General features: G+C 72.0%; 702 protein-coding genes, 1 tRNA gene, 20 pseudogenes, 2 CRISPR repeat arrays and 2 riboswitches (1 of these 727 cut by a window edge). Of the genes and pseudogenes, 348 read left to right on the top strand and 375 right to left on the bottom strand.

Translation table 11 applies throughout. From position 1 onward, the window contains the following. The first annotated feature begins 51 nt into the window (after window positions 1–51). Window positions 52–1,082, top strand: a pseudogene (locus F4562_RS33710) (IS5 family transposase). A gap of 19 nt (window positions 1,083–1,101) precedes the next feature. Here the strand turns inward: F4562_RS33710 and F4562_RS33705 are convergent. Beyond that, on the bottom strand, window positions 1,102–1,557 hold the full coding sequence (locus tag F4562_RS33705) for a hypothetical protein (protein ID WP_246473631.1): 456 nt from the start codon (window positions 1,555–1,557) through the stop codon (window positions 1,102–1,104). A 146-nt stretch (window positions 1,558–1,703) separates the two neighbouring features. Beyond that, window positions 1,704–2,360: a C39 family peptidase gene (locus F4562_RS33700; RefSeq protein ID WP_184548501.1), complete on the bottom strand. Its 657-nt coding sequence runs from the start codon at window positions 2,358–2,360 to the stop codon at window positions 1,704–1,706. Between the two features lie 633 nt (window positions 2,361–2,993). Between F4562_RS33700 and F4562_RS33695 the strand changes: the two genes are divergently transcribed. From F4562_RS33695 to qcrB, 3 genes are all read left to right on the top strand, one after another. Then, window positions 2,994–3,245 (top strand): aromatic-ring hydroxylase C-terminal domain-containing protein, encoded by a 252-nt coding sequence (locus F4562_RS33695; protein ID WP_184548503.1) that lies wholly within the window; start codon window positions 2,994–2,996, stop codon window positions 3,243–3,245. Between the two features lie 372 nt (window positions 3,246–3,617). Beyond that, a complete protein-coding gene (locus F4562_RS33690) occupies window positions 3,618–4,124 on the top strand; it encodes a hypothetical protein (protein WP_184548505.1) in 507 nt (168 codons plus the stop codon). Between the two features lie 46 nt (window positions 4,125–4,170). Next, the gene (gene qcrB, locus F4562_RS33685) at window positions 4,171–5,844 is read left to right on the top strand and encodes a cytochrome bc1 complex cytochrome b subunit (RefSeq protein ID WP_184548507.1); all 1,674 of its coding nucleotides are present in this window, start codon (window positions 4,171–4,173) and stop codon (window positions 5,842–5,844) included. A gap of 74 nt (window positions 5,845–5,918) precedes the next feature. Here the strand turns inward: qcrB and F4562_RS33680 are convergent, their stop codons facing one another. Next, complete coding sequence (locus tag F4562_RS33680; RefSeq protein ID WP_184548509.1) at window positions 5,919–6,503, bottom strand: TetR/AcrR family transcriptional regulator; 585 nt, start codon at window positions 6,501–6,503, stop codon at window positions 5,919–5,921. A 70-nt stretch (window positions 6,504–6,573) separates the two neighbouring features. Here F4562_RS33680 and F4562_RS33675 point away from each other — a divergent pair, with 70 nt between their 5' ends. The 9 genes from F4562_RS33675 to F4562_RS33635 all read left to right on the top strand — a co-directional run bounded on the left by F4562_RS33675 (window position 6,574) and on the right by F4562_RS33635 (window position 16,461). Further along, window positions 6,574–7,071, top strand: coding sequence for an FBP domain-containing protein (locus F4562_RS33675; RefSeq protein ID WP_184548512.1), 498 nt, complete (start codon window positions 6,574–6,576; stop codon window positions 7,069–7,071). A 938-nt stretch (window positions 7,072–8,009) separates the two neighbouring features. Next, window positions 8,010–9,470: a DegT/DnrJ/EryC1/StrS family aminotransferase gene (locus F4562_RS33670; RefSeq protein WP_311734294.1), complete on the top strand. Its 1,461-nt coding sequence runs from the start codon at window positions 8,010–8,012 to the stop codon at window positions 9,468–9,470. Beyond that, window positions 9,467–10,663, top strand: coding sequence for an MFS transporter (locus F4562_RS33665; protein ID WP_184548514.1), 1,197 nt, complete (start codon window positions 9,467–9,469; stop codon window positions 10,661–10,663). Before F4562_RS33670 ends, F4562_RS33665 begins: the two co-directional genes overlap by 4 nt. 14 nt (window positions 10,664–10,677) lie before the next feature. Beyond that, window positions 10,678–11,658 (top strand): sulfotransferase, encoded by a 981-nt coding sequence (locus F4562_RS33660; protein WP_184548515.1) that lies wholly within the window; start codon window positions 10,678–10,680, stop codon window positions 11,656–11,658. Window positions 11,659–11,675: 17 nt separating this feature from the next. After that, entirely contained in the window at window positions 11,676–12,503 is an 828-nt protein-coding gene (locus F4562_RS33655; RefSeq protein ID WP_184548517.1) for an SDR family NAD(P)-dependent oxidoreductase, read from the top strand. A 58-nt stretch (window positions 12,504–12,561) separates the two neighbouring features. Next, a complete protein-coding gene (locus F4562_RS33650; RefSeq protein WP_184548519.1) occupies window positions 12,562–13,422 on the top strand; it encodes a class I SAM-dependent methyltransferase in 861 nt (286 codons plus the stop codon). 25 nt (window positions 13,423–13,447) lie between these two features. Continuing rightward, window positions 13,448–14,323, top strand: a complete 876-nt coding sequence (locus F4562_RS33645) for a family 3 encapsulin nanocompartment shell protein (protein ID WP_184548522.1) — start codon at window positions 13,448–13,450, stop codon at window positions 14,321–14,323. A gap of 10 nt (window positions 14,324–14,333) precedes the next feature. Next, window positions 14,334–15,647 (top strand): NAD(P)/FAD-dependent oxidoreductase, encoded by a 1,314-nt coding sequence (locus tag F4562_RS33640; RefSeq protein WP_184548524.1) that lies wholly within the window; start codon window positions 14,334–14,336, stop codon window positions 15,645–15,647. A 37-nt stretch (window positions 15,648–15,684) separates the two neighbouring features. Continuing rightward, window positions 15,685–16,461: an aspartate/glutamate racemase family protein gene (locus F4562_RS33635; protein ID WP_184548526.1), complete on the top strand. Its 777-nt coding sequence runs from the start codon at window positions 15,685–15,687 to the stop codon at window positions 16,459–16,461. Between the two features lie 64 nt (window positions 16,462–16,525). Here the strand turns inward: F4562_RS33635 and F4562_RS33630 are convergent, their stop codons facing one another. Further along, window positions 16,526–17,011, bottom strand: a complete 486-nt coding sequence (locus F4562_RS33630; RefSeq protein ID WP_184548528.1) for a DUF1877 family protein — start codon at window positions 17,009–17,011, stop codon at window positions 16,526–16,528. A 56-nt stretch (window positions 17,012–17,067) separates the two neighbouring features. After that, window positions 17,068–17,409: a DUF5713 family protein gene (locus F4562_RS35590; RefSeq protein WP_184548530.1), complete on the bottom strand. Its 342-nt coding sequence runs from the start codon at window positions 17,407–17,409 to the stop codon at window positions 17,068–17,070. Between the two features lie 178 nt (window positions 17,410–17,587). Here F4562_RS35590 and F4562_RS33620 point away from each other — a divergent pair, with 178 nt between their 5' ends. The 7 genes from F4562_RS33620 (at window position 17,588) to F4562_RS33590 (ending at window position 23,672) form a co-directional block, all read left to right on the top strand. Beyond that, the gene (locus F4562_RS33620) at window positions 17,588–17,749 is read left to right on the top strand and encodes a hypothetical protein (RefSeq protein WP_184548532.1); all 162 of its coding nucleotides are present in this window, start codon (window positions 17,588–17,590) and stop codon (window positions 17,747–17,749) included. Next, window positions 17,739–18,125 (top strand): VOC family protein, encoded by a 387-nt coding sequence (locus F4562_RS33615; protein WP_184548534.1) that lies wholly within the window; start codon window positions 17,739–17,741, stop codon window positions 18,123–18,125. Before F4562_RS33620 ends, F4562_RS33615 begins: the two co-directional genes overlap by 11 nt. Before the next feature lie 590 nt (window positions 18,126–18,715). Next, entirely contained in the window at window positions 18,716–20,389 is a 1,674-nt protein-coding gene (locus tag F4562_RS33610) for an ABC transporter substrate-binding protein (RefSeq protein ID WP_221207922.1), read from the top strand. Window positions 20,390–20,421: 32 nt separating this feature from the next. Beyond that, window positions 20,422–21,390 (top strand): ABC transporter permease, encoded by a 969-nt coding sequence (locus F4562_RS33605; protein ID WP_184548536.1) that lies wholly within the window; start codon window positions 20,422–20,424, stop codon window positions 21,388–21,390. Beyond that, the gene (locus F4562_RS33600; RefSeq protein WP_184548538.1) at window positions 21,387–22,232 is read left to right on the top strand and encodes an ABC transporter permease; all 846 of its coding nucleotides are present in this window, start codon (window positions 21,387–21,389) and stop codon (window positions 22,230–22,232) included. The genes F4562_RS33605 and F4562_RS33600 overlap by 4 nt, the downstream gene beginning before the upstream one ends. A 7-nt stretch (window positions 22,233–22,239) precedes the next feature. Further along, on the top strand, window positions 22,240–23,043 hold the full coding sequence (locus tag F4562_RS33595) for an ATP-binding cassette domain-containing protein (RefSeq protein ID WP_184548540.1): 804 nt from the start codon (window positions 22,240–22,242) through the stop codon (window positions 23,041–23,043). Continuing rightward, window positions 23,031–23,672, top strand: coding sequence for an ABC transporter ATP-binding protein (locus F4562_RS33590; protein WP_184548542.1), 642 nt, complete (start codon window positions 23,031–23,033; stop codon window positions 23,670–23,672). Before F4562_RS33595 ends, F4562_RS33590 begins: the two co-directional genes overlap by 13 nt. A gap of 93 nt (window positions 23,673–23,765) precedes the next feature. Here the strand turns inward: F4562_RS33590 and F4562_RS33585 are convergent, their stop codons facing one another. Further along, window positions 23,766–24,398, bottom strand: a complete 633-nt coding sequence (locus tag F4562_RS33585) for a M24 family metallopeptidase (protein WP_375782504.1) — start codon at window positions 24,396–24,398, stop codon at window positions 23,766–23,768. Window positions 24,399–24,532: 134 nt separating this feature from the next. On the opposite strand from F4562_RS33585, the gene F4562_RS36135 reads away from it, so the two are divergent. After that, window positions 24,533–24,655, top strand: a complete 123-nt coding sequence (locus F4562_RS36135; protein WP_260317017.1) for a hypothetical protein — start codon at window positions 24,533–24,535, stop codon at window positions 24,653–24,655. Between the two features lie 91 nt (window positions 24,656–24,746). On the opposite strand, the gene F4562_RS33580 is transcribed toward F4562_RS36135, so the two are convergent. Then, complete coding sequence (locus F4562_RS33580) at window positions 24,747–25,241, bottom strand: ArsI/CadI family heavy metal resistance metalloenzyme (RefSeq protein WP_184548544.1); 495 nt, start codon at window positions 25,239–25,241, stop codon at window positions 24,747–24,749. A 90-nt stretch (window positions 25,242–25,331) separates the two neighbouring features. Between F4562_RS33580 and F4562_RS33575 the strand changes: the two genes are divergently transcribed. From F4562_RS33575 to F4562_RS33560, 4 genes are read left to right on the top strand one after another with little or no spacing between them, the layout of a single operon-like run. Next, a complete protein-coding gene (locus tag F4562_RS33575; RefSeq protein ID WP_184548546.1) occupies window positions 25,332–25,703 on the top strand; it encodes an ArsR/SmtB family transcription factor in 372 nt (123 codons plus the stop codon). Window positions 25,704–25,720: 17 nt separating this feature from the next. Next, window positions 25,721–26,485: an aquaporin gene (locus F4562_RS33570; RefSeq protein ID WP_221207923.1), complete on the top strand. Its 765-nt coding sequence runs from the start codon at window positions 25,721–25,723 to the stop codon at window positions 26,483–26,485. Then, on the top strand, window positions 26,482–26,901 hold the full coding sequence (locus F4562_RS33565) for an arsenate reductase ArsC (protein ID WP_184548548.1): 420 nt from the start codon (window positions 26,482–26,484) through the stop codon (window positions 26,899–26,901). Before F4562_RS33570 ends, F4562_RS33565 begins: the two co-directional genes overlap by 4 nt. Beyond that, on the top strand, window positions 26,898–27,407 hold the full coding sequence (locus tag F4562_RS33560; RefSeq protein WP_184548550.1) for a GNAT family N-acetyltransferase: 510 nt from the start codon (window positions 26,898–26,900) through the stop codon (window positions 27,405–27,407). The genes F4562_RS33565 and F4562_RS33560 overlap by 4 nt, the downstream gene beginning before the upstream one ends. 307 nt (window positions 27,408–27,714) lie before the next feature. On the opposite strand, the gene F4562_RS33555 is transcribed toward F4562_RS33560, so the two are convergent. Then, window positions 27,715–28,077 carry a DUF4406 domain-containing protein gene (locus F4562_RS33555; RefSeq protein WP_184548552.1) on the bottom strand — a complete coding sequence of 121 codons (363 nt, stop codon included), beginning with the start codon at window positions 28,075–28,077 and terminating at the stop codon, window positions 27,715–27,717. 49 nt (window positions 28,078–28,126) lie between these two features. On the opposite strand from F4562_RS33555, the gene F4562_RS33550 reads away from it, so the two are divergent. Further along, window positions 28,127–28,882 carry a DeoR/GlpR family DNA-binding transcription regulator gene (locus F4562_RS33550; protein ID WP_184548554.1) on the top strand — a complete coding sequence of 252 codons (756 nt, stop codon included), beginning with the start codon at window positions 28,127–28,129 and terminating at the stop codon, window positions 28,880–28,882. A gap of 169 nt (window positions 28,883–29,051) precedes the next feature. Here F4562_RS33550 and F4562_RS33545 read toward each other — a convergent pair whose 3' ends face one another. The 3 genes and pseudogenes from F4562_RS33545 to F4562_RS33535 form a co-directional block, all read right to left on the bottom strand. Beyond that, on the bottom strand, window positions 29,052–30,473 hold the full coding sequence (locus F4562_RS33545; protein WP_184548556.1) for a carboxylesterase/lipase family protein: 1,422 nt from the start codon (window positions 30,471–30,473) through the stop codon (window positions 29,052–29,054). Window positions 30,474–30,541: 68 nt separating this feature from the next. After that, window positions 30,542–31,009 carry a MarR family winged helix-turn-helix transcriptional regulator gene (locus F4562_RS33540; protein WP_221207924.1) on the bottom strand — a complete coding sequence of 156 codons (468 nt, stop codon included), beginning with the start codon at window positions 31,007–31,009 and terminating at the stop codon, window positions 30,542–30,544. 388 nt (window positions 31,010–31,397) lie between these two features. Beyond that, window positions 31,398–32,419 (bottom strand): annotated as a pseudogene (locus tag F4562_RS33535) (IS5 family transposase). A gap of 76 nt (window positions 32,420–32,495) precedes the next feature. Here F4562_RS33535 and F4562_RS33530 point away from each other — a divergent pair. Then, a complete protein-coding gene (locus F4562_RS33530; protein ID WP_184854805.1) occupies window positions 32,496–33,551 on the top strand; it encodes a WD40 repeat domain-containing protein in 1,056 nt (351 codons plus the stop codon). An 81-nt stretch (window positions 33,552–33,632) separates the two neighbouring features. On the opposite strand, the gene F4562_RS35585 is transcribed toward F4562_RS33530, so the two are convergent. Further along, a complete protein-coding gene (locus F4562_RS35585) occupies window positions 33,633–34,730 on the bottom strand; it encodes an IS3 family transposase (RefSeq protein ID WP_184546790.1) in 1,098 nt (365 codons plus the stop codon). Next, window positions 34,679–35,137, bottom strand: coding sequence for a hypothetical protein (locus tag F4562_RS36565; RefSeq protein ID WP_184546839.1), 459 nt, complete (start codon window positions 35,135–35,137; stop codon window positions 34,679–34,681). The genes F4562_RS35585 and F4562_RS36565 overlap by 52 nt, the downstream gene beginning before the upstream one ends. A 552-nt stretch (window positions 35,138–35,689) precedes the next feature. Between F4562_RS36565 and F4562_RS33515 the strand changes: the two genes are divergently transcribed. Beyond that, entirely contained in the window at window positions 35,690–36,196 is a 507-nt protein-coding gene (locus F4562_RS33515; RefSeq protein ID WP_184546443.1) for a cupin domain-containing protein, read from the top strand. 186 nt (window positions 36,197–36,382) lie between these two features. Here the strand turns inward: F4562_RS33515 and F4562_RS35580 are convergent, their stop codons facing one another. After that, on the bottom strand, window positions 36,383–37,243 hold the full coding sequence (locus F4562_RS35580; protein ID WP_184546444.1) for a helix-turn-helix transcriptional regulator: 861 nt from the start codon (window positions 37,241–37,243) through the stop codon (window positions 36,383–36,385). Between F4562_RS35580 and F4562_RS35575 the strand changes: the two genes are divergently transcribed. The 4 genes from F4562_RS35575 to F4562_RS33495 all read left to right on the top strand — a co-directional run bounded on the left by F4562_RS35575 (window position 37,163) and on the right by F4562_RS33495 (window position 39,216). Then, on the top strand, window positions 37,163–38,161 hold the full coding sequence (locus F4562_RS35575) for an MFS transporter (protein WP_312872209.1): 999 nt from the start codon (window positions 37,163–37,165) through the stop codon (window positions 38,159–38,161). The two genes, F4562_RS35580 and F4562_RS35575, sit on opposite strands and share 81 nt — an antisense overlap. Window positions 38,162–38,420: 259 nt before the next feature. Next, the gene (locus F4562_RS33500; protein ID WP_246473629.1) at window positions 38,421–38,852 is read left to right on the top strand and encodes an alcohol dehydrogenase catalytic domain-containing protein; all 432 of its coding nucleotides are present in this window, start codon (window positions 38,421–38,423) and stop codon (window positions 38,850–38,852) included. Further along, a complete protein-coding gene (locus F4562_RS36775) occupies window positions 38,819–39,034 on the top strand; it encodes a hypothetical protein (protein ID WP_246473628.1) in 216 nt (71 codons plus the stop codon). Before F4562_RS33500 ends, F4562_RS36775 begins: the two co-directional genes overlap by 34 nt. A 14-nt stretch (window positions 39,035–39,048) precedes the next feature. Beyond that, the gene (locus tag F4562_RS33495; protein WP_184546446.1) at window positions 39,049–39,216 is read left to right on the top strand and encodes a hypothetical protein; all 168 of its coding nucleotides are present in this window, start codon (window positions 39,049–39,051) and stop codon (window positions 39,214–39,216) included. On the opposite strand, the gene F4562_RS33490 is transcribed toward F4562_RS33495, so the two are convergent. The 4 genes from F4562_RS33490 to F4562_RS33475 form a co-directional block, all read right to left on the bottom strand. Next, window positions 39,210–39,755, bottom strand: coding sequence for a hypothetical protein (locus F4562_RS33490; RefSeq protein WP_184546447.1), 546 nt, complete (start codon window positions 39,753–39,755; stop codon window positions 39,210–39,212). The two genes, F4562_RS33495 and F4562_RS33490, sit on opposite strands and share 7 nt — an antisense overlap. 725 nt (window positions 39,756–40,480) lie before the next feature. Further along, window positions 40,481–40,678: an SRPBCC domain-containing protein gene (locus F4562_RS33485; RefSeq protein WP_221207722.1), complete on the bottom strand. Its 198-nt coding sequence runs from the start codon at window positions 40,676–40,678 to the stop codon at window positions 40,481–40,483. A gap of 198 nt (window positions 40,679–40,876) precedes the next feature. Further along, window positions 40,877–41,395, bottom strand: coding sequence for a hypothetical protein (locus F4562_RS33480; RefSeq protein ID WP_184546448.1), 519 nt, complete (start codon window positions 41,393–41,395; stop codon window positions 40,877–40,879). A 357-nt stretch (window positions 41,396–41,752) separates the two neighbouring features. Next, the gene (locus F4562_RS33475) at window positions 41,753–42,907 is read right to left on the bottom strand and encodes an RtcB family protein (RefSeq protein WP_184546449.1); all 1,155 of its coding nucleotides are present in this window, start codon (window positions 42,905–42,907) and stop codon (window positions 41,753–41,755) included. Between the two features lie 170 nt (window positions 42,908–43,077). On the opposite strand from F4562_RS33475, the gene recD2 reads away from it, so the two are divergent. Next, complete coding sequence (gene recD2 / locus F4562_RS33470; protein ID WP_184546450.1) at window positions 43,078–45,294, top strand: SF1B family DNA helicase RecD2; 2,217 nt, start codon at window positions 43,078–43,080, stop codon at window positions 45,292–45,294. A 100-nt stretch (window positions 45,295–45,394) separates the two neighbouring features. On the opposite strand, the gene F4562_RS33465 is transcribed toward recD2, so the two are convergent. From F4562_RS33465 to F4562_RS33450, 4 genes are all read right to left on the bottom strand, one after another. Continuing rightward, on the bottom strand, window positions 45,395–45,835 hold the full coding sequence (locus tag F4562_RS33465) for a hypothetical protein (RefSeq protein ID WP_184546451.1): 441 nt from the start codon (window positions 45,833–45,835) through the stop codon (window positions 45,395–45,397). Between the two features lie 134 nt (window positions 45,836–45,969). Further along, a complete protein-coding gene (locus tag F4562_RS33460; RefSeq protein WP_184546452.1) occupies window positions 45,970–46,305 on the bottom strand; it encodes an STAS domain-containing protein in 336 nt (111 codons plus the stop codon). A gap of 6 nt (window positions 46,306–46,311) precedes the next feature. After that, window positions 46,312–47,364: a cobalamin B12-binding domain-containing protein gene (locus tag F4562_RS33455; protein WP_184546453.1), complete on the bottom strand. Its 1,053-nt coding sequence runs from the start codon at window positions 47,362–47,364 to the stop codon at window positions 46,312–46,314. Next, the gene (locus tag F4562_RS33450; protein ID WP_184546454.1) at window positions 47,361–48,998 is read right to left on the bottom strand and encodes a PP2C family protein-serine/threonine phosphatase; all 1,638 of its coding nucleotides are present in this window, start codon (window positions 48,996–48,998) and stop codon (window positions 47,361–47,363) included. The genes F4562_RS33455 and F4562_RS33450 overlap by 4 nt, the downstream gene beginning before the upstream one ends. Before the next feature lie 385 nt (window positions 48,999–49,383). On the opposite strand from F4562_RS33450, the gene F4562_RS33445 reads away from it, so the two are divergent. Continuing rightward, window positions 49,384–50,577 carry a L,D-transpeptidase gene (locus F4562_RS33445; RefSeq protein ID WP_184546455.1) on the top strand — a complete coding sequence of 398 codons (1,194 nt, stop codon included), beginning with the start codon at window positions 49,384–49,386 and terminating at the stop codon, window positions 50,575–50,577. A 254-nt stretch (window positions 50,578–50,831) separates the two neighbouring features. Here the strand turns inward: F4562_RS33445 and F4562_RS33440 are convergent, their stop codons facing one another. After that, the gene (locus tag F4562_RS33440) at window positions 50,832–51,794 is read right to left on the bottom strand and encodes a radical SAM protein (RefSeq protein WP_184546456.1); all 963 of its coding nucleotides are present in this window, start codon (window positions 51,792–51,794) and stop codon (window positions 50,832–50,834) included. 122 nt (window positions 51,795–51,916) lie between these two features. Between F4562_RS33440 and F4562_RS33435 the strand changes: the two genes are divergently transcribed. Next, on the top strand, window positions 51,917–52,243 hold the full coding sequence (locus F4562_RS33435; protein WP_184546458.1) for a DMT family transporter: 327 nt from the start codon (window positions 51,917–51,919) through the stop codon (window positions 52,241–52,243). A gap of 131 nt (window positions 52,244–52,374) precedes the next feature. Next, window positions 52,375–52,710 (top strand): DUF952 domain-containing protein, encoded by a 336-nt coding sequence (locus F4562_RS33430; protein WP_184546460.1) that lies wholly within the window; start codon window positions 52,375–52,377, stop codon window positions 52,708–52,710. Between the two features lie 39 nt (window positions 52,711–52,749). Here F4562_RS33430 and F4562_RS33425 read toward each other — a convergent pair whose 3' ends face one another. From F4562_RS33425 to F4562_RS33410, 4 genes are all read right to left on the bottom strand, one after another. Then, window positions 52,750–53,286, bottom strand: a complete 537-nt coding sequence (locus F4562_RS33425) for a GNAT family N-acetyltransferase (RefSeq protein ID WP_184546462.1) — start codon at window positions 53,284–53,286, stop codon at window positions 52,750–52,752. Between the two features lie 40 nt (window positions 53,287–53,326). Continuing rightward, window positions 53,327–53,923, bottom strand: coding sequence for a helix-turn-helix domain-containing protein (locus tag F4562_RS33420; protein WP_311734223.1), 597 nt, complete (start codon window positions 53,921–53,923; stop codon window positions 53,327–53,329). A gap of 276 nt (window positions 53,924–54,199) precedes the next feature. Beyond that, window positions 54,200–54,511 (bottom strand): cupin domain-containing protein, encoded by a 312-nt coding sequence (locus F4562_RS33415; protein WP_184546465.1) that lies wholly within the window; start codon window positions 54,509–54,511, stop codon window positions 54,200–54,202. A gap of 52 nt (window positions 54,512–54,563) precedes the next feature. After that, window positions 54,564–55,394 (bottom strand): class I SAM-dependent methyltransferase, encoded by an 831-nt coding sequence (locus tag F4562_RS33410; protein ID WP_221207724.1) that lies wholly within the window; start codon window positions 55,392–55,394, stop codon window positions 54,564–54,566. A gap of 273 nt (window positions 55,395–55,667) precedes the next feature. Between F4562_RS33410 and F4562_RS33405 the strand changes: the two genes are divergently transcribed. Both F4562_RS33405 and F4562_RS33400 read left to right on the top strand, forming a co-directional pair. Then, window positions 55,668–56,114, top strand: a complete 447-nt coding sequence (locus tag F4562_RS33405; protein WP_184546469.1) for a hemerythrin domain-containing protein — start codon at window positions 55,668–55,670, stop codon at window positions 56,112–56,114. A gap of 232 nt (window positions 56,115–56,346) precedes the next feature. Further along, a complete protein-coding gene (locus tag F4562_RS33400) occupies window positions 56,347–57,330 on the top strand; it encodes a BtrH N-terminal domain-containing protein (protein WP_184546471.1) in 984 nt (327 codons plus the stop codon). A gap of 42 nt (window positions 57,331–57,372) precedes the next feature. Here F4562_RS33400 and F4562_RS33395 read toward each other — a convergent pair whose 3' ends face one another. Then, a complete protein-coding gene (locus F4562_RS33395) occupies window positions 57,373–57,693 on the bottom strand; it encodes a hypothetical protein (protein WP_184546473.1) in 321 nt (106 codons plus the stop codon). Window positions 57,694–57,889: 196 nt separating this feature from the next. On the opposite strand from F4562_RS33395, the gene F4562_RS33390 reads away from it, so the two are divergent. Then, entirely contained in the window at window positions 57,890–58,768 is an 879-nt protein-coding gene (locus F4562_RS33390) for a hypothetical protein (protein ID WP_184546475.1), read from the top strand. A gap of 180 nt (window positions 58,769–58,948) precedes the next feature. Continuing rightward, window positions 58,949–59,497, top strand: coding sequence for an NUDIX domain-containing protein (locus tag F4562_RS33385; RefSeq protein ID WP_184546477.1), 549 nt, complete (start codon window positions 58,949–58,951; stop codon window positions 59,495–59,497). 147 nt (window positions 59,498–59,644) lie between these two features. Here the strand turns inward: F4562_RS33385 and F4562_RS33380 are convergent, their stop codons facing one another. Continuing rightward, window positions 59,645–60,928: an MFS transporter gene (locus tag F4562_RS33380; protein ID WP_184546480.1), complete on the bottom strand. Its 1,284-nt coding sequence runs from the start codon at window positions 60,926–60,928 to the stop codon at window positions 59,645–59,647. After that, window positions 60,912–61,568, bottom strand: a complete 657-nt coding sequence (locus tag F4562_RS33375) for an ArsR/SmtB family transcription factor (protein WP_312872198.1) — start codon at window positions 61,566–61,568, stop codon at window positions 60,912–60,914. Before F4562_RS33375 ends, F4562_RS33380 begins: the two co-directional genes overlap by 17 nt. 266 nt (window positions 61,569–61,834) lie before the next feature. Here F4562_RS33375 and F4562_RS33370 point away from each other — a divergent pair, with 266 nt between their 5' ends. Continuing rightward, window positions 61,835–62,854 (top strand): nitronate monooxygenase, encoded by a 1,020-nt coding sequence (locus F4562_RS33370; protein WP_184546484.1) that lies wholly within the window; start codon window positions 61,835–61,837, stop codon window positions 62,852–62,854. Between the two features lie 140 nt (window positions 62,855–62,994). Here the strand turns inward: F4562_RS33370 and F4562_RS33365 are convergent, their stop codons facing one another. After that, window positions 62,995–64,500: a carboxylesterase/lipase family protein gene (locus tag F4562_RS33365; protein WP_184546487.1), complete on the bottom strand. Its 1,506-nt coding sequence runs from the start codon at window positions 64,498–64,500 to the stop codon at window positions 62,995–62,997. 170 nt (window positions 64,501–64,670) lie between these two features. Further along, complete coding sequence (locus F4562_RS33360) at window positions 64,671–65,294, bottom strand: TetR/AcrR family transcriptional regulator (RefSeq protein WP_184546489.1); 624 nt, start codon at window positions 65,292–65,294, stop codon at window positions 64,671–64,673. Between the two features lie 299 nt (window positions 65,295–65,593). On the opposite strand from F4562_RS33360, the gene F4562_RS33355 reads away from it, so the two are divergent. Further along, a complete protein-coding gene (locus tag F4562_RS33355; protein ID WP_246473627.1) occupies window positions 65,594–65,875 on the top strand; it encodes a hypothetical protein in 282 nt (93 codons plus the stop codon). 71 nt (window positions 65,876–65,946) lie between these two features. Here the strand turns inward: F4562_RS33355 and F4562_RS33350 are convergent, their stop codons facing one another. From F4562_RS33350 to F4562_RS33330, 5 genes are all read right to left on the bottom strand, one after another. Then, window positions 65,947–66,981: a tyrosine-type recombinase/integrase gene (locus F4562_RS33350; protein WP_375782495.1), complete on the bottom strand. Its 1,035-nt coding sequence runs from the start codon at window positions 66,979–66,981 to the stop codon at window positions 65,947–65,949. Between the two features lie 369 nt (window positions 66,982–67,350). Beyond that, window positions 67,351–67,980 carry a GNAT family N-acetyltransferase gene (locus F4562_RS33345; RefSeq protein ID WP_221207725.1) on the bottom strand — a complete coding sequence of 210 codons (630 nt, stop codon included), beginning with the start codon at window positions 67,978–67,980 and terminating at the stop codon, window positions 67,351–67,353. Between the two features lie 144 nt (window positions 67,981–68,124). Continuing rightward, window positions 68,125–69,585, bottom strand: coding sequence for a pyridoxal phosphate-dependent decarboxylase family protein (locus F4562_RS33340; RefSeq protein ID WP_221207726.1), 1,461 nt, complete (start codon window positions 69,583–69,585; stop codon window positions 68,125–68,127). 159 nt (window positions 69,586–69,744) lie between these two features. After that, entirely contained in the window at window positions 69,745–70,074 is a 330-nt protein-coding gene (locus F4562_RS33335; protein ID WP_184546491.1) for a branched-chain amino acid transport AzlD family protein, read from the bottom strand. 9 nt (window positions 70,075–70,083) lie between these two features. Next, a complete protein-coding gene (locus F4562_RS33330) occupies window positions 70,084–70,869 on the bottom strand; it encodes an AzlC family ABC transporter permease (RefSeq protein WP_184546493.1) in 786 nt (261 codons plus the stop codon). Between the two features lie 62 nt (window positions 70,870–70,931). Here F4562_RS33330 and F4562_RS33325 point away from each other — a divergent pair, with 62 nt between their 5' ends. Continuing rightward, window positions 70,932–71,384, top strand: coding sequence for an Lrp/AsnC family transcriptional regulator (locus F4562_RS33325; protein ID WP_184546495.1), 453 nt, complete (start codon window positions 70,932–70,934; stop codon window positions 71,382–71,384). 194 nt (window positions 71,385–71,578) lie between these two features. On the opposite strand, the gene F4562_RS33320 is transcribed toward F4562_RS33325, so the two are convergent. Then, window positions 71,579–71,782 (bottom strand): cold-shock protein, encoded by a 204-nt coding sequence (locus F4562_RS33320; RefSeq protein WP_068904148.1) that lies wholly within the window; start codon window positions 71,780–71,782, stop codon window positions 71,579–71,581. 274 nt (window positions 71,783–72,056) lie between these two features. Further along, the gene (locus F4562_RS33315; RefSeq protein WP_184546497.1) at window positions 72,057–72,323 is read right to left on the bottom strand and encodes a DUF1876 domain-containing protein; all 267 of its coding nucleotides are present in this window, start codon (window positions 72,321–72,323) and stop codon (window positions 72,057–72,059) included. A gap of 294 nt (window positions 72,324–72,617) precedes the next feature. Here F4562_RS33315 and F4562_RS33310 point away from each other — a divergent pair, with 294 nt between their 5' ends. Further along, window positions 72,618–74,843 (top strand): WD40 repeat domain-containing serine/threonine protein kinase, encoded by a 2,226-nt coding sequence (locus F4562_RS33310; RefSeq protein ID WP_184546499.1) that lies wholly within the window; start codon window positions 72,618–72,620, stop codon window positions 74,841–74,843. A 74-nt stretch (window positions 74,844–74,917) separates the two neighbouring features. Here the strand turns inward: F4562_RS33310 and F4562_RS33305 are convergent, their stop codons facing one another. Further along, window positions 74,918–75,271 carry a hypothetical protein gene (locus F4562_RS33305; RefSeq protein WP_184546501.1) on the bottom strand — a complete coding sequence of 118 codons (354 nt, stop codon included), beginning with the start codon at window positions 75,269–75,271 and terminating at the stop codon, window positions 74,918–74,920. A gap of 119 nt (window positions 75,272–75,390) precedes the next feature. Then, window positions 75,391–76,974 carry an alpha/beta hydrolase gene (locus F4562_RS33300; RefSeq protein WP_184546503.1) on the bottom strand — a complete coding sequence of 528 codons (1,584 nt, stop codon included), beginning with the start codon at window positions 76,972–76,974 and terminating at the stop codon, window positions 75,391–75,393. Window positions 76,975–77,446: 472 nt separating this feature from the next. Here F4562_RS33300 and F4562_RS33295 point away from each other — a divergent pair, with 472 nt between their 5' ends. Both F4562_RS33295 and F4562_RS33290 read left to right on the top strand, forming a co-directional pair. Beyond that, window positions 77,447–78,670, top strand: a complete 1,224-nt coding sequence (locus tag F4562_RS33295) for a sensor histidine kinase (protein ID WP_184546505.1) — start codon at window positions 77,447–77,449, stop codon at window positions 78,668–78,670. Then, complete coding sequence (locus tag F4562_RS33290) at window positions 78,667–79,329, top strand: response regulator (RefSeq protein WP_184546507.1); 663 nt, start codon at window positions 78,667–78,669, stop codon at window positions 79,327–79,329. Before F4562_RS33295 ends, F4562_RS33290 begins: the two co-directional genes overlap by 4 nt. 42 nt (window positions 79,330–79,371) lie before the next feature. Here the strand turns inward: F4562_RS33290 and F4562_RS33285 are convergent, their stop codons facing one another. The 3 genes from F4562_RS33285 to F4562_RS33275 all read right to left on the bottom strand — a co-directional run bounded on the left by F4562_RS33285 (window position 79,372) and on the right by F4562_RS33275 (window position 81,819). Beyond that, window positions 79,372–79,608 (bottom strand): hypothetical protein, encoded by a 237-nt coding sequence (locus F4562_RS33285; RefSeq protein ID WP_184546509.1) that lies wholly within the window; start codon window positions 79,606–79,608, stop codon window positions 79,372–79,374. A gap of 15 nt (window positions 79,609–79,623) precedes the next feature. Continuing rightward, complete coding sequence (locus F4562_RS33280; RefSeq protein WP_184546511.1) at window positions 79,624–80,256, bottom strand: hypothetical protein; 633 nt, start codon at window positions 80,254–80,256, stop codon at window positions 79,624–79,626. An 84-nt stretch (window positions 80,257–80,340) separates the two neighbouring features. Further along, window positions 80,341–81,819: a flavin monoamine oxidase family protein gene (locus F4562_RS33275; protein ID WP_184546513.1), complete on the bottom strand. Its 1,479-nt coding sequence runs from the start codon at window positions 81,817–81,819 to the stop codon at window positions 80,341–80,343. Window positions 81,820–81,962: 143 nt separating this feature from the next. On the opposite strand from F4562_RS33275, the gene F4562_RS33270 reads away from it, so the two are divergent. Further along, a complete protein-coding gene (locus F4562_RS33270) occupies window positions 81,963–82,649 on the top strand; it encodes a TetR/AcrR family transcriptional regulator (protein ID WP_184546515.1) in 687 nt (228 codons plus the stop codon). Window positions 82,650–82,761: 112 nt separating this feature from the next. Continuing rightward, window positions 82,762–83,394, top strand: coding sequence for a helix-turn-helix transcriptional regulator (locus tag F4562_RS34370; protein ID WP_221207727.1), 633 nt, complete (start codon window positions 82,762–82,764; stop codon window positions 83,392–83,394). Here the strand turns inward: F4562_RS34370 and F4562_RS33260 are convergent. The 5 genes from F4562_RS33260 to F4562_RS33240 all read right to left on the bottom strand — a co-directional run bounded on the left by F4562_RS33260 (window position 83,373) and on the right by F4562_RS33240 (window position 88,015). Then, window positions 83,373–84,278: an alpha/beta hydrolase family protein gene (locus tag F4562_RS33260; protein ID WP_184546517.1), complete on the bottom strand. Its 906-nt coding sequence runs from the start codon at window positions 84,276–84,278 to the stop codon at window positions 83,373–83,375. The genes F4562_RS34370 and F4562_RS33260 overlap by 22 nt on opposite strands. A 297-nt stretch (window positions 84,279–84,575) precedes the next feature. After that, window positions 84,576–85,202 carry an isochorismatase family protein gene (locus F4562_RS33255; protein ID WP_311734224.1) on the bottom strand — a complete coding sequence of 209 codons (627 nt, stop codon included), beginning with the start codon at window positions 85,200–85,202 and terminating at the stop codon, window positions 84,576–84,578. Window positions 85,203–85,267: 65 nt separating this feature from the next. Beyond that, window positions 85,268–86,464 carry a CaiB/BaiF CoA transferase family protein gene (locus F4562_RS33250; RefSeq protein WP_184546521.1) on the bottom strand — a complete coding sequence of 399 codons (1,197 nt, stop codon included), beginning with the start codon at window positions 86,462–86,464 and terminating at the stop codon, window positions 85,268–85,270. Further along, on the bottom strand, window positions 86,461–87,084 hold the full coding sequence (locus F4562_RS33245; protein ID WP_184546523.1) for a GntR family transcriptional regulator: 624 nt from the start codon (window positions 87,082–87,084) through the stop codon (window positions 86,461–86,463). The genes F4562_RS33250 and F4562_RS33245 overlap by 4 nt, the downstream gene beginning before the upstream one ends. Continuing rightward, window positions 87,068–88,015 carry a hydroxymethylglutaryl-CoA lyase gene (locus tag F4562_RS33240; protein ID WP_311734225.1) on the bottom strand — a complete coding sequence of 316 codons (948 nt, stop codon included), beginning with the start codon at window positions 88,013–88,015 and terminating at the stop codon, window positions 87,068–87,070. The genes F4562_RS33245 and F4562_RS33240 overlap by 17 nt, the downstream gene beginning before the upstream one ends. A 265-nt stretch (window positions 88,016–88,280) precedes the next feature. Between F4562_RS33240 and F4562_RS33235 the strand changes: the two genes are divergently transcribed. The 3 genes and pseudogenes from F4562_RS33235 to F4562_RS36770 all read left to right on the top strand — a co-directional run. Beyond that, complete coding sequence (locus tag F4562_RS33235; RefSeq protein ID WP_184546527.1) at window positions 88,281–88,868, top strand: PadR family transcriptional regulator; 588 nt, start codon at window positions 88,281–88,283, stop codon at window positions 88,866–88,868. 84 nt (window positions 88,869–88,952) lie between these two features. Further along, a pseudogene (locus F4562_RS33230) lies at window positions 88,953–89,203 on the top strand (DUF8817 family protein); the annotation flags it as partial. A 79-nt stretch (window positions 89,204–89,282) separates the two neighbouring features. Continuing rightward, window positions 89,283–89,435: pseudogene (locus tag F4562_RS36770) on the top strand (metallopeptidase TldD-related protein); the annotation flags it as partial. Between the two features lie 5 nt (window positions 89,436–89,440). On the opposite strand, the gene F4562_RS35560 reads toward F4562_RS36770, so the two are convergent. The 4 genes from F4562_RS35560 to F4562_RS33210 all read right to left on the bottom strand — a co-directional run bounded on the left by F4562_RS35560 (window position 89,441) and on the right by F4562_RS33210 (window position 92,029). After that, window positions 89,441–89,620, bottom strand: coding sequence for a hypothetical protein (locus F4562_RS35560; protein WP_246473625.1), 180 nt, complete (start codon window positions 89,618–89,620; stop codon window positions 89,441–89,443). 294 nt (window positions 89,621–89,914) lie between these two features. Continuing rightward, window positions 89,915–90,055, bottom strand: a complete 141-nt coding sequence (locus F4562_RS33220; RefSeq protein WP_184546841.1) for a hypothetical protein — start codon at window positions 90,053–90,055, stop codon at window positions 89,915–89,917. Between the two features lie 4 nt (window positions 90,056–90,059). Next, entirely contained in the window at window positions 90,060–91,310 is a 1,251-nt protein-coding gene (locus F4562_RS33215) for a threonine aldolase family protein (RefSeq protein ID WP_184546529.1), read from the bottom strand. 413 nt (window positions 91,311–91,723) lie between these two features. Then, window positions 91,724–92,029, bottom strand: a complete 306-nt coding sequence (locus F4562_RS33210) for a hypothetical protein (RefSeq protein ID WP_184546531.1) — start codon at window positions 92,027–92,029, stop codon at window positions 91,724–91,726. Between the two features lie 311 nt (window positions 92,030–92,340). On the opposite strand from F4562_RS33210, the gene F4562_RS33205 reads away from it, so the two are divergent. Beyond that, window positions 92,341–93,336 (top strand): helix-turn-helix transcriptional regulator, encoded by a 996-nt coding sequence (locus F4562_RS33205; RefSeq protein WP_184546533.1) that lies wholly within the window; start codon window positions 92,341–92,343, stop codon window positions 93,334–93,336. 28 nt (window positions 93,337–93,364) lie between these two features. Here the strand turns inward: F4562_RS33205 and F4562_RS33200 are convergent, their stop codons facing one another. The 7 genes from F4562_RS33200 to F4562_RS33170 form a co-directional block, all read right to left on the bottom strand. Further along, the gene (locus tag F4562_RS33200) at window positions 93,365–94,321 is read right to left on the bottom strand and encodes an alpha/beta hydrolase (RefSeq protein WP_184546535.1); all 957 of its coding nucleotides are present in this window, start codon (window positions 94,319–94,321) and stop codon (window positions 93,365–93,367) included. A gap of 47 nt (window positions 94,322–94,368) precedes the next feature. Next, window positions 94,369–95,112 (bottom strand): maleate cis-trans isomerase family protein, encoded by a 744-nt coding sequence (locus tag F4562_RS33195; protein WP_184546537.1) that lies wholly within the window; start codon window positions 95,110–95,112, stop codon window positions 94,369–94,371. After that, complete coding sequence (locus tag F4562_RS33190; protein WP_184546539.1) at window positions 95,109–95,735, bottom strand: hypothetical protein; 627 nt, start codon at window positions 95,733–95,735, stop codon at window positions 95,109–95,111. Before F4562_RS33190 ends, F4562_RS33195 begins: the two co-directional genes overlap by 4 nt. A 28-nt stretch (window positions 95,736–95,763) precedes the next feature. Then, complete coding sequence (locus F4562_RS33185) at window positions 95,764–96,507, bottom strand: hypothetical protein (RefSeq protein WP_184546541.1); 744 nt, start codon at window positions 96,505–96,507, stop codon at window positions 95,764–95,766. Beyond that, complete coding sequence (locus tag F4562_RS33180; RefSeq protein ID WP_184546543.1) at window positions 96,482–97,624, bottom strand: aromatic ring-hydroxylating dioxygenase subunit alpha; 1,143 nt, start codon at window positions 97,622–97,624, stop codon at window positions 96,482–96,484. Before F4562_RS33180 ends, F4562_RS33185 begins: the two co-directional genes overlap by 26 nt. Before the next feature lie 163 nt (window positions 97,625–97,787). Then, window positions 97,788–98,588 carry an oxidoreductase gene (locus tag F4562_RS33175; protein WP_184546544.1) on the bottom strand — a complete coding sequence of 267 codons (801 nt, stop codon included), beginning with the start codon at window positions 98,586–98,588 and terminating at the stop codon, window positions 97,788–97,790. Then, a complete protein-coding gene (locus F4562_RS33170; RefSeq protein ID WP_184546545.1) occupies window positions 98,585–100,219 on the bottom strand; it encodes a nitrilase-related carbon-nitrogen hydrolase in 1,635 nt (544 codons plus the stop codon). The genes F4562_RS33175 and F4562_RS33170 overlap by 4 nt, the downstream gene beginning before the upstream one ends. Before the next feature lie 107 nt (window positions 100,220–100,326). Between F4562_RS33170 and F4562_RS33165 the strand changes: the two genes are divergently transcribed. Then, window positions 100,327–100,929 (top strand): hypothetical protein, encoded by a 603-nt coding sequence (locus tag F4562_RS33165; protein WP_184546546.1) that lies wholly within the window; start codon window positions 100,327–100,329, stop codon window positions 100,927–100,929. A 163-nt stretch (window positions 100,930–101,092) separates the two neighbouring features. Here the strand turns inward: F4562_RS33165 and F4562_RS33160 are convergent, their stop codons facing one another. Together F4562_RS33160 and F4562_RS33155 are read right to left on the bottom strand one after the other, a co-directional pair. Next, the gene (locus F4562_RS33160; RefSeq protein WP_184546804.1) at window positions 101,093–101,788 is read right to left on the bottom strand and encodes a response regulator; all 696 of its coding nucleotides are present in this window, start codon (window positions 101,786–101,788) and stop codon (window positions 101,093–101,095) included. Window positions 101,789–101,853: 65 nt separating this feature from the next. Then, the gene (locus tag F4562_RS33155; RefSeq protein ID WP_184546547.1) at window positions 101,854–103,065 is read right to left on the bottom strand and encodes a sensor histidine kinase; all 1,212 of its coding nucleotides are present in this window, start codon (window positions 103,063–103,065) and stop codon (window positions 101,854–101,856) included. 209 nt (window positions 103,066–103,274) lie between these two features. Between F4562_RS33155 and F4562_RS33150 the strand changes: the two genes are divergently transcribed. Next, a complete protein-coding gene (locus tag F4562_RS33150) occupies window positions 103,275–104,078 on the top strand; it encodes a hypothetical protein (RefSeq protein WP_184546548.1) in 804 nt (267 codons plus the stop codon). A gap of 217 nt (window positions 104,079–104,295) precedes the next feature. Here the strand turns inward: F4562_RS33150 and F4562_RS33145 are convergent, their stop codons facing one another. From F4562_RS33145 to F4562_RS33115, 7 genes are all read right to left on the bottom strand, one after another. After that, a complete protein-coding gene (locus F4562_RS33145; RefSeq protein ID WP_184546550.1) occupies window positions 104,296–105,528 on the bottom strand; it encodes a serpin family protein in 1,233 nt (410 codons plus the stop codon). A gap of 806 nt (window positions 105,529–106,334) precedes the next feature. Beyond that, window positions 106,335–107,096, bottom strand: coding sequence for an ABC transporter permease (locus F4562_RS33140; RefSeq protein ID WP_184546552.1), 762 nt, complete (start codon window positions 107,094–107,096; stop codon window positions 106,335–106,337). Window positions 107,097–107,105: 9 nt separating this feature from the next. Continuing rightward, window positions 107,106–107,906 carry an ABC transporter ATP-binding protein gene (locus tag F4562_RS33135; RefSeq protein WP_184546554.1) on the bottom strand — a complete coding sequence of 267 codons (801 nt, stop codon included), beginning with the start codon at window positions 107,904–107,906 and terminating at the stop codon, window positions 107,106–107,108. Continuing rightward, complete coding sequence (locus F4562_RS33130) at window positions 107,903–108,319, bottom strand: DUF1048 domain-containing protein (protein WP_184546556.1); 417 nt, start codon at window positions 108,317–108,319, stop codon at window positions 107,903–107,905. Before F4562_RS33130 ends, F4562_RS33135 begins: the two co-directional genes overlap by 4 nt. 2 nt (window positions 108,320–108,321) lie before the next feature. Next, window positions 108,322–108,651 (bottom strand): PadR family transcriptional regulator, encoded by a 330-nt coding sequence (locus F4562_RS33125; RefSeq protein WP_184546558.1) that lies wholly within the window; start codon window positions 108,649–108,651, stop codon window positions 108,322–108,324. Between the two features lie 281 nt (window positions 108,652–108,932). Next, complete coding sequence (locus tag F4562_RS33120) at window positions 108,933–110,369, bottom strand: aldehyde dehydrogenase family protein (protein ID WP_184546560.1); 1,437 nt, start codon at window positions 110,367–110,369, stop codon at window positions 108,933–108,935. A gap of 139 nt (window positions 110,370–110,508) precedes the next feature. Then, window positions 110,509–111,786 (bottom strand): acyl-CoA dehydrogenase family protein, encoded by a 1,278-nt coding sequence (locus F4562_RS33115; protein ID WP_184546562.1) that lies wholly within the window; start codon window positions 111,784–111,786, stop codon window positions 110,509–110,511. A 402-nt stretch (window positions 111,787–112,188) separates the two neighbouring features. Between F4562_RS33115 and F4562_RS33110 the strand changes: the two genes are divergently transcribed. After that, the gene (locus F4562_RS33110; RefSeq protein ID WP_184546563.1) at window positions 112,189–113,010 is read left to right on the top strand and encodes an IclR family transcriptional regulator; all 822 of its coding nucleotides are present in this window, start codon (window positions 112,189–112,191) and stop codon (window positions 113,008–113,010) included. Here F4562_RS33110 and F4562_RS33105 read toward each other — a convergent pair. Genes F4562_RS33105 through F4562_RS33090 form a run of 4 tightly spaced genes read right to left on the bottom strand, consistent with a single transcriptional unit; the run spans window position 113,007 to window position 120,430 of the window. Next, window positions 113,007–115,634 carry a beta-glucosidase family protein gene (locus tag F4562_RS33105; RefSeq protein WP_221207730.1) on the bottom strand — a complete coding sequence of 876 codons (2,628 nt, stop codon included), beginning with the start codon at window positions 115,632–115,634 and terminating at the stop codon, window positions 113,007–113,009. The two genes, F4562_RS33110 and F4562_RS33105, sit on opposite strands and share 4 nt — an antisense overlap. A gap of 13 nt (window positions 115,635–115,647) precedes the next feature. Then, complete coding sequence (locus tag F4562_RS33100; protein WP_311734226.1) at window positions 115,648–117,876, bottom strand: beta-glucosidase; 2,229 nt, start codon at window positions 117,874–117,876, stop codon at window positions 115,648–115,650. Between the two features lie 27 nt (window positions 117,877–117,903). Further along, window positions 117,904–119,223, bottom strand: coding sequence for an MFS transporter (locus tag F4562_RS33095; RefSeq protein WP_221207731.1), 1,320 nt, complete (start codon window positions 119,221–119,223; stop codon window positions 117,904–117,906). 28 nt (window positions 119,224–119,251) lie between these two features. Further along, window positions 119,252–120,430 carry a glycoside hydrolase family 1 protein gene (locus F4562_RS33090; RefSeq protein ID WP_184546565.1) on the bottom strand — a complete coding sequence of 393 codons (1,179 nt, stop codon included), beginning with the start codon at window positions 120,428–120,430 and terminating at the stop codon, window positions 119,252–119,254. A gap of 503 nt (window positions 120,431–120,933) precedes the next feature. Between F4562_RS33090 and F4562_RS33085 the strand changes: the two genes are divergently transcribed. The 7 genes from F4562_RS33085 to F4562_RS33055 all read left to right on the top strand — a co-directional run bounded on the left by F4562_RS33085 (window position 120,934) and on the right by F4562_RS33055 (window position 131,887). After that, window positions 120,934–123,855, top strand: a complete 2,922-nt coding sequence (locus tag F4562_RS33085; RefSeq protein ID WP_221207732.1) for a glycoside hydrolase family 2 TIM barrel-domain containing protein — start codon at window positions 120,934–120,936, stop codon at window positions 123,853–123,855. Between the two features lie 83 nt (window positions 123,856–123,938). Beyond that, window positions 123,939–124,934 carry a LacI family DNA-binding transcriptional regulator gene (locus F4562_RS33080; protein WP_184546567.1) on the top strand — a complete coding sequence of 332 codons (996 nt, stop codon included), beginning with the start codon at window positions 123,939–123,941 and terminating at the stop codon, window positions 124,932–124,934. A 21-nt stretch (window positions 124,935–124,955) separates the two neighbouring features. Next, a complete protein-coding gene (locus F4562_RS36130; RefSeq protein ID WP_184546569.1) occupies window positions 124,956–126,443 on the top strand; it encodes a glycoside hydrolase family 43 protein in 1,488 nt (495 codons plus the stop codon). Window positions 126,444–126,652: 209 nt separating this feature from the next. Continuing rightward, the gene (locus F4562_RS33070; RefSeq protein ID WP_184546571.1) at window positions 126,653–129,067 is read left to right on the top strand and encodes an alpha-L-rhamnosidase; all 2,415 of its coding nucleotides are present in this window, start codon (window positions 126,653–126,655) and stop codon (window positions 129,065–129,067) included. Window positions 129,068–129,513: 446 nt separating this feature from the next. After that, window positions 129,514–130,278, top strand: a complete 765-nt coding sequence (locus F4562_RS33065) for an NYN domain-containing protein (protein ID WP_246473623.1) — start codon at window positions 129,514–129,516, stop codon at window positions 130,276–130,278. A 168-nt stretch (window positions 130,279–130,446) separates the two neighbouring features. Next, window positions 130,447–131,091, top strand: a complete 645-nt coding sequence (locus F4562_RS33060) for a hypothetical protein (RefSeq protein ID WP_184546575.1) — start codon at window positions 130,447–130,449, stop codon at window positions 131,089–131,091. Between the two features lie 628 nt (window positions 131,092–131,719). Beyond that, window positions 131,720–131,887 (top strand): Tn3 family transposase, encoded by a 168-nt coding sequence (locus F4562_RS33055; RefSeq protein WP_184546813.1) that lies wholly within the window; start codon window positions 131,720–131,722, stop codon window positions 131,885–131,887. Window positions 131,888–131,955: 68 nt separating this feature from the next. Here F4562_RS33055 and F4562_RS33050 read toward each other — a convergent pair whose 3' ends face one another. The 4 genes from F4562_RS33050 to F4562_RS33035 form a co-directional block, all read right to left on the bottom strand. Then, window positions 131,956–132,660, bottom strand: coding sequence for a cytidylate kinase family protein (locus F4562_RS33050; RefSeq protein WP_184546576.1), 705 nt, complete (start codon window positions 132,658–132,660; stop codon window positions 131,956–131,958). A gap of 251 nt (window positions 132,661–132,911) precedes the next feature. Further along, complete coding sequence (locus F4562_RS33045; RefSeq protein ID WP_184546578.1) at window positions 132,912–133,445, bottom strand: calcium-binding protein; 534 nt, start codon at window positions 133,443–133,445, stop codon at window positions 132,912–132,914. Between the two features lie 42 nt (window positions 133,446–133,487). Then, the gene (locus tag F4562_RS33040; RefSeq protein ID WP_184546579.1) at window positions 133,488–133,751 is read right to left on the bottom strand and encodes a hypothetical protein; all 264 of its coding nucleotides are present in this window, start codon (window positions 133,749–133,751) and stop codon (window positions 133,488–133,490) included. Window positions 133,752–133,884: 133 nt separating this feature from the next. Next, window positions 133,885–135,342 carry an FAD-dependent monooxygenase gene (locus F4562_RS33035; protein WP_184546581.1) on the bottom strand — a complete coding sequence of 486 codons (1,458 nt, stop codon included), beginning with the start codon at window positions 135,340–135,342 and terminating at the stop codon, window positions 133,885–133,887. A gap of 64 nt (window positions 135,343–135,406) precedes the next feature. Between F4562_RS33035 and F4562_RS33030 the strand changes: the two genes are divergently transcribed. Continuing rightward, window positions 135,407–136,078 carry a TetR/AcrR family transcriptional regulator gene (locus tag F4562_RS33030; RefSeq protein WP_184546583.1) on the top strand — a complete coding sequence of 224 codons (672 nt, stop codon included), beginning with the start codon at window positions 135,407–135,409 and terminating at the stop codon, window positions 136,076–136,078. 65 nt (window positions 136,079–136,143) lie between these two features. Here the strand turns inward: F4562_RS33030 and F4562_RS33025 are convergent. Continuing rightward, window positions 136,144–136,284 (bottom strand): annotated as a pseudogene (locus F4562_RS33025) (hypothetical protein); the annotation flags it as partial. A gap of 323 nt (window positions 136,285–136,607) precedes the next feature. Here F4562_RS33025 and F4562_RS33020 point away from each other — a divergent pair. The 5 genes from F4562_RS33020 to F4562_RS33000 all read left to right on the top strand — a co-directional run bounded on the left by F4562_RS33020 (window position 136,608) and on the right by F4562_RS33000 (window position 141,521). Further along, on the top strand, window positions 136,608–137,000 hold the full coding sequence (locus tag F4562_RS33020) for a VOC family protein (protein ID WP_184546587.1): 393 nt from the start codon (window positions 136,608–136,610) through the stop codon (window positions 136,998–137,000). A gap of 71 nt (window positions 137,001–137,071) precedes the next feature. Beyond that, window positions 137,072–137,818: an SDR family NAD(P)-dependent oxidoreductase gene (locus F4562_RS33015; RefSeq protein ID WP_184546589.1), complete on the top strand. Its 747-nt coding sequence runs from the start codon at window positions 137,072–137,074 to the stop codon at window positions 137,816–137,818. Between the two features lie 279 nt (window positions 137,819–138,097). After that, entirely contained in the window at window positions 138,098–139,249 is a 1,152-nt protein-coding gene (locus F4562_RS33010; protein WP_184546591.1) for an acyl-CoA dehydrogenase family protein, read from the top strand. Beyond that, a complete protein-coding gene (locus F4562_RS33005; protein WP_184546594.1) occupies window positions 139,246–140,307 on the top strand; it encodes an acyl-CoA dehydrogenase family protein in 1,062 nt (353 codons plus the stop codon). The genes F4562_RS33010 and F4562_RS33005 overlap by 4 nt, the downstream gene beginning before the upstream one ends. Further along, window positions 140,304–141,521 (top strand): CaiB/BaiF CoA transferase family protein, encoded by a 1,218-nt coding sequence (locus F4562_RS33000; protein ID WP_311734227.1) that lies wholly within the window; start codon window positions 140,304–140,306, stop codon window positions 141,519–141,521. The genes F4562_RS33005 and F4562_RS33000 overlap by 4 nt, the downstream gene beginning before the upstream one ends. Window positions 141,522–141,597: 76 nt before the next feature. On the opposite strand, the gene F4562_RS32995 is transcribed toward F4562_RS33000, so the two are convergent. Next, window positions 141,598–142,221 (bottom strand): TetR/AcrR family transcriptional regulator, encoded by a 624-nt coding sequence (locus F4562_RS32995; protein ID WP_221207733.1) that lies wholly within the window; start codon window positions 142,219–142,221, stop codon window positions 141,598–141,600. Between the two features lie 179 nt (window positions 142,222–142,400). Between F4562_RS32995 and F4562_RS32990 the strand changes: the two genes are divergently transcribed. Continuing rightward, window positions 142,401–143,258, top strand: a complete 858-nt coding sequence (locus tag F4562_RS32990; protein ID WP_184546595.1) for an IclR family transcriptional regulator — start codon at window positions 142,401–142,403, stop codon at window positions 143,256–143,258. 112 nt (window positions 143,259–143,370) lie between these two features. Next, window positions 143,371–145,341 (top strand): flavin-containing monooxygenase, encoded by a 1,971-nt coding sequence (locus tag F4562_RS32985; RefSeq protein WP_184546597.1) that lies wholly within the window; start codon window positions 143,371–143,373, stop codon window positions 145,339–145,341. 59 nt (window positions 145,342–145,400) lie between these two features. On the opposite strand, the gene F4562_RS32980 is transcribed toward F4562_RS32985, so the two are convergent. Further along, a complete protein-coding gene (locus tag F4562_RS32980) occupies window positions 145,401–146,207 on the bottom strand; it encodes an enoyl-CoA hydratase/isomerase family protein (protein ID WP_311734228.1) in 807 nt (268 codons plus the stop codon). Between the two features lie 194 nt (window positions 146,208–146,401). On the opposite strand from F4562_RS32980, the gene F4562_RS32975 reads away from it, so the two are divergent. From F4562_RS32975 to F4562_RS32925, 11 genes are all read left to right on the top strand, one after another. Continuing rightward, window positions 146,402–146,803 carry a nuclear transport factor 2 family protein gene (locus tag F4562_RS32975; protein WP_221207734.1) on the top strand — a complete coding sequence of 134 codons (402 nt, stop codon included), beginning with the start codon at window positions 146,402–146,404 and terminating at the stop codon, window positions 146,801–146,803. Between the two features lie 148 nt (window positions 146,804–146,951). Continuing rightward, complete coding sequence (locus F4562_RS32970) at window positions 146,952–148,109, top strand: serine hydrolase domain-containing protein (protein ID WP_184546599.1); 1,158 nt, start codon at window positions 146,952–146,954, stop codon at window positions 148,107–148,109. Then, entirely contained in the window at window positions 148,106–148,969 is an 864-nt protein-coding gene (locus tag F4562_RS32965) for an SDR family NAD(P)-dependent oxidoreductase (RefSeq protein ID WP_184546601.1), read from the top strand. The genes F4562_RS32970 and F4562_RS32965 overlap by 4 nt, the downstream gene beginning before the upstream one ends. 21 nt (window positions 148,970–148,990) lie before the next feature. Next, window positions 148,991–149,938: an alpha/beta hydrolase gene (locus tag F4562_RS32960; protein WP_184546603.1), complete on the top strand. Its 948-nt coding sequence runs from the start codon at window positions 148,991–148,993 to the stop codon at window positions 149,936–149,938. A 35-nt stretch (window positions 149,939–149,973) separates the two neighbouring features. After that, window positions 149,974–150,900, top strand: coding sequence for an SMP-30/gluconolactonase/LRE family protein (locus tag F4562_RS32955; protein WP_184546605.1), 927 nt, complete (start codon window positions 149,974–149,976; stop codon window positions 150,898–150,900). Window positions 150,901–150,930: 30 nt separating this feature from the next. Then, on the top strand, window positions 150,931–151,836 hold the full coding sequence (locus F4562_RS32950) for an SDR family NAD(P)-dependent oxidoreductase (protein ID WP_184546607.1): 906 nt from the start codon (window positions 150,931–150,933) through the stop codon (window positions 151,834–151,836). 16 nt (window positions 151,837–151,852) lie between these two features. Beyond that, window positions 151,853–153,079 (top strand): cytochrome P450, encoded by a 1,227-nt coding sequence (locus tag F4562_RS32945; protein WP_184546609.1) that lies wholly within the window; start codon window positions 151,853–151,855, stop codon window positions 153,077–153,079. A 17-nt stretch (window positions 153,080–153,096) separates the two neighbouring features. After that, complete coding sequence (locus tag F4562_RS32940) at window positions 153,097–153,417, top strand: 2Fe-2S iron-sulfur cluster-binding protein (protein ID WP_184546611.1); 321 nt, start codon at window positions 153,097–153,099, stop codon at window positions 153,415–153,417. Beyond that, window positions 153,354–154,679 carry an NAD(P)/FAD-dependent oxidoreductase gene (locus F4562_RS32935; protein WP_184546613.1) on the top strand — a complete coding sequence of 442 codons (1,326 nt, stop codon included), beginning with the start codon at window positions 153,354–153,356 and terminating at the stop codon, window positions 154,677–154,679. Before F4562_RS32940 ends, F4562_RS32935 begins: the two co-directional genes overlap by 64 nt. 104 nt (window positions 154,680–154,783) lie before the next feature. Next, window positions 154,784–155,221, top strand: a complete 438-nt coding sequence (locus tag F4562_RS32930) for a nitroreductase family deazaflavin-dependent oxidoreductase (RefSeq protein ID WP_184546615.1) — start codon at window positions 154,784–154,786, stop codon at window positions 155,219–155,221. Between the two features lie 1,466 nt (window positions 155,222–156,687). Beyond that, window positions 156,688–158,190: a hypothetical protein gene (locus F4562_RS32925; RefSeq protein WP_221207736.1), complete on the top strand. Its 1,503-nt coding sequence runs from the start codon at window positions 156,688–156,690 to the stop codon at window positions 158,188–158,190. Window positions 158,191–158,247: 57 nt separating this feature from the next. Here the strand turns inward: F4562_RS32925 and F4562_RS32920 are convergent, their stop codons facing one another. Then, window positions 158,248–158,523 carry an early set domain-containing protein gene (locus tag F4562_RS32920; RefSeq protein WP_184546619.1) on the bottom strand — a complete coding sequence of 92 codons (276 nt, stop codon included), beginning with the start codon at window positions 158,521–158,523 and terminating at the stop codon, window positions 158,248–158,250. A gap of 288 nt (window positions 158,524–158,811) precedes the next feature. On the opposite strand from F4562_RS32920, the gene F4562_RS32915 reads away from it, so the two are divergent. Then, the gene (locus tag F4562_RS32915) at window positions 158,812–159,120 is read left to right on the top strand and encodes a hypothetical protein (RefSeq protein ID WP_184546621.1); all 309 of its coding nucleotides are present in this window, start codon (window positions 158,812–158,814) and stop codon (window positions 159,118–159,120) included. 276 nt (window positions 159,121–159,396) lie between these two features. Next, on the top strand, window positions 159,397–160,458 hold the full coding sequence (locus F4562_RS32910) for a tyrosine-type recombinase/integrase (protein WP_184546623.1): 1,062 nt from the start codon (window positions 159,397–159,399) through the stop codon (window positions 160,456–160,458). A gap of 218 nt (window positions 160,459–160,676) precedes the next feature. On the opposite strand, the gene F4562_RS32905 is transcribed toward F4562_RS32910, so the two are convergent. Next, entirely contained in the window at window positions 160,677–161,717 is a 1,041-nt protein-coding gene (locus F4562_RS32905) for an NAD(P)-dependent alcohol dehydrogenase (RefSeq protein ID WP_184546625.1), read from the bottom strand. 164 nt (window positions 161,718–161,881) lie between these two features. Here F4562_RS32905 and F4562_RS32900 point away from each other — a divergent pair, with 164 nt between their 5' ends. Further along, window positions 161,882–162,781, top strand: coding sequence for a helix-turn-helix transcriptional regulator (locus F4562_RS32900; RefSeq protein WP_184546627.1), 900 nt, complete (start codon window positions 161,882–161,884; stop codon window positions 162,779–162,781). A 105-nt stretch (window positions 162,782–162,886) separates the two neighbouring features. Here the strand turns inward: F4562_RS32900 and F4562_RS32895 are convergent, their stop codons facing one another. After that, window positions 162,887–163,141 (bottom strand): helix-turn-helix domain-containing protein, encoded by a 255-nt coding sequence (locus tag F4562_RS32895; RefSeq protein ID WP_184546628.1) that lies wholly within the window; start codon window positions 163,139–163,141, stop codon window positions 162,887–162,889. A gap of 68 nt (window positions 163,142–163,209) precedes the next feature. Here F4562_RS32895 and map point away from each other — a divergent pair, with 68 nt between their 5' ends. Further along, window positions 163,210–163,977, top strand: a complete 768-nt coding sequence (gene map, locus F4562_RS32890) for a type I methionyl aminopeptidase (protein WP_184546630.1) — start codon at window positions 163,210–163,212, stop codon at window positions 163,975–163,977. Between the two features lie 146 nt (window positions 163,978–164,123). Here the strand turns inward: map and F4562_RS32885 are convergent, their stop codons facing one another. Beyond that, complete coding sequence (locus tag F4562_RS32885; RefSeq protein ID WP_184546631.1) at window positions 164,124–166,124, bottom strand: ABC transporter ATP-binding protein; 2,001 nt, start codon at window positions 166,122–166,124, stop codon at window positions 164,124–164,126. Between the two features lie 354 nt (window positions 166,125–166,478). Here F4562_RS32885 and F4562_RS32880 point away from each other — a divergent pair, with 354 nt between their 5' ends. From F4562_RS32880 to F4562_RS32870, 3 genes are all read left to right on the top strand, one after another. Then, entirely contained in the window at window positions 166,479–167,342 is an 864-nt protein-coding gene (locus F4562_RS32880; RefSeq protein ID WP_184546633.1) for a hypothetical protein, read from the top strand. Between the two features lie 139 nt (window positions 167,343–167,481). Beyond that, window positions 167,482–167,784: a DUF3817 domain-containing protein gene (locus F4562_RS32875; RefSeq protein ID WP_184546635.1), complete on the top strand. Its 303-nt coding sequence runs from the start codon at window positions 167,482–167,484 to the stop codon at window positions 167,782–167,784. A gap of 738 nt (window positions 167,785–168,522) precedes the next feature. After that, a complete protein-coding gene (locus F4562_RS32870; protein WP_184546637.1) occupies window positions 168,523–169,098 on the top strand; it encodes a hypothetical protein in 576 nt (191 codons plus the stop codon). 276 nt (window positions 169,099–169,374) lie between these two features. On the opposite strand, the gene F4562_RS32865 is transcribed toward F4562_RS32870, so the two are convergent. The 4 genes from F4562_RS32865 to F4562_RS32850 form a co-directional block, all read right to left on the bottom strand. Further along, window positions 169,375–170,334 carry a DUF4037 domain-containing protein gene (locus F4562_RS32865; RefSeq protein ID WP_311734229.1) on the bottom strand — a complete coding sequence of 320 codons (960 nt, stop codon included), beginning with the start codon at window positions 170,332–170,334 and terminating at the stop codon, window positions 169,375–169,377. 164 nt (window positions 170,335–170,498) lie between these two features. Next, a complete protein-coding gene (locus F4562_RS36560; RefSeq protein WP_221207739.1) occupies window positions 170,499–171,281 on the bottom strand; it encodes a GNAT family N-acetyltransferase in 783 nt (260 codons plus the stop codon). A 5-nt stretch (window positions 171,282–171,286) separates the two neighbouring features. Then, entirely contained in the window at window positions 171,287–172,717 is a 1,431-nt protein-coding gene (gene purB, locus F4562_RS32855; RefSeq protein ID WP_184546641.1) for an adenylosuccinate lyase, read from the bottom strand. A gap of 179 nt (window positions 172,718–172,896) precedes the next feature. Beyond that, window positions 172,897–176,136: an efflux RND transporter permease subunit gene (locus tag F4562_RS32850; RefSeq protein WP_184546643.1), complete on the bottom strand. Its 3,240-nt coding sequence runs from the start codon at window positions 176,134–176,136 to the stop codon at window positions 172,897–172,899. Between the two features lie 133 nt (window positions 176,137–176,269). Between F4562_RS32850 and F4562_RS32845 the strand changes: the two genes are divergently transcribed. Genes F4562_RS32845 through F4562_RS32835 form a run of 3 tightly spaced genes read left to right on the top strand, consistent with a single transcriptional unit; the run spans window position 176,270 to window position 178,830 of the window. Next, the gene (locus F4562_RS32845) at window positions 176,270–176,767 is read left to right on the top strand and encodes a MarR family winged helix-turn-helix transcriptional regulator (RefSeq protein WP_311734230.1); all 498 of its coding nucleotides are present in this window, start codon (window positions 176,270–176,272) and stop codon (window positions 176,765–176,767) included. A 14-nt stretch (window positions 176,768–176,781) separates the two neighbouring features. Next, the gene (locus F4562_RS32840) at window positions 176,782–177,594 is read left to right on the top strand and encodes an SDR family NAD(P)-dependent oxidoreductase (protein WP_246473622.1); all 813 of its coding nucleotides are present in this window, start codon (window positions 176,782–176,784) and stop codon (window positions 177,592–177,594) included. A gap of 54 nt (window positions 177,595–177,648) precedes the next feature. Further along, window positions 177,649–178,830: an MFS transporter gene (locus F4562_RS32835; RefSeq protein WP_184546647.1), complete on the top strand. Its 1,182-nt coding sequence runs from the start codon at window positions 177,649–177,651 to the stop codon at window positions 178,828–178,830. 442 nt (window positions 178,831–179,272) lie between these two features. Here the strand turns inward: F4562_RS32835 and F4562_RS32830 are convergent. Next, a pseudogene (locus F4562_RS32830) lies at window positions 179,273–180,072 on the bottom strand (AAA family ATPase); the annotation flags it as partial. Between the two features lie 46 nt (window positions 180,073–180,118). Beyond that, complete coding sequence (locus F4562_RS32825) at window positions 180,119–181,342, bottom strand: cytochrome P450 family protein (RefSeq protein WP_184546648.1); 1,224 nt, start codon at window positions 181,340–181,342, stop codon at window positions 180,119–180,121. 102 nt (window positions 181,343–181,444) lie between these two features. Between F4562_RS32825 and F4562_RS32820 the strand changes: the two genes are divergently transcribed. After that, on the top strand, window positions 181,445–182,587 hold the full coding sequence (locus F4562_RS32820) for a TetR/AcrR family transcriptional regulator (RefSeq protein ID WP_184546827.1): 1,143 nt from the start codon (window positions 181,445–181,447) through the stop codon (window positions 182,585–182,587). 111 nt (window positions 182,588–182,698) lie between these two features. On the opposite strand, the gene F4562_RS32815 is transcribed toward F4562_RS32820, so the two are convergent. Then, window positions 182,699–183,334, bottom strand: coding sequence for a transcriptional regulator (locus tag F4562_RS32815; protein WP_184546650.1), 636 nt, complete (start codon window positions 183,332–183,334; stop codon window positions 182,699–182,701). After that, on the bottom strand, window positions 183,331–183,726 hold the full coding sequence (locus F4562_RS32810) for a DNA-binding protein (RefSeq protein ID WP_184546652.1): 396 nt from the start codon (window positions 183,724–183,726) through the stop codon (window positions 183,331–183,333). Before F4562_RS32810 ends, F4562_RS32815 begins: the two co-directional genes overlap by 4 nt. A 60-nt stretch (window positions 183,727–183,786) precedes the next feature. Between F4562_RS32810 and F4562_RS32805 the strand changes: the two genes are divergently transcribed. Further along, the gene (locus tag F4562_RS32805; RefSeq protein ID WP_184546654.1) at window positions 183,787–185,031 is read left to right on the top strand and encodes a PEP/pyruvate-binding domain-containing protein; all 1,245 of its coding nucleotides are present in this window, start codon (window positions 183,787–183,789) and stop codon (window positions 185,029–185,031) included. A gap of 106 nt (window positions 185,032–185,137) precedes the next feature. After that, window positions 185,138–185,752, top strand: a complete 615-nt coding sequence (locus F4562_RS32800) for a histidine phosphatase family protein (RefSeq protein ID WP_184546656.1) — start codon at window positions 185,138–185,140, stop codon at window positions 185,750–185,752. Window positions 185,753–185,892: 140 nt separating this feature from the next. On the opposite strand, the gene F4562_RS32795 is transcribed toward F4562_RS32800, so the two are convergent. Together F4562_RS32795 and F4562_RS32790 are read right to left on the bottom strand one after the other, a co-directional pair. Further along, window positions 185,893–186,636, bottom strand: coding sequence for an alpha/beta fold hydrolase (locus tag F4562_RS32795; protein WP_184546658.1), 744 nt, complete (start codon window positions 186,634–186,636; stop codon window positions 185,893–185,895). Between the two features lie 167 nt (window positions 186,637–186,803). Then, a complete protein-coding gene (locus F4562_RS32790; RefSeq protein ID WP_184546660.1) occupies window positions 186,804–187,787 on the bottom strand; it encodes a helix-turn-helix transcriptional regulator in 984 nt (327 codons plus the stop codon). 55 nt (window positions 187,788–187,842) lie between these two features. On the opposite strand from F4562_RS32790, the gene F4562_RS32785 reads away from it, so the two are divergent. Together F4562_RS32785 and F4562_RS32780 are read left to right on the top strand one after the other, a co-directional pair. Then, on the top strand, window positions 187,843–188,601 hold the full coding sequence (locus F4562_RS32785; protein ID WP_184546662.1) for a DeoR/GlpR family DNA-binding transcription regulator: 759 nt from the start codon (window positions 187,843–187,845) through the stop codon (window positions 188,599–188,601). Between the two features lie 207 nt (window positions 188,602–188,808). Then, the gene (locus F4562_RS32780) at window positions 188,809–190,062 is read left to right on the top strand and encodes an MFS transporter (RefSeq protein WP_184546664.1); all 1,254 of its coding nucleotides are present in this window, start codon (window positions 188,809–188,811) and stop codon (window positions 190,060–190,062) included. Here the strand turns inward: F4562_RS32780 and F4562_RS32775 are convergent. From F4562_RS32775 to F4562_RS32740, 8 genes are all read right to left on the bottom strand, one after another. Next, window positions 190,059–190,817 (bottom strand): TSUP family transporter, encoded by a 759-nt coding sequence (locus F4562_RS32775; RefSeq protein WP_184546666.1) that lies wholly within the window; start codon window positions 190,815–190,817, stop codon window positions 190,059–190,061. The genes F4562_RS32780 and F4562_RS32775 overlap by 4 nt on opposite strands. A 114-nt stretch (window positions 190,818–190,931) precedes the next feature. Continuing rightward, window positions 190,932–191,510, bottom strand: a complete 579-nt coding sequence (locus F4562_RS32770) for a TetR/AcrR family transcriptional regulator (RefSeq protein ID WP_184546669.1) — start codon at window positions 191,508–191,510, stop codon at window positions 190,932–190,934. Further along, the gene (locus tag F4562_RS32765; RefSeq protein ID WP_184546671.1) at window positions 191,507–192,085 is read right to left on the bottom strand and encodes a sugar O-acetyltransferase; all 579 of its coding nucleotides are present in this window, start codon (window positions 192,083–192,085) and stop codon (window positions 191,507–191,509) included. Before F4562_RS32765 ends, F4562_RS32770 begins: the two co-directional genes overlap by 4 nt. A 48-nt stretch (window positions 192,086–192,133) precedes the next feature. Next, window positions 192,134–193,726, bottom strand: coding sequence for a glycoside hydrolase family 13 protein (locus tag F4562_RS32760; RefSeq protein WP_184546673.1), 1,593 nt, complete (start codon window positions 193,724–193,726; stop codon window positions 192,134–192,136). A gap of 64 nt (window positions 193,727–193,790) precedes the next feature. After that, a complete protein-coding gene (locus F4562_RS32755; RefSeq protein ID WP_184546675.1) occupies window positions 193,791–194,780 on the bottom strand; it encodes a carbohydrate ABC transporter permease in 990 nt (329 codons plus the stop codon). A 17-nt stretch (window positions 194,781–194,797) separates the two neighbouring features. After that, window positions 194,798–195,715: a carbohydrate ABC transporter permease gene (locus F4562_RS32750; RefSeq protein WP_184546677.1), complete on the bottom strand. Its 918-nt coding sequence runs from the start codon at window positions 195,713–195,715 to the stop codon at window positions 194,798–194,800. 71 nt (window positions 195,716–195,786) lie between these two features. Then, window positions 195,787–197,145, bottom strand: a complete 1,359-nt coding sequence (locus F4562_RS32745) for an ABC transporter substrate-binding protein (protein WP_184546679.1) — start codon at window positions 197,143–197,145, stop codon at window positions 195,787–195,789. A 469-nt stretch (window positions 197,146–197,614) separates the two neighbouring features. Next, window positions 197,615–198,229, bottom strand: coding sequence for a DUF2975 domain-containing protein (locus F4562_RS32740; protein ID WP_184546681.1), 615 nt, complete (start codon window positions 198,227–198,229; stop codon window positions 197,615–197,617). Window positions 198,230–198,400: 171 nt separating this feature from the next. On the opposite strand from F4562_RS32740, the gene F4562_RS32735 reads away from it, so the two are divergent. Then, on the top strand, window positions 198,401–199,792 hold the full coding sequence (locus F4562_RS32735; protein WP_184546683.1) for an FAD-dependent oxidoreductase: 1,392 nt from the start codon (window positions 198,401–198,403) through the stop codon (window positions 199,790–199,792). Window positions 199,793–199,873: 81 nt separating this feature from the next. Here the strand turns inward: F4562_RS32735 and F4562_RS32730 are convergent, their stop codons facing one another. Beyond that, window positions 199,874–201,262, bottom strand: coding sequence for a DJ-1/PfpI family protein (locus F4562_RS32730; protein WP_184546685.1), 1,389 nt, complete (start codon window positions 201,260–201,262; stop codon window positions 199,874–199,876). A 10-nt stretch (window positions 201,263–201,272) separates the two neighbouring features. After that, on the bottom strand, window positions 201,273–202,295 hold the full coding sequence (locus tag F4562_RS36555) for a GlxA family transcriptional regulator (RefSeq protein WP_311734231.1): 1,023 nt from the start codon (window positions 202,293–202,295) through the stop codon (window positions 201,273–201,275). A gap of 268 nt (window positions 202,296–202,563) precedes the next feature. Here F4562_RS36555 and F4562_RS32720 point away from each other — a divergent pair, with 268 nt between their 5' ends. Continuing rightward, window positions 202,564–202,851, top strand: coding sequence for an iron-sulfur cluster assembly accessory protein (locus tag F4562_RS32720; RefSeq protein WP_184546687.1), 288 nt, complete (start codon window positions 202,564–202,566; stop codon window positions 202,849–202,851). A gap of 197 nt (window positions 202,852–203,048) precedes the next feature. On the opposite strand, the gene F4562_RS32715 is transcribed toward F4562_RS32720, so the two are convergent. The 4 genes from F4562_RS32715 to F4562_RS32700 all read right to left on the bottom strand — a co-directional run bounded on the left by F4562_RS32715 (window position 203,049) and on the right by F4562_RS32700 (window position 208,163). Further along, window positions 203,049–203,522 (bottom strand): hemerythrin domain-containing protein, encoded by a 474-nt coding sequence (locus tag F4562_RS32715; protein WP_184546689.1) that lies wholly within the window; start codon window positions 203,520–203,522, stop codon window positions 203,049–203,051. A 19-nt stretch (window positions 203,523–203,541) separates the two neighbouring features. Continuing rightward, on the bottom strand, window positions 203,542–204,723 hold the full coding sequence (locus F4562_RS32710; RefSeq protein ID WP_184546691.1) for a zinc-dependent alcohol dehydrogenase: 1,182 nt from the start codon (window positions 204,721–204,723) through the stop codon (window positions 203,542–203,544). 39 nt (window positions 204,724–204,762) lie between these two features. After that, window positions 204,763–205,716: an LLM class F420-dependent oxidoreductase gene (locus F4562_RS32705; RefSeq protein WP_184546693.1), complete on the bottom strand. Its 954-nt coding sequence runs from the start codon at window positions 205,714–205,716 to the stop codon at window positions 204,763–204,765. Between the two features lie 131 nt (window positions 205,717–205,847). After that, window positions 205,848–208,163, bottom strand: a complete 2,316-nt coding sequence (locus F4562_RS32700) for a phosphoketolase family protein (RefSeq protein WP_184546695.1) — start codon at window positions 208,161–208,163, stop codon at window positions 205,848–205,850. A gap of 267 nt (window positions 208,164–208,430) precedes the next feature. Here F4562_RS32700 and F4562_RS32695 point away from each other — a divergent pair, with 267 nt between their 5' ends. After that, a complete protein-coding gene (locus F4562_RS32695) occupies window positions 208,431–209,618 on the top strand; it encodes an FAD-dependent monooxygenase (RefSeq protein WP_184546697.1) in 1,188 nt (395 codons plus the stop codon). A 214-nt stretch (window positions 209,619–209,832) separates the two neighbouring features. Here the strand turns inward: F4562_RS32695 and F4562_RS32690 are convergent, their stop codons facing one another. Further along, on the bottom strand, window positions 209,833–210,642 hold the full coding sequence (locus tag F4562_RS32690; protein WP_184546699.1) for an SDR family NAD(P)-dependent oxidoreductase: 810 nt from the start codon (window positions 210,640–210,642) through the stop codon (window positions 209,833–209,835). A gap of 87 nt (window positions 210,643–210,729) precedes the next feature. On the opposite strand from F4562_RS32690, the gene F4562_RS32685 reads away from it, so the two are divergent. Next, complete coding sequence (locus F4562_RS32685) at window positions 210,730–211,581, top strand: helix-turn-helix transcriptional regulator (RefSeq protein ID WP_184546701.1); 852 nt, start codon at window positions 210,730–210,732, stop codon at window positions 211,579–211,581. Window positions 211,582–211,681: 100 nt separating this feature from the next. Here F4562_RS32685 and F4562_RS32680 read toward each other — a convergent pair whose 3' ends face one another. Further along, the gene (locus F4562_RS32680) at window positions 211,682–211,984 is read right to left on the bottom strand and encodes a hypothetical protein (protein ID WP_184546703.1); all 303 of its coding nucleotides are present in this window, start codon (window positions 211,982–211,984) and stop codon (window positions 211,682–211,684) included. Window positions 211,985–212,303: 319 nt separating this feature from the next. Here F4562_RS32680 and F4562_RS32675 point away from each other — a divergent pair, with 319 nt between their 5' ends. Then, the gene (locus F4562_RS32675; protein ID WP_311734232.1) at window positions 212,304–212,774 is read left to right on the top strand and encodes a protein-tyrosine phosphatase family protein; all 471 of its coding nucleotides are present in this window, start codon (window positions 212,304–212,306) and stop codon (window positions 212,772–212,774) included. 120 nt (window positions 212,775–212,894) lie between these two features. Here F4562_RS32675 and F4562_RS36550 read toward each other — a convergent pair whose 3' ends face one another. From F4562_RS36550 to F4562_RS32630, 10 genes and pseudogenes are all read right to left on the bottom strand, one after another. Continuing rightward, complete coding sequence (locus F4562_RS36550; RefSeq protein WP_184546706.1) at window positions 212,895–213,815, bottom strand: DMT family transporter; 921 nt, start codon at window positions 213,813–213,815, stop codon at window positions 212,895–212,897. Between the two features lie 193 nt (window positions 213,816–214,008). Further along, complete coding sequence (locus F4562_RS32665; protein ID WP_184546707.1) at window positions 214,009–214,377, bottom strand: CU044_2847 family protein; 369 nt, start codon at window positions 214,375–214,377, stop codon at window positions 214,009–214,011. 20 nt (window positions 214,378–214,397) lie between these two features. Continuing rightward, window positions 214,398–215,777 (bottom strand): ABC transporter substrate-binding protein, encoded by a 1,380-nt coding sequence (locus F4562_RS32660; RefSeq protein ID WP_221207740.1) that lies wholly within the window; start codon window positions 215,775–215,777, stop codon window positions 214,398–214,400. Further along, complete coding sequence (locus F4562_RS32655) at window positions 215,774–216,883, bottom strand: GlnX family signal transduction membrane protein (RefSeq protein WP_184546709.1); 1,110 nt, start codon at window positions 216,881–216,883, stop codon at window positions 215,774–215,776. The genes F4562_RS32660 and F4562_RS32655 overlap by 4 nt, the downstream gene beginning before the upstream one ends. Window positions 216,884–217,098: 215 nt before the next feature. Further along, window positions 217,099–218,529, bottom strand: a complete 1,431-nt coding sequence (locus F4562_RS32650; protein ID WP_184546711.1) for a vWA domain-containing protein — start codon at window positions 218,527–218,529, stop codon at window positions 217,099–217,101. 16 nt (window positions 218,530–218,545) lie between these two features. After that, window positions 218,546–220,444 (bottom strand): serine/threonine protein kinase, encoded by a 1,899-nt coding sequence (locus tag F4562_RS32645; protein ID WP_246473621.1) that lies wholly within the window; start codon window positions 220,442–220,444, stop codon window positions 218,546–218,548. Window positions 220,445–220,468: 24 nt separating this feature from the next. After that, window positions 220,469–220,816, bottom strand: a pseudogene (locus tag F4562_RS36765) (serine/threonine protein kinase); the annotation flags it as partial. A gap of 146 nt (window positions 220,817–220,962) precedes the next feature. Beyond that, entirely contained in the window at window positions 220,963–222,645 is a 1,683-nt protein-coding gene (locus F4562_RS32640; protein WP_184546715.1) for a S1 family peptidase, read from the bottom strand. Window positions 222,646–223,156: 511 nt separating this feature from the next. Next, window positions 223,157–223,480, bottom strand: a complete 324-nt coding sequence (locus tag F4562_RS32635) for a hypothetical protein (RefSeq protein WP_184546717.1) — start codon at window positions 223,478–223,480, stop codon at window positions 223,157–223,159. Between the two features lie 123 nt (window positions 223,481–223,603). Then, a complete protein-coding gene (locus tag F4562_RS32630; RefSeq protein WP_184546719.1) occupies window positions 223,604–224,053 on the bottom strand; it encodes a hypothetical protein in 450 nt (149 codons plus the stop codon). 348 nt (window positions 224,054–224,401) lie between these two features. Between F4562_RS32630 and F4562_RS32625 the strand changes: the two genes are divergently transcribed. The 4 genes from F4562_RS32625 (at window position 224,402) to F4562_RS32610 (ending at window position 227,602) form a co-directional block, all read left to right on the top strand. Continuing rightward, window positions 224,402–225,208 (top strand): CHAP domain-containing protein, encoded by an 807-nt coding sequence (locus F4562_RS32625; RefSeq protein ID WP_184546721.1) that lies wholly within the window; start codon window positions 224,402–224,404, stop codon window positions 225,206–225,208. Window positions 225,209–225,345: 137 nt separating this feature from the next. Continuing rightward, window positions 225,346–226,293 carry a siderophore-interacting protein gene (locus tag F4562_RS32620; RefSeq protein ID WP_184546723.1) on the top strand — a complete coding sequence of 316 codons (948 nt, stop codon included), beginning with the start codon at window positions 225,346–225,348 and terminating at the stop codon, window positions 226,291–226,293. A gap of 88 nt (window positions 226,294–226,381) precedes the next feature. After that, window positions 226,382–227,152, top strand: a complete 771-nt coding sequence (locus F4562_RS32615) for a (2Fe-2S)-binding protein (RefSeq protein WP_184546725.1) — start codon at window positions 226,382–226,384, stop codon at window positions 227,150–227,152. A gap of 201 nt (window positions 227,153–227,353) precedes the next feature. Then, window positions 227,354–227,602: an SCO4226 family nickel-binding protein gene (locus F4562_RS32610; RefSeq protein WP_184546727.1), complete on the top strand. Its 249-nt coding sequence runs from the start codon at window positions 227,354–227,356 to the stop codon at window positions 227,600–227,602. Window positions 227,603–227,716: 114 nt separating this feature from the next. Here the strand turns inward: F4562_RS32610 and cobN are convergent, their stop codons facing one another. Then, on the bottom strand, window positions 227,717–231,397 hold the full coding sequence (gene cobN, locus F4562_RS32605) for a cobaltochelatase subunit CobN (RefSeq protein ID WP_184546729.1): 3,681 nt from the start codon (window positions 231,395–231,397) through the stop codon (window positions 227,717–227,719). Between the two features lie 109 nt (window positions 231,398–231,506). Continuing rightward, a riboswitch (cobalamin riboswitch) is annotated at window positions 231,507–231,680 on the bottom strand. 46 nt (window positions 231,681–231,726) lie between these two features. Between cobN and cobG the strand changes: the two genes are divergently transcribed. The 3 genes from cobG to F4562_RS32590 are packed head-to-tail and all read left to right on the top strand — an operon-like array spanning window position 231,727 to window position 235,330. Next, the gene (cobG, locus tag F4562_RS32600; protein WP_311734233.1) at window positions 231,727–233,172 is read left to right on the top strand and encodes a precorrin-3B synthase; all 1,446 of its coding nucleotides are present in this window, start codon (window positions 231,727–231,729) and stop codon (window positions 233,170–233,172) included. Next, complete coding sequence (locus F4562_RS32595; RefSeq protein WP_184546733.1) at window positions 233,169–233,795, top strand: precorrin-8X methylmutase; 627 nt, start codon at window positions 233,169–233,171, stop codon at window positions 233,793–233,795. The genes cobG and F4562_RS32595 overlap by 4 nt, the downstream gene beginning before the upstream one ends. A gap of 8 nt (window positions 233,796–233,803) precedes the next feature. Next, window positions 233,804–235,330, top strand: coding sequence for a precorrin-2 C(20)-methyltransferase (locus F4562_RS32590; RefSeq protein ID WP_184546735.1), 1,527 nt, complete (start codon window positions 233,804–233,806; stop codon window positions 235,328–235,330). On the opposite strand, the gene F4562_RS32585 is transcribed toward F4562_RS32590, so the two are convergent. Further along, window positions 235,318–236,091 carry a cobalt-precorrin-6A reductase gene (locus F4562_RS32585; RefSeq protein WP_221207765.1) on the bottom strand — a complete coding sequence of 258 codons (774 nt, stop codon included), beginning with the start codon at window positions 236,089–236,091 and terminating at the stop codon, window positions 235,318–235,320. The genes F4562_RS32590 and F4562_RS32585 overlap by 13 nt on opposite strands. 62 nt (window positions 236,092–236,153) lie before the next feature. Between F4562_RS32585 and F4562_RS32580 the strand changes: the two genes are divergently transcribed. Further along, on the top strand, window positions 236,154–237,227 hold the full coding sequence (locus tag F4562_RS32580) for a cobalt-precorrin-5B (C(1))-methyltransferase (protein ID WP_184546739.1): 1,074 nt from the start codon (window positions 236,154–236,156) through the stop codon (window positions 237,225–237,227). A 149-nt stretch (window positions 237,228–237,376) separates the two neighbouring features. Here F4562_RS32580 and cobM read toward each other — a convergent pair whose 3' ends face one another. From cobM to F4562_RS32555, 5 genes are all read right to left on the bottom strand, one after another. Next, window positions 237,377–238,120: a precorrin-4 C(11)-methyltransferase gene (cobM, locus tag F4562_RS32575; protein ID WP_184546741.1), complete on the bottom strand. Its 744-nt coding sequence runs from the start codon at window positions 238,118–238,120 to the stop codon at window positions 237,377–237,379. Then, entirely contained in the window at window positions 238,117–239,433 is a 1,317-nt protein-coding gene (gene cbiE / locus F4562_RS32570) for a precorrin-6y C5,15-methyltransferase (decarboxylating) subunit CbiE (protein WP_184546743.1), read from the bottom strand. Before cbiE ends, cobM begins: the two co-directional genes overlap by 4 nt. Further along, window positions 239,426–239,824 (bottom strand): PPOX class F420-dependent oxidoreductase, encoded by a 399-nt coding sequence (locus F4562_RS32565; RefSeq protein ID WP_221207741.1) that lies wholly within the window; start codon window positions 239,822–239,824, stop codon window positions 239,426–239,428. The genes cbiE and F4562_RS32565 overlap by 8 nt, the downstream gene beginning before the upstream one ends. Window positions 239,825–239,912: 88 nt before the next feature. Continuing rightward, the gene (def, locus tag F4562_RS32560) at window positions 239,913–240,485 is read right to left on the bottom strand and encodes a peptide deformylase (protein ID WP_311734235.1); all 573 of its coding nucleotides are present in this window, start codon (window positions 240,483–240,485) and stop codon (window positions 239,913–239,915) included. A 3-nt stretch (window positions 240,486–240,488) separates the two neighbouring features. Further along, entirely contained in the window at window positions 240,489–240,887 is a 399-nt protein-coding gene (locus F4562_RS32555) for a TIGR03618 family F420-dependent PPOX class oxidoreductase (protein WP_184546747.1), read from the bottom strand. Between the two features lie 235 nt (window positions 240,888–241,122). Between F4562_RS32555 and F4562_RS32550 the strand changes: the two genes are divergently transcribed. Further along, window positions 241,123–241,596: a low molecular weight protein-tyrosine-phosphatase gene (locus F4562_RS32550; RefSeq protein ID WP_184546749.1), complete on the top strand. Its 474-nt coding sequence runs from the start codon at window positions 241,123–241,125 to the stop codon at window positions 241,594–241,596. Here the strand turns inward: F4562_RS32550 and F4562_RS32545 are convergent. From F4562_RS32545 to F4562_RS32535, 3 genes are all read right to left on the bottom strand, one after another. Beyond that, window positions 241,589–243,103: an SDR family oxidoreductase gene (locus F4562_RS32545; protein WP_184546751.1), complete on the bottom strand. Its 1,515-nt coding sequence runs from the start codon at window positions 243,101–243,103 to the stop codon at window positions 241,589–241,591. The two genes, F4562_RS32550 and F4562_RS32545, sit on opposite strands and share 8 nt — an antisense overlap. 186 nt (window positions 243,104–243,289) lie before the next feature. Beyond that, window positions 243,290–244,207 (bottom strand): Sco1979 family transcriptional regulator, encoded by a 918-nt coding sequence (locus F4562_RS32540; protein WP_184546753.1) that lies wholly within the window; start codon window positions 244,205–244,207, stop codon window positions 243,290–243,292. Window positions 244,208–244,345: 138 nt separating this feature from the next. Then, a complete protein-coding gene (locus F4562_RS32535) occupies window positions 244,346–244,582 on the bottom strand; it encodes a DUF397 domain-containing protein (RefSeq protein ID WP_184546755.1) in 237 nt (78 codons plus the stop codon). Between the two features lie 231 nt (window positions 244,583–244,813). Here F4562_RS32535 and F4562_RS32530 point away from each other — a divergent pair, with 231 nt between their 5' ends. The 4 genes and pseudogenes from F4562_RS32530 to F4562_RS36760 form a co-directional block, all read left to right on the top strand. Then, a complete protein-coding gene (locus F4562_RS32530; RefSeq protein WP_184546757.1) occupies window positions 244,814–245,314 on the top strand; it encodes an ATP-binding protein in 501 nt (166 codons plus the stop codon). A 256-nt stretch (window positions 245,315–245,570) separates the two neighbouring features. Next, the gene (locus F4562_RS32525; protein WP_312872191.1) at window positions 245,571–246,398 is read left to right on the top strand and encodes an SAM-dependent methyltransferase; all 828 of its coding nucleotides are present in this window, start codon (window positions 245,571–245,573) and stop codon (window positions 246,396–246,398) included. A gap of 96 nt (window positions 246,399–246,494) precedes the next feature. Next, window positions 246,495–247,313 (top strand): SAM-dependent methyltransferase, encoded by an 819-nt coding sequence (locus F4562_RS32520; RefSeq protein WP_184546762.1) that lies wholly within the window; start codon window positions 246,495–246,497, stop codon window positions 247,311–247,313. Window positions 247,314–247,555: 242 nt separating this feature from the next. After that, window positions 247,556–247,693 (top strand): annotated as a pseudogene (locus F4562_RS36760) (pectate lyase); the annotation flags it as partial. A 275-nt stretch (window positions 247,694–247,968) separates the two neighbouring features. On the opposite strand, the gene F4562_RS32510 reads toward F4562_RS36760, so the two are convergent. The 5 genes from F4562_RS32510 to F4562_RS32490 all read right to left on the bottom strand — a co-directional run bounded on the left by F4562_RS32510 (window position 247,969) and on the right by F4562_RS32490 (window position 253,188). Further along, on the bottom strand, window positions 247,969–249,075 hold the full coding sequence (locus F4562_RS32510; protein WP_184546764.1) for a chymotrypsin family serine protease: 1,107 nt from the start codon (window positions 249,073–249,075) through the stop codon (window positions 247,969–247,971). Window positions 249,076–249,727: 652 nt separating this feature from the next. Then, window positions 249,728–250,138 (bottom strand): VOC family protein, encoded by a 411-nt coding sequence (locus tag F4562_RS32505; protein ID WP_184546765.1) that lies wholly within the window; start codon window positions 250,136–250,138, stop codon window positions 249,728–249,730. Window positions 250,139–250,297: 159 nt separating this feature from the next. Then, window positions 250,298–250,567, bottom strand: coding sequence for a hypothetical protein (locus tag F4562_RS32500; protein ID WP_184546767.1), 270 nt, complete (start codon window positions 250,565–250,567; stop codon window positions 250,298–250,300). Between the two features lie 75 nt (window positions 250,568–250,642). Beyond that, window positions 250,643–252,277, bottom strand: a complete 1,635-nt coding sequence (locus F4562_RS32495; protein ID WP_184546768.1) for a RecQ family ATP-dependent DNA helicase — start codon at window positions 252,275–252,277, stop codon at window positions 250,643–250,645. 203 nt (window positions 252,278–252,480) lie between these two features. Next, on the bottom strand, window positions 252,481–253,188 hold the full coding sequence (locus F4562_RS32490) for a fasciclin domain-containing protein (protein WP_376770952.1): 708 nt from the start codon (window positions 253,186–253,188) through the stop codon (window positions 252,481–252,483). A gap of 224 nt (window positions 253,189–253,412) precedes the next feature. On the opposite strand from F4562_RS32490, the gene F4562_RS32485 reads away from it, so the two are divergent. After that, on the top strand, window positions 253,413–253,874 hold the full coding sequence (locus F4562_RS32485) for a PPOX class F420-dependent oxidoreductase (protein ID WP_184546770.1): 462 nt from the start codon (window positions 253,413–253,415) through the stop codon (window positions 253,872–253,874). Between the two features lie 214 nt (window positions 253,875–254,088). Here F4562_RS32485 and F4562_RS32480 read toward each other — a convergent pair whose 3' ends face one another. Both F4562_RS32480 and F4562_RS32475 read right to left on the bottom strand, forming a co-directional pair. Beyond that, window positions 254,089–255,312: an NAD(P)/FAD-dependent oxidoreductase gene (locus tag F4562_RS32480; RefSeq protein WP_184546772.1), complete on the bottom strand. Its 1,224-nt coding sequence runs from the start codon at window positions 255,310–255,312 to the stop codon at window positions 254,089–254,091. A 97-nt stretch (window positions 255,313–255,409) separates the two neighbouring features. Continuing rightward, entirely contained in the window at window positions 255,410–256,045 is a 636-nt protein-coding gene (locus F4562_RS32475; RefSeq protein ID WP_184546774.1) for a hypothetical protein, read from the bottom strand. A gap of 17 nt (window positions 256,046–256,062) precedes the next feature. Here F4562_RS32475 and F4562_RS32470 point away from each other — a divergent pair, with 17 nt between their 5' ends. After that, window positions 256,063–256,263, top strand: a complete 201-nt coding sequence (locus F4562_RS32470; protein ID WP_184546776.1) for a hypothetical protein — start codon at window positions 256,063–256,065, stop codon at window positions 256,261–256,263. A 118-nt stretch (window positions 256,264–256,381) separates the two neighbouring features. Here the strand turns inward: F4562_RS32470 and F4562_RS32465 are convergent, their stop codons facing one another. Continuing rightward, the gene (locus F4562_RS32465) at window positions 256,382–257,296 is read right to left on the bottom strand and encodes an ROK family protein (protein WP_184546778.1); all 915 of its coding nucleotides are present in this window, start codon (window positions 257,294–257,296) and stop codon (window positions 256,382–256,384) included. Between the two features lie 317 nt (window positions 257,297–257,613). Between F4562_RS32465 and pgm the strand changes: the two genes are divergently transcribed. Together pgm and F4562_RS32455 are read left to right on the top strand one after the other, a co-directional pair. After that, entirely contained in the window at window positions 257,614–259,251 is a 1,638-nt protein-coding gene (pgm, locus tag F4562_RS32460) for a phosphoglucomutase (alpha-D-glucose-1,6-bisphosphate-dependent) (RefSeq protein ID WP_184546780.1), read from the top strand. Window positions 259,252–259,481: 230 nt separating this feature from the next. Continuing rightward, complete coding sequence (locus F4562_RS32455) at window positions 259,482–260,384, top strand: hypothetical protein (protein ID WP_184546782.1); 903 nt, start codon at window positions 259,482–259,484, stop codon at window positions 260,382–260,384. Between the two features lie 44 nt (window positions 260,385–260,428). Here F4562_RS32455 and F4562_RS32450 read toward each other — a convergent pair whose 3' ends face one another. The 3 genes from F4562_RS32450 to F4562_RS32440 all read right to left on the bottom strand — a co-directional run bounded on the left by F4562_RS32450 (window position 260,429) and on the right by F4562_RS32440 (window position 263,894). Further along, on the bottom strand, window positions 260,429–261,304 hold the full coding sequence (locus tag F4562_RS32450; protein ID WP_184546784.1) for a diacylglycerol/lipid kinase family protein: 876 nt from the start codon (window positions 261,302–261,304) through the stop codon (window positions 260,429–260,431). Window positions 261,305–261,489: 185 nt separating this feature from the next. Next, window positions 261,490–262,047, bottom strand: a complete 558-nt coding sequence (locus tag F4562_RS32445; RefSeq protein WP_184546786.1) for an NADPH-dependent FMN reductase — start codon at window positions 262,045–262,047, stop codon at window positions 261,490–261,492. Between the two features lie 446 nt (window positions 262,048–262,493). After that, complete coding sequence (locus F4562_RS32440) at window positions 262,494–263,894, bottom strand: nitronate monooxygenase (protein ID WP_311734237.1); 1,401 nt, start codon at window positions 263,892–263,894, stop codon at window positions 262,494–262,496. Between the two features lie 493 nt (window positions 263,895–264,387). On the opposite strand from F4562_RS32440, the gene F4562_RS32435 reads away from it, so the two are divergent. From F4562_RS32435 to menC, 4 genes are all read left to right on the top strand, one after another. Beyond that, window positions 264,388–265,425, top strand: a complete 1,038-nt coding sequence (locus F4562_RS32435; RefSeq protein ID WP_184854804.1) for a dipeptidase — start codon at window positions 264,388–264,390, stop codon at window positions 265,423–265,425. Further along, a complete protein-coding gene (locus F4562_RS32430) occupies window positions 265,422–266,648 on the top strand; it encodes a M20 family metallopeptidase (RefSeq protein WP_311734247.1) in 1,227 nt (408 codons plus the stop codon). Before F4562_RS32435 ends, F4562_RS32430 begins: the two co-directional genes overlap by 4 nt. Further along, complete coding sequence (locus F4562_RS32425; protein ID WP_184547072.1) at window positions 266,645–267,424, top strand: GNAT family N-acetyltransferase; 780 nt, start codon at window positions 266,645–266,647, stop codon at window positions 267,422–267,424. Before F4562_RS32430 ends, F4562_RS32425 begins: the two co-directional genes overlap by 4 nt. 268 nt (window positions 267,425–267,692) lie before the next feature. Beyond that, entirely contained in the window at window positions 267,693–268,793 is a 1,101-nt protein-coding gene (menC, locus tag F4562_RS32420) for an o-succinylbenzoate synthase (RefSeq protein WP_184547070.1), read from the top strand. Between the two features lie 187 nt (window positions 268,794–268,980). Here the strand turns inward: menC and F4562_RS32415 are convergent, their stop codons facing one another. The 8 genes from F4562_RS32415 to F4562_RS32380 all read right to left on the bottom strand — a co-directional run bounded on the left by F4562_RS32415 (window position 268,981) and on the right by F4562_RS32380 (window position 281,691). Beyond that, entirely contained in the window at window positions 268,981–269,673 is a 693-nt protein-coding gene (locus tag F4562_RS32415; RefSeq protein WP_184547068.1) for an ABC transporter ATP-binding protein, read from the bottom strand. After that, complete coding sequence (locus F4562_RS32410; protein ID WP_184547066.1) at window positions 269,670–271,496, bottom strand: dipeptide/oligopeptide/nickel ABC transporter permease/ATP-binding protein; 1,827 nt, start codon at window positions 271,494–271,496, stop codon at window positions 269,670–269,672. Before F4562_RS32410 ends, F4562_RS32415 begins: the two co-directional genes overlap by 4 nt. Beyond that, on the bottom strand, window positions 271,496–272,542 hold the full coding sequence (locus F4562_RS32405) for an ABC transporter permease (RefSeq protein ID WP_311734246.1): 1,047 nt from the start codon (window positions 272,540–272,542) through the stop codon (window positions 271,496–271,498). Before F4562_RS32405 ends, F4562_RS32410 begins: the two co-directional genes overlap by 1 nt. After that, the gene (locus tag F4562_RS32400; protein WP_184547064.1) at window positions 272,543–274,129 is read right to left on the bottom strand and encodes an ABC transporter substrate-binding protein; all 1,587 of its coding nucleotides are present in this window, start codon (window positions 274,127–274,129) and stop codon (window positions 272,543–272,545) included. A 95-nt stretch (window positions 274,130–274,224) separates the two neighbouring features. Continuing rightward, complete coding sequence (locus F4562_RS32395; protein WP_184547062.1) at window positions 274,225–275,820, bottom strand: PucR family transcriptional regulator; 1,596 nt, start codon at window positions 275,818–275,820, stop codon at window positions 274,225–274,227. A gap of 103 nt (window positions 275,821–275,923) precedes the next feature. Continuing rightward, window positions 275,924–277,249, bottom strand: coding sequence for a serine hydrolase domain-containing protein (locus F4562_RS32390; protein WP_184547060.1), 1,326 nt, complete (start codon window positions 277,247–277,249; stop codon window positions 275,924–275,926). 290 nt (window positions 277,250–277,539) lie between these two features. Beyond that, on the bottom strand, window positions 277,540–278,190 hold the full coding sequence (locus tag F4562_RS32385) for a hemerythrin domain-containing protein (RefSeq protein ID WP_184547058.1): 651 nt from the start codon (window positions 278,188–278,190) through the stop codon (window positions 277,540–277,542). Window positions 278,191–278,367: 177 nt separating this feature from the next. Next, on the bottom strand, window positions 278,368–281,691 hold the full coding sequence (locus F4562_RS32380) for an ATP-binding protein (protein WP_184547055.1): 3,324 nt from the start codon (window positions 281,689–281,691) through the stop codon (window positions 278,368–278,370). A gap of 371 nt (window positions 281,692–282,062) precedes the next feature. On the opposite strand from F4562_RS32380, the gene F4562_RS32375 reads away from it, so the two are divergent. After that, a complete protein-coding gene (locus F4562_RS32375; RefSeq protein ID WP_246473620.1) occupies window positions 282,063–283,163 on the top strand; it encodes a cellulose binding domain-containing protein in 1,101 nt (366 codons plus the stop codon). Between the two features lie 134 nt (window positions 283,164–283,297). On the opposite strand, the gene F4562_RS32370 is transcribed toward F4562_RS32375, so the two are convergent. After that, window positions 283,298–283,849: a ferritin-like domain-containing protein gene (locus F4562_RS32370; RefSeq protein ID WP_184547053.1), complete on the bottom strand. Its 552-nt coding sequence runs from the start codon at window positions 283,847–283,849 to the stop codon at window positions 283,298–283,300. 255 nt (window positions 283,850–284,104) lie between these two features. Between F4562_RS32370 and F4562_RS32365 the strand changes: the two genes are divergently transcribed. Beyond that, window positions 284,105–285,145 (top strand): YihY/virulence factor BrkB family protein, encoded by a 1,041-nt coding sequence (locus F4562_RS32365; RefSeq protein WP_246473619.1) that lies wholly within the window; start codon window positions 284,105–284,107, stop codon window positions 285,143–285,145. Between the two features lie 91 nt (window positions 285,146–285,236). Then, window positions 285,237–287,330: a tetratricopeptide repeat protein gene (locus F4562_RS32360; RefSeq protein ID WP_184547049.1), complete on the top strand. Its 2,094-nt coding sequence runs from the start codon at window positions 285,237–285,239 to the stop codon at window positions 287,328–287,330. A gap of 140 nt (window positions 287,331–287,470) precedes the next feature. On the opposite strand, the gene F4562_RS32355 is transcribed toward F4562_RS32360, so the two are convergent. Next, a complete protein-coding gene (locus tag F4562_RS32355; RefSeq protein WP_184547047.1) occupies window positions 287,471–289,765 on the bottom strand; it encodes a xanthine dehydrogenase family protein molybdopterin-binding subunit in 2,295 nt (764 codons plus the stop codon). 89 nt (window positions 289,766–289,854) lie between these two features. Further along, the gene (locus F4562_RS32350; protein WP_184547045.1) at window positions 289,855–290,691 is read right to left on the bottom strand and encodes a nitroreductase/quinone reductase family protein; all 837 of its coding nucleotides are present in this window, start codon (window positions 290,689–290,691) and stop codon (window positions 289,855–289,857) included. 728 nt (window positions 290,692–291,419) lie between these two features. Here F4562_RS32350 and F4562_RS32345 point away from each other — a divergent pair. Further along, on the top strand, window positions 291,420–292,172 hold the full coding sequence (locus F4562_RS32345) for a neutral zinc metallopeptidase (RefSeq protein WP_184547043.1): 753 nt from the start codon (window positions 291,420–291,422) through the stop codon (window positions 292,170–292,172). Next, the gene (locus F4562_RS32340; RefSeq protein ID WP_184547041.1) at window positions 292,169–292,615 is read left to right on the top strand and encodes a hypothetical protein; all 447 of its coding nucleotides are present in this window, start codon (window positions 292,169–292,171) and stop codon (window positions 292,613–292,615) included. The genes F4562_RS32345 and F4562_RS32340 overlap by 4 nt, the downstream gene beginning before the upstream one ends. Window positions 292,616–292,745: 130 nt before the next feature. Here F4562_RS32340 and F4562_RS32335 read toward each other — a convergent pair whose 3' ends face one another. After that, a complete protein-coding gene (locus F4562_RS32335) occupies window positions 292,746–293,063 on the bottom strand; it encodes an L-rhamnose mutarotase (protein ID WP_184547039.1) in 318 nt (105 codons plus the stop codon). 455 nt (window positions 293,064–293,518) lie between these two features. Here F4562_RS32335 and F4562_RS32330 point away from each other — a divergent pair, with 455 nt between their 5' ends. After that, a complete protein-coding gene (locus F4562_RS32330) occupies window positions 293,519–294,331 on the top strand; it encodes an NAD(P)H-binding protein (protein ID WP_184547037.1) in 813 nt (270 codons plus the stop codon). A 140-nt stretch (window positions 294,332–294,471) separates the two neighbouring features. Here F4562_RS32330 and F4562_RS32325 read toward each other — a convergent pair whose 3' ends face one another. Beyond that, window positions 294,472–297,972, bottom strand: coding sequence for a phosphodiester glycosidase family protein (locus F4562_RS32325; RefSeq protein ID WP_311734245.1), 3,501 nt, complete (start codon window positions 297,970–297,972; stop codon window positions 294,472–294,474). Window positions 297,973–298,183: 211 nt separating this feature from the next. On the opposite strand from F4562_RS32325, the gene F4562_RS32320 reads away from it, so the two are divergent. After that, window positions 298,184–299,338: a hypothetical protein gene (locus F4562_RS32320; RefSeq protein ID WP_184547035.1), complete on the top strand. Its 1,155-nt coding sequence runs from the start codon at window positions 298,184–298,186 to the stop codon at window positions 299,336–299,338. On the opposite strand, the gene F4562_RS32315 is transcribed toward F4562_RS32320, so the two are convergent. Next, a complete protein-coding gene (locus F4562_RS32315; protein ID WP_221207783.1) occupies window positions 299,261–299,566 on the bottom strand; it encodes an ABC transporter permease family protein in 306 nt (101 codons plus the stop codon). The genes F4562_RS32320 and F4562_RS32315 overlap by 78 nt on opposite strands. A gap of 118 nt (window positions 299,567–299,684) precedes the next feature. Here F4562_RS32315 and F4562_RS32310 point away from each other — a divergent pair, with 118 nt between their 5' ends. Further along, window positions 299,685–300,167 (top strand): metallophosphoesterase family protein, encoded by a 483-nt coding sequence (locus F4562_RS32310; RefSeq protein ID WP_184547033.1) that lies wholly within the window; start codon window positions 299,685–299,687, stop codon window positions 300,165–300,167. Window positions 300,168–300,299: 132 nt separating this feature from the next. On the opposite strand, the gene F4562_RS32305 is transcribed toward F4562_RS32310, so the two are convergent. After that, window positions 300,300–300,752: a DUF6098 family protein gene (locus F4562_RS32305; protein ID WP_184547031.1), complete on the bottom strand. Its 453-nt coding sequence runs from the start codon at window positions 300,750–300,752 to the stop codon at window positions 300,300–300,302. Between the two features lie 266 nt (window positions 300,753–301,018). Between F4562_RS32305 and F4562_RS32300 the strand changes: the two genes are divergently transcribed. Beyond that, on the top strand, window positions 301,019–301,894 hold the full coding sequence (locus F4562_RS32300; protein WP_184547030.1) for a glycosyltransferase family 2 protein: 876 nt from the start codon (window positions 301,019–301,021) through the stop codon (window positions 301,892–301,894). A 274-nt stretch (window positions 301,895–302,168) separates the two neighbouring features. Beyond that, window positions 302,169–303,410 carry an acyltransferase family protein gene (locus F4562_RS32295; protein ID WP_221207782.1) on the top strand — a complete coding sequence of 414 codons (1,242 nt, stop codon included), beginning with the start codon at window positions 302,169–302,171 and terminating at the stop codon, window positions 303,408–303,410. Window positions 303,411–303,525: 115 nt separating this feature from the next. Here the strand turns inward: F4562_RS32295 and F4562_RS32290 are convergent, their stop codons facing one another. Then, complete coding sequence (locus F4562_RS32290) at window positions 303,526–304,356, bottom strand: PhzF family protein (protein ID WP_184547028.1); 831 nt, start codon at window positions 304,354–304,356, stop codon at window positions 303,526–303,528. 473 nt (window positions 304,357–304,829) lie between these two features. Here F4562_RS32290 and F4562_RS32285 point away from each other — a divergent pair, with 473 nt between their 5' ends. Continuing rightward, complete coding sequence (locus F4562_RS32285) at window positions 304,830–305,942, top strand: ROK family protein (protein WP_184547102.1); 1,113 nt, start codon at window positions 304,830–304,832, stop codon at window positions 305,940–305,942. A 464-nt stretch (window positions 305,943–306,406) separates the two neighbouring features. On the opposite strand, the gene F4562_RS32280 is transcribed toward F4562_RS32285, so the two are convergent. After that, complete coding sequence (locus F4562_RS32280) at window positions 306,407–306,748, bottom strand: hypothetical protein (protein WP_184547026.1); 342 nt, start codon at window positions 306,746–306,748, stop codon at window positions 306,407–306,409. A gap of 275 nt (window positions 306,749–307,023) precedes the next feature. Here F4562_RS32280 and F4562_RS32275 point away from each other — a divergent pair, with 275 nt between their 5' ends. Together F4562_RS32275 and F4562_RS35540 are read left to right on the top strand one after the other, a co-directional pair. Then, entirely contained in the window at window positions 307,024–307,395 is a 372-nt protein-coding gene (locus tag F4562_RS32275) for a hypothetical protein (protein WP_184547114.1), read from the top strand. A gap of 307 nt (window positions 307,396–307,702) precedes the next feature. Continuing rightward, on the top strand, window positions 307,703–311,917 hold the full coding sequence (locus F4562_RS35540; protein ID WP_184547024.1) for a ThuA domain-containing protein: 4,215 nt from the start codon (window positions 307,703–307,705) through the stop codon (window positions 311,915–311,917). A gap of 145 nt (window positions 311,918–312,062) precedes the next feature. Here F4562_RS35540 and F4562_RS32265 read toward each other — a convergent pair whose 3' ends face one another. The 3 genes from F4562_RS32265 to F4562_RS32255 all read right to left on the bottom strand — a co-directional run bounded on the left by F4562_RS32265 (window position 312,063) and on the right by F4562_RS32255 (window position 316,000). Continuing rightward, window positions 312,063–314,351 carry an FdhF/YdeP family oxidoreductase gene (locus F4562_RS32265; RefSeq protein WP_184547022.1) on the bottom strand — a complete coding sequence of 763 codons (2,289 nt, stop codon included), beginning with the start codon at window positions 314,349–314,351 and terminating at the stop codon, window positions 312,063–312,065. Window positions 314,352–314,466: 115 nt separating this feature from the next. Beyond that, window positions 314,467–315,312, bottom strand: a complete 846-nt coding sequence (locus F4562_RS32260) for a sulfite exporter TauE/SafE family protein (RefSeq protein ID WP_221207781.1) — start codon at window positions 315,310–315,312, stop codon at window positions 314,467–314,469. Between the two features lie 67 nt (window positions 315,313–315,379). Then, complete coding sequence (locus F4562_RS32255; RefSeq protein ID WP_184547020.1) at window positions 315,380–316,000, bottom strand: hypothetical protein; 621 nt, start codon at window positions 315,998–316,000, stop codon at window positions 315,380–315,382. A 275-nt stretch (window positions 316,001–316,275) separates the two neighbouring features. On the opposite strand from F4562_RS32255, the gene F4562_RS32250 reads away from it, so the two are divergent. Genes F4562_RS32250 through F4562_RS36755 form a run of 3 tightly spaced genes read left to right on the top strand, consistent with a single transcriptional unit; the run spans window position 316,276 to window position 319,882 of the window. Further along, window positions 316,276–317,115 (top strand): carotenoid biosynthesis protein, encoded by an 840-nt coding sequence (locus tag F4562_RS32250; RefSeq protein ID WP_311734244.1) that lies wholly within the window; start codon window positions 316,276–316,278, stop codon window positions 317,113–317,115. Next, complete coding sequence (locus tag F4562_RS32245; protein WP_221207780.1) at window positions 317,103–318,689, top strand: phytoene desaturase family protein; 1,587 nt, start codon at window positions 317,103–317,105, stop codon at window positions 318,687–318,689. The genes F4562_RS32250 and F4562_RS32245 overlap by 13 nt, the downstream gene beginning before the upstream one ends. Next, entirely contained in the window at window positions 318,686–319,882 is a 1,197-nt protein-coding gene (locus tag F4562_RS36755; protein ID WP_375782497.1) for a glycosyltransferase family 2 protein, read from the top strand. Before F4562_RS32245 ends, F4562_RS36755 begins: the two co-directional genes overlap by 4 nt. 43 nt (window positions 319,883–319,925) lie before the next feature. Here F4562_RS36755 and F4562_RS35530 read toward each other — a convergent pair. Then, window positions 319,926–320,426 (bottom strand): annotated as a pseudogene (locus F4562_RS35530) (glycerol-3-phosphate acyltransferase); the annotation flags it as partial. Between F4562_RS35530 and F4562_RS32235 the strand changes: the two are divergent. Continuing rightward, entirely contained in the window at window positions 320,401–321,105 is a 705-nt protein-coding gene (locus F4562_RS32235; protein WP_184547018.1) for a spheroidene monooxygenase, read from the top strand. The pseudogene F4562_RS35530 and the gene F4562_RS32235 overlap by 26 nt on opposite strands. A gap of 200 nt (window positions 321,106–321,305) precedes the next feature. Here F4562_RS32235 and plsX read toward each other — a convergent pair whose 3' ends face one another. From plsX to F4562_RS32210, 5 genes are all read right to left on the bottom strand, one after another. Next, on the bottom strand, window positions 321,306–322,277 hold the full coding sequence (gene plsX / locus F4562_RS32230) for a phosphate acyltransferase PlsX (protein ID WP_184547016.1): 972 nt from the start codon (window positions 322,275–322,277) through the stop codon (window positions 321,306–321,308). 55 nt (window positions 322,278–322,332) lie between these two features. Further along, window positions 322,333–323,232, bottom strand: coding sequence for a phytoene/squalene synthase family protein (locus F4562_RS32225; RefSeq protein WP_221207779.1), 900 nt, complete (start codon window positions 323,230–323,232; stop codon window positions 322,333–322,335). Then, window positions 323,229–324,686 carry a phytoene desaturase family protein gene (locus F4562_RS32220; RefSeq protein ID WP_184547014.1) on the bottom strand — a complete coding sequence of 486 codons (1,458 nt, stop codon included), beginning with the start codon at window positions 324,684–324,686 and terminating at the stop codon, window positions 323,229–323,231. The genes F4562_RS32225 and F4562_RS32220 overlap by 4 nt, the downstream gene beginning before the upstream one ends. Continuing rightward, window positions 324,683–325,738, bottom strand: coding sequence for a polyprenyl synthetase family protein (locus F4562_RS32215; protein WP_184547012.1), 1,056 nt, complete (start codon window positions 325,736–325,738; stop codon window positions 324,683–324,685). The genes F4562_RS32220 and F4562_RS32215 overlap by 4 nt, the downstream gene beginning before the upstream one ends. A gap of 409 nt (window positions 325,739–326,147) precedes the next feature. Next, window positions 326,148–332,549, bottom strand: coding sequence for a PKD domain-containing protein (locus F4562_RS32210; RefSeq protein WP_184547010.1), 6,402 nt, complete (start codon window positions 332,547–332,549; stop codon window positions 326,148–326,150). A 790-nt stretch (window positions 332,550–333,339) separates the two neighbouring features. On the opposite strand from F4562_RS32210, the gene F4562_RS32205 reads away from it, so the two are divergent. Beyond that, window positions 333,340–334,179, top strand: coding sequence for a metallophosphoesterase family protein (locus tag F4562_RS32205; RefSeq protein WP_184547008.1), 840 nt, complete (start codon window positions 333,340–333,342; stop codon window positions 334,177–334,179). After that, window positions 334,176–334,844, top strand: a complete 669-nt coding sequence (locus F4562_RS32200) for a 4'-phosphopantetheinyl transferase family protein (protein ID WP_184547007.1) — start codon at window positions 334,176–334,178, stop codon at window positions 334,842–334,844. Before F4562_RS32205 ends, F4562_RS32200 begins: the two co-directional genes overlap by 4 nt. A 43-nt stretch (window positions 334,845–334,887) precedes the next feature. Here the strand turns inward: F4562_RS32200 and F4562_RS32195 are convergent, their stop codons facing one another. Then, window positions 334,888–335,166 (bottom strand): hypothetical protein, encoded by a 279-nt coding sequence (locus F4562_RS32195; RefSeq protein WP_184547113.1) that lies wholly within the window; start codon window positions 335,164–335,166, stop codon window positions 334,888–334,890. Window positions 335,167–335,498: 332 nt separating this feature from the next. On the opposite strand from F4562_RS32195, the gene F4562_RS32190 reads away from it, so the two are divergent. From F4562_RS32190 to F4562_RS32160, 7 genes are all read left to right on the top strand, one after another. Then, the gene (locus tag F4562_RS32190; protein ID WP_184547005.1) at window positions 335,499–338,849 is read left to right on the top strand and encodes an ATP-binding protein; all 3,351 of its coding nucleotides are present in this window, start codon (window positions 335,499–335,501) and stop codon (window positions 338,847–338,849) included. A 173-nt stretch (window positions 338,850–339,022) separates the two neighbouring features. Beyond that, window positions 339,023–339,718: a FadR/GntR family transcriptional regulator gene (locus tag F4562_RS32185; RefSeq protein ID WP_184547003.1), complete on the top strand. Its 696-nt coding sequence runs from the start codon at window positions 339,023–339,025 to the stop codon at window positions 339,716–339,718. Beyond that, window positions 339,715–340,440, top strand: a complete 726-nt coding sequence (locus F4562_RS32180) for a gamma-glutamyl-gamma-aminobutyrate hydrolase family protein (RefSeq protein ID WP_184547001.1) — start codon at window positions 339,715–339,717, stop codon at window positions 340,438–340,440. The genes F4562_RS32185 and F4562_RS32180 overlap by 4 nt, the downstream gene beginning before the upstream one ends. Then, window positions 340,437–341,207: an SDR family NAD(P)-dependent oxidoreductase gene (locus tag F4562_RS32175; protein ID WP_184546999.1), complete on the top strand. Its 771-nt coding sequence runs from the start codon at window positions 340,437–340,439 to the stop codon at window positions 341,205–341,207. Before F4562_RS32180 ends, F4562_RS32175 begins: the two co-directional genes overlap by 4 nt. After that, window positions 341,192–342,574, top strand: coding sequence for a glutamine synthetase family protein (locus tag F4562_RS32170; RefSeq protein ID WP_184546997.1), 1,383 nt, complete (start codon window positions 341,192–341,194; stop codon window positions 342,572–342,574). The genes F4562_RS32175 and F4562_RS32170 overlap by 16 nt, the downstream gene beginning before the upstream one ends. A 445-nt stretch (window positions 342,575–343,019) precedes the next feature. After that, window positions 343,020–344,543, top strand: coding sequence for an APC family permease (locus tag F4562_RS32165; protein ID WP_184546995.1), 1,524 nt, complete (start codon window positions 343,020–343,022; stop codon window positions 344,541–344,543). Beyond that, the gene (locus F4562_RS32160) at window positions 344,540–346,012 is read left to right on the top strand and encodes an aldehyde dehydrogenase family protein (RefSeq protein WP_184546994.1); all 1,473 of its coding nucleotides are present in this window, start codon (window positions 344,540–344,542) and stop codon (window positions 346,010–346,012) included. Before F4562_RS32165 ends, F4562_RS32160 begins: the two co-directional genes overlap by 4 nt. A 98-nt stretch (window positions 346,013–346,110) precedes the next feature. On the opposite strand, the gene F4562_RS32155 is transcribed toward F4562_RS32160, so the two are convergent. Further along, entirely contained in the window at window positions 346,111–346,851 is a 741-nt protein-coding gene (locus F4562_RS32155) for a helix-turn-helix domain-containing protein (RefSeq protein WP_184546992.1), read from the bottom strand. Window positions 346,852–347,001: 150 nt separating this feature from the next. Here F4562_RS32155 and F4562_RS32150 point away from each other — a divergent pair, with 150 nt between their 5' ends. The 3 genes from F4562_RS32150 (at window position 347,002) to F4562_RS32140 (ending at window position 349,929) form a co-directional block, all read left to right on the top strand. Continuing rightward, window positions 347,002–348,537, top strand: coding sequence for a lyase family protein (locus F4562_RS32150; RefSeq protein WP_184546990.1), 1,536 nt, complete (start codon window positions 347,002–347,004; stop codon window positions 348,535–348,537). Beyond that, a complete protein-coding gene (locus F4562_RS32145; RefSeq protein WP_184546988.1) occupies window positions 348,534–349,631 on the top strand; it encodes an ATP-grasp domain-containing protein in 1,098 nt (365 codons plus the stop codon). The genes F4562_RS32150 and F4562_RS32145 overlap by 4 nt, the downstream gene beginning before the upstream one ends. 160 nt (window positions 349,632–349,791) lie before the next feature. Then, complete coding sequence (locus tag F4562_RS32140; RefSeq protein WP_184546986.1) at window positions 349,792–349,929, top strand: hypothetical protein; 138 nt, start codon at window positions 349,792–349,794, stop codon at window positions 349,927–349,929. Between the two features lie 12 nt (window positions 349,930–349,941). Here F4562_RS32140 and F4562_RS32135 read toward each other — a convergent pair whose 3' ends face one another. The 3 genes from F4562_RS32135 to F4562_RS32125 all read right to left on the bottom strand — a co-directional run bounded on the left by F4562_RS32135 (window position 349,942) and on the right by F4562_RS32125 (window position 355,275). After that, window positions 349,942–353,091, bottom strand: coding sequence for an AfsR/SARP family transcriptional regulator (locus tag F4562_RS32135; RefSeq protein WP_184546984.1), 3,150 nt, complete (start codon window positions 353,089–353,091; stop codon window positions 349,942–349,944). Window positions 353,092–353,341: 250 nt separating this feature from the next. After that, window positions 353,342–354,010: a phosphoribosyltransferase gene (locus F4562_RS32130; protein WP_184546982.1), complete on the bottom strand. Its 669-nt coding sequence runs from the start codon at window positions 354,008–354,010 to the stop codon at window positions 353,342–353,344. Between the two features lie 137 nt (window positions 354,011–354,147). Beyond that, complete coding sequence (locus tag F4562_RS32125) at window positions 354,148–355,275, bottom strand: hypothetical protein (protein ID WP_246473617.1); 1,128 nt, start codon at window positions 355,273–355,275, stop codon at window positions 354,148–354,150. Window positions 355,276–355,420: 145 nt separating this feature from the next. On the opposite strand from F4562_RS32125, the gene F4562_RS32120 reads away from it, so the two are divergent. The 12 genes from F4562_RS32120 (at window position 355,421) to F4562_RS32065 (ending at window position 371,241) form a co-directional block, all read left to right on the top strand. After that, window positions 355,421–355,879: a MarR family winged helix-turn-helix transcriptional regulator gene (locus F4562_RS32120; RefSeq protein ID WP_311734243.1), complete on the top strand. Its 459-nt coding sequence runs from the start codon at window positions 355,421–355,423 to the stop codon at window positions 355,877–355,879. A 150-nt stretch (window positions 355,880–356,029) separates the two neighbouring features. Then, complete coding sequence (locus F4562_RS32115; RefSeq protein WP_184546978.1) at window positions 356,030–357,631, top strand: phospholipase D family protein; 1,602 nt, start codon at window positions 356,030–356,032, stop codon at window positions 357,629–357,631. 183 nt (window positions 357,632–357,814) lie between these two features. Then, window positions 357,815–358,249, top strand: coding sequence for a DUF3592 domain-containing protein (locus F4562_RS32110; RefSeq protein WP_184546976.1), 435 nt, complete (start codon window positions 357,815–357,817; stop codon window positions 358,247–358,249). Window positions 358,250–358,906: 657 nt separating this feature from the next. Further along, complete coding sequence (locus F4562_RS32105) at window positions 358,907–360,139, top strand: acyl-CoA dehydrogenase family protein (protein WP_184546974.1); 1,233 nt, start codon at window positions 358,907–358,909, stop codon at window positions 360,137–360,139. Between the two features lie 27 nt (window positions 360,140–360,166). After that, window positions 360,167–361,444, top strand: a complete 1,278-nt coding sequence (locus tag F4562_RS32100; protein WP_184546973.1) for an NtaA/DmoA family FMN-dependent monooxygenase — start codon at window positions 360,167–360,169, stop codon at window positions 361,442–361,444. Between the two features lie 111 nt (window positions 361,445–361,555). Continuing rightward, a complete protein-coding gene (locus F4562_RS32095; protein ID WP_184546971.1) occupies window positions 361,556–362,605 on the top strand; it encodes an LLM class flavin-dependent oxidoreductase in 1,050 nt (349 codons plus the stop codon). 496 nt (window positions 362,606–363,101) lie between these two features. Next, the gene (locus F4562_RS32090) at window positions 363,102–364,235 is read left to right on the top strand and encodes an LLM class flavin-dependent oxidoreductase (RefSeq protein WP_184546969.1); all 1,134 of its coding nucleotides are present in this window, start codon (window positions 363,102–363,104) and stop codon (window positions 364,233–364,235) included. A gap of 47 nt (window positions 364,236–364,282) precedes the next feature. Beyond that, the gene (locus F4562_RS32085; RefSeq protein WP_221207778.1) at window positions 364,283–366,091 is read left to right on the top strand and encodes an ABC transporter substrate-binding protein; all 1,809 of its coding nucleotides are present in this window, start codon (window positions 364,283–364,285) and stop codon (window positions 366,089–366,091) included. 46 nt (window positions 366,092–366,137) lie between these two features. Then, window positions 366,138–367,904 carry a dipeptide ABC transporter ATP-binding protein gene (locus F4562_RS32080; protein WP_221207777.1) on the top strand — a complete coding sequence of 589 codons (1,767 nt, stop codon included), beginning with the start codon at window positions 366,138–366,140 and terminating at the stop codon, window positions 367,902–367,904. Next, complete coding sequence (locus tag F4562_RS32075; RefSeq protein WP_221207776.1) at window positions 367,897–368,934, top strand: ABC transporter permease; 1,038 nt, start codon at window positions 367,897–367,899, stop codon at window positions 368,932–368,934. Before F4562_RS32080 ends, F4562_RS32075 begins: the two co-directional genes overlap by 8 nt. 13 nt (window positions 368,935–368,947) lie before the next feature. After that, a complete protein-coding gene (locus tag F4562_RS32070; protein ID WP_184546965.1) occupies window positions 368,948–369,940 on the top strand; it encodes an ABC transporter permease in 993 nt (330 codons plus the stop codon). Between the two features lie 89 nt (window positions 369,941–370,029). Next, the gene (locus F4562_RS32065) at window positions 370,030–371,241 is read left to right on the top strand and encodes a GNAT family N-acetyltransferase (protein ID WP_184546963.1); all 1,212 of its coding nucleotides are present in this window, start codon (window positions 370,030–370,032) and stop codon (window positions 371,239–371,241) included. A 78-nt stretch (window positions 371,242–371,319) separates the two neighbouring features. Here F4562_RS32065 and F4562_RS32060 read toward each other — a convergent pair whose 3' ends face one another. Continuing rightward, the gene (locus F4562_RS32060) at window positions 371,320–371,529 is read right to left on the bottom strand and encodes a hypothetical protein (RefSeq protein ID WP_184546961.1); all 210 of its coding nucleotides are present in this window, start codon (window positions 371,527–371,529) and stop codon (window positions 371,320–371,322) included. Window positions 371,530–372,058: 529 nt separating this feature from the next. Between F4562_RS32060 and F4562_RS32055 the strand changes: the two genes are divergently transcribed. Next, the gene (locus tag F4562_RS32055) at window positions 372,059–372,499 is read left to right on the top strand and encodes a hypothetical protein (RefSeq protein WP_184546959.1); all 441 of its coding nucleotides are present in this window, start codon (window positions 372,059–372,061) and stop codon (window positions 372,497–372,499) included. Window positions 372,500–372,733: 234 nt separating this feature from the next. On the opposite strand, the gene F4562_RS32050 is transcribed toward F4562_RS32055, so the two are convergent. Next, window positions 372,734–373,915 (bottom strand): TetR/AcrR family transcriptional regulator, encoded by a 1,182-nt coding sequence (locus F4562_RS32050; RefSeq protein WP_184546957.1) that lies wholly within the window; start codon window positions 373,913–373,915, stop codon window positions 372,734–372,736. Window positions 373,916–374,089: 174 nt separating this feature from the next. Between F4562_RS32050 and F4562_RS32045 the strand changes: the two genes are divergently transcribed. Both F4562_RS32045 and F4562_RS32040 read left to right on the top strand, forming a co-directional pair. Next, window positions 374,090–375,880 (top strand): AMP-dependent synthetase/ligase, encoded by a 1,791-nt coding sequence (locus F4562_RS32045; RefSeq protein ID WP_184546955.1) that lies wholly within the window; start codon window positions 374,090–374,092, stop codon window positions 375,878–375,880. Next, complete coding sequence (locus F4562_RS32040) at window positions 375,877–377,013, top strand: acyl-CoA dehydrogenase family protein (protein ID WP_311734242.1); 1,137 nt, start codon at window positions 375,877–375,879, stop codon at window positions 377,011–377,013. The genes F4562_RS32045 and F4562_RS32040 overlap by 4 nt, the downstream gene beginning before the upstream one ends. 247 nt (window positions 377,014–377,260) lie before the next feature. Here F4562_RS32040 and F4562_RS32035 read toward each other — a convergent pair whose 3' ends face one another. From F4562_RS32035 to F4562_RS32020, 4 genes are all read right to left on the bottom strand, one after another. Next, entirely contained in the window at window positions 377,261–377,737 is a 477-nt protein-coding gene (locus tag F4562_RS32035) for a (2Fe-2S)-binding protein (protein ID WP_184546953.1), read from the bottom strand. Between the two features lie 15 nt (window positions 377,738–377,752). Next, window positions 377,753–380,029 carry a molybdopterin cofactor-binding domain-containing protein gene (locus F4562_RS32030; protein WP_184546951.1) on the bottom strand — a complete coding sequence of 759 codons (2,277 nt, stop codon included), beginning with the start codon at window positions 380,027–380,029 and terminating at the stop codon, window positions 377,753–377,755. Between the two features lie 32 nt (window positions 380,030–380,061). Then, on the bottom strand, window positions 380,062–381,282 hold the full coding sequence (locus F4562_RS32025) for an oxygenase MpaB family protein (RefSeq protein WP_184546950.1): 1,221 nt from the start codon (window positions 381,280–381,282) through the stop codon (window positions 380,062–380,064). A gap of 447 nt (window positions 381,283–381,729) precedes the next feature. Next, the gene (locus F4562_RS32020) at window positions 381,730–382,953 is read right to left on the bottom strand and encodes an oxygenase MpaB family protein (protein WP_184546948.1); all 1,224 of its coding nucleotides are present in this window, start codon (window positions 382,951–382,953) and stop codon (window positions 381,730–381,732) included. Between the two features lie 158 nt (window positions 382,954–383,111). Between F4562_RS32020 and F4562_RS32015 the strand changes: the two genes are divergently transcribed. Further along, window positions 383,112–383,792 (top strand): TetR/AcrR family transcriptional regulator, encoded by a 681-nt coding sequence (locus F4562_RS32015; RefSeq protein ID WP_184546946.1) that lies wholly within the window; start codon window positions 383,112–383,114, stop codon window positions 383,790–383,792. 52 nt (window positions 383,793–383,844) lie between these two features. On the opposite strand, the gene F4562_RS32010 is transcribed toward F4562_RS32015, so the two are convergent. Beyond that, window positions 383,845–384,426 carry a hypothetical protein gene (locus F4562_RS32010; protein ID WP_184546944.1) on the bottom strand — a complete coding sequence of 194 codons (582 nt, stop codon included), beginning with the start codon at window positions 384,424–384,426 and terminating at the stop codon, window positions 383,845–383,847. A 167-nt stretch (window positions 384,427–384,593) separates the two neighbouring features. On the opposite strand from F4562_RS32010, the gene F4562_RS32005 reads away from it, so the two are divergent. The 5 genes from F4562_RS32005 to F4562_RS31985 all read left to right on the top strand — a co-directional run bounded on the left by F4562_RS32005 (window position 384,594) and on the right by F4562_RS31985 (window position 390,925). Continuing rightward, window positions 384,594–386,045, top strand: a complete 1,452-nt coding sequence (locus F4562_RS32005) for an amino acid permease (protein WP_184546942.1) — start codon at window positions 384,594–384,596, stop codon at window positions 386,043–386,045. A gap of 279 nt (window positions 386,046–386,324) precedes the next feature. Continuing rightward, complete coding sequence (locus F4562_RS32000) at window positions 386,325–386,957, top strand: class I SAM-dependent methyltransferase (protein WP_184546940.1); 633 nt, start codon at window positions 386,325–386,327, stop codon at window positions 386,955–386,957. Between the two features lie 796 nt (window positions 386,958–387,753). Next, the gene (locus F4562_RS31995) at window positions 387,754–388,809 is read left to right on the top strand and encodes a hypothetical protein (RefSeq protein WP_184546938.1); all 1,056 of its coding nucleotides are present in this window, start codon (window positions 387,754–387,756) and stop codon (window positions 388,807–388,809) included. Window positions 388,810–388,861: 52 nt separating this feature from the next. Then, window positions 388,862–389,884, top strand: a complete 1,023-nt coding sequence (locus F4562_RS31990; protein WP_311734241.1) for an LLM class flavin-dependent oxidoreductase — start codon at window positions 388,862–388,864, stop codon at window positions 389,882–389,884. Between the two features lie 81 nt (window positions 389,885–389,965). Beyond that, window positions 389,966–390,925 carry an endonuclease/exonuclease/phosphatase family protein gene (locus F4562_RS31985; protein ID WP_184546934.1) on the top strand — a complete coding sequence of 320 codons (960 nt, stop codon included), beginning with the start codon at window positions 389,966–389,968 and terminating at the stop codon, window positions 390,923–390,925. A gap of 174 nt (window positions 390,926–391,099) precedes the next feature. On the opposite strand, the pseudogene F4562_RS31980 reads toward F4562_RS31985, so the two are convergent. Then, window positions 391,100–392,155 (bottom strand): annotated as a pseudogene (locus F4562_RS31980) (MFS transporter); the annotation flags it as partial. A gap of 241 nt (window positions 392,156–392,396) precedes the next feature. Here F4562_RS31980 and F4562_RS31975 point away from each other — a divergent pair. The 8 genes from F4562_RS31975 to F4562_RS31940 all read left to right on the top strand — a co-directional run bounded on the left by F4562_RS31975 (window position 392,397) and on the right by F4562_RS31940 (window position 401,784). Then, the gene (locus tag F4562_RS31975; RefSeq protein ID WP_184546932.1) at window positions 392,397–392,879 is read left to right on the top strand and encodes an OsmC family protein; all 483 of its coding nucleotides are present in this window, start codon (window positions 392,397–392,399) and stop codon (window positions 392,877–392,879) included. A 416-nt stretch (window positions 392,880–393,295) separates the two neighbouring features. Further along, a complete protein-coding gene (gene wecB, locus F4562_RS31970; RefSeq protein WP_311734240.1) occupies window positions 393,296–394,531 on the top strand; it encodes a non-hydrolyzing UDP-N-acetylglucosamine 2-epimerase in 1,236 nt (411 codons plus the stop codon). Further along, a complete protein-coding gene (locus F4562_RS31965) occupies window positions 394,528–396,183 on the top strand; it encodes a DUF2334 domain-containing protein (RefSeq protein WP_184546928.1) in 1,656 nt (551 codons plus the stop codon). The genes wecB and F4562_RS31965 overlap by 4 nt, the downstream gene beginning before the upstream one ends. Before the next feature lie 36 nt (window positions 396,184–396,219). Beyond that, window positions 396,220–396,387, top strand: a complete 168-nt coding sequence (locus F4562_RS31960) for a hypothetical protein (protein ID WP_184546926.1) — start codon at window positions 396,220–396,222, stop codon at window positions 396,385–396,387. After that, complete coding sequence (locus F4562_RS31955) at window positions 396,384–397,670, top strand: glycosyltransferase family 2 protein (protein ID WP_184546923.1); 1,287 nt, start codon at window positions 396,384–396,386, stop codon at window positions 397,668–397,670. The genes F4562_RS31960 and F4562_RS31955 overlap by 4 nt, the downstream gene beginning before the upstream one ends. Continuing rightward, entirely contained in the window at window positions 397,667–398,428 is a 762-nt protein-coding gene (locus F4562_RS31950; RefSeq protein WP_184546922.1) for a 3-keto-alpha-glucoside-1,2-lyase-like domain-containing protein, read from the top strand. Before F4562_RS31955 ends, F4562_RS31950 begins: the two co-directional genes overlap by 4 nt. A gap of 262 nt (window positions 398,429–398,690) precedes the next feature. Further along, the gene (locus F4562_RS31945) at window positions 398,691–399,392 is read left to right on the top strand and encodes a response regulator transcription factor (protein WP_221207773.1); all 702 of its coding nucleotides are present in this window, start codon (window positions 398,691–398,693) and stop codon (window positions 399,390–399,392) included. A 475-nt stretch (window positions 399,393–399,867) separates the two neighbouring features. After that, window positions 399,868–401,784, top strand: coding sequence for a hybrid sensor histidine kinase/response regulator (locus tag F4562_RS31940; protein WP_184546918.1), 1,917 nt, complete (start codon window positions 399,868–399,870; stop codon window positions 401,782–401,784). A gap of 51 nt (window positions 401,785–401,835) precedes the next feature. On the opposite strand, the gene F4562_RS31935 is transcribed toward F4562_RS31940, so the two are convergent. Then, window positions 401,836–402,822, bottom strand: coding sequence for an NAD(P)-dependent alcohol dehydrogenase (locus F4562_RS31935; protein WP_184546916.1), 987 nt, complete (start codon window positions 402,820–402,822; stop codon window positions 401,836–401,838). 279 nt (window positions 402,823–403,101) lie between these two features. Here F4562_RS31935 and F4562_RS31930 point away from each other — a divergent pair, with 279 nt between their 5' ends. Continuing rightward, on the top strand, window positions 403,102–403,884 hold the full coding sequence (locus F4562_RS31930) for a DUF2306 domain-containing protein (RefSeq protein WP_184546914.1): 783 nt from the start codon (window positions 403,102–403,104) through the stop codon (window positions 403,882–403,884). A 69-nt stretch (window positions 403,885–403,953) separates the two neighbouring features. Here F4562_RS31930 and F4562_RS31925 read toward each other — a convergent pair whose 3' ends face one another. Both F4562_RS31925 and F4562_RS31920 read right to left on the bottom strand, forming a co-directional pair. Beyond that, window positions 403,954–404,610 carry a response regulator gene (locus tag F4562_RS31925; protein WP_184546912.1) on the bottom strand — a complete coding sequence of 219 codons (657 nt, stop codon included), beginning with the start codon at window positions 404,608–404,610 and terminating at the stop codon, window positions 403,954–403,956. Continuing rightward, window positions 404,607–405,746 (bottom strand): sensor histidine kinase, encoded by a 1,140-nt coding sequence (locus tag F4562_RS31920; protein WP_184546910.1) that lies wholly within the window; start codon window positions 405,744–405,746, stop codon window positions 404,607–404,609. The genes F4562_RS31925 and F4562_RS31920 overlap by 4 nt, the downstream gene beginning before the upstream one ends. Before the next feature lie 190 nt (window positions 405,747–405,936). On the opposite strand from F4562_RS31920, the gene F4562_RS31915 reads away from it, so the two are divergent. The 3 genes from F4562_RS31915 (at window position 405,937) to F4562_RS31905 (ending at window position 411,893) form a co-directional block, all read left to right on the top strand. After that, the gene (locus F4562_RS31915; RefSeq protein ID WP_184546908.1) at window positions 405,937–407,865 is read left to right on the top strand and encodes a cellulase family glycosylhydrolase; all 1,929 of its coding nucleotides are present in this window, start codon (window positions 405,937–405,939) and stop codon (window positions 407,863–407,865) included. Between the two features lie 270 nt (window positions 407,866–408,135). Next, entirely contained in the window at window positions 408,136–410,034 is a 1,899-nt protein-coding gene (locus tag F4562_RS31910) for an ABC transporter ATP-binding protein (protein ID WP_184546906.1), read from the top strand. Next, window positions 410,031–411,893, top strand: a complete 1,863-nt coding sequence (locus F4562_RS31905) for an ABC transporter ATP-binding protein (protein WP_184546904.1) — start codon at window positions 410,031–410,033, stop codon at window positions 411,891–411,893. Before F4562_RS31910 ends, F4562_RS31905 begins: the two co-directional genes overlap by 4 nt. Window positions 411,894–411,987: 94 nt before the next feature. Here F4562_RS31905 and F4562_RS31900 read toward each other — a convergent pair whose 3' ends face one another. Then, the gene (locus F4562_RS31900; RefSeq protein WP_184546902.1) at window positions 411,988–412,932 is read right to left on the bottom strand and encodes a sulfite exporter TauE/SafE family protein; all 945 of its coding nucleotides are present in this window, start codon (window positions 412,930–412,932) and stop codon (window positions 411,988–411,990) included. Window positions 412,933–413,261: 329 nt separating this feature from the next. Between F4562_RS31900 and F4562_RS31895 the strand changes: the two genes are divergently transcribed. The 3 genes from F4562_RS31895 (at window position 413,262) to F4562_RS31885 (ending at window position 417,932) form a co-directional block, all read left to right on the top strand. Next, window positions 413,262–414,611, top strand: a complete 1,350-nt coding sequence (locus F4562_RS31895; protein WP_184546900.1) for a cation:proton antiporter — start codon at window positions 413,262–413,264, stop codon at window positions 414,609–414,611. Between the two features lie 350 nt (window positions 414,612–414,961). Next, on the top strand, window positions 414,962–416,872 hold the full coding sequence (locus F4562_RS31890) for a pentapeptide repeat-containing protein (protein ID WP_184546898.1): 1,911 nt from the start codon (window positions 414,962–414,964) through the stop codon (window positions 416,870–416,872). A gap of 196 nt (window positions 416,873–417,068) precedes the next feature. Next, entirely contained in the window at window positions 417,069–417,932 is an 864-nt protein-coding gene (locus tag F4562_RS31885) for an alpha/beta hydrolase family protein (RefSeq protein WP_184546896.1), read from the top strand. Between the two features lie 38 nt (window positions 417,933–417,970). Here F4562_RS31885 and F4562_RS31880 read toward each other — a convergent pair whose 3' ends face one another. The 3 genes from F4562_RS31880 to F4562_RS31870 are packed head-to-tail and all read right to left on the bottom strand — an operon-like array spanning window position 417,971 to window position 419,891. Continuing rightward, entirely contained in the window at window positions 417,971–418,672 is a 702-nt protein-coding gene (locus tag F4562_RS31880; RefSeq protein ID WP_184546894.1) for a hypothetical protein, read from the bottom strand. After that, entirely contained in the window at window positions 418,669–419,535 is an 867-nt protein-coding gene (locus F4562_RS31875; protein WP_184546892.1) for an ATP-binding cassette domain-containing protein, read from the bottom strand. The genes F4562_RS31880 and F4562_RS31875 overlap by 4 nt, the downstream gene beginning before the upstream one ends. After that, window positions 419,532–419,891 carry a GntR family transcriptional regulator gene (locus tag F4562_RS31870; protein ID WP_184546890.1) on the bottom strand — a complete coding sequence of 120 codons (360 nt, stop codon included), beginning with the start codon at window positions 419,889–419,891 and terminating at the stop codon, window positions 419,532–419,534. The genes F4562_RS31875 and F4562_RS31870 overlap by 4 nt, the downstream gene beginning before the upstream one ends. Window positions 419,892–420,094: 203 nt before the next feature. Here F4562_RS31870 and F4562_RS31865 point away from each other — a divergent pair, with 203 nt between their 5' ends. Then, a complete protein-coding gene (locus F4562_RS31865) occupies window positions 420,095–420,493 on the top strand; it encodes a YciI family protein (RefSeq protein WP_184546888.1) in 399 nt (132 codons plus the stop codon). 199 nt (window positions 420,494–420,692) lie between these two features. On the opposite strand, the gene F4562_RS31860 is transcribed toward F4562_RS31865, so the two are convergent. Next, on the bottom strand, window positions 420,693–421,316 hold the full coding sequence (locus F4562_RS31860; protein WP_221207772.1) for a CGNR zinc finger domain-containing protein: 624 nt from the start codon (window positions 421,314–421,316) through the stop codon (window positions 420,693–420,695). A 56-nt stretch (window positions 421,317–421,372) separates the two neighbouring features. Between F4562_RS31860 and F4562_RS31855 the strand changes: the two genes are divergently transcribed. After that, complete coding sequence (locus F4562_RS31855) at window positions 421,373–421,753, top strand: nuclear transport factor 2 family protein (protein ID WP_184546886.1); 381 nt, start codon at window positions 421,373–421,375, stop codon at window positions 421,751–421,753. 166 nt (window positions 421,754–421,919) lie between these two features. Here F4562_RS31855 and F4562_RS31850 read toward each other — a convergent pair whose 3' ends face one another. Genes F4562_RS31850 through F4562_RS31835 form a run of 4 tightly spaced genes read right to left on the bottom strand, consistent with a single transcriptional unit; the run spans window position 421,920 to window position 426,089 of the window. Then, entirely contained in the window at window positions 421,920–422,711 is a 792-nt protein-coding gene (locus F4562_RS31850; protein WP_184546884.1) for an SDR family NAD(P)-dependent oxidoreductase, read from the bottom strand. Further along, window positions 422,708–423,550, bottom strand: coding sequence for an amidohydrolase family protein (locus F4562_RS31845; protein WP_184546882.1), 843 nt, complete (start codon window positions 423,548–423,550; stop codon window positions 422,708–422,710). The genes F4562_RS31850 and F4562_RS31845 overlap by 4 nt, the downstream gene beginning before the upstream one ends. After that, on the bottom strand, window positions 423,547–424,728 hold the full coding sequence (locus F4562_RS31840) for a mandelate racemase/muconate lactonizing enzyme family protein (protein ID WP_184546880.1): 1,182 nt from the start codon (window positions 424,726–424,728) through the stop codon (window positions 423,547–423,549). The genes F4562_RS31845 and F4562_RS31840 overlap by 4 nt, the downstream gene beginning before the upstream one ends. After that, window positions 424,728–426,089 (bottom strand): aspartate aminotransferase family protein, encoded by a 1,362-nt coding sequence (locus tag F4562_RS31835; protein ID WP_221207771.1) that lies wholly within the window; start codon window positions 426,087–426,089, stop codon window positions 424,728–424,730. Before F4562_RS31835 ends, F4562_RS31840 begins: the two co-directional genes overlap by 1 nt. A gap of 214 nt (window positions 426,090–426,303) precedes the next feature. Here F4562_RS31835 and F4562_RS31830 point away from each other — a divergent pair, with 214 nt between their 5' ends. From F4562_RS31830 to F4562_RS31765, 14 genes are all read left to right on the top strand, one after another. After that, window positions 426,304–427,065 carry an IclR family transcriptional regulator gene (locus F4562_RS31830; RefSeq protein ID WP_184546876.1) on the top strand — a complete coding sequence of 254 codons (762 nt, stop codon included), beginning with the start codon at window positions 426,304–426,306 and terminating at the stop codon, window positions 427,063–427,065. 192 nt (window positions 427,066–427,257) lie between these two features. Continuing rightward, a complete protein-coding gene (locus F4562_RS31825) occupies window positions 427,258–429,285 on the top strand; it encodes a hypothetical protein (RefSeq protein ID WP_221207770.1) in 2,028 nt (675 codons plus the stop codon). Window positions 429,286–429,310: 25 nt separating this feature from the next. Then, window positions 429,311–431,539, top strand: a complete 2,229-nt coding sequence (locus F4562_RS31820) for a putative phage tail protein (protein WP_221207769.1) — start codon at window positions 429,311–429,313, stop codon at window positions 431,537–431,539. Then, window positions 431,540–432,898: a Gfo/Idh/MocA family protein gene (locus F4562_RS31815; RefSeq protein WP_311734239.1), complete on the top strand. Its 1,359-nt coding sequence runs from the start codon at window positions 431,540–431,542 to the stop codon at window positions 432,896–432,898. It begins immediately after the preceding gene. A gap of 21 nt (window positions 432,899–432,919) precedes the next feature. Beyond that, on the top strand, window positions 432,920–434,179 hold the full coding sequence (locus tag F4562_RS31810; protein WP_221207768.1) for an ABC transporter substrate-binding protein: 1,260 nt from the start codon (window positions 432,920–432,922) through the stop codon (window positions 434,177–434,179). A 58-nt stretch (window positions 434,180–434,237) separates the two neighbouring features. Further along, entirely contained in the window at window positions 434,238–435,116 is an 879-nt protein-coding gene (locus F4562_RS31805; RefSeq protein WP_184546874.1) for a carbohydrate ABC transporter permease, read from the top strand. Next, window positions 435,113–436,003, top strand: coding sequence for a carbohydrate ABC transporter permease (locus F4562_RS31800; protein ID WP_184546872.1), 891 nt, complete (start codon window positions 435,113–435,115; stop codon window positions 436,001–436,003). Before F4562_RS31805 ends, F4562_RS31800 begins: the two co-directional genes overlap by 4 nt. A 13-nt stretch (window positions 436,004–436,016) precedes the next feature. Continuing rightward, on the top strand, window positions 436,017–437,141 hold the full coding sequence (locus tag F4562_RS31795) for an NAD-dependent epimerase/dehydratase family protein (RefSeq protein ID WP_184546870.1): 1,125 nt from the start codon (window positions 436,017–436,019) through the stop codon (window positions 437,139–437,141). Continuing rightward, window positions 437,141–438,130: a dihydrodipicolinate synthase family protein gene (locus tag F4562_RS31790; RefSeq protein WP_184546868.1), complete on the top strand. Its 990-nt coding sequence runs from the start codon at window positions 437,141–437,143 to the stop codon at window positions 438,128–438,130. The genes F4562_RS31795 and F4562_RS31790 overlap by 1 nt, the downstream gene beginning before the upstream one ends. After that, the gene (locus tag F4562_RS31785) at window positions 438,114–439,268 is read left to right on the top strand and encodes a hydroxyacid dehydrogenase (RefSeq protein ID WP_184546866.1); all 1,155 of its coding nucleotides are present in this window, start codon (window positions 438,114–438,116) and stop codon (window positions 439,266–439,268) included. Before F4562_RS31790 ends, F4562_RS31785 begins: the two co-directional genes overlap by 17 nt. Before the next feature lie 112 nt (window positions 439,269–439,380). Then, the gene (locus F4562_RS31780) at window positions 439,381–440,205 is read left to right on the top strand and encodes a fumarylacetoacetate hydrolase family protein (protein ID WP_184546864.1); all 825 of its coding nucleotides are present in this window, start codon (window positions 439,381–439,383) and stop codon (window positions 440,203–440,205) included. Further along, window positions 440,202–441,104: a GNAT family N-acetyltransferase gene (locus F4562_RS31775; protein WP_184546862.1), complete on the top strand. Its 903-nt coding sequence runs from the start codon at window positions 440,202–440,204 to the stop codon at window positions 441,102–441,104. Before F4562_RS31780 ends, F4562_RS31775 begins: the two co-directional genes overlap by 4 nt. A 176-nt stretch (window positions 441,105–441,280) precedes the next feature. Then, window positions 441,281–441,874 carry a DUF4291 domain-containing protein gene (locus F4562_RS31770; RefSeq protein ID WP_184546860.1) on the top strand — a complete coding sequence of 198 codons (594 nt, stop codon included), beginning with the start codon at window positions 441,281–441,283 and terminating at the stop codon, window positions 441,872–441,874. Between the two features lie 262 nt (window positions 441,875–442,136). Beyond that, window positions 442,137–443,369 carry a glycosyltransferase gene (locus F4562_RS31765; RefSeq protein ID WP_184546858.1) on the top strand — a complete coding sequence of 411 codons (1,233 nt, stop codon included), beginning with the start codon at window positions 442,137–442,139 and terminating at the stop codon, window positions 443,367–443,369. Between the two features lie 18 nt (window positions 443,370–443,387). Here F4562_RS31765 and F4562_RS36750 read toward each other — a convergent pair. Beyond that, window positions 443,388–443,615 (bottom strand): annotated as a pseudogene (locus tag F4562_RS36750) (IS5/IS1182 family transposase); the annotation flags it as partial. Beyond that, window positions 443,521–443,769 (bottom strand): hypothetical protein, encoded by a 249-nt coding sequence (locus F4562_RS36745; RefSeq protein WP_375782496.1) that lies wholly within the window; start codon window positions 443,767–443,769, stop codon window positions 443,521–443,523. The gene F4562_RS36745 and the pseudogene F4562_RS36750, both read right to left, overlap by 95 nt. Before the next feature lie 397 nt (window positions 443,770–444,166). On the opposite strand from F4562_RS36745, the gene lepB reads away from it, so the two are divergent. Further along, window positions 444,167–444,769: a signal peptidase I gene (lepB, locus tag F4562_RS31755; RefSeq protein ID WP_184546856.1), complete on the top strand. Its 603-nt coding sequence runs from the start codon at window positions 444,167–444,169 to the stop codon at window positions 444,767–444,769. A 142-nt stretch (window positions 444,770–444,911) separates the two neighbouring features. Here lepB and F4562_RS31750 read toward each other — a convergent pair. From F4562_RS31750 to F4562_RS31740, 3 genes and pseudogenes are all read right to left on the bottom strand, one after another. Further along, window positions 444,912–445,574, bottom strand: a pseudogene (locus F4562_RS31750) (helix-turn-helix domain-containing protein); the annotation flags it as partial. Between the two features lie 64 nt (window positions 445,575–445,638). Beyond that, complete coding sequence (locus tag F4562_RS31745) at window positions 445,639–446,100, bottom strand: winged helix-turn-helix domain-containing protein (protein WP_184546854.1); 462 nt, start codon at window positions 446,098–446,100, stop codon at window positions 445,639–445,641. Window positions 446,101–446,583: 483 nt separating this feature from the next. After that, window positions 446,584–446,907, bottom strand: coding sequence for an alpha-amylase inhibitor (locus tag F4562_RS31740; RefSeq protein WP_184546852.1), 324 nt, complete (start codon window positions 446,905–446,907; stop codon window positions 446,584–446,586). 537 nt (window positions 446,908–447,444) lie between these two features. Between F4562_RS31740 and F4562_RS31735 the strand changes: the two genes are divergently transcribed. Then, window positions 447,445–447,600, top strand: a complete 156-nt coding sequence (locus F4562_RS31735; RefSeq protein WP_184546851.1) for a hypothetical protein — start codon at window positions 447,445–447,447, stop codon at window positions 447,598–447,600. Here F4562_RS31735 and F4562_RS31730 read toward each other — a convergent pair. From F4562_RS31730 to F4562_RS31705, 6 genes and pseudogenes are all read right to left on the bottom strand, one after another. Beyond that, window positions 447,591–448,192 (bottom strand): annotated as a pseudogene (locus tag F4562_RS31730) (transposase); the annotation flags it as partial. The gene F4562_RS31735 and the pseudogene F4562_RS31730 overlap by 10 nt on opposite strands. A 12-nt stretch (window positions 448,193–448,204) precedes the next feature. Further along, window positions 448,205–448,546, bottom strand: a complete 342-nt coding sequence (locus F4562_RS31725; protein ID WP_184546849.1) for an integrase core domain-containing protein — start codon at window positions 448,544–448,546, stop codon at window positions 448,205–448,207. Further along, window positions 448,527–449,904: pseudogene (locus F4562_RS31720) on the bottom strand (IS30 family transposase). The gene F4562_RS31725 and the pseudogene F4562_RS31720 overlap by 20 nt, the downstream one beginning before the upstream one ends. A gap of 79 nt (window positions 449,905–449,983) precedes the next feature. Further along, window positions 449,984–450,529 (bottom strand): annotated as a pseudogene (locus F4562_RS36740) (IS3 family transposase); the annotation flags it as partial. Between the two features lie 35 nt (window positions 450,530–450,564). After that, the gene (locus tag F4562_RS31710; RefSeq protein WP_184546848.1) at window positions 450,565–450,885 is read right to left on the bottom strand and encodes a transposase; all 321 of its coding nucleotides are present in this window, start codon (window positions 450,883–450,885) and stop codon (window positions 450,565–450,567) included. Window positions 450,886–451,222: 337 nt separating this feature from the next. Next, the gene (locus tag F4562_RS31705) at window positions 451,223–452,062 is read right to left on the bottom strand and encodes an IS5 family transposase (protein ID WP_184546846.1); all 840 of its coding nucleotides are present in this window, start codon (window positions 452,060–452,062) and stop codon (window positions 451,223–451,225) included. Between the two features lie 329 nt (window positions 452,063–452,391). Between F4562_RS31705 and F4562_RS31700 the strand changes: the two are divergent. After that, a pseudogene (locus F4562_RS31700) lies at window positions 452,392–452,832 on the top strand (IS5 family transposase); the annotation flags it as partial. Between the two features lie 27 nt (window positions 452,833–452,859). Here F4562_RS31700 and F4562_RS31695 read toward each other — a convergent pair. Next, entirely contained in the window at window positions 452,860–453,909 is a 1,050-nt protein-coding gene (locus F4562_RS31695; protein ID WP_281403074.1) for an IS3 family transposase, read from the bottom strand. Continuing rightward, window positions 453,890–454,363, bottom strand: coding sequence for a hypothetical protein (locus F4562_RS35525; protein WP_246473614.1), 474 nt, complete (start codon window positions 454,361–454,363; stop codon window positions 453,890–453,892). The genes F4562_RS31695 and F4562_RS35525 overlap by 20 nt, the downstream gene beginning before the upstream one ends. A gap of 45 nt (window positions 454,364–454,408) precedes the next feature. On the opposite strand from F4562_RS35525, the gene F4562_RS36735 reads away from it, so the two are divergent. Then, on the top strand, window positions 454,409–454,813 hold the full coding sequence (locus F4562_RS36735) for a transposase (protein WP_375782460.1): 405 nt from the start codon (window positions 454,409–454,411) through the stop codon (window positions 454,811–454,813). 2 nt (window positions 454,814–454,815) lie between these two features. Here the strand turns inward: F4562_RS36735 and F4562_RS36730 are convergent, their stop codons facing one another. Beyond that, a complete protein-coding gene (locus F4562_RS36730; RefSeq protein ID WP_184540401.1) occupies window positions 454,816–455,238 on the bottom strand; it encodes a GNAT family N-acetyltransferase in 423 nt (140 codons plus the stop codon). Between the two features lie 441 nt (window positions 455,239–455,679). Between F4562_RS36730 and lanL the strand changes: the two genes are divergently transcribed. Then, the gene (gene lanL / locus F4562_RS31680; RefSeq protein ID WP_184540400.1) at window positions 455,680–458,346 is read left to right on the top strand and encodes a class IV lanthionine synthetase LanL; all 2,667 of its coding nucleotides are present in this window, start codon (window positions 455,680–455,682) and stop codon (window positions 458,344–458,346) included. 238 nt (window positions 458,347–458,584) lie between these two features. Continuing rightward, entirely contained in the window at window positions 458,585–460,363 is a 1,779-nt protein-coding gene (locus F4562_RS31675; RefSeq protein WP_184540399.1) for an ABC transporter ATP-binding protein, read from the top strand. Window positions 460,364–460,506: 143 nt separating this feature from the next. Here F4562_RS31675 and F4562_RS31670 read toward each other — a convergent pair whose 3' ends face one another. Beyond that, window positions 460,507–460,962, bottom strand: a complete 456-nt coding sequence (locus F4562_RS31670) for an ATP-binding protein (RefSeq protein WP_184540398.1) — start codon at window positions 460,960–460,962, stop codon at window positions 460,507–460,509. A 144-nt stretch (window positions 460,963–461,106) separates the two neighbouring features. Between F4562_RS31670 and F4562_RS31665 the strand changes: the two genes are divergently transcribed. Then, on the top strand, window positions 461,107–461,940 hold the full coding sequence (locus tag F4562_RS31665; protein WP_184540397.1) for a helix-turn-helix domain-containing protein: 834 nt from the start codon (window positions 461,107–461,109) through the stop codon (window positions 461,938–461,940). Continuing rightward, entirely contained in the window at window positions 461,925–462,125 is a 201-nt protein-coding gene (locus tag F4562_RS31660; RefSeq protein WP_184540395.1) for a DUF397 domain-containing protein, read from the top strand. Before F4562_RS31665 ends, F4562_RS31660 begins: the two co-directional genes overlap by 16 nt. Before the next feature lie 53 nt (window positions 462,126–462,178). Here F4562_RS31660 and F4562_RS31655 read toward each other — a convergent pair whose 3' ends face one another. The 3 genes from F4562_RS31655 to F4562_RS31645 all read right to left on the bottom strand — a co-directional run bounded on the left by F4562_RS31655 (window position 462,179) and on the right by F4562_RS31645 (window position 466,059). After that, window positions 462,179–463,636 (bottom strand): L-fucose/L-arabinose isomerase family protein, encoded by a 1,458-nt coding sequence (locus F4562_RS31655; protein WP_184540393.1) that lies wholly within the window; start codon window positions 463,634–463,636, stop codon window positions 462,179–462,181. 392 nt (window positions 463,637–464,028) lie between these two features. After that, a complete protein-coding gene (locus F4562_RS31650) occupies window positions 464,029–465,012 on the bottom strand; it encodes a LacI family DNA-binding transcriptional regulator (RefSeq protein ID WP_184540391.1) in 984 nt (327 codons plus the stop codon). 144 nt (window positions 465,013–465,156) lie between these two features. Continuing rightward, entirely contained in the window at window positions 465,157–466,059 is a 903-nt protein-coding gene (locus F4562_RS31645) for a serine hydrolase (protein WP_184540389.1), read from the bottom strand. A 355-nt stretch (window positions 466,060–466,414) separates the two neighbouring features. Here F4562_RS31645 and F4562_RS31640 point away from each other — a divergent pair, with 355 nt between their 5' ends. Continuing rightward, window positions 466,415–467,419, top strand: a complete 1,005-nt coding sequence (locus F4562_RS31640; RefSeq protein WP_184540388.1) for a P1 family peptidase — start codon at window positions 466,415–466,417, stop codon at window positions 467,417–467,419. Then, complete coding sequence (cuyB, locus tag F4562_RS31635; RefSeq protein ID WP_221206585.1) at window positions 467,416–468,126, top strand: cysteate racemase; 711 nt, start codon at window positions 467,416–467,418, stop codon at window positions 468,124–468,126. Before F4562_RS31640 ends, cuyB begins: the two co-directional genes overlap by 4 nt. Here cuyB and F4562_RS31630 read toward each other — a convergent pair. The 3 genes from F4562_RS31630 to F4562_RS31620 all read right to left on the bottom strand — a co-directional run bounded on the left by F4562_RS31630 (window position 468,110) and on the right by F4562_RS31620 (window position 471,020). Continuing rightward, a complete protein-coding gene (locus F4562_RS31630; protein WP_221206583.1) occupies window positions 468,110–469,747 on the bottom strand; it encodes a PucR family transcriptional regulator in 1,638 nt (545 codons plus the stop codon). The two genes, cuyB and F4562_RS31630, sit on opposite strands and share 17 nt — an antisense overlap. A gap of 515 nt (window positions 469,748–470,262) precedes the next feature. Next, window positions 470,263–470,847: a helix-turn-helix domain-containing protein gene (locus F4562_RS31625; protein ID WP_184540384.1), complete on the bottom strand. Its 585-nt coding sequence runs from the start codon at window positions 470,845–470,847 to the stop codon at window positions 470,263–470,265. A gap of 17 nt (window positions 470,848–470,864) precedes the next feature. Next, the gene (locus F4562_RS31620; protein ID WP_184854802.1) at window positions 470,865–471,020 is read right to left on the bottom strand and encodes a hypothetical protein; all 156 of its coding nucleotides are present in this window, start codon (window positions 471,018–471,020) and stop codon (window positions 470,865–470,867) included. 235 nt (window positions 471,021–471,255) lie between these two features. Here F4562_RS31620 and F4562_RS31615 point away from each other — a divergent pair, with 235 nt between their 5' ends. Genes F4562_RS31615 through F4562_RS31580 form a run of 8 tightly spaced genes read left to right on the top strand, consistent with a single transcriptional unit; the run spans window position 471,256 to window position 480,872 of the window. Beyond that, window positions 471,256–472,077 carry an agmatine deiminase family protein gene (locus F4562_RS31615; protein ID WP_184540382.1) on the top strand — a complete coding sequence of 274 codons (822 nt, stop codon included), beginning with the start codon at window positions 471,256–471,258 and terminating at the stop codon, window positions 472,075–472,077. Next, entirely contained in the window at window positions 472,077–473,696 is a 1,620-nt protein-coding gene (locus tag F4562_RS31610; protein WP_184540380.1) for an ABC transporter substrate-binding protein, read from the top strand. The genes F4562_RS31615 and F4562_RS31610 overlap by 1 nt, the downstream gene beginning before the upstream one ends. 3 nt (window positions 473,697–473,699) lie before the next feature. After that, complete coding sequence (locus F4562_RS31605) at window positions 473,700–474,686, top strand: alpha/beta fold hydrolase (RefSeq protein WP_184540378.1); 987 nt, start codon at window positions 473,700–473,702, stop codon at window positions 474,684–474,686. Further along, a complete protein-coding gene (locus F4562_RS31600; RefSeq protein ID WP_184540376.1) occupies window positions 474,683–476,827 on the top strand; it encodes a penicillin acylase family protein in 2,145 nt (714 codons plus the stop codon). The genes F4562_RS31605 and F4562_RS31600 overlap by 4 nt, the downstream gene beginning before the upstream one ends. Window position 476,828: 1 nt before the next feature. After that, a complete protein-coding gene (locus F4562_RS31595) occupies window positions 476,829–477,779 on the top strand; it encodes an ABC transporter permease (protein WP_221206580.1) in 951 nt (316 codons plus the stop codon). A 1-nt stretch (window position 477,780) separates the two neighbouring features. After that, window positions 477,781–479,685 carry a dipeptide/oligopeptide/nickel ABC transporter permease/ATP-binding protein gene (locus F4562_RS31590; protein WP_184540372.1) on the top strand — a complete coding sequence of 635 codons (1,905 nt, stop codon included), beginning with the start codon at window positions 477,781–477,783 and terminating at the stop codon, window positions 479,683–479,685. After that, the gene (locus tag F4562_RS31585) at window positions 479,682–480,650 is read left to right on the top strand and encodes an oligopeptide/dipeptide ABC transporter ATP-binding protein (protein WP_221206578.1); all 969 of its coding nucleotides are present in this window, start codon (window positions 479,682–479,684) and stop codon (window positions 480,648–480,650) included. The genes F4562_RS31590 and F4562_RS31585 overlap by 4 nt, the downstream gene beginning before the upstream one ends. Window positions 480,651–480,692: 42 nt before the next feature. Next, window positions 480,693–480,872, top strand: a complete 180-nt coding sequence (locus tag F4562_RS31580; protein ID WP_184540370.1) for a hypothetical protein — start codon at window positions 480,693–480,695, stop codon at window positions 480,870–480,872. Between the two features lie 79 nt (window positions 480,873–480,951). Here F4562_RS31580 and F4562_RS31575 read toward each other — a convergent pair whose 3' ends face one another. Next, window positions 480,952–481,881 carry a beta-propeller domain-containing protein gene (locus F4562_RS31575; protein ID WP_184540368.1) on the bottom strand — a complete coding sequence of 310 codons (930 nt, stop codon included), beginning with the start codon at window positions 481,879–481,881 and terminating at the stop codon, window positions 480,952–480,954. Between F4562_RS31575 and F4562_RS31570 the strand changes: the two genes are divergently transcribed. Together F4562_RS31570 and F4562_RS31565 are read left to right on the top strand one after the other, a co-directional pair. Continuing rightward, on the top strand, window positions 481,880–482,209 hold the full coding sequence (locus F4562_RS31570) for a hypothetical protein (RefSeq protein ID WP_184540367.1): 330 nt from the start codon (window positions 481,880–481,882) through the stop codon (window positions 482,207–482,209). The two genes, F4562_RS31575 and F4562_RS31570, sit on opposite strands and share 2 nt — an antisense overlap. A gap of 411 nt (window positions 482,210–482,620) precedes the next feature. After that, window positions 482,621–483,592: an alpha/beta hydrolase gene (locus F4562_RS31565; RefSeq protein WP_184540366.1), complete on the top strand. Its 972-nt coding sequence runs from the start codon at window positions 482,621–482,623 to the stop codon at window positions 483,590–483,592. A 291-nt stretch (window positions 483,593–483,883) separates the two neighbouring features. On the opposite strand, the gene F4562_RS31560 is transcribed toward F4562_RS31565, so the two are convergent. From F4562_RS31560 to F4562_RS31550, 3 genes are all read right to left on the bottom strand, one after another. Then, complete coding sequence (locus F4562_RS31560) at window positions 483,884–484,810, bottom strand: GlxA family transcriptional regulator (protein ID WP_184540365.1); 927 nt, start codon at window positions 484,808–484,810, stop codon at window positions 483,884–483,886. A 7-nt stretch (window positions 484,811–484,817) separates the two neighbouring features. Then, entirely contained in the window at window positions 484,818–485,417 is a 600-nt protein-coding gene (locus tag F4562_RS31555; RefSeq protein WP_184540772.1) for a cysteine hydrolase family protein, read from the bottom strand. 314 nt (window positions 485,418–485,731) lie between these two features. Next, window positions 485,732–485,956 (bottom strand): hypothetical protein, encoded by a 225-nt coding sequence (locus F4562_RS31550; RefSeq protein WP_184540364.1) that lies wholly within the window; start codon window positions 485,954–485,956, stop codon window positions 485,732–485,734. Window positions 485,957–486,198: 242 nt separating this feature from the next. Here F4562_RS31550 and F4562_RS31545 point away from each other — a divergent pair, with 242 nt between their 5' ends. Next, entirely contained in the window at window positions 486,199–486,516 is a 318-nt protein-coding gene (locus F4562_RS31545; protein ID WP_184540363.1) for a hypothetical protein, read from the top strand. A 390-nt stretch (window positions 486,517–486,906) separates the two neighbouring features. Here the strand turns inward: F4562_RS31545 and F4562_RS31540 are convergent. Beyond that, window positions 486,907–487,188: pseudogene (locus F4562_RS31540) on the bottom strand (transposase); the annotation flags it as partial. Window positions 487,189–487,202: 14 nt separating this feature from the next. Next, window positions 487,203–488,213, bottom strand: coding sequence for a radical SAM family protein (locus tag F4562_RS31535; protein ID WP_184540362.1), 1,011 nt, complete (start codon window positions 488,211–488,213; stop codon window positions 487,203–487,205). Window positions 488,214–488,609: 396 nt separating this feature from the next. On the opposite strand from F4562_RS31535, the gene F4562_RS31530 reads away from it, so the two are divergent. From F4562_RS31530 to F4562_RS31500, 7 genes are read left to right on the top strand one after another with little or no spacing between them, the layout of a single operon-like run. After that, entirely contained in the window at window positions 488,610–488,840 is a 231-nt protein-coding gene (locus F4562_RS31530; RefSeq protein ID WP_184540361.1) for a hypothetical protein, read from the top strand. Window positions 488,841–488,857: 17 nt separating this feature from the next. After that, a complete protein-coding gene (locus tag F4562_RS31525; protein WP_184540359.1) occupies window positions 488,858–489,904 on the top strand; it encodes a radical SAM family protein in 1,047 nt (348 codons plus the stop codon). After that, window positions 489,901–490,722 carry a sugar phosphate nucleotidyltransferase gene (locus tag F4562_RS31520; RefSeq protein WP_184540356.1) on the top strand — a complete coding sequence of 274 codons (822 nt, stop codon included), beginning with the start codon at window positions 489,901–489,903 and terminating at the stop codon, window positions 490,720–490,722. Before F4562_RS31525 ends, F4562_RS31520 begins: the two co-directional genes overlap by 4 nt. Continuing rightward, entirely contained in the window at window positions 490,719–491,969 is a 1,251-nt protein-coding gene (locus F4562_RS31515; RefSeq protein WP_184540354.1) for a DUF6365 family protein, read from the top strand. The genes F4562_RS31520 and F4562_RS31515 overlap by 4 nt, the downstream gene beginning before the upstream one ends. A gap of 7 nt (window positions 491,970–491,976) precedes the next feature. Then, a complete protein-coding gene (locus F4562_RS31510; RefSeq protein WP_184540352.1) occupies window positions 491,977–492,888 on the top strand; it encodes a radical SAM protein in 912 nt (303 codons plus the stop codon). A 5-nt stretch (window positions 492,889–492,893) separates the two neighbouring features. After that, a complete protein-coding gene (locus F4562_RS31505) occupies window positions 492,894–494,129 on the top strand; it encodes a polysaccharide pyruvyl transferase family protein (RefSeq protein WP_184540350.1) in 1,236 nt (411 codons plus the stop codon). Further along, window positions 494,126–495,958, top strand: coding sequence for a B12-binding domain-containing radical SAM protein (locus F4562_RS31500; RefSeq protein WP_184540348.1), 1,833 nt, complete (start codon window positions 494,126–494,128; stop codon window positions 495,956–495,958). Before F4562_RS31505 ends, F4562_RS31500 begins: the two co-directional genes overlap by 4 nt. On the opposite strand, the gene F4562_RS36095 is transcribed toward F4562_RS31500, so the two are convergent. From F4562_RS36095 to F4562_RS31475, 5 genes are all read right to left on the bottom strand, one after another. Beyond that, entirely contained in the window at window positions 495,857–498,703 is a 2,847-nt protein-coding gene (locus F4562_RS36095; protein WP_184540346.1) for a helix-turn-helix transcriptional regulator, read from the bottom strand. The genes F4562_RS31500 and F4562_RS36095 overlap by 102 nt on opposite strands. A gap of 134 nt (window positions 498,704–498,837) precedes the next feature. Further along, window positions 498,838–499,701 (bottom strand): ABC transporter permease, encoded by an 864-nt coding sequence (locus tag F4562_RS31490; RefSeq protein ID WP_184540344.1) that lies wholly within the window; start codon window positions 499,699–499,701, stop codon window positions 498,838–498,840. Next, the gene (locus F4562_RS31485) at window positions 499,698–500,651 is read right to left on the bottom strand and encodes an ABC transporter ATP-binding protein (protein ID WP_184540342.1); all 954 of its coding nucleotides are present in this window, start codon (window positions 500,649–500,651) and stop codon (window positions 499,698–499,700) included. Before F4562_RS31485 ends, F4562_RS31490 begins: the two co-directional genes overlap by 4 nt. A 589-nt stretch (window positions 500,652–501,240) precedes the next feature. Continuing rightward, window positions 501,241–501,657, bottom strand: coding sequence for a hypothetical protein (locus tag F4562_RS31480; RefSeq protein ID WP_184540340.1), 417 nt, complete (start codon window positions 501,655–501,657; stop codon window positions 501,241–501,243). 14 nt (window positions 501,658–501,671) lie between these two features. After that, a complete protein-coding gene (locus tag F4562_RS31475; RefSeq protein ID WP_184540338.1) occupies window positions 501,672–501,926 on the bottom strand; it encodes a hypothetical protein in 255 nt (84 codons plus the stop codon). Window positions 501,927–502,376: 450 nt separating this feature from the next. On the opposite strand from F4562_RS31475, the gene F4562_RS31470 reads away from it, so the two are divergent. The 8 genes from F4562_RS31470 to F4562_RS31435 all read left to right on the top strand — a co-directional run bounded on the left by F4562_RS31470 (window position 502,377) and on the right by F4562_RS31435 (window position 513,458). Next, window positions 502,377–503,048 carry a hypothetical protein gene (locus F4562_RS31470; RefSeq protein ID WP_184540337.1) on the top strand — a complete coding sequence of 224 codons (672 nt, stop codon included), beginning with the start codon at window positions 502,377–502,379 and terminating at the stop codon, window positions 503,046–503,048. After that, window positions 503,039–504,253 (top strand): radical SAM family protein, encoded by a 1,215-nt coding sequence (locus F4562_RS31465; protein ID WP_184540336.1) that lies wholly within the window; start codon window positions 503,039–503,041, stop codon window positions 504,251–504,253. Before F4562_RS31470 ends, F4562_RS31465 begins: the two co-directional genes overlap by 10 nt. Continuing rightward, a complete protein-coding gene (locus F4562_RS31460; RefSeq protein WP_184540335.1) occupies window positions 504,243–504,431 on the top strand; it encodes an aroma-sacti cluster domain-containing protein in 189 nt (62 codons plus the stop codon). Before F4562_RS31465 ends, F4562_RS31460 begins: the two co-directional genes overlap by 11 nt. Before the next feature lie 13 nt (window positions 504,432–504,444). Further along, window positions 504,445–507,486: an AAA family ATPase gene (locus tag F4562_RS31455; RefSeq protein ID WP_184540334.1), complete on the top strand. Its 3,042-nt coding sequence runs from the start codon at window positions 504,445–504,447 to the stop codon at window positions 507,484–507,486. After that, window positions 507,483–508,298: a S8 family peptidase gene (locus tag F4562_RS31450; RefSeq protein WP_184540333.1), complete on the top strand. Its 816-nt coding sequence runs from the start codon at window positions 507,483–507,485 to the stop codon at window positions 508,296–508,298. The genes F4562_RS31455 and F4562_RS31450 overlap by 4 nt, the downstream gene beginning before the upstream one ends. Before the next feature lie 72 nt (window positions 508,299–508,370). Further along, window positions 508,371–509,024 (top strand): GAF domain-containing protein, encoded by a 654-nt coding sequence (locus F4562_RS31445; protein WP_221206576.1) that lies wholly within the window; start codon window positions 508,371–508,373, stop codon window positions 509,022–509,024. A gap of 127 nt (window positions 509,025–509,151) precedes the next feature. Further along, the gene (locus tag F4562_RS31440; protein ID WP_184540331.1) at window positions 509,152–511,089 is read left to right on the top strand and encodes an AfsR/SARP family transcriptional regulator; all 1,938 of its coding nucleotides are present in this window, start codon (window positions 509,152–509,154) and stop codon (window positions 511,087–511,089) included. Window positions 511,090–511,745: 656 nt separating this feature from the next. Continuing rightward, window positions 511,746–513,458 carry an AMP-binding protein gene (locus F4562_RS31435; protein ID WP_311733907.1) on the top strand — a complete coding sequence of 571 codons (1,713 nt, stop codon included), beginning with the start codon at window positions 511,746–511,748 and terminating at the stop codon, window positions 513,456–513,458. Window positions 513,459–513,478: 20 nt separating this feature from the next. Here F4562_RS31435 and F4562_RS31430 read toward each other — a convergent pair whose 3' ends face one another. After that, window positions 513,479–514,267 (bottom strand): isocitrate lyase/PEP mutase family protein, encoded by a 789-nt coding sequence (locus tag F4562_RS31430; RefSeq protein ID WP_184540327.1) that lies wholly within the window; start codon window positions 514,265–514,267, stop codon window positions 513,479–513,481. Further along, window positions 514,264–515,283: a cytochrome P450 gene (locus tag F4562_RS35500; RefSeq protein ID WP_246473612.1), complete on the bottom strand. Its 1,020-nt coding sequence runs from the start codon at window positions 515,281–515,283 to the stop codon at window positions 514,264–514,266. Before F4562_RS35500 ends, F4562_RS31430 begins: the two co-directional genes overlap by 4 nt. A 65-nt stretch (window positions 515,284–515,348) precedes the next feature. Here F4562_RS35500 and F4562_RS31420 point away from each other — a divergent pair, with 65 nt between their 5' ends. Together F4562_RS31420 and F4562_RS31415 are read left to right on the top strand one after the other, a co-directional pair. Continuing rightward, window positions 515,349–516,062: an ArsR/SmtB family transcription factor gene (locus F4562_RS31420; RefSeq protein ID WP_184540325.1), complete on the top strand. Its 714-nt coding sequence runs from the start codon at window positions 515,349–515,351 to the stop codon at window positions 516,060–516,062. Window positions 516,063–516,158: 96 nt separating this feature from the next. Beyond that, complete coding sequence (locus F4562_RS31415; protein ID WP_184540808.1) at window positions 516,159–516,347, top strand: hypothetical protein; 189 nt, start codon at window positions 516,159–516,161, stop codon at window positions 516,345–516,347. Window positions 516,348–516,376: 29 nt separating this feature from the next. Here F4562_RS31415 and F4562_RS31410 read toward each other — a convergent pair whose 3' ends face one another. Further along, window positions 516,377–517,114 (bottom strand): SDR family oxidoreductase, encoded by a 738-nt coding sequence (locus tag F4562_RS31410; RefSeq protein WP_184540323.1) that lies wholly within the window; start codon window positions 517,112–517,114, stop codon window positions 516,377–516,379. 105 nt (window positions 517,115–517,219) lie between these two features. Between F4562_RS31410 and F4562_RS31405 the strand changes: the two genes are divergently transcribed. Further along, window positions 517,220–518,059 carry a LysR family transcriptional regulator gene (locus F4562_RS31405; RefSeq protein WP_184540321.1) on the top strand — a complete coding sequence of 280 codons (840 nt, stop codon included), beginning with the start codon at window positions 517,220–517,222 and terminating at the stop codon, window positions 518,057–518,059. Window positions 518,060–518,316: 257 nt separating this feature from the next. Here F4562_RS31405 and F4562_RS31400 read toward each other — a convergent pair whose 3' ends face one another. The 10 genes from F4562_RS31400 to F4562_RS31355 all read right to left on the bottom strand — a co-directional run bounded on the left by F4562_RS31400 (window position 518,317) and on the right by F4562_RS31355 (window position 528,809). Beyond that, window positions 518,317–519,339, bottom strand: coding sequence for a LacI family DNA-binding transcriptional regulator (locus tag F4562_RS31400; protein ID WP_184540320.1), 1,023 nt, complete (start codon window positions 519,337–519,339; stop codon window positions 518,317–518,319). A 636-nt stretch (window positions 519,340–519,975) separates the two neighbouring features. Then, the gene (locus F4562_RS31395; protein WP_311733906.1) at window positions 519,976–521,466 is read right to left on the bottom strand and encodes a non-reducing end alpha-L-arabinofuranosidase family hydrolase; all 1,491 of its coding nucleotides are present in this window, start codon (window positions 521,464–521,466) and stop codon (window positions 519,976–519,978) included. 19 nt (window positions 521,467–521,485) lie between these two features. Further along, entirely contained in the window at window positions 521,486–521,986 is a 501-nt protein-coding gene (locus F4562_RS31390; protein ID WP_311733905.1) for an RICIN domain-containing protein, read from the bottom strand. Between the two features lie 5 nt (window positions 521,987–521,991). After that, window positions 521,992–522,135 carry a hypothetical protein gene (locus tag F4562_RS31385; protein ID WP_184540319.1) on the bottom strand — a complete coding sequence of 48 codons (144 nt, stop codon included), beginning with the start codon at window positions 522,133–522,135 and terminating at the stop codon, window positions 521,992–521,994. Between the two features lie 1,003 nt (window positions 522,136–523,138). Then, a complete protein-coding gene (locus tag F4562_RS31380) occupies window positions 523,139–523,573 on the bottom strand; it encodes a hypothetical protein (RefSeq protein WP_184540318.1) in 435 nt (144 codons plus the stop codon). Window positions 523,574–524,143: 570 nt separating this feature from the next. Beyond that, window positions 524,144–525,121 carry an aldo/keto reductase gene (locus F4562_RS31375; RefSeq protein WP_184540317.1) on the bottom strand — a complete coding sequence of 326 codons (978 nt, stop codon included), beginning with the start codon at window positions 525,119–525,121 and terminating at the stop codon, window positions 524,144–524,146. A gap of 232 nt (window positions 525,122–525,353) precedes the next feature. Next, window positions 525,354–525,548, bottom strand: a complete 195-nt coding sequence (locus F4562_RS31370) for a DUF1918 domain-containing protein (protein WP_184540316.1) — start codon at window positions 525,546–525,548, stop codon at window positions 525,354–525,356. 121 nt (window positions 525,549–525,669) lie between these two features. Next, window positions 525,670–526,566 (bottom strand): carbohydrate ABC transporter permease, encoded by an 897-nt coding sequence (locus F4562_RS31365; RefSeq protein ID WP_184540315.1) that lies wholly within the window; start codon window positions 526,564–526,566, stop codon window positions 525,670–525,672. Then, window positions 526,566–527,474 (bottom strand): carbohydrate ABC transporter permease, encoded by a 909-nt coding sequence (locus F4562_RS31360; protein WP_184540314.1) that lies wholly within the window; start codon window positions 527,472–527,474, stop codon window positions 526,566–526,568. The genes F4562_RS31365 and F4562_RS31360 overlap by 1 nt, the downstream gene beginning before the upstream one ends. Before the next feature lie 99 nt (window positions 527,475–527,573). Then, on the bottom strand, window positions 527,574–528,809 hold the full coding sequence (locus tag F4562_RS31355; RefSeq protein WP_246474614.1) for an extracellular solute-binding protein: 1,236 nt from the start codon (window positions 528,807–528,809) through the stop codon (window positions 527,574–527,576). Window positions 528,810–529,123: 314 nt separating this feature from the next. Between F4562_RS31355 and nagA the strand changes: the two genes are divergently transcribed. From nagA to F4562_RS31330, 5 genes are all read left to right on the top strand, one after another. Beyond that, on the top strand, window positions 529,124–530,293 hold the full coding sequence (gene nagA, locus F4562_RS31350) for an N-acetylglucosamine-6-phosphate deacetylase (protein WP_184540313.1): 1,170 nt from the start codon (window positions 529,124–529,126) through the stop codon (window positions 530,291–530,293). Between the two features lie 221 nt (window positions 530,294–530,514). Next, window positions 530,515–530,775, top strand: coding sequence for a hypothetical protein (locus tag F4562_RS31345; protein ID WP_184540311.1), 261 nt, complete (start codon window positions 530,515–530,517; stop codon window positions 530,773–530,775). A gap of 240 nt (window positions 530,776–531,015) precedes the next feature. Beyond that, a complete protein-coding gene (locus F4562_RS31340; RefSeq protein WP_184540767.1) occupies window positions 531,016–531,957 on the top strand; it encodes an endonuclease/exonuclease/phosphatase family protein in 942 nt (313 codons plus the stop codon). A gap of 192 nt (window positions 531,958–532,149) precedes the next feature. Next, window positions 532,150–533,019: a carbon-nitrogen hydrolase family protein gene (locus tag F4562_RS31335; protein WP_184540309.1), complete on the top strand. Its 870-nt coding sequence runs from the start codon at window positions 532,150–532,152 to the stop codon at window positions 533,017–533,019. A gap of 21 nt (window positions 533,020–533,040) precedes the next feature. After that, on the top strand, window positions 533,041–534,417 hold the full coding sequence (locus tag F4562_RS31330) for an APC family permease (RefSeq protein ID WP_184540307.1): 1,377 nt from the start codon (window positions 533,041–533,043) through the stop codon (window positions 534,415–534,417). Window positions 534,418–534,470: 53 nt separating this feature from the next. On the opposite strand, the gene fdhA is transcribed toward F4562_RS31330, so the two are convergent. From fdhA to F4562_RS31285, 9 genes are all read right to left on the bottom strand, one after another. After that, window positions 534,471–535,694, bottom strand: a complete 1,224-nt coding sequence (gene fdhA, locus F4562_RS31325) for a formaldehyde dehydrogenase, glutathione-independent (protein ID WP_184540305.1) — start codon at window positions 535,692–535,694, stop codon at window positions 534,471–534,473. Window positions 535,695–535,747: 53 nt separating this feature from the next. Further along, window positions 535,748–536,647: an MIP/aquaporin family protein gene (locus F4562_RS31320; RefSeq protein ID WP_184540303.1), complete on the bottom strand. Its 900-nt coding sequence runs from the start codon at window positions 536,645–536,647 to the stop codon at window positions 535,748–535,750. A gap of 144 nt (window positions 536,648–536,791) precedes the next feature. Further along, window positions 536,792–538,039 (bottom strand): formamidase, encoded by a 1,248-nt coding sequence (gene fmdA, locus F4562_RS31315; RefSeq protein WP_184540301.1) that lies wholly within the window; start codon window positions 538,037–538,039, stop codon window positions 536,792–536,794. A 146-nt stretch (window positions 538,040–538,185) separates the two neighbouring features. After that, a complete protein-coding gene (locus F4562_RS31310) occupies window positions 538,186–538,833 on the bottom strand; it encodes an AmiS/UreI family transporter (RefSeq protein ID WP_184540299.1) in 648 nt (215 codons plus the stop codon). Window positions 538,834–539,201: 368 nt separating this feature from the next. Further along, window positions 539,202–539,480, bottom strand: a complete 279-nt coding sequence (locus tag F4562_RS31305; protein ID WP_184540297.1) for an FmdB family zinc ribbon protein — start codon at window positions 539,478–539,480, stop codon at window positions 539,202–539,204. A 323-nt stretch (window positions 539,481–539,803) separates the two neighbouring features. After that, complete coding sequence (locus F4562_RS31300; protein WP_184540295.1) at window positions 539,804–541,690, bottom strand: SelB domain-containing protein; 1,887 nt, start codon at window positions 541,688–541,690, stop codon at window positions 539,804–539,806. Next, window positions 541,690–543,111, bottom strand: a complete 1,422-nt coding sequence (gene selA, locus F4562_RS31295; RefSeq protein WP_184540293.1) for an L-seryl-tRNA(Sec) selenium transferase — start codon at window positions 543,109–543,111, stop codon at window positions 541,690–541,692. The genes F4562_RS31300 and selA overlap by 1 nt, the downstream gene beginning before the upstream one ends. A 279-nt stretch (window positions 543,112–543,390) precedes the next feature. Then, a complete protein-coding gene (locus tag F4562_RS31290) occupies window positions 543,391–543,876 on the bottom strand; it encodes an MSMEG_6728 family protein (RefSeq protein WP_184540291.1) in 486 nt (161 codons plus the stop codon). Window positions 543,877–544,096: 220 nt separating this feature from the next. Further along, a complete protein-coding gene (locus F4562_RS31285; protein ID WP_184540289.1) occupies window positions 544,097–545,359 on the bottom strand; it encodes an MFS transporter in 1,263 nt (420 codons plus the stop codon). A gap of 92 nt (window positions 545,360–545,451) precedes the next feature. On the opposite strand from F4562_RS31285, the gene F4562_RS31280 reads away from it, so the two are divergent. Further along, window positions 545,452–545,997, top strand: a complete 546-nt coding sequence (locus F4562_RS31280; protein ID WP_184540288.1) for a CGNR zinc finger domain-containing protein — start codon at window positions 545,452–545,454, stop codon at window positions 545,995–545,997. An 88-nt stretch (window positions 545,998–546,085) separates the two neighbouring features. On the opposite strand, the gene F4562_RS31275 is transcribed toward F4562_RS31280, so the two are convergent. The 14 genes from F4562_RS31275 to hpaD form a co-directional block, all read right to left on the bottom strand. Beyond that, on the bottom strand, window positions 546,086–547,858 hold the full coding sequence (locus tag F4562_RS31275) for a M1 family metallopeptidase (protein ID WP_184540286.1): 1,773 nt from the start codon (window positions 547,856–547,858) through the stop codon (window positions 546,086–546,088). A 14-nt stretch (window positions 547,859–547,872) separates the two neighbouring features. After that, complete coding sequence (locus F4562_RS31270) at window positions 547,873–548,640, bottom strand: ABC transporter ATP-binding protein (protein WP_184540284.1); 768 nt, start codon at window positions 548,638–548,640, stop codon at window positions 547,873–547,875. Beyond that, a complete protein-coding gene (locus F4562_RS31265) occupies window positions 548,627–550,498 on the bottom strand; it encodes a dipeptide/oligopeptide/nickel ABC transporter permease/ATP-binding protein (RefSeq protein WP_184540282.1) in 1,872 nt (623 codons plus the stop codon). Before F4562_RS31265 ends, F4562_RS31270 begins: the two co-directional genes overlap by 14 nt. Beyond that, entirely contained in the window at window positions 550,495–551,466 is a 972-nt protein-coding gene (locus F4562_RS31260; RefSeq protein WP_221206570.1) for an ABC transporter permease, read from the bottom strand. The genes F4562_RS31265 and F4562_RS31260 overlap by 4 nt, the downstream gene beginning before the upstream one ends. A 5-nt stretch (window positions 551,467–551,471) precedes the next feature. Further along, entirely contained in the window at window positions 551,472–553,079 is a 1,608-nt protein-coding gene (locus tag F4562_RS31255) for an ABC transporter substrate-binding protein (RefSeq protein ID WP_184540279.1), read from the bottom strand. A gap of 247 nt (window positions 553,080–553,326) precedes the next feature. Then, on the bottom strand, window positions 553,327–554,262 hold the full coding sequence (locus F4562_RS31250) for an alpha/beta hydrolase (protein ID WP_184540277.1): 936 nt from the start codon (window positions 554,260–554,262) through the stop codon (window positions 553,327–553,329). 33 nt (window positions 554,263–554,295) lie between these two features. After that, complete coding sequence (gene hpaE, locus F4562_RS31245; protein WP_184540275.1) at window positions 554,296–555,774, bottom strand: 5-carboxymethyl-2-hydroxymuconate semialdehyde dehydrogenase; 1,479 nt, start codon at window positions 555,772–555,774, stop codon at window positions 554,296–554,298. Continuing rightward, window positions 555,771–556,703, bottom strand: a complete 933-nt coding sequence (gene dapA / locus F4562_RS31240; RefSeq protein ID WP_184540273.1) for a 4-hydroxy-tetrahydrodipicolinate synthase — start codon at window positions 556,701–556,703, stop codon at window positions 555,771–555,773. The genes hpaE and dapA overlap by 4 nt, the downstream gene beginning before the upstream one ends. Window positions 556,704–556,742: 39 nt before the next feature. Continuing rightward, window positions 556,743–558,335: a fumarylacetoacetate hydrolase family protein gene (locus F4562_RS31235; protein ID WP_184540271.1), complete on the bottom strand. Its 1,593-nt coding sequence runs from the start codon at window positions 558,333–558,335 to the stop codon at window positions 556,743–556,745. Window positions 558,336–558,478: 143 nt separating this feature from the next. Further along, on the bottom strand, window positions 558,479–559,894 hold the full coding sequence (locus F4562_RS31230; RefSeq protein WP_184540269.1) for an aldehyde dehydrogenase family protein: 1,416 nt from the start codon (window positions 559,892–559,894) through the stop codon (window positions 558,479–558,481). Continuing rightward, window positions 559,891–561,528: a thiamine pyrophosphate-dependent enzyme gene (locus tag F4562_RS31225; RefSeq protein ID WP_184540267.1), complete on the bottom strand. Its 1,638-nt coding sequence runs from the start codon at window positions 561,526–561,528 to the stop codon at window positions 559,891–559,893. The genes F4562_RS31230 and F4562_RS31225 overlap by 4 nt, the downstream gene beginning before the upstream one ends. A 17-nt stretch (window positions 561,529–561,545) precedes the next feature. Then, entirely contained in the window at window positions 561,546–562,439 is an 894-nt protein-coding gene (locus F4562_RS31220; protein WP_184540265.1) for a PDR/VanB family oxidoreductase, read from the bottom strand. A gap of 170 nt (window positions 562,440–562,609) precedes the next feature. Further along, window positions 562,610–563,776, bottom strand: coding sequence for an aromatic ring-hydroxylating dioxygenase subunit alpha (locus tag F4562_RS31215; RefSeq protein WP_184540263.1), 1,167 nt, complete (start codon window positions 563,774–563,776; stop codon window positions 562,610–562,612). Window positions 563,777–563,822: 46 nt separating this feature from the next. Further along, the gene (gene hpaD, locus F4562_RS31210; RefSeq protein ID WP_184540261.1) at window positions 563,823–564,668 is read right to left on the bottom strand and encodes a 3,4-dihydroxyphenylacetate 2,3-dioxygenase; all 846 of its coding nucleotides are present in this window, start codon (window positions 564,666–564,668) and stop codon (window positions 563,823–563,825) included. Window positions 564,669–564,862: 194 nt separating this feature from the next. On the opposite strand from hpaD, the gene F4562_RS31205 reads away from it, so the two are divergent. Both F4562_RS31205 and hisC read left to right on the top strand, forming a co-directional pair. Further along, window positions 564,863–565,588 (top strand): FadR/GntR family transcriptional regulator, encoded by a 726-nt coding sequence (locus F4562_RS31205; protein WP_184540259.1) that lies wholly within the window; start codon window positions 564,863–564,865, stop codon window positions 565,586–565,588. 149 nt (window positions 565,589–565,737) lie between these two features. Beyond that, on the top strand, window positions 565,738–566,808 hold the full coding sequence (hisC, locus tag F4562_RS31200) for a histidinol-phosphate transaminase (RefSeq protein ID WP_184540257.1): 1,071 nt from the start codon (window positions 565,738–565,740) through the stop codon (window positions 566,806–566,808). Here the strand turns inward: hisC and F4562_RS31195 are convergent. The 3 genes from F4562_RS31195 to F4562_RS31185 all read right to left on the bottom strand — a co-directional run bounded on the left by F4562_RS31195 (window position 566,773) and on the right by F4562_RS31185 (window position 569,281). Then, window positions 566,773–568,008, bottom strand: coding sequence for a TIGR04500 family putative peptide maturation system protein (locus F4562_RS31195; protein WP_184540255.1), 1,236 nt, complete (start codon window positions 568,006–568,008; stop codon window positions 566,773–566,775). The two genes, hisC and F4562_RS31195, sit on opposite strands and share 36 nt — an antisense overlap. Continuing rightward, complete coding sequence (locus F4562_RS31190) at window positions 568,008–568,997, bottom strand: MvdC/MvdD family ATP grasp protein (protein ID WP_184540254.1); 990 nt, start codon at window positions 568,995–568,997, stop codon at window positions 568,008–568,010. The genes F4562_RS31195 and F4562_RS31190 overlap by 1 nt, the downstream gene beginning before the upstream one ends. Window positions 568,998–569,122: 125 nt before the next feature. After that, complete coding sequence (locus F4562_RS31185; RefSeq protein ID WP_184540252.1) at window positions 569,123–569,281, bottom strand: hypothetical protein; 159 nt, start codon at window positions 569,279–569,281, stop codon at window positions 569,123–569,125. 156 nt (window positions 569,282–569,437) lie between these two features. Here F4562_RS31185 and F4562_RS31180 point away from each other — a divergent pair, with 156 nt between their 5' ends. The 4 genes from F4562_RS31180 (at window position 569,438) to F4562_RS36545 (ending at window position 576,175) form a co-directional block, all read left to right on the top strand. Then, the gene (locus tag F4562_RS31180) at window positions 569,438–570,235 is read left to right on the top strand and encodes an IclR family transcriptional regulator (RefSeq protein ID WP_184540250.1); all 798 of its coding nucleotides are present in this window, start codon (window positions 569,438–569,440) and stop codon (window positions 570,233–570,235) included. Between the two features lie 73 nt (window positions 570,236–570,308). After that, window positions 570,309–573,137 carry an FAD-binding and (Fe-S)-binding domain-containing protein gene (locus F4562_RS31175; RefSeq protein ID WP_184540248.1) on the top strand — a complete coding sequence of 943 codons (2,829 nt, stop codon included), beginning with the start codon at window positions 570,309–570,311 and terminating at the stop codon, window positions 573,135–573,137. A gap of 210 nt (window positions 573,138–573,347) precedes the next feature. Next, a complete protein-coding gene (locus F4562_RS31170) occupies window positions 573,348–574,751 on the top strand; it encodes a glycoside hydrolase family protein (RefSeq protein ID WP_184540246.1) in 1,404 nt (467 codons plus the stop codon). Between the two features lie 236 nt (window positions 574,752–574,987). Beyond that, entirely contained in the window at window positions 574,988–576,175 is a 1,188-nt protein-coding gene (locus tag F4562_RS36545) for a PucR family transcriptional regulator (RefSeq protein ID WP_221206568.1), read from the top strand. Here the strand turns inward: F4562_RS36545 and F4562_RS31160 are convergent. From F4562_RS31160 to F4562_RS31150, 3 genes are all read right to left on the bottom strand, one after another. Beyond that, the gene (locus tag F4562_RS31160; protein ID WP_184540243.1) at window positions 576,162–577,013 is read right to left on the bottom strand and encodes an SGNH/GDSL hydrolase family protein; all 852 of its coding nucleotides are present in this window, start codon (window positions 577,011–577,013) and stop codon (window positions 576,162–576,164) included. The two genes, F4562_RS36545 and F4562_RS31160, sit on opposite strands and share 14 nt — an antisense overlap. A 268-nt stretch (window positions 577,014–577,281) precedes the next feature. Beyond that, window positions 577,282–578,400: an alkaline phosphatase PhoX gene (locus tag F4562_RS31155; protein ID WP_184540240.1), complete on the bottom strand. Its 1,119-nt coding sequence runs from the start codon at window positions 578,398–578,400 to the stop codon at window positions 577,282–577,284. A gap of 166 nt (window positions 578,401–578,566) precedes the next feature. Beyond that, window positions 578,567–578,740, bottom strand: a complete 174-nt coding sequence (locus F4562_RS31150; RefSeq protein ID WP_184540238.1) for a hypothetical protein — start codon at window positions 578,738–578,740, stop codon at window positions 578,567–578,569. Between the two features lie 400 nt (window positions 578,741–579,140). On the opposite strand from F4562_RS31150, the gene F4562_RS31145 reads away from it, so the two are divergent. Next, window positions 579,141–580,043: an aminoglycoside phosphotransferase family protein gene (locus tag F4562_RS31145; protein WP_184540236.1), complete on the top strand. Its 903-nt coding sequence runs from the start codon at window positions 579,141–579,143 to the stop codon at window positions 580,041–580,043. A gap of 68 nt (window positions 580,044–580,111) precedes the next feature. On the opposite strand, the gene F4562_RS34345 is transcribed toward F4562_RS31145, so the two are convergent. Next, window positions 580,112–580,405: a hypothetical protein gene (locus F4562_RS34345; protein WP_221206567.1), complete on the bottom strand. Its 294-nt coding sequence runs from the start codon at window positions 580,403–580,405 to the stop codon at window positions 580,112–580,114. A gap of 354 nt (window positions 580,406–580,759) precedes the next feature. Next, the gene (locus F4562_RS31135) at window positions 580,760–581,371 is read right to left on the bottom strand and encodes a TetR/AcrR family transcriptional regulator (protein ID WP_184540234.1); all 612 of its coding nucleotides are present in this window, start codon (window positions 581,369–581,371) and stop codon (window positions 580,760–580,762) included. 153 nt (window positions 581,372–581,524) lie between these two features. Between F4562_RS31135 and F4562_RS31130 the strand changes: the two genes are divergently transcribed. Further along, window positions 581,525–582,271 (top strand): class I SAM-dependent methyltransferase, encoded by a 747-nt coding sequence (locus F4562_RS31130; protein WP_311733903.1) that lies wholly within the window; start codon window positions 581,525–581,527, stop codon window positions 582,269–582,271. Window positions 582,272–583,001: 730 nt separating this feature from the next. Here the strand turns inward: F4562_RS31130 and F4562_RS31125 are convergent. From F4562_RS31125 to F4562_RS31115, 3 genes are all read right to left on the bottom strand, one after another. Then, window positions 583,002–584,657 carry a prenyltransferase/squalene oxidase repeat-containing protein gene (locus F4562_RS31125; RefSeq protein ID WP_184540232.1) on the bottom strand — a complete coding sequence of 552 codons (1,656 nt, stop codon included), beginning with the start codon at window positions 584,655–584,657 and terminating at the stop codon, window positions 583,002–583,004. Window positions 584,658–584,718: 61 nt separating this feature from the next. Next, on the bottom strand, window positions 584,719–585,639 hold the full coding sequence (locus F4562_RS31120) for a terpene synthase family protein (RefSeq protein ID WP_184540231.1): 921 nt from the start codon (window positions 585,637–585,639) through the stop codon (window positions 584,719–584,721). A 599-nt stretch (window positions 585,640–586,238) separates the two neighbouring features. After that, entirely contained in the window at window positions 586,239–589,559 is a 3,321-nt protein-coding gene (locus tag F4562_RS31115) for an ATP-binding protein (protein ID WP_184540230.1), read from the bottom strand. Window positions 589,560–590,571: 1,012 nt separating this feature from the next. Between F4562_RS31115 and F4562_RS31110 the strand changes: the two genes are divergently transcribed. Continuing rightward, on the top strand, window positions 590,572–596,895 hold the full coding sequence (locus F4562_RS31110; protein ID WP_184540229.1) for a PKD domain-containing protein: 6,324 nt from the start codon (window positions 590,572–590,574) through the stop codon (window positions 596,893–596,895). A 300-nt stretch (window positions 596,896–597,195) separates the two neighbouring features. Continuing rightward, window positions 597,196–598,917, top strand: coding sequence for a sulfate permease (gene sulP / locus F4562_RS31105; RefSeq protein ID WP_221206565.1), 1,722 nt, complete (start codon window positions 597,196–597,198; stop codon window positions 598,915–598,917). A 139-nt stretch (window positions 598,918–599,056) separates the two neighbouring features. Here the strand turns inward: sulP and F4562_RS35490 are convergent, their stop codons facing one another. The 5 genes and pseudogenes from F4562_RS35490 to F4562_RS31090 all read right to left on the bottom strand — a co-directional run bounded on the left by F4562_RS35490 (window position 599,057) and on the right by F4562_RS31090 (window position 605,532). Next, the gene (locus tag F4562_RS35490; RefSeq protein ID WP_246474605.1) at window positions 599,057–599,704 is read right to left on the bottom strand and encodes an ATP-binding cassette domain-containing protein; all 648 of its coding nucleotides are present in this window, start codon (window positions 599,702–599,704) and stop codon (window positions 599,057–599,059) included. Window positions 599,705–599,992: 288 nt separating this feature from the next. Next, a pseudogene (locus F4562_RS35485) lies at window positions 599,993–600,687 on the bottom strand (ABC transporter ATP-binding protein); the annotation flags it as partial. Window positions 600,688–601,044: 357 nt separating this feature from the next. After that, entirely contained in the window at window positions 601,045–601,179 is a 135-nt protein-coding gene (locus tag F4562_RS36090) for a hypothetical protein (RefSeq protein WP_260315879.1), read from the bottom strand. Between the two features lie 4 nt (window positions 601,180–601,183). Continuing rightward, on the bottom strand, window positions 601,184–603,694 hold the full coding sequence (locus F4562_RS31095; protein WP_184540227.1) for a class III lanthionine synthetase LanKC N-terminal domain-containing protein: 2,511 nt from the start codon (window positions 603,692–603,694) through the stop codon (window positions 601,184–601,186). Window positions 603,695–603,837: 143 nt separating this feature from the next. Beyond that, on the bottom strand, window positions 603,838–605,532 hold the full coding sequence (locus F4562_RS31090) for a cytochrome P450 (RefSeq protein ID WP_184540225.1): 1,695 nt from the start codon (window positions 605,530–605,532) through the stop codon (window positions 603,838–603,840). Between the two features lie 1,419 nt (window positions 605,533–606,951). Between F4562_RS31090 and F4562_RS31085 the strand changes: the two genes are divergently transcribed. Next, complete coding sequence (locus F4562_RS31085) at window positions 606,952–610,374, top strand: ATP-binding protein (protein ID WP_184540222.1); 3,423 nt, start codon at window positions 606,952–606,954, stop codon at window positions 610,372–610,374. 426 nt (window positions 610,375–610,800) lie between these two features. Here F4562_RS31085 and F4562_RS31080 read toward each other — a convergent pair. Then, window positions 610,801–610,893: transfer RNA gene (locus tag F4562_RS31080), tRNA-Sec, on the bottom strand. Between the two features lie 205 nt (window positions 610,894–611,098). On the opposite strand from F4562_RS31080, the gene selD reads away from it, so the two are divergent. Beyond that, window positions 611,099–612,232, top strand: a complete 1,134-nt coding sequence (gene selD / locus F4562_RS31075; protein ID WP_184540765.1) for a selenide, water dikinase SelD — start codon at window positions 611,099–611,101, stop codon at window positions 612,230–612,232. 6 nt (window positions 612,233–612,238) lie between these two features. On the opposite strand, the gene nrfD is transcribed toward selD, so the two are convergent. The 4 genes from nrfD to F4562_RS31050 all read right to left on the bottom strand — a co-directional run bounded on the left by nrfD (window position 612,239) and on the right by F4562_RS31050 (window position 618,148). Then, window positions 612,239–613,258, bottom strand: coding sequence for an NrfD/PsrC family molybdoenzyme membrane anchor subunit (nrfD, locus tag F4562_RS31070; protein WP_184540220.1), 1,020 nt, complete (start codon window positions 613,256–613,258; stop codon window positions 612,239–612,241). Window positions 613,259–613,403: 145 nt separating this feature from the next. Then, window positions 613,404–614,222, bottom strand: a complete 819-nt coding sequence (locus F4562_RS31065; protein ID WP_184540218.1) for a 4Fe-4S dicluster domain-containing protein — start codon at window positions 614,220–614,222, stop codon at window positions 613,404–613,406. Further along, window positions 614,215–617,391, bottom strand: a complete 3,177-nt coding sequence (gene fdh / locus F4562_RS31060) for a formate dehydrogenase (RefSeq protein WP_221206563.1) — start codon at window positions 617,389–617,391, stop codon at window positions 614,215–614,217. Before fdh ends, F4562_RS31065 begins: the two co-directional genes overlap by 8 nt. A 157-nt stretch (window positions 617,392–617,548) precedes the next feature. Further along, on the bottom strand, window positions 617,549–618,148 hold the full coding sequence (locus F4562_RS31050) for a hypothetical protein (protein WP_184540214.1): 600 nt from the start codon (window positions 618,146–618,148) through the stop codon (window positions 617,549–617,551). Between the two features lie 785 nt (window positions 618,149–618,933). Here F4562_RS31050 and F4562_RS31045 point away from each other — a divergent pair. Together F4562_RS31045 and F4562_RS31040 are read left to right on the top strand one after the other, a co-directional pair. Then, the gene (locus F4562_RS31045) at window positions 618,934–619,833 is read left to right on the top strand and encodes a TNT domain-containing protein (protein ID WP_184540212.1); all 900 of its coding nucleotides are present in this window, start codon (window positions 618,934–618,936) and stop codon (window positions 619,831–619,833) included. Window positions 619,834–620,023: 190 nt separating this feature from the next. Continuing rightward, window positions 620,024–620,959 (top strand): dienelactone hydrolase family protein, encoded by a 936-nt coding sequence (locus tag F4562_RS31040; protein ID WP_184540210.1) that lies wholly within the window; start codon window positions 620,024–620,026, stop codon window positions 620,957–620,959. A 168-nt stretch (window positions 620,960–621,127) separates the two neighbouring features. Here F4562_RS31040 and F4562_RS31035 read toward each other — a convergent pair whose 3' ends face one another. The 3 genes from F4562_RS31035 to F4562_RS31025 all read right to left on the bottom strand — a co-directional run bounded on the left by F4562_RS31035 (window position 621,128) and on the right by F4562_RS31025 (window position 624,192). Next, window positions 621,128–621,622, bottom strand: a complete 495-nt coding sequence (locus F4562_RS31035) for a flavin reductase family protein (RefSeq protein ID WP_184540208.1) — start codon at window positions 621,620–621,622, stop codon at window positions 621,128–621,130. 7 nt (window positions 621,623–621,629) lie between these two features. Next, window positions 621,630–622,853: a styrene monooxygenase/indole monooxygenase family protein gene (locus F4562_RS31030; RefSeq protein ID WP_184540206.1), complete on the bottom strand. Its 1,224-nt coding sequence runs from the start codon at window positions 622,851–622,853 to the stop codon at window positions 621,630–621,632. A gap of 340 nt (window positions 622,854–623,193) precedes the next feature. Next, the gene (locus F4562_RS31025; RefSeq protein ID WP_184540204.1) at window positions 623,194–624,192 is read right to left on the bottom strand and encodes an AraC family transcriptional regulator; all 999 of its coding nucleotides are present in this window, start codon (window positions 624,190–624,192) and stop codon (window positions 623,194–623,196) included. A gap of 241 nt (window positions 624,193–624,433) precedes the next feature. On the opposite strand from F4562_RS31025, the gene F4562_RS31020 reads away from it, so the two are divergent. Both F4562_RS31020 and F4562_RS31015 read left to right on the top strand, forming a co-directional pair. Continuing rightward, window positions 624,434–625,099, top strand: coding sequence for a hypothetical protein (locus F4562_RS31020; protein WP_221206562.1), 666 nt, complete (start codon window positions 624,434–624,436; stop codon window positions 625,097–625,099). Window positions 625,100–625,177: 78 nt separating this feature from the next. Next, entirely contained in the window at window positions 625,178–625,411 is a 234-nt protein-coding gene (locus F4562_RS31015; RefSeq protein ID WP_184540202.1) for a zinc-ribbon domain-containing protein, read from the top strand. 64 nt (window positions 625,412–625,475) lie between these two features. On the opposite strand, the gene F4562_RS31010 is transcribed toward F4562_RS31015, so the two are convergent. Beyond that, complete coding sequence (locus F4562_RS31010) at window positions 625,476–626,954, bottom strand: MFS transporter (protein ID WP_184540200.1); 1,479 nt, start codon at window positions 626,952–626,954, stop codon at window positions 625,476–625,478. A 97-nt stretch (window positions 626,955–627,051) separates the two neighbouring features. Between F4562_RS31010 and F4562_RS31005 the strand changes: the two genes are divergently transcribed. Together F4562_RS31005 and F4562_RS31000 are read left to right on the top strand one after the other, a co-directional pair. Then, the gene (locus F4562_RS31005) at window positions 627,052–627,798 is read left to right on the top strand and encodes a TetR/AcrR family transcriptional regulator (RefSeq protein WP_184540198.1); all 747 of its coding nucleotides are present in this window, start codon (window positions 627,052–627,054) and stop codon (window positions 627,796–627,798) included. After that, on the top strand, window positions 627,795–628,904 hold the full coding sequence (locus F4562_RS31000) for a winged helix DNA-binding domain-containing protein (protein WP_311733902.1): 1,110 nt from the start codon (window positions 627,795–627,797) through the stop codon (window positions 628,902–628,904). The genes F4562_RS31005 and F4562_RS31000 overlap by 4 nt, the downstream gene beginning before the upstream one ends. A gap of 239 nt (window positions 628,905–629,143) precedes the next feature. Here F4562_RS31000 and F4562_RS30995 read toward each other — a convergent pair whose 3' ends face one another. From F4562_RS30995 to F4562_RS30975, 5 genes are read right to left on the bottom strand one after another with little or no spacing between them, the layout of a single operon-like run. After that, the gene (locus F4562_RS30995) at window positions 629,144–630,148 is read right to left on the bottom strand and encodes an NADP-dependent oxidoreductase (RefSeq protein WP_184540761.1); all 1,005 of its coding nucleotides are present in this window, start codon (window positions 630,146–630,148) and stop codon (window positions 629,144–629,146) included. Between the two features lie 2 nt (window positions 630,149–630,150). After that, window positions 630,151–630,363: a ferredoxin gene (locus F4562_RS30990; RefSeq protein WP_184540196.1), complete on the bottom strand. Its 213-nt coding sequence runs from the start codon at window positions 630,361–630,363 to the stop codon at window positions 630,151–630,153. Window positions 630,364–630,373: 10 nt separating this feature from the next. After that, the gene (locus F4562_RS30985; protein ID WP_184540194.1) at window positions 630,374–631,582 is read right to left on the bottom strand and encodes a cytochrome P450; all 1,209 of its coding nucleotides are present in this window, start codon (window positions 631,580–631,582) and stop codon (window positions 630,374–630,376) included. Continuing rightward, window positions 631,579–633,021, bottom strand: a complete 1,443-nt coding sequence (locus F4562_RS30980; protein WP_184540192.1) for an MFS transporter — start codon at window positions 633,019–633,021, stop codon at window positions 631,579–631,581. Before F4562_RS30980 ends, F4562_RS30985 begins: the two co-directional genes overlap by 4 nt. Window positions 633,022–633,048: 27 nt before the next feature. Then, window positions 633,049–634,125, bottom strand: a complete 1,077-nt coding sequence (locus F4562_RS30975) for an LLM class flavin-dependent oxidoreductase (protein WP_184540190.1) — start codon at window positions 634,123–634,125, stop codon at window positions 633,049–633,051. A 119-nt stretch (window positions 634,126–634,244) separates the two neighbouring features. Here F4562_RS30975 and F4562_RS30970 point away from each other — a divergent pair, with 119 nt between their 5' ends. Then, window positions 634,245–634,982, top strand: coding sequence for an SDR family NAD(P)-dependent oxidoreductase (locus F4562_RS30970; RefSeq protein WP_184540188.1), 738 nt, complete (start codon window positions 634,245–634,247; stop codon window positions 634,980–634,982). A 168-nt stretch (window positions 634,983–635,150) separates the two neighbouring features. On the opposite strand, the gene F4562_RS30965 is transcribed toward F4562_RS30970, so the two are convergent. The 3 genes from F4562_RS30965 to F4562_RS30955 are packed head-to-tail and all read right to left on the bottom strand — an operon-like array spanning window position 635,151 to window position 637,923. After that, complete coding sequence (locus F4562_RS30965) at window positions 635,151–636,236, bottom strand: LLM class flavin-dependent oxidoreductase (RefSeq protein ID WP_184540186.1); 1,086 nt, start codon at window positions 636,234–636,236, stop codon at window positions 635,151–635,153. Between the two features lie 39 nt (window positions 636,237–636,275). Beyond that, window positions 636,276–636,797 carry a flavin reductase family protein gene (locus F4562_RS30960; RefSeq protein ID WP_184540184.1) on the bottom strand — a complete coding sequence of 174 codons (522 nt, stop codon included), beginning with the start codon at window positions 636,795–636,797 and terminating at the stop codon, window positions 636,276–636,278. Between the two features lie 25 nt (window positions 636,798–636,822). Beyond that, on the bottom strand, window positions 636,823–637,923 hold the full coding sequence (locus F4562_RS30955; protein WP_184540182.1) for a phosphotransferase family protein: 1,101 nt from the start codon (window positions 637,921–637,923) through the stop codon (window positions 636,823–636,825). A gap of 255 nt (window positions 637,924–638,178) precedes the next feature. Between F4562_RS30955 and F4562_RS30950 the strand changes: the two genes are divergently transcribed. Together F4562_RS30950 and F4562_RS30945 are read left to right on the top strand one after the other, a co-directional pair. Further along, the gene (locus F4562_RS30950) at window positions 638,179–638,478 is read left to right on the top strand and encodes an antibiotic biosynthesis monooxygenase family protein (RefSeq protein WP_184540180.1); all 300 of its coding nucleotides are present in this window, start codon (window positions 638,179–638,181) and stop codon (window positions 638,476–638,478) included. Continuing rightward, on the top strand, window positions 638,478–639,413 hold the full coding sequence (locus F4562_RS30945; RefSeq protein ID WP_184540760.1) for an MBL fold metallo-hydrolase: 936 nt from the start codon (window positions 638,478–638,480) through the stop codon (window positions 639,411–639,413). The genes F4562_RS30950 and F4562_RS30945 overlap by 1 nt, the downstream gene beginning before the upstream one ends. A 309-nt stretch (window positions 639,414–639,722) precedes the next feature. Here F4562_RS30945 and F4562_RS30940 read toward each other — a convergent pair whose 3' ends face one another. The 6 genes from F4562_RS30940 to F4562_RS30915 all read right to left on the bottom strand — a co-directional run bounded on the left by F4562_RS30940 (window position 639,723) and on the right by F4562_RS30915 (window position 644,512). Continuing rightward, a complete protein-coding gene (locus F4562_RS30940; RefSeq protein ID WP_184540178.1) occupies window positions 639,723–640,226 on the bottom strand; it encodes a nuclear transport factor 2 family protein in 504 nt (167 codons plus the stop codon). Between the two features lie 10 nt (window positions 640,227–640,236). Continuing rightward, on the bottom strand, window positions 640,237–640,683 hold the full coding sequence (locus F4562_RS30935) for a nuclear transport factor 2 family protein (protein WP_184540176.1): 447 nt from the start codon (window positions 640,681–640,683) through the stop codon (window positions 640,237–640,239). A gap of 20 nt (window positions 640,684–640,703) precedes the next feature. Next, window positions 640,704–641,642: an aromatase/cyclase gene (locus tag F4562_RS36540; RefSeq protein WP_184540174.1), complete on the bottom strand. Its 939-nt coding sequence runs from the start codon at window positions 641,640–641,642 to the stop codon at window positions 640,704–640,706. 16 nt (window positions 641,643–641,658) lie between these two features. Beyond that, the gene (locus tag F4562_RS30925; protein ID WP_184540173.1) at window positions 641,659–642,435 is read right to left on the bottom strand and encodes an SDR family NAD(P)-dependent oxidoreductase; all 777 of its coding nucleotides are present in this window, start codon (window positions 642,433–642,435) and stop codon (window positions 641,659–641,661) included. A gap of 38 nt (window positions 642,436–642,473) precedes the next feature. Further along, window positions 642,474–643,442: a quinone oxidoreductase family protein gene (locus tag F4562_RS30920; RefSeq protein WP_184540171.1), complete on the bottom strand. Its 969-nt coding sequence runs from the start codon at window positions 643,440–643,442 to the stop codon at window positions 642,474–642,476. 230 nt (window positions 643,443–643,672) lie between these two features. After that, a complete protein-coding gene (locus F4562_RS30915) occupies window positions 643,673–644,512 on the bottom strand; it encodes an AfsR/SARP family transcriptional regulator (RefSeq protein WP_184540169.1) in 840 nt (279 codons plus the stop codon). A gap of 611 nt (window positions 644,513–645,123) precedes the next feature. Here F4562_RS30915 and F4562_RS30910 point away from each other — a divergent pair. Genes F4562_RS30910 through F4562_RS30885 form a run of 6 tightly spaced genes read left to right on the top strand, consistent with a single transcriptional unit; the run spans window position 645,124 to window position 651,672 of the window. Further along, the gene (locus F4562_RS30910) at window positions 645,124–646,392 is read left to right on the top strand and encodes a beta-ketoacyl-[acyl-carrier-protein] synthase family protein (RefSeq protein ID WP_184540167.1); all 1,269 of its coding nucleotides are present in this window, start codon (window positions 645,124–645,126) and stop codon (window positions 646,390–646,392) included. Further along, window positions 646,389–647,600 carry a ketosynthase chain-length factor gene (locus tag F4562_RS30905; protein ID WP_184540165.1) on the top strand — a complete coding sequence of 404 codons (1,212 nt, stop codon included), beginning with the start codon at window positions 646,389–646,391 and terminating at the stop codon, window positions 647,598–647,600. Before F4562_RS30910 ends, F4562_RS30905 begins: the two co-directional genes overlap by 4 nt. Before the next feature lie 43 nt (window positions 647,601–647,643). Then, entirely contained in the window at window positions 647,644–647,907 is a 264-nt protein-coding gene (locus tag F4562_RS30900) for an acyl carrier protein (RefSeq protein ID WP_184540163.1), read from the top strand. After that, a complete protein-coding gene (gene accD, locus F4562_RS36535) occupies window positions 647,904–649,628 on the top strand; it encodes an acetyl-CoA carboxylase, carboxyltransferase subunit beta (RefSeq protein WP_184540161.1) in 1,725 nt (574 codons plus the stop codon). Before F4562_RS30900 ends, accD begins: the two co-directional genes overlap by 4 nt. Window positions 649,629–649,670: 42 nt before the next feature. After that, on the top strand, window positions 649,671–650,288 hold the full coding sequence (locus tag F4562_RS30890; RefSeq protein ID WP_184540159.1) for an acetyl-CoA carboxylase biotin carboxyl carrier protein: 618 nt from the start codon (window positions 649,671–649,673) through the stop codon (window positions 650,286–650,288). Between the two features lie 13 nt (window positions 650,289–650,301). Beyond that, on the top strand, window positions 650,302–651,672 hold the full coding sequence (locus tag F4562_RS30885; protein ID WP_184540157.1) for an acetyl-CoA carboxylase biotin carboxylase subunit: 1,371 nt from the start codon (window positions 650,302–650,304) through the stop codon (window positions 651,670–651,672). A 108-nt stretch (window positions 651,673–651,780) separates the two neighbouring features. Here the strand turns inward: F4562_RS30885 and F4562_RS30880 are convergent, their stop codons facing one another. Genes F4562_RS30880 through lysW form a run of 8 tightly spaced genes read right to left on the bottom strand, consistent with a single transcriptional unit; the run spans window position 651,781 to window position 663,339 of the window. Beyond that, complete coding sequence (locus F4562_RS30880) at window positions 651,781–655,101, bottom strand: condensation domain-containing protein (protein ID WP_184540155.1); 3,321 nt, start codon at window positions 655,099–655,101, stop codon at window positions 651,781–651,783. A gap of 56 nt (window positions 655,102–655,157) precedes the next feature. Beyond that, a complete protein-coding gene (locus F4562_RS30875) occupies window positions 655,158–658,523 on the bottom strand; it encodes a non-ribosomal peptide synthetase (RefSeq protein ID WP_184540153.1) in 3,366 nt (1,121 codons plus the stop codon). Window positions 658,524–658,541: 18 nt separating this feature from the next. Next, entirely contained in the window at window positions 658,542–659,366 is an 825-nt protein-coding gene (locus F4562_RS30870) for an SDR family oxidoreductase (protein WP_184540151.1), read from the bottom strand. 7 nt (window positions 659,367–659,373) lie between these two features. Beyond that, window positions 659,374–660,486 (bottom strand): M20/M25/M40 family metallo-hydrolase, encoded by a 1,113-nt coding sequence (locus F4562_RS30865; protein ID WP_184540149.1) that lies wholly within the window; start codon window positions 660,484–660,486, stop codon window positions 659,374–659,376. Then, entirely contained in the window at window positions 660,483–661,292 is an 810-nt protein-coding gene (locus F4562_RS30860) for a [LysW]-aminoadipate kinase (protein WP_184540146.1), read from the bottom strand. Before F4562_RS30860 ends, F4562_RS30865 begins: the two co-directional genes overlap by 4 nt. 10 nt (window positions 661,293–661,302) lie before the next feature. After that, window positions 661,303–662,325, bottom strand: coding sequence for an N-acetyl-gamma-glutamyl-phosphate reductase (gene argC / locus F4562_RS30855; RefSeq protein ID WP_184540144.1), 1,023 nt, complete (start codon window positions 662,323–662,325; stop codon window positions 661,303–661,305). Continuing rightward, a complete protein-coding gene (locus tag F4562_RS30850) occupies window positions 662,322–663,170 on the bottom strand; it encodes a RimK family alpha-L-glutamate ligase (protein ID WP_184540142.1) in 849 nt (282 codons plus the stop codon). Before F4562_RS30850 ends, argC begins: the two co-directional genes overlap by 4 nt. Further along, a complete protein-coding gene (lysW, locus tag F4562_RS30845) occupies window positions 663,163–663,339 on the bottom strand; it encodes a lysine biosynthesis protein LysW (RefSeq protein ID WP_221206556.1) in 177 nt (58 codons plus the stop codon). The genes F4562_RS30850 and lysW overlap by 8 nt, the downstream gene beginning before the upstream one ends. Before the next feature lie 205 nt (window positions 663,340–663,544). Here lysW and F4562_RS36530 point away from each other — a divergent pair, with 205 nt between their 5' ends. Genes F4562_RS36530 through F4562_RS30805 form a run of 8 tightly spaced genes read left to right on the top strand, consistent with a single transcriptional unit; the run spans window position 663,545 to window position 671,156 of the window. After that, window positions 663,545–664,117: a beta-sandwich domain-containing protein gene (locus F4562_RS36530; RefSeq protein ID WP_184540140.1), complete on the top strand. Its 573-nt coding sequence runs from the start codon at window positions 663,545–663,547 to the stop codon at window positions 664,115–664,117. After that, entirely contained in the window at window positions 664,114–665,103 is a 990-nt protein-coding gene (locus F4562_RS36065; RefSeq protein ID WP_184540138.1) for a BtrH N-terminal domain-containing protein, read from the top strand. Before F4562_RS36530 ends, F4562_RS36065 begins: the two co-directional genes overlap by 4 nt. Continuing rightward, a complete protein-coding gene (locus F4562_RS30830; protein WP_184540136.1) occupies window positions 665,100–666,386 on the top strand; it encodes a DegT/DnrJ/EryC1/StrS family aminotransferase in 1,287 nt (428 codons plus the stop codon). Before F4562_RS36065 ends, F4562_RS30830 begins: the two co-directional genes overlap by 4 nt. Beyond that, complete coding sequence (locus F4562_RS30825; protein WP_311733901.1) at window positions 666,383–667,183, top strand: transketolase; 801 nt, start codon at window positions 666,383–666,385, stop codon at window positions 667,181–667,183. The genes F4562_RS30830 and F4562_RS30825 overlap by 4 nt, the downstream gene beginning before the upstream one ends. Then, window positions 667,180–668,391 carry a transketolase C-terminal domain-containing protein gene (locus F4562_RS30820; protein WP_311733900.1) on the top strand — a complete coding sequence of 404 codons (1,212 nt, stop codon included), beginning with the start codon at window positions 667,180–667,182 and terminating at the stop codon, window positions 668,389–668,391. The genes F4562_RS30825 and F4562_RS30820 overlap by 4 nt, the downstream gene beginning before the upstream one ends. A 1-nt stretch (window position 668,392) precedes the next feature. Then, complete coding sequence (locus F4562_RS36525) at window positions 668,393–669,679, top strand: cytochrome P450 (RefSeq protein ID WP_184540134.1); 1,287 nt, start codon at window positions 668,393–668,395, stop codon at window positions 669,677–669,679. Beyond that, on the top strand, window positions 669,676–670,434 hold the full coding sequence (locus F4562_RS30810) for a thioesterase II family protein (protein ID WP_184540132.1): 759 nt from the start codon (window positions 669,676–669,678) through the stop codon (window positions 670,432–670,434). The genes F4562_RS36525 and F4562_RS30810 overlap by 4 nt, the downstream gene beginning before the upstream one ends. Further along, window positions 670,431–671,156, top strand: a complete 726-nt coding sequence (locus F4562_RS30805) for a sulfotransferase-like domain-containing protein (protein ID WP_311733899.1) — start codon at window positions 670,431–670,433, stop codon at window positions 671,154–671,156. Before F4562_RS30810 ends, F4562_RS30805 begins: the two co-directional genes overlap by 4 nt. Window positions 671,157–671,348: 192 nt before the next feature. On the opposite strand, the gene F4562_RS30800 is transcribed toward F4562_RS30805, so the two are convergent. The 10 genes from F4562_RS30800 to cas3 all read right to left on the bottom strand — a co-directional run bounded on the left by F4562_RS30800 (window position 671,349) and on the right by cas3 (window position 682,591). Then, the gene (locus tag F4562_RS30800) at window positions 671,349–672,338 is read right to left on the bottom strand and encodes a sporulation protein (protein ID WP_184540130.1); all 990 of its coding nucleotides are present in this window, start codon (window positions 672,336–672,338) and stop codon (window positions 671,349–671,351) included. A gap of 134 nt (window positions 672,339–672,472) precedes the next feature. After that, window positions 672,473–672,622, bottom strand: a complete 150-nt coding sequence (locus F4562_RS30795) for a hypothetical protein (RefSeq protein WP_184540128.1) — start codon at window positions 672,620–672,622, stop codon at window positions 672,473–672,475. 11 nt (window positions 672,623–672,633) lie between these two features. Further along, a CRISPR array of direct repeats spans window positions 672,634–673,211; the repeat unit is 29 nt; unit sequence GGGACCATCCCCGCGTGCGCGGGGAGCAC. A 212-nt stretch (window positions 673,212–673,423) separates the two neighbouring features. After that, window positions 673,424–673,774: a type I-E CRISPR-associated endoribonuclease Cas2e gene (cas2e, locus tag F4562_RS30790; RefSeq protein WP_184540126.1), complete on the bottom strand. Its 351-nt coding sequence runs from the start codon at window positions 673,772–673,774 to the stop codon at window positions 673,424–673,426. After that, window positions 673,771–674,736 carry a type I-E CRISPR-associated endonuclease Cas1e gene (gene cas1e, locus F4562_RS30785; RefSeq protein WP_184540124.1) on the bottom strand — a complete coding sequence of 322 codons (966 nt, stop codon included), beginning with the start codon at window positions 674,734–674,736 and terminating at the stop codon, window positions 673,771–673,773. The genes cas2e and cas1e overlap by 4 nt, the downstream gene beginning before the upstream one ends. Before the next feature lie 4 nt (window positions 674,737–674,740). Then, on the bottom strand, window positions 674,741–675,430 hold the full coding sequence (gene cas6e / locus F4562_RS30780) for a type I-E CRISPR-associated protein Cas6/Cse3/CasE (protein ID WP_184540756.1): 690 nt from the start codon (window positions 675,428–675,430) through the stop codon (window positions 674,741–674,743). Then, the gene (gene cas5e, locus F4562_RS30775) at window positions 675,430–676,131 is read right to left on the bottom strand and encodes a type I-E CRISPR-associated protein Cas5/CasD (RefSeq protein WP_184540122.1); all 702 of its coding nucleotides are present in this window, start codon (window positions 676,129–676,131) and stop codon (window positions 675,430–675,432) included. Before cas5e ends, cas6e begins: the two co-directional genes overlap by 1 nt. Continuing rightward, entirely contained in the window at window positions 676,128–677,327 is a 1,200-nt protein-coding gene (gene cas7e, locus F4562_RS30770; RefSeq protein ID WP_184540120.1) for a type I-E CRISPR-associated protein Cas7/Cse4/CasC, read from the bottom strand. Before cas7e ends, cas5e begins: the two co-directional genes overlap by 4 nt. After that, window positions 677,324–677,977, bottom strand: coding sequence for a type I-E CRISPR-associated protein Cse2/CasB (gene casB / locus F4562_RS30765; RefSeq protein ID WP_184540118.1), 654 nt, complete (start codon window positions 677,975–677,977; stop codon window positions 677,324–677,326). Before casB ends, cas7e begins: the two co-directional genes overlap by 4 nt. Then, entirely contained in the window at window positions 677,974–679,674 is a 1,701-nt protein-coding gene (gene casA, locus F4562_RS30760; RefSeq protein WP_184540116.1) for a type I-E CRISPR-associated protein Cse1/CasA, read from the bottom strand. Before casA ends, casB begins: the two co-directional genes overlap by 4 nt. Continuing rightward, window positions 679,664–682,591 carry a CRISPR-associated helicase Cas3' gene (cas3, locus tag F4562_RS30755; RefSeq protein ID WP_184540114.1) on the bottom strand — a complete coding sequence of 976 codons (2,928 nt, stop codon included), beginning with the start codon at window positions 682,589–682,591 and terminating at the stop codon, window positions 679,664–679,666. The genes casA and cas3 overlap by 11 nt, the downstream gene beginning before the upstream one ends. A 344-nt stretch (window positions 682,592–682,935) precedes the next feature. Continuing rightward, window positions 682,936–684,611: a CRISPR direct-repeat array (repeat unit 29 nt; unit sequence GTGCTCCCCGCGCACGCGGGGATGGTCCC). A 388-nt stretch (window positions 684,612–684,999) separates the two neighbouring features. On the opposite strand from cas3, the gene F4562_RS30750 reads away from it, so the two are divergent. Both F4562_RS30750 and F4562_RS30745 read left to right on the top strand, forming a co-directional pair. Further along, window positions 685,000–686,367, top strand: coding sequence for a hemolysin family protein (locus F4562_RS30750; RefSeq protein WP_184540112.1), 1,368 nt, complete (start codon window positions 685,000–685,002; stop codon window positions 686,365–686,367). Then, on the top strand, window positions 686,364–687,377 hold the full coding sequence (locus F4562_RS30745; protein WP_184540110.1) for a hemolysin family protein: 1,014 nt from the start codon (window positions 686,364–686,366) through the stop codon (window positions 687,375–687,377). The genes F4562_RS30750 and F4562_RS30745 overlap by 4 nt, the downstream gene beginning before the upstream one ends. A gap of 140 nt (window positions 687,378–687,517) precedes the next feature. Here F4562_RS30745 and F4562_RS30740 read toward each other — a convergent pair whose 3' ends face one another. From F4562_RS30740 to F4562_RS30730, 3 genes are read right to left on the bottom strand one after another with little or no spacing between them, the layout of a single operon-like run. Beyond that, entirely contained in the window at window positions 687,518–691,447 is a 3,930-nt protein-coding gene (locus F4562_RS30740) for an SDR family NAD(P)-dependent oxidoreductase (protein WP_184540108.1), read from the bottom strand. Next, a complete protein-coding gene (locus tag F4562_RS30735) occupies window positions 691,425–692,237 on the bottom strand; it encodes a thioesterase II family protein (RefSeq protein ID WP_184540106.1) in 813 nt (270 codons plus the stop codon). The genes F4562_RS30740 and F4562_RS30735 overlap by 23 nt, the downstream gene beginning before the upstream one ends. Then, a complete protein-coding gene (locus tag F4562_RS30730; RefSeq protein WP_184540104.1) occupies window positions 692,234–695,518 on the bottom strand; it encodes a non-ribosomal peptide synthetase in 3,285 nt (1,094 codons plus the stop codon). The genes F4562_RS30735 and F4562_RS30730 overlap by 4 nt, the downstream gene beginning before the upstream one ends. A gap of 88 nt (window positions 695,519–695,606) precedes the next feature. On the opposite strand from F4562_RS30730, the gene F4562_RS30725 reads away from it, so the two are divergent. Continuing rightward, window positions 695,607–696,776: an acyl-CoA dehydrogenase family protein gene (locus tag F4562_RS30725; protein ID WP_184540102.1), complete on the top strand. Its 1,170-nt coding sequence runs from the start codon at window positions 695,607–695,609 to the stop codon at window positions 696,774–696,776. Window positions 696,777–696,778: 2 nt separating this feature from the next. Beyond that, complete coding sequence (locus F4562_RS30720) at window positions 696,779–697,810, top strand: acyl-CoA dehydrogenase family protein (protein WP_184540100.1); 1,032 nt, start codon at window positions 696,779–696,781, stop codon at window positions 697,808–697,810. A gap of 145 nt (window positions 697,811–697,955) precedes the next feature. Here F4562_RS30720 and F4562_RS30715 read toward each other — a convergent pair whose 3' ends face one another. After that, complete coding sequence (locus F4562_RS30715) at window positions 697,956–698,708, bottom strand: thioesterase II family protein (RefSeq protein WP_375782462.1); 753 nt, start codon at window positions 698,706–698,708, stop codon at window positions 697,956–697,958. A gap of 84 nt (window positions 698,709–698,792) precedes the next feature. Here F4562_RS30715 and F4562_RS30710 point away from each other — a divergent pair, with 84 nt between their 5' ends. Beyond that, complete coding sequence (locus F4562_RS30710) at window positions 698,793–699,653, top strand: metallophosphoesterase family protein (protein ID WP_311733897.1); 861 nt, start codon at window positions 698,793–698,795, stop codon at window positions 699,651–699,653. On the opposite strand, the gene F4562_RS30705 is transcribed toward F4562_RS30710, so the two are convergent. From F4562_RS30705 to F4562_RS30690, 4 genes are all read right to left on the bottom strand, one after another. After that, complete coding sequence (locus F4562_RS30705; RefSeq protein ID WP_184540096.1) at window positions 699,587–703,609, bottom strand: condensation domain-containing protein; 4,023 nt, start codon at window positions 703,607–703,609, stop codon at window positions 699,587–699,589. The genes F4562_RS30710 and F4562_RS30705 overlap by 67 nt on opposite strands. Before the next feature lie 60 nt (window positions 703,610–703,669). Then, a complete protein-coding gene (locus F4562_RS30700; protein ID WP_184540093.1) occupies window positions 703,670–704,947 on the bottom strand; it encodes an MFS transporter in 1,278 nt (425 codons plus the stop codon). A gap of 26 nt (window positions 704,948–704,973) precedes the next feature. After that, window positions 704,974–705,186, bottom strand: a complete 213-nt coding sequence (locus tag F4562_RS30695; protein WP_311733896.1) for an MbtH family protein — start codon at window positions 705,184–705,186, stop codon at window positions 704,974–704,976. Between the two features lie 217 nt (window positions 705,187–705,403). Beyond that, on the bottom strand, window positions 705,404–706,057 hold the full coding sequence (locus tag F4562_RS30690; protein ID WP_184540092.1) for an O-methyltransferase: 654 nt from the start codon (window positions 706,055–706,057) through the stop codon (window positions 705,404–705,406). A 172-nt stretch (window positions 706,058–706,229) separates the two neighbouring features. Between F4562_RS30690 and F4562_RS30685 the strand changes: the two genes are divergently transcribed. After that, window positions 706,230–707,483 (top strand): cytochrome P450, encoded by a 1,254-nt coding sequence (locus F4562_RS30685; RefSeq protein ID WP_184540090.1) that lies wholly within the window; start codon window positions 706,230–706,232, stop codon window positions 707,481–707,483. A 21-nt stretch (window positions 707,484–707,504) separates the two neighbouring features. Further along, window positions 707,505–710,567, top strand: coding sequence for an AMP-binding protein (locus F4562_RS30680; protein WP_184540088.1), 3,063 nt, complete (start codon window positions 707,505–707,507; stop codon window positions 710,565–710,567). 106 nt (window positions 710,568–710,673) lie between these two features. Here the strand turns inward: F4562_RS30680 and F4562_RS30675 are convergent, their stop codons facing one another. Beyond that, window positions 710,674–711,942, bottom strand: a complete 1,269-nt coding sequence (locus F4562_RS30675) for a Gfo/Idh/MocA family protein (RefSeq protein WP_184540086.1) — start codon at window positions 711,940–711,942, stop codon at window positions 710,674–710,676. 124 nt (window positions 711,943–712,066) lie between these two features. Here F4562_RS30675 and F4562_RS30670 point away from each other — a divergent pair, with 124 nt between their 5' ends. Together F4562_RS30670 and F4562_RS30665 are read left to right on the top strand one after the other, a co-directional pair. Then, complete coding sequence (locus F4562_RS30670; RefSeq protein WP_184540084.1) at window positions 712,067–713,176, top strand: ROK family transcriptional regulator; 1,110 nt, start codon at window positions 712,067–712,069, stop codon at window positions 713,174–713,176. A gap of 222 nt (window positions 713,177–713,398) precedes the next feature. Continuing rightward, on the top strand, window positions 713,399–714,130 hold the full coding sequence (locus F4562_RS30665; protein ID WP_184540082.1) for a CGNR zinc finger domain-containing protein: 732 nt from the start codon (window positions 713,399–713,401) through the stop codon (window positions 714,128–714,130). Between the two features lie 196 nt (window positions 714,131–714,326). On the opposite strand, the gene F4562_RS30660 is transcribed toward F4562_RS30665, so the two are convergent. From F4562_RS30660 to F4562_RS30615, 10 genes are all read right to left on the bottom strand, one after another. Beyond that, window positions 714,327–716,528, bottom strand: coding sequence for a hypothetical protein (locus tag F4562_RS30660; protein WP_184540080.1), 2,202 nt, complete (start codon window positions 716,526–716,528; stop codon window positions 714,327–714,329). Continuing rightward, the gene (locus F4562_RS30655; RefSeq protein ID WP_184540078.1) at window positions 716,525–720,172 is read right to left on the bottom strand and encodes a vWA domain-containing protein; all 3,648 of its coding nucleotides are present in this window, start codon (window positions 720,170–720,172) and stop codon (window positions 716,525–716,527) included. The genes F4562_RS30660 and F4562_RS30655 overlap by 4 nt, the downstream gene beginning before the upstream one ends. Continuing rightward, window positions 720,169–721,359: an ATP-binding protein gene (locus F4562_RS30650; protein WP_184540076.1), complete on the bottom strand. Its 1,191-nt coding sequence runs from the start codon at window positions 721,357–721,359 to the stop codon at window positions 720,169–720,171. The genes F4562_RS30655 and F4562_RS30650 overlap by 4 nt, the downstream gene beginning before the upstream one ends. 352 nt (window positions 721,360–721,711) lie before the next feature. Next, window positions 721,712–726,829 (bottom strand): DNA-binding protein, encoded by a 5,118-nt coding sequence (locus tag F4562_RS30645; protein ID WP_260315870.1) that lies wholly within the window; start codon window positions 726,827–726,829, stop codon window positions 721,712–721,714. Next, window positions 726,826–727,683 (bottom strand): DUF4132 domain-containing protein, encoded by an 858-nt coding sequence (locus tag F4562_RS30640; protein ID WP_311733926.1) that lies wholly within the window; start codon window positions 727,681–727,683, stop codon window positions 726,826–726,828. Before F4562_RS30640 ends, F4562_RS30645 begins: the two co-directional genes overlap by 4 nt. A gap of 260 nt (window positions 727,684–727,943) precedes the next feature. Continuing rightward, entirely contained in the window at window positions 727,944–728,969 is a 1,026-nt protein-coding gene (locus F4562_RS30635; protein ID WP_184540072.1) for a phenylacetaldoxime dehydratase family protein, read from the bottom strand. 280 nt (window positions 728,970–729,249) lie between these two features. Continuing rightward, window positions 729,250–730,749 carry a hypothetical protein gene (locus F4562_RS30630; RefSeq protein WP_184540070.1) on the bottom strand — a complete coding sequence of 500 codons (1,500 nt, stop codon included), beginning with the start codon at window positions 730,747–730,749 and terminating at the stop codon, window positions 729,250–729,252. 846 nt (window positions 730,750–731,595) lie between these two features. Next, on the bottom strand, window positions 731,596–732,558 hold the full coding sequence (locus tag F4562_RS30625) for an alpha/beta fold hydrolase (protein ID WP_184540068.1): 963 nt from the start codon (window positions 732,556–732,558) through the stop codon (window positions 731,596–731,598). Between the two features lie 582 nt (window positions 732,559–733,140). Further along, complete coding sequence (locus F4562_RS30620; RefSeq protein WP_184540066.1) at window positions 733,141–734,652, bottom strand: hypothetical protein; 1,512 nt, start codon at window positions 734,650–734,652, stop codon at window positions 733,141–733,143. A gap of 98 nt (window positions 734,653–734,750) precedes the next feature. Continuing rightward, on the bottom strand, window positions 734,751–735,296 hold the full coding sequence (locus F4562_RS30615; protein ID WP_184540064.1) for a SixA phosphatase family protein: 546 nt from the start codon (window positions 735,294–735,296) through the stop codon (window positions 734,751–734,753). Between the two features lie 154 nt (window positions 735,297–735,450). On the opposite strand from F4562_RS30615, the gene F4562_RS30610 reads away from it, so the two are divergent. The 3 genes from F4562_RS30610 to F4562_RS30600 all read left to right on the top strand — a co-directional run bounded on the left by F4562_RS30610 (window position 735,451) and on the right by F4562_RS30600 (window position 738,517). After that, on the top strand, window positions 735,451–736,209 hold the full coding sequence (locus tag F4562_RS30610) for a hypothetical protein (protein ID WP_184540062.1): 759 nt from the start codon (window positions 735,451–735,453) through the stop codon (window positions 736,207–736,209). Between the two features lie 171 nt (window positions 736,210–736,380). Beyond that, the gene (locus F4562_RS30605; RefSeq protein WP_184540060.1) at window positions 736,381–737,496 is read left to right on the top strand and encodes an LLM class flavin-dependent oxidoreductase; all 1,116 of its coding nucleotides are present in this window, start codon (window positions 736,381–736,383) and stop codon (window positions 737,494–737,496) included. A gap of 217 nt (window positions 737,497–737,713) precedes the next feature. Then, window positions 737,714–738,517, top strand: a complete 804-nt coding sequence (locus F4562_RS30600; RefSeq protein WP_184540058.1) for an SAM-dependent methyltransferase — start codon at window positions 737,714–737,716, stop codon at window positions 738,515–738,517. Window positions 738,518–738,612: 95 nt separating this feature from the next. Here F4562_RS30600 and F4562_RS30595 read toward each other — a convergent pair whose 3' ends face one another. Then, on the bottom strand, window positions 738,613–739,212 hold the full coding sequence (locus F4562_RS30595) for a phosphoribosylanthranilate isomerase (protein ID WP_184540056.1): 600 nt from the start codon (window positions 739,210–739,212) through the stop codon (window positions 738,613–738,615). 67 nt (window positions 739,213–739,279) lie between these two features. On the opposite strand from F4562_RS30595, the gene F4562_RS30590 reads away from it, so the two are divergent. Continuing rightward, window positions 739,280–739,663, top strand: coding sequence for a hypothetical protein (locus F4562_RS30590; protein ID WP_184540054.1), 384 nt, complete (start codon window positions 739,280–739,282; stop codon window positions 739,661–739,663). Window positions 739,664–739,732: 69 nt separating this feature from the next. Here F4562_RS30590 and F4562_RS30585 read toward each other — a convergent pair whose 3' ends face one another. Then, a complete protein-coding gene (locus tag F4562_RS30585) occupies window positions 739,733–740,035 on the bottom strand; it encodes a hypothetical protein (protein WP_184540052.1) in 303 nt (100 codons plus the stop codon). A 204-nt stretch (window positions 740,036–740,239) separates the two neighbouring features. On the opposite strand from F4562_RS30585, the pseudogene F4562_RS35475 reads away from it, so the two are divergent. Further along, window positions 740,240–740,449: pseudogene (locus tag F4562_RS35475) on the top strand (IS5/IS1182 family transposase); the annotation flags it as partial. A 110-nt stretch (window positions 740,450–740,559) separates the two neighbouring features. Here F4562_RS35475 and F4562_RS30580 read toward each other — a convergent pair. Then, window positions 740,560–741,576 (bottom strand): terpene synthase family protein, encoded by a 1,017-nt coding sequence (locus F4562_RS30580; RefSeq protein ID WP_184540050.1) that lies wholly within the window; start codon window positions 741,574–741,576, stop codon window positions 740,560–740,562. A 95-nt stretch (window positions 741,577–741,671) separates the two neighbouring features. Further along, window positions 741,672–743,066 (bottom strand): cytochrome P450, encoded by a 1,395-nt coding sequence (locus F4562_RS30575; protein ID WP_184540048.1) that lies wholly within the window; start codon window positions 743,064–743,066, stop codon window positions 741,672–741,674. 529 nt (window positions 743,067–743,595) lie between these two features. On the opposite strand from F4562_RS30575, the pseudogene F4562_RS30570 reads away from it, so the two are divergent. Next, window positions 743,596–743,775: pseudogene (locus tag F4562_RS30570) on the top strand (IS481 family transposase); the annotation flags it as partial. A 128-nt stretch (window positions 743,776–743,903) separates the two neighbouring features. Here the strand turns inward: F4562_RS30570 and F4562_RS30565 are convergent. Together F4562_RS30565 and F4562_RS30560 are read right to left on the bottom strand one after the other, a co-directional pair. Beyond that, on the bottom strand, window positions 743,904–744,434 hold the full coding sequence (locus F4562_RS30565; protein ID WP_311733925.1) for an ATP-binding protein: 531 nt from the start codon (window positions 744,432–744,434) through the stop codon (window positions 743,904–743,906). 283 nt (window positions 744,435–744,717) lie between these two features. Beyond that, the gene (locus F4562_RS30560) at window positions 744,718–745,779 is read right to left on the bottom strand and encodes an SIS domain-containing protein (protein WP_184540043.1); all 1,062 of its coding nucleotides are present in this window, start codon (window positions 745,777–745,779) and stop codon (window positions 744,718–744,720) included. Window positions 745,780–745,874: 95 nt separating this feature from the next. On the opposite strand from F4562_RS30560, the gene F4562_RS30555 reads away from it, so the two are divergent. Together F4562_RS30555 and F4562_RS30550 are read left to right on the top strand one after the other, a co-directional pair. Further along, entirely contained in the window at window positions 745,875–746,948 is a 1,074-nt protein-coding gene (locus tag F4562_RS30555) for a LacI family DNA-binding transcriptional regulator (RefSeq protein ID WP_184540041.1), read from the top strand. Window positions 746,949–747,133: 185 nt separating this feature from the next. Then, complete coding sequence (locus F4562_RS30550) at window positions 747,134–748,096, top strand: adenylate/guanylate cyclase domain-containing protein (RefSeq protein WP_184540039.1); 963 nt, start codon at window positions 747,134–747,136, stop codon at window positions 748,094–748,096. A gap of 207 nt (window positions 748,097–748,303) precedes the next feature. On the opposite strand, the gene F4562_RS30545 is transcribed toward F4562_RS30550, so the two are convergent. From F4562_RS30545 to F4562_RS30510, 8 genes are all read right to left on the bottom strand, one after another. Beyond that, on the bottom strand, window positions 748,304–749,419 hold the full coding sequence (locus tag F4562_RS30545; RefSeq protein WP_221206554.1) for an aldose 1-epimerase family protein: 1,116 nt from the start codon (window positions 749,417–749,419) through the stop codon (window positions 748,304–748,306). After that, window positions 749,404–750,141 carry an SDR family NAD(P)-dependent oxidoreductase gene (locus F4562_RS30540; protein WP_184540037.1) on the bottom strand — a complete coding sequence of 246 codons (738 nt, stop codon included), beginning with the start codon at window positions 750,139–750,141 and terminating at the stop codon, window positions 749,404–749,406. The genes F4562_RS30545 and F4562_RS30540 overlap by 16 nt, the downstream gene beginning before the upstream one ends. An 81-nt stretch (window positions 750,142–750,222) precedes the next feature. Beyond that, window positions 750,223–751,425 carry an extracellular solute-binding protein gene (locus F4562_RS30535; protein WP_184540035.1) on the bottom strand — a complete coding sequence of 401 codons (1,203 nt, stop codon included), beginning with the start codon at window positions 751,423–751,425 and terminating at the stop codon, window positions 750,223–750,225. Window positions 751,426–751,526: 101 nt separating this feature from the next. Beyond that, window positions 751,527–752,726, bottom strand: coding sequence for a CaiB/BaiF CoA transferase family protein (locus tag F4562_RS30530; RefSeq protein WP_221206552.1), 1,200 nt, complete (start codon window positions 752,724–752,726; stop codon window positions 751,527–751,529). A 5-nt stretch (window positions 752,727–752,731) separates the two neighbouring features. Next, the gene (locus F4562_RS30525) at window positions 752,732–753,508 is read right to left on the bottom strand and encodes an enoyl-CoA hydratase/isomerase family protein (protein ID WP_184540033.1); all 777 of its coding nucleotides are present in this window, start codon (window positions 753,506–753,508) and stop codon (window positions 752,732–752,734) included. 155 nt (window positions 753,509–753,663) lie between these two features. Continuing rightward, the gene (locus F4562_RS36520; RefSeq protein WP_184540032.1) at window positions 753,664–754,386 is read right to left on the bottom strand and encodes a FadR/GntR family transcriptional regulator; all 723 of its coding nucleotides are present in this window, start codon (window positions 754,384–754,386) and stop codon (window positions 753,664–753,666) included. Between the two features lie 79 nt (window positions 754,387–754,465). Then, on the bottom strand, window positions 754,466–755,368 hold the full coding sequence (locus F4562_RS30515; protein ID WP_184540030.1) for a sugar phosphate isomerase/epimerase family protein: 903 nt from the start codon (window positions 755,366–755,368) through the stop codon (window positions 754,466–754,468). Between the two features lie 32 nt (window positions 755,369–755,400). After that, the gene (locus F4562_RS30510; protein ID WP_184540028.1) at window positions 755,401–756,492 is read right to left on the bottom strand and encodes a Gfo/Idh/MocA family protein; all 1,092 of its coding nucleotides are present in this window, start codon (window positions 756,490–756,492) and stop codon (window positions 755,401–755,403) included. 349 nt (window positions 756,493–756,841) lie between these two features. Between F4562_RS30510 and F4562_RS35460 the strand changes: the two genes are divergently transcribed. Next, complete coding sequence (locus tag F4562_RS35460; RefSeq protein WP_184540026.1) at window positions 756,842–757,723, top strand: fumarylacetoacetate hydrolase family protein; 882 nt, start codon at window positions 756,842–756,844, stop codon at window positions 757,721–757,723. 186 nt (window positions 757,724–757,909) lie between these two features. Here the strand turns inward: F4562_RS35460 and F4562_RS30500 are convergent, their stop codons facing one another. Further along, window positions 757,910–758,668 (bottom strand): FadR/GntR family transcriptional regulator, encoded by a 759-nt coding sequence (locus tag F4562_RS30500; RefSeq protein ID WP_184540024.1) that lies wholly within the window; start codon window positions 758,666–758,668, stop codon window positions 757,910–757,912. A gap of 117 nt (window positions 758,669–758,785) precedes the next feature. Here F4562_RS30500 and F4562_RS30495 point away from each other — a divergent pair, with 117 nt between their 5' ends. The 5 genes from F4562_RS30495 (at window position 758,786) to F4562_RS30475 (ending at window position 764,223) form a co-directional block, all read left to right on the top strand. Then, complete coding sequence (locus F4562_RS30495) at window positions 758,786–759,898, top strand: enolase C-terminal domain-like protein (protein WP_184540022.1); 1,113 nt, start codon at window positions 758,786–758,788, stop codon at window positions 759,896–759,898. 24 nt (window positions 759,899–759,922) lie between these two features. Next, window positions 759,923–761,299: an ABC transporter substrate-binding protein gene (locus F4562_RS30490; protein ID WP_184540020.1), complete on the top strand. Its 1,377-nt coding sequence runs from the start codon at window positions 759,923–759,925 to the stop codon at window positions 761,297–761,299. Continuing rightward, window positions 761,296–762,231 (top strand): carbohydrate ABC transporter permease, encoded by a 936-nt coding sequence (locus tag F4562_RS35455; protein WP_221206549.1) that lies wholly within the window; start codon window positions 761,296–761,298, stop codon window positions 762,229–762,231. Before F4562_RS30490 ends, F4562_RS35455 begins: the two co-directional genes overlap by 4 nt. A 4-nt stretch (window positions 762,232–762,235) precedes the next feature. Continuing rightward, window positions 762,236–763,204 carry a carbohydrate ABC transporter permease gene (locus F4562_RS30480; RefSeq protein ID WP_221206548.1) on the top strand — a complete coding sequence of 323 codons (969 nt, stop codon included), beginning with the start codon at window positions 762,236–762,238 and terminating at the stop codon, window positions 763,202–763,204. A 161-nt stretch (window positions 763,205–763,365) separates the two neighbouring features. Beyond that, on the top strand, window positions 763,366–764,223 hold the full coding sequence (locus tag F4562_RS30475) for an ACT domain-containing protein (protein ID WP_184540018.1): 858 nt from the start codon (window positions 763,366–763,368) through the stop codon (window positions 764,221–764,223). 100 nt (window positions 764,224–764,323) lie between these two features. Here the strand turns inward: F4562_RS30475 and F4562_RS30470 are convergent, their stop codons facing one another. Further along, complete coding sequence (locus F4562_RS30470) at window positions 764,324–765,139, bottom strand: PIG-L family deacetylase (RefSeq protein WP_184540016.1); 816 nt, start codon at window positions 765,137–765,139, stop codon at window positions 764,324–764,326. Between the two features lie 46 nt (window positions 765,140–765,185). Beyond that, window positions 765,186–766,082, bottom strand: coding sequence for an SDR family NAD(P)-dependent oxidoreductase (locus F4562_RS30465; protein WP_184540014.1), 897 nt, complete (start codon window positions 766,080–766,082; stop codon window positions 765,186–765,188). Window positions 766,083–766,748: 666 nt separating this feature from the next. Here F4562_RS30465 and F4562_RS30460 point away from each other — a divergent pair. The 3 genes from F4562_RS30460 to F4562_RS30450 all read left to right on the top strand — a co-directional run bounded on the left by F4562_RS30460 (window position 766,749) and on the right by F4562_RS30450 (window position 770,214). After that, the gene (locus tag F4562_RS30460) at window positions 766,749–768,035 is read left to right on the top strand and encodes a chymotrypsin family serine protease (RefSeq protein ID WP_184540012.1); all 1,287 of its coding nucleotides are present in this window, start codon (window positions 766,749–766,751) and stop codon (window positions 768,033–768,035) included. A 179-nt stretch (window positions 768,036–768,214) separates the two neighbouring features. Beyond that, window positions 768,215–768,793, top strand: a complete 579-nt coding sequence (locus F4562_RS30455; RefSeq protein WP_184540010.1) for a hypothetical protein — start codon at window positions 768,215–768,217, stop codon at window positions 768,791–768,793. 215 nt (window positions 768,794–769,008) lie between these two features. Beyond that, a complete protein-coding gene (locus tag F4562_RS30450) occupies window positions 769,009–770,214 on the top strand; it encodes an NAD(P)/FAD-dependent oxidoreductase (RefSeq protein ID WP_184540008.1) in 1,206 nt (401 codons plus the stop codon). 5 nt (window positions 770,215–770,219) lie between these two features. On the opposite strand, the gene F4562_RS30445 is transcribed toward F4562_RS30450, so the two are convergent. Together F4562_RS30445 and F4562_RS30440 are read right to left on the bottom strand one after the other, a co-directional pair. After that, window positions 770,220–771,827 (bottom strand): penicillin-binding transpeptidase domain-containing protein, encoded by a 1,608-nt coding sequence (locus F4562_RS30445; RefSeq protein ID WP_184540006.1) that lies wholly within the window; start codon window positions 771,825–771,827, stop codon window positions 770,220–770,222. A 149-nt stretch (window positions 771,828–771,976) separates the two neighbouring features. Next, complete coding sequence (locus F4562_RS30440; RefSeq protein WP_221206547.1) at window positions 771,977–772,921, bottom strand: LysR family transcriptional regulator; 945 nt, start codon at window positions 772,919–772,921, stop codon at window positions 771,977–771,979. 452 nt (window positions 772,922–773,373) lie between these two features. On the opposite strand from F4562_RS30440, the gene F4562_RS30435 reads away from it, so the two are divergent. Further along, on the top strand, window positions 773,374–773,721 hold the full coding sequence (locus F4562_RS30435) for an avidin-fold protein (protein ID WP_184540004.1): 348 nt from the start codon (window positions 773,374–773,376) through the stop codon (window positions 773,719–773,721). 134 nt (window positions 773,722–773,855) lie between these two features. Here the strand turns inward: F4562_RS30435 and F4562_RS30430 are convergent, their stop codons facing one another. Next, window positions 773,856–774,485, bottom strand: a complete 630-nt coding sequence (locus F4562_RS30430; RefSeq protein ID WP_184540002.1) for an Lrp/AsnC family transcriptional regulator — start codon at window positions 774,483–774,485, stop codon at window positions 773,856–773,858. A 128-nt stretch (window positions 774,486–774,613) separates the two neighbouring features. On the opposite strand from F4562_RS30430, the gene F4562_RS30425 reads away from it, so the two are divergent. Genes F4562_RS30425 through F4562_RS30400 form a run of 6 tightly spaced genes read left to right on the top strand, consistent with a single transcriptional unit; the run spans window position 774,614 to window position 780,816 of the window. Further along, a complete protein-coding gene (locus tag F4562_RS30425) occupies window positions 774,614–776,224 on the top strand; it encodes an ABC transporter substrate-binding protein (protein WP_184540000.1) in 1,611 nt (536 codons plus the stop codon). Continuing rightward, on the top strand, window positions 776,214–777,320 hold the full coding sequence (locus F4562_RS30420; protein WP_311733894.1) for an ABC transporter permease: 1,107 nt from the start codon (window positions 776,214–776,216) through the stop codon (window positions 777,318–777,320). Before F4562_RS30425 ends, F4562_RS30420 begins: the two co-directional genes overlap by 11 nt. After that, complete coding sequence (locus tag F4562_RS30415; RefSeq protein WP_184539996.1) at window positions 777,317–778,156, top strand: ABC transporter permease; 840 nt, start codon at window positions 777,317–777,319, stop codon at window positions 778,154–778,156. Before F4562_RS30420 ends, F4562_RS30415 begins: the two co-directional genes overlap by 4 nt. Then, on the top strand, window positions 778,153–778,923 hold the full coding sequence (locus tag F4562_RS30410) for an ABC transporter ATP-binding protein (protein ID WP_184539994.1): 771 nt from the start codon (window positions 778,153–778,155) through the stop codon (window positions 778,921–778,923). The genes F4562_RS30415 and F4562_RS30410 overlap by 4 nt, the downstream gene beginning before the upstream one ends. Continuing rightward, window positions 778,920–779,834 carry an ABC transporter ATP-binding protein gene (locus F4562_RS30405; protein WP_184539992.1) on the top strand — a complete coding sequence of 305 codons (915 nt, stop codon included), beginning with the start codon at window positions 778,920–778,922 and terminating at the stop codon, window positions 779,832–779,834. The genes F4562_RS30410 and F4562_RS30405 overlap by 4 nt, the downstream gene beginning before the upstream one ends. A 7-nt stretch (window positions 779,835–779,841) precedes the next feature. Continuing rightward, the gene (locus F4562_RS30400) at window positions 779,842–780,816 is read left to right on the top strand and encodes a M24 family metallopeptidase (RefSeq protein ID WP_184539990.1); all 975 of its coding nucleotides are present in this window, start codon (window positions 779,842–779,844) and stop codon (window positions 780,814–780,816) included. A gap of 131 nt (window positions 780,817–780,947) precedes the next feature. Here the strand turns inward: F4562_RS30400 and F4562_RS30395 are convergent, their stop codons facing one another. The 5 genes from F4562_RS30395 to F4562_RS30375 all read right to left on the bottom strand — a co-directional run bounded on the left by F4562_RS30395 (window position 780,948) and on the right by F4562_RS30375 (window position 787,990). Continuing rightward, the gene (locus tag F4562_RS30395; RefSeq protein WP_221206546.1) at window positions 780,948–782,231 is read right to left on the bottom strand and encodes a cytochrome P450; all 1,284 of its coding nucleotides are present in this window, start codon (window positions 782,229–782,231) and stop codon (window positions 780,948–780,950) included. Window positions 782,232–782,320: 89 nt separating this feature from the next. Next, window positions 782,321–783,427 (bottom strand): terpene synthase family protein, encoded by a 1,107-nt coding sequence (locus F4562_RS30390; RefSeq protein WP_184539986.1) that lies wholly within the window; start codon window positions 783,425–783,427, stop codon window positions 782,321–782,323. A gap of 293 nt (window positions 783,428–783,720) precedes the next feature. Next, on the bottom strand, window positions 783,721–785,079 hold the full coding sequence (locus F4562_RS30385; protein ID WP_184539984.1) for a cytochrome P450: 1,359 nt from the start codon (window positions 785,077–785,079) through the stop codon (window positions 783,721–783,723). A gap of 81 nt (window positions 785,080–785,160) precedes the next feature. After that, a complete protein-coding gene (locus F4562_RS30380) occupies window positions 785,161–786,111 on the bottom strand; it encodes a 4-hydroxy-3-methylbut-2-enyl diphosphate reductase (RefSeq protein ID WP_184539982.1) in 951 nt (316 codons plus the stop codon). Next, window positions 786,095–787,990, bottom strand: a complete 1,896-nt coding sequence (locus F4562_RS30375; RefSeq protein WP_184539980.1) for a 1-deoxy-D-xylulose-5-phosphate synthase — start codon at window positions 787,988–787,990, stop codon at window positions 786,095–786,097. The genes F4562_RS30380 and F4562_RS30375 overlap by 17 nt, the downstream gene beginning before the upstream one ends. A gap of 662 nt (window positions 787,991–788,652) precedes the next feature. Here F4562_RS30375 and F4562_RS30370 point away from each other — a divergent pair. Together F4562_RS30370 and F4562_RS30365 are read left to right on the top strand one after the other, a co-directional pair. Continuing rightward, window positions 788,653–789,663, top strand: a complete 1,011-nt coding sequence (locus F4562_RS30370) for a polyprenyl synthetase family protein (protein WP_184539978.1) — start codon at window positions 788,653–788,655, stop codon at window positions 789,661–789,663. A 139-nt stretch (window positions 789,664–789,802) separates the two neighbouring features. Continuing rightward, a complete protein-coding gene (locus F4562_RS30365) occupies window positions 789,803–791,185 on the top strand; it encodes a cytochrome P450 (RefSeq protein ID WP_184539976.1) in 1,383 nt (460 codons plus the stop codon). Window positions 791,186–791,276: 91 nt separating this feature from the next. On the opposite strand, the gene F4562_RS36050 is transcribed toward F4562_RS30365, so the two are convergent. Continuing rightward, on the bottom strand, window positions 791,277–791,699 hold the full coding sequence (locus F4562_RS36050; protein ID WP_311733893.1) for a DUF4396 domain-containing protein: 423 nt from the start codon (window positions 791,697–791,699) through the stop codon (window positions 791,277–791,279). A 319-nt stretch (window positions 791,700–792,018) separates the two neighbouring features. Further along, window positions 792,019–792,933, bottom strand: coding sequence for a universal stress protein (locus tag F4562_RS30355; protein WP_184539972.1), 915 nt, complete (start codon window positions 792,931–792,933; stop codon window positions 792,019–792,021). A gap of 345 nt (window positions 792,934–793,278) precedes the next feature. Here F4562_RS30355 and lpdA point away from each other — a divergent pair, with 345 nt between their 5' ends. Continuing rightward, window positions 793,279–794,664, top strand: a complete 1,386-nt coding sequence (lpdA, locus tag F4562_RS30350; protein ID WP_184539970.1) for a dihydrolipoyl dehydrogenase — start codon at window positions 793,279–793,281, stop codon at window positions 794,662–794,664. 175 nt (window positions 794,665–794,839) lie between these two features. Here the strand turns inward: lpdA and F4562_RS30345 are convergent, their stop codons facing one another. The 3 genes from F4562_RS30345 to F4562_RS30335 form a co-directional block, all read right to left on the bottom strand. Continuing rightward, complete coding sequence (locus tag F4562_RS30345) at window positions 794,840–795,313, bottom strand: WD40 repeat domain-containing protein (protein ID WP_184539968.1); 474 nt, start codon at window positions 795,311–795,313, stop codon at window positions 794,840–794,842. A gap of 285 nt (window positions 795,314–795,598) precedes the next feature. After that, window positions 795,599–796,573 (bottom strand): adenosine deaminase, encoded by a 975-nt coding sequence (gene add / locus F4562_RS30340; protein ID WP_184539966.1) that lies wholly within the window; start codon window positions 796,571–796,573, stop codon window positions 795,599–795,601. Between the two features lie 160 nt (window positions 796,574–796,733). Continuing rightward, entirely contained in the window at window positions 796,734–797,687 is a 954-nt protein-coding gene (locus F4562_RS30335; RefSeq protein ID WP_184539964.1) for a nucleoside hydrolase, read from the bottom strand. Window positions 797,688–797,871: 184 nt separating this feature from the next. On the opposite strand from F4562_RS30335, the gene F4562_RS30330 reads away from it, so the two are divergent. Further along, complete coding sequence (locus F4562_RS30330; RefSeq protein WP_184539963.1) at window positions 797,872–798,873, top strand: LacI family DNA-binding transcriptional regulator; 1,002 nt, start codon at window positions 797,872–797,874, stop codon at window positions 798,871–798,873. A 185-nt stretch (window positions 798,874–799,058) separates the two neighbouring features. After that, a complete protein-coding gene (locus F4562_RS30325; RefSeq protein WP_184539961.1) occupies window positions 799,059–799,691 on the top strand; it encodes a class I SAM-dependent methyltransferase in 633 nt (210 codons plus the stop codon). A gap of 154 nt (window positions 799,692–799,845) precedes the next feature. Here the strand turns inward: F4562_RS30325 and F4562_RS30320 are convergent, their stop codons facing one another. From F4562_RS30320 to F4562_RS36045, 4 genes are all read right to left on the bottom strand, one after another. Further along, the gene (locus F4562_RS30320) at window positions 799,846–800,127 is read right to left on the bottom strand and encodes a metal-sensitive transcriptional regulator (RefSeq protein ID WP_184539958.1); all 282 of its coding nucleotides are present in this window, start codon (window positions 800,125–800,127) and stop codon (window positions 799,846–799,848) included. A gap of 184 nt (window positions 800,128–800,311) precedes the next feature. Continuing rightward, a complete protein-coding gene (locus F4562_RS30315) occupies window positions 800,312–801,286 on the bottom strand; it encodes a VldE C-terminal domain-containing protein (protein ID WP_311733892.1) in 975 nt (324 codons plus the stop codon). Window positions 801,287–801,289: 3 nt separating this feature from the next. After that, window positions 801,290–801,425, bottom strand: a riboswitch (cyclic di-AMP (ydaO/yuaA leader). A gap of 279 nt (window positions 801,426–801,704) precedes the next feature. Then, window positions 801,705–803,366, bottom strand: a complete 1,662-nt coding sequence (locus tag F4562_RS30310; protein ID WP_311733891.1) for a SulP family inorganic anion transporter — start codon at window positions 803,364–803,366, stop codon at window positions 801,705–801,707. A gap of 344 nt (window positions 803,367–803,710) precedes the next feature. Further along, window positions 803,711–804,538 (bottom strand): glycoside hydrolase family 16 protein, encoded by an 828-nt coding sequence (locus F4562_RS36045; RefSeq protein WP_311733890.1) that lies wholly within the window; start codon window positions 804,536–804,538, stop codon window positions 803,711–803,713. 407 nt (window positions 804,539–804,945) lie between these two features. On the opposite strand from F4562_RS36045, the gene F4562_RS30300 reads away from it, so the two are divergent. Beyond that, window positions 804,946–805,374, top strand: a complete 429-nt coding sequence (locus F4562_RS30300; RefSeq protein ID WP_184539954.1) for a DNA-binding protein — start codon at window positions 804,946–804,948, stop codon at window positions 805,372–805,374. A gap of 102 nt (window positions 805,375–805,476) precedes the next feature. Here the strand turns inward: F4562_RS30300 and F4562_RS30295 are convergent, their stop codons facing one another. Further along, entirely contained in the window at window positions 805,477–806,769 is a 1,293-nt protein-coding gene (locus F4562_RS30295; RefSeq protein ID WP_184539952.1) for an MFS transporter, read from the bottom strand. 393 nt (window positions 806,770–807,162) lie between these two features. Here F4562_RS30295 and F4562_RS30290 point away from each other — a divergent pair, with 393 nt between their 5' ends. From F4562_RS30290 to adhP, 4 genes are all read left to right on the top strand, one after another. Further along, window positions 807,163–807,792 (top strand): acyl-CoA-like ligand-binding transcription factor, encoded by a 630-nt coding sequence (locus F4562_RS30290; protein WP_311733889.1) that lies wholly within the window; start codon window positions 807,163–807,165, stop codon window positions 807,790–807,792. 158 nt (window positions 807,793–807,950) lie between these two features. Next, window positions 807,951–809,537, top strand: a complete 1,587-nt coding sequence (locus F4562_RS30285; RefSeq protein ID WP_184539950.1) for an MDR family MFS transporter — start codon at window positions 807,951–807,953, stop codon at window positions 809,535–809,537. Window positions 809,538–809,904: 367 nt separating this feature from the next. Then, on the top strand, window positions 809,905–810,813 hold the full coding sequence (locus F4562_RS30280) for a hypothetical protein (protein WP_184539948.1): 909 nt from the start codon (window positions 809,905–809,907) through the stop codon (window positions 810,811–810,813). A 360-nt stretch (window positions 810,814–811,173) separates the two neighbouring features. Continuing rightward, a complete protein-coding gene (gene adhP / locus F4562_RS30275; protein ID WP_184539946.1) occupies window positions 811,174–812,184 on the top strand; it encodes an alcohol dehydrogenase AdhP in 1,011 nt (336 codons plus the stop codon). A 259-nt stretch (window positions 812,185–812,443) separates the two neighbouring features. Here adhP and F4562_RS30270 read toward each other — a convergent pair whose 3' ends face one another. Beyond that, on the bottom strand, window positions 812,444–813,562 hold the full coding sequence (locus F4562_RS30270) for an ROK family transcriptional regulator (protein WP_184539945.1): 1,119 nt from the start codon (window positions 813,560–813,562) through the stop codon (window positions 812,444–812,446). A gap of 97 nt (window positions 813,563–813,659) precedes the next feature. On the opposite strand from F4562_RS30270, the gene F4562_RS30265 reads away from it, so the two are divergent. The 5 genes from F4562_RS30265 to F4562_RS30245 are packed head-to-tail and all read left to right on the top strand — an operon-like array spanning window position 813,660 to window position 818,590. Then, a complete protein-coding gene (locus tag F4562_RS30265; protein WP_184539943.1) occupies window positions 813,660–814,961 on the top strand; it encodes an extracellular solute-binding protein in 1,302 nt (433 codons plus the stop codon). Beyond that, window positions 814,958–815,878, top strand: coding sequence for a carbohydrate ABC transporter permease (locus tag F4562_RS30260; protein ID WP_221206542.1), 921 nt, complete (start codon window positions 814,958–814,960; stop codon window positions 815,876–815,878). Before F4562_RS30265 ends, F4562_RS30260 begins: the two co-directional genes overlap by 4 nt. After that, window positions 815,875–816,720, top strand: coding sequence for a carbohydrate ABC transporter permease (locus F4562_RS30255; RefSeq protein ID WP_184539941.1), 846 nt, complete (start codon window positions 815,875–815,877; stop codon window positions 816,718–816,720). Before F4562_RS30260 ends, F4562_RS30255 begins: the two co-directional genes overlap by 4 nt. Window positions 816,721–816,731: 11 nt before the next feature. Further along, window positions 816,732–817,715 (top strand): SIS domain-containing protein, encoded by a 984-nt coding sequence (locus F4562_RS30250; RefSeq protein ID WP_184539939.1) that lies wholly within the window; start codon window positions 816,732–816,734, stop codon window positions 817,713–817,715. Further along, entirely contained in the window at window positions 817,712–818,590 is an 879-nt protein-coding gene (locus tag F4562_RS30245; protein ID WP_184539937.1) for an N-acetylglucosamine kinase, read from the top strand. The genes F4562_RS30250 and F4562_RS30245 overlap by 4 nt, the downstream gene beginning before the upstream one ends. Before the next feature lie 386 nt (window positions 818,591–818,976). Here the strand turns inward: F4562_RS30245 and nhaA are convergent, their stop codons facing one another. From nhaA to F4562_RS36515, 3 genes are all read right to left on the bottom strand, one after another. After that, on the bottom strand, window positions 818,977–820,302 hold the full coding sequence (gene nhaA / locus F4562_RS30240; protein WP_184539935.1) for a Na+/H+ antiporter NhaA: 1,326 nt from the start codon (window positions 820,300–820,302) through the stop codon (window positions 818,977–818,979). 257 nt (window positions 820,303–820,559) lie between these two features. Next, window positions 820,560–821,060 carry a GNAT family N-acetyltransferase gene (locus F4562_RS30235; protein ID WP_184539933.1) on the bottom strand — a complete coding sequence of 167 codons (501 nt, stop codon included), beginning with the start codon at window positions 821,058–821,060 and terminating at the stop codon, window positions 820,560–820,562. Then, the gene (locus tag F4562_RS36515; protein WP_184539931.1) at window positions 821,057–822,535 is read right to left on the bottom strand and encodes an IclR family transcriptional regulator domain-containing protein; all 1,479 of its coding nucleotides are present in this window, start codon (window positions 822,533–822,535) and stop codon (window positions 821,057–821,059) included. The genes F4562_RS30235 and F4562_RS36515 overlap by 4 nt, the downstream gene beginning before the upstream one ends. A gap of 134 nt (window positions 822,536–822,669) precedes the next feature. Between F4562_RS36515 and F4562_RS30225 the strand changes: the two genes are divergently transcribed. From F4562_RS30225 to F4562_RS30145, 17 genes are all read left to right on the top strand, one after another. Continuing rightward, window positions 822,670–823,419: a CoA transferase subunit A gene (locus F4562_RS30225; protein ID WP_184539930.1), complete on the top strand. Its 750-nt coding sequence runs from the start codon at window positions 822,670–822,672 to the stop codon at window positions 823,417–823,419. Further along, window positions 823,416–824,045, top strand: a complete 630-nt coding sequence (locus F4562_RS30220; protein ID WP_184539928.1) for a CoA transferase subunit B — start codon at window positions 823,416–823,418, stop codon at window positions 824,043–824,045. Before F4562_RS30225 ends, F4562_RS30220 begins: the two co-directional genes overlap by 4 nt. A gap of 31 nt (window positions 824,046–824,076) precedes the next feature. After that, complete coding sequence (locus F4562_RS30215; protein WP_184539926.1) at window positions 824,077–825,222, top strand: thiolase family protein; 1,146 nt, start codon at window positions 824,077–824,079, stop codon at window positions 825,220–825,222. A 5-nt stretch (window positions 825,223–825,227) separates the two neighbouring features. Continuing rightward, window positions 825,228–825,980, top strand: coding sequence for a protocatechuate 3,4-dioxygenase subunit beta (pcaH, locus tag F4562_RS30210; RefSeq protein WP_184539924.1), 753 nt, complete (start codon window positions 825,228–825,230; stop codon window positions 825,978–825,980). Further along, the gene (gene pcaG, locus F4562_RS30205; protein ID WP_184539922.1) at window positions 825,977–826,516 is read left to right on the top strand and encodes a protocatechuate 3,4-dioxygenase subunit alpha; all 540 of its coding nucleotides are present in this window, start codon (window positions 825,977–825,979) and stop codon (window positions 826,514–826,516) included. Before pcaH ends, pcaG begins: the two co-directional genes overlap by 4 nt. Continuing rightward, window positions 826,503–827,657, top strand: a complete 1,155-nt coding sequence (gene pcaB / locus F4562_RS30200) for a 3-carboxy-cis,cis-muconate cycloisomerase (protein ID WP_246473606.1) — start codon at window positions 826,503–826,505, stop codon at window positions 827,655–827,657. Before pcaG ends, pcaB begins: the two co-directional genes overlap by 14 nt. Further along, window positions 827,654–828,751 (top strand): bifunctional 3-oxoadipate enol-lactonase/4-carboxymuconolactone decarboxylase PcaDC, encoded by a 1,098-nt coding sequence (gene pcaDC, locus F4562_RS30195; RefSeq protein ID WP_184539920.1) that lies wholly within the window; start codon window positions 827,654–827,656, stop codon window positions 828,749–828,751. The genes pcaB and pcaDC overlap by 4 nt, the downstream gene beginning before the upstream one ends. A gap of 2 nt (window positions 828,752–828,753) precedes the next feature. Continuing rightward, window positions 828,754–829,908 (top strand): 4-hydroxybenzoate 3-monooxygenase, encoded by a 1,155-nt coding sequence (locus F4562_RS30190; RefSeq protein WP_184539918.1) that lies wholly within the window; start codon window positions 828,754–828,756, stop codon window positions 829,906–829,908. Between the two features lie 264 nt (window positions 829,909–830,172). Further along, window positions 830,173–831,357, top strand: coding sequence for an ROK family protein (locus F4562_RS30185; RefSeq protein WP_184539916.1), 1,185 nt, complete (start codon window positions 830,173–830,175; stop codon window positions 831,355–831,357). A 183-nt stretch (window positions 831,358–831,540) separates the two neighbouring features. Next, the gene (locus F4562_RS30180) at window positions 831,541–832,815 is read left to right on the top strand and encodes an ABC transporter substrate-binding protein (RefSeq protein ID WP_184539914.1); all 1,275 of its coding nucleotides are present in this window, start codon (window positions 831,541–831,543) and stop codon (window positions 832,813–832,815) included. Window positions 832,816–832,876: 61 nt separating this feature from the next. Beyond that, window positions 832,877–834,157, top strand: a complete 1,281-nt coding sequence (locus F4562_RS30175) for an alpha-L-fucosidase (RefSeq protein ID WP_184539912.1) — start codon at window positions 832,877–832,879, stop codon at window positions 834,155–834,157. After that, a complete protein-coding gene (locus tag F4562_RS30170) occupies window positions 834,157–835,068 on the top strand; it encodes a carbohydrate ABC transporter permease (RefSeq protein ID WP_184539910.1) in 912 nt (303 codons plus the stop codon). The genes F4562_RS30175 and F4562_RS30170 overlap by 1 nt, the downstream gene beginning before the upstream one ends. After that, on the top strand, window positions 835,058–835,963 hold the full coding sequence (locus F4562_RS30165) for a carbohydrate ABC transporter permease (protein ID WP_184539908.1): 906 nt from the start codon (window positions 835,058–835,060) through the stop codon (window positions 835,961–835,963). The genes F4562_RS30170 and F4562_RS30165 overlap by 11 nt, the downstream gene beginning before the upstream one ends. Next, window positions 835,846–837,456: a M81 family metallopeptidase gene (locus tag F4562_RS30160; RefSeq protein ID WP_184539906.1), complete on the top strand. Its 1,611-nt coding sequence runs from the start codon at window positions 835,846–835,848 to the stop codon at window positions 837,454–837,456. Before F4562_RS30165 ends, F4562_RS30160 begins: the two co-directional genes overlap by 118 nt. A gap of 148 nt (window positions 837,457–837,604) precedes the next feature. Further along, a complete protein-coding gene (locus F4562_RS30155) occupies window positions 837,605–838,537 on the top strand; it encodes an ROK family protein (protein ID WP_184539904.1) in 933 nt (310 codons plus the stop codon). Window positions 838,538–838,773: 236 nt separating this feature from the next. Beyond that, complete coding sequence (locus F4562_RS30150) at window positions 838,774–844,242, top strand: ATP-binding protein (RefSeq protein ID WP_184539902.1); 5,469 nt, start codon at window positions 838,774–838,776, stop codon at window positions 844,240–844,242. A 625-nt stretch (window positions 844,243–844,867) separates the two neighbouring features. Continuing rightward, on the top strand, window positions 844,868–845,101 hold the 5' end (the start) of the coding sequence (locus F4562_RS30145) for a selenium-binding protein SBP56-related protein (RefSeq protein WP_184539900.1). It continues 1,155 nt past the right edge of the window; 234 of the gene's 1,389 nt are visible here — the first part of the coding sequence; its start codon is at window positions 844,868–844,870; the stop codon falls past the right edge of the window.

Here is an 845,101-nt window from a genome sequence, read left to right as displayed (position 1 = left end):
GATCTAGGTGTGGCCCGATGGTGGGCCGGCCGCTGCTGGTAGAACTCGGACGTGGCGCGCTTTGATGTAACGGATGCCGAGTGGGCGTTGATCGAGCCGTGTCTGCCGGTGGCGGCCACCGGGCCGCTGCCGCGACGGGTACGGGATCAGTTCAACGGGATCCTGTGGCGGTTTCGCACCGGGTCCGGCTGGCGTGACGTCCCGGAACGCTACGGGCCCTGGTCCACGCTCTACTCCCGGTTCAACGCCTGGGCCAGGGCCGGGGTGTTCCAATCCCTGATGGACGCGTTGATCGCCGAGGCCGCCTCGCGCGGGCAGGTCGGGCTGGAGCTGGTCAGCGTGGACTCCACGATCGTGCGGGCGCATCAGGAGTCGGCCGGGCTGGCCGTGGCCGGGGAGACCCTTGATGCGCTGGAGCAGGCCCTGACCGAGGAAAAGGGGGCTCCGCTACCGGAGCAGCCACCGGTGCTGCGGGTGATACGCCGCCGGTCACACCCGGCGCGGACGGCAGGGATGGTCCGGACGCGTCGTCGGACCACGATCGTGCCGCCACGCGGCGACGCCGCAGGGCCCGGGCCAAGGCCGCCGGGCTCGGCCGATCCCGGGGCGGGCTGAGCAGCAAGATCCATGCCGCGGTCGACACCCGAGGGCTGCCGCTGGCGTTTGTGCTCACGCCCGGCCAGGCCGCCGACTGCCCGCAGTTCATCACCGTCATGGACAAGATCCGCATTCCCGGTCCGGTCGGCCGGCCCCGCACCCGGCCGGACGCGGTCGCCGCGGACAAGGCGTACTCCTCCCGCGCCAACCGTGCCTACCTGAGGAAACGCCACGTCAAGGCGGTCATCCCGGAGAAGAAGGACCAAGCCGTCAACCGCAGGAAGAAGGGCAGCCGGGGCGGCCGGCCCGTCAGTCACGACACCGATCTCTACAAGGAGCGCAACACCGTTGAACGATGCTTCCAGAAGATCAAGACCTGGCGCGCTCTGGCGACCCGCTACGACAAGGCCCCGGAAAGCTACGAGGCCGGGCTCTATCTCCGAGGTTCGGTCATGTGGCTGAAGCTCCTCACCTCAACCACATGATCCGAACCTCGAACAGCTCCTAGGTCGGCTCCCGGTCGCGGGGCTGGCGGGCTCTGTACTCCTGGGCACGGGCGGCGAGTTCCCGGAAGAACAGCGGTGGTGGTGTGACCTGGCCCTCGCGCCCGATCGGGGATGGCGCCAGCGGTATGAGCAGATCGGTGTTGGGTGAGTGCAACCACAGGGCGACCTGGTAGAGCTCGGGGATCCGCAGGAGTCGGAGGTCGAACCCGGCCAGTCGGAGCTGCGGCAGGGCTCGTGCGGCCCTGACCGCGGTCGCGGTGGCTCCAACGGATGAGCTTCTGTAGAACGTTGGCGGGAAGGTGCGTTCCGGTGTTTCGGAGACTTCGGCGCCGGCGAGCACATTACCGCCGGACTCCAGCAGGAATCGCCAGCCCACCGGCTGCGCCATTTCCAGGCCGCCGTCGGCCTCGATGTCTCGGACGAGCAGTGCGAACACCCGGTGTGGGGTGGACACCTCCACGTCATCCGGGGCGATCTCGCCCAGCAGTTTCGGGCCCTCTCCGCTGGCTCTGGCGATTCGGTCGAGATGGGAGCGTGTTTCGTCCCGAATCCGTCCCGGAGGTTCAGGCATGTTCAACGGCATTGCAAGGCTCCCTGAGGCTAGTTTCGCCGAGTCTTGAAGGTCCTGTTCCAGGTACCGTTCGGGCCGCCCGGGTAACCGCCGAAGAGCGTCTCCCATGCGATCCACATGATGGGAGAGTCCTCCATGCCCTCGTATACCCCGCCCGTGTCCTCCCACGGGTCATGCACCCATACGTGCACCAGTTCACCGGTCTGCGGGCGGTAGCTGTACCCCCAGATGTTGACGATGTGGCCGGAGAGGCCACCGCCCCAGCCGATGTTCATCATGATCGGGCGTCCGGCGTCTATCTCCGCCTTGACCTCGTTCTTCGTCAACTCCCTGAGCCTTCTGACCTCCACCCACCTGCCGCCCGCCCACGACGCGTCGACGAAATACCTGTCACCATCGGCCACCGGGACCTGGACCCCGGCTTCCTGCAGCGGCCCGAAATCCGGCCACCAACCCTGGTTGCAGTCCCCGCGTAACTCGCCATCCGGGCAGCAGCGGAACGGTCGCTGGTCGGCGAGCCTGGAGTCGTCCCTGTTGAGGACTGCGGTGGCGAATCCGCACTGAGTCCAAACCTGCGCGTTGGCGTAGAAGTTCGCGATGCTGATTGTCGTCGCGTTCCAACACCAGAGTGTTTTTTCCTGGTATTGACGCCAGCGCCAGTATGTCGAGCCGAGGCTCTTGACCATTACGCTCTCGTCTGGTTGTGACACGCGACGTCATCCCTTCGCTATGCCGGTTACGTCGTCGCCGTCTTCTCGCAGAAACCCCATCGTTGCGCCTCCTGGCCGGGCCCGGGAGGGCCCACGCCGCTGAGGTTAAGAGAGCCACAACTGCGCTTACAATAATCACAACCCGTCAGGTTGGACCGAAACAAACGGAGTGGGGCCCACATTTCAATTGCGGGCCTCCCGTTACGTCTCGGCCTTCCTTCCGGCCGCGACCAGCAGCGCCCCGCACGGACTTGTCTCCTCGGCACGAACCGCGAGGTCCGGGTCGAAAGCGCCTAAGCCTCGGCCTGGTCGCACGGAAGAGATCGCATCGGCTCTGCCACTCCCGTCCCATCAGCCTCGAAAGAGGACTGCCGTGAAAATCTCCGTCCCGTGGCCTCATCTGGCCACCGGCGCAGCATCTGTGACAGCTTGGTCAGGCGATAGCATCGAGATTAGTTCTCAGAGGGCGTCCGGTATGGGAATCCCCTTTTCATCCGCTTAGCCGCAGCGGAACGCAGAGGGTGGCGTCCCGGATGCGGTGTAAAAGACAGCGGGCGTAGGTTGCCGTGTTGAACCGACCAAAGTTCGCACAGCAGGAGACCTACGCCCGTGGCACGCAGACTATCGCCCACCCAGGCCATCCGCGAGTCGGCCGCAGGATGGGCAGATCGAATCGACATCGTCACCGCGACATGCCCCGACCATCCTGAACTCCGCGCCATCCTCCTGCGGCCCGACGGTCACACCGCCTGGCTGCGCACCGCCGATCACGACCACGGCGACGGCCTCCAGCAGGCGCTACAACACTGGCACGGCTCGACAGCACGACCCGACTCCGCGTCTGCGGGGACGTCCCACTAGGTGTACTCAACCTCTGTGGTCAGTGCACCTAGAGGCCGCTACTGAGAGTCGACTGGTGGATCACTGGGGCGACCCGGGCGCGTGGCGTCGTGGAATCACGAGTCGCGCAGTCGGAGCCATCGCCGCACGACCTCACTCGCCAGGCACTGCGCGGCGCCGACGACCGGCAGGTCGGCGGGGGCGTGAGGCAATGCACACCGGCAGGCAGCCGAGCGGTAACGCGAACACCGGCTTCGCGGCCCCCGTGATCGATCCGGTCGCGGGCCCGTGGAATCTCCGGACTGGCGAATCTGCAAATTACGGCAAAGCTTAAAAGCAGCATGCAATCGGTACGAACTTCACTCCGAAGATAGGAGTGCGGGGGGAGGTCGCATGCCCGACGGACACACGCAGGAACAGCTGACGGCGGTTTTGGACGCGCTGGACGAGAGACTGCCCGGTGTGCGCTACCGGATGCGACGGTTTCCCGACGGCGTCCCCTATCTGCGGCTCACCGATCTCGGGACCAGGCGCGCGGCGCTGTTCCTCCGGGACGGGCGGTGGGTCTATCTCGGTGAGGACAGGACGGGGACCGCGTTCGAAGACGTCGTGGGGCGGTTCGGCGATCCGCCCGAGCGCGTCGTGGGAGGGCTCGCCGCGAGACGGCACGTGCCGGCGCCACGCCCGCGTCCCGTGCGGCTGGCGCGGGCGCTGGGAATCGGCCTGGTCTCCGCGGCCGGTGCCTGGATCTTCGCGGCGGTGATCATAGCCGTGCTGATTCCAGGAGACAGCTACGACTCCTACGACTCCGGCCTCGAGAGCCTCCTCGACGCGTTGACCGTCGTCGCCGGCCTCGGGGTCGGCTGGTGGCTGGCCCTACGCTCCTGGCTCTCCCCTTGACCGGCGCCTGGTTGAAGGCTTGCAGCGAACTTCTGAGGAGGCGAGCATGACCGTCGCGGGTGGTTCCCGGCAGATTCCGAAGCCCATCGCGGGCGTGAGCAACTTCGTCGACGAGCGCATCGGCGCGGGAAACTTCCTCAAACGCAACCTGCGCAAGGTCTTCCCCGACCACTGGTCGTTCCTGCTGGGCGAGATCGCCCTGTACTCGTTCATCATCCTGCTGCTGACCGGTACGTTCCTGACGTTCTTCTTCAAGCCCGGCATGGGCCACGTGGAGTACACCGGCTCCTACCGGGCCCTCAACGGCGTGATGATGTCCGAGGCGTACGCGTCGTCGCTGTCCATCAGTTTCGACGTGCGCGGCGGCCTGCTGATGCGCCAGATGCACCACTGGGCGGCCCTGCTGTTCATCGGCGGCATGATGGTGCACATGCTCCGGGTGTTCTTCACCGGGGCGTACCGCAAGCCGCGCGAGCTGAACTGGCTGATCGGCGTCCTGCTGCTGACCCTGGCCCTGTTCGAGGGCCTGACCGGCTACTCCCTGCCCGACGACCTGCTCTCCGGCGCCGGTCTGCGGATCACCGAGGGCGTGATGATGTCGCTGCCGCTGGTCGGCACCTGGATCACGTTCTTCCTCTTCGGCGGGGAGTACCCGGGTGAAGATGTGATTCCCCGCTTCTACTCGCTGCACATCCTGCTCATCCCGGGCATCCTGCTGGGGTTGATCACCGCCCACCTCATCCTGATGTGGGTGCAGAAGCACACGCAGATGCCGGGCAGGGGCCGCACGAACGAGAACGTGGTGGGCTCCCCGCTCTACCCCGCCTTCATGATCAAGTCGGGCGCCTACTTCATGTTCACGTTCGCGGTCATCGCCGGTCTCGGGACGTTCGCCCAGATCAACCCGATCTGGCTGTTCGGGCCCTACACCCCGGCCGACATCTCGGCGGGCTCGCAGCCCGACTTCTACATGGGCTTCCTGGAGGGCTCACTGCGTCTGATGCCGTCGTGGGAGATCAACCTCTTCGGGACCGCCGGGGGCACCCTCGCGCTGAGCGTGCTCATCCCGGCGCTGGTACCGCTGGGCATCATCATCACCGGCCTGGTGCTGTACCCGTTCATCGAGCGGTGGGTGACCGGTGACAACCGTGAGCACCACGTCGTCGACCGCCCCCGCAACAACCCGCACCGCACCTCGATCGGGATGACGGCGATCACGTTCTACGGTGTGCTGTGGCTGCTCGGCGCCAACGACGAGATCGCGGCGTTCTTCCAGGTCCCGCTGAACTGGACGACCTACATCGGCCGCTTCCTGATCTTCGCGGGTCCGCTGGCGGCCTACATCGTCACCTACCGGATCTGCCTCGGCCTGCAGCGCAGGGACGCCGAGGTCATCGGGCACGGTGTGGAGTCCGGTGTGATCAAGCGACTGCCTCACGGTGAGTACATCGAGGTGCACGCGCCGGCGTCGAAGGACATCGCCGAACACGTACGCGGCAAGCAGCCGATCCCGATGATCAGTGGCGGCACCGACGGCGACGGCATCCCGCCCAAGGGGATGCGCGGCCCGCTCGGCAGGATCCGGGCCACGATGAGCCGGGCCTACGGCGGAGAGAAGGTTCCCCTGGAGGAGGACCGCGAACACGGAGAGGCCGCGCGTGAGGGGCGGCACGCCGAGATCGGCACGGGCGGAGACGACCGCGGCTCCCTGCCCGGCTGAACACCGCGGCTCCCTGCCCGGCCGGTCGCGGACGGCTCAGCCCGGCGGCCCGAGCCCCGGCCTGCCCGCCCCGCTCACCGGCGGGACCGGCCTGCCCGAGGGTGGTTCCTGAGGGCGAAGTCGACGGTGTCCAGAAGCCAGGCCCAGGAGGCGTCGGCCTCGCGCGGGGTGTGGCGGAAGCCGCCCGCCATTTCCAGGCTCACGTATCCGTGGAAGGTGCCGCCCAGGAAGCGCACCGCGTCGGTCTGGTCCGGCTCCGGCAGGTCGTAGCCGCGCAGGAGCGCCCGCATCATCTCCGCGTGCCGGGGGCCGGCGCTGCCGGCCGCGGTCTCCGGGTCGAGCTCGAACCGGGACGCGGCGTACCGGCCCGGGTGCTTCCTGGCGTAGTCGCGGTAGACGTTGGCCAACGCCACGAGCGCGTCCTTGCCCGCGCGCCCGGCCAGCGCGGCGGCGGCCTCGTCGGCCATCTCCTCCAGGGCCAGCAGCGCCACCCGCACCTTCAGTTCTCGCGCGTTCTCGATGTGCGCGTACAGGCTTGGGTCCTTGACTCCGAGCCTGCGCGCGACCGCCGAGCCGGTCACCTTGTCGAAGCCGATCTCGTCGGCCAGCTCCGCCGCCGTCCGGGTGAGGCGTTCGCCGGTGATGCCCGCGCGTGCCATGGATCCTCCTGCAAAACTAACCAGATTAATCATTTGTCTAATCCTATTAGGGAAGCTAGCCTCGCCGGACATGAGACCGATCACCGAAAGCGACATCCGTCGGTCGTTCGCCAACTGCTCCAAGGGCGAGGCCCAGCGCCTGGGCGTCCCCAAAGACCTGGAGGACCAGCCCTGGGACGACCTCGACTTCCTGGGATGGCGAGATCCCGGCGCACCCGAACGCGGTTACCTGGTCGCCGAACGCGACGACGGCGGCCTCGTCGGCATCGCGCTCCGTGCGGCCCCGGGGGCCTCGCGCGGCTTCACCTCGCGCAGCATGTGCTCGCTGTGCCTGACCACCCGCACCAACGGCGGCGTGGCGCTGATGACCGCGCGCCGCACCGGTGAGGCCGGGCGCCAGGGCAACACGGTCGGGCAGTACCTGTGCGCCGACCTGGCCTGCTCCCTCCACACCCGGGGCAAGAAACAGACAGCCGGGGGAGACCTCGACGAAACCCTCTCCGTGGACGAGAAGATCGCCCGCACCCGGGCCAACCTGGCCGCCTTCATCGACAAAGTGATCAAGTAACCTCGCACGCCGGCCCGCGGTCACCGGACGGCGGGCCCCACCCGGAGGCGCCGGACCCCGTTCGCGAGCGCCGGACCCCACTCGAAGGCGCCGGGCTCCGTTCGCGAGCACCGGGCCCCGCCCGAAAGCACCGGTTGCCGGAACCGGCGAACACTCTTCGCCGCCCTCGCCACCCATGGATGCCGGTCGACCGGGTGGCGGCCCGCCGCGGCCGCGGAAGTTCCGGGCCGAAACGCGCGGCGGGAATGGCCATACCTTTTCCCGATATTACGGCGGCTCATATCCCACCGGGGTGCGCGCGGAAACTCGCCGGTGGGCCGACGTTCCACGCCGCGCGCCGCGGGAGCCGGGCGGATCGGTTCACCCGCCCGGCCCTGCGGGTCACAGGGATCACATCCCGGGGGAAGTGCGATACCGATTCCGTCACCCCGGAACGGTGACCGCGAGTGAAATGTCAATTCTTTTCCATTAACCCACCCGGAAAACATGGGAAATCGATAATCCCAGCCCATCCCGGTGATGACGACCGAACTTCCCGCTGATCCGCCGGTCACGTGACGTATTCACCGGATCCCCGACCCGGGGTTTGTCGCGGTCCAGCGAGGAGACCTGCCGCGCATTGCCACCGGCAGTCCATTTCTCCCCATTGACACCCCCAGCACATTTGGAGAACATTCAAAAGATTTTATTGGCTCCGAACGTGATCAGCACGCCCGCCAGCCTCATGGAATGGGCGCATCGGGACAGTCGAGCCGCCGCGACCTCCCGCATGTTCATCGACGTCGTCTCTCCGCCCCGCCCGCCGGACGCGCGCGGGGATCGGGGGACGCCGTGCCGTCGTGCTCGGCACCGCGACCGCAGCGGCACCCGGGACGGTGACCACGCCTGTCCCGGCGCCACCAACGACCACCCCCCAGCCGAGGACAAGGAGCTCAACGGTGAGCGGAGACAGGAAGGGACCGGCACCGGAACGGCCGCCGTGGGGGACCGGGCACGCCGAAGACGGAGAACTCGCCGTCCACGGCGGCGACCCCGTCCGACGCGCGCCGTGGCCCACCTACGACAAGGGAGCCGTCTTCGTCCATCCCGAGGACGAGGAGGCGGCGCTGCGCGCCGTCCGCAGCCACCTCTACTTCCGCTACGACTACCGGGCCCAGCAGGAGACCGAGTGCGGCAGGTTCGAGGAGAAGCTGTGCCGCTACTTCGGAAGCAGGCACGCGCTGGCCGTGTCGAGCGGCACCACCGCGATCGCACTCGCCATCATGGCGGCCGGGATCCCGCCGGGCTCCCTCATCGCCTGCCCGGGCTTCACCTTCGTCGCCACCCCCAGCGCCATCGTCCTCGCCGGGTGCAAGCCCCTCCTGGTGGAGGTGGACGAGAACCTCCACCTCGACCTCGCCGATCTGCGCCGCCGCTGGACCCCGGAGATCAAGGCGATCCTGGTGGTGCACATGCGCGGCTTCGCCGCGGACATGGAGGCGCTGACGCGCTTCGCCGCCGAGATGGGCGTGCCCGTGTTCGAGGACGCCGTACCGGCACTCGGCGCCGAGCTGAACGGCCGCAAACTCGGCACCTTCGGCCTCGCCGGAGCCTTCAGCACCCAGTCGGACAAGTCACTCAACTGCGGCGAGGGCGGTTTCCTGGTCACGGACGACAGCACGCTGTTCGCCCGCGCCGTCGTGCTCTCCGGCGCCTACGAGGGGCGTTTCCGGCGGCACTTCCCGGACGGCGATCCGCCGATCGACACCGATCTCGACTTGCCGCTGCTCAGCTTCCGCATGGACGAGATCCGCGCGGCCCTGCTCCGCGCCGAGATGGAGCGGCTGCCGATCCGCCTGCGCCGCTTCCACCGCAACTACGCCCACGTGGCCGAACGGCTCGCCGACGTCCCCGGCATCGCGATCCGGCAGCCGGTGGCCCCGGGCGCCTATCTCGGTGAGGCGTTCATCTTCCGGGTCCCGGGCGGGGACGCGAAATGGTTCGCCCACGCCCTCTGCCGCGAGGGCATCGACGCGCGCAACCTCGGCTCCGACGAGGACGACAACGTGCGGGTCTTCTGGAACTGGCGGTTCATGTTCGGCGACCGGGACGTCACGGCGATCAAGGCGCTGCTGCCGGACACCACGCGCTACCTGGAGGAGGCGGTCGACATCCCGCTGTCGTCCAGCCTCTCGACGGACGACTGCGACGACCTGGTCAGAGCGGTCCGCAAGGTGGCGCGCGCCATGGAGCGCCGGCCGGAACCGGTACCGCCCGGCGCGGACGGCGAGCGCGGGTACGCCCTCGCCGACCCGGCCCTCGGCCAGGTGGAAGAACCGGTGCCGCTCCCCGTCCGCGCGGAGCGGCCGGTGCCGGCCGCCGAGGCGGCGGACACCGCCCGCGCCGGGCAGCGGCGATGAGCGCACCCGCGGCGAAGACCACGCTCCCGCGCCTCGCCCTCGCCGGGATCTTCGGCGGGCTCTTCTGCGGCTACGTGGGCCTCACTGCGGCGATCCCGGTACTGCCGGGCTTCGTCCGGGAACGGTTCGGCGCCACCGACTTCGCCGTCGGGCTGGTGGTCACGGCGACGGCGCTGACGGCGCTGCTCGTCCGGCCGATCTCCGGGCACCTGGCGGACCGGCACGGTCACCGCCGCGTCATGCAACTGGGTGCGCTGATCGTGGCCGCCGGGGGTGCGCTCTACTTCCTGCCGCTCGGCCTGCCCGCCCTCGTGCTGGTCCGGCTGCTGCTCGGCGTCGGTGAGGCGTCGCTCTTCACCGCGGGCGCCGTGTGGATCGTGTCGATCGCGCCGCACGAGCGCCGCGGGCAGCTGATCGGGCTCTACGGCGTCAGCATGTGGGGCGGCATCTCGGTCGGCACCTTCCTGGGAGCGGCGATGCTGCCCTTCGGCTACGGCGCGGTGTGGGGTTTCAGCGTCGCCGTGGCGCTCGCCGGTCTCGTACTGATCACTTCGGCCCCGGTGCGTCCGCGCGCCGGGCAGCCGGACGGGGGACAGCCGGGCGGGGAGCGGCAGAGCGGCGGGCACGGCCTGCTCGTCCGCCCGGCGCTGCTGCCGGGGACGGCGCTCGGGCTCGCCGCCGCCGGTTACGCCGGGCTGGCCGCCTTCGTCGTCCTCCACCTGCAGGCCCGCGGCGTCGACTCGGGCGTCGTCGTGCTCAGCGGCTTCAGCATCGTCTACGCCGGGACACGGCTGTTCATCGGCCATCTGCCGGACAGGCTCGGGGCACGCCGGGTCGCCGCCTGGTCCGGCGCGGGTGAGGCGGCCGGCCTTCTGATCATCGCCCTGGCGCCGAACCTGCCGGTCGCCGTGCTCGGCAGCCTGGTGATGGGGGTCGGATTCTCGCTGCTGCACCCGTCACTGGCCCTGATGGTGATGGACCGCACCGACCCGGCGAAGCAGGGGGCCGCGATCGGCGCCTACACCTCCTTCTGGGATCTGGGCCTGACCATCTGGGGGCCGCTGATCGGAGTGGTCGCGGCCGGCTTCGGCTACCCCGCCGTGTTCGTCGCCGGCGCGGCCTGCGCGGCGGCGGCCGTGGTCGTGGCGCTGTGCGTCCCCCGGCCGGGCCCGCAGCCGACGACCGCCACCTGAGTTGGGAGCACGTCATGACCGCACCACCGCTCACGATCCTGTGCGTCACCGGCTGGTGCCGCAGCGGCAGCACCATCATCGGCAACGTCCTCAACGAGATACCGGGCTTCTTCCACGTCGGGGAGCTGCACTTCCTGTGGAAGAACGGCGCCGGCAGAGGCGCGAACAGCCTGTGCGGCTGCGGCAGCCCGCTGACCGGGTGCCCGGTCTGGTCGAAGATCCTCCCGGTCGGCAGGCCGCCCGGCATGTCGGCGGAGGACCACGCCGACCTCGTCGTCCGCCGCCAGCTCGCCTGCGTCCGCACCCGGCACACCTGGCGGGTGCTGCGTCGCGGGCTGCATGGCGACGACATCCGTGAACACGCCGCCCTGATGACGCGGACCTATCACGCCGTCGCCGAGCTGACGGGCTCACGCGTGATCGTGGACACGACGAAGATCCCGGGAGAGGCGGCCCTGCTGCCCCACCTGGAAGGGGTGAGGCCCTACTACGTCCACCTGGTGCGCGACCCCCGGGCGGTCGCCCAGTCGTGGAGCCGGCCGAAGGACTACTGCTACGTCATGCCGTCCAGGACGAGCACCGCCTACTGGCACGGCTTCAACCTCGCCTCGCAGGCGATCACCCGGCGTCACCCGGAACGGTCGCTCTTCCTGCGCTATGAGGAGTTCATCGCCGACCCGGCCGGCACGATCGACACCCTGCTGCGGCTGTGCGGCGCCGACCCGGCCGCCAACCCGATGCGGGACCGGACGGTCGAGCTCCGCACCAACCACACGGTCACCGGCAACCCGGATCGCTTCAGCACCGGCACCACCGTCATCCGGGACCGGGACGACTCCTGGAGGACCGAGCTGCCGCTGCCCGCGAAGCTGGCCGCGACGACGCTGTCCTGGCCGCTGTCGTGGCGCTACGGCTACCGGCACGGGGGCCCGCCCCCCGCCGGGACACGACGGGCCCGGACCGCGGCGCCGTCGGCAGAGGAACAGCAGAGCTAGGGCGAAGGGGAAGACGATTGGATCTGGGCCTGGAGAACAAGGTCGCGCTCGTCGCCGGCGGGTCGAGCGGCCTGGGCCTGGCCGCGGCCAGGGAACTGGCCTTGGAAGGCGCGCACGTCGCGATCGGCGCGCGCGACCCCGACCGGCTCGCGGCGGCCGAACGCGACCTCAAGGAGGTGGCGCGCGGACGCGTCCACACCACGGGCGTCGACATCACCGACGGGGCGGCGGCCCGCCGCTGGGTCGACGAGGTCGCCGCCGACTTCGGCGCGCTGCACATCGTCCTGATCAGCGGCGGCGGCCCGCCGGTCGGCACCGCCTCGCGGTTCGAGCCCGCCGAGTACCGGGCGGCCGTCGACGCGGTGCTCCTGCCCGCGGTGGAGCTGGCCCTGGCCGCGTTGCCGCATCTGCGGGCCGCCGGGTGGGGCCGGCTGCTCTTCGTCGCCTCGGAGACGGCGAGCGTCCCCATCGCCCCGCTGGCCCTCTCCGGCGTGACCCGCGCCGCGATCGTGCGTTTCGCCCAGTCCCTCGCCGCGGAGGTCGGCCGAGACGGCATCACCGTCAACGTGCTGGCACCCGGCACCACCCGCACCCCGCCGGTGGAGCGGGCGGCGGCGAAGCTGGCCGGGGACGGCGACGCCGAGGAGCGGCTGCGCGCCATGGGGAGCCACAACGCCCTGGGCCGGCCGGCCCGCCCGGAGGAGTTCGCCGCCGTCGCGGCCTTCCTCGCCGGGGAGCGCGCCTCCTACGTCACCGGCGGGGTCCACCCGGTCGACGGAGGCGCCGGCGTGATGGGGCCGGAACTGCCGCACCTGACGGACGTGCGCAAGGACACCTTCACATGACGGCCGCGGCGATCCCCGCCGGAGGACCACCCCACGCAGGACAGGAAAGGAAGCCGTGATGTCGACGACCGGCCACACCTACACCGAGAGCGAGGTCGGAGACTTCTTCGACCAGACCCTCCAGACCTACCTGAGCTTCTGGGACGGCGACGGCGTCCTGCACACGGGCTACTTCGCCGGTGACGCCGACGACGACTACCTGGCCGCCGCCGACCGCACCTCCGACCTGCTGGCCACGGAGGCGGGCATCGACGGATCCTCCCACGTGCTCGACGTGGGATGCGGCTGCGGCAACTTCCTGCTCTACCTCGCCGGGCGGTTCGGCTGCCGCGGCGCGGGACTCGACCTGAGCGGGGAACGCATCAGGTTCGCCCGGGAGAAACTCGCCGCGGAGAACCGCGACCGCCGGCTCGACATCGAGTTCCACCACGGCTCGGCGACGCGGATGCCGTACGAGCCCGGCACCTTCAGCCACGTCGTCAGCCAGGACGCGCTGTGCCTCGTGCCGGACAAGCCGCGCAGCCACACGGAGATCCACCGGGTGCTCCGGCCCGGCGGGATCTTCGCCTTCTCCGACTTCCTCCAGCCGAAGAAGGAGGTGAGCGAGCGCGCCCGCAGACACGTCTACGACCGCGTCAAGTGGAACGGCGGCTACTCCCTCGTCGGCTACCAGGCCGCCCTGGAGGAGGCCGGGTTCGAGATCCTCTTCGCCCGCAACCTCGAAAAGCACATCAGGCAGACCTACCGGGTGCTGGGCGGCACGGCGACCGAGCGCGCCGAGACGGCACCCGACGCCGCGGCCCGCGACTGGATGCTCGCCTTCGCCACGTCCTGCCGGGAGATCCAGACCGCCATCGACGACGGGGAGTTCGGCTGGGGCATCTTCGTCGCCCGCAAGCGGGACCGCGTCGCGCCGTAACGTCACACTCACGAACGAGGAGACCATGCAACGCACAGATGGCATGAAGCGGACGATGGCGGAGGTCGTCGCCGCGCGGAAGCAGGAGATGTCGCCGGGCCGGATGTTCGTCGAGGCCTGCGCCGCCAAGGGGCTCGACGCCTCCGTCGAGTACGACGTGACGATCACCGACTCGCTGACCAGCTCACGACGGAAACCGCGCTACCCGGCGCGGAACATGCTCAAGGTCGTCGACCTCTCCCGCGACCCGCGACGCTACTACTGGCATGAGAGCCCGCCGCAGCCGGGCGACCCGCAGGTCAACGAGGCCGACCTGCGGCGTGAGGCGGCGAGCCGCTTCCACCGGTCGCCGATCCCGGAGCTGCTCCCCACCACCGCGTGGGTCCAGGTCCCGCCGGACCTGTGGGAAGACGCCGACACCTTCGAGTCCTTCATCAACTACCGGCTGATCGTCCGGCTCGGCACCGCGGAGAACAACACGATCATCCGCGGGGAGGGCGGTCTGCTGAACATCCCGGGGATCGCGCGCATGACGTCGCCGGGGCCGTTCGGCTCGACGATCCTCGCCGCGTGCAACGAGGCCGAGCAGATGGGCGGCACGGCCGACGGCCTGATCATCAACCCCGTCGACTACTACAGGTTCATGGGGCAGGGCGGCCTGATGGACGACCTGGAGCGCAACGGCGTCTTCATCGTGCGGACGCGCCTGGTCGATCCGGGCACGGCCATCGTCGGCGACTTCGGGCACGGCGCCATGCTGTTCGACGCCGGACGCTCGGTGATCCGCTTCGCCGAGCCGCCCCCGGGCACGTTCGCCGAACCCGGGATCGCGCTCATGGCCGAGATCTACGAGCGTGTCGTGATCAACCTTCCGACCAACTTCTTCATCGTGAGCCTGTAGCGGAGCGCACATGTCGACGATGCCCCCTCCGCACGCGGAGCCCACCCGGCACGACCCCGACGTCCTCGTCATCGGCGGCGGCATCGTCGGCCTGTTCTGCGCCTACCACCTGCGCCGCGCCGGCGTCGGCGTGACCGTGCTGGAACGCGGTCCGGTCGGCGGGCCGATGTCGTGCTCCTACGGCAACACCGGTTTCGTCGGCACCCAGGGCTCGACCCCGCTCGCCGAACCCGGGGTGCCCGCCCAGGGGCTGCGCTGGCTGCTCAATCCGGAAAGCCCCTTCTACATCAGACCGCGCTGGGACGGCGAGCTGCTGCGCTGGCTCTGGCACTTCCGCCGCGCCTGCAACGAACACGACGCCAGGGCGGGGTTCGGCGTGCTGGTCGACCTGAAGAAACGCAGCCTCGACATCCTGCGCGAACTCTGCGCGGCCGGTGACCTGGCGCCGTTCTTCACCGCGCAGGGCATGGTGCTGGCGTACAACACGCCGCAGGGGTTCGACAAGGCGTGCCGGTCCGTGCCCGAGGCGGTCGCGCACGGGGTTCCGCTGCGCGTCCTCGGCCCGGGGGAGCTGGACGCGCTCGAACCGGACACCGAGTTCGACGTGCACGGCGCGCTGTACAACGAGGAGGGCGCCTACCTGCGGGTCCCCGACTTCCTCGTGGCGTTCGCCCGCATGCTCGAAGGCATGGGAGTCGAGATCCACCCGCACACCGAGGCCGTCGGCTTCGAGGTCGCGGGCCGCGAGGTGCGGCGGGTACGGACCACACGCGGCGACTTCCACCCCCGGGAGGTCGTCGTCGCCGCCGGAACCTGGTCGGCGGAGTGCGCGCGCAGGCTCGGCGTCGGCCTCATGCTCCAGCCCGCCAAGGGCTACAGCGTCACCGTCAAGGCGCCACGCGACGCGCCGCGACGGCCGCTGCTGCTGGGGGAGGGGAAGGTGGCGCTCGTCCCCCTGGGCGACCGGCTCCGCTTCGGCGGCACCCTGGAGCTGTCGGGCATGGACGCCACGATCTCCCGCCGCCGGGTGGACGGCATCCTGCGGACCGTCCGGACTTACCTCCCGCGGCTGGAGACCACCGAGACCGTCGAGACCTGGAGCGGTTTCCGTCCCTGCACACCGGACGGCATCCCCCTCATCGGACGTGCCGAGCCCTACCGCAACCTCTGTGTGGCGAGCGGCCACGGCCACATCGGCATGGGCCTGGCCCCGGCCGGCGGCAAACTGATCGCCCAGATCATCACCGGTGAACGGCCCGACATCGATCCCGCGCCGTTCCGCGTCGGCCGCCACGGCGGACGCACGCGGCGCCGGACCGGATGACGGGACGCGCGGTGTGACGGACACGGAAAGGACGACCATGACAGGCGGAGCGGGGACGGGACGCGAGGCGGTGATCGGGGTTCTGTGCCTCGACACCTCGTTCACCAAGATCCCGGGGCACATCCGGAACCGGACGACCTTCGACTTCCCCGTCGACTACGAGGTGGTGGAGGGTGCCACCGCCGAACGCGTGGTGAGCCAGGCCGACCCGCGGCTGATCGAGCCGTTCGCGCACGCCGCCCAGAAGCTCGAGGCGCGGGGGGTGGCGGCGATCACCGCGGCCTGCGGCTTCCTGGTCATCTTCCAGCGGCAGCTGGCCGCGGCGGTGCGGGTGCCGCTGTACGCCTCCAGCCTGATCCAGCTGCCCATGGTCCACCGCATGCTCCACCCGGACCAGCGGGTCGGCCTGCTGGTCGCCAAGAAGAGCTCCCTCACCCGGCGTCACCTGGAGGCGATCGGCGGCGAGGACGTCCCGGTCTGCGTCGCCGGCATGGAGGACCAGCCGGAGTTCCGCGAGGTCATGCTGGAGGGCCGGCGCGCCGAGCTCGACGCCGACCGCCTGGGACGTGAGGTGCTGGGCCAGGCGGAACGACTGGCGCGCGACAACCCCGACCTGGGGGCACTCGTCATCGAATGCACCGACCTGGTGCCTTTCACGCACGCGATCCAGGCCCGGATCGGCGTGCCGGTCTTCGACATCGTGACGCTCACCGAGATGGTGTACCGGAGCCTGACCCGCCGTCCCTTCGACGGCCGCGGCGCCTCCCGGCCCGGTGGCCGAACAGGAGCGGGGGAGCCGCCGCAGGCCGGATGAGGCGCCGGGGAACGGGGCCCGCCCACCCGGCCGCCCGGTGTCTCACCGGACGGCGCGTGGAGGCTCAGTCGATCCAGGCCAGGATGGCGTCACCCTCGCCGGCGGTGGCTTCGAAGAACGGAATGACCGGCTCGAACCAGAGACGCACCCATTCGACGTCCTTCTCGTCCCACTTCCCGTGCAACCCATAGCACTTCGACAGCAGCTTCGGGTCGATGCCCCCGATGAGCCCGTCGTAGGACGTGCGGGACAGCGCCTCGGCGGCGATTCTCACCTGGTGGGCGTCCAGATACTTCGGCGGCTGGAGTATCTGGCCGCCCCACTCGCCGACGGGCAGGGTCTTCTCGCCGTCGGCGACGTTCAGGGCGGCGAGGTCGAGGGGGTGACCGGCACGACGCAGGATGATGGAGATCGCCATCCAGGCTTTGTGAACCCACAACTCACGATCATCCGGTAGCCCGGAGGCGAACTCGTAGGCTCCCTCCGGATCCCTGATCATCCTGGTCACCTCGGCGGCGGTGACACGGAGGTAACGTCCGTCCAGACTCATCAGGACATGATAGGGAACGGGCGGACGGCACAGCGGAGATGTCGAAGACCGCCGCGTCACCATTCCCGGGCGGCGACCAACTCCTCCATGTCCGCCTGCGCGAACCCGTACGCCGACGCCACGAACCAGAAGTCCTCGGCGATCACATCCCGTGCGACGGTCTCGATCTCGCTGCCGGCCGCCTCGAACTCCGCCTCCAGCGCGTTGAACTCCTCCGTCGCGGCCTCCGTGAGCGCATAGAGCGCCGTCAGGTCCGGTGGCTGCTCGGCCTCGATCCGCTCGCACAGTCTCAGCAGGATCGCCTTCCCTCTGTCGACGACGCGGTCCGGGAAGTAGTCGTCCTCGTACATGCCCTTGAGGAACGTGTGGTTGGCCACCTGCGGGTTCGTGGGCGACACCGCGATCTCCTGTTCTCGCCGTCGGTCGGTGTCCCGATACTGCACCGTGCCACCGACAACGCCACCGACAACGCCACCGACAGGCCGCCGGAGACGCCACCGGCGACGTCCGCGACGCAGTCCCGGAATCGGCGGGGCGGTGATCCTCCACGCCGAGCCCCTTGCGACAATGCCGGGCATGCAGGGCAACGCGGCCGATCATGGCCCGAGTTCCGCCGCGGGCCCCGCGTCTGACCCGTTGACACCGTTCACCCGCGCCCGGCCGCTGTCGGCGGCGGCGACCGAGACGGACTGCCAGACGACCCTGGCCGGAAAGGAAGAAGTGGCCGATGCGGATTGACCGGCTCGATCACCTGGTGCTGACCGTCGCCGACCTGGAGGCCACGGTTGACTTCTACACCCGGGTGCTGGGAATGACCCCGATCACCTTCGGCGGTGACCGCCGGGCACTGGTCTTCGGCCAGTCGAAAATCAACTTGCATCAGGCGGGTCAGGAGTTCGAGCCCAAAGCCGCCCGCGCGATCCCGGGCAGCGCCGATCTGTGCCTGATCACGACGGACCCGCTGGATCAGGTGATCACTGAGCTGACCGCGCACGGTGTGCCGATCGAGGAAGGACCGGTCCGGCGCACAGGCGCACTCGGCCCGATCGACAGCGTGTACCTGCGCGATCCCGACAGGAACCTGATCGAGATCAGCGTCTACCCGGCGGGTTGACCGCCGGAGCGTCACCCGGCGTCCGGCCCCGAAGACACCGCCCGTGACGGTGTCTTCGGGGCCGGCCGTGGAGGCGCCCGTCAGGCCGGACGCACCCCCGGGTGTGTCTCCTGGTCGTACGGCGGGAGCGCGAGGTGAGCACGAGCACATAGTCGCCTTCGGGCAGGAACAGCGGCATCTTCGGATCATCGGCGACCTTGCCCGTCATCCGCTCCCGAAACGGCCCGGAGTCCTCGCCGGTCATCCGTTCCCCGAAGGGTCCTGCCCCCGGCGTCCCGGGACGTGTTCCCGACAGGGGTTCGGCGACCGTCTCGGCTTCGACAGACCGCGTGTCGTCGGGTGACCGCGGCTGCCACAGCCGGAACACGGTCCTGTCGTCGGCCTCAAGCGTGCGTCCCTCCTGCCGGGACACACGGTGTGCGACATGTCCGGGGTCTCGCCGCAGCCGGTGGCAGGCACCCGCGCCGGTACAGGCATACCGAACACCTCAACTTGAGGAATGATAATGATTATCAGTATATTGATCCATCGTTGCCTGTTCGTCGGCGACCATCCCTTCATCACGACCGTTGGAAACCGAGGTTGCCCCCGTGCCCCAGGATGAGGAACCGCCGCCCAGCAAGGCCAAGCGCGCATGGATCGCCACAGCGTTGGTGCTCATCGTGGTCGTGGGGGCGACTGTCGGTGTCGCGACGCGGTGGGGACGGGGAGGTGAGAGCGCGCCATCCCTGAGTGAACGGCAGAGCCGCGGCACCGATCTCGTCATCGCCGTCGGGGACGTCACCGGTGGCGAGTTCGACCCGTTGAAGGGCTGGGGTTCCAGGCCGGCGCAGATCCGGCTGATCCACAGCTCGCTGCTCACCGTCGATGAGGACGTCAACTTCGTCGGCGACCTGGCCTCCAAGTACTCCGTGAGCGACGACGCGATGACCTGGAGCTTCACGCTTCGGGACAACGCCCGCTGGTCGAACGGTGAGCCGGTCACCGCCCAGGACGTCGTCTTCACCTACGAGACGCTGAAGAAGGACGGCACGCGGTTCGACCTGACGTTCGTCGACCGGATCGACGCCACCGACGAGTCCCGTGTCGAGTTCCACCTGAAAGAGCCACGATCGACCTTCGTCAGCCAGCTCTCGGAGATCCCGATCCTGCCCGCCAAGCATTACGACGCGGACTACTCGAAGGACCCGATCGGGTCCGGCCCGTACACCGTCGTCGACTACCAGCAGGGGCAGCAGCTCATCCTCAAGACGAACCCTCACTGGTACGGGCAGCGGCCGGAGTTCGACAAGCTCACCTTCCTCTTCCTCGGTGAGGACGCGGCGCTCGCCGCCGCGAGGGCCGGGTCCGTCGACATCGCGTACGTCCCGCCGACCTTCGCGGACCAGCGAATCGCCGGAATGACGCTGCAGAGCTTCGAAACCGTCGACTCCCGCGGCCTGTCCCTGCCGACGCTGCCGGCCGGCAACAAGGGCAAGATCCAGGGCAATGACGTCGCGGTCGGCAACGACGTGACCGCGAACCCGGCGATCCACCAGGCGCTGAACATCGGCCTCGATCGTGAGGAGATCACCAAGATCGTGTTGCAGGGCCACGGCCGCCCGGCCTACACCCTTGTCGACGGTCTCCCATGGTTCAACGAGAAGGCGGTGTTCGAGGACGGTCGGGTCGAGGACGCCAAGCGCATCCTCGCCGAGGCCGGCTGGCGCGACTCCGACGGCGACGGAATCGTGGAGAAGGACGGACGCAAGGCCGCCTTCACCCTGATGTACCCGTCGGATGACAAGCTCCGCAGCGACCTCGCGCTGGTGGTGGCGGACCAGGCGCGCGGGCTCGGCATCGAGATCACGACCAGGGGCAGCACCTGGGACGGCATCTATATCGACGGCAAGGCGAACGCCGTGACCTGGGGTGGCGGACGCCATCATGCGCACCAGCTGTATTCGATGTACTCGTCGAAGACCATCGACACCGGCTACAACAACATGCCGCAGTACTCCAACCCGACGGTCGACGGTCACCTCGACCGCGCGCTGTCCGCGACCACCCAGGATAAGGCGAACGAGCACTGGAAGCAGGCACAGTGGGACGGCAAGGCCGGCTTCGCCGGGGAGGACGGCGACGCGCCGATCATCTGGCTCGTCCGGATCGACCACCTCTACCTCGTACGCGACGGGCTGCACCTCGGCGACCAGCCGATCCAGGGCCACGGACACGAGTGGGCGCTGTTCAACACCCTGGTCCAGTGGCGCTGGGAGAAGTGAACGCCCGCAAGGCGATCGGGGCGGTGCCTGTCATGCCGAGATTGATCCTGCTGCGCGTTCTGCGCCTGGGGACCCTGCTGATCGGGGTCTCGGTGCTCGCCTTCACCCTGGTCTACAACTCGCCGATCGACCCGATCCAGGCGTACATCGGCGCCGACGTGAACATCACCGACGAGCAGCTGGCGAAGCTTCGCGAGCACTGGGGCCTGGATCGCTCGCCGGTCGAGCAGTACCTCGCCTGGGCCGGCTCGATGCTCCAGGGCGACTTCGGCACCTCGACGCTCTACAAGGCTCCCGTGATCGACGTCATGGGTGCCCGCTTCGGGGCGTCGCTCGCGTTGATGGGGGTCGCCTGGACGATGTCGGGGGTGCTCGGATACCTGCTCGGGGCGACCGCGGCGATGCACCGTGGACGGCTCGCGGACCGGGTCATCTCGTGGTACAGCTACACCCTCTCCGCGACGCCCACCTTCTGGCTCGGCATCGTCTTCCTCATCGTCTTCTCCGTGTGGCTCGGCTGGTTCCCCGTGGGGCTCGCGGGGCCGCTGGGCGTCCCGGCGGCGGACGTCACGTTCGCCCAGCGGATCCACCATTTCGTGCTGCCCGCGATCACCCTCTCCGCGGTCGGTGTCGCGAACATCGCCATGCACACCCGCGAGAAGATGACGGATGTCCTGAACAGTGACTATGTGGCGTTCGCCCGCGCCAGGGGCGAGAGCGACTCGCAGATCTTCCGCAATCACGGGTTCCGGAACTCCGTGGTCCCCGCGGTGACCCTTCAGTTCGCATACTTCGCGGAGCTCTTCGGAGGCTCGGTGCTCGCCGAGACGGTGTTCTCCTATCCAGGTCTCGGCTCCACCCTGACCGAGGCCGCACTCGGCGGCGACGTCCCGCTGCTGCTGGGCATCGTGCTGGTCAGTGCGGTGTTCGTCTTCACAGGGAACCTGATCGCGGAGGTCGTCAACGCCGCGATCGACCCGCGGGTCCGGAGGAGAGCATGAGCACGCCGGCCGATCACCGCCCGCGACTGCGTGGACGCCGGGACGTCGTCGTCTCGCTCTCCGTCGTGGTGCTCCTGACCACCTGCGTCATCGCAGGCCACCTCTTCTTGAGCGACGCCTCGTTGCGGCCGAACTCCGCGATGCGGTTGTCACCGCCGGGTTTCGAGCACCCGTTCGGGACCGATCATCTCGGTCGCGACCTCTTCACGAGAGTGGTGAAAGGGCTCGCGCTCTCCCTGGGGATCGGCGTGCTCACCGCGGCGATCAGCACGGTGATCTCAGCGGTGCTCGGCATGTGCGCCGCACTCCTCGGCAGGTGGGTCGACGGCTTCGTCTCATGGCTCATCGATCTCTCCATCGGCGTCCCGCACCTGATCTTCATGGTGCTGCTCGCCTTCACCGTCGGAGGCGGGATCCCGGGCATCGTCCTGGGCATAGCGTTCACCCACTGGATGTCGCTCGCGCTGCTGGTCAGAGCCGATGTGAAGCAGATCCGCGGCGCGGAGTTCATCCTCGTCTCACGCGGACTCGGCAGGTCGCCGCTCTTCATCGCGTGGCGGCACGTCCTGCCGCTCGTGCTGCCTCAGCTCCTGGTGGGATTCGTCCTCATGTTCCCGCACGTGATCCTGCATGAGGCCGCGCTCACTTTTCTCGGGTTCGGGTTCTCGCCGCAGACGCCTGCGATCGGCATCCTCCTGTCTGAGGGGATGCCGCACATCTCAAGCGGGATGTGGTGGCTCGCGGTGTTCCCCGGTCTCACGCTTCTGCTGGTCGTGCTCAGCTTCGCGCGACTCGGCGACCGGGTGCGCACCTTGCTCGACCCGGCGACATCGAACGGATGAGGGCCAGATGAGCACACCGATCCTGACGGTCTCCGAGCTCAACGTCAGTTTCATCCAGTACGCGAGCAGGTTGCGCACGCGAACGGTCACCGGGGTCGCCGACCTGGATCTCGAGGTCCGTGAGGGGGAGGTCCTGGCGGTCATCGGCGCGAGCGGATCCGGAAAGACCCTGCTCGCGCAGGCGATCCTCGGCATCCTGCCGCGCAACGCCGACGTCACGGGGGAGATCCGATTCCGCGGTGAGCGGCTGACCGCCGCCAGGCGGCGGCGGACGCTCGGCCGGGAGATCTCGTACATCCCGCAGTCGGTGATGAACCTCGATCCGCTGATGCCCGTCGGCAAGCAGGTGCGGATCGGCCTCGATCCGAAGACGGCGCGTCAGGAGCAACGCCGGCTGTTCGCCCGCTACGACCTGGCGAGCGAGGTGGCGGGGCTCTACCCGTTCGAGCTCTCCGGGGGGATGCTCAGGCGGGTGCTCTTCGCCACGAGCGTCCGGGACACCGTCCGGCTGCTCATCGCCGACGAGCCCACCCCGGGCCTGCACGCCGAGGCCGTCGAGGAGGTGCTCCGGCATCTGCGCGAACTCGCCGCGGCCGGGGTCGCCGTACTGCTCATCACCCACGACATCCTCTCGGCGGTGTCCGTGGCCGAGCGGGTGGCGGTGATGAACGGCGGGCGCCTCGTCACCGTCGAGTCCGCCTCCGCCTTCACCGGGGAAGGCGACAGGCTCAGCCATCCCTTCGCGCGCGACCTGTGGCGCGCGCTGCCGCAGAACCGGTTCTCCGTCGGAGGTGTGGATTGGCACTGGTAGTCAGCGGTCTCAGCTACGGCCATCCGGGCGGGCGGACGTTGTACCGCGACGCCTCCTTCCGGGTGGAGGCCGGTACCGTCGTAGGCATCACCGGGCCGAGCGGCAGCGGTAAGTCGACGCTCGGCGCGCTCCTGGCGGGAGACCTCCGGGCACCGTCCGGTGAGATCACGATCGACGGCGTCCCGCTGCCGAAACGCGGGTTCCGGCCGGTGCAACTGATCCACCAGCATCCCGAACGGGCGGTCAACCACAAGTGGCGGATGCGGTCGGTGCTGCGGGAGTCACATGAAGTGCCTCAGGAGACGCTCGATCTGCTCGGTGTCAGGAGCGAGTGGCTCGACCGCTGGCCGGCCGAACTGTCCGGAGGCGAACTGCAACGCTTCTGCATCGCCCGCGCGCTTCATCCCGCCACCAGGTACCTCGTCGCCGACGAGATGACCGCCATGTTCGACGCGATCACGCAAGCACAGATCTGGCACGCACTCAGCGGCATCGTTCGCGAACGCGGCCTCGGCATGGTCGTCATCAGCCATGAGCCGGCGCTGCTCGATCGGCTCTGCGACGAGCAGATCGCCGTCGAACGTTTCCGAGACCCATCGGGGTGTGGCTCGTCCCCGGTGAGTGCCTGAGCTCAGGGGGAGACAGGACAAGACCATCAAAACCCCTTCAGAACCCTGTCTCCTCAACAACCTCCCAAGGCCGAGGCGATCACCGCCAGTCACCTACGGCGCGCGCTGTGGATCGCCGACGAGTTGCGGGCTCGACCGGTCACCGAGCCTGCCTCTGTGGGACTCGCTCGTGAGTGCGGTGCAGGCCCAGTTCGCACCGGGCGAGGGCAACGTCAGAATGCGAGGACCCTGGTCGGTGATGGCGACGGTGTGCTCGATGTGGGCTGCCCTACTGCCGTCGGTGGTACGCAGGGTCCAGCCGTCGGCGCCGGTCCGGTAGGTGTTCCGCCCGCCGGCCATGAGCATGGGCTCGATGGCGAGGACCAGGCCGTGGCGGAGGGGGAAGCCGCGGCCGGGGCGGCCACGGTTGGGGACATGAGGGTCTTCATGCATATGGCGGCCGATGCCGTGACCGCCGAAGTCGGCGGGCATGCCGCAGCCCGCCCTGCGGGCGACGGTGTCGATGGTGCAGATCACGGCGGGGAAGGGGACCGGGGCGAAGGACGGCCGGTACCCGAGGAATGGGGAACCGGCCCCCGCCTCGGCCAGAACCGCGCGGGCCGCCTCGTCGAGTTCCTGCAGGGACACCCCGACGCCGGCCGCTTTCTGGACCGCGGCCAGGGCACGGGCCACCACGCGCCCGGCTTCCCGCATCGCGTCCATCGCGGCATCGGTCTTGATCTCCACAATGTGCTGCGACTCCCTGCCTCAATCGGTCCCCAATACTTATACCGGTATTATTATCGCGGTCACGGCGAGGACTCCTTTGACTCCATGGGGGCGGGAACACAGCGAACGGTTCGGCTCGCCACTGGATCACCGTGGCGCTGCATCCCGGCGAGCTGGGCCGGCTGCGCGAGGCCCTGGCCCTCGACGTCGCCGATGGGCTGGACGAAGACGACGAACTGGAGCCGCTCGACCGACCGGCCTGCGCAATCGGCTGAGTGCAGAAATGAGCGGCAGGGAAGCGGCAGGGAAGGGGAAAGCCCCGCCGGCGAGCACGTCGCGGCGGGGCCCGGCGATCTCCTGTGAGCGTCAGCAGCAGCCGGTGTTCGCGCTGGTAGTGGCCGACTGAGCTTGGCCGACGGCCTCATCGGCGCCAAGCCCGCAAACGCAGGGCGCCTGCGGGCCCTCGGAGTCGGTGGCGGACGCACCGAGGGTGTCGGCGTCGGCCTTGACCACGTAGACCTCCCACGGCTCGGCGCCGGGGCCGTGGACCCAGACCTTGTCCTGGACGGCGTAGCAGCAGGAGGTGTCGTTCTCTTCGAAGGTGGCCAGCCCGGCGTCCTTGAGTCGCTGGGCGGCCGCGTTCACCTGGGCGGTGGCCTCGACCTCGACGCCGAGGTGGTCCAGGCGGGTGTCGTGGCCGGCCTCGCCTTCGAGCAGGACCAGCTTCAGCGGGGGCTCGGAGATGGCGAAGTTGGCGTAGCCGGGACGGCGCTTGGCCGGCTCGACGCCGAACAGCTTGGAGTAGAAGGCGATCGATCCTTCCAGGTCGGCGACGCGCAGGGCGAGCTGAACACGGGACATGGCGGTCTCCCATCCGGAACATCTTTGTATCGACGACTGTCGATACAGGTGAGGTTGCCATTCTGATTAGACGTCTGTCAACATAGACGTATGTCGAAACAAGCGTTGCCGGTCCTGCCGCCCGATCAGGGATGCTGCGCGCCGATGGCCCGCCGGCCCCTGGGCGAGACGGACGCGGCCGAGCTGTCGCGGATGTTCAAGGCGCTGTCGGATCCGGTCCGGCTGCGGCTGCTGTCGCTGATCGCCTCCTACGAGGGCGGCGAGGCGTGCGTGTGCGATCTGACCGGCCCATTCGACGTCTCCCAGCCCACGATCTCCCACCACCTCAAAGTGTTGCGGGAAGCCGGTCTGGTCGACTCCGAACGGCGCGGGACGTGGGTGTACTACTGGGTGCTGCCCGCCGCATTGAACCGCCTGTCGACCCTGCTGCAGGCCCCCGTCCCGCCGCGAGTCCACACGTGAGAGCTCAAGATGTTCCGTTGGGGCGGCGCCTGGCCGCCGAGGCGATCGGCGCCGCGGCTCTGGTCGCCGTAGTGGTCGGCTCCGGCATCCAGGCAGCCCGGCTCAGCCAGGATGGCGGGATCACGTTGCTGGCCAACTCCCTGGCCACCGTTTTCGGCCTGGGCGTGCTGATCGCTCTGTTCGGCCCCGTCTCCGGCGCGCACTTCAACCCGCTGGTCTCGCTGGCCGCCTGGTGGCAAGAGCGCCGCAGCGGCCAGGGGCTGTCCCTGCGGGAGGTGGCCGCCTACGCATTCGCTCAGATCGCGGGGGCGATCATCGGCGCAGTGCTGGCCAACACCATGTTCGCCCGGCCCCTGGTGCACTGGTCGCTCCAGGAACGGTACGCAGGGCATCTGTGGCTGGCCGAGGCCGCGGCGACCGCCGGGCTGGTCGTGCTGATATTCGGGCTGGCCCGTACCGGCCGCGCCCATCTCGCGCCCGTCTCGGTGGCCTCCTACATCGGGGCGGCCTACTGGTTCACCTCCTCCACCAGCTTCGCCAACCCCGCGGTGACCATCGGCCGAGCCTTCACCGACACCTACGCGGGCATCGCCCCGACCTCGGTCGCACCGTTCATCGCCGCTCAGCTTGTCGGCGCAGCTGCTGGACTGGGCCTGACTGCCGTCGTGTTCGGCCCGGCCGCCCTCGCCACCGCAGCACCATCTCGTGATCCCCGCCGGTCCCCTGATGAGGCCGGCCCGGTCGCGGCCGCTTTCGCCGAGCAAGGAGGTCACCGCCCATGAGCACCGCCGTCCCGTCCGTGCTGTTCGTCTGCGTGCACAACGCCGGCCGCTCCCAGATGGCCGCCGCGTTCCTCACCCACCTGACCCAAGGCCGCGTCCAAGTCCGATCGGCTGGGTCCGCCCCCGCCGACGCGGTGAACCCGGCCGTGGTGGAGGCGATGCACGAGGCCGGAATCGACATCTCCGCCGAGATCCCCAAGATGCTCACCACCGACGCCGTCCGCTCAAGCGACGTGGTCATCACCATGGGCTGCGGCGATGCCTGTCCGATCTTCCCCGGCAAGCGCTATGAGGACTGGCAACTGGACGACCCCGCCGGCCAAGGCATCGACGCCGTCCGCCCGATCCGCGACGAGATCGAAACCCGCGTCCGCGCCCTGATCGCCGAAATCACCCCCGCCCCAGAGCAGGCATGACCACCACCGCCGCAGGCCCGCGCATCACGGCCATGACGGCCGAGCACGCCGACCAGGTGCTGGCGATCTACCAGTTCGGCATCGACGAAGGCCAGGCCACCTTCGAAACCACCGCCCCGACCTGGCCGCAGTTCGACGCGGCCAAGCTGCCCGGACACCGGCACGTCGCCCTGGATGAGGCCGGGCGAGTACTCGGCTGGGTCGCGGCGGTCGCGGTCTCCGACCGCTGCGCCTACGCCGGCGTGGTCGAGCACTCCGTCTACGTCCACCCCGCTGCCCGCGGCCGCGGCGTCGGCACAGCCCTCCTCGCGGCGCTGATTACCTCCACCGAGGCCGCGGGAATCTGGACGATCCAGTCCGGGATCTTCCCCGAGAACACCGCCAGCCTCGCCCTGCACGCCCGGGTCGGATTCCGCGTCATCGGCACCCGGACGCGCCTCGGCCGCCACCACGACGTATGGCGCGACGTCGTGCTGATCGAACGCCGCAGCCCCGTCATCTCCTGAACACCCCTCACCGCTCAGCGCATCCGCTCGACGGATTCGCCTTACCGCTGATTTCTGCACTCAGCCAATCCCCAAGGCCGACCGGCCGTGCCGGTGCGGGCAGCCGACCTCGCCCCGGTCAGCCACTGACGGGCCCGTTCCCGCCATCGCCCGCCCGACCGCCCGGTACGCCGCTAGGGCCCGGGCCAGACCCGGCCGGGCAGCGTGCAGAGCCGCACGGCAGGCCCGAGAGGATCGAGAAGTGACCGCTCCACCTGCACTTCACCTCGACCGGCTCATCCTGGCTGAACCTGGTGGAGCGCCGGTTCTAGGCGGCCTGGTAGCCGGGGATGTCCTCGATCCGGTGGTAGACGGGCAGTCCGCGCTCGCGGGCGATCCGTACGTCCTGGTCGGCGCCGGTGGACTCGCCGGGCAGCCTTAGCACCGCGTCGCAGTGCCGCAGCAGGCGTTCGGCGGTGGGGTACATGATCTGCTCGGCGACCGGATCGGCCGGCCCGGTGCCGCCCGCGCCGCGCAGCACGGGCAGCGCGACCCACTCTCCGATCATCGGGATGTGACCGCTGCGGAAGATCGGCCATGCCGCCTCCTCCAGCCTGGCCAGGTTGCGTGCCATCAGTTCCGGGTCGTCACCGGTGCCCGAGCGGTAGGGGCCTGCGATCAGAATTAGCATGGCATCAACCATAACGTGCAATATTCGGCAAAAACAAGGAGAAACGTGCATGCTTGCCGCCCAACGCCGTGACCTGTTGCTCGAACGCCTCCGCACGGACGGCCGGATCATCGCCAAGGACCTCGCCGCCGAACTCGGCATCTCCGAGGACAGCATCCGCCGTGACCTGCGCGACCTCGCGGCGGCGGGCCTGTGCCAGCGCGTGTACGGCGGCGCGCTGCCCGTCTCGCCGGCGATCGCCGACTACGCCGCGCGCCGGGACGTCCAGATGTCCGGCAAGCAGCGGGTGGCGGCCGCCGCGGCCGCACTGGTCGAGCCGGACAGCACGGCGATCCTCGACGGCGGCACGACCGCGCTGGCCGTCGCCCACGCGCTGCCCCTCGACCTGCGGGCCACCGTCGTGACGCACAGCCCGACCGTGGCGAGCGCACTGGCCGACCACCGGGACGTGGAGGTCTACCTGATCGGCGGACGGCTGTTCAAGCACTCGATGGTCACCTGCGGAGCCGCCGCCATGGAGGCAGTGCGCGGACTGCGACTGCACGCCGACCTCTTCCTGCTCGGCGTCACCGGCGTGCATCCCGAGGCGGGGCTGACCACCGGCGACGCCGACGAGGCCGCGATGAAGCGTGCCCTGGCGCACCAGGCCGCCGACACCTACGTGCTGGCGAGCTCGGAGAAGATCGGCACCGCGTCCCGGTTCACCGTGCTGCCGTTGTCCGAGGTCGCCGGGGTGGTCACCGACGCGAACGCGGACAACCCGACGGTGCGGGCGCTGGAGGTGCCGGTCGTCCATGCTCCGTGACGCCCGCTGCGGGGCGTCCGGACATCACACCGGCCCGCCCCCGTCGGTCCGGCGCGCCGGCCTCCCCTGCCGGACTTCCGGCCCGCTCCTTCGCGGCAGCGTCGCGATACGCCGACGGCGTCGCCGCCGCTGACCTGGGCCCCGACGGCTCCGTGTCCCGTCGCCTCCCTCACGACCCATGGCTCCAGACGCGGCGGGAGTCGGGGAGGGGATAGCCGGTGTCGAGGGGGTGAGTGTTCCAGATCCGGGTGTGGCCCGTCTCGACGTCGTAGGGCGGCCATCCCGGGTCGCCGGTGGCGGCGAACGAGATCCAGGCGGTGCGGATCCGCCCGGAGAGGGTGGCGAAGTCGGCCGGAGGCGGGCTGCCGAGGAAACGGGCGGCGTAGCGGGTGTCGGGCAGGCCGAAGACGAAGGGGAGATCGATGCCGTGGGCGGCCCCGACGGGTCCTTGCCAGGCGAAGTCGTACAACCAGGTACGGCCGCCTGCTCGCGCGTGTGCGTCGGCGGTTCGGGTGGTGGGCATGCGCACCAAGGCGTCGGACATCAGCGTCGTGAACACCTCGGCGGTGGAGACACCGGGGGCGGCGGCACGATAGGCGAGGACGGCGTCGGGGGCGAGGCCGAATCCGGCGGCCACGGCCGTCAGGTCGATTCGCGTCGAGGGGGGTGCGAGCGGGAAGCCGCGAGCTTCTTCGTGGGTGAAACCGCAGAGCAGGTCGAGGTCGCGGGCCCGCCCGTCGGCGAGGGCCTGCCAGGGGGTCGCGGTGACCAGGTCGCCGTCGATGACCGGGGCGAACGCGCCGCCGGGACGCCCGCCGGTCAGCTGCCCGTCCGGCACTTCCAGCAGGGCCTGCGGGGGGAGCGCGGCCAGGCCGTCCCTGGTGGGGGCGGCACCGGTGGCCGCGGCGAGCCGTTCGGTGACCTGCCGCGCGTGGGGCACGGTCAGGTAACCGGCGGGCAGGCTCTGCAGGATGCACCGCCGGAACAGCCCGGTGGCCGCCGGCGCCGCGGCGAGCAGGGCGGCGGAGGCGGCACCGGCGGACTGGCCGAAGACGGTGACGTTGCCGGGGTCCCCGCCGAAGGCGGCGATGTTGTCCTGGGTCCAGGCGAGCGCGGCGAGTTGGTCGAGCAGGCCACGGTTGTCAGGAGTGCCGGGCAGGTGGCCGAAGCCTTCGAAGCCGGTGCGATAGTTGAAGCTGACCACGACCACGCCGGATCGGGCGAGGACGGAACCGTCGTAGTGGGGCATCGACGAGGCGCCGTGGCTCCAGTGGCCGCCGTAGATCCACACCATCACGGGCAGGCTCGCGTCCACGTCCGGGGACGCGGTCCACACGTTCACCGTCAGACAATCCAGGCCGTCGCCGGGCTGCCACACCGCCGGCACTCCCGGCGCCGGCGGGCGTTGCGGCGGCGCGCTGCCGAAGGCGTCGGCCTCGAGTACCCCGTCCCAGGACGCGGGTGGCTGTGGCGGCAGGAACCGCCGCGCGCCATGAGGCGCCGCGGCGTACGGGATGCCCTTGAACGCGACGACGCCGTCGTGCGCGCGGCCGCGAACCAGGCCATGCCGGGTCTTCACAGTGTCGTGCATGTGTTCCTCCTGGGAAGGGTTCCCGGCGTCCGCGGTCCGATGGCCGCTCGGTCGCGAGGTGCTCCGGGTCATCGGGGGATCCTCCGGCGGCCGGCCGGACCGTCCTTGGCGAGCTTGGCGAGCAGGTCGTGCAGGGTCTGCCGCTCCTCGGGGGTCAGCGGGCCGAAGAACTCGCCGGAGGCGCGCTCGCTGAGCCGGTCGACCTCCTGGACCTTCTCCAGGCCGGCCGGGAGGATGTGCACCTCGACGGCACGACGGTCGCTCGGATGAGGCCGCCGCTGTGCCAGCCCCATCGCCTCCAGCTCGTTGACAAGGGTGACCATGGCGGGCTTGAAAACCTGCAGCCGGTCGCTGAGCCGTGACTGGATCATCGGGCCGTGCCGGATCTGGGTGAGCACCCCCAGGTGCTGCGGCTTCAGCCCGACCTGCGCCACGACCTGTTCGTACGCCTCACGGGCCTGAGCGGCGACCCAGTTCAGCAGGAAGCCGGTCCACCGGCTCAGCTCCTCGGGCGGCCCACTCTCGTCATCGAACATATTTTCGTTACTACTCATAACGTTATGAACCATAACGGTTTTCCGGACGGAGTCAAAACGAGCGTCTCGGCTCAGGACTCCCGAGGCTGCGGCCAGGGGCGAAGTAGGTGGGTGGATCCAGCTCGGCGCGGGTTTCCGCACTGCTCGCCTAAGCAGGATTCCGGCGGCCCGTCCCTCGGCATCGGGGACCAGATCGGCGAAGCGGCCGGAGTCGGAGCCGTGAACTGGGACGATGCGGTTCCGGTGACCGGACGGAACGTTCGTTCTGTCCGGTCGGACTCCTCCTTTGCCCCTGGCCGCAACTTGGGAGTCCCGGGCCGTAAGGCAAGCACCTTCAAGATAATCTCAAGTGTGATCTTCTACAGCTAGGAGCTGTTCGGGGTTCGGATCATGCGGTTGAGGTGAGGAGCTTCAGCCACATGATCGAGCCTCGAAGGTGGAGTCCGGCCTCGTAGCTTTCCGGGGCTTTGTCGTAACGGGTCGCCAGACCACGCCAGGCCTTGATCTTCTGGAAGCAGCGTTCAACGGTGTTGCGCTCCTTGTACAGGCCGATGTCGTGGCTGACGGGCCGGCCGCCCCGGCTGCCTTTCTTCTTGCGGTTGGCGGCCTGGTCCTTCTTCTCTGGGATGACCGCCTTGACATGGCGTTTGCGCAGGTAGGCGCGGTTGGCGCGGGACGAGTACGCCTTGTCCGCGGCGACCGCGTCCGGCCGGGTGCGGGGCCGGCCGACCGGACCGGGAACGCGGATCTTGTCCACGACGGTGATGAACTGCGGGCAGTCGGCGGCCTGCCCGGGTGTGAGCACGAAAGCCAGCGGCAGCCCGGCGGCGTCGACCGCGGCATGGACCTTGCTGCTCAGCCCGCCCCGGGATCGGCCGAGCCCGGCAGCCTTGGCCCGGGCCCTGCGGCGTCGCCGCAGCGCGGCACGATCTTGGTCCGACGACGCGTCCGCGCCGTCCGCGCCGAGGGCGACCTGCGGCGCATCACCCGCAGCACCGGCGGCTGCTCCGGCAGCGGAGCCCCCTTTTCCTCGGTCAGGGCCTGCTCCAGCGCATCCAGGGTCTCCCCGGCCACCGCCAGCCCGGCCGACTCCTGATGCGCCCGCACGATCGTGGAGTCCACGCTGACCAGCTCCAGCCCGACCTGCCCGCGCGATGCGGCCTCGGCGATCAACGCGTCCATCAGAGCCTGGAACACCCCGGCCCTGGCCCAGCCGTTGAACCGGGAGTAGAGCGTGGACCAGGGCCCGTAGCGTTCCGGGACATCACGCCAGCCCGACCCGGTGCGAAACCGCCACAGGATCCCGTTGAACTGATCACGCATCCGCCGCGGCAGCGGCCCGGTGGCCGCCACCGGCAGACACGGCTCGATCAACGCCCACTCGGCATCCGTCACATCAAAGCGCGCCACGTCCGAGTTCTACCAGCCGCGGCCGGCTCACCACCGGACCCCACCTAGATCCGAACCCCAAACAGCTCCTAGGGGGGTGAATACGACCCCTCCGCAGCAGCGCCGGCCGCTGTCTCGCCGGACCCTGCTCCTGGGCGGGCTGGGCGGGCTCGGCGCCCTGGCCATCATCGACGCGCCGACCGCGATCGCCCTCACCCGCACTTTCGACGATCCCCCCCACGCCGAGCCCCCCACACCGAGCGCCGCCCCCCTCACCGGCCACACCGACTGGGTCTACTCGGTGGCCTTCAGCCCGGACGGCAGACTCCTCGCCACCGCCGGCCGCGACGACACGGTGCGGCTGTGGGACGTGGCCCGCCGCAAACCCGTTGCCATCCTCCCCCGCCGCGCCGACTTGGTCTACTCGGTGGCCTTCAGCCCGGACGGCAGACTCCTCGCCACCGGCAGCTTCGAAGGTGCGGTGCGGCTGTGGGACGTGGCCCGCCGCAACGCCGTCGCCACCCTCACCGGCCACACCGACTTGGTCTACTCGGTGGCCTTCAGCCCGGACGGCAGACTCCTCGCCACCGGCGGCTCCGACGACACGGTGCGGCTGTGGGACGTGGCCCGCCGCAACACCGTCGCCACCCTCACCAACCACGCCACCAACCACGCCGCCGCTGTCACCTCGGTGGCCTTCAGCCCGAACGGCAGACTCCTCGCCACCGGCAACTTCGACGACACGGTGCGGCTGTGGAACGTGGCCCACCGTAGAACCGTCGCCACCCTCACCGGCCACACCAGCTCGGTCCACTCGGTGGCCTTCAGCCCGAACGGCAGACTCCTCGCGACCGGCAGCGCCGACCACAGCGTGAAGTTGTGGAACGTGGCCCGCCGCAAAACCGTCGCCACCCTCGAATACGCCATCGGGATCGAGTCGGTGGCCTTCAGCCCGGACGGCAAAACCCTCGCCGCCGGCGGCTTCGACAATATGGTGCGGGTGTGGGACGTGGCCCGCCGCAAAACCATCGTCCCCCTCGTCGGCCACACCCACTTTGTCACCTCGGTGGCCTTCAGCCCGGACGGCAGACTCCTCGCCACCGGCAGCCGCGACAAAAGCGTGAGGTGGTGGCCGACCCCGCTGACCCAGTAGATCATCACCACTTCAAGGGGTTCCGGTGGTACCGGAACCCCTGTTGCCGACGGCCCGGTACCTGTCAAACCTGTTGAGACATCAAGCCACGTTCGGTGTCTGTGCTGAGGCCGCGGCTTCGCCGGCTTCAAGACCCGTCGACGGCTTGTTGATCCACACCCGGGAGGGCAGCGGAGGCGGACTCGGCCGCCGACCACGGAACCGCTCGGGATGCGCCAGGAACGCCGCGTTCAGGGTCGCGGCCCGCCGAGCCTGAATCTCGAGTGCCGAGCCGTCGTGCACCGACGCCGGGGTGTGCATCCCGATCCCGGAATGGCGGTGCTCGGTGTTGTAGTACCGGAAGAACTGCCCGCAGAAGACGTTCGCGTCCTCGATGGACCCGAACTCGCCCGGGAACGCCGGACAGTACTTGAGCGTCTTGAACTGCGCTTCGGAATACGGGTTGTCGTTGGACACACGCGGCCGGGAATGGGACTGGTCGATACCCAGCAGCGCCAGCAGCCCGGAGACGGTGTTCGACGTCATCGCGGTACCGCGGTCGGCGTGGATCGCTTCCGGAGCGATCCCGTCGTTGGCGGCGATCGCGTGCTCGATGAACTCCTTGGCGAGAACGCCGGTCTCGGTGGGCCAGATCTCCCACCAGATGACTTTCCGCGAGAAGATATCGAGGATGACGTACAGCAGGTAATGGACCCCGCGCGTCGGGCCTTTCAGTTTCGTAATGTCCCATGACCACACCTGGTTCGGGCCGTCGGCGGTCAGCTCGGGTTTCTTGCGGGCCGGGTGGACGGCCTGGGCGCGGCGCTCACCCGAGGTGCCGCGCATCCGCAGCAACCGGTACATGGTGGCCTGCGAGCACAGGTAGACGCCCTCGTCCAGCAGGGTGGCCCACACCTGGCCCGGGGACTTGTCGGCGAAGCGGGGCGAGTCCAGCACCGCCAGCGCCTGGGCGCGCTCCTGCTCGGTCAACTCGGCCGGGTGGTGAAACGGCCGGCGCGGCCCCAGCCGGGGCGGGGCGGGGTTGCGGTGCCGATGCAGCGTGGCCCGGGATGTGCCGAGGACCGCACATGCTCTGGCCGTACCGAGCGACTTCTCCAGGTCGGGGAAGTATTCATCGAGGACCCGGTTCAGCTCTTGCCGGAGTCCGCGCTGCTTGAGATGTCCTGCAGCAGCGCGAATGCTTTTCCCGCGATGTCCAGGGCCGTTCTGGTCTTTCCGAGTTCGCCGGCGAGTTTCTCGTTGCGGGCTTCGAGCTTGGCCGCCTCGGCCTTGAGCTTCTTGTTCTCGGCCCGCAGCAGGGCCATCTCCTCGGCCTCGGCGCTTTTCACCGGCTTTCCCGTCGAGGCGGCCAGGGTGCCGTTTTCGGCCTGCTTGCGCCAGTGCTCGATGTGGGAGTGGTACAGCCGTTCCTTGCGCAGCAGGGCGCCGCGCTCGGCGCTGCCCTCGGGCAGGGCGTCGAAGGCCGCCAGGATCCGCGCCTTGTAGGCCTTGGTGAAGGTGCGCCGCTTGGGCCGGCCCGGCTGCTGTTCGGTCACGCGACCATCCTGCCCGGTCATGGCGGTCTGGTCGGCGAGGGTCATCGTCACTGTCTTGATCGTCCTGTCTCGCGCCCTGCTTCACATCAGAAGGACTCATGCGTCCCCTGTCTCACAGGAGACTGACAGAGAGGGGCCGGTGGCATCGCCGTACGGCGTGTGTTGCGCGCGGAAAACTGTCAGTGATCAGTGCAACAGTCTGGGTGCGGCGTCCGGAGCTCGCACCGTTGAACCCGTTACCGGGGAGGACTTCTGATGCGCAGCGTGACCTACTCAATGGCCGTGTCGCTGGACGGCTACGTCATCGGACCGGACGGCGGCTTCGACTGAACGGCACTCGACGAGGAGGTCTTCAACCTCGCCACCGACAAGGTACGCAAGGCCGACGTCCATCTGCTGGGACGACGGCTGTACGAGACCATGCTGTACTGGGAGACCGCCGACCAGAACCCGTCGCCCGACTTCTCAACGCTCGAATTCACCGCCATCTGGTGTCATCAATCAAAGCCCGCTCCCTGGACTGCGCGCCGGAGTGTTTCCTGATCAGGTGGTTCCGCGCCGTACTATCTGGCGTGTAATTAAATATCTTGAAAGAAGGCCGATATGTCGCTCGTATCACCGGTCGATCGGGACGCCGTCCTGGTGCGCGCCGCGGACGCCGAGGTCGTCGAGCAGTCCGCCGTCAACCTCACGCTTCTGGCTGACTCCAGCACCACCGGCGGCGCGCTCAGCACCATGCGTGTGACGCTGGCGCGGGGTGCCGACGGCGCGCTTCCGCACCACCACACGAGTGCGTCGGAGCTGTTCTACGTCCTCGACGGCGAGGTTCAGATCCTCGCGGGCGAGCGTGTCGTGACGGCGGGGGAGGGCGACCTGGTCGTCGTCCCGCCGAACATGCCGCACGCCTTCGGAGCCGCACCGGGCGCCGGTGCCGATCTGCTGATCGTCATCACCCCCGGGATCGAGAGGTTCGACTACTTCCGGCTCCTGGCGCGCCTGAGCAGGGGCGAGGCCACACTGGACGAGCTGCTCGCCTCACAGGAACGCTTCGACAACCACTTCCTCGACAGCCCGGTCTGGCGAGAGGCTCGCGCGGGGGAGGCGGACTGATTCGATTCTCGGCCCCGCCCCCACGGCATGCCCGGCCGGTGCGCGGCCGGCTGTCCAGTCGGCGCCGAGCGCGGCGAGGCAGCGGACTTGACCGGCGGCGGGCACCGGCCGGGATCGAGCCGGGGGCGGGGGCGGGGCGGGGTCTTCCTCTCGCCCCCGCTTGTCGTCGCGAGATCCCCCGCCGGCTCAGCAAGGGCGAGTCGCTGCACGCGCTGCAGCGGGACCTGCTGTATGCCCACGAAGGCGCGATCCTGGAGAGGTGGTGGCGGCTTCGTCGCCGGCGTGTGTCGGCTGCCCGGCGGCCAGGGAGGTGAGCAGGCGCAGGCGTTCGGCGGAGGGGGAGCCGGGCTCGGTGGTGTAGATGATGAGCACGAGTCCGGGTTCGGCGGTGATGGCGAGTTCTTCGTAGGCGAGCAGGAGTTCCCCCACCTCGGGATGGTGGAAGCGCTTGGTGCCCGTGCCGTGGGTGCGCACGTCGTGCGCGGCCCACAGGGTGCGAAAGGTGTCGCTTCGGGTGGAGAGTTCGCCAACGAGGTCCTGCAGGGCGCGGTCGTGCGGGTCGCGTCCCGCTTCGGCGCGCATGATCGCGACGCACATCTCGGCGAACAGGTCCCAGTCGGGGTAGAAGTCGCGTGAGGCGGGGTCGAGAAACTGGAAGCGGGCCAGGTTGGGAGTGCGTCCGCCGTCCCCGATGACGGGCGCGTAGAAGCGGCGGCCGAGCGCGTTGGCCGCCAGCAGGTTCTGGCGCGGGTCGCGGACGAAGGCGATGCCGTCGGTGATGGCGTCCAGCGCCCAGTGCAGGCTCGGCCGGGAGGCGCTCTGCCGGGTGGCACGGCGGCGCGGCCGGCCGGAGGCGGGGATACCGTCGGCGGCACGCGCCAGGTCGAACAGGTGGGTGCGCTCGGTGTCGTCCAGGTGCAGCGCCCGCGCGATCGCCTCCAGAACGGACGCGGACGCACCGGCGATCTGGCCGCGTTCGAGTTTGGCGTAGTACTCGACGCTCACCCCGGCGAGGATGGCGACCTCGGTACGGCGCAGGCCGGGCACGCGCCTGTTGGAGCCACCGGGGATGCCGGCCTCCTCGGGCGTGACCTCTACTTCGGCGGGCAGCTCATCCGCTACTACGGCCGCATGACCGTGCTCGGCGGCCTGGCCGCCATCGTCGGGCCGCTGCTGGGCGGCCAGCTGGCCAGGGTCACCGACTGGCGCGGTCTGTTCACGTTCCTCGCCGTAATCGGCGCGGCCATCCTGGCGCTCATCGCCTTCGGCTACCGGGAGACCCTGCCGTCGGGCAACCGCACGACCGGCGGTTTCGCGCAGACCGGCCGCGACTTCCGCAGCCTGCTTTCCGACCGGGTGTTCACCGGCGCGGTGCTGCTGCAGGGCTTCGTCAATGCCGCCCTGTTCGCCTACTTGGCCGGAGCCACCTATGTCCTGCAGGGCATCTACGGTCTGTCGCCGCAGCAGTACGCGCTCGCCTTCGGGCTGAACTCGGCCGGGTTCATGGTCTTCGGCTACCTGGCCGGGCGCAGCAGCGAACGGTGGAGCGTGCGCGGCACCCTGGCCGCGGGCCTGGTGATGTGCGCTCTCGGTGCGCTCGGGCTGCTGGCAGCGGGGTTGTCGGCGCTGCCGTTGGCCGTGGTGGTCGTGTCGCTGCTGGTCATGGTCAGCGGCGTGGCCGCCACCACCCCGCCCGCGACGACGCTGGCCCTGGCCGGCTACCCGCACATGGCGGGCACCGCCTCCTCGCTGCTGGGCATGGCGCGCTTCGCCTTCGGCGGCGTCGCCGCCCCGTTCGTCGGCCTGGCCGGGGCGGCCAGCATGCTGTCCCTCGCGATCGTCACCGTCGTCTCGGTCGCGCTCGCGGCGGCCGCGTGCACCGCCCTCGCCCCTCGGCGTCGCGCACGTCCGGCACAGCCGTACCAAACCGACGAACCCGAGCTCGCCGCCGCGCCGACGCGGTGAGCCACGTCGTGCGGACGCCGGGGCTTTCGCAACTCCCGGCGAAATGCCGGGAAAGAGATCCTCTCGCCTGTTCATGCCGCGCCCACCAGAGAAAAGTGCCCCCTTTGGTGGGGGAACCGTGCGGGCACGCTGCCGGCACCGTTTCGACCGGGGCGTCTGGCCGCTGGTCGGCGAGGCACCTTCCGAGGCAGAATTCGGACGCGCAACGCGTCCGGAGATCCGCCGCCATCACCTGACACCTTTGAAGGAGACACCACTCATGCGTGGAGTGGTTCTGCACGGCCCCGGCGACGCACGCGTCGAGGACCGCCCCGACCCAGCGATCGTCCATCCCACCGACGCGATCATCCGCGTCACCGCGGCGTGTGCCTGCGGCTCTGACCTGTGGCCCTATCGGGGCGTGGACAAGTCTGACGAGCCGGTGCCGATGGGACACGAGTACGTCGGCGTGGTCGAACAGATCGGCGACCAGGTCGAGACGATCAAGGTCGGGGACTTCGTCGTCGGATCGTTCTTCGCCTCCGACAACACCTGCGAGATCTGCCGGGCCGGCTACCAGTCCCGGTGTGTGCACGCCGAACTGATCGGCGCCATCGGTACCCAGGCCCAGTACGCCCGCATCCCGCTCGCCGACGGCACCCTGGTCGCCACCCCGCCATGCCCGACGCCGACCTCATCCCGAGCCTGCTGACCGCCTCCGACGTGCTGGGCACCGGCTGGTTCGCCGCAGTCGCCGCCGAGGCCGGTCCCAGCAAGACCGTCGCCGTCGTGGGCGACGGCGCGGGCGTGTGCGCCGGCCTGGGCGGCGAGCAGGTGGGCAGGGCCGGGCGGTGCCGTCTGCCCGGCGGCCCTGGGTCCAAAGCGGGTCTCTGAATAACGACAGGTCGATGGGGCACGTCGGCGAGGAGGACATTGATGATGAGGTCGCGGAGGCTGCGCGGGTAGACGAATTCGCTCGTCGAGCGCAGGTCATCGGCGGCCATCCGCGCGAGGTGCTCGCCCACTGTCTGGCGAGCACCCTGTCGGAACAGGCGGCTGATCCTGTGATTCAGTAAAGGTTGATCGTCGCTAGTTCATGGAGCCGTTCCTTGAAGGCGGGCCACTTTTCCGAGAGCGCAGCTCTGGCGTATGTCAGGCCATCGAGGCACCGCGCGTCCTCTTTGAGCGACCACAGGCTATGGCGGATTGCGTTCGCGGCGACCCATCGGCTCCATTGCCAATCGCCCTGCTCGCGCTCTGCATAGAACTGACCGTCCCAGTGCTCTCCTAGGCTCTCGTGGACGGTGTTCATAGCGTTCACGGCCGCTTCGTCGAACGGCCGACCCTCGTGGGCTGCTTCCAGCGCCTCGGTGACCTCCGGCACGGTGTCATGCTCGAAACGAATCGCCATCTCGTGAACGACGCGCGCAAGAAGCGCGCGCCTGATGTGCTCTGGGGCGAGGCGGATGCGAGCGTCCAGGTCCGGCTCGTGGTGCCAGAAGCCGATGGGTGGCAGGTCGGAGGAAATCGGCTTATCGATGAACACGGCAGGCTGGGGCTGGTCGAACCAGTCGTCATCTAGGTGTGCTCCGGTGCGCGACTCCACAATGGCCATGGCGGTAGCCTGTGTCGCCGGCCACGGGCGACCGATCGTACGGTCCAGGGCCGCTAACTCGACGCGAAGGGCACCGGGGATCCAAGCCGGCCACCGTGTCCACCTCTATGCCGGAGATCTCAGCGAGAACTTGTCCGTGCGCGGCATAGGTGAGCCGGAAGTTCCGGCTGATGTCCCACGTCAAGTTCCATACTTGGGCGCTCATGCTGAGCCATTGGAGGACTGGATGAGCTGAAGCGTATCTTGAGCTCTGAATCTCGACAAGCATCGTCGTCGGTCCGGATTGATTGAGCAGAATGGCGTCGTCGCGGTATACAGCATCGTCAACGTCGAGCTCCGTTATGAAAGCTCGCCCGCCGCCGGTTGCGCGGACTGCCGTCTCCTCCAGCGAAAGTTGCCCGACCACCGGCCGGACAACCGTCCAGGCGAATCCCTCGGTTATCCCGGAAGCGCCGGTCCGAAGGAACTGCTCGTAGTGTTCCACTAGTGTGTGGTAGCTCATACGTATCCCAAAGCTGTGATTTATTGGGTAAGGAGAGTGTCGCGGACGTTCGTTACCGGACAAGACCATCTGGTGCCACAGCGATCCATCAACGCGCGGGTGACCTGACGCCGGCTCAGCTGTCTCGTCGAGATCGGCGCGATCGGGGGTTTCACGTTCTTCGTTCCGATGCTTCTCCAAGGCCCATGTGGGCGCTCCTGAACGGGACGCCTCGACCGCCACGTCACGTCTCGAGGTGCTCGGCGAGATTGGCCAGCGAGGAGGACAGGCCGGCAGCGTGATCGTCGGCGAAGATGCCAACTGGGACGTCGTCGGCTCGGAAGTCCACACGTGTACGGTGATCCACCGCCGTAACCTCCCAGGTCATCATCATGGTGCCGGCCTGGGCGGGGTCGTCGGAGACGAAGTTGACGGCCTGCACCAAGGGCGGTGTGCCTCCAGGGCTTCTCGATCCCGGTCAGGGCAATGGTCGCGACGGCCCATATCCCAGCGCTGTCTTTCGAAACGGCGATATCCAGTACGTGACCGTACTCAACTTCGGCCAGCTCGCCGTCCAGCATTCTGTGCGCGGCCGCACAGAACTCACTGGCATAGCACTCGGAATGCTCCATTTAAAACCCTAGGAATAGAAAGCGGTAAGGATGCCCTTGATACGCCCGTCAGGCATGCCACGAGTATGATCAACATAAGTGATTCTCATCTTCCTACCCACCAGCCCTTCTTGCGGGTGCGGCGGCCGCAGCACCAGGCGCCGCCGTGACCCGGCCAGCGGCGAAGTGTCGATCTCGGCCGGGGTGACGCGCTTGCGTCCCATCGAGGCGGGCAGGGTGCGCAGCGCGGCCAGCACCGGCCGGCCCTCGGCGGTGGCCCCGAACTGGATCACCTCGTACAACCTCGGCAGGAAGGGCCGCACCATGGTGAAACGGCCCACCAGCATCGCCCGCCACGACTCATCGGCATCCGAATCCGTCGGCGGGGTCAGCTCGATGATCGCTTCCAAAGCCGCGGTCAGCTGCTGGCGCGGCACGACCGCCTCGATCGCCGCCCGCACCTCCTGCACCGAGGCCGGCGCCGGCGTCAGAACCTCACCGGTGGCGACATCGACCTGGTCGCCGGTGGCTTCGATCAGCACCCGCACCGCCAGAAACCGCCGCAAGAACCGGGCCACAGCGATCTGGACAGCGAGTCCAAGCCGGTTGTGATCTCTGCGCTTGGACTCACGCCTCCCGGTCGGCGTCATCGAGGAAGAAGTACTTCTCCAGCTGAGCCCGCGTTGGCGGCCCCTGAAACGAGGCGAACCCCGCCGCCTGCTCATCGGACAAGGACTCGACCGACACCGTGAACCTCCCATGGTCTACGACAAGACCCTCGAAGGCTTCCGGTAGCGATCATGGACGGTCGAACCGATCCTCACCAGGACAAACGCTTAGCGCACGATCCGGTTCCCATGTTCCTCAGCCCCGGATCCCTGCCCGCCCCGCGGCCGTCCCGGACCTCAGCCCTTGTAGTTGAAGACCTGCCGCAGCGTGTGCTGCACGGTGACCAGGTCGCGCTGGTCCTCCATCACCTGGTCGATCGACTTGTACGCCTCGGGGTGCTCGTCGACCAGGGCCGCCGCGCGGTCGGCGTTCCACGTCCTCGTCCCCATCGCCTCGGCGAGGGAGGCCGCGGTGAGCTTCTTGCGCGCCTCGGTGCGCGACATGCGGCGGCCGGCGCCGTGGGAACAGGAGTTGTAGGAGGCGGAGCTGCCCAGGCCGGTCACGATGTAGGAGCGGGTGCCCATCGAACCGGGGATGATCCCCTCGTCGCCGCGGGCAGCCTTGATGGCGCCCTTGCGGGTGATCCACACGTCGCGGCCGTGGTGGTGCTCCAGCTGCGTGAAGTTGTGGTGCGCGTTGATCGTCCGCAGCGCTGAGCCGTGGCCGACGACCTCGAACAGCGAGGCCACCAGGACCTCGGCCATGCGCGCCCGGGACGCCATCGCGTACCGCTGTGCCCACAGCATGTCCTCGATGTAGGCGGTGAACTGCGGGGTGCCCTGCACGAGGTAGGCCAGGTCCGGATCCTCCAGGGTGATGAAGTACTGCTTCATCAGCTTCTTGGCCTCGCCGATGTGCCTGGTGGCGAGCTGGTTGCCGATGCCCCGGGACCCGGAGTGCAGGACCGTCCAGACGTGGTCGCGCTCGTCCAGGCACACCTCGACGAAGTGGTTGCCGGAGCCCAGGGTGCCGAACTGGGTCGCCGTCGTGGTCTCCTGCTTGCCGGTCAGGGTGGTGTGCGGGCGGCCGAGCGCGGCGAGCACGGAATCCACGCGGGGGTCGTCGTGGCCCCGGCCGACACCGGCCGGGATGCGCCGCTCGACGAGCGGCATCAGTGCGGCGAGGCCGTCGGGGAGGTCGGCGGCCGTCAGGGAGGTCTCGGTGGCCACCATGCCGCAGCCGATGTCGACGCCCACCGCGGAGGGGATGATCGCACCCTGGGTCGGGATGACGGAGCCGACCGTGGCACCCATGCCGACGTGCGCGTCCGGCATCAGCGCGACGTGGGAGGGGACGAATGGGAGGCGTGCTGCGCGGGCGGCCTGCTCGATCGTGCCCGGCTCGATGTCGCTGGCCCACGAGAGGAGTCGTTCTGCTACCTGCTGCGGCATTGTGGTCGCCTTCCTACGGGTTGATCTCTACAGGTTATGGACTGACCGGTCACGGATGCCACCGGGTTATCGCCGCCCGTCCGGGAGCCGGCCGCCCGGGAGCCGCCCGGGCCGTGACGCACTCGGCTGGCCTAAACTTGCGCAAGCGGATCAGGGGTGGAGGAGGTGGCGTGCAGGCCGGGGAACACGGTGCCTCTGGTACCTCCATTTCAGGGGTCCTGGAACGCATCACGTACGCCAACGAGGAGACCGGCTACACCATCGCCCGGGTGGCCACCGAGCGGTCGGGCAGCGACCTGCTGACCGTGGTAGGCCCGCTGCTGGGTGCCCAGCCGGGTGAGTCGCTGCGGCTGACCGGTCGCTGGACCTCCCACCCCCGCTACGGCAGGCAGTTCGAGGTGTGGTCCTACGCCACCGTGCTGCCCGCCACCGTGCAGGGCATCCGGCGCTACCTCGGGTCCGGCCTGATCAAGGGCATCGGGCCGAAGATGGCCGAGCGGATCGTCGACCACTTCGGGGTCGACACGCTGCAGATCATCGAGACCACTCCCGAGCGGCTGGTCGAGGTGCCGGGGCTCGGCCCGAAGCGGACCAAGATGATCGCGGTCGCCTGGGAGGAACAGAAGATCATCAAAGAGGTGATGATCTTCCTGCAGGGCGTCGGGGTGTCGACCTCGATCGCGGTGCGCATCTTCAAGCAGTACGGCGACAACTCCATCGAGGTCGTCAAGGGTGAGCCGTACCGGCTGGCCGACGACGTGTGGGGCATCGGGTTCAAGACCGCCGACACCATCGCGCAGGCGGTCGGCATCCCGCACGACAGCCCCGAGCGGGTCAAGGCGGGGCTGCGCTACACCCTGTCGCAGGCCGCCGACGACGGGCACTGCTACCTGCCCGCACCCAACCTCGTCGCCGACGCGGTGAAGATCCTGGACGTCCCCGCCGAGCTGACCGCCCGCTGCCTGGAGGAACTGATCGCCGAGGAGGGCGTGGTCCGCGAGGACGTCCCAGCCGGTGACGCCGTCGTCCCGGCGGTCTACCTGGTGCCCTTCCACCGCGCCGAGCTCTCACTGGCCGGGGCGTTGCGCGGCCTGCTGGCCGCCGAGCACGACCGGCTGGGCGTCTTCGGCTCCGTCGACTGGGACGTCGCCCTGGGGTGGCTGCGCGAGAAGACCGGCGCCGAGCTGGCCGAGGAACAGACCGCGGCGGTGCGGCTGGCGCTGACGGAGAAGGTCGCGGTGCTCACCGGCGGTCCCGGTTGCGGCAAGAGCTTCACCGTGCGCTCCATCGTCACCCTGGCCCGCGCCAAGAAGGCGAAGGTGACCCTGGCCGCACCCACCGGCCGGGCCGCCAAGCGCCTGGCGGAGCTGACCGGCCACGAGGCCACCACCGTGCACCGGCTGCTGCAGCTGCGTCCCGGCGGTGACGCCACCTTCGATCGCGACAACCCGCTGGACGCCGACCTGGTCGTGGTCGACGAGGCGTCCATGCTGGACCTGCTGCTGGCCAACAAGCTGGTCAAGGCGGTCGCGCCGGGCACACACCTGCTGTTCGTGGGCGACGTCGACCAGCTGCCCTCGGTGGGTGCCGGGGAGGTGCTGCGCGATCTGCTGGCCGCGGAGGAGGAGATCCCCCGGGTGCGGCTGACCCATATCTTCCGCCAGGCGCAGGAGTCGGGTGTGGTCACCAACGCCCACCGGGTCAACACCGGCCTGCCTCCGGCGCTGACGGGCATGAGCGACTTCTTCCTGTTCCCGTGCGAGGAGCCGGAGGAGATCGCGGCGCTGACGGTGGACGTGGTCGCCAACCGCATCCCGCGCAGGTTCGGCCTCGACCCGCGCCGGGACGTGCAGGTGCTGGCCCCGATGCACCGGGGCGCCGCGGGGGCGGGCAACCTCAACATGGCCCTGCAGGAGGCGCTGACCCCCTCCCGGGAGGGTCTGCCCGAGCGCCGCTACGGCGGCCGGGTCTTCCGGGTCGGCGACAAGGTCACCCAGCTGCGCAACAACTACGACAAGGGTGCGGCGGGGGTGTTCAACGGCACCGTGGGCATGGTGGTCGACATCAGACCCGACGACCACAAGCTGACCGTGCTGACCGACGAGGACGAGAACGTCGACTACGCCTTCGACGAGCTCGACGAGCTCGCCCACGCCTACGCGGTGTCCATCCACCGCTCCCAGGGCAGCGAGTATCCGGCGGTGGTCATCCCGCTGGCGACGAGCGCGTGGATGATGCTCCAGCGCAACCTGCTCTACACCGCGATCACCCGGGCCAAGAAGCTCGTCGTCATCGTCGGCTCCCGGCGCGCGCTGGCCCAGGCGGTGCGCACCCGCGGCGCGGGACGCCGTCACACGAGCCTCACCCACCGCCTGCGCCGCCGTTGACAACCGGCTCCCGCCTCCGCCCGAACCGGGACGGGAGCGGTTGGCTCAGCGAATCCGATGCGGGCCGAAACCCGGCGCGACGTGGGCGGGATCACGTCGCCTACCGGTCGGCGCCCTCGGCGTCGTCCCCACGTGCTTCCCGTATTCTCCCGGTGGCGAGGTAGTCGACCGCGATCCGGTAGAAACCGGCGATCGATTCGCCTTCCTCCACCCCGTCACGGAACTGCTTGTGCACCTTCGCGAACGGGAAGGCCGTGCTGCCATCCGGCAGGAGCACACCCCACCCGTCATCGTCCGACCGGTGCCAGCGGCCCCCCGTGGCGGCGACGATGCATGCGCCGAGGAACGAGCCGAGCACACCGACCAGGCCGCCGATCCGCTCCAGGTCGAAGTCCGGCTGAGAACGCTGGCGCTCGATGAAACCCTCGACCCACTTGACGGATTCCCGGTTGAGACCGAAGTCCACCTCACTCAGCGGCCCGAGCTGGTCGACGGCAAGGCGGACGTTCGCCTGGATCTGCGAAAGTTCCTGTTCTTCCATCCGGGAATGGTGGCACCGGCCGGAAACCCGATCAACCGGATTCCGGCGCGGCGGTCTCCGGACTCCCCGGCCCGGGAGTCCGGCCCGGCGTTCGTCGCCTTCCCCCGGGGGAGCCGCCGGTGGTGCCGGGAGGCCTACTCCTCCTTGGGAGGCAGCGCGAAGACCTGATCCAGCGCGGTGACCCGGAACAGGTGGCGCAGGTAGGAGGTCAGCGCGACGATGCGCATGGTGGCGTCGTGTTCGCCGGCGGCGTTGTAGACGTTGATCAGGGCGGCCACCCCGGAGGAGTCGATGAAATCGAGGCCGGACAGGTCCAGGTCGAGGTGGCGCACGTCACCGGCGAACAGGTCACGGGCGAGGGTGAAGAGCTCGGCGGCCGTGTCGTAGTCCAGGTCACCGCTGAGGGTCAGCAGGCTGGTGCCCGGCGCGATGCCATGCACCTCGGTACGGAACGGGGTCTTCTCGAGCATCTATCGTCAGATCTCCAAGTCGGTGTCGGGGTGCGCCGCCTCGATCCCCTGAACCAGCAGGTGACGGGCACGAGGGAAGTCTCGCAGTTCGTCGTGGAAGATGCGCAGCCCCACTCCCAGCGCCTCGGGGGGAACGCCGCGGGCGGCCAGCACGCCGCCGGTCCAGCCGACGAACTCGGTGAACACCGGGGCGTCGTCGACGTACAGGGCGGCGGCGAGGAAGTCGACGATGTGGCCGAGGTCGTCGGCGGTGGCGTCGAGCTGGTCGTCGCGGTAGGCGGCCATCGGCGGGTAGGCCCCGGCCAGGACGGTCATCACCCGGCCGATCAGCTCTCCGCGGCGGCGGACCAGCTGGGTGTACTCCTCGTCGGCCAGGTGGCCCAGGGCCTGCCTGGGCTCGGGGAAGCCGGGCAGGCCGCGGTCGAGGTGGTCGGCTGCGGCGTCGGCGGTGGGGGCCCAGGCGTCGGCGCCCAGCAGCCGGGCGAAGCGGCCGTCGGTGCCGAAGCCGGCACCGCCCGCCATGACGGGCACGCCCACGGCCTGGCAGGCGGTCAGCGTGGCGTGTGCCCGGGGCAGGCGGGTGGCCAGGGCACAGCCCAGCGCGACGGCGTCGGGCCCGGTCTGGTGCAGGTGGGTGATCAGGTGCGGGCCGGGCACGCTGGCGCCGAGGAAGTCGACCTGCCAGCCGCGCAGGCGCAGCACCTCGGCCAGCAGCCGGGTGGGCAGCGCGTGGTACTCGCCGTCGGTGCAGGCCACGGTCACCCGCCCGCGGGTGGGGGCGGTGCGCGCGCGGGCGGCGATGGCGGCGACCGCCCGGTCGCTGACGGCCGTGGCGCCGTGCTCTCGGGCGACCGACCACTCGTTGGCCGCCCACAGCTCGCCGACGCGCCGCTGCGCGGGCGCGATGAGCTCCAGCAGCAGCCGCTCGGCGGGGACGCCGCCGTCGAGCAGGGACAGCACCAGGTCGACGGCGCCGTACTCGTCGGCCCGGCCGATGTGCTCCAGGTACGCCTCACCGGCCGTGCGCAGGTCGGTGACGGCGAGGAGGACGGAACTCATCGCCCCACCGCCCTCGCCTGCACGGCCAGCAGCGCCCGGTCGTCCTGGATGTCGCCGGCCAGCCAGGCGGTGCTGAGCTGCTCCAGCCGCTCGACCACCGCGGCGACCGGCATGCCCGCGCACGTGGCCAGGGCGGTCTTGAGCCGCTGGGTGCCGTACATCTCCCGGCCTGAGGGGCCGCCGAAGGCCTCGGTGATGCCGTCGCTGTAGAACAGGCACATCTCCCCGGGGGCCAGGTCGAGGGTGACGACGTCGACCACGATCTTCCTCAGCGCGCCGAGCATGGAGCCGCGGACCGGGGCCTCCTCCACGGTTCCGTCCGCGCGCAGGATCAGCGGGGCGGGGTGCCCGGCCACGGACAGGTTCATCAGCACGTGCCCGTCGCCGTCGGTCTCGACGGTGCCCAACGCCAGGGTGACGTAGGAGTTGGGGGCGGTGGAGGCCAGCAGGGAGCGGTTGAGCAGCGGCACCAGCCGCTCGGGCCGGTCCTCCAGCAGCAGGAGCGTGCGCAGGGCGTGACGCACCTGCCCGGCCAGTACGGCGGCGCCGGCGCCTTTGCCGCAGACGTCGCCCAGCACCAGCAGCGGCCCGCCGCTGCCTTCGGAGTCGGGCAGGTAGACGTCGTAGAAGTCACCGCCGATGAGCCCGGCGTGCTGGGCGGCGCGCAGCGAGCCGGCGAGCTCCAGGCCGTCGAGGACGGGCAGGTCCGGCCGGAGCAGGTGGCCGCTCAGAACGGCCGTGGTGGCGCTCTGCTCCTGGTAGAGGGCTGCGGCGGAGATGGCCGCCCCGGCGCGGGAGGCGAAGAGCCGTACCAGGGTCTCGGACTCCTCGTCGAAGGCCGGGCCGCCCTCGTGGCGGGCGAGCACCAGGGCCCCGGCGGGGACGCCGTTGCCGGGCAGCGGGGTGACCAGCAGGTGACCGGCCGACCCGAACCCCTCGGGCAGCACCCAGTCGGGCACCTGACCGGGGTCGAGCCAGCGGCTGGGCACGGGTGGGAATCCGGCCAGCGACTCGGCCAGGCCCGGCACGCCGACGGTGGCGGTGACGGGGACGGAGCCCTCCTGCAACGGGCCGTCGCCGGTGCGGCGCAGCCACTGGACATTGCGTCGCCCGCTGGGCGGCAGCACCACCATGGCGATGTCGGCGAGGAAGGGCACGGCCAGTTCTACAGTGGCGCGGGCACACCGCCGCGTGTTGAGCGAAGCCGCCAACCGGCGCCCGGCCTCTATGAGGAACGCGGTGCGTCTGCCCTCGGCGAGCGCCGCATCGGCGCGGGCCGTCTCGTCGGTGACGTCACGCAGGTACCAGGCACGGTGGGCGATGCCGAACACCTCGTGGCGGATCCGGAGGCGGAGCGGCCCGTGGGCGGCCTCGCGGCTCTCACCCTCGGGGTAGCCGGGGCCGAACAGGGAGGCGGTCTCGCCGCCGGTCACGGGGCGGCCGGGCCGTATGCCGGGCACCATCCGCGCGGCGGCCGCGTTGGTCATGACCACGATGTCGTCCGGGCCGCACAGGACGACCCCCTCGCCGCCGGCCTCGATGATCGCGCGCAGCAGGTCCTCGCCGGGCGCCTCGGGGAAGGGGCCGGCTCTCACCTGGTCGACACCATGACTGGCCGGACGAAGTCCTGTCATCACCCAGAGCTTCCGTTTCGAGAGCGAGAACCCACCCTATCCCGCTACCAGGGACGACGGTGGAAGGGACCGGCGCGGGCCGGAGGGACGGCGGGCGACCGCCTGTGAGCCCCGCGTCGCACCGCTCGGCCGACGCCTCCGAATCGGGAGACCCGCGCCCCTGCGCCGCGTGCCGGGGACGACGACCCGGTGGCGGTCGTCCTCCTCACCCTCGAAACCGGGGGGTGACGCGGTGGTCTACCCCCAGCCTGGGGGCGGCATGTTATCGGCTTTAAGAAGAGACCCAAACGTTATCGAACCGGGCGCAACCATGTGCAGTCATCATGCATCTCCCATTAGTGTTTTATATGCAGTTTGCTGCAATGGGGGAGAGAGATTGCTGACCATGGAGCGCCGAGCTTTCAGGACACCGCTGGCCGGTCTGGCCGTAGCGACCGTCGCCGTGTTGACCGTGTCCTGCTCGGGAGGGCCCGAACGCGTGCCCGCGGCCGGCTCCCCCGCCGGCTCGGAGGCGACCACCTCCGGTGCACCGACCGCCGCAGCGATCAAGATCAGCCCCGCCGAGGGCAGCACGACCGTGCGGCCGGACAAGAAGGTCGTGGTGACCGCGACCGGCGGTGCCCTGGAGGAGGTCGTCGTCAAGAGCGGCGACCACGTGCTGGAGGGTGACTTCGACGCCGAGCGCACCCGGTGGACCTCGTCGGTCCCGATGATGCCCGCCAGCGCTTACACCGTGGCGGCGCGCGCGGTCGACGGCACGACCGCCGAGGCGTCCTTCAGCACGCTCAAGCCCAAGCGCGAGCTGGAGGTCGCCGACGTCACCCCGGCCGTCAAGGGGGAGAAGATCGGCGTGGGGGCGCCGATCATCGTCACCTTCAACCAGCAGATCACCAACAAGGCCGCAGTGGAGAAGTCACTGCAGGTCAAGTCGGACAAGCCCCACCAGGGGGCGTGGCGGTGGGTGAACGACACCACCGTCATCTACCGGACCGCGAAGTTCTGGCAGCCGCACCAGAAGGTGGTCTTCACCGCCCGCCTCAAGGGCGTGCAGGGCGGCAAGGACATGTACGGGGTCAAGGACATCACCAAGGTCCTGCGGATCGGCGCGGCGCAGATCTCCACGGTCGACACCCGCAAGCACAAGATGATCGTCAAGCGCGACGGCAAGGTCGTGCAGACCATGCTCATCAGCGCGGGCAACGCCAGCACCCGCGAGTACACCACCACCAGCGGCATCCACCTGGCGATGGGCAAGGCCAACCCCGAGCGCATGATCTCCCCGGGGCGTAAGAAGGGCGACCCCGGCTACTACGACCTCATGATCAACCATGCGGTCCGCTTCTCCAACAGCGGCGAGTACGTCCACGCGCTCAACAACGTCTGGGCACAGGGCCGCCAGAACGTCAGCCACGGGTGCATCAACGCCCGGCCCGACCAGGCCAAGTGGTTCTACGAGCAGGTCCAGCGCGGTGACGTCATCAAGATCACCGGCACCGACCGGAAGATCGAGTGGAACAACGGCTGGAGCTACTGGGAGCTGTCGTTCAGCCAGTGGAAGAAGGGCAGCGCACTGGCCTGAGCGCCGCGGCGCCGAGGCAGGGACAGACGGGGGGCGGGCCGGTGCGGCCCGCCCCCCCGTGCCGTGCGGGACGGTCCGCGGGATCGGGCCCGCGCTGTGGTCGGTGCGGGCCCCGGGGAGGTTCGCCGGGCCGGCCCGCATGCGGACGCCCCTGGCGGACGGCGGCCGCATCGCCGTGCGCGGTAGCGCCGAAGTTCGGACCGATCCTCCTCGAAGGCCGATCGGCTCGTGGTCGGCCGCGGGCCGACGGCGGATCACAACAGGGTGAGCTGGGCCTGCCGGGGCAGCGCCAGCGGCAGGGGCTGTTCGGGCCGGGTGGCGCCCATGCCGTAACGGGCGGCCAGTTGCAGGACCTGACCGGTGATGCGGCCCACGTAACCGGGGTCGGCGTCGGGACCGTGGCCGTACAGCTCGGTGTAGCGGGCGACCAGGCCGGGATGGTGCTCGCCGAGCCAGGCCAGGTACCACTCGCGGGCACCGGGCGGCAGGCGCAGCACGTGCGGGGTGAGGCTGACCGAGCCGGCGTCCGCGATCCGGCGCACGGTCGCGGCCAGCTGGTCGGGGGAGTCGGTCAGCAGCGGCAGGATCGGCGCCATCGCCACGCCGCACGGCACGCCGCGCTCGTTGAGCTCGGCGACCAGTTCCAGGCGTCGCTGGGCACTGTGCGCGCCGGGTTCGACGGTACGCCGGATCCGGTCGTCGACGAAGGCCACCGACACCACCACTCCGGTGCCGGGGGTGGCGGCCAGCAGGTCGGCGTCGCGCAGGATCAGCCGGCTCTTGGTGTGGACGGTGAACGGTGCCCCGGCCTCGCGCAGCGCGGTGACGACACCGGGCATCAGCCGGTAGATCTCCTCGGCGCCCTGGTAGCAGTCGCCGCCCACGCCCACGGTCACGTGCTCGCCGTCCCAGCGCGTGGTCAGCTCCGCGCGCAGCCGCCGGGCGATGTTGGTGCGCACCACGATCCGCGAGTCGAAGTCGGTCTCGGCGTCCAGCCCCAGATAGCGGTGGCCGCGGCGGACCGCGCAGTAGCGGCAGGCCTGGGCGCAGCCGCGGTAGGGGCTGACCGCCCACCCGTCGTGAGTGTGCTCCAGCGCGGTGCGCGCCTGCACCTCGTAACAGGTCAGCGCGCCGTGGACCCGGGTCACTGCGGAGCGCTCGACGCGCGGCCTGACATCGGCCGGGGCGGCGAGCAGCGGAGGCGCGTCCCATGGCATACGGCTCAGTGGAACACGTTTTCGACACCCCTCGCAACCGGAGCGCCGAACGCGGGCCGGCGCGCCGCGGGGGATCGGCTGGAAGAATAAATCGAGGTGAATGTACTAGTTTGGGAGCGTTCATGGCGTGGCTGATGCTGGCGGGGGCGATCGTCGCGGAGATCCTGGCGACCACCTCGCTGAAACTGAGCGACGGGTTCGCGCACAAGGGCTGGTCGGCCGTCGTCGTCGCCGGGTACGTCACGGCGTTCCTGCTGCTGGGCCAGGCGCTGAAGCTGCAGATGGAGGTCGGCACCGCCTACGCCGTCTGGTCCGGGGTGGGCACCGCGGCCGTCGCCGCGATCGGCGCGCTGTTCCTGGGAGAGACGATCACCCTGACCAAGGTCGCCGGCATCGTCCTGATCATCGGCGGGGTCGTGGTGCTCAACCTGGCCGGAGGCGCGCACTGAGCGGCCCCGGACCGGACGGCGCGGGGCGACCTCCCGCCGCGGGGACGGGGAGCGCGTCCGCCGGGCCCCGCCGAGGCGGCGACGCCCGGTGGTCACGCGACGGGTGCCGCACCATGCGATCATGACGGGCCATGACCATACTGCACCTGGCCCTGGCCGCCGACTGGGACGACGCCCGGCGGGCGGGCGAATACCGGATGTCCAGCATCGGCCGCACCCTCGAGGAGGAGGGCTTCATCCACGCCTGCGCCGACCACGACCAGTTGTGCGGCGTCGTGGAACGCTTCTACCGCGACGTCACCGACCCCCTGGTGCTGCTGGTGATCGACCCGGCCGGCCTGGACGTACGCTTCGAGACGGCCGTCGACGTGCCCGAGACGTTCCCGCACATCTACGGGCCGCTGCCGGTCTCGGCGGTCGTCTCCGCCGCCCCCTTCACCGCACCCGGGCACGACGCGCCGCGCTGACCCCCGCCTCCCCGGCCCCGCGTGCCGTCGCCCGCGCGCTCAGGAGAGGGCCGGTACGGGCGTGAGCGGCTTGTAGAAGAAACTACAGCTCTGCAGGGAACCGTCCGGGGCGGCGGCGTAGTCGGGGACGACCCCGTAGCGGGTCCAGCCGCCGGCGAGGTAGACCCGCTCCGCGGTGCTGCCGGTCTGGGTGTCGAGGAGCAGGAGGGTGACCCCGGCCGCCGCGGCGGTCGCTTCGGCGGTCGCCAGCAGGGCACGGGCCAGCCCCCGGCCGCGGGCGCCGCGGCGGACCATCAGCTTGACGACCTCGGCGCGGTGCCGGCCGTTGGGTTTGCCGGCCAGGGCCAGGCTGACGGTGGCGTCGATGCCGCCGCCGTCGCGGCAGGCCCAGACGATGAGGCTGCCGTCGGCCACCGCCGGTGCCTGCGCGCGCCACCAGGCGGCGGCGGCCTCGTGATCGAAGGGGGCCAGGAAGCCCACGGAGGCTCCGTCGCCGACGGCGTCGACCAGGACCTCGGCGAGGCCGTCGACGCTGCCGGGGAACTCCTCGGCGGACAGTCGCTCGATGGTGTGCACGGAGTGCTTCCTTCCGTGATGAATGCCGGGCGGGGGAGTGTCAGGGCAGGACGACCAGCAACGCGTAGCGCACCGGCCCGGGGCCCGGGCAACGGAACCGTGAACCGCCCCACAGCCGGAACCGCAGGCAGTCTCCCGCCCCCACCTCGTGGAGGTGGCCGTCGACGGTGACCTCCAGAGTCCCCTCCAGCACCCAGATGTGCTGCTCCAGGCCCGCGACCGGCGGCGCGTCGTAGGCGATGTCCGCCCCCGGCCGCAGGATCCCTTCGACGATCTCGCCGCGCAGGGCCGGATGCGGCGGGGACACCGACCTGCGTTCGAACCCCGACTGCTCATCCCGCCACACCGCCTGCGTCCCGGCGCGCACCACCTGCGGCGGTTCGGCCTCCACCTCGGCCAGCAGCCGCGACATCGGCCGTTCGTAGACCGTGCACAGGCGGCCCAGCAGGGCCGCCGTCGGACTGATCTCCCCGCGCTCCAGCCTCGACAGCGTCGACCGGCTGATCTCCGAGCGCCGGGCCAGCTCGTCCAGCGACCAGCCCCGCTGCACCCGCAGCTCCGCCAGGCGGGCGGCCAGCCGGGTCTCCAGAGCGCTCGGCCCCGGGGCGGGAGACGCGAGCTTCTCGGCTTCTCTCACATCGGAGAGGATATCCCACATACGGGAGACCGGTGTACGGGCGGGTGCGTGGCCCGTGCGATGGGCAGGCCGGCTGCCCACGCGCCGGCCACGGATCCCGGCCGGCCGCGGCTTCTGTGCCGCCGCCTCGGCGGGTGATCCCGCGCGGGGTGGCCGGCCCGGCCACCGGCACCGGAATCGGCGGGTTGACGCCGGGTGATCCCGCGCGGGCGACCGACCCGGCGCCATGGTGAGCAGCGGGCAGGACGGCTCAGGACAGCGGCTCAGGACAGCGGCTCAGGACAGCATGGTCAGCAGCATGACGGTCGGCTCGGTGGCCCGCACCGTGTGCGGCAGCCGGGGCGGCAGGTGGATCCACGTCCCCGGGGACGCTTCGGCCTTGTCCGCACCGAGCTCGAGCTCCAGGCGGCCCTTGACCACCTGGATCACGACGGGCAGCGCCGAACTGTGTTCGGTGAGCTCCTGCCCGGTGTCGAAGGCGAAGCCGACCACGCGCAGGCGGTCGTCGCGGTACAGCACCCGGCTGAGCGTGCCGCCGGCGGGGATCTCCAGCTCCGCGGTGAGATCGCCGATCACGGTCGCGGTCATGTCACTCCTCCTTGTTCTGATGGTTTCGCTGAGAGGGTGGGGTCTCTCGTGGTCAGGCGCGGACGGCGACCAGGCCGACCGCGGCCAGATGCGCGCGGTAGCGCCGGAAGACGCCGCGCATCCGGAGGGCCCGGCGGCGGGACGGGGCGTCGCGCATCATCCGGCTGATGATCCCCAACGCTCCCGCCAGGCCCTCGTCGGCGATGAGCCGGCGCGGTTCGAGCAGGTGCATGGGGGTGGTGGTCTCGGCGGTGACCGTGAAGCCCGCCCCGGTCAGCAGGTCACGCCACTGGGGGACCGTCAGCGGGCGGGCGCCGACGTGGATCGCCTCGGACAGCGCCGCCCTGATCTCCTCGGCGAGCACCGGGTCGAGGTCGCCGGGCACCAGGCACAGCTCGTGGATCCCGTACCGGCCGGCGGGGCCGAGCAACCGGTGCGCCTCGGCGACGATCCGGCGTTTGGCAGGCTCGGGCTGCATGGTCAGCATGGCCTCCCCGTACACCACGCTCGCGCTCGCGCCGGGCAGTCCGGTGCTCGCGGCGTCGCCGGTGTGCCATCGCACCTGGGTGGCCGCGGGCCGTGGCAGGCGGGCCAGGGTGGCGATGGCGGCGCTGTCACGGTCGACGCCGACGTAACCGGCCGGGCCGCGGGAGAGGGCCAGCCGGGCGGTGGCACCCAGCCCGGGGGCCAGCTCCACCACCTGGTCGGCAGGCTCGACGCGCAGGGCGTCGAGCATCCACCGGCTCAGCTCCACGCCACCGGGCCGCAGCACCCGCTTGCCCAGGCGGGCCAGCAGCCAGTGTCCCGGCATACGCTCGGCGTCCAGACCCGCTCCGGGGAGCGGATCACCGGCCCGTACCTGTTGCCGTCCCTCTGCCGTCACTGTGACCACCTCCGGTCGGAGCATCGAACTTAGGCAAGGCTAAGTTTCAAGACCGGCGGGGGGACGCGGCCGAAGGTCCCCGACCGAGGGGTCGAACGTCCCGGTGTTCGTCAGCCACAAGCTTGTGACGCGACGACGGGCACGGACCGGTCCGGACGCCGGCCGGGCGAAGGCCGAAGGTCCCTGTCCCGCACCGACGACATCCCCTACCGGGGTGAAATCCCCGGCGGGCATCCTGACGTCACATACGAAACATGATTCGTAAGGGATGCCATGTGCAATTACTGCGGTTGCCGGGAGTTCCCCCTGATCGGGCAGCTGACGCGGGAGCACGAGGAGATCGAGGAGAGCGCCGGGGCGCTGCGCCGGGCCGTCAACGAGGGCCGGTACGACGTCGCCGCGCCACTCCTTGAGGAGCTGCTCGCCCGGCTGGCGCCGCATACCGCCACCGAGGAGAGCGGGCTCTTCGCCGAACTGCGCGCCGAAGGCTCGCTGGCCGAGGAGGTCGACCGGCTCTGCGCCGAGCACGACGACATCCACGGGGTGCTCGGCGCGATCGACCGGCGCAACCCGGACTGGCCCGCCGTGCTGGAGGCACTGGGCAGGCTGCGCCATCACATCGACCACGAGGAGCACGGCCTGTTCCCCGCGTCGGTCATCATGCTGCCGATAGCCGCGTGGGACCGCATCACCCCCGGGCGGTCCGCGGTCGGCGGGTAGACCCCTTCGAGACTGGACGACCCGGCAGCGCGGTGAGAGGCAGACGGCTGGACTCTCCCCCTGTGAGAGAGTCCATGCTGTCGCGGTGGCCGCCGCCCACTCCGGCACCCCGCTCCGTCCCGGACGACGGTGCGTGCCCGGCCACGGGGGACCACCGGAGACCGGGCATGCCGACCGGCCCGGGCAGCGGCTCCGCACACGCTGATCATCCAGTCATCGAGGAGAACGACGCATGACGATCGTGGAGGGCATCGAGACCAGGGGCATGCGTCACTGCGAGACGACGGCGCTGGGGGTGCTGCTGCGGCACGAAGGACTCGATCTGTCCGAGCCCATGCTGTTCGGGCTCGGCGCGGGCCTGTCCTTCATCTACTGGGACAGCAAGAGCATGGCGTTCCCCTTTCTCGGGGGCCGCGTCAAACCGTTCGAACTCACCAGGAATCTGGCTGCCAGGCTGGGGCTGGCACTACGGATCGAGGAGACCACCTCACCGCGCAAGGCGTGGGAGAACGTGGCCGCCCAGATCGACGCCGGCCGGCCGGTCGGCCTCCAGCTCGACAGCTATCACCTGGACCACTTCCAGTCCAAGGTCCACTTCGGCGGTCACGTCGTCGCGATGTACGGCTACGACGAAGACCACGCCTACCTGGTGGACACCGGGCAGCAGGGCGGAGCGGTGCGCACCAGCCGCACCAGCCTGGCCATGGCGAGGGCCGAACGCGGCCCGATGACCGCCAGGAACCGATCCTTCACCATCACCCCGCCGGTGCACCCGCCCCGCTGGCAGGACCACCTCGTCCCCGCGATCAAAGCCTGCGCCGACGCCTTCCTCGCCGCCCCCATCGCGAACGTGGGGCATCGCGGCATCGAGAAAGCCGCCGGTCAGGTGCCCGGGTGGCTGCTCCGCACGGAGCGGCCGGAGCGGGACCTGCCGCAGGCCGCCCTCCTCATGGAGAAGGCCGGCACCGGCGGTGCCCTGTTCCGTGCCCTCTATCGTGACTTCCTCGGCGAGTGCACCGGGCTGATCGACGACGGCGACCTCCGCACCGGCCACAGACTGTACGGCGAGGCCGCCACCATGTGGACGGACGTGGCCACCCTGATCGAGAAAGCCGGGGAGAGCGGCGACGCCGCGTATCTCAAGCAAGCCGGCGTCATCCTGCACGACCTTTCGCGCATCGAAAGAGAGGCCATGCAGGTGCTGCGTCAGCTGTAGCCCCTGCGAGCGGGCGGGCCGGTGCGTCGAGCGACCCCGCCACTACTCCAGGGGGTCGAACCAGCTGCCCACGCGGCCACAGCCGAGGCACACGTCGAGGACGCGGTGCCCCGTCCTGCCGTCGTCCAGCGTGACCACGGTGCGGCGGTACCCGGCGAACGTCGCGAAGTCCTCGTCACCGCACCACATGCACACGGCCTCCTCGCCCTCGTACCTGATCAGTTCCTCCAGCGGGGAATCCGCCCCCAGCCACTGGCAGCCGAGCCATTCGCAGTCGCCGCACCGCCACCACAGGGCTCTCGGGCGGCGGCGCGAGGGCCCGCCGAACACCGTGAGTTCGTGTGAGCAGCGGGGGCATCGCACGGTGGTCTCCTCTCCGGCCGGCAGGAGCCGCCCGCCGTCATGCTCTGATCATGACAAACGGGTCGAGCACCTGAAGGCAGGCGACTGCCCGGTGAGCTTCAGCGCTTCCGGCCCCCGTCGGCGGGCACCCTCCCGCGGGACCGGCCGGTCGGGGCCGGCCGTGAACCTCTGCACACCCCCGCCCGTATGAAGGGGTATGAGAGGCATCTGGCTTGCGGCGGTGCTCGTGACCGTCACCGCCTGCGGGACGGCGCCCGCCGCGACCGCTCCCGCACCCGCACCCGCGCCGACCGCTCCCGTCCGATACCAGGCGGACGGGACCGTACTCGCCGACTCCACGCACGGCCCTCAGCTCTGCGCCGTCGTCACCGCCTCCCTGCCGCCTCAGTGCAGCGGCCCCGACATCGTCGGATGGGACTGGAAGACGGTCGAGCACTCCACTCGCGGCGGCGTGCGCTGGGGTGAGTACCACGTGGTCGGCACCTGGGACGGGCGAAGGCTCACGCTCACCGAGCCCCCGCGTCCCGCCGAGCGCCGCGACACTCCGGGCGACCGGCCCGACTTCAGCACACCGTGCCCGAAGCCCGCGGGCGGCCGGCGCCCGGCCGACCCGGCGAAGGCCACCCAGGAGGCGTTGGCGGCCGCCGTCGCCAGGGCGGAGAAGCTTCCCGGGTACGCGGGCGCCTGGCTGGACCAGAGCTACCTCGAGGAGATCGACGGCTACGACCCCGACGACCCCAGGTCGGTGGAGCGGCACGCCGGTGACCCGAAGCGGCTCGTGCTGAACCTGCGGTTCACCGGTGACCCGGCCGTCCACGAGCCCGCGATCCGCGAGGTCTGGGGTGGCGCGCTGTGCCTGAGCCGCGGCCGGCGGACCGCGGCGGAGTTGCGGGCACTCCAGGAGAGAGTGCAGGAGGAGGTCGAGGGCGTGTACTCCGTCTCGGCGGACGAGCGGGCCGGCCATGTCAGGGCGGGGGTCTGGGTGGCCACGCCGGAGAGGCAGCGCCAGGTCGACGGGAAGTACGGCGAGGGCCTGGTGGTCCTCGAAGGCTTTCTCCGGCCAGTGGGCTCGTAGACCGGCGGCGGCTCTCCCCGGCGCCGCGGACACCGCCGGCCTCCGGCAGGCGGCCCAGGTCATGTACTACGGCGGCGACATCGCCGGGCTTCTCCTGGCCACCGCGCTGTTCGCCGCCTGGTACCGTCGCCGCGGCCGGCGGCTCCACCGCGCTGAGGCGCTCCCAGTAGGCTCCGCGGCATGACCGACGCACACGGACCGACGATCCGCACCCTGGCCTCGACAGTCGTCTACACCAACCCGTGGATCGCCGTTCGGGAGGACCGCATCGAACGCCCCGACGGCTCGCACGGCATCTACGGTGTGGTGGACCAGCTCGACTTCGCCCTGGTCATGCCGATGGAGGACGACGGGTTCCACCTGGTGGAGGAGTACCGCTACCCGGTCGGGCGGCGCACCTGGAACTTCCCGCAGGGCGGCGTCCGCGACAGCCCCTCCCCGGAGGCCACCGCCCACACCGAACTGGCCGAGGAGACGGGCCTGCGGGCGGCCTCGATGGTGCACCTGGGCCGCCTGGACAACGCCCACGGCACCAGCGGCCAGCGGTTCGACGTCTTCCTGGCCACGGGCCTGACCGCCGGCCCGCACAGCCGGGAGCACACCGAGCAGGACATGCGCCAGGGCTGGGTGTCGCAGCCCGACCTGGAGCGGATGATCCGGGAAGGCACCATCACCGACAGCTGCTCGATCGCCGCCTACGCCCTGTTCCTGCTGCACACACGGGGCTGAGGAACACCGGTCCGGGGGCCCCGCGCCGCCCGGTGCGGACCTGTCCGGGAACGGTCCGCCGTCCGAGGCCGCGGGTTCCCGAGGCTGGTCGGCGTCGAGGGCGGCCACCGCTCGCCGGGAAACTCCTGTCGGGGAAGGGGAAGGGCGTCAGCCGGGGGTGCGCCGGCCGCGGCGGGCCCACAGCAGCACCGGGATGAGCAGCAGGGACAGGATGCCGCCTGCCAGTGACAGGCTCGCGTAGTCGGTGGCCTCCATGACGACGCCGGACAGGGCACCGCCGCCGGCACCGGCCAGAGCGATGAGCACGTCCATGGTGCCCTGCACCCGGGGACGGTTCTTCGGGACGGTCGCGTCGACCACGAGCGCGGTGCCGGCGATGAGCCCGAAGTTCCAGCCCAGCCCGAGCAGCGCGAGTGCGACAATCAGCAGGCCGAGCGAGTCGCCGGGTGCGAGCGCGGCGGTGATCCCGGCGAGCAGGAGGGTGATCCCGGAGGCGACCGCCATCGGCGTGCGGCCGATCCTGTCCACCAGGACTCCGGTGACCAGTGACGGCAGGTACATGGCGCCGATGTGGATGCCGATGACGAGACCGACCTCTCCCAGCCCGTGGTGGTGAGCGCGCATGTGCACGGGGGTCATCGTCATGATCGCGACCATCGCGATCTGGGTCAGCGCCATCACGGTGGCACCGATGTAGACGCCGGTGCCGGGCTTGGGCACGGCGGTGTCCGCGGCGCCGGTGCCGGACGGCTGCGCGGCGACGGCCGCCTCCAGCCGGCGGGCCAGCAGGAACGGGTCCGGACGCAGCAGGGCGACCAGGGCCGCTCCGGCGGCCAGATACGCGACGCCGGCGAGCAGGAACGGACCCGTGAGGGCGGGAAGGCCCCAGCTCACCGCCACCGAGCCGAGAGGCTCGACCAGGTTCGGGCCGGCGACGGCGCCCAGGGTGGTGGACACCATCGCGACGCTGATCGCCGTGCCACGCTGGGCAGGCAGTGCCAGGTCGGTGCCCGCGTAGCGGGCTTGCAGATTGGTCGCCGTGCCGGCTCCGTAGACGAACAGTGCGATCAGCAGCAGCGGCACGCTGCCCGTCGCCGCCGCCGCGACGACGCCGAACGCACCGAGTCCTCCAGCGGTGAACCCGAGGCCCAGGCCGATGCGCCGGCCCCATCGCTGGGTGAGCCGGCCCACGAGATAGGCGGCGAGCGCGGACCCGAGAGTGAACAGTGCCGTGGGCAGCCCGGCGAGGCTGCCCGAGCCGAGCATCTGCTGGGCGAGCAGGGCGCCTACGGTGACCCCGGCCGCCAGTCCCGCGCCGCCGAGGACCTGGCTGATCACGACGACCGTCAGAGTGCGCTTCTGGACCTGCCGGCGCGTCGCCTCGTCCGGCTCGCTCGCCTGGGCGACTCCTGCGCTAGGACGCGGCGTCAAGCTCGACCTCCTTCGTCCCGCGCCACTCGATGACGCCCTCGTCCATCGCCTTGGCGTCCACGCCCTGCTCGCGCAGCCACGCCGCCGCCTCGCGCGCCATCCGGCAGAACTCACCCCGGCAGTACACGACGACCTCCGCGTCGGCGGGGATCTCGCCGAACCGCTCTTCCAGTTCGGACAGCGGCAGCGACACCGCACCGGGGAAGTGCCCTGCTTCGAACTCCTCGCGCGGACGCACGTCGATCACCGTCATCTGCGGGGTCACCGCCGCCGGGTCGACCACCGGCGCCGGTCGCGCGGCATCGGCCTGTCCCGGAACGTCGGCCTGTCCCAGATATGACACGACCGCCTCGCGTAGCTTGGCCGAACGTCGCAGGCCGACACGCTTGGCCGCCAGATACAGCTCTGCGACGTCGTCGCCGGCCAGCCGGTAGAAGACCGTCGTCCGCTCGCGCCGTGTCGTCACCAGACCGGCCTGCTTCAGTGTCTGCAGATGCGCCGACGTCGTCGTCACGCCCATCCCCAGCATCCGCGAGAGCGCCTCGACCGAGTGCTCGCCTTGGGCGAGCATCTCGATCACCTCCAGCCGGCGGCCGTTGGCCATGGCTTTCACCACGGTGGCCAGTTCATCGGAGACCACGCGTTTGTCCCCTTCTACGTTATTCCAGTTATCCATGGAACAGGATGGTAGCGTCTCCGTCGGCCGGGCACCGCCACGGCCCAGGAGGCTCCGGACGTCTGATCCGGAGCCTCCTCGGACCCGTGCGGGAGGCGGTGCCGGTCGATGGCATAGGCTTCCAGACCTGATGGAGATCGCCCGCGGCGCGTTCGGGGGGCGGCCGTCCGGTCCCGTCCACCGCCGTGGCGTTCGGGGGGCGGCCGTCGGGCGCCGAGGAGGAGATGCCGATGTCCGATCCAGTGTCGTGGCCGTGGCCGTTCGGACTGCCGGTCGTGCAGGCTCCGATGGCCGGCGGGGCGTCCACTCCCGAACTGGCCGCGGCCGTGTCCGAAGCCGGGGGCCTGGGGTTCCTCGCGGCCGGTTACAAGACGGCCGCGCAGACGCGCCGGGAGATCGAGCGGACGCGTGAGCTCACCTCCCGCCCGTTCGGGGTGAATGTGTTCATGCCCACGGTTGACGAGGTCGACCAGACCGAGATCGACGCCTACGCGCGGGTCATCGCGGGGGAGGCGCGGCGGCTGGACGCCACGTTGGGACTCCCGCACGGGGGCGATGACGACTTCGCCGCCAAGGTCGCGGATCTGCTGACGGACCCGCCCGTGGTGGTGGGCTTCACGTTCGGTTGCCCGGAGGACGAGCTGATCCGGGCGTTCCGCCGCAAGGGGACCGTCGTGGTGGTCACGGTGACGTCGGCCGCCGAGGCCCGGCGGGCCGCGGCGGCCGACGTGCTGTGCGTCCAGGGGGAGGAGGCGGGCGGCCACCGGGGGTCGTTCACCAACACGGACGCCGAGGCGGCGGGTCTGGAGCGCCTGCTGTCCCAGGTACGGGAGGTCTCACGGCTTCCCCTCATCGCGGCCGGCGGTGTCGCCTCGGCCGCCGACGTCTCCCGGGTCCTGTCCGCGGGAGCGGTCGCGGCCGTGGCGGGCACCGCTTTCCTGCTCTGTCCCGAGAGCGGCACCGGCGTGGTCCACCGCGCGGCGCTGACCGACCCCCGCTTCACCCGCACCGCCGTGACCAGGGCCTTCACCGGACGTCCGGCGCGCGGCCTGGTCAACCGGTTCATGACGGAGTACTCCGGCCGGGCGCCCGCCGCCTATCCGCAGGTCCACCACCTGACGGCGCCGCTGCGGCGCGCCGCGGCGGCCCGGGGGGACGCCGAGACGCTGCACCTGTGGGCGGGGACCTCCTGGCGCCGGGCACGCAACGCGCCGGCGGCGGACGTCACCGCGGCCCTGGCCGCGATCTGAGGCAGGAGGATCGGGCACGCGTCCGGACGGGCCGGTTCGGCCGGGCGGCCACGGCCGTGTCCGGTGTACCGGCCTCGGCTTCCCGTACCGCGCCTTGAAGGACGGCGGCATCCTGAAGGACGGCGGCGGACAGCCCGGGCTCAGGGCATTCGCATCCAGAAGTCGAGGCGGTGCTCGGCCACGTAGTCCGTACCGCCGATCCGTCCGGGAGCCAGGGACTGGACGTGGCCGGTGCCCACGCCGGGCCAGGCCGGCAGGTCGGCGCAGGCGGGGTCACCGTGCGCGGCGAAGGCCGCCCAGTACCGGTTCATCCGGTCGGCGAACTCGCGCTGCGCCGCCGACAGCGGCGGGCCGCCGGGAAGGTCGAACTGGTACACCAGCTCGCTGGAGTGCTGGGCTCCGGCGGGGAACCCCGGGAGAGGGACGATCGAGGGGGCGTCCCGGTCGGCGAACTCGTAGAACCAGGTGTCGGTGTAGGCGGCGAAGGTCCGGCCCAGTTCCCAGGCCGGTCGGGCCCAGGCGCGGTCGGTGCAGATCTGTGCCCAGGCGAGGCTCGGTGTCGGGAAGCGGTCGAGGGCGTAACGCGCGGCGACCTCGTCCGCCGCGTCGCCGAACGCCTCGGCCAGCAGCCGCGGATAGCTTTCGGCTGTGACCGGGTTGTCGGCGAGGTCGGCGAAGAGCCCGACGAAGAACCGCGCCTCGTCGCGTGTGGTGCCCAGCATCAGCGGCATCCGGTGGAAGCGTCCGGCGGGCAGCGCCTCCTCGGGTGACTCGGGCAGGGTGGGCCCGCCGAAGGCCGGACGGATGAAGGCGGCCGACGCCTGGAGCAGGTCGGTCACCGGAACCCGCCGGAGCTGTGCGAGCGCCGACTCGGGGTCGCTGCCGGGGGTGACCCAGCCGTGTTCGGCCGCGATGGCGGCGCCGAGCCGGTCGAGTTCGGCAGCCGGGGACCACCTCGGCGGGAGCGCCGGAACACCGGGGATGAAGGTGTGCGCCGGCGTCGAGCCCATCACCGCAAACCCGCTCTGCAGGATCGCGCGGTGGAACAGCCCGGCTGACGCGGGTGACACCAGGTGCGCTGCGATCATGAGAGCCCCGTACGACTCTCCGACCAGGGTCACGTTCGCCGGGTCGCCGCCGAAGCGTGTGATCTCCCGTCGCACCCAGCGCAGTGCGGCCTGCTGGTCCTGCAGCCCGAAGGTGCCACCGTCGGCGAGGCCCGGATGGCCGAAGCATCCGAGCACACCGAGCCGGAAGTTCGGTGCCACGACGACGACGTCACCGGTGAGGGCGAGCCGCCGGGGGTCGTAGGCGGCGGCGGTCCCATTCGTCCCGCCGCCGCCGTGCAGCCACACGATCACCGGACGCCCGGTGCCCCGGGTCTCCGGCACGGTGACGTCCAGTGTCAGGCAGTCCTCGTCGACGGAGGTGACGTCCGCGAACGACTGGGGCAGCTGCGGCGCGGGGTTCCCGGACGCGGTCGCGTCCCGGACCCCGGACCACGGTGCGACCGGCGCGGGGGAGCGCCATCGCCGTTCGCCGACCGGGGCGGCGGCGTAGGGGATTCCCCGGAACGACAGGTGCCCGTCGAGGTGGAGGCCGCGGACGGCACCGCTGCCCAGTTGTACGGTCACGTGCCGGGTCATCGCGTGTGCTCCCCGGTCGTGGTGCGGGGCAGGCTCCGGGCGAGGGGGGTTCCCGTGGAAAGCGGGACGGCCGACGACACCAGTGGCAATATGGTCATATTGCCACAATAACAGTACGACCATATTGTTCTGACGGGGGTTCCGTGCCCGGCGCGGAGCGGTGGGGAGAATCAGCGATCACGAGAGCCGTGACGCCCGGTGAACACCGTGGCGACGACCCGGCCCAGCACGTCCCGCGCCGAAAACGCGTCCGCACCCGAGAGCGCGACCTGATCGGCCAGGCCCTGCACGGTCGCGAGGATCATGCGGGCGGCGAGCACGGCGTCGACCCCGGGCTCGACCTCGCCGCACTCCACGCCGTTCTCGACCGCCGACGTGACGTATCCGAGGATGTCGCCGCCCGACTGCCGGGCGACCTCGGCAAGACCGGCGTGGTGCAGCGCCTGAGCCTGCAAGCCCTGCCGGACGCGGTATTCCACATCCCGCTCCCGGTCGAGTGGCAACAACTCGACCAGGCTGTCGAGCAGAACCTCTGCGACCGGGAGCCGGTCCGCCTGGCCGGCACGGACGCGAACCCGCACCCGCTCGCTCATGCGGCTCACCGCGTCTTCGTAGGCGAAGCGGAGCAGCACGTCCTTGCCGGCGAAGTAGTGCTGGATGAGCCCGACCGAGACTCCGGCCTCGGCCGCCACCCGTGAGAACGAGACGCCGGCGAACCCCTCCGCGGCGAGCAGACGCTGGAACGCCCGTGCGATCTGGGCACGACGCTGATCATGATCGGCAACCCGCGGCATCCCGTTATCATACAGCCGTATTGCTACCGCCGTCCCGCCGGTGCGGCGGCCCCGACCTCCTGTTTCCCCATCCGGACTGCGGGATCCCGACATATGCCCGCCCGGGAGCGCTCGGTCGTCGCGAAGGAGGACGAGCGGCTCCGCCGCGACGACCTCGCCGAGTGACGCCGCGCGAAGGCCAAGGTGCTGAGCCGGCATCTCGGACCCGCTCTCCGACGACTCCCCACCGGCGGCCGGGCCGTCACTCCTCACGTCCCGAATCAGGGGTGCTTCGTGTCATGAGACGGCCACGAAAGGGTATGTCCAAGCCCATGTCGAACCCGGTCGTCATCATCCTTCTGACGGCGGTCGCCGTGGCGGCGATCATCCTCGTGATCGTCTTCACGGTGCGGTTGGCTCAGAACCCTCGAAACACCCTGGTCGGCGGCGGCGTCGGCCCCGAACTGGTCCAGCGAGTCCTGGAACTGAAAGCGACCGACCAGTTCGACCAGGCGGTCTTCCTGGTGCGCGGCGAGACCGGAATGAGCCACCGGGCGGCCGCCCGCTTCGTCCGCAGGCTCAAGGCGCCGCCCATGGAGTGAGGGCACCGCCGCGCGGCACCCGGCACCCCACCCCACCTGGGCCCCGCCTGGGCTTCTCTCCTACCGGGCCCTCACCGGGCCCCGTCCTCGTCCCGCCCGCCGACGGGCCCGTCATCCTTCAGGCGTTCCAGCACCTCGTACGCGGGGTTGCCCCGCGCGGCGTGGCGCACCTCGCGCGCGGTCGAGGCCACGTACGCCTGGCCCGTCACGATCGAGGAGTGCCCCAGCAGTTCCATCAGCTCGTGGGCCGTGGCACCCCGCTCGGCCAGACGGGTGGCGAACTCGTGGCGCAGCGCGTGCACCAGGGTCCCTTTCTGCACCCGGTCGTGCACCCCGGCGTGGCGGTAGCACTGGCGGACCAGGTACTGCAGGCCGCCGCGGCGCAGCGGCTCACCCGAGGTGTCGACCAGCAGCGCCGCGGACCGGGGGATCGAGGTCAGCCCGAACCGTTGCCTGCGGCTTTCGAGGTAGCGGTCGACGAGGTGCTCGATCGGCGGCTCGACGGGCAGCGAGCGGGTCTTACCGCCCTTGCCGACGACCTGGACGCGCCGGTCTCCGGGCGCGCCGCCGATCGACCCGACGGTCAGCCCCAGCAACTCCGCCGAGCGCATGCCGGTCACCAGCGCCAGCGCCAGCACCACCAGGTCCCGTTCCACCCACGGGTCGCGGGCCTTGCGCGCTCCTGCGGCGACGCGCTCCAGCAGCGTCGTGGCGGCGCTGCCGTCGCCCAGCAGGGGCTTGGGCGCCTTGGCGGGCTGCCGGGGCCGGGGCACCGCGGCCATGGGGTTGCCCTCCAGGGCACCCTCGGCCACGCAGAAGGTCAGGAACTGGTTCCAGGCGCTCCAGGCGCGGTTGACGCTCGCTGCGGAGCGCGGCCCGGCGAAGTCGGCGAAGGCGGCGCGCACCAGGCGGCCGGACAGCTGCCGTATCTCCAGGTCTGCCGTCGAGACGCCCGCCAGCGCCGCGGCGAGGTCGCCGACGGCCCGCAGGTCACGGTCGTAACCGGCCAGGGTGTGCGGGGAGAGCTTCTTGGTGCGCAGCCCGGCCAGGAACTCCGCGCACGCCTGGGGGAAGCGCACGGGCGACGCGGGATCGTGATCGTTCACACCGGCCTCCGCGATCGGACACCCGGGCGGCACCCGGCGGCCACCGGGGACGGCGGGGGAGGGGGACTACCACCTGCACTGCGCACACGCGAGATTATGCATCACATCCTGCGGTGTGGACGGCCGGCACGCCGCCCGCACCGCGGCTTGCGGGAGAGGGCGGACGGCGGCGCCGCACCGGCGTGGTGGAATCTCTGCACACGGCGCGCGACGAGGGCTACCGGACCGCGGTCCTGCAGGCATCCGCGGACGGCGAACCCGTCCACCGCCGGCTGGGGTTCGCCGCCTGCGGCCGGTTCACCGAGTACGCCCTCTCCTTAGGGGCATCCGCCCCGGGACGGAAGACATTCCGGTGGCGCGCCGGTGCGATCACGCGTCCGGCTCACCGCGCGCAGGGGTCCCCCCGTCGTCCGCGAGCCGGGCGTGCAGGTGCATGTCGTGCCATCCGTCCTCGTGGCGCACCGCGCTGCGCAAGGTGCCCTCCAACGCGAAGCCGAGCTTGCCCGCGACCCGGCAGGAGGCCGGGTTGGCCACCGAATGGACCAGCTCCAGACGGTGGAATCCCACGTCGAAGGCCCAGTGGGCGACCTGGCCGGCGGCGCGGACGGCGACACCCCGCCCCCGGGCGGCGGGCAGCACCCAGTAGGTGACCTGCGCGGCGCCGTCGCCGAGATCGAAGCCACGCAGCGAGACCCGGCCGAGCACCTCGGCGTCCAGGACGACGGCCCAGGAGGCGTCCTTCTCGGCGCGCCAGCGGTCGTCCCACTGGCCGATCCACGCCAGCGCGTCCTCCGACGAGGTGGTGAACTGCCGGTTCCAGCGCCGGATCGCGGGATCGGCGGACGCCCGCAGCACGACGGGGGCGTCATCGGGAAGCCAGGGCCTCAAGGTCAACTCTCCGGCCCGCAGGACCGGCTGGGCGTTCTCACTGATGCGGCCGGCCGGGATGGCCGGTGAGGGGAAGGAGCACACCGTCCCCATGGTGGCAGCCCTCTTCACTGGATGAAGAACGGGGGGCGGCTCCCCGCACCGGGTGAGGAACCTCGCCGAAGCCGTGAACCCACCGGTGGTGACGGGGACATGCCCGGGCTCCCTGTCACCCGCGCCGGGGAGCCCACCCCGGTGGCGGCGGGCCGGGGCGGATCAGCCGGTACCCGTGGCCCGTGCCCGTCCGGCCACGGCGTCGCGACCGCAGCGGATGATGGCGTCGGCGCTTCGCCGGATGTCTTCGGCCGTGGTGTACGCCGAGCAGATCGATATGCGCATGACCGCCCGGTTGCCGAAGACCGATCCGCTCAGCCAGCAGGTGCCGTCGTCCTGGACCCTGCTGACGACCTCCCGGGTGAGCTCGTCGTCGTCGCGGCCGGGTGCGGTGAACCGCACCAGCACCTGGTTCAGGACCACCTCGTTGACGATCTCGATGCCGGGCTCCGCCGCGAGGAGGCCGGCGATGCGGTGGGCGTGCTCGATGTTGCGGTCGACGAGCCCGGCGACGCCGGCCCGGCCCAGTGTCCGCAGCACCGCGTAGACGGGCACCGAGCGGGCACGCCGGGACCAGTCCGGCACGGTGTTGATCTGGTCCCGGTGCTCGGATGCCTCCAGATAGGCCGCGGTGATCCCGACAGCCGCCCGGTGCGCGTCGGGATGCGCGACGAAGGCGATGCCGCAGTCGAAGGGCACGTTCAGCCACTTGTGCGCATCGGTGGTCCAGGAGTCCGCCAGGTGTGCTCCGTCGAGGAGGCCGCGGTGTTCGTCACTGGCCAGAGCCCACAGTCCGATCGCTCCGTCGACGTGCACCCATCCGCCCCGGTCGTGCACGAGCTCGCACACCTCGCGAAGCGGGTCGACGGCACCGGTGTTGATGTTGCCGGCCTGCACGCAGACGATCGGCGGCCGGTCCGTCCGATCCAGTTCCGCGCGTAGCGCGGAGAGGTCGATCGCACCGTCGGCGTCGCACCCGACCTCTCGGACACGCGTCCCCATCCCCAGGTAGCGCAGGGCACGATCGATCGAGGCGTGGCGCTGCTCGCCGGCTATCACCGGGATGCGCGGCGCTCCCCACAGCCCGTCCGCTTCGGCGTCCCAGCCCTGCCGGGCCAGCAGATGGTGCCTGGCCGCCGCCAGGCAGGTGAAGGCGGCCATCTGGGTACCCGTGGTGAATCCCGCCGATGTGTGCGGAGGCAGGCCGAGCATCTTCACCAACCAGTCGGCGCAGACCTCCTCGATCACCGAGACCGCCGGGCCGCACGAGTACAGCGTCGCGTTCTGGTCCCAGGCGGTGACCAGCCAGTCCGCACCCACGGCCACGGGCAGCGAGGAGCCGATGACGTAGCCGAAGTAGCGCGGCCCCGCACTGGCCGTCGATCCCAGCTCACCGGCCCGCGCCAGGACGTCCAGAGTCGAGATCGCATCGGTGCCGGCTTCGGGCGGGCCCCCGCCGGTGAGGAGATCACGCAGCTCATCCGCTGTCACCGCGGGGAAAACCGGGCGATCGGCGACCGACCCCCGCCAGCTCAGCACGTGCCGGTACGCGCGCTGGAGCACGTCACCGTACTCCAGCCCGTCAACCGGCGGATCCCCGGACATGTGGTCGTCGTTTCTCATACATCCTCACCTCGGCAGAGGTGCCCGGGCCGTAGGGCACCTCGTCGGCTGTCCGCGGACAGCTTGTCGCAGGCGTTCTCCCGAGGTCCGGCGGGAATCGGACGTGGTGTTGGCCACCGGAGCCGTCCCCGGTGCCGTTGACGCGGTCGCGGGAGATGCTCAGTGCGGCCAGAAGGTCGACAGCACCACGTGCAGGGTGGTCGCACCCAGGACGCTGATCACGGCGTTTCGGGTTCTCAGGTGCAGTCCGATCGCGGCGGCCAGGGCCAGGGCGGTGGGCACGACGGCCGGCCAGTCGGTGGGGCGGACGTCGCGCAGGGTGTACAGGGCCAGGATCAGCATGATGCCGACAGGCATCTGAACGGCGAGGTACTGCAGGACGGCCGAGCGACGCAGCGGGGTCACGACGGCGAAGGGAAGGGCACGCAGGCCCCAGGTGACGGCGGCGCTGACGGCCACGGCGGCGGCCAGGTAGAGCGGGCTGGGCACGGTGGGGTTCTACCTTTCCCGGGCCGACAAGGCCGGTGCGGCCGACGCGGCCGGGGTGGGCACGGGGTGGTCATGGCCGTCACGGTCGCCGAAAGCGGGTGCGAGGGCACGGCGGCGCAGGGCGTAGCGGGCCAGCACACCCACGGTGAACAGGGCCATCGCGGCCGGCAGCACCTGCCCGGGAACCAGGAGCGCGGCGACGGCGAAGCCGGCCGCGGCCAGCAGGGGAGCGGGCAGGTCCCGCTGGGCACGCCAGGCGTCGATCGTCAGGACCACGAACAGGGCGGTCAGCGCGAAGTCCAGGCCGTGCAGGGTGAACGGGATGAGGGAGCCGGCGAGCGCGCCGACGGTCGCCCCGCCGACCCAGTAGCCCTGGCAGAAAAGCTGCATCCACAGGATGCGGGCGCCGCTCCAGGAGCGGGCACGCCCACCGGCGGTCAGGGCGTAGGCCTCGTCGGTGAGGGCGAAGGTGGCGTAGACGCGGCCCGGCGGTCGTACCCGCGACAGCGGGAAGGAGAGGGCGTAGAAGACGTGCCTGAGGTTGACCAGCAGCGCCGTCACCGCGATCTGCCCCAGCGGTGTCACCGTGGCGACCAGGCCCAGCAGCAGGAACTCCAGCGACCCGGCGTAGACCACGGCGGTGAACACCGGTGCCCACCACCAGTCCAGGCCGGTGTGCACGACCAGGATGCCGAAGCTGATCCCCAGGGGGAACAGGCTCAGCCCCACCGAGGCGGTGTCGGCCGCCGCCGCCGCGAAGTCCCGCGACGCACCTTCGGCTTGCTTTCCAATCATGGAAGCAATTTTAGTATGCATGTCACATAATATGGTTTCAAATATTGCAGAGAGAAAAGGCCATGAGTAATTCCATTAGCCTTGATCGCATTGATCATGAAATATTGTTTCATCTGGCCCAGGACGGGCGGTTGTCGAACGTGGAGCTGGCCCGCCGGGTGGGTTTGACGCCGCCGCCATGCCTGCGCCGGGTCAAGCGTCTGGAGGACGCCGGTGTGATCGCCGGATACCGTGCGCAGATCTCACCGGCGGCCCTGGGTCGCTCCCTGGAGGTGGTCCTGTCGGTGGACATCGCGGTCAACGACCTGCAGACCGTGGAGGAGTTCGAATCCCGGGTCGCGGCGCTGGAGGAGGTCGTGGAGTTCCGGCGCATGTTCGGGCGCCCCGACTACTACATCCGGGTGGCGGTGACCGACCCGGTCGCCTACGAGACGTTCCTCAGCAAGCAGATCCTGCCGTTGCCCGCGGTCTCCCGCGTCGACTCCCACCTGACCATGAAGCGCATCAAGGACTGACCGGCCCGCGCACCCCGAGCATCCGGGGACCGCTGTCCTTCCCGCCGCGACGGAGGACGCGGCCGAGGCGGGTGGCTGAAGCGGGGCGGCCGAAAGTGAGGCGGCCGCGACGGTGCGGGCCCGCCATGAAACAGGCCGGGGCCCGCGTCCTGTTGGACGCGGGCCCCGGCCCGTGATGTGATGTGCGCTGCGCGTCAGGCGGGAACGATGTTCTCGGCCTGCGGGCCCTTCTGGCCCTGCGTGACGTCGAAGGAGACCTTCTGGCCCTCCTGCAGCTCACGGTAGCCCTGGGCGGCGATGTTCGAGTAGTGGGCGAAGACGTCGGCGCCGCCGCCGTCCTGCTCGATGAAGCCGAAGCCCTTTTCCGAGTTGAACCACTTCACGGTGCCAGTAGCCATGTCGATCTCCTTTGATAGGGGCAGAGCCGGAACCCGCACTGCACGGATTCCGCGTCGCCGAGATGAGCCCACCCGGAGATGACCGGCAAAACAAAAATGCGCCTGATGGTTACATACCGTCAGGCGCACACAGAGTTTCATGGGTACCACAACTGCAACTGCCCCAACGGTAGCACCTGCACGGCCGTAACGCGAACCACCCGACCGCCCGCCACCTGGATCGCCGGGCCACCGGGTGCCCCGCACCTTCACGGGACACCCGGCTCACACGGCGTCAGCGGCCCCGCGCCGCCCCCGCCATCTGCGCGACGTCCACCGCCGCGTCCTCGATCAACTGGGCGGCCAGCCCTGACAGCGCGCGTCCCACCGCCAGCTCGTCGCCGATCGCCGGCACCGGCCGATCACCCGGGTTACGCCGGGCGTGCCCGACGCTCTCGTACTTCTTGCCGTCCCGCGCCGACAACGTGGCCGTCGCGACCGTGAGGGCGTCCTCGTCGTCCTCGCTGATGACGATCTGTACGTTCCACTGCTTGGTCTCCATCTCCAACACCTCCCCCCATCCCAGCGTCCCTCTCTCCGGAGCCGGAGGAAAGGCCCATCGGACGGACCTGTCGACCGGCCGCGCTCCGTCCCGCCCGCCGCTCGGCTCCTCCGCGCGGCCGGCCACCCGCCACAGCGTCCTCTCCATGTCCTCCCCGTGTCCTCTCCGTGTCCTCTCCATGACGCGAGGGCCGCCCGCCGGGTCCACTTATCCTTGGACGGAATCGAGCCGGGCGACCCGGCCGTCCCCGCCCTGTCGTACCGATCCCAGACCCCGTGACACCGGGAGGCGCACGTGCCGCGACCGCGCCCGCTCCGAGCGGACGAACCAGCCCGGCTGGGGGAGTACCGGCTGCTCGGATCCCTGGGAGAGGGCGGCCAGGGTGTCGTGTACCTCGGAGAGTCCCCGTCGGGAGCCCGGGTCGCCGTCAAGGTTCTGCACGCCCGCGTCGCCGGCGATCCCACGACCCGCAGGCGTTTCCTGCGCGAAGTGGAGGCGGCCCGCCAGGTGCCGCCCTTCTGCACCGCCCGCGTCCTGGACGTCGGCACGGCCGGCGAACGGCCGTACGTGGTGAGCGAGTTCATCGCGGGGGAGTCACTGGAACAGCGGGTCGGCTCGCACGGCCCGCTCTCCCCGGGTGACCTGCGGCGGCTCGCGGTCGGCACGGCCACCGCCCTGGCCGCGATCCACCGTGCCGGGATCGTCCACCGCGATTTCAAACCCGCCAACGTGCTGCTCGGCCCGGACGGGCCGCGGGTGGTCGACTTCGGCATCGCGCACGGCACCGACATGGCCACCGCCGCCACCGGCATGGTCGGCACCCCGCCCTACATGTCGCCCGAGCAGTTCTCCGGGGAACGGGTGGGCCCGCCCTCCGACATGTTCAGCTGGGCCGGCACCATCCTGTTCGCCGGGACGGGCCGGTCCCCGTTCGGCAGCGACGTCGCCCTCGCCGCCCTGATGTACCGGATCCTCAACCAGGAGTGCGACCTCACCGGCCTCCCCGACGACCTTCGGGCCCTCGCCGGCCGATGCCTGGCCAAGGAACCCGGGCACCGGCCGACGGCCGAGGAGGTCCTGCTGCGCCTCATCACCGGCGGCGGGACGGCGCCTGTCGGCACACCGGCCCCCACCGGCGGCGACCTGCTGGCCACGGCCATGAACCGGATCGGACAGCGGCTCCCGGCGAACCCGCCCCTCGCGAACCCATCCTTCGCGCACCCGCCGACCCCGCCGCCCCCCGTCTCGCCCGGCTGGGAACGACCCGCCGCCGCGGCACCCGTGGGCGACCACTTCGCGGCACCCGTCGGCGGTCACTCCGCGGCACCCGTCGGCCCCCCATCCTGGACGCCGCCTCCGGCGCACCAGCCCACCCGGCCGGCGCCTCCCCCCGGCCGCGGCCTCTCCCGCCGCGGCTTCCTGATCGGCGGGGGAGCCGCGCTGGCCACCGGCGCGGTGGCGGGGGCCGCGGTGCTGGTCCCCCGTTACCTGGGGGAGAAGACCGCCTCCTCCAGACCCGCGTCCCGCCCGACCCCGGGCCCTACGGGCACCCCGCCCTCCTCAGCGCCGGGGTCCGCCACCCCCTCCTCCGCTTCGCCCCCGGCCGCCACCCCGCCCCCGTCCGCGCTCATCCCGGACGGGCCGCTGGTGCTCGGGAACGGCAACCTGGTGCAGGGCCTGGCGGTCTCCGCCGACGGCCGGCTGGTGGCCGCCGGATGCTGGGACGGCAAGGTCCGCCTGTGGGAGGTTCCCGGCGGGGAGATGATCGCTGAGCTCGACGACCGCGAACTCTACGTCCAGGGTCTCGCGCTGAGCCCGGACGGCCGGACCCTGATCAGCCTCGGCGGGGTCGGCGACGCCGAGGCGCACGTCTGGGACGTCGCGTCCAGGCGCCGGGTGCCGAAGTCCGTGATCGGCTCGTTCTTCGTGGAGTTCAGCCCCGACGGCAAACGGTTCGTCACCGGCAGCGGGTACGAATGGGTCCGGTTGTGGCGCACCTCCGACCGCGAACAGACGGGTGCCGCCATGCGCCACGACGGCCTGGTCGCCGGAGGGGCCTTCAGCCCCGACGGAAGCCTGCTGGCCACCGCCGGGTGGGATCGCACGGTCCGGCTGTGGCGCACCTCCGGCCACCGCCCGGCCGGAAAACCACTGACCGGCCACAAGGAGGAGGTCAACGCCGTGGTGTTCCTCGACGGCGAGACCCTGGCGAGCGCCGGATACGACAAGGTGGTGCGGGTCTGGGACGTGACGTCCGGCGAACCGAAGGGAACGCCGTTCAGAGGCTCCGGCTCCACGGTCACCGGCCTCGCGCTCAGCCCCGACGGGACCGTCCTCGCCGCCGCGACGGACAAGGACGGTGTCCGGCTGTGGGAGGTCGCCTCCCGGAAGGCGCTCCGCAGCCCCCTGGACGCCGGCCAGATCCAGGCCGTGGCCTTCAGCGGCAACGGGCTCGTCCTCGCGGCGGTCGCCGGCGACGACGTGCACCTGTACGACGCCACCGGCCTGCGCGCCACCTGACGGGCGTCGCCACCGGCCCGCCCCTCCCGGGCCGGCCGGGATCTGGCCGGCCGGCCGAGGAGGGAGCGGCGGCGTCAGCCGATGTAGCTGATCAGGAAGGGCAGTTGCTGGTTTCCGTCCTCCACCGTGGTGATCGCACCGTTGGGGTGGAGCACGACGTTGGCGTCGTCGTAGTCGTCACCCCGCCAGGAGGCGATCCAGGTCGGCCCGTCGAGGTAGGTCGCGGCGCTGTCGCGCCAGATCTCGGAGGGGATGTCCGCGAGCCGGTGTCCCTGTCCCTGGGCGGCGGCGAACGCGCGCGCCTCCTCCCTGGTCTTCTTCACGTCCTTTCCGAACCAGTACAGGCGGTAACCGGGCTCGGCCTCCGTCTCGTACTCCGTCCCGGCGTCGGCGGCGGAGATGGTGATCTCTGTCAGTTGCTGGGTCATGCCGCTACTCCCTCTCACTCAGCGGGACGGTCGCACAGCGCCATCCCGTGATCACAGAGAGTTATGTTTCCACTACTCTCCGTATGAAACAGCGAAATGATCGCGCTGGAGAGCCGCCCTCAGCCGCCGACGGGGGAGACGGCACGGCACACGGTGTCGCGCGCCGGAAGGACACCGTCGAGGAGATAACGGTCGACCGCGCCGTCGACGCACGCGTCCCGGGGAGCGAACAACCCCCCGTAGACCGTGTGACGGAAGGCGCCCCGCAGGGTGACCAGCCGCGAACCGGTCAGTGCCCGGTGCGTCACCAGTTGGCCCGCGTACGGGGTGCCCGGGTCACCGGTGGCCCCCACCATCAGCACCGGGACGTCGTTGCGCACCCGGGTGGGAGGCTCGGCCGGTGGGACCGGCCAGAACGAGCAGGGAGTGAGGTTGCGGATCAGCGCGCCGAACACCGGTTCGTCGTCGCGGTGCGCGCGGATGTCACGGTAGTAGGTCTCGGGATCACGCGGCACCGCCCGATCACCGCACATGATCGCGGTCTGGGCACTGGCGGCCCCGTCCGCGTCGGGAGACGACAGGCCGGTCAGAACCGCCTGCAGCATCGGGGTGGGGGAGACCTCGATCCCCCGGGCGGCCTTGTCGAGCACCCGCACATCGGCGGCGAACCCGGCGTAGGTCTCCTCGCTGTCCCCGGCGGTCACCCCGAACAGCACCAGCGGCAGCAGCCGCGCGCCGACCCGGTGGCCGCCGACCCGCAACGGCTCACGGTCGGCGGCCCGGCTGATCCGCTCCACCGTCGCCATGACCGCGCCGGTCGTGGCGCCCAGGCCGTACCGGCCGTGACGACGCGCCGCCCACGCCGCCCAGTGCCGAAGGGCCGCGCGCAGGGCCGGCCCCTGCGTGCCCGTCAGATCGGGGCCGAACCGGTCGACGTCCACCGCGCTGTCGAGAACCACCCGGTCGGCACGGCGGGGGAACAACTGCAGGTAGACCGCACCCAGATAGGTCCCGTACGACGACCCCAGATACGACAGCCTCGGCTCGCCCAGCGCCGCCCGGATCACGTCCATGTCGCGGGCGGTGTTGCGTGTCGAGACGTGCGGCAGCACCTCCCGGTGGCCTGCGCACCGGGACGCCATGTCCTTCGCCAGCGCCACCCCCCGGTCGAACGTGCGCCGGTCCGGCCCGGCGGAGCCGATCACCGCCTCCGGCCAGCCGCAGTTCAGCCCCGTGCTCCGACCGACGAACCGGGGATCCATCCCGACCAGGTCATAGCGGGCCGCGACCTGGGGTGCGGCCCGCTTCACCTGGAGCACCAGATGCAGCGCGGGAACGCCCGGACCACCCGGGTTGTACAGCAGCACCCCCCTGCGGCGTCCCGGATCGGTCGCCCTCAGCCGGGACATCGCGACCTTGACCGTCCGCCCGCCCGGGCGGCTGTAGTCCAGCGGCACGAGGACCTCGGCGCACTGGGCCTTCGCCTCGTCGAGCTCGCGGCCGGCCGCGTCATCCGGCCCGCTCTGGCAGCGACCCCAGGTGATCTTCTGCCGCTGGAACCGGTCCAGCCCGTCACTCGCGGCACCGGCCCCGGTCTGCGTCCGTACCGCCCCGGCGGCCGGGTGCACCCCTGCCGCGGCCACCCCTGTCGCACTCGCCACAACCGCCGCGACACCGGCCACGGCCATCCTTCGTCCACGCATCGAACCCTCCTCAAGTGCCTTCCCGGGCACCACCGGTCACGGCACGCGGGCCACTTCCCACGGCCGGCGCGACCCGGGTCAAGCACGGGCCGCCTCTGGTGGGCAAGACGCTAGATCGCGCGACCGGCCGGCCGCGTCAGCCCTCGGTCGGGTTTCCCCGCCCTGCGCGGGCCGTCCGGCCCGGCCCGGCCCACGTCCACCGGCAGGCCGATGACCGGCGTTTTTCTCCGTGAACCGCCTTCCGCGGGTCCCGTCCGAACGAGCCGGTGTACGACTTCAGATGTACTCGACGCGGTCGGGTCCGGCCGCCCGCCGGTCACCGGTCACGACCGGGCACCCGTACCCTGCCCTACGGGCAGCACCAGGCCGGACGACCGCCGGCCGGGCCGACGCAGCCCGGACCGCCGCCCCCGGCATCCGCCGCAGAACCCGGCCCCGACCACGACACCCCCGAGACGACAGGACGACACCGATGACCGGCGCCACGACCACCGCACCGGCCGCGGGCCCGCGCCAGACCCCGCCGCACGCCGCGACCCGGCTGTCACCGACGGCGTTCGACGCCTTCCTCGCCGCCGTGGTCTTCTTCGGCTGCGCCGGGCTCAACAGCCAGGCCTACCAGGGCCCACCCGCGCCGCTGATCCTCCAGGTCGCCCTCGCGCTGCCGCTGGCATGGCGCCGCCGCGCACCCCTGACCGTCTTCTACGCGATCGCCGCCGTGGCCCTCGTCCAATGGCTCGCCGACATCCAGCTCCTCACCGACGTCGCGCTCCTGATCGCCCTGTACACCGTGGCCGCCCACTCCACCTGGCGTCACACCCTCATGGCCGCCGCCGTCCTCGAAACCGGCATCCTGCTGGCCTCCGTCCGCTGGGCCGCACCGCACGGCAGCTTCCTCAACTCCCTCGTCTTCCTCACCGCCGTGGCCGTCGCCGTCGCCGTCACCGGCGTCAACACCCGCATCAGACGCGCGCACCTCGCCGCCCTGCACGACCGCGCCGCCCGCCTGGAACGCGAACGCGACCAGCGGGCCCGGCTCGCGGCGGCGAACGAACGAGCCCGCATCGCCCGCGAGATGCACGACATCGTCACCCACAACCTCTCCGTCATGGTCGCCCTCGCCGACGGCGCGGTCTTCGCCCAGCACCGCTCACCCGACAAGACGACCGCCGCCCTGCATCAGATCTCCGGCACCGGGCGGCAGGCCCTCACCGACATGCGACGCTCCCTCGGAGTGCTGAGGGCCGGCGAACCCGACGCGCTGCGCCACCCCATGCCGGGCATCGCCCAGCTGGCAGCCCTCACCGACCAGATGCGCGCGGCCGGCCTGCCGACCCGCCTCGACCTGCGAGGCGACCCCACCTGCGTCTCCGCCGCCGCGCAACTCACCCTCTACCGCCTCACGCAGGAAGCCCTGACCAACACCCTCAAACACGCCCCGCCCGGCACCCGGGCCGAGGTCCGGATCCACTGCTCACCCGACACCCTCACCCTCGAGGTGACCGACGACGGCCCCGCCGCCCGGACCCCCGCCCCGGTCGGCCGGACCCCCGGCCCTCCGGGACACGGCATCCCCGGCATGCGCGAACGCGCCGCCGCGTACGGCGGAACCCTCCACGCCGGGCCCCTCCCGGGCCGCGGCTGGCGGGTCCGCGCCACCCTCCACACCGACCCCGTCGCGGAAGACACCCCATGACCATCCGCATCCTGCTCGCCGACGACGAACCCCTGCTGCGCATGGCGTTCACCATGGTCATCGAGGCCCAGCCCGACATGGAGGCGGTCGGCGAGGCCGCAGACGGCGCCGAGGCCGTCCGCCTGGCCCGCCGGCTGCGTCCCGACGTCGTCCTGATGGACGTGCGCATGCCCGGCACCGACGGCATCGAGGCGACCCACCGGATCGTCCGCGACCGCCGGCAGACCCGGGTCCTCATCCTCACCACGTTCGACCTCGACGAGTACGCCTTCGCCGGGCTGAAGGCCGGCGCCTCCGGGTTCCTGCTCAAGAACGTCGTGCCCGAGGAACTCCTCGCGGCCATCCGGAACGTCGCCGCCGGCGACGCCGTCGTCTCCCCGCGCGTCACCCGCCGCCTGCTGGAGAACTTCGCCTCCCGGCTCCCCACCGGCCCCGCCCCGGCCCGCGACGAGCGCCTGCAACGGCTCACCCCCCGCGAACGGGAGGTGCTCGTCGAGGTGGCTCGCGGCCGGTCCAACACCGAGATCGCCGCCGAACTCCACCTCGCCGAAGCCACCGTGAAGACGCATCTCAGCCGGATCCTGCTGAAACTCGAACTACGCGACCGCGTACAGGCCGTGGTCTTCGCCTACGAGAACCGGCTCATCCACCCGGCGTGAGAACCCGCCCGGCACGGGGACGGCCGGGCCCCGGGCCGGCCGTCAGGCGCTGCGCCGCCCGGCAGCCGCCCGCCTCGCCTCCCAGCCCGCGATCAGACGCTCGTCCTCCACCGGGTCCGCCGCCGGATCGGCCAGGGCCACCGCGGTCGCGGCGAGCTCGTCGTAGCCGGGATCACCGGGCCGCACCCGGACCGCCCCGTCGGCGTACCAGCCCTCGGGCGTGGCGACCTGGACCGGGACGAGCAAGGTGCCGTCACCGTCACGCACGGCCGTCGCCATCGCCATCACCTCTCGTCAGACCCCGTAGTGCCGCCGATAGAAGTTCCACACTACAGCCGCCAGGTTGTCATCCCCGTCCAGCATGCGCAGCAACCGCCGGGCCTGCCGTGAGGCGCACAACGCGTACGCCTCCGCGAACCACTCCACCGCGCTGTCCCGGTATCGGGGCTGCTGCACCTTCGACCGGCACAAATGCATGATCGTCTGCCATTCGCCCCCGTGTGACACACCGTCCATGAAATCCAGCGCGTGGCCGATCTCGTGATGCACGAGACTCGCCGAGACATGCGCTCCGGTCCCGATGGCGATCATCCGCCCCGTGCAGACACCGGGGATGTCGTCCCAGGCCGGACCGCCCGGATGCGTCGTCCGCCCGCGCAGATGCCCCAGGCCGTCCAGTTCCGGAACGGTTCCCGGGCCCAGCCATATCGCGTCCAGCCCCTCGGCCAGCCGCGTCGCGATGTGCACCGGCAACGCGGCCAGCTCGTCCACCGCGTGGACCAGCTCGGCGGGCGGCGGCCCCTCCGCCGGATCCCACTGCCGCCGCAGCACCCGTTCGAGCACACCGCAGTGACGGCGCCCGTCGCGGGGGATCGGACGCGTGTTGGCCGCCCGGGGCAGGCACCAGGTGGGGGAATGGTTCGTCATGACAAGGATCATTGTGCCCGCCCGCGCGGCGGAACGGGGGAGCCCCCGGCGGCCCCGCGTCCGTGGTCGTCCGCGCCGCCCGGCTCACCCTCTGATCCGCAGCTCCACCGAGCCGGTTCCCAGCAGCCGCCCGGCCTCACGCACACCGGAGGTGAAAGCCCCGTCGGCGTGGCCGAAGCGGTCACCGGAGGTCGCCTCGCCGGCGAACAGCACCCGGCCCGCGATCGGCGTGGCCAGCGCCTCGATCTCGGCCCGCCCGCCGCCGGCCGTCAGATGGGTGTAGGAGCCGCGGGCGAACGGGTCCTCGTGCCAGCGGGTGACCACGGCCTCCCGGGGCGGGGGCAGACTCCGGCTCACCGCGGTACGCAGCAGGTCGCGGGCGTGCCGCAGCACCTTCTCCTCCTCCCACGAGGCCAGCGCCGCTCCCGCCGGCCCACCCGCCAGTGCGACCAGGGTGGGGGCGCCGACCGGCCCGGTGGCGTCCACCCAGGCGCGCAGCGGGGTGTCCCGGTGCCGGATCAGGAACCCGGTGACGTCGTCCCAATGCCGGGCGTCGTAGCGCAACACCACCTTTTCGAGCGCGCCGAACCCGAGCGCCGCGACGGCCCGCGCCTTGACCGGCGGCAGGACCGGGACGAACCCGATCACGCCCGCCTTGAGCACGCCCAGTGGGACGGTGACGACCACGTGCGACCCCCGCTCGCCGTGGCCGTCGGCCGTCTCCACGGTGACCCCGTCGTCTCCGGCGCGGACCGACCGGACCACCGCGCCGGTGCGGATCGCCACCTCGGGGGTGAGCGCCGCCAGCAGGGCCCGGTATCCGCCGACGGGCACGTCGTCACCACCGGAGTAGGGTTCCGGGAAACCCGGCAGGCCCGGCAGGGCGGTGGCCGGCACAGCCTGGAGCGGGGCCGCCAGTTCCGTCTCGATGGCCGTGCGCAGGACGAACCGTACCCAGGAACGGCGCGTGGCGTCGGTGTCGGCCGCGCAGTAGACCTCGACGAGGTCGGCGAGGGTCGCCCCGTCCCCCGCGCGGGCGGCGAGATCCGCGACGGCGTCCTCGAATCCGGCCGCCCGCCGCAGCAGCCCCCGGCGGAACCGCCCGCCGGCGCGCTCGCCGTGCTCGCCCACCAGCGCGGCCCCGGCGACGAGGCCGTCCAGGTCGTACGGCCGGCGCCGCACGCCCGCCCGCGCGCACAGCTCCGAGAGCGGATTGCCCACCGGGGAGTGGATCCAGGCCGCCCCCAGATCGACGTCGGCCCCGGCGATCTCGGCCGTGCGGATCCGGCCGCCCACCCGGTCCCCGGCCTCCAGGACCAGAACCTCCACCCCGGCGCACGCCAGGGCGTTGGCCACGGTCAGACCGGCGAGCCCGGCGCCGACCACGATGACCCGGGTGACGTCGCCCGCGACGCCGCCCGGGACGGCGCCGGCGCCGTCGGTCACCGTCCACCTCCCCTCGGGGCGGCGCCCGGCGGCCTGGAATCCGGCCCGGTGGCCGAGGACGGCCCCGGCGACCGCGGCCGACAGCGCCGCGGCCATCCCTCTCATCGTCGTACGCATGCCGCTCCTCACCGGTGCCCGCCTCGGCTCCCACCGCCGGGGCCCGTACCGGGACGGCGGAAGAGCACGCTCCCGCACCACGTTTCCGCCGTTCAAAGGCGCTGTACGGTGAACAACGGGAAATGTATTGTACGGTGGACAACATGGTCAAGAAGGCATCAGGGCCGGCAGGAAGGCAAGCGGCCGGCCCGGAACGGCCACCCCTGTCACGGGAGCTCATCCTGCGGCGCGCGCTGGCGACGATCGACGAGAGCGGCGTCGAGGCGCTGAGCATCCGCCGCCTGGCCGCCGACCTCGGCGTGTTCCCGACGGCTCTGTACTACTACCTGCCGACCAAGGACGCGGTGCTGCGCGCGGTCGTGGAGACGGTCCTGGAGGAGATGGACCTCTCCCGGACGGGCGCGGCGGACTGGCGGGAACATGTGCGGACGACCTGCCGGGCCCTGAGACGCATCGCCCACGCCCACCCACGGCTCTTCCCCTACCTGATCTCCTATCCGGATGTCACCGTGCAGGAGCACCGGATCTACGAGGGGCTCTACCGCGCACTGGAGGAGGCCGGCCTCTCCACCGAGCGGATCGTGCACGCCGCCACCCTGCTCTTCTCCTACGCCGCCGGTTTCACCCTGGCAGAGGTCACCGGCACCATCGGGGCCCCGACCGCGGCGGAGTCCGGCAGGCTCTCCGCCCTGCCCGCCGGCGAGTTCCCCGCCACCCGCCGGCTGGCCGGGGAGATCCGCGGCCTCGACCTGGATGCGGCCTTCGAAACCGGGATCGAGACGATCCTCGCGGGCCTGACCGCCCCCTCGGCGGCGCCCGCCGACGGCTGACGGGACCTGCCGGCGAGACCCCGGGCGGTCCGCGGCCCAGTCCGCGGCGGTGGGCCCGCGCTCCCGCGTGACATGGATGGACCGCCCGGGGGAGATCATCTATGGTGCGGTCATGAAGGGCCGGTATCAGGTGTACTTCGAACGTGCCCGGATCCCGATCGCGGCGGTGGACGGGCTCGGCCGGGTCAGGGAGAGCAACCCCGCCTTCCGTTCCGCGGTGGCCCGCACGGTCGAAGAACTGGACGGCATCGCGGCGGAGGAGTTGCTCGCGCCCGGCGAGATCGACGCGCAGCGGCCCTACTGGCGGCTGCTGGCCTTCGGCCGGCTGGACGTCTACCGGACCCGGATGCGGCTCGTCCGCGGGGACGGCGCCGTTATCTCCGCCCGGGTCAGCGCCTCCGTCGAACACCGCGCGGACGGCCTGCCGTGGCGGGCGGTGGCCGTGCTGGACGAGATCTCCTCCGCCGCGCCGGCGCTGAGCCCGCTCCAGGGCGAAGTGCTGCGGCTGGTCGCCGCGGGCGCGTCCAACGCGCAGATCGCCCGGCGGCTGTACCTGACCCGTCAGGCGGTGGACTACCACCTGGTACGGCTGCGCGCCAAGCTCGACGCCGAGAGCCGGTCGGCGCTGGCCGGGCGGGCGTTCGTGCTGGGGTTGTTCGTCCCCGGCGTGTGGCCGCCGGCCCTGCACCCGCCCCCGGCCGGGGCGGGTGCGCCGGAGTGCGGTTACTGGACGCCGAGGAACTGAACGGCCGGGTCGGTCTGGGCGGAGGTGCCCCAGACCGCGTCGCGCTGGGCGGTGTCGTCGTGGAGGTAGTACAGCAGCCAGGCGGTGGTCACCCGGCGGGTGGTCGCCTGCTGGGCGGCCCGGCTGATCGAGCCGCTGTCGCAGCCGATACCGCCGGAGTCGGTGAAACCGCAGTGGAAGCCGCCGACGATCGTGCGCAACTGCTTGGGAGCGCGCTTGGCGTCGTAGATGGGGACCTGGTGGTCCGACGGGCCCGCGACGGTGTCGTTCGCACCGGCGACCAGCTGCATGGGGACGGCCGTGGTCGCCGCGGCGGCCTTGGCCGAGGGGTTGGTCTCGGCGGCGGCCAGGTTCGTCACCGTCCGCACCGACGCGTTGCGCGCGGCGGCCAGCACGCTGGCGCCGCCGCCCATCGAGTGCCCCGACAGCCCCAGCCGGTTGGTGCGCACGCGGGCGTTGAACCGCGATCCGGCGGTGGTGTTCTGCGCCACCATCCAGGTCAGCGCGGCGTTCAGGTCATCGGCGAAGGCGCCGTGGTTGGGGAACAGGCTGCCCTGCGAGGTCGGCATGATCGTGATGGTGCCCCAGGAGGCCCAGTGGCCGCCCAGGGAGGCGTACTTGTTGACGCTTTGCAAGAAGCCGTGGCCGAAGGCCACCACCGGGAACTGCCCGGAGGCGACGGCCGTGCCGCTTCCGGCCGAGGTCGCCGGGTAGTAGACCCGGGCGCCGAACGAGCGGCCGGAGGCGGAGACGTTGACGTCGGCGTAGCCGACGGCGTACGAGCCCGGCGCGGACAGGTCGGCGGAGGCGCCGGCGGGGGCGGCCGTGAGGAACAGGAACGGGATCAGGAGGACCGCGAGGACCCTGATCGACCAGGAGCGCATGATGCTTCACCAGCTTTCACGCGGGGAGACTGTTACCCGGATTTTGGAAACGATGGTTCCCCTATGGCAACAGCGGGAGGACGCGGACTAGGCAAATGCCAAAACGTCGGGGATGCCGTGCCCGGCCGGTTCCACCGTGCCGCAGCGCGCGGCGGACTCCCTTCCCTGATCACGGCGGTGCTCACCGTCGCGCCGCGGAACGGCCCGGGGCGGTCCGGGGCGGCGCCCGCGTCCTCGGCGGCTCCGGTCGCGGCGGTCAGCTCACCGAGCGTCCCGCCTGGGGGCCGCGGGTGATCCTCACCTGGCCGCGGGGCCGTTCCCGGCCCGCGGGAGGCGGCCCGCGCCGAACCGCTTCGTCACGGCCGTCTCGTCCCACACCTCGCCGTACTTGGCCTGGATGTCGAACAGGCCGGCCTCGTGCGGCCGGGGGTCGCGGTCGCCGACCGCCTGCCGTACCACGATCGGTACGAAACCGTGCTGCACCGCGTCGACGGCGCTGGCGCGCACGCAGCCGCTGGTGGACACGCCCGCGATGACGAGGGTGTCGGCCCGCAGCGTGGTGAGCGTCGAGGCGAGCGCGGTGCCGAAGAAGGCGCTGGCGTACCGCTTGACGATCACCACCTCCTCGGGCCCGGGGGCCACCTCGGGCATCAGCCGGCCGAGCGGTCCGTCGCCGACGAGGTGACGCAGCGGGGTGACCTTGCGGAAGAACAGCCCGCCGTCCACGCCGCCCGGGCCGAACGCGACCCGCGTGTGGATCACCGGGACGCCCGCCGCGCGGGCGGCGGCCAGCACCCGGGCGGCCGACTCCAGGCAGTCGCGGGAGCCCAGGAACAGCTCGCCGCCGGGCTCGAAGTAGGCGCGCATCAGGTCGATGAGGATGAGCGCGGGACGCTCCCCGAACGGCAGGGAGCGCCCGAACACCTCGCCATGGTCCATGATCATGTGTGGGCGGGGGACGGGCGGACGGCGCACGGAGGCTCCTCGTCTCAGATGATTCCCTCGGCCGACAGGGCGGCGATCTCCTCGGCGGTCAGGCCGAGCAGCCCGCGGTAGACGTCGTCGTTGTGCTGGCCGAGCGCGGGGCCCGCCGTACGGACGCCACCGGGGGTGGCCGAGAGCCTGGGGACGACGTTCTGCATGGCCAGCTCGCCGAAGTCGGGGTGCGGCACGCGGACGATGGCCCGGCGGGCGGCGAAGTGCGGGTCCTCGAACATGTCCTTGGCCGTGTAGACACGCCCGGCGGGGACGCCGCCCTCGTGCAGCACCCGGAGCAGGTCCTCCGCGGGGGCCGACGCGGTCCAGGCGGAGATGATCTCGTCGAGTCCGGCCGCGTTCCCGCCGCGCGCGCCGTGGGTGGCGTACCTCTCGTCGGCGGCCAGCTCCGGTCTGTCCATCACGGTCGCCAGGCGGGAGAAGACGCTGTCCTGGTTGGCCGCGATGAGGATGGAGTCGCCGTCCCCGGTCGGGTAGACGTTGCTCGGCGAGACGTTGGGCAGCACGGGGCCGGTACGTTCACGCTGGTAGGCGGCCTGCTGCCATTCGGGCAGCAGGGACTCCATCATCGCCAGCACCGCCTCGTAGATGGCCGTGTCGACGACCTGGCCCAGCCCGCTGCGTTCCCGCTCGTGCAGCGCGACCAGGGTGCCGACGCAGGCGTGGGTGGCCGCCAGTGAGTCGCCCAGTGATATCCCGGTGCGTGACGGCGGCCGGTCGGGGTCGCCGGTGACGTATCTGATGCCGCCCATGGCCTCGCCGATCGAGCCGTATCCGGCGCGGGGGGCATAGGGGCCGCTCTGGCCGAAGCCGGTGACACGGGTGATGACCAGCCGGGGGTTGAGCTCGTGCAGCCGCTCGGGCGACATGCCCCAGCGCTCCAGCGTGCCGGGCCGGAAGTTCTCCAGCAGCACGTCGGCCCGCTCGACCAGCCGCCTGACCAGGTCCTGGCCCTGCCGGGTGCGCAGGTCACAGGTGATCGACTTCTTGTTGCGGGCGACGACCGGCCACCACAGCGACCGCCCGTGCGGTTTCTCCCTGCCCCACTGCCGCATCGGGTCGCCCCGCCCGGGATCCTCCACCTTGATCACTTCGGCGCCGAAGTCGCCCAGCAACTGACCGCAGAACGGCCCGGCGAGCAGCTGGCCGAGCTCGACGACTCGGACGTCGCCGAGGGGAAGCCCTCTCATCGCCCCTCCCTGGGGCCGAGCAGCGATGCGCGCGCCGAGAACAGGTGAGCGCGCATGACCGCTTCGGCCCAGTCGGGGTCGCCCGCCCGTACGGCCGCCGCGATCTCGATGTGGTGGTTGACGCTGCGCCGCATCGCCTCCTCGTCGAAGGCGCTGTAGGTGCGTAGCAGGACGGGCGAGTGGACCAGCGAGTTGATCGACTGGGTCAGTACGGCACTGCCGCCGAGTCGCACCAGCGTCTGGTGGAACTCGGCGTTGAGCCGGTAGACCGCGTCGAGGTCGTGGCGTCCGGCGTGCTCTTTGAGGGTCACCGCCACCTCGTGCAGGCGGTCGGCGTCCCGCCCGGTCGCGGTGGCCGCGGCCCGCCGGGCGGCCAGGCCCTCGATCCCGGCCCGCAGCTCGAAGATCGTCTCCAGGTCGGCGCGGGGGTACTCCACGACTCTGGCACCCTTGTTGGCGGTGATCTCGACGAGTCCTTCGGCCTGGAGCCGGCGCAGCGCGTCGCGCACCGGGGTGCGGCTGACGCCGAGCGTCTCGGCCAGCTCGACCTCGCCCAACCGGTCACCCGCGGCGTACCGGCCGGTGAGGATCAGGCCGCGAAGGTCATCGACTGTCGACATGTACCCATCCTTGACGCGAAGTCCGTCCGGGCGCCGTCCGCCCGGTGGTGGCCGGTGGGAAGTCGCCCGCCCTGCCGAGCAGGGCGGGCGGTGGCACGCCGAGCCGTTCGCCGATGTACGCGGCCGCGGCCACCAGTCCGTCGAGGTCGACGCCGGTGTCCACATCCGAGCGGCGCAGCGCGTAGCACAGGTCCTCGGTGGCGATGTTGCCGGTCGCGGCGGGGGCGAACGGGCAGCCGCCGATCCCGCCGCCGCTGGCGTCGAGCGCGGCGGCGCCAACCTCGACGGCGGCCAGCGCGTTGGCGTAGCCGGTGTTGCGGGTGTTGTGGAAGTGGAAGCGCAGCGGCAGGCCGGTGACCTCGCGCACGGCCGCGGTCAGGCGCCGCACGTCGGCGGGGACGCCCACCCCGATCGTGTCGGCGAGGGCGATCTCGTCGGCCCCCGAGTCCGCGCACCGCCGCGCCATCGTGGCGACGTCGCCGGGTGACACCTCGCCCTCGAAGGGGCAGCCGAAGCTCGCCCCGACAGTCGCGGTGACGCGCAGCCCGGCCGCACGGGCGCGTGCGGCGATGACGCTGAACGAGTCCAGCGCCTGGGCGATCGTCATGCCCTGGTTACGCCGGGAGAAGGTCTCCGTGGTGACGACCGTGACATTGACCTCGTCCACTCCCGCGTCGAGAGCGCGCTCCAGGCCGCGCTCGTTGACCACCAGGCCGATGTAGCTGAGCCCGTCGCGCCGTGGGACGCGGGCCATCACCCGCTCGGCGTCGGCCATCTGGGGGACCAGGCGGGGGTGGACGAAGCTGACCGCCTCGATGCGGGTGAGGCCCGCGGCCGCCAGCGCCTCGATGTAGGCCACCTTGGCACCGGTGCCGACCAGGACGGACTCGTTCTGCAGCCCGTCCCTCGGCCCCACTTCGACGATGCGCACGCTCGGATAGGACACACCTCAGAGATACCAGAAATGTATGCAATAGTCGCTAAGTATCGACGAAAACCGGTAAATATGCCGATGAATGTATGCAATACCGGTCCGCGCGAGGTGCGGCCAGACGCGCGGACGGCTCGGCGTCAGCGGGTCGCACCGGACACCGCGGCCACCTTGAAACATCTAGCCAAATTTGGCCAGCAAGGAGGTTGGCGGTAGCCTCCGGAGAAGCTGGCCAAATTTGGCTAATCGAAGGTGGGGGATCCGGATGAAACCGGTACGGCTGCTGGTACTGGGAGCGCTGCGCAGGCGCGGGCGCGCACACGGCTACCAGGTCCGCGCGGATCTGGAGTCATGGGGCGCGCACGAGTGGTCCACCGCCACGTCGGGCTCGGTGTATCACGCGCTCAAGAGCATGGCCGGCCAGGGCCTGCTGGTGACGCACGAGACGGTGCCCTCGGAAGCCGGAGGGCCGCCGCGGATCGAGTACGAACTGACCGGCGAAGGTGAACAGGAGTACTTCACCCTCCTGAGCCGGGCTCTCGCCGACCGCGAGCCGAGCCTGGACGTACTGGGCGCCGCCGTCGGCCTGATCGAGGACCTTCCCCGGGAGCAGGCGCTGCAGATGCTGCGCGAGCGAGCCCGCGCGATGCGCGAGTGGCGCGCGAGCATCACCTCGCACCTGCCTGCGGGCACCGATCTGGACACCTGGGGGCCGGTGGGCGAGGTCCTGTCCCTGTGGCTGACCACCGCCGACACCGGCGCCCAGTGGACCCACCGGCTGATCCGCCGTCTGGAAGAGGGTGCGTTCACCATGGCCGGTGAGGACCCCGCCCCCGCACAACAGGCCCAATAGCGGCCCTGTCCCACCGCGTCCTGGGCCGGGTGGCGCCACGGCCCGCCGACCACGGCGACCCCCTTCATCGGAACGGAGAAACCCATGGCCAACGAGATCACCGTGCCGCTGCTTCCCTGCCGGTCCATCGACGAGATCGTCGAGTTCTACACCATGCTGGGTTTCATCCGGACTTACTACCAGGTCCGCCCGAACCCGTACGTGTCACTCAGACGTGAAGACCTCCAGCTGCACTTCTTCGGCATCCCGGAGTTCAAGCCCGAGGACTCCTACGGAAGCTGCCTGGTCGTCGTGCCCAGCTCTTCGAGGCGTTCGCCGCGGGCATGCGCGAGACCCACGGCAAACTCCTGCTCTCCGGGATCCCCCGGATGACCCGGCCCCGCAGGCGCAAGAACGCCGAGGGCCTTTCCGGTCCTGCACGAGATCTGCGGCCACCTGCTGGAGCACCGCCGCGACCGGCCCTCGCTCCTGGCGGAAGAGCTCGGCGCCCAGATCACCCACCCCCACCTGACCGTGGCGAACGACCCCTTCCTGCCCGGCGGATACGGATCCTACGACGCGACGGCCCTGGGTCACCTTCCCGTCCGGCGGACGCTCATAGCCGGCGGGTGGTTGTCGGCCCTGCTCGACGACGCGCCGAGATGCCCGAACCCCAGACGGTCGGCGTGCAGCAACGGCGCGGACAGGGCTCCGAGCCCGGCGTCCATGCCGTGGCCTCCGTCGGGGGCCGGACGGGCGACGGTGTTGCTCATCCGGGGCGCCGGCTTCCGTCGCAGCGAGCCCGAGCGCCACGGCCATCTGGATCACACCACGGGCGTCTTCGTCCTGGAGGTGAAACAGGCGCGCCTTCTCACCCCGGGAGGACCGCGCCCGGTCCGTCCCCTGATCATCACCGGCCAGGCACGACGGGCACTGTCCGACCTGCGCGCCGTGGGCGGCCTCCCGGTGGGACGGTGGTCCACCTACTGTCTGGGCACCTCCGGGAAAGTCCCCGTGGGAGGACAGGGCCCGGCCCTGCTCACCGGACCACTCGCCACCCGGCCGCATCACGCTCCGCCGCAGGTCTTCACCGGGTCCTGCTGAGCTTCGAGACCGGGCCGGGGTCCGCAGACAGGCCCCGGTCCGGCGACGTCGAGGACGCCCCAGGGGGTGGCGCGCCGCAGGCCCAGCCGGCGGTCGGGTGCCACCGGTCTATGTGACGGGCGAGGTCTCCACGTGACGGACGAAGTCGCACACCGCGGCGCGGACGTCGGCCGGGGTCCACTCCAGGCCCGCCGCGCTCACCGTCACCTCCGTGAGGGCGATCCCCGGCGGGACTCCCGGCTCCCACCACGGCGACTGGAAGAGCGCGATCCCGCTCTCCTCCGCCTGCCGTATCACGGCGGCTTCCAGCGTCTCGGCGGCGAACGGCAGCCACACCTGGAACTGATGGGTGTGCGGCACCTCCGGTCGCACCTTGAACCACCCCAGGCGCGTGTCCCGGAACCCCTCGGCCATGGCGGCCGCCACCAGCCGCGCGTGCGCCACGTACTCCGGCAGCCGGGGCAGTTCGCGCTCGAGCCCGACGAGGGCGGAAAGCGCCGCGGGGAACTGCTGGACGACCCTTCCTCCGTACCGGTGCCGCCAGATCCTCGTCTCCTCGATCAGCGAGCGCGGTCCGGCCACCGCGGCGCCGGAGATCCCGTCGAGCGACTTGTAGAAGGAGACGTACACGGTGTCGGCCAGGGCGGCGATCTCCTCCAGCGGACGTCCGAAGTGCGTCGTGCACTCCCACAACCTGGCGCCGTCGAAGTGCACGACCGCACCCCGCTCCCGCGCCGCTTCGGTGACCCCGACCAGCTCATCCCACGTGGGCAGCAGGTAGCCGGCATCACGCAGCGGCAGTTCGAGCATCAGCGCGCCGAACGACTCCGGCAGCCCGCGGATCTCCTCGGCGGTCGGCTGACGCGGCGCCCCCGTGGCCCGCACCGGATACAGACCGCTCACCCTCTCGAAGGCGTTCGCCTCGAAGACCTCGGGATGGGAGAGCGGATGGAGCACCACCCGGTTGTTTCCCGTGCGCTCCGCCCAGCAGCGCAGCACGACTTGCTGGGCCATGGTGCCGGTGGGGAAGAAAGCCGCGTCCTCCTTCCCCAGCAGTTGCGCCACCCGCCGCTCCAGGTCGGCCACGACGCCGTCGCCGTAGGTGTCGATGGGAGAGGAGAGGTCGTAGACCGCGGCTGCCTGCTCGGCCAACGAGGAGAGGCGCTCGCCCAGCGAGAGGGTTGCGGCGGGCCGGGCGAGGACTCGTTTCGCCTCCCGCACGGCCTTCTTCCCGCGCTTCTCCTTGTTTCCCGCGGTGCCTTCGCTTCTGCTCGGGGTCGTCACGCTGCCGCTGTTTTCGGCGGCGTCACCGCGCTCACCGCTCACGTCGGCCCCGGAACTTTCTGCGTCGCTGGTCATGCATCGACTCCTCGATCGTCTGGAAACGTGGATCCGGCTGGAGTTGAGGGCATGGGGGCCTTTCATCAGTCCGAAGTTCGGCCGGCGCTCAGCAGGCGGTGGTCACTCCCAGACGGTGCCGCCGGAGCGGACGCTTCCGGCGGCGTGGGCGGTGCCGTCGCCGGGGCCGGCGGCCAGGAGGGGGACAGGGCGGTGAACGCGGGGGCGGCGAGGGCGGCCATTGCCAGGCGGGTGCGAAGCATGAGGAACTCCTTGTCGGGGGAAGGGGGCCGGGCGTTTCCGGTTGCTCCCCTCAGCGCGGGTGCGACCGGCTCCACCGGCGGATCGATCTTTCCTGCCGGTGCATTCAGCTTCGTCGCGACCCGGCACCGGTACAAGATTCTCCGGGTGGACTGAAACGGCAATGGACCTTTTTAACCAGGCGGGCCGTACCGGGGTGCGAGAAGCGGGACTCCGGCCCGTGTCATGGTCCAGCCGCGCATCTGCGGAAGGGTGCTGACCGCGCGCAGGCACAATGCGACCGCCCCTTCCTCCGCCGCCGGCAGACAGTCGGCGATCAGGTAGACGCCGACCACGGGGCCGGGGGAGGCGGCGGGATGGAAGCAGACATGCTCGATCCGATCGGCGGGGCCGGACAGCGACCTGATGAGGGCGGCCAGACCGGGGGGCGGCCTGTGGCCGGGTGTGGGCGCCCGTAGCGTGACATGGACGAGATACATGAGCGAACCATCTCCGGTCGGCGGCATCCGGTCGCCGGTATAAGACTGGACACTTACGGCAGTGACCCAAAGCGGCCACGCAGCCGGTGTGAAATCAGAAAGCGACAGAAAGGGACCGCGAACACCTTCCCCGATGATGGCCGGCCATATCAACGGGAAGCGGTAACGGATGTCACCGGCCCCGACGGTGTTTGACGGTCTTCCCGGCCCTCGGTGCCGTCGGGAAGCGACGGCGGCCGATTCCATCGCATTCCGGCCCGCACCCGAGTGGCATGATTGTTTCACTGTGAATTCAGGGAGAGAGTTGCTTCATGCTCGCTTCACTCGGCTTGGACGCCACCGCGGAGGCGGTTTACCGCGCCATGCTCACCCGTCCGCGCGACGGTGTGACGGCCCTGGCGGCCCATCTGGCCCTGACCGAGGAAGAGGTCCGGCGCAGCCTGGACACCCTGAGTGAGCTGACGCTGGTACGCCCCTCCTACGAGTATGAGAGACAACTGCGGGCGGTCTCCCCAGACATCGGTATGGAGATCTTGATGGCACGCCAGCAGGCGGAGCTGGCCGCCCAGCAGCAGCGCCTGGAGGCGTCCCGGGTCGCCGCCGCGCAAATGATCGCCGAATTCGCCGATCTCACCTCTCCGGTCCGCCACCCCGAGGTGGAGCGGCTGATCGGATTGGACGCGATCCGCGACCGGATCGCGTCCCTGGCCCGCGCACTGGACACCGAGATCCTGACTTTCGCGCCCGGGGGCGCCCACCGGGCGGAGACCATCGAAGCCTCCAAACCCCAGGACGAGGCCCTGCTCACCCGTGGTGTGCGGATGCGGGCCGTCTATCTCAACAGCATCCGCAACAGTTCGACCACGCTGGCGTACGTGGCCTGGCTGGCCGAACTCGGAGGTGAGGTGCGCACCGCCCCCGAGCTGCCCACCCGAATGATCATTTTCGACGGCAGGACCGCCCTGATCCCCGTCGACAGCAACGACTCCGCCGCCAGCGCCGTCCTGCTCACCGGGCAGGGCACCCTGGCCGCCCTGTGCGCACTGTTCGAGACCGTCTGGGCCAAAGCCCAGCCCCTCAGCGAGCCCGTCATGCACGACGCGAGCGGCCTGAGCGCCCAGGAAGCCGCGGTGATCCACCTGCTGGCCCAGGGGTTCACCGATGAGGCGATCGCCAAACGGCTCGGCGTCTCACCCCGTACCGCACGGCGTCTCGCCTCGGAACTGATGGACCGCCTGGGGGCACGCAGCCGGTTCGAGTTCGGCATGCGGGCGGTCCAGCAAGGGTGGTTGCCGAAACAGCAGTAGAAGCGGCGGTGGTCTCCCGCCGCGGCGCTCAGCGCCGGGAGACCACCGTGACGTCGTCGTCGGAGGCGTCGCCGAAACCGTAGACGTAGGCCGCGGCCAGCGGGTCGCCGAGGGAGGCGCGCAGGAACAGCGCGCTCCACCTGGCCGCCGCGTCGATGCTCTCCTGCTGCGGCAGGGCCTGCGGCGAGGGGTCGGGCAGGGCCCCGGGCGGGGTCTGGGTGTCGGTGAGGCCGAAGTGGTTGGCTCCGGTCACCGTGACGAACGCCTTGGGTGGCGAGCCGAGGCCGTCGTAGGTCGCCCGGGCCACTGCGGGCGGGTTGACCCCGTCCATGCCTCCCTGGATCAGGGCGACCGGCACCCCGGTGTTGTCGATGGGGACGGTTCCGCCGCCGGGCGCCGCGGTGCCGGCCCCGTGGAACACCGCGGCCCGCAGGGACGCGGGGCGGCGGTAGACGGGGCCGGAGCAGAACGGGACCGCGCAGGTGTTGCCGACGGCGAAGAGCCCGGCGGCCGCGCCGAAGGAGTGGCCGAGCAGCACCAACCGGCCGGCGTCCAGCCGCCCGGCGATCGGGGAGCCCTCACGGGAGTTCTCCGCCTCGGCCCACGCCGCGACGGCGTTGACCTGGACCTGCTCGGGGAAGAGCCCGGAGACCGGGCCGACGGCACGCCGATGGTCGGGGACGGCCACCGCGAAGCCGAAACCGGCGACGATCCCGGCGAACCTGCCGTAGCTTCCCGCAGGGACGTTGGCGCCCTGCAGCAGCAGGGCGACCGGGACGGCCCCGCGGCCCACCGGGTAGTGGACGGTGGCCGGGTCGTCGCCGATCCGGGTCTCGTAGCGGCCGACCAGGCCGGGCGACACCGCGGCGGACACCGGGTCGTCGCCGGCGAGAGCCGTCGAGGGTGCCGTCACGGTCGCCGCGGCCAGTGCCGCGGCGGCCAGCGCGGCACACAGCCGGCGGGTGAATCCGGTCGATGGGGCCATGGCTGCTCGTCTCCTCCGTGTCTCCCGCGTGGGGTGTCGATCCGGGGCTACTGCTCGCGCAGGAGGCGGCCGGCGCCGTCCACCTTGTCGCGGATGCCGTTGTCGCGCAGCGCCATCCACCAGGTGGCGGCGTTGATGGCGATGACCGGTTTGCCGAGCCGGCGTTCGGCCTCGTCGGCCAGGGCGACCATGGACAGGTTCGTCCCGCACTGCACGATCGCGTCCACGTCCGCCGTGTCGACCTCCTCCAGCGCCTCCCGGAGCGCGGACTCGGTGACATGCGCGATCGAGACGGCCGTCGGGCACCTCAGGCCCCTGATCGCGACGACCTCGAAGCCGATCTCGGAGAAGAACCGCACCACGTTATCGTCACCCACCGGCTGGTACGGGGTCACCACGCCGATCCTGCGCGCGCCGTACAGGCGCAGGGCCCGCTCGCACGCCTGCGCGCCGGTGGCCACCCGCAGCCCGGTGATGGCGTGGATCTGCTCGACGAACCGCCGGCTGCCCTCGACGCCACCCCAGAAGGTCTCGGCGGACATGCCCATGACCATGTAGTCCGGCTCGCAGGTCAGCACCCGCTCGCAGGCGGCGCCGATCTCCCGGCGGATCTGGCCGAGCAGCCGTTCCATGCCCTCGTCGCCGGCCATGTCCTGGTCGCGGATGTGGATGCGGCCGAAGTGCGCGGTCACCCCGGGGACGGTCATGCGGTAGAAGTCGGGCTCCACGATCGTGTTCGTGGACGGGACGATCACGCCGAACTTGCGGCGCCGGCCGAGCGCGTCGGTCACGGGGAGACCTCCTGCCGGGTACGGCCCAGCCGGAACGCGGCGACGGCGAACGCCCCCTGGGCGGCGGTGTTGGACAGTTGCTCGACCCACTGCAGGGCGATCGTCTGGTCGGGGCGGGCGGCGAGCGGGCTGAGGACGAAGAAGCCGAGCAGCTGAACGCCGAAGAGCGCGGCGGCGGTGACGTCGCCGCGCCGCCGGGCGGCCATGATCAGGTGGACGCCGCAGAGGGTCGCGAAGACCGTGGTGCTGACCAGCAGCGGCGACGTGCTCCCGGCCAGCACGGCACCGCCCGCGCACAGCGCCGACAGGCCGATGACCAGCGGCGGGATCCAGCCGGGCGCCGAACCGTCGGGGCGGGCGGTCAGGACCCGCGCCAGCAGCCCGAACCCGGCGGTGAGCAGCGGGAACAGCATCAGCTCCAGCCAGGGCAGGTCCGGGCCGCCGAGCGCGACGATGAGCTTCCAGACGGCCTTGGCCAGCCCGCCCGCCCCGATGAGGGCCGCCGCGAGGAGTACGCCGGGCCGGTGCCGGGCCCCGGTGTACCGGCTGAGCAGGCACACACCCGCCAGGGTCAGCAGCACGGGGACGAAGTCCTCGACGGCCAGCGCCACGGGGTACCTCACGAGGTCATCCGGCGTTTGCCGAAGGGGGTCATGACAGCAGTTCCCGGCGGATCCGGTCGGTCTGGCCGGCGCCGAGCAGGCCGGTGATCCGGTGCCAGACCGGGTCCACGTCGGGGCTGAACAGGTTGGCGCGGTTGACGGCGTCGCGGGCGGCCAGGTCGGTGTCGGCGGTGGCGGGGACGCCCCGGTCAAGGAGGGTCAGCCAGTGGTCGAGGTAGGCGTCGACGGTCGGTCCGAGCTTGTCGAAGGCGTCCTCGGTCGCCCGGCAGACCAGCATCCACGGGGACATCATCGCCCGCTGGCGGGGGCCGACCGCCGCGGGGGAGACGCCGTCGATCTCCCAGGCCGCCTCCAGCAGGGGGGTGAGGGGCAGGTGGACGGCGTCCAGGTAGGCCAGGTGGGTGGCCAGTTCCACCCGGGGGATCAGGTCCAGGTGCATCGCGTGGTACCCGGCCGAGGCGACCGCGTCCAGCGTGAAGTGGGGGACCGCCGACTCCGGCCGGGTGAACACGAAGATCATGTGGCTGTCCAGCCCGATCGCGGGGACCGCCAGGCTGACCGTCACCGCCTTCGCCACTTGCCCGTCGTCCGCCCGCGCCGGGCCGCGCCGCGCGTCGTCCCGCCCCTCCACGGCGGGACGGAAGACGCGGAGCGCGCCGACGGAGGCGGGGGACATCGGGGCGGTCAGCTCGACGTCCGCCGAACAGGACAGGCCGGTGGCGGTGAGCAGGCGGCCCAGGACGCGTTCACTCAGCGCTGCGGGCAGGCTCAACGGAGTTCTCCCCTCGGGATCTGTGGACCCAGGCACGGGCGAGGTCGGGGTTGTCGCGGCGGGCGGGCGAGGCGATGACGGTGGCCTCACGGCGCGGCACGTCACCGGTGACGATGTCGTCGCCGCCGACCCACCAGCCCCGGTCCATGAGCTGCCGCCGGCGGCGCCGGTAGGCGACCTGGAGGGCGTCGCTGCGGATGTGCAGCTCGGCCGACAGGTCGAAGGGCAGCAGTTCGGGACGCTGGTTCTCGACGACGGGACGGTCCTGCTCGAAGATCGTCTCGATGCGTCTGACCGCGTTGCGGTCCGCCCACCTGCCGGTGAAGAAGTTGCGGTAGCCGACGATCTTCACCAGGGTGCGGTTCTGCCCGAGCGGGATGTTGTGGTCGTAGAGGACCAGGTCGCCGAAGGGCAGCCGCACGTGCAGTTTGACGATGTTGGGCAGGTACCAGCCGTTGGAGACCACGACGTACTCCACGCGGGGCCTGCGCCGGGCCAGCGCTCCCCACAGGCCCTTCGGCGGCGGAGGGCTGAGCAGGATGTCGGCCTCGGCGTGCCAGTCGTCGCCGGTGATCTCGAAGTCGGGGATCTGCGGCCTGTCCGGGTTGCCGAACGCGGTGCCGTGCACGAACGGGGTGTGCGCCGCGTCGATCACGTTCTCCAGCGTGCGCTCGTAGTTGGCCTCGACCGTGGTCTCCCAGTGGACCGCCCGGAACGCCGGGTCCCCATGCTGGGGGATGTGCGGGATCGGCGGCCGCTCGTCCTCGGGCAGGTCGCCGAGGAAGGCCCACACCATCCCGTACCTCTCGACCACCGGGTAGGCGTCGACCCGCGCCTTACGGGGGATGCCCCGCCCCGGCGGGTTGGCCGGGATCTTCACGCACCTGCCGTCCGGGTCGTACTCCCAGCCGTGGTAGGGGCAGGCGATGGAGTCGTCGCCGACCAGCGTGCCCATCGACAGCGCGCCTCCCCGGTGCACGCACAGGTCGGACAGGCACGCGATCCGGCCGTCGCGGCGCCGCCAGATCACGAAGTCCTGTCCGAGGCAGGTGACCCTGCGGGGCCGGCGGCCGACCGCGTGGCCGAACTCCACCGCGTACCAGAAGTTCTTGAGCATGGTCTCCTCCTCGACAGCGGCACCATCGGGTACGGCCCGCCTCCGTGCCGGGACACGCCGGCCGGCCGGTCGCCGTCCGGGGCCGCCGGGTGGCGGGCCTCCGGACGGGCGGCGGCGGACGGCGCCTCACCCGCGCTCCTCGCCGCCCGCCGCGGCGGGCCGGTCACCCGGGCCTCGGCAGCACGCGGTCGCCGCCCCACAGCGCGCGGACCAGGCGGTCGGTCAGCTCCCGGCCGAAGTAGCGCACGCCCAGCGCGTTGGCCGGGTCGCGCTCGGCGATGTTCCTGCGGATCGCCAGGTCGGTGGCGGCCAGCGCCGCCCTGCCGGCCCGCGGCACGGGTTCGGCCCCGTCCACCAGGCGCAGCCAGTGGTCGACCCGCGCGTGCAGCAGCTCGCCGACCACGTCGGCGTTGCCCCGCGTACGGGGGAAGGAGTAGCAGTAGGCGTTGGGCGACAGGCCGGCGCGGATGAACCCGGCCCGGCTGGTGAACCAGGTGAAGTCCGGGTTCTCCTCCCTGAAGCGCAGCCAGTCCGCCTCGAGCGGCGCGTAGTGGCGGTCGTAGTAGTCGCCGTGCCCGGCCAGGTTCACCCGGGGGATGTAGTTCTGGTAGAACCACCCCTCGGGCCACAGGAGCAGCGCGACGCCCAGGTGCGGCACGTCGACCTGCGGGCCGAGCCAGACGGTGAGGTGCAGGTTGGCGAAGCCCGCCGCCGGGTCGCCCAGCCAGGAGTGGACCATCCAGTCGATCTCCGGGCCGCAGTAGGCGTCGATCCGGCCGCCCGGCCCGCCGGGGTGGGCCCCGTAGGCGCCGATCGAGCCGGGATCGGCGGTCAGCTCGAACCTCGCGTCGATCTTGGCTTTGAGGGCTGCGAGCATGCCGCGGAACCGCTCGAACGTCTCGGTGACGTCGACCACCGGTGACTCGTCGAGCATCTGCTCGACGTGCCGGAGCGTTTCCCTCATGCCTCTCCTTCCACGAGCGCGTCGGCGAGCCGCCACGGCCTGCCGTCCACCAGGTCGGTGCCGCGCGAGACGTGCCGGTTGACGGCCTGGGCCGGGTGGACCTCGGCGCGCACCACGCGGTCGCCGTTCCCGACCGGGGTGACGACCGGGTGGCTGATGCGGCCGGTGAACGGGCCTTCCCAGGCGGTCCAGAGCGTGAAGTCCCGCGGTGCGGCCAGGATGGCGCCGGCGAGGCCCTCCGGCCCGTCGTGTCCGGCGGCGACGACGTTGAGCCGGTTCTCCGCGGCCCGCTCCAGCAGGCCGTACCGCAACTCCCACGGCTCGGACGGGGTGAAGGGCGCCGCGACGACGTCGGCGTCGGCCAGTGCCGCCAGCCTGAACGTCTCCGGGAAAACCGTGTCGTCGCCGACGACGACGGCCAGTCTCCCCCAGGGCAGCGCGAAGACCTCCAGCCGGTCCCCGAACACGGTGACCCGCCCTGCCTGCCGCGCGGACGGGTGGAGCTTGCGCTGGCGTCCCACGATCCCCTCGGCCGAGACCAGCAGCCCTTCGTGCGCGCGGCCGCGGATCTCACTGAGCACCACGTGCGCGCCGGTCCCGCGCACGGCCCGCGCCGCCTCCTCGGCCCTCACCCCGCACAGCTCGGGCAGTACGAGCAACCGCACCCCGTCCTCGGCCGCCCGCCGCAGGAGCTCCGTCGCGCTCCCGGGCCCCGCGCGCGGCCTGACCACGGCCACGGCCACGCCGTGCGCGCCGGCGGGAGCTCTGCGGCCGCGGGGTTCGGCGGCGATCGGCCGGTAGAGGGCGGGACGGCGACAGGCCAGCACGTCCGTGCCGTCTGCTCTGACCTTGTCGTCGGCCAGGGCCACGTCGACGTCGGCCACCACGACGGCCTCACCGGTCCGCGGCGCTCTGGCCACGACGGTGCCGTCGGGGGCGACGACCTGGCTCTCACCCGCGCCGTGCAGCCACCCGGGCGCGATGCCCAGCCCGGCGCCGATCAGCTCCGCCCTGTCGGCGGGCAGCAGCGGCCCGACCTTGTTGGCGGCGATCACCCACACCCTGTTCTCCGCGGCGCGGACCGGGACGTGCAGGCTCGCCTCGTCCACGGCGAAGGAGTTCAGGCTGTTGAGCAGGACCTGGGCGCCGCGCAGCGCCAGCCCGCGGGTGACCTCGCTGATCACGCCCTCCATGCAGGCGTACATGCCCAGCCGGCCGACCGGGGTCGCCACCACCGGGCCCACGACCGTCCCCGGATCCAGATGGTCGTTCTCCGCACCCATCAGCACCTGCTTGTCGGCCTCGCCGAGCAGCGTGCCGGACGGCCCGTACAGCAGGGAGGCGCCCGTGACGCGGCCGTCCCCGCGGTCCAGGGTGACGCCGAGCTTGACGTACGCGCGGTGCCGCGCGGCGCGACCGGCGACGGCGTCCAGGAACCGGTCTCCGTGCCGGCAGGCCAGGCGGCGCGCGTGGTCGCGGCTCTCGTACCAGGACAGGTGGTTGCAGAACTCGGGCAGCACGATCAGCTCGGCACCCCGCCCGGCGGCGGAGTCGATCATTCGCAGGCAGGTCGCGAGGTTGGCGGTCACATCCTGGCCGGTTGCGAACTGCACCGCGGCGACGCGCACCATGCCCGCTCCCCGTTACGTCTAGAGAAACAACGTTTCCAACAGTTAGGATCTCGCGAAACCGGAGCGAATGTCCAGGAGGCGATGGTGCTCAACCACGTCGTACTGTCGTGATCTCGGTCCTGTACGGCGGGCTCGCCCTGGTCCAGGCGGCTCTGGCCGTACGACTGGCCCGATCCGGCCTGTGGATCCCGTTCGCCGTCGCGGCGGGCGTCGCCTACGACTCGGCGGTCGTCGGAGCCGGACGGCTGATCGGTGAAGGGCCGGGACTCCAGGCGCTCAGCACCGGCCGCTTCATCGCCCACGCCGTCCTCACCCCGCTGCTCATCGTCCACGCGGCCGCCCTCGTACGCCGCGGGCTCACCGCCCCGGCGTGGGGCCTGGCCGGCGCGCTGATCGTCCTGGACACCGTGAGCCTCGCGGATCTGCGGCTGGAGCCCCGCTGGTGGTCCGGCACCCTGCGCCACGTCTCCGCCGACCCTCCGGGGCCGCCGATCGCCGCGCTGGTCACCACGGTGATCCTGCTGGCCGCGGGTGTCACGCTGTGGGTGCGGCGGCGCACACCGTGGCTCTGCCTGGGTGCGGCCGCGCTCCTGGCCACCGCGGGCGCCGCCGTGACGGTACCCGTCCTGGGCAACGCCGGCGAAGCCGTGCTGATCGCGGCCATCGCGGCGACGGGCGACCGCGACGGCCGCCGAGGCCCCGGCCGGTGACAGCTTCGTCAACGACAGGCCGACGCCGTGGGCCCCTCGACGGATCCCGGGTGCCGCCCATCATCGGGCAGTGGAGGGGGACCCGCCGTCGGCGTACGACTTCACGTGCGCAGGCGGGGCCGCCGTTCGAAGAGTGGCCGATCGGTCACCGGCGGCCGCCCGGCTAGGTGATGAGCCCGCCCTCGTAGGCGGCGATGACGAGCTGGGCCCGGTCGCGGGCCTGCAGTTTGGCCAGGAGACGGCTGATGTGGGTCTTGACCGTGCCGACGGTGAGGTGCAGGTGCTCGGCGATCTCGGAGTTGGACATCCCCTTTCCGATGAGGGCGAGCACCTCGCGCTCACGCTGGGTGATGTCGTTGAGGTCTCTCGTGGCCGGGGCGGGGCGAGGGCCGTGCAGGAATTCGCTGATGAGCCTGCGGGTGACGGTCGGCGCGAGCAGCGCCTCACCGGAGGCGACGACGCGAACGGCGGCCAACAGCTCGGTCGCCGTGGCGCTCTTGAGGAGGAAGCCGCTCGCGCCGGCCCGCAGCGACGCGTACACGTACTCGTCCAGATCGAACGTGGTGAGGATCAGTACGCGCGCGCCGGCACAGGCGGGGTCGGCGCAGATGCGCCGTGTCGCCTCGATGCCGTCCATGTCCGGCATGCGCACGTCCATGAGGACGACGTCGGGCCGGTGCCGACGGGCCAGGAGCACCGCTTCGGCGCCGGTGCCGGCCTCGGCCACGGCGGTGAGCCCCGGTGCGGTGTCGATGAGGAGCTTGAGGCTGTCGCGGATCAGCACCTGGTCCTCGGCGAGCAGGACCCGGACGGACTGCGCGGGCGGGGACGGGTCGTGCGGGGCGGCGCCGCCGCTCATGTCGTCGGTGCCCATGTCGTCGGTGCCCATGCGGGGGTGCTCATGGACGCTCATGTCGTCGGTGCTCATGCCGGGGTGCCGTCCGGGGCGTAGGGCAGTCGGGCCGACACGCGAAAACCTCCTTCGGGCCGGGGGCCCGCGTCGAACGTTCCTCCGTACATCTTGACCCGTTCACGCATACCGATCAGGCCGTGCCCGCCCCGGTCGGCGCTGCCCGGCCGCGGCGGCCGGCCGTGGCGGGGGCCGTCGTCGACGACCTCGATCACCGCTTCCCGTCCGCCGGCGTCCACGGTGACCGAGCAGCGGGTGGGCCCCACGTGGGTGACGACGTTGGTCAGGGCCTGCTGCACGATCCGGTACACCGACATCGCGACCGCGGCAGGCAACGCGGCCTCTCCACGGACGGCCAGGTCCACCTCGACCCCGGCCGAGCGGGCGTGGACGGCCAGCTCCGGCAGGTCCGCCATGCCGGGCACGGGCAGACGGGCCTGCCGGGGATCCCCGTCGGAGCGCAGCAGGTCGAGCACCCGGTGGATCTCGGCCAGCGTGCTGCGGCTGGTCTGCTCGATGACGGCCAGCGCGGCGCGGACCTCCTGCGGGCGGGCGTCGGCGACATGGTTGGCGACGGTGGCCTTGACGGCGATCAGGCTCATGCTGTGGCCGATGACGTCGTGCAGTTCCCGGGCGATGCGCCTGCGCTCGTCGGTCACCGCGGCTTCGGCGAGGTGGCGGACGAGGCGGGCGGTGGTCTCCCGCCTCCAGCGGACGACCGTCCCGACGGCCCACGCGACGGTCAGCAGGACGGTGACCATACCGATCTCGATCGGCCAGGCCGGCGGTATCTCGCTGGGGGCCGCCGCGGGATCGAGGCCGGGAAACACCTGCGCGTAGAAGACCAGGACCGCGCTCACCTCAGCGAGCAGGCAGACCGCCAGGCCCGCCGACGACCACGCGATCGAGGCGGTGGTGGCCACCAGATACAGCACGAGCACGGCCGGTGTGAAAGTCAGCCAGATCGCACCCGCCGCGACGGCCCCGGCCATGGTCACCGCCGCGGCCGTGGCGCACGCGAGGGCGAGCATGGCCCGCGGCCGGCGCCGCCGGAGCGCGACCGGAAAGCTCACGACCGCCGCCACCGGCCAGGCCGACCAGGCGGGCCAGTGCGACGACGGCCCCGGCGGATCGACGATGGCGTATCTGATGATCAGCGCCACGGCGACCGCCACCGCCGCGTCGGCGACGCTCTTCGCGTCGAGCCGCCTTCCAGCCCATTCCATGGCGGAAAGCTATCGCCTCACCGGATCACGCGGCATCTGCCCACGGTCGGACATCCGCATCCGCCTGGGGTCGTACCACCTGCTCGTGCCCGCCCACCAAGATGCGACCCGAGCCAGACGCGCACCCCCCGCGTCGCCCCTCACCATGCTGATGTGCCCCGGCGTACCGGTCCGGGCGCACCGACACGGACATGATGGGGCAGCAATCCATGAACATTGATCTTCGCCGGCGCGTCACACGATGGCGGCAGAGCGGCGCGGACCGGCGGGCCGCCAACGCCGCCGCCAACCTGGACCGCCAGCCCCCGTTTCCCGGCCGATGGGTGAGCGCCATCTCGCTGATCGCCGGTCCCACCCTGATCATGACCGGGACTCTCCTGCGCTCCCCGTTCTACTACTTCGTCCCTTACCAGCTCACCGCCTACACTCAGCATCCCGCCCTCATCACCGCCGCTTACGTCTGCTTCGCCTTCGGGTTCGTGCTGCTGTGGCCGGCGGTCATGACGCTGGCACAGAGGATCGCCGTCACCAATCCGCTGTGGGGACTGTGGGGCGGTTGCCTGGTGATCGTCGGCCTGTTCACCCGGACCTTCCAGTTCGGCACCGATCACCTGGCCTTCCACCTGACCGACAGCCTCGGCCTGCAGACCGTGCTCACCGGCATCGACGGCTACTACCTGGCATGGCGGGACACGGTCTGGCATCCGTTCAGGTCCATGTCCGGGCCGGCCTTCTTCGGCTGGGTCGTGCTGGCCATCGGCGCCTACCGCTCCGGTGCCCTGGGCCTGGGCCGTTCGATCGCACTCGGCCTGATGTCGGCGCTCGCGCTCGGGACGCTCAAAGGCACCGAACCGCAGTCCTTCATCGCGGTGGGCGGCCTCTGTGTCGCCTTCATCCCCCTGGGCGTCTCGCTGCTGCGCGGCGGCCCCCCGCCGACCAGGCGCGCCATGGTCTGGGTCGTCGTCCTCATCAGCGTGCACGTCCTCATGGCGGCCTACGGCCCGAGAGGATGACGACCCGGACCGGTACCGGTGAGCCCGAAACCCACCTCACCGGCACTGGCGTCTCCATGAGCACGCGCGAGGCCCGCCCCGGCCCCCACCTGCTGCGCTGACCGCCGGGCCCCGGCTTCAAGCACGGCCGCGCCGCCAGGGGCGGCGGTGACGCGGGTGCACAGCCGGCTCCGGCTGAGCCCCGCCCGCTCACCCTGGGCGGGCGTCGGTGCGGGGCTCAGCCCTTGGCGACCGGGTCGGCGACCTGGCCGATGAACAGCGGCATCAGCGTCGGCCGGTGGACGATCGCGAAGGCGAACGGCCGGTCGGCGCGTACCCTGACGGGCTTGGGCGGGGGCGGGGGTGGGCCCGTAGGTGCGGAGGCCAGCGCGGTGACGGCGGCAGCCTCGGTGCCCCGCTCGTCGACGGTCACGGCGGCACGGTGGATCGCCTGTTCGAGGAAGATCTCCTCGGCGATGCCGGAGTAGTCGGTGCCCGTCAGCCCGAGCGCGGAGAGCGACTCCAGGAGGTCCAGACGGGTGGAGAAGTCCCAGCGGGGAAGGGCGAGCTCGACCTGACGCTCCTCCAGCTCGGCGGCCACCCGCGTCATCACCTCCGGGGCGAGCAGGCCGACGGGGGAGCCGCCCGCCTCAGGTAGCAGCACCCACATGACCAGCTCGCCCCCGGTGTAGCGCAGCTCCACCGCCTGCCAGCCCGGCCCGGCGGCGTACGGAACGGTGCCGGACCGGCGCATCAGGTCCGTCCGCACGACCGTGCCGTCCGCCCGGGTGAAGGCGGCGCCTCGCTCAGGCGGATCGGTGAACGGCCATTCCCAGCCGGCCTTGAAGTACACGGCGTTGGCAAGGACGAGCTGGGTGTCGGGGGCCAAGTGGTCGAACACCTTCGTGATCCGCCCGGCCGTCTCCCGGGCCGCCCACGCGTCGATGATCTGGGCGGCATCGCGGGTGAAGTCCACCTCGCGCACGCCGGTGCCGTACTGAGCGGCGAGCGTGTGCAGGAACCCGGGCCGGACGCTCAGCCCCTGCCGGGTGAACAGCCCGCTCGCCATGGCGAGGACCGGCGGCTCCGGCCTGGTCCGCACCGCCCGCCCAGAGCGGGGCGGCGAGCCGCCGGTGGTGAGAATCCGCCGGGTGAGCGCGTTGAGCGCGGTGTGCGGCCCCCGGGTGGGAAAGCCGAAGACCCGGTCGAGCTGGACGGCGGTGGCCGCGGCGGCGCCCGCCCGGGCCATGCCGAAGGCATAACCGATGCTCAGCGGCGACAGGACCGCGTTGGCCTCCGGCGCGGCGGCCTGTGCGAACAGGGCGTGGCCGAAGGCGGCGAGCCCGCGCACGGTCTCCGCGACCGGCGGAGCGACCGGCCTTTTCCGCCGTACCCCCGTGGCGACGAGCATGTTCGGGTCGGTTCCCGGGCGAGCGGCGCGGGTCAGCAGGGCGGTGAGCAGTCGGCGCACGATCTTGATCGTATCCGGTCGCCCCGCGGTTCACCGCCCCGGCCGCCGCCGGCCGATGCCCGACCGCAGGTGTGGCGGTGCGCGTGGCCGGCGCGGTTCCCGGGTGGCGCGGACCAGACGGCAGGAGGTCGGGACGTTGTCGATCTCACCGTCGAGGCGGTCAAATGAGCGGACCGGCCAGGCCGAGCTCAGCGGCCTCCTCGTCAGTCGTCGACGGCCTAAGCCGCTGTCACTGTGTCCCATCATGAATCTCCTCAACCCAGGTGTTCGATCGTGTGGCCCTGCCCCGACGTGGCGCTCACGGCTTGGTGAGCGACGCACGGGGGGCAGGGATGAGCTCGGCGTGGTCTGGCCGGCTTCCCGCCGGCCTGCTCGCTGTGGCCTGGTTCGCGCTGTGCCCGATGGACGATCGGAAGGCGTATGGGCCGAGGTGCCCGGCCCGCCGGCTGAGCCGGCTCGGCCTTGCCGACGCCGGTCCGGACGCTCAAACCCACCGCTCGGCCGGTGAGACATGGCCCGCAGTGGGGGCGTTGCCGTCGTTCACCGCGGCGTGAGCGTCGTCCGCTTCAGGGGCGTGTTCCGGTCCGCGCGTCGGCGGAGGAGCCCGGCGCCGGAGCGGCGATGACGAGCGGGAGGCGCGGTCTTGCAGGTGGCGGCGCTCGTCAGGTGTCCTGCTTCGAGCCGTCGGGGAGTCTGTCGGTCACCCGGCGCTTGTCGGAGGTCCATCTCGTGGACCCGGGCATCGGACCGTCCGGGTCGATGCCGTGGAAGGACGATCGCGTCGTCGTCCGCCTTTCGCGGGACCTTTAGGAGATCTTGCGGCGGTAGGTGTTCATGGCGAAGGCGTACGCGACGATGAGGAGGCCGACGCACCAGGCCAGGGCGATCCAGATGTCGGTGCCGACCGGTTGCTGGGTGAACAGGTTGCGGATGGCGTTGACGATGGACGTCACCGGCTGGTGCTCGGCGAAGGCGCGCAGCGGGCCGGGCATGGTGTCGGTGGGTACGAAGGCCGAGCTGACGAACGGCAGGAAGATGAGCGGGTAGGAGAACGCGCTCGCGCCGTCCACGGACTTCGCGGTGAGACCGGGGATGACGGCGATCCAGGTCAACGCCAGGGTGAACAGGATCAGGATGCCGGCGACCGCGAGCCAGGCCGGCACGCCCGCCCCCGAGCGGAAGCCCATGAGCAGGGCGACGAGCACGACGACCACGAGCGAGATCAGGTTGGCGACCAGCGAGGTCAGCACGTGTGCCCACAGCACCGCCGAGCGCGCGGTGGGCATGGACTGGAAGCGCTCGAAGATGCCGCTCTTCATGTCCGTGAACAGCCGGAAGGCGGTGTAGGCGATCCCCGAGGCGACCGTGATGAGCAGGATGCCGGGCAGCAGGTAGTTCACATACGAGACCGGCCCGGTGCTGATCGCGCCGCCGAACACGTAGACGAACAGCAGCAGCATGGCGATCGGCATGAGCGTGGTCGTGACGATGGTGTCCGCGCTGCGGGTGATGTGGCGCAGGGATCGTCCCAGCAGGACGGCGGTGTCGCCGAAGAAATGCTTGGTCATCGTGGTTCCTTACGCGTTCGTGCCGACGTTGCGGTCCTGGCCGTTCCTGCCGTCGGCGCCGACGAGCGTGAGGAAGACGTCCTCCAAGGTCGGCTGCTTCTCGACGTATTCCACCTCGGCGGGCGGGAGCAGCCGCTTGAGCTCGGACAGGGTGCCGTTGACGATGATCCGGCCCTCGTGGAGGATCGCGATCCGGTCGGCGAGGTGTTCGGCCTCGTCCAGATACTGCGTCGTGAGCAGCACCGTCGTGCCGCGCGCGGCGAGTTCTCTGACGGCCTGCCACACCTCGATGCGCGACTGGGGGTCGAGCCCGGTCGTCGGCTCGTCGAGGAAGATGACCGGCGGATCGCCGACCAGGCTCATCGCGATGTCGAGGCGGCGGCGCATGCCGCCCGAGTACGTGGACACCTTCCGCCCGCCCGCGTCGGTCAGCGAGAAACGCTCAAGCAGGTCGTCGGCGACCTTGCCCGGCTCTTTGAGGTGGCGCAGGCGGGCGACCAGCACCAGGTTCTCCCGCCCGCTGAGGATCTCGTCGACGGCGGCGAACTGCCCGGTGAGGCTGATCGACTCGCGCACGTCTGCGGCCTGCGTGGCGACGTCGAAGCCGTTGACGCGGGCCGTGCCCGCGTCGGCCTTGAGCAGCGTGGACAGGATTTTCACGACCGTGGTCTTGCCGACCCCGTTCGAGCCGAGCAGGGCGAAGATGCTGCCCCGCGCCACGGTGAAGTCCACGCCGCGCAGCACCCGCAGTTCCTTGTACGACTTCTCCAGGCCCCGCACGTGGATCGCCTGGGCTTGCTGTGCCGTCATCGCTCGGTCTTGTCCTCTCTTGCGGGATCTTCGCCGGCGGCGCGCGCGACGGCGCTGGTGAAGCGGTTCCGCTCCCGGCTTCTCCACTGTCCGACCGGGTAGTTGGCCACGAACGCCTCCACGAACTCCACGGGGTCCTCCCCGAAGATGTCGCGGATCGGGGTTCCGTCCGCCGCGCTGCGTTCGAACAGATCGGTGAGGTCTTCGTACATCGCCATCGCGGCGGCGCCGTCGGCCGGCCCGAGCAGCAGCAGGTAGCGCTCCAGCGCCTCGGCCGCCGTGCGGTAGTTCTGGGGAAGCTGCTTGATGCGCGCCTTGTACTGCCGGTAGCGCCGCTTGTCCTCCAGCGGCCCGGTGACCATCTCCAGGTACTGCAGATAGCGGCTCTTCGGCTCGTTCGACCCTGTTTCCATGTCTACTTACCTCCTTCGCGGAGCTGCTCGAGCCTCTCGGCCAGGAAGCTCCAGGTCCTCCAGAACTCTTCGAGGTACTCCCGTCCCTGAGCGTTCAGGGAGTACACCTTGCGCGGCGGCCCCTTCTCGGAGGGGACCTTCTCCACGTCGACGAGGCCGCGCTGCTCGATCCTGACCAGCAGCGCGTAGATGGTGCCCTCGGCGATGTCGGAGAAGCCTTGCTCGCGCAGCCATGCCGTGATCTCGTAGCCGTACGCGGGCCGGCCGGACAAGGTCGCCAGGACGATGCCCTCCAGCGTTCCCTTGAGCATCTCCGTCAGCTGCTTGCCCACGGAACACCCCTTTTCAGCTACTCGGTGACGCTGACTACCGGTACAAAGTAACACCGACTACCGGTACCTAGCAACACCGAATAGCTGGTGCGATCGGGGATCACGAGTGTGCGGGTGCAGGCGAGCTGATCACTGCTCGCGGGGGAGTCCGCCGCCACCTCGCTCAGGGCAGGACGAGCTGTGTCGGCCCACTGAAGACGCCGGCCGCCGGCCTTCGCCTCCTCACTGCCGCCCGCCGCGCCGCCGACCGCCGGAGGCGGCACGGCGACCGGGCGGGCGTCTCAGCGCTGCCTGCCGTGCAGGGCGAAGCCACCCTCGACACCGACGACCCGGGCGTTGGTGAAGAACCGCAACGTCTCACGGGTGCCCTCCTCACCCAGGCCGGACACCCCCCACGCCGGACGTGGAGTGAACAGGTGCAGGCTCATGACGCTGGAGCCGTTGACCTTCACCTCGCCCGCCCGCACCCGCCGCGCGACCGCCATCGCCCGCTCCTCGTCCGCACCCATGACATAACCCTCCAGCCCGTACGGCGTGGCGTTGGCCAGCGTCACCGCCTCCTCGACGGTGTCGTACGGGACGACCGCCGCGACCGGGCCGAAGACCTCCTCGGCGAGGTCGGCCCCGGTGATCAACGTGGGCGCCAGGAAGTTGCCGCTGTCCGGCATGACGCCGTACGACACCGCCCGCCCGCCCGCGGCGGCGACCGCCTCCCGCACCCGCCGCACGTGCGCGGAGTGGACCAGCGGCCCGAAGTCCGTGCCGTCGCACAGCGGGTCCCCGGCGCGCAACGCGGTCAGGCGCTCGCCGACGGCCGCGACCAGCTCGCCGAGCCGGCCGCGGGGCACCAGCAGACGCCCCAGTGCCCGGCACCACTGGCCGTTGAGCGTGGTCAGCAGATCCGCGGCCATCCGCGCGGCGACCTCGATCCCGGCGTCGGGCAGGACCAGTAGAGGGTTGTTGCCGCCGAGCTCCAGCTGCGCGGGACGGAACCCGGCGGCGCACGCGGCGGCGACCGCCCGGCCCCCGGCCGGACCGCCGGTGAAGGAGACCGCGCGGACCCGCGCGTCGCCGGCCAGACGCCCGCCCGTCCGGGCACCGCCCTGCACGAACTGGAACACACCCGGCGGCAGTGCCTCGTGCAGGACCTCGGCCAGCACCTGCGAACCGTAGGGTGCGTACTCGCTCACCTTGAGGATCACGGGGCACCCGGCGGCGAGCGCGCTGGCGACCTTGTGCGCGGCCATCGGGGCGGGGGCGTTCCACGGCACCAGGCACAGGGCAGGGCCCAGGGGGAGCCGGTGCACCTCGACGACGCGGCCGTCCTCACGGATCTCCGTCGTCCGCAGCAGGCCCTCACGAAGCTGCGCGGAGGCCAGCCGGAACGACCCGCCGACGATGGCCCCCAGCGGGGTGGTCTGCCGGATCGGCACCCCGGTGGCGAAGGACTCCAGTGCGACGATGTCCGGGATCCGCCGATCGAGCTCACCGGCCACGGTGTCGAGCATCTCGGCGCGGCGTTCCGGCGCGGTCGCCGCCCACGGGACCGCCACCCGCTCCGCCGCGGCCAGAGCCGCCTCGACGCGTCCGGGCGCCGTCGCGCGTGCCCGGGCGACCGCCTGGCCGGTCGCGGGATCCTCCAGGTCGAAGCCGAGGTCCCCCGGGCAGGCTGACCACACGCCGTCGACCAGGTCCCGGAACTCGGGAACGCCGATCACGCCTCCGCCACCCCCCGGCGACCTCCCGCCCGCCGGACGGCCACCCCGGCGGGCCGGTCTCGGCCCGCGCCACGGTCCGCCGCACCGGCACGGGCCGAGACCGGGCCTGCGAGAACGGGGCCGCCGGGGGCGGGGCCGCTCATCGGCGGTCCACGGTCGCGAACAGCTCGTTCTCCTTGGCCTGCGTCACCATCTGGGCGGCCTCCAACCTGCCGCGCTCGGCGGGAAAGGTCATCACCAGGCCCATCGCCACGTCGCGCAGGGCACGACCGATCACACCGCCCATCATGGCGCCGGAGGTGCCCGAGGCCTTGAACGCGCCCAGGACGACCTGGAAGCAGGCTTCGGTCACCGCACCCTTCCCCATCCGCCACTGCCGGAACACCTCCGCCCTGGGCCGCGGCGGCGGCTCGGAGGTCTCCAGCAGCAGCTGCCGGCGCAACCACAGGTAGGCGGTCTCCAACTGCACGGTCATGTCGCCGAAGAGCACCTGGTGCGTCGGGCTGGAGGCGATCGGCCGCCCGGTGTCGGCGAACGTCCTGCCGGTGAGCTCGGCGACGACGGTGTCGTAGACGTTCTGCGCGCAACCGGTGTAGACGGCCGCGATGGCGAGCTGGTTGCCGACGAAGCTGCCCCGGCTCATCCGCAGCATGCGGGTGAACGCGCCGGGCACGGTCAGCGCCTCGTCCTCGGGGACGAACACCCCACCGAGCCGGATGCCGTTGTTGGCCGTCGCACGCATGCCGAGCCCGTCCCACGGGGCCCGGACCGAGACGCCGGGAGCCTCACGCGGCACGAAGAACGTGGCCAGGCCCTCGGCGGTGTCGTACCCCTCCAGCCTGGCGGTGGTCAGGTAGTAGTCGGCGACACCGGTGGCGCAGCCGAACGACTTCTCGCCTTCCAGGATCCAGCCGTCGCCGGCACGGCGGGCGGTGGTGGCGATGGTGATGTTCGCACCCGAGCTCTTGACCGACTCCGAGGCGAAGTTGGCCAGCCACGTGCCGCCGGCCATCCGGGTCAGCACCTTCTCGGCGAAGGCCCGCACCACCGGGATCTCCTCCTCGGTGAACAGGCCCGCGTCGATCGCCTCCAACGGCAGCAGCCCCCGGGAGGCGCTGGTGTTGTGGAAGAAGTAGGCGAGCGCCGTGGACGGGCAGGCCGTGCCCATCGCGAACGTGGCGGCGGCCAGGTCGCGCAGCGTGCCGCCGAGCCCGCCGTACCTCTCGGGCACCACCAGACCGAGCAGCCCGGCCTCACGCAGCAGCGCGACGTGTCCGGCCGGGAAGCGGGCCCGTCCGTCCGCCTCGGCGGCGGCGGCGCGCAGGGCGGGCAGCACGGCCTCGACCCGGGCGGCACGATCACGCTCGGCGCCGGTCATGTCGTCGACGAGACGCTCACCCGTCAGCTTGTCGGTCATGGGGTGTCCCTCCGGCAGAAGGATGTGGGTCGCGGCCGCCCTTCAGCGGGCGAACCGGTAGGTGCGGCCGGGCAGCCCCGAACTCCAGCAGGCCTCCAGATCGCCGGCCCCGGCCACCGGGGCGGCCCGGTCGACGCAGCCGGCCACGTCGCCACCCGCCGCCGGAAGTCCCCGTCGTCACGATGACCACACCACTGGGCCACTGGGTCACCGGGCCGGTCCCGCGCGCAAGGAGTCGCCGTCAGTCGCCACAGCCCCTCACTGTTCCATTGAAGGAAACGCTGTACCGCTGAAGGTAACGAGGCGCGGCGAGGGTGTCAATGTGACGGCGTTTCCCTTGGGGAAATGCTTCGCCGTAGAGTGGATCCCTGCCGAGAAAGCTTCAGCACACGAGGGGGCCAGGTGCCAGCCCAGGCCAACACCAGCGCACAGGCGGCGGACACCACGGACGAGGACGACAGCCAGAGCCGGTCCATCGCGGCCGTGGAACGCGCCATGGACGTCCTGCTGCTCTTCGGCCGCAGCACCCGCCCCGACCTGGGAGTGACCGAGATCGCCACCGAACTCGGGCTCACCAAGGCGGCCGTGCACCGCATCCTGACCGCGCTGCGCAGCCGCCAGCTCATCGCGGCCGACCCCGTCACCAGGCGCTACTCCCTGGGACACGCCGCGATCTCCCTCGGCCGCGCCTACCTGGCCCGCACCGACCTGCGCGTCATGGCCGGACCGGAGCTGCGCCGCCTGGCCGCCCACGCGGGGGAGACCGCCACCCTGTCCATCCGGCGCGGCGACACCCGCCTGTACGTGGAGCAGGTCGTCCCCGAACAGGAGCTCAGGATGGAGGTCTCGCTCGGCATCCCCTACCCGCTGCACGCGGGCAGCTCCTCCAAGGTGATCCTGGCATTCCTCCGGCAGGAGGAGATCGAGGGCTACCTGACCCGCCACAGACTGGAGGCGCTCACCACCAGGACGATCACCGACCAGGCGAAGCTCCGGGCCGAACTGGCCGCGATCCGCCGCCGGGGATACGCCACCTCGCTGGGCGAGCGCCAGGAAGGCGCCGCGTCGATCGCCGCACCCGTGTTCGACCACGACGGCGGCGTGATCGCGGCGATCAGCGTCTCCGGGCCGAGCACCCGCTTCAAATCACACATGCAGCAGGCGATCCCCCCGCTCATCGAAGCGGCCGACCGCCTCTCGGCCCAGCTCGGCCACCATCGCTAGCCTTGCCGCGCGTGCGCCTCCGCGACGAGCCGATCGACGGTCTCGGTGGTGATCCGGCCGCCGCTGTACATCGCCATCTGCTGGAGCGACATTCCGAACGCCGGTGCGAGCGTCTCTTCGTCGGCTCCCTGGAGCAGGCCGCGCAGCAGGTCGCCGCCGACCGGGTGTTCGAGCCACTCCAGGACGGTGTTGTCGCCGGAGAGCGGAGCCGCCGCCCGGAGCGCGGCGGCACGCGCGGCCGCGCTCCGCGTGGCCGGCTCGGCGTCGGGGTCGACCGGGATCACCGAGACCGAACTGGTGAGAGCACGGCCCGGGCCCGCCCGGTGAACGTCGCCGGTGAGCGTGACCGACGTGCGCAGGCGTATCTGAGCGGACGACCCGCCGACGAAGAACTTGATCTTCCCCGGTTCGACGAGCCAGCCCTCGTCGGGGTCCCACAGCGCGAACATGCTCGCCGGCACCGTCGCCGTGATCCGCACCACGGCGCCGGCCTCCAGCGACACCCGCCGGAACGCGACCAGCTTGCGCCGGGGCCGCGCGGTCCGTGCGATCACGTCCTGCCCGTACACCTGGACGACCTCGTCACCGGCACGATCTCCGACGTTCACCACCGTGAACGACAGCTCGACCTCACCGTCGGTCGGTACGTCCGGCCGGCCGATCTCGACGTCGCGGTAGGCGAAAGTCGTGTAGCTCAGACCGTGCCCGAACGGGAACGTGGCCCCCGCGCGTCCCTCGACGTAGGCGGGAGTCTGCGCCGCCCGCCAGTAGGGCAGGGGTGCGCTGCCGCCGAAGTCGAGGAAGGAGACGGGCAGCCGCCCGGCGGGATTGACGTCACCGAAGAGCACGGCGGCGGCGGCACCGCCGGCCTCCTCCCCGCCGAACCAGCTCGTCACGATCGCGGGAACGGAGTCGGCCATCCACCTCAGCGAGTAGGGCCGGCCGTGGCTGAGCACGACGACGGTCGGCGTGCCCGTGGCCAGGACCGCCTCGACCAGTTCCCGCTGAACACCGGGCAGCTCGCACGTGGCGCTGTCCAGGCCCTCACCGACGGTGCCGAAGGCGTTGATACCCGCCTGGTCCCCGACGACGACCACGGCGACGTCCGCGGACCTCGCCGCTTCGACGGCCGCGGGGATGCCCGAGCGGTCCTCCTCCTGCACGGGACATCCGGGCTCGTACAGCACCCTCGCACCGTGGGCCCTGGCGCGGATCCCGTCGAGGAACGTGACCACCGGTACGGACTCCACCATCAGGCGGACCCGGTCCGCTCCCGTCGAGCCGCCGAACTCGGCGACCTCGTCCGCGCGGGCCGTCGGGTCCGTGGCGAGCGCGAACCGCTTCGTCATGCTGTCGAGCACCGGGTAGCTGTAGTCGCCCAGCTGTCCCAGCAGGCGGTCGGCGTTCGGGCCGAGCACCGCGATCGTCGCGGTGCCCGGGTCGAGCGGAAGGAGGGGAACGCCGTCGACCGGCTCGTTGCGGAGCAGGACGACCGACCGCTCGGCGATCTCGCGAGCCAGGCCGCGGGTCTCCGCGGGGTCGAGAGTCTCCGGCACCGCGTCCAGGTCGACATAGGGCCGCTCGAACAGCCCCAGCTCGAACTTCGTCCGCAGAACCGTGCTCACCGCCAGGTCCAGGTCGGCCGTCGGGAGGAGCCCGGACTCGACCGCCTCGATCAGATCCCCGGTCGTCAGCCGGGAGACGAGGTCCAGGTGCACCCCGGCGCGCACGGCCTGAGCGCTCGCGGCCGCGTCGCTGTGCGCGGTGCCGTGCTTGGTGTAGAGCTGGTTGACGGCGCCGAGGTCGGAGATGACCAGCCCCTCGAAGCCCAGCTCGTCGCGGAGCAGGCCGGTGAGGTACGCCCGCGAACCGGTCACCGGAACGCCGTCGATGTCGACGTACGCCGGCATGATGCCGCGTGCCCCACCGTCGCGGATCACCATCTCGAACGGCACCGAGTGAACCTCACGCAGCTCGCGCGGGCCGATCGAGGCCGAGTCGGTGTTGCGGCCACCGGCGCTGGCGCTGTAGCCGAGGAAGTGCTTCACCGTCGCGACGAGCGGCGTCCCGGCGTCCGCCTCCTGCATGCCGCGGACGAACGCGGTGGCCATCGAGCCGACGAGGTACGGCTCTTCGCCGTAGGTCTCCTCCACCCGGCCCCAGCGTGGATCCCGGGCCGTGTCGGCCAGCGGCGACAGCGCCTGCCGGACGCCGGTGCGTGCCATCTGGATCCCGATCGCGGTGCCCATCCGCTCGATCAGCTCCGGGTCCCAGGTGGCGGCCTGGGCGATCGCGTCGGGGAACATGGTCGCACCTTGGATCTTCAACCCGACCAGGGCCTCTTCGGCGACGAGAACGGGAATGCCCAGCCGTGTGTCCTCGACGTGTTTGCGCTGCAGTTCGTTGATCGCGGCGGCGATCTCGCGCGGGGACGATTCGAGACTCGCCAGCGCCGCGACGACGCCGCCCCATCCGGTGGACGGCGGGTCGTGGACGTCGATCGCCGGTGCGGTGGGGGCGGCGAGTTGCGCGGCCTTCTCCTCGAGGGTCATCCGGCCGAGCAGATCCGCGACCCGCTCGTCCACCGGCAGCGACGCGTCACGGTAGGGCTGTTCGGGATGCAAGACGAGTGTCCTTTCAGTGGGTGCGTGAGGTCGCGGCCAGCTCTTCCAGCCGTCCGACGGGCAGATCGAGGCCGGAGATGTTGATGAACTGGCGCATGGTCATCGACCTGACCATCGCCATGTGCTCCTCGGAGATCGTCGCTTCCGCGAATCCGAGCGCTTCCAGGGTGGGCTCCGCGATGACGGGATGTTCGAGCCAGGCGCCGACGGTGGAATCGAGCGTGACCTCCCGGGCGACGATCTCACCGGTCAGCTCGACGCTCGTCGTCACCTCCACCGTGTGCGCGTCCGGGCCGACCTGCACCTCGTACGTGCCCGGTGCGACGACCCACGCGCCGGCGTCGATGTCCCAGTACGCGAACGCGCGGCGGCCGAGCTCGAACCGTACGGTCTCCGTCTGCCCGGGGCCGAGGTCGATCTTCGTGAACGCCCGCAGTTCCCGCACGGGACGCCGCACCGGCCCCGCCGTGGTCGCCACGTACACCTGCACGACGTGCTTGCCCTCTCGCCCTCCGGTGTTCTGCACCTGCACGTCGACCGTGGCGGTGTCCGGACCCGTGACCCGCGCCGACACCGAGCGGGTGACGAAGGTCGTGTACGACAGCCCGTGGCCGAACGGATAGCGGACCGGCGTGCCGAACGTGCTGAACTGCCGGTAGCCGACGTACACCCCCTCGCCGTAGCGGACGTGGCCCTGCTCGCCCGGGAAGTTCAGCGAGCTGGCGTGGTCGTGCAGGCGTACCGGGATCGTCTCCGCGAGGTGCCCCGAGGGGTTGCGCGCGCCGAACAGCAGATCGGCGATCGCACGCCCACCGCCCTGCCCCAGGACGAAGGCCCCGAGCACCGCGTCGACGTCGTCGTGCCACGGCTCGAGCGAGACGACCCCGCCGGCGGACAGCACGACGACCGTCCGCAGAGCGACGCCGGCGACGGCGCGGATCAGCGCGACCTGCTCCGCGGGCAGGTCGAGCGAGTCGCGGTCGACGCCTTCGGATTCCCAGCGCTCGCTGAGCCCGGCGAAGACGACGGCGACGTCGCACTCCCGAGCCGCCCGCACCGCTTCGGCGGCGAGCCCCTGCGAGCCGGGCTCGTCCAGGCGGTACCCGGCGGCGTAGGCGACGGCCGATCCGTGTGCCGCGGCCACCGCCCGGATCTCGTCCACCGGGACGTCGACCCGGGAGGCGTTCACGTGCGCGCTGCCCCCGCCCTGTGTCCGGGGGTGCTCGGCGAGCTCACCGAGCACGGCGATCCGGACGCCGCCTCGCAAGGGCAGCGTGTCGTGCTCGTTGCGGAGCAGGACGGCGCACTCGGCGGCGAGCTCCCGGGCCAGTGCGTGGTGGGCATCGAGGTCGGCCTCGGCCGTGCGGCTGCCGCGCCGGGCGTCCAGCGCCGCGATGCGGCGCACGCTCACGTCGACGACGGACTCGTCGAGTTCGCCGGCGCGGACGGCTTGGAGCACCTCGTGGTCGCGGCCCGCGTCGCCTCCCGGCATTTCGAGGTCGAGGCCGGCTCGCAGTGCGGCGACGCGGTCGACGACGGCGTTCCAGTCGGAGACGACCGCACCTTCGAAGCCCCACTCGTCGCGCAGCAGGTCCGTCAGCAGCCAGCGGTTCTCGGAGGCGAAGACGCCGTTGATCTTGTTGTAGGCCGCCATGACGGTCGCCGGCCGGGCTTCACGCACGACGTGCTCGAACGCCGGGAGGTAGATCTCCCGCAGGGTGCGCGGATCGACGTCCGCGCTGATCGTCTGCCGGTTCGTCTCCTGGTTGTTGGCGGCGAAGTGCTTGACCGACACGCCCGGCCCTTCCGCCTGCAGATGCCGGACGAACGCCGCTGCGAGCACTCCGGACAGGTACGGGTCCTCCGAGTAGTACTCGAAGTTGCGTCCGCACACGGGGGAGCGCTTGATGTTGACGCCGGGCCCGAGCACGAGGTCGACACCTTGCGCGACCGCTTCCCGGCCGATGGCGGCGCCGACGCGCGCGGCGACGTCGACGTCCCAGCTGGTCCCGACCGCGACCGCCGGGGGGAAGCAGGTGGCCGGGTCGCTGGAGAACATGGCCAGGTGGTCGTGCTCGCCGGACTGCCTGCGAAGCCCGTGGGGCCCGTCCGCCATGGTGATGCCTTCGACGCCTGCCTCCGGCAGGCTCTCGGTGGTCCAGAAGTCACGGCCGGACAGCAGGGCGACCTTCTTCTCCAGCGTGATGCCGTCAAGGGCAGCGGGGTGCTGCTCGTGTGTCACAGGTACTCCAGCTTCGAGGAATCGGAATCAGCGCACGCTGCGGATCTTCGCCGTGGTCACCACGGCACCGAGCCCGAGGACCGCGCCCGACAGGAACAGGACGCCGTAGTTCCCTCCGCCGCCGAGCCGCAGGATCACGGAGGCCATCAGCGGGGCGAGGACGCCCGCGAGGGTGCCGGAGAGGTAGTAGATGTTCATGTACTTGCCCGCTTTGTCCTTCTCGGGCATGACGTCCGAGGCGAGGGCGAGGTCGACCGAGTTGAACGCGCCGGTGCCCGCCGACAGCAGGACCCCACCGACGGCGAAGAGCAGCATCGAGGGTGCGCTCGCGGCGACGGCGAGGCCGGCCACGATGAGCCCGGTCGCGAGGTAGATGAACGGCTTGCGCCGCTTGAACCGGTCGGAGAGCGTCCCGCCGGCGATCGAGGAACCGACCAGCGCCAGCAGGCTGAGCCCGCCGACGGCCGCGAGCTGACGTCCTGCCTGCTCGGGGGTGAGGCCCAAGCGGTCCTGCAGGAGGTACAGCTGGTAGGTGCTGAAGAACGTGGACCCGAACGACAGGCAGAATTTCCCGAGCCAGACCAGCGCGAAGTCGGGGTGCTTGAGCGGGTTGAACCAGATGTTCTTGAACACGTCGAGGATCGATCCGACCCGCATGTCCTCGGGCGCCGGCCGATCGGGGATCACCAGCAGGTACAGCAGTGCCGCGACGCCGAGGACGGCCACCGGGGTCAGGAACAGCACATAGATGCTCGCCGTCAGGAAACTGCCGAGCAGCGTCGCCCCCACACCCGCGACCGCGGCGGTCACTCCACCGAGCGCCCCCACCTTGCCACGCTGCTCCGCCGGCACCTGCTCGGCGAGGAACGGGTTGACGGCGGTGCCGATCGCGGCGTTGGCAACTCCCACGACGACATAGCCGGCCAGCATGACCGTGATCGTCGGGGCTACGGCGATGATCAGCGCGCCGAGGGCCGACAGCACGAGACCCGCCGCGAGGAAGGGCCGCCGCCGTCCCCATCCCAGCCGGGTTCCGTCGCTCAGCACGCCCGCGGGCAGGCTCACGACGAGGCTGATCAGCCCGCCGAGGCCGAGGACGAAGCCCAGGCTCGCATCCTTGTTCGCCGGATCGATCAGCTGCACTTTGTAGGCGAGGCTGAACAGGGTCGGCAGCAGCAACGTCAGCTGGAAGCCGAACATCGTCAGCGCGTAGACCGTGATGGTCCAGGCGCCGACTCGGGGCGGGTTCTGCGGCGGCGCGGCGCTCGCGATGAGCTCCTCACGGCCGGCGAGAAGGGCCTCGGCGACGGCTTCCGGCGGCTCGGCAGGGGGGTTCGGGGGGGTCACGATGCCTCCATTGGCAAACCGGGTGGGTCTAGGTCGTCAGGGCGTTGGCCCGTGCGATTCGTCCGAGCCAGTGAAGGCTTGGCTTGGGCCGGCGTTCGAAGGTCTCCCGGTTCACCGCCACCAGTCCGAAGGTGGGCTCCCACCGGCCCCACTCGAAGTTGTCGAGAAGGCTCCAGTGCAGATATCCCCGTACGTCGGCGCCTTCGCTGATGGCCTCGTGAAGCGCCGCGAGCGCGCCTTCGGTGTAGGCGATGCGCCGGGAGTCGTCGGAGGTGGCGATGCCGTTCTCCGTGACGACGATCGGTACGTCACCGACGACGTCGCGGGTGTGCCGTACGGCGATGCCGAGAGCGTCCGGCCGGTAGGCCCAGCCCATGATGGTGTTGTCCGGGTGGTCGGGGTGAGGGACGACGCCGTTGTCGTCGACGGGCTGGCTGGTGTAGGACTGCACGCCGACGAAGTCGTCGTCACGGGCCGGCTCCAGGTACATGTCCTCCCAGATGTGCTGGACTTCGGCGTGCTTGCTCTCGCAGCCGGGGACGGGCAGGAGCGCCTGATTGGCGACCGTCCAGCCGACTTTGGCGCCGGTCGCCCCGCGGACCAGTGGTGCGGCGGCGCGGTGGGCGGCGATGAGGACCTGTCCGATCTCGGCGTCGGGCAGGGCACCGACGAACTGGTACTCCTTGCCTTCCGCCAGGCGCCGCTGCTGGCCGTGGTTGACGGCGACGATGTTCGGCTCGTTGATCGTGCAGATCCACTCGACGCCGTCGAGGATGGTGCAGGCCTGCTCGACATAACGGCAGAACGTGTCGACGGCACCGTCGCCGAGCCATGCGCCGCGCTCGCCGAACCAGATCGGATGAGTGAAATGGTGCAGCGTGACGACGGGGGTGAGACCCAGCCGGAGAGCCGTCTCGATCATGCGGCGGTAGTGGGCGAGTTCGGCTCGCGAGAACCTGCCGGGACTCGGCTCGATGCGGGACCACTCGATGCTGAACCGGTAGGCGTTGAAGCCCGCGTCGGCGAGGAGACGCATGTCTTCGTGGTAGCGGTGATAGCTGTCCAGCGCGTCCCCGCTGAACTGCACCCCGTGGTCCGCGGCGATGTGCTCCAGCTGCCACCAGTCGTTGTTGAGGTTGTTGCCTTCGATCTGGTGGGCGGCGGTGGAGGCTCCCCATAGGAAGCGGTCGGGAAAGGATCGGGACATCGGGTTTCTCCGTGTGCGGGTACTGGTGGGATGCCGAGAGCCGGTCGATGTCGTGGTCGGGCCGCCACCCCGGCGGAAGGCGCCCGATCCCGTGCGAGCCGACCGGCGGAAGGCCGTCGATCTCGTACGGGAACCCTTTGACGGGTCCGGGGGAGGAGTGGCGGGGCGGTGGGGACGCCCCCTGGATCGACGTGAGGGTGTTGGCGGGGTGGGAGGGCAGGTCTTTCAGGCGCTCGGGATCGGTCCGGTGGTGTTACGCCACCGTTTCCGAATGCTTTCGCGTGCAAGCTTGCCCGGTACCGTAGCTGCCTCAACTTTCACGCACAAGTACTTGCGCGCGTAAGTTTCACTGCCTACAGTGAGGGCCCCATCCGCCCGCCAGGGATGTCGCGCCGGGACCGGGACGCGCGTCGCGGGCGGCCGGCCCGGACCAGCCCGGCCGCCGTGGCCGGCCCGGACGCCATGCCCGTCGACGCCCGCACGCTCAGCGAGGAGTGCCATCCGTGAACCGCCTGCCCATGGGGGCGTTGCGCCGTACGCCCGACATCGACCTCGACGGAACGTGGAAGTTCCGGCTCCTGCCGCACGAGCGGGAGTGGAAGAGCGTCGAGGTGCCGGAGCTGTGGACCATGCGGGAGAAGACCGATCGGCCGCATTACCTGAACATCGCGATGCCGTTCGACGAGGTGCCTCCCGCGGTCCCGCGGCACAATCCGACCGGTGTCTACCGCCGGAGCGTGAACCTGGCGCCGTATCCGGGGCGGCGGACGATCCTGCACGTCGGCGCGGCCGAAGGGCACCTGAGCGTCACGGTCAACGGCCGTGCCGTCGGCACCAGCACCGACTCGCATCTCGCGGCCGAGTTCGACGTCACCGACGCCGTGACCGAGGGCTCCAACACGATCGAGCTCCGGGTCGCCAAATGGTCGGCGGCCACCTACCTGGAGGACCAGGACCACTGGTGGCAGTCCGGCCTGTCCCGGTCGGTGTTCCTCTACACCGTGCCGGAAGTGCACCTGGCCGACGTGGCCGTGGTGGCGGACTACGAGGCCGGGCACGGGAGCTTGGAAGTGACGGTGGCCACGGTCGGCCTGGACCACCTCCACGAGACCGGGTGGTCGGCCCGGATCGAGGTGCTCGGCCGGACGGAGACGAGCCCGATCGCCCCGCGCGTGGTCGAGCCCGCCTTCACGACGCCACTGTCCGACCGCTCGAAGCGGTCAGAGCCGCAGGGCGTCCCCGACGGCCTCCTGGATCTGCTCAGCCTGCGCGCGGCCGACGCGCCCATCGCCGAGGAACTGCGTCCGGTGGCCGACGGCATGATGCCGCCGCAGGCGAAGGCGGGCACCGCGGTGTTCACCCTCGGCGCGCTCGAGGTCGCCCCCTGGACGGCTGAGACGCCGCACCTGGAAGACCTCCTGGTCCAGCTGATATCGCCCGGCGGCGACGTGGCGGACGCGGTACGGCTGCGAATCGGCTTCCGCCGCGTACGCGTCCAGGGGCGTGACCTGCTGGTCAACGGCGAGCGCGTGCTCATCCAAGGGGTCAACCGCCACGATGTGGACCCGCGCACCGGCCGCGTCATCTCCCGCGAACTGATGCTCGCCGAGCTGTCGCTGCTCAAGCGGTTCAACGTCAACGCGATCCGCACCTCGCACTACCCCAACGACCCGGTCCTGCTCGACCTGTGCGACGAGATCGGCTTCTACGTCGTCGACGAGGCCGACATCGAAGGACACGCCTTCACGACCACGCTCGCCCACGACCCGCGTTACCTGCCCGAGTTCCTCGAGCGGGTCTCCCGGATGGTGCTGCGCGACCGCAACCACCCTTGCGTGATCATCTGGTCGCTCGGCAACGAGACCGGTTACGGTCCCGGCCACGACGCCGCCGCAGCCTGGGTGCGCAGCGTCGACCCGACCCGGCCGCTGCACTACGAAGGCGCGATCGCCCGGGACTGGCACGCCGGTCACGCGGCCAGTGACCTGGTCTGCCCGATGTATCCCTCGTTCGAGGCCCTGGCGGCGTTCTCGGCCGACCCACGGGCCGACCGGCCGGTCATCGTGTGCGAATACGCCTATTCGCAGGGGAACTCGACCGGCGGACTGGCCGAGTACTGGCGGTTGTTCGAGAACCTGCCGGGCCTGCAGGGCGGCTTCATCTGGGAATTCAAGGACCACGCGCTCGACCCCGACGGTGACGGCCGCTACCGCTACGGCGGCGACTTCGGCGACGAGCCCAACGACGGCACCACGCTCCTCAACGGCGTGGTCTTCCCCGACCTCACCCCCAAGCCGGCGCTGTACGAGGCGCGCGGCCTGTTCAGTCCGGTCCGCGTCACCTCCGGCGCCGAGGAGGCACGGGCCGGTACGCTGCGGCTGCGCAACCGGCAGACCTTCGCCGACCTCGGCGCCTACGACCTGCGGCTACAGGTGGAAACCGAAGCCGGGCCGGTGGGTGCGGTCACACTCGCGGCGCCGCCGGCGGCGCCGGGCACGGAGGTCGCCGTCGAGGTGCCCGAGTCGATCCGCGTCCTGTTCGGCACGGCCCTGGCCCTCACCGTGACCGTGCGCACGCGCCGGGACGCCGTGTGGGCTCCGGCGGGCACGGAGATCTCCGCCCACCAGGTCACCTTCCCCCGCCCGCTGCCGCGCCTTCCCCGCGGCACCGGCACCGCGCACGCCGAACTGCGTCATCCGCTGTTGCGCCGGGAGCCGCGGCTGTCCCTGTGGCGGGCGCTCACCGACAACGACCAGTCGTTCGCCCTGGACAACCGGTTCCTTCGCTCCGGCTTCTTCCAACTCACCCCCGTCGATGTCCGCACCGACGCGGCGACGGCCACCATCCGCTACCGCGCGGCCTTCGGCGACGAGGTCGTGCACACCCGCACCGTCACCGTGCTGGACGAGGGCGACTACCTGCTGGCCGAGCGTGTGACGCTGCCCGGCGTCACCGGCGACGGGCTGCGCGTGGGGATGGAGTTCGAGCTCGTCGACGGCTTCGAGCAGGCCCGCTGGGTGGGGCTGGGGCCGTGGGAGAACTACCCCGACCGGCGGACCTCGGCCCTGCTCGGCGCCTGGGAGAGCCCCATCGGCGATCTCGCCGTGCCGTACCTGAAGCCGCAGGAGAACGGCGGCCGCGGGGAGGTCACCGAACTACACCTGTCCGGCCCGGCCGGAACCGTGCGGACCGTGCACGCGACGCCGCTGCACATGAACGTGAGCCGTTACGCGGTCAGCGAGCTGGAGGCGGCCGCGCACTGGTGGGAACTGCGGCCGAGCGCAAAGACCGTCGTCCACCTCGACATCGCCCACCGCGGCGTCGGCACCGGACTGCTGGGCCCGGACACCCGGCCCGCGTACCGGCTGTCACAGCGTGAGTACGGCTGGCAGTGGCGCCTGACGCTCACGGACGCGAGCGCGTGAGGACGGTCGAGCGCCGGCCATGTCATGGGATATTGATAGGACTTGCGCGTGCAAGCTCTATCGCAGCCAGAGGTGAGGTTTTCGTGACGGAGCGAAGAAGGCGGGTCACCGCGGCGGACGTCGCCCGCTCCCTGGGACTGTCCCGCACCACCGTGGGATACGTGCTCAACAACACCCCGGGTCAGACCATCCCCGCCGCCACCCGCGAGCGCGTCCTGGCCGAGGCCGCGCGCCTGGGTTACCGCCCGCACCGGACCGCCCAGGCCCTCGCCAGCGGACGCAGCATGATCATCCTGCTGGTGCTGCCGGACTGGCCGATGGAGCACACCCTGCGCCAGAACCTGGAGACGGCCTCCCGCATCCTCGACGACGCCGGCTACGCCCTGGTGACCTACACCCGTCACGAAAGCGGTCACGCCCGGCCCCTGTGGGAGCTGCTCAACCCGGATGTCGTCATCGCCTGGACGCCCATCACCGACGCCGAACGGGCGTCCATGCTCACCGGCGGCATCACCAAGATCATTCCTCAGTTGCAGCAGGAGCGGACCGCCCTGGCCTCACCCACGCTCACCGCCGGAACCCACCTGCAGATCGAATACCTGCACGAGCAGGGTCACCGGCGGCTCGGGTTCGCGACGAGCGTCAACGAACGCTTCTCCGTGCTGTCACAGGGGCGGGCCGAAGCGGCGCGGCAGGCAGCCGACCGGCTCGGCGTCGACCTTCTCGACGTCCGTCCGGTCGATCATCGCGATGGGAGCGTGGCACGGGCCGTACAGGAGTGGAGCGCCAAAGGCGTCACCGCCGTGGCCGCCTTCAACGACGACATCGCCGCGATGACCGTGGCCGCCACGCTGCGGGCCGGCCTGTCCGTCCCCGGTGACCTGGCCGTCATCGGTCACGACGACACGCCGATGGCGAGCATGCTCTATCCGTCGCTGTCCAGCGTGAGCATCGACAGCGCCGGCCTGGGCCGTCACCTCGCGAACCTGGCCCTGCACGCGGCCGAGGACCGCCCGTTGCCCGAGACCCCTCCCGACCTCCATGCCACCGTCGTGGCCCGCGAGTCCACCCGGCGGTAGGCCGGGAGAAAGAGCCGCACAGTGACGACAACGCCCATCATCGCCGGCTTCCACCCCGACCCGACCATCTGCCGGGCGGGGGAGGCGTACTACATCGCCAACTCCAGCTTCGAGTTCGCACCGGGGGTGCCGATCCACCGCAGCACCGACCTGGTCACCTGGACGTTGGTGACCAACGCGCTGCAGCGGTCCGGCCAGCTGAACGTCCACGCCGCCCCGGCGAGCACCGGAGTGTACGCGCCGACGCTTCGCCACCACGGGGAGAAGTTCTGGCTCGTCACGACGAACGTGGTGGAGATCCACCGCGGCCAGCTGATCGTCTCGGCCGACGACCCCGCGGGTCCGTGGTCGGAGCCGGTCTACGTGGACGGCGCCATCGGCATCGACCCGGACCTCGCCTGGGACGAGGACGGGACATGCCACCTCACCTGGGCGTCGAGTGCGCCTGAGCTGACCGGCATCGCCAGCGCGCCGATCGACCCCGCGACGGGAAAGATACTGGCTCCGCCGAGGTCGCTCTGGACCGGCACGGGACTGGCGTACCCGGAGGGCCCCCACCTTTACCGGCGTGACGGCTGGTGGTACCTCATGCTCGCGGAAGGCGGCACGGAGCGGGGGCACGCGGTCACCATCGCGCGTGCCCGTTCCCTGCATGACCCCTTCGAGGCGGCGCCGACCAATCCGATCCTCACTCATCGCAGCACGGGCCATCGCGTGCAGAACACCGGCCATGCCGACCTCGTCCAGCTGGCCGACGGCTCCTGGGCGATGGTGTATCTCGGGGTACGGCCCCGCGGTCAGAGCCCGATGTTCCATGTCAACGGTCGCGAGACGTTCATCGCGGGCGTGGAGTGGGTCGACGGCTGGCCTGTGGTCGACGAAGACCGCTTCGCCCCGGTTCCGCCGGACCACTCGTTCGTCGATCGGTTCGACTCCTCCGACCTCGACCAGCGCTGGGTGTCACCGAACCTGTTCCCGCACACGTTCGCCAGGTGGCAGGCGCCCGGCCGCCTCGCGCTGACAGCGCCCGCCGAGGGCGACCCGAGGCCGGTGCTGGCGACGCGTGCCCGAGACCCCGAGTGGACCGCGGAGGCCCGGCTCGACACCTCCAGGGGCACCGGGCGCCTCCTCGTCGGCATCGACGGTTCCCACTGGTACGGGCTCACGGCCGACGCCGAGACGGTTGAGGCCACCGTGGTCATCGGACCGGCGAGCACGACCGTCGCGCGGGTACCGGTCCCCCCGGGCGACGGCGTGAAGCTGCGCATCTCGGTCCGGGAACCCGCGGCGACCGGCCCCATGCCGCCGCCGGAGCCCGACATCGTGGAACTGGCCGTCCTCACCGCCAGCGGGACGCCCCAGGTCCTCGGCGCATTCGACGGACGCTACCTGTCGACGGAGGTGGCCGGCGGCTTCACCGGTCGCACGTTCGGCGTCGAGCCGGTCGCCGGCGAGGTCGTGGTTCACCAGGTCTCCTACCGTGCCCACACCGCCACGGTCCGGACCTGACGGGCGACCCGCACCACGAGGAGTAGACGGACGGGGCCCGTTCCCCGTCCTGTCCGGGACGCATCTCACCCTTCGCGACCGCGGGACCGCCCATGGGTGCCGGAGACGGGGAGAAGAACCGCCCCTGCGCCATCTCGCCGCCGCCCGCACCCTTGCCCGGCGGCCCGGTCATCCTCCGTATCAATTCCGTCCGCTGAGGAGCTTGCCCTATGACGTTCGTCGCAGCACCGTTCCCCGCCGAGGCGCCCTACTTCCGGCGCGAGTTCACCTCCGACGGGCCGCCCGACCGTGCCCGGCTCCAGGTGACCGCACTGGGCATCGTCGAGCCGTACCTGAACGGCACCCGGGTGGGCGATGAGGTGCTGGCACCCGGCTGGACCTCCTACCGGCACCGGCTCCAGGTCAGCACCTACGACGTCACCCACCTGATCCGCCCGGGCGCCAACGCCCTGGGCGCGATCGTCGGCGAGGGCTGGGCCGCCGGGCGCCTCGGCTACGAGGGCAAAAGGCACCACTACACTCAGCGGCCCGCCTTGTACATGCGGCTGGAACTCACCCACGGCGGGCAGACGACGATCGTCACCACCGACGAGCAGTGGACGGCCGGCACCGGCGCGGTGCTGGCCGCGAGCCTGTACGACGGCGAGACCTACGACGCCCGGCGTGAGCCGGACGGCTGGAGCCTGCCGGGGTTCACCGGCGCCTGGTCCCCGGCGGAACCCTTCGACTGGGACCCCGGCACGCTGGTGCCCAGGGTCGCCACCCCGATCCGCCGGATCGAAGAGCTGCTGCCGGTGGAGACGGTCGTCAAGGACGGCAGGACGATCGTCGACTTCGGGCAGAACATCTCCGGCTGGGTACGACTCGCCGTCACCGGCGAGGCCGGGCAGAGCGTGACGATCCGCCACGCGGAGATCCTGCGAGACGGCGCGCTCGACACCGAAACCCTGCGCACGGCCCGGTCCACCGATCGCTACACCCTGCGCGGCGGCGGCCAGGAGGTCTGGGAGCCGCGCTTCACCTTCCACGGCTTCCGCTACGCCGAGATCGACGGCCCCTTCGACGAGGTCAGAGCGGTGGTGGTGCACAGCGACATGCGCCGGACCGGCTGGCTCGACACCTCCCACGACCTGCTCAACCGCCTGCACGCGAACACCGTCTGGTCGATGCGCGGCAATTTCGTCGGCGTGCCGACCGACTGCCCGCAACGCGACGAACGGCTCGGCTGGACCGGCGACCTCAACGCCTTCGCCCCCACCGCCGCCTTCCTGTACGACGTCCGCGGCGTTCTCGGCTCCTGGCTGGAAGACCTCGCCGCCGAGCAGCGAGAGAAGGGCTACGTGCCCTGGGTGGTGCCGGACGTGCTGTCCACCCCCTCCTCTCCCACCGCCCTGTGGAGCGACGTGGCGGTCAGCCTGCCGTGGGCCCTGTACCAGGAATACGGCGACACTGAGATCCTCAGGCGTTGCCACGACTCCATGGCCGCCTTCATCCGCGACGTCGAGACCCGGCTCGACGACGACGGGCTGTGGAGCAGCGGCTTCCAGTTCGGCGACTGGCTCGACCCCGACGCGCCGCCGGACAACGCCGGAGAGGGCAAGACCGGCCGGCATCTGGTGGCCGCCGCCTACCTGGCCAAGACCACCCGCGAGATGGCCGACACCGCCCGCGTCCTGGGCACGGCCGACGCCGGGCACTTCGCGTCGCTGGCCGAAAGGACCCGGGAGGCGTTCCGCGCCGAATACGTCACCGGGAACGGCCGGGTCGCCGGTGAGAGCGCCACCGCCTACGCGCTGGCCATCTGCTTCGACCTGCTCGACCCCGCCCAGGAGGCGCACGCCGGCACGCGCCTGGCACAACTTGTCGCCAAGGCCGGATTCAGGATCTCCACCGGGTTCGCGGGAACCCCGCTGATCCTGCCCGCCCTCAGCAGGACCGGTCACCTCCAGGAGGCGTATCTGCTGCTCCTGGAGACCGGTTGTCCCTCCTTCCTGTATCCGGTCACCATGGGGGCGACCACGATCTGGGAGCGCTGGGACGCCGTCCTGCCCGACGGCACTCTCAACTCCACCGGCATGACCTCGCTCAACCACTACGCCCTCGGCGCGGTCTGCGACTGGCTGCACAAGACCATCGGCGGCCTGACCCCGCTCGAACCCGGCTATCGGCGCATGCGCATCGCCCCCAAGCCCGGCGGCGGCCTCACCCACGCCACCCTCACCCACACGACCGTCCGCGGGGAGGTCCGCATCGGCTGGTGCGTCACCGACCGGTTCGCCCTCGAGGTGACCGTCCCCGACGGCACCCACGCCCTGGTCGAGCTGCCCGACGGCCAGATCACCGAGATCACCGGCGGCACCCACTCCTTCGACTGCGAGCCGCCCGGTGAGGACGGCCCCCGCGAGCCGTACACCATGGACACCCCGCTGAAGACGCTCGCCGGCGACCTGACGGTGTGGCGGGCGTTGAGAGAGGTGTTCGCCAAGCACTTCCCCGGCATCCCCCTCGACGGCACCGCCCCCGAAGCCGCCGTGTACTCCCTCAACCGGATCGTCGGTTTCATCCCCGGCGCGTCCGAGGAGCTGAAGAACGACCTGCGGAGCGCACTGGGAGGATCGCGGTGATCGGAGGGTGCCACTCCGGCGGCCTCGGGTGATCAACTGTCGCCTATCCGGCTGTGGTTGAGCTCGTGGTCGGCACGGGGGAGTGGTCGTCGCCCGGGGCCGTAGCCTCCGAGTAAGACCCCGCCCCGGCCCGATCCTGGCCGGCGCTTGCCGGCGCTGCCTGAAGCTGACCCCCAGCCGCCCACCAGCGAGCGGTTGGAGCTGCTCTCCGCCTCCGAGCACGAGCACCAGGAGTACGAGGACGACGGCAGGCCAGACCGGCGCCCGGCGGTAAGACATGCGAGCAGGTCCCCTGATGCCTCGGAGGGTCCCGCCAGCACCAGGCATTCACGCGCGGGCGGATGAGCTCTCCGGCAGCAAGATGCAAGATGGTAGACAAGGCCGACTTACCGCACCTGCCAGATGACCCCCACCGCGGTCCACCCCTGATAGACGCAGGAGGAGCCTTGGCCAGCGACACCACCTCCGCCAAGCTGGCGGTGCTGATCGACGCCGACAACGCTCCGCCCGCGATCATCGAGGAACTGCTGGCCGAGGTCGCCAAGTACGGCACCGCCCACGCCAAACGCGCCTACGGCGACTGGACCGGCACCAGCCTGCGCGGATGGAAGGAACAACTACTGGCCCAGTCGATCCAGCCCATCCAGCAGTTCGCCTACACCACCGGCAAGAACGCCACCGACGCGGCCATGGTCATCGACGCCATGGACCTGCTCCACTCCGGGCGTTTCGACGGGTTCTGCCTGGTCTCCAGCGATAGCGACTTCACCCGCCTGGCGGCACGCATCCGCGAGGCCGGCCTCACCGTGTATGGATTCGGGGAACGCAAAACGCCCAAGCCCTTCGTCGCGGCGTGCGACAAGTTCAGCTACATCGAGAACCTCATCACTTCCTCGGCCGCCGCCCCTACGGACACTGCCCTCAGCCCTGCTTCGCACACCTCGGCCTCCAGGCTGAAAAGCGACACCGCTCTGGTGGATCTGCTCCGCAACGCAGTCGAGGCCAGCTCCGACGATGACGGATGGGTGCGCCTGGCCAGTGTCGGCCACATCATCACCAAGCAACACCCCGACTTCGACGCGCGCAACTACGGCTACAACAAGCTCAGCGACCTCATGGCTGCCACCGCCTTGTTCGACCTGGACCGTCGCATCCCCGGTGACGGGAAACCCGCCGTGATCTATGCCCGGGACAAGCGCCACCCCACATAGGGCCCACAGAATCGATTCCTGGACAGCGATTTCTCCGTCTCGCCCGTTAGCTGACCCTCGTGGTGGGAGTGCCTTCAGCCCGAGATCGCGGCAGACCGCCATGCGCCTTTCCTGCCCTCTGCGAAGATCTTCATCGACCGCTCAACGATGATCGAAAGAGGTCGCAGCATGGACACCGGACAGCCCTCGGCCGATGACGTGTATGAACACTATCGGCAGCTCATCGGCGACACGATGCTGCATGTGCACCTGAGCTGGACAGTCATGCTTCCCGACGACGGCGCAGTTTCCCCCACCCTCCAAGAGGTGGGCACACGCCTGGGCGCAGGAGCAAGCTATGAACTTCGCGAAGCGACGAGCCCCGATGTCGTCCACCTTCCCCTCTGCCGCCCAGGGCCCGCCTGGATCGTGGACCGATCCGATGCGTCAATCGTCTTGTACGGCGACCATCCCGGAGCCGTAGCGCTTCGGCTACTGAGTGCCGGCACCCGCGTCTACAGCGCCCACTGGAACGTCAACTCCGTGAACAGCCTGTCCCTGGCCATCGACGGCGAGATTCTTCTCATGATCGACGGCCTGTTCCCCGGACGTCCACAGGACCATCCGAATCTGATGTGGTGGCCCGAACTGACGGCGATGAGCAACTTCTTCCTCGACTACGAGGACAGCGACTTCCTCGGGAGAGACGACGGCTGGGATTGGCAAGCAGGCTTCTTGACGGCCATTGAACTGGCCACAGGAGTGCGGCTGGACCGTGGATGGCTCGACACAGAGCGTCCGTACCTGATGTTGTCCCGCCCTATCCCGGACTAAGCCAACCCCCACAGGCATCCCTCAATCCATCGTTTCTCGAACGTGATCACGATGACTCGGAGAATCAGGGCAAAGCGGACACTGGTCCCGCGTGACACTGTCGGAAAAACGTGTTGGAAAGTCGGAGTGTTCAACAAGTTGTCGGTCGCCCTTCTCCGTACACGTGGCGGGCCCTCCGCTTGACGACGACCTTCTGCTCCCCGAAACCGCCCAGCCGGCCGGCGCCCTGATCGGCTACGCCCGCGTCTCCACCACCGGGTAGTTCCTCGACCGGCAGACGGCCGCGCTGACCGCCGCCGGGTGCATCCGCATCTTCGCCGACAAGGCCTCCGGCAAGGACGCCGAACGCGAGGAGCAGTGGGCGGCCCTGGACTACCTGAGCCGCTCGCCGGCCGGCCTCATCGTGACCGGCCTGCGCACGCGCGGCATCGGCTTCAAGAGCCTGCACGAGGCAATCGACACCACCACCCCCGGCGGCTGCCTGGTTGATCAGAACGGTTCCAATTGGCCCCACTTGGCGGGGCGGATTCCAGCGATCTTCGCAACACGGGGTCAATCGACTGTTGCGACGAGCTCTGGAACCTAAGCCGCCGGGTAGGGCCAGTTCAGAGCGTCCCGACCACACCGCATCAACACCCAGCTCCTCCAGGCCGTCCTGCGGGATCCGAAGTGGGCGAAGAAGCTCACCGACGAGGACCGCCGGGCGCTCTCGCCACTGTTCTGGGTGCACATCAACCCCTACGGGCGGTTCCGCCTCGACATGAACACTCGCCTGGACCTCAGCTTGGCCGCCTAAGAACGAGGTTCGAGCTGTCTGCCGATCTGTCAGTAGTGGAAGAGGCACGGAAACCCGCAGAGCAGTCCTCAGGCCATGGGTACCGATCGGTGCGGTCGGACCTCCCAGGTCGGCCGCTGGAGCTCGTCGTTGTTCACGATGATGTCGGCGTGGTCGGTCGGGCGGGTTGTGGCGAAGTAGAGCTGCTGGGACGGGATATAGCGGTTGTTCCAGGCCCGCTCGATCTCAGCTGCGCCGGCGGCGGATCCGGCCAGCGCCTGCCCTCGCCCCTGGGCCCGATCCAACGTCCGATCGAATGCGGCGGACACGAAGATGCTCAGGTCCCACCGGTCGATCAGCTCCGGGCGCAGGAGGAAGACACCGTCGAACACGAGCACAGCGTCGGCAGGGGCCGTGGTGACCGGTAAAGACAGAGCGGTGTCCGTTTCTCTGTGGTAGACCGCCTCCTGGAACCTTCGGTCTCCGTCCGGGCCTAGCGGATCGAGCAGAACCCGGCGCATCGCGTCGTGGTCGTGGCTGTCGAAGTAGCAGCCCTCGGGCGAGTACTGGCCGCGCCGATAGCGCTGCGCCTGAGGGAACAGGAAACCTTCGATCGTCGCGCGGATGACCTCGCGGCCCTGCGCGCGTAGGACGACGGTGAGTTCGTCGGCCAGCGTGGTCTTGCCGGCGGCGGGCGGCCCGTCGATGGCGACCCGCAGCGGATGCGTGGTCGTAGCGGACTCGATCTCCTCGGCCAGCCGGCTGAGGAGATCGTCGCGGGTGCCATGTTCCATGGTTGCTCCTCTCTTGCGGGGGCCACCGGAATACGGCAGATTCGGGCCGACACTCCTCTGACCTGCGACGTTGCGAGGCCAGCCATTAGCTGTCCAGAAACGTGGAGGTTCTCGGACGCGGCGGGCCCACCTGCGCGAGCGCCGTCCGAAAACCTGCGTCCGAGAAGTCCCCGCCGCTCGGCGACCCATGCCGGCCGTATTCCGGTGGCCCCCAAGAAGGACCACCCTGATCATCAGGGTGGCCCTTCTGGTCAGGAGTCCTCGCAGGAGTTCAGCGTCTCGGTGTCGCAGAAGTCGTTGTCCGCGCCACCGAAGCCCTGGTCGAACCCGGCGTTGCCGACCAGGATGTCGTTGCCACCCCTGCCGTGCAGTACGTCGTCGTTGTCGTCGCCTGAAACGAAGTCCTTGCCCGAGCCGCCGAAGAAAGTGTCCACCCCGGGTCCCATGAAGACCCTCGAGGGCAGTGCGGTGTTGTTGCTCAGGGTGTCGTTGCCACCCTGCAGGTTGGCCTGGATGTTGGTCACACCCGCGCTCGGGCACCGCACCGTGTTGGTGTCGACCTGCTGACAGACGCCCCCGGTGATCAGCGCGTCTTTGTTGTTCCTCACCACGAGGAAGCCGTTCTCGACGCTGATGGAGATGTTGTCGCCGACATTCGCCGAGTTGACGGAGAGCCGGCCGCTGCTCAAGGTCACGTTGGTGAGGGCGTGCGCCGGCGCCGACATGGCCAGCAACGGCGCCGCCACCAGCGCCCCCAGAGTGAGTGTGCGTAGTGCGTTTCTCATCGTGCTCCTTTGCGTGTTGCGGGCCCCGGCGATGAGTAGACGTCAATCCTGCGGGGAGCTCCGCGTAACAATGAGCACTGCCAGGCCGTATTTCTGCATTGTGCCGCTCTCGACGACGACAGCCCGCACCTGCGCGTACGCGCCGCCGGTGTCCTTCTCGGCGCGCTCCCGGCCATCGGCGAGCACGCCCGCCTGGAGCAACGCATCGCGGCCCCGGTCGACGCCGCCGAGCGCATCGTCGGCGGGCGGCCGAACTGCGGCAGGATGAGCGTAAGACAGCCGTACGCCACCGCGTCCCGGCACCACCTCGTCAGCAACCAGGGGATCCGGCGAGGTCCGGGTTCAGAACGGCTCTGGGCGTTGCGGAGTCATCCGACGTCGGGCAGCCGGGTGCGGTGGCGGCGACACAGCAGGCGGCCGCTGAGCCGGTGGAGCGTCGTCACGACGCTACCGCCGCCGCTCCAGTCCAGTCCAGCAGCGCCTGCTGCTCGGCCTCGATCGGCCCTGCCCAGGCGAGGTGCCCGTCCGGCCGGACGAGTAGCGCCTCGGCCTCCTCCAGGTCGGGCGAGGGCTGCCAGGCCGTGGCGGTGACCGTCTCCACGCGGTCGTCCCGGCCGGACGCGCCAGCCTGCTTCCCCGTATGAACGAGCAGGAACCGCCCGTCGTGCAGCAATTGGTACAGGCGCTCGACCCCGGGCCGCTCCGCGACGCTGATCGGCAGGTCGGGTACCCGGGCCCCGGCCGGGGAGTCGTCGCCGTAGTGGGTGCCGATCGCCGAGACCGACGCGGCCAGGTCGCGGTTGACCTCCCCGATGCGCAGCAGGCCGTCGAGCATGCCGCGCAGCGCCATGACCGGCCGGTGGTACTGCGGCACCAGCGTCAGTTCCATCAGCAGCGTCTGCACCTGGGTGTTGGCGGTGACGGCCGCGCCGACCGGCCGGCGCTCGGCGTCGTAGGAGTCCAACAGCCCTTCCGGGGCCCGGCCTTTGACCTGGGCGGCGAGCTTCCAGCCCAGGTTCATGGCGTCCTGCAGACCGGTGTTGAGGCCCTGTCCCGCCGCCGGGAAGTGGATGTGGGCCGCGTCGCCCGCCACCAGGAGCCGGCCCTGCCGGTACCGCCCGGCCAGGCGGGTCGCGTTGCCGAACCGCGACAACCAGTGCGGCTCGGCGACGTCGAAGTCCGTGCCGGCGACGTTCGTCAGAGCTTGCCGGAACTCCTCGTACGTCACGGGCCGGTCAGACGGCACCCGCATGCGTTCGGGATCGATGACCACGAACCGGGTCAGCCCACCCTCCAGCGGCACGGCCAGCACGCCGTGGGCCTGGGCCGAGTGCGCGGCGTCCGGACCGGTGACGGCGAAGTCGCCGAGCATACCGGACAGCGTCTCGTCGGTGCCGTCGAAGGGGATGCCCGCCGCCTGCCGGACGATGCTGCGTCCACCGTCGCAGCCCACGACGTACGAGGCGCGTAGCGTCTCTCCCCGCGCTGTTTCGACGACGACGCTGTCCGGCTCCTGCCGCACGGCGGTGACCTGACAGCCGCGGACGATCTCGGCGCCCAGCTCGCGGGCACGGGCGTCGAGTAGTTCCTCGGTACGGGCCTGCTCCAGGAACAGGGTGTAGCCGTGCCGGGTGTCCAGGGCGGTGAAGTCGAGGCGGGTGTTCAGGCCCGCGAAGTGCCACCCGGGCAGGGTGTGACCGCGGGCCAGGAAACGATCGGCGATGCCGCGCAGGTCCATCATCTCGATGCTGCGCGGGTGCAGCGTGAGCGCCCGCGACTGGCTGGTGGGCACGTCGTTTCGTTCGAGTACGCGGACCCCCACGCCCGCCAGGGCCAGCTCCGCGGCCAGCAGCAGGCCGGTGGGGCCGGCTCCCACCACGATCACGTCGGCGTACATGGTTTGCGTCCCTCCTATTAAATGAACATCGTTCACAAAAGCGAGGTCGCTAGTATCACCGGGCATGGGACCCACGTCAACCTCCCCGTCCGCCCAGCGCTCCCGAGGCCGCCCCCGCAAGATGACCGTGCCGGAGGCGGTCACCACCGCCCTGCGCCTGGTGGACGAGGACGGGCTCGACTCGCTGACCATGCGCCGCCTGGCCGCGGCCCTCGACGTCCAGGTGGGCACGCTCTACCGGCACTTCGCCACCAAGCAGACGCTGCTCGCCGCCATGGCCGAGGAGATGCTCGCAGGCTGCGCCGGCCCGCTGCCCGACGGGCTCACCTGGCGCGAACAGATCACCGAACTGGCCGGGCGGCTGCGTATGGCGTTGCTGCGTCACCGCGACGGCGCACGCGTCTACGCGGGCACCCACTCCGTCGGCCCCAACACGCTGAGCTACACCGACACCCTCGTGGGCGTGCTGCGTGAGACATGCCTGAGCCCTGAGGCGGCCACCCGTACGGCACTGACGATCGTCCACTTCGTCATCGGCCACACGCTGGAGGAACAGGCCGCCCAGGCTCTCGCCGAGTCCGAGTTGCCCGCCACGCTGACCCTGCTGCACGCGGCCCTCGACCCGGGTACCTACCCCAACCTGGCAGCCGCCGAGGCCACGCTGACCAGCACCGACTTCGCCGGCCACTTCGCCCACGGCCTGAACCTGATCACCAAAGGACTGGCCGGTGAGTGAGGCCCGGCGCTCGGGTCGGTGTCACCAAAGGAGGGACGAACGTGGCGCCTCATACGAGGCGCCGATCACCCCTTCAGTCGATCGGCCAACGTGTTGATCAACTTGTCAATGCCTTCGGACGGCGTACGTCCCTGTCCAATGACCTGCGCGAACTGCGGCTGGTAGCCGGACACGATCGACAAGCCCTCGACGAGGAAATCCACGAGCTTCCACGCGTCCGGCTACACCGACCGGCAGACCAGCCGCATCGCTACTGCCGCCGGCAACCCCTGGAGCCGCTGCACCCCATGTGACGGCCACGAGCTCAACCACAGCCGAATAGGCGACAGTCGATTACGCGAGGTCGCCGGAGTGGCACCCCATTGAGGGCACGCGGGGTTCCCGATCACACACGGGGTTCCCGATCAGTGGAACACTCGCGTCCGGCGCCGCCCGCCAGCCGGTGTACTGGCCTTCGCGTCGGCGTTGAGCGCATCCACGACAGGGTTCGCGTGCCGGCGCCAGGATCCACCACTTCCCAGGAGGCACCATGGCCGTCGGCCAGCGCTTCGCGTTCACCAAGCTCCTCGTCGGCGATCTCGAAGCTGAGGCCGCGTTCTACTCCACGGCGCTGGGCCTGGTCGTCAAGCACCGCGTCTCCGGCGGGGAGGGCCTCGACGCGCGCGAGGAGGTGATCCTGTGCGCCGCAGACCACGAGGAGCCCTCCCTCGTCCTGCTCCACCGCCCTCACCGGGCACGCCCCGAGCCCGGTGAGACCGTGCTCGGCTTCGTCGTCGACGACGTCGAGCAGGTGGTGCGGGCGGCGGAAGACGCCGGCGGAGCCGTGCGTGTCGCCCCCAGGGCCGTGCCGCAGGCCGGCGTGACCGTCGCGCAGGTCGAAGACCCCGAAGGGCACCTGGTGGAACTGCTCCAGTACCGATGACCGGCTGGTGCGGCGATGAACGGGGCCGGCAGGGTGCCGGCCGTCATTGTGCAGAGGAAAGGGAAGAGACGATGTTCGATCTGTCGGGCCGGACCGCGTTGGTGACCGGAGCCGGTCAGAACGCCGGAGCGGGGATCGCCCGGGCGCTGGCCGCGCGAGGCGCCGCGGTGGCGGTCAACGATCTGGTGCCCGAGCGTGCCGAAGCGGTGAGCGAAGAGATCACCTCCGCCGGGGGACGCGCTGTGCCCGTCGTCTTCGACGTCACCGACCTGAAGGCGGTGCGCGAGGGCGTCGGCCGGGCCCGCACGGAGTTCGGGCGTCATCTCGACATCCTGGTCCACAACGCGGGCATCCCCGCCGACTTCGGGCAGGGGCCGTTCCGCACCCTCGCACCGGACCGGTGGCGGGCACCGGTGGAGATCAACCTGTTCGGCGCCATGAACTGCGTGTCGGCCGTCGCCGACGACATGTGCGAGGCGGGATGGGGGCGAATCGTGCAGATTTCCTCCGGGGCCGCGCGCACCGGCTCGGCGGCGGGCATCTCGCTGTACGGGGCGGCCAAGAGCGGCGTGGAGGGCTTCATCCGGCACCTGTCCCAGGAACTCGCCCCGTTGGGCGTGACCGCCAACTCTCTCGCGCTCGGGCTGCAGAGCAACGCCGCCGGAGACAGCACACAGGAGTTCGCGCAGCGGATCCCGACCCGCAGGCTCGGCACGCCGCAGGACGTCGGGGCGGCCGTGGTCTATCTCGCCTCCCCGGAGGCGTCATGGATGACCGGCCAGACCCTCAACCTCAACGGTGGCAGCGTCACCGGCTGAGCACCGGAGGCTGCGGATCACACAGGGCGTGCGCGGTGGGCGCCCCCCTGCGGCGGAGCGGAGCGTGGACACCGGACGGGCCGTCGCCGAGGTGGGTCCGCCGTGCATGCGCACTCTCGAGGTCTTCGCCCCGGTGCGATCACCCACCCCCGGCGCGCTGAGCGCCGGCACCGGTGAACAGCACCGAGTGGACGCACCTGGCCGTCCGCTGAACGGAACACCGTCCCCTCCTGCCGGTTGCGCTCCCATAGCGTGAACTGGACTGAAGGAGGAGTCCGGTTGACAGCGACCATCCATCTTCCCCCGCACCGTCTCAGCGCGGCCTCGCAGCGGCTCCGCGACGAGGTCCGCGGCTTTCTGGACGACGAGTTGCGGGCAGGCGCCTTCGTTCCGCGCTGCGACGCGTGGATGTCGGTGGCCGATCCGGCCTTCAGCCGGCGCCTGGGCGCGCGCGGCTGGATCGGCATGACGCTGCCGAGCGCCTACGGAGGCCATGACCGATCACCGCTGGAGCGGTTCGTCGTGACCGAGGAGCTGCTGGCCGCGGGCGCGCCCGTCGCCGCGCACTGGATCGCCGACCGCCAGATGGCGCCGTCGATCCTGCGTCACGGCAGCAAGGCGCAGCGGCAGCGCTATCTGCCGGCGATCGCGCGCGGTGAGTGCTACTTCGCCATCGGGATGAGCGAGCCCGACGCCGGCTCCGATCTGGCCTCCGTACGCACCCGCGCCCGGCGGGTCGACGGCGGGTGGGAGATCACCGGGACGAAGATGTGGACGACCGGAGCGCACTTCGCCCACGCGATCGTCGTCCTGGCCCGTACCGACGGTTCGCCGGCGGACCGGCACGCGGGGCTGTCGCAGTTCGTCGTGGACCTGCCGGCACCGGGGGTGGAGATCCGCCCCATCGGCACCATCGATGGGGAACACCACTTTAACGAGGTGGTCTTCGACGCGGCCGTCGTCGGGCAGGACAGCCTGCTGGGCGAGCGCGGCGCGGGGTGGCGGCAGGTCACCGCCGAGCTGGCGCACGAGCGGTCCGGGCCCGAGCGGTACATGAGCACGGTGCCGCTCCTGCGGGCCTGGGCCGAGCAGGTGCGGCAGCGGGGCGACGCGGTCGCCGAGCGGGAACTGGGCCGGCTCACGGCCAGGGCGTGGACCCTGCGCCAGATGTCGTTGTCCGTGGCGGCGGCCCTGGCCGAGGGGCGGCCGCCCGAGATCGCCGCCGCGCTGGTGAAGGATCTCGGATCCCGCTTCGAAGGAGACGTGGTGGAGACCGTACGGCGGCTGGCGGGCATCGAACCCCGCAGGAACGGGCCGGGCCTGGAAGGACTGCTCGCCGAGGCGGTCCTGCATTCACCGGTGTTCACCCTGCGCGGCGGCAGCAACGAGATCCTCCGCTCGGTCGTGGCACGGGGACTGGGGGTCCGGTGAGCGACGACCTGCGTGCGGAGATCCGCGCAGCGGTGACCGCCATCCTGCGTGGGCGGGGCGAAGACCGCACCCGCGCCGGCGGCTTCGACCATGTGGTGTGGAAGGACCTGAGCGAGGCCGGGTTCCATCTGGTCGGGGTGCCCGAGGAGGCCGGCGGCAGCGGGGGAGACCTGCGCGATCTGGCGGAGGTGACGGACCTGACGGCCTTCCACGCCGCCGGGGTACCGGTGGCGGAGACCGCCTTCCTGGCCGGCTGGCTCCTGGCCGGCGCGGGGCTGCCGGTCCCCGGCGGCCTGGTGGTCGCCTCACTGGACGAGGCCCACGGGCACTGGCGGGACGGTGCGCTGCGCCTGTCGGGGCGCCTTCGCGTGCCGTGGGCCCGGCATGCCGACCACGTCGTCACGACGGCCCGGTGCGGGCAGGACCGCATGGTCGCCGTCATCCCCGGTGGCGCCCGCCGGCCGGGCGGCCCGCGCCTCGTCACCGCGGAGAACCTCGCCGGCGAGCCACGGGACGTGCTCGTCCTGGAGGGGGTGGCGGCGGATCAGGCGCCCGCTGCCGCGCCGCCCGGCCTGGACACCGCCGCGCTGCTGACGCGAGGCGCACTGGCCAGGTCCGTCCAGCTCGCGGCGGCGGCCCGCGCGGTGCTGGTCTCCGCCCGCCGCCACATCACCGAACGCGAGCAGTTCGGCCGCCCGCTCGCCCGCTTCCAGGCGGTGCAACAGCACCTGGCGGCACTGGCCGCAGAGGTCGCCGCCATGCAGGTGAGCGCGGAGGCCGCCGTGGCGGCGGTCGAGCACGCCGACGCCGGCGCCGGTGTGGCCGTCGCCGCGGCGAAGGCGACCACCTCGGCCGGCGCGCGGCACGTCGCCGCGATCGGCCATCAGCTGCACGGCGCGCTCGGCTACTCCAGTGAGCACCGCCTGGGGGCGGCGACCACGCGGCTGTGGGCCTGGCGCGAGGAGTTCGGCAACGAGAGCCACTGGCACGACCACCTGGCCGCGGCCGGCGGCGACGACGGCGCCTGGTGGCCGCTGTTGACGGGAGGCGCCAGGTGAGCGGGGCCATCCGCGGAGTACGCGTGCTCGACCTGAGCCGGGTCCTGGCCGGACCGCTGTGCGCGCAGATGCTCGCCGACCACGGCGCGCAAGTGATCAAGGTCGAGGCGCCGGCGGGTGACGAGACCCGCCGGTGGGGGCCGCCGTTCGCCGACGAGGCCGAGACGACGAGCGCCTACTACCAGGGCCTCAACCGCAACAAGTCCAACATCGTGCTGGATCTGCGCACGCAACCGGCCCGGGAGGTGCTGTACGACCTCATCGCCCGGGCGGACGTGGTCGTGGAGAACTTCAAGGCGGGAACGATGCAGGGCTGGGGGCTGGGATATGAGTCCCGGCTCGCGCGGGACTTCCCCCGGCTGGTCTACTGCCGCATCACCGGCTACGGCGTCGACGGCCCGCTGGGGGGTCTGCCCGGCTACGACGCCGCGCTGCAGGCCTACGGCGGACTGATGAGCCTCAACGGCGAACGCGACGGCGAGCCGTTGCGCGTCGGGGTTCCCATCGTGGACATCACCGCGGCGCACCAGGCGTTCGCGGGTGTGCTGCTGGCGTTGCTGGAACGCGCCGGCAGCGGGCGGGGACAACTCGTCGACGTGACGCTGTTCGACGCGGTCCTGTCGATCCTGCATCCGCACGCCGCCACCTACCTGCAGTCGGGGGAGGTGCCCGAGCGCACCGGGGCGGCGCATCCGACGGTCGCCCCCTACCAGGTGTTCCGCACCGCGGGGCCGGGCCGTCTGTTCGTCGCCGCCGCCAGTGACGCGCAGTTCGCCGCGCTCACCGGCGTGCTCGGCCGCCCGCACCTGGCCGATGATCCACGCTTTCGCCGCAACAGGGACCGGGTGGGCCACCGCGTGGAGCTGCTGGCGGAGCTGGAGCCGGTCTTCCTGGCGCACGACGCCGGCGACCTGGCCGTCAGGCTGGCGGCGCGCGGCGTGCCGGCGAGCCCGGTCCACGACATCGACGCCGCGCTGTCCGCGCCGCACACCCTGCATCGCGCCATGGTCGTGCGCGACGGGGCGTACCGCGGCGTCGGCGTTCCGATCAAGCTGAGCCGTTCGGCGCCGGTGCCGCCGCGTGCCCCCGCCGCGGCGGGCGCCGACACCTACCGTGTCCTGGCCGAGCTGGGATGCAGCGCGGAGCGGATCGCCGCGCTCGGCCGCTCGGGCGCCTTCGGGGCGGCCGGTGCCGTCACGGACCGGGACGGCTGAACGAGCACGCGTCCAGCACCCATGACGCCCGCCCGACGACGCCCGCCTTGCGGAGGGCCGGAGGCGGGAGGCGGGCTCACCCTGGCGGCGTCCGGGCGGCGGCGGCCGTGCGGACGCCGTCGAGCACCATGCGGAAGGCCTCCCGCAGCAGTTCGGCGACGTCCCGGCCGGTGTCGGAGGTGATCCACTGCATGAAGACGTGACGGGTGGCCTGCACCACGAGGTAGGCGGGCAGGGACCGCTCCAGCGGACGCCCGCCCCGGCCGATGCGTCCGGCGAGGAACTCGGCCATGGCCTCGCACAGCTCGTCGTCGGCTTCCATCCAGCGCAGGCGGTACTGCGGGCTGGAGGCCACCACCGCCAGGAGCCGGCGCTCCGAAGGGCCGAGCGTGTCCTCGCCGAGCGCCGACATCCACACGGTGACCAGCACGTCGACCAGGTCCCCGCCGGCGGGAGCCTCCCGCAGAGCCTCGATGACCAGCTGTGAGCTGCGGCGGAACAGCGGCCGTACCACGTCCTCCTTGACCGGGAAATGGCGGTAGAACGTGCGGGTGGCGATGCCTGCCGCGTCGGCGATGCGCTCGACCGTCGCCGAGGTGTCGCCGTCGGCGACGAAGATCTCGGCCGCCCTGCGGGCGATCGTCATGCGGAGCTCTTCGGTGCGCCGCTCCGTCAGGGTCTGCCGGCCGGCCTTCGTCATGGGAACCACCTCACAGCGGTCCAGTCTCGCAGACGGCCGGACCCGTCCCGATCCGCGTTCCGTATGCGGAAAGTGGATCCGATCTGTTTACACCGTCGCAACGGGACCGTAAGCTCACGCATGTCAGTTTGTGCCATCTAGGCACAATGTGCAACCAGGTGATGATCCGGGAGGCAAGCATGACCACGGCGCAGAGCCAGGGCTCGCCCATCACCATGATCGACAGAGTGGCTTCCCTGCTGCAGGTCTTCGACGGCCAGCCCAGGCTCACCCTGGCGCAGATCGCACGGCAGGCCGAACTCCCCAGGTCATCGGCGCACCGGATCCTGCAACGCCTGGTGGAGCTGGGCTGGCTGGAACGCGAGGGCTACCAGTACCGCCTGGGCCTGCGCATGTTCGAACTGGGCTCCAAAGTCGTCCAGCGCGAACGCCTGCACCAGGCCTGCCTTCCCTTCATGTACGCCCTGCACCGCTCCACCGGGCTGACGGTGCACCTGAGCGCGCTGGTGTCGGGCGAGGTGCTGCACCTGGAGCGCATCGGCGACTGGCCGAAGAAGGGGGAGGGCTGGCGCCTGGGAGCCCGCCAGCCCGCCGTGCACTCCGCCGCCGGTCGCGCCATCCTCGCGCAGCTGGACGAAGCCCAATGGCCCGAACTGGCCTTCCCGCCGGCGGCCACGGTGTACGGCTCCCACACCATGGCCCAGCTGCGGCGCGACCTGGAACGCGTGCGCGACCGCGGAGGCGTCGCCCTCGACGTCCAGGGCTGCAGCGCGGGCGTCACCGCGGTGGCCGCCGCCATCGGCCCACCGGCCGGCAACCTGCGCGCGGCCCTGTCACTGTGCGGGCCGGCCGAGACGACACCGACGCAGGAGGCGGGCGACACGGTGCGCATCGCCGCCATGGACATCTGGTACGCCGCATCCGGGGTGGCCCGCCGCCCCACGCGGCCCGCGCGCCGCCACGATCACCCGCGCGGTACGGCGCGCCGGCACCAGCCCCGCCTGCTGACGCCGCCACCGCCCGAGGCCACCGCCTGAGGCCCTCACCGCCTGACGCCGCCGCCACGCCGGACCGCCGGCCACCGCACCCCCGACCGCCGCGCACCCCCGCACCCGCATCCCCCCGCCCAGCCGAAGGAACCGGTGACCCATGACCCTGATATCCCCGGATCAGCCCACCTACGTCCTGGCCCCCGTGACCGACGTCGACCGCCACGCCCTCGACGCGGCCATCGACGCCGCCGAACCGGGCGCCCTGCTGATGGCCCTGATCCACCACAGCGGGGACACCGGCCTCCTCGACGAGTTCGCGGCCGGCCTCGATCAGGAGCGCCGCCGCGCGCAGGCGCAAGGCCACCCGCCGGCGATCATGGGGGAGTACCCGCCCGCGGTCGCGGCCCAGGTGCGCGACCGCGCCCGGCGACTGCTCCACGCCCCCCTGACCCCCCGCATCGCCGTCCCCGACGACGCGCTGTTCCGCCGGATGGCGCAGGTGTGCGTGGACGACACCGTCGGCGACGAGTACGTCCCGCACCTGCGTGAACAGGGCGGATTCGAGGCCGCCCGGCGGGTCGTCCCAACCACCCGCAAACCACCGGCGGACTTCACCGTCGCGATCATCGGCTGCGGCATGATCGGCCTGAACGCCGCGATCAAACTCGGCCAGGCCGGCTTCCGCTACCAGGTGTTCGAAGAACGCGACGACCTCGGCGGAACCTGGTCGCGCAACACCTACCCGGGCGCCGCCGTCGACACCCCGAGCCACTTCTACTCGTACTCCTTCGAGCTCAACCCCCGCTGGTCGAAGTACTACCCGACGGGAACGGAGTACCTGCAGTACCTGCACCACGTGGCCGACAAGTACGACATCCACCCGCACATCGCCTTCTCGACCAAGGTCCTCGGCTGCCGCTGGGACGAAGACACCCAGGTCTGGGACCTCACCGTCCGCCACAGCGACGGCTCCGTGCGCACCCACCACGCCAACGCGGTGATCACCGCCACAGGCGTGCTCAACGCGGCGGCGATCCCCGACATCGACGGGATGAACACCTTCCACGGCGAGACGATGCACACCGCCCAGTGGCGCCACGACGTCGACCTGCGCGGCAAACGGGTGGTCGTCCTGGGAACCGGATGCACCTCCGTGCAGGTGGTGGCCGGCATCGCCGACCAGGTCGAGTCCCTGGACGTCGTGCTGCGCCAGCCGCACTGGATCGTCCCCGAACGCAAGGTCGCCGCCGACGTGCCCGAGGCCATGAGGTGGGCACTGGAGCACATCCCCTACTTCCACCAGTGGTTCCGCGTCAAGACCTACTGGTGGGCCGCCGACAAGGGCTGGTCCATCCCCCGCATCGACGAGGAGTGGTACGCCACGCACGTCTCGGCGTCCCCGGCCAACGACGCGCTCATGCAGGTCTGCCTGGACTACCTCGACCAGGCATTCGCCGAACGGCCCGATCTGAAGGAGACACTGACGCCGGACTTCCCGCCGTTCGCCAAGCGGATCGTCAAGGACCCCGGCTTCTTCGACGCCGTCAAGCGCGACAACGTGTCGCTGCACCGGGCATCGCTGCAGCGGATCCACCCCGACGGCGTCGTGACGACGGAGGGGAAGTTCATCGCCGCCGACGTCATCATCTGGGCCACCGGCTTCAAACTCGAATACCTCGGATTCCTCGATGTCGTCGGCCGCGACGGCATCACACTGGCCCAGGAGTGGGCCGATGAGAACCCGCGCGCGTATCTGGGCATCACCGTTCCGGGCTTTCCCAACCTCTTCGTCACCGCGGGCCCCAACGCCGCCCCCAACCACGGCGGCGGCCACAACGTCACCAGCGAGGAACACGTCCACTACATCGTGGAATGCCTGCAACACCTGATCGAGAACGGCCACACCGCGATGGAACCGACCCGGCAGGCGACCGACGACTACAACCGCCGAGTCGACGAGGAACTGGACAAAACCGTCTGGAAACACGCCGGCACCGCGACCGGCTACTACCGCAACAAGGCCGGGCGGGCCTGGGTGGCCTGCCCGTGGCGGCTGGTCGACTACTGGGCCATGCTGCGCGCGCCGCAGCCACGCGACTACGTGTTCACCTCAGCACCCCGAGACTGACCGCCGCACACGAAGAGGGGGGCCGGCCAAGCAGCCGGCCCCCCGCTGACGTGCGGCGGTCACTCCCCGCGGAAAACCGGGGGCCGACGCTCGAGACTCGCCGCGATGCCCTCGGCGCAGTCCCCGGTCGCCCACAGACGGGACTGCTCGGCCAACTCGTGCTCCAGAGCCTCACGAACCCGACGCGCCAGATCGGCACGCAGCGTCGAGCGGATCGACCTGACCGCCAGCGGCGCCGCCGCCGCCAGCTCACCCGCCCAGGCGAGCGCCTGCTCCCGCTGCCGCCCGGGCTCGGCCAGCCGGTCGGCCAGCCCGATACGACACGCCTCCTGACCGCGCACCGGCCGCCCGGTCAGCAGCATGCCGGCCGCGGCCTGCCGGCCGACGATGTCCGGCAGGGTCACACTCAGCCCGAACCCCTGGTGAAAACCCAGCAACGCGAAGTTGGCGACGAACCGGGAGTTCACGTCGGCGACCCGGAAGTCGGCCGCGCACGCCAGGCCCAGACCTCCGCCCACCGCGGCCCCCTGCACCGCGGCGATGATCGGGATCCGGATCTCGAACAGCTGCGCCGCCCGCCGGTACAGACGCTCCGACACGGCCACACGATCACTGTCGAAACCGCCGCCCTCACCGAAGTCGGCGCCGGCGCAGAAGTGCTTTCCCGCCGAAGCCAGAACGAGCACCCGGCACTCGCCGGTGCCGTCCAGTTCACGAGCGGCATCCACGATCCGGCCGATGAGATGCTCGTCGAAGAAGTTGGCGGGCGGCCGGCGCATCTCCACAAGCCCCACCCCGCCCTCCACCGTGACCGACAGGTCCGGCTCGGGCACGGGCCCGGAGCGGGTCTCGACGTCTGCTGTCACGAGCGGCCTCCACACCGTCGGGAATGAGATCGTCCCCCACCCTGCCCGGCGCCGGCCGCCGGCGGCGACGAGGTGTCCGCTGAGTGGACGTCCGCCACCGCACGACGGGCGACCAGAGGCACAGTCGTTTCCCCGCAGACCGACCCGCCCCCGCCGCCGGCCACCGCCGGCGGGGGCCGAGGCGAAGGACGTCCATGAGCCCCCGTGAGACACCGCAGACGATCGGCATCGTCAACACCCTGCACGCGTTCGCCCGCCTGGCCGACGAGGGCACCCTCCACGACCTCGCCGCCCTGCTCGCCGACGACGTGCAGTGGACGATGGCCGGCACGCACTGGCGCGGCCGCGAGCAGACCGTCATCGGGCTGGGCCGGATGCGCGAGCTCGGACACGCCGGCCCTGACTCGGGCAACCGACACGTGATCACCAACCTGGAGGTGCACACCACCGGCGACCGCGCCACCGCCTTCTCCTACTTCCTGCTCGTGTCGTCCACCTCACCCGCGGCGATCCTCGCCGTCGGCTCCTACCACGACGAACTCAGCCGCGTCCAGGACGGCCGCTGGATCCTGACACGGCGCGAGGTGACCACCTGACGCCGCACCCCCGGGCACTCAAGCCGTCCACTCACCGGAACATCGCCCCGCGACGGCATCGCGTCCGCCCTAGCGTCGGGTCACCGGCCCGACGGCGCCGACCCGGCCCGGGACGCCGCACCGGCCCGCACACCGCAGGGGAGAGTCGATGACAGCCGCAGACCACACCGATCCCCGCCTCGGCCGAGCCCTCGATCACGCGCTGGAACTGGGGGAGATCGGCATCGCCGTCGCCGCCTACCACCGAGGCGAACTGATCGTCGACGCCGTCGCCGGGGTCACCGACGTCACCACGGGCACGCCCGTCGACGAACGCACCCTGTTCCCGGTGTTCTCCGTGACCAAGGGCGTCACCGCGGCCGCGCTCCACCTGCAGGCCGAACGCGGACTGGTCGACCTGCAGGCGCCGATCGCCCGGTACTGGCCCGAGTTCGCCGCAGCCGGCAAGCACACCGTCACGGTCGAGCAGGCACTGTCACACCGGGCGGGCATCCCGCAGATGCCCGCGGGCGTCACCCCGCAACTCCTGGCCGACTGGCAGTGGATGACCGACCGCATCGCCCACCTCACCCCCCGCTACGAGCCGGGCACCACCAACGCCTACCACGTCCTGGTCTGGGGCTGGATCATCGGCGAGGTCGTACGCCGCACCGACCCGGCGCACCGCCCCTTCGACGTCTTCGTCACCGAGGAGATCTGCGCGCCGCTCGGCGTCACCGACTTCCACCTCGGGGTGCCCGACGACGACCTCGGCCGGGTGGCCACCCTGTACGGCGGCGACGCGTTCACGATCGCCGACCAGCACGACATCAGCCCCCGGGCGGTCTTCCCCGGCTCCCAGGTGCACAACCAGCCGGTCATGCGACAGGCCGTGGACCCCGGAGCCGGCGCGATCACCACCGCGGCCTCGGTGGCCAGGATCTTCGCGATGCTCGCCGAGGGCGGGCGACTCGACGGCGTCCGGCTGCTGTCACCCGACAGGATCGCCACGTTCACCCGCCCCCGCACGGACGCGCACGCCCCCGACCAGGTGCTGACCATCCCGGTGTGGTTCGGCGCCAACGGGTTCTGGCTCGGCGGCGAACCAGGCGCCTCCGACCCCCTCGTGGGAGACCACCGCTCCATCATCTACAGCCCCGGCGCGGGAGGCTCCGTGGCCTGGGCCGACCTGCGCGACCGGATCGCGGTCGCGATCTGCCACAACAACATGGACGCCCCGGTGAGCGCCGGACCCGGCAGCACCTTCGAACCCGTGGTGCGGGCCGTCCGCGAGATCATCGCCGAGCGTGAGAGGAGCACGCGATGAGCGCGGCACACGACCTGTTCGGCGGCGGCGTCGCGGTGATCACCGGAGCCGGTGCGGGCATCGGCGCCGGCCTGGCCCGCTACGCCGCCCGCGAACTCGGCATGACCGTGGTACTCGCCGACGTCGACACCACGGCGATCACCGCCCTGCGGACCGAACTGCAGCAGCAGGGCGCCCACGCCCTCGACGTCGCCTGCGACGTGCGCGACCCCGACGCCGTCGAACGCCTGGCCGAGACCACCCTCAGCGAAGCCGGCCCGGTCAGGCTCCTGGTCAACAACGCCGGGGTGGAACAGTTCGGCTACCTGTGGGACACCCCGGTCGCCAACTGGGAACGCCTGGTGACGATCAACATCAGCGGGGTCTTCCACGGCGTCCGCGCATTCCTGCCGCGCATGATGGCCGACCCCGGCCGGTCGTGGGTGTGGAACCTGTCGTCGGTCGGCGGGGTCAGCGCCGGCCCGCTGCAGGCGCCCTACATCATGAGCAAGCACGCCGTCCTGGCACTCACCGAATGCCTGCACCAGGAGGTCGAACTCGCCGGCCACGGCCACCACGTCCACGTCCAGGCGGTGCTGCCCGGAGCCGTGACCTCGAACATCTTCGAGTCCGCCGGCGCCGTCGACGACGGAGACGTCACCGCCGCCGAGGACCACCGCTCGGCCATGCTGCAGATCAAAGCCCAGGCGATGGACCCCCTCGACGCCGCCCGCGTGTTCTTCGACCAGGCCGCGGCACAGGAGTTCTACCTGCTGTCGCAGCCCTTCGTCGCCGACGCCATGGCCGCACGGGCCGACACCCTGCTCCACCGCCGCCCCCCGCACCTGCCGCGGGGCGAGTTCTCCGTCCCCGCCCCCTGACCCGCCCGCCGGAGCCCGCCCATGCCCCCGCCACCCAACCTGGACCCCGACGCCGCGGCGATCGCCGCGGCCATCGCCGCGACGCCACCCATGCGCGAGCGCGGCCTCGCCGCGATCCGCCACGCCATGGAAACGACGCCGCTGCCCGCGGGCCTGCCGGTCATGGCCTCCACCGAGGACCACCTGATCGACGGACGGTGGGGGGAGATCCCGCTGCGCGTCCACCGCCCGACACCGGACGAGCGGGCACCGGTACTGGTGTACTTCCACGGCGGCGGCATGTGCCTGGGCTCCAACCACTCCTTCGAGCCACTGGCCCGGCACCTGGCCCACCACAGCGGCGCCACGGTGGTGTCGGTCGGATACCACCTCGCCCCGGAATCACCGCCGCCCGCCCAGTTCGACGACGCCTACACCGCCACCCTCTGGACCGCCGAACACGCCGGCGAACTACGCGTCGACCCGACCCGGCTCGCCGTCGCCGGCGACAGCGCAGGCGGCACCCTGGCCGCAGCGGTCGCCCTGGCCGCCCGCGACCGCGGCGGACCGGCCATCAGCTGCCAGGTGCTCGCCTACCCCGGCCTCGACCGGGACATGGCCGCCCGCTCGATGTCCCAGCACGCGCAGGCCCCCATCCTGAGCCGCGACGACGTCCTGTTCCTCAACGAGAACGCCGACGCCGGACGAGGCCACCCCGACAGCCCGTACCGCATCCCCGCCTACGCCGCCGACCTGAGCGGCCTGCCACCGGCCATCGTGGTGACGGCCGAATGCGACCCGATCAGGGACTGGGGCGAGCGCTACGCCCACCGGCTGCGCGACGCCGGGGTCCAGACCACCCACACCCGATACCCGGGCACCTACCACGGCTTCCTCGCCCAATCGGACCACCTCGCCAGGGGCCGCCTCGCCGTCGCCGAGATCGGCGCGCTGCTGCGCGCGAAGTTCACCCACCCGCTGCCCTTCTGACCCCACGCCACCCGGCACCACCTCCAGGAGAACCCGTGGCCGACACCGCCGCCGATCCGTTCGCCGACGCCCGCGTCCTCACCGCCCGCCGCCTGTCGGGCGGGTACACCTGGGCCGAATGCCCCCGCTGGCACGACGGGGCACTGTGGCTCAGCGACATGTACGCCCACCGCATCGTCCGCCTGGACGACGACGGCACCCCGCACACCGTGGTCGACCTGTCCCTGCGGACCTCCGCCGACGGCACCGAGGTCATCCCCGGCGGATTCGGCTGGCTGCCCGACGGCAGACTGATCGTCACCTCGATGCACGAACGGCTCGTCCTGGCCTTCGACGGCGAGCGGCTCACCGAACACGCCGACCTGCGGCCACTGGCGAGCGGACCGGTCAACGACATGGTCGTCGACGGCGACGGCCGCGCCTACGTCACCCAGCTCGGCTTCGAACTGTTCCAGGGCGAGGAACCACGCGACTCGCCCCTGCTGGCCGTGGAACCCGACGGCACCGCGCATGCCCTGACCGACCTGGGCGGCATGTCCGGCGCCAACGGCATCGCGATCACCGCCGACGGACGCCGCGTGCTGACCGCCGAGGCCTTCGCCAACCGCATCACCGTGCTGGACCGCGACGAACACGGCCGCCTGGACAACCGGCGCGTCTTCGCCCCCACCCCCTCCCTGCCGGACGGCATCTGCCTGGACGACGACGGCGGCGTCTGGGCGGGAATGCCCGGCGTCCCCGCCGTGGCCCGCTTCACCGAGGGCGGCACCGTCACCGACCTGGTGCCCTTCGACGCCACCCAGGCCCTGCCGCCCGCCTGCGTGCTCGGCGGCACCGACCGGCGCACCCTGTACATCTGCGCCGGCCTGGACGTCCTGGACTGGCAGGAGTCCCGGCGCAACCGCCGCGGGACCATCTGGCAGGTCCCGGTCCAGGCGACCGGCGGAGCCAACCGCCCCTGACACGCCAACCCCACCAGAAGAGGATCCGCTGTGGACCTGCTTTCCTTCCACGACCGCGTCGTGATCGTGACCGGCGCCGGACGCGGCATCGGCCGGGCACACGCCCTGCTGCTCGCCGCCCGCGGAGCCGCCGTCGTCGTCGCCGACCTCGGCTCCAGCGTGGACGGCTCCGGCGTCGAGGACGACAACCCGGCCTCCGCCGTCGTCGCCGAGATCCGTACCGCCGGCGGGCAGGCCGTCGCCTGCCGGGCCGACGTCGCCACCGAGAGCGGCGCCGCCGCGGTGGTCGAAACCGCCCTGACCGAATTCGGCCGGCTGGACGCGGTGGTGAACAACGCCGGCATCGTCCGGACCGGGCGCTTCGACGAGGTCCCGGCCGAGGAGTACCGGCGCCACCTCGACGTGCACTTCTTCGGCTCGCTGTACGTCTGCCGCGCGGCCTGGCCGCACCTGATCGCCTCCGGCACCGGCCGGGTGGTCAACACCGTCTCCGCCGCGATGCTCGGCAACCCGCTGATGACGCACTACGGCAGCTCCAAGGGAGCCGTCTTCTCCCTCACCCGCAACCTCGCCGTCGAAGGCGCCCCGCACGGCGTGCTGGTCAACGCCCTGGCACCCGGGGCCGGCACGCGCATGGCCGAGAACTCGGCCGACTCGCTCTCCCCGGACGTGCTGCAGTACATGCGCACCCAACTCCTGCCCGAGCACGTGGCCCCGGTGGCCGCCTACCTCACCCACCCCTCCTGCCGGGTGAGCGGCGAGGTCCTCAACGCCGCCGGAGGCGGCGTCAGCAGGCTCGCCGTCGTCACCACCCGGGGCATCCACGACCCCGGCCTGACCATCGAGACGGTCGCCGACCGGTTCGACGACATCATGGCCCTCACCCCCGAGGCGCAGCCGCAGACCATCACCGCGGCGCAGCCCCATTCCGCCTGAGTCCGACGGAGAGACGATGACCACCCACCACGACGCCGGCACCGAGTTCCCCTTCGCGGCCCGGCCCGCGGCCGAAGCCGTGCAACACCTGCGGCGCCTCATGGCCGACCGCCCGATGACCAAGGTCACCATGCCCCACGGCGGCGACGTCTGGATCGTGCACCGCAACCAGGCGGCACGGCAGATGCTCAGCGACCAGCGGTTCGTCCGGGAACCGTTCCGCACGGGGGAGCGGGAGGTGCCGTTCTTCGTGCCCTTCCCCGACTTCCTTCGCACGACGCTCCAATTCGAAGACCCACCCCAGCACACCAAGCTCCGCAAACTGGTGCAAAAAGCGATCTCGCCGCGACGCGTACGCGACATGCGGGACTCAGCCGCCGCCTTCGCCAACCAACTGATCGACACCATGATCACCCGCGGCGGGGTACGCAACCTCGTCGCCGAATACGCGGTACCACTGCCGATCGAAATGCTCAGCTCACTGCTCGGCGTCCCCTCGGCCGACCGCGAGAAATTCGAACGATGGAGCTCCTCCACCCTGTCGGTCGCAGGCAGAACCGAGCAGGAGATCACCGCCGACATGGGCGAACTCGCCGCCTACATGACCGACCTGATCGCCAAACGACGGGCCGAACCGCACGACGACCTGCTCAGCTCCCTGGCCCACGCCCACGAACGCGACGAAACCCTCACCGACGCTGAAATCCTGCCCATCGCGTTCCTGCTCATCGTCGGAGGCTTCGACAACACCGCCAACTTCCTGACCACCGGCGTACTGTCACTGCTGCGCTCCGACGAACAACGCGCACTCTTCATGACCGACCCCGACGCCCTGGCCCCCACAGCGGCCGAAGAAATACTGCGCCACGGCGCCTTCATGATGGGCCAACCGGTAGGAGGAGGCGGCGGCCTCGTCCCCTTCGTCGCAACACAAGACGTGATCATCGACGGCCAACTGATCACCGCCGGCGAAGCCGTCAGCATCGACCCCACCGCCGCCAACCACGACCCCGACGCCGTAACCGACCCCGGCCGCTTCGACATCACCCGCACCGACAACCCGCACCTGATGCTCAGCTACGGCCTGCACCACTGCCTCGGCGCACCACTGGCCCGCATGGAACTGCAGGTCGGAATGGCAGAGATCTTCAAGCGGCTCCCGAACCTGCGGCTGGCAGGCGAACCCGTGGTCCGCTACGACGTACTGACCCAGCCGATGACCGACCTGCCGGTCACCTGGTGAACGGAAAGAGCAGCGCGTTGCCGAAAATCTTCTACACCCAGCCCGACGGCCGCCAGACAGCCCTGGAAGCGACCGCCGGCGACTCCGTCATGCAGACCGCGGTCCGCAACGGCGTCTCCGGCATCGTCGGCCAGTGCGGCGGCTCCCTATCGTGCGCGACCTGCCACGTCTTCCTCGCCGAGGAGAACACCGACGACTTCCCCCCCGTCGGCGACGACGAGGACGAGATGCTCGACTGCGCCGCCACCGAACGCCAGGACAACTCCCGCCTGTCATGCCAGCTCATCCTGCGCGAGGGCCAGGAAGTCCACGTGACCATCCCGGAAGCCCAGCTGTGAACACCACACCCCACCTGCTCATCGTGGGCGCCGGCCAAGCCGGCGCCCACCTCGCCGGCAGCGCCCGGGACCAGGGATGGAAAGGACCCATCACCCTCATCGGAGGCGAACCACACGCCCCCTACACCCGCCCCCCATTGTCCAAGACATTCCTCAAAGGCCAGACCCCGCTGTCGTCACTCGCGCTACGCAGCGACGCCTACTACACCCAGCACCGCATCGACCTGGTAGTGGACGAACACATCGACCACATCGAACTGGCCGGCGACGGAACCGGCACGGCCACCGCCGCCACCGGCCGCCGCTGGAGGTTCGACCGCCTCGCGCTGGCCACCGGCGCACGCCCCCGCCACCTGCCGATCGAGCACGCCGACCTCGACGGCGTGCTGACACTACGCGACCTCCACGACGCGCAAGCCCTCGCCCAACGCCTGACCACCGCCACCGCCCTGGTCGTCATCGGCGGCGGCTTCATCGGCCTGGAGGTGGCCGCCACCGCCACGGCGGCCGGCGTGCCCACAACGGTGGTCGAAGCCGCACCCACACTGATGAACCGCGTCGTCAGCGCGGCCACAGCAAAGATCGTCGCAACCGCGCACCGCGCCGCCGGAGTACGGATCCGCACCGGAGTACGCCCGCTCCGCCTGCGCGGCACGAACGGCACGATCACGGCGGTCGAACTGGACGACGGCGACGAACTGCCCGCAGACCTCGTCGTCATCGGCGTGGGCGCCCAACCACGCGACGAACTCGCCCGCGCCGCCGGCCTGCACTGCGACAACGGAATCGTCGTGGACGCCCACTGCCTGGCCTCCGACGGCCACACCATCGCCGTAGGGGACTGCGCGAACCTCCCCGACCCTTCCCCCGCGTCGGACGGCACCGTCCGGCTACGGCTGGAAAGCGTCGACAACGCCGTCGAGCAGGCCACCTCGGCCGCCGGCACGCTGACCGGCCTGCACCGCCCCTACCGCAGCGTCCCATGGTTCTGGTCCGACCAGGGAAACCTCAAACTGCAGATCGCCGGACTGGCCCGGCCGGACGACGAGATCGTGCTCCGCACAGGCCGACGCCCCGGACAACACACGACACTGCGCTATCGGGGCTCACGACTGGTCGCCGCCGAATGCCTCAACAGCCCCGCCGACTTCCTGGCGGTACGCCGGGCCCTCGGTGAGGAGACCCCCCTGCCGCGGGTGACGGCCGCGGACACCGGTCTGTCACTGAAAGAACACCTCGCCGCCGCCCGGACACCCCGGTGACGGCGATCCGCCGAAGCGGGCATCGCCGCATCCGGCGAGCGCACAGCACCCGGACCACACCAGCCCCGCACCCCGCCCACCCACACCACCATGAAGGAACCGCCATGCCACTGATCGGCGAGTACGAACCCAGCACGGTCGGCTTCGTCGCCGAGCAGGTGGAGCTCTACGAACGCACCGGCGGTGCGGAGGGCGACACCCTGCAAGGCCGCCCCGTCGTCATCCTCACCACCAGGGGCGCCAGATCCGGGAAGATCCGCAAGACGCCGCTGATGCGCATCTCCGACGGCACCCGCTACGCCGTCGTCGCCTCCCAGGGGGGAGCACCCACGAACCCCTTCTGGTACCACAACATCACGGCCGACCCGCACGTCTCGTTGCAGGACGGCGCGGTCGCCCGCGACTACGTCGCACGCCGCGTCGAGGGTGAGGAGCGCGAGAAGTGGTGGGCCATGGCCGTGCGGACCTGGCCCGACTACGAAAAGTATCAAAAGTTAACTAATCGTGACATTCCGGTCTTCGTTCTCGACCCCATCCCATGACCCACCGACGGGGCGGTGCGGCACGACGCGCGGCATGGCGCCGGTGACGGCCAGAGCGAACACCGCGCCGCCCAGGAATGCCCAAACCTTCGCGCACACGCGCGGCAGCGGCCGCATGGCCGGGGGAGTGGGTACGCATGACACCTCCCTGATGGGCGGCGGCGCGATCCGCCGGGTCACCCGGAGCATCGGTGAGGCGGGACGATCCAGGGGAGGACCCGCCGGCGGCGCGACGGGGGAGTTCCCAGCCGGCATCCCGCCGACGCGAGAGGGCGGCGGTCCCGCCGCGATCGAACATCGCGCCTCGCCGAGGCTCGCGCCGCAAGCGCGGGTCGAGCGGGACCGGGTCGAGCGAGAGCCGCACCGAGCCGAGCACGAAGGCGCACACCATCTCGCGGCCCGCGGTCATCGCAGTAGCTGCGGCGTCCCATCCGGCGGTCGGCCGGGAGTCAGGCGTAACCAGACAGAAGGTGGATTCTGTCCGGTATAACGATAGAGGTCCTCGGTATCCATTTTGTGAGGCTTTCGCCAGAACCGCGTAGTGCGGCAACGGTTTCCTCGAACGATCGCAACCACCCGGGCCGGACCCGGGGAAAACCGGGGGACGACCGCACCCGGCTCATTCGCGTTCCCGTCACCCCGAGCCGTCCGGCGCGACACCGCACCGAACACCGCGCGGAACCCGCGGGATGACAGGATCGGCGGGATCGACGCCGGTCCGGCGAGCTTCGGTCCGGCGGCCCTCAGGTGAGCGCGAAAGCGGGTCCGGCGCGATCCGGGACCGTCACCCGCGCACATCGGCCCGTAGCCGGCTCGCGGCGACGACGGCGGCCCGAAAGCCGGTGATCGAGTGTGCGGCCAGGCCGGGTGGATTCGGCCGCGTACACGGCCAGGCCGGGGTCGTCCCTGCGGCGCGGCTCTCGTCGCGGTGAGGCCCGGATGTCGTGTCCGCCGGCGTGCGAGCGGGCGGTTGTGCGAGCGGGCGGCGATCGTCGTCGTGCGGTTCGCGGCGGACGGTCTGCGGCGCGACGGACGGGCTGGCCGAACCCCTTCCGCGATCTGGGGTTCCTCCACTTTTGATGCATAATCGCACTTATGCATCATTTGCGTGGACTCCCCCTTCGAGCTTCCTGACGCGTCCATGACGCCGTCGGTGCCGTCGGCTTCGCCCCCCGGACCAGGGATCGGAGGACCGCCGCCCGCGCCGCCCGTACCGGACCAGGCCTGGCCGCGGACACCCGGGCGCCGGCTCGTCCCCCGCCCGCAGAACCACCCGGCCGGACGCCGGGGCCCGACCGCCGGCCGAAGGCCCGCCGGCTGACCTCCGTGGCGCCGGCGGTGTCGCTGCGCGATGCCGCGGCCCGGCTGATCCCGGCGGGTGTGGTGTTGCGCGCCATGGCCCCGGTTCTCGGCCGGCGTGCGGGTGTGTGACCCTGGAAGGCGTGCCGGACTGGACTTATCATCCCTTGCGGGCTTTCGCGGCGGCTGTCGTGGGCCGGCGGCGGTCGCAGCGGGCGGCGTTGCGGGCCTTGGCCACGCTGACCTCCCTGCCCGGAGGGGCCAGGCTCGTCGCGGGGTTGTTCGATCATCCCCGTCCCCCGGCGGATGTGGCGGTGCGGCTCGGTGCGGTCGTTCCGGTCGAGTTCGCCCGCGACGCGATTCGGGCGTTGCCGGTTCAGGGTGCCGGTGTCATCGAGGTCGGGCCGGTCGCCCCGGCCGATGTGCCGCTGGTGCACCGGGCCGTTGCCGGCCGGCGCTGCCGGGTGATCGTCCGCGCGTCCGTGCCCGAGGTGGCGGCGCGGCTGGCTCCGTACGTCGACCGGGTGGTCGTCGGGGACGAGCCGGATGTGGTCCGGCTCGCCGATCCCGCCGTGGCGCGCGCCACGGCGGCGCTGGCCGATCCGGCGGTGACGGTGCTGGCCATGCCCGCGGTGCTGGTGGCCGCGGGGCCCGGCTGGTTCCAGCGGGTCATCGAGGCGGTGATCTCGGCCGAGGCGCCTGCTGAGGCGCCGGCCGGGCTGCGGGAGATCACTGCGGATCCGCGGCGCTGGCCGCGGTGGTGGTGGGGGCTGCTGGTCGGGCTCGGCATGATCGGCGCCGGGCTGGGTGCCGCCGTGATCACGGTCGGGCCGGTGCTGCTGTGGTACGACGAGGACTACCTCGGTATGGATCTCCACCATCTCGGTGCCGTCACCCCGGCTCTGGTGCCTTTCTTGCAGCATGACCGGATCACGATGGCCGGCACCATGGTGGCGATCGGTGTGCTGTACGCGGGGTTGGCGTGGGGAGGTCTGCGGAGGGGGTGGGGGTGGGCGCGTAGGGCGTATCTCGTCTCCGGCCTGGTCGCCTTCTCCACGCTGTTCTGTTTTCTGGGCACCGGTTTCGTGGAGCCTTTGCACGCCGTGGTCACGGTGGTGCTGTCGCCGATGTTCCTGCTGGCCACCTGGCGGCCGGTGCGGCGGCGGTGGAGGGTGCGGCCGGAGGGGCCGGAGCGGCTGCGGCGGCGGGCTCTCGTCGGACAGTTCTTGATGATCGTGGTCGGTTCGGGGTTGCTGGTGGGAGGGGCCGTGGTTTCCGTCGTGGGTCTCACCGGGGTGTTCGTCCCGACCGACCTGGTGTTCCTGGGAACCGACGCCGGCCGGTTGGACGCGGTCAACCCGCGGCTGGTGCCGTTCGTCGCCCATGATCGCGCCGGTTTCGGTGGTGCTCTCATGGCCGTCGCGCTGGCGGTCGTCCTGCTCGGCATGTGGGGGTGGCGTCGCGGCGAGTCGTGGGTGTGGTGGTCGCTGGCCCTCGCCGCGGCCGCGGGTTTCCTGCCCGCCGTCGTGGTGCACGTGCTCATCGGTTACACGAGTTTCGAGCATCTGGCCCCGGTGTATCTGGGGGTCGGTCTCACCGGGCTCGCGCTCGCTCTCGCCCGGCCGTACCTGTGCGCCGGGCGGGTGGGGCGGCGCCCGGTGCGGAGGTAGGCCTGGTCCGGTGGTGGGCGGGGCGGCGGGTGGGTGGCCGGTGCCGTGGCCGGTGGGTCACAGGTGCATGATGCTGCCGTGGTCGTCGATGTGGTCGGCGGTGTCGTCGTCGAACCAGAGGCCGCCGGTGGCCAGGTAGCGGAAGCGGTGGGTGCCGGCGGGCAGGATGACCGACACGGTTCGCCGGCCGTTGCGGCGGCGGCGTAGTTCGTGCAGCCCGGGCTCCCAGCCGTTGAAGTCGCCGACGACGCTGACGACACCGGCGGGCCGGTCGGCGGGCAGGGTGAAGGTGACGCGGGTTTTGCGGCCGAACAGCGGTGTGCGCCTGAGCATGGGTGGTGGTCCTCCCCGGGTGGTGGCGGTGAGGTCAGCTTCGTGGCCGGCGGGGCGGCGCGGTAGGGGGGAACGCGTGCTGTAACAGACTATTCACGGCCCTTTCACCTTTTCCAGCGTTATAGGCGTTTTATCGGCGTGTTGGGGGTTCACCGCCCCTCCCCCGCCCCGGAGCCCGGGCCGGCGCAGCCGGGCCGTCGGCTGCCGCGTGCCCGCCCGCCGCCGGCAGCGATCACGGCCGGGAGCGATCGCGGCGGAGGCCCGGCTGCCGCGAGGCATGCTGGAGTCATGACTGATGATCAGGTGGCCGCCGCCGTCCGTGTACTGATCAATCGATACGACCCCGAAGGCCTGCTGGGCATGGGGGCTCCCGAAGACGAGTACGACTCCGAGGTGGGTGATCTCACCGCTCTGGTGCGCGGTGAGGAAGAGATCACCGCCGACGCTGTCTGCGCCGTCTGGAACCGATGGTTCGACGACGTCTCCGACTGGTGCACCCGGCGGCCCGAGCAGGTCGGTGAGGTCGCCGCTGCGCTGGAGGGACTCCGTGGCCGGCGACGGCGGCTCCGCGGGTCGCAAGAGCCCGGATATCGGTGAACATCTGCCCGTGGTCTCGCGGGACGTCGTCCGGGACGGGGCCGATCCCCGGGACGGATCCGTGAGCCCGACGTGCGGGTGTTCCTCTACCGTGGTGGGATGGGCGTGATCGTCGGCCGGGCGGGGGCGTCGTGCGCGGGAGCCTCTCCCCCGCCCTCCCTCGGTGGGCGCCGCCACGACGCGGTGGGCGCCGGCGGCCGGGGCGGACGGCGAGGGTGCGTGGTGCGGCCCGGGTGGCCCCGTGGCCGGTGTCGGAGGGAAGGTGACGCGCGGATCATGCGGCCAGTCGAGGTGAACCGTCTCAGCGTGGCGGAGTCGGCCGACCGGTATGTGGAGCTGGTGCGGGCGAAGGTCTCCACCGGTGCCCTGTCGATGTCGACGGCGGAGGTGTACGCGCGGGATGTGGCGACCTTCGTGCGGCTGGCGGGTGAGCGGGTGGTGCTGGACGACATGACGGGTGAGGACGTCGACGCCGTCCTGCTGGCCTTCGCCCGCAAGCCGGACGGGCGGCGGGCCGGCCGGGATGGCGAGGGGGGGCAGTCGGCCTCCTCCCAGGCGCGGTTCCGGCGGTCGGTGTCGGCGCTGTTCAAGCACGCGGTGCTGGCCGGGTGGGTGCAGATCAACCCGATGGCCGCGGCGACGGTGACGGCCAGGGAGCGCGGCGGCCTGCGGGCCGAGCGGCGGGCGCTGACCCGGGAGCAGGCCCAGGGGTTGATCGGGGCGGCGCGGGAGCTGGGCGGGGACGGCGCGGACGGCGGGACGCCCGCGGGCGGGGCGGCTTCGGGAGCGGGCCGGGCCCGGCGCAGGGATCAGCGTACCGAGTCGCGTGACGGGCTGATCGTGCTGATGTTGTCGACGATCGGGCCGCGGGTGTCGGAGCTGGTGCGGGCGAACGTGGAGGATTTCTACACCAACGACGGGGTGCGGTACTGGCGGATCTTCGGCAAGGGGGGCCGGACGCGGGACGTGCCGCTGCCGGGTGACGTGGCGCGGGCGCTGGAGGAGTATCTCGCGCGGGGGCGGGGGGATTCGCCGGACAAGGCGTTGTTGTTGTCGTGGCGGGGCAGGCGGCTGGCGCGGGGAGATGTGCAGGCGGTGATCGACCGGGTGCAGCGGCGGGTGGAGCCGGATCGGCGGCGCTCGGTGACTCCGCACGGGTTGCGGCACACCACGGCGACGCATCTGCTGGCCGACGCCGTGGACATGGACGCGGTGCGCCGGGTGCTGGGGCACAGTGATCTGGCGACGCTGGGGCGTTACCGCGACGAGCTGCCCGGGGAGCTGGAGGTGGCGATGCGTTCGCATCCGCTGCTTCGGGGGCCGTCGGCTTCGGGGTAGCGCAGGGTCGTCGATCCGTTGGACGCGATGGATCCGCACACCACGCTCCCCCGCCCTGCCGCGTCCGCTCCCGCCCGCCCGCCACCGGTGGTCACCTGTGACGTGCCGGGGCGGGGCCCGCCCCGCAGTCGCACCGGGCCGGAGCGCCTGCGGCGGATCGGTCCCGGGGGGGGGCGATCGGGCCGGGTGAGGAGCGTGCGGATCGGTCGCGCCGCGCGTCAGCCGAGGGTGGCGGTGTCGATGACGAACCGGTAGCGGACGTCGGAGGCCAGGACACGCCCGTAGGCCTCGTTGATCCGGTCCGCCGGGATCAGCTCGATGTCGGCGCCGATGCCGTGTGCGGCACAGAAGTCCAGCATCTCCTGCGTCTCGGCGATGCCGCCGATCATCGATCCGGCGTAGGAGCGCCGGGCGCCGATGAGGGAGAACACGTTGAGGCTCAGCGGCTCGGCGGGGGCGCCGACGTTGACCAGGGTGCCGTCGAGTGCGAGCAGGCCGAGGTAGGCGTCGACGTCGATGCCGGCGCTGACCGTGTTGACGATCAGGTCGAACCGGCCGGCGAGTCGTGCGAACGTGCCGGGGTCGCCGGTGGCGTGGTAGTGGTCGGCTCCGAGCCGCAGGCCGTCCTCCTGCTTCTTCAGCGACTGTGAGAGCACGGTGACCTCGGCGCCCATGGCGTGGGCGATCTTGACGGCCAGGTGTCCCAGCCCGCCGAGGCCGACGACGGCGACCTTCTTGCCCGGGCCGGCCCCCCAGCGGCGCAGCGGAGAGTAGGTGGTGATGCCCGCGCACAGCAGCGGCGCCGCGGCCGCGAGGTCGATGCCCTCGGGCACCGACAGGACGAAGCCGGCGTCCACGACGACGTGGGTGGAGTAGCCGCCCTGGGTGGTGGTGCCGTCCCGGTCGGTGCCGGCGTAGGTGGGGACCATGCCCTCCAGGCAGTACTGCTCGTCGCCGTTGCGGCAGTTGGCGCACCGGCCGCAGGAGCCGACCATGCAGCCGACTCCGACGCGGTCACCGACCCGGTGCCGGGTGACGGCGGCGCCGACCTGGGTGACGACGCCGACGATCTCGTGGCCGGGGACCAGCGGGTAGGGCTGGGGCCCCCAGTCGCCGTTGACGGTGTGGATGTCGGAGTGGCAGACGCCGGCGTACTTGATCTCGATGAGCACGTCGCCGGGACCGACGTCACGCCGTTCGATGACCGTGGGGACCAGCGGCTCGGCGGCGGCCGGTGCGGCGTAGGCGTGCACGCGCATGAAGATCGCTCCTTTGGTCGGGACCCGCTCCCCGGGTGTCCACGGGGCCGGGCGAGGTGTCCGTCACCCATCGAAGGCGCCGGCCGGGACGGGAGGAAGGCACTGGTGAAAGGTGTACTGGCAGGGCACCCCTGCCGCCGGGAGGGCCGCCTAGCCTGGAAGGCGTGGACCATCGCAGCCAGATCCGTGAGTTCCTGACCTCCCGCCGGGCCAGGATCAGCCCGCAGCAGGCCGGGCTGCCCTCCTACGGCACCCGCCGGGTGCCCGGCCTGCGCCGCGCCGAGGTCGCCCAGCTCGCCGGGGTCAGCGTGGAGTACTACTCCCGCCTGGAACGCGGCGACCTGTCGGGGGTCTCCGAGCACGTCCTGGACGCCCTGGCCCGTGCGCTGCGGCTCGACGACGCCGAACGCACCCACCTGGAGGACCTGGCGCGCGCCGCCGGGCCCGGCTCCCGCCGCCGGCGCCGCCCCGCCGCCCGCGCCGTGCGGGCCGGCGTGCAGCGGCTCCTGGCCTCCATGACCGGCGCTCCCGCGTTCGTCATGAACGGCCGCGGCGACGTGCTGGCCACCAACGCCCTCGGCCGGGCCCTGTACGCGCCCATGATCGACGCCGCCCGCGGCGCTGTCCCCAACCACGCCCGGTTCATCTTCCTCGACCCCCGCTCCCGCCTGTTCTGGGGCGACTGGGACCGCGCCGCCGACGACACCGTCGCCCTCCTGCACGCCCAGGCGGGCCGCGACCCCTACGACAAGGACCTCACCGACCTGGTCGGCGAGCTGTCCACGCGCAGCGAGGACTTTCGCACCCGCTGGGCCCGCCACGACGTGCGCCAGCACCACCTCGGTGCCAAACCGTTCCACCACCCGGTCGTCGGCGACCTCCACCTCACCTACGAATCCCTCACCCTGGCCGCCGACGACCTCACCCTGGTCGCCTACGGCACCCAGCCGGGCAGCGACTCCGAGGACAGGCTCCGCCTCCTGGCCAGCTGGGCCGCGTCATCCCACTCCGGCGACGACCGGGCGCGCGAGGCGGCCCCGGAGCCTCCGAAACGGCTTGCGTGACGGCTGCGCCGTTTGCGCCGTCCTTGTGGTGCCGGCGGACGGGGCGGTGTCCGCGAGGGCCTGGCGGACGGGCGTCGCCGGTCGGCGGGCGGGGCGAGGGGCGGCTCAGGCGGCGCGTTCGGGGGTGCAGACCTCGACGAGGACGTCGAGGGAGACGCCGAGGGTCTGGGCGAGCGCGGCGATGGTGAAGAAGGCGGGGGTGGGGATCCTGCCGGTTTCGATCTTGCGGACGGTCTCCGCGGACAGGCCGGCGGCGGCGGCCACCTCGGCCATGCTGCGTGAGCCGCGCGCCTGGCGCAGGATCGCACCCAGGCGGTGGCCGCGTTCGCGGTCGAGTTCGGTCAGCGGGGGTCGCACCATGTGGCACATCCTAGCAACCGTGATAACAATAACGGTATAGGTATTGGGTGATCGGGAGGGTGTGCCACATGGTGGAGATCAAGTCCGCGGCCGAACTGGAGGCCATGCGCGAGGCGGGCCGGGTGGTGGCCGTGGCTCTGGCCGCGGTACGCGAGCAGGCACGGGTGGGCGTCAGCCTGCTGGAGCTGAACGAGGTCGCCGTGTCGGTGATCTCCGACATGGGGGCCAAGTCGGCCTTCCTCGGCTACAAACCGCACTTCGCGCCGACGCCGTTCCCGGCGGTGATCTGCGCGTCGGTCAACGATGCGATCGTGCACGGCATCCCCGGCGGTTACCGGCTGCGCGACGGTGACCTGCTGAGCGTCGACTGCGGCGTCTACCTGGACGGGTGGGCCGGCGACTCGGCGATCAGCTTCGTGGTCGGCTCCCCCCGCCCCGGCGACCTGGAGCTGATCGAGACCGCCGAGACGGCCCTGGCGGACGCGATCGCCGCGTGCGTGCCGGGCGGGAGGCTGGGTGACGTCGGCCACGCGGTGGCCCGGGCGGGCCGGGCGGCCGGATACGGCATCCCGGAGGACTTCGGCGGCCACGGCATCGGCCGGGCCATGCACGAGGACCCGCACGTGCCCAACCACGGCCGCCCGGGACGGGGCATGACGCTGCGGCCGGGCCTGGTCCTGGCGATCGAGCCGATGTTCGTGGCCGGCGGCGTCGACGACTACGTGACCGCCGCCGACGGCTGGACCCTGTCCAGCTCCGACGGCAGCCGCGCGGCGCACACCGAGCACACGGTGGCCGTCACCGAGGACGGCCCCCGTGTGCTGACCCTGCCCTGACTGTGCCGCACTCCCCCGGCCGTCCGGCACCGGCAGGACGCCCCGGCATGGCCGGAGCCGGCGGCGGGAGAGCCCGCCCGCCGCCGGCTCCCGCCCTCGTGCGGTCCTCGCTCGTGCGCTCCCGCGCGGTCGCGCGGGCCGGAGGGTCAGCGGGCGGCTCCGGCGGGCGCCGGTTCGAAAGCCGCCGCACCGGGGGTGCCCGCGGGGTCCGGCGCGGCGTCGCGGCCGGTGCCCGTGCCGTCGCGACCGGCTCCGGCACCGTCGCCGTTTCCGCGCCCGTCGTCGTGGCCGGTGTCGAACTGGGTGCGGTACAGCTGCCCGTAACGGCCGCCCGCGGCCAGCAGGTCGGTGTGGGTGCCGCGTTCGACGATACGCCCGTCCTCGACGACCAGGATCAGGTCCGCCGCGCGGACCGTCGACAACCGGTGGGCGATGACGATCGCGGTCCGCCCGGCCAGCGCCTCGGCCAGCGCCTCCTGCACGGCCGCCTCGGAGGTGGAGTCCAGGTGCGCGGTGGCCTCGTCCAGGATCACCACGCGCGGGCGGGCCAGCAGCAACCGCGCGATGGTCAGCCGCTGGCGCTCACCACCGGACAGGCGGTAGCCGCGCTCGCCGACGACGGTGTCCAGCCCGTCGGGCAGGGAGGCGACCAGGTCCTCCAGCCGGGCCCGGCGCAGCGCCTCCCACAACTCCTCCTCCCCGGCCCCGGGACGGGCCAGCAGCAGGTTGGCGCGGATGGAGTCGTGGAACAGGTGGCCGTCCTGGGTGACCATCCCCAGCGTGGCGCGGACGGAGGCCGCCGACAGGTCGCGCACGTCGATCCCCGACAGGCGCACGGCGCCGGCGTCGGTGTCGTACAGGCGCGGGACGAGTTGCGCGATCGTGGACTTGCCCGCCCCGGAGGAACCCACCAGGGCGACCATCTGGCCGGGTTCGGCGCGGAAGGACACCTCGTGCAGCACGGGGACGCCGCCCCGGGTGTCGAGGGCGGCGACCTCCTCCAGGGAGGCCAGCGACACCTTGTCGGCCGAGGGGTAGGCGAAGCTCACCTGGTCGAACTCCACCGACACCGGCCCCTCGGGCAGCGGCCGGGCACCGGGCCGGTCGACGATCAACGGCCGCAGGTCGAGGATCTCGAAGACCCGCTCGAAGCTGACCAGGGCGCTCATCACCTCCAGGCGGGCGCCGGCCAGGGCGGTCAGCGGCGCGTACAGGCGGGTCAGCAGCAGCGCCAGGGCCACCACCGCGCCGGGCTCCAGCCGCCCGCCCAGCGCCGCGACCCCGCCGACCCCGTACACCAGTGCCAGGGCCAGCGCCGAGACCAGGGTGAGCGCGGTGACGAAGACCGACTGCACCATGGCGGTGCGCACGCCGATGTCGCGGACCCGGCGGGCACGGGTGAGGAACTCGGCGGACTCCTCCTCGGGACGGCCGAACAGTTTGACGAGCGTGGCGCCGGGGGCGGAGAAGCGTTCGATCATCTGGGTGCTCATCGCCGCGTTGTGGTCGGCCGCCTCGCGCTGCAGCCGCGCCAGGCGGGCGCCCATGCGCCGGGCGGGCAGGACGAACACCGGCAGCAGCGCCAGGGCCAGGACGGTGACCTGCCAGGAGATGCCGGCCATCACCACGAGGGTCAGGGTGAGGGTGACCACGTTGCCGGCCACGCCCGACAGGGTGTCGCTGAAGGCGCGCTGGGCGCCGATGACGTCGTTGTTCAACCGGCTGACCAGGGCCCCGGTGCGGGTGCGGGTGAAGAAGGCGATCGGCATGCGCTGGACGTGGTCGAAGACGGCGCCGCGCAGGTGCAGGATCAGTCCCTCGCCGATGCTCGCCGACAGCCACCGGGCCAGCAGGCCGAGCCCGGCCTCGGCCAGGGCGATGACCGCGATGAGGGCGGCCAGGGTCACCACGGCCGGTGCGGGTGCGCCGGTGACGATGGCGTCCACCACCCGTCCGGCCAGGACCGGGGTCACCACCGCCAGGACGGCCGTCACCACGCTCAGCAGCAGGAAGCACACCAGCATGACCCGGTGCGGGCGGGCGGCGGACGCGATGCGCCGCAGAGTGGCGGCCGAGAAGGGCCGCCGGTCACGCTGGGCGTTCGCCGTCCTGTACAGGGCGTGCCAGGCGGTCGATTCCATGTCCATCGCGCATCACCGTGTTCTCCGCGGTCCCCGCTTCGGGCCGTCCCGGTGCGGGGCCGCGGGTCGCGTACCGGGGGGTGCCGTCCCGGTGTGGCCGGGCGGCGTCACCGACCCTAGGAGCTCAACGTAACTTGAGGTCAAGGCCGGGTGCTCCCCCGGGTGCCGCGGGACCGGCGGGCGACCGCCGTACGGGGCCTTCCCGGTACGGGAGCCCCTCGGAGGGGGCCGGCCGGAGAGGGCCGGGCGGGCCGCGGCCTGACCCCGGCCGGGCCGCGGGCGGGCTCCGCGCTCCCGCCCCGGCCGGCACCGCGCCGCAGCGATCAGCGGGGAAAGACCCCTTTTCAGTAGGGTGTCGGCATGTTCCGGCAAAACTACGCGGTGATGCCGCGCCACGTGTTGTGCGTCCTAGGTTCAGGGCTGGAGGTGGAAGCGGTCGAGAAGGTCGTCGCGGACGTCGCCGGGCCGGGCTTCGTCGTCGTCAACCAGGAGCACCACCAGCGGGGCTTCGACCCGCGGATGCCCAGGTCGTTCGAGTCCTGCCTGGTGGACGACAGCTTCACCGACTCCGACTGGAAGGCGGTGCGGGAGCACGACTCGGTGGTGTACGTGCTGTCGCCGCCGATGCGCCAGCACAACGCCTTCGACATCCACCGCAACGTGATCGTCGGCATGGGCGACGGCGTCTTCGAGGAGCTGTGGGACGACGTGTTCGACGTCTCACGGCGGACGCTGGCGGTGACGGCGGCCCTGCTGCGTTCCGGCGCCACGGCCGTGAAGAACGACAGCAGCGGCCTGACGCACGGCCGGGACCACTGGCTCGCGCTCGCCGACGTGATGGCCGGCGAGCCGGACCGGGTGAAGCTGGCCGTCACCCTGTTCTCCGCCTGGGTCAAGCGTCCGCTCGGCGACGGGAACACGGTGGAGAGCTGCGGCATGCACCTGCTGGGCGCGCCGGACGTGGCGGTCGACCTGGGCCGCGACACCTCGGAGCCCATGCCGGCTGAACTCCTGGAGAGCGGCGTGGAGCTGATCGACCAGATGGCGCTCTACCTGCTGGTCGAGCAGCGGGCACGGGAGATGATGGACGGGGAGGGCTTCCGGCTCGCCCCCGACGCCCAGCGCTGGGTGCTGGAACGGCACCCGTGCCGGTCCTACGAGGAGGACGACTTCTTCCACAACCCGTACGGGGTGTGGCTTCTGACACCCGACACCGAGGAGTAGCCCCCGGCGCGGGCGCCGGCGACGGCGCTCCGGTCCCGCCTCCGGGACCGGCCCCCGCTCCCCCTAGGCTTGAGGCCGTTTCCCCCTTTTCCGGCTGACCTTTGAAATTCTCGGCCGACCTTTGAAAGAGGTGTCCTCAGTGCCGACCGCACTCCGACTGTTCCGTTACGTCGCGATCGCCGAGGCGTGCTCGTGGGCGGGCCTGCTCGTGGGAATGTACTTCAAGTACGTGGCCGCCACCGGTGATCTCGGGGTGAAGATCTTCGGCCCCGTGCACGGCGCGCTGTTCGTGCTCTACGTCGCCGGGGTCCTGGCCGCCGCACGGGCGGGCGGGTGGAGCCGGGGCACGGTCGTGCTGGGACTGGCCTGCTCGGTGCCGCCGTTCACGTCGCTGTGGTTCGAGCGGCGCACGCTGGGCCGCAGAGAGGCCCTCACCGCCTGACCCGCGCGGACGGCACCGGGCAGGCCGGACTGCGGCGGAACGCCGGCCCGCGCCTCCACCGTCACGGCCAATCCGGGCGGTTCCGAACGAGCGGGACGGCTCCGGGCCGGCGACGGTGAAATCCGCCGTACCCACCGGGCCGCGGTACGCGATTCCGGCCGATTTCGCCGCTCGCCCCGCCCGGAGCCCGGCCGGTCCCGGATCGCCGGCGGAAGACGGGGGACCCGCCGAAGCGAATGCCCGGCAATTCCCCACGCGCACGGGAATTCGAATCCCGCCCGGACGTGGGAATGGGCGCCCGTCGGCGTCCGCGAAAGCCACCTGCCGCCGGTGAACCGCTCCGGGCCCCAGGCGGCCCCTCAGCTTCAGGATCAGAGCCGGAAACCCACAACGAGGCTGACCTGCGGCGTCATGCTGGGACAACCTCCTCGGCGCACCCGGCGACCTTAAGTCACCCGCCTATTGCGGTCCCCCTTTATCTGGTTTATGAATCGCATCAATCCACAGTGAAGCGCCGAGGGTCATTCATGCTGCGGATCGGTAATCCTCCTGCGGAGGGACGAGCCGACGATGCGGCGGCGGCCACCATGTGATCGTCATCCCCACGACGGTTCCCCCGTCCCGTGCAGGCGCCACGCGGGGCGGGATCGGCGCATCGCCGAACCCCCGGGAATGGCGTGAGCCGTCTGCGCACGCGCTCTCGAGACACGCAACGACGTCCGAAAGGAAACCAGCAGCATGAACACCTCCAAGAGGGCCCTCCTCGCCGCGACGGCGGCCGCCGCCCTGGCCACCCTGACCGTCGCCCCCGCGGCCGCCTCCGCCACCACGGTGAACACGGTGGAAGTCCAGCTCCAGACCACCTCGACCGTGAAGGAGTCGTCCGGCGCCTGGTTCACCTGCCCCGCCAACCAGGTGATGACCGGCCGCAAGCACTCCGGGGACGAGAACGGCTACACCACCTACTCCTGCAGCCGGATCCTCATCAACGGCGTGCAGGCCGACGTGGAAGCCCGCAGCTGGGTCTCCGCCGGCCGGGAGAGCAGTTCGCTCTTCGAAACCAACGAGAACGAGATCATCATTGGCAGGCAGCACAAGGGGGACGAGGACGGCTACACGAACTACCGGATCGGTGCGCTGTTCTGGCAGGGGAAGCAGCTGCGTGTCACCTCCCGGATCTGGACCTCGAACATGAAGGAGAGCAACCACTCCGCGTCGGTGAGCCCTTACCACGTCATGACCGGCCGGTCGCACTCCGGTGACGAGAACGGGTACACGAAGTACCAGTACGCCGCGGTCACGCTCGACAGCTGAGGTCTCACTCCCCCGCTCACCCGGCGTCTCCTCACATGACAGCCCCGAAACCACGACCGGGCCGCCGCCGGCGCGGCCGGTGACGGAAGGCGCCGGAGCCGGACATGGCCGGTGACGATGACGAGAACCCCACGGTGATCGACGTCACCGGACCGTCCGGCTGACACGGCGCGGGACGGGCACCGGCCCCCGGGCCGTGTGCCCGTCCCACGCCGCCCGATGGCGCGTCAGCGCCGAGGCCGTCGGAAAACCCGCCGGCGCGGGCACACGACGACGTCACACCCCCAGGACCGCGCGGGTGACCGCCCGGCAGCGCACCGGGTCCGTCAGCAGGTCCGCGCCGGCGCCGAACTGGTCGATCGAACCCACCGGCGGCAACGCCCGCACCCGCTCGTCGACGATCGCACCGCTCAGCGCGTCGGCGAACCGCCCGGCCCCGGCGAACCGGAAAGGACGCCGATGACAACCCCGCGGCCCCGGTGCCGGCGCCACTCCCAGCCGGTCGTGCAAAGCCGCGACCCTCCGGTAGGCCCGCCCCAGATGCTCCTCCCGGCCCCGCCAGTCGTCGGCCGCCACCGCCGCCGACAACGCCTCCCCCAGCTCCGCCGTCCCCGGCAACCGCACGAACGCGCTGCCCAGCCACTTGGCGTACGGCGGGTAACGGCGCCGCATCAGCAGCACCAGCCGCATCACCTCACCCGCCAGCTCCGCGGTGACCAGCGCCGACCCCAGGCCGTCCCCCACCTCCCCGCACCGGCCCGGGAACGTCTCCCGCTGCGCCAGGCGCCTCCACTGCCCCGCCAGCACGTAACGTTCCACATCAGGCGGGTACCGGCGCAACGCCCCCCGGGCGCGCTCCAGCACCCCCAGGCCGTCGTGGAAGACCTCCCCGCACGTCACCTCCGCCAGCCGCTGCCACGGAGTCGACAACCAGTCGAGCAGCCCCACCCCGCGCAACGGGTCGAACCCCAGCAGGCCGGTGAACCACACCCCCGGATCGCTCACCTGCACCCCGTGCTCGGCCCCCACCACGACGGGATGACCACCGAAACTGCCCGGCAGCGCCGCATCCACCCGGGCCCGGACCCGCCCGGCCAGGTCCGGCCCGACGAACAACACCACCCGCGGCCCCCAGCCGCACTCGGCGGAACGCCCGGTGTCGAACGCCAGAACCTCCGACCCCGGACCGATCAGCGCCGCACTGTGCGGCACATCGGCCACCAGCGGCCGAACCACCTCAGCATAGAAAGCCCGTGAAAGCTCCAAACCAGGCACGAAACTGGACATCATTCCATTCACTCTGCCCGCCGGGCCGATGTCCCGCATCCGATTTTCCCCCGCCGTCCCACCTCCCCCGGCCCCGGCGCACCACCCCACCGGGACCAGGGGAAAACGGCGCCTCACCCCGCGGTGCCGTCCAGCGTCGCGGCGGCCACCGGGCGAAGCCGCATCCCCAACCGCCCGTACAGGGCGATCGCCGCGGTGTTGTCACTGTCGACCATGAGCGCCACCCGCCCCTCGGCCGCCAGCAACTCCCCGAACACGAACCGGCACACCCGCTCCGCGAACCCGCGGCCCCGGCACGCGGGCGCGGTCGCCACCCCCGCCACGAACCCCACCCCCGGACACGACCAGGCGTCGGCGGCCGTCGCCACCAGCGCACCGTCCACCCTCGCCCCCGCCCAGCGGCGCACCCCCGCCACCCCCGGGACGGCCCACGACGACGGAGACGCCCGCGCCAGCAGCGCCGTCACCTCCGCCTCCTCACCACCCCCCAGCCACCCGGCCCGCCCGCCCACCGGGGAAGGGGAACCGGGCCCGCCGGCCACCGCGACGGCATCGGCGCGACCCATGTCCATCCACTCGAACCCCGCCGGCGCCTGCCCCGCCGACAGCCGGGCCGCCACCTCCTCCACCAGCGCCCGATCCCCCAGCATCCGATACGAGGACCCCAGCTCACCGCGCACCGCCCGCACCAGGGCGGCCACCCGCGCGGCCCCGCCGCACACCGTCAACCGGTCACGCCGGTTCAGATCCGGGCACGCCACCGCGACCGCGTCCTCCAACGCCCACGCCCGCACCCCGGCACGCATGCCCTGCGCACCCCACACCACCATCGGATCGTCACCGCAGGCGGCCACCACCTCACCGGCCCCGCGCAACACCACGGGCCGGCCGCCCACCCCGCTCAGAGGATCGCACCCGGGGCGTAGGAGGCCGCCCCCGGATAACGGCCCACCACCTCACCGACCCGCGCCACGACCTCCTCCACCTGCTGCGCCGCAGCCCCGGTGAACGACACCCGCTCGGCCAGCAGCTCCGCCAGCTGCCCGGCCCCCAGCGGGAACCGCTCATCGGCCGCCAGCCGCGCCAGCAACTCATTGCCGACGCCACGCTCCCGCATCGCCAGCGCCGACGCCACCGCATGCTCCTTGATCACCTCATGGGCGCTCTCCCGGCCCACCCCGGCCCGCACCGCGGCCATCAGCATCTTCGTCGTCGCCAGGAACGGCAGATAACGGTCCAGCTCGGCCGCGACCACCGCCGGGAACGCCCCGAACTCGTCCAGCACCGTCAGCATCGTCTCCACCAGCCCGTCGAAGGCGAAGAACGCATCCGGCAACGCCACCCGCCGCACCACCGAGCACGACACGTCGCCCTCGTTCCACTGGTCACCGGCCAGCTCCCCCGCCATCGACGCGTACCCGCGCAACACCACCGCCAGACCGTTGACCCGCTCACACGAGCGGGTGTTCATCTTGTGCGGCATCGCCGACGACCCGACCTGCCCCTCGGCGAACCCCTCGGTGACCAGCTCATGCCCGGCCATCAACCGGATCGTCCTGGCCAGCGACGACGGAGCCGCCGCCAACTGCACCAGCGCCGTCACCACCTCGTAGTCCAGCGACCGCGGATACACCTGCCCCACACTGGTGAACCGGTGCGCGAACCCCAGATGCTCCGCGACGCTCCCCTCCAGCTCCGCCAGCTTCGCCGCGTCACCGCCCAGCAGGTCCAGCATGTCCTGAGCCGTGCCCACCGGCCCCTTGATCCCACGCAACGGATAACGCGCGATGAGCTCCTCCAGCCGGGCGAAAGCCACCAGCAGCTCATCGGCCGCCGACGCGAACCGCTTGCCCAGCGTGGTCGACTGCGCGGCCACGTTGTGCGAACGCCCCGCCATCACCAGACCCGAATGCTCGGCCGCCAACCGCCCCAGCCGCGCCAGCAACGCCACACACCGCTCCCGCACCAGCAGCAGGCTGTCGCGGATCTGCAACTGCTCGACGTTCTCCGTCAGGTCACGCGACGTCATCCCCTTGTGCACGTGCTCGTGCCCGGCCAGCGCGTTGAACTCCTCGATCCGCGCCTTGACGTCGTGCCGGGTGACCCGCTCCCGCGCGGCGATCGACTCCAGGTCGACCCGCTCCACGACCTTCTCGTAGTCGGCCACCGCCCCCTCGGGGACATCCACCCCCAACCGGGCCTGCGCGGCCAGCACCGCCAGCCACAGGCGCCGCTCGGCCACCACCTTGTACTCGGGAGACCACAGACGAGCCAGCTCCGGCGAAGCGTAACGAGCGGCAAGGACATTGGGGACACGCGGCTTGGAAGTCACGTTGCGTCAGTATATTCCGCCGCCCGCACCCGGCACCTCCCAGCCCCGCCCCCTGTCCCGCGACCCCGCAGGACCCACCACCGGACGGCAGGAAGCACACCCCCGCCGCGGGGACACGGAAAAGGCGACGGCCGCCGCGGTGTCGCACCGCGGCGGCCACCACCGGACCCCGCACACCCCTACCTGGCCGCCACCGGCTCGCCCGCGTCCTGCGTCTCCGCCCCGGAGCCGGCCCCGCCGCCCGGCGAACGCCGCAACCGCTCCTTGGCCCGCTCCACCATCACATACAGCGTCGGCACCAGCACCAGCGTCAGCAGCGTCGACGACAACAGACCACCGATCACCACGATCGCCAGCGGCTGGGAGATGAACCCACCCGACCCGGTCAGCCCCAGCGCCATCGGAACCAACGCGAAGATCGTCGCCACCGCCGTCATCAGGATCGGCCGCAACCTCCGCCGGCCGCCCTCGACCACCGCCTCCACGATCCCCATGCCCTGCTCACGGTACTGGTTGATCAAATCGATCAGCACGATCGCGTTCGTCACCACGATGCCGATCAGCATCAGCATGCCGATCAACGCCGGCACCCCCAGCGGTGTGCCGGTGACCAGCAGCAACCCGATCGCACCCGTCGCCGCGAACGGCACCGACACCAGCAGGATCAGCGGCTGCACGAAACTCCCGAACGCCGCCACCATGATCATGAAGACGATCGCGATGGCCGCCAGCATCGCCAGCCCCAGCTGACCGAACGCCTCCTCCTGGTCGGCGCTGACCCCGCCCACCACGTAACCCGCCCCCGCCGGCAGCTTCAACCCCTCAAGCTTCGACGTCAGCTCCGCCGTCACCGCACCCAGGTCACTGGCCGTGGCCGTCCCCGTCACCGTCGCGCTGCGCTCACCGTCGATCCGGGTGATCTGCACCGGACCCTCCACCGTGACGACCTTCGCCACCTTCGACAGCTTCACCGGCCCCGCCGCCGACACCAGCTCCAGATCACCGACCGCCTCGACCTCCTGCGGCGCCTCCGACGTCCGCAGCACCACATCACCGCTGACCCCGTCCAACGTCAGCTGACCCAGCGGCGCCCCGCGGAACCGCTGCGCCACCGCCTGCCCGATCTGCGCCTCCGTCAGCCCCCGGGCCGCCGCTTTCTTCCGGTCCACCCGCACCTCGACCCGCTCGGCGCCGGCCTCCAGGTTCGACCGCACATCCCGCAGGCCACCCACGCCCGCCATCGACGCCCGCACCGTCTCCGCCGCGCTCCGCAACGTCGCGATGTCCGGCGCCCGCACCACCACCTCAAGCTGGTTGGCCGGCCCGCCGCCGAAACCGCCGCCACCGCCGCCGACGGTGATCTCCCCGGCGCCCGACACCGCCTTCAACCGCTCACGCAACCGCTCCTCGACCGCCGCGCTGTCGGCCTCGGCACCCGCCGTCACCGAATACGACGCCCGATCCCCGCCGCCGCCGGCCGCCCCCAGCAACCCGGTGCCGCCACCCCCGACGGTGACCTGGTAGTCCTGCACGTCCCCGGCGTCCTTGAACGCCCCCAGAACCTCCTCGACCTTCCCGGCCGCCGCATCCGTCGTCGCCAGATCCGTCCCCGCGGGCATCCGCTGACTGATGGAGATCGTGTCTTGACCCGAGGCGTCCAGGAAATTCGTCTCCAACCGCCCGGCCAGCCCCATCGTCGCCGCGAACACCACCGCACCCACCAGCAGCGTCACCAGCCGCCGCCGGGTCGCGAACCGCAACACCGGCAGATACGCCCGCTGCAACGGGCTGCGCAGCTCCTTGGCCTCGGCCTCCTCCCGGATCACCCGCGCCCGCTCCGCCGACACCGCCGGAGCCCGCAGGAACCAGTACGCCAGCACCGGCACCACCGTCAACGACACCAGCAACGACGCCAGCAACGCCACCGTCACCGTGACCGCGAACGGCGCGAACAACTGCCCCACCATGCCGCCCACCACGGCGATCGGCAGGAACACCGCCACCGTCGTCAACGTCGAGGCCGTCACCGCCCCGCTCACCTCACGCACACCCGCCAGCACCGCCGCGCGCTTGGCCTCCCCGTACTCCAGATGCCGCTTGATGTTCTCCAGCACCACGATCGAGTCATCGACCACCCGGCCCACCGCGATCGTCAACGCCCCCAGCGTCAGCAGGTTCAGCGAATAGTCACCCAGCCACAACGCCATCAGCGCGATCACCACCGACAACGGGATCGACACCGCCGTCACCAGCGTGGAACGCAACGACAACAGGAAGACCAGGATCACCAGCACCGCGAACGTCAGACCCAGCAGACCCTCGGTCGTCAGATCCTCGATCGACCGCTCCACGTACGGCGCCTGGTCGAAGACCACCGTCACCGCCGCCGCGTCCCCGATCGCCCGCACCAGACCCGGGATCTTCTCCCGCACCGCATGCGAGATCGCCACCGCGTTGCCGTCCGGCGCCATCGTCACCGACACGCCCAGACTCGGCTTGCCGTTCGTCCGCGTCAGCGACGTCCCCTCCGCCAGCGAACGCTCCACCTTCGCCACCTCACCCAGCCGCACCGGCCCGGGCACCGCCTGCGCCGGCCGCCCCACCCCGCCGGGTGCCTGCTGCTGCCCCCGCCCGACCCCCGCCGGACCAGCCGGCGCGGCCGGTGCGGCAGGCGCGGCCGCGGGCAGCAGGTACAGGTCCTCCAGTTCCTTCAACGTCGAGATCCGGCGGCCCACCTGAACCGTCAGCGACTTACCGCCCTCGGTCAGGCTCCCCGCCGGCACCGGCTGCCCGTTCGCCCGCAGCGCGTCGGCCACCGCCGTCGGCGCCAGCCCCCGCCGCGCCAGCTCCTTCACATCCGGGGTGATCGTCACCACCTCGTCACGCGTACCGGTCACCGCGGCCTCGCGAACCCCCGCGATCCCCTGCAGCTCCGGCACCACCAGCCGCTCCAGCCGGTCCGCCATCGCCCGCTCGTCACCGCCGTCGCCCACGGCCAGCACCATCACCGGGATGTCGTCGGTACCGCCGGACAACACCTGGGGATCCACCCCCTCCGGCAACCGCGACGCGATCCGCGACACCGCCTGCTGCATGTCGGCGACCGCCGCATCGATGTCGGTGCCGTACTCGAACGCCACCTGAACCTGCGACATCCCCTCCCGGGACGTCGACGTCACCTCGGTGACCCCCGCCAGCCCCTGGAAACCGTTCTCGATCGGCTCGGTCACCCGCTCTTCGACGATCTCCGGAGAGGCACCCGGGTACGGGGCGATCACGAACGCCCCCGGAAACGACAGCGAAGGCAGCAACTGCTGCTTCAACGACGGAATCGCGAAAACACCGAACGCGCTCAACACCAGCGCGATCATCATCACAAGGCTGCGGTTGGCGAGGCTCAACCTGGCCAGGGCGGTCATCGGGGGCGGGCTCCTCAAGAACGGGTCAGCAGACAGACCAGTAAGATTCGCCCCAGACTAACACTTCGCGTCACACGAATATTTAGCGTCACCAACCCATCCTGATAACCTTCTCAGGAAGCGAGAGGTGAGAGTGAACGACGAACGCGAACGACTGATCGACCAGATCGGCGAAATCCAACGCGACCTCGGACGACTCATCGTCCGACACCGCCCCACCTCACCCCTCTTCGACTCCAGCCTCACCCTGCGGCAACTCAAAGTCGTCATGATCCTCGCCTGCCAGGGATCCGCCTCGGGCCAGGACCTCGCCCACCACCTCGGCGTCGGCCTCGGCACCGTCACCGGCATCGTCGACCGCCTCGTCGGCCACGGCCTCGTCACCCGCCGCGAAGATCCCCACGACCGCCGCATCCGCCGCGTCGAACTCACCCCCGCCGGACGCACCCTCATCGAAGAGATCTCCGACGCCGGCCTCACCGACTTCCGCCACCTCCTGCAACGCCTCGACACCCCCACCCTCCACGGCCTCTCCACCGCCATGGACAAAATCCGCCAAGTCGCCGAAACCCTCTACAACGACACCCCCAACAAAACATCGGACAACCCAATCACCCAACCCCCAGAGTGATAAATTCCCCCACCATGCCCACCATGCCCACCATGCCCACCATGCCCACCGTGCCCACCATGCCCACCGGCGACCTCTTCACCCTCACCGGACGCACCGCCCTCGTCACCGGCGCCAGCTCCGGCATCGGCCACGCCATCGCCCACGCCCTCGGCAACGCCGGCGCCTCACTCATCCTCATCGCCCGCCGACCCCAACCCCTCACCGACACCCTCAACCAACTCCACGACCAAGGCATCCCCGCCGCCGCCATCACCGCCGACCTCGCCGACCCCCACGACATCACCCACATCACCCGGCAAGCCGCCACCCACTTCGGCGACATCGACATCCTCGTCAACAACGCCGCCAACAACATCCGCCACCCCATGGCAGACCTCACCCCCGACGACTACCAACAGACCATCGCCGTCAACCTCACCGCCCCCTACCTCCTCGGCCAGCACTTCGGCCCCCGCATGGCCCACCGCGGCTGGGGCCGCATCATCAACATCGGCTCCCAGCAATCCATCAGAGCCTTCGGCGACAGCGGCGCCTACGGCATCTCCAAAGCCGCCATCACCGGCCTCACCCGCTCCCAAGCCGAAGCCTGGTCACCCCACGGCGTCAACGCCAACACCATCATCCCCGGCTTCGTCCTCACCCCCCTCACCGAACCCGCCCAAGCCATCCCCGGCCGCGTCGAAGCCCTCGCCGCCCGCACCATGATCGGCCGCAACGCCACCCCCGCCGACTTCACCGGCACCGCCATCTTCCTCGCAAGCGACGCCAGCGCCTACATCACCGGCCAGACCATCTGCGTCGACGGCGGCTTCTCCGTCCACTGACCCGCCCCACCACGGACCGGACACCCACACCCCCCACACACCCGGGGCACAACCATGACCACCACCCCCAACCCCGCCAACGCCCGCCGCGCCGTCTCCTACTTCTTCATCCTCCTCGGCACCACCTCCGGCGCCTGGGCCGCCCGCATCCCCGCCGTCAAACACACCCTCCACCTCACCGACGGCCAACTCACCTACGGCCTCCTCGCCATCGCCGCCGGCCTCGTCGCCGGCATGCGCTTCGCCGGCCCCCTCACCGACCGCCTCGGCAGCGCCCGCCTCCTCCCCCCGGCAGCCATCGCCACCGCCCTCGCCATCATCCCCCCCGGCTACGCCCCCACCCTCCCCACCCTCATCGCCACCCTCTTCCTCTTCGGCCTCATCAACGCCTCCCTCGACGTCTCCATGAACGCCCACGGCCTCGAAGTCGAACGCGCCTACGGCCGCCCCATCATGTCCTCCTTCCACGCCATGTTCAGCATCGGCGGCCTCCTCGGCGCAGGCATCGGCGGCCTGTTCGCCTGGCTCGACCTCAGCGCCGGCACCACCCTCGCCGCTGTCGGCATCCCCCTCGCCCTCATCTCCCTCCACGCCGGACGCCACCTCCTCCCCCCCACCCCACGCCCCCAGCACCACAACACCACCCCACCCCGCCGCGCCCCCTGGAACGGCTGGATCACCCTCATGGGCGTCGTCGCCTTCGCCGGACTCGTCGGCGAAGGAGCCGCCAACGACTGGACCGCCGTCTACCTCTTCGAAGACCTCGGCACCTCCCAAAGCGTCGCCGCCACCGGATTCGCCGTCTTCTCCACCGCGATGACCATCGGCCGCTTCGCCGGCGACCGCCTCGCCCAGCGCCTCGGCCCCGTCCGCCTCGTCCGCTACTCCGGCATCATCGCCGCCTTCGGCCTCGGCATCGCACTACTCGTCGCCCGCGTCCCCGTCGCCATCGCCGGCTTCGCCCTGTTCGGCCTGGGCCTGGCCACCATCGTCCCGCAGGTCTTCTCCGCCGCCGGAAACCACGACCCCGACCGCGCCGGCCAGTCCATCGCCCAGGTCGCCACCGTCGGCTACGCCGGCCTCGTCGCAGGCCCCGCCATCATCGGCGGCGCCGCCGAACTCGTCGGACTGCCCACCGCCCTGGCCATCCCCGCCCTGCTGGCGGCCTTCATGGCCGCCACCGCCGGAGCGCTCCGGCCGCCGGCCCGCCCCGGCGACACAACCGACCTCTCTTGATTGTTGAGTCTTCAGTCCTTAATTAATGATCTTGTTTGACCCCTGGACGGCGCCTTTACAATGTAGATTCATAACTTTCGGAGGCGGACCGCGGAACCCGGCCCTTCAAACCATCGCGTTGCCGGTCACCGGCTGGATCACGCTCCCGCGGACAGCACCGACCACGTCTGGGCGGTACACCCGCCGACACGACGTCCTGTCGTTCGCAGCTGCTATAGATTGCGCCACCATCACCCGCCAACTCCGTGCTTGATCCGCGAGCGGCTCGAACCCGTCGGCGCACCGGCATGCCCGGCCACCGCGCGACAGAACCGGAGCGGTCGGTGCCGGCCAATGCCCGCGCCGGTCGGCACTCACCGTTACCAGCGGTCCCCACCGCCCCGACAGCGCTGCCTTGCGCTCCGGGGCCGCTCGGGAAGGGTGGGGCCCGGGAGAACACACCTCAGGCGGACCTCTCCCGGCCCTCACGTCCGCGGCCGCGGCCCTCACGCGGCACCAGGGTCGGGGTGACGTTGCCCGGCACGGTGGCCCGCTCGATCACCACGCGGGACACGTCATCCCGGCTCGGCACCTCGTACATCACGTTGAGCAGCACCTCTTCGAGGATCGCCCGCGCCGCCCGGGCACCGGTACGGCGCAGCAGCGCCTGCTCGGCGATCGCGTCGACGGCGTCCTCGGTGAACTCCAGCCCATCTCCAGCAGCCGCCGGTACTGCGCGATCAACGCATCACGCGGCTCGGTGAGGATGCGCCGCAACACGGCCCGGTCCGGAGAGCGCAGCACCGACACCACCGGAAGACGGCCGACGAACTCCGGGATCAGCCCGGACCCCAGCAGGTCCTCCGGCATCACCCCGGCGAGAGCGTCCTCCTCCCGCCCCTCCCCCGTGCGGATCGCAGCGCCGAACCCGGCGCCCGTGCGACCGGCCCGCCGCTCGACGATCCGCTCCAGACCGGCGAAGGCGCCACCGCAGACGAACAGCACGTTGGTGGTGTCGATCCGGATGAACTCCTGGTGCGGGTGCTTGCGTCCGCCCTGCTGCGGCACGTTGGCGACCGTACCCTCCAGGATCTTCAGCAGGGCCTGCTGCACGCCCTCACCGGAGACGTCCCTGGTGATCGACGGGTTCTCGCCCCTGCGGGCGATCTTGTCGACCTCGTCGATGTAGACGATGCCGGTCTCAGCCCTCCCGACGTCGTAGTCGGCGGCCTGGAGCAACCGCAGCAGGATGTTCTCACGGTCGGGCGGACCAGGCCGGCGGGATCGGCCGGGCCGGAAGGTCGGGGGATCAGACGGTCACGGGCAGCGACGCCAGACGCCAGGCTCCCGGGTCGGGAACCCGTGTCACCTCCCCCGGCGACGCGGCGAGCGCCAGACGGGGGAAGCGGCGCAGCAGCGCGGTGAGCGCGACCTCGATCTGCACCCGGGCCAGCGACGCCCCGAGACAGAAGTGGGGCCCGTGGGCGAAGCTCAGGTGCCCGGGTGCTCCGGCGGCGCGGCCGACGTCGAGCCGGTCCGGGTCGGGGTAGGCCCGCGGGTCGCGGTTGGCGGAGGCGATCACGGCGACCACGGGCTCGCCCGCGCCGATCACCATCCCCTCCACCTCGACGTCCTCACGCGCGTAACGGGGTATGGTCAGCACCTGCGGCCCGCACCAGCGCGCCAGCTCCTCGACCGCGCCGGGCATGAGACCGGGGTCGTCGCGGAGCGCGGCCAGCTGACCGGGGTGGCCGAGCAGGGCCTGCACACCGTTGGCGATGAGATGCACCGGTGTCTGCCCCGCCAGGACGAGATGCCAGACCAGGGTGACGATCTCGGCGTCGCTCAGGCGGTCCCCGTCCTCGTCGTCCTCGGCCTGGACGCGGACGAGATCGGAGACCAGGTCGTCACCGGGTTCGGCCCTGCGGCGCGCGAGGGCGGCCTTGGCCCCCTCCATGATGCCGGGCACGGCCTCGGCGAACCCCCGCCCGGATCCCGCCGCGACGGCCGCCCCGTACTCCCGCCAGCGCGGACGGTCGGACGCGGGGATGCCGACCACCTCGCAGATCACCTCGATCGGCAGGGGTCGCGCGAAGTGCGCCATCAGGTCCACCCGGCCGTCCTCCGCGTGACCGGGAAGGTCGCCGAGCAGGCTCTCGGCGATCGACTCGATCCGCGTCCGGAACCCGGCGGCACGGCGGGCGGTGAACGCGGGCGCCACCAGCCTGCGCAGCCGCGCGTGCTCAGGCCCGTGCATCTCCGCCATCGTCCGCATGTACGGCCGGCAGTCCTCCGGGACGGACGGCGGGATGAAACTCCTCGGACTCGGACCGAACCGGGCGTCGCTCAGCATCGCCCTGGCGCTGTCGTACCGCGTCAGTGCCCACATCGAGCCGAAGCCGGGAGCCAGGAGCCTGGCCAGCGGCGAGCGCTCCCGTGCCCGCCCGTAGGCGGTGAAGGGATCACGCAGCACCTCGGGATCGGCCAGGTCGATCTGAGGGACGCCGTCCGCATCCCGGCTGTCACCGGTCATGAACACTCCAGATTCCAAATGTTTAGATCAGATGATCTCATCATGTGAATGGTAACGGTATCTTGGACCGGAACAGACGGCAACGCCGGGACGAGGGGGACGATGGGCCGGCTCACCAGAGCGCAGACGCAGGAACGCAACCGCGTCAGGGTGCTGGCCGCCGCCAGGGAGGAGTTCGCCGAACGCGGCTTCCGCCACGCCAAGATCGACGCCATCGCCGAGCGCGCCGAGCTCACCCGCGGCGCGGTCTACTCCAACTTCCCCGGCAAACGGGCCCTGTACTTCGCCGTCCTCGCCGACGCCGCCGAGCACGCCCCCCAACCGCCGCACCCCGAGCCCGGGCACACCGCCCGCGACGCGCTCGCCGCGTTCGCCCGCGCCTGGATGACCCGGCTCCCCCTCGCCACCGACCCGTGGTACGACTCCGCCCGGCTCGGCATGGACCTGATGCCGGAGATCCTCGCCGACGAGCGGACCCGGCGCCCTTTCGCCCAGCTGATGAGACTCAACGCGATCCTGCTCGGACTCGCCCTCGAACGGCTGCGTCCGCCCCGCGAACCCGCCCGCCGGATGGTGCGCGTGGCCGAGGCCGCGCTCACCACCCTGCACGGCGCCGGCCAGCTGGCCGCCGCCGCCCCCGGCTTCGTCGAACCCTTCAACGTCGTCAGCGCCTGCACCCAGCTCGCCGGCCTCGATCTGGGTGACCGATGGCTGACCCCGTCCATCGTCGCGCCGACCCGGCCGGCCGACGACCCGTGGTCCCCGCCACCCGCGACCGACATGATCCACGGCGGACCCGTGCGGCTCGACGGCGACGGCGTGGTGGCGGTCCTCGGGCTGCACCGGCTCTCCGCGGCCGAGGAAGCGGTGCGCGCCGAACCGCCCGGCGCCGGCGTCACCGCCGTCATCGTCACCGGCGACCCCGGTGAGCTGGCCCCGCTGGCCCGGCTGGTCGTCGCCGACCTCCGCTCCTGCCTGCGGCAGTCCTTCCCGCCGTCGGCCTGGCCGCGGCTGAACGTGGTGTGCGACGAGACGGGCTCCCTGGCCGCGGCGGCCGGCGTGCCCGCCGTCAGCGACGCCACCGAGACCGCCGTACGCGTCCGCGCGAGCCGGATCGTCGCCCGCGCCGAGGGTTTCGGCGCCTGCCACGCGGCGGCGGCCGTCCCGCCCGATATGCCGTCCACCCGGCCCGAAGACGCCTCCGGGCGGCCGGGCGGCACCGCCGCCGACCGGTGGTCGCCCTGACGGTTCTCACCGTCGGGGCCGCCGTACCCCCCGGTGACCTGCCCGGGCAGCGGGGTGGCCCGTGGTGCACCCGGCAGGTGGTCAGGGGCCGCCGCGGAGACGGGGAGTGGATCAGGGTTGCGCGTGCCGGTCGAGGCCGAGCGTGGCGATGAGGTCCTCGTGCAGCTCGAACCAGACACGATGGCAGGAGTCGACGTCGGTGCGGTCGACCCAGGCCCCGTCCCCGGCCCGAGCGCGCGCCAGGGCCGCGGTGAACCGCGTGTCGTATCCGCGGAACCGCGCAAGGACGCTCCCGAGCCGGTCCGCGAGCGGCGTGAGCGCGCGATCGATGCCGTCGAGTTCGCAGAGGACTCCGGCGTCCCAGGCGGGATCGGAGTGGTCGTTGACGGCGAGCCGGTCGCCGGCGGTGGGCCGCAGTTGCCAGTCGGTGCAGGCTCGTAGCAGGAGGGCGTTCAGCGGCAGGAACTCGCGGTAGACGTCCCGGACCTCGTCGGCGCCGCCGACGCGTGCGAGCTCGGCCGCGAGCAGGCGTTCGTTCTCGGCCCGGCCCCGCCCGGTCAGCGACCAGCCTCCGGTGCCGGCGAAGGCGGTGTGCTCGACCCAGCCGTGAGCCTCGGCGTCGAGCAACACCTCTTGCGTCGTGGCCGCGTCGAGCCCGAACCGACGAGCGATCACCGGGGTGTCCGCGAACCCGGTGATGCGCACGGCGTGCAGGACCAGGAGATCGGGCGGAGAGTTCCGCGTCACGAGTCGGCGTCCTGGCGCGCCGTCAGGCGGGTGTACCGCTGCTGGCACGCCTGCGGGGAGTTGAACCCCATCGCGTGGGCCATCTGGGCCCAGGTCAGTCCCGCGCTCCGGGCCGTGAACAGCAGGGCGGCTTCGAGTCCTTCGACCTCGGCGCGCGCGGCGGGCAGCAGGGCGAGCGCGCTCAGGATGTCCTCCGGGCCCAGGTCGGCCCAGCGCCAGACGGCGAACTGCGCGAGGTCGACCGCCGACGGCGGAGCGGGTGAGGGCCGCCATGGGCGGGCGTCGAGCGCGTCCGCCCCCAGGCTCAGAAGACGCTCACGCGCGTCCTGCTCACGACGGGCCCGGAGGTGATCGGTGTGCACGGTGTGAGCGATGTCGTGCTTGCGTGACATGCGGCCCATGATGCACAATCAACAAAATATTGTCAATTATTTGTTGAAAGGCAGGGGCGGATGATCGTACCCCTCATGGAGGCCGTCGCCGACACCTGCGGCGGCAAGGCCGGCGCACTCGGCGCGTTGCTCCGCGCGGGCCTGCCGGTTCCCGACGGTTTCGTCGTCTCCTTCGCCGCCTACCTCGACGCCGTCCGCGACCCGGACCTCGGACGGTTCGCCGGCCGGCCGGACGATCCTGACGCGATACGGCAGGCGATCGAGGCCCGCCCGGTCCACGCCACCGTGATCGACGCGCTGGGACGAGCGCTCGACGAGCTCGGCGACCCGCCCGTCGCGGTGAGATCATCGGCGGCGAACGAGGACACCGGTCAGGCATCGGCGGCCGGTCAGCATGAGAGCTTCCTCGCCGTGCACGGAGTCAGCGAGGTCGCCGAGGCCGTACGCGCCTGCTGGGCCTCCCTGTTCTCCCCACGCGCCGTCGACTACCGGGACGCCTCCGTCCGCGCCGACCAGCCGTCCGACGATCTCATGATGGCCGTCATCGTCCAACGCCACCTGGACGCCGAGGCGTCCGGGGTCATGTTCACACCCGCGGACCCGGACGACCCCACCCGGATCGAGGCGTCCTGGGGCCTCGGCCCCAGCGTCGTCGAGGGCAAGGTCACCCCCGACGCCTACCGCGTCACCGGCGACAGGTCGGTCACACGCGCCGTCGCGGACAAACGAACCCGCCTCGACCGGCGCGGCACGCGGCTCGTCATCCGCGACGTTCCCACCCGCATCCGGAACCAACCGGCGATCGACGACGCGACCGCCACCCGGCTCGCCGGACTGGGCAAGGAGATCGCCGCCCTACTCGGTGGACCACAGGACATCGAGTGGGCGATCGCCGACGGCCGCACCTGGATTCTGCAGGCACGACCGGTCACCGCCGCCCCCCCACCGGCATCGCCTCGCGGCACCTGCGACACCCCTGCCGCCGCACTCACCGGAACACCGGGCAGCCGCGGGATCGTGACCGGCATCGCGAGGATCGTCCGCGGTCCCGGCGACTTCGCGCGCGTACGCCCAGGCGACATCCTCGTCTGCCCCTTCACCGACCCCGCCTGGACACCGCTGCTGCGCATCGCCGCCGGCGTCGTCACCGAAACCGGAGGCGTGCTCTCCCACGCCGCGATCGTCGCCCGCGAGCACGCCATCCCCGCCGTCCTCGGCGTCCCGGACGCGACCGGCAGGCTCCACGACGACACCGTCATCACCGTCGACGGCACCACCGGCACCGTCACGGCCACGAATGCGTGACCGATCACCTCCCTCCCCACCCGGGCACCCCGCCGCCGAACCCACACCCACGGATCGAAAGAGGACGGGAAGCGGGCCCGCACGGACACCGCCTCCCTGACCACTGATGACGACACGACACCTCTACCTGGCACGCCACGGCGCCGCAGACGCCTTCGGGGAGCTCACCGGCACCGGACGCCGGCAGGCGAGCCTGCTGGGCGAACGACTCGCCGGCATACCGGTCGACGCCGTTTGGCACTCTCCGCTGCCACGCGCGGCGGCCAGCGCGCACGAACTCGCCCGGCACCTGCCGGACGTGCCCGTGGCCGAGGCCGCCGAACTCGTCGACCACGTGCCCTACGTTCCCAGCGCGGCCGAGACACCCCCGTCCTGGGCCGGCTTCTTCGACGGCTACGACGACACCGAGGCGGCCTCGGGCCACAGGCTCGCAGAGGCCCTGGTCGCCCGGTTCGCGAAGGCCCCCGGCACCACGGAAGGGGCCCGGCCCGGCACACACGACGTCCTGGTGACGCACGCCTGCCAGATCGCATGGCTGGTGCGGCACGCGCTGGACGCGCCGCCGTCCCGGTGGCTCGGGCTGAACAGCGCCAACGCCGCACTGACGGTCATCGAGTACCGCGACGGCCTGCCGCCCACGATCGTGATGTTCAACGACATGAGCCACCTCCCGCCCGACCTGCGCTGGACCGGGTTCCCCGCCGAAGGCGTGCGGCCGTGAAGTGCCCCCTGCCGCCCGTACGCATCCCTCGGCCACGTGACCGCCCGGCTGCCACACCCTCGGCGCGGCCGTCGACTGAACGTGCCGGGCACCTGTGTCGGGTTGTGACTTTTCACAAGCCGACGCCTTTACGATGTAGATCAACTTAGGTGGTCGACCAGGAGCCGGGTGATCTCCTCGGGGCGTTCCATGCTCGGCAGGTGACCGGCCCAGTCGAGGTCGATCAGCGTCGCCGCGGCCAGGTGGTCGGCCAGGTGGCGGGCCACCGCCCGGAAGTACGGCAGGTCGTGGCCCCCGGTCACCACCACCGCCGGCGCGGTCACCGCGGCCAGGTCGATCTCCCCCTCCAGCTGGGACGGCTCGGGGTCGGCGGCCAGCTGGACCGTGAAGGAGTGGCGCTGCATCTCCATCTGCCGGGCTCGGGCCTGCGGGCCTGCCTCCGGGCCGAGCCAGGTGCGGGCGTTCAGCTCGACCGCCGCCTCGATCTCGCCCGCCTCCAGCAGCCGGTCCTCCTCGGCGCCGAAGGCGGCCAGGTCGGGCGTGGCCGGCAGCCCGCAGCCGGGATTGAGCAGCACCAGCCGGGAGACCAGAGCGGGATGGGCGGTGGCCAGCTCCAGCGCCACCCGCCCGCCGTAGGAGGAGCCCACCAGCGCCACCCGGGTCAGGCCGAGCCCGGCGAGCAGCTCCGCCACGTCACCGGAGTCGGTGTAGGGCCGCTCCGCCGCGTACGGCGTGCGGCCATACCCCCGGAAGTCAGGGCGGATCACCCGGAACCCGGCGGTCAGCAGCTCCCACTGCGGGTCCCACATCCGCGAGTCGGCGGCACTGGAGTGCAGCAGCACCACCGGGTCGCCCGCTCCCCCGTCGTCGTACGCCAGTGTCATCGGCCCTCCCCCGCCGCCGCGCACGGAGCGGCCCCGGCAGCGGGCACCCGGCGGGGTATCAGCGCGGCGCGGCGGCGGGGGATCGTCATCAGGGGCGGGCAGGTGCCCGCGAAGGTGAGAACAGACATCCCCTCATCGTCACAGGGGCGCTCACCGCGCACAATCGATTAACCCGGCCGCTCGCCGTACAACGCGGCCAGGCGCACGGCGGTGGCGGCCATCGCCTCGCGCAGCTCGGGCGGTCCGAGGACCTCGACGTCGGCGCCCAGGCGCAGCAGCAGCCAGTGGGCGTGCCGGGTCGACTCGACCGGCAGGCGCAGCGTCACCCAGCCGTCGTCGCCGGGCGGGCCCGCCGCGGCCAGCGCCGCGTCGGTGAGCTCGGCGCCCACGGTGTGGCGCAGCAGGCCCTCGGTGCCGGGGGCCACCCGCACCAGGGCCTCCCCGGTGTGCATCCGTTCGCGGAACTCGGCCGCGTACCGGCTCCAGAACCCGGCCAGGTCGAAGTCCGCCGGGCGTTCGAAGCGGTCGGCGAGCAGTTCGGCGGCCACGATCCGCGACACCCGGTAGGTGCGCGGCTCTCCCTCCCCGGCGAAGGCGATCATGTACCACGCCCCGCCCTTGAGGACCAGCCCGTACGGGTGGACCAGGCGCTCGACCTCGCGTGGACCCCAGCGGCGGTAGGTCATGCGCAGCGGGCGCTGCTCCCACACCGCCTCGGCGACCTCCCCGAGGAAGGGGACGGGGTCCGCGTCGCGGTACCAGCCCGGGACGTCCAGGTGGAAGCGCTCGCGCATCCGGGTCGCGTGTGAGCGCGGCTCCGGGGGAAGCGCGGCCAGCACCTTCAGCTCGGCGGTGGCCGCGACCTCGGCCAGGCCCAGCTCCGCGGCGGGGCCGGGCAGTCCGGCGAGGAACAGCGAGGACGCCTCCTCGGCGGTCAGCCCGTTCAGGCGGGTGCGGTAACCGTCGAGCAGGCGGTAGCCCCCGGCGGGGCCCCGGTCGGCGTAGACCGGCACGCCGGCCGACGACAGGGCCTCCACGTCGCGGTAGACCGTGCGGACGGAGACCTCCAGCTCCCCGGCCAGCTCGGGGGCCGTCATCCGGCCCCTGGTCTGCAGGAGCAGCAACAGTGACAGCAGACGGCTGGCGCGCATGACGACCATTGTCCCGCACGTTGCGAACTCACATGGACTGTGTTCAAATGAACACATGGAAGGTAACGATCGGATCCGCGCGATCATGTCCGCGCTGCGCACCAGCGACGTCGTCTCGGTGGCCGAGCTGGCGGTCGAGCACGCGGTGTCGGAGATGACCATCCGTCGCGACCTCGACGAGCTGGCCCAGCAGGGTGTGGTCAGGCGGGTGCGCGGCGGCGCGGTGAGCCTGCTGCTGCGCGGCGAGGAGCCTCCCTTCGGGGTCCGCGAGCGTGAGGCGACGGAGGTCAAGCGGCGGATCGCCGCCGAGGTCGCGGCCCTGCTCGCCGACGGCGAGGCCGTGCTACTCGACAGCGGCACCACCACCCTGGAGGTGGCCCGCGCGATCCGTCACCGCCGGCTGACGGTCATGCCGCTCTCCCTGCAGTCCGCCACCGAGCTCAGCGGGGCGTCGCGCGTCCGCCTGGTGCTGCCCGGCGGCGAGGTCCGGCCTGGAGAGCTCAGCTTCACCGGCCCGCTGACCGAAGGCGCCATCCGCGCGCTGCGCTTCGACACCGTGGTCATCGGCTGTTGCGGCCTGTCCGCCCGGCACGGTCTCACCGCTCACGACCTGGCCGACGTCGCCGTCAAGCAGGCCGCCATCGCCTCGGCCCGGCGTGTGGTCGCCGCCACCGACTCCGGCAAGTTCACCCGCACCGCCTTCGGCGCGGTCTGCCCGCTCGACCGCCTCGACGTGGTCGTCACCGACACCGGCCTGCCCCCGGCCGAGCACGATGCCATGACCGCCGCCGGCGTCACCGTCCGCACCGTCTGAACATCACGGCCCGCAGGTCACGTCCGAGTCCGGAAGTCACCGCCTGAGTCAGAGATCACCGCCCGGGCCCGGAAGTCACCGCCGGACGCGGGCGTCCGCACGCAGCCATCCGCCTACCACCGCCCGGACACCACCGCCCGGACGCGTGGGCCGCTACGCCGCCCGAGACCGCGGGCCGGCGCGTTCCCGAATCGGAGCCCCTCAGCGATGCGCGACACCACTCTCGACCGAAGCGCGCTCGTCCGCGGCCGGGTCGCGGTCTGCCTGCTCTTCCTGCTCTCCGGCATGGCCATCGGCACCTGGACCTCGCGGATCCCCTCGATCAAACAGAGCCTGGGGCTGAGCGACGGCCAGTTCGGCATCGCGCTGCTCGGCATCGCCGCCGGCGCCATCTGCGGCATGCAGGCGGTCGGCCGCCTCGTCGATCGCCACGGCAGCGTCCGGGTGATGACGCCGATGGCCTTCGCCCAGGCCGTCGTGCTGGTCCTGCCCGCCTGGATGCCGAACCTGACGGGCCTGGCCGTCGCCCTGTTCCTCTTCGGCGCGGTGCACGGCGTCCTCGACGTGGCGATGAACGCCAACGGCGTCGAGGTCGAACGGGTCGCCGACCGGCCGATGATGTCCTCCTTCCACGCGGTGTTCAGCGTCGGCGGCTTCCTGGGCTCGACCGGCGGAGGGCTGCTCGCCCACGCCGCGTTCGGCGTCGCGGCCACGTTCGCGACGGGCGCCGCCGTGATGATCGCGCTCGCGCTGTGGGCGGCGCGCTGGGCGCTCACCGTCACCCCGCCCTCCCCGGTCCCCTCGGCTTCCCCGCCTCCCCCGGGCGGCGACGCCCCGGCGGGCCCCAAGACCATCGCGGCCGCGGCCGGCGACGGCGCGGGCAAAGGGGGCGGGGCCCGTGGCGGGGTGCTGCTCCTGGGCGTGCTCGCCTTCTGCTGCATGATCGGCGAAGGCGCAACCGCCGACTGGAGCTCGGTCTACCTGCGCGAGGACCTGGGCAGCTCCCCCGGGTTCGCCCCGGCCGCCTACGCGGCCTTCTCCGTCATGATGACGGCCGGCCGCCTGATCGGAGACCGGCTCGCCGCCCGGATCGGCCCGGTGACCCTGGTGCGGGCGTGCGCCGCGCTGGCCGCGAGCGGCCTCGGCCTGGCGCTGCCGGCCGGTCATGAGATCGCCGCGGTGGTCGGCTTCGGCTGCTTCGGCGCGGGCCTGTCATGCATCGTCCCGCAGGTCTTCTCCGCGGCCGGCCGGCGCGATCCGGCCCGCGCCGGGCGGGCACTGGCCCGGGTGGCCAGTCTGGGCTACGCGGGCTTCCTGGCCGGGCCCGTCCTGATCGGCGGCGTCGCGGAGCTGTTGGGCCTGCCCCGGGCTCTGGCCGTTCCCGCGTTGCTGGCCCTGTTCGTGGCGGTGGCGGCGGGTACGCTCCGCACCGCACCCCTTTACAAAGTAGATTCACTCTAGGCGAGGAACCGCTCGTACCCCAGCTTGGCCACCATCACGACGACCACGCACAGCAGCACGATCCGCACGAAGGCGGCGCCCCGGCGCAGGGCCATCCGGGCGCCCAGCTGGGCTCCGGCGACGTTGAAGACGGCCATGGCCAGGCCGAGCCACCACAGCACGTGCCCCTGGTAGCCGAAGACCAGCAGGGCCCCCAGATTCGTGCACCCGTTCACGATTTTCGCGTGGGCGGAGCCCGCGACGAAGTCCAGCCCGAGGATCACGGTGAACGCGATGATGAGGAAGGTCCCGGTGCCCGGCCCCAGGATGCCGTCGTAGAAGGCGACGCCGCCGCCGGTGACGGCGATCGCCGCCGCCAGCCGGGCACCGGTGCGCGGGTGCGGATGGGGCAGGGCGCCCAGGCCCGGCCGGAGGGTGACGAACAGCCCGACCCCCAGCAGGGCGGCCATGACGAGCGGGAGCAACGCGTCCCGGGAGATCGCCGCGGCGCAGGCCGCGCCGAGCCCGGCGAAGACCACCGCACCCAGCCCCGCCGGGATCGCCACCGAGGCGTCGATCTTGGTGGTCCTGGCGTAGGCGACGGCGGCCGAGGCGGTGCCGACCAGGGAGGCGAGCTTGTTGGTGGCCAGCGCCTGGACCGGCGGGACCCCGGCCACCAGGAGCGCGGGAAGCTGGAGCAACCCTCCCCCGCCGACCACGGCGTCGACCCATCCCGCCCCGGCCGCCGCCACGAGCAGCAGGACGATCTGTGCCATCTCCACGCCGAACCCCCCGATCGTCCGCCTGACCCGCAGAGCGTACCGGCCCTTCGGCCGCGTGTTCCGCCCGGCGATGCGGCACGGGAGGAGCCGGGGCGGCCCGCGGGAGGGTCAGGCGGAGATGATCCGGCGGACCGCGGCCCTGACGTCGTCGGCGTCCATCGGGTCCGGGTCGAGCGCGCGGTGCAGGGCCAGGCCCTCGATGAGGGCGTCCAGGTAGCGGGCGGTGGGCACGTCGAAGTGCCGCTCCAGCGCTCGGCGGCTGCGTGCCATCCACGTCCGGGTCACCTCGCGCAGGGCCGGGTCGCGGGCGGCCAGGGTGTAGAGCTCGCAGGTCAGCACCACGTCCCGGGGTGAGCCGGACAGGTCCTCGGTGATGAGGGCGACGACCGCCTCCCCGGCCTCCCCCGGGTCTCCGGCGGCGGCCAGCCGGGTGTCGAACCGGTCGGCGACGCGGTCGGCCAGCCGGGTGAAGGCCAGGACGAGCAGCTCGCCCATGCCGGCGAAGTGGTAGGTCATCGATCCCAGCGGCACGTCCGCGGCTTCGGCGATCCTCCGGTGCGAGGCACCCGCGACACCGTGGGCGGCGATGACGTCCAGCGTGACGTCGATGATCCGGTCGCGACGGCCGGGGTCGAACCGCCGGCCGGGTGGTGCCGGGGGTGTCCCGGCCGTCTTCTCTGCGGTCACAGGTGGCGGACCACCTTGGCCGGGGTGCCCACCGCGACGACGCCCTCCGGGACGTCTCCGGTGACGACGGCGCCCGCGCCGATGACGCTGTTCGCGCCGATGGTGACCCCGGCCAGCACGATGGCGCCGCCGCCGAGCCAGACGTTGTCCCCGATCACGATCGGCGCGGCCGACTCCAGCTTGGCGCGCCGCCGCCCGGGGTCCAGCGGGTGGGTGGGGGTGAGCAACTGCACGTGCGGGCCGATCTGCACGTCGGCACCGATGGTGATGGGGGCCACGTCCAGGGCGGTCAGCCCGAAGTTGGCGAAGCTGCCCGGGCCGACGGTGATGTGCGAGCCGTAGTCGACGTACAACGGGGGCCGGATGTGGGCGTCCGGGGCGATCGAGCCGAGCAGGTCCTCCAGGACGAGGCGGGCGGCGGCCGGGTCGGCCGGGTAGAGCTCGCCGTAGCGGTGCGCCAGGACGGCCGCGCGGCCGAGGGCGGCCTGCAGCTCGGGGTCGTCGGCGATGTAGAGGTCACCGGCGATCATGCGTTCCCAGTTGGTACGCGGATCGCCGGGGAAGAGGTCAGTCATGCGTACGATCGTACCCATTATGTGGACGATCGTACGCATCGACCGGGGTCAGGCCCCCTGGAGCCAGACGGCCGTGTCGGAGGGCAGCCGGTCGCCGTCGAGCGGGCCGCTGGCGAGCAGGACCGACTCGTGCGCGGGCAGGTCCACCGGCCCGGCCCCCAGGTTGACCGCGCAGACCAGCCCCGACTCCCGGCGGAAGGCCAGCACGGCGTCCGGCGCGTCGAGCCAGGTCATCGCGCCGTCGCCGAGGAGCGCGCGGCGCAGGTGCAGCGCGGTGCGGTACAGGGTGAGCATGGACGCCGGGTCGGCGAACTGCACCTCGGTCGTCAGCGCCTTCCACTCCGGAGGCTGCGGCAGCCACGGCTCCCCGGCGCCGAACCCGAACGGCGGCTCGTCGCCGGACCACGGCAGCGGCACCCGGCAGCCGTCACGCCCCAGGTCGGTGTGACCGGAACGGAACCAGATCGGGTCCTGGCGGGCCTCGTCGGGCAGATCCTCCACCTCCGGCAGGCCCAGTTCCTCCCCCTGGTAGACGTACAGCGCACCCGGCAGCGCCATCGCCAGCAGCGCCGCCGCCCGTGCCCGCCGCTCCCCCAGCACCGGGTCGGACGGCATGCCGTGCTTGCGGTCGGCGTGGTCGAAGGAGGTGTCGGCCCTGCCGTACCTGGTCACCGGGCGGGTCACGTCGTGGTTGGACAGCACCCAGGTCGGCGGTGCCCCCAGCGGGACGTGCGTGGCCAGGGTGGTGTCGATCGAACGGCGCAGCGCGTCCGGGTCCCAGGGACAGGCCAGGAAGTCGAAATTGAACGCGGTGTGCATCTCGTCGGGACGCAGGTAGCGGGCGAACCGCTCCTGGTCGGGCAGCCACACCTCGCCGATGAGGATCCGGCCGCCGTAGTCGTCGGCGATCCGGCGCCAGCCGCGGTAGATCTCGTGCACCCCGTCGTGGTCGGTGTAGGACTCCTCCGCGCTGCCGAGGTCCTTGATCAGCACGGCGGCCGAGTCGACGCGGATGCCGTCCACGCCGCGGTCGAACCAGAAGCGCAGCACGTCGTGGAACTCGGTGACGACCTCCGGGTTGGTCCAGTTGAAGTCGGGCTGCTCGGGTGCGAACAGGTGCAGGTACCACTCCCCGTCGGGGACGCGGGTCCAGGCCGGTCCGCCGAAGATCGACTGCCAGTCGTTGGGGGGCAGCTCGCCGCTCTCGCCCCGTCCGGCGCGGAACAGGAACCGCTCCCGCTCGGCGGAGCCCGGCCCGGCCCGCAACGCCCGGACGAACCACTCCTGCCGGTCGGAACCATGGTTGGGCACGATGTCGATGATCGTCTTGATGCCCAGCCCGTGTGCCTCGGCGATGAACGTCTCGGCCTCGGCGAGGGTGCCGAAGGCCGGTTCGATGTCGCGGTAGTCGGCGACGTCGTAGCCGCCGTCGGCCATCGGCGAGGGGTACCAGGGGTTGAGCCAGATCGCGCCGACGCCCAGGTCCGCGAGGTAGGGCAGGCGTGCGCGCAGGCCCGCCAGGTCGCCGACGCCGTCGCCGTTGCCGTCGGCGAAGCTGCGCAGGTAGACCTGGTAGATCGCGGCTCCCCGCCACCACGTCTCGGGGTCCGGGGTCACTGTCGGGAAGGCACTGCCGGACATGATGGAGGAACTCCTTGTGGTTGGGGACGCGAGGGGGGGAACGGCCGGGTACGGGAGGGTGGGATCAGCCCTTGAGACTGCCGGCGGTCAGGCCGGCCATGATGCTGCGCTGGAAGAGGAGGAAGACCACCATGGTCGGGATGCTCGCGATGACCAGCGAGGCGATCATCACGTTCTGCGGCATCCGCGCCGCGAGCGAGGCGATGCCCACGCTGATCGTCATCTTCTCCCCGTCGGGCAGCACCAGCAGCGGCCAGACGAAGTCCTTCCAGACGTTGACCACCGACAGGATGGACACCACGCCGAGGATGGGCCGGGAGACCGGCAGCACGATCGACCACAGGATGCGTCCGGCGGACGCCCCGTCGATCTGGGCGGCCTCGAGCAGTTCCCGGGGGATGGAGTCGAAGAAGCGTTTGAGCAGGAAGACGAAGAACCCGTTGGCCGCGGCGGGCAGCCAGATCGCCCACGGGGTGTTCAGCAGGTCCCAGCCGAGGATCGGCAGCTCCTTGACCGTCAGGTAGGCGGGCAGCAGGATCACCATCGGCGGGATCATGAGTGTGGACAGCATCATGCCCAGCACCGCCTTGCCCAGCACCGGGCGGAGCTTGGACAGCGCGTAGGCGGCCGAGACGTCGAAGGCGAGCGTCAGCAGCCAGGCGCCGCCCGCGTAGACGACGGTGTTGGTGAGGAACAGCCCGAGGTCGAGTTGCTCCCACGCCTCGGCGTACACGCCGAAGTCGAGTGAGGAGGGGAAGAAACCCGGCGGGATCTGCGCGAGCTCCTCGGGGGTCTTCAGCGCGCCGGTCACCATCCAGTAGAGGGGGAAGACGAAGACCGCGGTGAAGACGACCACCACGCAGGTCAGCACGGTCCAGTAGATCAGCCGCCCCCGCGGGGTGTTCAGGGTGTGCGGGGAGACCAGGCTGCGGAACTCCCGTGGCTCCGCCGCGGACGCGCGGGCCCTGCGGGATCGGCGCCGCGTCTTCGGCGGGGCGGGCTCCGGCGGCGGAGCGGTGGCCGGGCGGTCCGGGCGTACGGTGACCTTCGGCATCGATGCCACTTCTCCCCTCAGCTCTGGTTGTCGCGCGACAGGCGCAGGTAGAAGGCGGAGAACACCATCAGCACGACCATGAGCATCAGGCCGAGCGCGCCGCCGCCGCCGAAGTCACCGAAGTTGAAGGCGTACTGGTACATCAGGTAGGCGACGGTGAGCGTGGCGTTCTCCGGGCCGCCGCCGGTGAGCAGGTACGGCTCGATGAAGACCTGCATGGTCGCGACGATCTGCAGCAGGAGCATGACCAGCAGGATCAGCTTGGTCTGCGGGATCGTGACGTGCCAGACCCGCTTGAACAGTCCGGCCCCGTCCAGTTCGGCGGCCTCGTACAGCTCGCCGGGGATGCTCTGCAGCGCCGCGAGGTAGATCAGTGTGCCGGTGCCCAGGTTCATCCAGGTGGAGACGATGACGAGGGAGATCAGCGCGGTGTCGGTGGAGTCGAGCCAGCTCAGCGCGGGCAGGTGCGCCAGGTCGAGGATCTGGTTGAACAGGCCGGCGCCCGGGTCGTAGAACCACTTGAACAGCAGCACCGCGACGGCCGGCGGGAGCATCACCGGCAGATAGACGACGAAGCGCAGGTACGCCTTCGCGTGACGCAGCTCGTTCAGCACGATCGCCGCCACGAACGGCACGACGTAGCCGAAGACGAGCGCCAGGCCGGTGAACGCGATGGTGTTGAGCCAGGCGTCGGCGAAGGCGGCGTCCTCGGCCACCGTGCGGAAGTTGGCCCAGCCGACCCAGGTGGGCTCGTCGACGAAGTTCGTCCGCTGGAAGCTGAGGAGGACCTCCTGGACCATCGGGTACCAGGAGAAGAACGCGAAGCAGATCAGCGCTCCGCACAGGAAGCCGTAGGCGGTGAGGTTGCGCCGTATGCCGCTCCTCAGCGCACCGGGCCCGCGCGGCCGCGAGGCGGGCGCGGTGGTTGTGCTCATCGGTTGGACTCCCGATCTCAACGTGAAGGCGGGGTGCCGGCCGCAGGGCCGGCACCCCGGATGTCAGCGGGTCAGCTCGACGCGGCGAGCACCTTGTTGGCCTTGGCCTCGGCGTCGGCGAGGAGCTGGTCGATGTCGGCGTCCTGCCTGGTCAGCACCGCCGACATGGGCACGTCGAGGATCGCGTAGAGCTCCTGGGCCTTCGGAGGCTCCAGCTTGTTCTGGATGGCCGCCGAGCCCTGCGCGAAGGGGGCGAAGTTCGCGACCGGGACGGTGGCGTTGGCCTCACGCAGCTTGACGATCTCCTTGCCCGGCTCGGTGTCCCCGTACAGGTCGGGGATGGGCAGGCCCACCGGGCGGCCCTGGCGCTTGGAGCGCTCGTAGTCGAACTGGCCCCGGCCGGGGGTGAGCTCGTGGAACTCCAGCCAGAGCACGGCGGCCTTGATCTTCTCGGGCGTGGCCTTCGGGTTGATCATGTAACCGTCGCCGCCGCCGAGCGAGGCCTTGGCCTCCGGCAGCGCGGTCACGCCGTAGTCCTCGAACTTGCCCTTGAAGTCGTTGTTGACCGTCTGGACCACGTCGGGGGCGCCGATCATCATGCCGAGCTTGCCGCCGCCCATCATGCGCATCAGGTCCTCCCACTGCAGGAGCTGCTTGGAGCCCATGCTGTTGTCGGTCCAGCGCATCTTCTTGAGGTTCTCCAGCACGGCCTTGCCCTCGGGGCTGTTGAAGGCTGCGGCCTTGCCGTCGGGGGTGACCATCTCGCCGCCGCGGCCGTACAGGGAGGCGGCGAAGTGCCAGCCGCCGGTGTTGCCCGCGCTGTACTCGCCGAAGCCGACGTGACCGGGGCCCAGCGCGGCGATCTTCTTGGCGGCCTCGTGCACCTCGGCCCAGGTCTTGGGCGGCGCGTCGGGGTTCAGGCCGGCCTGGGTGAAGAGCTTGCGGTTGTAGACCAGGCCGGTGGTGTAGTTGGTCCGGGGCAGCCCGTAGATCTTCTCACCGCTCTTGAAGACGTTCAGCACGTCGGGTCGCAGGTCCTTCAGCCGGCTGACGCCGCTGACGTAGGGGGTGATGTCCGCCGCCTGACCCGCGGCGATGATCTTTTGGACGTCGGTGTAGTAGACGTAGAAGACGTCCTCCATCGTGCCCCCGGCCAGCTTCGCCTGGAAGGTGTCGGGGTTGATGCAGGGGAAGGCGTCCTTGCTGTCGATCTTGATGTTCGGGTGCAGCTTCTCGAAGGCGGCCACGTCCTCATCCCACGCGGAACGCTCCAGCGTGTTGCTCCTCGGCGGCTGACAGCCGACCGAGATCGTGACCGCGCTTCCCCCTGCGGCGCCCGGCTTGTCGTCGGCGGCCTCGGATCCGCCGCATCCGGCGGCGGTGAGCACGATGCCCGCGGCGAGGAGCATCTGGATCTTGGGGGGTTTCATCGGGGGACTCCTTGGCGGGTCGGTTGCGAGAAACATATAGACGCATGCAGCACTTAGCAAGAGAACGTCAGGAACTATGCAAAAAAATGACAGTGCGGAGTTGGTTACCCGCTCGCCACGAGCCCGCAGCGCAAAGGCAGCCCAAGCAGCCTTAACGGGTACACGCGCGCCACCCGGTCGGATTTCCGACTTGCATGGTGCCTGCGGTGTAATGTCAGATTCTTGCTGCCGCTTGAGGCCGCCTTCCAAGCCCCGGGGGCCGGAAGAACCCGGGTGCTGGAAGGTGATGACTCCGCCCTTGACGGTGATCACCGCCCCCCGAGACCACCGGCCGGCGAGAGAGCGGATCACAGCGAGACGAGGGATCAGGACGAACCAGTCGGCACACGGACGCCCGGCGCACCCGCGGGCCCAGATCACCGCCGGCGTGCTCGAGCACCCGGCGACCCGGCGGCCGGCCACTACGGCGTCAGAGGAGCTTTCCGGCGTCCTCACGCATGCGGGCGCCTTCCCTGAAGACCGCCCCCAGGGCGACCAGGAGCAGGGCGAACCCGACGGGCACCGGGTTGAACGGCCAGTCGGCGTCGATCAACCCTTCGGCGGCGGTGCCCTCCACCATGACCACCGCCGTCACCGTCCTGAGCGGCTCGACGAGCAGGCCGTACCCGGCCATACAGCCGGCCATCACGAAGATCCGGCGAGCGTTGCGCGGCACGAAGGGATCACCCGACCTGAGGGTCCGGGCGACCCGCCACAGCAGGAAGGTGATGACGACGGTCAGCGACGCCGTCACGGCCGACGGCGCGTTCAACGCGAGGGCCTGCCACCGTCCGGGCCGGTCGAGCGAGATGGCGGCGCTGTGGAGCGGGCTGATCCTCAGCGGCCCCACCTGGCGGGGAATCGTGTCAGGCCAGGTCTGCGCCTGCGGCACCTCCATCGTGACGGGCACCGCGGAGCCCGCCACCGCCATCCACACCGTAGCGAGCAGGGCGACGACAGCGAGCGCGAAGGCCAGGTAGACCAGGTTCTCGAAGACCGCCCACCAGGTGCGGACCGCCCATGCCCGTAATCGCGCCCGCCGCATGTGATCAACTCCTCTTCGCCGGCAGGCCACCACGATAGGCGGCCGGCGACGGACAGCCGTTCCCCAGGGGCCGGAAGAACCCGGGCACAGCCGGAGGTGTTTGGGGAGAGCACCGGGAGGAAGTGCCTACCATCGGCGGCCCGAGTGACGTGGCCCGGGGATGGGGGGACCATGGCGGAGCGACTGGTGGTGATCGGCGGCGACGCGGCGGGGTTGAGCGCGGCCTCGCAGGCCCGTGACCGGCGGGGCCCGGACGACCTGCGGATCGTCGCGTTCGAGAAAGGCGCGCACGCCGCCTACTCCGCCTGCGGGATCCCCTACCTCGTCGGCGGGGAGGTGACCGACGTCGAGTCGCTGGTGGCCCGGCGACCGGAGGTCTTCCGCGACGAGCTGGCCATCGACCTGCGGCTGCGCAGCGAGGTCGTCGAGATCGACCTCGGCCGGCGCGCGGTGGAGGTGCACGACCACCGCGACGGGGAGCGCCGCTGGGAGCCGTTCGACCAGCTCGTCGTCGCCACCGGCGCCGTCCCCGTCCGCCCCGACCTGCCCGGCGCCACGGCCGAAGGGGTGCACGGCGTGCAGACCCTCGACGACGGCATCGCGATCCTGCGGACCCTGCGGGAGCGGCGACCGGAGACCGCCGTGGTGGTCGGCGCCGGATACATCGGCCTGGAGATGGCCGAGGCGCTGGTCAGGCGCGGGCTGAAGGTGTCGCTCGTCGACGCCGCCGAGCAGCCGATGGGCACGCTCGACCCGGACATGGGTGCCCTCGTCGCCGACGCCCTGCGCGACCTGGGCGTCGAGGTGCACCTCGGTGAGCGCATCGAGGGCTTCGCGGAGTCCGGCGGGCGGGTCACCGCCGCCCGCACCGAGAACCTGGAGCTCCCCGCCGACGTGGTCGTCCTCGGCCTGGGCACCCGGCCGAACAGCGGGCTGGCGGAGGCGGCCGGCATCCCCGTCGGGGAGACCTCGGGCATCGTCACCGACCGCCGGATGCAGACCTCCGTCGAGGGTGTCTGGGCCGCCGGCGACTGCGTCGAGACCTTCCATCTGGTCTCGCGGCGGCCGGTCGCGATCGCACTGGGCACCCACGCCAACAAGCAGGGCCGCGTCGCGGGCATCAACATCGGCGGCGGGTACGCCGCCTTCCCGGGCGTGCTCGGCACCGCGGTCTCCAAGATCTGTGAGTACGAGGTGGCGCGCACCGGCCTGTCGTCCGCGGAGGCCGCCGGGGCGGGATTCGAAACCGTCGAGGAGACCGTGGAGTCGACCACGCGCGCCGGTTACTACCCCGGCGCGCGCCGGATGAGGACCAAGATGATCGCCGAACGCGGGACCGGCCGGCTGCTGGGCGCCCAGATCATCGGCGGGGAGGGGGCGGCCAAGCGGATCGACGTCCTGGCCGTGGCCGTCTGGCACGGGATGACCGTGGAGGAGATGACGGGGCTGGACCTGTCGTACGCTCCCCCCTACGCCCCGGTGTGGGACCCGGTGCTGATCACCGCCCGCAAGACCGCCGAGCGCGTCGGCCAGGCGGCGGGCCGCGACGGGCGGAGGAGCTGAGCGACCGGGCCGGGACACTCATCACGGTGCCGCGCGGCCCCGGCCCACCGCCCGCCCCCTGCCCGCCATCCGGCCCCGACCTCAGCCCTGGCCCGCGGCCCGGCGCCGACGCCGGGCGACCAGCGCCGGCGCGAGCCCGGCGCAGAGCGCCGCGGCCACGGTCGCCACGCACAGGGCGGTGGACCTCCAGGGCCAGGCGGTGCCGGTCAGCCGGAGATGGGAGGCCGGGTATTCGATGAACTTCGCGGTGGCGCGGGCGGTGGCCCGGTCGGCGTGGGCGGCGAGGTCCCGCAGGACGGCGTCGAAACCGGACTCCCCCGCGCCACGCCCGCCGTGCGGCAGCTCGGCCCGCAGGCCGCGGCCGGCGGCCCACCCGGCCAGTTCCCGGCTCACCCCGGTGGCGTGGGAAACCCCCGGCACCACCAGCCGGCCCACGGCGGTGACGTCCGGCCCGGCGGGCTCGGCGACGAGGACCGCCCCGTGCCGGGTCCTCACCACCCGCCCGGCCGCGACGGGGATCGTGCGGGCCGCGAAGGACGTGCCGGAGTAGACCTCGAACGCCGCCGCGACGTCGATCTCACCGACCCCGTCGGCCAGCCCCACGGCGACGGAAGGACGTCCCCACGGGAAGGCCGCGTTCAGCGCGTACGGCAGGTCGGCCAGGGCCAGACGGTTCTCGGGGATCCGGGTCGGCGCGGACGGCGACCAGTCCGGGTAGGCCACCTCCCGGCCGATGCGCTCGACCTCGCCGGTACCGGCCAGCTGTTCCACCAGCCGCAACGCGCCGACGATCCCGGAGGTCACCCCGGCGGTGGTGGTGATCGGCCCGTCCTGGACGTAGCGCCGTCCGGCGTCCCAGCCGACCTCGGGACGGGAGCGCCGCAACGCGTCGATCCGGGCCCAGAACGAGGTGGCCCGGCGGCCGTCGAGCACGCCGCTCTCGGCCAGCAGCTCCGTGCCCGCGCACACACCGAGGACGTGCGCGCCGCGGGCCGCCTGGCGGGTGATCCACTCGCGCGACGGCGCCTCCGCCCCGCCCGCGGGCTCGACCACTGCCGGGACCACGACCACGTCCGGTGGCGGGACCGTGCCCGCGTCCACCTCGGCCAGGGTGTGGTCCGGCAGCAGGTGCAGCCCGCCGGAGAGCGGCACCGGCGCACGGCGCGCGGCGACGGTGTAGACCGAGAAGGCGGGTGAGCGTGCGAACACCTCGTAGGGGGCGAGCAGGTCGGCGGCGACGGAGCCCGTCGCGCCGGCGAGCACCGCGACCACCGTGCGGCCGGGCGGAATCGGGGCCGGGGCGGGCCAGCCGCCGGGCGGAGCCTCCGGTGCCGCCCGGTAGCCATCGCCCATCACCACGGCCACCCCTGCCGTGCCCACCCCGGCGACGGTGACGGCCCCGAGCACGGCGCCGAGGACGGTGAGGGCCAGGGTCCGGGCACGGCGCGGTGACGGTGACGGTGACGGCATGGGTGTCTCCTCAGCGGACGATGTGGGCGGCGTTGCGCCGGGCGGTGGAGGGGGACGTGCCGTAGCGGGCACCGTAGAGGCGGCGGAAGTGACGCGCGTCGCGGAAGCCGCAGCGGGCGGCCACGGCCTCGACGGTCAGGTCCGTCCCGGCGAGGAGCTCCGCCGCCAGCTCCAGGCGGAGCCGCTGCCGGTACTCCAGTGGAGTGATCCCGATCGTCGTGGTGAACGCCCTGGTCAGCCCCCGCGGTGACAGGTGCACGACGGCGGCGAGGTCGGCCAGGGTGTGACGGCCGTCGAGGTTCTGGGCCAGGTGGTCCTGGACGCGGTGCACGACCGGGTTGAGATGCGCGCGGTGCTCCATGAACGGGCTGATCTGCTCCCCTGCTCCGGACCGCCGCAGGTAGATCACCAGCTGGCGGGCGACGGCGGCGGTGAGCACCGGCCCCTGGTCGCGTTCGACCAGGGACAGCGCGAGGTCGATCCCGGCGGAGATCCCGGCACTGGTGCTCACCGGCCCGTCGTGGACGTACAGGACCGCGTCCTGCACGCGCGCCGCCGGGTAGCGCAGGCGCATCTCCTCGACCAACGACCAGTGGGTGGTGCACCGGCGGCCGTCGAGCAGCCCGGCCTCGCCGAGCGCCACCGCCCCCGAGCACACCGAGGCGAGACGTGCCCCCGCGTGGTGGGCGGCCCGCAACCACCGCACCACCGAGCCGGAGACCAGCGGCCGCCCGGGGTCCGGGGGCAGCAGCCGGGGGCCGGGCACGAGCACCAGGTCCTGCGGTCCCACGGCGGGCAGCGGCCCGAGCCCGGCCAGGCGCAGGCCCTGCGCCGACACGGTCTCCGGCACCTGCGAGACGTACTCCACCCGGTAGTCCGCCCCCTCATGGGCGGCCGCGTCGAACACCTGGACCGGTCCACCCAGGTCGAGCAGGTTCACCTCCGGCAGCACCAGCACCACCACCCGGCGGCCCTGGCCGGCCACCGGCGTGCCCGTTGCATCCGAGGCATCAGAGGTATCCGAGGTGTTCACGGCGACCACGTTAGGCGCCGCGCGGCCGGTGGGTCAGGGCTGTGCCGGTCCGGCACCGGACGGATCCGGCACTCCACCACAGCGGGCCCGGCACGGGTCCGGTACTCCCCGTGACGGGTCCGGCACTCCACCGCAACAGGGGCGACACGAGTCCGGCACTCCACCACAGCGGGGCCGGCCCCGGCGGGAGAAGCGGCAGGGATGGGGTTGGTGCGGAGGAGAACGGGCAAGGGCCGGGAATCCAATCCGATCCCGACAAGGAGTCACAATGCTCACATTGACCGACACTGCCGCGCAGGTCATCCGTGACATCAGCGCCCAGGTGACGGACTCTCCCGAGACCGGCGTCCGCATCTCCTCCGAGCACGACGGCACCGGTTCGCTCGTGCTCTCGGTCGTGGAACATCCCGAGGCGGCCGACCAGGTGGTCGAGTCGGAAGGGGCACGGATCTTCCTCGACCCCCAGGTCGTGGACATGCTCGACGACAAGTCCCTGGACGCCGACGTCGACGAGGGGGGAGGCGTGGCGTTCCTGGTGACCGAGCAGCCTCGCTGAACCAGTCCGGCCCCGTCATGTGAAGGCCCCGGCCCCGCACCGGGGCCGGGGCCTTCACCCGGGGTCGTGGCCGCGCACGCACGAGGCGCCGGACCACGCTGTTGCCGGACACCTCGGTCGCGCTGTCGTGCCCGCGCACGCACGAGGCACCGGTCACGCGCGAGGCGCCCCTCCCTTCGGGGACGCCCCTCCCCCGCTCACGCTCTGGCGCTGCTCAGGGCCAGCGGGTCGGCGGGCGCCTCGGCCCTGGCCCGCTCCATCTCCTCACCCAGCTCCTGGAGCCGCTTACGCCCCATCGCCTCCCGCACCTGCGGGAACCACTCGTCCTCCTCCTCCTGGACGTGGTGGCGCACGTTCTCCATCAGGACTTTGACCTTGGCGTCGAACCGCTCGTCCTCGGGGTCGAGCCCCTTCAACTCGGAGAGCATCCAGACCACCACGTGGTGCTCCTCGACGCTCTCCAGCACGTGCTCGGCGGTCTCCGGCACGCTCTCCCGGGCGACCGGGTAGAAGACCCGCTCCTCGATGTAGGCGTGGGTGGTCAGCTCCTCGATGATCTGGTCGACGATCTCCCGCTTCTTCTTGTACGCCCGCTCCCCTGCCTTCTCGAACTCCTTGAACAGCTTCTCGACCGTCTTGTGGTCGTCCTTCAGCAGCACGATCGCGTCCATGGTTCCCCTTTCCGAATCCTCATGGGGTGAGCAGGACCTTGACGGCCCCGTCACGCTTCTTCTGGAAGATCTCGTAACCGCGCGGGGCCTGCTCCAACGGCAGACGGTGGGTGGCCAGGTCCATCACCCCGAGCGGGTCGGAGTCGTCGGTCACCAGCGGCATCAGTTCGTCGATCCAGCGTTTGACGTGTGCCTGGCCCATCCGCAGGGTGACGCCCTTGTCGAACAGCTTCAGCATCGGCATCGGGTCGGCCGCGCCGCCGTAGACGCCGCTGATCGAGATGGTGCCGCCCCGGCGCACCGTGTCGATGGCCTGGTTGAGCGCGGCCAGCCGGTCGACGCCCGCGTGGGTCATCAGCGGGGCGGCGACGGCGTCGGGCAGCATCCCGGTGACGGTGTGGGCGAGCTTGCCGACCGGGGAGCCGTGCGCCTCCATGCCGACCGCGTCGATGACGGAGTCGGTGCCGCGTCCGCCGGTCAGCTCGCGGACCGCCTCGGGCACGTCGCCGGTCACGGCGGCGTCGAGCACCTCGATCCCGTGCCTGCGCGCCATGGCGAGCCGTTCCTGTACCCCGTCGACCGCGATCACCCGGTAGCCGAGGTGCCGGGCGATCCGGGAGCACATCTGGCCGATCGGCCCGAGGCCGAAGACCGTGACGCTGCCGCCGTCGGGGACGTCGGCGTAGTCCACCGCCTGCCAGGAGGTGGGCAGCACGTCCGACAGGTAGACGAACCGCTCGTCCGGCGGCCCCTCGGGCACCTTGATCGGCCCGAACTGCGCCTGCGGGACCCGCAGGTACTCGGCCTGGCCGCCCGGCACCCGGCCGTACAGCTTGGTGTAGCCGAACAGGGCGGCGCCCGTGCCGTGCTCACGCACCTGGGTGGTCTCGCACTGGGCGAACAGCCGCATGCCGCACATGTGGCAGTGCCCGCAGGAGATGTTGAACGGGATGACCACCCGGTCGCCGGGCCTGATGTGGGTGACCTCGGGCCCGACCTCCTCCACGACGCCCATCGGCTCGTGGCCCAGGATGTCGCCCGCCCCCATGAACGGTCCGAGGACCTCGTACAGGTGCAGGTCGGAGCCGCAGATCGCGGTGGTGGTGACCCTGATGACCGCGTCGTTGGGTTCCTTGATCACCGGGTCGGGGACCTCCTCGACCCGTACGTCGCGTTTGCCATGCCAGGTGACGGCCTTCATGCTTCTCTCCTGCTCCGGTCGACGGGGAAACGAGGCCACTCAGCGGAGCCGGGGCAGCACGTCCTTGGCGTAGAAGTCGAAGAAGGCGTCCTGTTCTGGGCCGATCTGGGCGACGTAGACCTCGTCGAAGCCCGCGTCGACGTACTCCTTGATCGCACCGGCGTGGACCTCGGGATCGGGGCCGCAGGGGGTCTGCTGGGTGGCCTGCTCCTCGGTGACCGCCTCGGCCAGCTCCTCGAAGTGCCGGGGCAGCGGCAGCAGCTGTGACGCCTCCCCCTGGATGCCCTGGTTGGGCCAGAGCCGGTGCACGGTCTTGCGGGCCGCGGCCTCGTCGGCGGCGTAGCAGACCTTCAGGCCGCCCTGGGCGGGTTTGCCCGCGCCTCCGGCCTGGTGGAACTTCTCCACCAGCTCGGCATCGGGGCCGGTGCAGATGTAGCCGTCGGCGATCCGCCCTGCCAGTCGCACCGCCTTGTCGCCGAAGGCGGACATGTAGACCGGCGGCGGCTCGTCGGGAAGCGTGTACAGGCGGGCGGTGTCGAGACGGTAGTGGGTGCCGCGGTGGGTCACCAGCCTGCCGGTCCACAGCTCCCGCATGAGCGCGACCGCCTCCTCCAGCATCTCCAGCCGCTCGGCCGCCGGAGGCCAGCGCGAGTCGAGGATGTGCTCGTTGAGCGCCTCCCCGGTCCCCACGCCGAGCCGGAACCGGCCGCCGGACAGCACCGCGCTGGTGGCCGCGGCCTGGGCGACGATCGCGGGGTGGGTGCGGACCAGGGGGCAGGTGACCGCGGTGGTGATGGGCAGCGACGTCGCCTCGGCGACCGCACCGATCACCGACCACACGAACGAGCTCTGCCCCTGCACGTCCAGCCAGGGATGGAAGTGATCGGATATCCACAGTGCCTCGAAGCCGGCCCGCTCGGCGAGCTCGGCCTGCCGGACCAGCTCCCTCGGATCGTGCTCCTCACTGGACAGGAAGTATCCGAACGTCGTCATCTACCCCTCCTCAACTGGCTTCCCGGCTGGCGTGAGCTGCAGCGACGTCCTACCTACCCGTACCGCGGAAGCCAAACGGGCCGCCCGCGCCGGATGAGGATCCCGGCGCGGGCGGCCCGCGGGGCGAGGGGTCAGTAGGGCCAGGACCAGTCGCGGATCTCCGCCGGGTCCTCCCCGAACTCCCGGGTGTGCGCCCGTGCCCGCAGCCGGGCGTCGACCATGCGCTGGCGCAGGTGCGCGGTGCGACCGGCCAGGTGCGGCACCCGGTCGATGACGTCCATCACCAGGTGGTAGCGGTCGATGTCGTTGAGCATGGCCATGTCGAACGGGGTGGTGGTGGTGCCCTCCTCCTTGTACCCGCGCACGTGCAGGTTGTCGTGCCCGTTGCGGCGGTACGTCAGCCGGTGGATCAGCCAGGGGTAGCCGTGGAAGTTGAAGATGATCGGCTTGTCGGCGGTGAACAGCGTGTCGAACTCGGCGTCCGACATGCCGTGCGGGTGCTCGCTGGCCGGCTGCAGCCGCATCAGGTCCACCACGTTGACCACCCGCACCCGCAGCTCCGGCAGGTGCTCGCGCAGCAGCGCCGCGGCGGCCAGCGTCTCCAGGGTGGGCACGTCACCGGCGCACGCCAGCACCACGTCCGGCTCGGCCCCCGCGTCGGTGCAGGCCCACTCCAGCACGCCCAGCCCGCGGGTGCAGTGCGCGACGGCCTCCTCCATGCTCATCAGGTCCAGCACCGGCTGCTTGCCCGCGACGATCACGTTGACGTAGTCGCGGGAGCGCAGGCAGTGGTCGGCCGTCGACAGCAGCGTGTTGGCGTCCGGCGGCAGGTAGACCCGCACCACGGACGCCTTCTTGTTGACCACCACGTCCAGGAAGCCCGGGTCCTGGTGGGAGAAGCCGTTGTGGTCCTGGCGCCACACGTGTGAGGACAGCAGGTAGTTCAGCGACGCCACCGGACGCCGCCACGGGATCTTCTTCGACGACTGCAGCCACTTGGCGTGCTGGTTGAACATCGCGTCCACGATGTGGATGAACGCCTCGTAGCAGTTGAACAGCCCGTGCCGGCCGGTCAGCAGGTAGCCCTCCAGCCAGCCCTGGCACAGGTGCTCACTCAGCACCTCCATCACCCGTCCGCCCGCACCCAGGTGCTCGTCGGTGGGCAGCACCTGCGCGTTCCACGCCCGGTCGGTGGCCTCGAACACGGCCGACAGCCGGTTGGAGGCGGTCTCGTCCGGGCCCATCAGGCGGAAGGTGCGCGGGTTGGCCTCGATCACCTCACGCAGCCAGGCGCCCAGCACCTTCGTGGGCTCGCTGGAGCCGCCCGCGGGCTTGTCGACCTGCACGGCGTACTTGCGGAAGTCCGGGAGCACCAGCGGACGGAGCACCTCCCCGCCGTTGACGTGCGCGTTGGCGCTCATCCGCCGCCCGCCTTCGGGCACCGTGCCCAGCACCTCGGGAACCGGGCGGCCGTCGGCGTCGAACAGCTCCTGCGGGCGATAGGAGCGCATCCACTCCTCCAGCATCGCCCGGTGCTCGTCGTTGTCGCGCACCGCCGACAGCGGCACCTGGTGGGAGCGCCAGGTGCCCTCGACCGGCAGCCCGTCCACCGTCTTCGGCCCGGTCCACCCCTTCGGGGTCCGCAGCACGATCATCGGCAGCCGGCCGTCCCGTCCCTCCCGGTAGTCGGTGATCTGCTCGAACACCGTGTCGAGGGTCCGCGCCATCAGGGCGTGCATCTGCGCCGGGTCGTCCCCGGCCACCACGTGCGGCCGGTACCCGTATCCCTCCATCAGCTTGACCAGGTCCTCCTCGGGGATCCGGGCCAACACCGTCGGATTGGCGATCTTGTAGCCGTTGAGGTGCAGGATCGGCAGCACCACTCCGTCGCGCGCCGGGTCGAGGAACTTGTTGGAATGCCAGCTGGCGGCCAGCGGCCCGGTCTCCGCCTCCCCGTCCCCCACGACGCACGCCACCACCAGGCCGGGGTTGTCGAAGGCGGCCCCGAACGCGTGCGCCAGCGAATACCCCAGCTCGCCGCCCTCGTGCATCGACCCCGGCACCTCCGGCGCCACGTGGCTGGGGATGCCACCGGGGAAGGAGAACTGCCGGAACAGCCGCCGCATCCCGTCGGCGTCCTGCGAGACCTCCGGGTAGCGGTCGCTGTAGGTGCCCTCCAGCCAGGCGTGCGCCACCGCGGCCGGGCCGCCGTGCCCGGGGCCGGCGATGTAGATCATGTCCTGGTCGCGCTCGGCGATGACCCGGTTCAGGTGCGCGAAACAGAAGTTGAGCCCCGGCGTGGTGCCCCAGTGTCCCAGCAGTCTCGGCTTGATGTGCTCGGGCCGCAGCGGCTCGGTCAGCAGCGGGTTGTCCAGCAGGTAGATCTGCCCGACCGACAGATAGTTGGCCGCGCGCCAGTAGGCGTCGATGCGATCGAGTGAAGTCATACTTCCGACAGTTCCTCGCGTGAGTGGTTCGAACCCTGCCTCACCGGAATTCCCGGCTCTCCGCCATGATCCGGCCCGCCGACCTGCACCGCTACCGATTTCGGATGGAATGTACGAAGATCTCCCAGGTGAGTGGCGTGCACCGGATGTCGGCGAGGACCTGCTGATGCGACATCTCGTGGGGGAACACCGCGGCCCGGTCGGCACCACCGCGGACGACCCGCCGGCCAGGCGGGACCGCGCACCGTTCGAAGAAAGGGAACTTGAGTGAAGATCGCCATCGTCGGAGGGGGCCTCGGCGGGCTGACCGCCGCGCTGCTGCTGCGGCAGGCCGGCGTCGACGCCGTCGTCTACGAGCAGACCGCCGAACTCCGCGAGGTAGGGGCGGGCATCGTGGTGGGCCCCAACATGGCCCGGCCGCTCGCGCGGGCCGGGCTCGGCGAGGAGCTGGCCTCTTTCGCCGTGCCGCTGGACGCCGCCTGGGAGTTCCGGCGCTGGGAGGACGGCCGGGTGCTGTTCTCCCAGCCGATGGGCGAGGAGTGCCGGCGGCTGTACGGCATCGACTGCTACGTCGCGCACCGCGCCGACATGCTCGCCATGCTGCTGCGGGCACTGCCCGCCGAGGCGGTCCGCACCGACCGGCGCCTGGAGACGCTGCACCAGGACGGTGAGCAGGTCGAGCTGGTCTTCACCGACAGCCGGGGCGAGAAGACGACGGCGACCGCCGACGCGGTGATCGGCGCGGACGGCATCCACTCGACCGTGCGTCCCCTCCTCGTCGAGGAGGAGAAGCCGCGTTTCTCCGGGCTGTGCGCCTACCGGCTCCTGGTCGACGCCGAGCAGGCGCCCGAGCTGGTGCTGCGCCGGGTGCAGACGCTCTGGCTGGGACCCGGCCGCCACTTCGTGCACTACCCCATCCGGGACAAGAAGCTGGTCAACATCGTCGCGACCGTGCCCGCCGGCGACTGGCGGATCGAGTCGTGGACGGCGGAAGGGCGGATCGAGGACCTGGCGCGCGAGTTCGAGACCTGGGACCCGCGGGTGCGCGAGCTCATCGCCTCGGCCGACAGCACCAAGCGCTGGGCCCTGTACGACCGCAGCCCGCTGCCGCGCTGGACCGACGGGCGGGTGACCCTGCTGGGTGACGCCGCGCACTCGATGGTGCCCTACTTCGGTCAGGGTGCCGCCCAGGCGGTCGAGGACGCGGCGGTCCTGGCCGGTTGCCTGCGTGAGGCCACGCGGGACACGGTGGGTGCGGCGCTGTTGCGTTATGAGGAGATCCGCAGGCCCCGGGCCACCCAGGTGCAGCTGATGAGCCGCGGCCGGGAGGTGCAGAACCACCTGCCCGACGGCCCCGAGCAGGTGGAGCGGGACGCGGCCCTCATCGACGGCGACCCGCTCAGGCAGAACGCCTGGCTCTACGGCTACGACACCGAGGAGGCTCTGGCCGGTTGAATCCCGCGGCCCGTCCCGCGGGTCGAACGGGCGTGGTGTTGAGCGGTCCGACGCCTTTACAATGTAGATCACATTTTCCGTGAGTCTCCGGTCCGCCGCTCCGGCCGGGGAAGCCGGTGCGACTCCCCCGGCCCGGGGTTCGCGTGAACCCCGGGCCGGGGACCGGCGCCGGATCCCCCTTCGACCGGTTGCCCGGGGGTGCTCGTGTCCCGGGTCAGACCCCCATGCCGCCGTCGACCGGCAGGACCGCGCCGGTCACATAGGAGGAGCGGTCGCTGAGCAGCCAGGCGGCGGCCTCGGCGATCTCGCCGGGGTCGGCCGCGCGACGCAGCGGGGTTCGTGCGTTGAGCTGGTCGACGACGCCGGGCGAGACCTCCTCCCACCGGTGCACCATCTCGGTCAGCGTGGTGCCGGGGGCGATGGCGTTGACCCGGATGCCCTCCGGGCCGTAGGTGACGGCGGCCGACTCGGTGAGGCTGTTGAGGGCCCGCTTCAGCGCGCCGTAGGCAGGCAGGACAGGGTTACCCGCGAAGCCGCCGACACTGGAGGTGTTGACGATGGCGCCACGGCCGGCGGTGGCGCGGATGGCGGCGACTTCGGCGACCATGGCCAGCCACGGGCCTCTGAGATTCACCGCGTACAGACGGTCGAAGTCGGCCTCGCGCACCTGGTCCATCGGGCCGGGCGGCGCGGCCACGGCGCCGTTGTTGAAGGCGGCGTCCAGGCGGCCGTACCGATCCACGGCGTGCTCGACGGCGGCACGGACGCCGGCCGCGTCCGCCAGGTCGCACACCACGTGCTCCGCGGTGCCGCCCGAGGCCCGGATCTCCTCGGTCACCTCCTTCAGCTGGGCTTCGGTACGGGCCGCGAGCATCACCCGGGCGCCCTCGCGGGCGAACAGCCGCGCCGCGGCGGCACCGATGCCGCGCCCGGCGCCGATGACGAGGGTGACCTTGCCGGCCAGCAGGCCCGGGACGAGCGGGGCCGCGGGGGCGGAGACATCGGTGGTCGGTGTGGTGTTCATGGCGGCCAGCCTGCGCCGGACGCCGGGACGTATCCAGGCACCGGCGATACCTGGCTCGCGCGGTGGCGGTCGCGCACACTGGGATCCGTGGACAGAGGAGAACTGGCGGCCTTCCTGCGCAGCAGACGCGAGCGGATCACCCCCGCCGACGTGGGGCTGCCCGCCGGCCCGCGCCGCCGCACCCCGGGGCTGCGCCGTGAGGAGGTGGCTCAGCTGGCGTTCGTCTCGACCGAGTACTACACGCGGCTGGAGCAGGCCCGTGGCCCGCGGCCGTCGCGCGAGGTGCTGGCAGGGCTGGCCCGTGCCCTCCGCCTGTCGGACGCCGAAAGCGACCACCTCCACCACCTCGCCGGCACCCCGCCGGGCCTGCCAACCGGCCCCTCGCGCCAGGTGCGGCCGAGCATCCTGGACCTGCTGCGCCGGCTGCCGCAGGCCGCCGCGATCGCGCTGTCGGCGACCTACGAGATCATCGCCTGGAACGACCTGGCAGCCGCCCTCATGGAGGACTTCTCCGCCCTGCCGTGGCGCGACCGCAACGTGCTGCGCCGCGCCTTCCTCGAGCCGTACCCGCAGGGGCGGCGGCTGTACGGCCTCTCGGACGCCGACGGGTTCGCCCGCGTCTCGGTCCAGCACCTGCGCGCCGTCGCCGCGCGTTACCCCGGGGATCCCGAGGTGGCGGGACTGGTGGACGAACTGGTGACGGGCAGCGAGGAGTTCGCCCGGTTGTGGGCGTCCCACGAGGTGGGGGCCCGGCCCGACCTGCGCAAGACCTTCCGGCACCCGCTGGTCGGGCCGATCACCGTCAACTGCGACGTGCTGGACATCGCCGACCGGGACCAGCGGGTCGTGATCTACACCGCCGATCCCGGCTCCTCCTCCGAGGAGGCACTGCGGCTGCTGTCGGTCATCGGCACCCAGCGCCTCGACGTGCCCGGCTGAAGCGGAGGGTAGCCGGACCGCAGGTTCCCACCCGGCTCGGTACCGCGGGGGAAAGGGCGGTGCCCGCCGTCGTCCGGCCTCTCCGCCTTCTTCCTTCTCCTCAGTCGTCGTCGCGATAGGCGCGCAGCTCGCGGCGTGCTCGGTGACGGCTGCGGCGACGCTCCTCACGTCGGAGACAGGACCCCTCCCGGCCTCCGTCGCCGAAACCGAAGCGGTGGTAGGCGTAGGCGGTGGTGCTCCAGTGACAGCCGCTCGTGCGGTGGCTCAGGGACGCGCTGTCGGCGGTGATCTCGTCCGGCAGCGTGCACGCTCCGAGCCGATGATCATGAACCGGCAGGCAGGTCGCCATCGGCGCGTCGGCCATCCGCACCCACCAGGGCCGGGTCTTGTCGGTCTTGCTCATACGGTCACCTTTCGGCTCCGTGACGCCCCTGGCTGGGGCCGTCATGGGACCGGATGCATCGTGATCACCTCCGACTTCACGCACGACACGGGACCGGAAGCGGCGTCGCCGCCCGGAGAACCCGGTTCCGAGATTACTCAACCGGGCCGAGTTCCGCGGTGGACGCTCCGGATGTCCTTCACCCCCGCCGACGGAGCCGCGTTCGGTGAGCGGCGGGTTCACCGAGGAGTCCGCCACCGGCTACGCTCGACGGCTCGACCACCGATGACGAGGCCGGCTCGGCCGGATTCGGGGTGGAGGGACGAGAGGGGAACACCGGGTGAGAACACTTGAGCTACCGGCCGGAGGCATGGTGCTGGCCCGGGGGTTACGACGCGGCACTCCGGCACCGGACCCGCCCCCGCAGTTCGGGCTGTACCTTCTGGGACACCCTCCTGAGCGGCCCGGCCTCTACGGCCGCTACCTGGTCGGGCTGCGGCCGTGGACGCCGCCCTGGCCGTACGAGCGCGTCGACTGGCCGGACTTCTCGGCCCCGCGCCGGCCCGGGGAGGCGACGGACCAGCTACGCGCGACCCTCGCGCGGATCGAGCGTGGCGAGCGCGTCGAGATCGCCTGCGGTGGTGGCCGCGGACGCACCGGAACCGCCCTGGCCGCCCTCGCCGTCCTCCAGGGGATGTCCCCGGCGCAGGCCGTCGGCTGGGTGCGGGCCGCCTACGCCGCCGGAGCGGTCGAGTCGCGGGCTCAGCACCGTTTCCTCCACCGGATCGCCGAGGCCGGGCAGGCCCCGTAGCGGCGGCCCTCTCCCCCGCCCGCCGCGCCAGCGGGCAGCGGACCGCTCCGCTCCGAGGAGCCCCGGACGGAACGGCCACAGGCGAGACGGTCGCGAACCGGGCGGTCGCGGGCGGCACGGTCACGGGCCGGGCGACTCCCAGACGACACGGTCGCGGACGGGACGGTCACGCGCCGGGCGACTCCCGGACGGCACGGTGACCAGCACCGTGGCCGCCAGCACGCAGCCGCCGCCGACCAGGAGCGGCCACCCTGCCGCCTCCCCGTACACCAGGACCGCGAACACGGTCGCCCAGACCGGCTCGACCGACATGACGACCGCCGCGGTGGCCGCGGGGACGCGGGCCTGAGCCCACGTCTGGGCGAGGGACGACACCGCTCCGGCGAGGACGGCGAGGTGGCCGACCGCCGCCCAGTCGGCGCCGGTGCCGGGCAGGACCAGCCCGCCGGGCAGGGCCGCGACCGCCAGCGCGGCCCCCATGGCACCGGCCTGCACGGTGGTCAGCGCGTACGCCTCACCAGGACGGCTGACCCGGCCGAGCATGACGACGTGCACCGCGTACAGCGCGGCGGCGGCCACGGTCAACGTCAGCCCGGTAGCCGGGACCGGGCCGCTCCACCTGCCGGGCAGGGCGAGGACGACCAGGCCCGTCGCGGCCAGCGCGGTCGCGGCCCAGGTGCGGGCCGCGACGGGAGTGCGGAGCCAGAGCACCCCCAGCAGCGGCGTCATCACCACGTAGGAGCCCGTGACGAAACCGGAGACGGCGGCGGGCAGCTCGACCAGTCCGTGGCTCTGCGCGGTCAGTCCCGCCCCGTACGTCACGCCGAGCAGCGCACCGGCGCGGCAGGTGCGGGCGTCGAGGCCGCGCAGGGCACCGGGCCGCAGCGCCAGCAACAGCGCCGCCGACAGCGTGGAGCGGACGGCGAGCACGTCGAGTGCGGGAAGACGCGTGAGCAGGTCCTTGGCCAGGGGGAAGGTGGAGCCCCAGACCGCGGTCACCACGAGCAGCGCGACGACCCCGGCGAGACGCCCGCCCCTCACCGCTCTCCCGGCGGCGTCATGCTCGTCGACCGCTCCCTCCTAATCCCCCGATCGGCCGCGCGGTGAGCGGCCGATCGGTGAGCGCGTGAGCCCGTGGGCGGATACCGCCACTGCCCGGCCGGTGTCCGGACACGCTGCGAGGGTCCCCGCCCGGCGCCGGGCCGATAACGTCCCGGGCGGCGCCGGACGCCGGTCACTCCTGACCGGGCTCGGGTTCCGAGCGGATTCTGAGCCGGGTCTCACGCTGCCACTTGATCTTCACGTCGAAGTGCCCCTCGGTGGCGGTCTTGGCGATCACGGCTCCGGCCGACGCGCTCAGCTTGATGCCGAACTGGATCTCGACCTCGTCCGGCGGGACCGCCATCGTCCGGAACTGCCTCAAGGCGCTCGACGCGGCGTCGCGCACACTGGCCAGGGCGTTTTCGAACGACGCCTTCGCCTGGGCGAAGTCGCCGTCCTTCAGGGAGAGACGCTCCACGCCCGGCTCCGGGTCCAGCTCGACGATGACGGATCCCTCCCCGCCGCCGAGGCCGCCGAGATCGAAACGCACCAGTTCTGTCATGAGATCACTCCGGTTCGGGGTCATCGGCCGGTGCACGAGAGATCGTGCAGGTCTTTCCGTTCCCGCTCGGTCGGGCCCGGCTGTGCCCGGACCCTCTCCAGCTCCGCGAGCAGGGCCGGGAGCCGCTTCGGGTCGTGCAGGTATTCCAGGGCGGCGCTGTTGAACGCGTCGCGCATGGCGGGGACCATCAGGTCAGAGGCGTCCATGCACACCGTCTTCGCGGAGGTCAGGGTATCGGCGATGCGGCGGCCGATGCGGTCGTCGGGGTGGTGGACGGTGGGCGGCACCTTCCGGTTCACCGAGAAGGCGCCGCCGTCCGGCCTGCCGGGCCAGATCCGTTGCGCCTCCTCCCCCGCCAGGAACTCGATCAGCCGCCGGGCCTCCGGTGTGTCGTTGAACATCCCGGCGAGGTCCGCGGAGACCAGCACCGGCTCCTCCGCCGGGTCGCCGCCGCCCGGGCCGAACGACGGGAACGGGAAGAAGTCGAAGTTCCTCTCCTGCCCGGGAGGCTTCACGGCCGCCCCGGATGCCGCTCCGGCTCCGGCGTCGTCGTCCGACCGGTAGACGTCGACGATGAAGGACGCCTGGTGCTCCAGGAAGCAGCCGGGCGGGTCGGTGAACAGCCCGCTGCCCGCATCGGTGAAGTCGGTCAGCAGCGCGGCCATCGGATCCTCCCGGGCGGGGCCCCGCGTCGCCATGATCTGCCCCCAGGCCTTCCATGCCTCCTCCACCTCGGGGGACGTCCACTCCAGCAGGCCCGCCGCCCATCGCCGATACGTGCCGGGGCCGGACCGGTGCAGCAGGATGTCCTCGATCCAGTCCGTCCCCGGCCAGCCGGAGGAGCGTGTCGCGCGCATTCCGACGCACCACGGGGTCTGCCCACGGCCGGCGATCGCACGGCTGCGGTCGAGGAGGTCCTGCCAGCTTCGGGGCGTCGGCCCGGAGAAGCGCGACGGGTTGTACCAGACGACGCTCTTCAGATTGATCTTGATGGGAACCGTGTAGATCTCACCGTTCAGCGGCAACAGCCACGGGCGGCTGTAGTCGGCCTGCCTCGCCGGAGAGATCACCTCGCCCAGTGGGACGAGGTCGCCGCCGCGCGCGTACTGCGCCAGGTCACCGGTGCTCGACAGGATCGCGACGTGCGGAGGGGTTCCTCGCTGCAGGTTGGACTGCAGGGCCTCGTCCTGCGCGCGCGTCCCGGTGTATTCGTAGCGGATGCCGGTCTTGTCGGTGAAGGCGTCGAGCACCTTCCTGAAGTTCTCGCCCTCGGTCCCGGTCCAGGTCGCCAGCACGGAAACGGTCCGGTTCGGGGCCATCAACGCGCATCCGGCGACGGCGGTGAGCGCCGAGGCCCCGATGAGGGCGGTGGCGGCGGCGCGGAGCATGGGTCGTGTCATCGTTTCCGGTACCCGTATTCGTTGATGCGTGGGTGAAGGCCGCTCCAGATCAGCGCGCCGACGACGACGGGCAGGAGCGCGATCGGCAGCGCCAGGCCCGCGTACTCCGCCGCCTCCGCCATCCGGATCCCGGCCAGCCTGCTCTTCTCCGCGGAATCAGACGGGGCGGGCGGGGCGGCCCCGGTGCCGTCCCGCGAAGCGGCGAACGCCCGCCGGAGGGTGGGGCCGCACCGGCCGAGGTCCGTGCCGCACCGGGGTGACAGCAGCCGCGCCAGCCGCTCACCGGATGCCCGGTGTTCCGCCTCCGTCTCGGCCTGCCTGTCCGCGACCACCGACCACACCGTCCGACGGGCGTGGTCGAGCCGGTTGCCGGAGACCAGGGCCAGCGAGGTCATCGCCGCCAGGCCGACCGTCAGCACGGTGGCCGCCAGCAGCCGCACGTTCAGGATCCGGCGGAAACGCCGTCGCAGGAAGCGCTGGGTCACTCCGAGCAGGACCAGCAGCGCGAGCACGGAGACGGCCCAGCAGGTCGTGGCCACCGGCATCATCCAGGTGGACGGGAACCGCTCCCCCAACCATGACTGCTGGCGTTCCCGGAAGTCGTCGAGCACGTCGAGGATGCCGCCGTCCTCGTGCAGGAGGTGGGAGGCGTACCACAGGTGCATCGCGCCGAGGGTTTCGTCCCCGCGCCGGTGGTGCTCCCGCGCCTGTTCGACCAGGTCGGTGTAGACCACGAGCAGCCCCTGGGCCAGCTGCAGGTTACCGGCCTCCTCGCCTCCGGCCCTCTCGCCGGTCCCGTCGGCCGCGTTGTCCTCGGCGGCCTGCGCCAGGTTGAGACCGGCGATCCGGACCTGTTTCTTGTACTCCCGTTCGGCCGGGGCCGCGTCGGTCCGCGAACCGCCGGGGAAGGCGGTGAGGGCCGCCCGGTCGGCGGCGGCCAGTGCCCGCTGGGCGTTCGAGATCTCCAGGATCGCGGGCATCGCGGTGGCGCCCGCGGCGGTCGCGGTCTGGTGCACTCCCTGGAACAGCCAGACGGAGGTGAGGAGCAGCGCGAGCGTCGCGGCCGTGAGCCCGGCCCGCAGGCGGCCCAGGGTTTCGCGTGTCATGCTCCTGGGCACCGCGCCCGCGGGTGCCGCGCTCCCCGACGTCGTGCCCGCGGGTGCCGTGCTCCCGGACGTCGCGCCGGCGGGTGCCGTGTTCCCGGACGCCGTACCCGCGGGTGCCCGCGGCCCGGACGCGGCCGGGAGGGGCGAGGCCGCCGGGGGCCGCGGCGGCGGGACCGGGCCCGCGGGGCCCGCGGGGCCTGCGGCCGGAGCCGGGCTCACGGGGCCTCCAGCTTGATGCCGCACTCCCGGCAGTACCCGTGGCCAGCGAGCACGAGGTGCCCCTGCGGGCACCGGCGGCTCGTGGCCACCGGCTGCTCGTCCGGCTTCGGGTGAAGGGGGCGGGCGAGCGAGCCGGGACTCATCGACGAGACCACCGAAGTGACCTTCACCCGTTTCAGGTCCCCGCCTTCGATGGTCTCCCTGAGGCGCACCTTCCCCTGGGCGGCGTCGTCGATGTGGACGAGACAGGACAGCCGGTCCAGGTTCTTCTGGTTGTCCAGCTCCGCGGCGAGCCTGACGGCGCGGCCCCACGCCCGTTCGGCCTCCTCGACGTCGCCGGACTCATAGGCCCCGCATCCGGCGTTGATCGCCTCCCTGAGCTCGACGTGCTCGGTGTAGTGGCCGACCTTCAGGTGGATCCGGGAGGACAGGACCGGCTCGCCGGTCCAGTGGACGAGAATCGGGGCCCCGGTGGCGGGCACGTCCACCTCGGGTCCTGCCGTCCCATCGGCCACCAGGTCCACCCGTGCCAGTCGCAGTCGCTCACCGCTCGCGTGGCCGGCCGGGTCGGCGGTGAGGCAGACGTGGTATTCCCGGCTCTCCTCGCCCCACGACCCGGTGGCGAACTCCACCGTCCTGTCGCCGACCTGTCTGAGCTGCCCGGTGAGGTCGGCCTCCACCGGGAAGACCTGCTTGACGAACCGGATGCCGACGCCGGGCAGGAGGCGGAACCTGACGCGCAGGTCGGGGACGACCTTGCGCATGGCGGACCGGGTCATCTTCTGGAAGTCGGCCACCAGCTCGGAGTCCTCGCGTACGGCGTCGGCCGTACCACGCAGCCTGCCCGCGATGCGCAGCAGTTCGTCGGACTCCCAGCCGTCCCCGATGCCGCGGGCGTCGCAGGAGAAGAGTCCTTCGCAGGCGCCGAGTTCGGCGTCGAGCCGGGCCGCGCTCTCGCTCTCGTTCCGGCCGTCGGTCAGCAGGATTGCGTGCCTGATCACGGCCGGCCGGGTGGTGAAGATCTCCCTGGCGCGGTGCAGCCAGGTGCTCATCGCCGTGCCCCCGTGGTCTTCGAGCCACCGCACCGCCTCCTTCGCCGCGGCCCTGCTCTCCGGTGTCACGACGGCCAGCTCGGGCCGTGCCGGATACACCATCCGTGCGCTGCTCGTACCGGCCACGACGGCGAACAGGGATCCGTCGCGGAGCGTGTCGATCGCCGCGGCGCTCGCCCGCCGCGCCGCGGCGATCTTCGTGCTCGGCCAGCCCATCGAACCGGAGCAGTCGACGAGGATGACCTCGGCCAGGGTTGAGCCGAGGTCGGCGAGACCCCGCGCGCTGATCGTGAGGATGGCGTGCATCTCGTCGGCCGTGGCGTGGAGGTATTCGTTCTGGCCCACCTCGAGGGTGAAAGCGGGTCGGACGCTCATCCTTTCCGGCTCTCCCTTACGTCAGTGTTTCCGGGCGGATCGCGTTGGCGAGGTCGATCAGCGCGTCATGGTCGCCGGCGTCGCCCGCCTGCCGGGCGATCCTGCGCAGCGAGGCTTCGAGGAGCAGACGCTGGCACGTCTCGCCGGCCGGGTCGGCCAGGATCGGCACACCCCGCGCGCGGGTCCGTACGGCGACGGGTGCACCCCGCGCGGCTCCCCCGTGCCGTATCCACTCCAGCACCGTCTCCTGGGCGGCGGCCGTCAGCCGGGCACGGGCGTCGCCGTCCGGCTCTCCGCCGTCCAGGTAGAGGGCCGGCAACCGGCTGACCACCTGTTCGAGATCGGCGGCGGTCGGCAGGCCGGCGGGCTCGGGATCGGCCGGGAGCCGGCCGGAGTGGATCCGGACGGCGGCGAGGGCGGCCGCGTCGAAGTGCCGGGAGACCTGCGGTACCTGGTCGAGGATCCGCACCGCCCCGGCCCGGTCTCCGGCAACCAGGTGGATGCGCGCCAGCCCGAAGGCCGCGCTCGCCTGTGAGCGGTCACGCCGCCACACCGCCCGGTAGTGGCGTTCGGCCCGCTCCGGCCGGCCGAGGTGCTCGGCGCAGAGACCCAGCGCCAGCCTCGGCGCGTCCTCGGCCGGCAAGGCCGTGTAGACGGCGTCGAACTCGGCTTCCGCGGCGGCGACCAGGCCCGCCGCCAGCGCCAGGAGCCCGCGGTGCCAGGCCGCCCGCCAGCCGTGCGACGCGGAGCGGCCGAGGATCTCCGCCGCCTCGGCCAGGCACCGCTCGGCATGGTCGATCTCGGCCAGTTCGAGGTGGGCCCGGCACATGAGGAACCACGCCTCCGCTGATTCCTCTCGCAGGGTCCCGAGCTTGCCGACGAGCCGGTTGGGGTCTTCCGCGCTCACGTCCGCCAGGAAACCGGCCGCGGGGTCGGCCGGGTCCGCCCGCGGCGCCGGGAGCCGGACGGCGACCTCGGGCGGAGCCGGCAGCCCGGGGTCCAGCAGGGTCGTGCGGCGGGCCGGGTCGGTCCAGCGCTCCAGCGGCGGCACCGCGCCGAGCCCGGCGTCGAGCAGCGCCGCGGTCGGCGCGAAGGCCGCGGAGGGCTCGGGACGCGGCCTCCCGTCCCGCAGCGAGAGGATCTCCCGCAGCACGCCCCGCAACTGCTCCGCCATCTCCGCCGCGGACGGGAAACGTTCCGTGAAGGGCCCGGTCGCGCGCTCCAGCACCCGCCGGAAGGACTCCACCCCCGCCTCCGCCGGGTCCGCCCCGGCCGTGGCGTCCCCGGGGCCGGGAGGCAACAGCGCCCGCAGGGTGTGGCCCAGCGTGTGGAGGTCGGACCGTACGGTCAGCCCGTGCGTCCTGATCTCCTCCCGGGGGACCTGGAATCCGTGGGTGTAGACGACCGGGGCGTCGGTGTCCCCGATCCAGCGCACCGCTCCGAGGTCGATCAGCTTGATCTGCCTGCCGGTGTGCAGGACGTTGTCCGGTTTCATGTCGCAGTAGAGCAGGCCGCGACGCCCCGAGTCCGCGTCCGTGAAACCGTGCAGGTACTCGAAGGCCGACAGGATCTGCAGGCCGTACACGATCACCTGCTCGACGGGCGGTCTCCGGCCGGCGGCGATCCTGTGCAGCGGCTGCCCTCCGACGTACTCCATCACGATGTAGCCGGTCTCCTCCCCGGAGCGGGGGTCGGGGTGGGTGACGAAGTTGAAGATGCGGACGATGTTGGGGTGGTGGACGGCGGTGAGGAACCGCCGTTCGCGTACCGCCAGCTCCGCGGCGACCTCGTCGTTGGTGTTGATCAGCCCTTTGAGGGCGACGTAGAGGCCGTCCAGGTGGGTGTCCCTGGCGAGGTAGACCCAGCCGAGGCCGCCGTGGGCCAGGCAGCCGACCACCTCGTACTGGCCGACCATCTCCCCGGGCCGCAGCTTCGGCTCGAAGGAGTACGGGGTGCCGCAGCTCGGGCAGAAGCCCGCGGAGAGGGCCGGCTGCCCGAAGAGGCTGCCTCCGACGGTCCCGCCGCAGCCCTGCTTCCCGCAGGGGCGTCCGTGCGCGGGTGGCCTGGGGTCCGGATCGACGCGGCTCCGCGGGTCTACGGGCGGGAGTTCGGGCAGCGAGATCAGCTCACCGGTCGTGCCGGACGCCGGGTGCGACCGGGTCTCGCTCTCACCGGCGGGTCCCCGCCGTGGCCCCGGCGGGGAAGGGGAATCGGGCGAGGTCCCGCCCCGCGGGGACGCGGAAGGGGAGTCGGGCGGCGGAGGCCCGGAGGGAGGTCCGGGCGGCATCCCGCCCGGCGGGGACGCGGAAGGGGACGCGGGCGGCGGGCCCACCCGCGCGGCTGCGGGCGGGCCCGGTGTGTCCTCGCGGCCGCAGGTGTCGCAGTAGTCGGTGTCGTCGACACTCCCGCCGCAGCCGGGATACCCGCAGGATGTCACTTCCCGGTCTCCTCGGGTCCGCTCGCGCGCATACGTCTGATCGCCGCCTCGTAGTCCTTGACCGCCGCCTCGGCCTCCGCGAGGTCGCACGGTCGTTCGTGCCACAGCAGCAGCCGCACCCTCCGGTAGACCCGCTCCAGTGCGAGATCCTCGGCTAGACCGGCGCGGGCGGCCACCGCCTTGTCCGCCTCCGCCCGCCTGCGCAGCTCGTTCCTGCGGGCCAGCGACGCCTCCAGCGTCCGGCCGAACTCCTCGATCCGCGCCGATGCGCGCTCCCCGGCGCGCAGGAGGTCGTGGAGTTCGCCCTCGGTCCAGCGGTCCTCGGGCGTGGAGCCGGGAGGCCGCAGCAGGCGCAGCCGGAACGAGGCCGCGAGGTCGGGCGGGTCCGGCACTCCGGCGACGCGCGGGGCGATCTCCCGCCAGCGCCGCACGACCCGCCTCTCGGCCGCTTCGAGACCGGCCACCTCGCCGGCCGCCTCGCCGAGGAGCCGCTGGAGGCGTTCACGCGCGGCGGTCACCGCGTCCGCCTCCAGCGACCGGGCTCGGTCGAGGGCCGGGGAGGAGTCGTGGTGGAACACCAGCAGCAGGCGCGACCCCTGTTCGGCGAGGAGTCGCAGCAGCCGGTCGACCAGGGAGACCGGGTCGCCCGCCTCGTCGATGCCGTACACCACGATGGTCATGGGCGGGACGCCGTCGCGCACCCGGTCCGTCGCGCTGGCGGAGGGGCCGGGGGTGATGCCGAGCCGGTCGAGGACGCGCTGGGAGATCTCCTCCACCGTCCTGCTCGACGCGTCGACGGCCAGGTCGAGGCCGGCGGCCGGGGAGACGGTGCCGGGCGGCGCGGTGGCCAGCACCTCGTCGGGAGGACGCTGTTCCCGGTCGGACGACACGATGACGCTCCGCAGCGTCCTGGACCGCTCCGAGTCGCGGCCACCCGTGGTGACCACGCGTACGTTGCTCGGCGCGGTGAGCCAGTCGGTCACCTGCTGGCCGAACTCGACGTCCGGGACCCGCGGATCGAACTTCCGCGCCGCCTTCGGATCGACCGCGGTGTGCCCGCGCGTCCATCTGCCGACCCGTGGGAGGTAGCGCACGACGGTCTCGACCGGGATCATGTAGGCGACGCCCGCCGGTTCACCGGTGTGCCTGCCGACCACCATGCCCACCACATGGCCGCTGCCGCTGTCGAGGACGGCGGCACCGCTGAACCCCCTGGCCGGGCTGCCCGGGCTCCAGCCGGTCAGCTGCACCCATTCGCCGCGCGGTCCGCAGTTGCCGGCGAGCTTCATGAAGGCCCCCAGACCGTCCGCGTGGCCGGCCGGGAACCCCTGCGCGTACACCTCGGTGCCCAGGAGCATCGCGCGCCGGTGAAGCGGGGCACCGCAACCGCCGGGCTGGGCGTGGACCAGCCTGAGCAGGGCGACGTCCCCGGCACCCTGCTCCTTGCTCGGCACCCAGCAGCCGTCCTCGACCCGCCCGCTCGTCGCCGCGTCGGGACGGGTGATGAACTCCACAGCGACGTCCGAGCCGGGCGGGTCCTCGCCGGAGCCGACGACGTGGGCACAGGTCAGCACGTGTTCCGTGCCCACCAGCATTCCGGCGCCCAGGATCTGCCCGGTGGCGGCGTCGCGGATGCGCGCGTGCCACGGGTACGGAGCGCCCGGGTCAGCCGGGTGCATCGCGACCGATTCCGGACGGCTGGACGGAGCGTGTCTCCGGCTCCCCGCGGCGGCCGGAGCGGTGATCCACCCGGGCTTTCCGTTCACGTCTCATTCGGCGGCCAAAGGTAGTGTGCGCTGCGTCCGATTCGTAAAGGGATCGTAGGCCAGGCAGCCAAGCGTTTCACCGTTATTCGTAATGGCCGGCCCGGATAGGCCGTTACATGCCGCCAGAACCTTTCATCACTGCCCCTTTTTCCGCCTTATGCGGTGGTTTCGCAGGACGGCGATGGCCTTACGGAGGCGGCCGGCCTCGCCGGGGCCGAACGGCTCCCCTTTCCGCAGGTGAAACGGCGCCGGCGGGGCCTGCCGCCCCGGGGACCGGCGGCTTCTTCGCGGCGGCGTCCACGGCGGCCCGAAACGCGGCCGGATCGACGGGCTTCAGCGCCGGCCGCCCCGGTGCGGTCGGCGTGCCGGGCGGCGACGGACGGGCCGCGAGGAAGCCGATCAGGACGCTCATCGCGTCCGGTTGTCACGGCCGGTCGTCGGTGTCGCGATCGGACCCCGGGCCGGAGACGGACAGCCGCCGGACCCGCTCCTCGGCGCCGAGCATCCTGAGCGCCTGGACGAGGGGTTCGCGATGGATCTCCGTCTCGGCCCTGTCGTACATCAGCGTGAGCGCCTCACGCAGCTTCACAGCCTCCGACACCAGGGCCTGAGCGGCGTTCATGCCCCCGATGGTGTATTCCGCGTACGCCGGGTTGATCCGGCCCAGGAGCTCGATGATCCGCAAGTAGTGGTTGAGGAAGTCCTGCTCGGCCCGAGTCAGGGCGGGCAGCGGACGCTCGGGCTGCATCTGATGACCATCCCCTGACTGGCCGGCCTGCGACGTGATCGGTCCAGGCTAGTATCCTCGCCTCGCTCCGCGCCACGTCCCGCCACCCACCCCGGGGTCGCCGCGGGTGCGGGCCGCCGGAGACTACCTGCTCTTCGGCCGGTTGCCCCAGCGGGGCCTGCGGAACAGGTCACGGCGTTCCAGCAGGTAGGCGAGTTTGGCGGCGGCGGCCCGGACCGCCTCCTCGTGCCGGTGGCGCTTGGTGGCCACGGTCCCGCTCCAGCGTTCGAGCAGGACGGCGAGTTCCTCGGCGATCTCACCGATCACCCGGTAACGGGTGCTGAAGGCGTAGAGGTCGCCGTGCACCTCGTTCACCAGTTCCTCGTCGACCCGGCGGGCCAGCGGCCTGGTCCGGCGCAGGAGATCGGTCTCCATCGCCGGGGTGACCGGCGCACGGCGGGCGTCGCCCTCGGGCACCATGATGAGCGCCCGGATCCGGGCGACGGCGAGGGCCCGCTCCGCCTGCGGAGTGGAGGGGTGCTCGGCGAGATCCAGAAGGCGGCGCAGGGTCTCCTGCGTCTTGTCGTCGAACATTGGAAAGCCGCCCCGCCCTCACGTGCCGTCGTACCTGCCGCGCAGGCGCGAGCCAATGCTATGGGACTCGCGGAGGTGCGCGGAGTGGCGGGCGGCGGACCTCCGCCCCGGCCCCGGTGCCCGTCACCGGGAATCCCAGCGGTCGCGGCATGACCGGCGGAAGATGGTAGACGAGTCGGCGATGGCATTTCTCGCTCTTCATCGAATTCAGCATGAAAGACTGGGGTAAGCCGATTTTTTGGGTGATTAGTCGCACTCTTCGTTTTTTCTCCGAATACAGTCCAGCGGTATCGGACGGCGCCCCCTTCGCGGAAGGGCGGAGGAGAGTGGACGGAGTGGCTCACGGCCATGGATCCGATCGGTGACGATCTGCTCAGAATCATCAAGGCCGAAGTCGGATACCGGGAGGGGCCGGGCCGGCACAGCAAGTTCGGCGAATGGTACGCGACCCACATGGTGCGGGACCCGCAGTACGAGACGGCCCCCTGGTGCGGCATGTTCGTCGCCTGGGCGGCGGAGAGGGCGGGCGTCGCGGAGTACGTCGGCCAGTTCGCGTGGACCCCCTCGCACGCCCGCTGGTTCGAGGTGCACGGCGCCTGGTCGCGGACGCCCGAGCCCGGGGCCCTGGTCTTCTTCGACTGGTCCGGCGGCAAGGACATCGGCGGCGTCGACCACGTCGGCGTCGTCGAGCGGGTGGAAAGTGGAACGATCCACACCATCGAGGGGAACGTCGACCGGGTCTGGCTCAGGCGCAAGAAGCGGGACGAGAGCAAGGTCGTCGGTTACGGGCTGCCGCGCAAGGTCAAGGAGAAACTGAGCGGGGACGCCCCCTCCTCGCAGGCGTCGTCGCGGATCGAACTCCGCCCCGCGCCCGTCTCCGCCCCCCTCACCGGCCCCTCCCCCACGCTCCCCGTCTCCGCGGAGACCGTCGTGGTCGCGGGGTCGTTGCTCCTCGTCCTCGCCGTCACGCTCGCCCTGGGGCGACGGCGCCCGCGTGTTCCGGCCGGGCGGCACCGCAGGGCGGCCGGAACGCGGGAGGCGGCGCGGGAACGGATCGTACGGCGCGCACCGGCCGCGCCGACAGTGCCGACAGTGCCGGCGGTGCCGTGCCCCCGCGCGGGACAACCGAGGGATCGCCTGGATCGGGCCGCGTGACGGAACGTGGCCGGGTGCGGCCGTTCCCGGCGCGCACAGCGGCCGGAACCCGAGGTGCCGACTTGATTGTTTAGGTTAGGCAAAGCTAAGTTTCTCGCGAGGGCTCTTCGGAGCGGGTACCCGGCGAAGGCGGCAGGATGACAGTGAGCAGCGAGCGGACCGTGGAGCGGACGGCCGAGGCCGGCCCCTACCGGGGCTTCCATGTGGAGGTCCTGCGGACGCTGCGGCTCAGCCCGAGTTTCGTACGGGTCACCTTCGGCGGGGAGGACCTGGCCGAGTTCGCCGACAACGGCTTCGACCAGCGGATCAAGGTGATCCTCCCGCTGCCCGGCGGCGTCTTCGCCCCGCTGGGCGACGACGCCGACTGGTACCAGCGGTGGCGGGCCCTCCCCCAGGAGCTGCGTAACCCGATCCGCACCTACACCGTGCGCGCCGTACGGCCGGAGCTGCGCGAACTCGACGTCGACTTCGTCCTGCACGGCGAGAGCAGCCCCGCCTCCCGATGGGCGACCCACGCCTCCCCGCGCGACCGGATCGTGGTGATCGGCCCCAACGCCGCCTTCCCCGGCCCGTCCGGCGGCCAGGAGTGGGCACCGCCGGCCGATGCGGAACACCTGCTGCTGGCCGGAGACGAGACGGCGGTCCCCGCGATCGCGGCCATCGCCGAGTCCCTCTCCGGAGACGTCCCGGCGACCGTGCTGCTGGAGGTCCCCGAGGCCGCCGACGCGCTGCCCCTCGCCGTCCGGCCCGGCGTGCGGGTCACCTGGCTGCCCCGCGGGGGAGGCGGTCACGGCGACCTGCTCGTCCCGGCGGTCCGCGCCGCCCTCGGCCGGGTCGGCGTGCCCGGCGACGGCGGGCCGTCCGCCCCCGCGGGGGCCGCCGCACTGGAGGACGTCGACGTGGACGCGGAGATCCTCTGGGAGGTCCCGGAGGGCTCCGGCGGCGCCGGGCTGTACGCCTGGCTGGCCGGCGAGGCGGGCATGGTCAAGCTGCTCCGCCGCCACCTGGTGCAGGAGGCGGGGGTCCCCCGCTCCTCGGTGGCCTTCATGGGCTACTGGCGCCTGGGACGCTCCGAGACCGCCTGAGGCCCGCGACCGTCGGTCGCCGTCCGTGCCGGGACTTCCGGTAGCGTGCTCAGATCTCCGGTGGAACGACTACGGAACGAGGCCCGGCATGCCGTACGACCCGCCGGGGCTGCGTCCGGCGGAGCCCCGTGTGGTCACCGGGGCGTTGCGCGCCGTCTCGGCCGTCAACCCGTACTTCGCCGTCGCGACCGGCCCGGCGGACCCGGAGGCGGCGGACCCGGAGGCGGCGGGGTGGCGCCCGCTGGCGGTGCTCCACGCCGACCCGGAGATCCTGGACGGCATGGTCTCCGGTGTCGCGCGGCGGCTCGGCACGGATGAGCGGAGGATCGCCGCCTCCATCCTGTTCCAAGGGCTCGCGGCCCGGTTCTGGTCACCGGCCGTCGGCGCCGCCGCCGCCGGGGTGCTCGTCGACCTCGACCCGGCGCGCGTCCTGTGGCGCCCCGCCCCCACCGGGCCGCTCCCCCTGCTGATCCCCCGCCCGGCCGGGTGGGAGGTCGCCGACGCCGCCCTGGCGGCCGGCCCGCTCTACCGCGACGTGGTCGGCGACCTGCTGGAACCGCTCGCGCACGCCGTACGGGAGACGACAAGGGTCGCCCCGGGCCTGCTGTGGGGGAACGCGGCGTCCGCGCTGGCCGGGACGCTCCAGACGATCGCGGCGCAGCGGCCCGGGGCGGCGGCGCGGGCGTTCCGGCTCACCCGCGAGCTGCTGCGGCTGGGGGTGCTGCGCGGAACCGGCGAGCTGACCGAGCCCGCTCCCGGACGACCCCGTTTCCTGCGGCGCAGTTGCTGTCTCTACTACCGCCTGCCCGGCGGCGGCTGGTGCGGCGACTGCCCGCTGCCGGCCCGCGTGGCCCGGTGACGGCCGGCGGACGCGCAGGGTGCGGCAGCCGGGCACGGCACCTCGCATTCACCCTCCCCCAATGGGGCATTTGGGGGTTAATTGGGTGTTTGTCAATGTGTATCCGTTTAGCCTGAGAGAGTTATCCGGCGTGCGAGCCGGTTCCCCGTCTCGCCCTGTCTCGAGCGCAGCAGCCGGAGGCCACACGTCAGGAGGGAAGCCATGGCCAGGTTCATGGACGTTCACCATGGCATGGTGGGCATCACCGACCAGCAACTGCGCGAGGCCCACGAGGCGGACGTCGCGATCCAGCACGAAGAGGGCGTGACGTTCGAACACGCGTGGGCCGACCCCGCCGACGGCGTCGTCTACTGCCTGTCGGACGCCCCCGACGCGGACGCCGTGCGGCGTGTCCACCAGCGCGCCGGCCACCCGGCCGACGAGATCCATCCTGTGCCGCTGACCGTCTGACCCGCCCGGCCCCGGAGCCGGGCACTCCGGGACACTGCGTGGGGACACTGCGCGCGGAGACCGCCGGCCGCGGTGGGTGCCGGGCCGCGCGGCCGGGCACCCACCGCGGCGGGGTCAGGCGCCGCCGTCCTCCAGGTCTCCCTCGGACTTCAGGTAGACCTCCTGCACGCCCCGCAGCACGTCCGGATCGGGGTGCTCCCACATGCCCCGGTTGGCCGCCTCCAGCAGCCGCTCGGCGATGCCGTGCAGGGCCCAGGGGTTCGAGCGGGCCATGAACTCCTGGTTCTCCGGGTCGAGCACGTAGGTCGCGGCCAGCTTGTCGTACATCCAGTCGGCGACCACGCCGGTGGTGGCGTCGTAGCCGAACAGGTAGTCGACGGTCGCGGCCAGCTCGAAGGCGCCCTTGTAGCCGTGCCTGCGCATGGCGGCCAGCCAGCGGGGGTTGACCACCCGGGCGCGGAAGATCCGGGACGTCTCCTCGGAGAGCGTGCGGGTCCGGACCGCGTCCGGCCGGGTGCTGTCACCGATGTAGGCGGCCGGGGCCTTGCCGGTGAGCGCCCGGACGGTGGCGATCATGCCGCCGTGGTACTGGAAGTAGTCGTCGGAGTCGGCGATGTCGTGTTCGCGGGTGTCGACGTTCTTGGCCGCCACCGCGATCCGCCGGTAGGCGCTCTCCATGTCCTCGCGCGCCGGGACCCCGTCGACGCCCCGGCCGTAGGCGAACCCGCCCCAGACCGCGTACACCTCGGCGAGGTCGGCGTCGTCGCGCCAGTTGCGGCTGTCGATCAGCGGCAGCAGCCCGGCCCCGTAGGCGCCCGGCCGCGAGCCGAAGATCCGCATGGTGGCCCGGCGCTCGTCGCCGTGGACCGCCCGGTCGGCGAGCACGTGAGCGCGGACGTAGTTGACCTCCCCGGGTTCCTCCAGCCCGGCCGCGAGCCGCACGGCGTCGTCCAGCAACGCGACGACGTGTGGGAACGCGTCGCGGAAGAAACCGCTGATCCTGACGGTCACGTCCACCCTCGGGCGGCCGAGCTCCCCGGCCGGGATCGGCTCCAGGCCGGTGACACGGCGCGAGGCCTCGTCCCAGACCGGACGCACGCCGAGCAGCGCCAGCACCTCGGCCACGTCGTCCCCGGCGGTGCGCATGGCGCTGGTGCCCCACACCGACAGCCCGACCGAGCGCGGCCAGTCGCCGGTGTCGGCCCGGTAGCGCTCCAGCAGCGATTCGGCCATCGCCTGGCCCGTCTCCCACGCCAGCCTGCTCGGCACGGCCTTGGGGTCGACCGAGTAGAAGTTCCGCCCGGTGGGGAGCACGTTGATCAGGCCGCGCAGCGGTGACCCGCTCGGCCCGGCCGGGACGTACCCACCGTCGAGGGCGTGCAGGATCGCGTCGATCTCGTCGGTGGTGCGCGCCAGCCGGGGCACGACCTCGTCGGCGGCGAAGCGCAGGATCCGCTCCACCTGGCCGATCCGCTCCGGGCCCGCCCCGCCGGGGAGGGACGCGACGGCGGGGGTCTCCGCGCCGGTCCCGGCGGAAGGCGCCACGCCCGCCTCGGCGGGGGCCAGGACGGCGGCGGTCACCTCGGGGACGGCGGCGGCGTCCCAGCCCCGGGCCTCCATGCCCTCGACCAGGGCACGGGCCAGCGCCTCGGCCTCGTCGACGCCGATCCGGGCGGCGGTGCCGTCCTCGGCCAGGCCCAGGGCCTCGCGCAGGCCGGGCAGCGCCTGGCTGCCGGCCCACACCTGCCGCGCGCGCAGCATCGCCAGCACCAGGTCGACCCGCGCGGCACCCTCGGGGGCGACGCCCAGCACGTGCAGGCCGTCGCGGATCTGGACGTCCTTGACCTCGCACAGCCAGCCGTCGACGTGCAGCAGGAAGTCGTCGAACTCGGCGTCGTGCGGGCGGTCCTCGATGCCCAGATCGTGGTCGAGCCGGGCGGCCTGGATGAGCGTCCAGATCTGCGCGCGGATCGCGGGCAGCTTGGCCGGGTCCATCGCGGCGATGGAGGCGTGCTCGTCGAGGAGCTGCTCCAGCCGGGCCATGTCGCCGTAGGTGTCGGCGCGGGCCATCGGCGGGACGAGGTGGTCGACCAGGGTCGCGTGGGCACGGCGCTTGGCCTGGGTGCCCTCGCCGGGGTCGTTGACCAGGAACGGGTAGATCAGCGGCAGGTCGCCGAGGGCGGCGTCGGGCCCGCAGGAGGCCGACAGGCCGGCGGACTTGCCGGGCAGCCACTCCAGGTTGCCGTGCTTGCCCACGTGGACCACGGCGTGAGCGCCGAAACCGTCGGACAGCCAGCGGTAGGCCGCCAGGTAGTGGTGGCTGGGCGGCAGGTCGGGGTCGTGGTAGATCGCGATGGGGTTCTCGCCGAATCCGCGGGGCGGCTGCACCATGACGACGACGTTGCCGGCGCGCAGCGCGGCCAGCACGATCTCGCCCTCCGGGTCGCGCGAGCGGTCGACGAACAGCTCACCGGGCGGCGGGCCCCAGTGCTCCTCGATCCGGGCACGCAGGTCGCCGGGGAGCGTGCCGTACCACTCGGCGTAGCGGCCCGCGCCGATGCGGACCGGGTTGGCGGCGAGCTGCTCCTCGGTCAGCCAGTCCTGGTCCTGCCCGCCCGCGGCGATCAGGGCGTGGACCAGCGCGTCGCCGTCCTGCTCGGCCACCCCGGGCAGCTCGCCCTCGGCGCCGATGTCGTAGCCGTGCTCCCGGAGCGCGGCCAGCAGCCGCACGAGGCTCGCCGGGGTGTCCAGGCCGACGGCGTTGCCGATGCGGGCGTGCTTGGTGGGGTAGGCCGACAGCATCAGCACCAGCCGCCGCTCGGCGGGCGGGACGTGCCGCAGCGCGGCGTGCCGCACGGCGATGCCCGCCACGCGGGCGGCCCGCTCGGGGTCGGCGACGTAGACGGTCAGCCCGTCCTCGTCGATCTCCTTGAACGAGAACGGCACGGTGATGATGCGTCCGTCGAACTCGGGGATCGCGACCTGGGTGGCGGCGTCCAGCGGGGACAGGCCGTCGTCGTTCTCCTCCCACTGCGAGCGGCTGCCGGTCAGGCAGAGCCCCTGCAGGACGGGCACGTCCAGCTCGGCGAGGGCGCCGACGTCCCACGCCTCGTCGTCGCCCCCGGCGGACGCGGTCGCCGGGCGGGTGCCGCCCGCGGCGAGCACGGTCACCACCAGGGCGTCGACCGTGCGCAGAGCCTCCAGCAGGCCGGGGTCGGCGGCGCGCAGGGACGCGCAGTACAGGGGCAGCGCCCGGCCGCCCGAGTCTTCGATCGCCGAGCAGAGCGCCTCGACGAAGGCGGTGTTGCCCGCCACGTGGTGGGCTCGGTAGTAGAGCACCCCGACGACCGGCCCGTCCTCGCGGCGGGCCTGACGCTCCAGCACACCCCAGGTGGGGGTGGGGGCGGGCGGGGCGAACCCGTGGCCGGTGAGCAGCAGCGTGTCGGACAGGAACCGGTGGAGTTCGGTCAGGTTGGCCGCCCCGCCGTGGGCGAGGTAGGCGTGCGCCTCGGCGCAGACGCCGCCGGGCACCGTGGACAGTTCCATCAGCTCGGCGTCCGGCGCCTGCTCGCCGCCGAGGACGACGACGGGCCGGGGCCCGGCGAGCAGCGCGTCCAGGCCCTCCTCCCAGGCGCGGCGCCCGCCCAGCAGGCGGACCACGACCAGGTCGGTGCCCTCGACCAGCGCCGGGAGGTCGTCGGCGGTGAGCCGGGCGGGGTTGCCCAGCCGGTAATCCGCGCCGCTCGCGCGGGCGCTCAGCAGGTCGGTGTCGGAGGTGGAGAGCAGGAGGATCACGCGCCACGCTCCAGGGAGGACGGGACGGTACGGCTCAGCGATGCCACGGTGTGGCGGGGGAAGGGCGAAAAGCGCACGGAGCTTCCTCACTCGGGGTCCTCGCCCCGGGTCGTCGTCGGCCACGACGGCTGGAGTCTCCTGGCTGCCGGATCGGTGCTCACCCCGGCCTTCCCGTCCGACCGTCGGACAGTGGCCCGGGTGGGGTTCGCTCCCCGGTTACAGTGGCGGGACCGCGCCGGACTCGCACCGGCTTCCTCCCTTTGCCGTCGCCACCGATGACACTACGGCAGTCCGGCTCATTGCAAGAAACTGGCATTAACATCCTGTCCGTGGCCATTGCCGACTTTCCCGGACGATCGCGACTCGATGCCTGCCCCGGAGCCCTTCAGACGCACGCCGCCGCCGACGGCGGCCTGGCGCGCGTCCGGGTGCCCGGCGGGCGGCTGACCCCCTTCTGCCTGCGCGAACTCGCCGAGGCCGCCTCCTCGTACGGGAGCGGCGTCATCGAGCTGACCTCGCGGGCGAACGTCCAGGTCCGCGGCCTCGGCCCCTCGGACGGCCCCTCAGATGGCACCTCAGACGGCGCCGGGAACGGTTTCGCCACCCGGATGGCCGCCGCCGGCCTGCTGCCGTCCGCCACCCACGAGCGCGTGCGCAACGTCCTCGCCTCCCCGCTGAGCGGCCTGGACGGAGCCGGGGTCGCCGACGTGACGCCCCTGGTGGACGAGCTCGACCGGCGGCTGTGCGCCCGTCCCGCCCTGGCCGCCCTGCCCGGCCGGTTCATGTTCGCCCTCGACGACGGACGCGGGGACGTGGCCGGGCTCGGCGCCGACGCCGCCGTCCTGCCGACCGGCGTGGACGAGGCCGCGCTGCTGGTCGCGGGGGTGGACACCGGCATACGCGTCCCGCTGGGCGAGGCCGTGACGGCCCTGCTGGCCGCCGCCGACGCCTTCCTCGCCGAGCAGGCGGCCCAGGGCGTCACCGCCTGGCGGATCTCCGAGCTCCGGGACGGCGCCGCCCGGGTCACCGCCCGGGTGCGGGCGGCCCTCGTACCGCGTGCCGGGGTTCCCGCGTCCTCCGCGGCGGACGACGGCCCGTCCCGGTACGGGACCGCCGGGCCCGGGCCGGGGACCGGCAGCGGTCCGGGGGGCGGGCCGGTGGGGACCGGCAGCGAACCGGGGACCGGCACCGGTCCGGAGATCGGGCCGGTGAGGGCCGAGCCGGTGACTCTCGGGCCCGTCGGGGTCTTCCCGAGCCGGGACGGCACCCGCGTCGCGCTCGGGGTCGCGGTGCCGCTGGGACGGCTGACCGCCGCGCAGGCCGAGGCGCTCGCGGACGCCGCCGTGGGCGGTGAGATCCGGCTCACGCCGTGGCGCGGCGCCGTCCTGCCCGGCCTGCCGCCGGACGAGGTCGCCGCCACCGCCGCCCGCCTCACCGCCGCCGGGCTGGTCGCCGACCCCGCCTCGCCGTGGATCGGGGTGACGGCCTGCGCCGGCCGTCCCGGCTGCGCCAAGTCGCTGGCCGACGTCCGCGCCGACGCCGCCCTCGTCGTCGCCCGAGCCGGTGGGGCGGTCGCGGGCGGCGCGCCGGGCACCGGTACGCTCCCCGTGCACTGGGCGGGCTGCGGCAGACGCTGCGGCCGGCCCAGAGGACGGGTCGCGGACGTGGTCGCCACCGGCGACGGCTACCGCGTGGAGCTGGACGGCACCGGCCTGACCTGTGCCGGCATCGAGGAGACCGCGGCCGCGCTGGCGGCCGCCAGAGGGGACCTGTGATCGACTACGTCCGCGACGGCGCGGAGATCTACCGCCGTTCGTTCGCCACCATCCGCGCCGAGGCCGACCTGGGCGGCCTGCCCGCCGACGTCGCCCGGGTCGCGGTCCGCATGATCCACGCCTGCGGCATGGTCGACCTGGTGACCGACCTCGCCTGGTCCCCGGGGGTCGTGGCCTCGGCCCGCGCGGCCCTGCGCGCCGGCGCGCCGGTGCTCTGCGACGCCCAGATGGTCGCCTCGGGGGTGACCCGCCGCCGGCTGCCCGCCGGCAACGAGGTGCTGTGCACCCTCGGCGACCCCCGGGTGCCGGAGCTCGCCGAGCGGCTGGGCACCACCCGCAGCGCCGCGGCACTGGAGCTGTGGCGCGACCGGCTGGCGGGCTCCGTGGTGGCGATCGGCAACGCGCCGACCGCGCTGTTCCGGCTGCTGGAGATGGTCGAGGAAGGTGCCGGGCGACCGGCCGCCGTGCTCGGCGTCCCGGTCGGGTTCATCGGCGCCGCCGAGTCCAAGCAGGCCCTCGCCGAACACCCGGCGGGCCTTGAGTACCTGGTCGTGCACGGCCGCCGGGGCGGGAGCGCGATGACCGCCGCCGCCGTCAACGCGATCGCGAGTGAAGAGGAGTGAGCGGCAACGTGACCGGACGGCTGTGGGGCGTGGGACTCGGGCCTGGAGACCCCGAGCTGGTGACCGTCAAGGCGGCCCGGCTCATCGGCGCGGCGGACGTGATCGCCTTTCACAGCGCCCGCCACGGCCGGAGCATCGCCCGCTCGGTGGCGGCGCCGTACCTGCGGGAGGGGCAGATCGAGGAGGCCCTGATCTACCCGCTCACCACCGAGACCACCGACCACCCCGGCGGCTACCAGGGGGCGATCGACGACTTCTACGCCGACTGCGCGGTGCGGCTCGCCGCCCACCTGGACGCCGGACGCGACGTGGTGGTGCTGTGCGAGGGCGACCCGCTCTTCTACGGCTCCTACATGCACATGCACAAACGCCTGTCGCACCGCTACGTCACCGAGGTGGTGCCGGGCGTGACGTCGGTCAGCGGCGCCGCCGCGGTCCTCGGCCGACCGCTGGTCGAGCGGGACGAGGTCCTCACCGTGCTGCCGGGGACGCTCCCCGCCCCCGTGCTCGCCGAGCGCCTCGCGGCGACCGACTCGGCCGCGGTGCTCAAGCTCGGCCGTACGTTCACCAAGGTCCGCGACGCGCTGGCAGAGGCCGGGCGGCTGGACGAGGCGTGGTACGTGGAGCGCGCCACCACCGGGCAGCAGCGTCTGGCCCCGCTCGCCGAGGTGGACCCGGACAGTGTGCCGTACTTCTCGCTGGCGCTGATCCCGAGCCCGGTCAACGCGGCCGGTCCCGCGTCCGCGGCGGCGGAGGCGGCCCCCGCCCCCGCCCCCGTCGTGGGCACCCGCGGCGAGGTGGTCGTGGTCGGGCTCGGCCCGGCCGGGCGGCCGTGGCTGACGCCCGAGGCGCAGGAGGCGCTGGCCGGCGTCGACGAGCTCGTCGGGTACGGCCCCTACCTCGACCGGATCCCGCCGAACCCGCGCCAGCGCCGCCACCCCACCGACAACCGGGTGGAGGCCGAACGCGCCGCGCACGCGCTGGAGCTGGCCGCGGCCGGGTCGCGCGTGGCCGTGGTCTCCTCGGGTGATCCCGGGGTGTTCGCGATGGCCAGCGCGGTGCTGGAGGTGGCGTGCGAGCCACGGTTCGCGGACGTGCCGGTGCGGGTGCTGCCGGGCCTGACCGCGGCGCACGCCGTGGCCGGCCGGGCCGGGGCGCCGCTGGGCCACGACTACTGCGTGCTATCGCTGTCGGACCTGCTCAAGCCGTGGGAGGTCGTCGCCGGGCGGATCAGCGCCGCGGCCGGGGCCGACCTGGTCCTGGCGATCTACAACCCGGCGTCGAAGAGCCGCACCTGGCAGGTGGCCGCCGCGCGGGACCTGATCCTGGAGCACCGCGCACCCGAGACGCCCGTGGTCGTCGGCCGCGACGTCGGCGGGCCCGCCGAGAGCCTCACGATCACCACCCTCGGAGAGCTCGACCCGGCCTCGATCGACATGCGCTGCCTGCTGCTGGTGGGGTCGTCGACCACGCGGGTGGTCGAGCGGGGCGACGGCCGCCGGGTGGTGTTCACCCCCCGCCGCTACCCGGCATGATCGTCCGCGCCGGCGGCGGCCGGGCCGGTCGTGGAGTCCAGCCAGGACAGGGCCGCCTCGACGGTCTCCACGGCGGGCACGCCGTCCGGCGCGGCCGGGCGGCGGACGACCACGACCGGCAGGCCCAGCTCGCGGGCGGCGGCCAGCTTGGCGGTGGTCATCCCACCGCCGCTGTCCTTGGTGACGAGCACCTCGACGCGGTGCTCGCGCATCAGGGCCAGCTCGCCCTCGACGGTGAACGGGCCCCGGCTGAGCAGCACCTCCACCCGGCGCGGCATCGGCGGCTCCGGCGGGTCGACCGAGCGGGCCAGGAACCACAGGCCGTCCAGCCCGGCGAAGACCGGCAGGCTCCGCCGGCCGGTGGTCAGGAACACCCGCTCCCCCAGCGAGGGCAGCAGCTCGGCGGCGGCGGCGAGGGAGGGGACCCAGCGCCAGTCGTCGCCGGGGCCCTCCCGCCAGCCCGGCCGCCGCAGGATCAGCAGCGGCAGGCCGGCGCGGGTCGACGCCTCGGCCGCGGAGGCGGTCATCCGCGCGGCGAAGGGGTGCGTGGCGTCCACCACGACGTCCACGCGGTGCTCGACCAGCCACGATGCCAGGCCGTCCGGGCCGCCGAAGCCACCCTCGCGCACCTCCCCCACCGGCAGCTTCGGGTCGCGTACCCGTCCTGCCAGGGACGACACCACGCGCGTCCCGGGACGCCCGACGAGCGCGGCGGCCAGCCGCCTGGCCTCGTCCGTGCCGCCGAGCACCAGGATGTTCAGCACTCCGTCTCCTCTCCTCCGTCGCGGGACGTCGCCCCGCCGTACCGATCGGCGCCCACGGCATGAGCGCGTCCCTGCGCCACGGGTGGACCACCGGCGCCTGCGCGACCGCGGCGACCACCGCCGCCTACACCGCGCTGCTCGGCGGCGGGTTCCCCGACCCGGTGGAGATCACCCTGCCGAAGGGGCAGCGGCCGGCGTTCGCGCTGGCCCGGGAGGAGCTGGCGGCCGGGTACGCCATGGCCGCGGTGGTCAAGGACGCCGGGGACGACCCCGACGTGACGCACGGGGCGCTGATCCGCTCCACCGTCCGGCACGGCGCCCCCGGCAGCGGGGTGGTCTTCACCGCCGGGCCCGGGGTCGGCACCGTCACCAAACCCGGTCTCCCGCTCCCGGTGGGCGAACCCGCGATCAACCCGGTGCCCCGGCAGATGATGCGCGAGCACGTCGCCGAGGTCGCCGCCCGGCACGGCGGCAGCGGCGACGTGGTCGTGGAGATCTCGGTGGAGGACGGCGAGGAGCTGGCCCGGCGCACCTGGAACCCGCGCCTGGGCATCCTGGGCGGGCTGTCGATCCTCGGCACCACCGGCATCGTGGTTCCGTACTCGTGCTCGGCCTGGATCGACAGCATCCGGCGCGGCATCGACGTGGCCAGGGCGGCGGGCCGCACCCACGTCGCCGGGTGCACCGGGAGCACCTCCGAGCGGGTCGCCGCCGAGCTGTACGGGCTCCCCGAGGACGCCCTGCTGGACATGGGCGACTTCGCGGGCGCCGTGCTGAAATATCTGCGCAGGCATCCCGTCCCCCGGCTGACCGTCGCCGGGGGCATCGGCAAGCTGTCCAAGCTCGCCGACGGCCATCTGGACCTTCACTCCGGACGCTCGCAGGTCGACCTCGGCATGCTCGCCGGGCTCGTGCGCTCCGCGGGCGGCGGGGAGGAGCTGGCCGGGCGGGTGTCCGCGGCGAACACCGCGCTGCACGCACTGCGCCTGTGCCAGGAGGCGGGCCTGCCGCTGGGCGACCTGGTCGCCGAGCGGGCCCGCCGTACGGCCGCCGAGGTGCTGCGCGGCGCACCGGTCACGGTGGACGTGGTGGTCATCGACCGCGCGGGGGTCGTCGTCGGCCGCGCCGGCTGACCCGCGGCCGGGCCGCGCGGCCGGACGTCCCGGCGGAGGCACGCACGGCGGGTCCGGCCGGGCGGTGCGCGGCGCCCGCCGGCCGTCCGGACCCGGGAACGCGAGGGCCGGTCGCGCCGTGGGTTGTGGGCGACGGGGGCGGCGAGGGTTCAGTCACGGCAGCGGGCGTCGGAGTACAGGTGGCTGTCGGGGAACTCCGAGGCGGTCAGCACCCGGCCGACGACGATCACCGCGGTGCGCAGGATCCCCGCCTCCCGGACCTTCCCCGCGATGTCGGCCAGGGTGCCGCGCAGGATCACCTCGTCGTCCCTGCTGGCCCGGGCCACCACGGCCACCGGGCAGTCGGCCCCGTAGGCGGGGACGAGCTCGGCCGTGACCGCCTCGATCCGCTGCACGGCCAGGTGCAGGACCATCGTGGCGCGGCTGCGGCCGAGCGTGCCGAGGTCCTCCCCGTCCGGCATGGGGGTGGCGCGCGCCGCGGTGCGGGTCAGCACGACGGTCTGGCCGACGCCCGGCACGGTGAGCTCCCGCTTCAGCGACGCCGCCGCGGCGGCGAACGCGGGCACGCCGGGGACCACCTCGTAGGGCACACCCGCGGCGTCCAGCCGCCGCATCTGCTCGGCCATCGCGCTGAACACCGACGGGTCGCCGGAGTGCAGCCGGGCCACGTCGTGCCCGGCGCGGTGCGCGGCGAGCATCTCCCCGACGATCTCCTCCAGGGTCATCTTCGCGGTGTCGACCAGCCGGGCGTCCGGCGGGCAGCACTCCAGCAGCTCGGCCGGGACCAGTGACCCGGCGTACAGGCACACGGGTGCCGAGGCCAGGGCCCGCTGCCCCCGCACGGTGATCAGGTCGGCGGCGCCGGGCCCGGCCCCGATGAAACGCACCGTCATCGCACGTCCTCCCCCGGTGAGGTGGGTACTCCCGGTGATTCGAGCGGTTCCCGCGCGGCGGGCGGCTTGACCGCGGTCCAGATCGTCACGGGCATCATGGGCCGCCACCCGGTGAAACCGCCGACCGGGGCGGCCCTGCCGACCGAGAGCCGGACCAGGTCGCCGCCGAGCGCGCCGAACCAGGAGGCCAGCACGGCCTCCGACTCGACGGTCACCGCGTTGGCCACGAGCCTGCCGCCAGGCCGCAGCGCCTCCCAGCAGCCCTCGACCACGCCGGGGACGGTGACCCCGCCACCGACGAACACGGCGTCGGGCCGTTCCAGGCCGTCCAGCGCGGCCGGGGCGGCGCCGGTGACCACGGTCAGGCCGGGCACGCCCAGCCGGGCGGCGTTGCGGGCGACCACCGCGGCCCGGCCGGGACGGGACTCCACCGCGACCGCCCGGTTGTCCGGGTGGACGCGCATCCACTCGATCCCGATGCTGCCGGCGCCGGCGCCGACGTCCCACAGCAGCTGCCCGGGGACGGGCGCCAACCGGGACAGGGTCACCGCGCGCACCTCGCTCTTGGTGAGCTGGCCGTCGTGCTCGTAGGCGTCGTCGGGCAGGCCGGGGACGCGGGGCAGCGCGACGGTCCCGGCGTCCGCCAGGCACTCCACGGCGACGACGTTGAGGTCATGCGCCGAGGGCAGCGACCAGAGGGCGGCCGTACCCGAGATCACACGTTCCCCGGGGCCGCCCAGCCGTTCCAGGACCGTCACCGGGCTGCCGCCGTACCCGCGCGCGGCGAGCAGCCCGGCGACCCGGGCGGGGGTGCGGCCGTCGGCGCTGAGGACCAGGATCCGGCGGCCGTCGTGCACCCAGCCGTGCAGCGTCTCGACGGGGGCGGTGACGAGGCTGACCACGTCGAGGCGGTCGGCCGCCCAGCCGAGGCGGGCACAGGCGAGCGAGACCGACGACGGGTGCGGCAGGACGCGGACCCGGTCGGCGCCGAGCAACCGGACCAGGGTGGTGCCGATGCCGTGGAACATGGGGTCGCCGCTGGCCAGCACGCACACCCGGCGGCCCCGGTGGGAGGCGATCAGGCCGGGCAGCGCCGGCAGCAGCGGCGAGGGCCAGGTGACGCGTTCGGCGACGCGTTCGACGTCCGGCGGCCCGGGGATCAGGGCGAGCTGGCGGGCACTTCCCATCAGGACCTCGGCGGCGCGCAGCTCGCGCCGCGCCGTCTCGGAGAGACCGGCCCAGCCGTCGGCCCCGACGCCGACCACGGTGACCACGGGGGCTGCGGGGTCAGTGGGGAGCACGGGGTCAGACATTGCCCAGCACCCGGGTGACGCGGATCTCGACCACGACGCGGGCGGGGTTGTCGCGGGGCGGCTTGTAACGCTCGGTGTAGCGGCGCTCGGCGTCGGCGACGGACCCGGGGTCGGTGCGGACCGTCGCACGCCCCTCCAAGGTCGACCAGCGGGAGCCGTCGACCTGGCAGACCGCGACCGGGGCACCCCCGGCCGTCTCGCCGCCGGAGGCGAGGACGTTGCGGACCTTCGCCGAAGCACCCGAGGTGATCACCCTGGCGATGCCGGACTCCACATCGAGCGTCACCCCCACCGGGACGACGTGCGGCGTGCCGTCGGCGCGCACGGTGGTCAGCGTGCAGAGGTGGCGCTCACGCCAGAAGGCGCGGAAGCCCTCTCCGGGATCCTTCAACACCCAGCCTTTCCCGAGGTCGATGTGACGGCGACATGCTAGCCGGGTGCGGAACCCGGCGGAGGACCGCCTCCGCCGGGTGGAGCGGTCAGCCCTTCTCCGCCGGTCGGCCGCGGTCTCGTTCGTAGTCGGCCAGGACCCGCTCTCGGTGCCCGGCCGGCAGCAGGTCGATGTAGAGGCGGCCGTCGAGGTGGTCCGTCTCGTGTTGCAGGCACCGGGCCAGCAGGCCGGTGCCCTCGACCATCAGGGACGCCCCGGTGACGTCGAAGCCGTGCACGACCGCGCGGTCGGACCGGCCGAGCTCGGCCCGCTGCCCGGGGACCGACAGGCAGCCCTCCTCGTACTCGGCGACGGTGCGGTCGGCGGGCTCGGGCAGGACCAGGGTCGGGTTGACGACGACGCCCTTGCGCCACTCCTCGGTGGCGTCGGGGCAGTCGTAGACGAACACCCGAAGGTCGACGCCGATCTGGTTGGCCGCGAGCCCCACACCCTCGGCGGCGTACATGCTGGCGAACATGTCCCGGACGAGCCCGGCCAGTTCCTCGTCGAAGCCGGTGACCGGACGGCAGGGCCGGTGCAGCACCGGGTCGCCGACGTACCGGATCGGCATGACCGCGCCTCCGGCGTACTCGTCGCCCTCGCCGCGTCCGCGTGGCGCCACCGCTCAGCTCCCCGGGCTGAAGATGACCTCGTCGGGCGTGACGCGCACCGTGATGCGCTGCTCGCCCGGCTGCCGGTAGGGGTAGGTCTCCACGCCGAGATACTTGCCGGCCAGGCGGTCGATGACCTCGTCGGCGCCATCCAGCTCCAGGCGCGCCTTGCCCGAGACGCTCACCAGGTGGAAGGCGTCCTTGGGGTCGAGGACGCTCACCGACACCCGGGGGTCCTCACGCAGGTGACGCTCCTTGGCCCGGCCGACCGCCGTGTTGAAGACGACGTCGTCACCGTCGACGTCGACCCAGACGACGGTGCTGTGCAGCGACCCGTTGGGCCTGACGGTGGTCACCCAGGCGTGGATGGGCTGCCTGAGCAGCTCCTTGGCTTCCTCGCTCAGTTTCCCCACGACAACCTCCGTGTTGTGAACGGTACCTATGAGGCAATCGAACATCACGCCGGAGTGATCCATTCCACCGCCCCCCGGAAGACGACGCCGGAGGCGGCACCGCAGCGGGATCGCGGCGGGATCGCGGCGGGGCCGCATGGGCGGCACGCGGACGGCGGGCGGCGCGTGGCGGATGACGGGCCGTACGGGTGACGCGGTGACACGGCGCCGCGGCGGGGACGGCATCCTGTTAGGCATGAGCTACCGCATATGCCTGGTCTGCATGGGAAACATCTGCCGCTCCCCGATGGCGGAGATCGTGCTGAGGAAGACCCTCGACGACCACGGTCTGGGTGACCTGGTGACCGTCGACAGCGCCGGCACCGGCGGCTGGCACCAGGGCGGGCCGATGGACGAACGTGCCGCCGCGACGCTCTCCGCGCGCGGCTACGACGGCTCCCTGCACCGGGCCCGGCAGTTCCAGGCCGACTGGTACGGACAGGTCGACCTGGTGCTGGCCATGGACCGGGAGAACCTGCGGGCGCTGCGCCGCCTGGCCCCCGACGGCGCCGACGTGCGGCTGTTCCGCTCGTTCGACCCGGGCGCCCCGGAAGGCGCCGAGGTCCCCGACCCCTACTACGGCGAGCAGGAGGGCTTCGCCGAGGTGCTGCGGATGGTCGAGGCCGCCTCCGTGGGCCTGGCCGAACACCTGGCGAAGAAGCTCAGGTGAGGCTGCCCCGGACCGCCCGGGGGTCCTCCTGCCGCTCCCCGCGGGGGGCCGCCGGGTCGCCGCGCTCGGCCGCGGCCGTGACGTTGCGCAGCATGCTGCCGAAGACCAGGCTGTGGAAGGGCGTGACCGCCCACCAGTACAGGTGCCCGGCCAGCCCCCGGGGATGGAAGATCGCACGCTGGCCGTAGACGGTCCGGCCCCGGTGCCGGAGCACCCGCAGTTCCAGCCAGGCGAGGCCGGGCAGGCGCATCTCGGCGCGGAGCCGCAGCAGGCGTCCCGGCTCGACCTCCTCGACCCGCCAGAAGTCGACCGCGTCGCCCACCCGGAGCCGGTGGGGGTCGCGCCGCCCGCGGCGCAGGCCCACGCCGCCGACCAGCCGGTCGAGGAGGCCGCGCAGCCGCCAGGCGACGGGCAGGGAGTACCAGCCCGTCTCGCCGCCGATGGCCTCGACGACCGTCCAGAGGCGCTGCGGGGAGACCGCCACCGGGCGGGCCCGCGCGTCCCGGTAGAGGCTCCCGCCCGCCCAGCCTGGGTCGGTGGGCAGCGGGTCGCTCGGCGCTCCCGGAGTGGAGGCCGAGGACCAGCGGGTCAGGACGTTGGCCTCCCTGATCCGCTGCAGGGCCAGTTCGACGGCCTGCCGCAGCCCGATCAGGCCGCCCGGCGGGTCGGGGACGTAGCGGGCGACGTCGTGCTCGCGGCAGATCGCCTCGTTGCGCAGCGACTCCACCAGCGGCCGGGCCAGTGCCGCCGGGACCGGCGTGACCAGGCCCACCCAGTGGCTCGACAGGCCGGGGCTGAGCAGCGGCACCGGGATGATGAGCCGGCGAGGCAGCCCGGCGGCCTCGGCGTACACGCGCATCATGTCGGCGTAGGTCAGCACGTCCGGGCCGCCGATGTCGAAGGAGCGGTTGACCTCCTCCGCGACGTCCGCCCAGGCGACGAGGTAGCGCAGCACGTCGCGGATCGCGATGGGCTGGGTCCGGGTGCCCACCCAGCGCGGGGTCGTCATCACCGGCAGCCGCTCGGTCAGGTAGCGCAGCATCTCGAAGGAGGCCGAACCGGACCCGATGATGACCGCCGCCCGCAGCACCACGGCGGGCACCGCGGAGCGGAGGAAGATCTCTGCGACCTCGGCCCGGGAGCGCATGTGCGGTGAGAGCCCGTCGTCGGGCGCCAGGCCGCCGAGGTAGACGACGCGGCGCACACCGGCCCGCTCGGCCGCGGCGGCGAAGACGGCGGCGGCCTCCCGGTCGGCGGCGGCGAAGCCGGGGCCGCCGCCCATCGTGTGGATGAGGTAGTAGGCCACGTCGACGCCGTCGAGGGCCGCGCCGGTCCGCTCCGGGTCGGTGGCGTCGGCCTCGGCGATCTCGACTCGGGAGGCCCAGGGCTGGTCGCGCAGGCGACCCGCCGAGCGGACCATGCAACGGACCTCGTGCCCGGCGTCGAGCAGTTCGGGGACGAGCCTGCCGCCGATGTATCCGGTGGCGCCGGTGACAAGACATCTCATCTGGATATCTTCGTACGGCCCCGCCGTCCGGTTGCCGGACGGTCACCGCGCCGGGCGGGCGGGCCCGATCTCCGAACGGCGGGCCGGGCCGGGCCAGGCCAGAGGGCGGGCGAGGCGGGCTGGGCGGGCTGGGCGGTCGGCGGCAGGCCGATCTCCCGACGGCGGCCGGACGGCGGGCCGGGCCGCTCACCGCCGCCGGGCGAGCTCCCCGCGGATCTCGACGAGGATGTCACGGGTGCGCGTGACCGGCTCGGCCTCGATGCACAGGCGCTCCATGACCTCCAGGTAGCGGTCGACGTCGTCGCGCTTCTCCAGGTAGACGGCGCTGGTGAGCTGCTCCATGTAGACCACGTCGGGCAGGTCCGGCTGGGAGAAGCGCAGGATGCTGAAGGGACCGCCGGCCGCCGCGTGGCCGCCGACGCTGAACGGCACGATCTGGACGGTGACGTTGGGCAGCTCGAGCGCTTGGAGGATGTGGTCGATCTGCTCGCACATCACCTCGGCGCCGCCGAGGGGACGGCGCAGCACGGCCTCGTCGAGCACGGCCCACAGGTGGGGCGGGTCGGGCCTGTGCAGGAGCTTCTGCCGGGCCAGGCGCAACCGCACCCGGCGCTCCACCTCCTGCGGCGCGGCGCCGGGGAAGCCGAGCCGGACCACGGCCCGGGCGTACCCCTCGCTCTGCAGCAGCCCCGGCACGAACTGGACCTCGTAGTTGCGGATGCCGGCGGCCGACTCCTCCAGGCCGACGTAGGTCTCGAACCAGGAGGGCAGGACGTCGTTGTAGTTGTGCCACCAGCCGGGCTGGTTGGCCTTCTCGACCAGGGAGAGCAGGGGGCGGCGGTCGTCCTCCTCGATCACTCCGTAGAGCGTGAGCAGGTCGGCCACGTCGCGGATCCGGAAGCCGACCCGGCCGAGCTCCATCCGGCTGACCTTCGAGTGCGAGGCGCGGATGGCGCGTCCCGCCTCCTCGAGGGTGATGTCGCGTCCCTCGCGCAGGCGGCGCAGCTGGGCGCCCAGCACGATCCTCAGCACGGTGGAGCTGGCCTGTGGCGCGATCATGGAGCTCAGGCTCACCGGCTCGCCATCGGCGTGAGGTGTGATCATCTATAGTCCTTCGGACGCGAAACGCGAGCCTTCGCCCACTCTTCGTGGCGATCGCGAGCCTTCACCGTACTCCGCTCGCCTTCCTCAGGCTATATAGAATTTTATTCTTTCATTACCGCCCCGTGGGACACCACCCGCTCAGGCGATCAGATCGTCGAAGTCCCCCCGCTTGACCCCTCGGACGAACGCGTCGATCTCACTCCGGGTGTAGATCAGCGCCGCCCCCTCGGGATCCCGGGAGTTGCGCATGGCGACGTCGCCACCGGGCAGCTCGGCGAGCTCCACGCAGTTCCCGCTGGGATTGCTGAAGCGACTCTTGCGCCAGGCGACGCCTTCCATCAGCGTGGCCGACATGCCGTTGTACGGCTGATTCATCCTCGCCTCTCACCGATCAGGCAGGGGAACGACGAGACGAGCATAGACCTTTTGTGCAGATGCACGTGCATCTGTACTTGCTTATGCACAACACGGCATGCAAGATGACTAAGCGGATTGCCCTGTTATGTGATCGTCACGCCTCCCCCAAGGTCGCCGATGCCTGGTTACCCAAGACATGAAGCCACCCCCGTCCGAGCCGAGGTCGGCGGGTGGGAACGGTGGTTGTCGATGCTCGATCACGTCCTCCCGCCCAACGGCCTGCCCCCATGGGCCGGCGGCGAAGGCCACGTCGGGCAGATACAGATGGCCGTGCGGAGCCTGCGCCACGACCCCTGTGCCGCACGGACCGCCCGCGAGTTCGCCACCAGGGCACTGACGTCCTGGGAACTGGAGTCGCTGATCGACGACACCGGCGTCGTGCTCGCCGAACTGGTGACCAACGCCGTACGGCACGGCACCCACAGCCTCCTCGACCCTCGCCCCGCCCCCGACGTACGGGTCGTCCTGTGCCGCACCGAGCGTTCCGTGCTGTGCGCGGTCACCGACCCCAGCGACCAGGCACCCCGCCTGCGCGAGCCGGACTACGAGGCGGAGAACGGCCGGGGACTGCAGCTCGTCGAAGGAGTGAGCGAGACGTGGGGCTGGGCTCCGCTGGAGACGCGCGGCAAGGCCGTCTGGGCGGTCTTCGCCCTTCCCCCCGCGCCTCGGCACCTGGAAGCCTGCCACTGACCGGCCGGCACGCCCCGGGGCCGCCGTCCCGGTTCGGCGCCGCGTCGCGCACACGGACACGCCATGGACACGCCATGGATGCGCCGCGGGCAGGGTGGGGGCACCGATTCGGGCGCCGGTTCAGGCACAGCGCGGAGAACGCCGAAGGGAGGGACCGGGCACCGCGGAGGAGACCGCCAGGAGAAAAAGGACAGAGGGCGAAAATACGCCACACCGCAGGGCGGGCCGATAGTCTCCGCTGAGACTCGCACCCCCGATGGAGGACGACATGGCGTCGCCCCCGCCTGAGCGCCCCAGATTCGACCCCGCGGTTCCGAGCGTGAGCCGGATAACCGACTACCTCCTCGGCGGCAAGAACAACTTCGCCGCCGACCGGGAGGCCGCGCGGGCGTCGCTCGCCATCGCCCCGGAGCTTCCCGTCCTGGCCCGGGAGGGCCGCAGATTCCTCCGGCGGGCGGTCGGCTTCCTCGCCGGGGCCGGCGTCCGTCAGTTCGTCGACATCGGCTGCGGCCTGCCGACCCGGGACAGCGTGCACCAGGTCCTGCACACCGTCGCACCGGACGCACGGGTGGTCTACGTCGACAACGACCCGATGGTCGTCACACACGCCAGAGCGCTGCTGAAGGACGAGAGCGTGGTCACGGTCGTCGAGGCCGACGCCCGTGACCCGGAACGGCTCCTCACCCATCCCCGGCTCACCGCGACGATCGACCTCGGCCGGCCCGTGGCGTTCCTGCTCTTCTCCGTCCTGACCGACGTCACCGACGACGTGCAAGCCATGCAGATCACCACCGGTCTGCAGAAGGCCATGGCGCCGGGCGGCTACCTGGCCCTGTCGCACGCGGTCCGCGATCTGTGCCCGGACAGGACCGCCCGGCTCGCCGCCCTCTACCAGAGGCAGGGGTCGGTCACCGGGCCGTACCGCGCCAACCTGCGGAGCAGAGCCGAGGTCGAGGTCTTCTTCGACGGACTGGAACTGGTCGAGCCAGGCGTGGTCCACCTCCCGCGGTGGCGGCCCGACGGGCCGGGGCCACACCACCCGGACGCGGTGTGGGTCGTCGGCGGGATCGGGCGGAAGGGATAGAATCCCCGCTGAAACCGGGGTTCCAGCCTCGGGATCTTGCCCTGACACCCGTTCGCGAACGTCGTCGCCCGGTGTCACGAGCGGAGGAGACGGCACATGAGCGACGCGACCCGGCGGTCCGGGCCGGGCCTGGACACGAGCGTGCCCAACGTCGCCCGGATGAACGACTACTTCCTCGGCGGCAAGGACAACTTCGCCGCCGACCGTCGCGCGGCCGAGAAGGTGCTCGCCATCGCCCCCGAGGTCAGGGACATGGCCAGGGAGGCCAACGCCTTCATCGGGCGGGCGGTGCGCTTCCTCGTCGGGGAGGGCGTCACCCAGTTCGTCGTCATCGACTCGGGTCTGCCCACGCAGAACAACGTGCACCAGGTGGCCCGCTCCCTCGATTCCGGAGCGCGGGTGGCCTACGTGGCCGCCGACCCGGTCGTGCTCTCGCACGCCCGTGCCCTGCTCGCCACCGACGACCGCACCGCCGTCGTCGAGGGGCACGTCCTCAATCCGGATGCCCTGCTCGCCGACCCCGGACTGCGGCGGCTCGTCGACCTCGACCTGCCGGTGGCCGTCATCATCCGATCCGCGCTGCAGTTCATCCCCGACGAGGACGACCCGTTCAAGAGCGTGTCCGTGCTGCGCGACGCGGTGGCGGCCGGCAGCTACTTCGTGATCGGCCACGCCGTCTTCGACGTGCGTCCGGAGGCGGCCGGTCCGCTGGTCGACGTCTACCGGCAGGTTCTCGGCCGCGCCGAGGACGCCTCCCGCACCAGCGCCGAGGTGCTGCGTTTCTTCGACGGGCTGGAGCTGGTCGAGCCGGGGCTGGTGTACGCCCGCCACTGGCGCCCGGACAACCCGCTGTCCACGCTGGGCCGCCAGAAGACGTGGTCCATGGGCGGGGTCGCCCGCAAGACCGGACACTGACCCCTGAAGGGGGAGCCGGCCCGCAAGCCGGACCCCCTCCGAGGCGGCCGGTGAAAGTTTCATCGCCCGCGTGGCGGGACAGTGCGGCCTCCCCGTCCGGCTCGCCGGTTTCCGGGCAGTGACGGAGCAGCGGCTTCCCGCTCCCGGGTGTCCACCGGCCTCATCGCCCGCCGCGCGTCTCCGGTTCCAACAAGGTCTTCCAGCACAACGGCGCCGGCAGGCTCACCATCAGGAACTTCCAGGTGCACGGCGCGGGCAGGCTCTACCGGGCCTGCGGCAACTGCTCCAGCTCCTACCAGCGGCACGTGGTCATGGACGGCGTCACCGCCGGTTCCACAAAGGCGCCGGCCGGGATCAACTCCAACTGGGGCGACACCGCGCGCTTCAGCCGGATCATCGTGTACGGCAGCGCCACCATCTGCGAGAGGTACAGGGCGTGCCCAAGGGCAGCGAGCCCACCAAGCTCGGCTCCGGACCCGACGGCACCCACTGCCTGTACTCCGAGTCCGACATCACCCGCAAGTAGTCCGGCTCAGGCAACGGGCTCCGGACGACGGACGCCGGACGACGGACCAGGTACGGCCCGGATGGAAGACCGGACCGTACCTGGTCGCGGGGTGCCGGGGCCCGCACGCACGCCCGGCACGGGATCCTGTCACATGGGTTCGACGAGATTGATCGTGTTCAGGCCGGGGAAGTCACGGGTCGCCGTGCCGAAGTCCTGGAAGACGATCCACTCGGCGTCTCCGCCGTCGATGTAGCCGCTCACGGTTCCGGCCGCCTGCGCCCACGAGTAGTCGTTGATCAGGGAGAAGACCGGGGCCCCGCTGTCACCCCTCCTGGCGAACTCTCTCCCGCCGGACGATCCCTTCGCGGAGATCATGTCGTTCCAGCACTCGAACGTGCCGCCCACGTGGAGCTCACCGCATATCGTGGTGTACTCGCCGTCGACCGTGAACCCGCACCTCGCCCCGGAGTACACGCCCGAGTAGCACAGCGACTGCCCGGAGGCGGTCCAGCCCCAGCCGACCACCGGCTTGGTGAAGTCGCTGACGCCGGGAGCGCCGTCCCAGATACGGCTCGTCGCGTCCGTCTCGATGAGCAGCAGGTCGTGGGACTGGTTCTTGTGCGTCGCCTGCCCGATGCGCCGCTGACCGGAGCCGTCGTAGAAGACGCTTCCCCGGACGCCGCAATGACCGGCGGTCAGGAGATACTCGGCGGTGCCGATGCGCACGCCGAACCCGGCGGTGCAGTTGTACCCCAGGTTGGCGTCTCCGCCGCACGGGCCGAAGCTGCCGACCGCCTCGTTGCGGATGGCGGCCCCGCCGGACCACGCGGGCCTGTCGTCGCATCGTCTGGTGGGTGTGAACTGATCACGCTCGGCCAGGGCCACCGGAACGCCGGCATCGGGGAGCGCGGCGAGGCCGCGGGCCTGCCCCGGGCGGACCGCCGCCTCCAGACCCCTGCCGTCGGAGAACACCTTGAGCGCGTGAACCCGGCCACCGTGTTCGACGCCCGCCGACCGCCACAGCCGGTCGGCGGCGGCCCGTAACTCCCGCCTGGAATGCGCGGCGGCCCTGACCTCGACCGGGACGCCCGCGTCACGCGCGGCGCGGGCCACCGCCGCGGACGGCGTGCCCTTCCACCACAGGAGCACCTGGTCACCGGCGATCTCGAGACCCGCGTATCCCGCGTCGGCCCCGCCCTCGACGAGCTGACGGATCCGGGACGCCGCCCGGACGAGCGGCTCCTGCCGTGTCATGGCCTGCCGGTCCTGAGGAGACAGGTAGTCGGAAGAGCCGGCGGGTACCGGCGGTGTGGCTTCGGCGGCCGGTCCCGGGGCGGTCGCGGCCATCCCGGGGCCGGCCCCGACGGCGGCCGCGAGCAAAACCGCGGCCGTTACGAGGGGAAGACGGAAACGCACGATGATCCTGATCCTTCCATGGGAACGAAAGCGGTGATCCGGCTCGGATGCTCGACGCCCGCCATGCCGGGCCAGCCGGCGGTCGCGGGCGGCGGGGCCGTACCGTCCCTCGGGAGGCGGTGGGGCCGGCCGCCGGAGGTGAGTGACCCTGCGGACTCACCGCCTTCGACGCCCCGGTCCCCCTGTTCGCCGCTTCCCGGGAGTGGTCACGGTGTCATCCGTGCGTTGCCAGTGGCTTGTGCGTCCTTGGAGAGGCTTGAAGCGACTCCTCGCCCGGCGGCGGGCACCCCCAAGACCGCCGATGTCGCTCGGCGGTCCTTCCTCGGGGCGGCCCCGCTGCGACGCCCGTTCGCGGCGTGACCGGGGCATGGGCCGGGAACCGTTCGAACGCCCGTCGCGACCGGCCCGATATCAGCCCGGTCGGCAGGCCGGGACTCGCGGTGGTCGCCGCGATCAGCGAATGGCTCTGACCGGCACTTCGATACAGGCCTTAGTCATGCTTGGGCCAGATCAGGCCCTGGTCGGTCCAGGTGACGCCCTTGTTGCGGCACAGACAGAAGGGGTGACCGATGGGGTCGGTGTAGACCCGCCAGCCGTAGCCGTCGGGGCCGATGAAGTCCTGCTGCAGCGTCGCGCCGAGGTCGAGGACGCGGCGCTGCTCGGACTCGATCTCGTCCACTTCGAAGTCGAGGTGGAACTGCTTGGGGTGCTCGCTGCCGGGCCACTGCGGAGCGCGGTAGTCGTCCACCCGGATGAAGGCCAGCTCGACCTCGCCGAACGTGATGCCGGCCCAGTTCTCGTTGCTGCCTTCCTTGATCGGGCGGCCCGTCACCTCAGCGTAGAAGGCCGCCAGCTTCATCGTGTCCGGGCAGTCGATGATGAAATCGGTGAGTCGCAGCACCCCGCGATCTTGCCACAAGATCTTTGATACAGGCCTTGGGGCCGTTCCGAGGTCAGATCTTCAGAAGGTGACGTGTGACCGGTGGAACCAGCTCGACAACGCGATCGGCTGCCCGTTCACCTGTCAAGGGGAGCCCAGCCGGAACCGTGTTCTTTGCCGCTACGCGGTGCGACGCCCGCCGCGTCGCTCCGGCCAGGGCCAGCCCATGGTGAGCGACTCACCGACCGCCAGGGCGTGCCAGCGGCTCGCGCTCTGGTCCAGCCGCTCAAGGATCGCGATGACCTCGGCCTCCGTCACTCCGACTTCCCGAAGGGCCGCGGCGGCGTTCTCCGGCATGGGGATACGGCCGGTGTGCACCAGCCACGCGGTCAGCGCGACGCCCGCCAACTTCGCCGCCCACGGCCAGGCCGACCTCGACCCGGCCGACACGGACTCCGCTTGCGCGGAGCCGTCTTGCGGATCCGAAACCCCAGCCCGCCTGAAGATCTGAGCTCGGAACAGGTCCTACTCGACCGTCAGCAGGTCCTCGCGCTCCACGGCCTCCAGGGAGAGGGTCTTGTAGCCCACCTCGTCGAACAGGACGGTGATCCGGTCGCTCTCGCGGCTCATCACCATCCCCTCGCCCCAGGCGCTGTGGTGCACCCGGGCGTGCATCTCGTACGGGCCGTCCGCCTCGGGCTCGGTGGAGACGCCCGTCCGGCAGGTGTCGCAGGCCCCGCAGGTGCGCTCGTACGGCTCCCCGAAGTACTCCAGCAGGAACCGGCGGCGGCAGCCCGTGGTCTCGGCGTACCCGCGCATCATGTCGATGCGCGACTCGTCGATGCGGCGGCGGGTGTCGTCCAGTTCGACGGCCCGGGCGACCGCCTCCTCCGGGCCGGGGCCGCCACGGGCGCGGCGCAGGTCACCGCGCGCGGTGACCTCGACCGCGTCCGCCCGCTCCAGCAGGTTCACCAGGCGGGTGAGCCGGGTGGCGCCGATGCCGAGCACCTCGCGGAGCTCGCGGGCGGGAACCGTGCCGCCGTGCTCGTGGACGAGGGTCGCGACGCGCAACAGCAGTTCCTCGTCCGCCCGGCCGCCGGCGAAGAACCTGCGCAGCCCGAGGTCTTCGGGCCGGTAGAAGAGCACCGCGGCCGACGGCTCACCGTCCCGGCCGGCTCGGCCGATCTCCTGGTAGTAGGAGTCGGGCGACTCCGGCGGCGCGGCGTGCAGCACGTAGCGGACGTCCGGCTTGTCGATGCCCATGCCGAACGCGGAGGTCGCCACGACGACGTCCAGCTCGTCGTCGCGGAACATCTCGTGGATCCGGTGGCGGTCGGCGGCCTTCATTCCCGCGTGGTACGGCTCGGCGCGCCGGCCTGCCTCGCGCAGCGCGTCGGCGTACTCCTCGGCGGCCCGGCGGGTGGCGACGTAGACCAGGCCGAGGCCGCTACGGGAGGCGGCGTCCTCCACCAGGGCCCGGCGCAGGTCCTCCTGGGAGGTGAAGCGCCGCACCTCCAGGTCGAGGTTGGGCCGGTCGAACCCGCGCACGATCTGCCGGACGTCCGACAGGCCGAGGGCCGAGACGATCTCCTCCCGCACCGACGGGGTGGCCGTGGCGGTCAGCGCGACCACCGGCGGATGACCGAGCCGCTCGATCACCTGCCCCAGCCGCAGGTAGTCGGGGCGGAAGTCGTGCCCCCAGGCCGCGACGCAGTGCGCCTCGTCGACGGCGATCAGCGAGGGGCGGGCGGCGCGGAGCCGTTCGACCGTCTCGGGTTTGGCCAGTTGCTCGGGAGAGAGGAACACGAACTCGGTCGTGCCGGCGCGGACGGCGTCGAGGGAGTCGCCGCCGCCGGACTGCGCCGAGTTGACCGCGACCGCTCCTCCGGCGTCGGCGCCGCGCAGGCCGGCGACCTGGTCACGCTGGAGCGCGATCAGCGGTGAGACGACCACGGTGGGGCCGTCGAGCAGCAGCGCGGGCACCTGGTAGACGGCCGACTTGCCGCTGCCGGTGGGCATGACCACGAGCGCGTCGCCGCCGGACAGCAGGTGGCGCATGGCCTCCAGTTGTCCGGGCCGCAGTTCCCGCCAGCCGAAGACCTCGCGGGCCACCTCCCGCAGCCGCCGCGTCCGTGCCCCGGACCCGTCTTTGACGCCCATGCCGTCCGCCTTCCGGTCTCCCCGACTGTCACGGCCCAGGTACCCGCGGATCGGCGGGGTAGTCGCGCGCGATCATCACGGGGATGAGGGGCGCCGCGCGGGCGCCCCTCGGTCGGCCGGTCGGGACCTCCCCGGTCGTCCGGGGGTGAGCCGGTCGCGGGTTCCCCGGTCGTCCGGGGGCGAGCCGGTCGCGGTCTCCGGGGTCACTTGGGCATGAGCACGCCGTCGATGAGGTAGACGGTGGCGTTGGCGGTCTGGATGTTGCCGCAGACGATCTTCGCGTCGTCGATGGTGAACTCCTCACCGGAGCCCTCGACGGTGAGCGTGCCGCCCTGGAGCGTGGTCAGCGTCCCCTCCGTCAGGTTCTCGGGCGTCTTCTTGCCCTCGACGACGTGATAGGTCAGGACCTTGGTCAGTTCCTCCTTGTCGGCGAGGAGCTTGTCGAGCGTGTCCTTGGGGACCTTGTCGAAGGCGTCGTTCGTGGGTGCGAACACCGTGACGTCCTCGGCGGAGTTGAGCGTCTCGGCCACACCGGCCTGCTTGATCGCATCGTTCAGCGTGGACAGCTCGGGGTTGGAGGCGACGGCGTCCGCGACGGGCTTGCCCGCCATGTCCTCCAGGCTGCCCTCACCCGTGGCCGGCAGGGAGGCGCAGGCCGGGCCGAACGGCTCGGTCATCGCGCCCGTCCCGGTGGGAGACGGCGACGTCATGTCCGTGGGAGACGGTGAGGTCATGTCGGTGGGGGACGGTGAGGTCATGTCGGTGGGTGCGGGCGGGCTGGCACCGGTGTCGGTGGGCACGGGCGCGGGAGAGAGACCCGGGCTCATGGCGCCCGCCTGGGCTGCGGGAAGCGCGGTCATGGCGAGCACGGTCAGAGCCGAGGCGAGGAGAGCCTTTTTCTCCACGTTCATCTCCTTCGGGTGGGCGGATGAGCCGCCGGGCCCGCCGGACGGTGCCCGAGGCGCTCATCCACTGCTTTTGGAGATCGATTCCCGACACTTCCTCACAAATGCCACATTAGGAGATTTTTGACTACTTATCTCCCAGAAATCCATATAAGTGTCCAGAAGAGCCGATATTCCATTCCGGAAAACCACGGGAAACCGGCCGTTCCCCTCCCCCGTACAGTGAGGGCATGAGCCCGAGGATCGCGACCAACGAGGTCGTCTCACGTGACCGGCTGCTGGATTTCCTCCGTCACCGCCACCGCGCGCTGCTCATCACCGCACGGCGCGACGGCAGGCCGCAGGCGTCCCCGGTGACCTGCGGCGTCGACGCCGAGGGCCGCATCGTGGTGTCCACCTACCCCGAGCGCGCCAAGGCGGCCAACGCCCGGCGCGACCCCGGGGTGAGCGTCGTGGTCCTGTCGGACGACTTCGACGGCCCCTGGGTGCAGGTGGACGGCACGGCCGAGGTGCTCGACCTGCCCGAGGCGCTGGAACCGCTGGTCGAGTACTACCGGGCCGTCTCCGGCGAGCACCCCGACTGGGACGAGTACCGCGCGGCCATGGTCCGCCAGGGCAAGTCGCTGCTGCGCGTCACCCCGGAGCGCTGGGGCCCCGTCGCTACCGGCGGCTTCCCCGCCCGCCTGGCCTGAACGCGGACGCGCCGGGCGGAACGGCCTTCCAAGGTCGCCCCAGGCCACGCCGGGCCACCCCGGGTCGTCCGGGAGCCGTCGCCCCGGGCCACACCGGGCCACCCCGTGCCATGCGGGAGCCGTCGCTCCTGGACCCTCCCAGATCACCCCGGCTCCCCTGGAGCCCCCGGGGTCACCCCGGCTCCCCCGGGGACGTTCCCAGGTCCTTACGAGATCACCCGAGGTCCGCCAGGACGGCGTCGGCGGCGCGGCGGCCGGAGACCAGGGCTCCCTGGTGAGAGCCGGTGTCGCGGTGGTCACCGCACACGTAGCGGCCGTCCGCGAAACGGACCGGGCGCCGCATCCGCAACGGCGGCGGCATCGCCGGCAGCGCGTCCCCGATCGCGTAGGTCGCCAGGTGCTCCCAGCCGGAGGTGTCGGTGCCGTAGATCTGCGACAGCCGTGCCCGGACGCGGGGCTCGTCGCCGGCGGAGAGGACCCCCAGGACCGAGGTGGAGATCAGCGCGCGGCCCGGCGGGGCGTACTCCGGGGCGGCGTCGCTGATGACCAGGGTGTCGGTGATGTGGCCCTCCACGTCGACGATCTGCGTGGGGTCCTCCATGGGTGAGCGCGGGGCCGCGTGGTAGAAGGTCGTCACCGACCTCATCGTCGGGATCTCCAGCCCCGGGTAGAGCGCCGCGGCCATGGCCGGGTCGGTCGCCACGACCACCGCGCGGGCCGGGATCGTGCCGTCCCCGGCCGTCTCCACGCCGTCCTCACTGACCGCGATGACGGGGGTGCCGAGGGAGATCGCACCGGGCGGGAGCCGGGTGGCGAGCTGGCGGGCGATCTGGCCCATGCCGAGCGCGGGCACCCCGACCGTGCCCCGGGCGAAGGCCCGCCAGATCAGGTGGAAGAAACGGCTGGAGGTCTCCAGCTCGCGTTCGAGCACGACACCCGCGAGGAAGGGGCGGATCATCTTCTCGATCATCTTCTGTGAGATGCCCCAGTGCCGCAGTTCCTCCTGTGTGGTGCGCTCGCGGCCGTCACGCAGCCGATCGGCGGGCAGGGCGATGTCGCGCGCGGTGAGCGCGGCCAGCGCGACCTTGTCCAGCGGTGACCCCACGTCGGCCAGCAACCCGCTCAGCGCCTGACTCGGGTGGCGCCACGGCAGCATGAAACGCTCCCGGCGCCCGCGCTCGAAGGCGATCACACCCGAGGGGATCGCGCGCAGGTCCAGAGCGGCGACGTCGAGCACCCGGCCCGCCTCGGGGTAGGCGGTGTTGAACACCTGGAAGCCCCGGTCGAGCCGGAAACCGTCCACGACGTCGGTGCGCACCCGGCCGCCCACCTCCTCCGACGACTCGACGACGCGGACGGGCACCCCGGCGGAGTGCAACCGGACGGCGCACGCCAGGCCCGCGAGACCCGCACCGACGATGATCACCGTGTCCGACATGCGCAACCCCCTGGTTCGACGGCGGCGGGATCCGCCCCCTGTGACTTCGGACGGCGTCCGCCGGGGGTTGCGTCGGCCGCCCCGTCCGACCGGGGCCCTACCCCAGCTTCACGGTGATCTCTCCCCCGAGCCGGAAACCACCCTCCAGCCGGAGGTCGTCGCCGCTCCAGAACCGGCCCGGGTCGTACCAGTTGGGCCGCCTGCCGCCGGGGAGCAGGCCCATGGCCTCGTAGGTGACGGCGACGACCTCGGCGCAGTAGGCGCTCTCCAGAGCGCTCTCCTCCCGCCCCCGCTTGAAGATCTTCGGTATCCGTCCCTTCATCCAGCGTCCGGCGAGCCTGGCCGTGGACGGGAAGGGGGTGCCGTCGAGCCGGGCGACGGTGCGCAGGACGGCGTCCTCCATCTCCCGGGGGATCTCCGGTTCCAGCTGCCGGAGCCAGGCCCGCTGGCCGTACCGGGTGGCCCAGACCGTGACCGCCTCGCACAGGTCGTGCAACTGCACCCCGCGCTGGTGCGTCCCCGACCACAGGTCGGGCAGCGAGCGGCCGAGCTCGGCGTGCCACATCAGGGGAGGCATGTCGTCGATGACGACCGACATGCCGACGTGGTTGACGGGGCTGTTCGTCACGGTCTGGATGGCGCGGTCGGGCACCGTCCGGCCGCGGAACAGCCACACGTCACCGGTGCGGGTCAGGTTGACGGCCTCGTCGAGGCTGATGTTCTTACCGGACATGCCAGTAGCGTAGGCACATGCGATGGTGGAAGATACTCGGCCTGGCGGGCGTCGCGGGCGTGGCGGCCACGGGAGCGGTGATCGCGCGAGCCGAGCGGCGGCGGCAGGCCTACACCCCGGACGAGATCCGCACCCGGCTGCGCGCCCGCCTGGAGGAGGGCTCCGCGCGGGAGGCCGCCGAGGACGGAGCGCGTCCGCCGGACGTCAGCCGAAGCTGACGGCGACCGGGTCCCAGCCCTGGGGCTCCCGGCGGGGTCCTCGCCTCCCGGCGGGGGTCCTCACCTCCCGGCGGGGTCCTCACCTCCCGGCGGGGGTCCTCACCTCCCGGCGGGGTCCTCATCTCCCGGCGGGGGGCCTCACCTCCCGGGGCAGGACGAGCGCGGCGGCGCCGTACAGGCCGGCGTCACGCTCCAGCGCGGTACGGGTGACGGTGAGGCGGTGCAGGAAGCCGAGCCCGGCCTGCTTGGCGACCGCCTGCCGCAGCGGGGTGAGCAGCGTGTCGCCCGCCCCGGAGACACCGCCGCCGACGACGACCTCGTCGAGGTCGAACAGGGCCGCCGCGGTGAGGATCGCCGTGGCGAGCGCGTCGGCGGCCCGCTGGAAGGCGAGCCGGGCGACGGGGATCCCGCGCGCGGCGTCGGACGCCAGGGCCCTGGCGTCCGGGTGGCCGGCCGCGGCGCGCCAGCCGTTCGCCAGGGCCCAGCGGACCATGCTCGGGCCGCTGGCGATCGTCTCCAGGCAGCCGGTCGCCCCGCAGGGGCACGGCTCGCCGTCGCGGTCGACGGTGATGTGGCCGATGTGCCCGGCGTTCCCGGTCGGGCCCAGATACGGTTCCCCGTCGAGGACGACGCCGCCGCCCACACCGGTGGAGACCACGATGCCCAGGAGGGCACGGGAGGCCGGGCCGTGCCCACCCCGCCACCATTCGCCGAGCGCCATGCACTGGCCGTCTCCCGCGAGTGCGACGGGCACTGCGGGGACGAGCCCGCCGACGGTGTCGGCCAGCGGGAAGTCCCGCCAGGCCGGGATGTTGACCGGGCTGACCCTGCCGGCGGTGACGTCGACCGGGCCCGCGGAGCCGATGCCGACCCCGGTCACCTCCGCGGGGCCGACCTCGCGGACCAGCGAGGCGAGGGTGGCGGTGGGGTCCGGCCCGACCGGCACCTCCGTCCGGCGGTCCATGCTCCCGTCCGGCCGGACGAGCGCGGCGGCGAACTTGGTGCCGCCGATGTCGATCGCGAGGACGGTCACGAGCCGCCCTCACGGGCGGGCGGGGACGGGAAGGGGCGGGAGGTACCCGCCGGGGGCGGGAAGGGGCGGCAGGTGCCCGCCGGGGCCGCCACGCGGCTGTGCAAGGGGTCCTCCGGTGCTGGGAAACAGGCGATCGTCACCCGGGAACCGGGCAAACAGGGTGAAGGTATGACGGCGATGACAACGTTGTCAACGGTCTGCGCGTCCCGGGTCCGGGCGGCCGCGGCGGGGCGGTCGCGACACGCCGGGCACGCTACGCGGACTTCTCCGATTCGCGGGTAGATACGGTGAGCCACGACTGATATGAGGAGATTGCGATGACTCATGAGCGTGCGGGGCAGCCCGCGCAGCCGTCCGATCTGGTGGACGTGGCCCGCCTGGTGACCTCCTACTACGCGCTGCACCCCGACCCGGGTGACGTCGGGCAGCGGGTGGCGTTCGGGACGTCCGGACACCGGGGTTCCTCGCTGAGGGTCGCGTTCAACGAGGACCACATCCTCGCGACCAGCCAGGCCATCGTGGAGTACCGCACGGAGCAGGGGATCGACGGCCCGCTGTTCCTGGGCGGCGACAGCCACGCGCTCTCCGAGCCGGCGCTGGTGTCGGCGCTGGAGGTCTTCGCCGCCAACGGGGTGCGGGTGCTGGTCGACGAGCGGGGCGGTTACACCCCGACACCGGCGGTGTCCCACGCGATCCTCGCCCACAACCGGGGACGCGCCGCGGGGCGGGCCGACGGTGTGGTGGTGACCCCCTCGCACAACCCGCCCTCCGACGGCGGCTTCAAGTACAACCCGCCCAACGGCGGCCCGGCCGACACCGACGCGACCTCCTGGATCCAGGATCGGGCCAACGCGCTGATCGCCGACGGCCTCAAGGAGGTCCGCCGGATCCCGTACGCCAGGGCGGTGGCCGCCGACACGACCGGCCGCTACGACTTCCTCGGCCGCTACGTGGACGACCTGCCGTCGGTCCTGGACCTCGACGCCGTCCGGGAGGCGGGGGTGCGCATCGGCGCCGACCCGCTGGGCGGGGCGAGCGTCGCCTACTGGGGGGAGATCGCCGAGCGGCACCGGCTGGACCTGACCGTGGTCAACCCGCTGACCGACCCGACGTGGCGTTTCATGACGCTCGACTGGGACGGCAGGATCCGGATGGACTGCTCGTCGCCGTACGCGATGGCCTCGCTCATCGCCAACCGCGACGCCTTCGACGTCTCCACCGGCAACGACGCCGACGCCGACCGGCACGGCATCGTCACCCCCGACGGCGGGCTGATGAACCCCAACCACTACCTCGCCGTGGCGATCTCCTACCTGTACTCGCACCGTCCCGGCTGGCCCGCGGACGCGGGGGTCGGCAAGACGCTGGTCAGCAGCGGCATGATCGACCGGGTGGCCGCCGACCTGGGCCGGCGGCTGGTGGAGGTGCCGGTGGGGTTCAAGTGGTTCGTGCCGGGACTGCTGGACGGCTCGCTGGGCTTCGGCGGTGAGGAGAGCGCCGGCGCGTCGTTCCTGCGCCGCGACGGCTCGGTGTGGACCACCGACAAGGACGGCATCATCCTGGCGCTGCTCGCCTCGGAGATCAGCGCGACCACGGGGCGCTCGCCGAGCGAGCACTACGCCGACCTGGTGTCCCGGTTCGGCGACCCGGCCTACGCCCGCGTCGACGCCCCGGCGACCCGGGAGGAGAAGGCGGTGCTCGCCAGGCTCTCGGCCGAGCAGGTCACCGCCGACACGCTCGCCGGTGAACCGATCACGCAGGTGCTCACCTCCGCGCCGGGCAACGGCGCCCCGATCGGCGGGCTGAAGGTCGCCACGGAGAACGCCTGGTTCGCCGCCCGGCCCTCCGGCACCGAGGACGTGTACAAGATCTACGCCGAGTCCTTCAGGGGCCCCGAGCACCTGGCGCGAGTCCAGCAGGAGGCCAGGGACCTGGTCTCGGCCACCCTCGGCTGACGCGGAGCGCGTCCCGCGGGCCGGGCCGCGGAGCGGGAGGCGTGACGGCACGCCCCCGCTCCGCGGCCGTCCGGCGGAGGCGCGCGCGCCTGGCTTCCCTCCCGCAGGCGGCACAGGTGGCACGGGCACGCGCGGCACGGGCACGAGGGTGGCACGCGCGACGGCGGACGCGGGCGTCCCGCGATCGGGGAGATGACCGGAAAGACCGGAGAAGACCCAGGAGAGGAACCATGGCACGCGTGAGATCCCGCACGACCGACGACCGGCACGAGACGACGGCACGGAACGGCACCCGGCGGGACATGCGCCGGCGACCGCGTGGGGCGACCGCGGCGGGGGCCGCGGCCCTGGCCCTGGCGGGGAGCTTGATCGGCGCGACGCCGGCGCAGGCCGTGCCCGGCGACACATACCTGACGGCGGCCGAGATCGCCGACAATCTCAACAGCCTGGCCTGGCCGGGCCAGAGCGCCTACAACACCTACGCCACCGGCGACCAGACGACGTCCGTGGTCTGGGGCACCCCCGGTTCCGCCACCACCTACTTCAACCGCAGCAAGTGCGCCGGCTTCGTCACCGGGGTGCTCAGGCAGGCGTGGCCGTTCGTGACCGACCGGTACCTGGCGGGCGCCTTCGGCTCGGTCAGCCCGACCGCCGCCCAGTACCACGACGCCTTCACCGCCGGGGTCGAGCATTTCACCACCAGCGCCGACGCGGATCTGGACCAGGTGAACGAACTGGGGGCCGGCGTCGTCATCGCGATCAGGTACGGCGGCTCGCCCACCGCCACCGGCGATCCCACCGGCCACGCCATGATCGTGGCGGACGCCCCGGTGCCGTACGACCGGGACGGCGACGCCTCCACGGTCGAGTGGGCGGTTCCCGTGGTCGACGTCACCAGCAACCCGCATGGGGTGGCGTCCACCTCGCCGTCGTCCCCGTACCGGAACTTCCGCGACACCCGCGCCGTCGGCACCACCGAGTACCCCGGCCTCGGCCGCGGCTGGATCTTCATCCGTACCGACGCGGCGAACCGGCCGCTGGGCCACTGGTGGGGTGCGAACGAGAACGTGACGACGGGCTACCACCCGATGGCCGACCGCCCGATCGCGTTCGGACGGGCCGTCGGCTCCTGACGGCCGGCGCCGGAGGGCTTCTCCGGCGCCCGGTCACGGGCCGGTCAGGTGAACATGCGCCAGGCGGCGGGCACGACCGTCCAGCGGCGGCGGGAGGTGCGGCCGGTCAGTTCGCCGTCGGCGTTCACCGGGACGGGCTCGCCCTCGGCGAGCACCTCCCGCCCGCGCGCGGTGACCACGTCGCGCAGCCCCGGGTGGGTTCCCCGGCGCAGGCGCAGGGCGTACGACAGCCGTTGCAGCGGGCCGGTGGTCAGCGCGACGACGACGTCGACCATGCCGTCGTCGGGTCTGGCCCGAGGGGCCACCGGGGTGCCGCCGCCGATGGTGACGCCGTTGCCGATGCCGGCCATGAGGACCCGCCGCCCGTCGGTGATCGGGCGGCCGTCCACCGTGACGCGCAACCGCCAGCCGGGGCTCCGCACGCCGGCGAGCAGGGCACCCACCGGGTAGGCGAGCCGCCCGAGCGCGGGCTTGAGGGGCGTCGCGCGCTCGGACGCCTCCGCCCCCACCCCCAGGTGGACCACGTTGACCACGACCTCGCCCTCGTCGTCGAGCAGCAGGTCGAGCGGGGTGGACCGCCCGGCGAGCACGACGCGGGCGGCCTGCGGGGGATCGAGCGGGATGCCCAGCCCGCGGGCGAAGTCGTTGCCGGTGCCCAGGGGGACGAGCCCCACCGTGCGGGTGGTCAGCTCGCCGCGACGGTGCAGGGCGGCGACCGTCACGTGCAGGGTGCCGTCACCGCCCAGGACGACCACGTCGTGGCCGGGATGGGCGTCGAGCGTCTCGTCGAGGTCCTTCTCGCCCACGGGTGCCTCGACCACGTCGGCGCCACCGGCGCGGAGCGTGTCGACGGCCGCGGCCCGGGCCCGATCGCCGGCGCTTCCCGCACCCTCGTTGTAGATCGCCAGCAGCTCGGTCATGCTCGCTCCTCCGCGTGATCGTCCGCACGGTCCCTGCCCGGGGAAACCGCGATCACGCGGGGTCTTCTCGGCACGGCCCGCGCCGGCGGCTCCCGCCGTCCGCCGGCCTCGCGGCGGAGGCCGGCCGCCACGACAGAGGAACCGGCCGGCCCGGCACCCGGGGCGCCGGACCGGCCGGGCGGTCCTCAGGTGTGGGACAGGGCGGTGTCCGCACCGGACCTGGCCGGGACGCGCGAGGCGATCTCCTCCAGCACGTGACGGATCCGCGCTCGGCAGGTGGGGTCGGTGAGCCTGCCGTCGGCGTCGAAGTGGCTCGGAGCCGGGGAGACCACCACCTCCGTCCCGTACACGACGGCGCCCGCCGCGCCGAGCGCGCGGCCCAGCTGGATCTGCGTCCACGTCGCCTCGTGGGGGCGTGAGCAGGCGGTCACCAGGCCCACGGGCTTGCCCACCAGGACCGCGCCGGCTCGGCGGGAGGCCACCCAGTCGAGGGCGTATCCCAGCTGCGCAGGCAGCGAGCTGTGCCCTGGCGCGGTGATCAGCATGCCGTCCGCCCCGGCGAGGGCGTGGCACAGCTCGTCCACGGCGCGCGGGAGCGTGCCGTCCGTCAGCGGCGGCACCCGGTCGAGGCCCTCCCAGATCGTGAGCTCCGTCGTCGCGGGCAGTTCCCGCGACGCCGCCTTCAGCAACCTGCGCACGTAGGCCCCCGAGCGAAGGCCACCCGCGATTCCAATGATCTTCATTCCCGGCCCCATCCCTGTCGCGAGATCGCGACCCTCAAAACGGGGGATCCGCACCGCTGTGGTCGCGCGACCGCGACCGGTGGCGCGAAACGCTCCCCGATTCACCGAAAAAACCGCCGCACGGCATCGCCGTGACCGGTAGCGGGAGGCCCCCCGGCGGGACCGTCCGTGCCGCCCGGCCCGCAGGCCCCCCGGCGGCGTACGCGTCCTCGCAGGTCAACCCGGCGGCGGCGGTGCCGCCGGACCTCACACTCCGTCACGTTCCCGGACCTGCCCTCAGAAAGGGCTCACGAACATGATCGAGGGGAGCGTTTCTCCAAGACCGGGTGAATTCTCGGCCAAGCGCGGCGAGCACTCAGGGGCCGCGGGCCGCCGCCGGGCTATGGCGTGGCGGCGGCCCGCGCCGGGGAGGCGGACACGTGCGAAGGGCCGCCTCCCCGGGGGTGTCACGACGCGGTGGCCACCCGGGCTCGCCCGGCCGCGGAGAGGGAGAGGAGGTGGCCGACGACGTCCGCCGCCGAGTAGTCGTCCGGCAGCCCTTCGAGGAACCCGAGGTCCTGGCCGAGAGTGAGCAGCGGGGGCTCCTGGTAGCCGTCCGGCCGCCGCTGGCCGAGGCCGATGGCGGCGAGCAGCCCGTTGCACAGGCAGCGCCGTCCCACGGTGTCCTCCTCCGGACGGCCTTTGCGGACGTGGACGCCGACCGGTTCGGCGGGACAGCGGTAGCCGACCGCGCCGTCCTCCTTCCGGTACGGCGTGCGCAGATGCCCCAGGTCGCACAGGCGGGGACGTTCGGCGTAGACGGCCGGGTCCGACATGGTGCCGGGCAGGTCAGCGATCTTGAAGGGGAAGCCCGCGGGAGAGGCGCGCGGGTCGTTGCGGACCTCCAGGGTGCCCTCGGCGGCCCGGCCGAGCAGGCGGCGCCTGAGCGTGGCGTCCAGGCCCGACTCCCGGCACAGCGCGAAGGCCGACCCCACCTGGACCCCGGCCGCGCCGATCTCGACCGCCTGGACCAGCCCCTCCGGGGTGCCGTAGCCGCCGGCCAGCCAGAACGGCAGGCCGAGCGCCGCGATCTTGCCGGTGTCGATCCGGTCGCGCGGCCCGTAGACCGGCTCGCCCGCGGCGTCGAGCTGCGGTTTGCCCCGGGGTGGTGCGCTGTGCCCGCCCGCCACCGGTGTCTCCAGCACGAACCCGTCCGGCCGGGTCTCCGCGGAACGGGTGAGGTAGGCGGCCAGGACGTGGGAGGAGACGATGGCCAGCAACCGGGGCCGGCGCAGCGGCCCGAGGACGCGGCCGAGCAGCGCCGCCGGGTCGACGCCGACGGTGTGGCGGTCGTCGGCCGCCGACTCCGCCACCGTGACCGATATCTCCGCCGGCCGGTGCGCGGCGAGCGCGTCGAGCAGCCGCGGGATCTCCGAGGGGATGCCCGCACCCATCAGCACGTAGTCGACTCCGGCGAGCATCGCCCCGTAGACGGAGGCGGGCGTGGCCAGCTGGATCTTCTCCAGGTAGTTGATCCCGATCGGGCCGTCGTGCCCTTCCTTCGCGAGGAAGACCTCGGCGAAGTTGGCGACCACCGTGAGCTCGTCCCGGGCGCGGTGCGGACGCAGGCCGAGCCGGGGCACCGGCCGGTACGGCAGGCCGGGGTCGGCGCCGCCGGGGACGAAGAAGCGGGCCAGGACCCGCTCGGCGACCTCCGGGACCGGGAAGTGCGCCAGCGCCCGGCGCAGGTGCCCGCCCGGGTCGCCGCGCTGCAGGCGCCTGGACAGCACGAGGTCCAGCGCGGTCCCGGACACCACGCCGAGCTGTCCGGTCCGGGCGACGGCCCGCGCCAGCCGCCACCCGGACACGCCTACTCCCATCCCGCCCTGGATGAGGACCGGGAGCCCGCCCTCAGACACGCCGGCCCCGAGGCGTGCCGGTCCGGGCGGACGGGTCGCGGACCTCACGGTGCCCCCCGCGGGGGACGCCGGGGAACTCGTCGGGAATCGCCAAGGGAAACACCCTCCTGGGCGAGGGAGCGCGGGGCTCCGTCGATGTCTTCGATACCCGTGAGATTCAAGTGGCCGCGAGGACACCTCATCCAGTGACCAAAGTCCCGGATGGGCGGGTCCTACGGTCACATCCCGGCCCCGCGCCGTTCACCGCGCGGACCGGCCGCCCTCCCCGCGCGGGCGAACCGTCCCTCCCGCGCAGGCGAACCGTCCCTCCCGCGCAGGCGAGCGGCCCGGGACGTCTTGGCCGAATGGACGAACGCTCCGGCCTCTCTTCTGCGAACGGGACGAACCCCCTCACCCCGACCTGTCATACGGTCGCCGTAACCACGCATCGGAGGGTTGCCCCGTGTCCGTTGAGCTCCACCACCGCGCCGTCGTCGCGGACACCCACAATGACTTGTTGATGGCGGTGTGTGCCCGGCCGCCGGAGCGGTGGGCGTCGTTCTTCCGGGAGCGGTGGCTGCCCCAGCTGCGCGAGGGCGGGGTGGACATCCAGGTGCTGCCGGTCTTCGTCGAGGACCGCTACCGGCCGGAGGGTGCGCTGCGCCAGACGCTGCGGATGATCGAGTGCGCGCATGTGCTGGCCGAGGGCAACGCCGACGCGGTGCGGTTGTGCCTGGACGGGGCCCAGGTGGACGCGGCGCTGGCCGCCGGGCGGATCGCGCTGGTGCTGGCACTGGAGAGCATGCCGGGGCTGGACGCGTCGGTGGAGTTGCTGCCCACCGTGTACCGGCTGGGGGTGCGGGTGGCCTCGATCGCGCACTGGGGGCGGAGCGCGCTGGCCGACGGCAGCGGGGAGGACGCCACCGGGGGGCGGCTGACCGCGGCCGGGGTGGCGGCGCTGGCGGTGATGGAGCGGCTGGGCATGCTGTTCGACGTCTCGCATCTGGGGGCGGCCGGGGTGGCGCACGTGCTGGAGCTGGCGACCCGGCCGGTGCTGGCCACGCATTCGGCGGCGCGGGCGTTGCGGGATCATCATCGGAATCTGACCGATGCGCAGCTGCGGGGGGTGGCCGCCACCGGTGGGGTGGTGTGCGTCAATTTCTTTCCGGGGTTTCTGGCGGCGGATCCGGCGGCGCGGGGGGTGGATCGGCTGGTGGAGCACATCGCGCATGTGGCGGGGGTGGCCGGGATCGATCATGTGGGGCTGGGGCCGGATTTCGTGCGGGAGGTGCTGCACGATGTGACGCCGCCGTGTTGTGAGGATCTGGGGTACGGGGAGGTGGACGTGTACGCGACGCTGCCCGGGCTGGCCGGGCCGGCCGGGTTGCCGCTGGTGACCGAGGCGCTGGTCGGGCACGGGTTCGCCGACGACGAGATCGTGAAGATCCTGGGCGGCAACGTGCACCGGTTGTTCCGCGCCGAGTTGGGCAGGCCCGCGTGAACCTGACGCGGATGATCCAGGACCTGGAGGAAATCGTCGGCTGCGAGTCGTTCTCCGCCGACCACGAGGCGGTGGCCCGCAGTGCCCGGGTGGTCGCCGACCAGGGTCGCAGAATGCTCGGCGCGCGCGCGGAGACGATCGTGGTCGACGGGGTCACCCACCTGCGGTGGACCTTCGGCATCCCCCGGGTGCTGCTGGTCGGCCACCATGACACGGTCTGGCCGGTCGGGACGCTGCGGGAGCGTCCCTGGTCGCTGGTCGACGGGATCGCCCGGGGGCCGGGCGTGTTCGACATGAAGGCGGGCCTGGTGCAGATGTTCCACGCCATGGCCGCGCTGCCGTCCTTGGACGGGGTGTGCGTGCTGGTCACCGGGGACGAGGAGGTCGGCTCGCTCTCCTCGCGCGCGCTGGTCGAGGACTCGGCGCGCGGCTGCGCGGCCGCGTTCGTCCTGGAGGCGAGCGCCGACGGCGGCGCGCTCAAGACCGCGCGCAAGGGGACCTCCATGTACGAGGTCACCGTGCACGGCAGGGCCGCGCACGCCGGCCTGGAACCGGAGAGGGGCGCGAACGCCGGGATCGAGCTGGCCCACCAGGTTCTCGCCGTCGCGGGGATCGCCGACCTGGTCAACGCCGCTCCGGTGCACGATGGAGGGGTGGGCGACGGTCCGGCTCGCGGCGTGACGAACGACGGCCTCCCGGCCGTGACGGCGGTGGAGGCGTCGTCGCCCGCCGCCCCCGCGCCGGATGCCGCTCCCCCGCCTTCCCCGGGGTCGGCCACCGTGACGCCCACGGTGCTGTCGGCCGGGACCACCACCAACACCGTGCCCGCGCTGGCCCGCCTGGCGGTGGACGTCCGGGTGCCCACCCGGGCCGCGCAGCGGCGGGTGGACGAGCTGATGAGGGCCCTGTCCCCCCGGCTCTCCGGGACCCGCCTGGAGGTGCGGGGAGGCCCGAACCGGCCACCTCTGGAGCACTCCTCGTCGGCCGAGCTGTTCGCCCTCGCGCAGCGGGTCGCCGCCGGGCTCGGGCTCGCCCCCCTCTCCGGTGCCGGCGTGGGCGGCGCCTCCGACGGCAACTACACCGCCGGGGTCGGCTGCCCCACCCTCGACGGACTCGGCGCGGTGGGAGGCGGCGCCCACGCCGACGGCGAGCACGTGGTCGTGGCCGAGATGCCCGGCCGTACGGCGCTGCTGGCCGGCCTGGTCGAGGCGGTGCTCGGATGAACGGCCCGGTACTGCGGGAGCTGCACTCCATCGCGGACTTCGAGGACGTGCTGCGGCTGTTCGACGGCATCTGGCACCCCGGCCCCGCCAACACGCCGATCACGGTGGAGATGATGCGGGCGCTGTCGCACGCGGGCAACTACGTGGCCGGCGCCTACCTGGACGGCCGGATGGTCGGCGCGTCGGTGGGGTTCTTCGGGGCCCCGGCGGAGCGGGTGCTGCACTCCCACATCACCGGCGCGGCGGCCGGGCGGGGAATCGGCTTCGCCCTCAAGCTCCACCAGCGGGAGTGGGCCCTGGCCCGGGGCATGGAGCGGATCACCTGGACCTACGACCCGCTGGTGCGGCGCAACGCCCACTTCAACCTGACCAAGCTCGGCGCGCGTCCCGAGGAGTACCTGCCGTCCTTCTACGGGGTCATGAACGACGCGATCAACAGCGGGGACGAGTCGGACAGGGTGCTCGCCGTCTGGCGGCTGTCCGAACCGCAGGTGCTGGCCGCCGCCCGGCGGGAGCCGTACCTGGTGGAGGTCCCGCCGGGCGCGGCGGTCGGGCTGGGCGAGTGCGACGGCCGGCCGGTCGCGGGGCGGACCGACACCGCGACGGTGCTGATCGCCGTGCCCGCCGACGTGGAGACGCTGCGCCGCACCGACCCGGAGGTGGCCCGGTCGTGGCGCCACGCCGTACGCGACGTGCTGGGCGGCCTCCTGCGGGAGGGGGCCCGGGTGACCGGTTTCCACGACAGGCACTACTACGTCGTGGAGCGGGCCCGGTGAGTTCACCGGCCGGCGAAGTCGCCGGCGCGGGGCCCTGCGGGGGCCGTACGATCGCCGCGGGCCGCCGTCCCGGAGAGGGACCGCAGGCGCAACCCGGAGAAAGACCGGGGCCGCACGGCCCGGCACACCGCCCACCCGCGGCCCCCGCGGCCCCACGTGCGACCCGGTGCGCGACCCGCTGCGCGGTGCGAGCCGCACGAGACGTTGGAACGAGCCGCCTGACCGGCGGCGTGACCGGAGGGAGAAGCGGCGGAGGCCGCACACCGTCATGAAGATCACTGGAATCGAACTGCGGCGGATCGCGATGCCGCTCGTCGCGCCGTTTCGCACCTCCTTCGGCACCGAGACCGAACGCGACGTGCTGCTGGTACGCGTGGTCACCCCCGACGCCGAGGGCTGGGGCGAGTGCGTGGCCATGTCCGGCCCGCTCTACTCCCCCGAGTACGTCGACGGCGCCGCCGACGTGCTGCGCCGCTTCCTGATCCCCGCGCTGCCCCGGCACGCCGACGTCCACGCCGTCGGCCGCGCCTTGCACCCGTTCAAGGGCCACCGCATGGCCAAGGCCGCCCTGGAGACCGCCGTGCTCGACGCGCGGCTCCGCGCCGCCGGGCAGTCCATGGCCTCCTTCCTCGGCGCCGCCGCCACCCGGGTGCCCGCCGGTGTGTCGGTCGGCATCATGGACTCCGTCCCCCAGCTCCTCGACGCGGTCTCCGGTTACCTCGACGAGGGCTACGTCCGCATCAAGCTCAAGATCCAGCCCGGCTGGGACGTCGAGCCGGTCCGCGCCGTGCGCGAGCGCTTCGGCCCCGATCTGCTGCTGCAGGCCGACGCCAACGCCGCCTACACCCTCACCGACGCCCCCCACCTGGGCCGCCTCGACCCCTTCGGCCTGCTGCTCATCGAGCAGCCCCTGGCCCACGACGACCTGGTGCAGCACTCCCACCTGGCCCGGCGCATCGCCACCCCCGTCTGCCTGGACGAGTCGATCGAGTCGGCCGAGCACGCCGCCGCCGCGATCTCGCTGGGCGCCTGCTCGATCGTCAACATCAAGCCCGGCCGCGTCGGCGGCTACCTGGAGGCCCGGCGCATCCACGACCTGTGCCGGGCCCACGGGGTGGCGGTGTGGTGCGGCGGCATGCTGGAGACCGGTATCGGCCGCGCCGCCAACGTGGCCCTGGCCGCCTTGCCCGGCTTCACCCTGCCCGGTGACACCTCCGCCTCCGGCCGCTACTTCGCCACCGACGTCACCGAGCCCTTCGAACTGCGCGACGGTCACCTGGACGTCCCCACCGGGCCCGGCATCGGCGTCGCCCCGCTGCCCGACCTGCTGCGCGAGGTCACCGTCTCCACCGAGTGGATCGACCTGTGACATCCTCACGGTCCCGTTCGCCCTGGCGGCGGCGCTCTGCGCCGGAGGATGGGCCTCACTCGTCTCGCTGATCCTGACCTCGGCGTTGATCCTGACAGGCTGTTCCGGGGAACAGCCTGTCACTCGACCACCGGAGCGGTGCCCAACGGTCGGCTGTCCTCGGTGAGGGGAAAGCGGAGGGCGGCCGTCAGCCGCGTCCGAGCCGGGGCACGGCTTCGATCAGAGCGCGGGTGTAGTCGTCCCGGGGTGCCTTCACCAGCTCCTCCGTCGGCCCCGTCTCGACCAGCCTGCCCCGGTGCATCACCGCGACGACGTCGGAGACGTACCGGACCACGGCGAGGTTGTGCGAGATGAACAGCATCGACAGCCCGAGGTCCGCGCGCAGGGAGCGGATCAGATTGAGCACCGCCCCCTGGACGGAGACGTCCAGGGCCGAGGTGATCTCGTCGGCGACCAGCAGCTGAGGTTCCGCACCCAGTGCCCGGGCGATCGCCACCCGCTGACGCTGACCACCGGACAGCTCACGCGGGTAGCGTCCCGCCAGCGCGGCGGGCAGCGACACCAGCGACAGCAGCCGCTCCACCTCCGCCCGGCGGGCGGCGCGGGGCACGCGGAGCCCCTCGGCCACCGACGCCCCCACGGTCATCCGCGGGTCGAGGGAGGCGTAGGGGTCCTGGAAGACCATCTGGATCCGCCGCGGGTCGCCGCCCGTGATCCCACCGGTGTACGGCACCAGTCCGGCCACCGCCCTGGCCAGGGTGGACTTGCCCGACCCCGACTCCCCCACCAGGCCGACGATCGCCCCGGGCGGGATCTCCAGCGTGACGTCGTCGACGGCGGTGAAGGCGCCGAACCGCACCGTCAGATTCTTGATGATCATGATGTCTCCCAGCAGGCGACGCGGTGCCCCGTGCCGTGCGGGACGAGGGGCGGCAGCTCGGCGCAGCGGCCGGTGGCCAACGCGCAGCGGTCCGCGAAGGCGCAGCCGGCGCCGACCTCGGCGGGTGAGGGCTGATGGCCGGCGATGCCGGCCAGCGGAAGGGACCGGTCGGTGTCCATGTCGGGCAGCGAGGCGATCAGCGCGCGGGTGTAGGGGTGCGCGGCGCCGGTGGCCAGCTTCCCGACCGGCAGCTCCTCGACCACCCGGCCCGCGTACATCACCACGACCCGGTGGCACAGCTCGCCGACCACGGCGATGTCGTGGGAGATGAACAGGGTCGCCGCGCCGGTCTCGTCGGTCACCTCGCGCAGCAGACGCAGGATCTGCCGCTGCACGGTCACGTCGAGGGCGGTGGTCGGCTCGTCGGCGATGATCAGGCGTGGCGTGCCCATCAGGCCCATCGCGATCACCACGCGCTGCCGCATGCCGCCGGACAGCTCGTGCGGGTGTTGCCCGGCACGCCTCTCCGGCTCGGGGATGTGCACGTGTCCCAGCCGGTCGACGGCCCTGGTCCGCGCCTCGGCGCGGCTCGCGCCGCGGTGCACGGTCGCCACCTCCGCGAGCTGCCCGCCGATTCTGAGCGCCGGGTTGAGCGAGGCCATCGGGTCCTGGAAGACCATCGCCAGCGACGTGCCGAGCAGCTTGCGCCGCTCCTGCTCCGGCAGCCCGTCCAGGTCGGTGCCGCACAACCGCAGCCGGGCCGCGGTCACCTCCCCCGGGTAGGGCACCAGGCCGCCGATCGCGGAGGCGGTCAGGCTCTTGCCGCTGCCCGACTCCCCGACCAGGCCGACGATCTCGCCGGGGGCGACGGTCAGCGACACCCCGCGCACCGGCGTCGCCCCGCCGGGGAAGGCGACGGTGAGGTCCCGCACCTCCAGGACCGCCTCCGGGTCGGGCTCGCCGAGTTCGCGGGACGCGGGAACGGCCCGCCGGTCGGTCTTCCCCATCGGTGCGGCGGTCCGCGACGCGGCGCGGGCCAGGGCGTCTCCGAGGAGGTTGAACCCGATGCCCGCGAGCGCCACCGCGACGGCGGGTCCCAGCGCGACGGCCGGGGTGGCGTAGATGCGGCTGAAACCGTCGAAGAGCAGCCGCCCCCAGTCGAACGAGGGCGGCTGCACCCCCAGGCCGAGGAAGGAGAGGCCGGCCAGCCCGAGCAGCGCGCCGCCCAGCGCCTGGGCCAGGTTGAGGATCAGCGGCTCGGCGATGTTGGGCAGGACGTGCCGGGTCATGATCAGCCGCCGGGGGACCCCGAGCATGCGGGCGGCCGACACGTAGTCGGCCGCGGACACCGAGGCGGCGAGCGTCTGAGTGAGCCGGGCGAAGCCCGGGGCGATCGCCGCGCCGATGCCCAGCACGGCCCCGCGCGCGCCGAGTCCCGCGACCACCGCGGTGAACATGGCCAGCAGCAGGCCGGGGAAGGCGACCAACGCGTTCACCGCGCCGGTGACCAGCCGCCCGGCGCGGCGGGGCAGCACCGAGGGGAGCGCGCCGAGCACGGTCCCGGCGACGGCGCCGATGAGCGTGGCCAGCAGGGCCAGCGTGAGGGAGAGCCGGCCGGCGACCAGTACCCGGGCGAGGATGTCCCGGCCCAGGTTGTCGGTGCCGAGCGGGTGCGCGGCCGAGGCTCCCTGGAGGATGGCCGCGGAGTCGATGCGCTCGGCCTCGGTGCCCCAGATCGGCGGCCCGGCGACCGCCAGCACCACCATGAGGGTGACCAGCGCGGTCCCGGCCAGCCCGGCGGGGGTCCGCAACGCGTGCCGCATCAGCTCTCCTTCAGGGCGGACGTGGGGTCGAGCACGCCGAGCAGCACGTCGACGAGGAGGTTCACCGCCAGCACGATCGCGCCGTAGACGAGGATCACGCCCTGGGCGACCGGGTAGTCCTTCTGGGTGATCGACTCCACGATCCGCAGGCCGAGCCCCGGCCAGGCGAAGACGTACTCGACCAGCACGCTCCCGGCGATCAGGCCGGTGAGCAGCAGCCCGCCCAGGGTGAGGGTCGCGGTGAGCGTGTTGGGCAGGACGTGCCGCAGGTACAGCCGGGCGGCGGGCAGCCGCTTGGCGCGGGCCAGCCGCACATAGTCGGTGCCCAGTTCGCGCAGCGTCTCCACCCGGGAGATCCGGGCGATCATCGCCGCCGGGGCGACGGCCAGGGCGAGGACCGGCAGCACGTACGACTCGGGTCCGCCCCTGCCAGCGGGCGGGAACCAGCCGAGCCCGATCGCGAACACGGTCACCAGGGCGATCGCGTAGAGGAACTCGGGCACGGCGACGGCCGCGCCGGTCGCCGAGGTGAAGGCCGCCTCGGTGCCCCGGTTGCGGCCGTTCTCGGTGCGGACCCCCGCCCACATGCCGAGCGGCACCGCGACGAGCAGGGCCACGACGGTCGCGAGCAGGGCGAGGGCGAGGGTGTTGGGCAGCCGGGCGGCGATGATCTCACCGACCGGTTCCCCGCTGAGCAGCGACGTGCCGAACTCCCCGCTCAGCACATCGCGGACGTAGGCGGCCAGCTGCGCCGGGATCGGCTGGTCCAGCCCGAGCAGCGCGCGCCTGGCGGCGATCACCTCGGCCGGCGCGGAGGGGCCGAGCGAGGCGCGGACCGGGTCGCCCGGGATCAGGTGGATCATGGCGAACGACGCGACGAGCAGCGCGGCCAGCGAGAGCGCGAACCGCAGGAGGTGCCGCAGCACGAACGCGCCGCGGGCACGACCGGCGCCCATCCGGCCGGACGGGGCCCGCTTCGGGGACGCCGGGTCCGGGAGCGCGCCGTCGCCGGCCGGGAGGGGCACGGGCGGGGGGGTTGCGGCCACTCAGCCCGCCTCGGTCATCCGGAAGGAGGTCGGGGAGAACAGCTCCGCCTGCATCTGGAACGTCGCGTTCCTGGAGGCGACCAGCGTGGTGTTCTCCACCACCGGGACCAGGTCGGCGTTCTCGAACAGCGCCGATTCCGCCTCCAGCCAGAGCTTGCAGCCGTCCGCGCCGGGCTTGGTCACCGCCTCGGTCACCAGTTCTTCATAGCGGGTGTTGGTCAGGTGGGCGAAGTTGCTGCCCTTCGGCGCGGCCGGGCCGGACAGGAACGCGACGAGCTGCGTGGGGAGTGTGACGCCGATCGGCAGCCAGGCGACGTCCCAGTCCTGGGCGGTGGCGAGCGATTCCGACAGCTTGGTGTCGATGACGCCGTTCAGGGTGACGTCGGCCCCCGCCTTCTTCCACGCCGCGGCCAGGTACTCGGCCGCCGCCTGCACGCCCGCGCCTCTGGTGGTGCCGTAGAGCAGGCGCAGCGTCAGCTTCCGCCCGTCCTTGGCACGGACGCCGTCCGCGCCGGCCTTCCAGCCGGCGGCGTCCAGCGCGGCCGCCGCCGCGGCCGGGTCGAACGCCGGGAGGTGACCGGTGACCGTGTCGCCCCGGCACGGCCGCGGCTCCAGCACCAGCCCGGTGGCCGGCCGGCCGGTGCCGCCGGAGGCGATCCCGGCGAGCTCGGTCAGGTTGATCGCCTGGGTGAGCGCCTTGCGCACCGCCGGGTCCTTGGCGGGGCGGTCATCGCCCTGGTGGTAGAAGAACTGCCCGTTGCCCGCGGACTGGATCGACTTGCCGATACCCGGCATGGCCTCCAGCCGGGCACGATCGCTGCCCTGGACCATCGCGCCGTTGAGGTCGCCGGAGACCAGCAGGTTGGCGGCGGTCTGCTCGTTCGGCACGACCTTCAGCACGACCGTGGCGGGCTGGCCCGGTGCCTTCGTGGTGGCGCCGCCCGGCCCCCAGGCGTAGTCCTCGCGGACCCGGAAGGTGTAGTGGTCGCCGGGAACCGCCTCGGTGAGCGTGTAGGGGCCGGAGCCCGAGGTGCCGCGGGCCAGCGCCGAGCGGTCCTTGAGCCCCTTGCCGCAGACGATGAAGATGATCGGCGTGCTCTCCAGGATGAAGCTGAAGGGCTTGGGGGTGGAGAGCGTCACCGTCCCGGCGGCGTCGTCCGCCTCGGCCTTCATTCCGGCCGGCACCAGCACGCCGTTGATCGGCGACTTGGCGGCCGGGTCGGTGATGTGGTCGATGTTGGCGGCCACGTCGGCCGGGGTGAGCTTGGAGCCGTCGGAGCAGGTGACGTCCTTGCGGAGGGTGAAGGTCACCGAGTCGGGTTTGACGTCCCACTTCTCGGCCAGCCCGGGGATGATCTTCCCGTCGGGACCGACGTTGGTCAGCGTGTCGTACGCCAGCGAGAGCACCGTGTTGGTGACCGAGAGGGCACCCATGGCGGGGTCGAGCACGCCGGGGTCGGCGCGGAGCGCGTAGGTGAAGGTGCCCCCGGCGGCGGATCCGCCCGACGGGGACTCGGCGGCACCGCCGCACGCGGTCGCGAGCAGGCTGAGGGCGCCGAGCACGGCCGCCGATCCTGTGTGTTTCATCGGAGCTCCAGGAGGTGGGGGTGGTGTCCCACATTCGCCCCTCACCGGCGGTCGCTTCTTCGTTCTCCGTGACGAAAAGCTCGCGTTCCGTCGTGCTAGCGACCGAAGATCCGCATCTGGAGCATCACGGAGAGCCGCGCGTCGGGGTCGTTCAGGTCGAGGCCGCTGATCTCGGTGAGCCGCCTCAGGCGGTAGCGGAAGGTGTTGGCGTGCACGTGCACCCGGGCGGAGGCGGCGTTGACGTCGCCGAAGGCGTCCAGGTAGGCGCGGAGGGTCGCGACCAGTTCGCTGCCGTGCTCGGCGTCGTGGGCCATGAGCCGCTGGTAGGGCCCGGTGGGCGTCTGCTCCTCCGCCTTGACCTGGTCCGCGAGCTGCAGCAGCAGCGCCTCGAAGTGCACGTCGGTGTAGCCGGCCACCGCTCCGGACGCCTCGCGGGCACGCAACACCCGCAGCGCCCGGTCGGCGTCGGCCCGGGACCTCGCCACCTCGGTCAGATCGGCCGCCAGGCGTCCCACCCCGATGTTGGCGACGTGCCGGGGGCCGACCCGGGTGAGGAAGCTCTCGGCGACCCGTACGGCCCGCGCCTCCTCGTCCCCACCGGCGGTGTGCAGGGGCAGCACCGCGTAGGCGACCGAGCCGACCAGCGCGGCGGCGGCCTTGGGGTGGATGGCGCCGATGTGCAGGGCGAGCGCGTCGCAGAAGCGCTGCCTGTCGCCCTCCCGTTGTGCGGCGTCGGCGTGGGATCCGCCGGTGCCGCCGGTGAGCTGCGCCGCGAGCACGCACACCCGCTCACCGGTGACGCCGAGCCGTCCCGCCGCCTCGGCCGCGTCCTTGCCGCCCGCCAGCACGGTGGAGAGCAGGTCGGCGCGGAGCCGCCGCCCGGTGTCGGCACCAGCGCGCTGGCGGAGCAGCTGCAATGCGACGATCTTGGCGGCTTCGGTGAGGGCGTGCCGGCGCTGGTCGCTCAGCGGCTCCCGCACGGCGACCCAGATGGAGCCGAGGATCTCGTCCCCGGAACGGACGGCGATCGCCTCCCGGTTGATGCCGTCGTCGCCCAGCGCGATGTAGACCGGTTCGCGGCTCTGGTAGAGCTGCCGGAAGAACCCGCGTTCCTCCAGCATCCGCAGGTACCGTTCCGGCACCTGGCGGCCGAGCACGGTCTCCACCCTGCTGGGGTCGGCCTCCTCCTGCCCGGTGGAGTAGGCCAGCACCCGCGACGACCGGTCCTCGATGGTGATCGGGGCGTCCAGCAGCGCGCGCACGGCGTTGGCCAGCGAGAACAGGTCGTCCGGCGCGGTGTCGTCCGGCGCGGCCAGGTCGCCTTCGGCCAGCAGCGAGCGCAACAGCGCGGCGACCTGTGCCCACGAGGCGGCGCGGGTGAGGCCCAGCACCGCCACCCCGGTCCGCCGGACCTTCTCCCGGACGGCGTCGTCGACGTCCACCGGCTGCTTGACGACGACGCCCGCGGCCGAGCCCGCCGCGTCGAGCAGAGCGCAGATCCGCTCGGCGGAGTCGACCCCGACGGCGAGCAGGATGCCCCCCTCCGGGACCAGCAGCTCGTCGAGGGGGTCGTAGATGTGCACGCCGGTGACCTCGGCGTCGAGCTCCCCCGGGGAGGCGGCCACGTCCAGGACGGTGCTGCCCAGGTCTTCCAGGATCCGCCGTAGGCTGGCACGCGGGCGGGCGATCACCCCATCACCATAGTCCGCACGGGCCGGTGTCCTCCGCCGGGGCGGCCGACCGGCGCCGTCCGCCCCGGCGGGACGCTCCCGCGGCTGCCCGGGCAGCGCGGCCTCAGCCGGTCCTGGGGGTCGCGCGCGCCCCGATGTGGACGTACGGCGTGCCGTCGGCGAGCTCGTAAAAGACGGCCGACAGCCACTGGGAGTGCCCCTCGGCGCGGCCGACGAAGGTGACCTCGTCCACCGGGACGAGGTCGAACTCCAGGGGCGGCCGCATCCCGGCGAGGCTCCCGGTGGCCTCGCTGCGCAGCGAGAGCCGGCCGTCGCGCACGGTCACCGTCGTCCGGTTGCCCTCCCGCTCGTAGACGCCGGCGTACCGTTCGACGTCGGTCTCGAACGGCTCGGTCGACGGGCCCAGCACCGGCGGCACGGCCAGGCCGATCAGCTCGCCGAAGAGCTCGGTGGCCAGGGCGTGCTGGAAGGCGGGGGTGTCGCCGCCGTTGGCGAGCACGCACACCACGGTGCCCGTGTCCGGCACCATCCAGAGCATGGCCGCCTGGCCGATGGTGTTCCCGCCGTGCGAGACGACCAGGCGGCCCTGCCACTCGTCCAGGATCCAGCCGACGCCCCACTGCCTGCCGAGGGTGTGCGGGTTGGGGATGTCCACCTGCGGTTCCCACATCGCCCGCGGGTCGGCGAGCAGCCCGGTGCCCAGATGGGCGCGAGCGAAGGCGACCACGTCGGCGGCGCGGGCACAGATCAGCCCGGCCGGGCCGCAGGAACGCATCAGGCCCCAGACGGGTGCGGGAGCCCCGTCCAGGTGGCCCATGGCGCCGCGGAAGCGCAGGACGTCCTCCGGCAGGGTCCAGGTATGGGTCAGGCCGAGCGGCTCGATGATCTGTTCGCGCAGTGCGGCGTCCCACACCTTGCCGGTGAGGCGCTCGACGACGCGTCCGGCGATGACGAAGCCGGAGTTGCAGTACGACTGGGTGACGCCGAGGGGGTGGTTCTGGCGGAGGCCGGCGCACGCCTCGACGTACTTCTCGATGCAGTCGTCGCCCCGGCCGGTGTCGAAGAAGAAGTCTCCGTCGATCCCGGAGGTGTGCGAGAGCAGGTGTCTGATCGTGACGGTCTCGGTCACCTCCGGGTCGGCGACCCGGAACTCGGGCAGGACCCGGGAGACGGGGGTGTCGAGCGTCAGCTCGCCCCGCTCGACGAGGAGCATGATCTGGGTGGCGGTCCACACCTTGCTGACCGAGCCGATCTGGAAGAGCGAGTCGGTGGTCACCTCCACCCCGGTGGCCACGTTGAGCACACCGGCGGCGAACTCGTGCACCTCCCCCTCGTGCAGGAAGGCCAGGCTCGCGCCGGGAACCTCGTACTCGGTGATCAGCTCGCCGAGACGGGCGTGCCATCGACCCGGATCCGCTACTCCAGCCACTGGACGATCCTTTCGTTGCAGTCCGCCCGACGGGACCGGGCGGCCGGGGTCTCCCGGCACCGCGACGCGGCGGAGGCCGCGGCGGGAGAGACGAGGCGTGTCCGAACCCTAGACGCCTCTCCCCCTGCCCTTCATCGGCCTCCACGACGAACCGGGCCCGGCCCGTTGTGCCACCGTCCAATGCCGCCCGGCCGAGTGGGGGACGGAACGGCTCCGGCCGGTCGCCCGTGCCCGCGGTGGGGACCGCGGTGGGGACCGTGGCGGCGGGAGCACCGCGGGCGGAGCCGGCATCAGCCGAAGACCTGCATCACGCGGCGCTCGTAGGCGCGGCGCCAGGACAATCGGTAGAGCACCCGCAGGGCCGGCGGTCCTGCGGCGAGGAGCTTTTCACGCTCGGCCGGGAGCACGGAGTCGAGGGTCCAGGCGGCGACCAGCGGCAGGTCACGGCCGTGGCTCTTGGTCGCCCTCTTGGCGGAATCCTCCCACCACGCGGCGCTGACGTGCCTGCGGATCAGTGGGACGATCTCCTGCTCCTCCACGTCCAGGTGACCGTTGAGCAGGGTGTGCATCGCGCGCAGGTCGGCGGCCTGCGCGGCCGCGGGGCGACGTGGCTGCGACAGCCGCTCGATCACGGCGTCCATCTGCCGGTGCTCGGCCTCCAGCCGGTCCATGACGGCCCCCGCCTCGGAGGTGAGGGCCCGCAGGAGCGGCCAGATCTCCTCGTCCTCGGTGGAGTGGTGGTGGTGGAGGGCCCGCAGCAGGAACGCGGTGTGCTCGTCGATGAGAGCGCGCCGGCGCGCGTCGCCGGGGGTGCACCGGTCGAGGGCGTCGGCCAGGCGGCCGAAGTCCCTGCGAAGCCCCGCGTGAAAGGCGAGGAAGAGGGAGACGTCAGGGGCGGGCTCGTCGGCGCCGCGCCGGGGGATCAGCTTCGGTGTCGTCATGCCGTCACGATGGACGGGTCCTCTTCACGGTGACTCAACGTCCGCTTGTGGCCCGCTGGGAGCGCACCTGCGGTCACCCGGCGCCCACGGCCCGCGGACACCCCGCCGGCCCCCGCCTCCTCACGCGCCGCGGGCCTCTCGCGGGCCTCTCAGCGGCCTCTCAGCGGGCACCGCGGCTCACGACCGGCGGGCGGCCTGCTCTGCGGCGATGCGCCGTGCCCACCAGCCGAGACCGGCCCGCTCGCAGCGCTTCACCGCCGCCGCGAAGTGCGCTCCCGCCGTGGCCGGATCGGGGGCGAGCAACCCGAGGAAATAGCCGACGGGGCCGAGAGGGAACGTCCCTGCGCCGCAGGCGAACCGGTCCTCGTACGGCAGAAGCCGCCGGTAGGTCCGTGCCCCGGCCTCCAGGTCGCCCGTGAGGTGCTGGGCCAGGCCCATGGTGCACAGCGACGACAGGCCGAGGAAGTCCCAGGGCGGCTCCGGCCAGCCCTCCTCCCGCACCGCGCGCAGGGCCCCGGCGTCGCCCGAGAAGTGCGCGACCAGCGCGCGCAGAGGCTGACGGTGGGCGGGGAAGGGCGAGATCCGGCCCACCGTCTCCTCCACGTCGGAGAGGTCCCCGGCCAGGATGCCGCGCGCCAACATCCCCGAGTCGAGCACGCTGCCGGTGTACCAGAGGTTCAGCCGTTCCCCCGCGTCCGCCGCCGCCGCGTAGGCGGCGTCGGCGCCGTCGAGGTCGCCGTCCGCCAGGCGGCGCGCCGCCGTCCAGACGAGGTGCTGGAAACGCGGCCACGGCAGGTTCAGCCGGTCGATGAGGACCCGGGCCCGCTCGGCGGAACGGTCGGCGCCCGCCACGTCGAAGAACTCCAGGCGGGTCCGTTCGAGGATGAGGTGCCCGAGCAGCTCGAACCCGGGCAGGCCGAGCCTGGTCAGTTCCAGGCCGACGGCCTCCAGCTCGGTGAGCCTGTCGGGCTGGTGGACGCCGAGGTAGCGGGCGTTGAGCGCGAACGCCAGCAGCCGCGGTCCGGCCTCACCCCGCGCGACGAGGCGCCGGGCCATCGCCAGGGCCTCGGCGGTCGCCGAGTCGCACCGGGGGTCGGCCGAACCGTCGTAGCGCTCCATGCCCAGGCAGGCGAGTAACCTGCACCGCAGGACCGAGTCACCCGGGGGCAGCGCCGCGAGTGTCTCCTCGATCCGGTGGACCGTCTCCGGCTCCACGTCGCCGTAGGTGTAGAACTTCCACAGACCCGGCGCGTCGAGGCTGGTGAGGGCTTTCGCGGTCAGCGAGACGTCGTCCGCCCCTCCGGCGGCGAGCACGGCCTCCGCGCGGGTCTCGCGCGCGCCGGAGCCGTCTCCCGCGTTCAGCTGAGCGCCGACGAGTTCGAGCAGCAACTCCACGTGGCGCGCCGGGTCGGCCCCGGGCATGTGGCCGTGGGTCTCGACGGCGCGCCGCCACCACCGGGCGGCGTCCTCGTGGGCGTGCCTTCCGGCCGCCTGCGCCGCGGTCGCCGACGCCCAGCGCACCGCCTCGGCGGACGCCTCGGGCCCGGCGGCCAGCGCGTGCCGGGCGAGGACCACGGGGTCGCGGCCGGGTCTCCGCTCCAGCACGCGGAGCGCCGCCAGGTGGAGTTCGGCCCGGCGCCGTGACGGGACGTCGGCGTAGACCGTCTCCCTGATGAGGTCGTGGGAGAACCCCAGGTCGTCGGAGAGCAGCCGCAGCCCCGCGGCCGCGTCGAGCGCCTCCCGCACCTGTCCGGCGGTGCCCCCGCCGCTCCCGGGTGCCTCCCCGTGACCGGGCTTCCCCCGGCCGGTCTCCCCGTGACCGGTCTCCGCCGCGGGGCCCGTGCGGGCCGCGACGATCTCGGTGAGCAGGAGGGCGTCGGCGGCGCCGCCCACGACCGCCGCCGCGTCGACGACGGCCCGGTGGGCGGCGGGCAGCCGGAGCAGCCGCCGGCGCAGGACATCGGCCAGTCCCTCGGGCACGGCGGTGAGAGCCCGGCCGATCCCGCTGTCCTCGGCCAGCCGGAGGATCTCCCGGATGAACAGCGGGTTGCCGCGGGTGCGCCTGGCGAGGGCGTCGACCGTCCCCTCGTCCCCGAGCCCGGACAGCTCCGCCACGGCGGCCCGGTCGAGACCCGCCAGCGGGAGCCGCAGGGCGTCGCGGCGGCTGAGCATGCCGAGCGTGTCGTACATGGCGGCCGGCCCCTCGCCGGACCGCACCGTGACCACGACGGCGACCCCGCCGCGGAGCAGCGCCGCCAGGTCGGTCAGCAGGCCGAGCGAGGCCGAGTCGGCCCACTGCAGGTCGTCGATCACCACCAGGAGCGGGCGGTCGGCGGCGACCGTGTCGAGGTAGTCCGCGGCGGCCCGGTGCAGCCTGAACCTCGCCTCGCTCGCCTCCACGGGTGGCACGGGGCCGGCGCCGTCCGTGGACAGCATCTCCAGCGGGGCCGCGTGCGCGGCGCCCGGGGCGACCTCCGCGCTCAGCCTCCGGACCACCTGCTGCCAGGGCCACAGCGCGGGCGCCCCGGACGTCTCGTGACAGCGGCCCCAGGCCACCCGCCATCCCTCGGCGGCCCGCCGGTCGGCGAACGCCTCGGCCAGCCACGTCTTGCCGATCCCCGGCTCGCCCGAGATCACCGCGATCCCGGGGCGTCCGCGTGCCGTCTCCCGGGCGAGCTCGTCGAGCCGTTCCAGCTGGGAGTTCCTGCCGACCACGGTGACCGCGGCGGGCGTCCCGGGTACGGCCGGCACGGCGGGTGCGAGCCGGGCGGAGGCTCGGGACGTCTCCAGGGCCGGGTCCTGCGCGAGGATCGCACTCTCCAGCCGCTGGAGACCGGGCCCCGGGTCCAGGCCCAGTTCGTCGGCGAGGCGGACGCGGGCGGCACGCAGCGCCTCCAGCGCGTCGGCCTGCCGCCCCAGCCGGTAGAGCGCACGGGCGAGCAGTTCCCACAACCCTTCCCGGAGCGGGTGCTCGCGCACCAGTGTCGTGAGCTCGCCCGCCACATGCGGGTCCCCCCGTTCCAGGAGGCGGGCCAGGTGCTCCTCCCGCGCGACGAGGTGAGTCTCGGCGAGCCGCTCGATCTCCGGGCGCAGCCACTGCACGTCGGTGAACGCCTCGTACGGCGCGCCGCGCCACATCTGCAGCGCCTCCTCGTAGCGGCCCTCCCTGGTCAGCCGGGAGAAGCCGTCGGCGTCCACCTCGTGCGGCCCGAGGGCGTAGCCCCGCGAGCGGTTGAGCAGGACGCCGGAGGGCGTACGCGGCGCCCTTCCCGGTTCGAGGACTCGCCGGAGGCTGGAGACGTAGCTGTGCAGGCTGCTGAGCGCCCGGGGCGGCGGGTCCCCCTCGTAGAGGTCATCCAGGAGCGCGTCCACCGAGACCATGGCCCCCCGGGCGACGATCAGCCGGGCGAGCAGCAGTTGCGGGCGAGGCCCGCCCACGTCCACGGGTGTCCCGTCGACGCATGCCTCGAAGGGGCCGAGGACCCGGAACATGACCGCCATGGGCGGATTGTGTCACGGCCGGCGCCACCGGACCGGGCACGCGGGCGGGGCGGAGACACGGGTAGAGCAGGGGGCGTGCGCAGGCCGGGAACACGGACGGGAGCGGAAACGCGGACGGAGCGTGCGCAAGGCATGCGTGAGCCGGAAACACGGACGGGGCGGGAACACGGACGGGAGCGGAAACGCAGGCGGGCGCGGGGCGTGCGTGAGCCGGAAACACGGACGGAGGGGGTACTCGTGACGACGGCGGCTGAAAGTTACACCCCCGCGCGGGTTCGCGCCGCAGGCCGGCGCGGTGACGGCGGGCGGGCGGCTTCCCGCCGCCGGGTGCGGCGCCTAGCATCGGGGCCCCACGACGGCGGGAGCGGACGATGCGGACAACGACGTACGGGAACGGGATGGCCGCGGCGGTCACGGCGGCGGTGGCCGCGATCGCGGCCCTGGGGCTCCTGCTGACCGGCACGGCGGCGCCGGCCCGGGCCTCGACCACGAGGATCATGGCGCTCGGTGACTCGATCACCGGCTCGCCCGGATGCTGGCGGGCCCTGCTCTGGAACCGGCTGGCCGACGCCGGGTACGGCGACCTCGACTTCGTCGGCACGCTGCCCCCGCAGGGCTGCGGCGTCGCCCACGACGGGGACAACGAGGGACACGGCGGGGCGCTCGTCACCGGTGTCGCCGACCAGAACCTGCTCCCGGGCTGGCTCGCGGCGACCCTGCCCGACGTGGTGCTCATGCATTTCGGCACCAACGACATGTGGAGCGATCGCCCGGTTTCAGCCGTCCTGTCGGCCTACGACAGGCTCGTGGACCAGATGCGGGCGAGCAATCCCGGCATGAGGATCCTGGTCGCCCAGATCATCCCGCTGAACCCGGGCACGTGCGCCGGGTGCGGGCAGCGGGTCGAGGCGCTCAACGCGGCGATCCCGGCCTGGGCGGCGGGCAGGAGCACGGCGCGATCACCCGTCGTCGTGGTCGACCAGTGGACCGGTTTCAGCACCGCGGCCGACACCTACGATGGCGTGCACCCCGACGCCTCGGGCGACCAGAAGATCGCCGACCGCTGGTTCCCGGCGCTCGCCGAACTGCTCGGCGCGCCACCCACCGGCACGCCGACTCCCACCGTCACCGCCACCCCCACCGTCACCGCGACCCCCACGGTCACACCCACGACGGGTGGGTGCACGGCCGCCTACCGGCCGGCCGGCCGGTGGCCGGGCGGCTTCCAGGGGGAGGTGACGGTGCGCAACACCGGCTCCGCCCCGATCACCGGCTGGACGGCGGGCTGGGACCTCTCCGGCGGACGGGTCACCCAGGCGTGGGGCGCCACCGTGTCGCAGGCCGGTGCGGCCGTGACCGCGCGCAACGCCCCCTGGAACGGTTCCCTGGCCCCCGGCGCGAGCGCGACGCTCGGTTTCATCGCCGCCGGGGAGGAGGCGCCGGTGTCGGGGGTGTCGTGCACGGCCGGTTGACCGGTCCCACGCCGCAGGTACGGACGCGCGGCACGCACCCGTACCTGCGGCGGACCTGCGCGGGCCACACGGCGCCACCACGACGCGCGGTGACGTGACGTGCGGTGAGGTGACGCGCGGTGGCGTGACGTGCTTCAGCGGCCGGTGCCCAGTGCGCCGGGGAGCCTCTCCAGCAGGCTCTTCAGGTCGTCGGCGTGCTCCTCCTCCTGGGCGAGCAGGTCCTCGAAGATACGCCTGGTGGTCACGTCCCCGTCGCCGAGCCATTTGACGATCTCGGTGTAGGAGGCGATCGCGATGCGCTCGGCGACCAGGTCCTCCTTGACCATCTCGATCAGGTCCAGGCTGTCGTCGTACTCGGCGTGCGAGCGGGCGGCCAGCGTGCTGGGGTTGAAATCCGGCTCCCCGCCGAGTTGCACGATGCGCTGCGCGATCCGGTCGGCGTGCTCCTGTTCCTCGGCCGCGTGCTCCAGGAACTCCGCGGCGACCGTCCCGGCGTGGATCCCGGTGGCGGTGTAGTAGTGCCGCTTGTAGCGGAGCACGCAGACGAGCTCGGTCGCGAGCGCCTCGTTGCACACCTGGATCACCCGGGGCAGGTCGGCCCCGTAGGCGGCCGTGATCGGCCCCTTGTCGATTTCCTCCCGCGCACGCTCGCGGATCTCCTTGATGTCTGCCAGGAATTCAGCCATGCGCCTGCCCCTACCCGCGAATCGCCGGCTCATCGCTCCTTCTCCGCCGCCCCGCACCGTGCCTTACCGGGTCATGCGGTGTCATGCGGTGTCATGCCGGGCCCCCTCTCCCCGTGTCGTCCTCCGCTTTCCGGCGGGAGGCCGGCGGGCGGTGTCCTCGGTCACGGTTTCCGTCCGCACCTGTTCGGAACGTCGCTTTCCGGGTAGCCGTGGGGCGACATGGGCACAGCGACGAAGGTTCCGCAGACGCGGAGCATGAACGGTGAAGAGCTCTCCGCCGACCACGCGTGGGTCGCCCTGCGCAAGTACGGCCGCTGGCATCTCGTCCGCGACTCTTTCACCAGGTTCCGGTACGGCGACGGCATGACCAACTCACGGGCGCTGGCCTTCCAGATCTGCCTGTCGATCATTCCCGGGGCCATCGCCCTGGTGGGCCTGAGCTCGGTGGTCGACCAGGAGGCGCTGGGCCGGGTGCTGGAGCTGGCCCTGAGCCAGCTGGCGCCGGGGGCGGGGGCCGCGGCGGTCGAGGACGTGCTGGCCGACAGCCACCGCCAGGCCGGCCGCGCCGGGGGCACCCTGGCGCTCTGGTTCGGTCTGGTCACCGCCCTGGTCTCGCTGACCAGTGCCATGGCCCAGGTCGAGCGGGGGGCCAACCGCATCTACGGCGTCGAGCGGGACCGCCCGTTCCACCGCAAGTACGGCAGGGCCCTGTTCATGGCGCTGACCTCGGGGGCCTTCATGACGGTCGGCTTCGTGGTGATGGTCGGCGGCGGCGCCATCGGCCGGTCCCTGGCCCAGGTCTACGACTGGGACGCCGCGGCGATGCGGGCCTTCACGCTGGTGCGCTGGCCGCTGGGCTTCCTGATGGCGCTGATGTCGACCTCCGTGCTGTTCCGCGCGGCTCCCCGCCGCAGGCAGCCGGGGCACACCTGGCTCGCCTTCGGGGCACTGGTCTCCCTCGGCCTGTGGACGTTCTTCACGCTGCTGCTGGCCCTCTACACGGAGAGCAGCGGCACCTTCGGCGCCACGTACGGTCCGCTCACCGCCGTGATGGCCCTGCTGCTGTGGTCGTTCCTCAGCTCGATGGCGCTCTTCCTCGGCCTGGCCTTCGCCGCGCAACTGGAGGCGGTGCGGGCCGGGCAGGCGGCCCCGGCCGCTCCGGACCCCGGCCCGACCGCCGCGGAGGAGCGGGAGCCGGCGGCCGGGGGCGTCGCCGCGGCGGTGACCGCCGTGACGCGTCGGTTCGCCCGGCTCCGCGACCGGCGTGCGGCCTCCGGGAAGCCTCCGGCCGCCTGACACCCGCGCCGCCGATGCCCGGATCACCTGTTTTAAGATCAACAACCCATAGCGAAATATAGCCATATGCAGTAGAAGAAGGGGGCAAAAGGTGTCGGCACAGGAGCGCAGGCTCGCCGCCATCGCAGCCGCGTCGGCCGACGCCTTCCGCAGCGGCGACTACCACCAGGTGCGGGCGGAGGACGTCGCGGAGCGGATCCGGCTGCCGCGCGGCGGCGAGGGCGACCGGGGCCGCAGCGCCGTCTGGCTCTACAACGAGGTCCGCAGCCGCCGGGTGCTGGTCGCGCTGGCCGTCAAACACGCCTTCGACGAGTTCACCGCGGACGACCCCGCGCCACAGCCGCCGCGTTCCCTGACGGAGGCGCGGCGCCTGGTCACCGCGGCGCTGAGCCGGGTGGCCCGCTTCCACCGGGTGGAACGCTTCATGCTGAGCCAGGTGCGCCTGGGCATCGGCGACATCTCCACATCGGAGAAACGCCCGTCGGCGGGGCAGAGCCAGCCGGTGTGGGAGACCGCCGAGGCGTACGGCGCCACGGCGTCCGCGGGGTGGGAGGGCCGGATCACCGCGTACGCCCCCTACCTGGTGCCCCGCCTGGAGCTCGCCGCCCTCACGGCCGGGCCGCCGCCCGCGGGGTGGGCGGCGGCGAGCGCGGCACGCCTGTCGGAGCTGGCCTTCCGGTCGATCGCGGACGACCCCGACGGTCCCGCCGACCACCAGGCCGCCGCGCTGGCCGCGCACTGGTTCGCCCGCGACCTGATCCCGCTGGCCGGGGAGTGGGCCGAGCGCCTGCACGTCGCCGAGCAGGCCGCCGAGCAGGCCGGACGGGTGGGAACCGCGGCGCGGGCCTGCGCCTTGGAGGGGGTCCTGCAGGTCCTGCTGGACGGCAGCCCGCTGCTCGGGCGGGCGGCGGAGGTCGGTGGCGAGCTCGTCGCCCTGCACGCCGCCGATCCCGCCGGTCGGCGGGCCCTGTGCGACGCGGCCGGCAGGCAGGGCCTCGCCCTGCTGCGGCTGGGCGATCCGGCCGCGGCCCGGGCCGCCTTCGAGCGGTCGCTGGCGGCGGCGCGCGAACTGCCCCCGTCCGACGAGTCGGAGGCGCGCGTCAGCCGGGCCGAGCACAACCTGGCCGAGACACTGGTCGAGGCCGGCCGACCCGCCGCGGGCCTGCGCAGGCTCGAGGAGCTCGGCGCGCGGCGAGCCGCGGGCGTGCCCGCCACCGGCGTCGGCCCCGAGTGGCGCAGGCTCACGCTCACCCGGCAGGCGACGGCCAGAGCCGCCACCCGGGCGGGCCGGACCGTCACCGGGGTGACGCTGGCCGAGGCGGCACTGGCCGACCGCGAGCGGCGTCTCGGCGCGGACAACGTCAACACCGCGTCCGCGAGGGTGACGCTCGCCGAGGCACTGCTCGCCGCCGGCCATCCCGCGCAGGCCCGCCACCATCTGACCGAGGCGATGCGGCTGCGCGCTCAGCACCTGCCCCCCGAGAGCTACTGGCCCCAGTACGACACCGTCCGCCTGGCGGAGATCGAACTGGCCGCTGGCTTCCCCGGTCAGGCCGTACGACTGCTCCAGACGGCGACGTCCGGTACCGGCTGGTTCGCGCGACAGGTCTCCCCCGGGCTGCACGCCGAGGCGACGCTGGTGCGGTGCGCCGCTCTCACCGCGGCCGGAGAGGCCGGGCAGGCCCTCGACGACCTGCGGCGGCTGCCCGACGACCGCAGGACGCTACGGGCCCGCGCCGCCGCCCTGCTGGCCCTGGGCGAGGCGTCGGACGCCGCGGGCGTGCTCGCCGCCCTCGCCGCAGACGAACGCGACGCGGACGACGACTTCCCCGGCCGGGCGGAACGGCTGCTGCTGACCGCCCGCGTCATGCGCGTCCTCGGCCGGGAGGACGACTCTGAGGCCGCGGGTGCGGCGCTCCTCGCGCTGGGTGAGGGCCCCCTGGACCCGTCGCATCCGCTGATCCTGGCGGGCCGGCTGGACCTGGCGCTGCTGCGCGTGGCCGCGGGCCGGATCGACGAGGTGTCGCGGCTCGTGGACCCGCTGCTGGACCGGAGGCCCCTGGCCCACGGCCGCCCGCCGCTGGGTGAGGGGCACCCGCTGCTGGCCGAGGCCCGGTCCGTCGCCGCCCGGGTGGGCGAACCGCTGTGTCACACCCCGGAGGACCGTCTCTGGGAGGACGCCTGATGGAGGGTCGCCGGGTCAGGCTCCGCCCGGCTCTCGTCCGGTTCCCACCCGGCTCCCGCCCGGCGACCGGTGGCGTCCGCGGGCGGCAGACTCCGGTGGGCGGGACCTTGGGGGGCGGCGCGGCATCACCGGGCGGGCGGTCAGCCGTTCAGGGCGGACCAGACGGCCTGCGGGGTCAGCGGAGTCGCCACGACGCGGCCGGCGATCTCCGGCAGGGCCGCGGCGACCGCGTTGCCGATGGCCGCGGGCGGGCCGATGGTGCCCGCCTCGCCGACGCCTTTCATCCCGCCGGGCGTCAGCGGCGAGGGCGTCCGGAGCAGGACGACCTCGACGTCGGGGGCCTCCCGCGCCGTCGGCGGGAGATATTCGGCGAGCGGCCGCCCGTCCGGGGAGTAGAGGAGTTCCTCCGTCAGCGCCATGCCGACACCCTGGACGACCCCGCCCTTCAGCTGCCCCTCGACGATGACCGGGTTGACCAGCACCCCCGAGTCGTTGACCAGCCAGTAACCCTCGACCTCCACCGCCCCGGTCTCCGGGTCGACGGCCACGGCGGCGGCGTGCGCTCCGTAGGCGTAGGTGTAACCGGAGGGGTCGTAGGAGGCCCGTTCCTCCAGGCCGGGCGGCACGTCCTCGGGCAGGTCCCAGCCTCGCCAGGCGGAGACGGCGATCTCGCGCAGGGTCCGGAAGGCCCCCGGGTCACCCTTGACCCGCACCGCGTCCCCGCTGAGCTCCAGGTCCTGAGGGGCCACCTCCAGCTGGTGGGCGGCGATGGCGACGATCCTCTCCCGCAGGCGGGCCGCCGCCCGGGTCAGGGCACCGCCGCCCACCGCGAGGGAGCGGCTGGCGATGGAGCCGACCGAGGAGTACGGCGTGGTCGCGGTGTCACCGAGGACCACCTCGACCCGTTCCAGGGGCACGCCCAGCCGGTCCGCGGCGAGCTGGGCGAGCGCCGTCCCGATGCCCTGTCCCATGCCGACCACCCCGGCGGAGACGACCACCGAGGCGTCGGGTTCCATGCGCACGACCGCGGCCTCGAAGCCCCCGGCCCGGATGCCGGCCGCCTTCATCGCCGCCGACGGACCCATACCGGTGATCTCCACGTGGCAGGAGAACCCGACGCCGCGCCTGCGCCCGTCGTCCCGCGACCGGACGCGTACCAGGTCGTGCACCGCGCGCAGGGCCCGGGGGTAGTCACCCGAGTCGTACGCCTGCCCGGTCCGGGTGACGCAGGGCAGCTCACCCGGGCCGATCATGTTGCGCAGCCGCAGCTCCACCGGGTCCAGCGCGATGAGCCTGGCCGCCTCGTCGACCAGCCGCTCGCGGGTCCAGGTGATCTCGGGCTGGCCGAACCCCCGGTAGGAACCGGTCGGGGTGGTCGTGGTGACCGCGGCGCGCACCCGCGCACCCGCCTTCTCGAAGCGGTACGGCCCGGGCGCCATGGTCGCCGACACCGCGATCGGCGAGATCCCGACGTTCGACGGGTGGGCGCCCAGATCGCCGAGGATGTCGCAGTGCAGCGCGACGAAGCGGCCGTCCGCGTCGAGCGCCAGGCGGCCCCGGTGCACGGCGTCGCGCGCGGGCAGGGTCGCGGCGAGATGGTCCACGCGCGTCTCGATCCAGCGGACCGGGCGCCCCAGCCGGACCGCCGCCAGGCAGGCGAGCACCTCGTCGGGGTACAGGTGCTCCTTGGCGCCGAACGCGCCCCCGACGTCGCACCCGATGACGCGCACCCGGTGATGGGCGATCCCGAGGGCGTCGGCGGCGTGGTCGCGGACCTGGTGGGGCGACTGGGTCGAGGCCCAGACGGTCAGCTCGCCGTCCCGCCAGGAGGCCACGATCCCGCGCGGCTCGACGGGACCGGGCGTGACCCTGCCGAGCCGGAAGGTCATCTCCACCACGTGGTCGGCGCCCGCGATCGCCGCGTCGCAGTCGGCGCCGGAGTCGCCGACCTCGAAGTCGGTGACCAGGTTGGTCCCCCAGCCGGGATACAGCAGCGGGGCGCCGGGACGCAGCGCCCGCTCCACCCCGACGACGGCGGGCAGCTCGTCGATGTCCGGCCTGACCAGGGCCGCGGCGTCGTGGGCTGCCTCCGCGGTGCGCGCCACGACGGCGGCGAGCGGCTGACCGGCGTAGCGGACCGTCTCCTCCAGCACCGGGTACGAGCTCTCCCGCTGGCCCGGTGCGGGAGAGACGCAGGGCAGCCGGACGCTGGTCGCGTCACCCGGTCCGATGACGTCCAGCACGTCACGGGCCGTCCGCGCGGCTTCGAGTCCGCAGCGCGTCACCCGCCCGTGCGCCACCGGGCTGCGGACGACCGCCGCGTACGCCATGCCCGGCAGGCGCACGTCGGCGACGAAGCACGCCCGCCCGGTCAACAGCCGCGCGTCCTCACGGCGGAGGACACGGGCACCGATGTACGGATGGTGATCATTCATGAACCGATTGTGAGCCTCGTGCCGGCTCCCGCCAAGACCTCCCAGCCGGGAACGGAGGCGCCGGACCTCCGCTCCCGGCGGGACCGTTTTCAGGAGGCCGGCGCGTCGAGAATCGGGATCAGCTGCTCCTCCTCGTAGGTCAGATGGCTTTCGAGCTCGTCGGTGAGCCGCTCGACCTCGGAGAGCGTCAGGGCGGGGTCCGCGTCGTCGGCGGAGATGACCTTCTGCAGGTCGCCGAGGAGTGCCGCGATCCTCTCGTGCTCCAGGCGCAACCGGTCCAGGGCCGGGGCCAGTTCGGGGTGGTGCTCGGCGAGGTGGGGGAACATCCCGGCGTCCTCGTTGGTGTGGTGGTGGTGCAGCCCCCGGCAGAGGGTCAGGCAGTTCACCCGGAGCTGGGCGCCCAGCCGGGGGCCCGATTCGGCGACCTCCTTGCGGATCAACGCGAGCTCCCGCCGGAACGCGTCGTGGATCAGCCTGAGGGCCTCGCCCCACGAGGCCGCGTTCGGCGGCCCGCCCGCGACCTGTTCGAGGGCGACCACGGGGATGACGCGTGTCGTCCCGGCCTGGTAGACAGCCCACCCGGGGTCGGCCTCGGCCGCGCGGGCGAAGGCGCGGTCGCGTTCGGCCCCCTCCAGGACGACGGCACGCGCCTCGTAGGTGAAGACGCCGTCCTCGACCGTGACCCGGGGGTCGGCCACCAGGTTGTGGAACCAGTCGGGATGTCTCGGCGCGCCGCCGGCCGAGGCGATGACGAGGACCCGGTCGCCGCCGTCGGGAAGGTAACCGACCGGGGTCGTGTGTGGGACGCCGGACCGTGCCCCGGTGGTGGTCAGCAGGAGCAACCGCCCCCCTTCGAAAGGACCTCCGACCCTTCCCCCGTTGGCGCGGAACTCCTCGATGACCTGCTGGTTGAAATCGTTCGGCATTCTCTGCTTTCTTCTACGGATCGGTGAGCCCGCAGACCGTTCGCGGGCATGACGAAGAACCGCCCGGCGGGCGGGACGGAATCATCACGGGATGACGTGGGCCGTGGTGCGGAAAACAACGGAAGGCACGCCGACGGCTCGGCCGGACCGGTTCTCGAACGGTTCGCGAACGGTTTACGGAACCGGCGGCGGGCCGCATCGCCAGGCGCGTGAAGACGTCGCGCGGAAAGCGCGGAACATGCGGAAAGCAGAGGGGGCGGGCCTCTCGCCCGCCCGGGGCTCACGCCGTGGCCGGGTGCCCTACTCGTGTGTGGCCCATGGCCGACCCGGCAGTCACAGCGCCAACCTTAGCGGTGGGAACGCGTCCCGGCAAAGCCCCCGGCGGTGATCGAATCCGGCGCGGCGGCGACCGGCCCCCGGACCTCACGCCCCCGGAACCGGCCGGGCGGACGGACCGGCGGCGGCGCGGCCGCGGAAGCCGGAAATCAGAAACCGGAGACCCACGTCGGCGGAAACCGCATTACAGCAGGACCCTTTATCGTCACCCCACCGGCCGTAATCGACAAACGCCGTCGACTTCGACTCCGACTGGCGGACCACTTACCGTTGTTCCGCATTCCAGTTTCCCCGTAGGCCTTTTCCCCATATGGTGATGGTGCTCTACACGACTAACGGCCATATATGAACTTTTGACCGGTATGTAGACACCAGTTACAGGGGAGGAAGCCGTGGTCTTCTCACGGTGGAGAACGGTTCGTCTGGCCCTCACCGCGTTGCTCGCCACCACCCTGACCGCCGGCGCGCACGGCACCGCGGCCGCCTCCACCGCCGACGACATCCCCTGGACCACCTCCGCGGACGAGGCGCCCGCGACCGCCCCCGTGGACGGCGGCGCATCGGCGGACGCCACCGCCGGCGAGCCGGACGACCTCGACGAGGACATCCGCTCCGCCCGGTACGTCGTCAACGGTTTCTGGGCCGCGCACTGGCCGGAGTTCTTTCCGGGGAGTTACACCTCTCCCGGGGTTTTCGGGGCCTACGACGGCGCGACCGGAAACGCGCCCACGTGTTTCGGGTACCGCCTTCCCGACGACAACGCGCTGTACTGCTGGCCGCCCTACGACTACATCACCTGGGACGCCGATCTCATGCGCATGGGATACCGGCAAGGCGACGCCTGGGCCTACCTGGTCGTCGCCCACGAATGGGGCCACGCCGTCCAGGCGCGCATCCCCGAAAGCCTGCTGATCCCCCAGCTCGAGCTCCAGGCAGACTGCTTCGCCGGCGCCGCCCTCTTCGGCGCCGCCGAGGACGGGACACTCCACTTCGAACCCGGCGACACCGACGAGATCGCGACGGCCCTGCGACAGTACGCCGACGACACCCCCTGGACGGACGTGAGCGACCACGGCAGTGCCGCCGAGCGCCTGGACGCCTTCGAGACCGGTGCGCGCCAGGGCGTGGAAGGATGCCTGCCTTGACGCGCCGTTTCGACGACGTCGCCAGGTCCGTGGCCGGCGAGGTGGCGCCCGAGGAGGCCGCCTTCTACCCGGTCATCGCCGCCGCGGTGCGCCGGGACCCCGGCCGGATCCTCCGCCCGGCCTGTGACGACCCGCCGGGCGCCGGGGTCGCCGGCACCGCCGCGCTCGTGACGCCCATCGTGATCACGGTGCTCAGCGACGTGGTGGCCGGCCTCCTCGCCGAGACGGCGGGCGGCCACGCCCGGAGGCGCTCCGGGCGGCTCTGGCACCGTCCGGAGAACGGGATCGCTGACCCCTCGACCGAGGTCCCCGTCCTGGAACCCGCCCTCGCCGACCGGGCCGGTCGCGCCGCCGAACAGGCGGCGCTGGACATGAGGATCGGGCCCGGCGCGGCCCTCAGGCTCCGCCAGGCGATGCACCGCCACCTGTCGGGACGGCGGTGAGGGCCGTCGCGGACGCGGCGGCGTGCGCCACCCGGCCGGCCGGGGCCGGAGCGGCGACGGGATCCCCGGCCCCGCCTGATCAGGGTGGACGGGGCGGCCCGGCCGAGGCGGCCCGTCCACCGGGGACCGCTCAGTCGAGGTGGAAGACCTCCTCCAGCGCCACCATGCCCTCGTCGGGGCGGCCGTCGAGGCTCTCGAAGAACGGCGCCATCTCCGCCTGCCAGCGCGCGTTGACGTCGGTCTCGGCCATGGCGGTCCGGGCCGCCTCGAAGTCGTCGGTCTCCAGGTAGCCGACCAGCAGCCCGTCCTCGCGCAGGAACAGCGAGTAGTTGTGCCAGCCGGTGGCGCTCAGGGCCTCCTGCATCTCCGGCCACACCTCGCGGTGGCGCCGGCGGTACTCGTCCAGGCGCTCGAGCCGGACCTTCAGCAGGAAGCAGACACGCTGCATGACGACCGCCTTCTCTCCCGTGCCGCCCGGCTCCCCCGGACGGGGACGCGGATCGCACGCCAGATCGCAAAAACGATTTAAAAACTGAGCTGGACAGTAGGACCAGCCCCAGGGAGGTGTCAATGGCACATGAGCACGGCGTTTCCCGCGCATCCCCCGGCATCGTCGCCGGCACCGGCACCGGGCGGCATCCGGCTCCCCCTTCCCCCGGCTCCGCCGGACGGCCGGGAACCGCCTGCTGATTGTCACGTTTTAAATGCGGATCGTCCAGTACGGCCTCTCGGCGAGCGCGCGGATCGTCCGGGCCCGCCCGGGCATGGACCGGCCACACGGCCTCGGCGCGGGCGTGGGATCCACGGCCTCGACGCGCGATCCGGGTCGCACATCCGGGCCGACACATCATTGACATCAACCTTGGTTCAGGTTTCAGGATGGGGGCGACCGAGGAGGAGATCATGATTCTGATCATCGGAGCGACCGGGAACGTCGGCCGCCATATCGTTCCCCTGCTGCACACGGCCGGTGTCCCGGTGCGCGCGATGGTTCGCGACCCCGGCGCGGCCCGGCTACCGGAAGGAGTCGAGGTGGTCCGCGGGGACCTGGAGCGGCCGGAGACGGTGGAGGCGGCCCTGGCCGGGGTCGAATCGGTGTTCCTCCTCTGGCCCGGGTTCGCGGCCGAGCGCGCCGCGCCGATCGTGGAACTGGTCGCCGAGCACGCGCGCCGCATCGTCTACCTGTCGGCGATGTCCGCGGCGAGCATGTTCCACGGTGAGATCGAACGGCTGGTCGAAGAGTCCGGGCTGGAGTGGACGTTCCTGCGGCCGGGCGGGTTCGCGGTCAACACGCTGATGTGGGCGGACCAGATCCGCGAGGGCGTCGTGCGCTGGCCGTACGCGCAGGCGGGCAGGCCGTTGATCCACGAGCGGGACATCGCGGAGGTCGCCGCCCTCGTGTTGACCGGCGACGGGCACGCCGGAAAGGTCTACGACCTCACCGGGCCCGAGGTGGTGACCCAGGCCGAGCAGGTCCACCTCATCGGGGAAGCGATCGGCAGACCTGTGCGCTACGAGGAATCGCCCCGGGAGGTCGCGCGTGAACACCTGCTCGCCGCCTGGGGGAACGCCGCGTTCGTCGACTCGGCGCTCGATCACTGGGCGAGCATCGTCGCCGAACCGGAGCCGGTCACCCGCACGGTGGAGGAGCTGACCGGCGCCCCCGCCCGCACCTTCCGGCAGTGGGCGGCCGATCATGCCGCCGACTTCCGCTGAGCGAGGCGAGGCGAAGCGGGGTGAGGCGAGGCGGCCCCGGACCCCGCCCGAGATGGGGGCGTGGTCCGGGGCCGGGTGAGGACCGGCGGGTGTCCGCGGGACACCGCGGGAGCGGGTGTCCGCGGGACACCGTAGGAAGGTCAGGCGGCGCCGTCGGCGCTACGCTCCTCCCCCGTCCCGCCGGACTCCCCGGCCGACAGCGTCACCGTCGACTGCCGGGTGACCCCGTTCACCGTGACCGAGACGACGACCTGGCCGGGACGCAGCGCGGTGAGCGTTCCGGTGACCGGGTCCAGGACGGCGACGTGACGCCTCTTCGCCCCGGCGCGGGAACCGATGTGCAGGTTGGGTGATCCCGACCAGTCGGCGGAGACCGGGTGGGCGACCGGCACCGTGCGGCTCCCCTGCGTCAGGGAGGCCGTCACGCGGCCGGGCGTGCCGATCTTCACGGTGGCGGGCGCGGTGAGGGTCAGCCCGTCGACGTGCGGGCGGACCTGCGCGCCGATCCAGTCCGGCGCGTCCGCGAACCAGTTGCGGCGCACCTTCTCGGCCTCCCGCTCGCTCACCGGGTCGACGCCCCACAGCGACCAGCCGGTGAACCCGCCGTCGTCGGCGGCGGTGGCCGGGTTCTTGCCCGTGTTGCCGTTGACGAAGTACGGCACCGCGTCGACCCGCGAGGCGTGGAAGGTGCCGACGTGGGCACCGATGTAGGCGGCTCCCTTGCCGGTGTCGCGTTGGAAGTCGGCCAGCCATCCCTCGACGAGGGCGGCCTCCTTCCGGTCGCCGAGCTGGCTGCCCTTGCCGGGCGTCGGGTCGCGGGGCGGCACGTGGAACAGCACGACGACCGAACCGATCGACGGGTCCTTCGCCGCGGCGTCCAGCCGCTCCCGGAGCAGCGCCACCTGGTCGAACCCGCCGCCCCGCAGGTTCAGACGTGAGGTGTCGAGGGTGACGAAACGGGTCCCCCTGTGGTCGAAGGAGCGGTAGGTGTCGCCGAAGGCCGCCCGGAAGTTGTCGATGGCGCCGCCCATGACCTCGTGGTTGCCCGGCACGTAGTGGACGGGCAGCTCACCGCCGAGTTCCTCGTCGAGGATCTTCTTCGCCAGCGCGAAGTCCTCCGGTGACGCCTCGTCGACGAGGTCGCCGTTGATGAGCAGGAAGTCCGGCCGGGCCGCCTTGATCTCCCGCAGGGTGCGGCGGGTGCCGGCGACGATGTCGCTGCCGGGGGCTCGCGCGACGAACTGGGCGTCGGACATGACCGCGAACCGCCACGGCGTCTTCGCGACGTCCGCCCCGGAGCGGACCACCGGGTCGGCGAGCCTGGCCGCCGGGGGTGCGGTCACCGACGGCGACACCTTCGCGACGAGCCCGTCGATGACGATCTCACCGTTGTACTTCTGGTCGGCCCTGGTCTCCGCGACGTAGAAGCGCCGCAGCTTCAGCGGGTGGTTCACCCCCGGCGGCACCGTGAACTCCACGAACTTCCAGCCGGTCCAGGTGAGGTGCGGGCCGCGCAGGATCTGTGACTGTCCCTGGGCGTCGTAGAACTCCAGGCTCGGCCACTCGCCCCGGCCCGACGCGTGGATCCACAGGCCGAACGCCTGGGGCTGGCCGGGCACGGTGATCTGCTGGGGCGGGTTCGCGTAGGCCGCGCGCGTCGCCGTCGACTGGGTGAAGTCGTAGGACAGCCGGAGCCCGCCGCCCGTCCGGCCGGGGGCCGCGGTCAGCGAGCCGGTGGCGCGGGCCGCGGCGAACGTCCACGACGCCGCGTCCTCGAAGCCGGCGACCGGCCTGTCCTCGAACCCGACGGTCACCGGCACCGCGGTCTCGGTCTTCCCGGCCCGTACGGTCACCAGGCCGGATCCGGTCGCCTTCTTGGCCTTCACCGAGAAGAAGCCGTGCTCGGTGGCGACGACGTCGAGCAGGTCCCGGTCGTAGTCGAGGCGCGTGTCGGCCGGCTCGATCGGCGCGGAGTTGCCGTTGCGGTCGTAGCCGACCACGCCGAAGGTGCCGGTGGCTCCCTCGCCCGCGAGGCCCACCCGATCGGCGGTGGCGCCGATCCGGGTCAGGGGCTGCAGGACGGTGAGGCCGATCTCGCCCCTGGCGCCGCCGCGTGAGGCGGTGACGGTGGTCTGGCCGGGTACGAGCGCGCGGAAGGTGCCGTCCCGGTCGATCCGTCCGTGCACCGCCCGGCTCGTCCGCCATGACGGGGTCCCGGCGGCGGGCCCGTAGGTCTCGTCGTAGCCGGCCGCGGTGAGCCTGCGGGTGAGGCCGGGGAACACCCGGTCGGGGCGACCACCGGCGACCGGGCCGACGCCGGGGGCCTTCGCCGGGTCGGCGGCCGTCTCCACCCAGAAGCCCTTCAACCGGCCGCTCCCCTCGGGGGCGTAGAGGGCGAGGCCGTTGGGGACGTGCCGCTCACCGCCGTCAGAGGGGCTGTTCTCCACCTGCACGTCGGCGGAGCCCGGCTCGCGGGCGAGCATGGTGGACGAGCCGCCGCCGTCGAGGTTCAGCGCGTCGTGCGCGCCGAGCTCGGCCATCATCGCACCCAGCTCGGTGAGGGTGACGCCCCGGCTGTCGGCCTGGCGCCCGTCCACGGTCAGCAGGAACATCCTGCGGCCGTCGGCGGAGAAGCCCACCGCGGTGCGCGGGTGGGCGGCGGGGTCGGCCGGGGTCTGCGCGACGCCGTTCTTGACGAGGACCACGTTGCCGCCGACGGCCGTCGCGGCCTGGGAGCCGTCGGAGGCCCTGGGCCGGTAGGCCACGTCGACGCGGTCGCCCGCCTTGAGCCCGGCGAGCGCCGCGGCCCCGGCGTCACGACCGAGCAGGATCGTGGTGCCCGCCGGGATGGGGCCGCTTCCGGCCGAGGTCCGCACCTCGGTGACGGTGCCGTCCCGCAGCTCGACCTCGGTGACCGAGGTGGCGCCTTCGACCGCGCGGGCCCGGGTGTAGGACCCCCAGAGGGGGGTGAACAGCCCGATCCCGCCCGCCTGGACGAGCTGGTTGAACTGGGACAGCGTGATCGGGGCACCGCCCGCGGGGGTGGCGGTGCCCTCGAAGTGCATCTGGACGACGCGTCCGACCCCGTCGGCGGTGACCGCGACGGCGTTGTGGTGACCCGCGACGGGGCTCTGCACGAGCCGGCCGTCGTGGACGCCGACGCCCTGGGCCGCGCCGGAGTTGTTGATGTCGAAGAAGTCGCCGTTGACCGCGGCTACGGCCCTGGCCCGCCGGGCGGGCCCGGAGAGCGGCTCGTCCTTGGTCACCTCACCGGAGTAGAGGTAACCGGCCCGCGCGCCTCCGCCGAGGTCGGCGGAGATCGCGTCGGCGCGCAGCCAGCCCGCGCTGTCGTAGCGGTCGAAGGAGGTGAGTGTGACGCCCGGCGCGACGGGCCGGGTCTTCTTCGCCGTCTCCAGGTGCCGTGCGGCGGGGGCGACGAGCAGGGTGGAGAGGTCCGTGGAGGACGACGCCCGCGGCGCGTCCTCCACGAGCGCACCCGGCGCGGGCTCGGGGGAGGCGGAAGCACGCGGCGCGGGTGTTCCGGGCGGCGGTTCGGCGAGCGCGGCCCCGGTGGAGCCGAGCGCGAGCGTTAGGGAGAGCACGGCCGTGGCCGTGACACGCAGATGCTGACGTGGTGACACCAGCGAACTCAACCGCGCGCCGGTTACGGGTTTCCGGACAGCCAAGTGTCATAAAAAGGAATTTTTATCCCCTAGACCCCGGTACGGCGTGAAACCGGACTCCGGGACGTCGCCGTCCGACGTCCGCCGGCGTCGACGCCGGAGCCCGGCCAGTGACCTCCAAGTACTCTCCAAGCGGCCTTCACCATGATCACCTCCTGAAAGGAGCGTCATGCTGAGGGAATGGAGGACCCGGAGCGGGGGGCGGGCCGTCGTGTGCCTGCTCGCCGCGTCCGGGTGCGGGCTGTTGGGCGTGGCGGTCGGCCTCGTCCTCCTGCCGATCGTGGGGTTGGAGCTGAAGTACGCCGACGGGCCGGGCGCACCCCTGGAGATCTGGTACGGGTATCTCCAGGGGTGCGTGGTCCGCTGCGCGCAGGTGGGTCTCGTTCCGCTGGTCATCGCGGCTCTGATCTGGTGGTGGGGCGCGACCGGGGGAATGCGGATCGCCGTGACGGCGGGTTGCGTGCCGTACGCGACGTTTCCTCTCTACCTCCTGCTGGGGGCGGGCTCCGGGTACCACTCGGGCACGGAGTGGTACCCGGACGTGCTTCTGGGACTGGGGTGCGCGGCCGGGCTCCTCTACCTCGCGGGGGCGGCCCTGGTCTTCTTCCCCGGGCCGGGCCGCCGGGTGGGGCGGGACGATCGGAACGAGGTACGGGGAGACGTCGCCCCGGTCACCGGCGCCGCCAGCACGCGGGACGGAGACGCGACGGCACGGGACCGCGGGAGGCGGAGGGCGAGGCACGCCGCCGCGTTCATGGCGGGAGCGGCCCTGTGCGAGCTGGTGATCATGGGAGTGAGCCTGGCCCTCGTCGCGAAGGCAACGGTCGAGCTGAGGCTCGCCGACGAGGAGGACTTCCGGCTGCTGTACGCGCTGCACGACCTCCAGGATTTGGCGGAAGTCTACGCCACCCTCGCCGTGTTCCCCCTGCTCGTGGCGGCTCTCGTGCGGCTCTGGGGTGCGACGGCGGCGGTGCGGACCGTCGTGGCGGTGGGTCTCGTACCGCATACGGCCGCGGCTGCCTACGTGTGTTTCCTGCCGTTGGACGACTTCGCCGAAAGCCGGTACACGGCCTGGTGCGAGGGTGTGATCCCATGGCCGGCGGGTGCGGCCGGGCTCCTCTACCTCGCGGGGACGGTCCTGCTCCTCACCTCCCGGGACGCCGGCCGCGGCGGGCGCCCCCCGAGCGCCGGGGACACCGGCCCTCAGGGGGGCGGAGAAGACCCGGGGCGGGCCGGGGCCGGCCGGTCAGCCCTTCAGGCCGGTGTGGGCCAGGCCCTCGATGAACTGCCGCTGGGCCAGGACGAACACCACGAGCACCGGTAGCGCCGTCATCGAGGCGGCGGCGAGCACGCTCGGCGCGCCGAGGACCGGCACCACGATCAGCGGCCAGTGGGTGTCGGTCAGCCCCAGCCCGTGGAACATCTGGAACAGGGGCACGATCGTGACCTCGCTGGGGATGAGCAGCCCCAGCAGGACGACCAGGAAGAGCGCGTTCTGCCCGGGGAAGCGGATGCGCGCGAACGCGTACCCGGCCATGGCCGCCACCGCCATGGTCCCGGGGGTAGGGAACGGGTCATGACAGTGCCTCCGGAAGCCTCCGGAAGCCTCCGGAAGCCCCCGGCACCTCCCGGAATCCGGGATCCTCCGGCGAGGGTGGCACGATGGGAGGATGAAGGTGGTGGTGCTGTCCGACACCCACGCCCCTCGCCGGTGGAAGGGGTGCCCGCCGCCCGTGGCCGAGCACCTACGGGACGCGGACCTGATCCTGCACGCCGGTGACGTCTGCACGGCCGGGGTGCTCGACGAGCTGGCCGCCTACGCCCCGGTCCACGCGGTCAGGGGCAACAACGACGGGCCCGACGTGACCGCCCCCGACACCCTCGAACTGGACCTCGGCGGGCTGCGCGTGGCGGTGATCCACGACAGCGGGCCGGCCGCGGGACGCGTCGCCCGGCTGCGGCGCCGGTTCCCCACCGCGGACCTCGTGGTGTTCGGGCACTCGCACATCCCGCTGGACCACAGCGAGAACGGTCTGCGCATCTTCAACCCGGGCTCGCCCACCGACCGCCGCCGCCAGCCCCACGGGACCGTCGGCGTGCTGCGGATCGAGGACGGCCGCCTCGCCGAAGCCGCCATCGTCCCGGTCACCTGACCCGCGCGGCCCACGGTCGCGGCCCGGCCGGTCCCCCGGCCCCGCACGACCGCTCCGCATGACCGCCGCACGCCCCCCACATGACCGCCCCGCACGACCGCCGTCCCGGTCGCGTCACCCGCGGACCCGTTCTCAGCCGGGCCTCCGCTGACGGTCGAGTGTCCCCCACACCTCGGACCGCTGTGCGCTGACGAGGTCGTACGCCTCCTTCATCACGGCGTCGTCGACGGCGCCCAGCACCTCGTGGCACTCGATGAGAGGCTCGTTGTCGGGCCCCCTTCCCACCTCCTCCCCCGCGAGCACCCATGCCCTGACTCCGGGGCCGCGGTGCTCGCGGATGTGGGAGTAGTCGTACAGCCGCCGCGCGGCCCACAGCCGCGGTGAACGGTCGCCCCACCAGCTCTCGACGTCCAGCGGGTTGGCCGACAGACCGGGCAGCGGCGCGCCGGTGAGCGCGTCGCGGCTGCAGCCGCCGACCACATCCCGGTCCAGCTCCGGAGACCACCGGATGAAGAGCCCCTGCCGCGTGCCCAGCAGTTCCACCAGTTCCGACAGGCTGGCGATCACCGGTATCCCCGAACCCATGGCTCCCACCTCGCATCCCCTCGCACCAACGACCACGGTTCCCAGGTATCCGCAGCTCACACCGGGCCGCCGGATGCCGCCGACGGCGTGCGGCACCTGGGGACCACCGGAGTTTTCCACCTGAATGCGGGGGTATGTCACGATACGCGATCGGCCGATTCCAGTACGGAAGCGACTCTGCGGGATGGCGACGGTATGACGGCACGCGTGACAGTGGTGGAGCGTGGCGATGCCCTCGGCGCGCGAGCGCACCCAATGGCGACGGCATGACGGCACCCGTGACGGTGGTGGTGGCCACCCGGGACCGCCGGGACGACCTCGCCCGATCGCTGCCCCGCCACGAGGGTCCGGTGATCCTCCTCGACAACGGTTCCGCGGACGACACCGCCGCCTCCGTCCGCAGGCGGTTCCCCCACGTCGAGGTGGTCGAACTGGGACGCAACCTCGGCGCGCCGGCCCGCAACACGGGGGTGCGGCTCGCCGCCACCCCCTACGTCGCCTTCGCCGACGACGACTCCTGGTGGGCACCCGGAGCACTGGAGCGCGCCGCGGACGTGCTCGACGCCCACCCACGCCTGGGCCTGCTGGCCGGACGCGTCCTGGTGGGTCCCCAGCAGCGTCCGGACCCGGTCTGCTCCCGGATGGCCGCCTCCCCGCTGGGGACCGAGCCCGACCTGCCCGGCCCGAGCGTGCTGGGCTTTCTGGCCTGCGGGGCCGTGGTGCGCCGGGAGGCGTACCTGGCCGCCGGGGGCTTCGACGACGTGGTCTTCTTCTTCGGGGAGGAGGAGCGGCTCGCCCTGGACATGGCCGCCGCCGGGTGGGGACTCGCCTACGTCGAGGACGTCGTGGCCCACCATCACCCCTCCCCCGCGCGCTCCCCTCGTGCCCGGCGAGCGCTCGCCGCCCGGAACCGGGTGCTCACCGCGGTCATGCGCCGCCCCTGGCCGGTGGTGGCGCGCACCGTCCTGGCCGCCGCCCGCGACGGACGCGACGGGCGGGCCGGGCTGCGGGCCGCCGTACCCCGCCTCCCCCGGGCCCTGACCGGTCGCCGCCTCCTGCCACCGGCCGTGGAGGCGGCCCGGCGGGCACTGGACGCCGCGGCGCACGCCCCGGCCCCGGTGACCGGCACACCCCCTTCCTGACACGATCCCGGTCCGGCGCACGGTTGCGCGCGGCACACGGCCGGGTACGCGGGTGCCGATGAGGAAACACCGTGGCGAAGGCACCGAATTCCAACCGGGTGCATGACTCCCCGTTACGGGGAATCGCCGATTCCCGCCACTGATCTGTCCCACGCATTTCATCCGTGAACGGCATAGATTCCGGCGCACCTGGGCACAGAACAATGCCGCGGGCCGATTCGAGTGCCGCCGGGAATGTCAGCGGGACGCATAATCGGCCGATAACATGACCCGAATGTCGACTGTCGAGATGATTCCGCAGCAAACCCGGCGCCTGGACTGGCTCGACGCCTTACGGGGCGTCGCCGCCCTGGCGGTGGTCTTCGAACACGCGCTCAAGCCGCTGTTACCCGAGGCGCGTTTCCCGGTCAAGGCGGTCTTCGAGCCCGGCTGGTACGGGGTGATGGTGTTCTTCTTGGTCAGCGGATATATCGTGCCCGCGTCCCTGGAACGGCGGGGCAGCCTGCGGGCCTTCTGGGTCTCTCGTTTCTTCCGGCTGTACCCGATGTACGCCGTGTGCGTCGCGGGAATGGCCCTGTTGGTGATGGCGGGCTGGGACGCTCTGGACGGCCGATGGAATTCCCGGCCGGTGTCCCTGACCCTGGGTCATCTGACGATGCTGCAGAACCTGCTCTATATGCCGAACCTGGTGAACGTGCTGTGGACGCTCTCCTACGAGATGGCCTTCTACCTGCTGCTCACCGCGATGTTCGCCCTCGGGGTGAACCGGTGGAGCACCACGGGCGCGCTCGGCTCCGCCGCGGTCGCCGTGGTGGGCGGCGCCTGCCTGCCGGTCGCGCTGCTGTCGGTCGGCGGGCAGGGCCGGATGCTCACCGTGACGCTGGTGGTGATCGCGTTGGTGGCGGCGGGCATGGTCGCCGTCCTGCGAGGCTCGGGGGCGTCACGCCGGGCGGGTGCGATCGTCGTGGGGGTCACCGTGCTCGTGCTGCTGGCCGTCAACCAGCAATATCCCGCCGCCCCCTGGCAGGGGTGGATGATCCTGGCCACCATGTTCGCCGGTACGGCGCTGTACCGGGCCGAGCAGGGCGAGACCTCCTGGAAGAACGCGGCGTGGGTGGCCCTGGTGCCGCTGTGCGCTCTCTGGCTGGCGCGGGACGAACTCGGCCTGCAGACGGCCGTCGCCGCCGCCTGGCTCACCTTCGCCGCCGGAATGGCGGTACTGCGCCACCGGAGGCTGCCGCGTGCGCTGACCTGGCTGGGGCTGGTCAGCTACTCGATCTACCTGCTTCATCCCCTGCTGCTGGAGAGCGTCGAGTGGTTCTGGCCGGAGCCGCTGGCGGTGCCGGCGGGTCTGCGGCTTCTGGCGCTGGCGGGCGTGGTGGGGCTGCTGCTCGGACTCAGCGCGCTGACATGGCGTCTCGTGGAGGCCCCGGCGCAACGGCTGGGCAGGCGCCTCGTGTCAGGCCCCGGGCATACCGACACGGCGCGCGCCGCTGACGCCGTCGTCCGGGGCTGAGCCGGTCAGCACACGCCGGCCGGTCACCACACACCAGTCGGCCACACCCCGGGCGGTCACCGGGTGAGGGCGTCCGCCCGGAACGGCTTTGCGATGTTCCGGAGTGCGGGACCCTTCAGAGTTCCACCTGCCCGGTGACGCGGGTCACGGTGGTGCCGCCCACCCAGATGGTCCCGCCGGGGTCGCGGGAAACGTGGACGCGTCCGGCGCGGCCGAGCGCGGTCCCCTGGCTCGCCACGTACGGCGTCTCGGCCCGGCCGGTGCGCAGCAGCCACTGCGCGAGCGAGGCGTTCAGGCTGCCGGTCACCGGATCCTCGACGGTGGCGCCGTCCTTGGGGAAGAACGCGCGCACCTCGAAGGCACAGGGCGACCCCGGCGGGTAGGGACCGGCCACGCCCACGTCGAGGTCGACGAGCCCCGGCCGCAGCGCGAGGACCTCCTCGGCGCTCGACAGCAGCACGGCCACCCACCCGGGGCCGTTGTCGGCCCACTGCGCGTCCGCGATCGCGGCGCGGCCGACGCCCAGTACCCGGGCGAGGTGCTCGACCAGCGACTCCTCGACGGGCCCGGAACGCAGCAGCGGGGGTGCGGCGAAGGCGCGGCCGTCCGCCGTGTCACGCACCGGCACCAGGCCCGCCCCGCACTCCTGCACGACCACGCCGGGGCGGGCCGGTGCGCCGCCGGCCGACAGCCACGCGTGGCAGGTGCCCAGGGTGGGGTGCCCGGCGAAGGGCAGTTCGCCGGTCGGCGTGAAGATCCGCACCCGGTAGTCCGCACCCGGCACGCTCGGCGGCAGCACGAAGGTGGTCTCCGACAGGTTCGTCCAGTGCGCGAACCGCAGCATCTCCCCGGTGGTCAGCCCCTCGCCGTCGAGGACGACGGCGACCGGGTTGCCGAGGTAGGGAGTCTCGCCGAAGACGTCGACCTGCTGGAAGGAGCGGCGCATGCCGCCGAGTATGCCGGGCCGCGTTCCGTATGAGGAAAGGCTGTTCTTGCTGGGAAACCAGCGGCAAGCTCCTTTACATCGTAGATTTCCTACGATGGGGAGGCGTTCCGCCCGCCCCTTCCTTTGAAGAAAGCCTCCTCCGAAGGGGATCAGGAGCCGCCGGGCTCTCCCCGTACCACATCACAGGGCATGGCGAGCCGGGCTCGATCCCTTCAACTCCCATCGACACCCCTCCGCAGGCCTTCACCCCGGACGGATCCGCGCACCGGCGCCGTTCAAGGATCAGCTCCGAAATGTGGCGACACGAGGCGTTCTCTGGCCATGCTGCGCGCGGCCCAACCTTCACAGTTACGTCGAATATCGACATAATCGCCACTATAGTTGGACCGCAAAAGCGACTTATATCTGCGGTCAAGCAAAAGTCATGATACAAAAGTGAATAGCCATATACGAGGAGAACTCGGGTGGAAAGCATGGGAGCACTGCTCGCCATACTCAGGGACGGCCAGGCCCGGACGAAGGCCGACCTGGCCCAGCTCACGGGGCTGGCCAGATCGACGATCACGCAGCGGCTCGACGCCCTCCTGAGCGACCGCTGGATCGTGCCGCACGAGGAGACCATCACCTCAGGCGGCCGGCCGGCCACCGCCTTCTCCTTCAACCAGGCCGCCCGGGTCGTGCTCACCGCCGACCTGGGTGCGACGCACGACCGGCTGGCGGTGACCGACCTGGCCACCACGATCCTGGCCGAGCGCACGGCGGACGTGCGGATCGACCGCGGCCCCGAGGCCACGCTCGGCTGGCTCGTCACCAGCTTCACCGAACTGCTCGCCGAGGCGGGCTACACGCTCGGCGACGTCTGCGGCGTCGGCGTCGGCCTGCCCGGCCCGGTCGCGCACGCCTCGGGACGCCCGGTCAGCCCGCCGATCATGCCCGGCTGGGACGGCTTCGCCGTGCCTGAGTGGCTGAACGAACGGCTCGGCGTACCGGTCCTGGTCGACAACGACGTCAACATCATGGCCCTGGGCGAGCACTGGGCCGCCCACCCGCAGACGGATCACCTGATCTTCGTCAAGATCGGCACAGGTATCGGCTGCGGCATCATCTCCGACCGGCGGCTGCACCGGGGCGCTCGGGGCGCCGCCGGCGACATCGGCCACATCCAGGTGGCCGGCGGCGAAGACGTGCTGTGCCGCTGCGGCAACACCGGCTGCCTGGAGGCCATCGCCGGGGGCGCGGCCCTGGCCGCCCAGCTTGAAGGCGCCGTGACCAGTCGTGACGTGGTGGACCTGGTCCGCGCGGGCGACATGCGCGCCATCCAGCTCGTACGGCAGGCCGGACGCCAGATCGGCACCGTGCTCGCCTCGATGGTCAACTTCTTCAACCCCGCGACCGTCGTCATCGGCGGAGCGCTGGCCGAGTCGGGAGAGCACGTGCTGGCCGGGGTGCGCGAGGTCGTCTACAGCCGCTCGCTGCCGCTGGCCACCGAGCACCTGCGCATCCAGGCCAGCGAGCTGGGCGACCGGGCGGGCATGACCGGCGCTGCCGTGATGGTGGTGGAGCACGTGCTGGCCTCGGTCGACTGATCGCGTGGGCCGACCGCGAACGCTCGAGGTGGTCGACGACGATCAGCTCCCCCCTCTTGCCCAGGGGGGTGTGCACGCTGTCGTGCCCACCGACGCGCAACCGGTCCCGGTGGGGCAGGCCAAGCGCGTCGAAGGGGGGCCGCGCGCTGACGCAGCCGGCCGGAGGGACGATGCCCGCGCGCAGGGTGAGCAGGCCGGTGACGGCCGTCGTAGCCACAGAGCCGCGCGCTCCCAGCAGGCACAGACCTGTGGGCACGTTCGCATCGAATGGACGTCGTGAAGCGGGCACGCATGGGTCCCTTCACCGGGGACGCGTGCGCCGAACGCGTCATAGCGGAGAATCCGCTCGGCCCCATCGGCGTGCCACCGCCACCGGGCCCGATATGTCCACATTGTTATGCCGATATGCGGGGCGGTCAATCCCCCTAAAATCGGACATGTTGCCATTAATTTAAATAAAAATCTCATCCTGCCACCGACTGATCCACGATGTCCGGCGCGAGCACGTGCTCTCCCGCCTCGGCGATGGCGCCCCGGCGACGCAGACCCGGCCGGGCCACCGGCCGGTCCCGGCGAGCGCCTCCCGGAACGCGGCGACCGGCCAGGCCAAGGCCGGCCCGGCCCGGCCCCCGGCCGGCCAGGTCAGGATCGGCTCGGACCCCGGCCGACGGGCGGATCCCAGGCGTGCCTGGCACGACCGCCGTACCGAGACCGGCCGACGGCGCGTCGTGCGCGCTGCGGTCGAAGGCGAACGCGGCGGCGGAGCGGCCACCGGAGGAGATCGCGTTCTCGGCGGGGGTGATCAACCGTGGTTCATCGGCGCGCCGAGGCGCCGGGGCACGGTGAACCGGGGCAGGCCCGCGAACCGGGTCGGTTCGGCGCGGGTCCGAGCCTGGCCGTCCCCGAGGGTCGCGGACAACGCCCCGGCATCTACAACCTGGCCATTTGTCTCATTCACCATGCCTTGTGCCAACATCGATCCCCTGGTAGGCGTCAGGGGGCCATTCACGCCCGTGTTACGTCTGCGAATCGCCAATGTTTCGTTGACAATAATCAAAAATCGAGTCTATCGTCCCGAAACATGCAGGCATTTAGGGCGAAAGCCGATGGAGCCCTCCTGCTCCGCGCAGCCGTCGGCCCCACCGGCCCCACCGGCCCCACCGGTCCCACCGGTCCCACCGGTCCCACCGGCCTCGTCGGCACCGACCGCCCGGAAATCCTCGAGGCGGTCCACGGCGCTCGCCGGACGTCCGGCGAGGCCCTGATCACCGTCCATGAAGTGAGGGAGGTCCTGGAGGCCGTCGCCACCGGGGCCGATCCCGAGCCGCCGTTCACCGGCGGGCCGCGGATGCTCGACACCGCCGAGCACGGCGCGGTGGACGAGAGCCGGTGGCCCCATGGCGCCGTGACCGGACGCGGTCCGGTCACGGCGGACCCGGCCCCTCGGGCATGAGACCGGCGAGGAGATCGCAGGGATCCGGGTGGCGGCCGTCCGTCGCACGGCCGCCACCGCTTCTCACCGCGACCTGAAGCCGTCAGGTCCGGTCACCCGGCTCGCCGTCGCGCCGAGACCGCGAGCCGGGTGAGTGCCACCCGGACCAGGCACTCCAGGCTGCGGAGACAACCTTGTTCCACTGGCCGTGGCCGGGAGTCGCGCTCCGGCCGCCCCGTACCCGGCCGTCCACCGGACGGCTGCCGCACCCCCGCCAGGTCCCCCACGCCCGGCAGCCCACCACCCCCCAGTGAAGGGAACCTCCGCGATGCCCCCCAGCAGGTTCACCGCCCGCGCATCCCGATGGGTGGCGCAGAGCAGCGCCTTACTCCTGGCCATGTCGAGCGCGGTCGCGCTCGCCGTGGCCGCCACCCCCGCACAGGCCCACGACGCGATCGACCCCGCCGACTACCAGCGCGTCGAGCTGGCCAAAGGCGTCGCCGAGATGGGCGAGCCCATGACCATGGCGGTGCTGCCCGACCTGTCGGTGCTGCACACCTCGCGCGACGGGACGCTCCGTCGCACCGACTCGCAGGGCGAGACCAGCGTGGTCGGCACGCTGTCCGTCTACACCCACGACGAGGAGGGCCTGCAGGGCGTCGCCGTGGACCCGGGCTTCGCCACCAACCGGACCGTCTACCTCTACTACGCGCCGCGCCTGAACACCCCGGCGGGTGACGCGCCCGCGACCGGCACGGACTGGTCGGCCTGGCAGGGCGTCAACCGCCTGGCCAGATTCACCGTCAAGCCCGACTGGACGCTCGACATGAAGTCGGAGAAGACCGTACTCGACGTGTCCGCCGACCGCGGCATGTGCTGCCACGTCGGCGGTGACATGGACTTCGACGCCCAGGGCAACCTGTACCTGTCGACCGGGGACGACACCAACCCCTTCGACTCGGCGGGCTACGCACCGATCGACGAGCGGCCCGGCCGCAACCCGGCCTACGACGCCCAACGCAGCTCGGGCAACACCGACGACCTGCGCGGCAAGATCCTGAGGATCAAGGTGAACCCGGCGGACGGGACCTACACGATCCCCCAGGGGAACCTCTTCCCGCCCGGCACTCCCGAGACCCGCCCCGAGATCTACGCCATGGGCTTTCGCAACCCGTTCAGGATGACCGTGGACAAGGCCACCGGCGTGGTCTACGTGGGCGACTACGGCCCCGACGCGGGCAGCACCGACCCCGGCCGCGGGCCCAGCGGGCAGGTCGAGTTCAACCGCGTCACCAAGCCGGGCAACTACGGCTGGCCGTACTGCACCGGGACGAACACCCTGGCCGAGACCTACAACGAGTACACCTTCCCCTCGGGCCCCGCGGGGCAGAAGTACGACTGCGCGGCGGGCGGCCCGACCAACGACTCGCCGCGCAACACCGGCCGGGACAAGCTCCCGCCCGCGCAGGCGGCATGGATCAGGTACGGCGGGGACGCCGGTTCGCCGCCCGAGTTCGGCGGCGGCTCCGAGTCACCGATGGGCGGCCCCGTCTACCGCTACGACGCCGGCCTGAACTCGGCCGTCAAGTTCCCCCAGGACCTCAACGGACACTTCTTCGCCGGAGAGTTCGGCCGTAAGTGGATCAAGGCGATCGACGTGGCGGCCGACGGCACCCGCGGCGAGATCGCCGATTTCCCATGGACCGGCACCCAGGTGATGGACCTGGCGTTCGGGCCCGACGGCGCGCTCTACGTCCTCGACTACGGCTCCGGATACTTCGGCGGCGACGCCAACTCCGCGCTCTACCGCTTCGAGTACATCAAGGACAGGGACCGCTCGCCGGTCGCGGTGGCCAAGGCCGACAAGACCTCGGGGAAGACCCCGCTCACCGTGAAGTTCTCCAGCGCCGGCTCCGCCGACCCCGAGGGCGGCGCGCTCACTTACGCCTGGGACTTCGGCGACGGCACCACCTCCACCGACCCGAACCCGACCAAGACCTACACCACCGAGGGCGAGTACTCCGCCACGCTCACCGTGCGCGACCCCCAGGGCAACTCCGGCACGGCCAGCGTGGTCATCACGGCCGGAAACACCGCCCCGACCGTGGCCATTGAGACTCCTGACCCCGGAAGACTGTTCACCTGGGGTGACACCGTACCCTTCACGATCAAGGTGACCGATCCCGAGGACACCGACATCGACTGCGCCAAGGTCAAGATGACCTACGTGCTCGGTCACGACGGCCATGGCCACCAGATCACCTCCAAGAACGGCTGCTCGGGCGAGCTGACGATCCCGGCCGACGGCGAGCACGACGACGCGGCCAACATCTTCGCCGTCTTCGACGCCGAGTACACCGACAAGGGCGGCCTGACCACCCACACCCAGCACATCCTGCAGCCGCGACACCGCCAGGCCGAGCACTACAGCGCGATGTCCGGTATCTCGCAGATCTCCAAGGCGGCCGCGCACGGCGGCAAGACCGTCGGCGACGTGCACAACGGCGACTGGATAGCCTTCAAACCCTACCGGCTCGACGACACCAGGTCGATCAAGGCACGGGTTTCATCGGGCGGCGTCGGCGGCGCCATCGAGGTGCGGACGGGCTCACCCACCGGCCCCCTGCTCGGCAAGGCCGTCGTTTCGGTGACGGGCGGCTGGGAGACCTTCGTGGACATCCAAGCCCCGCTGAGCGGCGGGACGGCTGCGAGCACCATGCTCTACCTGGTCTTCACCGGCGGCTCCGGCGCGTTGTTCGACCTCGACGACTTCACCCTCGCCGAGGAGGGCGGCACCGATCCGGCCACCGGCCCGATCCACGCCGCCGACGGCAGGTGTGTGGACGTCGCCGGTGCCAACAGCGCCGACGGCACCAAGGTGCAGCTCTACTCCTGCAACGGCACCAACGCGCAGACCTGGCTCATCGAGGGCCAGACCATCAAGGCGCTCGGCAAGTGCCTCGACATCGCCGGTGGGAACAGCGCCGACGGCACCAAGGTGCAGCTCTACTCCTGCAACGGCACAAATGCGCAGACCTGGCTCATCGAGGGCCAGCGCATCAAGGCGCTCGGCAAGTGCCTCGACGCCTCGAGCGCAGCCCAGCTGGTGATCAGGACCTGCGACGGAAGCGCGGGCCAGCGGTTCACAGTGCCGACCGGCTCCTCGGACGGCGGCGACGTCCTGGTCTTCTCCCGCACGGCGGGCTTCCGGCACGACTCGATCCCCGCCGGCATCCAGGCCATCAAGGACCTCGGTTTCACCGTGACCGCCACGGAGGACCCGGGTGCCTTCACCCCGGCCAACCTGGCCGGCTACAAGGCGGTCGTCTTCCTCAACACCACGGGCGACGTGCTCGACGCCGCCCAGCAGACCGCGTTCGAGGGCTACATCAAATCGGGCGGCGGCTACGTCGGCATCCACGCGGCCGCCGACACCGAGTACGGCTGGCCGTGGTACGGCAACCTCGTCGGCGCCTGGTTCGCCTCCCATCCGGCGGTGCAGAAGGCGACGGTCAAGGTCGAGGACCGGGCACACCCGGCGACCGCCCACCTGGGCGCCACCTGGGAGCGGACCGACGAGTGGTACGACTACAAGACCAACGCCAGGACCCACGCCCACGTGCTGGCGACCCTGGACGAGTCGACCTACTCCGGCGGCAAGATGGGCGCCGACCACCCGATCGCCTGGTGCAAGCCGTACGACGGAGGGCGGTCCTTCTACACCGGCGGCGGGCACACCCCGGCCTCCTTCGCCGAGCCGGAGTTCCGCGAGCACCTGCTCGGCGGCATCAACTTCGCCATGGGCGAGGCGCAGGCCGACTGCCGCCCCGAGAGCGGTTACACGGCCCTCTACGACGGCTCGACCACCGGCTGGGAGCAGGCGGGGCCCGGTGACTTCGCCAACGCCGACGGCACGCTGACCTCCCAGGGCGGCATGGGCCTGTTGTGGTACAAGGCGAAGGAGTACACCACCTCCTACTCGCTCAAGCTCGACTGGAAGATGGCCGGCGACGACAACTCCGGCGTCTTCCTCGGCTTCCCGCCGTCGACCGACCCGTGGTCGGCGGTGAACAACGGCTACGAGATCCAGATCGACGCCACCGACGCCCCGGAGAAGACCACAGGCTCGGTCTACGGTTTCAAGTCCGCCGACCTCGCCGCTCGCGATGCGGCGCTCAACCCGCCCGGACAGTGGAACACCTACGAACTGCGAGTCGAGGGCGAACGCGTGCAGATCTTCCTCAACGGTGTGAAGATCAACGACTTCACCAACACCGATCCCGCCCGCTCGCTGAAGAACGGGCACATCGGGCTCCAGAACCACGGCAACGGCGACGAGGTGTCGTTCCGCAACATCCGGATGAAGGAGCTCGGCCCGCCCACCGGCGGCTCCGCCGCCCTCGCGAACGCCCCCTCCGGCACCGCCCGGCTGCACCTGGTGTCCACCGCGGCGAACCTCGACGTGGACGGCTTCATCCTGGTCCGCGGGTCCGGGAACGGTAAGGCCACGGCGACCAGGGCCGCCGTGGATCCCGCCGGGTAGCGGACAGCCCGGCACACCGCGTCGGTGACCGTCACCCTGACGGCCATCGACGCGGTGCCGCAGGTCGCCAGGCCCGGCCTGAAACCGGTCGGTGCCGCCGTGGAGCAGGCGACCCCGGGCACGGGCGCTCCCACCGGGAACGGTGTCAGCCGCCGTCCGGAACGTGCCGGTGCAGGCGGATCACGACGCTCTTGGAGGTGGGCGTGTTGGAGGTCTCCGCGACCGAGTCGAGCGGCACGAGCACGTTGGTCTCGGGGAAGTAGGCCGCGCAGCACCCGCGCGCGGTGGGGTAGGCGACGGCGCGGAACGCCTCGGCCCGGCGTTCGCCGTCGGGCCACTCACTGACGAGGTCCACCGTGTCACCGTCCGCCAGGCCCCGCTCGGTCAGGTCGTCGGGGTGGACGAAGACGACGCGGCGCCCGGCGCGCACCCCCCGGTAGTGGTCGTCCATGCCGTAGATCGTGGTGTTGTACTGGTCGTGGCTGCGGACCGTCTGCAGCAGGAGCCGCCCCTCGGGGACGCGCAGCACCTCCAGGGCGTTGACGGTGAAGTTGGCCCGGCCCGTCGCGGTCGGGAAGCGCCGCTCGTCGCGGGGCGGGTTGGGCAGCGCGAAGCCCCCCGGGACACGGACGCGGGCGTTGAAGTCGTCGAACCCCGGCACCACCCGCGCGATGCGGTCGCGGACGGCGTCGTAGTCGGTCTCGAACGTCTCCCAGGGCACGTGCGGGTCCGCGCCGAAGAGCTCCCGCGCCAACCTGCAGACGATCGCCACCTCCGGCAGCAGCCCGTCCGAGGCGGGCCGGAGCCGGCCCCGGGAGGCGTGGACCATGCCCATGGAGTCCTCGACCGTGACGAACCGGTCACCGTCGCGTTCGGTGCGTCCCAGCGTCGGGAGGATGAGCGCCTCCCGCCCGCACACGGCGTGGGAGCGGTTCAGCTTGGTCGACACCTGCACGGTCAGCCGTGCCCGGCGCATCGCCGCCTCCGTCACCGCGGTGTCCGGTGTCGCGGCCACGAAGTTGCCGCCCATCGCGACGAACACCTTCGCCTCCCCGGACCGCAGGGCCCTGATCGCCTCCACGGTGTCCATGCCGTGGTGGCGGGGCGGCTCGAAACCGAACTCGTCGCGGAGCGCGTCGAGGAAGCGCGCCGGTGGCCTCTCGTAGATGCCCATCGTGCGGTCGCCCTGGACGTTGGAATGCCCCCGCACCGGGCACACCCCGGCCCCCGGGCGGCCCACGTTCCCGCGCAGCAGCAGGAAGTTGACCACCTCCCGGATGGTGGCCACGGAGTTGCGGTGCTGGGTGAGCCCCATCGCCCAGCACACGATCACCGACCCGGCGCCGAGCACATCGCGCGCCGTGTCCTCGACGGCCCGCCGGTCCAGCCCGGTGGCCTCGGCGACGTCGGCCCAGTCGAGGGCCCGCACGTCCTTCTCCCAGGCGTCGAAGCCGCAGGTGGAGCTCTCGACGAACGCGCGGTCGAGCACCGTGCCCGGGGCCGCGTCCTCGGCCTCCAGCAGCAGCCGCGACAGGGCCTTGAACAGCGCCAGGTCACCGTTGAGCCGGATCTGCAGGAAGCGGTCGGCCAGCGCCGTGCCGCGTCCGGCCAGCCCGGACGGCCGCTGCGGGTTCTTGAAGCGCAACAGCCCGGCCTCGGGCAGCGGGTTGACCGCGATGATCCGTGCCCCGTTGCGCTTGGCCCGCTCCAGCGCCGACAGCATGCGCGGATGGTTGGTGCCGGGGTTCTGGCCGACCACGAAGACGAGGTCGGCCCGGTGCAGGTCCTCCAGCGACACCGTGCCCTTGCCGATGCCCAGCGTCTCGTTCAGCGCGGAACCGCTGGACTCGTGGCACATGTTGGAGCAGTCGGGGAGGTTGTTCGTGCCGAAACGGCGTACGAGGAGCTGGTAGAGGAACGCGGCCTCGTTGGAGGTCCGGCCGGAGGTGTAGAACAGCGCCTCGTCGGGGCCGGCGAGCGCGCGCAGTTCCCGGGCGATGACGGCGAACGCCTCCTCCCAGCTCACCGGCACGTAGTGGTCGGCCCCGGCGGGCTTGTGCATCGGCTCGGTGAGCCGTCCCTGCTGGCCCAGCCAGTAGTCGGTGCGCGCCGCGAGGTCGTCCACGGTGTGCCGGGCGAAGAAGTCACGGGTGACCCTGCGGGTGGTGGCCTCCTCGGCCACCGCCTTCGCGCCGTTCTCGCAGAACTCGGCCGGGCTGCGGTGCTCCCCCTCGGGCCACGCGCACCCCGGGCAGTCGAAGCCGTCCTTCTGGTTGACGCGGGCCAACGTCAGGAACGTGCGGCCGACGCCCATCTGGGCATGGGACGCCAGCAGCGACCGGACCACCCCTGGAACACCCGCCGCCCACTCCTTGGGCGGGCCCACCTCCAGGCCGTCCTCGGTGACATCCTCGCGCGGAGCCTTCCTGCCCACCGGGCACCTCCCTCTCGATCGAGACCGTCGTACTCCGCCGGACGCCTCACGCGCACCTGGAGATCTCGCACGTTACCCGGTGACGGGCACCGGCTCCGGTGAAGATACTCCGGCGTCACGTGTAGGTGTCCAGACCGAGTTTCGCCGCGACGAGCAGCCCGCAGGCCGCCGTGCCCAGGCGGAGCGCGGGGCCGGGCAGCCGGCGGGCGATCGCCGGCCCGATCCAGCCGCCCAGCAGGAATCCCGCCGCCAGCGGCGCCACCGCCGACCACTGCACCGGCCCGAACAGGGCGAAACCGAGCGCGGCCACCCCGTTGGAGCAGGAGGAGATCACGTTCTTGACCGCGTTGACCTTGACGGGCTCCTGGTCGAGCACGGCCGAGAGCACCGCGAACATGAGGATGCCGCCCGCGGCGCCGAAGTAGCCGATGTAGATCGCGACGGCGAACATGGCGGCGCGCGCCGCCCGGCCCCCCTCGCCGCCGCCCCCACGCGCCGCCCGGCCGCTCCCGCTCCCGTCCCCGCCACCGGTCCCGGTCCTGTCTCCGTCACCGTCCCCGGCCACCGGCCGGCCGCCTCCGCCGCCGGTTCCTCTCCCCGTCCCCGGCGGGCGGATCAGCAGCAGCGAGGCGGCCGCGATCAGCCACGGCGCGATCGCCTCGAAGGTGTCGGACGGGGTCGCCAGCAGCAGCGCCGCCCCCACCGCCCCGCCCAGCAGGGTCACCGCACCCAGCCGCAGGACCCGGCCGCCCTGCCCCACGAGCTCCGGACGCGACCCGGCCGCGGCACCCAGACCGTTGAACGTCAGCGCCACCGTGTTCGTGACGTTCGCGCTCAGCGGCGACAGGCCGAATGCCAGGAGCACCGGGTAGGAGACGATCGACGCCAGGCTCACCACCGTGCCGACCACGCCCGCGAGCACCCCGGTTCCGAACAGTCCCAGCACCTCAGCGACGGCCACGGCAGCCCAGCAAATCACACCCGTCCGCGACCACCCGCCACCGCCCCGTCCGCGGGCGGCGACCCGGTCATCGTCCGGCGGGCGTGCCTTTCGTCCCGCTCCCGTCCCCGGGACCGGGACCAGGACCAGGACCGGGACCGGGGTCGGGGCCGGCCGTGCCGGTGCCGCTCCCGTCCTCGCGGACGATCGTGCCGTTGCCGGGGCTGACGTCGACCCGTCCGGTGAGCCCGCGCAGGACGACGTCCCCGTTGCGGCTGTGCACGGCGACGTCGATGCCGGCCGGGACGACGAAGGCGTAGTCGGTGTGGTCGCGGGGGGTGTCGCGGAGCAGCGTGCAGACGGCCCCCTCCAGGCACAGCAGGCCGACGATGAGGGAGCCACCGCCCGACGACTCCGCGCGGGGGGCGTCCCCGTGGTGCCGCCGCGTCACGCGGACCTCCGCGACGTCGGCGCCGGCGATCTCCACGTCGCCGTGGTCGGTGTTCACGTGAAGGCTGCGGACGCCGGGGAAGACGACCTGCTCCGGCTGCTGCGCCGGATTCGAGACGGCGATCAGCACCACCGCAGCGAGCGCCACCACCAGCGGAGCCCCGGCGAAGATCCATAGGAACGGGGACCCGGGCGACGGCACCGGCCCTCCTCCGAAGCCGGGAGGGGCGTGGAAGGGCATGGAGCGTGCGGCGCTCATACGGGATCGTCCTTTCGGCCGGTGCGGCAGCCGGGGGCCGGGGTGGTGAGAGGTTTGTAGGACGCCCCGCATGCACCACGCTTGCAGAGCGGTTGCCGCCCACCGGGCGACCGGCTGAGCGACCCGGCGGACGGGCGGACAGGCGGCGGTCGGACAGACGGCGGACGGGCGACCCGGCGAACGGACAGACGGGCGGACGCGGGAAAAACCGCTGCTACGGCGAATCACGACGACAAAGTGAATCTGACCGTGCCCGGCCACTCGAATGACCTTCCGTGGGGCACAGCAACCAGATGAACAGCGGACGCCGGGGGCACGGCGCGACGCGGGAGCGTCCGCCGGCCGGCGGACCGGGGAGGGCCGGGGCGGCGGAGCCGTTCCCCCGGGCGGCGCGCGCGCTCGGCGTGGCGCTGCTGGCGGCCATGGTCGTCGCGCAGGTCGCCTCCGGGCTGCAACCACGGCCGATCGTGTTGACCGGCGTGGTCGTCGTGCTGCTCGCCGGCAGTGCTCTGTCCTTCGCCGCGTCGGTCCACGGACCGGCACGGGCCGCGGCGGCGCTGGCCGCCGCGGTCGCCGCCGGATACGCCGCCGAGTGGATCGGGATCAGGACGGGCCTGCCGTTCGGCGACTACCACTACACCGGCGTGCTCCAGCCGCAGCTCAGCGGGGTGCCGGTGATCGTCGCCCTCGCCTGGGGTGGCATGGGCCTGGCGGCGCACGCCGCGGCGGCCGCGGCGGCGCCGCGCAACCGGCCGGCCCGGGTCGTGCTGGGTGCGCTGGCGCTGACCGCGTGGGACCTGTTCCTCGACCCACAGATGCTCCGCCTGGGGCTGTGGGTCTGGCACGACCCCGGCCCCTACCGGGGTGTCCCGGTCAGCAACTTCGTCGGCTGGATCGTCGTCTCCGCGCTGGTCATGGTGCTCATCGAGCGGATCGTGGCCGACCCGGCGGCGCGCGGCACCGGGCTGGTCGTGATCTACACGGTGATGGCGGTCATGGAGACCGTCGGCTTCGCGGCGGTGTTCGACCCGCCGGACCCGCTGGTCGCCACCGCCGGGGGACTCTGCATGGGCCTGTTCGTACTGCTCGCCTGGAGGCGTGGATGGCGGAAGTGATCGTGGTCGGCGGTGGCGTCGGAGGCATGGTCTCCGCGCTGCTGCTCGCCGAGCGGGGATACCGGGTCCGGCTGTACGAGCGGCTCCCCCGCCTGGGGGGCAAGCTCGCCGAGCACCACAGGGACGGTTTCACCTTCTCCCTGGGCCCGTCCCTGCTGACCCTGCCGCGCCTGTTCACCGAGCTGGGGCTCGACCTGGACCTGGTGGAGCTCGCCGAGCTGTGCCGTTACCGCTTCGCCGACGGCTCGGAGCTGACCGCGTACCGCGATCCCGCGGCGACGGCCGCGGAGGTCGACCGGCTCTCCCCCGGGGAGGGCCGCAACTGGCTGGCCTTCCACGACTGGGCCCGCACCTGCTTCGAGGCGTCGCGCCGCACGTTCTTCTCCGGGCCGCTGACCGCCCCGCGCGCGGACACCCGCCTGTCGGACCTGCTGGCGGTGGCGCCGGGCCGCACCCTCGACGGGCTGGCCCGCCGGTTCTTCACCGACCCGCGCCTGCGCCAGTACGTCGGCCGCTACGCCACCTACGCGGGTTCGAGCCCGTACCGGGCGCCGGCCGCGCTGGGGTGCGTCCCCGCGATCGAGCACGGCGAAGGCGGCTGGTACGTGCCCGGCGGGCTGCCCCGCATCGCCGACGCCCTCGCCCTGGCGCTGGAGAAGGCCGGGGTGGAGGTGCGTCTGAACGCCGACGTGGCGGAGGTGCTGGCCGACGGCGAACGGGTCCGCGGGGTGCGGCTGGCCTCCGGGGAACGCGAGCGCGCCGACGTCGTGATCGCCAACACCGACGCGGCGGCGTTGTACGGCACCCTGCTGCCCGACCGGCGGCGGTTGCGCCGCATCGCCCGGCTGGGCACGTCGTCCTCGGTGCTGCTGCTGCTCGCCGGGGTCGAGGGCCGCTCCGCGCGGCCGGCGCACCATTCGATCGTCTTCTCCGCCGACTACGGGCGGGAGTTCGCCGACATCTTCGAGCGGCGCAGGCCGCCGGAGGACCCGACCGTCTACATCGGCTGCTCGGCGGTGGACGACCCGTCGCAGGCCCCGCCGGGCATGGAGAACCAGGTCATGCTGGTGAACGTCCCGGCGCGGGACCCCGCCCGGTGGCCGATGCCGCCGGAGGCGTACCGGGACCTGGTGCTCGAACGGCTGGCCTCGCGGGGCCACGACCTGTCGGGGCGGCTGCGGTTCGTCGACCTGTTCACCCCGGCGGACCTGCGCGACCGGTACGGCGCGTGGGGCGGCTCGATCTACGGCGGCGCCTACTCCGGCCCGCTCGCCCCCTTCCGCCGTCCCGGCAACCGCGGGCCCCGGCGCGGCCTGTACCTGGTGGGCGGCTCGGCGCACCCCGGCGGCGGGTTGCCGCTGGTCGCGATGGGCGGGCGGATCGTCGCCTCGCTCGTGCGGGAGGACTTCCCCACCGGTCGCGCGGGCCGGACCGGCGCCGGACGGCCCGCGCCGGACGTGACGCCGCCCGCCGGGAGGGGCGGTACGGAGACGCCGGGAACATCAGAGAGGCTGGGGACACCTGGGACGTCGGGAGCACCGGGGATGCCGCGGGTCACCGGGGGGGACCGGTGAAGGCGTTGACCGCGGTGCAGGCCGCCGCGGCGCTCGTCGCCGGGGTGCGGCTGGCGCGGGGACGCGACCGGCTGCCCGCGCTGACCCCGGTCGCCGGTGTGCCCGCGCGGATCTCGGTGGTGATCCCGGCCCGGGACGAGGAGAGCCGGTTGGGCCCCTGCCTGCGGGCGGTGCTGACCGACCCGGCCGTCCTGGAGGTGATCGTCGTCGACGACGAGTCGCGCGACGGCACGGCCGCGCTGGCCGCCGGGCTCGGCGCGAAGGTGCTGACCGGGGCGCCGCTGCCCGCGGGCTGGGTGGGCAAGCAGTGGGCGTTGCGGCAGGGGGTCGAGGCGTCGAACGGCGACGTCGTGGTGACGCTCGACGCCGACACCCGCCCGCTTCCCGGCCTGCTCGGCGCCGTCACCGCGGCCCTGGACCACTACGACCTGGTCAGCGCCGGGCCCAGGTTCGTCTGCGACGGGCCCGCCGAGCAGGCGTTGCACGCCTCGTTCCTGGCGACGCTGGTGTACCGGTTCGGCCCGATCGGGCCGGCCACTCCCCCGGCACCGGACCGGGTGGTGACCAGCGGCCAGTGCGTGGCCTTCCGCCGCACGGCGATGCTGGAGGCGGACGGGTTCGCGCGGATCCGCGGGCACATGACGGACGACGTGGCGCTGGCCCGCACCCTGGCCGCCGAGGGGTGGTCCGTCGCCTTCCTCGACGCCGGCGGCCTGCTGGAGATCGACATGCATTCCTCGGCGGCCGAGGTGTGGCGGGAGTGGGGGCGTTCGCTGCCGCTGCGCGACGTCACCGATCCCGCGCGGCAGCTCGCCGACCTCGGGGTGATCTGGCTGACCACGGCGCTGCCGGTGCTGCGGCTGGTGACCGGCCGGCCCACCCGGCTGGACCTGGGCCTGCTGGCCGCGCGGCTGCTGCTGGCGAGCGCGCTGCGCGGCAGCTACACCCGGCCGGGGCCGGGTGTGCTGCTCTCCCCGCTGCTGGATCCGCTGACCGCCCTGCGGCTGACGGAGGCGACGCTGCGTCCGGTGCGCAGCTGGCGGGGACGCACCTACCCGGGGGTCACGACCGGGGCCGCGTCCGCCCCGGCGGCGCGGGAGGCGCGGGACTCTCAGGACTCACGGGACTCCCGGGACTCGCGGCACGGCCGGAACGGGCCGACCGGGCGGCCTGGCCGAAGCGGAGCCCGATGAGGCACATCAGCAGACCGGTCCCGGCGACGTACTCGACCGGCGCGAAGATCGACTGGAAGACGGGCAGGGCGAACACCCCGGCCCGCGCGCCGGTCGCGAACGACCGCGTCACCAGGCCGGCCACGGCCAGCAGGACGACGCCCAGCAGGAAGGCAGCGGGACAGATGACGGCGAAGCCGCCCACGAACGTCAGCACCGACCGGCCGCCGCGGAACCCCGCGAACACCGGCCAGGCGTGCCCGATCATCGCGGCGGCCGTCGCCGCGTACACGGGTACGGCGCCCGCGCCGCTCACCCCGCCGAACCCGACGGTGTGCCCGCCGGCCACCAGGGCGAGCAGCGCGGCGAGCGTCCCCTTGAGGGTGTCACCGGCGAAGACCGGCGCGGCGGCCCGCCGGCCGAGCCGTTCCTTGACGTTCCAGAACCCCGGGTTGCGGTCGCCGACCTCGCGGGGGTCGACGCCGTGCGTGCGGGCGACGAGCACGGCGACCGGCACGGACCCGAGAAGGTAGCCGCCGATGACCGCGACGAGCAGGGGAACCATCGCTTCCTTTCACCTCACCAGGTACGGGGATCTGGGGGCCATGCGTCACATGGCGTTCGACCGGCCGGTGCTGCGGCGCACCCCCGGATTGCTGTTCTGGCGGCTGCTCGGCTCCGGCCGTGGGACGTCGATGAGCCTGGGCGCCGACCTGCGGCGCTGGGCGCTGCTGGCGGTCTGGCGGGAGGAGCGGGAGCTGGACCGTTTCGTGGCGGAGTCGCCGGTGGCGGCCCGGTGGCGGCGCGAGGCGCTGGAGTCGTGGCAGGTGCGGCTGGCTCCGCTGGCCTCGCGGGGCCGCTGGGACGGGGTGGAGCCCTTCGGCCCGCCGCCCGGGGCCGGGGCCGGCACCGGCGGGCCGGTGGCCGTGCTGACCCGGGCGTCGATCCGGCCCTCCCGCCTGGTGGCGTTCTACCGGTCGGTGCCCGCGGTGGACCGGCTGCTGCGGGAGCAGGACGGCTGCCTGGCCTCGGTGGGGGTCGGCGAGTGGCCGCTGGCCCGGCAGGCCACGTTCTCGCTGTGGCGGGACGCCGCCTCGGTGCGGGACTTCGCCTACCGCGACGGGGAGCACCGGCGGGTGATCGGCAGGACGCGCGCGGAGGGCTGGTACTCCGAGGAGTTGTTCGCCCGGTTCACGCCGTACGCGAGCGAGGGCACCTGGGACGGCGCCGACCCGCTCGCCTGACCGTCCCAGTGCCGTGCCACCCAGGCCACCCAGGCCACCGTGGCCACCCAGGCCATCGTGGCCACCCATGCCGCCCGGGCCCGCCTGGTCACCCGCGCCATCCGCAGCGCCGGGCTCCGGGGCCCGGCCCGTCCCCCGGGCGGCGCGGTTCCCGCGCGGGCGGCGGACGCCGTCCGGGGACGCCGCGGCCGGTGGCCCGGTCACCGGACCGGTTCCACTGCGAGATGGTCGCGGACCCTGGTCACCACCCCGCCCTCAGCGAGGTCGCGCGCCACCTCGCAGGCGCGGGCGACAGTCCTGGCGCGGGAGGAACCGTGCGCGACGACGACGGTGCCGTCCAGGCCGAGCAGGGCTGCCCCGCCGTGCGTCTCCGGGTCGTAGCGGGCCGCCACCTCCCGCAGCGCCTCGGGGCCGGCCACCCCCGCGCGCGCCACCATCGCCAGTGCCGCGCGCACCGTGCCCTCGACGTTCTTCAGCACCACGTTCCCGGTGAACCCGTCGGTGACGATCACATCGACGGTGCCGGCGAGGACGTCGTGGCCCTCGACGTTGCCGTGGAACCGGAACGGCAGCCCGGGGAGCAGCCCCTCGGTCCTGCGGGTGAGCCGGTTTCCCTTGCCCGGCTCCGAGCCGATCGACAGCAGGCCGACCGACGGGTCGGCCACCCCCAGCACGAGCTGGGCGTAGGACGCGCCGAGCAGCGCGAACTGGGCGACCATCTCGGGGGTCGGGTCGGCGGTGGCCCCGGCGTCGACGAGCACGGTCGCCCCTCCGGTGACCGAGGGCAGCGCGACGGCCAGGGCCGGACGCAGCACGCCCTCCGCGCGGCCGAGGCCGCGGATCGCGCGCGAGACGACCGCGCCGGTCGAGCCGGCCGACACGAACGCCGACGCCGCCCCCTGCCGTACGAGGTCGCAGCCGACGGCCACGCTGGTCTGGTCGGCGGACACGGCCCCGGCCCCCCGCTCGGTCATCGGGACGATCTGCTCGGCGTGCACCACGTCGATCTCGCCGACCGCGTCGTGCCGGGCGAGCTCGGCGCGGATCGCGCCGGCCCGGCCCACGAGGACCACGGGGACGCCGCGGGCACGCCGGGCGAGCACCGCTCCGGCGACCGTCTCGGCCGGCCCGTGGTCTCCGCCCATCGCGTCGACGGCCACCGGCTCGGGCATCATGTCCTCCTGAGGAAAACGTTCGGCGGGCGGGAGGCGGGCGTCCGGGCCGGGATCACGGGACATCGGCGGTCACGCGGCGCTCCGCCCGGTCGGCGGCGGACGCCGCGAGCAGGTGCCGGGCGAAGATGGCCGCCCTGCGCCGCCGGGGCACGACGGCCCGATGTCGGAGCACGTCGTACCCGACGGCCTCGATCCGGTCGAGAATGCCCCCGTACAGCTCGTAGGCGGCCCGGATGCACGGCCGGGAGGAGGGGGCCAGCATGGCGACGCCCTCCAGGGCCTGCCCGTAGTGGTCGCGGGCCCGTCCGGCCTCGAAGGCCAGCAGGTCCCGCAGCGCCGGGGTGGGGGCACGGCGTCCCAGGTCGGCCGCGTCCACGCCGAACTTGTCCAGGTCCTCCAGGGGCAGGTAGATCCGGCCGCGGGCCAGGTCCTCGGCGACGTCGCGCAGGAAGTTCGTCAGCTGGAAGGCCAGCCCGAGCTGGCGCGCGGGTTCGCGGGCCCGCTCCTCCATGCCGGGCAGCGGTTCCAGCACGGGCAGCATCATGGTGCCGATCACCGCCGCCGAACCCTCCATGTAGCCGAGCAGGTCGTCGTAGGTGGCGTAGCGGGTGACGGTCAGGTCGGCGCGCATCGACCGGAGGAACGCCCGGATGTCGCCGTGGTCGATGCCGAACGAGCGCACGGTCTGCGCGAACGCCGGCAGCACCGGGTCGTCGACGGCGTCGCCGGCCAGCGCCGCGGCCAGCCGGGCCGACAGGGCGTCCAGCGCCCGTGCCCGGTCGCCGGTCATGGTGAAGGAGTCGACGATCTCGTCGGCGTAGCGGGCGAATCCGTACAGGGCGTGCACGTGGGGGCGTTTCCAGGCCGGCAGCAGCAGGGTCGCGAGATAGTAGGAGCGGCCGTGGCGGGCGTTGAGCCTGCGGCAGCGCTCGTAACTCGCGGTCAGGGTCATCGGGATTCCTCCAGGACGCGTTCCGCGGCCAGCCGGCCGGAGACGAGCACCGGGGGCACGCCGACCCCGGGCGCGGTGAACATGCCGGCGAAGTGCAGGCCGGGCACCCGCCGGGCGGCGCCCGCGGGCCGGAACCACGCCGTCTGGGTGAACCGGTGGTCGAGGGCGAACGGGGTGCCGGCCGAGTGGCCGAGCCGCTGCCAGGCGGGCGGGTCGAAGGTGAGCCTCGGCGCACCGGACAGGTCGCCGTAGCCGAGGTCGGCGAGCCTGCCGAACAGCCGGTCCTCCAGCCGCGCGGTGAGCCCGTCCCAGTCTCCGCGGTGGAGGTTGGGAGCCGGTTCCAGCACGGTGAGGGTGGCGTGACCGGCGGGTGCGGCACCGGTGTCGGAGTCGGGGTAGGTGACCAGCAGGTGAGGGTCGGGCTGCGGCCGGCCGGCGGTGAGGGCGGCGAAGGCGGCGTCCCAGTCGCGGCCGAAGTGCAGGGTGTGGTGGGCCTGGCCGGTGAGCCGCCGGTCGAGGCCGAAGTGCATGACGAGACAGGAGGGCGAGTGCCGGGGACGGCGCAGCCGCCAGTCGCCGGCCGCTTCCGGAAGCAGCCCCGCGTGGGCGCCGGGCAGGTCGCAGGCGACCACGACGTGGCGGGCCGGCAGGTGCTCGCCGGTGTCGAGCCGGACCCCGGACACCCCCGACGCCCCGGTCTCGACCTTGACGGCGCGCGTACCGTAGCGGAACTGGGCCCCGGCCTTCTCCGCCACCGCGGCCAGGGCCTGCGGGATGGCGTGCATGCCGCCGTGCCGGGGGAAGAAGACGCCGCCGACCGTGTCCATGTGGGCGATGACGGCGTAGATGCCGAGGGCCTGGCGCGGTGCCAGGCCGACGTACAGGGCCTGGAAGGTGTGCGCCTTGACCAGCCTGTGGTCGGTGAGGTGGCTTCCGACGAGGCGGTCCAGGCTCCGGAAGCCGCCCATGGCCGCCAGCCTGGCCAGAACGCGCGGCTGGACGAGGCTCCGCAGCCGGGTCATGTCGCGGTCGATGAAGGACGACCACTCGGCCTCGAACAGTTCGCCGAGGCGTGCGCGGAAACGCCGGTACCGGTCGGCCTCCGCGGCGCCGCACAGCGCGCGCACCTGCTCGATCATGGCGTCCTCCCCGGCGACCATGTCGAGGTGGGAGCCATCGTCGAAGCGCAACCGGTAGTACGGGTCCAGCCGCCGCAGCGGGAGCCAGGTCTCCATGTCCTCGCCGGCGGCGGCGAAGACGCCGGCGAGGACGTCCGGCATGGTCAGCACCGACGGGCCGGTGTCGAAGCGGTACTCGCCGAGGGACGCGGTCCCGCAGCAGCCGCCGGGCACCCGGCCGGCCTCGACGACCGTGACGTCCCGCCCCGCGGCGGCCAGTCTGACCGCCGCGGCCAGCCCGCCGAGGCCGGCCCCGATCACCACGACCCGGCTCACGTGCCCCTCCTCGTCGCCAGGTCGGCCAGCTCCGCCAGTCCCTCGGCCGCGTCGCCGGGGATGCCGGCCCCCTCCAGGGCGGCCACCGCGCGGGCGACGAGGTCGCCGATGCGTTCCTCGGCGGCCTCCCGGGCCCCGGTGGCGGTGATCAGCGCGCGGGCGGCCTCGACGTCGTCCTCGTCGCGCACGTTGTCCATGAGCGCGGCACCGTACGCGCCGGCCCGCTCCCGCGCGACCGCGGTCAACCAGGTCTGCTTGCCCTGCCGCAGGTCGGCGCCGACGGGTTTGCCGGTGGCGGCGGGGTCGCCGTACACGCCGAGCACGTCGTCGCGGAGCTGGAACGCCTCGCCCAGCGGGAGGGCGTAGGCGCTGAGCACGGCGCGCAGCCGGGCAGGCCCGTCCGCGACGGCGTGCCCGAGGTGCAGGGGACGCTCGACGGTGTACTTGCCGGACTTGTAGGTGGAGATGCGGCCAGCCTCCGCCGCGTCGCCGCCACGCCTGGCGGCGTGCGCCAGGTCGAGGTACTGCCCGCCGATGACCTCGGTGCGCAGCTGGTTGAACACCTCCAGCGCGGCAGGCAGCCGGGGCCCGCAGTGCAGCAGCGCGGCGTCGGCCCAGGTGTAGGCGAGCATGCCGAACAGGACCGCGGTGGACTCGCCGAACCGGGTGGCGCTCCCCCGCCATCCGCGCGCGTCGTGGTACGCGGCCATCGTCAGGTGCGCCGTCCGCCGGCCGCGCCGGGTGCCGGCCTCGTCCATGACGTCGTCGAGCATCAGCGCACCCGCGTGCATGAGCTCCACGGCGCAACCGGCGGCGTAGACGGCCTCGTCGTCCGGTGAGCCGCCCGCCGCGCGGTGCCCCCAGTAGACGAACGCGGGCCGCAGCCGCTTGCCGCCCTCCCGGACGAACCCCAGCAGGACCTCGCGCAGCACGTCGAGGTCAGCACCGAGGAAGGCGAGCTTGTCCGTCTCCCCTTCGAGAAGCCGGTCGAGACGGTGGTCCATCAGCTCACGGAGCCGATCGGTTTCCCGGGTGACGGCGACCACGGGCATCACTCCTCTGCGTCGATGGTGAGAACTTCGCAAGCGAGGCCGTGTTCGGATGCGCCCGGGTGAAGACGAGATCGGTCGGCCCTGCGGAAGGCGCGCTTCTGGCGGTGCATCCCCGGAACGACCTGCGAATAAATCAACCCATCGCGCAAAAAGCCGTAAAACCATGAGAACGGTCCGGCTGTCAGGTCCCTGCGATGCGTCTGTCCCCGAGGGGTGCCGTCACCCCGTCGTCCGCCGCCCCGAAGGGTTCCACCATCCCGTCCCCCGGCACGCGGGGAAGCCGGCCTGCCCGGCACGCGGGGAAGCCGGCCTGCCCGGACGGGACGCACGACGGCGAGCCCGGCCCGCGGAGCGGACCGGGCGGGTGACCGCGGGCTCCCGCCCGGATGGACGGGAGCCCGCGGTGTTCTCAGTTGCGGCCGCTGACGCGGACGATGCCGGTCACGGCCGGCGGCGGGCCGGTGCGCTGGTTGTCGTAGACCAGCTCACCGTCCTTGCGCCACACCCTCAGCCGGAGCTGGTCGGTGCGGTCGAACGGTTTGCCCGAGTCGACGGCGGTGACCTCGAACGTGACGTCCACGGTGCCGTTGACCCGGCCCTTGCCGCGCAGGATCGCCGTGCCGTCCGCCGCGGCGAGCACCGTGTAGGAGGTGTCGCGCAGCCGGAATCCCGGAGCCTGGTAGCTCAGCCCGCCCGTGGGCGTGGTGGCCTTGCGCGGGTAGGAGGCGGTGACGAGGAAGGCCGCCGCGCCCGCCCTGCCGCAGGCGGCGGTCAACCGGCACGAGTCCGCAGGAGAGGCCGTCGCCCCGGCGCCGACCAGTGAACCGGCCGGGTCGTAGACCAGCACGTGGACCTTCTCCTTGCCCTCGCCGGCGGTGTCGGCCGTGGTGGCGGCGCCGTCGTCGTCGGTGACGGTCACCGAGATCGGGTAACGGCCCGCCTTGGTGAACACGTGCGGCAGGGCGGTCGTGCCCTTTCCGCCGCGACCGGTCACCGCCCCGGTCACCCGCTGCCCGCCGACGGTCCAGACGGCCGTGTGCGTGTCGGCGGTTCCCGGGTCGGTGAAGGACGCCTCCAGGGTGAGCGGGACGCCCACGGCGACGACCGTGTCGGCCACCGGTGCGGTGAGCGACACCTCGGGGGCCGCGTTGGTGACGTTCAGTCTCAGCTCGGACGTGCCGGTGGCGCCCTTGTCGTCGGTGACCGTCACGGTGACGGTGCGCTGCCCGTTGTCGGCGGCCACATGCTTCAGTTGCAGTTCCTTCCCGTTCACGGGCACGGTCTTCGGCCCCGAGCCGTCGCCGTAGTCGACGGTCGCCGTCCAGGAGGTGGAGTCGGGGTCGGTGAAGGCCGCCTCACCGGTCCAGGCGGCACCCTCGGCGATGTCGCCGGCCCCGGACACCTTCACCTGCGGAGCCTGGTTCGGCGTCTCCGCGGCGAGGACGGTGACGGAGAAGACCGCCGAGGTCTGCAGGCCGCCGTCGTCGCGCACGGTCACGGTGACCGGGTACGTGCCGGCGGCGGTCCACCGGTGCTCCAGGGCGATCTGCGTGCCGTCGGGGGTCACCGGTGCCGGACCGGAGCCGTCGCCGTAGTCGACGGTCGCCGTCCAGGACGTGGAGCCGGGATCGGTGAAGGACACGGTGCGCCGGAACGTCTCGTTCACGGTCAGTTCGGCGTCCGGTCCCGCGGTCACCACCGGCGCGGTGTTGGACGTCTTGTCGGTGATGACATAGCGCACGGGCTCTGCGGCGATGTCACCCTTGCTGTCGCGCACCTCCACCAGGACGGTGCCTTCCACCGGCTTGTCGAAGGTCCTGGTCGCCGTGACGGTTCCGCCGCCGGCCTCCTGCTTCACCTCGGCGGGGACCGGGGAGCCGTCGCCCCACTCCACCTTCGCGGTGTGGGTGTCGGCGGTGTCGGCGTCGGCGAACGTCACCGTCACGGTGAACGGCTCACCCGCCGTGCCCTGCACCGGGGCGGCCGGGACCTCGATCACCGGTGCGGCGTTCGCCTCGGCTCCCTGCCCGGCGAGGGTCACCACATACGGGGACTCGGCGCCGTCGGTGGTGAAGGTCAGCTTCCCGCTCGCCGGCCCGACCTGGGTCGGGGCGAACGCCACCGCCACCTTGCACACGTCACCCGGGCCGAGCTTCTCGGGGCAGACCTCGGTCTGCGTGAACGGGCCCTCGGTCTTGATGTCGATGAGGGACATCTCCCCGGTCCCGCGGTTGGTCAGGGTCACCTCGACCGGGTAGCTGGTCGTCCCGACGCGGATGGGGTCGGCCCAGTTGATGCCGGTGCGGTTCAGCGCGTGCCGGACCTTCGCGGTGGCGGAGGCCGAGTCGTCGGCGTGCTCGGGGTCGGTGACCGCGAGGCTGGAGACGCCGGCCCGCGCGGTGAGCTCCGTCTCGTCGGCGGTGCCGGACGGGATGGTGGCGGTCACCTTGACGGTGGCGCTCCAGCCCGGTTCCAGGACCTTGACCGTGTTGCGGAACCCGCCCGCGAAGGCGGTGCACAGCCCTCGCGAGGTCTCACACGCCGTCTTGCCCGCCTCCTGGGGGACGACCATGTCGAGCCGGACGGCGGTCGCGGGGTCGGGCCCCTTGTTGGTGACGGTGCTCGTCCAGGTGACGGTCGTGCCCGGTGCGGGTTCGGCCGGTGAGACCGTGTGCTTGACCTCCAGGTCGGCCCGCACGGTGGACGGCGTCAGCAGGAAGGACCGCTCCCGTTTGTTCCCGTTGTCCACGGAGTGGTCGTGGATGAAACCCCGCGCCAGGATCTGGCCGGAGGAGTTGACGTCGAGCAGTGAGGTCAACGTCATGCAGGGCACGGTCTTCGTGTCGCACTTCGGCCGGGGGAGCAGGTCCTCCAGCTTGTAGCGCCGGCCGTCCAGCCACAGAATCGGCACATCGGCGGCCGACGTGCCGGTGAAGCCGGCCACCAGGCCGTGGTCGTTGACGGCGTGGGCCACCCCCTCACCGAGGTCCGTGCGCCGGCCGTCCTTCCAGGCGTAGGCGTGCGTGGTGACCTTCTCGCCTGTGTTGCACGTTCCCGCGCCGACCACCAGGCCGGTGGCGTTGACGTCGTGCGCGCCGCCGCTCTTGGACTCGCACTCCGGGAGTTCCAGCGGTGTGGTCACACCGTTCTGATAGACGGCCGGCTCCCAGCTCGTGGGAATGCCGAGGCCGTCCCATTTCGTCACGTAGGAGCCGGCGACGGTGCCCTTGCCGTTGACGCGGTCGCTCGGGGAGCCGTACCCCATGTACTGCGGTGTGGTGGGAAGCCGCTTGGCGGTCCCCTGGTTCCACATCACGTAGGGGCTGACGCCCTGCTGCCCGTCCATCCAGCCGAACACCTGGCCGTTGTCGTTCAGGTCCCGGGCCCTGCTGTTGGTCAGCGTGCCGGACGCCGGTTGCAGGTCCGTGATGGAATTGCCGCGGAAGACCACGGCGTGCTGCTGGTTGTTGCCGCCCACCGTCGCGTGGGCCCAGCCGGAGACGTCACCGGCCTCGTTGATGCCCGTGGCGCCCGCCCCGCACGGGAAACCGGGAACGTCGGTGCAGGTCAGTCCGCCCAGGTCGGTGAGTGCACCGGCCTGCCAGCGCACGGCCCGGCTCCGCTGGTCCTTGTCCTTCGTCGTGGCGGCGACCTGGCCGCGGTCGTTGAGCGCGACCGCCTCGGTGTGCGAGGCGTCGCCGCCGGGCAGCGCGCCGATCTCGGTCACCGTGTAGGAGCCGAAACGGGCCACCACCGTGTGGGCCCGGTCCATGGTCAGCGTCAGCGTCCCGCCGGGCCGCTCCTTCCCGTCGACGGTCCACCCCAGCGGGATGCGACCCGCTTCGGCGGTGGCGGTGAGCGTCACCTCGGTGCCGGCCCGGTACTTCTCCTGCGCCGGGGACGCGGTCACCGAGCCGCCGGGCTGGGCCGACAGTTCCAGTTCGAACTCGCGGGTGTCGGCCTTCCGGATGCTGACGGCGTCGCGTGCGGTGCGTGTGCCCTTGGTGGTGTCGGCCTTGACGGTGACGCTGTACACGCCGTCGGCGAGCGGGCCGGTCGTGGCGCCGTACGTGCCGTCGTCGGCGGCGCCGTCGTCGCTGTTCCCGTCGTCCTTGAGGGTCAGCTCGTGGCGGGTGGCGTCCTCGGCGATCAGGATCGCCTGCACCGTCGCGCCGGTGACCGGTTCGCCGTCGTCGGCGACGGTGGCCGTCACCTGCGCCGTGCCGTCCTCCGACGCCTGGCGGGCCTTCGCCGTCACGGTCACCGGGTTGCCGGTGATCCAGGCGGCCAGGGCCGCGGTGACCGGCGCGGTGCCGGTGTTGGTGATCTCCAGCTTCCACGCTCCCGCGGTCGGGGTGGGAACGCTCAGCCCCTGGAAGGGCTGCTTGGCGCTCGCGCTGCCCGCGGTGTAGGAGGCGGCCGGTTGCCCGGCCGGGTCGCGCAGCAGCAGGCCGACGGTCGACGGCAGCGCGCCGGTGACGCCGAACGCCGTGCCCTGCGGGACGTCCAGCGGCACGGTCGCCGTCTTGCCCGCCTCCACCGTGGCCGAGGGGGTGGCGAACGTCGAGGCCGTCCCGGGGCCGGCGTCGGCCTTCTCACCGGCGGGTGCGGCGGCGTCCTTGCGCAGCGGCTCCACGCCGCCCGGGTTGCCGGTGTCGACCAGCGTCGAGGCGAGCCTCGGGTAGACGTAGCCGTGGAAGTCCTCCCGCGATGCGGTCATCTCGGTGTGGGCGGTCCGGGTGTAGGGGATGTCGGTGTAGGTGAACTGAGCGCTGGACTCCGGGACGACCCCGTCGCCGTCCTCGGGAGCGGACCCGCCGGGGGTGTAGCAGGGCACGCCGTGGCCGACGCCGACGAGGTTGGAGGCCGTGACGCCCTTGAGGTCGGTGACCTTCGAGTTGAAGACCTCACTCACGTACGGCACGGTCAGCTGCTGCGTGGCCGGCCAGAAGGGGACGGGGATGTTCATCAGTGACGCCAGGTCTATGACCATGTCCGCGCAGGGGGATCCCCGGTTGGGGGTGCCCAGCTGGAGCATCCGGTTCACCACCGGCCTGCCGTCCGGCGAGTCGGGCATCTCGGTCTGGATGTACTGCCGGGTGATCAGCCCGCCCATGGAGTGGGCGACGACGTCGACGTGGAAGGCTCCCGTCCCCCTGCGTAGGGCTTCGATGTAGACCGCTTCCTGCTCGGCGTTCTCCCTGATGGTCATGGTGCGCTTGAGGGGGTTCGACTCGGTGCCGGTGTTGAGTTCGCCGGGGATTCTCCCGTCGCCGACCGCGTACCCCTCCAGTAGCGAGTTCACCCTCCGCATGAGTTTCGGATACTCGCCCCATGCCGCTTGCGCGTCACTCTTGTATCCGTGCACCAGGGCCACGGGTTTGGGCCGGACCTCGTAGGATTCGGTGCGGCTGCTGTGGACGACGCCGCCGGCGACGAGCGTCGCGGTCACCTTGCGTATCGATCGCACCTCACCCTGATGCCAGGCGAAGCCCGCCGTGTCCCAGATCACCTCCTCCGTGACGGACTCCCGTGGGGGAAGAATCTCCTCGATCTCCCCGCCGGGCAGGGTCTTCCCGGACACCTCCTCGACCAGTCGGAGCCGCGTGGACACGGGGCGGTTACCAGGATTGAACATCGAGACGGAGATGCGGACCCGGTTGCCGTCGATCGTCTCCGCCTCCGGTACCTCGACCCACTCCTCGGACGGGTAGATCTGTGTCGTGAAGGTCATCGAGGAGATGACGGGGTCGGCGTCCCCCAGGTCGATCAGGAAGGCGTGGTCGAGGACCTCCCCCGGGGGGGTGCCGACACCGGTGATCTGGCCGAGGTCGTTGATGTCGGTGGCCCTCTTCAGGAACCAGCCCACCTCCGGGACCAGGGTGCTCAGGTAGACCCCGGTACCGTTCTCGAACAGGCCGGCGTGGAGCCAGCCGTCCTGGTGATACAGCCTTCCCACGCCAGTGCCGGCGTTGTTGATCGCGTCCACCATGCCGCCGCGAGGCGTGTTCATCGCCTGGGGGCGGCCGTCCTTGTCCCAGATGAGGGGCATGTAGCCGCCGTCCGCGTCCGTCCCGTAGCCGGCGACCTCCCCGTGGTCGTTGATGTCGAAGGCTATGGTGGAGTCCATGTACTCCAGGCGGTCCCGCTTGACGTCGATGGGTTCGCCGGGTCTGGTGCGGAAGGCGCGGTATTGCTTGTCCTTCTTGTCGCGGCTCATCTCGGCGCCGCCGACGACCGACCCGAGGTTGTTCAGCGAGACGGCCTCCAGGCTCTGGCCCTCGAACCCCTGGAGAGTCAGGATCGAGCCGTCGGGATCGCGGATCCAGCCGCCGCCTAGGACCTGGCCCTTGTTGTTGATGGCCCTGGCCTGCTTCGGTTCGATGCGGGTCGACGTGCCGTCCTTGAAGAGGAAGGAGCGGCTGTCTTCGTCGGTGCCGACCACTGCGCCGTCGTCGTTGATGTCCCAGGCCCTGCTGTAGCGGATGTCGGGGCCGAGGGTCGCGTGGATGTCGACGACGGACCCGTCGCGGTACATGACGGCTTTGCCGCCCCCGTTGGTGTGCTCCGAGACGGCCCCTACGACCTCGCCCTTGTTGTTGATTCCCCCGATGAAACCGCCGTTGTTGTTGAGGGGGCCGAGATCGATGAACGTGGCCCCGGAGGCGGTGGACACCTTCGTGCTCTTCGGGGACGGTGTCGGAGTCGGGGCGGCGGTCGCGGGCGAGGGCAGGGCGAGGGGGCTGAGCACCGCGACGAGTGCGGTGAACGCTATCCGTCCCGCGAGGGCACGGCTGAGTGACCAGGTCAAGGAAGACTCTCCGAAGTCGGAACCGGACGCGGCGCGGAAACGCGGAGGAGTCGGCGCTCGCGGAGTGAGGGTGAGGGGCGTTGTGACCGGCCGGTCCGCGCGAGGAGGGCGGGAACGCACCCTCGCGGGGTCCTTCCCCGGGTCTCAGGACGGGTGTCCGCGCCTTCTCAAGGGATGCGGGGCCCGGCGGCGGGTCGGACCCGCCGTCGCGTGGCGGAACGTTTTCGCTCACGTAAAGCACCGGCGCGAATACACGACATGGACGTGATACCGGCCCTTCTGGTGCTGTTCAGAACCTGATAATGGATCGGCTTGATCCCCCGCCAGGATGACCCGTCGTCCTTGTGAAGCGCCTGATCCCCTTGAAGGGGCTTATCCCGGCTTGGTGGTCCGGGTCACCGGCGTCCCGCGATCACCGGGGCTCGCCGTGGACGGAGTGATCGCCTCGGACGACGGTGATCGCCGGTCCCCTCCACAGCTCCTGGGCCGGCCCTTGGCGGACGGGCCCGCCCGGGGCCCGTTTCGGCGCGGTCGGCGGCGCGTACGGCCTCCCTCCGGGCCGTGACCTGCCCCGGGGGGCGGTTCGCCGGGGCTGCGGATGCCTTCCGGGAACGGTCATGAGAAAGTGCTTTCGCTCGATCACAACGGACTCGTGACCGTGCCCGGGAAGCCCGGGCGGGACGGAGGCGGCGGTGTCTGAGGACGACGGACCGCGCGGAGCGCTCGCGGCACCGGCGGGCGGCGGCGCGGCGGGGACCAGGGCGACGCGCCGGCCGAGGGCGGGTCGCTCATGACGTCGTTGCTGGCCATCAGCGACCTGCATGTCGGCTACCAGGAGAACCGGCGCATCGTCGAGGACATGCGTCCTGTCTCGGCCTCCGACTGGCTGCTGGTCGCCGGGGACGTCTCGGAGAAGGTCTCCGACGTCGAGTGGGTGCTCGGCACCCTCCGCGAGCGGTTCGCGGCGGTGGTGTGGGCCCCCGGGAACCACGAGCTGTGGACGCACCCGAGCGACCCGGTCCAGTTGCGCGGCGAGGAAAGGTACCGGCACCTGGTCGAGACCTGCCGGAACATCGGGGTGACGACCCCGGAGGACCCGTACCCGACGTGGGAGGGGCCGGGCGGCCCCGTGACCGTGGCGCCGCTGTTCGTGCTGTACGACTACACCTTCCGGGTGCCCGGCATGGCCACGAAGGAGGAGGCGCTCGCCCTGGCGTACGAGAAGGGGGTGGTCTGCACCGACGAGATGCTGCTCCACCCCGATCCCTACCCCTCCCGGGACGCCTGGTGCGCCGCGAGGGTCGCCGAGACGGAGCGGCGCCTGGTGGAGCGGCCGGCCGGGGTGCCCACCGTGCTCGTCAACCACTATCCGCTGGTCCGCGACCCCACGCTGATCCTGCGGCACCCCGAGTTCGCGATCTGGTGCGGCACCGAGCGGACCGCCGACTGGCATCTGCGCTTCGACGCGCACACGGTCGTCTACGGCCACCTGCACATCCCGCGGACCACCTGGCACGACGGCGTCCGCTTCGAGGAGGTCTCTCTGGGCTACCCGCGCGAGTGGCGTCCACGCCCCACCGCGCCCGGCCGGCTGCGTGAGATCCTGCCCGGGCCGGTGCCCGTCGCATGATCGAGAAGATCCTGCCATCGTGGGTGGTGAGCGCGGAGGCGTTCGACGACCCGCCGGGGGTGACGCTGTTCCCCGAGGAGGAGGCGGTCATCGCCCGCGCGGTGGACAAGCGGCGGCGCGAGTTCACCACCGCCCGGCACTGCGCTCGCCAGGCGCTGCGCCGCATCGGGCTGGCCCCCGTGCCGATCGTTCCCGGTGCGCGCGGCGCGCCGGGGTGGCCCGACGGCGTGGTGGGGGCGATCACCCACTGCGCGGGGTACCGGGCGGCGGCGGTCTCCCGGGAGGCGCTGAGCGTGGGCATCGACGCCGAGCCGCACGACGCGCTCCCCGACGGTGTCCTCGGCACGGTCGCGCTGGCGGAGGAACAGGACGCGATGGAGCGTCTCGGCCCCGGCATCCACTGGGACCGGCTGCTGTTCAGCGCCAAGGAGAGCGTCTACAAGGCGTGGTTCCCGTTGACCGGGCGCTGGCTCGGCTTCGAGGAGGCCCACCTCGACCTGTCGCCGTCCGGCACGTTCACCGCCCGGTTCCTCGTCCCCGGCCCCGTGGTGGACGGCCGGGAGCTGACCGGTTTCACCGGCCGCTGGCTGGTGGCGGAAGGGCTGGTGGTGACCGCCATCGCCCTTCCCGGCATCGCGGCGGACCCGTCGCCCGGTGCGGGATGACGGCGTGGCGGGAGGCCGCGGTTGGCCGGGGTCCGCAGCGGGTCTAGCGGCCCCGGTCGCGCCAGGCCCCGGCCAGGCCGGTGACGGCCTGGTCGAGCAGCGCGGGCGGGAGGGCGAAGCTGAGGCGCAGCCGGTCGCGGTGACGGCCGTCGGCGGAGAACAGCGAGCCGGGGGCGACGCCGTACCGGCGGGCCAGGGCTCCGACCTCGGCGAGGTCGCTGAGCGCCCCGGCGAGCCTGCGGCTGGGCGACTCCCCGCCCTCGCGCAACCGCAGCCGGTCACGGACCAGGACGGCGAACCTGTCCAGTTCCTCACTTCCCATCGAGCCACTGTGCCCTTCCTTTGGGCCCTGACAACCATCCCGGGCGCTGTCAATTATTGAAGGAATGGCATAGTTTCACTAGCTTGATCACGATATTTGAGGGGGACTCGATGGGATGGCCCGGACGACGGTGCGGTGTGCTCCGCGCCCGGTTCCACGTGGCCGGTCGGCCGGTCCCCCGCGGATCCGCCGGGGGAACCGTGCAGGCCGGCTCCACCGGCCGGGCACGGGACCGGCGGAGAAGATCCGCGTACAAGTATCGCTTCTCGCATACATGGCAATCCCTGCCGCAGTGAGCTCGTCCGCTGCGCCGACTCCTAGGTGATATGAGAGTGGAGTTCCTGGTTCTGGGGCCGGTGGAGGCCCGCCACAACGGAGTCGCCGTCGACCTCATCGGTCCACGCCAGCGCGCCGTGCTGGCCCGATTACTGATCGCCCGCGGAGCGGTCGTCCCGGTGGACACCCTGATCGACGATCTCTACGGCGGCGCTCCCCCACCGCGGGCGTTGGCCACGCTCCACTCGTACGTGTCGAATCTGCGCCGGGTCATCGAGCCCGGCCGCGCCTCCCGGACCCCTCCGCGGACGCTCATCACCCGGGCTCCGGGATACCTGCTGACCGCCCCGAACGTGGACGCGAACCGGTTCACCGACCTGGTCACCGCCTCGGAGTCGCTTCCGCCCGGCGAGGTGCTCGCCTGTCTGGAGGAGGCGCTGGGGCTGTGGCGGGGCCTGCCCTACGGCGAGTTCGCCGACGAGCCGTGGGCGACCGTCGAGATCAGCCGCCTGTGCGAACTGCGCCTGACCGCCGTCGAGCGACGTGCTCAGGCCCTGCTCGCCTTCGGCCGCCCGCAGATCGTGGTGGCCGAGCTGAGGAGCGAGGTGGTCGCGCACCCGCTGCGGGAAAGCCTGTGGTGCCTGCTGGCCCTGGCCCTGTACCGCACCGGGCGGCAGGCCGACGCCCTGGCCGTGCTGCGCCGTGCCAGTGACACGCTCGTCTCCCAGCTCGGCCTGGATCCCGGCCCGGAGCTGCGTGCGCTGGAGCGCGACATCCTGTCGCAGGCCGAGTCGCTCGAGGCCGCGGTTCCCGCCGGCGCCCCGGTGTCGCCGCCGGGGCCGTCGTCCCCGCGCCGGCGGGTCATGATCGGCCGGGAGCGGGAGCTCGCGGAGCTGAAGGCACTGCCGATCCGCGGAGGCGCGAACGGCGTGGCCGTCGCCGCGGTGAGCGGTGAACCGGGCATCGGCAAGACCCGGTTGCTGGAGGCGTTCCGGGACGACTGTGCCGACCTGGGTTACCTGGTGCTGTGGGGCCGCTGCCACGACGCCGAGGGGGTTCCGCCGCTGTGGCCGTGGTTGCAGGTGCTGCGCGCGCTGGCCGAGATCTCTCCGCCGCCGGATCCGCAGGCGCTGTGCGGGGTGCTGAACGACGAGCGGTTCGACTGTCCCACCGAGGCCGCGCTGATCCAGCGGAACCTGAGCATCGCGCAGTGGCTCACCGCGACCGCGCGGACCCGGCCCCTGGTGGTCGTCCTGGACGACCTGCACTGGGCCGATCTCGCCTCGTTGGAGCTGCTCAGAAACCTCGTCGCGCTGATCGGGGGGACGAACGAGCCCGCTCCGCTGACCCTGGTCATCGCGTTCCGCGAGACGGCTTTCTCCGGCGCGGCGCACGACGGCCCGGTTCCCGGCGCCGCCTTCGGCCTCACGGTGGACGACGTGGTGCGCCAGCTCACCGGCTACGACCTGCTTCGCATCCGCCTGACCGGCTTGGAGGCCGCGGAGGTGCGGGCGGTCGCGGCGGAACTGGGTGCCGAGGTGGACGACTCCACCGCCGCGCGGCTGACCGAGCGGACCGGCGGCAATCCCTTCCTCGTACGGGAGAGCGTCCGGCTGCTGAGCCAGGGGCAGAGCCTTGAGACGGTTCCCGACGCGGCGGCCGATCTGATCCGCCGGCGGCTGGCGGCGCTGGGGTCGCGGGCCGTCGAGGTGCTCGCGACCGCCGCGGTGATCGGCAGGGACTTCGACCCCGGTGTGGTCACCGAGGTGTGCCGGACGTCCGGGACGGAACCGGAGGAGGTCTACCGCGTCCTGGACCGGGCCGCCCAGACCGGGCTGGTCACTGTCAGTGGGGAATGCATGGTGTTCGCCCACGACCTGCTCAAGGAGACCCTGCTCCGCGATCTTCCGCCGCTGCGCAGGGCCCTGCTCCACCGGCGGGTCATGACCGCCCTGTCCTCCCAGCCGGGCACCGACGTGACCGTTCTCGCCCACCACGCGGTGGAGGCCGGTCCCGCGGCGTACCGGGAGGCGGTGCGCTGGGCCCGCGCGGCGGCCCGGCAGGCGGGCCTGCGGCTGGCCTACGAGGAGGCCGCCGCGTGGTGGGGCCGGGCCGTCGCCGCGCACGGTGCCTGCGCCGGCGACCCGGCCGAGCATGTGGAACTGCTGTTGCAGCAGATCCGCGCCATGCTGGCGGCCGGGGACGCGCTCGGTGCCCGCCGGGTCCGCGCGGAGGCCGTGCGCGTCGTCGACCGGGTCGAGGGATGCCCGGAACTGACCGCCCGTGCTCTCACCGCACTCGACTCCCCGTCGGTCTGGGTGTTGCGCGATCCGTACGAAACGGTGGAGCTGGGGCTGGTGGAGCAGTTCGAGGCCGCGCTGGGAGCGCTCCCCGCGACCGACAGCCCCGAGCGGGCACTGCTCCTGGGCGGCCTGGCCCAGGAGCTGTACAACGGGAGCGACGACCCGAGCTGCCGTTCCCTGTCCGCCGAGGCCGTCGCGATGGCCCGCCGGCTGGGGGATCCGCGTCTGCTGATGCGGGTGCTCAACGCCCGCGGCCTGGCCCTGCCCCAGCCGCTGCACATCCTCGAGCTGCTGGAGATCGCCGACGAGATGCACGACCTCGCGGTGCGCACCCGGGCCCCGGGTTTCGAGCTGCTCGCCCAGATGCTGTTCACCCACCACCGGCTGGAGGTGTTCGACGTGGCCGGCGCCGACCGGGCCGCCGCGCGCTGCGACGTCATGCTGGAGCGGCTGCAGCTGCCCTGGCCGCGTTTCCAGCACACCATGTGGCGGGCCAACCGGCTCGTCCTGAGCGGCCGGTTCGACGACGCCGAGACGCTGTACGAGGAGGCCGGACGGCAGGCCGAGCGGATCGGCATGTGGTACGCGGGCGGGGTCGTCGTGACCGGGCGCCTCATGATGAGCTACCAGCGGGACACGATGGCCGACGCCGGGCCGCTGATCGACCTGATCGCCGGTATCCACCCCACGATGGACCACGACGCCCGCATCCTGGAACTGCACGCCCAGGGCCGCAAGGACGAGGCCCGGGCCCTGGCGGAGAAGGGCTGGCCGGACCCGCCGGCGGACTGGTCGTGGCTGACCATGACCTGCCTGCAGGGGGCGGCGCAGGCCGCCGTCGGCGACGTGCCGGCCTGCCGGGCGACCTACGAGAAGCTGCTGCCCTACGCCGGGCGGATCTCCGGGGGCTCCGCGGTGGCCTGCGTGGGCCCCGTCGACTGGTTCCTGTCCCTGCTCGCCTGCGTCGTGGGCGACAGCGGTGCCGCCTCCTGGCACATGAACTCGTTGAGACGGCTGGCGAACCATCAGGGGATCGGGGGCACCGGAAAGATGTTCACGCCGCCGGAGTACATCTGCGACGACGACGGCCTGAGAGCCTCGTAGGGCCGTCACGGCCCTCCCGGCGGGCGTCCGGCCCGCCGGGATCTCCCGCGTCGGCTCCTCGGACACCCGTCCACCGTGACCCTGCGCCACCGTCCGATTGACCGTGGGTAAAAAGCAAAGGTCAGAGAGGTGGAAGGGTTGACGTGCCATTTAATGGTTCTAATACTAGGCCAATGGACCAATTAGGGGCGCGAACGGTCACCGAAGACGTGGCCGAGCGCCTGCGCCGATTGATACATCGAGGCGAGATATCGCCGGGAGACCGCCTGCCGTCGGAGCGGGAACTGGCCGAGACGCTCGGCGTGGCACGGGTCAGCCTGCGGGAGGCGATCAAGCTCCTCCAGGGGCACGGCTACGTCGAGGTGCGGCGGGGAGCGCGCGGCGGGACCTTCGTCACCAGCCTCGACGGCCCGTACCGTCAGTGGATGGGCCAGATGCGGCAGGAGAGCTCGGAGTTCGAGGACATCCTCGACTACCGCATCGCCATAGAGACCCGGGCCGCGGCGCTGGCCGCCGTCAGGCGCGGCGAGTCCGACCTCGCCGACCAGCGGCTGGCGATCGAACGGATGAACCGGGCCACGGAGCGGTCGGAGTTCCGGCTGGCCGACTCGCAGTTCCACGGCGCGGTCGCCCGCGCCTCGGGCAGCAGGCGACTGGAGGCCGCCGTCCACTACACCCGCGGGGAGCTCTTCGCCCATCCCGACCAGCTGGTCTACGTCGAGCAGATCGAGACCTGCTGCCGGGCCCACCGAATGATCTACGAGGCCATCGCCGACCGCGATCCGCAGGCCGCGGCGGCCGCGATGGAGGCCCACATCGAGCACACGCGCCTGGAGATCAGGGACCTGCTCTTCGGGGAGCAGCCGTGAGCGCGCCACTGATCGGCATCACCGGCCGGCGCCTGATCGGCGTACCCGACATACCGCCCGCACTGCACGGCATCGTCGCCTACACCTACTTCGCCGACTACTCCGCCTCGGTGGCCGCCGCCGGGGGCGTCCCCGTCCTGCTGCCCTTCGAGACCCACCCGGAGCTGGTCGCCGACCGGCTCGACGGGGTGGTGCTGGCCGGCGGCGAGGACGTCGACCCGCGCAGGTACGGCGGCACGCCGAGCCCGTTCCAGACCCTGATCGACCCCCTGCGGGACGAGTACGAGATCACGCTCGTGCGGGCCGCGCTGGAGCGGCGTCTGCCGCTGCTCGGCATCTGCCGGGGATCCCAGCTCCTCAACGTCGCCCTCGGCGGCACGCTCGTCCCCCACCTGCCGCCCGACAGCGGTGAGGGGCACTCCTACCTCGGTTACCCCCGCGGCCACCGGTCGCATCCGGTGCGCGTCACCGAGGGCAGCCGCGCGGCGGGCGTCCTCGGCACCGACCTCGCGGTCAACAGCTACCACCACCAGGCGGTGGACCGCGTCGGCTCCGGGCTGCGCGCGGTCGCGTACGCCCCCGACGGCGTCATCGAGGCGGTCGAGATGGACGGGTTCCCCGTCCTCGGCGTCCAGTGGCACCCAGAGATGTTCGCCGAGCCGGACCCGTTGTTCGGCTGGCTCGTCGACGAGGCGAAGAACTACCAGGGAGAGACCATATGACAGATCGACACAGCGGGCGTACCGCCCTCGTCACCGGCGCCGGATCCGGGATCGGACGCGGTATCGCGCGGCGTCTGGCCGCCGAGGGCGCCCAGGTGGCGTGCGTGGACCTCAAGCACGACCTCGCCGACGAGACGGTGTCGCTGATCACCGCCGAGGGCGGCCGGGCACTCGCGCTCAGCGCCGACGTCCGCGACCGCGCCGAGATCTCCGCCGCCCTGGAGGCGACCGTGGAGACCTTCGGCGGCCTCGACTACCTGGTGAACAACGCCGGCCTGGTGACCATGTCGTCGCTGGAGGAGCTCACCGACGAGGAGTGGGACCTGGTCCTGGACGTCAACCTCAAGGGCGTCTACATCGTCACCCAGCTGGCCCTGCCCTACCTGAAGGACTCCCCGGGCGCGGCCGTCGTCAACCTCTCGACGGTCGAGGCCGAGGTCGTGGTCTCCTCGCAGGGCTTCTGCCAGGTTCACTACAACGCCTCCAAGGGAGGGGTGAAGATGCTCACCAAGGCCCTGGCCGTCGAACTGTCGCGGTACGACATCCGGGTCAACTGCGTGGCGCCGGGGCCGGTGGCCACCAACTTCATCCCGGGCGCCGACCTCGACGCCCCGGAGGTCATGGAGTTCCTGGGCCAGCGGCTGCTCGTCAAGCGCCTCGCCCAGCCGGAGGACATCGCCGCCGCGGCCTCGTTCCTGTTGTCCGGCGACGCCTCCTTCATCACCGGCGTGCAGCTGCCCGTCGACGGCGGATGGCTGACCCGGTGAGCGGGCACCTGACCGCCTTCGAGCCGCTGGACCCGGCGGACCTGGAGAGGGCGGGCTTCGACACGGTCATCGTCTCGGGCGTGGACATGCAGGGACGGCTGTTCGGCAAGCGGATGTCGCCGCGGAGGTTCCGGGCGCTGCTGACCGAGGGTCTGCACATCTGCACGTGCGTGTACTCGTGGGACATCGACCAGGGTCTGGGCCTGGAGGTCGAGTTCGCCGGCGCGCACACCGGCTGGCAGGACTTCCGGCTGGTGCCGGACCTGACCACACTCCGCCCGGCCGCGTGGCTCGACTCCACGGCCATCTGCCTGGCCGACAGCGTCGACGAGCACACCGGCGAACCGCTGGCCGTGGCGCCGCGGACGATCCTGCGCCGCCAGGTCGACTCCCTCGGCGACGCGGGTCACGAGCCGTACGCGGCGACCGAGCTGGAGTTCTACCTCTACCTCGGCACCCCCGCCGAGCTGCGCAAACGCCGCTACCAGGACCTCGACCCCACCACGCTGACGCACGCCGACTACAACATCGGCGAGGGCAACCAGATGGAGCCGTTCTTCCGCAAGGTGCGCCACGCGCTGGAGGCGAGCGGCGTCCCGGTCGAGGTCTCCCAGGTCGAGTACGGGCTCGGCCAGTGGGAGATCAACCTGGAGTACACCTCGGCGCTCGCGTCGGCCGACCGGCACGTCCTGTTCAAGCAGGCCGTCAAGGACCTCGCCGCGGCGAACGGCATGACGGCCACCTTCATGCCCAGGCCCGTCACCGACGACCTCGGCTCCTCCTGCCACATCCACGCCTCGCTGCGCGACCGCGACGGGGGGACCCCGTTCTTCGACCCCGCCGGTGAGCGCGGCATGAGCGCCGTGCTCGGCAACGCGGTCGCGGGAGTGCTCCAGCACACGGCCGACCTCATGCTGTGGTACGCACCGACGATCAACTCGGCGCGGCGGATCGGCAGCCAGGACTTCGCGGGCAATGGTCTGACCTGGGGTTTCGACAACCGGACGACCACCTGCCGGGTGCTCACCGGCGAGCCGTCCGCCACCCGGCTGGAGTTCCGCCTGCCCGGGGCCGACGTCAACCCGTACCTGGCCCTGGCCGGGATGCTCGGCTCCATGCGCGCCGGCATCGCCGACGGCGCCGACCCCGGCAAGCCGTCCACGGGCGACGCGTACGGGGAGGTCCACGAGGAGTTCCCGAGCACCCTGTCCGAGGCCGCCGAGCGGTTCCTGCGCAGCGACTTCGCCGCCGCCGCCTTCGGCGCCGACGTCGTACGGCACTACCATGCCGTCGCCCGGTACGAGTGGCGGCAGTTCATGCAGTCGGTGACCGACTGGGAGCGCATCCGCTACTTCGAAGGCATCTGACGCCGCCCGGCCCGACCCCGGCCCCGGTTCCCATCCCGAACCGGCCCCGATCCCGGCGCCCCGGACATCATCCCGGACCGGCCCCGATCCCGGCCCCGGACACCGGCCCGGACCCACACCCCGGCTCCGGCCCCGCCGCTCGCCCGGTCCCGGCCCGCCCCGGCCACAGCCCCGGCCCCGGTACCGTTTCGCACCGCTTCTCACCGAAGGCGTCCCACGCCACCCGCCGGACTCCGGCTCCGGCCCCGGACGACCGGCCGGCGATCACTCGACGACCGGCCGACCGTACTCGTCCGGCCGCCGGTTCCCCGGCCGCCGACCATCGAACTCATCCGGCCGCCGGACGGGCGCGCGACCGTCCCCGCGGCACCCGGCCGACGCGATGTGCCGGCCACCCCACCCTGCGACTCACATCCGCTCTCAATCGTCGCAAAGGCGGTCAATCATGTCCGACGACATGACGTCCCACGCTCCACCTCCGCAGAGTTCCTCTCCCGCGCTGCGCAGCGGCGCCCTGGGCCAGCAGGAGGTGGTCTTCCAGGCCATCAGCCATCTCGGCCCGGCGGTCGGCATCATCATCATCGGCCCGGTGCTCGCCGGGTTCGTCGGCGCCAGCACCCCGCTCATCGTGCTCCTCGCCATGGTGGCGGTGCTGCTCACCGGCCTGTGCGTGGCGTCGCTGGCACGCAAGCTCCCCTCCTCCGGCGGCTACTACACCTACGTCAGCCACGGGCTGGGGGAACGGGCCGGCTTCGTCACGGCCTGGGCCTACTTCCTGTACGATCCGCTGCTGCCGACGCTGGTGCTCCTGGTCACCTCGGGCATCCTGACGCCGGTCATCGAGGCCAACCTCGGGGTCCACATCCCCTGGTGGCTGATCGCGCTGGTCCTGCTCGCGGTCGTCTTCACCGCCACCTACCGCGGCGTCAAGATATCGGCCCGGCTCACCCTGGTGCTGGGCGTGGTCGAAAGCGTGATCATGGTGGTGTTCGCCGTCGCCGTGCTGATCCGCTCCGGCGGGCGGTCGCTGAGCCTCGCCCCGCTGGAGTTCCCGGACACCTCCGCGGGGCTGCAACCGGTGTTCCTCGCGTTCGTCTTCGCCGTGCTGCTGTTCACCGGGTTCGAGTCCGCCGCGCCGCTGGCGGAGGAGACCGCCGACCCGCGCCGGGCGATCCCGCGCACGGTGCTGTGGTCCACGATCGTCGTCGGCCTGATCTGGGCGCTCGTGGCCTACGCGATGGTCGTCGGCTGGGGGGTCGAGAAGATCGGCGGCATCGCGAGCGCCGACAACCCCTTCTTCACCCTGGCGGACGGCGTGGCCGGGTGGGCCTGGCTGCTGCTGGCCTTCGCCCTGCTGAACTCGGCGCTCGGCGCCGCCCTGGCGGGTCAGAACGCGGGCGCCCGGGTCATGTACGCGCTGGGCAGGAGCGGAATCCTGCCGCGTGCCCTGGCCAGGATCCACCCGGCCCACCGGACGCCGTCCACCGCGCTCGTCCTCACCACGCTGCTCAACGTGGCCGTCTGCCTCGGACTGGGCACCTGGCTCGGCCCCATCGGGGGCTTCACCTTCATCGGGCTGTTCATCACCCTCGGGGTCATCGTGGTCTACTCCCTGGGCAACATCGCGGTCATCGGCCTGTACTGGAGGCGGCACCGGGCGGAGTTCAACCCGCTGCGGCACGGGGTGGTCCCGGTGGCCGCCACCGCGATCCTCCTGGCGGGCCTGTACTACAGCGTGTGGCCGCTGCCGGAGTGGCCGCTGAACCTGGCGCTCGGCATCGTCGCGTCCTGGCTGGTGATCGGTGTGATCGTCTCGGCGCTGCTGTGGCGCACCCGGCGGGCCGAGCTGATGGACGCCGCCCGGCTGACCTTCGAGGACGCCGAGGACACCGGCGACGAGGAGCCCGCCCGGTCTCCGGCCGCGGCCCGCGTCACCGGCCCCGTCGCCGGCGGGGAGGTGACCGGATGAACGAGGTACCCGTCCTGCCCGAGCAGCGCGACCTGGTCGCCGGGGAGCGGTCGCCGGCCTCGGTGGACACCGGAGGCCGGCTCACCGACCCCAACACCGGGCGCCCGCTGGCCCCCGCCATGGAGTCCACGCCGGAGCGGGTCGAGCGCGCGCTCGCCACGGCGGACGCGCTGCACCGCGGGCGCCACTGGGCCACCGCCCCGGTCGCCGACCGGGTGGCGCTCCTGCACGCGATCGCCGACGGGCTCGCCGCCCGGTCCGGGGAGATCGCCCGTGCCGACGCCGTCGACAGCGGCGTGCCGATCTCGGTCACCGGGCTGTTCGGCGGCGGCCTCCCCGACGTGGTGCGCGGGGCGGCGGAACAGCTGACCGCGGCCCGCCTCCGCGAGGAACTCCCCGGAGCGGTGCGGCCGGTGCGGCTACTCCACCTCCCCTGGGGGCCCGCGGCCGTCATCGTCCCGTTCAACGCCCCGTCGTTCATCGCGGTCAAGAAGACGGCGTACGCCCTGGCCGCCGGCGCCCCGGTGATCTGCAAGCCGTCCCCGGTCGCGCCGTCGAGCGTCAACCTGATCACTGACGCCGTCGCCGAGGCCCTGGCCGCCGTGGGCGCCCCCGCCGGGCTGTTCCAGCTGCTGCACGGCGGCGCCGGGCCCGGTACGGCGCTGGCCGCCGACCCGCGTGTGCGTGCGCTGTGCTTCACCGGCGGGCGGAGCACCGGCGCTTCGATCGTCCGCGCCTGCGCGGGGGATCTCAAGGCGCTCCAACTGGAGCTGGGGTCGAACAACCCGGTGGTCGTCCGCGCCGACGCCGACCTCGACACCACCGCCGACGCGCTGGTCGCGGGGTTCACCAAGCTCAACGGCCAGTGGTGCGAGAGCCCGGGCAGCGTCTTCGTCCCGGCGTCCCTGCACGACGCCCTGCTCGACGCGATCCTCGACCGGCTCGCGCTCCTGCGCGCCGGGCACAGCCTCGACCCGGAGACCGGGTTCGGCCCGCAGGCCGACGAGGGGCACCTCGCCCAGTTGCGCGGGCGGCTCGACCGGCTCGCCACCGCCGGAGGCGAGATCCTCAGCAGTACGCCGATGCCGGACCTGCCCGGCTGGTTCCTCGCCCCGTCCGTGGTGCGCGGCGCCGATCCCGCCGACGCGACGGAGGAGATCTTCGGGCCGGTGCTGACGCTGCACCCGGTGCGGGACGACGAGCAGGCCGTCGAGCTGGCCAACAGCCGTTCCACCGGGTTGGCGGGCTACGTCTTCGGCGCCGACGAGGAGGCGGCGATGGACGTGGGCGAGCGACTGGAGTGCGGCGAGATAAAGATCAACGGCTCCAGCCTGCTGGACCTCACCGAGACCTCGACGCAGGGGTTCTGGGGTGCGTCCGGCGTCGGCGCGCACGGCAACGCCGAACTGCTCCGGTTCTTCTGCGGCGCCCGCATCGTGGGCGTCGACGACCCCGGGTTGCCCCTCTGACGACGACGGGGCGACGGGGACGGCGGCGGGCCGCGCGTGCGGCGCGGCCCGCCGCCGTCGCCCCGGCCCCACCCGGGCGTCGGGCGTCCGGCGGGCGGTCAGGCCAGGCGGGTGAGCGCGACCCGCCGGGACGGGGCGAGCCCGGCGACCGGTTCCCTGGCGGTGACGAGGACGGCGGTGAAGCCGATGGCCAGCAACGGCAGCACCCGCTCCGCATCGGTGGCGCCGTCGGCCAGCAGCAGGCACCGCCCGCCGGGACCGGCCGGCGCGGTACGGCGTGCGCGGGCCGAGCGCACGGCGGCGCGCAGCTCACCCGGGTCGCGCCGGTCCCGGTGGAGGTCGAGGAAGACGGTGTCCAGCGCCAGCCGTTCCCGCAGCACGTACGCGCACTGGGCGGCCAGGGTCGTCTTGCCGGTCCCCGCCGGGCCGGTGATCTCCACCAGCGCGGGGTTCCCCCCGGTCGCGGCCGAGGCGACCGCGTCCTCGACCTCGCGCAACAGCGGAAGCCTGCGCAGGGAGACGGTGCCGCTCACCGGGGGCAGGTCCCACTCCGGAGGCGGGGCCACGGCGGGGACGCCGAGCGGGCGGGGCGGCGCCGCCTCGAAGGCCGCGCGGTCGTCGCCGGTCAGCCCGAGGGCGGCGGCCAGGCGGCGGACGGAGGTGCGGTGCGGGTAACGGGTACGGCCCCGCTCCAGGTCACGGACCGTGCGCACGCTCAGGCGAGCGCGTTCGGCGAGGTCCTCCTGGGTCAGCCGCGCCCGGTCACGGTGGGTGCGCAGCAGCCGGGCGAACGCCAGGCTCTCGGACAGCAGGCTCTCGGACAGCAGTGCAGACCCCACGTGAGATCCTCCGGGTGGCGATCGGATGCCGTCAGCGTATGTGGGCACGCCAACCGTCCACTCTCGTCCTGATATCGCCTTACTATCCGCTGCGATATCACCGGTGATTCCTCCTGTTCACCCCCGAGCCCGCGTTGGCAGCGTGAGTCCATGCTTCCGACTGGACGGACGGGGCGAACCCCGCAACAGCACCCCCGCGGGGTCGCGGGTGCCACCCCCGACGGCACTTGCGACCAGGCCGTCCGGGCCGGGCGGCCCGGCTCCGGAGGGCCGGCCCTGCTGCGCCACTACCGGTGGATCGAACTGACCCACATCGACGAGTACGTCCGCATGGGCCTGATGGGCGGCCGGGCCGCGGCGCGGATCCGCCGGGCGGTGCTGGACCTGACGCCCGAGGAACTGCACACCGGGCGTGAGGCGGCCGGTTCCGATCCGCTGCCGGCCCTGGAGAGGTCCGTCCAGGCACGCCTTCCCGAAGGCGCGTACGCCTGGCACGTCGACCGCAGCCGCAACGACGTGCGGGCCTGCGCGCGGCTGATGCTCGGCCGGGAGCGGCTGCTGGAGACGGCGGCTGCGGTGAGCGGGCTGGCCCGCACCGCGCTGGAGACCGCCGGCGGGCACACCGAGTCGATCATGCCGGCCAGTTCCCGGCCCCGGACCGCGCAGACCATCACCTTCGGCTTCTACCTGGCCGCGCTCGCCGAGGCGGCCACCGACGCCGCCGAGTCGTTCCACTCCCTGTTCGACGCGGTCAACCTCTGTCCGCTGGGGGCCGGCGCGATGGCCGGGCTGGAACTGCCCTGGGACCGGGCGAGGATCGCGCTCGCGCTCGGCTTCGACGGCCCGCAGCCGCACGCCCTGACCTCCGTCGCCTCCCAGGCGTGGGCACTGCGTTCGGCCGCGGAGCTGTCGGTGCTCGGTACCACGCTGAGCCGCTTCCTGACCGACCTGATCGGGTGGAGCGGGCCGGGCTGCCGGTTCGTCGACCTGCCGGGCGGGACCGCGGACGACCCGATGACGGCGCCGCAGGAGGGGGACGGCGCGTCGCTGGAGCGGATCCGGGACATGGCCCGGCGGCTGGTCGGCCTCTCGCACGACGTCATGGCGGGGCAGCACGACACCGGTTACACCGATCTCGCCGAGGTCTCCGGGCCGGGCCCCGGTCCGACGGAGGACCTCTTCGCGACCTGTGGCGCGACGCTGGCCCTGTTCGACCGGGCGGTCGCCGGCATGCGCTTCCACCCGGAACGGGCCGGGCGGGCGGTGCGCGGCGAGCTGACGGCCTTCCTGACCGTCGCCAACCACCTCACCCTGGAGCACGGGGTGCCCGCCGGGATCTCGCAGGCCGTCGTCGGCTCGTGGATCTCGGCCGCCACCGGAGGGCTCGGGCCCGCCGGAGCCCCCACCCCCGACCTGCTCTCGGCCGCGGGCCTGGTCGCCGCGGGCGAGCGGCACGGCTTCGTCCTGGCGGTGGAGGAGGACGAGGTACGGGAGCTGCTGGACGCCGAGGCGGGGGTGCGGCGCAAGCAGACGGGCGGCTCCACCCGGCCGGAGGAGGTGCGTCTCCTGCTGGAGCAGGTCGGCGAGCGGCTCGCGGCCGTCGACGTGGGCGCCGCGCGACGCTCCGGGTGGTTGCGCGAGGCGTGGGAGCACACCACCGGCACGAAGACGGGTGATCCGCGGTGACGGGCGCCCGGTCCCGGGGGCGGTCGAACCTCGTCTTCGTCGAGTCCGCCGCGGGCCGCTCCGGGATGCCGGCCTTCCGCAGGGCGGCGGAACTGGGTCTCACGCCGGTGCTGGCCACCGCCGACCCGGCCCGGCACGCCGGCGCGGCGGCGGCCGGGGTGCGGATCGCGGTGTGCGCCACCGGTTCGCCGGGCACCCTGGCCCGCGAGCTGCGCTCGGCGCTGGACGGGATCGCCGGGGTCACCACCCTCAGCCGGAGCCATGCCGTCGCGGCGGCGCGGGCGGCGGCGGACCTCGGGCTGCCCGGCAACCCGCCCGACGCGGTGGCCGCCTGCCACGACCGGGCTCGCCTGCGCGCGCGTCTGGCCGCGGCCCGGCTGCCCTCGCCCGCCTTCGAGGTGGCCGGACCGGACGACGACCTGGACAGCCGGGTCGTGACCGCGCTGTCCCGCATCGCGACGCCGTGCGTGGTCAGGCCCGCCCTCGGCGGCCCGCCGGGGGCCGCGCTCTGCGAGACCTTCGCCGAGGTGACGGACCACTGCCGCAAGGTGCTGTCGTCCGGGCCGGGTCCGGCGCTGATCGAGGGCTATCTGCCGGGCCCGGAGTTCGGTGTGGAGACGGCCGGCTCCGGCGGGGTCCACCACTGCGTGGGCATCACCTCCGGCGGGGCGGCGCGACCGCCGTACGCGACGGCCCGGCAGCCGGACACGGTGACCCGGCAGCCGCACGCGGCGACGCGCGAACACGTCTTCCCGGCGCCGGTCCCGCCCGATGTGGCGGACGAGCTCACCGCGACCGCGTCCGGGGCGCTGGCGGCCGTCGGCGTCACCGACGGCGCCGCGCACGTCACCATGCGGCTCGTCGGCGGGCGGGCCTACGTCGTGGGGATCGACGCGCTGCCCGCCGGTGGTGTGATCCCCGGCCTGGTGGCGCGGGCGTGCGGGTTCGACCTGATCGACGCGCATCTGCGGGCCGCCGTGGGTCTCGGCCCGCTCCCCCTGCCCGGCCGGCCGACGCCGGGGGGACGCCCCGCGGTCGCGGTCCCCCGGCAGGAGCGCTGGATCCCGCCGTCGGCGATCCCCACCTCTCCCTGAGATTCCGAGGTTCCCGAGGCCGCCGCGCACTGTGTGACATGGGGGAAACACGGCGGAATATCGTGCGATAGCCGAGGCGATATCGACTCGAAGTGGCTGCCCCCTACGTTCTTCCCAGCGCGGGAAAATGACCGCGAGAACGAACGAATGGGGTCGAAAAATGTCTCGGTGGATCAACTGGGCCGCGCGGGTCACCGCCACCGCCGCGATCTTCGCACTTCCGCAGGCTGTCGCTCTCGGGACGACCTCAGTGGTCTCCCCGATCACGTACGTCGCCGCCGACAGCACCTGGACCTGACATCGAGGACACTCAGTGATGTTCCGATAAATTCGCTAAACGTTCACTGACACGGCGATAATCATCGGAATCAGAGTCGACTGCACAATTAATGGCATTTTTCAGTACGTCGGTGGCGGCCGGCTCGTCTCCCCGGAGCAGGAGCACCTCCCCCAGCTCGGCCAGTGCCCGCAGACGCCACAGCGGGGTGTCCAGCTCGGCGGAGATCCGGCAGGACTCCTCCAGGTGGGTCACCGCCTCGTCCAGCCGCCCGCACCGCGCGTGCAACCGGCCGAAGGCCAGATGGATCCGCGCCTCCACGAACCGCTCGCGGACACCCCGGGCGACGCCCAGCGCCTCCTGCAGGCTCAGCACGGCGTCGTCGAGCAGATCCTGGCGGAGCTGGATCTCCCCCAGCCCGCACAGGATGTACGCCTGGCCGATGCCGTCCTTGCGCTCCCTGACGAGCGCGAGGGCGGCCCGGCACGCCTCCTCCGCCTCCCTGGGGCGGTCCAGACGTAGCAGGGCCTCGGCCAGCCGGTTGAGGATCTGCGCCTGGCCCCGCTCGCTGCCGAGCCGCCGGAAGACCTCCAGCGCCTGCCGCAGCAGCGGCTCGGCCAGCCCGATCCGGCCCCGGTCCACGTGGACCTGGGCGATCCCGCCGAGCACGTGGGCTTCGGCGAAGCGGTCCCCCACCTCCACGAAGATCTCCTTGGCTGCGGCGAACCCGTCGAGCGCGGCCTCGAAACGACCCGCGAGCCGGTCGAGCAGGGAGGTGTTGCGCAGGGTCAGCGCCAGCCCGTACCGGTCGCCGAGCCGCTCGAACCGCTCACGCGCCTCCCTCAGGCACTCGCCCGCCCGCTCCGGGACCTGCTGGAACAGGTGCATGCTGCTCATCGAGCAGAGCACCGCCGCCTCCCCCCGCAGGTCCCCGGCCGAGCGGGCCGCGGCCAGCGCGGTCTCGTGGCTGGTGCGCCAGTCGTCGAAGTAGCTGCGCGCCTCGAACAGGGTGGTGGCGGTGACGGCGAGGTCCCAGCACAGCTCGGACGCCCCGAGCCGGGCCGCGTGGGCGACCGCGGCCACGAGGGCACCGCGCTCGGCGTCGAGCCAGTCGAGCGGGCGCTCCAGGAACCCGTCCACCGCGACCGGCCGCCACCGGGGAACCGTGCCGTGCAGCTGGGTGAAGGCGCCGCCGTACTCCCGCTGGTGCGCCTCCTCGGCCAGCGCGAGCCAGCAGCTCAGCGCGCGGGTGACCGCGTCCAGCCGTTCCCCGGCGGACTCCTCGGCGTGGGCGCGTTCCCTGGCGTAGAGCCGGACCAGGTCGTGGAACCGGTAACGGACCTGGTCGGCGCCGTCACGGCCGGCCACCTGGAGCAGCTGCGCGTCGACGAGCTGGTCGATGAGGTCCTCGGCCTCGAAGTCGTCGATGTCCAGCAGGGCGGCGCCCGCCCAGGCGGCGAAGTCGGGCGCCTCCAGCAGCCCCAGGCGCCGGAACATCAGCGCCGCCTCCGGGATCAGGTCGCGGTAGCTGAGGGCGAAGCTGGCCCGCACGGTCAGCTGGCCGTAACTGAGCTCGTCGAGGCGGCGCCGCTCGTCGGCCAGCCGCCTGGCCAGCCGGGCGGGGGTCCAGTACGAGCGCGCGGTGAGGCGGGCGCCCACGATCCGCAGCGCCAGCGGCAGCCCGTCGCACAGCTCGCCGAGCAGCGCCGCGGCCTCGGGGTCGTCACCCATGATCCTCTCGTCGGCGACCCCGGCCAGCAACGCGGTGGAGTCGGCCGAGCCGAGCACCTCCAGGGGGATCACACTGGCACCCTCCCGCGCGGCCAGGTCACCCAGCGGGTCGCGGCTGGTCACGATCACACAGCAGGTCCCGGAGCCGGGCAGCAGCGGCCTGACCTGGTCGATGAAGCGCGCGTTGTCGAGCACCACCAGCAGCCGGCGCTGTCCGATGACGGTGCGCAGCAGGCCGGCGCGCTCGTCCAGGTCCTCGGGGATGCGCTCACCCGCGACGCCGAACGCCCGCAGGAAGCGGTCCATGACCGCGCCGGGGGCCAGCGGGCGCGCGTTCAGGTCGTAGCCTCGCAGGTCCACGAAGAGCTGCCCGTCGGGGAAACGGTGGGCGACCCGGTGGGCCCAGTGCACCGCGAGACCCGACTTGCCGACCCCGCCCACCCCGGTGATGACGGCGACGGTGAGCAGCCCCTGCCCGAGCCGCTCGTCCAGCAGCGCGTCCAGTTCGGCGAGCTCCGCGGCCCGGCCCACGAAGTGGGGGACGTCGGCGGGCAGCTGGGCGGGCACCACCCCGGGTTCCGGCCGCGACTCTCCCGTGGACGCCGCACCGGCGGGCGCCGCCTCCGGACCGGACCCCCGGCCGGGTGTCTGGGCGGGTGCCTGGACGAGCCGGATCGGGGCGGGGGCCGGACGCAGCCCGGGGTCGTCCCGCAGGATCGCGTCGTGCAGGCTCTGTAACTCCGTGCCGGGCTCGATGCCGAGTTCCTCCACCAGGTGCTTGCGGCCGACACGGTAGGTGTCGAGCGCCTCCGCCCGGCGCCCGCAGCGGTAACGGGCCAGCATCAGCTGGACGCGCAGCCGCTCGCGCAGGGGGTTGGCGTCGACGAGGGCGGCGAGGTCGTCGATCAGGTCCCGGTGCCGGCCCAGGGCCAGCTCGATCTCGACGCGCTCCTCGGTGAACGTGAGCTGGCGCTCGTCCAGCCGGCGGGCCTCGGCCTCGACGAACGCGCTCTCGATGCCCGCCAGTGCCGGGCCCCGCCACAGGCCGCACGCCTCGGTGAACAGCCGGGCCGCCGTGTCGAGGTCGCCGGCCCCCTCGGCCGCGCGGGCCTCGGCCGCCAGGCGCTCGGCGAGCAGGGTGTCGATCTGGGAGGGGCCGGCGTTCAGGACGTACCCGGGGGGTGAGGTGCCCAGCACGTCCGGCGGCACGCCGGCCTCCTGGAACGCGCGGCGGAGGCCGGAGACGCAGATGACCACCTGGTTGCGCGCGGTGGTCGGCGGCCGCTCCCCCCACACCGCCCCGGCGAGCATCTCGACGGGGACGACCCGGCCGGCGCGGAGGATGAGCGTGGCGAGGATGATCCGCTGGCGTGATCCGCCGATCGAGACCCGTCGTCCGTCTACCAGGACGTCAAGTGGACCGAGAACCCGAAATGCGAGAGCACTGTCCATGCACCACCGTCAAGAGCTGTCCGGCCACCACTTACGCAGGGGGAATTGTTCGCTCACCAAAAGAACCATTGCAACAGTATTTATCAGTGCATGTCCAGCGGCGTCTGACGGGGGACGACCGGAGCGGGGTCCCGGCCGTCGATCACCGTGCCGCAGGGGCCGCGCCGCAGGACCGCACCGGGAGGGTCACATCGGGGGACCGCACCGCGGGAGCGCACGGCGGGGGCCGCGGAACGGGGGCCGAGCCCGGTCAGGCCCCCACCTCCTGCCGGGTGCGGAAGGCGGCGTCGAGCAGTTCGCGCACCTCGTCGTCGGAGGTCTGGTCGAAGTCGCGGTAGGAGTAGCCGACGGCGAAGAACGGGGAGGGCGTGGCGGCGCAGACCACCTCGTCCACGAGCCGGGAGAGCTCCCGGCAGGCGGATCGGGGAGCGGTCGGCACGGCGACCGTGATCCGGGCCGGGCGAAGCCGCCGGAGCGCCTGGACGGCGGCCCGCATGCTCGCCCCCGTGGCCAGCCCGTCGTCGACCAGGATGACGGTCCGGCCGCCGATGGGAGGCGCGGGCCGGGACCCGCGGTAGAGCCGTTCCCGGCGTCGCAGCTCCCGTCTCTCACGCCGGATCGCCTCGCGGAGCGCCTCCGAGGAGACGGTGAGGCCGTGGACGATGTCGTCGTTGAGTTCGACCACCCCGCCCCCCGCGACCGCCCCCATCGCCAGTTCCTCGTGGCCGGGGACACCGAGTTTGCGGACGAGGAAGATGTCCAGCGGAGCACCCAGGGCGGAGGCGATCTCATACGCCACCGGCACGCCGCCCCGGGGCAGCCCCAGCACGACGACGCCCGGCACGCCCCGGTGGTGCGCCAGCATTCCGGCCAGCACCCGGCCGGCGTCCCGCCGGTTCCGGAACACCCGATCTCCCATGACCACCGCCTCCCGTCCGCACAGGAGTCATCTACTTACATAAGAACATGAAAACGACATAACGGTCAGCGCCTCGGCCCGGGACGCCGACGGCCGGGGAGCGCGCGGACTCCCCCGTTCACGGCGGGCTCCCCCGGTCAGGAACGCGGCCGTGGAGGTCCCGAGGTGACGGACGTCTCCGCCGGCCCCGCTCCATCAGGCCCCGTACCCCCTGCCCCCGTGCCATCTGACTGCGTTCCGCCCGGCACCGGCCGGCCGGAGCCTCGGCCGGTCAGCGACCTCGCGACGCGCAGTCCCAGCCAGAGCAGCAGGGCCGCCACGCCGACCAGCAGGTACTCGATCACCGGAATCCGGATGATCTCGTCGAGACGGCCGAACCCGAGGACCGCATACGCCGCGAAGACGGCACCGGCGTAGCAGGCGGCGAGAACCCACCTGACCCCCCGGGACAGCCCCAGGCCGTGCATCTGGGTGATCACGAAGATGCCGAGGAAGCCGAACAGGAACATGGGCCACGCGCCGTCCGGCCCGCTGCTCGCCACCGCGACGAGGGTGCCGTGCACGGCGACCAGGAGCTCCAGCGTCACGGTCCACCGGCGGTCGACGTGAGCCCGGGTCAGGAACAGGCTGCCCTGGAACAGGAGCAGGAACATGTAGAAGAAGCCGATCAGGTGTCCGCTCGTGCTCTCCATGGGGTGGTACCAGAAGGTGTAGACCGCGGCCCAGCTGAACAGGTAACCGTGATACTTGCGGGCGAACCCGGCGACCTCCGCGGAGATCGGCGCCGGACGGCCGGCGAACATGCCCCGGCGACCGTTCTCCATGAGCAGGACGACGACCAGGAGCAGGACCACCGACCCCTGCGAGCTGAAGATCGACACGTCCTGCGCGAGCCCGTCGTAGAACAGGTGGGTCTGCAGGGTGTGCAGCACGACGAACCCGAAGTTGACCGCCAACGCCACCACGTTCACCCGGTGCAGGCCGCCGGTGTAGCGGCGGACCCGGGTCTGGGCGTGGTAGATCAGCCACCAGGAGGCGATCTGGTGGGCGGCGTACCCGAGCCACGCCGACAGGCGGGTCCACACGGTGGGTTCGGGCAGCTTCCAGTAGTACCAGGAGGCCCCCTGGTCGGGCAGGAGCTCGATGCCCTCAAGGCGCCGGCCCAGCAGCCACACCAGGCCGGTGAGGACCGCGCTGGCGGCGATCCCCAGGAGCAGGGTCCGGCCGGCGGACGGACGGGAGATATCGTTCAGCACGCTGAGCATTATGCATTTACTCAGCTTGCTGAACAAATTTCGGTCCGTGCCCGGCGTAGCCCCGTGGACCGCCGGAAACGCCGGAGGCCGGTGCCTCGGGAGGCGCCGGGGCCGCCGGGAGATCCCCGCCCCGGGTTTCTGTGACAATGGTCAGGTGGCCGGAGGAGACGCACAGGAGATCACCCGCGATCCGAACGCGGTACGCGACGACATCCGCTCCTGGCCGACCGGCCGCCTGCTGTCGGTGGCCGCCCGGCTGGTCGAGGGCCGCTTCCATGACTTCCTGGCGGCACGCGACCTCACCCACGCGGGGCTTATAGCCCTCCACCACGTCGCCGAGGGCCGTCTGGCGCAGCGGGAGCTCGCGACGCTGTGCCGGGTGACCGACCAGACGATGAGCCGGACGATCGAGCGGCTCTACCGGGCCGGATACGTGGTGCGGCAGACCGACGACCGAGACCGGCGGCGCACGCTCGTCGAGATCACCCCGGCGGGGCGGGAGGTCCTGGAGACGGCCCGCCGCGAGGAGCGCGGCTCCGACGTCCTGCTCGGCGCGGTCGACGAATACGACCGCTTCCGCGAGCAACTGATCAAACTGATCACGGCCGTCTGACGTCCGGCACCCGGCCCGCCTGGGCAGGCGTCCGGCACCCGGCCCGGCGGGGCCGGGCCCCGGGCAGGCGGACGGGCGGGGACGACGCGGCCCGCCACGTCCCGCGGGACGCCCGGGTGAGAAGGCGCCGGGGCGGGGTAGGCGGAACGAATGACGGAAGACGACTGGTTTCTCGACCGCGAGGAACGCGGCAACCCGGCGTCGCGGATCGACACCCGCCATGACGGCGACGCCGCCTGGTCACGGGGCAACACCGTCCGGCCCATCCCCCACGGCGCGCCTTACTTCACCGAACTGCTGGCCCGGGTCGGCGAGCTGCGCGCCGGGGACCTGCTGCTGTTCACCGACTGGCGCGGCGACCCGAGCGAGCGGCTCGACGGCTCCGGCACGGAGGTGGCCGCCGTCTTCGCCGACGCCGCACGGCGAGGAGTGGTCGTCAAAGGGCTGCTGTGGCGCTCGCACTGGGACCGGCTCCGGTTCAGCGAGGAGGAGAACCGGCACCTCGGCGAGATGATCGAGGCGGCCGGCGGGGAGTGCCTGCGTGACATGCGCGTGCCGCCCGGCGGCTCGCACCACCAGAAGCTCGTGGTCCTGCGGCACCGCGACGACCCCCGGCGTGACATCGCCTACGTCGGCGGGATCGACCTGTGCTGGAGCCGCCGGGACGACGCCTCCCACCTGGGCGATCCCCAGGCCGCGGCGATGGCCGGGGTGTACGGGCCGCGTCCGCCCTGGCACGACGTGCAGGCCGCGATCCAGGGACCCGCCGTCGGCGACGTCGAGGCCGTCTTCAGGGAACGCTGGGAGGATCCCACCCCGCTGACGCGCAACCCCGTGCACCGGATCGCGGACCTGGTACGCCGCGAGGACACCGTGCCCGACCCGTTGCCTCCGCAGAGTCCGGACCCGCCCGCGTGCGGCCCGCACTCGGTGCAGCTGCTGCGCACCTACGCCCACCGCCGGACCCGCTACCCGTTCGCCCCGCAGGGGGAGCGCAGTGTCGCCCGCGGTTACCTCAAGGCGCTGCGCCGGGCCCGGGCCCTGATCTACATCGAGGACCAGTACCTGTGGTCCCCGCAGGTCGCCGAGTGCTTCGCCGAGGCCCTGGAGGCCAACCCCGGCCTGAGGATGATCAGCATTCTGCCGCTCCACCCCGACCAGGACGGGGCGTTCCAGTGGACCCCGCAGATCCTGGGACGGGACAAGGCCGTCTCCGTGCTGAGACGCGCGGGCGGAGACCGTTTCGCGGTCTACGGGGTGGAGAACGGTGAGGGCACCCCCGTCTACGTCCACGCCAAGGTCTGCGTGATCGACGACGTGTGGGCGACCATCGGCTCGGACAACTTCAACCGCCGTTCCTGGACCTACGACTCCGAGCTGACCTGCGCGACCCTCGACGAGACCCGCGACGGCCGCGAGCCCGCCGACCCCGGCGGGCTCGGCGACGGGGCCCGCCGGTTCGCCCGCGACCTGCGGCTGACCCTCGCCCGCGAACACCTGGACCGCCCCGACGTCTGCGAGGCAGACCTGCTCGACCCCCGGTCCTTCTTCGAGGTCCTCGCCTCCTCGGCCGCCGACCTCGAACGGTGGCACGCCGGGGGCCGCCGCGGCCCCCGGCCGCCGGGGCGGCTGCGGGTGTACGAGGCGTCGCGCATGGCCCCGTGGAAGAGCGCGTGGGCCACGCCGTTCTACCACCTCGTGTGCGACCCCGACGGGCGTCCCCGGCCCCTGCGCCGCGCCGGGCGGTACTGATGCCGTGACCGGAGAGGTCCACCGGGCCGAGTGATCACGCGGCGGCCGGAAGCCGGTCGGACCGCCCTTGCCGGGCCCGGTCCGAGCCGCGGCGGGGCGGATGCCCGGCGATCCGAACGCGCGCCACCAGGAAGATCCAAGCGGGCGACAAGTCAGGCCCCCTACCGTGCCGGCGGAAGGCGGGTGAGTGATATGTGGATAGTTCTGACAATAGCCATCGTTTGGAATCTCTTTTTCGGCGGCTTCGCTTTATGCTTCTACATCCAGGACAGGCGGCGCTGGGCGAGCATGGTGGAGGCGCCCGGCCTGGTGTCGTTTCGGCAGGTCCTGGGCGGCCCGAAGGAGGCGGTGGTGCGCTTCCAGACGGCCGAGGGCCGAGAGATCGAGAGGGCGCCCCGCTACAGGGGCAGCAAATTCTGGATCACGCGCTACCTCCGGGAAGGTGACCAGGTGAGGGTGTTCTACCATCCGTACCTTCCCGACGAGCCGTGGCTCACCGAGGAAAAAGGCGCCAAATGGATATCGTTCCCCTTGGTGCGCAACTACTTTATAACCACCCTTTTAGCGCCGAACTTCGGCTTCATGGTCTTCGTGGTACTCGACCTCATGGATTACTGACGCGTGGACCGGAACCGCCCCGCGCGCTCGAGGCGGACGCTTCGCTCCCGGCCGGTGTTCACACTGACGAGCACAGGGCTCCCCGGGTTCACCGGCGTTGCGGCCGGAGAGGTTCACCGGGTCGCGGCCCGCGATCGCAACGCCCGGATCGGTCGGATGTGAGCCCGCAGGTCCGGCCGGTTTTCCAGGGCCCGCTCACGCTGTGATCATTAACGTTCACCGGGTTGACCGATCAAGCCGCGAGCGGGACCCCCTCCCCGGCGGAGCCCTTTCCCGCCTTCCCCGCCCCGACTCGCCGGCACAGGACTCCACCACCGCCACCACGGCGGCGGAAGGTGAGCAACCGTCCACCTCGTGAAGATTTGTCTCATGATGCGAGACATGTCTTGAATACCTACTAAACATGTAGGAAAATAGGGTTATGATCAGAATCGGGGCACCCGCCACCCGGAGAGCGGCCGACCGCACACGCGGGGCCGACGGCCGCTGTCACTGAGGACCCGCCCCGTTCCGGACGCCCCACCGCGGGCCACGCCGTCCGGTCACCGGCCGGGGCCCGATCATTCCCCGGCCATCCCGTTCACCAGCACGAGGAGAAGCCGTCCGCTGGCCCGGTTCCGCGTGGTTCCCCGGCTTCCTCCAAGAAAGGCTTTTCGCATGTCCGGTCCTGTTTCCTCCCTGCAATATGCGACCGCGAGCACCGAAGAACTCCAGAAGCTGTTCCACCCGATCTTCGAGAAGATCGCCGAGGGAAACCTGGAGCGCGAGCGGGGCCGGATCTTCCCGTACGACCAGGTCCGCTGGTTGACCGAGGCGAAGTTCGGCACGATTCGCATCCCCCGGGAACTCGGCGGATTCGGCGCCTCGTTGCAGCAGACCTTCCAGTTGCTGCGCGAACTCGGCGCCGCCGACCCGAACGTCGCCCACGTGTTCCGCAACCACCTGGCATTCGTCGAGGACCGGCTGAACGCCCGGCCCTCGCAATCCACGACCACCTGGCTGCGGCGGTTCCTCGACGGCGACTTCGTCGGAGGCGGCTGGACCGAGGCCAACAACGGGACCTACGCCAACATCCAGACCACGATCGTCCCAGAGGGCGACCACTGGCTGCTGAGCGGCGCCAAGTACTACGCCACCGGCAGTCTCTACGCCGACTGGCTGGACGTGATCGGCGTGGCCCCCGACGGCGAGCTCGTCACCGCGCTGGTGAAGGCCGATCAGCCCGGCGTGGAGCTCGTGGACGACTGGCGCGGGTTCGGCCAGAAGACCACCTCCAGCGGAAGCGCGAACTACACCCGGGTACGGGTGGAGGGCTCCGACCTGTTCCCCGCCACCGAGCGCTTCGGCTACCAGGGGCTCTTCTACCAGACCTCGTTGCTGGCCGTTCTCGCCGGGATCACCCAGGCGACCCTCCGGGACGGGATCAAGGCCCTGAAGAATCGCAAGCGCAACTATCGCCACGCCCTCGCGGAGAGCCCGACCGACGACGCCCAGCTGCTCCAGGTCATCGGCAGGGTCTCCGCCGCCGCCTTCGGCGCGAACTCGGCGCTGCTGAACTCGTCGGCCGTCCTGGACGACATCGCGCACGCCCGTATCCAGGGCGACGACGAAGCCTGGAAACAGCTGCTGATCGACGGGCACATCCGTACGGCGCAGGCGCAACTGGTCATCATCGAGGCCGCGCTGAACGCGACCACCGTCGTCTTCGACGCGCTCGGCTCCTCCGGGGTCTCCGAAGACCTCCTGCTCGACCGCCACTGGCGCAACGCGCGCACCCTCGCCTCGCACAACCCCCGCGTCTACAAGGAACGCATCATCGGCGACTGGCACATCAACCAGGCCGACCCCACCGAGGTCTACCAGAAGACCGCCGGTGGCCAGAGTGAATAGCACGCGGACGACAGCGGAGGTGCCCTGATGTCCGACCACCGGCAAGGCCATGTGATCCTCGGAGTCAACGTCCTGGTGCTCGGGTATCTGCCCGCGGCATGGCAGTCCGACCGCCTGCGCAAGGACTCCTTCGTCGATCCCGCCTACTGGGAGAACATCGGCGCGGTCGCCGAACGCGGGACCCTGGACGCCCTCTTCCTCGCCGACGCGCCGCTGCTCGGCGACCCCGCGTACGACGCCAACGCCGGCCGGCTGGAACCGACCGTCAACTGGAGCCATGTCGCCGCGACGACGGAGAGGATCGGCCTGATCGCGACCGCCTCGTCCACCCTGAACGACCCGTTCGACCTGGCGCAGCGGCTGCTCTCCCTGGACCACGTCTCCGGCGGGCGTGCCGGGTGGAACATCGTCACCACCCGCAACTCCCCCGCCGCGCAGAACTTCGGCCTGCCCGACATCCCCGAGCGGGACGACCGGTACGACCGCGCCGCCGAGTTCGTCGACGTCGTCCTGGGCCTGTGGGATTCGGCCGCGACCAGGGACGTCGTCCGGCACCACGGCCGGTTCTTCGACCTGGAGGGCAGGCTCGACGTCCCCCCCTCCAGGCAGGGTCGCCCCGTGCTGATCCAGGCCGGCGGCTCGGCCAAGGGACGCGCGCTCGCCGGACGCCGGGCCGAGGGCGTGTTCGCCGCCGAGCTCACCAAGGAAGGCGCCATCGAGCACTACCGCGAGGTCAAACGGCACGCCGCCGACGCCGGACGCTCCCCCGAGTCGGTGAAGATCCTCCCTGGCCTGCTCACCAGCATCGGCAGCACCGAGGAGGAGGCCCGGCGCCGCAGCGACGACCTCCACGACCGCGGCCCCGCCGCCTACTCCGTGCAGTGGCTGTCCCAGGCGATCGGCTACGACGCCTCGCAGCTCGACCTGGACGAGAAGTTCCCAAAGGAGGTCCTCACCGCGGCCGTCGATCCCCGTACCGCCGCGGGGAGCATCGGCTTCCGGCAGTCGATCGTGGCACAGATCCGCCGGACGAACCCGACCGTGCGCGAGTACCTCCGGCAGACGAGGTACACCGGCTCCGGCCACAGCGGTTTCGCGGGCACTCCCGAGCAGCTCGTCGACCACATCGAGGACTGGTACCGGTCCGGCGCGGTGGACGGGTTCAACCTCCAGCCGGACGTCCTCGTCGACGGGCTCGAAGTGATCGCCGACGAGGTCGTGCCGTTGCTCCGCAAACGCGGGCTGTTCCGCCACGAGTACGCGACCGACACCCTGCGCGGGCACTTCCAGGCCGCGTCGAACTGACGGCGCGAGCACTTCCAGACCGCGTCGAACTGACGGCGCGAGCACTTCCGGACCGCGTCGAACCGACGGCGCGGGACGACGCGCCGTCCCTTGTGAGAAAGGACTTCGCCGATGGGCGAGAACACGGCCGGAGACCGGCCGAAGCTCCTGGGGCTCGGGCTTTCCGGCGATCACCTGGTCGCGCTGACCGGTGACCCCGAGCTGACCTCCCGGCTCAACGACGCCGGTGCGGCCTTCGTGGCGGCCGGGGTCGAGCGGATCGACGGGTCGGTCCCCGGGGACGGGGTGACCCTCGAACCCACCGTCGCCACGACGTTCCTCGCCCCGCGGGCACCGGACGTCGCGTTCCTCGCCGCCGCGGCGCCGCACCGGGATCATCCGTACAACCTGGCCCGGCGGATCGCCTCCGGCGACCATCTGTCCCGGGGCAGGTCGGGCCTCATCCTCGGCGTCCGGGACGGCTACGCGGCGGCCGGGCCGAAGGGGCCCGAGGGCTGGGCGGGGGCCGGGCTCACCGAGGGCGTCCCGCTGGGCGTCGAGACCACGCGTGACGCGGCGATCGCCGTCCAGAAGCTGTGGCAGAGCTGGCCGTACGAGTCGATCGTCGCCGACCGGGAGACCCGGATCTTCGCCCGCGCCGAGCAGATCGTCCACATCGACCACCGGGGGGTCTTCGATGTCGCCGGACCTCTCACGGTCCCGACGACCCCGCAGGGCTCGCCGATCATCGCGTGGTACGCGGACTCGGTGGACGCGGTGGCGGCGGCGGCCGACGTCGTCGACGTGGTGGTCTTCCAGCCGGAGGACCCGGATCTGGTCGCCGCCGCAGTCGCCGCGCTCCGCGGCGCGGACGACCGGCGTGCGCTGTTCTTCGCCCAGCTGACCTACGCGCACGGGCAGAGCCTCGACGGATTCCTCGCCGGGGCCGAGGCGGTGACCGCCCTCGACGGGGTGGACGGCGTGCTCGTACGCCCGGACCGGACGGTGGACGCCTTCGCCGAGCTCCTTGACCGGGTCGTCCCCGGGCTCGGCGAGAAGGGGCTCATCCGAAGGAGCGGGGAGGACCTTCTGCGGGAACGCCTCTCCCTTCCGCAGCCGCCGCGTCTGCTCGCCGGCGCCCGGCCGGCCTTCCCCGCCCCGGAACCCCAGCCGGCGCTCTGAGCGGGAAAAGCCCTAAGGAGACAAACTTGCATATCAGCGGCAAAGAGACTAAATTTCCTACTATGCATGTAGGGAAAGTCCTGATTATGCGGCGCCACGTCGACCTCGTGCGCGTGGCCGCCTGCCTCTGTCACAGTTCCTGACCGCCCTCCCTGCTCTCCCTACTCCTCGGGGAACGGGCACCGGCGCGACGCGGTGCGCGTCGACGCCCGCCCCGTCCCGCGGAGCCGCCGCTCCCCGCCGAGCCGCGGCCGATGCCCCCGCGCGGGCCCCGGGCATCCCCCTCCGCGATCCCCCGCTCGCCGAAACCGACGGCCCGGCGTTCCACCGGCGCGACGTGCGCACCCCACCCCGCACGATCCGGCGCGCCGCAGGCTGCCGGAGGTCGGCCGCCTCGCCCTCGACGGGCGGCCGCCGCAGCCGACGTACTACTCCTGCCCATCCCGGGCGGAGAGATTGGAACACGACCACAGATGAGTTCGGCCGGAGTGTCGGCATGACCCTGCGCATTCACTGGTACCTGCCCACCAACGGTGACAACCGGGACATCGTCGGCTCAGGTGACCGCTCACAGAAGACGCTCGCCGCGGTCGCGAACGGTTTCCGCCCACCGGACATCGACTACCTCGGTCAGATCGCCCGATCAGCCGAACAACTCGGCTACGAGGCGGTGCTCACCCCGACCGGGACCTGGTGCGAGGACGCCTGGATCACCACGGCGGCGCTCACCCAGGTGACGAAACGGCTGAAGTTCCTGGTCGCGTTCCGGCCGGGGCTCCTGTCGCCCACCCTCGCCGCGCACCAGGCCGCCACCTTCCAGCGCGTCTCGGGCGGCCGGCTGCTGCTCAACGTCGTCACCGGCGGCGACTCCGCCGAGCAGCGCCGTTTCGGCGACCACCTGGACCACGACCAGCGCTACGCGCGCACCGACGAGTTCCTCGCGGTCCTGCGCGGCGTCACCGAGGAGACGACGGCCCCGGACGAGACGTTCAGCTTCACCGGGGAGCACTTCCGCATCGAGGACGCGCGCATCGACCCCGGCCCGTGGGGGCGTCCCGAGATCTTCTTCGGCGGCGCCAGCCCTGCGGCCGAGCGGGTCGCGGCCCGGCGCGCCGACACCTACCTCGCCTGGGGTGAGACACCCGCCCAGATCGCGGCACGGCTCGACCGGATGCGTGAGCTCGCCGCGGCCGAGGGCCGGGAGCTGAGCTTCGGCATCCGCCTGCACGTCATCAGCCGCGACACCTCCGCGCAGGCGTGGGCGGAGGCCGAGCGGCTGCTGGACCGGATCAGCCCCGAGCGGATCGCCGTCGTCCAGGCCGACCTGGCCGGCAGCGAGTCCGTCGGCCAGCGGCGGATGCACGCCCTGCACGGCGGCGACCGGACCAAGCTGGAGGTCTCCCCCAACCTGTGGGCGGGCTACGGCCTGGTCCGCGGAGGGGCGGGCACCGCGCTCGTCGGCAGCCACGAGGAGGTCGCCGACCGGATCGAGGAGTATCACGCGCTCGGCCTGGACCACTTCATCCTCTCCGGCCAGCCGCACCTGGAGGAGGCGTACTGGTTCGCCGAAGGGGCCGCCGCCCTTCTGAGATCGCGGGGACTGCTCCCGCCCCCGGCCTCCTCCCCCTGACCCGACTCCCGGCATTCCAGTCCGACACCCCTGAAAGAGAACCACCCGTGAAGAGAACGACGGCACCCCCGCGAACGATGTTCCGCCCGCTGCTGACCATGGTGGCCGGTGCCGCCCTGCTGACCGCGTGCTCGGGAACGGCCGCGACGACGGCCGGCGCGAGCGGCACCGCGCCGGCCGCCTCGACCGCGCCGACCCCGGGCGGCACCCTGCGCATCGCGTCTCTCCAGTCCGACCTCGACGCGCTCGACCCGCTCACCGGGTACAGCGTCGACTCGTGGGAGATCATGCGGGCCCTGACCCGCCAGCTCGTCACCTATCCGGGCAGCACCACGGGCATCAAGGACGACACCGAGCTGGTGCCGGACCTCGCGAAGTCGTGGGACGTCAGCGACGACGGCAAGACCTACACCTTCCACCTGCGTGACGACATCAGGTACTCCGGATCGTCGACCCGCGAGATCGTCGCGCGCGACTTCGTCTACGGGATCAAGCGGTTCTGCGACCCGAACAAGCAGGTGGCCGCGATCAACTACTTCCACCTCGCCTTCTCCGGCTTCACCGAGTACTGCAAGGAGTTCGCCAAGGTCCCGGTGGGCGATCCGGCGAAGTCCAAGGCGTTCATCGACAGCCACGAGATCTCCGGCGTCTCCGCGCCGGACGACAAGACGCTGGTGCTGAAGTCGGACACGAAGAACTACGACTTCCTCGCCATCCTGTCCATGAACTTCGTGTCGCCGCTGCCCGAGGAGGTCGCCTCCAAGTACGTCGGCGACTCGCTGGAGTTCCGGAAGAACTACCCCTCCAGCGGGCCGTACCAGATCAGCTCCTACGAGCCCGGCCGGAGCCTCGTGCTGAAGAAGGTCGCCGGGTACGACCACGCGGGAGACCCGGCGCGCAAGGCGTACGCCGACGAGATCGTCGTGGACTTCACGGCGAACAACGAGGACGCGGTGGTGCAGAAGATCCAGTCGGGTGACGCCGACCTCTCGCTCTACCTCGACGTGCCGCCGCTGTCCACCATCCAGCAGTACCAGGCCCGCAACAGCCCCCACCTGCACTCCTCCGACAGCGGGGCGGCCAACTTCATCACGTTCAACGCGCGTCCCGAGGCCACCTCCCCCGGCGCGAAGGCACTGCGCGCGCTGAAGGTGCGGCAGGCGCTGGCGTACGCGGTGAACAAGGCCAACCTCGTCCAGGCACAGGGCGGCAAGATCGCGGCGAAGCCGCTCGGGCAGATCATCACCTCGACGATCCTCGGGCACGAGACATTCGACCCCTACCCCACGCCGGGCAACGCCGGCGACCCGGCCAAGGCGAAGCAACTGCTCGCCGAGGCCGGCCATCCGGACGGCCTGAAGCTCGACGCCGTCTACCGCGTCAACGCGCAGTTCGAGACGATCGCCGTCACGCTCAAGGCCGACCTCGCCAGGGCCGGGATCGAGCTCGACCTCATCCCGATCCCGGCCGCCCAGTTCAGCGGATACCTGCAGGACCCCAAGAGCCGCTGGGACGTCTCCCTGAGCAGCAGCTTCGCCCCCGACTGGCAGGGACCGAGCACCCGGATGCTGCTCGGCGGCTGGCTCAACTCCGACGCCGCCCCCTGCGGCACCGGCAACGTCCACGCGATCTGCTACGACAACCCCGAGCTGAACAAGCTCGCGGCGCAGGCGTTCCCCTCGGACGCCCCGGGGCCGATCTGGGCCAAGGCCGACAAACTCGTCTCGGCCGACCTTCCGTGGATCCCGTTGTTCGAGAAGCGCAAGATCGCTATCACCTCCGAGCGGGTGCGCAACTGGACCTGGTCGTCGCTGGCCACCCATGCCGACATCACGAACATCGCCGTAGGCCGCTGAGCCGGGCCCAGCCAGAAGGGAGACGACGGCCGTGGCCTTGTTCTCTGTGAAAAACCTGAGTGTCACGTTCCAGGACCGCGACCGGGCGTTCGCCGCGGTCCGCGACGTCTCCTTCGCCGTCGAACCCGGCCGGACACTCGCGATCGTCGGCGAGTCGGGCTCGGGCAAGAGCGTCTCCCTGCTGGCCTCGACCGGCCTGCTGCCGGCCCGTGCCGTGGTGCGGGGCTCGGCCCTGTACCGCGGCACCGACCTGACCGCGCTGCGTCCCGGGCAGCTCCGGGCGATCAGGGGCCGGCACATCGGGTTCGTCTTCCAGGACCCGCTGAGCAACCTGCACCCGCTCAAGACCGTCGGCAGTCAGATCGCAGAGGCGATCACCGCCCACGAGCGGGTCGGGCGGCACCCCCTGCGGCGGCGCGTGCTCGACCTGCTCGGCGAGGTGGGCATCAAGGACCCCGGGCAACGGATCGACGACTACCCGAACCACTTCTCCGGGGGGATGCGCCAGCGCGTCATGATCGCCATGGCGATCGCACTGAACCCGGGACTGATCATCGCCGACGAGCCGACCACCGCGCTCGACGTGACCGTGCAGGCGTCGATCCTGAAGCTGCTGCGGCGGCTCCAGGCGGCGCACGGCACGGCGTTGATCTTCGTCAGCCATGACCTCGGCGTCGTCTCCGACATCGCCGACGACGTCGTGGTGATGCGCGACGGCGAGGCGGTCGAGGCCGCGCCGGCATCCGAGATCTACGCCGCCCCCCGGCACGAGTACACCAGGACGCTGCTCGGCGCGGCACGGCACGGGCCGGTGCCCGTGCCCACCGGGCACGGTCCTGCTGGGCACGGTCCTGCTGGGCACGGGTCCGCCGGCGGCGCGGCGGCGAACGGGACCGGCCCGTCCGCGGGACGGGCCGAGAGCCCGTCCGCGGATCCGGCCCCGCTGCTGGCGATCTCCGCGGTGCACATGAGTTACCGCCGCCGCGGCCGGAAGGATTCCTTCACCGCGCTCGCCGACGTCTCGTTCCAGGTAGGCGAGCGCGAGATCGTCGGCCTCGTCGGCGAGTCGGGGTCGGGGAAGTCGACGGTCGGCCGGATCATCGCGGGCCTGGTCCGGCCGACCGCCGGGTCGGTGTCGTTGCGCGGCGCGGTCTACAACGAAGTGGGAGACGGCCCGGCCCGTCTCGACGCGGGCCTGCGCTCCGCCGTCCAGGTCGTGTTCCAGGATCCCTACGGAAGTCTCAACCCGCGACGCAGGATCGCCGCCACCCTCGCCGAGCCGTTCGCGGTGAACACGAAGCTCTCGGCGCCGCAGATCCGTGCCCGGGTCGAAGCGCTCGCGCGCCGGGTCGAACTGCCCCCGTCGGTGCTGGAGCGGTTCCCGTCCCAGCTCTCCGGCGGGCAGCGGCAGCGGGTCGCCATCGCCCGCGCCGTCGCGCTCGAACCGGCGGTGGTCGTCGCCGACGAGCCCGTCTCCGCGCTCGACATCACGACGCAGGCGCAGATCATCGCGCTCCTGCGGCGGCTGCGCGCGGAACTGGGGGTGTCCTTCCTGTTCATCTCGCACGATCTCGGAGTGGTGGCCGACCTCTGCGAGCGGGTCGTCGTCCTCAAGGACGGGCAGGTGGTGGAACAGGGGCCGACCCACCGGGTGTTCACCGACCCCGGGCACCCGTACACGCGTACGCTGCTCGCCTCGATCCCGGGCCGGGGACGCCCGGCGAAGGCCCCGGAACCGCACGCGCCGCACGACGATGACCACCCGCACGACCTGGGCGTCGGGCCCGGGACGGACCGGGTGGCCCATGTCTAGCACCGTGCCGCCGGACGCCCCCCTCATCGGATCCGGCACCCCGCCCACCCCCCTGCCACCGGACGCACCGCCCGCCGAGGCCGGCCCGCCCGCGTCGCCGGAGCCGTCGCCGGAGCCGGACGGTGTGCGGCGGCCACGACGTTTCCCGGGGCCCGTCCTCGGGGCGATCCTGCGCGAGCGCTCCGCGCGGGTCGGCCTGGTCCTGGTCGGTGTGATCGTACTGGCTGCGCTGCTCGCGCCGCTCGCGGCCGCGCTCACCGGGCACGGCCCGAACCAGCAGTTCCGATCGGAGGCGCTCAGCGAGAGCGGGCTGCCGGTCGGCCCGGGCGGCGACTTCCTGCTCGGCGCCGACGGCAACGGCCGCGACGTCCTCGTCCGGACCCTGTACGGCGCCCGGATCTCCCTGCTGGTCGGCATACCCGCGACCACGCTCGCCCTCGTCGTCGGAACGGCCGTCGGGCTGGTCGCCGGGTTCTTCGCCGGACGCACCGACCGGCTGCTCTCCCAGGTGATCGACGTCGCGCTCTCCTTCCCCTTCGTCGTGACCGCGCTCAGCCTGGTCGCGCTCAACGGGGGCGGCGACGGGCAGCCCGTCCTCAACCCCGTCGTGCTCGTCACCATCGTGATCTCACTCTTCGCGTGGACCTACTTCGCCCGGCTGACCCGGGGGCTGGTCATCGTGCTGCGCGGCAAACCCTTCGTCGAGGCGGCCCTCTCGGTCGGCGCGAGCCGCCGCCGCGTCATCACGCGGGAGATCCTGCCCAACGTCCTGCCGGTGGTCGCGGTGTACTGGGCCGTTCAGCTCCCGCTGAACATCCTCTCCGAGGCGACCCTGTCGTTCCTCGGCGTCGGTGTCCAGGCGCCCACCGCCAGCTGGGGAAACATGATCGCGGAGGCGCAGCGGTCGTCGCTCTACCAGGTGCAGCCGTGGTTCCTGCTCGGCCCCGGCATCGCCATGTTCGTCACCGTGCTGGGATTCAACGCGATCAGCTCCGGCATCCGCAACGTCCTCGACCCCGATCGCGGATGAGGAGGGCCACACCGTGAGAAGGCAGATCCTGGGCCACGCGGCCCGCGCACTGTCGACCCTGCTGATAGTGCTGATCATCACTTTCGCGATCACACGTATCGCCTACCGCAACCCGGCGGCCGTACTCGCGCCGCGCAACGCCGACCAGCGGACGCTGGACGGGATCACCCGGGCGCTGCGCCTCGACGAGCCGTGGTACCTGCAGCTGTGGCACTACCTGTACCGCGGGCCCGACATCCAGGGTGCGCCGATGGGCCTGTTCAACTGGCCGCCCGCGCTCGGGTACTCCTTCCGCCAGCAACGCCCCGTCACCGAGCTGATCCTGTCCAAGGTGCCGGTGACGCTCTCGCTCGCGCTGGGTGCGCTCGTCATCTGGATGACGCTCTCGATCCTGCTGGGCGTGCTGGCGGCCATGAAGCCGGACACCTGGGTGGACCGCTTCCTGTCGGCGCTCTCCTACGCGGGCCTGTCCGTCCCCACCTTCCTGAGCGGGATCCTGCTGTCGTACTTCCTGTACTTCAAGCTCTCGACATACGGCATCAGGTGGTTTCCAGGCAGCGGCTACGTCGGCATCACCGAGGACCCGGTGGAGTGGGCCCGGCATCTGGCGCTGCCCTGGCTGACGATCGCCATCGCCGAGATCGGGATCTTCCAGCGCGTGGTGCGCGGGAACATGCTCGACGTCCTGGGCTCCGACTACATCCGTACCGCCCGCGCCAAGGGCGTCAGCGAGCGCAGGGTCTACTTCGACCACGCGCTCAGGGCGGCCCTGAACCCGATCATCACCCTGAGCGGGCTCGAACTCGCCGCGATCATGGGAGGCGCCATCGTGACCGAGCAGATCTTCGGTCTCGACGGGGTCGGACGCCTCGCCGTCGAAGCCGCGGTCGGCGGAGACTTCCCGGTCGTCATCGGCACCACCGTGCTGGCCGCGGCGATCTTCGTGATCTCGGCGTTCGCGGTCGACGTCGTCACCCGGCTGCGGGACCCCGCCGGTTCCACCTGAGCGACCGAACCCACCGGCACGGCAGCGGTACGCAGCCGTACGCAGCCGGCCCCTCCCGGACCCGACCCGACCCGAGCAAGGAAACGATCATGAAACCAGGTGTGCGGGTACTCGTCCACGACGACGAACTCCTCGCCGCGGCCACGGTGTTCCGTACGGCCCTCGTCGGCCTGCCGCCCCTTCCGCACGGCGCCGACCTCCCACGGCTCTTCGAACCGGGCCGGACCCTCGGCGCCTTCGTCGACGGAGAGCTGGCCGGCACGGCCGACTCGTACTCGGGCTGGCTCGTCGTGCCGGGCGGGAAGCGGGTCCCGCACGCCGCGGTCACCCATGTCGGTGTGCTGCCGACGCACACCCGGCGCGGAATCGTGACGGAGCTGCTGCGGCACCAGCTCGCCGACCTGGCGCGACGAGGGGAGGTCGTCGCCACGCTACGGGCGTCCGAGGCGGTGATCTACGAGCGTTTCGGGTACGGCGTGGCGAGCTCCTTCGCCCGGCGCGAGCTCTCCCGCCGGGACGCCCGCCTGCGGGACACCGTGCCCGGCGGCGGGCGGGTACGGCTCGTCGACGCCACCGCTTCGTGGAAGCTGCTCACCCGGATCTACGAGTCCGGCGAGGTGTTCCGGGCCGGCGCGATCCACCGGCCCGACCACTGGTGGCGGCTGCAGGAGCTGCGGCGCGGCGGCGAGACCGGTCCCTCCTACGTCGCCGTGCACGGCCCGGCCGACGCGGAGGAGGGGTTTGTCCGGTATCACCCGATCGACACCGCCGAGTGGTTCACCAGCCGGGAGCGCACGATCGTCGTCGACGACCTCGTCGCCACCACACCGGAGGCGTACACCGGGCTGATCCGGCACCTGCTCGCGGTCGACCTCGTCGACCGGATCGTCTTCCCCCACACCGCCCTCGACGATCCGCTCGCGGCGCTGCTGACCGACGAACGCGCCGTCCGCACGGTCTCCGTCTCCGACGAGACGTGGCTGCGGATCCTCGACGTACCCGCGGCGCTGGACGGGCGGACCTACCGAAGCGCGCCTGCGGTGGTCCTGGCCGTGACCGACGACCTGCTGCCGGAGAACACCGGCTCCTACCTGATCACCGCCGAGGGGGCGGCCAGGACCGACGCCCCCGCCGACCTGTCGGTGGACGTCGCAACCCTCGGCGCGCTCTACCTCGGGGGCTCGCGCTGGTGGCAGCACGTCCGCGCCGGTCGGGTGACCGTGCACCGGAGCGGCGCGGCCGAAGCGGCCGACGAGCTGTTCGGCACCGACGCGCTCCCGTTCTCCGGGACGTTCTTCTGACGCGGGCCCGGCCGGTCGTCCACGGGGGCGTGCGCGACGCATCCTGCGCGTGCCCGCCCGGATGCGGGGCTTCCGTGGTCACGGCAGGCCGTTCCTGCGCCGGTAGTCATTCCAGACCTGCACACAGTAGGCGTACCGCCAGTCTCCGGACGAGAGGTGGCGGCAGGCGTAGGCGGCGCTGATCCCGGCGAGCGGGCCGGTGCCGGTGGTGGCGCGAGGCTCCGGCGGCCGGGCGACGGGCGGCGCGGGCGGTCTGGGTGCCGGCTGCCGTGACCGGCCGGATCTCACGTTCCCGGCCCCGGATCGCCCCGACTCCCTGCTTCCGGCCCCGGACCGTCCCGGATCTCCGTTCCCGGCCCCGGACCGGCCGGACTCCGTCCCCGCGGCCCTCGGTTCCCGGCTTTCCGCTGCTCTCGCGCCGCCCCCGGTGCCCGGTGTGTCCCGCCTGCCGCGGCTCTCCCGGTGTCGCACGCCCTCAGAGCCGGGCCGGTCCGCGCGCCGCGCCGGGGTGACCGGGCCGGACTCGGCGGGGCGGGTGGGCTGCGCCGGGACCACCCGCGCCGAACCTCGGTCCCGGCGGGCCTTCCGCGCCTCCCGGTCCTTCCCACCTCCCCGCTTGGCGTCCGCCTTCCTCGCCTTTCCCGTCTTCCCGGGATTCGCCTTCCCCTCCCGGCCTGCGGGACCGCCTGCGGCTCCGGGTGCCGGACGGTCCGGTGGGGCGGCGGCGGGTGCCTCCGCACCGCCGGGTGCCGGAACGCCCGGGATGCCCGGGTCGAGCCGGGGAGCGGCGGAACCGCCGGGCACCGGGGAGCCCGTCATGTCGCGGCCGGTGAGCAGGCGCTCCGGCGCGGAGGCGGGCACCGTGCCCGTGCCGGACCGCCCGGAGAACGGCGACCACCCCGATGACCACACCCCCACACCCGCGGCGACGAGGAATCCGGCGATCAGCGCGGGCCCCAGGAGCTGCTCGCGGGAGACGCGCGTCCACGGCCGATGCCACAGGCTGGGCGGCGGCGGCATGGAGAACGGCCTGCTGGAGATGTCCGTCCAGCCCCGCCGCTCGTCCGGGGCCCGCCCGGATGCGACGAGCCGCATCGGCCGCACCGGGCGTACGGCCTCCATGGGCTGCGTCGACTCCAGGGGCTCGGCCGGTCTGGTGGAGGACGCGGGCCGCGGCGGTTGCGCGGAACGTGCCGGTCGCGCGGGACGTGCCGCCTCCGGGACGCGTGGAGCGGCCGGGTACGGCAGGTCGCTGTAGGGCATGCGACCGCGTGGTCTCGCGGTGCCGAGGCCGCGGCCGTGGTCGTGAGTGCGGTCGTGCTCACCGTGCATCGCGCCTCCCGTATCTCATCCACCCCCTCCAGCCTGACGAAAGTCACCCACTGTAGGTGGCCCATGACAGTACGGTCTTACCGATCTGTTATCAGTCCCAGGCCGCAGAGAGGAAGAAAAGCGGTGATAGGCGGACGTCGTCCGGCTCTGCGAGATCGCGTCAGTCGTCGGCCGGTGGTTCGAGCAGGCGGAGAACCAGTGCGGCGGTCCTCTCCTCGGTCACCGAGCGGCCGGAGGATCGGGCCAGGTCGGTGACGACGTTCAGTGCGGCGTGCACCCGGAACCGGATCGCGGCGGGTGGTTCTCCGCCCCCTGGCTCGGCGACCAGCCCCACCCAGGTGTCGACGTGCCGGCGCTGCGCGACCCGCAGGTGGTGGCGGTCGGTGGCCGGCAGGTTCTCGCTCTCCGAGACGTACACCGCGGCGAGGTCGGACTGCTCGAACGTGATCCGGACGTAGGTCTCGACCAGCCGGCGCAGCGCCTGCGCCGGTGTGCCCGCCTCGACCAGGGCGGCGGCGGTGGCGAGCTCCAGGCGGCTGGTCGCGCGGTAGTAGGCGGCGGCGAGCAGTTCGGCCTTGCTGGAGAAGTGCGTGTACACGCTGGAGGCGTTGATGCCCGCGGCCTCTCCGATGTCGGCGATGCTCACCGCGTGGTAACCGCGTTCGTGGAACAGCCGCACCGCCTCGGCCAGGAGTCGTTCCCTGCGGGGAAGCAGCCCCAGTCGTTCGGGCCCGGGGTCGCCTGGCCGCCCTCGGCGCGGTGCCGGCAGATCGGCGGTGAGCAGGGCCCGGACGCAGGCGCCGACGGTGTGTTCCGCGGCGGCCCTGGCCAGGCTCGCCCGGTGGGTGGACGGACTGGCGATGACGCTGAGCGCGGCGGCCATGAGCGTCGCGGCGTCCTGTCTGGACAACTCCGGCCGGGCGTCGAGCAGCATGTCCCGCAACGTGCGCACGGTGGCGTCGAACCGCTCGGCCAGCCGTGCCCGCTGCTCAGCGGGCAGGTGGCGCCCCTCCCACTGGTAGAGCCGGGCCACGGATCGCCGGTCGAGGGTGTGGCGCACGAGCGCCCGCACGGCGGCCTGGAGTCGCTCGGCCGGGTCCTCGCCGCCCGCGGCGGCGGCCACGGTCTCGGCGAAGCTGTCGCCGAGCTCCTCGACCGCGGCGGCGAGGACGGCCTGCTTCGTCGGGAAGTGCCGGTATATCGCCGGTCCGGTGATGCCGACCGCCTCGGCGATGTCATCGATGCCGACGTTGTGGAACCCGCGGACGCAGAACAGTTCCGCGGCGGCGAGCGCGATGGTCGCCTTGCGGTCCTTGGGCCGTCGGCGTCGGCTGGGCGGCATGACGCGAGTGTAGCGGGCACAGGTGATTACGCAACCGGCGACCATGAATCAGCTTAGCCCACTTCACCTGCGTAGACGATGCGATAAGTAAGTCGTGATTCGGAAGCATTGACAGATCATGTGGTCGCGGTTTCTTATGGGAGCGCATCGGCGCCCGATGGAGGGAAGCGACGGATGGTCACGGCTGAGCAGGTGAGCGCCGCGGTCGGCGCATGGACGGTTCCCCGGTTGCTGCGGCACAACGCCGTCGTGCAGGGCGACCTGCCCGCGCTGACCGGTGCCGACGGGCACACCCGGACGTGGCGGGAACTGCGGGAGGAGGTGCTCGCCGTCGCGGGCGGGTTGGCCGCGCTGGGCCTGCGGCGCGGCGAGCGCATGCTCATCGACATGTCCAGCCGCCCGGAGCACTGGGTCGTCGACCTCGCCGCGGTCGAGCTGGGTGCGATCCCGTGCACGACCTACGCGACGTTGAGCCCCGAGCAGATCCGGCAGGTCGCCGTGCACAGCGCGGCGACCGTGGTGGTGCTGGAAGGTCCCGCCGAGCTGGCACGCTGGGCGCCCGCGCTGGCCGGGATGCCCGCGCTGAAGGGCGTCGTCGTGCTGGAGGACGCGGACGGCCGGCACACGCGCTATACCGATCTGTTCGCGGCGGGGCATGCCGCGCCGGTCGTCGAGGCCGGCCAGGACGACCCGGTGGCGATGATCTACACCTCGGGCACGACCGGCGATCCGAAGGGCGTGGTGCTGTCCCACCGTAACGTGCTCTACCAGTGCGCGCTCCAGGAGCTGGTCCAACCCGTGCCCGCGCACCCCAGGACGGTCGCCTACCTGCCGCTCGCGCACATCGCCGAGCGGGTGCTCGGCATGTATCTGCCGCTCTACAGCGCGGGACACCTGACGATCTGCGCCGACCCCACCCGGCTGCTCGACACATTGACCGAGGTGCGGCCGCAGGGGTTCTTCGGCGTGCCACGGGTGTGGGAGAAGTTCGCGGCCGGGCTGCAACAGGTGCTGTCCGGCATGGACGGTGACCGCCGTGCCGCGGTCGACCACGCACGGGAGCTGGCCGCCGAGGCGTACCGGATCCGCGCCACCGGTGACCCGCTGTCCGACGAGCTCGCCGAGGCGCTGGAGCGCGCGGACCGGGCGGTGCTGCGCCCGTTGCGGGAACGGATCGGGCTTGCCGAAGCGGCCCGGCTGGGCAGTGGCGCCGCACCGATCCCGGCCCAGGTGCTGGAGTTCTTCGGCAGCCTCGGCATGACGATCATGGAGGTCTGGGGCCTCACCGAGACCACGGGCTCGGCCACCAGCACCTTCCCCGGCAACTACCGGGCCGGCACGGTCGGCCTGCCCATGCCGGGGATGGAGGTCCGGCTCGCCGCGGACGGCGAGGTCGAGGTGCGCGGGCCACTGGTGTTCCTCGGTTACCTGCAGCCGGACGGGCGGATCCAGGCGGCGGTGGACGCCGACGGCTGGCTGTCGACCGGCGACATCGGCAGGTTCGACGAGGACGGACTGCTGCGGATCGTCGACCGCAAGAAGGAGATGGTCATCACCGCGAGCGGTAAGAACATCGCGCCGAGCGCGATCGAGTCGCTGCTGCGGACGCACCCGATGATCGGCTATGCGGTCGTGGTGGGGGACCGCCGCCCGTACGTGACGGCGTTGCTGGTGCTGGACGAGGAGGCCGCGCCCGCCTGGGCCGCGGCGCACGGTCTGGCCGCCACGACGCCGAAGGAGCTGGCGGCCGAACCCCGCGTGCGTGAGGAACTGGCCGCCGCCGTCCGGCGGGCGAACGAGGCGTTGTCGCGACCGGAACAGGTGAAGGCGTTCCGCGTGCTCGACCACGCGTGGAGCCCGGGGAGCGGGGAGCTCACCCCGACGCTGAAGCTGCGGCGGCGCGTGATCGAGCAGCGCTACGCCGACGTGATCGAGGAACTCTACGCGGGAGGATCATCGTCGTGACCCTGACCGATGAGCGGCGTGACTTCGTGGCCGCGATCGACGACTTCTGCCGGCGCGAGGCCGGGACCCGCGAGCAGTGGCTCAAGCTGACCTACGGCGGCGCCACGCCGCACAACGCCGAGCTGTACCGGAAGATGGCCGAGCTCGGCTGGCTGGGGGTCGCCGTGCCGGAGGAGTACGGCGGCGCCGGTCAGAGCATGGTCGATCTGCTCCTGTTCCTGGAGACGACCGCCTACTGGCAGGTGCCGATCGGCGGGTTCGGCACGTCCGCGATCACCGCCGCCTCGTACGAGAAGTTCGGCAGCCAGGAGCAGAAACGCCGTGTGCTCGGCGACTTCGTGAGCGGCGCGGTGCTGGCGGTGGCGATGTCCGAGCCCGGCGCCGGTTCGGACGTCGGCGCGCTGACGTGCGAGGCCCGGCGGCGGGACGGCGGGTGGGTGGTCAACGGCCAGAAGACCTGGTGCTCCAACGCGCACATCGCCGACCACATCCTGCTCGTCGCGCGCACGTCCACGGCAGGTGGCAAGCACGACGGGCTCACCATGTTCTCCGTACCGGCCGGAGTCGGCGGGCTCACGGTGCGCGGCATCGACACGATGGGCGGCCGCGAGGTCAACGATCTCTACTTCACCGACTGCTTCCTGCCCGGCGACGCGGTGGTCGGCCAGGTCGACCAGGCCTGGCACCAGCTGATGGCGGGACTGAACCTGGAGCGGATGATCCTCGCCGGTCTGATGCTCGGCACCGCGCGCAGGGCGTTCGACGACACGGTGTCCTATGTGCGGGAGCGCCGGCAGTTCGGCCGCCCGGTCGGCAGCTTCCAGGCGCTGCGGCACCGGCTCGCCGACCACGCCACGGAACTGGAGTGCACCCGGTTGCTGGTGCACGACGTGGCGCGGCGGATCGAGGCCGATCCGACGCGGCTGCTGCCGCGCGAGGCATCGATGGCCAAGCTGAAGGCCACGGAGTTCGCCAAGGCCATGGCGCTGGACGGCATGCAGATGATGGGCGGCTACGGCTACGCCACGGAGTACGGCATGGAACGCCTGGTGCGATCCACGGTGGTCTCCACCGTGTACGGCGGTACGAGCGAGATCCAGCGCGACATCATCGGGAAGACCTACGGGCTCTGAGCCCGGACCGGCCCGTCATGCGAGGCGGCGGACCTCATGAGGACCTCGCCGCACCCGCCGACCGGCCGGAACGTCCTCGCCGGTCACCGGGTGCCGTCGAGGCGAACCGGCGCTCGCGCCGGGCCCCCGTCACGCCGCGCTTCGGGATCCGACCGGCCCCCACGCGGCGCGTCCCGAACGATGACGTGCCGTGCGGGATCTCCGACCGGCGTGCCGCCGCCGGGGGCACGCCGCCGCGCACATGTCCTCACATGTTCTCGGCGCCGGCTCTGATGGCTTCGCGGATACGGAAGTAGGTGCCGCAGCGGCAGATGTTGCGGAGGCCGTCGAGGTCGGCGTCGGTGATCTCACGGCCTTCGGCGGCGGCACGGCGGGCCAGCGCCACGGCGGCCATGATCTGGCCGGGCTGGCAGTAGCCGCACTGGGCGACGTCGTGGTCGAGCCATGCCTGCTGCATGGGGTGCAGGTCCTTGCCGACCGTGGCCGGAAGTCCTTCGATGGTGGTGACCTCGTCGGTCGGCTGGAGGTCCCTGACGGGGATCGCGCAGGGGTTGACCGCTTTGCCGTTGATGTGGCTGGTGCACGCCTTGCAGACGTTGATCCCGCAGCCGTACTTCGGTCCGGTGATGCCGAGGATGTCGCGCAACACCCACAGCAGACGCACGTCGTCGGCGACGTCGACGGTGACCTGCTCGCCGTTGACGCGGAAAGTGTGCTCAGGCACTCGGATCTCCCTGTTTCAGCGGGCGTGGTCCAGGCCGTCGGTCGGGGACGGGGGAACGGGGGGGACGGTCGGTTTAGGGGTGAAGGAGAGCGTGCCGTGGTTGATCGGGAAACTGGTGGGCATCGTCCCGGTCGCGCGGCCGTACGCGCAGGCGACCGCGGCCATCGACGCGGCGACGCCCAGTTCCCCGGCACCGCCGGGCTGCTCGGAGGTGCTGGGCATGACGATGATCTGGAGTTCGGGCGGGGTGTTCCACTGCCGGGTGTAGAAGTAGTTGTCCCAGCTCGCTTCGAGGAAGTACCCGTCGCGCAGGTGCAGACTGGAGGTCAGGGCCAGCGCGATGCCGTCCATGATGCAGCCCATCATCTGCGCCTGCAGACCCCGCGGGTTGACGGCGAGGCCGACGTCCACGGCGAAGACGGCCTTGGTGACGCGTGGTCCGGTCACGCCGTCGCGGATGGGGCGGTTGACGGTGCCGGGCCGGCAGTCGATCTCCACCAGTGCGGCGCTGACGGCCTTGTACTCGCTGTGGAAGGCGATGCCCTGCGCGGTGCCGGCCGGCATCGGCCGCCCCCAGTCGCCGGCCTCGGCGACCTTCTCCAGCACCGCCCGGGAGCGGGCGTCGCGCAGAAAGTCGTGCCGGAACCGGTAGGGGTCCTTGCCCATCCTCGTGGCGAGCTGGTCGACGATGAGCTCCCGTGCGCAGGTGACGTCGGGCGAGTAGACGTTACGCATGCTGCCGGTGTTGAAGCCCTTGCCCGTTTCGTTGAGCAGCCGGCTGCCGGCGCCGAACCGGTAGGGCATCGCCTGGCTGAGGTGGAAGAACGTCTGGGAGAAACCGATGTCGCCCACCGGAAGCCGCGCGGCCATGGCGGTGATGATCTCGCCGAGCCCGTGGCCGAGGTCCGTGGAGACGCTGGTGTGCCGCTGCTCGTAGCCGAGCACGGTGTCGCCGACGTAGGAGACGCGCACCCGCGAGGTGGCCATCGGGTGGGTGCGGCCCTGGCGGGAGTCGTCGGCGCGGTGCCACATGAGCTTGACGGGTTTGCCGATCCGCTGGGACACCTCGGCGGCTTCCAGCGCGGCGTCGAAGAACAGCTTACGCCCGAAGGAGCCGCCGCCTTCGGTGACGTGCACGGTGACCCTGCCGAGCGGCAGCCCGAGCTTGGCGGCGATGGCCTGCTTGGCGACGATCGGTGATTTCAACGCCGACCAGATCTCGGCGCGGTCGGCCCGCACGTCGGCGATCGCGCAGTTGGGCTCCAGCGCGCTGTTGCTGCGGAAGTAGAAGGTGAACCTGCCTTCCACGGTCGGGGTCGGCGGCCTCAACCCGATCGGCAGCTCCGCGGCTTTCAACTCCTGAAGCACGGTCTCGTCGGTTCTCCCTTCCGCGGTACCGGGCTTCCAGGAGACCCGCAGGGCTCGTACGGCGTCGATGCACTGGCCGAAGGTCCCGGCGCGCACCGCCACCCCGGTGGAGATCACCACGACATCGGTGACGCCCGGCATGGCGCGGACCTCGGCGAGGTTGGCCACCGAGCCGACCCTGCCGTTGATGGTCGGCGGGCGGCACACCATCGTCGGCTTCGCGTCCGCGACGTCGAGGTCCATCGCGAACTTCTTCCGCCCGGTCACCGTGTCCAGCGCGTCGATCCGGTTGTGCGGTCTGCCGATGACGGTGAAGTTCTCGCGCGGCGTGAGCTCCACGAGCACCTGCTGGTTCCGCGTGCTCGCCGCCTTCCCCGCGAGCGCGCCGATGTCGATGCTGCCGCCGGAGCGATCGGTGATCACTCCGGCCTTCAGCGTCAGGTCGGTGACCGGCGAGCCGAGTTCGGCCGCCGCGGCCGCCAACAGGCGGCGCCGGGCGACGGCGGCGGCGACCCGGATCGGGGTGTAGGTGGCGATGGTCGTGTTCGACGCGCCGGTGAGCTGGTTGAACAGCAACTCCGGCCGGGCGTCGGCCAGTGTGACCCGTACCCGTGCCAGCGGCACGGCCATCTCCTCGGCGATCAACATGGCAGTCGAGGTGGTGATGCCCTGCCCCACCTCGGCCCGTGGCAACGCGAACGACACCGTGCCGTCCTGGTTGACCTCGACCGAGATCAGCCCCGAGGTCGGCAGCGCCGCCGCGGTCATCATGTCGTTGAGGTCGAGCAGTTCCGTGAGGTCCGGCGAAGGCAGCCGGGCGCCGGCGCCGGCCGCCGGCGCCGGACCGAGCTCGGCGGCGGCCACCAGCGTCGGAGCCGCCAGTACGTACCCGAGGAACCGCCGCCGTCCGATGGCCTCGTCCATCCCGTCACCCTCCGATCCCGTCGTCATCCGGCTCAGCCGGGACGGTTGGTCGTGGGGATCTCGATCTTGGTCTCCTTGCCCTTGGTGAGATAGAACAGGATGTATCGCCGCGCGGCTTCGTCGATGACCCAGGCGCTCTCGGGCACCAGCGGCAACGGAATGAGACCCTCGCGGAATTTCACCAGTGCCGGCCAGGCGGCGGCGATCACCCGGTCCCACACCGGCTCGCGCCTGATGCCGTCCCAGTCGGCCACCTCGTCGCCGACCAGGTACCGGGCGAACGCGTTGCACAGCGGCCGGCTGACGCTGCCGGGACTGGTCTGCTCGGCGAGCTGGCCCAGCAGGATGTCGGTCAGCTCCACGCCCTCGGGGGTCGGTCCCATGTTCCGGGGCAGGACCTGGTCCGACTGGGTGTTGGCCGCCTCCCAGGTGGCGGGGATGTATTCGTCCCTGATGCCGAGCATGTGCGCGGTCACCTGCCACACGTGCAGGTACGCCGTGGACTCGGCCTTGGTCATCGGGACCTTCCATTTGCGCATCATGCGCATGGCGTAGGTCGGCAGGGTGTGCCAGGTGACCAGCATGTCCTCCTGACTGATCGGGACGCCGCCGCTCCAGTGGGGAGACTGCTGCAGCAGGTGCCGTACCGCCGCGTGCACCAGCCGGGTCTTCACGGCCTCGACCATGCAGGAGCCGTCGGGCCGGTACGCGTTCAGGGCCCCGACGGCGAATCCCAGGATGCTCGTCTTGGCGACGCGATCCTCCATGTCCGCGCCGCCCTTGGAGTAGTAGACCGCGCGGGCCTCCTTGGGGATGGCGGTGCTCAGCATGCCGCCGCCCACGCCGTTGAGCAGGTTGAGGTACAGCCCCCTGGACTTGTTGAACTCGGCCGCGGTGTTCAGCTTGCCGTGGTCCGCCCACGACGGCAGCCGGCGGGCCCGCTCCATGAAGTCGCGCAGATCCGCCGGCAGCCCTGCGGGCAGGGGCTGGTCATTACGGTTCCAGTCCCACAGCAGGCGGTTGACCTCGGGCACGGCGCCGCGATCGAGCAGCGAGGCGACGAGCGGATCGGCCTCCTCGTCCCACACCCACCGCGGATCGACGCCGGCGCCGGAACCCGCGACCGAACCGCTCGGCGCCCAGGTCCAAGGCGTCATGGAGCGCGCCTGGGCCGGGGACGCCATCCCCAACGCCCCGAATGCCCCCAGGGCCCCGCCTGAGATCAGCATCTTGCGCCTGCTCAGCTCCGTCATGTCCTGAACTCCTCCCTGAGTTCCAGAAGCATCGATTTGTTGATCCGTTTCTTGTTGCTTTGTCGCTTTGTTGCTTTGTTGCTTTGTCGCTGAAAAAGCATGCAAGCCAGGTGGTGCTTGGACGTCGCAGAACTCGTCGCCCTTTCCGGGCCTTGTGAACAGATGCGCGTCACGAGTTCGGGCCGATTCATGATCGGGTTTCCGACGCCCTCGGGAACCGGTCGACGCGGGAGACCGCGGCCTCCCGCACACAAGCCCCGGACGGACGGTCGGGGCGGGCGGACGGCCTCGGCGGGCGGACGGTCGGGGCGGGAACACCCCGGTGCCGGAGTCCGCCGGATTCCGGGGCGAGAACTCGTCCCGACGCCCCGGCCTGCGCGGACGCGGGCCGGGGCCGGAGTCTTCCCTCCGCCCGCGGGGCCGCGGGCCCGGCTCAGACGGTCCTGATCAGGACGGGCGGTTGGTGTCCGGAATCTCGATGCTGATCGGCCGCGCCTCGGACAGGAAGAGCAGAGCCGCTTTGCGAAGGAACTCGTCGAAGAGCCAGTAGGCCTCCGGCGCCAGCGGGAAGGGAAGCAGGCCTTCGCGGACGGCGATGAAGGGCTTCCAGGCCACCTTGAGGAGCGGGTCCCAGACCGGCTCCCTGGGGATCTTCAGCCACGCGGCGATCTGGTCACCGAGCATGAAGCGCGTGAACGCGCCGAGTATGGGCTTGCTGAGGATGCCGCCGTCGACCGAGGAGCCGAGGTTGAGGAGGATGTCGGCCAGCTTGACGCCCTCGGTCGTCGGAGCCAGCACCGGGTCCAGGACCTGCTTGGCCTGGGCGTCGGCCTCGGCCCACGACGCGGGGATGTACTCGTCCCTGATGCCGAGCATGTGCGCACCCAACTGCCACGAGTGCAGGAATGCCTCGGACTCGGCGGCGGGGATCGGAACCTTCCACGCGGTCATTTTCTGCATGACGGTCGTGGGCAGGCTGTGCCAGGTGACCATCATGTCCCGCTGGCTGATCGGGATCTCCTCCTCGGCGACCTCCGACCAGTGCGGCGACTGCGGCAGCAGGTGCCGCACCGCCGCGTGCACCAGCCGGGTCTTGACGCAGGTCACGATCATCTCGCCGTCGGGCCGGTAGGCGTTCCGGGACCCGATGTCGTACCCGAGTTTGGCGGTCTTGGAGATGCGGTCCTTCATGTCCGCACCGCCCTGGGAGTAGTAGACCGCGCGCGCCTCCTTGGGGATGACCGTGCTCATCATGCCGCTGGCCAGCCCGTACAGCACGCCGAGGTAGAGCCCCCGCTTCTCGTTGAACTCGACCGCGGTGGCGAGCTTGCGCTGGTCGGCCCAGGACGGCAGCCGGCGGGCCCGCTCCATGAAGTCCCGCAGGTCCGCCGGCAGCCCGGCAGGTAACGGCTGACCGTTCTTGGTCCAGGTCCGTAACAGTTCGTTGACCCTGGGCACGTCACCCCGGTCGAGCAGTGAGGCGACCAGCGGGTCGGCCTCCTCGTCCCACACCCATCGCGGGTCGGTGCCCGCCCCGGCGCCCGCCACCGAACCCTTGGCCGCCCACGTCCACGGCACCTGCGCCTGCGCGGGCGCCGCGACGCCCAGCGCGCCGAGTGCGCCGAGCGCCCCACCCGCTTTCAACACGTTGCGCCTGCTGAGTCGGTCCATGTTTCCATTTCCTCCTCGCCGGGGTCGGGAGCATTTCCTGATACGATGAAATGTAGAATGAGTCTGCGTATCATCAATGAAGCACACTGCGTCGTTCACCACAAGGCCCATCGTGCGACCGTCGGCGACCGAGGCAGAGTCGTCCACAGGAGGTGATCATGGAAATTGAACTGTCCGCACTCATGGCGCCGTCGAACTCGGAGTCACTGCTGGAGCGCGCGTACATCGACGCCGTCGAACGGGTCGACGACACGGACGAGACCCGTGCGCACATACTCGATGCGGCGTACGAGCAGTTCTGCCGGATGGGCATCCGGCGCTCCACCATGGAGGACGTGGCCCGGCGGGCCGGGGTTTCACGAATCACGGTCTACCGGCGGTTCACCACGAAGGAAGCACTGGTCGAACACGTGGTACGCCGGGAGTTCCGCCGGTATTTCAACCGGTTCCTCACCGACATAGAACAAGCCGGCACCGCCGCCGACCGGGTGGTCCTGGGCTTTGTCAGCTCCTTGCGCGCCATCCGGCACAACCCGCTGATCGGCGGTCTGATCGCCGCGGAACCGGACCTGCTCGTGCCCTCCATGATCAACGACGGGGGCCGGACCCTCGCCACCGTGCGGCAGTTCGTCGCGGGCCAGCTCCGCCGCGAGCAACGCGCGGGCAACGTGTCGGGCGACCTGGACACCGACCTCGTGGCCGAACTGATGGTCCGGGTCTCCGCCTCCTTCCTGGCGATCCCCAGTCACATCATCGACCTCGACGACGACGGGCAACTGGCCGCGGTGGCCCGGCAGTTCCTCGTGCCCATGCTGGAGCCGACCGGCTCCCCGGACTGACCACCACGAAGACACTCCTCGGCGGCCGGGCCCGCCTACGCCGTCGCGGCCGTCACCCGCACCCGCGCCGGTGCGACCCGCCCCGCCCCGTGTCGTCCTGCTCCGTGTCGTCCTGCTCCGTGTCGTCCTGGCTCGTCTCGCCCCGGTGCGCCTCGGCCGGACCCGCGCCGTCCGGACCCGCCTCGTCCGGGCCCGCGCCACCGCCCGGGTCCGCCCCGGCGGCTCCGGGATCGTCCGCCGCGCCGAGCGCGTACTCCCAGGGCGACTCCGCGTCCGCCGGTGATCCCCCGCCCTCACCGGGCGGCATGATCGCGGGCCGGCCGTGACCGCCGGGCGGCTGGAGAAGCTGCCGGACGGCAGGGGTGTCGAGGAAGGCGGAGACGGCGTCGACCACCCCCTCCCCCAGAGGGCGGACCGCATCGACCGCGGCCTGCGCCGGTGGGCCGAGGCGGTCGCCGAGCTCATGGAGGAGGTCGTCCAGGAACTCGGGAAGGGGCGGCACCGGCAGGCCGAGCCGGTGGCGCGGCGCCGCCTTCTCCGGCGGCGACCAGCGCATGGAATCGTCGCTCATCGCGAGCCACTCGTCGACGGCTCCGTCAATGGAGTCGAGCACGTGATCAGGGTCGTCCGGCATGGCGGCTCCCCCCGTCGCTGGGATCCGATAACACGACGGTACCCCGCCGCGGCCCGGCCCGGCAGTGCCGCGAACACATCACCCGGCGTGAGGGCGTAAACGCCGTCCGTTAGGCTGGGTAGCACGCAAAGCAGTCCGCTGCGGTCGTCATGCGGGGGGGATGCGTCATGGCCATGACCGGCTCGGGATCAGGTGTTTTCCGTCGCAAGCCCATCGAGCACATCGAAGAACCGGAAGGCACCGGGGGTGAACAGCTCACCCGGGTGCTGGGGCTCTGGCAGCTCACCGCGATCGGAGTGGGCGGCATCATCGGAGCGGGCATCTTCGCGCTCGCGGGCGCCGTCGCCAACGGTACGGCGGGGCCCGCGGTCGTGCTGTCGTTCCTGATCGCCGGGGTGGCGAGCGCCGCCGCGGCGTTCTCGTACGCGGAGTTCGCCGGGCTCATCCCGAAGGCCGGGTCGGCCTACACCTACGGTTACGCGGTCCTGGGCGAGCTGGCCGGTTGGTTCATCGGCTGGGACCTGCTGCTGGAGTACACCGCGATCGTCGCCGTCGTCGCCATCGGCATCTCCGGCTACTTCTCGTTCCTGCTGACCGACCTGGGCATCACGCTGCCCACCTGGATGCTGGGTGCCCCGGGGACGGGCGAGGGACACCGGGTCGACCTGTTCGCCGCCCTGCTCTGCCTGCTGATCGCCTACCTGCTCAGCCTGGGCATCCGCAGCGCGGCCCGTTTCGAGGTGGCCGTCGTCGCCCTCAAGGTCGCCGTGGTGCTGCTGGTCATCATCGTCGGCGCCTTCTACATCAACACCGCCAACTACACCCCGTTCTTCCCCTACGGCCTCGGCGGCGCCGTCACCGGCGCGGCCACGGTCTTCTTCGCCGTCTTCGGCTACGACGCCATGAGCACCGCGGCCGAGGAGTCCAAGGACGCCAAGCGCCACATGCCGAAGGCGATCATCTACTCGCTCGTCATCTCGATGATCCTCTACGTGCTGGCCTGCCTGGTGCTGACCGGCATGCAGAGATACGACCAGATCGACCGGGAGAGCGGCTTCTCCTCGGCGTTCCAGTCGGTGGGCCTGCGGATCCTGGCGGACGTGATCGCCGTCGGCGCCATCGTCGGCATCCTCACCGTCATGTTCACCTTCCTGCTCGGCGTGACCCGCGTGTGGTTCGCGATGAGCCGCGACGGCCTGCTGCCGAAGTGGTTCGCCAAGACGCACCCGACCCGGCACGTGCCGACCCGGGTGACGTGGATCGCCGGTGTCATCTCCGCGATCATCGCCGGTTTCCTCCCGATCGCCGAGGCGGCCGAGCTGACCAACATCGGCATCCTGCTCGCCTTCGTGGTGGTGTGCGCGGCGGTGATCGTCCTTCGTTACCGCCACCCCGAGCTGCCCCGCACCTTCCACTGCCCCGGGATGCCGGTGGTGCCCGCGATCGGGATCGTCTTCTCCCTGTGGCTGATCACGTTCCTGCGCTGGGAGACCTGGCTCCGCTTCGCGGTCTGGTTCCTGATCGGGCTGGTCGTGTACTTCGCGTACTCCTACCGGCACTCCGAGCTGGCCAGGACGCACCCCACGACCCGCGGCGGCCTGCCCGGCGACGACCGCTGACGACCGGGGTGAGCGGCCGACGCTCACCCCGGCCCCGGACCCGGACCGGCATCGGACCCGGACCGGCATCGGACCGGGTCCGGGGCGAGGCTGGACCCGGGCCGGAGCTCGGCCGGTACGAGGGCGGCGCAGGGCTGGACCCGGGACGGACGGAGCGGGGCCGGAGCGGGGCCGGGTACGAGGGCGGCGCAGCCGGGAACAGGCCGCCGCCTCGAGGAACATACTGATCAACGTCTCCCGAATCGGCATACCCTTCTCAGCGGAGGGAATTACCTGGCGGTGCTCTCTCGAACCCGTGCCACGACCGGCGACACCCGCACCTTCCTCGGTGCGATCATCCGCAACCCGCACCAACTGGGTGCCATCGCACCCAGCTCGAAGGCCGTCGCCCGGCTGGCCGCGTCCGTCGTCCCCGACACCCCGGGAGCCGTGGTGGTCGAACTCGGCGCCGGCGGCGGGGTGATCAGCGACGCGATCAGCGACCGCCTGCCGCCCGGCGGACGGCAGATCGCCGTCGAACTCAACGACGACATGGTCCACCACCTTCGTGGCAGCCGCCCCTGGCTGGAGGTGATCGCCGGTGACGCGGGTGATCTGGGCGCCCTGCTCGCGAAGGCCGGGGTGACCCGCGCCGACGCGATCGTCTCCTCGTTGCCCTGGACCCTGTTCGACGAGGCGCAGCAGGCGCACGTCCTCGGCGAGATCGCCTCCTCCCTCGCCCCCGGCGGGAGGTTCAGCACCGTCACGACGCTGACCGTGCTGCCGCTCCCCCGCTTCCGCCGGTTCCGTGCCCTGCTGGACCGCACCTTCGCCACCGTCGGCACTCTCGGGCCGGTCTGGCACAACGTCCCGCCCGCGCTGGTCTACACCGCCACCCTGGCGGCCGGGGAGCGGACGACGGACAACGGATAGCGGACAACGGGCGACCGGTTCCACAGCCGCGTTTCTCCTCCCCGGAATGGCACACGACCACCGGAGACGACTTCGCGTGACGTTCCAGACACGAATAACCCCTGCTTTTCATTTGCCATCGGAACGTGAGATCACTATGTTTCCGTTCTGCCACCGCGATCTTCACGGCGGCGTCGTTCATGAATTCGTTCGGGACACGCGCCGCCTGGAAAGGGCCTTGTAACCGGCGGTTTCCCCTTCCTGCGGCGGGTCTGCCCGACCCGTTCCGAGAGGACCCGCCCGCAGATGCGATTAGCGTTACGACGCCTGTTATCCCGCCACCGCCTTTTCACCTCCCTTTTCGCAATGGCCGCCGCGCTTCGGGCACTGACCGTGGTCGCCTATTCCCCGGCCATCTGGCTGGAGGACTCCTTCGACTACGTGGGCGTCGCCGAGCGGATGCAGCCCTATCCCGTCCGCCCCAGTGGTTATTCGTTCCTGCTGTGGGTGATGCGGCCGCTGCACGCCTTCACCGCCGTCGTGACGGTCCAGCACCTGATGGGGCTGGCGACGGGGACGCTGGTCTACGCGCTCGTCCGCCGCCGGGCCGGAGGGCTCCGGGCGGGGTGGGCCTCGCTCGCGGCGGCCCCGGTCCTCTTCGACGCCTATCAGATCTTCTTCGAGCACACCGTCCTGAGCGACACCCTCTTCTCGTTCCTGGTGGTCGCCGCGGTGACGGTCGCGTTGTGGCCGCCGCGGGTCTCCCCCGGCCGCGCTGCTCCTGGCCGCGGCGACGCTCACCCGCTCGGTCGGGCTCGTGCTACTCCCCCTGCTCGCCGCCTGCCTGCTCGTCAACCGCTCCGGATGGCGGCCCCTGATCGCGGCCGTGGTCGCCGCGACGGTCCCGCTCGGCGGTTACGCCCTGTGGCACGGGTCCTGGCACGGATCACCGGCGCTCAACGGGGGAAGCGGCGTGTGGCTCTGGGCCCGCACCATGCCGTTCGCCGACTGCGCGAAGATCGGACCGCCCGCGGACGAAGCCGTCCTCTGCCCGTCCCAGCCCGCCGGCCTCCGCCCGGGCTCGCCGCATTTCATCTGGTCCGACTGGTCACCGCTGCGGAAGGTCCCCGGCCACCCGGTCGTCACCCGCGCGGACCTGTTCCAGCCGGGGATCGACGAGCTGGCGGGCCGTTTCGCCCGGCGCGCCATCCTCGGCCAGCCGCTGGACTACTTCCGGCTGGTCGCCCGGGATCTCCAGCGGACGCTGAACTGGCGCAGGGGGCCGCGTCCCGACTCCGTGCCGATCCTCTACAACCGCTACGCCTTCCCCAACACCACCGGCCCGCTGCCCGACGGGGTCCGCATCCCGGGCGGGAGCATCCAGCGTGACCTGCGGGCCTACCAGCGGGGGCCGGCGGCCACCCGATTCACCGAACCCGCCGCGGAGCTGATGCGCCTCTACCAGACCTACGTCTTCCTGCCGGGGCCGCTGTTCGGCGTCCTGACCGTCGGAACCCTGCTCGGGTACGGGGTCTGCTGCGCCGTCCGCCCGCTGCGGAGGACGGCCGGGGTCGCGTTCCTGCCGCTGGCCGCCGGGGCCGCCCTCACCGTCGGGCCGGTGGTCGTCACCTCCTACGACAGCCGCTACTGGCTGCCCGCCGTTCCCCTCTTCTGCCTCTCTCTGGCGATCATCGCGAACGGCCGGTCGGCGCGGCCCGGTCCCGCGGGGGCCGGAGACGAACCGGAGGGAAGTCCCATTGCCGGCGGGCCGGAAGGGATTCCGGCCGAGCCGCAGGAGAGTCCGCCCGGTGAGCCGGAGACGTCCGCGCCGCACCCGCCGGGAGCGGGCGAACCGGCCGGGCGACCGGAATAGACCTCAGGCGGGCCGGGTTGCCGCGTTCATGGCTGAAGACAACATTCGTGGCGTGGCGCGCGGGTCCGCCGAGTTCCCCCTGTCGGTCCTGGAGCTGGCCGTCGTGGGGTCGGGCGTGACGCCGACCGAGACCCTGCGGGCGAGCACCGAGCTGGCCAGGCGGGCGGAGGAATGGGGGTACCACCGGATCTGGGTCGCCGAGCACCACGGAATGCCCTCGGTGGCCAGCTCCTCACCCGCGGTGCTGATCGCGCACCTGGCCGCGGCGACCACGACCATCCGGCTGGGCTCCGGGGGCGTGATGCTGCCCAACCACGCCCCGCTGATCGTCGCCGAGCAGTTCGGCACCCTGCACGCGCTGCACCCGGGCCGGATCGACCTCGGGCTCGGCCGGGCCCCCGGCACCGACCCGGCCACCGCCCGTGCGCTGCGCAGGCACGGCCTGGACGCCGACGACTTCCCCGAGCAGCTGGCCGAGCTGACCGCCTTCCTGGACGGCTCGTTCCCCGAGGGACACCCACTGGAACGGCTCGTCGCGGTGCCCCGCTCCCCCGAGTCGGGCCGGCCGCCCATCTGGCTGCTCGGCTCCAGCGGCTTCAGTGCCCAGCTCGCCGGCATGCTCGGCCTGCCGTTCGCGTTCGCGCACCACTTCAGCGCGGACAACACCATCCCGGCCCTGGAGCTGTACCGGTCGTCCTTCGAGCCGTCCGCCGTGCTCGACCGGCCGTACGCCGTGATCGGCGTGTCGGCGGTCGCCGCCGACACCTCGGCACGCGCGCTGCGCCTGGCCCGCTCGGGCGGGCTGTCCATGATCCGGCTGCGCCGGGGCGCCCCGCAGCCGCTGCCGACCCCACAGGAGGCGGAGACGTACCCGTACAGCCCGATCGAGCGCGACTTCCTGGACGACTACCTGTCCAAGGTGGTGCACGGCGACCCGGGTGAGGTGCGGCAGGGCCTCGACGACCTGCGCAAGCGCACCGGGGCCGACGAGCTGATGATCACTACGATGGTGCACGACCCGGCGGACCGGATCCGGTCCTACGAGCTGATCGCCCGGGCCTACGACCTCATCTGAGGCCGCCGACCGCCGGATCTCTCCGAATCCCCTGGGAAATCTTCACAGATTCTGCACGGGATCCCATTAATCTCCCCGTTCATGATCAAGAGGAGATGGGTCGGTGCCCTGGTCTGGTTGCTGACGTTGCCGTTCACGGTGTGGGCGGTGCTCAGGGCCGGCGGCTGGAACCCGGTGTGGCAGTGGGTTCCCCTGGTGGCGTTCACCCCGTACGTGGCGGCGGCCTCGGCGGTCCCGCTGCTCGCCGCCCTGGGGCTGCGCCGCCGGGCGGCGGCGGTCGTCGCGCTGGCCACCTGTGTGACGCTGGCGGCGGCCGTGCTCCCCCGGCACTTCGATGACGGCGAGCAGCCCGTCGCGGACGGACGGCTGCGGGTGCTCGCCGCGAACCTCGCCGTGGGCGAGGGCGACACCACGAGCCTGATGAAGCTCGTGCGCGAGCTCGATCCCGACGTGCTGGCGCTGCAGGAGCTCACCCCGGCGGCCCGCGACCGCCTGGAGAAGGCCGGGCTCCGCGAGATCATGCCACACGCCGTCGACCGCGCGGTGGACGGCGTGTGGGGGTCAGGGGTGTACGCCGAACACCCCATCACCGAGAAACCCATGATCGAGCTGGGCAGGTTCCGGCAGGCGCGGGGCGTGATCGCCCACCCGAGCGGCCACGAGATCGAGATCGTCTCCGTCCACCCGTGTGCCCCCCGCTACGACTACAAGGTGGAGTGCTGGGCCGACGGTCTACGTGCCCTCCCCCGGGCGGGCGGGCAGTTGCGGGTGCTCGCCGGTGACTTCAACGCCACCCTCGACCACGGGCTGGTCCGCGACCTGCTGGCCGGCGGTTACCGGGACGCGGCCGACGTCACCGGCCTCGGGCTGACCGCGACCTGGCCGCAGGAGGGCTGGGAGCCCGTCCCCGGCGTCACCATCGACCACGTGCTCGCCGACGCGCGGATGGCGGTCAACACCTTCGGCGTCCACCCGCTGCCCGGCACCGACCACCGCCCGGTCTTCGCCGAGCTGGGGCTGCCCCGCCGCACCTCCGGCTGACCCGTGCTCGGCGCCGGTACGCCGGGTCCGCCGGATGCCGCGGATCCGGACCGCTCCCAGTGACAGGAGAAGGGCCAGCAGGACGTACGGCACGGCGGAGACGACGAAGATCTCCCGGTGCCCGGTCAGCTCCGAGGCCGCGCCGTAGGCGCCGTAGACCAGCACGGTGGCGAGGTCGGTGCCCAGCCCGGCCAGCGAGGTGACGGTGGCACGGGCCGGGCCCGTGATGCTCTCCTGGAGCCGCGCGTCGGCCAGCACGCTGGCCATCTGGAAACCGCAGAAGGCCGCCGCGACGGCGACGAACCCGACCGCGACTCCGCTGGCCGCCCCGGCGGCCAGGGCGAGGGCCGCGCAGGCGAGGACCCCGGCGAGCACCCGGTCGGTGGAGCGCCGGACGGTCGCCGCGAGCACGCCGCCGGCCGCACCCCCCACCGCGGTGAGAAGCACCAGCAGCGGCACCAGGTGCGCGGCGACCCCGGTCTCCGCGGCGAGCAGCGGGACGTACTCCTCCACGGCGCCCCACAGGGCCGTCACCGCCGGCACCAGCAGCAGCACCCGCCGGACCGACCGGTCGGCGCGCGCCTCGCGCACGCCGGCGCGCAGGATCTCGACGTGGTCGCGTACCGACGTCGTCTCCGCCGGCCGCTCGCGGTGCTCGGGGAAGGCCGTCGCGACGGCCGTGGCCAGCAGGCACGCCAGCACGCTGGCGGCCCCCAGCAGCGGGTAACCGCCGAGGGCGAACGCCGGCGCGGCCACGGCCATGGACGCCATGACGGCGCCGGTGCCGACCGCGGCGGCCCGCCCCATGACGGCGGCGTAACGGCCGGCCGCCCCCAGCCGGTCGAGCTCGGTGTAGACCAGCGCCTCGGTCGCCCCGGACTGCAGCGCTCCCGAGGAGCCCCACAACACGAACCCCGCGGCGAACGCCCAGTAGGAGGGGACCGCCACCCACAGGGCGTATCCCGCAGCGGCGAGCAGCGGCGCGAGGGCGAGCAGCCGCCGCCTGGAGACGGCATCGGCCCACACCCCCGAGGGCACCTCCAGCACGATGGAGGCGAGCGACCAGATCACGAAGAGCGAGGAGATCTCGGCCGTGGACAGACCCGTGTCGACGAAGAGCAGCGCGTAGAACGGATAGAGCAGGACGAACTGATCGAGGAACGTGTACGTGTAGAGCGTCAGGGCCAAGCGCTTCGCGCGCGTTTCCGGCGCGCGGAGAGGAGGAGTCATCTGAGGTCTTTCTCGCGGAGGCTGTGCGGACGCGGGATGTGTCACATCCCGGCGGCCCGCGGCAGCGCACACCGCTCCGACCTCCGGTCGGGCATCAATGTCGCCAGGTCATGCGGCCGATCATACCGCCGTACCCGCTCCTGCGGCCATGTCCTTCTCCACGGCTCTCCCCACCCGGGCCCGATCCCGCGACGGCGCTCTGCTATACATCGCGAACCGACGATGTGGAAGGAGCCGCGGGTTGAACGGGGAGCACGACTACGAGGTCACGGTGCGCTGGACCGGTAACACCGGCGCGGGCACCGGCGGCTACCGCGCCTACGACAGGGCCCACGACGTCCTCGCCGAGGGCAGGCCGCCCATCCTGGCGAGTGCCGACCCGGCCTTCCGGGGTGATCCGGCGCGCTGGAACCCCGAGGAACTGCTGGTGGCCTCGCTCTCGCAGTGCCACATGCTCACCTATCTCGCGCTGTGCTCGCGCGCCGGCGTCGTGGTGACCGGGTACGAGGACCGCGCGCACGGACGCATGGTGGAGACCCCCGGCGACAGCGGCCACTTCACCGAGGTCACGCTCAACCCGGTGGTGACCGTCGCCGACGCCTCCATGGTGGAGGCGGCCGGCGCGCTGCACGAGCGAGCGCACGCGGACTGCTTCATCGCCCGCTCGGTCGCCTTCCCGGTGCGGAACGCGCCGACCGTCCAGGTGGCGGCCGTCCCCGCCTGACGGTTCCGGCCCTTTCCCGTCAAGCCCGTCCCGGCCCGCCGGGGCGGGCAGAGATCCGGACAACCTGTCGATCTCCAACTCGGGGGGTTCACCGATCACGTGCTGGTGCCGGACTCCAGTGGCATCCCCGGTTCACGCGGTACGGACAGGACGGCGGGGTGACGATGGACGCCCGGAATGCTGAGACGGCGTTGAGGCGACGTTGAGGATTGCTGAACCTCCGTCGCCGAGTGTCGTCCCATGGGCGTTTCAACGTCGCGCGACGCGGACCGGCCGAATCGGGCCCGCCGCGCGCGTTGCGGGTGGGCGTCGCCATGGACGCTCACAGTCCTGCTCGTCTCCGGGCACGCCGTGTCCGTCCGGCAGCGAGATGCCGGGCCGGGGCGGACGACCCGGAACAACGGATGGGAGTAACCGTGCGCCGCATCATGGTCGTCTACGGCACCAGACCCGAGGCGATCAAGCTCGCGCCACTGATCATGGCGTTGACGGACTCGGCGCTGTTCGAGCCGGTCGTCGTCGTCACCGCCCAGCACCGCCGGCTGCTCGACCAGGTGAACGAGGTCTTCGGCATCGCACCCGACGCCGACCTCGACCTCCTGCGGCCCGGGCAGACCCTCTCGGAGGTGACGACCCGCGCGATCTCGGGACTCGACACGCTGATGTCCGAATACCGTCCCGACGCGGTCGTCGTGCAGGGCGACACCACGACCACGCTGGCGGGAGCGCTCACGGCCTTCTACCACCGGGTCCCGGTCGTGCACCTCGAAGCGGGCCTGCGCAGCGGGGATCTGTCCTCCCCGTTCCCCGAGGAGGCCAACCGCAGCCTGACCACCCGGGTCACGAGCCTCCACCTGGCCCCCACGTCCACCGGCGAGACCAACCTGCTCAACGAGGCCGTACCGGCCGACTCGATCGTCGTCACCGGCAACACCGTGATCGACGCGCTGCTGTGGAGCAGCCGGGCCGGTGGCGGCTACCACGACCCGCGGCTGCCGGCCCCGCAGGACGAGCGGCCGGTGATCGTCGTCACCGCTCACCGCCGGGAGTCGTGGGGTGAGGGAATGGACGGCATCGGCCGCGCGATCTCCCGGCTGGCGGCCCGCGAGCGGGACGTGCTCATCGTGTTCCCGCTCCATCCGAACCCGATCCTGCGGCGGACGCTGCTGCCGCACCTGACCGGCCACCCGAACATCGTGGTCACCGAGCCGCTGCACTACGGGGACTTCACCCGGCTCCTGCGCCGTTGCGACCTCGTCCTCACCGACAGCGGCGGGATCCAGGAGGAGGCGCCCAGCCTCGGCAAGCCCGTGCTGGTGATGCGCGACACCACCGAGCGGCCCGAGGCGGTGCGGGCCGGGGCGGCGGTGCTGGTCGGCACCGACGAGAGCCGCATCGTGGCCGCCGCCACCGCCCTGCTGCACTCGCCGCAGGCCTACCGGCGGATGGCGGACGCCGTCAACCCCTACGGTGACGGACGCGCGGCCGAGCGGGCACTGGCGGCGCTGGCCCACCTGTTCGGCCTCGGGCCGCGGCCGGAGCCGTTCCGTCTCCCGCGCGAGGTGGCCCGGCGGGTGAACGGAGAGGACCACCCGCCGGGGACCCCGGCCGGGGAGGCGCCGGGCACGGACAGGATGCTCGTTCCGCGATGAGCCCCCTCGATCACCCTCCGCAGGCCCCCGGCGGCCGACACCGTGTGGGGTTGCGCTGGCTGGCGGCCCTGGCGCTGAGCGGCACGGTGGTGTTCGGGGCGAACCTGGTGACGCTCACCCGCGAGGCGGAGGTGTCCCTGCCGGCGCCGCGCTCCTGGCCCGGATGCGCCGCGGGTGCCCCCGCGCCGCCCGCGGCCACCACGGGCCCCGCGCGCGCCACCACGCTGATCCTGGCCGACGACGCGGGAGACCCGCCGTTGTCCCGGGTGCGCTCGATCCTCGCCGCCAATCTCGCCTCGCACTTCGGGCCGGTCCGGACGATGGGGACGAGCGACTACCGGGCCGGCATGCTGCGCCGCCACCGGGCACTGGTGTACCTGGGCGCCTCGACCGGGCAGAGGCTCCCCGCGGCCCTGCGCCGCGACATCCTCGCGGGAGGCGGCCGGGTCCTGTGGATGGGAGGCGACATCGACCGGCTCACCACGCGGGAGCGCTTCGAGGCCCGGTACGGCTGGCGGTGGGGAGGCCCGAGCGACGCGGGGATCCGGGGCGTCCGTTACAAGGGCACGCTGCTGAGCCGCAGCCCGTTGGAGGAGCCGGTGCACGCGTTCGCCGCGGTGGACCGGCGGCGGGTCAAGGTGCTCGGGGAGGTGGTCACCGGCGACGGGCGGACGTGGCCGTGGGCGGTCAGGTCCGGGAACCTGACCTACGTCGGCGAGGTCCCGCTCAACTCCCTCGCGGACGACGACCGCTATCTGGCCGCCGCCGACCTGCTGTTCGATCTGCTCGCCCCCGCGACGCCGGTACGGCGCCGGGCGCTGGTCCGGTTGGAGGACATCGGGCCGCAGGCCGACCCGCACGCCCTGCGCGCGGCCGGCGAACTGTTGTCCCGCAAGGGCGTGCCGTTCAGCTTCGGGGTCATCCCCGTCTACCGGGGACCGCTGCCCGACGGCACCGCCCGCCCGGAGATCCGCCTGAAGGACCGGCCCGAGGTCGTGCGGGCGATCACGTACCTGCTCGAACACGGCGGCACGATGGTCCTGCACGGCTACACGCACCAGTCCGACGGCCCGGCCAATCCCGAGAACGGGGAGAGCGGGCACGACTTCGAGTTCTTCCGCACCCACTTCGGTCCGGGCCGTGAGCTCGTGTACGACGGCCCGATCCGGGGCGACTCCGCCACCTGGATGAACCGGCGCCTGGACGCGGCGGCGGCCGAGCTGCGGGCGGCCCACCTGCCGGTGCCCCGGATCTTCGAGCCGCCGCACTACGCCGCCTCGCCGGTGGACTACCGGGTGATCGCCCGCAGGTTCGCCGCGCGCTACGACCGCGGCGCGTACTTCTCCCCCGGGTGGGAGGGATCCTCACCGGCCTCGCCTCACATGTACGAGCAGTCCGCGCCGTACCTGATCCGGGACGTCTACGGCAGCGTCGTGATACCGGAGAACCTCGGCATGGTGCAGTTGCGGCCGTCCGACCCGAGCCAGGGGACGGTCGAGTCGATCGTGGCTCACGCCCGTTCCCAGCTGGTGGTGCGCGACAACGTCGCGAGCTTCTTCTACCACCCGTTCCTCGGCACGAAGCCGCTGGAGAGCATCGTGGACCAGATGCGGGGCCTGGGCTACCGCTTCGTGTCCCCCTGCGACCTCTAGCGGGTCGTTCGCACCACTTCCGGAGGAGGCAGACAAGTGATTCCGACCACCGCCCCGCTCGCCGCGATCGGCTCGGCCGCGGACGCGGGAGGCGCCGCTTTCGGCGTGGCGCGGTTCGCCCTCGCCGCCGCCGGGCTGCTGTACGTGCTGTACGTACTGCTCCTCGTCGTCCTCACGCTGTGCGCGCACCGGGTGCACCGATGATCACCGTGCTGATCCTGTGCGCGGTGTCGGGTGTGCTGATCGCCTTCACCTACACGCTCGGGATGTACCTGGAGTCCGCGGGCCGGCTCGACCGGCCCACCGGCGGGGGCGAAGGCTTCACCGTCGTCTTCGTGGTGCCCTGCCTGAACGAGGAGCGGGTCATCGGCGCGACGCTGCGGCGCCTGATCGCCGTCTCACCCCCGGACGCCCTGATCGTCGTGGTCGACGACGGTTCCGACGACGGCACCGCGGACCTCGTCGGAGGGTTCACCGACCCGCGGGTCCGCCTGCTCAGGCGCGTCCCGCCGGACGCCCGCCACGGCAAGGGCGAGGCCCTGAACCACGCCGTCCGCTTCCTGCTGGACGGCGGCGCGCTCAGACACCGCGCCGCGGACCGGGTGCTCGTCTGCCTGATGGACGCGGACGGCCGTCTCGACCCGGAGAGCCTGGCCATGGTGCTGCCCTACTTCGCCGACCCGCGGGTCGGCGCCGCGCAGGTCGGGGTGCGCATCGCGAACAAGGCGCAGAGCACCCTCGCGCGGTTGCAGGACATGGAGTTCGTCGTCTACACCCACCTCTTCCAGCGCACCCGGGGCCGGGTCGGCTGCGCGGGGCTGGGCGGCAACGGGCAATTCATGCGGCTCAGCGCGTTGCTCGACCTCGGTGACGATCCCTGGTCGCGGAGCCTGACCGAGGATCTCGACCTCGGTGTCCGGCTCGTCCTGGCCGGCTGGCGCACCGAGTGCGTGTGGTACGCGACGGTGCGCCAGCAGGGGCTGGTCAGCCTGCGCGCGCTGGTTCGGCAGCGCTCACGCTGGTTCCAGGGGCACGTGCAGGCCTGGCGGCTCGTGCCGTCGGTGGTGGGCCGGGCGTCCGGCCGGGTGGCGGCGGATCTGCTGAACGTCCTCCTGAGCCCTTTGCTGATCTTCATCGGTTCCTTCATGACGATGTCGCTGCTGGCGGCCCTGGCCGGGGCGGCGCTCTCGGAGCCGGCCCGCGAGCAGTTGTTCCGGCCGTTGCCGATCGTGTCCTGGTACGTGCTGACGTTCGCACCGGCCTTCCTGGCAGGCCCGCTCTACGCGCGGGTGAGCGGTGATCTGAGGTGGGTGCGCGGGCTCGTCTACGGCCACCTGTTCGTCCTGTACAACCTGGTGTGGCTCGTGGCGGGCTGGTGGGGCACCGGGCGGATGGTGATCGGACGGCGCAGCTGGCTGAAGACCGATCGGCTCACGGACCGGGAGGCCGGCCCTGCGCCGGCCGGCACGGCGCCGGGATCGACATGACATCCCGCCGACGCCGCGGAACGCCGGTTCGCGCCACGGTTCCGCCGCCCGGCCGGGGCGGGGGCGTCGCCGCCGCCCTGACGGGCCTGGCCGTCGCGGTCTCCGTGGCCGCCGCCCCGGCGGCGGCGCGCACGCCGGACTCCTGCGTCTCCTGGCGGGAGGGCACGGTCAGGGGCGGACTGCGGCTGGAGTACGACGGGTACGGGCCGGCGAGCGCGTGCCGGCGCGGTGACGACTGGACCTGGCGGCTGTCGCCACGGCGGGCACGGACCCCGGCGGCCACGCACGCCGCACTCGCCGTCACCACCGTGACCCACTCCGACCTGGAGCTCCGTGTCAGAGCCAGAACGCTGCGCCAGCTCCGCCGGCCCGTCCCCAACCCGTGGGAGGTCGCCTGGGTGGTCTGGCATTACACCGACGACCGGCATTTCTACTACCTGGTCCCCAAGCCCAACGGGTGGGAGCTCGGCAAGGTGACCCCCGCCTACCCGCACGGCCAGCGCTTCATCGCCACCGGCGACCTGCCGCCGTACGATGTGGAGCGCTGGCACACGGTCGAGATCCGGCAGGTGGGCGACACGATCACAGCCAGTGTGAACGGCCGCCGGCTGATCCGGGTCCGCGACCGGGAGGATCCCTACCGCAAGGGCCGGGCCGGCATCTACACCGAGGACGCGACGACGGACTTCACGGATCTCCGCATCCGGCCGGTCGTCTCGCCCTCCCCCGGGCGGACCGGCGGGCGGGACCCCGGATGACCCACTGCCCGGATGACCTGCTGCCCTGATCCGCTGCTCCGACCTGCTGCCTGATCCACTGCCTGGTCCGCGGCCGCACCCGGCGCGCTCCTCTCTCCGTCGGAGATCGACGGACACCGTCAGCGGCGGCGGCCCGTTTCGCCACACCGAGATGTGGTACATCACGGTGAAATGAGGAGGGGGACTTCAGGGGCACGGTCGCGCGTACGCGCCGCTGCGGCGACCGTCGCCCGGCGGCCGCCTCCATACCGAGGTGAGAACGTTGGCGGAACGCCCGGGGGCATTGGTCATCGAGGACTCCGCGGACATGCGCCGGCTGTTGTGTCACGTCCTGCGGATGGCCGGCTTCGACGTGTCCGAGGCGGCGACCGGAGCGCAGGGACTCGACCTGGTGGACCGGGTGAGGCCCGACCTCGTCACGCTCGACCTGATGCTGCCGGACATGGATGGAATCGAGGTGTGCCGGCGGTTGCGCGGCATGACCACCGCGTATGTGATCATGTTGACCGGGCTGGTGGAGGAGACCGATCTGCTGGTCGGCCTGGAGGTCGGCGCGGACGACTACATGACCAAGCCCTTCTCGCCCCGGGAACTGCGGGCGCGTGTGGCGGCGATGTTCCGGCGGCCGCGCACGGCCGAGGGGCGGCGGACCGGCGGTGAGCCGAAGGTCATCGAGTTCGGCGACCTCCTCATCGACGAGGAGAGCCGCGAGGTACGCCTGGCCGACCGGCCGGTGGCACTGACCCGGACCGAGTTCGACCTGCTCGTGGCACTGGCCTCCAACCCGCGGCGGGTATGGGGCAGGGAGGCGCTGACACGGCAGGTCTGGCACACGGACTGGCCGGGTGACGACCACGTGATCGACGTCCACATCGCCAACCTGCGCCGCAAGCTGGGTGACGACGCGCGATCAGGCCGTTGGGTCCGCACGGTGCACGGCGTGGGCTACCGGTTCGGGGGCTGACGGGCCGCGTCGCGGCGCCTTCCCCGGGAAACCCCGGCGCGGACTACGAATCAGCAATAGTCTTCTCAAGAACCCCATATGTGTTCATAGCGGGTATTACTCCGCCCGGTGGCAGCGGCTACCTTGGTGCCCGTACGGCGCGCCGAACGGTGCACGCGAAATCGGATACGGGCGGGTCATTCCCAGGGGGCGCCTCGCGGCGTGATCACGCACCGGACGGGTTCCCCGCCGGATCCCGCCCCTCGCCGACCGAGGGGGTTCCCAGATTGCGCCGGGAGACGGCCCGCACCCGGGCCGAGCAGGCGGAGCGCCAGGCCCGCGCGGACACCGGGCGACCGCTCCCGGTGATCGGCATGGGGGACTGCGAGAGACGTCATCCGGCGGTCGACCGCGGGTACGAGCGGGCGTCCGCGGAGAACGGCGCCGGCGATGAGACCACCGGCATCGGGCCGTCGCCGGCGAGCGGGACCGGACCATGACCGCTCCCATCCGCCTCCTCCTCTGCCAGGACGATGACGACGACGCGGCGCTGATCGTCGCCCGTCTCCGGCGTGACGGTCTCGACGTGGCCTACGAGCGGGTGCAGACCGCCGAGGCGGTGGAGAGCGCGCTGCGGCTGCACCCACCGGACGTTGTGATCTCCGACTACAGCATGCCGGTCCTCACCGCGGAAGAGGTGCTACGGCTGCTTCACGACGCCGCGCTCGACATACCGTTCATCCTGGTCTCCGGGCAGATCGACGACGAACGCGCGGCGGCGCTCATGCGGGTCGGCGCCCACGACTTCGTGCGCAAGGACCGCCTCACCCGGCTCACCCCCGTGGTGCAGCGAGAGCTTCGGGAGGCGGAGGTCCGCCGGCAGCGGAGGCAGGCGCAGACCGCGCTGAGCGAGAGCGAACAGCGTTTCCGGCTGTTCGCGGAGAACGCCCCGGACGTCATCTTCCGTTACCGGCTCCTCCCCCGGGCCGAGGTGGAGTACTTCAGTCCCGCCGCGCTCGTCATTCTCGGGTGCCACCCCGACGAGCTGAACGGCGATCCCGAGCGGGTCCTGTCCATGGTCGACCCCGACGACCGCCGCAGCCTGGAGGAGTCATGGCGCTCCCCCACCGGCGAGCCGCTGGTGGTCCGATGGCGCCGGGCCGACGGAACGGTCGTCTGGACCGAGCAGCGGGCGGTCGGCATCCGCGACGGGCGAGGCCGGCTGCTCGCGGTCCAGGGCATCCTGCGCGACGTCACGGCCCAGGTGAACGCCCGGCACGAGCGCGAACTCCTCCAGCAGCAGCTGCGCCAGGCGGAACGGCTGGAATCGCTGGGCCAGCTCGCCGGTGGGGTCGCGCACGACTTCAACAACCTGCTCGCCGTGATCCTCGGCCACGCGGAACTGGCCCTGGACGCCCTGCCGGCCGGCACACCGGGCCGCGCCGACCTGGAATGCATCCAGCAGGCCGCGGAGCGCGGCGGAGCGCTGATCCGGCAACTGCTCGTCTTCAGCCGGCTGGAGCCGTCCCAGCCGGAGGTGCTCGACCTCAACGCCGTGATCGAGGAGACGGGGCACTTGCTTCGTCCCACTCTCGGTGAGGACATCGAGTTCGTCACCCTGCTCGATCCGGGCCTGCCCCCCGTCAGGATCGACCGCAGCAAACTGGAGCAGATCCTCCTCAACGTGCTGGTCAACTCGCGGGCCGCCATGCCCCAGGGCGGCCGGCTGACCATCGCGACGGCCAACGTGGAGGTTCCGGAAGCCGGCGCCGACCACGGCCCCCGCGTGCGCCTCAGCATCTCCGACACCGGATGCGGCATGCCGCCCGAGGTGGCCGAGCGCGCCTTCGAACCCTTCTTCACCACGAAGGAGCAGGGACAGGGCACCGGGCTCGGACTGTCCACCGCGTACGGCACGGTCAAGGACACCGGTGGCAGGATCAGCCTCACCTCCGAACCGGGGTCGGGAACCACCGTCCGCATCGACCTGCCGACCGCCGGCCAGGCCGCGCCCGCCCCGCCGAACCAGGCCGCGTCCCCGTCCCGGGGCGGAGACGCGACCGTGCTCCTGGTCGAGGACAACGACGGCGTACGGGGCCTCGTCCGGCGGATGCTGTCCCGATCCGGGTACCGGGTGATCGGGGCGACCGCCCCCGCCGAGGCGCTCTGGATCACCGACGCCATCGACGCCCGGATCGACGCGTTGCTCACCGACGTCGTCATGCCGGGAATGTCAGGACTGGAGCTCGCCGGGCTGATCAGGCGGAAGCGGCCGACGATGCCCGTCCTGCTCATGTCCGGCTCCCTGCCGGGGGGAGTCGGCCTGCCGCCTCGGACGTCCTTCATCCGTAAGCCCTTCACCAGGGCGACGCTGCTCGACTGCCTTCGTGACGCCGTCGGGAACGCGACATGAACGGGCACCGCCTCCCCGGCGGGCCCGCCGTGCGTGCGGCGGGCCGGTGTCTCAGATCGTGATGACGACCTTCCCCGCAGCGCGCCCCTGTTCCTGGTATCTGACGGCCTCCGGGATCTCCTCGAACGGGTAGCGGCGGTCGATGACCGGTGTGATCCTCCCGTCCTCGATGAACCCGGTCAGCGTGATCAGGTTCTGCTTGTTCTCCGTGCACCGGACCACGTCCGCCGTCGCCGTCCTGCGGGACGTGAACGGCGACACCGCGAGCGCCGCCAACACATGGGGGATGGGCTGCAGCCACCGGCCCCCCGGCCCGCCGACGACGACGTAGGTCCCCTTGGGGGTCAGCGCCCGGCGGCACGCCGACCCCGGGCGGCTGCCCGCGTTGTCCAGCAGAAGGTCGTAGCGCTGTCCCTTCCGGGTGAAATCCTCCACCGTGTAGTCGATGACCTCGTCCGCGCCGATCGATCGGACCAGCTCCACGTTCCGGGTGCTGCAGACGCCGGTGACCTCCGCGCCGAACGCCTTGGCGATCTGTACGGCGAACGTGCCCACGCCTCCCGAGGCCCCGTGGACGAGGACTCTCTGCCCGGCCTGGATCCTCCCCTCGTCGCGCAGGCCCAGCAGGGCGGTGCCCGCCGCCAGCGGCACCGCCGCCGCCTGCTCGAACGAGAGGTTCTTCGGTTTCGGCGCCAGCTCGCTCTCCCGGACGCACACGTACTCGGCGAAGCCGCCCTGTTTGGGCATCGCGAACACCTCGTCGCCGGGACGGAACTCCGTCACCCCCCTGCCGACCGCCTCGACCTGCCCCGCGATGTCGGCGCCCAGGATGGTGATCTTCGGCTTGCGCAGCCCGGGGCCGCCGGCCATCAGACGTGCGATGTACGGCTCCCCTCGCATGAGGTGCCAGTCATAGGGCTGGACGGAGGTGGCGCGCACCCGGACCAGCACCTCGCCGTCGCCGGGCACGGGCTTGTCGATCTCGGTGAGCTCGAGTGCGTCGGGTGAGCCGTACGAGCGCAGGACGAACGCCTTCATCAGATCCTCCTCATCCACCGCGGGCGTGGGTGCCGAACGCGGCGCAGGTCCGTCGGGGACCGGCACGCTCACGGGCCGGCGTCGTGGCCCGCACCGGTGAATCGGGGGGAGTCACCGGCCGGACGGCGACGAGCGTGTCCGGGCCACCGGGATCAGCGTAGAAAGCCCGCGTGCAGGACTCATCAGCCGAAAGTACGCCCGATCGGCGGACGACCGGCCGACTCGGGCCGAGCCGTTCCGGCGATGCGCCGTCACCGTCCCAGCGGTCACGCTCGGGTCATGACCGATGAGAGCCCGCTGAGGCGTTCCCCGTTCCCGCGGCCCCCGTGGCGCGACCGGCCGGTGGACGACCGGCACACGGCGCGGACGTCCGCCGCAGTCCCCTCCGCCTGGGCGGACCGGCTCGTGCCCGCCGCACTGATCCTGCTCAGCGTCGTGCCCCTGGCCGCCGGAGCCGTCCGCCTGACCGAGTTGACGGGCGGCGCGGAGATCACACCGGAGAACGCGCGGTTCTTCGCGGCGCCCCTGCCGGTGGTGCTGCACATCCTCAGCGTCTGCCTGTACAGCGTTCTGGGGGCCTTTCAGTTCGCCCCCGCCCTCCGTCGCCGGAGAGTCGGCCTGCACCGCGCCGTGGGACGGCTCCTGGTCCCGTGCGGACTCCTCGCGGCGCTCTCGGGCCTGTGGATGACCCTGTTCTATCCCCGCCCCGACGGTGACGGTGATCTCCTCACCGTTTTCCGGCTCCTCTTCGGCTCGGCCATGGCCCTGGCCGTCGTTCTCGGCTTCGCCGCGATCCGGCGGCGGGACGTCGTCCGGCACCGCGCGTGGATGATCCGCGGTTACGCGATCGGCCTGGGGGCGGGCACGCAGGTGCTGACGCACCTGGTCTGGGTGCCGGCCTTCGGGACACCCGGTGAACTCCCCAGAGCGCTGCTCATGGCCGCCGGCTGGGTGATCAACGTCGCGGTGGCCGAACGGGTCATCCGCAGGCGGCCGGCGACCCGGTCCGCGCCGCTGCCGAGCTCCGCCGGTGCTCCAGCGGGCGGTCCCGGGCACCGGTGAACGGGACACCCACTGTCGGGGAGCGGGAGCCCGGCACCGGGATCATCCGGGAACGCCGTCACGTCCGGTTCAGTTCTTGACGCGGTTGGTCTCGTAGGCCCACATGGCGATCTCGACCCGGTTACGGGCGCCGAGTTTGGCCATCAGGCTGGCGATGTGGGACTTGACGGTGCTGAGGGAGATGCGGAGCTCGTCGGCGATCTCGCCGTTGGTCCGTCCGCGTGCCACGGTGGCCAGGACCTGTTCCTCACGGTCCGTGAGCGCCTCGACGGGCCGCACCGGCGGTGCGGAGGGCCCGGTGCGGGCGAAGGTCCCCAGCAGCCGCGCGGTGATGCTCGGGGCGATGAGCGCGTCACCGGCGGCGGCGGCGTGGACGGCCTGGGACAGCAACTCGGCGCCGGCGTTCTTGAGCAGGAAACCCCGGGCGCCGGCCCTCAGGGCGGCGTAGACGTATTCGTCGAGGTCGAAAGTGGTGATCACGACGACGGCGAGGGGGTCGTCGACCTCCGGTCCGGCGAGGACGCGGGTGGCTTCGATCCCGTCGATGCCGGGCATGCGGATGTCGAACAGGCACACGTCGGGACGCAGGCGCCGCCCCAGTTCGACGGCTCGCCGGCCGTCGCCGGCCTCACCGATGACCTCGATGCCCGGCTGGGCGTTGAGGATCATCGTGAGCCCGGTGCGGACGATCTCCTGGTCGTCGGCGACGAGCACCCGGATGCTCATGCCGCCGCCCCGGTCCGGGGCAGCACGGCGGTCACGGTCCAGCCCCGGTCGGGATTCGGACCGGCCGCGCAAGTGCCGCCGAGCAGGTGGGCACGCTCGATCATGCCGATGAGCCCGTACCCCGGCGACGCGGTCGAGCGTACGGGGCCGCCGTCACCGTCGTCGCTCACCCGCAGGTGCACCGACGTGTCGTCGGCGGTCACACGGACCTCGACGCGGGTGGCGTGACGCGCGTGCCGTCTGGCGTTGGTGACGGACTCCTGGGCGAGGCGGTAGATCGCGGCCTCGACCGAGGGAGGGAGGTCGCCGAGGTCACCGGAGATCTCCACGCTGACTGACGGACCGGAGCGGTCCCGGCCCGCGAGCTGTCCGATGTCGGCGATGCGCCGGCCGGGTGCCAGGTCCATCGGCTGGTCCCGGCGCAGGACACGGACCATGGCGTGCATCTCGGCGAGCGCGCGCGCCGCCTCGGCCTCGATCACGTGGAGCGCCTCGGTCGCGGCCTCCGGTCGTGACGTCGCCGTGGCGAGGCCCGCCTGGGCACGTATCGCCATGGCCGACACGTGGTGGGCGACGGTGTCGTGCAGGTCACGGGCCAACTGCTCGCGTTCGAGCAGCTTGGCCCGTTCGATCTCGCGCGTCCTCGCCCCGGCCCGGTACCGGAACGCCCCGCCCAGGGCGACGGTCGTCGACAGGACGGTGAACGCGCCGACCGCGTCGGCGCCGGCGGTGTGGCCGGAGAGCGTCGAGAGGGAGGCCGAGACGAGCATGACCACCAGCCCGGTCACGGCCTCGCGTCCGGACCCCCACCGGAACAACGAGTACGCCAGGATCAGCTGATACGCCATCGTGTACATCTCCGAAGAGGGCTGGCCCATCAGCAGCGGAACCAGGCTCGTGACGGCGAAGCAGACCATGACCATCAGCAGCGGCCTGGTCCGGCGCCACAGCAGCGTGGGCAGCAGCCCGACGGCGACGATCACGGAGAGGGTCGGCCACGGAAGATCCGGCCGCAGGACTCCTTCGAGCACCGCGATCGGCGCGAGCACCCCCACCAGCACCCAGTCACGCCACACCCGTCGCGGCGGATCAGAAGGACGGGGCTCGTCCCACACGGAACGGAGGAAGGTGGGCACGTGGAATATCGTACGGGAGCCCGCCGCTCCGGACGGCCCGGCGATCCGGAGGATGCCGCGGCACCTGCCACGGCATCCGCGACGAGACCGGCACCACCTACGCGGTGGCGACCAACGAGGGCAGGAACGGAAGGCGGTTCTAACGGATTGCGCACTGACGAGAACATGAGTAGGGCTCTATTCTCCGTTCATGCGAGCAGCCCCGTCCCGCGCGGCGCGCCTGGCCGCCTCCGCTCTGGCCTCAGCCCTGGCGTTCACCCTGATGACCGGAAACGCCCCCGACCCCGCGGCAGCGGCCGCGCCCGTGGCCCAGACCCCGCTGACCGTCGCGGCCCAGACCTCGCTGGCCGTCGCGGCCAAGCGACAGGGCTGGGTCTTCCGCGACGGCGACGGGCGGGAGGTGACACTGCGCGGGTTCAACGTGTCCGGCAGCGCCAAGCTGTATGAGAACTCGTTGCTGCCGTTCCGCAGCACCGCCGACGCCGCGCGCTCGGCCCAGGCCATGCGCGACCTCACCGGCGCGAACGTGATCCGCTTCCTCATCACCTGGGAGGGTGTGCAGCCCTCCCCCTCCACCATCGACCACGCCTACCTCGACAGGGCGGTCGAGCAGATCCGCGCGTTCACCGGCCGGGGAATCCGCGTCCTGATCGACTACCACCAGGACCTGTACTCCTCGTACCTGTTCGACCAGGGCAGCTGGTACACCGGTGACGGCGCGCCGGAATGGGTGATCAAGGCCGGGAACTACCCCAAGGAGTCCTGCGGCATCTGTTTCCTGTGGGGGCAGAACATGCAGACCAACGAGGCGGTCCGCCGGGCCGCCTACGACTTCTGGCGAGACCGGCGCGTCAGCACCTCCGCGGGCGAGATCGGCGTCCAGGAGGCCTTCCTGCGGCAGGCGACGGCCGCCATGACCCATATCAGGCAGCGGCTGTCGGACCAGGAGTTCGCCTCCGTCATCGGGTTCGACCCCTTCAACGAACCCTTCGACGGGGGTCTTTCCGGAAAGAGCGGCCTGGAGTGGGAGAAGACCTACCTGCTGCCCTTCTATCAGCGCTTCCGCGCCGCCATGGACACCGCCGGGTGGGCGGCCAAGCCCGCCTTCGTCGAGCCCCTCGCCTTCTGGAACACCGGCTTCTTCGAGGAGGGCGGGCTCGCCACGGTCGGCGCTCTCGGCACCCGGTACGTCTTCAACAGCCACTTCTACGACGGCGCCCGCATGACGCTCGACCTGTCACCGGCCTCCGACGGGGTGTACGACGCGGCGATGAACGAGATCCGCGACCGGGCCCGCTCGCTGGCCACCGCACCCTTCGTCTCGGAGTTCGGCTACAAGCTGTCCGGCAACGGCAGCGACCGCACGCCGTGGATGGTGCGGGCCATGTACCAGGCCATGGACTCCGGGATCCCCGGGAAGAGCTGGTGGCAGAACCCCGCCGCGGGGGGAGACGTGCTCTCCTCCACCCAGTGGCACTGGGACGTCTACAGCGGCCGGCACCACGAGCTGATGAACCGCAACCCCGCCAAGGTGCGGACCGGGGGTGACGGCTGGAACGACGAGGACTTCTCCGTGGTCGCCGCCGACGCGTCGGGCGTCGTGACCACCCGGCTGGACCAGGCGGTGCTGGACCGCCTCTACCCCTCGGCGGTCGCCGGCGACGTGCTGGCCTTCGCCTACGAGGACCTCGCCCGGTCCGGCTACGGCGGCGCCGGGCAGCGGCAGCCCTGGCTGAGCGTCCCGTCCTCCATGCCGAACGTCGCCGCGCTGGTCAAGGACCGGCGGTTCGGCGTCCTGGTCTGGCGCGAACCCGCCACGGCCCCGGGCACCCCCACCGAACTGCACCTTCCGGCGTCCTTCACCTCCGCGACCACCGTCGTGGTCGGCGACGTGGCCACCCGCGCCGGCCTGCCCGCCTCCGGACCGGCGGCGATCGCGACGGAGACCGGCTCGTCCACCGCCCACCGCCTGCTGCTGAGGCCGTCCGGCGCGGCACCGGGCACCGTGCACACCGCCCTGGTGGTCGGCGCGGCCACCGGCCCCGCCGTCACCCCCGCCCAGTTGTCGGCCGCCGCCGCCGAACTGGCCGCCTGGAAGGACCAGCGCTTCCCCGCCTGATCAAGGTCGTGGGGAAGCGCAGGTCACAGTGTTTGTTTCCTGCCCCGGCGGCTACATTATGGCCGCCGGCGAACCGATTGCCGTCGCCGTGCCGCGGTGCGGAGACTTGAGGGTCGCCCGCGCTCCGCGGGCGACGGCGATCCGACGGGGCACCCGCCGAGGGCGGTGGCACGGGCGACCGGTCGAGAGAGGGGGTATGCGGTTCCGGCCCGTCATGTCCCGATCGGCCGCCACGCCGACCGAACACCGACAGGAGCGTGCCGTCTGCCGATGCCCCCTGATACCGCGTCCCCGGACCCCCGCACCCCGGCCCCCGAGCTCCCGGCCCACGGGCCGGCAGCCCCCGAACCCCGGGACCACGAACCCGCACCCCCCGAACCTCGGGACCTCACATCGCCGGCCTGGCCGGCGCCGCCTCCGCGCCGGCCCCGCCGCAGGATCGACTCCCTGTGGCGGCTGCGAACCTACCTCCGCCCCCATGTCCCGCGCCTGGTCCTGATCTGGATCCCCTCCTTCGCCGCGGTGGGGATCGCCATCGTCATCCCGCTGGTCGGCAGGGAGATCATCGACGGCCCCGTCGCCCGGGGCGACCGCGGCGGCGTCGTCCCCCTCGCGCTGCTCGCCCTGGCGCTGGGCACGGCGGAGGCCCTGCTGATCCTGCTGCGGCGCCGGCTGCTGGCCGACGCCGTTCTGGATGTGGAGACCAGGATCCGCGACGACCTCTACCGCCACCTCCAGCGGCTTCCGATGGCCTTCCACTCCTCCTGGCAGTCGGGCCAGTTGCTGTCGCGGGTGACCACCGACCTGTCGGCGATCCGCCGTTTCCTCGGCTTCGGCCTGCTCTTCCTCGTCCTGATCACCGTGCAGATCGTCACGGTGACCGGGCTGCTGCTGAGCATGTACTGGCCGCTCGGCCTGCTGGTGGTCGCCTCGGCGGTGCCGATCGTGATCACCTCGTTGCGTTTCGAACGCGGGTACATCACCGTCTCCCGCAAGGTCCAGGACGAGCAGGGCGACCTCGCCACCGTCGTGGAGGAGGCGGCGGCCGGCATCCGGACGATCAAGGCGTTCGGCCGTGGCCGGCACGTCTCCGGCGTCTTCGACGAGGGAGCGCGCAAGGTCTACCTGACCTCGATGGAGAAGGTACGCCTGTCCGGCAGATTCTTCACCTTCCTGGAGGTGATCCCGAACGTCACCCTCGCGCTGGTGCTGCTGCTCGGCGCCCTCGCGGTCGGCGCGGGCACGCTGACCCTGGGTGCGCTGGTGGCCTTCAGCACGCTGATGCTCCAGCTCGTCTGGCCGGTGTCCGCGCTGGGTTTCATCCTGTCCATGGGCCAGGAGGCGATGACCTCGGCGGACCGGGTGATGGAGGTGCTCGACACCGAACCCGGAATCGTCGGCGGCACGCGGGCGCTGGGACGCCCGCGCGGGCACCTGCGTTTCGAGGGCGTGGGCTTCACCTTTCCCGGTGCCGCCGGGCCGGTGCTGCGTGACGTCTGGCTGGAGGTCCGCCCCGGTGAGACGGTCGCGGTGGTGGGCGCCACCGGGTCGGGCAAGACCACGCTGACCGCGCTGGTCCCCCGTCTGCACGACGTCGGCGCCGGCCGGATCACGATCGACGGCGTCGACGTCCGGGACCTGCCGCTGCCCGTGCTGCGCTCGATCGTGGCCACGGCCTTCGAGGAGCCGACGCTGTTCTCGATGAGCGTCCGGGAGAACCTCACGCTCGGCAGGCACGACGCGACCGGGGAGGAGATCGAGGCGGCGCTGCGCGTCGCCCAGGCCGGGTTCGTCCACCGGCTGCCGTGGGGCCTGGAGACCAGGATCGGCGAGCAGGGCCTGTCCCTGTCCGGCGGTCAGCGTCAGCGGCTGGCGCTGGCCCGCGCCGTGCTGAGCCGCCCCCGCGTCCTGGTCCTGGACGACACCCTGTCGGCGCTGGACGTGGAGACCGAGGCCCTGGTCGAGGAGGCGCTGCGCCACGTGCTGCGCGACGCCACCGGCATCGTCGTCGCCCACCGGGCCTCGACCGTGCTGCTCGCCGACCGGGTGGCGTTGCTGCTGGACGGGACGGTCGCGCACGTGGGACGGCACGAGGAGCTGATGGCGACCGTACCCGAGTACCGGGCGCTGCTGTCGGCCGCCCCCGAGTCCGAGGAGGCGGTGCGTTGAGCGGCGCAGCCCCGGGCGTGAAGGGAACGCGGGAGTGGCGCGGCGTCGCCGCGGAGGACCGGGACGAGGTGACGGAGCAGGCGTCGTTCCTGCTGCGCCGCCGGTCCAGACGGCTGCTCGGTGATCTGCTGCGGCCCTACCGCGGGCGGATCGCCCTGCTCATGGCGGTGATCGTGATCTGCAACGCCGCCTCGCTCGCCATCCCGTACCTGGTCAAGGTGGGCATCGACGCGGGCATCCCGCCGATGGTCGCGGGGAGGGGACCGGCGACGCTGGTCTTCGTCGTCGCGGCGATCCTGGCGGCCGCGGTCGTGCAACTGGTGACCCGGCGGGTGTTCATCGGGATGGCCGGCCGTATCGGCCAGAGCATCCTGCTGGAGCTGCGGCGGCGGGTCTTCGGGCACTTCCAGCGGCTGTCGCCGTCCTTCCACGACGAGTACACCTCGGGCCGGGTCGTCTCCCGGCTCACCTCCGACGTCGACGCCATCTCGGAGATGCTCCAGTCGGGGTTCGACGGCCTCGTCACCGCGGTGCTGACACTGGCCGGCACCGCGGTGCTGCTGCTCGCGCTGGACGTCCACCTGGGCCTGGTGGCGCTGCTGCCGCTGCCGGTCCTGCTGCTGTTCACCCGCTGGTTCCGGCGCCAGTCGAGCATCGCCTACCGCAGGACCCGCGAGACCGTGGCGCTGATGATCGTCCACTTCGTGGAGTCGATGGCCGGCATACGGGCGGTCCAGGCGTTCCGCGGGGAGCCGCGCAACCAGGAGATCTTCTCCCGGCTGAACGCCGACTACCGGGACGCCAACCTGCGCGGCATGCACCTGGTCGCCGTCTTCTCCCCGGGAACCAGGCTGATCGGGAACGTGACGGTCGCGGCCGTCCTGCTCTACGGCGGCCTGCTGGCCATCGAGCGGGAGGTCACGGTCGGGGTGCTCGCCGCCTTCCTGCTCTACCTGCGGCAGTTCTACGAGCCGATGCAGGAGCTCAGCCAGTTCTATAACACGTTCCAGTCGGCCGGCGCGGCGCTGGAGAAGCTCTCCGGCGTACTGCAGGAGCGCCCGTCGGTGGCCGAGCCCCGGGAACCGGTGCCGCTGGCCTCGCCGCGCGGGACGGTCGCGTTCGAGGCGGTCGAGTTCTCCTACCTGGACGGCACCCCGGTGCTGCCCCGCCTGGACCTGGTGATCCCCGCGGGCCAGACGGTGGCGCTGGTCGGCACCACCGGTGCGGGCAAGACGACCCTGGCCAAGCTGGTCTGCCGTTTCTACGACCCGGTGGCCGGACGGGTGCTCCTGGACGGGGTCGACCTGCGCGACCTCGCCGAGGAGACGCGGCACGCCGCGGTGGTCATGGTGACCCAGGAGAACTTCCTGTTCAGCGGCTCGGTGGCGGACAACGTCAGGTTCGGCAGGCCGGACGCCACCATGGCCGAGGTCGTCGCGGCGGCCCGCGCGGTCGGTGCCCACGGGTTCGTCTCGGCGCTTCCCGACGGGTACGGCACCCAGGTCGGCAAGCACGGCGGACGCCTGTCGGCGGGGCAGCGGCAGCTCGTGGCGTTCGCGAGAGCGCTTCTCGCCGACCCTGCCGTGCTGATCCTCGACGAGGCGACGTCCAGCCTGGACGTCGCCGGCGAGCGGTTGGTGCAGCGGGCCGTGCGGACGGTCCTGGCGGACCGGACGGCCCTGGTCATCGCGCACCGCCTGTCGACGGTGGAGGTCGCCGACCGAGTGCTGGTGATGGACGGCGGCAGGATCGTCGAGGACGGGCCGCCCGGCGAGTTGATCACTCGGGCGGGCCGGTTCGCCGGTCTGCACCGCGCCTGGCTGGACAGCATCTCCGACCGGCGGGGGACACCGGGCTGACCCGGTGCCGCGGGAAGCGCGAAGACCCCCGCCGCGTGCGGCGGGGGTCTTCGGTGGTGTCACGGACCCGGAGTCCCGGGAACGGGCCCACGGGTCAGTTGGGGGCCCCCGCGGGCTCCTCCTCCCCGGAACGCCGCCTGAGCTCCGCCTCGACCGCCTCGACGGTCTCGTGCTCGCGGTCGCGGCGGTACTCGCGGACCGAGTAGGCGACGGCCGCGGCCCAGATCACGGCGATGGTGATGTAGGCGATGGTCTGGACGCCGCCGGAGGCGTCGATCCAGTCGCTGCGCAGCAGGGTGCGGACGTTGGTGAGGACGATGACGCCGCCGACCGCGGAGCCGAGCACGCGCGGCGGGACGTGCCGGACCAGCCAGGCGGCGAGGGGGGCGGCGACGACGCCGCCCAGCAGCAGAACGGCGACCCAGGCGAAGTCGATGTTCTCCGAGCCGATGCCCACGAAGAAGCCGACGCTCGCCGCGACCGCGACCAGGAACTCGCTGGCGTCGATGGAGCCGATCACCTTGCGCGGCTCCAGCCGGCCGCTGGCCAGGATGGCGGGGGTGCCGACCGGGCCCCACCCGCCGCCGCCGGTGGCGTCGACGAACCCGCCCACCAGGCCGAGGGGTGCCAGGAAGCGCTTGCGGAGCGGCTTGCCCAGGTTGCCCTTGGGCAGGCCGAAGACCGTGAAGCGGGCCAGGACGTAGACGCCCAGCGTGAGCAGGATCAGGGACATGACGGGGGCGGCCGTCTCGGTGGAGAGGCCGGACAGGACGGTGGCTCCCGCGAAGGCTCCGACGGCACCGGGAACGCCGATCTTGGCGACGACCTTCCAGTCGATGTTGTTGAAGCGCCAGTGGGATATGCCGGAGGCGAGCGTGGTGCCGATCTCCGCGAGGTGGACCGTGGCCGACGCGGCGGCGGGGTTGGTTCCGATGGCCAGGAGCAGCGTCGTCGAGGTCACGCCATAGGCCATGCCCAAGCTGCCGTCGACGAGCTGCGCGGCGAAGCCGACCAGGCCCAAGAGGATGAGCGAACGCACAACGCCCCCCTTCTTCCTGTTTTTCCTACTCTGCTGATAGGGATTATAGTGATTGAAGGCCACGGGGCCGTCAAGTCACGTTTCGAGCAAGGCGTCTCAGGAAGCGGACACCCCTATTCCGTCCGCACGTCGTGCCCCCGTCCGAGAGAGGGACACGGCGAGGCCGGAAATGTGATCTGCGCCACAATCGACTGAAGGCGCGAACCAAGCACATTCACGGCGACTCTTCAAGCATTGATCGGCGTTCTCCCCTTTGTCAGATTTGACGCCGTGCCGCCTCTGCCTGGGGAGGCAGAGCGGCGCCTCGTGAGAGACCGAAGGGGTCTGTCGTGCATCTTTCGCTCCCGGCGCCGGTGGCGCCGATCGCCGCCCACGAACTTCTGATCTTCCTACTCCAGATCGGCCTGCTCCTGCTGCTGGCCCTCACCCTCGGCCAGCTCGCCAGAAGGTTCGGCATGCCCGCCGTGGTCGGCGAGCTGTTCGTCGGCGTGGTCCTCGGCCCGTCGTTCCTCGCCCACGTGGCCCCGGACGTGTCCGCGTGGCTGTTCCCGCAGGACGGCGCGCAGTTCCACCTGCTCGACGCGGTCGGGCAGATCGGGGTGATCCTGCTCGTCGGCATCACCGGCATCCACATGGACATGGGCCTGGTACGCCGCCGTGGCGCCACGGCCGCCGGGGTCAGCCTGGGCGGCCTGATCGTGCCGCTCGCGTTCGGCATCGGCGCCGGCTTCCTGCTCCCGGCCTCGCTCGTCCCGGACGGCACCGAGACGCTGGTCTTCGCGCTCTTCCTCGGTGTCGCGATGTGCGTCAGCGCCATCCCGGTCATCGCCAAGACGCTCATGGACATGGGACTGCTCCACCGCAACGTCGGCCAGCTCACGCTGACGGCGGGCATGATCGACGACGCGTTCGGCTGGCTCATGCTGTCGGTCGTGTCGGCCATGGCCACCACCGGCCTGCGCGCCGGCAACGTGGCGCTCTCGGTCGCCTACCTGGCGGCGGTCCTGGTGTTCGCGTTCGTCGTGGGCCGCCCGCTCGTGCGGCACGCGTTCCGCCTCGTCTCCCGGGGCACCGACCCCGGCCCGTCCGTCGCCACCGCCGCCGTGCTGATCCTGCTGGCCTCGGCCGGCACCCACGCCGTCGGCCTGGAGGCCGTCTTCGGCGCCTTCATCTGCGGCGTCCTGATCGGCAACACGAAGGGGGTCGACCCGGCGAGGCTCGCCCCGCTGCGCTCGGTGGTGCTCTACGTCTTCGCGCCGATCTTCTTCGCCACCGCCGGTCTGCGGATGGACATGACGTCGCTGGCCGACCCGATGGTCCTGCTGGCCGGACTCGCCGTGCTGGCCGTGGCGATCATCGGCAAGTTCGTCGGCGCGTACGCCGGTGCGCGTGCCAGCCGGCTCAACCGGTGGGAGGCGCTCGCCCTGGGTGCGGGCCTCAACGCCCGCGGCGTGATCGAGGTGGTCGTCGCCATGGTGGGCCTGCGGCTGGGCATCCTCAGCGTCGAGGTCTACACGATCGTGATCCTGGTGGCGATCGTGACCTCGCTCATGGCCCCGCCCATCCTGCGCTGGGCCATGGCGAGGGTGGAGCAGACCGCCGAGGAGGAACTGCGCGAGAGCGAGCAGCTCTCCTGGGCCACCGGTCAGCCCCAGACGGACACCTCCGAGCACATCTGACGGTCCGGCCCGGCCCGTTCCCCCCGCCCCGCTGCCGGGTGGGACGGGCCGGACAGGCGAAGAGCCGGGACGCTGCCGGGCAGGCTGGGCGGGATGGGAGAACCGGGACGGTACCAGGCAGGCCGAGCAGGCCGAGCAGGCTGGGCCGACGGGGAGAGCCGGGGCGGCGGAAGGCGGTTCGCAAGCGGGCCGCAAGCAGCCCCTCCTACAACGGGTCACGTTCCCGTATGGTCCATCGGGCGGGCTCCCTCCCCTCGGGTGCCCGCCGCACCGGCCTGTCCCCGCACCGCCGCCCGGCTCGCCCCCCCACCGGCGGGATCCACGAGCCCGGGGGAGATAGTGAGAGAAAGATGTCCAGCCTCCTCCGCCTGCTCGCAGGCGTGGTGACCCTCTCGGCGGTCGCGCTGCCGCTCTCCCCGTCCCCGGTGCCCGCCCTCGCCGCCTCCGGTGCCGCGACCGCCGCCCTCACCGCCCCGTCCACCGCCGCCCTCGCCACCACACCCGCGACCGCCCTCGCCACCACAGCCGCCGGTTCCGGGGCCGGAACCGCGCCAACCGGCGGCGCCGGAACCACCTCCGGTGCCGTGTCCGGCAGCGCACCCGGGTGCGAACCCGGCAGTGGCCGCGAGCTCGCCGGCAAGGATCTCACCCGGGTGAGGCTTCCGGCCGACCTCTCCTGTGCCGACCTGCGCCGCGCCACGCTGGACGGCGTGACCGTGACCAGCGTGCTCGACGGGGCCGACCTGCGCGGCGCCTCGCTCAAGGGCGCCCACCTCCAGTACGCCAAGCTGGCCGGGGCCGACCTGCGTGGCGCCGACCTGTCCGAGGCGGAGATGTACTACGCGGACCTGCGCGGTGCGGACCTGCGCGAGGCGGTCATGGACGACACCTCCCCGTACTACGCGCACTTCGAGGGTGCCGACCTACGGGGGGCTCGGCTGGTGCGGGCCAAGACGTACTCGGCGCAGTTCGACGACGCGAAACTGGCCGGCGCGGACCTCAGCGACGCCGACGCCTACGGCGCGGACATGCGCCGCGCCGATCTCAGCGAGGTCGTCGCCGTCAAAACCCGGCTCTACGGCGCCACACTGATCAAGACCGTGTTCCGGGACGCCGACCTGACCGGCGCGCAGATGTACCAGTCGACGATGGACGGCGCCACCTTCCAGGGCGCCGACCTGACCGGCGCCGACCTGCGTGAGGCCAGGGGTGCCGTGCTCACGGGCAGCAAGGGCGTGCCCAAGGACCTTCCGGCGCCTGACCCCTCGTGCGCGCCGGGCAGCGGGCAGAACTACGCGGGCTGGGATCTCACCACGGTCGCCGACTTCCCCGACGACCTCAGCTGTGCCGACCTGACCGGCGCCAAGCTCGACGGGGCGGACCTGGGCGGGGTCAAGCTGCACCGGGCGATCCTGCGCGACGTGTCGGCCGCCGGGGTCAGGATCCGCCACGCCGAGGGGGCCGACCTGCGGGGCGCCCGCATGGAACGCGCCGATCTCAGCAGCGCCGAGCTGACCCGGGCGAACCTGTCCGGGGCGCGACTGCGGGGGGCGGACCTCACCAGCGGCGAACTGGCCGGGGCCGACCTGTCGAAGGCGAGCCTGCCGGGGGCGTCCCTCGGCAGCGCCGACCTGAGCGGGGCGAAGCTGGGCGGTGCGGACCTGCGTGACGCACGGCTCGGCAGCGCCACCGGCGAGGACACCGACTTCACCGCCGCCCGGATGGACGGAGCCGACCTGAGCAGCGGCTCCTTCCCCGGCGCGATCTTCCGCCGGGCGGTCCTGACCGACGCCCGGGTCGCCCACGCGAAACTGCGCGGAGCCGTCTTCGAGGACGCCGACGTCACCGGCCTCGACACCAGGTGGGCCGAGAACGCCGACCTGAGCGGTTCCTTCAGCCGGATGGCGACGGGATGGAAGATCTTCTTCTCCGTCTGCGGCCTGATCGCGCTCTGGATCCTGACCGTTCTGACCCGCAGGAGGCTGCGGAGGTGGAAGACCTCGCGTCAGGAGGCCGCCCGGCGGGAGGCCCGGACGGAGAAGGTCAGACGGTCCCAGGAGGAGAACGTCACGCGGCTGGGCGAGGAGATCGACCGGCTGGACGCCGAAGGCGGGGAGAAGGCCGACTGGCAGCGGGCCCTCGACTGCTACGACGCCGCCAAGGAGGCGCTGGCCGCGGCACGCGACATCGACGAGATCAAGGCCGTCGACGTCATCGTGGCCCGGGGCCGCGACGCCCTGCGGGGCCGCTCGCCCCGGTGAGACCCGCGGGCGGGTGCGGCACCGTGTCCCCGGCCCAGCCGGACACGCCGGACACCCCTCGGAACTGACATCCTGCGGGCCGGCGGTCCGTAGGGGAGACACGGGGGTTCACCCCTGGCGGAAGTGGGTTCCATGGTCCTTCCGCCCGGCCTATGGTGGCGTCGGTGTCCATGAGCGGAGCCGGAAGGGGCGGCGGATGAACGGGTGGCCGACCGAACCGATCTCGGGCACGGCCGCCGGCGTGCCGTTCACGGCGCTGCCACCGGCCCGCCCGCCGGAGGGTGCGGCGCAGGGCACCGCACCGCTGGTGGTGACCTGGCACATGATCGACGCGCCGTGCACGGACGCCGCGTTCGCCGCGGCGCTCCCCATGGCCGGCGTGCCGGCCTGGCGGGTGCATCTGGGCATGCCGCTGTGCGGGCGGCGGATGCTCGACAGCGGGATGAACGCGATCCTCGAGCGCGCTCGCCGTGACACGGTGCTGGCCTACCTGGAACCGATGGTCCGGCAGGCCGTCGAGGAGTTCCCGGCCGCGCTGGCCGCGCTGCGCGAACGGCTGCCGGTCGACGACGGGCCGATCAGCGTGGTCGGCGGCTCCCTGGGCGGGGCCGTCGCCCTGAGCGTCCTGACCCGCTGTGAGATCCCGGTCGCGGCGGCGGCTCTGGTCAACCCCGCGATCCGGGCCCGCTCGGTGGTCGGGCTCGTGGAGGGCGTCACCGGCCGGCCGTACGAATGGAGCGAGGAGGCCGCGGAGGCGGCCGACCGGCTCGACTTCGTGGCCCGCGCCGAGGAGATCGCCGACCGGGTGCCGCGGCCTCCGTTGCTGGTGGTCAGCGGCGAGCTCGACTTCCCGGCGCTCCGCGCGGACGCCGCCGCCCTGGTCGGCGCGTTGCGTGAGCGCTACACCGACCCGGAGCGCGTCCGGCTGGCCACGGTGGCCGGGCTGGCGCACCCGCTGGCCGAGCAGCCGGGCCTGGAGCCGGCTCCGCAGCTGCCCGTGGCCGAGACCGTGGACGAGACGATCACCGAGTGGTTCCGGCGGCATCTCACCGCCGGCTGAGCGGCGCCGGTGCCGACGCCGCCCTTTCCCGGCGTCGGTCACGCGGGCTTGTTGCGCAGCGGCATGTCGCGGATGACCAGCCAGGTCAGCGCGAGGCCGAGCAGGGAGACGCCCAGGCCGGCGCCGAGCGTCAGCGGCAGCGACCCGGGCAGGTCCAGGCCGAGGCGGATGGCGAACGGGAACCGCAGCTGCGTGCCGGAAGCACCCGCGGCGAGCAGGACCAGGGCGATGCCGACCGGGATCGTGATCAGCCCGCCGTGCCGCCAGCGGTAGAACCCGGCGCCGGCGAAGGTGCCCGCGACGATCCAGGCGAGGAACTCGGTCAGATACTCGGCGAAGACGAGCGGCAGCTGCGTCGGCTCGGTGAACAGGTGGGCCTGGCCCAGCGCCTGCGGCCGGCTCGCCAGGCCGTAGAGCGCCGCCTCCAGCAGGTAGCCCACCGTGATCAGGGCGGACAGGAACGGTGCGAACAGGGCGACGGTGACGGCCGCGTGCACGCCGAACTGACGGCGGGTCTGCCCGTGCGCGATGTACATCGGCAGGAACTCCCTGACCAGGGCCACCCCGACGAACAGGGCGTACCACCGGGGAAGTTGGACGGCCTTCTCCCACGCGCTCTCGGTGAGCGTGCCGAAGACCGCGACGCCGACCGCGACGGCGGCGACGAACACCAGGAAAGCGGCCCACAACATCGCCGCCAGCCACATGTTGGCGGCGAGAAGACGGCTGGGAAATCTCATCGGGACTCTCCGGTCAGGTGGACGAACAGGTCCTGCATGGCGATCGGCCCGAGTTCCAGGCCGGACTCGGCGGCCTTGCGGCGCCGGGCGTCGTCGAGGTCGCCGTAGACCATCGCCGACTTGGTCGGACCGAGCTCCTTGGCGCCGAGCACGGTCAGCCCGCCGGTGAACGCGTCGACCTGCGCGGCGGGCCCGGTCACGGCCGCCCCCCTGGACAGCAGCGTCTGGCTCTCCTCGTGCACGACCAGCCGCCCCCTGTCGATGATCACGACTTCCTCGAACAGGGAGCTGACCTCCTCGATGAGGTGGGTGGACAGGATGATCGTGCGGGGGTGCGCCATGTAGTCGGCGAGCAACGCGTCGTAGAAGGCGTAGCGGGAGGGTGCGTCCATGCCCAGGTACGACTCGTCGAACATGGTCAGCGGTGCCCGGCCGGCCAGGCCCACGACGACGCCCATCGCCGAACGCTGCCCCTTGGACATCTCTTTGACGTTCTTCTTCGGTTCGAGCCCGAACAGGTCCATCAGGGAGCGGGCGTAGTCGGCGTCCCAGCCGGGACGCAGCCACTCGGCGAAGTAGAGGGCGTCCTCGGCGGTGCCGATGTCGACCGTCTCGCCCGCGTCGCGGATCAGGCTGATCCGGCTGGTGAGGCGCCCGTTCTCGAACACGGGCTGCCCGCCGATCCGCACGTCGCCCGCCGTCTGCCGGCGGAAGGCGGCCAGGATCGACAGCAGGCTCGTCTTACCGGAGCCGTTGCGGCCGAGTAACCCGTAGATCTTCCCCTCCTCCAGCGTGAGCGTCAGCCGGTCGAGTGCCGTGACGTCGCCGTAGCGCAGCACCAGGTCTTCGACCTCGATTCTCATCTCCCCTCCAGCTCCTCGATGTGCCTGATCACGTCACCGAGCGAGATCCCGATCGCCTTGGCCTGGGCGACCATCGGGTCGACCACCTCGGCGAAGAAGCTCTCCCGGTGCTTCACCCTGAGCGCGTCCCGGGCGCCCGAGCTGACGAACATGCCGATACCTCGTTTCTTGTAGAGAACACCCTCGTCGACCAGCTGCTGGAACGCCTTGGCCGCCGTCGCCGGGTTGATCCGGTAGAAGGCGGCGTACTGGTTGGTGGACATGACCTGCTCGTCACCCTTCAGCGCCCCGTTCAGCACATCGGCTTTGATCCGCTCGGCGATCTGCCGATAGATCGGGCTCCGGTCGTCGAACATGGCACCTGCCTCTATGGTTCATTACTCTACTAATGAACCATAAAAGCGTGGCGACACCCGGTCAATCCCCGGAACCGGGCCCGCAGGAGAACCCGGCGGATTTTTTTCGCCCGAGTTCCCGGCAGGATGTCGAGAACGCGGGGGCGTGCTCCGACCCAGGGGTGAGAGTGCCACCGAGGCGCGCGAACGCGAGGAGCGACGACATGAAGTACATGCTGTTGATGCAGTTCGGCGAGCAGAGCGACATCCCGCCGATGAGCGCCTGGCTCCCGGAGGAGATCAAGGCGCACATCGAGTTCATGCACGAGACGAACCGCAGGCTCATCGACGCCGGGGAGTACGTGGAGGCGCAGGGGCTGGCGGCTCCGGAACAGGCCAGGATCGTCCGGGCCGGCGACGGTGGCGTCCCCGTCGTCACGGACGGCCCGTTCCCCGAGACGAAGGAGTTCCTGGTCGGTTACTGGATCGTCGACTGTGAGAGCCCGGAGCGGGCGGTCGAGCTCGCCGCGTCCGTCTCGGCGGCGCCCGGACCCGGCGGCAGGCCGCTGAACATGCCGATCGAGGTGCGCCAGGTGATGTCGGCCGCGCCTGCGGAGCAGTGACCGCCGGGTTACCCGGTCGTCGACGGCCTGCGGCGCGAGCGCGCCGCAGGCCGTCGGCGTGCTCATCCGGCGCTCCGGTGACGGCGGCGCCGCCGGGGACGCGGGGGACGCGGGGGACGTGGGGTCATCGGGCACGCCGAGGGCGGCGGGGACGCCGGGGACCCTGGGGTCAGCGGGGACGCCGCAGCGTGGTCCCGGGTCATTCCGGGGCGGTCGCCCGGGGGTAGGGGGCTCGGTCGCGCCGGGTGCGGAGCTTGCTGCGGTTGCCGCAGCGCTCCATGGAGCACCAGCGGCGTGTCGCCGGGCGGGAGGCGTCGAAGAACAGCAGGTAGCACTCCTCCCCCGCGCACATCCTGACCCGGTCGAGGTGCGGACCGCCGAACAGTTCGATGGCGTCGCGGGCGACGGCGGAGACGAACTGGGAGCCGGTCACCGGGGACGCCCAGGCGCGTTCGAGGCCGGGCACGAGGAACGGGGCCGGCGGCAGGGCGGGTGACGGGGCCGCGGCCGTCCTCAGCGCGGCGAGGTCGGCCTCCGGGAAGGCGCGCGAACCGGCGGCGGCGCGGACGGCGAGCCGCTGGACCGCCGCGCGCAGGCGGCGGGCCGCGGCCAGCTCGTCCGCGGTGACCGCGCAGGGGCCGGTGATGCCGGCCCGGGAACGGGAGATCCAGTCGGCGAGGTCGTCGGGCCGGTGCAGCCGCTCCCACCGCGCCAGCTCGCCCTCACCCCCGGTGAGCAGGAACTCCAGGCACAACGCGCCGGGATCGAACCAGAACCGCTGCCCGTCGAACGCGGTGAGCTCCATGCTGTTTGCCAGCCTCATGCGCGGAGTGTAACACTGACACCGGTTAAACCGGTGTCACCGACAAGGGGGACGGAATGAGCGTGGAGACCGAGCTGATCGAGCTGAGCGAGCGGGCGTGGGAGGCGAACCGGCACGGCGACGCCGAGTTCTACGACCGTTTCCTCACCGAGGCGCCGCTGAGCGTGTCCCCCTGGGGCATCGCCGACGACCGCGAGGCGATCCTGAAGGTGTTCGCCGCCAACGAGCATCCGTACGTCCGCACCGAGCAGAGCGACCATCGGGTGACCATGCTCGGCGCGGACGGCGCGCTGCACACCAGCACCGTGGAGATCGACGTGCTGATGAACGGCGTCGACAAGCAGACGATGAGGGTCTTCGCCACGACGGTGCTGGTCCGTCGCGACGGCGAGTGGAAGGCCGTCCTGTTCCAGGTCACCCCCGCGCCCGCCTGGTAAGGCGGCGGACGGCGTCTCGCGACCGGGTCGCGCGTCCCCGGCCGGGCCATGGGTCCGGCCGGGGGCGTGGGTCCAGCCGGGGGCGTGGGTCCAGCCGGGGGCGTGGGTCCGGGCGGGGGCGTGGGTCCAGCCGGACCCCGGCCGGGCCATGGGTCCGGCCGGGGCCTCAGCGGTCCTTCAGCGAGTTGCGGTAGGGCGGCATGAAGCGCAGCCTGGGCATCTGGTCGGCGAGCACCCCGCCGTCGACGACGAGCGTGGTGCCGGTGACGTAGCGGGCGGCGTCGGAGGCGAGGTAGACGACCGCACCCACCACGTCCTCGGGTGTGCCGTAGCCGCCGCGCAGCGGGATGCGCTCGGCCCAGGCGGCCTCGAACGCCTCCCGGTCGAAGGGGAACTCCCCGTCGATCGGGGTGGCGATCATCCCGGGGGCGACGGCGTTGACGGTGATGCCGTGCGGGCCGAGCTCCGCGGCGAGCGACTTGGTGATCAGCTCCAGGGCGCCCTTGGAGGCGTTGTAGTGCGCGAGACCCGCCTCGGCCATCAGCCCGTTCTTGGACGAGACGGAGATGATCCGGCCCGCCACCCCGTCGGCGATCATGTGCTCGGCGACCCGCTGGGACAGGAAGAACGCGGCGTCGGCGTTGACGCTCATGATCTCCCGCCACGACTCCACGGTGATCTCGTTGAAGTGCTGGAGCCGGGCCACCCCTGCGTTGTTGACCAGGATGTGGATCGGCCCGTGCTCGGCGCGGATCTCATCCGCCAGGCCGGCGAGTCCGGCGGTGTCGGCGAGATCGAAGCCGTGGGTGTGCTCGAAGTCCGCCAGGCCGGGAGCGCCGGGCCGGTCCACGGCGACCACCCGGGCCCCGGAGGCGGCCAGTCCCAGCGCGAAGGCCCGGCCCAGGCCGCGGGCGGCGCCGGTGACGACCGCGACCTTTCCGGACAACAGGGCCGTCACGCCAGCCCCAGCAGGTCGAGGGAGGGCCGGTGGATCAGCTTCTCGATCTCGTCACGGTCGAGGGGAGGCAGGCCGGGGATGCCCGGCACCTCCCCGACCGCGCGCAGGCCGTCGACGGAGGCGTTCACGGTGGTGAACGGGTAGTCGCTGCCGAACATGAGCTTGTGCCAGACCCCGTAGTCCTGGACCAGCCGCAGGCTGTGCCAGAGCTGGAAGGGCCGGTAGTGCAGCGCCGACACGTCGGCGTAGACGTGCCGGTGCTTGCGGATCACCGCGATGCACTCCCCCTCGTACGGGTGGCCGAGGTGGGCCAGGACCATCCGCAGTTCGGGGTGGCGGATGGCCACCTCGTCCAGGTGCACCGGCAGGGCGTACCGCAGCGGCGCGGCCGAGACGAACGTGGTCCCGGTGTGCACCAGCAGCGGCAGCCCGTGCTCGGCGGCGTAGGAGTAGAGCGGGTCGAGCGAGGGCGAGGCCGGGTCGAACCCGGCGTACATCGGCATCAGCTTGACGCCGCGCAGGCCGAGGTCCTGGTGGCCGTGCTCCAGTTCCTCGCGCCACCCGGGCTGGGTGGGGTCGAGGGACAGGTAGCCGATGAGCCGGTCGGGGTGCCCGGCCACGTAGGCGGCCACCGCCTCGTCGTCCACCCAGAGCCCCGACCTGCGCGCCTTGCCGCCGACGACGACCGTCCGGGTGCCCTCGGGCGCCGAGGTGGCGTAGTCGTCCCAGCGCACGGTGAGGTCGACCGGGCCGCCGTGGGCTCGCGCCGACTCGCCCGCGAACGGGTCGCCCACGTCGTCGGGGCAGGTGAACAGGTGTGAGTGGACGTCCACGATCATGTGCGGTTCCGCTTCTCCCAGCCTTCGGCGAACATGTTCCAGAAGCGGTGGCTCGGCGGGTGCTCGGCGAAGACCTCGTCGATCAGCTCGATGCCGAGGCCGGGCTCCGTGGGCAGGCCGATGTGCCCGTCCACCACCGGCAGCGCTCCGCGCACGGCCGCGAAGACGTGCTCCTCCAGCATCCCGTCGAAGGTCTCCAGGATCGTGAAGTTCGGCATGCCGAGCACCGCGTGCACCGAGGCGGTGGTGCAGACCGGCGAGTTGGAGTTGTGCGGCGCGACGAGCATCGCGTGCACCTCCGCCTGCGCGGCCAGCTTCCTGACCTCGGTGAACCCGCCGGCCATGGACAGGTCCGGCTGGATGATGTCGACGGCGCCGGTGGCGAACAGCCGGGCGTACTCGTAGCGGTTGTGGAAGTGCTCGCCGCCGGAGATCGGCATCGGAGCGCGTCGCCGCAGCTCGGCGTAGCGCTCGATGTGGGTCCAGGGCAGGGGTTCCTCGAACCAGCCGACGTCGTACGGTTCCAGCTCGCGCAGCAGCCGCACCGCGGTGGGCATGGCGAAGCGGGCGTGCCCCTCGATGAAGATGTCGACGTCGACCGCCTCGCGGACCGCGGCCACGATGTCGATCGAGCGGCGCAGCTCGGCCCGGGAGAGCTCGCCGAGCCCGGCGCCGAACGGGTCGAACTTCAGCGCGGTGTAGCCGCGGGCCACCACGTCCTTGGCGCGGGCGGCGAACTCCGCGGGGTCGCGTTCCCCGGTGTACCAGCCGTTGGCGTAGACCCTGACCCGGTCGCGGCAGGCGCCGCCGGTCAGCCGGTAGGCGGGCACGCCGAGCGCCTTGCCCATGATGTCGTACAGCGCCTGGTCGACCCCGGAGACGACGACCCCGCCGACGTCGCCGCCGCGCAGGAAGTCTCCCTGGTACATGCGCAGCCAGATCTCCTCGACGTCGAAGGGATCGGCGCCGATCAGGTGCCTGACGGCCATGGCCTCGGTCAGCGAGGTGGTCTCGCGGCCCCGGTAGGGGTGGGTGATCTCGCCCACGCCGCTGAGTCCTTCGTCGGTGTGGATCCGCACGTAGGAGAAGTCGCGCCAGGCGGTGCCGAGGGTCAGGGTCTCGACGCGGCTGATCCGCCCCGCGGGTCCGACGGGACGGGTGGTGTCGATGGTCAGCATCAGCGCACCGCCCCACCCATGGTGCTGGCGCCGGTCAGGTCGCCCACCGGGGCGCCGGCGGCGAGCTGGGCCCGGGCCGCCGCCTCGGCCGCCTCCAGCAGCCGGTCGACGTCGGCGTCGGTGTGGGCGTAGGAGACGTGGCTGCGCTTGAGGTTGAGCGGCAGCTCGAACACTCCGTGCTCCAGCAGCCTGCGACGGTATCCGATGAACATGGCGGCATCATTGCGCAGCAGGTCGTCGTAGGTGCGGGCGGGTCCCGTCATGAAGTACGCGACGAAGACGGAGCCGAAGCCGGTGACGAGGGCGGGCAGGCCCAGGCCGGCGAAGACGTCGGCGAGCCCGGTGCGGATGCGCTCGCCGAGGCGGAACACGTGCTCGTGCACGGGCTCGGTGCGGAGCTTGCGCAGGGTGGCCAGGGCCGCGGCGACGACGGCCGGGTGCCCGTTGTAGGTGCCGGCGAAGAAGGCGGGGCCGCCGGGGCGGGAGCTGAACAGCTCCATCAGGTCGGCGCGGCCTCCGAGCGCGCCGACGGGGTAGCCGTTGGCGATGGCCTTGCCCATGGTGGTCAGGTCCGGGGTGATGCCGCTGAGCTTCTGCCAGCCGCCGAGGTCGTGCCGGAACCCGGTGATCACCTCGTCGAAGACGAGGACGCTTCCGGCCCGGGTGCACTCCTCGCGCAGCGTCGCGAGGAACTCCTGCTCCGGCAGCAGGCAGCCGACGTTGTGCGGGACCGGTTCGACGATGACGGCGGCGATGTCGTGGCCGTGTTCGGCGAACGCCGCGCGCACGGCGGCGGCGTCGTTGAACGGCAGGACGAGCGTCGCCTCCAGCACCTCGGGCAGGATGCCGGTCGAGATGGGGTCGCGGCCGCCGACGCGGTCGGGGGCGGAGATGACGTTGAGGCTGACCGCGTCGTGCCAGCCGTGGTAGCAGCCCTGGAACTTCACCACCAGCCGTCTGCCGGTCGCCGCCCGGGCGACCCGCAGCGCGTGGAAGGTGGCCTCGCTGCCGGTGCTGGTGAGCAGCACCTTCTCCACGCTGGGCACCAGTTCCACCAGCGTCTCGGCGAGCTCGACCTCGCCCCGGGTGACGCCGACCCCGCACAGGTCGACCGTGCGTCCGGCCTCGGCGACCGCCGCGCCGACGTCGGGGTCGTTGTGGCCGAGCAGCGGCGGGCCGAAGGCGGCGTGGTAGTCGACGAACTCGCGGCCGTCCGCGTCGCGGAACCTCGCACCCTCGGCGTGGACGATCACCAGGTCGGTGAGGCCGGGGACGCTGCGCTGCCCGCTGTTGACGCCGCCGGGGATGGCCAGGCGGGCACGTTCGGCCACCTGGGAACCGGACAGGACATCGTGCTTCACATCTTCTCCTCGGTGCGCCGGCCGGGGCCCAGCCCGGTCCCGGTCGGCGCTGTTTCTTCCGCCGCAGTGAAATTCCGAACAGTGTTTGGCAGTGCCGAACAGTGGTGGCGAGTCTAGGCGGGGGAAAATCGGACGGTCAACATGCATTTATGTAACAAGGCCGTTAATCTGTTCGGTTGTGACGAACACTGCTGCTGAAGATTCGCGTTATTGGGTGCGCAGCGTCGCCCGCGCGGCCGACGTGCTGGAGGCCCTGTCGGGCAGTGCCCAGGGGGCGGGCATGAGCGTGACCGACGTCGCCGCCGCCTGCGGGCTGAGCAAGAGCGCGGCCTTCGCCACCCTCTACACGCTGCGCCACTACGGCCTGGTCGCCGACGACGGCGAGGGCATGAACCGCCGCTACCGGCTCGGCATGGCGCTGGCCCGCCTCGGCAACCGGGCCCAGGACCAGCTCTCGCTGCGTGACCTGGCCCGCCCCAACCTCGTCGATTTAACCCGCCTGACCGGCATGAACTCGCGGCTGGCCGTGCCCGAGAGCGACCAGGCGGTGGTCGTCGACCAGGTCAGCAACGGCGAACGCATCCAGGTCGACCTGCGCATGGGCACCCGGGAGCTGCCGCACTGCACCGGCCTGGGCAAGGCGCTGCTCGCCGAGATGGACGACGCCGACGTGGCCCAGCTCATCGAGCGGATCGGCCTGGTGCGCCGCACCAGCCACACGATCACCGACCTGCCGACGCTGATGACCCACCTGCGGACCGTCCGCGAACTCGGTTACGCGGTCGACGACGAGGAGGACGCCGACGGCGTCTTCTGCATCGGCAGCGCGCTGCGCGACCACACCGGGGCCTGCGCCGGCGCGATCAGCATCACCGGGCTCAAGCGCGACCTGCCCGCCTGGCGGTACCAGGAACTGGGCCGGCAGGTGCGCGACACCGCCGAGCGGATCTCCCGGGATCTGGGATACGGGGCTTGACAGACCCCCGCGGCGGTGTCTAGCGTCCTCGCCATCGTCTCGGGCGAACAGCTGGCTCCCGATGTGTCGCAGCCCCGACCTCGGAAGTTCTGGCCAGCAGCTCCGCCGCCTGCACGCCTTCGCGTGTCGCCCGGCCTTCCGCACCACCCCCCTGCCGCGTTCCGCGAACGCGGACTCGAAGGTTGAGGCCCCATGAACCACGTGGCCACCGTCGCGCGACTGCTGGCGCTCGACACCGACCATCTCCCCCACGGCCTGCTCGTGCAGGTCGCCGGCTACCTCAAGCCCGGCGACGGGGGCGGCATGCTCGTCCGCTGGGACGCCGCCTCCACTCTCGCCCCCAACGGGGGCACCGTCCTGGCGCCGCCCCGCGCCCGCAGGGGCCGCTGGCTCCAGATCCACGACGGCGTCGGCGACTTCCGGCGCTTCGGGATCTTCAACGGCAAGGCCCCCGCCGACGCCGCCCTGGACGCCATGGTCGACGACCCGGCCATCCACCGGATCGAAGCCCACACCGACCTGCTCTTCGTCAAACGCCACACCTTCTCCCGCTCCGACATCGAGCTCGACTTCGGCGGCAACACCGTCCGCACCGACGGCATCGAGCGCAACACCCACGACAACCCCTTCGGCGCCGTCCTGTACTTCCGGGGCAAGGTCACCGACACGGTCGTCACCCACAAGCTCACCGCCGTCATGCCCGACCTGTCGGACGTCTTCGAGGTGGGCGACTCCTCGAAGTTCGCCGTCGGCCAGTGGTGGACCGCCGAGGTCGACGCGCTCGCCGGGAAGTACGAGCGCGAACTGCAGCGCATGGTCCAGGTCACCCAGATCGTCGACGGCTCCCGCATCCGGGTGAACTACAAGAACGGCTGGGAGCTGGCCGCCGGCCGCACGATCACCTGGACCCGGGTCGAGCCCGTCGAGCACGCGCACGTCCGCGACATGGTCTTCGTCGGGGCTCCGCCCTACGACGGGCCGGACGACGGCTCCGTCCCCGACGACCGCGAGTACACCGGCTCGCACCCGGTGGCCTACGAGTACGCCGTCTCGTGCGACGTCTCCGGCATCGAGGCCACCCGCACCTGGTGGCCGGTGATCATGCGGCGCTGGTGCACGCACTTCCGCACCGAGAGCTGCAGCCTCAAGAACCCGCCCACGGTGTTCTACGGCGGCGCCGGCTACCTCACCCAGCAGATCTACTGCCTGTACGGGCACGTCTCGAACTGCCACAGCTCCAACGCCCGCCACCTCAACGACTTCACCGCCTCGGCCTACTGCACGGTCGAGAACTGCCACGGCGACGGCGACGACGCCGGCGGCAACCCCTTCACCACCCACGGACAGTACGAGCACGACCTGGTCTTCACCGGCAACTCCGGGCTGATGGACATCGCCAACAGCGGCGCGCTCTGGGGGACGAGCGCCAAGCGGATCACCGTCCGCAAACACGTGTGCTCCTGGTTCGTCGCCGGAACGAAGATCACTGATCTGACGCTGGAGGACGTCCGGGTCATCCCCCGTTCGACGTTCGACCCCGCCGGAACGCTCCAGGTCAACGCCGACGGAATCCAGATGCGCGGCTGCTCGGCGAAGACGTTCGCCATCGGGCAGCGCTCCAACCGCTCCGGGCGGCCCAACGTGATCCAGGGCTGTTCCTTCGACCTTCCGGCGGGGGCGGTGGTGGTGCAGACCCCGGTGTCCAACCCGGTCCACTTCGTCGACTCCGTCCTGACCGGCCTGGACGGCGCGTTCTTCCGCGGTTCCGGGCCGCTCCGGTTCACCCGCTGCGAGCTGCGCGGCAAGAAGGGCGGCGGCGAACCCGTCACCGTCGGCGCGGCCGAGGTCGTGATCTCGGGCGGGTCGATCAGCGAGGCCCCCCTGCGGCTCAGCGCCGTACGGGACCAGACGCTGCGCCTAGGCGGCGGGGTGCGGGTGAGCGGCGGCGGACAGGCGCTGCTGTCGCGGGCCGAGGGGCCGGGACGGCTCCGCTGGGAACTGGTCGGATACCGCGGCGAGACCAGCGGCCAGACCGCCCATCTCGCCCTGACCTCGGGGGACGACCACTACCGCGCGGTCGGCTCCGTCTTCACCGGCGGCCGGCTGGTGCTCACCGGCGCCTCGACCGTGCTGCACACCCGGTGCGTGGAGGAGGGCCTGGAACGCTCCCTGCCCGCCGAGGGCCCCCGCGTCCGCGTCGCCGACAACCTCTCGCTCTGAGCCCCCCGTGAAAGAGAGACCCACGATGAACTCCCCCCACCGCACCGACGGCGCCGACAACCACGACAGCCTCGACAGCACCGCCGAGACCGGCCACCCCAGCCGCCCGGACCGCCGCCGGATCCTGCGTACCACCGGGTTCGCCGGGCTCGCCGCCGTCGGCTCGCTGCTCATCGCCCAGCCCGCAGCCGCCGACCCCACCCCCGCCGCGGACGCCGACGCCGACGCCCTCAAGCCCAAGGACGCCGTCCAGCAGGCCGACACCGTCGCCCGGCTGCTGTCGTTCGAGCCCCGCTACCTGGCCGACGGCACGCTCGCCCAGGTCGCCGGCTACCTCAAGCCCGGCGACGGGGGCGGCATGCTCGTCCGCTGGGACGCCGCCTCCACCCTCGTCCCCAACGGGGGCACGGTGCTCGCCCCGGCCGGGGCCGCCAAGGGCCGCTGGCTCCAGATCCACGACGGCGTCGGCGACTTCCGGCGCTTCGGGATCTTCGACGGCAAGGCCCCCGCCGACGCCGCCCTCGACGCCATGGTCAACGACCCGGCCATCCACCGGATCGAAGCCCACACCGACCTGCTCTTCGTCAAACGCCACACCTTCTCCCGCTCCGGCATCGAACTCGACTTCGGCGGCAACACCGTCCGCACCGACGGCATCGAGAAGGCCGGGCAGGACGACCCGTTCGCGGCGGTGCTGCTGTTCCGCGGCAAGGTCACCGACACCGTGGTCACCCACAAGCTCACCGCCGTCATGCCCGACCTGTCGGACGTCTTCGAGGTGGGCGACTCCTCGAAGTTCGCCGTCGGCCAGTGGTGGGCCGCCGAGGTGAACCAGCTGACCGGCCGGTGGGAGAAGGAGCTGCAGAAGCTCGTCCAGGTCACCCAGATCGTCGACGGCTCCCGCATCCGGGTGAACTACAAGAACGGCTGGGAGCTGGCCGCCGGCCGCACGATCACCTGGACCCGGGTCGAGCCCGTCGAGCGCGCGCACGTCCGCGACATGGTCTTCTTCGGCGTCGAGGGCGGCGACCAGTACACCGGCTCGCACCCGGTGGCCTACGAGTACGCCGTCTCGTGCGACGTCTCCGGCATCGAGGCCACCGGCACGTTCTGGCCGGTGATCATGCGCCGCTGGTGCACCCACTTCCGCACCGAGCAGTGCACGCTGAAGAACCCGGCCTCGGTGACCTGGGGCGGCGCCGGCTACCTCACCCAGCAGATCTACTGCCTGTACGGGCACGTCTCCGACTGCCACACCGCCAACTCCCGCCACCTCAACGACTTCACCGCCTCGGCCTACTGCTATGTGGAGAACTGCCACGGCGACGGCGACGACCAGGGCCCGTTCGTCACCCACGGGCAGTACGAGCACGACCTGGTCTACACCGGCAACTCCGGCCTGATGACCTTCGCCAACTCCGGCGCCGCCTGGGGCTCGGCCGCCAAGCGGATCACCGTCCGCAAACACGTGTGCTCCTGGTTCGTCGCCCGGGTCAAGGTCACCGACCTGACCCTGGAGGACGTGCAGGTGATCGGCAAGCCCAGCCTGCAGGGCTCCGGCATGATCTGGGTCAACGCCGACGGCGTGCAGATGCGCGGCTGCTCGGCCAGCGACACGCTGATCCTCTCCCAGCAGTCGAGCCGGTCGGGCCGGCCCAACGTCATCGACGGCTGCACCTTCGCCCTGCCCGCCAAGAGCGAGATCGCCCAGGCGAACGTCACCTCCCCCGTGCACATCAGCCGCTCGGTCCTGACCGGGCTGGACGGCAACACCTGGAACGGCACCGGGGAGCTGCGGCTCACCGACACGATCCTGCGCGGGCGGGAGAACGGCGCACCCGTCACGGTGGCCGCCGCCACGCTCGTCCTGGACGGTTGCACGGTCAAGGACACCGGGCTGCGGGCGGCGGGCAAGGCCGACCAGCGGATCCGCCTGGAGGGCGGCACCGAGCTGAGCGGCACGGGCACGCTGCTCTCCCGCGCCGACGCCGCGGGGGCCGTCACCTGGGAGCTGGCCGGCCACCGCAGCGTCGCGGGCGGCGCCGAGGCCGTGCACGTCTCCCTGGAATCGGGCAGGAACCGTTATCTGGCGACGGGCTCCCAGTTCACCGGCGGGAAGCTCACGCTGAAGGCCGCCGCGTTCGGCGACGGCTCGTACCTGATGCACACCGGCAACGTGGAGGAGGGCGTCACCAGGACGGAACTCCCCCAGGACGGGCCCCGGGTGCAGACGACCGGAAACCTGGTGGTGTAGGTGGACAACGAACCCGGCACGACGGCCCACGGGGTCACGTCCGGCACGGCGGCCCGCGGCGGCGAACCCGCCGCGGCGCCCCGCGACCTGCCCGGCACGTGCGGGCCCCTCGGGCGGCCCGTCACGCTGGCGCTCGTCGGGGCGGGCAACCGGGGGCAGACCTACGCCTCCTGGGTGCGTGCCCACCCCGAGCGGGCCCGGCTGGTGGCCGTCGCCGACCCGGACCCGCTGCGGCGGGCCCGGGTGGCCGGTGACGGCGTCCGGGAGTTCTCCGACTGGACGGACCTGCTCGCCTCCGGTGAGCGGGTCGCGGACGCGGTGATCCTCGCAACCCAGGACCGGCTCCACGTCGAGCCCGCGGTCGCGCTGGCCGAGGCCGGCTACGACCTGCTGATGGAGAAGCCGCTGGCGCCGACCGAGGAGGAGTGCCGCCACATCGTCGAGGCGGTCACCCGGGCGGGCGTGCTGTTCGCCGTCTGCCACGTGATGCGCTACACGCCCTACACCGACCTGGTCAAGCGGGTCGTGGACGGCGGGACCCTCGGCGAGATCATGAGCGTCGAGCACCTGGAGCCGGTCGGCTGGTGGCACGCCGCCCACTCCTACGTGCGCGGGCCGTGGCGCAGCGAGCACCTGGCCAGCCCGATGCTGCTGGCCAAGTCGTGCCACGACCTCGACTGGCTCGGCTACATCACCGGGCGGCGGGTCGAGCGGGTGTCCAGCTTCGGCTCGCTCGGCCACTTCCGCCCCGAGCGGCGCCCGGCCGGGGCCGCCGACCGCTGCCTCGACTGCTCGATCGAACCGCGGTGCCCGTACTCGGCGCCCCGCCTCTACCTGGGCACGCTCGCCGAGCGCGGCCCGATCTGGCCGGTCAGCGTGATCACCAAAGGTTCCGACGAGGCCGCGGTGATCGAGGCGCTGCGCACCGGGCCGTACGGCAGGTGCGTGTACGCCTGCGACAACGACGTCGTCGACCACCAGGTGCTCGCCATGGAGCTGAGCGGCGGTGCCACCGCGACGTTCACCATGACGGCCTTCACCGAGCAGACCCACCGGCAGACCCGGATCTTCGGCACCCACGGCTGCCTCACCGGCGACGGCGAGCGCGTCCGGGTGGTGGACTTCCGCGACGGGAGCACCGAGGTGATCGAGGCCGGCACGACCGGCGGCTCCACCGCCGCCGACGACCACGGCGGCGGCGACAGCGCGCTGATGGACGCGTTCGTCCGCGCTCTGGCCACCGGTGACCCGGCGCACGTGCGGTCCGGGCCGGCCGACTCCCTCGACGGCCACCTGGCGGTCTTCGCCGCCGAGCGGGCCCGCCACACCGGCACGGTCGTCACCGTGCCCGACAAGTGATCTTCATTGGGAACACCCCCCATGACCGATGAGAGGACCATGTCCATGCGAATGCGCGCACTGGCCGCGGCGGCGCTGGCGACGGGAATGCTGGCCGCCTGCGGCGGCGGTTCCGACTCCGGCTCCGGCGACAAGCAGACCGTCACCATGTGGACCTACCCGGTGATCGCCGACCAGGCCAAGCACCAGGCGTTCTGGGACGAGCAGACCGCCGCCTTCGAGAAGGCCAACCCGTCCATCGACGTCAAGGTCGAGATCTACCCCTGGGCCAAGCGCGACGAGGCGCTGTCCACCGCGATCGCCGGGAACAAGGCCCCCGACGTGGTCTACCTGATCCCCGACCAGCTCCCCAAGTACGCCAAGACCCTCCAGCCCGTCGACGAGTACCTGTCGGCCGAGGCCAAGGCCGACTACCGCGACAACGCCAAGGCCTCGGTGACCATCGACGGCAAGATGATGGGCGCGCCGATCCTGATGACGTCCAACCCGCTGGTGTGCAACAAGAAGGCGTTCGACGCGGCGGGCGTGACGACCTACCCGACGACCTGGGACGAACTGCTGGAGCTCGCCCCCACGTTCAAGGACAAGGGCATCGACGTCACCAACCACTGGGCCGACCCGGCCGCGACGCTGAACCAGTCGTTCTACCCGCTGCTGTGGCAGGCCGGCGGTGACGTCTTCACCCCCGACGGCAAGAAGACGGCGTTCGCCGGCCCCGAGGGGATCAAGGCGCTGACCTTCCTGCGCAAGCTCGTCGACGGCGGGTACGTGGAGAAGGACCTGCTCACCGGGCTGCCCAAGTTCGAGCAGACCCACGTCGCGCAGAACAAGGTCGCCTGCACCTGGCAGCACGTCCCCGCCGACGTGGCGACGTTCTGGGGCGAGGAGAACATCAAGGTCTTCCCCCCGCTCAAGGACGTCAAGCAGGTCGCGTACGGCACCGTCGGCTCGCTGGCGATGTTCAAGGCCGCCGACGACAAGGAGGCGGCGGGCAAGTGGCTCGCCTTCGCCACCCGGCCCGAGGCCACCAAGGCCTACGACACGGCCTCCAACAACTTCTCCCCGCAGAAGTCGACCGGTTCCCTGTACGCGAGCGACCCGGTGCAGGGCGAGATGGAGAAGACCCTCGACCTGACCACGGCCGGTCCGCTGAACGAGAAGGCCCGTGACGTCATGGGCGTGCTCGCCCCCGAGATCCAGGCCGCGCTGATCGGCAAGAAGACCCCCGAGCAGGCCCTCGCCGACGCCGCCGCCGCGGCCGACGCCCTGCTGGGCGGCTGACGACACACGCCGGGGCCCGCACCCGCCCACCCGCGGGCCCCGGAGACAAGGAGACGACATGGCGACGACGACCGCCGAGGCGCCCCGCCGGGGGGCCATCTCACGGTGGGAGACACGGACGGGGCTGCTGTTCGTCCTGCCGTGTTTCCTGCTGTTCCTGGCCTTCCGGTTCGGGCCGTCCATCGCCGGGGTGCTGCTCGGCTTCTTCGAGTTCTCCATCGGCGACAGCCCGGCCTTCAACGGGCTGGAGAACTTCCGGCGGTTGCTCGGCGACCCGGTGTTCTGGGACTCGCTGCGGGTCACGCTGGTCTACACGGTGCTGTACGTCCCGCTGTCGATCGGCATGTCGCTGGGCATGGCGCTGCTGGTGCGCAGGTCCTTCCGCGGGGCGGGCTTCTTCCGTTCGGTGTTCTTCCTGCCGGTCGTGACCAGCCTGGTGCTGGCCGGGACGGTGTTCACCTGGCTGTTCTCCTCCGAGGGGCCGTGGACGAAGCTCACCGGCGAACCGTGGCTGGCCTCGACCACCCTGGTCATCCCCGCCCTGGTCATGGTCTCGGTGTGGTCGAAGTTCGGGTACGGCATGCTGATCATCCTGGCCCGGTTGCAGGACCTGCCGCGTGAGCTGGAGGAGGCGGCGCTCACCGACGGGGCCGGGGTGTGGCAGCGCTTCCGCCACATCGTGGCCCCGCAGCTGCGTCCGGCGCTGTTCTTCGTCGCGGTGATCGAGACCACCGGTTCCTTCCAGGTGTTCGACCTGGTCTACGTGATGACCGGCGGCGGCCCCGCGCACTCCAGCTACACCCTCGTGATGGCCCTGTACGACCAGGGCTTCAAGTACTTCGACTTCGGCTACGCCAGCGCCATCGGCGTCGCCCTGTTCGTGATGACCCTCGTCGTCGCGCTCATCCAGCGCCTGATCATCGGGAGGAACCGGTGAGCCTGACCGCCACCCGTCCGGCACCGTCCAAGCAGCCGGCTCCGTCCCGCCGTCGCGCGTACAAGGCGCTGGAGCCCTCACCGGCGGGCAAGGCCGTCCGGGTGGCGCTGCTCGCCATCGCCACCCCGATCACGCTGTTCCCGTTCTACGCGATGGTCGTGCTGTCGCTGAAGCCCGCCGCGGCCGTGGAGTTCCCGGGCAGTCTGCTGCCCTGGCCGATCGACACCGGCGCCTACGAGCAGGTGCTCGGCGGACGCGACCTGCTGCTGTGGACGTTCAACACGCTCGTCTACTCGGTGGTCAGCGTGGTGGCGGTGCTGCTGCTGGCCTCCCTGGCCGGGTACGCGTTCGCCAAGAAGCGCTTCCCCGGCCGGGAGACCATGTTCTGGTCGTTCCTGTCGATGGTGATGGTCCCCTACCACGTCACGCTGATCCCGACGTTCGTCCTCATCGCGGAGCTGGGCGGGGTCGACACCTACTGGGGGCTCATCCTGCCGACGCTCGCCAACGCGCAGGCGGTGTTCCTGATGCGGCAGTTCATCATGGGCCTGCCCGACGAGCTGTTCGAGGCGGCACGCCTGGACGGGTGCTCGGAGTGGCGGGTCTTCACCCGGATCGTGCTGCCGCTGTGCAAGCCGATCCTGGCCACGCTGGGCGTGTTCGTCTTCCTGTGGCACTGGAACGACTTCCTCTGGCCGCTGATCATCGGCCAGGGTGCCGAGATGCGCACGCTCACCGTCGGCATCGCTTCGCTGCAGCAGGAGAACGTGCCGCTCAACGTGGTCCTCGCCGGGGCGACCGTCGCGTTCGTCCCCATCTTCGCCGCCTACCTGGTCGGCCAGCGCTACTTCACCGAGGGCGTCACCATGTCCGGCATCAAGGGTTGATCAGAGAGTAGAGATGTTCACTTCGGAAACCGAACTGGAAGACCGCCTGGCCACCCCGTCGGCGGGGCTCGTCGCCGACCTGGCCGCCGGATCGGGCGACCTGGTGGTGCTGGGTGCGGGCGGGAAGATGGGGCCGAGCCTGTGCCGGCTGGCCCGCCGCGGCCTGGACGCCGCCGGCCGCCACGGCGACCGGGTCCACGCCGTCTCCCGCTGGAGCGACCCCGCCGCGGCGGCCGCCCTCGCCGGGGACGGCGTGGAGATCGTCCCGTTCGACCTGCTCGGCGGTGACCTGTCCGGGCTGCCGGACGGGGCCGACGTGGTGTTCATGGTGGGTGCCAAGTTCGGCACCAGCTCCGCGCCGTACCAGGCGTGGGTCGTCAACGCGGCCCTGCCCGCCCGGGTCGCCGAACGGTACGCCGGGGCCAGGATCGCGGCCTTCTCCACTGGCAACGTCTACCCGCTGGTGCCGGTGGCGGGCGGCGGCAGCTGTGAGGACGACCCGGTCGGCCCGGTCGGCGAGTACGCCATGAGCTGTCTCGGCCGGGAACGGATCTTCGAGCACGGCGCGGCCGTCCGGGGCACCAGGGTGGCGATCCTGCGCCTGAACTACGCGGTCGACCTGCGGTACGGCGTGCTCGCCGACATCGGCCAGGCGGTCCTCGCCGGGGACCCGGTCGACGTGACCACCGGGCACGTCAACGTGGTCTGGCAGGGCTACGCCAACGAGGTGGCCCTGCGCGCGCTGAACCACGCCTCGGCCGAGCCGTTCGTCCTCAACCTGACCGGCCCGGAGACCGCCTCGGTCCGCCGGATCGCCGCCGCCTTCGCCGACCGCTTCGCCACCGGCGGGGGTGGTTCGGGGAGTTCGCCGGACACGGCGAGCGGAGACCGGGACGGCACGGCGGTTTCACCGGACACGGCGAGCGGGAGCGTGGGCCGGGGCGGGGCCGGGGTCGTGATCGCGGGCCGGGAGGCCGAGACCGCCCTGCTCAACGACGCCACCCGGTGCCACCGGCTGTTCGGCTACCCCGAGGTGCCCCTCGGCACCCTGATCGACTGGCAGGCCGCGTGGCTGCTGGCCGGGCTGCCCACCTCCGGCAAGCCGACCAAGTTCACCGTCCGCGACGGGAGGTTCTGATGGACCGCGAGAAGGACCACGAGACGGCCGTCATCCCGGCCCACCCGCTGGCGCTGACCGCCGACCGCGTCCTGGACGAGCGCCGCCAGGCCGGGCTGACCCGCTACTACCTCGCGGCGGGTGCGACCGGCCTGGCCGTGGGCGTGCACACCACGCAGTTCGAGATCCGCCAGGCGGGGCTGCTCGAACCGGTGCTGCGGCTGGCCGCGGACGTCGTCCGCGCTGAGGCGGGCCGCCCGTTCACGATGATCGCCGGGGCGTGCGGCGACGTGCGGCAGGCCGTGGCCGAGGCCGAGCTGGCCGCGTCCCTCGGCTACGACGCGGTGCTGCTGTCGCCGGTGGTGCCCGGCGCCTCCGAGGCCGACCTGCTGGCGCGGGCCGCGGCCGTCGGCGAGGTGCTGCCGGTGGTGGGGTTCTACCTGCAGGTCGCGATCGGCGGGCCGGTGCTGTCCCGGGGGTTCTGGCGGGCCCTGGCCGACCAGCCGTCCACGGCCGGGATCAAGATCGCTGCTTTCGACCGGTACCGGACGCTCGACGCCGTGCACGGTGTCGCCGCCTCCGACCGCCGGGACGAGGTCGCCCTCTACACCGGTAACGACGACCACATCGTCGGCGACCTGCTGGCCGAGCTGCCCGGCGGCCTGCGCTTCCGCGGCGGGCTGCTCGGCCAGTGGGCCGTCTGGACCGCCGCGGCCGTGGAGCTGGCCCACGGGGTCGGCCGGGACCCGGCGCTGTGGGCGAGCCGCGCGAGCGCCGTCACCGACGCCAACGCCGCCGTCTTCGACCCCGGAAACGGCTTCGCCGGGTGCATCGCCGGAGTCCACGAGGTGCTGCGCCGCCAGGGCCTGCTCGCGGGCACCTGGTGCCTGGACCCGGCGGAGACCCTCTCCCCGGGCCAGGCGGAGGAGCTGACCCGGGTGAGCGCGGCCTACCCCTGGCTGACGGACGACGACTTCGTGGCGGAGCACGTCGATGACTGGCTCCGCTGACCCGGCTCCCCCGGCGCCCGCCACCGACCCGGCTCCCCCGGTGCCCGCCGCTCCCCCGGCACCCGCCACCGACCCGGCTCTCCCGGCATCCGCGGTTCCCTCCGCGTCCACGGCTCCCGAGGGGGCCGCGGTCCCCCCGGTGCCCGCCGCTGCCCCCGCGTCCCCGGGCGGGGAGGTGGCGCGGCCCCTGCGGGTGCTGGTGAGCGTGCCGCCGGGGCTGCGCGGGCAGTTCTTCCCCGACCCCGCCCCGCTGCTGGCGCTCGGCGAGGTGACCTTCCTCGACGACCACCGGGACCTGCCCGGAGCGCTGCCCGGAGCCGAGGTGCTGGTGACCAGCTGGGGCGTGCCACCGCTGGGGGCCGCCCTGCTCGACCTGGCCCCGCAGTTGCGGCTGGTCGCGCACACGGGTGCGAGCGTCAAACCGTTCGTCACCGGCGAGCTGTGGGCCAGGGGCATCCGGGTAACCCAGGCCGGGGCGGGCATGGCACGCTCGGTCGCCGAGGTGGCCCTGGCGTTCACCATGGCGCTGCTGCACCAGGTGCACCGTTTCGACCACGCGCTGCGCGGCGCGGTCCCCTGGGCCGAGGCGGAGCGGGCGCCGCTCCGGCACGAGATCCTGGGTTGCCCGATCGGGGTGATCGGCGCCTCACGCACCGGCCGGGCGTACATCGACCTGGTCCGCGCGCTCGGCGCCGACGTCCGCGTCGCCGACCCCTACCTGGAGGACGCGGTCGGCCTGGACGAGCTCCTGGCGACCAGCCGGATCGTCGCCGTGCATGCACCGGCGCTCCCGGAGACCCGGCACCTGCTCGGCGCGCGCGAGCTGGCGCTGATGCCCGACGGGTCGGGCCTGGTCAACACGGCGCGCTCCTGGCTGGTGGACGAGGCCGCGCTCCTGGCGGAGCTGCGCACCGGACGGCTCGACGCGGCGATCGACGTCTTCGACGAGGAGCCGCTGCCGGTGGACCACCCGTTGCGGAGCCTGCCGAACGCGCTGCTCACCCCGCACCAGGCGGCCGGGACCGCGCAGGGCCGCCGCAGGCAGGGCGAGGTGGTGGTCGCCGAGATCGCCCGGCTGGCGGCGGGGCTGCCGCTGGAGCACGCGGTGACCGAGGAGATGCTCGGCCGCATGGGCTGAACCGTCCCGGGGAGGAACGCCCACGGACGACGCGGCCTCCCCGCGGACGATCTCCTACGATTTCCGAGGATTTCCGATAGCTTCCGATGACTTCCGATGACAAGGAGCGATCATGCGTTACATGCGTGTCGGCGAGCCCGGCCGGGAACGGCCCGTCGCCTTCGACGGCGAGCGGTACGCGGACCTGTCGGGCGTCACCCCCGACATCGACCCCGCCTTCCTGGCCCGCGGCGGGGTGGAGAGCCTGGCCGGGCTGCCGGGCATCGACGTCGCCGGCCTGCGGGTCGGCCCGCCCGTCACCCGCCCCGGAGCGGTGCTGTGCGTCGGCCAGAACTACGCCGCCCACGCCGCCGAGTCGGGCGCCGAGCCTCCGGCCAGCCCGATCCTGTTCTACAAGGCCCCCAACACGGTCGTCGGACCGTACGACGACGTGCTGGTCCCGCGCGGTTCCGCGAAGACGGACTGGGAGGTGGAGCTCGCGGTGGTGATCGGCCGCCGTGCCCGCTACCTCGACTCCCCGGACGAGGCGCTCGCCCACGTCGCGGGGTACGCCATCTCCAACGACGTCTCCGAGCGCGACTTCCAGCTCGCCCAGTCCGGCGGCCAGTGGTCCAAGGGCAAGAGCTGCGAGACCTTCAACCCGCTGGGCCCGTGGCTGGTCACCCCTGACGAGATCGGCGACCCGCAGAAGCTCGGCCTGCGCTCCTGGGTGAACGGCGAGCCGCGCCAGGACTCCACCACCGCTGACATGATCTTCAGCGTGGCGTACCTGGTCTGGCACTTGTCGCAGTTCACCGTGCTCGACCCGGGCGATGTGATCAACACGGGCACGCCCCAGGGGGTCGCCCTGTCGGGCCGCTTCCCCTACCTGGCTCCCGGCGACGTCATGGAGATGGAGATCGACGGGCTCGGGCGGCAGCGGAACGTGCTGGCGTGATCCGGTTCCGTACGGCGACGCCCGCCGACCGGGAGGCCCTCTACCGGACGTGGGCCGAGTGCTTCGACGCGCCGCACGTCGTGCCGTTGTACGAGAGCGACCCGGGCAGGTACGGCCGCACGTTCGTCGCGGCCGGGGACGACGGGATCCACGCCGTGGTCTACTACGTGCCCCGCCGCATCCGCAACGCCTCCGGCGGGACGGACCTGGTCGGCGGGGTCGCCGACGTCGCCACCCGGCCGGACGCCCGCGGTCGCGGCCACGTGCGGCGGCTGCTGGGGATGGCCGTGGACGACATGGCCGCCGCGGGCTGCGCCTGGTCCCTGCTGTTCACCGGCACCCCCGGCGTCTACGCGGGGTCCGGCTGGTCGGTCTTCGAGCTGACCCACCCGGCCGGGGTCCTGGCCCGTCCGGGCGCCGCCGACCCGCTGACCCGGGTCAGGCCCGCGACCACCGCCGAGTGGCCGCTCCTCGCCGCGCTGTACGAGCGCCACAACGCGAACCGGCCGCTGACGACCGTCCGGGGGCCGGACGACTGGAAGGTCCGGGTACCCGTCTGGTACGGGCCGCCGGTGGAGCTGACCGTCGCCGAACGCGGCGGCGAGGCCGTCGGCTACCTGGCCGCCCGGTGGCACCCCGGCTCGGTCGAGATCCTGGAGACCGCCGGAGAGCAGGCGGCCCTGTTCCGCACGGTCACCGCGGAGGCCGCCCGTCGGGGTGTCACCCACGGGTCGGCGCGGCTGCCCGCCGATGAACCGGCCAGTGCGGCGCTGCCGCTGCTGCTGTCGCGGGTGGAGCAGGTCGTCGACGCCACCGGCATGGTCCGGCCGATCCTGGGTGACCCCGCCCCGGTGGTCGGCTCCCCCGCCGCCGTGCACTGGCCGGCCGACTACTTCTGACGGCCCCGCCGCGGCACCTTCGGGAAAGGCCCCGCGGCGGCGCCTTCGGGAACGGCGCTGCCGGGGCACTTCCGGGAACGGTCCCCCCTGGCGCCTCCGTGAAAGGCGTGCGGGCCCGGCGGTCCGCGGGTAAAACCCGTTGCCGCCGGGTGTCCGGTTTCGCCAGGCTGGTGCGCATGAACGCCCCCTACCGGCAGATCCGCGCCGCCCACACCGAGGAGTCCATCACCGTCTACCAGGCGTACGACCCGGCGATCGCCGACCGGGCCGTGGCGGCGCAGACCTTCGTCCCGCCCTTCAAACGGGAGCGGATGACCTGGATCAAGCCGTCGTTCCTGTGGATGATGTACCGCTGCGGCTGGGCGGCCAAGCCCGGCCAGGAGCGGGTCCTGGCGGTCGAGATCAGCCGGTCGGGCTTCGAGTGGGCACTCGCGCACTCCTGCCTCAGCCACTACCGGCCGGACCAGCACGCCGACCACGACGCCTGGGCCGACCGGCTCCGGCGCAGCCCGGTGCGCGTCCAGTGGGACCCGGAACGCGACCTCCGGCTGAACCCCCTGCCGTACCGCTCTCTCCAGGTCGGGCTGTCCGGCCCGGCGGTCCACCGCTACCTCGACGAGTGGATCGTCTCGATCACCGACGTCACCGGCCTGGCCCACGAGGTCCACGAGGCCGTACGCGATCACGATCTCGACCGGGCCCGCGGCCTGCTGCCGGTCGAACGGCCGTACCCGCTGCCGCAGGAACACCTGCGGATCATCGGCGCCTGACCGCCGCCCCGCCCGCCGCGTCGCCGACGCCATCCGGGGCGGCGACCGATCGATGACCGCATCGATGACCGCATGGCCCCGGCGGGCGTCCCGGACACCGCCGTCGCCGAGACTCCACCACTACCCGAGTCTCACGACGCGAGGAGAATGATCATCCCCGCCGTTTTCAATCTATAGCGCACCTGGGGGCTTGCGGCAAGACCCGGGGCGTACCGCAGAATCGTCGCTCGAACCCAGAACCTGCGGAAACGGGGAATGTGAAATGCGGGTGCTGTTGTCGACGTACGACTCACGCGGGGGCATCGAACCGCTGGTGGCACTCGCGGTGCGGCTGCGGGACCTCGGCGCCGAGGCGCGGGTGTGCGCGCCGCCGGACTGCGCGGACCGGCTGGCCGAGGCCGGCGTGCCACTGGTGCCGGTCGGCCCGTCGGTGCGCGCGATGGTGCACGGGAAGGCACGACCGACGGCGGCGGACGTGCCCCGGTTCGCGAGCGACCTGATCGCCACGCAGTTGGACGAGCTCGCCGCGGCCGCCGCCGGGGGATGTGACGCGCTGGTGGTGTCCGGCCTGGTGCCTGCCGTGGTCGGCGCGCGTTCGGTGGCCGAGAAGCTCGGCATCGTCTCCGTGCACGTGAGCTACTGCCCGATCTTCCTGCCGTCACCGCACCACCGGCCGACGCCGCTGCCGGGCCGGCCGATCCCACCGGAGGTGACCGACAGCCGGGAGCTGGACGAGCTGTCCATCCGGAACTACAACGCGGTCTTCGGCGAGGCGCTGAACACCAACCGGGCGTCCGCCGGTCTGCCGCCGGTGGACAACGTCCGCGACTACATGTTCGGCGGCCGGCAGTGGCTGGCGGCGGACCCGGTCCTGGCTCCCTGGCGGGAACCGGCGGGCCTGGACGTCGTGCAGACCGGCGCGTGGATCCTGCCGGACGAACGCCCGCTGCCGGTCGGCCTTGAGGCGTTCCTGGACGCCGGCGCACCACCGGTGTACGTGGGCTTCGGCAGCCTGCCCACCCCAGAGGACATCGCCCGCACAGCTGTCGAGACGATCCGGGCGAAGGGCCGCCGCGTCGTCATCGCCCGCGGCTGGGCCGGCCTGGCACCGATCGACGACCGGGACGACTGCTTCACCGTCGGCGAGGTCAACCAGCAGGAACTGTTCGGCAGGGTGGCCGCCGTCGTGCACCACGGCGGCGCGGGCACCACGACCACGGCCGCCCGTGCGGGCGTGCCACAGGTGGTGGTGCCCCAGATGGGTGACCAGCCGTACTGGGCGGGCCGGGTGGCCGAGCTGGGCATCGGCGCAGCCCACGACGGTCCGACGCCGAGCACCGAGTCCTTGTCGGCCGCACTCGAAACGGCTCTGGCCCCCGAGACCCGAGCACGGGCGAAGGCCGTGGCCGGCACGATCCGCACCGACGGGGCGGCGGTGGCTGCGAAACTGCTGCTTGAAGCGATCAGCCGGGGAAAGGGGCCGACGCCCGCATAACTGATCGTTCCAGGATGAGGTCCGGAGGCGGCGCAGGCGGATGACGCCGCACGCCAGGCCGGGCGGTCCTTGACCGATCGGCGCAGTGCCGGCGCAGTGTTCGTAGCGGACGTGTAGCCGCTTGAACTGGTGCAGTCAGGCGAAGGTCCGCTCAACCACCCACCGGATGGTGCCCAGGCCGGAGTTGCGCGGCATGCCGCGGCAGGCGATGAGCGGCGTGATCCCGCGCTTGCGCAGGCGGCGACGAGCGGAGGTGGAACTTCCCGGCGATCAGTACGGCGACGCGTGCACCGGTCCCGCGCCGGTCGTTCCAGCCGTGCGCGGCCGTGCCCTTGGCCGGCAGCGCCTCCAGCCGGGCGGCCTGCTCATCGGTGAGTTCGCAGACGGACTTGCGCGTCATGCCCGGCGGGTGGGCCACCCGCGGTGGCTGGATTCCTCCGGAGGACATGTCCGCTGTCGGCGCCGCAGTGCCTCGCGCCGCTGTCGCCCGGTGTCGGACGCTCCTCCGCTTCTGCCGGAGCACCTGATACTTCCCGGCTGCCACCTGGGAAAACAGTGAGAATGAGCGCTCCGAACGATGCGCGACGCCCGGATTTCTTCGTCAATACCAGGCCGTCGGCGAACGCGTTGATCTTGTGGCGGGAAACGGTAGTCTTCACATGAAAAGTGCCTCGTGGACTGGCGTGGGCCGAACTGCCAGCAAGCCCCACCCTACCAGGTCATGGGCACTTTTCTCGTGCAGGCGCTCAAGCCCGACGAAATTCACCACGACAGATCGCGGCTAATGGAGGTATCTCATGATGGTCAACTCTGAAAACAAGCAACCCAAGCCCTCCCGCAAGAGTGCCGTACGCGAGAGTCTGCTTCTACTGGTCTGCGGTGCCGTGGTGGCGACGCTGCTGCAGGGGTTCGTCTTCCCGTTCTTTTGGATCCCGTCGGAGTCCATGGAGAACACCCTGCGCGAGGGCGACGGCGTGGTCGTCAACAAGCTACACGGTGCAGTCGAGCGCGGTGACGTGGTGGTTTTCAAGGGCTGGAATGACATAGACACCATCAAGCGGGTCATCGCGATCGGTGGCGACACCGTCAAGTGCTGCGACGCCGAGAAGAGGATCACCGTGAACGGGGTCCCACTCGACGAGAAGGACTACCTCCACCCCGACGATTTCCCCTCCAAAAAAGAGTTCGAGGAGGTTGTTCCCGAGGGCCGCCTGTGGGTCATGGGCGACCACCGCTCAGCCTCTCATGACTCCCGCAGTCACGAGGAGCAGGAAGGCGAGGGGACAATCGCGGAGAACGACGTGATCGGCCGCGCTGTGGTGATCTGGTGGCCCTTCTCCAGGATGGCCGTCCTCTCGACGCCGGACGCGTTCACCCAGACGTTCACCAAAGGTAAATAGCTGAACCTTTTCATCCCGGGCGATGGACCTCCTGGTCACAGGATGATCTCAAGTGGGGTATTCGTCCGATGGCATAGAAAAGTCCCTAGCAGAGGGGGGCGATCGTCACAATCAGATCCGTCAGCTCGAACGACGATGGACAAGACAGTACGCGTTCGATGCGGGGAATGCCGACGGTGGCGAAGAAGGCCGCGGCGCGGCGCAGGAAGGCGGCGCAGGTGGCGGCTTTCTCGTCGGTGTGGACCTCGCTGTAGGCGATGCGGGTGTGGTCGTCGACGGCTGAGTGGATGTAGTCGAAGCCGGTGACGCGGCGGCGGTCGGGGCAGGCGGCGCGGCCATGGATCCGCCAGCCGCCGCCATCGGGGATGCGGCCGAGCTTTTTGACGTCGATGTGGACCAGCTCGCCGGGGCGGGCACGCTCGTAGCGGCGGATGAGCTGTCCGGTGGGCCGGTCGAGGAAGGACAGCCGGTGCAGGTGGTGGCGGGTCAGGATGCGGTGCACGGTGGAGGGGGCCAGGCCCAGGATCGGGCCGATGCGGGCCGGGCCGAGTTTGCGGCCGGTGCGGAGCCGGCACACGCGGGCCTCGAGGTGAGCCGGCGTGCGGTGCGGGGTGGTGTGCGGTCTGCTGGGCCGGTCCAGCAGACCCGTCTCTCCTTCCGTGCGCCAGCGGCGGACCCACTTGTGTGCGGTGGCACGGGAGATGCCCATCTCAGCGGCGACATGCGCGACCGGCCGACCGGACAGGACGCGTTCGACGAGGAGTCGTCTGCCATGAACGGTCAGGCGGGCATTACGGTGGGACACGAAGACCTCCGTGTGTGGTGTGGAGCCTAGACACCTCCACCACATCGGAGGTCTTCGCTATTGATCAAGCCCTACTGTCAACAACGTTCATGGTCAATACACCTAGAGCGCGGCGGCCCGGGACCTGGCAGGTGTAGCCGTTGCGGCGCAGCAGTTTGCGCACCCCTTGCAGGGTGTAGGTCAGGTGGAAGCGCCGGCCGATCAGGGTCTTGATGCGGGCCAGGGTCCAGCGCTGGTCCGGCCAGCCGTGCCAGACGGGCCCTTTGACCAGTTCCTGTTCCAGGACGGTGAGTTGTCGCTCACCGAGCCGGGGCAGAGAGGCCGGTCCGTGCGAACGCAACGCCGTGGCCCCGCCGCCCTGCCAGTCCCTCTTCCATCGTTGAACGGAGCGGACACTGATCCGCAGGTCCCACGCAATGGCCGTGCTGGACTCATCCCGGGCGAACCTCTTGGCCGCCTGTAACCGTAGCCGTTCGCGGAACGCTCTTCGCTCGGCGGACAGTCCTCCGCCCTGCGCGTATCTCACGTTGCCGATATACCCGGCAATCAAGGCACGTCAAGACCTACGACACCACAAGTTCAACCTTAGTACCAGGCAGACCACCGCATATTGATATCGTTTTTCGATTATCGCAGGAGGCGACGAGGTAAACCGTGGCATATCAATACAGGTCAGGGTGCGATGATAGGGTGCCGAAGAGTTACCTCGACACCCTATTTCTGGAAACATAACCCCAGCGACTTCGAAGGCCCCCCAACCGGCTTCCAGTAACGGTGCTCAAGCGCCTGGATCAGGCCAACCGAAAGCGGGAGGGCCTCCTTGACGCCCTCCCGCCTCCGACGCGACCGCCTATAAGGGACGCAGCCTGGCCGAACGATGTCTTGACAAGCCCAATCAGTAGCGGACCGTGGCCGACCATTTCGACAAAATCGCCAGCCGCTATCTCACGAACCCTGTCATTGCATCCTTAATGCTCTGACTTCACTAGGTCGAGCTGCCAAACACTTTCTAGCAGACTTCGACGCGCATATAGGTTCCGATCGTCCAGTTGTAGAAGAAGCGCTCGTGCCGCTTAAGGTGAATGCAATCGGAGTCCGGAGCCCAGTCGAGGATTACCCTAACACTCATGGCTGTGCTGCAGCTGTTGTACAGCTCTACCTGGCCGGATTTCACATCCCGGGTGATACAGGCAGGCGCCGTACCGGCGAAAGCGGCGTCAGTGGCGGTGGTATCGGGAGCAGGGGTGAAGTCGGCGATGGCGGCGGTGGCCGGGGCGGCACTGACGATGCTTAGAGCGGCCGCGAGGGAGGCTAGAACCATCTTCTTCCGCATGTCTGGTTCCCTTTCGTTGGGAGGATTTGGGTTCATCGGAGGCGCGTAGGCTACGGAGTTGGCTAGGCAATATTTCCGGACGACAGACTTGGGAATCATCTTCCCTGGTTAGTGTTCAGAAATCACTGCTGCTATAGCTGCTCCAAAGCGCCACTTGCCTGCCTCGTGGGAACTTTATTTCACTTGAGAAGCGTTTGACAATCCACTGTCAGCGACAGTGGATCACGCTGTGCAACACTACTTTGCGCCTCGGCCTCCGTAGAGCATAAATCCCCTGACAGAAGTGGCGATTCCTGAGTCTCGACTTAACAGCTAGACGTTTCATGTTTCCACTGATGAAAAAATCCGGGCGTCACGCATCGTTCAGAGCGCTCATTCTCACTGTTTTCCCAGGTGGCAGCCGGGAAGTATCAGGTGCTCCGGCAGAAGCGGAGGAGCGTCCGACACCGGGCGACAGCGGCGCGAGGCACTGCGGCGCCGACAGCGGACATGTCCTCCGGAGGAATCCAGCCACCGCGGGTGGCCCACCCGCCGGGCATGACGCGCAAGTCCGCCTGCGAACTCACCGATGAGCAGGCCGCCCGACTGGAGGCGCTGCCGGCCAAGGGCACGGCCGCGCACGGCTGGAACGACCGGCGCGGGACCGGTGCACGCGTCGCCGTACCGAGGAAGAAAGCCGGAGGTTACGCCTGATCGGAGATCGCGAGTCCGGTCTCGGCGACGAACCCGTTGAGCAGGTCAGGCCGGTACTGCATGGATTTGAGCCGACTCTTGATCAACACGGTGAGCTGGTCGATGCCGTGAACGGTGAAGTTGAGGACCTTGGTGCGCAGGTTGGACCAGATGCCCTCGGCCGGGTTGAGATCGGGTGCGTACGGTGGGAGCCGATAGACCAGCAGCCAGTCGGCCTGGGCCGCGATCCAGGTGCGCATCTCGGCGCTGACGTGCTCGGGCAGGTTGTCCCACATCAGCGAGATCGGCCCGCCGAGCTGGGCGTGCGCGACGCTCAGCAGGGCTTGGAAGGCTTTCTCTCCGAAGCCCTTGGGCTCGTTTTTGCGGCGGTGGTAGGTGAGCGTGCGGTAGATCAGGCGGGTCCGCCGGCCGGGTTTGATGCAGATCAGCCCGGCGATCGAGGTGCGCCCCGCTCCGCTGTAGGCGACCGGCAGGACCGGGGTGCGGCCCGCGGGTGCCCACGTTCGTCCTTTGGGCGGTCTCAGGCTCTGGCCGGATTCATCGGCCAAGCACAGCTTGGAGTCCCGGGCCGCCCGGGTGTGGATCGCCCCGGCGAAGTTGGAGGCTAGATCGCTTGGTTCTCGGCCGTCAGGTCAGTGCCGGCGGTCGATCGGTGGAACCTCTCCTCGTACTCGGCCGGAGGGACGTTCCCGCAGTAAGAATGTAGCCGTTCAGAATTGAACCAGGCAACCCACTCCATCGTAGCGATAGTCACGTCCATGATGCCTTTCCAGCCGCCATAGAAGTCGATGAGCTCCTTCTTGTAGAGACTGTTCAGGGACTCGGCTGCTGCATTGTCATACGAGTCCCCCTTGCTGCCAACAGAACGCGCCGCGCCGACCTGGTCGAGCCGTTCCGCATAGCGGATGGAAGTGCATTGCTCAGGTTCAAGGGGTCGTCGCAACACTGCTGCTCAGCAGCGAGTCTAGATGATCGCTGAAAGCCTCAGCCGGTGTTCTCCATCCGAGGGTCTTGCGGGGCCTGGTGTTGAGCGCGAACGCAACAGCGGCCAACTCCTCGGCATTCCATCGTGACAGGTCGGTGCCTTTGGGAAAGTACTGCCGCAACAGGCCGTTGGTGTTCTCGTTGGTGCCACGCTGCCAGGGGCTATGAGGGTCGGCGAAATAGACCTGCACGCCGGTGTCGATGCGCAGTTGTGCATGCTGGGCCAATTCCGTCCCCCGGTCCCAGGTCAGCGAGCGGCGCAGCTGCTCGGGCAACCCGGTGATCTCCTTGGCGATCGCGTCCCGCACGGCTTCGGCACCGCGGCCGGCCAGCGCCGGGCCGTTCTTCACCCGTTCCTGAGTGCCGTAGCCCTCCATCCGGGGCAGGTGCAGCAGAAGGGTGAACCGGGTGGTGCGCTCCACCAGGGTCCCGATCGCGGAGCGGCCGGTGCCGATGATGAGGTCGCCCTCCCAATGGCCTGGGACGGCGCGGTCCTCCACCTCAGCGGGCCGCTGACTGATCACCGCGTCCGGGGTGACATGGCCGCGGGCCTGACGCCGGCTGCGAGCGCGTGGGACACGCAGCGCACGACCGGTGCGCAGGCAGGCGACCAGCTCGCGGTTGAGCGCTCCGCGGCCCTGGATGAACAGGGCCTGGTAGATCGCCTCGTGCGAGATGCGCATGGACTCATCATCGGGGAAGTCCACCTTGAGCCGGTTGGAGATCTGCTCAGGACTCCACGACAGCGCCCACCGGCGGTCTTGACGCCGGGGCTTGTTCCGGCCCTTCCAGGCTGACGGGCGCGGACCGGTTACCGGTTTGCCGTCCGGCCCCTGAAGCTGACCGGCCAGCCGGGCCTGCACGTACTCCCGTAGCCGGTCATCGGCCACCAGTTTCGGCGTCTTGGGGCGCCGCGCCATCAGCTCGGCCTTCCACTGCGCGATCGATGCCCGGTAGTCCAGGCGGCCACCTCGCGTGGCGGCGTTGCGCCGCAGTTCCCGCGAGATGGTCGAGGGCGACCGGCCCAAGCAGCGCGCGATCTCGCGAACCCCCTTGTGCTGAGCCTTGAGCAGGGGCGATCTCCTCCCGCTCGGTGAACGACAGGTACCTGCCGGATGGCGGACTGAGTTCGATCAACGGCATGCCGCCACCCTCGCGGAACCACCGAGACCCGACCGGCCCCGACACGCCGCAGGCCAGGGCGGCATCCTCGCTTGTCAGCCCCTCTGCGATCTTCCTCCAGAACGCTCGCTCCACGTCCCGACGGATCGGAGGCCGTCCCGGTGACCGCATCGCCGACCGCCCGGTGCGCGTCGTCATCCACCCCGCTGGTCTGCCCATGCAACACCTCCGGATCAAGGTGTTGCGACGACCGGTTGAATCCGCCTTGAACTCCTCTATCCGAGTGGTGGACGAGGCCGCCGACGTCACCTCCGCGAGACCAGATCGCCATTTCCAAGGCGTCGAGTGCCAGGTCAGCGCCCAGGTGGTCGGCGACCTGCCAACCAACGATCCGCCGCGAGTACAGATCCTGCACGAACGCGGTGTAGACCCAGCCGACCGCGGTCGCCACATAGGTGATGTCCGCGACCCATCGCAGATCCGGCCGGTCAGCGGTGAAGTCGCGTTCCAGCAGGTCACCCGGCCGGTCCTGGCCGGAGGTAGTGGTGCGGGGCCGCTTACGGCCTGCGGTCACCCCAGCAAGCCCGAGCTCGCGCATCAGCCGCTCGACCGTGCACCGGGCCATCGTGATTTCCTCCCGATTGAGCTGTCCCCACACCTTCCGCGCCCCATGAAGACCGCGTCCCGGGCCGTTCCACACCCGCAGAATCTCTCCTTTCAGGTATTCGTCTCGGACCGCACGAGCCGACGGACTCGACTCCCGCTTCTTGGCCGCCCAATACGTGGACGGAGAAACTTCCAGCACAGCACAGATCGGCTCCACACCGAACTGTTCACGATGGGTATCGACGAACTCGACTAGCGCGGCAGTTTGGGGCCGAGTTCCCGGGCGAAATACGCCGACGCCGCTTTCAAGATCTCGTTCGCCCGCCGCAACTCACGCACTTCACGTTCGAGCTCTCCGATGCGCTGAGCATCGGACGTCGTCCGGCCCGGACGCTGCCCGCCATCGACCTCGGCCTGCCGGATCCACGTCCGCAACGCCTCCCGATGCACCCCGAGCTGGTCGGCGACCCGGGCGATCGTGCCTGTCCGCTCGCCCGTCTGCTCACGAAGCTCAAAGACCATCCGAACCGCACGTTCACGCAGCTCAGAGCTGTACTTCCTCGGTGGTGCCATAGCTCCTCACCCTTTCAGGTTCAGGAGCCTCCAACCAACCCGGGGTGATCCACCTCGATCGCCGGGCTGGTCTGCGCCAAGCCCGGTGAGCGCACCTGTCCGATCTACCGCACGCTCACCTGCTACCGCCGCAAGGGCGAGCAAGGGCTTCGCAGAAAAAGCCGTCCAGCTCCCGCTGTATGCCGCGCACGCCCAACTCGGCGGGCCGATCGAGGTCCACAACGAGTACCTGAGCCGGTGGCTTGCAGCATGAAGTAATCATCAAGAAGCTGTCCGAAGAATGCGGGCCCCTCACTCAGTGGGTGTTTGATCCCGGGAGTTCTGTCTGATTAGTGTTTCAGGCGCCTCGCCAGGTTGGGGTGGATTCGCGGGTGAGGCGGCGGCTCATGAGGTCGATCATGGCGATGTGGATCATGGCTTCGGAGCGGGCCGGTAGGGCTTCGTAGTCGCGCACCAGGCGGCGGTGGAACATCAGCCAGCCCAGAGTTCGTTCGACGACCCAACGCCGCGGTAGGGCGGTGAATCCCCTGGTGGCGGGGTCGCGGCGGACGACTTCGACATCGATGCCCAAAGCGGCGCCGCCTTCGATGACTTTGGTGCGGTAGGCGCTGTCGGCCCAGGCCTTGGTGATCGTCGGGTTGTCTGCGGCGGCCTGGGTCAGCAGGGGCAGACCGGCGGCGCCATCGGAGACGCTGGCAGCGGTGACCATGACCGCCAGCAGCAGTCCGAGGGTGTCGGTGACGATGCTGCGCTTGCGGCCGGCGATCTTCTTGCCCGCGTCGTAGCCTTGGCCGGCGGCGGGGACGTTGGCGGAGGTCTTGACGCTTTGGGCGTCGATGACGCAGGCCGTGGGGTCGGGATCGCGGCCTTCCGCGGTGCGGGCCAGACGTCGCAGCAGGCTGTTGAGCTGGGTGAAGACGCCGTCGTTCTGCCAGTGGGCGAAGTAGCCGTAGACACTCTGCCAGGGCGGGTACTCGTGCGGCAGGTAGCGCCAGGGGATGCCGGTGCGGTCGACGTAGAGGATGGCGTTCATAATGGCGCGCAGGTCATGTTCACACGGCCGCCCGATGTCCAGGCCTTTGCCTCGGCGGTCGGCGCGCCAGGCGCTCAGCACCGGCTCGACGAGCGCCCAGCGGGCGTCGGACAGGTCGCTGGGGTAGGGGCGCTGCTCGGCCATGCTTCCGGCGTATCGTGCGGCACATCGGCCGCCCAGACCTCGAATGGCATTCCTCACCGGCAGGTAAGGACAGGGCACCACGTCTTGGGATGAGACAGGATTTTCCTGGATGAGACCGGCACTCAGCAGCCCGTTCATCGAAGGCCGCCATTTCGGAATCCATCGAAAGCACACAAACCGGGCACGCAGGCTACCGAATGGATCGGGCGATTCACTATCTCATGGGATCAAACACCCACTCAGAACGTGTTTGAGAGCTGATCGTGAAGCCGTCGTATGACGGGGTACAGGCAGGACCATGACACGACAACGGTTTTTACCCCTCTGATCTGACCGATGAACAGTGGGTGCTGATCGAACCGCTGCTTCCCGCTCCGCATTGGGACGGCCGCAAGGAGAAGCATCCGCGCCGGGAGATCGTGGATGCGATCTTGTACGTGGTGCGGACCGGCTGCGCCTGGCGGCAGCTTCCGGTCGACTTCCCGCCCTGGCAGACGGTGTACTGGCACTTCGTGCGCTGGGAGGATCAAGGCGTGACCCAGCGGATTGTGGATGTGCTGCGCCGGCGGGTCCGCAGGAACGCCGGCCGTGAAGACGAGCCGTCGGCGGCGGTGATGGACAGTCAGAGTGTCAAGGGTGCCGACACCGTCGGGGCCGGCAGTCGCGGCTACGACGCGAACAAGAAGATCAACGGCCGCAAGCGGTTCGTGGTCACCGATACCCTCGGGCTGCTGCTGGCGGTGATGGTGCGCCCGGCCAGTGTGCAGGACCCGGTACCTGTCAAACCTGTTGAGACATCAAGCCACGTTCGGTGTCTGTGCTGAGGCCGCGGCTTCGCCGGCTTCAAGACCCGTCGACGGCTTGTTGATCCACACCCGGGAGGGCAGCGGAGGCGGACTCGGCCGCCGACCACGGAACCGCTCGGGATGCGCCAGGAACGCCGCGTTCAGGGTCGCTGCTCGCCGGGCCTGGATCTCGAGTGCCGAGCCGTCGTGCACCGACCCCGGGGTGTGCATCCCGATCCCGGAATGGCGGTGCTCGGTGTTGTAGTACCGGAAGAACTGCCCGCAGAAGACGTTCGCGTCCTCGATGGACCCGAACTCACCCGGGAACGCCGGACAGAACTTGAGCGTCTTGAACTGCGCTTCGGAATACGGGTTGTCGTTGGACACACGCGGCCGGGAATGGGACTGGTCGATGCCCAGCAGCGCCAGCAGCCCGGAGACGGTGTTCGACGTCATCGCGGTGCCGCGGTCGGCGTGGATCGCTTCTGGAGCGATCCCGTCGTTGGCGGCGATCGCGTGCTCGATGAACTCCTTGGCGAGAACGCCGGTCTCGGTGGGCCAGATCTCCCACCAGATGACTTTCCGCGAGAAGATGTCGAGGATGACGTACAGCAGGTAATAGACCCCGCGCGTCAGGCCTTTCAGTTTCGTGATGTCCCATGACCACACCTGGTTCGGGCCGTCGGCGGTCAGCTCGGGTTTCTTGCGGGCCGGGTGGACGGCCTGGGCACGGCGCTCACCCGAGGTGCCGCGCATCCGCAGCAACCGGTACATGGTGGCCTGCGAGCATAGGTAGACGCCCTCGTCCAGCAGGGTGGCCCACACCTGGCCCGGGGACTTGTCGGCGAAGCGGGGCGAGTCCAGCGCCGCCAGCGCCTGGGCGCGCTCCTGCTCGGTCAACTCGGCCGGGTGGTGAAACGGTCGGCGCGGCCCCAGCCGGGGCGGGGCGGGGTTGCGGTGCCGATGCAGCGTGGCCCGGGATGTGCCGAAGACCGCACATGCTCTAGCCGTACCGAGCGACTTCTCCAGATCGGGGAAGTATTCATCGAGGACCCGGTTCAGCTCTTGTCGGAGTCCGCGCTGCTTGAGATGTCCTGCAGCAGCGCGAATGCTTTCCCGCGATGTCCAGGGCCGTTCTGGTCTTTCCGAGTTCGCCGGCGAGTTTCTCATTGCGGGCTTCGAGCTTGGCAGCCTCGGCCTTGAGCTTCTTGTTCTCGGCCCGCAGCAGGGTCATCTCCTCGGCCTCGGCGCTGCGGGCCGGTTTTCCCGTCGAGGCGGCCAGGGTGCCGTTTTCGGCCTGCTTGCGCCAGTGCTCGATGTGGGAGTGGTACAGCCGTTCCTTGCGCAGCAGGGCGCCGCGCTCGGCGCTGCCCTCGGGCAGGGCGTCGAAGGCCGCCAGGATCCGCGCCTTGTAGGCCTTGGTGAAGGTGCGCCGCTTGGGCCGGCCCGGCTGCTGTTCGGTCACGCGACCATCCTGCCCGGTCATGGCGGTCTGGTCGGCGAGGGTCATCGTCACTGTCTTGATCGTCCTGTCTCGCCCTGCTTCACATCAGAAGGACTCATGCGTCCCCTGTCTCACAGGAGACTGACAGAGAGGGACCGCGCCGGGGCCACGACCTTGCTGCTGGGGCTGTATCTGACCTGCTCTTGCCGGGTGGTCTTCGCCGATCAGGGCTTTTCTGGGCGGCTGGTGACCTGGGCGCGCCAGGTGCTGGACATCATCGTGCGCATCGTCGCCAAGCCCGCCGGTCAGCGGGGATTTCAGGTGCATCCCAAGCGGTGGGTGGTGGAGCGGGCACTGGCCTGGCTGATGATGCACCGGCGGCTGGCCCGGGACTACGAGCGTCGACCGCCGACCAGCGAGGCGATGACCCGATGGGCAGCGATCAGCACGTTGCTGCGGCGCATCACCCGAGGTCGTCCCGCTCAGCGGCCTGGACCTCGCCCGCTGGAATGGGCTCGCTGAGGCTAACGATCACCTCTCAAACACGTTTTCAGACAAATGCGAGCGAAGCCTCGTTCCGCTGCTCGCTGAGCAACCTCGGTCAACAAGGCACGTCCCACCCCCTTGCCCCGCCACAACGGGAGAACGCCCACAGACAGTTCTGGGATGTCCTCGGACACAAACCCGTAGCCGGGATCATCAGGACTGAACAATCGTAGCCAGGCCGCACCGACCGGTTGCCCACCTGCCTCGACAGCAACCACTCCGAGATCACCCGGCCGAGGCCAGCCTTCGACGTAGCGAGCCGTTTGGCGATCCATGAGGACACGGTCGCGGCCGACCGCTTCCCGAGCAGGATCCCAGTTCACAGCAGCCACGAGCATGTCCGTGAGGAAGTCCGCATCGTCGGCCGTTGCAACCCGCAACGAGTAACCATCTTCGCTCATACGGTGGATTCTGCTACCCACCATGCCAGTGCCAAGCTGGTGATCGTTTCCAGTCACAGCACTCAGTACGCGCACAGGAGAGCCGATGAAGCGTGGCCGGCGCCGTCGGTGCCGCTCCCGGAGACACGTCTGAATCGCGGGCCGGAGCATGTGTAACACGCCGACTACGTCACGTGGCGGAAACAGGCGCACGAGGACCGGCGACCGCGATACCGGCCATCCGAAAATCGGACATTTCATACTTTAGGGCACTACCTTTTGGCTTTTTGGGCCCGCCCAACAAGCTCTCACCTGGATTTAAAACGGTTGCAAGCCATTCACAAGTACGAATGGCAAACATGACCAACGGAACAACGGGTCGCCGGAGAACATCCGGTGAACATCCCGGACGTTCTCCTCATTCACGTACGGGAACCCGTGACGACCGAGAGTGAGCAACGCATGAGTACGTATTCGGAAGACCCCGACCTCCTGCGGGACATCGTGGCCGCCGAACTCGACCGTGCGGAGACGCGAGAGTGGTCGATCACCGAGGACGGCTTCTGGTGCAAGGTCGCACCGAAGACGCACGAGCTGCCCGACCAGGGATGGAAGCTGCACGTCTCGGCGACGATGCTCTCCGCCCCCGTGGTCCTCTCCAGGGTGGCGCGGGTACTGGCCGAGGCCGGCTGCGCGTTCAAGTTCCCCGCCCGGCTGCGTGACTACTGGGACCTTCTCCAACCGCACTGCAGCCGTGCGCAGGCCGGGAAGTTCGTCACCGTCTACCCGCGTGACGACGCAGAGTCGGTACGCCTGGCCGCCCTCCTGGACGAGGCGACCCGGGGCCTTCCCGGGCCTGTGATCCTCTCCGACCGCCCATACCGGCCAGGCGGAATCGTGCACTACCGCTACGGCGCCTTCAGCGGGCACCGGGTGCTGGGCAACGACGGGTTCTACGAGATCCGATTGCGCTCCCCCGAGGGCCGGTTCGTCCTCGACGAGCGGCAGCCGCGTTTCTCCCCGCCGTCGTTCGCGGTCTGCCCGTTCGAGGCTCCGCAGGCGCAGCGACGTTCCGGAGCGTCCTCGGTCATGCTGAACGACCGGTTCGTCGTCCGCGAGGCCGTACGGCACGCCAACCGCGGCGGGGTGTATCTCGCAGAGGACACCAAGACCGGGCGGCAGGTGGTCGTCAAGGAGGGCCGCCCGCACGCCTGCGCCGACCTGGGCGGCAGGGACGCGCGGGACCGGATCGCGACGGAGCGCTCGTCCCTGGAGCGGCTGGCCGGCAGCGGGGCGGTGCCCGCCCTGGTGGACTTCTTCGAGCAGGGCGGACACGTCTTCCTCGTCGAGGAGTTCATCCCGGGGATCACGCTGCAACGCTGGTCGGACGGGAACGCCGGGCCGCTGGGCGAGAGCGGGTTCGGCAACGACGCGGCGGCGGTCCTGCCGATCGCCGGCCGGCTGGTGGAGCTGGTGAAGGCGGTGCACGAACGGGAGTACGTGTTCCGCGACCTGTCACCGAACAACGTGATGCTGCTGCCCGACGGCGGGCTCCGGCTCATCGACCTGGAGCACGCGACCGTGCCGGGCACCGTCGTCATGGTGGGCGGGACCAAGGGCTACCTCGCGCCGGAGCTGGCGGAGCACGGGGGAGAGTTCCGGCCCGCGCCGGAGCCGGCCGCCGACCTCTACAGCCTCGGCGCGATGATGTACTTCCTGGCGGTCGGCGCGCACCCGGACCCGCCGGTGCTGCCCCGCATCGCGGCGGCGTCCACGGCCGGCCCCACGCTGGCCCTGCTGCGGCCCCTCGTCGAGGGCCTGATGGCGACGGAACCGCAGCGGCGCTGGTCTCTGGCGGACTGCGAACGGTTCCTCGCCGGGCTCACCCCGGAGCAGTCCTTCTCCGAAGGCGCGGGCCCGGCCCCCGAGCGGATCGACCGCCTGATCGACGACGGGATCGCGCACCTGGTCGAGGCGGTCGACGCGCGCGACGACGGCCTGTCGCCGTGGACGGACCCCGCCGACGCGGGAGCCGAGACCGATCCGTGCTCGGTGAACGGCGGCGCGGCCGGTTTCCTCGCCGTGCTGACCCAGGCACTGCCCGAGGCGGAGACGGCCGACGCGGTGACCGCGCTCTCCGGCTGGCTGCGACGGCGACTGGAGGAGGAGGACGTCTGGCGGCCCGGCCTCTACTTCGGACGCTCCGGAGCGGTGTGGGCATTGTGCGACGCGGCGACGGCCCTGGGTGACGCGGAGCTGGCGCGGTTCGCAGCGCGGGCCGCGGCCCTGCTGCCCGCGGACCACCCCAGCCCCGACGTGACCCACGGGCTGGCCGGGTGCGGCATGGCGGTCCTGCGCGTCGCGCTGCGCACCAGGGAGGCGGCGCTGCGGGACCACGCCACCGAGATCTTCCGGAACCTGCACGACGCGCGCTCCTACCTGGACGGGCATCCGCAGTGGCCGATACCGCAGGACTTCGACTCCGGTCTCGCCGGGGCCAACCACTTCGGCTTCGCGCACGGCATCGCCGGCATCGGGACCGCGCTGCTGCAGGCGAGCCGGATCCTGGACCGGCCGGACTGGGCGGCGACCGTCGACGAGATCGCCCGCACCTTCTACGCGTACGCGGACCTCGACGGCGACACCGCCTGGTGGCCCACCCTCCGCGCAGACCTGGAGACGTCGCGCCCGCGCCGTCCGCACTGGTGCAGCGGATCGTCGGGCGTCGGCTCCTTCCTGGTGCGCTACTGGAGCGCCACCGGCGACGAGCAGGCCCTGGACCTCGCCCGCGCCGCGGCGACGGCGGTCCACCGCACCCGGTGGCAGTCGGGCACGGTGCCGTGTCACGGGCTCCCCGGCGACGGCGAGTTCCTGCTCGACATGGCCGACTTCACCGGTGAGGACCGCTATCACCGGCAGGCCGCGGACCTGGCCGGTTGCCTGGAGACCTGGGCGGTCGAGCGCTCCGGCCGGCTGCTCGTCCCCGGCCGCGACGGGCGCCCCGCGCTCACTTTCCTCGGAGGCACGGCGGGCACCGCCGCCTTCCTCCTCCGACTGCGTCACCGGCATCCCCGGCTGTGGATGCTCGACGACGCCCACAGACTCACCGCTCCCGCCCGGGAACGGTGACGGCAGGCAGCGGCCGCCCGAGGCGGCTCCGCTACCACACAAGGAGGTACGACCATGTCGATCAACGTCGAGGACCTGCAGGCCCTTCAGGAGATCGAGCCCGGCGCCAACGAGGCTCTTCGCCTGAGCCACTGCAAGAAGCACGACGGCTGCACCAACAACTGATGTGACGGCCCCGCCCGCCCGGTCCCGGGCGGGCGGGGCCCCGCCCCGTTCTCCAGACAAGGACAGGCCGACCGTGGACGAGCGCTCCCTCCCCGATCCGCAGCCCTCACCGGCTCACGGGGTCCGGCGCAGGACGGTGCGACTGTTCCTGCCGCACAGGTCCGCCCTGTTCCTCGTCGTCCTGCTCATCGCCGCCTACTCCGTCTTCAACACCGCCGTCCCCCTGCTGACGCAGACGGTCTTCGACCGCGCGCTCTTCGGTCCGGGCGGCCCGGACCTGCCGCTGCTCGCCACGCTCGCCGCCACCGCGGCGGCCCTGGCCTGCGCGGTGGGAGCGGTGGACCTCGCACAGACCTGGCTGACCGCCCGCGTCGCCCAGCGGGTGGTGCACGGCCTGCGGACGGAGATGTTCGACCGCCTCCAGCGCATGCCACTGGCCTTCTTCACCGCCGAGAAGGGCGGTGAGATCCAGTCGCGGCTGGCCGGCGACACCGCCCAGATCGAGTACGCGGTCAAGGACACGCTGCCGAGCGTGCTCGCGGGGACCATCGGGCTGCTGGTCTCGGCCGGCGCGATGGTGTTCCTCTCCCCGGCGCTGGCGGGCGTCGCCCTGGTGCTCGCCCCGCTCGTCCTGCTGGTCAGCTCCCGGTCGGGACGGGTGCTGGACAGGCTGTCGGCAGACGGCCAGCGCGCCCGCGCGGAGCTCTCCTCCGCCGTCGCCGAGCGCCTCTCCCTGGGCGGCGTCATCCTGTCCCGGGTCCACGGCAGGCGCGGCGACGAGGCCGCCGGGTTCGCCGCGGAGAGCGAACGGCTGGCCCGGCTGGGAGTGCGCTCCGCACTGGTGACCCAGTGGGTGCTGAGCGCCGGACACGTCTTCTTCGTCCTGACCCCCTACCTGGTGTTCGTGGCGGCCGGGTTGACGGACGGGATCACCCCTGGCACGCTCGCCGCCTTCACCGTGCTGCAGGCGAGGATCTACCAGCCCCTCGGCCAACTCCTGCACGTCTCCACCGAGATCCGTTCCGCCACGGGTGCCTTCCAGCGGGTGTTCGACTACCTCGACCTGCGGCCGGAACCCGTACCGGAGCCGGAACCGGACGAGGACCGGATCCCCGGGCCCGGCGCGCTCAGCGTCCGCGGGGTCGGCTTCCGCTACGCCGGGGCGGGCGAGGAGAATCGTCCCGCGCTGTCCGGTGTGAGCCTCGACATCCCGGCCGGGTCCACCACGCTGGTCGTCGGCCCGAGCGGGTCCGGCAAGACGACGCTGGGTCACCTGCTCGCCGGGCTGCACCCGCCGGCCGTGGGGAAGGTGCTGCTCGACGGGACGGAGATCCGGGCCCCGCTGCCCGGCCGGATCTGCATCGCCGTGCAGGACCCCTTCCTCCTCCAGGGGTCGGTCGCCGACAACCTCCGCTACGCCGCCCCCCACGCCACGGCCGACGACCTGGTGCGGGTCTGCCGGATCACCCGGATCCACGACCGGATCGCGGCACTGCCCGACGGCTACGACTCGCCGGTGGGCGAGCGGGGGGCGTTGTTCTCCGGCGGTGAGCGGCAGCGCATCGCCCTGGCCCGCGCGCTGCTGGCCGACACACCCGTGCTCGTGCTCGACGAGGCGACGTCCGCGCTCGACCCGATCACCGAGTCGGAGGTGGTCGAGGCGGTCCTCGCCGAACGACGGGGACGGACGACCGTGATGATCACTCACCGGTTCGGCGTGCTGGAGTCCTTCGACACCGTGGTGGCGCTGGAGGGAGGGCTGGTGGCCCAGCACGGCACCCGGCTGGACCTGCTGGGCGACCGGCACGGCCTGTACGCGCGGATGGTCCGCGCGCAGACCGGAGCCGGGTAGGGCCGGCGCCGGCGCCGGCGGCGGCAGACCACGATCACCGGCCCGGCCGCGGCCGTCCGGCCTGATCTCGTCGGCCGTGACCTTCGGTCCGGTCCCGTGGCCGCCGGCACCCGCTGGCGCGAATCCACGTCGCGGCCGGTGGCTCACCCGCACGGCACGCCCGGCGCGTGGCCGCCGAGGACGCACCACACGGTGCGGCTCCCGTCCGCGTGGTCGAGGACTCCCCAGCACCACCGCGACAGCTCGCCGACGATGCCGAGGCCGCGTCCGCGCTCCTCGTCGTCCGGGACGGCCCGCGGCGCCTCCGGCTCCCAGGGGCCGCCTCCCGGATCGGTGACCGCCACGTGGAGGAGACCCGCCCTCCGCAGGAGCGCGAGCGAGACCAGGTCGCCGGGGTTCCTCCGGCAGGTGTGCAGCACGGCGTTGGCGACCAGCTCGGAGGCCGCCAGCCTGACGTCCTCGTACGCCGGATGATCCGCGCCGATCCATTCACGAACATATGCGCGCGCCTTCGACGCGGACGCGGGGTCGAGTTCCAGACACGCCTTTCCCAGCACCTCCGATTCACCGTCGACGTCTTTTCTCCGGAAACCGCTCACGGGATCCATGCTCACCTGCCCGGCACTCGGGTTCCTGAATTCCCGTGCAGCATCGCACCGTTCCGCTACAGTCGGTGAATAAAAGATTACGGATCGCATTCAACGGTTTCTGTGAAACCGGGAGTGAAATCGAGGAGGTGCCCGATGCCGAATCCGAGAGAGCTCGACCCCGGTGCGTCGCCGATCGCCTTCTTCGGCTACGAGTTGCGGCGTTACCGGCAGGAGGCGGAGCTGACCCAGTCGAGCCTGGCCCGCCGGGCCGGATACGCGCTGGGCACGATCTCGATGGCGGAGACCGGTCGACGCGCGCCAACGGCGGACTTCGCCCGGCGCTGCGACGAGGTCCTGGGAGCGGGCGGCGCACTCATCCGGATCAAGGAGATGATCGACAACGTCTCGTCACGGCTGCCCGCCTGGTTCCGCCCATGGGTGGAGATCGAGCAGGCCGCGGAGAACCTCTACACCTGGCAACCACTCATCATGCCGGGGCTTCTCCAGACAGCGGACTATGCCCGCGTGCTCTTCAGCAACGAGCCTCGCGCGGTGGCGGAGGAGGTGGAGCAGAACGTGGCCGCCCGAATGGATCGGCAGCACATCCTAGAGCGGGAAGACCCACCCCTGCTCTGGGTCGTCCTCGACGAAGGAGTTCTGGGCCGCCTCGTCGGCGACAAGTCAATCATGGCAGATCAGCTCGGCCATCTTCTCTCGATGGCGCAGAGACCCCACGTCACCGTTCAGATTCTCCCCCTGAACTCGGGCAACACCACGGGTTTTCTGGGCGGATTCTTCATTGCACACGCCCGAGGTGTCACCAATAGTGTGTATATGGAGTCGGCTGGTCAAGGTCAGGTTTCCGATCGGCCCGACGACGTGGCGGACATCACGACCAAATACGAGGCGATCAGAGCAGAGGCCCTCCCCCAGCGAGCGTCATTGAAAATGATCGAAGAGATGAGGGAACGATGGACCAAGAGCTGAGCGGAGCCACGTGGGTGAAGTCGTCACTCTCGGGCGGCAACGGCGGTGAGTGCGTGGAGATCGCCAGACTCTCCGGTGGACGGGTCGCCGTCCGTGACAGCAAGGATCCGTCCGGCCCGGCCCTGGTCTTCACCTCCGCCGAATGGACCGCCTTCACCCGCCGGGTCCGCACCGACGTGGTCTGAGCCCTCGCGGTCCGCCCCGGTCCCCGTCAAGGGACCCGGAGCAGGTGGCGGGGTCAGACCTGGCGGTAGGGGATGCCCAGGAGGTCGGCGGCGGCGCGGTAGTCGGCGGCGTGGTGGCCGACGGACAGCGACCAGTGGTGGCCGACGCCGGTGGCGCTCCAGGCGTCGACCCACTCGCCCGGGTCGCGGCCGAAGTCGACGCGGCTGGTGGTGTTGCCGATCTCCAGGAGGGGGCCCGGCACGACGGTGCCCTCGGAGGCGATGAAGGAGAGGGTGCCGTCGGCGTCCTGGCCGAGGCCGAGGAGGGTGACGGGGCCGTGCCTGACGTCGAACTCGACGCTGACGCCCCAGCCGCGCTTGCCGTGATAGACCCCCAGGCCGCGCAGAAGCGGGTCGCGCGCGCTGACCGCCAGGTGGGCGGGGCCGTCGTGGCCCATCTCGACGACGCCGGCCTCGAAGTCGAGCGCCTGTATCTCGGTGAAGGAGCCGCCCGCACCGATGCTCTGGGAGGCGAGCTGGGCGACGGTCGTGCGCAGCTCGTACTCACCCGTCGCGGGGACGCCGCGCGCGGTGAGCAGGGACGCGCCGAGGATCATGCCGGCGCCGAGCCGCTCGTGCTGCTCGCCGTCCAGGCCGCGGTGGTAGTAGGCCAGGGTGTCGAGCCCGAAATCCTCGACGAGGCGGTCCAGGGCGACCGACACCGTCGCACCCCAGGCGAAGTCCTCCTCGACGACGGTGTCGTCCAGGGTGAAGACCTCGCGCGCCAGGTCCATGCGGGCACGGGTCTCGGCGTCGGTGACCTTCTCGACACGGTGGCGCAGGTCGTCGAACTCCAGGATCTCCACGTGTGAGCCGAACACGGCGGGCAGCAGGGTCAGGTCGGTGGAGACGTCGAGCATGCCCGGGTAGAGGTGGCCCATGAGACCGTGCCGGGCGTGGCGGAGTGCGGCGCGGACGTGCGCGGCCCGGATCCACTGGCCGATCCGCTCCCACGCCGCCTCCTGGCGCAGCCACCCCGAGACCGACCGGAACGGGATCCCCGCCCGCCGGAACACGTTGCCGACCTCGGGGACGGGGCACTGACCGCAGTAGGCGAGCCACGCGCCGGTGTCGAAGGACGCGTGGTCCATCTTCTCCGTCGGTTGCAGGTCGATGACCAGGACCGGCGTGTGGGAGCGCTGCGCGATCGGCAGGACCATCGAGGACGTCAGGTAGGTCGTCAGGAAGAGCACGATGAGGTCGCAGTCGGCCTGCCGGAGCCTTTCGGCCGCGGCCGCACCCTCCTGAGCGTCCGAGATGAAGCCGACGTCGGTGACCTCCGCGTCCATCTCCCGGAACCGTTCGGAGACGTACCGCGTGCTCTCCTGCAGCTGGGGCAGCAGGCCGGGGAACTGCGGCCAGTACGTGCCGAGACCTCCGGCCACCAGGCCGATGCGCGTCTTGCGGCGTGTGACGGGGTCGAGAAGGTCCAGGACCGGGGTGCGGGGGCCGGTGGAGGTCGGAGGGGTCATCGTCGCGGTTCCCTTTCGACTGGGAGGGTGGGACGGCGGGTGACGGACGGTCCATGCGGGCACACCGGTCCGGCTGGTGCGACGATAAGGGTTTGTGAAACGTTTTACAAGCCCTTAGACGTGCAGATACCGTACGATACCGAACTTTCCGCGACGGCGAAGATGCCCATAGTGATCAAACTCCCATGGAGGCGCCCCTGGGTGTCGGCTCAGCCGAGGTCGCGAATCTTATGATTCGGCCCTGAGCTGCACCTGGCGCCGATGCCGCGACTTCGATCTCCTGATGTGAAACGTTTTGCAAAAGATTCCAGATGTCATCACATGGTCACCAAGAGTCACAAGGAGTCACGATCGGGGTTCCCTCCCTTGGGGCCACTCTCGCCGACGACGAGTCAGGCGGTCTCGCGGACGACGAGGGAGGGGGCGAAGACACGGGCCTCGTGGGCATGGTCGGCGCCTGCCTCGACCTCGTCGAGCAGGAGCTCGATCGCCGCGGATCCCAGCTCCTCCACGGGCTGGCGGATCGTGGTGAGGGCCGCGAGGCCGGCCACGTCCAGGTCGCCGTACCCCACGACCCTGACGTCTCCCGGAACGTCCGCACCGCGTTCGGCCAGGCCCCGGCAGACGCCGACGGCGAGGAAGTCGTTGGTGCAGAACACCGCGTCGGGAAGCGTCTCCAGGCGCCGGACGGCCTCCGTCCCGCACTCGACGGTCATCCGCTCTGCGACGATCTGCTCCAGGGTGACACCGCGAAGGCGCCGGGCCGCCTGGCGGGCCCCCTGGTAGCGGTCGGCGCACTGGCGGATCCCGCGCGTCCCGTTCACCACGAGGACGGACCTGGCTCCGCCCTCCAGCAGGTGCCGGACCGCCAACGTGCCCCCGGCGACGTCGTCGACGGAGACCGAGCAGCCTTCCTCGGTGGCCCTGGTCCGGTCGGCCAGGACCAGCGGCACGCCGCGCCGCCGCAGCCGCTCCAGCCGCCCGGGGTCGGCGCTCAGCGGTACGACGACCGCCCCGCTCGCCCGCTGCTCGACGAGCATCGACAGGTACTCCTGCTCACGTGCGGGATCGTCGTCGCTGTGACAGAGGGACAGCGCGTAGCCCTGGCGATAGGCGGCGTCCGCGGCACCCTTGGCGATGCGCGCGTAGAAGGAGTTCGCGATGTCCGGCAGGACCAGGCCGATCGACCTGGCGTGGACGGCCCGCAGGCCGACGGCCCCCGGATGCGGCACGTAGTCGAGGTCCGCGATGACGGACCGGACCCGCTCGACCGTCCGGGCGTTGACCCGTTCCGGCCGGTTCAGCACGTTCGAAACCGTCGTGACCGAGACCCCGGCGGCCGCGGCCACGTCCTGGATGCGCGCGGGACGGCGCATGCTCGCTGCCCTCCGTCCGTACCGCTCCGACCGGCGGGCGGGATCCGAAGGCCGCCCGCGCCAAGGGAATCCTAGGCCAGCCTCCGGGCTTCCGGTCCCACGTCGGCGAGGTGCTGCCAACGGCCGGATCCCCGGGATGCGCGGTCAGACAGAGCGGAGGTGGTCGACCGCCAGCCGCCCCGCACGGCCGATCGACGCGTCCACGGCCGGTTGCCGGTCGGCGTATGAGTGAGCCCTGGTGAAGACGGTCACCGCGTAGCTGCGACCGTCGGGGTAGGTGACCACTCCGGCCTCGTTCCTGATGCCGGGAAGCGTCCCGGTCTTGCCGGCGACCTCGACGCCGGACTCGAAGCCCGAGGACAACCGGTGGGCGTAGATCTGCCGGCGCATCATGGAGCGCACCTGCTCGCAGGCCGGCGGTTCGGCGGCCTGGTCGGTCCAGACGGCCTCCAGGAGCCGGGCGATCTCCCTGGGGGTGGAGGCGTTGGCCTGCGCCGGGTCGATCGCCGCCAGCGTGGCGAGATCTTCCGGGGACGCCTGCCTGATGAGCTCTTCCAGGTCCGACAGGGACGCGCCTGGGGACAGGTCGCGTACGACGCCGAGGAAGAGATCCTCGCAGGACTCGGTGATGCGGGTCCGGGTCAGGCCCAGATCGTCGATGACGCTCTGGACGGCGGGCTGACCGAGCCGGTACCAGAGGGCGTCGGTCGTGGCGTTGTCGCTCATCGTCATCATCACCAGCGCCTGGTCGCGCCGGCTCAGCTCGGTGTCGTCGGAGTACCCGGCCGTGCCGATGCCGCCGATCCGGAAGCGGGCGCCGATCGTCGCCCGCTCGGCCGGGTCGAGCCGGCCTGCGGCGACGGCCCTCGCGAAGGCCACCGCCACCGCGATTTTGAAGACCGAGGCGAGGACGACCGGCTCGTCGGCCTCCACCTCGACCTGGGGACCGTCGGACACGCCTATCTCGCGGGCGTACAGGTAGCCCCGTGCCCCGGCGGCGGCGAAGACGTCCCTGATCTGACGGGCCGTCCCGGTCGAGTCACTCATGATTCCTCCACGCGCTGGGAGGCGCGCTCTCAATGGGCGACGCGCGCGTGGCCCGTGCCCTGATACCTAAGAAACCCGTGCCCTGACCCCGAAGAATGGAGAAACAAAATTCCTTCCGCCTTTTTCAGAGTTTCTCAGGGCACCGCTACGTGGCGTCGCGGATTTCGAGTGAGAATACGGCCCCTCGTACGGGCCGCACTTCGTGCCGGTGCACAACGTGGTGGGTGCCCGTTGGTCGGCCGGTACGGAACCGTCCGCGCGTCCGAACCGGCCCTGCCTTCCTTGGCCGGCGCGACGGTGCCGTGACCTCGTGTGATCCACAGAGTGGACGGCGTACACGAGGAAGGCGAGGGCAGTGAGTGAGTTGCGGATCCGGGAAGCCGGAGAAGTCATCGGCCGGCTCGAACCCGGCCCCTGGAACGCCCTTACCGACGTCAGGGGCGTCCGTGTCGGCCACACGACCCTCTGCGAACCGGAGCAGGGCGTCCACTCCGGTGTGACGGCGATCGTCCCGGAAGGCAAGGTGCTCCCAGCGGGGCTCAGCGTGGCCAACGGCTACGGCAAGTTCGTCGGCGCCACCCAGGTCATGGAGCTCGGCGAGGTGGAGACACCGATCCTGCTGACCTCCACACTGTCCGCCTTCCGGACCGCCGACGCGTTGCTGACGTGGGTACTCGACCGGGCGGAGCGACCGGTACGGACCATCAACCCGGTGGTGGGTGAGATCAACGACTCCTGGTTGTCGCACACCGTCCTGAGGCCCGTCACCGCTGATCACGTATGGAACGCGCTGGACACGGCCACGAGCGGACCGGTGGCGATGGGGAACGTGGGCGGCGGGACGGGAGCCTGCGCTCTGGGGTACAAGGCCGGTATCGGCACCTCTTCCCGCCGGGTGGCCGTCGGCGGTCAGGAGGCGTCCGTCGGTGTGCTCGTCCAGGCGAACATGGACGGCGACCTGCGGGTCCGCGGCAACATGCTCACGCCGCGCAGCCTGGGCCTGCCGGTGGCGGGATCGTCGTCCGCCGAGGGATCCTGTGTGGTGGTCATCGCCGTCGACTTCGCCTGCTCGGCGCGACAGCTCTCCCGCATCGCCAACCGGGGCGTCTTCGCCCTGGGCAGGACGGGAGCGGCCTACAGCCACGGCAGCGGAGACTACGCGCTGGCGTTCTCGACCCGGCCGGCCCCGCCCCGGGCCGAGCTTCGTCCGGCGGAACTGGACCTCGTTTTCACCGCCGTGATGGACTCGGTCGAGGAGGCCGTCCTCGATTCGCTGCTCGCAGCCACGACGGTGATCACGCCTGGTGGTCGCAGGGCGGCGGCTCTGCCGCATTCCGCGCTCCTGAAGGCGCTCGCGTGAGCCGCCCGCTGCTGGGAGTCCTCGGCGGCATGGGGCCGCTCGCCACGGCGCACTTCTACCGGATGCTCGTCGAGGCGACCCCCGCGAAGACGGACCAGGAGCACGTACGGGTCGCCATATGGGCTGATCCCAGCGTCCCGGACCGCACCGAGTTCCTGCTCGGCGAAGGCCCCTCGCCGGTCCCGGCGATGCTGGACGGCCTGCGCTGGCTCCGGGCTGCCGGTGCGGACTGCGTGGTGATCCCCTGCAACACCGCTCATGCCTACGTCGAAGAGCTGGTGGCCTCCACCGGGGTGCCGGTGCTCGACATGGTGACCGCCGCGTTGCGGTCCTGCCAGGCCGTACGGCCGGGTGTCCGCCGGGTGGGCGTCCTGGCGACCCGCGGCACGCGAGCCGCCCGGCTCTACGAACGAGCGGGTTCGCGACTGGGCATCGAGGTGGTCCAGGTGCCGTCCGCCGTACAGCGGGAGCATGTGGACACCGCCATCCGGACCGTCAAGGCGGGCGGTGACCTCGCCGAGGCCGCGCGGTCGATCGAGACGGCCGCCCGTGTGCTCCACGCGCTGGGTGCGGAGGTCGGGGTGGCCGCGTGCACGGAGATCCCGCTCGTGATGGCAGGCGCCGAACGGGTGCTGCCCATGGTCGATTCGACGGCCGGCCTGGTGGAAGCGGCTCTCGCGCGGCTGGCGGTCAGGACTGGGCCATGAGCCGCAGCTGCAGCATCGCCGCGAAGCGGGCATCCGGATCGGCGAGGTCGATCTTCCCGACCTCGACCACACGTCGCAGGCGGTATCTGAACGTGTTGGGGTGCACGCACATCGCCGCGGAGGCCCTGACCACGTCGCCGAAGGCCTCCAGCCAGGCCCGCAGGGTGTCCACCAGTCGCATGTCGTTGTCGGCATCGTAGGCGGCCAGACGCGCCACCGGTCCCGTCAGGACGTCGCCACGGGTGGCCACCAGGTCGCCCAGTTCGAGCAACATCGCCTGGACGCTGACCTCGTCGATGGCGGCCACCCGTCGCGAACCGCCGCTCAGGCGCAGGACACGGAGAGCCCGGTCGGCACCGAGACGGGACGTCGCGAGGCCGCGCACATCGGTCGCGGACGGGCCGATGCCGATCAACGCCCGCATCCTGCCGCTGACCCGGTCGAGGAAGTCCTCCGCCAGCTGGACGGCGCGCTTTCCCGCCGCGGACGGATCATGCGGCACGGGGATGATGCCGTAAGCCGTCTCCCCGACCAGCGCGGTCGCCGAGCGGGGGTGCGCCGCGGTCAGGTGCATGGCGAAGGCGTCCGCCGCCCGCTGGCGATCGGCCGCCCTGCGGGTGTGCGCCGCGGTGCTGAGGGCGTTCCCGGGGTCCGGCAGGGCCAGGGCGAGGACGACCGCGGGCTGGTCCAGCAGGCCGAGGCGGCTCGCCGCCTCACCGGCGCCCGATCCTCCTTCGAGAGCGGTGCCCACGAGATCGGCTCGCAGCCGCCGCTCGACGTCCGCGCCGGCTCGCATTCTCAGCATGTGGAGGGCGACCAGCTTCGCGGCGTCCTGGAGAGTCGCGGCGCGGTTGTCCGACAAGGCTCTGGGCACCGCCACCCAGATCGACCCGAGGAACTCATCGCCCGCCCGGACGGCCAGGGCCACCCGGGGCAGGATGAAGCCGTCCTCCCCGTTCGGCCGCACGAAGACCGGCCGGTCGGAGCGGTACAGTTCCCGGAAAACGCCGCACCTCTCCAGGTACCGGGTCGTGGACGCAGGCACCTGCCGGCCCAGGATGGTGTCGACCCGTGACTTGTCGGCCTGGTCCTGCTGGCCGGAGAAGGCCAGTACGCGGGAGTTGCGGTCCTCGATCGTCACTGGCGCGTCCAGCAGGGCCGCCACCGCGTTGGCCAGCGCGAAGAGATCGCCGGACATGGCCTGGTCCACGGCTTCCACGCCTGCTTCACGCACCTGGCCGTCCGCGAGCAGCGAGCGCAGCATGGCCGCCACCTGTGCCCACGTCGCACCGCGGGTGAGGCCCAGCACGGCGACGCCCGCCCGTTCGGCCATCTCCCCGATGGCCGGATCCGCGGGGACGGGCGCGCGGAGCACCAGCCCCGCGGCACCTTGCTCACCGAGATCGGCCAGCAGGTCGACGATCTGATCCGCGCGGACGACGCCCACGCCCAGGACCAGGGCCTGGTGCGGGAGGTGGAGTTCGTCCTGGGGGTCGTAGATCACGACGCCGCCGATGTCACCGACGGCATCCGGGGCGCCGTGCACCAGGTCGAGCAGCGTCGCACCCAGGTCTTCCAGGACGCGGCCGAGGCTGGCCCGTGGGCGCGCTGTCACTGTCATCAGCACCCCTCCAGGCTAGGGACCTCACGTGCGGTCTCGTTCGTTCCCGACGACGAACTGTCCTGGGTTCATTGGTGCGTCAGAACTTACCCGTCACACCAGCCGAACACTATGTTCACTGTTGGGCAGTTTCTTGGCCGGGCCGCGCGGTCCGTTTCTCAGCCGGCCGCGCATCGGACTGCCGGCCGGGCACCTGCCCGGCGAAGGTCCGGGCCCGCACCGGACTCAGCGCGCACCGGTCGTCGAGCCCGCGGCGCAGTCATCACCCGCGGGTCCTTCACCGCGGTGTCGTCCGACCGGCCGGACCCGGTCACCGCGGCCGGGGATCGGGACCGTCACCCCGCACGATCCCGAAGCCCGGCGTCGCCGCGAGAGAGGAAACACGATCATGAAAGTCGGGTGGGCCGGCTACCACAGTCATCGGAGCGAGGCTTCTGACGCCCACTTCGCATGTGCGCGCCGGATGCCACGGCGTCGGCCCGGCCGCACGGACGCGTCCCGGGACCGATCGCCGGTCACAGCCCTGTTCCGTCACGTCCGACGCCGCCGACGATCAGGCAGGGGACATCGTGAGGGTTGTGCCACGCGTGCGCCTTCTGGGGCGGTACGTAGACCGTGTCGCCTGCGGCGACCGCGTGTCGTACGCCGTCGATCGTCACGATCGCGGCCCCCTCGACGCAGTGGTGGAACTCCTCGGTCGCGTGCGAGAGTCCTCGCATCGTTCCGCCCGGTCGCAGCAGCAGCCGGAAGGGCTGCAGCCCCCTGGTCGGGACGGGCAGGTAGGAGATGGTGACGCGCCCGTCGTCGTCGTCGACCGTACGCGCCTCGGAGAGCGGGACGCAGTGCCGGCTGCGAAGCTCCTGCAGGTCACCGAGCAGGTCACCGACGGTCACGGCGTAGACGTCGGCGAGCCTCATCAGACGGGTGACCGCGATCTCCGACTCGCCCCGTTCGACGAGCCCGATGAAGGAGGCGGACAGCCGGCTGCGGCGGGCGACGTCACGGACCGACCAGCCGCGTTGCTCGCGCAGCCGCCGCAGCCGGTCGCCGATCGTGCGGATCGCGTCGTCGCCGGAGGTCGCGGTGGGGCCTGCCGTCATGGTGCTCAGGGTACGGCTCATCGCGCGGTCCCGGCGCGCTCACGCGGGGCACGCCGCAGGACGGCGTCGAAGCGTCCGCGCGCGGCCCGCGCGCCGGGGCGTCGGCCGACGGCGGCGGCCGGCGGCACCGAGGCGCCGCGTGGCCTGATCACGCCGGCGCGCGAAGAGGTCACGCACGGCACCGCATGGGTTGCCGTGTGCCGGGCGGCCGGGGTCGCGAGCGTGTTCCGGAGGCGCTCGGAGCACTGTGGGAGAGCGGTTTTAGTCACCGACATAGTGTGCATTATGTTGAGCACAAATCGCGAGTTTTCATCTTCCTGCCAGGACTTGTCGCATGTATGCTGCGGCAACTGATCGATATATCGGTCATTCGGCGAAAGGAGCGTGTGTGGTGGGAAGAGGAGCGCGATGCCTGCGCTGACGGGAACACCGGCGGACGACGGCTTCCGCATGCCGGCCGAGTGGGAGCCCCACGAGGGCTGTTGGATGCTGCGGCCCGAGCGGCCCGACAACTGGCGGGCGGGAGCCAAGCCCGCGCAGGCGGCCTTCGCCTTGGTCGCCCACGCGGTCGCCGACGCCGGCGACCCGGTCACCGTCGGGGTCTCGGCAGCGCAGTTCCGCCATGCGCGTGCGTCGCTCTCGGCGGCGGTTCGCGTCGTCGAGCTCAGCTTCGACGACGCCTGGATCCGCGACACCGGGCCCACCTTCGTCGTCGACGGCAGAGGCGGTCGCCGCGACGTCGATTGGATCTTCAACGCCTGGGGCGGGCTGGAGGGCGGCCTCTACTTCCCGTGGCCCGGCGTCGTCTGCCTCACCTGGACCGACGACGAGCAGGACCCGCAGCACGCGATCAGCCGCGACGCGCTCGAACGGCTGGAGCGCGCGACCGACGCGCGCGGCCGCCCGCTCGAAGTGCACAAAGTCCCGCTGCCCGGCCCGTTGCACTACAGCGAGGAGGAGGCGCGCGGGACCGACCGGCGCGGCGACGGCGAGCCGTGGCGGCTCGGGCGGCGGATGCCCGGCTCCTACGTGAACTTCTACGTCGCCAACCGTGGCGTCGTCGTACCGCTGCTCGATCCGCTCCACGACGAGCAGGTGCTCGCGCAGCTCGGCGACCTGTTCCCCGGACGCGACGTGATCGGCGTCCCCGCCCGCGAGGTGCTGCTGGGCGGCGGCAACGTGCACTGCATCACCCAGCAGGTTCCCACCCCCCTCTCATGGAGCAACTGATGCGTCCTCGTAAGTCCCTCCTCCTGCTGGCCTGCGCCGGGACCTTCGCCGCCGCCACCGGCTGCGGCGGCTCCGGCCCGGACGGCGCCGGCGCCGGCGCGAAGGAGTCCGGCCCCGTCGTCTCGGGTGGCACGTTCCACTACGCGATCGCGGGCGATCCCGGTGATCTCGACCCGGCCAGAACGGTCACCGACAACGCGTACCGGATCTTCGCGTTCGCCTACGACAGCCTGCTCGACAGCTCCCCCGACGGCAAAGTCGTCTCCAACCTCGCCACCAGTTGGGAGATCACACCGACGGTCGCGAAGTTCACGCTGCGCAAAGACGTCACCTGCTCCGACGGGAGCCCCGTCACCGCGACGACGATCGCGCAGAACCTGAACGCCCTGAAGGATCCGAAGATGCAGTCGCCGCGGCTGCCGATAGCGATGTCGACCGGTGACTACACCGTCACCGCCGACGACGCCCGCGCCACGGTGACGGTCCGCTTCAAGGCGCCGGTCAGCTTCCTCTCCTACACGATCCAGGCGCTTCCGATCGTCTGCGGCGAGGGTCTGCGCGACCGCAGCCTCCTCTCGCGGGGCACCAGCGGAACCGGCCCCTACGTGCTGAAGGAAGCGGTCTCCGGCGACCACTACACGCTGACCCGCCGCAAGGACTACAGATGGGGTCCCGACGGCGCCACCAACGACGAGCCCGGCCAGCCGGAGACAGTCGTGATCAAAGTGGTGCCGAACCCGACCACGATCGCCAACCTGCTGCTCGCCGGAGAGCTGTCCGGCGCGCGCGTCAACAGCGCTGACGCCAAGCGGCTGGAGCAGCGCGGGCTCGCCGAGCAGAAACACGCCTCGGGCCTGACGCAGATGCTGTTCAACCATGCGAAGGGGCGGCCGGCGGCCGACCCGGCTGTCCGGCGCGCGCTGACGATGGCGGTCGACCGCGGGCAACTGGCGAAGATCGTCTCCGGGCCGGACGGGCGCGTCGGCCAGAGCGTCGTGCCCGAGGCCTCGACACCCTGCCCGGTGCCCGGCGTCAACGCCGCGATCCCGGCCTTCGACGCCGCCGCCGCGGCGGCCGCACTCGACGCCGCCGGTTGGGCCAAGGGCGCCGACGGCGTGCGAGAGAAGGACGGGACACGACTGCAGCTGAATGTGATCAGCAACTCCGACTTCGGCCCGACGTTCGTCTCGGCGACCGAACTGGTGGCGAAGGCGTGGCGTGAGCTCGGTGCCGACGTCAAGATCGCCGGAGGCAACGCCCAGGTCACGATCCAGGCGCTCGCGAGCGGCAACTGGGACGTCGTCCCGCTGCTCGGCATCAGCGTCGCGGTGCCCTCCCAGTTCGTCCCGCTGGTGAGCGGCCCGGTGCCGCCGCAGGGGATCAACTACGGCGCGGTCGACAATCCGGATTACCTGAAGCTCGTCGGCGAAGCGGTCACGACGGCCGATCAGCAGGCGGCGTGTGAGAACTGGAACGCGGCCGAGGCCGCGCTGTTCAAGGCGGCCGACGTGGTCCCGATGGTCGCGCTGTACGAGCGCTGGTGGGCGGCGAAGACCGCGACGTTCGAGACGACGGCGTTCGACATCATCCCGACGAGCATCCGAATGCGTCAGGGCTGAGCTGTGACGCGCTTTCCCGCCACTGGATGGACCGTCGCGGCGCTGGCCACCGCCGTGGCCGGTGTCGGCGCCGGTGTCGGTGTCGTCGCGCAGCGGCGGTACGAGGCGACGGCCCGCCGGCGGCACCCGGCTCCGGGCCGAATCGTCGAGGCCGACGGCGTCGCGCTGCACACGCTCACCGAGGGACGCGGGCCGGCGATCGTGATCGAGTGCGGCCTCGGCGGGTCGCAGCTGGAGTGGGAGGAGGTCGCCGACGGCTTGCGCGGTCGCGCGACGGTCGTGCGCTACGACCGGCCCGGCTTCGGCTGGAGCCCCGGCGCCCGCTGCGACCGCCGCTCGACCGCGACGGCGGCACGGTTGCGCGCACTGCTGCACGCGCTCGACGTGCCGCCGCCGTACGTGCTCGTCGGTCACTCGTTCGGCGGCCTGCACGTGCGGGCGTTCGCGGCCGCCGATCCGTCCGCGGTCGCGGGCATGGTGCTCGTCGACCCGGCCCACGAGCGGATGCGGGAGGCGCTGACGCCCGCGACGAAGGTCGCGGAGCGGGTGGTGCGACACGGCGCCGCCGTCGCGGCCGCGCTGGCCCCGCTCGGGCTGGGCGTGCCGCTCGGGCGGCTGCGCGCGACGCTGACGCGCGCGGAGCTGGCCGGGCCGCTAACGCCGGCGGCGCTGCGCGCCGTCGAGCTGAGCGCCGCCGGCTACGGCCGCGTCGCGTCGGTGCGGGCCTTCGCCGACGAGGTCGCCGCACTGCCGCGCTCCTGTGAGCAGCTCGCCGTGCTCGCCGGCACCGGCGAGCCCCCGCCGGGGCCGCTTGTCGTCCTCACCGCCGGCACCGCGCCACCGGTGATGCGGGAGCTGCACGCCGAGCTGGCGTCGGCCGCGCCGCGCGGCCGGCTCGTCGTCGCGGACGGCGCCTCGCACATGGTCCACCTCGACGCGCCCGGCGCGATCGTCGAGGCGGCTGTCGACATTCTCGAGGAGATCACATGAGTTCCCAGGGCACAGTACGCGTGGAGCGCGACGAGTGGGGCGTCGCGTACGTCAGCGCGGCGGAGGAGCGCGACCTCTTCTTCGGGCTCGGGTACGCACAGGCCTCCGACCTGCTGCACGAGCTGCTCGGCCAGTACAAGCTGGTGCGCGGCGAGCTGTCGAGCGTGCTCGGCGAGGCGGCGCTGGAGCGCGACGCCGAGGCACTCCGCTGGGGCTATCTCGCGCAGGCGCGTGCCGACTACGCGCGCGCCTCACCGGCCATGCGGGCACGCTACGCCGCCTTCGTCGCCGGCATCGACCGCTATCTGCGGGACCATCCCGGCGAGGTTCCGGCGTGGGCGCCGCCGTTGGAGCCGGCGCTCCCGATCGCCGCGATGCGGGCGCTCGTGCAGTACTGGGTGACGGCGGACGGCCGCGCCGTTCTCGCCGCGGCCGGCATCGGGTCCGCCCCCGTGGTGGAGCGCGGTTCCAACGCCTGGGCGTTGCTCCCGCAGCGGACCGCCGACGGCGTGACCTATCTGCTGAGCGACCCTCACCTGCCGCTCGGCGGATTGTTCGAGGAGTTCGTGCCCCCTCCGGCGTGGATCGCGGCGGCCATGCCGCGCGGAGGGTTCGCCGGCCACGAGGTCGTCGCGCGCGCCGACGAGCTGTCGATCACCGGGGTCGTCTCGGCCGGCACCCTGCTGCCGCTCATCGGCCACGGCGCGCACTGCGCGTGGGGGCTGACGACCGGCGGACCGGCCGTCTCGGACGCCTACCGGATCCGCGTCGAGCCCCACGACGAGCTGGCGTGGCGCTGCGACGGCGAGCTGCGGCGGATCGACCGGCGCAGCGAGTGGATCACGGTGGCGGGACGGGCCGAGCCGCTCGAACTCGTCGTCGAGACGGTCGAGCTGAACGGCACCCGCACGCCGGTGATCGCGCGCGCGGACGGCTGTGCCTACGCCGTCAGCACCACCTACGCCGAACACCTCTGGCGGCTCGACGAGCAACTCCTGGCGATGTACCGGGCACGCGACATCGACGAGCTGAAGGCGGCGTTCGAGCCGTGCGTGTTCCTGCCGCAGAACGTCGTCGCCGCCGACGTCCACGGTGACGCCTGGTACGTGCGCGCCGGCCACGCGCCACGGCGGTCCGCGCACCTCGACCGCGGCGTGCCGCTGGACGCGGGCGACGCCGCCAGCGCCTGGCAGGGACGGCACACGCTCGAGGAACTGGTCCAGCACCGTGGCTCGGAGACCGGCTTCCTGCAGAGCTGCAACACCGCCCCCGACACGCTGACGGGCCCGCACCCCCGCCCCGCGATCGACCTCACCGCCTACCCTCCGGTGCTCGTCAACGACCGCCCCGGCCGCTCCAACACTCGCGGTGACCGCGCCGTCGAACTGCTGGCGAACACCTTCGACGCGCGCCTCGCGGACGCCGTCGCGATCGCGCTCGACGACCTCTGGCCGGAGACGGCCGCATGGCAGCGGGCACTCTCGCAGGCGCTGCGCACGACCCCGCCCGACGTCGCCGACCGCCCCTTCGCCCGGTTGCTGCTGGCGTTCGACGGCCGCGCTCACGCGGCCTCGCCGGGAGCGCTGGGGTGGCTGCTCTGGCGCGAACTGGTGCGCGAGCTGCAGGCCGAGCCGGGAGAGGGAGCAGCGCTGACGGCCGCCGTCCTCGCCGGCGAGGCGCTCACACCGGCGCGGGAGGAGTTGCTGCGCCGCGCGCTCGCCGCGGCGGCCGAGCGGATGCGCGGCACGCCGCACGGGTTGGGCACCGCGCTCGGGGAGGTGCTGCGCTTCGGTGAGGCGGCTGGCGGCGGCGCCGCCTTCCTCGCGCACCGGCCCGTCGCCGGACAGGACCTGCCGCTGGTCGCGCCGCTGCGCGTCGCGATGTACTCCGACATCGACCCCGGCAGCGGCCGCGCTCGGGCCTACTTCGGCGGCCCGTCGCTACGGCTGACGAGGCTCGGCCCCGACGGCGTCCGCTCGTGGTCGGCGATCAGTCCCGACCGGCGGGAGAGCGGCGCACACTCCGCCGACCAGGCGCACGTGTTCGCCGGCGGCGAGCTGCGCGCGCTCGCGCCTGCGGACGCGCCGCCGCGGACGCTCGAGGCCGAGCTGACCGCGACCGCGGCACTGGATGTGGACTGACATGCGGCATCCTTGGCTTCGCTTCGCGCTGCGCCGTACCGCCGCCTTCGCCGTCTCGCTCGCGGCGCTGGTGACCATCACGTTCCTGATCACCCAGCTCGTTCCCGGCGACCCGGTGCGCGCCTCACTCGGCCCGACCGCGCCGGCCTCGCTCGTGCAGGAGCGCCGCGCCGCGCTGCACCTCGACGAACCGGTGCTGCAGCAGTACCGGTACTACGTCGAAGGGCTTGTGAGGGGTGACTTCGGCCGCTCGTTCACCAGCGGCCAGCCCGTCGCTGAGGTGATCGCCGACCGTTTCCCGATGACGCTGCGGCTCGCGCTGGTCGCCTTCGTCGTGACGCTGCTGGTCGCCGTACCGCTCGGGATGGCGATCGCCGTGCTGACACGCGGCGGACGCCGGCCGGGCATCGAGAAGTCGTTCTCGCTGACGACGGGATTCGTCGTGTCGGTGCCGGAGTACCTGATGGCGACCGCGCTCGTCGCGCTGTTCGCCGTCACGCTCGACTGGCTGCCGGTCACCGGCTCAAGCGACTGGACGGCGTACGTGCTGCCGCTGGTGGCCATCAGCGCGGTGCCGATCGCGGTTCTCGCCCGGATCACACGGGTCGAGACGCTGAAGGTGCTCGACCAGGAGTACATGCGCGTCGCCCGCAGCAAACGGCTGCCGCGGCGGCTGCTGTACGTGCGCCATGCGCTTCCCAACACGCTGACCGCGACGCTGACCGTCGGGGGCATGCTGCTCGCCGGCCTCGTCGCGGGCACGGTGATCGTCGAGAACATCTTCTCCTGGCCGGGGCTGGGCACCGCGATCGTCGAGGCGATCCCGCAGAAGAACTACCCGCTGGTGCAGGCGGTCGCGCTGCTGCTCGGCACGATCGTGCTGCTCGTCAACTTCGTCGTCGACATGCTGCTGGCACGGTTGGACCCGCGCTCGCTGATCAGGGAGAGCTGAGATGGGACGCATGCGGCTCTCGCCGACCCACGTGGCGGTGCTCGCCGTCTTCGGGCTGCTGCTGGTGCTCGCGCTCGTGGGGCCGACCGTCTGGGGCGACCGCGCGGAAGCGGTCGACCTGGAGGCGCTCGGCGAAGGGGCGTCGTGGGAGCACCCGTTCGGGACCGACGACCTCGGCCGCGACATGCTCGCGCGTGTGCTGGTCGCGACCCGCCTTTCCCTCGTGCTCGCGCTGCTGACGGCCGGGCTCGGCTGCGGGCTCGGGCTGCTGCTGGGGCTCCTGCCCACCATGCTCGGCTCACATCTGGGCAAGCTCGCCGGCAGCGCGATCGGCCTGCTGCTGGCGTTGCCCGGGCTGCTGCTGGCGTTGCTGGTCGCGACGATCGTCGGCGTCGGCGCGACAGGCGCGGTAGTAGGGCTGGCGGTCGCGATCGCCCCCGCCTTCGCGCGCCTGACGCAGACGCTCGCGGCGCAGGTCGCCGGCTCCGAGTACGTCGCCGCCGCCCGCATGACGGGGATCTCGCTGCCGCGGCTGATGGCCCGCCACGTCCTGCCCAACATCGCGCCCGCGCTGGTGCTGCAGGTGGCGATGACGATCGGCGGGGCGTTGCTGGCGCTGTCGGCGCTGAGCTTCCTCGGCCTCGGCGTGCAGGAGCCGCAGTACGACTGGGGTGCGCTGCTCAACGCCGGCCTGGATCGCATCTACGTGACGCCGGCGGCGGCGCTCGGGCCCGGAATCGCGATCATCATCGCCGGCATCGCCTTCAACGTCACCGGCGACGCGTTCGCCGGCGCGCTGGCGGGCGAGACGGTCCGACCGGCCCGCAGGTCCCGGCGCGGTCGTCCCCGCCCGGCGGCCGTCTCCTCCGCCGTCCCTGCGAGCAGCCCGTCCGCGGCCGGTTCCGACACCGTCCTCCAGGTCGACGGTCTCTCGGTCGCCTTCGAGCGGGACGGCGGCACGCTCACGCCCGTCCGCGACGTCAGCTTCTCCGTCGGCGCCGGCGAGCGCGTCGGGATCGTCGGCGAGTCGGGATCGGGCAAGAGCCTCACGGCGCTCGCGATCGCCGATCTCATCGAACCGCCGGGGACCGTACAGGCCGAAAGGTTGGCGCTTCACGGACGGGACCTGCGCGAGATGCCCGAGCGCGAACGGCGACGGCTGCTGGTGACGTCGCTGGCCATGGTCTTCCAGGACCCGCTCAGCTCGCTCAACCCGGTCCTGCGCATCGAACGGCAGGTGGGCGAGGCGGCGGAGGTGCACCTGGGGGTGACGCGCGAGCAGGCGCGCGTGCGCGCCGTCGAGCAGCTGCGCGAGCTGCGGATCCCCGGCGCCGCCCGGCGGATGAGGCAGCACCCGCACGAGCTGTCCGGCGGAATGCGGCAGCGCGTCACGATCGCGATGGGCCTGACGACACACCCGAGCCTGATCGTCGCCGACGAGCCGACGACGGCGCTCGATGTCACCGTCCAGCGTCAGGTGCTGCGCGTGCTGCGTCGCGTCAACGCCGAACACGGCACAGCCGTGGTCCTGATCTCGCACGACATCTCGGTGATCTCGGCCTTCTGCGAGCGCGTGCTCGTGATGTACGCGGGCCGCGTCGTCGAGGAGCTCGCCGCCGACCGCATGCACGCGGACGCGGCGCACCCCTACACCAGGGCACTGCTGGCGGCGACGCCGACGCTCGACGCCGACCTGGACCGCCCGCTGGCGACGATCCCCGGACGCCAGCCGGCGCTTGACGCCGTCCCCGACGGCTGTCCGTTCGCACCCCGCTGCGCGCATGCGAGCGACCGCTGCCGTGAGCGGCTGCCGCTGCTGGAGACGCTGGGCGAGGGACGGCGCGTCGCTTGCTGGCATCCACAGGGCACCGCGTTGCCGGTGCCGGAACAGGAGATGAAGCGGTGAACGGACTGTCGGTGCGTGACCTCCGCGTGCGGGTCGGCAGCGGCCATGTGGCGATGACGGCCGTCGACGGCGTCACGCTCGATCTGCCACCGGGAGGCGCGCTCGGGCTGGTCGGCGAGTCGGGCTCCGGCAAGTCGACCTGCGCGCGGGCGATCGTCGGCCTCACACCGGTCGCCGGCGGCCAGGTGCTGTTCGACGGTCGCGACTACGCCGGGGCTCACGGACGCCACCTGAAGGAGCTGCGGCGGCGTGTGCAGCTCGTCTTCCAGGACCCTCGCGCGTCGTTGAACCCGCGGATGACCGTCGGCGAGGCCATCGGGGAGGCGGCGGCGGCAGGTCGCCGGCTCGGCCGCCGGGAACGCGCCGCAGAGGTCGCGCGGCTGCTGGAGCAGGTCGCACTCGACCCCGCCCACGCGCTGGTCAGGCCGGGTGCGCTCTCCGGGGGGCAGCGCCAGCGCGTCGCCCTCGCGCGCGCGCTCGCAACCCGTCCGGACGTGATCGTCGCCGACGAGGTGACGGCGGCGCTCGACGTCTCGGTGCAGGGCTCGGTGCTCAACCTGTTGCGGCGGCTGCGCACCGAGACCGGTCTGGGACTGCTGGTGATCTCCCACGATCTCGCGGTCGTCCGCTACCTCTGCACCGAGATCGCGGTCATGCAGCTCGGGCGGATCGTCGAGCGGGCGCCGACCGCCACGCTGCTGGCCGCTCCGCAGCATCCGTACACACGCGCGCTGATCGAGGCGGCCACGCTCACCGGCCTCGACGGTGAGCAGGGTGCCGAGGGCGAGCCGCCGGACCCGCTGCACCCGCCGTCGGGCTGCCGCTACCGCACGATCTGCCCGGTCGGCCCGCTCGTCGACGAGTCGCGGCAGATCTGCGTCGAGGTCGACCCGGCCGCCGGTGCCGACGGCCGGCGCCACCGGGCCGCCTGCCACTTCGTCCCGGCCGAGACCGGCTCGCCGTGACCCAGGACGAGGGAGACGTACTGCTGTTCGGGGTGCAGGTCGATGCGGTGGCGGACCTTCACGTCGACGGGTTCACCCGCCGGCGACGCCCTCACGTTCGCGGTCGACGGCGTTCAGGAACCGACCGCCGTCGACGGCGGCCACACCGGCGGGAAGATCACGGTGGCTACCTACAACGCCACCGCCTCCTTCGACGACGTCCACGTCACCGCCGGTTGGTGACACCGGGCCGGACTCCCCGCGCGAGGCGCACGGGCATGTCCCGGCCGGTGACGGTCACGCCCGCCCGGGCGCCGGGTCGTCACCAGGCGGCGCGCGGGGAGCCGCCCTTGCGGGAGTGCCCGTCGGCCTCGATCGGCATCGACGCGGTCGAGCCGTCGGACAGGTCGGCCCGGAAGCTCTTCCATCCGTGCACGTAGAGCAGGTGCCGCCCGGTTCCGTCGAGGCTGAAGCGCAGGTCGAGTGAGGCGCCGGGCGGCAACTCCGGACGGGCGAGGACCTGCGGCTCCCCGCCGCCGACCGGGATGCGCTCTATCACATGACCGGATGAGTAGACCAGGGCGGCGCCGTCGGGGGTGTGGGCCACCGACCCCAGCGGCGGCAGGACGCCGTGCGGTTTGACGACGCGGGTGGCGGCCATCAGGTCGGTTCCCTGTTGCGCCAGGTCGAGGACACCGATGCCCCCGCGGTTCATCGCCAGCGCGATCCGCCGGCCGTCCGGGGACCAGGACAGGCCGCTCACCCTCATGCCCCCTGCCGCGCTCCAGTCGCGGCGCTGCCCGTTGGCGAGATCGGCGACGGAGACCCTCACCCCACCCGAGCCGAAGGTCGAGTAGGCGAGCCTGGTGGCGTCCCCGCTCAGCGCGAGGGCGACCACGAGTTCGTGCGGCCTGATTCCGAGGCCGGGGACGAGCACCGGGTCGTCCGGCCGGCCGTCGTCGGCGAGGGTGACCCGGAAGAGCCGCATGGGGGAATCCGGCCCGGTCCACCCGCACAGTAGGAAGGTGCGGTTGTCGGGTGCCGCGGCCAGCACGTGCCACGCGGACAGCACTCCCCGCGGCAGCGGGATGGTCGCCAGGAGCTTCCCGGTCGCGGCGTCGTGCACGGCGGGCCGCACCGGGATGTAGTAGTCCGGGTCCTTCGAGCCCTTCGGCAGGTGGGAGCCCGGAGTCCCCGCGGTGACGAAGAAGCGCGGCGGACCGGTCACCGGCAGGGGCCGGGAGGTCGCCATGGGCGAGGTGAGGGACGTCGCCAGGGGGATCGTCGGCACCGGCGTCGGGGCGGGCGACCGCCAGGTGGACGTGGCGGACGGCACGGACGGCACGGACGGCACGGACGGGAACGGCGACGACGGGAACCCTGAGGGAACCGTCGTCGGCGACCCCGGTGGGGACACCACCGGAGACCCCGCCGGGGACACCGTTGGGGACACCGTGGAGGACGTGCGCTCTTCGAGCGAGACCCGCTCTGCGGCGGTACCACCGCCGTTGCAGGCGCTGACCAGAGCGATGACGATTACGCCTGTCGTGACGACGCCTGCCCGGGGAAACATTCATTGATCATCGCGTAGCCCGAAATAAGGTGTCAATTCATCATTAGCCGGACGGCGAAAACAGCGGCGAAAAAAATATCTGATAATAGATGGACGTCCGGAACCGCTGATTTCAGCGGCGGGCGAATCCTCACGCGCGCAGGGCGGCGGCGGGCGGACGATGTCCGCCGCCGGGGTCGTGCCGACGTTCAGCCGATCACCGTGACGCGGCGAGACGGTGGCCTCCGGCACCCGGATCGGCCGCCGTCCGGCGGGGGGAGACCCGCTCATCGCGGCCATGTCGCGGTTGTGGGCGGCGTACGACTCACGGATGATCTGTGCAGGAGAACGTGCGCGTGAACGGTTGTCCCCCGGTTTCCGGGCACCACCCCTCCTGGGCCCCTCCCGACCGCACCACCGTCTCCCGACGAGGAGTGACATGGCACATCATCCCAACCTGGACCCCGGCCTGGCCGCCGCCCTGGAGGCGACGCCGCTGCCGTTCATGGACTTCGGAGCCCTCCGGCTGGAGGACCTGCCCGGCGTCCGCGTCCAGCACAGCGCGACGCGCGCGGCGATGGCCCCGCTCGTGGCGGACGAGCGGGTCACGATCGAGGACCGGACCGTACCCGGGCCGGACGGCGACCCGGACGTCCGGCTGCGGATCTACCGGCCCGCCGGTCAGGACGGGCCCCTCCCCGGCCTGTACTGGATCCACGGCGGCGGGATGATCCTCGGTGAGGTCGAGATGGAGGACCCCCGGCTCATCGACCACGTCCTCAAGGTGGGGTGTGTGATCGTCTCGGTCGACTACCGCCTGGCGCCCGAGCACCCGGACCCGGCACCGGTGGAAGACTGCTACGCCGGCCTGGTGTGGACCGCGAAGAACGCCGCCGACCTCGGCATCGCCCCGGACCGCCTCGCGGTGGGCGGGCTCAGCGCCGGAGGCGGTCTCGCCGCCGGCACCGTGCTGCTGGCCCGCGATCGCGGCGGCCCGCCCCTGGTGTTCCAGCTGCTCGTCTGCCCGATGCTGGACGACCGCAACACCACCCCGTCCAGTCGCGAGTTCACCGACGCGATCGTGTGGGACCGGGCTGCGAACATCCTCGGCTGGACCGCGTTGCTGGGCGACCGGCGCGGCGGCGACGACGTCTCCCCATACGCGGCGCCGGCCAGGGCGACCGACCTGTCCGGCCTGCCGCCCGCGTACATCGACGTCGGCGAGCTGGAGGTCTTCCGGGACGAGTGCGCCGACTACGCCCTCCGGCTGGTGCAGGCCGGTGTCTCCACCGAGTTCCACCTCTACCCCGGGGCGTTCCACGGCTTCGACGGGCTGTTCCCGCAGGCGGAGATCAGCCGCCGGGCCGCCGCCGAGCGGGTGGTCGCGCTACGCCGGGCCCTGTTCGGCTGACGGCTGCGCGCAGGCGGAGCAGCCGCAGGGCACGCGCCGCTCCGCCCCGCCGGGGGCGGCCGACGGGACCGACTCCACCGGGGCGGGGCCGACGCCCGCCCGCGCCCGAGCCGTGGCCCGCTCCGGGACCGCTCCGGATGCCGCTCGACCGCTCCGCCCTGAAGGTCAATCCGATGACTGTCGGAGCGTCGACAACCCGCTGACCCGCGGTACGTGCGGGATGTCGTACACGTCGTGCCCGAAAAGCGTCCGGGAAGAATGAGGACTGAGCAAGAGCGGGTGGACCCGGGCCTACCCTTCAGCCGGTTTCCCCGCACGCGAGCGGAGGCGTCGGAGCATGCGGGCGTCGTCAAAGCCGACGGCTCGTGCAGCCGCTTCGACCGTCGTGCCGTGGCCGATCAGGTGTTCGGCCCTTTCAAGCCGGAGAAGTTGCTGGTACCGGAGCGGGGTGAGCCCGGTCGCGGCGGTGAAGGCCCTGGTGAGGGTCCGCTCGCTGACGCCGGCCCGGCGAGCGAGGTCGCCGAGCGGGAGACGGTCGGCGTAGCGCTCGTCGATGACGTCCTGCACCCGATGGGAGAGATCGCTGAGATGGTCCCGATGCCGCAGCATCACACTCTCCTGCGGTTCGTGGCCGTTCCGGCGTGCGTAGACGACCATTTCCCGCGCCACGCGCGCGGCCGCTGCGGGACCGTGGTCCCCGGCGACAAGGTGCAGCGCGAGGTCGATGCCGCTGGCGATTCCCGCGGACGTGATCACCCGGTCGTCGGTGACGTACAGGACATCTCGCACGATCTTCGCCCGCGGGTAGCGCACCGTGAGCTCACCGGCCAAGTCATGGTGAGTGGTGAAGCGGCGACCATCGAGCAGTCCGGCCGCTCCCAGCGCGTCCGCCCCCGAGCACACGCTCGCCACCGACCCTCCGTCCGCGTGGTGGCAGCGCAGTCGCCGCGCGGTCTCCGGTCCGATCGCCGGAACCTGTCGTGGTCGCGACCGGCTCCACCCCGGCACCACGACCAGGTCCTTCGGGCCGAGGTCCGGCCAGCGGACCTGTGCCCGCACCGGGATGCCCTGAGCGGTCAGGATCGTCTCGGTCTCGGCCACATAGCTCAGCCGGTATCCGTAGCCGAGGTCGTTCGCGGTGGAGAAGACCTGTGCCGGCCCGGCCAGATCCAGAAGGTGCAGGTTCGCAACCAGCAGGAACGCGACGTGAACGGTCATTATCCAGTCAGGATGGCATGGGCTCGGCGGCCAGGTCGTCAAGGGTCCGAATGGTGGCGAACCGGCGCGCCAGGGCATACTCGGTCCGCTCGGTCACGACCTCGGGGCTGAGGGTTCGCGGATCGGCCAGGACCTGCTCCAGCGGCGTATCGAGCGGCACCGTCCAATGCGGCAGCGGAGTGGTCGCGGTCGCATCGGTGACGAACACGACGTCGTAGCCGAGGTCGGAGGCGATCCGAGCGGTCGTCTCGCAGCACTGCTCGGTGCGAATGCCGCTGATCACCAGCTCGGTGACACCGTGCCGGGTGAGGACTTGCTGCAGATTCGTTGTGGTGAAGGCATTGTGGGAAGCCTTCGTGACCACGGGTTCCTCCGGACCCGGCTCGAGACCATCGATCAGCCGGACGTAGCCGTTGGCTGGATCGAAGACGCCGGCGGAGCCCGGTTCTGCATGCAGCACCCAGACCACCAAGTCGCCCCTGTCTCGTGCCGCGCGAACCAGGCGGGCGACCCGCTCGGCGATGTCGGGGCGGTTCACGGCCGGCCAGTTCGGGAGGGCCCGGAAGGATTCTTGGACGTCGATGACGATCAGTGCGGTTCGGCTCATGAAGTTCACCCTCGCAGGCTCCGCCGCACCACAGAAGGCTTGATCGCGACGGGGAGCGGACGGATCCGGTCAACGACAGTGCCCTTCATCGGAGGACTCCCAGAACACGGTCGCGGCTCCGAGCGCGGAGACTGCCGGGAACTGCAGACCTCAGGCCCCGCACGACCAGCGGAACCTGGCCGAACAGCCCGACCGGGCCAGCCAAGCACACCTCCGCGCGATCGAGTGATGCGCCTTCTCCGCGTCGAGGAGCTCGTACTCGGCGAGCGTCATCGAGTCTCGGACGCGAAGAAGACGGCCTTAGATTCAGACGATCAACGCAGCTCGGCGTTCTCCCGCTCCGCCTCCCGGATCCGCACCCGCTCCGGCCCGGAGACCGGGCGCCGCTCCTGCTGCGCGCTCGCGATCCGATGTCGGTTCACCCGGCCGCCCAGGGTGCTGGCGTTGATGTCGAACCCCCGCGCCACGAACGCGACCGTCCGATCGCCCTCCAGCACCATGCGGGAGGCCATGATCTGCTGGGCCGCGATCAGCGGCATGGCCCGCCGGATCACCCGTGGCGCCACTGCCGCCCGCCGGCAGGTGACAACCTTCGTCCCGTCCTCGAATTGATCTTCTCAAACACTCACCGACAGACTTCTTCCCTGTTCCGGACTTCAATCTGCGGCCCCGCGGCCAGCCCGTAAACCGCTCACTCGAATTGCATACCATCCCCTATGGATATCCACCAAAGCTGTGACTACCATCAAAAAGCAAACATCGACGCCGAAGGAGATAACTAATGGGCCGCATCAAGAAGTTCGGCGTTTCGGCGGCCGCGGTGGCCGCGATCGCCGCCGCGACAACTCTAATGTCACCGACCGCTCCCGCCCAGGCGGCGACCTGCAGCACTAGCGCGCAGATCGGCATCAGCGGCGGCACCGGCTGGGCGATGTGCAGCGGTACCGGAGTGACTCAGACACGGGTCCTGCTCTTCTGCCAGAATAGTAGCGGTATCGTCACCACGGTTTACGGCCCCTGGGTGGCCAATTCCGTTAAATCAAATGCCCAATGCAGCAGCAACTCATGGCCGGCATCGGTCGGCCATCAAAGAATCTGAGCCGACCGCAAGCTCGTCCGGTCGCGGCAGAGCATACAGGAACAGCTCGAAGAGCCAACCAGGCGACCGAATGAAAGCAAGGCCAAAAGACCCTTCGTCATCACCCGTCCGTGATGCGGCGGACCACTTCATCACAGACGGGTGATGACACTACTGCCCGACGTCGAGCAGGGCGGCAGCCACCGCGAGGGCAGGCGCCGGGGCCGTTGCTGCCCCGGTCGGTGATGGACGGCCCCGGGTGCGTCCCGATCACCTCGTCGGCGACAAGGCTACAGCTCCAAGGCGATCCGGGCCTGGCTGCGACGACGCGGGATCGGGCACACCGTTCCCGAGCGCACCGATCAGGTCCGCGACCGGGCCCGGCGCGGTCGTCGCGGCGGGGCGGAGTCGGGCCGGGAACGTCGCGGTGGCAGGTAGGGCACGCGCCGGTCCGTCCAGGCGTCGCAGCGTGAGGAAGGCATGGGCGGCGGTGACGAGGGTGACGTGGTGGTGCCGGCCGCGCCAGGTGCGGCCCTCGAAGTGGTCCAAGCCCAGACCGTGCTTCACCTCCCGGTGGTCGTGCTCGATGCGCCGGCGTATCTTCGCCAGGCCGGCCAGGCGTCGAAGCGGGGTGTCGGCGGGAAGAGTGGTCAGCCGGTACTCGGTGGGTGCCGGAGCGCCGGTGGGCCATTCGCTGAAACGAAGTGCTACCAGGTCTCCGCCGACTCCCCGGGCCGGGCGGCGCCGGACCCCGGCGGCGGGAGGAGCGCCAGCGCGCGCAGGAGCGGGTCGCGCTCGCCCGCGACGCGCCGCAGCAGGTGCCAGCAGATCCCGCAGATCCCGGAGAATTCCCGGGCGGCGAGGTCCCGGTGGCGGGGCAGGGCGGTCAGCGCCGCGGTGCCGAGCGAGCCCAGCACGGTGAAGAACGGGTCCGCGGCGAAGGCGGCGAGGGCCTCGCGCACCCCGTCGCGGTCACGGGCGACACGGTGCAGACCGGGCGGTCCCGCCCCCATGATGACGTTCTCGTTGCAGCAGGCCGAGATCCGCCCGTCGTAGCGCACCGTCGGGGTGCGCGCGATCGCACACCGCCCCAGCCGCGCGCCGGGCACCCGGGCGGCGGCGGGGAAGACGGCCGAGCCGCGGCCGTACGGCAGCGGGGGGACCGCGTGGATCTCGGCGAGATCGCGCCAGCCGCCGCCCAGCGCGCCGGTGAGGAGATCCTCCGCGGCCCCGATCTGGGCCGGGTCGTCCAGCACCTGCGCCACCAGCCACGTCCCCTCGGCGGCGACGGCGCGGGCGGCGGCGGCCACGGTGCCGGGCGGGCTGGTGTGGTGGGCGTCCGTGCCCAGGACGACGCAGGCGGACAGCTGCAGAACCGACCGGATCCAGGCCGGGGGATCCCCGCCGGCCCCCCAGTAGCCGCTGGTGTAGGGGACGAACGCCTTCCCCGATCCGTGGATCCGCCGGGCCGCGTGGGAGAGCGCGCGCCGCTCGGTGAACGGCTCGCCGCCGGAGACGCCGACGACCCGCAGTGTTTCGTCCGCGCAGAGTCCCTCGACGACCTCCTCGAAGAGCGCGAGGTCGGTGATGCGCGGGCCGTCAGGGCGGGAGGCCACCGAGCAGTGCGAGCATCCGACCGGGCAGCGGTCGGTGACGACGAGCAGGGCGGATCTCCCGGGTTGCCGTCGCAGGGCGTCGAGCTCGGCGATCCTGAGCATGCCCAGACCATACGCCGCGCCGCGCCGCCCGTCCCGCGCGACGGGCATCCGGCGGCGCGGTGGGGCCACCGCCCGCGCCGTACCGGCCGCGCCGGGGACGGCTTCCGCCGGGACGCGGGCCGCTCACGCCGTCCCGGAGCGGACATACGCCGTCCCGGAGCAGGGATAGGCCATCCCGCAGCGAACATAGGCCGTCGCGCGGAGCGGACGTAGGCCGTCGCACGGGGCGGCTAGGCCACGGGGACGCGGTGATCGGCGGACCGACGGCGGGTTCTCCGTGCCGCGACGGAAGCGGAATACGCCTGCCAGGCGGAGGTTCGGTGGGCGTCCCGTCCGTACGTTGACCACGTGGGCACCCCCGACAGGCCCACCAGAACCCGTCCCATGGGAGGGACCATGACCGAGTCGTCACCACGCGTCCGCGATCTCGTGCAGCGCGCCGCGTCGGATCCCGGGTTCGCCGAGCAGCTGCTCAGCAACCCCGAGTCGGTCGCCGCCGAGTACAACCTCGGCGCCGACCACATCGACCAGATCAAGGAGCTGGCCGGCGCCGGCCTGCTCAAGCCCGCGGTGCAGGCGCACACGGCTCCTATCGAACAGCAGCCGGGCGGCGGCGGCTACTACTAAACGCTCCAGGGGGTGTCGTGCACTTCAACTCGATACTGGTCAGCGTCACCGAGATCTGCACCGTGGGCTGCCGGCACTGCGGTTTCACCGGCTCCACGCGTGACCGCCAGCCGACCGCGGAGGAGATCGGGCGCTGGGTGGCGCAGGCGTGCGACAGCGGCATCCCGGAGGTCATCTTCACCGGCGGCGAGCCCTTCCAGCGATTCCGGATGCTCAAGTCCGGGGTCGGGGCCGCCGCCGGCCACCCCGGCAGGCCACGGATCTCGGTGTTCACCAGCAGCTTCTGGGGGCGGTCGCCCGCGACGGTGGACAAGATCCTCGGGCAGTTGCCCGGCCTCACCCGGCTCTACCTGAGCACCGACGTCTACCACCAGGAGCGGGTGCCCACGCAGCATGTCGTCAACGTGATCGAGGGGGCGATCGCCCGGGAGATCCCGGAGATCAGCCTCTGCATCACCATCGCCGAGGACCACGAGGAGGAGCAGATCCGCGGGTTGTACCGGCGCTTCGAGGACCGCGTCCGGGTGCACGTGGACCGGGTGATCCCCACGCCGTTCATCAAGACGGCGCACCAGGTGGGCCTTCCCCCCGACCCGGAGCACTTCTCGGCCTCCTGCTACCTGGAGACCCCGCTGATCAACCCGAACGGCGACCTGTCGGCGTGCCACATCGGCAAGGCCGGAGCGTACGTCCGGCTCTCCGATCTGGCCTACTTCCTGGGCAACCTGCACGACAGCTCGTTCGGGGAGATCCTCGACGACGCCGACAAGAACTACGAGTACCAGTTCCTGCGCGTGTACGGCCCCCAGGGTGTGGCCCGCATGGTGGCCTCGTCCCCGGCGGTGCGCAAGCTGTTCAAGGGGACGAACTTCACCAACGGCTGCGACCTCTGCTACAAGATGCTCCGCTCGCTCGACGGGCGGGCCCGGCTGCGCGAGATCGCGGCCGACCCGTTCCAACGTGAGCTGATCGACGCCATCCGGCTGGTCCGGTTCGGTGAGCAGGCCGCCACTCCCCCGCCGGCGCCGGCCGGCGCTCTCCACCCAGTAAGGAGCGGCATGTGACGAGCACGGACTTCGTCGGACTCGTACCCGCCGCGGGACGCGGCACCCGGCTGTCCCCGCTGCGCTACCCCAAGGAGCTTCTTCCCATCGTCTACGAGCCCGCCGAGGGCGGCGCCCGGCTGCGTCCGGTGGCCGAGTACGCCCTGGAGTCGCTGGCGCGGGCGGGCGTCGGCAGCGCGATCCTGGTGGTCGCCCCGTGGAAGCTGGAGGTGATCGGCTACCTGGGGGACGGCCGCCACCTCGGCGTCGACGTCGCCTATCTCTTCCAGGAGGAGGCGCGGGGCCTGGCCTGCGCGCTCGATCTGGCCCGCGGCTGGACCAGGGGACGCCACGTCGTGTTCGCCATGCCTGACACGATCTTCACTCCGTCCGACGCGCTCACCCGGCTGCGCGGCGTCTACGAGGAGACCGGCGCGGACCTGGCGCTGGCGGTCTTCCCGACCCGGGACGCCCACCGGCTCGGCCCGGTGGTGACGCGCGGCGACCGGGTACGCCGCGTGTTCGACAAGCCGGCCGACCCGCCGGTCATGAACACCTGGGGGGCGGCGATCTGGACGGACGCCTTCGCGGACCTGCTGCACGAGGGACTGCGCGAGACCACCGGGGACAGCGGGGACGCCGGCACCACAGGGACCGCCGGGACCGCCGGGACCACTGCGGGTGAGCCGGTGCTCGGCCACTACTTCGACCTGGCGGTCCGCCGCGGCCTGCGGGTCCACGCGGTCGAGTTCCCGGACGGCTCCTTCCAGGACGTCGGGACGCCGCTCGGCGTCCGCCGGTCCGTCGAGGGGCCCTCCCTGCTGGCGGTGGGCCCGTGAGACTGCTGTTCTTCGCCATGAGCAGCGCCGGGTACGGCGAGACGCTGATCGGCATGTCGCTGGCCCGCCAGCTCCAGGCGGCCGGGATCGAGAGCTTCTTCGTCATCGAGCCCATGTCGGAGAAGCTGCTGCGCGGCAGCGGGTTCCCCTACGTGGTGCTCGACAACTCGATGGGCGGGTTCGCCACGCTGATCGTGGACGAGACGGTCCGCGACTTCCGCCCCGACGCGATCGTGCTGTCGGACTACTTCACTTACTGCGGCGTGTTCCCCAAGCGCTACGGCCTGGACCCGTGGTTCATCGACAGGTACGGCCTGCCGATCATGCCGATCGACATCTGGGAGTGGGCGAACACCGAGTTCGCGGTGGACGTCTTCCACGGCAAGTCGATGAGCGTCAACCGGCGGATCATGGAGATGCCGACGCACCTGCGTCCGGTGCCGGTGTGCCACCTGGACTCCGGGCCGCAGGTGTACCCCTTCCGCCTGTGGGAGGGCAACGAGCGCGTCAGCCGCCGCACCCGCCACCACCTGCGTGAAACGTTCGGCATGGCGCCGGAGGACCGGATGGTGCTGCTCGCGGTGGCCGGATGGCAGCAGGGCAGGTACGCCGACGAGAACGGCGACCGGATCGCCGACCAGGTGCCCGAGCTGCTGGTGCACTACCTGCGGCAGCTGCCGCCCAGCGCCAGGTTCGTGCTGGTGGGCAGCGTGCCACCGGTGCTGGCGGGGCTGGCCGACCGTGCCCACGTCATCCCGGCGTGCTCGCCGAGCCGGTTCAACGTGCTCCTGGGCTCGGTGGACCTGGTCCTGACGCTGAACCTGGGCGCCACCACGCTGGCCAGGGCGGTGCTGTCCGACATCCCGGGGCTGGTGCTGACCAACCGGTTCGACGTGCCGGACAAGCCCGACATCGACCGGGTCGAGGCGGAGCTCTCCGGCCTGTCGGAGGACGTGCGCTCCTGGCTGTCGCGGACCCTGCCCATGTATCCGTTCCGGATGTGGCCGCTGGGGTTCCACAGCTTCCTCGACCCCGTCGCGGCGGGGAACCCCTACCTGTCGACGTTCGCCCACGCCGAGCTGCTGGACGAGCCGGCCGTGCTGTCGGCGCTGCACGGGGTGCTGTACGACCGGGGGGTCCAGGAGGGGCTGGCGGGCAACCGGGCCTCGTACCTGGAGACGCTGACCGATCATCCCGGCACCCCCGAGGTGTTCACCTCGGCGGCGAGCCGCCTGGGCCTGGTGTGAGGTGCACTTGAAACAGCTCAGCATGCACGTGACCGACCTGTGCAACGAGAAGTGCGGCTTCTGCGTCGTGGGGTCGCCGCTGGCGAAGTCCGACAGCGTGGTCTACGAGGACCTGATCCGCTTCCTCGCCGAGAACGCCGGGCAGGGCTACACGTCGGTGAACCTGCACGGCGGGGAACCGACGATCCATCCCCGACTGTTCGACCTGCTGCGCATGATCCGGCTGCTGGAGTACCCGCGGGTGGAGATCCAGACCAACGCGCGCCGGCTGAGGGACGCCGAGTTCACCCGGCGCCTCGCCGAGCACGGGGTGGAGCTGTTCGTGGTCTCGCTGCACGGCTCCACCGCGGTCGTCCAGGACTGCCTGACCCAGACGCCGGGCGGCTTCGACGAGACCGTCCAGGGCATCCGCAACGCCAAGCACTCGGGTGTCGCCGTGCGGACCAACACCGTCATCACCCGCATGAACATGGAGCGGCTGATGGACATCTGCCGCCTCTGCGTCGACCTGGGCGTCGACCACGTCAACATCTCCAACCTCCACCCGGTGGGCAGCGGCTTCTTCGCCCTCGACCTGCAGGCGCCCACCGTCGCCGAGACGCGCAGGCACCTGCTTCCGGTGATCGAGATGATGCTCGCCTCACCGGCGCGGCTGACGCTGGAGGGCTTCCCGCTGTGCGTGGTCACCCCGCACGAGGAGCTGGCCATCGAGGACGGGACGCGCTCGATCCGGATGATGTACCAGGGCAACGTCCTCGACGACTACGACGCGTTCATGGACTCCGAGATGCGCTCCTACGGGCCGCCGTGCGACGGCTGCCCGCTGCGGACGCGGTGCGGCGGGGTCTACAACGAGTACGCCGAGCGCCGCGGCTGGGACGAGTTCGGCCTGCGCCGGGCGTCCCCCGTCGGCGGGTGAGCGGGATGGCCGAGCGGATCGCGATCTGGGCGGGGAGCAGCCTGCCCAACATCGGTGACCGGCTGCTCGCGGCGGTGACCGAGGCCGAGCTGTCCCGCCGCCTGCCGGACGCGCGTTTCCGGCACTTCTGCCCGTGGAGCACGGCGGCCGACCCGGTGCCGCTCTGGGTGGACGGGGCGGGGAACTGGCCCGGCGCCGGATCGTTCGACGCGGTCGTGATGGCGGGCGGCCTGTGGAGCGGGCCGCCGTTCCGGCATCCGATCATGCAGGTGTTCTGCCTGGGGCCCGAGCCGCGGGCGTTCGACCCGGGCGTGTGGGTCGCCTGGCACGGGGTGGGCCTGCAGGACGACACGCCCGGGGCGGGCCGCGACGACTGGCGCGGTTACCTGGAGGCGGTCCGGGCCCGCATCGACCACCTGACCGTGCGCAGCGCCGGGGCGGCCCGCAGGATGGCCGAGGCGACGGGCGTCTCCGCCGGCGTCGTCCCCGACCCGTCCTTCGCGCTGCCGCCGGCGCCGGCGCGGTCCCGGCCGCGCCGCCGCCGGCCGCTGATCGGCGTGGCCGTCGGTGCCCCGGGGCCGAACGCGCAGCTGGTCACCCACCTCGTCGGCCGGAACCTCACCCGGCCCGGGACGGTCGACCCGGCGTTGTGCGTGCCCCCCGAGCAGGTGCTCGCCGAGGCGTCCGGCCCGCAGGAGCGGGCCGCCGGGCTGGGGTTCATGACGGAGCTGGGCCTGACGCTGGTGGAGCTGGCGGGCTTCGCCGACATCGAGTTCATCACGGTGCCCAACATCTACGGGGACGAGGAGGTCGGCGCCCGGCTCGCGCGGGCGGTGCCGGGTGCCCGCACGCGGGAGATCCGCTGCACCGGCGCGGACGACCTGCGCGAGGCCCTGGCCCGCTGCGACCTGGTCCTCGTCTCCCGCTACCACAGCGCGGTCCTCGCGCTGCGCGGCGCCGTCCCGTTCGTCGCGGTCGACCCGTTCTGGAGCCGCCGCAACGGCACGAGCAAGCTGCACGAGCTCACCGGCGAGCTGGGCCTGGCGCACCGCCACTGGACCCACCGCGGCACGCAGGCCACCGAGGACCTCCTGGAGGTCGTGGAGCGGGCGCTGGCGGACGAGCCGGTCGAGGCCGCGGCCTACCGGGACATGCACGTGCGGGCGACGGCGGCCTTCGACCGGCTCGCCGAGGGGCTGCGCGCGGCGCGGCCGAGGGCGATACCGGGGAGATCCTTATGAAGGCCGTGCTCGTCTACTCCAACGACGACGGGTTCTCGCTGGGCGTGGAGCTGATCCGGGCGGTCGTGGCCGACCGGCTCTCCCCCGCCGAGGTGGAGCACCAGGTCTGGTTCCATGAGGACGTGGGCAGCCTGGCCGAGGACTACCTCGGCCACTACAACGCCTTCATGGCGCGGCTGTTCGACCACCGGCCGGACGTGATCTCCTTCTCCGCGTTCGTGTGGAACCACGACGAGTTCGTGCGGATGGGACGCATGGTCAAGCGGCACCTGCCGCACTGCCGCGTCGTGTGGGGCGGCGCCCAGGCCAACTCCCGGCGGATGGCCGCCCACCTGCTGCGCGAGTACCCGTGGCTGGACCTGGTGCTGCGCGGCGAGGCCGAGGACGCCTACTCCTGCCTGCTGGAGCACCTGGCCCGCGACGCCGACCTGGCGGCGGTGCCGGGGCTCACCCGGCGGGTGGACGGTGAGCCGGTGCACAACGACGACCCGCCGGACGTCGACCTGTCGGCGCTGCCGCTGGTCTTCACCGAGGACAGGCTGCCCCTGGAGCCGATCCTGCGGCGGCGGCCCGGCGCGGTCCTGGCCTACGAGACGGGCCGGGGCTGCCGGCAGAAATGCCGGTTCTGCCTGTACAGCGCGCCGAAGCTGCGCGCGTTCCCCATGGAGCGGATCGAGCGCGAGCTGGCCTACCTGCTGCGCGGCCGCATCCCCCACCTGCGGGTGTGCGACGCCCACCTGGGCATCTCGCGGCACCGGGCGATGGAGATCTTCGAGATCATCGCCGAGCACAACCGGGCGACGGTCGTGGACGTCTACCCCGACGTCAAGCACGTCGACCTCGACTACGTGCGGGCGATGAACCGGGCCGGGTGCCGGGTGATCACCCTGGGCATCCAGTCGTCCGATGCGGACACGCTCCAGCTGGCGGCCCGCCGGTTCGACCGGCAGCGGTTCGCCCAGGCCGCCTCCCTGATCCGCCGCCACCACAACCACGCCCTGGCGGCCGACATCATCATCGGCATGCCGGGGGACGACGCCGACAAGGTCCGGGAGAGCGTGCGCTTCGCCTACGCGAGCGGCGTGGAGAAGGTGCACTTCGCACCGCTGATGGCCTTCCCCGGGACGGACTTCTTCGAGTACGCCGAGCAGTACGGGATCGAGTTCTTCGACTTCCAGCCGCCGCTCGTCGTCCGCTCCCGCGGGTTCGGCATCGAGGACTACCAGCGGGCGATGGTCTTCGCCCGGCGGGTCGAGGCGTTGCAGGAACGCGCACCGACGCTGCTGCGCTGCCTGATCTCCGTCCCCGGGTGCGACGTGGCGGCCGTCGCCGAACGCCTCGACCTGGGCTCGGGCGCCGACCCGGTGCCCCGCATCGAGGCGGACTTCCCGCCCGAGGTGAGCCGCCTGCTGCTGGACGGGATCGCCTGGGACGAGGCGGTGCGGGCCCAGCGGGCGACGACCGTGCAGGACCCGCCGAAGCTGAGCGGTGACGCGCTCGTCGACCGGGTGGCGCCGGAGGCCGTCCACTGGGCCGACTACCCGGTGCACCTGCTGCTGCGCGACTTCACGCTGGGGTTCGACGCGCTGGCCCGCGAGCGCCGGGGTTACCTGTTCCCGCGGGGCGGCGCGGTGGGCTACCCGCTGGACGGCCCGCTCCTGGCCGCGTTCGAGGCGGCGGCCCCGGGGATCACGGTGGCCGAGTGGCGGGACAAGACGTGTGCCACGTCAACCACCGAGCTGTCCCGTGAGGTGTGCGACTCCGCCTTGAGGATCCTCTGCCTCACCGGGGTGGTCTCGCTGGGCGGGGACGGCCGGGCCGGTGGGTGAGTCCCGCCCCAGCAGGGACCTGGACCGCGAGTCGAACTCCCGGGCCAGGTCCCTGCGTGACGACAGGCCGAGCTTGGCGAACACACTGGAGAGCTGGGCCTGCACCGTGCGCGGCGAGACGAAGAGCTTCGCGCCGATCTCACGGTTGGTCAGCCCGCCGGACGCCAGCAGCGCCACCTGGCGTTCCGCCCTGGTGAGGGAGGCCCAGCCGATCCCCTGCCCGCGCGGGCCCCGGCCCCGGGACGCGTAGCCGACGGCCTGGCCGACGTCCAGCCCGGTGCCCTCGGCCCAGGCGGCGGCGAACCTCTCCTCGCCCAGCCCGGCGCGCACCCGCGCGAGGTCGGCCCCGTACTGGGGCCCGGCCGCGGGCGGCCGTGGAAGTCCCAGCCGGTCACGTGACGACTGGGCAGCGCCGAAGAGCCGGGCGGCGTGCTCGTGACGGCGCTGCCCGGCCGCGAGGCCCGCCATGGCCTCCAGCGAGTCGGCGGTCTGAGCGCGCAGGCCCATCGCGGCGCCGGCCCTGAGCGCCGCGTGGTGCGCCGAGGCGGCACGGGCCGGGTCGTCGCGCCGGGTGACCTGGCCGAGGACGAACAGGCACCACCGGATGAGGGGCCGGTCGTCGGTCTCGCGTGCCCGCGCCACGGCCTCCTCGGCGAACGTCAGGGCGGCGGAGGCGCCCACGGATCCGAGGATCGCACCGCCCAGCCCGGCCAGCCCCATCGCGGCCGGCCGCGCGGCGGTGCTCCCACCCAGCTCCACGACCTCGGCGAAGACCTCCCTGGCCGCCCCGTACTCGCCGACGTCGAGCAGTGTCCTGCCGAGCGTGTCGAGGCAGTCGCCCAGCAGCGGCGGCGACCCCGCCGAGCGGGCGGCCTTGACCGCCTCGGCGAGGCGCTCCGCGGCAGGCCCGTACCGGCCGCGGCAGGCGGCCACCTCTCCCAGCCCCCTGAGCGCCGCCGCCCTGCCCCACACGTCGCCCATCCGGTACGAGGCGGCCAGGCCCTGCCGGAACGCGCTCTCCGCCTCGGCGTACGCACCCTGGTAGACGGCCACCCGCGCCATGACCAGCAGGCCCGTCTCCAGGCTCAGTTCGGAGCCGTGCCTGCGGCCGGCGGCGACGCACCGTTCCAGGGCCGCCCGTGCCCCGGCGAGGTCGCCCGCGGCCAGGCGGGCCTGCCCGAGCAGGAGGAGGGGCACCCCGCTCCACACGTGACCCGCCGGGGCCGGGCCGCGCTCGGCCAGTTCGGTGAGGGTGCGGCTGGCCGGGACGGGCTCGCTCATCGTCCGCAGGCCCGCCAGCACCGCCAGGGCCCTGGTCTGGCCGGTCTCGTCGCCCAGTTCCCGGAACATCTCCAGTGCCCGGCGGCAGGCGGCCGTCGCGTCGGCGTACTCGCCGAGAGCGCAGGAGAGCACCGCGACGCTCAGCGTCGTCCCGGCCAGCACCTCCCCGCGGACCATGCCGCCCGCGGCGGCGAGCGAGGCGAGCCAGCCCCGTCCCTCGCGCAGGCGTCCCCGCACGATCCAGTAGGTCTCCAGCGCGCTCGCCAGCCGGGCACCGACCATCGGCGGCCCGCCGGAGGTGCACCAGCGCAGCACCGCCCGCATGTTGGCGTAGGCGGCCTCGACGCGGTCGAGGTGGGGGGCGGCGGCGCCCGTGGTGACCGCCTCCGCCGCCCGCTCGGCCAGCGCCGCGTAGTACTCGGCGTGGCGCAGCCGCACGGCCCCGGCCTCGTCGGCGGCCTCGTCGCCGGTGCCGGTGACAGCGCCGCGGACGGTGCCGGTCACAGCGCCGGTCACAGCGCCGGTGACAGCGCCGGCGTGCGGCTCCCGCCGGGCGTAGGCGCGAACGGTCCGCAGCAGCCGGTAACCGGTCACGGCGCCGGCGGTGTCGCACTCCACGAGGGACCTGGACACGAGCCGCGCGAGGAGGTCGACGACGGCGTCGGCCTTGATGTCACCACCAGCGCAGACCCCCTCCACGTCGTCGATGACGAAGCCGTCCTCGAACACGGTGAGCCTGCTCAGCAGCAGCCGCTCGTCGTCGGGGAGCATCGCGTGGCTCCAGCCGATCGCCGCCTCCAGCGACCTGTGCCTCGGGTGGGCGGTGCGGCTCCCACCGGCCAGCAGCCGGAACGGGTCGTCCAGCCGCTCGGCGATCTGCCCCGGCGACAGCATGACCGAGCGCGCGGCGGCGAGCTCGACGGCCAGCGGGAGGCCGTCGAGACGCCGGCAGACCTCAGCCACGGCCGCCCCGGTCTCCGGGCCGGTGGGCCGTCCCCGCGCCGCGGCGCGCTCGGCGAACAGGCGGGCGGCCTGCGCCGTGGTCAGGGGGGCCAGGCGGCAGGTCACCTCCCCGGGGACGCCCAGCGGTTCCCGGCTGGTGGCGAGGACGACGAGCCCGGGGCGAGCGCGCAGCAGCGCCGGGACGGTCACGGCGCACCGGTCGGCCTCGCGCTCGCAGGTGTCGAGCACGAGCAGCGCCGGACCCTCGCCCGGCCCGTCGCCCGGCGTTCCGCCCGGCCCGTCGCCCGGCACGGTCACCGGGATGCCCGGATCGGCGGCCAGGTCGTGGAACCACACACCCCCCGGGTAGCCGGCCGCGCGGGCGTACGCGTGCGCCAGGCAGGTCTTGCCCACCCCCGGCGGGCCGGTCAGCGTGACGAGCCGCGCGGAGCCGAGCAGGTCGCGCAGGCCGGCGAGTTCGGCGTCGCGGCCGATGAGGGCTCCGGACCAGTCCGTGGGCAAGGCTCCGGAGAAGTCCGCGGGCAGGGCCCCGGACCGGTCGGGAGAAAAAGCCCCGGGCCAGTCGGTGGGCAGGGCCCCGGACCGGTCGGGAGAAAGGGCTTCGGACCGTTCCGGAGGCAGGTCGCCGCCCATCGCTAGGCCACCAGGCGCCGGGTGAACGACCACAGCGACAGCGCGCCGGTGACGAGCGTCCCCACGACGAGCACGGCCAGCGCGACCACCTCGGACATGTGGGGGACGCCGGGGCTCAGCGCGCCGCGCAGCGCCTCGCTCACGTAGACGAGCGGGTTGGCCAGGACGGTGATCTGCAACCACGGCAGCGCGTCCAGCGCGTCCCACGGGTAGTAGACGCAGCCGAGCATCATGAGCGGGACGATGAAGATCGCGAACAGGGTGCTGAGCTGCTGCGGAGGCAGCACCGTGCCGATGAGCAGCCCGAGGCAGGCCGTCAGGAGGGACGACAGCACCAGCACGGCGACCAGCAGCGGCCAGCGTCCGAAGTCGAGGTCGGGCGCCTGGCCGGGCCCGTGCACGAACAGCACGGCGAGGAAGACGACGACCGCCGCGACCACCCCCTGCACCGCCCCGGCGACGATCTTCTCGACGCCGACGGCCCAGACGGGGATCGGCGCCAGTGCCCTGTCGTCGATCTCCCTGGTGTAGGAGAGCTCCATGACCAGCGGCGTCGTCACGGCGAAGATGCCCTGGAGCACGATGCCCGAGGCGACCAGGCCGGGCACCAGGATCGTGGCGAACGTCTCCGTCTGCCCGCCCGGGGCCGGGCCGCCGGCCCCGTACCCGATGGCGGGCAGCACCACCGCGAACACGAAGATGAACAGCACGGGCTGGAGGACCGTGCGGGCCACGAAGGAGAGCAGGCCGCGCCGCATCACCCGCAGATCCCGGGCGAGCAACGCCCCGAAGGTGCGCGCGTACCCGCGCGCGGTGTGCGCGTGGCCGCGCGGCGCGGCCGGTGCCGCGATGGTCGACGCCGTCATTCTCGGTACTCCCGTCCGGTCAGCGTGAGGAACACGGTTTCGAGGCTGGGCCGGACGACCCGGACGTCGGTCAGCGTGAGCCCCGCCTCCTGGCTCAGCCGCACCAGGTCGGCGAGGATGCCCTCCGGCGCCTGGGTGAGGACGCGCAGGCGGGTGTCGGAGACCTCGGCGCCGCGGACGCCGCCCAGCCGCCGGGCCTGCTCGACGATCTTCTCCGGGTCCTCGTCGTAGGTGAGGGTCAGCACGGTCTCCAGGGCGGCCGACGCCTTGAGCTCCGGCAACGGGCCGCAGGCCAGGACCGCGCCGTGGTCGACGATCGCGATCCGGTCGCAGAGCCGCTCGGCCTCCTCCATGTAGTGGGTGGACAGGACGACCGTCTGCCCGGCGGCGCGGATCCCGTCCAGGATGTCCCAGAGGTTCACCCGGGTCTGCGGGTCCAGGCCCGAGGTGGGCTCGTCGAGGAAGAGGACGTCCGGCCGGTGGATCAACGCCCTGGCGATCATCACTCGCTGCGCCTGGCCGCCCGACATCTCGGTGACCCGGGCACCGGCCCGGGAGCCGAGGCTGAACCGTTCCAGCAGTTCGAGGGCCCGCCGCCGGGCCTCCTTCGCCGGCAGCCCCGCGTACCGGCCGCGGAACTCCAGGTTCTCCAGCACGGTGAGCTGGCGGTCCAGGTTGTTGTACTGGGCCACGACGCCGATGCGGCGTTTGACCGCGATGGGGTCGCGCACCACGTCCGCCCCCGCCACCCTGGCCACGCCGTCCGTCGGGACGATCCTGGTGGTGAGCATGCCGATCGTGGTCGACTTGCCCGCGCCGTTCGGCCCGAGCAGGCCGAACAGCTCACCCTTCGGCACTTGCAGGGTGAGGCCGGCCACCGCCTCCGTCACCCCGGACGAGCTCACGTAGGTTTTTCGCAGTCCGCTGGTCTCGACGGCGACATCCGCCATATCCGGCTCCCTCTTCGGCGCGTGGCGCTCATTGTGGGAGCGCCCGGTTAAGCGGCGCTTCGACGGCGGTTGGAATCCGGTTTGAGACGGCGCTGAGCAGCGCGTCCGCGGCGACGCCAAGCGCTTCCATCGGTGCCCGGGTGTGTCATACGCCACCGTCACGCCGGACGACGACCTGCAAGGTGATCCCGGTGACCTACTTGACCCACTGCATGAACGGGTCTCGGTAGCCTTGCTCCCCCCGCCACAGGTCAGGTGCGGGTAGGCCCTGAGACCGGCCGGCAGCATCGTGGCCCCCCTCCCGATTCCCGGGATTCGCCGCGCTCGCATAGACCTTGCGGACGATCCCGAGCGTGTCGACGAGCAGATGGCGCTTGCGGCCGTTCCAGTGGCCTCAGCTCCGGCACTTCTCTCCACACCCGCCCCGCATACGTGGATGAGTCTGCTGACGACCATGCCAACCTGAAAGACGACGGGGTTCCATCCGATCGAGGTGATCGGATGGGACCCCGCCAAGGGACGGCTCCATAAGTATGGTGGATCGCTATTAAGGCGTCACCGACGCCTACAGACCAGGGGAGGGATTAAGTCATGGCTCGTTGTTCGATTTTTCGACTTTGACGGGCAGGCCGCTCTCCCTATCGAGGACGACACGTCCCGCAAGCGGCTCTTTCAGCTTGAGTTTCACGGGGAATGAGTATTCCATCCCCGCGATGTTTCTCTGATCCCATGGAAAGCTGGGGGCACAGGAGTTGAGTACCCGAACTCCAAGAATCACTTGAGAGGGGGACTCGACCACTTCCGTGTCCGTCACCTTCTCGCAGTGGGTGCCATCAGCCTTAGGCTCTCCGAAGGCCAGTTCCGCGGTCAAGGTCAGACCGTCGAGCGACAGTGTCGCGATGTTGATTCGCCACCAACTGGTCTGGCTGCCGCATGCCGTCAACACCATCGTCGATGACGCCAAGAGGAGTGTGCAGCAGATTCGCCTCAGGACGGAAACGGGCACGGGGTTTTCCTTCTCTATTTACGTTTCATGATGTCGCCGCCGTAGGCCTTGATGACATCGTGGATATCCGTGAAGAACCCTGTACATTCGCTCGACGTAGCCTGCCCGCCGTTGCCGTTCCCGCTGCGCGCCTGACCTGTTGACTCGCCTCCGACGCAGTACTGGTCTCCCACGATAACGCGGCGAGACCAACGGCCCGCCACTGAGCGGTCGTACGCCAAGCCCAGGGCGTGTGCCTGCGCTTCGGCGACGGGCAGCGGCGCATCCATGCCCCTGGTGCCGGGGCTGTGAAGACCTCCACGCCCTCTGGCCCGGCGGGCTGACGACGGTGGACCGCTGACCGGGGTGAAAGTGGCGGTGAGCTTGGGCGGGGTGTTGAAGTCGGTGTCTCCGACAGAGGGGAAGACTCGGGAGTTGGCGCTCTTGGCCTCGGCCGGGGACATGAGAACAAGAGCGTAGTTGCCGACATCGCTTGTCCATCGCCTGGCGACGGCGGCCCAAGTAAGCCGCTAGCACAGGAGCGAGCAGGATCTGGCTTGTCATACAAGCGCCGGAGATCGTTGACATGATCTGTGGGAGCTTCCCTGAAGAGTCGACCGGCCCGCCACCGCTACGGGCGCTGAGCAGCGCGTCCGCGGCGACGCCAAGCGCTTCCATACCGGCTCCCAACCGTTATCGAACCGGCCGAGGTCACACTTCGTCCAGACGACGGGAGCCCGATGACACCCCCCAGCACCGTCCTGCGGGCGAAGATCGGCCTGACCGGCCACGCGCTGCGGAACGCCGGAAGCGCGCTGTGGCACGCCCCCGACCCGCGGCGGCGCTACCGCGACTACCTGTGCGCGATGCACATGGTCATCAGGGCCTCCGTGCCGCTGCTGCGGGCGGCCTCGGCCAGGTGCGCCGAGCTGGGCGAGACGCGGCTGGCCGGCTACCTCGACCGGCACGCCGCCGAGGAGGCGGAGCACGACGACTGGCTGCGCGGGGATCTCGCGCTGGTCGAACCCGCCGCCGAGGAACTGCTGCGCCGCACGCCGCCGCCGTCGGTGGCCGGGCTCGTCGGGGCCCAGTACTACTGGGTCCTGCACCACCACCCCGTGGCCCTGCTGGGATACATCGCGGTGCTGGAGGGTGAGGCGCCCTCGCGGGCACTTCTGGAGCACGTCGAGCGGCGCACCGGATACCCCCGGGCGGCGTTCGGCACGCTGTGGCGGCACGCCGCGCTGGACCCGGGGCACCGCGACGACCTGGACCGGATGCTCGACGACCTGGCCCCGGCGCCGGAGCGGCAGGCCGCCGTCGGGACCAGTGCCCTGCACACCGTGCACGCGGCGGCCGTGCTCCTGCGCGAGCTCGCCGCGGCACCCCCGGAGGTGTCGCCGTGCACCTGACGGACATCCTGGCCCTACGTCCGGTCCCCGCCGCCGCGGTGCTCATGGCGATCACCCGGCGCTGCCCGCTGCGCTGCCGGCACTGCTCGACCGGCTCGCTCCTGTCGGCCGAGGAGCACCCGGGGGAGGTCTTCCGGCGTTTCACCGCGACCTTCACTCGGCGGGACCGGCCCGAGCTGGTCATGCTCACCGGTGGCGAACCGTTGCTCCGGCCCGCGCTGGCCCGTTCCCTGGCCGAGACCGCGGCCCGGGCCGGCAGCCGGACGATGATCCTGTCGGGCATGTTCTTCGCCCCCCGGATCCCGCCCGCGATCGCCGCGGCGATCGAGGCGGCCGACCACTTCTCCGCGAGCCTGGACGCCTTCCACGAGGAGGAGGTGCCCCGGCGGAGCGTCTTCGCCGTCATGCGGACGCTGCTGGCGCGGGGCAAGGACCTGAGCTTCCACATCACCGGGACCGGGCCGGACGACCCCTACCTGCGCGAGGTCACCGCGGCGGTCCGGCGGGAGTTCGACGACCGGGTGCCGATGCTGGTGAGCCGGGTGCAGCCCGTCGGCCGGGGCCGCACACTCGCCGTACCCGCCGCCGTCGCCTCCGCCGCACCGGCCACCTCCGCCGCACCGGCCGCCTCCGCTGCACCGGCCGCCCGGACCGCACCCACCGGGGCCGCGGAGCCCACCGGAGGCGCCTCGCCCGCCCGGCCGTCCGGCTCCGCCGGAGCCGCGTCCACCGGGGCCGCGTCCACCGGGGCCACGCACTCGGGGACGGCCGCCCTCGCGTCCGCCCTGCCGTGCGCGATGGCCGCCTGGCCCACCGTCGGATTCGACGGGACGATCACCGCGTGCTGCAACCAGGACGTCGTCGACCACCGCCCCGTCCCCGGCCACCTGCTGCTGGGACACGCGGGCCGCGACGACTGGGGCACGGTCCGGGAACGCTGCCTGGACTCCGGTGTGCTGCGTGCCCTGCGGACGTACGGACCGCTGCGGCTGGCCGGCGCCCCGCCGGGGAGCGGGTACTGCGAGACCTGCCGGGAGCTGGACGTCGCCCCTCCCCCGCCGACGCCCGTCGCCCTCCTGATGGAGCGGCAGGTCCGCGACATGCAGCTGGCCGGCGGGGGGACGGGGTTCGCCGGCAGATACGGCTGCCCGCCCTACGGCGACCTGGTATCACTCGGCCACCCCGGGAGGAAAGATGACCTTTGACCCCCTTCACGAACTGGCCCGGGCGGGGATCGACCTCTCGATCGTCGGCGCCGAGCAGCGCGAGGTCGTCGGCTCGCTGAGCGAGGCCGAGGTCGCGCTCCTGGTCTCCATCCACGAGCAGCTGCGGGAGAACGCCCCGGAGGTCGAGGCGCACATCGTCGGCGGACTGCTCTTCTGAATCGGGGACGATCATGCGATGCCCTTCCTGTCTGGCCGAGACGCCGGGGCGGCCCCGGTTCTGCCCTTCGTGCGGCACGCGGCTGGCCACGTCGGCGCCGGCGGAGACGCGCAGGATCGTCACGGTGGTCTTCTGCGACCTGGCCGAGTCCACCGCGCTGAGCGAGCGGCTGGACCCGGAGTCCCTCCGCGCGGTCCTGATCCGCTACTTCGCGCTCATGCGCGACCAGCTGGCCTGGCACGGCGGCACCGTGGAGAAGTTCATCGGCGACGCCGTCATGGCGGTCTTCGGCGTGCCCCGGCTGCACGAGGACGACGCGCTGCGCGCCGCCCGCGCGGCGGTGGACATGCGGTCGGCGCTCGAACGCCTCAACGACGAGCTCGACCGTGACCTGGGGATCCGGCTCGGGGTTCGCATCGGGGTCAACACCGGCGAGGTCGTCGCCTCGGGCCACGCCCACGGCGAGCAGGCACTCGTCGCGGGGGATGCGGTGAACGCCGCCGCCCGGCTCCAGCAGCTCGCCGGGCCAGGGGAGATCCTGCTCGGGCCCGAGACCTGGCGCCTGGTCGGCCCGTCCGCCGTCGGCCGCGCGGCCGGGCCGCTGGTGCTGCGCGGCAAACGCGACCCGGTCACCGCCTGGCGGCTGGACGCGATGCGATCCGACGACCCCGCGGTGCTCCGCCGGTTCGACGTCCCCTTCGTCGACCGGGAGGAACCGCTGCGCGAGCTCGACCGGACCCTGGACCGGGTCATCCGGGGACGCCGCTGCCGCATCGTCACCCTGCACGGTGAGGCCGGGGTGGGCAAGACCCGGCTGGCCCGGCTGTGGGCGGAACGGGCGAGCCGGCGGGGCGTGCTCGTCGGGTCCGGCCGCTGCCGCCCGTACGGCGCCGGCGGCACGCTGCTGGGCGTGGCCGACGCGATGCGCGAGCTGGTGACCGTGGGCACGCCCGATCCGGAGGCCCTGGCCGTGCTGCGCGCCGGTCTGCTCAAGGACGGCACGCCGAACCCCTCGTACCAGGAGACCTCCTGGGCGGTGCGCACCCTGCTGCGGGACCTGGGCCGCTCCACGTACGTGCTGATCGTGCTGGACGACGTGCAGTGGGCGGGCGGGCCGGTCCTCGACCTGCTCGGCCATCTCGCCGAGGAGCTGCGGGACGTGCCGGTGATGGTGCTGTGCGTGGCCCGCCCCGACCTCTTCGACCGGACGCCCGGCTGGCAGCCCGCCTCCCGCCTGTCCCTGCGTCCGCTCGGACCGGCCGACTCCCGGCTGCTGGTCTCCCAGCTGGTGGAGGTGATGCCGCACGACGGCACGCTCCTGGAGCGGATCGCCGAGCGCGCCGAGGGCAACCCCCTCTACCTGGAGCAACTGGTGGCCATGCTCGGCGACGGTGAGGAACCGCACGGCCTGCCGCTGACCGTGCACGCGCTCATCGCGGCCCGCGTCGACCGGCTCGGGCCGGACGCCAGGGCCACCCTGGAGTGCGCCGCAGTGGTCGGTAGGGAGTTCACCGTCGAGGAGCTGCAGGCCGTCCGGGGGGCCGGCGGGCCGGAGGGTCCGCTGGAGGGGCCGTTGGAGGAACTCGGGCACAAGTGCTTCGTCGAGCACCGGACCGAGGCGACGTTCCGGTTCGCGAGCGAGCTCATCCGGGAGGTGGTGTACGGCGGCATGGCCAAACGGCGCCGGGCCGAGCTCCACGAGCGGTTCGCCGGCCGGCTGGCCGCCGCCGGCGGCGGGGATGAGGTCGTCGGGACGCACCTGGAACAGGCCTACCGGCTCCGCGCCGACCTCGGCCCCCACGACGAGCACACCGCGCGGCTGCGGGGCGGGGCCGCGGCGCGCCTGTCCGGGGCCGGTGCCGTCGCGCTGCGCAGAAGCGACCTGTCCAGGGCCGAGAACCTGCTCAGCAGGGGCGCCGACCTGCTCGGGCCCGACCATGCCGACTGGCCCCGGGTCAGCGGGCGTGTCGCCGAGGCGAGGATCACCCTGGGCGAGGTGGCCGGGGGGCGGCGGCTGCTGACCGAGGTGCTGCGCAGGACCGCGGACGGCGCCGACCCGCTGGTCGCGGCGCACGCCTCGCTCTTCCTCACCCACTTCGAGCCCTCCCGGTCCCGCGAGGTCGCGCGGCGGGCCATCCCCGTCTTCGAGGCCGCCGGGGACGACCTCGGACTGGCCAGAGCCTGGACGATGGTCGCCCAGGAGGCGCAGGGGCGGGGCAGGTTCGCCGAGACCAGGGACATGCTGCGGCGTGCCCTGGACTACGCCGTGCGTTCCGACGCCGAGCTGGAGCGCGCGACCATCCTGGGCAACCTGGCCGCCACCCTCTGGCTGGGTCCGGAACCGGCCCCGGTGGCCGTCGCGGAGTGCCGGGCCCTGCTGTCCGCGTACGGCAGGGACCGCGGGATCGTGCGTGCCGTCGTCGGCTGCCCGCTGGCGGTCCTGCTGGCCATGCGCGGCAGCTTCGGCGAGGCCAGGGACGCGCTCGTGGAGGCCGGACGCGTGCTGACCGGCCTGCGGCACGCCTACGCCGAGGCGTTCATACCGATCTTCTCCGCGGCGGTGGAGTCCCTCGCGGGACGCTGGGACGTGGCCGAGGACCTGCTCCGCGGGGCGTGTGCCCGAGCGCTCGACCTGGGCGACGGCCAGTTGCTGGCGACCGCCTCGCGTGACCTGGCCCGGACGCTGGCGCACCGGGGGGATCTCGCCGGAGCCGAGCAGTGGGCACGGGCGGCGCTGGAGGGCCCGCCGGGGGCCGCCCCGGTTGGCACCCCCATGAACACGGCCGAGTTGCACGCGATCCTGGCCCGGGTGCTCGCCGCCCGGGGATCCCGGGAGGACGCCGGGGACCTCATGGAGCGGGCACTGCGCGAGGCCGGTGAGACCGACTCCCCGGTCTGCCGCGCCACGGTGCTGCTCGGCAACGCCCACAGCCTCGCCGCTCTGGGTGCGCACGGGGAGAGCGCGGCCGTCGCGCGCGACGCGGCGGCCGAGTTCGCGGCCAAGGGGCATCTCGTCGGCCACGGGTGGGCCCTGCGGCTGGCGGGCCGCCGATGACCGTCCATCCGGAGCTCACCTGGCGGCTCGGCCACGAGGACGATCTCGCCGTCTCCCCCGCGGGCAACTCCGTCGTCACCCCGGAGTGGGCGTGGCATGGCGCCACCGGGCGTGGTGTGCGGGTCTGCGTGGTGGACAGCGGGGTCGACCGCGACCACCCCCTGGTGGCCCCGGTGCAGGGGGCGTACGCGGTGGTGGCGGGCCCCGACGGCAAGGCCGTCGTCCAGGAGAGCGACATGGCCGACACGTGCGGGCACGGGACGGCGTGCGCGGGGATCATCCGCTCGATCGCCCCCGAGTGCGAGCTGTACAGCGTGCAGGTGCTGGGGGCGGGTTTCTCCGGGACCGGCGACGCCTTCCTCGCGGGCCTGCGCTGGGCCGTCGAGCAGGGTTTCGACGTGGTGAACCTGAGCCTGTCCACCAACAGGAGGCACCTGGCCGAGCCGCTGCGCGAGCTCGGCGACCTCGCCTACTTCCGCCGGACGGTGCTCGTGGCGTCCGCGCACAACCTGCCGGTCGAGAGCTTCCCCTGGCGGTTCTCGTCGGTGGTCTCCGTGGGCAGCCACGCCGAGAGCGACCCGCACTTGGTGCTGTACAACCCGCGTCCGCCGGTGGAGTTCTTCGCCCGCGGGTCCGACGTGGAGGTGGCCTGGCCCGGCGGCGGGAGCACCCGGTGCACCGGCAACAGCTTCGCGACCCCGCACGTCGCGGCCCGCTGCGCGCTGATCCTGAGCAAGCACCCCGGGCTGACGCCCTTCCAGGTGAAGACCGTCCTGTACCTGACCGCACGGAACGTGAGAGAGGCCGGCTGAGGTCCTCTCCTCCGGACGCCGGGACACCGTCGGCGGCGTCCCGCCGTCCCGGTCAGCCGGAAAGGAGACCCGTTGAACGACAACAGTGAGATGATCGCGGCCATCTCGGTGGCGGTCTCCGGATCCGAGCGGGAGCATCGTGTCCTGCTCCAGTCGATCGTCGACACCGCACGTGTGATCTTCGGGGCCAAGGCCAGCTCGATCTTCCTGGTGAACGAGGAGCACGGCGACCTCGTCTTCGAGGCGGTCTCCGGCGAGGGTGAGAAGGTGCTCGTCGGGCGGCGCTTCCCCGCCACCCGCGGGATCGCCGGGTGGGCCCTGAACGCCAGGGACGCGCTGATCGTCGACGACCTGTCGACCAGCACGGTGTTCGCCCGCGACATCGCCGAGTCGACCTCGTACGTACCGGGTTCGCTCATGGCGGTGCCGCTCATCCACGACGACGAGGCGCTGGGGGTGCTGGAGGTGCTGGACCCCCACCCCCAGGCGCGGGCGGGCATCGACGAGCTGGCCCTGCTGACGCTCTTCGCGTCGCAGGCGGCGGTGGCGCTGCGGATCGTGCAGCGTAACCGCTACGCCCGGCGGGTCCTCGACGGGACCGGCGCCGAGTTCGGCGACCTCATCTCCATCGTCTCCGCCCTGGCGGGCGGGGACGCCGGGCGGCGTCAGGCGGGGCTGCGCCTGATCGGCTCGCTCCACGATCTCCTGATTGACAATCAGGCATGACTACTTCAGCATAAATCACTAGTTTGCTAATAGATGCACCCATATATCGTGATAATTCGGCGACTGATCTTCGACATAACGCCGCCGGATTTCCGCAGCCACCGGAACAGCAAATGGAGAATCACCCGTGGGTGCAACCGTGACGCGCGAGGAGGCGGAGGCGGAGGAAACCTCTTTCGCCGTGCTCGGCCCTCTCGAGGCCCGCCGCAACGGAGATCTGGTCCCCCTCGGGCCGTTCAAGCAGCGCGTGCTCCTGTCCCTGCTGCTCTGCCACGCCAACCGGATCGTCCCGGTGGAGCAGCTCAGCAGCGCGGCGTGGACCGAGGAGCCGCCCAGGACCGCGCTGAAGAACGTCCAGGTCTACGTCTCCGCCCTGCGTAAGAACGTGCTCGGACAGGCGCAGCGCCACCGGCTCAGCTTCCGCCCGCCCGGCTACCTGCTCCAGCTGGGGCCCCGGCAACTGGACATGCTCGCCTACGAGACCCTGGCCCGCAGGGGACGCCAGCACCTGCGCGACCGGGAGATCGCCAAGGCCGTCGGACCGCTCCACGAGGCGCTGAAACTCTGGCGGGGCGACCCCCTGCCCGACATGGCGCACGTGCCGCTGATCAGCGACGAGCTCTCCCGGCTGCACAACGAGCGCATGTCGGTCTACGAGGACTGGGCCGAGGCCGAACTCGCCCTGGGACACCACACCCACATCATCGGGTCACTGGAGGAGAACGTCCGGCACCACCCGCTCAGGGAGCGGCTGCGCAGCACGCAGATGATCGCGCTGTTCCGCTGCGGGCGCCAGTCGGAGGCCCTGGCGGAGTACGAGGCCATGCGCCAGACCCTGGCGCGGGAGCTCGGCCTGCGGCCCAGCCCGGTGCTGGAACGGCTCTACCGGGCGATCCTCGCGGGCGATCCGGCCCTGGACGGCCCGCCCCACGGCGGCACACTCCCCGGCGGCACGCTTTCCGGCGGCACGACCCTGACCAGGCCGAACGGGGCGGGCGGCGCCGGCCCGGAGGTGGTCGCCCACCTCAGCCGGCTCCCCCGCGACCTGGCCGACTTCACCGGCCGGCAGGGGGCCGTCCGCGACGTCCTGGACGTCTTCCGGGCCCGCAGGCACAGCCCTCCGGTGGTGATCTCCGGTCCCCCGGGAGCGGGCAAGACGGCGTTCGCCGTGCACGCCGCCCACCTGCTCCGTGAGCGCTTCCACGACGGGCAGTTGTTCATGCGGCTGCGCACCCCCGGCGGCCGGGAGCGTTCGGTCCCGGACGTGCTGGCCGAGGTCCTCCGCACCTGCGGCTTCGACGGCGACCCGCCACGCCGGGCCGGTGAGCGGGTGGCCCTGTACCGGGCGTGGCTGGCCGAGCGGCACATCCTGCTGATCTTCGACGAGGCGTCCAGCGAGGCGCAGATACGGCCGCTGCTGCCCGGCGCCGGGGACAACGGCGTCCTGATCACCAGCAGGAAGCGGCTGAGTGCCCTGGAGTCGGCGCACCATGTGGAGCTCGCGGGCTTCACCCTCGACGAGAGCGTCGAACTGCTGCGGCGGACGGCCGGTGCCGGCCGTATCGACGCCGAGCCCCGGGCGGCCCGGCGGGTGGCCGGGACGTGCGGGAACCTGCCGCTGGCCGTCCGGATCGCCGGAGCGAGGCTGGCCGCTTCGCAGCGCGTCCCGCTCCCCCTGTTCGCCGACGCCCTCGCCGACGAGCAGTCGCTGCTGGACCAGCTGTCCGTGGGCGATCTGTCGTTACGCGCGTGCGCGGCCACCTACGAACGGGACCTCGGACCGGACCTGTGGCCCTCGCTGCGGCTCCTGGGCACGCTGCCGGCCTGCGAGTTCACCGTGGACGACCTCGCGGCGCTGCTCGGCTCCGACACGCGGCTCGCGGGCGGCGTCGCCGACCGGCTCGTCGAGGCCCACGCGGTCACCGTGGATTTCCGGCCCGCGCCGGTCTACCTGATCGCCGACTGGCTGCGCCTGTACGCGCGCGAGCGCCTGCTCCGGGAGGAGCCGGCGGCGCGACGCGAGGCGGCCCGGGAGCGGCTGTCGCGGGCACGCGCCCGCACCTGAGCCCGGCCCGGATGGCGCCGCGACCGGGTCCGGCCCGGAGGATGACGCGACCGGGTCCGGCCGGGGCGTGTCCGGAAAGGACCGGTGACGCCGCCGGAAAGACTCGGCGGCGCGACCGGAAAGGCTCAGCGGCGCGACCGGAGAGGAACCGCCGGCGCGGCCCTGGAGAAACGCACCCCGTCGCGGGGCGGTTAAAAGGACTTCCTTAATTCCCTCTAACGGCTGCGACCGCCAACGAAGCCAGCTTTCCTCCGACTTATCCCATAAATCAGGAGCCCGTGACTTTTCCGTGACCCATACCTTTAATCGCAGTCTTTCGCGATCTCCAGGTGGCCGGCCGGCGCGTCCGGCCGAGGGGGGATCCCGCCCTCCGATCGGCGTGGCAGCCCGGCGGGACCGACCGGCGGCGCGTCCCCGCGCGGACCACCGGTGAGAGCGACCGGTTATCCCCCCTCCACGGGGGTATCGTGCGGCCACGGAATGCCGGACGCTCATCGAGATCCGCCGATGACGGTGCCCGAAGCCCGGTGAAGCGGCGTCACGCTGTCCGTCGGTCCCGCCACACGGTGGGTGGCCGGCGTTCGTCTCACCGTCCGCACAGTGGCGCGGTCACGCGTTCCCGGGGTCGTCCCCAGCCTGTCGACGAGAGGAGACGCGTGGTGAACGTGACCGACGCCTACCGTGCGAGCCGGGATCAGCTGCTGTCGTTGCGCGGCGAGCACACCCGGGCGGTGGCCGAGTTCCGCTGGCCGGAGCTGACGGAGCGGTTCAACTGGGCGGTGGACTGGTTCGACGTGATCGCGCGGGACAACGACCGTCCGGCACTGGTGCTGGTGGAGGAGGACGGGTCCGCGACGCGGCGCAGCTTCGCGCAGATGTCGCGGGCCTCGGATCGGCTGGCGGCCTGGCTGACCGCTCGCGGCGTCCGGAAGGGCGACCCGGTGATCCTCATGCTCGGCAACCAGGTCGAGTTGTGGGAGTGCATGCTCGCGGTGATGAAGCTGGGGGCAGTGATCATGCCCACCACGACGGCGGCCGGCTCGGCGGACCTGGCCGACCGGATCGGCCGCGGCGGAGCCCGTCATGTGATCTGCAACGCCGCGGACGCGGGCAGGTTCGACGGCGTTCCCGGCGACTACACGCGGATCAGTGTGGGTGAGGCCGAGGGGTGGGCCGACCTGCGAGGTGCCGCCGAACTGGAGCACGTGCCGACGGACCACCCGGGCACCGCGCCGGATGATCCGCTGCTGCTGTACTTCACCTCCGGGACCACCTCACGTCCCAAGCTGGTCGAGCACACCCAGATCTCCTATCCGGTGGGTCACCTGACCACCATGTACTTCCTGGGCCTGCGGCCCGGTGACGTGCACCTGAACATCTCCTCGCCGGGGTGGGCCAAGCACGCCTGGTCCTGCTTCTTCGCGCCGTGGATCGCCGAGGCCACGGTCTTCGTGTACGACTACCGCCGTTTCGACGCCGCCGCGCTGCTGACGCGGCTCCGCGAACGGGAGGTCACCTCGTTCTGCGCGCCGCCGACGGTGTGGCGGATGCTGATCAACACCGACCTCGGTGAACGCCCCGGCGCCCTCCGCGAAGTCGTGGCCGCCGGCGAACCGCTCAACCCCGAGGTGATCGAGCAGGTCCGCCGGGCGTGGGGACTGACGATCCGGGACGGCTTCGGGCAGACCGAGACCACCGCGCAGGTGGGCAACACCCCCGGTTCGGAGGTGCGGGCGGGGTCGATGGGACGTCCTCTTCCGGGTGTCCCCGTCGTACTGGTCGATCCGGTGACCGGCCGGCCGGTCACCGGGGTGGGAGAGGGGGAGATCTGCCTGGACCTCTCGCGTGAGCCGCTGCCGTTGATGACCGGGTACCGGGGTGACGACGAGCGCAACGCCGGGGCGATGGCCGGCGGCTACTACCACACCGGTGACGTGGCCGTCGTCGACGCCGACGGGTACATCACCTACATCGGACGCACCGACGACGTCTTCAAGGCCAGCGACTACAAGATCAGCCCGTTCGAGCTGGAGTCGGTGCTCATCGAGCATCCGGCGGTGGCCGAGGCGGCCGTGGTCCCCGCCCCCGACCCGATACGACTGGCCGTGCCCAAGGCGTACGTCAGCCTGACCCCGGGATACCGGCCCGGTGAGGAGACGGCGCTGTCCATCCTGCGTTACGCCCGCGAGCACCTCGCCCCCTACCAGCGGATCCGGCGGCTGGAGTTCTACAAGTTGCCGAAGACCGTCTCGGGGAAGATCCGCCGCGTTGAGCTGCGTGCCCGGGAGAACGAACTGGCCGCGGAGGGCAACAGCGCCGAGTGGCGCGACGACCAGTTCCCCGAGCTCAAGGACCAGCGACCGGTGTGAGCGGCGGCCGACGGGCCGGTTCAGCCATGGCGGTGCAGCGCCTGCACCGCCTCGTAGGAGGGGATGCCACAGGCGGGCGGCAACCCCCGGGACACCTCCAGCGCCGTGGTGACGGCCGCGTGCAGCGCCGCCCGGAACAGCAGCGATCCGAAACTGATCCGGGCCACCCCCATCGCGGCCAGCCGCTCCACCGGCACTCCCGGCTGGACCAGGACGTTCAGCGGTACTCCGGCCGCGCACACCAACGGCTCGACGTCACCGCCGTCGGCCGCACCCGGCACGAACACCCCGTCGGCTCCCGCCCCGGCGTAGGCGCGCACCCGCGCCAGCGCCTCGGCACGGGCTTCGGGCACGCCCAGCCAGAACGCGTCGGTCCGCGCGTTGAGGAACACCCCCGGCACCCGGGTCTTGATCTCGCCGATCAGTTCCGCCTGCGCCGCGACGGCGGCCAGGCCGGTCCCCCGCCCGTCCTCCAGGTTGACCCCGGCCACGCCCGCCCCGGCCAGTTCCGCCACCAGCTCGGTCACCTGCGCGGGTGTACCGCCGAAGCCACCCTCGATGTCCACCGTCACCGGCACGTCCAGGCCGGTGAGCGACCTGGCCAGCGCCAGCGTCTGCTCCCGGGTCGCGCAGGCGGCGTCCGGCAGGCCGGCCGCCGCCGCCACTCCCAGGCTCGTCGTCCCGACCGCGGCGAACCCGGCCCGGGCCAGCGCCACCGCCGAGGCGTGGTCCCAGGCGTTGGGCAGCAGCAGCGGCCGCCCGGGGCGGTGCAGCGCGGCGAACCGCTCGGCCGTCGTCGGGACGCTCACCGTTCTCCGGCCCCCTCGACCGCCCCGGCCGCCAACGCCAGCGCGATCCGGCGTCCCGGGCAGGCGCGTGGCCCGGCCCCGAACGTGAGGTGCTCCCCCGCCCGGCCCGGTACGAAGGCGTCCGGGTCCCGGAACACCCGCGGATCCCGGTTGGCCGCCGCCACGTCCAGCACCACGTTCACCATGGCGTCCACCGCCGCGTCCGTCCCGGTGTCCCCCCCGACGCCCATCACCGTGTCCACCCCGATGCCCGTCACGATGTCCGCCCTGATGTCCGTCACTGTGTCCACCCCGATGTCCACCCCGACGCCCATCCGCATATGCGACGCCGCATCCGGCACCGTCGCCCGTCCCGCGTGGCGTTCCACGTCGAGCGCGCGTGCCACCCGGCGCAGCACCCGTACCGGCGGATCGTGGCGCGACGTCTCGGCCAGCAGGTCCTCCACCGGGCAGGCCCCCGTCCGGACGGCCAAGGCGGAGCGGACCAGGGCGGCGGTCGGCTGGCACGCCTGGGCGAGCAACCCGGCCAGCACGGCGAACCGCTGCGGATCGGGGTCGCCCAGCAGGCGCCGTAGCCGGGCCACCGCCTCGTCGGCCTGCCCGGTCCGGACGGAACCGGGGCCGGGCAGGTAGGCCGGGGCGACCGCCGCGACCGCCCGCGCCGCCTCCGGCCCGTCCCCGGCCCGCACCCCCAGCGCGACGGCCAGCACCCGCACCAGGACCGGTCCGGCGTCCGCATCGGACGCCGAGGCGAGCCGGGACGCCTCGGCCCGCAACGCCGCCGTGTCCAGGCCCGCCAGCACCCGCTCGACCGCGGCCCGCCGTTCGGCGTGCAGGGCACCCTCCGCGAAACGGCCGACCGCGCCGCGCAGCCAGGCGACGGTCGGCGCGAACGGCGGGCGGGGCACGGGCGCGACGGTGAAACGGGGGTCGGTCAGGACCGCCCGCACCTGGGCGTGGCGGCCCAGGACCACCGAGCCCGGTCCGCCGGGGTCCGAGAGGGGCAGGGATGTCATGTCGCCGACGCTAGGTGACGGACGCTTCGGCGCCCGCCGAAGCGTCCCGGCCCCATGATGGAGGGATGACAACCGCGCCGCACACGTCGCTGGCCGCGACCGCCGCCCTGCTCGCCGACGGCACCCGCGCCCGGTTCTGCCTGGCGCTGCTGGACGGGCGGGCCTGGACCGCCGCGGAACTGGCCGCCCACGCCGGGGTGACGGCCTCCACCGCCAGTGAGCATCTGTCCCGCCTGGTCGAGGGCGGGATCCTCGCCGAGGAGCGGCAGGGACGGCACCGCTACGTGCGCCTGGCCGGGCCGGAGGTGGCCGAGTTGATCGAGGATCTGGCCGGCCACGCCGCCGCGGGTGACACGGCGGCACGGCCGGCGACGCTGCGTGCCCACGGTGCCGCCCGGGCCATGGCCGCGGCCCGCACCTGCTACGACCACCTGGCCGGCCGTCTCGGGGTGGCCGTCGCCGACGCGCTGGCCGCCCGAGGGCTTCTGCTGCGCGACGCGGGGTTCGCGCTCAGCGGTGCGGGGCTGGCGTGGTTCGAGACCGATCTGGGGGTACGGCCGGCGGCCCGCGGCCGACGCCCCCTGGTACGGCCGTGCCTGGACTGGACCGAGCGCCGCCACCACCTGGGCGGCACCGCCGGGGCGGTGCTGTGCGCGGTCTTCCTGGAACGCGGCTGGGTAGTCCGGATCGGATCGGGACGGGCGCTGCGCGTCACCGAGTCCGGCGACCGGGCGCTGCACGCCCTGCTCGGCGTCGTCCTCGACCCGGCGGTCGCCTGACGGCCGTGCGGCTCCGGGCGACGCGGACCGGCCCCCGTTCCCCGGCCGTTCTCACAACTCCTAACAAAATGACCTTTGCCGTATCCGTCCGCCCGGATGATCGTTGATCTGCGCGTCTGGAAAGGGGAGCGGCCTCCGTGGACTGTGTCGGATGGCTTGTGGGAGCGGATCGAGCCGCTGCTGCCGAAGACGGAGCGACGGCAGCGCCATCCCGGTCTCAAGCGGCTGGATGACCGCAAGGCCCTGTGCGGCATCCCGTTCGTGTTCTCCACCGCGATCCCGTGAGGGTTCGTGTCCAGAAGTCATGGGGTACCTCACCAGGGTACGACCCCGTTGTCGTCGAACAGCTGGCCGGTCGGGCCGTCGTCCGGCAGGGTCGCCAGCCGGATGGCGATCGCCGCACCCTGCTCGGGGGTCTGGGTCCCGCTGAATCCGTTGAGGTCGGTGGCCACGTAACCGGGGCAGGCGTTGTTGATCAGGATGTTGGTGCCGCTCAGCTCCTTGGCGTACTGGATGGTGACGGCGTTGAGGTAGGTTTTCGTCGGCGCGTAGGCCCCGCTGATCCCCCCGAGGTCGACGCCGGGCGCGGTCTGCAGTGTCAGGGAGCCGACGTGGCTGGACTGGTTGACGATCCGCGGGTGCTTCGAGCGGCGCAGCAACGGCAGCATGGCGTTGGTGACCCTGATGACGCCGATGACGTTGGTCTCCACCAGTCGCCGCACGGTCTCGAGGTCGATGGTCGTGGGTTCCTCCGGCCGGCCGCCGGCGACGCCGGCGTTGTTGACCAGTACGTCGAGCCGTCCTGCCCGCTCCTCGATCAGTCGGACCGCGGCGGTCACGCTCCCGTCGTCGGTCACGTCCAGGGGCACGCCGAATGCGTCGGTACCAGCCGCGCGCAACGTGGCCACGGCGTCCTCCCGGCGCTGCTCGTCCCGGGCGCCGACACCGACACTCCAGCCCCGCGCACCCAGCCCGGCTGCGATCTCATACCCGATTCCCTTGTTCGCGCCAGTGACCAGCGCGATCGTCTTCTCGCTCATGTTCTCGCTCATGACAGCGAGCATGCCCGCGCCGCATCCGGACACCAACACCATCTCGGCAGTGCAGCAATACCCGAGCGATATCGATCTGGCGTCTGCCGTCATTAGCCTGGGCTCATGGAAATACGCGAGCTGCGCTATTTCGTCGCCGTCGCCGAGGAGCTGCACTTCGGCAAGGCTGCCCAGCGCCTCGGGATAGCCCAGCCGCCCCTGTCCCGCACGATCATCCAGCTCGAACGGCGGCTCGGAATCGCCCTGCTGGAACGCAACAGCCGCAAGGTCACGCTCACCGAGGCCGGAGGCGTGCTGCTGGCCGAAGGACGCGCGATCCTCAGCGCAGTGACCGCAGCCGAGCGGCGTACCCAACGGGCCGCGGCAGCACACCCCAGCCTCGTCCTCGCCGTCAAATCCGGCACCGCCGGCGAGCTGCTGACGAAACTGCTCGACGCCTACGCCGCGGACCCCGGCGCAGCCACCGTCGAGCTGCTGCTCTGCGAGGCACACCGGCACCAGCAGCTGCTGCAGGACGGGCAAGCCGACGTGGCTCTGCTCCACCTGCCCTTCGACTCGGCAGCCGGGCTCGACACCGAAACCCTGTACACCGAGGGACAGGTCGCGGTCCTGCCGGCCTCACACCCGCTCGCCGGCCGCTCCCAGGTCCGGATGGCCGACGTCACCGCACTGCCAGAGCTCCCGATGGCCCGCTGGCCCGGTCCCGGCGGCGGCTACCCAGAAGGGCCGGGCGTAGAGGTACGGAACCTGACACAGCTCTTCCAGCTGATCGCGCTCGGCCGTACCACTGCGGTCATTCCCGAGTCAGCCGGCGCCGACCTGCGCCGGGACCTCGCCGCCGTGCCGGTCCTGGACGCTCCGCCCGTGACAACGGTGATCGCCTGGCCGCCGCACAGCCGCCTTCGCGCGGTCGCTGACCTGATCCGCGTTGCAACACGTCTTTGAACTCGGATTAGGGCGTGTATTTGGTTGTGATCAAGGGATAACCCGGGTGAGGTCTTTGAGCCAGATCATCGCGGCGCGAAGGTGGAGACCGGCGAGGTGCTCTGAGGGGTTTTGTCATGGCAGGTGACGATGCCTCGCCATGCCTTCAGCTTGTTGATCAGGCGCCCGTGAGAGCGGCGGCAGCCGCTTCCCTTGACGTATGGGTCTGCTCACGCAGGCCGACTCGCCTCGCTGCCCCTCGGAGCCCGCGCTCCGGCTCAGGTGGGCGGGAGTGCGGGAGGCGCGGTGCTCTTGCGTATGACGAGCTCAGTGGCCAGCTCGACGCGGCTCTGTGGCAGCTGCTCGCCATGGGCCAGTCTCAGCAGCATCGAGGTGGCCGCGGCGGCCATTTCGGCGAGGGGCTGGCGGATGGTGGTCAGTGGCGGGATGGCCCACCGCACCGAAGGCATGTCGTCGAAGCCGATCACACTGAGATCGCCCGGAATGCGCAGGCCGAGCTGGTGGGCCGCGTGGTAGACGCCGATGGCCTGGCCGTCGTTCGTGGCGAAGATCGCGGTCGGCCGGTCGGGCAGGCGCAGCAGGCGGTGCGCCTCGGTCAGACCTCCCTCGATGAGAAAGTCCCCCCGGCCGACCAGCTCCGGATCAACGGGCACGCCTGCCATGTCCAGGGCGGTTCGATAACCGTCAAGACGGGCCCGGCTGGACAGGGCGGAGTCCGGCCCGGTGATGATGGCGATACGGCGATGCCCGAGTTCCAGGAGGTGGCGGGTCGCCGTGAGCCCGCCATTCCAGTTGCCGGCGCCGACCGACGGGATGTTTCTCACAGGAGCGTCGGCCGGATCCAGCAGGATCAGCGGGATCTCACGGCGGGCGAGTTGTTCGTGCTGGGTTTCGGTCAGGCCGGAGAATACCGCGATCACGCCGCTCGGGCGGCGCCGCAGCACACCCTTCAGCCAGGCGTCTCCGGCGGTGCGGTCGTGATGCAGGTCCGATATCCCCACCATGAGCTCGTGCTCACGCGCGACCTCCGCTACGCCTTTGGTGATCTCGACGGGATAGTCACCCTCCAATGCATGGAAGACCAGTTCCACCAGGGCCGCCGCCGTGGATCGGCGGCGCTGTCGCCGGTAGCCGTGCTGGCGGATGAGCTCTTCCACCGCCGCGCGGGTTCCGGACGACACCTCGGAACGGCCGTTCACGACCTTGGAGACCGTCGCGGTGGAAACGCCGGCCAGCTCGGCGAGCTGGGCGATGGTGAGGGGGGACGACTCCGCAGTCATGGCGGCAGTTTAGCCACGGGGTGCCCGGCAGGCGGGCTGCGGTGTCTTGCCAAGGTCAAGGCTTTTGCGTCCCGCGCCAGTCCCAGCAGGCCGTGGTAGGCCCACACGTCCCGTCGCACGGTCTGGCCGGTGGCGACGTCGGTGGCGGTCCTGCCCGGCCAGTGGAAGCCGAAGACCAGCCGGTACGGTCACCGGTTGTCGTAAGAGGCCGGTGGTGTGGTACGGCGCGGCTCCTTTCTGTCGGGTCACCGGAAGAAGGCGTCGGCGGCGTAGAGGCCGTCGGTGCCGGCGGCCGTCTCGACGTAGAAGGAGGCGCTGGTCAGCGTTCCGGTCCAGGAGACGGTCGTGGTGCCGGCGGCTGAGTCCAGCCGTTCGTGCCGGCCGTTTGCATGGGGGTCAGCCGGCGTTGCCGGTGCGGGTGCCGTAGCCCGTGGTGGTGAGGGGAATCTGGGTCGGGCTGCCAGAACAGCACGGTCGAAGGCAGCAGGCCCACGGTGCACAGGACCGCACGCAGAGCGGGTCTCACCTGTTGTCTCCCCAGGTGGGTATTCGACGGGGGTCCGTGGGGCCCGGACACGGCGGACGCTCCCAGACACCGTGCCCAGGACCCGGTTCACCGGATGATCAGCAAGGTGGTCAGCAGGGGGAGTTGGTCTGCGTCAGCAGGCCCATGCGCCAGGGCAGGCGGCCGTAGTCGCCGCTCGCTGACGGGCTTTGGCCCTGGTAGACGAACTGGAGGCGGCACGGGTTGATCGTCAGCGTCTGGTCGTTGCTCGCCCGGACCAGCTCGCCGTGGCTGATGTCACGTGTCCAGGCTCCGGCGGGGAAGGTCACGTTGTTGTGGCGGGCGAAGGGATTGTTCTCCTCGGCCGCCAGCGGCGTCCATGTGCCCGTCAGGCTGGTGGAGGTCCACGACCGGAACCAGCGGCGACCGTCGGAACCGATGGCCTCGTTCATCATGAGGTACCGGTTCTGGCCCTGGATCTTGTAGACGTTGACGGCCTCGAACAGGCGGTAGGCGCTGTCGGACAACACGATCTGGGTGTTGCCGAAACCGTTGGGGAAGTTCGCCAGCGTGGTCTGGGCCCGATAGACGTGGCCGTTGTCGTCGTTGAAGAACAGGTAGCAGTTAGAGGCGTCGCAGATGACCCAGAAGTCGATCCAGGTGCCGTTGCCCTTGTTCTGCTGAACGATCGCCGGCTCTTGATCGATGAACCGGCGCGGCGCCGACCAGGAGCGCGGGTTGGCCGGATCGGTGCTGGTCGAGTAGGTCGGCGGCTGGGTCTGGTAGACGAGATACCACAGGTTCTGCGGGGCGAAGTAGAACACTTGCGGCGCGGCGCGGTAGCCGGGGCCGACGCCGCTCTGGTCGAGGTAGGTGTACTGCGCGTTGGCGGCCTGCGACCAGTCGCCGAAGGCGTAGTGGACCAGGTTCCAGCCGTTGCCGGTGGCGTTGGTCGCGTAGATGTGCCACTGGTTGTTGTGCCGGATGACGGAGAAGTCCTTGACCGCGACGCTGGGGTGACTCGAGTCGGGCTTCGGGCCGGCCAGCACGCCGCTGGAGCTCCACTGGAAGGACGACGGCAGGTTGCCGCCCGGGTTCGGGTCGCTGCCGACGGGGACGAGTTGCCATTGCTGGTTGCTGCCGTTCCAGTCGGAGTGCTGGACGATGTTGGCGCCGTCGGCGGTGGAGGCCCCCTGCACCTCCAGAGCCTTGTTGCTGTTGCGGTTGATCAGGCGGAGGTAGCCGCCGGAGTCGGCCAGGCGCCATTGCTGGTTGGCACCGTTCAGGTCGGCCCACTGCACGATGGAGCCGCCGTCGGCGGTGGAGAAGTCGTGGACGTCCAGGACCTTGCCGGAGTGGCGGGACTTGAGCCGGTAGTAGCCGCCGCCGGAGTCGACGAACCGCCACTGCTGCTGGTTGCCGTTGTTGCGGGTCCACTGGGTGATGCGGCCGCCGTCGGCGGTGGACAGGTTGTAGACGTCCAGCGCCTTGCCGCTGTTGCGGTTCACCAGCACATACCACGCGCCGGTGTCGACCGTCGCCGCGTTCGCGGACGAGGCGACGAAGAGGCCCGTTAAGAGGATGGCCACCGTGGCGACGACGGCCAAGTGCTTGTACCTCACTGCGTGCTCCGTTTCTGCGTCACCCGACGCGGACGAGCTGCCACTGTTGGTTGCTGCCGTTCCAGTCGGAGTACTGGACGATGTTGGCGCCGTCGGCGGTGGAGGCCCCCTGCACCTCCAGAGCCTTGTTGCTGTTGCGGTTGATCAGGCGGAGGTAGCCGCCGGAGTCGGCCAGGCGCCATTGCTGGTTGGCACCGTTCAGGTCGGCCCACTGCACGATGGAGCCGCCGTCGGCGGTGGAGAAGTCGTGGACGTCCAGGACCTTGCCGGAGTGGCGGGACTTGAGCCGGTAGTAGCCGCCGCCGGAGTCGACGAACTGCCACTGCTGCTGGTTGCCGTTGTTGCGGGTCCACTGGGTGATGCGGCCGCCGTCGGCGGTGGACAGGTTGTAGACGTCCAGCGCCTTGCCGCTGTTGCGGTTCACCAGCACATACCACGCGCCGGTGTCAACCGTCGCCGCCGACGCCTGGGCCGTGAGGAACACGCCCACGAGAAGCAGAGACGAGAGAACCGCGAGCACGCGCCTCACCGGAACCTCCAGATGCTGTCGTTCGAGCCGTTACCGTCGGTGAACACCACCTGTACGCCCTGGGACGTGCCAGTGAGGCCGCTCGCCGGTGAGCGGGCGAGCGGTCCGTTGTGCACGCTCGCCGAGGGTGAGGGGAACATCCAAGGCTCCTTGACTAGGTCGAAGATGGCGGCCTCTCGATTTGTTAGCGCTAACATCACGTTGTGCAGAGCTGCATGGCCAACTCCGGTGCGTGCGTTGTCGCGGAGTACATCCGATGGCTCGGCCCGGCGTCAACGAGGGGTGATCCTCGCCAACCGGGGCGTTGCCATCGAAACCCTCCCCCGCCTGGAGCTTCGTCCTGGACGAGGTCGCGCCACCCTGCTCGTGCGCATGAAAGTTTCACAGAATCCATCAGGGCGTAATAACGAAATTTAAGGCATATTCTGTGTTAACTTGTCGCCTGGCGTCGTGACCATGCGGGCAGGGGCCGCAAGGGTCCCGGAAGCTCCCGTCATCTCCGTTGACCTGTCGGGCTGCCTTCACTTGCCTGCTACCGGCCGCTCAACCCGGACGGGTTGGCCAACCTCGCGGTGACCGGTCTGGATGAGCTTGCGGGTGGCCAAGCACGGGCTGAAGAAGATCCAGTACCGGCCACACTGATCGACGGCTGTCGGGCCGGGACCGGCCTGGAAGATCGACAAGGCGAGATGCGAGCGTGCCCACGAGGGACTCGACAGCGCAGATCTTCCCGGCGTGGGAACCGGCAACAGCGACCCGGCGAATATCGCGTGGAGGGCTCAGGTGAAGGAGTTCTTCGTGGACTCCTGTCTCTCGGGCAAGCCTAAACCTGTCCCGCGGATCTTCCTCATCCTGAGAGCGTGAGTCCTTCACCGAGCCGTACGTCTTCTCCTGGCGCTACGCTCACGTCTTCCCCCACGCCTTCTTAACAGCGCGGCGGTCTCTCCCATGCTCACCGCTCCAGCTTCATGCGCCTCGTCCTGGACGTCGTGCCGGCATCGCCCTCAGTGGATAACGCCGCCGTCGGAGGACGGGGCCCGAGGCGGAATTCAGCGGAAAGGAGAGTGGCATGACGAGGCTCGCCGACCTGCTCGCCATCGCCGCCCGCATGCTAGGTGTACTCAACCTCTGTGGTCAGTACATCTAGAGGACCGCGCTCCCGAGGATCACGCACACGATGCACACCACGAGGGAGACCGCCGCCACCACGCCTCCCACGATCAGCGACGGGAAGAAAGCGCGTTCGAGGGCGAGACTGAACGTCAGGATGGCGGGGATGAAGGACAGGGAGAACGGGACGAGAGCGAGCAGACCCACCGCGCCGACGACGCTCCGGGCTCCCGTGGGCACGACGCGGTCGCCCTCGGGGGTGAGGGCGGCAGGGAAGACCTCGCCCGCCTCCGCCTCCGGCACGGTGGCGACGGTGATCGGGTCCCGCGCCGGGTCGTCGAAGACGAACCACGCCCGGCAGTCGTAGATCCCTTCGCCGACGCGTTCGCAGGAGACGACGTGGGCGGTCCCGGGCGTGCCCTTCCGGCCGAGCGCGACCTCCAGATCGGGAAGGGTGGTCGAGATCACGGTGTAGGCCATAAACGAGAGCCCGGCCGTCGAGAAGAGCATCGTCCCTGCGGCGCCGAGGAGTTCCCTGGGGGGGGCGGCGCTGCTTGATCCCCCGGCGGGCCTCCTCCTTGCGACGGGCCTCCTCCGCGAGGCGGGCCCGCTGCAGCCGGTAGTCCTTCCTGGACTGGCCCCGCTGCCGCGGGACGACGGGCACGGCCGGTTCGGGGATCTTCGGGGACCCGGTGGCGGCGGGAGGCTCACCGCCGGGGGACCGCCGGGTGCGGCCCTTCCGGAAGCGGGACTTCCTGCCGGTGGTGTCTGGCACGTGGGACATGCCTCGATCATGGCCGGGGGCACTTGAGACCCACCTGCAACCGGATGAGACCGGGCTCTCAGCGTCCACTCAGCGGGGGCACAGGATCGCTGGGGCAGCGTAGGGGTGATCCCTGCAGGATCTGACCCCCGCCTCCCTCGTAAGGGCCTCTCACGGAGGAGTCCATCATGCTGATCCACGCCACACGTCCGGGACACCCGGAGGAGCTTCTCACCGGCCCGGCTCTCTCCGCCGGGCCGAACGGACGGGCCGGGTCACCAGCGGTGGTGGACCTGCGGGCGGACGAGCTCGTCGTAGATCTCCCGCACGGCGCGCAGGGTGGCCTCGGGCAACGGGCCGGCCGCTGCGGCGGCGGCGTTGGCGCGGGCCTGCCCAGGGTTGCGGGCACCGGGGATGACCACGGAGACACCGGGCTGATCGATGATCCAGCGCAGCGCGAACTGCGCCGTGGTCATCCCGGGCGGGACCAGCGGGGTCAGGCGGCGCACCGCCTCCAGGCCGGTGGCGTAGTCGACGCCGGAGAAGGTCTCGCCGACGTCGAACGCCTCGCCGTGCCGGTTGTAGGTGCGGTGGTCGTCGGGGGCGAAGACCGTGGACTCGTCGTACTTGCCGGACAGCAGGCCGCTGGCCAGCGGGACGCGGGCGATGATCCCGACCCCGGCCTCGGCCGCCGCCGGGAGTACCCTCTCCAGCGGCTTGAGGCGCAGGGCGTTGAGGATGATCTGCACGGTGGCCACGCCCGGCCGTGCGATGGCGGTCAGCGCCTCCTCACAGGTCTCGACGCTCACCCCGTACGCGGCGACGCGGCCCTCCTCGACGAGGGTGTCGAGGGCGTCGAAGACCGCGTCGGCCGAGTAGACCGGGGTGGGCGGGCAGTGCAGCTGCACCAGGTCGAGGGTGTCGACGCCGAGGTTGGCGCGGGAGCGGTCGGTCCAGGCCCGGAAGTTGTCCAGGGTGTAGGCGGACGGCTCCTGGGCGACGCGGCGGCCCATCTTGGTGGCGACGGTCAGACCGGGCCTGCCCTTGGTCAGCCGTCCGACGATCCGTTCGCTGCGGCCGTCGCCGTACACGTCGGCGGTGTCGATGAAGGTCACCCCGGCGTCGACGGCCGCCTCAAGCGTGGCCAGCGCCTCGTCCTCGCCGACCTCGCCCCAGTCCGCCCCGAGCTGCCAGGCGCCCAACCCGACGACGCCGACCTGCCTACCGGTTCTGCCCAATTCACGTTTCTGCACGTCGACGATCGTAGTGGGGCGGAACCCCCGGGAACTCGGCCGCGGGCAGAGCTCCCGGGGCCGCGGACCGGTCAGGTCCCGGAGCCGGGATCGGGGCCGCGGGCCGGCGCCGACGGTCCCGGTCGCTCACACCGGTCCGGTGCCGAGGCTCCCGGCCGATCGCCGCCGATCCCCGCCGATCCCCGCGGGCCCTCGCCGGTCCCCTGCCGGTCCGGGTCTTCACGGTCCGTACTCAGTCCGGCTCGTTCGGCACCACATGAGCGTCGGGGCCGGGGAAGACGAGACTCTCGTGCTGGTCGTCCTCCCAGCGCACCACATACGGCGGGCTGCCGTCCTGGTGGTGCAGTTCCACGATGAAACCGATCTTGCGGTGGTCACCGCCGTGCGTGCCCTCGACGATCAACTTGTCTCCTACGGCTGCCTTCACCGTGACCTCCCTTCCTCCAGGTGTCCCCTCGCTTCCATGGCACCATCCCGCGGGCACGCCCGTCCAGGTGGGAGGGCGGGAAGCCGCCGGGCCCGGACGAACCCGGACGGTCACCCCACCGTCACTTGACGGAGCCGGCGGTGAGACCGCCCACGACCTTGCCCTCGATGAGGGCGAACAGGATGATGACCGGGATCGTGGCGATCACAGAGCCCGCGAAGAGATTCTGCCAGTCGACCTGGTATTGGCCGATGAAGGAGTTCAGGGCGACGGTCAGGGGCTGGTTGCCCGGGGAGGTGGTGAGCGTGAGCGCCACCACGAACTCGTTCCAGGCGGCGATGAAGGTGAAGATGAGAGCGGTGACCACTCCCGGCGCGGCCAGCGGGAGGGTGATCCGGAACAGCGTCCCCATCCGGCCGTTGCCGTCGAGGAACGCCGCCTCCTCCAGTTCGCGCGGGATCGAGGCGAAGTAGGCGTTGAGGATCCAGACCGCGAAGGCCAGGTTGAAACCCCCGTTGACCAGGATGAGCGACCACACGGTGTCCACCAGGCCGAGCTGGTGGAACTCGCGGTAGATGCCGACGAGCATGGCGGTCGGCTGGAACATCTGGGTTATCAGCACCAGGATCATGAACGCCGTGCGGCCCCGGAATTCGTGCCGTGCGGTGTAGTACGCGGCGGGCAGCGCCACGAGCAGCACCAGGATCGTCGAACCCGCCGCCACCTGGAGGCTGACCAGGAGGTTGCCGGACAGCCCGCTGGACCAGAAGGTGACGAAGTTCGACCAGGCGAAACGCTCGGGCAGCAGGGTGGCCTGGCGCAGTTCTTCCTGCGGGCGGAGCGCGGTGAGCACCATCTGGATGTAGGGGAACAGGAAGACGAACGCGACGAGGTAGGCGCCCGCCGCGATGGCGACCTTCTTGACGGACGGCAGCCTTCGAGCGGTTCCCGGGTCCGGGCGCCCCGCGGGGACGCGCGCCGCCGGAGACGCCGGAGGCGCCACGGTGGACGTGCTCATCATCGGGCCACCTCCTGCTTGTGCTGACTGACCTTCATGAAGACGGCCACCATGACGATGACCATGCCGAAGTTGATCACGGACATCGCCGCGGACTCCCCGATGTCGGACCCCTTGAGGATGTACATGAAGATGGTCGACGTGGCGGTGGAGTAGCCGGGCTGGCCGTGGGTCATGGCCCAGATGATGGGGAAGTTGTTGAAGACGTTCATCACGTTGATGAGGGTCGCCACGGTCAGCGCGGGACGGAGCAGCGGCAGCGTTATCGACCAGTAGGTCCGCCACCTGCCCGCGCCGTCCATCTTGGCGGCCTCGTAGACGTCGGCGGGGATGGCCGTGAGCCCGGCCAGCAGCGAGTACGTCGTGAACGGCAGCGACACGAACACCGAGACGAAGATCAGCCAGGGGAACGCCGTACTGGCCTTGCCGAGCGGGTCGGCGTCCGCGCCGCCCATCGCGTCGAGGAAGCCCAGGTCGTGCAGGATGATGTTGATCAGGCCGACGCCGGGGTCGAGCATCCACTTGAAGATGATCGAGGTCATCAGCACCGACGCCGCCCAGGGGGCGATCAGGGCCCAGCGGGCGACGCGCCGGCCGGGGAACTGCTGGTTGAACAGGGACGCCAGTCCCAGGGAGATCACGATGGTGAGGGCGACGACCGCGACCACCCAGACCAGGCTGCGGAACATCACGCCGCCGAAGTCGGGTTCGGCGAACAGCTTCTCGTAGTTGGCCGTCCCGTTGAACCCGTTGACCACGCCGAACCGGCTGATCTTCAGGAACGACGACTGGATCATGACGACGACCGGCCAGACGACCACCACGGCGATCAACACCACCGCGGGGCCGATCCAGGCCCATGGCTGCAGGGCCCGCCCCACCCGTTTCAGGGCGACTGTCTGTTGCATCTCTTCTGCCTTCTCGGAGTTCTCTCGACGCCTTCCGCCGGGCGTGACCGGCGCCGCCCGCCGGGCGGGCCCCGTACGACCGGAGCCCGCCGTGCCGCGTCAGCCCGCGGTCGTGGTCTTCTGGATCGCGCCGAGGACCGTCTCGGGGTCGTTCAGCGCGCCGCCGATGGTCTGCTTGATCTGGGTGTTCACGTCGGACCACTTGGGGTCGGTGAACGGGTAGAACGTGGCGTTGGGCAGCGCGTCGAGGAACGGCTTGAGCTGCTCGTCCGAGGAGAGCTTCTCGGTGCCCGAGGTGGTCACCGGAAGCAGCTTGTAGGTGTCACTGATCTTCTGCGCGGCACTGCCGGTGTAGAAGAAGTCGAAGAACTTCTTGATCTCCTCCTTGTGGCCGTTGGCGTTGAAGGCCATGATCCAGTCCTGCACGCCCAGGGTGGTGGTGAGCACACCGGTCTTGCCGGGGATCGGGGCGACGCCGAAGTTCTTCAGCCCGCCCTTCTCGAAGATCGGGATGGCCATGGGGCCGCCGTTGACCATGCCGATCTTCCCGCCGGCGAAGTCGGCCCAGACGTCCTTGCGGTTCTTGGTGCCCGGGTTCGGCGTGGTGAGGCCGGCGTCGACCATGCCCTTGAGGTATTTGAACGTCTCGATGTTCTGGGGGGAGTTGATCGCCCAGTTGCCCGAGGCGTCCTTGTATCCGCCGCCGTTGCCCAGGAACCACAGCAGCGACTCGGCCTGGGCCTCCTCGTTGCCCAGCGGCAGGCCGAACGGCTGCTCGATCCCGGCCTTCTTCAGCTTCTCCGCGGCGGCCTTGAGCTCGTCCCAGGTCTTGGGCGGCTCGGCGATCCCGGCCTTGCCGAACAGGTCCTTGTTGTAGAAGAGCGCTCTGGCGGTGGAGAGGAAGGGGATGCCGTAGGCGGTGCCCTCCACCTTGCCGGCCTCGGCGAACTTCGGCAGCAGGTCGGACAGGACGTTCGGCGACAGGACCTCGTCGGCCTTGTAGAGCAGGCCGTCCTTGACGAAGCCGGAGTAGTCGCCGGTCTGCAGGATGTCAGGCATCTGCCCGTTCTGCACCATCGTGGCGACCTGCTTGTCGATGTCGTTCCAGTTGATGACCTGGACCTCGACCTTGATCTTCGGGTTGGCCTTCTGGAACTCGTCGACGACGCCCTTCCAGAACTTCTCGCCGCTGTTGTCGGCGGTCGGCCCGTCACCGTAGTCGGCCGCGACCATCTTCAGCGTCACCTGGCCGTCGGCGGCCGGCTCACCCGAACCGCAAGCGGTCAGTACCAGTGCGGCGGCCACACCGAGCACGGCCGGGCCCATCAGCTTCATCTTCACTGCTTCAACCACCTTCACATGTCGACGACCGCTCTGGTCCGTACCAGTTGTGGCCACGGAAGCCCGTCGTCGTGGGGGGAACCGCCTCAAACTCCTCGCGGTGACCGTCAGGATAGGGAGAAGGTAACCAACTGGTCTATACCGGATGAAGAATTTTCTAGGACAGAGCTAACTTTGCCGGTATTGTCGGCGCAACTGGTCCAGACCGGTTGCCTCCCGTGCCGCCGCGAGACGTCCCATGCCCGCCGCGGGCGGGGGTGCGGCACACCCGGGATCGCCTGTCCCGGTGCGTCTTCATGGAGATGATCATGCTTATCGTGGTGAATGCCCGCGTCGTCACCCCTCACCAGGTCCTCGATCCCGGCTGGGTCGCCGTCGAGGAGGGCCGCATCGCCGGGGTGGGCAGGGGGGACCCGCCCGCGAGGAGCGGCGCGGTGCTCCACGACCTGGGCGGGCGGTTCGTCCTGCCCGGCTTCATCGACCTGCACATGCACGGCGGAGGCGGAGCGCAGATCACCACCGACGACCAGGAGGAGATCCTCACCGCGGTGGCCTTCCACCGGCGCCACGGGACCACCTCGACCCTCGCCAGCCTGGTCACCGACCAGATCGACCGGATGGCCGCCTCCGTCTCGGCGATCGCGGAGATCATCCGGTCGGGCGACACCAGCCGGGGACGGATCGTCGGGGTGCACCTGGAAGGGCCGTTCCTCAACCCGGCGAAGAAGGGATCGCACCACGCCGAGCACCTGCTCGCCCCCGACCGTGCGGCGCTGCGGCACCTGCTGACGGCCGGGGACGGCACCGTGCGGGTGGTGACGCTCGCACCCGAGCTGCCCGGAGGCATGGACCTGCTACGGGAGGTCACCGAGGCGGGTGTGATCGCCGCCGTGGGGCACACCGAGGCCGACTACGACCAGGCCCGCGACGCCTTCGCGTCGGGAGCGCGGCTGGCCACCCACCTGTTCAACGCGATGCGCCACTTCCACCACCGCGACCCGGGACCGGCGGGCGCCGCGCTGGCCGACGAGAACGTCGTCTGCGAGCTGATCAACGACGGGGTGCACGTGCACGACGAGGCGGTCAGGATGGCGATGTCCGCGGCCGGGTCCGACCGGGTCGCCTTCGTCACCGACGCCACCCCCGCCGCGGGCATGACCAGCGGCCGGTACCACCTGGGGCCGGTGCCGGTCTTCGCCGACGAGGGGACGGTCAAGCTCTCCGACGGCACCCTCGCGGGTTCCACCCTCACGATGGACGCCACCGTCCGCCACGCGGTACGCGACATCGGGATCTCCATCGTGGACGCCGCCATCGCGGCCGCCACGACCCCCGCCCACCTGCTCGGCATCTCCGACCGGACAGGCGCGATCCAGCCCGGCAAGGACGCCGACCTGGTGGTCCTCGACGGGGCGTTGCGGGTGTCGGCGGTGATGGCCGGCGGCGAGGTGGTCCACGGCAGCCTGACAGCGGCCTGACGGGGCCTGACAGCGGTCCGGCGGGCCTGACAGCAGTTCGGCGACAGGGATCCGACGGTGGCCTGACGGCCGTCCGGTCACGACCCTCGGTGACCGGTTCGCGGAGCGGCCGTCCGGTCACGACCCTCGACGGCGGGTGCGCGGAGCGGCCTCGGCGAAAGGCCCGATCCGGCCGGGTTCTTCCCCGCACGATCGCCCCGGCCCCGCCGTACGATGCGGCCATGCCGAACCTTGGACCCACGGAACTGCTCATCCTCGCCGTCCTGCTCGCGTTGATCGTGGCTGCCGTCATCGGGGTCGCCGTGTCCGTGGGGAGGCGGAGGCGGGTGAGCGCACCCTACCCCGGCGCCGGCGGGGCCGACCTGGCCACCCGCGTACGCGAGCTGAAGAGCGCCGGCCGGACCGAGCAGGCGGTCCACCTGGTGCGCGGGGAGACCGGCATGGGCCGGCGCGAGGCCGAGCTGTTCGTCGACGGCCTCTGACTGCCCGCGTACGTCCCGGGCGTGCGCGGTGCGACGCACCCGCGGGGAGGGCCGGCCGGACTCGTCGGCGTACGTCCCGGGCGTGCGCGGTGCGATGATTTCCCTTCCCCCGCACCGGCCTCTACGGTTCGCTACGGGGGAAGGAGCCCGGTGGAGCAGACGAGCGGCCGTCCGGCGACGGAGGCGAAGACCGCGGCCCGCGGGCGGCCGTCCCGCCGGGCGGGCCGACGCCCCTGGGGCATGGACGCGCGGGGCCGGACGCCCTGGACGCGCGGGTGGACTCTCGTGTCGCTCGCCATCCTGACCGCCGGGCTGACCGCGTTCCACTCGGCGGTGCCGAACACCGCGGGCAACCTGGGCAGCCTGCTGGAGACGTTCCTTCCCTGGACCGGCCTGGCCGTCCCGGTGCTGCTGGGCCTGGCGCTGCTGCGCCGCTCGGCCGTCGCCGGGGTGGCAGCGGCCCTGCCCGGTGCGGTGTGGGCCGTCCTGTTCGGCCACCTGGTGGTGCCCGCCGGCGGCGTGACGGCGTACGACCTGACGGTGCTCCAGCACAACGTCGACGACGAGAACCCCGACCCGGCGGGCACCGCGCGGGCCCTGCTCCGGGCGGGAGCCGACCTGATCGCGCTGGAGGAGCTGACGCCCGAGGCCGTTGCGGCCTACCGGGCCGTCCTGGAGGCCGATCATCCCCACCACGCCGTCGTGGGCACCGTCGGGCTGTGGTCCAGGTATCCCCTCACCGGCACCCGGCCGGTGGACATCAGGCCCGGGGACGTCGAGGCGAGTTGGAGCCGCGGGCTGCGCTCGACCGCACGGACCCCCCGCGGGGACGTCGCCGTGTACGTCGCCCACCTTCCCTCGGTCCGTGTCGGGACGGGCGGCTTCACCTCCGGCCGTAGGGACGAGAGCGCCGTCCTGCTGGGCACGGCGATCGCGGCGGAGCGGCTGGAGCGGGTCGTGCTGCTCGGCGACCTCAACGGCACCCTCGACGACCGCGGCCTGGCCCCGCTCACCTCCCGGGTGACCCCGGCGCGGACCGGCTTCGGCTTCAGCTGGCCCGCCGTCTTCCCGCTGGCCCGGATCGACCATGTCATGGCCCGCGCGGCGACCCCTGTGCACACCTGGACGCTGCCCGCCACCGGCAGCGACCACCTGCCGGTGGCGGCCCGCATCAGGTTCTGACTCCGGACCGGATCCCGCCGACGGGAACCCCGGGGCTGCCGGACGGCCGCCGGGCGACCACCGGCGCGGAGCCCCGACCGCGGACCGCGGGCCCCACTGCACTTCACCAGAAAACCGGTCATTATCCTTGAAATCATTGCAAATACTTACAAATGGCTATTTCTAACCGCATAACCGGGAAGTAGGTGCGCTATGTCACGACCACTCCCCATCGCGCTCGCCCAGGCGGCTCCCCGCCCGGCCGACGAGGACGTCTCAGGCTTCACCCGGGAGGTCGAGGAGCTGACCGCGCGCTTCCCCGAGGCGCGTTTCGTCGTCTTCCCCGAACTGCACCTGCACGGCACACGGGTTCCGCCGCGCGAGCGGGACGCCGAGCTGGAGGCGTCCGCCGAGCCGCTGGACGGCCCCAGGTCGAAGGCGTTCGCACAGCTCGCCGGTGACCTGGGGATCTGGCTGGTCCCCGGGAGCGTGTGCGAGCGGGGGCCGGACGGCGCGCTCCACAACACGGCCCTGGCCTTCTCTCCCGAGGGCCGGCTCGCCGCCTGGTACCGGAAGATCTTCCCCTGGCGACCGTACGAGCCCTACCGGCCGGGTGACCGCTTCGTCGTCTTCGACGTCCCGGGTACGGGCCGGGTCGGCTTCGCGATCTGCTACGACGCCTGGTTCCCCGAGGTCGCGCGCCACCTGGCGTGGATGGGGGCGGAGGTCATCGTCAACCCGGTCATGACGACGACCGCCGACCGCGCGCAGGAGCTGGTGCTGGCGCGGGCCAACGCGATCGTGAACCAGGTGTACGTCGTCAGCGTCAACACCGCCGCCCCCGTCGGCACCGGACGCAGCCTCGTCGTCGACCCCGAGGGCCGGGTCAGGGCCGAGGCCGGCGAGGTCGCGACCGTGCTCACCGACGTCCTCGACCTGGACGACGTCACGCGGGTCCGCAGGTACGGCACCGCCGGGCTCAACCGTGTGTGGGCCCAGTTCACCGAGGCCGACGAACCCCTCGACCTCCCCCTCTACCAGGGACGTATCGATCCCGCCCGCTGGTACCCGGCGGGCGGCTGACGACTCGGAGAAGATCCCGTCATGCGAGACAACGAACCAGTTCTGAGGCGTGCTCTCACGCTCGGGCCGGTCGTCCTGTTCGGGCTCGCCTACATGACGCCGCTGATCGTCCTGGGCATCTTCGGCATCGTGGCGGAGGCCACCGGTGGGGCGGCGGCCTCCGCGTACGCGCTGGCACTGGTGGCCATGATCTTCACCGCCCTCAGCTACGGGAGGATGGCGGCCGTCTACCCGACCGCCGGATCCGCCTACACCTACGCGCGCCGGACGATCGACGCGCGGGTGGGGTTCCTCGTCGGCTGGGCGGTGCTGCTCGACTACCTCTTCCTGCCGATGGTCATCTGGCTGATCGGTGGCTCCTACCTGTCGGCGCAGTTCCCCGGCGTGCCGCAGTGGGTGTGGATCGTGGCCTTCATCGTCGTGACGACCGTGCTCAACCTGCTCGGTATCAAGGTCGCCGCCGGGGTGAACTCACTGCTGATGACCTTCCAGATCCTGGTCCTGATCTTCTTCGTCCTGCTGTCGGTCGGCTACCTGGCCGGATCGTACGGCCCGGAGGCGATGCTCGGCGCGGCGCCGTTCGCGAACCCGGACACCACCGTCCCGGGTATCGCGGCGGGCGCCGCCATCGCCGCCTACTCCTTCCTGGGTTTCGACGCCGTCACCACCCTCACCGAGGAGACCGTCGAGCCCACCAGGACGATCCCGCGGGCGATCGTGCTCACCGCGCTCATCGGCGGAGCGATCTTCATCCTGGTCGCGTACACCACCCAGCTGGTGCACCCCGGCGGTTTCTTCCGGGACTCGTCGTCGGCGGCCTTCGACATCGCCAGGACGATCGCCGGCAGCCTGTTCGGCGCGGTCTTCCTGGCCGGCCTGGTGATCGCCCAGTTCACCTCCGGCCTCGCCGCGCAGGCCAGCACGTCGCGCCTGCTGTACGCCATGGGGCGGGACGCGGTCCTGCCCCGCAGGGTCTTCGGCTACGTCCACCGCAGATACCGCACCCCCGCCTTCGGCATCGTGCTGACCGGCGCCGTCGGCCTGGTCGCCCTGCGCCTGGACGTGGCCGTCTCCACCTCGTTCATCAACTTCGGCGCCTTCACCGCCTTCACCTTCGTGAACATCAGCGTGATCGCGTTCTATGTGCACGAACGCCACGCGGGACGTCCGCTGGGCGTGGTGGCGTACGTGCTCGTCCCGGCGGCCGGCGCCGCGGTCGACCTGTGGCTGCTCACCCGGCTCGACGCCCAGGCCGTCACGCTCGGCCTGATCTGGCTCGGCGCCGGGCTGCTCTACCTCGCCTACCTCACCCGCCTGTTCCGGCTGCCGCCGCCCGAGATGGGGTTCGAGGAGGGCGCCCCGGTCGTCGCCGAGGGCGAGCCTCGCCTGCCGGGGTAGCGGCGCACGCGACACGGCCGCCCGCGTGCGCCGCCACCCCGGACCGCCCCGCGCTATCCGGCCTTGGCGAGCAGGCCGTGCGGGTCGAGGACGTACTTGCGCGCGGCCCCCCTGTCGAACTCCTCGTACCCCTGGGGTGCCCGGTCGAGCGGGATCGGCGTGGCGTTGACCGCCTTCGCGATCTGCACCCGGTCGTGCAGGATCGCCATCATCAGCTTCCGGTTGTACCGCATGACGGGACACTGGCCGGTGTAGAAGGCGTGCGACTTGGCCCAGCCGAGACCGAGCCGGATGGACAGCGACCCCTTCTTGGCCGCCTCGTCCGCGGCTCCCGGGTCGCCGGTCACGTACAGGCCGGGGATGCCGAGCGCGCCGCCCGCGCGGGTGAGCTGCATGAGCGAGTTGAGCACGGTGGCGGGGCGTTCCGTCTCCGCCTCCGCGCCGTGCCCGCGCGCCTCGAAGCCGACGGCGTCGACCCCGCAGTCGACCTCGGGCTCGCCGACGATCTGCGCTATCTGGTCCTGCGGGTCGCCCTGCGACACGTCGACGGTCTCGCAGCCGAAGCTGCGGGCCTGCTCCAGCCGCTCCTTGTTCAGGTCACCGACGATGACCACGGCGGCCCCCAGGAGGAACGCCGAGACGCCCGCGGCGAGCCCCACCGGGCCGGCGCCCGCGATGTAGACGGTGGATCCGGTGGTCACCCCGGCGGACACGCAGCCGTGGTAGCCGGTCGGGAAGATGTCGGAGAGCATGGCCAGGTCGAGGATCTTCTCCATCGCCCGGTCCCTGTCCGGGAACTTCAGCAGGTTCCAGTCGGCGTAGGGCACCAGGACGTACTGCGCCTGCCCGCCGACCCAGCCGCCCATGTCGACGTAACCGTACGCCGAACCGGCCCGGTCGGGGTTGACGTTCTCGCAGACCCCGGTCTTGCCCTCCTTGCAGTTCCGGCACCGGCCGCAGGCGATGTTGAACGGCACCGAGACCAGGTCGCCGACCTTGATGAACTCCACGTCCGGTCCGGTCTCGATCACCTCGCCGGTGATCTCGTGTCCGAGGGTGAGGCCCGCCGGCGCGGTGGTGCGTCCGCGGACCATGTGCTGGTCGCTGCCGCAGATGTTCGTCGCGACAGCCTTGATGATCGCGCCGTGCGGGACCTTGCGGCCCACGTTGGCCGGGTTGACCCCGGGCCCGTCCTTGAGCTCGAACCCGGGATAGGGAACTTCCTGCACCTCCACCTTGCCCGGCCCCTGATACACGACGGCCTTGTTGTCCGGCATGGCGTCCTCTTCCTCCTCGTGGTGGCTGGCGGTACGGCGGCCGACCGGCCGCGCTACGTGTTCGTGTGGTCACCTCCCCGTGCCGGGTGGATCGCGCCGCCCGAGGAGCCGGGCCGGACGTCACCGGGGGGCCGCCCGGCCGGACCCGCGGCGGGCTCGGCGCCGGGTCTCTCCGTCCGGGGACGGGGCAGGCTCTCACCGGTGATCTCCCCCGCGGTCCCCTGTTCGGCGGTCGCAGGCACCTCGCCGACCGGCCTGGTCACCAGGTCGTACAGCACGACGGCGACAGCCCCTCCGACGACCGGCCCGATGACGTAGACCCCGGACTGCCACCACGGCGTGTCGCCGCCGAACAGGTCGTTCGCCACGTACGGCCCGAAGGTACGGGCCGGGTTGATCGCGCCGCCGGTCAGCGGGCCGAGCACGAACACCTCACCGGCCACGGCGAGGCCGATCATCAGCCCCGCCCAGCCCTGCGGCGCCCGGCGGTCGACCGCGAGCGCCATGATCGTGAGCAGCAGGAGGAAGGTGCCGAGCGCCTCGACGAGGATGCCCTGCCCGTACCCCACTCCTGGCGCGAGGGCCGTCAGCCCGACACCGCCCAGCTCGGTGGCCCGCCGGCCGAAGATCCCGACGATGAGCAGCCCCCCGACGACGGCGCCGGCGAGCTGGGCCGCGATGTAGAACGGGACCTCCCGCCAGGGGAAGCGCCGTCCCACGGCGAGGGAGACGGTGACGGCCGGGTTGATGTGCGCACCCGAGGTGCTGCCGAACGCGTAGATGACGACTGCGACGATCACCGCGAACGACAGCGCGATGACGCCGACGCCGGCGTAGTCCAACCGGCCGCCGCCGACGAGGAGCGCCGCGACGACGGAGCCGGGGCCGAAGACGATGAGCAGCATGGTCCCGATGGCTTCCGCGAGCATCCGCCGCGACAGATGACCGACCATCACACCTCCGAAGCCGATGGCTTCCTCTCCGTCCCTCCGCCTCTCCCTTCCCGGCCTCCGCACCAGGCGCGGAGGCCGTTGACGGGGGCCGTGACCGCCGCCCGCCGAGGCCGGTGCGACCGCGGTCGCACCGGCCGGTGCCGGTCAGGACGCCACGGCGCACTGTCCGCGGTCTCGGCTGACGGGCCCGTCCATGTTCGGACGCACGTCGAAGTCGAAGATCGCCGTGGGCAGGTAGAGCGAGCAGCACGCGTTCGGGATGTCGACGACACCGCTGATCCGCCCCTCGATGGGCGCCGAGCCCAGGAGCAGGTACGCCTGTTCGCCCGTGTAACCCCACTTCTTGAGGTACTCCACGGCGTTGAGGCATGCCCGGCGGTAGGCCACCGTCGCGTCGAGGTAGTAGTTCGTGTTCGAGTCGTGATCGACCGAGACGCCGATGAACGTCAGGAACTCCGAGTAGCGGGGTTCGATGTTGCCGGGCATGAAGACCGGGTTGGTGGTGATGCCGTACTTCTCCATGCCGCCCTTGATGAGGTCGACGTGGAAGTCGATGAAGCCTCCCATCTCGATGGCGCCGCAGAAGGTGATCTCCCCGTCTCCCTGGCTGAAGTGCAGGTCTCCGCCGGAGAGCTTGGCGTCCCTGACGTGGACGGGGTAGAAGACGCGCGACCCACGGGTGAAGTTCTTGATGTCGTGGTTGCCGCCGTTCTCCCGTGCGGGCACGGTACGGGCGCCCTCGCGGGCGATCCGCTCGGCCACCTCACCGTTCGCCGTACCGGCCAGGGTGTTGTCGACCAGCGGAGGAAGACCCAGCGGCGGGACCCGCTCGGGGTCGGTGTCGATGAGCGCCTGCTCCCGCTGGTTCCAGCTGGAGAGCAGTTCCGCCGACGGCGCCGTACCGAACAGGCCCGGGTGGGTGATGCCGGTGTAGCGGACACCGGGCAGGTGACGTGACGTCGCGTGGATGCCGTGGAAGTCCCAGATGGCCTTGTAGGCGTCCGGGAAGTAGTCGGTCAGGAAGCCGCCGCCGTTCGCCTTGGCGAAGATGCCGGTGTACCCCCATCCCTGTCCCGGCGCCTCACCGACCTGCTGGGGAACCGGGCCGAGGTCGAGGATGTCGACCACCAGCAGGTCGCCGGGCTCCGCCCCCTCGACTCCGATGGGACCGCTCAGCATGTGCGCGTGGGTCAGGTCGACGTCCCGCACGTCGTTGGACGTGTCGCTGTTGTGTATCTGGGCGTCGGTCCACTCCCGGCACTCGACACGAAACTCGTCTCCCGGCCGCACCATGGCGGCCACGGGGATGTCGGGGTGCCATCGGTTGTGGCCGGGCACGTCCTGGTCACGCATGGACTTCGTCTGATCTACGCTGAAAACCGTCTCTGGCATGACAGATACTCCTGTTGGGACTGATGCGATGATCGGATGTCAACAGCCGGCATCCCTCCTCCCCGTACTTGATCTGTAGGTGTTCGCCCCCTGTGACCCCCTGTGACCCCGCTCTCGTCGGTGGCGGGAACGGGCCGGCGGGCGGCCTAGTGGGCGGCGAGGGTCTCTCCTCCGGCGCGGCCGGCGCGGGTGGCGGCCGTCCCCCGTTTCCCGGTCAGCGCCCACAGGACGCCGAACACCACCACGCCGAACACGGCGAGGACGGTCGCGATGAGGTTCTGGTTCCAGTTCTGCCAGTAGCCGCTGAGGAGCAGGAACGACGGGAGGGCCGCGGTGACCCACCCCTGGATCGCCGTCACCCACCCGGTGTAGGTGGTGAGGTGGTCGTGTTTCAGCCCCAGCAGCAGGAAGAAGAGGAACCACAGGAAGGACCAGTAGAGCCAGATGACGCCGAACGGCCTGTCGTTCAGAAGCTGGAAGTTCACGAACGCGTAGCCCAGCGCCATGACCGCGACGAACAGTGAGAAGTAACCGACCCCGGTGGTGTCGAACCCGCCGAGCAGGCCGATCCCCACGTACAGGTAGGTGAAGCCGAAGAGGTAGATCCCGGACGCGCCGAGGACCGCCTCCGTCCTCCCCCCGGAGGTGATGATCAGGACCGTGGGTACGATCACCTGCAGCGCTCCGACGAAGAGGTTGAAGATGCCCGCCGAGCGCGCTTCGACCTTACCCAGCAGCATCAGTCCGTTGATGAAGAGCACCGCGCCGACGTAAAGAAGTCCGACTGACCCCATCGGCGACACCTCCAAGCGTCTGTGATGGGTTGTAACGGGTTGTGATCGGTGGGCAGGGTGACCTACGAATGCCGGTCGCGCCATGGTCGTGCCCATGGCCATGGCGGGCCGTGGCCGCACCGGGGTGCCGCCAGCCCTCGCCGTGCCTCAGTCGTCGCGGTTACGAGCGCATAGACGTGTGGTCCTGTGTTCCGTTGCTCACGGTTGTGCTTTCCTGCCTTTTTCTGTTGCCCACCTGCCGGCGCGGTCTTTCCGCCGCCCATCCGCTCGCGTGCCGGCGGGGCCGCACGCCCACGGGTCACGTGGTCGCATGGCCGTGGAGTCGCATGCTCACAGGTCACGCACCACCGGGCTCGCCGGTCGCGTGGTCATGGTTTGGGCAGGTGAGCCAGGGCCGGGTGCGGCGGTCGCCGGCGGCGGCGTTGCCGCGGGATGTCGGAGACCACCTCCGGTGCCTCGCGGCTCCGCTCCTCCCTGCCGAGGGCGGCCGACAGCGCCGGACGCATCCGGGGCAGGTTCGGCGGCGAGAAGACGCGCGGGGCGTCGGACGCACAGCCGGGGCAGTCACGGGCGGCGGGCGCGGTTCCGATCGGCAACCGGACATCGAACCGCCCGCACCGTGGGCAGAGATATTCGTAGACGGCCATAGGCGCCCCCAGCCCTGGCGTGGGACCGGGACTTCTCGCCCCGGCTCCCGGCGCAAGAATTACGACAAACAACCCATTCAGTTCGACCTTACTCGGGTCAGCCGCATACAACAAGATCGAACAGGGATGACCGGCTCGGCTGCGGATGCGGGCTCCAGGCTTCGGACCCGCCGGACCGGATCCATCGGACCAGGCTCATCGGCCCCGCCGGACCAGGCCCATCGGACCGGACCCACCGGACCAGGCCCACCGGACCCGGCTCACCGGATCGGGCCCGCGTTCGGTCTTTCCGGCGTCGGCCGGTCCGACCCGCGGCCCCGTGCTCATCCTCCCCCGCGGTCACCGGTGTCCGGCCGGCAGCGGCGATGGATCTCGTCGACCCGCTGGGTGAGCCCCCTGCGGTCGAGGAGCTCCAGCAGCGGAACGGCGACCCTGCGGCTGGTGCCGAGCGCCTTTCCGGCCTCGCTGACCGTGAACGGCTGCGGCAGCCGGGCCAGCAGCGCCGCCGCACGGACGTCGGCACCGGGCTGCAGGACGACCCCCTCGGCCACCCGGAGCAGGGCTCCCGCCCGCACGGCCGCCGCCAGCTCGCGGGCGCCCAGCCCCAGCTCGGCCAGGCGACCCGCCTCCGGGGCCAGGAAGGGACGCGAGGACAGCTCGGCGCGGAGCCGCTCGACGGCACGCGCGACCGGGGCGGGCAGGCCCGCGGGCCCGCTCACGATCCGTCCGGCGTCCAGCGTGAGCGGGGGCCGGACCAGCGCGAGGACCAGCCGCCGTTCGGGCAGGCCGAGGGCGTGACGGACCGCCTCCACCGGCATGCCGGGCTCCAGGGGGTGCGTCGCGGCGTACCGCCGCACCGTCTCGTCGAGCCGCTTCCCCAGCCGCGACCAGTACGCCGGGTCGGCGTGCCAGTCACCGCACACGGGTTCGACAGCCGCAGGAGCGCCCATGGCCAGCAGGGCGGCGGCGCGCAGCAGCCGGTGCGCGCGCAGCAGGGACGTCGCGTCCGGCCCGGCCCCCGCCAGCAGGGCGGCCCGTTCCCGTGCCGCACCCCGGCGTACCAGCTCGGGCGGACGCACGTCGAGAACGCTCGCCGCGGCGAGCACCCGCACCTCGCCGCGGGCACGGCCGGGGTCGCGCAGCAACAGGACGTCGCCCACGTGCAGCGGCAACGCGGCGGCCAGGCGCAACCGGACCAGCCGGCCGCCGAGCGGCCGGACCGTGCACGTCACCGCCGCCGACCCCAGGTGCGCGGTCAACCGGGACGGCAGAGCGTCCATCCCGCCCGTGCCGTCCCCGTCGTCCGCGTCCGTCGCGTCCGGCCGCCCCACCGGTCCCGTCCGCCCGGACTTCCCCGGAATCGGGTGCCGGGGACGCTCCCACGGGGCGACCTCGGGCCCGGCCGGCCGCAGCCGCGCGTCGACCAGGTCGGTGTACGTCCACATGCCCGGCGAGACCAGGGCCAGGCCGCGTCCGGCGGGATCCCGGCACCGCAGGTTGACCGCGACCCGGGCCACACCGGACACCGAGGTCACCGGCTCCTTCAGGCACTCCAGTGCCCGGACCCGCGCCGGGGAACCGGCGAGATCCAGTTCGTCACCGACGGCGACGGTGCCCTCGGGGAGTGTCCCGGTGACGACCGTGCCGCTGCCGCGAACACTGAAGGCACGGTCGATCCAGAGCCGCACCGGCGCACCGGGGTCAGGTACGGGCAGTGCGGCCACCAGACGGTCGAGGGCCCGCCGCAACTCGTCCATGCCCAGGCCGGTGCGTCCGCTCACCGCCAGCGCCTCGGCCCCGCCCAGGCGGCCCGCCGCCAGACGGGAACGGGCCCGCGCCATGACCGGGGCGGGGTCGGCGAGGTCGGCGCGGGTCACCACGAGCAGCGCGTGCCGCACGCCGAGGGTCTCCAGCGCCACCAGGTGCTCCTCCGACTGCGGCATCCAGCCCTCGTCGGCCGCGACCACGAACATGACGGCGGGCGCCGGGCCGACCCCGGCCAGCGTCGTGCCGAGGAAGCGTTCGTGCCCGGGGACGTCGACGAAGGCCAGCCGCTCCCCCGAGGGCAGGGTCGTCCAGGCGTAGCCGAGTTCGATGGTCAGCCCCCGCCGCCGCTCCTCGGCCAGCCGGTCGGGCTCCATCCCGGTGAGCGCGCGCACCAGGGTGGACTTTCCGTGGTCGACGTGGCCCGCCGTGGCGACGACGTGCATCAGCCGTCCTCCCCGGGGCCGTCCGACGTGGCGCCACGTGCCGCGGAGCCGCCCGTCGCGGAACCAGCCGGCATGGAACCACCCGTCGTAGAACCACCGGTGGAACCACCCGTCGTAGAACCAGCCGGCATGGAACCCTCCGCCTCAAGGATCGCCCGCATCACGTCACCGTCCCGGTCGGCGGGCAGGGCACGCAGGTCGAGCAGGAGGCGACGGCCCTCCACCCGTCCCACGACGGGAGGATCACCGGTCCGCAGTGGAACCGCGAACCGCTCCGGCAGGCTGACCGCCGCGCTCGGCAGCGTCACCCCGGGTGCTCCCCCACCGCCCACGGCGGCTTCGCTCGGCACGGCACACGCGTCGACACCGGCCTCGGCCAGCCCGGCGGCGAGCGCCGCGGCACGCTCGCGCAGCACCGCGGGATCGGCGTGCAACGCCAGCCGGACGGGAGCGGCCGGCCCCCGCAGGGTGGCCTCCAACGCGGCCAGCGTCAGTTTGTCCACCCGGAGCGCGCGGGCGAGCGGATGTCGCCTGCACCGCTCAACCAGGTCCCGGCGGCCGAGCAGCAGACCCGCCTGCGGCCCGCCGAGCAGCTTGTCGCAGCTGGCTGTGACCAGGTCGGCCCCGGCCGCCAGCGCGGTCGCCGCGTCGGGCTCGTCGGGAAGCAGCGGCTCCCTGGCGAGCAGGCCCGAGCCGATGTCGGCCACGACGGGCACGCCGAGCCCGCTCAGCTCGGTGATACCGGCCGCTCCGGTGAAGCCCTCGATCCGGAAGTTCGACGGGTGCACCTTGAGCACGAGCCCTGTGTCCGGGCCCACGGCCGCCCGGTAGTCGGCGTACGAGGTGCGGTTGGTGGTTCCCACCTCACGCAACCGCGCGCCGGTGGAGACGAGCAGGTCGGGAATGCGGAACCCGTCCCCTATCTCCACCAGCTCGCCCCTGCTGATCACGATCTCCCGCCCGGCGGCGAGCGCGGTCGCCACCAGCACGAGTGCCGCGGCGTTGTTGTTGACCACGTGCACGTCTTCGGCGGCGGGCACCGCCCGTGCGAGGGCGTCCATCGTGCCCCGCCCACGGCGGGCTCGGACGCCGGCGGCCAGGTCGAACTCCACGTCCGCGTACCCCGCGGCGACGGCCGTCGCGGCGACGGCCGCCGGCGACAGCGGCGCCCGGCCGAGGTTGGTGTGGACGATCACCCCGGTCATGTTGATCACAGCTCGCAGGCCGCCGGGATGAGCCGGAAGCGCGGCCACGGCCGCGTCGGCGACCTCCTCGGGGGCGAGGGCACCCTGACGGGCACGGCGCTGGGCGTACGCCACGGCGTCCTTGACGACGGAACGCCCCAGCCGTCCCGCCGCCGCGACCAGCCGCGGGTCGGAGAGCACGGTGTCGGTGCGGGGCACACGCCTTCGCGGGTCCACTCTTCAGAACATAGAACGGGACGGCCGGGAATCGAACCCGCCGTGCCGGGCCGCGTCCCGGCCGGGGGCCGCGAACCGCCGCGCGCGATGCCGGGGACGCGCCGCTACCGGCGCGGCAGGACGGGCCCGGCGCGGAAGCCGGGGCCCATCGCGATGAGCAACCCCGGGGTGCCCGGCGACGAGAGCCGCAGGGCCGGGGTGTCCCGCGGCACGTGGAGCACGGACGACGACGGCAGGTTCCCCACCTCCGCCGGTGAACGCCAGGGGAGGTCGAGCGCGTCAGCCGGCGGGCGGGCAGGACGGGGGACGGCCGGAGACGGGCCAGACATAGGGGAGGTCGGCCGGCTCGTCGCCGAACAGGGGGCCGTAGAAACCGGGGTCCTTGCGCAGCAGGGCCGAGCGGTGGCTGCGGTGCAGGTCGTCGTCGCCGAGCCAGGGCGGCAGCTCTGCGGCGGTCTCCAGTTGCGGCTGGGAGCGGGGGACGGAGATGCCGCAGCGTTCCGCCAGTTCCCGGGCCAGCGTGCCCGCGCAGGTGTCGGCCCGGCCCGTGGAGCACCACTGCCCGCACACCTCCAGGCCGTAGCGGACCAGCGCCTCCTCGTAGCCGGCCCACATCCGCACGGCCGGGTGATGACGCCAGCCGTACCCGGGCACGGTCAGCGCCCGCAGCACCTGGAGCGTCTCGACTCGCTGCTTGCCGAGCCTGCGCGGGTCGAGCACCCGCGCCGTGCCGGCGAAATCCGGGTAGGGCAGGAAAGTCTGCACAATCGCCCTCCCCTGACGACCGACGACCATGGCCTTCCCGGGGGGCACCCGGGTTTCTCGGAGCGGGTATTCCCGCCAAAACCATGATCACGGCGATCGGCCGCCCGCCTCCCGGTCAGCGCCGGACGAAACCGTTCACCACCAGCGGCAGCGACGCTGACGCCCCGCGCGACGTGCCGTGAGGCGGGCACCGCGACGAGCGCGTCGGCCGCCGCGACGGCTACCGGAGCCGAGAGCGCGGGCCGCCGGGTGTGAGGGGGACGGCGAGCAGCGGCGCCACGGCCGCGAGTGCCCAGACCGTCTCCCAGGAGGCGAAGGTGAGCACGGCGGGGATGAGGAGCGGAGTGAGGAACGCCGCGGTGAAGATCGTGGTGCCTTCGAGACCGAGGGCGGTCCCGGCCCGGGACGGACCGGACATGGCGGCGATCTCGGTGTAGGCGACGCCGTGCCAGGCGTTGGCCAGCAGACCGCCGAGCGCCAGGGCGGCGACGGTCAGCGGGGTGGGTGCGTGGGTGAGGACGGCCGCACCGGCCATGACCAGTGCCGTGAGCGCGCCGATGCCGCGGATGTGGGCACGGCGGTCGCCGCGCCGGTCGCTGCGCCTGCCGGTCCAGATACGGGCCGCGCCACCCCCGAGCTGGGCGATCAAGACGGTCAGGCTGGCCAGGGCCACGTCGGCACCCTTGGCGTCGTGGAGGAAGATGGCGGTGAAGGACAGCACGGCGATCTGCGGGACGGTGAGCAGGCCGCTGGCCAGGGCCAGCCGCCAGACGTCCCAGCGGAGAAGGGGGGAACGCGCCGCCTCGGAACGGTCCGCCTCGGGCCGGTCCGCCGCGGGGGCGGGCACCCGGTCCGGTTCGTGCAGCCAGCGCCAGGCCGCCGCGGCGGCGAGCAGGCAGAACGCGGCCGGCACCGCGTAGACCACACGGAAGCCGTACGCCGCGGCCAGGCCGGGCAGCAGGGCGACCCCGACGGCGCCGCCCGCCGGGATCGCGGTCTGGCGGACGCTCATCGCGAATCCGCGCTGTCCGTCGGTGAACCAGGTCATGATCGCACGGCCGGAGGAGGCGTTGACGCTGCCGCCCAGCGCTCCGGCGGCCAGCATGCACGCCGCCAGCAGGGGCATCCCGGCCCGGTCACCGGGGGTGACGGCGACGGCCATGGCCACCAGCAGCGCACCGGTGGCGGTCAACCCGGTGAGCAGGATCCGCCGGTCTCCGAACCGGTCGGTCAACAGTCCCCACACGATGTCGGACACCGCCACGCCGAGTCCCAGGCAGCCCAGGACCAGGCCGAGCTCGCCGGTGGACAGGTGGTAGTCGGCGCGCATGGTGATCCCGGTGACCGGGATGCCGGAGAACATCGCCGAGAAGCTCGCCTGTGCGGCCACGCCCACGGACAGGACGACCCATCGGTGGTTGGGGCCGTACCGCCGCGGGGTGCGGACAGGCGGACCCGCCGTGTCCGCAGAGGTTTGGGGCATCGCGAGCACTCCTCCCAAGAAGTAACCACATTTGGCGGTTACTTACCTTGGCGGCTCACCAAGTAACCTGTCAACACGGTTACTATGTACGGGTGGAGTTCACCTTCGTCAGTGGAAACCTCGGTCTCGACCTGGCCGGGACGGTGGGGCATCGCCGGGGCGAACGCGTCGATCTGCTGGCGACGCCCGCGGACCTGGCCCGATGGACGGTCGCCGCGCGGCTCCTCGACGCCGTGCCCGCCGTGAGCGAGGAGGACCTGGCCCGGGCGGTGTCGGTGCGTGAGGCGATCTATCGGCTGGCGTCCGCCGCCCGCGACGGGGCCCCGTTCAAGGCGGCCGACCGCGAACTGCTCAACCGCACCGCCGAGCGGGCACCGGCCGGTGTCAGGCTGCGTGACGGCGGCGGCCTGGAGCGGACCGGAGACCTGCGGGCCGCCCTGGCCACCGCAGCGCGGGCGGCCGTCGAACTGTTCGGCGGCCCGGACGCCGCGCTGATCCGCGAGTGCGAGGCCGCCCCCTGCACCCGGCTCTACGTCGACTCCTCGCACCGGCGTTCCCGCCGCTGGTGTGACATGCGCGGCTGCGGCAACCGGGCCAAGGCCGCCGCGTTCCGAGCGCGGGACCGGCCCGGCCGGTAGACGCGGAGACAGTGCCGTCCGGCGCCGTCCGGCGTTCCGGTGTCGGCCCGGCCGCCTTCCGGGTGCGGCCGGGGGCCGGGCCCCCGGGTCAGGCCGACTGCTCCCCCTGGGCGGCCTGGGCGGCCTTGGCCAGGCGGGCCGTGATGACGGTGGTCGCGATCGGGTGGTACCTGCCGCCGTTGCGGGCGAAGCACTCCTCGGCCAGTTCCCGGGTCTCGGGGTCGTCGGCCAGCGCGTCGTAGAGCGGCTTGAGGAACTTCAGCCGCCCCACCCTGCCCAGCAGGTCGATCGTCGCCGGCACGGCGGGCCGGTAACCGGAGCGGAGCGCCACGAGCAGCCACAGCCGCAGGATCTCCTGGTTGGCGCTGGTGGTCAGGCCGAACCGGGCGTCGAGCTCCTCCATCAGCTCCGCCGGCAGCGGCGCCCGCAGCCCGGCCAGGTAGGCCTGCCACTCGTCGGCGCTCCACCGGCCGGCGGTCTCCTCGTCCGGCACGGTCTGGCCGACCGCGCGCACCGCGTCCAGCAGCGGGGAGACGATCGTCGGCGCGTCGTCGGGGAGCCCGGTGCCGAACAGCCACTCGTCGTAGTCCACCGCCTCGGACAGTTCGGCGCGGGCGTAGGCCACGACGTCCTCGCCGGTGAGCGCACGGAACCGGAAGGTGTCCAGGTAGTCGCGCAGGAACCGGCGGAACCGGTCGGCGCCGACGCTCTCGGCGATGGCGCGCAGGAACAGGTAGCCCTTCTCCAGGGCGACGTAGGAGGAGGCGACGTCGGGGTCCACCCCGTTCAGGCGCAGCCGCAGGCAGGTCAGCTCGGGCCGGTCGGCGAGGTAGTGCAGGTCCTTCTCCAGGTCGCTGCGGCCCACCGCGGCCTGGAGCTCGGTGAGGTCCCGGCCGACCATGCGGGAGGTGATCTCACGCTCGGCGTAGATCGTGAAGCCCTCGTTGACCCAGAAGTGGTCGAGGGACGCGGCGGTCACCAGGTTCCCGGTCCAGGCGTGCGCGATCTCGTGCGCGAGGAGGGCGACCAGGGAGCGGTCACCGGTGATCAGCGTGGGGGTGAGGAAGATGAGCTGGGGGTTCTCCATGCCGCCGTACGGGTAGCTGGGCGGCAGCACGAGCAGGTCGACGCGGCCCCAGGCGTAGGGGCCCAGGATGTCCTCGGCGGTGGTCACCATCTCCTCGACCTCGGCGAACTCCCAGGCCGCGGCCTCCAGCACCGACGGTTCGGCCCAGACGATGCTGCGCGGCCCGATCTCCTTGCCGTCGAGCCGCCCGACGGCGAGCGCCAGGAGGTAGGAGGGCATGGTCTGGTCCTGCCGGAAGCCGTACACACCCTCGTCGCCGGAGGTGGAGACGGAGGTGGTGGTGGCGGACATGAGCGCGGTCAGCTCGGCCGGGACGCGCAGCGTGGCCTCGTACGAGAAGCGCACGGCGGGGGTGTCCTGGATCGGCACCATGGAGCGGGCGTGGATGGTCTGGCACTGGCTGTAGAGGAACGGGTGGGTGCCGTCCGCGGTCTGCTCGGGCAGGCACCACTGGAGCGCGGTCGAACCGGGCGAGGTCCGGTACGCGATGCGGACGGTGCCGGCCCCCTCGGGCAGCTCGATGCGGAGCCGGGATCCCATGACGGGGTCGGGTGCGCCGAGTTCCCAGGCGAGCTCGGCGTCTCCGGCGGTCACCGACGTGATCTCCAGGTCGCGGGTGTCCAGGTCGAGCGGGCCGGGCCGGGCTCCGGCCAGGCGCAGCTCGGCCACGGCGTCCAGCACCCGGGAGTCGAAGTCCGCCCGGACGTCCCAGCTCAGGTGCTCGACGGTCGGCTGGGTGTCGTCACGGTGCGAATGCGGGTCGGGCAGTGCCACGGAATCTCCTTCGATCAGCCGGCGAGGTAGTCGCGCGGCGCCGACAGGCTCGGCACCGCCTCGACCAGCTCGCGCGTGTAGGGGTGGCGTGGTGCGCCGACCAGCTCGTCGGCCGGGCCCGACTCGACCACCCGGCCGAGGTTGAGCACGGCGACCTCGTCGCTGACGTAGCGCACCACCGCGAGGTTGTGCGAGATGAAGAGCATGGAAAGGCCGAGCTCCCGCCGGATGTCGCGGAGCAGGTTGAGCACCGCGGCCTGGACGGAGGCGTCGAGCGCCGAGGTGATCTCGTCGGCCACGAGCACCTCGGGGCGTGCGGCGAGTGCCCTGGCGATGGCGACCCGCTGCCGCATGCCGCCGGACAGGTCACCCGGGTGTCTTGCGGTGACCTGGGCGGGCAGGTGGACCAGGTCGAGGAGGCGGGCGGCCTCCGCGGCGCGGTCACGGCGGGCGAGCGTGGTGTGGACGGCGAGGACCTCCTCGATGGACTCGCCCACGGCCATCCGGGGGTTCAGCGAGGCGTAGGGGTCCTGGAAGACCATCTGGACGCGGCGGTCGGCGGCGCCTCGCACCTCGGTGCCGTCCAGGCGGATCGACCCCGACGCCGGCCGGACCAGCCCGACCACGGCGCGCGCGACGGTCGACTTGCCCGAGCCGGACTCGCCGACCAGTCCGAGGACGCCCCCGTCGGGGACGTCCAGGTCGATGCCGTGCAGGACGGTGACCGCCGACTTGCCGCGTCCGTAGCGCACGGTCAGCCCGCGGATCTCAAGCGCTCCCATGAACGGTCGTCTCCTCTCGTACGCGTGGGCAGGCGAGCCTGCGGCCCTCGCCCAGGGTGAGGAGCGGCGGGTCGTCGTGTTCGCACTCGGGCCCGGCGAGGCCGCACCGCGGCGCGAACGCGCATCCGGCGCCGAACTCCGCCGGTGTGGGGGGCCGTCCGGGGATGGTGGTGAGCGGCAGCGACCGGTCGGTGTCCAGGTCGGGCAGCGCGCCGAGCAGGGCCCGCGTGTACGGGTGCGCGGCCTCCCGCAGCGAGGCGACGTCGATCTCCTCCACGATCCGCCCGCAGTACATGACCAGGAGCCGGGTGCAGAGGCCGGCGAGCAGCGCGATGTCGTGCGAGACCACGACGGCCGCGGTGCCGTGCTCGCGGGACGCCTCGGCGATGAGCCGCAGCACGTGCCGCTGCACGGTGACGTCGAGGGCCGTGGTCGGCTCGTCGGCGATGATCAGCTTCGGCCGTTCCATCTGCGCCATCGCGATGAGCGCGCGCTGGCGCATGCCGCCGGAGTACTCGTGCGGGAACTGCCCCGCCCGCCGCTCGGGGTCGGCGATGCGCACCCCCGCCAGCCGCTCGACGGCGAGTCGCCAGGCGGGTGCCTTCGGGGTGCCGTTGTGGTGTTCGACGACCTCGGCGAGCTGCCTGCCCACCCTGAGCGCGGGGTTGAGGGAGGTCATCGGGTCCTGCGGGACGAATCCCATCCGGGTGCCGAGCAGACCGCGCAGTTCCGCCTCGGTCCGGCCGCGCAGGTCGTGGGAGTCGAAGGTGATGCGGTCCGCCTGGACGACGGCGGAGGAGGGCAGCAGCCCGGCGACGGCGAGCGCCGTCACGCTCTTGCCGCTGCCGGACTCGCCGACGATGCCGACGATCTCGCCGGGCCGCACCTGGAAGGTGACCTCGCGCACGGGGGTGGCGCCGCCGGGGAACGTCACCCGAAGTCCCGCGACGTCGAGCAGGACGTCGTCGTCCCGTTCCGTGGTCGCGAGCGGCGCGGGGCGTTTGCGCTCGGCCCGCCGGGGCCCGGTGTGCCGGGCGTCGCCGCGTACGGCCTTGGCGAGGGTCTCGCCCAGCATGCTGAAGGCCACCCCGGCCAGGACGATCATCACGGCGGGGGCGAGCGCGGCGGTGGGCGTGGTGTAGATGGCGCCGAGCCCCTCCCCCAGCATGCGGCCCCAGTCGTAGTCGGGCGCCTTGACGCCGATGCCGAGGAAGCTCAGGCTCGACAGCGCGAGCAGCCCGCCGCCGATGGAGATCGTGGTGTTGAGGATCAGCGGCTCGGCGATGTTGGGCAGCACGTAGCGCAGGAGCTGGCGGCGCCGGGGTATGCCCAGCACCTTGGCGGCGGCCAGGTACTCCGAGCCGCCGACCGAGGCCGACAGCGTCTGCGCCAGGCGGGCGAACGACGGGACCATGGTCAGCGCGAGCGCGATCACGGAGGCCGTGGTGCCGGTGCCCAGCATGATCGAGACGAACATGGCGAGCAGCAGGACGGGGAACGCGAGCCACACGTCGATGACGGCGGCGAACCAGCGGCGCGTCCTGGGGCCGAACGCGGCCGGCAGGACGCCCAGCGCGGTGCCGGCCACCGCCCCGGCGAAGGTGGCGACGAGCGCCATGGTCAGCGACAGCCGGGTGGCGACGAGCGCGCGGGCGAGGATGTCGCGTCCGAGGTTGTCGGTGCCCAGGGGGTGGTCGGGGCCCGGCCCCTGGTTCATCGCCTCCGGGTCGACGAGGTCGGCCCGCTCCCCCCACAGCAGTGGCGCGACCACGGCGAGGACGACGAACGCTGCCACCAGGATCAGGCTCGCCACGCCGAGCGGGCCGGTCAGCGCGGCACGCCGCGAGCGAGCGCTCATGCCGTCTCCTCCCTCAGGGTCGTACGACGGTCGAGCAGGCCGAGGACGATGTCCACGATGAGGTTGGCCACCAGGACGACGACCGCGTAGACCAGCGTGATCCCCTGGACGAGGCCGTAGTCCTGCAGCTCGATGGACTGGACGATCATCGAGCCCAGGCCGGGCCAGTTGAAGACCTTCTCCACCAGGACGCTGCTCACGATGAGGCCGGTGACCATGGTCCCGCCGAGGGTGAGCACGGCCGTGAGCGTGTTCGGCAGGACGTGCCGGAAGTAGACCAGGCGCGGGGAGAGCCGTTTGCCCCTGGCGGTGCGCACGTAGTCGGCGCCGAGGGCACGTAGCGACTCCGCTCTGGCGATGCGGGTGAGCACCGCCAGCGGCACGATGGCCAGGGAGAGGACCGGCAGCACGTAGGAGCTCGGGCCGACGATCCCCGCGACGGGGAAGACCGGCCAGGTCACCGCGAAGAGGAAGACCAGGCCGACGGCGAGCAGATACTCGGGGACGGCGTGGAAGACGCTCGTCACCGCGGTGTAGCCGAGTTCGAGGCCGCGCCGTCTGCCGTCCCGGGTGAGCACCGCGACCAGCAGGCCGGTGGGCACCGCCAGCAGCAGGACCAGGCCGAGGGAGAGCGCGGCGAGCTGGACGGTGCCGGGCAGCCGGGTGGCGACCACCTCGGTGACGCTCTGGCCGTTGACGAAGGAGTGGCCGAGGTCGCCGGTGAGCAGACCGCGGACGTAGGTCACGTACTGCGTGAGCAGCGGCTGGTCCAGGCCGAGCGCGGCCCGCCTGGCCGCGACCAGTTCCTCTGGCGCGGTCGGCCCGAGCGCCGTGCGGATCGGGTCGCCGGGCGTCAGGTGGATCATGGCGAAGGAGATCGTCACCACGACCACGACCGCGACGAGCAGGCGCGTCAGCCTCCGTGCGAGGAAGGCCGCCGCGCCCGCGGGGAATCGCTTGACCGTCAAGGACGTCAGCCCTTCAGCATCCGGATGCTGGTCGGCACGATCAGGCCCTTCGCCATCCGGAACTCGACGCCCTTGCCGAAGTAGGAGTTGACGTTCACCACGACGGGCACCAGGTCGGCCTCCTTGAACAGGGCACGTTCGGCGTCGATCCAGTCGCCGCAGCTCGCGTCGCCCTCCTTGCCCTGGGCCGCGGTGGACAGGCGCTGGTACTCGGCGTTGTCGGTGCCGGAGAAGTTGCCGCCCTTCGGCGGGGTCGGCCCGGACAGGATGCCGGTCCACATCGAGGGCAGCTCGGTGTCGATGGGCGTCCAGGAGACGTCGAAGTCCCTGGTCTTGAACAGCACGTCGGTCACCTGGGCTCCCGCGGCCGGCTTGGGGGTGACCTCGACGCCGACGGCCTTCCACTGCTGGGCGAGCAGTTCGACCGCCGAGGCGAGCGGCGCGCCGTCCCTGGTGGGGTAGAGGAGGGAGACGGCCAGCCGCTTGCCGTCCTTCTCGCGCACGCCGTCGGCGCCGGCCTTCCAGCCGAGCGCGTCGAGCGCGGCCTTGGCGCCTTCCACGTCGTGGGCGGGGACCACGTCGTCGACCGGACGCCCGGTGCAGGGAGCGGGGTCGGAGGTGACCAGGGTGGTCAGCGGCCGGCCGAGCCCGGCGGAGCTGACCTTGCCGAGGGCGGAGCGGTCCATCGCCATCGCCAGGGCCTTGCGGAGGCCGGGGTCGGCGCCGGGCCTGCCCTCGGAGTGGTTGAAGAAGACCAGGCCGGGCCGGGTCGGGATGTCCACGGTGGTCACGCCGGGGACGGCCACCACGCGGGTCCGGTCGGGCCCGTTGACGTTGGCGATGCCGAGCTGGCCGGCCAGCAGCATGTTGGCGGCCGTGGTCTGGCTGGGCACGACCTGGAGCACGACCTTGGCGGGCAGGCCCTCGGTCTTCGTGGTCGCCCCCTCCGGTCCCCAGGCGTAGTCCTGGCGGAGTTCGAGGGTGTAGCTCTGGCCCGGGTTGACCTGGGTCAGCTTGTAGGGGCCGGTCCCCTCCGCGGTGGCGGTGACCGCCTCGGGGTTCTCGATCGCCTTGGCGCAGGCGATCGGCATGAGGCCGACCATCCGGGCCAGGAAGCTGGCGGGGTCCTTCGAGGTGATCGTGACGGTGCCCGCCGCGTCGTCGTGCTCGACCTTCACGCCGGCCGGGACGTACGCGCCGATGAACGGCGACCCGTTCTCGGTGTCGGCGACGAACCGGAAGTTGTCGGCGACCGTCTTGGCGGTCAGCGCGGTGCCGTCCACGCAGGTGATGCCCTTGCGAAGGGTGAACGTCGCCTTGGTGGGGGTGGACTCCCACTTCTCCGCGAGCTGGGGGACGAGCTTGCCGTCGCCGGTCATCCCGATGAGCTGGTCGTAGGTGAACGCTTTCACCGTCGCGGCTTCACCGGTGGCGTTGAGCAGCGGGTGCAGGCTGCCGGGGTCCGCCGGGATCGCCATGGTCAGGGTGGCTCCGGTGGCGTAACCGCCGCCGCCCGAGGCCGCTCCCGGGGCGGGGCCCGCGGAACCGCCGCACGCGGTCAGGGTCAGCCCGCTCAGTGCCAGGAGGGCAGCCGCGCCATGGGTCCTCTTCACACGTGTCTCCTCACAGCGTCTGTCCCGCTCGGGCCGGGGCGCTCCGGCTGTGGGTCCCCGCCGGAGGTTTCACGACAGGGACCCGCGCGCCGCCCGACCGGATGGGGGATGGAGAGGGATCAGATGGCTCCACCTGAGGCGGAACCGTTTAATTGATTACTATGATTCCCTAGATTTAACCGGGTGTCCATAGTTAGGGACCGACCGTTATGTTAAATAACGCCTCGCCCTTTGTTGCGACGCGATGTCAGCCGCGCAACGCCCGGCGCAGCGCGGCCCGCATCTCCTCGACCTGCCGGACGGAGACGGCGGCCGTGCGGATCACGTAGGAGCCGTGGAACGTTCCGGCGTACTGGTGGATCTCCACCGGCACCCCGGCCTGGAGCAGCTTGAGGGCGTAGAGCAGGCCCTCGTCACGGAGCGGGTCGTGCTCGGCGGTCTGGACGTACGCCGGGGGCAGCCCGGCGAGGTCCTCCACCCGGGCCCGCGCGGGGGCGGCGTAGATCGGCACGTCGGGACCGCGGTCCTCGCCCAGGTAGTACCGCCAGCTGATCTCCGCCAGCGGCTTGTTCCACATCGGGGTGTCGGTCGAGGCCAGCATGGACGGGGTGTCCAGCCGGTCGTCCAGCTCGGGGATGAGCAGGAGCTGGAAGCAGATCGCGGGGCCGCCCCGGTCGCGCGCCAGCAGGCAGAGCGCGGCCGACAGGCCGCCGCCCGCGCTGCTGCCGGAGACCGCGACGCGCTCGGCGTCGACACCGAGCTCCGCCGCGTTGCCCACGACCCACACCAGCGCGGCGTAGCAGTCCTCCAGGGCCGAGGGGTAAGGATTCTCGGGGGCGAGCCGGTAGTCCACGGAGACGACGACCGCGTCGGCGGCCAGCGCGAACCCGGCCGCGTCGGCGTGCTCGGCCTCCACGCTGCCGACCACGAAGCCGCCCGAGTGGAAGTAGAGCGCGGCGGGCAGCGGGCCCTCGACCCCGATCGGCGTGTAGATCCGCACCGGGACGTCCGGGGCGCCGTCGGGGCCCGGGATGAGCCGGTCCTCGACCTTCAGCCGGTCGATGCCCTCGACCTCGGTCTTCTTCGCCCGGATGGACGCCGTCACGTGGGCACGGGCCGCCGCCGGGTCGGAGAAGTCCGCCTTCGGGACGCCGGCCAACGCGGCTACCAGCTCGGAATCCATATTTTTCTCCCTATATCGTGACGAATAGCTATATCAGGCACCGAACCGGGGCACGTGGGTGTCCCCCAGGGCGACGTGCACGATCTTCGGCTCGGTGTAGAGGTCGATGCTGTGCCGCCCGCCCTCACGCCCCAGGCCGCTGGCCTTGATCCCGCCGAACGGGGTGCGCAGGTCACGGACGTTGTGCGAGTTGAGCCAGAGCATCCCCGACTCCACGGCGCCGGCGACCCGGTGGCCCCGCTTGAGGTCGCCGGTCCACACGTAACCGGCCAGGCCGTACCGGGTGGCGTTGGCCAGCGCGACCGCCTCCTCCTCGGTGTCGAAGGGGGTGACGCAGACGACCGGGCCGAAGATCTCCTCGTTGAAGATCCGCATCTGCGGTGTCACGTCGGCGAAGACGGTCGGCCGCAGGAAGTTGCCGCCGGCCAGCTCGCCGGGGACCACTCCCCCGGCCACCAGGCGGGCCCCCTCCCCGGTGCCGATCCGCACATAGTCGAGCACCCGGGCGTGGTGCTCGGGGTGGATCAACGCTCCGACCTCGGTCGCGGGATCGCCGGGCAGGCCGACCCGCACCTTGTCCGCGCGCTCGGCCAGCCGGGCGGTGAACTCCTCGTAGACGGACCGTTCGACGAGGATCCGCGACCCGGCCGTGCACCGCTCGCCGTTGAGCGAGAAGATCCCGAAGACCGCGGAGTCGAGGGCGGCGTCCAGGTCGGCGTCCGCGAACACCAGCACGGGGGACTTGCCGCCCAGCTCCATGGACAGGGTCTTGAGGTGCTCGGCCGCGCTCCTCATGATGATCTTGCCGGTGGTGGTCTCACCGGTGAACGAGATGATCGGCACGTCCGGGTGCTCCACCAGCGCCGCCCCGGCCTCCTCGCCGATGCCGTGCACGATGTTGAACACCCCGGCGGGGACGCCCGCCTCCTCCATGATGTCGGGGAGCGCCGAGGCGCTGAGCGGCGACCACTCCGCGGGCTTCAGCACCAGCGTGCATCCCGACGCCAGCGCCGGCGCCAGCTTCCAGGTCTCCAGCATGAACGGCGTGTTCCACGGCGTGATCAGGCCGGCCACGCCGATCGGCTTGCGCGTCACGTAGTTGAGCTGGCTGCCCGGCACGCTGTACGCCTCGTCACCGGAGGCGACGATCACGTCGGCGAAGAACCGGAAGTTCTCCGCGGCGCGGGCCGCCTGCCCGCGCGCCTGGGTGATCGGCAGGCCGGTGTCGTGCGCCTCCATCTCGGCGATCCGTGCCCCGCGCGCCTCGATGGCGTCGGCGATCCGGTTCAGGATCACGGCCCGCTCGCGGGTCCGCATCGACGGCCACGGCCCGCTCTCGTACGCCTGGCGGGCGGCGGCCACCGCCTCGGCGACGTCGGCGGCCTTGCCCGCCGCGACCCTGGTGTACGGCGTGTTGCGCACCGGTTCGAGCACGTCGACGGCGGAGCCGTCCAGGCTCGGCACCCGGCGTCCGCCGATGTAGTGCTCGATCAGTTCCGGATAGTCGGTCATCGAGGGTACAGCTCCTCCGCGAGCAGGTCGCTCCCCTGGTCGAGGAGCGCGTCGATCGTGGCCAGGCCCGCCGCCGTGGGCGTGATGAGGGGCGGACGCACGTGGCCGGACGGGATCAGGCCACGCGATTCGAGCACCGCCTTGGCCGGGGCCGGGTTGGTCTCGACGAACAGCAGGTCGACCAGGGGGTGCAGGGCGTAGTGCAGGTCGAGGGCGGTCTCGGTGTCCCCGGCCGTCCACGCCTCGTACATGCGGGCGACGGCGCGCGGCGCGATGTTGGCGACCGCGCTGACGAAACCGGCGCCGCCGAGCGCGAGCAGCGGCAGGCAGAGCAGCTCGATGCCCGACCACATCAGGAAGTCACGCCCGCACCTGTGCAGCACCCGGGAGAAGTGCTCGAAGTCCTTGGTGGTCTCCTTGATGCCGACGACGTTGTCGTTGTCGCGGCGGATCCGCGCCACCGTGTCCGGGTCGATGTCGACCGCCGTCCTGGACGGCACGTTGTAGATCACGATCGGCAGGTCGGGGAACTCCCGGGCGACGGTGGTGTACCAGGTGTACAGCGCCTCCTGGGTGGGCCGGGCGTAGTACGGCGTGATCACCAGGGCCGCGTCGGCGCCGAGCTCGCGGGCGGCGGCGGTGATGCGGAGGGTCTCCTCCAGCTTCGCCGACCCCGTGCCCGGCAGGAACGGCACCCTGTCGGCCACGACCCCGGCGACGGCCTCCATCGCGGCGATCCGTTCCCCGGCGCTCTGCGCGCCGGGCTCCCCGGTCGAACCGCCCAGGGAGATGCCGTGCGAGCCCGACTCCAGCTGCCAGCGCACCAGGCCGCGCAGCGCGTCGAGGTCCACGTCGCCGCCGGCGGTGAACGGGGTGACCACGGGGGCGATGGAGCCCCGGATGGAAGCGGGGTCTGATCGGAACTTCACGTCTTCGTCTCCTTGCGAGATATCGGGGAACAGCGGGATTCAGCCGGAGACCGGGCGGGTCTCGGCCCAGGCTTCGTACGCCTCCCGCCACCGCGGGCCGATCGGGTAGAGACCGTCGACGCTCTCCCCGGCGGCGACCCGCTCGTAGATGAAGCGCTCCTGGCGTTCCTGCTCGACCGCCTCGGCGGCCACCTCCGCGGCCAGCGCGGGCGGGACGACCACCACGCCCTCGGCGTCGCCGACCAGCAGGTCTCCCGGCATGACGAGGACTCCCCCGCACGCCACGGGCACGTTGCCCTCCAACGGGACGTGCCTGCGGCCGAGCACCGCGGCGTGCGGGACGCCGTAGTACGACGGCAGGTCGAGGGAGGCGAACGAGGGGCTGTCGCGCAGCCCGCCGTCGGTCACCACGCCCGCCGCGCCGCGCCGCAGCGCGCGCAGGGCGAGGATGTCGCCGAGCGTGCCCGCGCCGTGGTCGCCGCGCGCCTCGATGACGAGCACCTCACCCGGCTGTATCTCCTCGACGGTGCGCTTCTGCGCGTTCATGCCCCCGCCGATCTCGGCGAAGACGTCCTCGCGCAGCGGTACGTACCGCAGGGTCCGCGCGAAGCCCACCATCCTCAGGTCGGGGCGGGCCGGCCGCACGCCCTCGATGAAGTGGTGCTCGACGCCCTTCTTTCGCAGCACGCTGGAGATCGTGGCGGTGGACACCGTGCGCAGCGCGGCCAGCGTCTCCTCGGTCACCGCCGGCCGCACCGGACCGGAGGCCGCAGCCGTAACCGGTGCCGTAGCGGGTGCCGGGCCGGAAACCGCAGCCGTAGCCGTAGCCGGTGCCGGGCCGGTGGCCGTCGCGGAGTCCCGATCCGGGGCCGCTCCGGAGTCCCGATCCGGGGCCGCTCCGGTGACCGGCGCGGTGGCCGGCGCGGCACGGCCACCGAGGGCGGCCTCCCGGTCGGCGGCGGAGGCACGCGGCATCGCGCCGATCGGCTCCAGGTCGTGACCGGCCTCGACGATCTCGTTGCGCAGCCGGCCGGAGTCCTCCAGCTCGACCTCGACGACGTCGCCCGGACGGACCACGGTCGATCCCGCGGGGGTGCCGGCCAGGATGACGTCACCGGCCTCCAGCGTCATGAGCCGGGACAGGTCGGCGACCAGCACCGCGAACGGGAACAGCAGTTCCTCGGTGGACGCCTCCTGCACCAGCTCGCCGTTGACCCAGGTGCGCAGCGTGAGGCGGCCGGGGTCCACCTCACGGGCGTCGAGCAGGAGGGGGCCGACCGGGGTGAACCCGTCACAGCCCTTGGAGCGGACGTTCGATCCGCGGTCGGCGTGGCGCAGGTCGTAGACGCCGAAGTCGTTCGCCGCGGCGTAGCCCGCCACGTGGTCGAGCGCCTCGGCGACGCTCACCCGGTGTGCCCGCCGCCCGACGACGACCGCGATCTCCCCCTCGAAGGCGAGATACTCGCAGCCTCGCGGCCGGACCACGGGGGCGCCCGAGTGACTGAGCGACGAGGGCGGTTTGAGGAAGTAGGAGGGGGCCTCGGGGAAGCGGCCCCGTTCCTCGGCCCTGCTCCGGTAGTTGAGGTGCACCGCGATGATCTTCGACGGTGCGAGCCCCAGCGGGTGTGTCACGTGAAGTGCTCTCCTTGTCGCAACTCGGTGGCGCGGCCAGGCCCGGCCGGCGCGGCGGCTCACCCGGCAGGTGTCGCCCTGCGCCGCGAATCGGTGGTGTGGCCCGGTCCGATGACGCGGTCCGGCCCGGCCGGTGTCCTCGGTCAGGCGCCGACCACGGTCTTGGTCTCCAGGAACTCCTCGATGCCGTAGCGTCCGCACTCGCGGCCGACGCCCGAGCGCTTGTAGCCGCCGAAGGGCGCCGCCACGTTGAGACCCGCCCCGTTGACGCTCACCATCCCGGTCCGCAGGCGGCGGGCCACCGCCAGCGCCCTGGCCGGGTCGGTCGACCACACCCCGCCGGACAGCCCGTACTCGGAGTCGTTGGCGATGGCGACGGCCTCGTCCTCGGTGGTGTAACTCATGATCGAGAGCACCGGGCCGAAGATCTCCTCACGCGCGATCGTCATCTCGGGTCGCACCCCCGAGAAGATCGTCGGCGTGACGTAGGCGCCCGGCCCGTCCACCGGGGCACCGCCCGCGACGAGCCTCGCCCCCTCCGCGATCCCGGTCGCGATGTAGTCGCGGACGATCCGCTGCTGCCGCCGCGACGCCTGCGGGCCGAGCCTGGTGGCCGGGTCGGACGGCGGGCCGGGCACCCACCCGGAGGCCGCCTCGGCCGCGAGCCGCTCCACCTCCTCCAGCAGGTGTCCGGGGACGAGCAGCCGGGTCAGCGCGGCGCAGATCTGCCCGGCGTTCGCGAAGCAACCGCCGACCGCCTGCGGGACGACGGACGCCAGGTCCGCGTCGTCGAGCACGATGCCGGCCGACTTGCCGCCGAGTTCCAGCGTCACCTTCTTGATCGTGCGGGCCGCCAGTTCGGCCACCCTCGCCCCCGCCCGCACGGATCCGGTCAGGGTGACGACGTCGACCAGCGGATGCGCGACGAGAGCCTCCCCGGTGACCGGGCCGTCGCCCGGCACCAGGTTGAACACACCCGCGGGCGCCCCGGCCGCCTGGACGATCTCGGCGAAGACGTAGGCGTCGAGCGGGGTCAGCTCGCTGGGCTTGAGCACCACCGTGCACCCGGCCACCAGGGCCGCGCCGACCTTGAGCGCGATCTGGTGCAGCGGGAAGTTCCACGGGGTGATCGCGGCGACGACCCCGGCGGGCTCGCGCACGACCAGGGCACCGCCGACGACCTCCTCCGCGACGTAGTCGCGTCCGGCCTTGACGATCTCGTCGAGGTCGGCCAGTGCCACGCCGAGCTGCGCCTGCCGGGCGAAGGTGATGGGCGTGCCCATCTGGAGCGTGAGCAGCCCGGCCAGCTCCTCGCGCCGCTCCTCGACCCCGGCCCTGATCCGCTCGACCAGGGTGACCCGCTCCGCCATCGGCACCCGGGACCAGTCCGGGAACGCCGCGGCGGCGGCCCGTACCGCGGCGTCGACGTCGTCGGCGGAGGCGACCGGCACCCGTCCGGCCACCCGGTCGGTGGCCGGGTCGACCACGTCGAGTGTGCCGGAGGCGGCACTCGGGGCGACCCACCGGCCGCCGATCAGCAGGTCGGTGCGCTCGATCACGGTGCCTCCAGGGGTGCGGGGCGGGGCACGCCCTCGTGGATCAGGTGCCAGGGGCCGGGAAACTCCCCGACGGGAGCCTCGACGAGCACCGGCTCGCCCGCGGTGAGCGCCTCCTTCAGCACCACCTCCAGCTCCTCGGGGCCCTCCGCCCGCGCGGCGGCGACGCCGAAGGCGTCGGCGAGCTTGGCGTAGTCGGGGTTGACCAGGTCGGTGGCGAAGTAGCGGGCGCCGAAGCGGTTCTTCTGGATCCGCCGCACGTTGCCGAAGAAGCCGTCGTTGAAGACCACCGTCACCGTGGCCAGGCCGTACTTCTTCGCCGTGGAGAGCTCCTGGAGCGTCCAGGAGAAGCCGCCGTCGCCGGTGATGGAGACGACCGCCCGGTGCGGGTCGGCCGCCTTCGCGCCGAGCGCCGTGGCGAAGCCGTACCCGAGCGTGCCCTGGTAGCCGGGGGTGAGGAAGGTGCGCGGCCGGTAGACGGGGAAGCAGGCGTTGGCGGCGTAGCCGACCTGGGTCAGCTCGCTGACCAGCACCCCGTCGTCCGGGAGCGCGGCGCGGATCGCCCGCAGGTAGGCCCGCTGCGGGGCGATGTCGGCGTACTGCTCCTCGCACCAGGCCCGCGCGGCGTCGAGTTCGGCCGTGCGGGACTCACGGGTCACTCCGCGCAGTTCCTCGGCCAGCGCCGCGAGCGCCAGCCGCGCGTCGCCGTGCACCGCCAGGTCGGGGGTGCGGGGCTCGCCGAGGTCGGCGGCCTCGGCGTTGATCAGGACCAGCCTGGCGCCGGCCGTGTCGGTCTGCGCGCTGAAGGCGGTGACGAAGCGGGTGCCGACGGCCAGCACGACGTCCGCGTCCTCGCGCAGCCTGCGGAACGCCAGCGCGTCGAACGCGAGCGGGTGCCTGGCGGAGATCGCCCCCCGGCCGTTCTCGCTCACCACGACCGGCGCCCGGAGGATCTCCGCCAGCTCGCGCAGCTCCTCCGACGCGTCGGCGGCGATCACACCGCCGCCCGCGTAGATCACCGGCCGCCGGGAGCCGCGCAGCAGCTCGGCGACGGCGTCGATCAGTTTGTGGTCGGGGACGACGGGCACGTGCGGGGCGGCGCCGGGGATCTCGACGTCGGCCCGCGCGGCGAGCACGTCCGGCGGGATCTCCAGGCCGACCGGGCGGGGCCGGCCGGAGCGCAGCTCGGCGAAGGCCCGGTGGACCAGGCCGGGGATGTCCTCCGGGCGGGAGGCCAGGCCGCTCCACTTGGTGAGCGAGCGCAGGATGCCGCTCTGGTCGGGGATCTCGTGCAGTGCGCCGAGTCCGCGGCCGATCGCCTTGGAGTCGATCTGGCCGCAGACGTAGAGCAGCGGTGAGGAGCAGGCGTAGGCGGTGGCGAGACCGGCCAGGCCGTTCAGCATGCCCGGCCCGGGCACCACCATCGAGACGCCGGCCCGCCCTGTGGAACGGGCGTAACCGTCGGCCATGTAGGAGGCGGCCTGCTCGTTGCGCGCGCAGGTGAAGGCGATGTCGTCACCCGCGTGGTAGAGCGCGTCCGCCGCGTGGTCGAGCTGCACCCCGGGGATGCCGAATATCCGGCTGACGCCGTTGGCCGCCAGCGAACGGGCGAGAGCCTCGCCGCCCGTCATGTTCATGGGTCTCCTTGGGGGATTCATCGGTCGAGGACCAGGCGGGACGAGCGGCAGCGGGAGACGCAGATGAACATCGTGTCCCCGGCGGCGCGCTCGGCCTCGGTGAGGACGGAGTCGCGGTGTTCCACCTCGCCCTCGAGCACGGTGGTCTCGCATGACCCGCACACGCCCTCCAGGCAGGAGGTGGGAACCCGGATCCCCGCCTCCTCCAGCACGGAGAGCACGGTGCGGTCCGCCGGGACGGGCAGGCTGAGGCCCGAGCGCCTCAGCACGACCTGGAAGGCGCCGGGCTCGGCGGTCCCGGTCACCGGACGCGGGCTGAACCGTTCCAGGCGTACGCCGGGAACGCGTTCCTCCATGGCGGCCAGCAGCGGCTCCGGGCCGCAGCAGTAGACCGTCGCACCAGGAGCCCCGGCCAGCGCCTCGTCCAGGTCCAGCGGCCCGTACTCGTCGTGCGGCCGGACCGTGACGTGCCCGCCGTAGCGGGCCAGTTCGGGCAGGAAGACCATCGAGGCCCGGGTCCGCCCGCCGTACAGCAGGTGCCACGGCACGCCGGCCGCGGCGGCGGCGCGGGCCATCGGCAGCAGCGGCGTGATGCCGATGCCCCCGGCCACGAACAGGTAGCCGTCGGCGGGGACCAGCGGGAAGTTGTTGCGCGGGCCGGAGAAACCGACGAGCGCGCCGGGCCGGAGGGTCTCGTGCACGAAGGCCGAGCCGCCCCTGCTGTCCTCCTCCCGCAGCACCGCGACGCGCCACAGGAAGGGGTCGGCCGGGTCGCCGCAGAGGGAGTACTGCCTGGTCGGGACGCCCTCGGCGATGAGGTCGACGTGCGCTCCCGGGGCCCAGCGGGGCAGTGCGGCCCCGCCGGGGTCGGCCAGGGTGACCGAGAGGACGCCGTCGGCCTCCCAGGTCATGGAGCGCACCCGCAGGACGCCTGTCCCGGCCGGGCCCGTTCCGTCCGGCCTCGCCCCGGCGGGATTCGCGCCGCCCGGATCCGTCCCGGCGGGATTCGCGCCGCTCGGACGCGTCGCGTCCGGACGCGACGCGTCCGGGCCTGTGCCGGGCGGGGTCGTTCCGGGCGGGGTCATTCCGTCATGAAGGCGGCCGCGTCCAGCTGGATCAGCGCCTTCTCCTCGTCGAACGCCACGCCGACCGGATCCTGACCGGCGGCCACGGCGTCGATCTGCCGCTTGAGGAACCTGCGGAGCATGACGATGCCCCGGTCGGTGGTGCCCAGGTGCTCGGCCGCGTGGTCGGCGATGTCACCCTGGCTCTTCTGCGCCTCGTAGTCGCCCGGCATGCGTTGGTGCTCCTCCTCGGTCAGCTCCGCCCAGGGGCGGCCGTCGAAGAGGGTCCGGATCCGGGCGATCGCCTCGGGGTTGCTGGTGCGGAAGACGGAGTAGATGCGGAAGGTCGTGTCGTCGATGGGCACCACCCAGCCGACGGAGTCGGCCGGGCCGAGCACCTCCAGGCGCGGGTTGGGCACGACGCGCAGGTTGGGGAAGACCACCTGGGTGCGGCGGCGGTAGACGCGGCCGTCGTCCAGCCGCCGGTCCTGGATGCTGCGCACGCCGTGGTCGGTGAGCTCCCACTCCACCTGCGGCAGCACGCCCATCTCCTTGACGAACTGCACACCGGAGAACGAGCCGTGCAGGATGGGCGCGTGGAAGGGGTCCATCACGTTCTCCCAGTGCTGCAACCAGTTGAAGTCCACGATGACCGGGCCGCCCGAACCGACGCTGCGGTCGTCGGCCACCAGCTCCTCGCCCTCCCCGAGGTTCTCGAAGATCGAGAAGCGTGGGAAGACCGGCATCCGGTCCGGCGGGCCCATGTAGGCGAAGACCAGCCCGGCCCACTCGTGCAGCGGGTACCACGGCTGGCGGACGCGGTCGCGATGGCGTCCGCCGTCCGGCTCGCACGGCTGGTCCAGGCAGGCGCCGTCGGCGCCGAACAGCCACCCGTGGTAGCAGCAGCGGATGCCCTCGTCCTCGACCTTGCCGTAGTAGAGGGAGCTGCCGCGGTGCGCGCAGTTGGGGTGGATGAGTCCCGGCACGCCCTTGCGGGTGCGGAACAGGATGAGGTCCTCGCCGAGGATCCTGACCTTCCGGGGCGTGGTCGTGGCGTCGCCCGCCAGACCGACCGGCTGCCAGTAGCGACGCAGCAGCTCTCCGGCGGGGGTGCCGGGGCCGACGAGCGTCAGCTCGGGGTTGTACGAGGCGGCGGCGCGGCCGTAGGCGGTTCCCGTCAGCATGCGAACTCCTTTCGAGGGGTCGGGGGGGTGAGAGAGGACGCCGGGCTCACAGCGAGAAGTCGACGTTGGCCTGGCCGGTCCCGGTGCTGCTGAAGAAGTCGCCGACCAGCTCGCCCCGGCCGCGGTAGTCCTCCCAGCCGAGCGCGCCGAACAGCATGATCGTGTCGCCCATGCCGGCCTCACCGTGGCAGCGCCTGGCGTACTCGGGGAGCATCGCGAGGAACTCGGTCATCCGGCCCTCGCGCCACAGCTCCAGCACCCGCAGGTCGACCTGGCGGTTGAACTCGTTGGTGTGCGCGTTGAGCTTGGTCTCGGAGATCGCGTTCGACGGGAACTCGTGCGACAGCGAGCCGCTGGCCAGCAGCGCCACTCTGCGGTCGCTCGCCTCGATCGCCCGGCGCAGTGCCCGGCCCACCTCGCGTTGTTCCTCCAGTGAGGAGTAGATGTTGACGCCCATCGACAGCACCGCGAGGTCCCCGCCGGGGTTCATCAGGTGCATCGGGACGAGCGTGCCGTACTCGAAACCGAGGTCGGGGACGTCGTGGGCGAGCGCCTTGAGCCCGCTCGCGCGGATCTCGGCGGCGGCCAGCCCGGCCAGGTCGGGAGCGCCACGGTAGTCGTAGCCCAGCCCCGAGATGAAGTGCGGCAGCTCGTGCGAGGCGTAGCTGCCCGCGATCCGCTCCCGGGCGTTCAGATGGAACCCGGCGTTGTTCTGCCAGTGCACGTCCATCACGAGGAAGGTGTCGGCGCCGCGCTCGCGGGCCCGGCGGCCGAGCTCGGTCAGGCCGTCGACGGCGTTCTGCCGGATTCCCTCGTGTTTGGTGCCGGTCTGCAGCGACAGCCAGATCGACGGCACATGCGTGATCTTCGCCGCGAGGACGATCGAGCCCATCGCGCTCCCTTCCGTGCCTGAACGGGGAGGAAGCCCTCACCCGGTCGGCCGATTAACTCAAATCATTACTATGGTTACCGCTCCCCTCGGGAACATGTCAACCATTTGTATGATTTGTGTGGTTGCCCAACACGCGGCGGACACGGAACGCCCCTACAGTTGACGGACTGCAGGCCACTCGGAAAGAAGCCCACATGCAGGACACAGACACGGTCAGCCAGGTAACTTTCGACCGGAGTGACGCCCGGTCGTCGATCGCGGAGACGCTGGTCGAGCGCATGGAGGAGACCATCCGCGGCAGCTCCCTCGGGCCGGGCCACCGCCTGGGCACCAAGGAGGACCTGCGCCGGCAGTTCGGCGTCGCCCCGGCGACACTCGCGGAGGCCATCCGGGTGCTCCGGCTGCGCGGGGTCCTCGACGTGCGACCCGGACCGGGCGGAGGGATCTTCGTCGCCGAGCAGTCCCCGCTGGTGCGGCTCGGCCACGACATGCTCCAGCTGGGCGCCGACGGCACCTCGATCACCCACTGCCTGGCCGTGCTCGACGTGCTCGACCAGGAGGTGGCGCTGGACGCCGCCGCGCACCGCACCGAGCAGGACGTCGCCGAGCTGACCGAGTTGCTCGAACGGCTCCGGCGGACCTGGCCCGACCCCGCCGAGTCGCAGCGCTGCAACTGGGACCTGCACCGCCGCCTCGCACTGATCTCACCCAACGTGCTGTTGCGGACCATGTACACCCGGCTGGTCGACTACATCAGCGGCGAGCTGGGCCAGGCCATCACCGCCGAGGACTTCCGCAAGGGATCGGCCGACCGGCTCCAGGTGCACGTGGACCTGGTCGACGCCGTGATCCGGGGCGACCAGCGCGGCGCCGAGGCGATGGCGCTGCGCCACCGCGGCCTCACCCGCCCCGATCGCTGACACGTCCGAGGACCGGCGCGGACCGGACCGGCCGTCACCCGCCCGGCTTCGCCGCGACGGTGCCCGGATGCCCTCTCTCCATCCTTGCGGGCCAACATAAATCATTATATAGATTTATATGATCGGATCTACCGGCCTGGAGGAGTGAGATGACCGTCAAGCACCGTGCCGCCATCGACGAACTGGTGTCCTACACACCGGGCCGCACGCCGACCGGCGGCCGTCCGCAGGTGAAGCTCTCCTCCAACGAGATGCCGTACGGCCCGCTCCCCCACGTCGTCCGGGCACTGGCCGAGGCCGGCACGACGCTGAACCGCTACCCGGACTTCCACCGGATCGAGCTGACCGCCGCACTCGCCCGCCGGCACGACGTCGACCCCGCCCAGGTCGTGGTGGACAACGGGTCCGGGGCGTTGCTCCAGGTCCTGGCGTCCGTCATCGCCGGTCCGGGGGACGAGATCCTGTACGCCTGGCGCGCGTTCGAGAGCTATCCGATCGTGACCACCGTCGCGGGCGCCGCCTCCGTGCGAGTGCCCCTCGACGACGGATACGCCCACGACCTGCCCGCCATGGCGGACGCGGTGACCGACCGGACCCGCATGGTCATCGTCTGCAACCCCAACAACCCCACCGGCACCGTGGTCTCCGCGGCCGACCTGGAGCACCTGCTCGACGCCGTCCCGGACGACGTGCTCGTCGTGCTCGACGAGGCCTACCACGACTTCGTCACCGACCCCCGGTCGGCCGACGGCCTCGACCTGGTCCGGCGCCGTCCGAACATCGCGGTGCTGCGCACCTTCTCCAAGGCGTACGGCCTGGCGGGCCTGCGCGTGGGCTACTGCGTGACCCGCCCGGAGACCGCCGCCCTGATCAGGAAGTCGATCGTGGGCTTCTCCGTCTCGACCCTCGCGCAGGCCGGCGCGCTCGCGTCACTCACTCCCGAGGCCGGGGTCGAGCTCAAGGAACGCGTCGCCCACGTCATCGCCGAACGCACCCGGGTCGCCGACCATCTGACCGCCCTCGGCGTCCGGATCGTGCCGAGCCAGGCCAACTTCATCTTCATGCCGATGCCCGACGGCCCGGCCAGGGCCGCCGCGTTCGAGGAGCGCGGGGTCATCCTCCGCGCGTACGGCACCGACGGGCTGCGCATGACCGTCGGCACGGCCGAGGAGAACGACCTGTTCCTACGGATCGCCGCCGACGTCCTGCCCCGCGGCTGACCGGGCGGGCCCGGAGCCGGCCGGGCCCCGCAGCGCCTCGTTGAGGGCGACGGTCCGGGGCACGGTGCCCCAGAGCCACTCCAGCCTGGCCTCCGCCCGCCGCCGCATCAGCCAGCGGTCGAACAGCACCCGCTCGATCTCACGGCGTGTGACGTGGTCGAGCTCGGCGGAGTGCACCTCCAGCACCCTGGTGACCGCGGGTTCGCGTCCCTGCGGGCCGAGCAGGTCCCCCACGCCCGCGCCGGCCGCGCCGGGGCCGAGGTCACGGCGGCGCACCCGCTCCACCCGGACGTCCGCGCCGTGCTCCAGCACCTCCGCGATCATCGACGCGAGGACGTCCGCATCCCCCCGGTCCGCGTCCCCCCGGTCCGCGATCGGCTCCCGATCCGCCATCGGCTCCCGGTCCACGCCCGCGTGCCGGGCGACCGCCGCGCGGGCCGCCTCGTGGTCGGCGTAGCGGGCCCGCAGCACGCGCAGTCCGTCCCAGCCGCGGGAGTCGGCGGCGAAGGCGTCCTCCACCGCGCCTCCCACCAGACGCGTCCGCAACCGCGCGACCGAGGCCTCCGCGGTCACGATCTCCTCCAACCGGGCGTCGCCGACGCCCCGCTCCGCCATCCACGCGCGGGTGGCCTCGACCGTGAGCAGGCCCCGTGCCCGGCGGAAGGCGTCCATGGCCTCCTGAAGCTCGGCGGCCGGCAGCTCGACCGGATGACGGGCCAGCTCCTGCTCCACCAGGGCGGCGTTGACCAGCCGGGTCGTCAGGGACGGGTCGGCCCACAGCACGTCGAGCACGGTCATGGCCTGCTCCACCGTGACGTCTTCCCCGTCGACGCGGAGCAGGACGTGCTCTCCGGCGTGGCGGCTTCCCCGCAGCGGCCACGGCAGGGCACGGTCGGGGGCGAAGGCGACCGACACGGTGCCGTCCCCGGCCGTGATCAGCATGTCGTAGTGGAAGGGGCCGCCCGGGAAGTCCTGCTGCCACACCAGCCGCATCGGCACGTCCGGGTGTGCCCGGCGGAGTTCGGTGGTCAGCCGCCGGGCGGTCACGGGTTCCTCGTCACGGAGCCGGTGCAGGTGGGCCAGCACATCGGACAGCAGACGACCACCGGGCAGCGACGACGGCGAGGAAGCCGGGGGTGGGGAGGCCGGGGACGCGGAAGCCGGGAGCGGGGAGGAATCCGGGGGCGGCAGAGACACCATCAGGCTCCTTCGAGCAGGTAATCGCAGACGGCCTCACTGATCGGCAGGCCCGTGAGGCTCTCGATCCACAACCACTGGCCGTTGGGATTGATCTCCAGGAAGACGTGACGGCCGTCGGGGGTGAGGATCAGGTCGATCGCCCCGTAGGCCAGGCCCAGGCGGTCCGTCAGGGCGAGACAGCGGGCGGCGACGTCCGGTGACAGCTCGTGCGGGCGATGCGGCGTGACCCCGGTGTCGTAGCATCGCCAGTCCAGGCCAGTCCGGTTGGCCTCCTGGGAGTGGATCTCCGCCGCGAAGATCCGGCGGCCGACGACGGTGACGCGTAGTTCGACCCGCTTGGGCACCAGCTCCTGGACGATGACCGGGCAGAAGCGGAGCCCGCGGGCGTAGGCCACGTCCCTGGCCGAGACCGGCTCGCACAATCGTTGCACGTGGAGGTCGCCGCCCACGCCGTCGGCGAACGGCACCTGGAACGGCTTGGTGACGATCCGGCCGTCGTGCCGGTCGTGGAAGTCCAGGAACGCCTCGGGGTCCGTGGTGATCACGGTGTCCGGTACGGCGAACCCGAGCTCGACGGCCAGCGCCAGCTGCGCGGCCTTGTCCCCGGCCCGCCGGAAGACCGACTCGCGCGCGGGTACCTGACGGCAGGGGAGGTTCTCCCACAGACCGGTCATCAGGGCGTGGCACTCCTTCGCCGCGTACCCGGCCACGGCGGGGTCGGTGAGCTCGGGATGCGCGGAGGCGGGGCCCGAGGGGCGGCGCCACCACAGGGCCGTGACGGCGTCGAGGTCGACGGCCGCGTCCCTCGTGCGCAGCACCCGCCTGACCGGGCCGCCCGGCTCGTAGGCCAGCTCCACCGAGGCCGCCACCGGGAAGTCCGGCGGGTCGAAGACGGTGACGCGCGCGCCGCGGCCGGCGAGGAGGGCGGCGACGCGGTCGGCGTGCGGGTCTCTCGCGCCGGTGAGGACGAGGACGTGCGGGGAGGACATCGGGCTGTTTCCTTGACTGCGATCGGTGCTGCGGCGGTCGCGGGCTCCCGGCCGGCCCGGGTGCGGGGGCGGCACGCCCCCGCGTTACGGTCGTCGGCGGTCCGGTGCCGCCTCGCCCGAACGGGCTACCAGACCTGGAGGTCGTCGATCTCGCCTCCGTTGGACCAGGAGTGCTCGAGAGGGTTCTTCCTCGTCCCCCCGTTGACGCCGATCAGGTCGCTCTCGTCCAGCTCCGTGCCGACGGCCGGGATGTCGCGCAGTTCGGTGCCACGCTTGGCGCCCATGGTGGTTCTCCTTTTCGAGGAAGCCGGATGGCCTTCAGCGCGCATCCTGCCCGCAGCCCCTTGTAAGCCGCATGGAACCACTAGGAACGAGGTTCCTCCGGCGAACCCGACGAGGGCGGCTTCCACTTTTCGGAACGATGGTCTAACTTTCGGAACATGACTGAACCGGCGGCCCATCTCGGGGGTCCGGAGGCGGAAGCCGAGTCCAGGCTCGTCGGGTCCGACCGCGTGCTGGCGGTGCTGGCCGAACTGGCGCGGCACCCCGACGGGATCGGGCTGGAGGACATGGCGCGCGCGGTGGCCAGCCCCAAGCCGACGGTCCACCGTGCCCTGGCGTCGCTCCGCCGCGCCGGGTTCGCGGCGCGGAACGGCCACGGGCGCTACGTGCTCGGCGACGAGTTCCTCCGGATGGCCTTCGCCCACCATGAGGCCCGGCCGGACCACGTCCGGGTCGTCCCGATCCTGGAGGCGCTCTGCGACCGCTACAGCGAGACGGTGCACTACGCGGTACTGGACGGGTTCTCGGTCGTCTACCGTTCCAAGCTCGATCCGCCCGCCGGGGCCGTCCGGCTGACCTCGGTCGTCGGCGGCCGGAACCCGGCCCACTGCACCGCCGTCGGGAAGGTGCTGCTCGCCCAGGCGCTCCGGGACGAGGAGGCGGTCCGCGACTGGGTGGGACAGCGGCGGCTGGAGCGGCCGACGGAGCGTTCCGTCGGCACGGCCGAGGAGTTGCACGCCGAGCTCGTACGCATCCGCGAGCTGGGTTACGGCGTCGACGACCAGGAGAACGAGCCGGGCGTCAACTGCGTGGCCGTACCCGCCTACCTCACCTCGCCCACCGTGCCCAGCGGCGCCGTCAGCGTCAGCGGCCTCGCCTACCGCACGCCACTGCGGACGCTCGTCGACGACCTGCCCGCCATCCGCGCGATCGTCGCCGGACGGGTGACCACGTGACGGGCGGTTCGCCCCGGCCGCCCGGAAACTCCCCGTGGGTCACCGGAACCACCTTCAGAGGAACGAAGAGGACATGAGCGTCACCCACTCCGAGAACCCGCGGCGGCTGAGCGCGCCGGCCCCCGCCGTCCTGGCCGCGGTGGAGGCCGCCGTGCCGGGGATCGCCCGCACCAGGGTGAGCGACCGGCTCGGCATGGCCCACGACGCCTCGCACTACCTGCTGACCCCGCAGGCGGTGCTGGTACCCGAGAGCGCCGAGCAGGTCGCGGCGCTGATGCGGGCCGGTGCCGCGCACGGCCTGCCGCTGACCTTCCGTTCCGGCGGCACCAGCCTGAGCGGGCAGGGCGTCAGCGAGCACCTGCTCGTCGACACCCGGCGGCACTTCCGCGGCATCGAGGTGCTCGACGGCGGCGCCCGGGTCCGGGTGCAGCCGGGAGCCGTGCTGCGGCAGGTCAACGCCCGGCTCGCCGCGTACGGCCGCAAGCTGGGACCCGACCCGGCCAGCGAGTCGGCGTGCACGATCGGCGGGGTCGTCGCCAACAACTCCAGCGGGATGACCTGCGGCACCCACGCCAACACCTACCGGACGCTGGAGTCGATGGTCCTCGTGCTGCCCGGCGGCACCGTCGTCGACACCGCCGCCCCCGACGCCGACGCACGGCTGCGCGCTCTGGAACCCGGACTGGCGGAGGGGCTGGAACGGCTGCGCGACCGGATCCGGGGAAACGCGGACTCGGTACGCCGCATCACCGCCCAGTTCTCCCTGAAGAACACCATGGGGTACGGGCTCAACAGCTTCCTCGACCACGACTCGCCCGCGCAGATCCTCGCCCACCTCGTCGTCGGCAGCGAGGGGACCCTGGCGTTCGTCGCGGAGGCGGTCCTGCGGACGGTGCCGGCGTACCGCGCGGCCGCGACCGGCCTGCTCGTCTTCCCCACGCTGCGCGAGGCGATGGCGGCGATGCCGGCGCTCGTCACGGCCCACCCCGCCGCCGTCGAACTGCTCGACGCCGAGTCCCTGCGGGTGGCCCGGGACGACCCGCGCGCCGACGGAGTCCTGCGCACGCTGGAGGTGCGCTCCCACGCCGCGCTCCTGGTGGAGTGGCAGGAAAGCGATCCCGAGCCGCTCGCCGAGCGGGAGCGGGAGGCCGAGCGGCTGTTCGCCGCGCTCCCCCTCGCCGCTCCGGCACGGCTGAGCGGGGACGCCGGCGTCCGCGCCGCGCTGTGGCACATCCGCAAGGGCCTGTACGCCTCCGTCGCCGGAGCCCGGCCCAGTGGCACGACCGCCCTGCTGGAGGACGTCGCCGTCCCCGTGCCCGCCCTGGCCGACCTCTGCGACGACCTGGACGACCTGTTCGCCAGGCACCGCTACGAGCGCAGCGTCATCTTCGGCCACGCCAAGGACGGCAACCTGCACTTCATGCTCAACGAGGGCTTCGGCCCCGGGGCGGACCTGCGGCGCTACGCCGACTTCACCGAGGACATGGTCGCCGCCGTGCTCGACCGGGGCGGCACGCTCAAGGCCGAGCACGGCACCGGCCGGGTCATGGCCCCCTTCGTGCGCCGCCAGTACGGCGACGAGCTGTACGAGGTGATGCTGGAGGTCAAACGGTTGTGCGACCCCGGCGGCACGCTGAACCCCGGTGTCGTCCTCACCGACGACCCCCGCGCGCACCTGCGCGACCTCAAGGCGGTCGTCACCGTCGAGCCCGAGGTCGACCGCTGCGTGGAGTGCGGTTACTGCGAACCGGTGTGCCCGAGCCGGGATCTCACCACGACCCCGCGCCAGCGCATCGTGCTGCGCCGCGAGCTCGCCGCGGCCCGTTCCGCGGGCGACCTGGCTCTCGCCCGGCGGCTGGAGGAGGAGTACCGCTACGACGCCGTCGACACCTGCGCCGTGGACGGCATGTGCGCCACCGCCTGCCCCGTGCTGATCAACACGGGCGAACTCACGAAACGCCTGCGCGCCGAACGCCACGGACGCCTGGCGCGGGCGGGCTGGAAGGCCGCCGCCGGCCGCTGGGGAGCGGTGACCCGGACCGTGGACCTGGCGCTCGACACGGCCGCGGCGGCGCCGCCCGGACTCGTCGAGCGGGCGAGCCGGGCCGCCCGCGCGGCGGGAGACGCCGACACCGTCCCGGCGTGGAGCCGCGACCTGCCGCGCGGGGGGACGCCCCGCCGCGCCGCCCCCGACCCGGCGGCGGACGCCGTGTACGTCCCGTCCTGCCTGAACACCCTGTTCGCTCCCGCGGACGGCGGCCCCGGCGTCATGGCCTCGCTGCGGCGCCTCACCGAACGGGCGGGCCTGAGACTGCACGTGCCGGACGGGATCGCGAACCTGTGCTGCGGAACACCGTGGTCGTCGAAAGGGCTCACCGACGGCTACGACGTGATGCGCCGCCGGGTGCGTGAGGCGCTCATGACGGCCACCGACGGCGGCCGCGTCCCCGTCGTCAGCGACGCCGCCTCCTGCACCGAGGGATTCGAACGGCTCGCCGCCGCGACCTCCCCCGCCCTGCGGGTGCTCGACGCGGTGGGCTTCGTGGCCGAGCACGTCCTCCCGCGTCTGCCCGAGGCCCGCCGTCTCCCGTCGCTGGCTCTGCACCCGACCTGCTCGTCGACCCGTCTCGGGCTCGACGCCGCCATCACCCGCGTCGCCGAAGCGGTCGCCGAGGAGGTCGTGGTGCCCGACGGCTGGCAGTGCTGCGCCTTCGCCGGCGACCGCGGCCTGCTGCATCCGGAGTTGACCGCCTCGGCCACCCGGGCCGAGGCGGCGTCGGTGGCCCGCGGCGACTTCACCGCCCACGCCTCGGTCAACCGCACGTGTGAGATCGGCCTGACGCGCGCCACCGGAAAGCCCTACCGTCACCTGCTCGAACTGCTGGACCAGGTCACCGCGTGACCTCGCTCTCCCTGCCGCGGGAAAGCAGGTGGGACGGAGGACACGGACGGGCCGCCGGACGGGGCGGAGAACGCCGACGGACCGCGCGTCGGCGGCCGAGATAACGATTGGCTGTAAATCCGGATAAGTCAGGGGCCACGTTACAGCGGCCTTACATCCCTCACGGAAGGCTACAACCCCGGCAAATACTAAGAATTAGGTGAGGATTAGGTGTCATCGGATATCTCTGCGTCAGCAGAGCGGGGGCGTTCCGGGTGGAGGCTGGCCTCGGCCGCGGCGATCACCGCGCTGGCGCTCGCCGTGGCGAGCTGCTCCACGGACAACACCACAGGTCGCACGCGGGCCGGCACGGGGCCGTCCACCGCGGGGTCGTCCACCGCCTCCCCGTCGGCCGCCGCGGAGACCGAGATCGGCAAGCCGCCCCCGGTCGACGCCGCCTGGCCACGCTGGGGTTTCACCCACACCGCCGTCAGCGCGAACAACGTCACCGAGCAGTTCGAGCAGGTCGTCGCCGGAACCCTCGCCCGTACCCCGATGGTGCAGAACCAGCACATCATGGGCTTCGGCGCGCTCAACCCCCAGCCCCGCCGGAACGAGTTCTACTGGGAGGACCTCGACAGCCGCCTGAACCTCATGAAGGAGTCGGGCTCCATCCCGGTCATCACGCTGTGCTGTGCCCCCGACTGGATGAAGGGCGGCCCCGAAGGCCCGACCGAGGAGACGGCCTGGAGGGACCACCTGGAGGACGCCCCGTATCCGCAGCACTTCGACGACTTCGCCAAGCTGTCCGCCGCCGTCGCCACCCGCTACCGCGACGTCAAGTACTTCATGGTCTGGAACGAGCTCAAGGGCTTCTGGAAGGACCACTCCAAGCCGGCGGACATCAAGGGCTACACCGACCTGTACAACAAGGTGTACACCGCGGTGAAGGCGGTCCGCCCGGACGCCCAGATCGGCGGCCCGTATCTGGGCTTCGACAGCGACAGCCAGGGGGAGTCCCCGCTGCGCGGCCCGTGGGGCGTCGTCAACCAGAACGCGCTGGACGCCTTCGAATACTGGTTCGCGAACAAGAAGGGCGCCGACTTCGTCGTCGTGGACGGCGCCTCCCCCACCGAGACCCACGAACTGCTGCCCGACGAGTTCGGGGCGCTGGGCAAGTTCAGCGCGGTCACCTCCTGGCTGCGCGAGCGGACCGGTGACCTGCCGATCTGGTGGGCGGAGTGGTACTTCGTACCCGAGGACGGCAAGACCACGTGGCCCGAGCCCAAGCGCCTGGCGGTGCAGGCCGTCTCGATGATGGAGTTCGCCCGCAGCGGCGCCGCCACCGCCCTGTACTGGAACCCGCAGACCAAGGAGGGGGCCTGCCCGGGCTGCATGTGGAACCCGCAGACCGGCGCGACGCTCCCGACCGGCCGGCTCGTCACCGAGTTCACCCGCCGGTTCCCTGCCGGGGCCGAGCTGGAGACCGTCGCCTCCTCCGACCCCCGGGTCCGCGTGCTGGCCCAGCCGCGCGAGCTGTTGATGGTCAACACCGCCGACAAGCCCGTCACCGCGACCGTGGACGGCGAGAAGGTCACCCTCCAGCCGTATGAGATCAACTGGAGCAGTCGCTGAGCCCTTCGGCCTGACCGGCGGGAACCTCCCCGGACGCGGACCGGCGGGAACCGTCCGCAAGCAGACCGGCCGCGTCCTGCGTACTCCCAACCCGGCGGACGAGTCGACCGTCACCGGCACCGCCCTGCCGGATGAAGCCGGAGCCGGGCGATCCGGGGCCACCGCGGCTCCGCGATGGCGTCTTCACCGGCGTCGTGGGCGGTAGACAGCGCAATGCGGTGGGGAGAATGGCGGACGTGCTCACTCTTGCCGGATGTCCCGTACACGAGCTGCTGGAACGCCAGGTGACCGGTCTGGCCAGGCAGCTCGTGCGCGTCTTCGTCGAAGAGATCCCCGTCTACCGCCGACTGCCCAGGGAGGAACTCGACGGTGACATCACCAGGATCACCGAGCACAACCTGCGGATGATCTGCGAGATGTTCCGCCACCGACGCCCGCCCACCTCCGCCGAACTGGCGCCGTTGCGCGCTTCGGCGGTGCGCCGCGCCCAGGAACAGGTCCCGCTCGAAGCTCTGCTGGCCGCCTACCACCTGGGTGCCCGCTGGGTCTGGGACCGCCTGGCCGCCACCGCCACACCGGCCGACTTCGCGGCGGTGCTCGACATGAACCGCCTCGTCCTCCTCTACACCGAGGCGGTGACCTCCGCCGTGTGCACCGCCTACCTGAAGGAGCGCGAGGGCATGCTCAGCCAGGAGCAGCACGCCATGCACGTCGCGGTCTCCGCACTGCTCAGCGGTGATCACACGGCCCTGGCGGCGGTACGCCCGGCGCCCGGTTACCTGGTCATGGCGATCGCGATGGACGCGCACCCGGACGAGGAACAGGACGAGCCCGGCGGATCGGTCGCCGCGCGGCGCAAGCTGGCCAGAATCAGGGCCGCCGCGCAGTGTTACGCCACCGAGCAGGTCCTGTCCGTGCTCGACGCGACCGGCGGGCTCGTGTTGCTCCCGCGCGGCGGCGAGACTCCGGCCGCGGCCGAGGTGGTCGAGGCGATGTCCAGGGCGGCGGGGGTGCCGGTCTGGGCGGCGACCGAGCAGGCGACGCCCGCCGAGGTCCCGGCCGCCGCCGGGGTGGCCGAGGAGGTCCTGGAGGTGGTGCGGATTTTCGGGCGCCCGCCGGGCGCCTACCGGCTGGCCGACGTGCTGCTGGAGTACCAGCTCACCCGGCCGAGCCGGGCCACCGCCCGGCTCGCGAGCCTCCTCGACCCCCTGCTGGGCAACCCCGACCTGCTCAGGACGCTCGAGGTCCATCTGGAGACCGGGCTCGACCGCCGCCGCACGGCCGAGCTGCTGCATGTGCACCCGAACACCGTCGACTACCGGTTGCGGCGGGCGGTGAGCCTGACCGGTCTCGACCCGGCCGACCCGGCGCAGCTCCAGCAGATCGGAGCCGCGCTGGCGGCCAAGAGATTCACACCCCGCTGACGGCGGCGATCACCGCGTCCGCGAAGCCGCGCATGCCACGCGCGTTGGGGTGGAAGGGCGTCGCCGGCGAGGCGGGCACGTACGGCTCGATCCACCGTGTCCCCGGCGAGGTGCACGGGTCGTGACCCGTGCTCGGCGTCTGCAGGTCGATGAAGCCCGCTCCCGCCTCCGCCGCCTGCTCCGCCAGCATCTGGTTGAAGTACATCAGGGTGGCGCGGATGTAGTCGGCGTCCTTCCTGATGATCGGCACTCGCGGGTAGCAGCCGCCCGGCGGGGCGTAGGTCCCGTAGCCCACCACGAAGATCCTGGCCTGCGGCGAGCGGGCACGGATGTCGGCGACCAGGGCGGTCAGCTTCGGACGCAGCGCGTCGGTCTTGACCCGCCAGGTGTCCTGCCCGTTCTCCATGTAGTCGTCGTTGCAGGCGTCGCCGACGGGCGGCGGCAGCAGGTTCAGGCAGTCCTCGATGAACCCGGTCAGGCCCACGTCGTTGGCGCCGATCTGCACGGTCACCAGCGTGGTGTCCTGGCTGAGCGCGTCCAGCTGGGGCGGCACCGAGCCGAGCTCGGTGCCCTGCGGCTGGTACATGTCCTTGGTGTCGGCGCCCGAGCAGGTGACGTCACGGAACGCGGCGGTGCCGATGGCCTTGGCGGTGAGGTGGGCGTAGTTGCGGTTGGAGCGCCAGCACCCGAGGTCGGGCAGCACCTGGTCGGGCACCAGCGGCCCGGAGGCGGCCGAGTCGCCCAGCGCCACGTACACCTCACCGGCCGAAGCGTGGGCGGGTGGGGCGATGGCGATGGCGACCACCAGGACGATCGCGGCGATCACTGATCGGATCACGCTGAACTCCCTTCGAGAGGCGTCGGCTCTGCCGTACGGGACCTGATGCCGCGGTGGAGAACATCGGCACGCCGCAGGCGACGGCCGGGACGGCCGTCCGGGTGCCGTTCGGCGGGGAGAGCGCCGCCGTGATCGACGGCGCGGCGCCGTGGACTCCGATCCGCGTGCGGGAAGGGTCCGGCAAGAGCCATGGGGGGTGCTCCTTGGAGGTGCTCCTTGAAGGAGTGTCTCCAGGGGGGTGTTTCCTGGAGGGGTGTTCCTTGGGAGATCAGCGGCGGAAGGGGCCGGTGACCTCGTAGGTGATGCCGCCCGTTCCCGCCCGTTCGCCGCTGGTGCCGCGCTGGGAGGAGAAGTACAGGCGGGTGCCGTCGGGCGAGAAGGCGGGGCCGGTGATCTCGGACTCGCTCTGGCCGTCGAGCCGCACGACCGGCGCGACCACCCGGTCCGGGGTGATGATGTTGATCTCCATGTTGCCGCCGTCCTCGGCGACGTAGAGGTCACCGCCCCGGGTGCCGGTGATGTTGTCGACACCGTCGAGCGTGCCGGCGCCGTCGTAGACCGCGGTCACCGTCTGGCGGGTGGCGTCGTAGGCCCACACCCTGCGGTCGCCCTTGGCGGTGAAGTAACAGACCCCGTCCGCGTAGTGGCAGCCCTCGCCGCCGGCGAAGTGCCTGGCCGCGCTCACCTGGTGCCTGGTCTGCGTCTGGAAGACGCCGGGCGTCGGGTCGGGCACCGGCCGCCAGACGTCGTCGTCGCAGAAGACGTCGAGACGGCCGCTGGACAGATCACCCCAGACGTCCGGGATGAAGCGGTAGAAGCAGCCGTCCCCCTCGTCCTCGGTCAGGTAGACGACCCTGTGGTCGGGGTCGCAGGCGGCCGCCTCGTGCTTGAACTTGCCCATCGCCGGACGCTGCTGGGCGCCGCGCACACCGTACGGGTCGGTCTCGTAGACCTTGCCGCGGAAGATCTCCTCGCACGACAGCCAGGTGTCCCACGGCGTGCGTCCGCCCGCGCAGTTGAGGTTGGTGTTCGACAGGATCCGGTAGGCCCGCTCGATCGAGCCGTCGGCCCCGAACTTGATCGCCGAAGCACCCCCGATCAGCGGAACCTCGGAGTTGGACACGTAGATCCAGCCGGTGCCGTCGGCGAAACAGGCGCCGCCGTCCGGTGCCGGGTGCCACAGGATGCCGCCGACGGAACGGCCGGACCTGGCCACCACCCTGCTGCTGAACCCGGCCGGCAACGCGACGCCGTTGGCGTCGGGGGCGCCGAGCGGGCCGTACGGGCTCTCCCCCGCGACCACCGAGGCGGTGAGCGCGGCGTCCTGCCACAGGGTGCCGGACAGGGCGACGGCGGAAAGGGACACGATGAAGGTACGGCGCTGCATGAGGGCTCCGGTGATCGCCTGACTGCTTCCCCCAAACCATGGGCTCACGGCGGTTTTCTGGGAACTGGAGGAGGGAGTAAATCTGATCGGTCAAACCTGTGACGCGTCACAAACCTCAAGCGGCTTCCGCCGGGCGTATTGACGGGGGTCGCACACGGGTCCAGGATCACGCGGTGTGGCCCCTGATCGCCGCCGTGCCCGGCGCGGCGCGGTGCCGCCCATCACGACGCGGCGCATCCATCGCGTCGACGAAACCGCCGGTGGGCGTCCGCCGCCGTTGACGCCGAAGACGCGCCAGTGCCACCGCGCCGGCGCGGAACTGCGCCGAGTAGGTGAACACCCCCGCCGAGGACTCCTCTCGCCGGGCGATTCCATGGTTCAGGACTTCAAGGCGTGCGCTTCCAAGGGAGAAGACCCGCTCTCCGGTTCCCCTTTTCCGTGCACCGGTCGGATGACTCACCTTCCGCCGGGCTCTTCATTCGCAACTGGCCGCGGGCCTCGGCCGCGGAGACGATCTGCAGTAGCTGTTCGCGTTGCTGCCGGTGCTGCGGCAGGAACTCCGGGGTGGTGACGAACATCGGGCAGGTCAGGCAGGCTTCTCTGAACTATGGTGCCGTTCCGTCGCAAAGCCTCTGCTCTGCAGCCCTCTGAAACCGAATCGGTGATGCCAGAGGAATCACAGCGAGATGTTCCGGAGAGCGAGAGCCGCTCCGCCTGCCGCCTCAGTACTGTGACTTCGCATGACCGACACCGAGATTGAGATCACCGCAGACCTGGTCCGCGACCTGCTGCAGGAGCAACACCCGGACCTTGCAGGGCTGGCGATCCGTGAGGTGGCGGGCGGCTGGGGCAACCAGATGTGGCGCCTCGGGGACGAGTTGGCCGTGCGCATGCAGCGCATGGACCCCACCCCGGAGCTCCAGTTCAAGGAGCGGCGGTGGCTACCCGTGCTGGCCCCGCGCCTGCCGCTCCCGGTGCCGACCCCGGTGCGGTTCGGCGAACCGTCCGAGCGCTTCCCCAAGCACTGGACCGTGATGACGTGGGTTCCCGGCGAGCCGCTGGACCACGGCTCGATCAGCCGCGGCGCCCACGCGGCCGACACGCTGGCGGGCTTCCTCCAGGCGCTCCATGTGGAGGCGCCCGTCGAGGCCCCGGCCAGTTCGGACCTCGGCGCCCACCCCAAGAGGTGCACGGGCGGCTTCGAGCAGTTCTTGCAGGCCATTGACCCCGACACCGTCGGCGATGTCGGCGCCGTCCGGGCCGTCTGGGCCGATGCCGTCGCGGCCCCCGAGTGGGAGGGCCCGCCGACGTGGGTGCACGGCGACCTCCATCCCGCAAATGTCGTCGTCTCGGACGGAACACTCTCAGGTGTGATCGACTTCGGTGCCTTGTTCGCCGGCGATCCCGCGTGGGACCTCGGCGCCGCATGGGTGCTGCTCCCCGCGGGCACGGCCGCACGGTTCTTCGACGCGTACGCGCACGCGGACGAGGCAACGATCAGGCGCGCCCGCGGGCTGGCCGCTATGAAGAGCCTCTTTCTGATGCTCATGGGGCAGAACGGAGATCGGGGCCTTCCCGGCGGTAAGCCGAACTGGGGACCTGCAGGCCGGGCGGCACTTGATCGTGTTCTGAAGGGTGCTTGATGCACGCTTCTTTTGAACTTGTTCTCGATCTTGCTTGAGGGCCATGCGGCAGCCCACCTTCGTGGGGTTCATCGATCACCGCGCGTGGTGGGGATGCCAAGGTCCACGGCCGTATGCCGCCTGTGGCCCCGATCGAGCTGGCGGAGCTTCTCCTCGACGCCAGCCAGGCTGACCTGGAGTCCTTCGACCTCGCCGAGCCAGCCTTCGCGTTCGGCCTCGGCAATACGGGCGATGAGGTTGTCGCAGATCTCTTCGATGCGGGCGCGTTGGACCGGGTCCGGCCTGAGAAGCGCACATCTGACACAAGCGTGCTCATGAATACAAGGGGTGGAGAAGGCGCGGCCACAGGTGCCGATGGACACCTTGCGTTTCTCGAAGTGTGCGAGGAAGGCGTCCCACTCCTGGTCGGTGGGGGTTCGGTACTCCTCGCTGGGGCGAGTGGCTCGGCGGCGGGCGATGAACGCCTTGCGCCTCGATCGTCTCGGCCGGGTATATGGCCTCGTAGCCCAGCGTTGTGTCAATGCTCCTATGGCCGCAGATCACTTGGGCGATGAACGGCCTTCCACCGCACATCGCCCAAGTGTTATCTGCGATATCTGCTTCATGGACGGCGGTAGATGACCACATCCGCCAGGCAGATCACGGGCCCTTCAACCCCTTATCGGACGTGAAGGACACTCTTCGGGCGGCTCACGACAACGATCGCCTGCCGACACTCAGGATCCCTGGGCCGGTCGTCGTCGCACGGCGTCGGCGATGACCGCTGCCACGAACCTGCTGACGACCGCCGTGGTGGGCGGGCCGAGGTCACGGTCTGCGAACAGGAGATGGCCGCCACCGACCAGGGAGAGGGTGAGTGAGTCGATGTCGGCGTCGGCCGCGATGCGGCCCAGTGCACGCTCGTCGGTCAGATAGGCGGAGATCGCGGTCGTGGCCTGGGCGAGGATCGCGATGCCGCCTCCGGGCCTGGCCTGCCGCAGCCGTGCGCGCAGCTCGTCCCGGAAGGTGATGAGCGGGATGATCGCCATCGGGATCGGTCCGAACAGGGTGGTCAGCGCGCTGGTGAGGTTGTCGGCCACCGTGTCGGTGCCGGCGGATTCGCGCAGCGCATTCGCCTGTGTCTCGAGCTGCGCGGCCCGGTCGAGAACGAGGTCGGTGAGGAAGGCGTCGAAGTCGGTGAAGTGCCGGTGCAGGACGCCTTTGGCGCAGCCCGCCTCGTCGGTGACGGCCCGGCTGGTCAGCCCGTTCGGCCCGTCCCTCAGAAGCACACGTTCGGCAGCGCCGAACAGCTGCTGTCGCGCGTCGCGAAGGTGCACACCAGTCGGCACTCAGAGATCCTTTCGTGCGTCGACCCGCCGGCATCCGTTGCCTAGTGGGCACACGCCCACTAAGGTGGGCGTGTGCCCATATTACCTCGAGAGCAACCAGAACCGTCTCCATCGGAGTCGCACAGGGCCCGGCGAATCGCCGAGTCGTTCGGTGTGGACGCGCGACGCTACGACCAAGCCCGGCCCGGCTACCCCGATGCGCTGGTGGCGCGGATCGTCGCCGGGAGCCCTGGGCCTGACGTGCTCGACGTCGGCTGTGGTACCGGCATCGCAGCCCGCCAGTTCCAGGCCGCCGGCTGCGCCGTGCTCGGCGTCGAGCCCGATGTGCGGATGGCCGACTACGCGCGATCCCGCGGCCTGCAGGTCGAGGTGGCGACCTTCGAGTCCTGGCAGCCGGCCGGCCGGACGTTCGACGCGGTCATCGCCGCCCAGTCGTGGCACTGGGTGGATCCGGTCGCCGGCGCCGTGCAGGCGGCACGCGTGCTGCGGCCAAGGGGGCGGCTGGCGGTCTTCGGGCACGTGTACGAGCCGCCCGCCGAGGTGGCCGAGCCGTTCGCCGCCGCCTACCGGCGGACGGCACCCGACTCCCCGCTCAACGGCCAACCGGCCCGACGTCCGCTCGACCTCTACCAGGCGGCATACCTGAAGTTCGCCGACAGTCTCCGTGAGACCGGACAGTTCACCGATCTCGAACAGTGGCGATTCGACTGGGAGCGGTCCTACACGCGCGACCAATGGCTGGACCTGCTGCCCACCACCGGCGGCCTCACCCGGCTCCGTCCCGATCAGCTGGCCGAAGTACTGGACGCGGTCGGAGGCGCCATCGACTCCCTGGGTGGACGCTTCACGATGAACTACACCACCCTGGCCATGACCGCCGTACGCGCCGACGCCTCCTGAGTCCATCCACCGAATCGTCGCCGATCCGGGAATCCGCGCGGCCGTTCGACGCCCTGCCGGGAGTCGGCGGAGTGCGGCCGGCCGCCTGCGCGGTCATCTCGGCCCCCGCCGGTGCGGTCGGGGTGGGTCACGGATACGGGCAGAACGACCCCCGCTCCGGTCGCACGATCTCGCCGCCAACCTGCCGCGAGATCCTTTCGAGCTCATTCAGCGGATCGCGTACGAGTCCTGGGAGGAGCCACTGCAAGGAGGCGTTTCGCGCCGCTCGATTCGAGCCAGTACCGATGTCGGCCGGCATCACGCGTTTCCTTCCATCGGTTTCGACGAGACCGGGAAGGGGCGGCGATCGGCCGCCCGCCGACGAGACCTCCCGCGGTTCGTCGTATGACCTCTCTCACCAGATGCCATAAGAGTAAAATATCGCTATAACTACACCTATCACCAATAAGATCGATAAACGGCACGAGCGGCAGGCCGGCACCCGGTCGATGGCACTCGACCGGGCGATGACCGCACCCGCTTACGCGCGAGGCCAGGCCCTTGAACGGGTTCACGGCTCCCGCCGATCGCTCCTGTCGCCGAAGCCAAGCGCGTCCGGCAAGCGGTGGCCCGGATCGGCGCGCGGAGCACAGTAGTGAAAGATCTCATTTCAGGGACGTGCGGCCCGGCATCTGCGACGCGGACGCGAGCGGAGCCGGTGCCACCTCCACCGAGTGGAGTGCCGGGTGGGTCAGCGCCGGTTCCCGGCGGGGACGCGCCAGGGGCGGCGCGCGGCCAGGCTGCCTTCGGCATGGGCCCGCGTCAGATACAGGGCCGCCACCGGCGCGGCGCGACAGACGGCAATGGGCGAGTACACGTCTTTTCCATGCCACATAGGCGTGTATTGATTACGATTCTGGCCTCGCAGGAAGTGACCACCTCGGGTAGCGGCGTGTCGCGCCCGCGGATCGGCCTGCCCCGGCCGGGTGTGCAGCAGGATGTGGACGGCGTAGGCGGTCTCCTCGCCGGTGCCGCCCCAGATCCCCCACGACCCGTCGTCGTTCTGCGTGGCGACGGTCCACTCGACCGCCCGGCGCACCGCGTTCTCGGCTTCGGCGTCGGCCATCAGGTCCAGAGCGGTGGCGCAGTGATAGGTCGCGTAGTACGGAGACGCGTGCCACTTGTCCGTCCAGAAACCGTCCTGATGCTGAACCCCGGCCAACCACCGAACGATCTTTCCCATCGCGTTCCGGTAGCGCCCGGCGTGCTCGGGGTTCCGGTCGACATACTCGCCGAACGCCTCCAGGATATGCGCGTTGGTCGTCTCGGACGGAGTGCGCTCTCCTCCCAGATAGCAGCAGAAGTGATCTCCTTCCTCGAACTCCCACAGCAGGTCCGGCTTCCGCATGCGGCCGAGCCGGGCCAAGGTGGCAAGACCGGTGCTGGTGGTGTCCGCCTCGGGAGGGAGACCCGGGGCCCCCGGCAGCGGGCCCGCATCGAGAAGACGCTCCAACTCCTCGACGATCGACGGGGGGACGTGCGCGTCGATCCCCGCTCCGATCAGGATGTTGATGGTCCAGATCCGCTCGAAGAAGGTGACCGGGAGAATGGTCGGCACCGCTCCGCCGTGTCCGGCCGCCGTGTCCTCGAGGTAGGCCATGGCGTGGCTGAACCGTTCGGCGTCCGGCCGCTCACCCAGCCACGCCGCCGTGGCGGCCGGCGTGCAGCCCACGGCGTCGGCCATGGTCCGTACGGACGCCGCGGCGCGGGCCAGGTCGCCCATGACCTCCAGGGAGTGCCACAGCTTGAACGGGACGTCGCCCCCTGCCCGGAGGTGCGCCCGGACCCGGGCCAGCGTCTCCGCGTCCGCGTCCGCGGGCAGGTCCAACCGGAAGCCGGCTCCCCATGCGTCAAGACCGGCGACCGGTTCCCTCACCAGCCGGTCGAGGTGCCCGTTCACCTCGGCCACCAGCGCCGGTGTGATGAGCTCGGCCGCGACGGTGTCCGGAAGGCCTGCGGACCGCCCCTGGCGCAGACGGGTCCGCAGCGCGGCCAGGGCCCGGCCGGCGGCGGCGGCCAGCTTCCCGGGGTCGACACCGGTGGCGTCGGGCAGCGACCGAGACTCCCAGCGGCGCAGCACGGTAAGCAGCGCTTCGGCGGCGCTCAGCGTCGGGATGAGGTCGTATCCGTTCGGAGCACCCCAGGTACCGTCGGCGTGCTGGCTGCCCAGCAGGAACCCCAGCCTGCCGCCGAGGTTCGACATCCAGGGGGCCAGGGTGATCACCCGGCCGGTTTCGTACTCCGAGGCTGAGACCTCTCCCAGGGGACGGGCTGTCAGTCCGGCCAGCACCTCGTCGGCTGCCAGGACGAGATCGGATGCGGAAGGCGTCGTGGTCTGGATGGGCATGGCTTCCTTTTCGAGGTGAACGCGGATTCGAACAGGGCTCGGCGACCGGACGGCCAGCCGGTCAGTAGACGTGGCCGGCGTCGAACCGCTGGTACTGGCGGATCGACCAGATCGCCAGGCGCTCCAGGGCCAGGGCGGGGCCGGGAGATGCCGCGGCCAGTGATCGGAGCCTCTGAAGGCAGCGGGTCAGGTGCTCGTCGAGCAGGTCGCCCAGTTCCTCGGGAGACAGGCCGAGAGCCAGCGCGTCGAGGTTCCCCTCGGCCTGTTCGCGGCGGTGCCCGCGCAGGTCGTTGGCCAACCGGACGGCGATCGAGGCGTCGTACAGCGGCTGCCGCAGGTCCGGGATCAGCTCCGGCAGCTCCGGCTCCTCCATGCTCGACCAGGTCGCCGTGACCATCATGGCCAGGCCGATGCTGCCGGCACCGTGCCGCAGGTACTCCGCGAGCTCCGGCGGCCGGCCCCCGACGGCGGCCGCGTCAGCGATCCGGCGCTCGAAGCGCATGCCGACGATGGTGGCTTCGGTGGCCTCCTGCCACCGCTCGAACACCGCGGCGGCCGACGGGCCGCCGCGGACGTCGTCCCGGATCTCGGCCAGTGAGACCGCCAGCGGATCACCCGGGTCGGGCGCCGCACCTCGGACGACCTCCAGGTAGTGCGCCACGCCGCTCTCCACCGCGGCCGGTTCGGTGCCGTGGTCGTCGGACCAGGCGTCGATGGCCTGCAGCCAGGCCGCGGCCCGGGCCGCCAGGTAGCAGGTGGACGACGGTAGCCACGGGGTGCCGTGCACCGCCATCAAGGAGCACAGCGGTGCGAGGTCGGGATAGAAGGGGGCTCCGAGCGGGCCGATCCACCGTGCCATCCGGCCGATCAGCGGAATAACCGTCGTCGCAGCGTCCGCCGCCGCGAGGATGTCCAGCGACCGGTGGGCGTCCGCGGGTCCGCCGACGGTGACGTCCAGGCCGAACCAGCGCGGCTTCAGCACCCCGATCTCGGAATCCGGGCCTGTCGGAGCGGATCCGCACGAGTCAGCGGGCACATCGTCTGAAGTGCCCTGTTCCAATGCGTTACCCATCCCACCTGACATCGGTGTTCTCCCTGTGAACGGCTTGGCTCAAGGCGCGGAGCCGAGAGGTTCGGACCCAGCCAAACTCGCTGCTCTGGCTTGTGAACCGCATGTGTCCATTGGTCGGCGGTGGGGAATCGGACCTTGTGGGTCACAAGCGGTCGCGGCTCTGCCCCCGGAAGTCGTTGGTGATCTTCACCACGGACGGTTGCGTCCACTGAAGTCCGCTGAAGCCGGCGCGGAAGGTCCGCGAGGGGGCAGAACCCGCTGCCGCGAGCACTTACCGCTCAACCCGCAGAAACAGGATCACGCGAAGGCCGGCTCATACACCTCTTCGGTGGACGTGACCCCGGTCTCCCCGGCCGGTCGCCGCCCTGACCGCTACATGGCGGCGAGCAGCCCATACTCCGTGTCAGTCAGCGCCGGGTTCCGGGTTCACCGACGCGTGATCGCGCGGTGGTCTTCTCACGTCGCCGCAGGGACGCGTCCGGTGGTGGAGAACCGGGCCGGTACTCCTGTCAGGGACGCGTGTCGGTGTGCGGTGGTATGCCCGCCGTGGCCCGGTCCCGCCACCAGGTCAGCCCGTTGCGGTCGGCCAGCCGCTCCAGTACCGCGAGGTGGTGTCGTGCCGTGCCCGGGTCGCCGGTGGCGGTGGCGAGCAGGGCCAGGTACCAGTCGACCGGTCCCACGCCCATCACTCCCGACCAGGCGGAGACACGGCCGCTGTAGGGCAGCAGCGTCGCGTAGCTCGACCGGCAGGCGGGAACCTGGCCGAGGGCCGCCTGGGCCGCGGCCTGCAGGCAGCTGGTGTTCAGCCACGACCAGTCCTTGGGCGGGGCCCGCCAGCCGTCGTGGGCCAGCTTGCGCGCGTCGGCCGCCCGGCCCTGAGCGCACAGCTGCAGGATCCGGGCGTCGCGGCCCATCGAGGGATGGAAACCGGCGACGGCGTCGATGAACGGCCCGGCCTGCGCGATCGAGCCCCGGTGGTAGTGCAGCATGACCCGCCCCATGGCGACCAGGCCGTCGGCGTGCCACATGTCGATCCGGCCGGCCTGGCGTCTGGCCTCGTCGTACATGCGGTCGGCGTCGTCGAACCGGCCGCCCAGGCCCAGGCGCACCGCGCGCCACATGGTGTGCTGGAAACGGGGCCAGGGCAGCGGGAGCCGTTCCAGGATCGTGTCGCAGCGCGCGGCGGCCTGGTCGGCGCCTTCGACGTCGAAGGTCTCCAGCCTGGCGTTGGTGGCCAGCAGCTGCGCGAGCAGCTCGAACCCGGGCGTCTCCGCCCGCAGTGCCAGGGCGTGGAGCTCGTCGGTGATGGCCCGCATCTCCTCGATGTGCAGCGGCTGGGGCAGGGCCAGGTGCCGGGCGTTGAGCATCCCCATCAGCAGCAGCGGGTCGTCCAGGCGGCGGGCCATCTGCACGGCCTGGGCGGACAGGGAGTCGCACAGCGGGTTGCCGGTGCCGTCGTACAGTTCCTGGGCCAGGCCGCCGAGCAGCCGGGCGCGTTCGGGGCTGTCGGCGGTCGGCAGCGTCCGCAGGCAGGTCTCGAAGCGGTGCACCAGCCGCAGCTCCACCGCCTCGTAGGGGTCGCGGAGGGTCCATTTCGCGGGGGCGTCGAGCGCGGTCAGCGCGCGTGCGGTCAGTTCCGGTCCGGCTTCGGCCCGGTCGGCGGCGCGGACGGCCTCGGCGCGGGCCCGCCGGGCCCCGAACAGGTCCCCGGCGTCGAGCAGAGCGCGGACCTGGCGCAGCAGCAGCTCCACGTGGTCGAGCGGATCGCCGGAGCAGGCGCCGTGCGCGTCGATCGCCCGGCCCCACCACCGGGCCGCCTCGGCGAAGGCCATGCGCAGGCTCGCCTGCTCGGCCGCGGCCCGGGCCCAGCGGGCCGCCTCGCGGTAGGCCACCGGGCCGGCCTCGACCGCGTGATGCGCGATCGCCGCGACGTCGCTGCCGGGCCGGCAGGCCAGCGCGGTCATCACGTCGCGGTGGAACGCCGCCTTCCTGAGCGGCGGGATGTCCCCGAGCAGGGTCTCCCGGACCAGATCGTGCGCGAAGGCCATGGAACCGTCACCGGGAACGACCAGCCCGGCCTGCGCCGCCCGGTCGAGCGCGTCGTACACCCCCGACCATCCCACCTCGGCCGCTCCGCACACTTCTGCGACCACGCCGGGAGCGAAGTCCCGGCCGATCACCGCGGCGATCCTCAGCACCTCACCGGCTTGAGGGCCGAGCGCGGCCAGCCGGCGGCGGATCAGGTCGGAGGCCGCCTCGGGTACCCCTTCCAGGTCCCCGCCCTGGGCGAGCAACCGGGCGGTCTCCCGGACGAAGAAAGGGTTGCCGCCGGTGCGCTCGGCCAGTCGGCGCGCGGTGGCCTCGTCCACCTCGGCCCCCATCTCCGCGGCCACGGCCCGCACGTCACCGGCCTCCAGGCCGGTGAGCCGTAAGCGGAGCAGGCCGTAGCGGTCCAACCGGCCCAGCAGGTCCTCCAGCGAGATGCCGGGTGCGCCGTTGTGCAGCGGAGTGCTTCGAATCGCCGGGTCCCGGAAGGCGACGACCAAGGGGAGGGGAGCACTCTTCGTCAGCCCCTCGGCCAGTACGACGACGTCCCTGAGCAGTTCGAGGGAGGCGGCGTCGGCCCAGTGCAGGTCGTCCAGGACGATCACCAGTGGCCGCATTCGCGCGGCGGTGATCAACCAGTATGTGATCACCTGGTTCCGGCGCAGCAGTGCTCCCTCGGTGGACCCTGAGGGGATCTCCTCGTCCAGCAGCCCGGCCAGCGCCGACCGGTCCGGAGGCGGGCAGTGCTGCTCGAGCGTGCGCAGGATCTGCAGCCACGGCCACAGCGGTGGTGTGCCCTCACTGTCGTGGCAGCGACCCCACAGCACGAGGTAGCCGAAGTCGACGCAGTCGTCGCGGAACGCCTCCAGCAACTGGGTTTTGCCGATGCCGGGCTCACCGCTCACCACAGCGGCGGCCACGCCGTCCCGACCCGCGCGGACGGGCAGCAGCCTCAGCTCCGCGAGCTGCCGCTCCCGGCCGAGCATGGCGGGTCGGTGCGAGGGCGATGCCATCGGAAAGGACGTCGCGGCGCTCACCGGCGCGAGCGACTCGACCTGCCGGAGGATGTCCTCCTCAAGCGCCCGTAATTCGGGGCCGGGGTCCAGACCGAGCTGCTCGGCGAGCAGCATCCTGGCCTGGCGCAACACGGCCAGCGCGTGGGCCTGCCGCCCGGTGCGGTACAGGGCCAGTGCGAGCAGGCACCACAGCCGTTCGCGCAGTGGGTGGGCGGCCGTCTCGGCCTCCAGGTCGCTGATCACGTCCTGCGGGCGGCCGAGATCGAGTTGCGCCTGGGCGCGGCGCTCGACCGCGACCAGCCGCAGCTCGCACAGTCGGCTCACTTCCGCGATCGCCCACGGCTTGTCGGCGAACTCGCCGTACGGCCGGCCGCGCCAGAGCCGCAGTGCCTCCTCCAGCAGGGCGAGCGCCTCGCCGGGCGGACGGGACTGCGAGCGGTTGACCAGATTGGTGAACCGGATCGCGTCGACGTCGGTGGTGGCGAACAGGTAGCCGCGCGACCGCCCGATGAGCAGTTCGGAAGGGGTACGCGGGGCCCGTCCGGGCTCGATGACCCTGCGCAGGTTGGACATGTACGACTGGACTGTGATCAGTGCGCTGGGTGGGGGTGCTCCGTCGTACAGGTTGTCGATCAGCGTGTCCGTGGGGACGATGGTTCCGCGCGCGATCAGCAGCAGAGCCAGCACCGCGCGCTGGCGCGGGCCACCGAGTTCGATGGGAATGTCGTTGTCGTAGGCCTCTACCGGACCGAGAACTCGGAACTCCACCAATACCACCTAAACCGCTATATAACGAACACGTCCACTAAAGTGGGATAATCCATCGCATGTAAGGCAAATACTGCCTGCAATTTTCTGGAAGCGCCAGCGGCGAATGCCCTCTCCCCCCTCGGGACCTCGCCCTTACAGCCGAAAACGATAGATTCACCCCTTCGTCACCCTCCGTTCCGGCCAGCATGATCCAGCCTTCTCCACGGCCGGGCAGTAGGTGCTGTCGACTGGGATGCCCACGACTTCCGGACAGTCAGTAATAGCTCAGCAGAGAGCCCGGAATAGGTAGGTACGGGACAAGACGTCGTCGGCGGTTCTCGCCGGAGTTCAAAGGAAGAAGCCGTCCGCCCTGATCACAGATACCCCGCGCAAGGCGCCCGGACAGTCCCGTCCTCCCGTCCGGCTGGTGGTCTTGCGCCGCCGGCGTGGCGCGTCCGATCCGATCGACGCCGAAAACGCCGCCCGGCGAACCGCAGAAGACAAGACCAAGCAAGAGATCATCCGCTGCCTGAAGAGATACCCCTCCCGCGCGATCTGTCACATCGTCGAAGCCCGGCCCCCGGTTCCGCCCATGAGGCCGTACGCGGACATCGGGTGATCCGCGACAGGCTTGCGGCCGGCGACAAGCTCCCCACAAGGGAGCTTTAGCAATCCATTAGGACCATGGGTAATCCTGGCCGCCGAATCGGTGACGGCCAGGGGCCCAAGTCTCATGGACGCCCCGTGCCCGCGTGCAGGACCCCGACCTCCGGACCGCGCGTACCCGTGCCGGCGAGGGTCGGACGCGCGACCGAGAGCCCTCGACCTCAGGACCCATCCCTCCTCGACATCCCCCACCCCCATGCCGTGCCCGACGCATGGCCTACGGTCAGGAGACTTCCTCTTGAAGTCACTCATCAGACGCACCTTCTCACGGTGGGTAACATTGTCGCTGGTCACCACGGTGGCCGGCGCTCTCGCCCCGTCCGCCTCCGCGATCGCCACATCCGGGCCGCAGACGCCTTCGGAGATGGCAACGACCTCCAGCGCCAAGTTCACCGATCTCGGCAGCCTGGATACGCACCAGGGCGTGGTCGGAGGCATCAACAACAAGGGGCAGATCGCTGCGGCGATCAACCGCGGCACACTACCGAACGAGGCCAAAAACGGAGCCGTCCTTTTCTCCGGGGCGGGTCTCGTCGATATTCACGCGAGCCTCGGTGACGCCACCTACAGCACCGCCAGGGACGTCAACGAGGACGGAACCGTGGTCGGCACCTATCAGGCACAAAATGAAGATTCACGGACTTTCGTCTTCAAGGACGGTAAGGCGACCCGCTTCAACAACCTGTATCTGCCGAGAGCCATCAACGACAAGGGACAGATCGTAGGAGCCAGTTGGATACGAGATACCGACGGATCCGTACTGAAACTCTCCTCCTTCAAAGATCAGTACATCGAAGTTTATTCGCTGAATAATTCCGGTTTGGTCGCCGGTGGTGCCGACATGAACCCTGATCCGAAAGTCCAAGAGTACCGCGCCTTCCGCATCGCCAAGCCCGGGGAGCCCGTAAACGTCACACGCGACCGCCTGGAGTTCATGGGAGACAGTACGGTCGCGTTCGACGTCAATGACTCAGGACAGGTCGCCGGCTACGGGGTGGATCGAAGCGGGGGTTATGTCCCGCTGCTCTGGGAGGCGAACGGCAGGGTAAAGCCGATGACGACCGATCACGGCGGCATGATGAATGCGATCAACAGCGCGGGCATCGGCGTCGGAAAGATGTACGACTTCAATAAGAATTTTGTCGCCGCGATGTATGCGAACGGCACCGGCATAGACCTGAACACTTTGGTGTCGACCGCGGGTTTGAAGTTGACAGAGGCCACCGACATCAACGACGACAACCAGATCACCGGCATCGCGAAGGATGACGAAAACATAGCTCACGCCTTCCGGATCGACCTGAACCTCGCCAAACCCCGGATCGATTCGTTCGAACTCGATACACAGCTCTACCCCTCCAAGGACTGGGTTCCGGTGCCGGAGAAGGGGACGGTCGAGGGCAACCAGGTTCGCGCCACCGTCACGCTCCACAATCCCGGCAGCATGCCGGCGCGCCGGACGCTGGAGGTGGTCGAGGACGGGACCGGGAGGGTCGTGCGGAACGGGAGGCGCGAGCTGACCCTCGGCGCGGGGGAGACCGTCACAGAGCAGGTGGTGTTTCCGACCGAAGGTCTCGCCTGGCGCGACGGTCAGCCGTATTCGAACCGCTCGGTGACCGCCCGGGTCCTCAACGGTTTCCAGGATGAGAGCAAGGACACCAAGCCGATCGTCATCCGGCCGATGCCCGTGGCGCTGGTGCACGGCTGGAACAGCAACGCAGGCACCTGGGGCAAGTACGCGGCCTTCCTGAAGGCCGCGCATCCGCTGCTGACAGGACGCGCGGTCGGCACTCTCAGCACCGGCGTGTCCATGTATCCCCACATCATGACCTATCCCCTGCCGCTGAACGCCTCCATGCTGGGGAGAGAGATCGAAGAGTTACGCCAGGCCGAGGACGCCGGGCGGGTGAACATCGTCGCCCACTCCATGGGGGGAACGATCAGCCGGGAGTACATCGCCCAGGAGATGAGGTGGATCGACGACAAGCCGGTGGTGGCCCGCCTGATTCAGATGGGCACCCCGAACCTGGGGAGTCCCTGCGCCGACATGATCGTGCAGTGGGCGAACGGGGCGAACGTGGGGGTTCCCTGGTACCCGGCCACGTGGGAGAACACCACGACGTACATGCAGGAGGAGTTCAACCCGAAGACCAAGAACCTGAAGGGCGTGCTGGTCTCCAACCTCGTGGGCACCGGCCACCCGCTGCTCTGCGGGACCAAGGTCAGGGGCACCCCGATTCCCGAGCCGGGTACTCCCACCGACAGCGACAAGATCGTTCCGACCTGGAGCGCCCGGGGTGATCTCAAGGACACTCCCGGCATGCACATCCTCCACACGAGGATGACCGGCTCGCAGGAGGTCTTCAACGACTACGTCAAGCCGCGGCTCGCGTCGTTGCCGACCGGCGGCTCGGCGGACGTGCCCGGCCTGCGGGAGGCGGCTCCCGCGACCGGGGACGAGAAGACCAAGCCCGAGGCCGAGGCCGAGGCCGAGGCCGACGGCGATGACAGCGGCGACACCCGTGACACGGATTCGCTGTTCGCCTTCCCCGAGGCCACGGTGGAGACGGGCCAGACGGCGAGCGTGCCGCTGGACGTGCCGCAGGGCACGCAGTTCGGCGTCGTCGGAGCGCTGCCGGAGACGGTGGGGCTGCTGCTGCGCGACCCGTCGGGCAAGCCGGCCGCGCAGTACACGGCGGGCAGTGAGGAGGCCAAGGAGGTCGTCCAGGGGTTGAGCGTCACCACTCCGCGGGCGGGGGCGTGGAAGCTGGAGATCACCAACACCGGTGCCGAGCCGGTCCAGGCCGCTCTGGGCGCCTGGATCGCCGGCAACCCGGTGACGGTGACGGCCACGGCCGAGGCGTCCGAGGAGGGCAAGGTGACGGTGACGGCCACCGTCGCTGACGGCGGCGAACCGGTCACCGGCGCTTCGGCCCGGGCCGTTGCGACCCTGGGGGACGGCACCCGGAAGGAAGTGACGCTGGCCGACGACGGCGACAGCGGGGACGGCGCCGCCGGGGACGGGACGTACGGCGGCGTGACCGAGGCGCTGGCCGACGGGGTGTACCCCGTCACGGTCCTGGCCGAGACCGCCAAGGGCGTGCGGACCACGCTCGAATCCGTGAAGGTCGCCAAGCCGGACACCCGCGAGTTCGAGCTGGAGCTGTCGGCGCAGCCGGGCGGGTCGGTGACCGCGTCGCCGGCGCAGGAGAAGTACCGGGCCGGCACCGAGGTGACGGTGACCGCGACCCCGGAGGCCGGACGCGTCCCGACCGGCTGGACCGTGGACGGACAGGAGCGGCCCGCCGGGACGCTGCGGCTGGTCATGGACGGCCCGCACACGGTGGTGGCCCGGTTCGGGTCCTACACCGTCGCCGAGATCGGCGGGCTGCCGGGCGGGAAAGCGTCCAAGACCAAGGCGGTCGCGCTGAACGACCGCAGTCAGGTCGCGGCCACCGCGGTCGACAAGGACGACCGCAGCCGAGCGGTGCGCTGGCAGGACGGCACTGTGACCGATCTGGGCGGCTTGCCGTGCACCGACGGCCCTGGCTCCGCCGGCAAGTGCCGGGCGGCGGCGACGGGCATCAACGAGGCCGGGGACGTCTCCGGCTGGGCCACCGTCAATCGGGACAGCACCGTCGACGAGCACGCGGTGGTCTATCGCAACGACGGCGCGGTGACCGATCTGCAGTCGTCGTCCACAACCGGCCATGCCTATGACCTCAACGACAACGGCCAGGTGTTCGGCAATATGTCGGACTCCACGGGCAACTCACATGTGCTGTGGGAGAAGGGGAAAATGGTCCGGCTGCCCGGCATGCCGAAGTTCTGGACGGGGGTCATGCCGACCGGCCGGATCAACGCCCGCGGCGCGGTGGCCGGTGCCCATGTGACGAGTGAGGTGGCCTCCGGTCCCCAGTTGTGGGAGCCGGCCGTCCACCAGGACGGGGTGATCACCAAGCTCGCGGTCCCCGTCTGCAGGATTCAGGCCGGTGTCGCGCACGATGTCAACGACACCGGTCTGGTGGCCGGCGGCGGGACCTGCAACACGGGCAGCACGGTCACCCATCACGCCTACACCTGGCAGGACGGTGAGCGGACCGATCTGGGCGAAGGGGTGGCGACCGCGGTCAACAACCACGGCCTGGTGGCCGGCATGTCCGGTGGGCCGGCCGTCGCGGCGCCGGCGCTGTGGCTGGACGGCAAGGTCTACAAGCTGGCCGAGCTGCTGCCCCGGCCGCTGTGCCCGGCCGACGCCGCCAAGACCACCGAACCGTGCATGGGCCTGACCTCGCTGCTGGATGTCAACTCCGCCGGCCAGATCCTGGCGCAGGGCTTCGTGCGCGACCGGTCGCCGGCCGCGGGCGGTTTCCCGCAGGAGGAGCGCTCGTTCCTGCTGAGCCCGACCAGCGCGCGGGCCGATCTGGAGGTCACCCACACCGTCTCGGTCACCGAGCCCGGACCGGGCTCGAAGGTCACCTGGACCACCACGGTGACCAACAAGGGCGACGACGCCGCGACCGATGTGCGGCTGGACGTGATGGTCCCCCAGGCCGCCGGAACGGCGACCTGTGACACCTGGCGGGGCGTCTGCGCGCCGATCAAGGACGGGTTCCGCAACACGGTCAAGCTGCTGGAGCCCGGCTGGAAGGCCACCGTCGAGGTGAGTGCCACCCTGCCGGCCGGCATCACCGACGGCACCGAGCTGAAGACCCAGGTCCGGGCGGCCAGCCTCGCGGTCACCGACCCCGACCCGGGCGACAACACCGCCTCGGCCACCGCCACCGTCCGGCACGTGCTGGATCGCACCGCGATCGACTGGCCGAAGGTGCGGGTCGGCGAGAGCGGCGAGTGGGTCGCGGTGAAGCTGACCAACCGCGGCAACGACCCCATGCCGATCACGGCCATCGCGGCCGAGGAGCCGTTCGCGCAACGCAACGACTGCCCGGTGGAACTGGCGGTGGGCGCCTCCTGCGTCACGGAGGTCACCTTCGCCCCCGCCCGGGAAGGCGACGCGGCGGGCAAGCTGACCTTCACCACCGCCCGGGGCGCCGACCCGGCCCATGTGGTGACCCTGACCGGGCAGGGCACGGCGGCCAACGCCAGACCGGTCATCGAGATGCCGGCCGCGCCGCTTCACGGCGAGGTGAATCAGCCGTTCACGCTGAGCGTGAAGTTCAGCGACGCCGACACCACCGACACCCACACCGCGCAGGTGGCGTGGGGTGACGGGCCCCCGGTCCCGGCCGGGGTGACGCAAGGGCCCGGCGGTGGCACCGTCACAGCGACCCGAACGTTCACCGCCGCCCGCCAGGGTGCGGCCGTGGTACTGGTCACCGACAGCAAGGGCGACACCACCGGGCAGCCGGTGCCCTACGTCATCGAGAAGGCGGCGCCCAACACCGCCCCCGTCGTGACCGCCGGTCCCGACGTCGAGCTGACCATGGGCGAGACGCTCCACCGGGTGGTGTCCTTCGCCGACCCCGACTCCACCTCCTGGACCGCGGCCGTCGACTACGGCGACGGCGCCGGCCCGGCACCGGTCACCCCGGCCGGGCAGAAGATCACCCTGGAGCACCGGTGGGCCACCGCCGGGACGTACCCGGTCATCGTGACCGTACGCGACGACGGCGGCCTGCAGACCTCGGCGACGTTCCTCGCCACCGTGGTTCCCGCCCAGACTCCGAACCAGGCCCCGCAGGTGAAGCTGACCGGGCCCGGCACCGCGGAGGAGGGAACGGCCTGGACCGGTACGGGCACCGTCACCGATGCGGACTCCACCTCCTGGACCGCGACCGTCGACTACGGCGACGGCGCCGGGCCCAAGCCGCTGCCGGTGACCGATGGGCGGCTGACACTGAAGCACGTGGCGGCCGACAACGGCGACCGCAAAGTCGTCGTGACGGTCACCGACGACAAGGGCGCCGTCGGCACCGCCGAGCTGACGGTCGCCGTCGCCAACCGGGCACCCGAGGTGTCGATCAAGGAGCCGGCCGTGGCCAAGGTCGTCGCGGTGGGCGTCCCGGTGTCGCTGAGCGCCTCGTTCACCGATCCGGGCACCGCCGACACCCACACCGCCACCTGGAAGATCGGCGGGCAGCAGCTCCCCGCCGCGGTGGCCGGAACCGGCGGCGCGGGCACGGTCACCGGTACGCACACCTTCACCAAGGCCGGCCGGTACCCGATCGCGGTGACGGTCACCGATGACGACGGCGCCGCCACCACGGCGGATGCCGCCGACGGCGACAATGCCTACGTGCTGGTCCACGACCCGGCCGGTTCGCTGGTCGGCGCCGGCCAGGTGGCCTCCCCGGCCGGCTCCTGCCGGCTGAGCGCCGGCTGCGGCGGGGCGGGCAAGGCCACCTTCGCCGTCACCGCCCGCTACCCGCGCAAGGGCGGCACGCCCTCCGGAGTGCTGACCTACCACGCCCCGGGCTTCACCCTGCGCGACAGCGCCTACACGGTGCTGGCCGCGGCCGACGGCACCGCGATCCTGCGCGGCACCGGGCGGGTCAACACCACCACGGAGGTGACCTTCGAGATCACCGCGGTCGACTCCGGCAAGCCGTTCGACCGCACCGACCAGCTGCGGGTCAAGGCATGGGACGAGAACAGGAAGCTGGTCTACGACAACCAGCCGGCCGGTTCGGCGCCGACCGTGACCGGTGTCGTCCGCGTCAGCGGCTGATGCCGGCAGTTCCCCGGGGCCGCACTTCGAGGTGAGGCCCCGGGGACGCTCCGCCCCGGGCCGCTCCTCGTACAGCGGCCCGGGTCGGAGCGGGGCGTCGTATCACGGATCCCGTCCGGTCAGCGGACCGGACGGGATCCGTCACGTGGTGCCGTATGTCTCCCCGCAGCCGATCATTCGTCCTGCGCCGATTCGGCACGCGGCTCATCCTGGCCGGACCTGGTCGAGCGCTGGTTCGCGGAGCCGACCACCGGGAAACGATGAGGCCGTCCCCCTCCGAGCTGGGATAAAAAGGTGATCGTGGCCAGACCGCGCGTGAACCGCCTCGCCCACCGGCTGCTGCCGGGAGCCGTCCTTCTGGCCCGGTACGACCGCGGCCGGCTACGCGGGGACCTGGTCGCCGGGATCACGGTGGCGGCCTACCTGATCCCACAGGTCATGGCCTACGCCACCGTGGCCGGGCTGCCGCCCGTGGCCGGGCTGTGGGCGATCCTGGCCCCGCTGGCGCTGTACGCGCTGCTCGGGTCGTCCCGGCAGCTCTCCGTCGGCCCCGAGTCGACGACCGCGCTCATGACCGCCGTCGCCGTGGGACCGCTCGCCGCCGGAGACCCGGCCCGGTACGCCGCGCTGGCGGCCGCGCTGGCGGTCCTCGTCGGGCTGCTCTGCCTCCTCTGCTGGGCGATGCGGCTCGGATTCGTCGCCGACCTGCTGTCCAGACCGATCCTGGTGGGCTACATGACCGGGGTGGCACTGATCATGATCGTGGGCCAGCTCGGCAAGCTCACCGGGATCCCGGTGAGCGGGGAGAGCCTCTTCGCGCAGCTGGCCTCCTTCGTGGACGGGCTGCCGCACGTCCACGCCGCCACGTTACTGCTGGCCGGAGCGATCCTCGCGTTCCTGTTCACCCTGCGGTGGTTCCTCCCCCGGGCTCCCGCCCCACTGCTCGCGGTGCTCATGGCGACCGCGGCCGTGGCGGTGTTCGGGCTGGAGCGGTACGGCATCCGGGTGGTGGGTGCGATCCCCTCGGGACTCCCCGCGCCGTCGCCTCCGACCGCCGCCGACCTCGCGTCCCTGCTGCTGCCCGCGACCGGCGTGCTGCTGGTGGGCTATACCGACAACATCCTCACCGCTCGGTCCTTCGCCGCCCGGCGCGGTTACGAGATCGACGCCAACCAGGAACTGCTCGCCCTGGGCGCGGCCAACATCGGTGCGGGCCTCCTGCGCGGTTTCCCGGTCAGCAGCAGCGGCAGCCGCACCGCTCTGGGCGACGCCGCCGGCGGCCGGACCCAGGTGCTCTCCCTCGTCGCGCTGGCAGCGGTGATCGCCGTCCTGCTCTTCGCGGGGCCGCTGCTGGCGTCCTTCCCCTCCGCGGCGCTGGGCGCCATCGTCGTCTACGCCGCGGCACGGCTGATCGACGTCGCCGGGTTCCGGCGTCTGGCGGCGTTCCGGCGCAGCGAGTTCCTGCTCGCGCTCGGCGCATTCTCCGGCGTGCTCGCCTTCGACATCCTGTACGGCGTGCTGGCCGCGGTCGGCCTGTCGGTCGCCGAGATGCTCTCCCGCATCGCCCGGCCGCACGACGCGATCCTCGGCACCGTTCCCGGCCTGGCCGGCATGCACGACGTCGACGACTACCCGCAGGCGCGCACGCTGCCGGGGCTGGTCGTCTACCGCTACGACTCGCCGCTGTTCTTCGCCAACGCCGAGGACTTCCGGCGCCGCGCGCTGGCCGCGGTCGACCAGCAGGAGGGCCCCGTCTCCTGGTTCGTGCTCAACGCCGAGTCCAACGTCGAGGTCGACTTCACCGGCCTGGACGCCGTCGACTCCCTCCGCCGCGAGCTGGAGCGCCGGGGCGTCGTCTTCGCCATGGCCCGCGTCAAGCAGGACCTGCGCGACGCTTTGGACGCCTTCGGGCTGACCGCGCGCGTCGGCCCCGGCCGCATCTTCCCGACCCTGCCCACCGCGGTCGCCGCCTACGAGCAGTGGCGGCGGGAGTCCCCGGACGCCGGGGACGCGGCACCGTGACCGCCGGGCGGGCCGGTTCCCTGCGGCGCCCGTCCTCGGGATAGGGACCTTCTCCCCGTTCCCCGGCGGATCCGTTCCGGCTGCCGGACAAGCCATGTCTCCGGCCGAATTCCCGGCGGCAGCGGCCTCCTCCGGCGTCTCAGAGGGTGGCGGCGAGGAACTGGGTGGCGGCGAGCTCGGCGTAGAGCGGGTCCGCGGCGACCAGCTCGGTGTGGGTACCGACCGCCTGGACCCTGCCCGCGTTCACCACCACGATCCGGTCGGCCAGGGTGACCGTGGACAACCGGTGCGCCACGACCAGCACCGTCGTCGTCCGGGCGACCTCGGCGACCGTGTCCCGCAGCGCCGCCTCGTTGACCGCGTCGAGCTGCGAGGTGGCCTCGTCCAGCAGCAGCAGCAGGCGCGGGCGGCGCAGGAGCGCGCGGGCGACGGCCACGCGCTGGCGCTCACCGCCGGAGAGCTTGGTGCCGCGGTGGCCGACCAGGGTGTCCAGGCCCCGGGGCAGCCGTGCCACCAGGTCGTCGAGACGGGCGACGCTCAGCACCCGCCGGATCTCGTGGTCGGTGGCCTCGGGGGCGCCGAGCACGAGGTTGTCGCGCAGGGATCCCGACAGGACCGGGGCGTCCTGCTCGACGTACCCGATCGCGGACCGGAGTTGCGGGATGTCCCATTCGCTCAGGTCACGGCCGTCGAGCAGGATGCTTCCCCCGGTCGGGTCGTAGAAGCGCTCGATGAGGGAGAAGAGGGTGGTCTTGCCCGCGCCGGAGGGTCCGACGAACGCGGTCATGCCCCGTGGCGGGACGGCGAAGCTCACCCCGCGGTGCACCGGCGGCAGATCGGGCACGTAACGGAAGTGCACCTCCCGGAACTCCAGCTCCGCCGGTGCCGCACCGGGCACCGGAAGCGCCGCGGCCGGACGCGACGGCTCGGCGGGCAGCCGCTCGGCCTCCTGGATGCGGGCGACCGCCGCGGCCCCGACCTGGTACTGGCCGACCGCGCTGATGAGTTGCTGAAGAGGCAGCACCAGGTAGAACACGTACATCAGGAACGCGATCAGCGTCCCCACGTCGATCGCCCCGGAGGCCACCCGGGCCCGGCCCACCGCGAGGACCGTGAAGAAGGCCACCTGCAGGGCGAACTCGGCGGTGTGCCCGGCGATCGCCAGCCACTTGGCTGCGCGCACGCTGGCCCGCCACGCCCGCTCGGCGGCCCGGTGGATGACCGCCTCCTCGCGGTGCTCGGCGCCGGAGGCCTTCACGGTGCGCAACGCCCCGAGCATCCGCTCCAGGGCCGCTCCCATCGCCCCACCGCTTTCTGGGCGTCTCCGCTCGCCCGGCTGACCCACGGCATGACCACGCGGACGATCATCCCGGACAGGGCCAGCACCGCCAGCGTGACCGCCAGCAGCACCGGGTCGAGCACGGCCATCACCGCCACGGTCGCCAGGAGCATCAGCCCGCCGGTGACCGCGCCGACGAGCGAGTCGGTGGTGACCTGACGCAACAGGGTGGTGTCGGAGGTGACCCGGGATATCAGATCACCGGGCTCGGTGTGGTCGACGGCCGGAATCCGCAGCCGCAGCAGGTGGGAGACCAGGCGGCGGCGGGCCGTGAGCACGATCGACTCGCCGGTGCGGCGCAGCACGTACGCCCCCAGCGGGCCGGCCACCGCGGTCACCACGACCAGGACGCCCATCAGCGCCAGCACACCGGCCAACGGCCGGTCCGCGCCAAGGTCGTCGACCAGCCGCCTGGCCGTCAGCGGGAGCATCAGCCCGACCGCCCCGGCCGCCAGGCTCAGCAGCCCGCCGAGGACGAGCCAGCGCCAGGACGGGCGCATGTAACCCAGCAGCACCCGCCAGACGGGCGACGGGCCGGGCGGCGCACCGGCACCGTCACCGCCGGGGACCGGCTCTCCGGACCCGGAGACGCCGGGCCCGGCCGTCGCGGCCCCCACCGGGGCGTCGGGCTGATCACGCTGCGTGTCCACAACTGCCTCGCAATAACGTTCGGAACCGGGGATGGCGCGGGGCCACCGCATCGGGCTCCGGGGAGGAGCACCGGTGCGGCGGCCCCGGTTCGACCGGTGCCGGGGGCCGTCGCAGAACCCCCGGCACCGGGTCACTGATCAGGCGTCCGGCGTCTGGGCCTGGGTGACGATCCGGCACTCCGTGTTGTTGTACGAGGTGACGTGGCTGTAGCAGGTGCGCGGACCCTTGGTCGCGGCAGCCTGGAGCCCCTGGAGCTGGAGGACGAAAGCCATGTTTTTACTTCCTTTCTGTCATCTCGAGTGCGGGAGACCGCAGATCGAGAACGGGGATGATCGACGCGCTCTGGTCGAACGCGACGCTGAGGGCGACCAGGACTCCGGCCGAACCCGTTTCCAGGTCCAGGGAAAGCCGCAGGAGTTGGTTGCCGGGGAAGGCCAGGTGGCCTTGGTAGGACAGGGCGTGCCAGGCGAGTCGGCGCACGTGGCCACGGACCACGGGCCGGTCCTCGGGCAGGCCGAGGAGGTGAAGAGTCGCGATGGCGCCCGCCCGTCCCATGAACAGGGCCGGGTGACGGATGAACGGCGACCGGGAGGCACGCCGGGCACCGTCGATGACGCTGTGGTGATCCGGTTCGTCACGCCGGGCCAGGTACTGGGACAGGACCAGCGCCAGACCGCCGCTGCCGGTGCCGAGATAGGCGAGGTAGCGGTTGTTCTCCAGCAGCTGGAACGTGCCGTCCGGCAGCACCTGGCCCCGGTCGATCTCGCGCCGCAGCGCCTGCCCGGCCAGGTCGAGATGACGGACCTCGCCGGTGACGTCGTGCAGCTTGAGGAAGTAGGAGGCCACCCCGGTCAGCCCGTACTGGAGGCCGCCCCTTTCCTCCGGCCTGAACATCCGCGACTCGCCGTCGACGACTTCCGCGGCCAGCCGCTCGCCGATGTCCAGGGCCTCGGTGAACAGCCCTTCGTCTCCGGTGGTCTCGGCGAAGTGCAGGAGGTTGAGACCCGCTCCGGCCAGCCCGCTGTGCACTCCGGGTACCACCAGGCCGTCGTGCAGCTTCCGGGCACGGTCGAGCATGTCGAGGGCGTCGTCACGACGTCCGAGCGACTCGAGCGTCGCCGCCACGCCGTGCAACCCGTCCATGAGGCCCGGCCGCGGGTCGGTGGCCCGGCGGGCGGCCGCGACGAGCCAGTCCACATGCTCGGACGCCACCTCGGCACCGACCTGGTGCATCGCCCACAGCACCCCGGCGGCGCCGGTCGCCACGGTGAACCCGCCGGTCGCGAACTGCTGCGGGTCTCCGGGGAAGAGCCGGTCCTCGCGGTCGGGCGTCGCGCTCGCGGTGATCCCCGCCACGAGCGAGTCGCGGATGGCCGGCCAGTCGAGGTTCTCGGTGTCGAACATCCAGGCCGGCCCGTCCTCGCCCAGGGGCCCCGGGCTTTGGCGAACCGCCGCACCATACGCGTCCCGAATCCCGGCGGCACCGGGAAGTGCCCGCTGATGACCTCGGTGAGGGTGGCCAGCTTGACCGGGTCCCGCTCCTGCAGAGGAGTGATCGGCAGGAACATCCACTGCCGCAGGCAGTTCAGGGTGTAGTCGTCGGCTTCGCGGCCGAAGAGGCTGCCCGGCGCGGCGAATCCCGGAGTGGCGAGCCCGGGAGGCTGCGGGTCGGTCAGATCGGAGGCGATCTCGAAGTCGATCAGCGCGACGCGCCCGTCCGGGCGGACGATGACGTTTCCGGGGTGCAGGTCGGTGAAGCGCACCCCCCCTGGCGTGGATGGACATGAGCGCGTGGTCGATCCTGGCCAGGACATCGGTCGCCCACCGGGTGTAGGCGGCCAGTGTCTCGGCGGACGGCTCGGGGCCGACCAGGGGGTAGCGCTCGAACACCTCCTCCATCAAGCTCTTGCCCTCGATGTACTCCTCGACCAGGAAGTGGTGCTCCCAGATCACCGTGTAGTCGAGCAGGCGGGGCACGCACTCCAGACCGCTCAGCCGCTCCAGGATGTCGCGCTCGCGCGCCAGCCGGGCCACCGCGTCGGCACCGTCCCGGTCCAGGCCCGCGTACGGGCGGGCCTCCGACAGCACCACGTACCCGTCGGCGGCCTTGTCCCGGGCGAGGTAGACCCCGCCGCCGTTGGAGAAGTGCAGCGGCCGCTCGATCCGCCAGGGGAACTCCTCCTCGCCGCCCGAACCGTACCTCTCGACCGATGCGCGCAGCACCTCGGGGACGGTGACCCATTCCGGCAGGGTGAACACCGGGGAGCGGTCGTCCGGCACCAGTTGCCCGTCGGGGTCCCGGATCCCGTACATCACCTCACCGTCCGGTCCCTGGTATGTCATCCGGCGGAACCCGCCGTAGCGCACGTAGACCGGTGAGTCCTCGTACCGCAGGTCGCTGAGGATGTACGGGCCGCTGAAGCCCCGCAGGAGCTCGGCCAGCGCGGGCAGCGCCCCGGCCAGCGGGTCCTCGTCGACCGGGTACATCGTGATCAGCTTTCCGCTGCTGCCCCGGTCGGCGTACTTGTTGTTGAGCAGCCGCATGGCGGCCCTGCTCCGGAGGAACTTGACGGCGATGTTCCGGTCGAGGCAGAAGTCCACCACCAGGTCGCAGACGGTGTCGGCGTCGGCGTCGGCCGCCGAGACGTGGATCTTCCACCCCTGCTCCGGGAGCGTGACGCCGGGCGGGTGCAGCGCGAACCACAGATCGTGCTCTCTGAAGCGCCATCCGGCGGGGAGGGGCCGGCGTGTCGCCGGGAACCGGCTGTCGTCGTCGCATGTGCTCAACCGGCTCGAAGAACAGCGGATCTGCATGGCAGAAGGCCAGCAGCTGCGGAAATGCGTCGTCCATCTGGTCGAACTCCTGGGTGCTGAAAGCGTGAGGGGAACTGTTCGGATCAGGCCGTGTTTCCTGACGTCGTTTCCTGACGTCACGCTCCGGCCGCCGGAGACCGGTGACGGTCCGGTTCGAGCACGACCGGCAGCTGGAGGAGATAGCGCACACGGCTCTGCCGGTAATGCAGATCTCGGGGGTCACGGGCGAGCTCCACGTCCGGGAAGCGCCGCGCGAGCGTACCGATGGCGATCTGCGCCTGGGCTCTGGCCAGCGCCGCCCCCAGGCAGTGATGGTGGCCGTACCCGAAGGAGAGATGGGGATTGACCGCCCGCCCGATGTCGAGCGTGTCCGGATCGGCGAACATGGACGGATCCCGGTTGGCGGCCACGAGCGACGCGGCGATGAGGTTGCCCTTCGGGATCGACGTGCCCTCCACGTCGATCGGTGCCGTCGTGTTACGGGCCAGCCCCACCGGGAACGGAGTGACGAACCGCAACAGCTCCTCGACCGCGGGCACGACCAGCGCGGGATCGTCCACGAGCCGCCGCCACTGCTCGCGCTCCCGCAGCAGGGCGGCGACACCGCTCGCCAGCAGCGTGGTCGGCGCCCGGTGCCCGCCCACCATGAGGAACCTGGCCGCCGAGACGAGATCGTTCTCGGACAGGCCGTCGCCTTCGGCTTCGACGACCCAGCCGAGCAAGTCGTCCGAGGGGCGATTCCTCCTGTCCGCGATCAGGACGCGCAGGTAGTCGTCGATGTCGCCGTGCGCGCTGGGCGGTGTGGCGCGCATCCTCTCCACCAGCCACTCGTGGATGTAGCCGCGGTCCCGCTCGGGCACTCCCAGCAGGTCACACAGGACGATCACCGGCAGGGGAAGTGCGAACCTCGCCAGGAGATCGACCTCCTCACCCGTGGGGATCGCGTCCAGCAGCGCGTCGACCTCGCGCTGCATGCGCGGGCGCAGCGCCTCCACTCGCTTCGGCGTGAGGTAATGGCCGACCAGCCGGCGCAGCCGGGTGTGCTCCTGCGCATCGATCGTGATCAGGTCCTGCTCGCCCCGGTGCGCGAGGGCCGGATCATCGGACTGGAGCCGGAACCCGGCCGTGATCTCCACCTCCCCGGCTAACCTCGGGTCGGCGAGGGTCGCGGTGGTCGTCTTGTGTCCGGTCAGGATCCAGGTCGTCGCCACACCTTCCGCGTTGATCCGGTGGACCGGCCCCATCTGCCGTAGCCGCTCGATCACTTCGGGGGCGTTGAGCAGCGCGGGGGTGAGCGCCGGAAGCCTTGCCCAATGCCTCGCGGAAATGACCGCCTGCCGGTCCAGCCCGGCCAGGAAGGAGACGACCGCCGAGGCCGTCGCCCCCGGATCAGCGGCGGTGACCACCAGCGCCGGGCAGGGCGGCTCCGGGACGGGGTCTCCGGGCGTGTGGCCCTCGACGCCGGGCGAGTCCACGGCCACCACGGCGACCACCCGCTCCGGATGGTCGTCCGCGAACTCCATCGCCGTCGGCCCGGCCTCGCCGCGGCCGAGGAGCACGACACGGTCCGGGCTCTCCGGCGCGGCCAGGAAGTCCGTGATCCCCTCAAGGCACGTGGCATGATCACCGGCCGGCACCCCCGCCACTCGTACCTGCCAGCCCCGGGCCGTGAGCTCGTCCTCCAGGCGCTCGTCCCCGGCACACCGGCCGACGATCACCACGACCCGGTCCCCGGCGTCCATGCCCGGTTCGTCATCCCCCGAGGCCGTAACAGGCAGGGTTTCGACGGCGCTGTCGGCGCCTGCTGTCATATCGGCTCACCCCTTGCGGTACCACGGCAATCCAGAACACCTCGTCTGGTTGGGGCATGCCTCTCCTACGGACCTAATGATGATCTTGCGGCCGATCAGGAGAGTTGAAGGTTATCTTGTAGATATTTTGTTAAGGCTCCTGACCTGGGGCTTCGTCCACGGGACGCCGTGCCCCACCGGGGAGATCCGAAGCCTGCGGAGAGACGTGACATCACCCGCACGCGCGCGAGGCGCGGTCGCGAGGATGCCCATCCGGTCGCCGCGGACTCAGCGTGGGCACCCTCGTCCTGTCCCGGCGGCACATCTCCGTGCCGCCGGCCCGGGGTCGATCGTCCAGTGGGCCATCATGGGCCTCGTCCCGTGCCCGGCCCGTCCCATCTCCCGGCGCCGCCGCGGGCGTGCCCATCCCGGGCCGGGCGGCGCGACCACGCGACGACCACCCGCGGACCGGCGGATCGGGTGTCTCCTTGGATCCGTAGTCCGTGCACCGAGAGCACCGAGAGCACCGAGAGCACCGAGAAAGACGCATCATGATCATCGTGACCGCGGACCTGTACGACGAACGGGGTGAGGAGCTCGACCCCTGCGAACTGCGGCTCCGCCGGTACGGCGGACGCCACGCCTTCGGCGGCCCGATCGTGACCGTACGCTGCCGCCAGGACAACGCACCGCTCAAGGTGGGAGAACCCTGCGGCCACCGCTGTGACCGGCCGGGACGGGCACGGCGGCGCCCTGCCCGTTTCGGGGTCCCGGGCCCGGTGCCGCGCCGCCGGCGCCGGGCCGGACGATCCGATGATCGCCGGGTCTTCCGGGGAGAAGACCAAGAGGGACCAAGCCGCTGACAAGTCGTACCGGGCATGCTCATCGAAGCGGTCGTCTCATGACCGCGGTCGCCTGACCGCACCGGTTTCTCTTTCCGCACACGGCAAAGGATTCGCATGAGCCTGCCTGACGAGAGTGGGCACGCTTCCACGCCCACCGCGGCAGCCGGCCCCGTGGCCTCCGCATCCCCGGTGGCCGGCACGATCGGTTCTCCCGTTCCCCCAGGAGGCGTACCGCCCCGGTCTCCGGCCTGAGGCCCCACCTCGCCCATCCCACGCCCCGGCTCTCCCCATCGATCACATCCCCTCGCCGCCGAAGGCGGGCCACACCGCCCGCAGAGGCCGTAGCAATCCCGTAGACCTTCTCTCACGTCCATCCGGACACACCGCCGGACCACCGATGAGCCGCGTCCGCACCGCACCGTCGACCGGTCCGGCCTGACGCCGGTTGAACCGCCGTTCCGGCTCCGAAGGCTTCGGTCAGGAGGGGCGGCCTTGAAAGCCCCCCTGTAGGAAACATGACAAAACCCGTCGCACATGCGGCGGTTTCTCCCGCCGCATCGGATCCGTCCGCTGCGCCGACTCTTAGGTGATGAGGGTGGAGTTCCTGGTTCTGGGTTCAGTGGAGGCTCACGACAACGGAGTCCCCATCGACCTGATCGGCCCACGCCAGCGTGCGGTGCTGGCGCGGCTGCTGCTCGCCCACGGGGCCGTCGTCCCCGTGGACACACTGATCGACGACCTGTACGACGGCGCTCCCCCGGCGAGCGCGCTTGCCGCGCTTTACACGTACGTGTCCAACCTGCGCCGGGCCATCGAACCCGACCGCGCCTCTCCCCGGATACTCGTCACCCGGGCTCCGGGCTACCTGCTGCCCACCGCCGACGTGGACGCGATCCGGTTCGCCGAACTGGTCACCGCAGCGGAATCGTGCCCGCCCGGCGAAGCGCTCGCCCGCCTGGAGGAGGCGCTGCGGCTGTGGCGGGGCCTGCCCTACGGTGAGTTCGCCGACAAGCCATGGGCGACCGCCGAGGTCAACCGGCTGTGCGAACTGCGTCTGGTCGCGATCGAACGACGCGCCCAGGCGCTGCTCGACTGCGGCCGCCCGCAACCAGTGATCACCGACCTGGAGGCCGAGACCACCGCTCACCCGCTGCGGGAACGTCTGTGGTGCCTGCTGGCCCTGGCCCTGTACCGCACCGGCCGCCAGGCCGACGCCCTGGCCGCGCTGCGCCGGGCCGGCGACATCCTGACCTCTCAGTTGGGTCTGGACCCCGGTTCCGAGTTGCGGAAGCTGGAGAACGACATCCTCCGGCAGTCCGACTCGCTCGCCCTCCCGCCCCTGCCCACCGCCCCGGTACCCCTGGTCGCGCCGCCGGCACCGCTCTCCTCCCGACACCGGATCATGATCGGCAGGCAACGCCAGCTCGCGAAGCTGACGACGCTGCCGCTCCGCATGGGCCGCAACGGCGTGGCCACCGCCGCGGTCAGCGGCGAGCCGGGTATCGGCAAGACACGATTGCTGGAGGCGTTCCACGATCACTGCGTCGATCTCGGATATCTGGTGTTGTGGGGCCGCTGCCACGACGCCGAGGGAGTCCCGCCGCTGTGGCCCTGGCTGCAGGTGCTGCGCACGCTGGCCGAGACCTCCGCGCCACCGGACCGTCAGGCGCTGGCCGGGCTGCTGGACGACGAGCGGCCCGACCGCGCCACCGGGGTGACGCTGTTCCAGCGCAACCAGGCCATCGCGCAGTGGCTCGTCGCGACCACGCGATCCCGGCCCCTGGTGATCATCCTGGACGACCTGCACGGGGCCGACCCGGCCTCGCTCGAACTACTCAGGGACGTCACCGTGCTGACCGGAGGACTGGCCGAGGCCGTCCCGCTGACGCTGGTCACCGCCTTCCGCGAGACGGCCCTGCGGGACATCGCCATCCACGGCGGTGACTTCCCGGGCTGCGCTTCGGACCTGTCGGTGAACGACGTACTGGGACAACTCGCCTGCTACGACCTGCTGCGCATCCGCCTGACCGGGCTGGAAATCGAGGACGTACGGGTGGTCGCGGCCGCGATGGGCGTCGAGGTGGACGACTCCACCGCCAGATGGCTGGCCGAGCGGACCGGCGGCAACCCGTTCTTCGTCCGGGAAAGCGCCCGGCTGCTGGCCCAGGGCCGGGGCCGGGAGGCGGTACCCGACGCGGTGGCCGATCTGATCCGTCGTCGGCTGGCCGCGCTCGGATCCCGGGCCGTCGAAGTGCTCGCGACCGCCGCGGTGATCGGCCGGGACTTCGACCCCGGGATGGTCGCCGAGGTGTGCCGGGCCGCCGGGGCGGAACCGTCGCAGGCCTACCACGTCCTGGACCGGGCCGTCCAGACCGGGTTGATCATCTCCAGGAGCGGTTCCATGGCTTTCACCCACGACCTGGTCCGGGAGACCCTGATCGGTGACATCCCGCCGCTGCGCAAGGCGATGCTCCACCGGGAGGTGATGACCGCCCTGGCCTCCCAGCCGGCCGCCGACGTGACCGTCATCGCCCATCACGCGGCGGGGGCCGGCCCGGTGGCGTACCGGGAAACGGTGCACTGGGCCCGCGCGGCGGCCCGGCAAGCGAGCCGGCGCATGGCGTACGGGGAGGCCGCCACATGGTGGGGCCGGGCCGTCGCCGCGCACAGCGCCTGCGCCGGCGACCCGGCCGAGCACGTGGAGCTGCTGTCGCGGCAGGCCCACACCCTGCTGCAGGCCGGAGACGCGCTGAGCGCCCGGCGCGTCCGGGCCGAGGCCGTACGCGTCACCGACCGGGCCGACACGCACCCCGAGCTGACCGCCCGGGCCCTCACCGCGCTGTCCGCCCCGTCGAGCTTGGGGCTGCGCAACACATGCGAGGCAGTGGAGCCGCGGCTGGTGGAGCAGTTCGAGGCCGTGCTGCGCGCGCTGCCCGAGACCGACAGCCCGGAGCGGGTCCTGCTCCTGGGCGGCCTGGCCCAGGAACTGTACGACGGGAGCGGCAACCCGCGCTGCCGTTCCCTATCCGCCGAGGCCGTCGCGATGGCACGCAGACTGGAGGATCCGCATCTGCTGATGCGGGCGCTCAACGTGCACGGCCTGCTCCTGCCCCAGGCGACCCACATCCCCGAGCTCATGGAGGTCATCGACGAGATGTACGAACTCGCGCTGCGTGCCCGGGCGCCGGAGTTCGAACTGCTCGCCCAGATGATGTACACCCACCACCGGCTGGAGATGTTCGACCTGGCCGGTGCCGACCGGGCCGCCGCTCACTGCGACGTCATGCTCGAACGCCTGCAGCTGCCCTGGCTGCGTTTCCACCACACCATGTGGCGGGCCGGCCGGCTCGCCCTGGCCGGCCGGTTCGACGACGCCGACATCGTGTACGGCGAGGCCGAGCGGCAGGCCGAACGGACCGGCATGTGGTACGCCGACACGATCGCGGTGATCGGGCGTCTCATGCTGTGCTTCCAGCGAGGCACGATGGCCGACGCCGGACCGCTGATCGACCTGATCACCGGCGTCCATCCGAGCATGGATCACGACGCCCGGATACTGGAACTGTGCGCGCGCGGCCTCGTGGACGAAGCCCGGGCCGCCACCCGGGAAGGGTGGCCGACCCCGTCGGCGGACTGGTCGTGGCTGAGCATGACCTGCCTGCAGGGGGCGGCCCAGGCCGCCGTCGGTGACGTGCCGGCCTGCCGGGAGACGTACGAGAAACTGCTGCCCTACGCCGGGCGGATCGCCGTGGGGTCCGCGGTGGTCTGCGTGGGGCCCGTGGACGGGTTCCTGACACGGCTCGCCTTCAGCGCCGGCGACCCCGCGTCGGCCTCCTGGCACCTGACGTCGCTGAAGCGGCTGGCGGCCCGGCACAGGCTCGGAAGCCATGTGATGCCGGCCGGTGAGACGTCACAGGCGGGCGGTCGCGGTAGCGAGGGTCGAAGGTCCCGCGAAGGCCGTCGCGAACCCATCGGCGGATGCGCGGGCGGCTCCCCCGCGGCCGTGGCATCCCCGTGATCCGCGAGGAAACGACGAGGTCGTCACCGCACGCCGGAGACCAGATCCCGCCCGGCCGCTTCACCCGGAGAATGCCGAACATGTCCATCGCGGGGATTCCGGGACACCATCGAGCCACCGGCGACTCGCGATGTCCGCGACCTCTGAACGCGTTTTGCGGGAACCGCTCGCGAGGCGGGTGACATTCTTTAGGTCGCCAAGGAGATCCGAGAGGCCGAGATCGTTCCGGACAGCGGAACTCACGGTGTCGCTCCATGCGGCGATCGGTAGCGCGTAGCACTCATCACGGATGCTCTCCTGTGCGTCAAGAGGTCCGAGCGGGTTGCCCTCGCCGGTCCGGCGGGCGGCATGCCCGGCCAGGTAGGGCACCAGTTCCCGGCCCAAGGGCTCGACCGTGATCGTCCGGGCACACGTTTTCCCTGGTAGCGGAGGCGGACGGGAATCGAACCCGCCAGGCCGAGGGTCTCGGTCTCAACGGTTTTGAAGACCGCGGGGGCCACCAGGCACCCAGACGCCTCCACGGGAGAACCTACCCGCAGCCGGGTATGGGTGGGAGGCGGCCCGCCGCGTCGTACGACGACGGATGACGGCGCGGACGACGGGCGTGACGTGCGAGCCGGGCACCGAGCGAGGAGCGTGCCGGACGAGCGGGAGCCCGCCAGGTGGAGAGAACGCACGGGTGGGCGGGGAACACGCCGGACGATGGGGACGGGGCATGGTGGGGATGACAGGGCCGGGCACCTCGGCGACCTCCGAGGCGGCGGGACGGGATGTGATCCGGATGACCCGGTACGCGCACGGGGGCGGCTGCGCCTGCAAGATCCCACCCGGTGAGCTGGAGGCCATGGTCACGGGCCTACTGCCCGGTCCCGGCCCGGATGACCTACCCGGTTCCAGCCCGGACGGGCCACCCGGTTCCAGCCCGGACGGGCCGCCGCCCGGTCATGACCCGGACGGGCGGTACGCGTTCCCTTCCCCCGCCGGGGAACTGGTCGTCGGCCTGGACGACGGGGACGACGCCGCAGTGGTCCGCATCGAGGGCGGCCGGGCGGTCGTGGCCACCGCCGACTTCTTCACGCCCGTGGTGGACGACCCCTACGACTGGGGGCGGATCGCGGCGGCCAACGCCCTGTCGGACGTCTACGCGGTGGGCGGGGAGCCGCTGGTCGCGGTCAACCTGCTCGGCTGGCCCCGGGAGAAGCTGCCGATGGAACTGGCCCGGGAGGTGCTGCGCGGCGGCCTGGACGTGGCGCGGGCCGCCGCCTGCCACGTCGCGGGCGGGCACAGCGTCGACGATCCGGAGCCGAAGTACGGCATGGCCGTCACCGGACTGGCCGATCCCGACCGGCTGCTGCGCATCGGCGGCGGGCGGCCCGGACTGCCGATCTCGCTGACCAAGCCGCTCGGCGTCGGCGTGCTCAACACCCGGCACAAGGCCACCGGGGAGGTCTTCCCGCAGGCGGTGGCCGTGATGACCACGCTGAACCGTGAAGCCTCGCGGGCGGCGCTCGCCGCGGGCGCCGGGTGCGCCACGGACGTGACCGGGTTCGGGTTCCTCGGCCACCTCTACAAGCTGGCCAGGGCGAGCCGCGTCACGGCGGTGGTCGACGCGGCGGCCGTGCCGTACCTGGAGGGGGCCCGCGAGGCCGTGCGGGACGGCTACGTCAGCGGCGGCACCCGGCGCAACCTGGCCTGGGTCGGGCCGCACCTCGACACCGGGTGCCTCGGCGAGGAGGAGCTGCTGCTGCTCGCCGACGCCCAGACGTCCGGGGGGCTGCTTGTCGCGGGGGAGGTTCCCGGCGCTCCGATCGTCGGCGAGCTGGTGCCCTTCGACGGTCTCGCCCTGCGACTGCGCTGACGGACCCTACGGCCACGAGCGGGCCGGCTCCGGGACGGACGCGTGCTCGCCCGCTTCCAGGCGCCGCCGCTGGGGCACCACCGTGTACCTGGGGTCGGTGGCCGAGGCCCGGCCCGCCTCCAGGACGGCGAAGCGGGTGAACAGGGAACCGGCGGTCAGCGCGAGGCCGGACAGCGCGGTGAGCACGCGGTGGCGGCCGGCGACCACGGCGAGCAGGCCACCGGCCACCGTCAGCGCGCGGGCCGCGCGCATCCGGCGGCCCGCCTTCCCCTGCCGGTACGGCTCACCGACGAGGCCGAGCCGGTGTTCCATCACCGTGCCCGCGACCGTCTCCACGGCCGCCCCCAGCGCGGCGGCGGCGCGGGCCGGGGCGGCCTCGGCGCGGGGCGTGGTCAGCATCCCGGCGGCGCCCGCCGCGGCCAGCGCGCTCCCGGCGAACACGAACGGCAGCTCGCGGCGGGCCTCGTGCCAGGCGGGCACCGCGGTGTCGGCCAGGAGCACGGCGGTGTAGGTCGCCATCAGCGGGCCGGTCACCGCCGTGGCGGCGACCGCCGCGTCCCCGGCGGCGGGCAGCACGGCGACGACCGCGGGAACACGCGGGAACGCAGTGGCGACCGCGGGAACACGGGGGAACGCGGTGGTGACCATGGGGACACGCGGGAGCCCGGCGGTGACCGCCGGGGCGGCGGCGAGGGCGGCCAGGCCGCTGTGCACGGCCAGCAGCCAGGAGCCCATGCTCATCGGGGAGGTGGGCTTGAACACGCGGAGCATGTTGAGGAAGCGTTCCGGCCTGCCGAGTTCGGCGACGAGGAAACCCGCGCCGGCGGTCGCGCCGAGCGCAGCCGTGGCCCCGGCGGTGCGCGCCAGGTGGTCGTACCCGGTGAGCCGGGCCATGGCGGCCATCGTCGAGGCGGCCCCGGACAGCCCGCCGAGGTAGAGGTAGGCGGGCATGTGGGGTTCGTGCCAGACAGGTGACTTGATGATCGGCTGCCCGTAGTAGGAGCGGAACTCCGCCTCCGGCACCATGGACTCCTCGCCCCGCCTCACCGCGACCGCCCCCGCCGGCCGCGTCCCGGGGCCGGTCGGCGCGTCGTCTCCTCCGGGCACCCGTCGATCACGACCGGACGCGTCACCGCCTCCCCGCGACACCCGGAGAGCCGCACCCGGCGCGTCATCGTCTCCTCCCCGCTCCCAGGAAGGACAGGGCGACGGCTCCCGCCAGGGAGAGCGCGGCGCCTCCCGCCCAACGCCACATCGCGGGCAGGTCCCGGGTGGTGACCACCGGGTCGGGCGGCAGGCCGTACACCTCGGGCTCGTCGAGCAGCAGGAAGAACGCCCCGTCGCCGCCCACGCCGTCGCCGGGGTCGGCGCCGTACAGCCGCGCCTCGGTCCTGCCCTCGTCGTGCAGGCGTTCCACCCGTTCCCTGGCGCGGTCCCGCAGTTCCTCCAGCGGCCCGAACTGGATGGAGTCGGTCGGGCACGCCTTGGCGCAGGCCGGTTCCAGCCCACCGAGCTGGCGGTCGTAGCACAGCGTGCACTTGAACGCCCGCCCGTCGCGTTCCCGGCGCTCGATCACCCCGTACGGGCAGGCCGGAACGCAGTAGCCGCAGCCGTTGCAGACGTCGGCCTGCACCACGACCGAGCCGAACTCGGTGCGGAACAGCGCTCCGGTCGGGCAGACGTCCAGGCACGCGGCGTGCGTGCAGTGCTTGCACACGTCCGACGCCATCAGCCAGCCTTCGAGGCCCTCCTCGCCGCCCGCGGCGCCAGGCTTCCGGCCTTCCTGCGTTTCGCGCACCCGGGACGGCTGTTCGATGAAGGCCACGTGCCGCCAGGTGCTCGCCCCGAGGCCGCCGGTGTTGTCGTAGGAGGTGGCCCGGAAGACGAACCCGTCATCGGGCACGTCGTTCCACTCCTTGCAGGCGACCTCGCACGCCTTGCACCCGATGCAGACGCTCGTGTCGGTGAAGAACCCCATCCGCTCAGCCATGCCGGTACTCCTCGATCAGGTCGAGCAGGGCCCTGCCCGTGGGGCGCCTGCCGGGCCGCAGGTCGCAGGTGGTGGCCTTGCCCTCCTGGATGTAGACGTTCGGGTCGAGGGCGAGAGGCAGCAGGTCGTTGACGACGTCACCGGTCACCAGGCCGTGCCCGCCCCAGTGGTACGGCAGGCCGATCTGGTGGACCGTCCGGCCCTGGACGCGGAGCGGGCGGAGCCGTTCGGTCACCAGGACGCGGGCCTCGATCGCGGTGCGGGTCGTCACGATCGTCGCCCAGCCGCCGTTGACCAGGCCCAGTTCGGCGGCGAGCGCCGGGGACACCTCGCAGAACAGCTCGGGTTGCAGCTCCGACAGGTAGGCGAGGGTCCGGCTCATGCCGCCCGCGGTGTGGTGCTCGGTGAGCCGGTAGGTGGTGAGCACGTACGGGAAGCGCGGCGACCCCGGCGGGTTGTAGGGGGATTCGGGGCGGTCGTAGACCTTGCGGGTGGGGTTGGCCTGCCGACCGTAGAGCGTGCTGCGCACCGGCGACTCGTGCGACTCGTAGTGCGTGGGCAGCGGCCCGTCGGCCAGGCCCGCCGGGGCGAACAGCCAGCCCTTGCCGTCCGACTGCATGATGAACGGGTCGGTCCCGGCCAGCGCCGCCTGGGCGAGGGCTCCGTCGGGCGGCAGGTAGTCCGGCGGTTTGCCGGGCTCGAAGTCCGGGACGTCGTGCCCGGTCCACCGCCTACGCTCGGCGTCCCACCACACGTACGCCTTGCGTTCGCTCCACGGGCGGCCCTCGGGGTCGGCGGAGGCCCGGTTGTAGAGGATGCGCCGGTTGGCCGGCCACGCCCAGCCCCACTCGGGCGCGACGAGGCTCTGCTCGCGGCCGGGCCTGCGCCGGGCCGCCTGGTTGACCTCCTCGGCGTAGACCCCGCAGTAGATCCAGCAACCGCACCGGGTGGAGCCGTCGTCACGCAGCTCGGTGTAGGACGACAGTGCCCGCCCGTCGGGGCCGGTGCCGTTGATCTCGCGCAGCACGGCCTCGGCCGAGGGTTCGGCGTGCTCGCCGTGCTCGGGGTAGTCCCAGGTCAGCTCCCGGAGTGGCCGGTCGATCTCGTCGCCGGACAGCCGCTGTCTGATCCGTTTGCCGAGGTGGTGGTAGAACCACAGCTCGCTGCGGCAGTCGCCGGGCGGGTCGAGTGCCTTCTCACGCCACTGCAGCAGCCGCTGGGTGTTGGTGAAGGTGCCCTCCTTCTCCACGTGGCTCGCGGCGGGCAGGAAGAACACCTCGGTGGCGATGTCCTCGGTGCGCATCTCGCCGGTCTCCAGCTCCGGGCCGTCCTTCCAGAAGGTGGCCGTCTCCACCAGGGTCAGGTCGCGCACCACCAGCCAGTCGAGGTTGGCCAGCCCGAGCCGCTGGGCCTTGCCACCGGAGGAGCCGACCGCCGGGTTCTCCCCCACCACGAAGTAGCCCTTCACGGTGCCGTCGATCTGTCCCATCACGGTGGTGTAGTGGCCGTGGTCGCCGGTGATGCGCGGCAGGTGGCCGAAGCAGAAGTCGTTGTCGCCGGTGGCGGCCTCCCCCCACCACGTCTTGAGCAGGCTGACCATGTAGGAGCGCCGGTTGCCCCAGAAGCCCGTGCCGGACCCGACCCCGGCCAGGTAGTCGTCCAGCCCCTCGTGCAGGTGGGCGTGGGGCATCGGCAGGTAACCCGGCAGCAGGTTGAACAGGGTCGGGATGTCGGTGGAGCCCTGGATGCTGGCGTGGCCGCGCAGCGCCAGGATGCCACCGCCGGGGCGGCCCATGTTGCCGAGCAGCAGTTGCAGGATCGCCGCGGTGCGGATGTACTGCACACCCACGGTGTGCTGGGTCCAGCCGACCGAGTAGACCCAGGCGGTGGTGCGCTCGCGGCCGGAGTTCGCGGTGATCGCGTCGGCGAGTTCGGCGAACGCCTCCGGGGGGATGCCGCACAGCTCCTCCACCAGCTCCGGGGTGTAGCGGGCGAAGTGCCGTTTGACGATCTGGTAGACGCAGCGGGGGTGCCGCAGCGTCGGGTCGGTGGGCGGTGTGGCGGATGCCGGGGGCCCGCCGGAGCCGTACTGGTGGGGGCCCGCCGCCTCGGCGTGCCGGTGGCCGCCCTCCAGGTCCTCGCCTTCCGCCTCCTCCTCGGCCGATCCCTCGTACGACCAGCTCGACGGGTCGTACTTGCGCCTTTCGGGGTCGAAGCCGGAGAACAGCCCGTCCAGGTCCTCGGTGTCGCGGAAGCGTCCGGACACGATCGTCGAGGCGTTGGTGTAGGCGAGCACGTACTCGCGGAAGTCGAGCTCGTTGGTCAGCACGTGGTTGATCAGCGCGCCGAGCAGGACGATGTCGGTCCCGGCGCGGATCGGGATGTGCCGGTGGGCGAGCGCGCTGGTCCGGGTGAAGCGCGGGTCGACGTGGAACACCTTCGCACCGCGTGCCCTGGCCTCCACCACCCACTGGAACCCCACCGGGTGGCATTCGGCCATGTTGGAGCCCTGGATGACGATGCAGTCGGCGTTCACCAGGTCCTGCTGGTAGGACGTCGCGCCGCCACGCCCGAAGCTGGTCCCCAGACCGGGGACGGTGGAGGAGTGTCAAATACGGGCCTGGTTCTCCACCTGGATCGCCCCCAGGGCGGTGTAGAGCTTCTTCATCAGGTAGTTCTCCTCATCGTCCAGCGTGGCCCCGCCCAGGCTGGCGATGCCCAGGGTGCGCCGGACGACCTTGCCGTCCTCCTCCTGCTGCCAGGTCTCCCGCCGGGTCCGCAGCACCCGGTCGGTGATCATGTCCATCGCGGTGTCGAGGTCGAGCCGTTCCCATCCGGTGCCGTGCGGACGCCGGTGAAGCACGTGGGTCTGCCGCCCGGGGTGGGTGACGAGCTGTTTGCTCGCCGATCCCTTGGGGCAGAGCCGGCCGCGCGAGATGGGTGAGTCGGGGTCGCCCTCGATCTGGGTGACCCGGCCGTCCTTGACGTAGACCAGCTGGCCGCAGCCGACCGCGCAGTACGGGCAGACCGACCGCGCGACCGTGTCGGCTTCCTCGGTGCGGGGGCGTAGCGCGTCGGTGCGGGGCGAGCGCGCGGCGTCACCCCTGGGGTCCTGTCCCCGCAGCTGCCGGAGCACCGGCCAGCGGAGGATCCGTTTCCTCCGTGCCATGCCGCGAGTCATACCCGGACATACGCCCTCTAATACCCCGGTCGTGCTCAGTGATCTCTGGCGTGTCGCCGCCGGGTGACGGGCTCGCCGAGTGCGTGCCCGGCGGCATGCCCGATGGCATGGCCGGGGGGAAGGCCGGCGCCGGGTCTGCGGCCGGTCAGTGGATCAGCTGATACTTGGTCGACAGGCTGCCGCTGTTGATGCTGCAGTCATAGCCGCTGGTCGTCGCGGTGTACGTCCAGCCGCTCGGCACGGTGCAGGCCCACAGTCCGTTGGCCGGCTGCCTGATGCGATAGGTCGAGGTCGGGATGCCCGAGCTGAACTGACAGGTGGTGGTGTAGGTGAGCAGGTCGTAGGTCCAGCCCGGCACGGTCGCGCAGGAGGTCAGTCCGTCGACGGGGGTGCGCAGGCGGAACGTCGTGGCCGGGTAGCCGGCCACGTAAGGGCTGCAGGCCGAGGTGAAGGTGCGCTGGTCGAAGACGAATCCGGGGGCCGTCCTGCACGACGTCAAGCCGTCGGCGGGGGTGCGCAGATGGTAGATGGGGCTGACCGAGGAGGTCTGACTGCACCGGTGGTCGTGCTGGATCTCGTCGTAGACGTAACCGGCGGGCACCGTGCACGCCCAGGTTCCGTCGAGGCCCGGGGGCCTCGCCGGTGCCGCGGACACGGCGGTGAGGTCCGTGACGAGCAGGGCCGCCGTCACCGCGATGGCGAAGGCGACGCGTCTGAAGAGGCGGGACGGTCCGGCGGTGGGCATGGATGTCTCCTCGGCACACGGGGGTGATCGGATTTGGAACCGCTCGTGCCGCCTGATTTATAACACCGATGCACATGTCGAGAAAGGTGACATTGGCGTATATGCGCACCTGATGATCGCCTGGAAACAGGGATGTGAATCCGGACTCCCCCTCCACCCACTGCTGTCTTTCGCGGTCAACCGAGATCTTTTCCGCCGAAGTGCGATGCAATGCACCGGCACCGGCACCGGCACCGGCACCGATAGAAAGATCGTCGGTTGCCGGACGAGCGTTTCCGCGGCCGTGCCACGCCCCACGGTCGCACTCCGCCGGCCCCGAACCCCGCCTTCCCCGCGTCTCGCGCGTCGCCGACGCCCATGCCGACGCCGAACGGTGCGCTAAGGCGCACGTCGCCGAGGGGATCGGTGACCTTCGGACCGGCGGCGATCGGCATCGGCGTCACACCGGGAGGAATCATCTCCGCCCGGAGACGATTTCGAGCCACAGAGATTTCCTGTTCATTCCTGATGCGGGCTTCAACAGCGTTTGTCGTCCTGTTTTTGTCATCCACTTACCGTCGTATCGACGTCGCGGGTGAACGATCGGGTGACCATGGATCGGTCATCTCCCACGGACCGGGATACGGGGCGTGAACGGATTTCCGAAGCCGGATGCCCGAGTTCCGGCAGAACGGTTTATGAAATGGAGGGAAAACACCCGTTCGCGGTGCCGCACACCCCGTCCGACGAACCCGGAAGAGATGGAAGAACCTGTCCGGCTCCCCATGAACTCATCAGGAGAATCTGTGCGGCTTTTCCGACGAAGCGCGCCACCGGCCGTCGCCATCAGCATCGTCGCCGCTGCCCTCACCGGCCCGGCCGGCCCCGCCACGGCCCTCGCCGGCCCCGACACCGTTCCCGGCGTTCCCAGTGTTCCCGCCCTCGCCGGACCTGCCACCCCGGCCGGCGCCTTGGTCGAAACCCCGGTCGGCACCCTCACCGGCCCCTCGACCGGCACCCTGATCGGGGCTCCGACCGGCACCTCCACCCGCCCGCTGTCCGATCCGCCGTCCGGCCCACCGCCGACCCCGGCCTCGCATCCGGACCCGGCCCCGGCGGACGCGCAGGCCCAGGGCCAGGTCTGCGGGCCGCCGTACCTCGACGACGACCCGAACCTCGGACCGAAGTACCTGCCGAAGACCGGGCCGCTCGCCGGGATCCTGAAGGGGTACGTCCCGCTGAACCGCGTCCCGCCGCACCGTTTCATCGAGCGCTACTGGGACACCGCCGCCAACGGGTGGCGCTACCCGCCCGACCGGGGGTTCGCCCACTCCGGCGGCTACATCAACGGCAAGCCGATCGTGCGGGCCGTCACCCTGTACGCCGGCAGGAGGCTCGACCGGTTCGGCGGCGAGCGCGGTTCCTACCTGGCCCCGCTCGGCGCCTCCTACATCGGGCGGGCCCTGCCGCCGAGCAACCTCAACACCTATGCGGGGGCACCGCAGTACGTGTGCAACTACCACGCGTACGAGGTCGTCAAGGAGTTCAAGGTCGACGCGGGCCCGGCCGCGCCGGCGTTCCAGCAGCCCGGCAGGGGCACCCAGTATCACGTGACGAGCAGGCACATCCCCGAGGCGCCGCAGTCGTCCCCGGACGTCTCGGTGGAATGGCTGGTGCAGAACGGCTACCTGAAACGGCTGAACTGAGCGTCCCGGGGAGGGGCCGACCCCCGCAAGACCCCTGATGGCCCGGACGTCCTGGGTGGGAGGCTCGGCCGATGGAAGACCTCCACCCCGGACGTGCCGGGGAAAGCGGAAGACCCCCGGCCCGGCCGTCCCCCGCTGACGGTGATCGGCCTTTACCCGGCCTTTCGCCCGTCCCTTCTACCGTGGAGTGATGACCGGTTTCCACCGATACCTCGTCGAGGAGATCGCGACCGACCACGCCGACGGCCTCATCTCCCGTCGTGAGGCGCTACGCCGCCTGAGCCTTCTCGGGATGGCGCTGCCCGCCGCCGGTGCCCTGCTCTCGGCATGCGGGGCCGGCCGGGAGAGCGCCGCCGCCTCGGGCACCACGTCGCCGGCCGCGGCGTCCGGCACACCGCCGGGAACCGTGACCGGTGGCGTTCCGCCCCCCGGACCGTCGCCGCTGCCCACCGAGGAGATCATCTTCCCGGGCCCGGAGGAGGGGGTCACTCTCCAGGGGGCCTGGGTGGCGGCGTCGAACCCGCGCGGTGCGGTGCTGGTCATCCATGAGAACCGGGGGCTGAACGACCACATCCGTTCGGTCGCCGGGCGCCTGGCGGCCGACGGCTACTCCGCGCTCGCCCTCGACCTGCTCTCCAGGGAGGGCGGGACCGGCTCCTTCGGCGACACGGCCAAGGTCACCGCCGCCCTGGGCGGCATCCCGCAGGAACGCTTCGCCGCGGACATGAAGACCGCCCTGGGCGAGTTGGAGCGGCGCGTCCCCGGCGCGAAGCTGGGTGCGGTCGGCTTCTGCTTCGGCGGGGGCATGACGTGGTTGCTGGTCGCCTCGGACGAGCCGCGCCTGGCGGCGGCCGTCCCGTTCTACGGCCCGTTGCCCGACGGTGCCGACTTCTCCGGATCCGAAGCCGCCGTCCTCGGTGTCTACGCCGAACGGGACGACCGGGTCAACGCCACGCGGGACGAGGCGAGGGCGGCGCTGGAGCGGGCCGGCCTGGAGTACGAGATCGTGACGTTCCCCGGCGCCGACCACGCCTTCTTCAACGACACCGGTCCGCGCTACGACGCCGGGGCCGCGGCCCAGGCATACCGGCGGGTCATCGACTGGTTCGGCCGCCACCTGTCTTGAGGATCCCCGGCCTGAGGACCCAGCCTGAGGGTTCCCAACCCGAGGGTTACCGGCCCGGGAGCCCAGTCCGAGGGTTCCCAGTCTGAGGTCCCCGGCCCGAGGGTTACCGGCCCGAGGTCCCCGGCGGGGTGCCCCGGCCGGGGACCGGTCCGGGACGCCCCGGCGGTGTCAGACGCCCGCCCACGTCGCCGTCCGCTCCGGCGTGGCGAACGCCCGGTAACCACCCGAGTGGAAGACCAGCGGTTCACCGTCGGAGCGTTCGAAGTGCTCCACCTCGCCGACGAAGATGAGGTGATCGCCGCCGTCGTACGTGGTCGCCGTCCGGCAGGTGAAGCGGGCCAGGGCCCCGGCCAGCAGCGGGACTCCGCCGGGGCCGCGTCCGGTCTCCACCCCGGCGAACTTGTCCGGTGACGGTGTCGCGAACCGCCGCGACAGATGCTCCTGGTCGGCGGCCAGGACGTTGACGGCGAACCGCCCGGCGGCCAGGAAGGCCGGCGCGCTGGGCGCCCGCCGGGACAGGCACCACAGGACCAGCGGGGGGTCGAGCGAGACCGAGGTGAAGGAGTTGACGGTGACTCCGGCCCGGCCGCCCCCGGGAAGGGCGGCCGTGACCACCGCGACGCCGGTCGCGTACTGCCCGAAGGCCTCGCGTAACGATCTCATGGCGTGCTCAGCCCCCGATCCGGGTCAGGTACTCCTCCGCCGCCGCCGGGTCGGTGAACCACCCGGTGAAGTCGGCGGGGTCGTCGAAGCCGTTGACGAAGCGGGACGCCACCTCGGGGAAGCGGCCGGCGGCGTCCAGGATCCGCAGCACGTGCGGCGGCGGGGGTGCCAGGAGCGCGTTCGTCCAGGCGGTGACGTGCCGGGCGTTCTCCCAGTAGCGGGCGAAGGTCCGCTCCATCCACGCGGCGTCGAACGGCCGCTCGCCGTGTTCCAGGATGGCGGCCAGGTAGGAGGCCGCGCACTTGGCGGCGTTGTTGGAGCCCTGACCGGTGATGGGGTCGTTGAGCACGACCACGTCGGCCACGCCGAGGACCGGGGCACCGGACGGCAGCGTCGCCACGGGCCTGCGCACGACGGGGGTGAACCGCCCCGCCAGGACACCGTTCTCGTCGGTGAGCTCGACGCCGTCGCAGCGCTCAGCCTCCCAGGGCAGGAAGGTCTCCAGGATCGACCGGCCCCTGGCCAGGTGCTCGGCCGGGGTGCGGACGTCCGACCAGCAGTCCATCGGCCCGCCCGGCAGGCCCTCGAAGACCATGATCTCGCAGGGGCCGGTGTGGGTGAGCGCGGGGAACACGAAGTATTCGCCGACGCCGGGGATGATGTTGAAGCACACCGCGGAGTGACCCGGCCGCGGGGTGAGCCCGTTCACGTAGGTGAGGGCCAGGGCACGTTGCGGGACGCGGTACGGCGAGCGCTCCGGGTCGGTCTCGAAGAGGGAGGCGAGCTGTCCCTTGCCTGCGGCGACCAGGACCAGGTCGTACTGGGCGGCGTAGGACTCCAGGTCGTCCACGGTCGCGTCGTGGATGACGATCTTGCCGCCGAGCCGTTCCACCTCGGCCATCCAGGCGGGCATCTTGAGCCGCTGGTCGACCGAGCGGGCGGGCGTGTCGAGCCGCGCGTCCCAGCGGATCACCGGCTCGCCGCCGGGGCCGGCCACCGCGACCTGCATCCCCTCGATCGGCGGGCAGTCACCGGCCCACAGGTCCAGGCCGAGGGCCCGTTCGTGACCGAGGGCGGTGGCGAACATCGCCTGACCCGACATGACCCGGCCGTCGCGGATGTCATCCGGCGTCCGGTTGGACACCAGGGTGACCTCGTAGCCGTTCCGCAACAGGCCCAGGGCCAGGTGGAGCCCGGCCTGCCCGGCGCCGACGATCAGGATTCCACGCATGATGATCTGTCCTTTCCATGGGTCTCGCAGTGGGTGGGGTTGACCGGTAGGCGCCTGATGAAAAGGTACGGCGGGGGGTGTCCGGCGGGCCATCCGCTCAGCGCGGGTTCCGTCCGTCCGGCGCGGGATTCCGGACGGGTGCCGGTGAGAGACGGGGACGCGCGGGGACGACGCGAAGAGAAGACGGAGGCACACGAGACACGGACGCGAGGAGACGGACGCGCGAGGAGACGGACGCGCGAGGAGACAAGGACGCGAAGGGACAGGGCACGAGGGGACGCGGAGGGGCGTGAGGAGACACGGAAGGACGCAAGGAGACGCGGAGGGACGCGAGGGGACGTCAGCAGCCGCGAAGGGTGTGGGACGGCGACCGGCCGTGGCGCTCACGGTAGAGCGCGGCGAACCGCCCCTGGTGCGAGAAGCCCCATCGCGCCGCCACCCCCGTCACGGTGCACCGGGCCGGGTCGCCGGTCGCCAGTTCCTCGTGGACCCGGTCCAGGCGGACGTCCCGCAGGTAGGCCATCGGGCTCAGGCCGAGGTGGCGGCGGAACCCCTCCTGGAGCGAACGACCGCTGACCGCCACGGCGCGCGCGACCTCCTCGGTCGTCAGCGGCCGGTCGGCGTGGCCCTCGATGAACTCCATCGCCCGGCGCACCACCTTCGGCAACGCGGGGGCCTGGGGAGCGCGCAGCCGTTCCCGGTAGTTCGACGGCTGCCCCGTGAGCAGCGAGCTGAGCAGTGCATTCTCCAGGTGGGCGGCGGCCAGCGGCTGCGCGGCGAGCCCGTCGTCGTGGTCGGCCTCTCCGACCACGAGATCGATCATCGCCCGCCAGGCCCGTGCCCAGCCCGAGGTCATGTCCACGCCCAGGTCGAAGACGATCGGCCGGTCGAGCGGCTCCCCGAGCATCAACTCCAGCGCACCCTCGACGGCGGGCCGGTCGAACTTGACGATCAGCTGCGGGCAGCCCGCCTCCCAGCGCATGTCGAGGTGCTCCGATGGGGACGGCAGGGAGGCCAGCCCGGGTGCCGAGACGATCTCCTGGCCGCCGCACCGGATGAGGCTCCGCCCGGCCAGCGGGATCTGCACCAGGAAGAAGGTCTCCAGCTCACCCGGTTCGATGCGGACGGCGGCCCCGTAGTCCAGGTAGTTCACCCGCAGGCCGCCCAGCCGGGTCGAGTTGAGGCGCGCGGCCAGGCCCGGCGTGCCCCCGGTGAGCTCCAGCCGGTGCGGGCAGAACACCGCGGAGACACGCTCGCGTGCCTCGTCGAGATCCACGGTGTCGAAAACCGGCCTGTTGCCGAGCGGGATCCGCTCCCGCTCCTGTCCTGTCGGCCCCATCGACGCTCCCGCCCTCGGGTGTCCATCGCACGTGCGGCGGGGCGGAGTCACGCCCGGCCGATTTCGCGATGTTCCCCGGTCCGGGTGCGGCCGACCATGGATAAATACGCATCCGGCCGCGGAGGCGGTGTCCGCTTGAGGCCACTGCGGGATCCGGTCGGCGCATCCTCGCCCGGTCCGCCCGGGCCCGACCGACCTGCCCCGGTCAGCCCGGCCGCCGGACGGCGAGGCCGGACCAGGCATGACGAGCGGGCCAGGGGTGGTGAGCAGGCCGAACGCGGTGGGCGGACCGGACGGCGCGGCTCCACCGGACGCGGCGGACGGGCTGGTAGGTGTAGTGGCGTCCTGCCCCTTGGCCACGAGCGAGACCATGCCCGACAGCGCCGATCGTCCTACGCCCCGCACGTTCCGGGCCGCGCTGCGCCGACTGCTGCGCCGGCCGCCCGAGCAGTTGCTGTCCGGGGGCGTCTATGGCGCCGTTCTGGCCAGTGGCCTGGCGGCGGCCCTGGACCAGGCCGACACCCCTCCCGATCCCGGCCATGACGCGCTGTGGGTGCTGATCTCCGCGGTCGCGGCGGCCGTCGCGCACGGGTACGCCCACGCCGTGGCCCACCACGCCGCGACCGAGGAGACGACCACGCAGACGCTGCGCTCGGTGCTGGGCGAGTGGCCCCTGGTCGCGGCCACGCTGCCCACCATGGGGGCGCTCCTGGGGGCCTTCGCGGGCTGGTGGAACGCCTATACCGGCGTCAACGTCGTCCTGGTGGTCAACGCGGTCGTCCTGTTCTGCCTGGGTGCGTGGGCCTCCCGGGTCTCCGGCGGCACCTGGGGGGTCGCCTGCCGGGTGGGGGGTGTCTACATGCTGCTGGGACTGATGATCATCGTCGCGAACACCTTCATCGAATAGGAGCGGCGCGGCACCCGCCCCGGAACGGGTGCCTTCGTGGACCGCGCATAGGCGTCCGTTCCGGGGTAGGGCTGGGTGATGCTGTTCATCTTCGGTCTCCGCACCGCCGTCCACCGGCTGGGAGCGCTGCCCCTGCGCTGCCCGTCCTGCGGGAACACCGCCGCGCAGGTCCTGTCGGAACGGGTCACCAGGTTCAGCCTGTTCTTCGTGCCGCTGTTCCGGGTCCGCACGAGATACGGAATGCAGTGCGCGTTCTGCGGCGCCTCGTACGACGTCTCCAGGGAGGAAGCGAACCGCCTGGCCGCCCGCTGAACGCCGCTCCCCGGCTCGTCGCCGCCTGCCGCCCCGAGACGGGGTGGGGCGGGGCGGGCGGTCGTCAGGCCGGTTGCGTCTGCCCCTGTCCCTGCCAGTCCTGCTGCTCACGTGCCGAGCGGGGCAGCAGGAAGGCCAGGAAGAACGTGGCGACCAGGCCGACGAGGGTGACGGAGATCGCGACGAGGAAGGCCGACAGCGGAGCCCACCCGCCGCCGGTCAGGCCGAAGAAGATCGTGCCCAGCGCGGCGATGCCGAAGGCCCCGCCGATCTGCTGCGTCGCGGTGAGCGCGCCGGAGGCGGAGCCGATCTCGTGCACCTCCACCCCGGCGAGGATGATGTCGAAGAACGGCGCCATGAGCAGGCCGACGCCGATGCCCGTGAGGACCAGGCCGGGGGTGAGCTGCCACGGCGTCACTCCCCGGCCCGCCAGGTACGCGGTCAGGCCGACGCCCGCCACGCCCAGCATGATGATCACCGCACCCAGGTGGATCAGCTTGCGGCCCAGGCGGGCGTTGAGACCCGCGTTGACCAGGCCGAACCCGATGACCGTGCCGATCGCCTGCGCGAGGAACGACATGCCCGTCTTCAGCGGCGAGTAGCCCAGCCCGAACTGGGCGTACATGCTGAAGACGAGGGAGTAGCCGACGGTTCCGGTGAAGAACGCCAGCCCGCTGACCAGGCCGCCGCTGAAGGCCCGTTTGCGGAACAGGCCGGGGATGACCAGCGGGTCGCGGCCGGCGCGCTGCCTGGCGATCTCGTAGCGCCAGAAGGCGGTGAACACGGCCAGGGAGCCGATCATCGAGGCGAACGTCCACAGCGGCCAGCCCAGTTCCCGCCCCTGCACGAGCGGGAAGATCAGCATGAACAGCGCCGCCGAGACGAGCAGCATGCCGGGGATGTCCAGGTTGGAGGCGGTGCGTTCGGTCTGGCGGGGCAGGAAGCGGAACGCCCCGGCGAGGGCGAGCACCCCCACCGGCAGGTTGATCAGGAAGATCATCCGCCAGCCGGTGCCGAAGAGGTCGGCCTGGATCAGCCATCCGGCCAGGATGGGCCCGCCCACGGACGACAGGGCGATGACGGGCCCGAAGGCGCCGAAGGCGGCGCCCAGCTCCTGCGGCGGGAACATCTGCTTGATCATGCTGAGCCCCTGCGGGATCACCAGGGCTCCGGCCAGTCCCTGCAGGACCCGGGCGGCGACCAGCATCTCCGGGGAGGAGGCCAGGCCGCACAGCAGGGAGGCCAGCGTGAACCCGGCGAGGCCGAGCTGGAACATGCGGCGGTGCCCGTAGATGTCGCCGAGGCGGCCTCCGGTGATGAGGCCGACGCCGAGCGCGAGGGTGTAGCCGGCCCCGATCCACTGGATCAGGCTGGAGGAACCCCCGAGGTCCGTTTGGATCACCGGCGAGGCGATGGTGGCGATGAGCGCGTCGAGCAGGTCCATCACCTGCGCGGCGAGGATCACGAAGAGCGCCGCCCACCTCCAGCGGTGCGGGGCTCCGGGCTGCGCGCCCGGGGAGGTCGCGTTCTTATCGTGGGCCATCGAAAGGCTCCGATCAGTGCTCGATATGTCGAATGGTGTTCGTTGAGCAAGCATCGTTTTATTAACGAACACTGTTCGTGTCAAGTACGATGTTCGCATGGAGCACCAGGCGACAGCCATACCTCAGCCGCCCTGGCGAAAAACCCGGGTTCGCGCGCCGCTCAGGCAGCCGCTGACCCTGGAGGCGATCGTGGAGGCCGGCCTGTCCGTCCTCGACGCCGAGGGCCTGGAGGCGCTCAGCATGCGCAAGGTCGCGCAGGTCCTCGGGACGGGGGCGGCCTCCCTCTACGCCCACGTGGCCAACAAGGACGAACTGATCGAGCTGATCTACGAGCGCGTGATCAGCGAGGTCCCGGTCCCCGAGCCCGATCCGGCCCGCTGGCGCGAGCAGCTCCGCGAACTGGCGCTCGACTGCGCGCGGGTGCTGATGGCGCACGCCGACATCGCCGCCGCGGGCCTGGCCAACGTGCCGACCGGCCCCGGCACGCTACGGCTCTCCGAGGGCATGCTCGCGATCATGCTGGCCGGCGGCCTGCCGGTCCGGATCGCCTCCCTGGGCATGGACCGCCTGCTGCTCTACATCTCCGGCGCCACGTACGAGTCGTCGCTCTTCCTCGCCCAGCAACGGGCCAGCGGCAAGGACGTGCCGGAGTTCGCACGCGACTTCTTCGGGCAGATCCGCGACTACTACGCGAGCCTTCCGCCCGATCGCTTCCCGATCCTGACCGCCCACGCCGCCGAACTGATCGCCGGCGACGGACAGGCCCGCTACGAGTTCGGCCTGGATCTGATCATCGAGGGGCTCGCCCGCCACGCCCCGCACCCGAGTGAGGAGATCACGTGAAGATCACCTGGGACAACGTCCTCGCCTGGCGGATGCGCCGGCAGATGCTGGAGGAACCGGAGACCGACGACGCCGTGGCGATCGTGAGCCGGCTGTGCGGAGTGCAGGCGCAGGTCGCCTCCTCGGCGCAGACGGCGGTCGGCGTCCGGCAGCGTAAACCGCGCCGCCAGAGCGTCAAGGACGCCCTGGAAGACAAGAAGCTGGTCAAGACCTGGGCGATGCGCGGCACCCTGCACCTGCTCCCCGTCGAGGAGGCCGCCGCCTACCTGAGCCTGCTGGCCTCGACCCGCAGCTGGGAGAAGGGTTCCTGGCAGCGCAACTTCGTCACCCTCGACCGGCTGGAGGCCATCGGCGAGGCCGTCCATCACGTCCTGGACGGCAAGGTGCTCAGCCGCGAGGAACTGACCGCGAAGGTGATCGAGAAGACGGGCGACGAGAACATCGCCGAGCACATGAGCTCCGGCTGGGGCGCGGTGCTCAAGCCCCTGGCGTTCCAGGGGGTGCTGTGCCACGGTCCGGCCGACGGCGGCCGGGTGACCTTCACCCGGCCCGACACCTACCTGCCCAAGTGGCCGGGCATGCCGGAGCCCGCGGAGGCCGCGGCGGTCGCGATCCCCGCCTACCTCGGGGCCTACGGGCCCGCGCCGATCGAGGCGTTCGACCAGTGGCTGTACCGCGGCGCCCTGCGCAAGGCCGACCTGCGTTCCTGGGTCGCCGACCTGGGCGACCGGCTCACCAAGGTCGAGATCGAGGGGCAGGCGGCCTACGCGCGCACCGAGGACCTCGACGACCTGGCCTCGGCCACCCCCTCCACCTCGGTGCGCCTGCTCCCGGCCTTCGACCAGTACGTCCTGGGGCCGGGCACCAAGGACACCGCGATCATCCCCTCCGCCCGGCGCGGGGAGATCAGCAAGGCCGCCGGATGGATCTCACCCGTCGTGGTGAGCGGGGGCCGGGTCTGCGGTACCTGGAACGCCGAGGACGGCGCGCTGTCGGTCACCGTCTGGAAGGAGTGCGACGTCCCCCGCAAACAGCTCCAGGCCGAGGCCGACCGGCTCGGGAGCGTGCTCGGGACCGATCTCACCATGCGCGTGCAGACCGGCTGACCCACCGGCGGCGCCGGCGACCGGCGAGGCCCGGCGGTTCACGGTCCGCCGGGTCGGCGGGCGGGCTGCCGGAGCGGCGGCGCAAGCGATCTGGCGGGTGGGCGGGGCGACGGCGGCCGTCACGTCGCCTCGCCCACCCGGACCAGGCCCTGTGGGACGGCGGCCGGCCCGCCGCCTGACGCCGTAGTGACCCGGGACCGGCGCCCTCGGGGCCGCCGGGGACGCCGTCCGGCCGGGCGTCAGTCCTCGACGCGGAGCAGCAGCTTGCCGGTGTTGCCGCCGTCGAACTGGCGCAGCAGCAACCGCGGGAAGTCCACGACCCGGCCGGGCACGACGTCCTCCACCACCTTCAGGCTGCCCTCCTTGACCCACTCCCGGAGCCGGGCACGGGCCTCGGGGTAGCGGTCCGCATGGTCGAAGACCAGGAAGCCCTCCATCCGGGCACGGTTGATCAGCAGGCTGATGTAGCCGGGCAGCCCGCCCACGCCGTTCTCGGAGTTGTACTGGCTGACGGCCCCGCAGAGCACCACCCGCCCGCCTCTGGCGAGGGAGCGGACCGCCGCGTCCAGCACCTCTCCCCCGACGTTGTCGAAGTAGACGTCCACCCCCTGCGGGGCGTGGCGCCGCAGCGCCTCGGCGACGTCCTCGGTGCGGCGGTCGACGGCGGCGTCGAACCCGAGGTCCTCCACGACGTGGCGGCACTTCTCCTGGCCCCCCACGACGCCGATGACGCGGCAGCCGTGGATCCTGGCGAGCTGGCCGGCCACGTTGCCGACGGCCCCGGCGGCGGCGGACACGACCACCGTCTCGCCCTCGCGCGGGCGGCCGATGTCCAGCATGCCGATGTAGGCGCTCAGTCCGGGCACCCCCAGCACCCCCAGGTGGGCCGAAACCGGCCCCTCCGCGGGGTCGATCTTCGTCACCCCCCGGCCGTCGGTGACGGCGTACCGCTGGACGCCGAGCATCCCGGTGACGATCTCCCCCTCGGCGAACAGCGTGTTGCGGGAGTCCTCCACCATGCCGATCGTCCAGGCCCGCATGACGTCGCCGAGCCCCAGCGGGGGGAGGTAGGAGGGGGTGCCCCTCATCCAGCCCCGCATCGCCGGGTCGATGGAGACGTAGAGGGTGCGTACGAGCACCTGGCCGGTCTCCAGCGCCGGCAGACGTTCCTCGGTGACGGTCCAGTCGCCGTCCCCGGGCAGGCCCACGGGACGCGCGGCCAGCCTCACCTGGGTGTTCACCATGTTCACGGCTCGGGCTCCGGATCCTTCTCCAGCAGGCGGATGCTCTCCGTCGGGCAGCGGTCGGCGGCCTGGCGGACCTGGGCGTGCAGGTCGCCGGCGGGTTCGGGGTCGATCAGCCGGACGAGCCCGTCCTCGTCCTCGCCGAAGACCTCGGGTGCGGAGACGACGCAGACGCCGCTGCCGCAGCAGCTGTCGGGGTTCACCTCGACGCGCACGGTCCGCTCCTCACCAGGTCACCGGGACCTCGAGGAAGCCCTCGACCAGGCCGCCCTCGGCCCGGCGCAGCTCCAGCGGGTCCACCGCCAGCTTCAGCGTGGGGAACCTGCGCAGCAGCGAGGTGATCGCCGTCTGCATCTCCATCCGGGCGAGCGCCGAGCCCGCGCAGTGGTGGGGTCCGGCGCTGAAGGCCAGGTGCAGGTGGCTGGGACGGTCGATGTCGAGGGTCTCGGGGTCGGGGAAGACCGTCTCGTCGCGGTTGGCGGACTCCATCGCCAGCACGACGCCCGCCCCCCGGGGGATGGTCATCCCGCCGACCTCAATCTCCTCCTTGGCGTAGCGCAGCGCCGCCATGGAGGAGAACAGCACCTGCAGGCGGAGCATCTCCTCCAGCGCCTGCGGGACCAGCGACAGGTCGTCGCGGACCCTGGCCAGCAGGCCGGGGTTGGCCAGGAGCGTGACGATCGCCGCGCCGAGGTGGCTGGCGGTCGTCTCGTACCCGCCCATCAGCAGCCCCTGTGCCCAGTACAGCAGCTCGTAGTGGCTGAGCCGGTTGCTGTCCTCGTCCCGGGCCGCGATGAGCGCGCTGATCAGGTCCCCGCCGGGCTCGTTCGTCTTGGCCTCTACCAGGCGCTCGATGTAGGCGAACAGCTCGCCGCGGCAGCGGCCGATCTCCTCGGGGGTGTACTTGCTGACGGACAGGAAGGCGTCGGTCCAGTGCCGGAAGTCCTTCTGGTCCTCCACCGGCACACCCAGCAGCTCGCACAGGGTCGTGATGGCGAGCGGGAACGTCAGCGTCCGGTGCAGGTCGGCGGGCGGGCCCGCGGCGGCGGTGTCGTCGAGCAGCCGGTCGACGAGCTCCTGGGTGTGCGGACGCATGCGCTCGACGCGGGCGGCGGTGAACGCCTTGGCGACCAGCCTGCGCATGCGCGGGTGATCCGGCGGGTCCAGGCTCACGTTCGGGTCCTGGAACATCGAGTTGTCCTTGGTGATGCGCGGTGCGTCCGGCTGGTCGCGGTTCCTGCTCAGCCGCTCGTCGGAGAGCAGGACGCGGACGTCCTGGTAGCGGGTGACCAGCCACACGACGTCGCCGCTGGGCAGCGTCACCCGCATGGCGGGCTCCCGGCGGCACTCGGTGAGCGCGCTGGGTGCGTGCAGGACGGTCTCGCGGTGGGTGAAGGGGTAGGCGGGGGCCGTGGCGGCTCCGGTGGTGCTCATGGGCGATCTCCAGGGGTGACGAGGTTGTCTGCGGGGGGAGCCGCGGGTGCCGCGGGAGGCGGTGGGGGACCCATGGCCAGGCGTCCCCGGTCGACGAGGACGAAGACCACGGCCGCGGCCAGGAGGATCAGCGCGCCGCCCGCCGCGGCGGCGACCGCGACGCCGCCGTCCCCGCTTCCGGAGGCGGCGGCGACCGCGGCGACCACGGTCAGCAGCGGCGCCCCGACCACACCGCCGAGCTGGGTGGAGGCGTTGACCATGGGGGTGGCCACCCCGGCGTCGCGGGGGTCCAGGCCCTGCATGATGGTGACGTTGGCGGGCACCATGATCCAGGAGACGCCCAGGCCCATCAGCAGCACGCCGGGCAGGATCGTCACGGCGTACCCCCCGTCGAGGCCGGCCAGCGCCGGCCAGCCCACACCGAGGCCGGCCAGTGCCAGCCCGCCGCCCAGCAGGACCCGCGGCCGGAGGCCGGGCAGCAGGCGGCCGGCCACCGCGGTGCCCGCAAGCACCGCGACGCTCAGCGGGAGGAAGGCCAGGCCCGCCTGGAGCGGGGAGTATCCGCGCACGTCCTGCATGAGGGAGCTGAGCAGCAGGTAGGCGCCGAAGGTGCCGATGTTCGCGGAGAAGACCGCCAGGTAGACGCCGGCCCGGTTGCGGTCGAGCACGATGCGGGGCGGCAGCACCGGCGCCGGCGAGGCCCGCTCGGTCAGGGCGAACCCGGCCAGCAGCAGCGCCGCCACCGTCAGCACCGCGACGGCGAGCCCCGGCCCGGCCGTGGCGAAGGCGCCGACGCCCGCGACGAGCGCGCCGAGGCCGAGGAGGAGCAGGAGCGTTCCGGGCAGGTCGTAGTGGCGGCGGCCCTCGGCGGGGACGTCCCGCCCGAAGGCGTACCAGGCGACGGTGACGGAGAAGATCGCCAGGGGGACGACGACGAACAGGCACCAGCGCCAGCTCAGGTACTCGGTCAGCAGGCCCGCCACGACGACGCCGGCCACCCCTCCCCCGCCGGCCACGGCGGTGAAGACGGCGATGCCCCGGGCCCGTACGCGCGGGTCGGCGAACGCGCCGCCGATGAAGGCGAGGTTGGCCGGGGCCAGCAGGAACGCGCCGAAGCCCCCCTGGATCGCGCGGGCGGCGAGCAGCGTCCCGGCCGTCGCGGCCGTCCCCGCCACGACGGAGGCGACGGTGAAGCCGGTCATGCCGACGGCGAAGGTGCGGCGCCTGCCGCGCAGGCCGGCCACGCGCACCGCCAGCGGGTACAGGCCGGCGAAGGCGAGGGTGTACGCGCTGATCACCCAGTGCTTCTCGGCGTCCGGGACACCGAGCTCCTCCTGGACGGAGGGCAGCGCGATCGGCATGACGTTCATCTCGAGGACGACCGTGAGCTGGGCGATGGCGATGGCCGCCAGCATCCACCAGTGCCGGGTTGCGGACATGGGCACCTCGTGAGACTCCGTGGGGGATCAGCGGGACAGCGGCGCCGGACCGGGTGTGACCCGCTCGGCGAACAGCCGCAGGGCCCGTGCGCTGGTCTCGTAGGGCAGGTGGCCGGAGTGGACGGTGAGGCTGATGTCGACGTCGTCGCCGTACCAGGAGGCGAGGGTGTCGATCTGCGCTCGCACCTCCTCGGGTGTTCCCGCGAGGAGACGGTTGGCGGCGACCCGCTCGTCGAAGGTCGCCCCCTGCCTGAGCGCCGCCTCGGCCAGTTTCTCATAGCCGGGGTAGGCGGTGCTGGTCGTGGTCTTCCAGGACTTCACCGCCTCGGCGATCTTCTCGCCGTACTTCTGTTCGGCGTGGCGCCCGCCGCGGCGGGCCTCGTCGCCGTCCTCGTCCAGGAAGAGGCTGTAGCTGAGCTCGACGCGGGCGGTGTCGGGGTCATGGCCGGCGCTCGCGCGCGTCTTGCGGTACAGGTCCAGCATCTCCTGGACCTTCTCCTTCGGGGAGACCGCGGCGATGATCTGGAGGTTGCGGCCGGCGCGGGCTGCGGCCTCCACGGACTCGGGGCTGGCGGTGACGGCCGAGAAGACCGGCGGGTGCGGCTGCTGGACCGGACGGGGCAGCAGCGTCACCGGGCCGAACCGGTAGAAGTCACCCTCCCAGACGACGTCCTCCTCCGCCCACAGGCGGCGGCACGCCTCCACGCCCTCCTCGTAGCGGGCGCGGCTCTCGTCGATCGGGATCTCGAACGCGGCGAACTCGTCGGGCAGGAACGCCCGGCCGAAGCCCACGTCGAGCCGGCCGCCCGAGATGCCGTCGAGCATGGCCAGCTTGCCCGCGAGCTTCACGGGATGGGTGAACGCGGGGATGACCGCCCCGGTGCACAGGCGGATCCGGCTGGTCCTCGCGGCGGCGGCCGCCAGGAACGTCACCGGGTCGGGGCTGTAACCACCGAAGTCGAAGAAGTAGTGCTCAACGATCTTCAAGTGGTGGAAGCCCAGCTCGTCGGCCAGCACGGCCAGCCGCAGTGCCTCGTCGTAGTAGTCGGCCGCGGACTTCTCCTGCGGGCCCACCGTCGGGAAGAAAAGCACGCCGAATTTCACGCGCTCAGCCTCGCAAGCCGGGCTCGAGCGCAACTCAAGAGCGGATAGACAGCATGTTCCCCACGGACGGGGACGATCGCATCCCGCGCTCACCCCGGCTCTCGATCAAGGAGGCATGCATGCGACTCGACGGACGCGTGGCGATCGTCACCGGAGGGACCAGGGGCATCGGGCTGCGCATCGCCGGGTCCTTCCTGGCGGAGGGGGCCCGGGTGATGTGCGCGGCGCGCGAGGCGGCCCCGGTGGCCGAGCTGGCCGACGTGTACGGGGAGGCGGTGGCGTTCCACCCGGCGGACGTGCGTGACGCCGGTTCGGTCCGCGCGATGGTGGAGGCCACCGCGGAGCGGTTCGGCGGGGTGGACGTGCTCGTGGCCAACGCCGGGATCAGCCGCCCCGCGCCGACCGCGGTCATGCCGGCGCAGCAGTGGGCGGAGGTCGTCGACACCAACCTGACCGGGGTCTTCAACTGCGTGCAAGCGGCCCTGCCGTACCTGGAGAAGAGCGGCTCCGGCCGGATCGTCGCGGTCTCCTCCGCGCTGAGCACCCGCCCGGTGTATGCCGGCGCGAGCTACTGCGCCACGAAGGCGGCGGTGGACATGCTCGTCCGGGTCTGGGCGTTGGAGTTCGCCGAGAAGGGCATCACGGTCAACGCGCTGTCCCCCGGCTTCATCGAGGAGGGGATGGGCCGGGCGTTGCGCGAGAACACCGCGCTGTGGGAGCAGTTCGGCACCAAGATCTCGATGGGACGCATGGGCACCGGCGCGGAGGTCGCCGCCGCGGCGGTCTTCCTGGCCGGCGACGAGGGCTCCTACGTCAACGGGCACATCATGGAGGTCAACGGCGGCCTGCGCTGGTAGTGCCGTCCGGGGCCGCCGCCGGGCCTGCGGCACCGGCGGCGGCCCCGTCCATGCCGTCACGGCGGGGGCCCATGCCGTCACGGCCGGGCGGAGCGCCGGCGTCCGGGGACGCGTCCGGCCCCGGACGCCGGGCCCGCGGCGTGACGCCGGCGCGTCCCCCGGCGGGGATCAGGCGGAGAGCGTCCCGGCCGGCACGCTCTCGGTGAAGCGGGGCATCACATGCTCGGCGAACAGGCGCACCGTCCGCGCCGACTCCTCGTGCGGCACGTTCCCGGAGATGACCTGGAGGCTGAGCGTGACGTCGCCGAACCACTCCCGGATGACGCGCACCTTCTCCACCACCTCATCGGGTGAGCCGACGAGCACCTTGTTCTCCCCGAGGGACCGGTCGAAGTCGGAGCCGCGCACCTTCTCCAGCACGCGCTCGTACCCGGGGTAGTCGGCGCTGCCGGTGCGTCCCCACGCCGCGACCGCGTCCGTCATCACCCGGTTGGTGACCTCGGAGTAGGCGCGTCCCTTCCGGCGGGCCTCCGCCCCGTCCTCGGCGAGGTAGCAGTTGTAGCTCATGTGCACCTCCCCGGTCTCCGGGTCGTGCCCCGCCTCGGCGCGGGCCCTGCGGTACAGGGCCAGCATCTCCTGGGTCTTCTCCCGTTTGTTGATCGAGGGCACCATCATCAGGCCGTACCCGGCGCGGCCGGCCGCCGCGCACGACTCGGGGGTGATCGACGTGGCGATCAGGATTCCCGGGTGCGGGTCCTGGAACGGCCTGGGCAGCAGGGTGACCGGCCCGAACCGGTGGTGGCCGCCCTCCCAGACGACGTCCTGCTCCGACCACAGGCGGCGGCACGCCTCCACGCCCTCCCGGAAGCGGCTGTGGCTGTCGTCCATGGAGATCTCGAAGGCGGCGAACTCGTCCGGCAGGAAGGCCCGGCCGAAGCCGACGTCGAGCCGGCCGCGGCAGAGGTTGTCGAGCATGGCGAGCTGCCCGGCGAGCTTGACCGGGTGGGTGAAGGCCGGGATGACGGCGCCCGTGACGAGGCGGATCCGGCGGGTGCGGGCCGCGGCGGCGGCCAGGAACGTCACCGGGTCGGGGCTGTAGCCGCCGTAGCGGAAGAAGTAGTGCTCCACCGTTTTGACGTGGTGGAGGCCGAGCTCGTCGGCGAGCCGGGCGAGCTCCAGCGCGTCGCGGAAGTGGTCCCGGCCGCTCTTGTCCTCGGGTCCGATGGTGGGGAAGATGCTGATGCCGAACTGCACGATGCCTCCTTGGACGGCGTCTTCTCGGGCGACGTCCTCTCAGACGACCTCTCGGACGGCGGCCGAGCCCGCCGGGCGTGCCTCCGGCCAGGAGTCGTACCGGCGGCGGAAGTAGGTCAGCGGTGTCCCGCCGTAGACGGTGGCGTGTTCGATGAGCCCGATGAGGATCCAGTGGTCCCCCGTCTCGACCGCCTCGGTCAGCACGCACTCGGCCACGGCCAGCGAGTCCTCGGTGAGGACGGGCGCGCCCGCGGCGACCACCGACGCGACGTGGGACACGCCGGAGAACTTGTCCGGGAGTTTGCCGGCGAACCTGTCGCACAGCTCCCCCCGGCCGGCGAGCAGGTAGTTGACCACGAACGCGCCCGAGTCCCTGATCGCTCCCAGGGTGAGCGAGCCGCGGTCGACGCAGACCAGCAGCAGCGGCGGACGCAGCGACACCGCGGCGACGGTGTTGCAGGCCAGCCCGGACGGCCCGTGGGGGCCGTTGGCCGTCACGACGGCGACGGCGGTGGGCAGCGCTCCGAAGACCTCACGGAAGACATTCGCATCGACAGCCATGATTCGACAGGCTCGCAGCCGCCTCTCAAGGCGAGGTCGAGCCGGACTTGACCCGCGTCGCGGCGGGCTCACCCGTTCCCGTCACGGCCGCCAGCAGCCGGACGGCGTTGGCGTGCAGGGGCACGGTGACGCCGGGGGGCAGCGTGCCGGAGGTGTCCAGCAACCGCTGCACCCGCGCGGTGATCAGGGCGAACCGGAAGCCCGCGAGCACCTCGTAGTAGTGCGGGTCCCGCACGGGACGCCCGAGCAGACGCCCGAACTCGGCGACGGTCTCGGCGCGGCCGGGCAGGCCCGCCAGGCGCGGGACGCCGATCCCCTCACTCAGGAACCGGTCCATCCACAGGAACCAACCCAGGTCGATCTCCGCCGGGCCGAGCGCCGCCATCTCCCAGTCGAGCAGGGCGACCGGTCTCAGGTCGCGGAAGACGATGTTGCCGAGCCGGGCGTCGCCCCACAGCAGGCCGGGTGCCGCCTCCCCGGCCGGCCGGTTCGCCTTCAGCCACTCCAGCGCGGCGAGCGGGACGGGCTCGTCGGCGCAGCCGAAGAAGTCGAGGTGGGCCGCGTAGTAGCCGAGCTCCTGCGCGGTGCCGGTGGGGCCGAAGGCGGGCCGGTCGAGGAAGCCCAGGCCGAGGTCGCCGGGCCGCAGGCGGTGGACGGCGGCGAGGGCGGCCAGCGCGGCACGCCACGGTTCCGCCCGGCGCCGCGGTTCCAGCTCGGCCAGCCAACCGGCCGAGTGATAGGAGGGCAGGTCGCCCGGCACGTCCCCGGGGACGAACGACATGACCAGGAAGGGGGCGCCCAGCACGGAGGCGTCGGGTTCGTGGAAGTGGACGGCGGGCACCGGCACCGTGCCGGTCGCGGCCAGGCCGCGCATCAGCCGGTATTCGGCGTCGAGGCTGCCGCGCGGGTAGACGCGGTGCGCGGCCGGCTCGACCCGGACCACCAGGTGGTGGTCCCGGGTGGCGGTCCGCGCGCGCACGATGAGCGTCTCGTTGGCGAAGCCCCGTGACGGCGGGATCGTCAGCTCGGTCAGGCGCAGGTCAGCGGCGTCGGGGAGCCGGTCGGCGAGCCAGGTGGTCAGGCGGCGCCGGGTGAGCTGGGGATCGCGTTGCTGGGGCACGGGCATGGGTGACCTCCGGACGTCGGGGGCGGGCCGCCGGGGAGAGGCCCGGCCGCCGGGAGAGAAGGCCGGGGGAAGAACCGGCCACCGGGGAAGACGGATCGTGGAGGGCCGGCCGCCGGGAGGGCGGGCCGCCCTCGCATCGTGACACGGCGCGGGTGCGGCGGAGACGGCGCTCGATCCGGGCTCGAGCGTTCCTCGATCGGGCTTCGACGCCGCTCGCCCAAGGTGGAGGAGATCACCCGCGAGAGAGGTACGCACATGGTCGTGTTCGTCAACAAGCTCACGCTGGTCGGCTCCGCCGAGGAGTTCGAGGCCATCTACGCCGACATAGCGGCCTTCATGATGAAGCAGGACGGTCTGATCAGGTACAAGCTGGTCAGGTCGACCAAGGACGCCTCGGTCTACTTCAACCTCGCCGAGTGGGAGAGCCGCGAGCAGTTCGAGAAGTCGGTGGCCGACCCCGAGTTCCGCGCGCAGTTCAAGCGGCTGGCGGGGGTGGTGACCGGGGATCCGCACCTGTCGGAGGTCGTCCTGGAGGGCTCCCCGTCCGTCGTGTGATGCGCGTCCCGGGCCACGGCACCGCCTCCGCCTACGGCGCGGCCGTCGAACGGCTGGACCGGGGCGTCTTCGCCTACGTCCAGCCCGACGGCGGGTGGTGCCTGAACAACGCCGGGTTCGTCGTCGGCGAGCGCGAGGTGCTCCTCGTCGACACCGCGGCGACCGAGGGGCGGGCCCGCGCTCTGCGTGACGCCGTCGCAGCGGTCACCCCGCTCCCGGTCGGCACGGTGGTCAACACCCACAGCCACGGTGACCACACCTTCGGCAACCACCTGTTCACCCCCCGGGCGACGGTGATCGCGCACGAGCTGGCCCGTACCGAGATGGTGGAGCGGGGCCTCGCGCTGCGTGAGATGTGGCCCGGGGTCGAGTGGGGCGACATCAGGGTGGAACCGCCCGCGGTGACGTTCCGGGACGCGCTCACCGTGCACCTGGGCGACCGGCGCGTCGAGGTGTTCCACGTCGGCCCGGCGCACACGACCAACGACGTGGTGGTCTGGCTGCCCGCCGAGCGGGTGCTGTTCGCCGGTGACCTGGTGCTGTCGGGCTGCACCCCGTTCGTGCTGATGGGATCGGTACAGGGCCTGTCGGCGGCCGTGGCGCGGCTGCGGGCGCTCGAGCCCGAGGTCGTCGTGTGCGGCCACGGGTCGCTGCGCGGCCCGGACGTCTTCGACGAGACGCAGGCGTACCTGACCTGGCTGTCCGAGGTCGCGCGGACCGGGCTCGCCGCCGGCCTGCCGCCGCTGGAGGCGGCCAGGCGGGCCGAGCTGGGGCCGTTCGCCGCGCTGCTGGACGCCGAGCGGCTGGTCGCCAACCTGCACCGGGCGTACGCGGAGGAGTGCGGCCTGCCCGCCGGGGCTCGCATCCCCTCCGCACCCGTGATGCGGGAGATGGTGGCCTACAACGGCGGGAGCCCGTTGCGCTGCACGGCCTGACCGCCGCGGCGTGCGCGGAGCGGATGCGCGGAACACGGAACGGCGCGAGCAGGTGACCGCGGGATGCAGAACGGCGCGAGTGAGTGACCGCGGGATGCAGAACGGCGCGAGCGAGTGACCGCGGAACACGGAACGGGGACGGTACCGGTGCGGTACCGTCCCCGTTCCGTGTCGCCCGCGGGCCGGGCGGCCGGGGCCGCGGTGGGGGCGGTGGGGATGGTGGGGTTCCCGTTCCGTGTCGCCCGGCGTTCGGTGTCGCCCGAAGCCCGGCACGGTCGCCTGGGGCGGCCCTGCCGGGCGGCGGGCGGATCAGCCCGCGTCGTCGTGGAAGATCGTTCTTCGGCTCACCTGCCACGCGCCGCCGTGCGGGATGAGGATGTCCTCCCCGGCGACGCTCAGGAAGATCCGGCACGGTCCCCCGGCCGGTGTCTCTATCAGCAGGGCGTTGAACCTCGTGCGCAGCGTCAGGTCGTACGAGCGGCGCACGGTGTGCGCGTCGACCCAGTAGCGCCGCGTGACGCCGGTGGCCGCGCGGGCGGCCACCCCCCGGCCCGCGGCCTGGGCGATGGCGGGCCGGCCCCTCCGCTCGGGAGAGGAGTTGCCGGCGAACACCCTGTCCCGGTGGCTGGACTGGACGAAGACGGCGTCCTCGGTGAAGGTCGCCGCCCACGCCTCGACGTCACCCCGGTCGAGCAGCTGCGCCTGCAGGACGTAGAACTGCCTGACCTTCTGGTGGAGTGTCTCGATGGATGCGCCGGAGGCGCCGGGCGGCGGAACCGCCCGGTAGCCCCCCGGCTCTGTCAGCGAACGCACGTCCCGTCCGTCACACGGCCCCGTCGTGGGCGATGGAGCGGTACTTCACCAGCAGCGCTCCGTCGTCCTCGACGAGGACGTCCTCACCGACGATGCTCAGGCGCACGCTGGGGGCGCCTCCGGCGGGGGTCTCCAGCACCAGGGCGTAGTAGCGCGTGCGCAGTTCCCCCGCCGCCTCACCGGGACGGGCGCTGATCATCCCGAACCAGTGCCGCCGCTGGACGCCGCTGTCTCCCATGGCGTCGATGCCGCGGCGGAGCCGGGTCCCGATCTGCTCCCGCCCGCGCCAGGGCTCGTCCTTGACGTTCTGCTCGAAGAACGCGTCCTCGGTGAAGGTCTCGGCCCACTCCTCGGCCGCCCCGTCGTCGAGGAGCTGCATGTGGCGGGCGTAGAACTGCTGGATGCGCTGGTAGGTCTCGGCGGGGACGAACTCCATGGTCACGGTCGGCTGAGTCATGGTTCCTCCTGGGTGTGGCCTCAGCGGGCGGCGCTTCGGGCGTGGGTTGCGGCGTGGGCGAGTGTGGCCCGGCTGTTGGCGCCGAGCGCCTTGCGGACGAAGGCGCGGGCGTCCTCCACGGTGGCGCCGGCGCCGAGCACGGTGGTGACGGCGGCGGGGGCGATCTCGACGGTGTGGCCGGAGGTCACCGTGCCCCCCGGGCCCCCCGAGCCGTCGCGGGTGAAGGTCCAGCGGCCGGTGTGGGCGGTCAACAACGCCGGGGTCCTGAGCTGCTTGTAGACGATCTTCTCGCCGGGGAAGCAGATGCGGACCGACCGGGTGGTGTGGACGGATCCGTCGGCGGTCCGCGTGTCCATCTCCAGGATCTGGGTGTTCTCGACCTCCTCGCTGAGGTCGACCCGGGCGACGTGCGGCAGCCGTTCGGCCCACCTGCCCGCCTCGTGGACGAACGCGTACGCCGCCTCGATCGGGCCGTCGACGTGGACGCTGTCCTCGAAGGAGAAGGCCAGGTCCTGCGGCTGTTCCGCGGCTCTCTTCAGCGCCTCCAGCTCGGCGCCACTGTTGCGGTCGACGGCCGCGGCGATCCAGGCGACCGCCTCCGGGTCGTCGTCCACGGCCCGGTAGTCGTGGGTGAGCCGGACCCTGACCTGCCCCGGGCCGAGGGGTTCGATGATCCACTCTCCGCCCATGGCCGCCACCGGCGGCTGCGACACCTGCTGGCGGAAGCCCACCCTGGTGCCGGCGGGGTCGAGGGTCCGGCGGGACGTCCAGGTCTTCACCTGGCCGTTGGCCGTGGCCCACAGGCGGATGGTCTCCTGCGACGCGTCGCGGTCCAGGTGCTCGACGTGGATCGTCGGCGGGAAGATGCGGGGCCAGAGCGTGACGTCGGCCACCAGGTCGAAGACGACCTTGGGCGGGGCGTCGACGACGACGGAGTGCTCGGTCTCGTGGAGCGTCACTTGCGCCTCCTGGCGGTCAGTAGTTGCCGAGCCCGCCGCAGACGTTGATCGCCTGGGCGGTGATGGGCGCCGCGTCCTCGGTGGTGAGGTACCAGACGAGGCCCGCCACCTCCTCGGGGGTGGAGTAGCGCCCGAGGGGGATCTTGGCGTTGAAACGCTGGAGCACCTCGTCCTCGGTGATCTCCCAGACCTGCGAGTAGCCCTTGCGCACCCGCTCGGCCATGGGCGTCTCGACGTATCCGGGGCAGACGGCGTTGACGGTCACCCCGGTCTTGGCCAGCTCCAGGCCGACGGCCTTGGTGAACCCGACGACGCCGTGCTTGGAGGCGGAGTACGGGGCTCCCAGGACGACGCCCTGCTTGCCACCGGTCGAGGCGATGTTGATGATCCGGCCGCTCCCCCGCTCCAGCATCCCGCCCGTGGTGAGCGCCTCGCGGGTGGCGTAGAAGACGCTGTTCAGGTTGGTGTCGATGACGTCGAGCCACAGCTCGTCGGCGAGTTTCGCGGTGGGCCCGCCGCCGTTGCGGCCGGCGTTGTTGACCAGGACGTCCACCGGCCCGTACCGCTCGACGGCGGTGCGGACGAAGTCGCGGACGCTTTCCACGGAGCGGACGTCGGCCGCCACCCCGTCGGCGGCGAAGCCGTTCGCGGTGAGCTCCTTGACGGTCGTCTCGACGGCGTCCGGGGTGCGGGCACAGACGAAGACGCGGTGGCCGGCCCTGGCCAGCCGTCGCGTCACGGCCAGTCCGATGCCGCTGGTGGCCCCGGTGACGAGTGCGAGCGAACCTTCCATCACGCTGTTCCTTTCTCCGGTGCTCTCCGGTGAGGCGGTCAGGGCACCAGCAGCAGGCGGCCGGTGTGCGCGCGGTCCTCGATCATGCGGTGTGCCTGGGCGGCCTCGGTCAGCGGCAGGGTCGCGTGCACGGCCACGCGCAGCCGGCCGTCGGCGACGTACCCGATCAGCTCGTTCAGGCCCTTGCGCAGCGCGTCGGGCTCGTGGCGCCACCACTCGTAGAAGGCGCTGCCCACGACGTACTTCATGCCGAGCAGCCGCATCGCCGGAACCGACGGCATGCCCTGGGCCGCGCCGTAGAAGACCAGCCGGCCCCATGGGGCGAGGGCGTCGAGCCCGCGCAGGAAGGTGTCGCCGCCCACCCCGTCGATGATCACGTCGGCGCCGCGTCCGCCGGTCTCCTCCAGCACCCGGTCGGCCCACTCGTCGCTGCCGTAGTCGATGGCCACGTCGGTGTCGTAGCGGAGGGCGAACTCCCGCTTGGCCGGGGTGCTCGCCGTGCCGAGGACCTTCCCGGCGCCGAGGATCTTGGCGAGCTGGGTGGTCAGGTGACCGATGGTGCCCGAGGCCGAGTGGACCAGGATCGTCTCACCGGGGGCGAGCTTGCCGACGCGCAGCACGCACAGCGCGACCTGCGCCGGGGAGGCCAGCACACTGGCCTGGGCCGCGTCCAGCTTCTCGGGCAGCGGGACGAGGAACGTGGCGTCGGCGACTACCTGGTCGGCGTAGGCGTTGTCCATCACGGTCGCCGCCACCCGGTCGCCCACCTGGACCGTGGTGACCTCGGGGCCGAGGGCCTCGACGGTGCCGACCACGTCGCCGTTGGGCGAGGCGGGCAGGGCGGGCGGGAACGGGCCCTGCCCCCGTCTGCGCTGGGTCTCGACGAAGTTGACGCCGATGGCCTCGGTGCGGATCAGCACCTGGTTCGGTCCCGGCGCGGGGGTGGGGACCTCCTCGATCCGCAGGACGTCGGGGTCACCGTAACTCGCATAGCGGACGGTACGCATAGCACCTCTCCCGGTCGCCGTCTCACGATGGGATCCACGCTAGGAACGGCGGCTCGAGAACCGATCCAACCCGGCTGGACCGCCGGTGGAGAACCCGTTCCCGCTTCCCCTCCTCGCGCGGCGCGCGGCCGGTCGGCCCGTGAGACGTGAAAGGGGGCGTGCGTCCCTCTTGTGGAGGAACGCACGCCCCCTTCCGGGTGGCCGGCGCGGTAGCCGGCCCGGCGCCGCCGTCAGGCGCTGCGGACCATGCCTTCGGCGAGGCGGTCGAGCAGCAGCAGGGCTCCGGTGTCGGACGGCGTGTCGAGGACCGGATCGCACGACAGGATCGCCTGGTGAAGGCGTTCCAGCTTCATCGAGGGTTCGAGCCCGAGCTCCTCGTAGAGCGAGCGGCGCAGCATCCGGAAGACGGTCAGCGCGTTCGACCGGCGTCCGCAGCGGTGGAAGGTCAGCATCAGCTGCGCGTGCACCGTCTCGTGCAGCTGATGCTCGGCCGCGAGCTCGATCAGCTCGCTGACGATGTCGTGGTGGCGGCCGAGCCGCATGTCCGCCTCGATGCGTTGCTCCAGCGCGCTCAGCCTCGACTCCTCCAGTCTTCTGATCTGGACTTCCAGCAGCCGGCCCGGCTGCACGTCCACCAGCGGCGGGTCACGCCACAGGGTGAGCGCGTCGCACAGCAACCGGGCCGCCCGGTGGTTGTCGCCCACGGCGAGCGCGGCCCGGCCCTCGGCCAGCCGCTGCTCGTAGACGTGCAGGTCGAGCGCACCCGGCTCGACCCTGAACATGTAGCCCCCCGGACGGGTGACGAGAATCTCCCTGCCGACCTGCGCCGATGTCATCCCCAGCACCTTGCCGAGGATCTTGCGGATGTGAAGTACGTAGGTCTGCAGGGTCGTCATGGCGCTTTGCGGTGGTTTGTCGTCCCATAACTCCCGGCTGAGGGCGGCGATGGGGACGACGCGGTTGGCATTGAGCACGAGTAACGCCAGCACCTGCCTCGGCTTCTGCGCGGACGGCAGCGCCGACTTTCCGTCTACGCGAACGACGAGCGATCCCAGAACACCGATCTCCACCAGTCGGTCCCCTCACATTGAGTCGAGCATGTACTCGCCTTGCCTGACCGCCGGCGCGCCGCGGCCAGCAGAAAGCCCCCCTGCAACGGTAAAGATCTGATCTTTCCGCCAGGGTGCACGCCGATGAACACTTTCCGAGTTAGCCCTCGCCCCAGGGCCTCCGTCTACCCCCACATTTCCCGGAATGGGAAAAAATACGGACCTCCACATCTATCTAAGAGATCTGCCTCGCTGTCAATCCCCGGTTTCGACTGCCTCACACCGGCGAGATCCGCCGGCCCGGCACCGGGTCGGCTGCGGCACCGGGCCCCTACCACGGGAAGCGTGAAGTCTCCGGCAGTTATATACAGTTTTCACGGTCGATTATCAGCAATCCATAATGGCATGGGGCTCCGGGGCGGACCCGACCACCACCTCACCGCCTGGCGGAGCGTGATCAACATGAGCCATACCGTGACGAAGGTCGTCACCGTTCGCGACCGACCCTCACCCTCCGCGGCGGCCCCCGCTCGCCCGTTTCTCTAGTGAGATTCGAGGTACCGCCGCCAGGCTGGTGCACAGAGGCCGCGCGGTTGAACGCCGGCTGATTTGCAACAAGGGGTGAATTCGCATTGGGACGCCGAGTGGTCATCACCGGAATTGGCGTGCGAGCACCGGGAGGCGCGAACACCAAGGATTTCTGGCGGCTTATCTCCTCCGGCCAGACGGCGACTCGCGGAATAACCTTCTTCGATCCTGCGCCGTTTCGTTCGAGAATTGCCGCCGAATGTGATTTCAATCCGGCGCAGGAGGGGCTGGGTCCGCAGGAGATCCGCCGCATGGACCGCGCGGTGCAGTTCGCCGTGGTGTGCGCGCGGGAGGCCCTGGCCGACAGCGGCCTGGAGCCGGGCGAGCGCGACCCGCACCGGACGGGGGTGACGGTGGGCAGCGCGGTCGGCTGCACGACGGGCCTGGAGCAGGAGTACGTCGTGGTGAGCGACGGGGGCAGCCGGTGGGACGTCGACCACGAGTACGCGGTCCCCCACCTGTACGGCTACCTCACCCCGACGCCGATGGCCGCCGAGGTCGCCTGGGCCGCCGGGGCCGAGGGGCCCGCCGCGGTGATATCCACCGGCTGCACCTCCGGCCTCGACGCGGTCGGCCACGCCGTGGAGCTGATCCGCGAAGGGTCGGCGGACGTCATGCTGGCCGGCGCCACCGACGCGCCGATCTCCCCCATCACGGTCGCCTGCTTCGACGCCATCAAGGCCACCAGCGCCAGGAACGACGACCCGGCGCACGCCTCCAGGCCCTTCGACCGCACCCGCGACGGGTTCGTCCTGGGTGAGGGTGCGGCGATGTTCGTCCTGGAGGAGCTGTCCGCCGCGCGCCGCAGGGGTGCCCACATCTACGCGGAGGTCCGCGGTTTCGCCTCGCGCAGCAACGCCTTCCACATGACGGGCCTGCGTCCCGACGGCCGGGAGATGGCCAGGGCGATCACCGCCGCGCTGGACGAGGCACGCGTCGATCCCCGTGACGTCGACTATGTCAACGCCCATGGCTCCGGGACCAAACAGAACGACCGGCACGAGACCGCGGCGTTCAAGCTGAGCCTGGGCGAGCACGCCCGCCGCACCCCGGTGAGCTCCATCAAGTCGATGATCGGGCACTCCCTGGGGGCCATCGGCTCGATCGAACTGGCCGCCTGCGCGCTGGCCATCGAACACGGCGTGGTGCCACCCACCGCGAACCTGCACAATCCCGACCCCGAGTGCGACCTGGACTACGTCCCGCTGGTCGCCCGGGAGCGCGAGCTGGACGTCGTGCTCAGCGTCGGCAGCGGGTTCGGCGGTTTCCAGAGCGCCGCCGTGCTGGCCCGCCCGGACGGGGCGGGACGATGAGCGCGCACCCCGTGGTGACCGGGCTGGGCGTGGCGGCGCCGACCGGCCTGGGTGCGGACGAGCACTGGGCCGCGACGCTCGCCGGCCGGGGAGCCATCGGCCCGATCACCGCGTTCGACGCGGGCCGCTACCCGTCGGCGCTGGCCGGTGAGGTGAACGGCTTCGACGCCCGCGAGCACCTTCCCGGCAGGCTGCTGCCGCAGACGGACCGGATGACCCGCCTGGCGCTCGCCGCCGCCGCATGGGCGATCGACGACGCGCGGCTGCGTCCCGCCGAGATGCCGGAGTTCGGCATGGGGGTCGTCACCGCCGGGGCGTTCGGCGGTTTCGAGTTCGGCCAGCGCGAGCTGGAGGCGCTGTGGAAGCGCGGGCCCGAGCACGTCAGCGCCTACCAGTCGTTCGCGTGGTTCTACGCGGTCAACACCGGTCAGATCTCGATCCGGCACGGCATGCGGGGGCCCAGCGGCGTCGTGGTGACCGAGCAGGCGGGCGGGCTGGACGCGTTCGCGATGGCCAGGCGGCAGATCCGCAGGGGGACGCCGATCATGGTCACCGGCGGGATGGACTCCTCGCTGTGCCCGTGGGGCTGGATCGCCCAGCTCGCCAACGGCAGGGTCAGCCGCTCGGCGGACCCGCGCCGGGCCTACCTGCCCTTCGACGAGGCGGCCTGCGGGTACGTGCCCGGGGAGGGCGGGGCGCTGCTCGTGCTGGAGGACGCCGCCGCCGCCGCGGACCGGGGCGCCACCGTCTACGGCGCCGTCGCGGGCTACGGCGCCACCTTCGACCCCCACCCGCGCTCCGGGCGGCCCCCCGGCCTGCGCAGGGCCGCGGAGACGGCCCTGCGCGACGCCGGGCTCGACCCCGGGGACGTGGACCTGGTCCTGGCCGACGGCGCGGGCGTGCCGGAGCTCGACCGGGTGGAGGCCGAGGCGATCACCGGCCTGTTCGGGCGGGGCGGGGTGCCGGTGAGCGTCCCCAAGACGATGACCGGGCGCCTGTACTCGGGCGGGGCGGCGCTGGACGTCGCCACGGCCCTGCTCGCCCTGCGCGACCAGCGCATCCCGCCCACGGTCAACGTCGGCCGCCCGCGTGCCGGACACGGCCTCGACCTCGTCGTGGACCGTCCCCGCGAGGCTCACCTCAGCAACGTCCTCGTCCTCGCCCGCGGCCTGGGCGGCTTCAACGCGGCCCTGGTCGTCCGGCGCTGAGACGGTGGCGGAACACATCACCCATCACGTCCTAGGAGAAACGATGCCGGAACTGACCATCACCGACCTGCGGCGCATCATGCAGGAGTGCGCCGGGCAGGACGAGAGCACCGACATGGACGGCGGCTCCCTGCACTCCTCCTTCGAGACGCTGGGCTACGACTCGCTCGCCCTGCTGGAGGCGTCCAGCGTGATCGAGCGCAGCTACGGCATCAAGCTGCCCGACGACACGGTGCTGGACGCGCAGATGACCCCCGGGGAGCTGCTGGCACTGGTCAACACCGCGCTCACCGCCCGCACCCCGTGACCCGGACCGGGCAGGCGGGGACGACCGGCCGCAGGTGGGTGCTGTGCCGCCGGTGCCGGGCGCCCGTGTACGGCCCCCGCCTGGACCGCAACCTCGGTGTGTGCCCCGAGTGCGGCGACCACGGTCCGCTCACCGCCCCCCAGCGGATCGCCCACCTGCTCGACCCGGGTTCGGTCCGGGAACTGCCCGCCGTCGCCGACGACCACGACCCCCTCGCCTTCCACGACACCGTCCCGTACGCCGAACGCCTCGACCGGGCCCGCCGGGCCACCGGGCTGGCCGAGGCCGTGGTCTGCGTCCGGGGCACCGTGGCCGGGCACCCCGTGGTGGCCGCGGTCATGGACTTCCGTTTCCTCGGCGGCAGCCTGGGCTCGGCGGTCGGGGAACTGATCACCCGGGCGGCCGAGACCGCGCTCCAGGAGCGCACACCGCTGCTGCTGGTGACGGCCTCGGGCGGCGCGCGGATGCAGGAAGGCGCGCTCTCCCTGATGCAGATGGCCAAGACCAGCCAGGCGCTGGGCCTGCTCGACGAGGCGGGGGTGCTGACGATCTCGCTGGTGACGGACCCGACCTACGGCGGGGTCGCCGCGTCGTTCGCGACGCTCTGCGACGTCGTCGTGGCCGAGCCCGGAGCCCGGCTGGGCTTCGCCGGCCCGCGCGTCGTCGAGCAGACGCTGCGCAGCCCGCTGCCGCCCGGTTTCCAGAGCGCGGAGTTCCTGCTGGAGCACGGCCTGATCGACCTGGTCCGGCCGCGCGCGGAGCTGCGGCCGACCCTCGGCCGCCTGCTGGCCGCCGGGGGCCGGGCGGGCGGCCCCCCGCCGCCGGGTGACGGCGGGCTGGTGCGCGACCCCGGGCTGCTGCCCGACATGGACCCCTGGACGCAGGTCCGCCGGGCACGTGACCTGCGCAGGCCCACCACGCTCGACTACGCCCGCCGGGTGCTGCGGGACTTCGAGGAGCTGCACGGCGACCGGATCGGCGGCGACTGCCCCGCGATCGTCGGCGGCGTCGGACGGCTCCGCGGCCGGCCGGTGATGCTGATCGGCCACCAGAAGGGGCACGACGGCGCCGAGCTGAACGCGCGCAACTTCGGGATGGCCTCACCGCACGGTTACCGCAAGGCCGCCAGGCTCATGCGGCTCGCCGCCAAACTGGGGCTGCCGGTGGTGACCCTGGTCGACACGCCGGGAGCGCACCCCGGGCTGGAGGCGGAGCGGCACGGCCAGGCGATGGCGATCGCCGCGAACCTGCGCCTGATGGCGTCGCTTCCCGTGCCCGTGCTGACACTGATCATCGGGGAGGGCGGCAGCGGCGGTGCCCTGGCCCTGGGAGTGGCCGACGAGGTGCTGATCTGCGCCGACGCGGTCTACTCGGTGATCAGCCCCGAGGGGTGCGCGTCGATCCTGTGGCGTGACGCCGCCGACGCGCCACGCGCCGCGGCGGCCCTGCGCCTGCACTCCCGGGAGCTGCTCCGGCTCGGCGTCGTGGACGCCGTGCTGCCGGAGCCCGAAGGGGGCATGGGGGCCGACCACGCCGCGGCGGCCCAGCTGGTGGAGCGCGCGCTGGCCGAACGCCTCGGCGACCTCGTCCGCCGCCCCGCCGAGCGGCTGGTCCGGGAGCGGCGGGCGAGGTTCCGCCGCTTCGGCTCCGGCCCGCCGCCGGACGCCCGGCCCGCCGACGGCGACCGCTCCTCCCTGGAGCACGTACCGCTGCGACACTGACGACCCCGCACCGACGGTGCCTTCGCGAAGGAGCGCAGACCATTGACCGCGACCGCGGACATTCCCCCCGAGACGCCGCTCGACCACCGGCTCGACCTGCTGGGACGCGGGGCCGTGCGCATGCTCGCCCACCTGCCGGGCCCGGTCCGCCGCGTACGCGTCGAGGCGGGGGACGTGCGGGTGGAGGTCGAGTGGGACGCCGGCCCGGCCGCCCGGGGGTCCGCCGCGTCCGGCGACCCCGTTCAGGACGACGGCGCGCAGCACGGCGTCCCCGCGCGTAACGGCGGTGGCCCGGACGCCGGTCCCGCCTGGAACGACGGCGGCCCGAACGGCGGCCCCGCCTGGAACGGCGCCGCCCGGGAAGGCGGCGGCGCGGCCCGCGGCGTCTCCGCCGCCCCGCGCCGCGGGGTGGCCCCGCACCTGGTGGGCGCCCCCTCGGTCGGCGTCTTCTACCGGGCCGAGGCGCCGGGGGCGAAATCGTTCGTCGAGGTCGGCGACAACGTGGCCAAGGGTGCGCAGCTCGGGATCGTGGAGGCGATGAAGCTGATGATCCCGGTCGTCGCCGACCGGAACGGCCGGCTCGCGGAGATCCTGGTGGCCGACTCCACCTCGGTGGAGTTCGGCCAGCCGCTCTTCGAGCTCGCCGATCCCGATTCCTGACCGGGGAGGCCCCGTGTTCCGCACCGTGCTCATCGCCAACCGCGGGGAGATAGCGCTGCGTGTCGCGCGCGCGTGCCGGGAGCTCGGCATCCGCGTCGCCGCCGTGTACTCCACCGACGACCGCGACTCCGAGATCACCAGATACGCCGACCAGGCCATCCACATCGGCCCGGGGCCGGTGCGGCGCAGCTACCTCAACCTCGCCGCGATCGCCGAGGCGGCCCGGATGTCCGGGGCGGACGCGATCCACCCCGGCTACGGCCTGCTGTCGGAGGACCCGGACCTCGCGGAGGTGTGCGAGGACCTGGGGGTGACCTTCGTCGGCCCTCCCCCGGACGTGATGCGCCGGTTGGGCGACAAGGCCGCCGCGCGGGCCCTGATGCGCGGGGCCGGGCTGCCGGTGCTGCCCGGCAGTGACGAGCCGGACGCCGACCCGCGCCGGGCCGCCGACCTGGCCGCCGCCGTCGGCTATCCGGTCATCATCAAGGCCGCGGCGGGCGGCGGCGGACGCGGCATGTGCGTCGTACGGGACCCGGGGGACTTCGACCGCGCCTTCCGGGAGACGACGGCGAGCGCGCAGGCGTTGCTCGGCGACGGCAGGGTCTACGTCGAGCGCTACCTGGAATCGGTCAGGCACGTGGAGGTCCAGGTGCTGTGCGACCGGTACGGCAACGGGATCCACCTGGGCGAACGGGACTGCTCGGTGCAGCGCCGGCATCAGAAGATCCTGGAGGAGGCACCCGCCCCGGGGCTCCCCCGCGAACTGCTGGACCGGCTCAACCGGGCCGCCGTCACCGGCGCGCTCGCCGCCGGTTACGTGGGTGCGGGCACCCTGGAGTTCCTCGTGGACCCCGAGCACCGCTTCCACTTCATGGAGATGAACTGCCGCATCCAGGTGGAGCACCCGGTGACGGAGATGCTCACCGGGGTCGACCTGGTCCACGAGCAGCTCCGGATCGCCGCCGGGGAGCCGCTGTCGCTGCGTCAGGAGGACGTCGTCCCGCGCGGGGCGGCCATCGAGTGCCGGATCAACGCCGAGGACCCGGAACGCGGCTTCGCCCCGGCCCCCGGCACCCTGACCGAGTTCGACCTGCCCGCGGGGCCGTTCGTCCGGGTGGACACCCACTGCCGCCCCGGGTACCGGGTGCCGCCCGCCTACGACTCCCTGCTCGCGAAGGTCGTCGTGTGGGCACCGGACCGGGATCGCGCCATGGCCCGCATGCGGCGCGCGCTCGCGGAGTTCCACGCCGCCGGGCCCGGGGTGCACACCACCACGGAGTTCCTGCGGAGCGTGCTCGACCACCCCGCCTTCACCGGCGCCGAGCACGACACGTCGGTGGTCGCCGGCATCCTGGCCTCCCGGTCATCCGGCCACCCCGGCTGACCGGACGCCCCACCTGCTCTCCCGGCCGGCCTCCCGGCCGGCCGCCCCACCCGTGTCTCCCGGCCGGGGACGCCCTCCCGGTGGGAGGGCGTCCCCGGCCGCGCGTCGTCAGGCCCGGTACGCCGACAGCGGCAGCGACGGGTCGGCCGCGACCTGGTCGAGGAGGTCGCAGAGCCGCCCGATGTAGCCCATGCCGGTCTCGGCGTCCCACAGGTTGAGGTTGATCTCCGCGCCGACCCAGAAGTCCCCGGGACGGGCCTGGGCGTGGAAGGCCAGCTCGTAACGGGCGGTGCCGTGCGGGAGCAGCGCGTAGTCGGCACGGCAGCCGGGCAGGTCCAGCGGCGCCCAGGTGGCCAGTTGCAGCTCGCACGTCACCTGGACCAGCGGCAGGCGGCCGGCCTCGCGGGCGGGCCGCACGGTGTCGACGATGTCGGCGATGGGCAGCCGTTGGTTGTCGTAGGCGTCGAGCAGTCGTTCCCGGACCCGGCCGACGAGCTGGGCGAACGTCGGGTCGCCGGTGCAGCTCAGCCGCAGCGGCAGGACGTTGAGGAAACAGCCCATCAGCAGTTCCGCGCCGGGACGGGTGCGGTTCTCGCTGGGGACGCCGATCAGGAGGTCGTCCATGCCGCTGAGGCGGTGCACCAGCGCCGCCACCGCGGCCAGGAAGATCCCGAAAGGGGTGGTGTTCTCGGCGCGGGCCAGGTCCGCCACCGCGTCGAAGGACGCTCGGGAGCGGATCAGCCGCAGGAACGTCCCGTCGTAGGTGACCCGGTCGGGCCGGGGACGGTCGAGCGGGAGCAGCAGTTCGGGGGCGTCCGCGAGTTCCCGCAGCCAGAACCTGCGGAGCCTGTCGCCCTCCGGGGAGGCGAGCACGTCCCGCTCCTCCCGGACGAGCGTGCCGAGGTCCACCTGGAGCGGGGGAAGCGCGGGCGCCCGTTCCTCGGCGCGGGCCCGGTAGAACTCCGAGAGCTCACGCATGAACACCGTCATCGACACCTCGTCGGTCACCAGGTGGTGGAACAGGAGCTGGAGTCGAACCCGGTCCGCGGTGAGCCGTACGACCCTGGCCCGCAGCAGCGGTCCGCGGACGATGTCGAGCACACCGTAGGCGAACTCGTCGGTCAGCCGGGCCAGCTCACCCTGCCTGGCCTCCTCGTCCAGGCCGGTCAGGTCGGCCACCGGCACGTCTAGCTCCAGCGACGGGGCGATGCGCTGCATGGGCTCGCCCGCGACCTCCACGAACGTGCTGCGCAGCGCCTCCTGCCTGGCGACCACGTCGTTGACGGCGGCCCGCAGCAGGTCGATCCGGACCGGGCCCTCCAGGTCGACGACCAGGGGGACGGTGTGGGTGAGGGTGCCCGGGTGGAGCTGCTCCATCAGCCAGAGCTGGAGCTGGGCCTTCAGCAGCGGGATGAGCACCGGTTCCGCGGGACGCCCGGCCGTCTCCGGCGCCGCCGCGTCGTCCCGTGCCGCCGGCGCGGAGGCCCCGGGGGCGTCCTGGGCCCAGGACGTGCCGTCGGCCGCGGCGACCAGCCGGACCAGCCCGTCCACCTGCGGGTCGCGACGGCGGATCTCCTCGGTCAGCTCCCGCGGCGTGGGGTTCTCGAACATGGCGCGCAGCGGCACGTGCACCTGGAGCACCTCCCGCAGGCGCGCGGTCACCCGCGCGGAGAGCATCGAGTGGCCGCCGAGCACGAAGAAGTCGTCGTCCGCCCCGATGTCCGCCCGCTCGAACGCCTCGGCCCACAGTTCCAGGACCACGCCCAGCAGGGGGTCGTCCGCCGTCCCGCCGCCCGGGTCCCCGGCGCCGGGCACCGTCTCGCCCCCGGCGGCCTCGGCGGTCCCGGCGGCCTCGGCCGTCCCGGTGTCGGCGGCCAGCACCACGTGCGCACCGCCCAGCAGCGCGGCGAGCGCCTCCCGCGGGTCCTGCCCCGGCCCGGCCACGACCGTCTCCCCGTCCCCGGCCGGTACGGGGATCGCGGACCCGTCCCAGCCGGTCAGGGCGGGCAGCGCCAGTTCGGCCGCCCGCCGCGCACGGGACCGCCGCAGCGCGTACCGCGTCCACGAGCGGTGGCCGGCGGTGAGGACGGGTGTGGGCGGCTCCCCGGCGGCCTCCGGCAGCGGCAGCCGCGACAGCGGCAGGGAGGGGTCGGCGGCCCAGGCGCGCAGCACGTCGCCCAGGACCTCCATCAGCTCCTCGACCGAGGCCGGGTCGAACAGGTCGGTGTCGTACTCCACCCACGCCCGCAGCCTGCCGGGTGCGACCTCCACCTCGGTGATCGTGTCGAGGCGGCCGCGGGTGCGGGGCACCTCGACCGGCACCGCCTCGGCCTCGCCCATCCGCACCGCCCGCATCGGGTTCTCCCGGGGCAGGAACAGGTGCTGGACGAGCGCGTTGCGCGCGCGGTCCCGGCCCGGCCTGACCAGCTCGATGATCCGGCCGAGGCTGAGGCGCCCGTGGTCGGTGGCGTCGGTGAGGACGTCGGCGCAGACGCGGGCGAGCTCCTCGAACGTGGGGTCGCCGGCCGGACGCAGCCGCAGCGGCACCGTGTTGGCGAACTGGCCCACGAGCCCTTCGATCTCGGGAAGGGACCGGTTGGCGATCAGGGTGCCCAGCACGAAGTCGTCCCGGCCCGTCAGGAGCCGGACCGTCGCGGCGAACGCGGCGAGCGTGGCGGCGTAGGCCGACACGCGCGCACCCCGGCAGAACTCCAGCAGCCTGTCGGCCGCGTCGTCGGCGACGGCGAACTCCGTCCGGGTCCCCCGCACCCCCTTGGACGCGGGCCGGGGCCGCCCGAGGGGCAGTTCCAGCACCGCGGGGACGCCCGCGAGCCGGTCACGCCAGAACGCGGTGTCGGCCTCCTGGGTGTGCGGGGCGAGCACGTCCCGTTCCCACAGGGCGAAGTCGGCGTACTGGAGCTCCGGTTCGGCGACCGGCGACGGGGAGCCGGAGCGGAACGCCTCGTAGTCCTGAAGGATCTGCTCCATGACGATGACGGCCCCGGTGCCGTCGCAGACGAGGTGGTGGCAGGCGACGACGAGCGCGTGGTCGTCGGTGCCCAGCTCGGCGAGCATCGCCCGGAACAGCGGCCCCGCGGCCAGGTCCACGTCGCGCTCGACGAACCCCGTCATGAGCTCCTCCAGCGCCTTCTCCGGGTCGGCGGCGCCGCGCAGGCTCACCGTCTCCAGCGGGGCGCCGTCGGGCGGCGGCTGGATCCGCATGACCGGGCGTCCGCCGGACGTCACGATCGTCGTGCGCAGGATCTCGTGCCGGGTCACGACGGCGTGCAGGGCACGCGACAGCGCGTCCACGTCGAGCCGGCCGCGCACGCGCAGCCCGGCCCCCTCGGTGTAGAGCGTGCGGTCGCTCTCCAGCGCCTCGGCGAACCAGAGCTGTTCCTGGGTCAGGGACAGCGGGACATCCTCCATGGCCGTTCCTCTCCGGGTCCTTCGTCGTCATCGGGGTCCTGCGGGGCCCCGGGTGGTCAGCCGTCGTCGCCGAGCGCGGCGAGCATCGCGTCCACCTCGGCCTCGCTCAGGTCGGCGACCAGCGCCTCGGTGTCGACGGCCGTCGTGGCCTCACCGGCCGCCGCGGCGTCGACCGCCCCGGCCATGGCCTCCAGGGTGGGGTGCTGGAAGAGCACCGCGATGGGGAGCTCCGCCCCCAGCCGCTCGCGGATGAGCGAGACGAGCTGCACCGCCATCAGCGAGTGCCCGCCGAGCTCGAAGAAACCGTCGTCCACGCCGACGCGTCCGACGTCCAGCAGTTCCCGCCAGATCGCGGCCAGCGCCTGCTCGGTCTCGCCGCGCGGCGGCACGTGGGGGCGTTCACGGCCGGCGTGCGCGACGTCCAGGGCACGCAGAGCGCGGTGGTCGAGCTTGCCGTTGCGGGTCAGCGGCAGCGCGTCCACGGTCACGAACAGGGCGGGCACCATCCACTCGGGCAGGGTGGCGAGCAGGCCGCGCCGCAGGTCCCCGGCCGAGGGGGCGGCGCCGTCGGCGGGGACGACGTAGGCCGACAGGCGCGGGCCCGCCGGGCCGTCGTCGCGGACCGCGACGGCGCACCCGGCGACGCCGGGCAGCCTGCCCAGTGCGGCCTGGATCTCGCCCAGCTCGATGCGGTGCCCGCGGATCTTCACCTGGTCGTCGGCACGCCCCTGGTAGAGCACCTCGCCCGAGGGCAGGCGCCGCGCCAGGTCACCGGTGCGGTACATCCGGGCACCCGGCACGCCCGCGTAGGGGTCGGGCAGCATCCGGTCGGCGGTGCGGGCCGGGTCGGCGACGTAGCAGCGGGCGAGCCCGGCGCCGCCGACGTAGAGCTCGCCGACGACACCGGACAGGGCGGGCCGGAGCAGGCCGTCCAGCACGTACAGCCCGAGGTCGGGCAGCGGCTCCCCGATCGGCGACCCGCCCGTCTCCAGGTCGGCGCGGGTGATCGGCCGGTAGGTGACGTGCACCGTGGTCTCGGTGATCCCGTACATGTTGACCAGGCGCGGGGAGGCGTCGCCGTACCGGGCGATCCACGGCGCCAGGGACGCCGGGTCGAGTGCCTCGCCGCCGAAGACGACGTGACGCAGCGCGAGGTCCGGCTCGTCCCGGAGGATCACCCGGCTGAGCTGCGCGAAGGCGGACGGGGTCTGGTTGAGCACGGTCACGCCCTCGGCGGCGAGCAGCCGGGCCAGCTCGTCGGGAGCGCGCAGCATCCAGTGCGGCACCACGACGAGCCGCCCGCCGTTGAGCAACGACCCCCACAGCTCCCACACGGAGAAGTCGAAGGCGCACGAGTGGAACAGGGTCCACACGTCGTCCGGCCCGAACCCGAACGACTCCTGAGCCCCTCGCAGCAACCGCACCACGTTGGCGTGGGTGACGGCCACCCCCTTGGGCAGGCCGGTGGAGCCCGAGGTGTGGATGACGTAGGCGAGGTCCAGCGGGTGGGAGCGGACGGCGGGCGGCGTCGCGGGGCGGGCGGCCAGCTCGGCGGCGTCCGCATCGAGGCGGACGGCGGGCAGGCCGCCGGGCAGCCGGTCGGCCAGCCCCGCCGTGGTGACCACCGCGACGGCCGCGGTGTCGGAGAGCTGGCGGGCGCTGCGCGCCGCCGGGTTGTCGGGGTCGAGCGGGACGTATCCGGCCCCGCTCTTGAGCACGCCGAGGAGGCCGACGACGAGGTCGGACGAGCGTTCCAGGCAGACGCCCACACACCGGCCGGGTCCGGCGCCCCGCTCGCGCAGGGCGTGCGCGAGCCGGTTGGCCCGCTCGTCCAGCTCGGCGTAGGTGAGCCGCTCGTCCTCGCACACCACGGCGACGGCGGCGGGCGTGGCCGCGGCCACCTCGGCGAACCACCCGTGCAGGGTCGCGGCGGCGTCCACCTCGCGGGAGGGCGGCACGGCGGACGCCTCGGGTGTCCCGTCCTCCCCCAGCAGGGGCAGAGCGCGGACCGGCCGGTCGGGTTCGAGTGTCCCCTCCGCCAGCAGCCGCGTCATCCGCCGGGCGAACCGGGCGACGGTCTCGGCGTCGAAGAGCTCGTCGTTGTAGGGCAGGTACCCGACGACGCGCTCACCCTCGCACCACAGCTCGGCCATCAGGTCGTAGTGGGTGGCGCCCTTGCCGAGGTCGGCCAGTTCGGCGGTCAGGCCGGGCAGGGCGGGCGGTTCCGGTGCGGCGTCGCGGAGACTGAAGGAGGTCTGGAAGACCGGGGTTGTGCCCAGGTGGCGCGGCGGCTGGAGGGTCTGCACGAGCATCTCGAAGGGCAGGTCCTGGCGGGCGAAGGCCGCCGCGAAGGCGTCCCGCACCCGGGCGACCAGGACGCGCAGGCCGGGGCCGTCCCCGACGTGCACGCGGACGGGCAGCCAGTTGAGGAAGTACCCGATCATCTGCTGCGTCTCGGGGCGGCCTCGGCCGGCGATCGGCACCCCGACGACGATGTCGTCCTGGCGGACGTGCCGGGACAGGGTGGCCACGTAGCCGGCGAGGAAGGCGACGGTGAGGGTGGTCGCCGCCTCCTTGGCCAGCGCGCGGACCCGCTGTACCAGCTCGCCGTCGAAGGCGACCGGCAGGATCTCCCCGCGGGTGTGTCTGATCCGGGAGCGGGGCCGGTCGGTGGGCAGGTCGAGCAGCTCGGGCGCCCCGTCGAGGGTCTCGCGCCAGAAGTCGAGGGCCGCGGCGAGCCGGTCGCCGGTCAGGGTCTCACGCTGCCAGCGGGCGAAGTCCGCGTAGTGCAGCGACGGCGCGGGGGGCGCCTGGGTGAGGCCGAGTTCGCGGCCGTAGAGGGCACCCAGGTCGGCGAGCAGGATGCCGAGCGACCAGTAGTCGGAGACGATGTGGTGCTGGACGATGACGAACAGGTGCTCGCGTGGCGCCACCCGGTACAGCCCGGCCCGGATGAGGGGGCCGGCGCCGAGGTCGAACGGTTCGAGGATCGTCTCGGTGGCCAGTTCCAGGGCCCGCCCGTCCGGGTCGGCGGCGCCGGAGGCGTCCGCCACCCGCAGCGGCGGCTCCAGCCGGGGCAGCACCCGCTGCACGGGGGCGCCGCCCTCCTCGGCGAAGACCGTGCGCAGCACCTCGTGCCGCGCCACCAGGGCGGTCAGCGCCGCGCGCAGCGCCGCCACGTCGACGTCCCCGCGCAGCCGCAGCGCGGTGGGGACGTGGAAGACCTCCCGGTTGGGCAGCAACCGGTCCATGAACCACAGGCGTTCCTGCTCGTAGGAGAGCGGCAGCGTGGTCCGCCCGGCCTCGCGGGGCCGGATCGGGGCCTCGACGTCGCCGCTTCCGGCGAGGAGGCGTTCGAGGAGGGCACGCCGTTCCGGGGAGAGCGCGGCGAGCCGGGTCTGCAGGTCGTCCTGGGGCGTCATGTGGGGCTCCTGGAGATTTCAGCGGGCGGTGTATCCGGCGTCGACGACCATGGCGGTGCCGGTGACCCCGGACGACTGGTCACCGGCCAGCCACAGGCACGCCCTGGACACCTCCTCGGCCGTCACCAGGCGGCGCAGCGCGTGGAAGGAGGCCGAACCGGCCTCGTAGTCGTCGAGGGAGGTGCCGACCGACTCGGCGACGGCGGCGGTGCTGCGGCTGCCGAGGGCCTCCTCGGCCCGGACGGTGGAGGGGCACACCGCGTTGACGCGGACGCCGTGGCGGCCGTACTCCAGGGCGAGCGCCTTGGTCAGCCCGACCACGGCGTGCTTGGAGGCGACGTAGCTGGAGAACATCTCGTAGGCGATCAGCCCGCCGGTGGACGCGGTGTTGACGATGGCGCCGGCGCGCCGCTCCACCATCCCCGGCAGCACGGCCCGGCAGCACCGCCAGGTCCCGTTGAGGTTGACGTCGATGACGAGCTCCCACTCCTGCTCGCTGAGCCGGTGGGAGAGGACGCCGCCGGGGGCGAGCAGCCCGGCGTTGTTGACGAGCACGTCGATGCGGCCGAACTCGGTCAGCCCGGCGGCGACGGCCTCGTCCACCTCCTTCTGCTCGCGCACGTCGGCCGCGGCGGTGACGACGGTGCCGCCGCTCCTGCGGCACTCGCGGGCCGTCTCCTCCAGCTGCCTGCGGGTGGACAGCGGGTAGGGTCCCTGCCGCTCCTTGCAGAGGTCGACGAGGAGCAGGTCGGCGCCGTGCTCGGCGAAGAGCAGGGCGTGCGACCGGCCGAGCGCTCTCGCCGCGCCGGTGATCATCACAGTCTTGCCGTCGAGGCTTCGCATGGTCTCCTCACGGGAGGGATCGGCGGCCGGCGGTGGGGGTGAGCTCGTCGCGGCGTACGGGACCGGCCGTCAGGCGGCCGAGGGTGCGCAGCGCCGAGCCGAGGACCGCGACCGAGCGGTACAGGTCGGGGATGGCGATGTGTTCGTCGTCGGTGTGGTCGAGGTGGGCGTCGCCGGGGCCGTAGGCGACCATGGGGACGTCCCAGTGCTCGGCCACCACGTTCATGTCGGAGGTGCCGGCCTTGAGCTTGGTCGCGGGGGTGCCGCCGTGCTCGCGGATCGCCGCCCGCAGGGCCCGCGCGGCCGGGTCGCCGAGCCCGCGGCGCACCGCGGGGACCCGCTCGTCGAAGCGCGCCTCGGCCTGCACCGCGGCCCACTTCACGAAGCGGTGGAAGGCGTCGAAGTCGAACCCCTCCGGCACCCGGCAGGTGATCCGGGCGTGGGCCTGCCGGATGTCGCCCCGCAGGTCCACCAGGGTGGCGGAGCAGGCGTCGAACCGTACGGCGTCGCCCGCCCCCGGCAGCCGCCGGACGTAGTCCTCCACCCGCGTCCAGAACAGGGCGGCGGCCTCGACCGCCGTCTCCTCGGGGCTGCTGGTGTGCATGGCGGTGCGTCTGACGTCGTAGACCACGCCGACGCGGCCCTTGTAGCCGAGGCAGACGCCGTCCCAGCCGCTCGGCTCGCCGATGACCACCGCGTCGGGCCGGGGCAGGGTGCGGAGCAGGTGCCGGGTGCCCCGCGAGCCGGGGACCTCCTCGCCCACCGCGCCGACCACCACCACGCGCACGCCGGCGGACGCCGCCGCGGCCCCGGCGCAGATCATCGCGGCCAGCGGTCCCTTGGCGTCGACGGCGCCGCGACCGTAGAGCAGGTCCCCGACCTGGCAGACCGCCAGGCGGCCGGGGACGGTGTCGATGTGGCCGAGCAGCAGCACGGTCGGCGCGCCGGGCGGGCCCGCCTCCCCGACGGCGTTCCCGATCTCGTCCACCCGGGCCCGCATGCCCAGCCGGCTCATCTGGTCGGCCGCGAAGGCGGCGGCCCTGCCCTCCTCGCCGGAGACGGACGGGATCGACAGCAGCCCGCGCAGCAGCCAGGCGGCGTACTCGCCGGAGGGTTTCACCGGGCCCTCCCCGCGGTGAGCACCGTGCCGGCGCCGTCCAGCGCCGCGGTGACCGGGGCGGGCGTCGCGGTGCCGGCCACCACGACGTCCCGCACCCCGCCGGCCAGGGCCTCGGCGGCGGCGCGGACCTTGTGCCGCATCCGGCCGCGGACCGCGGCGAGCTCCGGGCCGGCGGGCAGCTCCACCCGGGGCAGCAGGGAGGACGGGTCGGCGGGGTCACGCAGCAGGCCGGGCACCTCGGTGAGGTAGACGAGCTGTTCGGCACCCAGGGCGACGGCGACCGCGGCGGCCATCCGATCGGCGTCCACGTTGAGCAGCCCGCCGCCCGCGCCGGCGGCCGGCGGCGACAGGACCGGCACGATCCCCCGCTCCAGCAGGGCGTGCAGCAGACCGGGGTCGACCCGGCTGATCCGGCCGCTCAGGTCGTCGCGGACGATCCGCACCCGGCCGTTCACGACGGAGCGCAACGCCTCCTTCCGCTCCGCCAGGACGACGGGCCCGTCGGCGCCGCTCAGCCCGGCCGCGGGCACGCCGCGGCGGCGCAGACCGTCCACCAGGGCGGGTTTGACCTGGCCGAGCAGGGCCATGGTCAGGGTCCGCAGCGCGGCGGCGTCGGTCCTGCGGCTGCGGGTGCCGTCGGGGGCGTGGATGTGCGCGACCCGCTGACCGAGCCGCCCGGCCAGTTCGTCGGTCTGGGCGCCCCCGCCGTGGACGAGCACGACGGGCCGGTCCCGCCGGTGCAGGCGGGCGACGTCGTCGAGCACCGGGCCGGCCTCCGCCCGCCCGCCAACCTTGACCACAAGCACGCCGTCCTCCTCAGACCGGGTGCAGGCCGGGGAAGTCCAGCCCGGCTGTCTCGTCCAGGCCGAGGGCGAGGTTGGCGCTCTGCACCGCGCCGCCCGCCGCCCCCTTGACCAGGTTGTCCAGGGCGGCCACGACGACGACACGCCTGCCGTCGGCGTCCGCGGCCACCCCGATGTCGCAGAAGTTCGCACCGTCGAGGATCTTCGGGTCCGGCATCCGGTGGACGCCCGAGCGGTCGGCGACCAGCCGGACGAAGGGCTCGCCAGCGTAACGCCCGCGGAACAGGGCGAGCAGTTCGGCGCGGGAGATCGGGCGGCGCGGGCTGACGTGCGCAACGACCTGCACGCCCCGTACCCGGGGGACGGCCGTGACGGTCATCCGGGCGGTGACGCCGCACGCCTGGGAGATCTCCGCCTCGTGGCGGTGGCCGGCGGGCCCGTAGACGCGCATCGCGCCGGCGCGTTCGGCGTGGTGCGAGGCCGCCGTCGCGGTGGCGCCCGAGCCGCTGGAGCCGGTGCGCGCGTCCACCAGGGCCTCACCCTCGACGAGTCCGGCCTCGGCCAGCGGGGTGAGGGCGAGGATGGCGGCCGTCGCCATGCAGCCGGGCACGCTGACCCGCCGGGCGCCGGCGAGCCGATCCCGGTACAGCTCCGGCAGGCCGGGGACGAACGCGGCGGCGGCCTCGGCCCGGCCGGGGGCGGGCCCGTAGACCCGCTCGTGCGTCTGCTGGTCGCGGAGCCTGAAGTCGGGGCTGAGATCCACGACGACGTCGGCGAGACCGGCCAGCCGGTGCCGCATGGCCGCGGTCTCCCCGGGCGGCAGCGCGCAGAACAGCACGTCCGCCGGACGCAGATCCGCGGGGTCGGTGAAGGCGAGGTGGCGGACGTGGCGGAGGTTGGGGTGGGCCAGGCGCAACGGCCGGCCCGCCAGGCGCCGCGAGGCGGCCTGGGCGAGTTCGATCTTCGGGTGGTGCAGCAGGAGCCGGATCAGCTCTCCCCCGACGTAGCCGGTGCCTCCGAGCACGACGGCCCTCATGCCGTCTCCTCCTGTTCGAGCGCGTAGTCGACCAGTGCGCCGGCGACGTCACCGGCGACCTCCATCAGGCCGTGGAACTCCACCCCGCAGTTCACCTCGCCGACGACCAGCCGGCCGTCGTGGTGCTCCATGAGGTCGACGCCGAGGATGCCCCCGCCGACGGCGGCGGCGGCGCGCAGCGCCAGGGACTCCAGTTCCCCGGTGAGCGGGCACGCCTCGACCGAGGCACCCCGGGCGGTGTTGACGACCCAGTGCGCGGAGCGCCGGTACATGGCGGCGACCACGCGGTCGCCGGCCACGAGGACGCGGATGTCCCGCCCGGGGGTCCGCACGAACTCCTGGACGTACACCAGCCTCTGGACCGGCGAGGGCGCCTCCCCGCGCAGGGCCAGCACGCCCTCCACCGCGTCGTCGTCGTTGAGCCTGCACAGTCCCCGCCCCCAGGAGCCGTTGACCGGTTTGAGCACCGCGGGCAGGCCCACCTCCCGCACCGCCCCCATCCCGCCCTGTGGGGTGAGCGCCACCGCGGTCACCGGGACGGGCAGGCCGTGGCGGGCCAACGCCAGGGTGGTGGCGATCTTGTTGTCACAGGTGCCGACCGTGGCGGTGCCGTTGACCACGGGTATCCCCCACGCCTCGCAGATCCGGCTGACCTCCAGGCGGCGGGTCGCGGCGGCGCTCCGGTTGAGGACCAGCCGCCAGGGCGGCGGGGGTGCCCCCACCCGGTAGGCGAGCGTCCGGTCGTCGACGTGCACGACCGGCACCCCACGCCCGCGCAGCGCGGCGAGGAGATGCTTCTCCTCCACCCGGAGCGTCGAGGAGACGACGGCGACGCTCTCACTCACCCCAGTCCTCTTCGATCTCAGGGGCGAGCGCCAGCACGACCGGGTCCACCGCCACGACCTCCAGGTCGGCCGCGCACCCCGGGCAGACCACGATCTCGGCCGGCTCCGCCCCGGCGGCCGGCACCGCGTCCCCGCACTCGGGGCAGGCAATTTTCTCGACGATATTCAAAGCTTGCTCCTCAGCGATCGGCTCACTTACCGTCTATGGTGCACGATAATCGAATCAGACGAATTCCAGAACCCCGTGGTCAAGCTCTTGAAAACCACTAGAGAATCACCGATAAAACCGCTCGAATCTCACTAGAAAATCAATCGAGAACGGTCAGGCAAAGAGGGGAGGGTGATTGCCGATGCGGCGGATCCCTGATAACCAGGTGACGGGGCCCGCGTTCCGCGGGCACGTCCACCACACCGTCGATCTCAGCGAGCACCGCAACAACGTCGCCTTCACCACCCCGGTCGCGCTCGACCGCGGGCGGCTCAACGTATGGGGCAACAGCCTGCCCGCCGGAACTCTCCCCAGCGGGCGCCACCTGCTCGGGGACGTCCTGTTCGACCTCCCCGAGGCGGACGGCCGCGCTCCCGACAACGTCCGCTGCGCGGGCCAGTTCGTGACGCTGCCCCGGGTCCGGGCCGACTGGATCCACCTGGTCGCCACCTCGGAGAGACGCTGCGAGGAGTTCGTGCACATTCACCATTCGTCGGGGGCCGTGGACGTCGAGTGGCTCAGGGTCTCGGATTTCTGGTCGGCCGATCCGCATTTCGGGGAGAGCGTCGCCGGGCGGTCGGCGGACATGCACTATCCGCACCACGTCCAACGCGGCCTGATCGGGCTGGTGTGGCTGGTACGCGTCCCGGTTCCGCGCCGGGAGGAAATAACCGGGATACGCCTCCCGGACAATCCGGCGCTGCACGTTTTCGGGCTGACCCTGGAGGCTGTCACGTGATCACCGCGACGCGGAGCGAGATCTGGTACGACGACCTGTGCAGCTGCCTGCAGGTCGACGTGGCCCACGTCCTGGCGGCCCGCGGCTGGGACGCGCTCCAGGCCATGGGGACCGGGTGGCGCTTCACCTGGGACAGCGGGTCATGGGAGCCGGTGGAGTACTTCCACCCCCGGCTCGGCTCGCTGTCGGCGGCTTTCGGCCTCTACCACCCGCTGGACATGGTCTGGCACGTCCCGGCCTCCGCCGGCGAGGGCCGCGCGCAGCTCGACGAGGCCCTCGCCCGCGGCCTGACCCCGATCGTGGCGGTGGACAACTACCACCTGCCGTTCCGTCCCGCCTACCACGACGTCCACGCCGGCCACCTGGTGGTCGTCGAGGGCCGCGACCCGGCCGCGGACGCCTACGCCGTCCTCGACCCGATGCCGCCGGCCTTCCGCGGCCCGCTCCCCCGCGAGGTGCTGGAGCGCGCGCGGGCCTCGGCCAACCCGGACGACGGCAGCGACCCGTTCTTCGCCGGCAGCAGCCCGGCCTGGCGGTGGCTGGAGGTGCGCGTGCTCGGCCCGCAGCCCGAGCTGACCTGGCCGTGGCTGCGCGACCGGCTGGCGGACAACCTCGCCGCGCTGCGCGGCGAGGGGCTCCCGGCCCTGTCGTCCCTGCTCGGCGGCCTGCCGGAGCGCGTCGCCGGCGGTGACGACACGCCGCTGCGCGAACTGTACGCGGCGGGCTGGCCGGCCCAGGCGGAGGCGTCGGTGCACGCCGCGTTCCTGGCGCGGGCGGCCCGCTCGCTCGGCAGGCCGGCGCTGGCGGAGACGGCCCGCTGGGTCGACCTGGTCGCCCACGGCTGGACCGGGGTGCGGGTCGCCGCCGCCCACGGCACCGCCGACCCCCCGGCAGCCGCCGCCGCGGTCGCCCGCCACGGCGGCACGCTGCTGCGGCGCTGGCAGGAGGCCCTGGACCACGTCGAGACGGCGATGGAGCGGACATGAGCACACTGGCGATGCTGGGCGGGCCCCGGGCGGTGCCCCGGGACGTGGGGGAGACCGGCTGGCCCGTGATCACCCGCGCCGACGAGGAGGCGGTGCTGCGCGTCCTGCGCGGCGGCGTGCTCACCGCGACCGCGCCGGGCGAACCGGAGGTGGCGGGCCTGGAGGAGGAGTGGGCCCGGTACGTGGGGGCCGCGCACTGCGCGGCGGTGGGCTCGGGGACGGCGGCCCTGCAACTCGCGCTCGCCGCTCTCGGCGTCGGCCCCGGCGACGAGGTGGTGGTGCCCGCGGTCAGCATGAACGCCACCGCCCTGGCCGTCGCCCAGCAGGGGGCGACACCGGTCTTCGCCGACATCGACCCGCGCACGTTCTGCCTCGACCCCGCAGCCGCCGCCGCCGTCACCGGCCCGCGCACGGCCGCGCTCCTGCCGGTGCACCTGCACGGGTTGCCGGCCGACATGGCGGAGCTGGGACGGCTGGCCGCCCGCCGCGGCCTGGCCGTCGTCGAGGACGCCGCCCAGGCGCACGGCGCCCGCTACCGCGGCACCCGGACCGGCGCGCTGGGCGACGCCGGCTGCTTCAGCCTCCACCCCAGCAAGAACCTGCCCACCTGCGGCGAGGGCGGCCTGGTCACCACCTCCTCCGCCGACGTCGACCGAGCGGTGCGGCGGCTGCGCACCTTCGGGGAGCGGCTGGACCAGGAGCGCACCCGCAGCTACGTGGCGCACGCGGTCGGCTGGAACCACAAGCTCAGCCCGGTGCAGGCCGCGATGGCGCGCGTCCAGCTCGCCGCGATGGACGACCACGCCCGGCGGCGCGAGGCGGGGATCCGCGAACTGCTCGACCGGCTGGGGCGGCTGCCGGGCCTGCGTCCGCCCCACGTGCCGTCCGACCGCACGCACGTCTGGCACATCCTGCGGGTGCGCATCGTCCCGGAGGAGCTGGGGATCGACGGCGTGCCCGCGGGGGCGGTGCGGCGGGCGCTGCACCGGGTGCTGCGCGCGGAGGGCGTGCCGGTCTCCCGCTACCAGGAGGTCCCGCTGCCCGACCAGCCCGCCTTCACGGCGAAGGGAACCGGCGGGGACGCCGCGCGCGACCCCGCGTCCTTCCCGGTGGCGCGGGCGGTCCTCGACGACTCCCTGTGCCTGCAGCGCCGCCACCTGAACCCCGGATCGGCCCCGGCGCTGCGCGCGTACGCCGACGGGTTCGCCAAGGTGTGGGAGCACCTGGACGTGGTGGGCAGGATGGCCCGGTCGCTGGCCTCGTCCCGGGGCGGGGCCGCGTGAACGCCACGACCGGACGGATACGCGACGTGGCGTACCGGCTGCGCCGCCGCGTCCTGCGGATGGCGGCGGGGCCGCTCGGCGCGCACGTCGGAGGCAGCCTGTCGTGCGCCGACATCCTCGCCACGCTGCACTTCGACGTGATGCGCACCTGCGACACGTTCCTGCTGAGCAAGGGGCACGCCGCACCCGCGCTGTACGCGGTGCTGGCCGAGAAGGGCCTGATCGGGGAGGCCGAGGTGGACTCCTACGGCCGTCCGGGCAGCCGGCTGCTCGGCCACCCGCCGCGCGGCCTGCCCGGCGTGGAGTTCCCGACCGGCTCGCTCGGCCACGGCGTGTCCCTGGGGGCGGGGATGGCCCTGGCCGCCGCCATGGCCGGCCGGGACGAGCGGGTGTTCGTCCTCGCCGGCGACGGGGAGCTCCAGGAGGGGTCGGTGTGGGAGGCCCTGATGTTCGCCGGGCACCGCCGCCTCGGCGGGCTGACGGTGGTCGTCGACCGCAACGGGATGCAGCTGACCGCCGCGACAGAGGAGTGCGTCGGGCTCGAACCGCTCGCGGCGCGGCTGACCGCCTTCGGCTGGGAGACGCGCGAGGTGGACGGCCACGACGTCGAGGCGCTGCGCGCCGCCCTCGCCCCGCCCGGGTCGGGGCTCCCGCTGGCCGTGATCGCCCGGACGGTCAAGGGCAGGGGCGTGCGGTTCCTGGAGGGCAAGGTCTCCTCGCACTACGCCGTGCTCACCGAGCCGCTGCTGCGCAGGGCCCTGGCCCAGCTCGACGCGGGACGGGGGGCCGCGCCGTGACGGCCGAGGAGTCACCGAGGGAGGTCTACTGGCGGGCACTGGTCGACCTGGCCGCCCGCGACCCCCGGGTGGTGTGCGTGGACACCGACATGGGCGGCCTGGAACGCACCTTCGCCAGGGCCTTCCCCGACCGCTACCTCAACGTGGGCATCGCCGAGGCCAACATGATGGGCGTGGCCGCCGGGCTGGCCGCCCGGGGGTTCGTCCCGTACGTGCACACGATGGCCACGTTCGCCACCACGCGGGCCGCCGAGCAGCTCAAGCTGGACGTGGCGGCGGTCGGCCTGCCCGTCCGGGTCGTCGCCAGCCACGCCGGGCTGTCGGCCGCGCACTTCGGCACCACCCACTACGCGCTGGAGGACCTGGCGGTGGTGCGCGCCGTGGGCGGGCTGAGCGCCGTCGTGCCCGCCGACGCGGCGGAGATCCCGGCCGCGCTCTCCGCCCTGCACGCCCTGCCGGGCCCCGCCTACCTGCGGCTGGGCCGCCAGGCGGTGCCCGGCCCGCACCGCGGCGCGCACCCGTTCGTCCTCGGCGAGGCGGTGCGGCTGCGCGACGGCGACGACGTCACGATCGTCGCGTGCGGGCCGTACCCGGTGCTGATGGCCCTGGAGGCGGCGGCGGCGCTGGCCGCGGAGGGCATCGGCGCGCGGGTGCTGGAGATCCACACCCTCGTCCCCTTCGACTCCGGGGCCGTGCTGGCCGCGGCGTCGCAGACCGCCGGGATCGTCACCGTCGAGGAGCACCGCGCGCAGGGCGGGCTCGGCGACGCCGTGGCGGAGGCGACGGGGGCGGTGGTGCCCTGCCCCGTCGTGCGCGTGGCGGTCACCGGCCCCGTCGGGACGGCCGTGCGGGGACACCGCGAGCTCCTGGAGGAGGCCGGGGTCAGCGCCGACGCCGTCCGGCACGCCGCCGGACGCGTATCAGCTCTCAGGAAAGGACAGGTCATGCCCTCACCCTCGACCGGCGACCGCACCCGGGACCACGTCGCCTCGCTCTTCCGGCGCGTGCTCCGCACCGACGCGGTCGGCGTCGACGACGACTTCTTCACCCTGGGCGGCAACTCGCTGCTCGCGATCGAACTGCTCGACGCGATCGAGCAGGACCTGGGTGTGCAGATCACCGCGCACACCTTCTACCGGAACACGACGGTCGCCGAGCTCGCCCGGTCGGTGGAGCGGGCGCGCGAGACGGTCACCTCGGAGGGCTGACGTGAGGATCTCTGTTCCCCCGTTCGACGACGTCGACGTCGCGGCCGTCGACTTCCTCGACTCCGGCTTCTACGCCGACGGCGACCCGCACGCGCTGTGGGCCCGGCTGCGCGCCGACGACCCGGTGCACTGGTTCGACCCGGGCGACGGACGCGAGCCGTTCTGGGTGGTCACCCGGCACGCGGAGGTCACCCGGGTGCTGAAGAACCACGAGGAGTTCTCCTCACGGCGCGGCACCATGCTGTGCATCATCGACCTCAGCATGCCCGACATCGCCTCCGACCAGATGATGCCCGACACCGACCCTCCCCGGCACGGGCAGCTGCGCGACCCGCTCAACCGGGCGCTGACCCGCCAGGCGGTGGGGCGGCAGGAGGAGCGGATGCGCGAGGTCGTGCACAACCTGATCCGGCCCGGCCTGGACGGGGAGGTCTTCGACCTGGCTCGGGCGGCGCTGATGTTCCCGATGGCGTTCACCGGCCAGATCATGGGCATGCCGAGCGAGAACTGGCCGCGCATGTCGGAACTGACGACCATGACCATCGCCTACGACGACCCCGACTTCGCGTCCGGCCCGCCCAAGGCCACGCTGCGCCAGGCCCACCACGAGCTGTTCGCCTTCTTCAACCGGGAGATCTCCCGCCGGGACCGGTCGGCGCCCGCCGACGACCTGATCGGCATCCTGCTGTCGATGAGCCTGGAGGAGAGCCCGCTGACGGACGAGCAGATCATGCTGAACTGCTACGCGCTGCTGCTGGGGGCCAACGTCACCACCCCGCACGCGGTGTGCACCGCGGTGAGGATGCTGGCCGAGGACCCCGAGCGGTACCGGCGGCTGTGCGAGACCCCCGCGCTGCGCGACACGTGCCTGGAGGAGGTGCTGCGCTGGTCGTCGCCGGCCAGCCACTTCATGCGCTACGCGCAGCGGGACGTGGAGCTGGCCGGCCGGAAGATCGAGGCGGGCCAGCCGGTGAGCGTGTGGCTGGGGTCGGCCAACCGCGACGAGCGGGTCTTCCGCGACCCGTACCGGTTCGACATCGCCAGGCGGCCCAACCGGCACGTCGCCTTCGGCGTCGGCCCGCACTACTGCATCGGCGCGGGCCTGGCCCGGCTGGGCCTGCGGATCTTCCTGTCGGAGCTGACCCGGCTGGTGGAGAAGGTGGAGGTGGTGGGCGAGACCGCGCACCTGCGCTCGAACTTCGTCGCCGGGTACAAGAGCATGCCGGTGCGCTTCACCCCCCGCCCGGGGGTCGGCCCGGCGACGATCGCGCCGGGCGGCCCGCGGTGACGGGCACCGCCGTGCGCGACGCCGCGGGCTGGCTCGACAACCGCTTCGCCCTGCCGGAGCCGCGGTTCCGCCTGCTCTGCCTGCCCTTCGCCGGCGGTTCGGCCACCTTCTACGCGGACTGGGCGCCCCTGTTCTCCTCCACCGTGGAACTCGTCCCGGTGCAGCTGCCCGGCCGGGGCGCCCTGATGGGCCTGCCCCCGGCGGCGAGCATCGCCGAGATGGCGGACGCCATCGCCCCCGTGGCGGCGGCGTCCGACGTACCGGTCGCGCTGTACGGGCACAGCATGGGGGCGATCGTGGCCTTCGAGGTGGCCCGTCGCCTGCAGGCGGCGGGCCGGGCACCGGTCCACCTGTTCGTCAGCGGCCGCCCGGGGCCGCGGATCGTGCGTCCGGAACGACCGGTGAGCGACCTGCCGCGGGCGGAGTTCGTGGCGATGCTGCGGGACTACGGCGCCGCGGACCCGGAGATCCTCGACAACGACGGCCTGCTGGACGTGCTGATCCCGATGATGCGGGCCGACTTCCGGGCGGTGGAGACCTACCGCCGCCCGGCCGGTCCGCCGCTGGAGTGCCCCGTCTCCGCGTGGGCGGGGCTCGACGACGAGGAGGCCGGCCCGGACCTGATGCGGTTGTGGGAGGAGGAGACGACCGGCGCGTTCCGGCTGGACTGCCTGCCGGGCGGCCACTTCTTCCTCCTCGACCACCACGAGCGGATCGTGACGGCCGTGCACCGGCGGCTGGAGGCGGGGCGGTGAGCGGGCGGCTGCTGATGCTGTGGAGCGCACCCCGCAGCCGCTCCACGATGTTCCTGCGGATGATGCTGGAGCGCGGCGATTTCCTCGTGGTGCACGAGCCCTTCTCGCACGTGGTCGACTTCGGCCGGGCCGAGGTGGCCGGTACCGTCTGCGCGGACGAGGAACAGGTGATCACGAGGCTGCTGGCGGCCGGCCGGGAGCGGCAGGTCTTCTCCAAGGACACCACGGACTTCCACTACCCGGCGGTGCTGCGGTCCCGGGAGTTGCTCACCGAGGCCGTCCACACCTTCATCGTGCGGCACCCGCGCGAGGTGATCGCCTCGCACTACGGGCTGAACCCGGCGCTCACCCGCGACGAGGTGGGTTTCGCGCGGCTCAGGGAGATCCACGACGCCGTCGCGGACGCCACCGGCCGGACCCCGGTGGTGATCGACGCCGACGACCTGGTCTCCCGGCCCGAGGAGACCGTGCGCGCCTACTGCCGGGCGACGGGCATCCCGTTCCTCGCCCACGCCCTGCGCTGGGAACCGGTGGCGGTCCCCGCCTGGCGGCAGGCGGAGCGCTGGCACCTGGACGTCATGGCGAGCGACGGCATCCGGCGGGGCGTCAGCAGCCGCCCCGCCGTCGACGTCGAGGACCACCCCGTCCTCGGCGCGTTCTACCGTTTCCACCTGCCGCACTACCGCGCGCTGTGGGAGCACCGCCTCACCCCGCAGAGCTGAGGCGGTACTCCCACAGCTGAGGCGGGGCCCACGTGGCTGAGACGGCGCTTCACGCGGCCGAAGCGGAGCCCACGTGGTTGAGGCGGGGCCGCACACTACTGAGGCGGCGCTTCACATGGCTGAGACGGGACCGCACACCCCGGCCGCCTCCGGGGTGCGCCGGCCGGGTTCACCGGAGTGGCCCGCCCACGTTCACTCCTCTTCTCCGTCGCCCTCGAAGAAGTCGCCGATCTCGTCGATCGCCTCGGCGGCGATGAAGCCGCCGGCCACTCCGGCCGCTCCGACGGCGGCGACCGCTCCCATACCCGGCCCGCTGCCGTGGTGGCCGCCGTAATGGCTCCCGCCGTGGGCGTACGGGTCGTGATGACCTGCGCCGTGGGAGGCGTAAGGGTCGTGAAAGGCACCGGTGGTGTACCGGGAGAGAGAATCCAGCCAACCGTTGATCTCCGCGGCCCAGTCTCGCCGCACCGCGTCATGGTGGCTGGTCTGCCAGCGGCCGAAGGCGTCCTCGCCGGAGCTGTAGCGGCCGCTGCGCTTGTCGGCCTCCAGGACGACGTCCATCCCGGAGGGGCCGGTGACGAAGGTCAGCTCGACCTCGTTGATCTGACCGGAGTACTGCGGAGGCGGGTAGAACTCGATCTCCTGGTAGAACGGCAGCCGCTGGTCCACCCCGTGGATGCGGCCCATCTCCAGGTCCGCGCTCTTGAAGTGGAAACCCAGGCGGGCGAACGCCTCCAGCACCGCCTGCTGGGCGGGCAGCGGCACGATCTGGACGGGGTCCATGTCGCCCTTGTCGACGGCTTTGGCGATGGCCAGCTCGGTGCGCACCCCCATGGCCATGCCGTGCAGGGACTGGCCCATCACCTCGGTGACCGGGGCCTCCCACGGGACGGGGAACTGGAACGGCACCACGCGCTCCTCACCGGCGCGCAGGACGAACGACCCGGAGACCTCGGTGCGGTGGAACTCGATCAGGCCGACCCCTTCGCCCTCGCCGTACTCGGCCTCGACCTGGGTGACCAGGCCGAGGGCGATGTGCTCGATGTCGGCGTCGAAGTCGCCGCCCTTGAGGCGGACCTCACCGCTCAGCGGCTCGCCGGGTCGCACGTGTGGAGTGGCCAGAACGGTGTCCACCGAGGGAGCTCCGACGCCGAAGGCTCCCAGCAGCCGTTTGAAGACCACGATTTCCTCTTTCCGATCGATGGATGTGATCGTCCCGGGAAACGATCAGCAGTGGAGCGCGGTTCCCGGGACACGCCGTCGGGCCGGGAAAAGGAACGGGACCTGTCCGGACCCGCTGAGACGGCGTCGGCAGGTCATGCCCGAGCCGAACCCCAGAGCCCCCGGCGCAGGAACTCCCACGGGATCGCGATATAGAGCACGAACAAGATCCCGCACAACGCTTCGCGGTCGTCGATCCGCTTGCGTCCGAAGTCGCCATAGCGACGTTCGACCGTCGGAAGCAACGGCTCGATCCGGGGCCACCCCCGCGTGCGCGGGGAGCACCGCCAGTCGATCAGTTCGGGGGTTCGCTTGACGGGACCATCCCCGCGTGCGCGGGGAGCACAGAGCATCAGACCAACTCAAAGCCACCGTTCGGGGACCATCCACGCGTGCGCGGGGAGCACATGCGCGCCGCCTTCGCCTGGAGCGCCTTGATGGGACCACCCCCGCGTGCGCGGGGAGCACAGGAACGCGGTCCGCCCGCTCTTGCCTGACTGGGGACCATCCCCGCGTGCGCGGGGAGCACACCGCGGCGGGTTGGCACGCACCCGAGGTGCTGGGACCATCCCCGCGTGCGCGGGGAGCACTTGATCAGCGGCAGGGCAGGCCCGGACGTGGTGGGACCATCCCCGCGTGCGCGGGGAGCACTCCGGGGGACGCTTCGCAGGGCGGCCCGAGCGGGGACCATCCCCGCGTGCGCGGGGAGCACATCGTCTTCAGGCTGGTGCCCGCGTCCGAGCCGGGACCATCCCCGCGTGCGCGGGGAGCACTGTTTAGCTGACCGTCAAAACAGAGAACAACAGGGACCATCCCCGCGTGCGCGGGGAGCACACTCGCTGACCTGCATGATTAGCTGGAGCATGTGTTAATTTCGAGCACTTGCAAAGAATCGTACATTTCAGATATTTCCGAAATACTCCATCTCTTACTATATGCGCGATATGCCTCGATAGCAGGCGACACCTACAATAAAGTGCAAACTTAGGGGGATCTGCGGTGGATGATGCCTGGCATCGGGTGCGTCAGAGCAGGTTTGCCGTTCCTCAGCGTTGTCCGTATCGGCGGCGCTTTGCCGCCTTGCTCCAGCCGCTGGGAGTGGTGGCCGAGGGGCTGGCAGGTTTCTCCGTTGGCCGGCGGATCAAGATGAGACCTTCATGGTCGACCGGGTGCCATTTATGGTCATGGGTCTCAAAGGCAAAGCCTTGCTCATTATTGGTGCTGTAGGCGAGGAGAGCTCGTCCAGTGTCTGCGTACTGCCGCACCTCTGCCCACAGTGCCTCGCGGATCCGCGCCGACGGGCCTCCGATGAAGACACCGGGAGAGATCTCCATCAGCCAGCGGGTCAGGAAGCCCCGTAGCCCCACGGGGCAGCGGGTAAGCACAATGATCGTCACCAGACAGCCTCGTCGACATGGTCGCCGCCGTAGTTACGGCCTGACTCCACTTCGGCGCCATGGTCACTTTGGAGCATGACGTTGTCTGCATCATCCCCGGTGGGGTCATCTTTTGCTCCGTCCGGCAGGATGAGACGTTTGACGTCCTCTACACACCGCTTCAGCAGACCGATCTTGTTGACCTGGTCGCGAATGGCCCTGCGCGTGCGGGCCCCGACGTCTTCAGGGCTTTGCGCGGCCACATCGAAGGCGATGGGAAGGGCGATCTCGGTCTTGTAGAGGTCGGCGATGTCGAGTACGAACGCCAGTTCATGCCCCGAATGGATGAAGCCAAGTCCAGGCGCGCATCCCAGTGCGGCGACCGTGGTCTGTGCAATCCCGTACATGCACTGAGCGGCTGCGGTGACTGCTTGATTGGCAGGATCACCGGAACTGAAGTCACCCGGTAGGTACATTCTCCCGTTCCAGGGAATGCCGACCCTTGCGGCTTCCCTGCGGTAGCACTCCTTGACCCTTCGCCCTTCCCTGCCGAGGAGTTCATGTCGGGTGAAACCAGCCGGATCTTCACCGGGGAACCGCATCTGGTACATCTCCCGGGCCACTTCAAGTCGGGTACGGCGGTTGGCCCACTTGATCGCCTGCGCTTCGACCAGGGCGGACGAACGGTTGAGTGATCTGCCGCCCGAGTAGAAGCGCACGCCGTGCTCTCCGACCCACACCACTCCCGCTCCGCTGTCTCCCAGCACGGTCATCGCCTGGTGGGTGACGCGAGTGCCGGGGCCGAGCAGCAGCGTCCCGATCGTGGCGGATGGGATATGGGTGATGCCTTCCGCGTCTTCGGCGGTGATGGCGTTGTCTTCCCGGTGGAGAGTGCACCGTTCCAGGTAGACGAACGAGAGCCGGTCGCCCATCCGGGTGAGTTCGCGTGGCGAGGACAGGCCGCGTTGGCCGATGGTGGCCATGGTGTCACGCCCCTGCCAGGGTCATCAGGCCACAGCCATACGCCTTGGCTCTGCCAAGCCCTCGTGTGAGGGTGCGTCGAAGGGCGTCGGGGTCGGTTACCTCCAGCCGCCCATCGTAGGTGACGGTGACCAGGGTCACCGGCTGCCGTTGTCCGGTCTTTTTGAAGGCGAGTTGACGCCGGTCGCTGACGATCAGTTCATGCTGGTCGCCCTCGGGGAGCAGCCGCCGTTCCGAGGGTTTCTCCACTACTTTGAATCCGGCGTTCTCCTGGCGTTGCAGGAGCCAGCGCAGCTGATGGTATGCGCCGACATGCGCGGTGAGCTTGGTGGGTTCCTGATCGGTGCGGCGGGCAGTGTGAACCGGGTTGGCGGTGAGCCGGAAGGCCCACCGGTCACCTACGTTCAGCCGGGACAGAAACGGCTCGTAATCGTAGGTCTGCCATCGTCCCGTCTCAGGCCAGCCGGCCTGCTCGACCAGGTGGGTGAGATCAGGCTTGGCTGGACTGACGACGTATAGATAGGTCTCAGCCCGGCTGGTGCGGTCGATTCGCCACAGCACCCTCGGCCCGTCGTCTCCGGCCGGGAGGATTTCGGCGAACGAGGACATCACCGCGGCGTGCAGCGTCTGCGGTGATGACAGCAGCCGACGGGCACCGACTCGGGCGGTGTTGAAGCGGAACCGGGTTAGATGCATCACGCACCTCCCAAGACGGATGTCGGGTCATGGTCGGGACGCACGGCGGGGTTGGACACTTTCACGCTTCCTCGGCGAACTCCGCGCAGCGCGTACTGGCGGTGCAGCGGATCAAAGCTGATCGGCTGGTCGCGCAGGTTGTCGACCGGCCCGTCCTCCGCCGCGGCCTCGAGGAGGACCTCCAGGTCGATCCGGGCGTCGTTTCGGTGACGACGCTGGTACCAGCGTGCAGCCCGCCATTGCTCCCGCTCCAGGGCCTGCTCCAGCGTGCGCTCGTGGTGGACACCCAGGTCGACCGGCCGGGCCGGAGGGCAGGATCGGCGCCCCAGGTAAGGCATGAAGACCGGATCGCGAAGTGCCCGGTGCAATTCGTCGATCAGCTCAGGTTCACCTTCGACCGCCGCCACGAAGACGGCGTCGGCCAGGTAAAAACGCTCCGACACCGGCAGGGCTTCTCCGCTGACGAACCGGTGCGCGGTGTGGAAGTCGCGGAGCAGAGTACCGCGCTGATCGACACGGACACCGAAGCGCAACTCAGTCAGATCACCGATATCGTCTGAACGCTGACGTCCCTGGGCCGCGGCCAACAGCCCGATCACTCCGCTTTTGGTCGGCGCTGACTCGGTGGATCGCCGGGCAAAGCGTGAGGACGCCCCCCAGGATTGCAAGGGCCCGGCGAGCTGCATCAGCAAAACGCTCATGCCCCGTCCTGCCGTCGGACGATCTCCGTGCCGATCGCCGTGACCAGCTCCGGGAGAGACAGTTCGATGCCGAGGCCGGACAGTGCCTCGGTGTTCTTGCCGACTCGCAACACCCAGGTCGGCGTATCCTTCGCGACGCCATAGGCGCGCTCGACCTCGGGGACGTATGAGGCCAAGGCCTCGGATGCCTGCCGCAGGTGCCCGCCGGTCTCCGGGTCGGCCCGGCACGGTTCCTCGAACGCCGCCACGAAACTGACGGGCCGGGATGAACGCACCTTCGCGACCACCGCGTCCGGCAGTGTGTGGTTGCCGAAGGTGTTGATCTTTCCGGTGGGCAGTGAGGTGAGGAAGCACTGGACGAACGCCTCGATGGCCCGGCGCACGGGTTCGGTGATCGGCTCGTCCTCCCGCAATCCCATGCCGAGGTTCCTGCGCAGTAGATCGACATCGACGGCGGCGTAGCGGTAGAGGGTGGCGGAGTTGAATTCCACGGTGCCGATCATGCCTGCACCCAGGTCGTCGGCCTCCCGGTTCTTGTAGTCGTCGACCGCTGTGTAGTAGTCGGCCTCGTTTTCCACCCGGTGCACGCTGAGGGCGTGGGCGACCTGGGCGGCGGCGTCGACGTTGATGTCGGCGCCATCGGCGACCATGCGGCCGAAAAGGGCGATGTCGACCGAGTGTCGGCTGTTGGCGATCTGCTTGGCGCGGTCCTTGGTCACCTTGTCCTTGAAGTATTCCTTGCCGGCCCCACGCCCTTTGACGGCGAGTTCGGCCAGGCCGTCCAGTTGGCGAGCGCTGAGGAACATCAAGTACTTGGATTCCGGCGCGGGCTCGGGTCCGCTCTTGCCCTTGGCTGCCTCTGCTCTGCGCTTGGGTGCCTCGATCTTGGAGCCGGTCGCGGTCTGGATCGTCTCGGCGGCCAGGGCCCACGCCTCGGCCTGCTCGATTGACCCGTCCAGCTTGCAGATCCGCTCGGCCAGCAACTCGGCCACCCGCCGGGTACGGACGCCGAGCTCACTGGGGTCCAACAGGTCGTGAAAGCTACGCCGGGTGGCGCGTTTCCATGCCTGACTGGAGACTCGGGCGCGGCGCACACCACCGTATAAGGCGGTCTTCGGGGTTCCGGTGTCGTCACGGTTCAGGCAGCTCGGGGGGACGGTCTGCAACACGTGGAGCTCAAGGATGGTGCGAGTCATGGGGCGTCCTTGTCGGTGGAGGCGGTGTCGTCAGGGCGTGTTTCAGCCTCGGTGTCGTCAGGTCGGTAGGAGTGGAAGCTCCGGCCCCAGCTCTGGCGCACCTGCCGCAGCCCCTCGGGGAGCTGAGCCTGGTAGAGCTGCCGGGCGAGGAGCGCGTAGTCGAGCGGAATCGACTCCCGGCGCAGCAGAGAAACGATCTCTCGGAGCCGGTAGGCGAGCGCTTCCCGGGTGTCAGCGGTCCCGGCCCGGACGAAACGGCGCCGGATCGGCTCATCGACGGCGCCGCCCGGCATCAGCCTGCGTACGGCCGTCCCCAGGTCGACACCGGCGCGGTGCATCCTTTGCTCGGGACGCGACTGCTGATGCAGCGCGTACAGAGTCACAGCCAGGAACAGGGCGGCCTCGGCCCTGACCGCCTCGGTCTCGGGCAGTGCCCCATCGGCATACAGCCGTTCAGTGCCGGCCATACCCCACAGTTCCGGCACGTCCTCGGGAAGCTTACCCGCGCCACGCCTGAGCTGGGCGAGGGCTGCGACGGCGCCACTGGCATCGGCGTGATAGCCCCGCTGTAGCTCGGTGATGTACGCGCTGGCGGCATCACCGACCAGATCGGTTACCCGGCGCCGGGTAGTGGGAGTGACCGGGGTCATGACCGTACCTCCACATTCTGCTGTCCGCTGCCGTCGTCCTGATCGCGGTGCTGAGGATCGTCCACCGCGGTCGCGGGCAGTGCCTTGCGGAGCCTGGTGCGGAACATCCAGTCGGCGCGTGATGCGGTCAACCAAAGTTCCTGACCTTGTGCCTTGATGACACGTCCTTCCCAGGCGGCGTCCCCCGCTGATCTCAACAGCTGATCCCCCAGCCGGCTGACGATCCGGTGCGCTTGACGCTGCCAAGCTGATCGTTGCGTTTGGGGGGCATCGCCCGGGCGGATCCCGGCGAGCCAGTCCCGAAACGCCCCATCGAGCGTGCCGAACCCGAGGCCCCGCGCAGTGGTCCTGGGCGGGTCGGTCTGGGCTCCAGCGGCTCGGGCGAGGTCCGCGGCGAGATCACCGAGTACGGTCACAGCCCCTTCCGCATCCCTGACCGCGTCGATCGCGGCCTGTCCCAGACCGCTGTCTCGCTCGTGGAGAAGCACCACCGGCATCGCCACAGCATCGTCAATGATCTCGTCGATGACGGACTGCTGGGTACCGTAGACCGCGCCGAACAGCCGTGCCCGGATCAGGAAGTCCGATGGCAGGTCACCTTCGACGGTGAGACGGGCGACCCAGTCGAGAATGCGCGGCCGGACGACGGCGGCGGCCTCGTCACGCTGCTCGGCCCGCTCGGCACGGCCGGCGATCAGCGCGCCAAGGCCGCGCCACGCGCTCCGGCTGGGATCGTGTTCGCGGGGCAGGTAGACCTGGGCCAGGCCGAGTTTCTTCTCCTGCGTACTGCTGCGCCGCCAACTCGTCATCGGCTCACGCTGATGCTTGTTGTGTGGGGTGAGGGGGTCGCCGTAGGCGAGGATCACTCCGTTCACACCCTCCGCATCGTAGGTGAGCCGCACCCGCCGGGACTGCCAGGTGTAGAGGTCACGGATGCCTCTTGGGCGTCTGCTCAGCTCCACCGGGTCCGCCTGCGTCGGTCCGGGCGGCGGGCGACGCCAGGCCGGGAGATCGTTCTCGGGATCGACGCGTAAGTTGTCGGTGTCGAAGGCGATCAGATTGAGCAGCAGGGTCTCACGCAGGTTCTCACCCTCCACGAGAACTCCACCGAGAGCGCCCGCCCACGCGACGCCCTGCGGGTACACCTTGCCGCCTTTGACCCTGGGATCGCCCAGTGCTCCGGTCTTGATACCGGAAGTATCGAAGGCGTGGGCGTGCACGAGCCAGCGGGCAGCCTCGGCGAAGCCGAGCCGCTCGGCACCGCGAGCTCGCATGGTGAAGAAAGGCATCCCATTGGGGACGTCGGCGATGATGCGGTCGAGCGAGCCGACCTCACCAGTGGCGGTGCGCAGGCCGGCGGTCTGGAAGAAGGGTTCCCGCGGGTGCAGCAGATCAAAGCGTTCGCGGTGGCAGTCCAGATACTCAGCGATGCGACCGGCGGGAAGCCCGTTCTCCCACAGTTCCTGCCACTCGCCGAGATCACGTGGCCCATCGACCGCATCATGCACGATCGCCAGCAACAACCGCAAAAGAGCGAATTCCTGAGTGGGGACGTCTCCTACCAGCCGCCGCAGGTCACCTGCCTGGACGAAGAGCTGCCGTAAGGACAGTTCGTCCTCGGTGCCGTCCTGGCGCTGCACCGGCAGCCATCGATTACAAGTCAGGTCGAAAGACGGTGCAGCGGGTTCACTCAGCACGAAACACCTTCAGACCATCGGCGGGGGTGTAATGCAGGTCGTAGCCTGCCAGACGCGTCCGACATTCTTCGTCGAGCATGAGGATCAGCTCTCCCGCCAGCCAATGGCATTCCTTGGACTGCCACGCCGAGATACATTCGGCCTCCAGTTCCTCGATCGCCTGATCGAGGAACTGAGGGATCGAGAAGTGGTAAGGCAGCCGCAGGCCACATGAGGCCACGATGCGGGCGAGTCTCGGCTCAGGCACCGCCTCAGTGGGCAACTCCAGCCCACCACGACCTTCACTCAACCACGGCACAGTCACCAAGGTCCCATCGGTGCGACGCTGCACGACCAGCACTTCCAGAGACTCGGCACCGTCGCGGACCTGGGCTCGGCCAGTGCGGGTGTCATCGGCGTCCCCGACCCCGGCGTCGACCCAGCCGACCAGAGCTCGACCAGCCTTACCGACCTCGTTGATCTGGAAATCTCGCGCTTTCTCACCTTGCCGGTCCTGGTGCAAGTCCTGGTCACCGCGCGTTTGGGCCATCGCTTCCCGCCACTCATCCGGGCCGACCGGACCAGGCCCGTACGCTCGTTGAACGAGCGGGCTGATGTCCTGCGGCAGACGCACCACATGTCCCGTTTCGCCGGTCCTGGATAGGTACGGTTCCAGCACAGCCGCTGACCGCAGCAACGGGTACGGCCGGTAGATCCGTCTGGAGCCGCTCACCGGCTCGGGCGGTGTCTTTTCCCAGTCCGCGCCGGTCAACAGGCAGCGAGCCGTACGCAGGCGCTCGGGACGGTCGCCTTGTTTCTCACCGCGTGGATGCCGGTGCAATCGCCCCATCCGTTGCAGCAAGAGGTCGATCGGGCACAGGTCCGATACCAACAGGTCGAAGTCGATGTCGAGGGACTGCTCGGCGACTTGGCTGGCTACCACGATGTGCGCGTTGACGGGCCGGCGGCCCGCGCTCTTGTCCGGCGGGCCGAACCGGGCCAGCAGATCGGCATCCTTGTCGGCCCGATCCGGATCGAGGAAACGGGCATGGGCCACAGTGACCTGGCCAGGGCCGAACCGCTCTCGTAGGTACGCGGCGGTCTCCAGAACCCGGTCAACGGTGTTGCGCACCACAAGGACACAGCCGCCCTCGGCCAGCTCTCGGGAAAGCCGGTCACCCAGCTCTACGAGATCGTCACTCAATCGCTCAAGATGTACCTCGATCTCCCTGCCGGACGGCTTGACGACCTCAGCCACAGGTCGCCCCCCAAACTCGGCAGTCGTCAGCAACGGATAGCAATCCGTGTCCTCCAGCTCGGTGAAATCAGCACCGTCTGTGGTTGCTCCTGCATACGCCTCTGCGAGCTCACGCCGACGCCGGGCCGGAAGCGTCGCCGACAGCACCACGACCGGTACACGGTAGGCACCCAGCCACGACAGCACCCGGTCCAGGTAGGAATTCATGTAGGTGTCGTAGGCATGCGCCTCATCGATGATGACGACCTTGCCCGCAAGAGCAAGGTGACGCAACGCCAGGTGACGGGTCTTAAGCCCCATGAACAGCAGCTGGTCGATCGTCCCCACCACAAACGAGGACAACATTCCCTTCTTCCTGCCCCGTAGCCACTGATGCGCGACGAGTTCGGCGGAGAAAACCCGACGGTCGCCGCGATGACGCCACTCATCCCCGCCGCCATCCGGCTCGACCCCACGCGCCGCCCGCCGACCGGCACGCACCAGCCCGGCGTACTCCTCATTCAGCGCCGCCTTGGAATGCGCGAGAAGCACTGAGCGCAGCTCATGCCCGGTCCGACCGGCAGGAACCCGGCGCAGCCAGTCCAGCATCCGGGGAAACATCGCGTTGCCCGTGGCCATCGTGGGGAGCGCGACAAAGCAACCACCCGCTCCGGAACGCGCCGCGAAAATCTCAGCGACCGCCAGCGCGGCCTCAGTCTTGCCCTCCCCCATCGGGGCCTCGATCACCATCAGGCCCGGGAACGACATCGCCCGCGCCACCTGAACCGCGCGCTCCTGGACCGGACGGATACGCGCCCCAGGCGGCAGCTGAAACCGGGAGGCGAAGAGAGCAGCCGCCTCTCCTACCGGCTCCGACGGCCGCCACGGCTCCGGCAGGTTGAGCCCGTGCCAGGCCGCCTCGACCCGTTCCTTGTCGCTCCTACGCTGCGCCTCGGGAAAGTACGGGAAGAGGTCAGGATTACTCGCGATCCAGTCAGCGACGATGATCAGCCCCGTCAGCAACACTTGAGCCGGCTGTGAGAGCTTGGACTCCCGCCAACCGGCCAAGCGGCCCTGAACCCCGCATGTCTCCGCACAGCGGTCAAGGATCTCCCACTGCACGCTCCGCCATAGCGACGCACACCCAGGAGTACGCAGCAACTCCGGGTGGACGTTCACCTCCCGGATGTCCGTATGAGTCGGCGGGACCCCATGGTGCCCACCAGCGATGATTGCGAACTGTACGGTGGCGGACCGCCTCCAGTCGTACCGCTCGATCAGCCACTCCTGAAGCAGCACCTGCCCGGCCAGACCATGTGGGGCGAGCCTGCGGTCAGGCATCTGCTTGTACGGTGGCATGCCCAGCCCGGCCGCCCGCATGACATCGGCAAGCGGCTCCACCTGGCAGGCGAATGCCGGCGTGGCCTTCCCGATGTCATGAGTGGCCGCCAGCCAGACCGCCAGCCGACGGGCATCATCGACGCCATCGGGAAGCGCCTCAGCGATCACCTGCTGCACCTGAAGAGGAACCCAGTGATCCCATAACAGTCCGGCCACCGCGCCGCTGTCGGCCAAGTGGCGCCACAACGGCAACCATCCATCGGTTTCCCGATCATGCTTGGCCCACACCGTACGCGCCATGGACGACAATCCGTCGACGAACCGGCTGCCTGGATGCCTCTCATTGAGCATGGAGCTCATTTAAGGCCATCACCTCCGACAAGATTGTGAAAATCTCAAATTCTTCTCAAATCGAGGGGAGAAAAGGTGGAATATATCCCTTTATGGAAAAAAATCTATCTTATCCGATATATCCATAATCGGCCACACTCCACACATGTGGGATGTCTTCCTCCCGGGAAGCATCACTCATGCGGGGATAGCACCCCGCCCCGATGGTGGCGCTTGCCCACAAGGCGTCAGTCGTGCACCCTGGGACGACTTGGCATCCCAAACACGAAGAGTTGACCATGTCCGAAATGTCGCATTCTTTAATAGTGCTCCAATCACACGCTCACCGTCGATAGTCCCGCAGGTCAGGCAGTGTGCTCCCCGCGCACGCGGGGATGGTCCCAAAAATGGGTAAGCCGGAACCGTGGGAAAAGGGTGCTCCCCGCGCACGCGGGGATGGTCCTCCGGGCCATTCGTCTTGCCGGTTCTGCCTGTTGTGCTCCCCGCGCACGCGGGGATGGTCCTCCGGGCCATTCGTCTTGCCGGTTCTGCCTGTTGTGCTCCCCGCGCACGCGGGGATGGTCCCGGTACGGCCCCAAACTGATGATGGTAGACAGAGTGCTCCCCGCGCACGCGGGGATGGTCCCACGCCGACCGTCACCGAGGTGACCGCGGAGTAGTGCTCCCCGCGCACGCGGGGATGGTCCTCATTTAGTACGAAGATGCCTCGCTCATCCTCCGTGCTCCCCGCGCACGCGGGGATGGTCCCCCGGGGCGGCACATCCCTCGCCGCCCCTGGTCGTGCTCCCCGCGCACGCGGGGATGGTCCCAACAGCCACACCCCGAACCCGCGAAACCAGGAGTGCTCCCCGCGCACGCGGGGATGGTCCCATCGCGAAGTTCCTGGGGATCTCCCTGGTCGGGTGCTCCCCGCGCACGCGGGGATGGTCCCAGGGACGGTGTGCGGGTCGCCTACCTGTACGAGTGCTCCCCGCGCACGCGGGGATGGTCCCAGCAGCCGGACGGACCAGTTCAGGGCCGGTAGGTGCTCCCCGCGCACGCGGGGATGGTCCCGCCGACAAGCGCGCCTTCCAGGACGCCGTGACGTGCTCCCCGCGCACGCGGGGATGGTCCCTCGGACCCGGCGCCCTCCGGGGCCGGGCGCACGTGCTCCCCGCGCACGCGGGGATGGTCCCTCAGCACCTCCCCGGAACTCTAGGGACTCCCTGTGCTCCCCGCGCACGCGGGGATGGTCCCATGCGCCACATGCTTCCGAAGGCCGCTCTCGTGTGCTCCCCGCGCACGCGGGGATGGTCCCCGCCCGCCGGGCATGGCCCGTATCAAGGCGGCGTACTCCCCGCGCACGCGGGGATGGTCCCCTTGACCGCGCTCCCCGGTGCGGCCCACCTCCGTGCTCCCCGCGCACGCGGGGATGGTCCCGCCCGGCGGGTAGCGGAAGGGATTTCGGTCAGGTGCTCCCCGCGCACGCGGGGATGGTCCCCGGCCAGCTTCAGGAGGATCCGATGCGACGCCGTGCTCCCCGCGCACGCGGGGATGGTCCCGGCGCATGCGGGTCGCCCCCAGGACGGAGGTAGTGCTCCCCGCGCACGCGGGGATGGTCCCGCGGCGCTGGCCCGCATCGCCGCTCAGGTCATGTGCTCCCCGCGCACGCGGGGATGGTCCCCGTCCACACCGAAAAAAGAAGCCCTCCCGAACGTGCTCCCCGCGCACGCGGGGATGGTCCCTGTTTCCGCAGGTCAGAGGCGGTTATGTTAGTGTGCTCCCCGCGCACGCGGGGATGGTCCCGGCGAGGGGCGTGGAACGCTGCGCTGGGTCGAGTGCTCCCCGCGCACGCGGGGATGGTCCCACGATGGTGCCGCCGCCCGAGCGCAGGGCCTTGTGCTCCCCGCGCACGCGGGGATGGTCCCGTCCACACGGCGGCTCCGTCGATGCCCGCGGAGTGCTCCCCGCGCACGCGGGGATGGTCCCTGGCGCGGACGGTCGCCACGTTGGAGACCGTAGTGCTCCCCGCGCACGCGGGGATGGTGCCACCACCCGCCTGCCGATGTAACAACCTGTCGTTGTCGTAGTCAGTGCGTAAGGGCGGTGTGCGCCGCCGGTCGGGTGGACAGGAGGCTCGGCGGGAACACCGGTATGACCCGCCTCACACCGGGCACGATTCCGCCGCCTCCGGCGTTGACCTCGGGAAAGGACCCCATGGTGGGCTGATCACACAGCCGGCCGCCGTGGCGCGCGTGCTCGGTTCTCTTCGGTGGCGACGGCCGGCGGGAGAGTGTGAGACGGCCTCGCGGGGCCGCAGGAGAAAGGAACGAGGTGGTGGTGTCCGTGTCATCGGACCCCGGCCATAGCAGCACCCGCCCCGGGCGAGGCGGGAACCCGCGAGAAGCCCCGCGACGAGCCTCGCGAGGAGCCCCGTGATGAGCATCGCCCTCGGCCTGCTGGCCGTCCTGATTCTGACCCTGGCCACCGGCTACTTCGTCGCCCAGGAGTTCGCATACGTCACCGCCGACCGCCTCGCCCTGTCGCAGCAGGCCGCCGCCGGTGACAAGAAGGCCGCTCGCGCCGTCAAGGTGATGGAACGACTGTCGTTCATGCTCTCGGGAGCGCAGCTCGGCATCACCGTCACCGCCCTGGTCGTCGGGTTCATCGCCAAACCGGCGCTGGCCGAGCTGGTCGCGCCCGGCCTGGAGGCGCTCGGGCTGAGCGGCGGCGCCGTCGACGCCGTCGCCCTGGTGCTCGGGTTCGTCATCGCCACCGTCGTCCAGATGGTGCTGGGTGAGCTGGCCCCCAAGAACCTCGCGCTGGCCCGGCCCGAGCCGCTGGCCCGTGCGCTGGCCGCCTCCACCCTGGTCTACATGACGGTCGCCGGACCGGTCATCCGGTTGTTCGACTCGGCGGCCAATCGGCTGCTGCGCGGCGTCGGCATCGAGCCGGTCGAGGAACTGCACCACGGTGCCACCCTGGAGGAGCTCGGGCACATCATCGGTGAGTCCGAGGCCCACGGCCACCTGCCCGGTGACCAGGCCGACCTGCTGGAGCGGGCGCTGGCGTTCGCCGACCGCACCGCCGAGGAGGTCATGGTCCCGCGCGCCGACGTCGTCACCGTCAGCGGTTCCGCTCAGGTTCCGGAGCTGGACGAGCTCATCGCCCGCCACGGCCACACCCACTACCCGGTGCTCGGTGCCGGCCCCGGTGAGGTGGCCGGTGTGGTGAGCCTGCGCGAGCTGGCCCCGATCCCGCCCGCCGGGGCGGCCGGCACGCGGGTGGGGGAGATCACCCGCGATGTGCTGGTGGTGCCGTTCTCGATGCCGCTGCCGGAGCTGGTGGCGCAGATGCACGCTCGGGGCGAGGAGGTCGCCTGCGTGCTGGACGAGCACGGCGGCCTGGCCGGCCTGGTCACCTGGGAAGACGTTGCCGAGGAGCTGGTGGGGGAGATCACCGACGAGAACGATCTCGACATTCCGCCGGTCGTCGAGACCGAGGGCGGTTGGGAGGTCGACGCGGGCCTGCGGGTCGACGAGGTGGCCTTGGCCACCGATCTGGAACTACCGGACGAGGACGATTACGACACCGTCGGCGGTCTGCTCCTGCACCGTCTGGCCCGCTTCGCCGCGGTCGGCGACGCGCTCACCGTCGAGCTGGTGCCGGACATGGCCGAAGGCACGCCCACCCATGTGGAGATAGAGGTCGTGAGCGTGGACCGGCACGTGCCCGACCGGGTCCGGCTCCGTCCCGTCCGCCGTACGGACGACGACGCCCGCGATGAGGAGGGTGAGGACAGGTGAACCTGCCCCTCGGTCTTGCCCTGACCGTCGCGCTGCTGGCGGGCAACGGCTTCTTCGTCGCCGCCGAGTTCGCCCTGGTCGCCGCCAAACGGCACCGGCTGGAGAAAGCCGCCGCCCGGGGTGACCGCGCCGCCGCGGCGGCGGTCAAGGGCATCCGGGAGCTGTCGCTGATGCTCGCCGGCGCTCAGCTCGGCATCACCCTGTGCTCCCTGGGGCTGGGCGTGGTCTCCGAACCGCTGATCGCCGGATCCCTGACCCCGCTGTTCCACGCCTGGGGCCTGCCCGAGGCCGCCGCGCACGCCGTCGCCTTCGTCATCGCGCTGGCCGTCGTGACGTTCCTGCACATGGTGATCGGTGAGATGGCCCCCAAGTCCTGGGCGATCGCCCGCCCCGAGCGCTCGGCCACCATCCTGGCGTTGCCGTTCCGCGCCTTCACCGTGGCGGTCCGGCCGGTGCTGCGGCTGCTCAACGGCGTCAGCAACCTGCTGCTCCGCCTGGCGCGGATCCAGCCTCGCGACGAGGTCTCCCACCCGCGCACCCCCGCCCAGCTGCGGCACCTGGTGGAGGAGTCCCGCCGTCTCGGGCTGATCGAAGGTGACGAGCACGCCGTCATCACCCAGGCGTTGCACGCCCCCACGGCCTCGATCGCCCCACTGGTCGTCCCGGTCGCCGACATCGTCGGCGTTCCGGGACCGGCCTCACCGCAGGAGGTGATCGACGTGTGCGCCGGCACACGCCGTACCCGCGTGGTGGTGTGGGACGGTGTCCGGCCCGCCGGGGTGGTCCACGTCCGCGACGCCTACCTGGCCCGCCGGCGCGGTGCCCCGGTGACGGCGCGTGACATGGCCTACCGGTTGCCCGAGCTGGCGGCCGGGACCTCGGTCTCGGCCGCGGTCTCGGCGATGCGCGCCGCCCGCAGTCAGCTGGCGCTGGTGCGCACCGGCGATGGCGCGCCGACCGGGCTGGTCTTCCTCGACGACCTGCTGGCCCGGCTGCTGGTGGGGGCGTAGAGTCACCTCTCCGTGAGGTGCGGCCGCCGGCCGGCGGCCACGCCTCACGGAGAGATCCTCATGTCCGAGGCCTCCGAGGCCCCGGCGACGGTGCTTGACGACGACCGGTTACTCGACAGGCGTCCCGCACCTGTCCGGCCTCATCTCCGCCCGGCGAGGGCCGCCGCCAGCTCCCGCAGCACCGGGTGCTCGTAGATGACGGCGACCGGGTGGTCCCCGCCGAGTTCCCGGTTCATCCGGTCGACCGCGCGCATGGCGAGGATGGAGTTACCGCCGATCCCGAAGAAGGTGTCCTCGCGGCCGACCTGCTCCACCCCGACGACCTCGCCCCAGATCCGGGCGATCCCGCTCTCCACCTCGCCCTGTGGGGGGACGTGGGCCGTGGCCGGGCCGGCCCGCGAGGCCAGCAGCGCGGTGACGTTCACGCTCCCGTCGGCGCCGCGCGGGATGCGCCGGACCTGCACGGTCCGCGCCGCCGCGCCGAGCGGCAGGTCCGCCAGGACGCCGCCGACCGCCTTCTCCAGCTCGTCCTCCGGCACGCTCCCGTCGGGCACGATCGCGACGAGCACCCTGGCGCCGGCGGCTCCGCCCGCGACGAGGTGCGGCCACATGTGCTCGTTGGCCGGGTCGGCGCCCAGCAGCAGGTAGGGGTGGTCCTGGTTGAGCGCGTCGAGCAGCAGCGCCAGGCCCCGGGGGCGGTCGACGACCCGCAGCCCCCGGCTCCGCGCGGCCTCGGTCAGCGGGCTGGCGCGGTTCATGCCGACGTCGGCCCACATGCTCCAGGCCAGGCAGCGGACCGTCCGGCCCTGCCCGGCCCACCGCCCGGCGAAGCCGTCCAGGGCGGCGTTGGCCGCGGCGTAGGAGCCGAAGGACGCCCCGCCCAGGAAGCCGTTGACCGAGGAGAACAGCACGACGGACGTCTCCGGCCGTGAGGCGAGCAGTTCCTCCAGCACCCGGCCGCCGGCCAGCTTGGGGCGGAGCATGTGCCGCAACCACTCGGGCCGCTCGTTGACGACCAGGTGGCCGCCGAGGTCCTTCCACTGTTCCCGGACGTCGGCGCCCGCCAGGTGCATGACCGTGTCCAGCGGACGTCCCCAGGCCCGTTCCGCCTCGGCGACGGCCCGGCTCATCGCGGGCCCGTCCGCGGCGTCGGCCGCGGCGTAGGAGCACTCGCCGAGCGCGCGCAGCCTGCGCAGGGTCGCGGCCCGCTCGTCGTCCAGCTTCTCCTGCGGGGTGCGGCCCACGACGAGCACCCTGGCCCGCACCGCGGCGAGCAGGTAGGCGGCGACCTGGGCGCCGATGCCGCCGAGCCCGCCCACCAGCAGCGCGGTGCCGCCGGGACGCAGCACCTCGGCGGGGACGGCCCGCCCGCCCCGCTCGGGGACGGCCCGCAGCCGCGGCACGTGGGGCAGCCCGTCCCGCAGCGCCGTGACCTCGCCCGCCGGGGACGCCGGGGCGAGGGCCGCGCGGACCGCCTCGTCCGCGGGCACCGTGCCCGGGGGGAGGTCCACCAGCCGGATTCCGGCGAACGAGCCCTCCGCGTGGGCGGTGCGGACGAGCCCGGTCAGCGCGGCGCGGCCGGGCTCCACCGGTTCGCCGGGGCGTGCCCCGGTGGCGCCGGAGGTGATCACCCCGACGGTCACGGGTTCCGGGGCGGCGGCCAGTGCCCGCAGCGCGAGCAGCAGCCCTTCGGCGGCGTCGTCCGCGTCGCGGGCCCCGGGGCCACTGTCCGGCTCCGCCTCCCAGGCGTGGACGGCGAACCGGGGCAGGCCGCCGGCGCGGGCGACGACCACCTCCAGGGCGTGTTCGTGCTGGGCGGGGTCCAGCGGGAGGATCTCGACGCAGGCGGAGACGTCCGGGACGGCGCCGGAGCCGGAGAACTCGGCGGACGGGACGGTGCCCGCGGCGGAGGCGCCGACAGCGGTTACCGCGGCGTCGGGCAGGTCGGCCGACAGGTCGCGGAAGGCCGTGCCCCGCCGGATCCACGCGACCGGGTGCCCGGTGACGCGGCCCACGGCCGCGGCGACCGCCCGGTCGCCGTAGACCAGCACCGGTTCGCGCGGCGGGTCGGCGGGGCGGCCCTCGTCGGGCACCCACACGCGTTCGAACATCCAGGCGTCCGCCGCGCCGGGCCCGTCGTCGCCGTGCTCGTCGAGCCGCCCGTCGTAGCGGCCCTCCCGGTAGGCGTCCACGAGCTGGGAACGCTGGATCTTGCCGCTGGCCGTCTTGGGGAACTCCTCCGCCTCCAGTGCCACCACGGCCTGGGGTTGCAGGCCGGTCTCCGCGGCCAGGGCGGCGCGGATCGCGGTGGCCGTCCGGTCGCGCGGCGTGTCCGCGCCGGAGGGGACGTAGAAGACGACGACCGCGTCGGTGCCGAGCTGCGGGTCGGAGACGCCGCAGACCGCGGCGAAGGTCGCGCGGACGCCGGGCACCTGCCCCACCACCGACTCCAGGTCGTGGGCGGGGAAGTTGGCGCCGTTGACGATGATCATGTCCTTGGCGCGGCCGGTGAGGGTGAGGCTGCCGCCGCGCAGCAGGCCGAGGTCGCCGGTGTCGAACCAGCCGTCGGCGGTGAACGCCTCCGCGTTGGCCTCGGGGTTGCGGTAGTACTCCCGCAGCAGCGTCGCTCCCCTGACGTGGAGCCGTCCGACCTGGCCCTCCCGCAGGACGGCGCCCGCACCGTCCACGATGCGCAGTGACACCCCGGCGACGGGTGCGCCGACCTCGGTGAGCACGACCGAGCGGGGGGTGCCGTGCGGCACCTCGCGCAGCTCGCCGCCGAGCGACCTGGGGTCGACGCAGATCGTCCCGGCGGTGTGGTCGTCGTGGCGCAGCCGTGAGTAGGTGACGCCGGAGGACGTCTCGGACATGCCCCAGCAGGGGACCATCGCGTCCTCGGGCAGGCCGTGCGGTCGCAGCAGCTCCACGAACCGGTGGGCGGTGCGCGCGACCACGGCCTCGCCGGCGTTGCAGATGTTGCGCAGGCGCGACAGGTCCCACGAGCCCCGGGCGATCTCGTCCTCGCACTCGTTGAGCAGCGCGAACGCGAAGTTGGGCGCCCAGGTGTTGGTCGCGCCGAACCGGTCGGCCCAGTCGAGCCACGACAGCGGCCTGCGGACGAACGCGTCGGTGCGGGCGTTGACGTGGTCGCACCCCAGGATGACGTCGCGCACGTTGTACATGACGATGCCGCCGACGTGGTCCAGGGGCATCCAGTTGAGGGAGACCTCCTCGGGGGTGAAACCGTTGGCGTCGATCGTGGCGAACGTCCGGTTGACGATGGACCGGCTGGCGTGCCGGACGCACTTGGGGGTGCCGGTGCTGCCCGAGGTGAGCAGGTTGAGAACCGGGTCGTCCGGGCCCACCGGGACGGGCTCGGCCGCCGCCCCCGCGCCGAGCTCCGTGACGCTCGCCACGGTGAGCGCCGGTTCCGACCATGTGCGGCCGAGGCCGGCCACGGGGTCGCGCAGTTCGTCGTCGGTGACGATGACGGGGTGGTCGAGCAGCCGCCAGGCGGAGCGCAGCTTGCGGGTGACCGCGTTCTCGCGGCCGTAGCCGGGGGCCGGGCCGACCGGTGTCGGCAGGACACCGCCCAGCACGCACGCCCAGAACGCGGTGACGAACGACCGGCTGTCGGCGCACTGCAGCAGCGCCGCGTCGCCGGGACGCACCCCGAGCTCCCGCAGGCCCCGCAGCACCCGCAGGGCCTCCTGGAGGAGTTCGGCGTAGGTCTGCCGATCCTGCCCGCCGTCGGGCAGCACGTAGGTGGTGCCGCGTCCGGGCCACCGCGTCGCGGCCCGGATGAGCGCCTCCTGGAGGGTGGCGGGCGCGTCGCCGGGCGGTTCCAGCGGGGGGCCGTGCACGATCGCCTCGGGGGCCGTCGGTGACGCGGACAGCGACACGGCCGGTGACACGGACGACGCCGCCGGCGCCGGGCCGGAAGGTGCGTCTTCGGGCGTGCGGGAGGTGCCCCGGACGACGACCGCGGCGTCCCCGACCCCGGGGAGGCTCCTGAGGGCGGACTCCACGGCCGCCGGATCGGCCGGTCTACTCCCGATTCCCTGACCCATCGCCTGCCTCCTGTGTGGGGACGTTCCGGAAGGTGAGCGCGGCGGCGACGCGGCCGGCCACGTCACGGTCGAACTCGTTGACGAAGTAGTGACCGCCGGGGACCACGACCTGCTCGCACCGGCCGGTGGTGTGGCGGTTCCAGGCCGCGTACCCGGCGTCGCCGACCACCGTGTCCCGGTCGCCGCGCAGGACGGCGATCGGGCACGACAGCGGCGGGCGGTCCGGGCTGCGGTGGCTCTCGAACAGGGTGAAGTCGGCGCGGAGCGTCGGCAGCAGCGCCCGCATGAACCCCGGATTGGCCAGGACCGCCTCCGGTATCCCGCCCAGCCGCCCGAGCTCCTCGGCGAACCTCTCCTCCGGCAGCGCGTGCAGCGGGTCGGCGACGGGCCCCAGGCAGGGTGCGGCGTGCGCGGCCACCAGCAGCACCGCAGGTTCGACGCCGTAGACGTCGCGCAGTTCGCAGGCCACCTCGTAGGCGAGCAGCGCTCCCGCGCAGTGCCCGTAGAGCGCGAACGGCTCCGACACGTACGGCAACAGGCTGAGCCCGCACGCGCTCACCAGCTCCTCCATCGAGGCGGGCAGCGGTTCGCGGGTGCGGTCCTCCCGGCCGGGGAGCTGGACGGCGACGACCTCGACGGACTCGTCCATCAGCTCGGGCCAGCCGTGGAAGAGCGAGGCGCCCGCTCCGGCGTACGGGAAGCAGAACAGCCGGATCGCGGGGGCGTCGCGGGCGGCCCGCCGGATCCAGGGCGACTCGGCGGTGAAGCCGCGCCGGGCGGGGGCGCTCACCGCTCACCGCCCGGTGTGCCCAGCAGGTCGGCGACCTCCTCGTCGGTGCGGCCCTCGACGAACTCCAGGGCGGCCAGCATGGTCCGCCGCGCCTCGTCCCTGCGCGCCACCAGGCCCTCGACGACCTGGGCCATCCCGGTCACGGTGGGGTTCTGGAAGAAGTCCGCGATGGGCAGGTCGACGTCGAAGACGGCCTTGACCCGGGGGGCGATGCGGATCGCCTGGAGGCTGGTCCCGCCCAGGGCGAAGAAGTTGTCGTGCTTGCTCACCCGCGGCACCCTCAGCAGGGGCAGGAACACCTCGTCGGCCACCCTGCGCTCGGTCTCGGTCCGCTCCTCGGCCTCGGCCTCGGCCTGCTCCACGGGGTCGGCGAAGCGGACGGGGGGCAGCGCCTTGCGGTTGACCTTCCCGCTGAGCGTGAGCGGCACCTCGTCGAGCGGGATGAGGAAGCTGGGCACCATCGGGGGCGGCAGGCGCTCGGTGAGCGCTCCTCGGACCGTGTCGAGCTGCAGCGTGGCTCCCTCCGCCGGGACGAGGTAGGCCACCAGCAGGGAACCGCCCCGGGGGTCGGGGACCGCCTCGGCCACCGCCCTGCCGACCTCGGGCAGCGTGAGCAGCGCGCTCTCCACCTCGCCCAGCTCGATCCGCACCCCGCGGATCTTCACCTGCCGGTCGGCCCGGCCGTGGAAGACCAGGTCGCCGTCCGCGTTCCAGGCCGCGAGGTCGCCGGTGAGGTAGACGCGCGAGCCGGGCTCGCCGTACGGGTCCGGGCGGAACCGCTCGGCGGTGAGGTCGGGCCGTCCCAGGTAGCCGCGGCCGAGTCCGGCTCCGGCGACGGCCAGCTCCCCCACCGCGCCGGCCGGTTGCAGGCCCATCTCCCCGTCGAGGGTGTAGGCGCGGTGGTTGGTCATGGCCCGGCCGATGGGCGGGGAGCCGCGCCACACGCCCTCGCACAGCTTGGCCACGACGGTGACGGTGGTCTCGGTCGGCCCGTAGCCGTTGTAGAAGCGCCGCCCGGCCGCCCAGCGGGTGGTCAGTTCCCCGGTGAACGCCTCACCGCCGACGAAGGCGATCCTCAGGTCGGGGTAGCGGGCGGGGTCGAGCAGCTCCATGATCGCGGGCGGGAGGTCGATGACGGTGATCCGCTGCTCGGCGAGGACCGCGTCGATCCGGTCGATCGAGCGCCGCTCCTCGTCGTCGACGGCGTAGAGCCGGGCGCCGGTGAGGAGCGCGGAGAACAGCTCGAACGTGGAGACGTCGAACCCGGGCGAGGCGAACTGCACGACCCGGTCGTCCGGCGTGAGGGAGAACATCTCCTGGACGGTGCGGATGAAGTTGACGACGTTGCGGTGCTCGACCAGCACCCCCTTGGGCCGGCCCGTCGAACCGGAGGTGAAGATCGCGTAGGCGAGCGCGGACGGGGGGACCTCGATGGGCGGGGCCTCGTCGCGCTCGCCGGCCTCGTCCAGGTCCAGCCCCTGCCACCGCCCTTCGGGCAGGCCCGCCAGCGTCTCACGGTCGCCGATGACGATCCTGGCGGCCGAGTCGTCCAGGATGGCCGCGATCCGCCCGGCCGGGTTGCCCAGGTCGACGGGGACGTACGCGGCGCCCGCCTTGAGCACGCCCAGGACGGCCTCGGCGAGCCGCGGGCCGCGCGGGGGGGCGACCGCGACGAAGTCCTCGGGGCCGACGCCCAGCTCGCGCAGCCGCGCGGCGACGCCGTTGGCCCGGCGGTCCAGCTCGGCGTAGGTGATCTCGGTGTCCCGCCCGGCGACCGCGACCGCGCCGGGACGTTCCCGCGCGCGCTCCTCGAAGATCTTGTGGATCAGCTCGGGCTCGCGCCGCCCGACGGGGACGTTCCACTCCTCCAAGATCACCCGCCGCTCGTCCGCCCCGGCCAGCGGCAGCCTCTCGTGCGGGACGTCCGGGCCGGCGCAGCCGGCCGCCAGGACCCGCAGGTAGCGCTCCAGCAGCAGCTCGGCGGTCCCGCGCCGGTAGAGGGCGGTGACGTAGCGCACCCGCACCAGGTCCGGCTGCACGACGAGGTCGAGCTCCAGGGTCGCGCCGCCGGTCTCGACCTGCTCGGCGACCGCGCGCAGCGGACCGGCCTCCGCCCGGGGCGCCGCGTCGTCGCGCAGTTCGAACCCGACCTGCACCAGGGGCAGCCGCCCCGGGTCGGGCTCGACGCCCACGGCCTCCAGGATCAGCTTGAACGGCAGCGCCGCGTGCCGCTCGCCCTCGGTCCTGGCCCGGTGCACCCGCCGCGCGATCTCCGCGAGGCCGGGCGCCCCCTCCACCTCGACGCGGACGGGCTGCAGGTTGCCGCAGTCGCCGACGAGGGCGGCCGGGTCGAACGGGCCGGGCACGTTGACCGGGAGCCCGACGACCAGGTCGCGGCGGGCGGTGACCCGCCCGAGGACCGACAGGAACGCCGCGAGGAACACGTCGCCCGCCGCCACGCCCAGCCGGTCGGCCAGCGCCGCGGCGGCCTCGCGCACCGGGGCGTCGAGCGGGGCGGAGACCGTCTCGGCCGTCAAGTCGAGCAGCCGCCCGCGGGGCAGGTCGGCGGGGATCTCGGTGCTCTCCCAGCCGGCCAGGGTCTCCTTCCACCAGGCCGCCGCCGCGGCGGCCTCCGGCCCGCGCACCCAGTCGCGCTGCCAGGAGGCGTACTCGCCGAAGTGCGGGGCCGCGGCCCCGGCCGCCCGGCCGCCGCCGAGCCTGGCCTCGTAGGCGGCCATCAGGTCGCGCAGCACCACGCCGGCCGATCTGCGGTCGAAGACGAGGTGGTGGGTGACCCACAGCAGCACGTGGGTGCGGTCGTCCACGGCCAGCAGGCGGTGGCGGACCAGCGGCCCGTTGTCGAGGTCGAAGCCCCGCTCCAGTTCCTCCCGCACCACGGCGGCGCAGCGGGCGTCCAGCTCCTCGGCGGCGGTCTTCTCCACCGTCGGCCGCGCCGGGCGTGCGGGACGCAGCACCTGGGCCCCGTCCGCGTGCTCGTGCGGCATCACCGACCGCAGCACCGTGTGGCGCTCCAGGACGTCGTCGAGGGCTCCTTCCAGGGCCTCGACGCTCAGCTCGCCCTCCAGCCGGAAGGCGAAGACCAGGGCGTACCCCGCGCTCGCCCGCGAGATCTTGTCGAGCACCCAGAGCTGCTCCTGCCGGAAGGAGAGCGGGGAGACCCTGGCGCCTCTCGAGACATTTTCGAGATTGCGGAGGAACTCGGCCCTCCGATCCGGGGGAAGATTGCGCAGTCGCCTTACGAGTTCGCTCTCTTGAACCATCGCGCGCGTCCTCTATATTCGACTTTGAAACCGTTTACACGTCAGCACACTGTAATACGGGCCCACAGGGCGAACAAGGGTGGTCGTCATGGACTTCACGATTCCCGAGCGCACCGGAAGATTCCGCTCGGAGCTCGCGGAACTGTTCGGGAAACGATCCGTCAGGGATCTGCTGGCCCGCGTCGCCGCACGCGAGGACGGCATGGACGGCGACGTCAGAGAGGTGTTCCGGGTGCTGGGGGCGGCGGGTGCACTGGCCCCGGCATGGCCTGCGGAGTACGGCGGGAGGGGCGGTGACTTTACCGAGACTATAGCGCTTCTCGAGGAGCTCGTGAGATACAGGATACCGAGCAGCCTTTACTACATATCCGTCCAGATAATCGGTTCCCTCATCCTCCAGTCGGGAACCCACGAGCAGAAGAAGACAATTCTCCCCAGGCTCGCCTCGGGAGAGCTTTCCGCATGCATTCTTTTCACCGAGCCGGACAACGGTTCCGATCTCGCCGGGATAACCACCCGGGCCCGGCGCGAGGGATCGGAATGGGTCATCGACGGGCACAAGAAGTACAACCTCAAGACGGCGTACGCCGACCTGGCGCTCTGCGCCGCCCGGATCGACGACGCCGCGAGCAGGTACGAGGGCATCACGCTGTTCCTGCTGCCGATGTCCACCCCGGGGATCACCGTCAAGCCCATCCCCAGCATGGCCGACGAGCAGTTCCACGACGTGCGCCTCGACGGGGTGCGGGTCACGGACGACGCGGTCTTCGGCGACCCCGGCGCGGGCTGGTCACTGATCACACGCCTGTTCTCCGCCGAGCGAAGCGGGCTCGACTACTACGCCCGCGGCCTGAACTGGATGCGACTGTCGGCCGAGTCGCTCGCCTGCGACGGGGCGGCGGGGGACGCCGAGGCCGCGGGCCTGGCCCGCCGGTGGGCCAGGCTCGACGCGAGCCGGCTGCTGGCCTCCCGGGTGATGCAACGCCTGCAGGACGACGAGCCGGACATCATCCAGGCGTCACTGTCGAAGTGGCACTGCAGCGAGTCGGCGCAGCGGGTGGCGTGGTGGGCCCTGGAGACCCTCGGCCTGCCGATGGTCACCACGTTCCCCGCCGACGCCGACCGGGCGCTGGAGGCCGCCTACCGGGAGGCGGCCGGGCTCACCATCTCCGGCGGAGCGTCGGAGGTCCTGCTGGAGGTCGTCGCCGGCGCCCGCCTGCTCGGCGACGTCCCCGACGACCGGGAAAGGAGCCGATGACCATGGACCTGAAACTCAACCCCGTACAGGAGCGGCTGGCCGGCGCCGTGGAGCTGGCCCTGACCCGGACCGGCGACCCGCGGGCGGAACTGGCCGGGATCGGCGTGCCGGCGGTGAGCCTGTCGCCCCGGTGGGGCGGCCTGGGGCTCGGGCTGGGCGCCGACGTGATCGTGGGAACGGAGCTGGGCACGGCGATGGAGACGCTGCCCGGCTACCGGGAGACCGCCCTGTGCCTGGACCTGCTCCAAGAAGAGGCCCCCCGGGAGGTGGAGGACGCGCTGGCGGCGGCCGTGGACGGCAAGGCGCTGGCCACGACGCTCGGCCTGCACGCGCCCGTCACGCTGCGCTGCGACGGCGAGGGCCGGCTGTGGGGGGTCGGCGAGGCGGTCGAGGCGTGCCCGTGGGACGTCGTGGTCGCGCGGGCCGCGGTCGAGGGCGGCGCCCACCGCTGGTTCGTCCTGCCGGTCAGGGAGGCGACCTGCGGGACCGAACCCGCCGAGGTGCTGGGCACGCCCGCCGTCCGGCTGCACTTCTCCGGGGCACGTGCCCACGAACTGGACCTGAACCCCGCCGTGCTGGGCCGGGCACTGGACGCGGCGCGGGTGCGGCAGGCGGCGCTGCTGCTCGGCCTGGCCACCGGGGCGTTGCGCGTCGCCAAGGAGCACGTGAACCGGCGGCTGCAGTTCGGCCGTCCGCTGGTGGAGTTCCAGACCGTCAGCCACCGGCTCGCCGCGCTGATGGCCGAGGGCGACGGCTGGCTGCTCCTGCTGCACGAGGCCGCGTGGCTGCACGACCGGGAGGAGGACACGACGGTGGCGGCGGCGCAGGTCCTCGCCGCGGCGGCCGACCACGCGCTGCGCGCGACCCGGCTGAACCTCCAGTTGCACGGGGCACGCGGCATGCTGTCCGGCTCCCGGGCGGCCTCGGCCTACCGGACGGCCTCGGTCGAGGCGGTGCGGCTGGGACCGGCGGAGCGGCTCTGGCCCGAGATCGGCCGGGCCCGCCTGGCCGCGCTGGGCTCGGCGTCCCGGTAGGCGCGCATCCGCACTCCGGCCCCGGTACCCGTCGCCGCCGACCGGCGGCGGGTACCGGGGCCGGCCGCGTTCCGGCGCCGGCGGTCACAGCAAGGGGGCCGGGACCGGCGGTCACGGCGAGGGGGCCGGGGCCGCGACTGGAAGATCACGAGCGGGGGTTCACCGGCGACAGGAAACGGGCGAGGGTCTCCGTCAGCTCGCCGGGGGCGTCCAGGAAGGTGTAGTGGCTGCCCGCGAGCACCGTCTTCTCGCAGGGTGCCCAGGCGTCCCAGCCGGTCATCAGGTGGTGGGGGACCTCGACGTCGTCGGACCAGCCGATCACCGTGACGGGGCAGCCGAGCGGCACGGCCTCGCGGTGGTAGCGCTTGTTCGCCTCGACGTCGGCGATCAGCACGTCCAGGAAGAGCTCGACCATCTCGCTGCGGGGGGCGGGCGAGCCGAGGGCGGCCAGCAGCCCGCGCAGCTCCCGCTCCAGCTCCGCCGGGCTCAACCGCAGGAACCGGCCGTACGGGCCGTCCTGCGGGGCGACCTGGGAGGAGACGAAGACCCGCTCCGGAAGGCGCAGCCCCCGCTCCTGGACGCGCAGCACGGTCTCGAACGCCGGCAGTGCCCCGCCGCAGTGGCCGAACACCGCGTACGGGCGGTCGAGATACGGCGCGATGCCGTCGACCGCCGCGTCGGCCAGTTTCTCGTAGGTGCCGAAATGCCCTTCCCGGGTGCGGTTCTCCCGCCCCGGGAGCTGGAGCGGGACGACCTCCACCTCGCCGGCCTCGCCCAGCCGGGCGGGCCAGCCCCGGAACATGGACGCCCCGCACCCGGAGTAGGGAAAGCAGAAAAGCCGGACTCGACTTTCACTTGAGGGCGGCTTGAGAAACCATCGAGAATCGGTCGAGGAAATGCGCCTGGGACGCGGAGGAGGGATTACGGAATTATTCACGTTGTTTATGATAACGCCGTTCAATCTTTTTGCGGAGGGGTCGCCGTGAAACTGCTCGCCGTCAGCGATCTGCATGTCTCGCACGCGGCGAACCTCCGGGTCGTCCGCGAGCTGCCCGCCTCGCCCGACGACTGGCTCGTCGTCGCCGGCGACGTGGCGGAGACCGCCGCGGACCTCGCCGCGGCGCTGAGCGTCCTGGTGCGGCGGTTCGCCCGGGTCGTCTGGACCCCCGGCAACCACGAGCTGTGGACGGTGCCGCACGACCCGCTCCAGCTGCGCGGCCGGGAACGGTACGAGTATCTGGTGGAGATGTGCCGCGGGCTCGGGGTGCTCACCCCCGAGGACCCCTACCCGGTGCTGGAGTGCGAGGAGCGCCGGTTCGTGCTGGCGCCGCTCTTCCTGCTGTACGACTACAGCCTCCGGCCGCCGGGGACGACGGCCGCGCAGGCGTTGGAGAGGGCGTACGAGGCGGGCGTGGTGTGCTCGGACGAGTTCCTGCTCCACCCCGACCCCTACCCCGACCGGGCCGCGTGGTGCGCCGACCGGCTGGCCCTGACCGAGCGCAGGCTCGCCGCCCTGCCGGCCGACCTGCCCGTCGTGTTCGCCAACCACTACCCGCTGCACCCGTCGCTGGTGCGGCTGCCCCGCGTGCCGGAGTTCTCACTGTGGTGCGGGACGGCCCGCACGGCCGACTGGCACCTGCGCCACCGGGCGGAGGCCGTGGTCTACGGCCACCTGCACCTGCCGGGCTCGTACACCCTGGACGGGGTGCGGTTCGAGGAGGTCTCGCTGGGCTACCCGAGGGAGTGGCGCCGTCGCCGCGGCGCCTACCGGCCCCGTCAGATCATGCCCGCCCCCCCGGCCAGGGCCTCGAACACCTCCGCCACCCGCACCACCCCGGGGTGACCCAGCAGCCCGTGCGGGCCGGCCGGGACGCGGTGGACCACCAGGTTCGGCGCGTGGCGGCGCCATTCCTCCTCCGCGCGGGCCGGCTCCGGCGCGTCCGCCGCCGTCACAAGGCGCACCTCACCCCCGTACGGCGTCTCGGGCAGGTAGGACTCCGCGGCGGCGAGCAGGCTCCGGCGGACGGCGGACCGCCGGGCGTCCCCGTCCGGACCCGGGCCCGCCCCCGGAGCGGCCTCCGGAGCGGCTTCGGAAGGGCCGGGGACGGCGGCGGGGAAGCCGGGAGGGGCGGAGCCGAGGAGCACGACCGGCACGGGCGGGCATCCCCTCGCCACGGCCTGGCGGGCCATCTCGAACGCGACCAGCCCGCCGGTCGACCCGCCGCCCAGCACGAAGGGCCCGCCGCCGAGACCCGGCAGCAGCTCGTCGAGGTAGGCCGCCGCCCGCCCGGCCACGCCGAGCCCGTGGCCGTGGTGGTCGAAGGCGTAGACGGCGCGTCCGCCGAGCGCGGCGCCCAGGGGCCCGTAGCGGGCCGCCTCCCCCTCCTCGGTGTGCACCAGGACCACGGCGGGCGAGGCCGAGCCGGGGTGCAGGCGCACGAGCGCCCGGGTGGCGGCCGGCAGGTCCGCGCCGCCGTTCTCCAGGGCCGCGACCAGGTCGGCGACGGTCCGGTGACGCAGCAGCAGACCGGCGGGCAGTTCGCGGCCCAGCGCCGTGCCCAGGCGCTGCATGGCCTCGACCGCGGCCAGCGAGTGCCCGCCGCGCAGGAAGAAGTCGTCATGCGGGCCGACGGGGCCGACCCCGAGGACCGACTCCCAGATCTCACCGGCCGCCCGCTCGGCGCCGTCGCGGAGCGGCCGGTCCGCGACCGTCCCGCCGCCGGGCGCCGGCAGGCGGTCGGTCGCCACCCGGCCTCCGGCGTCGAGCGGGAAGGCGGGCAGGCAGACGAACGCCGCGGGGACCGGTACGGCCCGCAGCACCCGGTGGCAGTGCAGCCGGACGCTCTCCGCCGACTCCGGTGAGCACGGCACCCCGCGCCGCGGCACGAGGTAGGCGACCAGGTCACCCCGCCGGCGCAGGACCAGCGCCCGGTCGACGTCGGCGTGGGCGGCCAGCACCGCCTCGATCGCGGCGTACGGTTCCCGGACGATCTCCAGGGCACCGTCCTCGCGGAGCCTCCCGCGGTCCCCGGTCTCCCGGAACGCACCGGTGCCGGCTCCGGGCCCCCCGGGGCCGTCCCCGATGCCGTTTCGGGGGCCGTTTCCGGGGACGGGCCTGGCGACCTGGATGTTCCCGTGCACGCCCCTGGGCACGGGCAGGCCGGTCGGCCCGGTGACCCGGACGGCGACATCCCCGGCCACCGGCCCGGCCAGGAGCACCCCGGCGACGACGTCCCCCCGGCAGCGGCGCAGGGCGACGTCCCCCACCTCCGGGTGCCGGTACACCGTCCACAGCTCGGCCTCCGGGAAGGCACGCAGGCACCGGGCCTCGGCGGTGGCGCCGAGCGGCTCCCCCACGCACACGATCCTGCGGTGCGCGCGCGGTCCGCCGGTGTCCCCGCCTCTGGTCCCGGTCTCGTCGGTCCCGGTCTTGGTTCCGGTCTCGGTCCAGGTCCCGGTCTCGGTCTCGGTCTCGGTCTCGGTCTCGGTCTCGGCGAGCAGTGCTCCCAGGAGCGCGGGTGTCAGCCTCAGTGTCACGGGCTCGCGTCCGGCGAGGAGCCCGGCGAGGAGCACCGTGAGCCACGCCGAAAGCCCGTCCCCGGTGGTCGCGGGCGGTGTCATGCCCGTGGCCGGTTCGCCGGGCACGTGCCCGGCCGGTCCGGGCAGCACCAGGCGCGCACCGCTGACGACGGGCCACAGCAGCTCGTCCGGCTCGACCGTCGCGGGGTCGGCGGCCACGATGACGTGCTCTCCCGGCGTCACCGGCAGGTCACGGCACCGGGCGGCGACCCGCGCCACCATCATGAAGGCCGCCGGGGACGCCGCCGTCACGGAGGCCGCCGGGGAGGCCGCCGTGGCGGACGCCTGCGCGGACGTGCCGGCGGCCCCCTGTACGGGGAACCCGGAGACCGGTCCCACGGGTGGCGTGCCGGGCCGCGGGACGGCGCGCCAGCCGTGCGGGTCGCCGTCCTCGGCGACGAGCGCCGCCGCCGGTCCGTCCGTCACCGGAACGCATCCGGCCAGCAGTACGGCGACGATCGCCGTCACCCGGTCCCGGGCGTCGGACGCGGTCACGGCGACCGGCGTCCCCGCGGGCAGGCCCGCACCCGCCAGGTGCCCGGCCGCCACCCGCGCCCGTGCCCACAGCTCCGCGTACCCGAGGGTCCGTCCGGCCGACTCCACGGCCACTGCGCCGGGCGTCTCGGCCGCCCACCGCCCGACGAGCCCGGTGACCGCCTCCGCGGTCGAGCCCGCGCCGGAGTCCGAGCGGCCGGCCGTGCCGTCGCCCGGACCGCAACCCGCCGCACCCGCCGGGCCGGAGCCCGTCATCCCCTCCCCCGCGCCGGAGCCCGCCGCCCTCTCCCCCGCGCCGCAACCCGCGTCCCCCGCCGCGGGGACCACCGAGAGGTCGTCGCCGTCGGCCACGGCGAGCTCGACGAGCGGCACGTCCGGAGACTCCGTCGCGACCTCGACCAGCCGGCGGAACAGGCGGGCCATCCGGGCCACGGCGGGCCGGGAGAACAGTTCGGCGTCGTAGACCAGGTTGCCGCCCACCTGACCGTTCTGGACGTAGAAGTTGGCCTCCAGGTCGAAGCGGACGATGCCGCTGTCGAAGAAGACCAGCTCGGCGTCGAGCCCGGGGAGCCGCAGCCGCTCGTCGGAGCTGAACTGGTAGTTGAGCCAGACCTGGAAGACCGGTGTGACCGAGGGGTCGCGGCGGGGGCCCAGTTCGGCCACGAGGCGCTCGAACGGCATGTCCTGGTGGGCGAAGGAGTCGATCACCGCCTGGCGTGCGCGCCGCACCGCCTCCCGCAGCGACGGGCGGCCGGACAGGTCGACGCGGACGGCGAGGGTGTTGACGAAGAACCCCACCACCTTCTCGAACTCCGGCCTGCTCTGCCCGGCCACCGGCACCCCGATGACGATGTCGTCCTGGCCGCTGTACAGGCTGAGCAGCGCGGCCAGGCAGGTGAGCGTCACGACGAACGGGGTGGCGCCCGCCTCAGCGGAGAAGGCGTCCAGCCGGGCGACGGCCCGCGCGGGCAGGTCGAACTGCTCCGAGCCTCCGACGATCCGGTGGTCGGCGCGCCGGGGGCGGTCGGCGGGCAGCCGGAGCAGGTCCGGGATGCCGTCGAGCCGTTCGGTCCAGAAGCGGGTGAGCTCCGCCAGCCGCTCCGCCGGGAGCCGGCCGCGCTGCCAGGCCGCGTAGTCGACGTACTGCGCGGGCGGGTCGGGGAGCCGGACGGGGGTTCCGTCCCGGAACCCGCGGTAGAGCGCGTCGAGCTCGGTGAAGAACGGCACCACCGAGAACCCGTCGAACGCGATGTGGTGGATCATGACGACGATCAGGTGGTCGTCGGCGGCCACCCGGACGGTCAGCGCCCGCAGCACCGGCCCCCGGGCGAGGTCGACCGGCCGCTGTCCCCAGTCGCGGACCAGCAGCTCCGCCTCGACCGGCGGTTCGGCCGCGGCGGTGACGTCGGCCTGCTCGATCTCGGGCCGGTACGGCGGCAGCACCCGCTGGACCGGCGACCCGGCCGCGGCGGCGAAGACGGTGCGCAGCGCCTCGTGCCGGCGGACCGTCTCCGCCAGCGCCGAGGCGAGCGCCTCGCGGTCCGGTTCCGTGCGGGAACGGAACACGATGGGGATGTTGTGCGCGCCACTGCCGGGCACCAGCCGGTCGATCGCCCACAGCCGCCGCTGCGGGGAGGAGACCGGCCCGGACCTCCCCGTGTGGCCGCGGGAGCCGAGCAGCGCGGCCAGCCTGCGTCGCTTCTCCGCCAGGTTCGAGTCGCTCACCGGCGCTCCAATGTCGTGGGCGTGCCGCGCCGCGGGCGCGGGTCGGGAGGGGGCGTGCCGTCAGGTCGCCTGGAGTTCGGCGGGCACCTCGTCGCGGATGTGGTGGACCGAGCCGACGAGGACCCAGAAGATGGCGAACCAGGCGAAGACCGCGGCGAGCACAAAGCTGAACTCGATGGCGACCGCCGAGGCGATGATCCCGCCGAGCAGCGGGCCCAGCGCGTTCGATCCCCACACCAGGGCCAGCGCGATCCCGCCGGCGCGTCCCATCAGGTGGACGGGGGTGGCCTTCTGCACCATCGTCATGATCCCGACGTTGGCCACCGGCGTGGTCAGCGACGACAGGAACTGCGAGGCGATGACCACGGCGAAGCCGGCGGGACCGGGCTCGGCCGTCAGCAGCAGCAGGAACGCGCAGCCCAGGACCAGGTGGGTGAAGATGAGCGTCTTCCCCATGCCGACCCGCTGGTTGATCGCGCGGGAGACGGTGGCCCCCACGACGAAGGCGACTCCGCCGACGCCGAGCGCGATGCCGAGCTGGCTGGGCGAGAAGCCCAGGTCGTCGTAGGCGTAGACGATGAGCATCGACAGCGACATCGACACGGCGAGGTTGCCGAAGGAGCCCATCATCGTGAGGCTGCGCAGCAGCCGGTTGCCGAACATGATCGACAGGCCCTGCCGGAGGTCGGCGAGCGCCGCGCGGACGCCCCTTCCCTCGGGTTCCGGGACGGGTTCCGGCTTGCGTACCGCGAGGATCGCGACGGCGGACAGCAGGTAGGTGACGGCGTCGATGGTGATCGCCCTGGCCGCGCCGACCGCGCCGACCAGGACGCCGCCGACGGTCCGGCCGAAGACCATGGCGAGCGAGCGGCTCATCTGGGTCTTGGCGTTGGCGTCCATGAGGTCCTCGCGCGCCAGCAGCGCCGGAAGGTGCGACTGGTAGGCGATCTGGAAGATCACGTCCAGCACGCCCTTGACGGTGGCGGCGACGAAGAGGTGGGCGAGCGTCAGCGCGTCGAAGAGCGCCAGCAACGGCAGCGAGCCCAGCGCGACGGCCCGGCCGACGTCGGCGAACACCATGAGGCGGCGCCGGCGCATGCGGTCGTTGAGCACGCCGACCAGCGGGCCCAGCAGGACCCACGGCAGCCACTGGAGCGCGACGAGGACACCGACGGTGACGGCGTCCTGGCCGAAGACCAGCACCGCGAGCGAGGGCAGCGCGATGACTGTGATCTCGCTGCCGAACAGGCTGATCGACTCACCGGTCCAGAGCAGCCGGAAGTCCCTGTTGCGGAACACGCCGGGCCTTCGCCCGCCGTCCTTGACGGTGTCCTCCATGGCGGGACCGCCCCTTTCGGCTCCGCTCACCGCTCGGACGACGCGGCGAGGGCCCGCCTCAGGCTCAGCGGGCGCATGTCGGTCCAGACTTCGGCGATGTGCGCCAGGCAGGCGTCCTTGGGGCCGGAGAATCCGGTCGCGGTCCACCCCTGCGGCATCTCGAGGTCGGTCTGCCAGATGGAGTACTGCTCCTCGTGGTTGACGACGACGTGGTAGACGCGCTCGTCCTCACCGCTCACGATCTTCCTCCTCACCGGGAAGTGCACGACGGGTCGCGGGCGGCGGAACCGCCCGCGCGGCCCATCCTGGCGGCCCCCGCTAGAGCCCCGCTCAAGGATTTTTAGACGGCGTCCGCGCCGTCCTCGCCGTCCCCGGCGGGGTGACGGCCACCGGGTCCACGGGCCGCTGGGATCGCACCGGTCCGGCGGTCCCGCGCCGGTCCGGCCGGCCCGCGGTTCAGTGCTTGACGCAGAGGGTGAACCCGTCACCGACCGCCATCATGATCGAGCTGACTCTCGGGTCGGCGGCCACGGCGTCGTTGAACTCGCGGATCGCCCAGGTCTCCTCACCGTCGTCGCCCGGGTCGGCGACCTTGCCGTCCCACAGGACGTTGTCGATCAGGATCGCCCCGCCCGGACGCACCCGCGGGACCAGTTCCTCGAAGTAGACGGGGTAGCCCTGCTTGTCGGCGTCGATGAAGGCCAGGTCGATCACCGGGTCCGGGGGCAGTTCCTTGAGGGTGGTGGCGGCCGGCCCCAGGCGCAGTTCGATCCGGTCGGCCACCCCCGCGCGCTCCCAGTACTTGCGGGCGATGGTGGTCCACTCCTCGCTGACGTCGAAGGCGATCAGGCGACCGCCGGCGGGCATCGCCCTGGCGAAGCAGATGGACGAGTAGCCGGTGAAGGTCCCCACCTCGACGACGAGCGAGGGACGCAGCAGGGTCGTCAGCACGCTCAGGAACATTCCCTGGTCGGGGGCGATGAGCATTTCGGAGCGTATTCCGGTGGCCTCGCGCGTCTCCGCGACCAGATCGCGCAGCAGCCTGTCCGGCAGCGTGCAGTGCGCCAGGAGATATTCATGCATGGCGGGCGACAGATAGGGGGAGCTCATATCGGACATTGTCTGTTCGGGCGACTCAAGAACAACTCGAATTTCCCTGGAGAATCGCTTGGGAAAACCCCCGGGAAGCCTTCGGGGTAATTGACGGGATTTATCGGAAAGTTAGGCTGGGCCTCTGTCGGCATCCGGCGCCGCCTCCCACGCCCAGTTCCCGAGGAGTGGCATGACCACGCCCACCGCACGCACGAACACGCCTTCGATCAACCTCGTGGATCCCGATGCCTACGCGCGCGGGGAGGTCCCGCACGACCAGCTGACATGGCTGCGGGCCAACGCCCCGGTCTTCTGGCACGAGGGTGACGCCGAGCGCGGGTGGCCGGGCTTCTGGGCGGTGACCCGGCACGCCGACGTGACGGCCGTCTCCCGCAACCCGTCGGTGTTCTCGTCCTACCGGCGCCTGTCGCTGTTCGAGGAGATGTCGGACGGGGACGTCGCGGTCCAGCGCCTGATGATGCTGAACCAGGACCCGCCGGACCACACGCGGCTGCGCTCGGTGGTCAACCGGGTGTTCACCCCGCGGATGATCAGCCGTCTGGAGCCCCGCGTCCGGGAGATCTGCGACGGGCTGTTCGACGGTGTGACGGCGGCGGGCGAGGCCGACTTCGTCTACGACATCGCCGAGCCCCTGCCCATGTTCGTGATATGCGAGCTGCTGGGCGTCCCCGAGGAGGACCGGGACCGGCTCTTCCACCTGTCCGACCACATGGTGGGGGTGGACGACCCCGACTTCGCCGTCTCGCCCGAGGAGGGGCGGCTGGCCGCGGCGGAGATCTACTCCTACGCGGCCGAGCTGGCCGCGCTACGGCGGCGCGACCCCCGCGACGACATCACGACGATGCTGCTGCGGCCCGACGCGTCCGGCACCGCGCTCACCGAGGATGAGTTCGTCCTGTTCGTCATGATGCTCTTCATCGCGGGGAACGAGACGCCCCGCAACGCCGCGTCCGGCGGGATGCTGGCGCTGTTCGAGCACCCGGACCAGTGGCGCCGGCTGCGGGCGGACCCGGGCCTGTGCGGCAGCGCCGTGGAGGAGCTGCTGCGGTGGGTGACACCGGTCAACCTGTTCCGCCGGACCGCCACCCGCGACACCGAGATCGGCGGGACCCCGATCGCCGAGGGCGACAAGGTCGTGCTGTTCTACGCCTCCGCCAACCGCGACGAGGACGTGTTCGCCGACCCCTTCACCTTCGACGTGGGACGCTCCGTCAACCCGCACGTGGGCTTCGGGGGCGGCGGCCCCCACTTCTGCCTGGGTGCCCACCTGGCCCGGCTGGAGCTGCGCGTGCTCCTGGAGACCGTCCTGGAACGCACCCCCGACATCGAGCAGGCCGGCGAGGCCCGCCACCTGCGGTCCACCTTCATCAACGGTGTGAAGGACCTCCCCGTCCGTTTCACCCCCACGCCGCCACGGCGCTGAGCGAACACCGACAGGAGCAGCATGACCGTGACCACCGCCTCGCGGCAGCATCCGGCCCGCGAGCGTTTCCAGGCCTTTCCCGCCACCTCTCCCGTCCGTCGTCTCCGCCTGCGCGCCGAACTGCCCGGGGGAACCGACCGGGGCCGTCTCGAGCGCGCGCTGGCGGCACTGGCGGTGACCTACCCCGACCTGCTGGGCCCGGGATTCACCGTGGAGTCCGTCACGGCCGACCGGCCGGGTTCGGACGCGGTGCTCGCCGCCTTCGAGGAGGACGCGGCACCCGCCCCGCGTGCTCTCGTCGTCGGCACCGGCGACGCCGTGCGGCTCGCCCTCGTGCTCGACCGGACCCTGGTGGACCACCGGACGGCCGGTCTGCTCCTCGAACGCCTGGCCGCCCTCTTCGACGACGGCTCCCCGGGGGAGTACGAGCCCGCCCCGGACGGCGCCGAAGAGGTGCGCCTGCCCTCCGAGATGCTGAGCGAGGTGCGCACCGAGCTGGCCGACGTCCCACTCGACGTGCTGCTGCCCCGCCGCGCGCACGCTCCGGCGGCCTCCCGCTTCTCCCGGTTCTCCTTCGCGCTCCCGCAGGACGCGCTCGCGGCGGTCGACCGGCTCTGCCGGGAGCGGCGGCTGACCAGGGAGGCGGTGCTGGTCGCCGCCTACCAGGCGCTCCTGCACCGTTACTCCCGTCAGGGGCGTTTCCTGCTCGGCGTGGAGCTCGACCGCCCCGACGCCGCGGCGCGGCGCGGCGCGACCGCCGATCTCGTCCCGCTCGCCGCGGAGTTCACCCGGGCGAGCACCCTGGGCACGGCCGCGCCGGCCGCGGCCGACGCGCTGGACCGCTCGGCGCGACGCCCCGCCGTGCCGCTGCCCGTCCTCGCCGAGCTGCTCGGCCGCCCGCTGTCGGCCGCCGCCCCCGGCCTGTTCGGCACGGTGTTCGCCCTGCGTCCCCCGCTGCCCCGGCCGGTGGGCACCGCCGCCTGGCAGTGGGAGGAGAGCCCGGAGGCCGCCGTCGACTGCGACCTCGAACTGACCGTCCACCTCGACGGGGACGCCTCCGAGGGGCGGGCATGCTTCCGGTACCGCGCCGGTGTCTTCGACGACGGCGTCGCCGAGCAGCTCGCCCGCCACTACGTCCGTCTGCTGGAGGCGGGGGCCCGCGAGCCGGACACCCCGCTCCACCGCCTGCCGATGCTCGACGAGGACGACCGGGGGCTCCTGCTCGACCGGTGGAGCGGCGCGGCCGACCCCTGGCAGCCCGTCGAACCGCTGTACCGCACCGTCGAGCACCACGCCCGGCGCACCCCCGGCGCACCCGCGGTGGCCGCCGCCGACGCCGAGCTGAGCTACGGCGAGCTGAACGGGCGGGCCAACCGCCTGGCCCGCCGCCTCGCGGAGCTGGGGGTGGGCCACGGCGACGTCGTGGCGCTGTGCGCGGACCGTTCCGCCGCGTGGCTCACGGCCTTCCTCGCCGTGCACAAGCTGGGTGCGATCGTCTTCCCGGTGGATCCTCGCACTCCCCCGCTGCGCCTGGCCGCCGCGTTCGAGACGATCACGCCGCGGCTGCTCGTGCACGCCCCCGGGCTGGAGCTTCCGGAGACCTCCGTCCCGGCCCTGCCGCTGGACGGCGTCTCCGCAGGCGCCGGCGAGGCCGGCCCGGAGGCGGAGGCCGACCCGGACCACGAGGTCTCGCTGGACGACCTGGCCTACATCATGCTGACCTCGGGCTCGACCGGGACGCCCAAGGCGGTCTTCGGGCAGCACCGGGTCATCGCGCACATCGGGGCGGGGTTCGCCGGGCTCACCCGGCTGACGCCGGACGAGCGGGCGAGCTGGATGACCCCCACCGGTTTCGGCACCACCATCGCCGAGCTCTCCCAGCCGCTGGTCGCGGGCGGCTGCCTGGTCGCGGTGCCGGGCGACCTGCTCACCGCCCCCGACGCGCTGGCCGCGTGGCTGCTGGAGCAGCGCATCGCGGTGACGTTCGCGGTCACCCAGGTGGGCAGCGCGCTGCAGGAACTCCCGTGGCCCGCGGACACGCCGCTGCGCATCCTCATGATGGGCGGGGAGAAGGTGCACCAGTGGGGCCCGGCGGACCTGCCCTTCGAGGTCGCCGTCGGCTACGGCTGTCACGAGGCGCTGTTCGTCACCAGCCCGCTCCACCCGTGGGAGCGGCGGGTCACCGCCGCGACCGCGACCCCGCAGGACCGTCTCTCGCCGCCGCCCATCGGGCGTCCCAACCCGGGGGTGCGGTTGCAGATCCTCGGTGACGAGGGCGAGCTGATGTCGCCGGGCGCCGTCGGGGAGATCTGGTTCGAGAGCCCGGAGGGTGCCCTGGGCTACTGGCGGGACCCGGCCCTCACCGCGGACAAGTACCGCCCCGACCCGTTCGGCCCGCCCGGATCGCGCCACTACCGCACCGGTGACCTGGGCCGCTACCGCCCCGACGGGCTGCTGGAGCACCACGGGCGGGTCGACGACATGGTGAAGATCCGGGGGTGCCGGGTCGAGCTGGGCGAGGTCGAGTCGGCCCTGCTCGTCCACCCGCGGGTACGCGAGGCGGCGGTGGTGCCGGTACGCGCCGGCATGGGCGAGGCCACCCTGGTGGCCTGCGTGGTCCTGGACGGCGCCGTCGACCCGGCGGAGCTCCGCGGCCACCTGACGGCCCGGCTGCCCGACTACATGGTGCCGGCCGCGTTCGTCCCGGTGGACGAGCTGCCCCGCACCATCAACAAGAAGGTCGACCGGGCGGCGCTGCCCCCGCACGACTGGGCCGCCCGCCGGGTCCGGGCCCAGTACCGGGCCCCGGCGGAAGGGCTGGAGAGCACCATCGCCGCGGTGTGGGCCGAGGTGCTGGGCGAGGAGCGGTTCGGCGCCGACGACAGTTTCCTCGACATGGGAGGCACCTCCCTGCACGCGGGACGGCTCCTGACCCGCCTGCGCGGGGTGGTGGGGCAGCAGATATCGCTCCGGGACATCTTCCTGTTCCCCACCCCCGCGGGTCTGGCCCAGCTGCTGGCCTCGCGGACGCCCGAACCCGAGGCCGCCCCGCTGCCGCGGCTGACGCGCCGGCAACGCCGCTGAACGACGGGACCCGGCGGACCGGCGTCGCCTCAGCCCTCACCCGGGGGCGGGCGATCTGAGCGGCCGCCGGGTCTCCTCGACGCCCGCGACGGCGAGGACACCCGCTTCACGCGTTCCGTCTTCCGCGGGGGGTGAGGGACACCACGGTCCCGGTGTGACGGGCGTGCTCGGCGGCCCAGACCACCCGGTGCGTGGCCAGGCTCTCGGCTCCGCCGGACAGGATCGCCGCCGGGTCGCCGTTGCGCACCGCGGCGACGAAGGCGTCCAGGATCGCGTCGTCACCACCGCCGTGGCCGTCGGCCGCCGAGGCGTCGTCACCGCCACCGGTCTCGACCTCGGAGTAGGTGTCGGTCAGGAAGTCGTGGACGCGCAGCCGTACACCGTCGCCCTCGATGGAGCCGTGGGTGCCGAAGATCCGGGTCTTGCGGTGCTCCAGGGCCGCGAAGGCGGTCATGGTGAAGGTCGCCGTGGTGCCGTCGGCGAACTCCATGGTCACGACCTGGCTGTCGACCACGTCGTTGTCGCAGGCGAACACGCAGCGTCCGTAGGGGCCCTCGCGGAGCGCGGCGAGCACACCCTCCTCGGTGTGGTCGTCGGTGACCACCGACAGGGGCCACCACTGTTTGGCCGGATCGCCCAGGCAGCCGAGGTAGATGCGCTTGGCGGAGTAGGGGCAGGAGGTCTCGACCGCGCACTCCGTGCAGCGGTCCCCGGCCCCCGGCGGGCGCCGGTCCGGGCGGAAGTAGACGAGGTCTCCGAAGGAGGAGACCCGTTCGGGCAGGGCGCCCTTGATGTGGATCATCCAGTCCAGGTCGTGGCAGGCTTTGGCGAGCAGCATCGGCGCCGACTCCGCCTCGTTGCGCCAGTTCCCCCGGACGAAGGAGTGCGCCTGGTGCCACCACCCGACCTGCTCCAGGTGCTGGATGTTCATGATCTCGCCGATGACGCCCGCGTCGAGGAGTTCCTTGAGCGTCCGCGTGTAGCCCGTGTAGCGCATGACGTGGCAGACGGCCAGCAGCACGCCCGCCTCCGCCGCGGCCTCCGCGATCCGGGTGGCCTCCTCGTCGGTGGGGGCCATCGGCTTCTCCAGCAGCAGGTGGTAGCCGAGTCCGGCGGCGAGGACCGCGGGCTCGACGTGCATTCGGTCCTGCGTCGCGATGATCGCCGCGTCGGCCACCTTGCCCCGCGCCAGCAGCTCCCGCCAGTCCGCGAAGACCATGTCGGCCGGAATGCCGTGCTCGGCCGCGAACCGCGCTCGGCGTTCCGGGTCCGGCTCGGCGACGGCCACCACCTCCGCCTGGCCGGTGGCGAGTGCGCGCCGGGCGTAACCGGTGCCTCTCATCCCCGCTCCCATCACGGCGACTGTGACCGGCATGGTTGGGCTCCCTGGGTTGCAACTTATTAATTAAAGGTGTTTTTATTTGTCTGGGCGGCGACATGTCAAGGGGGAGGCTGTGCGGGTGCGGGGCGGCGACAGCTCACGGCTGAGAAGGATCAACATGGTCACCACCCTGCGTGCCCTGCGTGGCAGGGGGACGATGGGGCTCACGGAGCTGGCCGCGCGGGCCGAGCTGTCCCGGCCCACGGTGGAGGGGCTGGCCGAGGAGTTGCTCTCGCTCGGCTGGCTGGCCGAGGAGCCCCCGGAGACGGGCCGGATGGGCCGGCCGAGGAGGCTGTTCCGGTTCCGTGCGGAGGCCGGGCACGTGCTCGGCGTCGACATCGGCGCCCATTCGGTCCGCGCTCTCGTCTGCGACCTGGAAGGCCGCGTCGTGGGCCGTTTCTCGACCCGGGTGCGGGCCGACTCAGGCCGCGCCGACCGGCTGAACGCGGTCAGGGACACGGCCGCGGCGGCGCTGGAGGAGGCAGGGGCCGGGGCGGCGCGCGTGATGGCCGCCTGCGTGGGCACCACCGGCGTGGTGACCGCGCAGGGCGTCGTCAGGCTCTCGGTGGGCCTGCCCGAGTGGACGGGCATCGACCTGGCCGCCGAGCTCGCCGGCGACCTCGGACCGGTGGTCCTCGTCGAGAACGACACCAATCTCGCCGCGCTGGCCGAGCAGTGGACGGGTGTCGCCGAGGGCGTGCAGGACCTGCTCTTCGTGCTGTCCGGGGTGCGCACGGGTGCGGGCATGCTGATCCGCGGCGAGGTGCACAGGGGAAGGCGCGGCATGGCCGGCGAGATCGGCGCGCTGCCGCTGGTCGGCTGGCACCGCGCACCCTCCCACCTCGCCGGATTCGGTGGGCTGCCCGCGGGCACACCGCCGGAGGAGGCCGCGGGCCTGGCGCTGTCGGCCGCCCGGTCGGGGGATCCCGCCGCCCGCTGGGCGGTGGAGCAGTACGCCCACGACCTCGCCGAGGGAATCGCGGCGCTGGTGCTGGCCATGGACCCGGACCTGGTCGTGATCGGCGGCGGGGTCTCCCGCTCGGGCGACGTCCTGCTGGAGCCGATCCGCCGCCACCTCGACCCGCTCTGCCTGGAGCCGCCCCGGCTCGCCGTCTCGACGCTGGGCGACCAGGCCGTGGTGCTCGGAGCCCTGCGGCACGCGCTGAACCACGTCGACGCCGGGCTCTACGACATCGACGCCCCGTTCCCGACGCCGAAGGACTCCTGACGGCCGAACGCCGGCGCCACATATTCAATCTCGCTTCATTAGTTCCCCCGGAAGTAGTCGTCACGGCCGATCCGCCGCCGGCCTGTCTCCCCCGGGACGGACGCCCGCCTCTCCGCGGAACGGGCACGGGACCCGCCGCCGGCCCTTCTCGGACACGGCGCGGGGACCACTCGTCGCGATCCGTGCCCTTTTTAAGGCGTATTGAAGGATTACGCTGGTTTCATGAACACGGCACCCGGGCTGCCGATGCCCTCCGAGGAGCAGCCCGCCTACCGGTTCGACGCGGGAGCGCTCTGCCTGGAATTCCTGGTGACCGGCGGTGTGGACCACTGGGAGCGGCTCCACTCCCCCGCCGACCTGGCCGCCTGGATCCCTCTCGCGAGGCTCGGGATCACCGGCGAGGTCACCGTCGACGAGGCTGAGCTGGCCCTGGCGCGCAGGGTGCGCACGGCCGTGCGGCATCTCGCCGAGGAGGCCGCGCGCCGCAACGACGGCCCCGCCCCCGCTGACGCGACCGCTTCTCCGGGCCGGGCCGGTGGGGACGGACCCGGCGTCCTCGGCGGGCCCGGTCCCGCCCGTCCTCCCGCCGATCCCGCTCCCGGCGGCGGAAACGGGTTCGACGGGGGGACGGGCGGGACCCACCGGGAGGATCTCGACGTCCTGAACGAGGCGGCGGCCGCTCCCGGCCCGGTGCCGCGTCTCGGTCCGGCGCTGACCCGGGAGTGGGTCTATCCGGTGACGGGTGCGCAGTTCCTCTCCGCGGTGGCGCGGGACACCGTCGAACTGTTCAGCGGGCCGCTGTCGGAGCGGGTCAGGATGTGCCGGGGAGAACGGTGCTTCCTGATCTTCCTGGACACCTCACGGCCCGGGACACGCCGCTGGTGCTCGATGGACCGGTGCGGCAACCGCAGCAAGCTCCGCAACCGCCGCCGCGACCGCCTCCCGGTCCCATAGCCCCCTCTCACAGACCCCCCTTCCCGATCCCATGGCCCCGGTTTCGTGGCCCCTTCCCGGCTTCATGGGGCCCCCTCCCGGCTTCATGGGGCCCGCTTCCCCGCTCCCGTGATGCTCCGCGGCCGCTTCCTCGCATACCCCGCGGCCGCCTCTCCGCCTCCCAGCCTCGCACGCCCCGCGCGTCCCGGTCGGGGTGTCAGCGGGGCGGAGCGTCGTGCCAGGAGGCCCGGACCAGTGCCCGCTCCGCGGCCATGAGATGGACGGCGGCGGCGAGCCACGCCCACGCGTAGCGGTCGGCGCCGGACCGGTCGGTGTCGTGGTCGACCAGGCGGCCGAACACGTCACGGGTGCGGCGGTCGGCCTCGTCGGTGAGCGCGGCGGCCAACGCCGCCGCGGTCTCGAACCCGGCACGGCGGAGGTGTGCCCGCCGGGCGGGAGCGTCGCTGCCCCGGCCGGATTCGGCGACCGCCCGCCGTCCGCCGGAGACGGCCAGCTCGACCAGGCGGCGCACCCGCCACAGCGGCGAGCCCGTCACCGGATCCGCGACCGCCGGGCCCGCGGCCGGGTCCGAACCCGTGACCGGGCCGGAGCCCGTGAGCGGGCCCGTGACCGCGTTCGCCCCCACCGTCTCCTGCCACGACGCGCACTCGTCACGAGAGGGCAGATGGGAGCCCTGCAGACGGTCGTAACCCAGGTCGGCCCGGTCCAGCCACTCGGCGGGCAGGCGCAGCGTCGGCCCCGGCCCGGGTACCGGGCCGACCGCGAGCGGACGCAGCGTGGCGGCCCGGTCCGGATCCACCCGGCCGAGCACCCGCACCCGCGTTCCCGGCCGGGAGGCGAGCTGCCGCAGGTTGGCCACGTGCGCCAGGTCGGGATGGGAGTTCACCGGGGCCAGCCGGATCAGCAGTCCTCCGGCCTCCGCCGCCCATCCATCGGCCTCCCCGGCCTCCGCCGCCCGCCCGTCGGGTGCCGGGACGGCTCCGGGACCGCCGGGAGGCGGCAGCACCCAGGCCAGCACCCGGTCGCCCTCCGCGCCGACGACCACCAGGTCACAGCCGACGGGTGGCCCCGCCGGCCCGGCCTCCTGCGGGTCGGCCCACGGTTCCGCGGACAGCGTCTCGTCCGCCGCCTGGGCGACCGGGCGGGCGAACAGGGCCGCCAGCGGGCCGCTCGACCAGGGCAGACCCGCGACGGGAGTGGCCCGTACTCCCCGGCCCGCGCCGAGACGGCCGTCCGGGGAGACCGTCGTGCCGGAGACCAGCAGTCCCCCGCGGGCCAGCCGGGCATGGGTCAGGGTGCCGCCGCCGAGAGCCACCGCCGAGGTGCCCGCACCGCGCGCACGGGCCGGCCCGCCGGGTCTGACGTCCGCCACGGAGAACCAACGCCCGTCCTCGGCGAGGAGATGGGTGACCACCCCGCCGTAACCGGTGGCGCTGATCACCGGCTCCCGGCAGACCCCGTAGACCCGCAGGCTCCCGCCGGGACGGTAGGCGCGCCGGGTGACCCCCGGCAGGGCCGGATCCGGATCGGCCGCCGCCAGCCTGCCGGTGGTCAGCAGCAGCTCGCGGAGGGCGGAGACCAGGTCGGCGAGGCGGTGGCCGTCATGCCGGGCCCGCGCGGCGCGCAGACCGCGGACGACGCGCAGCACCGCGGCCTCGACCCTCGGCAGTCCGGCGACCCGGGCGCTGTGCGCCGCGCGGAGCAGTTCCGCCTGCGGTACGGCACCCGCCCCGGGCACCCCGCTCACGAGCACCGCCGCGGCGGTCCGCCACACGTCGGCCGCGGCGGCCGTCTGGGCGGCGGTGGGACCACCCGCGCCGGCCCCGCCGGTGGCCGTCCCGCTCTCCGCGCCGGTCCCGCTCTCCGCGCCACTTCCGTCCCCCGTACCGCTCCCGCTCTCCGCACCGGCTCGGTCCTGCGTCCCGGTTCCGCTCCGCGTCCCGGCCTCATCTGCGGGTACGGAGCCGTCCGGCGTCGAGGCACGGTCCGGCAGACCGTCCCGGGCGCCGTCGGAGTCCGCACCCGGAACGTCACCGCAGGGCCCGTCCGCCGCCACCTCGGAATCGGCCGCCGCGTCCGGTTCGGCGACCGGGCAGGCGCTGAGGACGGCCGCGCGGTGCAGGCAGCGGGGGGCGAGCAGGCAACTGCACACCGCCGAGGCGGGGTCGGCGACCACACCCGACGACCCCGGGGTGAGGACGACCACGGCGTCCTCACCCCAGCTGACGGACAGGACCGGCCCTTCGGCGGTGACGGGCAACCCGGCGCAGCGCTCGACGGCGTCGTCGAGCTTGCGGCGCAGCCGGGAGGTGAGGTCCTCCACCGCCGCGGCGACGACGTGCGGCGCCACCGGCGGCAGGTGCGCGGCCGGGCCGGACGCGGAGGCGGAGGCGTTCAACGGGTTTCTCCTCGGAGACGGTCGCCCACCCAGCGGGCGAGGGCGAGAGGGCTGAGCGCGGCCACGGGCATGCCGGCCGCGACGAGTCGCTCGGCGACGGGCACCGAGTAGCGGGGGGCGCCCCTGTCGTCCAGGGCGGCGCAGCCCAGCACCTGCACGCCGGAGGAGACCAGGGCACGGACCTCGCCGAGCAGCCCACCGAGGGGGTAGCCCTCCTCGAAGTCGCTGACCACCACGACGAGCGTCCGGCTCGGCACGGTCACCAGGGAGCGCGCGTGGGCGAGTCCGGCGGCGATGTGGGTGCCGCCGCCGACCCTCACGTCGAGCAGCAGCGACAGCGGGTCGGCGACCCGGTCCGTCAGGTCGATGACCTTCGTGGAGAAGGCGAGGAAGTGGGTGGAGAGGGTGGGCACACCACCGAGGACGGCCGCCGTCAGCGCGGACCAGACCACGGACGCCTCCATCGAGCCGGACACGTCGACCACGAAGATCAGCCGCCAGTCGGACTCGGTGCGGGCCCGCGTGGTGAAGACCGGCCGCTCCGGGACGACGATCAGCCGGCCGTCGCCGGTCCGGTGGGTGTGCGCCAGGTTGGCGCGCAGCGTCGCGGGGAGGTTGAGTCGGCCGCCCGGACGACGGGTCGGACGCGGCGTCGCCAGCCCCGTCAGCGCGGGACGGAGCCGGGTGGCGAGCTCACGGGTGAGCTCGGCGACCAGGCGGCGGACCAGTGGCCGCAACCGGGCCAGCTGCTGCTCGGGCAGACCTCCGGCCAGCGACAGGACCGAGGTGAGCAGTTCGACCGAGGGCCGCACGGCGTCCGGGTCGAGAACGGGCAGCACGTCGGTCCGCCCGGTGTCGGCGGCCCGCGCCAGCACCTCCTCCCGCACCTCCGTGCCGAACAGGGCCTCCAGCTCCTGTGCCCACTCACGGGCGGTGGGGAAGGAGGTTCCCTGGCCGCCACCCGCCCCGGGACGCGTCCCGGAGCCGAAGTCCTGTGCTCCCTCGCCCCGCCCCGCCCCGTACAGCTCGTCCAGGGCGTAGGCGTAACGCCGGGCGTCGGCGGGGAGCCGCTCGGCCTGTCTGCCGAGCAGCAGCCGCCACCGGTCGGCCGGGCCGAGCCGCCGCGGGGCGTCCGTCCCGGCGCCCGGTGTGGCCCGGCGGCCCGGCGCGGCGAACGCGGGCTCGGGACGCGAGGGGTTCGGTACGGGCAGTCGCAGGGCGTCCAGGGCGGCCAGCCCGGCGGCGTCCGCCGCGGTCCACAGGGCCAGGAGCGCGGGCGGGGCGTCCAGCGACAGGTCGAGCCGGTCGCCGAGCCGGTCGGTGACGGCCGTCAGCAGCCGGTCGCGCGCGGCCGGGGCCAGGGTGTCGAAGCCGCCGCGCAGCGCGGGCAGCCGGTCGAGGAACCCTTGGTCGGGCAGCGCGTCGATGCGGTCGAGCAGCGGGTCGAGGATCGCCGGAGACGCCTGCAGAAGCGGCCCCGCCGCGGTGAGCAGGCCGGTGAGCAGCCGGGACAGGCGGTGCCGCCCGCCCGGGTCGGTGGCGGCGTCGACCCACCCGGCGGCGCGGGCGCCGAGGGCGGCCGGTGCGTCCAGGTCGAGCAGGACCCTCGCCGCCGGGGCGGCCCCCTGCATGAGCGGCGAGCCGGTCCGGGCGAGACCGGCCAGCGTGGCGTCCAGCCGCAGCCCCAGCCGGTTCTCACCGGCCCGGGTGACGAACGCGATCAGAGCGTCGGCGTCCTCGGGCCGATCGCTGCCGGCCAGGCCGGGCAGTGCGCGGACGGCGGCCTCCAGCAGGGTCTCGGCCAGCGCGGTGGCCTGTTCCCGGATGCCGGGGGTGGTGCCGGGAAGGTGCTCGCGGCGCAACGCGTCCAACAGGTCGAGGCCCTGGAGAAGCTCGGTGAGCCCGGCGGTGGCGGGGAGCACGGCGGCGGCGTCGGTGAGGCGGTCGGCGACCAGGTCGGGCAGGTCGCAGGCGGCTGCGGCGCGCAGGGCCGCGAGGACCAGCTCGCAGGTCGGCCCGCCGGCCGCCGACTCGCGGCGGAAGGTCTCACGCAGGGTGCCGGCGGCGGCGAGCCCGGGGGTGACGCCACGGATGCCCGCCAGGTCGAGGAGGGCGGCCACCGACGGCGTCCACGACAGGCGCCACCTGGTGGTGAGCGCGGCCCCGTCACCGGTTCCGGCCACCTCGGTCGGCTCGCCGTAACCGACGCCGCACACCGCCAGGCGCTGCAGCAGGATCTCCCGGCGGCGGTCCAGGTCGGAGCGGAGCGGGTCGAGGCGGACCTCACGGGGTTCCGGGTCGTCCGGGCGGGGCAGCCGCAGCGCCGTGAGCTCCACCTCGACGGCGGGCCCGAGCCCGGATCTCGGCGTGCCGGGAGCGGTCCTGCCACGGTCGGTGCCGACGAGCACCGTCTCAAGGGCACGGGCGAGCGCCCGGCCGCGTCCCAGCGGCTCACCCTGACCGAGCACGGTGGTCACCGCCTCCAGCAGTTCGCCGCGTCCCGGCGCGGGCAGGCCGCGCAGCCGGGCCAGGTCGCAGGCGACCCGTAGCGTCTCGGTGGCCTCCCCGGTGCCGGCGGTGTGCCCGGCGGCGCGCAGTTCCCGGCACACGGCGGTGACGGCCCGCGCGGCGGCGTCCCGGAGCTTCTCCGGGTCACCGGCGGCGGCGAAGACCGCCTGCTGCCAGCGCGGGTCGCGGATGCCCGCCGGATAGCCGGACCGGGAGTCGAGCAGGTCGAAGGCGTAGGGCACGAGCGAGGTGACGGCGGGCTCGTCCGCGGACGGGAGACCTTCCGTCCCCCCTGCCGTGCCCTCGGCCGTCTCCCCGGCTTCGGGCAGGGTGAGCAGCGCGGGGGCGTGGAAGGCGCCGACCACCGCGGCGACCCGCCGGCCACCCGCGGTCGCCCCGGCGAGTACCCGGCGCATGTGCGCCTCACGGGCGAGGTCCCGGGCGGGCACGCCGCCGCGGGCCGCCGCGTCCCGGCGCAGTGCCCAGCCGACCCCCAGCGCCGCCCGCCGCAACGCCTCCGGCGGGCTTGCGGGGGCGAGCACCTCGACGGCGCGGTCCCACATGTCGTCGCCGTCGCGGCCGGTGGAGGCCGCCGCGAGCGCGTCGGCGAAACCGCCGCCGGGGGAGGTCGCGGTCTCGCCGGTGTCGGCGGACTCGGGGTGGTGATGTGCCGGACCGCCGTCATCCAGGCCGGCACCGTCCGACCCGGGAGCGTCGGCACCGGACGACCAGGCCGCGGCGGAGAGCGGCAGGTCGCAGCAGAGCACCTCGGCCCCGCGGTCACGTGCCCAGCGGAGCGCGGCCAGCTCCGGTGAGAAGTCGGCGAAGGGGTAGAAACCGAGCCGGCCGTCCGCGCCGGTCCCGGCGAGGGCGACCGGCGCGACGGTGGCCGGGGCCGCCAGGTGGGCCAGCCACGGCTGGAAGTCGGCCGGCAGTTCCACGCAGACCACCTCGGCCCCGGCGGCGTCCAGCAGGGCCGGGACGGCCGCGGCCAGCGCGGGGCTGTGGTGGCGCACGCCGAGCAGGTACGGCCGGGTGGACCCGGCGAGCGCGGCGACCGCCTCCCGGGGACCGGCGGGGCCGTCCGCCCCCGGAGCCGCCCCGCCCGCGGTGTCCGTCTCGGAGTGGCCGGTCAACGGAGGTTCTCCCGCAGGTCCCAGAGGCGGCGCCACATGGCGGAGCCGTCCTCGGCGCGGCGGCGCACCGGACCGTCCCAGTAACCGAGGAGGCGGGCGTGGTCGGCCGGGTCGTCCTTGCGGACCACGCCGAGCAGGTGACCGGGCACCAGGTCGAGGACGTCACCCCCGGGCAGGTAGGCGGCCGACACGCCGAGGGAGGCGGCGACCTGCACCGCCTCGGCGGTGGACATCACCGTCCCGGGACGCTCCACGTCCCAGCCCTCGGCCGACCGGCCGGAACGCAGGTCGCGGAAGACGGTGACGAGCGCGTCCAGCACGGCGTCGTCCACGGCGAAGGAGGCGCCGGCCCGTTCCACCACGGCGGTGGCCTGCCCCCGTACCAGGGCGGTCTCGGCGTCGGCGTCGGCGATGGGGGCGACGGTCTCGAAGTTGAACCGGCGTTTGAGCGCCGCCGACATCTCCGAGACGCCGCGGTCGCGCAGGTTGGCCGTGGCGATGACGCCGAAGCCGGGGGCGGCGCCCACCAGGGCGTCGGCGGTGCCGGCGAGCTCGGGAACGCTGAGCCGGCGGTCGGACAGGATGGACACCAGGGCGTCCTGCACCTCGGGCAGGCAGCGGGTGATCTCCTCGACCCGGGCGACGCGTCCGGAACGCATGGCGGCGAGCACGGGTGAGTCGACCAGCGCCTGGCGGCTCGGCCCCTGCGCCAGCAGCAGGGCGTAGTTCCATCCGTAGCGGAAGGCGTCCTCGGTGGTCCCCGCGGTGCCCTGCACGGTGAGCGCGCTCGTACCGCAGACGGCGGCGGCGAGCAGTTCGGAGAGCATCGACTTGGCGGTGCCGGGCTCGCCGACCAGCAGCAGGCCGCGCTCGCCGGCGAGGGTGACGACGCAGCGCTCCACCAGAGCGCGCTCGCCGACGAACTTCGGTGCCACCATGAGCCCGGCCGGAAGCCCGGGGCCGTCCCCGGCCGGTGCCCGCCGGGACGCGGGCAGTTCCAGGGTCTCACCGCCGCTGCCGCAGACGAAGGTGACCACCGCGCGTGGGGTGAGCGCCCAGCCGGGCGGGCGGGGGCCGTCGTCGTACGCGGCGAGGAAGGCGAGTTCGGTGGCGTGGCGCTCCTCGGCCGGCAGCGCCTGCCGGGCGGGAAGGGCCGCGGGTGCGGCCGTCTGCTCCGTCTTGGTCATGGGGAGGATCCTTCTGGTATGCCGGGTCGTCCGGCGCCGGGCACGGGACGTGCCGGACCGGTGACCGGGTCTGCCGGTGGAAAGGTCGGTGGAGAGAAGGGCGGGTGGGTCCCGGAACGGGATGGGTGGGGCTCCGGGAAGGGCCGGGTGGGCTCTGGAAGGGACGATGGGTTCCGGGAAGGACCGGTGGGCCCCGGAGCGGGACGGGCACGGGGCCCGATCGGGGCCGGGTGGCCCGGAAAAGGGCCGGTGAGCCTCGATCCGGACCGGGTGCGGTGCCCGCCGCGGCGGGCACCGCACCCGGGGTGCCACAGGAGGCGTCACTCCGGAGTCCCACGCCGAGGCGCCCGCCTCAGCGGCGCCTGCCCCGGCGGACGCGGAGCTCCTCCAGGCGGGGCACGTCACCGTCGCGGACACGCTGCCAGGCCCTGGCGTACAGGACCGCGGCGGGTTCGGTGGGGGCGACCACGCCGAGCGGGGCGCTCCCCTCGGCCAGCGACTCGAACAGCGGGGTCTTCCACTGTTCGAGCGGGACGTGCGGGGACCTGGGGTCGAGCCAGCCGCCCGGCAGGAAGAGCGACCGCCCGGCCCGGGTGCGGGTGGCCTCGACCACGAGGGCGGTGGCGGCCAGCTCGGCGCGGGCGGCCTTGAACCGGGCGGGCTTCCAGCCGGTCCACCGGGTGACGTTCTTGTCGGTGGGGTCGGGCATGGCGAGCAGCGTCAGGTACAGGACCGCGGCGTCCTGACCGAGACCGTGTTCCCGGGCGACCTGGGCGACCAGGTCGGGCACGGAACGGGCCGGGTCCTGCGGCCACCAGGTGCCGTCGGCCGCACGCTCCCCCGCCCCGGGATCTCCGGGGTCGGCCAGGAGCGCCTCGAAGCGGGGGTCGCGGGCCAGGCGGAGCGCCACCTCCACCGGCAGGGGACCGTCCGCCCTTCCCAGCAGGGCACGCAGGGCGGGGAGGTACGGGTCAGCGCCGGAGGCGTCGAGCAGGGCGGTGCGGACGCCCGGCGCGGGCCGGCTGTCATGGGTGGCCATGATCACGGCACCGTAGCGTTCCCAGCCGTCGGTGACCTCCGTGGGAGCCCCGGCGACCTTGCGGAACGCGGGCAGGTCGATGTAGCTGCCCAGGTCGAGCATGAGGTCGGGGTTGGCCAGCCGGGCGCGTACCGCGGTGAGCGCCGCGGGCAGCGCGGCCCGGAACGGGTCGCCGGCGGGCAGCCGGTGGGCGAGCCACGCGCACAGGGCGACCGCCCCGGTCAGCGTGTCGGCCGTGAACCCGGTGGCCTGCGCGTCGACCGGGACGACCCGGTCGCGGTGGACGTGCCAGCGCAGGTCGTGGGTGAGCTCCGGTGCCGAGGCCGGGTCGAGCAAGGCGCGCACCGCGTCGCCGGAACGCCATCGGACGCGCGTCACGCGGGCCGCCTCGGCGAGCAGCCACTCGGGAACGGCGGTCCGGCGGCCCATCCTGGCGTTCCAGACCCGCGCGGCGGCGGCGACGTCCGGGCCGTCGGTCCACAGCGCCGCCGGGTTCGCCGGCAGCAGGGCGGCGACGACCTCGCGGCGGGCGTCGCCGTCGAGCTCGCGCAGTTCGTCCCTGGCGACGGCGGCCTCGGCGACCTTCAGGCCGAGCGCGACCCGCACCTCGGACGGCAGGAACGCCCGGTCGTGGCTGTCGACGTACGGCAGGCCGGCGACGACGAGCCTGGCGACCGTCGAGGTCACGCCGGTGAGCCGCGCGAACTCCTCGGCCGCCTCCGGACGCCAGGGAGCGGGCCCCCGCTCGGCGCGCGCAGCGAGGAACTCCGCGAGCCAGCCCGCCTCCCGGGCCTCGCCGACCGGGCCGGAGGAACGCTCGGTGTAGGGGTGGGGAATCCGGAAGCGTCCGGCCGGGTCGTGGAGGAACGTCGTGAAGACGCTGCCGCCGTTCTCCGATTCGGCGTCGGTGAAAGCGGCGAACGCGCCGTCGCCGAGCGGGAGGAGCGCGTGCTGGGAACCGCCGCGGGGCCGCCCCGCGGCGTCGTGCAGCCACACCTGGTCGAGGTGGAGGGTGAAGCGGCGCCAGTGGGCCGGGTCGGCGGAGGCCATCCCGAGTTCCTCGATCCGGCGCAGCAGTTCCTCCAGGACGTCCGCCTCCTGCGGTGCGGTCGTCGCGGAGGCGGCCCGGTAGGCGACCGACGCCGGCCGGGTCAGCAGCTGCTCCCATCGCACGCGGCTGTACGGGAGCTCCGGACCGTCCAGGTGGATGGGGACGGCCGGTCCCGCGGTTCCGGAGGCTCCGGCCGGCCCGGCCCCGGCGGTCGCCGCGGACCCCGCCGCGGGGGCGGCGGGGTCGGAGACGGCCTCCATCATCCGCCGGATCGCCCGTATCTGCGCGAAGGCGCCGTGGGACGGCTGGTCGTACCACCATGAGGGGCCGGAGACGCCCAGGCCGTTGAGCGCCCGCAGGGTCAGCTTGTCGTCGGGCCCGTCCGGGGCCTGGTCGGCTCCGCCGCCGGAGACGGCGTCGGCGAGCCGGGCGGCCACGGCGTCCAGCGTCGCCTGCTGGGCGGCGGCGTAGCGGGCCACCCCGGCGATCCCCGCGATCAACGCGTCGTCGGTGACCCGTGGCAGCAGTGCGCGCACCAGCGCGCGCAGCTCCTCGCGTGCCGTCTGTGCGGCGCGCACCGGCTGTCCCGGCTGCGCGGACCGGGTGGCCTCGACCGAGGCCGCGGCCTTGAGCAGGGACGCGGCCGTCTCGTGGTCGATCCGGCGCAGGGCCAGGGAGCCCTCCGGGTCGCGCGGCCGCATGCACCGCCAGTAGCGCAGCGGCGGCAGCAGCGCGGTGCCCTCCGCGAACGCGCCGGGCCCGCCCTCCATGGCGACCTCGGCGGTGACGACGCCTTCCGGATCGACCAGCTCGATCTTGCGGTAGCCGCTGGTGAGGGCACGGGGCCGGTCGTCGCCGGGGAAGGTCACCGCGCGCACCGGCACTCCGGGACCGTTCTCGCCGCCGCGCAGGGTGACGGTCCGCCCGGCGAGGTCCTCGCCGCGGAACGACCCGTCGGGCAGCTTGATCACCCGCCAGCCGAGCAGGCCTCCCACCGGGACGCCGGCCGGGGTGGCCTCCTCACCGGGCACGGGCAGCACCCAGCCGCTGTGGAAGGCGCTGCCCGCCGGGGCCGAGCGCAGCGCGTCGGCCAGGAAGCCGGGCAGGCTCGACCTGCCGTACACGGATCCCGCGGGGTCGTACTCGCGCCAGCCGCCGCCGTCGTCGTCGTTCGAGTCGGCGGGCACCCAGTAGGCGACGCCGTCACTGATGACGTGGCGCCGCTCGGGCAGGGCGGTGTCACCGGGATGGAGCACACCGCCGCCCAGGGCCCGCCCGCCGCCGGGCAACGGCAGGGTGACCGTGTCGACGCGTGCTCCCCAGATGCTGGAAGCGGCCTCCAGCGGCAGCATCGCCCCGGCGGAGGAGTGCCAGTAGCCGAGGAGGTCGTGGCCGCCGCCGTAGACGATCCAGTAGACGAGCAGTTCGCCGTCCACGTAGTGGAAACCGCAGTCTCCGTAGGAGTTGCTCGGCGCCGGACGCAGGTCGTGGGTGAGCACGGTGCCCTCCGGGCCGATGACCCTGGCCTGGGTCGGGCCGGCGACGACCAGGTGCGGCCAGGCGTCGGCGACCTCGATGTCGCCGACCTTGTCGGGCCCGACGAGGGCGGCGACCGCCTCCTCCCAGGCGGGCCAGCCCAGCTCGTCGACCAGCCCGGCGCGGAGCGTACGGGCGAGCTCGGCGGCCAGGTCGGCGCCGGCGGCCGCGGCGACCTCCTCCTCGGCGAGGATGAGCGCCTCACCGGGCAGCCAGGTCAGCCGGCGGAGCGCGTCGGGCAGCTGCGGCAGGCCGGCCGCGACGGAGCGCCGGGCGACCGTGCGCATCCACGCGGTCAGCATCGGCCGGCCGCCGGGTGAGGCCGCGAGGCGGCGTACGGCCCGCTGCCCGGCGGCGTCGGGGGTGAACCGGTCGGCGGTGCGGTGGAACGCGGGGACGAACCGGGGGTCGGTCGACAGGGCGAGCAGGTCACGTTGTCCTTCCCCGCAGGCCCACGCCTCCAGCAGCAGGATCAGCTTCTCGTCGGGGTCGGCGACCGGGACGTCCAGCGTGAGCAGCAGATCGATCAGGTCGACGTCGGGCTTGACCTCCACGGCCGCGCCGGACGCCGTGAGCTCGGCGCGCAGCCGGTCCGCGACCCGCTCCAGCAGCGCGTACAGGACGGGCAGCCGTGACTCCCGCCACCGCTGCGGCTTCCAGATCCGCAGGAAACGCCTCAGCCATCCGGCCGTGCCGTCGGCGGGACGTTCCCGCGCGGTCACCTCCCCCTCACCCAGGCCGGCGGTGGCGCCGGAGTCTTCCAGCAGTTCCACCCAGAAGGCGGGCATGTCGTCGTCGCCGTTGCGGGGCATCACGTTCAGCAGCGTGCCGCGCACCCCGGGGTCGTCGGCGGCGAGCGCCAGCAGGGCCGGGCGGTGCGCCTTCCACCACCCTGTCGGCGCCGCGAGGGTGGCGGGCAGGTCGAGCATCTCGGCGAGGTACGACCGTTCCTCGACGTCGGCGTCGCGTCCGGCCGCCCTGGCCAGGCGGCGCAGCTCCGTGGCCATCTGGGCGGACGGCGACAGGCCGCCCGCGGTACGGCGCGCGCACAACGTGCGGAACCTGCGCAGGGCCTCGTCCGCGGGGACACGCGCGGCCAGCTCCCTGCCGTAGCCGGTCAACGCCTTCACCGGCAGGGCTCCGGCAAGCGCGAACTCCAGGAAGACCGCGTCGAGCCGCTCCTCGTCCACCTCCAGCCCGTGCTCGGCCTCCGCCCGGCGCGCCTGGGTGAACATCTGCGCCGCGTAGGTGGCGTTGTCCGCCGACAGGAAGACCCGGGCCGCCTGCTCGAAGAACGTCGGCAGGAAGTGCGGCACGGAACCGGCCAGCCGGGCGGCGAGCCCGTGGTAGGCGTCGAGGGTGGCCTTCGGCTTGGTCCTCACCTGCCGGCCGGCCCGCTCCAGCTCCGGCACCAGGGCGAGCGCGTGGTGGCCGTCTCGCGGGTGGTGGACCAGCACCCACTCGGGGAACCCGAGGGAGCGTCGCAGGCCCAGCCCGACCACGGCGGGCTCACCGGCCGGTTCCATGCCGAGGAAGGCCGCGGCGGCGTCCTCCGCAGCGCCAAGTTCCCCGGCGACCAGGCGTACCACCACCCGGTCGTCCAGCCCGGGGTGCCGGTAGGCGCGGGCGGTCAGCGGCACCGCGCGCTCACCGGCGCCCGTCGTGCCCGGCGGGAGCACCGCCCCGGCCTCCAGCGCCTCCCGGGCCCCGGCCCCGTCTCCGGCGCCACCCGCCGACCGCCCGGCCGCGCCGGTCACGGCACCGGTCCCGGTGACGGCCTGCGTGCCCGTTGCGGTGACCGGCTGCTCCGCCGGTCCGTTCGTTGACGACATGGCGCCGCTCACGCGTCCGTTCCTTCCTCGACAGTCCGACCGGCGTACAGCGCCGCCGCCATGCGCATCCCCTCCGACCAGGCCACCGGGCCGACCTCCCGCAGCGGCAGCGGTCTGCCGCCGCGGTCGTTCCAGCTCAGGCCGCCCGTCTCGGTGTCGCCGTCCCAGTAGGGCTCGCCGATCCACACCGACGCCTCGACCGTGCACCCGGCGTCGCGCACCGTGCAGGTGGCGTAGCCGCCGGACACCCGGTAGCCGAGGGAGGTGGCGCGGGCGGCGAGGCCGAACCGGGAGGTGAACTTCGCCCCGGCGAACTCCGTCACCTGGGTGGCCTGCTCCGCCAGATCGTCCGGCTTCTCCCAGGTCGATCGGTGGATCTGCTCGACGCGCTGGACCACACCGAGCTCGGCGGCGAACTCCCGCAGGTCCGCAAGGTCGGACAGCAGCACCGGGTGGGGAAGGGTCACCGTCGCCGGGGAGAGCCGGACGGTCTCACCGTCGAGGTTCACCACGCGCAGCTCACCCTCGGCGGTGACGTCGCGCAGGAATCCGGGCTCGTCCGGATCGTCCCCGACGACCACCAGGTCACGCAGGACGGACCGCCACGCCTCGTCCGGCCAGACCTCGGCCACCAGGCCGGTCGGCACGGGCAGGGACGACACCATCCAGGTGTCCACCTGCGACAGGCACGCCTCGGCGTGCCGGTCGAGCCACTCCGCCAGCCGGCGCAGCCGCTCCACCTCGGGGTGGTCCCGTAGCTGTTTCGGCAGCGACTTCAGCCGCCGTCCCGCCGCCCGGCCGGCGGTGGGCCTGGCGGCCACCCGGCCTTCAATCAGGGCGATCTCATACCCGTCGCCCGCCGACACCCAGCCCAACGGTCCCCGCCTTTCACCACGCACGGATTTCCAGCGCCCACGGGGATTCGGTCACCCGCAACGGCGATGCGCGGAACGTTAACGGTCTTCACCGACAATCCGGTACCCAGCGGTGACGGCGGCCGGACCGCGGCGGGCGGCCCCCCTGCCACGCCCTGCCGGCGAGGTCCTCGATCACGAGGTCCGCCCCGTGCCCTGCGGGCGGGGAGCAGGGGCACGGGGCGGACGACGGGCGGGCGGTGGTGGTTCGCCTAGCGGAGCGCTCCTCCCCACTCCGCCGCCGGGAAGTGCGGCAGGAGACCGGTCCGGTCGTGGCAGTTGAGGTATTCCATGGCGGTGCCTTCCGGTGCCACGTAGACCTCGTGCCCGAGCGTCATGTGGATGTCGGGAGCGAACTGGGCCGCGAACTCGCCGAAACTGCGGTAGATGGCGATATGCGTCGGGTGGCTGTGCGTCCACCGTTCGAGGTGGGACAGGCTCAGGAACCACGCCAGCGTCGCGGTCTGCATCCGGTCGTCGTTCGACGCGGTCATGTCGACGAGGCGAGCAGACAGGCACCCGCTCTCTCGGGGATTACCGGCGAGATAGTCGACGCCCTCCCGGTAGACGGGCACGACGCGCTGTTCGAACCAGGCACGTTCCTCGTCCGGGCACTGTTTCCAGCCCTGCGGGCTGCGGATGAGGCAGAGGTTCCCCGGCGTGGTCACCACCAGATGGCGGCCCGCCGACTCCACCGGCCCCGTCCGCGGCGGGTACTCGGCCTCACCGGCGAGCCCGCCGTCCTCGGCGGCGGCGATGCGGTCCCGCATCGCCCCGTGGTAGGAGTGGTAGACGTTCGGTTCCGCCGGGAAGCGCGACGCGAGGCCCCACGACGGGGAGTCGTAGGAGTACGACGTCTCGAAATGGTCCACCGGTGCCCACAGGGTCTCGGACCACAGACCGATCGGCCCGCCTTCCGCGGTCAGCTCCGGTGCGGCCCACGAGTCGAGGGGATGGTCGGCGGCCCAGGCCTTCTCGGTCTCGGCGTCGAGCCAGTACGCGAGGAAGATCTCGTTGGTGTGGCCGAGGCCGTCGACGTGGACGGCACGCTCGTACGTCACGGGGGCGTGGGCGCCGTGCAGGCCGCCGGTGATCGCCGCCGTCACGTCGGCGGCCTCCGCCGCCGCCCGATGCTGGACCGCCAGCTGTCGCACGGTGACGCCCGCAAGCGTCTCGGGCAGGCGCAGACTGTACGCCGGATAGGGGTTCTGGAAATCGGCAGGCCGGTTTTTCGTCATGAGACGTCCTTAAAGGTCGGGTGAGTGTCGTGGATCGGTACCGGCGCCATGCCGACGGCTACCGTGAAAGGCGACCGCCGGGGCCCAGTAAAGGGAGAGCTGCGAATTTCGGGGCGAGCGCCGCCCAATATGCCGAGCTCGGCATGTGATTCACTGATGGTCTCTGTACGGCACTTGTGCGCGACATGACGCCTTTCAAGCGGCACACATGATGCGCCTCGCGGGGGCACGGATCAGGTGCACCGCCGGTCCTGCCGGCTCTTCCGCGGGGCCCGTCCGGTCAGTCCGTCCGCCGGATCCGGATGCCGTGGGCGTCGGCGCGCTGCACACCGGAGGCGTCGACGTTGGAGATGGGGACCAGCCCCCTGACCTGGCCCGTCCTGCCGTTGCCGGTCAGCCTGACGATGAGCATTCCGGGGTCGGTGCCGTGGGAGGAGTGCGGGTCGCCGGAGAGCGGGTTGGGGCCGCGCGTCGAGGCGAACGCCCACTTGGCGTCGGGCGAGACGGCGAAGAGGTCGACCGTGGGGTCCGCGCTGAACGGTGAGACGAGGTCGACCGTGCCGGCGTGGGCGCCGGTCCGCCCGTCGAAGACCTCGGCCACGTTGGCGTCACGGTCGCCGGCCCAGACGTAGCGCTCCTTGGCGGAGACCAGGACGCCGTGGGCGTCGCGGTCCGGCGACTCGTCGTCGAAGAGCTTCTGGACGGTCGGCGTGTTCGGCGGGTTGGCCGGTGAGTAACCGCTCATCGGCAGCCGGAAGACGGTGAACTGGTCGAGATTGGCGGGCGTGCCGCCGCCGCCGTTGCCGAAGACGGTGCCCTGCGCCTGGGCGAACCCGCACCCGTTGGCGGGCACCTCTCCCGTGTCGTACTCGCCGACGATGGACATCGGCGTCGTACGCCAGTCGACCACGAGCAGCCCGCCGCCCCGGAGGCTGACGAAGACCGGGCCGTTGTCGGAGGCGATGAACGGGCAGATCGGCGCGTTGTCCGGTCGGAGCGCGGGGGCCTGGCACGGTTGCCCGTTCGGGGTGGTGCAGCCGGCCAGATCGAGCGTCGCGGCCGGTTCGGGGGTGAAGACGCCGGAGGCGTAGTCGGTGGCGACGCGCTCCAGCTTCTTGCCGTTCTGGTTTGCGATGACCAGATACCTGTCGTCCTCGGTCGGCCAGAGGGCGTGGGCCTGGCGGGCACCTCCCGCGCCGACCTCGGTGCTCAGGCAGGCCAGCGGCCGCCGGGTGCGGGCGTCGAAGACGACCACATGGCCACTGGCGACGAAGGCCAGCGCGGCGTGGGTGTCGGCCTTGTTGAAAACGATCATGTGGGGGCGTACGGGTGCCCTTCCCGTACTCGCCAGGCAGAGGGCCGAGGTGGCGCCGCCCAGTTGGATCACGTCTGCGGGCCGGGTGGCGGACAGCTCCCGGGTGACCTGTTCCCCCGAGTAGATGTGGACGGCGCCGCCGTGGCCGAGTCCGGTGGTGTCGGACTGGTCGACCAGCCAGATCTCATATCCGCCCTTGGCCTCGGCGGCCTCGGCGGTCGTTCCGGCCGCTCTCCCCGCGGCGCTTCCCGCCTTCTCCGCGGCCTTCCCCGTTCTTCCCGCCGTTCCCAGGGTGGCCTCCGCCGCCCCCGGGGCAGCCGCGGCTCCCGACGCCGCGTCCGCTCCGGCAGACGCGGTCTTCACCGTCCCGGCCTTCTCCCACGTTCCCGCCGCCCCCGCTGTTCCCGCCGTGCCGAGCGCGAGCAGCGCCAGCGTCGCGACGGCCGTGGTCCGCCACTTCCCCATGCACCCTCCAAGATCAACCCGGCCGCAGTCTCCCTTCCGCCCCACGCGAGGGCAAGCATTTACTGACGTCGATGACGTATCGGCATAACAGGTTTAAATAGGATGAGTAATGGTTAGCGGTGAAGAATCCCTTATCATTGCTGAACGCTTTATGACGCGTTCTTGTCCCGAGACGAACGTGGACCTTCAGCGCCGTTGTCTTCTCGCTTCACGGCCGTTGTCTTGCCGCTTCACCACCCTGCGACGGCGGCCCCGCGTGGCAGGCGGTCCTACCGGAATTCCCCGCCGAAGGTCGCGGCCGGCCGGCTGCGCGGTGTTCGCCGGGAGCTGCCCGGCCGCGACCTTGAACGCGTCACCGGTGCCGACGAGGTCGCGGATCTCCTCCCACACGGTCATGACGGCATCTCCCGAACCTCGGTCCGGACCGACCCCCCGGGCAGAAGCGCGCGGTGCGCCGGTCGGGAGGTACGTCAGGGCAGGCCCCGGACAGGAACGGGACCCCGGAGCTCCTGAGGAGAGAAGATCGGTCTGTGGGCGGGCCCCGCCTCCCTCCGGGACGCTGTCGGCAAATTGATCATTAGGTTATGCCGGGGTGCGGCATGCGCCAGAACGGGTCACACATCCGTGCCTGTAGGCATTGACCTGGTGAGATAAGGTGCGCGGCGGCACGGAGCAACTCGCCGACGACCTGAATGCGGTGAACGTGGTACTGCCCGAGTAGGAACTGCGGCGGCTGGAGTCGGCAGCGGAGTTCCCGGGGGCTTCCTGGCCGCGGGCGAGCCGGACCCGTTCGTGTTCAGTTCACCGGACGTGGGTCGGCCTGAGCTCTCGGGTACCCGAGCCCGGTCAGCGCCGGGAGCCCTGCGGAGCCAGCCACCGCGCGACCGCCTCGACGTAGCCGCGCGGTGTCTCCAGCGGCAGGAGATGCCCGACCGTCGGGAAGACCTGCCGCTCCCAGTCGGGCCGGCGGGTGGCGAGGTCGTCGACGGTGTTCCGGGTGATCAGGCCGTCCTGGTCACCCCAGAGCAGCAGCGTGGGTGTGCCCACCCGGGCGATCGCCTGGTGGACGGGACGCTGGTCGACGAACAGGGCCGACAGGACCGAGGCGAAGGCCGTGACGGCCGCACCGAGTCTGCGGGGCTGGGCAGCGCGCAGTTCGTCGGCCAGCAGCGCGGTCATGTCCGGCGACAGCCGCGACAGGTCGCCGCCGATCGCGTCGGCTGACCAGGCGCTGGGGTCGGCGTAGCGGCTCAACTTGAAATCGAGCAGCCGTCGGCCGGTCAGCCGCAACACGGCCTGCGCGACCGGCGGCGCGACCGCGAGCAGTGGCCTGCCAAGAGCGCGCCAGAACAACACCTCGTCGGCGGGCAGCGGGCCGGGCAGCGCGGGGCAGGTGAGCACCAGTCGCCCGACCCGGTCCAGGGCCGCGTCGGCGAACAGCAGCGCCACCAGCCCGCCCATGGACCAGCCGTGGACGACCGCTTCCTCGATGCCGAGCCGGGCGGCGAACGCCTTCAGGAAGCGCGCGCTCGGCTCAGCCCTGACCGCCTGGGGGTGTGGTGAGCCGGTGTGCCCGAACAGTGTGCCCGGCAGGTCGGGGGCAACGACCGGCCCGAGGGCGCTCAGCGGGCCGATGAGGTCGAGCCACATCGACGCGCTGCCCGCCATTGGGTGGACCAGCAGGTGGGTGGGCCCGCCCCGGCTGGCGCCGGTGCTCAGGTAGTGGACGGCGGTGCCGCAGACGTCGATCTCCTCACTGCGGATCCCGGCCCATCGCGGGGACCGCACACCCCAGTCGGCATGCCGCATCCTGGCTCCTCCTGCTCGTCGACGGCCATGAGCATCATCGCCCGCCGGACCCGTCCTCGCCCGCGCAGCCACCGCGGGGTGCCCTCAGAGTAGACGGCGTCCAGCACGGCCTTTCCGTCGGCACCGATCTCGTGGCCGAGCCGGATGCGTTCGGTCTTGTTCTTGGGGAGCCGGTAGTCCTCGATGCGGGCCTCACAGCGCTCGAACCAGGCCGGTTCGGCCTGAGCACAGCCATTCAGGCGTGGCGGCGGCCAGTACGGGCCGCCCGCGGGTGGAGAACGCCGCAGCGAAGTCCTCGTCCCGGAGCAGGACACCTGACTCATCTCGGATCCGGATCGCCAGGCTGCCCTTCGGAAAGGCCGCGCTGGCCACCGTCAGGGTGACCGCCGGGATTCGATCTGGACCTGTTCAACACAGCGACACCCACGACTCCAACCGTGAGCAAGAACGACGACAGCGACCCCATGATCACAGACATGATCATGGGGTCGCTGCTTTTTGATCTACTTCGCCAACAGTGTCTCCTTCGGGAGGCGGGGTTCCACCCCCCGGCCCGGCGGCCGGGAGGTCACGACGGTGACGTCACAGCCGGCAGACAGCCCGGTAGAGGCCCACGTTCGAGGTGACCGCCTTCGGCGTGTCGGGGAACAACTCCAGCCAGACGGACGCGCTCGCGTTGTAGGTCGGCTGGGTGGCCCACACCGCGTGCTGGGTCTGGCTGCCCTGACCGTGGAAGTACACGTATCCCACCGCGGACTTCTCCTTGACGGAACCGTGGTCGATCACCCAGCGGTAGGGCACCCGGCCGGGCCCCTTGGCGGTGATGGCCCCGGAGAGGTAGTGGCGGTAGTCGGGGTTCCAGCCGCAGTAGTAGAGGTACTCCGCCTTCTCCGGCGCCGTGACCTTCTCCACCTGCGCCTCGGCCTCGGGGAGAGGGCCGTTCTGGCAGGTCACCGTGGAGGTGGCGGTGTTCGACCTGACCCCGTTGACCTCGATGGCCAGCGTGACGGTACCCGCGCCGGTGATGGGCTTGTGCGCGGCGAAGGTCCGGTACGGCTCGTTGAGCCTGACCTCCTCCACGGGGCCCGGCGTGCCGTTCCAGATCCGCCGGAACTTGACGATCGCCGGCGTCTTCTCCGCCTCGATCCGCACGGTGAACGGCAGGTCGCCGACGCCCGGGTCACCGGTGGGCGGCGGACAGACCCCGTCGTAGGACGGCCGGAGCGCGGTCACCGTGACCTTGGCGTCGGTCGCGTCGGTGCACTTGATGTCGTAGTCGACCTTGTTGGAGAGCGTGGGTGCGCCCGGGGAGACGACCTCGATGGCCCGCCAGCCCGTCCGGGTGTCGAAGGCCACCTTCTCCTCGTACTTGACCGGCACCTCGGTCGCGCCGCCGGCGGCGAACTCCTGGGTGAACTCCCCGGACTTCCATCCGTTGCTGTCGACCCACCGGTACTTGACGGTCGCCGGGACCCGGGAGACCTTGAGCGTTCCGGAGGTGGTCCAGTAACGCGGGTTCCAGCAGGAGCCCTCGTAGTTCCCGTTCGTGATGCCGGTCGCCGTCGCGGTGACCTTCACCGGGTCGGGGTCGGGCGTTCCGGACGTCGTGGGCGTCGCGGTCGGCTGGGCGGTGGCCGGCGGGGTGCTCGGCTCGGGCTTGCGCGTGGGCGACGAGGTGGGAACGGGCGCGGGCGTCGAACCTGACTGGACGATCACCGGGCCGTGACAGCCCACCCGGAAGGTGGTCTTGGCCCCCGTCTTGCGCCGAGTGCCGAGCACCTGCAGCGCCTGCCAGCCACGGGTGTCGGCGGTGAACGTGCGCCGGTCCCAGACGGTGACCTGGCGTCCCTTGACGAGGACCGTGCGCACCGCCCCCGCCTTGCCGCCCTCGTACAGCCAGCGGTACTTGACCTTGCTACCCGGGCCGGCCTTGATGGTCGCGGCGAAGCCGACATCTACCGGGCAGTCGCCGTTGTAACGGGCCGGTGACGCCTTGGTCGCCGAGACGGTCACCGGGCCGCCGGGAGCGGCGACAGCGGCGGCCGGCGTGGCCGCCAGAACGCCGCAGAGCGCGGCTCCCACCGCGGCTGCCACGGCAGTGTTTCTTATGTTGAAAATCACGGTCGGCAAGGGTAAGGGAAGCCGTTTGAGATTCGTCAGTGATCCACTTGAAGCGACTGGGAGCGTCGACTTCAGGATTTGTGAGACTTCGCGGTCTTCACACCGCGCGGGACGGCGAAGTCGGTCAGCACGGCCGTCCCCGGAGCCAGCCCGGACCAGGGCCCCGGAACGGCCAGGACCGCGATCGCCGACGTCGGGAACTTCTCCCGGACCCGCTCCAGCGCGTCCCCCGCCGCCTCGCCCGCCAGCGCCGTGACCAGTTCCTCCAGGCCCGGGTTGTGCCCGAGCAGCAGCAGGGTCCGCACGCCGTCCGGCACCTCGTGCACGATGCCGAGCAGCCCGGGGACGCTCGCCTCGTACACCCGCTCGTCGTAGGAGACGGGCACCTCGGTGCCCAGTTCCCCGGCGACGAGTTCCCAGGTCTCACGGGTGCGCAGGGCCGGTGAGGAGACGACACGGTCCGGCGGCGGGCCCGCTCCGCGCAGCCACCTCCCGACGGCCGGGGCGTCACGGCGGCCCCGCGGCGCGAGCGGCCGGTCGAAGTCGTCCACCCCCGCCGGCCAGGCCGACTTGGCGTGGCGCACCACGATCAGTTTCCGGGAAGCGTTCTCGGTCATGAGACCAGCATCTCAGCTCGCCCGCCGAGCACCTCGGCGACGTCGTCATCCACCGGTACGGGCGAAAGCGGCCATCCGGGCCGGTACACGCGATCCGCTTGAGACGCGTGGAACCGTCGTGAACCAAGTGGGCACTCGTGGCGTCGTAGCGGGTGTGACCCGCATGCCGCTCGCCACCGTCCTGTTGCTCGTCGTCGCCCTGTCGCTCGCCGGCTGCGGCGGGGGCGCCTCCCCTGCCGGATCGGCCGCCGCGTCACCGGCCCCGCCCCAGGCCGCGCCGGAGCCGGGCGACGCCGTGATCCGCTTCCTGGAATGCCTCAACGCCGAGGGAGGCTGCGCCGAGAGCGGCCGGATGAGCGTCACCGGCGACGGCAGGGCCCTCACCCGGCGGGACGGCGAACTGGTGGTCCTGCAGATCCCCGTGTCCGAGGTCGAGGACATGCGGGGCCGTCTGGTGAAGTCCCTGGCCCGCCGGCCGGGAACGCTCGACCGCACTCGGGGGCTCAGCGACCAGCCGTACGCCGTCATCACCGCGGTGGCTGCGGACGGGCGGGTCCACGAGACCAGGCTGGAGGGGGGACCGCTGGTCGAGGACGAGTGGTTCGTCGCCGAGCAGGAGCGCCTGAGTGCCCTGACCGGCCGGATCCTCGCCACCGGGAAGGTCGACCGCAAAGCGCCGATCGAGGTGTCGATGTACGAGGACGAGGACGTCGAGCCCGCGCGGCAGGCGACCTGGCCCGCCGGCGTCCCGGCGCCAGCCATGCCCTCGGATCCCCGTGCCGTCGCCGAGCGGGAGTACCGGGGCGAGGAGGCCGCCGCGGTGCGCGCCGCGCTGGGCACGGCCCTGGACGAGGTGGCCGTGCGGGTGGGCGGGCGGACGCTGATCGCCTCTTGGCGGGCCGTGCTGCCGTAGCCTCCGGGCGGGCTGTGCCATCCCGGCCGGCGAGCCGGGTCCCGGGGCCGGGGAACGAGCCGGCGGTCCCCAAGCGGGGAACGACCCGGCGGTCTCCGGGCGGGGAACAACCCGGGCGTCGCCGCACTTAGAATCGTTGAACCTTCAACGAGATGGAGAATGGTGAGCCCGATGCAGTTCGGCATCTTCACCGTCGGCGACGTCACGACCGACCCCACCACGGGCAGGACGCCGAGCGAGCGTGAACGGATCAAGGCGATGGTCGCCATCGCACTCAAGGCCGAGGAGGTGGGCCTGGACGTCTTCGCGACCGGCGAGCACCACAACCCGCCCTTCGTGCCGTCGTCGCCGACGACCATGCTCGGCTACATCGCCGCCCGCACCGAGCGGCTCATCCTCTCCACGGCCACGACGCTGATCACCACGAACGACCCGGTCAAGATCGCCGAAGACTACGCGATGCTCCAGCACCTGGCCGACGGACGCGTCGACCTGATGATGGGCCGCGGCAACACCGGCCCGGTCTATCCCTGGTTCGGCCAGGACATCCGCAACGGCATCCCGTTGGCCGTCGAGAACTACGCGCTGCTGCACCGGCTGTGGCGCCAGGACGTCGTCGACTGGGAGGGCCGCTTCCGCACCCCCCTGCAGTCGTTCACCTCGACGCCCCGGCCGCTGGACGGCGTCCCGCCGTTCGTCTGGCACGGCTCGATCCGCAGCCCGGAGATCGCCGAGCAGGCCGCCTACTACGGGGACGGTTTCTTCGCCAACAACATCTTCTGGCCGAAGGAGCACTTCATCCGCCTGGTCGACCTCTACCGGGAGCGCTTCGCCCACTACGGCCACGGCACCCCGGAGCAGGCGATCGTCGGGCTCGGCGGACAGGTGTTCATGCGCAGGAACTCCCAGGACGCGGTGCGCGAGTTCCGGCCGTACTTCGACAACGCGCCCGTCTACGGCCACGGCCCGTCGCTGGAGCGGTTCACGGCCGAGACCCCGCTGACCGTGGGCAGCCCGCAGCAGGTCATCGACAGGACACTGGAGTTCCGGGAGCACTTCGGCGACTACCAGCGGCAGTTGTTCCTCATGGACCACGCCGGGCTGCCGCTGAGGACCGTGCTGGAACAGCTCGACATCCTCGGCGAAGAGGTCGTGCCCGTGCTGCGCAGGGAGTTCGCGATCGGCCGGCCCGCCCGGGTACCGGACGCCCCGACGCACGCGTCCCTGCTCGCCCGGCGCGCCGCCGGGGCCGCGGCAGAGCAGGCGTCCGCCGGCTCCTCCGCCTGACCGGCGCACGGCACCGGCACACGACACCGGCCCGCGGCACCGGAACGCCGGTACGCGGGCCCGTCCCGCGACCGGCACCCGCCCGGCGGCCCGTCCTGAAAGACCCGGGAAAGCGGCAACGGGTCGCGGTTATGATCATCTTGGACGTGCCGGTCGGCACACGCACCCGGGGTGTGCACGTCCGTACCCGACGGTGCGCGGCGGCGGAGGAGAAACGATGTCAGGCCAGGGCCCGGTACCGGCCGGAATCGACCAGAACACGCCGAGCGCCGCGCGTATGTACGACTACGCGCTGGGCGGCAAGGACAACTACGCCGTCGACCGGATCGTCGCGGACAAGGTCTTCTCACTCGCGCCGGAGATGCCGCTGATGGCCCGGCAGAACCGCGCGTTCCTGGTCCGCGCGGTGCGTCACCTCGCGGCGGAGGCGGGCATCCGCCAGTTCCTCGACATCGGCTCGGGGCTGCCGACCCAGCAGAACGTCCACCAGGTCGCCCTGGAGGTCGCGCCGCAGGCGCGGGTCGTCTACGTGGACAACGACCCGATCGTCGCCGTGCACGGCGAGGCGCTCATCGCCGCGGCGGACAACGTGGCCTTCGTCCGCGGCGACCTCCGCGAGATCGACAAGGTCCTGGACGACCCGGAGCTACGGCGGCTCATCGACACGGGCCGGCCGGTCGCGGTGCTGCTGGTCGCCATCCTGCACTTCGTCCCGGACAGCGAGGACCCGTACGGGGTCGTGGCGCGGCTGCGGAACGCCATGGCGCCGGGCAGCCACCTGGTGATCTCCCATGTGACCTCCGACCCGGAACCCGGGCGGACGGCCGGGCTCGCCGCGACCTCCACCAGGGCCGGCGCGCCATGGGTCGCCCGCACCCGCGCCGAGATCATGGAGTTCTTCGGCGACTTCGAGCTGGTCGAGCCCGGCCTGGTCACCGCACCGGAATGGCGGCCGGGCATCGGCGGGAAGGTCGACCCGGCCAGGATGTGGGTCCTCGCCGGCGTCGGCCGCAAACGGTGACCGGGGCGGCCCGTCGGCCGCGAACACCGACCGAGGCCAGCCGTCAGCCGCGAAGACCGACCCGGTCACCCGTCGGCCGCGAACACCGACCGAGGTCAGCCGGCGGCGGTCCCGCGGGCGGCGGCGACGAAGTCCCTGATCAGTCCGGAGTCCTTCACCCCGGGTGCGACCTCCACGCCGCTCGACACGTCGACCCCCCACGGCCGGGCGGCGGCGACGGCTCCGGCCACGTTCGACGGGTCCAGACCGCCGGCGAGCATCCAGCGGCCCTCCGGGCGCCCGCGCACCGCCGCCCAGTCCCACGGCTCCCCCGAGCCCGGCCTGGGAGCGTCGACGATGAGCAGATCCTCGTCGTAGGCGCCGCAGCGCAGGTCACCGGCCGCGGCCCCGGCCCGCACCAGCGTGACGCCGAGGTCCTTCAACGCGACGAAGTCGGCGTGCGGATGGTCGCCGTGGAGCTGCACGGCGCGCACCCCCGCCTCCGCCGTGACCGCCCGGACCTCCTCGGTGCTCTCACCGGCGAAGACCGCCACGGTCAGCACGTGCGGGGGAACCGCCGCGGCCAGCTCGCGCGCCAGCGCGGGGGTGATCCGCCGCGGGCTCCTGGTCAGGACGAAACCGACGGCGTCCGCACCCACCTCCACGGCGGCCGTCACATGCTCGGGCTCGCGCAGCCCGCAGATCTTCACGTACACCCTGTGCAGACTAGTACCGACGCCGTTCAGCTACCGAAGACGGAGACAACGGTACTCTGCATCGGATATGCGCACCGTTCGCCTTGAAAACTTCACCTACAAGGTGACCGACGACCCGCTCAAGGTCATCGGTGACTTCGTGAGCTGTGCCCTCTCGTTGGAGAACATCTACAAACGTCCTCCCGTCGAGGACTTCGCGGAGCGTTTCTCCCCCGAGGGCGACGGAATGAATATTCCGGACTTCTTCGTGGCCTACCGGGCCGAGCAGCCGGATGACATCCCTCCGGAGCTCGATGAACACACCGCGGAGGAACTGGGCCGCACGGAGATCTGGGTGCTCTCGCGGCTCGAGTACGGCAAGACGCCGGACTCGGCTCTCATCGAAGGCCATGAGCTGCGGCACCTGCTGGACGAGGCTCTCACGCAGCGCGCCGCGCGGACCGCTCCCTGAGACACCGCCAGGACCGCGTGTCGTCGTCCGGCGGCCGCTCGGCCATCGGCCGGGCGGCAAGCGGAGCCTTCAGCGGCGCCCGTCCAGCAACTCCCGGATCAGTTCCAGAACCGAGCGGCCGAGGCCGTCCGAGGAGCCGGTGCCCTCCCAGCGGTAACGGCGGCCGGCCTCGTCGCCCCCGCTCTCACAGTTACGGTCGTCGACGACCAGATGTGTGCCGTCGGACTGTTGCGAGCTCGTGTCCACGCACCGGGCCCTCTCCTCTCCGGATGACGAGGAGGAGAAGCGCACCCCCCGCAGGGAGACCCCCACCACTGCGGCGAAGATGACGAGCAGGAGCACCATCAGGGCGAGACGGACCCAGCGGTTCATCGGCGGAGCCGGCGGCGGTGGCGGATCGTCGGCGGGGTCACGGAGCCTTGCGGGAATGAAGGGCTCGTCTTCGGGCTCACTCCGCGACACGGTCATGGTCCCCTTCCACTGCGCTCGACCCGCCGCGACGGGCCTGTCCGACCGCCCGAGTCTGGCGCCGATCACTTGCGGACCACTTGCGTCCGGCAGGGACGGGCGACCGGAGGCACCCTCGTCCCCGTCGCCGGCCACAAGCCGTACTACTCCGGCAAGCACAAGCGCCACAGGACGACCGTCCAGGTCCTCGCCGGCCCCGTCGGCCGCCGGGTCCGGGCCTCTCCCACTCCTACCGGGGCGGTGCACGACCTGATCGCAGCCCGCACGGCGGGCCTGATCGACGCCCTGACGGCCGACGGCGTGCTGACCTTCGCCGATCTCCTCGAGAATGGAGGTGTCGCGACGACCAGTCGATTCCGCCCTGGCAGGATGAAAAAGGCTCAGTTGAGGCAGCCTGTCCGTCGGCGCGTCCCGTGGCATGTAAGGTTTCAGCCCATGAGGGTGGATTCCAGGTAGTCTCCCGGCTGGACTTCGCCCGCGTAATCTATTGACTGATAACGCTTTGTCCGACTGGACCAGTCGAGGTTTCCGCGCATCCACGTGCGCATTCCCGCGAGGTAGGCGAGGAGCGTCTCCGAATGCTCCGTGTAGGTGCGGAGGAGCTCCCTTTCTCGCTCCATGAACAGTTCGGTCTCCACAGAAATGGTGTTGCAGACCTTGCGCAGCGCCTCGTCCTGGCTTATCCCCTGATGGTGCTGCACCACGTACACGAGGTTGTGGATCTCACCCCGAGATCGTTCCTTTTCGAGCGAGAACACATCATTTGTCCAGCATACGACGTTGCAGGCCGCGTCCAGCGTTCCAATGAATTGCGGACTCTTGTATATATGGTCGGGCATGTCGATGCGTTCGACAATCTCGATGAAATCCATGCATACATATATGGCGCCGGTGTGCCGACGATTGACGATGTATGTCTCCTCCGTGGGAACGATTCCTCTGACTCTGTTCCCGGCCTCCCATGTAGCGGCCGTCGTGAGGCAGGAGTCGAGGTGTTGCACGAACCGGCGTCTCCATTGGGGAGTGGCCTCCCGGGCAGTGCGCTGCCACAGGTCGGCGAGCGCGGAAACGGCAGTCGGGATATCAGTGCGTCTGGCGATGGCGGCCCCGAAGTCGGGGCTTTCCAGCACCTCGCGCATGCCGACGAACACCTCTCCGACCTGCTCCAGCCTCCGTCCCACATCACCGTCGTCGAGTTGGTCATCCACCAGGAACAGCCAGGCGAACCAGTCCGCCATCAAAGCCAGTCGCTCAGCATCGGCGGTGGGATGAACCACTGCGACAAACCAGCCGAAGTCCGCCCGATCAAACCGTATCCTGGCGGATTCGCGCCGTACGAGATTTCTAACACCCACCCATTCGTCGAGGTGCTTGCGAGCAGTTTCCACTCGTGGATTCAGCTGGAACGGGAAGGGGCAGAGTATGTCGGCTAAATAATCAGTCACGATGATTTCCGGTCTTATTCTGCTCGTGGACGACAAAAGGGATCCATGTCGCATGGAAGGCGCAGGAGCTCAGCTGCACCGGGTCTCATGCGGAGTCAGCGGCGACGCAGCCGAAGGTGTATTCCCCCCTTGGGGTGCAGCGTGATCAAGGGGGCGAAACCGACGGGAGGCTGACCCTGCGGCCTGGTGACATGGAAGGTTTGAGCGAACATCGCAGCCATGATGAGGAGCTCCGCCTGAGCGAAGTGCTTTCCGATGCACAAGCGCGGTCCGCTCCCGTAGGGCTGGTAGAGGTTACGGGGGCGCTTTGCGACCTCCTCCGGGGAGAAGCGTTCGGGATTGAAGCGTGTCGGTTCCGGCCAGAAGTCGGGGTGCCGATGATAGATGAACAGGTTCAGATATATGTTGCTGCCCTTCGGGATGTGATATCCGCCGATCACATCCTCCTCTATTGCGTGCCGCATCGTGTGCCAGGCCGGGGTGAACAGACGGAGCGTCTCGTCGATGACCATTCCGGTATACGTCAGTTTTGGGAGATCGTCGAAGGTTGGAGGGCGACCGCCCAATACGTCGTCCACCTCGTCCTGTACGCGCCTTTGGATCTCTTGATGCTCTGCGAGCTGATAGAAGATCCAGGAGATGGAGTTACTGGACGTCTCATAGCCGGCCACGATCATCGCCAAAATCTCGTTGGCGAGCTGGCCGGGAGTGAGCCCGGTCCCGGTCTTCGCATCTCTCGCGTTGAGCAGCCGCGTGAACAGATCGTTCCGCTCGCTGTCGTCACTTGTTCGCGCTTGGATCAGGTGCGAGACGAAGCCGTCCATCTCCTTGATGAGGGTTCGCAGCCGATTCCGGGAGGGAGTCCGCCAGCTCAGCGGCGGGAAGGGGAACCGGAAAAAATCCCCTACAATGGTATTTACCTCCACGAACTCCTCGGCGAATTTCCTGCTGCGCTCGTCCATGTCAACGCCGAACAGAGAGCGCAGCACGATCCTCAGGGCCAGGTCGGCGATTTCCGTTGTCACGTCCACGAGGTCGTCGACATACAGCTGGGACTCCCATCTCCGAAACAGCTCCGCGGTGAGGTCGGTGATGTTCACTACGAAATCGGCTACCCGCGAGCGATGGAAGGAGGGTTGCATCAGTCGACGGTGATGACGCCATGACTCACCTCCGATGTTTCCGATGAGCCCTTCCCGGAGAACGCTACGCACCGCACGGTAGAGGAAGTTGTCTTTGTCGTAGTTCGGGTGGTTGTCAACCAGGACGCGCTGGAAGTGGTCGGGATGATTCACCATGATCATCGGGAGTCCGCCGAGGCGCATGTGAAAGATGTCCCCGTGGTTCCGCACCGCGTTTTGCATGAACTCCAGCTGGTCGCGCCGGATGGCGGATACGGCGGCCAGGTTCTCCCTGAGGCTGAGCCTGGGCACGCTCTTGAGAATTGGCTTTCCACTGGCGGCCGTCGAGCCTGCATGCGTGCTTGACACTGATCGATCCTCCGTCTTGTGGTTTCCGATCGACTTCGGTCTGTTCTCTTTGCTTCCGTGAACTCGATCATCCCGTTCCGGAGCCGTGTAGCCAATTCAGTCGGCGGCCCCCGGCCGCCGACCAGCTCGTCGAACCATTTCGAGCATTCAGATTCAGTTGAGCACTGAGGCTTCCGCATGGCGCCGAAAGTGCGGCGGACATGCGGGTGCGGAACCGGTCTCTCGGCACGCCTTGAAGATAATAATCCTGCGACCGATTCAAAAGATCTCGACTTCTCGTGAATCATCCGAACAAATACTCGTGGAGTGACGGGCGAATAGCGCAGTTATTTTATGAGGGCACCCTTGCGGCTGACTGGAAGAAATTTGAAAGCATATGTGAAGTTCTTGGAGTGGCCGCGTCGGCCTGTTGTCCCGTCTCGATCGACGCCTGACGCGGCGGCCTCAGCAGACATTCACCCCGTCGGTTGACCTGCCTTTCATGTGATCGGTGGCGATCACATGGGGGTGCGGGTCGGCGCTGGTGGAGCTGAGCGTCGTGGAGCAGCGGTATCGCGCTGTGTCGGAAGTGGAAGCGGGGTGTCCGGTGACCAAGGTCATCGAGCGGGACGGGGTGCGCGGCAGTCGGTGCACACGTGGGATGCGTCGGTATCGCGGCGGCGACCTGGCTGACCGCACGCACCGGCCCGATACCTGTCCGCATCAGATTGTGGACGGACGGGATGATCTGCTGCTGGACGGTCACCGCAGTGCGGTCTGACGGTCAGCGGAAATGCCGGTAGGCGGCCGTGAGGGAGGATGGACGACGGTCACGACCGTGAGTCCCGACTGAGGTCATCAGCCGATCACATCGAGGGGACGATTCCCTTCCCGTCCCTTCCCGGCCAATGCCTTGGCCAGGCGGCGGGACTCGCCGCCGGTCTCGACCATGTGAACGCGGTGCATGAGGCGGTCGACGGTGGCAGTGGCCACGGTCTCGGGCATGATCGCGTCGAAGCCGGAGGGATGGATGTCGCTGGTGACGGCGAGGCCGCCGCGTTCGTAAGCGGCGTCCACCAAGCGGTAGAAGGCTTCGGCGGTCTCGTGGCTTACCGGCGGCAGGCCGATGCCGTCGACCACGACGATGTCGGAGCGGCAGATCCTGGCGATGGTCCGGGCGACGCCGCTGTCGGCTTCGGCGCGGCCGATGGTGACGGCCAGGGTTTCCAGGGGGAACCGGGACACGCGCAGGTCGGCGTCGATGGCCTCGTGACAGAGGGCTTCCATGAAGTCAGGCCTGCCGGTGCCGGACGGGCCGGAGATCACGCACTTCTCTCGGCGGCTGATCCGTTCCGGGGTGCGCAGGGCGTTCCGGGTGGCCTGCGGGATGGACGACAGCTCGCTCTTTCAGGACTCGAAGGTCTTGCCGTTGGGCAGGTTGGCGCTCTTGCGGCGGCTGCGGCGGGTGGTGTCGTCGCGGCCGGAAGAACGTCAACCGTGCCCACGCCCGTATCCGGGCCCTCGGCGAACACGCCATCGGCCCCCGGAAGCGTGGAAGCTTTTGCCGAAGCTCCGCTGCAGCCCCCACCACCCCACCACCCCACCGCCGTCCTGCAGGCCGTCCTCGTCCTGCAAGCCCTCGAAGACGAGCGCTGCACAGGATGAAAAAGGCTCAGTAGTCGACCTTGTACATGTAACGGCGTTCGTCGAGGGAGTGGCCGGTGACGGCCTCGAAGTGCTCGGCGAGCCTGCCGGCGAGGACGCCGAGGGCGATCGGGGCGACCTCAGCGCGCAGCACCGGCGGGACGCCGGGCAGGGTGAGGTCTCGGGAGTCGACGTGGTGCGCGTGGGCGGTGTAGCGGCCGGCGAACCTGGCGGCCCGCTCGGCGGCCGGGCGGGTGAGGTCTTCACCGACGAAGGTGATGACACCCGCGTCGCCCTCGACCATCTCGAACGCGCCGTGGAAGAACTCGCCGGCCCGGAAGGACGCCGAGCGCTTCCACTGCATCTCCATGAGATAGCACATGGACAGCAGGTAGGCGGCGCCGAAGGTGGGGCCGGCCCCGAGGACGAAGACGAACGGGCTCGCGGCCAGGTCGGCGGCGACACGGCCCAGCTTCTCGTCGGCCTCGTCCAGGCTCGCGCGCAGCGCACCCGGCAGCGCGTCGTACGCCTCGCGGACGGCGGCGGCCGTCTCGGCGGGCGTATCGCCGCCGCCCTCCAGCAGGGCCCAGGTGATGTGGGAGAGCAGGATCTGCTTGGCCGAGGTGATGGTGCGCTCGCTGCGGTAGTCGAGCGCCAGGTCGGCCAGCCTGCCGAGGGGGGAGTCGGCCCGCTGGGACAGCGAGATCACCTTCGCGCCGGCCTGCCGCGCGGCCTTGGTGGCGGCGACCGTCTCGGGGGTCGCGCCGGAGTGCGCCGAGGCGATCACGAGGGAGCGGGGGCCGAGCCGCGCCGGCGCCGTCGCGGCCACGTCGGTGCTGAAGAGGTTGTGCACGGCCAGGCCGCCGACGCGGTCGGCGAGGGTGGTGGCGGCGTGGACGCTGGAGGCGTAGGAGCCGCCGCAGCCGAGGAAGAAGACGTCGCTGATCCCGTCGGCCAGGACGTCGCCGACGAAGGCCCCGATCGTGGCGCGCTGCGCCAGCGCGTGGTCGAGGGTGGGCAGGAAGTCGGCCTCCACGGGGCGCGGGGCGCGGACGGCCGGGTTCGGGGTTCCGGGTGCTGCGGGTGCCATCTCACTCCATTGAGAACGTTCTCAGTAATCTGAATGAGAACGTTCTCAGCCGGTCGTTCCACTGTCAACCCCCCTGCCCTACACTCGTGGCCGACATGAGAAACAGACCAGCGACCTCCGTCACGATCGCCGACGTCGCCCGCGCGGCCGGCGTGTCGACGGCGACGGCCGCGCGTGCCCTCGGCGGTTACGGGACGGTGCGGCGCGACACCCTGGAGCGGGTGACCGCCGCGGCCTCCGAGCTGGGGTACCGGCCGAACGCCCTGGCCCGCAGCATGATCACGGGACGGACGCAGACGATCGGGGTGATCGTCGCGGACATCGAGAACCCGTTCTTCGCCCGCGTCACCCGGGCGATCACCGACGTCGCGCGCGCGTCCGGGTTCGAGGTCGTCCTCGCCAACTCCGACGAGGACCTGGAGGCCGAACGGGCCGCCGTCAAGCTGTTCCTCGACAAGAGGGTGGACGGCCTGATCGTGGCGGCGGCGTCCAACGACGACGGCGCGCACCTGGCGGAGGCGCGGGCCACCGGTGCCCACGTCGTGCTCGTCGACCGCCGTGTCCGGGGCACCGACTTCGACACGGTCCTGGTGCACAACCGGGCGGCCGCCCGCGACGCGGTCCGGCACCTCGTCGCCGCCGGGCACCGGCGGATCGGCTACGTCAGCGGCGCCATGGCCGTGCGCCGGGAGGGCGGGGCGACCGCCGGCCGGCCGCGTGCCATCTCCACCGGCGGCGACCGGCTGACCGGCTACCGCCAGGCGCTGAAGGAGGCCGGGCTGGCGGGCGACCTGGCGGGCGACTACGTGCGCGTCGGCGGCCCCCGGCGCCAGGACGCGTTCGTGCAGACCATGTCGCTGCTGGAGCTCGGCACGCCGCCGACCGCGATCCTCGCCACGGACAGCGTCATCGCCCTCGGTGTGATCCAGGCCGTGCGGGCGGCGGGCCGGCGCATCCCGGACGACGTCTCACTGATCTCCTTCGACGACACCGAGTGGGCGGAGGTGCTGAACCCGCCGCTGACGGTGATCGCCCAACCGGTCTACGAGCTGGGGGCCCGCGCGACCACCCTGCTGATCAACCGGCTCCAGGGCGACACGGCCGAGCCGCGCCACGTGCGGCTGACCTCGACACTCGTCGAACGCGGCTCGGTGGCCGTACGCCCCTGAGCCGCCGGAGTGCGGACCCACCCCACAGGGAAGGGATTCTCGTGGTTCAGGCGGCATGTTCCCGCGGGAGCGCGGGCCCGTCCCGCACGGGAGGGGAATCGCGGCCGGAGCGCCCGCGCTGGCCTCCGACCGCTCACGGGATGTATGTTGCGATTCTGGCGTGGGTCCAAGAACGGATAGAAGTGATGACGGTCGAGGATCCGTTGGCGGACGGGCTGACGGAGGCGTTCCTCCGGCAGAACCGCCGCTACACGAGCCATCAGGTGGCCGCGATGGCGGGCGTGCCGGTCTACCGCGCCCGCCGCTTCTGGCGTGCCCTCGGCTTCGCCAACGTCCCCGACGACGCGGTGGAGTTCACCGACGCCGACGTCGAGGCGCTCAAGACCTTGGTCGGCCTGGCCCAGGACGGGACGTACGACGAGGAGCGCGTGCTGTTGATGACCCGCTCGCTGGGCAGGGCGACCGCCCGGCTGGCGGAGTCGCAGGCCGAGCTGGGCGCCGAGACGCTCGACCAGGCGGGGGTCCCGCTCCAGGACCGCGCCGCCGCCTGGCGCACCCGCGCGGACCGGGTGGTTCCCGACCTCGAACAGCTGCTCGTCTACGCCTGGCGACGCCAGCTGGCCTCCGCCGCGGGCCGCATCGTGGACCAGGAGATCAGCACCGTACGGCTGGCCGTGGGCTTCGCCGACCTGGTCGGGTTCACCCGGCTGAGCCGCCAGATCACCGAACCCGAGCTGGCCCGCCTCGTCGAACGTTTCGAGAGCCGATCCGCCGACGTCGTCACCTCCTCGGGCGGCCGGGTGGTGAAGACGCTCGGCGACTCGGTGCTGTTCGTCACCGAGACCGCCGCCACGGCGGCCGACATCGGCCTGCGGCTGGTGGAGCTGCACGCCAGGGCGAAGACCATGCCCGCGCTCCGGGTGGGCCTGGCCGTCGGCCAGGTGATCGGCCGGATGGGCGACGTGTTCGGCACCACGGTGAACCTGGCCAGCAGGCTCACCGCACTCGCCCCGGCCGACGCCGTGCTCGCCGACCCCGCGATGGCCGAGGAACTGGAAGGCGACGCGGCGTTCGCGCTCCACCCGGTCGACCGCCTCACCGTGCGCGGGCTGGGCGAGCTCGTCCCGTTCCTCATCACCCGGGGCTGACCCGGCCGCGTCACCCAAGACTGATCCGATCACGGACCTGATCGTGAACCCGATCACGGGCCCGGTCGCGGAGCCGTTCCGCCGGAGCACCCGGCGCCCCCTCCGGAACGCCGGGTGCCGCCCGCGGGCCGGCCGTCCGTCTGCGCGGGTGGCCGTCTGCGCGGCCGGTCCTCTGCGCGGCCGGTCCTCTGCGCGGATGGCCCGACCTCAGGGGGTGGCCAGCCGCCGCTCCAGAACCTCGATCTCCTCGGCGCCCCGGTGCACCCGGAACGCGGTGTGGTACGTCCGGGATTCGCCGGGGCCCAGCCAGATCATGCTGCCGTCCTCGCGGGCCGCCGCGTCACCGGCCACGTGGTGCGTCGACGGCTCCAGGCCGACGGCGTAGTCTCCGGCGCGCAGATTGAGCCACTGGAAGAAGCACGGGAACTCCTCGGCCCGCCAGGTGACGCTGACCGCCGTCTCCAGCCGGTCGTTGACGACCGCCGCCCCGGTGAGCCCGTCCCCGTCGGCGGCGAGGGCGTGCTCGTAGACCTGCTCCACGAAGCCCGGCAGCGGGGGCGGCATCACCCGGTTGTCCACGCCCTGCTCGGCGACGCTGTCGCTGTGCCACAGCGTCTTCACCACCGGTGCGAGGACACGGGACCCCTCGTCGAGCAGCGGCCAGCCGAGGTTGATGTGGTACAGGTACATGTGCGGGGTGGGGTCGAACCCGGCGTTGACCACGGTGTCGACCAGGCGGATCTCGTCCCCGCCGAGGTCGGCCTCGATCCGCCGGGTCAGCCGGAGGCGCTCGCCGAAGATCGCGGCCTGCCGGACCTCGCCCTCCGCCCAGAGCACGCACCGCTCGCCGTCCCACCGCTCGCCGTACCCGGTCAGCCGGGCGGGGATGTTGCCGACCCTGCCGTGCAGGCCGTGCCGGGCCGTGCGCCGCGGCGGGTACCGGTACGCCGTCGCGTCCACCTCGCCGCCGAACAGCGTGTGGTCGAGACCGGCGGTGACGATCAGGCCGGAGAAGGAACGCAGCCACGACAGCCCGTCCTCGTCGGCGTGCTCGTGCAGCCCGGGGTGGCGGAAACCGGTGGCGGACCGCCAGCCGAAGGCCCGGCCCGCGTGCTCGGCGGCGCCGATGTCCATGCAGCGGTCGACGAGCACGTCGAACGCCAGGCCGCTGCCGGTGCGGAACTCCAGGGTCCGGATGCCCCGCTCGACTCCGTCGCCCAGCGTGACGAGCCGCACCCCTCCGGCGGCGCTCAGGTCGCCCGCCCGCGCGGCGAGGTCCTGCCTGCCCAGATCCTGCCCGTGCATCCTCACGACATCACCCATCCTCCGTTGACCTCGACCGTCTGGCCGGTGACGAACGACGCGTCGGGCCCGGCGAGGAAGGACACGACCGCCGCCAGCTCCTCTCCCCGGCCGCGCCGCTTCAGCGACTGCCGCTCCAGCACGAAGCGGTGGTACTCCTCCGGATCCGGGTGGATCTTCTCCGCGTCCGTCGGGAAGGCTCCCGGGGAGACGCAGTTGACCCGGATCTCGTGCGGCCCGAGCTCCCGGGCCAGCGCTCTGGTGAGCGCGGCGGCGGCACCCTTCGTCGAGACGTAGGCCGCGAGGTCGGCCCAGCCGCCGTGCATGGTGATCGACGCGATGTTCACGATCGCCCCTCCCCCGGTGGGGACCATCTGGGCGGTCGCGGCCTGCGCGGCGATCCAGTACGCCCGCTGGTTGACGGCGACGACGTCGTCGTACTCGGCGAGCGGGACCTCACGGAACGGACGGCTGGGGTAGACGGCCGCGTTGTTCACCAGGATCCCCACCGGGCCCAGCTCCTCCGCGGTGCGGGCGAACGCGCCGTCGATGGCGGTGGCGTCCCGCAGGTCCACGGTGAGGGGGAGGGCCGTGCCGCCCTGCTTCTCCACCAGCCGCGCCGTCTCCTCGACCGCGGCGGCGGTGATGTCGAGCACGGCCACGGCGTGGCCGTCCGACGCGAGCCTGAGGGCGATCGACCGGCCGAGGGCGCCGCCCGCTCCGGTGACGAGTGCCGTCGTCATATCTCGCCTCCCAAATTCCGACATCTATTACTTATGTTCTTTAAATCCGGCAAAAACCACATCAGTCTCACAGCTCCCTTGTCATCGGCGGCCGGTCACGGGCCGCGCGGCACGCCAGAGCGCGTCGAGCCGGTCGAGCAGGGCGGGGTGCGGCGTCCCCGCGGCGAGCCCGTCGCGGACGACGGCCGACGCCCCGGCCTGGAAACCGATGAAACCGGGGAAGCGCGGCCGGATCCAGGCGGCCTTCAGCGTGGGCAGGGTGTCGCGGTAGAAACCGCCGAACCGGGCGTTCACCCCGTCGTCGGTCCAGGCGGCGAGGGCGGCGGGCTGGCCGTCCTCCGCCGGGAAGAGCTCCGTCTGGACCGGCTCGGACAGCAGCCTGCGCAGGTGCGCGCGGACCGCGTCGCGCTCGCCGGGACCCGCCACCCGGGCCGACACGGCGAGGCCGGTGCCGCCGAGCACGCTGCCGGGCCGCCGGCCGGGCCGCCACACGGGTGCCCCGGCGGCGGTGAGGCGGCGGTGCCCCTCGCGCGCGCGGTGGTAGGAGGCGTACCCGTAGACGAGCGGGCAGTAGGCGGGCCCCCCGTCGCCGGCCATCGCGGAGAGGACCCCGATGGGGTTGCGCCGCGACACCTCCGGGTCGGTCAGCGCGGCGAGCTGCGCGAGCAGGTCGAGCACGGCCAGGCCGGTGGTGCGGGGCACGAACTCCTCGTCCCGGGTCCCCGGTTCCGCACCGGCGGAGACGGCGACGGCGCAGAACGTCAGGAAGGCGTGCGGTCCGCCGAGGCAGAGCGCCACCGGCGCCGAACGCGCCAGGCCGGCGACCTCCTCCCAGGTCTGCGGGAGTTCCCCGGCGAGCAGGTCGGGCCGGGCCACCGCCACCTGGGTGGCCGCGTCGAGCGGCAGTGCCCAGGTCCGGCCGTCGAGGGTGTAGCTGTCGAACGACGGCCCGACCGTGCGGGCCCGCCACCCGGCGAGCTCGTCCGCGCCGAACAGCTCGTCCATCGCCACCAGGCAGCCGGACTCGACGGCGGCACCCAGCCCGGGATGGTCGACGACCAGCAGGTCGTACCGCTGCGCCAGCAGGGCGATCGGCTCGGCCTCGAACCCCTCCAGCGACTGGCGTTCCCAGCGCAGCGCGCCGACGGCGGGGCCGTACCGGTGCGTCCCGGCCTCGTCGAGGCGGGCCAGCCGCAGCAGCGGCGCGTAACCGCGCGGGTGATCCCAGGTGAGGCCGAGGAGCCCGCCCGCCGCCGCGTCTCCCCCACCGGTAAGCCCACTCACCGCCGCGTCACCGCCGAGAAGCCCGCCCGCCGCCGCGTCACCGCCGCCGGGGAGCCCCGCCGTCCGCCCTCCCCCGGGTGGTCCGGCCGCCGTCACTCCCGTCACTCCTCCTCCACGGCCACGACGCCGGCCTCCACCAGGCCGTCGAGCCGGTCGGCGGGCAGGCCGAGCTCGGCCAGGATCTCCCGGGTGTGCTGCCCGGCCAGCGGGGCGCCCCGCCGCACCTCGGGCGGCGTCGCGCTGAACCCGTACGGGAACCCCGGGGTCGTCACCTGCCCTTCCGTCGGATGGTCGTAGGTGACGAAGGACCCGTTGTGCCGCACCTGCGGGTCGTCCACGACGTCGGCGTAGGAGTGGACCGGGCCCGCCCAGATGCCGTGCGCGGTGAACAGCTCCAGCCACTCGGCCGCGGTGCGCCGCAACAGCCGCTCGCGGACGACGGCGGTGATCTCGTCCCGGCGGGTGTGGCCGTCGACGTCCGTGTCGAGACCGGCCAACTCCGGCGCGTCGAGGACCGCGGCGAGCTCGGGCAGCGGCGGCATCGCCAGCGCCAGATAGCCGTCCGCGGTCGCGAACACGCCGTACGGCGCGCGGATGTAGGTGTGTCCGTGCGGTTCGGCGCCGCGGCGCTGCGGCACGCCCCCCACGGTGAAGATCGACAGTTCCTGCATCTGCACGGCGATGGCGGCGTCCAGCATGTTGACCGTCACCCGCTGCCCCTCGCCGGTCCGCTCCCGGTGGAGCAGGGCGGCGAGCGCACCCTCGAAGGCGCTGTAGGCGGTGATCGCGTCGATGGCGTAGGTGCCGGAGGGCAGCGGGGCGTCCGACTCCCGCCCGGTGCTGAACATGGCCCCGCTCATCGCCTGCAGCAGCAGGTCCTGGCCCGGCCGGGTGGCGTAGGGGCCGGACTCGCCGTACCCCGACATCGACACGTAGACGATGCGCGGGTTGATCCCGCGGATCGTCTCGTAGTCCATGCCGAGCCGTTCGGCCACGCCGGGCCGGTAGTTCTGCAGGAAGACGTCGGCGGTGCGGGCGAGGTCGTGGACGATCCGGCGGCCCTCCTCCGACTTGAGGTTCACCGCGAGACTGCGCTTGTTCCGGTTCAGCGACAGGAAGGACGCGTTCACGCGCTTGCCCGTGGCCCCGCCGGCCGGGGCGTGGCGCTGCCACTCCCCGGTCACCGGTTCGACCTTCACCACGTCGGCGCCCAGGTCGCCCAGGCGCATCGCGGCGAGCGGCCCGGCCATCGCGATCGACAGGTCGATCACGCGGTAGCCGTCCAGGATTCCCATGCTCATCCCCCTCAGCGGCCGGTGAAGCGGGGTTCGCGCCGCTGCGCGAACGCCTGTCGTCCCTCGGCCGCGTCCTGTGTCGCGAAACAGATGGTCTGCAGGTCACGCTCGTACTGGATGGCCTGGTCGAGCGGCATCGAGTAGGTCGCGTGCAGGTTGGCCTTGGCGGTCTGCGCCGCGATCGGGGCCTGGGCCGCGATGCGGCCGGCCAGCTCCCGGGCGGTCGGCAGCAGGTCGTCCGGTTCGACGACCCGGCTGACCAGCCCCCAGGCGAGCGCCTGCGGCGCGTCGATCGGGTCGCCGGTGAGCAGCATGAGCGCGGCGTTGCTCGGCCCGGCGCTGTGCGCGAGCAGGGCGGACTGCCCCGTGCCGCCGATCCACCCGAGTTTGATCTCGGGTGCGGCGAAGGTCGCGCCGGCCGCGGCCAGCCGGATGTCGCACGACATGGCCAGCTCCAGGCCGCCTCCGTAGGCGTAGCCGTTGACCGCCGCGATCACCGGCTTGCGGATGGAGCGCACGCTGTCGCCGTAGTCGCGGCGGTTGCGGAACCGCCAGGCGGTGTCGTAGCCGTCGAGCTCGCGGATGTCGCTGCCGACGCAGAAGGACCGCTGCCCGGCCCCGGTCAGCACGACCACGCGGACGGCCGGGTCCTCGTTCACCGCCTCCGCGTGGTCGCGCAGGGCGTCGGCCATCTCCGGGGTGACGGCGTTCAGCTTGGCCGGCCGGTTCAGGGTCAGGACGGCGACCGGGCCGTCGACGTCGAGCACGACGCCCGTCGGTTCGCTCATGGGGTGGTGTCACCTCGCTGGTCCGGGGCAGGCACGCGCCTGCCCGCCCCCGGGGCGTGGGTCACGCCCCGGGGGTGGTTCGTCACGGAGTACGTATGTACGGGTATGGGGGATGTACGGCGGGCCGGGGATGCGCGGCCCCGTCGTGCCGGCTCTCAGCCGCCGCAGCAGAGCCGGATGTGCTGCTCGGCGTCGGCCCGCGCGACCTCGACCACGTCGCGCATGGCCTCCTCCGCCTTGCGGTGGTGGTGGCGGCGGATGGCCACCGCCACCCGCTCGTGGTTGGGCAGCGTCTCCTTGTTGTGGGCGATCGCCCGGGTGTGCACCTGCCGCACCGAGCGCAGGGCGATGCTGATCATCTCGTAGATGTAGAGGAGCAGGTCGTTGCCGCTGGCCGCGAACACCGCCCGGTGGAAGCCGAGGTCGGCCTCGATGAAGGCGTCCGGGTCGTCGGCGGTCGCGTACAGCGCGGCCAGGGCCTCGTCGATGCCGCGGACACCCTCGGCGTCCGCCCGCTCGGCGGCGACCCGCGCCGCGCCGGGCTCCAGCGCGATCCGCAGATCCGCCAGCATCCGGACGTCGCGCGGTTCAGGGGTGGGGACGAACCGCCAGCTCAGCACGTCGGGGTCGAGGAGGTTCCAGGAGTCACGCGGACGCACCCGGGTTCCGGCGCTGGTCCGGCTGGCCAGCAGCCCCTTGCCCGCGAGCACCTTCACGCCTTCGCGGACCGCGGACCGCCCGACGCCGAGTTCGGCGACGAGTTGCTCCTCGGTCGGCAGCGGGTTGCCCGGGTCGAGTTCGCCCGTCACGATCCGCTGTCCGAGCGTGTGCACCACACGGGCGTGCCGGGGGCCTTCCGGGTACGGGCGAGTGACCACCTGGTCTCCTCAGGTCCTTGTCGGGAGCCCGGCGGGGGGAAGACCCGCCGGGGGCTGGACGGTGACGGTCCCCATCAGATCAGACACCGACCTCGATCATCTTGTCGTCGACGAACTGCTTGGCCGCCGGGGCCTCGTCCTCGGTCACGTGCTCGATGATCACCGTCATGTTGGGGTGCCGCGCGGCCAGCAGCTCGAAGAACAGGGGGTAGTTCAACGCCCCCTGGCCCGGCCCGTGCAGCTCCATGGCGCCGACCCCGCGGAAGGAGAGGTACTCCGCCGCGCCGGTCTCCGCGTGCTTCTCCCCGGTGTCGGTGGCGCGGGCGACGTCCTTGGCGTGCGCGATGCGGATCTTGTCACCGAGGTCGGCGAACAACCGGCGCATCACCCCGTCCATGTCGTCGAGGTTGTGGTCCTCGTAGTAGTTGGTGGGGTCCATCACCAGGCCGAGGTGCGGGCTGTCGATGTCGCGGAAGAGCCGGAGCGTGGCGTCGATGGAACCGATCACGTTGTTGACGTAGGTCTCCACGCAGAAGACCGCGTCGTGCTCGCGGGCCACCTCGACCAGCTCGCCCACCGCCTCCAGGCACTCGGCGTAGCCCGCCTCGGTGGTGTTGCGCGGGTGCGGGGCCCAGTCGCTGTCGGTGTTGAACGTGCCGGTCTCACTGATCACGTACGGCGTGCCGAGGGCACGGCCGTTGCGGATCAGCGACTTGAGCCGCTCGTTGCGCCGCTTCCGCTCCTCCAGGTCGGGGTGGACGATGTTGGTGTAGCCGGAGACGCTCACGATGGGCAGGTCGTGCCGCCGGTAGGTGTCGCGGATCTCCCGGCACTGCCGCTCGCTCAGCTCTCCCTCCGCGTACGCGGGGTCGGCGAAGTCGAGGTCGAACTGCACGGCGTTGAACCCGTGCGCGCGGATCCGGCGCGCGGTCTCCGCCAGATCGTGTTGGTAGATACCGGAGAAGATGCCGACCTGGAGCACTGTGGACCTCCTTGGTGGGGGCTGGAACGGTTCTAGAGGAATTCGGCCAGGGGCACGGCGCGGTGCTCGGCGAGCGAGCGGTACGCCGCCTCGACCAGCGCCATGGTGCGCAGGTTGTCGCGGGCGTCGAGCGCGGGACGCTCGCCCCGGGCCACGGCGTACTGGAGCTGCTCCATCACCCCGGCGAAGGCGTCGGGGAACCAGCACGTGGACCAGGTGGGCTCGACCCAGCTCCCGCCGGTGTTCTTGCTGCTGTAGCGCAGCGTGCTCGGTGAGCCGTCGGGGTAGTCGGGCCAGCCGATGGTGCCCTGGGCCAGCCCGTCGGTGCCCTCCACCCGCCACCGGATCCCGGTGTCGGAGTCGACGCCCTGGTCGACCGGGCCGGTCCAGACGTCGTCGAGGCTGACCGCGAGCGCGCCGCTCTCGAACCGGATGGTCGAGACGACCACGCCGTCGGTGTGCGCGAAGGGGGTGCGCGGGTCGGTCCGGGCCGCCGTGTAGACGTCGACGGGTTCGCCGAGCAGGAAGCGCAGCACGTCGAGGTGGTGGATGCTCATGTTGAGCAGGGTCAGGCGGCCGTAGTCGGCCAGGAACGGCTGCCAGTGGGGCACCGCCCGCATGTCGATCGTCGCGGTGACGATCTCGCCCAGCTCTCCCCGGTCGATGAGCTGCCGCAGGACCCGCATCGACTGGTCGTAGCGCATGTTCTGGTTGATCGAGAGGGTCTTGCCGGCCGCCTCGGCCTCCTCGACGAGGGCTTGGGCGTCCGCGAGGGACAGCGCGAAGGGCTTCTGGGCGAGGATGCCCTTGATGTGCGGCTGCCGCAGCGCCCGGCGGATCAGGTCGGGCTGCAGGTGCGGCGGGTAGGCGATGTCGAGGATCTCGACCTGCTCGTCCTCGATCAGCTCCTCCGGTGTGGCGTGCACGGTGGGGATGTCCCAGCGCCGCGCGACCTCCGCGGCCCGTTCCCCGGTCCGCGACGCGAGGGCCCGTACGGTGAAGCCCGCCCGGCGGTAGGCGTCGAGCTGGACGTCGGCCATGATGAATCCCGCGCCGATCGCCCCGATCCCGAAGTCCCTGCACCGGATGGGCGGGTCCGGCAGCAGTCCTGTGGTTTCCCCCACGCTTCCTCCTAGAGCGCCCTAACCAGGGCGATTACCGGGGTGTGAGCGGTTTCACTGCCGGGAGCGTAGCCCGGAGCACGACGGAATGACTAGACCTTTCATCAGATGAAGTTTTTCGATCATCTGATGAACCTTGACCCGGCGGAGAGGGCCCGCCTACCGTCTTGCCCATGGGGCCAAAGGACCCGACCGGCCGCCGGAGCGCGGCGGCGGGGGCTTCCGGCCAAGGCGCCGACGGACCGGCGGGAGCCTCGGCCGAGTCGCCGACGGACCCCCGACCGGCCGTCGGCAGGCGTCGGCGAAGTCGCCGGCGAGGTCGCCGGCGGAGCCCGGCAGCGAAGGAGAAGCCGTGCACATCGTGCGTTACACCACCGGCGACGGCGGCCCGGCGCGGGTCGGTCTCGCGGAGCGGATCCCCGGGGAGGTGCGGGAGCTCGGCGGGGTCGCCACCCTCGGCGAGCTGCTCCGGCTGCGCCTGCCGGAGATCCGGGAGCGCTGCGAGAGCGGCCCCGGCCCCGCGGCCGGTGACGCGCGGCTGCTGCCCCCGGTCGACGGCCGGATGGAGGTCTGGGCGGCCGGGGTCACCTACCGGCGGTCCAGGGAGGCCCGGGTCGCCGAGAGCGAGCGGGCGGCGAGCGTGTACGAGCTGGTCTACGACGCCGATCGGCCGGAGTTGTTCTTCAAGTCGGCGGCGTGGCGGGTGACCGGGGACGGCGGGCGGGTGTCCGTCCGCGCCGACTCCCCGGTGAACGTCCCCGAGCCCGAGCTGGCCCTGGTGCTCAACCGGCACGGCGAGATCGTGGGCTACACCGTCTGCAACGACATGAGCTCCCGCAGCATCGAGGGCGAGAACCCGCTCTACCTGCCGCAGGCCAAGATCTACCTGGGCGGCTGCGCGGTCGGACCGGCGATCCGCCCGGCCTGGGAGGTCCCCGACCCGTACGCCCTGGAGATCACGCTCGCCATCCGCCGCGGGGACGGGGTGGTGTGGGACGGCAGGTCGTCGACCTCCGAGCTGCACCGCAAGCTCGACGAGCTGGCCGGATACCTGTTCCGCGAGGACGTCTTCCCGGACGGGGCCGTGCTCGCCACCGGCACGAGCCTGGTCCCCGAGCTGCCGTTCACCCTCCTGCCGGACGACGAGATCACGATCGCGATCGGCGAGGTGGGCAGCCTGACCAGCACGGTCGTCCACGGCAAGGCCGGCATGGGCCCGCTCGCGGACCTGTAGGGACCGGCCGCGGCCGGGACCCGCGCGGAGGCGTCCTGTGCGCGGCCCGATCGGAGGCGTCCACGCGGGGGCCTGTGCGCGGGCGACCTTCACACGGACGGCCACGCGGGGGCCTGTGCGCGGCCTTCACGCGGAGGCTTCCGCGCGGGCGGCCACGCGGGACGCTCGTATGAGCTTCCGCGCGGGTCAGGAGGAGCGCGGCGCCGGGCGACGGCGCCGCCAGGCCTCCAGGATGTGCGTGGACATGGCGCTCGCCGCCCCGTCGGGGTCGCGGGCGAGCAGACAGCGGTACACCTCGGCGTGGCCGGCGTTGGACAGCTCACAGTCTTCGGGCCGGGGGTGCCCGGTGTAGCGGAGGCTGGTGCGCGCCTCGGCGTGCACGGTGCGGACGACGGCCCGGCCGAGCCGGTTGCCCGAGGCCGTCATCACCCGCTCGTGGAAGGCCACGTCGGTCTCGACGAACAGCTCCGGGGTACGGGTCTGGGCGGTCAGCCGCTCCAGGACCGCCTCGATCTCGCGCAGGTCGGCGTCGGTCGCGGCCAGGGCGGCCTGCGCGGCCATCTGCGACTCCAGCGCCTGCCGGACGTCGACGAGCTGGTCGAGCGTCCGCAGCTCGTCGTCGTGCCGCACGGTGGCGGACAGCACCATGGGGTCGAGGAGGTTCCAGTCGTCCTCATCGGTCACGCTCGTGCCCGATCCCTGCCTGGCCCGCACCAGCCCCTTCTCCTCCAGGACCTTCACGGCCTCACGGATCGTCGTGCGGCTCACGTCGAACGTCTCGCACAGGACGGGCTCGGGCGGCAGCGGCGTGCCCGGCGGGAAGTGGCCGGCGACGATCCGGTCGACCAGTGTGCTCACCACGACCGAGGCCAGCCGCCTGGGGCGTTTGGGCCACCGCTCCGGCAGGAGCGACTCCAGACCCGCCCCGGTGGGGGAAACCGCCATCAACCTGACCGCCTTCTCCGCACGGATGTCCGCTCCATGGTACGCCAGGAACCCTTGACAGCAGACGTATGACGACTTACGTTACATCGAAATTTCGCGGTTATTGAGGGGTGTTTCTTGCGCATCACCCATGTTGAGAGTTACCGGATCTTCCAGCCCGCCACGGAGCCCGGCTTCGTGTGGCGTGACGGCCTGCTCGGAAGTCCGCCGGACGGCGAAGGCGCCGTGTTGCGCATCGCCACGGACGAGGGCGTCGAAGGGGTGGCGCTCGCGCCGCGGCGGGGCACCGGCCCGCTGCTGGAGGACCTGGTCGAGCGGGTGCTCCGCGCGGAGCTGGTCGGCCAGGACCCCCTCCGGCGCGAGTGGCTCTGGCACCGCATGTGGGAGCTGGACCGCACCGAGGAGTTCCCGCTCTACCTCCTCGGCCTGGTGGACGTGGCGCTGTGGGACCTCGCCGGCCGGCACGCGGGGCTGCCGGTCTGGCAGCTGCTCGGCGGATACCGCACCTCGATCCCCGCCTACGCGTCGACCGTCACCTACTCCTCGATCAAGGAGTACCTCGACATCGCCGACCAGGCGCTCGAACTGGGCTACCCGGCGATCAAGCTGCACGCCTGGGGCGACGCCCGCAGGGACGCCAAGCTGTCGATCGCGCTGCGCGAGCACGTGGGCGACGACGTCCCGCTGATGTTCGACGGATCGGCCGGCTTCGACCTGCCCGACGCCGTCCACCTCGGGCACGCGCTCTCCGACGCCGGCTACCTCTGGTACGAGGAGCCCATGCGGGAGTTCAGCGTCACCGCCTACAAGCGCCTCGCCGACGCGGTGACCGTGCCGCTGCTGGTCGCCGAGACCTCCGACGGCGCGCACATGAACTCGGCGGACTTCATCCACGCCGGCGCCGCGACCTTCGGCGTCCGGGCCGGCACCCAGCTCCGGGGAGGCTTCACCGGTTCCATGCGCACGGCCCACCTGGCCGACGCCTACCGGCTGCGGGCGGAGGTGCACGGCCCGGAGATCCCCAACCGGCACCTCTGCATGGCGATCTCCAACACCACCTACTACGAGTCGCTGGTGTTCGGCAATCCGATCACCCGGGAGAGCGGAATCGACGACAGGGGGTTCGTCCACGCTCCGACGGGACCCGGCGTGGCACTCCCCGCCGGTCTCGACTACCCCTCCGTCCTCCAGCAGTACGTCGACCGGGACTCGGCGGCGCCGAAAGCCTAGCCGGACCCCTCAGAGAGGTCACCAATGAGCACCAACGATTCGAAGCGGACCCGGCGGGCCGCCCTGACCGCGGTCCTCGCCTGCGCCGCCCTCGCCGCGGCGGCCTGCGGCAGCGCCGACCCCGGCGCGGGAGCGGCGGAGCCCAGAGCCGCCGCGGCGTTCACCCCGGCGCCCCAGGAGACCGGCGGTGAGATCCTCGTCTGGGCGGACGCCACCCGGGTCCCCGCGGTCGAGCAGTACCAGAAGGCCCATCCCGATGCGAAGATCAAGATCGTCACCTACAGCGGGAACGCGAACGGGGCCAACGACCTCCAGACCAAGGTGCAGCTGTTCGACCGCACCGGCTCCGGATGGCCCGACGTCGCCTTCAGCACCACCTTCGGTGACGTGGCGTGGGCCTCGGCGGGCGGCGCCCAGGGCAGGCAGCCGTACGCCGCTCCGGTGAACCGCGGAGTGATCGACAAGTCCGTCCTCGACGGTTTCGCCACCGGCGCGCTCGACCCGTGCACGGTCGGCGGTGACGTCTACTGCGTGCGCAACGACCTGGCGCAGAACGTGCTCTGGTACAACAAGAAGCTCATGGCCGACTTCGGCTACGAGGTGCCCACCACCTGGGAGGAGTACCGGGCACTCGGCGAGAAGGTCGCCAAGGAGCACCCCGGTTACCTGGTCGGCACGGCCGGCGACCCGTGGGCCCCGGAGGTGTACTTCTGGGCCAGCCAGTGCCCCGCCAGCACGCTGACCGCCCCCAAGAAGGTCACCGTCGACCTCGGCGGCGACAAGTGCACCCGGATGGCCACCCTGGTCGACAGTCTGATCGCCACCGGTTCGATCTCCAAGGAGAGCGTGTTCGGCGCCGGCTTCATCAAGGAAAAGGCGGACAAGATCCTGATGCTGCCCGGCCCGTCCTGGTACGGGCAGGTCCTGTTCGCCTCCACCTTCAAGACGCCCGACAAGCAGATCGCCGCGGCCTCGCCCCTGAAGTTCTCCGCCGAGCCGACGAACTACACGGGCAACGTCGGCGGCGGGGTGTGGTTCATCAGCTCCCACAGCAAGAACCTCAAGGCCGCGGCCGACCTCGTCACCTGGGTGACGACCTCGAACGACTACCAGGCCACCGCCGGCACCTACCCGGCCTTCAAGCAGGCGGCGACCGCCTGGCTGGAGAAGCAGAAGGAGAGCGGCTACTTCGCCGAGGACGTCTCCGCCGTGTTCACCGAGGCCGCCGGGCTGGTCTGGCCCGGCTGGTCGGCGACCCAGTACAGCCAGGAGGCGATCTACGCCTCGACCGTCGTGCCCGCGCTCAACGAGGGCAAGACGATCACTTCGGTCCTGGAGACCTGGGAGACGGCCATCAAGAACAAGGCCGCCTCGCTCGGCTACACGGTGGAATCTCCGTGACGACCCTTCCGGCATCCGCCCCCGGGCACCGCTCCGGCGCCCGGGGGACGGACGGCCCCGCACACCGCGCGGGTGACCCGTCGCGCCGGATGGGCGCCGTCTTCGTCAGCGGGTACGTCGTCCTGCTGCTCGCCTTCGGGGTGCTGCCCACGGTCTACGCCGTGTGGCTGTCGATCTCCAACTCCCGGGGGCAGCTCGTCGGGCTCGGCAACTTCATCCGGACCTTCGCCGACTACCGGTTCCTGTCCGCGTTCGGCCACGTGCTGCTCTACCTGGTCATCTGGCTGGGGACGCTCATGGGGCTCGTCGTCGGGCTCGCCCTGATGCTGCACGGCCGGATGCGCAGGACCAGCGCCGCCCTGCGGTTCCTGTACTACATCCCGGGTGCGCTGGCCGGGGTGGCGAGCGTCCTGCTCTGGCTGATCATGCTGGACCCGGCCGCCAGCCCCGCCGGATGGCTGCTGCGCGCCTTCGGCTGGGAGACCCTGGCCCAGGTGATCGCCCCGGACCACCTGCCCGCGCTGTTCACGGTCATCGCCTTCTGGACCGGCGCCGGCGGCTGGATCGTGATCATGTACGCCGCGCTCAACAACATCCCGGACGAGGTCCTGGAAGCGGCGCGCATCGACGGGGCGGGCGTCGTGCAGACCGCGCTGCGCATCCAGCTCCCCCTGCTCCGCAAATGGATCGCCTACATGCTCATCCTCGCATTCGCCGCCGGGACGCAGCTCTTCGTCGAGCCGCAACTGGTCTCCACCGTGAGCTGGGGGATGATCTCCGACAGCTGGTCGCCGAACCAGCTCTCCTACCTGTACGCCTTCCAGGCCGGCGACTTCCACGGAGCCGCCGCGCTCGCCGTCAACCTGATGGTGGTGGGCCTGGCCTGCGCGTCGGTCGTGGTCTTCCGCGCGGGGCTCTTCGAGAGGGACTGAAACCGTGCACATCGTGGACTCACCCGCGGGCTCCACCCGTCCGGCCGCGACGGGGCCGTCGCCCGCGGCACCCCGCCGGCGCGGCGGCGCGAGCACCGGCCTCCGTACCCGCGCCGCCGCGGCCCGGCTGCTGTGGACGCTGGTCACCGGGGCGTTCCTGGTCTTCTTCGCGCTGCCCGTGGTGTGGTTGCTCCTGGCCCCCACCAAGACCGACGGCCAGATCATCCGGGACGACCCGTTCTCCTTCGGGTCCCTGGACGGCGTCGTCACCGCCTGGCGCAACCTCTACTCCTTCCAGGACGGTGTGATCGTCAGCTGGCTGGAGAACTCGGCGGTGTACGCGTTCGGCGCGCTGCTCATCACACTGGTGACGAGCATCCCGGCGGGGTACGGCCTGGCCCTCACCCGGTTCGCCGGGCGGCGGCTGCTGCTGACCACCACGCTACTGGTGATGATCATGCCGAACGTGGCGCTGGTCCTCCCGCTCTACCTGGAGATGGAGGCCGTCGGCCTGGCGGGGACGATCTGGTCGGTCATCCTGCCGTTCTCGTTCTTCCCCTTCGGCGTGTACCTCACCTACATCTACTTCTCCTCCACCATCCCCCAGGATCTGCTGTCGGCGGCCCGCCTCGACGGCTGCTCGGAGTGGCGGGTCTTCACGAGCATCGCGCTGCCGCTGTCCAGGCCGATCGTGGCGCTGGTGGCCTTCTTCAGCTTCGTCGGCAACTGGAACAACTTCTTCCTGCCGTTCGTGATGCTCCCCGACAGCGCGCAGTACCCGGTCCAGGTGGGGCTGAACAACCTGCTCACCTCCTCGGCCGTGTTCAACACCTCCAGCGGCGTGGGGAACCAGATCATGCGGCCCGAACTGGCGCTGGCGACGATCGTCACCGTCATCCCCGTGCTGCTGGTCTTCCTGTTCTCCCAGCGGGCCCTGGTCTCCGGCATGCTGGCCGGGGCGACCAAGAACTGAACCTCCACGCCCCGGACGGAGAGGGCCGGACGGAGAGGGGCCGAGTGGAAAGAGGCGACCGGGAAGGGACCGGACGGAGAGAGGCCGGACGTTAACACGGTTTAATGGCGCCGTATCGCCCCGATCGTGACCGTGAAACAACGGGCGGCCAGGCTGCCCGCATGAGCGATGCACATGACACGGTCCCCGCACGCCCTCCACGTCCCCGCACCTCCGCCTCCTGGAAGCACGACGTGGCCGAGCTCGCCGCCCTGTTCGTCGCGGTCGGCCTCGCCCACCTGCTCGCCACCCTGCTCGGGCACGACGACCCGGGGCCGGTGGTGCTGGTCGGGCTGGGGGTGGCGCTCATCTGCGGCGCCGCCGTCCACAAGCGGCTCGCCGCCCGGCGCGGGCACCACCCGCGCCGGGCGGCGACGTCCCGGGAGAACGGCGCCGCCGACGTGGAGGAGCACCGGAACATGACCCTGTGGCGTATCCGCACCCGCGTGGTGGACCGGCCGGGCCGCCTGGCCGAGCTGGCCGGTGCCTTCGCCCGCCTGCGGTGCAACGTCCTCGCCCTGCAGATCGCGGCGACCGGCGGCACCGCCATCTCACCCGCGGGCTGCGACGCTCTCGACGAGTTCGTGATCGAGGCGCCCGCGGAGCTGACCGCCGCGGATCTCCGATCCGCGGTGGACGGTGCCGGCGGCGCCGACATCATCGTCGTACCGGCCCAGATCAAGGACCTCGTCGACCCCGGCGTCCAGGCCCTGGTTCTCGCCCACCGCGTCGCCGACGATCCCGACCAGCTGCCCCAGGCCATGTCGGAGCTGCTGCGCACTCCGGACGTCGAGTGGCGGCGTCCGGGCGACACGGTCGACGACGACGGCACCCTGAACACGACCATGGTGGTCTCCGTCCACGCCGAGCGCACCCTGCTGGTCAGGCGCCCCGCCCTGCCGTTCACCCCGCTGGACGCGGCCAGGGCCGCGGCGCTGGCCGCCACCGCCAGGCACCGCCGATACGCGGCCGGCGGCTGAACAGCGGACGGACGGCCGCGTTCACCACCGCGTTCCGGTCATCCGGGACGGGACGGACGGGCCACCGGAGGCCACCGGGAACCCCGGGCATCAGGCGGCGTCACCGCAGACCGTCGAAAAGGTCGTCCTCCCGGTCGGCGGCGGGGACGCGGCTGAAGTGGCGGATGAACGCCTCCTGGGCGAACACCCGGTGCTGGGCGTCGGCGGGCATGCGCAGCAGGAAGATGTTCTCGCCCTGGCTCGCGTGCGCCTCCAGCGCCTTGACCTTGCGCTCCACATGGGGTGTCACGTCGACGACGGCGGTGATCTGCTCCTCCGGCACACCGAAGTCCGGCGGGAGCTCCAGGTCTTCGGGGGCGGCGCCGCTGGACCGGAGGAAGTCGAACAGCTCGGCGATCCGCTCGCGGGGCACGGCCGTGTAGTAGAGCTTGGCGGGCACCCCGCTCAGCTCGGCCGCCGCGACGGTGATCCGGTGGGCCTGGATGTGGTCCGGGTGGCCGTACCCGCCGTTCTCGTCGTAGGTGACGACCACCTGCGGCCGGTAGCGCTCCATCAGCGCGGCCAGCCGGGCGGCCGACTGCTCGACGGGGACGTTCGCGAAGGCGTCCGGCGCCTGGTTGGCGGCCCAGCCGACCATTCCCGAGTCGCGGTGCCCGAGCAGCTCCAGGTGGTGGATCCCCAGGTGGGCCACGGACTCGCGGAGCTCCTCCAGCCGCCGCGCGCTCACGTCGGCCTCGTCGTGGCCTTCCTCCCCTGGCTTCACGCCGCCGGGGCCGTCGCCCTGCTCACCGTTCGTGCAGGTGACCAGGACGGTCCGGATGCCCTCGTCCGCGTATCGGGCGAGGATCCCGCCCGTCCCGATCACCTCGTCGTCGGGATGGGCGTGCACGGCCATCAGCGTCAGTTCGTCAACCATGGATCTCCGGTTCCTCCGTACGAGGGGCCACACGCCCCCGGCCACTCTACGGCGGCCCACCGGCGTCGGAGCGGGCCGGCGGCGTCTGTTCCAGACCGGTGAGCTCCAGGGCCTGCGTCCAGAGCCGTCCGGCGAGCACGGCGTCGGTGGCGACCGGCGCCGGTGGCCGTTCCTGATCCAGCTCGAAGTAGCGTCCGGTCACCCCGGCGACCTCGTCGGCCAGTGCCAGCCTGACCACGGGCCCGGCACCGACCTCCGGGCTCTTCCACAGCAGTTTCACGGCCTTGAGCAGGTAGCCCAGTGGGCCGCCGCGGTCTCCCAGCCCGGTGCGGATCACACCGGGGTGCACGGCGTTGACGGTCACCCCGGTGCCCTGCCAGCGCTCGGCGAACCGCGGCACCAGCAGCAGGTTGCACAGCTTGGTGTCGGCGTAGGTGCGCACCGGATGGAAGTCGAGCCCGGTGGGCGTGCGCTCGGGGTCGACCCGCCCCTTGACGTAGAGCCCGGCGCTGACCTGCACGACCCGCGCGGCGGAGGCCGTCAGCAGCGGCTCCAGCTCGTGGTTGAGCAGGAACGGCGCGAGGTGGTTGGTGGCGAACGCCTGCTCCAGCCCGTCCTCGTTGAGGACTCGGCGGCTCGGCCACAGACCGGCGTTGTGGACGAGCACGTCGATGCGGGGACAGCTGTCACGGAGCGCCTGCGCGGTCGCGCGCACCGTCCGGACGCTGGACAGGTCGCCGACGACCAGGCGCACGCGCGTCCCCGCCGAGGCGGCGAGCGCGCTCCGCGCGGCCTCACCCCGCTGCCCGTCACGTGCGACCAGCACCACCTCGCACCCGTTCCGCAGCAGTTCCGCGGCGACGGCGTACCCGATGCCCCGGCCGCCGCCCGTCACCACGGCCGTCGGGGCGGGAACCGACCGGCCTGTCTGCGCACTGTCCATGGCCGGAAGTGTAGGGAAAACTGGAGCGCCCCTCTAGAGCGAATCTCCAGTTCTTGTCACCGGAACACCCCGCCGGGAGGACGGCGACCGATGCCGACGCCTTCGCCCCGGACCACCCACACCCATGATCACGTGGCCCACCGGCGGAGGCCGGAGGATCCGGACACCTCGGACGACCCCGGCAGCCCGGACGATCCCGAAGAGCCGGACGAGCCCGGACAACCCCGGACTCCCCGGACGAGGCCGGACGACCCCGAAGGGCCGGACGGAAAGGCGCCGGAGACGCATCCCGAGGCCCCCACATCTCACCGCCTCACCATTAATCCATAAACCCCTTGAAATTCTGGCCCTCCCCCCGAAAAGCAGGTGAAGCCATTTAAATCTACTCACAGTTATTCTCAAACCACCTTGGCCGAAAGTGGACACAGGCCCACCCCGCCTCTCCCGGAAGAGTCCCGAGGAAGGTCCACCTCCCCCTACGGGAAAGCGAATCCGGCTCATCGCCGCACCTCGGAGCCGCTATCCATCTCCTCAAATCGTACTTTATTGCATATATAACATTTAATGGAGGCAATCTTATTTACATAAAATGTCAAGACGTTGATTTGCCTGGGGCTTAATGAGATACCGGATTCCGCACACCAACACCCTCATGGAGGAAATCCAGTGAAAATCCCCCCGAGCACTCAAAAGCCCAGCCGGCTCACCCGCCGTCTCGCGGTGACCCTGGGAGCCACCCTGGTCGCCGCGGCGATGGGCGGCGCGCAGGCCGCCACCGCACAGGACCCCGACAAGGACACCCGGACCCAGGCCATCAAGCAGGACGGCCCGGTGCCCGGAGGCTTCGCCTCGTGGCAGGAGCTCCTGGCCACCCAGGAGCGGCTGGTCAGCGCCGCCGACCGCGTCGCGGCGACGGCCCAGGCGCAGGGCGCCAACGGCTACGCCGGCATCGTCGTCGCGCCGGAGAACCGCGAGGTGCGCGTGTACTGGAAGGGGAACGCCCCCCAGGCGGTCGCCACCCTCGCCAGTGAGCTCCGCGACGAGGCGAACGTCAGGGTCATGCCGGCCCGGCACTCCGCGCGCCAACTGGCGAACGAGGCCGCCCGGATCACCCGGAGAGCCGGTGGTGCCATCACCTCGGTCGCGCCTCACCCGGACGGAACCGGTCTGACCGTGACCGGCCCGAACGCGAGCGCCGTCCGCTCCGCGGCCCGTGCCGCGGCCGTCGACTCGACGGTTCCGATCACCGTCGAGGTCGGCGTCACTCCGAAGCTGATGACACGCTGGAACGACTCCGCCCCCTGGTGGGGCGGGGCGGCCTGGCGTAACGCCAGCAGCGGCGGCGGCTGCTCCACCGGCTTCGCCGTCTGGCACGGGGGCGTGACCAAGATGCTCTCCGCCGGTCACTGCGGCTCGGTGGGCAACACGGCCACCGACCCGACCGGCGAGGTCATGGGTCCCATCTCCCAGGACAACGACGGCCGGGACGTGCTGCTGATCAACGCTCGCTCCGGCGGCCGGGTCTTCAACAACGCCATCGGCAACACCAGCGCCGAGTTCAGCAACCCGGTGATCGGCACCAGCGGCAGCTACGTCGGCATGTGGGTGTGCACCTCCGGCGCCTACTCCGGCACCAACTGCAACGTCCAGGTCAAGCAGACCGGCGTGAGCATCTGGGTCGGATACTGGATCACCGGCACCGTCCGGGCCGAGCAGGTCGCGCACACCAACGCCGTCGGGCAGGGTGACAGCGGTGGCCCGGTCGAGGTCGTCAACTCCGCCAACACCACCCAGGTGTACGCGGCGGGTGTGAACAGCGCCATCGACACGAGCACCGCGGTGCCGTGCACCGGCTACGTCACCAGCGGCCGGACCTGCGCGTGGCGGATGTACTACGCCCCGTGGAGCAACGCGGTGGCGGCCTTCCCCGGCATCTCCATCGTCCTGGGCTGACGCCCGGACCTGACCGATAACCCCAGGGAGGCCGGTGCGCACGCACCGGCCTCCCCCTTTTCGAGCCTCTTCTCACGCCCTTTTCCGGGCACGAACCCCCACACGTGGCTGAACGGTTCCCCGACCGGATCCGTTTCAGGTGTGTTGGCAAGCCTCGTCTCTGCCGGCTGGAGGAAACCATGGATTCGAACCATCGCACGAGCCGCGCGGTCACCGTTCTCACCGCGGCCCTCCTCTACTGCCTCCTCACCGCCGTGGCCGCGTGCGCAGCCCCCGGCCGGGCGGGTGCCGACGGCCCCGACCCCAGTCCGGGCGGCGGCTCCCCGCGGTACGGCCACGCGGAACTCGACGCGGCGGCGACGCGGATCGACGACTACCTGCGGCGGGACTACCCCGGACACTACGCGGGCGTCGTCCTCGACACCGCGGCCCCCGCGGTGGTCGTCTACCGCCGCGCGTCCGCCGAACTGGACGCCGCACTCCGCGGGAGGTTCACCGGCGTCCCCTTGCGACTGCGCGACGCGCCGCACTCGGCCCGGGAGCTGAACGCGCTCGCCGAACGAGTCCGGGGCGACGCCGACCATTGGCGGCGCCAGGGGATCACCATCACCTCGGTCGCCGCCCGCCCGGACGGCACCGCCGTCGAGGTCGGCACCCGGGAGGTCGCGAAGGCGACCGTGGAACTGCCGGAACGGTACGGGCGGGCGCCGTTGCGCGTCTTCGGGGAGAACCCCACGCTTCTCACCCCGTCCGGCTGATCCCCGCTCCCACCCCGTCCGGCTGACCTCCACTCCCCCACCCGGCCGGCCCCGCCTCCCCGCCCTCCGCCTCCCCCGCCGGGTCGGCGCGGTCACCGTCCGGTATGGTCGGCGCCGGGCGACCTCGGCGACGGCCCGGCGACGGATCCGTACGACGACCTTGTGCGACCGATCCCGCGGAACCGGGGCAGTACCGCGACACCGACCGAGGAAGCATGGAGCGCGACGACGTCACCCGGCACGGCCACCGGCCCGTCGCCCCCACCCCCCTCACCAGGACCGCCGACGTGGTGATCGTCGGAGCCGGGGTGCTGGGCGCCGCGACGGCGAGCAGGCTGGCGCGCGACGGGCACCGGGTGGTCGTGCTGGAGCGCGGTGCCCCGGGCCGGGAGGGGTCGGGCACCATCGCGGGTGACCTGCACGTGCAGGTCACCCGCATCCGCCGTCCCGGGGAGACCGCGCCGCCGGACGGCGCGCGACTCCTGCCGCTGCAACGGGCCGCGAGCGCGCTGTGGGAGACCGTCGAGGACGACCTGGGCGCCTCCGTCGAGTTGCGCCGCTGCGGCGGCTTCACCGTCGCCGAGACCGAGGGGCAGGTCCGGGAACTGCATGACAAGCACGGCAGGGAGATCGCAGCCGGCGTCGAGACGGAGGTCCTGGACGGTGACGCCGCGCGCTCGGCGCTGCCGCTGCTGGGGCCGGCCGTCGCGGCGGCGACCTGGTGCCCCTCCGACGGTTACGCCAACCCGCTGAAGGTCACCCCCGCCTACCTCGCCGACGCGGCGCGGCACGGGGCCGAACTGGTGCCGTTCACACCGGTCGAGCGGATCACCCGGACCGGCGGAACGTGGCGCGTCGAAGCGGGCGGACGGACCCTGGAGGCACCGGTCGTCGTCGACGCGGCCGGGCCGTGGCTGGGTGAGGTCGCCGCGCTGACCGGGGTCGGGCTGCGATTGACCCCGGTGACGCTCCAGATGCACGCCACCGTACGCGCTCCCGCCACGCTGCGACCCCTGGTACGGCACGCCGGCGCTGGCCTGTCGGTCAAGCAGGCCGCCGCGGGCAACCTGCTGGTCGGCGGCCGGTCGGCCGGAGCCGTGAACCTCGCCGGGCGGAGCGAGCCCGCGGTGGACGGCCTGGTGGGCGACATGGCGCTCGCCGTGCGGATGCTGCCGTTCATCCGGGACCTGCGGCTGCTGCGGGTGTGGGCGGGGCCGCTGGCGGCCACACCGGACGGGATGCCGGTGATCGGCGAGGTGCCGGGCATGCCCGGGTTCCTCGTCGCGGGCGGCACCCGCGCCTTCACCCTCGCACCGCTGTGGGCGGAGACGCTCGGCTGCCTGGTGGCGGGGACGGCGCCTCCGGTGGACGTCGCGGACCTGGGGCCGGACCGGCTGGTGCGGCGGAACCGCGCCGGGTGAGGCGCCTACAGCGCCTTGAGGAACCTGGCGGCGACGGGAGCCGCCACGGCGCCGCCGCCGCCCCCGTTCTCGACGAGCACCGCGAAGGCGAGATCGCCGCGATAGCCGATGAACCAGGCGTGGGACTCCTTACCCGCGACCTCGGCGGTGCCGGTCTTCCCGGCGGTCCCCTCCGGGAGTCCGGCCTGTGCCGCCGTCCCCTGGGTGACCACCGCACCCATCATCGTCCGCAGGCCGGCGGCCACGTTCTCCTCCAGCGGCACCGCGGGCGGCGCGTCGACGGGTGGCGCCTCGGTCATGATCGCGGGTCTCCAGGTTCCGCTCGCGACCGCGGCGGCGACCTCCGCCATGCACAGCGGACTGGCCAGCACCGAGTTCTGCCCGATGGCGTCGGAGCCCAGTTCGTCGGGGGTGGCGGCCTGCCCGATCCGGCAGGTGCTCTCACCGGGCTTCTCACGGAAACCGAAACGGTCGGCGGCCTCGGCGCGCAACCGGCCGTCGCGGAGCCGCTCGTGGGCCTGCTGCACGAAGCTGGTGTTGCAGGAGAGCGCGAAAGCCCGGGTGAGAGGCACGGTGCCGTGGTCGGCGCCGTGGTCGTTGGTGAAGGGCTTGGCGTTGGGGGCGGTGTAGGACGCCGGGCAGGGCACGGGCGAGTCGGGGGTCAGCCCGGCGCGCAGCAGCGCCGCGGCGGTCACCGCCTTGAACGTCGAACCCGGCGGGTAGAGGCCGGTGAACGCCCGCCGCCCACCACCCAGCGTGTCCGCCACCGCGCGCACCTGCCCGGTCGGGATGTCCACGGCCACGATCGCGGCGGGCCGCCCGACCCCGTCCAAGGCGCGGGCGGCGGCGGCCTGCACCGGCCGGGAGATCGTGGTCCGGGTGCCCTCCGGCGGCCGGGCGGGCGAGGCCAGCAGCACCCGTCCGCCGGGCTCCTCCACCACGGCGAGGTCGATCGCCGTGCCGGTCAGGCCGGTGTAGTAGTCGCCGGCCCTGCTCTCGCGGGGGAACGGCGTCCCCTCACGGGTGAGCGTGGCCGGCCGTCGGGCCCGGGTCTCGCGCAGGCGCAGGCTCACCCCGTCCCTGAGCGAGGGGTGGAGCGTCTCGGCCGACCAGAGCACCTGCCAGGTGCCGTTCTGCGGAGCCAGGCGCAGGACGGACGAGAACTCCCACGCACCCAGCCCGGCGACCTCGCGTACCCCGGAGAAGGGGACCTCGGCCGTGTCGCCCTCCCGGTGCGGCTGCCCGGGGGTCAGGGAGAGCGAGGAGACCTGCAGTTCGGTGTCGAAGCGGCGGTGCCGCTCGGCGAAGTCGGCCGGGGGGCCCGCGACCAGACCGGCCATGGTGGTGAGGTCACCGGCCCGCCACGCGTCGAAGTATCTGGCCGCGACCTGCTCGGGACCGTCCGGCGGGGCCGGGGTGGGCGTGGGGTCGAAGACGGGGCTGGGGGTGGGGTCCGGGACGGGGGAGAGCTCCACGACCTGCCCGGCCGAGCCGCCCGGCCGGGGTGAGGGGGCGGCGCCCACGCTGCCCGGTGCCATCAGCACCGCGTACACGCCGAACGCGGCGATCGCGACCGCAACGGCGATCAGCACGAGGAACCGCCGGCTGCGCATCGCGTCCACTCCCCTGGTGCTCCCCGGGTACCCGTCAGAGAAAAGATCGTAAAGGCGCCGTGCAGCGATGAACCAGGCTTTTCACTCAATCATCTGACATCGAGTGAATATGGGGCTTTTCCTTCACCGATTTGGTATCCGGCCGTGTTTCAGGACGGTTCGGCGGGGCCGAGCGGGGGCAGCCCGGCACCCACCCTCGCGAAGGTCTCCCTCAACCACAGGTGCGCGGCGTCGGCCTGGCGCACCGGGTGGTACCAGAACGCCTCCCGCAGGGGGGCGACCTCACCGGGACACGGCAGGATCCGGAAATCGGCGACTCCGCGCAGGCGGTTCGCCAGACGCTCCTGGATCAGCGCGACCCGGTCGGTGCCGGCGACCAGGAACGGCAGCGCTGGGAAGTTCTCCACGACGACCTCCGCCCTCGGTTCGACGCCGGGCATGTGGGGTCGACGGGCTGCCGAGGCGACGGCGGCCGGGCCGCGGGAGGCCGCCGCCCAGGGCAGGGAGTGCAGGTGCTCGGTGGTCAGGCCCTCCCGGAGGGCGGGGTTGTCCCGGTCGGCGATGACCACCCACCGGTCGGTGTAGACGTCGACGGCGGGGTAGGCCGAGATGAAGCCGTGCGGCATGAGCAGACCGTCCACCGAACGCAGCGCGGTGTCGGCGTCGTCGACGAGCGCGGGAGTGATCTGGACGAAGCGGATCCGGACCCGGGGCGCCTGGGCCCGCAACGTCCGGGTGAGCGCCTCACCCAGGACGGTGAGCGCGTGGTCGGAGGTGGCGACGGTGAACTCGTGCTCGAAGGACGCCGGGTCGAACTCCGGCCTGGCGGAGAAGACCCGCTGCACCACGCGTACGGCCAGCGCGGCCGGGTCGACCAGGGAGACGCCCAGCGGGGTCAGTTCGTAGCCGCCGCCGACCCTGATCATCAGGTCGTCGCCGAAGTGGCGGCGGAGTCTGCTCAGGCAGCCGCTCATGGCGGGCTGACTGAGCCCGATCCGTCGTCCGGCGCGGGTGACGTTGCGCTCCTGCAGCAACGCGTGCAGGGCGTTGAGGAGATTGAGATCCAGACTGTCCAGCCGCACCACGTCGCCCATCTGATGAATGAATATCGGTCATGCGAATATCGGTTTTTCAGATTGTCACCACGACGGAACGGTGATGGCAACAGTGTCGGCGACACTGCGGCGGGAACTCCTCCGCGTCCTTCCGGCGGCTTCGCCCCGGGCACGGTCGAGACGGCGGGCCAGAGTCCGGCCGGGAGGGCCGTCGCCCGCCTCGGCCCTCGGCACGGCCCTCGGCACGGCCCTCGGCACGGCCCTCGCCTCGCCGGGCTCCCCCGGCTCGGCGATCGGACTCAGTGTCCGGGCATCGCGATCGCCTCGCATCGTCGAATCCGGCCGTCACCCGGCGAGGCGCCGTGCCCGGATCTCGTCCGCCCGCCCCCGATGGCGGCCCTGCTGGACGGATGATTCCGTCCCCGCCCCCGTACAGGCGAAATGTCTAACCTCGGTTGCGGGCACACGGTGAGGTGGCACGATGCGGAGACGTGAGCGATAACGATCTTCTCAACGGCCGCACGTTCGTCATGGTCAGCTCGACGGCGAGCACGGTCGACCCGGACGGGCCCACCGAGTTCTCCTACCGGGAGGCCGGCGGGGTGGTGTGGGGTGACTACACCGGCGACACCGTGATCCACGGGCATTTCATCGGCACCCGGGACGGCGACCAGCTGAAGATGAACTACGTCCACCTGCTCAAGAGCGGTGAGCGCGCCGCCGGGCAGAGCGGCAGCCGCATCGAGGCCCTTCCCGACGGCCGTCTGCGCCTGGTCGAGGAGTTCCAGTTCGCCGGTGACGACACGGTGCACGTCAGCGTGTGCACCGAGGTCGCCTGAGAGAGACGCGCGGCCACCGGGGAACACCCCCTGAGGAGCCGGCCGGGCCCGGGTCCCCGCGGGAGGAGCCCCAGACCCCCACGGCAGGACGGCCCGGATCACCACGGAGGATCCCGGGTCACCGCTCCGGCGGGTCAGACACCCCGCTGGAGCTGGGCACGGCCCTCGGCCGCGCCCACGAAGCGCATCTTGCCCAGCGGCACGTCGGCGGCGGCCGGGTCGGGGGCCGGGCGGCGGACCTGCTGGCCGGCGCCTCGGTCGGTCGGCAGGACGTACGGACGCCTGAGCACCTCGTCGAGGATGAAGACGGTCTCAGTGGCCTTGACCGCCGGGATGTTGGCCAGCCGCTCGGTCACGAGGGTGTGGACGGCGGCGACGTCGGCCATCCGCACCTGGATCATCGCGTCGTGCTGGCCGGTGGTGATCGCACAGTACTCCACCTCGGGCATCTGGGCGAGTTGCGCGCGGAACTGGCGCCACATCTGCTGACGGACGGTGACGAAGACCAGCGCGGTGATGCCGAGACCGGCGCGGACGTGGTCGATCTCCGCGGTGAACCGCTTGATCGCGCCGTCGGCACGGAGCGCCTCGAACCTCGTGTAGGCGTTCGCCCGCGAGATCCCGACCCGCTCGGCGAGAGCCGCCACGGAGATCCTGCCGTTCTCCCGCAACACCTCAAGGATCTTCAGATGTGTCGCGTCGAGCTCCAGGCCGATGCCGATCCGTCCAGGCTGACCGCCCTCGTGAGCCTCGTTCCTTGACATTTTCGGCCACCACCCTATCCCTCGGTGCAGATTCGTCTCAGGTTACCGGTGTGACCTGGACTTTCTGCCCGACAATCCTGGACGATCGGCGACCAAACGTCCACATGGACTATTTCGGAGGATACAAAATGACGATCCGTTCACGGCGTCCGGGAGCGAATGCGGCGCTGCTGCCGGTGCTGCTCACCGGCGCCCTCGCTCTCGCCGCCTGCTCAAGCGGCGGTTCGTCCCCGGCACCTCAGAGCGGCGGCGCCCCCGCGGGCGCCAAGACGCTCGTGATCGACACCTCCTTCGACCTGAAGACGGCGGACCCGGGCCGGACCTACGAGCCGACCGGCCTGATCATCGGCAAGGCGACCTACGAGACCCTGCTCACCTTCGAGGGCTCCAACGTCACCAAGCCCGTCCCGGCCCTCGCCGAGTCGTTCGAGCTGTCCAAGGACGGCAAGACGCTGACGCTCAAGCTCCGCCAGGGCGTCACCTTCGCCGACGGCTCCCCGGTGACCGCCGACGACGTCGTCTTCTCGCTCAACCGCGTGCGCGACATGAAGGGTACGCCGTCCTTCCTGCTCGACGGCGTCCAGGTCGAGAAGACCGACGACACGACGATCACCCTCACCTCGGAGAAGGCCAACCCGGCGCTGCCGTACATCCTGCCCAACCCCGCGCTGGGCATCCTCAACTCCAAGGTGGCCAAGGAGAACGGCGCCACCGCCGACACCGGCGACAAGGCCGAGCAGTACCTCAACTCCACCTCGGCGGGCTCCGGGCCGTACACGATCGAGTCGTTCAACGTCAGCAGCCAGGTCGTGCTCAAGGCCAACGCGAAGTACTGGGGCCAGCAGAAGCCGGTCTACGACAAGGTCGTGATCCGCAACGTCGAGGCGGCGACGCAGAAGCTCAACGTCTCCCGCGGCGACAGCCAGGTGGCGCTGAACCTCTCCGGCGACCAGGTCTCCGGCATCCCGGGCACCCTGCAGGTCAAGAAGACCCCGTCGGCCAACGTGATCTTCCTGTTCGCCAACCAGGACCCCTCGATCAGCAAGGTCACCTCCAACCCCAAGTTCGCCGAGGCCGTGCGCAAGGGCATCGACTACGCGGGTCTGCTGGAACTGGCCGGCGACGGCTCGGTCCAGGCTCCCGGTGTGATCCCGTCGATGCTCCTCGGCGCTCTCCCGCCGGACTCGGGGATCACCCGCGACCTCGAGGGTGCCAAGGCCGCGCTCCGGGAGAGCGGCGTGACGAACCCGACGGTCAAGCTGGAGTACCCCAGCGAGCTGACCGTCAACGGTCTGTCCTTCCAGCCGCTCGCCGAGCGGATCCAGGCCAACCTCAAGGAGGTCGGCATCACCGTGGAACTGGCCCCCGCGCCGGTCGCCACGGCCCTGGACAACTACCGCAACGGCAAGGAGGAGATGGGCCTGTGGTACTGGGGCCCTGACTACCCCGACCCCAGCGACTACCTGGCGTTCCTGCCGGGCAAGCTGGTCGGCCTGCGGGCCGGGTGGAAGGCCGGCTCCGACCGGGCGCTGGAGGCGGCCGGCGACAAGGCGGCCCTCACCCTCGGCGACGAGGCCCGCAGGCAGGCCTACGTCGACATCCAGAACAAGCTGAACGCCTCGGGCCCGTTCGTCACGCTCATCCAGCCCAGCCAGAACATCGTGACGGCCCCGTCCGTCACGGGCCTGGAATTCCACCCGGTGTGGACCGTCGATGTCGCCGACCTCGGTGTCAAGTAAGGACCCGTCCGGGCCGGTCAAGGACAGCCCCGCCGCTCCGCCCAAGCCCGGTCGCCCGGGCCGGGGCGGCCGGCGGCACCCGCTGGCCCGCTTCCTGTTCCGCCGGGTGGTGACCGCGCTCCTGCTGGCCCTGGGCATCACGCTGGTCACCTTCGTGCTGACCAATCTGGTCCCCGGCGACCCGGTCGCGGCCAACCTCGGTCAGCGGGCCCTCGGCGACCCGGCGATCGTCGCGCAGTGGCGGGCGGAACACGGCCTGGACAAGCCGCTCCCCCAGCAGTACCTCCTGCACCTTCAGGGGGTGCTCCAAGGTGACTTCGGGATGAGCCAGCAGAGCCACCGCCCGGTGGCGGACGACCTGGCGGAGGCGGTCCCGGCCACCCTGGAGCTGGCGGGCACCGCGATCCTGATCTCCGTCGTGCTGGGTGTGGCGTTCGGCGTGGTCGCCGCGCTGCGCCGTGACCGGCTCTCCGACCACGTGCTGCGGGTCGTCAGCCTGGTCGGCATCTCGGTGCCGACGTTCTGGCTGGCGCTGATCGCCTTCTACGTCTTCTTCTACCGGTTGCAGATCACGCCGGGCAGCGGTCGCATCGACCCGGGCATGAGCCCGCCGCCCACGGTGACCGGCCTCTACACGGTCGACGCCGCGCTGGCCGGGCAGTGGGACGTGTTCTCCTCGGCGCTCGGCCACCTGCTGACCCCCGCGCTGGTGCTGGCCCTCTACACGATCGGCCTGCTGACCCGGTTCACCCGGTCGGCGGTGCTGGAGGTGCTCGGCCAGGACTACGTGCGCGCCGCGCGGGCCAAGGGCCTGCCGCCCCGGGTGATCCTGTTCCGCTACGTGCTGCGCTCGGCCCTGGTGCCGGTCATCACGGTCGCGGGCCTGGCCTTCGGCAGCCTGCTGTCCGGCACGGTACTCGTCGAGGCGATCTTCGCCTGGCCGGGTGTCGGGCAGTACGCCTACAAGAGCGCCACCTCCCTCGACCTGCCCGCCGTGATGGGCGTCGGCCTGGTGGTGGGCTGCGTCTACCTCGTCATCAACCTGATCGTCGACGTGCTGTACGGCATCATCGACCCCCGAGTGAGAATGTCGTGAAACTTCCCAAAGCATGGCGGCAGCCGCTGGCGATCGTCGGCGGGGTCGTGGCACTCGCGTGGCTCGTGATCGCCCTGGCCGCCCCGTGGCTGGCCCCGCACGACCCGCTCGCCCAGGACCTGCCGCGGCTGGCGGCGCCGGGGCCGGGCCACTGGATGGGCACCGACCAGCTCGGCCGCGACGTCCTCAGCCGCGTCCTGTACGGCGCGCGCGTGTCGATCCCGCTGACCCTGCTGCTGGTCACCCTGTCGGTGCTGGTCGGCGGCCTGCTCGGCGCCTGCGCCGGATACTTCGGCAAGTGGGTGGACGAGACGATCATGCGGTTCGCGGACCTCGTCTTCGCCTTCCCCACCGTGATCCTGGCCATGGTCGTCGCCGCGGCGCTCGGCGCGAGCCTCACCAACGCCGTCCTCGCCGTCCTCGTCGTCGCCTGGCCCGCCTACGCCCGGGTGACCCGCGGCCTGGTGCTGGGCGTGCGCGAACGCGAGTTCGTGGTGGCCGGGCGACTGCTCGGCTTCTCCGCCTGGCGTTCCCTGCGCGTGGACGTGCTGCCGAACGTCACCGGGCCGATCCTGGTGCTCGCGACCCTGGACATCGGCACCGCGCTGCTGCTGCTCTCGGGCCTGTCGTTCCTCGGGCTCGGCGCGAAGCCGCCGTCTCCCGAGTGGGGTGCGATGGTCGCCTCCGGCGTCGAGGTGTTCGACAGCTGGTGGGTGGCGGCCTTCCCCGGCCTGGCCATCCTGACCGTCGTGCTCGCCTTCAACTTCCTGGGCGACACGCTGCGCGACGCCCTCGACCCCCGCACGGCCCGCGCCATCAAGGAGCGTGCGCTTTGACCCTCACCATCTCCGCGCTGAAGGTCTCCGTCGGCGACAAGGAGATCCTGCACGGGGTCGACCTCGAACTCCAGGCCGGCCGTGTGCACGGCCTGGCCGGTGAGAGCGGCTCCGGCAAGACCATGACCGGCCTGGCCGTGCTCGGCCTGCTCCCGCACGGGGCCCGCACCAGCGGCCGGATCGCCCTGGGAGACCGTGACCTGCTCACCCTGCCCGCCAAGGAGCTCAACGCGGTGCGCGGCGGCGAGGTGGCCATGGTCTTCCAGGACCCGGCGACCAGCCTGCACCCGATGCTCTCGGTCGGCCGCCAGCTCACCGAGCACATGCGCCACCACCTGGGCCTGGACCGCAAGCAGGCACGGGCCAGGGCCGTCGAGCTGCTGGGCCAGGTGCGCATCCCGGGCCCGGAGACGGCGATCGACCGCTACCCGCACCAGTTCTCCGGCGGCATGCGCCAGCGCATCGCGATCGCCATCGCGCTGGCCTGCTCGCCGAAGGTGCTCATCGCCGACGAACCCACGACCGCCCTCGACGTGACCGTCCAGGCCGGGATCCTCCGGCTGCTGCGCGGCCTCTGCGACGACCTGGGCCTGGCCGTGCTGCTCGTCACCCACGACCTCGGCGTGATGTCGGCGGTCGCCGACGAGGTCAGCGTGATGAAGGACGGCCTGGTCGTGGAGACGGGCCCACGCGGCAAGGTGCTGCGCGACCCGGCCCACCCCTACACCCGTGCCCTGCTGGACTCACTACCCGGGGAGACCTCGTGACGCTGCTGAGCGTGGACGACCTCGTCGTCGAGCACCGCACCCCCGGCCGTCCGCTGGTGCGCGCCGTGGCCGGAGCCAGCCTGACCGTCGCGGCGGGCGAGGTCGTCGGCCTGGTGGGCGAGTCGGGGTGCGGCAAGTCGACCCTGGCCCGCGCGGTGTGCGGGCTCAACCCGGCGGCGTCCGGGACGATCACCTTCGACGGGCACCCGGTGACCCCGCTCGGCCTGCGCCGCAGGAACCGTGCGCTGGCCGGGATCCAGATGGTCTTCCAGGACCCCTACGCCTCGCTGAACCCGCGGCGCCGGGTGAGCGCGCAGATCGCCGACGGCCTGCGCACGGCGGGCGACACCACGACCAGGCCCGCCGACATGCTGGAGCGGGTCGGGCTGCCCCGTGACTTCGCCGACCGGCACCCGCACGAGTTCTCCGGCGGCCAGCGGCAGCGGATCGCGATCGCCAGGGCACTCGCCGCCCGGCCGTCCCTGCTGATCGGCGACGAACCGATCTCCGCGCTCGACGCCTCCGCCCAGGCGCAGGTGGCCAGGCTCATGCGGGACCTCGCGGTCTCCTCGGGCGCCGGTCTGCTGTTCATCAGCCACGACCTGTCGGTGGTACGGCTGATCGCCGACCGGATCGCGGTGATGTACCTCGGGAAGATCGTGGAGATCGGCCGCACCGCGGAGGTGTGGGACGACCCCCGCCACCCGTACACCCGGGCGCTGCTGGGCGCCATCCCCGCACCCGACGGCGCGGGCGTGCTCCCCGCCGAACTGCCCGGAGACGTGCCCGACCCGGCCGACCCGCCGTCCGGTTGCCGGTTCCACCCGCGGTGCCCGCTGGTGATGGACGTCTGCCGGGAGCGTGAACCCGCGTTCGGTCCGGTCGCCTGCTGGTTGCACGAACCCGCATGATTAGTCCATGATCGACGAGGTTCGCCGCAGGATGACGCAGGAGGGGATCGACGCCCTCGTGCTGCGTCCCTCCCCCGACTTCCGATATCTGGGCGGCCGGGGGGACGGGTACCTCGTCCTGGTCGGCGACGGGCCCCCTGCCGCCGCGGCCGGCCCGCTGGAGGCCGCCGCGCTCATCCCCGCCTCCGCGCGCCGCGTCGGCGTGGATCCCGAGATGCGCGCCTGGGAGTTGTTCTCGCTGCGGGTGGAGGCCGAGGTCGTGCTGGCCTCCACCGTGCTGGCGCCGCTGCGGCTGCGCAGGGGGGCCGAGGAGGTCGCGGCCATGGAACGCGCGGCCTCCGCGGCGGACGCGATCGTGCTCGTCACCCGCGAGCTGGCCTGGTTCGGCACCACCGAGCGCGCGATGGCCCGGCGGTTGTGGGCCATGATGGTCGAGACCGGGTGCGAGGAGGTGCTGTCGGTGCTCGTCGCGGCCGGCGAGCACACCGCGCTCCCCCGGCACGTGCCGTGCGACCGCGTGATCAACCCGGGTGACGCGCTGCTGGTCTCGGTGTGCGGCCGGTGGGATGGTTACCACTCGGAGGTGGCCCGCGTGTTCGCGGTGGCGGAGCCGCCCGACGACTTCGAGGCGATGTACTCCGTCGTCCTCTCCGCGCAGCGCGCCGCCCTCGACACGCTGCGGCCCGGCGCCACGGCGGCGGAGGTCTGGCGGGCCGCCCGGGAGACGATCGACGACAGTGGGTACGGCGACTACGCGGGAGAACGGCCCGGACGCGGCGTCGGCCTCGGCCGGGAGGAGGGCCCGTGGCTCACCCCCGACGACACGACCGTGTTCGCCCCCGGCATGACGGTGTGCCTGGAACCGGCGATCTACCTGCCGGAGCTGTTCGGGGCCCGGGTCGCCGACGTCGTGGTGTGCGATCCTGAGGGGGCCCGGCTGCTCAGCACGAGCCCGCAACCCCTGTACGTCCTCGACCACTGAACGCCCAGGGCGGCCCGCACGCGGCTGGACGGGCGGCCCGGTACGCCGGTCCGGGCACCGGGCACCGGGCACCGGGCACCGGGCACCGGGCACCGGGCACCGGTGGGGATCTCGGCCTTGTGCGGGGAGCGTTACACCGGTACGAGGTCCAGCTCTATCTTCTGCTTGGGACGCAACACCACGCCGGGAAAGGGGGTGAACGGCCCGGAGTTGCGCATCCGCGGCCGGAACCGGCTCAGGATGGTGGCGACGGTGAGCAGTGCCTCGATGTAGAACAGGTGCTGGCCGATGCACTGGTGGGGGCCGCCGCCGAAGGGGAAGTAGGCGTAGCGGTGCCGGCGCGTGTCGATCTCCGGCAAGAAGCGCTCGGGGTCGAAGTCGAGCGGGCGGTCCCAGAACTCCTCCAGCCGGTGGGTGGCGTAAGAACAGATCAACACCGTCGAGCCGGCGTCGATCGGCACTCCGCCGATGTCTTCGGACACGACGGCGGTCCTCGGAAGGATCCACCCCGACGGGTACAGGCGGAGGACCTCTTGCAGGACCATCTTGGTGTAGCGCAGTTCCGGGATGTGCGACGAGAGGACCGGTCCGGTGCCGACGACGCGGTCGATCTCGTCGTAGAGCCGGGCCGCCACCCGCAGGTGGGTGTGGAGCACCGGCCATAACCAGGTCAGGGTCTGCGTCGTCGTGTCGGTCGCGGCCATGAAGGCGGTGACGAGGTCGTCACGGACCTGCCGGTCACCGACCTCGCTCCCGTCGCGTGCCCGGCACAACGCGGAGATCACGTCGTGGCCGTCGTCGGAGGCGGCGCGGGCCTTGCGGATCAGCGGATACACCACCTCGTCGACGGTCTTGACGGCGTTCGCGAAGGCCCGATCGCCCGGCAGCGGGACGGAGTCGGGCACGAGAGGCATGATCGTGCGGAGACCCCCCAGCTTGACGGCTCTGTCGAACGCCCGGGTCAGCCGTTCTCCGTTCTCAAGGGAGCTCTTCTCGCCGAAGAAAAGCCTGGTGGTCATCGCGATCACGATGTCGGCCATCGTCTTGGCGGCGTCGATCGGCTGCCCCGACCGGGCTGCCCCATCCAGCCGGTCGACACGTTCCGTGATCACGTCGGCCAGTTCGTCGTTGAGCGACGTGACGCGCCTGGCCGTGAACATGGGTTGAAGAGCCTTCCGAGCCGACTCCCAGTCCGGCCCCTCGGTGGCGAGGGTGGTACCGCTGAGCCGTTGCATGGTGCCGTAGACCTTGCCGACCCGGGGGTAGTTCGTCCAGTTGTCACGCATCACATGCTGGACGTGCTCGGGATGGGTGACCAGATAGGGGCGGAACGGCCCCAGATCGAGCCGTACGACTTCCCCCCGTGCCCGCCTGCCGACCTCCGCGAACGCGTTGACCGGGCCCCGTGCGAACATCGGCAGCAAACGGTACAGGGGAATGACGCCGGCCTGCCGGGAAGCGCCGCCACGGCTGCTCTCTACGGGCATCGCAGCTGTCTCCCGTCTCAGACCGTGCCGCGATCGAGCAGGTCCCACCACCAGGCGATCGCGGGGATGGGAAGCGGATCCGCAGCCCCGACCGGCGGCCTGTCGGTCAGGCTTGAGGTGATGTGGACCGCGCCGGGGTGGGCACCGTCGGGGTTGGTGTAACGCGCGGTGGTGACTCCGACGTCGACCGTGGCGCGCATGCTGGTGCCCAGGGCGTTGACGTAGTGGCGCAGCGGGGCACTGGCCGTGGGCAGCACCTGCTCGCGCAGCCGGACGAACAGGTGCGTCGTGTGGTCCCGCATCCGGGTGGCTTCCTGCAGAGCCTGGTCGCGGGTGTAGCCGTGAAGGTCTATGAGCACGTCGACGAGGTTGGTGGCGATGCCTTGCCGGGCATCGGAGGTCTGCTGGGCGTACCAGAGTTCCTTGCCGTAGGAGGCCAGGTCGTTGTCCCAACCGGCGGTCAGGCACGCGGCCTCGGTGAGTGCGCGCACCTTAGGGCCGTTCAGCTCACTGGCGGGCACCTCCTCCTCTTCCACCATCGCGGCGCAGGGGAGGCCGCCGCAGGTGCCCAGGCGCATGACCGTGTAGTCGTTGAGACTCAGCCGGGTTCCCGACGACTGGGCGGCGATCTGCCACGCCACGCCGAGCAGCCACGTCCGGTGCGCCTCTATCCAGCGCCGGACCTGGGCCGGGGTCGCGCAGCGCCGGACGCGCAGGGCGAGGTCGCGGATGGGGGCGGTGAAGGGGTTGGCGGCGTCCATGGTCGCACCGTCGGGGGCCTCGAACAGGTGCATGATGCGGGCGGCGGCCTCGACGAAGGCGTTGGTGTTCGTGCTGCTCTCGCCCGTGTCGCAGAACAGGTCGTCGAAGACGAACATCAGGTAGGTCCAGTCCGTGGCGACCTGCAGGCGCTCGGGGCCGGCGTGGGGCATCGCCTGGGCACACCACTCCGCCGAGTCGGTGTCCGCGACCCGGAGCCGGGCCGCGTCATCGGGGCAGAATCCGTGTTCGCCCATCCAGCTCAGGCCGCGGCGCTTGCACTCTTCGAAGTTGTCATTGATCTCCGCGGGAATCGGGCAGTAGGCGGGGGGCAGATCGATGCGCAGCGGGGTCGTGATGGCCATGAAAGCTCCACGGGACTAGTAGTGTGAGCGAGATCGTCAAGCCCCGGCGAAGAGCCCTACGGCTCCCCCGGGTTCAGAGGCAGGGCCCGAACTCGGCCAAGGTGGCCCACCGCCCTTGTGGACGGCTTGAATCGCTTGTCGGTGTTGCCCCCGGCCTTGCGGACACGTGATCACTCGGGAGGACGTGCCCGGGGGGAGCCCACGCCGGCCGGCACGGCCTTCGACCGCGGCGCCAGGACTTGTCACGAAGACGGTCACGAGGAACCCGAGCAGCGGATATCCGGCGCAGGACACTAGCGATGCCTCATACGCACCCACACCCCGTCCTTGGCGCGGGCACTGGCCGCCATGCCGACCTGATTCTCGCGTCCCGGTACGGGCGCCAGGATGTAGCGCTGGACCGCTCGGGCCAGAACGAGATGCGCCTCCGTCAGGGCGAACTCTTTTCCGATGCATTGCCGCTGTCCGGCACCGAAGGCCATCAGCGCCTGCTTGTGCCGCCCCTCCGAGCGCTGCGGCGTGAAACGATCCGGGTCGAAACGCAGCGGATCCGGCCAGACCTCCGGGTGATGGTGGATCAGATACGTGGCGATCAGCACCTGCCGTCCCGCCGGAATCCGGAACCCGTCGATCTCGTCCTCCCCTACAGCCGTACGAGTCAGGTAGTAGGCGGGCGAGTACAGGCGGACCGCCTCGAGCAGCACGTTACGGGTGTAGGGCAGTGCGGCCAGGTCGCCGAAGCCGGGCCTGCGCCGGCCGAGCACCGTGTCCACCTCGTCCCGCATCCGCTGGGCCGCCTCCGGGTACTGGGCCATCAGGTGGAACGCGAAGGACAGCGTCACCGCGGTGGTCTCGTAGCCGGCCGCGAAGAGCGTCACGGTCTCATCCCGGAGTTGCCGGTCCGTCATCCGCTCGCCCGTGTCCGCATCCACCGTGTTGAGCAGCAGGGCGAGCAGGTGAGCCCCGTCCTGATCCAGGCCCTGCCGTCCCCGATCGACGATGTGGCGGACGATCTCGTCGATCTTCCGGATAGCGCGGTGGTAGCGGGCCCGGCCAGGCATGGGCAGCCATTGTGGCCACCTCGTCGACAATGAGCCGATCATCATGTAGCGGATGGCGTAGTCGAACGCCTCGCCGATCCGCTCCGGCTCGCCCGGCTGCATCCCCGTACCGAACAGGGCACGCACGAGCACGTGCATGGTCAACCGGTTGCAGGCCGCCCCGATGTCGAAGGGCTCGCCCGCCTGGGCCCATCCGGCCCAGTCGTCGAAGACCTCGTCAATGGCGTCCACCATGCCGTCCACCAGCCCGATCAGCCGCTGGCGGTGGAAGGCCGGCTGCATGAGCAGGCGGTTCCTCTTCCAGACGTCGCCCTCGACGAACGGCAGCCCGTCGCCCAGCAGTGTCCGGATGCCATCCCACAAGGGACCGCTCTTGACGTAGTTGCGCGTGTTGTCCACCAGGAGGTGTTGCGCGTGCCGGGGGTGGCACACGACGGTGAACACAGCGAAACCGAGATCCAGCTCGAAGACGTCACCGTACTTCTCCCGGGTCTCCCGCAGAAAGCCGAACTTGCCCCGTAGCAGGGCCGGCGACGAGCCGACCAACGGGTAGCTCGGAACCTTCGGCGGTATCAGGCTCTTCGATCGCATCCGTGCTTCAGCCGGTTTCACTGGCGAACCTCTCTATCCGCTGGTTCAGGCAGCTCAGATCATGGAAAAACCGGATCGGCGTCAACCCCGGCTCACCCGAGCCTCTTGCGGCAGGGCGAAGACCGTCGTTTCCCGCGCACCCGCCACCGCCGTGACATCGGTGAATCCCCGCTCGACCAGCCAGGCCAGCGTGTCCTCGACCAGTACCTCGGGCACCGAGGCCCCTGCGGTCAGCCCGACCGTGCCGGCGTCGGCCAGCCACGCGTCGTCGATCTCGTGGGCGAAGTCGATGAGATGGGCGGCGCGGGCGCCGGCGTCGAGTGCGACCTCGACAAGACGCACCGAGTTGGAGGAGTTGCGTGACCCGACGACGATGACCACATCGCAGGATGGCGCGATCTGCTTGACCGCCTGCTGCCTGTTCTGAGTGGCGTAGCAGATGTCGTCGCTCGGCGGTGACGTCAGCAGCGGGAACCGTTGCCGAAGCAGCTCCACCGTCTGCGTCGTCTCGTCCACCGACAAGGTGGTCTGCGACAGCCAGGCCACCTTCGCCGGGTCGCGCACCGTCACATCCGAGACGTCCTGCGGACCGTCGATCACGTGGATGCGCTCGGGTGCCTGGCCAGTGGTGCCGATCACCTCCTCGTGTCCCTGGTGACCGATGAGAAGGATGTCGTAGTCGGCGGCGGCGAAGCGGCGCGCCTCGTTGTGCACCTTGGTCACCAGGGGGCAGGTGGCGTCGATGGTCTTCAGCGCGCGAGCCGCGGCCGAGGCGTGCACCTCGGGTGCGACGCCGTGTGCGGAGAACACCACGACGGCGCCTTCGGGCACCTCGTCGTTCTCCTCGACGAACACCGCGCCGCGCGCTTCGAGGGTCTCGACCACGTGCCGGTTGTGCACGATCTGCTTGCGTACGTAGATCGGCGGCCCGTAGGTCTCCAGGGCCTTCTCCACGGTCCGGACCGCCCGGTCGACACCGGCGCAGTATCCGTGCGGTCTGGCGACCAGGACCCGTTTAGTGGGAGGTTCCATTACCTTGCCCTTCTTCGCTCGTCGGGTCGTCATGCTCTCCGCTCCGGAAGGTCCCTACTTCATGAGGGGGCCGGGGTGTTCGCCGCGGCCGACGCGTCGGCGGGTGGTCGGACAGCCGGCGCAGGATGTCCTGCTCCAGCGCGGCGGGGGTCAGACCGAGTTCCTCCAGCAGTTGACCGCGTCCGGCCACGGGCAGGAACTCGGCGGGGATCCCGAAGGCGCGGCAGGGCACCGCGAGGCCGGAGTCCTGCATCATCTGGGTGATGGCGGCGCCCACACCACCGATGCGCGTGTTGTCCTCGACCGTGACGACGAGGTCGCACTGTCTGGCCATGTCCAGCAGTGCCGGGTCGATCGGCTTGACCCAGCGCGGGTCGACGACCGTGACCCCTGTGCCGTGGGCGGCGAGCCGGTCGGCGACCTGCAGGCAGGTGGAGGCCATCGCCCCCACGCTGACCAGCACCACCTCGTGGTGGTCCGCGGCCGCCGTGGTGCGGGCGAGCACGTCCAGGGTGCCGACGCGCTCCACCGCCGGGATGTCCGGCCCGACCGCCCCCTTGGGGAAGCGCACCACCGTCGGCGCGTCATCCACATCCAGTGCCTCATTCAGCTGTGCCCCCAGCTGGGCGGCGTCGCGAGGCGCGGCCAGGCGCAGGCCGGGTACGACCTGTAGCACCGACATGTCCCACATCCCGTTGTGACTGGGCCCGTCATCACCGGTGACCCCGGCCCTGTCCAACACGAACGTCACCCCGGCGCGGTGCAGCGCCGCGTCCGTCAACACCTGGTCGAAGGCCCGGTTGAGGAAGGTGGCATAGACGGCCACCACCGGATGCAGGCCCCCCGCCGCCAGACCGGCCGCGCAGGTCGCCGCGTGCTGCTCGGCGATGCCCACGTCGATCACCCGATCCGGATACGCCTGGGCGAAGGGGCCCAATCCAGTTGGGGCGAGCATCGCCGCGGTCAGCGCCACCACATCGGGGCGTGTCGCACCGACCCGTACCATCTCCGCACCGAACACCGACGTCCAGCTGGGTGGGAGTCCGGCTCCGGCCGACCGGCCAGTGAGCGGGTCGATGACCCCGATGCCGTGGAAATGGTCACGGACGTCATCTTCCGCATGCCGGTACCCCCGCCCCTTCTGCGTCACACAGTGCACGACCATCGGCCCACCCGCCTCGCGAGCCGCCCGCAGCGCCGATTCGGTCGCACCGATGTCGTGGCCGTCGATCGGGCCGATGTAGGGCAGACCCAGGGCGTCGAAGAACGCCGGCCGCGCAGGACGCCCGTCGCGGTCGGCAGCTCGTAGCGTGCCCAGGTGCCCGGCGAGCGCCCCGACGGTCGGGGCGTAGGAGCGGCCGTTGTCGTTGACCACGATGATCACGGGAAGGTCGGGGCTCGCGGCGATGTTGTTCAGCGCCTCCCAGGCCATCCCACCGGTCAACGCGCCGTCCCCGATGACCGCGACCACGGCTCTGCCGGTCATGCCCTGAACGCGCAGTGCCCGCGCGATGCCGTCGGCGTACGACAGGGCCGTGGAGGCGTGGGAGTTCTCGATGACGTCGTGCGCGGACTCGGCCCGGCACGGGTAGCCGGACAGCCCGCCTTGCTGCCGTAGCCGGGAGAAGTCCTGCCGGCCGGTGAGCAGCTTGTGCACGTAGGCCTGGTGACCGGTGTCCCACAGGATGCGATCCCCGGGGGAGTCGAAGACGCGGTGCAGCGCCAGCGTCAACTCGACCACCCCGAGGTTCGAGCCGAGATGGCCGCCGGTGCGAGACACCGCATCCACCAGGAACGCGCGAATCTCCGCACCGATCCCGGCGAGTTGCCCCGGTGTCAGAGCCTTCAGGTCTCGGGGCGAACGGATATCAGCCAACACGATCGCGCGCTCTTCCTTTCGGCCGCTCTCGGCGGTCAGCGTGTACGGGTGACGAAGCTCCCGCTCATACCGCACAGCCGGTCGGTGCAGTCTTCCGCCGACGATCGCCGCCCCTCCTTGTGAACGGCTTGCCACGCCTGTCGACGACCATCGCGTGCCTCCCGGGAGGGCGAGAAATCTCCGGTGGCCCCCCGGCGGCCCTGGCGGCACACCCGGCACCCGGGCCCGATCCTCCTGCTCGGCGATGGTCGGACCCTCATCGTGGCGACCTTCATCGCGGCCGGCGCGGACTCCTCGGCCGGTTCCTGCGGCGTCCGGCCCGCGTGGACCGGCTCAACCGTCCGCCGCCGGAATCCGGCGGGTACGGCGGATGTGACGTCGGCACGGGCGGATCCCTGCCCGGGCACATCCTCCCAAGTGATCACGTGTTCACAAGGCCGGGACAACACCGACAAGCGATTCAAGCCGTTCACAAGGGCGGTGGACCACCTTGGCCGAGTCCGAGTCCTGCTTCCGCACCCGGGCGGAGCCACTCCTGAGAGCGAATGCCCATGTCGAGCGAGCTTAGTGGCGCATTGTCGAATGACACTTCGATCATAGACCTCCTCTCCCCATCGGCCGACCCGCGCAGTTCCGTCAGGTCCGGAGCGCGAGCCGGCACGGTGACTTCGGCCGCGCAGGTGCTCGCGGAGGCGGAGGCGTTGGTGCGGCCGGCGCTGCGCCGGACCATCGTGAAGCTGCCCGAGCGAGAGCGCCGCGTGGCGGAGTACCACTTCGGATGGGCGGACGGGTCGGCGGCGGATGAGGCGACGTCCGGGAACGGGGGGAAGGCTCTGCGCTCAGCGCTGGTGCTCGGTGCGGCGCGAGCCGTGGGCGGGGACGCGCGGCGCGCGGTCCCCGGAGCCGTGGCGGTGGAGCTCGTGCACAACTTCTCGTTGCTGCACGACGACGTGATGGACGCGGACCGGATGCGGAGGCATCGACCGGCGGCGTGGGTGCGGTTCGGCGTCGGGGCGGCCGTGCTCGCCGGAGACGCCCTGCAGATTCTCTCGCTTCAGGTGCTCACCGGCACGGGGGACCCGGCCCTGACCGACGTACTGATCGACACCATGGCGGATCTCATGCGCGGACAGAGCGATGACCTCGCGTTCGAGTCCCGAGACGACGTCACCGCGGCGGAGTACCGATCGATGGCCGAGCTCAAGACCGGCGCTCTGCTCGGCGGCGCGTGCATGCTCGGCGCTCTGCTGGGGGGCTCGTCCCCGGAACGGGCGAGAGAACTGGGCCGTTTCGGACGGCATCTCGGAGTGGCGTTCCAGTGCGCCGACGACATCCTGGGCATCTGGGGGCGGGCGGACCGGACGGGCAAGCCCGTGGGGGCGGACGTCGCCGCGCGCAAGAAGACGCTGCCGGTGATCACGGCACTGGCCGACGCGAGCGAGGCGGGCCGGCGTCTCGCCGCGCTGTACCGACGCCCGGAGCCTCCGGGCCGGGAGGAGTGCGCGTCGATGACCGCCCTGATCGAGGCGGCGGGGGGCCGGGCGGCGGTGGAGGCGGAGGGCCGGCGCCAGATCACGCTGGCTCTGGCATGTCTGGACCGTGCCGAACCGCAGAAGACAGCGCGTGCCGATCTCGCCACGATCGCCGAATGGGCGATGCATCGCGACCGGTGAGCGCGCGCTGCGGTTGTCCGCCGGTACACCGTGCTCCCGGGCCGCGACAGAAGATCACCGTGATGTCCGTCCGGATTTCCCACGAGCCCTCATAGCACCCAAACGTCATGAGCACCGCCCGAAACAGGAGATAGCTACGATGTCCGTCCAGATCGGCCGCGGCAGCGCCGGATCGGCACGACAGGCCACCGTCGTTCCCCTCCGTCGTCTGCTGCCGATGCTCGTGCGGGGCCCGGTGAACGCGTTCGCGGAAGTCGGCAGGCAGGCCCGCGGACAGGTGGTACGACTTGATCTGGGACCGTTCCGTCCCTATCTGGTCACTCATCCCGACCACGTCCAGTACGTGATGCGCACCGACTGGACGAACTACCAGCGGGTGGGCAAGGTGTGGGACCCCGTGGAACGGTTCCTCGGTACCACCTTCGCCGGTGAGGGGCCGGACTGGGAGTCCAGCCGGAAGGCTCATCAGCCCATGTTCACGGCCAGGCATGTCACATCGCTCACCGGGCGACTGGCCGACGTGATCGCCGAACGCGTCGACCGGTTGGACGAGTCCGCCCGGTCGGGGCGGCCGATCGACGCCACCAAGACGATGACCGACATCGTGGTCGCGGTGAACACCATGTTCTTCTTCGGGGAGAAGAGCTCTTTCGAGGAGGGAGAACGGCTCGCCCGGGAGTTCGGCACAGCCGTCAAGTGGTTGAACGTCCGCCAGATCATGCCGTTCGTGCCCACCGCCGTCCCGCTGCCGGGTGACCGGGCCTTCGCGAACGCCGTCAAGGCCGTCGACGAGATGGTGTATCCGCTGATCCGCAAGGCCCGCACCGCCTCCGGCGACGGCCACGACGTGATCTCCGCGTTGTGCCGGGCACGCGACGGGAGCCACGCCGACGACCGGAAGGTCCGTGACGACCTGGTCGCCGCCCTGGTGGCCGGCACCGACACCACGACGCACGCCCTGGCCTGGATGTGGCCGGTGCTCCGGGACCATCCCCCGGTGGCGGCCCGGCTCTACGACGAGATCGACCGCGTCGTCGGCACCGGACCGGTCCTCCCGTCGCACATCCCGGAACTGCGCTACACCAAGATGGTCCTGCAAGAGGTCCTCCGCCTGTACCCGTCGGGCTGGATCATGCAGCGGTTCGCCGCCGCGTCCGGAGAGATCGGCGGAGTGTCCGTCAACGCCGGCTCGACGGTGTTCGTCTCCCCCTACGCCACCCACCGGCTGGACGAGTTCTGGGACCGCCCGCTCGACTTCGACCCCGAGCGCTTCTCGCCGGACATCGACACGCGGCGGCACCGCTACTCCTACTTCCCCTTCGGCGGCGGCCCCCACCAGTGCATCGGCCAGCACCTGTTCCAACTCGTCGCGCTGCTCACCATCGCCACCCTCGTGAGCCGGTTCCGGCCGTGGGTGCGCAACTCCGGGCCGTTCACCCCCCTCCCGGCGGCGTTGCGTCCCAAGCAGAAGATAGAGCTGGGCCTCGTGCCGGTGGAGCGCTCCCCGCACCGGGCACGGTGAGTCACACCGGTCCGGCGGCCACCCCGGATGCGGGCACCCGGGCACGCCCTCACCTCGCCGGCGGGCCCGGACGACGGTCCGGGTCGCGACTTCAATGGTGGTAGGCGTGGACCACGGCGTGGCCCCTGCCCCGGCCGATGATCCACTTATTGACGGGCACGGTGACCAGGAAGGCCACCAGGAGGGCGAAGGCCAGCGCTCCCCAGAACAGGCCGGAGGTCAGGCCGGCGTCCATCGCGCCGGGAACCGCGACCATGACCGCGTTGTCGACGATCTCCATGACGACGATGGACAGAGTGTCGGCCGCGAGCGCCAGCCGGACGGCCTTGCGCCAGTCGACACCGGCCCTGCGCAGCCCGACCAGGGTGAGCGCGTAGCCGAAGAAGAAGGCCAGCGCCACGGCCAGCGCGATGGTGGGCCCGCCGGACCAGCCCAGCGCCGTACCGATCACCATGCCGAGCACCTCGCCGATGGCGCATCCGGTCAGGCAGTGCAGAGTCGCCGAGGCGGCCACCCGCCACGTGGCCTTCTGGCCGTGACTCCCGTGACTCCCGTGACTCCCGTGACTCCCGTGACTTCCCTGGCTCTCGTGGCCTCCGTGGCCCTCGTGTCTCCCATGGCTCCCGTGGCCTTCGTGCTCCGCGGTCGCGTGGTGCCCGTCCCCGTGGCGAGCGCCGTGCACGGAGCGGCCCAGGTGCTTCATCGGCTCGGACATCGCCCTCTCCTCTACTCATCCGGCGGTACGCACACCTCCAACACATACCCCCCACCCGTATATTCCACGCGTGGGCCGCGGTCGTCGGCCGGCCGGTCACGCCGACCTGACGGACGTCTCAGCCCGGTCCGCCGGAAGGCGCCCCGCTCCCCGCCCTCCGATGCGGCCGGTCGGCGGGGACGGGCACGACGGCGACGGGACAGGAAGCGTGCTCGATCATCGCCCGGACGACCGCACCCAGGTGACCGCCGTAGTGCCGGTTGCGGTCCGCGCCGACGACGACGAGACTCGCCCCGGCCGACGCCACGCCCAGAGCCTCCTTCGGCGTGTCGGTGACGGCATGGACCTCGACCGGAACGCCGGGATACCGGCCGCGCCACGGCGCCGATCGCTCCTCCATCTCTTCCCGCCCGGCCCGGGTGAGGGCCTCGGCGTCGAGCACGGGTGCCATCGCCGTTCCCCATGGCATCACCGGCAGGTGGGCGGCGTGCACGATCACCAGGCGCAGCCGCCGCAGGGTGGCCTCGCCGAAGGCGAACTCCAGCGCCTCGTCGGGTGTCACCGGGCTCAGGCCGAGTACCACGGGCCCGGGGCTGGCCGGCATAGGGATCGGGCCGGGACCGCGCACGACGATCACCGGGCAGCGGGCGTGAGCCGCGACGTAGGTGGTGACGGAGCCGACCACGGACCGGGCCAGGGCTCCCAGGCCGCGGGAACCGATCACGACGAGCTCCGCGCCGGCCGACAGTTCGACGAGGCGCTCACCGGCCGAGCCCTCGTACAGGTCGGTGCCGACATCGGTGACCGTGCTGCACGAGCGCGCGCAGTCGGCACCGTGGTAGAGGACGTGCTCGGCGGCCTTGCGCAGGTGGAGCTTGGCCTCCTCGGGGGCCTCGCCGTACGGCCAGCGCCACGCGTGGGCGACCGTCAGCGGCAGCCTCCTCAGTTCGCACTCGTCCATCGCCCAGTCGAGGGCCTGCATGGAGAAGTCCGAACCGTCGTAGCCGACGACGACCGCGCGGGTTCCGGTCATGATCCTCACCTCGAATCCGTCATCGAAAGCGGCCCCCCCGCGGAAGACCACGACGACGATGCCGGGACCGGCGGACGGACCCGCGGCGCGCACCCGCGCCGCACGGCGGCCCGGACGACCGCGACGACCGCGACGACCACCGGAGGCGAACCGCCAGAGGCGACCGGCACGTGCGCCGTGCTGTCCGGGTGCGTCGCCACGTCGTCCTCCTCGAAAGGTCACTCTCCCCTCCGGTCTCCTTACCCCGAACAGCCGGGACCGGACGGGACGGCGACGTGAACGGCGGGCCGCGCGTCATCGACCCCCGGTACGGGCCATGCCCCGCGGTCCAATAATGTCCAGACCATGAGCACTCACTTTGACGTCGTCGTTCTCGGCGCGGGCCCCGGTGGATACACCGCCGCGGTCCGGGCCGCCCAGCTCGGCCTGCGCACAGCCGTGATCGAGGAGAAGTACTGGGGCGGTGTGTGCCTGAACGTGGGATGCATCCCCTCCAAGGCGTTGCTGCGCAACGCCGAACTCGCGCACATCCTCACCCGCGAGGCCAAGACCTTCGGCATCCGTGTCGAGGGCAACATCACGTTCGACTACGCCGAGGCGTTCACGCGCAGCCGCAAGGTGGCCGACGGCCGCGTCAAGGGCGTGCACTACCTGATGAAGAAGAACGGCATCACCGAGTTCGACGGACGCGGCACCTTCGTCGACGCCAACACGATCCGGGTGAACGACCAGACGGTCACCTTCGACCACTGCATCATCGCCGCGGGGGCGACCACGCGGCTGCTGCCGGGCACCGCGGTGTCGGACCGGGTGGTGACCTACGAGGAGCAGATCCTCACCCAGGACCTGCCCGCCGACATCATCATCGCCGGCGCCGGGGCCATCGGGGTGGAGTTCGCCTACGTCCTGCACAACTACGGCGTCAAGGTGACGATCGTGGAGTTCCTCGACCGCATCGTGCCACTGGAGGACGAGGAGGTCTCCACCGAACTGGCCAAGCGCTACAAGCGGCTCGGCATCGACGTGCTGACCTCGACCCGGGTGGAGTCGATCGACGAGTCCGGTCCGAAGGTGCGCGTCATGGTCTCCAGGAACGGCGAGCAGCAGGTCCTGGAGGCGGACAAGGTCATGCAGGCGATCGGCTTCCAGCCGCGCGTCGAGGGCTACGGGCTGGAGAACACCGGCGTCAAGCTGACCGACCGCGGCGCCATCGACGTCGACGGCCGGGGCCGCACCAGCGTGCCGAACATCTTCGCCATCGGCGACGTGACCGCCAAGCTGATGCTCGCGCACGCCGCCGAGTCGATGGGCGTCATCGCCGCCGAGACCATCGCGGGCGCCGAGACGATGGAGCTCGACTTCGTGATGATCCCGCGGGCGACGTACTGCCAGCCGCAGATCGCCAGCTTCGGCTTCACCGAGGCGCAGGCCCGCGACCTGGGGTACGACGTCAAGGTGGCGAAGTTCCCGTTCACCGCCAACGGCAAGGCGCACGGCCTGGGCGACACCGCCGGCTTCGTCAAGATCATCGCCGATGACACGCACGGCGAGCTGCTCGGCGCGCACCTGATCGGCCCCGAGGTCACCGAGTTGCTGCCCGAGCTGACCCTGGCCCAGCAGTGGGACCTGACGGTCCACGAGGTCGCCCGCAACGTGCACGCCCACCCCACCCTCGGCGAGGCGGTCAAGGAGGCCATCCACGGGCTCGCCGGACACATGATCAACATGTGACGTCCGCGGGAGGACACCCAGACCGGACAGGCGTTCCCGGTCCGCACGGCAGGCGCGGGGTCGGCGCGCGTCCGCCGCGACGGCGGTGGGGCCTGTCCGGCGGCCGGTGGAAGACCGTCCGGAAGTCGCGACCCCACCGCCCTACCACGTCACCGTCTCGGGTGTCCCGGGCGTCTCAGTAAGGATCCAGCACCGTGACGTCACGGCCGGAAGCGACCACCAGGCGGCCACGCGGTGTCGTGGCCAGCGCGGCGACCCAGGTCGGGAGCATCAGCGCCGGGCCCGCCGGGCGGCCGATGACCAGGTCCCACACCCGTATCCGCCCGTGCCCGTCGTGCCACTCCCCGCTGACCGCGACGGGGTGGCCCTCCACGGCCGAGGCGACCAGCGCATGGGCTCTGGCGTCGTCGGCCAGGGGTGCGCCGGTCTGCCGGCCGGTGACCGGGTCCCAGACCCGTACCGTCCCCTCCGGGCCGCTGCCGGTGATCACCAGCGGGCGATCACCGGTGACCACCACGGCCACCTGCCCGGGACCGCCCCCGTCACGGATGAGCGTGCCGGCTCGCTGCCCGGTGGTCAGATCATGCAGCCGCACCTCGCCGGCGTCGTCGGCCGCGACCATGAAACGGCCGTCCTCCGTCACGGCCACCGCACGTATCTCGGCGTCATGGCCAGCCGGGGCCTGCGGCGGCGCACCGGCCGGTGGGGATCCCGTGGCCCAGGACGGCCTCCACCACGCTACGGGACGGTCGTCCGGCCACGTCGCGGTGGCGGGGAAACGCGCATCGGTCGGCATCCCGCTCTCTGCCTCCAGAGCGGGAGGCGGGTACTGGTCGGACATGCCGGGCAGAATATCCGGACCGATCACGGGTCCCCGGGGACGCCTGGCCCGGACCGGCCGCCGCCGGTGACGACCGCGTCCGGGGGCCGGTCGTCAGGCGGCGGTTTCCGGCGGGGAGTAGGCGAAGGCGGCCCGGGCTGCGTTGGCCTGGCAGCGGGCCTCCGTCTCGGAGGTCCAGCCGAAGCCGGCGCGCAGGGTCGCGAACTCCCGTTCCAGGGAGGTGTCCGAGGTCGTCCGCGCGTCGGTGCTGATGGTGACCTGGAGCCCGGCCGCCAGCAACCGGTCGGCCGGATGCTCACGCAGTCCCGGCACGGCTCCGGTCTGCACGTTGCTGATGGGGCACATCTCCAGTGCAACACGCTCGCGCCGCAGCCGGTCGACCAGGGCCCGGTCGGTCGCGCAGCGCACGCCGTGGCCGATGCGGTGGGCGCCGAGGACGTCCAGCGCCTCCCATACGCTCTCCGGCCCGGCGGCCTCACCCGCGTGCACGGTGCACGGCAGGCCCGCCGCGTGAGCGAGGTCGAAGGCGGCCCGGTGCGGGGTGCCCGGGAAACGTTCGTCGCCGGCCAGGTCGAGCCCCGCGACGTCGTGGCGGTGCCGCAGCGCGGTCTCGGCGACCGCCAGGCTCTCCTCGGGCGTCTGATGGCGCAGGCAGCACAGCAGCAGCCCGGTGCGCACTCCGGTCGCCTCGCGGCCGGCGGCCAGCCCTTCGGCCACCGCCCGCACCGCCTCGTCCTGCGTCATGCCGAGCCGGCCGTGCAGTTGGGGGGCGAAGCGCGCCTCCCCGTAGACCACGCCGTCGGCGAACCAGTCCTCGACCAGCTCGCGCGCCGCGCGACGCAGGGCGTCGGGTGTCTGCAGCACCTGCAGCGGGAAGTCGATGTAGGTGAGGAAACTGGTGAGGCTGCCGCAGTCGCGCGGAGCGACGACCAGCTGCTCCACCGGCGCGGTCAGGGGGATCCCCTGTTCACGGGCCAGTTCCTCGACGGTGCCCGGGCGTACCGAGGCGTCGAGATGACAGTGCAGTTCCACCCGGCGCGGGCGGACGGATCCAGCGACGTCAATCATGTAAGTCTCTCCAGGTTGATCCGGGCCACAGAGTCGGGGGCCGGGGCCGCAGCAGGCGCGGGGCCTGGCCGGGCCGCGGTGTCCGAGCGGGCCGCGGAAGCCGATCCGAGCGGGCCGTGGCGTCCGAGCCGGCCACGGAAGCCGATCCGGGCGGTGGGGGTCAGGCGGGCAGCGGAGTCCGGGCACAGGTGTCGAACAGCATCTTCTTGAAGCCGGTCTCGTCGACCCGGCGTACCAGGGTCACATTGGGTTCGGCGGCCGCTCGGCGACGGTCGACGATCATCTGCCCGCGGGTCTCGTCGCCGACGGCGATCTCGACGTGCGCCTGTTCGGACTCGGTGACCAGTTCGGGCCGCAGGGCCACGGCCATGGCCACGGGGTCGGGCAGGTCGTAGCCGGCCAGGCCGGTGACGTCACGTGCCCACTCGGCGACCGTGCGGTTGATGCGGTGGGCGAAGACGGCCATCGGCGTGCCCAGTCGTTCGAGGTGAAGCTGGTCCGCGGGCGTCATGACGGCGTCCTTGCGGGAGACGTCCCAGCCGATCCAGGTGACCCTGTCGGGTGTGGCGGCCTGCAGGACGACGCGGGCGGCCTCGGGGTCGGCCCACACGTTGAACTCCGCGGTGGCGGACACGTTGCCGCGGGCGTCGGCGGCTCCGGCCATGCAGTAGACGTGCCGGTAGCGGGTGAGGAGGTCCCGGTCCCGCACGAGGGCGGCGGCCAGGTTGGTGAGCGGCCCCAGGGTCACCAGGGTGAGCTCACCCGGGAGGTGGCGGGGGTAGGACAGCAGCACCTCCACGGCGTGCTCGGAGTGGGGCGTCCGCCACGGGTCGGGAAGCCCCACGTCGCCCATGCCGTCCTCGCCGTGCACGTGCTGGGCACTGGACGGCGACCGCAGCAACGGACGCTCGCAGCCGGGGTGCACGGGAACCTCGTCGGCCCCGGCGACCTGCAGTGAGATCAGCGCGTTGCGGGTGGCGAGCTCCAGGGGGACGTTGCCGGCCACCGTGGTGACGCCACGGACGTCGGCCAGGCCGCCGGCCGCGGCGAGCAGGAGCGCGACCGCGTCGTCCGACCCGGTATCGGTGTCGATGATCATCGGTATGGCGGGCATGGGAGGACTCCTTGGACGGGGTCTCCGGGTGTCCTCCGGCATGCGGAGGCCGGCGGAGGCACTCGGCGGGACCGTTCCGGCCGCCGCCCGAACGGTGCGGACGGCGCGCGGAAGCGCTGACGTTTCCATTATCTAATCGTTTAGATGAGAGAATGCAACCCTCCCCGACGAACGGAGTGGCGCGATGGCAGTGACGCTCGCGGACGTGGCCCGCCGAGCCGGCACCTCGACGGCCGTCGTCAGCTACGTCATGAACGACGGTCCCCGTCCGGTGGCGGCGGCCACCCGGGAGCGGGTGCTCGCCGCGGCGGCCGAACTCGGCTACCGCCCCAACCGCATCGCCCGCGCGCTGCGGGCCAGGGTCTCCGGCGTCGTCGGACTGGTGCTCGCCGACGCCTCCAACCCCTACTTCGCGGCCCTGGCCCGCCACATCGAGCAGGCCCTCGAATCACACGGCAAGCTCACTCTGCTGGGCAACGCGGGCTTCGACCCCGAGCGGCAGCGGCAGTTGGCGGAACGCTTCCTGGACGCCCAGGTCGACGGGCTGGCCGTCGTCTCCTCCGACGGCGGCCTGGACGTGGCCACCCGGGCCGCCGCGGCGGGGGTCCCCGCCGTCTACGTGCACCACCGCCCCGATCGCGCTCGCACGCCGCTGGTCGCCGCCGACAACGAGGCTTCCGTGCACGCCGCGGTCGAGCATCTGCGGTGGCACGGTCACCGGCGGATCGCCTTCCTGACCGGTCCCGACGATGTCGGTCCGGTGGGCGAGCGCCGGCGCGCGTGGCAGGAGGCCGTCGCCCCCCACGAACGCGAACCCCGGCTGCTGCGCTGCGACTTCTCGCGTGCCGCGGCGGCCGCCCTGGTGCAGCGCCTGGCCGCCGAAGACATGCTGCCGCGGGCCGTCATCGTCGCCACCGACGAACAGGCCATCGGGGTCCTCTCCGGTGCCTCGGCCGCCGGCCTGGCCGTGCCCGACCGGCTGGCCGTGATCAGCTGCGACGGCGCGCCGGAGAGCGCCTACACCGCCCCCTCCCTGACCGTCGTCGCACAGCCCCTGGAGGCCATGGCCCGATACGCGGTGGACCTGCTCTTCGACCGCGCCGCACCGCCGCCCGCGCTCCACGCACCCCTCATCCCGCGCCGCAGCTGCGGATGCGTCGTCCCCGCGGCCGGACCGCCCGGGTGAACGATCGGTGATCACTGCGGCGGCCGTCCCCTGTCGCCCGTCTTCCGTCCCCCGTCCTCTGTCGCCCGTCCCCGTCCCTGTCCCCGTCCCCGGAGCAAGGCCGGACGTCACCGGCGCCCGTGTCACGCACGCGGTAGGCCGTCCCCGATCCGGGGAAGACCCTCCTGACACGAGCGGAGGCGACGATGACGGGCACAGAGGTGAACCACCCGCTCTTCGCACGGTTCTACGCCCGCATCAGCCGGGTGGTGGAACGCGGCGGCCTGGCCGAGCGCCGGGAGGCGCTGCTGGCCGGGCTCAGCGGGAAGGTCGTCGAGGTGGGTGCCGGGAACGGGCTGACCTTCGCGCACTATCCTCCGACCGTCACCCGGGTGCTCGCGGTCGAGCCGGAACCGCGGCTGCGGCGGCTCGCCCGCGACAACGCCCACCGGGCCCTCGTCCCCGTCGACGTCGTCGGCGGTCTCGCCGACCGGCTTCCGGCGGAGGATGCGAGCTTCGACGCCGCGGTGATGTCGCTGGTGCTGTGCTCGCTTCCCGACCAGGCGTCGGCGTTGCGGGAGGTGCGACGGGTGCTCAGGCCCGGAGGAGAGCTGCGCTTCCTCGAACACGTCCTGGCCGACTCGCCCGGCATGATCCGCGTTCAGCGCCTGCTGGACGCCACGGTGTGGCCGCGCCTGTTCGGCGGGTGCCACACCGGCCGTGACACCGCGGCGGCGATCGCGAGAGCCGGGTTCACCGTCGAGCGGCTGGAGCGCTTCCTGCTGCCCCGGGTCCGCACGCCGCTGTCCTTCCTCATCCTCGGCGTGGCGCGCCGGTAGGAGCCGGTGAGAGACGAGCCCCGCCTCCGGCGCCTCCCGCCGGTGGGGAGACGCCCCCACCCTCGGACCTCCCGCCGGTGGCGGACGAGCCCCGTCCTCGGCGTGGCGTGCCGGCGGGCGACGGACGCGAAGGATCCCTCCGCAGCCCCAGCGGTCAGGAGCGGACGAGGCGGGCGATGGCGGCGGACGCCTCCCTGACCTTCTCCTCGGCTTCGGCGCCTCCCTTGGCGGTGGCCTCGGCCACGCAGTGCGCCATGTGCTCCTCCAGCAGGGAGAGGGCGAAGGACTGCAGGGCCCGGTTGACCGCCGACACCTGGGTGAGGATGTCGATGCAGTACTTGTCCTCCTCGACCATCCTCTGCAGGCCACGGGCCTGACCCTCGATCCGGCGCAGTCGCCGCAGGTGGTCCTTCTTGTTCTCGGCGTATCCGTGCATCGTTTCTCCTCACCTCGGCCTCTCCCGGCCAACACCCTACCCCTGAGGGGTATTCCGCCGGTGCGGGCCGGGTCTGCGGCGGCCACCGGTTCCCGTCGGGCCGACGGTCTCACGACATCGGATTCGGCGGAAGGCCCCGCGGCCCCGGCGTCGGCGGCCGGAGCCGCGGGGCGGCGGGCGTGCGTCAGTACATCGAGATGTGCGGGTGGTCGAAGTGGTTGGCGGTGACGCTGCCGCGGTCGGACATGGCGCGCCAGCCGGAGCCGTGGTTGATGCGCTGGCGCCAGATCACGTACTTGACGCCGAGCCGGTCCTTGTTCTTGATGGCCCAGGCGGCGATCTCGTCGCCGAGCTTGAGGTTGGCCGCCGAGGGCATCGCGCCGCCGGTGCTCATCATGAAGTCGCAGGCACGGCCCAGGGGGTGCTCGCCGCCGTCCTGCGTGGAGCGGTAGCAGCCGACCGTGTACGGCAGGTCGAAGCGGCGCATGACGGCGTCGCGCATGATCCGGGTCCGGTCGGTGATGTTCTCGGCGCCGGTGGGGCTCTGCGCGACCCAGGTGCCGTCGGCGCGGCGGCCGGAGCCGAGGGGTGCGATCAGGCCGAGCTTGCCCTTGATGTCGCCGACGGCCTCCTTGGCCTCGTCGCGCCGGGCCCGGGCCTCCTTCACCTCTTCCCGCGTCTCGCCGGTGAGCTGGACGGCCTTCTCTACGGCCTCCTTCCTGCGGTCGACACCCGCGGCGAGGTCCATCAGGTGGGCACCCTGCTCTGCGGCGAACCGCTCCATCACCGCGGTGCCGCCCAGATCGGGGGTGAACAGCACCGCGACGGTGCTCTGCGCGCCGCTCGGCTGCGAGGGCGGGGTCACGGCGGCGGCCTTCTCCCTGGCCTCCTCGTAGACGGTTTCGGCCTTCCGCAGATCCTTCCTGGCGACCGCTTCGGCCTGCTGCGCCTTCTTCAACTCCCCGCGCTTGGCGGCGTACGTCTCGGCGAGGCTGCCGACCTTCTCCTTGAACCTGGCCAGGTCGGCGCGGAGTTCGGTCTCGGCCGGCTTGGGGGCCGCGAGCACCGCGTCCGCGTGGCCGAGGGCGACCGCCGCGGCGGCGAGGGCGGCGAGGGCGGCGGTCGTCCGGTGACGGGACATGGGGGACGTGACAGTCACACGTTTTCCTCTCGTCTGCCGACCGGGTTAGCTGACGGGTTCGGGCTGGAGGAAGCCCGTCCACGGGTGTGGATTCACCCCGGGTGAGGTGGGTCCCCGGTTCCCGGGCGAGGCGCCCGGGATTAGGCATATCGGCTGTTACAGCCGAGGCAGAACGGAGCTTAGTGGTAAATAACCGGTCATGTGAACCCAATCCACCATAAAACAGTGATCGACTCGCGATTGACTACATAACCCCACAAAACGGACTATGCTCGCCGGGGTGCCTTCCCTCCAGGCGTCGCCCGGCCGGTTGAGGCGGGATCGGCGGGCCGTCGGAGGGTGATCAGGCCACACTCCACACGTCCGGCGTGGACTCACGGCGGCGTCCGACACGCTTCCCGCGGTCACGCGCGTTCACGGTCACGCGCGTTCACGGTCACGCGGCGGAAGCGGTGAGCAGGCGACGGGCGTGGGCGATCGCGGCCGGGGTGTCGGGGAAGATCAGGCCGTCGCGGCGCAGGTGGCCGGCGACGCCGAGGGTGACCAGCACCTGGTCATGCCGGGGACGGACCCCCGAGAGCAGGACGACGATGCCTCGGCGCTCCAGCCGGGTGATGGCGTCGCCGAGCACCTGAGCGCCCGTGGCGTCGAGGGTCGAGACCCGGGACATGCGCAGGATCACGACTCGGACGTCGGCCACCTCGGACAGCTCCAGCAGGAAACGATGGGCGGCGGCGAAGAACAGCGGGCCGTCGAACCGGTAGGCGACGATGTGCTCGGCCAGCAGCCGCCGTTCTTCCGCGTCGTGGTCACCGGTCTCCAGCGGCACCTGCTCCAGTTGCGCCGTACGGGCGACCGCGCGCAGGGCCAGCACGACCGCCACGCCGACGCCCACCGCGACCGCGGTCACCAGGTCGAAGACGACGGTGACGGTGAAGGTGAGCAGGAGTACGAGGCCGTCGGAACGGGTGGACCGGGCGATGGCGCGCAGCGAGCCGACCTCGACCATGCGGACGGTGGTGGCGATCAGCACCCCGGCCAGCGCGGCCAGCGGGATCCGGCCCACCAGCCCGCCGGCCGTGAACACGATGACGGCGAGGATGACGGCGTGGGAGAGCGCGGCCAGCCGGGAGCGTGCGCCGGCCCGGACGTTGACCGCCGTGCGGGCGATCGCCGCCGTGGCCGGGACGCCACCGAACAGTGGGACGACGAGGTTGGCGATCCCCTGCCCGAACAGCTCCCGGTCGGGGTCGTGCCTCTCACCCACGCTCATCGCGTCGGCCACGGTGGCGCACAGCAGGCTCTCCAGCGCGGCCAGCGCCGCGACGGCGAGGGCGGGCGGCAGCAGTGCGGTCAGGGTGGCCGGGTCGGCGAAGGCCAGGGACGGCGCGGGCAGCCCGGCCGGGATCGCGCCGATCGTGGCCACGTCCAGCGGGGCGACGGCGGCCACCGCGGTGGCCCCCACCACAGCGACCAGGGAGAACGGGATCGCCGGCCGCACCCTCGCGCCGACGAGGATCAAGGCGGTCACGGCCAGCGTCATGATCAGGGGTACCGGACGGGGGTCGGCGACGTAGCGGCCGAAGGCGTCCGCGGCCGTCTGCCACACCTTCTCCCCCGGCGTGCCTTCCACCCCCAGCGCGGCGGGTATCTGCTGGAGCGCGATGACGACCGCGATCCCCGCGGTGAACCCCTCCACGACCGGCGTGGGCAGGTAGCCGGCGAGACGGCCGGCCCTGACAGCGGCCAGCGCGATCAGGATCAGTCCGGCCAGCAGCCCGACCGTCAGGACGCCCCCGACGCCGTGCCTGTGCACGATCGGCACCAGCACGACGGTCATCGCACCGGTCGGCCCGGACACCTGCAGGTTACTGCCACCGAAGATCGCGGCCAGCGCCCCGGCGACGATCGCGGTGACCAGTCCGGCCTGGGCTCCCAGGCCCGAGCTGACTCCGAAGGCCAGGGCCAGCGGCAAGGCGACGACCGCGACGACGAGACCGGCCACCAGGTCCCTGCCGGGGTCGCGGCGCGCGGGCCCCCAGTCGGAGCGGGCCGGAAGCAACCGCGGCAGGCGCCGCGGGATGGTGGTGGCGCTCACGCCTCGCCCTCCCCACTGTGAGCGGTGAGGGTGGTCTCGGCCTGGGGCGGCGGGACGGGCATGACGGACTCGGCTTCAGGCGGGGGCAGGACGTTTCCATCATGTACTAAATTGAAGAATTATGCAATTTACAATGATTGATCGACGGTGACGGGGGAACAGCGTGCCCGCCTCCCGGGAGAAGGCCGTCGCGACCCTCGACGGGCCGTTCGCGGCGCACTCCGTCCTCCGGGTGAGGGCGTCCGGCCGGAGGTCCACGATTCGCGAGCCGCCGGGGCCGGGGCATCGGCCGCGTTCCACCTCGCCCGGCCCCGCCGGACGGCCCGCGACCGCCCGGCGACCGCTCAGACCGCGGGACGGTCGACCGGCCGGTAGCCCCTGACGTAGTCGACCGTGAACCGCTTGGGATAGGGAAGCTCCCGCTCCCCCGGCCCGACCGGCTCGGGGAACTCGTAGATGTTGAGCATCAGCTGCATGGGATAGGCCGGTGACTGACGGACCGTCCTGACATGGCGGCCGTCGACGAGGAACGCGACGTGATCGGGGGTCCACTCGGCGGCGTACACGTGGAAGTCGCGGGCGTCGACGGGGACGGTCTCCACCGTGAAGTCGTCGGCGATCGACGGGTCACCGAAGGGATGGACGCCCATGCCGATCCGCGCGGCGTCCGGCCGGACGTCACGCCCGAAGATCTCGCAGACGCAGATCTCGGCCGACCGCTCGGGCTCGTCCTCGTAACCGATCATCCACAGCGCGACCATGGACCGCGGGTCGTCGGTCGCCCTGGCCCGCATCTCGACCAGGCCGTATCGGGGGGTGTAGAGCCTGACGTTCGGCTGTTTCTCGCGGACGACCTCACGGGGGTCGCGTCCGTGCTGCCCGACGGAGCTGCCCACCGGCCCGGCGAAGACGCCGGTCTGCAGGGACGAGACCCGCAGCCCTCCGTGGAGTTCGGGATGCCACGGGGGCTGGTCCTCCTCGATCAGCAGGTGCAGGTGGCCGCCGTCGAGCCGGTACCGGGCCGCGGAGGCGGCGCGGCCGTTCCACTGGGGCAGGTAGTAGGGGACCCAGCGGGTCTCGTCGAGACGGTCGCCGTCGAACGTGTCCTCGAACTCGAGCTCGTAACCGGCTTTGGTGACCGGGTCGGGCCGGTCGCCGACGGTCTCTGTCACTGCCTGCCTCTCGAACTGCGGAAAGGTACGGAACGGGCGGCGAGGTGTCGTCGCCGGACGCATTCCTCGAAGCCGGGACGACGGTAGCCGCTCCCCTTCCGAGGTGTCCAACCGGCCCCGGCACGCCCGATCGGCCTGCGGATCGTCACTCCGGCCACCATGTGGCGCCGTCACCACGCCAGGGTCTCCGCCGACGAGCCCGGCTTCGGGGGCGTCCGGGCGCTGACCGGCGAGCGGAGAGGACCCGTCTCCACCGGCCCGGGAGGCAGACCGAATACGCCGCGGAGAGGCGTCGGCGCCGGTCAGCACCTTGGCGAGAGGTGGGCTTCCACCTCGGGCCCACTGTCTTCACGGTTCGTTTTGAACGAAAAGTTGAAAACGAAGCGTTTTGAAGCCATGATTCATCCATGCCTGACATGGATCCCTTCACCCGCCCCGACCCGGCCGCACAACGCGCGGGACGCACCTACGCCGCCCTGATGCGCCTCGCCGACCGGCACGCGGACACTCCCGGACGCCGGGCCCGGCAGGTCCATCCCTCGATCCCCTCGCCGCACGAGGTGGTGCGGCTGGTCGCCGTCATGGCGGGGGGCTCGGTCCCCGCCGAGGCAGGCGAGCCGGAGATCGACACCACCGATCTGATCGCGGCGTTGACCCTCCTGCCGCAGGCACGCGCGGAACTCGACGCGACGGAACTCGGCCTGCTGAAGATCGCGCGTGGCCGCGGGATGACCTGGCAGGACATCGCGTTCAGCCTCGGGCTGAGCACGCCGCAAGCCGCCCGGCAGCGGTGCGAGCGCCTGGAGGCGCGCTCCGACCAGGACCCGGCAGATTGAGAAGCAGGGCTCCCGGTCGTGCGGCTGCGCAGCGCCGCCGGCGGATCAATGGGCACGCCGCCGGTGGATCAGGGGCACCGGGTGTCCACGCCGGACACCGGGTCACGACCCCTCCGCGGGCATGTCCCGCATTCCGCGCAGCGGCGAGAACAGCACGAACAGCGCGGCGCTCCAGACACCCAGCACGCAGATCCACAGAGCGGTGCGCAGCCCCAGCCAACTGCCGAGCAGGCCGCCGAAGAGGGCTCCGAACGGAATGACACCGAGGCATATCCACATGAAGGCCGCGTTGACCCGGCCGAGCAGGTGGGACGGGGTGATGTGCTGCTGGTAGGAGTTGGCCGCGATGTTGTAGAGGCCGGCGTTCGCCGCGAAGGCGGCCAGGCCCAGGCCGTACAGCAGCAGCCCCCGGCCCTGCCCGGCGAGGGGCATGAGCAGGTAGAGAGGGCCGGGGACCGTCATGGCCACCCAGATGACGCGCGCGGCGCCGATCCACGCCGACAGCCTGGCCGCCACCGCGCCGGCGGCCACTCCGCCGACGGCGCTGACGCTGAAGACCAGGCCGACGCCGACGGAGGAGGCGTGCAGCTCGCGCACCAGGAAGGTGACCTCGATCGAGTTCTTGGCGATGACGAAGAAGTTGGAGGTCGTCGTGCACGCCAGGATGGCCCGCAGGACCGGTCGGCTACCGATGAAGGTGAGCCCTTGGGTCATCTCGGCGCGCACCGAGGTCCGTTCGAAGGTTCTTTCCCGCGCGGTCCCGCCGGATCTCTCCTGCGGAAGCCGGATCAGCCACAGTGTCAGGGCACTGACCAGGAAGGTAAGCCCGTTGGCGAGGAAGGTCTTCGCGGTGCCGATCAGGTCGATCAGCGCGCCGCCGACGGCGGGTCCGGCCAGTTCGGCGGAGTCCTGCCCCATCGCGAGCTTCGCGTTGGCGTCGACGAGTCGCTCCGGCCGGACCAGCCGCGGCAGGACACTCTTGTAGGCCACGTTGAACAGGACGGTGAACACACCGCAGACGCCGACGACCACGTAGAGGTACCAGAGCGTCAGCCATCCGGCGAATCCGGCCGGCGGCAGCGACAGCATCAGCGCCATCCGCACCACATCGCACAGGATCATCAGCTTCCGCAGATCCACTCGATCGACGATCATCCCGGCGGGCAGGGAGAACAGCAGGTACGGCAGCCAGGTCAGGAAGGTCAACAGGGCGATCTCGAAGACGTCGGCCTTGAGGGTGGACGCCGCGAGCAGCGGCACCGCGACGCCGGAAACCCGGAAGCCCAGCTCTCCGACGGTTTGTCCGCCCAGCAGGAGCAGGAAGTCGCGGCTGCGCAGCAGCGGCGCGGAGCCGGCCCTTTCACCTTCCAGGGGCGCGGGCTCTGGCCGGGTCATCCGGGGAAGACCTCCGCGTGCATGTCCTCAAGCCGACGACGCGCCGACGAGCCGAGCCGGCGATTCCCGGAGAGTGGCCGGGCCCACACCGCCGACGGTTCTCGTTCCGAATCTCCCCGAACCCCTGGCGTGAGAGTGCCGGCCGCGCTGCTGGTGATCTTCACGCCGCGAGGATACGGGCGGCGGGAGATGCCGGTCCACGGTTCATCGCCGTCAGCTCATGGCGGCTCCACGCCGCCGCGGCGGTCCGCCTCACCGCTTCACGGGTCGCCGTGGCCGATGGATGCGCGACCGCCCGGCAGAAACGCTTTCTTCAGCACCGCTGATGTGACTTATCCCACTTCACATACTGAAATGTTACACAGTATGAAATTTCCGCCCTATCATGATTCAGTGATCATCGTGGACAGCAGTGAGACGCTCGGCCGGAGGGACCGCAAGAAGCTCGAAACCCGGGCGGCCCTGGAGCGTGCCGCCCTCACGCTGGTCGCCGAACGCGGTCTCGCCGGCGTCACGGTCGAGGACATCGCCGCGGCGGTGGACGTCTCCTCCCGGACGTTCTTCAACTACTTCCCGTCCAAGGAGGACGCCCTCCTCGGCACCCACCCGACGGCGGGGACCGAGCTCCGGGAGAGGCTGGCCGCCGTGCCCGCCGGCGTCCCCTCGCTTGAGGTGTTGCGCCTGGTGCTGCGGGAGGAGGCCGAGCGCATCCAGGAGCGGCGCGAGCAGTGGCTGCTCCGGCTGAGCGTGTTCGAGCGGAATCCGTCGTTGCTGCCACGGCTGATCGCCGGTGGGGCGGAGACCGAGCACATCGTCAGGACCTTCCTGGCCGAGCGGATCGGCACCGGCCCGGCCGCCGACGGTCACGCCCAGCTCGTCGCCGCCGTGGCCCTCGCGGCCTACCGCGCGGCGGTGCTGCGCTGGAGCGTCGCGCACGGTGACCCGGCATTGCCCGACGTGGTCGACGACGTCTTCTCCCGGCTGACCGCCGGGCTTCCCGACCCCGGGCCGCTGCCCGCCTGAGCCCGGACCGCCGCCTTCACCGCCCGCGCGAGACCTTCCCGGGTCTCCCCACACAAGACCTTCTTGGCCGTCTCCCCGTAAGAACCGCCCCGGTGTCCCGCCGGATCTCCATGCCGCCCGGAACGCCGTGCCGGCCCGCCCGAGAAACCAGAGGAAGAATGACAACCACCAGCGCGCAGCCCGAAGCAGCGGCGGCGCCCTCCCCCACCTCCCGCCGGAAGGTCCTGCAGGCGATGTCCGGGCTGATGGTGGGCATGTTCGTGTCCATCCTGGCCTCGACCGTCGTGGCCAACGCCCTGCCGCGCATCATCACAGAGCTGGGCGGTTCACAGACGGTCTACACCTGGATCGTCACCTCCGAGCTGCTGGCCATGACCGCCACCGTCCCGCTCTGGGGCAAGCTGGCCGACCTCTACAGCAAGAAACTGCTGATCCAGCTGTCGCTGGGGCTGTTCGTGGTGGGATCGCTCATCGCGGGTCTCACCCCGAATGTGGAGATCCTCATCGTCAGCCGCGTCGTCCAGGGCATCGGCGCGGGCGGCATGAGCGCGCTGGCCATGGTGGTGATGGCGGCCATGATCCCGCCGCGTGAGCTCGGCCGCTACTCCGGCGTCTTCGGCGCCGTGTTCGGCGTCGGCACCATCGCCGGGCCGCTCATCGGCGGCCTGCTCGTCGACACCTCCTGGCTCGGCTGGCGCTGGTGCTTCCTGATCGGCGTGCCGTTCAGCATCGTGGCCATCGTCCTGCTGCAGCGCACGCTCAACCTGCCGGTCGTGCGCAAGGAGGTCAAGGTCGACTACCTCGGCGCCTTCCTGATCACGCTGGGCGTCTGCACGCTGCTGGTGTGGTCGTCGCTGGCGGGCCAGCAGTTCGAGTGGGCCTCCTGGTGGACCGCGGGCCTGGTGACCGGCGGCCTGGTCACCCTGGCGCTGGCGGTCTGGGTGGAGTCGCGGGCGCCCGAGCCGATCATCCCGCTCTCCCTGTTCCGCAACCGCACGGTCACCCTGGCCACCGTGGCCAGCGTGCTGGTCGGCGTGGCGATGTTCGGCGGCACGGTGTTCCTGTCGCAGTACTTCCAGATCGCGCTCGGCAAGACGCCGACCGTCGCGGGCCTGATGAGCCTGCCGATGGTGTTCGGCCTGCTGGTCTCCTCCACCATCGCGGGCCAGCTCATCACCAAGTGGGGCCGCTGGAAGGGCTTCCTGGTGGCCGGTGGCGTCGTCATGCTCGCCGGGATGGGCCTGCTGTCGACCATCGACGCGCAGACCGGCACGCTGCTGCTGTCGGTGTACATGGCGGTGCTCGGCATCGGCGTCGGCATGCTCATGCAGAACCTGGTGCTGGCGGCGCAGAACGACGTGCCCGCGCACGACCTGGGCGTCACCACCTCGACGCTGACCTTCTTCCGCAGCATGGGCGGCGCGGTCGGCGTCAGTGCCCTCGGCGCGGTGCTCGCCAACCGGATCACCACGCTGATGACGGAGAAGCTCGGCCCGCTGGCGGCGGGCGCCCCGAGTGCGGCCGGTGCGGACAGCCATTCCGTCCCCGACATCTCCAAGCTGCCGCCCCCCGTGGTCAGCGCCATCCAGGACGTGTACGCCACGGCCACCGCAGAGTTGTTCCTCGTCGGCGTGCCGCTGACCGTGTTCGCCCTGGTGGCGGTGCTGTTCATCAAGGAGAAGCCGCTCAACACGCTGTCGGGTGAGGAGCGGCTGGCGCAGGAGCGGATGACGGCGGCTCACTGACCCGACGATCGGCCGTGGTTCACCGACCCGGCGGCCGGCCGTGGTTCACGGCCCGGTGATCCGCTCTCCGGCGGGTCCGCCCCTCCTTGAAGGGGCGGACCCGCCGTTCGCCCCGGATTCTCCGGCGATTTTTCTGCGCGCGTGGATCTCCGGGGTGAGCTGGTGGAACGCGGGAGCGCACGGGAGCGGGCCGCCGGGCCGTCGCATGGGCGGCGCCGGAGCGGGCAGTCTCCCGGTGCCCGCGGGAAGATCGTCTCAGCGGATCCGCCGAGACCGTCCCCTTCGGCGGGGCGGACGGGGTGACGCCCCCGGTCCGCCGCCGGCGGCGGGTGCTCAACCGGAGAACCGCAGACGGAAGGACAAGGTGATGCCAACCAATCGCGACATGCCGCACGAGCGAGAGCGAACCGGAGCGGGCAGGGCACCTCGGAGGATCGCCCGGCCGGTGATCGGCGCCGCGGCGCTGGCGCTCCTGGCGTCGGGGGGTATCGGGGTAGCCTCGGCGTCGGCCTCGGCGCCCGTACCACCGCCCTCGCAGACCCCCACCCCGACCGAGACCACCGGCGGAACGCCCGCCCCGGCCGAGACCCCCGCTCCGACCGGGACCGCCGGTGGGACTCCCACGGAATCCCCCACCGGCACGCCGACCGAGACCTCGGTTCCCGAGCCTGTCCCCACCGTCACGGCCGTGCCCACCGCACACCCCCTGGAGTTCTCCGGCGCGGTGCACGGCGAGTTCCTGGCCGGTACGGACGACCCGTGCGTTTTCGTCACGGTGTTCGCCCAGACGGGCGAGGCGACCGCCGTCGAGGACGGGTCGATCACCGTGCGGAGCGTCGACGGTTTCGAGCAGGTCTACACCGTCGACGACGACACCCGTGTCGAGGCGGGCAGGCGCGGCAACAGCGAGGTCAGGCAGGGTGACTGGGTGGCCCTGACCGCGACGCGAGACGGCGAGACGGCCACGGCCTCCTATGTCTACGACCTGTCGCGGCAGAGCAAGAAGAACCGGCGGGGCGACTACTGGTCGCAGCACCGGAGGGGATGGCCCGGTGCGGTCAAGTGGCGGCCTCCCGCCGCCTGCCCCACGCCGCCGCAGACCCCGATTCCGACGGCGACCCCGACGGTCACCGAGACTCCCACCGCACCGCCCACTGTGACTCCCACGGTGACCCCCACCGCGCCGCCCACAGCGACCGCCACCGTGACCACGACTCCCGCGCCGGCTCCGGCGTCCTCCGGCGCGCCGGCCCCGGCGCCGGTTCCCAACCCCTGAGCGCCGTTCCCGTTCCCGATCGGGCACCGGTATGACGGCCCCGGTGCGGCCCCGCCGCACCGGGCCGTTCTCCGTGCCGCGCACGGATGGAGATGCGCGGACGAAGGTGCCCGGACGGAACGGACGGAGGCGCGGGTCCTGCGGGAACGGCCGGCGGTCACTGCGGGCGTGCGTCGTGAGACGCCGGGGACGACCGGTGACCGCTTCCAGCCATACCCGCCGACCCGCCGACCCACCGGCCCGCCGACCCGCCGACCCGCCGGAGATGACCGACGGCCGCTCCGGGCGGGACCTTCGGCCCTGTCCCGCCCGGCCGCCGCGGCGGAAGACTCGAAGGTGAGCCCAAGGAGAGTGGAGAACATGCGCGCTGCCGTCGTCACCTCGTTCGACAAGCCCCTGGAGATCCAGGAGGTTCCCGTCCCCCAGCCCGAGGCCGACCAGGTCCTCGTCCGGATCGAGGCCAGCGGGCTGTGCCACACCGACATCCACGCCGCCCACGGTGACTGGCCGGTCAAGCCGACGCCGCCCTTCACCCCCGGGCACGAGGGGGTGGGCGTCATCGAGAGGATCGGGTCCGCGGTGACCGGCCGGTCCGTCGGCGAACGCGTCGCCATCCCCTGGCTGGGCTACGCCTGCGCGACGTGTGAGTACTGCGTCAGCGGTCGCGAGACCCTGTGCGAGTCCCAGAAGAACAGCGGATACGCCGTCGACGGCGGCCACGCCGAGTACGCCGTGGCCCACGCCGACTACGTCGTCCCGGTCCCCGACGGTGTCTCGCCCGTCGAGGCGGCCCCCCTGACCTGCGCGGGCGTGACCACGTACAAGGCCGTCAAGGTGTCCGGCCTGCGGCCCTCCGAGCGCGCGGCGATCTTCGGCATCGGCGGCCTCGGCCACCTCGCCCAGCAGTACGCGCAGATCTTCGGCGCGGAGACCGTCGCCGTCGACATCACCGAGGAGAAGCTCCGCCTCGCGCGCGAACTGGGCGCCACCCACACCGTCAACGCGGCCACCGGCGACCCGGTCGCCGAGATCAAGGCCCTGGGCGGCGTGGACGTGGCCGTCGTGCTGGCCGCGAGCCCGCGCGTGCTGGAGCAGGCCCACGCGTCGCTGCGGCGCGGAGGACGGCTCGTGCTGGTCTCCCTGCCCAAGGACAACGCGATGAGCCTGCCGATCTTCGAGACCGTCCTGGGCGGCATCAGTGTGATCGGCTCCATCGTCGGCACCCGCGCCGACCTGGCCGAGGTCTTCCGGCTGCACGCCGCCGGACGGACCAAGGTGATCTACGAGACCCGCAAGCTCAGCGAGATCAACGAGTGCTTCGACGAGGTCCTCAACAGCGGTGTCCCGGCCCGGCTGGTCTTCGAGATGTGACACCGCTTGAGGACCGGCCGCTCCCGGGCGTGCGCGTCCGCGGAGGGTACGCGACCTTCCGGCACATGCGCAACGGCATGTGCCGGTGGTGCTGGTCGCCAACGCCACGACCCGGCTGGAGGAGGACCTCGCCCGTCTCGGGCCGGCGTAGCTCCCGGGATGGGATGACCGGGAGATGCGCTCGGGAACCCGGGGGTTGTTCCTTGCTGACGGAGGTCTCACGCTCACCCCATCTGCCCGCGAGGCGGATGACCCATCGTCAGTCCACGCCGATCAGGCGTTGCAGGGCGTGTTCGCGGGCCAGGGCGGCCGCACCCTCCACGGTCGCCCTGGTGCCCAGGTCGCTCTGCCGGATCTCCACGGGGATGTGCATGTCGCTCACGGTCTCCTGAACTCCCCGCAGGAGCAGCGGGTTGGAGCCTATGCCGCCGCCCAGCACGATCAGCCCGGGGTCCAGCAGCGAGACGACCGCCATGAGCAGGCGGCCGACCTGCGTGGCGTGCTCGGCCACGGCCCGGCGGGCGAGGGCGGAGCCGTCGACGGCGCGCTGGAACAGCTCCTCGGCGCTGCCGGGCGGTAACCCCTCCGAGCCGGGCCAGTCGGCGGCCGTGCGGGCCAGGAGCTGCTCGGCACCGAGGTAACGTTCGAGCCCCTCGGGTTCGGGGCTGTGCCCCGGCGCCCAGGGGAACGGCAGGTGGGCGACCTCGCCGGCCCATCCCGACGCGCCGCGCAGGAGCCGGCCGCCGATCACCACGGCCGCGCCGATCCGTACGCCGACCTGCACGTATCCGAACTGCGAGGCCCCCTTGGCCACGCCCACGTTGCCCTCCGCGAGCGCTGCGCAGTTCACGTTGTTCTCCAGCAGCAAGGGGGCCTCGGGCAGCGGGAGCGCCTTGAGCATCTCGCGTACCTCGGGAATGTGCGACGGCGCGGAGGGGTCGCGGTCGCTCACCACGGTGGGCAGCGCGATCACCACCTGCCGCGGCGGGCCGTCCTCCCCGGCCTTGAGCAGGGTCTCGCGCAGCAGGGCACCCGCCGTGGCAGCGCCGGCGGCGGGCTCGGCGACCTCGCGGCTCTCGCTCAGCAGCCGACGGCCGCTGAGCGTCTGGGTGTGCACCCGCACCCGCGTGACGCCGACGTCGACGCCCACCACGTGCCCGGCGCTCTCGCCGATCCGGTACAGCAGCGCCGAACGGCCGGTGTAGCCCTGGATCGAGCCGGCCGTGGTGACCAGCCGGTGTTCCTCCAGTTCGGACATGGCCGCCGAGACGGTGGGCTTGGACAGGCCCAGCGCCTGGCTCACCTGCGGCCTCGTGGCCTCTCCGCGCCTGACCAGCTCGGCCAGGACCGCTCGCGCGCTCGTGCTCAGTGATGTCATCCGATCCCCCTGCTCGGCTTGATCCTCTCGTATCAAGCCTTGACAAAGCATACTCCACTTCGTTAGGTAATTTGCCTAACGAACTAGGAGAAGCCACATGCCACACCCCTCGATCTCACGCCGCCGACTGCTGGGCCTCGCCGCGGGCCTCGGCGCGGCGGCGGCGCTGCCCGGCTGTGCCGTACCGCGGGTCGACCGCACCGGCAGCGGGGGCCCCGTCACGCTGAACGCCCTGTTCATGAAGCAGGCCAGTTACAGCGAGGACGACGTCCGCGCCATGCTCAAGGCGTTCACGCAGGCCCATCCGGACATCACGGTGCAGCCGACCTTCGTCGCGTTCGAGGCCCTGCACGACAAGATCGTGGTGTCCGCCCCCGCCGGCACGTACGACGTGGTGCTCATCGACTGCACCTGGCCGGCCGAGTTGGCGAGCAAGAACATGCTGCTCGACGTCACCGCCCGCTACGAGCCCGCCTGGCTGGACGACATCCTGGCCGGAACCCTCGGTGGCATCTCCTACCAGGACCGCAAGTACGGGATCCCATGGAATCCCGGCGGCAAGATGTTCTTCTACAACACCCGGATGCTCAAAGAGGCCGGGATCGCCGAGGAGGCCATGACGACCTGGGACGGCGTCCTCCAGGCCGCCAGGACGCTCAAGGCCAAGAAGATCGTCGAGCACCCGATGGTGTGGAGCTGGGCCCACGCCGAGGCGCTGATATGCGACTACGCGCAACTGCTCGGCGCGTTCGACGGCCGCTTCCTGGACGAGTCGGGCAAGGCCGCCTTCCACGTCGGCGGCGGGGTGAAGGCGCTGGAGTGGATGAAGCTCACTCTCGACGAGAAGCTGAGCGCCCCCTCCTCGGTCAAGCTCCTGGAGGACGACGTCAAGCGCGTCGTCTGCCAGGGGGACGCCGCCATCGCCCTGAACTGGGACTACATGTACGCCGAGTCGAACGACCCGAAGCAGTCGAAGATCGTCGGTGAGCTGAAGCCCGCGCTCAGCCCCAAGGGCCCGGGCGGCAAGGGCCCCGCGGTGAACGGCTCCATGGGCCTGTCGGTCACCGCCACCTCCAAGAACCCCGACGCCGCCTGGGAGCTCGTGGCGTTCCTGGCGGGCAAGGAGAACCAGCTCCGGTACGCCGAGCGTTCGCTGCCGGTGTGGAAGAGCGCCTACCAGGACCCCAAGCTCACCACCGGGCCTATGGCGCCGCTGGTGGCGGCCGAGCAGGCACAGCTCGAATCGCTGATCGAGCGGCCGGCGGTGGTGCAGTACAACGCGGTCAGCCAGCAGATCCAGGCGGCGGTGCAGTCGTGCCTGGTCGCCGGTACGCCTGCCCAGCAGGCGCTCGCCGAGGCCGCGGCCAAGGTCGACAAGATCATCGGAGAGCGTTCGTGACCTCCGCCGCACCGGCCCGCGACAGCGGGGGCAGGAACGAGCGACAGTGGCCGCTCGCGCTGGCACTGCTGACCCCGAGCCTCATCGTGGTGCTCGGCGTCGTGCTCTACCCCATGGGCCGGACCCTGGCGCTCAGCCTGGTCGACGCCACCTCGGCGCTGCAGGCCGACTTCGACTTCGTCGGGCTCGACAACTACACGACCCTGTTGTCCGACTCCGACTTCTGGGCCACGGTCTGGCGTACCGCGGTGTTCACCGTGTTCTCCACCGCCGTGGAGCTCGTGGTCGGCCTGCTGGTGGCCCAGTTCCTGAACCAGCGCATCCGCGGCCAGTGGTTCTTCCGCAGCCTGGTGGTCCTGGCCTGGGCGTTGCCCACGATCGTCGGCGCCAACATGTGGCGCTGGATCCTGCACCCCGAGTACGGCGCGCTCAACGGCCTCCTCATGCGGCTCGGCCTGCTGGAGTCCTACCAGGACTGGATCGGCGGCCCGCAGCAGGCGCTGTTCGTGGTCGCCCTGATCGACGCGTGGAAGACCGTCCCGCTGGTGGCGATCCTGTTGCTCGCCTCCATGCAGACCATCGGTGACGACGTGTACGAGGCCGCCGCCATGGACGGCGCGGGAGCCCTGCGCCGCTTCTGGTCGATCACGATCCCGATGCTGAAGCCCGCCATCGCCGTGGTGCTGGTGCTGCGCACGATCGAGGCGTTCAAGGTCTTCGACATCATCTACATCATCACCAGGGGCGGTCCGGACTCCGGGACCACCACGATGGCCTTCTACACCTACCTTCAGGCCTTCTCCAACCAGCAGTTCGGCATCGGCTCGGCCGCGGCCTACCTGACCGTGCTGTTCATCTTCGTACTGTCGCTCGTCTACCTGCGCATGTTGCGCACCGAGCCGAGGGGACTGGCATGAGGGCCTCACGTTCGTACCACGTCGCCATGTACGTGTGCGGCGCGCTGCTGACCCTGGCCGTGCTCGGGCCGTTCGCACTGCTGGTCCTGGCCAGCGTGGCCCAGCCCGCCGACCTGCTGGGCAAGCCGCCCGGCCTGTGGCCGGACCCGCCGACGCTGGACCGGTACGTCGCGATCTTCACCCAGGCGGCCGGCAGCGTGGCGGGCGACTTCCGGGAAGGGCTGCTCAACTCACTGGTCGTGGCCGGGGTGAGCGTCGCGGTCAGCATGGTGGCCGGCGTGCTGGGTGCCTACGCCTTCGCCCGGCTGCGTTTCCGGGGGCGGCGGGCGGTGCTGTTCCTGTTCATGCTGACGTACATGATGCCGCCGCTGGCGCTGGTGGTGCCCATGTACATGACGGGTGCGGCGCTCGGCATGCTCGACACGCGTACCGCGCTCATCGTCGTCTACTGCTCGCTCACCACGCCGTTCGTGCTGTGGCTGCTGTCCGGATACTTCCGGTCCCTACCGGCCGAGCTGGAGGAGGCAGCGCGCATCGACGGCTGCGGCCGGGTGGGTGCGCTGGTGCGGGTGGTGCTGCCCGTCGCGCGGCCCGGCCTGATCTCGGCCGGACTGCTGGCCTTCCTCATGACCTGGGACGAGTTCTTCTACGCGCTCATCTTCACCTCGTCGCCGGCCTCCAAGACGGTGCCCGTGGCGCTGGCCGAGTTCACCGGCCGCTACAGCCTCGACTTCGGGCTCATGGCCGCGGGCGGGCTCATCGCGGCGGTCCCGCCCGTACTCATCGCCCTGATCTTCCAGAAGCACATCACCCGCGGCCTGGCCGCCGGTGCGGTCAAATGAAAGAAGGTTCGATGTCCCACGACATCACGTTGTCCGAAGCGCTCGAACGGCAGCCGGAGCTGCTGGCCTCCGCGGTGTGCGGCCTGCGCGAGCAGCTCGCGGGTTCGTGGCCGGCGCCACGCCGCCCGCTGCTGCAGGCGATGGGCGCCAGCCACGCGGCGCTGGCCGCGCCCGTGCACCTGCTGCGCTCGCGCGGCGTGTGGGCGAGCCGCGCCGGGTACGGCGAGCTGCCCGGGCCCCTGGACGACGCCGACCTGGTGGTGGGGGTGTCCCAGTCCGGACGCAGCGCCGAGACCGTGGCCGCGCTGCGCGGCGTGCCCGCCGGGCGTCGCCTGGCCGTGGTGAACATCCCCGGCTCGCCCCTGACCGCGCTGGCCGAACGCGTGCTCAGCTGCGGCGGCGTGCCCGATTCCAAGGTCTCGACGTCGGGGTTCAGCGTCACGCTGGCCGCGCTGGGCATGCTCGCCGACACCTGGACGCTCGGGGCGCCCGAGGAGGTCTGGTCATCCCTGGCCGACCGGGTGGCCGCGGTACGGCTCTCCCCCGGCGGCCTGGCCGAGGAGGTCGCCGAGTGCGTGGCGATCGACGTGGTCGGGGGCGGCGCGTCGCTGACCGCCGCCGAAGAGGGTGCGTTGATGATCCGCGAGGCGTGCCGCGTTCCCGCGGCGGCCTTCGAGACGCGACAGTACCTGCACGGCCCGATGGAGGCCGCCGGGCGTACCGCGCACATCGTCATCGGTGACGAGCGCGAGGCCGAGCTGGCCGGGCAGCTGGCCGCGGCCGGTCACCGGACGCTGTACGTCGGCCCCTGCGCCGCCTCCGCGCCGAGCGTGCCGGTTCCCGCGCTCTCGCCGGTGGCCAGGGCGGTGCTGGAGAACGCCGTCCTGCAGCGGCTGGTCGCGGCGGTGGCCGAGGTCCTCGGGGCTCCCGTGGGCGAGTTCCGCTTCCCGGTGGGCGACACGAAGGTGGACGCCGTCACCGCGGAGAACGCATGAGCGCAGTGGCGGTCGGCGTCGACGTCGGCGGCACCAAGACCCACTGGCGCGCCGTCTCCTCGCACGCGGTCGTCGCCGACAGGATCGTGCCCAGCGTCCTGGGGGCGGGGATCGGCGACCTGGCGGAATGGCTGGCGGCCGGGCTGCGCGAGCTGGAGATCCCCTGCGACGCGCTCGGTGTCGGCGCGCACGGGTGCGACAGCCCCGCGCTGTGCCGCCGACTGCGCGAGGAGCTGGGCCACCGGCTCGGCGCGCCGGTGCGGGTCATGAACGACGCCCACCTCCTGCCGTACGCGGCGGGCGAGCCCGGCGCGATCGGCGTGATCGCGGGCACCGGCTCGGTCGCCGCCGGCACCCTCCCCGGCGGGGAACCGCTGCTCGCCGGGGGGTGGGGGTGGGCGCTCGGGGACGAGGGCTCGGCCGCCGGGCTCGTCCGCGAGGCCGTGCGCGCGGTGCTCCGCGACCACGACGCCGGACTTCCGGCGGACGAGCTGGCGACCGGACTGCTCGCCGCCCTCCACGCCGACGAGGTGCCCGCGCTGTCGCAGGCGCTGGCGTCCGCACCGGGCGCGGAGGAGTGGGGGCGGCACGCCCAGGTCGTCTTCGCCGCGGCGGAGGCGGGCTCCCGGACGGCCGCCCGCGTCGTCGAGGAGGGCGGTCAGGCCCTGGCGGCCCTGGTGGAGACGTTGATCTCGCGCGGCGCGCGGGCCAGCGCCGTCGTGGCGGCGGGTGGCGTGATCACTAAGCAGCCGCGCCTGTTCGCCGCTCTCGCCGACGCCGTCGCGGCCCGCCACCCCGACCTGCCCGTCACCCTGCTCGCCACCGACCCCGTGGCCGGCGCGGTACGCCTCGCCCAGGAGCTCCTGACCACCTGACCCCCGCGGATCATAGGATGCACCGTTCCGCCGTGCCGCGCTGCTTGTAGAGCCCGGCATCATGACCGACCGGCCGGCCGCCGCGGGAACCGCGCTTCTCGTGGTGGGCCGCCTGGTCGGCCTTCTCCGGGATGACCGCCTTGGTGCGACGCCGCCGCAGGTGGGCACGGTTACCGCGGGAGGGATCCCGATGACCGTGTCAAGAGGGCGATGAGATCGCTCAGCCACTCGGGCAGGGTGGTCGGCTCGTTGTCGCCCAGGCCGAGCGTTGCCCTTTCATCACCGGCCACTGCCCGGCAGCTCAGGAGTCGCTTCCGCTCCTCGTCGCGCTCAGCGGCGCGACCCCGACCGGCTCCGATTCCCGGCGCGACCCCGGCCGGTTCCGGTCAGCCCTCTGTCCTGCCGGGCCGGTCGCCCTGGTAGACGTCCGGCACGCCGTCGTGGTCGAGGTCGGCGGTCTCGGCCTCGTGGATGCGCCGGTAGGCGCGGTTGCGCAGGCGCAGGACCACGGTCGCCAGCAGCGCCGCGACCAGGGAGCCGGTCAGGACCGCCACCTTGACGTGGCCGTCGTGACCGGTACCGGCGAAGGCCAGTTCGCCGATCAGCAGTGAGACCGTGAACCCGATCCCCGCCAGGATCGCCAGCCCGGCCACGTCGATCCAGGCCAGCTCCTCGTCCAGGTCGGCGCGGGTGAAGCGGGCCACCAGCCACGTCGCGGCCATGATCCCCACCGGCTTGCCCACGACCAGTCCGGCGACGACGCCCACCGCGACCGGGTCGGTCAGGGCTCCGGCCAGCCCGGCCGCCCCACCGAGGGAGACGCCCGCCGACAGGAACGCGAACACCGGCACGGCCACACCCGCCGAGAGGGGGCGGAAGCGGTGCTCGAAGTGCTCGGCCAGGCCGGGCCCGGCGTCCGGGCCGCCGGCCTGCCGACTGCGCAGGACCGGGACGGCGAAGCCCAGCAGCACACCGGCCACGGTGGCGTGCACACCCGAGGCGTGCACCAGCGCCCAGGTGACGGCGGCCAGCGGCAGCAACAGCCACCAGGAGCGGACCCGGCGCTGCACCAGGGCGGTGAAGGCCGCCAGCGGCACCAGCGCCGCCAGCAGCGGAACCGGGGACAGGTGGTCGGTGTAGAAGACGGCGATGATGACGATGGCCACCAGGTCGTCGACCACGGCCAGGGTGAGCAGGAAGGTGCGCAGCGCCGCCGGCAGGTACCGGCCGATGACCGCGAGCACGGCCAGGGCGAAGGCGATGTCGGTGGCGGTGGGGATCGCCCACCCGGAGGCCGCGCCGGCCGTGCCCCGGGTGAGGAGCAGGTACAGCACCGCCGGTACGACCACCCCGCCGAGCGCGGCCGCGATCGGCACCGCCGCCCGGCCCGGGTCACGCAGGTCGCCGGCGACGAACTCGCGTTTGAGCTCCAGCCCCGCGACGAAGAAGAAGATCGCCAGGAGGCCGTCGGCGGCCCAGGTGGCCAGGCTCAGGTCCAGGTGCAGCGCCGCGGGCCCGAACCTGACGGCGCGCAGCGTCTCGTAGGCGCCCGCCCACGGAGAGTTGGCCCAGATCATCGCCGCCACCGCGCCGGCCAGCAGCAACGCTCCACCGACGGTCTCCTTGCGGAGGATGTCGGCGACCCGGCGGGCCTCGGCCCACGAGCCGCGGCCGAACAGGCGGGGAGTGCGCGGCGGGACAGGGCTGGTCATGGGCGCTCCGTTTCCGGGGTCGGGACAGACGTTGCCGACCAGACTTCCCGGCGCACCGTCCTCCACCTTACCGGCCTGCTCACGGATGCCATCGGGGTGGGGGGCCGCGCGGTCGTCCCCGCGTCCGCCGGGCGGCCGGCGCCCGCTGTCGGCGCGCTCCGGCGGTCCCGGCGGACGACCGCCCGCCGACCGCGCGTCGGCGGGTCCGGCGGTCTGCCGACCGGCTGTCCTGCAAGTTGAACCCCACCGGCCGCGCGTCAGCGGGTCCGGCGGTAGCGGACCATCGGGCCGAGCAGTCCCGGGACCGTCGCGAAAGGGATCATGCCCAGGCGTTCGGCGACGGCGGCGGACGCGGTGTTGCCCTCGTCGACCTCGGCCAGCACCTCGGGGAGGCCGAGGGCGGCCAGCGCGTGGTCCACCACGGCCCGCGCCGCCTCGGTCGCGTAGCCGCGGCCCCAGGCGTCCGGCGCCAGGCTGTAGACCACCTCCGGCCCGAGGTCCTCCAGCTGCCGCAGCCCGGCCGTCCCGATCAGCCCGGCCTCCCCGCGCCTGCGGACGACCCAGAGCCCGTACCCGGACGCGGCGAAGTCACGCTCGCTCGCCCCGATCGCCTCCGCGACCTCCGCCGCCGACATGACCGCACCGTCGAACAGGAACCGCCGCACGTCCGGCGTGGTCCAGTGCGCGTGCAACTCATCCCGGTCGAGCGCGCACACCGGCCGCAGCACCAGCCGCCCGGTCGTCAGGACGTGGTTCATCGAAAGCCTCCAAGGGGGGTGACCCGGGTGTGGGCCAGGTCGGCCTCCATCCGCGCGGCGGTCTCGGTGAGCGCGGGCAGGACGTCGCGGAGCAGGTCGTCGCGGGTGGCGCGGCCGGCGTGGGTGGCGACGTTGACGGCCGCGACGACCCGGCCGGTCCGGTCGCGGACGGGGACGGCGATGGACCGCACCCCCTCCTCCAGCTCCTGGTCCACCAGGGCGTAGCCGTCCGCGGCGGCCTGGCGGACGGCTGTCGCGAGTCGCTCGGCGGAGGTGACGGTGTGGCGGGTCAGCGGCCGGGGGATGATCGAGGCCAGCCGTTCCCCGGATACGCCGGCCAGGAGCACCCGGCCCATCGAGGTGGCGTACGCGGGGAAGCGGGTGCCGACGGTGATGTTGACCCGCATGATGTTCACGGTGGGCACCCTGGCCACGTAGACGACGTCGTCGCCGGAGAGCACCGCGACCGACGCCGACTCGTGGACGCGGGCCACCAGGTCGGCCAGGTGCGGCTGGACGATCTCGCCGAAGGAGAGCCCCGACAGGTCGGCGTATCCCAGCTCCAGCACCCTGGGCAGCAGCACGAAGCGGCTGCCCTCGGCGGTGGCGTACCCCAGCCGTTCCAGGGTCTGGACCGCCCGCCGCACCGTGGCCCGGGGCAGCCCGGTGGCCTTGGCGGCCTCGGCGAGGGTCAGCCCGCCGCGGGCCGAGCCGAGCGACACCAGCACGGCCAGGCCGCGGGCCAGCGACTGCAGGTAGCCGGCTCCCAGTTCCTGCTTGACGGCACGCGAGGTGTCCACGGCGGGGACGGCCGGGCGGGGAGCGGGCACCGGCGCCGGCCCGCTCAGCGCCGCCTCCATCTCCGCGACCGTCGCGCGCATCCGGGGCAGGGCGTGGGCACGCAGGCCGGCGACGGTGTGCCGGCTGGTGTGGCTGACCACGCTCAACGCGCAGGCCACCTCCCCTGCCGCGTCCCGGACCGGCACCGCGACCGCGATCAGGCCCGGCTCGATGAGCTGGTCGTCCTCGGCCCACGGCGCGGCAGGGTCGAGGAGGACCAGGCCGGCCGCGCAGCGGTCGGCGGGCAGCAGGTCGCCGACCCGGAAGGCGACCGACATGGTGCGCCGCCGGGTGAACTGGCTGACGAAGCGGACGCCGTCCGCGTCCCGCACGGCCAGCGACACCGAGTCGTCCACCTCTTCGGCGAGCCGCTCCGCGAGGGGGCTGAGGGTGTCGCGCAGGCCGCCGCAGGCGAGGTACGCCTCGCCCAGCTCCATCAGGCGCGGGGCGAGCAGCACGGCGCGTTCCTCCAGCCGGACGTAACCGAGCTGGGCGAGGGTGGCCAGGACGCGGTCGACCGTGGACCTGGCCAGGCCGGTGGCGCGTACCAGATCCGTCGCGCGCGCCTGCCGCGGCTCGGCGGCGAGGGTGCGCAGCACGGTCAGCCCCCGCTCCAGGGTTCCGGCCGGTTCCATCGGCTTCTCCTCTCGGCGGCTGGAAGAACTTTGACAGGAGCGTCTCCGGTCCGCATACTCGACCCGATAATAATGAACTAAAGTTCATTCAGCGAACACTTCTGGCCGAACGGAGCGTCGTGCGGAGAGACGTCGTGCGGAGAGACAAGGTGGTCGCCTCGGCCGAGGAGGCGCTGGCCGACGTGCGGGACGGCGCGTCGTTCGCGGTCGGCGGTTTCGGCCTCAGCGGCATCCCGAACACCCTGATCCGGGCCCTGCACACCACCGGTGTGACCGGCATCGGCGTGGTGTCGAACAACTGCGGGGTGGACGGCGGCGGCCTGGGCGTCCTGCTGGCCGCCGGGCGGATCGCCCGGGTGACCGCCTCCTACATCGGCGACAACAAGGAGTTCGCCCGGCAGTACCTCACCGGGGAGCTGGAGGTCGAGCTGACCCCGCAGGGCAGCCTGGCCGAGCGGCTGCGCGCGGGCGGCAGCGGCATCCCCGCCTTCTACACCCCGGCGGGGGTCGGCACACCGATCGCCGACGGCGGGCTGCCGCTGCGTCACGCTCCCGACGGCTCGATCGCCGTCGCCTCGCCGCCCAAGGAGGTCCGGGAGTTCGACGGCAGGCGATACGTGCTGGAGCACGCCATCACCACCGACTTCGCGCTGGTCCGGGCGGCCAAGGGCGATCGCCACGGCAACCTGGTCTTCAACAAGGCCGCCAGGAACTTCAACCCGCTGGCCGCGATGGCCGGGCGGATCACGATCGCCGAGGTCGAGGAGCTGACCGAACTGGATCCCGACGAGGTGCACCTGCCCGGCGTGTTCGTCCAGCGCGTCGTGGAGCTCACCGCCGAGCAGGCCGCCGACAAGGGCATAGAGAAGAGAACCACGTCATGAGCTGGACCCGCGACGAGATGGTCGCCCGGGCGGCGGCCGAGCTGCGCGACGGCGACTACGTCAACCTCGGCATCGGGCTGCCCACCCGCATCCCCTCCTTCCTCCCGCCGGAGGTGGACGTGGTCCTGCACTCCGAGAACGGCGTCCTGGGCGTCGGCCCCTACCCCGCCGAGGACCGGGTCGACCCGGATCTGATCAACGCGGGCAAGGAGACCGTCACCGTGCTGCCGGGCGCGTCGTTCTTCGACTCCGCGCTGTCGTTCGGCATGATCCGCGGCGGCCACGTCGACGTGGCGGTCCTCGGCGCGATGCAGGTCTCCGCCCGCGGCGACCTGGCCAACTGGATGGTCCCCGGAAAGCTGGTCAAGGGCATGGGCGGGGCGATGGACCTGGTCCACGGCGCCCGCCGGGTTATCGTGATCATGGACCACACCGCCAAGGACGGATCCCCGAAGATCGTCAGGGAGTGCTCGCTGCCGCTCACCGGCAGCGCGTGCGTGCACCGGATCATCACCGACCTCGGCGTCCTCGACGTCACCGAGAGGGGCCTGGCACTGGTGGAGACCGCACCCGGCGTGAGCCTGGCGGAACTGCGCGAGCGCACCGACGCGGAGGTCATCGCATGAGACACGACCACACCGACACGGAGGTCGCCGCGTGAGAGCCGTCTACGTCGTGGACGCCGTCCGCACCCCCTTCGGCCGGTACGGCGGAGCGCTGGCCGGGGTCCGCCCCGACGACCTGGCCGCGCACGTCATCCGGGCGCTCACCGAACGCAACGACCAGGGGGGCGTCGACGAGGTGATCCTCGGCAACGCCAACGGCGCCGGTGAGGAGAACCGCAACGTCGCCCGCATGGCCGCGCTGCTCGCCGGGCTGCCGGTGACCACCCCGGGCGTCACCGTGAACCGGCTGTGCGGCTCCGGCATGGAGGCCGTGATCCAGGCGTACCGGATGATCGCGCTGGGCGACGCGTCGGCCGTGATCGCGGGCGGTGTGGAGTCGATGACCCGCGCGCCGTGGGTGCTCCCCAAACCGGACAGGGCGTTCCCGGCGGGCGGCCAGGAGCTGGTCTCCACCACTCTCGGCTGGCGGCTGGTCAACCCCGCGATGCCCGCCGAGCACACGGTCGCCCTCGGTGAGGGTGCCGAGCTGATCGCCGACAAGCACGGCATCACCCGCGCCGAGCAGGACGCCTTCGCCCTCGCCAGCCACCGGAAGGCGGCCGGGGCCTCCTTCGACCGTGAGATCGTCCCCGTCGCCGGCCTCACCCGGGACGAGGGCATCCGCGAGGACACCTCCACCGAGGCGCTCGGCCGCCTCAAGCCGGTCTTCCGCCCCGGCGGCACGGTCACCGCGGGCAACTCCTCCCCGCTCAACGACGGGGCCGCGGCGCTGCTGCTGACCGACGAGGCCGGGCTGCGCGGCCGTGAACCGCTGGCGCGGATCACCGCCGGTGCCGCCGCCGCGCTGGAGCCCCGCTACTTCGGTCTCGGCCCGGTCGAAGCGGCGGGAAAGGCCCTGGCCAGGGCGGGCAGGCGATTCGGCGACCTGACGACCGCCGAGCTGAACGAGGCGTTCGCCGCGCAGGTCCTCGGCTGCCTGGCGGAACTGCCCGACCTCGACCCCGGGATCGTCAACCCGCACGGCGGGGCGATCGCGCTGGGCCACCCTCTCGGTGCCTCCGGTGCCCGCATCACCGGCGCGGTGGCCCACCGGCTGGCCGCGGCCGGTTCGGGCACCGGGCTTGCTTCCCTCTGCATCGGTGTCGGCCAGGGCCTGGCCGTCGTCCTCGAAAGGTAGGCGTCATGCCCCAGCCCCTCACCCAGGCGGACATAGACCGCGAGATCGCCGAGTTGCACGCGGCCCACGCCGGCCGCGAGGCGGACCACCCCTCCCGCGACTTCGCCCCCTACCGCAGCACCCTGCTGCGCCACCCCAAGCGGCCGCCGGTCGCGGTGAGGGACCCCGAGGCCGCCGAGCTGGCCGGGCCGGTCTTCGGCGTCACCGACGTGACCGCCCTCGACTCGGACCTGACCAGGCAGCACCCGGGTGATCCGCTGGGTGAACGGATCACCGTGGAAGGGCGGGTGCTCGACCGGGACGGCCGCCCGGTGCGCGGCCAGCTGGTCGAGGTGTGGCAGGCCAACGCCGCCGGCCGCTACCTGCACCAGCGCGACGACCACCCCGCGCCGCTCGACCCGAACTTCTCCGGCGTCGGCCGCTGCCTGACCGACGGCGACGGCCGCTACCGGTTCACCACGATCAAGCCCGGCGCCTACCCGTGGCGCAACCACACAGGGGCCTGGCGGCCCGCGCACATCCACTTCTCCCTGTTCGGCACGGCCTTCACCCAGCGGCTGGTCACCCAGATGTACTTCCCCGGCGACCCACTGTTCCCCTACGACCCGATCCTGCAGTCGGTGACCGACGAGCGCGCCAGGCAACGGCTGGTCGCCGCCTACGAGCACGACCTGTCCGTGCCCGAGTGGTCCCTGGGGTACCGGTGGGACATCGTGCTGGACGGCCCCACCGCGACCTGGATCGAGGAAGGCCGATGAACCGCCCCACCCCCTCCCAGACCGTCGGCCCGTTCTACGGCTACGCGCTCCCCTTCCCCGGGGGCGGCGACATCGCCCCTCCCGGCGACGGGGCGGCGATCACCGTCCGCGGTCACGTCTACGACGGCGCGGGCGACCCCATCCCCGACGCGCTGCTGGAGTTCTGGCAGGCCGACCCGTCCGGCAGCCTCACGGGTGCCCCCGGCACGCTGCGGCGCGATCCGGTGACCGGTGCGGTCGTCGGCCGGCACGGGGTCGACTTCACCGGCTTCGGCCGGGTCGCCACCGACGCCGACGGTCACTGGACGCTGCGCACGCTCGTTCCCGGGACCGGGTACATCAGCGTCTGTGTCTTCGCCCGCGGCCTGCTCCACCACCTTTTCACCCGCATCTACCTGCGGCCGGACGCCTTCCTCGGCTCGCTGCCGCCGCAGCGGGGCCGGACGCTGGTGGCGACTGCGGAACGCGAGGGCGTCTACCGCTTCGACATCCACCTGCAGGGCGAGAAGGAGACGGTCTTCCTTGACTTCGGGTGAGGGTGGGACGGCCCCCGGTGAGGGCCTCGCCGGAGGCGCGGACCTCGGGCTGCTGTCCCCCATGCGGGCGGCGGCGGAGGTCACCGGCGACACCGCCTTCCTGAAGGCCATGCTGGACGCCGAGGCCGCGCTGATCCGTGCCCAGGCCGGTCTCGGCCTGGTGCCGCCGCAGGCGGCCGAGGCCGTGTCCGCCGCCGCCCGGGCCGGGGCGTTCGACCTGCCAGGCCTGGTCGTGCGGGCCCGTTCCGGCGGCAACCCGGTCATCCCGCTGGTGGAGGACCTCCGCGCGGCCGTGCCCGAGCCGTACGCCGCCCACGTCCACCGCGGCGCGACCAGCCAGGACATCCTCGACACCGCGCTCATGCTGGTGGCGCACCGGACGCTGGGCCTCGCCCTGGCCGACCTGGACCGGGTGGTCGCCGGGCTCACCCTCCTCGCGGCCGGACACCGCGACACCCCGATGGCCGCCCGCACGCTCACCCAGCAGGCCGTCCCCACGACCTTCGGCCTCAAGGCGGCGGGCTGGCGGAAGCTGGCCGTCGACGCCCGGGCCCGCCTGCTCCTCGTGCGGCGGACGCTGCCGGCGCAGCTCGGCGGCCCCGCCGGAACCCTGGAGCAGCCCCAGGGACCCGCCGTGGCGGCCCGGTTCGCCGCCGAACTCGGCCTGGTCGCGCCCGTGCTGCCCTGGCACGTGCTGCGCACCCCCGTCGCCGACCTGGCCGGGGCCCTCGCGTTCACGGCCGGGGCGCTGGGCAAGTTCGCCGCCGACGTGCTCGTGCTGTCGCGCACCGAGATCGGCGAGGTGTCCGAGGGCGTGGGCGGCGGCTCGTCGTCCATGCCGCACAAGCGCAACCCGGTCAGAGCCACGATGATCGCCGCCGCGGCCCGCCAGGTGCCCGCGCTGAGCGCGGTCCTGTACGGCTCGCTCGCCGCCGAGGACGAACGGCCCGCCGGGGCCTGGCACGCCGAGTGGCAGCCGCTGCGCGAGTCGCTGCGCCTGGTGGCCGGGGCCGCCCGCGACGCCGCGGAGCTGGCCTCCGGCCTGCGGACGCACCCCGAGCGCATGCGCGCCAACCTGCGTGTCGCCGGATCGCCCGGTTCGGCCGCCGCCCTCGTCGACCGGGCGCTGGAGGAGGAATGACGTTGTTGCAGCACCGGACGGACGGGCCCGAGCGCGGGGAACCCCTCGTCCTGGGACCGTCGCTCGGCACCTCCGCGCGGGTGTGGGAGCCCCAGCTCGCCGCGCTCGCGCGGACCTTCAGGGTGATCAGGTTCGACCTGCCGGGACACGGCGGGTCGCCCCCGGCCGACGTGCGGACCGTGGACGACCTGGCCGGCCTGGTGCTGGAGCTGGCCGACGCGCTGAGCCTGGAGAGCTTCCACTACGCGGGCGTCTCCCTCGGCGGCGCGATCGGCGCGACCCTCGCGGCACGCCGCCCCACCCGGCTGCGGTCGCTGGCGATGCTCTGCTCCTCCGCCCGGTTCGGCGAGCCGCAGGCGTGGCGGGAGCGGGCCGGGCTCGTACGGGATCGGGGCACCGGGCCGCTGCTGGAGGCCACGGCGCGCCGCTGGTTCGCCGGGCCCGCCGACCGGGCGTTGCTGGACGACCTGGCCGGCGCCGACCCCGCCGGGTACGCCGCCTGCTGTGACGCGCTGGCGGGCTACGACCTGCGCGACCGGCTCGCCGACATCGCCGTCCCCACCCTGGTCGTCGCCGGGCGGGACGACCCGGCGACGCCGCCCGCCCACGCCAGGCGGCTGGCCGACGGCATCCCGGGCGCCACGCTCGTGGAGGTGGCCGCCGCCGCCCACCTGGCCAACGTCGACCGGCCCGAGCCCGTCACCGCGGCGCTGCTGGCGCACCTGCCCGCCGAACCGGGCATGAAGGTGCGGCGTGAGGTGCTCGGGGACGCCCACGTGGACCGGGCGATCGCCCGCACCACCGGCTTCACCTGGGACTTCCAGGATCTGATCACCCGCTACGCCTGGGGCGAGATCTGGACCCGTCCCGGGTTGGACCGCCGCACCCGCAGCTGCGTCACCCTCACCGCGCTCGTCGCCCACGGCCACCTGGAGGAGCTGGCCATGCACGTCCGTGCCGCCCTGCGCAACGGGCTCACCCCGGACGAGATCGGCGAGGTGCTGTTGCAGACCGCGATCTACTGCGGGGTTCCCGCGGCCAACGCCGCCTTCGCCGTCGCCCAGCGCGTGCTGGCCGAGACCTCAGGAGAATGATCATGAAGCACACCCGGGTGGGAATCATCGGCGGCGGCCCCGCCGGACTGCTCCTGGGCCACCTGCTGTCGGCGCGGGGCATCGAGAACGTGGTGCTGGAGAGCAGGACCCGCGAGTACGTCGAGCGCCGCCAGCGCGCGGGGATCCTGGAGCAGAGCACCGTCGACGTGCTGCGCGCCTGCGGGGCGGGCGAGCGGATGGACCGGCAGGGCCTGGTCCACGAGGGCATCGAGCTGCGCTTCGACCGGCAGGCGCACCGGATCGACTTCCCCTCCCTGACCGGCGGCAGGACCGTGATGGTCTACGCGCAGACCGAGGTCGTCAAGGACCTGATCGCCCTGCGTGAGGGTCCGCTGCTGTTCGAGGCCGAGGCGCTGTCCGCCGACCCGGCCACCGGGGTGGTCCGCTACCGCCACGAGGGCGCCGAGCACACCATGACGTGCGACGTCGTGGTGGCCTGCGACGGCTTCCACGGCATCGGCCGGGCGTCCATGCCCGCGGTCACGACCTTCCGGCGCGACTACCCGTTCGCCTGGCTGGGGATCCTCGCCGACGTGCCCCCCTCGTGCGAGGAGCTGATCTACGCTCACCACGAGCGGGGCTTCGCCCTGCACAGCATGCGCTCTCCCCACGTCAGCCGCCTCTACCTGCAGGTCGACCCGGGAGACGACCTCGCCGACTGGTCCGACGAGCGGATCTGGGACGAGCTGGAGACCCGCTTCGCGGTGGACGGCGACTGGAAGCTGGAGCGCGGCCCGATCACCGACCGGAGCATCACGCCGATGCGCAGCTTCGTCGCCGAACCCATGCGGCACGACCGGTTGTTCCTCGCCGGGGACGCGGCGCACATCGTGCCGCCCACCGGGGCCAAGGGCCTGAACCTGGCGGTCGCCGACGTGACCCTGCTCGCGCAGGCCCTCACCCGCTGGCACGGAGTAGGCGACGAGAGCCTGCTCGACGCCTACTCCGAGACCGCCCTGCGCCGGGTGTGGCGCGCCGAGCACTTCTCCTACCTCATGACGACGATGCTGCACCGGGACCCGCACCAGGACCCCTTCGACGACCGGCTGCAGCTCTCCCAGCTCCGTTACATCGTCGGCTCCACCGCCGGGATGACCTCGCTCGCGGAGAACTACGTGGGTCTCCCCCTCGACTGAGGCCGGGGCTCGCAGCCGATCTGGACTGTCATCATGGAAATACATCGGAGGTCTAGGGGGCATAACAGCCCCTTACTCACTCCCTACCCGCGACAGCCCGGCCGATCTGCCGTATGTGCGCCGCCAGGTGAGGCGGGCCGGGAGGGTGCGTCCGCCGTCTCGTGATCCGCCGAAAGGCTTGCTTCGCCTGCCGAACATATTCTTACGAGTATTGAAGCAAGGTCGATAATCTTCGCAGCGAAGAAGCCACGAAGGGACGCGACCATGAGCGACGAGGCCGGGAGCTACTTCCACACCACGACCCCGGGAGGGCTGTTCGCCCTGGTGCGCGACGGGCGGGCCGACTCACGCTCGGCGCTGTCGCACCTCACCGGGCTGGCGATGTCGACCGTGGGGATGCGGGTCGACGAGCTGATCCGGGCGGGCTACCTCGTCGAGGCGGGGGCGGGCGCCTCCCGGGGAGGCCGCCGGCCCCGGTCGCTCGCGGTCGCCGCCGACGGACGGCTCGTCGCCGGCGTCGACCTCGGCGCCAGGCACGCGAACATCGCCCTGTTCGACCTCGCGCGCGCCAAGGTCGCGGCCCGCTCGCTCGCGATCGACGTCGCCCGGGGTCCCGAGGAGGTCCTCGCGAACGTCCATCGCGCCATCCTCGACCTGGTCGGCACCCTTGACGGGGAGGCCGTCCTCGTGGGGATCGGCCTCGCGGTGCCCGGCCCCGTCAGCGTGCCCGGCGGCCGGGTCGTATCGCCCTCGCGCATGCCGGGCTGGAACGGCGTCGACCCCGCCGCCCTCCTGACGGCGATGTCGGGAGTCGTCACGCGGGTCGAGAACGACGCGAACGCGATGGCGGTCGGCGAGTACATCGCGACCGGCCGGGCGATCGCCGACCTGGTGCTCGTCAAGGCGGGTTCGAGCATCGGCGCGGGCGTCATCGCGGCCGGCGCGCCGCACCGGGGGTTCCGGGGGATGGCCGGCGACGTGAGTCACACCCCGGTCGCCGGCGCACCCGCGGTGTTGTGCTCGTGCGGACGGCTCGGCTGCCTCGACGCCGTCGCCGGCGGAACGGCGATCGCGCGGGACCTGCGAGCCGCGGGCGTCGAGGCCGGCGACACCACCGGAGTGCTGGATCTCGCCCACGACGCGCACCCTCTCGCCACGCGCCTGCTCCGCGAGGCCGGGACGCGCGTCGGAGCGGTGCTGGCCAACGTGGTGCACTTCTTCAACCCGCAGCGCCTCGTGCTCGCCGGCAGCCTCTCGGCGGCCGACGCCTTCTGCGCCGGAGTGCGTTCGAGCGTCTACGACCTGTGCTTGCCCATGTCCACGGACGGCCTGGAGATCACGGTGAGCGCGGCGGGGGCCGACGGCGGAAGCCTGGGAGCCGCCGCGCTGGTGCTGGACGGCCTCCTGGACGCCGCGGCGGTCGACCGGGCCTTACGAAAGCGAACTTAATTCGATAATCGAAGTAAGTAGGTCTTGTTATCCCGATTTTCGTAACAAAAGGATTCCATATCGGACTTAGGACTGCCCCTGGGGACGCGCCGGTCCCAGACTCAACTGACATCCGATGTTTGCGAGCGGGGGAGCGCCAACGGGTCAGCCGCAGCGACGCGGCGCAAGAGCGAAAGGTTGACCATGAAACTTCGAATCGCGGCATTCTCCGCCGCGGCCGTCGCCATCATGACCGCGGCGAGCGCCTGCGGCTCAAGCTCCGGAGAAGGCTCCGGGGAGGGGTCCGGCAGCGGCTCCGGAGCGACGATCACGTGGAACATGTGGTCGGGTGACAACGAGTCGACGAAGAAGCTCGAAGCCCAGATGGCCGTCGCGCAGCAGCTCGTCCCCGATGTGAAGATCGAACTCCAGACCGCACCGTGGACGGACTACTTCACCAAGCTCAACGCCAACATGGCCTCGGGCAAGCTCGCCTGCATCACCTCGATGAACGGCCAGCGCCTGTCGGGCTACACCGCCGCGCTGACGCCGCTCACCGACGAGGACCTCAAGGTCGCCGGCATCTCGCGCGGCGACTACAACCCGGGTGCGCTGAGCGTCATGGAGCACGGCGGCAAGCTCTACGGCCTCCCGTACGACACGGCGACCATGTTCCTGTACTACAACGCCGACCTGTTCAAGAAGGCGGGCGTCGCGGAACCCACGAACACCTGGACGGTCGACGACTTCGAGGCCGCGGCCAAGACCATCACCGAGAAGACCGGCGTCAAGGGATTCGCGGTGAGCATCGACGAGTTCCAATGGCTCTCCCTGCCCATGGCGAAGGCGGGCCTGCAGGTGGTGACCGAGGACGGCAAGCTCGACCTGACCAACCCGACCTTCGTCAAGGCCGCCGAGTGGTACTCCGGTCTCGTCACCGGCCTCAAGGTCTCCAACGCCGTGCCTTCGGCCTCCGAGACGACCTGGGACCCCGGCCAGTTCGAGACCGGTAAGGCCGCGATGATCATCGATGGCACGTGGAACGCCACCAAGTACACGGGCAAGGACATGCCGTTCACCGGCGGCGCGGTCCGCATTCCGAGCGGCGCGGCCGGCCCCTTCGGCGTCGCCCTCGGCTCGGGCTACGGCATCGCGGCCAACTGCGAGAACAAGCAGGCCGCGCTCAAGGTCCTCGGGGCCCTCGCCGGGCCGAAGGTGCAGGCGGTGATCGCGCAGCAGGGCGGCTACCCGGCGCAGCTCGGCAGCCAGCCGCTCTACTTCCAGGCGCTTGCCGCCGATTCGAAGGAGAAGCTCACCGCGGCCTTCACCTCCGCCTTCGACGGCGCGTCCGCGCAGCGGGTGACCGAGAAGTGGACGCAGGTCACGACCGCTTTCCCGCAGGAGCTCGTGAGCGTCTACGCCGGCCAGAAGACGATGGCCGACGCGCTCGGCGGCCTGCAGCAGCGTTTCGCCCAGTGACACCCGGGATCCGGGCGGCCCGACCGGCCGCCCGGCGCTCCCCGCGTCTAGGAGAGGGAAGATGACGCCCCGCCACTCACGCACGGGCTGGTTCGAACACGACAGGTTCGGCATGTTCGTGCATTTCGGCCCCTACAGCGTCGCAGGCCGACACGAATGGGTCATGAACTACGAGGAACTCACCGTCGCGGACTATGCCCGCTACGTCCGTTTCTTCGACCCGGATCTGTTCGATGCCCGAGCGATCACCCGCACCGCTCGTGAGGCGGGTGCGCGCTACGTGGTCCTCACGACGAAACACCACGACGGTTTCTGCCTGTGGAAGACCGGACAGGGTGAGTACTCGTCGTGGGCGACGATCGGCCGCGACCTCGTCGGCGAGTTCGTCGACGCCGCCCGCGCGGAAGGCCTCCGCGTCGGCTTCTACCACTCGCTGCTCGACTGGCACCACCCCGACTACACGATCGACCGCCACCACCCGCAGCGGAGAGCCGCCGACGTCGCCGCACGCAACGCCCGCCGCGACTGGGGCCGCTACCGCGACTACCTGCACGCCCAGGTACGCGAACTGCTCACCGGGTACGGGACGATCGACTACCTCTTCTTCGACTTCACCGAACCCGCCGCGGAGAACGGGCTGCCCGGCAAGAGCGCCGACGACTGGGACGCCGAGCGCCTGCTCGCCCTGTGCCGCGAGTTGCAGCCGGACATGCTCGTCAACGACCGTCTCGGCATCCCGGCCGACCTCGTGACGCCGGAACAGTACCAGCCGCTCCGGCCGCTGGAGCGGGACGGCGAACGCGTGCTCTGGGAGGCGTGCCAGACGGTCAACGGAAGCTGGGGCTACCACCGCGACAACCTGGACTTCAAGTCGCCCGAGCTCCTGGTGAGCATGCTCGTCGACACCGTGTCCAAGGGGGGGAACCTGCTGCTCAACGTCGGCCCGACCGGCCGCGGCGAGATCGCCCCACGCGACCGGGCGATATTCGAGAGCATCGGCGGCTGGATGCGCCACCACTGCGTCTCCGTCTACGGCGCGGGCCCCTCCGCGTTCACGCCACCGCCCCACGCCGTCTACACGCAACGCGCGGACCGCCTCTACGTCCACGTGCACACCTGGCCGTTCGGCCACCTGCACCTGCCGGGGCTCGCCGGCCGGATCCGGTTCGCGCGGCTCCTGCACGACGGCTCCGAGGTGCTCTTCACGCAGATCCCGGCCGACCAGCAGGCGAACACGATGACACCGGCGGGGCCTCCGCCGGGCACCGCGACGCTGCTCATGCCCGTGCAACGTCCCGACGTCCTGCTTCCCGTCGTCGAACTCGTGCTGGAGGAGCCGTGATGGCGCGGCGGAGCGGCATCCGGCGCACCGACGCGCTCATCCGGACCGAGCGGTGGCAGGCGCTCGGCTTCATCACCCCCGCCGTCGCCGGGCTCTCCCTGTTCACCGTGGTCCCGGTCGCCCTCGCGATCATCATGAGCCTGTTCGACTGGCCCATCTTCGGCGAGCGGACGTTCGTCGGGTTCGACAACTACGCCGAACTGCTCACCTCGAGCCCGGACTTCTGGCCGGCCCTGCGCAACTCGGTCGTCTTCACCGTCCTGTACGTGCCGATCAACCTCGTCGTCGCCCTGGGACTCGCCCTGCTCCTGGGGCCGCGTATCCGCGGCCGTGCGGTGTTCCGCGTGCTGTTCTTCATCCCGGTGGTCACCCCGATCGTCGCCAACGTCCTGGTCTGGAAGCTGATCCTCCAGCCGGACGGCCTGCTCAACGGCCTGTCACGGACGATGTTCGGATTCGAGCTGCCGAACTTCCTCGTCGACGCCAACTGGGCGATGATCTCGATCGTCGTCATGAGCGTGTGGGCGGGCATGGGTTACAACATGCTCGTGCTGACCGCCGCGCTCGAGCAGCTCCCGGCCTCCGTGGTCGAAGCCGCCCGGATCGACGGCGCGCGCGGCTGGCGCATCCTCGTCCACATCACGATTCCGCTCATCTCACCGGCGATCTTCTTCGCGACCGTCATGACGATCATCTCGTCGCTGCAGGTGTTCGCGCAGCCGCAACTCCTGACGGGGGGCGGGCCGGGCACCTCGACGATGCCGATCGTGATGTTCATCTACAACACGGGATTCAAGTTCCAGGACCTCGGTCTCGCGGCGGCGGCCGCCTGGATCCTGTTCGCCCTCATCATCGGCGTGACAGCCCTGCAGTTCCGAGCGCAGAAACGGTGGGTGCACTATGAGCACTGATCCGGTGGTCCTGCCCGCCGGCCACGCGGCCGGCGGCGGTCGTCGCGGGCGGGGGCCGGGCCGGGAGGAGAACCGGCGCTTCGGCGCCGTCATCGCGTACGCCACGGTCCTGATCGCGGCGGTCGTCTTCGCCGCGCCGCTCGTCTACGCCGTCTTCTCCGCCTTCAAGCCCTCACGCGAGGTCATGCAGACGCCGCCGAGCCTCTTCGGCTCGGAGTTCCGGTGGGAGAACTTCACCGAGGTCTTCACCTACGCGCCGTTCACCACCTACATCACGAACTCCTTCTTCGTCTCGATCGCGGGCGTGCTCGTCGTGCTCGTGGTCTCGGCCACGGCCGGGTACGCGTTCGGCCGGTTGCGCTGGCCGGGGCGTGACATCGTCTTCGTGCTCTTCCTCGGCACCCTCATGGTGCCGCAGGAGGTGCTCGTCATCCCGATGTTCGTCCTCATGCAGTGGTTCGGCTGGGTCGACACCTACCAGGCGCTCGTCTTCCCGTGGGCCTTCACCGCCTTCGGCACCTTCCTGATGCGGCAGTTCTTCCGCGGAATCCCGTACGAACTGGAGGAGGCCGCACGCGTCGACGGGGCGGGCCCCCTGCGCACCTTCCTGCAGGTGATCCTGCCGCTCGCGGGTCCGGCGCTCGCCGTGCTCGCCGTCTTCACCTTCCTCAACTACTGGAACAGCTACCTGTGGCCGCTCATCGCGGTCAACGACTACGCGGTCCGTGGCACCCTGCCGATCGGCCTGGCAAGCTTCTCGACCCAGAACGGAACCCGATGGGACCTTCAGATGGCCGCCTCCATCATCTCGATGATCCCGACGGTGATCCTCGTGATCGCCCTGCAGAAGCACCTCGTCAGGGGCATCGCGACCTCGGGGCTGGGGGGGCGGTGACCGCCGCGTCCACGCCACGGCCGGTGCCCCGGATCGCGGTGGCCGGGATGGCGATCGAGTCCAGCGCCTACTCGCCGCACCGCGCCGGCTACCGGGACTTCGCGACCTTCAGCGGCGGCGAGGCCGTCGACCGCTACCCGTTCCTCGCTCCCGGCTCCGAGCTCGCCGCCTCGGCGCGATGGACCGGCGTCTTCTACGCCAGATCCATCCCGGGCGGACGGGTCCAGGCCGACGTCTACGCCGACTTCCGCGAGCGCATCGTCGAGGGACTGCGCCGCGAGCACGAGCGCGAACCGCTCGACGGCATCCTCCTCGACGTCCACGGCGCGATGAGCGTCGAGCACATGGACGACGCCGAAGGCGACCTCGTGGAAGCGATCCGCGCGGCGGTCGGCTCCGGTCCGCTCATCTCGGCCTCGATGGACCTGCACGGCAACCTCTCCGAGCGGTTCGTGCGGGCCTGCGAGCTGATCACGTGCTACCGCCTCGCGCCGCACGAGGACGCCCTCGAGACGAGGGAGCGTGCCGCGCGCAACCTCGTCCATCACCTGCGGACCGGGGAAAGGCCCGTACGCGCGTGGTCCCGGATCCCGATCCTGCTGCCGGGCGAGAAGACGAGCACGCGGGTGGAACCGGCCAGGAGCCTCTACCGGCGGATCCTCCCCGTCGAGGCGAGCGAGGGCGTCACCGACGCGTCGATCTGGATCGGATACGCCTGGGCCGACGAGCCGCGCTGCCACGCGAGCGTCGTCGTCACCGGCACGGACACGGCCACGGTGCGGGACGCCGCGAGCGGGCTGGCCGGCGAGCTGTGGGCCGTCCGCGACGCGTTCGGCTTCGTCGGCCCTCCCGGAACGCTCGAACAAGGCGTGGAACGCGCGCTGGCCGCGACCGCCAAGCCGTACCTCATCAGCGACTCCGGCGACAACCCCGGCGCCGGTGGGACCGGCGACGTCACCTGGACGCTCAGCCGGCTCCTCCGGATGCCCGAACTGACCGCGGACGACGCACCGGTGACGTACTGCGCCTCCGTCTTCGACGCGGTCGCCGTCGACGAGCTCTTCTCCGCCGAACCGGGCTCGCAGGTCTCGGTCACCGCGGGGGCACGCGTCGACTCCCGGGTCAGCGGGCCGGCCCTCGTCCAGGGGATCCTCCTCTCACGCTTCGAGGGAGACCCCGCCGCGGGACGCATCGCCGTCGTACGCCGCGGCGGCCTCCACGTGATCATCACCGAGTTCCGCAAGGCGTTCCACGACGTCGCCGACTTCCGGGCCATCGGCCTCGAACCGCTGGAAGCCGACATCATCGTCACCAAGATCGGCTATCTGGAACCCACCCTCTACGACGTCGCGGCCGGCTGGACGCTCGCGCTCACGCCGGGACCGGTCGACCAGGACCTCGAACGACTCGGACATCAGCGGATCACCCGCCCCATGTTCCCCTTCGACCCCTTCGACGTCGAACCCGACCTCGCGGCGGTGGTCTACCGGTGACCGTAGGCGAACTCGCGGCGCGGGACCGCGCCGGCGTCGAAACGGCCGCGCGGGCCGAGGGGGACCGGATCGAGCCCCGCTCAGCGCTCCCGCCCGGCGGGCTCACGCCGCCGGCGGCCGTGCGCGCCGCCGACCGGGACCGGCTGCGATGACGATCCCGTCGTATCGTGTCGGTATCGACCTCGGGGCGACGTCCACCAAGGTCGTGGTCGCCGTGTCCGGCGATGACGGGACGCTCGCCGTCGACGCCGTCGTCGACCGGTTCACCTTTCCCACCCCGCGGGGAAGCGATCCCGTCGACCGGCTCGCGAGCCACCTGGCGCGCGTGGCCAGACGCCCGATCGGCGCGGGCGGGGTGACCGTCCCCGGGATCCTCGACGAGGACAGCGGCCGCGTCCTGCGGAGCGTGAACCTCCCGTGGCTCGACGGCGCCGACCTCGGATCCGCGCTGGGGAGGCGGCTCGGTTTTCCCGTCCGGGCCGTGCACGACGGTCGCGCCGCAGCCGAGGCCGAGGCGTTGCTCGGCGCGGGGCGGGGGTTCGCCGACGCGTTCGTCCTCGCCCTGGGAACGGGTATCGCGGGTGCGCACGTCGAAGGCCGGCGGGCACGCCGCGGTGCCCACGCGGCCGCGGGCGAGGTCGGCCACATCAGTCAGGACCCCGATGGGCGTCTGTGTGGCTGCGGACAGCACGGATGTCTGGAGACGTTCATCGGCGGAACGCATCTGGCGAGCCGGTGGAGCTCCCACACCGGCCGGCCGGCCACCGCCCGTGACCTCTTCGAGGCCGGCCACGCGGGCGACCCCGCCGCGCTCACCATGATCGACGAGGCGACGACGGCGCTCGCGCGCTGTGTCCTCGGCGTCATCGCCACTCTCGACCCGTCCGCGATCATCATCGGCGGCGGCATCTCCGGAGCGCGCGACCTCATCGTGACACCGACCGCGCGGAAGGTGTACGAGGCCGCCACCTTCCACGCCCGCCCTCCGATCCTCAGCGCCGAGCTCGGCCGGTGGGCCGGGGCGTGGGGCGCGGTCCTGGCGGCGGGGTGCCCCTCACCGGAGGAGATCACCTGTGGCTGAACCCGCCTCGCCGTCATCCGGCCCCGCCCCCGGCGAGGCGTGCCCTCACTCCGTTCACGCGTACCCTGGTCGGGCGCGGACGGCCGGCGGCTTTTGATCGTTTTCCACAACTGGAGCCGCGTAACGTGCGCTGTCTGCGACATGGCGCCGCCGGCCGGTAGACGGAATGGTGGACACTGCCGGGGGCCGCCGTATCGCGGCGCGCACATCGTTGGTCTGCAGGAGGGTTCGGTCGGGTGTTCAGTCGTGTCGCCATCGTCAACCGTGGTGAGGCCGCTATGCGGCTCATCCACGCCGTACGGGACATCTCCGCGGAGACCGGGACACGGATCGAGACCGTGGCCCTGTACACCGACGTCGACCGCACGGCCACCTTCGTCCGCGAAGCGGACCTGTCCTACGATCTCGGTCCCGCGTCCGCGCGGCCCTACCTCGATCTGAAGGTGCTGGAGCGCGCGCTGGTGGAGACCGGTGCCGACGCCGCATGGGTCGGCTGGGGCTTCGTCGCGGAGGACCCGGCGTTCGCGGAGTTGTGCGAGAAGGTCGGGGTCACCTTCATCGGGCCGAGCGCGGAGGCCATGCGCAAGCTCGGCGACAAGATCGGCGCGAAGCTGATCGCCGAGGAGGTCGGTGTTCCGGTCGCGCCGTGGAGCCGCGGTGCGGTCGAGACCCTGGACGCCGCCCTGACTGCGGCGGCCGAGATCGGCTACCCGCTGATGCTGAAGGCGACCGCGGGCGGCGGCGGACGCGGCATCCGCGTGATCACGAGCGAGGCCGAGCTCGCCGACGCCTACGAGCGCACCAGCCAGGAGGCCGCTCGGGCGTTCGGCAGCGGTACCGTGTTCCTGGAGCGGCTGGTAACCGGTGCCCGGCACGTCGAGGTCCAGGTGATCGCCGACGGCCAGGGCACCGCGTGGGCGCTCGGCGTCCGCGACTGCTCGGTGCAGCGGCGCAACCAGAAGGTCATCGAGGAATCGGCGTCACCGGTGCTCAGCCCGGCGCAGACAGCCGAGCTCAAGACGTCGGCCGAACGGCTGGCTCTCGCGGTCGGTTACCGCGGCGCGGCCACCGTCGAGTTCCTCTACCACCCCGGCGACAAGCTGTTCGCCTTCCTCGAGGTCAACACCCGCCTGCAGGTCGAGCACCCGATCACCGAGTCCACCACCGGATTCGACCTGGTCAAGGCGCAACTGCGGGTGGCGTCAGGCGGCAGGCTGGAGGGCGGGCCGCCGGTGGAGCGCGGGCACGCCATCGAGGCCCGGCTGAACGCCGAAGACCCCGACCGCGACTTCGCGCCGTCCCCGGGCCGCATCGCGCGGCTGGACCTGCCCGCCGGACCGGGGATCCGCGTGGACACCGGCGTCAGCGAGGGCGACACCATCCCCGCCGACTTCGACTCGATGATCGCGAAGATCATCGCCTACGGCCGCGACCGTGACGAGGCACTCGGCAGGCTCCGCCGGGCGATGGCGCAGACCACAGTGATCATTGAGGGCGGCGCGACGAACAAGAGCTTCGTGCTCGAACTGCTCGACCAGCCCGAGGTGATCGACGCCAGCGCGGACACCGGCTGGATCGACCGCGTCCGCGACGAGGGCAGGCTCGTCTCACACCGGCACTCCGCCGTCGCGCTGGCGGCCGCCGCCATCGGCGCGTACGAGGAGGAGGAACACCTCGAGCGGCAACGGCTGCTGTCGACGGCGTCCGGCGGACGCCCGCAGGTGCAGCACGAGAGCGGCCGGCCGCTGGATCTCAAACTGCGTGGCGCCGGCTACCGCGTGCGCGTCGCGCGGGTCGGCGCGCATCGCTTCCGCGTCGGCATCGAAGCGGGTGACGACGTTCGCACCGCCGACGTCGAGTTCGACCGCTTCGACCGGCACACCGGGCAGATCATCGTCAACGGCACCCGCTACCGCCTGGTCACCGGCGCGCACGGGCCGGTCCACCTGGTCGAGGTGGACGGCGTGACGCATCGGATCAGCCGCGACGAGGGCGGCGTCGTCCGCTCGCCCGCGCCGGCGTTGGTCATCGCCACGCCGCTGGAGGTCGGCTCCGAGGTCGAGGCCGGCGCACCGGTGCTGGTGCTGGAGAGCATGAAGATGGAGACGGTGCTGCGGGCGCCGTTCAGGGCACGGCTGAAGGAATGCGGCGTGTCCGTGGGCAGCCAGGTGGAGACCGGTGCGCCGCTGCTGCGGCTGGAGCCGCTCGCCGACGGCGTCGAGGCCGAGGACACCTCGGCCGCCGGGTCGGTCGAGCTGGACCTGCCCGTCGTGCCGGAAGGCATCCCGGCGCGCGAGCGCGCCACGCGCGGCCAGGAGTACCTGCGCAGCCTGCTGCTGGGCTTCGACGTCGACCCGCACGACGAACGCCGGATGCTCGACGACTACCTCGCCGCGCGCCGGGCGGCCGCCGAGGAAGGCCACCGGCCGCTCGCCGAGGAACTCGAACTCGTCGCCGTGTTCGCCGACCTCGCCGAGCTGAGCCGTAACCGGCCGGCGGGCGAGGACGGCGGCGGTGACGGCCATGTGTACAGCGCCCGCGAGTACTTCCACATCTACCTGCAGAGTCTCGACGTCGAGCGGGCCGGGCTGCCGGAGGCGTTCCGGGCCAAGCTCGCCAAGGCACTCGGGCACTACGGTGTCACCGATCTGGAGCGCTCCCCCGAGCTCGAAGCCGCGGTGTTCCGGATCTTCCTCGCCCTGCAACGCGCGTCCGCCGACGCCGCGGTCGTCGCGGCGTTGCTGCGCGCGTGGCTGCGGGAGCCGCCGCCGGACGAGACGCTGCGCGAGCCCGCCGGCCTCGCGCTGGAGCGGCTGGTGGCCGCGACGCAGGTCCGCTTCCCCGTGCTCGTCGACCTCGCGCGCGGCGTGGTGTTCGCCTGGTTCGGCCAGCCGCTGCTGCGCCGCAACCGTGCCCGCGTCTACGCCGACGTCCGCAGGCACCTGCGCCACCTGGATGCGAACCCGGACGCGCCGGACCGCGCCGAGCGCATCGCCGAGATGGTGCGCAGCACCGAGCCGCTGGTGCGGCTGCTCGGCCAGCGGCTCGTCCGCGGCGACCTGGACAACGCGATCATGTTGGAGGTGCTGACCCGGCGGTACTACGGCAATAAGGGCCTCACCGGCGTCCGCACCCGCGAGGTCGCGGGCTGCACGTTCGTGGTCGCCGAGCGCGCGGGATCGTGCGTCGTCTCCTCCGCGGTGAGCTTCGAGGCACTGGGCGACGCGCTGCGCGGGCTCGCGGAGCTGGCGGGCGGCGAGGACGCCATCGACGCCGACATCTATCTCGCCTGGGAGAAGCAGCCGGAGGACTCCGACGCGATGGCGGCCGCGCTGCACGAGGTCATCAGCAGGCACCGGTTGCCGGACCAGGTCCGCAGGCTCACCACCACCGTCGCGGGTAGCGGCGGCGCGGTGATGCACCATCACTTCACGTTCCGCCCGTCGGCCACCGGGATGGCCGAGGAGCGGCTGATCCGCGGACTGCACCCGTACATCGCGCAGCGGATGCAGCTGGAGCGGCTGAGCAAGTTCGACCTCACCCGGCTGCCGTCGTCGGATGAGGAGGTCTACCTCTTCCAGTGCGTGGCGCGGGAGAACCCGTCGGACGACCGCCTCGTCGCGTTCGCGCAGGTGCGCGACCTGACCGAGTTGCGTGAGCACGACGGCAGGCTGGTCGCGCTGCCGACGGCCGAGGACACCGTCGCCGCCTGCCTCGACTCGATCCGCCGCGCGCAGTCGCGGCGACCGTCGAAGAGACGCTTCACCACCAACCGGATCGTGGTCTACATCTGGCCGCCGAGCGACCTCACCCGCGCGGAGCTGGAGATGATCGTCGGACGCGTGCTGCCGACGACCGCGGGTGCCGGGCTGGAGGAGATCCTGTTCATCGCGCGGCAGCGTGACCGGAGGACCGGCGAGCTGGCCAAGATCGCCGTGCGCATCTCCTTCGACGCCACCGGCGGCACCACGCTGACCGTCGGCGAGCCGTCGGGCGAGCCGGTCGAGCCGCTCGACGACTACCGGCAGAAGGTGCTGCGCGCGAGCAGCCGCAACACGGTGTACCCGTACGAGCTGACCGGCCTGCTCGGCGACTTCGTCGAGCACGACCTCGACGGCGACCACACGCTGGTGCCGGTCGACCGGCCGAAGGGGCGTAACACCGCGGCGATCGTCGCGGGCGTGGTCAGCACGCCGACCCGGCGGCACCCGCAGGGCGTCACCAGGGTCGTGCTGCTCGGCGACCCGACGAAGTCGCTCGGCGCGCTGTCGGAGCCGGAGTGCCGCCGCGTGATCGCGGCGCTGGACCTGGCCGAGCGGATGCGGGTCCCCCTGGAGTGGTACGCGCTGTCCTCCGGTGCCCGGATCTCCATGGAGTCGGGCACGGAGAACATGGACTGGGTGGCCGCGGCGCTCAAGCGGATCGTCGAGTTCACCCAGGACGGCGGCGAGATCAACATCGTGGTCGCGGGCATCAACGTCGGCGCGCAGCCGTACTGGAACGCCGAGGCGACGATGCTCATGCACACCAGGGGCATCCTGGTGATGACGCCGGACTCGGCGATGGTGCTCACCGGCAAGCAGTCGCTCGACTTCTCCGGTGGCGTGTCGGCCGAGGACAACTTCGGCATCGGCGGTTACGACCGGGTGATGGGCCCGAACGGGCAGGCGCAGTACTGGGCGCCGAACCTGGCCGCCGCGCGGGACGTGCTGATGTCGCACTACGAGCACACGTACATCGCACCCGGTGAGGAGGCGCCGCGGCGGACGGAGACGACCGACCCCGTCGACCGCGACGTCTGCGACTTCCCGCATTCCGTGGCGGGCAGCGACTTCACCACCGTCGGCGAGATCTTCTCCGCCGAGGCGAACCCGGACCGCAAGAAGCCGTTCGACATCCGGACCGTGATGCGGGCGCTCTCCGACCAGGACCACCCGGTGCTGGAACGCTGGGCGGGCATGGCCGACGCGGAGACCGCGGTGGTGCAGGACGCGCATCTCGGTGGCATACCGGTATGCATGCTCGGCATCGAGTCACGGGCGGTGCCGCGGCGCGGCTTCCCGCCCACCGACGGCCCGGACACCTACACCGCGGGCACGCTGTTCCCGCGGTCGTCGAAGAAGGCCGCGCGGGCGATCAACGCGGCCAGCGGCAACCGGCCGCTGGTGGTGCTGGCGAACCTGTCGGGCTTCGACGGTTCGCCGGAGTCGATGCGGAAGCTGCAACTGGAGTACGGCGCCGAGATCGGCCGCGCGATCGTGAACTTCCGGGGGCCCATCGTGTTCTGCGTGATCTCCCGGTACCACGGTGGCGCGTTCGTGGTGTTCTCGAAGGCGCTGAACCCGAACATGACCGTGCTCGCGCTGGAAGGCTCGTTCGCCTCGGTGCTCGGCGGTGCCCCCGCCGCCGCGGTGGTGTTCTCCGGCGACGTCAACGCCCGCGCCGCGGACGATCCGCGCGTGCGGGAGCTGGAGACCCGCGTCGCGGCCGCCTCCGGCGCCGACCGTGCCGCGTTGGCCGCGGAGCTCGACGAGCTCCGCTCGTCGGTCCGCGCGGAGAAGCTCGGCGAGGTGGCCGCGGAGTTCGACCGTGTGCACGACATCCGGCGCGCGGTCGAGGTCGGCTCCGTCGACGCCGTCATCCGCGCCGCGGAACTGCGTCCGCGGATCATCGAGACCATCGAGTCCCGCCTGCGCCGGGGGTGAGGCACCGGGGGTGAGGACGGCTCCTCACCCACGTGCCGTCCTCCCGGCCTTCCGCGACGCCTCCGCCTCCGCCTCCGCCGGCGCCGGGCCTCGCCCGGCGCCGGCGGCGCCACGACCGTCTCCGGCGTCAGCTCGCGGGGCCTGGCCGGGCGACCCGGCGGCGGGCTCGGACCGTGTCGTTGTGATCCCAGACGCGGGGGTTGACGTGTCATGGAGGTAGACGTAGTCCATGCCCTGGTACATGTGGTCTCCGAGCGTGGCCACTGCGACGGCCCACTCGCGCAGCCGGGCCGCCTGCGCCGTCAGGTGAGCGGGAACCAGCATGACGGGGTCGGCCGGTTCGGCTCTCACGGGGTGCCCGGTCGGCCGGGGGACGCGACCCGGCCGACTGGGCACCACCCAGGAGTGGGCGGTGAACCGGCTGGAGGGTCCGGTCACCGCCTCCGAACCACATGTCCGACGTTATGACTCCACTCCCAGGAAGTCAACATTACCTACTAGGTTTGCATGGAAAGAGTCGCGCGAGACGCGCCGGATCTCTTTACGCAGGTCAACGGCTCGCCCAGATTCGGACCACACTTCGAATGTCTATTGACCCTGCAGGTAATAGAGAGATTATGGGGGAATGGCACTCTGGACACCGGACCCGACCTTCTACCCGTCGCCGCGGGACGCCGCCGCCGCTCCCGCCGAACGGCTCGCCTACGTCGCCGCCTTCGACCGCCGGGCGGAGAGGCCCGACGCGATAGCCGTCCTCGACACCGACCCCTCCTCCCCCGGCTATGGCCGCGTGGTCGGCTGGACGGATCTGCCCCACACCGGGGACGAGCTCCACCACTTCGGCTGGAACGCCTGCAGC

It is taken from the genome of Streptosporangium becharense, from assembly GCF_014204985.1.
GTDB classification, from domain to species: domain Bacteria; phylum Actinomycetota; class Actinomycetes; order Streptosporangiales; family Streptosporangiaceae; genus Streptosporangium; species Streptosporangium becharense.
This window is presented reverse-complemented; position numbering and strand designations above follow the sequence as displayed.

Excerpts from the sequence above, each read along its gene's own strand:
- F4562_RS33235 (WP_184546527.1), top strand. The coding sequence starts at position 88,281 with ATGAAACCGGTACGGCTGCTGGTACTGGGAGCGCTGCGCAGGCGCGGG.
- F4562_RS31645 (WP_184540389.1), bottom strand. The coding sequence starts at position 466,059 with ATGAGTGACTCGACCGGGACGGCCCGTCAGATCAGGGACGTCTTCGCC.
- F4562_RS33495 (WP_184546446.1), top strand. The coding sequence starts at position 39,049 with ATGGGGCACGTCGGCGAGGAGGACATTGATGATGAGGTCGCGGAGGCT.
- adhP (WP_184539946.1), top strand. The coding sequence starts at position 811,174 with ATGCGCGCTGCCGTCGTCACCTCGTTCGACAAGCCCCTGGAGATCCAG.
- F4562_RS35500 (WP_246473612.1), bottom strand. The coding sequence starts at position 515,283 with ATGACATCCCTGCCCCTCTCGGACCCCGGCGGACCGGGCTCGGTGGTC.
- F4562_RS32235 (WP_184547018.1), top strand. The coding sequence starts at position 320,401 with ATGACCGCGACGAGCAGGGGAACCATCGCTTCCTTTCACCTCACCAGG.
- F4562_RS32125 (WP_246473617.1), bottom strand. The coding sequence starts at position 355,275 with ATGCTCAGCGTGCTGAACGATATCTCCCGTCCGTCCGCCGGCCGGACC.
- F4562_RS31925 (WP_184546912.1), bottom strand. The coding sequence starts at position 404,610 with ATGAGCATCCGGGTGCTCGTCGCCGACGACCAGGAGATCGTCCGCACC.
- F4562_RS30190 (WP_184539918.1), top strand. The coding sequence starts at position 828,754 with ATGAAGCACACCCGGGTGGGAATCATCGGCGGCGGCCCCGCCGGACTG.
- F4562_RS33405 (WP_184546469.1), top strand. The coding sequence starts at position 55,668 with ATGTGCAATTACTGCGGTTGCCGGGAGTTCCCCCTGATCGGGCAGCTG.
- F4562_RS30220 (WP_184539928.1), top strand. The coding sequence starts at position 823,416 with ATGAGCTGGACCCGCGACGAGATGGTCGCCCGGGCGGCGGCCGAGCTG.
- F4562_RS33060 (WP_184546575.1), top strand. The coding sequence starts at position 130,447 with ATGGACACCGGACAGCCCTCGGCCGATGACGTGTATGAACACTATCGG.
- F4562_RS31180 (WP_184540250.1), top strand. The coding sequence starts at position 569,438 with ATGACTGAACCGGCGGCCCATCTCGGGGGTCCGGAGGCGGAAGCCGAG.
- F4562_RS33305 (WP_184546501.1), bottom strand. The coding sequence starts at position 75,271 with ATGACCCAGCAACTGACAGAGATCACCATCTCCGCCGCCGACGCCGGG.
- F4562_RS33665 (WP_184548514.1), top strand. The coding sequence starts at position 9,467 with ATGAGCGCACCCGCGGCGAAGACCACGCTCCCGCGCCTCGCCCTCGCC.
- F4562_RS31810 (WP_221207768.1), top strand. The coding sequence starts at position 432,920 with ATGACCGATGAGAGGACCATGTCCATGCGAATGCGCGCACTGGCCGCG.
- F4562_RS32805 (WP_184546654.1), top strand. The coding sequence starts at position 183,787 with ATGATCGTACCCCTCATGGAGGCCGTCGCCGACACCTGCGGCGGCAAG.
- F4562_RS35540 (WP_184547024.1), top strand. The coding sequence starts at position 307,703 with ATGCCCCCCAGCAGGTTCACCGCCCGCGCATCCCGATGGGTGGCGCAG.
- F4562_RS30465 (WP_184540014.1), bottom strand. The coding sequence starts at position 766,082 with ATGGACAGTGCGCAGACAGGCCGGTCGGTTCCCGCCCCGACGGCCGTG.
- F4562_RS32765 (WP_184546671.1), bottom strand. The coding sequence starts at position 192,085 with ATGACTGACCTCTTCCCCGGCGATCCGCGTACCAACTGGGAACGCATG.
- F4562_RS32185 (WP_184547003.1), top strand. The coding sequence starts at position 339,023 with ATGGACCAATTAGGGGCGCGAACGGTCACCGAAGACGTGGCCGAGCGC.
- F4562_RS31035 (WP_184540208.1), bottom strand. The coding sequence starts at position 621,622 with ATGAGATCGTTACGCGAGGCCTTCGGGCAGTACGCGACCGGCGTCGCG.
- F4562_RS33515 (WP_184546443.1), top strand. The coding sequence starts at position 35,690 with ATGTCGCTCGTATCACCGGTCGATCGGGACGCCGTCCTGGTGCGCGCC.
- F4562_RS32065 (WP_184546963.1), top strand. The coding sequence starts at position 370,030 with ATGAAACCAGGTGTGCGGGTACTCGTCCACGACGACGAACTCCTCGCC.
- F4562_RS32885 (WP_184546631.1), bottom strand. The coding sequence starts at position 166,124 with ATGGACATGGAATCGACCGCCTGGCACGCCCTGTACAGGACGGCGAAC.
- F4562_RS31615 (WP_184540382.1), top strand. The coding sequence starts at position 471,256 with ATGCCTGCGCTGACGGGAACACCGGCGGACGACGGCTTCCGCATGCCG.
- F4562_RS32910 (WP_184546623.1), top strand. The coding sequence starts at position 159,397 with ATGCGGCCAGTCGAGGTGAACCGTCTCAGCGTGGCGGAGTCGGCCGAC.
- F4562_RS32290 (WP_184547028.1), bottom strand. The coding sequence starts at position 304,356 with ATGCGCCGCTCCTTCCAGCAGGTCGACGTCTTCGGCGAGACTCCCTAC.
- F4562_RS33090 (WP_184546565.1), bottom strand. The coding sequence starts at position 120,430 with ATGTCCCGATCCTTTCCCGACCGCTTCCTATGGGGAGCCTCCACCGCC.
- F4562_RS31560 (WP_184540365.1), bottom strand. The coding sequence starts at position 484,810 with ATGACCGTTCACGTCGCGTTCCTGCTGGTTGCGAACCTGCACCTTCTG.
- F4562_RS30955 (WP_184540182.1), bottom strand. The coding sequence starts at position 637,923 with ATGCCCGTGCCCCAGCAACGCGATCCCCAGCTCACCCGGCGCCGCCTG.
- F4562_RS30875 (WP_184540153.1), bottom strand. The coding sequence starts at position 658,523 with ATGACGCCCCAGGACGACCTGCAGACCCGGCTCGCCGCGCTCTCCCCG.
- F4562_RS32930 (WP_184546615.1), top strand. The coding sequence starts at position 154,784 with ATGCCACTGATCGGCGAGTACGAACCCAGCACGGTCGGCTTCGTCGCC.
- F4562_RS31820 (WP_221207769.1), top strand. The coding sequence starts at position 429,311 with ATGAACTCCCCCCACCGCACCGACGGCGCCGACAACCACGACAGCCTC.
- F4562_RS32330 (WP_184547037.1), top strand. The coding sequence starts at position 293,519 with ATGATTCTGATCATCGGAGCGACCGGGAACGTCGGCCGCCATATCGTT.
- F4562_RS30400 (WP_184539990.1), top strand. The coding sequence starts at position 779,842 with ATGATCGACGAGGTTCGCCGCAGGATGACGCAGGAGGGGATCGACGCC.
- F4562_RS30365 (WP_184539976.1), top strand. The coding sequence starts at position 789,803 with ATGTCCGTCCAGATCGGCCGCGGCAGCGCCGGATCGGCACGACAGGCC.
- F4562_RS32880 (WP_184546633.1), top strand. The coding sequence starts at position 166,479 with ATGTTCCGGCAAAACTACGCGGTGATGCCGCGCCACGTGTTGTGCGTC.
- F4562_RS32245 (WP_221207780.1), top strand. The coding sequence starts at position 317,103 with ATGGCGGAAGTGATCGTGGTCGGCGGTGGCGTCGGAGGCATGGTCTCC.
- F4562_RS31655 (WP_184540393.1), bottom strand. The coding sequence starts at position 463,636 with ATGACCCCTCCGACCTCCACCGGCCCCCGCACCCCGGTCCTGGACCTT.
- F4562_RS32475 (WP_184546774.1), bottom strand. The coding sequence starts at position 256,045 with ATGTCCGGTAAGAACATCAGCCTCGACGAGGCCGTCAACCTGACCCGC.
- menC (WP_184547070.1), top strand. The coding sequence starts at position 267,693 with ATGAAGATCACTGGAATCGAACTGCGGCGGATCGCGATGCCGCTCGTC.
- F4562_RS31625 (WP_184540384.1), bottom strand. The coding sequence starts at position 470,847 with ATGACGGCAGGCCCCACCGCGACCTCCGGCGACGACGCGATCCGCACG.
- F4562_RS31985 (WP_184546934.1), top strand. The coding sequence starts at position 389,966 with ATGATCAAGAGGAGATGGGTCGGTGCCCTGGTCTGGTTGCTGACGTTG.
- F4562_RS32710 (WP_184546691.1), bottom strand. The coding sequence starts at position 204,723 with ATGAAGGCCGTCACCTGGCATGGCAAACGCGACGTACGGGTCGAGGAG.
- F4562_RS36775 (WP_246473628.1), top strand. The coding sequence starts at position 38,819 with ATGCCCGACGCCGACCTCATCCCGAGCCTGCTGACCGCCTCCGACGTG.
- argC (WP_184540144.1), bottom strand. The coding sequence starts at position 662,325 with ATGAGGGCCGTCGTGCTCGGAGGCACCGGCTACGTCGGGGGAGAGCTG.
- F4562_RS30605 (WP_184540060.1), top strand. The coding sequence starts at position 736,381 with ATGCAGTTCGGCATCTTCACCGTCGGCGACGTCACGACCGACCCCACC.
- F4562_RS32935 (WP_184546613.1), top strand. The coding sequence starts at position 153,354 with ATGCCAGCTCATCCTGCGCGAGGGCCAGGAAGTCCACGTGACCATCCC.
- F4562_RS33205 (WP_184546533.1), top strand. The coding sequence starts at position 92,341 with ATGCTCGCTTCACTCGGCTTGGACGCCACCGCGGAGGCGGTTTACCGC.
- F4562_RS32205 (WP_184547008.1), top strand. The coding sequence starts at position 333,340 with ATGACGTCGTTGCTGGCCATCAGCGACCTGCATGTCGGCTACCAGGAG.
- F4562_RS31345 (WP_184540311.1), top strand. The coding sequence starts at position 530,515 with ATGCCGAACCTTGGACCCACGGAACTGCTCATCCTCGCCGTCCTGCTC.
- F4562_RS32300 (WP_184547030.1), top strand. The coding sequence starts at position 301,019 with ATGACGGCACCCGTGACGGTGGTGGTGGCCACCCGGGACCGCCGGGAC.
- F4562_RS32105 (WP_184546974.1), top strand. The coding sequence starts at position 358,907 with ATGTCCGGTCCTGTTTCCTCCCTGCAATATGCGACCGCGAGCACCGAA.
- F4562_RS31455 (WP_184540334.1), top strand. The coding sequence starts at position 504,445 with ATGCGATGCCCTTCCTGTCTGGCCGAGACGCCGGGGCGGCCCCGGTTC.
- F4562_RS31505 (WP_184540350.1), top strand. The coding sequence starts at position 492,894 with ATGGCCGAGCGGATCGCGATCTGGGCGGGGAGCAGCCTGCCCAACATC.
- F4562_RS33690 (WP_184548505.1), top strand. The coding sequence starts at position 3,618 with ATGCCCGACGGACACACGCAGGAACAGCTGACGGCGGTTTTGGACGCG.
- F4562_RS33140 (WP_184546552.1), bottom strand. The coding sequence starts at position 107,096 with ATGACCAAGCATTTCTTCGGCGACACCGCCGTCCTGCTGGGACGATCC.
- F4562_RS31420 (WP_184540325.1), top strand. The coding sequence starts at position 515,349 with ATGACAACCGCGCCGCACACGTCGCTGGCCGCGACCGCCGCCCTGCTC.
- F4562_RS30390 (WP_184539986.1), bottom strand. The coding sequence starts at position 783,427 with ATGGCCATCACGACCCCGCTGCGCATCGATCTGCCCCCCGCCTACTGC.
- F4562_RS30650 (WP_184540076.1), bottom strand. The coding sequence starts at position 721,359 with ATGACCAAGACGGAGCAGACGGCCGCACCCGCGGCCCTTCCCGCCCGG.
- F4562_RS31330 (WP_184540307.1), top strand. The coding sequence starts at position 533,041 with ATGCGAGACAACGAACCAGTTCTGAGGCGTGCTCTCACGCTCGGGCCG.
- F4562_RS33370 (WP_184546484.1), top strand. The coding sequence starts at position 61,835 with ATGTCCGATCCAGTGTCGTGGCCGTGGCCGTTCGGACTGCCGGTCGTG.
- F4562_RS30995 (WP_184540761.1), bottom strand. The coding sequence starts at position 630,148 with ATGGTGAACACCCAGGTGAGGCTGGCCGCGCGTCCCGTGGGCCTGCCC.
- F4562_RS33175 (WP_184546544.1), bottom strand. The coding sequence starts at position 98,588 with ATGAGGGAAACGCTCCGGCACGTCGAGCAGATGCTCGACGAGTCACCG.
- F4562_RS31785 (WP_184546866.1), top strand. The coding sequence starts at position 438,114 with ATGACTGGCTCCGCTGACCCGGCTCCCCCGGCGCCCGCCACCGACCCG.
- F4562_RS36735 (WP_375782460.1), top strand. The coding sequence starts at position 454,409 with ATGCGTCCCCTGTCTCACAGGAGACTGACAGAGAGGGACCGCGCCGGG.
- F4562_RS31705 (WP_184546846.1), bottom strand. The coding sequence starts at position 452,062 with ATGGCCGAGCAGCGCCCCTACCCCAGCGACCTGTCCGACGCCCGCTGG.
- F4562_RS30685 (WP_184540090.1), top strand. The coding sequence starts at position 706,230 with ATGACCACGCCCACCGCACGCACGAACACGCCTTCGATCAACCTCGTG.
- cas3 (WP_184540114.1), bottom strand. The coding sequence starts at position 682,591 with ATGAGCTCCATGCTCAATGAGAGGCATCCAGGCAGCCGGTTCGTCGAC.
- F4562_RS31190 (WP_184540254.1), bottom strand. The coding sequence starts at position 568,997 with ATGTCCTCCCCGCACGTCCTCGTCCTCACCGGCGCGAGAGACCCGCAC.
- F4562_RS31550 (WP_184540364.1), bottom strand. The coding sequence starts at position 485,956 with ATGCCGCTGATCGCGGCCCAGCAGATCATGGCCTCCCGCATGGTGCTG.
- F4562_RS33355 (WP_246473627.1), top strand. The coding sequence starts at position 65,594 with ATGTCCAAGCCCATGTCGAACCCGGTCGTCATCATCCTTCTGACGGCG.
- F4562_RS33600 (WP_184548538.1), top strand. The coding sequence starts at position 21,387 with ATGAGCACGCCGGCCGATCACCGCCCGCGACTGCGTGGACGCCGGGAC.
- F4562_RS31355 (WP_246474614.1), bottom strand. The coding sequence starts at position 528,809 with ATGAAGCTGATGGGCCCGGCCGTGCTCGGTGTGGCCGCCGCACTGGTA.
- F4562_RS33325 (WP_184546495.1), top strand. The coding sequence starts at position 70,932 with ATGAGTAATTCCATTAGCCTTGATCGCATTGATCATGAAATATTGTTT.
- F4562_RS32115 (WP_184546978.1), top strand. The coding sequence starts at position 356,030 with ATGACGGAAGACGACTGGTTTCTCGACCGCGAGGAACGCGGCAACCCG.
- F4562_RS30870 (WP_184540151.1), bottom strand. The coding sequence starts at position 659,366 with ATGCGAAGCCTCGACGGCAAGACTGTGATGATCACCGGCGCGGCGAGA.
- F4562_RS30630 (WP_184540070.1), bottom strand. The coding sequence starts at position 730,749 with ATGGGGAAGTGGCGGACCACGGCCGTCGCGACGCTGGCGCTGCTCGCG.
- F4562_RS31595 (WP_221206580.1), top strand. The coding sequence starts at position 476,829 with ATGCGGCATCCTTGGCTTCGCTTCGCGCTGCGCCGTACCGCCGCCTTC.
- F4562_RS30690 (WP_184540092.1), bottom strand. The coding sequence starts at position 706,057 with ATGAGCTCCCCCTATCTGTCGCCCGCCATGCATGAATATCTCCTGGCG.
- F4562_RS31110 (WP_184540229.1), top strand. The coding sequence starts at position 590,572 with ATGGCAACGACCTCCAGCGCCAAGTTCACCGATCTCGGCAGCCTGGAT.
- F4562_RS30450 (WP_184540008.1), top strand. The coding sequence starts at position 769,009 with ATGGAGCGCGACGACGTCACCCGGCACGGCCACCGGCCCGTCGCCCCC.
- F4562_RS32100 (WP_184546973.1), top strand. The coding sequence starts at position 360,167 with ATGTCCGACCACCGGCAAGGCCATGTGATCCTCGGAGTCAACGTCCTG.
- F4562_RS33680 (WP_184548509.1), bottom strand. The coding sequence starts at position 6,503 with ATGGCACGCGCGGGCATCACCGGCGAACGCCTCACCCGGACGGCGGCG.
- F4562_RS32755 (WP_184546675.1), bottom strand. The coding sequence starts at position 194,780 with ATGCCGAAGGTCACCGTACGCCCGGACCGCCCGGCCACCGCTCCGCCG.
- F4562_RS31065 (WP_184540218.1), bottom strand. The coding sequence starts at position 614,222 with ATGGCTGAGCGGATGGGGTTCTTCACCGACACGAGCGTCTGCATCGGG.
- F4562_RS33260 (WP_184546517.1), bottom strand. The coding sequence starts at position 84,278 with ATGCGCTCCTGGTCGATCAGGGTCCTCGCGGTCCTCCTGATCCCGTTC.
- F4562_RS33030 (WP_184546583.1), top strand. The coding sequence starts at position 135,407 with ATGGGACCCACGTCAACCTCCCCGTCCGCCCAGCGCTCCCGAGGCCGC.
- F4562_RS33475 (WP_184546449.1), bottom strand. The coding sequence starts at position 42,907 with ATGCCGCAGCAGGTAGCAGAACGACTCCTCTCGTGGGCCAGCGACATC.
- F4562_RS32790 (WP_184546660.1), bottom strand. The coding sequence starts at position 187,787 with ATGCGCGCCAGCCGTCTGCTGTCACTGTTGCTGCTCCTGCAGACCAGG.
- F4562_RS31740 (WP_184546852.1), bottom strand. The coding sequence starts at position 446,907 with ATGCGGAAGAAGATGGTTCTAGCCTCCCTCGCGGCCGCTCTAAGCATC.
- F4562_RS32580 (WP_184546739.1), top strand. The coding sequence starts at position 236,154 with ATGAGCGCGTCCCTGCGCCACGGGTGGACCACCGGCGCCTGCGCGACC.
- F4562_RS31250 (WP_184540277.1), bottom strand. The coding sequence starts at position 554,262 with ATGGATTCCGAGCTGGTAGCCGCGTTGGCCGGCGTCCCGAAGGCGGAC.
- F4562_RS30625 (WP_184540068.1), bottom strand. The coding sequence starts at position 732,558 with ATGCGGCATGCCGACTGGGGTGTGCGGTCCCCGCGATGGGCCGGGATC.
- F4562_RS33555 (WP_184548552.1), bottom strand. The coding sequence starts at position 28,077 with ATGCTAATTCTGATCGCAGGCCCCTACCGCTCGGGCACCGGTGACGAC.
- F4562_RS32480 (WP_184546772.1), bottom strand. The coding sequence starts at position 255,312 with ATGTCGGACACGGTGATCATCGTCGGTGCGGGTCTCGCGGGCCTGGCG.
- F4562_RS33215 (WP_184546529.1), bottom strand. The coding sequence starts at position 91,310 with ATGACCAGCGACGCAGAAAGTTCCGGGGCCGACGTGAGCGGTGAGCGC.
- F4562_RS32545 (WP_184546751.1), bottom strand. The coding sequence starts at position 243,103 with ATGAGATGTCTTGTCACCGGCGCCACCGGATACATCGGCGGCAGGCTC.
- F4562_RS31570 (WP_184540367.1), top strand. The coding sequence starts at position 481,880 with ATGGGCGAGGTGAGGGACGTCGCCAGGGGGATCGTCGGCACCGGCGTC.
- selD (WP_184540765.1), top strand. The coding sequence starts at position 611,099 with ATGACAGGGCCGGGCACCTCGGCGACCTCCGAGGCGGCGGGACGGGAT.
- F4562_RS32905 (WP_184546625.1), bottom strand. The coding sequence starts at position 161,717 with ATGCGCGTGCACGCCTACGCCGCACCGGCCGCCGCCGAGCCGCTGGTC.
- F4562_RS32450 (WP_184546784.1), bottom strand. The coding sequence starts at position 261,304 with ATGACCGAGCTGCTGGCGATCTACAACGAGGGTGCGGGAAGCGCCGGC.
- lepB (WP_184546856.1), top strand. The coding sequence starts at position 444,167 with ATGATGGTCAACTCTGAAAACAAGCAACCCAAGCCCTCCCGCAAGAGT.
- F4562_RS32380 (WP_184547055.1), bottom strand. The coding sequence starts at position 281,691 with ATGGCGGTCATGTTCCGGGTCCTCGGCCCCTTCGAGGCATGCGTCGAC.
- F4562_RS31665 (WP_184540397.1), top strand. The coding sequence starts at position 461,107 with ATGCCGAATCCGAGAGAGCTCGACCCCGGTGCGTCGCCGATCGCCTTC.
- F4562_RS32700 (WP_184546695.1), bottom strand. The coding sequence starts at position 208,163 with ATGACTTCACTCGATCGCATCGACGCCTACTGGCGCGCGGCCAACTAT.
- F4562_RS32825 (WP_184546648.1), bottom strand. The coding sequence starts at position 181,342 with ATGACCGGTGACAGCCGGGATGCGGACGGCGTCCCTCAGATCGACCTG.
- F4562_RS31780 (WP_184546864.1), top strand. The coding sequence starts at position 439,381 with ATGCGTTACATGCGTGTCGGCGAGCCCGGCCGGGAACGGCCCGTCGCC.
- F4562_RS31500 (WP_184540348.1), top strand. The coding sequence starts at position 494,126 with ATGAAGGCCGTGCTCGTCTACTCCAACGACGACGGGTTCTCGCTGGGC.
- F4562_RS33270 (WP_184546515.1), top strand. The coding sequence starts at position 81,963 with ATGGTCAAGAAGGCATCAGGGCCGGCAGGAAGGCAAGCGGCCGGCCCG.
- F4562_RS32510 (WP_184546764.1), bottom strand. The coding sequence starts at position 249,075 with ATGACACGGCAGGAGCCGCTCGTCCGGGCGGCGTCCCGGATCCGTCAG.
- F4562_RS32785 (WP_184546662.1), top strand. The coding sequence starts at position 187,843 with ATGGAAGGTAACGATCGGATCCGCGCGATCATGTCCGCGCTGCGCACC.
- F4562_RS32130 (WP_184546982.1), bottom strand. The coding sequence starts at position 354,010 with ATGGGAGATCGGGTGTTCCGGAACCGGCGGGACGCCGGCCGGGTGCTG.
- F4562_RS31320 (WP_184540303.1), bottom strand. The coding sequence starts at position 536,647 with ATGGTCGGTCATCTGTCGCGGCGGATGCTCGCGGAAGCCATCGGGACC.
- F4562_RS31205 (WP_184540259.1), top strand. The coding sequence starts at position 564,863 with ATGCAGGACACAGACACGGTCAGCCAGGTAACTTTCGACCGGAGTGAC.
- F4562_RS33500 (WP_246473629.1), top strand. The coding sequence starts at position 38,421 with ATGCGTGGAGTGGTTCTGCACGGCCCCGGCGACGCACGCGTCGAGGAC.
- F4562_RS31950 (WP_184546922.1), top strand. The coding sequence starts at position 397,667 with ATGACATCCCGCCGACGCCGCGGAACGCCGGTTCGCGCCACGGTTCCG.
- F4562_RS30960 (WP_184540184.1), bottom strand. The coding sequence starts at position 636,797 with ATGGCTGTCGATGCGAATGTCTTCCGTGAGGTCTTCGGAGCGCTGCCC.
- F4562_RS33550 (WP_184548554.1), top strand. The coding sequence starts at position 28,127 with ATGCTTGCCGCCCAACGCCGTGACCTGTTGCTCGAACGCCTCCGCACG.
- plsX (WP_184547016.1), bottom strand. The coding sequence starts at position 322,277 with ATGCCCGAGCCGGTGGCCGTCGACGCGATGGGCGGAGACCACGGGCCG.
- F4562_RS30545 (WP_221206554.1), bottom strand. The coding sequence starts at position 749,419 with ATGGGTGATGTCGTGAGGATGCACGGGCAGGATCTGGGCAGGCAGGAC.
- F4562_RS31155 (WP_184540240.1), bottom strand. The coding sequence starts at position 578,400 with ATGCAGCGCCGTACCTTCATCGTGTCCCTTTCCGCCGTCGCCCTGTCC.
- F4562_RS31460 (WP_184540335.1), top strand. The coding sequence starts at position 504,243 with ATGACCTTTGACCCCCTTCACGAACTGGCCCGGGCGGGGATCGACCTC.
- F4562_RS31490 (WP_184540344.1), bottom strand. The coding sequence starts at position 499,701 with ATGACGGCGTCGACCATCGCGGCACCGGCCGCGCCGCGCGGCCACGCG.
- F4562_RS33210 (WP_184546531.1), bottom strand. The coding sequence starts at position 92,029 with ATGTATCTCGTCCATGTCACGCTACGGGCGCCCACACCCGGCCACAGG.
- F4562_RS31840 (WP_184546880.1), bottom strand. The coding sequence starts at position 424,728 with ATGCTGACCATCGACACCACCCGTCCCGTCGGACCCGCGGGGCGGATC.
- F4562_RS30700 (WP_184540093.1), bottom strand. The coding sequence starts at position 704,947 with ATGGAGGACACCGTCAAGGACGGCGGGCGAAGGCCCGGCGTGTTCCGC.
- F4562_RS32135 (WP_184546984.1), bottom strand. The coding sequence starts at position 353,091 with ATGGACAGTGCTCTCGCATTTCGGGTTCTCGGTCCACTTGACGTCCTG.
- F4562_RS31470 (WP_184540337.1), top strand. The coding sequence starts at position 502,377 with ATGACACCCCCCAGCACCGTCCTGCGGGCGAAGATCGGCCTGACCGGC.
- F4562_RS30250 (WP_184539939.1), top strand. The coding sequence starts at position 816,732 with ATGTCCCACGACATCACGTTGTCCGAAGCGCTCGAACGGCAGCCGGAG.
- F4562_RS32540 (WP_184546753.1), bottom strand. The coding sequence starts at position 244,207 with ATGATCACACCTCACGCCGATGGCGAGCCGGTGAGCCTGAGCTCCATG.
- F4562_RS31300 (WP_184540295.1), bottom strand. The coding sequence starts at position 541,690 with ATGCACGTCGTCGCCACGGCGGGCCACGTCGACCACGGAAAGTCCACC.
- F4562_RS32400 (WP_184547064.1), bottom strand. The coding sequence starts at position 274,129 with ATGAAACACACAGGATCGGCGGCCGTGCTCGGCGCCCTCAGCCTGCTC.
- F4562_RS32320 (WP_184547035.1), top strand. The coding sequence starts at position 298,184 with ATGCTGAGGGAATGGAGGACCCGGAGCGGGGGGCGGGCCGTCGTGTGC.
- F4562_RS33360 (WP_184546489.1), bottom strand. The coding sequence starts at position 65,294 with ATGCCGCGGGTTGCCGATCATGATCAGCGTCGTGCCCAGATCGCACGG.
- F4562_RS32520 (WP_184546762.1), top strand. The coding sequence starts at position 246,495 with ATGAGCGACGCGACCCGGCGGTCCGGGCCGGGCCTGGACACGAGCGTG.
- F4562_RS30325 (WP_184539961.1), top strand. The coding sequence starts at position 799,059 with ATGACGGGCACAGAGGTGAACCACCCGCTCTTCGCACGGTTCTACGCC.
- F4562_RS30555 (WP_184540041.1), top strand. The coding sequence starts at position 745,875 with ATGAGAAACAGACCAGCGACCTCCGTCACGATCGCCGACGTCGCCCGC.
- F4562_RS33400 (WP_184546471.1), top strand. The coding sequence starts at position 56,347 with ATGACGATCGTGGAGGGCATCGAGACCAGGGGCATGCGTCACTGCGAG.
- F4562_RS33615 (WP_184548534.1), top strand. The coding sequence starts at position 17,739 with ATGCGGATTGACCGGCTCGATCACCTGGTGCTGACCGTCGCCGACCTG.
- F4562_RS31010 (WP_184540200.1), bottom strand. The coding sequence starts at position 626,954 with ATGGCCCACGATAAGAACGCGACCTCCCCGGGCGCGCAGCCCGGAGCC.
- F4562_RS32680 (WP_184546703.1), bottom strand. The coding sequence starts at position 211,984 with ATGAGCAAGACCGACAAGACCCGGCCCTGGTGGGTGCGGATGGCCGAC.
- F4562_RS32990 (WP_184546595.1), top strand. The coding sequence starts at position 142,401 with ATGACCACGGCGCAGAGCCAGGGCTCGCCCATCACCATGATCGACAGA.
- F4562_RS33605 (WP_184548536.1), top strand. The coding sequence starts at position 20,422 with ATGCCGAGATTGATCCTGCTGCGCGTTCTGCGCCTGGGGACCCTGCTG.
- F4562_RS31340 (WP_184540767.1), top strand. The coding sequence starts at position 531,016 with ATGGACGCGCGGGGCCGGACGCCCTGGACGCGCGGGTGGACTCTCGTG.
- F4562_RS31860 (WP_221207772.1), bottom strand. The coding sequence starts at position 421,316 with ATGAGGCTGGCAAACAGCATGGAGCTCACCGCGTTCGACGGGCAGCGG.
- F4562_RS33150 (WP_184546548.1), top strand. The coding sequence starts at position 103,275 with ATGAACATTGATCTTCGCCGGCGCGTCACACGATGGCGGCAGAGCGGC.
- F4562_RS33015 (WP_184546589.1), top strand. The coding sequence starts at position 137,072 with ATGTTCGATCTGTCGGGCCGGACCGCGTTGGTGACCGGAGCCGGTCAG.
- F4562_RS32645 (WP_246473621.1), bottom strand. The coding sequence starts at position 220,444 with ATGGTCGGCCAGTACGAGGTGGTCGGCTGCCTGGCCCACGGCGGCCTC.
- F4562_RS31660 (WP_184540395.1), top strand. The coding sequence starts at position 461,925 with ATGGACCAAGAGCTGAGCGGAGCCACGTGGGTGAAGTCGTCACTCTCG.
- F4562_RS32005 (WP_184546942.1), top strand. The coding sequence starts at position 384,594 with ATGGCCATGACCGGCTCGGGATCAGGTGTTTTCCGTCGCAAGCCCATC.
- F4562_RS33275 (WP_184546513.1), bottom strand. The coding sequence starts at position 81,819 with ATGCGTACGACGATGAGAGGGATGGCCGCGGCGCTGTCGGCCGCGGTC.
- F4562_RS31870 (WP_184546890.1), bottom strand. The coding sequence starts at position 419,891 with ATGTTCGACGACCGGAGCCCGATCTATCGGCAGATCGCCGAGCGGATC.
- F4562_RS30900 (WP_184540163.1), top strand. The coding sequence starts at position 647,644 with ATGCCGGAACTGACCATCACCGACCTGCGGCGCATCATGCAGGAGTGC.
- F4562_RS30335 (WP_184539964.1), bottom strand. The coding sequence starts at position 797,687 with ATGCCCGCCATACCGATGATCATCGACACCGATACCGGGTCGGACGAC.
- F4562_RS30830 (WP_184540136.1), top strand. The coding sequence starts at position 665,100 with ATGAGCACACTGGCGATGCTGGGCGGGCCCCGGGCGGTGCCCCGGGAC.
- F4562_RS32550 (WP_184546749.1), top strand. The coding sequence starts at position 241,123 with ATGAGCTACCGCATATGCCTGGTCTGCATGGGAAACATCTGCCGCTCC.
- F4562_RS30395 (WP_221206546.1), bottom strand. The coding sequence starts at position 782,231 with ATGTTCGCACGGGGCCCGGTCAACGCGTTCGCGGAGGTCGGCAGGCGG.
- F4562_RS32970 (WP_184546599.1), top strand. The coding sequence starts at position 146,952 with ATGACAGCCGCAGACCACACCGATCCCCGCCTCGGCCGAGCCCTCGAT.
- F4562_RS30425 (WP_184540000.1), top strand. The coding sequence starts at position 774,614 with ATGACGATCCGTTCACGGCGTCCGGGAGCGAATGCGGCGCTGCTGCCG.
- pcaDC (WP_184539920.1), top strand. The coding sequence starts at position 827,654 with ATGACGTTGTTGCAGCACCGGACGGACGGGCCCGAGCGCGGGGAACCC.
- F4562_RS33580 (WP_184548544.1), bottom strand. The coding sequence starts at position 25,241 with ATGTCCCGTGTTCAGCTCGCCCTGCGCGTCGCCGACCTGGAAGGATCG.
- F4562_RS30880 (WP_184540155.1), bottom strand. The coding sequence starts at position 655,101 with ATGGAGGATGTCCCGCTGTCCCTGACCCAGGAACAGCTCTGGTTCGCC.
- F4562_RS33640 (WP_184548524.1), top strand. The coding sequence starts at position 14,334 with ATGTCGACGATGCCCCCTCCGCACGCGGAGCCCACCCGGCACGACCCC.
- F4562_RS33630 (WP_184548528.1), bottom strand. The coding sequence starts at position 17,011 with ATGAGTCTGGACGGACGTTACCTCCGTGTCACCGCCGCCGAGGTGACC.
- F4562_RS31220 (WP_184540265.1), bottom strand. The coding sequence starts at position 562,439 with ATGACCTGGGAGGCCGACGGCGTCCTCTCGGTCACCCTGGCCGACCCC.
- F4562_RS30185 (WP_184539916.1), top strand. The coding sequence starts at position 830,173 with ATGAGCGACGAGGCCGGGAGCTACTTCCACACCACGACCCCGGGAGGG.
- F4562_RS31475 (WP_184540338.1), bottom strand. The coding sequence starts at position 501,926 with ATGGATGCGCCGCTGCCCGTCGCCGAAGCGCAGGCACACGCCCTGGGC.
- F4562_RS33070 (WP_184546571.1), top strand. The coding sequence starts at position 126,653 with ATGACGTTCGTCGCAGCACCGTTCCCCGCCGAGGCGCCCTACTTCCGG.
- F4562_RS32655 (WP_184546709.1), bottom strand. The coding sequence starts at position 216,883 with ATGACACGCGAAACCCTGGGCCGCCTGCGGGCCGGGCTCACGGCCGCG.
- F4562_RS33170 (WP_184546545.1), bottom strand. The coding sequence starts at position 100,219 with ATGGTGCGCGTCGCCGCGGTGCAGTTCGCAACCGGCCAGGATGTGACC.
- add (WP_184539966.1), bottom strand. The coding sequence starts at position 796,573 with ATGATTGACGTCGCTGGATCCGTCCGCCCGCGCCGGGTGGAACTGCAC.
- F4562_RS30935 (WP_184540176.1), bottom strand. The coding sequence starts at position 640,683 with ATGACTCAGCCGACCGTGACCATGGAGTTCGTCCCCGCCGAGACCTAC.
- F4562_RS31005 (WP_184540198.1), top strand. The coding sequence starts at position 627,052 with ATGGAGCACCAGGCGACAGCCATACCTCAGCCGCCCTGGCGAAAAACC.
- F4562_RS30285 (WP_184539950.1), top strand. The coding sequence starts at position 807,951 with ATGACAACCACCAGCGCGCAGCCCGAAGCAGCGGCGGCGCCCTCCCCC.
- F4562_RS32795 (WP_184546658.1), bottom strand. The coding sequence starts at position 186,636 with ATGACACTGGCGTACGACGACGGGGGAGCGGGCGACCCGGTGGTGCTG.
- F4562_RS30470 (WP_184540016.1), bottom strand. The coding sequence starts at position 765,139 with ATGGTTGACGAACTGACGCTGATGGCCGTGCACGCCCATCCCGACGAC.
- F4562_RS32960 (WP_184546603.1), top strand. The coding sequence starts at position 148,991 with ATGCCCCCGCCACCCAACCTGGACCCCGACGCCGCGGCGATCGCCGCG.
- cas1e (WP_184540124.1), bottom strand. The coding sequence starts at position 674,736 with ATGGCCACCATCGGCCAACGCGGCCTGTCCTCGCCACGCGAACTCACC.
- F4562_RS32445 (WP_184546786.1), bottom strand. The coding sequence starts at position 262,047 with ATGAAGATCATTGGAATCGCGGGTGGCCTTCGCTCGGGGGCCTACGTG.
- F4562_RS31175 (WP_184540248.1), top strand. The coding sequence starts at position 570,309 with ATGAGCGTCACCCACTCCGAGAACCCGCGGCGGCTGAGCGCGCCGGCC.
- F4562_RS31930 (WP_184546914.1), top strand. The coding sequence starts at position 403,102 with ATGACCGATGAGAGCCCGCTGAGGCGTTCCCCGTTCCCGCGGCCCCCG.
- F4562_RS31030 (WP_184540206.1), bottom strand. The coding sequence starts at position 622,853 with ATGCGTGGAATCCTGATCGTCGGCGCCGGGCAGGCCGGGCTCCACCTG.
- F4562_RS32985 (WP_184546597.1), top strand. The coding sequence starts at position 143,371 with ATGACCCTGATATCCCCGGATCAGCCCACCTACGTCCTGGCCCCCGTG.
- F4562_RS32350 (WP_184547045.1), bottom strand. The coding sequence starts at position 290,691 with ATGCCGAACGATTTCAACCAGCAGGTCATCGAGGAGTTCCGCGCCAAC.
- F4562_RS32715 (WP_184546689.1), bottom strand. The coding sequence starts at position 203,522 with ATGGACGCGATCGTGCTGCTGAAGGACGACCACAAGACGGTCGAGAAG.
- F4562_RS33180 (WP_184546543.1), bottom strand. The coding sequence starts at position 97,624 with ATGCTCAAGAACTTCTGGTACGCGGTGGAGTTCGGCCACGCGGTCGGC.
- F4562_RS31710 (WP_184546848.1), bottom strand. The coding sequence starts at position 450,885 with ATGGCACCACCGAGGAAGTACAGCTCTGAGCTGCGTGAACGTGCGGTT.
- F4562_RS33245 (WP_184546523.1), bottom strand. The coding sequence starts at position 87,084 with ATGTCGACAGTCGATGACCTTCGCGGCCTGATCCTCACCGGCCGGTAC.
- F4562_RS30475 (WP_184540018.1), top strand. The coding sequence starts at position 763,366 with ATGAGCGATGCACATGACACGGTCCCCGCACGCCCTCCACGTCCCCGC.
- F4562_RS32945 (WP_184546609.1), top strand. The coding sequence starts at position 151,853 with ATGACCACCCACCACGACGCCGGCACCGAGTTCCCCTTCGCGGCCCGG.
- F4562_RS33135 (WP_184546554.1), bottom strand. The coding sequence starts at position 107,906 with ATGACGGCACAGCAAGCCCAGGCGATCCACGTGCGGGGCCTGGAGAAG.
- F4562_RS32975 (WP_221207734.1), top strand. The coding sequence starts at position 146,402 with ATGAGCCCCCGTGAGACACCGCAGACGATCGGCATCGTCAACACCCTG.
- F4562_RS32615 (WP_184546725.1), top strand. The coding sequence starts at position 226,382 with ATGCCGTACGACCCGCCGGGGCTGCGTCCGGCGGAGCCCCGTGTGGTC.
- cas6e (WP_184540756.1), bottom strand. The coding sequence starts at position 675,430 with ATGCATCTAACCCGGTTCCGCTTCAACACCGCCCGAGTCGGTGCCCGT.
- F4562_RS32705 (WP_184546693.1), bottom strand. The coding sequence starts at position 205,716 with ATGACGACGTTCGGATACTTCCTGTCCAGTGAGGAGCACGATCCGAGG.
- F4562_RS30180 (WP_184539914.1), top strand. The coding sequence starts at position 831,541 with ATGAAACTTCGAATCGCGGCATTCTCCGCCGCGGCCGTCGCCATCATG.
- F4562_RS32470 (WP_184546776.1), top strand. The coding sequence starts at position 256,063 with ATGCGATGGTGGAAGATACTCGGCCTGGCGGGCGTCGCGGGCGTGGCG.
- F4562_RS31305 (WP_184540297.1), bottom strand. The coding sequence starts at position 539,480 with ATGGCCGTCTACGAATATCTCTGCCCACGGTGCGGGCGGTTCGATGTC.
- F4562_RS32650 (WP_184546711.1), bottom strand. The coding sequence starts at position 218,529 with ATGAGCGTCCGACCCGCTTTCACCCTCGAGGTGGGCCAGAACGAATAC.
- F4562_RS33285 (WP_184546509.1), bottom strand. The coding sequence starts at position 79,608 with ATGGCGACGGCCGTGCGTGACGGTGACGGCACCTTGCTCGTCCCGGTC.
- F4562_RS32750 (WP_184546677.1), bottom strand. The coding sequence starts at position 195,715 with ATGAGCACAACCACCGCGCCCGCCTCGCGGCCGCGCGGGCCCGGTGCG.
- F4562_RS32095 (WP_184546971.1), top strand. The coding sequence starts at position 361,556 with ATGGGCGAGAACACGGCCGGAGACCGGCCGAAGCTCCTGGGGCTCGGG.
- F4562_RS30380 (WP_184539982.1), bottom strand. The coding sequence starts at position 786,111 with ATGGAACCTCCCACTAAACGGGTCCTGGTCGCCAGACCGCACGGATAC.
- F4562_RS31955 (WP_184546923.1), top strand. The coding sequence starts at position 396,384 with ATGATCACCGTGCTGATCCTGTGCGCGGTGTCGGGTGTGCTGATCGCC.
- F4562_RS30950 (WP_184540180.1), top strand. The coding sequence starts at position 638,179 with ATGGTCGTGTTCGTCAACAAGCTCACGCTGGTCGGCTCCGCCGAGGAG.
- F4562_RS32720 (WP_184546687.1), top strand. The coding sequence starts at position 202,564 with ATGCTCACATTGACCGACACTGCCGCGCAGGTCATCCGTGACATCAGC.
- F4562_RS30920 (WP_184540171.1), bottom strand. The coding sequence starts at position 643,442 with ATGCGTACCGTCCGCTATGCGAGTTACGGTGACCCCGACGTCCTGCGG.
- F4562_RS33430 (WP_184546460.1), top strand. The coding sequence starts at position 52,375 with ATGACCATACTGCACCTGGCCCTGGCCGCCGACTGGGACGACGCCCGG.
- F4562_RS32090 (WP_184546969.1), top strand. The coding sequence starts at position 363,102 with ATGACCCTGCGCATTCACTGGTACCTGCCCACCAACGGTGACAACCGG.
- F4562_RS32375 (WP_246473620.1), top strand. The coding sequence starts at position 282,063 with ATGCGGACAACGACGTACGGGAACGGGATGGCCGCGGCGGTCACGGCG.
- F4562_RS32010 (WP_184546944.1), bottom strand. The coding sequence starts at position 384,426 with ATGCCGGACGACCCTGATCACGTGCTCGACTCCATTGACGGAGCCGTC.
- pgm (WP_184546780.1), top strand. The coding sequence starts at position 257,614 with ATGACTCATGAGCGTGCGGGGCAGCCCGCGCAGCCGTCCGATCTGGTG.
- F4562_RS32045 (WP_184546955.1), top strand. The coding sequence starts at position 374,090 with ATGGTCACGGCTGAGCAGGTGAGCGCCGCGGTCGGCGCATGGACGGTT.
- F4562_RS31125 (WP_184540232.1), bottom strand. The coding sequence starts at position 584,657 with ATGCCCATCCAGACCACGACGCCTTCCGCATCCGATCTCGTCCTGGCA.
- F4562_RS32255 (WP_184547020.1), bottom strand. The coding sequence starts at position 316,000 with ATGAGCGCCGCACGCTCCATGCCCTTCCACGCCCCTCCCGGCTTCGGA.
- F4562_RS31310 (WP_184540299.1), bottom strand. The coding sequence starts at position 538,833 with ATGGGGTCAGTCGGACTTCTTTACGTCGGCGCGGTGCTCTTCATCAAC.
- hpaD (WP_184540261.1), bottom strand. The coding sequence starts at position 564,668 with ATGGGCTCGATCGTCCTCGCGGCGAAGATCACGCATGTGCCGTCGATC.
- F4562_RS32730 (WP_184546685.1), bottom strand. The coding sequence starts at position 201,262 with ATGCCGTCACCGTCACCGTCACCGCGCCGTGCCCGGACCCTGGCCCTC.
- F4562_RS32140 (WP_184546986.1), top strand. The coding sequence starts at position 349,792 with ATGTCTCGGTGGATCAACTGGGCCGCGCGGGTCACCGCCACCGCCGCG.
- F4562_RS33435 (WP_184546458.1), top strand. The coding sequence starts at position 51,917 with ATGGCGTGGCTGATGCTGGCGGGGGCGATCGTCGCGGAGATCCTGGCG.
- F4562_RS30330 (WP_184539963.1), top strand. The coding sequence starts at position 797,872 with ATGGCAGTGACGCTCGCGGACGTGGCCCGCCGAGCCGGCACCTCGACG.
- F4562_RS31265 (WP_184540282.1), bottom strand. The coding sequence starts at position 550,498 with ATGAGCGCTCGCTCGCGGCGTGCCGCGCTGACCGGCCCGCTCGGCGTG.
- F4562_RS31565 (WP_184540366.1), top strand. The coding sequence starts at position 482,621 with ATGGCACATCATCCCAACCTGGACCCCGGCCTGGCCGCCGCCCTGGAG.
- F4562_RS30440 (WP_221206547.1), bottom strand. The coding sequence starts at position 772,921 with ATGGGCGACGTGGTGCGGCTGGACAGTCTGGATCTCAATCTCCTCAAC.
- F4562_RS31765 (WP_184546858.1), top strand. The coding sequence starts at position 442,137 with ATGCGGGTGCTGTTGTCGACGTACGACTCACGCGGGGGCATCGAACCG.
- F4562_RS30550 (WP_184540039.1), top strand. The coding sequence starts at position 747,134 with ATGACGGTCGAGGATCCGTTGGCGGACGGGCTGACGGAGGCGTTCCTC.
- F4562_RS30750 (WP_184540112.1), top strand. The coding sequence starts at position 685,000 with ATGAGCATCGCCCTCGGCCTGCTGGCCGTCCTGATTCTGACCCTGGCC.
- F4562_RS30905 (WP_184540165.1), top strand. The coding sequence starts at position 646,389 with ATGAGCGCGCACCCCGTGGTGACCGGGCTGGGCGTGGCGGCGCCGACC.
- qcrB (WP_184548507.1), top strand. The coding sequence starts at position 4,171 with ATGACCGTCGCGGGTGGTTCCCGGCAGATTCCGAAGCCCATCGCGGGC.
- F4562_RS31855 (WP_184546886.1), top strand. The coding sequence starts at position 421,373 with ATGAGCGTGGAGACCGAGCTGATCGAGCTGAGCGAGCGGGCGTGGGAG.
- F4562_RS31090 (WP_184540225.1), bottom strand. The coding sequence starts at position 605,532 with ATGACAGCAGGCGCCGACAGCGCCGTCGAAACCCTGCCTGTTACGGCC.
- cas5e (WP_184540122.1), bottom strand. The coding sequence starts at position 676,131 with ATGAGCGTTTTGCTGATGCAGCTCGCCGGGCCCTTGCAATCCTGGGGG.
- F4562_RS33280 (WP_184546511.1), bottom strand. The coding sequence starts at position 80,256 with ATGACGAACCATTCCCCCACCTGGTGCCTGCCCCGGGCGGCCAACACG.
- F4562_RS32075 (WP_221207776.1), top strand. The coding sequence starts at position 367,897 with ATGTCTAGCACCGTGCCGCCGGACGCCCCCCTCATCGGATCCGGCACC.
- F4562_RS30165 (WP_184539908.1), top strand. The coding sequence starts at position 835,058 with ATGAGCACTGATCCGGTGGTCCTGCCCGCCGGCCACGCGGCCGGCGGC.
- F4562_RS33050 (WP_184546576.1), bottom strand. The coding sequence starts at position 132,660 with ATGGAACATGGCACCCGCGACGATCTCCTCAGCCGGCTGGCCGAGGAG.
- F4562_RS33575 (WP_184548546.1), top strand. The coding sequence starts at position 25,332 with ATGTCGAAACAAGCGTTGCCGGTCCTGCCGCCCGATCAGGGATGCTGC.
- F4562_RS30615 (WP_184540064.1), bottom strand. The coding sequence starts at position 735,296 with ATGACCGAGAACGCTTCCCGGAAACTGATCGTGGTGCGCCACGCCAAG.
- F4562_RS32820 (WP_184546827.1), top strand. The coding sequence starts at position 181,445 with ATGGGCCGGCTCACCAGAGCGCAGACGCAGGAACGCAACCGCGTCAGG.
- F4562_RS32335 (WP_184547039.1), bottom strand. The coding sequence starts at position 293,063 with ATGCAGCGTGTCTGCTTCCTGCTGAAGGTCCGGCTCGAGCGCCTGGAC.
- casB (WP_184540118.1), bottom strand. The coding sequence starts at position 677,977 with ATGACCCCGGTCACTCCCACTACCCGGCGCCGGGTAACCGATCTGGTC.
- F4562_RS30665 (WP_184540082.1), top strand. The coding sequence starts at position 713,399 with ATGAACACGGCACCCGGGCTGCCGATGCCCTCCGAGGAGCAGCCCGCC.
- F4562_RS32050 (WP_184546957.1), bottom strand. The coding sequence starts at position 373,915 with ATGCCGCCCAGCCGACGCCGACGGCCCAAGGACCGCAAGGCGACCATC.
- F4562_RS31885 (WP_184546896.1), top strand. The coding sequence starts at position 417,069 with ATGAACGGGTGGCCGACCGAACCGATCTCGGGCACGGCCGCCGGCGTG.
- F4562_RS32735 (WP_184546683.1), top strand. The coding sequence starts at position 198,401 with ATGGCGGAGCGACTGGTGGTGATCGGCGGCGACGCGGCGGGGTTGAGC.
- F4562_RS32195 (WP_184547113.1), bottom strand. The coding sequence starts at position 335,166 with ATGGGAAGTGAGGAACTGGACAGGTTCGCCGTCCTGGTCCGTGACCGG.
- F4562_RS33465 (WP_184546451.1), bottom strand. The coding sequence starts at position 45,835 with ATGGAAGAACAGGAACTTTCGCAGATCCAGGCGAACGTCCGCCTTGCC.
- F4562_RS33295 (WP_184546505.1), top strand. The coding sequence starts at position 77,447 with ATGACCGGCGCCACGACCACCGCACCGGCCGCGGGCCCGCGCCAGACC.
- F4562_RS32315 (WP_221207783.1), bottom strand. The coding sequence starts at position 299,566 with ATGGCGGTGGCGGCCATGGCCGGGTACGCGTTCGCGCGCATCCGCTTC.
- F4562_RS32160 (WP_184546994.1), top strand. The coding sequence starts at position 344,540 with ATGAACGAGGTACCCGTCCTGCCCGAGCAGCGCGACCTGGTCGCCGGG.
- F4562_RS33700 (WP_184548501.1), bottom strand. The coding sequence starts at position 2,360 with ATGGTCAAGAGCCTCGGCTCGACATACTGGCGCTGGCGTCAATACCAG.
- nagA (WP_184540313.1), top strand. The coding sequence starts at position 529,124 with ATGCTTATCGTGGTGAATGCCCGCGTCGTCACCCCTCACCAGGTCCTC.
- F4562_RS33390 (WP_184546475.1), top strand. The coding sequence starts at position 57,890 with ATGAGAGGCATCTGGCTTGCGGCGGTGCTCGTGACCGTCACCGCCTGC.
- F4562_RS36745 (WP_375782496.1), bottom strand. The coding sequence starts at position 443,769 with ATGACGCGCAAGTCCGTCTGCGAACTCACCGATGAGCAGGCCGCCCGG.
- F4562_RS30280 (WP_184539948.1), top strand. The coding sequence starts at position 809,905 with ATGCCAACCAATCGCGACATGCCGCACGAGCGAGAGCGAACCGGAGCG.
- F4562_RS32200 (WP_184547007.1), top strand. The coding sequence starts at position 334,176 with ATGATCGAGAAGATCCTGCCATCGTGGGTGGTGAGCGCGGAGGCGTTC.
- hpaE (WP_184540275.1), bottom strand. The coding sequence starts at position 555,774 with ATGACCGACTATCCGGAACTGATCGAGCACTACATCGGCGGACGCCGG.
- F4562_RS31020 (WP_221206562.1), top strand. The coding sequence starts at position 624,434 with ATGACGAGCGGGCCAGGGGTGGTGAGCAGGCCGAACGCGGTGGGCGGA.
- F4562_RS33565 (WP_184548548.1), top strand. The coding sequence starts at position 26,482 with ATGAGCACCGCCGTCCCGTCCGTGCTGTTCGTCTGCGTGCACAACGCC.
- F4562_RS31790 (WP_184546868.1), top strand. The coding sequence starts at position 437,141 with ATGGACCGCGAGAAGGACCACGAGACGGCCGTCATCCCGGCCCACCCG.
- F4562_RS32810 (WP_184546652.1), bottom strand. The coding sequence starts at position 183,726 with ATGTCACGCAAGCACGACATCGCTCACACCGTGCACACCGATCACCTC.
- F4562_RS30170 (WP_184539910.1), top strand. The coding sequence starts at position 834,157 with ATGGCGCGGCGGAGCGGCATCCGGCGCACCGACGCGCTCATCCGGACC.
- F4562_RS30295 (WP_184539952.1), bottom strand. The coding sequence starts at position 806,769 with ATGACCCGGCCAGAGCCCGCGCCCCTGGAAGGTGAAAGGGCCGGCTCC.
- lpdA (WP_184539970.1), top strand. The coding sequence starts at position 793,279 with ATGAGCACTCACTTTGACGTCGTCGTTCTCGGCGCGGGCCCCGGTGGA.
- F4562_RS31580 (WP_184540370.1), top strand. The coding sequence starts at position 480,693 with ATGCGGTGGCGGACCTTCACGTCGACGGGTTCACCCGCCGGCGACGCC.
- F4562_RS32760 (WP_184546673.1), bottom strand. The coding sequence starts at position 193,726 with ATGTCCGGCAGTGCCTTCCCGACAGTGACCCCGGACCCCGAGACGTGG.
- F4562_RS30560 (WP_184540043.1), bottom strand. The coding sequence starts at position 745,779 with ATGGCACCCGCAGCACCCGGAACCCCGAACCCGGCCGTCCGCGCCCCG.
- F4562_RS30525 (WP_184540033.1), bottom strand. The coding sequence starts at position 753,508 with ATGAGCGAACCGACGGGCGTCGTGCTCGACGTCGACGGCCCGGTCGCC.
- F4562_RS30300 (WP_184539954.1), top strand. The coding sequence starts at position 804,946 with ATGCCTGACATGGATCCCTTCACCCGCCCCGACCCGGCCGCACAACGC.
- F4562_RS30720 (WP_184540100.1), top strand. The coding sequence starts at position 696,779 with ATGGACCTGAAACTCAACCCCGTACAGGAGCGGCTGGCCGGCGCCGTG.
- pcaH (WP_184539924.1), top strand. The coding sequence starts at position 825,228 with ATGCCCCAGCCCCTCACCCAGGCGGACATAGACCGCGAGATCGCCGAG.
- F4562_RS31270 (WP_184540284.1), bottom strand. The coding sequence starts at position 548,640 with ATGGGAGCGCTTGAGATCCGCGGGCTGACCGTGCGCTACGGACGCGGC.
- F4562_RS31590 (WP_184540372.1), top strand. The coding sequence starts at position 477,781 with ATGGGACGCATGCGGCTCTCGCCGACCCACGTGGCGGTGCTCGCCGTC.
- F4562_RS31025 (WP_184540204.1), bottom strand. The coding sequence starts at position 624,192 with ATGGGGCCGACAGGACAGGAGCGGGAGCGGATCCCGCTCGGCAACAGG.
- F4562_RS30245 (WP_184539937.1), top strand. The coding sequence starts at position 817,712 with ATGAGCGCAGTGGCGGTCGGCGTCGACGTCGGCGGCACCAAGACCCAC.
- F4562_RS32665 (WP_184546707.1), bottom strand. The coding sequence starts at position 214,377 with ATGACAGAACTGGTGCGTTTCGATCTCGGCGGCCTCGGCGGCGGGGAG.
- F4562_RS31935 (WP_184546916.1), bottom strand. The coding sequence starts at position 402,822 with ATGAAGGCGTTCGTCCTGCGCTCGTACGGCTCACCCGACGCACTCGAG.
- F4562_RS32775 (WP_184546666.1), bottom strand. The coding sequence starts at position 190,817 with ATGGCACAGATCGTCCTGCTGCTCGTGGCGGCGGCCGGGGCGGGATGG.
- F4562_RS31410 (WP_184540323.1), bottom strand. The coding sequence starts at position 517,114 with ATGAGCGAGAACATGAGCGAGAAGACGATCGCGCTGGTCACTGGCGCG.
- F4562_RS35560 (WP_246473625.1), bottom strand. The coding sequence starts at position 89,620 with ATGAGCAACACCGTCGCCCGTCCGGCCCCCGACGGAGGCCACGGCATG.
- fmdA (WP_184540301.1), bottom strand. The coding sequence starts at position 538,039 with ATGCCAGAGACGGTTTTCAGCGTAGATCAGACGAAGTCCATGCGTGAC.
- F4562_RS30155 (WP_184539904.1), top strand. The coding sequence starts at position 837,605 with ATGACGATCCCGTCGTATCGTGTCGGTATCGACCTCGGGGCGACGTCC.
- F4562_RS32780 (WP_184546664.1), top strand. The coding sequence starts at position 188,809 with ATGCGCGACACCACTCTCGACCGAAGCGCGCTCGTCCGCGGCCGGGTC.
- F4562_RS33365 (WP_184546487.1), bottom strand. The coding sequence starts at position 64,500 with ATGACCCGGCACGTGACCGTACAACTGGGCAGCGGTGCCGTCCGCGGC.
- F4562_RS30430 (WP_184540002.1), bottom strand. The coding sequence starts at position 774,485 with ATGTCAAGGAACGAGGCTCACGAGGGCGGTCAGCCTGGACGGATCGGC.
- F4562_RS31405 (WP_184540321.1), top strand. The coding sequence starts at position 517,220 with ATGGAAATACGCGAGCTGCGCTATTTCGTCGCCGTCGCCGAGGAGCTG.
- F4562_RS30265 (WP_184539943.1), top strand. The coding sequence starts at position 813,660 with ATGCCACACCCCTCGATCTCACGCCGCCGACTGCTGGGCCTCGCCGCG.
- F4562_RS32895 (WP_184546628.1), bottom strand. The coding sequence starts at position 163,141 with ATGGTGCGACCCCCGCTGACCGAACTCGACCGCGAACGCGGCCACCGC.
- F4562_RS31185 (WP_184540252.1), bottom strand. The coding sequence starts at position 569,281 with ATGGGCGCCAAGCGTGGCACCGAACTGCGCGACATCCCGGCCGTCGGC.
- F4562_RS32620 (WP_184546723.1), top strand. The coding sequence starts at position 225,346 with ATGACAGTGAGCAGCGAGCGGACCGTGGAGCGGACGGCCGAGGCCGGC.
- F4562_RS31015 (WP_184540202.1), top strand. The coding sequence starts at position 625,178 with ATGCTGTTCATCTTCGGTCTCCGCACCGCCGTCCACCGGCTGGGAGCG.
- F4562_RS31575 (WP_184540368.1), bottom strand. The coding sequence starts at position 481,881 with ATGGCGACCTCCCGGCCCCTGCCGGTGACCGGTCCGCCGCGCTTCTTC.
- F4562_RS33250 (WP_184546521.1), bottom strand. The coding sequence starts at position 86,464 with ATGAGAGGGCTTCCCCTCGGCGACGTCCGAGTCGTCGAGCTCGGCCAG.
- F4562_RS30590 (WP_184540054.1), top strand. The coding sequence starts at position 739,280 with ATGCGCACCGTTCGCCTTGAAAACTTCACCTACAAGGTGACCGACGAC.
- F4562_RS32835 (WP_184546647.1), top strand. The coding sequence starts at position 177,649 with ATGACCACCACCCCCAACCCCGCCAACGCCCGCCGCGCCGTCTCCTAC.
- F4562_RS31910 (WP_184546906.1), top strand. The coding sequence starts at position 408,136 with ATGCCCCCTGATACCGCGTCCCCGGACCCCCGCACCCCGGCCCCCGAG.
- fdhA (WP_184540305.1), bottom strand. The coding sequence starts at position 535,694 with ATGCCGGACAACAAGGCCGTCGTGTATCAGGGGCCGGGCAAGGTGGAG.
- F4562_RS32530 (WP_184546757.1), top strand. The coding sequence starts at position 244,814 with ATGCTCGATCACGTCCTCCCGCCCAACGGCCTGCCCCCATGGGCCGGC.
- F4562_RS36515 (WP_184539931.1), bottom strand. The coding sequence starts at position 822,535 with ATGGAACCGGCCGGAACCCTGGAGCGGGGGCTGACCGTGCTGCGCACC.
- F4562_RS33320 (WP_068904148.1), bottom strand. The coding sequence starts at position 71,782 with ATGGCTACTGGCACCGTGAAGTGGTTCAACTCGGAAAAGGGCTTCGGC.
- F4562_RS32870 (WP_184546637.1), top strand. The coding sequence starts at position 168,523 with ATGAACACCTCCAAGAGGGCCCTCCTCGCCGCGACGGCGGCCGCCGCC.
- F4562_RS32410 (WP_184547066.1), bottom strand. The coding sequence starts at position 271,496 with ATGCGGCACGCGTTGCGGACCCCCGCCGGGCTGGCCGGGACCGCGCTG.
- F4562_RS32275 (WP_184547114.1), top strand. The coding sequence starts at position 307,024 with ATGCAGGCATTTAGGGCGAAAGCCGATGGAGCCCTCCTGCTCCGCGCA.
- F4562_RS30355 (WP_184539972.1), bottom strand. The coding sequence starts at position 792,933 with ATGACCGGAACCCGCGCGGTCGTCGTCGGCTACGACGGTTCGGACTTC.
- F4562_RS32625 (WP_184546721.1), top strand. The coding sequence starts at position 224,402 with ATGGATCCGATCGGTGACGATCTGCTCAGAATCATCAAGGCCGAAGTC.
- F4562_RS33440 (WP_184546456.1), bottom strand. The coding sequence starts at position 51,794 with ATGCCATGGGACGCGCCTCCGCTGCTCGCCGCCCCGGCCGATGTCAGG.
- F4562_RS32215 (WP_184547012.1), bottom strand. The coding sequence starts at position 325,738 with ATGCCCGTGGTCGCCGTCACCCGGGAAACCGATCGGCTCCGTGAGCTG.
- F4562_RS33445 (WP_184546455.1), top strand. The coding sequence starts at position 49,384 with ATGGAGCGCCGAGCTTTCAGGACACCGCTGGCCGGTCTGGCCGTAGCG.
- F4562_RS33330 (WP_184546493.1), bottom strand. The coding sequence starts at position 70,869 with ATGATTGGAAAGCAAGCCGAAGGTGCGTCGCGGGACTTCGCGGCGGCG.
- F4562_RS33450 (WP_184546454.1), bottom strand. The coding sequence starts at position 48,998 with ATGACAGGACTTCGTCCGGCCAGTCATGGTGTCGACCAGGTGAGAGCC.
- F4562_RS33675 (WP_184548512.1), top strand. The coding sequence starts at position 6,574 with ATGAGACCGATCACCGAAAGCGACATCCGTCGGTCGTTCGCCAACTGC.
- F4562_RS33385 (WP_184546477.1), top strand. The coding sequence starts at position 58,949 with ATGACCGACGCACACGGACCGACGATCCGCACCCTGGCCTCGACAGTC.
- F4562_RS31650 (WP_184540391.1), bottom strand. The coding sequence starts at position 465,012 with ATGCGCCGTCCCGCGCGCATCCAGGACGTGGCCGCGGCCGCCGGGGTC.
- F4562_RS32610 (WP_184546727.1), top strand. The coding sequence starts at position 227,354 with ATGGCCAGGTTCATGGACGTTCACCATGGCATGGTGGGCATCACCGAC.
- F4562_RS32965 (WP_184546601.1), top strand. The coding sequence starts at position 148,106 with ATGAGCGCGGCACACGACCTGTTCGGCGGCGGCGTCGCGGTGATCACC.
- F4562_RS31880 (WP_184546894.1), bottom strand. The coding sequence starts at position 418,672 with ATGAGATTTCCCAGCCGTCTTCTCGCCGCCAACATGTGGCTGGCGGCG.
- F4562_RS33560 (WP_184548550.1), top strand. The coding sequence starts at position 26,898 with ATGACCACCACCGCCGCAGGCCCGCGCATCACGGCCATGACGGCCGAG.
- pcaG (WP_184539922.1), top strand. The coding sequence starts at position 825,977 with ATGAACCGCCCCACCCCCTCCCAGACCGTCGGCCCGTTCTACGGCTAC.
- nrfD (WP_184540220.1), bottom strand. The coding sequence starts at position 613,258 with ATGGTGCCGGAGGCGGAGTTCCGCTCCTACTACGGGCAGCCGATCATC.
- F4562_RS30925 (WP_184540173.1), bottom strand. The coding sequence starts at position 642,435 with ATGGAAGGTTCGCTCGCACTCGTCACCGGGGCCACCAGCGGCATCGGA.
- F4562_RS32015 (WP_184546946.1), top strand. The coding sequence starts at position 383,112 with ATGGAAATTGAACTGTCCGCACTCATGGCGCCGTCGAACTCGGAGTCA.
- F4562_RS31285 (WP_184540289.1), bottom strand. The coding sequence starts at position 545,359 with ATGCCCCAAACCTCTGCGGACACGGCGGGTCCGCCTGTCCGCACCCCG.
- F4562_RS32495 (WP_184546768.1), bottom strand. The coding sequence starts at position 252,277 with ATGGGCGTCAAAGACGGGTCCGGGGCACGGACGCGGCGGCTGCGGGAG.
- cobM (WP_184546741.1), bottom strand. The coding sequence starts at position 238,120 with ATGACGGTGCGTTTCATCGGGGCCGGGCCCGGCGCCGCCGACCTGATC.
- F4562_RS33660 (WP_184548515.1), top strand. The coding sequence starts at position 10,678 with ATGACCGCACCACCGCTCACGATCCTGTGCGTCACCGGCTGGTGCCGC.
- F4562_RS30255 (WP_184539941.1), top strand. The coding sequence starts at position 815,875 with ATGAGGGCCTCACGTTCGTACCACGTCGCCATGTACGTGTGCGGCGCG.
- F4562_RS32745 (WP_184546679.1), bottom strand. The coding sequence starts at position 197,145 with ATGAAACCCCCCAAGATCCAGATGCTCCTCGCCGCGGGCATCGTGCTC.
- F4562_RS32285 (WP_184547102.1), top strand. The coding sequence starts at position 304,830 with ATGGGAGCACTGCTCGCCATACTCAGGGACGGCCAGGCCCGGACGAAG.
- F4562_RS30500 (WP_184540024.1), bottom strand. The coding sequence starts at position 758,668 with ATGGCGGTTTCCCCCACCGGGGCGGGTCTGGAGTCGCTCCTGCCGGAG.
- F4562_RS33340 (WP_221207726.1), bottom strand. The coding sequence starts at position 69,585 with ATGAGAAACGACGACCACATGTCCGGGGATCCGCCGGTTGACGGGCTG.
- F4562_RS31875 (WP_184546892.1), bottom strand. The coding sequence starts at position 419,535 with ATGAGAATCGAGGTCGAAGACCTGGTGCTGCGCTACGGCGACGTCACG.
- F4562_RS31890 (WP_184546898.1), top strand. The coding sequence starts at position 414,962 with ATGTCCAGCCTCCTCCGCCTGCTCGCAGGCGTGGTGACCCTCTCGGCG.
- F4562_RS31965 (WP_184546928.1), top strand. The coding sequence starts at position 394,528 with ATGAGCCCCCTCGATCACCCTCCGCAGGCCCCCGGCGGCCGACACCGT.
- F4562_RS31385 (WP_184540319.1), bottom strand. The coding sequence starts at position 522,135 with ATGTTCCCCTCACCCTCGGCGAGCGTGCACAACGGACCGCTCGCCCGC.
- F4562_RS34370 (WP_221207727.1), top strand. The coding sequence starts at position 82,762 with ATGAAGGGCCGGTATCAGGTGTACTTCGAACGTGCCCGGATCCCGATC.
- F4562_RS33540 (WP_221207924.1), bottom strand. The coding sequence starts at position 31,009 with ATGTTCGATGACGAGAGTGGGCCGCCCGAGGAGCTGAGCCGGTGGACC.
- F4562_RS30680 (WP_184540088.1), top strand. The coding sequence starts at position 707,505 with ATGACCGTGACCACCGCCTCGCGGCAGCATCCGGCCCGCGAGCGTTTC.
- F4562_RS31040 (WP_184540210.1), top strand. The coding sequence starts at position 620,024 with ATGACCGGTTTCCACCGATACCTCGTCGAGGAGATCGCGACCGACCAC.
- F4562_RS32840 (WP_246473622.1), top strand. The coding sequence starts at position 176,782 with ATGCCCACCATGCCCACCATGCCCACCATGCCCACCGTGCCCACCATG.
- F4562_RS30725 (WP_184540102.1), top strand. The coding sequence starts at position 695,607 with ATGGACTTCACGATTCCCGAGCGCACCGGAAGATTCCGCTCGGAGCTC.
- F4562_RS31050 (WP_184540214.1), bottom strand. The coding sequence starts at position 618,148 with ATGCCCACCGCCGGACCGTCCCGCCTCTTCAGACGCGTCGCCTTCGCC.
- F4562_RS32630 (WP_184546719.1), bottom strand. The coding sequence starts at position 224,053 with ATGTTCGACGACAAGACGCAGGAGACCCTGCGCCGCCTTCTGGATCTC.
- F4562_RS32170 (WP_184546997.1), top strand. The coding sequence starts at position 341,192 with ATGGCTGACCCGGTGAGCGGGCACCTGACCGCCTTCGAGCCGCTGGAC.
- F4562_RS31555 (WP_184540772.1), bottom strand. The coding sequence starts at position 485,417 with ATGAGCCGAACCGCACTGATCGTCATCGACGTCCAAGAATCCTTCCGG.
- F4562_RS31450 (WP_184540333.1), top strand. The coding sequence starts at position 507,483 with ATGACCGTCCATCCGGAGCTCACCTGGCGGCTCGGCCACGAGGACGAT.
- F4562_RS30445 (WP_184540006.1), bottom strand. The coding sequence starts at position 771,827 with ATGCGCAGCCGGCGGTTCCTCGTGCTGATCGCCGTTGCGGTCGCGATC.
- F4562_RS33300 (WP_184546503.1), bottom strand. The coding sequence starts at position 76,974 with ATGCGTGGACGAAGGATGGCCGTGGCCGGTGTCGCGGCGGTTGTGGCG.
- F4562_RS32640 (WP_184546715.1), bottom strand. The coding sequence starts at position 222,645 with ATGCACCCGGCTGACCCGGGCGCTCCGTACCCGTGGCACGCGCGCATC.
- F4562_RS33155 (WP_184546547.1), bottom strand. The coding sequence starts at position 103,065 with ATGGAATGGGCTGGAAGGCGGCTCGACGCGAAGAGCGTCGCCGACGCG.
- hisC (WP_184540257.1), top strand. The coding sequence starts at position 565,738 with ATGACCGTCAAGCACCGTGCCGCCATCGACGAACTGGTGTCCTACACA.
- F4562_RS31630 (WP_221206583.1), bottom strand. The coding sequence starts at position 469,747 with ATGACAGTGACAGCGCGCCCACGGGCCAGCCTCGGCCGCGTCCTGGAA.
- F4562_RS30160 (WP_184539906.1), top strand. The coding sequence starts at position 835,846 with ATGGGACCTTCAGATGGCCGCCTCCATCATCTCGATGATCCCGACGGT.
- F4562_RS31530 (WP_184540361.1), top strand. The coding sequence starts at position 488,610 with ATGACCGAGTCGTCACCACGCGTCCGCGATCTCGTGCAGCGCGCCGCG.
- F4562_RS31400 (WP_184540320.1), bottom strand. The coding sequence starts at position 519,339 with ATGACTGCGGAGTCGTCCCCCCTCACCATCGCCCAGCTCGCCGAGCTG.
- F4562_RS30530 (WP_221206552.1), bottom strand. The coding sequence starts at position 752,726 with ATGAGCATGGGAATCCTGGACGGCTACCGCGTGATCGACCTGTCGATC.
- F4562_RS33020 (WP_184546587.1), top strand. The coding sequence starts at position 136,608 with ATGGCCGTCGGCCAGCGCTTCGCGTTCACCAAGCTCCTCGTCGGCGAT.
- F4562_RS32305 (WP_184547031.1), bottom strand. The coding sequence starts at position 300,752 with ATGGGTTCGGGGATACCGGTGATCGCCAGCCTGTCGGAACTGGTGGAA.
- F4562_RS33200 (WP_184546535.1), bottom strand. The coding sequence starts at position 94,321 with ATGGCCCCATCGACCGGATTCACCCGCCGGCTGTGTGCCGCGCTGGCC.
- F4562_RS30175 (WP_184539912.1), top strand. The coding sequence starts at position 832,877 with ATGACGCCCCGCCACTCACGCACGGGCTGGTTCGAACACGACAGGTTC.
- F4562_RS31825 (WP_221207770.1), top strand. The coding sequence starts at position 427,258 with ATGAACCACGTGGCCACCGTCGCGCGACTGCTGGCGCTCGACACCGAC.
- F4562_RS32915 (WP_184546621.1), top strand. The coding sequence starts at position 158,812 with ATGACTGATGATCAGGTGGCCGCCGCCGTCCGTGTACTGATCAATCGA.
- F4562_RS33130 (WP_184546556.1), bottom strand. The coding sequence starts at position 108,319 with ATGGAAACAGGGTCGAACGAGCCGAAGAGCCGCTATCTGCAGTACCTG.
- F4562_RS31915 (WP_184546908.1), top strand. The coding sequence starts at position 405,937 with ATGCGAGCAGCCCCGTCCCGCGCGGCGCGCCTGGCCGCCTCCGCTCTG.
- F4562_RS32485 (WP_184546770.1), top strand. The coding sequence starts at position 253,413 with ATGAGCCCGAGGATCGCGACCAACGAGGTCGTCTCACGTGACCGGCTG.
- F4562_RS32525 (WP_312872191.1), top strand. The coding sequence starts at position 245,571 with ATGGAGGACGACATGGCGTCGCCCCCGCCTGAGCGCCCCAGATTCGAC.
- F4562_RS33115 (WP_184546562.1), bottom strand. The coding sequence starts at position 111,786 with ATGACCGACAAGCTGACGGGTGAGCGTCTCGTCGACGACATGACCGGC.
- F4562_RS32150 (WP_184546990.1), top strand. The coding sequence starts at position 347,002 with ATGCTTCCGACTGGACGGACGGGGCGAACCCCGCAACAGCACCCCCGC.
- cbiE (WP_184546743.1), bottom strand. The coding sequence starts at position 239,433 with ATGTCTGACCCCGTGCTCCCCACTGACCCCGCAGCCCCCGTGGTCACC.
- F4562_RS31195 (WP_184540255.1), bottom strand. The coding sequence starts at position 568,008 with ATGGTGTCTCTGCCGCCCCCGGATTCCTCCCCGCTCCCGGCTTCCGCG.
- F4562_RS35490 (WP_246474605.1), bottom strand. The coding sequence starts at position 599,704 with ATGACCGCGTTCGTCGGACCCTCCGGCGCGGGCAAGACCACCCTCTTC.
- F4562_RS32635 (WP_184546717.1), bottom strand. The coding sequence starts at position 223,480 with ATGCAGCCCGAGCGTCCGCTGCCCGCCCTGACTCGGGCCGAGCAGGAC.
- F4562_RS32355 (WP_184547047.1), bottom strand. The coding sequence starts at position 289,765 with ATGAATGATCACCATCCGTACATCGGTGCCCGTGTCCTCCGCCGTGAG.
- F4562_RS32385 (WP_184547058.1), bottom strand. The coding sequence starts at position 278,190 with ATGACGACACCGAAGCTGATCCCCCGGCGCGGCGCCGACGAGCCCGCC.
- F4562_RS33415 (WP_184546465.1), bottom strand. The coding sequence starts at position 54,511 with ATGACCGCGACCGTGATCGGCGATCTCACCGCGGAGCTGGAGATCCCC.
- F4562_RS36730 (WP_184540401.1), bottom strand. The coding sequence starts at position 455,238 with ATGAGCGAAGATGGTTACTCGTTGCGGGTTGCAACGGCCGACGATGCG.
- F4562_RS32165 (WP_184546995.1), top strand. The coding sequence starts at position 343,020 with ATGTCCGACGACATGACGTCCCACGCTCCACCTCCGCAGAGTTCCTCT.
- F4562_RS30670 (WP_184540084.1), top strand. The coding sequence starts at position 712,067 with ATGGTCACCACCCTGCGTGCCCTGCGTGGCAGGGGGACGATGGGGCTC.
- lanL (WP_184540400.1), top strand. The coding sequence starts at position 455,680 with ATGAGTACGTATTCGGAAGACCCCGACCTCCTGCGGGACATCGTGGCC.
- F4562_RS33635 (WP_184548526.1), top strand. The coding sequence starts at position 15,685 with ATGACAGGCGGAGCGGGGACGGGACGCGAGGCGGTGATCGGGGTTCTG.
- F4562_RS32740 (WP_184546681.1), bottom strand. The coding sequence starts at position 198,229 with ATGCGGCGGGCGCGATTACGGGCATGGGCGGTCCGCACCTGGTGGGCG.
- F4562_RS33545 (WP_184548556.1), bottom strand. The coding sequence starts at position 30,473 with ATGCACGACACTGTGAAGACCCGGCATGGCCTGGTTCGCGGCCGCGCG.
- F4562_RS32175 (WP_184546999.1), top strand. The coding sequence starts at position 340,437 with ATGACAGATCGACACAGCGGGCGTACCGCCCTCGTCACCGGCGCCGGA.
- F4562_RS31845 (WP_184546882.1), bottom strand. The coding sequence starts at position 423,550 with ATGATCGTGGACGTCCACTCACACCTGTTCACCTGCCCCGACGACGTG.
- F4562_RS31225 (WP_184540267.1), bottom strand. The coding sequence starts at position 561,528 with ATGAACATGACGGGCGGCGAGGCTCTCGCCCGTTCGCTGGCGGCCAAC.
- F4562_RS31215 (WP_184540263.1), bottom strand. The coding sequence starts at position 563,776 with ATGCTGACGGGAACCGCCTACGGCCGCGCCGCCGCCTCGTACAACCCC.
- cas7e (WP_184540120.1), bottom strand. The coding sequence starts at position 677,327 with ATGACTCGCACCATCCTTGAGCTCCACGTGTTGCAGACCGTCCCCCCG.
- nhaA (WP_184539935.1), bottom strand. The coding sequence starts at position 820,302 with ATGACCAGCCCTGTCCCGCCGCGCACTCCCCGCCTGTTCGGCCGCGGC.
- F4562_RS33460 (WP_184546452.1), bottom strand. The coding sequence starts at position 46,305 with ATGCTCGAGAAGACCCCGTTCCGTACCGAGGTGCATGGCATCGCGCCG.
- F4562_RS31545 (WP_184540363.1), top strand. The coding sequence starts at position 486,199 with ATGGGCCGCATCAAGAAGTTCGGCGTTTCGGCGGCCGCGGTGGCCGCG.
- F4562_RS31535 (WP_184540362.1), bottom strand. The coding sequence starts at position 488,213 with ATGCTCAGGATCGCCGAGCTCGACGCCCTGCGACGGCAACCCGGGAGA.
- F4562_RS33620 (WP_184548532.1), top strand. The coding sequence starts at position 17,588 with ATGCAGGGCAACGCGGCCGATCATGGCCCGAGTTCCGCCGCGGGCCCC.
- F4562_RS31865 (WP_184546888.1), top strand. The coding sequence starts at position 420,095 with ATGAAGTACATGCTGTTGATGCAGTTCGGCGAGCAGAGCGACATCCCG.
- F4562_RS32310 (WP_184547033.1), top strand. The coding sequence starts at position 299,685 with ATGAAGGTGGTGGTGCTGTCCGACACCCACGCCCCTCGCCGGTGGAAG.
- F4562_RS32055 (WP_184546959.1), top strand. The coding sequence starts at position 372,059 with ATGTCGCGGCCGGTGAGCAGGCGCTCCGGCGCGGAGGCGGGCACCGTG.
- map (WP_184546630.1), top strand. The coding sequence starts at position 163,210 with ATGGTGGAGATCAAGTCCGCGGCCGAACTGGAGGCCATGCGCGAGGCG.
- F4562_RS31365 (WP_184540315.1), bottom strand. The coding sequence starts at position 526,566 with ATGAGCACGTCCACCGTGGCGCCTCCGGCGTCTCCGGCGGCGCGCGTC.
- F4562_RS31610 (WP_184540380.1), top strand. The coding sequence starts at position 472,077 with ATGCGTCCTCGTAAGTCCCTCCTCCTGCTGGCCTGCGCCGGGACCTTC.
- F4562_RS31360 (WP_184540314.1), bottom strand. The coding sequence starts at position 527,474 with ATGCAACAGACAGTCGCCCTGAAACGGGTGGGGCGGGCCCTGCAGCCA.
- F4562_RS32020 (WP_184546948.1), bottom strand. The coding sequence starts at position 382,953 with ATGGACCGACTCAGCAGGCGCAACGTGTTGAAAGCGGGTGGGGCGCTC.
- F4562_RS31600 (WP_184540376.1), top strand. The coding sequence starts at position 474,683 with ATGAGTTCCCAGGGCACAGTACGCGTGGAGCGCGACGAGTGGGGCGTC.
- F4562_RS32660 (WP_221207740.1), bottom strand. The coding sequence starts at position 215,777 with ATGACACGACCCATGCTCCGCGCCGCCGCCACCGCCCTCATCGGGGCC.
- F4562_RS30740 (WP_184540108.1), bottom strand. The coding sequence starts at position 691,447 with ATGGGTCAGGGAATCGGGAGTAGACCGGCCGATCCGGCGGCCGTGGAG.
- F4562_RS33595 (WP_184548540.1), top strand. The coding sequence starts at position 22,240 with ATGAGCACACCGATCCTGACGGTCTCCGAGCTCAACGTCAGTTTCATC.
- F4562_RS33490 (WP_184546447.1), bottom strand. The coding sequence starts at position 39,755 with ATGGCCATTGTGGAGTCGCGCACCGGAGCACACCTAGATGACGACTGG.
- F4562_RS32490 (WP_376770952.1), bottom strand. The coding sequence starts at position 253,188 with ATGAACGTGGAGAAAAAGGCTCTCCTCGCCTCGGCTCTGACCGTGCTC.
- F4562_RS33035 (WP_184546581.1), bottom strand. The coding sequence starts at position 135,342 with ATGTACGCCGACGTGATCGTGGTGGGAGCCGGCCCCACCGGCCTGCTG.
- F4562_RS32455 (WP_184546782.1), top strand. The coding sequence starts at position 259,482 with ATGGCACGCGTGAGATCCCGCACGACCGACGACCGGCACGAGACGACG.
- F4562_RS32370 (WP_184547053.1), bottom strand. The coding sequence starts at position 283,849 with ATGGCTGAATTCCTGGCAGACATCAAGGAGATCCGCGAGCGTGCGCGG.
- F4562_RS30730 (WP_184540104.1), bottom strand. The coding sequence starts at position 695,518 with ATGGTTCAAGAGAGCGAACTCGTAAGGCGACTGCGCAATCTTCCCCCG.
- F4562_RS32535 (WP_184546755.1), bottom strand. The coding sequence starts at position 244,582 with ATGAATCAGCCGTACAACGGCATGTCGGCCACGCTGATGGAAGGCGTC.
- F4562_RS30945 (WP_184540760.1), top strand. The coding sequence starts at position 638,478 with ATGCGCGTCCCGGGCCACGGCACCGCCTCCGCCTACGGCGCGGCCGTC.
- F4562_RS30985 (WP_184540194.1), bottom strand. The coding sequence starts at position 631,582 with ATGAGCACCACCGGAGCCGCCACGGCCCCCGCCTACCCCTTCACCCAC.
- F4562_RS33455 (WP_184546453.1), bottom strand. The coding sequence starts at position 47,364 with ATGAGTTCCGTCCTCCTCGCCGTCACCGACCTGCGCACGGCCGGTGAG.
- F4562_RS32225 (WP_221207779.1), bottom strand. The coding sequence starts at position 323,232 with ATGACCCTGACCGCGAGTTACGAGCGCTGCCGCAGGCTCAACGCCCGC.
- F4562_RS30490 (WP_184540020.1), top strand. The coding sequence starts at position 759,923 with ATGAGCACCAACGATTCGAAGCGGACCCGGCGGGCCGCCCTGACCGCG.
- F4562_RS30270 (WP_184539945.1), bottom strand. The coding sequence starts at position 813,562 with ATGACATCACTGAGCACGAGCGCGCGAGCGGTCCTGGCCGAGCTGGTC.
- F4562_RS33650 (WP_184548519.1), top strand. The coding sequence starts at position 12,562 with ATGTCGACGACCGGCCACACCTACACCGAGAGCGAGGTCGGAGACTTC.
- F4562_RS30600 (WP_184540058.1), top strand. The coding sequence starts at position 737,714 with ATGTCAGGCCAGGGCCCGGTACCGGCCGGAATCGACCAGAACACGCCG.
- F4562_RS31940 (WP_184546918.1), top strand. The coding sequence starts at position 399,868 with ATGACCGCTCCCATCCGCCTCCTCCTCTGCCAGGACGATGACGACGAC.
- F4562_RS30970 (WP_184540188.1), top strand. The coding sequence starts at position 634,245 with ATGCGACTCGACGGACGCGTGGCGATCGTCACCGGAGGGACCAGGGGC.
- F4562_RS30585 (WP_184540052.1), bottom strand. The coding sequence starts at position 740,035 with ATGAACCGCTGGGTCCGTCTCGCCCTGATGGTGCTCCTGCTCGTCATC.
- F4562_RS32850 (WP_184546643.1), bottom strand. The coding sequence starts at position 176,136 with ATGACCGCCCTGGCCAGGTTGAGCCTCGCCAACCGCAGCCTTGTGATG.
- F4562_RS32025 (WP_184546950.1), bottom strand. The coding sequence starts at position 381,282 with ATGACGGAGCTGAGCAGGCGCAAGATGCTGATCTCAGGCGGGGCCCTG.
- F4562_RS30635 (WP_184540072.1), bottom strand. The coding sequence starts at position 728,969 with ATGACGAAAAACCGGCCTGCCGATTTCCAGAACCCCTATCCGGCGTAC.
- F4562_RS32995 (WP_221207733.1), bottom strand. The coding sequence starts at position 142,221 with ATGACGAAGGCCGGCCGGCAGACCCTGACGGAGCGGCGCACCGAAGAG.
- F4562_RS31335 (WP_184540309.1), top strand. The coding sequence starts at position 532,150 with ATGTCACGACCACTCCCCATCGCGCTCGCCCAGGCGGCTCCCCGCCCG.
- F4562_RS30235 (WP_184539933.1), bottom strand. The coding sequence starts at position 821,060 with ATGAACCACGTCCTGACGACCGGGCGGCTGGTGCTGCGGCCGGTGTGC.
- F4562_RS30980 (WP_184540192.1), bottom strand. The coding sequence starts at position 633,021 with ATGTCCGCAACCCGGCACTGGTGGATGCTGGCGGCCATCGCCATCGCC.
- F4562_RS32295 (WP_221207782.1), top strand. The coding sequence starts at position 302,169 with ATGTCGACTGTCGAGATGATTCCGCAGCAAACCCGGCGCCTGGACTGG.
- F4562_RS30385 (WP_184539984.1), bottom strand. The coding sequence starts at position 785,079 with ATGCGATCGAAGAGCCTGATACCGCCGAAGGTTCCGAGCTACCCGTTG.
- F4562_RS30455 (WP_184540010.1), top strand. The coding sequence starts at position 768,215 with ATGGATTCGAACCATCGCACGAGCCGCGCGGTCACCGTTCTCACCGCG.
- F4562_RS32425 (WP_184547072.1), top strand. The coding sequence starts at position 266,645 with ATGAACGGCCCGGTACTGCGGGAGCTGCACTCCATCGCGGACTTCGAG.
- F4562_RS33290 (WP_184546507.1), top strand. The coding sequence starts at position 78,667 with ATGACCATCCGCATCCTGCTCGCCGACGACGAACCCCTGCTGCGCATG.
- F4562_RS33315 (WP_184546497.1), bottom strand. The coding sequence starts at position 72,323 with ATGGAGACCAAGCAGTGGAACGTACAGATCGTCATCAGCGAGGACGAC.
- F4562_RS31770 (WP_184546860.1), top strand. The coding sequence starts at position 441,281 with ATGAACGCCCCCTACCGGCAGATCCGCGCCGCCCACACCGAGGAGTCC.
- F4562_RS31415 (WP_184540808.1), top strand. The coding sequence starts at position 516,159 with ATGATCGTTGATCTGCGCGTCTGGAAAGGGGAGCGGCCTCCGTGGACT.
- F4562_RS36090 (WP_260315879.1), bottom strand. The coding sequence starts at position 601,179 with ATGGCTTTCGTCCTCCAGCTCCAGGGGCTCCAGGCTGCCGCGACCAAG.
- F4562_RS30320 (WP_184539958.1), bottom strand. The coding sequence starts at position 800,127 with ATGCACGGATACGCCGAGAACAAGAAGGACCACCTGCGGCGACTGCGC.
- F4562_RS31485 (WP_184540342.1), bottom strand. The coding sequence starts at position 500,651 with ATGGCGGATGTCGCCGTCGAGACCAGCGGACTGCGAAAAACCTACGTG.
- F4562_RS30540 (WP_184540037.1), bottom strand. The coding sequence starts at position 750,141 with ATGACGACGGCACTCGTCACCGGAGCGGGCGGCGCCCTCGGCCGGTCG.
- F4562_RS32920 (WP_184546619.1), bottom strand. The coding sequence starts at position 158,523 with ATGCTCAGGCGCACACCGCTGTTCGGCCGCAAAACCCGCGTCACCTTC.
- F4562_RS31805 (WP_184546874.1), top strand. The coding sequence starts at position 434,238 with ATGGCGACGACGACCGCCGAGGCGCCCCGCCGGGGGGCCATCTCACGG.
- F4562_RS31145 (WP_184540236.1), top strand. The coding sequence starts at position 579,141 with ATGACCGACACCGAGATTGAGATCACCGCAGACCTGGTCCGCGACCTG.
- F4562_RS31795 (WP_184546870.1), top strand. The coding sequence starts at position 436,017 with ATGTTCACTTCGGAAACCGAACTGGAAGACCGCCTGGCCACCCCGTCG.
- F4562_RS33045 (WP_184546578.1), bottom strand. The coding sequence starts at position 133,445 with ATGAGAAACGCACTACGCACACTCACTCTGGGGGCGCTGGTGGCGGCG.
- F4562_RS31735 (WP_184546851.1), top strand. The coding sequence starts at position 447,445 with ATGACGCGCAAGTCCGCCTGCGAACTCACCGATGAGCAGGCCGCCCGA.
- F4562_RS32690 (WP_184546699.1), bottom strand. The coding sequence starts at position 210,642 with ATGAACACCACACCGACCACCGATGTCTCCGCCCCCGCGGCCCCGCTC.
- F4562_RS30675 (WP_184540086.1), bottom strand. The coding sequence starts at position 711,942 with ATGCCGGTCACAGTCGCCGTGATGGGAGCGGGGATGAGAGGCACCGGT.
- F4562_RS32415 (WP_184547068.1), bottom strand. The coding sequence starts at position 269,673 with ATGATCATCAAGAATCTGACGGTGCGGTTCGGCGCCTTCACCGCCGTC.
- F4562_RS32800 (WP_184546656.1), top strand. The coding sequence starts at position 185,138 with ATGACGACACGACACCTCTACCTGGCACGCCACGGCGCCGCAGACGCC.
- F4562_RS33160 (WP_184546804.1), bottom strand. The coding sequence starts at position 101,788 with ATGAGCGGCGGCGCCGCCCCGCACGACCCGTCCCCGCCCGCGCAGTCC.
- F4562_RS32030 (WP_184546951.1), bottom strand. The coding sequence starts at position 380,029 with ATGGACGAGGCCATCGGACGGCGGCGGTTCCTCGGGTACGTACTGGCG.
- F4562_RS33645 (WP_184548522.1), top strand. The coding sequence starts at position 13,448 with ATGCAACGCACAGATGGCATGAAGCGGACGATGGCGGAGGTCGTCGCC.
- F4562_RS32365 (WP_246473619.1), top strand. The coding sequence starts at position 284,105 with ATGAACGGTGAAGAGCTCTCCGCCGACCACGCGTGGGTCGCCCTGCGC.